General features: G+C 62.6%; 802 protein-coding genes, 9 tRNA genes, 10 pseudogenes, 3 riboswitches and 1 other annotated feature (2 of these 825 only partly in view). Of the genes and pseudogenes, 408 read left to right on the forward strand and 413 right to left on the reverse strand.

The window, feature by feature from the left end:
- From serS to HGK27_RS06780, 5 genes are all read right to left on the reverse strand, one after another.
- A protein-coding gene (gene serS, locus HGK27_RS06760; protein ID WP_206239794.1) for a serine--tRNA ligase crosses the window boundary here: on the reverse strand, window positions 1-1,069 show its 5' portion. The gene continues 203 nt to the left of window position 1, outside the view; 1,069 of the gene's 1,272 nt are visible here — the first part of the coding sequence; it begins with the start codon at window positions 1,067-1,069; the stop codon falls past the left edge of the window.
- A 56-nt stretch (window positions 1,070-1,125) separates the two neighbouring features.
- Window positions 1,126-2,295, reverse strand: coding sequence for an MFS transporter (locus HGK27_RS06765; RefSeq protein WP_206239796.1), 1,170 nt, complete (start codon window positions 2,293-2,295; stop codon window positions 1,126-1,128).
- A gap of 55 nt (window positions 2,296-2,350) precedes the next feature.
- Window positions 2,351-2,905 carry a helix-turn-helix transcriptional regulator gene (locus tag HGK27_RS06770; RefSeq protein ID WP_206239797.1) on the reverse strand — a complete coding sequence of 185 codons (555 nt, stop codon included), beginning with the start codon at window positions 2,903-2,905 and terminating at the stop codon, window positions 2,351-2,353.
- Between the two features lie 23 nt (window positions 2,906-2,928).
- Complete coding sequence (locus HGK27_RS06775; RefSeq protein WP_206239799.1) at window positions 2,929-4,374, reverse strand: FAD/NAD(P)-binding protein; 1,446 nt, start codon at window positions 4,372-4,374, stop codon at window positions 2,929-2,931.
- 178 nt (window positions 4,375-4,552) lie between these two features.
- Window positions 4,553-5,140 (reverse strand): hypothetical protein, encoded by a 588-nt coding sequence (locus tag HGK27_RS06780; protein WP_241126895.1) that lies wholly within the window; start codon window positions 5,138-5,140, stop codon window positions 4,553-4,555.
- Between the two features lie 165 nt (window positions 5,141-5,305).
- Here HGK27_RS06780 and HGK27_RS06785 point away from each other — a divergent pair, with 165 nt between their 5' ends.
- Entirely contained in the window at window positions 5,306-6,403 is a 1,098-nt protein-coding gene (locus tag HGK27_RS06785; RefSeq protein WP_206239801.1) for a L,D-transpeptidase family protein, read from the forward strand.
- A 4-nt stretch (window positions 6,404-6,407) separates the two neighbouring features.
- Here the strand turns inward: HGK27_RS06785 and HGK27_RS06790 are convergent, their stop codons facing one another.
- The 13 genes from HGK27_RS06790 to HGK27_RS06850 form a co-directional block, all read right to left on the reverse strand.
- The gene (locus HGK27_RS06790; RefSeq protein WP_206239803.1) at window positions 6,408-6,596 is read right to left on the reverse strand and encodes a YezD family protein; all 189 of its coding nucleotides are present in this window, start codon (window positions 6,594-6,596) and stop codon (window positions 6,408-6,410) included.
- Window positions 6,597-7,061: 465 nt separating this feature from the next.
- Entirely contained in the window at window positions 7,062-8,852 is a 1,791-nt protein-coding gene (locus HGK27_RS06795; RefSeq protein ID WP_206239805.1) for a sensor domain-containing diguanylate cyclase, read from the reverse strand.
- 59 nt (window positions 8,853-8,911) lie between these two features.
- A complete protein-coding gene (locus HGK27_RS06800; RefSeq protein ID WP_206239807.1) occupies window positions 8,912-9,061 on the reverse strand; it encodes a hypothetical protein in 150 nt (49 codons plus the stop codon).
- A 29-nt stretch (window positions 9,062-9,090) separates the two neighbouring features.
- Window positions 9,091-9,468: a response regulator gene (locus HGK27_RS06805; protein ID WP_206239809.1), complete on the reverse strand. Its 378-nt coding sequence runs from the start codon at window positions 9,466-9,468 to the stop codon at window positions 9,091-9,093.
- A gap of 98 nt (window positions 9,469-9,566) precedes the next feature.
- Window positions 9,567-10,496 carry a YihY/virulence factor BrkB family protein gene (locus tag HGK27_RS06810; RefSeq protein WP_206239811.1) on the reverse strand — a complete coding sequence of 310 codons (930 nt, stop codon included), beginning with the start codon at window positions 10,494-10,496 and terminating at the stop codon, window positions 9,567-9,569.
- A 123-nt stretch (window positions 10,497-10,619) separates the two neighbouring features.
- Entirely contained in the window at window positions 10,620-11,642 is a 1,023-nt protein-coding gene (locus HGK27_RS06815; protein WP_206239812.1) for an SRPBCC family protein, read from the reverse strand.
- Window positions 11,643-11,783: 141 nt separating this feature from the next.
- Window positions 11,784-12,395 (reverse strand): 30S ribosomal protein S4, encoded by a 612-nt coding sequence (gene rpsD / locus HGK27_RS06820; RefSeq protein ID WP_068081069.1) that lies wholly within the window; start codon window positions 12,393-12,395, stop codon window positions 11,784-11,786.
- Between the two features lie 231 nt (window positions 12,396-12,626).
- Window positions 12,627-12,896 (reverse strand): hypothetical protein, encoded by a 270-nt coding sequence (locus HGK27_RS06825; protein WP_241126897.1) that lies wholly within the window; start codon window positions 12,894-12,896, stop codon window positions 12,627-12,629.
- Between the two features lie 81 nt (window positions 12,897-12,977).
- Window positions 12,978-13,712, reverse strand: coding sequence for an RNA methyltransferase (locus HGK27_RS06830; protein WP_206239813.1), 735 nt, complete (start codon window positions 13,710-13,712; stop codon window positions 12,978-12,980).
- The gene (gene nrdR / locus HGK27_RS06835) at window positions 13,705-14,193 is read right to left on the reverse strand and encodes a transcriptional regulator NrdR (RefSeq protein ID WP_206239814.1); all 489 of its coding nucleotides are present in this window, start codon (window positions 14,191-14,193) and stop codon (window positions 13,705-13,707) included. Before nrdR ends, HGK27_RS06830 begins: the two co-directional genes overlap by 8 nt.
- Before the next feature lie 15 nt (window positions 14,194-14,208).
- Entirely contained in the window at window positions 14,209-15,519 is a 1,311-nt protein-coding gene (gene glyA, locus HGK27_RS06840; protein WP_206239815.1) for a serine hydroxymethyltransferase, read from the reverse strand.
- An 11-nt stretch (window positions 15,520-15,530) separates the two neighbouring features.
- Window positions 15,531-15,968: a ribose 5-phosphate isomerase B gene (rpiB, locus tag HGK27_RS06845; RefSeq protein WP_206239816.1), complete on the reverse strand. Its 438-nt coding sequence runs from the start codon at window positions 15,966-15,968 to the stop codon at window positions 15,531-15,533.
- A gap of 106 nt (window positions 15,969-16,074) precedes the next feature.
- Complete coding sequence (locus HGK27_RS06850) at window positions 16,075-16,260, reverse strand: hypothetical protein (RefSeq protein ID WP_206239817.1); 186 nt, start codon at window positions 16,258-16,260, stop codon at window positions 16,075-16,077.
- A 105-nt stretch (window positions 16,261-16,365) separates the two neighbouring features.
- Here HGK27_RS06850 and HGK27_RS06855 point away from each other — a divergent pair, with 105 nt between their 5' ends.
- Window positions 16,366-17,403 carry an IS110 family RNA-guided transposase gene (locus HGK27_RS06855; protein WP_206239818.1) on the forward strand — a complete coding sequence of 346 codons (1,038 nt, stop codon included), beginning with the start codon at window positions 16,366-16,368 and terminating at the stop codon, window positions 17,401-17,403.
- A gap of 305 nt (window positions 17,404-17,708) precedes the next feature.
- Here the strand turns inward: HGK27_RS06855 and HGK27_RS06860 are convergent, their stop codons facing one another.
- The 6 genes from HGK27_RS06860 to HGK27_RS06885 form a co-directional block, all read right to left on the reverse strand.
- Entirely contained in the window at window positions 17,709-17,915 is a 207-nt protein-coding gene (locus tag HGK27_RS06860; RefSeq protein WP_206239820.1) for a hypothetical protein, read from the reverse strand.
- A 107-nt stretch (window positions 17,916-18,022) separates the two neighbouring features.
- Entirely contained in the window at window positions 18,023-18,658 is a 636-nt protein-coding gene (locus HGK27_RS06865; protein ID WP_206239822.1) for a DUF2059 domain-containing protein, read from the reverse strand.
- A gap of 1 nt (window position 18,659) precedes the next feature.
- On the reverse strand, window positions 18,660-20,693 hold the full coding sequence (rpoD, locus tag HGK27_RS06870; RefSeq protein WP_407674634.1) for an RNA polymerase sigma factor RpoD: 2,034 nt from the start codon (window positions 20,691-20,693) through the stop codon (window positions 18,660-18,662).
- A gap of 37 nt (window positions 20,694-20,730) precedes the next feature.
- Window positions 20,731-22,659 carry a DNA primase gene (gene dnaG, locus HGK27_RS06875; protein WP_206239825.1) on the reverse strand — a complete coding sequence of 643 codons (1,929 nt, stop codon included), beginning with the start codon at window positions 22,657-22,659 and terminating at the stop codon, window positions 20,731-20,733.
- Window positions 22,656-23,021 carry a hypothetical protein gene (locus HGK27_RS06880; RefSeq protein WP_206239827.1) on the reverse strand — a complete coding sequence of 122 codons (366 nt, stop codon included), beginning with the start codon at window positions 23,019-23,021 and terminating at the stop codon, window positions 22,656-22,658. Before HGK27_RS06880 ends, dnaG begins: the two co-directional genes overlap by 4 nt.
- A 1-nt stretch (window position 23,022) precedes the next feature.
- Window positions 23,023-23,475, reverse strand: coding sequence for a GatB/YqeY domain-containing protein (locus tag HGK27_RS06885; RefSeq protein ID WP_206239829.1), 453 nt, complete (start codon window positions 23,473-23,475; stop codon window positions 23,023-23,025).
- A 178-nt stretch (window positions 23,476-23,653) separates the two neighbouring features.
- On the opposite strand from HGK27_RS06885, the gene carA reads away from it, so the two are divergent.
- The 3 genes from carA to greA all read left to right on the forward strand — a co-directional run bounded on the left by carA (window position 23,654) and on the right by greA (window position 28,741).
- Window positions 23,654-24,820: a glutamine-hydrolyzing carbamoyl-phosphate synthase small subunit gene (gene carA / locus HGK27_RS06890; protein ID WP_206239831.1), complete on the forward strand. Its 1,167-nt coding sequence runs from the start codon at window positions 23,654-23,656 to the stop codon at window positions 24,818-24,820.
- Window positions 24,820-28,152: a carbamoyl-phosphate synthase large subunit gene (gene carB, locus HGK27_RS06895; protein WP_206239833.1), complete on the forward strand. Its 3,333-nt coding sequence runs from the start codon at window positions 24,820-24,822 to the stop codon at window positions 28,150-28,152. The genes carA and carB overlap by 1 nt, the downstream gene beginning before the upstream one ends.
- A gap of 112 nt (window positions 28,153-28,264) precedes the next feature.
- Entirely contained in the window at window positions 28,265-28,741 is a 477-nt protein-coding gene (gene greA, locus HGK27_RS06900; protein WP_206239835.1) for a transcription elongation factor GreA, read from the forward strand.
- Window positions 28,742-28,845: 104 nt separating this feature from the next.
- On the opposite strand, the gene HGK27_RS06905 is transcribed toward greA, so the two are convergent.
- The 4 genes from HGK27_RS06905 to HGK27_RS06920 form a co-directional block, all read right to left on the reverse strand.
- Complete coding sequence (locus tag HGK27_RS06905) at window positions 28,846-29,064, reverse strand: DUF4170 domain-containing protein (RefSeq protein ID WP_206239837.1); 219 nt, start codon at window positions 29,062-29,064, stop codon at window positions 28,846-28,848.
- Window positions 29,065-29,184: 120 nt separating this feature from the next.
- Complete coding sequence (locus tag HGK27_RS06910) at window positions 29,185-29,598, reverse strand: hypothetical protein (RefSeq protein WP_206239839.1); 414 nt, start codon at window positions 29,596-29,598, stop codon at window positions 29,185-29,187.
- Complete coding sequence (locus HGK27_RS06915; protein ID WP_206239841.1) at window positions 29,595-29,987, reverse strand: hypothetical protein; 393 nt, start codon at window positions 29,985-29,987, stop codon at window positions 29,595-29,597. Before HGK27_RS06915 ends, HGK27_RS06910 begins: the two co-directional genes overlap by 4 nt.
- A gap of 152 nt (window positions 29,988-30,139) precedes the next feature.
- Window positions 30,140-30,739: a hypothetical protein gene (locus HGK27_RS06920; protein WP_206239843.1), complete on the reverse strand. Its 600-nt coding sequence runs from the start codon at window positions 30,737-30,739 to the stop codon at window positions 30,140-30,142.
- Between the two features lie 176 nt (window positions 30,740-30,915).
- Between HGK27_RS06920 and eno the strand changes: the two genes are divergently transcribed.
- Window positions 30,916-32,202: a phosphopyruvate hydratase gene (gene eno, locus HGK27_RS06925; RefSeq protein WP_206239845.1), complete on the forward strand. Its 1,287-nt coding sequence runs from the start codon at window positions 30,916-30,918 to the stop codon at window positions 32,200-32,202.
- A gap of 192 nt (window positions 32,203-32,394) precedes the next feature.
- Here the strand turns inward: eno and HGK27_RS06930 are convergent, their stop codons facing one another.
- Together HGK27_RS06930 and HGK27_RS06935 are read right to left on the reverse strand one after the other, a co-directional pair.
- Window positions 32,395-32,880, reverse strand: a complete 486-nt coding sequence (locus tag HGK27_RS06930) for a MarR family transcriptional regulator (protein ID WP_241126900.1) — start codon at window positions 32,878-32,880, stop codon at window positions 32,395-32,397.
- Window positions 32,881-33,102: 222 nt separating this feature from the next.
- The gene (locus HGK27_RS06935; RefSeq protein WP_206239847.1) at window positions 33,103-33,462 is read right to left on the reverse strand and encodes a hypothetical protein; all 360 of its coding nucleotides are present in this window, start codon (window positions 33,460-33,462) and stop codon (window positions 33,103-33,105) included.
- 109 nt (window positions 33,463-33,571) lie between these two features.
- On the opposite strand from HGK27_RS06935, the gene HGK27_RS06940 reads away from it, so the two are divergent.
- Window positions 33,572-35,665, forward strand: coding sequence for a M13 family metallopeptidase (locus tag HGK27_RS06940; protein ID WP_241126902.1), 2,094 nt, complete (start codon window positions 33,572-33,574; stop codon window positions 35,663-35,665).
- A 227-nt stretch (window positions 35,666-35,892) separates the two neighbouring features.
- Here HGK27_RS06940 and ribH read toward each other — a convergent pair whose 3' ends face one another.
- Entirely contained in the window at window positions 35,893-36,315 is a 423-nt protein-coding gene (gene ribH / locus HGK27_RS06945) for a 6,7-dimethyl-8-ribityllumazine synthase (protein WP_206239849.1), read from the reverse strand.
- 5 nt (window positions 36,316-36,320) lie between these two features.
- Window positions 36,321-37,607: a 3,4-dihydroxy-2-butanone-4-phosphate synthase gene (ribB, locus tag HGK27_RS06950; RefSeq protein ID WP_206239851.1), complete on the reverse strand. Its 1,287-nt coding sequence runs from the start codon at window positions 37,605-37,607 to the stop codon at window positions 36,321-36,323.
- Window positions 37,608-37,781: 174 nt separating this feature from the next.
- Here ribB and HGK27_RS06955 point away from each other — a divergent pair, with 174 nt between their 5' ends.
- A complete protein-coding gene (locus HGK27_RS06955; protein WP_206239853.1) occupies window positions 37,782-39,140 on the forward strand; it encodes an L-serine ammonia-lyase in 1,359 nt (452 codons plus the stop codon).
- A gap of 42 nt (window positions 39,141-39,182) precedes the next feature.
- On the opposite strand, the gene treF is transcribed toward HGK27_RS06955, so the two are convergent.
- From treF to HGK27_RS06980, 5 genes are all read right to left on the reverse strand, one after another.
- On the reverse strand, window positions 39,183-40,793 hold the full coding sequence (gene treF / locus HGK27_RS06960) for an alpha,alpha-trehalase TreF (RefSeq protein ID WP_206239855.1): 1,611 nt from the start codon (window positions 40,791-40,793) through the stop codon (window positions 39,183-39,185).
- Window positions 40,794-40,858: 65 nt separating this feature from the next.
- A complete protein-coding gene (locus HGK27_RS06965) occupies window positions 40,859-43,285 on the reverse strand; it encodes a TonB-dependent receptor (RefSeq protein ID WP_206239858.1) in 2,427 nt (808 codons plus the stop codon).
- Between the two features lie 159 nt (window positions 43,286-43,444).
- The gene (locus HGK27_RS06970; RefSeq protein ID WP_206239860.1) at window positions 43,445-46,111 is read right to left on the reverse strand and encodes a TonB-dependent receptor domain-containing protein; all 2,667 of its coding nucleotides are present in this window, start codon (window positions 46,109-46,111) and stop codon (window positions 43,445-43,447) included.
- Between the two features lie 222 nt (window positions 46,112-46,333).
- A complete protein-coding gene (locus tag HGK27_RS06975; protein WP_206242906.1) occupies window positions 46,334-47,344 on the reverse strand; it encodes a FecR family protein in 1,011 nt (336 codons plus the stop codon).
- Complete coding sequence (locus tag HGK27_RS06980; protein ID WP_206239862.1) at window positions 47,307-47,882, reverse strand: RNA polymerase sigma factor; 576 nt, start codon at window positions 47,880-47,882, stop codon at window positions 47,307-47,309. Before HGK27_RS06980 ends, HGK27_RS06975 begins: the two co-directional genes overlap by 38 nt.
- 86 nt (window positions 47,883-47,968) lie before the next feature.
- Here HGK27_RS06980 and HGK27_RS06985 point away from each other — a divergent pair, with 86 nt between their 5' ends.
- Complete coding sequence (locus HGK27_RS06985; protein ID WP_206239865.1) at window positions 47,969-48,298, forward strand: gamma-glutamylcyclotransferase family protein; 330 nt, start codon at window positions 47,969-47,971, stop codon at window positions 48,296-48,298.
- A gap of 37 nt (window positions 48,299-48,335) precedes the next feature.
- Here the strand turns inward: HGK27_RS06985 and HGK27_RS06990 are convergent, their stop codons facing one another.
- From HGK27_RS06990 to HGK27_RS07010, 5 genes are all read right to left on the reverse strand, one after another.
- Entirely contained in the window at window positions 48,336-49,280 is a 945-nt protein-coding gene (locus HGK27_RS06990) for a hypothetical protein (protein ID WP_206239867.1), read from the reverse strand.
- A gap of 26 nt (window positions 49,281-49,306) precedes the next feature.
- The gene (locus tag HGK27_RS06995; protein ID WP_206239869.1) at window positions 49,307-51,886 is read right to left on the reverse strand and encodes a fimbria/pilus outer membrane usher protein; all 2,580 of its coding nucleotides are present in this window, start codon (window positions 51,884-51,886) and stop codon (window positions 49,307-49,309) included.
- Between the two features lie 11 nt (window positions 51,887-51,897).
- Complete coding sequence (locus HGK27_RS07000; RefSeq protein WP_206239871.1) at window positions 51,898-52,671, reverse strand: fimbria/pilus periplasmic chaperone; 774 nt, start codon at window positions 52,669-52,671, stop codon at window positions 51,898-51,900.
- A 177-nt stretch (window positions 52,672-52,848) separates the two neighbouring features.
- Window positions 52,849-53,457, reverse strand: coding sequence for a hypothetical protein (locus tag HGK27_RS07005; protein WP_206239872.1), 609 nt, complete (start codon window positions 53,455-53,457; stop codon window positions 52,849-52,851).
- A 114-nt stretch (window positions 53,458-53,571) separates the two neighbouring features.
- Window positions 53,572-54,078 carry a hypothetical protein gene (locus HGK27_RS07010; protein ID WP_206239873.1) on the reverse strand — a complete coding sequence of 169 codons (507 nt, stop codon included), beginning with the start codon at window positions 54,076-54,078 and terminating at the stop codon, window positions 53,572-53,574.
- 542 nt (window positions 54,079-54,620) lie between these two features.
- Here HGK27_RS07010 and HGK27_RS07015 point away from each other — a divergent pair.
- Entirely contained in the window at window positions 54,621-55,049 is a 429-nt protein-coding gene (locus HGK27_RS07015) for a hypothetical protein (protein ID WP_206239874.1), read from the forward strand.
- Window positions 55,050-55,058: 9 nt separating this feature from the next.
- On the opposite strand, the gene HGK27_RS07020 is transcribed toward HGK27_RS07015, so the two are convergent.
- Together HGK27_RS07020 and HGK27_RS07025 are read right to left on the reverse strand one after the other, a co-directional pair.
- Window positions 55,059-56,882: an ATP-binding response regulator gene (locus HGK27_RS07020; RefSeq protein ID WP_206239875.1), complete on the reverse strand. Its 1,824-nt coding sequence runs from the start codon at window positions 56,880-56,882 to the stop codon at window positions 55,059-55,061.
- The gene (locus HGK27_RS07025) at window positions 56,879-57,463 is read right to left on the reverse strand and encodes a response regulator (RefSeq protein ID WP_206239876.1); all 585 of its coding nucleotides are present in this window, start codon (window positions 57,461-57,463) and stop codon (window positions 56,879-56,881) included. The genes HGK27_RS07020 and HGK27_RS07025 overlap by 4 nt, the downstream gene beginning before the upstream one ends.
- A gap of 424 nt (window positions 57,464-57,887) precedes the next feature.
- On the opposite strand from HGK27_RS07025, the gene HGK27_RS07030 reads away from it, so the two are divergent.
- From HGK27_RS07030 to HGK27_RS07045, 4 genes are all read left to right on the forward strand, one after another.
- Window positions 57,888-58,034, forward strand: a complete 147-nt coding sequence (locus HGK27_RS07030; RefSeq protein WP_206239877.1) for a hypothetical protein — start codon at window positions 57,888-57,890, stop codon at window positions 58,032-58,034.
- A gap of 72 nt (window positions 58,035-58,106) precedes the next feature.
- On the forward strand, window positions 58,107-58,724 hold the full coding sequence (locus HGK27_RS07035) for a type IV toxin-antitoxin system AbiEi family antitoxin domain-containing protein (protein WP_206239878.1): 618 nt from the start codon (window positions 58,107-58,109) through the stop codon (window positions 58,722-58,724).
- A gap of 136 nt (window positions 58,725-58,860) precedes the next feature.
- Window positions 58,861-59,061, forward strand: coding sequence for a hypothetical protein (locus HGK27_RS07040; protein ID WP_206239879.1), 201 nt, complete (start codon window positions 58,861-58,863; stop codon window positions 59,059-59,061).
- A 168-nt stretch (window positions 59,062-59,229) separates the two neighbouring features.
- Window positions 59,230-61,182 carry a mechanosensitive ion channel family protein gene (locus HGK27_RS07045; RefSeq protein ID WP_206239880.1) on the forward strand — a complete coding sequence of 651 codons (1,953 nt, stop codon included), beginning with the start codon at window positions 59,230-59,232 and terminating at the stop codon, window positions 61,180-61,182.
- A 570-nt stretch (window positions 61,183-61,752) separates the two neighbouring features.
- Here the strand turns inward: HGK27_RS07045 and HGK27_RS07050 are convergent.
- The 10 genes from HGK27_RS07050 to HGK27_RS07095 form a co-directional block, all read right to left on the reverse strand.
- Complete coding sequence (locus HGK27_RS07050; protein WP_206239881.1) at window positions 61,753-62,418, reverse strand: hypothetical protein; 666 nt, start codon at window positions 62,416-62,418, stop codon at window positions 61,753-61,755.
- A 24-nt stretch (window positions 62,419-62,442) separates the two neighbouring features.
- On the reverse strand, window positions 62,443-63,912 hold the full coding sequence (locus HGK27_RS07055; RefSeq protein WP_206239882.1) for an efflux transporter outer membrane subunit: 1,470 nt from the start codon (window positions 63,910-63,912) through the stop codon (window positions 62,443-62,445).
- Window positions 63,909-64,943 carry a biotin/lipoyl-binding protein gene (locus tag HGK27_RS07060; RefSeq protein WP_206239883.1) on the reverse strand — a complete coding sequence of 345 codons (1,035 nt, stop codon included), beginning with the start codon at window positions 64,941-64,943 and terminating at the stop codon, window positions 63,909-63,911. The genes HGK27_RS07055 and HGK27_RS07060 overlap by 4 nt, the downstream gene beginning before the upstream one ends.
- Entirely contained in the window at window positions 64,940-65,194 is a 255-nt protein-coding gene (locus tag HGK27_RS07065) for a DUF1656 domain-containing protein (protein WP_206239884.1), read from the reverse strand. Before HGK27_RS07065 ends, HGK27_RS07060 begins: the two co-directional genes overlap by 4 nt.
- The gene (locus tag HGK27_RS07070) at window positions 65,191-67,290 is read right to left on the reverse strand and encodes an FUSC family protein (RefSeq protein ID WP_206239885.1); all 2,100 of its coding nucleotides are present in this window, start codon (window positions 67,288-67,290) and stop codon (window positions 65,191-65,193) included. The genes HGK27_RS07065 and HGK27_RS07070 overlap by 4 nt, the downstream gene beginning before the upstream one ends.
- Before the next feature lie 327 nt (window positions 67,291-67,617).
- Window positions 67,618-68,394, reverse strand: a complete 777-nt coding sequence (locus HGK27_RS07075) for an L-fucose dehydrogenase (protein ID WP_206239886.1) — start codon at window positions 68,392-68,394, stop codon at window positions 67,618-67,620.
- A complete protein-coding gene (locus HGK27_RS07080) occupies window positions 68,391-69,668 on the reverse strand; it encodes an L-fuconate dehydratase (protein ID WP_206239887.1) in 1,278 nt (425 codons plus the stop codon). The genes HGK27_RS07075 and HGK27_RS07080 overlap by 4 nt, the downstream gene beginning before the upstream one ends.
- Window positions 69,668-70,411 carry an SDR family oxidoreductase gene (locus tag HGK27_RS07085; RefSeq protein WP_322099020.1) on the reverse strand — a complete coding sequence of 248 codons (744 nt, stop codon included), beginning with the start codon at window positions 70,409-70,411 and terminating at the stop codon, window positions 69,668-69,670. Before HGK27_RS07085 ends, HGK27_RS07080 begins: the two co-directional genes overlap by 1 nt.
- A gap of 16 nt (window positions 70,412-70,427) precedes the next feature.
- Complete coding sequence (locus tag HGK27_RS07090) at window positions 70,428-72,794, reverse strand: glycoside hydrolase family 95 protein (protein ID WP_241126904.1); 2,367 nt, start codon at window positions 72,792-72,794, stop codon at window positions 70,428-70,430.
- A gap of 170 nt (window positions 72,795-72,964) precedes the next feature.
- Complete coding sequence (locus HGK27_RS07095; protein ID WP_206239888.1) at window positions 72,965-74,575, reverse strand: family 43 glycosylhydrolase; 1,611 nt, start codon at window positions 74,573-74,575, stop codon at window positions 72,965-72,967.
- Window positions 74,576-74,659: 84 nt separating this feature from the next.
- On the opposite strand from HGK27_RS07095, the gene HGK27_RS07100 reads away from it, so the two are divergent.
- The 3 genes from HGK27_RS07100 to HGK27_RS07110 are packed head-to-tail and all read left to right on the forward strand — an operon-like array spanning window position 74,660 to window position 77,856.
- Window positions 74,660-75,670 (forward strand): zinc-binding alcohol dehydrogenase family protein, encoded by a 1,011-nt coding sequence (locus HGK27_RS07100; RefSeq protein WP_206239889.1) that lies wholly within the window; start codon window positions 74,660-74,662, stop codon window positions 75,668-75,670.
- A 45-nt stretch (window positions 75,671-75,715) separates the two neighbouring features.
- The gene (fucP, locus tag HGK27_RS07105; RefSeq protein ID WP_206239890.1) at window positions 75,716-77,026 is read left to right on the forward strand and encodes an L-fucose:H+ symporter permease; all 1,311 of its coding nucleotides are present in this window, start codon (window positions 75,716-75,718) and stop codon (window positions 77,024-77,026) included.
- Between the two features lie 5 nt (window positions 77,027-77,031).
- On the forward strand, window positions 77,032-77,856 hold the full coding sequence (locus HGK27_RS07110) for an amidohydrolase family protein (protein WP_206239891.1): 825 nt from the start codon (window positions 77,032-77,034) through the stop codon (window positions 77,854-77,856).
- Window positions 77,857-77,859: 3 nt separating this feature from the next.
- Here the strand turns inward: HGK27_RS07110 and HGK27_RS07115 are convergent, their stop codons facing one another.
- The gene (locus HGK27_RS07115; protein ID WP_206239892.1) at window positions 77,860-78,624 is read right to left on the reverse strand and encodes an IclR family transcriptional regulator; all 765 of its coding nucleotides are present in this window, start codon (window positions 78,622-78,624) and stop codon (window positions 77,860-77,862) included.
- A gap of 203 nt (window positions 78,625-78,827) precedes the next feature.
- Between HGK27_RS07115 and HGK27_RS07120 the strand changes: the two genes are divergently transcribed.
- The gene (locus tag HGK27_RS07120; protein ID WP_206239893.1) at window positions 78,828-82,676 is read left to right on the forward strand and encodes a LamG-like jellyroll fold domain-containing protein; all 3,849 of its coding nucleotides are present in this window, start codon (window positions 78,828-78,830) and stop codon (window positions 82,674-82,676) included.
- Between the two features lie 3 nt (window positions 82,677-82,679).
- Here HGK27_RS07120 and HGK27_RS07125 read toward each other — a convergent pair whose 3' ends face one another.
- The 5 genes from HGK27_RS07125 to HGK27_RS07145 all read right to left on the reverse strand — a co-directional run bounded on the left by HGK27_RS07125 (window position 82,680) and on the right by HGK27_RS07145 (window position 92,268).
- Window positions 82,680-83,600 carry a LysR family transcriptional regulator gene (locus tag HGK27_RS07125; protein WP_206239894.1) on the reverse strand — a complete coding sequence of 307 codons (921 nt, stop codon included), beginning with the start codon at window positions 83,598-83,600 and terminating at the stop codon, window positions 82,680-82,682.
- A 6-nt stretch (window positions 83,601-83,606) separates the two neighbouring features.
- Window positions 83,607-85,442 carry a CocE/NonD family hydrolase gene (locus tag HGK27_RS07130; protein WP_206239895.1) on the reverse strand — a complete coding sequence of 612 codons (1,836 nt, stop codon included), beginning with the start codon at window positions 85,440-85,442 and terminating at the stop codon, window positions 83,607-83,609.
- A gap of 10 nt (window positions 85,443-85,452) precedes the next feature.
- Window positions 85,453-86,913, reverse strand: coding sequence for a YfcC family protein (locus HGK27_RS07135; RefSeq protein WP_206239896.1), 1,461 nt, complete (start codon window positions 86,911-86,913; stop codon window positions 85,453-85,455).
- Between the two features lie 5 nt (window positions 86,914-86,918).
- Window positions 86,919-89,813, reverse strand: coding sequence for a TonB-dependent receptor (locus HGK27_RS07140; RefSeq protein WP_206239897.1), 2,895 nt, complete (start codon window positions 89,811-89,813; stop codon window positions 86,919-86,921).
- A 115-nt stretch (window positions 89,814-89,928) separates the two neighbouring features.
- The gene (locus HGK27_RS07145; RefSeq protein WP_206239898.1) at window positions 89,929-92,268 is read right to left on the reverse strand and encodes a putative bifunctional diguanylate cyclase/phosphodiesterase; all 2,340 of its coding nucleotides are present in this window, start codon (window positions 92,266-92,268) and stop codon (window positions 89,929-89,931) included.
- Window positions 92,269-92,704: 436 nt separating this feature from the next.
- Here HGK27_RS07145 and HGK27_RS07150 point away from each other — a divergent pair, with 436 nt between their 5' ends.
- Complete coding sequence (locus tag HGK27_RS07150) at window positions 92,705-93,661, forward strand: Dyp-type peroxidase (protein ID WP_206239899.1); 957 nt, start codon at window positions 92,705-92,707, stop codon at window positions 93,659-93,661.
- A gap of 73 nt (window positions 93,662-93,734) precedes the next feature.
- Here the strand turns inward: HGK27_RS07150 and HGK27_RS07155 are convergent, their stop codons facing one another.
- The 3 genes from HGK27_RS07155 to HGK27_RS07165 all read right to left on the reverse strand — a co-directional run bounded on the left by HGK27_RS07155 (window position 93,735) and on the right by HGK27_RS07165 (window position 99,828).
- Complete coding sequence (locus tag HGK27_RS07155; RefSeq protein WP_206239900.1) at window positions 93,735-95,924, reverse strand: GH92 family glycosyl hydrolase; 2,190 nt, start codon at window positions 95,922-95,924, stop codon at window positions 93,735-93,737.
- Window positions 95,921-97,162, reverse strand: a complete 1,242-nt coding sequence (locus HGK27_RS07160; RefSeq protein WP_206239901.1) for a phosphatidylinositol-specific phospholipase C1-like protein — start codon at window positions 97,160-97,162, stop codon at window positions 95,921-95,923. Before HGK27_RS07160 ends, HGK27_RS07155 begins: the two co-directional genes overlap by 4 nt.
- Window positions 97,163-97,344: 182 nt before the next feature.
- Entirely contained in the window at window positions 97,345-99,828 is a 2,484-nt protein-coding gene (locus HGK27_RS07165) for a TonB-dependent receptor (protein ID WP_206239902.1), read from the reverse strand.
- A 217-nt stretch (window positions 99,829-100,045) separates the two neighbouring features.
- Here HGK27_RS07165 and HGK27_RS07170 point away from each other — a divergent pair, with 217 nt between their 5' ends.
- Window positions 100,046-100,666 carry a TetR/AcrR family transcriptional regulator gene (locus tag HGK27_RS07170; protein ID WP_206239903.1) on the forward strand — a complete coding sequence of 207 codons (621 nt, stop codon included), beginning with the start codon at window positions 100,046-100,048 and terminating at the stop codon, window positions 100,664-100,666.
- Window positions 100,667-100,695: 29 nt separating this feature from the next.
- Here HGK27_RS07170 and HGK27_RS07175 read toward each other — a convergent pair whose 3' ends face one another.
- The 10 genes from HGK27_RS07175 to HGK27_RS07220 form a co-directional block, all read right to left on the reverse strand.
- Window positions 100,696-101,019, reverse strand: coding sequence for a hypothetical protein (locus HGK27_RS07175; protein ID WP_206239904.1), 324 nt, complete (start codon window positions 101,017-101,019; stop codon window positions 100,696-100,698).
- 123 nt (window positions 101,020-101,142) lie between these two features.
- Window positions 101,143-101,580 (reverse strand): EamA family transporter, encoded by a 438-nt coding sequence (locus HGK27_RS07180; protein ID WP_206239905.1) that lies wholly within the window; start codon window positions 101,578-101,580, stop codon window positions 101,143-101,145.
- Window positions 101,581-101,660: 80 nt separating this feature from the next.
- On the reverse strand, window positions 101,661-102,779 hold the full coding sequence (locus HGK27_RS07185) for a threonine aldolase family protein (protein WP_206239906.1): 1,119 nt from the start codon (window positions 102,777-102,779) through the stop codon (window positions 101,661-101,663).
- Window positions 102,780-102,833: 54 nt separating this feature from the next.
- A riboswitch (SAM-I-IV-variant riboswitch) is annotated at window positions 102,834-102,941 on the reverse strand.
- A 55-nt stretch (window positions 102,942-102,996) separates the two neighbouring features.
- Window positions 102,997-104,604 (reverse strand): S10 family peptidase, encoded by a 1,608-nt coding sequence (locus HGK27_RS07190; protein ID WP_206239907.1) that lies wholly within the window; start codon window positions 104,602-104,604, stop codon window positions 102,997-102,999.
- Between the two features lie 55 nt (window positions 104,605-104,659).
- Window positions 104,660-105,364: a helix-turn-helix transcriptional regulator gene (locus tag HGK27_RS07195; RefSeq protein ID WP_206239908.1), complete on the reverse strand. Its 705-nt coding sequence runs from the start codon at window positions 105,362-105,364 to the stop codon at window positions 104,660-104,662.
- Window positions 105,365-105,417: 53 nt separating this feature from the next.
- Window positions 105,418-106,383 carry an ornithine cyclodeaminase family protein gene (locus HGK27_RS07200; protein WP_206239909.1) on the reverse strand — a complete coding sequence of 322 codons (966 nt, stop codon included), beginning with the start codon at window positions 106,381-106,383 and terminating at the stop codon, window positions 105,418-105,420.
- The gene (locus HGK27_RS07205) at window positions 106,383-107,837 is read right to left on the reverse strand and encodes a S10 family peptidase (protein ID WP_206239910.1); all 1,455 of its coding nucleotides are present in this window, start codon (window positions 107,835-107,837) and stop codon (window positions 106,383-106,385) included. The genes HGK27_RS07200 and HGK27_RS07205 overlap by 1 nt, the downstream gene beginning before the upstream one ends.
- A gap of 68 nt (window positions 107,838-107,905) precedes the next feature.
- Window positions 107,906-110,188 carry a TonB-dependent receptor gene (locus HGK27_RS07210; RefSeq protein WP_241126906.1) on the reverse strand — a complete coding sequence of 761 codons (2,283 nt, stop codon included), beginning with the start codon at window positions 110,186-110,188 and terminating at the stop codon, window positions 107,906-107,908.
- A gap of 322 nt (window positions 110,189-110,510) precedes the next feature.
- A complete protein-coding gene (locus tag HGK27_RS07215; protein WP_206239911.1) occupies window positions 110,511-111,884 on the reverse strand; it encodes a CapA family protein in 1,374 nt (457 codons plus the stop codon).
- On the reverse strand, window positions 111,881-114,049 hold the full coding sequence (locus tag HGK27_RS07220; RefSeq protein WP_206239912.1) for an amidohydrolase family protein: 2,169 nt from the start codon (window positions 114,047-114,049) through the stop codon (window positions 111,881-111,883). The genes HGK27_RS07215 and HGK27_RS07220 overlap by 4 nt, the downstream gene beginning before the upstream one ends.
- 240 nt (window positions 114,050-114,289) lie before the next feature.
- On the opposite strand from HGK27_RS07220, the gene HGK27_RS07225 reads away from it, so the two are divergent.
- Window positions 114,290-116,119 carry a M61 family metallopeptidase gene (locus HGK27_RS07225; protein WP_241126909.1) on the forward strand — a complete coding sequence of 610 codons (1,830 nt, stop codon included), beginning with the start codon at window positions 114,290-114,292 and terminating at the stop codon, window positions 116,117-116,119.
- A gap of 120 nt (window positions 116,120-116,239) precedes the next feature.
- Here the strand turns inward: HGK27_RS07225 and HGK27_RS07230 are convergent, their stop codons facing one another.
- From HGK27_RS07230 to HGK27_RS07250, 5 genes are read right to left on the reverse strand one after another with little or no spacing between them, the layout of a single operon-like run.
- On the reverse strand, window positions 116,240-116,596 hold the full coding sequence (locus HGK27_RS07230; RefSeq protein ID WP_206239913.1) for a c-type cytochrome: 357 nt from the start codon (window positions 116,594-116,596) through the stop codon (window positions 116,240-116,242).
- 10 nt (window positions 116,597-116,606) lie between these two features.
- On the reverse strand, window positions 116,607-118,070 hold the full coding sequence (locus HGK27_RS07235; protein WP_206239914.1) for an efflux transporter outer membrane subunit: 1,464 nt from the start codon (window positions 118,068-118,070) through the stop codon (window positions 116,607-116,609).
- A complete protein-coding gene (locus tag HGK27_RS07240; RefSeq protein WP_241126911.1) occupies window positions 118,067-119,224 on the reverse strand; it encodes an efflux RND transporter periplasmic adaptor subunit in 1,158 nt (385 codons plus the stop codon). The genes HGK27_RS07235 and HGK27_RS07240 overlap by 4 nt, the downstream gene beginning before the upstream one ends.
- 9 nt (window positions 119,225-119,233) lie before the next feature.
- Window positions 119,234-122,410, reverse strand: coding sequence for an efflux RND transporter permease subunit (locus tag HGK27_RS07245; RefSeq protein ID WP_206239915.1), 3,177 nt, complete (start codon window positions 122,408-122,410; stop codon window positions 119,234-119,236).
- Window positions 122,407-123,033, reverse strand: coding sequence for a hypothetical protein (locus HGK27_RS07250; RefSeq protein WP_206239916.1), 627 nt, complete (start codon window positions 123,031-123,033; stop codon window positions 122,407-122,409). The genes HGK27_RS07245 and HGK27_RS07250 overlap by 4 nt, the downstream gene beginning before the upstream one ends.
- 87 nt (window positions 123,034-123,120) lie before the next feature.
- Between HGK27_RS07250 and HGK27_RS07255 the strand changes: the two genes are divergently transcribed.
- Window positions 123,121-124,032 carry a LysR family transcriptional regulator gene (locus HGK27_RS07255; protein ID WP_206239917.1) on the forward strand — a complete coding sequence of 304 codons (912 nt, stop codon included), beginning with the start codon at window positions 123,121-123,123 and terminating at the stop codon, window positions 124,030-124,032.
- A 50-nt stretch (window positions 124,033-124,082) separates the two neighbouring features.
- On the opposite strand, the gene HGK27_RS07260 is transcribed toward HGK27_RS07255, so the two are convergent.
- Window positions 124,083-124,685: an SPFH domain-containing protein gene (locus HGK27_RS07260; protein WP_241127354.1), complete on the reverse strand. Its 603-nt coding sequence runs from the start codon at window positions 124,683-124,685 to the stop codon at window positions 124,083-124,085.
- A 28-nt stretch (window positions 124,686-124,713) separates the two neighbouring features.
- Window positions 124,714-125,034, reverse strand: a complete 321-nt coding sequence (locus tag HGK27_RS07265) for an SPFH domain-containing protein (protein ID WP_206239919.1) — start codon at window positions 125,032-125,034, stop codon at window positions 124,714-124,716.
- Window positions 125,035-125,237: 203 nt separating this feature from the next.
- Between HGK27_RS07265 and HGK27_RS07270 the strand changes: the two genes are divergently transcribed.
- Window positions 125,238-126,134 carry a histone deacetylase family protein gene (locus HGK27_RS07270; RefSeq protein ID WP_206239920.1) on the forward strand — a complete coding sequence of 299 codons (897 nt, stop codon included), beginning with the start codon at window positions 125,238-125,240 and terminating at the stop codon, window positions 126,132-126,134.
- Window positions 126,135-126,236: 102 nt separating this feature from the next.
- A complete protein-coding gene (locus HGK27_RS31275; RefSeq protein WP_274617157.1) occupies window positions 126,237-126,368 on the forward strand; it encodes a hypothetical protein in 132 nt (43 codons plus the stop codon).
- Between the two features lie 217 nt (window positions 126,369-126,585).
- On the opposite strand, the gene HGK27_RS07275 is transcribed toward HGK27_RS31275, so the two are convergent.
- Together HGK27_RS07275 and HGK27_RS07280 are read right to left on the reverse strand one after the other, a co-directional pair.
- Window positions 126,586-126,924 carry a hypothetical protein gene (locus tag HGK27_RS07275; RefSeq protein ID WP_206239921.1) on the reverse strand — a complete coding sequence of 113 codons (339 nt, stop codon included), beginning with the start codon at window positions 126,922-126,924 and terminating at the stop codon, window positions 126,586-126,588.
- 515 nt (window positions 126,925-127,439) lie between these two features.
- A complete protein-coding gene (locus tag HGK27_RS07280; protein ID WP_206239922.1) occupies window positions 127,440-130,430 on the reverse strand; it encodes a PAS domain-containing protein in 2,991 nt (996 codons plus the stop codon).
- Window positions 130,431-130,720: 290 nt separating this feature from the next.
- Between HGK27_RS07280 and HGK27_RS07285 the strand changes: the two genes are divergently transcribed.
- The 6 genes from HGK27_RS07285 to HGK27_RS07310 all read left to right on the forward strand — a co-directional run bounded on the left by HGK27_RS07285 (window position 130,721) and on the right by HGK27_RS07310 (window position 139,235).
- A complete protein-coding gene (locus tag HGK27_RS07285; protein ID WP_206239923.1) occupies window positions 130,721-131,851 on the forward strand; it encodes a methyl-accepting chemotaxis protein in 1,131 nt (376 codons plus the stop codon).
- Window positions 131,841-132,878 carry an IS110 family RNA-guided transposase gene (locus HGK27_RS07290; protein ID WP_206239818.1) on the forward strand — a complete coding sequence of 346 codons (1,038 nt, stop codon included), beginning with the start codon at window positions 131,841-131,843 and terminating at the stop codon, window positions 132,876-132,878. The genes HGK27_RS07285 and HGK27_RS07290 overlap by 11 nt, the downstream gene beginning before the upstream one ends.
- Before the next feature lie 836 nt (window positions 132,879-133,714).
- Window positions 133,715-134,335: a methyl-accepting chemotaxis protein gene (locus HGK27_RS07295; protein WP_274617176.1), complete on the forward strand. Its 621-nt coding sequence runs from the start codon at window positions 133,715-133,717 to the stop codon at window positions 134,333-134,335.
- A 133-nt stretch (window positions 134,336-134,468) separates the two neighbouring features.
- The gene (locus HGK27_RS07300; protein ID WP_274617158.1) at window positions 134,469-135,041 is read left to right on the forward strand and encodes an RNA polymerase sigma factor; all 573 of its coding nucleotides are present in this window, start codon (window positions 134,469-134,471) and stop codon (window positions 135,039-135,041) included.
- Window positions 135,038-136,018: a FecR family protein gene (locus HGK27_RS07305; RefSeq protein WP_206239926.1), complete on the forward strand. Its 981-nt coding sequence runs from the start codon at window positions 135,038-135,040 to the stop codon at window positions 136,016-136,018. Before HGK27_RS07300 ends, HGK27_RS07305 begins: the two co-directional genes overlap by 4 nt.
- A gap of 127 nt (window positions 136,019-136,145) precedes the next feature.
- On the forward strand, window positions 136,146-139,235 hold the full coding sequence (locus HGK27_RS07310) for a TonB-dependent receptor (RefSeq protein WP_206239927.1): 3,090 nt from the start codon (window positions 136,146-136,148) through the stop codon (window positions 139,233-139,235).
- A gap of 1 nt (window position 139,236) precedes the next feature.
- On the opposite strand, the gene HGK27_RS07315 is transcribed toward HGK27_RS07310, so the two are convergent.
- Both HGK27_RS07315 and HGK27_RS07320 read right to left on the reverse strand, forming a co-directional pair.
- Window positions 139,237-141,423 carry a TonB-dependent receptor gene (locus tag HGK27_RS07315; protein WP_206239928.1) on the reverse strand — a complete coding sequence of 729 codons (2,187 nt, stop codon included), beginning with the start codon at window positions 141,421-141,423 and terminating at the stop codon, window positions 139,237-139,239.
- 186 nt (window positions 141,424-141,609) lie between these two features.
- Window positions 141,610-141,945, reverse strand: a complete 336-nt coding sequence (locus HGK27_RS07320; RefSeq protein ID WP_206239929.1) for a hypothetical protein — start codon at window positions 141,943-141,945, stop codon at window positions 141,610-141,612.
- Window positions 141,946-142,014: 69 nt separating this feature from the next.
- Here HGK27_RS07320 and HGK27_RS07325 point away from each other — a divergent pair, with 69 nt between their 5' ends.
- From HGK27_RS07325 to HGK27_RS07415, 19 genes are all read left to right on the forward strand, one after another.
- The gene (locus HGK27_RS07325; protein WP_206239930.1) at window positions 142,015-144,786 is read left to right on the forward strand and encodes a TonB-dependent receptor domain-containing protein; all 2,772 of its coding nucleotides are present in this window, start codon (window positions 142,015-142,017) and stop codon (window positions 144,784-144,786) included.
- An 81-nt stretch (window positions 144,787-144,867) separates the two neighbouring features.
- A complete protein-coding gene (locus tag HGK27_RS07330; protein WP_206239931.1) occupies window positions 144,868-146,031 on the forward strand; it encodes an amidohydrolase family protein in 1,164 nt (387 codons plus the stop codon).
- 14 nt (window positions 146,032-146,045) lie between these two features.
- Window positions 146,046-146,615: a hypothetical protein gene (locus HGK27_RS07335; RefSeq protein WP_206239932.1), complete on the forward strand. Its 570-nt coding sequence runs from the start codon at window positions 146,046-146,048 to the stop codon at window positions 146,613-146,615.
- 45 nt (window positions 146,616-146,660) lie between these two features.
- A complete protein-coding gene (locus tag HGK27_RS07340; protein WP_206239933.1) occupies window positions 146,661-148,385 on the forward strand; it encodes a tannase/feruloyl esterase family alpha/beta hydrolase in 1,725 nt (574 codons plus the stop codon).
- Window positions 148,382-149,311 carry a cupin domain-containing protein gene (locus HGK27_RS07345; RefSeq protein WP_206239934.1) on the forward strand — a complete coding sequence of 310 codons (930 nt, stop codon included), beginning with the start codon at window positions 148,382-148,384 and terminating at the stop codon, window positions 149,309-149,311. Before HGK27_RS07340 ends, HGK27_RS07345 begins: the two co-directional genes overlap by 4 nt.
- Before the next feature lie 7 nt (window positions 149,312-149,318).
- Complete coding sequence (locus HGK27_RS07350; RefSeq protein WP_206239935.1) at window positions 149,319-150,620, forward strand: MFS family transporter; 1,302 nt, start codon at window positions 149,319-149,321, stop codon at window positions 150,618-150,620.
- Window positions 150,617-152,062, forward strand: coding sequence for an MmgE/PrpD family protein (locus HGK27_RS07355; RefSeq protein WP_206239936.1), 1,446 nt, complete (start codon window positions 150,617-150,619; stop codon window positions 152,060-152,062). The genes HGK27_RS07350 and HGK27_RS07355 overlap by 4 nt, the downstream gene beginning before the upstream one ends.
- Window positions 152,063-152,133: 71 nt before the next feature.
- Window positions 152,134-153,705, forward strand: coding sequence for a tannase/feruloyl esterase family alpha/beta hydrolase (locus HGK27_RS07360; protein WP_206239937.1), 1,572 nt, complete (start codon window positions 152,134-152,136; stop codon window positions 153,703-153,705).
- A gap of 73 nt (window positions 153,706-153,778) precedes the next feature.
- Window positions 153,779-155,488 carry a tannase/feruloyl esterase family alpha/beta hydrolase gene (locus tag HGK27_RS07365; RefSeq protein WP_206239938.1) on the forward strand — a complete coding sequence of 570 codons (1,710 nt, stop codon included), beginning with the start codon at window positions 153,779-153,781 and terminating at the stop codon, window positions 155,486-155,488.
- A 264-nt stretch (window positions 155,489-155,752) separates the two neighbouring features.
- Complete coding sequence (locus HGK27_RS07370; protein WP_206239939.1) at window positions 155,753-157,102, forward strand: multicopper oxidase family protein; 1,350 nt, start codon at window positions 155,753-155,755, stop codon at window positions 157,100-157,102.
- 33 nt (window positions 157,103-157,135) lie between these two features.
- Window positions 157,136-157,642, forward strand: a complete 507-nt coding sequence (locus HGK27_RS07375; RefSeq protein ID WP_206239940.1) for a c-type cytochrome — start codon at window positions 157,136-157,138, stop codon at window positions 157,640-157,642.
- 148 nt (window positions 157,643-157,790) lie between these two features.
- A complete protein-coding gene (locus HGK27_RS07380) occupies window positions 157,791-157,997 on the forward strand; it encodes a hypothetical protein (protein ID WP_206239941.1) in 207 nt (68 codons plus the stop codon).
- Between the two features lie 13 nt (window positions 157,998-158,010).
- The gene (locus HGK27_RS07385) at window positions 158,011-159,939 is read left to right on the forward strand and encodes a carboxypeptidase regulatory-like domain-containing protein (RefSeq protein WP_206239942.1); all 1,929 of its coding nucleotides are present in this window, start codon (window positions 158,011-158,013) and stop codon (window positions 159,937-159,939) included.
- The gene (locus HGK27_RS07390) at window positions 159,936-161,021 is read left to right on the forward strand and encodes a beta propeller repeat protein (protein ID WP_206239943.1); all 1,086 of its coding nucleotides are present in this window, start codon (window positions 159,936-159,938) and stop codon (window positions 161,019-161,021) included. Before HGK27_RS07385 ends, HGK27_RS07390 begins: the two co-directional genes overlap by 4 nt.
- A 469-nt stretch (window positions 161,022-161,490) precedes the next feature.
- The gene (locus tag HGK27_RS07395) at window positions 161,491-162,669 is read left to right on the forward strand and encodes a glycosyltransferase 87 family protein (protein ID WP_206239944.1); all 1,179 of its coding nucleotides are present in this window, start codon (window positions 161,491-161,493) and stop codon (window positions 162,667-162,669) included.
- Window positions 162,670-163,066: 397 nt separating this feature from the next.
- Window positions 163,067-163,510 carry a hypothetical protein gene (locus tag HGK27_RS07400; RefSeq protein WP_206239945.1) on the forward strand — a complete coding sequence of 148 codons (444 nt, stop codon included), beginning with the start codon at window positions 163,067-163,069 and terminating at the stop codon, window positions 163,508-163,510.
- Window positions 163,511-163,599: 89 nt separating this feature from the next.
- Complete coding sequence (locus HGK27_RS07405; protein ID WP_206239946.1) at window positions 163,600-163,761, forward strand: PepSY domain-containing protein; 162 nt, start codon at window positions 163,600-163,602, stop codon at window positions 163,759-163,761.
- Window positions 163,761-164,426, forward strand: a complete 666-nt coding sequence (locus HGK27_RS07410) for a response regulator transcription factor (protein WP_206239947.1) — start codon at window positions 163,761-163,763, stop codon at window positions 164,424-164,426. The genes HGK27_RS07405 and HGK27_RS07410 overlap by 1 nt, the downstream gene beginning before the upstream one ends.
- The gene (locus HGK27_RS07415; RefSeq protein ID WP_241126915.1) at window positions 164,423-165,793 is read left to right on the forward strand and encodes a sensor histidine kinase; all 1,371 of its coding nucleotides are present in this window, start codon (window positions 164,423-164,425) and stop codon (window positions 165,791-165,793) included. The genes HGK27_RS07410 and HGK27_RS07415 overlap by 4 nt, the downstream gene beginning before the upstream one ends.
- A 13-nt stretch (window positions 165,794-165,806) precedes the next feature.
- On the opposite strand, the gene HGK27_RS07420 is transcribed toward HGK27_RS07415, so the two are convergent.
- From HGK27_RS07420 to HGK27_RS07435, 4 genes are all read right to left on the reverse strand, one after another.
- The gene (locus HGK27_RS07420) at window positions 165,807-166,214 is read right to left on the reverse strand and encodes a VOC family protein (RefSeq protein ID WP_206239948.1); all 408 of its coding nucleotides are present in this window, start codon (window positions 166,212-166,214) and stop codon (window positions 165,807-165,809) included.
- A 15-nt stretch (window positions 166,215-166,229) separates the two neighbouring features.
- Window positions 166,230-166,640, reverse strand: a complete 411-nt coding sequence (locus tag HGK27_RS07425; RefSeq protein ID WP_241126917.1) for a helix-turn-helix transcriptional regulator — start codon at window positions 166,638-166,640, stop codon at window positions 166,230-166,232.
- Window positions 166,641-166,897: 257 nt separating this feature from the next.
- Window positions 166,898-168,307 (reverse strand): ATP-binding protein, encoded by a 1,410-nt coding sequence (locus HGK27_RS07430; protein WP_206239949.1) that lies wholly within the window; start codon window positions 168,305-168,307, stop codon window positions 166,898-166,900.
- Window positions 168,308-169,018, reverse strand: coding sequence for a response regulator (locus HGK27_RS07435; protein WP_206239950.1), 711 nt, complete (start codon window positions 169,016-169,018; stop codon window positions 168,308-168,310). It lies immediately after the preceding gene.
- Between the two features lie 185 nt (window positions 169,019-169,203).
- Here HGK27_RS07435 and HGK27_RS07440 point away from each other — a divergent pair, with 185 nt between their 5' ends.
- Both HGK27_RS07440 and HGK27_RS07445 read left to right on the forward strand, forming a co-directional pair.
- Window positions 169,204-171,555 carry a TonB-dependent receptor gene (locus tag HGK27_RS07440; protein WP_206239951.1) on the forward strand — a complete coding sequence of 784 codons (2,352 nt, stop codon included), beginning with the start codon at window positions 169,204-169,206 and terminating at the stop codon, window positions 171,553-171,555.
- A 15-nt stretch (window positions 171,556-171,570) separates the two neighbouring features.
- A complete protein-coding gene (locus HGK27_RS07445) occupies window positions 171,571-172,251 on the forward strand; it encodes a Fe2+-dependent dioxygenase (RefSeq protein WP_206239952.1) in 681 nt (226 codons plus the stop codon).
- A gap of 173 nt (window positions 172,252-172,424) precedes the next feature.
- Here the strand turns inward: HGK27_RS07445 and HGK27_RS31395 are convergent.
- Window positions 172,425-172,507 (reverse strand): annotated as a pseudogene (locus HGK27_RS31395) (IS5/IS1182 family transposase); the annotation flags it as partial.
- Window positions 172,508-172,766: 259 nt separating this feature from the next.
- On the opposite strand from HGK27_RS31395, the gene HGK27_RS07450 reads away from it, so the two are divergent.
- Complete coding sequence (locus HGK27_RS07450; protein ID WP_206239953.1) at window positions 172,767-173,519, forward strand: hypothetical protein; 753 nt, start codon at window positions 172,767-172,769, stop codon at window positions 173,517-173,519.
- A 124-nt stretch (window positions 173,520-173,643) separates the two neighbouring features.
- Here HGK27_RS07450 and HGK27_RS07455 read toward each other — a convergent pair whose 3' ends face one another.
- On the reverse strand, window positions 173,644-174,147 hold the full coding sequence (locus HGK27_RS07455; RefSeq protein ID WP_206239954.1) for a winged helix-turn-helix transcriptional regulator: 504 nt from the start codon (window positions 174,145-174,147) through the stop codon (window positions 173,644-173,646).
- A 109-nt stretch (window positions 174,148-174,256) separates the two neighbouring features.
- On the opposite strand from HGK27_RS07455, the gene HGK27_RS07460 reads away from it, so the two are divergent.
- On the forward strand, window positions 174,257-175,180 hold the full coding sequence (locus tag HGK27_RS07460) for an alpha/beta fold hydrolase (protein ID WP_206239955.1): 924 nt from the start codon (window positions 174,257-174,259) through the stop codon (window positions 175,178-175,180).
- 264 nt (window positions 175,181-175,444) lie between these two features.
- Here the strand turns inward: HGK27_RS07460 and HGK27_RS07465 are convergent, their stop codons facing one another.
- Window positions 175,445-176,569 carry an FAD-dependent oxidoreductase gene (locus HGK27_RS07465; RefSeq protein WP_206239956.1) on the reverse strand — a complete coding sequence of 375 codons (1,125 nt, stop codon included), beginning with the start codon at window positions 176,567-176,569 and terminating at the stop codon, window positions 175,445-175,447.
- 82 nt (window positions 176,570-176,651) lie between these two features.
- Between HGK27_RS07465 and HGK27_RS07470 the strand changes: the two genes are divergently transcribed.
- Entirely contained in the window at window positions 176,652-177,332 is a 681-nt protein-coding gene (locus tag HGK27_RS07470) for a TetR/AcrR family transcriptional regulator (RefSeq protein WP_206239957.1), read from the forward strand.
- Between the two features lie 204 nt (window positions 177,333-177,536).
- Here HGK27_RS07470 and HGK27_RS07475 read toward each other — a convergent pair whose 3' ends face one another.
- From HGK27_RS07475 to HGK27_RS07490, 4 genes are all read right to left on the reverse strand, one after another.
- A complete protein-coding gene (locus tag HGK27_RS07475; protein WP_206239958.1) occupies window positions 177,537-178,067 on the reverse strand; it encodes a chromate transporter in 531 nt (176 codons plus the stop codon).
- The gene (locus HGK27_RS07480; RefSeq protein ID WP_206239959.1) at window positions 178,064-178,612 is read right to left on the reverse strand and encodes a chromate transporter; all 549 of its coding nucleotides are present in this window, start codon (window positions 178,610-178,612) and stop codon (window positions 178,064-178,066) included. The genes HGK27_RS07475 and HGK27_RS07480 overlap by 4 nt, the downstream gene beginning before the upstream one ends.
- 190 nt (window positions 178,613-178,802) lie before the next feature.
- Window positions 178,803-180,332, reverse strand: a complete 1,530-nt coding sequence (locus HGK27_RS07485) for a cryptochrome/photolyase family protein (protein WP_206239960.1) — start codon at window positions 180,330-180,332, stop codon at window positions 178,803-178,805.
- Window positions 180,333-180,409: 77 nt separating this feature from the next.
- The gene (locus HGK27_RS07490; protein ID WP_206239961.1) at window positions 180,410-180,889 is read right to left on the reverse strand and encodes a pyridoxamine 5'-phosphate oxidase family protein; all 480 of its coding nucleotides are present in this window, start codon (window positions 180,887-180,889) and stop codon (window positions 180,410-180,412) included.
- Between the two features lie 71 nt (window positions 180,890-180,960).
- Between HGK27_RS07490 and HGK27_RS07495 the strand changes: the two genes are divergently transcribed.
- A complete protein-coding gene (locus tag HGK27_RS07495; RefSeq protein WP_241126919.1) occupies window positions 180,961-181,392 on the forward strand; it encodes a hypothetical protein in 432 nt (143 codons plus the stop codon).
- 97 nt (window positions 181,393-181,489) lie between these two features.
- Here HGK27_RS07495 and HGK27_RS07500 read toward each other — a convergent pair whose 3' ends face one another.
- Window positions 181,490-183,997, reverse strand: coding sequence for a PAS domain S-box protein (locus HGK27_RS07500; protein WP_241126920.1), 2,508 nt, complete (start codon window positions 183,995-183,997; stop codon window positions 181,490-181,492).
- Window positions 183,998-184,263: 266 nt separating this feature from the next.
- Between HGK27_RS07500 and HGK27_RS07505 the strand changes: the two genes are divergently transcribed.
- Window positions 184,264-185,187 carry a polyprenyl synthetase family protein gene (locus tag HGK27_RS07505; protein ID WP_206239962.1) on the forward strand — a complete coding sequence of 308 codons (924 nt, stop codon included), beginning with the start codon at window positions 184,264-184,266 and terminating at the stop codon, window positions 185,185-185,187.
- Window positions 185,188-185,647: 460 nt separating this feature from the next.
- On the opposite strand, the gene HGK27_RS07510 is transcribed toward HGK27_RS07505, so the two are convergent.
- Together HGK27_RS07510 and HGK27_RS07515 are read right to left on the reverse strand one after the other, a co-directional pair.
- On the reverse strand, window positions 185,648-186,130 hold the full coding sequence (locus HGK27_RS07510; RefSeq protein WP_206239963.1) for a pyridoxamine 5'-phosphate oxidase family protein: 483 nt from the start codon (window positions 186,128-186,130) through the stop codon (window positions 185,648-185,650).
- 767 nt (window positions 186,131-186,897) lie between these two features.
- Window positions 186,898-187,983, reverse strand: a complete 1,086-nt coding sequence (locus tag HGK27_RS07515) for a catalase family protein (protein ID WP_206239964.1) — start codon at window positions 187,981-187,983, stop codon at window positions 186,898-186,900.
- A gap of 281 nt (window positions 187,984-188,264) precedes the next feature.
- Here HGK27_RS07515 and HGK27_RS07520 point away from each other — a divergent pair, with 281 nt between their 5' ends.
- The 4 genes from HGK27_RS07520 to HGK27_RS07535 all read left to right on the forward strand — a co-directional run bounded on the left by HGK27_RS07520 (window position 188,265) and on the right by HGK27_RS07535 (window position 192,051).
- Complete coding sequence (locus tag HGK27_RS07520; protein ID WP_206239965.1) at window positions 188,265-188,813, forward strand: lipocalin family protein; 549 nt, start codon at window positions 188,265-188,267, stop codon at window positions 188,811-188,813.
- Entirely contained in the window at window positions 188,814-189,182 is a 369-nt protein-coding gene (locus tag HGK27_RS07525) for a hypothetical protein (protein ID WP_206239966.1), read from the forward strand.
- Window positions 189,183-189,507: 325 nt separating this feature from the next.
- Window positions 189,508-190,758: an NRAMP family divalent metal transporter gene (locus HGK27_RS07530; protein ID WP_206239967.1), complete on the forward strand. Its 1,251-nt coding sequence runs from the start codon at window positions 189,508-189,510 to the stop codon at window positions 190,756-190,758.
- 9 nt (window positions 190,759-190,767) lie between these two features.
- Complete coding sequence (locus HGK27_RS07535; protein WP_206239968.1) at window positions 190,768-192,051, forward strand: carbohydrate porin; 1,284 nt, start codon at window positions 190,768-190,770, stop codon at window positions 192,049-192,051.
- Between the two features lie 91 nt (window positions 192,052-192,142).
- Here HGK27_RS07535 and HGK27_RS07540 read toward each other — a convergent pair whose 3' ends face one another.
- From HGK27_RS07540 to HGK27_RS07570, 7 genes are all read right to left on the reverse strand, one after another.
- Window positions 192,143-192,643 (reverse strand): DUF421 domain-containing protein, encoded by a 501-nt coding sequence (locus tag HGK27_RS07540; protein WP_206239969.1) that lies wholly within the window; start codon window positions 192,641-192,643, stop codon window positions 192,143-192,145.
- 8 nt (window positions 192,644-192,651) lie between these two features.
- On the reverse strand, window positions 192,652-195,162 hold the full coding sequence (gene ligD / locus HGK27_RS07545; RefSeq protein WP_206242927.1) for a DNA ligase D: 2,511 nt from the start codon (window positions 195,160-195,162) through the stop codon (window positions 192,652-192,654).
- A gap of 1 nt (window position 195,163) precedes the next feature.
- A complete protein-coding gene (gene ku, locus HGK27_RS07550; RefSeq protein WP_206239970.1) occupies window positions 195,164-196,027 on the reverse strand; it encodes a non-homologous end joining protein Ku in 864 nt (287 codons plus the stop codon).
- Window positions 196,028-196,091: 64 nt separating this feature from the next.
- The gene (locus tag HGK27_RS07555; RefSeq protein WP_206239971.1) at window positions 196,092-196,697 is read right to left on the reverse strand and encodes a flavodoxin family protein; all 606 of its coding nucleotides are present in this window, start codon (window positions 196,695-196,697) and stop codon (window positions 196,092-196,094) included.
- A gap of 167 nt (window positions 196,698-196,864) precedes the next feature.
- A complete protein-coding gene (locus tag HGK27_RS07560; protein WP_206239972.1) occupies window positions 196,865-197,464 on the reverse strand; it encodes a PqiC family protein in 600 nt (199 codons plus the stop codon).
- Entirely contained in the window at window positions 197,461-199,101 is a 1,641-nt protein-coding gene (locus HGK27_RS07565) for a PqiB family protein (protein WP_206239973.1), read from the reverse strand. Before HGK27_RS07565 ends, HGK27_RS07560 begins: the two co-directional genes overlap by 4 nt.
- Window positions 199,098-200,351 carry a paraquat-inducible protein A gene (locus HGK27_RS07570; protein ID WP_206239974.1) on the reverse strand — a complete coding sequence of 418 codons (1,254 nt, stop codon included), beginning with the start codon at window positions 200,349-200,351 and terminating at the stop codon, window positions 199,098-199,100. Before HGK27_RS07570 ends, HGK27_RS07565 begins: the two co-directional genes overlap by 4 nt.
- Window positions 200,352-200,556: 205 nt before the next feature.
- On the opposite strand from HGK27_RS07570, the gene HGK27_RS07575 reads away from it, so the two are divergent.
- From HGK27_RS07575 to HGK27_RS07590, 4 genes are all read left to right on the forward strand, one after another.
- Complete coding sequence (locus HGK27_RS07575; protein WP_206239975.1) at window positions 200,557-201,492, forward strand: YncE family protein; 936 nt, start codon at window positions 200,557-200,559, stop codon at window positions 201,490-201,492.
- A 325-nt stretch (window positions 201,493-201,817) separates the two neighbouring features.
- Window positions 201,818-203,773 (forward strand): hybrid sensor histidine kinase/response regulator, encoded by a 1,956-nt coding sequence (locus HGK27_RS07580; RefSeq protein WP_206239976.1) that lies wholly within the window; start codon window positions 201,818-201,820, stop codon window positions 203,771-203,773.
- 83 nt (window positions 203,774-203,856) lie between these two features.
- The gene (locus HGK27_RS07585; RefSeq protein WP_206239977.1) at window positions 203,857-206,325 is read left to right on the forward strand and encodes a hybrid sensor histidine kinase/response regulator; all 2,469 of its coding nucleotides are present in this window, start codon (window positions 203,857-203,859) and stop codon (window positions 206,323-206,325) included.
- Between the two features lie 112 nt (window positions 206,326-206,437).
- On the forward strand, window positions 206,438-207,562 hold the full coding sequence (locus tag HGK27_RS07590; RefSeq protein WP_206239978.1) for an extracellular catalytic domain type 1 short-chain-length polyhydroxyalkanoate depolymerase: 1,125 nt from the start codon (window positions 206,438-206,440) through the stop codon (window positions 207,560-207,562).
- A gap of 161 nt (window positions 207,563-207,723) precedes the next feature.
- On the opposite strand, the gene HGK27_RS07595 is transcribed toward HGK27_RS07590, so the two are convergent.
- The 13 genes from HGK27_RS07595 to HGK27_RS07655 all read right to left on the reverse strand — a co-directional run bounded on the left by HGK27_RS07595 (window position 207,724) and on the right by HGK27_RS07655 (window position 220,705).
- Window positions 207,724-208,161 (reverse strand): hypothetical protein, encoded by a 438-nt coding sequence (locus HGK27_RS07595; RefSeq protein WP_206239979.1) that lies wholly within the window; start codon window positions 208,159-208,161, stop codon window positions 207,724-207,726.
- Between the two features lie 219 nt (window positions 208,162-208,380).
- Complete coding sequence (locus tag HGK27_RS07600; RefSeq protein ID WP_206239980.1) at window positions 208,381-209,274, reverse strand: SDR family oxidoreductase; 894 nt, start codon at window positions 209,272-209,274, stop codon at window positions 208,381-208,383.
- A gap of 230 nt (window positions 209,275-209,504) precedes the next feature.
- Window positions 209,505-209,675 carry a hypothetical protein gene (locus tag HGK27_RS07605; RefSeq protein WP_206239981.1) on the reverse strand — a complete coding sequence of 57 codons (171 nt, stop codon included), beginning with the start codon at window positions 209,673-209,675 and terminating at the stop codon, window positions 209,505-209,507.
- 98 nt (window positions 209,676-209,773) lie between these two features.
- On the reverse strand, window positions 209,774-210,160 hold the full coding sequence (cyoD, locus tag HGK27_RS07610) for a cytochrome o ubiquinol oxidase subunit IV (protein ID WP_206239982.1): 387 nt from the start codon (window positions 210,158-210,160) through the stop codon (window positions 209,774-209,776).
- Window positions 210,157-210,843, reverse strand: a complete 687-nt coding sequence (locus tag HGK27_RS07615) for a cytochrome c oxidase subunit 3 (protein WP_206239983.1) — start codon at window positions 210,841-210,843, stop codon at window positions 210,157-210,159. Before HGK27_RS07615 ends, cyoD begins: the two co-directional genes overlap by 4 nt.
- A complete protein-coding gene (locus HGK27_RS07620) occupies window positions 210,840-212,843 on the reverse strand; it encodes a cbb3-type cytochrome c oxidase subunit I (RefSeq protein WP_206239984.1) in 2,004 nt (667 codons plus the stop codon). Before HGK27_RS07620 ends, HGK27_RS07615 begins: the two co-directional genes overlap by 4 nt.
- Window positions 212,840-213,775: a ubiquinol oxidase subunit II gene (gene cyoA, locus HGK27_RS07625; RefSeq protein ID WP_206239985.1), complete on the reverse strand. Its 936-nt coding sequence runs from the start codon at window positions 213,773-213,775 to the stop codon at window positions 212,840-212,842. The genes HGK27_RS07620 and cyoA overlap by 4 nt, the downstream gene beginning before the upstream one ends.
- A gap of 464 nt (window positions 213,776-214,239) precedes the next feature.
- Window positions 214,240-215,046: a hypothetical protein gene (locus HGK27_RS07630; protein WP_206239986.1), complete on the reverse strand. Its 807-nt coding sequence runs from the start codon at window positions 215,044-215,046 to the stop codon at window positions 214,240-214,242.
- A 181-nt stretch (window positions 215,047-215,227) separates the two neighbouring features.
- Window positions 215,228-216,523, reverse strand: a complete 1,296-nt coding sequence (locus HGK27_RS07635) for a DUF763 domain-containing protein (RefSeq protein ID WP_206239987.1) — start codon at window positions 216,521-216,523, stop codon at window positions 215,228-215,230.
- Window positions 216,520-217,650, reverse strand: coding sequence for a DNA polymerase IV (dinB, locus tag HGK27_RS07640; RefSeq protein WP_206239988.1), 1,131 nt, complete (start codon window positions 217,648-217,650; stop codon window positions 216,520-216,522). Before dinB ends, HGK27_RS07635 begins: the two co-directional genes overlap by 4 nt.
- Window positions 217,651-217,768: 118 nt before the next feature.
- Window positions 217,769-218,503, reverse strand: coding sequence for a Crp/Fnr family transcriptional regulator (locus HGK27_RS07645; protein ID WP_206239989.1), 735 nt, complete (start codon window positions 218,501-218,503; stop codon window positions 217,769-217,771).
- Between the two features lie 415 nt (window positions 218,504-218,918).
- A complete protein-coding gene (locus HGK27_RS07650; protein WP_206239990.1) occupies window positions 218,919-219,770 on the reverse strand; it encodes an SDR family oxidoreductase in 852 nt (283 codons plus the stop codon).
- A gap of 326 nt (window positions 219,771-220,096) precedes the next feature.
- On the reverse strand, window positions 220,097-220,705 hold the full coding sequence (locus tag HGK27_RS07655; protein ID WP_206242929.1) for a flavodoxin family protein: 609 nt from the start codon (window positions 220,703-220,705) through the stop codon (window positions 220,097-220,099).
- 583 nt (window positions 220,706-221,288) lie between these two features.
- On the opposite strand from HGK27_RS07655, the gene HGK27_RS07660 reads away from it, so the two are divergent.
- Window positions 221,289-223,127: a glycoside hydrolase family 15 protein gene (locus HGK27_RS07660; RefSeq protein WP_206239991.1), complete on the forward strand. Its 1,839-nt coding sequence runs from the start codon at window positions 221,289-221,291 to the stop codon at window positions 223,125-223,127.
- Between the two features lie 18 nt (window positions 223,128-223,145).
- Here HGK27_RS07660 and HGK27_RS07665 read toward each other — a convergent pair whose 3' ends face one another.
- Window positions 223,146-223,523, reverse strand: coding sequence for a winged helix-turn-helix transcriptional regulator (locus tag HGK27_RS07665; RefSeq protein WP_206239992.1), 378 nt, complete (start codon window positions 223,521-223,523; stop codon window positions 223,146-223,148).
- A 114-nt stretch (window positions 223,524-223,637) separates the two neighbouring features.
- Here HGK27_RS07665 and HGK27_RS07670 point away from each other — a divergent pair, with 114 nt between their 5' ends.
- Entirely contained in the window at window positions 223,638-224,699 is a 1,062-nt protein-coding gene (locus tag HGK27_RS07670; RefSeq protein WP_206239993.1) for an SDR family oxidoreductase, read from the forward strand.
- A 190-nt stretch (window positions 224,700-224,889) separates the two neighbouring features.
- Here the strand turns inward: HGK27_RS07670 and HGK27_RS07675 are convergent, their stop codons facing one another.
- Together HGK27_RS07675 and HGK27_RS07680 are read right to left on the reverse strand one after the other, a co-directional pair.
- A complete protein-coding gene (locus tag HGK27_RS07675) occupies window positions 224,890-225,189 on the reverse strand; it encodes a hypothetical protein (protein ID WP_206239994.1) in 300 nt (99 codons plus the stop codon).
- 55 nt (window positions 225,190-225,244) lie between these two features.
- Window positions 225,245-225,781 carry an inorganic diphosphatase gene (locus HGK27_RS07680; protein WP_206239995.1) on the reverse strand — a complete coding sequence of 179 codons (537 nt, stop codon included), beginning with the start codon at window positions 225,779-225,781 and terminating at the stop codon, window positions 225,245-225,247.
- Window positions 225,782-226,120: 339 nt separating this feature from the next.
- Here HGK27_RS07680 and HGK27_RS07685 point away from each other — a divergent pair, with 339 nt between their 5' ends.
- Window positions 226,121-226,459, forward strand: a complete 339-nt coding sequence (locus HGK27_RS07685) for a hypothetical protein (RefSeq protein WP_206239996.1) — start codon at window positions 226,121-226,123, stop codon at window positions 226,457-226,459.
- 291 nt (window positions 226,460-226,750) lie between these two features.
- On the opposite strand, the gene HGK27_RS07690 is transcribed toward HGK27_RS07685, so the two are convergent.
- The 11 genes from HGK27_RS07690 to HGK27_RS07740 all read right to left on the reverse strand — a co-directional run bounded on the left by HGK27_RS07690 (window position 226,751) and on the right by HGK27_RS07740 (window position 239,123).
- Window positions 226,751-228,706 carry a hybrid sensor histidine kinase/response regulator gene (locus HGK27_RS07690; RefSeq protein ID WP_241126923.1) on the reverse strand — a complete coding sequence of 652 codons (1,956 nt, stop codon included), beginning with the start codon at window positions 228,704-228,706 and terminating at the stop codon, window positions 226,751-226,753.
- Between the two features lie 7 nt (window positions 228,707-228,713).
- Window positions 228,714-229,352 carry a chemotaxis protein CheX gene (locus HGK27_RS07695; protein WP_206239997.1) on the reverse strand — a complete coding sequence of 213 codons (639 nt, stop codon included), beginning with the start codon at window positions 229,350-229,352 and terminating at the stop codon, window positions 228,714-228,716.
- Window positions 229,349-229,732: a response regulator gene (locus HGK27_RS07700; RefSeq protein WP_206239998.1), complete on the reverse strand. Its 384-nt coding sequence runs from the start codon at window positions 229,730-229,732 to the stop codon at window positions 229,349-229,351. Before HGK27_RS07700 ends, HGK27_RS07695 begins: the two co-directional genes overlap by 4 nt.
- A gap of 47 nt (window positions 229,733-229,779) precedes the next feature.
- Window positions 229,780-230,043, reverse strand: a complete 264-nt coding sequence (locus HGK27_RS07705; protein ID WP_206239999.1) for a hypothetical protein — start codon at window positions 230,041-230,043, stop codon at window positions 229,780-229,782.
- The gene (locus HGK27_RS07710) at window positions 230,040-231,977 is read right to left on the reverse strand and encodes a chemotaxis protein CheA (protein ID WP_206240000.1); all 1,938 of its coding nucleotides are present in this window, start codon (window positions 231,975-231,977) and stop codon (window positions 230,040-230,042) included. The genes HGK27_RS07705 and HGK27_RS07710 overlap by 4 nt, the downstream gene beginning before the upstream one ends.
- Window positions 231,977-232,825: a CheR family methyltransferase gene (locus tag HGK27_RS07715; protein WP_241126925.1), complete on the reverse strand. Its 849-nt coding sequence runs from the start codon at window positions 232,823-232,825 to the stop codon at window positions 231,977-231,979. Before HGK27_RS07715 ends, HGK27_RS07710 begins: the two co-directional genes overlap by 1 nt.
- On the reverse strand, window positions 232,822-233,910 hold the full coding sequence (cheB, locus tag HGK27_RS07720) for a chemotaxis-specific protein-glutamate methyltransferase CheB (RefSeq protein WP_206240001.1): 1,089 nt from the start codon (window positions 233,908-233,910) through the stop codon (window positions 232,822-232,824). Before cheB ends, HGK27_RS07715 begins: the two co-directional genes overlap by 4 nt.
- Window positions 233,907-235,403, reverse strand: coding sequence for a chemotaxis protein CheW (locus HGK27_RS07725; RefSeq protein ID WP_206240002.1), 1,497 nt, complete (start codon window positions 235,401-235,403; stop codon window positions 233,907-233,909). Before HGK27_RS07725 ends, cheB begins: the two co-directional genes overlap by 4 nt.
- On the reverse strand, window positions 235,324-237,243 hold the full coding sequence (locus HGK27_RS07730; protein WP_206240003.1) for a methyl-accepting chemotaxis protein: 1,920 nt from the start codon (window positions 237,241-237,243) through the stop codon (window positions 235,324-235,326). The genes HGK27_RS07725 and HGK27_RS07730 overlap by 80 nt, the downstream gene beginning before the upstream one ends.
- A 137-nt stretch (window positions 237,244-237,380) precedes the next feature.
- The gene (locus HGK27_RS07735) at window positions 237,381-237,824 is read right to left on the reverse strand and encodes a DMT family transporter (protein WP_206240004.1); all 444 of its coding nucleotides are present in this window, start codon (window positions 237,822-237,824) and stop codon (window positions 237,381-237,383) included.
- Window positions 237,825-237,827: 3 nt separating this feature from the next.
- Complete coding sequence (locus HGK27_RS07740; protein WP_206240005.1) at window positions 237,828-239,123, reverse strand: Gfo/Idh/MocA family protein; 1,296 nt, start codon at window positions 239,121-239,123, stop codon at window positions 237,828-237,830.
- A 211-nt stretch (window positions 239,124-239,334) separates the two neighbouring features.
- On the opposite strand from HGK27_RS07740, the gene HGK27_RS07745 reads away from it, so the two are divergent.
- The 5 genes from HGK27_RS07745 to HGK27_RS07765 all read left to right on the forward strand — a co-directional run bounded on the left by HGK27_RS07745 (window position 239,335) and on the right by HGK27_RS07765 (window position 242,429).
- Window positions 239,335-240,600, forward strand: coding sequence for a cation:proton antiporter (locus HGK27_RS07745; protein WP_206240006.1), 1,266 nt, complete (start codon window positions 239,335-239,337; stop codon window positions 240,598-240,600).
- Entirely contained in the window at window positions 240,597-241,280 is a 684-nt protein-coding gene (locus tag HGK27_RS07750) for an alpha-ketoglutarate-dependent dioxygenase AlkB (protein ID WP_322099021.1), read from the forward strand. The genes HGK27_RS07745 and HGK27_RS07750 overlap by 4 nt, the downstream gene beginning before the upstream one ends.
- A 43-nt stretch (window positions 241,281-241,323) precedes the next feature.
- Window positions 241,324-241,842 carry an inorganic diphosphatase gene (locus tag HGK27_RS07755; RefSeq protein ID WP_206240007.1) on the forward strand — a complete coding sequence of 173 codons (519 nt, stop codon included), beginning with the start codon at window positions 241,324-241,326 and terminating at the stop codon, window positions 241,840-241,842.
- Between the two features lie 133 nt (window positions 241,843-241,975).
- Window positions 241,976-242,152 carry a DUF3606 domain-containing protein gene (locus tag HGK27_RS07760; protein WP_206240008.1) on the forward strand — a complete coding sequence of 59 codons (177 nt, stop codon included), beginning with the start codon at window positions 241,976-241,978 and terminating at the stop codon, window positions 242,150-242,152.
- A gap of 13 nt (window positions 242,153-242,165) precedes the next feature.
- Window positions 242,166-242,429, forward strand: a complete 264-nt coding sequence (locus HGK27_RS07765; protein ID WP_206240009.1) for a DksA/TraR family C4-type zinc finger protein — start codon at window positions 242,166-242,168, stop codon at window positions 242,427-242,429.
- Window positions 242,430-242,631: 202 nt separating this feature from the next.
- Here the strand turns inward: HGK27_RS07765 and HGK27_RS07770 are convergent, their stop codons facing one another.
- A complete protein-coding gene (locus HGK27_RS07770; protein ID WP_206240010.1) occupies window positions 242,632-242,817 on the reverse strand; it encodes a hypothetical protein in 186 nt (61 codons plus the stop codon).
- Between the two features lie 86 nt (window positions 242,818-242,903).
- Window positions 242,904-243,308 (reverse strand): DUF3429 family protein, encoded by a 405-nt coding sequence (locus tag HGK27_RS07775; RefSeq protein WP_241126927.1) that lies wholly within the window; start codon window positions 243,306-243,308, stop codon window positions 242,904-242,906.
- A gap of 29 nt (window positions 243,309-243,337) precedes the next feature.
- Between HGK27_RS07775 and HGK27_RS07780 the strand changes: the two genes are divergently transcribed.
- Window positions 243,338-243,541, forward strand: coding sequence for a hypothetical protein (locus HGK27_RS07780; protein ID WP_206243374.1), 204 nt, complete (start codon window positions 243,338-243,340; stop codon window positions 243,539-243,541).
- A 37-nt stretch (window positions 243,542-243,578) separates the two neighbouring features.
- Here HGK27_RS07780 and HGK27_RS07785 read toward each other — a convergent pair whose 3' ends face one another.
- Window positions 243,579-244,124, reverse strand: coding sequence for a type 1 glutamine amidotransferase domain-containing protein (locus HGK27_RS07785; protein WP_206242937.1), 546 nt, complete (start codon window positions 244,122-244,124; stop codon window positions 243,579-243,581).
- 256 nt (window positions 244,125-244,380) lie between these two features.
- On the opposite strand from HGK27_RS07785, the gene glgX reads away from it, so the two are divergent.
- On the forward strand, window positions 244,381-246,519 hold the full coding sequence (glgX, locus tag HGK27_RS07790; RefSeq protein ID WP_206240012.1) for a glycogen debranching protein GlgX: 2,139 nt from the start codon (window positions 244,381-244,383) through the stop codon (window positions 246,517-246,519).
- A gap of 294 nt (window positions 246,520-246,813) precedes the next feature.
- On the opposite strand, the gene HGK27_RS07795 is transcribed toward glgX, so the two are convergent.
- Entirely contained in the window at window positions 246,814-247,218 is a 405-nt protein-coding gene (locus HGK27_RS07795) for a hemerythrin domain-containing protein (protein WP_206240013.1), read from the reverse strand.
- Between the two features lie 210 nt (window positions 247,219-247,428).
- Between HGK27_RS07795 and HGK27_RS07800 the strand changes: the two genes are divergently transcribed.
- From HGK27_RS07800 to HGK27_RS07815, 4 genes are all read left to right on the forward strand, one after another.
- Window positions 247,429-248,124, forward strand: coding sequence for a lipid-binding SYLF domain-containing protein (locus HGK27_RS07800; RefSeq protein ID WP_206240014.1), 696 nt, complete (start codon window positions 247,429-247,431; stop codon window positions 248,122-248,124).
- 199 nt (window positions 248,125-248,323) lie between these two features.
- A complete protein-coding gene (locus HGK27_RS07805) occupies window positions 248,324-248,788 on the forward strand; it encodes an acetate and sugar kinases/Hsc70/actin family protein (RefSeq protein WP_206240015.1) in 465 nt (154 codons plus the stop codon).
- A gap of 443 nt (window positions 248,789-249,231) precedes the next feature.
- Complete coding sequence (locus tag HGK27_RS07810; RefSeq protein WP_206240016.1) at window positions 249,232-249,426, forward strand: hypothetical protein; 195 nt, start codon at window positions 249,232-249,234, stop codon at window positions 249,424-249,426.
- A 728-nt stretch (window positions 249,427-250,154) separates the two neighbouring features.
- A complete protein-coding gene (locus HGK27_RS07815) occupies window positions 250,155-251,273 on the forward strand; it encodes an alkene reductase (RefSeq protein ID WP_206240017.1) in 1,119 nt (372 codons plus the stop codon).
- A gap of 683 nt (window positions 251,274-251,956) precedes the next feature.
- On the opposite strand, the gene HGK27_RS07820 is transcribed toward HGK27_RS07815, so the two are convergent.
- Complete coding sequence (locus HGK27_RS07820) at window positions 251,957-252,229, reverse strand: DUF3175 domain-containing protein (RefSeq protein ID WP_241127356.1); 273 nt, start codon at window positions 252,227-252,229, stop codon at window positions 251,957-251,959.
- Between the two features lie 101 nt (window positions 252,230-252,330).
- Window positions 252,331-253,182, reverse strand: a complete 852-nt coding sequence (locus HGK27_RS07825; protein ID WP_206240018.1) for an SDR family oxidoreductase — start codon at window positions 253,180-253,182, stop codon at window positions 252,331-252,333.
- Between the two features lie 188 nt (window positions 253,183-253,370).
- On the opposite strand from HGK27_RS07825, the gene HGK27_RS07830 reads away from it, so the two are divergent.
- Together HGK27_RS07830 and HGK27_RS07835 are read left to right on the forward strand one after the other, a co-directional pair.
- Entirely contained in the window at window positions 253,371-253,664 is a 294-nt protein-coding gene (locus tag HGK27_RS07830; RefSeq protein WP_206242939.1) for a plasmid stabilization protein, read from the forward strand.
- 276 nt (window positions 253,665-253,940) lie between these two features.
- A complete protein-coding gene (locus tag HGK27_RS07835) occupies window positions 253,941-254,150 on the forward strand; it encodes an SRPBCC family protein (protein ID WP_206240019.1) in 210 nt (69 codons plus the stop codon).
- A gap of 157 nt (window positions 254,151-254,307) precedes the next feature.
- Here HGK27_RS07835 and HGK27_RS07840 read toward each other — a convergent pair whose 3' ends face one another.
- Window positions 254,308-254,916: a hypothetical protein gene (locus HGK27_RS07840; RefSeq protein ID WP_206240020.1), complete on the reverse strand. Its 609-nt coding sequence runs from the start codon at window positions 254,914-254,916 to the stop codon at window positions 254,308-254,310.
- Here HGK27_RS07840 and HGK27_RS07845 point away from each other — a divergent pair.
- Window positions 254,915-255,307 (forward strand): hypothetical protein, encoded by a 393-nt coding sequence (locus HGK27_RS07845; RefSeq protein ID WP_206240021.1) that lies wholly within the window; start codon window positions 254,915-254,917, stop codon window positions 255,305-255,307. The two genes, HGK27_RS07840 and HGK27_RS07845, sit on opposite strands and share 2 nt — an antisense overlap.
- Here HGK27_RS07845 and HGK27_RS07850 read toward each other — a convergent pair.
- Window positions 255,269-256,183, reverse strand: a complete 915-nt coding sequence (locus tag HGK27_RS07850) for an alpha/beta fold hydrolase (protein ID WP_241126930.1) — start codon at window positions 256,181-256,183, stop codon at window positions 255,269-255,271. The genes HGK27_RS07845 and HGK27_RS07850 overlap by 39 nt on opposite strands.
- A gap of 455 nt (window positions 256,184-256,638) precedes the next feature.
- Between HGK27_RS07850 and HGK27_RS07855 the strand changes: the two genes are divergently transcribed.
- The 3 genes from HGK27_RS07855 (at window position 256,639) to HGK27_RS07865 (ending at window position 259,903) form a co-directional block, all read left to right on the forward strand.
- Complete coding sequence (locus tag HGK27_RS07855; protein ID WP_206240022.1) at window positions 256,639-257,766, forward strand: hypothetical protein; 1,128 nt, start codon at window positions 256,639-256,641, stop codon at window positions 257,764-257,766.
- Between the two features lie 84 nt (window positions 257,767-257,850).
- Window positions 257,851-259,464, forward strand: a complete 1,614-nt coding sequence (locus HGK27_RS07860) for a ShlB/FhaC/HecB family hemolysin secretion/activation protein (protein WP_206240023.1) — start codon at window positions 257,851-257,853, stop codon at window positions 259,462-259,464.
- A gap of 229 nt (window positions 259,465-259,693) precedes the next feature.
- Complete coding sequence (locus tag HGK27_RS07865) at window positions 259,694-259,903, forward strand: hypothetical protein (protein WP_206240024.1); 210 nt, start codon at window positions 259,694-259,696, stop codon at window positions 259,901-259,903.
- Between the two features lie 40 nt (window positions 259,904-259,943).
- Here the strand turns inward: HGK27_RS07865 and HGK27_RS07870 are convergent, their stop codons facing one another.
- From HGK27_RS07870 to HGK27_RS07880, 3 genes are read right to left on the reverse strand one after another with little or no spacing between them, the layout of a single operon-like run.
- Complete coding sequence (locus tag HGK27_RS07870; protein WP_206240025.1) at window positions 259,944-260,489, reverse strand: DUF924 family protein; 546 nt, start codon at window positions 260,487-260,489, stop codon at window positions 259,944-259,946.
- 18 nt (window positions 260,490-260,507) lie between these two features.
- A complete protein-coding gene (locus HGK27_RS07875; protein WP_206240026.1) occupies window positions 260,508-261,245 on the reverse strand; it encodes a hypothetical protein in 738 nt (245 codons plus the stop codon).
- Between the two features lie 30 nt (window positions 261,246-261,275).
- Window positions 261,276-261,884, reverse strand: coding sequence for a DUF4142 domain-containing protein (locus HGK27_RS07880; protein WP_241126932.1), 609 nt, complete (start codon window positions 261,882-261,884; stop codon window positions 261,276-261,278).
- Between the two features lie 169 nt (window positions 261,885-262,053).
- Between HGK27_RS07880 and HGK27_RS07885 the strand changes: the two genes are divergently transcribed.
- Window positions 262,054-262,614: a flavin reductase family protein gene (locus tag HGK27_RS07885; protein ID WP_206240027.1), complete on the forward strand. Its 561-nt coding sequence runs from the start codon at window positions 262,054-262,056 to the stop codon at window positions 262,612-262,614.
- 8 nt (window positions 262,615-262,622) lie between these two features.
- Here the strand turns inward: HGK27_RS07885 and HGK27_RS07890 are convergent, their stop codons facing one another.
- From HGK27_RS07890 to HGK27_RS07900, 3 genes are all read right to left on the reverse strand, one after another.
- Window positions 262,623-263,012 (reverse strand): hypothetical protein, encoded by a 390-nt coding sequence (locus tag HGK27_RS07890; protein WP_206240028.1) that lies wholly within the window; start codon window positions 263,010-263,012, stop codon window positions 262,623-262,625.
- A gap of 38 nt (window positions 263,013-263,050) precedes the next feature.
- The gene (locus tag HGK27_RS07895) at window positions 263,051-264,454 is read right to left on the reverse strand and encodes a dihydrolipoyl dehydrogenase (protein ID WP_206240029.1); all 1,404 of its coding nucleotides are present in this window, start codon (window positions 264,452-264,454) and stop codon (window positions 263,051-263,053) included.
- 329 nt (window positions 264,455-264,783) lie between these two features.
- A complete protein-coding gene (locus HGK27_RS07900) occupies window positions 264,784-265,032 on the reverse strand; it encodes a hypothetical protein (RefSeq protein ID WP_206240030.1) in 249 nt (82 codons plus the stop codon).
- On the opposite strand from HGK27_RS07900, the gene HGK27_RS07905 reads away from it, so the two are divergent.
- Genes HGK27_RS07905 through HGK27_RS07915 form a run of 3 tightly spaced genes read left to right on the forward strand, consistent with a single transcriptional unit; the run spans window position 265,031 to window position 266,090 of the window.
- On the forward strand, window positions 265,031-265,339 hold the full coding sequence (locus HGK27_RS07905) for a hypothetical protein (RefSeq protein ID WP_206240031.1): 309 nt from the start codon (window positions 265,031-265,033) through the stop codon (window positions 265,337-265,339). The genes HGK27_RS07900 and HGK27_RS07905 overlap by 2 nt on opposite strands.
- Before the next feature lie 47 nt (window positions 265,340-265,386).
- Window positions 265,387-265,578, forward strand: a complete 192-nt coding sequence (locus tag HGK27_RS07910; RefSeq protein ID WP_206240032.1) for a hypothetical protein — start codon at window positions 265,387-265,389, stop codon at window positions 265,576-265,578.
- 5 nt (window positions 265,579-265,583) lie between these two features.
- Complete coding sequence (locus HGK27_RS07915) at window positions 265,584-266,090, forward strand: cupin domain-containing protein (RefSeq protein ID WP_206240033.1); 507 nt, start codon at window positions 265,584-265,586, stop codon at window positions 266,088-266,090.
- A gap of 50 nt (window positions 266,091-266,140) precedes the next feature.
- On the opposite strand, the gene HGK27_RS07920 is transcribed toward HGK27_RS07915, so the two are convergent.
- The 3 genes from HGK27_RS07920 to HGK27_RS07930 form a co-directional block, all read right to left on the reverse strand.
- Window positions 266,141-266,590, reverse strand: coding sequence for a YetF domain-containing protein (locus HGK27_RS07920; protein WP_206240034.1), 450 nt, complete (start codon window positions 266,588-266,590; stop codon window positions 266,141-266,143).
- Between the two features lie 92 nt (window positions 266,591-266,682).
- Window positions 266,683-267,312: a glutathione S-transferase family protein gene (locus tag HGK27_RS07925; RefSeq protein WP_241126934.1), complete on the reverse strand. Its 630-nt coding sequence runs from the start codon at window positions 267,310-267,312 to the stop codon at window positions 266,683-266,685.
- Between the two features lie 640 nt (window positions 267,313-267,952).
- Window positions 267,953-268,921 carry a GlxA family transcriptional regulator gene (locus HGK27_RS07930; RefSeq protein WP_206240036.1) on the reverse strand — a complete coding sequence of 323 codons (969 nt, stop codon included), beginning with the start codon at window positions 268,919-268,921 and terminating at the stop codon, window positions 267,953-267,955.
- 237 nt (window positions 268,922-269,158) lie between these two features.
- On the opposite strand from HGK27_RS07930, the gene HGK27_RS07935 reads away from it, so the two are divergent.
- The 6 genes from HGK27_RS07935 (at window position 269,159) to HGK27_RS07960 (ending at window position 273,435) form a co-directional block, all read left to right on the forward strand.
- Window positions 269,159-269,821: an HD domain-containing protein gene (locus HGK27_RS07935; protein ID WP_206240037.1), complete on the forward strand. Its 663-nt coding sequence runs from the start codon at window positions 269,159-269,161 to the stop codon at window positions 269,819-269,821.
- Window positions 269,822-269,873: 52 nt separating this feature from the next.
- Window positions 269,874-270,548: an alpha/beta fold hydrolase gene (locus HGK27_RS07940; RefSeq protein ID WP_206240038.1), complete on the forward strand. Its 675-nt coding sequence runs from the start codon at window positions 269,874-269,876 to the stop codon at window positions 270,546-270,548.
- 29 nt (window positions 270,549-270,577) lie between these two features.
- A complete protein-coding gene (locus HGK27_RS07945; protein WP_206240039.1) occupies window positions 270,578-271,375 on the forward strand; it encodes an alpha/beta fold hydrolase in 798 nt (265 codons plus the stop codon).
- A 24-nt stretch (window positions 271,376-271,399) separates the two neighbouring features.
- A complete protein-coding gene (locus tag HGK27_RS07950) occupies window positions 271,400-272,161 on the forward strand; it encodes an MBL fold metallo-hydrolase (protein WP_206240040.1) in 762 nt (253 codons plus the stop codon).
- A gap of 45 nt (window positions 272,162-272,206) precedes the next feature.
- Entirely contained in the window at window positions 272,207-272,953 is a 747-nt protein-coding gene (locus tag HGK27_RS07955; protein WP_206240041.1) for a DJ-1/PfpI family protein, read from the forward strand.
- A 224-nt stretch (window positions 272,954-273,177) separates the two neighbouring features.
- The gene (locus tag HGK27_RS07960; RefSeq protein WP_206240042.1) at window positions 273,178-273,435 is read left to right on the forward strand and encodes a hypothetical protein; all 258 of its coding nucleotides are present in this window, start codon (window positions 273,178-273,180) and stop codon (window positions 273,433-273,435) included.
- 86 nt (window positions 273,436-273,521) lie between these two features.
- Here HGK27_RS07960 and HGK27_RS07965 read toward each other — a convergent pair whose 3' ends face one another.
- From HGK27_RS07965 to HGK27_RS08020, 12 genes are all read right to left on the reverse strand, one after another.
- Window positions 273,522-274,439, reverse strand: a complete 918-nt coding sequence (locus tag HGK27_RS07965; protein WP_206240043.1) for a LysR family transcriptional regulator — start codon at window positions 274,437-274,439, stop codon at window positions 273,522-273,524.
- Between the two features lie 162 nt (window positions 274,440-274,601).
- Window positions 274,602-275,348, reverse strand: a complete 747-nt coding sequence (locus tag HGK27_RS07970) for an aspartyl/asparaginyl beta-hydroxylase domain-containing protein (protein WP_206240044.1) — start codon at window positions 275,346-275,348, stop codon at window positions 274,602-274,604.
- Window positions 275,349-275,470: 122 nt separating this feature from the next.
- Window positions 275,471-277,222 (reverse strand): ubiquinone-dependent pyruvate dehydrogenase, encoded by a 1,752-nt coding sequence (gene poxB, locus HGK27_RS07975; protein WP_206240045.1) that lies wholly within the window; start codon window positions 277,220-277,222, stop codon window positions 275,471-275,473.
- A 111-nt stretch (window positions 277,223-277,333) separates the two neighbouring features.
- Window positions 277,334-278,707: an efflux transporter outer membrane subunit gene (locus tag HGK27_RS07980; protein WP_206240046.1), complete on the reverse strand. Its 1,374-nt coding sequence runs from the start codon at window positions 278,705-278,707 to the stop codon at window positions 277,334-277,336.
- The gene (locus tag HGK27_RS07985) at window positions 278,704-279,801 is read right to left on the reverse strand and encodes an HlyD family secretion protein (protein ID WP_206240047.1); all 1,098 of its coding nucleotides are present in this window, start codon (window positions 279,799-279,801) and stop codon (window positions 278,704-278,706) included. The genes HGK27_RS07980 and HGK27_RS07985 overlap by 4 nt, the downstream gene beginning before the upstream one ends.
- On the reverse strand, window positions 279,798-281,411 hold the full coding sequence (locus tag HGK27_RS07990; protein ID WP_206240048.1) for an efflux MFS transporter permease: 1,614 nt from the start codon (window positions 281,409-281,411) through the stop codon (window positions 279,798-279,800). The genes HGK27_RS07985 and HGK27_RS07990 overlap by 4 nt, the downstream gene beginning before the upstream one ends.
- Window positions 281,412-281,457: 46 nt before the next feature.
- On the reverse strand, window positions 281,458-283,092 hold the full coding sequence (locus HGK27_RS07995; protein WP_206240049.1) for an NAD-dependent malic enzyme: 1,635 nt from the start codon (window positions 283,090-283,092) through the stop codon (window positions 281,458-281,460).
- Window positions 283,093-283,366: 274 nt separating this feature from the next.
- Complete coding sequence (locus tag HGK27_RS08000) at window positions 283,367-283,846, reverse strand: Dps family protein (RefSeq protein ID WP_206240050.1); 480 nt, start codon at window positions 283,844-283,846, stop codon at window positions 283,367-283,369.
- Window positions 283,847-283,939: 93 nt separating this feature from the next.
- Entirely contained in the window at window positions 283,940-284,836 is an 897-nt protein-coding gene (locus tag HGK27_RS08005; RefSeq protein ID WP_206240051.1) for an alpha/beta hydrolase, read from the reverse strand.
- 16 nt (window positions 284,837-284,852) lie between these two features.
- Complete coding sequence (locus tag HGK27_RS08010; RefSeq protein ID WP_206240052.1) at window positions 284,853-285,707, reverse strand: enoyl-CoA hydratase/isomerase family protein; 855 nt, start codon at window positions 285,705-285,707, stop codon at window positions 284,853-284,855.
- Between the two features lie 152 nt (window positions 285,708-285,859).
- Window positions 285,860-287,002 carry a DUF5700 domain-containing putative Zn-dependent protease gene (locus tag HGK27_RS08015; RefSeq protein ID WP_206240053.1) on the reverse strand — a complete coding sequence of 381 codons (1,143 nt, stop codon included), beginning with the start codon at window positions 287,000-287,002 and terminating at the stop codon, window positions 285,860-285,862.
- Between the two features lie 54 nt (window positions 287,003-287,056).
- On the reverse strand, window positions 287,057-287,713 hold the full coding sequence (locus HGK27_RS08020; protein WP_206240054.1) for an HD domain-containing protein: 657 nt from the start codon (window positions 287,711-287,713) through the stop codon (window positions 287,057-287,059).
- Between the two features lie 445 nt (window positions 287,714-288,158).
- Here HGK27_RS08020 and HGK27_RS08025 point away from each other — a divergent pair, with 445 nt between their 5' ends.
- Both HGK27_RS08025 and HGK27_RS08030 read left to right on the forward strand, forming a co-directional pair.
- Window positions 288,159-288,536 carry a response regulator transcription factor gene (locus tag HGK27_RS08025; RefSeq protein WP_206240055.1) on the forward strand — a complete coding sequence of 126 codons (378 nt, stop codon included), beginning with the start codon at window positions 288,159-288,161 and terminating at the stop codon, window positions 288,534-288,536.
- Complete coding sequence (locus HGK27_RS08030; protein ID WP_206240056.1) at window positions 288,529-290,601, forward strand: PAS domain-containing sensor histidine kinase; 2,073 nt, start codon at window positions 288,529-288,531, stop codon at window positions 290,599-290,601. The genes HGK27_RS08025 and HGK27_RS08030 overlap by 8 nt, the downstream gene beginning before the upstream one ends.
- 10 nt (window positions 290,602-290,611) lie before the next feature.
- Here HGK27_RS08030 and HGK27_RS08035 read toward each other — a convergent pair whose 3' ends face one another.
- Window positions 290,612-291,343 (reverse strand): response regulator transcription factor, encoded by a 732-nt coding sequence (locus tag HGK27_RS08035; protein WP_206240057.1) that lies wholly within the window; start codon window positions 291,341-291,343, stop codon window positions 290,612-290,614.
- Between the two features lie 401 nt (window positions 291,344-291,744).
- On the opposite strand from HGK27_RS08035, the gene HGK27_RS08040 reads away from it, so the two are divergent.
- Window positions 291,745-292,686 (forward strand): helix-turn-helix transcriptional regulator, encoded by a 942-nt coding sequence (locus tag HGK27_RS08040; RefSeq protein ID WP_206240058.1) that lies wholly within the window; start codon window positions 291,745-291,747, stop codon window positions 292,684-292,686.
- Between the two features lie 137 nt (window positions 292,687-292,823).
- The gene (locus HGK27_RS08045) at window positions 292,824-293,582 is read left to right on the forward strand and encodes an alpha/beta fold hydrolase (protein ID WP_206240059.1); all 759 of its coding nucleotides are present in this window, start codon (window positions 292,824-292,826) and stop codon (window positions 293,580-293,582) included.
- A 395-nt stretch (window positions 293,583-293,977) separates the two neighbouring features.
- Here the strand turns inward: HGK27_RS08045 and HGK27_RS08050 are convergent, their stop codons facing one another.
- Window positions 293,978-295,441 carry a catalase gene (locus HGK27_RS08050; RefSeq protein WP_206240060.1) on the reverse strand — a complete coding sequence of 488 codons (1,464 nt, stop codon included), beginning with the start codon at window positions 295,439-295,441 and terminating at the stop codon, window positions 293,978-293,980.
- A 114-nt stretch (window positions 295,442-295,555) separates the two neighbouring features.
- On the reverse strand, window positions 295,556-296,920 hold the full coding sequence (locus HGK27_RS08055) for an MFS transporter (RefSeq protein WP_206240061.1): 1,365 nt from the start codon (window positions 296,918-296,920) through the stop codon (window positions 295,556-295,558).
- Between the two features lie 191 nt (window positions 296,921-297,111).
- On the opposite strand from HGK27_RS08055, the gene HGK27_RS08060 reads away from it, so the two are divergent.
- Complete coding sequence (locus tag HGK27_RS08060; protein ID WP_206240062.1) at window positions 297,112-299,358, forward strand: TonB-dependent receptor; 2,247 nt, start codon at window positions 297,112-297,114, stop codon at window positions 299,356-299,358.
- Here the strand turns inward: HGK27_RS08060 and HGK27_RS08065 are convergent.
- The gene (locus tag HGK27_RS08065) at window positions 299,352-302,159 is read right to left on the reverse strand and encodes an ATP-binding protein (protein ID WP_206240063.1); all 2,808 of its coding nucleotides are present in this window, start codon (window positions 302,157-302,159) and stop codon (window positions 299,352-299,354) included. The genes HGK27_RS08060 and HGK27_RS08065 overlap by 7 nt on opposite strands.
- A 397-nt stretch (window positions 302,160-302,556) precedes the next feature.
- Here HGK27_RS08065 and HGK27_RS08070 point away from each other — a divergent pair, with 397 nt between their 5' ends.
- From HGK27_RS08070 to HGK27_RS08085, 4 genes are all read left to right on the forward strand, one after another.
- Entirely contained in the window at window positions 302,557-303,231 is a 675-nt protein-coding gene (locus HGK27_RS08070) for an alpha/beta fold hydrolase (protein WP_206240064.1), read from the forward strand.
- A 113-nt stretch (window positions 303,232-303,344) separates the two neighbouring features.
- Window positions 303,345-304,346, forward strand: a complete 1,002-nt coding sequence (locus tag HGK27_RS08075; RefSeq protein WP_206240065.1) for a 3-hydroxyacyl-CoA dehydrogenase NAD-binding domain-containing protein — start codon at window positions 303,345-303,347, stop codon at window positions 304,344-304,346.
- A 31-nt stretch (window positions 304,347-304,377) separates the two neighbouring features.
- The gene (locus HGK27_RS08080) at window positions 304,378-305,289 is read left to right on the forward strand and encodes a hypothetical protein (RefSeq protein WP_206240066.1); all 912 of its coding nucleotides are present in this window, start codon (window positions 304,378-304,380) and stop codon (window positions 305,287-305,289) included.
- 25 nt (window positions 305,290-305,314) lie between these two features.
- Window positions 305,315-305,992, forward strand: coding sequence for an OmpW/AlkL family protein (locus HGK27_RS08085; protein ID WP_206240067.1), 678 nt, complete (start codon window positions 305,315-305,317; stop codon window positions 305,990-305,992).
- A 70-nt stretch (window positions 305,993-306,062) separates the two neighbouring features.
- Here the strand turns inward: HGK27_RS08085 and HGK27_RS08090 are convergent, their stop codons facing one another.
- Window positions 306,063-306,926, reverse strand: coding sequence for an alpha/beta hydrolase (locus HGK27_RS08090; protein ID WP_206240068.1), 864 nt, complete (start codon window positions 306,924-306,926; stop codon window positions 306,063-306,065).
- A 360-nt stretch (window positions 306,927-307,286) separates the two neighbouring features.
- The gene (locus HGK27_RS08095; protein ID WP_206240069.1) at window positions 307,287-307,814 is read right to left on the reverse strand and encodes a hypothetical protein; all 528 of its coding nucleotides are present in this window, start codon (window positions 307,812-307,814) and stop codon (window positions 307,287-307,289) included.
- 338 nt (window positions 307,815-308,152) lie between these two features.
- On the opposite strand from HGK27_RS08095, the gene HGK27_RS08100 reads away from it, so the two are divergent.
- From HGK27_RS08100 to HGK27_RS08110, 3 genes are all read left to right on the forward strand, one after another.
- On the forward strand, window positions 308,153-308,821 hold the full coding sequence (locus HGK27_RS08100) for a response regulator transcription factor (RefSeq protein ID WP_241126937.1): 669 nt from the start codon (window positions 308,153-308,155) through the stop codon (window positions 308,819-308,821).
- A gap of 112 nt (window positions 308,822-308,933) precedes the next feature.
- Entirely contained in the window at window positions 308,934-311,948 is a 3,015-nt protein-coding gene (locus HGK27_RS08105; RefSeq protein WP_206240070.1) for a sensor histidine kinase, read from the forward strand.
- An 814-nt stretch (window positions 311,949-312,762) separates the two neighbouring features.
- Window positions 312,763-315,660, forward strand: a complete 2,898-nt coding sequence (locus tag HGK27_RS08110; RefSeq protein WP_206240071.1) for a TonB-dependent receptor domain-containing protein — start codon at window positions 312,763-312,765, stop codon at window positions 315,658-315,660.
- Window positions 315,661-315,866: 206 nt separating this feature from the next.
- Here the strand turns inward: HGK27_RS08110 and HGK27_RS08115 are convergent, their stop codons facing one another.
- On the reverse strand, window positions 315,867-316,316 hold the full coding sequence (locus HGK27_RS08115) for a MarR family winged helix-turn-helix transcriptional regulator (RefSeq protein WP_206240072.1): 450 nt from the start codon (window positions 316,314-316,316) through the stop codon (window positions 315,867-315,869).
- A 145-nt stretch (window positions 316,317-316,461) separates the two neighbouring features.
- Here HGK27_RS08115 and HGK27_RS08120 point away from each other — a divergent pair, with 145 nt between their 5' ends.
- Complete coding sequence (locus tag HGK27_RS08120; RefSeq protein WP_206240073.1) at window positions 316,462-317,232, forward strand: alpha/beta hydrolase; 771 nt, start codon at window positions 316,462-316,464, stop codon at window positions 317,230-317,232.
- A gap of 364 nt (window positions 317,233-317,596) precedes the next feature.
- Window positions 317,597-318,835: a fatty acid desaturase family protein gene (locus HGK27_RS08125; RefSeq protein ID WP_241126940.1), complete on the forward strand. Its 1,239-nt coding sequence runs from the start codon at window positions 317,597-317,599 to the stop codon at window positions 318,833-318,835.
- A 243-nt stretch (window positions 318,836-319,078) separates the two neighbouring features.
- Here the strand turns inward: HGK27_RS08125 and HGK27_RS08130 are convergent, their stop codons facing one another.
- Together HGK27_RS08130 and HGK27_RS08135 are read right to left on the reverse strand one after the other, a co-directional pair.
- Entirely contained in the window at window positions 319,079-319,468 is a 390-nt protein-coding gene (locus tag HGK27_RS08130) for a type II toxin-antitoxin system death-on-curing family toxin (protein ID WP_206240074.1), read from the reverse strand.
- 1 nt (window position 319,469) lies between these two features.
- Window positions 319,470-319,697 (reverse strand): AbrB/MazE/SpoVT family DNA-binding domain-containing protein, encoded by a 228-nt coding sequence (locus HGK27_RS08135; protein WP_206240075.1) that lies wholly within the window; start codon window positions 319,695-319,697, stop codon window positions 319,470-319,472.
- An 81-nt stretch (window positions 319,698-319,778) separates the two neighbouring features.
- On the opposite strand from HGK27_RS08135, the gene HGK27_RS08140 reads away from it, so the two are divergent.
- On the forward strand, window positions 319,779-320,411 hold the full coding sequence (locus tag HGK27_RS08140; RefSeq protein ID WP_206240076.1) for a tyrosine-type recombinase/integrase: 633 nt from the start codon (window positions 319,779-319,781) through the stop codon (window positions 320,409-320,411).
- Between the two features lie 169 nt (window positions 320,412-320,580).
- Here the strand turns inward: HGK27_RS08140 and HGK27_RS08145 are convergent, their stop codons facing one another.
- Both HGK27_RS08145 and HGK27_RS08150 read right to left on the reverse strand, forming a co-directional pair.
- The gene (locus HGK27_RS08145; RefSeq protein WP_206240077.1) at window positions 320,581-320,748 is read right to left on the reverse strand and encodes a hypothetical protein; all 168 of its coding nucleotides are present in this window, start codon (window positions 320,746-320,748) and stop codon (window positions 320,581-320,583) included.
- 77 nt (window positions 320,749-320,825) lie between these two features.
- Window positions 320,826-321,494 carry a Crp/Fnr family transcriptional regulator gene (locus HGK27_RS08150; RefSeq protein ID WP_206240078.1) on the reverse strand — a complete coding sequence of 223 codons (669 nt, stop codon included), beginning with the start codon at window positions 321,492-321,494 and terminating at the stop codon, window positions 320,826-320,828.
- Window positions 321,495-322,009: 515 nt separating this feature from the next.
- On the opposite strand from HGK27_RS08150, the gene HGK27_RS08155 reads away from it, so the two are divergent.
- Window positions 322,010-323,245: an NADH-quinone oxidoreductase subunit D gene (locus HGK27_RS08155; RefSeq protein ID WP_206240079.1), complete on the forward strand. Its 1,236-nt coding sequence runs from the start codon at window positions 322,010-322,012 to the stop codon at window positions 323,243-323,245.
- Window positions 323,246-323,371: 126 nt separating this feature from the next.
- Here HGK27_RS08155 and HGK27_RS08160 read toward each other — a convergent pair whose 3' ends face one another.
- The 6 genes from HGK27_RS08160 to HGK27_RS31350 all read right to left on the reverse strand — a co-directional run bounded on the left by HGK27_RS08160 (window position 323,372) and on the right by HGK27_RS31350 (window position 327,337).
- Window positions 323,372-323,761: a four-helix bundle copper-binding protein gene (locus tag HGK27_RS08160; RefSeq protein ID WP_206240080.1), complete on the reverse strand. Its 390-nt coding sequence runs from the start codon at window positions 323,759-323,761 to the stop codon at window positions 323,372-323,374.
- Window positions 323,762-323,965: 204 nt separating this feature from the next.
- Window positions 323,966-324,334: a PRC-barrel domain-containing protein gene (locus HGK27_RS08165; RefSeq protein ID WP_206240081.1), complete on the reverse strand. Its 369-nt coding sequence runs from the start codon at window positions 324,332-324,334 to the stop codon at window positions 323,966-323,968.
- A gap of 806 nt (window positions 324,335-325,140) precedes the next feature.
- Window positions 325,141-325,353, reverse strand: a complete 213-nt coding sequence (locus tag HGK27_RS08170; protein WP_206240082.1) for a hypothetical protein — start codon at window positions 325,351-325,353, stop codon at window positions 325,141-325,143.
- A gap of 195 nt (window positions 325,354-325,548) precedes the next feature.
- Window positions 325,549-326,400, reverse strand: coding sequence for an SDR family oxidoreductase (locus tag HGK27_RS08175; RefSeq protein ID WP_206240083.1), 852 nt, complete (start codon window positions 326,398-326,400; stop codon window positions 325,549-325,551).
- A 331-nt stretch (window positions 326,401-326,731) separates the two neighbouring features.
- Window positions 326,732-327,139 carry a flavodoxin family protein gene (locus HGK27_RS08180; protein WP_322099049.1) on the reverse strand — a complete coding sequence of 136 codons (408 nt, stop codon included), beginning with the start codon at window positions 327,137-327,139 and terminating at the stop codon, window positions 326,732-326,734.
- A gap of 6 nt (window positions 327,140-327,145) precedes the next feature.
- Window positions 327,146-327,337, reverse strand: coding sequence for a hypothetical protein (locus HGK27_RS31350; protein WP_322099022.1), 192 nt, complete (start codon window positions 327,335-327,337; stop codon window positions 327,146-327,148).
- A gap of 451 nt (window positions 327,338-327,788) precedes the next feature.
- Here HGK27_RS31350 and HGK27_RS08185 point away from each other — a divergent pair, with 451 nt between their 5' ends.
- Complete coding sequence (locus HGK27_RS08185) at window positions 327,789-329,252, forward strand: hemerythrin domain-containing protein (RefSeq protein ID WP_206240084.1); 1,464 nt, start codon at window positions 327,789-327,791, stop codon at window positions 329,250-329,252.
- A 213-nt stretch (window positions 329,253-329,465) separates the two neighbouring features.
- On the opposite strand, the gene HGK27_RS08190 is transcribed toward HGK27_RS08185, so the two are convergent.
- Window positions 329,466-330,191 carry a DUF6894 family protein gene (locus HGK27_RS08190; RefSeq protein WP_206240085.1) on the reverse strand — a complete coding sequence of 242 codons (726 nt, stop codon included), beginning with the start codon at window positions 330,189-330,191 and terminating at the stop codon, window positions 329,466-329,468.
- A 17-nt stretch (window positions 330,192-330,208) separates the two neighbouring features.
- Window positions 330,209-330,928, reverse strand: coding sequence for a Crp/Fnr family transcriptional regulator (locus HGK27_RS08195; RefSeq protein WP_206240086.1), 720 nt, complete (start codon window positions 330,926-330,928; stop codon window positions 330,209-330,211).
- Window positions 330,929-331,150: 222 nt separating this feature from the next.
- Here HGK27_RS08195 and HGK27_RS08200 point away from each other — a divergent pair, with 222 nt between their 5' ends.
- Window positions 331,151-331,516 carry a response regulator gene (locus HGK27_RS08200; protein WP_206240087.1) on the forward strand — a complete coding sequence of 122 codons (366 nt, stop codon included), beginning with the start codon at window positions 331,151-331,153 and terminating at the stop codon, window positions 331,514-331,516.
- A 266-nt stretch (window positions 331,517-331,782) separates the two neighbouring features.
- Here HGK27_RS08200 and HGK27_RS08205 read toward each other — a convergent pair whose 3' ends face one another.
- The gene (locus HGK27_RS08205; protein WP_206240088.1) at window positions 331,783-332,178 is read right to left on the reverse strand and encodes a hypothetical protein; all 396 of its coding nucleotides are present in this window, start codon (window positions 332,176-332,178) and stop codon (window positions 331,783-331,785) included.
- 108 nt (window positions 332,179-332,286) lie between these two features.
- Here HGK27_RS08205 and HGK27_RS08210 point away from each other — a divergent pair, with 108 nt between their 5' ends.
- Window positions 332,287-332,826, forward strand: coding sequence for a hypothetical protein (locus HGK27_RS08210; protein ID WP_206240089.1), 540 nt, complete (start codon window positions 332,287-332,289; stop codon window positions 332,824-332,826).
- 311 nt (window positions 332,827-333,137) lie between these two features.
- A complete protein-coding gene (locus HGK27_RS08215; RefSeq protein ID WP_206240090.1) occupies window positions 333,138-333,407 on the forward strand; it encodes a hypothetical protein in 270 nt (89 codons plus the stop codon).
- Window positions 333,408-333,423: 16 nt separating this feature from the next.
- On the opposite strand, the gene xth is transcribed toward HGK27_RS08215, so the two are convergent.
- From xth to HGK27_RS08240, 5 genes and pseudogenes are all read right to left on the reverse strand, one after another.
- Window positions 333,424-334,239, reverse strand: coding sequence for an exodeoxyribonuclease III (gene xth, locus HGK27_RS08220; RefSeq protein WP_206240091.1), 816 nt, complete (start codon window positions 334,237-334,239; stop codon window positions 333,424-333,426).
- A 10-nt stretch (window positions 334,240-334,249) separates the two neighbouring features.
- Window positions 334,250-335,014 (reverse strand): annotated as a pseudogene (gene ligD / locus HGK27_RS08225) (non-homologous end-joining DNA ligase); the annotation flags it as partial.
- Window positions 335,015-335,046: 32 nt separating this feature from the next.
- Window positions 335,047-336,312 (reverse strand): annotated as a pseudogene (locus tag HGK27_RS08230) (catalase); the annotation flags it as partial.
- Window positions 336,313-336,577: 265 nt separating this feature from the next.
- Window positions 336,578-337,615: an IS110 family RNA-guided transposase gene (locus HGK27_RS08235; protein WP_206239818.1), complete on the reverse strand. Its 1,038-nt coding sequence runs from the start codon at window positions 337,613-337,615 to the stop codon at window positions 336,578-336,580.
- 82 nt (window positions 337,616-337,697) lie between these two features.
- Window positions 337,698-338,657 (reverse strand): annotated as a pseudogene (locus HGK27_RS08240) (catalase); the annotation flags it as partial.
- A gap of 251 nt (window positions 338,658-338,908) precedes the next feature.
- On the opposite strand from HGK27_RS08240, the gene HGK27_RS08245 reads away from it, so the two are divergent.
- The 11 genes and pseudogenes from HGK27_RS08245 to HGK27_RS08300 all read left to right on the forward strand — a co-directional run bounded on the left by HGK27_RS08245 (window position 338,909) and on the right by HGK27_RS08300 (window position 349,295).
- On the forward strand, window positions 338,909-339,367 hold the full coding sequence (locus HGK27_RS08245; RefSeq protein ID WP_206240092.1) for a hypothetical protein: 459 nt from the start codon (window positions 338,909-338,911) through the stop codon (window positions 339,365-339,367).
- A 292-nt stretch (window positions 339,368-339,659) separates the two neighbouring features.
- Window positions 339,660-340,316 (forward strand): PIG-L deacetylase family protein, encoded by a 657-nt coding sequence (locus tag HGK27_RS08250; RefSeq protein WP_206240093.1) that lies wholly within the window; start codon window positions 339,660-339,662, stop codon window positions 340,314-340,316.
- Entirely contained in the window at window positions 340,313-341,989 is a 1,677-nt protein-coding gene (locus HGK27_RS08255) for an SAM-dependent methyltransferase (RefSeq protein ID WP_206240094.1), read from the forward strand. The genes HGK27_RS08250 and HGK27_RS08255 overlap by 4 nt, the downstream gene beginning before the upstream one ends.
- A complete protein-coding gene (locus HGK27_RS08260; RefSeq protein ID WP_206240095.1) occupies window positions 341,990-343,147 on the forward strand; it encodes a glycosyltransferase in 1,158 nt (385 codons plus the stop codon).
- Between the two features lie 123 nt (window positions 343,148-343,270).
- Window positions 343,271-344,521, forward strand: a complete 1,251-nt coding sequence (locus HGK27_RS08265) for an NRAMP family divalent metal transporter (RefSeq protein ID WP_241126942.1) — start codon at window positions 343,271-343,273, stop codon at window positions 344,519-344,521.
- A gap of 139 nt (window positions 344,522-344,660) precedes the next feature.
- Window positions 344,661-345,575: pseudogene (locus HGK27_RS31400) on the forward strand (carbohydrate porin).
- Between the two features lie 284 nt (window positions 345,576-345,859).
- On the forward strand, window positions 345,860-346,438 hold the full coding sequence (locus HGK27_RS08280; RefSeq protein ID WP_206240099.1) for an SRPBCC family protein: 579 nt from the start codon (window positions 345,860-345,862) through the stop codon (window positions 346,436-346,438).
- Window positions 346,438-347,628, forward strand: a complete 1,191-nt coding sequence (locus tag HGK27_RS08285; protein ID WP_206240100.1) for a zinc-dependent alcohol dehydrogenase — start codon at window positions 346,438-346,440, stop codon at window positions 347,626-347,628. Before HGK27_RS08280 ends, HGK27_RS08285 begins: the two co-directional genes overlap by 1 nt.
- Before the next feature lie 11 nt (window positions 347,629-347,639).
- Window positions 347,640-348,428, forward strand: coding sequence for an SDR family NAD(P)-dependent oxidoreductase (locus HGK27_RS08290; protein WP_206240101.1), 789 nt, complete (start codon window positions 347,640-347,642; stop codon window positions 348,426-348,428).
- 36 nt (window positions 348,429-348,464) lie between these two features.
- On the forward strand, window positions 348,465-348,659 hold the full coding sequence (locus HGK27_RS08295) for a hypothetical protein (RefSeq protein WP_206240102.1): 195 nt from the start codon (window positions 348,465-348,467) through the stop codon (window positions 348,657-348,659).
- Between the two features lie 162 nt (window positions 348,660-348,821).
- Window positions 348,822-349,295, forward strand: a complete 474-nt coding sequence (locus tag HGK27_RS08300; RefSeq protein ID WP_206240103.1) for a PRC-barrel domain containing protein — start codon at window positions 348,822-348,824, stop codon at window positions 349,293-349,295.
- Window positions 349,296-349,538: 243 nt separating this feature from the next.
- On the opposite strand, the gene HGK27_RS08305 is transcribed toward HGK27_RS08300, so the two are convergent.
- Window positions 349,539-350,537, reverse strand: a complete 999-nt coding sequence (locus tag HGK27_RS08305) for a sensor histidine kinase (protein WP_241126944.1) — start codon at window positions 350,535-350,537, stop codon at window positions 349,539-349,541.
- A gap of 341 nt (window positions 350,538-350,878) precedes the next feature.
- Here HGK27_RS08305 and HGK27_RS08310 point away from each other — a divergent pair, with 341 nt between their 5' ends.
- From HGK27_RS08310 to HGK27_RS08325, 4 genes are read left to right on the forward strand one after another with little or no spacing between them, the layout of a single operon-like run.
- Entirely contained in the window at window positions 350,879-351,616 is a 738-nt protein-coding gene (locus tag HGK27_RS08310) for a Crp/Fnr family transcriptional regulator (protein WP_206240104.1), read from the forward strand.
- 10 nt (window positions 351,617-351,626) lie between these two features.
- A complete protein-coding gene (locus HGK27_RS08315; RefSeq protein ID WP_206240105.1) occupies window positions 351,627-351,815 on the forward strand; it encodes a hypothetical protein in 189 nt (62 codons plus the stop codon).
- Between the two features lie 46 nt (window positions 351,816-351,861).
- Window positions 351,862-352,395, forward strand: coding sequence for a hemerythrin domain-containing protein (locus HGK27_RS08320; protein ID WP_206240106.1), 534 nt, complete (start codon window positions 351,862-351,864; stop codon window positions 352,393-352,395).
- Between the two features lie 44 nt (window positions 352,396-352,439).
- On the forward strand, window positions 352,440-354,671 hold the full coding sequence (locus HGK27_RS08325) for a hypothetical protein (RefSeq protein WP_206240107.1): 2,232 nt from the start codon (window positions 352,440-352,442) through the stop codon (window positions 354,669-354,671).
- Window positions 354,672-354,779: 108 nt separating this feature from the next.
- On the opposite strand, the gene HGK27_RS08330 is transcribed toward HGK27_RS08325, so the two are convergent.
- The gene (locus HGK27_RS08330) at window positions 354,780-357,341 is read right to left on the reverse strand and encodes a sensor domain-containing phosphodiesterase (RefSeq protein ID WP_206240108.1); all 2,562 of its coding nucleotides are present in this window, start codon (window positions 357,339-357,341) and stop codon (window positions 354,780-354,782) included.
- 640 nt (window positions 357,342-357,981) lie between these two features.
- Here HGK27_RS08330 and HGK27_RS08335 point away from each other — a divergent pair.
- Window positions 357,982-358,140 carry a hypothetical protein gene (locus tag HGK27_RS08335; RefSeq protein ID WP_206240109.1) on the forward strand — a complete coding sequence of 53 codons (159 nt, stop codon included), beginning with the start codon at window positions 357,982-357,984 and terminating at the stop codon, window positions 358,138-358,140.
- 59 nt (window positions 358,141-358,199) lie between these two features.
- On the opposite strand, the gene HGK27_RS08340 is transcribed toward HGK27_RS08335, so the two are convergent.
- The 8 genes from HGK27_RS08340 to HGK27_RS08375 all read right to left on the reverse strand — a co-directional run bounded on the left by HGK27_RS08340 (window position 358,200) and on the right by HGK27_RS08375 (window position 368,759).
- The gene (locus HGK27_RS08340; RefSeq protein WP_206240110.1) at window positions 358,200-358,556 is read right to left on the reverse strand and encodes a response regulator; all 357 of its coding nucleotides are present in this window, start codon (window positions 358,554-358,556) and stop codon (window positions 358,200-358,202) included.
- Window positions 358,557-358,636: 80 nt separating this feature from the next.
- Window positions 358,637-359,002, reverse strand: coding sequence for a response regulator (locus HGK27_RS08345; RefSeq protein WP_206240111.1), 366 nt, complete (start codon window positions 359,000-359,002; stop codon window positions 358,637-358,639).
- On the reverse strand, window positions 358,999-362,409 hold the full coding sequence (locus tag HGK27_RS08350) for a chemotaxis protein CheB (protein ID WP_241126946.1): 3,411 nt from the start codon (window positions 362,407-362,409) through the stop codon (window positions 358,999-359,001). The genes HGK27_RS08345 and HGK27_RS08350 overlap by 4 nt, the downstream gene beginning before the upstream one ends.
- A gap of 23 nt (window positions 362,410-362,432) precedes the next feature.
- A complete protein-coding gene (locus HGK27_RS08355; RefSeq protein ID WP_206240113.1) occupies window positions 362,433-362,993 on the reverse strand; it encodes a PAS domain-containing protein in 561 nt (186 codons plus the stop codon).
- 666 nt (window positions 362,994-363,659) lie between these two features.
- Window positions 363,660-366,128, reverse strand: coding sequence for a PAS domain-containing protein (locus HGK27_RS08360; protein ID WP_241126948.1), 2,469 nt, complete (start codon window positions 366,126-366,128; stop codon window positions 363,660-363,662).
- Window positions 366,129-366,456: 328 nt separating this feature from the next.
- The gene (locus tag HGK27_RS08365) at window positions 366,457-367,017 is read right to left on the reverse strand and encodes a hypothetical protein (protein WP_206240114.1); all 561 of its coding nucleotides are present in this window, start codon (window positions 367,015-367,017) and stop codon (window positions 366,457-366,459) included.
- Between the two features lie 937 nt (window positions 367,018-367,954).
- Window positions 367,955-368,119: a hypothetical protein gene (locus HGK27_RS08370; RefSeq protein WP_206240115.1), complete on the reverse strand. Its 165-nt coding sequence runs from the start codon at window positions 368,117-368,119 to the stop codon at window positions 367,955-367,957.
- Window positions 368,120-368,432: 313 nt separating this feature from the next.
- The gene (locus HGK27_RS08375) at window positions 368,433-368,759 is read right to left on the reverse strand and encodes a hypothetical protein (RefSeq protein WP_206240116.1); all 327 of its coding nucleotides are present in this window, start codon (window positions 368,757-368,759) and stop codon (window positions 368,433-368,435) included.
- A 131-nt stretch (window positions 368,760-368,890) separates the two neighbouring features.
- Between HGK27_RS08375 and HGK27_RS08380 the strand changes: the two genes are divergently transcribed.
- Together HGK27_RS08380 and HGK27_RS08385 are read left to right on the forward strand one after the other, a co-directional pair.
- Complete coding sequence (locus HGK27_RS08380) at window positions 368,891-369,127, forward strand: hypothetical protein (protein WP_206240117.1); 237 nt, start codon at window positions 368,891-368,893, stop codon at window positions 369,125-369,127.
- A gap of 248 nt (window positions 369,128-369,375) precedes the next feature.
- A complete protein-coding gene (locus HGK27_RS08385) occupies window positions 369,376-371,259 on the forward strand; it encodes a methyl-accepting chemotaxis protein (protein WP_206240118.1) in 1,884 nt (627 codons plus the stop codon).
- Between the two features lie 601 nt (window positions 371,260-371,860).
- On the opposite strand, the gene HGK27_RS08390 is transcribed toward HGK27_RS08385, so the two are convergent.
- The 4 genes from HGK27_RS08390 to HGK27_RS08405 form a co-directional block, all read right to left on the reverse strand.
- On the reverse strand, window positions 371,861-372,526 hold the full coding sequence (locus HGK27_RS08390) for a YoaK family protein (RefSeq protein WP_206240119.1): 666 nt from the start codon (window positions 372,524-372,526) through the stop codon (window positions 371,861-371,863).
- A 273-nt stretch (window positions 372,527-372,799) separates the two neighbouring features.
- Entirely contained in the window at window positions 372,800-373,708 is a 909-nt protein-coding gene (locus tag HGK27_RS08395) for a LysR family transcriptional regulator (RefSeq protein ID WP_206240120.1), read from the reverse strand.
- Window positions 373,709-373,711: 3 nt separating this feature from the next.
- Window positions 373,712-374,968, reverse strand: a complete 1,257-nt coding sequence (locus HGK27_RS08400) for an MFS transporter (protein WP_206240121.1) — start codon at window positions 374,966-374,968, stop codon at window positions 373,712-373,714.
- A 126-nt stretch (window positions 374,969-375,094) separates the two neighbouring features.
- A complete protein-coding gene (locus tag HGK27_RS08405; RefSeq protein WP_206240122.1) occupies window positions 375,095-375,982 on the reverse strand; it encodes an aldo/keto reductase in 888 nt (295 codons plus the stop codon).
- Between the two features lie 414 nt (window positions 375,983-376,396).
- Here HGK27_RS08405 and HGK27_RS08410 point away from each other — a divergent pair, with 414 nt between their 5' ends.
- The 3 genes from HGK27_RS08410 to HGK27_RS08420 all read left to right on the forward strand — a co-directional run bounded on the left by HGK27_RS08410 (window position 376,397) and on the right by HGK27_RS08420 (window position 379,047).
- Complete coding sequence (locus tag HGK27_RS08410; protein WP_206240123.1) at window positions 376,397-377,701, forward strand: alginate export family protein; 1,305 nt, start codon at window positions 376,397-376,399, stop codon at window positions 377,699-377,701.
- Window positions 377,702-377,813: 112 nt separating this feature from the next.
- Window positions 377,814-378,824 (forward strand): GTP 3',8-cyclase MoaA, encoded by a 1,011-nt coding sequence (gene moaA, locus HGK27_RS08415; RefSeq protein WP_206240124.1) that lies wholly within the window; start codon window positions 377,814-377,816, stop codon window positions 378,822-378,824.
- A gap of 1 nt (window position 378,825) precedes the next feature.
- Complete coding sequence (locus HGK27_RS08420; RefSeq protein WP_206240125.1) at window positions 378,826-379,047, forward strand: MoaD/ThiS family protein; 222 nt, start codon at window positions 378,826-378,828, stop codon at window positions 379,045-379,047.
- A 48-nt stretch (window positions 379,048-379,095) separates the two neighbouring features.
- On the opposite strand, the gene HGK27_RS08425 is transcribed toward HGK27_RS08420, so the two are convergent.
- The 8 genes from HGK27_RS08425 to HGK27_RS08460 all read right to left on the reverse strand — a co-directional run bounded on the left by HGK27_RS08425 (window position 379,096) and on the right by HGK27_RS08460 (window position 388,524).
- The gene (locus HGK27_RS08425) at window positions 379,096-379,677 is read right to left on the reverse strand and encodes a nucleotidyltransferase family protein (protein ID WP_206240126.1); all 582 of its coding nucleotides are present in this window, start codon (window positions 379,675-379,677) and stop codon (window positions 379,096-379,098) included.
- A 31-nt stretch (window positions 379,678-379,708) separates the two neighbouring features.
- Window positions 379,709-380,749 (reverse strand): XdhC family protein, encoded by a 1,041-nt coding sequence (locus HGK27_RS08430; RefSeq protein ID WP_206240127.1) that lies wholly within the window; start codon window positions 380,747-380,749, stop codon window positions 379,709-379,711.
- Window positions 380,749-382,956 carry an aldehyde oxidoreductase molybdenum-binding subunit PaoC gene (gene paoC / locus HGK27_RS08435; protein ID WP_206240128.1) on the reverse strand — a complete coding sequence of 736 codons (2,208 nt, stop codon included), beginning with the start codon at window positions 382,954-382,956 and terminating at the stop codon, window positions 380,749-380,751. The genes HGK27_RS08430 and paoC overlap by 1 nt, the downstream gene beginning before the upstream one ends.
- Window positions 382,953-383,918 carry an FAD binding domain-containing protein gene (locus tag HGK27_RS08440; RefSeq protein WP_206240129.1) on the reverse strand — a complete coding sequence of 322 codons (966 nt, stop codon included), beginning with the start codon at window positions 383,916-383,918 and terminating at the stop codon, window positions 382,953-382,955. Before HGK27_RS08440 ends, paoC begins: the two co-directional genes overlap by 4 nt.
- Entirely contained in the window at window positions 383,915-384,550 is a 636-nt protein-coding gene (gene paoA / locus HGK27_RS08445) for an aldehyde dehydrogenase iron-sulfur subunit PaoA (protein WP_206240130.1), read from the reverse strand. Before paoA ends, HGK27_RS08440 begins: the two co-directional genes overlap by 4 nt.
- A gap of 151 nt (window positions 384,551-384,701) precedes the next feature.
- On the reverse strand, window positions 384,702-387,035 hold the full coding sequence (locus tag HGK27_RS08450) for a xanthine dehydrogenase family protein molybdopterin-binding subunit (protein WP_206240131.1): 2,334 nt from the start codon (window positions 387,033-387,035) through the stop codon (window positions 384,702-384,704).
- Window positions 387,032-388,018, reverse strand: a complete 987-nt coding sequence (locus HGK27_RS08455) for an FAD binding domain-containing protein (RefSeq protein ID WP_206240132.1) — start codon at window positions 388,016-388,018, stop codon at window positions 387,032-387,034. The genes HGK27_RS08450 and HGK27_RS08455 overlap by 4 nt, the downstream gene beginning before the upstream one ends.
- Window positions 388,015-388,524 carry a 2Fe-2S iron-sulfur cluster-binding protein gene (locus HGK27_RS08460; RefSeq protein WP_206242951.1) on the reverse strand — a complete coding sequence of 170 codons (510 nt, stop codon included), beginning with the start codon at window positions 388,522-388,524 and terminating at the stop codon, window positions 388,015-388,017. Before HGK27_RS08460 ends, HGK27_RS08455 begins: the two co-directional genes overlap by 4 nt.
- A 313-nt stretch (window positions 388,525-388,837) precedes the next feature.
- Here HGK27_RS08460 and HGK27_RS08465 point away from each other — a divergent pair, with 313 nt between their 5' ends.
- Window positions 388,838-389,875, forward strand: coding sequence for an IS110 family RNA-guided transposase (locus HGK27_RS08465; RefSeq protein ID WP_206239818.1), 1,038 nt, complete (start codon window positions 388,838-388,840; stop codon window positions 389,873-389,875).
- A gap of 416 nt (window positions 389,876-390,291) precedes the next feature.
- Here the strand turns inward: HGK27_RS08465 and HGK27_RS08470 are convergent, their stop codons facing one another.
- The 4 genes from HGK27_RS08470 to tnpB (HGK27_RS31405) all read right to left on the reverse strand — a co-directional run bounded on the left by HGK27_RS08470 (window position 390,292) and on the right by tnpB (HGK27_RS31405) (window position 393,147).
- The gene (locus tag HGK27_RS08470; protein WP_206240133.1) at window positions 390,292-390,672 is read right to left on the reverse strand and encodes a hypothetical protein; all 381 of its coding nucleotides are present in this window, start codon (window positions 390,670-390,672) and stop codon (window positions 390,292-390,294) included.
- A gap of 33 nt (window positions 390,673-390,705) precedes the next feature.
- A complete protein-coding gene (locus tag HGK27_RS08475; RefSeq protein ID WP_206240134.1) occupies window positions 390,706-391,197 on the reverse strand; it encodes a hypothetical protein in 492 nt (163 codons plus the stop codon).
- 87 nt (window positions 391,198-391,284) lie between these two features.
- Window positions 391,285-392,922 (reverse strand): IS66 family transposase, encoded by a 1,638-nt coding sequence (gene tnpC / locus HGK27_RS08480; RefSeq protein ID WP_206240135.1) that lies wholly within the window; start codon window positions 392,920-392,922, stop codon window positions 391,285-391,287.
- Window positions 392,923-392,988: 66 nt separating this feature from the next.
- A complete protein-coding gene (gene tnpB, locus HGK27_RS31405; RefSeq protein WP_206242953.1) occupies window positions 392,989-393,147 on the reverse strand; it encodes an IS66 family insertion sequence element accessory protein TnpB in 159 nt (52 codons plus the stop codon).
- Between tnpB (HGK27_RS31405) and HGK27_RS31410 the strand changes: the two genes are divergently transcribed.
- The 3 genes from HGK27_RS31410 to HGK27_RS08500 all read left to right on the forward strand — a co-directional run bounded on the left by HGK27_RS31410 (window position 393,075) and on the right by HGK27_RS08500 (window position 396,529).
- Window positions 393,075-393,521, forward strand: coding sequence for a DUF5372 family protein (locus HGK27_RS31410; RefSeq protein ID WP_407674608.1), 447 nt, complete (start codon window positions 393,075-393,077; stop codon window positions 393,519-393,521). The genes tnpB (HGK27_RS31405) and HGK27_RS31410 overlap by 73 nt on opposite strands.
- A 115-nt stretch (window positions 393,522-393,636) precedes the next feature.
- Window positions 393,637-394,101: a helix-turn-helix domain-containing protein gene (locus HGK27_RS08495; RefSeq protein WP_206240137.1), complete on the forward strand. Its 465-nt coding sequence runs from the start codon at window positions 393,637-393,639 to the stop codon at window positions 394,099-394,101.
- A 301-nt stretch (window positions 394,102-394,402) separates the two neighbouring features.
- Window positions 394,403-396,529, forward strand: a complete 2,127-nt coding sequence (locus HGK27_RS08500; RefSeq protein ID WP_206240138.1) for a recombinase family protein — start codon at window positions 394,403-394,405, stop codon at window positions 396,527-396,529.
- On the opposite strand, the gene tnpB (HGK27_RS08505) is transcribed toward HGK27_RS08500, so the two are convergent.
- Window positions 396,526-396,735, reverse strand: a complete 210-nt coding sequence (gene tnpB / locus HGK27_RS08505; protein ID WP_206240139.1) for an IS66 family insertion sequence element accessory protein TnpB — start codon at window positions 396,733-396,735, stop codon at window positions 396,526-396,528. The genes HGK27_RS08500 and tnpB (HGK27_RS08505) overlap by 4 nt on opposite strands.
- Window positions 396,732-397,175 (reverse strand): IS66-like element accessory protein TnpA, encoded by a 444-nt coding sequence (gene tnpA / locus HGK27_RS08510; protein ID WP_241126950.1) that lies wholly within the window; start codon window positions 397,173-397,175, stop codon window positions 396,732-396,734. Before tnpA ends, tnpB (HGK27_RS08505) begins: the two co-directional genes overlap by 4 nt.
- Window positions 397,176-397,745: 570 nt before the next feature.
- Here tnpA and HGK27_RS08515 point away from each other — a divergent pair.
- The 4 genes from HGK27_RS08515 to HGK27_RS08530 all read left to right on the forward strand — a co-directional run bounded on the left by HGK27_RS08515 (window position 397,746) and on the right by HGK27_RS08530 (window position 404,138).
- Entirely contained in the window at window positions 397,746-398,327 is a 582-nt protein-coding gene (locus tag HGK27_RS08515; protein ID WP_206240140.1) for an RNA polymerase sigma factor, read from the forward strand.
- A complete protein-coding gene (locus HGK27_RS08520) occupies window positions 398,327-399,337 on the forward strand; it encodes a FecR family protein (RefSeq protein WP_206240141.1) in 1,011 nt (336 codons plus the stop codon). Before HGK27_RS08515 ends, HGK27_RS08520 begins: the two co-directional genes overlap by 1 nt.
- A gap of 83 nt (window positions 399,338-399,420) precedes the next feature.
- Complete coding sequence (locus HGK27_RS08525) at window positions 399,421-402,018, forward strand: TonB-dependent receptor plug domain-containing protein (RefSeq protein ID WP_206240142.1); 2,598 nt, start codon at window positions 399,421-399,423, stop codon at window positions 402,016-402,018.
- A complete protein-coding gene (locus tag HGK27_RS08530; RefSeq protein WP_206240143.1) occupies window positions 402,012-404,138 on the forward strand; it encodes an Atxe2 family lasso peptide isopeptidase in 2,127 nt (708 codons plus the stop codon). The genes HGK27_RS08525 and HGK27_RS08530 overlap by 7 nt, the downstream gene beginning before the upstream one ends.
- On the opposite strand, the gene HGK27_RS08535 is transcribed toward HGK27_RS08530, so the two are convergent.
- The 9 genes from HGK27_RS08535 to HGK27_RS08570 form a co-directional block, all read right to left on the reverse strand.
- A complete protein-coding gene (locus HGK27_RS08535; protein WP_206240144.1) occupies window positions 404,135-405,901 on the reverse strand; it encodes an asparagine synthase-related protein in 1,767 nt (588 codons plus the stop codon). The two genes, HGK27_RS08530 and HGK27_RS08535, sit on opposite strands and share 4 nt — an antisense overlap.
- Complete coding sequence (locus tag HGK27_RS08540; protein ID WP_206240145.1) at window positions 405,901-406,578, reverse strand: lasso peptide biosynthesis B2 protein; 678 nt, start codon at window positions 406,576-406,578, stop codon at window positions 405,901-405,903. Before HGK27_RS08540 ends, HGK27_RS08535 begins: the two co-directional genes overlap by 1 nt.
- Before the next feature lie 63 nt (window positions 406,579-406,641).
- Window positions 406,642-406,767: a hypothetical protein gene (locus HGK27_RS31280; RefSeq protein WP_274617159.1), complete on the reverse strand. Its 126-nt coding sequence runs from the start codon at window positions 406,765-406,767 to the stop codon at window positions 406,642-406,644.
- Between the two features lie 94 nt (window positions 406,768-406,861).
- On the reverse strand, window positions 406,862-406,993 hold the full coding sequence (locus HGK27_RS08545; protein ID WP_241126951.1) for a benenodin family lasso peptide: 132 nt from the start codon (window positions 406,991-406,993) through the stop codon (window positions 406,862-406,864).
- 248 nt (window positions 406,994-407,241) lie between these two features.
- Window positions 407,242-407,361, reverse strand: coding sequence for a benenodin family lasso peptide (locus HGK27_RS08550; RefSeq protein ID WP_206240146.1), 120 nt, complete (start codon window positions 407,359-407,361; stop codon window positions 407,242-407,244).
- Between the two features lie 130 nt (window positions 407,362-407,491).
- Window positions 407,492-408,103 carry a GntR family transcriptional regulator gene (locus tag HGK27_RS08555; RefSeq protein ID WP_206240147.1) on the reverse strand — a complete coding sequence of 204 codons (612 nt, stop codon included), beginning with the start codon at window positions 408,101-408,103 and terminating at the stop codon, window positions 407,492-407,494.
- Window positions 408,100-408,996, reverse strand: a complete 897-nt coding sequence (locus HGK27_RS08560; protein WP_206240148.1) for a phytanoyl-CoA dioxygenase family protein — start codon at window positions 408,994-408,996, stop codon at window positions 408,100-408,102. The genes HGK27_RS08555 and HGK27_RS08560 overlap by 4 nt, the downstream gene beginning before the upstream one ends.
- An 11-nt stretch (window positions 408,997-409,007) precedes the next feature.
- Window positions 409,008-409,622 (reverse strand): acyl-homoserine-lactone synthase, encoded by a 615-nt coding sequence (locus HGK27_RS08565; RefSeq protein WP_206240149.1) that lies wholly within the window; start codon window positions 409,620-409,622, stop codon window positions 409,008-409,010.
- Between the two features lie 85 nt (window positions 409,623-409,707).
- A complete protein-coding gene (locus HGK27_RS08570; RefSeq protein WP_206240150.1) occupies window positions 409,708-410,448 on the reverse strand; it encodes a helix-turn-helix transcriptional regulator in 741 nt (246 codons plus the stop codon).
- A 259-nt stretch (window positions 410,449-410,707) separates the two neighbouring features.
- On the opposite strand from HGK27_RS08570, the gene HGK27_RS08575 reads away from it, so the two are divergent.
- The 3 genes from HGK27_RS08575 (at window position 410,708) to HGK27_RS08585 (ending at window position 412,678) form a co-directional block, all read left to right on the forward strand.
- Window positions 410,708-410,956 (forward strand): transcriptional regulator domain-containing protein, encoded by a 249-nt coding sequence (locus HGK27_RS08575; RefSeq protein WP_206240151.1) that lies wholly within the window; start codon window positions 410,708-410,710, stop codon window positions 410,954-410,956.
- Window positions 410,940-411,500, forward strand: a complete 561-nt coding sequence (locus tag HGK27_RS08580) for a DUF2285 domain-containing protein (RefSeq protein WP_206240152.1) — start codon at window positions 410,940-410,942, stop codon at window positions 411,498-411,500. Before HGK27_RS08575 ends, HGK27_RS08580 begins: the two co-directional genes overlap by 17 nt.
- 203 nt (window positions 411,501-411,703) lie before the next feature.
- Window positions 411,704-412,678 carry an HAD family acid phosphatase gene (locus HGK27_RS08585; RefSeq protein WP_206240153.1) on the forward strand — a complete coding sequence of 325 codons (975 nt, stop codon included), beginning with the start codon at window positions 411,704-411,706 and terminating at the stop codon, window positions 412,676-412,678.
- Between the two features lie 404 nt (window positions 412,679-413,082).
- Here HGK27_RS08585 and HGK27_RS08590 read toward each other — a convergent pair whose 3' ends face one another.
- A complete protein-coding gene (locus HGK27_RS08590) occupies window positions 413,083-414,762 on the reverse strand; it encodes an AAA family ATPase (RefSeq protein WP_206240154.1) in 1,680 nt (559 codons plus the stop codon).
- A gap of 987 nt (window positions 414,763-415,749) precedes the next feature.
- Here HGK27_RS08590 and HGK27_RS08595 point away from each other — a divergent pair.
- The 10 genes and pseudogenes from HGK27_RS08595 to HGK27_RS08640 all read left to right on the forward strand — a co-directional run bounded on the left by HGK27_RS08595 (window position 415,750) and on the right by HGK27_RS08640 (window position 425,785).
- Window positions 415,750-416,217, forward strand: a complete 468-nt coding sequence (locus tag HGK27_RS08595) for a DUF736 family protein (RefSeq protein ID WP_206240155.1) — start codon at window positions 415,750-415,752, stop codon at window positions 416,215-416,217.
- Window positions 416,218-416,337: 120 nt separating this feature from the next.
- Window positions 416,338-417,102, forward strand: a pseudogene (locus HGK27_RS31010) (ArdC family protein); the annotation flags it as partial.
- Between the two features lie 641 nt (window positions 417,103-417,743).
- Window positions 417,744-419,600, forward strand: coding sequence for a reverse transcriptase domain-containing protein (locus tag HGK27_RS08605; protein WP_206242959.1), 1,857 nt, complete (start codon window positions 417,744-417,746; stop codon window positions 419,598-419,600).
- Between the two features lie 74 nt (window positions 419,601-419,674).
- Window positions 419,675-419,941, forward strand: a pseudogene (locus HGK27_RS08610) (zincin-like metallopeptidase domain-containing protein); the annotation flags it as partial.
- Window positions 419,938-420,324, forward strand: coding sequence for a DUF2958 domain-containing protein (locus HGK27_RS08615; RefSeq protein WP_206240157.1), 387 nt, complete (start codon window positions 419,938-419,940; stop codon window positions 420,322-420,324). The pseudogene HGK27_RS08610 and the gene HGK27_RS08615, both read left to right, overlap by 4 nt.
- 170 nt (window positions 420,325-420,494) lie before the next feature.
- The gene (locus HGK27_RS08620; protein WP_206240158.1) at window positions 420,495-422,390 is read left to right on the forward strand and encodes a ParB/RepB/Spo0J family partition protein; all 1,896 of its coding nucleotides are present in this window, start codon (window positions 420,495-420,497) and stop codon (window positions 422,388-422,390) included.
- Between the two features lie 120 nt (window positions 422,391-422,510).
- Entirely contained in the window at window positions 422,511-423,278 is a 768-nt protein-coding gene (locus HGK27_RS08625; protein WP_206240159.1) for a hypothetical protein, read from the forward strand.
- Window positions 423,279-423,939: 661 nt separating this feature from the next.
- The gene (locus HGK27_RS08630; RefSeq protein ID WP_206240160.1) at window positions 423,940-424,830 is read left to right on the forward strand and encodes a MucR family transcriptional regulator; all 891 of its coding nucleotides are present in this window, start codon (window positions 423,940-423,942) and stop codon (window positions 424,828-424,830) included.
- Between the two features lie 162 nt (window positions 424,831-424,992).
- The gene (locus HGK27_RS08635) at window positions 424,993-425,130 is read left to right on the forward strand and encodes a hypothetical protein (protein ID WP_206240161.1); all 138 of its coding nucleotides are present in this window, start codon (window positions 424,993-424,995) and stop codon (window positions 425,128-425,130) included.
- Window positions 425,131-425,443: 313 nt separating this feature from the next.
- Complete coding sequence (locus HGK27_RS08640; protein ID WP_206240162.1) at window positions 425,444-425,785, forward strand: hypothetical protein; 342 nt, start codon at window positions 425,444-425,446, stop codon at window positions 425,783-425,785.
- A 138-nt stretch (window positions 425,786-425,923) separates the two neighbouring features.
- Here HGK27_RS08640 and HGK27_RS08645 read toward each other — a convergent pair whose 3' ends face one another.
- Complete coding sequence (locus tag HGK27_RS08645; protein WP_206243376.1) at window positions 425,924-426,289, reverse strand: hypothetical protein; 366 nt, start codon at window positions 426,287-426,289, stop codon at window positions 425,924-425,926.
- 30 nt (window positions 426,290-426,319) lie between these two features.
- Here HGK27_RS08645 and HGK27_RS31015 point away from each other — a divergent pair, with 30 nt between their 5' ends.
- The 4 genes from HGK27_RS31015 (at window position 426,320) to HGK27_RS08665 (ending at window position 430,182) form a co-directional block, all read left to right on the forward strand.
- Complete coding sequence (locus HGK27_RS31015; protein WP_241127358.1) at window positions 426,320-426,436, forward strand: hypothetical protein; 117 nt, start codon at window positions 426,320-426,322, stop codon at window positions 426,434-426,436.
- Window positions 426,429-427,013: a S26 family signal peptidase gene (locus tag HGK27_RS08655; protein WP_206240164.1), complete on the forward strand. Its 585-nt coding sequence runs from the start codon at window positions 426,429-426,431 to the stop codon at window positions 427,011-427,013. Before HGK27_RS31015 ends, HGK27_RS08655 begins: the two co-directional genes overlap by 8 nt.
- A gap of 26 nt (window positions 427,014-427,039) precedes the next feature.
- Window positions 427,040-427,768 carry a lytic transglycosylase domain-containing protein gene (locus HGK27_RS08660; RefSeq protein ID WP_407674609.1) on the forward strand — a complete coding sequence of 243 codons (729 nt, stop codon included), beginning with the start codon at window positions 427,040-427,042 and terminating at the stop codon, window positions 427,766-427,768.
- A gap of 341 nt (window positions 427,769-428,109) precedes the next feature.
- A complete protein-coding gene (locus HGK27_RS08665) occupies window positions 428,110-430,182 on the forward strand; it encodes a DUF3363 domain-containing protein (protein ID WP_206240166.1) in 2,073 nt (690 codons plus the stop codon).
- Between the two features lie 10 nt (window positions 430,183-430,192).
- Here HGK27_RS08665 and HGK27_RS08670 read toward each other — a convergent pair whose 3' ends face one another.
- The 3 genes from HGK27_RS08670 to HGK27_RS08680 all read right to left on the reverse strand — a co-directional run bounded on the left by HGK27_RS08670 (window position 430,193) and on the right by HGK27_RS08680 (window position 431,974).
- Window positions 430,193-431,023: an aldo/keto reductase gene (locus HGK27_RS08670; RefSeq protein ID WP_206240167.1), complete on the reverse strand. Its 831-nt coding sequence runs from the start codon at window positions 431,021-431,023 to the stop codon at window positions 430,193-430,195.
- A gap of 209 nt (window positions 431,024-431,232) precedes the next feature.
- Window positions 431,233-431,454 (reverse strand): hypervirulence associated TUDOR domain-containing protein, encoded by a 222-nt coding sequence (locus HGK27_RS08675; protein ID WP_206240168.1) that lies wholly within the window; start codon window positions 431,452-431,454, stop codon window positions 431,233-431,235.
- 103 nt (window positions 431,455-431,557) lie between these two features.
- Window positions 431,558-431,974 (reverse strand): hypothetical protein, encoded by a 417-nt coding sequence (locus tag HGK27_RS08680; protein ID WP_322099023.1) that lies wholly within the window; start codon window positions 431,972-431,974, stop codon window positions 431,558-431,560.
- Between HGK27_RS08680 and HGK27_RS08685 the strand changes: the two genes are divergently transcribed.
- Together HGK27_RS08685 and HGK27_RS08690 are read left to right on the forward strand one after the other, a co-directional pair.
- The gene (locus HGK27_RS08685) at window positions 431,968-432,171 is read left to right on the forward strand and encodes a hypothetical protein (protein ID WP_206240169.1); all 204 of its coding nucleotides are present in this window, start codon (window positions 431,968-431,970) and stop codon (window positions 432,169-432,171) included. The two genes, HGK27_RS08680 and HGK27_RS08685, sit on opposite strands and share 7 nt — an antisense overlap.
- 116 nt (window positions 432,172-432,287) lie before the next feature.
- The gene (locus HGK27_RS08690; protein WP_241126952.1) at window positions 432,288-433,130 is read left to right on the forward strand and encodes a formate/nitrite transporter family protein; all 843 of its coding nucleotides are present in this window, start codon (window positions 432,288-432,290) and stop codon (window positions 433,128-433,130) included.
- A gap of 72 nt (window positions 433,131-433,202) precedes the next feature.
- On the opposite strand, the gene HGK27_RS08695 is transcribed toward HGK27_RS08690, so the two are convergent.
- Entirely contained in the window at window positions 433,203-433,535 is a 333-nt protein-coding gene (locus HGK27_RS08695; RefSeq protein WP_206240170.1) for a cupin domain-containing protein, read from the reverse strand.
- Between the two features lie 114 nt (window positions 433,536-433,649).
- Between HGK27_RS08695 and HGK27_RS08700 the strand changes: the two genes are divergently transcribed.
- Window positions 433,650-434,204 (forward strand): glutathione peroxidase, encoded by a 555-nt coding sequence (locus HGK27_RS08700; RefSeq protein WP_206240171.1) that lies wholly within the window; start codon window positions 433,650-433,652, stop codon window positions 434,202-434,204.
- Between the two features lie 30 nt (window positions 434,205-434,234).
- On the opposite strand, the gene HGK27_RS08705 is transcribed toward HGK27_RS08700, so the two are convergent.
- The 5 genes from HGK27_RS08705 to HGK27_RS08725 form a co-directional block, all read right to left on the reverse strand.
- Window positions 434,235-435,395, reverse strand: a complete 1,161-nt coding sequence (locus tag HGK27_RS08705) for a winged helix-turn-helix domain-containing protein (protein ID WP_206240172.1) — start codon at window positions 435,393-435,395, stop codon at window positions 434,235-434,237.
- 56 nt (window positions 435,396-435,451) lie between these two features.
- A complete protein-coding gene (locus HGK27_RS08710) occupies window positions 435,452-438,712 on the reverse strand; it encodes an error-prone DNA polymerase (RefSeq protein WP_206240173.1) in 3,261 nt (1,086 codons plus the stop codon).
- Complete coding sequence (locus HGK27_RS08715; RefSeq protein ID WP_206240174.1) at window positions 438,712-440,553, reverse strand: DUF6504 family protein; 1,842 nt, start codon at window positions 440,551-440,553, stop codon at window positions 438,712-438,714. Before HGK27_RS08715 ends, HGK27_RS08710 begins: the two co-directional genes overlap by 1 nt.
- Window positions 440,471-441,244, reverse strand: a complete 774-nt coding sequence (locus tag HGK27_RS08720) for an ImuA family protein (RefSeq protein ID WP_206240175.1) — start codon at window positions 441,242-441,244, stop codon at window positions 440,471-440,473. Before HGK27_RS08720 ends, HGK27_RS08715 begins: the two co-directional genes overlap by 83 nt.
- An 83-nt stretch (window positions 441,245-441,327) precedes the next feature.
- A complete protein-coding gene (locus tag HGK27_RS08725; RefSeq protein WP_322099024.1) occupies window positions 441,328-441,999 on the reverse strand; it encodes an SOS response-associated peptidase in 672 nt (223 codons plus the stop codon).
- 120 nt (window positions 442,000-442,119) lie between these two features.
- Between HGK27_RS08725 and HGK27_RS08730 the strand changes: the two genes are divergently transcribed.
- The 10 genes from HGK27_RS08730 to HGK27_RS08775 all read left to right on the forward strand — a co-directional run bounded on the left by HGK27_RS08730 (window position 442,120) and on the right by HGK27_RS08775 (window position 457,432).
- Window positions 442,120-443,136 carry an IS110 family RNA-guided transposase gene (locus tag HGK27_RS08730; protein ID WP_206240176.1) on the forward strand — a complete coding sequence of 339 codons (1,017 nt, stop codon included), beginning with the start codon at window positions 442,120-442,122 and terminating at the stop codon, window positions 443,134-443,136.
- Between the two features lie 545 nt (window positions 443,137-443,681).
- Window positions 443,682-448,976 (forward strand): hypothetical protein, encoded by a 5,295-nt coding sequence (locus HGK27_RS08735; RefSeq protein WP_206240177.1) that lies wholly within the window; start codon window positions 443,682-443,684, stop codon window positions 448,974-448,976.
- Between the two features lie 298 nt (window positions 448,977-449,274).
- Window positions 449,275-450,702 carry a hypothetical protein gene (locus HGK27_RS08740; protein ID WP_206240178.1) on the forward strand — a complete coding sequence of 476 codons (1,428 nt, stop codon included), beginning with the start codon at window positions 449,275-449,277 and terminating at the stop codon, window positions 450,700-450,702.
- Between the two features lie 111 nt (window positions 450,703-450,813).
- Window positions 450,814-453,477: a hypothetical protein gene (locus HGK27_RS08745; protein WP_206240179.1), complete on the forward strand. Its 2,664-nt coding sequence runs from the start codon at window positions 450,814-450,816 to the stop codon at window positions 453,475-453,477.
- A gap of 60 nt (window positions 453,478-453,537) precedes the next feature.
- On the forward strand, window positions 453,538-454,035 hold the full coding sequence (locus tag HGK27_RS08750; RefSeq protein WP_206240180.1) for a hypothetical protein: 498 nt from the start codon (window positions 453,538-453,540) through the stop codon (window positions 454,033-454,035).
- Between the two features lie 150 nt (window positions 454,036-454,185).
- Window positions 454,186-454,449, forward strand: coding sequence for a hypothetical protein (locus HGK27_RS08755; RefSeq protein WP_206240181.1), 264 nt, complete (start codon window positions 454,186-454,188; stop codon window positions 454,447-454,449).
- Between the two features lie 419 nt (window positions 454,450-454,868).
- Window positions 454,869-455,225 carry a transaldolase family protein gene (locus HGK27_RS31285; RefSeq protein ID WP_206240182.1) on the forward strand — a complete coding sequence of 119 codons (357 nt, stop codon included), beginning with the start codon at window positions 454,869-454,871 and terminating at the stop codon, window positions 455,223-455,225.
- Entirely contained in the window at window positions 455,185-456,105 is a 921-nt protein-coding gene (gene tal, locus HGK27_RS08765) for a transaldolase (protein WP_206240183.1), read from the forward strand. Before HGK27_RS31285 ends, tal begins: the two co-directional genes overlap by 41 nt.
- A gap of 77 nt (window positions 456,106-456,182) precedes the next feature.
- Window positions 456,183-456,848 (forward strand): HAD family hydrolase, encoded by a 666-nt coding sequence (locus HGK27_RS08770; RefSeq protein WP_206240184.1) that lies wholly within the window; start codon window positions 456,183-456,185, stop codon window positions 456,846-456,848.
- Window positions 456,849-457,252: 404 nt separating this feature from the next.
- Window positions 457,253-457,432 (forward strand): hypothetical protein, encoded by a 180-nt coding sequence (locus HGK27_RS08775; RefSeq protein ID WP_206240185.1) that lies wholly within the window; start codon window positions 457,253-457,255, stop codon window positions 457,430-457,432.
- Window positions 457,433-457,485: 53 nt separating this feature from the next.
- On the opposite strand, the gene HGK27_RS08780 is transcribed toward HGK27_RS08775, so the two are convergent.
- From HGK27_RS08780 to HGK27_RS08810, 7 genes are all read right to left on the reverse strand, one after another.
- Complete coding sequence (locus HGK27_RS08780; protein ID WP_206240186.1) at window positions 457,486-457,902, reverse strand: NUDIX hydrolase; 417 nt, start codon at window positions 457,900-457,902, stop codon at window positions 457,486-457,488.
- Window positions 457,903-458,097: 195 nt separating this feature from the next.
- Window positions 458,098-458,472, reverse strand: coding sequence for a response regulator (locus HGK27_RS08785; protein WP_206240187.1), 375 nt, complete (start codon window positions 458,470-458,472; stop codon window positions 458,098-458,100).
- 543 nt (window positions 458,473-459,015) lie between these two features.
- Complete coding sequence (locus tag HGK27_RS08790) at window positions 459,016-460,710, reverse strand: c-type cytochrome (RefSeq protein WP_206240188.1); 1,695 nt, start codon at window positions 460,708-460,710, stop codon at window positions 459,016-459,018.
- Between the two features lie 65 nt (window positions 460,711-460,775).
- On the reverse strand, window positions 460,776-461,609 hold the full coding sequence (locus HGK27_RS08795; RefSeq protein WP_206240189.1) for a chromate resistance protein ChrB domain-containing protein: 834 nt from the start codon (window positions 461,607-461,609) through the stop codon (window positions 460,776-460,778).
- A 14-nt stretch (window positions 461,610-461,623) separates the two neighbouring features.
- Window positions 461,624-462,340 carry a superoxide dismutase gene (locus HGK27_RS08800; protein ID WP_206240190.1) on the reverse strand — a complete coding sequence of 239 codons (717 nt, stop codon included), beginning with the start codon at window positions 462,338-462,340 and terminating at the stop codon, window positions 461,624-461,626.
- Between the two features lie 14 nt (window positions 462,341-462,354).
- On the reverse strand, window positions 462,355-463,683 hold the full coding sequence (gene chrA, locus HGK27_RS08805) for a chromate efflux transporter (protein ID WP_206240191.1): 1,329 nt from the start codon (window positions 463,681-463,683) through the stop codon (window positions 462,355-462,357).
- Between the two features lie 242 nt (window positions 463,684-463,925).
- On the reverse strand, window positions 463,926-464,498 hold the full coding sequence (locus HGK27_RS08810; protein ID WP_241126953.1) for a peroxiredoxin: 573 nt from the start codon (window positions 464,496-464,498) through the stop codon (window positions 463,926-463,928).
- A gap of 239 nt (window positions 464,499-464,737) precedes the next feature.
- Here HGK27_RS08810 and HGK27_RS08815 point away from each other — a divergent pair, with 239 nt between their 5' ends.
- Complete coding sequence (locus tag HGK27_RS08815; RefSeq protein WP_206240192.1) at window positions 464,738-465,139, forward strand: DUF2177 family protein; 402 nt, start codon at window positions 464,738-464,740, stop codon at window positions 465,137-465,139.
- On the opposite strand, the gene HGK27_RS08820 is transcribed toward HGK27_RS08815, so the two are convergent.
- The 3 genes from HGK27_RS08820 to HGK27_RS08830 are packed head-to-tail and all read right to left on the reverse strand — an operon-like array spanning window position 465,114 to window position 467,484.
- Window positions 465,114-465,656: a hypothetical protein gene (locus HGK27_RS08820; protein WP_206240193.1), complete on the reverse strand. Its 543-nt coding sequence runs from the start codon at window positions 465,654-465,656 to the stop codon at window positions 465,114-465,116. The genes HGK27_RS08815 and HGK27_RS08820 overlap by 26 nt on opposite strands.
- Complete coding sequence (locus tag HGK27_RS08825) at window positions 465,653-466,678, reverse strand: SAM-dependent methyltransferase (protein WP_206240194.1); 1,026 nt, start codon at window positions 466,676-466,678, stop codon at window positions 465,653-465,655. The genes HGK27_RS08820 and HGK27_RS08825 overlap by 4 nt, the downstream gene beginning before the upstream one ends.
- Window positions 466,678-467,484, reverse strand: coding sequence for a DUF1295 domain-containing protein (locus HGK27_RS08830; RefSeq protein ID WP_241126954.1), 807 nt, complete (start codon window positions 467,482-467,484; stop codon window positions 466,678-466,680). The genes HGK27_RS08825 and HGK27_RS08830 overlap by 1 nt, the downstream gene beginning before the upstream one ends.
- A gap of 150 nt (window positions 467,485-467,634) precedes the next feature.
- Here HGK27_RS08830 and HGK27_RS08835 point away from each other — a divergent pair, with 150 nt between their 5' ends.
- From HGK27_RS08835 to HGK27_RS08850, 4 genes are read left to right on the forward strand one after another with little or no spacing between them, the layout of a single operon-like run.
- Complete coding sequence (locus HGK27_RS08835) at window positions 467,635-468,942, forward strand: NAD(P)/FAD-dependent oxidoreductase (protein ID WP_206240196.1); 1,308 nt, start codon at window positions 467,635-467,637, stop codon at window positions 468,940-468,942.
- A complete protein-coding gene (locus tag HGK27_RS08840; RefSeq protein WP_206240197.1) occupies window positions 468,939-469,745 on the forward strand; it encodes a DUF1365 domain-containing protein in 807 nt (268 codons plus the stop codon). Before HGK27_RS08835 ends, HGK27_RS08840 begins: the two co-directional genes overlap by 4 nt.
- Window positions 469,736-470,962 (forward strand): SAM-dependent methyltransferase, encoded by a 1,227-nt coding sequence (locus tag HGK27_RS08845; RefSeq protein WP_206240198.1) that lies wholly within the window; start codon window positions 469,736-469,738, stop codon window positions 470,960-470,962. Before HGK27_RS08840 ends, HGK27_RS08845 begins: the two co-directional genes overlap by 10 nt.
- The gene (locus HGK27_RS08850; protein ID WP_206240199.1) at window positions 470,959-471,624 is read left to right on the forward strand and encodes a DUF6134 family protein; all 666 of its coding nucleotides are present in this window, start codon (window positions 470,959-470,961) and stop codon (window positions 471,622-471,624) included. The genes HGK27_RS08845 and HGK27_RS08850 overlap by 4 nt, the downstream gene beginning before the upstream one ends.
- Before the next feature lie 4 nt (window positions 471,625-471,628).
- On the opposite strand, the gene HGK27_RS08855 is transcribed toward HGK27_RS08850, so the two are convergent.
- Both HGK27_RS08855 and HGK27_RS08860 read right to left on the reverse strand, forming a co-directional pair.
- Window positions 471,629-472,342 carry an anti-sigma factor gene (locus tag HGK27_RS08855; RefSeq protein WP_206240200.1) on the reverse strand — a complete coding sequence of 238 codons (714 nt, stop codon included), beginning with the start codon at window positions 472,340-472,342 and terminating at the stop codon, window positions 471,629-471,631.
- Entirely contained in the window at window positions 472,339-472,890 is a 552-nt protein-coding gene (locus tag HGK27_RS08860) for a sigma-70 family RNA polymerase sigma factor (RefSeq protein WP_206240201.1), read from the reverse strand. The genes HGK27_RS08855 and HGK27_RS08860 overlap by 4 nt, the downstream gene beginning before the upstream one ends.
- Before the next feature lie 122 nt (window positions 472,891-473,012).
- Here HGK27_RS08860 and HGK27_RS08865 point away from each other — a divergent pair, with 122 nt between their 5' ends.
- Window positions 473,013-473,882, forward strand: a complete 870-nt coding sequence (locus HGK27_RS08865; protein WP_206240202.1) for an alpha/beta hydrolase — start codon at window positions 473,013-473,015, stop codon at window positions 473,880-473,882.
- 358 nt (window positions 473,883-474,240) lie between these two features.
- Here the strand turns inward: HGK27_RS08865 and HGK27_RS08870 are convergent, their stop codons facing one another.
- The 5 genes from HGK27_RS08870 to HGK27_RS08890 all read right to left on the reverse strand — a co-directional run bounded on the left by HGK27_RS08870 (window position 474,241) and on the right by HGK27_RS08890 (window position 477,051).
- Window positions 474,241-474,504 carry a GlsB/YeaQ/YmgE family stress response membrane protein gene (locus HGK27_RS08870; protein WP_206240203.1) on the reverse strand — a complete coding sequence of 88 codons (264 nt, stop codon included), beginning with the start codon at window positions 474,502-474,504 and terminating at the stop codon, window positions 474,241-474,243.
- A gap of 69 nt (window positions 474,505-474,573) precedes the next feature.
- Window positions 474,574-475,311 carry an aquaporin Z gene (aqpZ, locus tag HGK27_RS08875; RefSeq protein ID WP_206240204.1) on the reverse strand — a complete coding sequence of 246 codons (738 nt, stop codon included), beginning with the start codon at window positions 475,309-475,311 and terminating at the stop codon, window positions 474,574-474,576.
- Window positions 475,312-475,571: 260 nt separating this feature from the next.
- Window positions 475,572-475,946: a hypothetical protein gene (locus HGK27_RS08880; RefSeq protein WP_206240205.1), complete on the reverse strand. Its 375-nt coding sequence runs from the start codon at window positions 475,944-475,946 to the stop codon at window positions 475,572-475,574.
- A gap of 32 nt (window positions 475,947-475,978) precedes the next feature.
- The gene (locus tag HGK27_RS08885) at window positions 475,979-476,398 is read right to left on the reverse strand and encodes a BLUF domain-containing protein (protein WP_206240206.1); all 420 of its coding nucleotides are present in this window, start codon (window positions 476,396-476,398) and stop codon (window positions 475,979-475,981) included.
- 20 nt (window positions 476,399-476,418) lie between these two features.
- Complete coding sequence (locus tag HGK27_RS08890) at window positions 476,419-477,051, reverse strand: response regulator transcription factor (RefSeq protein ID WP_206240207.1); 633 nt, start codon at window positions 477,049-477,051, stop codon at window positions 476,419-476,421.
- 183 nt (window positions 477,052-477,234) lie between these two features.
- Between HGK27_RS08890 and HGK27_RS08895 the strand changes: the two genes are divergently transcribed.
- The 20 genes and pseudogenes from HGK27_RS08895 to HGK27_RS31290 all read left to right on the forward strand — a co-directional run bounded on the left by HGK27_RS08895 (window position 477,235) and on the right by HGK27_RS31290 (window position 498,979).
- A complete protein-coding gene (locus tag HGK27_RS08895) occupies window positions 477,235-478,248 on the forward strand; it encodes an IS110 family RNA-guided transposase (protein WP_206240208.1) in 1,014 nt (337 codons plus the stop codon).
- 1,036 nt (window positions 478,249-479,284) lie between these two features.
- A complete protein-coding gene (locus HGK27_RS08900; protein ID WP_206240209.1) occupies window positions 479,285-480,658 on the forward strand; it encodes a putative bifunctional diguanylate cyclase/phosphodiesterase in 1,374 nt (457 codons plus the stop codon).
- Entirely contained in the window at window positions 480,655-481,380 is a 726-nt protein-coding gene (locus tag HGK27_RS08905) for a LysM peptidoglycan-binding domain-containing protein (RefSeq protein ID WP_206240210.1), read from the forward strand. The genes HGK27_RS08900 and HGK27_RS08905 overlap by 4 nt, the downstream gene beginning before the upstream one ends.
- A 68-nt stretch (window positions 481,381-481,448) precedes the next feature.
- The gene (locus tag HGK27_RS08910) at window positions 481,449-483,122 is read left to right on the forward strand and encodes a serine/threonine-protein kinase (RefSeq protein WP_206240211.1); all 1,674 of its coding nucleotides are present in this window, start codon (window positions 481,449-481,451) and stop codon (window positions 483,120-483,122) included.
- Window positions 483,123-483,134: 12 nt separating this feature from the next.
- Window positions 483,135-484,124, forward strand: coding sequence for a type VI secretion system-associated FHA domain protein (locus HGK27_RS08915; RefSeq protein ID WP_206240212.1), 990 nt, complete (start codon window positions 483,135-483,137; stop codon window positions 484,122-484,124).
- Entirely contained in the window at window positions 484,124-484,864 is a 741-nt protein-coding gene (locus HGK27_RS08920) for a PP2C family protein-serine/threonine phosphatase (RefSeq protein WP_206240213.1), read from the forward strand. The genes HGK27_RS08915 and HGK27_RS08920 overlap by 1 nt, the downstream gene beginning before the upstream one ends.
- Window positions 484,865-485,259: 395 nt before the next feature.
- A complete protein-coding gene (locus HGK27_RS08925; protein WP_241126956.1) occupies window positions 485,260-486,180 on the forward strand; it encodes a HEPN domain-containing protein in 921 nt (306 codons plus the stop codon).
- Window positions 486,181-486,343: 163 nt separating this feature from the next.
- Window positions 486,344-488,362: pseudogene (locus tag HGK27_RS08930) on the forward strand (conjugal transfer protein TraG).
- The gene (locus tag HGK27_RS08935) at window positions 488,340-488,774 is read left to right on the forward strand and encodes a CopG family transcriptional regulator (protein ID WP_241126958.1); all 435 of its coding nucleotides are present in this window, start codon (window positions 488,340-488,342) and stop codon (window positions 488,772-488,774) included. Before HGK27_RS08930 ends, HGK27_RS08935 begins: the two are co-directional and overlap by 23 nt.
- Window positions 488,771-489,802 (forward strand): P-type conjugative transfer ATPase TrbB, encoded by a 1,032-nt coding sequence (gene trbB, locus HGK27_RS08940; protein WP_206240214.1) that lies wholly within the window; start codon window positions 488,771-488,773, stop codon window positions 489,800-489,802. Before HGK27_RS08935 ends, trbB begins: the two co-directional genes overlap by 4 nt.
- Entirely contained in the window at window positions 489,799-490,146 is a 348-nt protein-coding gene (locus HGK27_RS08945; protein ID WP_241126960.1) for a TrbC/VirB2 family protein, read from the forward strand. Before trbB ends, HGK27_RS08945 begins: the two co-directional genes overlap by 4 nt.
- Window positions 490,143-490,415, forward strand: coding sequence for a VirB3 family type IV secretion system protein (locus HGK27_RS08950; RefSeq protein WP_206240215.1), 273 nt, complete (start codon window positions 490,143-490,145; stop codon window positions 490,413-490,415). The genes HGK27_RS08945 and HGK27_RS08950 overlap by 4 nt, the downstream gene beginning before the upstream one ends.
- Window positions 490,409-492,835: a conjugal transfer protein TrbE gene (gene trbE, locus HGK27_RS08955; RefSeq protein WP_206240216.1), complete on the forward strand. Its 2,427-nt coding sequence runs from the start codon at window positions 490,409-490,411 to the stop codon at window positions 492,833-492,835. Before HGK27_RS08950 ends, trbE begins: the two co-directional genes overlap by 7 nt.
- A 33-nt stretch (window positions 492,836-492,868) precedes the next feature.
- A complete protein-coding gene (gene trbJ / locus HGK27_RS08960; protein ID WP_206240217.1) occupies window positions 492,869-493,606 on the forward strand; it encodes a P-type conjugative transfer protein TrbJ in 738 nt (245 codons plus the stop codon).
- Between the two features lie 151 nt (window positions 493,607-493,757).
- Window positions 493,758-495,074 (forward strand): P-type conjugative transfer protein TrbL, encoded by a 1,317-nt coding sequence (gene trbL, locus HGK27_RS08965; protein ID WP_206240218.1) that lies wholly within the window; start codon window positions 493,758-493,760, stop codon window positions 495,072-495,074.
- Between the two features lie 4 nt (window positions 495,075-495,078).
- Window positions 495,079-495,903, forward strand: coding sequence for a conjugal transfer protein TrbF (gene trbF, locus HGK27_RS08970; RefSeq protein ID WP_206240219.1), 825 nt, complete (start codon window positions 495,079-495,081; stop codon window positions 495,901-495,903).
- On the forward strand, window positions 495,900-496,907 hold the full coding sequence (gene trbG, locus HGK27_RS08975) for a P-type conjugative transfer protein TrbG (RefSeq protein ID WP_206240220.1): 1,008 nt from the start codon (window positions 495,900-495,902) through the stop codon (window positions 496,905-496,907). The genes trbF and trbG overlap by 4 nt, the downstream gene beginning before the upstream one ends.
- Before the next feature lie 413 nt (window positions 496,908-497,320).
- A complete protein-coding gene (locus HGK27_RS08980) occupies window positions 497,321-498,502 on the forward strand; it encodes a TrbI/VirB10 family protein (protein ID WP_241126962.1) in 1,182 nt (393 codons plus the stop codon).
- Window positions 498,502-498,747, forward strand: coding sequence for a DUF2274 domain-containing protein (locus tag HGK27_RS08985; RefSeq protein ID WP_206240222.1), 246 nt, complete (start codon window positions 498,502-498,504; stop codon window positions 498,745-498,747). The genes HGK27_RS08980 and HGK27_RS08985 overlap by 1 nt, the downstream gene beginning before the upstream one ends.
- On the forward strand, window positions 498,734-498,979 hold the full coding sequence (locus HGK27_RS31290) for a helix-turn-helix transcriptional regulator (RefSeq protein ID WP_206240223.1): 246 nt from the start codon (window positions 498,734-498,736) through the stop codon (window positions 498,977-498,979). The genes HGK27_RS08985 and HGK27_RS31290 overlap by 14 nt, the downstream gene beginning before the upstream one ends.
- 120 nt (window positions 498,980-499,099) lie before the next feature.
- Here the strand turns inward: HGK27_RS31290 and HGK27_RS08995 are convergent, their stop codons facing one another.
- Window positions 499,100-500,059, reverse strand: a complete 960-nt coding sequence (locus HGK27_RS08995) for a cation diffusion facilitator family transporter (protein ID WP_206240224.1) — start codon at window positions 500,057-500,059, stop codon at window positions 499,100-499,102.
- Window positions 500,060-501,197: 1,138 nt separating this feature from the next.
- Between HGK27_RS08995 and HGK27_RS09000 the strand changes: the two genes are divergently transcribed.
- From HGK27_RS09000 to HGK27_RS09010, 3 genes are all read left to right on the forward strand, one after another.
- Window positions 501,198-501,563, forward strand: coding sequence for a response regulator (locus HGK27_RS09000; RefSeq protein WP_206240225.1), 366 nt, complete (start codon window positions 501,198-501,200; stop codon window positions 501,561-501,563).
- A 70-nt stretch (window positions 501,564-501,633) separates the two neighbouring features.
- Window positions 501,634-501,780: a hypothetical protein gene (locus tag HGK27_RS09005; protein ID WP_206240226.1), complete on the forward strand. Its 147-nt coding sequence runs from the start codon at window positions 501,634-501,636 to the stop codon at window positions 501,778-501,780.
- Window positions 501,781-501,868: 88 nt separating this feature from the next.
- Window positions 501,869-503,875, forward strand: a complete 2,007-nt coding sequence (locus tag HGK27_RS09010; RefSeq protein WP_206240227.1) for an HWE histidine kinase domain-containing protein — start codon at window positions 501,869-501,871, stop codon at window positions 503,873-503,875.
- 325 nt (window positions 503,876-504,200) lie between these two features.
- Here HGK27_RS09010 and HGK27_RS09015 read toward each other — a convergent pair whose 3' ends face one another.
- Both HGK27_RS09015 and HGK27_RS09020 read right to left on the reverse strand, forming a co-directional pair.
- Window positions 504,201-504,362 (reverse strand): hypothetical protein, encoded by a 162-nt coding sequence (locus HGK27_RS09015; protein ID WP_206240228.1) that lies wholly within the window; start codon window positions 504,360-504,362, stop codon window positions 504,201-504,203.
- Between the two features lie 108 nt (window positions 504,363-504,470).
- On the reverse strand, window positions 504,471-504,851 hold the full coding sequence (locus tag HGK27_RS09020; protein ID WP_206240229.1) for a response regulator: 381 nt from the start codon (window positions 504,849-504,851) through the stop codon (window positions 504,471-504,473).
- Between the two features lie 404 nt (window positions 504,852-505,255).
- Between HGK27_RS09020 and HGK27_RS09025 the strand changes: the two genes are divergently transcribed.
- Window positions 505,256-506,293, forward strand: coding sequence for an IS110 family RNA-guided transposase (locus HGK27_RS09025; protein ID WP_206239818.1), 1,038 nt, complete (start codon window positions 505,256-505,258; stop codon window positions 506,291-506,293).
- Window positions 506,294-506,513: 220 nt separating this feature from the next.
- Here HGK27_RS09025 and HGK27_RS09030 read toward each other — a convergent pair whose 3' ends face one another.
- A complete protein-coding gene (locus HGK27_RS09030) occupies window positions 506,514-507,869 on the reverse strand; it encodes a tyrosine-type recombinase/integrase (RefSeq protein ID WP_206240230.1) in 1,356 nt (451 codons plus the stop codon).
- 170 nt (window positions 507,870-508,039) lie between these two features.
- Window positions 508,040-508,129: transfer RNA gene (locus HGK27_RS09035), tRNA-Ser, on the reverse strand.
- A 138-nt stretch (window positions 508,130-508,267) separates the two neighbouring features.
- Between HGK27_RS09035 and HGK27_RS09040 the strand changes: the two genes are divergently transcribed.
- The 11 genes from HGK27_RS09040 (at window position 508,268) to mazG (ending at window position 521,306) form a co-directional block, all read left to right on the forward strand.
- The gene (locus tag HGK27_RS09040) at window positions 508,268-509,347 is read left to right on the forward strand and encodes a lytic murein transglycosylase (protein ID WP_206240231.1); all 1,080 of its coding nucleotides are present in this window, start codon (window positions 508,268-508,270) and stop codon (window positions 509,345-509,347) included.
- Window positions 509,325-510,482, forward strand: coding sequence for a septal ring lytic transglycosylase RlpA family protein (locus tag HGK27_RS09045; RefSeq protein WP_241126964.1), 1,158 nt, complete (start codon window positions 509,325-509,327; stop codon window positions 510,480-510,482). The genes HGK27_RS09040 and HGK27_RS09045 overlap by 23 nt, the downstream gene beginning before the upstream one ends.
- A 70-nt stretch (window positions 510,483-510,552) precedes the next feature.
- Window positions 510,553-511,785: a D-alanyl-D-alanine carboxypeptidase family protein gene (locus tag HGK27_RS09050; RefSeq protein ID WP_206240232.1), complete on the forward strand. Its 1,233-nt coding sequence runs from the start codon at window positions 510,553-510,555 to the stop codon at window positions 511,783-511,785.
- Window positions 511,782-512,411, forward strand: a complete 630-nt coding sequence (gene tmk / locus HGK27_RS09055; protein WP_206240233.1) for a dTMP kinase — start codon at window positions 511,782-511,784, stop codon at window positions 512,409-512,411. The genes HGK27_RS09050 and tmk overlap by 4 nt, the downstream gene beginning before the upstream one ends.
- Before the next feature lie 2 nt (window positions 512,412-512,413).
- Window positions 512,414-513,376, forward strand: a complete 963-nt coding sequence (locus HGK27_RS09060) for an AAA family ATPase (RefSeq protein WP_206242973.1) — start codon at window positions 512,414-512,416, stop codon at window positions 513,374-513,376.
- A 30-nt stretch (window positions 513,377-513,406) separates the two neighbouring features.
- Window positions 513,407-514,969 carry a methionine--tRNA ligase gene (gene metG, locus HGK27_RS09065; RefSeq protein ID WP_206240234.1) on the forward strand — a complete coding sequence of 521 codons (1,563 nt, stop codon included), beginning with the start codon at window positions 513,407-513,409 and terminating at the stop codon, window positions 514,967-514,969.
- On the forward strand, window positions 514,969-515,751 hold the full coding sequence (locus HGK27_RS09070; protein WP_206240235.1) for a TatD family hydrolase: 783 nt from the start codon (window positions 514,969-514,971) through the stop codon (window positions 515,749-515,751). The genes metG and HGK27_RS09070 overlap by 1 nt, the downstream gene beginning before the upstream one ends.
- Window positions 515,748-516,527, forward strand: a complete 780-nt coding sequence (locus HGK27_RS09075; protein WP_206240236.1) for an MBL fold metallo-hydrolase — start codon at window positions 515,748-515,750, stop codon at window positions 516,525-516,527. The genes HGK27_RS09070 and HGK27_RS09075 overlap by 4 nt, the downstream gene beginning before the upstream one ends.
- A 215-nt stretch (window positions 516,528-516,742) precedes the next feature.
- On the forward strand, window positions 516,743-519,232 hold the full coding sequence (locus tag HGK27_RS09080) for a TonB-dependent receptor (protein ID WP_241126967.1): 2,490 nt from the start codon (window positions 516,743-516,745) through the stop codon (window positions 519,230-519,232).
- Window positions 519,233-519,303: 71 nt separating this feature from the next.
- Window positions 519,304-520,437 (forward strand): glycerophosphodiester phosphodiesterase family protein, encoded by a 1,134-nt coding sequence (locus HGK27_RS09085; RefSeq protein WP_322099025.1) that lies wholly within the window; start codon window positions 519,304-519,306, stop codon window positions 520,435-520,437.
- A gap of 74 nt (window positions 520,438-520,511) precedes the next feature.
- On the forward strand, window positions 520,512-521,306 hold the full coding sequence (gene mazG / locus HGK27_RS09090) for a nucleoside triphosphate pyrophosphohydrolase (RefSeq protein ID WP_206240237.1): 795 nt from the start codon (window positions 520,512-520,514) through the stop codon (window positions 521,304-521,306).
- A gap of 96 nt (window positions 521,307-521,402) precedes the next feature.
- Here the strand turns inward: mazG and hflX are convergent, their stop codons facing one another.
- The 7 genes from hflX to dusB form a co-directional block, all read right to left on the reverse strand.
- Complete coding sequence (hflX, locus tag HGK27_RS09095; RefSeq protein ID WP_206242978.1) at window positions 521,403-522,749, reverse strand: GTPase HflX; 1,347 nt, start codon at window positions 522,747-522,749, stop codon at window positions 521,403-521,405.
- Between the two features lie 8 nt (window positions 522,750-522,757).
- Complete coding sequence (gene hfq / locus HGK27_RS09100) at window positions 522,758-523,423, reverse strand: RNA chaperone Hfq (protein ID WP_206240238.1); 666 nt, start codon at window positions 523,421-523,423, stop codon at window positions 522,758-522,760.
- A 146-nt stretch (window positions 523,424-523,569) separates the two neighbouring features.
- Window positions 523,570-524,955, reverse strand: a complete 1,386-nt coding sequence (gene ntrX / locus HGK27_RS09105; protein WP_206240239.1) for a nitrogen assimilation response regulator NtrX — start codon at window positions 524,953-524,955, stop codon at window positions 523,570-523,572.
- A gap of 18 nt (window positions 524,956-524,973) precedes the next feature.
- Window positions 524,974-527,202, reverse strand: coding sequence for a sensor histidine kinase (locus HGK27_RS09110; RefSeq protein WP_241126969.1), 2,229 nt, complete (start codon window positions 527,200-527,202; stop codon window positions 524,974-524,976).
- A gap of 73 nt (window positions 527,203-527,275) precedes the next feature.
- Window positions 527,276-528,706 (reverse strand): sigma 54-interacting transcriptional regulator, encoded by a 1,431-nt coding sequence (locus HGK27_RS09115; RefSeq protein ID WP_206240241.1) that lies wholly within the window; start codon window positions 528,704-528,706, stop codon window positions 527,276-527,278.
- A complete protein-coding gene (locus tag HGK27_RS09120; protein ID WP_322099026.1) occupies window positions 528,706-529,833 on the reverse strand; it encodes a two-component system sensor histidine kinase NtrB in 1,128 nt (375 codons plus the stop codon). Before HGK27_RS09120 ends, HGK27_RS09115 begins: the two co-directional genes overlap by 1 nt.
- A 2-nt stretch (window positions 529,834-529,835) precedes the next feature.
- The gene (dusB, locus tag HGK27_RS09125; RefSeq protein WP_206240242.1) at window positions 529,836-530,867 is read right to left on the reverse strand and encodes a tRNA dihydrouridine synthase DusB; all 1,032 of its coding nucleotides are present in this window, start codon (window positions 530,865-530,867) and stop codon (window positions 529,836-529,838) included.
- A gap of 77 nt (window positions 530,868-530,944) precedes the next feature.
- On the opposite strand from dusB, the gene HGK27_RS09130 reads away from it, so the two are divergent.
- Genes HGK27_RS09130 through HGK27_RS09140 form a run of 3 tightly spaced genes read left to right on the forward strand, consistent with a single transcriptional unit; the run spans window position 530,945 to window position 533,201 of the window.
- Window positions 530,945-532,111, forward strand: a complete 1,167-nt coding sequence (locus tag HGK27_RS09130; protein ID WP_206240243.1) for a bifunctional 2-C-methyl-D-erythritol 4-phosphate cytidylyltransferase/2-C-methyl-D-erythritol 2,4-cyclodiphosphate synthase — start codon at window positions 530,945-530,947, stop codon at window positions 532,109-532,111.
- Entirely contained in the window at window positions 532,108-532,659 is a 552-nt protein-coding gene (locus tag HGK27_RS09135) for a hypothetical protein (protein ID WP_206240244.1), read from the forward strand. The genes HGK27_RS09130 and HGK27_RS09135 overlap by 4 nt, the downstream gene beginning before the upstream one ends.
- Window positions 532,656-533,201, forward strand: coding sequence for a CinA family protein (locus tag HGK27_RS09140; RefSeq protein ID WP_206240245.1), 546 nt, complete (start codon window positions 532,656-532,658; stop codon window positions 533,199-533,201). The genes HGK27_RS09135 and HGK27_RS09140 overlap by 4 nt, the downstream gene beginning before the upstream one ends.
- Window positions 533,202-533,551: 350 nt before the next feature.
- Here HGK27_RS09140 and HGK27_RS09145 read toward each other — a convergent pair whose 3' ends face one another.
- Both HGK27_RS09145 and lipA read right to left on the reverse strand, forming a co-directional pair.
- Entirely contained in the window at window positions 533,552-533,992 is a 441-nt protein-coding gene (locus HGK27_RS09145) for a type II toxin-antitoxin system RatA family toxin (protein ID WP_206240246.1), read from the reverse strand.
- A 1-nt stretch (window position 533,993) separates the two neighbouring features.
- On the reverse strand, window positions 533,994-534,968 hold the full coding sequence (gene lipA, locus HGK27_RS09150) for a lipoyl synthase (RefSeq protein WP_206240247.1): 975 nt from the start codon (window positions 534,966-534,968) through the stop codon (window positions 533,994-533,996).
- 145 nt (window positions 534,969-535,113) lie between these two features.
- On the opposite strand from lipA, the gene HGK27_RS09155 reads away from it, so the two are divergent.
- Window positions 535,114-535,767 carry a carbonic anhydrase gene (locus tag HGK27_RS09155; protein WP_206240248.1) on the forward strand — a complete coding sequence of 218 codons (654 nt, stop codon included), beginning with the start codon at window positions 535,114-535,116 and terminating at the stop codon, window positions 535,765-535,767.
- A 51-nt stretch (window positions 535,768-535,818) separates the two neighbouring features.
- On the opposite strand, the gene HGK27_RS09160 is transcribed toward HGK27_RS09155, so the two are convergent.
- From HGK27_RS09160 to HGK27_RS09170, 3 genes are all read right to left on the reverse strand, one after another.
- Window positions 535,819-536,982, reverse strand: a complete 1,164-nt coding sequence (locus tag HGK27_RS09160) for a GGDEF domain-containing protein (protein ID WP_206240249.1) — start codon at window positions 536,980-536,982, stop codon at window positions 535,819-535,821.
- A 94-nt stretch (window positions 536,983-537,076) separates the two neighbouring features.
- A complete protein-coding gene (locus HGK27_RS09165) occupies window positions 537,077-541,324 on the reverse strand; it encodes a bifunctional nitrate reductase/sulfite reductase flavoprotein subunit alpha (protein ID WP_241126971.1) in 4,248 nt (1,415 codons plus the stop codon).
- Window positions 541,325-541,518: 194 nt separating this feature from the next.
- The gene (locus HGK27_RS09170; protein ID WP_206240251.1) at window positions 541,519-541,863 is read right to left on the reverse strand and encodes a hypothetical protein; all 345 of its coding nucleotides are present in this window, start codon (window positions 541,861-541,863) and stop codon (window positions 541,519-541,521) included.
- Window positions 541,864-542,004: 141 nt separating this feature from the next.
- On the opposite strand from HGK27_RS09170, the gene HGK27_RS09175 reads away from it, so the two are divergent.
- Both HGK27_RS09175 and map read left to right on the forward strand, forming a co-directional pair.
- Window positions 542,005-542,217 carry a ParD-like family protein gene (locus HGK27_RS09175; RefSeq protein WP_206240252.1) on the forward strand — a complete coding sequence of 71 codons (213 nt, stop codon included), beginning with the start codon at window positions 542,005-542,007 and terminating at the stop codon, window positions 542,215-542,217.
- 2 nt (window positions 542,218-542,219) lie between these two features.
- On the forward strand, window positions 542,220-542,978 hold the full coding sequence (gene map, locus HGK27_RS09180; RefSeq protein WP_206240253.1) for a type I methionyl aminopeptidase: 759 nt from the start codon (window positions 542,220-542,222) through the stop codon (window positions 542,976-542,978).
- 4 nt (window positions 542,979-542,982) lie between these two features.
- On the opposite strand, the gene HGK27_RS09185 is transcribed toward map, so the two are convergent.
- The 3 genes from HGK27_RS09185 to cobU are packed head-to-tail and all read right to left on the reverse strand — an operon-like array spanning window position 542,983 to window position 545,227.
- Window positions 542,983-543,732 carry an adenosylcobinamide-GDP ribazoletransferase gene (locus HGK27_RS09185; protein ID WP_206240254.1) on the reverse strand — a complete coding sequence of 250 codons (750 nt, stop codon included), beginning with the start codon at window positions 543,730-543,732 and terminating at the stop codon, window positions 542,983-542,985.
- Complete coding sequence (gene cobT / locus HGK27_RS09190) at window positions 543,729-544,730, reverse strand: nicotinate-nucleotide--dimethylbenzimidazole phosphoribosyltransferase (protein ID WP_206240255.1); 1,002 nt, start codon at window positions 544,728-544,730, stop codon at window positions 543,729-543,731. Before cobT ends, HGK27_RS09185 begins: the two co-directional genes overlap by 4 nt.
- Window positions 544,730-545,227: a bifunctional adenosylcobinamide kinase/adenosylcobinamide-phosphate guanylyltransferase gene (gene cobU, locus HGK27_RS09195; RefSeq protein WP_206240256.1), complete on the reverse strand. Its 498-nt coding sequence runs from the start codon at window positions 545,225-545,227 to the stop codon at window positions 544,730-544,732. The genes cobT and cobU overlap by 1 nt, the downstream gene beginning before the upstream one ends.
- Window positions 545,228-545,310: 83 nt before the next feature.
- On the opposite strand from cobU, the gene HGK27_RS09200 reads away from it, so the two are divergent.
- The 4 genes from HGK27_RS09200 to bluB are packed head-to-tail and all read left to right on the forward strand — an operon-like array spanning window position 545,311 to window position 548,464.
- Window positions 545,311-545,901 (forward strand): histidine phosphatase family protein, encoded by a 591-nt coding sequence (locus HGK27_RS09200; protein WP_206240257.1) that lies wholly within the window; start codon window positions 545,311-545,313, stop codon window positions 545,899-545,901.
- Window positions 545,898-546,875 carry an adenosylcobinamide-phosphate synthase CbiB gene (gene cbiB, locus HGK27_RS09205; RefSeq protein WP_241126973.1) on the forward strand — a complete coding sequence of 326 codons (978 nt, stop codon included), beginning with the start codon at window positions 545,898-545,900 and terminating at the stop codon, window positions 546,873-546,875. Before HGK27_RS09200 ends, cbiB begins: the two co-directional genes overlap by 4 nt.
- Window positions 546,865-547,833 carry a threonine-phosphate decarboxylase CobD gene (gene cobD, locus HGK27_RS09210; RefSeq protein ID WP_206240258.1) on the forward strand — a complete coding sequence of 323 codons (969 nt, stop codon included), beginning with the start codon at window positions 546,865-546,867 and terminating at the stop codon, window positions 547,831-547,833. The genes cbiB and cobD overlap by 11 nt, the downstream gene beginning before the upstream one ends.
- 7 nt (window positions 547,834-547,840) lie before the next feature.
- Window positions 547,841-548,464 carry a 5,6-dimethylbenzimidazole synthase gene (gene bluB, locus HGK27_RS09215; RefSeq protein WP_206240259.1) on the forward strand — a complete coding sequence of 208 codons (624 nt, stop codon included), beginning with the start codon at window positions 547,841-547,843 and terminating at the stop codon, window positions 548,462-548,464.
- A 3-nt stretch (window positions 548,465-548,467) separates the two neighbouring features.
- Here bluB and HGK27_RS09220 read toward each other — a convergent pair whose 3' ends face one another.
- Window positions 548,468-549,913 (reverse strand): cobyric acid synthase, encoded by a 1,446-nt coding sequence (locus HGK27_RS09220; RefSeq protein WP_206240260.1) that lies wholly within the window; start codon window positions 549,911-549,913, stop codon window positions 548,468-548,470.
- A 7-nt stretch (window positions 549,914-549,920) separates the two neighbouring features.
- Window positions 549,921-550,556, reverse strand: coding sequence for a cob(I)yrinic acid a,c-diamide adenosyltransferase (cobO, locus tag HGK27_RS09225; protein ID WP_206240261.1), 636 nt, complete (start codon window positions 550,554-550,556; stop codon window positions 549,921-549,923).
- 46 nt (window positions 550,557-550,602) lie between these two features.
- Window positions 550,603-550,833: riboswitch (cobalamin riboswitch) on the forward strand.
- A 97-nt stretch (window positions 550,834-550,930) separates the two neighbouring features.
- Between cobO and HGK27_RS09230 the strand changes: the two genes are divergently transcribed.
- Genes HGK27_RS09230 through cobJ form a run of 7 tightly spaced genes read left to right on the forward strand, consistent with a single transcriptional unit; the run spans window position 550,931 to window position 558,835 of the window.
- Window positions 550,931-551,293, forward strand: coding sequence for a DUF1636 family protein (locus HGK27_RS09230; RefSeq protein WP_241126976.1), 363 nt, complete (start codon window positions 550,931-550,933; stop codon window positions 551,291-551,293).
- 4 nt (window positions 551,294-551,297) lie between these two features.
- The gene (gene cobW / locus HGK27_RS09235) at window positions 551,298-552,344 is read left to right on the forward strand and encodes a cobalamin biosynthesis protein CobW (RefSeq protein WP_206240263.1); all 1,047 of its coding nucleotides are present in this window, start codon (window positions 551,298-551,300) and stop codon (window positions 552,342-552,344) included.
- Between the two features lie 9 nt (window positions 552,345-552,353).
- Window positions 552,354-555,593 (forward strand): cobaltochelatase subunit CobN, encoded by a 3,240-nt coding sequence (cobN, locus tag HGK27_RS09240; RefSeq protein ID WP_206240264.1) that lies wholly within the window; start codon window positions 552,354-552,356, stop codon window positions 555,591-555,593.
- Window positions 555,590-556,735, forward strand: coding sequence for a precorrin-3B synthase (cobG, locus tag HGK27_RS09245; RefSeq protein ID WP_206240265.1), 1,146 nt, complete (start codon window positions 555,590-555,592; stop codon window positions 556,733-556,735). Before cobN ends, cobG begins: the two co-directional genes overlap by 4 nt.
- On the forward strand, window positions 556,735-557,364 hold the full coding sequence (locus tag HGK27_RS09250) for a precorrin-8X methylmutase (RefSeq protein WP_206240266.1): 630 nt from the start codon (window positions 556,735-556,737) through the stop codon (window positions 557,362-557,364). The genes cobG and HGK27_RS09250 overlap by 1 nt, the downstream gene beginning before the upstream one ends.
- Window positions 557,361-558,095, forward strand: a complete 735-nt coding sequence (locus tag HGK27_RS09255; protein ID WP_206240267.1) for a precorrin-2 C(20)-methyltransferase — start codon at window positions 557,361-557,363, stop codon at window positions 558,093-558,095. The genes HGK27_RS09250 and HGK27_RS09255 overlap by 4 nt, the downstream gene beginning before the upstream one ends.
- Window positions 558,092-558,835 carry a precorrin-3B C(17)-methyltransferase gene (gene cobJ / locus HGK27_RS09260; RefSeq protein WP_206240268.1) on the forward strand — a complete coding sequence of 248 codons (744 nt, stop codon included), beginning with the start codon at window positions 558,092-558,094 and terminating at the stop codon, window positions 558,833-558,835. The genes HGK27_RS09255 and cobJ overlap by 4 nt, the downstream gene beginning before the upstream one ends.
- On the opposite strand, the gene HGK27_RS09265 is transcribed toward cobJ, so the two are convergent.
- Window positions 558,802-559,581, reverse strand: a complete 780-nt coding sequence (locus tag HGK27_RS09265; protein ID WP_206240269.1) for a cobalt-precorrin-6A reductase — start codon at window positions 559,579-559,581, stop codon at window positions 558,802-558,804. The genes cobJ and HGK27_RS09265 overlap by 34 nt on opposite strands.
- Between HGK27_RS09265 and cbiE the strand changes: the two genes are divergently transcribed.
- The 5 genes from cbiE to cobF are packed head-to-tail and all read left to right on the forward strand — an operon-like array spanning window position 559,538 to window position 563,934.
- On the forward strand, window positions 559,538-560,740 hold the full coding sequence (gene cbiE, locus HGK27_RS09270) for a precorrin-6y C5,15-methyltransferase (decarboxylating) subunit CbiE (protein WP_206240270.1): 1,203 nt from the start codon (window positions 559,538-559,540) through the stop codon (window positions 560,738-560,740). The two genes, HGK27_RS09265 and cbiE, sit on opposite strands and share 44 nt — an antisense overlap.
- Window positions 560,737-561,111 (forward strand): cobalamin biosynthesis protein, encoded by a 375-nt coding sequence (locus tag HGK27_RS09275; RefSeq protein ID WP_206240271.1) that lies wholly within the window; start codon window positions 560,737-560,739, stop codon window positions 561,109-561,111. Before cbiE ends, HGK27_RS09275 begins: the two co-directional genes overlap by 4 nt.
- Window positions 561,108-561,890 (forward strand): precorrin-4 C(11)-methyltransferase, encoded by a 783-nt coding sequence (gene cobM / locus HGK27_RS09280; protein WP_206240272.1) that lies wholly within the window; start codon window positions 561,108-561,110, stop codon window positions 561,888-561,890. Before HGK27_RS09275 ends, cobM begins: the two co-directional genes overlap by 4 nt.
- Window positions 561,887-563,197: a cobyrinate a,c-diamide synthase gene (locus tag HGK27_RS09285; protein WP_241126978.1), complete on the forward strand. Its 1,311-nt coding sequence runs from the start codon at window positions 561,887-561,889 to the stop codon at window positions 563,195-563,197. Before cobM ends, HGK27_RS09285 begins: the two co-directional genes overlap by 4 nt.
- Entirely contained in the window at window positions 563,194-563,934 is a 741-nt protein-coding gene (gene cobF / locus HGK27_RS09290; RefSeq protein WP_206240273.1) for a precorrin-6A synthase (deacetylating), read from the forward strand. The genes HGK27_RS09285 and cobF overlap by 4 nt, the downstream gene beginning before the upstream one ends.
- Here the strand turns inward: cobF and HGK27_RS09295 are convergent.
- Window positions 563,931-564,944 (reverse strand): HoxN/HupN/NixA family nickel/cobalt transporter, encoded by a 1,014-nt coding sequence (locus HGK27_RS09295; RefSeq protein WP_241127370.1) that lies wholly within the window; start codon window positions 564,942-564,944, stop codon window positions 563,931-563,933. The two genes, cobF and HGK27_RS09295, sit on opposite strands and share 4 nt — an antisense overlap.
- Window positions 564,945-564,999: 55 nt before the next feature.
- The gene (locus HGK27_RS09300) at window positions 565,000-565,188 is read right to left on the reverse strand and encodes a hypothetical protein (protein WP_206240275.1); all 189 of its coding nucleotides are present in this window, start codon (window positions 565,186-565,188) and stop codon (window positions 565,000-565,002) included.
- A riboswitch (cobalamin riboswitch) is annotated at window positions 565,173-565,434 on the reverse strand. Its footprint overlaps the gene before it by 16 nt.
- A 189-nt stretch (window positions 565,435-565,623) precedes the next feature.
- Here HGK27_RS09300 and HGK27_RS09305 point away from each other — a divergent pair.
- A complete protein-coding gene (locus HGK27_RS09305) occupies window positions 565,624-566,073 on the forward strand; it encodes an NUDIX hydrolase (RefSeq protein WP_241127372.1) in 450 nt (149 codons plus the stop codon).
- An 88-nt stretch (window positions 566,074-566,161) separates the two neighbouring features.
- Window positions 566,162-566,995 (forward strand): RMD1 family protein, encoded by an 834-nt coding sequence (locus tag HGK27_RS09310; protein WP_206240277.1) that lies wholly within the window; start codon window positions 566,162-566,164, stop codon window positions 566,993-566,995.
- On the opposite strand, the gene HGK27_RS09315 is transcribed toward HGK27_RS09310, so the two are convergent.
- Genes HGK27_RS09315 through HGK27_RS09330 form a run of 4 tightly spaced genes read right to left on the reverse strand, consistent with a single transcriptional unit; the run spans window position 566,992 to window position 573,405 of the window.
- Window positions 566,992-568,554, reverse strand: a complete 1,563-nt coding sequence (locus HGK27_RS09315) for a response regulator (RefSeq protein WP_206240278.1) — start codon at window positions 568,552-568,554, stop codon at window positions 566,992-566,994. The two genes, HGK27_RS09310 and HGK27_RS09315, sit on opposite strands and share 4 nt — an antisense overlap.
- On the reverse strand, window positions 568,551-569,165 hold the full coding sequence (locus HGK27_RS09320; RefSeq protein ID WP_206240279.1) for a chemotaxis protein CheB: 615 nt from the start codon (window positions 569,163-569,165) through the stop codon (window positions 568,551-568,553). Before HGK27_RS09320 ends, HGK27_RS09315 begins: the two co-directional genes overlap by 4 nt.
- Window positions 569,162-570,016, reverse strand: a complete 855-nt coding sequence (locus HGK27_RS09325; protein ID WP_206240280.1) for a CheR family methyltransferase — start codon at window positions 570,014-570,016, stop codon at window positions 569,162-569,164. Before HGK27_RS09325 ends, HGK27_RS09320 begins: the two co-directional genes overlap by 4 nt.
- Window positions 570,013-573,405: a response regulator gene (locus tag HGK27_RS09330; protein WP_206242986.1), complete on the reverse strand. Its 3,393-nt coding sequence runs from the start codon at window positions 573,403-573,405 to the stop codon at window positions 570,013-570,015. Before HGK27_RS09330 ends, HGK27_RS09325 begins: the two co-directional genes overlap by 4 nt.
- Before the next feature lie 406 nt (window positions 573,406-573,811).
- Between HGK27_RS09330 and HGK27_RS09335 the strand changes: the two genes are divergently transcribed.
- Window positions 573,812-574,264: an SRPBCC family protein gene (locus HGK27_RS09335; protein WP_241126982.1), complete on the forward strand. Its 453-nt coding sequence runs from the start codon at window positions 573,812-573,814 to the stop codon at window positions 574,262-574,264.
- 2 nt (window positions 574,265-574,266) lie between these two features.
- Here the strand turns inward: HGK27_RS09335 and HGK27_RS09340 are convergent, their stop codons facing one another.
- A complete protein-coding gene (locus HGK27_RS09340) occupies window positions 574,267-574,467 on the reverse strand; it encodes a hypothetical protein (RefSeq protein WP_206240281.1) in 201 nt (66 codons plus the stop codon).
- A 212-nt stretch (window positions 574,468-574,679) separates the two neighbouring features.
- Between HGK27_RS09340 and HGK27_RS09345 the strand changes: the two genes are divergently transcribed.
- From HGK27_RS09345 to HGK27_RS09375, 7 genes are all read left to right on the forward strand, one after another.
- Window positions 574,680-576,377 (forward strand): carboxylesterase/lipase family protein, encoded by a 1,698-nt coding sequence (locus HGK27_RS09345; RefSeq protein WP_206240282.1) that lies wholly within the window; start codon window positions 574,680-574,682, stop codon window positions 576,375-576,377.
- 58 nt (window positions 576,378-576,435) lie between these two features.
- Window positions 576,436-578,106: a carboxylesterase/lipase family protein gene (locus tag HGK27_RS09350; RefSeq protein WP_206240283.1), complete on the forward strand. Its 1,671-nt coding sequence runs from the start codon at window positions 576,436-576,438 to the stop codon at window positions 578,104-578,106.
- Window positions 578,107-578,388: 282 nt separating this feature from the next.
- Window positions 578,389-580,908: a glycyl radical enzyme family protein gene (locus HGK27_RS09355; RefSeq protein WP_206240284.1), complete on the forward strand. Its 2,520-nt coding sequence runs from the start codon at window positions 578,389-578,391 to the stop codon at window positions 580,906-580,908.
- A 275-nt stretch (window positions 580,909-581,183) separates the two neighbouring features.
- Complete coding sequence (locus tag HGK27_RS09360) at window positions 581,184-582,548, forward strand: LysR substrate-binding domain-containing protein (RefSeq protein ID WP_206240285.1); 1,365 nt, start codon at window positions 581,184-581,186, stop codon at window positions 582,546-582,548.
- Between the two features lie 280 nt (window positions 582,549-582,828).
- Window positions 582,829-583,116, forward strand: coding sequence for a hypothetical protein (locus HGK27_RS09365; protein ID WP_206240286.1), 288 nt, complete (start codon window positions 582,829-582,831; stop codon window positions 583,114-583,116).
- A 208-nt stretch (window positions 583,117-583,324) separates the two neighbouring features.
- Window positions 583,325-584,524, forward strand: coding sequence for a GGDEF domain-containing protein (locus tag HGK27_RS09370; protein WP_206240287.1), 1,200 nt, complete (start codon window positions 583,325-583,327; stop codon window positions 584,522-584,524).
- A gap of 59 nt (window positions 584,525-584,583) precedes the next feature.
- Window positions 584,584-585,267 carry a hypothetical protein gene (locus HGK27_RS09375; RefSeq protein WP_241126984.1) on the forward strand — a complete coding sequence of 228 codons (684 nt, stop codon included), beginning with the start codon at window positions 584,584-584,586 and terminating at the stop codon, window positions 585,265-585,267.
- A 39-nt stretch (window positions 585,268-585,306) separates the two neighbouring features.
- Here the strand turns inward: HGK27_RS09375 and HGK27_RS09380 are convergent, their stop codons facing one another.
- Window positions 585,307-587,691 (reverse strand): bifunctional diguanylate cyclase/phosphodiesterase, encoded by a 2,385-nt coding sequence (locus HGK27_RS09380; protein WP_206240288.1) that lies wholly within the window; start codon window positions 587,689-587,691, stop codon window positions 585,307-585,309.
- Window positions 587,692-587,913: 222 nt separating this feature from the next.
- Here HGK27_RS09380 and HGK27_RS09385 point away from each other — a divergent pair, with 222 nt between their 5' ends.
- Window positions 587,914-589,047 (forward strand): mechanosensitive ion channel family protein, encoded by a 1,134-nt coding sequence (locus tag HGK27_RS09385; RefSeq protein WP_206240289.1) that lies wholly within the window; start codon window positions 587,914-587,916, stop codon window positions 589,045-589,047.
- A 78-nt stretch (window positions 589,048-589,125) separates the two neighbouring features.
- Window positions 589,126-590,757 carry a Na+/H+ antiporter gene (locus HGK27_RS09390; RefSeq protein ID WP_206240290.1) on the forward strand — a complete coding sequence of 544 codons (1,632 nt, stop codon included), beginning with the start codon at window positions 589,126-589,128 and terminating at the stop codon, window positions 590,755-590,757.
- Window positions 590,758-590,772: 15 nt separating this feature from the next.
- On the opposite strand, the gene HGK27_RS09395 is transcribed toward HGK27_RS09390, so the two are convergent.
- Window positions 590,773-591,408, reverse strand: a complete 636-nt coding sequence (locus HGK27_RS09395; protein WP_206240291.1) for a trimeric intracellular cation channel family protein — start codon at window positions 591,406-591,408, stop codon at window positions 590,773-590,775.
- Complete coding sequence (locus HGK27_RS09400) at window positions 591,405-591,896, reverse strand: hypothetical protein (protein ID WP_206240292.1); 492 nt, start codon at window positions 591,894-591,896, stop codon at window positions 591,405-591,407. The genes HGK27_RS09395 and HGK27_RS09400 overlap by 4 nt, the downstream gene beginning before the upstream one ends.
- A 118-nt stretch (window positions 591,897-592,014) precedes the next feature.
- On the opposite strand from HGK27_RS09400, the gene HGK27_RS09405 reads away from it, so the two are divergent.
- Window positions 592,015-592,629 (forward strand): FKBP-type peptidyl-prolyl cis-trans isomerase, encoded by a 615-nt coding sequence (locus HGK27_RS09405; protein WP_206240293.1) that lies wholly within the window; start codon window positions 592,015-592,017, stop codon window positions 592,627-592,629.
- Window positions 592,630-592,657: 28 nt separating this feature from the next.
- Here HGK27_RS09405 and HGK27_RS09410 read toward each other — a convergent pair whose 3' ends face one another.
- Window positions 592,658-593,566, reverse strand: coding sequence for a LysR family transcriptional regulator (locus HGK27_RS09410; protein WP_206240294.1), 909 nt, complete (start codon window positions 593,564-593,566; stop codon window positions 592,658-592,660).
- A 95-nt stretch (window positions 593,567-593,661) separates the two neighbouring features.
- Here HGK27_RS09410 and HGK27_RS09415 point away from each other — a divergent pair, with 95 nt between their 5' ends.
- Window positions 593,662-595,077 carry an aldehyde dehydrogenase family protein gene (locus tag HGK27_RS09415; protein ID WP_206240295.1) on the forward strand — a complete coding sequence of 472 codons (1,416 nt, stop codon included), beginning with the start codon at window positions 593,662-593,664 and terminating at the stop codon, window positions 595,075-595,077.
- A gap of 101 nt (window positions 595,078-595,178) precedes the next feature.
- Window positions 595,179-598,073: an ATP-binding protein gene (locus HGK27_RS09420; RefSeq protein WP_206240296.1), complete on the forward strand. Its 2,895-nt coding sequence runs from the start codon at window positions 595,179-595,181 to the stop codon at window positions 598,071-598,073.
- 4 nt (window positions 598,074-598,077) lie between these two features.
- Here the strand turns inward: HGK27_RS09420 and HGK27_RS09425 are convergent, their stop codons facing one another.
- Window positions 598,078-600,516, reverse strand: coding sequence for a membrane-bound PQQ-dependent dehydrogenase, glucose/quinate/shikimate family (locus HGK27_RS09425; protein WP_206240297.1), 2,439 nt, complete (start codon window positions 600,514-600,516; stop codon window positions 598,078-598,080).
- A gap of 361 nt (window positions 600,517-600,877) precedes the next feature.
- The gene (locus HGK27_RS09430) at window positions 600,878-601,252 is read right to left on the reverse strand and encodes a DUF4168 domain-containing protein (RefSeq protein WP_241126987.1); all 375 of its coding nucleotides are present in this window, start codon (window positions 601,250-601,252) and stop codon (window positions 600,878-600,880) included.
- A gap of 305 nt (window positions 601,253-601,557) precedes the next feature.
- Between HGK27_RS09430 and HGK27_RS09435 the strand changes: the two genes are divergently transcribed.
- The 5 genes from HGK27_RS09435 (at window position 601,558) to HGK27_RS09455 (ending at window position 608,218) form a co-directional block, all read left to right on the forward strand.
- Entirely contained in the window at window positions 601,558-602,205 is a 648-nt protein-coding gene (locus HGK27_RS09435) for a TetR/AcrR family transcriptional regulator (RefSeq protein ID WP_241126989.1), read from the forward strand.
- A 56-nt stretch (window positions 602,206-602,261) separates the two neighbouring features.
- A complete protein-coding gene (locus HGK27_RS09440; protein ID WP_206240298.1) occupies window positions 602,262-602,561 on the forward strand; it encodes a hypothetical protein in 300 nt (99 codons plus the stop codon).
- 362 nt (window positions 602,562-602,923) lie between these two features.
- Window positions 602,924-604,186 (forward strand): MFS transporter, encoded by a 1,263-nt coding sequence (locus tag HGK27_RS09445; protein WP_206240299.1) that lies wholly within the window; start codon window positions 602,924-602,926, stop codon window positions 604,184-604,186.
- 198 nt (window positions 604,187-604,384) lie between these two features.
- A complete protein-coding gene (locus tag HGK27_RS09450; protein ID WP_206240300.1) occupies window positions 604,385-607,258 on the forward strand; it encodes a TonB-dependent receptor domain-containing protein in 2,874 nt (957 codons plus the stop codon).
- A gap of 66 nt (window positions 607,259-607,324) precedes the next feature.
- Window positions 607,325-608,218, forward strand: coding sequence for a shikimate dehydrogenase (locus tag HGK27_RS09455; protein ID WP_241126991.1), 894 nt, complete (start codon window positions 607,325-607,327; stop codon window positions 608,216-608,218).
- 70 nt (window positions 608,219-608,288) lie between these two features.
- On the opposite strand, the gene proS is transcribed toward HGK27_RS09455, so the two are convergent.
- The 8 genes from proS to dnaK all read right to left on the reverse strand — a co-directional run bounded on the left by proS (window position 608,289) and on the right by dnaK (window position 617,363).
- Window positions 608,289-609,842 (reverse strand): proline--tRNA ligase, encoded by a 1,554-nt coding sequence (proS, locus tag HGK27_RS09460; protein WP_206240301.1) that lies wholly within the window; start codon window positions 609,840-609,842, stop codon window positions 608,289-608,291.
- A gap of 105 nt (window positions 609,843-609,947) precedes the next feature.
- Entirely contained in the window at window positions 609,948-610,541 is a 594-nt protein-coding gene (phaR, locus tag HGK27_RS09465) for a polyhydroxyalkanoate synthesis repressor PhaR (RefSeq protein WP_206240302.1), read from the reverse strand.
- A 94-nt stretch (window positions 610,542-610,635) separates the two neighbouring features.
- A complete protein-coding gene (locus tag HGK27_RS09470) occupies window positions 610,636-611,682 on the reverse strand; it encodes an alanine racemase (protein WP_206240303.1) in 1,047 nt (348 codons plus the stop codon).
- A 38-nt stretch (window positions 611,683-611,720) separates the two neighbouring features.
- Window positions 611,721-612,140 (reverse strand): iron-sulfur cluster assembly scaffold protein, encoded by a 420-nt coding sequence (locus HGK27_RS09475; protein WP_241126993.1) that lies wholly within the window; start codon window positions 612,138-612,140, stop codon window positions 611,721-611,723.
- 3 nt (window positions 612,141-612,143) lie between these two features.
- Window positions 612,144-612,737: a CvpA family protein gene (locus HGK27_RS09480; RefSeq protein ID WP_206240304.1), complete on the reverse strand. Its 594-nt coding sequence runs from the start codon at window positions 612,735-612,737 to the stop codon at window positions 612,144-612,146.
- Window positions 612,738-612,748: 11 nt separating this feature from the next.
- The gene (gene radA / locus HGK27_RS09485; RefSeq protein ID WP_206240305.1) at window positions 612,749-614,137 is read right to left on the reverse strand and encodes a DNA repair protein RadA; all 1,389 of its coding nucleotides are present in this window, start codon (window positions 614,135-614,137) and stop codon (window positions 612,749-612,751) included.
- 43 nt (window positions 614,138-614,180) lie between these two features.
- Window positions 614,181-615,317, reverse strand: a complete 1,137-nt coding sequence (gene dnaJ / locus HGK27_RS09490; protein ID WP_206240306.1) for a molecular chaperone DnaJ — start codon at window positions 615,315-615,317, stop codon at window positions 614,181-614,183.
- Window positions 615,318-615,449: 132 nt separating this feature from the next.
- A complete protein-coding gene (gene dnaK / locus HGK27_RS09495) occupies window positions 615,450-617,363 on the reverse strand; it encodes a molecular chaperone DnaK (protein WP_206240307.1) in 1,914 nt (637 codons plus the stop codon).
- Between the two features lie 241 nt (window positions 617,364-617,604).
- Here dnaK and HGK27_RS09500 point away from each other — a divergent pair, with 241 nt between their 5' ends.
- On the forward strand, window positions 617,605-618,126 hold the full coding sequence (locus tag HGK27_RS09500; RefSeq protein ID WP_206240308.1) for a copper chaperone PCu(A)C: 522 nt from the start codon (window positions 617,605-617,607) through the stop codon (window positions 618,124-618,126).
- A 274-nt stretch (window positions 618,127-618,400) separates the two neighbouring features.
- Here the strand turns inward: HGK27_RS09500 and HGK27_RS09505 are convergent, their stop codons facing one another.
- The 3 genes from HGK27_RS09505 to hrcA form a co-directional block, all read right to left on the reverse strand.
- Window positions 618,401-618,661, reverse strand: a complete 261-nt coding sequence (locus HGK27_RS09505; RefSeq protein WP_206240309.1) for a hypothetical protein — start codon at window positions 618,659-618,661, stop codon at window positions 618,401-618,403.
- A gap of 78 nt (window positions 618,662-618,739) precedes the next feature.
- Complete coding sequence (gene grpE / locus HGK27_RS09510; protein ID WP_206240310.1) at window positions 618,740-619,297, reverse strand: nucleotide exchange factor GrpE; 558 nt, start codon at window positions 619,295-619,297, stop codon at window positions 618,740-618,742.
- A 14-nt stretch (window positions 619,298-619,311) separates the two neighbouring features.
- Window positions 619,312-620,355 carry a heat-inducible transcriptional repressor HrcA gene (hrcA, locus tag HGK27_RS09515; RefSeq protein WP_206240311.1) on the reverse strand — a complete coding sequence of 348 codons (1,044 nt, stop codon included), beginning with the start codon at window positions 620,353-620,355 and terminating at the stop codon, window positions 619,312-619,314.
- 142 nt (window positions 620,356-620,497) lie between these two features.
- Between hrcA and rph the strand changes: the two genes are divergently transcribed.
- The 4 genes from rph (at window position 620,498) to HGK27_RS09535 (ending at window position 623,981) form a co-directional block, all read left to right on the forward strand.
- Complete coding sequence (rph, locus tag HGK27_RS09520) at window positions 620,498-621,211, forward strand: ribonuclease PH (RefSeq protein ID WP_206240312.1); 714 nt, start codon at window positions 620,498-620,500, stop codon at window positions 621,209-621,211.
- Between the two features lie 67 nt (window positions 621,212-621,278).
- Window positions 621,279-621,899 (forward strand): RdgB/HAM1 family non-canonical purine NTP pyrophosphatase, encoded by a 621-nt coding sequence (gene rdgB, locus HGK27_RS09525; RefSeq protein WP_206240313.1) that lies wholly within the window; start codon window positions 621,279-621,281, stop codon window positions 621,897-621,899.
- 13 nt (window positions 621,900-621,912) lie between these two features.
- Window positions 621,913-623,061 (forward strand): radical SAM family heme chaperone HemW, encoded by a 1,149-nt coding sequence (hemW, locus tag HGK27_RS09530; RefSeq protein WP_206240314.1) that lies wholly within the window; start codon window positions 621,913-621,915, stop codon window positions 623,059-623,061.
- Window positions 623,058-623,981, forward strand: coding sequence for a tyrosine recombinase XerC (locus HGK27_RS09535; protein ID WP_241126995.1), 924 nt, complete (start codon window positions 623,058-623,060; stop codon window positions 623,979-623,981). Before hemW ends, HGK27_RS09535 begins: the two co-directional genes overlap by 4 nt.
- A gap of 199 nt (window positions 623,982-624,180) precedes the next feature.
- On the opposite strand, the gene gshB is transcribed toward HGK27_RS09535, so the two are convergent.
- Genes gshB through rsmI form a run of 3 tightly spaced genes read right to left on the reverse strand, consistent with a single transcriptional unit; the run spans window position 624,181 to window position 626,411 of the window.
- A complete protein-coding gene (gshB, locus tag HGK27_RS09540) occupies window positions 624,181-625,185 on the reverse strand; it encodes a glutathione synthase (protein WP_206240315.1) in 1,005 nt (334 codons plus the stop codon).
- Window positions 625,186-625,215: 30 nt separating this feature from the next.
- On the reverse strand, window positions 625,216-625,587 hold the full coding sequence (locus HGK27_RS09545) for a YraN family protein (protein WP_206240316.1): 372 nt from the start codon (window positions 625,585-625,587) through the stop codon (window positions 625,216-625,218).
- On the reverse strand, window positions 625,584-626,411 hold the full coding sequence (rsmI, locus tag HGK27_RS09550) for a 16S rRNA (cytidine(1402)-2'-O)-methyltransferase (RefSeq protein WP_206240317.1): 828 nt from the start codon (window positions 626,409-626,411) through the stop codon (window positions 625,584-625,586). The genes HGK27_RS09545 and rsmI overlap by 4 nt, the downstream gene beginning before the upstream one ends.
- A gap of 40 nt (window positions 626,412-626,451) precedes the next feature.
- Here rsmI and HGK27_RS09555 point away from each other — a divergent pair, with 40 nt between their 5' ends.
- The 4 genes from HGK27_RS09555 (at window position 626,452) to HGK27_RS09570 (ending at window position 630,769) form a co-directional block, all read left to right on the forward strand.
- The gene (locus HGK27_RS09555) at window positions 626,452-627,672 is read left to right on the forward strand and encodes a penicillin-binding protein activator (RefSeq protein ID WP_241126997.1); all 1,221 of its coding nucleotides are present in this window, start codon (window positions 626,452-626,454) and stop codon (window positions 627,670-627,672) included.
- Window positions 627,673-627,729: 57 nt separating this feature from the next.
- Complete coding sequence (gene parE, locus HGK27_RS09560; RefSeq protein ID WP_206240318.1) at window positions 627,730-629,739, forward strand: DNA topoisomerase IV subunit B; 2,010 nt, start codon at window positions 627,730-627,732, stop codon at window positions 629,737-629,739.
- 270 nt (window positions 629,740-630,009) lie between these two features.
- Window positions 630,010-630,261: a GlsB/YeaQ/YmgE family stress response membrane protein gene (locus HGK27_RS09565; RefSeq protein WP_206240319.1), complete on the forward strand. Its 252-nt coding sequence runs from the start codon at window positions 630,010-630,012 to the stop codon at window positions 630,259-630,261.
- A gap of 82 nt (window positions 630,262-630,343) precedes the next feature.
- Entirely contained in the window at window positions 630,344-630,769 is a 426-nt protein-coding gene (locus HGK27_RS09570) for a GFA family protein (RefSeq protein ID WP_206240320.1), read from the forward strand.
- Between the two features lie 12 nt (window positions 630,770-630,781).
- On the opposite strand, the gene HGK27_RS09575 is transcribed toward HGK27_RS09570, so the two are convergent.
- A complete protein-coding gene (locus HGK27_RS09575) occupies window positions 630,782-631,990 on the reverse strand; it encodes an exo-beta-N-acetylmuramidase NamZ family protein (protein ID WP_206240321.1) in 1,209 nt (402 codons plus the stop codon).
- A complete protein-coding gene (locus HGK27_RS09580) occupies window positions 631,987-632,514 on the reverse strand; it encodes a DOMON-like domain-containing protein (protein ID WP_206240322.1) in 528 nt (175 codons plus the stop codon). The genes HGK27_RS09575 and HGK27_RS09580 overlap by 4 nt, the downstream gene beginning before the upstream one ends.
- A gap of 46 nt (window positions 632,515-632,560) precedes the next feature.
- On the opposite strand from HGK27_RS09580, the gene tyrS reads away from it, so the two are divergent.
- The 4 genes from tyrS (at window position 632,561) to HGK27_RS09600 (ending at window position 636,334) form a co-directional block, all read left to right on the forward strand.
- Window positions 632,561-633,790, forward strand: a complete 1,230-nt coding sequence (tyrS, locus tag HGK27_RS09585; protein ID WP_206240323.1) for a tyrosine--tRNA ligase — start codon at window positions 632,561-632,563, stop codon at window positions 633,788-633,790.
- Between the two features lie 101 nt (window positions 633,791-633,891).
- Window positions 633,892-634,254, forward strand: a complete 363-nt coding sequence (locus HGK27_RS09590) for a PilZ domain-containing protein (RefSeq protein ID WP_206240324.1) — start codon at window positions 633,892-633,894, stop codon at window positions 634,252-634,254.
- Between the two features lie 98 nt (window positions 634,255-634,352).
- Window positions 634,353-635,612, forward strand: coding sequence for an MFS transporter (locus HGK27_RS09595; RefSeq protein ID WP_241127000.1), 1,260 nt, complete (start codon window positions 634,353-634,355; stop codon window positions 635,610-635,612).
- A gap of 5 nt (window positions 635,613-635,617) precedes the next feature.
- On the forward strand, window positions 635,618-636,334 hold the full coding sequence (locus tag HGK27_RS09600; protein ID WP_206240325.1) for a dienelactone hydrolase family protein: 717 nt from the start codon (window positions 635,618-635,620) through the stop codon (window positions 636,332-636,334).
- A gap of 1 nt (window position 636,335) precedes the next feature.
- Here the strand turns inward: HGK27_RS09600 and hisI are convergent, their stop codons facing one another.
- Together hisI and HGK27_RS09610 are read right to left on the reverse strand one after the other, a co-directional pair.
- Complete coding sequence (gene hisI, locus HGK27_RS09605) at window positions 636,336-636,713, reverse strand: phosphoribosyl-AMP cyclohydrolase (RefSeq protein ID WP_206240326.1); 378 nt, start codon at window positions 636,711-636,713, stop codon at window positions 636,336-636,338.
- Between the two features lie 488 nt (window positions 636,714-637,201).
- Window positions 637,202-637,921, reverse strand: coding sequence for a ComF family protein (locus HGK27_RS09610; RefSeq protein WP_322099028.1), 720 nt, complete (start codon window positions 637,919-637,921; stop codon window positions 637,202-637,204).
- 73 nt (window positions 637,922-637,994) lie between these two features.
- Here HGK27_RS09610 and HGK27_RS09615 point away from each other — a divergent pair, with 73 nt between their 5' ends.
- Window positions 637,995-638,783: a methyltransferase domain-containing protein gene (locus HGK27_RS09615; RefSeq protein ID WP_241127002.1), complete on the forward strand. Its 789-nt coding sequence runs from the start codon at window positions 637,995-637,997 to the stop codon at window positions 638,781-638,783.
- 21 nt (window positions 638,784-638,804) lie between these two features.
- Here HGK27_RS09615 and ppdK read toward each other — a convergent pair whose 3' ends face one another.
- From ppdK to HGK27_RS09630, 3 genes are all read right to left on the reverse strand, one after another.
- Entirely contained in the window at window positions 638,805-641,483 is a 2,679-nt protein-coding gene (gene ppdK, locus HGK27_RS09620) for a pyruvate, phosphate dikinase (protein WP_206240327.1), read from the reverse strand.
- Between the two features lie 86 nt (window positions 641,484-641,569).
- Complete coding sequence (gene glyS, locus HGK27_RS09625; protein ID WP_241127004.1) at window positions 641,570-643,756, reverse strand: glycine--tRNA ligase subunit beta; 2,187 nt, start codon at window positions 643,754-643,756, stop codon at window positions 641,570-641,572.
- Window positions 643,753-644,664: a glycine--tRNA ligase subunit alpha gene (locus HGK27_RS09630; RefSeq protein WP_206240329.1), complete on the reverse strand. Its 912-nt coding sequence runs from the start codon at window positions 644,662-644,664 to the stop codon at window positions 643,753-643,755. The genes glyS and HGK27_RS09630 overlap by 4 nt, the downstream gene beginning before the upstream one ends.
- Before the next feature lie 125 nt (window positions 644,665-644,789).
- Between HGK27_RS09630 and HGK27_RS09635 the strand changes: the two genes are divergently transcribed.
- The 7 genes and pseudogenes from HGK27_RS09635 (at window position 644,790) to HGK27_RS09665 (ending at window position 649,672) form a co-directional block, all read left to right on the forward strand.
- The gene (locus HGK27_RS09635) at window positions 644,790-645,722 is read left to right on the forward strand and encodes a TraB/GumN family protein (protein WP_206240330.1); all 933 of its coding nucleotides are present in this window, start codon (window positions 644,790-644,792) and stop codon (window positions 645,720-645,722) included.
- Complete coding sequence (locus tag HGK27_RS09640; protein WP_206240331.1) at window positions 645,712-646,587, forward strand: TraB/GumN family protein; 876 nt, start codon at window positions 645,712-645,714, stop codon at window positions 646,585-646,587. The genes HGK27_RS09635 and HGK27_RS09640 overlap by 11 nt, the downstream gene beginning before the upstream one ends.
- A 120-nt stretch (window positions 646,588-646,707) precedes the next feature.
- Window positions 646,708-646,995, forward strand: a pseudogene (gene rplY, locus HGK27_RS09645) (50S ribosomal protein L25); the annotation flags it as partial.
- 136 nt (window positions 646,996-647,131) lie between these two features.
- A complete protein-coding gene (gene pth, locus HGK27_RS09650; protein WP_206240333.1) occupies window positions 647,132-647,698 on the forward strand; it encodes an aminoacyl-tRNA hydrolase in 567 nt (188 codons plus the stop codon).
- Window positions 647,698-648,114: a GNAT family acetyltransferase gene (locus HGK27_RS09655; protein WP_206240334.1), complete on the forward strand. Its 417-nt coding sequence runs from the start codon at window positions 647,698-647,700 to the stop codon at window positions 648,112-648,114. Before pth ends, HGK27_RS09655 begins: the two co-directional genes overlap by 1 nt.
- Window positions 648,114-649,217 (forward strand): redox-regulated ATPase YchF, encoded by a 1,104-nt coding sequence (gene ychF / locus HGK27_RS09660; RefSeq protein WP_206240335.1) that lies wholly within the window; start codon window positions 648,114-648,116, stop codon window positions 649,215-649,217. The genes HGK27_RS09655 and ychF overlap by 1 nt, the downstream gene beginning before the upstream one ends.
- Complete coding sequence (locus HGK27_RS09665) at window positions 649,217-649,672, forward strand: MaoC family dehydratase (RefSeq protein WP_206240336.1); 456 nt, start codon at window positions 649,217-649,219, stop codon at window positions 649,670-649,672. The genes ychF and HGK27_RS09665 overlap by 1 nt, the downstream gene beginning before the upstream one ends.
- A gap of 111 nt (window positions 649,673-649,783) precedes the next feature.
- On the opposite strand, the gene HGK27_RS09670 is transcribed toward HGK27_RS09665, so the two are convergent.
- Window positions 649,784-650,311 (reverse strand): DUF4269 domain-containing protein, encoded by a 528-nt coding sequence (locus tag HGK27_RS09670; RefSeq protein WP_206240337.1) that lies wholly within the window; start codon window positions 650,309-650,311, stop codon window positions 649,784-649,786.
- Between the two features lie 63 nt (window positions 650,312-650,374).
- Entirely contained in the window at window positions 650,375-652,201 is a 1,827-nt protein-coding gene (gene mutL, locus HGK27_RS09675) for a DNA mismatch repair endonuclease MutL (RefSeq protein ID WP_206243007.1), read from the reverse strand.
- 314 nt (window positions 652,202-652,515) lie between these two features.
- Between mutL and HGK27_RS09680 the strand changes: the two genes are divergently transcribed.
- The 7 genes from HGK27_RS09680 to HGK27_RS09710 all read left to right on the forward strand — a co-directional run bounded on the left by HGK27_RS09680 (window position 652,516) and on the right by HGK27_RS09710 (window position 658,750).
- On the forward strand, window positions 652,516-653,562 hold the full coding sequence (locus HGK27_RS09680; protein WP_068081858.1) for a rod shape-determining protein: 1,047 nt from the start codon (window positions 652,516-652,518) through the stop codon (window positions 653,560-653,562).
- 123 nt (window positions 653,563-653,685) lie between these two features.
- A complete protein-coding gene (gene mreC, locus HGK27_RS09685) occupies window positions 653,686-654,645 on the forward strand; it encodes a rod shape-determining protein MreC (protein ID WP_206240338.1) in 960 nt (319 codons plus the stop codon).
- Window positions 654,642-655,193, forward strand: coding sequence for a rod shape-determining protein MreD (mreD, locus tag HGK27_RS09690; RefSeq protein ID WP_206240339.1), 552 nt, complete (start codon window positions 654,642-654,644; stop codon window positions 655,191-655,193). The genes mreC and mreD overlap by 4 nt, the downstream gene beginning before the upstream one ends.
- A gap of 2 nt (window positions 655,194-655,195) precedes the next feature.
- A complete protein-coding gene (gene mrdA / locus HGK27_RS09695) occupies window positions 655,196-657,277 on the forward strand; it encodes a penicillin-binding protein 2 (protein ID WP_206240340.1) in 2,082 nt (693 codons plus the stop codon).
- Complete coding sequence (gene rodA, locus HGK27_RS09700; RefSeq protein ID WP_206240341.1) at window positions 657,274-658,398, forward strand: rod shape-determining protein RodA; 1,125 nt, start codon at window positions 657,274-657,276, stop codon at window positions 658,396-658,398. The genes mrdA and rodA overlap by 4 nt, the downstream gene beginning before the upstream one ends.
- 123 nt (window positions 658,399-658,521) lie before the next feature.
- A tRNA-Lys gene (locus HGK27_RS09705) sits at window positions 658,522-658,597 on the forward strand.
- A 77-nt stretch (window positions 658,598-658,674) separates the two neighbouring features.
- Window positions 658,675-658,750 (forward strand) — tRNA-Lys (locus HGK27_RS09710).
- Window positions 658,751-659,117: 367 nt separating this feature from the next.
- Here HGK27_RS09710 and HGK27_RS09715 read toward each other — a convergent pair.
- Window positions 659,118-659,261, reverse strand: a complete 144-nt coding sequence (locus HGK27_RS09715) for a hypothetical protein (protein ID WP_206240342.1) — start codon at window positions 659,259-659,261, stop codon at window positions 659,118-659,120.
- A gap of 425 nt (window positions 659,262-659,686) precedes the next feature.
- Complete coding sequence (gene tgt, locus HGK27_RS09720) at window positions 659,687-660,820, reverse strand: tRNA guanosine(34) transglycosylase Tgt (RefSeq protein WP_206240343.1); 1,134 nt, start codon at window positions 660,818-660,820, stop codon at window positions 659,687-659,689.
- A gap of 104 nt (window positions 660,821-660,924) precedes the next feature.
- Between tgt and HGK27_RS09725 the strand changes: the two genes are divergently transcribed.
- The 4 genes and pseudogenes from HGK27_RS09725 (at window position 660,925) to HGK27_RS31030 (ending at window position 665,533) form a co-directional block, all read left to right on the forward strand.
- Window positions 660,925-661,680, forward strand: a complete 756-nt coding sequence (locus tag HGK27_RS09725) for a TSUP family transporter (protein WP_206240344.1) — start codon at window positions 660,925-660,927, stop codon at window positions 661,678-661,680.
- Between the two features lie 208 nt (window positions 661,681-661,888).
- Complete coding sequence (locus tag HGK27_RS09730) at window positions 661,889-663,034, forward strand: acyltransferase family protein (RefSeq protein ID WP_206240345.1); 1,146 nt, start codon at window positions 661,889-661,891, stop codon at window positions 663,032-663,034.
- A gap of 636 nt (window positions 663,035-663,670) precedes the next feature.
- Window positions 663,671-664,636, forward strand: a pseudogene (locus HGK27_RS31025) (acyltransferase family protein); the annotation flags it as partial.
- A gap of 288 nt (window positions 664,637-664,924) precedes the next feature.
- Complete coding sequence (locus HGK27_RS31030; RefSeq protein ID WP_274617178.1) at window positions 664,925-665,533, forward strand: SGNH hydrolase domain-containing protein; 609 nt, start codon at window positions 664,925-664,927, stop codon at window positions 665,531-665,533.
- Between the two features lie 74 nt (window positions 665,534-665,607).
- On the opposite strand, the gene queA is transcribed toward HGK27_RS31030, so the two are convergent.
- From queA to HGK27_RS09765, 5 genes are all read right to left on the reverse strand, one after another.
- Complete coding sequence (gene queA, locus HGK27_RS09745) at window positions 665,608-666,645, reverse strand: tRNA preQ1(34) S-adenosylmethionine ribosyltransferase-isomerase QueA (protein ID WP_206240348.1); 1,038 nt, start codon at window positions 666,643-666,645, stop codon at window positions 665,608-665,610.
- Between the two features lie 35 nt (window positions 666,646-666,680).
- Window positions 666,681-667,409, reverse strand: a complete 729-nt coding sequence (locus HGK27_RS09750; protein ID WP_274617164.1) for a peptidylprolyl isomerase — start codon at window positions 667,407-667,409, stop codon at window positions 666,681-666,683.
- 220 nt (window positions 667,410-667,629) lie between these two features.
- The gene (coaD, locus tag HGK27_RS09755; protein WP_206240349.1) at window positions 667,630-668,133 is read right to left on the reverse strand and encodes a pantetheine-phosphate adenylyltransferase; all 504 of its coding nucleotides are present in this window, start codon (window positions 668,131-668,133) and stop codon (window positions 667,630-667,632) included.
- Entirely contained in the window at window positions 668,133-669,035 is a 903-nt protein-coding gene (locus tag HGK27_RS09760) for a polyprenyl synthetase family protein (RefSeq protein ID WP_206240350.1), read from the reverse strand. Before HGK27_RS09760 ends, coaD begins: the two co-directional genes overlap by 1 nt.
- Window positions 669,036-669,103: 68 nt before the next feature.
- Window positions 669,104-669,358, reverse strand: coding sequence for an exodeoxyribonuclease VII small subunit (locus HGK27_RS09765; RefSeq protein WP_206240351.1), 255 nt, complete (start codon window positions 669,356-669,358; stop codon window positions 669,104-669,106).
- Between the two features lie 140 nt (window positions 669,359-669,498).
- Between HGK27_RS09765 and purL the strand changes: the two genes are divergently transcribed.
- The gene (purL, locus tag HGK27_RS09770; protein ID WP_206240352.1) at window positions 669,499-671,652 is read left to right on the forward strand and encodes a phosphoribosylformylglycinamidine synthase subunit PurL; all 2,154 of its coding nucleotides are present in this window, start codon (window positions 669,499-669,501) and stop codon (window positions 671,650-671,652) included.
- Between the two features lie 262 nt (window positions 671,653-671,914).
- Here the strand turns inward: purL and serB are convergent, their stop codons facing one another.
- Window positions 671,915-672,790: a phosphoserine phosphatase SerB gene (gene serB / locus HGK27_RS09775; RefSeq protein ID WP_241127006.1), complete on the reverse strand. Its 876-nt coding sequence runs from the start codon at window positions 672,788-672,790 to the stop codon at window positions 671,915-671,917.
- Between serB and miaA the strand changes: the two genes are divergently transcribed.
- From miaA to leuA, 6 genes are all read left to right on the forward strand, one after another.
- Window positions 672,783-673,760, forward strand: a complete 978-nt coding sequence (gene miaA / locus HGK27_RS09780) for a tRNA (adenosine(37)-N6)-dimethylallyltransferase MiaA (protein WP_241127007.1) — start codon at window positions 672,783-672,785, stop codon at window positions 673,758-673,760. The genes serB and miaA overlap by 8 nt on opposite strands.
- Window positions 673,761-673,983: 223 nt before the next feature.
- On the forward strand, window positions 673,984-675,726 hold the full coding sequence (gene ilvB / locus HGK27_RS09785; RefSeq protein WP_206240355.1) for a biosynthetic-type acetolactate synthase large subunit: 1,743 nt from the start codon (window positions 673,984-673,986) through the stop codon (window positions 675,724-675,726).
- 28 nt (window positions 675,727-675,754) lie between these two features.
- Entirely contained in the window at window positions 675,755-676,273 is a 519-nt protein-coding gene (ilvN, locus tag HGK27_RS09790) for an acetolactate synthase small subunit (RefSeq protein ID WP_206240356.1), read from the forward strand.
- Between the two features lie 118 nt (window positions 676,274-676,391).
- Window positions 676,392-677,411, forward strand: coding sequence for a ketol-acid reductoisomerase (gene ilvC / locus HGK27_RS09795; protein WP_206240357.1), 1,020 nt, complete (start codon window positions 676,392-676,394; stop codon window positions 677,409-677,411).
- A 3-nt stretch (window positions 677,412-677,414) separates the two neighbouring features.
- Window positions 677,415-678,617 (forward strand): glycosyltransferase, encoded by a 1,203-nt coding sequence (locus HGK27_RS09800; protein WP_206240358.1) that lies wholly within the window; start codon window positions 677,415-677,417, stop codon window positions 678,615-678,617.
- 232 nt (window positions 678,618-678,849) lie between these two features.
- The gene (gene leuA, locus HGK27_RS09805) at window positions 678,850-680,532 is read left to right on the forward strand and encodes a 2-isopropylmalate synthase (RefSeq protein WP_206240359.1); all 1,683 of its coding nucleotides are present in this window, start codon (window positions 678,850-678,852) and stop codon (window positions 680,530-680,532) included.
- Between the two features lie 48 nt (window positions 680,533-680,580).
- Here leuA and HGK27_RS09810 read toward each other — a convergent pair whose 3' ends face one another.
- On the reverse strand, window positions 680,581-681,351 hold the full coding sequence (locus HGK27_RS09810; RefSeq protein WP_206240360.1) for a hypothetical protein: 771 nt from the start codon (window positions 681,349-681,351) through the stop codon (window positions 680,581-680,583).
- Window positions 681,352-681,452: 101 nt separating this feature from the next.
- Between HGK27_RS09810 and recJ the strand changes: the two genes are divergently transcribed.
- From recJ to HGK27_RS09825, 3 genes are all read left to right on the forward strand, one after another.
- Complete coding sequence (gene recJ, locus HGK27_RS09815) at window positions 681,453-683,267, forward strand: single-stranded-DNA-specific exonuclease RecJ (protein ID WP_206240361.1); 1,815 nt, start codon at window positions 681,453-681,455, stop codon at window positions 683,265-683,267.
- Between the two features lie 168 nt (window positions 683,268-683,435).
- A tRNA-Glu gene (locus HGK27_RS09820) sits at window positions 683,436-683,510 on the forward strand.
- Window positions 683,511-683,549: 39 nt separating this feature from the next.
- Window positions 683,550-683,624 (forward strand) — tRNA-Glu (locus HGK27_RS09825).
- 289 nt (window positions 683,625-683,913) lie between these two features.
- Here HGK27_RS09825 and HGK27_RS09830 read toward each other — a convergent pair.
- On the reverse strand, window positions 683,914-684,453 hold the full coding sequence (locus tag HGK27_RS09830) for a hypothetical protein (RefSeq protein WP_206240362.1): 540 nt from the start codon (window positions 684,451-684,453) through the stop codon (window positions 683,914-683,916).
- 118 nt (window positions 684,454-684,571) lie between these two features.
- Between HGK27_RS09830 and HGK27_RS09835 the strand changes: the two genes are divergently transcribed.
- Window positions 684,572-685,213 (forward strand): TetR/AcrR family transcriptional regulator, encoded by a 642-nt coding sequence (locus tag HGK27_RS09835; protein ID WP_206240363.1) that lies wholly within the window; start codon window positions 684,572-684,574, stop codon window positions 685,211-685,213.
- 30 nt (window positions 685,214-685,243) lie between these two features.
- Here HGK27_RS09835 and HGK27_RS09840 read toward each other — a convergent pair whose 3' ends face one another.
- A complete protein-coding gene (locus tag HGK27_RS09840) occupies window positions 685,244-685,699 on the reverse strand; it encodes a globin domain-containing protein (RefSeq protein ID WP_206240364.1) in 456 nt (151 codons plus the stop codon).
- A 94-nt stretch (window positions 685,700-685,793) separates the two neighbouring features.
- Between HGK27_RS09840 and HGK27_RS09845 the strand changes: the two genes are divergently transcribed.
- A complete protein-coding gene (locus tag HGK27_RS09845) occupies window positions 685,794-686,243 on the forward strand; it encodes an RrF2 family transcriptional regulator (RefSeq protein ID WP_206240365.1) in 450 nt (149 codons plus the stop codon).
- On the opposite strand, the gene HGK27_RS09850 is transcribed toward HGK27_RS09845, so the two are convergent.
- Window positions 686,240-686,818: an FMN-dependent NADH-azoreductase gene (locus HGK27_RS09850; protein WP_206240366.1), complete on the reverse strand. Its 579-nt coding sequence runs from the start codon at window positions 686,816-686,818 to the stop codon at window positions 686,240-686,242. The two genes, HGK27_RS09845 and HGK27_RS09850, sit on opposite strands and share 4 nt — an antisense overlap.
- 89 nt (window positions 686,819-686,907) lie before the next feature.
- On the opposite strand from HGK27_RS09850, the gene HGK27_RS09855 reads away from it, so the two are divergent.
- Window positions 686,908-687,342, forward strand: coding sequence for a winged helix-turn-helix transcriptional regulator (locus tag HGK27_RS09855; RefSeq protein ID WP_322099029.1), 435 nt, complete (start codon window positions 686,908-686,910; stop codon window positions 687,340-687,342).
- Here HGK27_RS09855 and purT read toward each other — a convergent pair.
- Both purT and HGK27_RS09865 read right to left on the reverse strand, forming a co-directional pair.
- Window positions 687,330-688,505: a formate-dependent phosphoribosylglycinamide formyltransferase gene (purT, locus tag HGK27_RS09860; RefSeq protein WP_206240367.1), complete on the reverse strand. Its 1,176-nt coding sequence runs from the start codon at window positions 688,503-688,505 to the stop codon at window positions 687,330-687,332. The genes HGK27_RS09855 and purT overlap by 13 nt on opposite strands.
- Before the next feature lie 94 nt (window positions 688,506-688,599).
- On the reverse strand, window positions 688,600-689,571 hold the full coding sequence (locus tag HGK27_RS09865) for an aldo/keto reductase (protein WP_206240368.1): 972 nt from the start codon (window positions 689,569-689,571) through the stop codon (window positions 688,600-688,602).
- A gap of 339 nt (window positions 689,572-689,910) precedes the next feature.
- Between HGK27_RS09865 and pncB the strand changes: the two genes are divergently transcribed.
- Window positions 689,911-691,230, forward strand: a complete 1,320-nt coding sequence (gene pncB, locus HGK27_RS09870; protein ID WP_206240369.1) for a nicotinate phosphoribosyltransferase — start codon at window positions 689,911-689,913, stop codon at window positions 691,228-691,230.
- A 2-nt stretch (window positions 691,231-691,232) separates the two neighbouring features.
- Here pncB and HGK27_RS09875 read toward each other — a convergent pair whose 3' ends face one another.
- Entirely contained in the window at window positions 691,233-691,850 is a 618-nt protein-coding gene (locus tag HGK27_RS09875; protein WP_206240370.1) for a flavin reductase family protein, read from the reverse strand.
- A 150-nt stretch (window positions 691,851-692,000) separates the two neighbouring features.
- On the opposite strand from HGK27_RS09875, the gene HGK27_RS09880 reads away from it, so the two are divergent.
- The 5 genes from HGK27_RS09880 to HGK27_RS09900 all read left to right on the forward strand — a co-directional run bounded on the left by HGK27_RS09880 (window position 692,001) and on the right by HGK27_RS09900 (window position 699,965).
- Window positions 692,001-694,457, forward strand: coding sequence for a PAS domain-containing hybrid sensor histidine kinase/response regulator (locus HGK27_RS09880; protein ID WP_206240371.1), 2,457 nt, complete (start codon window positions 692,001-692,003; stop codon window positions 694,455-694,457).
- A gap of 793 nt (window positions 694,458-695,250) precedes the next feature.
- Window positions 695,251-697,770, forward strand: a complete 2,520-nt coding sequence (locus HGK27_RS09885) for a TonB-dependent receptor (protein ID WP_206240372.1) — start codon at window positions 695,251-695,253, stop codon at window positions 697,768-697,770.
- A 147-nt stretch (window positions 697,771-697,917) separates the two neighbouring features.
- Window positions 697,918-698,214, forward strand: coding sequence for a hypothetical protein (locus HGK27_RS09890; RefSeq protein WP_241127008.1), 297 nt, complete (start codon window positions 697,918-697,920; stop codon window positions 698,212-698,214).
- A 101-nt stretch (window positions 698,215-698,315) separates the two neighbouring features.
- A complete protein-coding gene (locus HGK27_RS09895) occupies window positions 698,316-699,395 on the forward strand; it encodes a hypothetical protein (protein ID WP_206240373.1) in 1,080 nt (359 codons plus the stop codon).
- Window positions 699,396-699,509: 114 nt separating this feature from the next.
- A complete protein-coding gene (locus tag HGK27_RS09900; RefSeq protein WP_206240374.1) occupies window positions 699,510-699,965 on the forward strand; it encodes a host attachment family protein in 456 nt (151 codons plus the stop codon).
- 36 nt (window positions 699,966-700,001) lie between these two features.
- Here HGK27_RS09900 and HGK27_RS09905 read toward each other — a convergent pair whose 3' ends face one another.
- The gene (locus tag HGK27_RS09905; RefSeq protein ID WP_206240375.1) at window positions 700,002-700,523 is read right to left on the reverse strand and encodes an Lrp/AsnC family transcriptional regulator; all 522 of its coding nucleotides are present in this window, start codon (window positions 700,521-700,523) and stop codon (window positions 700,002-700,004) included.
- A 44-nt stretch (window positions 700,524-700,567) separates the two neighbouring features.
- Here HGK27_RS09905 and HGK27_RS09910 point away from each other — a divergent pair, with 44 nt between their 5' ends.
- The 3 genes from HGK27_RS09910 to HGK27_RS09920 are packed head-to-tail and all read left to right on the forward strand — an operon-like array spanning window position 700,568 to window position 703,889.
- Window positions 700,568-701,479, forward strand: a complete 912-nt coding sequence (locus HGK27_RS09910) for an EamA family transporter (RefSeq protein WP_206240376.1) — start codon at window positions 700,568-700,570, stop codon at window positions 701,477-701,479.
- A gap of 44 nt (window positions 701,480-701,523) precedes the next feature.
- On the forward strand, window positions 701,524-703,428 hold the full coding sequence (locus tag HGK27_RS09915; RefSeq protein WP_206240377.1) for an ABC-F family ATP-binding cassette domain-containing protein: 1,905 nt from the start codon (window positions 701,524-701,526) through the stop codon (window positions 703,426-703,428).
- Window positions 703,428-703,889 carry a GreA/GreB family elongation factor gene (locus HGK27_RS09920; protein WP_206240378.1) on the forward strand — a complete coding sequence of 154 codons (462 nt, stop codon included), beginning with the start codon at window positions 703,428-703,430 and terminating at the stop codon, window positions 703,887-703,889. The genes HGK27_RS09915 and HGK27_RS09920 overlap by 1 nt, the downstream gene beginning before the upstream one ends.
- Window positions 703,890-703,895: 6 nt before the next feature.
- Here the strand turns inward: HGK27_RS09920 and HGK27_RS09925 are convergent, their stop codons facing one another.
- On the reverse strand, window positions 703,896-704,174 hold the full coding sequence (locus HGK27_RS09925) for a hypothetical protein (protein ID WP_206240379.1): 279 nt from the start codon (window positions 704,172-704,174) through the stop codon (window positions 703,896-703,898).
- 188 nt (window positions 704,175-704,362) lie between these two features.
- Between HGK27_RS09925 and HGK27_RS09930 the strand changes: the two genes are divergently transcribed.
- The 6 genes from HGK27_RS09930 to phoB all read left to right on the forward strand — a co-directional run bounded on the left by HGK27_RS09930 (window position 704,363) and on the right by phoB (window position 711,678).
- A complete protein-coding gene (locus tag HGK27_RS09930) occupies window positions 704,363-706,801 on the forward strand; it encodes a TonB-dependent receptor (RefSeq protein ID WP_206240380.1) in 2,439 nt (812 codons plus the stop codon).
- A 198-nt stretch (window positions 706,802-706,999) separates the two neighbouring features.
- Window positions 707,000-707,680, forward strand: coding sequence for a Fe2+-dependent dioxygenase (locus HGK27_RS09935; protein ID WP_206240381.1), 681 nt, complete (start codon window positions 707,000-707,002; stop codon window positions 707,678-707,680).
- A complete protein-coding gene (locus HGK27_RS09940; RefSeq protein WP_241127009.1) occupies window positions 707,677-708,771 on the forward strand; it encodes an alpha-hydroxy acid oxidase in 1,095 nt (364 codons plus the stop codon). The genes HGK27_RS09935 and HGK27_RS09940 overlap by 4 nt, the downstream gene beginning before the upstream one ends.
- Before the next feature lie 123 nt (window positions 708,772-708,894).
- Window positions 708,895-710,100 carry a sensor histidine kinase gene (locus HGK27_RS09945; protein ID WP_241127010.1) on the forward strand — a complete coding sequence of 402 codons (1,206 nt, stop codon included), beginning with the start codon at window positions 708,895-708,897 and terminating at the stop codon, window positions 710,098-710,100.
- 183 nt (window positions 710,101-710,283) lie between these two features.
- Entirely contained in the window at window positions 710,284-710,964 is a 681-nt protein-coding gene (gene phoU / locus HGK27_RS09950; protein WP_068081591.1) for a phosphate signaling complex protein PhoU, read from the forward strand.
- A 24-nt stretch (window positions 710,965-710,988) separates the two neighbouring features.
- Window positions 710,989-711,678 (forward strand): phosphate regulon transcriptional regulator PhoB, encoded by a 690-nt coding sequence (gene phoB, locus HGK27_RS09955; RefSeq protein ID WP_068081588.1) that lies wholly within the window; start codon window positions 710,989-710,991, stop codon window positions 711,676-711,678.
- A gap of 86 nt (window positions 711,679-711,764) precedes the next feature.
- Here the strand turns inward: phoB and HGK27_RS09960 are convergent, their stop codons facing one another.
- Window positions 711,765-713,267: an amino acid permease gene (locus tag HGK27_RS09960; protein WP_206240383.1), complete on the reverse strand. Its 1,503-nt coding sequence runs from the start codon at window positions 713,265-713,267 to the stop codon at window positions 711,765-711,767.
- 185 nt (window positions 713,268-713,452) lie between these two features.
- Here HGK27_RS09960 and panB point away from each other — a divergent pair, with 185 nt between their 5' ends.
- Window positions 713,453-714,322 carry a 3-methyl-2-oxobutanoate hydroxymethyltransferase gene (gene panB / locus HGK27_RS09965; protein WP_206240384.1) on the forward strand — a complete coding sequence of 290 codons (870 nt, stop codon included), beginning with the start codon at window positions 713,453-713,455 and terminating at the stop codon, window positions 714,320-714,322.
- Window positions 714,319-715,383 (forward strand): DUF475 domain-containing protein, encoded by a 1,065-nt coding sequence (locus HGK27_RS09970; RefSeq protein WP_241127011.1) that lies wholly within the window; start codon window positions 714,319-714,321, stop codon window positions 715,381-715,383. Before panB ends, HGK27_RS09970 begins: the two co-directional genes overlap by 4 nt.
- 203 nt (window positions 715,384-715,586) lie before the next feature.
- On the opposite strand, the gene prsR is transcribed toward HGK27_RS09970, so the two are convergent.
- From prsR to HGK27_RS09985, 3 genes are read right to left on the reverse strand one after another with little or no spacing between them, the layout of a single operon-like run.
- Window positions 715,587-716,969: a PEP-CTERM-box response regulator transcription factor gene (gene prsR / locus HGK27_RS09975; RefSeq protein ID WP_206240385.1), complete on the reverse strand. Its 1,383-nt coding sequence runs from the start codon at window positions 716,967-716,969 to the stop codon at window positions 715,587-715,589.
- Entirely contained in the window at window positions 716,966-719,074 is a 2,109-nt protein-coding gene (gene prsK / locus HGK27_RS09980) for an XrtA/PEP-CTERM system histidine kinase PrsK (RefSeq protein WP_241127012.1), read from the reverse strand. The genes prsR and prsK overlap by 4 nt, the downstream gene beginning before the upstream one ends.
- Before the next feature lie 8 nt (window positions 719,075-719,082).
- Window positions 719,083-720,468 carry a TIGR03013 family XrtA/PEP-CTERM system glycosyltransferase gene (locus HGK27_RS09985; protein WP_206240386.1) on the reverse strand — a complete coding sequence of 462 codons (1,386 nt, stop codon included), beginning with the start codon at window positions 720,466-720,468 and terminating at the stop codon, window positions 719,083-719,085.
- A 588-nt stretch (window positions 720,469-721,056) separates the two neighbouring features.
- Between HGK27_RS09985 and HGK27_RS09990 the strand changes: the two genes are divergently transcribed.
- The 4 genes from HGK27_RS09990 (at window position 721,057) to HGK27_RS10005 (ending at window position 724,163) form a co-directional block, all read left to right on the forward strand.
- On the forward strand, window positions 721,057-721,785 hold the full coding sequence (locus tag HGK27_RS09990) for a hypothetical protein (protein WP_206240387.1): 729 nt from the start codon (window positions 721,057-721,059) through the stop codon (window positions 721,783-721,785).
- Window positions 721,778-722,374, forward strand: coding sequence for a hypothetical protein (locus HGK27_RS09995; RefSeq protein ID WP_206240388.1), 597 nt, complete (start codon window positions 721,778-721,780; stop codon window positions 722,372-722,374). The genes HGK27_RS09990 and HGK27_RS09995 overlap by 8 nt, the downstream gene beginning before the upstream one ends.
- Window positions 722,375-722,386: 12 nt before the next feature.
- Window positions 722,387-723,073 carry a hypothetical protein gene (locus HGK27_RS10000; RefSeq protein WP_206240389.1) on the forward strand — a complete coding sequence of 229 codons (687 nt, stop codon included), beginning with the start codon at window positions 722,387-722,389 and terminating at the stop codon, window positions 723,071-723,073.
- A 403-nt stretch (window positions 723,074-723,476) separates the two neighbouring features.
- Window positions 723,477-724,163 (forward strand): recombinase family protein, encoded by a 687-nt coding sequence (locus HGK27_RS10005; protein WP_206240390.1) that lies wholly within the window; start codon window positions 723,477-723,479, stop codon window positions 724,161-724,163.
- A gap of 363 nt (window positions 724,164-724,526) precedes the next feature.
- On the opposite strand, the gene HGK27_RS10010 is transcribed toward HGK27_RS10005, so the two are convergent.
- Both HGK27_RS10010 and HGK27_RS10015 read right to left on the reverse strand, forming a co-directional pair.
- Entirely contained in the window at window positions 724,527-725,735 is a 1,209-nt protein-coding gene (locus HGK27_RS10010) for a hypothetical protein (RefSeq protein ID WP_206240391.1), read from the reverse strand.
- Between the two features lie 302 nt (window positions 725,736-726,037).
- Window positions 726,038-727,266 (reverse strand): IS3 family transposase gene (locus HGK27_RS10015; RefSeq protein ID WP_206237953.1). Its coding sequence is split into 2 segments (ribosomal slippage): window positions 726,038-726,978 and window positions 726,978-727,266, totalling 1,230 coding nucleotides; the frame shifts between segments, so codons are not numbered across the junction.
- Window positions 726,869-726,985, reverse strand: a sequence feature (AL1L pseudoknot). It overlaps the preceding gene by 117 nt.
- Between HGK27_RS10015 and HGK27_RS31415 the strand changes: the two genes are divergently transcribed.
- Window positions 727,211-727,579 (forward strand): surface-adhesin E family protein, encoded by a 369-nt coding sequence (locus HGK27_RS31415; protein WP_407674611.1) that lies wholly within the window; start codon window positions 727,211-727,213, stop codon window positions 727,577-727,579. The two genes, HGK27_RS10015 and HGK27_RS31415, sit on opposite strands and share 56 nt — an antisense overlap.
- A 7-nt stretch (window positions 727,580-727,586) precedes the next feature.
- Here the strand turns inward: HGK27_RS31415 and HGK27_RS10020 are convergent, their stop codons facing one another.
- From HGK27_RS10020 to HGK27_RS10030, 3 genes are all read right to left on the reverse strand, one after another.
- Window positions 727,587-729,464, reverse strand: a complete 1,878-nt coding sequence (locus HGK27_RS10020) for a site-specific integrase (RefSeq protein WP_206240392.1) — start codon at window positions 729,462-729,464, stop codon at window positions 727,587-727,589.
- A 585-nt stretch (window positions 729,465-730,049) separates the two neighbouring features.
- Window positions 730,050-730,478: a c-type cytochrome gene (locus tag HGK27_RS10025; protein WP_206240393.1), complete on the reverse strand. Its 429-nt coding sequence runs from the start codon at window positions 730,476-730,478 to the stop codon at window positions 730,050-730,052.
- Window positions 730,479-730,953: 475 nt separating this feature from the next.
- Window positions 730,954-734,106 carry a sensor histidine kinase gene (locus tag HGK27_RS10030; protein ID WP_206240394.1) on the reverse strand — a complete coding sequence of 1,051 codons (3,153 nt, stop codon included), beginning with the start codon at window positions 734,104-734,106 and terminating at the stop codon, window positions 730,954-730,956.
- 319 nt (window positions 734,107-734,425) lie between these two features.
- Here HGK27_RS10030 and HGK27_RS10035 point away from each other — a divergent pair, with 319 nt between their 5' ends.
- The 3 genes from HGK27_RS10035 (at window position 734,426) to HGK27_RS10045 (ending at window position 738,981) form a co-directional block, all read left to right on the forward strand.
- Entirely contained in the window at window positions 734,426-736,828 is a 2,403-nt protein-coding gene (locus HGK27_RS10035; protein WP_206240395.1) for a TonB-dependent receptor, read from the forward strand.
- 61 nt (window positions 736,829-736,889) lie between these two features.
- A complete protein-coding gene (locus HGK27_RS10040; protein ID WP_206240396.1) occupies window positions 736,890-737,531 on the forward strand; it encodes a response regulator in 642 nt (213 codons plus the stop codon).
- A 94-nt stretch (window positions 737,532-737,625) separates the two neighbouring features.
- Window positions 737,626-738,981 (forward strand): RNA-guided endonuclease InsQ/TnpB family protein, encoded by a 1,356-nt coding sequence (locus tag HGK27_RS10045; RefSeq protein WP_206240397.1) that lies wholly within the window; start codon window positions 737,626-737,628, stop codon window positions 738,979-738,981.
- A gap of 299 nt (window positions 738,982-739,280) precedes the next feature.
- Here the strand turns inward: HGK27_RS10045 and katG are convergent, their stop codons facing one another.
- The 3 genes from katG to HGK27_RS10060 form a co-directional block, all read right to left on the reverse strand.
- Window positions 739,281-741,512: a catalase/peroxidase HPI gene (gene katG / locus HGK27_RS10050; RefSeq protein WP_206240398.1), complete on the reverse strand. Its 2,232-nt coding sequence runs from the start codon at window positions 741,510-741,512 to the stop codon at window positions 739,281-739,283.
- Window positions 741,513-741,643: 131 nt separating this feature from the next.
- The gene (locus HGK27_RS10055; protein WP_206240399.1) at window positions 741,644-742,381 is read right to left on the reverse strand and encodes an alpha/beta hydrolase; all 738 of its coding nucleotides are present in this window, start codon (window positions 742,379-742,381) and stop codon (window positions 741,644-741,646) included.
- A gap of 125 nt (window positions 742,382-742,506) precedes the next feature.
- On the reverse strand, window positions 742,507-743,706 hold the full coding sequence (locus HGK27_RS10060) for an MFS transporter (RefSeq protein ID WP_241127013.1): 1,200 nt from the start codon (window positions 743,704-743,706) through the stop codon (window positions 742,507-742,509).
- A 205-nt stretch (window positions 743,707-743,911) separates the two neighbouring features.
- Between HGK27_RS10060 and HGK27_RS10065 the strand changes: the two genes are divergently transcribed.
- On the forward strand, window positions 743,912-745,273 hold the full coding sequence (locus HGK27_RS10065; RefSeq protein WP_206240400.1) for an OprO/OprP family phosphate-selective porin: 1,362 nt from the start codon (window positions 743,912-743,914) through the stop codon (window positions 745,271-745,273).
- A 51-nt stretch (window positions 745,274-745,324) separates the two neighbouring features.
- On the forward strand, window positions 745,325-746,173 hold the full coding sequence (locus HGK27_RS10070) for a fumarylacetoacetate hydrolase family protein (RefSeq protein ID WP_206240401.1): 849 nt from the start codon (window positions 745,325-745,327) through the stop codon (window positions 746,171-746,173).
- 82 nt (window positions 746,174-746,255) lie between these two features.
- Here the strand turns inward: HGK27_RS10070 and HGK27_RS10075 are convergent, their stop codons facing one another.
- The 4 genes from HGK27_RS10075 to HGK27_RS10090 all read right to left on the reverse strand — a co-directional run bounded on the left by HGK27_RS10075 (window position 746,256) and on the right by HGK27_RS10090 (window position 749,219).
- Window positions 746,256-746,816 (reverse strand): helix-turn-helix domain-containing protein, encoded by a 561-nt coding sequence (locus tag HGK27_RS10075; RefSeq protein WP_206240402.1) that lies wholly within the window; start codon window positions 746,814-746,816, stop codon window positions 746,256-746,258.
- Between the two features lie 169 nt (window positions 746,817-746,985).
- Window positions 746,986-747,615 carry a response regulator gene (locus HGK27_RS10080; protein WP_206240403.1) on the reverse strand — a complete coding sequence of 210 codons (630 nt, stop codon included), beginning with the start codon at window positions 747,613-747,615 and terminating at the stop codon, window positions 746,986-746,988.
- Between the two features lie 40 nt (window positions 747,616-747,655).
- Complete coding sequence (locus HGK27_RS10085; protein WP_206240404.1) at window positions 747,656-748,255, reverse strand: M17 family peptidase N-terminal domain-containing protein; 600 nt, start codon at window positions 748,253-748,255, stop codon at window positions 747,656-747,658.
- 130 nt (window positions 748,256-748,385) lie between these two features.
- Window positions 748,386-749,219 carry an alpha/beta fold hydrolase gene (locus HGK27_RS10090; RefSeq protein WP_206240405.1) on the reverse strand — a complete coding sequence of 278 codons (834 nt, stop codon included), beginning with the start codon at window positions 749,217-749,219 and terminating at the stop codon, window positions 748,386-748,388.
- A 79-nt stretch (window positions 749,220-749,298) separates the two neighbouring features.
- Between HGK27_RS10090 and HGK27_RS10095 the strand changes: the two genes are divergently transcribed.
- Window positions 749,299-749,967 (forward strand): response regulator transcription factor, encoded by a 669-nt coding sequence (locus HGK27_RS10095; protein WP_241127014.1) that lies wholly within the window; start codon window positions 749,299-749,301, stop codon window positions 749,965-749,967.
- Between the two features lie 94 nt (window positions 749,968-750,061).
- Window positions 750,062-750,424 (forward strand): response regulator transcription factor, encoded by a 363-nt coding sequence (locus HGK27_RS10100; RefSeq protein WP_206240406.1) that lies wholly within the window; start codon window positions 750,062-750,064, stop codon window positions 750,422-750,424.
- On the opposite strand, the gene HGK27_RS10105 is transcribed toward HGK27_RS10100, so the two are convergent.
- The 9 genes from HGK27_RS10105 to HGK27_RS10145 form a co-directional block, all read right to left on the reverse strand.
- Complete coding sequence (locus tag HGK27_RS10105) at window positions 750,374-752,020, reverse strand: PAS domain-containing sensor histidine kinase (protein WP_206240407.1); 1,647 nt, start codon at window positions 752,018-752,020, stop codon at window positions 750,374-750,376. The two genes, HGK27_RS10100 and HGK27_RS10105, sit on opposite strands and share 51 nt — an antisense overlap.
- A 126-nt stretch (window positions 752,021-752,146) precedes the next feature.
- Entirely contained in the window at window positions 752,147-752,719 is a 573-nt protein-coding gene (locus HGK27_RS10110; RefSeq protein WP_206240408.1) for a carboxymuconolactone decarboxylase family protein, read from the reverse strand.
- A 142-nt stretch (window positions 752,720-752,861) separates the two neighbouring features.
- Complete coding sequence (locus HGK27_RS10115) at window positions 752,862-755,876, reverse strand: sensor histidine kinase (RefSeq protein ID WP_206240409.1); 3,015 nt, start codon at window positions 755,874-755,876, stop codon at window positions 752,862-752,864.
- A 68-nt stretch (window positions 755,877-755,944) separates the two neighbouring features.
- Entirely contained in the window at window positions 755,945-757,603 is a 1,659-nt protein-coding gene (locus HGK27_RS10120) for an FAD-dependent oxidoreductase (RefSeq protein WP_206240410.1), read from the reverse strand.
- A complete protein-coding gene (locus HGK27_RS10125; protein ID WP_206240411.1) occupies window positions 757,603-758,472 on the reverse strand; it encodes an alpha/beta fold hydrolase in 870 nt (289 codons plus the stop codon). Before HGK27_RS10125 ends, HGK27_RS10120 begins: the two co-directional genes overlap by 1 nt.
- Window positions 758,469-759,353, reverse strand: coding sequence for an MBL fold metallo-hydrolase (locus HGK27_RS10130; protein WP_241127016.1), 885 nt, complete (start codon window positions 759,351-759,353; stop codon window positions 758,469-758,471). Before HGK27_RS10130 ends, HGK27_RS10125 begins: the two co-directional genes overlap by 4 nt.
- 101 nt (window positions 759,354-759,454) lie before the next feature.
- The gene (locus tag HGK27_RS10135) at window positions 759,455-760,255 is read right to left on the reverse strand and encodes an alpha/beta hydrolase (protein ID WP_206240413.1); all 801 of its coding nucleotides are present in this window, start codon (window positions 760,253-760,255) and stop codon (window positions 759,455-759,457) included.
- A 117-nt stretch (window positions 760,256-760,372) separates the two neighbouring features.
- Window positions 760,373-761,248: an alpha/beta fold hydrolase gene (locus tag HGK27_RS10140; protein ID WP_206243023.1), complete on the reverse strand. Its 876-nt coding sequence runs from the start codon at window positions 761,246-761,248 to the stop codon at window positions 760,373-760,375.
- A gap of 213 nt (window positions 761,249-761,461) precedes the next feature.
- Complete coding sequence (locus HGK27_RS10145) at window positions 761,462-764,401, reverse strand: sensor histidine kinase (protein WP_206240414.1); 2,940 nt, start codon at window positions 764,399-764,401, stop codon at window positions 761,462-761,464.
- 331 nt (window positions 764,402-764,732) lie between these two features.
- Here HGK27_RS10145 and dld point away from each other — a divergent pair, with 331 nt between their 5' ends.
- From dld to HGK27_RS10170, 5 genes are all read left to right on the forward strand, one after another.
- Complete coding sequence (gene dld / locus HGK27_RS10150; protein ID WP_206240415.1) at window positions 764,733-766,448, forward strand: D-lactate dehydrogenase; 1,716 nt, start codon at window positions 764,733-764,735, stop codon at window positions 766,446-766,448.
- Window positions 766,449-766,662: 214 nt separating this feature from the next.
- A complete protein-coding gene (locus HGK27_RS10155; RefSeq protein ID WP_206240416.1) occupies window positions 766,663-769,170 on the forward strand; it encodes an ATP-binding protein in 2,508 nt (835 codons plus the stop codon).
- A gap of 97 nt (window positions 769,171-769,267) precedes the next feature.
- Window positions 769,268-769,804, forward strand: coding sequence for a helix-turn-helix domain-containing protein (locus HGK27_RS10160; RefSeq protein WP_206240417.1), 537 nt, complete (start codon window positions 769,268-769,270; stop codon window positions 769,802-769,804).
- A 14-nt stretch (window positions 769,805-769,818) separates the two neighbouring features.
- Complete coding sequence (locus tag HGK27_RS10165) at window positions 769,819-770,688, forward strand: alpha/beta hydrolase fold domain-containing protein (RefSeq protein ID WP_206240418.1); 870 nt, start codon at window positions 769,819-769,821, stop codon at window positions 770,686-770,688.
- An 841-nt stretch (window positions 770,689-771,529) separates the two neighbouring features.
- Window positions 771,530-772,051, forward strand: a complete 522-nt coding sequence (locus tag HGK27_RS10170; RefSeq protein WP_241127018.1) for a DUF6438 domain-containing protein — start codon at window positions 771,530-771,532, stop codon at window positions 772,049-772,051.
- Window positions 772,052-772,268: 217 nt separating this feature from the next.
- On the opposite strand, the gene HGK27_RS10175 is transcribed toward HGK27_RS10170, so the two are convergent.
- Entirely contained in the window at window positions 772,269-772,895 is a 627-nt protein-coding gene (locus HGK27_RS10175; RefSeq protein WP_206240419.1) for a hydrolase, read from the reverse strand.
- Between the two features lie 298 nt (window positions 772,896-773,193).
- Here HGK27_RS10175 and poxB (HGK27_RS10180) point away from each other — a divergent pair, with 298 nt between their 5' ends.
- The 11 genes from poxB (HGK27_RS10180) (at window position 773,194) to HGK27_RS10230 (ending at window position 783,455) form a co-directional block, all read left to right on the forward strand.
- Window positions 773,194-774,921, forward strand: coding sequence for a ubiquinone-dependent pyruvate dehydrogenase (gene poxB, locus HGK27_RS10180; RefSeq protein WP_206240420.1), 1,728 nt, complete (start codon window positions 773,194-773,196; stop codon window positions 774,919-774,921).
- A 187-nt stretch (window positions 774,922-775,108) separates the two neighbouring features.
- Window positions 775,109-775,768, forward strand: coding sequence for a hydrolase (locus HGK27_RS10185; RefSeq protein ID WP_206240421.1), 660 nt, complete (start codon window positions 775,109-775,111; stop codon window positions 775,766-775,768).
- Between the two features lie 97 nt (window positions 775,769-775,865).
- Window positions 775,866-776,114: a DUF1427 family protein gene (locus tag HGK27_RS10190; RefSeq protein ID WP_206240422.1), complete on the forward strand. Its 249-nt coding sequence runs from the start codon at window positions 775,866-775,868 to the stop codon at window positions 776,112-776,114.
- A 28-nt stretch (window positions 776,115-776,142) separates the two neighbouring features.
- On the forward strand, window positions 776,143-777,990 hold the full coding sequence (locus HGK27_RS10195) for an amidohydrolase (RefSeq protein WP_206240423.1): 1,848 nt from the start codon (window positions 776,143-776,145) through the stop codon (window positions 777,988-777,990).
- Window positions 777,991-778,005: 15 nt separating this feature from the next.
- Window positions 778,006-778,914, forward strand: coding sequence for a VOC family protein (locus tag HGK27_RS10200; protein ID WP_206240424.1), 909 nt, complete (start codon window positions 778,006-778,008; stop codon window positions 778,912-778,914).
- Window positions 778,911-779,357 carry a DoxX family protein gene (locus HGK27_RS10205; protein WP_206240425.1) on the forward strand — a complete coding sequence of 149 codons (447 nt, stop codon included), beginning with the start codon at window positions 778,911-778,913 and terminating at the stop codon, window positions 779,355-779,357. Before HGK27_RS10200 ends, HGK27_RS10205 begins: the two co-directional genes overlap by 4 nt.
- Complete coding sequence (locus tag HGK27_RS10210) at window positions 779,357-780,787, forward strand: alginate export family protein (RefSeq protein WP_206240426.1); 1,431 nt, start codon at window positions 779,357-779,359, stop codon at window positions 780,785-780,787. The genes HGK27_RS10205 and HGK27_RS10210 overlap by 1 nt, the downstream gene beginning before the upstream one ends.
- Before the next feature lie 90 nt (window positions 780,788-780,877).
- A complete protein-coding gene (locus HGK27_RS10215) occupies window positions 780,878-781,582 on the forward strand; it encodes a YoaK family protein (protein WP_206240427.1) in 705 nt (234 codons plus the stop codon).
- Window positions 781,583-781,795: 213 nt separating this feature from the next.
- A complete protein-coding gene (locus HGK27_RS10220; protein ID WP_206240428.1) occupies window positions 781,796-782,494 on the forward strand; it encodes a pirin family protein in 699 nt (232 codons plus the stop codon).
- A gap of 165 nt (window positions 782,495-782,659) precedes the next feature.
- On the forward strand, window positions 782,660-783,175 hold the full coding sequence (locus HGK27_RS10225) for a Dps family protein (protein ID WP_206240429.1): 516 nt from the start codon (window positions 782,660-782,662) through the stop codon (window positions 783,173-783,175).
- 109 nt (window positions 783,176-783,284) lie between these two features.
- Entirely contained in the window at window positions 783,285-783,455 is a 171-nt protein-coding gene (locus HGK27_RS10230) for a hypothetical protein (protein ID WP_206240430.1), read from the forward strand.
- A gap of 18 nt (window positions 783,456-783,473) precedes the next feature.
- Here HGK27_RS10230 and HGK27_RS10235 read toward each other — a convergent pair whose 3' ends face one another.
- On the reverse strand, window positions 783,474-784,415 hold the full coding sequence (locus HGK27_RS10235) for a LysR family transcriptional regulator (protein ID WP_206240431.1): 942 nt from the start codon (window positions 784,413-784,415) through the stop codon (window positions 783,474-783,476).
- Window positions 784,416-784,597: 182 nt separating this feature from the next.
- Here HGK27_RS10235 and HGK27_RS10240 point away from each other — a divergent pair, with 182 nt between their 5' ends.
- From HGK27_RS10240 to HGK27_RS10265, 6 genes are all read left to right on the forward strand, one after another.
- Window positions 784,598-785,725, forward strand: coding sequence for an alkene reductase (locus HGK27_RS10240; RefSeq protein ID WP_206240432.1), 1,128 nt, complete (start codon window positions 784,598-784,600; stop codon window positions 785,723-785,725).
- 133 nt (window positions 785,726-785,858) lie between these two features.
- A complete protein-coding gene (locus HGK27_RS10245) occupies window positions 785,859-787,073 on the forward strand; it encodes an MFS transporter (RefSeq protein WP_407674613.1) in 1,215 nt (404 codons plus the stop codon).
- Between the two features lie 4 nt (window positions 787,074-787,077).
- On the forward strand, window positions 787,078-788,217 hold the full coding sequence (locus HGK27_RS10250) for an FAD binding domain-containing protein (protein ID WP_206240433.1): 1,140 nt from the start codon (window positions 787,078-787,080) through the stop codon (window positions 788,215-788,217).
- Between the two features lie 242 nt (window positions 788,218-788,459).
- A complete protein-coding gene (locus tag HGK27_RS10255; protein ID WP_206240434.1) occupies window positions 788,460-791,642 on the forward strand; it encodes an efflux RND transporter permease subunit in 3,183 nt (1,060 codons plus the stop codon).
- The gene (locus HGK27_RS10260) at window positions 791,635-792,828 is read left to right on the forward strand and encodes an efflux RND transporter periplasmic adaptor subunit (RefSeq protein ID WP_206240435.1); all 1,194 of its coding nucleotides are present in this window, start codon (window positions 791,635-791,637) and stop codon (window positions 792,826-792,828) included. Before HGK27_RS10255 ends, HGK27_RS10260 begins: the two co-directional genes overlap by 8 nt.
- Window positions 792,815-794,278 carry an efflux transporter outer membrane subunit gene (locus tag HGK27_RS10265; protein WP_206240436.1) on the forward strand — a complete coding sequence of 488 codons (1,464 nt, stop codon included), beginning with the start codon at window positions 792,815-792,817 and terminating at the stop codon, window positions 794,276-794,278. Before HGK27_RS10260 ends, HGK27_RS10265 begins: the two co-directional genes overlap by 14 nt.
- A 193-nt stretch (window positions 794,279-794,471) precedes the next feature.
- Here the strand turns inward: HGK27_RS10265 and HGK27_RS10270 are convergent, their stop codons facing one another.
- The gene (locus tag HGK27_RS10270) at window positions 794,472-794,996 is read right to left on the reverse strand and encodes a c-type cytochrome (RefSeq protein WP_206240437.1); all 525 of its coding nucleotides are present in this window, start codon (window positions 794,994-794,996) and stop codon (window positions 794,472-794,474) included.
- Between the two features lie 273 nt (window positions 794,997-795,269).
- On the opposite strand from HGK27_RS10270, the gene ku (HGK27_RS10275) reads away from it, so the two are divergent.
- From ku (HGK27_RS10275) to HGK27_RS10285, 3 genes are all read left to right on the forward strand, one after another.
- Window positions 795,270-796,133, forward strand: a complete 864-nt coding sequence (gene ku / locus HGK27_RS10275; protein ID WP_206240438.1) for a non-homologous end joining protein Ku — start codon at window positions 795,270-795,272, stop codon at window positions 796,131-796,133.
- Window position 796,134: 1 nt separating this feature from the next.
- Complete coding sequence (gene ligD / locus HGK27_RS10280) at window positions 796,135-798,657, forward strand: DNA ligase D (protein ID WP_206240439.1); 2,523 nt, start codon at window positions 796,135-796,137, stop codon at window positions 798,655-798,657.
- A 341-nt stretch (window positions 798,658-798,998) separates the two neighbouring features.
- Entirely contained in the window at window positions 798,999-800,756 is a 1,758-nt protein-coding gene (locus HGK27_RS10285; RefSeq protein ID WP_206240440.1) for an ATP-dependent nuclease, read from the forward strand.
- Window positions 800,757-800,916: 160 nt separating this feature from the next.
- Here the strand turns inward: HGK27_RS10285 and HGK27_RS10290 are convergent, their stop codons facing one another.
- A complete protein-coding gene (locus HGK27_RS10290) occupies window positions 800,917-802,443 on the reverse strand; it encodes a serine/threonine-protein kinase (RefSeq protein WP_206240441.1) in 1,527 nt (508 codons plus the stop codon).
- Window positions 802,444-802,799: 356 nt separating this feature from the next.
- On the opposite strand from HGK27_RS10290, the gene HGK27_RS10295 reads away from it, so the two are divergent.
- A complete protein-coding gene (locus HGK27_RS10295) occupies window positions 802,800-803,123 on the forward strand; it encodes a hypothetical protein (RefSeq protein WP_206240442.1) in 324 nt (107 codons plus the stop codon).
- Window positions 803,124-803,229: 106 nt separating this feature from the next.
- Here the strand turns inward: HGK27_RS10295 and HGK27_RS10300 are convergent, their stop codons facing one another.
- The 7 genes from HGK27_RS10300 to hxsB all read right to left on the reverse strand — a co-directional run bounded on the left by HGK27_RS10300 (window position 803,230) and on the right by hxsB (window position 812,864).
- Window positions 803,230-804,285 (reverse strand): protein kinase domain-containing protein, encoded by a 1,056-nt coding sequence (locus HGK27_RS10300; protein ID WP_206240443.1) that lies wholly within the window; start codon window positions 804,283-804,285, stop codon window positions 803,230-803,232.
- 261 nt (window positions 804,286-804,546) lie between these two features.
- Window positions 804,547-805,686 (reverse strand): AlbA family DNA-binding domain-containing protein, encoded by a 1,140-nt coding sequence (locus tag HGK27_RS10305; RefSeq protein ID WP_206240444.1) that lies wholly within the window; start codon window positions 805,684-805,686, stop codon window positions 804,547-804,549.
- 87 nt (window positions 805,687-805,773) lie between these two features.
- Window positions 805,774-807,729 carry a DUF4365 domain-containing protein gene (locus tag HGK27_RS10310; RefSeq protein ID WP_206240445.1) on the reverse strand — a complete coding sequence of 652 codons (1,956 nt, stop codon included), beginning with the start codon at window positions 807,727-807,729 and terminating at the stop codon, window positions 805,774-805,776.
- Window positions 807,730-807,814: 85 nt separating this feature from the next.
- Window positions 807,815-808,732 (reverse strand): hypothetical protein, encoded by a 918-nt coding sequence (locus tag HGK27_RS10315; RefSeq protein WP_206240446.1) that lies wholly within the window; start codon window positions 808,730-808,732, stop codon window positions 807,815-807,817.
- A 999-nt stretch (window positions 808,733-809,731) separates the two neighbouring features.
- Complete coding sequence (locus HGK27_RS10320) at window positions 809,732-810,370, reverse strand: peptidoglycan-binding domain-containing protein (protein ID WP_206240447.1); 639 nt, start codon at window positions 810,368-810,370, stop codon at window positions 809,732-809,734.
- On the reverse strand, window positions 810,367-811,452 hold the full coding sequence (gene hxsC / locus HGK27_RS10325) for a His-Xaa-Ser system radical SAM maturase HxsC (protein ID WP_206240448.1): 1,086 nt from the start codon (window positions 811,450-811,452) through the stop codon (window positions 810,367-810,369). The genes HGK27_RS10320 and hxsC overlap by 4 nt, the downstream gene beginning before the upstream one ends.
- On the reverse strand, window positions 811,449-812,864 hold the full coding sequence (hxsB, locus tag HGK27_RS10330; protein WP_241127020.1) for a His-Xaa-Ser system radical SAM maturase HxsB: 1,416 nt from the start codon (window positions 812,862-812,864) through the stop codon (window positions 811,449-811,451). The genes hxsC and hxsB overlap by 4 nt, the downstream gene beginning before the upstream one ends.
- Window positions 812,865-813,130: 266 nt before the next feature.
- Between hxsB and HGK27_RS10335 the strand changes: the two genes are divergently transcribed.
- From HGK27_RS10335 to HGK27_RS10350, 4 genes are all read left to right on the forward strand, one after another.
- Window positions 813,131-813,799 carry a hypothetical protein gene (locus tag HGK27_RS10335; RefSeq protein ID WP_206240449.1) on the forward strand — a complete coding sequence of 223 codons (669 nt, stop codon included), beginning with the start codon at window positions 813,131-813,133 and terminating at the stop codon, window positions 813,797-813,799.
- Entirely contained in the window at window positions 813,796-814,128 is a 333-nt protein-coding gene (locus HGK27_RS31420; protein WP_206240450.1) for a DUF3761 domain-containing protein, read from the forward strand. The genes HGK27_RS10335 and HGK27_RS31420 overlap by 4 nt, the downstream gene beginning before the upstream one ends.
- Before the next feature lie 443 nt (window positions 814,129-814,571).
- Window positions 814,572-815,573 (forward strand): hypothetical protein, encoded by a 1,002-nt coding sequence (locus HGK27_RS10345; RefSeq protein WP_206240451.1) that lies wholly within the window; start codon window positions 814,572-814,574, stop codon window positions 815,571-815,573.
- Between the two features lie 387 nt (window positions 815,574-815,960).
- Window positions 815,961-818,240, forward strand: coding sequence for a hypothetical protein (locus HGK27_RS10350; protein WP_206240452.1), 2,280 nt, complete (start codon window positions 815,961-815,963; stop codon window positions 818,238-818,240).
- 274 nt (window positions 818,241-818,514) lie between these two features.
- Here HGK27_RS10350 and HGK27_RS10355 read toward each other — a convergent pair whose 3' ends face one another.
- The 3 genes from HGK27_RS10355 to HGK27_RS10365 form a co-directional block, all read right to left on the reverse strand.
- Window positions 818,515-821,514: a DEAD/DEAH box helicase gene (locus tag HGK27_RS10355; RefSeq protein WP_206240453.1), complete on the reverse strand. Its 3,000-nt coding sequence runs from the start codon at window positions 821,512-821,514 to the stop codon at window positions 818,515-818,517.
- A gap of 68 nt (window positions 821,515-821,582) precedes the next feature.
- On the reverse strand, window positions 821,583-821,822 hold the full coding sequence (locus tag HGK27_RS10360; protein ID WP_206240454.1) for a hypothetical protein: 240 nt from the start codon (window positions 821,820-821,822) through the stop codon (window positions 821,583-821,585).
- Entirely contained in the window at window positions 821,822-822,175 is a 354-nt protein-coding gene (locus tag HGK27_RS10365) for a hypothetical protein (RefSeq protein WP_206240455.1), read from the reverse strand. Before HGK27_RS10365 ends, HGK27_RS10360 begins: the two co-directional genes overlap by 1 nt.
- Before the next feature lie 281 nt (window positions 822,176-822,456).
- On the opposite strand from HGK27_RS10365, the gene HGK27_RS10370 reads away from it, so the two are divergent.
- Window positions 822,457-823,194, forward strand: a complete 738-nt coding sequence (locus HGK27_RS10370; RefSeq protein ID WP_206240456.1) for a hypothetical protein — start codon at window positions 822,457-822,459, stop codon at window positions 823,192-823,194.
- A gap of 116 nt (window positions 823,195-823,310) precedes the next feature.
- Here the strand turns inward: HGK27_RS10370 and HGK27_RS10375 are convergent, their stop codons facing one another.
- Entirely contained in the window at window positions 823,311-824,000 is a 690-nt protein-coding gene (locus tag HGK27_RS10375) for a hypothetical protein (protein WP_206240457.1), read from the reverse strand.
- Window positions 823,997-824,377, reverse strand: coding sequence for a hypothetical protein (locus HGK27_RS10380; protein WP_206240458.1), 381 nt, complete (start codon window positions 824,375-824,377; stop codon window positions 823,997-823,999). The genes HGK27_RS10375 and HGK27_RS10380 overlap by 4 nt, the downstream gene beginning before the upstream one ends.
- Window positions 824,378-824,824: 447 nt before the next feature.
- Between HGK27_RS10380 and HGK27_RS10385 the strand changes: the two genes are divergently transcribed.
- Window positions 824,825-826,705, forward strand: coding sequence for a hypothetical protein (locus HGK27_RS10385; RefSeq protein WP_206240459.1), 1,881 nt, complete (start codon window positions 824,825-824,827; stop codon window positions 826,703-826,705).
- Window positions 826,706-827,191: 486 nt separating this feature from the next.
- Here HGK27_RS10385 and HGK27_RS10390 read toward each other — a convergent pair whose 3' ends face one another.
- The 3 genes from HGK27_RS10390 to HGK27_RS10400 are packed head-to-tail and all read right to left on the reverse strand — an operon-like array spanning window position 827,192 to window position 830,181.
- Window positions 827,192-828,076 (reverse strand): SMODS domain-containing nucleotidyltransferase, encoded by an 885-nt coding sequence (locus HGK27_RS10390; RefSeq protein ID WP_206240460.1) that lies wholly within the window; start codon window positions 828,074-828,076, stop codon window positions 827,192-827,194.
- A 12-nt stretch (window positions 828,077-828,088) separates the two neighbouring features.
- A complete protein-coding gene (locus HGK27_RS10395) occupies window positions 828,089-829,621 on the reverse strand; it encodes a nucleotidyltransferase (protein ID WP_206240461.1) in 1,533 nt (510 codons plus the stop codon).
- Entirely contained in the window at window positions 829,618-830,181 is a 564-nt protein-coding gene (locus HGK27_RS10400; protein WP_206240462.1) for an SLATT domain-containing protein, read from the reverse strand. The genes HGK27_RS10395 and HGK27_RS10400 overlap by 4 nt, the downstream gene beginning before the upstream one ends.
- A gap of 252 nt (window positions 830,182-830,433) precedes the next feature.
- Here HGK27_RS10400 and HGK27_RS10405 point away from each other — a divergent pair, with 252 nt between their 5' ends.
- Window positions 830,434-831,336 carry a hypothetical protein gene (locus HGK27_RS10405; protein WP_206240463.1) on the forward strand — a complete coding sequence of 301 codons (903 nt, stop codon included), beginning with the start codon at window positions 830,434-830,436 and terminating at the stop codon, window positions 831,334-831,336.
- Here HGK27_RS10405 and HGK27_RS10410 read toward each other — a convergent pair.
- On the reverse strand, window positions 831,329-832,462 hold the full coding sequence (locus tag HGK27_RS10410) for a hypothetical protein (protein ID WP_206240464.1): 1,134 nt from the start codon (window positions 832,460-832,462) through the stop codon (window positions 831,329-831,331). The genes HGK27_RS10405 and HGK27_RS10410 overlap by 8 nt on opposite strands.
- Before the next feature lie 191 nt (window positions 832,463-832,653).
- On the opposite strand from HGK27_RS10410, the gene HGK27_RS10415 reads away from it, so the two are divergent.
- From HGK27_RS10415 to HGK27_RS10445, 7 genes are all read left to right on the forward strand, one after another.
- Complete coding sequence (locus tag HGK27_RS10415) at window positions 832,654-832,794, forward strand: hypothetical protein (protein ID WP_206240465.1); 141 nt, start codon at window positions 832,654-832,656, stop codon at window positions 832,792-832,794.
- Window positions 832,791-833,195: a hypothetical protein gene (locus HGK27_RS10420; RefSeq protein WP_206240466.1), complete on the forward strand. Its 405-nt coding sequence runs from the start codon at window positions 832,791-832,793 to the stop codon at window positions 833,193-833,195. Before HGK27_RS10415 ends, HGK27_RS10420 begins: the two co-directional genes overlap by 4 nt.
- A 155-nt stretch (window positions 833,196-833,350) precedes the next feature.
- The gene (locus tag HGK27_RS10425) at window positions 833,351-833,647 is read left to right on the forward strand and encodes a hypothetical protein (protein ID WP_206240467.1); all 297 of its coding nucleotides are present in this window, start codon (window positions 833,351-833,353) and stop codon (window positions 833,645-833,647) included.
- Window positions 833,648-833,758: 111 nt separating this feature from the next.
- Window positions 833,759-834,628 carry a hypothetical protein gene (locus tag HGK27_RS10430; RefSeq protein ID WP_206240468.1) on the forward strand — a complete coding sequence of 290 codons (870 nt, stop codon included), beginning with the start codon at window positions 833,759-833,761 and terminating at the stop codon, window positions 834,626-834,628.
- Window positions 834,625-837,186 (forward strand): hypothetical protein, encoded by a 2,562-nt coding sequence (locus HGK27_RS10435; protein ID WP_206240469.1) that lies wholly within the window; start codon window positions 834,625-834,627, stop codon window positions 837,184-837,186. The genes HGK27_RS10430 and HGK27_RS10435 overlap by 4 nt, the downstream gene beginning before the upstream one ends.
- Window positions 837,187-837,191: 5 nt before the next feature.
- Window positions 837,192-838,412 carry a TniB family NTP-binding protein gene (locus HGK27_RS10440; protein ID WP_241127376.1) on the forward strand — a complete coding sequence of 407 codons (1,221 nt, stop codon included), beginning with the start codon at window positions 837,192-837,194 and terminating at the stop codon, window positions 838,410-838,412.
- A gap of 2 nt (window positions 838,413-838,414) precedes the next feature.
- Window positions 838,415-840,865 (forward strand): TniQ family protein, encoded by a 2,451-nt coding sequence (locus HGK27_RS10445; protein WP_206240471.1) that lies wholly within the window; start codon window positions 838,415-838,417, stop codon window positions 840,863-840,865.
- A 45-nt stretch (window positions 840,866-840,910) separates the two neighbouring features.
- Here HGK27_RS10445 and HGK27_RS10450 read toward each other — a convergent pair whose 3' ends face one another.
- On the reverse strand, window positions 840,911-841,192 hold the full coding sequence (locus HGK27_RS10450; RefSeq protein WP_206240472.1) for an ArsR/SmtB family transcription factor: 282 nt from the start codon (window positions 841,190-841,192) through the stop codon (window positions 840,911-840,913).
- Between the two features lie 230 nt (window positions 841,193-841,422).
- Here HGK27_RS10450 and HGK27_RS10455 point away from each other — a divergent pair, with 230 nt between their 5' ends.
- From HGK27_RS10455 to HGK27_RS10485, 7 genes are all read left to right on the forward strand, one after another.
- The gene (locus HGK27_RS10455; RefSeq protein WP_206240473.1) at window positions 841,423-841,935 is read left to right on the forward strand and encodes a hypothetical protein; all 513 of its coding nucleotides are present in this window, start codon (window positions 841,423-841,425) and stop codon (window positions 841,933-841,935) included.
- Window positions 841,936-842,087: 152 nt separating this feature from the next.
- Window positions 842,088-842,747: a hypothetical protein gene (locus tag HGK27_RS10460; RefSeq protein ID WP_206240474.1), complete on the forward strand. Its 660-nt coding sequence runs from the start codon at window positions 842,088-842,090 to the stop codon at window positions 842,745-842,747.
- 47 nt (window positions 842,748-842,794) lie between these two features.
- Entirely contained in the window at window positions 842,795-843,460 is a 666-nt protein-coding gene (locus HGK27_RS10465; protein ID WP_206240475.1) for a hypothetical protein, read from the forward strand.
- Window positions 843,457-844,320 (forward strand): hypothetical protein, encoded by an 864-nt coding sequence (locus HGK27_RS10470; protein WP_206240476.1) that lies wholly within the window; start codon window positions 843,457-843,459, stop codon window positions 844,318-844,320. Before HGK27_RS10465 ends, HGK27_RS10470 begins: the two co-directional genes overlap by 4 nt.
- Before the next feature lie 16 nt (window positions 844,321-844,336).
- Window positions 844,337-844,999, forward strand: coding sequence for a multiubiquitin domain-containing protein (locus HGK27_RS10475; RefSeq protein ID WP_206240477.1), 663 nt, complete (start codon window positions 844,337-844,339; stop codon window positions 844,997-844,999).
- Complete coding sequence (locus HGK27_RS10480; protein ID WP_206240478.1) at window positions 844,974-846,164, forward strand: ThiF family adenylyltransferase; 1,191 nt, start codon at window positions 844,974-844,976, stop codon at window positions 846,162-846,164. Before HGK27_RS10475 ends, HGK27_RS10480 begins: the two co-directional genes overlap by 26 nt.
- Window positions 846,161-846,778 (forward strand): hypothetical protein, encoded by a 618-nt coding sequence (locus HGK27_RS10485; protein WP_206240479.1) that lies wholly within the window; start codon window positions 846,161-846,163, stop codon window positions 846,776-846,778. The genes HGK27_RS10480 and HGK27_RS10485 overlap by 4 nt, the downstream gene beginning before the upstream one ends.
- Before the next feature lie 180 nt (window positions 846,779-846,958).
- Here HGK27_RS10485 and HGK27_RS10490 read toward each other — a convergent pair.
- The 3 genes from HGK27_RS10490 to efp all read right to left on the reverse strand — a co-directional run bounded on the left by HGK27_RS10490 (window position 846,959) and on the right by efp (window position 848,613).
- A tRNA-Leu gene (locus HGK27_RS10490) sits at window positions 846,959-847,042 on the reverse strand.
- A gap of 123 nt (window positions 847,043-847,165) precedes the next feature.
- Window positions 847,166-847,987 (reverse strand): inositol monophosphatase family protein, encoded by an 822-nt coding sequence (locus tag HGK27_RS10495; protein ID WP_206240480.1) that lies wholly within the window; start codon window positions 847,985-847,987, stop codon window positions 847,166-847,168.
- A gap of 62 nt (window positions 847,988-848,049) precedes the next feature.
- Complete coding sequence (gene efp, locus HGK27_RS10500) at window positions 848,050-848,613, reverse strand: elongation factor P (RefSeq protein WP_206240481.1); 564 nt, start codon at window positions 848,611-848,613, stop codon at window positions 848,050-848,052.
- A gap of 123 nt (window positions 848,614-848,736) precedes the next feature.
- Between efp and HGK27_RS10505 the strand changes: the two genes are divergently transcribed.
- The gene (locus tag HGK27_RS10505; RefSeq protein WP_206240482.1) at window positions 848,737-849,078 is read left to right on the forward strand and encodes a hypothetical protein; all 342 of its coding nucleotides are present in this window, start codon (window positions 848,737-848,739) and stop codon (window positions 849,076-849,078) included.
- Window positions 849,079-849,177: 99 nt separating this feature from the next.
- Here the strand turns inward: HGK27_RS10505 and HGK27_RS10510 are convergent, their stop codons facing one another.
- From HGK27_RS10510 to tkt (HGK27_RS10540), 7 genes are all read right to left on the reverse strand, one after another.
- Entirely contained in the window at window positions 849,178-851,157 is a 1,980-nt protein-coding gene (locus tag HGK27_RS10510) for an OPT family oligopeptide transporter (protein WP_206240483.1), read from the reverse strand.
- 90 nt (window positions 851,158-851,247) lie between these two features.
- The gene (gene thiE, locus HGK27_RS10515) at window positions 851,248-851,979 is read right to left on the reverse strand and encodes a thiamine phosphate synthase (RefSeq protein WP_206240484.1); all 732 of its coding nucleotides are present in this window, start codon (window positions 851,977-851,979) and stop codon (window positions 851,248-851,250) included.
- 299 nt (window positions 851,980-852,278) lie between these two features.
- Entirely contained in the window at window positions 852,279-853,190 is a 912-nt protein-coding gene (locus tag HGK27_RS10520) for a class I fructose-bisphosphate aldolase (RefSeq protein ID WP_206240485.1), read from the reverse strand.
- A 114-nt stretch (window positions 853,191-853,304) separates the two neighbouring features.
- Window positions 853,305-854,330, reverse strand: coding sequence for an acyltransferase family protein (locus HGK27_RS10525; RefSeq protein ID WP_206240486.1), 1,026 nt, complete (start codon window positions 854,328-854,330; stop codon window positions 853,305-853,307).
- A 116-nt stretch (window positions 854,331-854,446) separates the two neighbouring features.
- Window positions 854,447-855,646 carry a phosphoglycerate kinase gene (locus HGK27_RS10530; protein WP_206240487.1) on the reverse strand — a complete coding sequence of 400 codons (1,200 nt, stop codon included), beginning with the start codon at window positions 855,644-855,646 and terminating at the stop codon, window positions 854,447-854,449.
- A gap of 116 nt (window positions 855,647-855,762) precedes the next feature.
- On the reverse strand, window positions 855,763-856,770 hold the full coding sequence (gene gap, locus HGK27_RS10535) for a type I glyceraldehyde-3-phosphate dehydrogenase (protein ID WP_206240488.1): 1,008 nt from the start codon (window positions 856,768-856,770) through the stop codon (window positions 855,763-855,765).
- A gap of 41 nt (window positions 856,771-856,811) precedes the next feature.
- Window positions 856,812-858,812: a transketolase gene (gene tkt, locus HGK27_RS10540; RefSeq protein WP_206240489.1), complete on the reverse strand. Its 2,001-nt coding sequence runs from the start codon at window positions 858,810-858,812 to the stop codon at window positions 856,812-856,814.
- A gap of 212 nt (window positions 858,813-859,024) precedes the next feature.
- On the opposite strand from tkt (HGK27_RS10540), the gene HGK27_RS10545 reads away from it, so the two are divergent.
- The 4 genes from HGK27_RS10545 (at window position 859,025) to HGK27_RS10560 (ending at window position 860,720) form a co-directional block, all read left to right on the forward strand.
- Window positions 859,025-859,249 (forward strand): hypothetical protein, encoded by a 225-nt coding sequence (locus HGK27_RS10545; protein ID WP_206240490.1) that lies wholly within the window; start codon window positions 859,025-859,027, stop codon window positions 859,247-859,249.
- Window positions 859,246-859,695, forward strand: a complete 450-nt coding sequence (locus HGK27_RS10550) for a cell division protein ZapA (protein WP_206240491.1) — start codon at window positions 859,246-859,248, stop codon at window positions 859,693-859,695. Before HGK27_RS10545 ends, HGK27_RS10550 begins: the two co-directional genes overlap by 4 nt.
- A 222-nt stretch (window positions 859,696-859,917) precedes the next feature.
- The gene (locus HGK27_RS10555) at window positions 859,918-860,490 is read left to right on the forward strand and encodes a 5-formyltetrahydrofolate cyclo-ligase (protein WP_241127022.1); all 573 of its coding nucleotides are present in this window, start codon (window positions 859,918-859,920) and stop codon (window positions 860,488-860,490) included.
- Entirely contained in the window at window positions 860,490-860,720 is a 231-nt protein-coding gene (locus HGK27_RS10560; RefSeq protein ID WP_206240493.1) for a DUF2842 domain-containing protein, read from the forward strand. The genes HGK27_RS10555 and HGK27_RS10560 overlap by 1 nt, the downstream gene beginning before the upstream one ends.
- 105 nt (window positions 860,721-860,825) lie before the next feature.
- On the opposite strand, the gene HGK27_RS10565 is transcribed toward HGK27_RS10560, so the two are convergent.
- Window positions 860,826-860,902, reverse strand: a tRNA-Asp gene (locus HGK27_RS10565).
- Window positions 860,903-860,935: 33 nt separating this feature from the next.
- Window positions 860,936-861,012, reverse strand: a tRNA-Asp gene (locus HGK27_RS10570).
- Between the two features lie 266 nt (window positions 861,013-861,278).
- On the opposite strand from HGK27_RS10570, the gene HGK27_RS10575 reads away from it, so the two are divergent.
- Complete coding sequence (locus tag HGK27_RS10575; RefSeq protein ID WP_206240494.1) at window positions 861,279-861,806, forward strand: hypothetical protein; 528 nt, start codon at window positions 861,279-861,281, stop codon at window positions 861,804-861,806.
- Between the two features lie 9 nt (window positions 861,807-861,815).
- On the opposite strand, the gene HGK27_RS10580 is transcribed toward HGK27_RS10575, so the two are convergent.
- Both HGK27_RS10580 and thyA read right to left on the reverse strand, forming a co-directional pair.
- Complete coding sequence (locus HGK27_RS10580) at window positions 861,816-862,406, reverse strand: YdeI/OmpD-associated family protein (protein ID WP_206240495.1); 591 nt, start codon at window positions 862,404-862,406, stop codon at window positions 861,816-861,818.
- A 13-nt stretch (window positions 862,407-862,419) separates the two neighbouring features.
- The gene (thyA, locus tag HGK27_RS10585) at window positions 862,420-863,382 is read right to left on the reverse strand and encodes a thymidylate synthase (RefSeq protein ID WP_206240496.1); all 963 of its coding nucleotides are present in this window, start codon (window positions 863,380-863,382) and stop codon (window positions 862,420-862,422) included.
- A 180-nt stretch (window positions 863,383-863,562) separates the two neighbouring features.
- On the opposite strand from thyA, the gene HGK27_RS10590 reads away from it, so the two are divergent.
- Window positions 863,563-863,639, forward strand: a tRNA-Pro gene (locus tag HGK27_RS10590).
- 97 nt (window positions 863,640-863,736) lie between these two features.
- Here the strand turns inward: HGK27_RS10590 and HGK27_RS10595 are convergent.
- The 3 genes from HGK27_RS10595 to HGK27_RS10605 all read right to left on the reverse strand — a co-directional run bounded on the left by HGK27_RS10595 (window position 863,737) and on the right by HGK27_RS10605 (window position 867,321).
- Window positions 863,737-864,633 (reverse strand): bestrophin family protein, encoded by an 897-nt coding sequence (locus HGK27_RS10595; RefSeq protein WP_206240497.1) that lies wholly within the window; start codon window positions 864,631-864,633, stop codon window positions 863,737-863,739.
- Between the two features lie 73 nt (window positions 864,634-864,706).
- Window positions 864,707-866,206 carry a UxaA family hydrolase gene (locus tag HGK27_RS10600; protein ID WP_206240498.1) on the reverse strand — a complete coding sequence of 500 codons (1,500 nt, stop codon included), beginning with the start codon at window positions 866,204-866,206 and terminating at the stop codon, window positions 864,707-864,709.
- Window positions 866,203-867,321, reverse strand: a complete 1,119-nt coding sequence (locus HGK27_RS10605; protein ID WP_206240499.1) for a mannitol dehydrogenase family protein — start codon at window positions 867,319-867,321, stop codon at window positions 866,203-866,205. Before HGK27_RS10605 ends, HGK27_RS10600 begins: the two co-directional genes overlap by 4 nt.
- A 162-nt stretch (window positions 867,322-867,483) precedes the next feature.
- Between HGK27_RS10605 and dapF the strand changes: the two genes are divergently transcribed.
- The 4 genes from dapF to HGK27_RS10625 are packed head-to-tail and all read left to right on the forward strand — an operon-like array spanning window position 867,484 to window position 871,020.
- The gene (dapF, locus tag HGK27_RS10610) at window positions 867,484-868,299 is read left to right on the forward strand and encodes a diaminopimelate epimerase (protein ID WP_206240500.1); all 816 of its coding nucleotides are present in this window, start codon (window positions 867,484-867,486) and stop codon (window positions 868,297-868,299) included.
- The gene (locus HGK27_RS10615) at window positions 868,296-869,462 is read left to right on the forward strand and encodes a MiaB/RimO family radical SAM methylthiotransferase (protein ID WP_206240501.1); all 1,167 of its coding nucleotides are present in this window, start codon (window positions 868,296-868,298) and stop codon (window positions 869,460-869,462) included. Before dapF ends, HGK27_RS10615 begins: the two co-directional genes overlap by 4 nt.
- Window positions 869,459-870,385, forward strand: coding sequence for a signal recognition particle-docking protein FtsY (gene ftsY / locus HGK27_RS10620; protein WP_206240502.1), 927 nt, complete (start codon window positions 869,459-869,461; stop codon window positions 870,383-870,385). The genes HGK27_RS10615 and ftsY overlap by 4 nt, the downstream gene beginning before the upstream one ends.
- Window positions 870,382-871,020, forward strand: a complete 639-nt coding sequence (locus HGK27_RS10625) for an inner membrane-spanning protein YciB (RefSeq protein WP_206240503.1) — start codon at window positions 870,382-870,384, stop codon at window positions 871,018-871,020. The genes ftsY and HGK27_RS10625 overlap by 4 nt, the downstream gene beginning before the upstream one ends.
- 112 nt (window positions 871,021-871,132) lie before the next feature.
- Here the strand turns inward: HGK27_RS10625 and HGK27_RS10630 are convergent, their stop codons facing one another.
- The 7 genes from HGK27_RS10630 to tkt (HGK27_RS10660) all read right to left on the reverse strand — a co-directional run bounded on the left by HGK27_RS10630 (window position 871,133) and on the right by tkt (HGK27_RS10660) (window position 880,436).
- Window positions 871,133-871,759: a hypothetical protein gene (locus HGK27_RS10630; protein WP_206240504.1), complete on the reverse strand. Its 627-nt coding sequence runs from the start codon at window positions 871,757-871,759 to the stop codon at window positions 871,133-871,135.
- Between the two features lie 35 nt (window positions 871,760-871,794).
- Window positions 871,795-872,124, reverse strand: coding sequence for a hypothetical protein (locus tag HGK27_RS10635; protein WP_206240505.1), 330 nt, complete (start codon window positions 872,122-872,124; stop codon window positions 871,795-871,797).
- A gap of 102 nt (window positions 872,125-872,226) precedes the next feature.
- Window positions 872,227-873,048, reverse strand: a complete 822-nt coding sequence (locus HGK27_RS10640) for a Cof-type HAD-IIB family hydrolase (RefSeq protein WP_206240506.1) — start codon at window positions 873,046-873,048, stop codon at window positions 872,227-872,229.
- A gap of 8 nt (window positions 873,049-873,056) precedes the next feature.
- Window positions 873,057-874,493 carry a glucose-6-phosphate dehydrogenase gene (zwf, locus tag HGK27_RS10645; RefSeq protein WP_206240507.1) on the reverse strand — a complete coding sequence of 479 codons (1,437 nt, stop codon included), beginning with the start codon at window positions 874,491-874,493 and terminating at the stop codon, window positions 873,057-873,059.
- The gene (gene gnd / locus HGK27_RS10650; RefSeq protein ID WP_206240508.1) at window positions 874,493-875,473 is read right to left on the reverse strand and encodes a phosphogluconate dehydrogenase (NAD(+)-dependent, decarboxylating); all 981 of its coding nucleotides are present in this window, start codon (window positions 875,471-875,473) and stop codon (window positions 874,493-874,495) included. The genes zwf and gnd overlap by 1 nt, the downstream gene beginning before the upstream one ends.
- Before the next feature lie 35 nt (window positions 875,474-875,508).
- On the reverse strand, window positions 875,509-878,337 hold the full coding sequence (locus HGK27_RS10655; protein WP_206240509.1) for a bifunctional transaldolase/phosoglucose isomerase: 2,829 nt from the start codon (window positions 878,335-878,337) through the stop codon (window positions 875,509-875,511).
- Complete coding sequence (tkt, locus tag HGK27_RS10660) at window positions 878,334-880,436, reverse strand: transketolase (protein WP_206240510.1); 2,103 nt, start codon at window positions 880,434-880,436, stop codon at window positions 878,334-878,336. The genes HGK27_RS10655 and tkt (HGK27_RS10660) overlap by 4 nt, the downstream gene beginning before the upstream one ends.
- A 189-nt stretch (window positions 880,437-880,625) precedes the next feature.
- Here tkt (HGK27_RS10660) and HGK27_RS10665 point away from each other — a divergent pair, with 189 nt between their 5' ends.
- Together HGK27_RS10665 and HGK27_RS10670 are read left to right on the forward strand one after the other, a co-directional pair.
- Entirely contained in the window at window positions 880,626-881,240 is a 615-nt protein-coding gene (locus HGK27_RS10665; RefSeq protein ID WP_241127023.1) for a DNA-3-methyladenine glycosylase I, read from the forward strand.
- A 203-nt stretch (window positions 881,241-881,443) separates the two neighbouring features.
- The gene (locus tag HGK27_RS10670) at window positions 881,444-882,592 is read left to right on the forward strand and encodes an acyltransferase family protein (protein WP_206240511.1); all 1,149 of its coding nucleotides are present in this window, start codon (window positions 881,444-881,446) and stop codon (window positions 882,590-882,592) included.
- Here HGK27_RS10670 and HGK27_RS10675 read toward each other — a convergent pair.
- From HGK27_RS10675 to HGK27_RS10685, 3 genes are read right to left on the reverse strand one after another with little or no spacing between them, the layout of a single operon-like run.
- Window positions 882,589-883,716 carry a glycoside hydrolase family 130 protein gene (locus tag HGK27_RS10675; protein ID WP_206240512.1) on the reverse strand — a complete coding sequence of 376 codons (1,128 nt, stop codon included), beginning with the start codon at window positions 883,714-883,716 and terminating at the stop codon, window positions 882,589-882,591. The genes HGK27_RS10670 and HGK27_RS10675 overlap by 4 nt on opposite strands.
- Window positions 883,717-883,721: 5 nt before the next feature.
- Complete coding sequence (locus HGK27_RS10680) at window positions 883,722-884,480, reverse strand: SDR family oxidoreductase (protein WP_206240513.1); 759 nt, start codon at window positions 884,478-884,480, stop codon at window positions 883,722-883,724.
- 60 nt (window positions 884,481-884,540) lie between these two features.
- On the reverse strand, window positions 884,541-885,761 hold the full coding sequence (locus tag HGK27_RS10685) for a DUF2252 family protein (RefSeq protein ID WP_206240514.1): 1,221 nt from the start codon (window positions 885,759-885,761) through the stop codon (window positions 884,541-884,543).
- A 184-nt stretch (window positions 885,762-885,945) separates the two neighbouring features.
- Between HGK27_RS10685 and HGK27_RS10690 the strand changes: the two genes are divergently transcribed.
- Entirely contained in the window at window positions 885,946-887,148 is a 1,203-nt protein-coding gene (locus tag HGK27_RS10690; protein ID WP_206240515.1) for a PepSY-associated TM helix domain-containing protein, read from the forward strand.
- On the opposite strand, the gene amyA is transcribed toward HGK27_RS10690, so the two are convergent.
- Entirely contained in the window at window positions 887,149-888,636 is a 1,488-nt protein-coding gene (amyA, locus tag HGK27_RS10695) for an alpha-amylase (RefSeq protein ID WP_206240516.1), read from the reverse strand.
- A 457-nt stretch (window positions 888,637-889,093) separates the two neighbouring features.
- On the opposite strand from amyA, the gene HGK27_RS10700 reads away from it, so the two are divergent.
- The 11 genes from HGK27_RS10700 to purQ all read left to right on the forward strand — a co-directional run bounded on the left by HGK27_RS10700 (window position 889,094) and on the right by purQ (window position 904,279).
- Complete coding sequence (locus HGK27_RS10700) at window positions 889,094-890,860, forward strand: TadE/TadG family type IV pilus assembly protein (protein ID WP_241127024.1); 1,767 nt, start codon at window positions 889,094-889,096, stop codon at window positions 890,858-890,860.
- On the forward strand, window positions 890,857-891,453 hold the full coding sequence (locus HGK27_RS10705; RefSeq protein WP_206240518.1) for a TadE/TadG family type IV pilus assembly protein: 597 nt from the start codon (window positions 890,857-890,859) through the stop codon (window positions 891,451-891,453). The genes HGK27_RS10700 and HGK27_RS10705 overlap by 4 nt, the downstream gene beginning before the upstream one ends.
- Window positions 891,450-892,154 carry a TadE/TadG family type IV pilus assembly protein gene (locus HGK27_RS10710; protein ID WP_206240519.1) on the forward strand — a complete coding sequence of 235 codons (705 nt, stop codon included), beginning with the start codon at window positions 891,450-891,452 and terminating at the stop codon, window positions 892,152-892,154. Before HGK27_RS10705 ends, HGK27_RS10710 begins: the two co-directional genes overlap by 4 nt.
- Window positions 892,155-892,222: 68 nt before the next feature.
- Window positions 892,223-893,326: a PLP-dependent cysteine synthase family protein gene (locus tag HGK27_RS10715; RefSeq protein ID WP_206240520.1), complete on the forward strand. Its 1,104-nt coding sequence runs from the start codon at window positions 892,223-892,225 to the stop codon at window positions 893,324-893,326.
- A gap of 197 nt (window positions 893,327-893,523) precedes the next feature.
- Window positions 893,524-894,309 (forward strand): phosphoribosylaminoimidazolesuccinocarboxamide synthase, encoded by a 786-nt coding sequence (purC, locus tag HGK27_RS10720; protein ID WP_206240521.1) that lies wholly within the window; start codon window positions 893,524-893,526, stop codon window positions 894,307-894,309.
- A 13-nt stretch (window positions 894,310-894,322) separates the two neighbouring features.
- Window positions 894,323-897,241, forward strand: a complete 2,919-nt coding sequence (locus tag HGK27_RS10725) for a M16 family metallopeptidase (protein WP_241127025.1) — start codon at window positions 894,323-894,325, stop codon at window positions 897,239-897,241.
- 184 nt (window positions 897,242-897,425) lie between these two features.
- Window positions 897,426-898,658: an efflux RND transporter periplasmic adaptor subunit gene (locus tag HGK27_RS10730; RefSeq protein WP_206240522.1), complete on the forward strand. Its 1,233-nt coding sequence runs from the start codon at window positions 897,426-897,428 to the stop codon at window positions 898,656-898,658.
- A gap of 9 nt (window positions 898,659-898,667) precedes the next feature.
- Window positions 898,668-901,829 (forward strand): efflux RND transporter permease subunit, encoded by a 3,162-nt coding sequence (locus HGK27_RS10735; protein WP_206240523.1) that lies wholly within the window; start codon window positions 898,668-898,670, stop codon window positions 901,827-901,829.
- On the forward strand, window positions 901,826-903,262 hold the full coding sequence (locus HGK27_RS10740; protein ID WP_206240524.1) for an efflux transporter outer membrane subunit: 1,437 nt from the start codon (window positions 901,826-901,828) through the stop codon (window positions 903,260-903,262). Before HGK27_RS10735 ends, HGK27_RS10740 begins: the two co-directional genes overlap by 4 nt.
- A gap of 106 nt (window positions 903,263-903,368) precedes the next feature.
- Window positions 903,369-903,605 carry a phosphoribosylformylglycinamidine synthase subunit PurS gene (gene purS, locus HGK27_RS10745; protein ID WP_068081464.1) on the forward strand — a complete coding sequence of 79 codons (237 nt, stop codon included), beginning with the start codon at window positions 903,369-903,371 and terminating at the stop codon, window positions 903,603-903,605.
- A complete protein-coding gene (gene purQ / locus HGK27_RS10750; RefSeq protein WP_206240525.1) occupies window positions 903,602-904,279 on the forward strand; it encodes a phosphoribosylformylglycinamidine synthase subunit PurQ in 678 nt (225 codons plus the stop codon). The genes purS and purQ overlap by 4 nt, the downstream gene beginning before the upstream one ends.
- A 284-nt stretch (window positions 904,280-904,563) precedes the next feature.
- Here the strand turns inward: purQ and HGK27_RS10755 are convergent, their stop codons facing one another.
- Window positions 904,564-906,813 (reverse strand): putative bifunctional diguanylate cyclase/phosphodiesterase, encoded by a 2,250-nt coding sequence (locus tag HGK27_RS10755; protein WP_206240526.1) that lies wholly within the window; start codon window positions 906,811-906,813, stop codon window positions 904,564-904,566.
- Window positions 906,814-907,048: 235 nt separating this feature from the next.
- Here HGK27_RS10755 and HGK27_RS10760 point away from each other — a divergent pair, with 235 nt between their 5' ends.
- The gene (locus tag HGK27_RS10760; protein WP_206240527.1) at window positions 907,049-907,852 is read left to right on the forward strand and encodes a hypothetical protein; all 804 of its coding nucleotides are present in this window, start codon (window positions 907,049-907,051) and stop codon (window positions 907,850-907,852) included.
- A 5-nt stretch (window positions 907,853-907,857) separates the two neighbouring features.
- Here the strand turns inward: HGK27_RS10760 and HGK27_RS10765 are convergent, their stop codons facing one another.
- The 4 genes from HGK27_RS10765 to glmU all read right to left on the reverse strand — a co-directional run bounded on the left by HGK27_RS10765 (window position 907,858) and on the right by glmU (window position 912,590).
- Window positions 907,858-908,196 carry a DUF2322 family protein gene (locus HGK27_RS10765; RefSeq protein WP_206240528.1) on the reverse strand — a complete coding sequence of 113 codons (339 nt, stop codon included), beginning with the start codon at window positions 908,194-908,196 and terminating at the stop codon, window positions 907,858-907,860.
- A gap of 72 nt (window positions 908,197-908,268) precedes the next feature.
- On the reverse strand, window positions 908,269-909,252 hold the full coding sequence (locus tag HGK27_RS10770; protein WP_206240529.1) for a GGDEF domain-containing protein: 984 nt from the start codon (window positions 909,250-909,252) through the stop codon (window positions 908,269-908,271).
- Between the two features lie 59 nt (window positions 909,253-909,311).
- On the reverse strand, window positions 909,312-911,135 hold the full coding sequence (gene glmS, locus HGK27_RS10775; protein WP_206240530.1) for a glutamine--fructose-6-phosphate transaminase (isomerizing): 1,824 nt from the start codon (window positions 911,133-911,135) through the stop codon (window positions 909,312-909,314).
- 81 nt (window positions 911,136-911,216) lie between these two features.
- Window positions 911,217-912,590 (reverse strand): bifunctional UDP-N-acetylglucosamine diphosphorylase/glucosamine-1-phosphate N-acetyltransferase GlmU, encoded by a 1,374-nt coding sequence (gene glmU / locus HGK27_RS10780; protein WP_206240531.1) that lies wholly within the window; start codon window positions 912,588-912,590, stop codon window positions 911,217-911,219.
- A 61-nt stretch (window positions 912,591-912,651) separates the two neighbouring features.
- On the opposite strand from glmU, the gene gph reads away from it, so the two are divergent.
- Window positions 912,652-913,374 (forward strand): phosphoglycolate phosphatase, encoded by a 723-nt coding sequence (gene gph / locus HGK27_RS10785; RefSeq protein ID WP_206240532.1) that lies wholly within the window; start codon window positions 912,652-912,654, stop codon window positions 913,372-913,374.
- Between the two features lie 49 nt (window positions 913,375-913,423).
- On the opposite strand, the gene HGK27_RS10790 is transcribed toward gph, so the two are convergent.
- From HGK27_RS10790 to HGK27_RS10805, 4 genes are read right to left on the reverse strand one after another with little or no spacing between them, the layout of a single operon-like run.
- The gene (locus HGK27_RS10790) at window positions 913,424-913,792 is read right to left on the reverse strand and encodes a DUF2794 domain-containing protein (protein WP_206240533.1); all 369 of its coding nucleotides are present in this window, start codon (window positions 913,790-913,792) and stop codon (window positions 913,424-913,426) included.
- Window positions 913,793-914,494 carry a serine O-acetyltransferase EpsC gene (gene epsC / locus HGK27_RS10795; RefSeq protein ID WP_206240534.1) on the reverse strand — a complete coding sequence of 234 codons (702 nt, stop codon included), beginning with the start codon at window positions 914,492-914,494 and terminating at the stop codon, window positions 913,793-913,795.
- 46 nt (window positions 914,495-914,540) lie between these two features.
- On the reverse strand, window positions 914,541-915,161 hold the full coding sequence (locus HGK27_RS10800) for a P-loop NTPase family protein (protein ID WP_206240535.1): 621 nt from the start codon (window positions 915,159-915,161) through the stop codon (window positions 914,541-914,543).
- 9 nt (window positions 915,162-915,170) lie between these two features.
- A complete protein-coding gene (locus HGK27_RS10805) occupies window positions 915,171-916,496 on the reverse strand; it encodes a heavy-metal-associated domain-containing protein (RefSeq protein WP_241127026.1) in 1,326 nt (441 codons plus the stop codon).
- A gap of 150 nt (window positions 916,497-916,646) precedes the next feature.
- Here HGK27_RS10805 and purM point away from each other — a divergent pair, with 150 nt between their 5' ends.
- From purM to HGK27_RS10820, 3 genes are all read left to right on the forward strand, one after another.
- Entirely contained in the window at window positions 916,647-917,753 is a 1,107-nt protein-coding gene (gene purM, locus HGK27_RS10810; protein ID WP_206240536.1) for a phosphoribosylformylglycinamidine cyclo-ligase, read from the forward strand.
- Window positions 917,746-918,723: a phosphoribosylglycinamide formyltransferase gene (purN, locus tag HGK27_RS10815; RefSeq protein WP_206240537.1), complete on the forward strand. Its 978-nt coding sequence runs from the start codon at window positions 917,746-917,748 to the stop codon at window positions 918,721-918,723. Before purM ends, purN begins: the two co-directional genes overlap by 8 nt.
- 260 nt (window positions 918,724-918,983) lie before the next feature.
- A complete protein-coding gene (locus HGK27_RS10820; RefSeq protein ID WP_241127027.1) occupies window positions 918,984-919,751 on the forward strand; it encodes an EF-hand domain-containing protein in 768 nt (255 codons plus the stop codon).
- A gap of 278 nt (window positions 919,752-920,029) precedes the next feature.
- On the opposite strand, the gene HGK27_RS10825 is transcribed toward HGK27_RS10820, so the two are convergent.
- The 3 genes from HGK27_RS10825 to HGK27_RS10835 form a co-directional block, all read right to left on the reverse strand.
- Window positions 920,030-920,281: an accessory factor UbiK family protein gene (locus tag HGK27_RS10825; RefSeq protein WP_068081407.1), complete on the reverse strand. Its 252-nt coding sequence runs from the start codon at window positions 920,279-920,281 to the stop codon at window positions 920,030-920,032.
- 97 nt (window positions 920,282-920,378) lie between these two features.
- Complete coding sequence (locus HGK27_RS10830) at window positions 920,379-920,936, reverse strand: TspO/MBR family protein (protein ID WP_206240538.1); 558 nt, start codon at window positions 920,934-920,936, stop codon at window positions 920,379-920,381.
- Between the two features lie 367 nt (window positions 920,937-921,303).
- A complete protein-coding gene (locus HGK27_RS10835) occupies window positions 921,304-922,029 on the reverse strand; it encodes a TlyA family RNA methyltransferase (protein ID WP_206243037.1) in 726 nt (241 codons plus the stop codon).
- A 138-nt stretch (window positions 922,030-922,167) separates the two neighbouring features.
- Here HGK27_RS10835 and HGK27_RS10840 point away from each other — a divergent pair, with 138 nt between their 5' ends.
- Window positions 922,168-922,746, forward strand: partial view of a hypothetical protein gene (locus HGK27_RS10840; RefSeq protein ID WP_241127029.1) — the 5' portion only. Its footprint extends 9 nt past the window's final position; 579 of the gene's 588 nt are visible here — the first part of the coding sequence; its start codon is at window positions 922,168-922,170; its stop codon lies off the right edge, out of view.

Here is a 922,746-nt window from a genome sequence, read left to right on the forward strand (position 1 = left end):
AATCGCCGCAGTTCGAGCAGGAGCTGATCTCGCGATACTTGCCCTGACCCGGCAGCCAGACCTCAAGGTCATAGGTGCGGCGCGCCGAAAAGCCCATGTCGCCAGTGCAGAGCAGCATGCGGCGATAGGGCAGGACCAGCGTTTCGAGGATATGCTCGGCAGCTTCGGTCATCCGTTCATGCTCGGCGTCCGATTCCTCGGGCGTGGTGATCGAGACCAGCTCCACCTTGTCGAACTGGTGCTGGCGGATCAACCCGCGCGTGTCCTTGCCCGCTGCCCCTGCCTCGCTGCGGAAGCAGGAGGTCAGCGCGGTAAAGCGCAGGGGCAGGGTGGCGGTCTCGACGATCTGGTCGCGGGCCAGATTGGTCAGGCTGACCTCGGCGGTGGGGATCAGCCAGCGGCCATCGGTGGTCTGGAACAGATCCTCGGCAAACTTGGGCAGCTGGGCAGTGCCGAACAGCGCCTCGTCACGCACCAGCACGGGCGGGGCGACTTCCTCATAGCCGAATTTGGTGGTGTGCGTGTCCAGCATGAACTGGCCCAGCGCGCGGCTCAGGCGGGCCACGCCGCCGCGCAGATAGGCGAAACGCGCGCCCGAAACGCTCTGGGCGCTTTCGAAATCGAGGCCCAAGGGCGCGCCGATGTCGAAATGCTCCTTCGCGCCCTCGGCGGGTTTCGGATCGCCCCAGCGCTTCACCTCGACGTTTTCGTCCTCATCCTTTCCTTCGGGCACGCCCTCGGCGGGCAGGTTGGGCAGACCCGCCAGCAGCGCGCTGACCGCCTCGGCGGCCTCGCGGTGCTGGGCTTCCAGAGCGGGGATCGTCTCCTTCAGCGTGCCCACACGCTCCATCAACTGGGCGGCCAGCGCCTCATCCTTCTTCGCCTTGGCCTGACCGATGGCCTTGGAAGCCTCGTTGCGTTCGGCCAGCAGCTCCTGAAGGCTGTTCTGGATCGAACGCGACTGGGCGTCCGCCGCCAGAATGCTGTCAGCCAGGGGAGCCAGCCCGCGCAGGGCGAGGCCTGCGTCAAAGGCTTGCGGGTTTTCGCGGATGAATCGGATATCGTGCATGTTTGCGGGGTATTGGCCTGCCCGCATCGGGTCAAGCACTGGCTTGCCGCAATGCACTATGATGGGGCACGATAGTGGCGGTTTTCGCTGGTTTCGGCAGCGGCATAAAGCGCGGCCAGCAGCAGGATCAGCGCCGCGATCATCACGCCGAGGCCATGCCAGCCCCAGCGCTCCACCACCCATGCCCCCAGCGGCGGCCCGGCCAGAGCGCCGCTCGCCCCCCATTGCGTCAGCAGCCCCTGCGCCGAGGCGATGCGCGGATCGCCGGGCTTGTCGGCCCCGCTCAGCACCGGCAGGCGGGCGAAGAGGAAGCTGCGCGCCAGCCCGCTCAGCACCACCAGCGCCATGGCCAGCGCGGTGCAGGCGATCAGCCCCGAGGCTTGCGGGATCAGCGGGGCCAGCGCAGCGGCGATGATCAGCGCAACGCAGGGCGCCCGCTCGGGCCTGCCGCCAAGGCGCAGCAGAGGCAGCGCCAGCAGCGAGCCGGGCAAGGCGGCCAGCGACACCAGCCCCGCCGCCAGCCCGGCCTGAGGCAGGGTGGCGCCTTGTCGTGCGATCAGCAGGGTGGGCAGCAGGCCGCCCAGCGCGCAGAGGAAAAGGGTGTAGCAACCAAAGCCTGCCGCCAGCAGCCATGCGCCTGGGACGGGCCATGCTCTGGCGCGGGAGGTGGTGGCCTCGGTGTGGATGCGCCATGCCAGCAGGACAGCCGCGAGGCAGGGCAGGGACCAGAGGGCGATAGCGATGCGCGGGCCCAGCCATCCGGCCAGCAGGCTGGTCAGCATGGTGCCCAGCCCCAGCCCGACAGGCACGAAGCTGCTCCACAGGATCATGGCCCGGCCACGTTGCGGTCCATCGCCCGCAAGTGCGGCGATCAGCGTGGGGGCGCTGACCACCACCAGCATATAGCCCAGCCCCTCGATGGCGCGGGTGATGTAGAGCAGGATCTGGCTCTGCGTGGAGGCCTCGACCGGGCAGGCCGCCGCGAGGACCGCCAGCCCGCCCAGAAGCACCCGACGCGGGCCGATCCGCCCCAGCGCGAGCCCGGCGACAAAGCCAAACAGCGCGCCGCCGACCTCCAGCAGGGAAATCAGCCATCCCACGCTCAGCAGATCGAGCCCGAAGAGCCCGCGCAGCACCGGCGCCAGCGCCGAGAATTTCGCCAATTGCGCGGCGGCGATCACGCCGCTCAGCCACAGGAGGATGATTTGGGGCCAGACCTTGTTCATGGCGCGGCATCTGCGCGGGGAAAGCGCCCATGCCCACGAATGAATTATGCGCGGGTTACCCCAGCGCCGTGGTCAGGCGCCCCACGCGGCCATCGGCAAGCGGCAGGCTCTCCCACAGCATGGTGCCGGAATGGATGGTGATGGCGCGGCTGCCATTGCTGCCGGTTTCGAAGCGCAGGCTGGCGAAGGGGCGCTCGAACCAGCCGCTGTCGGCAAGGCCGTCCTGAGCGGTGATGATCTCCGGCGTGGCATAGGGCCACAGCGATGTGCCCAGATAGGCCTGCGCATCCGCACCCCATGAGGCCGCCCGCCCCGGAGACGCCGCCAGCAGCCGATGCGTCACATCGCAGACCAGATGCACGCGCGCCGTCGAGCTGGCGATCAGCCGCTTGAGCGCCGCATCGCCCGAAGCGTCAGAACGTGTCGCCATCAGATCGAGCAGGCGGCGATGCTGCGCCGGATCGGGCGCATGCGTGCCGCTTTCCCAGCGCGAGACGCTGCCCTGGCTGACCCCCAGCATCTCGGCCAGATGGGTCTGCTTGATGGCGTGCAGGCGCCGGAAACGGCGCAGCGCGCGGCCAAGGGGCAGGGCATGGTCCATGGCTGCCATGCTACGCTGGCCCGGCGAGGGCGTCAAAGCCCGTCGCCCTCCACCCAATGCGAGCCGGTCAGCGTGCGGGCCAGTTGCCAGACCTGACGGCGGATATCGGGCACGGCCACGGTTTCCCAGGCCTCGCCGCGCGTCATCGGGCCGACCGCGAAGAGGCGCGGCTGAGGCTGGCCCGCCGTGTTCAGCACATGGCCCAGCCGGTCGACATCCAGACCCATGCGATGCACATCGGGCCGGGCGCGTTTCTGCCCCAGCAGATTGGCCATCAAATGAGCAGGCTTCACCGCAATATCGCCCTGAGGCCCGGTGCAGGTGATGATCCGCGTGACGTTCAGCTCTTCCAGCCGATCCGTGCCGCGGGGCTGAAGCGTGACCTGCACCCCGTCGCCGGTCTGCTCCGCCGTCTGGATGCGCCCGGCGAGGGCGGTCAGCCGCCCCTCCTGATGCATGGCGGCGAGGCGCTGCGCCACCTGAGGCGCCATGCGATGGCGATGCACATCCCACCATGGGCGCAGATGGCGCAGGAAGCGGGCTTGCTCATCAGCATCATGCAGGCGCCACAGGCTCTGGGCATGGGGGCGGATTTCGTCCACCGCCTGCCGCCAATCGACCTGCCGGGACCTCTCGCGCAGATAGCGCAGCAGCCATGAGCCATGCTTCTGCGGCGGGAAGACCGGCGGCGCATGGGGGCCGGTTTCGGCATGTACGCGCGGCATCAGGCCACGGCGAGAGCATGCGGTGATCTTGCCCCGCCAGCCCGCTTCCTCCAGCGACATGGCGACATCCACCATCGTCAGCCCGGTGCCGACCAGCAGCACATGATCGTCAGGCCTCAGCCCTTCGATGGCGCGGGGCGACCACGGATTGCTCACCGCCAGGTCGGGCGGCAGATGGGCCAGCACGGGCAAGGGCTGCGGCTCGACATGACCCGTCGCCAGCACCAGCGAGGCGGCATGCACCACCTCCCCGCTGTCGAGCTGAAGCACGGCGCGGTCCTGCCGCCATTCCACATCCACAGCATCCTGCTCCTTGAGCGTGAAGCGCGCCGGGGCATTGGCCATGGCCTTCATCAGCTGCTCGCGCAGATAGCGGCCATAGAGCACGCGAGGCACAAAGCGGTTGGCCTGTTCCTCGCTGAGCGTGTGGGGATGCTCCTCGGTGGAGAGCAGATCGGTTTCGCGGCCGTTTTCGGCATGGTCCAGCCAGCGCAGGAAATGGTCCGGATCATCGGCATGGGCGCTCATATTGTTGGCGCGGACATTGAGCAGATGCTCGGGCTGATGGGTCTGATAGGCCAGACCCCGCGCCAGTTTTTCGCGCTGGCGCTCCACCAGCACGACATGCGCACCTTGCGCCAGCAGATTGATCGCCAGCAGCGTGCCGGAAAATCCCGCGCCGACGATGGCGATGGGCAGATTGGCGGAAGAGGGAAACGATACAGGCAGAGGATGGGCAGCGATTTCAACCATGTCTTTCCATCCTGAGGGCCGGAGCCGGGCCGCATGTCGATGTGACGGCCTTTCATGTAAACTCTATCGATTTGGTAGTCTTACAAGAAATTCTTTGCCGCCCTATGCCTCGCGCAACGAGAGCGAGCGGCGCCCACAGGGGCACCGCTCGCCTGGATACCGAAGGTGGGAAGGCAGCTTAAACCTTGCGGTCGGGGGAGACGGGCGCCTCGCGCTGCGTCGCGCCGGAGGGCGCAACCGGCTTGGCCTCGCAGCCATGCGAGGCGGCCTCGGTCACCTTGGGGGCGGCCTGCGAACCGTCCGAAGCATAGGAGACGGTGCGGGTGCAGCCATTGGCATCGGTGGTGGTCGAGACATAGGTCATCTGCACGCCCGCGGGCAGCTTGTCGGCGCCGGTCATGGTCATGCCGGGGGCCGCGCCTTGCTGGGCGGCGGCATGCTGCATGGCCGAGACCTGCTGCATCATGGCATCGGCCTGACGGTCCATCATCGCCGAGACCAGCGCCATCTGCGCAAAGGGATCGGCCATCATCATCGAGGCCTGATCGGGGGCCATGGTGGCATCCTGCCGGGCATCGGTGGGCTGGATCGCGATTCGCGGTGCCACATCGCCCTCATAGCTGACCTGCGCCACCGAACCGTCGGGCAGATTGACCAGCATGGTGTGCAGCTTGGCGGTGGCGGCTTCGGCCGCGCAGGCAACGCCCAGCGACAGGGCAGCGGCGCCGATCAGGACTTTGGGTGACAGTCGGATGAGTTTGCGCATGAAAAGCCTCCTCGTGATGGCGAGAACCTATCTCCTCCGGCTGAACCGTGGATGAAGCATGGTGTAACCCTCCTGCCCTTGCGGACAGGGGAGCCCCGCGTGGAACAAAGCCCCCGGCGGGGTGCTTTTCGAAAGGTAAGATCAACCATAAAGGGTCGTGATATCATGAAGAAAGAGCTTGTCCTGTGGCCGCTGACCCTGCTGGCCTGCGCTTGCGACAATGGCGCCGGGCAGGCGGCGGGACAGGCCCAGCAGAGCGCCGCATCGGCTGTGTCGAGCGCCGCGCCATCTGCCGATCCGCGCGCACGGGATGTTGCCACGATCAATCAGGCGCTGCCCCTGCCGCAGGGCGTGGCGCCTGTGCCCGCCCAGCCCGGGCCTCATGCCGCGCCCGATCCCTTTATCATCCGCGCCGAGGTGCTGCTGGCCCGGGCGCGGTTTTCCCCCGGCGTGATCGACGGCAAGCTGGGCACCAATCTGCGCCACGCCGTCGCCGCTTTTCAGGGCGCGCATGACCTGCCCGACAGTGGCACCATCGATGGCAAGACATGGCAGGCGTTGCTGGCGCAGGCTCAGGGCGGGCGCGGCGTGGCGCAGATGTACACGCTGACGGCTCAGGACGTGCAGGGGCCCTTTGCGCCGAATGTGGGCGAGGATTTCGTCAAGCTGGCGGCGCTGCCCGGTGGGCCGCAATATGGCAGCTCGCTCGAAGCTCTGGCCGAGCGGTTCCATATGAGTCAGGATTTGCTCACTGCGCTGAACCCCGGTGTCGATCTGACCAAAGCGGGGCAGCGCATTCTGGTGGTCGATGCTGCGCCGCCCGCTTTCACCAAGGGTGATGTGGCACGTATCGAGGTCTCCAAATCGGAGGAAGCCGTGCGGGCCTATGGCAAGGACGGCACGCTCATCGCCTTCTACCCCGCCACCGTGGGATCGACCGAGCGCCCGTCGCCCAGCGGCAATCACAAGGTGGTGGGCGTGGCCTGGCATCCCGATTACACCTATGATCCCGCCAAGCTGAAATGGGGGCCGCGCTCGGCGGGGAAACTGGTGATCAAGCCGGGGCCGAACAATCCGGTCGGCGCGGTGTGGATCGATCTCAATGCGCCCAGCTACGGCCTGCACGGCACGCCCGAACCCGACACCATCGGCAAGACAGCCAGCCATGGCTGCGTGCGGATGACCAATTGGGATGCCGAAGCGCTGGCGGGCGGCGTGCTGCCGGGCATTGCGGTGAACTTCGTGGGAAACCGGGAGGCTTGATTCTTCAGGCGAAGCGCTTTTTCTCGGTCACGTCGATCTGCACCACCTTGCCCGCGTGAATGGTGAGGGCGATGTGGCCATAATCCAGCCGCTGGAGCGCGTTGCGCACCTCGGTCAGCGTGGTGTCCAGAGCGTTAGGGATGGCGTCCGGAGCTGCGGGTGGCACATCGAGGCGCTGGATGGGGATGGTCATGATCGTCTCCGTCAGGCGGGATCGCCATGGTCTTTATACCCTATTCGATAAATAGGAATAAATATGGTCCGTCAGGGTTGAAGCTGAAGATTTTCTAGGGCCTCGGCAAAGAAGCGTTGCGGGACAATTGCCTATCTAATGAGTAGGAAATAAGGCGTCGGCGCGGAAGACGGATTTTGCCCATCCCATCCTTCCGCGCCGATCGACCGGCGCTCCACGGTAAGGGCCGTCACGGCCTCGCCATCATGGCTGACATGGATGGCCCGGTTCATATCTGGCAGCATCTCATCCACGGTCCCGAAGGAGAGTTTGCCATGCAGGCCATGCGGTCGGCCTGACGCTGCGTGCAGTGCGCGCAAGCATGGCCGCTCTCCGGCGTTGCGGGCCTTGATGCAGGTCTATGCCGAAACTGCAAAGCGCATGGGGCTGGCCCTTTCCCGAAGCTCTGCCCCGGGCGTTCCGGGATCAGGCGGCGATGGTCAGCCGGTTGCGCCCGCCATCCTTGGCGCGATAGAGCGCGGCATCGGCATCGCGCAGGATCTGTTCCGCAGTTTCGCCCGGAACCAGCGGAGCCAGACCCACGCTGACGGTGACGCTCACCACCTCACCGGTCAGTGAACGGCTTTCGCTGGCGGCCAGCCTCAGCCGCACCCTCTCGCACAGCAGCCGCGCCTGATCGAGGGAGGCCCCGCGGAACAGCACCGCGAATTCCTCGCCGCCCAGCCGCGCCACCACATGGCCCGCGCTTTCGTCATGCGCCGTGGTGCCGTGCAACACCGCCGCGAAAAGGGTCAGCACGCGGTCGCCGGTGGCATGGCCATAGCGATCGTTGATCAGCTTGAAGTGATCGAGGTCGAACAGCGCCAGACAGCCGCCCCGATGGCTGGTGACCGCCGTTTCCAGCGCGCTATCGAAGGCGCGGCGGTTGGCCAGACCCGTCAGCGGGTCGGTCATCGCCTGGCGTTCCAGCTCATCCATGGCCATGCGGCGGCGGGTGGTGTCGCGGATGATCGAGATCGTGCCATTGGGCTGGCCGTCGGCGCCCGGCGCGCCGCACATATGGCTCTCCACCCAGACGGCGGTGCCGTCCTTGCGGATCAGGCGGTATTCGACGCTGATGGTCTGTTCGGAGTTTTCGAGGGTGCGATGGCGCGCCTCGACCACGGCGGGCAGATCGGCGGCGAGCACGATGTCATAGGCACAGCGGCTCACCAGATCCTCCGGGCGGTAGCCCCATTCGCGCAGCGCGGCGGGCGAGACATAGCGGATCGTGCCATCGGCCCCCAGCCGCATCATCACATCGCTGGTGCGCTCGATGATCAGACGGTGCAGGGCATCGGCGGCGCGGACCTGACGCAGCAAATGCTGGCGGGCCTCCAGCTCCCCGGCCAGCGGCAGCAGGATCACCACCACCGAGGCGAAATAGATCTGCAGCACCTCCAGCCTCAGCGTCATGGTGGCATGCAGCAGCATGGTCGGCCCAAGCCCGGCCAGCGAGCAGCCAAGGCCCACCGTCAGCAGGATCACCACCGAGGCCACCGCCCCGAAGCGCCCCAGCCGGAAGGTGGCCGCCACCATCGGCACGATGGGCAGCACCACCAGCGGCACCACATCCTGCCCGAAGGTGATCGCCGCGCAAAGCGTGACCGCGCCCAGCAGCCCGGTGGCCTCCAGCGCCTGTGGGCGGCGCACGCTGCGCAGCCAGCCGCCGATCTGTCCGCGCAGGGCCAGCAGCAGCGGCGGGGAAAAGACCACGAAGCCCAGAGCATGGGCGGTAAACCAGTCGCGCCACGCCGAGCCATAGGGGATGCCCTTGGCCAGATGCGCGCATACCGCCCCGGCCAGCGCGCTGACGGCAGGCACCAGCAGGCCGACCACGACGATAAAGCGCAGCGCTTCGGTCACGGATTCGAAGCGGCCGAAGCGGGGGTGGACGCGCTTCATCAGCCAGGCCGCGCTCCAGGCCTCGGCCACGCCGATCACCGCAAGAGGCAGGGTCAGCCAGCCGCCGAAGCCGAACAGGCCGATCGAGGCGATGCCGGCGGGCAGGCAGGCCAGCAGCAATGGCCACCAGCGGCGGCGCGGGGTGATCGAGAGCAGCGAAAACAGCACCGCGCCCGCCAGCCAGACGATCGCCACCCCGCCGTCAAAGCGCGTCAGCTGCAGCGCGATGGCGGTACACAGAAAATAGGCGCCCGCCGCGAAGAGCGCCTTGAACAGCGGGAATGAAGCAGAAGAACGGGGCGACACCGACATGCCCATCCCTTGCCCGAAAACGGTTAATGAATGCCTTGTTGACGGCGTAAAGAGGTGTTTCAGGCCGGTCCGGGGCCGTCCTGATCGGGCAGGGGATCGTCCTGAGGCGTCTCTCTGGGCGGCATGGGGCTGTAGGGCACGCCCGAGGGATGGGGCACCTGCGGCGCATCGGGCTGGGGGCCGTCGGGCGGTTCGGGGGTGGTGGCCATGGTGGTTCTCCTTGCTGGCTGGTTGGGGTTTAGCGGCTCAGCAGGTCCTTGACCTGATCGATCACATCGCCCTGCGAATAAGGCTTGGCGAGAAAGCGTCCGTCTTCCGGCATATCCTCGCCGCTGACCTGCCGTTGGCCCGAGGTCAGCAGCAGGCGGATGCCCGGCCAGCGACGATGCACCAGCTCGGCCAGTTCGACGCCATTCATGCTGCCGGGCATGTCGATATCGCTGAAGAGCAGCCGCACATCGGGGGCCTGCTCCAGCAGGGTGATGGCCTCATCGGCGCTGGCGGCCTCCAGCACCTGATACCCCTGATCCTCCAGAAGATCGACGCCGTTCATGCGGATCATCGGCTCATCTTCGACCACCAGCACCATCGTGCCTCTGTCGATTCTCGGGCCCATAACCGTTCTCCTGCCTGTGTGGCCAAGCCCCGGTCAGGGCGTGGGTCTGGACTGTTGCGAACGCCTGAGACGGCGTGAGGATGCATCGTGTCTTAACTTTATTCCGCCGGGCCCGAAGCCGCCTGTGCTGTGGCATGGCGCTGCACCTCGCAATTCAGCTCGGCGCCGAAGAGCAGGGCGTAGATCGAGAGATAGAGCCATGTCAGCAGCACCACCGGCGCGCTGAGCGAGCCGTAAGTGGCGCTGTAATTGCCGAAACGCGCGACATAGACCCCGAAGCCCAAAGCCAGCAGCATCCAGCAGGCAGAGGCCAGCAGCGACCCCGGATTGAGCCAGACCCAGCGCGCATTTTTCCGCGAGGGGCCGTAGCGATAGAGGATCGCCGAGGCCGCCGTGCCGCTGAGGCCCAGGATGCCGTAGGTGGTCAGCTTGCCCAGCACCAGCAGCACGATGGGCGCGCCGGGCACGAGCTTTTGCAAATGCCCCAGCGCCGTGATCGCCACCATGGCGAGGATGACGGTCAACACCGCCAGACCGGTCGTGCCGATGGCCAGCAGGGTGACGATGATATAGCTGCGCCGCTCCTTCACCTCATAGGCGATGTTGAGCGCGGTGATGATCGACCCGGCCCCGTTGCGCGCGGCAAACAGCGCCAGCGCCAGCGCAAACAGCGCGCCGAAGCCCTTCTTGCCGCTGGAGGTCTGGACCACCTCCATCAGCTGCTGCCCCACGAAATGGGCGGCATCGGGCGGCATCACCGAGGTCAGGGATCTCATGTCCCGCACCACCGTTTCCGGATCGGCGACCATCCCATAGGTCAGCACCACCGCGCCCAGCAGCGGCACCAGCGCCAGAAAGGCGTAAAAGGCCACACCTGCCGAAATCAGCGCGATGTTGTCATTGCCGGCTTCCTGCCAGCTGTCCCACAGCGCCCTGCGCCAGGCTTTCGGGGAGAGCCGGTGGAAGGCATCGGCCTGCACGGCTTGTGCTTCATGAGCCGGTGGCTGGCCTCCTGCGCCTCTATCCATCGATTGCTGCCCCTGTTGTGTTCGATCCCCGGCATCGCCCCGATGCCGGTCATACTCTCAATGCCGGGGCAAGGCTTTGGGTTCCATTTCATGATATTGCGCGCGGGCCGGGCATGCTCTGCCTTACGCGCTATGCGCCTGCCGTTCCGAGCGCTGGCGGATGACATTGAGCACCGCCCCGTGGAAATCATTGAGGAACAGATGGCCCCACAGATCGCAATAGGCGTTGATCGGGGTGGCGATGCGGTAGCGGGTGGTCAGTGTCAGCCGGGTGCGGCCCTGAGGCAGGGGGGAGAGGCGGTATTCGCCGCCCAACAGCTTGAGATAGGGGCTGTCCACCTTGATATGGCCCTCCACCGCCTTGGGGATCGAGCCCGGGCCGAAGCGGAAGGTCCAGCTGAGCGCGCGATCCTGCTGCCAGCCGGTGACGACCTCCTCGAAGGTGACGCCTTTGGTCCAGCGCAGATGGCGCACGGCGCCCACGCCCTGGCTGTCGATGCGGGCATCGATGGGGCGGGGTACGCCGACGATGTTATGGCTGAAGGTCCAGCGGCGCTCCTCCGGCCTGATTTCGGGGATTTCCACCGTGTTGCGCCAGACGACCTGCGGTGGCGCGTCTATGTCCATCACCGTCTGCACCTGATCCTCCAGCGGCGGCGCGGGAGCTGATGGCGCTCCGGGCAGGCCGAAGAGCGGCAGCGCCATGAAGCAGGAGGCCACCGAGCGCGAACGCAGCTTGCGCAGGCACAGGAAGGTCAGCCACGATCCCAGCGCCGATCCTGCGAAGAAAAAGGGCGCGGCCATGGCGACGCAGATGCCCCCTTCGCGCAGCACCACGAAGGACAGCAGGATAAACAGCGTGATGCAGATCCAGCCGATCTTGATGTTGCGCTTGAGGCGGCCTTCCCCGCGCGGATCGGCGGCGATGGTGGCGACGCTGGCAATCGCCATGGGGAAGAACAGTAGCCCGCCGAAAAACGGCAAGGGGTTATCCGAGGCATCCCCGCTCCAGATCAGCGCGTACATGATCAGGCCATAGACCAGCGCGGCGGGGACCGCGAAAAGCAGCCGCTCGGTGATGGAGGGGCGCGGCATGGCCGGGTCTGGCGGGCGAGCCTCTGGCGGGGGTGTGTCTGGCGAGGTCACGGGGAATTGCTTTCACTGCGTCGGGCCGGTTGGCAGGCAGTGTGAAGCAAACTGCGGAATACAGGCAACAAAAAAGCCCAACAAAAAAGGCGGTGACCGAAGCCACCGCCTTTCCTGTTCGTTCCCGAAAGGGACCAGATCTTAGCGCGAGTAGAACTCGACGACCAGATTGGGTTCCATCTTCACGGGGTAAGGCACCTCGTCCAGCGTGGGGACGCGGACGAAGGTCGCCTTGTCGGCCTCGGCGGCCACATAGTCGGGGATCTCGCGCTCGGGCAGAACCTGAGCTTCGGCGATCAGGGCCATTTCCTTGGCCTTCTTGCCGAGCGAGATCACGTCGCCGGGGCGCACGCGACGCGAAGCGATGTTGCACTTCACGCCGTTCACGAAGATGTGACCGTGCGACACGATCTGACGGGCCGAGAAGATGGTCGGCGCGAACTTGGCGCGGTACACGACCATGTCCAGACGCTGCTCCAGCAGACCGATCAGGTTCTGGCCGGTGTCGCCCTTCAGGCGTGCGGCTTCCTGATAGGTGGCCTTGAACTGCTTCTCGGTCACGTCGCCGTAGTAGCCCTTCAGCTTCTGCTTGGCGCGCAGCTGCAGACCGAAGTCCGAAACCTTGCCCTTGCGGCGCTGACCGTGCTGGCCCGGGCCGTAGCTGCGGCGGTTGACCGAGCTCTTGGGACGGCCCCAGATGTTCTCGCCAAGGCGGCGATCGATTTTGTACTTAGATGCGTGGCGCTTCGACAAAGGCCATTCCTTCCTATTTGCATGCCCGGCCGATGCCGCTTCGCGAGCACCGGGCGCCGGTCTGTTTCATCCGGCGCGCACCCTGCAAGCGACTCCTGCAGGCGGCCACCGCTTCACCGGAGTGCGGGGCCAATGGAAAGGCCCGCCGGTGAGGGCGGGCTCCATGTAGGGACGGGCCGTTAGCGGCTTGAGGCTGCTTCGTCAAGCGCCCATACTGCTGACGGCGTCAGATCAGGTGCCGGGGCCTTTCAGCGAAGGACCGGCGCCGTTGAGCGCGCCGTCCGCCGCTGACTGGTTCGCCTTGTCGATCGAGGCCCATTCCTCCTTGGAATGGCAGACATAGCGCGGCATCACCGAGCCCAAAGATGTGTCAGCACGGCAGATCTTCTTGGGCTTGGCGGCCTTGGCAGAAGACGCCGCCGCTGCTGGCGCATCCTGAGCCAGAGCGGGAACGGCAAGAGCTGCCCCCGCCAGCATGGCGAGAGAAAGAAGAAAACGCATGGAATTTGCCCCTGTTGCAAACTGTTGCTGCAGCTTGCCAGCGTAACGCGCGGACGCAAGGGGCAATATGCCGGAATGCGATCAGTCGCGCCGTTCACGCCCCAGGGCGGAAAGGATGCCGCGCATGGTCCGCACCTCCAGATGGTTCCACTGCGGCTTGGTCAGCATGGAACGCAGCGTGCGGTGCGTGGCGGCGGCGCGGCTTTCGGGGAAGAAATAGCCCTTGGGTTCCAGCAGGGCCTCGAAATGGCCGATCATGCCTTCCAGCTCATCCTGCGGGGCAGGGGGGAGCAGCTCTTCCTGCGTGGGCTGGGCCAGTTCCCCGGCGCGTCCGACACCTTTGGACCATTCATAGGCGCAAAGAATCACCGCCTGCGCCAGATTGAGCGAGGCGAATTCCGGGTTGATCGGCACGGTGATGATGGCGCGGGCCAGCGCCACATCGTCGGTTTCAAGGCCCGAACGCTCGGGGCCGAAGACGATGGCGCTGCGGCTCTGCGCGGCATTGGTGTGGATTTCGCGCGAGGCTTCCTCGGGCGTCAGCACCGGCTTGGTCACGCCGCGCTTGCGCACGGTGGTGGCATAGACATGGGCGCAATCATGCACCGCCTCGGCCAGACTTTCGAAGACCTGTGCCTGTTCCAGCACCACATCGGCCCCCGAAGCGGCGGGCCCGGCGCTGGGATTGGGCCAGCCGTCTCGTGGCGAGACCAGCCGCATTTCGGTGAGGCCGAAGTTGAGCATGGCGCGCGCGGCCTTGCCGATGTTCTCGCCCAGCTGCGGGCGCACCAGCACGATAACGGGTTTGTTAGTCATGGGCCCGGCTCCCGATATCGCGGACATTGCTGGCGAATTCCTCGAAGTCACGCGCTTCGGAGAAATCGCGATAGACCGAGGCGAAACGGATATAAGCCACGCTGTCGAGCTGGCGCAGGCCCTCCATCACCATCTCGCCGATGGCGTGGCTGGCGATTTCGCTTTCACCCATGGTCTCGATCTGGCGCTGGATGCCGCTGACCAGCTGGTCCAGCCGTTCCTGAGCGATGCCACGCTTGCGGCAGGCCAGCGAAACGGATTTGTCGATCTTGGAGCGATCGAAAGGTTCGCGGCGAGTGGGGGCGTCAGAGGCGCCCCCACTCTTGATCACGAAAACCTCACGCAGCTGTACGCGCTCAAAGGTGCTGAACCGTCCGCCGCAGTTTTCACACTGGCGGCGGCGGCGGATCGCGGTGTTGTCCTCGGCGGGACGCGAATCCTTCACCTGGGTGTTGTCATGGGCGCAGAAAGGGCAACGCAAGGTTCAGGCTTCCGCTCAGTAAGCGAGGTTGGGGTAGATCGGGAAGTTGGCGCACAGTTCCTGCACCTTGGCTTCCACGGCGGCCTCGATCTGGGCATCGCCCTCGGCACCGTTCTTGCCCAGCGCGGCGACCACCTCGGCGATCCACTTGCCGATCTGGGTGAACTCGGCCTCGCCGAAGCCACGGGTGGTGCCTGCCGGCGTGCCCAGACGGATGCCGCTGGTCAGCAGGGGCTTCTCGCTGTCGAAGGGGATCGAGTTCTTGTTGCAGGTGATGGCGGCGCGATCGAGCGCATGCTCGGCATGCTTGCCCTTGGCGCCGAAGGGGCGCAGGTCGACCAGCATCAGGTGATTGTCGGTGCCGCCCGAGACGATGCCCAGACCTTCGGCCTGCAGGCTGGTGGCCAGCGCATGGGCGTTGGCCTTGACCTGACGGGCATAGGCCTTGAATTCGGGCGTCAGCGCCTCACCGAAGGCCACAGCCTTGGCGGCGATGATGTGGACCAGCGGGCCACCCTGCAGGCCGGGGAAGATCGCCGAGTTGAACTTCTTGGCCAGCGCCTCGTCATTCGTCAGGATGATGCCCGAGCGGGGGCCGCGCAGCGACTTGTGCGTGGTGGTGGTGGTGACATGGGCGTGAGGCACCGGGCTCTCATGCACGCCGCCGGCGACCAGACCCGAGATATGGCTCATATCTGCCATCAGATAGGCGCCGACCTCGTCAGCGATCTCGCGGAAGCGCTTCCAGTCCCAAGGGCGCGAATAGGCGGTGCCGCCGCAGACGATCAGCTTGGGCTTATGCGTGCGGGCGATGTCGGCCACCTGATCCATATCGATCAGCTGGTTGTCCTCGCGCACGCCATAGGCGACGGGGTTGAACCACTTGCCGCTCATGTTGACCGGCGAACCATGGGTGAGGTGGCCGCCCGAGTTGAGGTCGAGGCCCATGAAGGTGTCGCCCGGCTGCAGCAGCGCCAGGAACACGGCCTGGTTCATCTGGCTGCCCGAGTTGGGCTGCACATTGGCGAATTCGGCGCCGAACAGCTTCTTGGCACGCTCGATGGCGATGCTCTCGATGTGGTCGACATACTCGCAACCGCCATAGTAGCGACGGCCCGGATAGCCCTCGGCGTACTTGTTGGTCAGGATCGAACCGGCAGCTTCCAGCACGGCGGTCGAGCAGATGTTTTCCGAAGCGATCAGCTCGATCTTGTCGCGCTGGCGCTGCAGCTCCTTGTTGATCCAGCCGGTGATCTCGGGATCACGCTCGGCCAGCGTGCCGGTGAAGAAGCCCAGGGGGCGAACATCGGTGATGGTGGCGGTCATATGCGTGTCCTTCAGCAGGAGGGGTTCGAGAGCTTGTCGACGCGGGGCCCATGGCGCCCGCCGGCAAACTGCCCGGCAAGAAAAGCGGAGATGCAGGCCTTGGCCATGTCGATGCCGGTCAGGCGCGCGCCCAGCGCGATGACATTGGCATTGTTGTGCTCACGCGCCAGCGTGGCCGAATAGGGCTCGCTCACCAGAGCGCAGCGGGCCGCCGGGTTGCGGTTGACGGCGATGGAAATGCCGATCCCGCTGCCGCACAGCGCCACGCCGAAATCGGCTTCACCCTTGGCGATGGCATCGCCCAGCTTGTAGCCGTAATCGGGGTAGTCGACGCGGTCGGCGTTTTCTGGCCCCAGATCGCTCACCTCATGGCCTTCCTCGTGCAGGAAGGTGACAAGCTCTGCCTTCAGGTCGAAGGCGGCGTGATCGGAAGCGATGGCGATGCGCATGGGCTGCGAGGTTCCTCTTGGCCGGGATTCGCAGGTGCCCATAGAGCGGAATGCAACAAAGGGCCAGTCTTGGCCGTGCCAATCCGTCTTTTAATGCGTGACTGTTTTAGCGTTTGACGGTGGCGGCAGGCTTGCCGGCGTTGTTTGCACCGCCCTGTGGCGTCCATTCCACACCGTTCTGGCCGGCGGGCAGGGGATGGGCGGAGCAGACAGGGCTGCGTTCGCACAAGGTGACCTGATCGCCGCTGACCCCGCGATCCATACAGGCCGTGAGCAGAGGCAGGGATAGCAAGGCGATCCAGCGCATAAGGGGATGAGGTGGATGGCTCCCGCTCACGACATTTGAATGTCATGATGAGGTTGCCGTCAGGCAAACCCACGCAAGGAGCCATCCGCCATGGAAATTAGCACGATCGGCCTCGATCTGGCCAAAAATGTCTTCCAGGTTCACGGTGTCGACAAAGAGGGCACCGTCATTGTGCGCAAGGCGTTGCGCCGAGCGCAAATGTTGCCCTTCTTTGCAAGGCTATCGCCCTGCCTTGTCGGCATCGAGGCTTGCGGGACATCGCATCATTGGGCGCGGGAACTGCAAAACCTTGGTCACGAGGTGCGACTGATGCCGCCATGCTACGTGAAGCCCTATGTAAAACGCGGCAAGAACGATGCTGCTGATGCCGAGGCCATCTGCGAGGCGGTGACACGTCCGACGATGCGGTTCGTGGCGATCAAGTCTCGTGAGCAGCAGGCGGCCCTGTCACTTCACCGGGTGCGCTCTCTTTTGACTGGTCAACGTACACAGTTGGTCAACATGATGCGCTGCCAGTTAGCAGAGTTTGGTATCGCCATTCCGATCGGACTTGGGCGGGCGCTGCATCTGGCGCAACAGATCGAAGATGGCGAGGCCGCGATTGATCTGCCACCACAAGCGGCGCAGGTGATCGGCATGCTGTGCGAGCTGGTGCTCAAGCTTCATGCCCGGCTTCATGAACTTGATTTGCGCCTGGAAGCTCTCCGGCGAAGCGATGACATGGCGCGTCGGTTGGCGACGATCCCGGGCATTGGTTCGATTGGCGCAACCGCGCTGGCAGCATCGGTTACCGACCCGCACCAGTTCAGGTCTGGCCGCCAGTTTGCCGCATGGCTTGGCCTGACACCGCGTCAGCAGTCGAGTGGCGGCAAGGAGCGCCTTGGCCGGATCACCAAGATGGGCGATAAATATCTACGGCAGCTGTTGGTCATCGGGGCGACCTCCCTGCTACGCCGCGCCAAGGAGGGCCCTGCAACGGTTCACCCGTTTCTCGTTGGGATACTGGCTAGAAAATCTGCCCGCGTGGCCAGCGTCGCCATGGCCAACAAGATAGCGCGGATCGCGTGGGCGGTCATGACACGCGGTCAGGTCTATCAATCACACCATGTGCCCGGATTGGCCGCATGAGTACGCAATCCGGCTGAGGTGATCGGCCGAACGGAGTTGTGAGCGCAAAGAGAAATGATGGCGACACCGGTCAGACCGGGAACAGGGACAACCCGTGGAAAGTCTTAGGCGCAACAGCCTGTGAAGGCGATAGGAACTCTGTTTTTCGGACCCCATCAGGGCCAGCAGTCCGAAACGACTGCATCAACAGGCCGGACAGACGACTGCACCCGACCGATCGTCAGAATTTCAAAAAGTGCTTGCAACGCGGGAGCCATCCACAGACGTCTTTCCGGAGCGGTTGCAAGCGGCTGTTCGTTCATCCCTCAAGGCATGGGGCTGGGGCCGCCGAAGGACCAGGTGCGATTATGGCTCACCGGAGACCATTGCACGCCATTCTGCCCAGTGGGCATCGGTCTGCTGGAGCAGCCCGCATCGCCTGCGCACAGGGCTGCGGTGTCAGTGTAGGCTGTGGCGCATCCGCCCAGCAGCAAAAAGGGGGCAAGAAGGGCGAAAGAAGCGGTCCGGCGCATGGGCTGGTCCTTCATCATGGAGCCAGCCGAGAGAATCATTTTTGACGTGAACGCTGCGTGAATAGTGCCGGAAAAGAGCGGTTTTTCAGAGAGAAGGCTGGCCGGGATCAGGACGGCTTCTTGGTCGCCTGCTCTTTCATCTTGGTGGCCACTTCCGGGTGAGCCTTGAAATAGTCGCTGATCTTGCCCTGCATCTCGCCCAGCGACTGCATTGTCGCCTGTTGCGCCGCGCGCATCATCACGCCATTGGCTGCCGCCACATCCGGGTCCTGAAGCAGGGTGCTGGAGCGCGAGAAGAATTTCCCGCCCGCAGGGGTGTGGGCAAAGGCCAGAATTTGCTCCAGCTCCGGCAGCGAGAAGTTGCGGGCATAGGCATGGGCCATCGCCTCGAACAGCGCAGGCATATGCTGCGCCATCACCGGAGCCATGGTTTCCGGCACATTGTCGATGTAATCCTGCAGGATCTTGTGCAGGCCCGGATCGTTCAGCTCCGGCGGCAGCTGCATATTGGCCTTCATCGGCGCGAGGATCGCATCCTGCATGCGCCGCATCATCACCATGCGCTGGTCTTCCGGCCAGGCCACCGCGATGATCTCACGCGAGAGCTTCAGGCTGGCCTCATTCGGAACCAGGGCCCCGGTAGCCGCAGCTGCCGGAGCCCCATGGTCTTGCGCCGCCGCTGGCATGGCCTGAGAGGCCCATGCCAGCGTGGCAACAGCAGCGATCAGCCGGGCTGAACGCATCTTACTGATCGAGGAAGCTGCGCATCTTGCGCGAGCGGCTGGGGTGCTTGAGCTTGCGCAGCGCCTTGGCCTCGATCTGACGGATACGTTCGCGCGTCACCGAGAACTGCTGGCCGACTTCTTCCAGCGTGTGATCGGTGTTCATGCCGATGCCGAAGCGCATGCGCAGCACGCGCTCCTCACGCGGGGTGAGGCTGGCCAGCACGCGGGTCACGGTTTCCTTCAGGTTGGACTGGATCGCCGCATCGACCGGGATGATCGCGTTCTTGTCCTCGATGAAATCGCCCAGATGGCTGTCTTCCTCGTCGCCGATCGGCGTTTCGAGCGAGATCGGCTCCTTGGCGATCTTCATCACCTTGCGCACTTTCTCCAAAGGCATGGAGAGACGCTCGGCCATTTCCTCGGGCGTGGGCTCGCGGCCCTGCTCGTGCAGGAACTGGCGGCTGGTGCGCACCAGCTTGTTGATCGTCTCGATCATATGCACCGGGATACGGATGGTGCGCGCCTGATCGGCGATCGAGCGGGTGATGGCCTGACGGATCCACCACGTCGCATAGGTGCTGAACTTGTAACCACGGCGGTATTCGAACTTGTCGACCGCCTTCATCAGGCCGATGTTGCCTTCCTGAATGAGGTCGAGGAACTGCAGACCGCGGTTGGTGTACTTCTTGGCGATGGAAATCACGAGACGCAGGTTCGCCTCGACCATTTCCTTCTTGGCGATACGCGCCTCGCGCTCGCCCTTCTGCACCATGTTCACGATGCGGCGGAACTCGGGCAGGGCCATGCCGGTGTTGGCGGCAATGTCCGAAACCTCGGAGCGGATACGCTCGGCGGCATCGCCTTCATTGGCGACGAAAGCGGCCCACTTCTTGTCGCGCGTGGCGACCGAACCCAGCCAGGCATCGTCCAGCTCACGCCCGACATAGGCGTCGAGGAAGTCCTTGCGGCTCACCTTGTGACGCTCGGCCAGACGCAGCATCTGGCCGCCCAGCGCCGTCAGACGGCGGTTGAAGGCATAGAGATTGTCGACCAGATATTCGATCTTGCTGGCGTGGAACTGCACGCTTTCCACCTGCGCGGTCAGGTCTTCGCGCAGCTGCTGGTAGGCGGTTTCACGGTCCAGCGGGAAGTCGTTGCCCACGCTCATGAAATCAAGGCGTTCGGACTGGATCTTCTCGAAGGCCAGGAACAGATCGGTGATCAGCGCGAACTTCTCAAGCGCTTCGGGCTTGAGCTGCGCTTCCATCTGGGCGAGCGAAAGAGTGTTGTCCTCTTCCTCTTCCTCGGCGGGGCGGCGGGCGCGGCGCTCGATGCCGTCCTCATCCTCCTCATCGGCGGACTCTTCCTCCTCGACCTCTTCCTCTTCCTTGTAGGAAGGGCCGGCGGTCGATTCGCTGATTTCGCCGTTGTCGTCGTCCTCGCCGTCCTCATTGAGGTTTTCCGGCTGCGGCTCCTTCGAGAGCATGGCGTCGAGATCGAGGATCTCGCGCAGCTGCATCTCGCCGTTGTTGAGCGCTTCGGACCACTGGATGATGGCGTGGAAGGTGATCGGGCTCTCGCACAGGCCCAGGATCATCGTGTCGCGACCGGCCTCGATCCGCTTGGCGATGGCGATTTCGCCCTCGCGGCTCAGCAGTTCGACGGCGCCCATTTCGCGCAGATACATGCGCACGGGGTCATCGGTCCGCTCGACCGTTTCCTTCTTCTTGACCAGATCGGGGCGATCGTCGACCGCCTCCTCGTCCTCGGCATCCTCGGCCTTGCGGTCTTCCGGATCGGTCGCGTCATCGTCGTTTTCGACGATGTTCACGCCCATCTCGCTGATCGCGGCCATGATGTCCTCGATCTGCTCGGACGACATCTGGTCCTGCGGCAGGGCCTCGTTCAGCTCGTCATAGGTGATGACCCCGCGCCGCTTGGCACGGGCGATCAGCTTTTTGATCGAGGCTTCATTGAGGTCGATCAGGGGCGCATCGCCACCTTCACCCCGATCGTTGCCCGACATTTCGGCGCCAGAAATCTCTTCGTCCATCATTTCGCCATCTTGAAGGGGGCCTTGCGGCTCCCAATTACGAATTCAAGCCGCCTGATACGTCATCGGCTGCGGATTGCGCGAGAGCCATTTGCCCGAGTCGCGCCTTCAAATCCAGTTCCCTTTTTTGCACATCGTTCAGACGCATGCGCAAGCGTTGCTGTTCCGCCCAGGCGGCATCGGTGTCCAATGGCCGGGCCGAAGCCTCTGCCAGCGCACGTTCGACTTGGGGCCTTTCGGTCAACACGGCGATTACGTCAACCAGTTGAGCTATGCCACTGTTGCCTTCATGCACCGCTGCATCGTCTTGCAGGAAGATAAAGCCCATGCCCTTGATCGGTTCCTGACGGGGAAGGGACCAACCCCGCTCAGCGAATATGGTAGCGATTCGTTCCGGTTCAAGGCCCTCACCGCTCATGGCGGCATCGATCAGCGCGTCGATGCGGGCATCCTCGGCGGCAAGGCCGGATAAAGCCTCCACCTGAGTGCCGATCACCGAAGGCAGGCGGATCAGCCCCACCACCACCGCATCCAGAGCCGCCGCGCGCCACGGTGCAACCCGCGCCACCATGGCAGAGGTGCGGGGATGCGGCACATCCGGCACGAAATCGCGCCCGAAGCGGCCACCCTTGCGCGGCGGCTGCCACTCGCGCTGGGCACGCGGAGCAGGGCCACCTCTGGCGCCGCCCTGATCGCGGCGCGGGAAGGCATAGGCGGAGAAGCGCTCCAGCAACTCGCTGCGGTAGAGCGACTTGATATCCTTGTCGGCAATGGTGTCGACATGGGCCATCAGCCGCGCTTTCAGGCCTGCCTTGGCCTCGGGCGTGTCGGTGGGGATGGCGTCGCGCTCATGGACCCACAGCGTGTCGAGCAGGCTTTGTGCCTCGCCCAGAGCGGCTTCCATGGCTTGCGGGCCATAGGCCTTGATCAGCTCGTCAGGGTCTTGCCCCGGAGGCATGCGCACAATGCGCAAGGAATGGGCCGGGCGCAGCAGGGGCAGGGCGCGCGTGACGGCGCGCATGGCGGCGCGCTGCCCCGCCGCATCGCCGTCGAAGCAGAGGATCGGCGTTTCCACCATCCGCCACAGCATCTCGATCTGGGTCTCGGTCAGCGCCGTGCCCAAGGGCGCCACCGCATCGTTGAAGCCCGCATTGGCCAGAGCGATCACGTCCATATAGCCCTCGACCACGATGATCCGCCCGCTCTGGCGCGAGGCGGGCGAGGCGCGATGCTGGTTGTACAGCGTGCGGCCCTTGTCGAAGAGAGGCGTATCGGGCGAATTCAGATATTTGGGCGCATCGGTCTTGGTTTTGTCCAGAATGCGTCCGCCAAAGGCGATCACCCGCCCGCGCGCATCCTGAATGGGCAGCATCAAACGGCCCCGGAAGCGGTCATAGGGTTCCTTGCCATCGACGACGATGCGCAATCCGCCCTCGATCAGCAGGGCATCGGGCAGATCGGTGAGGGCGGCTTTCATCGCCTGACGCCCCTCGGGCGCATAGCCGAAACCGAACTCCCGCACGATATCGGGGCGAAAACCGCGCGTCGCCAGATAGGCCCGCGCCGTGCTGCCTTCGCCGCCCTCCAACTGCCGCATAAAGAAGTTTTGGGCCGCGCCCATCGCATCATGCAATCCGGCCTGCTTCTGCGCCCTTTCCGCCGAGCGCGGATCGGGGGCGGGGACTTCCATCCCCGCTTCCTCGGCCAGATCCTTGATGGCATCCATGAAAGAGAGGCCGCGCTGCTCGGTCATCCAGCGGATCACATCGCCATGCGCGCCGCAACCGAAGCAGTGGTAGAAGCCCTTCTCGTCATTGATGGTGAAGCTGGGGGTCTTTTCCCCGTGGAAGGGGCAGCAGGCCTTGAACTCGCGCCCGGCCTTCAGGATGCGCACCGTCCGCCCGATCACGCTGGAGAGCGTGATGCGGCTGCGCAGCTCGTCGATCCATTGGGGGGAGAGGCTCATGGGGCGGGCTCGGCTAACTCAGGATGGCGGTAGAGGTGGATCGGCGTCGGTTCGAACACCGGGGTCATGATCTGGATATACCATGTCGGCGGGAAGCCGAAATGCTGCTCCATCGCCTCGCGAAAAGCGACGAAGCCCGCCATCTGCTCATTGACCTCCATCACGCCGTCGGGCGTGGCGATCAGCAGGCAGATGCAGTCGAAAGCATAGAGATCGCGCTTGAAGGCGGTGATCTGGCGGACATCGCTCCATGCCAGCACCTGACTGGCCCGCCCATGGGCGAGGCGAAATCCGCCTTCCGTCAACTCCAGCGCGGCAACATGGCGGCGGCGCCAGTCGAGATAGCGCCGCCAGAGGCCCATCTTACGCCAGCGCGGCCTTCACCAGACCCGAAGCCTTGCCCATATCCAGCACGGCGCCATGGCGCGCCTTCAGCTCGGCGATGACCTTGCCCATGTCGCGGATGCCGGTTGCGCCGACCTCGGCCTTGATCGCCTCGATGGCGGCCTTGGTGTCCTCTTCCGACAGCTGCTGGGGCAGGAAGCTTTCGATCACCGCCACTTCCGAAGCCTCGGCAGCGGCCAGCTCGGGGCGGCCACCCTGCTCATACATCGCAATCGATTCGCGGCGCTGCTTGACCATCTTCTGCAGCACATCGACCACCAGCGTATCGTCATCGGGCGCCTGTGTGGCGGTGCGCAGCTCGATATCCTTGTCCTTGATCTTGGCAAGGATCAGACGGACGGCGGCCAGACGCTCCTTGTCGCCGGATTTCATGGCGGTAACCTGAGCGGCCTTGATCGAGTCGCGGATCATTTTCTCGTTCTTTCCTGAATTTCACTGCATTTCCGCTGCATTGCAGCGCAAGCAGGCCAGACTAGCGGGAAAAAACGCAATTTGATAGGTCTGCTGCGGGGTTGACGGATGGGGGGGCGGGGTCTAGCGGGCACCACTTAGCAACCATGCCCAAAACCCCTAGAACGGAGCGCCCTCTATGGCAGACCCCGCCACTACGCTTGCGCCTAAACCTGCCGATGCAACGGCTGTCCTGGTGCTTTCCGATGGTAGCGTGCTGTGGGGCCGAGGCTTCGGCGCCGTGGGCAGCGCGGTTGGCGAAGTGTGCTTCAACACCGCCATGACCGGCTATCAGGAAGTGATGACCGACCCCAGCTATGCCGGGCAGATCGTGACCTTCACCTTCCCCCACATCGGCAATGTCGGCGTGAATGACGAGGATCTGGAATCGCAGGTCGATGGCGCGGTGGGCTGTGTGGTGCGTGAAGACGTCACCGCCTCTTCCAACTTCCGCGCCCAGAGCGAATTTCCCGCCTGGCTGGCAGCCAAGGGCAAGATCGGCATTTCGGGCATCGACACCCGCGCGCTGACCCGCCGCATCCGCCTTGCGGGAGCGCCCAACGCCGTGATCGCTCACAACCCCGAGGGCGAGTTCGACCTGCCCACGCTGATCGCTCAGGCTCAGGCCTGGGGCGGCCTTGAGGGGCTGGATCTGGCCAAGGTGGTCAGCCGCACCGCCAATGAAGAGTGGGAAGGCTCGGTCTGGCATCTGGGGCAGGGCTATGGCCGCCCCTCCAGCGATCCGCGCCCGCATGTGGTGGCGATCGACTATGGCGCGAAGGACAATATCTTCCGCAATCTGGTCGCCGCTGGCGCTTCGGTGACAGTGGTGCCTGCCCAGACCTCGCTTGAGGACATTCTGGCGCTCAAGCCTGCCGGTGTGTTCCTGTCGAACGGCCCCGGCGATCCGGCGGCGACCGGCGAATATGCCGTGCCCGTCATCAAGGGCCTGCTGGAGCGCGATGTGCCGCTCTTCGGCATCTGCCTTGGCCACCAGATGCTGGGCATCGCGGCGGGCGCCAAGACCATCAAGATGCATCAGGGCCACCGCGGCGCCAACCATCCGGTCAAGCGCACTGCCGAGGGCGTGGTCGAGATCACCTCGATGAACCATGGCTTCGCGGTGGACAGCGCAACCCTGCCCGAGGGCGTGGTGGAAACCCATGTCTCGCTGTTCGACGGCAGCAACTGCGGCCTGTCGATCACCGGCAAGAAGGCCTTCTCCGTGCAGTACCATCCCGAGGCCTCGCCCGGTCCGATGGACAGCTTCTATCTCTTCCAGAATTTCATTGAGGGCCTCGCCTGATGCCGAAGCGCACTGACATCAACTCGATCCTCGTCATTGGCGCGGGGCCCATCATCATCGGCCAGGCTTGCGAGTTCGACTATTCGGGCACGCAGGCGATCAAGGCGCTGAAGGAAGAGGGGTACCGGGTGATCCTGGTCAACTCGAACCCGGCCACGATCATGACCGACCACGAGATGGCTGACGCCACCTATATCGAGCCGATCACCCCCGAAATCGTGGCCCGCATCATCGAGCGTGAGCGCGCCGAGCGCCCGCAGGACACGCTGGCCCTGCTGCCCACCATGGGCGGCCAGACAGCGCTGAACACCGCGCTGGCGCTGTTTGGCGACGGCACGCTGGAGAAGTTCGGCGTGCAGATGATCGGCGCCGACGCCGACGCCATCGACAAGGCCGAGGATCGCCAGCGCTTCCGCGAGGCGATGGACAAGATCGGTCTGGAATCCGCCCGCAGCGGCGTGGCCCACACGCTGGACGAGGCTTTCGAGATCCTCAAGCGCACCGGCCTGCCCTCGATCATCCGCCCCAGCTTCACGATGGGCGGCACCGGCGGCGGCGTGGCCTACAACAAGGCCGAGTTCGAGGCCATCGTGCGCAGCGGCCTCGACGCCAGCCCCACCACCGAGGTGCTGATCGAGGAATCGCTGCTCGGCTGGAAGGAGTATGAGATGGAGGTCGTGCGGGATCGCAACGACAACTCCATCATCATCTGCTCCATCGAAAACGTCGATCCGATGGGCGTCCACACGGGCGATTCCATCACTGTTGCGCCGGCCCTGACGCTGACCGACAAGGAATATCAGATCATGCGCAACGCCTCGCTGGCGGTGCTGCGTGAGATCGGCGTGGAAACGGGCGGCTCGAACGTGCAGTTCGCGGTCAATCCCAAGGATGGCCGCCTGATCGTCATCGAGATGAACCCGCGCGTGTCGCGTTCGTCGGCGCTGGCCTCGAAGGCAACCGGCTTCCCCATTGCGCGGGTCGCGGCCAAGCTGGCCGTGGGCTACACGCTGGACGAGCTGACCAACGAGATCACCGGGGCGACCCCGGCGAGCTTTGAGCCTTCGATCGACTATGTCGTGACCAAGATCCCGCGCTTCGCCTTTGAGAAGTTCAAGGGCGCCGAGCCTCTGCTCTCCACCGCGATGAAGTCGGTGGGCGAGGTGATGGCCATCGGGCGCAATATCAAGGAATCGATGCAGAAGGCCCTGCGCGGTCTGGAAACCGGTCTGGACGGTTTCAACCGTGTCGATGCTCTGGTCGGCGCCGCGCGTGACGACATCACGGCGGCCCTCTCGCGCGCCACGCCCGACCGCCTGCTGGTCGCCGCGCAGGCTTTCCGCGAGGGCTTCACGGTCGAGGACATCCACGCGATCACGCATTTCGACAAGTGGTTCCTGCGCCACATCGAAGAGATCATCGCGGAAGAGGCCGACATCGAATGCCACGGCCTGCCCACCGATGCGGCGGGTATGCGTCGCCTCAAGGCCATGGGCTTCTCGGACAAGCGTCTGGCTAAGCTGGCGGTCAAGTCGGTGAACCCGGTGGCGGGGGCCAATGCGGTGCGCAGCGGCCTGCTGCACGATGTGGTTGAGGCCATGGCGGGCGCCACCAGCGAGGTGGAAGTGCGCAAGCTGCGTGAGCGTCTGGGCGTCCACCCGGTGTTCAAGCGCATCGACAGCTGCGCCGCCGAGTTCGAGGCGATCACGCCTTACATGTATTCGACCTATGAGGCCCCGCTGTTCGGCGAGCCCGAGAATGAGGCCATGCCTTCGGATCGCAAGAAGGTCGTGATCCTTGGCGGTGGTCCGAACCGGATCGGCCAGGGCATCGAGTTCGACTATTGCTGTGTCCACGCCTGCTTCTCGTTGGCCGAGGTTGGCTATGAAACCATCATGGTCAACTGCAACCCGGAAACGGTTTCGACCGACTATGACACCTCGGACCGCCTCTATTTCGAGCCGCTGACCGGCGAGGACGTGCTGGAAATCCTGCGCGTCGAGCAGTCGAAGGGCGAGCTTCTGGGCGTGATCGTGCAGTTCGGCGGCCAGACCCCGCTGAAGCTGGCGCAGGCTCTGGAAGATGCGGGCATCCCCATTCTGGGCACCAGCCCGGATGCCATCGATCTGGCCGAGGACCGTGAGCGTTTCGCCGATCTGGTCGAAAAGCTGGGCCTCAAGCAGCCTGCCAACGGCATCGCCCGCAGCCGCGACGAAGCCGTCGCTGTGGCCAGCCGCATCGGTTACCCGGTGCTGATGCGCCCCAGCTATGTGCTGGGTGGCCGCGCAATGGAAATCGTCGACAGCCTGCAGCAGCTCGATGACTACATCACCACCGCCGTGCAGGTCTCGGGCGACAGCCCGGTGCTGATCGACCAGTATCTGCGCGATGCCGTGGAATGCGACGTCGATGCGCTGTGCGATGGCGAGGAAGTCCGCGTGGCGGGCGTGATGCAGCACATCGAGGAAGCCGGCATCCACTCGGGCGACTCGGCCTGCTCGCTGCCGCCTTACTCGCTGCCTGCCGACATCATCGCCGAGATGGAGCGTCAGGCTCATCTGCTGGCGCTGGCGCTGGGCGTGAAGGGGCTGATGAACATCCAGTTCGCGGTCAAGGATGGCGAGGTTTACCTTATCGAGGTCAATCCGCGCGCCAGCCGCACAGTGCCCTTCGTCGCCAAGGCGCTGGGGCAGCCGGTGGCCAAGATCGCCGCGCGCGTGATGGCGGGTGAGAAGCTCTCCACCTTCGAGCCTTTCAAGCGTGATCTGCCCTATGTGGCGGTCAAGGAAGCCGTGTTCCCCTTCGCGCGCTTTGCCGGCGTCGATCCGGTGCTGAGCCCGGAAATGAAGTCCACCGGCGAGGTGATGGGGATCGACAAGGATTTCCCCACCGCTTTCGCCAAGGCCCAGCTGGGCGCGGGCACCCGTCTGCCTCAGGGCGGCACGGTCTTCGTTTCGGTGAAGGACAGCGACAAGCCGGTGATCCTGCCTGCCGCTCACAAGCTGGTGGCGTTGGGCTTCAAGCTGGTCGCCACGGGCGGCACGGCCAATTACCTCGCCCAGCAGGGCGTGGCCGTGGAGCGCGTGAACAAGGTGGCCGAAGGGCGTCCGCATATCGTCGACAAGATCGTCGATGGCGATATCGCGCTGATCTTCAACACCACCGAAGGCTGGCAGAGCCTGAAGGATTCGCAGTCGATCCGCCAGATCGCGCTCAAGACCAGGGTGCCTTCCTTCACCACGGCGGCGGCCAGTGTCGCGGCTGTGGATGCGATTGAGGCTCTTTCGCGCGCGAAACTTGAAGTTTGTCCGCTCCAGTCCTATTATAGTTGATCGATCACGCCCTCCCCACACCAGCGATCGGCCTTAACCCGTTGAGATTATCCAACGGGTTAGGCAAACTGTCGCTGCCACGGGAGGGCCTTGAAAAGGACGATGACGGAAAATGGCGAGTGTCGAAAAGCTGCCGATGCTGGCGGAAGGCTATCAAAAGCTGAACGCCGAGCTGAAGGCGCTGCGTGAGGAGCGCCCGCAGATCGTGGATGCGATCGAGGAAGCGCGCGCTCATGGCGACCTTTCGGAAAACGCCGAATATCACGCGGCGAAAGAACGCCAGGGCCAGGTCGAGGCGACCATCGCCGATCTGGAGGACAAGATCAGCCGCGCCACCATCATCGATCCCACCACGCTTTCGGGCGACAAGGTGGTGTTCGGCGCCACGGTGACGCTGCTTGACGATGACGACAAGCCGGTGCGCTACCAGATCGTCGGCACCTATGAGGCCGACGCCAAGGGCGGCAAGATCAGCTACAACTCGCCGCTGGGCCGTGCGCTGATCGGCAAGCGGATCGAGGACGAGATCGAAGTCAGCGTGCCTGCCGGTGAGCGCTTCTATGTGGTGAACAAGATCGAATTCATCTGATCGCCACGGATTTCAGAGGTGAGGGCAGGGCGTTTCAGTCCTGCCCCTCACCCCAAAAAAGGCGCCCATAAAAAAGGCCCCGGTTTCGGGGCCTTTTTCTTTGCTCAGTCTTCCGTCGCCGGGTCCAGCAGGCGGTGGAGATGGACCACCACATACTTCATCTCGGCATCGTCGACACTGCGCTGAGCTGCACCGCGCCAGGCTTCCTCGGCCGAAGCATAGTCGGGATACACGCCGACATAGTCCAGAGCCTTGAGGTCAACAAAATCGAGGCCCTGCGGATCTTTCACGCGGCCACCGATCACGAGGTGTAGTTTCTGCATTGCATATCCCATGAATGGGGGAAAGGAGCCATTCCCTTAGCATCGTGGCGTAACGAAAGCCAAGCTTTCGCACCCCCGGTAATCACCGGAGTATGCTAAAGTCGGGGTCTGCAGGGTGGCTCAGTGCTTTTTTCGAAAGCGGCCCCACAGGTCTGACGCCTTGTCCACGGCTTTGCCGCCCCATGTTTCGGCCCAGCCCGGCGCTTTGTCGACCAGCGCCTTGCTGGCCTCGATGGCGCTGTCGCCCAGCTTGTGGCCCAGTTGCAGGGCGATCTGCCGTGCCACCTGCTGGCGCATCAGCCACAGCGCCAGCGCCGAGGCTGTGGCGACCACGATGCCGCGATTGTCATTGGCGATGTCCAGCGCCTGAAAGGTGGCGCTGCGCGTGCCATGCTCAAGATCGGCGCGGGCGCGGCTGATCAACGTGGCGGGATTGGCGGCCAGATGGCGCACTTCGCCCACCCGTTCGATCAGATTGGCGCGCGAGATATCACGGCGGGCCTTCAGAACGGCCAGATCATCCTCCTCGATCATGGCTTGGCCTTTCCGGTCAGCACGCCTTTCAGGCGCCGCCATGCGCGCAGCACGGCCCATGCGGCGACCGCCATTCCCAGCAGCAGCGCCAGCACCACGACGCCCAGCGCCTGCCAAGTGCCCAGCAGCGGCGCGAGCGCCAGCAGCAGGCCAACCACCAGCGCGAGCAGCAGAAAGAACACCAGCGCCGCCGCCAAAGCTGCCAGACCGGCGATGCGCCCGGCAATCTTGCTGGCCAGAATGGCGCGGGCGCGCTGATAGGCCACCTCGCTGGAGAACGCCTCGCGCGCGGCGGCGATCAGCCCCTCGATCTCGGAGGTCAGAGCCATGGGGCGCTTGCCCTCACCCTCATGCTGGTTCGTTTCAGGCGCTTCGGTTTCGTCATTCATGCCCCACACTCATGCCTGTGCGCCGTTCTTGCAAGCCCCCCTGTCAACCATAGGGGCTGACCATATGGGCCAGCCGGATGGTCAACACGCAGCGGCGCGGAGAAACGGCCTTGCCGCCGCTCCCCCGCGCGGATTGTGCTGCGGTTTTAAGCTCAGGCTTCGTCCGTGGCGTCCGGCGTGGGCGTCAGGGCGCGGGCAACCAGGAAACCGGCCACGGCCGCAATGCCCAGCGCCACGAAGGGACGGGCGCGCACGAAGCCCTTGGCATCCTCGCCCAGTTCGGCGAAATCCTTGGATTCGAGCTTGGCGGCAGTTTCCTGGATCGAGCGCGCGGCGCCGCGGGCATAATCGCCGTATTTTTCGCCCAGCTTGTCGTTCACCACGCCGGCATTGTCGGCCACGACCTTGCCGAGGCTGGTCAGCAGATCGCTGGCCTTGGACTTGCCGTCAGTGGCGAGGGCAGCGGCGCGCTCGGCGGCGTCAGCAGCGAGTTCCTTGGCCGAATGGGTGAGGTCGGCAGCAGCCAGCTTCTCACGATAGGCATCGGCCTGGTCCTGCGCCATCTTGCCCAGCGCGGAAACGCTGGCCTTGGCTTCGTCCAGCGCCTGCGCGAAGCGGGCCTTGGCGTGATCCTTGGCGTCTGCGGCGGCTTCCCCGGCCACATCCTTGGCGGCGTGGATCGTTTCGACAGCCGAGTTGGCAGTGTCCTTGGCGGACTTTTCAAGGTGTTCGGTAGCTTCGGTCTTGGCCATGGCTTTGTCCTCCTTGCGCGGGGCATAGGTCTGGCGGGAATCGCCTGTTCGTTACAGGAACGCTGCAAAGGCTCCCTGGGTCCATCATGCTGCAATGCAGCTTGCCTGCCAAGGCTTGGCTGCTAAGGAGCAGTCACGAAAGACCTTTGAATTGGTCCAGAGGAGATGAACCCGCCATGACCGCGATTCTCGATATCCATGCCCGCGAAATTCTCGACAGCCGTGGCAACCCCACGATCGAGGTCGATGTTCTGCTGGAAGATGGCAGCTTCGGTCGGGCTGCGGTTCCCTCGGGCGCCAGCACCGGCGCGCATGAGGCCGTGGAACTGCGCGACGGCGACAAGAGCCGTTACATGGGCAAGGGCGTGCTGAAGGCCGTCGATGCCGTGAACGACGAGATCAGCGAGCTGCTCGAAGGCCGCGACGCCGAAGACCAGCGCGACATCGATCTGGCCATGATCGAGCTGGACGGCACCCCCAACAAGGCCCGTCTGGGCGCCAACGCCATCCTCGGCGTGTCGCTGGCCGCCGCCAAGGCTGCTGCTGATGCGCGCGGTCTGCCGCTGTATTCGTATGTGGGCGGCGTGTCGGCTCATGTGCTGCCCGTGCCGATGATGAACATCATCAACGGCGGCGAGCATGCCGACAATCCCATCGATTTCCAGGAATTCATGGTCATGCCGGTGGGCGCTGACTCGCTGGCCGAGGCCGTGCGCTGGGGCAGCGAGATCTTCCACACGCTGAAGAAGGACCTGTCGGCCAAGGGTCTGGCCACCGCCGTGGGTGATGAGGGTGGTTTCGCCCCCAACATCGCCAGCACGCGCGCCGCGCTCGATTTCATCGGCGCCTCGGTCGAGAAGGCCGGTTTCAAGCTGGGCACCGATGTGCATCTGGCGCTGGACTGCGCCGCCACCGAATTCTTCAAGAACGGCAAGTATGAGATCAGCGGCGAAGGCCTCTCGCTCTCGCCGGTCGAATTCGCCGATTACCTCACCAAGCTCTCGCAGGACTATGCGATCATCTCGATCGAGGACGGCATGAGCGAGGACGATTTCGAAGGCTGGAAGGCCCTGACCGACAGCATCGGCAGCAAGGTGCAGCTGGTGGGCGACGATCTCTTCGTCACCAACCCCAAGCGCCTGACCATGGGCATCGAAAAGGGCTTGGCCAACTCGCTGCTGGTGAAGGTCAACCAGATCGGCACGCTGACCGAGACGCTGGAAGCCGTGAGCATCGCCCAGCGCGCCGGTTACACCGCCGTGATGAGCCACCGTTCGGGCGAAACCGAGGACTCGACGATTGCCGATCTGGCCGTCGCCACCAACTGCGGCCAGATCAAGACCGGCTCGCTGGCCCGTTCGGACCGGTTGGCCAAGTACAACCAGCTGATCCGCATCGAGGAAGAGCTGGGTTCGGGCGCGCATTACGCCGGTAAGGGCGCTTTTGGTCGCCTGCTGAAGTAATCGGGTTGGGCTGCGGGGTTTTTTGCTCCGCAGCCACCCGGAATTAAGTCGGGAAAATAAAAGCGAGGGTGAAGTCTTTTTGGGTCGCCTTTCTCAAGAGAAAGGCTCCGGGCCCTCGCGCTCCCGTGACGTCTTCCGGCGATAGGGCAGGGGCACCCGATCGGTGTGCCTCGGCTCTCCAACTGTGTTGGGTTAGCCTGCCAGAAATTCCTGCATCAGTTCGGCGCCCCGGGGCGAAATGCGCACGAAGATGCGCCGCGCATCGATTTCATCGACTTCGCGCTCGATCAGGCCGCGTTCTTCCAGAATCTTGATCCAGCGCAGCGCCGTTGTGGCGGGCACCGCGCTGCCGATGCAGGCGCTGGTCACCGCGATCCGCTTCTCATGGCGCGAGGCCACGAAGAGATCGAGCAGAATGTCCCAGGCCGGTTCGCCAAACAGCGTGGCATCGCCGAAAATCTGCTCCCTGCGGCGGCGGTCGCGATAGATCTGGATCGCGCGGTCCAGAGCATCGTCATCGGATCGGACAGGCGTTGTCGGGTGGCTGTCTGCCACCAATTGCAATTCGCCGACTAAAAGATCCAGCGCCTGCGCGATCCCGCGCAGTCGGGATTCAGTATCTTGCGCAGCTTCGTGTTCCTGACGGTGGACGGGAAGACGTTTGAACGTAGCATTCATAACTCCTCCAACTCCCTTGGCCTTTCACGCCGTAACGAATTGCGTTCGAATCGCGAGGACCCGATGCGGAGTTAATATGGTGTTAAGCGCGCTTCCGTCCAACCGAAAATGGATGGAAAATCCATCCATTTTGACGCGAATGTCCAATGTGAGAGAAGTTTTCCACGAGTTTCCGCATGGCTTTGCGATGCAATCGATCTCGACACATCAAGTAATGACGAATCAATCGAGATGGAAATGCTGATTCAATGCATCGATGGTGGCAGCCAGATGCGCCGCTGCCAGATCGGCCCCCATGCCGTCGAGCTGCTGCAAACCGTCGCGCAGAGTCTCCCGCAGGGCAACGGCGCGCAGCCATTGGCCATGGGGCATACTCTCTGGCAGATCGGTGTTGCGCATGCGGTCGAACATAGATCCAAGGCCTCCACAATTTGGCTGTGGTGCAGCTAAGTGCATCCACATAGCGGAATTCTGCCGTTTTTGCACGCGCATTTTGTGTAACAGGCGCAAGGTTGGCGTTCTGTATTTGCTCTCCATGCCGCCTTCCTCGGGCATGTTCCACACTGTGATTGCATTGTTCATCCACTGGCCTAGGGACAGAGGCATTCAGGATCGGCCATCAGTCGCAAGCCGCCCACTCTTCTGCGCTCAGGCGTGCTTCCATGGCCGCAATGCGAAAGGAAATCTCTGGATGAAACAGCATGATGGCGCAAAGATGAGCCGGATCTCCATCCGCTGCGGAACCATGGCGGCAGGCTGCGCCCTTCTGTTCGCCGCGCTTCCGGCACAGGCTGGCGCTGTTCCGGCCAATCCCGGCGTGCAGGTCAAGGACATGGACACATCGGTCCGTCCGGGAGACGATTTTTACACCTATGCGAATGGCGCCTGGCTCAAAACCAGCGAAATCCCCGCCGATCGCTCCTCCGTCGGCAGCTTTCTGGTGGCCTCCAACGCCACCGAGTCGCAGCTCAAGACGGTAATGGCCGATCTGCTGACCAAGCCCGTCGACCCCGGCAGCGATGCCCAGAAGATCCGCGACTATTATCGCGCCTATCTCGACACCGCCGCCATCGAGGCCAAGGGCATGGCCCCGGTCAAAGCCGACCTCGACCGCTTCGCTGCCATCACTGACAAGGTCAGCCTGAGCCGCGTCCTCGGCCAGCAAATCCGCGCTGATCTCGATCCGCTCAATGCTACCAACTTCCACACCGAGAACCTTTTCGGCCTCTTCGTGACGCAGGCGCTGACGGGTGGCCAGGTGGTGCCCTATCTGATGCAGGGCGGCCTCGGCATGCCCGAGCGCGAGTATTACCTCTCCACCGATCCCAAGATGGTGGCGATCCAGACCCAGTACCGCGCCTATATCGCAAAGCTGCTGACCGACGCCGGGCTGGCTCAGGGCGATGCGCAGGCGCGCGCCGATGCCATCTATGCGCTGGAGATGAAGATCGCGCAGGCCCATGTCGGCCGCGAGGAGAGCGAGGACTTCCAGCACGCCACCACCCTGTGGACCCGCGCCGATCTGCCCGCCAAGGCTCCCGGTCTGGACTGGGATGCCTTCCTTGCCGGCGCCAACATCACATGGACAGGCAATTTCGCGGCCTATCAGGCTAAGGCGATCCCGGCGCTTTCCGCTCTGGTGGCCAGCGAGCCGCTCTCGGTGTGGAAGGACTGGCTGGCCTTCCATCAGGTCAGCCAATATGCCGCCGTGCTGCCTAAAAAGCTCGATGACGATCGCTTCGCCTTCTACGGCACCGTGCTGAGCGGCGTCGCCCAGCAGCGCCCGCGTGACAAGCGTGCCCTTGCCTCGGTCAACAATGCGTTGGGCGATGCTCTGGCCCGCATTTACGTTGGCCGTTATTTCCCTGCCTCGTCCAAGACGCGCATTCAGGGCATGGTGGTCAATATCAAGGCGGCCTTCACCAACCGCATTCAGGCGCTCGACTGGATGGCCCCCTCGACCAAGGCCGAGGCCATCGCCAAGGTGAAGGGCATCATCGTCGGCATCGGCTATCCCGACACATGGGAGGACTATTCGGGCCTCACGGTCAGCCCGAACGAAGCCTATGCCAATGCCGTGGCCGCCAGCAAGTTCGACACGGTCCACCAGTTGGCCAAGCTGGGCAAGCCGCTCGACCGCAACGAATGGTGGCTGACCTCGCAGACAGTGAACGCGCTCAACCTGCCGGTGCAGAACGCGCTGAACTTCCCCGCGGCCATCCTGCAAAAGCCCTTCTTCGACCCCACGGCTGACGCCGCCTACAATTACGGCGCGGTGGGCGCGGTGATCGGCCACGAAATCAGCCACAGCTTCGACAATCAGGGCGCCGCTTTCGACGCCACTGGGGCCCTGCGCAACTGGTGGACCGATCAGGACCTCAAGCGCTTTGACGCCGCAGGCAAGATGCTGGCGGAAGAGTTCAGCGCCTACGAGCCTTATCCCGGCCTGCACATCAAGGGCGATCTGACCCTGAGCGAGAACATCGCCGATGTGGCCGGACTGGCTGCTTCGCTAGACGCCTATCACGCCTCGCTCCATGGCGCGAAGGCCCCGGTGATCGACGGGATGACGGGCGATCAGCGCTTCTTCCTCGCCTTCGCCCAGACATGGGCCACCAAATATCGCGAAGCCGCCCTGCGCAACATCGTGGCGACCAACGGCCATGCTCCGGGCCAGTATCGCGCTCTGACGGTGCGCAATCTGGATGCGTGGTATGACGCCTTCGGTGTGAAGCCGGGCGACAAGCTCTATCTGCCGCCGGAGAAGCGGGCGAAAATCTGGTAAGAAGGGAAGGATGAAAGCAGGGGGTGTTACACCCCCTGCACCCCCGGGAACGTCTTCCGACGCTAGGGCAGGGAAGGCCGCGCGGAAGCGCCAAGGCTCACCGCCGGAGGCAATCATTTTAAAGCCGCTTCGCGGCGGGGCGCAGCCTCTAATCAGGCGCTGCGCCTTCGTCGGGAGACGTTATGGGAGCGCGAGGGGGTAACCCCCTCGCACTTTCCCCTTAAACCTTAAGCCCCGAACTTCTCTTTCAGAGCCAGCAGGGCGATCGCTGCCTTGGCCGCTTCACCGCCCTTGTCCTTCTGCGCCGGATCAGCACGCACCAGAGCCTGTTCCTCGTTCTCGACGGTCAGGATGCCATTGCCGATCGGCAGACCGTCCATCGAGAGCGCCATGATCCCGCGCGCGCTCTCGCCCGCCACGATCTCGAAGTGGTAGGTTTCGCCGCGGATCACCACACCGATGGCCACGTAGCCTTCGTAATCGCCCGTCGAATCCGCCAGAGCGATGGCGGCGGGGATTTCCAGCGCGCCGGGCACGGTGATGACCTCGGACTTATGGCCGGCGGCCTTGATCGCGGCCTTGGCGCCGGCGATCAGCTGGTCGTTGAGGTGGTCGTAGAAGCGGGCTTCGACGATCAGAAACTTGGCCATGAGTCTTATCCTTGAATGCAGCGTTCGCCCGCGATGGAAAGGCCGTAGCCCTCCAGCGCGACAAGCGTGTGATGGGTGTTGGTGAGGAGCGTGATCTCGTGAATCCCCAGTTCCGCAAGGATCTGGGCGCCCACGCCGTAATCGCGCAGTTCCTCCATGGGCTTCATATTGCCCGCTTGGGCCTGTTCGCGCAATTCGAAAGCGCGCGAGACCAGGCTGTGGGGCTGGTTGACGAAGACGATCACGCCGCTGCCTTCCTCGCCGATGATCTCCATCGAGCGGTGCAGCAGGTCGGCGCGGGGGCTGTCTTCACCCAGCAGGTCGGCGAAGACCGAGGTGGCGTGCATGCGCACCAGCGTGGGCAATGCGGGGTCGATACGGCCCTTGATCAGCACCAGATTTTCTTCGCCGGTGGCCTTGTTGGAATAGGCGCGGGCGGTCCAGTCACCGCCGAAGCGGCTGGTGAAGGTGGTTTCGCTCTTCAGCGAGACCATGCGGTCATGCTTGCGGCGATAGGCGATCAGATCGCGGATGGTGGCCATCTTGACGCCGTGCTGGCGGGCGAAGGCGGCGCAATCGTCGAAGCGGGCCATGGTGCCGTCTTCGCGCATGATCTCGCAGATCACGCCCGAAGGGTTGAGGCCGGCAAGACGCGAGATGTCGACGGCCGCTTCGGTGTGCCCGGCACGGACCAGCACGCCGCCCGGGCGGGCGCGCAGCGGGAAGACATGGCCCGGGCTGACGATATCGTCGGAGCCCTTGGAGCCGTCGATGGCCACGGAAACGGTGCGGGCGCGGTCCTGAGCGGAAATGCCGGTGGAGATGCCTTCGCGGGCCTCGATCGAAACGGTGAAGGCGGTGCCCAGCGGGGTGCGGTTGTGGCGGTGCATCGGTTCGAGGCCTAGCTCGTCGATACGCTCGGAGGAGAGGGCCAGGCAGACCAGGCCACGGCAATGGGTGACCATGAAATTGATGGCGGAGGGGGTGCACATTTGCGCAGGAATGATGAGGTCGCCCTCATTCTCGCGGTCTTCATCGTCGACCAGAATGTACATGCGGCCGTTGCGGGCTTCCTCGATGATCTCTTCGATCGAGACGAGGACGGGGGTTTCGTCATTGTCCGACAGGAAGCGCTCAAGCTTGTTGAGCGTTTCGGCGGTGGGGTTCCACTCGGGCTCGCCCACGTCGCGCAAGGTGTTGGCATGGAGCCCCGCCGCGCGGGCAAGGCCGGACTTGGTCATGCCACCATCGGTGATGAGGCGGCGGACGCGTTCGATGAGAGTCTGTGACATGGCGGTATGATTATCACAGCTTGATGTGATGGCAAGGCGATAAATCACATTGGTAATTTCACCTGATCGCGCGCCATGCGCGTTATGCCCCGTATGCATGGGGGCTAGGCAGCCTGTATGGCTTGGCCTATTGAGCAAGATTGTTACGCAAACAAGAAAGATACGTCGTCCGTCATGATTGGGGTTCGGGATCTGTTTCGCATCGGCATCGGGCCGTCATCCTCGCATACGGTCGGGCCGATGAAGGCGGCGGCGGGCTTTGCCAAGGGGCTGGAAGGACTGGATTTCGCGCGGGTGCGCTGCGATCTGCTGGGCTCGCTGGCCTGGACCGGATCGGGCCACGCCACCGACAAGGCTGTGGTGCTGGGGCTGGCCGGTTTTCTGCCCGATGGCATTGCGCCCGAGCAGATCGATACGCTGGTCGAACAGGCTCGCGACACGAAATCCATGCGGATCGGCGGGCGTGATATCGCCTTCGATCCGGACCATGATATCGTCTTTGACCGTGAGAGCCCCACGCCCGTTCACCCCAACACGCTGGCTTTCACTGCCTATGATGCGCAGGGCGAGGTGGTGCTGGCCGAGCGTTGGTGCTCGATCGGCGGCGGCTTTATCGCGCCGGAGGATCTGGTGGGCGATAGCGCGCTGGAGGATGAGGTTGAGCCTCCGTTCCCCTTCCGCACCGCTGCCGAACTGCTGCGCATTTGCGAGAGCAATGGCCTCTCCATTGCCGAGGTGGTGCGCGCCAATGAGACGGCGCTGACCTCCGCCGAAGATCTGTGCGATTACCTCGATCGTATCATCGAGGTGATGATGAGCTGCATCGATCGCGGCATGCAGACCGAGGGCATCCTGCCGGGCCGCCTGAAAGTGCCGCGCCGCGCCAAGGGCATCCGCCAGAAGCTGGACGCCGACCGCTTCCGCAACCGGCAGGCGCCGCATGCGATCATGGATCACGTCAGCCTGTTCGCCATTGCGGTGAATGAGGAAAATGCGGCGGGGGGCCGGGTGGTGACATCGCCCACCAATGGCGCGGCGGGCGTCGTTCCGGCGGTGCTGCGCTATTACCGCGACTTCTGGCCCGAGGCCAACCGCGCCGGCATGTATGATTTCCTGCTGACCGCCAGCGCCATCGGCACGCTGACCAAGCTGAATGCCTCGATCTCGGGGGCGGAAGTGGGCTGTCAGGGGGAAGTCGGCACGGCCAGCGCTATGGCGGCAGCGGGGCTGGCCGCCGCGATGGGCGCCACCAACCTGCAGGCGGAAAACGCCGCGGAGATCGCCATGGAGCACCATCTGGGCATGACCTGCGACCCCATCGCCGGTCTGGTGCAGGTGCCCTGTATCGAGCGCAATGCCTTTGGCGCGATCAAGGCGATCAACGCGGCATCGCTGGCGCTGCGGGGCGACGGGCGGCATATCGTTTCGCTCGATCAGGTGATCGAGACGATGATGCGCACCGGTCGCGATATGAATGCGAAGTACAAGGAAACCTCGCAAGGCGGTCTTGCGGTGAATTTTCCTGAATGCTGAGGGTTAGCGCGGCGATCTGTGAAAGATCGCCGCGCTGCCGGATCAGGGCTTTGGCGTTTCTTGCGGATAGAGCGCGATCAGGGCGCGGGTGACGCCATTGGTCCAGCCGAAGCCGTCCTGCACCGGATATTCGCCGCCGCCACCGGCATCGCCCGTCTCGATGTTGTACTTCTCGACCATGCGCCCGGTCCGGTTGTAGAAGGAGGAGACCGTGCCGATCCAGCGATGCGCCAGATCCCTCGCCAGTTCCTCCTGACCGTTACGATGCAGGCCCGCGATGGCGACCCATGTCAGTGGCGCCCAGCCATTGGGCTGATCCCACTGCTGGCCGTTCTGATTGGTGGTGGTGCGCAGACCGCCGGGGGCGAGCAAGGCGCTTTGCGTCAGCTTGGCGGTGGCCTGCACCTGAGCCGGTGTCGCCAGACCCACGAAGAGCGGATAGAGCATGGCGGCGGACACCACCTTGGTCGGCTGCCCGGTGGTGCGATCCCAATCGACGAAACGCTGTTCGGGCGCGGACCATAGCCATTTGCTGATCGCCGCCTTGCGGGCTTCGGCCTTCCGCGTGAAATCCTGAGCGCAGGCCGTATCGCCCAAAGCGGCGCAGCGCTTGGCGATGGAGGTTTCCAGATTCCACAAGAGGCTGTTGAGATCCACCGGCACGATGTCGGTGGTGTGGATCGTCGAAAGCGTCTTGCCATCGCGCAGCCAGCGCGAGCTGTAGTCCCAGCCGCTTTCGGCCCCGGCGCGCAGATCGCGGTTGGTCAGCTCTGCGGCACGCGGTGCGGCCTCAGCGGAGGTGGCCACATCCTCGGTATAGGATTCATCGCGGGGCGTGTCGCGGGCATCCCAATAGCGGTTCAGCAGGCTGCCATCGGGCATGCGGATCACATGCTGGCAGGTGCCTTCCTTGTCCAGACAGGTGGAGCCGGCCATCCAATAGGCATACTCACCCTTCAGCGCGGCGAGGCGCTGGCGGGCCAGCACGGGGTCCCTGTTGTCCGAAAGGTCCATCATCAGCGCCAGAAACGGCGGCTGCGAGCGCGAGAGGTAATAGCTGCGCGTGCCATTGGGGATATGGCCGTAACGTTCGATCATGCTGGTGAAGTTGGCCAGCATGGAATCGATCAGCGGCTGCTCGCCATCCTCTTTCAGGCCCAGCATGGTGAAGTAGCTGTCCCAATAATACATCTCCTGATAGCGGCCGCCCGCCACCACATAGGCATAGGGCAGCTGCAGCAGGGATGAGCCGGGCGTGGCGGCCATCGGCGGCTTGGCCAGAATGGGCCAGAGCGCGCGAATATGCTCCAGCATGGTCAGCTTGTGCTGATCTTCGCCACCGATCTTGCGGAAATGCTTCGCGACGAAAGCGCTCAGCGCCTCCTTCCCCTGCGGGTTCTCGGCCTTGTAGGCGGCTAGCACCGCCGCCGGGCCATCGAGCGGGACCATATCGGCAAAGGTCTTGCTGTCAGGGAAGACGCGGGCCAGTTCCACCGCGCGATAGAGGTCACCATAGGTGTCCTCGGGCGTTCCGGCCTTTTGTGAGATGGTTTCGACACGCTGGGCAGCGGCGGACAAAGTCTGAGCAGCGGCAGGCACACCGGAGAGCGCCAGCGCCAGAGCGGCGAGGGAGAGCAGGGGGGCTTTGGTCATGTTGGGGACACTCGAAGGAAAGGGCCGGTCAGACAAGGAAAATCCGACCGGCCCGATAGATGGGATCAGAACTTGTAAGCGGCGGTGATCGTTCCGTGGCGGCCGAAGATCGGGCGGCCAAGGAAGTAGCCGTTGGTGTTGGCCGAGCCCACGGTGCGGACGTTGCCCTCGGTCAGCGCCAGCGTGTTGGTAACGTTCTCCACCGTCGCCTGGATCGAGAAGCGGTCGCTCACATCCAGCGAGGCGCCCAGATCCAGCGTGTTGTAGCTGCCCAGCGGCTGCTGGTTCTCCAGATCGGCGAAGCGGTTGCCGATATGGGTGAAGGTGCCGAAGATGCGCGCCTTACCCCAGGCGGTGCGCTGGGTGTAGGAGGGGGTGAAAGCCACCTGGAACTGCGGCTGGCGGTTGACCTGATGCCCCGAATTCGTCCCGAAATCGAGGAACTTGCCGTTCTGCCACACGCCGCGCGCGGCCAGCTGCAGGCCCTCGACCGGACGCAGCGCGCCTTCGAACTCCACGCCGTAAGCGCGCGATCCGCCGAACTGCACCACATTCTGCTCCACGCCGTTGATCACGCGGATGTCCTGGAAGACCAGATTGTGGAAGCGGTTGTAGAAGCCGGTCAGATAGAGGTCATAGAGCTTCTTGGAGGTCTTCAGACCGATCTCATACTGGTCGGCAGTCTGCGGCTTGATGTTCTGCAAGGACGTGGCATTGCCGCGCAGATCGTCGAACTGCGGCAGCAGCGCGCCGTGGTTGGCGCGCAGGAAGCCATTGAGCTGGCGATTGAAGGCGTAATCCGCGCCTGCCGTCCAGCTCACCTGCGTCTTGCCGTAACGCACGTCCGAGTAGGTGCCGTTCAGATAGGTGGCGCCATTGTTGTAGGCCGTCAGCGGATTGTTATCGAGATCGCCCGTCGAGCTGTTCTCATAATGGTCGGTCATCGAGACATGCTCGACACGCACGCCGCCATCCAGACGCAGCTTGCCGATCTGCCATTCGTCGCTCAGATAACCGGCCACATTGTCGCTGACGTAATAGGCGTTCACGTCATAGCTGTTGGCGCTGGTAAAACCGTTGCGCGTCAGGATCGTGCCATTGTTGAGCGTGGCATTGAGCACGCGGGCCTGCGGCTCCAGCGCCAGCAGGATGCTGTTGCCCAGATACCAGACGTCATGATCCGTCACATGCGCGACATAGCCGCCCAAGGTCAGCGTGTTGCCCTCGAAGATCTTGCGTGAGAGCTTCAGCTCGTCGGTCAGGCTCTGGATATGCTTCTGCACCGACCAGATGCCCGCCTGAATGGTCTGCTGATCGCCCGAAAGCGCCACGCCGCTGTCGGCATAGGTAACCGTGCCCGTGCCACCCGCCGAGGCGAGGTACTGAGACACCGTCTGCGGATTGCTGCCGGTGAACAGGGCGAAGGTGTTCGACGTGCCCTTGGTGAAGTTGAAATTGTTCTGCAGCTGGAAGGCGCCGAAATCATAGCTGAAGGTGCTGCCCGCCGTCCATACATTGGCGCCGCGGCCCTTCGACAGATCCACGCCCAGCTTCTGCGTCGGCCCGCCATTGACGCTCGGGCCGGTCTCGATCAGCGTGTTGCGGATTTCGCGGCCTACCAGCGTGTCGGTGCGCGCGTCAAAGCCCGGGAAGGTCGAGAAGGTGCCATTGCCGGTCTGAAGCAGCGGCATGGGCGAATAGAAGGCGTTCTGGTCGCTGAGGTAACGGCCATAGACGTTCAGCTTGCCCGCATCGAAGGTGTGGGTCACGCTGCCGGTGATCTGGCCGCCCTGATCGCCATTGAAACCGGTGTGGCGGAAGCCGTCCGAATAGCGGTAGAAGCCGCCGATCATATAGGTGGTGTTGTCGGTGATCGGGCCCTGCGCCACGGCATCGACGCGATAGGTGCCCTCGGTGCCATAGGTGGCGCGCAGCGAGAGATGGGGCTGGCTGGTGCCTTCCTTCAGGATGAAGTTGGTGGTGGCGCCGGGCTGGCCGTTGCTGAAGATGGGGCTGGGACCGCCGCGCAGCACTTCCATGCGCTCGACCGTGTCGTCGAGGCGGAAGATCGAGCTGTTCTCAAGGAAGGACAGCGAGGAGGGCGCGATGATCGGCGAGCCGTTCATCTGCACGGTGAGGAAAGGCGCGTCGCCGGTCGAGGGGAAGCCGCGAATGAAGACGTTGGCGCCCGCCTGACCACCCGAGGATTCCACCCACACACCCGGCACGATCTTGAGCAGATCGGCGGTGGAGGTGGGCTGCACCTCGCGGATCTGCGCGGCGGATGCCGTGGAGATCGAGTAGGAAGCGTCGATCTTGCGCTGGCCTTCGCGGTTGGCGTTGCCGGTGACGACGATTTCCTGCGGCTCGGGGGTGGCGGCAGCGTCAGCGGCGGGGGCTGCCTGCTGAGCGTAAGCCGGAGCGGCCAGCGCCGTTCCGGCGAGCAGCATCAGCGCAAGCGCCTTGCGATGGTGGGGGATGGTAGTGTGCATGGAGTGTCCTTCCTGCTTCATTATGGTTTTGTGCGTCCATGCCCGGGACGCGCGGGATCTCTCCGTGCGGCAGGCTGGCCGACGGTGGTTTAAAACCGGTCTTTTGGTGGGTCCGGGTCTGAGCCTAGGGGGGAGCGCGTGGGCCCTGGATCGTCATGGTCAGAATCCGTAGCTGGCGGAGAGCGCCACCGAGCGGCCAAGGATCGGCCTTGCCAGAATGGCGCCCACCGGCTGCGCGCCGAGCGTGCGGGGGTTGCCCTCGGTCAGGCCGATGGTGTTGGTGATGTTCTCGGCCCTGACCCGCAGGCGCAGGCGCGCTGTGAGATCGAGGCTGGCCCCGGCGTCGAGCGTGACGAAATGCGGCAGCAATTGCTGGTTCTGCACGTCTGACCAGCGGTCACCCATATAGCTGATCGTGGCAAAGAGGCTGGCCTTGCGCTGGCCCAGCCTGCCGTTCCAGCTTGGCGTGACGCGGCCCTGCCATTGCGGCTGGCGCTGCACGCGGTTGCCGGAGAGATCGGTGAGGCCGTCATTGGTGAAGAAATGGCGGTAATGCGCGTCGAGCCAGCTGCCCGAAAAGGCGATGGAGAGAACGGGCAGGGGGCGCCACTGCCCTTCCAGCTCCACGCCCGTCGCGCTGGCACCGCCCACCGAGGCCATCGGCGCGCCCTCGGTGATGACGGTGGTGACCAGCCCCTGAAAGCGGTTGTGGAACAGCGTGGCGTAAAGGCTGAACGGCGTGGTCGAGAGCTTCACCCCGCCCTCGATCGTATCGACCTGCGGGGTGAGGGTGATGCCGTCGCGCAGATTGTCGAAGAAGGGGAAGCTGTTGCCCCGGCTGAAGCGTGTAAAGGCGCTGAGATGCGCGGTTGGCGCGTAATTGGCGCCCAGCGTCCAACTCCATGCGCTGCCGCGATAGCGCAGGGGCGTGGCGGTGCCGGTGAAGACGACATCATTGTTGTCGTAAAGTGTGCGCGGATCGCCATCGAGGCCGCCTGCTCCGGTTGGGCGCGTGTCCGCCACGGTGCCCTCCACGGCGTGGTTCTGGTGGCGCAAGCCCCCATCGATGCGCAGGCGGTCGGTGACTTTCAGCTCTTCCACGCCGTAAAAGGCCAGATCATTGCCGGAATAGCTGGCGTCTACCAGAAAACTGGCGCCGCTGGTGAAGCCGTCGCGGGTGACCTTGCGCCCATCGGAAAGCACCATGTTCAAACGGCGGGCATGGGGCTCGGCGGTGAGCAACAAATCGTTGCCGATGTTCCAATGGTCGCGCGAACCATATGTGGTGGCATAGATGCCGAAGGTCGCCTTGCTGGCCCCGGTGGTCCATTCCAGCGTGGCATCATTGACCAGAGCATCGATGCGCTTGGTGATGGTCCAGATGCCTGCCTCGACCACGCTCTGATTGGTGGAAACCGGCTGGCCGGAGGCTGTGGCCAGCGATCCGATGCGGCCACCCAGGCTGGCGGCCAGATCGGCGGCGCTCTGGGGCGGGGTGTTGTCGGGCACGAGGCCGGTGGTGTCGGCATGGCCGGAGAGCCAGCTGATCTTGTCGCGCAGGATCAGGCCATGGGCGGGGCGCAGCTCCAGATTGCCGCCCAGTTGGACGATCCTTGCGCCGCGACCATCGGCAAGATTGTAGCGCGAGCCATCATTGAGCGTGCCGCGCTGCGTATCAGGCCCGGCCAGCGTGCCGCTGCCCGCGCTGAAGCCGGGATAGGCGCTGATGCTCTGCCCGTTCTGTTGCAGCGGGATGGGGAGCAGCCACTGGCTGCGGTCATTGAGGTAGCGCCCGAACACCAGCAGCGAGCCCGACCCCAGATCCTGCCGCAGATTGGCCGTGATCTGCCCGCCGCGATCCGCATCGAAGCCGGGCGAGCGAATACCATCGCCGCGCGTGATATAGCCGCCGATCATCGCTTTTGTATGAGCGCCCAGCGGGCCGGAGATGTAGCCATCGGCACGGGTCTCGCCATCGCTGATCAGCGTGGTCTTGATGAGGCCCTCGCGATGGTCTCCCCCCTCGCGCTGCACCAGATTGACCGTCACCCCCGGCTGGCCCGAGGCGAACAGAGCGCCGGTCCCGCCGCGGACGGCTTCCACCCGCTGCACCGTCTCATCCATCTGATAGAGTTGCGAATTTTCGAGGAAAGACAGGGTGGCGGGCGGGAAGAAGGGCACGCCCTCGCTCTGGAGGGTGACATATTCCGCGTCGCCGCCCGAGGGATAGCCGCGCACAAAGATGTTCGCGCCATTCTTGCCGCCCGAGGTCTCCACCGTCAGTCCGGGCACCAGTTTCAGCACCTCGGCGGTGCTGCTGGGCGCAAGCTGATCGATGGCGGGGCGGTCGATGGTGGTGACGGCAAAAGCCGCCTGCTGGCGCCGCTGGCCGCCGCCGGGCGTGCCGACCACCACGATGTCGCTGGTCACAGCGATCTGCGCCGGGGCGATGGTCTCGGCATCGGTGAAGATGGGGCGCGGACGCGGTGCGGGCGTGCGGGGCTCAGCCATGGGCACTGCTTCCAGCAGATAGGCGCCGCCCGGCGCGGCCCGCGCCTGCCAGCCGGAGCCTTTCAGCAGACGCGCCAGCGCCTTGTCCGGATCGAGCCGAGCATGCAGCCGCACGGAGCGCCTGCCCCGCGCATCGGTCGGCGCGAAAAGGATGGGCCGATGGCTTTGTTTGGCGAACAGCACCAGTGCCTCGGACAGGGGTATGGCGGGGATATCGAAGGGCAAGGCCTGTCCAGCCTGAGCGGCATGCGGCATGGCGCAGAGCAGCAGTGCGGCACAAACGCCGATCCGCATCCTCCCGCTGAGCCATGGCATTCCCCTCTTCCCTCGCGGCTCCGTCAAATGCGGGGCCTTCAAGGGACAAGACGCAGGCTTGTCCAAAACCCGAACCCCCTTTTCACATTTTTTCGTCCGAATGTTTCGGATCGGTTTTTCCCTGTTCACACGCAGGAGCAAGCCGGCATGGCCGACAGCTTTCGGGCGCACTGCCAGAATGCCAGTGTCGGGCCCTGTCTGACAATGGTTTAGAGCGGGTGCCTAGCGTGCGGTGATGGTGACACCCTCATGCCCGTCATCCCGCACCCGAACCGGGAAGCCATTGGAGAGGGCATCGAGAAAGCGCGTGCTGTCGGCAGTGCGGAAGGCGCCGGAGATGCGCAGCGAACCGGCACGCGGATCGGTCAGGCGGATCGGCTGGCGGCGATAGCGGTTGAACTCGCTCACCGCCTCGCCCAGCGTCTGGTTCTGGAACTGGAGCATGCCCTCACGCCATGCGGTAAGGCCGGAGGGATCGGGCAGATCGCGGATCACCCGGTTGCTGCCGCGCTGGGTCAGCAGGTGGCCGGGGGCCAGAGCAACCTCCGCGCCGTCATCGCTCATGGTCAGCCTGCCGTTGTCGGCATAGGCGCGTAGCTGGCCGGGATCGCTGCGCAGGTCAAAGCTGCCTTGCGAGGCGGTAAAGCCTTGCCCGCCCGCGTCGATCCGCCACGGCGTGGCCGAGGGCCTGATGCGGAACCAGCCCTGACCTTCCAGCCGCATCGAGCGCTCACCCGAAGCAAAGCGCACCTCAAGCCGGCTGTTGGTGTCGAGCGTGACCAGCGATCCATCGGGCAGGGTGACATCGGCCTGCTGGCCCACATCGGTGTGAAAGCTCTCGATGGTGGGCGCCTCGGCGTGAGAGGCGCGCCACGCATGGATGCTGTAGGCGGCCAGCGGCGTGCCCACCAGCGCCAGCGCGGCTGCGGCGATCATCGCCTGACGGCGCCGGGCAGCCGGAAGAACCGGTGAGGGGCGGGCCAGCATGGTGCGGGCGAGGGTCTGCTGGCGCAGGGCGAGCAGCGGATTTTCCTCGGCCAGCAGAGCGGCCTGATCGTGGGCGGCGCTGATCTGCCCATAGGCCTGCGCATGCAGCGGGCTCGCGTCGCGCCATGCCGCGAAGGCGGCCTGCGTCGCGGGGCTGGGGGCCTGCATCCGCTCATGCCAGAGCGCCGCCTGGGTCAGGAGAGGGGTCTCAGCGATGGCGCCAATCCTCGAAAGCTGCGGCGACATGCGCAAGGGCACGCGCCTGATGTTTTTCAGCGGCGCGCGTGGAAATGCCCAGCGCGCGGGCGACATCGGCCATTTTCAACCCTTCCATCACGCGCAGCACAAAGACATCGCGACTGCGATCGGGAAGCTCCAGCAACACGGCCTGCAGCCGTATTGCCGCCTCCTTGCTTTCCAAGACGCGGTCGGCGGGAATATCCGAACTTGGCAGGACCAGATCGTCACGCAATTCGTCATGAAATTTCGTGTCACGCACCGTTGCCCGCCGTGCGCTGTCCTTCAACACATTGGCGGCGGTGACGAAAAGGAAATGCTCCGGCTTCTCGATGGCGGTCGGATCGTCCATCCGGCTCAGGCGCAGATAGACATCCTGCACCAGATCGGGGACATCGGCCTTGACCGTCACCCGCCGCTCGAAAAAGCGGTGCAGCGCCTGACCATAGCCCTGTGCCAGACGCGCAAGAACCAGCCCGCGCCGGTTCTGCGCGGGAGGCGGGCCATCCTCTGCCTGTTGCGGAATCGGTTCTGCGTCGCGATCCATCGGATTATTCTGGGCGCCTGCTGCGGCGATCTGTCAAGATCAGAGGTGCTGTTGATCCTTTGGCCGTGCCATTTATAGCGTGCCTTATGGAGATCGATCACCGTCTGGCCACCTATGGCACACTCGCGCCCGGGCGCCCGAACCATCATCAGCTTTCCATGATCGAAGGCAGATGGAGCGTCGGTTTCGTGCGGGGGCGACTGGTCGATCAGGGCTGGGGCGCGGCGCTCGGCTATCCCGCGCTGGTGCCGGGGGAGGATGGCGACAGGGTCGAGGTCCATCTCTTCGAAGCTGCCGGTCTTGCGCAGCATTGGCCGCGCCTCGACGCTTTCGAGGGGGCCGAATACCGCCGCGCTCCGATCACGGTCGAAACCGGGGGCGCAACGCTCGACGCCTGGATTTACATCAACGCCTGATGGGTTGCGGCGGGACAGGCGCCCGCCGCATGGCCTGCTAGATCTTGGGCTGGATCTGCAGCGTCATCACATCGCTGTAATCGCCCGCCATCATGCCATTGATCGTACCCACCCGGATGCTGACGGCATGATGCTGGATACCGCCGATCGGCGGCGGGAACTGCGCGCGCATCGTGCCGTGGCCGTCCACGCTGCTCAGCGCGGCATTGGCCAGCACCGGGCTGTAGCGCACGCCGGGCGAATTCGGGCTGTTGCGACGCTTGATCTGGAAGCCGTTCTGCGAGCTGACCACGATGGCGTAATCGTCATTGGCATAGGCGGTGAAGGGGAAGGTGCTGCTCACCTTGTTTTCAGCCAGCTCGCCCAGATCGATCAGCCGCGAGTTGCCGCCGCCCACCAGACGCATCGAGGGAATGACCGAAAGCGAGAGAATGACCGGCACCGTCAGCTCGGACTTATGGTTCGAGCGGTCGGTCAACTGAGCGGCGATCTGCAGCGAGGCGCTGTAGACACCGGGCCGCGCCACCTGACCTTCGGGCACGGACATGGCCATATTGGCATTGCCCAGAAGGCTGCCCGCGCTCCCCAGCGGCAGGCTGACCGGATTGGGCACAAAGGCCTGAGACGGCTGGACCACCGGCGCGGCGTGACCGGCGATGGTCACATTGGCCAGAATGGCATTGCCGCCCAGCACCAGACGCGCGCTGGCGCCGGTTTCAGGGCTGGTCTGGCTGGCCACGAGCGACAGCTGGAGGTGAGCGCCGGTGCAGTCGCCGCTGGTGCGTACGCTGATCGGTGCGGGCGAGATCACCGCGGCGGGATCGAAGGGATCATAGCTGGCGTTGATGCCCGAGAGGTTTAGCGCCGTCAGCCGGCATTGATCGCCTGCCGCCCAGGCCTGGCCCGGGGCGAGCAGGGCCAGCGACGACGCGGTCAGCAACGGCAGGGCCAGAGCGGAGGCCAGGGCGTGTTTCGGCATCATGCATCCTTTTCGTGTCATGCCTTGGCTCATTTCGCCACCTCGGGGTGAAGCGTTCCCAGCGTCACCAGCATATCGGGCGATTTGGTGACCTTCAACGTATAGGTCAGCGTGGGCGTGCCGGCCATATCGAGGCGATAGGTGCCCGGGCCGACGCCCGACAGGGCGAAACGGCCCTCGTCATTGGTGACAACCGAGATCGGCGGTTTGGAGGGATCGTCCAGATTGCGGGCCTGGCCGGTGCGCAGGGCAACCGGCGCATCCTCGGCATCGCGCAGCTTGCCGAAGGCCGAAATGTTGTCAGCCGAACCGACCTTGACCCGGTAGCCGGAATGCAGCCAAGGATAGACCTCGGCGGAACCGGTGCCCAGATCGTAGCCGGTGGGCAGATCGGCCACATCATAGGTGACCACCGCATCGGAATAGGAACCCAGCGGCAGCACCGCAGGCCCCAGCGTGCCCGAGCGCGAGCGGACCTGATGGCCGTAGCGGTCGATGATCGTCAGCTGATGACCGTCCAGCGAGGAATCGCGGGTGAAGACCGCGAAAGCATCGTCGATGCGCGGCCCGATGCCCACGGCACCGCCGGCATAGGCGATGCTGCCCAGCACATAGCCGCCCACCTGCTGGCTCTGCAGCTTGCCCGAGGCGGTCATGTTGCTGCCGGCCGTCAGTTCGATGTCGCCGCGGTTGGTTTCATAACCGGCGGTGATGCTGCCGGTGGCATTGCCCAGCGTGGTCGAATTGTCGCGCGTGGCATTGGCGCTCAGATACCAGTCGTCGATGCCGCGCGCGGGGGTGCGGTTGAAGTTGGCCTGCTGGGTGAAGCGGTCGCCGCTGGCGCTCAGCACGGCGCCGGCACCGAAGCGCTTGGTCAGGCTGAGCTGCAAGCTGAAGCCGCGCGCGATCCTGATGCCCGTGTCGACGGTGGTTTTCGGAGCGAAGCTGTAATCCGCGCCCAGACCCAGCGTGGAGCGGAAGGGCCCGGGGAAGATCAACTGCGCCGAGATCAGCGCCGTATCACCCTGACCGCCGCGCAGCATGGAATAATTGCCCGAGAGCCTCAGGGTGAGGACGCGCCCCATCGGCACGGAGGCATTGGCCGAGAGCGTGATGGCACGCGTGTTATAGGTGCTCAGATCGAAATTCGGAGCACTGTCCAGCGTGAAGGTCTGGGGCGGCGTGATCGTGCCCGCCGCGCTGGGGATCAGGAAATGCGGCGTGTCATACTCGATATAGATGTCGAGATTGGTCGACTGCCCGCCCGGATGAGGGGTGCGATTGTAGGAATATTGCAGACGCGCCGCGCCGCCGCTGACATCGCCGTAATCATGGCTGCCCGACAGATCGAGCGAGAACAGACCGATCGGCGAGCCCCAGATCGCGGAGACACCGGCAAGCTGCATGCGCGAGGTCGCCTCGACATTGGCGCCCATCGTCAGACTGTCGGTCAGGCCGCGGTTGTAGAAGCCCTGAAAGGCAGGCTCTGAGGTGTAATGCGGGCCGCTGTTGCCCAGAGGCGCCAGCACACCCGTCGAGATGCTGTATTCGCTCTGCCCGGCAGGCAGCAGCTGCGCGGAATTGACCAGCGAGAAATTGAACTCGCGGCGCTGCCCGGTGATATCGGTGATCACCACGGTGAAATTGTTGGCGCCCTGCGTGATGGGCAGATTGCGCAGATCGTAATTGCCCGGCGCCAGATGCATCGAGCCGATGATCAGCCCGTTCACCATCACCTGAATATCGGACTCGCGCTCGATCACCAGGCTGCGGCCATGCAGGCCCGGTGGCGTGGTCAGATTCGAGAGCTGGCTGCGCAAATGGCTGGCGCTGATACCGGAAATCTGCGGGTCGGACTGGAAAGCGGTGGTCTGGCCGACCAGATCGCCTGCCGTCAGACGGACGCCCTGATAGGGCAGATCATAGATCACCCGGCTGGAGTTGCGCAGGAAGGGCGTGTCGGACAGGCTGTTGAACGAGAAGTAATTCTCGAAGCCCAGGCGACGGGAAATGCGCCCCGCCACCTCGACATCGCCCAGCAGGCCGGGATTGTGCGAACCGCTGCCGTAAACCTGCGAGATCACGCCCAGGCGATAGTTGATGAAGGCGCTGAGCGGCTGGGACTTGTCCGGCTGGATCGTGCGAAAGCTTTCGCGGCCGAAATTGAGATCGCGGCTGTTCATGCTGGCAGGATCGATCGACACCACCAGCTCGGAATTGCCCGGATCGTAATGGACCAGATAGCCCAGCTTGAGCAGGGCGAAGGGCGTGATCTGCCCCTGTGCGTCACCGGCGGCCCGCAGCTCGGCCAGCTTGTCGGCCTTGAGCATCCGGCTCAGCGCCGCCGCGAAATCTTCCGTCTTGATCGACAGCGTGTCGTCAGGGGCGATGGTGATGTCCACATCGCCCAGCGGCCCGGTCGAGCGCAGCGGCACGTTCAGCACGATGGTGCGACCGGTCGGATTGAGGCGCGGGGCAGGCTTGGCGGATGCGGTGCCCGCCGCGCTGCTGGCGACGCCATTGCCAGCTGCCGCGGCGATCGAGGTTGGAAGGGCAACGCCCCCCGCCTGGCTGTCCAGCAAGCCGGTGAGAAGAAGAAATTGCAGCACGTCGGGCCCTATCAGCCTTTACCGTCTTTGCGGAAGGTTACGGTGATCTGGCCGGTCTTGGGCAGATCCTTGACGGGAATGAACATATGCCTGCGGGCATTGGCCGGGATCAGGCCGAGGCCGACGGCATGCTCCACATCCACGGTCGAGAGATCCTGCTTGAAGCCATTGTCGCCCTGAAGGCGCAGACCGTAATCGACCAGGAACAGGGCATTGTTGCCGGTGTTCTGGATCAGCAGATCGAGACCCGCTTCATGATGGGCGGGGCCTTGCGGGCTCTCCGGCACATCGCGTTCGGTGGCGGTCTGGGAGACCAGCTCGGGCGCGGAGGTCATGCCGGGCGTGCTGACCGCGACCAGGGTCTGGATGGCATAGACCACCTGAACGCCGGTGCCTTGCTGATCGACGGGCACTTCCTGCGAGGTGACCATGTAGAGGCCGGCCTTGTCGAGCTTGGGCTCACCCACCCAGCGGAGGCGGAAAACCTGGGTCTTCCCGGCCTCGATCGTGGCGATTGGCGGGAAGATGAGAAAATCGTCGCTTTTGACCGGTTCGGTCTGTGGGCTGCCGGTTTCGCCGATGATCAGCCTGGAAACCTTGACCTGGATCGTGTCGGGCTTGTTCTTGTCGTTGACCACCGTGATCGCGGCATTGGCGCCTTGCCCCGCCGTGTACATGCGGATGACCATGGGCTGCACCAGCACCGCCTGCGCCGGGCTGGCCGCCAAGGCGAGGGCCATGACTGCGGCAACAAGGCCGCCCTGACGGTAAAACTTGGAAGTCATCGATTGCCCTTCAATGATGCCTTTTGGGCGGCGTCGCGCAGATAGGGGCCGCGCCGATGGGGTGACGACAGGCGAGATCCCGATGGTGGCCCAGATGTTGGCAAGGGGTGGCGCGATGCCACCCCTTGCACTGCGCCGGAGCGATCGTTCCGGCGCATTCCTTCACGCTGTCAAGCGTTAGGCAACCGGGGTGATCGTGACGTTGGCAACGTCCGAATAGGCACCCGACAGCAGGTAGCTGCTGCTGGCCAGACCGGTCAGCTGGATAACGGCGCTGCCGTAAACGGGGCTGGCCGAGGACGAGGTGAAGGTCTGGTTGGGAGCGATCGCCTTGTCGGTGACCGCCAGGGTAGCACCGCCCAGCGAGACCGACACGCCGTAGGGAACCAGCTTGGTGAAGCCGGCCGAAGCCTGCTGCGTGCCGGTGTAGGACAGACCGCCCTTGGTCGAGGTGAACGAGATGGCGAAGTTGTGGTTGCAGACCGAGTAGGGCAGGTTGATGGTGGCACCCCAGGCCTGAACGGCGTCGGTGTTCTGGTCCTGCAGGTTCACGTTCAGTGCGACGTCCGAGTTGGCGCCCGACTGGCCGCCCGACAGGGTGCTGGAGGTGGCGTTGGTCAGACCCGAAATGCTGCTGACCTGACCCAGGCGGCAGTAGTCCTGAGCGCTGGCGGCCAGGTTCAGGATGCTTTCACCGTCGTTGCCGATCGGCGTGGTCGAGGTGGCGGCGAAGGCGGGAGTCGAGAGGAGAGCCAGAACGGCCATCGAAGAAGCGATCAGACGCATGATATTCCCTTTCATTGCATTGGGGCATTGTTGAAAAATCGGTCGTCGTGAGCGGGGTCCGACGGATGTCCGTGCGGCGATACCGGCCCGACGATGGCCGGTATATTTCTGAAATCAGCTGGAAAGCCTGGGGGCCAGGCGGATGGCGATGATGTCCGAATAGGTGCCTTGCAGCAGCGGCTGGGTGGTGGACGCGGTGTTGATCACCAGCGTCGTCCGTCCGCCGCCAAGACCTGTGCCGGGTGCCGATGCGGCGTGGCAGGCACTGTCATTGTGCTGCCTGTCGCCCTTCATCTGCGCCGAGGTACAGTTGAGCGTCACCGCCCCTGCATTCTGAAGATCCAGAGCCAGCGAATAGCCCACAAGATCGGAGAAATTCGCGACGCCGGCGCCCTGGAACCTCAAGCCGCCATTGAGCGAGGTGACCGTGGCATCGAAAGGCGCGTTGCACTGGTAATCGATGGGCACCGAAGCGCTGCGCTTGGCGGCGGCGCCATTGGCCGGATCAAGGATATCGCCCAGATTGACGTTGGCCGAACTGGTCTGCAGCGAGCACCGGGCGGTGATGTGACCGGTGATGCCATACTGCATCGTGTTGGTGGCGCCTTCAGGCACATCCACCGTTGGAACCGCTATGGAGGCAGATGCCCCCTGAACCGAACAGAGCATCAGAAATGCTGCTGCGCAGGGGCTCTTCAAACGCCGGATGTGATTGAAATTGCGCAAGGAACCCTCTTTCGCTAAATTCGTCGTTGAGGTGAAGTTCAAGAATGGACTTGGCTACTTGTGCATGCTTTGCGCGGTCTTCTTGACAGATTTATCAAGTTGACTTGGCTTGTTTAGAATTTTTGAAAAAAGTCAGAATATTTCTAAAGAAAAATTCTGTCCCTCCCCCTTCGTTGAGCGAGTTTCTAATGGTTTATTCCTTGTTAATCCATAATACAGAATGACTGGATTCGGAGAGTCGAAACGGTCAAAAAGTACTGTTTTGTCCATTTTCGAGACGTCCCTCATCCGGCACGTTTTATCGAATCCCGGGCGGGTCGATGTGAACAAGATCAGCTTTCGAAACTTGCGCAGGGGAGTCGTCGCGGTTTCACCGAAAATTTACGGGCGCGCGGCTAGAGAGTGATCTGCTTTCATCAGTCCGGGTGCGCCTTGCCATGAACACCAAGATGTATGTCCTTCGGTCCGTCGCTGTTGCCGCTGCGCTGGCGATCCTGCCTCAGGCAGCGCCTGCTCTGGCCGGTGAGTCCACTGTCCATCTGCAGTTGAGCGCCTTTGTGCCCACCTTCTGCAGGATCAGTTCGCCCGCGCCTGACGGCATCTTCCTGCATGACGGGCAGGCAACGCTGGGCACGGTGCAGGAAATCTGTAACGATCCGAGCGGCTATCGCGTCAGCTCGAATTTCACCAATCTGGATTCCGGGGCCTTGCTGGTGGGCAGCCGCCGCCTCGACATCGTCAACGGTCTGGCCGAGCGCACCGAAAACAATGCCGCGGTCAGCCGCAACTCATGGTCGCTGGTTCAGGCCAAGGCGGTCAATGCGGAGCTGCCGATCCTGCTGACGGTGACGATCAGCCCGGCGTGAGCGGGCCTTTCACCTCAACGCCTGTATAAGAGTAGCGTGCAAGTCCTCGCGATGGCCAAGGAGCTGTTCGAGGCTTGCGCGCAGTTGAGCCTCAGAAACGGGCTTGCCTAAAACCTCTATACCTTGCGCGATCAGTCTTCCGGCTTCTTCAAGATGAATTTCGCCGGTCAGGATGATCGTGGGGATCGGCCCATAAGCTTGATGCATGCGGGTGAGGATATCGCTCGCGGTTTCGCCATCGGCCAGTTGCAGATCGCAGAGCAGGAGGTCGGGCCGCATCCGGGCGATCATGCTCATCGCCTCGTCCCCGCTCGCCGCTGAGCGGCATTCATGCCCCCACAATTGCAGCAGCGTGGTCATGGCTTCGCGGATGGCGGGATCATCGTCCACCATCAGAATGTGGGCGCCACCGTGATGATGATCGCGCGCCGATGGCACCGGAACCTCCGGGAGGCGGGGCAGGGCGACGGTGTCATCCTGCGGCATGGCCAGGCGAAAGACGCTGCCCCTGCCGATCCGGGACTCCAGCGACACCTGCGCGCCGATCACCGAGGCCAGCCGCCGCACGATGGCCAGCCCCAGGCCCAGCCCCTGCCTTTGCATATGGCTGGTATCATCGAGTTGCCGGAATTCCTCGAAAATTGCCTCATGCTGATCGTCGGCAATGCCTTGCCCCGTGTCCCACACCTCGATGACCAGCTCGCCCGCGCGGCGGCGGGCGCCGATCAGCACGCCGCCCTCATGCGTGTAACGCACGGCGTTGGAGAGCAGGTTGCGCAGAATCGAATGAAGCAGAACCGGGTCGCTGTTGATCAGCGCCGTGGTGTCTCGGGTGCGATAGACAAGGTTCTTGGTTTCGGCGCTGCCAGCGATCTCGATTTCGAGATGGTTGAACAGATCCTGCAGCGGGAAGATCCGTTTCTGGGCCGAAATGCCGGTTTCGAAGCGGGAGAAGTCCAGCAGCATATCCAGCATCTCGGACGCGCCCTTGAGCGCCTCCTGCGCCTGACCGATCATCCGCAGGCGCAGGCGGCGTTCCGCGATGCTGTCGAGCGTGGCCAGAAACAGCGCGATGGCCTGCATGGGCTGGCGCAGATCATGGCCGACCGCCGTGAGAAAGCGCGAGCGTGCCTCATTGGCCTCCGCCGCGATGGCATGGGCGGCCCGCGCGCTGGCGGCTTCCTGCTCCAGCTTGCGGGCGAGGCTGGCATTGGCAAGGCCCAGCAGAATGGAACTGCGGCAGGCCGCCGCATTCTTGTAACCATTGTAGCCCATGCCGGTGATATAAAGCACGATCACCGTCGCGGTTTCGGCCAGATAGTCGGGCATCTGCCCGCCGGCCATGGCCACGGCCAGACCGACCGCAGCGTAATAGACCGCCAGATAGCTGGCCAGCACGCCGAAATGCGGGCCATAGGTTGTCGAGGCTGCCGCCACGACGCCTGCCAGTGAAATCAGGACGATAAAGCATTCGGCGGGATGAGATGTGGCCGGAATGATGAAATAGAGGCTGCACCAGCCGATCGCCTGGGGCATTTCCCAGAGGATCAGGCGATAGGTATAATATTTGGGGGCCTGTTCGATAAGCTCATCTGACACACGATCTTTGAGATCGATGACCTGCGCCACTTTGGAGAAAATCTGCCAGCCCAGCCACCACAGGACAGGCGCGCCCTCACTGTGCAGAAAGCCGGCGATCAGCAGCGAAAGCAGCAACGTCGAGGCATTGGCATTGCGCAGCATGCCATGGATCAGCTTGAGCCGCCCGACGAGGATGTTGTGTTCAAGCTCTGTATCCGCCCGATGGGCGGTGGCGCTGGCGCCCAAACTCATAGCAATCCGCGTTTTTGGACTTCGAAGGCGACTTCCGTGCGGTTGCGGGCGCCAAAGGCCTTCATCACCGTCTGCACATGGCCGCGCACCGTGAATTCGGAGATGCCCAGCACATGGGCGATGGCCTTGTTCGAATAGCCCTTGTGCAGATAGGTCACGATTTCCGTCTGGCGGCGGGTCAGCACATCATTGGCCGGCCTTTCGCTATGCCCCTTGCTCAGGGTCAGCGCGCGGACGATCTCCACCACCCGCTCGGGAGGCTCGGCCTTGGAAATGAAGGCGTCGACGCCGTGATCATTGGCCGCCAGCATCAGCGAGATGTCGATCTTCGCGCTGACGATCACGATCCGGCATTGCGGCCAGCGCAGGCGCAGCAGCGGCACGCCGTCGATCCCGGACATGCCGGAGAGGTCGAGATCCAGCAGGATGAGGTCCGGATGGAGTTCAGTGGCCTGAAGCGCATCCTCGATGCAGGAGGCCGCGCGAAACGCCATGGACGGGAAGTTCTTGGCGATGAGCAGTTCGAGCCCGGCCTGAAACAGGCGGTGATCATCGATCCCCAGAACGGTATATTGCGTCATTCCAGGAATCCCCCACCTGTCCCGCTGCTATCCCGACCGTCGAATATCGAATCTGGTAACCGCTATGCGACAGGTTTCCTGATCTCCTTAGCTTGAGTGTATGATCTGTCAAAGTAAATGAATGAAGCGGTTTTCATATGACGTCTATGACGGGGAGGGATTTGTTCGATGTTGTTTTTATGTTGAGGTTATAATTTCAAATTTATGACCCTATGCTTTTGTGCTGAAATGATGGATTTGACGTTTCAAAAAGATCTGAAAATGTTAATTTTTCGTTAATAATGTTTCAACAGCCAACTGGGCTGTAAAACGACATTATTCCGCAGCTGCGAAATTATGGCCGGTTGATTCCTGACCTTGTGCGCTGCGATGCCTTGCGTTGATCAATTTTATTGCATTCTCAATCCCATCTCCGGCTCTGCCCGTGGCGTCGTTTTGCGGCGAGCGCTTTGCGGCAGCGTCCATCCGCCCCAATCCGGGACTCTTCGGGGTGATTGTGGCTTTCATGCCTCACGCTCCGGCTCAGACCGGGCTGGATCAGGCTTTCCGCATCGAACCGGCCAAGCCGTAAAGCTGCTTAGGGGCAGGGCAGGGGGGAGCCAAGACAAGCTCTGATAGAGCTGTCTGGCAGGAGGTTTGCCTGATGAGCGAAGGATCTCAACGCGAAAAGCTGCTGGCGCTGTTTCGCACGCGCGCCGTCATGCGGGCGAGTGAGTTGAAGCAGGCCGGCATCACCGCCGCAGCTCTGCTGCGCGCGGTCGAGGATGGCGAGTTGGAGCGCCTCTCGCGCGGGCTCTATCAGCGCTGCCTGGTGGACCTCCACCAGCATCATGAGCTGGCCGTGGCGGCCATGCGCGTCCCCAAGGGCGTGATCGCGATGATCTCTGCGCTGATGTTTCACGGCCTGATGGATGAGGAGCATCCGCGCGTCTGGATGGCCATCGGCCCGCATGACTGGGCCCCGGCGCCCTCCTGCCCGCCGCTGCGGATCGTTCGTTTCGCGCCGGCCTATCTGCGACAGGGCGTGGAAACCCATGTGATCGGCGGCGTCCATGTGCCCGTCTACGGGCTGGTCAAGACGCTGGCTGATGTGTTCCGCCACCCGCGCCTTGTGGACCGCGAGATCGCGGTGACCGCCCTGCGCCGCGCCGTGCGCGAAGGCAAGGCGAGCCCCGCTGCCATTGAGGAAGGCGCCAGGACCGCCGGGGTCTGGCCGATCATGCGCCCTTATCTGGCGCATCTCGGGGTGGCGGCCGGCTGAAGAGAAACATCGCGGCACTTGGATGCTTGCCTCTCTGAGGGGATGGCGAGGTGAGAGGATGCCTTATGCGTGTGTTTCAAGCCCGCGATGGGATGACCCTGATGGTCCTGCCTGCTGCAAACCGATGGGAGGCCCTATGGCCAACCTTCTGAACTGGCACCGCCTTGCGGCCAAGGCCCAGGCGCTCAGCCGATCCGCTTATGAGGCCCTGCGGCGCCCGACCTCGATGGGGCGGGCGAAACAGGATGCCCAGTCCATATTCGACCATCTGACCGATATGGGTTTCCACAAATCCGGCCGGGATCGTCACGAAAAGCAGGGGGATGGTAAGGCATAGGCGCAGCCCTTGCCGAGGCCTTAAGCAACAGCCTTAGACAACAAAGGCAAGAACTTAACGGCATCTCGGGCGTTTCTGCGAAGAGCACGGCGGCTCCTGCCATCAGCGGAGCGCCATACCGCCAGACCCGGTCCGGCGCGGGATCGCAGAGAGAATGAAGGTTGACGCATGCCCAAATCCAGCTCCTCCAAGGCGCCGCGCCGGACGCGGGCAATGACCGGCTTCTCCGCCCTGATGCCTGGAATTTTGATGGCCGCAGGCACGGCGCAGGCGCAGGTGGCCACCGATGCAAGGCTCTCGATCCCCGAGGCCTTGTCGCGCGATGCGGGCACGGCGCTGTCGCTGGTGACGCGACAGCTGGCCATGCCCTTTACCGACGCTTTTGGCTTTCCATTGCTGGTGGCGCTGTTGGGTGTGGCTCTGGTTCTGGCATGGCCGTTCCGGCTCTGGGTGCTGCGGCGACTTGGCAGGATGCTGGAGGCCGCCTCGCTTGAGGAAAGGCTGGCGATCACCCTGAGGGCGGTGGGCACGGTGGTGATCTCCACGCTGCTGTGGGTGCTGGCCGGGCAGATTGCTCTGGCCGCTCTGGAGCTGACGCTGACGCTGCTGCCTGAAACGCAAGTGCTGGCCCATGCGCTGGCGGTGGCGATCGGCATGGCGGGGCTGGGCTTGGGCGTGGGACGGGCTCTGCGCTCGCCCGAGAACAAGGCGCTGAGGCCGCTGCCGCTGCCGCCGGGGCTGGGCCATGCGATCGGCTTCTATCCTTTTGCCGCCGCGCTCATGCTGGGCCTGACGCATGTGACCGACCAGCTGGCGCAACTGCTGCATGCCGCACAGACGAGCTGGATCATGGCTCAGGGCGTGATCCTGCTGATCGAGACCATCGTCATCGCCCGTTTCCTGATCCAGGCGGGCCATGCGCGGGAAAGGCAGGCGGAGGCCACGCCCGACGGCGCAGCCGCACCCGCCGTTCCCGCCATCTTCGGCATGACGGCGCTGGTCTGGGTGGCGCTGGCGGTGGGCTTCGGCGCCTTTGTGCTGGGCCACACCCGCTTTGCCATGCTGGTGCTTCAGGAGCTGCTATGGGCCGGGCTGGTGCTGACCATCGCCTGGTTGCTGACGCGCTTTTTCGACGCCTTGCTCTCCCAACTGTTCGACACCAATCGCATGGTCGGGCGCTTTGCCACCGGTGTGGTCGGGGTGAAGCGCGCCCGCATCAAGCAACTGGCCCTGCTGGGCAGCGCCTTGCTGACCGTGATCGTCTGGCTCTTTGCGATCGGTCTGGTCACTGCGCCGCTGCATGGCGATCAGGCGGTGGTGGTGGACCAGCTGCGGCCCGCGCCCTTGCTGAGTTCCGTGCATTCGCTCCATTTGTCGCCCGGCACGGTGGGCATGGCGGTGCTGGTGCTGATCGTCGGCGTGGCGCTGACGCGGATCATGCGCGGCTGGCTGGAAAACCGCTTCCTGCCCTCCACCTCGCTGGACATCGGCGTGCGCACCTCGCTGGTGACGGGGCTGAGCTATGTGGGCATCATCATCGCCTTGCTGAGCGCCACCAGCACGCTGGGCCTGCAGCTGGAAAAGATCACGCTGATTGCCAGCGCCCTGTCGGTGGGGATCGGTTTTGGTCTGCAGTCGATCATCCAGAATTTCGTATCAGGCGTGATCCTGCTGATCGAGCGCCCGGTGAAGCAGGGTGACTGGGTCGCGGTTTCCGGCGCCGAGGGCACCATTCGCCGCATCCGCGTGCGCGCCACCGAACTGGCGACGGCGGATGGCGGTACGGCCATTGTGCCGAACTCGTCGTTTATTTCCTCTCAGGTGAGCAACAAGCCGGATACGCTGATGTCCTCCCGCCTTGATCTGCCGCTGACCGTCGCTGGCTGCCCGTCAGCGACGGAGGCTCGCGACGCGGTGCTGGATCTGTGCAAGGACGCCAAAGGTCTGCGTGAGGAGCCCGCGCCGCATTTGTACCTGACCACGCTGGGTGATGGGGAGTGGACCTTCAACCTGAGGGTCTATGCCAAGCCGGGGACTTCGGTCACGCAGGCCAAGAGCGACTTGCTCTTTACGTTGAGCGCTCATGCAGAAGGCCGGGGCATCAAGATCAAATCGAGTTAGGAAGTTTGGGAAAAGATGCCTCCGGCGGGCAAAGGACCTTAAGTGTGCGCTTGTCGCGCGCGACAAGCGATGGCGCCCTTGGCAATCCCTTTATTTTCGATCTTGGCGCTGGATATGCGGGATCGGTTCGGGTTGGTTTGGAAGCTTTTGAAGGTTGCTTCGCTGCGCGGGAAGGGCGGGTAAGTTAGGATTAGCTGCCGCCCTTCTTTCGATTTACGACCCAGTTTACTGCCAAACGCATACCGAGGCCTGCTAGGGCAGCTATCAGAATGGCTGGTATGAAGAGTTGCCAAATTAAGCCATGATTACAGGGCTCTTCTGGCACACAGTCGCCTAATGCACTCACAAGCAACGAAAAAGCCAAAAGCGGGGCGCCGATCAGCGCGGAGGTCAAGCAGCCCCAAAAGCTACCGGGCGTCCTGCTCCCTTTGTATTCATAACCGCTCATTCAATCTGTTTAGCGCTGATTGGCAACGTCCGCTACGTTTGTCGTGTCCGGAACGGCAGATGTCGAAAGCTGGCACCGAAAAAGCTGCCTTCGCATGCCGTGCCCGAATGAGGCCATCCGACCTAGCGCAGCCCGGCCAGCTCCGCACGGTAATGCTGGACCAGATCCTGATCTGCCTCGCTGCCATAGCGGGCAAGGAACGCCTGCAAAGCCTCACGATATTCGGCCTTGAAGGCGGCATTGTGCGGGCTGGCCGCCAGTTGATTTGCAGCGCGATCGACAGGGATGCGCGCATCAGCCACCAGCAGCCGTTTCCCGAAAGGGGATTCATCGCGCATCACCGCGACATTCCGCTCGAAACCCGGCACATATTTGACCACGAAGCGCTCGCCCGTTGGCGGCACGTCGATTTCATTGCGCGGCGGGTAGAGGCTGATCGACATGGTGTCGAAGCCAGTTTTCACATCGCGGCCATCGGCAGTGGTGATCACGGCATCATAAGCCCAGACCGGCTGGTCGTTGAGCTGCGAACTGGTTTCCCGGGCGCTGGTCACCACGCCGGAGCCGCGCACTCCGAAGGCATTCACAAAAACCGCATTGACCGAAGATCCCAGAAAGACATTCAGCATCGCGGCAACAAAACCGAAGATGCCCAGAGACAGCCACCCGGGCCGCTTGGTCAGCCTTGCCAGCAGCGCCCCGACCCCCAGCCAGAACAGCACGATCAGCGGCAAGGCCAGAACCGAATGCTGGCTGAGAAAGTAGAAGATCGCAGAGAGTGCGGCCATCTCAATCACCCTTTCCGGCTCAGATTATTGACCCTTGGCGGGTGCCGTCACCCTTTCCAGCGATGTATCCGTCACGGCAGGCGCTTCCTGCCAGCCCCCGCCCAGCGCCATGAACAGCGCGACCTGATCCTGCGAGACCTGCGCCGTGGCGCTGGCCAGCGAGTTCTCCGCCCCGATCAGCGTGCGCTCGGCATCCAGCGTATCGAGAAACTGCCCGATCCCTCCGGCATAGAGCTTTGCGGTGTTGGCATTGGCGGTGGCGGCATCATCGCGAGCATCCGTCAATTGCCGCTCTGTATCGAGTTGGCGGGCCAGCGTGGTCAGCGCCGTTTCGGTTTCGCGCAAGGCGGTCAGCACGGTGCCGTCGAACTGGGCCAGAGCCCCGCGCGCCGCCGCGTTGGATTGCCGCACCTGAGCGCGCGCGCGGCTGAGGTTGGGGATGTTCCACGAGAGCAGCGGCCCGACGTTCCACTGAAAGCCGCGGTCCTTCACGATATCGGGCAGGCTGGTCGCCGTGGTGCCAAGCGACCCGCCAATGCTGACCGAAGGATAAAGCGCGGCTGTACTCACCCCGATCCCGGCCACCGCCGCAGCCAATTTGCGCTCGGCCTGACGGACATCAGGGCGGCGGGCCAGCAGACCGGCGCCATCGCCGATGGGGATCGGGCTGCGGATCAGCGGCGGCGCGGCGCAGGATGCGACGGCCTCTGGCAGGGTCTCGGGCGCGTCACCGGTCAGCGTGGCCAGCGTGAATAGGCCGCTGCGTTGCTGAGCGACAAGCGCGGGCAGGGCGGCGGCGGTCTGGCGCAGTAGGGTGCGGGCGCGGATCACATCGTTGATCCCGGCGATCCCGGCGTCATAGCGGCGCTGCGTCACCGCCAGCGAATGGCGCGTCACCTCAATGGAGCGGTTGGTCACCGCGATTTGCAGCCCCGCCGAGCAAACCGTGACATAGGCCTTCGCGGTTGCTCCCGCCACATTGACCCGCGCCAGATCGAGCGCCGCCCGCGCCGCGCCCAGATCGGCGCTGCTGACCTCAATCGAGCGCTTCAGCCCGCCGAACAGGTCGAGATTGTAGGAGACGCTCTCCAGCCCCGCATAAGCCGCGCCGGGCGACAGCGCGACCGGCGAACCCTTGGCGTCCCCCGAAGCCTGCCCATACCCGGGATCAAGCGTCAGGTTGGTCTGAGGCGTGCGCGCCGCTTGTGTGCCGCGCAGGGCCGCTTCAGCCTGTTGCAGGCTGGCCAGCGCCACGCGCAGATCGGTGTTATGGGCGAGCGCTTTTTCCTCAAGCCCGTCCAGCAGCGGATCGTCATAGAGCCGCCACCAGCGCGGGGGCAGGGCGGTCTGCCGGTCGTAAGCGGCTTCCTCCCCGGCGGTGAAAGTGCCGGGCGGCGTGCCATGATCCAGCGGCGCCGGGGCGCGATAATTCGGGCCGACGGTGCAGCCGGCCAGCGCCACACTCAGGCCGAGCAGGGGGAGCAGCGCCCTCATGGGTGGCCAGATGCGCGGCTGAGGGGCGCGGTGTTGGGCACCAGCGTCGAATTGGGCGCGGCGCCCGGGGCCACGCGGTCTCGGGTGGGCAGGATGGTGACGGTGGCGGTGCGTCCGGCAACCAGGCGGATATCGGTCGGCACCTGATCGATCACCACACGCACCGGCACGCGCTGCGCCAGCCTGATCCAGCTGAAGGTCGGCGTGATGTTGGGCAGGCGTACATCCGAGGCGTTCTGCTGCCGATCCGTGATGCCCGCCGCAAGGCTGTCGACATGGCCCCAGAGCGGGCGCGCGTCGCCCAGCAGCTCGATCCGCACCTTGTCGCCCAGCGCGAAGCGGTGCAGCTTGGTTTCCTCGAAATAGCCCAGCACATAGAAGCTGTCGGTATCGAGGAGGGCAAATTGCGGGCTGCCCGCGGCGACATAATCGCCCGGCCGCATCGAGAAACCGGTGATATAGCCGTTCACCTTGGCCCGCACTGCCGAGTGATCCATATTGACCTGCGCCAGCCGCAGATTGGCCTGGGCCTGCTTCAGCCCCGCCTGCGCCTGATCGAGCCCGGCCTGCGCCTGTTGCAGCGCGGCCTGATCCTTCTCGACCGTGGTGACGCGGGTGTCGCGTTCTTCCTGACTGACCAGATTGCCGAGGCTGACATAGCGCGCCCTTTCGCGCTGCGCATTGGCCAGCGTGGCCTTGGCGTTGGTGATCGTGGCCCGCGCATTGCCGATGGTGGCCTGAGCGCTGACCACCGCCGCCTCGGCCTGCGCCAGCTGCGCGGCATAGCGCTCCTGATCGACGGTGAAGAGCAGGTCTCCGGCGCGGACGGGCTGGTTGTCATGCACATGGATCTGCGTGACCAGCCCGGCGACATCCGCGCTGACCTGAACCACATCCGCTTGCAGGCTGCCGTCGCGGGTCCATGGATCGTCCTCGTAATGGCGCCAGACAATCACCAGCGCCAGCACCGCTCCGGCAAGCAGCAGGAGGGTGAGCAGCACGCGGCCGAAGGTGGGCAGCAGCCGGGTCATTGGGCCGCTCCCACTGGAACGTCGCGCCCGGTTTGGTTCACGGATCGGCCATCAGGTGTCAGAGCCACGATTGTCCCCAGAAGGATGCAGAAAATGCAGAGTTCAACCAAAGGGCGATGCCAGACAAGCCGGTAAAAGCCCAGCCGCATCAGCAGGATCGAGAGCAGGCCCGTCAGCAGCAGCGCGATCAGCAACTGCGCCACAATGGGCGAGAGAATGACGCCGCCGATCAGAACGTCATGGGCCGTCATGGGATGATTTCTCCGGGTGGCGGGGCTTGTTCGTCATGAAGGGCCAGATGCATGCCGGTGAGCGCCTCGATCAGGCGGCCTCGTGTGGTTTCGGTGAGAAGCGCCGGATTGTCGAGCGCCGCATCCACCAGCTCGCGCAATGCCCCGCCGTCAGACCTGCCTTTCAGCTTGGCGCGATAGGTTTGCTCGGCCTGAACGCGCAGGTCTTGCAGCACCGCACGCATGGCGGGGGAAACGTCTGGTTCGCTGTGGCGCAGGGTGAGCAGATTGATGCCGATGCCGAAATCGTCGATCATCCGCACGCGTGGCAATTGCCCTGCGCCGAAAAGCTGTTCCGCCGCCGGGAAGTAAAGCGCCAGCCGGTCAATGGCGAGAAAGAGGAAACGCTCACGATCCGGAATGCGGCGGCTGCGCGCGATGTCCAGAATGTCGCGCCGCACCGCCAGCAGCAGGCGGCGCGCGGCGAAGCGGGCATGGTCATAGCTGCACAGATAGAGGCAGGCAAAAGCGATCAGCAGCCCCGCCAGCGAGGCGTTGAGCGTCTGTAAACTCTGGTTGAAATCGGCGGCATAGGCGCTCTGCAGCCCAAGGAAGGCGAAGATATAGACGCAGATCAGCATGCCCGCCGTGCTCATTGCCATCATCAGGCCGAAGGGCAGCAGAGCGCAGCCCAGCACTGCGATCAGCACCGGAAAATCGGTGACGCGCGGCAGGATGGCATATTGGTACAGGAAAACGAGGCCGAAGGCGGTGAGTATCCACGTCAGCAGGCCGGTGCTGGATTGCAGGATACGGTCCTGCCCGATCAGAAAAACGCAGCCGATCATGGAAAAGAGCAGCGCGCCGCCGCCCGAACTCCATGCGGTCCAGTACCAGATCGTCGCGGTGAGCCCCATGGAGAGGAGCATCGGGGCGACATCGAAAAACGCGCCGAGATAATCCACGCTGCGCACCGGCTTGGCCTGACGGGCCATCTGATCGAGGCGCGGGGATAGCTTACCCCCCGTTTCGACCGCGCGCAGCGCGAGCGACAAATCCGCCCAGTCCCCCACAAAGGCGGCAAGGCGGGAGAGCAGCCCGCGCTCCGTTGCAAGGGTAAGGCCCCCGGCGGGATCGAGCGCATCATGCCGGGCATTCAGGGCGGCAATCAGCGCTTCGCCTTCCGCCGCATGGGCCTCGGTCCGGTCATCGGGTTGATCGGGCGAGGCCTCAACCCAGCGGCTGACCTGTTCCAGCGCCTCGCCCAGATCGGTGTGCAGGGTCTGATCGTGGCGCAGGGCGCGGGCCCAGATCTCCACGCCCGCCAGATCGGCGATCAGCTCCACCACTTGCCGCCGCACCAGATTGAGCTGCCGCCCGCGCGGCGCCATGGCGATCACGTCGAAGGGTAGTTGCACCGCCTTGGCATCGATCACGCCAACGGCCTTGGTCATATCGCGCAGGCCCTGCCGCAGCACCTGGCGGCGATCCTCATCGCTGGACTGGGCGGCGGTCAGGCTCAGCGCATCGACCAGCCAGCTCCGTGCCTGCCCGCGCCAGTCGGCCATGGTCTTGAGGAAATCGGGCGTCATCGGGCGGGGCCAGAACACGCTGTCGACCGCCGCAATGGCCAGAATTCCCAGCGAAATCTCGCCCATGCGCGCCGTGGCATAATCGAAGACATTGGTGGGCTGCATCAGATTGGTGAGGCCCACCACACCCGCCGTGATGCCGCCCGAAAACCATAGATAATTGGCGGGCGTCCGGTCCGTCTGGCGCAGAAAGGTGGCGCCGGTGATGATCAGGATGGTGACCGACACCAGCACGCCCAGCTGGTCGCCCAGCAGAGCGGTCACCCCCATCATCACCATGCCGCCGCCGATGGTGCCCAGAAAACGGAACAGCGCTTTGGAGCGGATCGCGCCGCTCTCTGGCGGGGTCAGCACGATGTAGACCGTCAGCACGGCCCAATAGGGATTTTCGAGGTTCTGGCTGAAACCCACGATCAGCGCCAGAGCCGTGGCGAGATAGGCTTTGGCGGAAAAGACCAGATCCCGCAGCGTCGGCACGCGCAGGGAATCATACACGCCGCGCAGGCTGAGAGGGGGAGCCGCCATGTGCTTTGGGGTAAGGAGATTGGATGTTCAGAGCAAGGGTTTAGGTGCGGGTTTGAAGGAAGGACAAGGCGAGGGTGGAGTCTATTGTTGGTCGCATGTCTCAGGAGACATGCTTCGGACCCTCGCGCTCCCGGAACGTCTTGCGACGATAAGGCCGTGATGACCGATCCTTAAGCCCGCTCTCTCCACCTGCGCGACCTGTGGCGCCGCAGGCTTTGAGATAGGCGGTGCTATGAAAACGTGCCTGACCAACAGGTTGTTCGCAACGAAAACAGTCAAGGGAGCGCGAGGGTCATGACCCTCGCATTGTCTTTTCCATCTTGTGCTTCAGGTCAAAGCGCGATCCAGATGGGTGTAACCGCCATCAGGCACGATCCACTGACCGGTCGTATGCGAGGATCGCGCCGAGAGCAGAAAGACCACCATATCGGCGATTTCCCGCGCATCGGTCATGCGATGGCCCAGAGGGATTTTCGCCGTGATGGTTTCAAGCCTGGCTTCTGGATCATCGAAAGTATCGAGCCATGTCTGGTAAAGCGGCGTCATCACCTCGGCGGGCAGCACGGCATTGACCCTGATCCCGTCGGCCAGCAGCGCGGCGGCCCATTCGCGGGTCAGCCCGAGTTGCGCCGCCTTGGCCGCGACATAGCCGCTGGTGCCGCCTTGCCCCGTCAGCGCCGTTTTGGAGGAGATGTTGACGATGGCCCCCCGGCTCTCGCGCAGATGGGGCAGGCAGTGGTGAACCATGCCATAGTAATGCGCCAGATTGGCCTGCACCGAGGCTGCGAAGGCCTGCGTGCCCTTGTCCAGACCCACGCCGTCATTGGTTCCCGCATTGTTAACCAGACCATGGACACCCCGGCCCTGCGCGGCGATCTGCGCGATGGCCGCTTCGCAGGCGGCATCATCTGTCACATCGGCCTGGATAAAGATCAGATCGGGTTGCAGGGCGCGCAAGCTTGCCTCGAACGCCGGCTGCAAAGGGCTGCGCCCGATGATGGCGGGGATGGCGCCCTCTTCGGCCAGCACGGTGGAGATCGCTCCGCCGATCCCCGCCCCGCCGCCGGTGACGATCACAACCTTGCCCTCAAGCCCCAGATTCATGCTTTCATCCTGTAATCGCGCAAAGTTTCCGGTCGCATCTCGATCGAAAAGCCCGGCGCTTCGGGTGCCACATAAGCGGCATCGCGGATCACGCAAGGATCGAGGAAATGCTCATGCAGATGATCGACATATTCGGCCACACGCCCCTCCTGCGTTCCAGAAAAACACAGGTAATCGATCATCGAGAGATGTTGCACATATTCGCACAGTCCCACACCGCCCGCATGGGGGCAAACCGGCAAATCAAACTTCGCCGCCAGCAGCAGCACGGCCAGAATTTCATTCACCCCGCCGATGCGGCAGGCGTCGATCTGCACCACATCGATGCCGCCCGCCATCATGAATTGTTTGAAGAGAATGCGGTTCTGGCACATTTCGCCGGTCGCCACCTTCACCTCGCCAATGTTCTGGCGGATGCGGGCATGGCCCAGCACATCGTCAGGGCTGGTGGGTTCCTCGATAAACCACGGCTTGGCGAAGGCGAGGGCGTTGACCCATTCAATGGCCTGATCGACCTCCCACACCTGATTGGCATCGATCATCAGCTTGCGGTCCGGGCCGATCACCTCACGGGCAATGCGCAGGCGGCGGATATCGTCCTCCAGATCGCGGCCGACCTTCAGCTTCACATGGGTAAAGCCTTCATCGACGGCCTCCTGAGCCAGACGGCGCAGCTTGTCGTCGGAATAGCCCAGCCAGCCCGCGCTGGTGGTGTAGCAGGGGTAGCCGGTGCGGCGCAGTTGCGCGATGCGCTCGGTCTTGCCTTCAGCCCACCGTGTCAGAAGCTCCAGCGCTTCCTCGGGCGTGATGGCATCGGTGAGGTAACGGAAGTCGATGGCGCGCACCAGCTCCTCGGGGCTCATCTCGGCGACCAGTTGCCACACCGGCTTGCCTGCCGACTTGGCCCACAGGTCCCACACCGCATTGACCACCGCGCCGGTCGCCAGATGGATGGCGCCCTTGTCCGGGCCGATCCAGCGCAATTGGCTGTCGCCGGTGATATGGCGCCAGAAACGGCCCGGGTCCTGCGCGATCCACGCCAGATCGAGGCCCACCACCAGGGGGCGAAGCGCCTCGATGGCGGCGACGCAGATCTCATTGCCGCGCCCGATGGTGAAGGTCAGGCCATGCCCCTCCAGCCCCGGCTGATCGGTGGCGAGAATGACATAGGCTGCCGAATAATCGGGATCGGGGTTCATCGCATCCGATCCGTCGAGGCTTTCGCTGGTGGGGAAACGGATATCCAGTGTCGTCAGGCCAGTGATCGTCACCATCACATCACCGTCCATCCGCCGTCGATGACGGCTGTGGTGCCCGTGGTGAAGCGGCTTTCGTCCGAGGCGAGATGGACAGCCAGCGCGGCGATTTCGGAGGTCTGCCCCAGACGCCCCACCGGCTGGCGGGCGCTGAACTGGGCGTGGCTTTCCTCAAAGCTGATGCCCGTCGCTTCGGCATGGGCGCGCACGCGGGCCAGCAGCGACGGGCTCTCCACCGTGCCGGGACAGATCGCATTGCAGCGAATGCCCTGAGCCACGAAATCGGCGGCGACCGATTTGGTCAGCCCGATGATCGCGGCCTTGCTGGCGCCATAGGCAAAGCGGCCCGGCACGCCGATCAGCGAAGAGGCCACCGAGGCGACATTGACGATCGACCCGCCGCCGCTCGCGATCATGCCGGGCAGATAGAGCTTGATCAGCCGGAACATGGCCGTGGCATTGAGCGCGAAGGAGCGATCCCAATCCTCCTCGCTGCAGTCCAGCACCGAGCCGACCGCGACCATTCCCGCCCCGTTGAACAGGACATCGACAGGACCGGTGGCCTCGACAAGCTGGCCCAGTGCGGCGGCATCCAGCAGATTGGTGGTATGAGTGGTGACGCCGCTCAGCGTGGCCAGCCCGGCTGCGTCGAGATCGACGGCGTGAACCGTTGCGCCCTCGGCATGGAACGCTTCGGCCACGGCGCGACCGATCCCGGCGGCGGCAGCCGTCACAACGGCGGTTTTTCCTTTCAGTCTCACAATGCTAATCCTGTTCTTAGGCCTGATGGAGTGCCGGGCCGACAAGGCGGGCAGGGTGCCCGGGGGCGATATCGATCTCGATGCTGGCGGTGCCCGCCATGATGCGGCGGCGACCGGGCAGGGTGGTGCGGATGGTGGCGCTGTCGAGCTGGCCGTCGCGCCATGTCACATCGACAAGGCAGCAGCCGCGTGCGCGCAGGCCCCGGATCGAGCCTGACGGCCAGGCCTTGGGCAAAGCGGGCAGCAGGCGGATCTCATCGCCGTTGCTCTGCATCAGCATCTCGGTCATGCCTGAGGCGCCACCGAAATTGCCGTCGATCTGGAAGGGGGGATGGGCGTCGAACATGTTGGGATAGGTGCGTTCCGGCCCCAGCAGAAAGCGCAGGATGCTGTGGGCATGATCGCCCTGACCCAGCCGCGCCCAGAGGTTGATGCGCCATGCCGTGGCCCAGCCGGTGGCGCGGTCGCCCCGGATATCCAGCGATCTTGCGGCGGCAGCGGCCAGATCGGGCGTCTTGTGGACATCGATCTGATGGCTGGGGAACAGCGCATAGAGATGGCTGACATGGCGATGGTGGATTTCCGGGGCGTCCATGTCCCAATCCTCCTGCCATTCCTGCAACTGGCCGGCCTTGCCGATCTTGCTGGGGGCCAGTCTGGCGCGGGTTGCTTGCAGCTGTGCGGAAAATTCGCTGTCCAGCCCAAGGATCGCAGCGGCCTGTGCGGTCTGGTCGAAAAGATCGCGAAGGATTTCCATATCCATCGACGGCCCCGCACACAGCGAAGACCCATGCCCATGGTTGTTTTCCGGCGACATCGACGGGTTGGTGACCAGAAAGCCCGAACGCGGGTCCTTCACCAGAACATCCAGAAAGAACGCGCAAGCGCCTTTCAGCAGCGGATAGACCGAGGCGAGATAGGCCTTGTCGCGCCCATAGTCGTAATGGTCCCACAGATGGGTGCAGAGCCAGGCTCCGCCCATCGGCCACATGCCGTAACGGGCGCCATCGATGGGCGCCGTCGCACGCCACAGATCGGTGTTGTGATGGGTGACCCAGCCGCGCGCGCCATACATCTCGCGCGCGGTCACCGCGCCGGTGATGGCGATCTCGCGCACCAGCGCCACCAGCGGCTGCACGCATTCGGCCAGATTGGTCGGTTCGGCGGGCCAGTAGTTCATCTGCGTGTTGATGTTGATGGTGTATTTCGATCCCCATGGCGGGTCGAGGCTGTCGTTCCACAGGCCTTGCAAGGTGGCGGCCTGCCCTCCGGCGCGTGAGGAGGAGATCAGCAGATAGCGCCCATATTGGAAATAGAGCGCCGCCAGTGCCGGATCATCGGAGCTTTCCGAAAGGCGGATACGCGCATCGGTGGGCTGCGCGGCAGCAGGGCTGGTGCCGAAATCCACCGCCACCCGGCGAAACAGCGTCTGGTGATCCGCCGAGGCATCCCGGGCAATGCGCTCGAAACCGCGCGCGGTGGCCGCAGAGATCTGCTGGCTGGTGATGGCGGAGGGATCGCCGTCGACCTTGTCGAAGCGCTGATAGCTGGTGGCCATGGCGACCAGCAACACGACTTCGTTCGCCCCGCGCATGGTCAGTCTGCCATCGGCTGTGGCGATATGGCCGCCTTGGGTGATGGCCTTCAGGCGAGCCTCGAAACGCAGCACGCCGGGGATGCCGTTGCTCTGGGCGTTGCGGCCTGACAGGACAATGCTGTCATGACCCTCTGCATGGCAGGTGGCATCTGTTTGCGGCGAGCCCAGCCCGCAATCGAGATCGATGCGGCCCGGTCCCTGCGCGGTCAGGCGGATGGCAATCACCTGATCGGGGAAGGAGGCCAGCACCTCGCGCCTGTACTGCGTGCCCTTATGGGTGAAGCGCGTGGTGGCGACGGCTGTATCCAGATCGAGGTCGCGCCGATAGTCGCTGGCCTGCGCATCTTCCAGACCGGGCATGTCCAGCAGCAGATTGCCAAGCGCCTGATAGGCGCATTGCCGCTTGGGCGTGCCCAGCAGATCGCTTTCGGCCAGCCTTTCGGCTTCCTCGTAACGGCCTTCGAAGATCAGCTGGCGGACATGGGGCAGGGCGGCTTTTGCAGCCGGATTGACCGGATTGTAGGGTCCGCCAGCCCAGAGCGTGCTTTCATTGAGCTGGATACGCTCCTTGCCCAGTCCACCAAAGACCATGGCTCCCAGACGGCCATTGCCGACCGGCAGCGCCTCGGTCCAGACCTTGGCGGGGGCCTGATACCACAGCAGGTTCGGGCCATGGACAGGCGTTGCCGACCAGCCCGGATCAGGCGCGAAATGCAAGGCCGTCAGCGCCGCAGAGGCCCCGCCGATGGCCTGACGGCGGGTGAGGGAGAGGGTCTTGTCTCTCACGCCCGGGGCTTTGCAGGATGGAGGGCGCCGAGGGAGATCGCATGCCGTGTTACGGGCCTTTGCTTGTCAGCTGACATGGCTCTCCATCCTGTTGCGCCAGCGCCTCTCGCGCTGATTCCTATGGGTTCAAGAGATCATGTTTCCATCATATGTGAAAGCAATTTTTATATCTAAATTGCCTGAAACTGGAAATTGCGGAAGCGCGCCTCGCCCTTGCCCGATGCGTAAAGCCCGGGGCGCAGCATCAGAAAGCCGCCGCGCACATTGTGATGATAGCCCGAAACCTCCATGCCGCGATCAAAGCGGGTCCAGCTTTTGCCGCCATCGCCGCTCAGGTCATAGGTGACGATATGGCGGTCGTTGGTGAGGCGCATCCGCAAGGCCCTGCCGAAGGGATTGCGGGGATGCCCGCGTTCGGCGCCATATTGATGGGTCATGAAATTGCTCTGGGTAAAGCCGAGGCCCGCATAGAGCATTTCGTCGTAGAACAGCAGCAGGCCGGCCATGGTGCCCTCATCGATCTCGATATCGCATTCGAAGCGATAGGCCTGATCACCCGCCACCAGCAGCAAAGGTGAGGAATCATGGGGCGCATGGCCCGATGCCGTCAGATGCAGCGTGCCCGCTTGTACCTGCGCTCGCTGCGCCTCCTGAGGCGAGGGTTTGAAGAAATTCCATTTCGAACCCAGCTTCAATGTCGCGAAATCATCGGACATCTTCTGCCCATGCAGCACGGCATTGCCGCCACGCGGCTTGGCGATGGGTCTGGACAGATCGCCTCCGGTCATGCGGAACCAGCCGTCCGCAGTCCATGCCACCGGATCGAGCAGGGCCTGCCGCCCCAGCGTATAGTAACCGTTCTCGTAACCATGATAGACCGACCACCACGCCCCATCCGGCGCCTCGATCAGCGAGGCATGGCCGCGTGACCACCATCGCTCGTTCACGCTGGTGGTGCGCACGATGGGGTTATGCGGGCAATTCTCCCATGGCCCGTTGATCGAGCGCGACCTTGCCGCGATCACCATATGGCCGGTGGGCGGCCCGGCGGTGCCGCCCACGGCGGTGACCAGATAGAAATAGGGCCCGCGCTTGAAGACCTTGGGGCCTTCGGGCGAAAAGCCCTCCACCACCCAGTCCTGCGGATAATGCCATGGATCATAGACATGTTCGACCGGTCCGGCCTTGGACAGGCCATCGGCGCTGAGGCGGATGCGGTCACCGCCTGAGAGGAACAGCCAGCGCGATCCATCCTCACCCACCACATGGCAGGGGTCGATATGGTCGGGCATGTGGAGGTCGACGGGATCGCTCCACGGGCCCTCGATATGGTCGGCCCAGATGACGAAGATCGAGTTGGGGCTGCTCTTGACCGGGATGTAGAGGAAATAGCGGCCATCATGCCTGGCCAGCGACACCGCCCAGACCGAGCCGATGTTCTTGTTCAAAGCTGCCGTCAGCGGGCGCCAGTTCACCAGATCGCGCGAATGCCAGATGGTGAGGCCGGGATAGGAATCGAAGCTGGAGAAGGTCATGTAATAATCTTGGCCATCCTTCAGAATGGCCGGATCGGGATGATCGCCCGACAGGATCGGGTTCAGAAAGCTGCCATTGCCCAGATCGGCGATCCGCTGCTCATCAAGGCCGCGCCGCCATGGGAAGGTTTCGGGCGCGACGCCGGGCGCGCCAGCCGAGACGGCTTTGGCCTGCGTGGAAAGGCTGGCGATCATGGTGGCGCTGGCACCGGCTTCGAGCAGCGTGCGTCGTGTCAGATCGGGCATGGTCAGGCGTCTCTCCACTTTTGATTTGCGATAGTTGCTTTCATCTGTAAAATCTATCGTCAAGGTAACCGGTGGACAATTGGCATGAAAGCGATCATCTGCGAAGAGCCTTTCAAGCTGGCCATCGAGGAACGCCCTGTGCCCCATGCCGGGCCCGGTGAGGCGCTGGTGCGGATCTGCCGGGTCGGGCTCTGCGGCACCGATTATCATATCTTCAAGGGCAACCAGCCTTTCCTCGCCTACCCCCGGGTGATGGGGCATGAATTGGCCGGTGAGATCGTGGAGGCGCCGAAGGAAAGCGGGCTGACGCCGGGCGATCGCGTCACCATCAACCCCTATCTGCCCTGCGGTGACTGCAAGGCTTGCCGTTTGGGCAAGCCCAATTGCTGCTGCGCGATCCGGGTGCTGGGCGTCCATATGGATGGCGGGATGAGCGAGATCATCGCCGTGCCGCTCTCCGCCGTGATCGCTGTGCCGGGGCTGGCGCTCGATCAGGCCGCGATGGTGGAGTTTCTGGCCGTGGGCGCTCACGCGGTCCGCCGTGGCATGGTGCGCGCCGGGGAGACGGTGCTGGTGGTTGGCGCGGGCCCGATCGGCGTGGGGGTGGCTTTGTTTGCGCGGATTGCCGGGGCACGGGTGCTGCTGGCTGACACCAGCGCGCAGCGCCTGGCTCATGCGCGTGATCGCATCGGTGCGGCGCCCACCTGTCTGGTTGGCGAGCATCTCGCCGCAGATCTGGCGGAGTGGACGGGCGGGGATTTCTTCGATTGCGTTTTCGATGCCACCGGCAACAGCTCCGCCATCGAGCAGGGCTTCAACTGGGTTGCCCATGGCGGGCGTTATGTGCTGGTCAGCGTGGTCAAGGACCGGATCCGTTTCAGCGACCCCGAATTCCATAAACGCGAGATGATGCTGATCGGCAGCCGCAATGCCCTGCGTGAGGATTTTGAGCAGGTGATCGCCTGCATGATGGACGGATCGCTGCCCTCCGCTGACCTGCATACGCATAGTTTTGAACTGAAAAATCTGGAAAATGACATGCCGAACTTGCTGGCAATGCAGGGCTCGGTGATGAAGGCTATCGGACGTTTCTGATCTCGGGCGATCCGCAAAAGCGGGCGCCGCCTAAAAGGAGAGGATATGGACAGCGCTTTGAGTTCGCCCGGTCCCCAAAGGGGCCCGCAAGGTGGCATACCCGTCAGCGGGCGGTTCATCACCCGGGGCTATGCGCTGGGCTTCGCTGTGGTGACCAGCCTCTTTCTGATTTGGGCCATTGCCAACAATTTCAACGATATTCTGATCCGGCAATTGCAAAAGGCTCTGGCGCTGAACCGGGCTCAGGCCGGATTTATCCAGTTCGCCTTCTATCTGGGCTATTTCTTTATGGCACTGCCCGCCGGGCTGGTGGCGCGGCGCTTTGGCTATCGCATGGGCATTCTGGTCGGGCTGCTGCTCTATGCCTGCGGGGCGCTGCTGTTCTATCCGGCCTCCTATACGGGGCTCTATGCGCCCTTCCTGATCGCGCTGTTTGTGCTGGCATCGGGCGCGGCCTTTCTGGAGACCAGCGCCAACCCCTGCATCGCCGGTTTCGGCGACCCCAGCCGGGCCTCGCAGCGCTTGAATTTCGCACAGGCTTTCAATGGTCTGGGCGCGGTGATCGCGCCAATTCTGGGCGGCACTTTCATCTTTTCCGGTGTCGAGCGCAGCGCCGCTGACCTTGCGGCCATGAGTGCCGCCAAGCTTTCCGCCTATCGCGCCTTCGAAGCCGCCATGGTGCGCATGCCCTATCTGGTGCTGGCGGGCGTTGTGCTGTTGGTCGCTCTGGCCGTGGCGCTGGTGCGTTTGCCGCGCCTGTCTGCGGCGGAGGATCAACAAGGTGAGGCGCCAGGCCTGCGCTGGGTGTTGCGGCAGCCCGGCCTGCGGCCTGCGGTGGTCGCGCAGTTCTTCTATGTCGGCGCGCAGGTCTGCGTCTGGAGCTTTTTCGTCGATTACGTGAAGGAGATGCAGCCCGAGGTCTCCGAGCGCCATGCCGCCTATCTGCTGTCCTTCAGCCTGTTTCTGTTTATGGTCGGGCGCTTTTCCGGGGCTGCGCTGATGCAGAAGATCGATGCCACCCGCCTGTTGCTGATCTATGCGGTGGCTGGCGCCTTGCTGTGCCTGGCCGCGATGATGGCCTCGGGCGTGCTGGCGGTGGGCGCGCTGGCGCTGACCAGCTTCTTCATGTCGATCATGTTCCCCACGATCTTTGCGCTGGGCATTGCGCGGCTGGGCAGCTTCGCCTCGCTGGGCGCGCCGCTGATCGTGATGGCCATTGTGGGTGGCGCGGTGTTCCCGCCCGCCATGGGGTGGCTGGCGCAGCTTTCCGGATCTTTGCGCTGGGCGATGCTGGTGCCGACGGGCTGCTTTGCGGTGGTGCTGATCTTTGCCCTTGGACAGCGGCGGATGGATTAGCCGGCATGTTGATCGACGCGCATCATCACCTCTGGACCCTTCAGGCGCCGGGCCATATCTGGCCGACGCCCGCCCAGCCAGCCATCCATCGCGATTATGCGATGGAGGATTTCGCGACAGAAACAGCGGGCGCGGTGACCGGCTCGATCCTGGTGCAAGCGCAGCCCTGTGACAGCCATACCGACTGGCTGCTGGAACAGGCCGCGCGCCATGACAGCATTCTGGGCGTGGTCGGCTGGGCGCAGCTTGATGCCGTGGATGCGCCGATGCGGATTGCCCGGCTGGCATTGCATCCCAAGCTGGTCGGTCTGCGCCCGATGTTGCAGGATCTGCCCGAGGACGACTGGATTTTACGCCCCGAGGTCGAGCCCGGGCTTGCCGCAATGGTTGAACACGGGCTGCGTTTCGATGCTTTGATCACGCCGCGCCATCTGCCCGTGTTGGCCGAACTGGCTCTGCGCTGGCCCATGCTGCCCATGGTGATCGATCATGGCGGCAAGCCCGATCTGATCCGGGGCACGCTGGAGGAATGGCGTGCCGGGATGGCACGATTGGCTGCATCTCCTCAGCTCTTCTGCAAGCTTTCCGGCCTGCGCACAGAGCAGGCGCCGGAAAGTCCGCCCGAACAGCTTGAACCCGTTGTCGAGACGTTGCTCGACCTGTTCCCCAACCGCTTGATGTGGGGCAGCGACTGGCCTGTCCTGCATATGAGCGGCGACCGTTATGCGGATTGGCTCAACCTTTCGCGCCGCCTCACACAGGGATTGGATGACACGCAAAGCTCCGCTCTTTTCGGTGCCACAGCCCTGCGTTTTTATGGTCTGGGCTGAGCCTTACCCGGCCCAGCCCATCGTTCTTGAGATCTTCGTGGCCGCCTGAGCCAGAGCCGCCCCTGTTTCTTCGAAATCAAACTGTTGCGATCCGTCGATCAGTCGCAGATAGGGCATGGTCAGCACGGCGGCGAGGGTGCCGTCGAAGCCGAAGACGGGATAGCTGATATCATGCACGCCTTCGGTGCGCAGGCTGGGGCGGCTGGCGCAACCATCCTCGCGGATCTTGGCCAACTGGCTCTGCAGGGCCTTGAGTGTCAGTGATTTTGGGCGCGGCAGATCTTTCAGCAAAGACGCCACAATCTCGGGCGCGCTAAAGGCCAGCAGCACATTGCCCGAGCAACTGGTGATCAGATCGATCGGCGCGCCAAGCCGCATGCCAAAGCCGACCGGGCCGACATTCTCCTGCCGATGCAGCACAAATCCCTGCTGCTGCGACAGCACCACCAGATGCGACGACTGGTAGGTCGCCCGCGCCAGATCATGCATGACCGGCGCGGCGGCATCGATCAGCCCCTGGGCAGGCGTGGCGCGCAGGGCGAATTTCACCACCTCATAGGTGACGCGATAGCGGCTGTCGGCGGTCTGGCTGAGCCAGCGGCGCTGCTCCATCACCATGATCATCCGAAACACTTCGTTGATCGACCGCTTGAGCCGCCGCGCGATCTCATTGGCGGTGAGGCCGTCAGGCTCGGTGGACAGCAGCTCGATGATATCGAGCCCCTTTTCCAGCGCCGGAGCGGAATAAACCATATTGCTGGCTGTCAAAAACGCCTCCCTTGGCTCAAAACGCTAATCTCGTGCGGCGGGTTTTGCAATGCGTTCCGGCCGCTGCGGGAAGGGCGGCCTGGCCTTTGCGACCGCCTGCGACATTATTTCCTGAACGAGGGGCTTGTCGTTATGATACCGGTGTCATACGGTGCACGCAAAGAGACAAGAATCCGGGCATCCGGAAAGAGAGAGGAATTCCCATGGCGCATCCCCGATGGCACGTCGCGACCAAGCTTGCCTGCTCGCGGATCGCGCTGGCCAGTGCTTGTGTGATGGCGGCTGTTGGCGCGCCCGCGCAGGCTCAGGCCCCGGATGGGCTGCTGTTTCGCGCGCCGCTCGACACCGGCTTTGATGCGACCGTTTCGGGCGGTGCTGCCGCGCCCAATTTCCGCAGCGATGTGTCCATCGTCAGCGACGGGGCCATTGGCGGGGCCGGGCGTTGGTCTGATGGCGGCTATGTCGCCTGGAGCGCGCCCGGCAACATCTATGCCGAGCGCGGCACGCTCTCCTTCTTCTGGCGCAGCCATACGCCGGTGGGTGAGGCGCCATTTGTGATCTTCCGCGCCGGTGCGGGCGACCATTCCAGCTGGGACATGGCCTTTCTGCGCCTCGACTGGAACGGCCATGGCTTTGATGCCTTCGTTACGGATGCCAATCTGTCCCGCGTGCGCGTCAGTTGGACCATGCCGACGCCGCCCGCGCCCGATGCGTGGCACCATATCGCCTTCGCCTGGGATGAAACGCAAGGCGTGCGCCTGTTCTGGGACGGCAGGGAGGTGGCCGCGAAGAAACAGGCCGCCGATCTCGATATGGCGCTCGATCAGTTTGGCCTCGCCGGGCGTGTGATCGCACCGCATCAGGTGCAGAGCCGCTACAATTTCATGCGCGGCTCCGATCTCGACGATATTCAGGTCTATGACCATATGCTGGATGGCGATCAGATCGCCCAACTGGCCGCCAAACAGCAACCCGCCCATGGCCCCAGACCTGTCGAGGCGGATATCCGCAAGGCATGGCTCCACCGCTTCGGCTGGGACACGCAGAGCCCGGCTCCGCTGGAGAGCAGGGTCACCACCATCCGCAAGGTCGAATTTGCGGACGCCAAGGATCTGAAGGAGTGGATGTGGAAGGGCGTGGACGGCATTGCCGAAACCACATGGCCCGGCGTCTACAACCGCTCACGCCTGCCGGGGCGTGACGATTATTTCGAGCTGCCCGACTGGAACGTCTATGTCGAGGGCGGCAAGACCTATCAGCTGACGGTGCCCAAGGATGCCGCCTTCAACCGCGTGGAAATTCGCGGGGCCGCCTATGGCGCGCTGGAATGGTCGAGCGATGGCCAGTCCTCATGGAAGAAACTGGCGACGCGCCCTCAAGGCGTGGTCCATTCGCTGACCGATGCGCCGATCACCACGGGCGGCACGCTGCGCTTCACCAATGTGATGCAGGAACAGCCCATTCAGGAGATCTGGGCCTACAACATCCATCCCGGTGAGGTGCCCAAGGGGACGTTCCAGCTTAGTTACACCGTGCGCGCCGATGCCGCATCGGATCTGGGCGCGCTGACGGCCCTGAACGCCCATATCGCGGGCCGCTACCCCGCCAATGAGCGCGCCACGGTGGTCGCTTTGCCGACCAGCGGTGTGAAGGCGGCGGTCGGTGCGGGTGCCGCTGGGGCTTCGGGTAAGGCGCGGCGCAATGCCGATGATCTGCCGCTGGTTCATGTGCTGATCCCTTCCAATTTCGGCGATGCTCCGGCGGATCGCCCGCTGGCCCGCGCCTGGAACTATGGCTGGGAGAATGTGCATGATGGGCTGGATGGCATCGCCCTCGATCTGCCTGCCATGGACGCCAAACCCAATGCGCAAGGGCTGATCCCGCTCGACATTCGCGTGAAGGACCCGATCTGGCCGGACCGCGATATGATCGATGTGCAGGTCTCGGTGCGCCCGGGTGAGGCGCGCACACTCTGGCTCGATCTGCGCGATCGAATCCTGACTGCCGACAGCCTTTATCTCACCATTGCCTCGGCAGCGCCCGATTTTGGGCCGAAGTCGATTGATGGCATGAACGTCCGCATGGTCTTCAAGGATCGCGCGGAAGCGAAAATCGAACATATCGCCGACCGCTTCAATCAGGTGAAGGACAATTGGGCCTTTCTGGTTGAGGAACACACCGCCTCCAAGCGCGCCCGGCTGTACGAACGGCTCTATGGCGACATCACCGATCTGCTGCGCGTCGATCCTGACAATCTGGAAGCCCGCCGCTATTGGGCCGATATCAGCTATTCCGAGGATCAGCTGCCGCCCTTCGTCCAGCCTCAGGCGCCTGCGGGCATGCCGCTCTGGGCCTTCCGCCAGTTGGAGGATCTGAAGCTCACCCGCCAGTTCGTGAACTGGTGGATCGACAACCGTCAGGTGCCCTTCGGCGATTTCGGCGGCGGCATTTCCGACGACACCGATCTGGTCGAGCAATGGCCGGGTCTGGCGCTGATGGGCGTCGATCCCGACAAGATCAATGCTTCGCTGCGGGCGCTGTCCGATGCGGTCTACAAGAATGGCATGATCGTCAACGGCTTGAGCTACATCACCAGCGATGAACTTCACGTCTATGAGGAGGGCATCAATTCCGATGCCGAGCGGCTTTACCTCAACTGGGGCGAGCCCAAGGCGGTCGAGCGCATCATGGCCACGGTCAAGGCGCTGGGCGGGCTGATCCGGGTCAATCCGGCTGGCCATATGCATATTTCGTCGAGCTGGTATGGCGGGCGCAAGATCTATCATGATGAGCCATGGGCATGGCAAAAGCCCTATGGTTTCGTGATCATGCACAGCCCGATCCTGTTGGGCACCTTCAATGCCGATCCCACCGCGCGCGGTCTGGTGACGGGCGTGATCGACGGGTTGCTGGCCCATGGCAAGCAGGGCACCAATGGTCTCTGGACCTTCCCCAACGACATCAGTTTCGACCATGATACGGAGCGGGCAGGCGATGGCGGCGGTGCCTCTGTGCCGATGCAGTCGGCATGGGCAGCGTGGCGCTTTACTGGCGATGACAAATATCTGCGCCCCGTGCTGGCGCGCGTCGGCACCGGCAATTTCGGCGCTCTGGCCGAGCTTAACGAGAATGCCATCACGGCGCTGGGCAAGCGCGCCGACTGGAAGGATGCCGTGCTGAAAAAGGCGAAGGGTGGCGATGATTTCTCCCGCTTCGAGGCATGGAACAGCACCGGCGACCGCGCATGGCTGGAGGCACTCAACGCCCATGGCATCGCCGACAAGAGCCAGCACATGTATATGTACACGCAGGGCCATTGGTGGACCGACCGCGTGGAGGCGCCCAACGAGTTGCTCCAGCGCGAAAGGCTTGGCGGCATCGGTTTGAAGCGTGGCCAGTCCTATCCGGGCAATGCCGTCAGCTGGCGTTTCGCCGATCCCGAGGCGGCGGTGAAGGTTGCCATTCTGGTGCGCGATGCCACGCCCGAGCAGTTCACCGTGGTGGCCTACAACACCACCGCCAGCGAGCAGCGCGCCGATATGGGCACATGGAACGTCACGGCGGGCGCATGGGAGATGACGCAGGGCACCGCTCCCTCGGGCGGGGATGTGGCGCAGGGCGATGTTACCACAAGGCAGGTGGAACTGGAGCGCAGCGGTTCGCTGCCCGTCAGTTTCGCGCCCGGCACCACCACGGTGATGACCTTCCGCCTCAAGCAGAAGGCGGCCACGCAGCCGGAGCATCGTGCGGACCTTGGCATCGGGGTGGATGATGTGGCGCGCAAGGGCAACAGGCTTTCGGTTACCGTGCATAGCCTTGGCTCGGTTGCCGCGCCTGCGGGCAAGGTCACGCTGGAGACGCCCGACGGCAAGGTGTTGGCCACTGCCGCCGTGCCCGCGCTGGACGCGCCGCATGATCTGAAGGCCAAAACGGCAACAGTGACGTTGACCATCCCCGGCGGCGGGCCGACACCATTGCGCGTTCGGGTCTCGACCGGCGCGCCGGAGGTGACCCAGCTCAACAATGTCGTCACGCTTGGGGAGAACCGCTGACCGTCAGCGGGGGCCAGGATCAGGGCTGGTCTGGAAATAGTCGATCACGGTCTCCTCGAAGATGTCCATTAGCGAGGAGGGCCGGGTTCGCGCCGAGGTGACCAGCGCGTAATCATGCGTCAGCGCCGGGGCAAAGGGGCGAGCGATCAGGCGCGGACCCAGATAGGCCTTGGCCAGCAACTCGTTGACGATGGCGATCCCCATGCCCTGTGCGGCCAGCGCGCAGGCGGCGCTGGTGGTATGGCATTCCACCACCACATGCTGCTGCACGCCATGATCGCGGAAGATATCGTCGATCTGGCGGCCATAGGCATTGCCGGCCCCCAGCGCGATCATCGGCATATGCTTGAGCAGCAGGGGTGTGATCACCTCATGCTGGGCCAGCGGGTGATCGACGGGCAGGGCGCAGATGCTCTGGCTGGTGACGACGACGCGGGCGCGCAGATCCTCATGCCCCGCGGGCATGCGCATAAAGGCACAATCGGCCACACGGGTGGCGATCATGGTGCGGGTGGTGGCGATGCTGCGCGAATCCACCGCGATGCGCACCCCCGGCACCCGCGCCGCAAAGGCCGAGATGATCCCCGGCATCACCCCTTCGGCAAAGCTGGGCGGGGCGATGATGCGCAATTCGCCGGTGGCATGGTTGGCGATATCATCGATCAGCGCATGGACGCGCGCCACGCTGGCCAGTGCCAGCTCCACCTCATCGGCCAGCAGCAGGCCCTCCTTGGTGGGGACCAGCCGACCCTTGTCGCGGTAGAACAGCTCGAAACCGATGTCCTGCTCCAGCTGGCCGACGATGCGGCTGATCGCGGGTTGGGAGAGGCCCAGCGCCCGCCCCGCCGCCGTGCCCGATCCGCTGCGCATGATCTCGGCAAAGCCCTGCATCGCGCGAAGGCTGATCTGGCGCGGGCGGTTCAAAAGGGTTCACCCTCGGCGCGGCACCACCGGAAGGATGACGCTGGAAGGATGGCTGGCGCAGAGATGCAGGCGGTTGTGCGCCACCTGAGGCGGGGCATTGGACACGCGCCAGTCGCGGTTCTGGTTGATGTCGAAATGCGGGAAGTTGCTGCCCGCGATATCGATACGGATGCGGTGGCCGCGCAGGAAAAGATTGCTGGTGGGGAAGGCCGTGATCTCGATCTCATGAATATGGCCTGCCTCCAGCGGTTCCGGATTCGCGAAGGAGTTGCGATACCGGGCGCGCAGAATGCCATGGGCAAGGTTCATCGCAAAGCCCTGCGGATGCTCGTCGTTTGACGGATAGAGGTCGATCAGCTTGATTGTCACATCCATATCGGGCGCGTCGGAGCTGATAAACAGCCGAGCGGTAATCTGTCCGGTCAACTCCATATCCTCCTCCAGCGGCGCGGAGACGAAGCTGAGCACATCGGGGCGCTCGCCCAGATCACGACCCGGCTGGGTGGCGCCGAACAGCACTTCCGTTTCGCGCTGGTCATAGGCGCCCGCTGCCATCACCGGCGCGCCGGAGGTGACCGCGCCGCCGATGGTGGGGACCGGGTTGGCGGGATCGGCATCATAGGGCAGGCTGGCGTCTGGTACTTGCGAAGCCTGCGGGGTCAGCGCGCCATCGGCATGGAAGTGCCATGTTTGCGGCACCATGGCGGCAGGTGGCCATTGGCTTTCGTGGCGCCATTGGCCGCCATGGTCCAGCCTGCCATCGGCGTTGCGCTGCCCGCTGCCGCCGCCCATCACGAAGATCGAGACGGGATAGGGCAGGGCGTCAGCGCCTTCGCCTTTCAGATGATGATCGAACCAGTTGCGGCGCAGGGCGACGAAATCCTCCGCCAGATTGGCGTCGAGCGGCGCGGCGGGGCCGAAATCGACATCGCCCGCAAAGCTGACCGAGCGCTGGCCATGCGTCCATGGGCCAAGGATCAGGCGGCAGGGCGCGCGGTCCGGGGTGGAAAGCGCCGTCCAGTTCTCGATCGCGGTGATCGAATAGGGGTCGTACCAGCCCGAGAGATGGACCATCGGCACATTGGCGGTCTGCGGGTAGTAGCCACGCCAATAGATGCCGCGCTGCTGCCAGAAGGGGGAGAAGTCCTCATGCTCCCACTGTTCGACGACGTAATCCTCGTATTCGGGCGCGGCGGTGAGGGGGGAATGCCCCCGGCGCCATGGCATTACCTTGATCCATTCGCGGATGTCCTGCGCGCGCACGGCCTGCGCGACAGCAGGGTCTTGGGCGTCGCCTGCCTCGGTGCCTTGGTTGTAGGCCCATGTCAGCTGCTTCAATTCAAAGGCACCGCCCTGCCTCACGCCATTGTGATAGGCGCTGGAAAAGCCCCCGCAATCGAGGAACATCGCCGCCAGCCCCGGCGGATCGAGCGTGGCCAAAGCCGCCTGCACATGCGCGCAGTAGGACAGGCCCAGCGTGCCGATCTTGCCGTTGCACCATGGCTGCGCCATCAGCCATGCGATGGTGTCGAAGCCATCCTCGGCCTCATTGAGATATTTGGTGAAGCTGCCCTGCGATCCGAAGCGGCCCCGGCAGTCCTGAAGCACATAGGCATAGCCTGCGCTGACAAATTGCGCGGCGATCTCCGGCTTGGCGCGCGGCACGGGATCGAGCAGCGTGCGGTCGCCATGGTTGGTGCCGCGCTTGTCATAGGGGGTGCGCTCCAGCAGCACGGGCACGGGGTTCCCGGCCAGCGCCTCTGGGGGCAGATAGATGTCGGTCGACAGGCAGACGCCGTCGCGCATCGCGACCATCATGGTGCGAAGGGTCGGTTCGGTCATGGACTTGATCCTAATATCCGGTGGCGACAGCCAGCAGCAGCGCGCTCACCGACAGCGCCGTGAACAGCGCGAAAAGCGGAAGCAGATAGCGAAACCAGCCCGAATAGCTGATCTGCGCCGTGGCGAGATAGGCCAGCAGCATCCCCGATGTGGGCGCGAACATATTGACCAGCCCATTGCCCAAAAGGAACGCCAGCACGGTGGTCTGGGCCGAAACGCCGCAGGTGGCCGCGATGGGCACAAGGATGGGAATGCTCAGCGCCGCCTTGGCCGAGGTGGAGGGGATCAGCAGCGTCAGCAGCATTTCCACCCCCATCAGGATCGGGGCGACGGCAAAGGGGCTCATGCCCTGAATATGCAGGGTGACGGCCTCGATGATGGTGTCGAGGATCTGCCCCTCGCGCAGGATCAGGTCGACGCTGCGGCCAAGGCCGACCAGCACGGCGGCCAGCACCATGCGGTGCATGCCCTCGACAAAGACCTCGACCGCGCGGGCGGGCCCCATGCGCGCGATGGCGGCCATCACGGCGCCAGCGGCGATCAGCACCGAGGCCAGCTCCATCTCCTTCCAGCCAAGGCTGACCGAGCCGTAGATCATCGTGCCCAAGGTGATGCCCGCCACCAGCAGAATGCCCAAATGGCGCGGGGAGAGCTTTGCGGCATCCAGAGGCGCGGGCGTGGCGGCCCCCCGCCCGGTACGTAGAACGACCAGCATGGCGATGCCCAGAAACAGCACCCAGATTAAGAGCCGCAGCCACAGTCCGCTGAACACCGGCACACCGGCAATCGGCTGGGCGATTAGCAGCGCAAAGGGATTGGTGACCGAGGCGAGATAGCCCACCTTGGCCGCCAGCGTCACCAGCGCGAAGCCGAACATGGTCGAGCGGCCCATATCGCGGCCCAGCGTCACGATCACCGGGATAAGCAGCAGATATTCGGTGACCATGCCAAGAAAGGTGCTGCCCGCCGATAGCGCCAGCATCAGCAGCGGCACCAGCACCACCGGCCTGCCGCCGCTGATCGCCAGCAGGCGGCGGATACCGGCATCCAGCGCGCCGCTGGTGCGCAGCATGGCGAACATGCCGCCCAGCATCAGCACCATGATCATGATCGGCGCGGTTTTCAGCAGGCCCTGCGGGATCGAGGTGACCAGCGCCACCGGGCTGACGGGATGAGCCACGCCCTTGGGCGTCTCATGCGGCAGCAGCGCAGCGGCGGTGATCGGCTTGGGCAGGGGGCGATAGCTGCCCGCCACCACCGGGGCGTTCTCCTTGTCGGAGGCGCGCTGGTAGAGGCCCGAGGGGATCGCCCAGGTCATGGCGATCGCCACCGCCATCGCCGCCAGCATCATCAGCAGCGGGTCGAGCGACCAGCGGCGCCGGGCCGCGTGAGAGGGGGCGCCGGTGGTGGGCTCCACCGGCGCCCCAGAAACCGGGGGGTGACCTGGTTGGGAAAGGGCAGCCTGTTCCATCACGCTCACATCTTCACCGCAACGCGCAGGTACATATAGCGCCCGCGCGCATCATAGGTGTAGATATCGTAGTTGATCGGCGCATTGGCGTAAGACAGTGGCGGCTGCACATCGAACAAATTGCTGACCCCGAAGCCGATGCGATAGGCGCCGTCACCAATGCTCACGCCGCCCTCCAGATCGGTGTAGATGATCGACTTGGTATGGGCATCCTTCACCGGGTTCACCACATCGGTGGTGGGGCCGATGTAGCGGGCGCGGGCTGTCAGATCGAAGCGGTCCTTCGACCAGCCCAGCGAGGCCTGACCCTTCCAGTGCGGATAGGTGGAACGCGGCTGATCGCCCTTGCCCGCGCGCTCGTCCACGATGGGCGCGCCGCCTGCGGGGTTGGGCGAAACCGTCTGGAAGCTGTGCAGATAAGAGGCATCGACCGTGCCGGTGATCCGCCCGATGCGCGTCGAGCGTTCATAACGCAGTGTGGCGTCCACACCATCGGTGCTGATCGAGTTGAGGTTCTGCGATGTCTGCTGGATGGCGATGATCGCGCCCGAGGTGGGATCGCGCGTCACCAGATTGCAGAACACCCCGCCCTGTGTGGCGCACAGCCCCAGGATCTGCGTCGCCGATTGCGAGGCGATCGCATTGTTCACCACGATCTTGTAGTAATCGACCGTCAGGCTCAGCCCCCGGATCTGATGCGGGGTGAGCGAAATGCCCGCGCTGTAGGTGTTGGCGGTTTCCGGCTTCAGCTGCGTGTTGCCGCTGATGATGCCGGGCAGCAGCGCGCCATTGTAGCCCGACTGGTTGTAGGTGGTGGGCACGCCCGCGCAGCCCGGCAGACCGCTATGCGCCGCCGCGCCGCCGTTGCAGGGATCGATGCCCTGAAAATTGGTGGCCCGCGCGCCCTGATAGAGTTCCAGCAGCGATGGTGCCCGGAAGCCCTGCGAATAGGTGCCGCGCAGCAGAATGTCCTGAATGGGGCGATAGCCAAAGCCCGCCTTCATCGTCACCTTGCTGCCCACCGTTGAATAATCCGAAAAGCGTGAGGCCAGATCCACGTCGAGGCTCTTGCCCAGCGCCCAGTCCTTGAAGACGGGCACGGAAAGCTCGCCATAGACCTCATGCAGATCGTAGCTGCCCATGGTGGGCGTGCGCTGCTGCTGGCTGGTGCGGGTGTAGGCGCTGCTCAGATAGAGCGAGGGGCTGTTGACGTAGGGATCGGGGTGATCCTCGCCACCGTTCTTGCGGAACTCATAGCCCACGGCCAGCTGCAGCGGGCCTGCGGGCAGGTCCAGCAGCGTACCGGTCAGATCGGCGGTGGCGTTGTAGAGGCTGGTGCTGTTGCCCTCATAGCTGTTGTTGCGGATGTAATCGGCCTGAGCGCTGCTCATCGGCCCGAACAGATTGACCGGCGTGCAGCCTGCCGTGTTGGCGCAGGTGGTGGGCGAGCCCAGCGCCAGATAAAGGTGATCGTAATCGAGGAAGTTGAGCGAGGCCGACTTCATCATATCCTTGGAATAGGCGCCGTAGACGCTCCAGTTCCAGCTATGGCCCAGCATATCGAAGCTGCCGGAGAGCCCGGCATCGATGCGCCAGGTGGTCACATCCTGCAGGCTGGTGCGGTTGCCCACCTCGGTCAGCACCTTACGGATGCGCCACGGGCTGTTGGCGGCGAAAGCTAGAGCATTGGCCGCTGGAACCCCATTGGCAGTGCCGAAGGGATTGAAGGCCTGATTGTTGGCAATGGCGAAGCCTTGCACGCTGCCCGATGTGCCGCCGATATCCAGCAGATTGGGCGAGAACAGCTGTTCGGAGGTGCGCTTGTTGTACAGCCCCTCGATTTTCAGCGTGATCCCGTCCGTGATCTCCTGATCGAGGCGGGCATAGAAGCCGTAACGCTTGGAGGGGCCGGTGGAATAGACGCCCTGCGCATCGGTGTTGTAATAGTCGCCGGGCAGGCTGGCGGTGTGGTAGCTGTTGTCGGCCAGCGAACCGGCGCCATAGGTCGATCCGCCGTTGAAGGCGATGGGCGCGGCGCTGCTGGCAAAACCTGCTCCCGTGCCGAAATAGCCATTGTTAGCCAGACCCGGCAGCACATAGAGCCCGTTGGGGCTGGTCCCCGGCGTGGTGACGGGCACCAGCGTGTTGGCGGTGAGCGTCCGCGCCGAGGTCAGGATCGGATAGGACTGGTAATAGCTGCCCGACAGGATGATCGAGCCGCCCTGCCATTTATGCCCCACATTCAGCGTGGTGGAATATTCCGCGCCATCGCCCTTGTCGGTCACGCCCGCCTTGGCGGTGGCCTTCAGCCCGTTGAAGGGCTGGATCGTCTTGATGTTGACCACGCCCGCGATGGCATCCGCGCCATACAGCGCCGATGCGCCGTCCTTCAGCACCTCGATCCCGTCGATCATGCCCGCCGGAATGGTGTTCAAATCGACGAAATCGCGAAAGCCGCGCTGCCCCACGCCATCGACCCAGCGATGCCCGTCGACCAGCACCAGCACGCGGTTGCCGCTGCCTTCCGCTCCGCCCAGATAGCGCAGATTGATCGAGCTGGCCCCGTATGAGGTGCCCTGCGTGCCGTTGGAATTGAGGCTCACCCCCGCCGAGGGCAGCTTCTGCAGCAGGTCGCCCACCGAGGAGGTGCCCGATTTGGCGATCTCATCCGAGGTGATGGTCAGCAGCGGCCCCAGCGAATCCGCATCCTTGCGCCGGATGCGCGATCCGGTGACGACGATGTCTCCGGCCTCGGCAGGCTTGGCGGCTGTGTCTGCGGGCGGCGTGTCCTGCGCCGTTACCCCCTGCGCTGACGCGGTGCCGGATGCCAGCGCCAACATGCTGCCCCCCAGAGCCAGCAGATGCGACAAAGCAATGCGTTTACGCGTGGCGAATGCCATATAAAACCCCCTCAAAACCCGTTGCCAGAGACTTACGGGGGCTGTCACAGCTATGAAACAGGATTAGGTTTTTTCATCTGTCCATGCGCTTTTGATATGGTCGCGCGCGTTTTCCCTAAAGCATGAGGGCCTGTCTTGTCGGCCTGTCCCACTCCGCATTCTGGCGCGAGGGTAACTCCAGCTCTGCTGCCGGAACGGCCTTGCTGAACAGATAGCCCTGAGCCTGATCGCAGCCACCGGCGCGCAGGGCTTCCAATTGCTCCAGAGCTTCCACCCCCTCGGCGGTGGTGACCATATTGAGGTCGCTGGCCATGGACAGCACCGAGCGCACGATCGCCTGGCAATCCTCTCGCGCGGTGAGTTCGGCGATAAAACAGCGGTCGATCTTGATCTTGTCGAAGGGGAAGGAACGCAGATAGTTCAACGAGGAATAGCCGGTGCCGAAATCGTCCAGCGCGATCCGCACCCCCAGCTCGCGCAGCTTGTGAAGCAGGGCCAGCACATCCTGCGTATCCTGCAGCAGCATGGTTTCGGTGATTTCCAGCTCCAGCCGGCCGGGCGCCACGCCGCTGCCCGCCAGCGCCTGCACGATGGTGGGCAGCAGGGCCCGGTCCCTCAGCTGCGCCGGGGAGAGGTTGACCGCCACCGTCATCTGCTCGGGCCAGCCCGAGGCTTCGCTCAGGGCCTCGCGGATCACCCATTGGCCGATTTCGACGATCAGCCCGGTTTCCTCGGCGATGGGAATGAAGTCGTCGGGCGAAATCAGCCCGCGTGTGGGGTGCTGCCAGCGCAGCAGGGCCTCATGGCCCACTGTGCGCCCATCCGTCAGATCGAGCAAAGGCTGATAATGCAGCTGCAATTGCCCGAGGCGGATCGCGGCGCGCAGATCCAGCTCCAGCTCGCGGCGCTCACGCACGCGGGTCTGCATGTCGGGATCGAAGACGGCAAAACCGCGCCGACCCGCCGCCTTGGCGTGATACATGGCGACATCGGCGGCACGCAGCAGATCGCCTGCGTTCAGGGCATCGGTGGGCGCCGTGGCGATGCCGATGCTGGCGCCGACATGGGCGATCTGACCGTCGAGATCGATCGGCTGGGCGACAGCGGCCAGAATGCTCTCGGCGATGATCCGGGCGGATTGGGCATCGGCGCCATCGGCCAGCACGACAAATTCGTCACCGCCAAGGCGCGCCACCAGATCGCGCGGGCGCACGGCATGTTCCAGACGGCGGGCGGTTTCGATCAGCACGGCATCGCCCGCGCCATGGCCCAGACCGTCATTGACCTCCTTGAAGAGATCGAGATCGATGTAGAGCAGGGATACGCGTTCCCTGTCACGGCGCCCCGCCAGCACACGCTCCAGATTGGCCTGAAGCAGCGCGCGATTGGCAAGGCCAGTCAGCGCGTCATAATGCGCCAACCAGGTGACGCGCGCCTCGGCCCGGCGCGCCTCGGTGATGTCGGCCACGAAGCCGCGCCAGCCCTGGCAGGCTCCGGCGGCATCGGTGATGGGGCGGCCGCTGATCGACCACCAGCGCTCCTCGTCGCCGATCACCAGCGAGAGGACCTGCGCGCGGAAGGGTTGCCCCGCCTGAAGGTGCCTTGCCAGCGCCTGAGCGGCCTCGCCGGTGAACAGCGCTTCCAGTTCGAGACCGTCCAGCACGCCCGGCTCCAGCCCCAGCGCCGCGCAGAAGCGCGCCGAAGGATGGCGGATCGCGCCGCTGGCATCGAGTTCGTAGAGCCAGTCTGAGCCCTCATCGTCATACTGGTTGAGCAGCAGGCGCACGGTCTCATGCGATTGCGACAGGCGCCTTGTGCGCAGGCGGCGCGTGGCGAACATGTAATAGAGGTTGAACAGCGTCCAGTGCAGGAAGGTGCCGACCACCAGCACGATCACGCCCACCCAAGCCGCCGCAAAACCCTCGGCCAGCACGCAGCCAAGCGTCAGGGCGATGCCTTGCAGCATGGCGAGGCCCAGCGCCAGCCTTGGCAGGGTGGTGGCCGTGATCCCGTCGATCATCATCATGGCGATGGTCAGGGCAATCAGCGCCTCACGCGCGGGCAGGGGGGCGAGCAGGCTCCCCCAGCACACCGCCACGCTCCACCAGAGCGTGCGCAGGGCCATGAGCCAACCGCGACGGGTCAGATTGCGCTGTTCGTCGCTGTTGTGACGGTTCTCGGCCCGCTGGGCGATGATCTGGGCTGCGCTGGCCGCAAGGCAGCCAAGGATGATGCAGGAGGCATAGGCATGGCCCGCCGATGCTCCCAGCAAGCTGAGCAGGATCAGCAGTCGCGTCCATTCCAGCAGCAGGGTGGGAAAGGAGCGCAGGAAATCCGCACGGCAACGGGCGAACCAGGCTTCCTCGCCAGCGGCGATCTCATGCCGGATCAAGGCGTGAAGCGTGATGGGCGCCTCCGCGATCAGCCGATGTTCCTGGCGCCTTTGCCCAAGCATGCCGTCCCCCTGTTCCGTTCGACGTGCTGGATGCCGCCTGATTGCCGGATCTTCCGGCATCGGGAAACAAGCCCCGTTCCGAGAAAGTCCGGAGCCTCTAGCCGGAGATATTTAAGCATGCGTAAATTGCTTGTTTTATGCGGGGATAATTCACTTCACTTTGAGAATATTTATAAGATGAACTATTCAGTTCAGCAGATATGACTTGCAATCATTTCTGATTTTTCGTTGATTTTTAAGATCAATATCGATTGCATGCTGTGAGCACTTCACAAGTTTGCGAAGCCCGCGCTTTGCCTTCGCTCGCTGCTCGATCCGGCCTTTGCCGAACCGTCAAAACCGGCAGGCGTTCGCCTATGGTTTCGGGCCGGGGGCTGTGACAGGATCGCAGCATCAGGCCAACCGTCGAATCGACTGCAGGTGAAGAGGAGAGCCAATGCCCAACAGTTGGGAGCGTGTGCCCATTGACGCGCAGAGCATCGAGGCTCCCCTGTCGCAGGCGGCGATCTTTCTGGTGCTCTGTGTGAGCGATGAGGACAAGGCGATCGGCACGGTGCGGGAGGTGCTGGGCAGCCTTGACGATCTGGTCAAGACCGTTGGTTTCCGTGATCTTTCTGCCAAGCTGTCCTGCATTGCCGGGCTGGGCAGCGATTTGTGGGACCGCCTTGGCGTTTCGGCCAGACCGCATGAACTCAAGCCCTTTGCGGCGATCGAGGGCAAGCCCCACACGGCGCCCGCCACGCCCGGCGATCTGCTCTTTCACATCCGTGCCGAGCGGGTCGACATCTGTTTCGAGTTCGAGCGTATCCTGCTTCAGACTTTGGGCTCGGCGGTGCGCATGGTCGATGAGGTGTCCGGCTTCCGCTATTTCGATGCCAGAGACCTGCTTGGCTTTGTCGATGGCACAGCCAATCCGGCGGGGCAGGACATTGGCGAGGCGGCGCTTGTCGGCGATGAGGACCCGGATTTTGCCGGGGGCAGCTATGTCGTGGTTCAGAAATATCTGCACGATCTTGCCGCATGGAACCGCACCTCCACCGCGCTGCAGGAGGAGATCGTCGGTCGCACGAAAATCGACAACATCGAACTGGATGACGATGCCGCGCCCCGCAAATCGCACAAGACACTGGCAACGATCACCGATGAGCATGGCAATGAGCATGACATCCTGCGTGACAACATGCCTTTCGGGCGCGCCGGTCACGGAGAATTCGGCACCTATTTCATCGGTTACACCCGCCATCTCTGGGTGATCGAGACGATGCTCAAGCGTATGTATATCGGTGATCCGCCCGGGTCTTATGATCGCCTGCTCGATTTTTCGGTGGCGCACACCGGCACCACCTTTTTTGCGCCGTCCCGCTCAACTCTGGCCGCGATCGCTGAGGGGTAGCACGCATGCCTCTCGGTTGGCCGGGCCATGCCTCCCGCCTCTGACGGAGCGGGAAGGCGCGGCTCACTTTGGCTCAGGGGCAAACATCCCCGGAAACACTTGGTGGCGGGGTGCGGCCCCATGTCGTTGGTTCCGGGCCCATTTTGAGGCGCAAGGTTCCGCCCCTGGCGATCTCGCCGTGGCGGAACCAGGCGCGGTCAAGAGGCTGGCCATTGAGCCAGGCCGCCTGCACATAGCGATTGGTGCCCTGCGTTCCGGCGCCCTCGGCGAGAATGCGCAGGGTGTGGCCTCCGCCCAGATCGAGCCTGCTCTCCCCGAAGACCGGTGAGCCGATCAGATAGAGGTCCTGCCCGGCCACCGGGAAGATCCCCAGCATCTGGAAGATCAGCCAGCTGGACATGGCCCCGGAATCGTCATTGGCGGGCAGGCCGCCGTGTCCGTCGAAGAAACCTTTCTCCCGGTAATCGACGATGCGATCCACCGACAGATCCGGGCGGCCGGCCCAGTGATAGAGCATGGGGATGAGAAAGCCCGGCTCATTGGTCATGTCGAAATGCAGATGATCAAAGAGCGTATCGAGGCGATGGATAAAGGCCTCGCGCCCGCCCGACAGCGCGATCAGGCGCGGCACATCCTGCGGAGCATAGAGCGAATAGGTCCAGATATCGCCTTCGTAGAGAAAATCGGGCCACGTACCGCGCTTCACCAGATAGGGCGCGGCCCATGATCCGTCGGGCTGGCGCGGGCGAAGGAAGCCCTTGATGCCCTCCTGCTCCAGATCGGCGTTCCACAGATTGGTCCAATTGCCGGAGCGGGCGAAGGCGGCTTTGGCTGTGACCTTATGGCCCAGACCGCATGCCAGCTCACCGATGGCAAAATCGTCATAGGCATATTCGACGGTGCGTGATCCGGCGCGGGGATAGGTGGTGCTGATATAGCCCTTGGAAAGGTAATCGGGCAGGCCACCGCGCCCTTCCTTCTCGGCATCCTTGGGTTCGACCGAGGCGTTTTTCTCCATGCCTTCCAGCGCAGTGGCATAGTCGATGCCCTTCAGCCCTTTGACGTAAGCATCGGCGAATAGCACATCGGCATTGCTGCCGCCTTGCGTACGGCCATTGCTGTTGCCGCTTCGCCCGTCGGGCAGCCAGCCGTCATGGCGGTAGATGTCGATCAGAGAGCGCAGCAGGTCCCGCTGGCGGTCGGGTGCTATCAGCGTCAGCAGCGGGCCGGAGGTGCGGAACGTGTCCCAGATGGTGTAGTAATCGTCGTAATAGGGCTCTTTGGACTGCCAGAGCGGGTTCTCGCCGCTGTGGTCGCTGGGCATCATCATCACGTGGTAGAGCGCGGTGTAGAACTGGCGCTGTTCTGAGGTCGTGCCGCCGGAGATGGCGATGGGGGAAAGCGCCTTGCGCCACCCCGCCTGCGCGGCCTGCCGCGCGGCATCGAAGGCCGGGGCACCCATGGCATTGGCCCGCGCCTGATCGACGCTGACGAAGGAAATGCCGACGCGGGTATTCACCACCTGTCCCATCTTACGCCCGAAATCGAGCTGCGCGCCGATGGGTTTGTCGCCATCGACCTGCGTATCGGGGCCCGGTTGTAGCGCGCCATTCCAGCCGGAGGCATTCACGGCATCGCGGTCAGTGATCAGCGCGAAATAGACGCGATATTCCGCGCCCATGTTCCAGCCGCCGATGTAGCGGCCCATGCCGGTGATTTCATGGCGGGAGGCGATATGGACCGAACCGCCCAGAAAGCGCTGATCCTCCTTGCCGCCGCGCTTGTTGAGCATCTGGTCAAGGCGCAGGGTGAGAAAGGCGGGCCTGTCGGCGCGGAAGGTGTAGCGGTGCAGGCCCGCGCGCGGCGTGGCGGTCAGTTCGGCGCGCACGTCCGGGCCAGTCAGGGTGGCGGCGTAATAGCCCGGCTGCGCCACCTCATCGCGGCGGGCGCTGGCGATGTCTTCCAGCCCGGCGTGATCGCTGGGCATCAGGCGGATGTTGCCATATTTGCCCGCCGCGCCGCTCAGATGCAGGTGGCTGAAGCCCAGAATGCGCCCCGCGCTGCGATAGCCGAATTTGGAGGGCACGCCATCGAAGCTCTCCATATCCGGCCCGGCCTTGACCATGCCGAAGGGCGTCGTCGCCCCGACAAAGACATTGCCGTACCAGTCCGCACCGATCAGTGGATCGACCTGCGCAACCGGATCGGGCGCAGAGGCCGCAACGGTGGACAGCGCCAGCAGGGCGGGGATCAGGCGCTTCATCGCGCGGCTGGCCACACGATGGGGGCGGCTTGGGCGCTGGCCCAATCGGCATCGCTCGCCTTTTCGACCGGCATGCCAGCACAGCGATCGCCCATACGCATGGGGTTGCACAGGCTGGCGGCATGGTCGGGCAGGGTCACGGTGAAGCCTCCGGCAAAGCGCGGATCGGCCCAGAGGTAGTCGGTGGACACCGCCTGAGCCCCCGAATGCAGCGCCAGATCGCGATGGGCGGTGTCATTGTTGCGGGCCTGCCAGGTGCTGTCATCGGCGCGGGTGCGCACAAGGAAACCGGCCTTCACATCATCGGCGATGCGCTGAGCCTGCTCGACGGGATGGTTGAGCGTGAGATAGGCGGCGGCGGGCGATTGCTCATCGGTGTTGATGAACATCACGCGGCCTTCCAGCGAATGGCGCTTGCCGCGATAGACCGCGACCTTCTCGGGGCTTTCGTCCAGTGCGAACATGATCCGCCCGCGCGCCTTGGCCAAAGTCGGCCAGTTGTCGGCCAGCACGGCCTCGCGCAGGGTGGGGTAATGGCCCTGCACATCGTCCGGCGTCAGCAGTTGCGAAGGGGGCAGCACGGCGCGCGCCTCGGCATCCAGCGCATCGTAAGCGGCTTCGTCATAGTCCAGCAGCGGGGTGCCGCCGGGCACGGTCTTGCCGTCCTTGGCGTTGATCAGGATCATGATCGGCGCATGGCGCGGATGGGCCTTCGACCAGTCCCGCACGATGCCCAGACACGCCTTGAAGGTCAGGCAGCTGGAGCGGAAATCCACATCGGGCACATGCATCACCTTGAAGCCGGGCTGCTGCATCGTGGCGATCCATGCCGGATCGAGCTGGGTCTGGGTCTGCATGGCGATCAGCGGGCGGGCATAGCGGCCGCCCTTGGGATCATAGACCACATCGATCTCGATCTCGCGCGCGCCGGAGTCCAGCTGGGCGGTCAGGCTTTTGTGGGCATAGTCCAGCTCCTGAGCGCCCTTGGGGTTGACGGCGGCGATCAGGCGATAGTCGGCGGGCGGGATGGCGCGCTTGTAGCTGTTATGCGTGCCCACCGTCAGCAGATCGTTGACCTTGAGATGCGCATCCATCCAGCGCTCGGCACAGCCCGGCCCGGCATGGGCAACATCCGCCACATCGAGGTGGCAGGCGGATTGCGCAGGCGCGGCAGAGGCGCTGCCCGCCATCAGAACCATGGCGCCGGACACGAGGAGGGCAGAAGCAGTCAGGCGCATGGCATATCCTTGGAAATTGAGTGTTTCCGGCCCCATAGGACGCGGTTTTGACCGTTTTACGTCACATGAATGGAGCCGACGGGGGGCGACCATCCCCCATCGGCTCCTGCCGCTCTGGAGCATCGTGCAAAAAAGTGGGCACCGGTTTTTTGCAAAAACGATGCGACACCATGCTCCGGCGATCAGAACTTGTAGCTGATCGCTCCGCGGAAGCTGCGCCCGAAGATCGAGCGGGCCAGATAGGTGGCGGCGCCCACTTCGGTGTTGTCGATGGTGCCGGCACGCGGATTGCCCTCGGTCAGGCCCACCGTGTTGGTGAGGTTATCGACATAGAAGTTGAGCATCAGGCGCTTGTTGACGCTGTACTGCGCTTCCAGATCCAGCGTGGTGTAGCTGGGCAGCTTGACCTGATTGGCCACATCCGACCAGCGCTTGCCATAGAAGGACACATCGGTCTGGATGCGCAGTTTCTGGTTCAGCAGATTGACGGCGGGCGAGATGCGCCAGCTGTTCTTTGGCACGCGGATCAGCTGGTGGCCTGAATAGTCGGTCAGCACGCCGCTGCTGTTGGTGTAGATGAAGCGCGAGAATTTCGGGTCCTGCCAGGTATACTGGCCGTGGATGTCGAACCATGTGCGTGGATGCCAGGTGGCCTCGGCCTCCACGCCCCAGGTGTTGGTGTCGCCATAGACGGTCTGGGCGACGAAAGCGGTGCCCACCGTCTTGTAATCGGTGATGGCATAGCTCTTGTAGACCGAGCGGAAGCCGGTGAGATAGGCATTGAAGGTGGGGCGCTGGAACTTCAGGCCCACTTCGGTGAAGTTCATCGTCTGGACGATGGGGTTGTTGTTGGCATTGCTGATGAAGTCACCCACGCTGGGCAGGCGGAAGGTGGAGGTGTAGCGGGCAAAGGCGCCGAAGCTGGGCATGAACTGGTAATTGGCGCCCAGCGTCCAACCCGCATGGTTGAAGGTACGGTTGAAGGGCGTGTAGACCCCGGTGCCCACCAGCACGCTGTTGTCGGCAATGGTGGCCGACTGGTTGAGGTTGGTGGTCTTCGATCCCTCGACCTGACCCTGCACCCAGACCTGCTCCCAGCGGATGCCGCCATCGAGGCGCAGCTTGGGCGTGATCTGCCATTCATCGCTGCCGTACAGCGCCACCGTGTCCGAATGGCCGCGGCCATTGGCATATTCCGCGCCATAGCTGAGGATGCCGTTCTCGGTCAGCGACTGGATCGGCTTGCCATTGGCATCCAGCACATAGACATCGAGCAGGCGGGCCTGGTTCTGCACATCGGTGATCGCCGTGGCCGAGGTAGCCTGATAGGCCTCTGACACATGGGCGTAATAGCCGCCGAAGGCGAAATCATGCTTCTGGCCGAAGAGATACGCGGTCTTCTGGAAGCGCGCATCGTCGACGAACTCCTTCTCGGGCACGGTGAAGGAGCGGATCAGGTCGACCAGCGCCAGACCATTGCCATTGGCGTTGTTCATGTTGACCACGGTGCCCGGCGTGTCGGTGTAGACATAGCCCACGCTCTTCCCGCCCGAGACCGTGGCAGCATAGGGCGAGAGCGCCGAAAGCAGCGAGGAGGCGGTGTAGACAGAATAGGGCGTCACCGCATTGCGGCGCGTCCAGCTGTCGCGATAGCGGGCGTTGTTCTTGAAGGTGAAATCCTTGGCCAGATTGAGCTTCAGCTCGGCGGTAAGCTGGGTCAGCTTGACGGTGGTGCCCACACCATCGTCAAAGCGATAGGTGCTGCCATCGGCTTGGCGGAAGTTGAAATAGCGCGTTTCAGGCCCCGCGATGTTGTCATAGAGCGCGTTGAAGCCGGGCACGCCCTCGGGGTTGCCGTTGCCGTCATTGACGAAGGGGCTGACCATCGAATTGCCGATGCGATCGTCGATCCGCTTGACGCCCAGCATCAGCGAGCCCCAGTTGAAATCGCCCGACAGCGTGCCGCGGATCTGCCCGCCCTTGTCCTGACCGTAGCCGCTGGTGCGGCGGCCATCGGAGATGCGGTAAAAGCCGCCGACGAAATAGCGCCACGGCGTCGCGCCGATCGGGCCGCCCAGCCAGCCGTCGAAACGGTGCGAATTGTAGCTGGAGACCTCATATTTGGCGAAGGCCTCGAAATGGTCGCCGCCCTTGCGGGTGATGAAGTTCACCGTGGCGCCCGGCGCGTTCGACGCGAAGATCGAGGAGGGGCCGCCGCGCACCACTTCGATGCGCTCCACGGTGGAATCCACGCGGAAGGCCTGATCGGCGTTGAGCCAGCCAAGGCCCGCGTCATGCTGGATGGTCAGACCGTCTTCCTGAAGCGCCAGCTGCGAATAGCCGTCGTTCGGGATGCCGCGCACGCGCACATTGCCGCTCGCCTCGCCCGAGGAGCTTTCGATCCAGAAACCGGGGACGTTTTTCAGCGCCTCGCCTACGCCGATGGGGGCCTTGAACTGGATGTCGGCGGCGCTCAGCGTGGAGATGGCATAGCTGGCCTCCACCTTGCGGCGGGCGGTGTTGCCCGCGCGGCCCGTCACGATGATGTCGCTGCTGGCGCCGGGCGTTTCGGCATGGTCTGCCCTGGCCTCTTCCGCCAGCGCCGGTTGCGACAGGGCGAGCATCAGGGCACCGGCGGAAAGCCCGGTCAGGAAATGGCAACGCATGAAACAACCCTCTGTTTTCGAATCTATGCGCCGCCATATGGTAGTCATAAATATCATTTTTGTGACAGTGACGGCGCGATTGGCCGTTTCGGCCACTGGCAAGCGCCGTGGATTCTGGCTAAACGCCGCCGCTGACGGGGAAATCTGGCATTGCAAAAAAAGATAGCGATCGATATCATTAAGCATGATCGCAACACATCGGGGGATGGGACGGAGCGTGACTGAATTTCGCAAACCCAAGCAGGAACGCTCGCGCCGGACTTTTGACGCCTTGCTCGATGCGGCCGGCGCGCTGCTGGGCGAGGTGGGGATCGAGCGGATCTCCAGCAATCTGATCTGCGAGCGGGCAGGGCTGACCCCGCCCGCCTTCTATCGCTATTTCGACGATAAATATGGCGTGCTGGCCGCCTTGGCCGAGCGCTTGATGGACCGCCAGAATGTGGTGCTGGAAGCCTGGGTGGAGCGCTGGCAGACGGCTTCGGCTGAAGAGATCGCCGCCCAGACCATCGATCTGCTGCGCGACACGGCTCTGGTCGGCGATGCCGAACCAGGCACGCTGTGGGTGCTGCGCGCTTTGCGGGCCGTGCCGCGCCTTGCCTCGATCCGTCTGGAATCGCATCGCGTGGTGACCGAGCGGCTGACCGCGCTGCATGCTCCGCTGCAGCCCCATGTGCCGCGCGAGGTTATCGAGCGGCGTGTGCGTATGTCCGTGGAATTCGGCTACAGCATCGATGAGATGATCCGCGAGACGACCTATGATCGCGAGCAGATCTTTCAGGACGCCCAGCCCGTGTTCGAGGCGATGGCGCGCTATCCCGAATATTCTCTTTCCAAATAGGGCGGCCGCAACGCCGGGTGGTCAGCCTTCTATGACAGAGACGTTGTCAGGCGAAGATCGGTGTAGGTGTAGGAGAGGCCCGCTGCCACGGCCTCTTGTGTGGTGTGGATCAGATCGTCGGGAGCATAGTTTCCCCGGAATGACATCGTGGCTTCCGCCTCGCCGTTGGGGCGGATTGTGATGTTGCTCACCAGGACAGCGCCGTTGAAGAAACGTTGATGCCGGGCAAAATGCTCCACCTTTTGCGGTGAGCCAGACACGGTGATACGCTTTACAAAGCCGGACACATCCGCCTTGTTGGTCGTGCAACTGCACAGCGCCAAAGAAAAGGCCAGCACGACAAACGGCTTCATTTTCAGCTTATCCCGTAACTTTGCATGGATATATTATTTCCATAAAAGTCGCATCGTATCAATGTCGCATTCGCCTCGGGAAGAAGGCGGTTTTATCTGCGGGCACAAGGCCTTCCCGGCGCGTCAGGCCAGTGCCACGCAGATGGCGCCCATGGTGATCAGACCGATGCCCAGCCAGCCTCGCAGGCTCAGATGCTCACCCAGAAGGAAGACGCCGGCCAGCGCGACGATGACCACGCTCAGCTTGTCAATCGGCGCAACCCGCGCGGCGTCCCCCATTTTCAGAGCCCGGAAATAGCAGAGCCATGAGGCCCCGGTCGCCAGACCCGAAAGGATCAGAAAGGCCCAGCTGCGCGGCGTGATCTGATCCAGCGCATGGAACTTGCCCCCGAAGACCAGCATCGCCCCCAGGATCAGCACGATCACGATGGTGCGCAGAAATGTCGCGAGATCCGAGTTGATGCCCTCAATGCCGATCTTGGCGAAGATCGCCGTCAATGCGGCAAAAATCGCCGAAAGAAGGCTCCAGAAAAGCCATGAGGTTGAGGCGAGGTTGAGCATGGTTCTGGTATCCCGGTCTGTTCTGCCTTGCGGGGGCAACGTTATCGCAATTCAGGGGCGGCGTCTCGGGATGGCTCCCTTCAACATTCGGCATCGCAAAGAGGTTCGGGCGCAACATGCCGTGCCCCATCGATCGCCTTGTCCTCCTCCGCCAGAGATTGCTCGGCCAGAGCGATCGCGCGAATGTCGGCGGCAAGCTGGTCCACGCGCGAGACCTGAGCGTCCCATGCGAACATGAAACGCGCGCCGCCGCCAATGAAGGTGTAGAAGCGCCAGCCCAGCGCCGCCAGCGCCTCCAGCACTGTGGCCGGTGCCTCAAGGAACACCGCATTGGCCTCGACCGGGAAGATGGCGCGGACCTCGGGCAGGTCGTCGATCTGCCTCACGAGGCGCTGCGCGCAAAGGTTGCCGTGCCGGGCGTTGCGCAGCCAGGCGCCGCTTTCCAGCAGCCCGACCCATGGCGCGGAAAGGAAGCGCATCTTGGAGGCCAGCTGCCCGGCCTGCTTGCAGCGATAGCCGAAATCCTCCGCCAGATTGCGGTCGAAATAGATGATCGCCTCGCCCACGGCCATGCCGTTCTTCGTGCCACCAAAGCACAGCACGTCGACATCGGCCTTCCAGGTGATGTCGGCGGGATCGCAATCGAGCGCGGCGCAGGCATGGGCAAAGCGGGCGCCATCCATATGCAGCTTGAGGCCCAGTTCGCGGCAGGTGGCGGCAATCGCCTCGACCTCGGCGATGGTGTAGACCTGCCCGGTCTCGGTGGGCTGGGTGATCGTCACCGCGCGGGGCTTGGGGTAATGGATGTCTGAGCGGCTGGTCAGGGCGCGGATGGCATCCGGCGTCAGCTTGCCGCTGTCGGACTGTGCCACCAGCAGCTTGGAGCCGTTGGAGAAGAACTCCGGCGCGCCGCATTCATCGGTCTCCACATGGGCCGAAGAGGAGCAGATCACGCTGTGATAGGACTGGCACAGCGAGGCCAGCGCCAGCGAATTGGCGGCCGTGCCGTTGAAGACGAAGAACACTTCGCAATCGCTCTGGAACAGGGTGCGGAAGGCATCGGCGGCGCGGTCCGTCCACGGGTCGTCGCCATAGGCGACGGCGGAGCCGTCATTGGCCGCCGTCATCGCCGCAAGCGCTTCGGGGCAGATGCCCGCATAGTTGTCGCTGGCGAATTGCTGGGGGGATGCGCTGGTCACTCGATGCTCCAATCCTGAACGGGCAAGGACCGGAAACGATGTGAAATATGGCGCTGAGATCCCGTTTGTTGCCGGACCGGCCACATCCCTCTTCTCAGAGGCACCACCTTGCTCGGGAGCAGGTTGGTGTCGGACGCTCGCTTCCGACTCTTGATGTTGGGCGGGCAACTAGCCCGCCCGCCGTCACGGATCAAGCCTTTTCAGCGAGCGCCCGGCATCACTTTTGCGCGGTGTTCTGGATCAGGCGCCGGATATCGCTGGCAAAGGAGGCCGCCGTATCCCCCAGATAGAGCATATGGCCGGAGGCATAGCGCTTGATGGTCACGCGGTCGGCGGGGAGATCGGCCCTTTGCACCGTATATTGGGCGGCTGCCGCGCTGGTCACCAGATCGTAATAGCCCGAGGCGACCAGCACCTGCAGCCGCGCATTGCGCCGCATCGCCACCGCCAGATCGGTGGCGAAGCTCTGGTCCTGCGGCAAGGGTGTGCGCTTCCAGTTCCATTTGGGCAGCAGGTCGCGCCAGACGATGGCGCCATAGGGCCGGTCCATCTTCACCCCCAGATCGCTGGAGAGCATCTGGTGGAAAGCGGCCACAAAGCCCGGCACATATTGCCCCATCGCCGGATCGTCGGACACCGGATCATTGCCGGAATTCTTGACCGGCAGGGTGTAGCGGCTGTCGTAGAGCCCCACATCCTCGCCCTTGTCGCTCAGCAGGCCCGCAGCATAATGCGTGGCGGACAGGGTCAGCGACTTTTCAAAACTGCTGGCCGGAAGACCCGTCCATGCCGTCAGCCGGGCGATGATGGCCTGCCGCTGCTGCGGGGGCAGGGTTCCGGCCTTCTCCTGCGCCAGAGCCCTGGCATAATCGCCCAGCGCGAAATCATAGGCGGCGGCGTGAAAAGCCTCCAGATCAAGCCCCTTGCGGTCCACCTTGCGATAGTACCAGGCCGTATCGGCGATGGCTGGCAGCTCCAGCGCGTCCTTCATCTCCAGATGCGGCGCGCCGCTGGCCTCGCGCGCCTCCAAAGTGGTGCCGAGCAGGATGACGCCGTTGAGCGTGATCCCCCGCATCACCCCCACATAGGTCGGCCCGCCCATCAGCGCGCGGGGCAGGAGTGCCGCGCGGGTCGAGCCATAGCTTTCGCCCATCACATATTTCGGCGAATTCCAGCGGTTGTGGTCGCTCAGCCATTGCTCGATGAATTGCGAGACTGCATCGGCATCCTCATTCACGCCCCAGAAGTCGGCAGCATGGCCCACGCCGATGGCGCGTGACCAGCCTGTTCCCACCGGATCGATGAACACCAGATCGGCCACATCGAGCAGCGTATCGGGATTGTCCGCCAGACCGAAGGGCGGCACGTTGGAGGGGTTCACATCGCGGTCCAGCACCACCCGCCGGGGCCCGACGATGCCCATATGCAGCCAGATCGAGGACGACCCCGGCCCGCCGTTGAACACGAACATCACGGGGCGCCGGGTCTGCAACGGGCCGTCCTTGATGTAGCTGAAGGAAAAGATCGATCCGGTGGCCTCGCCCGCATCATTGTGGAGGTAGGTCTCCCCGGCGATGGCGGTGTAGGCCAGCGGCTTGCCGCCCACCCGGATGCTGTGATGGGAGACAAAGCGCCGGGGCGCAGGCAGGGCGGCAGGATCGGCAGGGCGCGTGGCGGTGGCAGGGCTTGAGGCAATCGGCAGATCTGCCGCATTGGGGTCATGGCTGGCCTGAGCCCGGACCTGCGGCGCGGCGCCCAGTCCCAGCGCGGCTCCCAGCGCGGCAAGGGCGGTCAACAGCAAGGGGCCCGGACGGAAACGGTTCATGCAATGCCTCGAAATTGGCCGTCAGGGGCCGGGTTGATGCTTTTGCGGCTTTGGCTCAGCCTTGCCCGCGCCGGGCGCCGAGTTCGTCGAGATAGTTGTAGATCGTGAATTTGGTGGCGTTGAGGCGGCTGGCGACATGCTCGACCGCGCCGCGGATCAGGAACAGCCCGCGCGCATTCATCGCCGCCACCGCCGCCACCTTCTCGGCCTTGGTCATGCGGCGGGCGTCGCCGCCATTATGGGCGATGGCATCGGCAACGATCTCGTCGATCAGCTGGTCGATCGTGCCTTCACCACCTTCATCGGGCGAGGGTTGCGGGGCGGGCAGCAGATAGTCGCTGATGCGGCGGTTGAGATCCTGCACGCTGGCGACATCCATATTGACGCAAAGCGCGCTCACCGGCTCGCCCGCATCGTCGAAGACCACCACCGTGGAGGATTGCAGATCACGCCCGTCGCGCGTGCGAGAGACATAATCCTTGACCACCCGCGTGGTGGAGCGGTCCTGCGGGTCGCGCGGCATCAGTGCCTCGAAGCCCTTGTCCTCGCTGGGGCCGGCAAGGATGGAGTTGCTGGCGCCCCGCCCGCTGACATGCCCGTTGACGATGCCCACGACCGAACTGTCCGGGCGGGTCAGATCATGGACCACCACCTCAAGCGAGGGCGGCATATAGTTGCGCAGCACCTCGATCACCCCCTGAAGGATCTCGATGGTCTTGTCTGCCGGGCGGTCGGGGCCGGAAGGAGGGGAGATGGGCAAGCGGGAAACTCCAGCGATGGGGCGCAGCGTCGCTCTAGGCGTATCAGGCCGGTTCAGGCCACTGTCATGCCTGTGGAACGGGCATGAAGATAGGCCAGCGCCGATAAATCCTGAACAATATGCCCCAGCGATTTGTAGATGGTAACCTCCTCGGCGCTCTGCCGCCCCTTGGCGTCCCCGGCGATCACCGCGCCGATTTCGCCCTGTATATGCGTGTCATCGACCAGACCTGCGGTTCGCGCGGCCAGAAACTCCGCCGCTGCCGCCAGCGCCGAGGCCCGGCTGTCGACGAAATAGCGGCCCGCCAGCACGGCGGCGTGATCGACCTCCACGGGCCCGGCAAAGCTGGAGCCCACCAGATTGAGATGCGTGCCGGGTTGCAGCCATGCCCCTTGCAGGATCGGCGTTGCCGCGCTGGAGACGGTGCAGATGATATCGGCCTGACGGGCGGCGGCCTCGCCATCGCTCTCGAAGCGCACGGGCAGGGCGAGTTCCTCGCTCATGCGCGCGGCAAAGGCCTGCCCTGCCTCTGGCGAGCGGCCCCAGACCGTGATCGCCTCGATGGGCCGCACATGGACCATGGCGCGGGCATGGGTGCGGGCCTGGGCGCCGCAGCCGAAGAGGGTGAGGTGGCGGGCATCGGGCCGGGCCAGCGCCCGCGTTGCCACGGCGCTGGCGGCGGCGGTGCGGATATGGGTGATCTCCCCGGCATCGCCGGTGCAGAGCACCTCGCCGGTGCCGGGCGCGAACAGCACGACAAGGCCGCGATGGGCCGAGCGGCTGGGATTGTCCTGATCGGCAAAGACGCTGATGACCTTGGCGCCAAAGCCGGTGCCGTCTGACAATTGCCCGGGCATCAGCGCGAAAAGCTGCCCTTCCTCCAGCGGCAGGATGCTGCGCAGCGGCTGGGGCTTGTCATGGGTGCTGAGCGCGCGCATCGCCATGGCGATCTGTTCGATGCAGCCGGGATAGTCCAGATTGGTCCGCACAGCATCGGCATCGTAATGGGTCAGGGGCATCAGGGCAGGTCCTTGGTGATAAAATCATGCACATCGGCCATAAAGGCCTTCTCGCTGGCGGGCACGGTATAGAACATATGGCCGCCGGGCAGGGCGACCTGCTTCACGCGCGCCGCAGGCCAGCCCGCCTGATTGACCATCAGCCGCGAGGCGCCCGGCGTGGTGAGCGTATCGTAAGTGCCGGTCACCACCATCACCTTGAGCGCAGGATCGCGGCTGAAGGCATGGGTGATCGCGGCGGAAAAGGGCCAGTCGCCGAAGGGCGAACGCCCGCCCCAGTCCCAGTCGTCCAGCCCCTTGACCGGGGAGCCGGTGACATAGTCCGCACCCTCCGCGATCCCCAGTTCCTGTGTCCTGTAGCGGCGGAAGCCCTCATCGAACTGGACCTGCACCCGCTGCGAGGCATCGGCGGTGTCCTTGCCCTTGTCGGGCGTGACATAGCGCGCATCATCGGCGCCCAGCACCAGATGCCTGTCTGCCAATGCGGTGCGGCGATAGTCTTCCTTGGTGATACGCAGGCGGTGATCGAGGTAATAGCGCGCGGAGATGCCGGTCAGCTCGGCCAGATGGCGGGCGATGGAGGCGGCCTGCGCGGGCGGCAGGGTGTCTCCCTGCATCAGTGCGGTCAGATAGGGGCCGGAGGCAAAGGCCCAGCTTTCGGCCATCAGCGTGTCGAGGCTCTTGCCATGCAGGTCGATCAGATGGTGATAGGCCGCGATGGCGGTGAGCGTAGGCATGGCGACGGCATAGCCGATCAGATTGTTGGGGCGCTGCGCAGTCTCGACAATGTTGAGGGCCTGTCCCAGCAGCATCACGCCCGCAGGATGGATCGGGCGCGGCAGATCGACCAGTTGCCCGGCCACCGCCGCCGCGCGCAGCGTGCCATAGCTTTCCCCAACGATATAGACCGGGCTTTCCCGCCGCCCATAGGCATCGAGCCAGTGCTCGATAAAAGCGGTGACCTGACGGCCATCGGCCTCCACCGAGAAATAGCGGCGCGGATCGCCGCCCGGCGCCATGGTGCTGAAGCCGGTCTGCGCCGGATCGATGAACACCAGATCGGCGACATCGAGCGGACTGTCAGGATTGTCGACCAGACTTGCCGTTCCCGCTGTGTCGGACGGATCGGGCAGCGCCAGCCTGCGTGGTCCGAAAGCCCCCATATGGATGTAATGCGAGGGGACGATCGGCCCGCCGTTGAACAGGAACATCACCGGCCGGCCCGGCGCGGCATGGGGCAGCGTGTAGGTGAAGCTTTTCAGCCGCGCGCCCGGCTGGCCGTCGGTGCCGGGAATGTCGATCGTGTCCAGCGCCGCATCATAGGTCAGGGGCTTGCCGTGGAATGTCCCCTGATGATGCGTGGGGGCGGCCTCCTGCGCCGCGACGGGCTGCGCGCCCGCCATACCCAGCGAAAGGGCGAGGATCACACCGCGAGAGAGGGACGAAGGGAGCATGGCCAGCCTCTGACAAAGGGGAGAAAAGACGGGGCGGCGGCCCGCAGCAGGCCGCCACCCCCGGCGGATCAGAACTTGCGCGAGATGCTCACGCCATAGTTGGTGGGCAGGATGTAGGTGGCATAGGTCGTCGTCGCGCCATTGCGGTTCGACGCGCTGACCAGCCCGTGCGAGTTGAAGATGTTGCGGGCATAGGCATTGATCTTCCACACCTTGTCCCAGGTGAAACCGGCGCGCAGATCGACCGTGGCATAGGCCGGGATGGTGAAGCGCGGGCGCGTGTTGCCCTGCGTGATGAAGGCGCTCATCCGGTCACCCACATAGCTGTAGGTGATCCCGGCAAAGGCCCCCAGCCGCTCGGACAGGTCAAAGTCCTGCTGGGCCGACAGGGTGGTGGAGAATTTGGCCGAATTGGGCAGCCGGTCGCCCGCCGAACCCAGCAGCACGGCGGCTGTCGAGATGGTGGGCAGGTTCTGGGTCAGCACGGCATCGGTGTAGGTGCCCGAACCATCCAGCGCCATGCCGCGCCACGGGGTGGCATGGGCGCTCAGTTCCACGCCCCGGCTGCGCGCCTTGCCGCCATTGGTGATGAAGGTCAGGTTGGAGACATCGGTGTCCTGCAACTGGATGTTGCGCCAGTCGACCTGGAACAGCGCGGCCTCCACCGTCAGCAGATGAGGCACGACATTGCCCTTGAAGCCGATCTCGTAATCGGTGTCGCGGTCGGCGCCATAGGTGGCGGGCATGGTGCTGAGCGCGCCGACATTGGCGCCGCCGGGGCGATAGCCGGTGGCGATGCGACCATAGACCATCATGTCATGCGTGATGTGATAGGTGGGCGACACCACCCAAGTGAAGGGCGTGCCCTTGGAGGTTGCCGTCTGCACCGAGGAATCCCCGAAAACGGCGGTGGCCGCGCCGGTGACCACCACGGCGGTCTGGGCGGTTTCCTCATCATGAGCGAGGCGGCCGCCAAGGGTCAGGTCCAGCTTGTCGGTGGCGTGGAAGGTCACATCGGCGAAACCGGCCACCTCACGGAAGGCATCGGGGCCGGAGCCGACATAGGGCGTGCCCTGCTTCGCGTTGGAACCATCGTAAAGAAACAGGCTCTGCGCCAGCTTGGCATGTTCGCGCAGATAGAAGCCGCCCACGGTCCAGTCGAGCAGGCGGCTGTGCCCGGCCAGACGCAGTTCCTGCGTGAAGCGGTCATTCATGCCCGCATTGCTGATCTGCACCGAGGAGCCCGACCCCAGCCCATAGATGCGCGGCAGGAAGGAGAAGGAGGCGGTGACGTCATTTTCCTGATCGTCGTAAAAGTGGCTCCAGCCGGTGACGGAAGTCAGCGTGGCCCAGCCCAGCTTCCAGTCGGCATGCACCGAATAGAGCCGATAGATCGAATCCAGCGTGGCAGGCGCGACGCTGAGCGTGCGGTTGTTGACGTAATAGGGCGTGAAATTGGTGGGCGCGGTGCCGGTGTCCACCAGGCGGATGCCGCCCGAGGTGGAGGACAGATCCGCGAAATTGCCGGTGACCTTCTGCACCAGCGCCGAGGCGGTGATGCTCAGCGTGTCGGTGGGCGTGATCAGCAGCGCGGCGCGCCCGCCATAGGTCTTCTTGTTGTTGACGTTATAGGCGATGCCTGCCGTCGATTTGGGATCGGTGGCGGTGGAGGCGGTGGGCACATTGTTCAGCCAGCCCGCGTCATAGCGGTAGAAGCCGCTGACATCGAGCGCCACCTTGTCCTTGATGATCGGCGCATTGATCGAGCCGCGAAAGCTGTCGCCCAGCGCGCCGCCGGTCACCACCTTGGTGCCTGCCTCGACATAGCCGGACCATGTGTGCGTGTCCGGGGTCTTGGTGACATATTTGATCAGCCCGCCCAGGCTGGAGGCGCCGTAAAGCGTGCCCTGCGGGCCTTTGAGCACCTCGACCGATTCAAGGCTGCCGGGGTCGAAATCGGGGATCGGCGGCTGGCTGGAGTTGTTCATGGCGCCGAAGGGCACATCGTCGATCATGATCGCCACGGTCGCGCCGGTCGCGCCGCCGGTGGTGATGCCGCGGATCGAGATATCGGCCATATATTGGCCGCCCAGTTGCAGGCCGGGCACGCGCTGGGCCAGATCGCTCAGGCGGTTGAGCCCCTGATCCTTGAGCATATCCGCGCCCACCGCCGTGACCGAGACGGGAACGTCGATCAGCCGCTCGCTTTTCTTCTGCGCGGTGACGACGATCTCGCTGCCAGCACCGGTGCTGTCCTGCGCCATGGCCATGCCGGGCAAGGCGGCGCTGGCCAGCAGCGAGAGGGCCAGACGGCGTGCAAGGTTTTTCGGTTCAACCCCAGTCTTGATCATGATCGTTCCCTCACTGTTATCCCTGCTGCCTTCGCACAGGAGGTCACGCCCGATCCCGCAGGCGTGACCTCTCCCCCGCGTCCACGACGCAGGACGAATGACAGTTCCTTGAAATTCCCCCGCCCTCTCAGTGCGAGAGGCCGATCCCTGGCAGACCCGCATGATGCGGGATGGTTGTGAACTGGATGGCTTGCGGCCATCGAGTCAGTGCATTTTGGTTTCTATTTAATTTTGATGACATCAACAAAAATTTGAACTTCTGTCAATGCGCGATTGTCCACTGGCGGTTTGAGGTCGTGCCTGCCACGCGCGGGGCAGACCTCTAATCAGGAAGTGTGATCTCCGCCGTGGCGGCATTGACCATCAGTTTCGTGCCCCAGACCGCCGATTGGCGCTGAAACTCGGCCAGAATGGCCTGGCTTTCGGTGGCGCTCGGGCGTTCGGGCAGGCCGTCCGCGGCATCATGGCTGGAGCGTATCGCTGCCGGGTGGATCTGGATCGACCGGCGACCCTTGGCATCGAAGCGCAGCACGGGGACGATGGTGCGAAACCACCCGTCAGGGAAGGATTTGATCTGGCCGCCCGGCGCCTTGTAGCTGCGCTGCCCGCCGAAGCCGAAGAACAGGCTGCCCAGCCCATAGAAGATCGGGCGCCCGCGATAGAGTTCCATCCCGCCGATCACATGCGGCCCGCTGCGCAGCACGACATCGGCCCCGGCTTCCACGGCCTGATGGAACAGCGGCTGGAGGAACGCGGCGGGTTGCGGCTCATCGGGGCTTGGGGCTTCGTTGGCGCGGTGCAGCACCAGCGGTTCGAAGGGGGCAGGGGGCATATCGTCCACGTCCCCGGCGGTTTCATGGGCGTGGATCGCCAGCACGACCACACGCGCCTTGCTGCGTGCTTCGCGAATGGCGCCCATCAGCCTTGCGACATCGGCGGGATCGGCCTCCCAGATCGTCCCGGCCTGTGGCGCGGCGCGGAAAAGCTGGTCGCCCAACCGCAGTTCATCGCTGTGCTCCGGCGTGGCAATGGCGACCGGTCCCGCTGCAACCCGCATGGCGGAGAGTTGCGCCGGCGTGACCAGACGCACCTGATGCACATGCAGTGCATTGATCCCGGGGCGGTCGAAGCTGCGGCCGCCGCGCTCCACCGGTTTGCCTGCCACCGCCATCGGCGTGAAGGTGGAGGCCACACTGATCAGCGCCACCGTGCCATGCGGTGTGGCAACATAGGCAGGCGCGGCGGCCTCTTCGATGGTGCGCCCTGCTCCGGCGAAGGTGATCCTGCGCTCGCGCAGGGTGGTGAAGGTGGCAGTCAGGCCCTCATAGCCCCAGTCGGTGGCGTGATTGTTGGCCTTGCTCACCAGATGCAGGCCCATGCCTGCCAGCAGCGCCGCATTCTCGGGCGGGATCACCGGATAGCCGCCACCTGTCTCCGCCGAGGCCGATCCGTTGAAGGAGGCCAGCGCAAAGCTCGATCCCTCGAAATTGGCGATGGCAAGATCGGATTGCGACAACAGCGCGGCAATCGGCGCGAAGCCCTGCTTGTCGGCCTGAGCCAGCGGCTGATAGGGGCCGATCATATCGCCCCCCAGCGCGAGCGTCAGCGCGCCGCTCGCCGGGGGCGCATCGGCAGCAAGGGAAGGGGCCGCCATCATGGCTACGGTGGCGGTCAGGAGCAGCTTCAGGCGTGTCATGGCTGAAAGTCTCCATCATCATCGGCGGCGAAACCTGACCCGGCGGAGGCTCCGGCAACCGGCGGCGCCATGGTCGGCATATGCAAGGCGGGCGCTGCCGCAAAGGGCGCGATGCCCAGCGCGCGATAGATTTCGGCGGGGTAATAGACCGCCCCGGCATGCATCACCATGGCGGGCTGCTTTATGGCGGCGATGTCTTTGGTGGGATCACCGGCCACCAGCACGATATCGGCCTGCTTGCCCACCTCCAGACTGCCGGTCTGATGATCGGTGCCCAGATAGGTCGCGCAATCCAGCGTGCCCATGCGCAGCACCTGCGCGGGCGAGATCCCGGCCTTCACATAGAGTTCCAGTTCGCGTTGCAGGCTGAAGCCGGTGGTGTCGTCGGTGCCGGGCAGCATGCGGATGCCTGCCTTGTGCAGCATGGTCATCACCGCCAGCGCCTTGTCGAAAGCCTTGAAATAGGCATCATCCTCGGCCTTGTCCTTCAGCGGCACATAGGTGCGCTTGCGATAGCGTTCATAGCCGATCGGCATATGGTCGAGCCAGACATCATCGCCCGGACCGCCGACACCCGCGCGGCTCAGCATCAACCGCTCGATGATTGAGGTGGTGGTGTCGAGGCTGGTGTGATGCGCCTTCATCAGCGCGACGCTGGCCTGCACCTGCGGTGCGTTGAGATCGAGATCGGCGAGCCGGACCATGGCGGTCAGCCGCAAGGGCGTGCGTGTGTCTTCCCTGGGGGAGAGCACCCAGCCTAGCGTCAGCTGATTGAGATGGGCGATGGTGTCGTAACCATCCGCGATCACCCGGTCCGGCGAGCTGAAGGCAGGCACATGGCCGGTGACGCCAAGGCCCAGACGATGGGCTTCGCTGGCCAGCGGCTTGACCCAGTCGGGATTGAGCGAATTGTAGATCTTGATCTCGCGATAGCCCCGGTCGGCATACCAGCGCACCGCGTCGAGGCCCTTGTCCACCGTATCGACCACAAAGCCCATGCGCGCCGAATAGGGGCTGCGGCCCTCGATAAAGCCGTCGGGCGTGATGGCGGGTCCGGCCATCTCGCGGGCCTGAAGGCGTTTGAGAACCTGCTGGAGGAAGGCATTGTCATTGCCCATATCACGCGTGGAGGTGACGCCCGCCGCCAGATAGAACAGCCCGCTGTCGAGCGAGGTGTGCGAATGCATATCGAACAGGCCGGGATAGACGGTGCCGCCCTGGCCATCGATCACTGCCTCGTCTGCCGGAACCGGGCCGCCGTCGCCGGGCAGGATCTGGGTGATGCGGTCGTCCATGACGATCAGGGTGGAGAGGTCCCCGCGTGTCATGCTGCGCGGATTGTAGATATGGACATTGCGCAAGCGGATCGGCGCCTCGACGCGGTGAGCCAGCTCCTTCTGCAGCGTGGCCACGCGCTCCTCGGCCAGTTGGCGGGCCAGCACCAGCAGCTGCGGCACATCGCCTTCGTGCCCCTTGGCCACCGTCACCGCCAGATCGCCGATGGAGGCAAGCAACCGCTTCTGCTGATCGAGCAGGATATATTGCGGCGCCAGTTGCAGCCCCGACAGACGATAGACGCTGGCCGCAACCCTTCTGGCCCCGCTGCCGAGCGTAACCGTGCGCAGCCGGTCCACGGTCAGCGTGCCGCCGGGCAGCACCGGCAGACTGCCGTGATCGGGATTGCGGCTCTGGGCCAGCGCGGCATGGGCATAGAGCAGCAAGTCATAGGGTGTGGCATCATTGGCGATGTATAGCGGCGCGTTGACGGCGGGCTTGTCTCCGGCGTCGGCCTGGCTGTGCCAATGGGCGGCGCCCTTATCCCACGCAAAGCTCTCGCTGACCGGGCCGCCCATCAGCGAGGTGCCCGTGATCGTCCAGCTGACCGGGACAGCGGCGGGCGACAGGCGGATATCCTCTTCCAGTTTCGGACCGCGGCCATTGTCATCCACCCGGTAGGAGACGTGCAGGCCTGCCGCCGCATGGCGTGCCGTAAGGCTACCCACCGTCTCGCCATTCTGGATGATGGTGAAGCTTTCCTCGGCCATCGGCGCGGATGTTGCCAGAGCAGGAGCCCCGGTCGCGCAGGCCAGCATGGCGGCGCCCAGCAGGATTGCGCGACGATAACGGCCAACCCGCTGCCGGAGAGACGAAGAGCGATAAGGCATGGCGGAATTCTCCGGATCAGAGGTTGCGGAAGGCTGCCGGTTCAGGCGGCGCGGAGCGGAATGATCAGCATTTCAAATTAATGTTGCTCACTTCAAAAATAAGTTGATATTCTTTCCGGAGACGGATGCCAAGGTGTATGTTTACCCCTTGGGCAAGGCCCGATGATGGGCTGACATTCGCGGGGAGTTTTCGGGATCGGCAGGGGCTGGTTCCGTGGTGACAGCAGCCGGGGAACGATCATGAGGCAAAGGGCAAAGGCAGGCACAGGCAGGGATCGCAGAAGGCTGGCGCTCTGGTCATCGGCCATGGTGGCCGCGCTTGCCGCGATGCTGCCTGTTGCGACACCAGCATCGGCGCAGGGCAAGGGTGGCGCCGTCTCCGCGCCCACGCTGGGCATCGAACTGACTCCCAGCCCGGCGGCGGCAGGTCATGGCCAGATCGGCGCCATCGCGGTGGAACTGCGGCTGGGTGGGCTGGCAATTCCGGCGGGGCAACCCGTGCTGCGCCTGCCGCTGGTGGCCAGCAATGTGGACAGCATTGCCATGGTTCTCGGCAGGCTGGATGTCCGCGATGCGCAGGGGCCGCTTCACCTTGTTGCGCGGACGGTCGATCTGCCGCTGGAGGCGGCCCGCGATGAGGAATCGGGCGGTCCCTCGCGCGAATGGGTGGCCGACCGGGCCACCAGCGGCGCCCTGACCGTGCGCTACAACGTTCCTGCCGAGGCCACGCTGCCGCCGCGGGGACCCGCGCCGCCCTTCGCCTTCAGCAATGATGGGCAGGGCGCTTCCGGCGCGGGCCATATGTTCCTGCTGCTGCCGCCGGGGCAGGCGGCCTATCGCACAAAGGTCAGCTGGAATCTAGCGGCGCTGCCCAAGGGCGCGCAGGGCATCAGCTCCTATGGCGAGGGCACCGTCAATGTGTCCGAAGCGCTGACGGCCGGGCAGCTGCGCATGGCCTATTACATGGTGGGGCGGATCGGCATCTGGCCTCATCCCGTGCCCGCACGCGGTTTCTTCGCGGCCTGGCAGGGGCAGGCGCCTTTCGATGCCGAGGCCTTGATGCGCTGGACGGGCGCGCTCTATGGCCATTATGCCAGCTTGTTCGGGCAGGCCTCGCCGCCGCCCTATGGCGTGTTTCTGCGCTACAATCCGATCAATGCCGGGGGCGGAGTGGGGCTCTATCACTCCTTCGTCACCACCTTCGGGCGCGCGGGCGGGCAGGGCAGCGATCCGGAAGAGGTGCGCATCACGCTGGCGCATGAGATGTTCCACACCTTCCAGCCCTATATCACCCAGCCTGCGGGCCTTGAATCCTCATGGTTCGGCGAGGGGCTGGCCACCTTCTACCAGCGCCGCCTGCCGCTACGTTACGGGCTGATCACGCCCGAGGCTTTCCTGCGCGATCTCAACAAGCATGCCGGGCGCTATTACACCAGCGCCATGGCCGAGGCGCCCAACAGCGAAGTTCCCAAGCGTTTCTGGGCCGATACGCGCATCCGCACCCTGCCCTATGACCGCGGGATGCTCTATTTCGCCACCATCGACGATGCGGTGCGCAAGCGATCGCAGGGCAAGCGCTCGCTCGATGATCTGATGCTGGCTTTGCTGGCCAAAGAGAAGGCGGGTGCCGCTCTGGGCAATGCCGATTGGGAGGCTCTGCTGCAAAGCGAGCTGGGCAACGGGGCTGTCGATGATTTCCGGGCCTTTCTGGGCGGTCGGGAGCCTGTGCCCGCCTCCGATGCCTTCGGCCCCTGTTTCGAGCGCACCACCCGGCCGATGCGCCGCTATGAGCTGGGCTTCGATTCCGCCGTTCTGGCCCAGACGCAGCGCATCGTGCGTGGCTTGATCCCGGGATCGGCGGCGGACCGGGCGGGTTTGCGCAACGGCGATGAGATCGTGCTGCCGGTTCCGCAGGACGGCATTCAGGGGAATCAGGAGGAGTGGCTCAAGCTGTCGATCCGGCGCGAGGGGCGGGTTTTTCCGCTCACCTATCTGCCTCGGGGCGAAACGGTGCAGGCCTATCAATGGCAGCGGGTGGCGGGCGTTTCGGATGATCGCTGCGCGCTTTAGGCTTGGGGGCGGGGTCAGGCGCCGTCAAAGCAGCGGCAATGTCCTAACCTTGATCTCCGCTGTCGTTTGGCCCGTGATGCCCCTGATCCCAAGCGGAGATGAGTGTCTTACGACAGGCGATCATGGCTTGAGGCTGGAGAGATAGATGGCCACCGCCTGCCGCTCCGGCATGGTCAGGCCCGTTGAGACCAGCTTCATTTGAGCATTGTGGCCCTGTGGTCCGGCATAATGCTCAAGCCGGGTCAGAATGAAGGCGGAAGACAGGCCCGCGATGGCAGGGCTCTTGAGCGCGGCGATCCCGTGCAATTGCGCACCGTGGCAGGACATGCAGCCCGGCACGCCCGAGGACGACCCTTGGGTCACAAGACGCTCGCCAAGCCCGGCTGGGATATCACCGGCGATGGCGATACTTGGGGCGAGGCCGGTGGGCAGGATCAGCCATGCCGAAATGAGGATGCGAAATCGAAGCAGCGTCATGACAGTCCTTTCATGGATGCAGGGCAGCTTTGGAGGCGGGGGCAGGAGTGGGATCGATGAAGGGAGTGTGCCAACCGCCGCCCAGAGCGCGCACAAGGCCCACCGAGGCCACAAGACGGCGTGTCCTGATGTCGAGCGCCGCCTGCTGGGCTTGAAGCAGTGCGGTCTGGGCGGTCACGACATCCAGAAAACTGGTGGCGCCATTGCTATAAAGGCTCAGGGCGGCATCGGCGGTCTGATGCGCGGCGGTAACGGCCTCTTGCGAGGACCCGGCCTCCTGAGCCAGTCGGGCCAGTTGGGCGCGATTGTCTTCCACCTGCTGGAACGCGGTGAGGACAGTGGCGCGATAATGGGCGGAGGCTTCCCGGACCTTCGCCTGAGCCTGTGCCAACTGTGCTTTCAGCTTGCCGCCCTCGAAAATGGGCAAGGTCACTGCGGGCCCCAGCCCCCAGAACAGGTCGCCGACCTTGAAGGGGTTTTCGCCCTGACTCTGCACGCCGCCCAGCGCGCCAAGGGTCAGGCTGGGATAGAAGGCGGCGCGGGCGATGCCGATGCCCAGATTGGCCGAGGCGACGGCGCGTTCCGCCGAGGCGACATCGGGACGGCGCTCCAGCAAGGTTGCGGGCAGGCCGACGGGCACATCGGGCAGCGGCGGCGCAGCGGCGGGTGGCAGCTGGAAGGTGGAGGGCGCTTCGCCCACCAGCACGGCCACGGCATCCTCCATCACCGCCCGGTCGGCACGGGCCTGAGCGGCGGCGATGCGCGCATTGTCGAGCTGCACTTGCGCGCGCGAGACGTCCATTTGCGCGGCGATCTTGCCGTTGAACAGCGTCTGGGTCAGCGCATGGCTGCGATCGTAGGAGGCCACGGTCAGGTCCAGCAGGTGGATCCGGTCGTCAAGGCCCCGCAGGGTCATGTAATCGGTGGCGAGTTGCGCCTCCAGACTGAGCTGGATCGCGGCGCGGTCGGCATCGCTGGCCTGAGCCATGGCCTGACGGCTGCGCAGCTGGTTGTGCAACCGGCCCCAGAGGTCGATCTCATAGCCGATCACGCCGTTGATCTGGTCGGCACCGTAATTATCGGGCTGGTCCGTCCCGCGCAGCGGTCGCTGCTGCGATTGCCGGTTCTGCGTTGCCGAGCCCTGAAGCTCCGCCGAAGGCAGCAGCGCCGCGCGCGCCTGCCCGGCATAGGCCAGCGCGGCGTCATGGCGGGCCACGGCGGCGGCCAGATCGGGATTGGCGCCATCCAGCCTTTGTTCCAGCCCGGCCAGAACGGGATCGTTGAACAGGCTCCACCATGAGCCCCGCGCGGTCATGTCGGCAGGCGATGCCGCCTGCCAGCCGGGGATCGGCTTGTAGCCGGCGGGAACCGGCGCGACCGGCGGGTGATAGGCGGGCGCAAGGTTGCATCCGGCCAGCATCAGGGAGGCGCCCATGGTCATCATAACGCTGCGGGCAAGGCGCAGGCGTTTCATGCGCTCGCTCCCGTGCCCAACCGCACATGGTCGCCATCGCGCAGCGTTTCGGGCGGGCTGTCGATCACGCGGTCGCCCGGAGCGAGACCGGCCACCACATCCACCGCATTGCCGTGGTCGCGGCCCAGCGTGACGGTTTTCAGCCGCGCGATGTTGCCGGGCGCCAGCACCGCCACCTGCTGCGATCCGCTGTCATGGGCGATCAGCGCCGTGGCGGGAATGCGCAGCGCATTGGCGGCGCCTGCCTCCTTGAAGATCAGCGTGCAATAGGCTCCGGCGTCGATGGCTCCTGCGGGGTTGGGCGCCTGCAACTGTACCAGCATGGTGCGCGTGGAGGGATCGAGCGCATGGGATATGGCCGCGATGGTGGCGTGGCCGGTCTGGCCCGGGCTTTCGGGCAGGGTGAAATCGACCTGCTGCCCCACCTTCAGCTTCGAGGCGAGGGTCTGTGGCACCTGCACATAGATGCGCAAGCGGCTGAGGTCCGCCACCTCGAACAGCTCCTGCCCATTGGCGCCCGCGTTGATCAGCGCGCCGATGTCGGTTTTGCGCGCGGTGACGATCCCGGTGAAGGGGCTGGCGATGCGCTTGTAGGCGGCCAGCGCCTCGATGCTGCGCAAGCGGCCCAGCGCGGCATCGACGGCGGCGCTTTTGGCATCGCTGTCTCCGGCCTTTTCGTCGATCACCTGCTGCGAGACGGCGCCGCTGGTCTGCAATGCCTTCCAGCGCTGGGCGGTCAGCGTGGCCAGTTTCGCATTGGCGCGCGCGACATTCAGATCGCCGCGCGCCTGCGCCAGCTGCTGGTCGAGATCGGGCGTGTCGACCATGGCCAGCGTCTGCCCGGCGCGCACCGGCGTGCCGATATCGGCTTGCCATGAACGCAGATAGCCGCTGACCCGGGCATAAATCTGCGCTTTCTGGAAGGGCTGCACCGTGCCGGGCAGTTCGATCCGGTCGGTCTGCCCGTTCTCCACTTTGGCCAGCGAGACCGAAGGGACCGACTGGACCTGCGACCATTGCGCATTGGCATGGGCGGTATGCGCGCGGCTGGCCAGCCCGCCGGTGGCCACGGCGATGGCCAGCACGGCGGCGCCGACTCCGGTGACAAGAAGGACGCGATGGCTGGGCATTCTGGCTTGAAGGGTGATGGTCATGACAGCGCCTCAGTGTTGCGCGGGCTGGGGGGAGCCGGCGTCTGTTGCTTGTGTTGGGGTGGTTTCGGGGGCAGGCTTGCGGTGGACCATGCTGAACAGCGTGGGCACCAGGATCAGCGTGGCGCAGGTGGCAAGCAGCAGCCCACCGATCACCGCGCGGCCCAGCGGCATGTTCTGGCCCGGCTCGATGGCCATGGGGATCATGCCCAGGATCATGGCGGTGGCGGTCATCAGCACCGGGCGGAAGCGGGCGAGTCCGGCCTCCCGCGCGGAGGCGAGGGCGTCCTCTCCGGTGGCCATGTGTTCGCGGGCGAAGGCGATCACCAGAATGGAGTTTGCGGTGGCCACGCCCATGCACATGATGGCGCCCGTGAGTGCCGGTACGGAAAGCGGCGTGCCAGTGGCAAACAGCATCCACACCATGCCCGCGAGCGCGGTGGGCAGGCCCAGCACGATCACCAGCGGATCGAGCCAGCTCTGGAAGTTCACCACGATCAGCAGAAAGATCAACACGATGGCGGCAGCCAGACCGAGATAGAGCTGGCTATAGGCGCTCTGCATGGTGGCGACCTGACCGCGCAGGGCAACGGTAGCGCCCTTGGGTAGCTGAGCGGCGGTGTCCTTGACGATCTTCTGCACATCGGCGGCCACAGCGCCCAGATCGCGTCCCTGCGGCGAGGCATAGATGTCGATTACCGGGCGCACATTGTAATGCGAGCTGACAGCATTGCTGCGGCTGCGATGGATCTGCGCCATATTGCGCAGCAATTGCGGGCTGCGCCCATAGGCACCCGCCGGCGAGATGGCGGTGTTGCGCAGCGCATCAAGCGAGGAAACCGCGCGCTGCGGCGTCTGGATCGAGACCGGATAGGACACGCCGGTCTTGGGGTTGAGCCAGAAGGTGGGGGCGACCTGCGTGCTGCCCGCATAATTGGTCAGCAGCGCATCGGCGGTATCCTTTTCGTTCAGCCCCACCATGCCCGCAAAGGAGCGATCGACATCGATGTTGAGCTGCGGCTGCTGGAAGGCCTGCTGGATATGCGCGTCGGCAATGCCGGGGATCTGACGGATGCGGGCCAGAACCTTGTCGGCATAGGCGCGGTTGGCGGCGGTGTCGCTGCCCACGATCTGCAGGTCGATGGGGGCGGGGGTGCCGAAGTTCAGGATTTGGCTGACCATGTCGGCGGGCAGGAAATCGAACGCCACACCGGGGAAGCGGCGGGGCAGTTCCTCGCGCAGCAGCTTCACATCCTCGGCGGTGGGAGCGTGATCGGCCGCAAGGGTGATCTGCAGCGTGGCATCCTCATTGCCGATGGTGCCGGCATTGTCATAGGCCATGTTGATGCCGCTGATGCTCAGCCCCATGTTGCTGACGACCCCGGCAACCTGCCCCGGCAGCAGCTGGTGGATGGCGGCGCTGACCTGATCGGCGGTGCGGGTGGTGCCCTCGATCCGCGTGCCGGTCTGGGCGCGCATATGCAGGCGGATCTGCCCGCCATCGAGCGGCGGGAAGAAGTCCTGCCCCAGTTGCGTCACCAGCAGCAGCGAGAGCAGCGAGAAGCCCAGAAAGCCGCCCACCACCTTGCGTCGATTGACCAGCGCCAGATCGAGCAGGCCCAGATAATAGGCATGGATGGTCTGGAAACGGGCCTCGAAACCGCGCTGGAAGCGGGTGAAGAGGTTGCCGGGGGCGGCATCATGGCTGGGTTCATGGATCAGCCAGTCGGCCATAGCGGGCACCAGCGTGCGCGACAGGATGAAGGAGGCGATCAGCGAGAAGACCACCGCCTCGGCCAGCGGCAGGAACAGATTGCCCGGCACGCCCTTCAGCAGCAGCATGGGCGCAAAGGCGATGCAGATGCACAGCAGCGAGACGAAGGCGGGCTGGGTCACCTCCTCGGTGCCGCGGATCACCGCATCGCGCACCTTTTCGCCGCGTTCGAGATAGGCGTTGATGTTCTCGATGGTGACGGTGGCATCGTCAACAAGAATGCCGACCGCCAGCGCCAGACCGCCCAACGTCATCACATTGATCGTCTGGCCAAAGGCGGCAAGGCAGCCCAGCGCCGCCAGAATGGACAGCGGGATCGAGACGGTGATGATCAGCGTCGAGCGCCAGCTGCCCAGAAACAGCAGGATCATCACCCCGGTCAGCCCCGCCGCGATCACGCCTTCGCGCACCACGCTGGAGACCGCATCGGTGACGAAGACGGACTGGTCGCCGGTGGCCAGAAGCTTGATGCCATCGGGCAAGGTGCTGCGGATTTGGGGCAGCAGGTTTTTCACGCCCGAAATCACCGCCAGCGTGGAATTGGCGCCTGATTTCACCACGCTGAGCAGCACCGCATTGCCGCCATCGACATGGACGACATTGGTCTGGGGCGGGTTGCCGTCATGCACGAAGGCCACGTCGCGCATATAGATCGTCGCGCCCTTCACCGTGCGGATCGGCAGAGCGTTGAAGGCGGCGATCGCATCGGGGGAATCGTTGAGTTTCAGCGTATATTCCAGCTTGCCGATCTTCTGCGTGCCCACCGGGGTGATCAGATTTTGCGCGGCCAGCGCGGCGGAGACATCATTGGCCGACAGGCCATATTGCTGGAGCGCCTGCGGATTGAGATCGGCTTGGATCTGGCGCACCTTGCCGCCATAGGGCAGTGGGATCGACGCGCCCGCCACCGAGGCCAGCTGCGGGCGGATAAAGCTGGAGGCCTGATCGTTGAGCGCCGTATCGGGCAGCGTCTTGCTGGAAAGCGCGAGTTGCAGCACCGGCACGCTGGAGGCATCGAAGCTGAGGATGGTGGGCGGGGTGATGCCGGGGGGCATCTGTTTCAAAACCGTCTGCGATGTGCTGGCCACCTCGGCAAGGGCGGCGTTGATGTCCACCGAGGGCTGGAAATAGATCTTCACCACGCCGTAGCCGGGGATCGACTGGGACTCGATGTGTTCCACATTGCTGACGCTGGTGGTCAGGGCGCGCTCGTAATAGGTGACGATGCGGCCCGACATCTCATCGGGCGACAGGCCGTTGTAGCTGAAAACGGCGCTGACCACCGGCACCTTGACCGGCGGAAAGATGTCGACCGGCGATGTCAGGATCGCCATGACACCGGCGATCAGGATAAGGATCGACATCACGATCACCGTATAGGGGCGATCGAGCGCGATGCGGACGATGCGGTTCATGCGCTCTGCTCCGGATCGGGGGTGGCGGGCGAGCGGCAGGCAATGGCGACCAGCTCGACCAGAAAGGCGGCGATGGCGCGGGCATGCGGCCCGGCGCCATCGGGCAGAAGGATGGTGCGGATGTCGAACCCCACGCGGCGCAGGGCGTTGACGGTGTGATGGAAGCGACGGTTTTCCGGGTCTTCGGGCAGGCGGTGTTGCACGAAGCGCAGCGAGCAGGTCGCGTTCTGCCTGCCGCCGGGGGGCTGAGGCATGTCCACACAAGGCAGATCCGCCAGCACGGCATGAGGGTTCAGGGCTGACGGGCGGGCCACCAGACCCAGCGCCCACAGGGCAGCACGGCCTTCAGCTATCACCACGAGCTGGCCCTCATGCAGGCCCAGATGCACCGTGTGCCGCCGGATGAGCGTATGAAGCTTGGAATGGGGCGCCGGGGTTGCGCCACCTGTCATATTCAACGCGGCAAAGGCGCAGCGCGGCACGATGGCTTGCCATGCCTGCGCCCGGCGTCGCGCCATGGGCAGTTCTCCCGGCATGCAGAGATGCAGCACAAGCGCCTCGGGCTGGGGAGGCGGCTTGCCAAGCTCATGCCAGGTGAAGGAGGGAAGGGGGCCTTGTGTCATGCATCGGCATTGCCCTTGCGCCATCTATTTCTCCAACGCATAGTATGAATTCGTACATGCATAGGATGAATGACAAAGGGCGCGGCCATGGATCGCATGGATCTCAATCTGCTGGTGGTTTTCGAGGCGATCCTGCGAGAACGCAGCATCACCCGCGCCGGGCAGCGGCTGGGCCTGAGCCAACCCGCGATGAGCCACGCGCTGAACCGGCTGAGGCATCGCATGAAGGACCAGCTCTTTGTCCGCTCGCCTCAGGGCATGGTGCCCACGCCACTGGGCGAGCGACTGGCCGATCCGGTGCGCCATGCGCTGACCGAACTGCGCAGCGTGCTGCATGGCGAGGAGTTCCTGCCCGAAACGGCGCGGCAGCGCTTTGTGATCGCGGTCAGCAATTATGCGGCCATCGCCTTTGTGGGACCGATCCTGCAGCGTGCGCGGGCGCTGGCACCGCAGGTGCGCTTCAGCTTCCGCCCCAGCGGCACGCTCGACGTGCCCGATCTGCTGGACCGGGGCGAGCTTGATCTGGCGCTGGTGGCCCATGCGCCACCGCTCCAGCGCTTCCAGTCGCGACAGTTGATCGAGGAGGATTTCGTGGGCGTGGCCCGCCGGGGCCATCCCGTGCTGGAAGGTCCGCCTGATGCGGCCTCTTTCGCCGCCATGGCCCATCTGGCCATTTCATCGAGCGGCGATGATCTGACCCGGCTTGATGCCTTGCTGGCCGAAAGGGGCCTGTCGCGGCACATCGCGGCGGAGGCGCCCTATCTTTCGGCGGGCGCGGTGCTGACCCAGTCGGACATGGTCGCGGTGGTGGCGCGCCACATTGGCGAGGAGTTCCAGCGCGCTTATCCGGTGCAATTGTTCGAACTGCCGCTCCAGCCCGAGCCGCTGGTGACGACGATGGTCTGGCAGAGCCGTTTTCAGGATCAGCCCGCGCATCGCTGGCTGCGTGACCTGATCGGCGCGATGACTACGGAGCTTTCATCAGCCCGGATGGCGTAATGCCTGAGCCTTCGAGAGCTTTGTTTTTTGGTTCAGCCTGAGCAGCAATCTCAGCGGTTAGATCCGGCTTTGCCTGTTGCCTGATCGACCTTGTTCGATGGTGCGGCACCATGCGTCGAGCTGGAAGGCTGGCCATGGGCAAGATCGGCAGCCATCGTGGTCATTCCCATCAACCCGCCAAGTTGCATGGAATCGACCGCCGTGCTGGGTACAAGGACGATGGTGGAGTTCTGCTTCAGCCCCTCATAGAGCATGTTCATCGCTCTCAGGTGAAGGGCTGTGGGATTGTTGGCATATCTTGCCGCGGCTTCCTCGAACTTCTCCGCGATCTGCCGCTCTGAGTCGCCAAGGATGACCCTTGCCTGTCTTTCCCGCTCAGCTTGCGCCTGCATCGACATGGCATCTTCAAGGCCGGCGGGAATGAGGACATCTTTCAACTCGACCGAAATCAGCTTGATGCCCCAGGGCTCCGTGCGTTCGTCGATGATCCGCCCGAGTTCGGAGCTGATCCGATCCCGGCCTTCGAGCATGTCGGCCAGCATGGTCTTGCCGATGATGTCGCGCAATGCGGTCTGCGCCGCCCAAACGATGGCGGTATGGTAATCGGCGACATCCAGAGCGGCCTTGGCCGGTTCGGTGACTTTCCAGAACATCACCGCATCGACATCGACCGGAACCGTATCACGCGTGAGGGTTTTTTCCCGCCGCAAAGGATGTGGTGATGACGCGCGTGTCGATCCAGTAGGGGACTGTGTCGAAGATCGGGATGATGAAGCAGATGCCGGGCCCCTTCATGGCCAGAAACTTGCCAAGCCGAAGGATGATCAGCCGTTCCCATTGATTGGCGACCTTGATCGATGAGCTGGAGAGAGCAGCCAGCAGCAGTGATGGCAACATCACCCAGCCCATGGCGGCTGGATCAGGCCGGGTGTAGGCAAGGGCCAGTCCGGCGCCGAACACGAGGACGAAGATCAGGGCGGGAATTGCGCTGCGGTGGTTCATGGCAGAGCCCTCCGACTGGATCATACATAGCAGAGATCCGCAAGAAAGTCACGCAGATCACAGGGCGGGGGGCAGTCAGCATGAAGGTGTCATGCGCCCCGCTCTGATGCCGGGCTTGGTGTTGTTCCGCCATGCGTTGCTCTGCCGATGAGGGGTTTGAAAGAGGCTCGACGGGCATGCTCAGGCCCGTTAACGCCCCGAGGATGCTGCATGTCGTTCACCATCCGGGCTATGTTGTTGCCACCCAGAGCGCCGGCACCTTTCCGCACGACAAATATGCTCTGGTGATGCGCGCTCTTGGCGAGAGCGGTGTCCCCATGACCGTGCATGAGCCGGAGATCATGCCGCGAGCGTGGCTCGAAGCGGTGCATGATCCGGCCTATGTCGAAGAGGTGATCAGTTGCACGGTTCCAGCGGCAAAACAACGCAGGATCGGTTTTGCAATCGATGAGCGGATATCGCGCAGATCACAGCTGTCCCCTGGCGGAACATGGCTGGCGGCAAAGCTGGCATTGGATCACGGCTATGCCGCCAACAGCGCGGGCGGAAGCCACCACGCTCTGGCGGATACCGGGGCGGGATATTGCGTGTTCAACGATCTGGCGGTCGCTGCCAACAGGTTGATCGAGGAAGGGGATGTTTCGCGCATCCTGATCCTGGACCTTGATGTGCATCAGGGCGATGGGACTGCGTCGCTGACGGCAGGGCGTGGAGATATCTTCACGCTGTCCTTGCACGCCGAGAACAACTTTCCTGCGCGCAAGGCGCGCTCATCGCTGGATGTTCCATTGCCAGACCTGACTGGTGATGCCGCTTATCTCGAAGCCTTGAGCGGTTCCCTGCCTGCGGTTCTCGATCAATTTTCGCCAGAACTCATCCTTCTGCAGGGCGGCGTTGATGCTCACGTGGACGACCGATTGGGGCGGTTGGCGCTCACCGATGATGGGCTGGCGGCCCGCGATCGCATGGTGTCGTGGGAGGCGCGGCGGCGAGGGATACCCTTGGCGAGCACTCTGGGCGGAGGGTACGGCGCTGACAGAGAGGCCGTGGCATTGCGGCACGCCCGCACGATCCTAACCTTGGCTGCCGTTATCGGCTAGCTGCTCCAAAACCATTATGGAGTTCCGGCTTCGTCTAGCTCTGAACGGGAAGATGAGGCGAACTGCACCCGTATCGTTCGTTTGACCGAGCGTAAGTGACAGGTGTTTCACAGGTTGACCTGCGTCGAGACGGTCGCAGTCTGTTGCGCCTATCTGATGGACAAGATGCAACTGGCAAATTTCGCCGATACGCTGCGTATCGCTTTCGCGGCGGAGCTGGGCTCGGTGTCGTGATGGCGGAACCTCTATGCCTTCATGCAAAAGGTCGGACGATGTTCCGCGAGCCGATAGCAGGATGATGAAGTGAGGGCGGAGCCATCGGGTACGAGGTTGGTGCGCTAACATCGACCAAGCATAGCGGATTTTGCCGGTGATGTGGTGCAAGCATAGCATGGTTGCAGGAAAAATGAGCCATCACTAATTCTCAGGGTAGCGCAATAAGCTATGTCAATTACGGGAATTTTGAAGAAAAGGATACTGAAAGAGCCATATTTGTCATGTAAAATAGCATTGCCAGGGGTGTCTGATTTGTTTTCGCAGAACTGCCTGATGCTGATGTCCAACGGCTGATCGAAATCACATCGGGTTGGTTTGTGATGGAAATACCCGATCCGGAAATCAAGGCCGTTATTTGTGGTGCAGAGCCAGTGGCTGTGACAGCGATGAGCTGCCCATCTGTAAGGGGATTGATATTCCCGAAACCGCCGACGCCGTTGCTTTGAATACTGTTGGCAAAGCCCGATGATGCTTGCGTATCCGCGCAAGAAGCGATCGTATTGATGTTGGCCATGACCTGAGGCGCATGGGCGATTTGGCCGTCGGATATATGGCTGGAGGTTGCGCATGCCGCAAAAGCATCCGAGGCACAGCTTGACGCTAAAACCAGAAATCCGGCGAAAAACAATCTTCTTTGCACAAGATTCCCCATTGGATGCAGCAATCCAAATTTACCTTTCCCTTATCGCATGGTGCTGGTTGCATAAGGATTAAAAGGATTTCCCATATTTTGAAAAGGCGGGAGATCGCGCGTCTTTGTAATTGAAATTGCTAGATTGATTGGGAGCATGTTTCGATTTGAAGGATGCAAATACGCCTTGCGACATGACTGCGATTGCTTAGAGTCATACAGCTGTGGTCATCTGGCGAGTTCTTCGTCTTTTCAGCCCGATTGATGCTACGGTGTCGGGCCTGAATGACGCCATCGTTCAGTTTCCTCCCGCGCCAAAGGCGGCCATTCAGGCACGGGAAAATGAATGCTTCCAGTCGACCGGCGGGGAGCATGCAGGGCATCCCAGTCAGCGAAATCTAGGTCGGTGCTAGCAGCGATGCCAAAGATGCCCCCAATTCCGCTTGCCGGAAAGGCTTGACCAATCTCGGCAGGGTTGCAGGCAGGCCTTCCTCCTCCGCATATCCCGAGACAATCAACACGGGCAGCGAAGGAAGGATGGCGCGTATCCGTTCAGCCAGATCCGTGCCGCTCATGCCCGGCATCAGATGATCGGTCAGCAACATGGCAGGCCTCAGACCTTCGGTGACCAGCGCCAGCGCTTCTTCCGCGCAATCGGCTTCGATCACAGCATAGCCAAGGTCTTCAAGCATATCGGCTGTGCTGGCTCGAACGATGAATTCATCATCCACCAGCAGGATGGTGCCGCTCGATGTTTCGTTCGTCGGGTGATCAGCCTGAGACGGCGCGGCGGGAAGCGCAGTCGCGACAGGCAGCCACAAATCGATCCGCGTGCCAAGACCGGGGCGGCTTTTGATGGTGAGCGCGCCGCCCAGTTGCGATGCCAGGCCGTGAACCATGGAGAGGCCCAGCCCTGTTCCCTTGCCGATCCCCTTGGTGCTGAAGAACGGATCGACAGCGCGCAGCCGTGTTGCCTCATCCATGCCTGTGCCGGTGTCCGACACGCCCAGTTGAATGTAGCGCCCCGCTGCCAGACGGGTGGCGTGATCGGGTTCGATCTCGGCATATTTCGCTGTGATGCCCAGGCGTCCGCCATCGGGCATGGCATCGCGCGAATTCACCGCCAGATTGAGGATGGCCATTTCGATCTGGTTGGCATCGGCCAGTGCAGGCGGCAGGCCCGCATCAACGTCGACCTCGATCCGGATGCGTGGCCCCGATGTGCTTGCGATCAACTCGGCCATACCCTCGACAATGGCTGCAATATCGACCGGTGCGGGCTGCAGAGGCTGGCGCCGGGCGAAGGCGAGCAGGCGCTGGACCAGCACCTTGGCCCTTTCGGCGGATTGCAAGGCAGCGGAGATCTGACGCTGAGCCTTGTCATCGCCGACGCGACGCCGTTGCAGCAGGTCGAGACTGCCGATGATCGGCGTGAGCAGATTGTTGAAATCATGGGCGACACCACCGGTCAGCTGCCCCATCGCCTCCAGCTTCTGGCTTTGCCGGAGGGCCTCTTCGGCATCGGCCAGCCTTGCGGCATCGCGCAGCCGCTGGGTGACGTCGATCGCATATTGGAAAGCGCCCACCACTTGGCCATCCTTGTCGCGCAGCGGGTTGAGGCGCAGTTCATAATGGCGGGAGCCGGGGTCTGTTGGTGCCAGCGGCTCCACGATCGCGACATCCTCGCCGGACAGCGCGCGGCTCCATCGGGCCAGCGCGCTGCGCTGCGTCGCATCTTCCGGCAGATAATCGAGCAGGCTGGCGCCAACCACAGGACGCTGTCCGGTGTGCCGCTCAAAGGCTTCGACATAGGCGCGGTTGAAGGCCAGAAACCGGTAATCGTGATCAAGCGCATTGATCAGCGCATCGGATGTTTCAAAAATGGTGACCCACAGGCGCCGCTCGGCCAGCGCCTCGTCCACCCGGGCTTCGAGCGTTTCGTTCAGGAGCCGCAGATTGGCTTCCGCGCGGCGGCGTTCCGTCACATCGGTGTTGACCGCAACCGCCGCGATCACCTGCCCGTCGATTTTGACCGGCGCGGCGGCGGAGCGGACAATGCGTTCCTCTCCGCTGATGCGATGCCGCACAATCACATCCCGGACCACCCGCTCGCCGCCCAGAGCGCGGGTAAATGCCTGATCGGCCACAGCGATCAGCTCGCCGGTTGTCGCATCTCGGGTGTCGATTTCATCGGCCAGCGTGCCGACATCGCGGTTCAGCTCCTCACGCGTGGCAAAGCCCAGCTGGTCGAGCGCGGGTTGGTTGGCAATGGTGATGCCCTGGGCGCCGCCGATGTAGACGCCATCCGGCATGCTCTCAAGCACAGCCTGCAACTCGGCCGTCTGACGCTGGGAGGCATCGAGCAGAAGGCGGTATCGCTCCTCGCTCTCACGCAACATGGCATGGCCCCGGTTGCGTTCGACCGCCTCCCAGATCCGTGCTGCGACTTCCTGCGTGAACGTGACCTCATGATCCGCCCATGCGCGGATCTCCTTGGCATGGACAAAGAGAATGGCTGTCAGCCGGCCATGACGGATGAGCGGCACATCGATCGTGGCGCGCACGCCCACGGCGGCGAAGGCCTGCTCCGTGCCGTCGCCGCGTGTCAGCGGGTCATCGAGAGCATCATCGATCCGGATCGTTTCCCCGGACCGGAGTGCCCGGGCCAGATCAGCACCAAAGCTGTCAAGGCGCAGCGCGCCGCTCAGGCTGGGGACTGTGCCGTCGGTCCAGTCGCGGTGGATCACAGCGAATGTGTCGGTTTCATCCATTTCGGCATAACCGACCCGCTCGACCGCCAGATGGTGGCCCAGCAAGGCCGAGGCCTCGGAGATAAACTCGGTTGGATCAGGTCTGGTGTGACGGACCTCGTCAAGGGCCAGCCTTAACTGCTGGCGCTTTTCCTCAAGGACGCGGTTGGTGATTTCATGGCCCTGGTTGAAAATGCCCGCGACGCTGCCGTCTTCGGCAAGGATCGGCGTGAAGCTGTAGTTCCACCAGGTTTCTTCACGGCGCCCATGGCGCATCATCGGCAGCATCTGGTCGAACACCGAAAAGGGTTTGCCCGTCTCGACCACTTGCAGCATTTGCGGACCGACGATTGGCCAAATGTCAGCCCAAACCTCCCGGGCGGGATGACCCAGCGCCCAAGGATGCCTGTCGGCAAGAATGGGTGACCAGGCATCGTTATAGAGAAGCCGCAGATCGGCGCCCCAGTAGATCGCGGTGGGAAAGCTGGACGACAGGCACAGCGACAAGGCGGGGCGCAGCAGGTTGAGCGCGTGAGTTGCCTCTTTCGACCAGTCGAGATGGAGGATGGCATCTGCCATGCCGGCGCTCGCGGGCAGAAAGCCGAGATCCAGAAGCCCGGTCGGGTCGGCATGTCTCATGGTCGCGTTATTCTCGTCTTGGCACCGGAAGGTTCAGCTTAGACCGCGATAACCATGGACGCCACCCTCTATACCGCTTTTCACCATGTGAACGGCTGGCAGGTGAGCCATGCTGATCAATGAGGATCCTCGCGGGAGATTGACCCGTGGTGCAGCGGTTGCCCTGCCGGGCACCGAACGGGGCAAAGAAAAGGTAAAGACGGCCTTTCGCAGCTATCCCGGGGAGGTGGGCAGGCTGGGTTGAAGCTTATGGTTTAAGGCTGAGGTCGGGTCCAGTCCCGGAGTTGGCCATGTTGGAAGGTTTCAGGATCAAAACAATCGTGACGGTCGGCACATTGCTGCTGTCTGCGAGCCTTGTCCTTACCACGGCAAGCCACATCATGGGGGCAAGGCTCGGTATCCGGGACATGGTTTACACCAGCGACAACATGCTTCCCAGCGTGGCTGTCCTTGGCAAAACGACTGTTCATTTCGAACTGGTTCGGCTTCGGCTCGCCCGGACCATCATGGCGGAGAATCCCCGGCAGCAGGCGATCGCCGTCAACGCGTTCAAAGCGGCGATTGTGCAGGTCGACCGGGATCTGGCGGACTTTGCCCCGCTGATATCCGATAAGCGTGATGCCGATCTCTATCAGCTTGCCCTTCATCAGTGGCGTAATTTCAAGCCTGCCGTTGAACAGGTCTCGCAACTATCTTTGCAGGGACATCGGATCGAAGCGAACGACCTGTTCCAGACCAGGATCGTCCACGATGCCGAAACGATGCAGCGCACCCTCGATGCCGCGACCGATTATAATGTGGAAGAGGCTCAACGATATACCGCCAACACCGTGATTGAGGCCAGAGGCGCGATCTATCAAAGTGCGATCCTTGGCGTTGCCGGATTGTTGATCGGTCTTTTCATCCTCTCGCTTTTCCGCCGCCGCGTCACGCGACCATTGATAAGCCTTGAAAAGGCAATGGGGGCCATGGCCGAGGGGCAGCTTGATATCACGATACCCGGGGCTGAAAAGCGTGACGAATTGGGGAAGATTGCCCGCGCGCTGGATGGCATCAAGCACAGCATCACCCATCGTGCCGTTGCCGAAGCGGATGGTCAGATTGCCGTTCAGCGCCGCGTGACAGGATCGCTCGAAATTGCGCTCACGGCGCTCAAGGAGGGAAAGCTGGATCATCGCATCCGTGAGGCGTTTCCGAGCGAATATGAACAGCTGCGTGGCGATTTCAATGCCATGACGGAGGCGTTGGAAGGGCAATTGGAAGAGGTTGCATTGTCTTCTGATGCCGTAAGAGGCGGAGCTGGTGAGATATCGGCGGCAGCAGGGGATGAGGTGGATGGCTCCCGCTCACGACATTTGAATGTCATGATGAGGTTGCCGTCAGGCAAACCCACGCAAGGAGCCATCCGCCATGGAAATTAGCACGATCGGCCTCGATCTGGCCAAAAATGTCTTCCAGGTTCACGGTGTCGACAAAGAGGGCACCGTCATTGTGCGCAAGGCGTTGCGCCGAGCGCAAATGTTGCCCTTCTTTGCAAGGCTATCGCCCTGCCTTGTCGGCATCGAGGCTTGCGGGACATCGCATCATTGGGCGCGGGAACTGCAAAACCTTGGTCACGAGGTGCGACTGATGCCGCCATGCTACGTGAAGCCCTATGTAAAACGCGGCAAGAACGATGCTGCTGATGCCGAGGCCATCTGCGAGGCGGTGACACGTCCGACGATGCGGTTCGTGGCGATCAAGTCTCGTGAGCAGCAGGCGGCCCTGTCACTTCACCGGGTGCGCTCTCTTTTGACTGGTCAACGTACACAGTTGGTCAACATGATGCGCTGCCAGTTAGCAGAGTTTGGTATCGCCATTCCGATCGGACTTGGGCGGGCGCTGCATCTGGCGCAACAGATCGAAGATGGCGAGGCCGCGATTGATCTGCCACCACAAGCGGCGCAGGTGATCGGCATGCTGTGCGAGCTGGTGCTCAAGCTTCATGCCCGGCTTCATGAACTTGATTTGCGCCTGGAAGCTCTCCGGCGAAGCGATGACATGGCGCGTCGGTTGGCGACGATCCCGGGCATTGGTTCGATTGGCGCAACCGCGCTGGCAGCATCGGTTACCGACCCGCACCAGTTCAGGTCTGGCCGCCAGTTTGCCGCATGGCTTGGCCTGACACCGCGTCAGCAGTCGAGTGGCGGCAAGGAGCGCCTTGGCCGGATCACCAAGATGGGCGATAAATATCTACGGCAGCTGTTGGTCATCGGGGCGACCTCCCTGCTACGCCGCGCCAAGGAGGGCCCTGCAACGGTTCACCCGTTTCTCGTTGGGATACTGGCTAGAAAATCTGCCCGCGTGGCCAGCGTCGCCATGGCCAACAAGATAGCGCGGATCGCGTGGGCGGTCATGACACGCGGTCAGGTCTATCAATCACACCATGTGCCCGGATTGGCCGCATGAGTACGCAATCCGGCTGAGGTGATCGGCCGAACGGAGTTGTGAGCGCAAAGAGAAATGATGGCGACACCGGTCAGACCGGGAACAGGGACAACCCGTGGAAAGTCTTAGGCGCAACAGCCTGTGAAGGCGATAGGAACTCTGTTTTTCGGACCCCATCAGGGCCAGCAGTCCGAAACGACTGCATCAACAGGCCGGACAGACGACTGCACCCGACCGATCGTCAGAATTTCAAAAAGTGCTTGCAACGCGGGAGCCATCCACAGACGTGGGCGGTCATGACACGCGGTCAGGTCTATCAATCACACCATGTGCCCGGATTGGCCGCATGAGTACGCAATCCGGCTGAGGTGATCGGCCGAACGGAGTTGTGAGCGCAAAGAGAAATGATGGCGACACCGGTCAGACCGGGAACAGGGACAACCCGTGGAAAGTCTTAGGCGCAACAGCCTGTGAAGGCGATAGGAACTCTGTTTTTCGGACCCCATCAGGGCCAGCAGTCCGAAACGACTGCATCAACAGGCCGGACAGACGACTGCACCCGACCGATCGTCAGAATTTCAAAAAGTGCTTGCAACGCGGGAGCCATCCACAGACGATCTTTCCGCTCGCACGGCAAGGCAGGCGACACGTCTGGGAGAGACAGCTCTGACGGTCAAAGCGCTGACAACCTCGGTCATCCAGGCTCGCTCCGCCGCTGCGGCGGCTGCCGATGCCGCGCGCGAAGCGGAAAGAGAGGCGACAGCCAGCGGCGCGCAGATGGGTGAAGCCGTGACGGCTATGACCTCGATTGCCGCGACATCGGAAAAGATGCGCAGCATCGTTGCGATCATCGACGTATTTCTCTCCAGACAAACCTGTTGGCGCTCAATGCTGGTGTGGAGGCGGCACGCGCAGGCGAGGCAGGGCGCGGATTTGGTGTCGTCGCCAGCGAAGTGCGTGGTCTTGCCGAGCGTAGTGCACAGGCCGCGCGCGAGATTGGCGAACTCATCGTCACGTCGGTCCTTGAGGTGGAGCAGGGGGTGACGATGGTCAGCCAGACGCAGGCTTCATTGCTGCGCATCGTCAAACAAGCCAGTGGCCTTTCGGGCATGATCGCCGGGCTGGCCGAGGGTTCAAGGCAGCAGGCCGATGCCATTGCGCAGGTCAATGGTGTGATTGCCGATCTGGACGTGGCCACGCAGCAGAATGCGGCTCTGGTGGAGCAGGCCGAGGCGGCAGCGATCAGCCTTGCCAATGAATCCGAGCGATTGGCTCAGGTGGTTGGGCGTTTCACCTTCGGGGATGGGTTTGGATCGCTTGCTGTTGCTGGCAGGATGCAGCCGTTTGCAGAAGCGAGAAGGGGGGAGGTTCCCTACTCAACACTATCGTATCCCAGGCCTTCCATCGGAATTCATGCGCAATCCTTGCGGGCGAGCCTTTACGAGATCCAGAAAGAGAAATCGATCAGGGAAATCTAAAAACGATTATATCGCCATGATTTTCATTGATAAATTATCGGGAAGGATTTTTCGGCGCCAAGTCTCATAAAGTCAGACAGGTCGAAAATCATAAAGTAGGGAGGCAGCCACGCAAGGCAAGGTTGAAACCGGATTGGAGCGTCATCGGCGTATGTCCCTGTGGGTTGCGCGAGAGATTCTGCCTCATGAAAACCGCATCCGCGGTTGGTTTCTGCGCAACCGCGTTTCGCCTGAGGATGCGGATGAGCTGCTGCAGGAGGCATATTGCCGTATTGCTCGTATCGACAGTTTCGAAGATATTGCTTCTCCGCCGGCCTATTTCTTTTCGATTGCCCGTAATTTACTGATTAGAAAATTGAAAAGATCGAAAATAGTCTCCTTCGAAGAAATTGCCGATTTGGAGAACTATGACGATGATCCGGCCTCGTCGCTGGAGGATGTCGCGCATTATCGCATGGCCTATGAGAAGGTCATGAGTCTGATCGCCAGCCTCCCCGAGCGATGCCGAAAGATCGTGGAGTTGCGTAAAATTGAGGGCTGGTCGCAAAAGGAGATTGCCGACCATCTCAATATCACTGAAAAAGCCGTCGAAAAACAGATCTGGGTGGGTGTGCGGGCCGTGCGTCAGGCATGGCAGGACACCTATCATCAGGCGGATGGGGAAGGAGGATTGCTTAAGGGCCATCTTGGAAAGGTTTTGCAATGAATAGCCCGGCACAAACCCGCCAGGAAGTCGCTGACTTCTGGGTGGCGCGTATGGATTCCGGCTCGATGTCGGCGGACGATGAGGCGCAGCTTCAGGCATGGATGGAGGCTGATTCCCGTAACGAGGGACTGCTTCTGCGGACCCGTGCGACCTGGTTCTCCGTCAATGTCGGGTTGGACGAGAAAGATGTGGCGCCAGCCGCGTTGCCCGAGGCAGCCCCGATAAGGCAGCCGTTATGGCAGCGTCGTTCGGTGCTGGCCGGCGCCATGGCGGCCAGCGTGGCCGGACTGATTGCACGCTTTACTCTTTTCGACCCTGGGCAGTCCTATTCCACGCGGTTGGGCGAAATTCGGCGCGTTCCGCTCGCCGATGGGTCCGTGATGACCATGAACTCCAACACAGATCTGGCCGTGCGGCTGGAGGAGCATGCTCGCAGCGTCAATCTGCATCAGGGTGAGGCCTGGTTTGAGGTGGCCAAGGATGCGCAGCGCCCCTTTGTGGTGACCTCCGGTCAGGTGAAGGCGCGCGCGGTGGGCACAGCCTTTTCCGTAAGGCGGCGCGATGCCGGGGTCGAAGTTCTGGTGACCGAAGGCGTGGTGGAAGCCTGGTCAGGCAGCGAGCAGCAGCGCATCCGTCTGGCTGCTGGCGAGCGCCTGCTGATGACCGACAATGCGAGGATCCATTATGGCTCCGACCAGAAGGGCGATGTCGAGCGGGCTCTGGCCTGGCGCTCGGGCATGATCCGCCTGTCGGGCACAACGCTGGCCGATGCTGCCGATGAATTCAACCGCTACAACAAGCGGCAACTGCTGGTGACTGACCCCGAAGTGGCGGGCGAGCAGATGGCCGGGCAATTCCGTTTCAACGACCCGGAAGGTTTTGCGATCGCGGTGCGCAATAGTTTCAACCTGCGCGTTGACATGAGCAATCCGGCCTTTATCAAAATAGAACGCGCCGAAAAAACGGCGGAAATCTGACAAAAAAACATATCATGGGAGAACCGCGCCATCCGAAACCGGGGGTGTGGGCAGTGGGGATGAAGGGGCGATGGCCATCGGGCTGGCTCATCGGGTTGTTTGCGCATTGCTGTGTTGTGCCGCCGGGGTGACAGCCGTTCGCGCTGAGGCTCAGACGCGCCCGTCGCAGATGCATCATTTCTCGATCCCTGCGCAGCCTGCCGATACCGCAATCGATGCCATCGGACGGCAGGGCGGTCTGCAGATTGTGGCCTCCCGCCGCCTGCTGGCCGACAAGCGGACCAATCCGGTCGAGGGCAATCTGACGCCGCGCGAAGCCCTCGACCGTCTGCTCGACAACACGGGCTTGCAGGCACGCCAGACCGGTCCGCAGATTTTTGTGATTGTGGCCGCCGAGATCCATCCGCGCCGGGCGCCACACGCGCCTGGCCACCCGCATGGGCCCGATCATGCCTATCGACAGGCGGTTCGCGCGGAACTGCCGATCAAGAAGCTCGATATTCAGCCGATCATCGTCACCGGATCGCTGGTGATTGCGCATGACAACCGCTCGCCCACGCCGATCACCATGATGTCTGTGGAGGACCGGCTGGCGATCCGTCCCGGCGGGGTGATCGAGGGGCTGGATGGCTTGCCGAGCCTGCAGGGGTCGATCGGCCTGACCAGCAATGTCAACAGCGGAGGTTACAACATGCTGAACCTGCGCGGGCTGGGCAGCACGCGCGGTCTGATCCTGATCGACGGGCGGCGCGTGGGATCAACCCAGACCACGGGGCAGGTGGACGTGGATGTGCTGCCGCAGATCCTGCTGAAGCGGGTCGATGTGGTGACGGGTGGCGCCTCGGCGGCCTATGGGTCGGATGCGGTGTCGGGCGTGGTCAATTTTATCACCGATACCGATTTCAACGGGCTGAAAGTGGATCTGCGCAGCGGCATCTCGCGCTATGGCGACGATGCCAAGCGCGGGGTCGGAGCCGCTTGGGGCGGGCGCTTTGCGCAGCAGCACGGCCATGTGGAACTGGGCTATGAATACAGCGATGATGCAGGGTTCGAGCGTTCCAGCCGCCCCTTCTTCTCGCCCTGGGCCAGTCTGGTGGGATCGGGGACTGCAGCCAGCCCCTACACGCTGGCGCGCGGCGCCACGCTCAATGCGGTCAGCTTTGGCGGGCTGATCAATTCCGGGCCGCTGGCCGGGCTGCAATTTGCGAGGAATGGCACGCTGACAGCCTTCAATCCGGGCATGCCCACGGCGACCTCAGGGGTCAGCATTGGCGGCGATGGCGCCTATTTCACGGGATCGACCGCCGGGGCCTCACAGGTGGCCAACCGCGCCATGGCCCGGCTCGACTATCGTTTCAACGACAGGCTGGGGGGGCATGTCTCTGGCATCTTCAGCAAGTTCAAGCAAAGCTATACGCTGCAGAACCCTTTGTTCAGCACGATGTCGATCGCCTATGATAACCCTTATCTCGCCAGCCTTCAGCCTGCCTATCAGGCCATTGTCGCGGGACAGCCAGCGGGCAGCAGCTTTCAGTTCAGCAAGCTGGATTTGGGCTTGCCCAATTTCCAGATCACGGCGCGGGAAACCTATACCAACCTCGATGCGGGACTGAACGGCAAGCTGGGCGCGCTCGACTGGGTGGCGGATGCCTATCGCACCGAGTCTACCCAGACCCAGCGCAACAACAATGGCATCAATCTGGCCCATTTCTACGCCGCCCTCAATGCGGTAAGCGATGGCAACGGCCATACCGTCTGCCAGGCCGCGCTTATCAATCCGGCCTATGCCAATTGCGCGCCGCTCAACCTTTTCGGTGCCGGTTCCGAGCAGAGCGCGGCCACCGCCTATATCGAGCAGCCGCTGATCAGCACGCAGCATTTCGTGACGCAGGATGCCAATGTCAGCCTGCGCGGGCCGATCTTCGCCTTGCCGGCCGGCACGGTGAAAATGGCGGTGGTGGGAGAATTTCGGCGTTCCTCCTATGATGTCACCAGCAATGCCTCGCCCGCCGATCCGATGGATTGCAACGGCATCGCCTTCAACTGTACCAGCCCGCTGGCCAGCTTGCGCTATCTGGGCGGTGCGGTGGCATCGCTGGCCCCGGTGTTCCAGACGGTGACCGAGCAGGCGCTGGAGGTGGAGGTGCCCGTGCTGGCCTACCGCCGCTTCGCCCGTGTGCTGACGCTCAATGGCGCGGTGCGCCACACCCATTACGACACCAGCGGCGCGGCCTGGACCTGGAAGGGCGGCGTGCTGTGGGAGAGCGGCCATGGGTTGACCCTGCGCATGACCCGATCCCGCGACATTCGCGCGCCCAATCTCTATGATCTCTACAGCCCGCAAGCGGTGGCCGTGAACAATTACACCGATCTGCATACCAACACTTCGGCGCTGGTGGCGCAGGTGCAGCAGGGCAATCCCGCACTCAAGCCCGAAAAAGCCGATACGCTGACGATCGGCGCGGTGCTGGCGCCGCACTTTCTGCCCGGTTTCAGCCTGACCCTTGATTACTACAACATCCGTATCCATCAGGCGCTGGTCAACATCGCCGGGTTCCAGCCATCGACGCAGGTGGCATGCGAGACATCGGGGGGTACATCGCCTTTTTGTGCCTATTACATCCGGCCCTATGGTTTTGCGAACAACAGTGCCGCCAATTATCCCAGCCTGTTGATCAGCAAGACGCTGAACGTCGCCTCGCTCTCGACGGAAGGCATGGATTTCGAGGCACATTATGCCACTCGACTGGCCGGGCGTGCCCTAGCAATGCGGGCTCTGGTGACCTGGCAGCCAACGCTGCGTTATGACAATGGCGCGGGCAGCATCGTCGATGTCGGCGGGGCGGCCGATGGCGTGGGCGGATTGCCGCCGCTGCCTGCGGTCAGGATTACAGCCAGCATGAATCTCGCCCTGAGTTCTGCGCTGGGGCTGACTGTGCAGGAACGCTGGCGCAGCCCGCTGCGCCAGCATGGCAATGCCGATCTGGTCTTTGCCGATGGCGATGTGCCCGCCATCGGCTACACCGACCTGTCACTGCGTTACAGCATCGACCGCCATCTGGAGGCCAGCTTCAGCGCCCAGAACCTCTTCAACGCCTGGCCGCCCACCTATGCCAGCGCGGGCGGCTCCACCCAGATGAACTATCTGGGCGGTTATGCCCAGGGTGACGATATCGAGGGTCGCTATATGACGCTCAATCTGCGTTTGCATTTCTAGCCTATTGCTTCCAGCTCACCGTGAAGAGCGCGCTGCGACCGGCGCCGGGGATCACATGGAAGGGGTGCAGCTGGTCATAATAGAGCTTGTTGGTGGCATTGTAGAGATTGGCCTGAAGTGACAGGTTCTTCGTCACATCATAATGGGCACGCGCCTCGAAGGTGACATAGCCCGGCGCCACCAGAAAGGAGGCATTGGTGTTCTGGCCGAGGCGGCTCGATTGATACATGGCACCGCCGCCCACGATGAAGCGCGGGGTGAGCGCGTAGTCGGTTTCCAGACTGCCGCTGCTGCGCGGTGAGAGCGGCAACGGGGCACCGATGCGCGGCGATCCGGCGGCGGTGGGATTATCGGTCCACAGTGTTTCGGTGTAGAGGTAGCTGTAGCCCGCACGCAGCGTCCAGGCCCGGGTGATGTTGCCGACCAGTTCGGTGTCGAAACCGCGTGCGCGCTGGCGCCCGCCATTGGTGTTGAAGGCCGAATTGGTGGGATCGGGCACGCGGACATTGTTTTTCAGAATGTCGAAAAGCGCGGTGGTCCACAGCAGACGCCCGCCCGCCAGAGACCATTTGCTGCCAACTTCGATGATCCGCCCGGTTTCCGGCGCCACATTCAGATTGGCCTGAGCCACCGTGCGGCCCGAGGAAATCTGCGAGGTGATCCCTTCTGCGGAAGGGTCGAAACTGTCGGCATAGCTGACATAGAAACTGCCATTTGTCACGGGCTTGTAGGTCAGCGCCGCGCGCTTCGACAGCTTGTGGTTGACCGGATCGATATCGGTATGGGCCACGGTGGTGCCGGTCGCGTCATAGCCGGTGCTCTGATAATGCGCTTCATAGCGGTCCCAGCGCAGGCCCGCGATGGCAATCCAGTGGCTGCCAAGTTCCATCGTGTCGATGGCATAGAGACCGGTGGTGGCTGCCCGCGTGCGCGCGTTGAGCCGCACATAGGACGAGGCTTCTGTGAAAACCTGCGGCTGCGGGTTGGCAAGATTGGTGGTGATCACACCATTGTGGAAGATATAGACGGGGCGCGGCATCTCCAGCCCCAGTTCCACACCGGTGGTCAGCGTGTGCCTGATCCGACCGGTGGCGAAGTGGTTGGTGAGATCGACGACGCCCTGCGCGAACTGATCGACGCTGGTGCCGGAAAATTCATTCCGGGTGACGGTGATCGCGCTGAGCGGCGTGGTGGGCGCATAGGTGGTGGGCACCACTGCCTCGCTGGTGCGGAATTCGCGCGTGTCATGCGAATAGCGGATCTGGCTGTGAAGCGTGGTACTGGCACTGAAATCATGGTCCAGCCTTGCGGTCACCACATTGACGGTGGTGTCGAGATAATCGTCCGCAAAACCGTAATAATTGCGGCGATCGACCTTGGCAGGCGCGCCGTTGAACCATGGAATACCGTAATCGGGCCGGTTGTGCTCCTCCTGATGCAAATAGGAGAGCGTGAAGCGTGTATCGGTGCCCAGACCCAGCGAGATCGTCGGTGCCATGCCCCAGCGGCGATTGAGCGCTTCATTGCGGTCGGCGACATTGCCGGTCTGGCCCATGGCGTTGATACGGATGGCTGCGGTCTCACTGAGAGGGCGGTTGATGTCTATCGTTCCGCGCACTGTGTTGTCGGTGCCGCCCGCGATGTTGGCATCATAGATCGGGGTCAGGCCTGGCTGCTTGCTGACCTGATGGATCACCCCGCCGGTCGAGCCGCGCCCGAAGAGGATGCCCGCCGGGCCTTTGAGCACCTCGATGCTTTCGTCATTGAAGGTGTCGCGGTCGTAATAGCCGAAGTCGCGCATGCCATCGAGGAAGGTATCGTCACGCGTGGTGAAGCCGCGCAAGGAGGCATTATTGCCCTGCCAGCTGGTTTCGCCCGCGCCCAGGCTGAGGCCGGGCACCAGGCGCAGGGCATCGGCCAGACTGTTGACTGCACGCTTGTCCAGTTCGTCATGGCTGATGACTGTGACCGCTTGGGGCGTGTCGAGCAGCGACGTGGCGATCTTGTTGAAAGCCAAATGGGTGTCGGCGCTCTGGCCGGTAACGATGATCTCGGGGTGAGGGGCATTGTCGGTTGCATCCGCAGCCACGGCAGGCGAGGTCACGACCGGGGCAAGGGAGAGGCCCAATGTCATCGCGAGCGTGCGAGTTACATTCGCGGGTGGCGCGAGCGAAAAATCCTTACTCATCAAGGCAGCCTCTTCATCCAGTCTGTTATCGGCCGCCATTGTCCGGCTTGTCCGCAAAAGGGATGCGAACCTGCCTTTTTTACGACGGCTATCGATCTGGAGTCTCGGCAGCCTGCAAATCCTTCGCCGATCTCAATGCTTTTTGCGAATTAATTGCAAAAATTTTGAACGAGAAGGTCCGTTTGCTCATGGCGTCCCGGCGACCGCATCGGCAAATTTCCTCTGCGCGGCATTTTTGCACCAGTGCCTTTCATCCGTATAGATGCCTTTGAAATCGAGAATATTTTTATCGCCATAGACAATGATGCCCTTTCGGCAGAGACCGCTTCGCAAGCGAGAAATGAGGAAAATAGAAAAGAAGAAGGTTTGGAGGGGAGGGATTTTCTCCGCCCAAGATTCAAACCCAGCACAAGTCAAGTTATGGAGGGGAAATCCATGAATACTGTGCTGATCCGGCGGGCGCTGAGGGCGTCCACCGGGATGATTGCTCTTGCCTGCCTGGCGCCCACCGTTCATGCGCAAGATAGTGCTCCTGCTGCAACCGCCGGCAAGGCAGCCGATGTTCCCGCTGTGCCTGACCATGATATCATCGTGACGGGCTCCCGCCTTGTCACCAACGGCAACAGCGCCCCCACGCCGGTCACGGTGGCGAGTGTCGATACGCTGCTGAAGGCCCAGCCTGCCGGTGTGATCGAGGGGCTCAACGCCCTGCCTGGCCTGCTGGGTTCGATCAACACCACCAGCAATGTCAACACTGGCGGTTTCAACACACTGAACCTGCGTGGCATCGGCTCGACGCGCGGACTGATTCTGGTTGATGGGCGCCGGGTCGGCCCAACGCAGACCACCGGCTCGGTCGATGTTGATGTCATCCCGCAGGCGCTGCTCAAGCATGTCGATGTGGTGACGGGCGGCGCTTCGGCGGCTTATGGTTCGGAAGCCGTGTCGGGCGTGGTCAACTTCGTCACCGACACCAAATTCGTGGGGCTGAAGACCGACCTGCACTCGGGCATCTCGCAATATGGCGACGATCGCAAGCTCGGCGCCAGCATCGCCTGGGGCACCAATTTCAACGATGGCAGGGGCCATTTCGAGGCCAGCTATGAATATGCCGACAATGGCGGCTTTCTGCGCTCCAGCCGCCCCTTCCTGAACAATTGGGCGAGCATGACCGGATCGGGGACGGCGGCTTCGCCTTACACGCTGGTCTATGGCGCGCGGCTCAACAACTATGCCTTTGGCGGCTATGCCAGCACAGGCATTTTCAAGGGCATGCAGTTTGGTGCCAATGGCGTTGTCGGCCCCTTCAATCCGGGGACGCCCACCTTGTCCTCCTCGGTCAACACCGGGGGCGACGGCGCCTATTTCAACGGTTCCACGGCGGGCGCGGCGGCCGTCAATCATCGCGCCATGGCGCGGTTCGATTATGACATCACCGATGCCGTCCATGGCCATGTCACCGGGATCTTCAGCAAGTTCAAGCAGAGCTATACCCAGCAAAATCCGCAATATTCACTGAACATTGGTTATAACAACCCTTATCTTGCCACCGCAGGCGCCCAGTATCAGGCCGCAATCGCAGCGGGAGCGGCCATTCCGGCCGGAACAGCAGGTTCGAGCTTCGTGCTCAACAAGATGGACATGCAATTGCCGGCCTATCAGTACAATGTGCTGAACAGCTATTACCAGGTCGATGCCGGGCTGGACGGCAAGATCTTCGGCAAGTTCGACTGGGATGTCGATCTGTACCGCACTGAAAACCTGCAGCTGACGCGCAACAACAATGGCATCAATTACAACCGGCTATATGCCGCCGTCAATGCCGTCAGGAACCCGGCCAATGGGCAGATCGTCTGCAACGCGGCGCTGACCAATCCCAATTTCGCCAATTGCGTTCCGCTCGATGTGCTGGGCACCGGGACCGAAAGCGCGGCAGGCATGGCTTATGTCAGGCAAGCCATCATGAGCGATGTGGATTATGCCACCACCGATCTGAACGGCAGCATCAAGGGCAGCCTGTTCCATCTGCCTGCCGGTGATGTGAAGGCGGTGGTCATGGGCGAATGGCGCCGCAACACCTATGCGGTGGCCAGCAACGCCACGCCCAGCGACCAGATCGACTGCAATGGCATTCAGTTCCCCGGCAGCCTGAGTTCGGCGGCAGGGTGCTACAACTCCACCAGCGCCCTGCGCTATCTGGGTGGCCAGACGGCGGTGCGCACGCCGGTCAGCCAGATCGTCAAGGAAGTGGCTGCCGAGGCCGAAGTGCCGCTGCTGGCCGACAAGCCCTTCTTCAAGTCGCTGACGCTGAACGGGGCGGTGCGTTACACCAACTACAACACCAGCGGCGATGCCTGGACCTGGAAGGGTGGCGCGGTGTGGAATGTCAGCGACGAACTGACCTTCCGCGGCACGCGTTCGCGCGATATCCGCGCGCCCAACCTCTATGATCTGTTCCAGCCTGCCACGATCAGCACCACCAACTATGTGGACATTCATACTGGTAACACATCGGGCGTGCTGGGCCAGCAGCAGCAGGGCAACCCCAATCTGACGCCTGAAAAGGCCGATACGCTGACGCTGGGCGTGGTGCTCAAGCCCCACTTCATTCCCGGCTTCAGCCTGGCGGTCGACTATTACAAGATCAAGATCAACAATGCGCTGGTCAACATCTCGGGCATGCAGCCGGCCACGCAGACGGCCTGCGAACAGTCGGGCGGTACGGCGGTGGTTTGCTCGCTCTATGTCCGTCCCAACGCGTTCAGCGATCATTCGGCGGCAAATTTCCCCACGCTGCTCTATTCACAGACGCTCAACGTCGCTTCGCTCAACACGCATGGTGTCGATTTCGAGATGAACTATGCGCATCCGATCGCGAACCATGCCTTCAGCCTGCGCGCGCTGGTCACTTATCAGCCCACGCTGCTGTACAACAACGGTCCTGCCGGGCAGGTCGATGTGGGCGGCGCGGCTGATGGCGTGGGCGGGCTGCCGCCGATCGCCAAGTGGAAGGTGGTGGGCAACATCAACTTCGATCCGGTCGAGAAGCTGCATGTCATGGTGCAGGAGCGCTGGCGCTCTTCGCTTCAGCAGAACGGTACGCTCAACAACAATGGCGTGGGCTATGCCTATGTTTTCGCCAATCCGCCGGTGCCTTCGATCGGTTACACTGATCTGAACTTCAGTGTGGATGTGGCAAAGAACTTCAACGCCTATTTCAACATCCAGAACCTCTTCAACAGTTACCCGCCGGTCTATGCCAGCGCGGGCGGCACCACCCAGATGAACTATTTGGGCGGCTTTGCTCAGGGCGACGACATCGAAGGCCGCTACTTCACCGTCGGCGTGAAGTGGAAAATGTAACAACAAAGAAAAGTTGGAGCGCCGGAGAGGGAATTTCCCGCTCCGGCGCTCAAAGTTTGTGAGGATCGAGGGAGCATAATGATGCCGAGCAGAAGAGATATCCTGAAAACGGGGGCCGTCGCCTCGGCCGCCGGCCTGATGGTCGGCGAAGCGGGACTGGCGCAGGCACAAAGCTTGCCCGTGCCTGCCGGTGTCGGCCATAGCCTGGTCGAGACGATGCAGCCCAAGGCCTGGACCAGGGCGCAGCGTCCTTCTCCGGCGATCTCGATCGATGTGCATACCCATTGGGCGCCGCTGCCCTATCTCAAGGCCAAGGCCGATCTGGGGCAGCCTGATTTTCTCGATCCGGTCAATGCCGATCTGGGGCGCCGCATCGCCTGGATGGATGGCCATGGCATGCAGACCCAATTGCTGACCCTCGGCGGTTTCCGCCCTTGGGTCTGGGTCACGCCCGAGCAGGGTGCGCTGATCTCTCGCGTCAGCAATGATGCCGCCATCGAGGCGCATCAGGCCCATCCCACCCGCTTTATCGCCGGGATCGAGCTGAACGCGAGCGATCCTGTCGGCGCGCTGGCCGAGCTGAACCGTGTGGCGGGCAAGCCGGGTCTGGTCTGTGTGCATCTGCCCACGGCGCTGGCGGGCAAGGATTTCCTTTATGACGATGCTTTCCAGCCGGTGCTGGCGCGCATCAACGATCTGGGCCTGCCGATCATTCTTCACCCGCTTGATGGCGAGGCGAACTGGTTTCTGGGCAAGCGTCTGGCCGATGCCGCTTCCGGCGCGACGGCCAGCGCGAACCCCATGGCCAACCGTTTCCCGGGCCTGACAAATTCGGTCGGCAATTCGATGGAGATCGCGGTGTGCATTGCCAAGCTGATCTCTTCGGGCACGCTCGATCGCTACCCCAACATTATGTATATCGCCACCTGTGGCGGCGGTGCCATTCCGCTGATCGGCGGGCGCATGGAAAACCGCAGCGGCGGCAATGGCAAGCTGACCCAGCCGGTCTACAAATATTTCCGCCGCTTCTATTTTGACTCGCTGGTCTATTGGCCGGAAAATCTGCGCTATCTGGCCGATGTGGTCGGCGTGGACCGTATCGTTCTGGGCACGGACAATATGTACGGCCCCGGCGAGCGCCAGATGACCGATGAACCCAATTCGGTGATCGATCAGGTCAACTTCTCGGCAGGTGACCGCGACCTGATCCTGCGCGGCAATGCCAAGCGGCTGTTCAAGCTGTGAGAGGGGGAAAGATCATGATCCGTACCGCAATCACCGCCGGGGCCCTGCTGGCCATGGCTCCAGCCGCCATGGCTCAGCAGGCGCCTTCGGGCGAGCCCCGTGACCGCTCGGTCTATTTCAGCGCCGAACAGATGCAGGCCATCGAGGATGGCGCGAAAGACAAGACCAGCGGCGCGCCCGCTGCCTTCTCCAAGCGCCTGATCACAGCCAGCACGCATTCGACGTCGCTGATCCGGCTGCTCAAGCCCGATACGCCTCATGCCCATGCGGTGTGGAGCGAGATCTTCGTGGTACGCGCCGGCAGCGGCATTCTGGAGACCGGGGGCACCATCACCGGCGTGACCGGGCATGATTCCGCCACGCACAAAGATATGTTCCTCGATCCGCAGGCACCTCCCCCCGCCGGGGCGAAACGACCTGCGGGCAATGCCAATGATCTGGCGGGCACCGGCATCGATGGCGGTGTGCAGCAGCATGTGAAGGCGGGCGATATCGTGCTGGTCCCGGCGGGCGTGGCGCATCGCTGGCTCAAGGTGGAAGAGCCGGTGATCTATCTGGATATCAAATTCCCGAAGGCTGACTGAAGGCACGCCAAAGGGTCGGGAGAGAAAAGCATGACGGGGTTGCGGATGATATCGAAACGCTGGCGCCGCGCGCTGGCTGCGGGTGTCGCGCTGGCGGGAGGGATGGTGGCATCTCCCGCGCTGGCGGGCACGTGTGGCGACCTCGCGGCGTTGAAACTGGCTGACGTTACGGTGACCAAAGCCGAGACGGTGACATCGCTCGATGCCGTCTCGCCCGCACTGGCCAAGGAAAAGGCTCCCGCGCCCTTCTGCCGTGTCACCGGTTTTATCACTCCGACCCGCGATTCCCATATCCAGTTCGAACTGTGGATGCCTGAGGGCGATGGCTGGAATGGCAAGTTCCAGGCTTTGGGCAATGGCGGCTTTCTGGGCACGCTGAATTTGCGCGGCGTGCTGGGCGGGGTGCGTCGGCGCTATGCCACGATGGTTACCGATCTGGGCCATATCAATAAGGCGGGCGCGCCCGAGGATGCCGCATGGGCATTGGGCCATCCTGACAAGGTGGTCGATTACGCTTACCGGGGTGAGCATCTTTCGGTGCAGGCTTCCAAGGCGCTTCTTGCGGCATTCTACGGGAAGAAGGCCGATCATGCCTATTATGTCGGCTGTTCGGCGGGCGGCATTCAGGGGCTGACCGAACTGCTGCGCTACAGCGATGATTTCGACGGCTATGTGATCGGCGATGCCACGCCGGACCATGTCGGGCAGGAGCTGGGCGCGCTGTGGAACACCCTTCAGGCCTCGTTGAAATATCCTGCCGATGCCTTGCGTGCCGATCAGGTGGCCGCGATCCATGGTGCGGTGCTGAAGCAATGTGCGGGCAAAGATGGCGGTCTGGCCTCCGATCCTTTCCTCACCGATCCGCGCCTGTGCCGCTTCAAGGTGGAGGTGCTGGCCTGCAAGCCGGGTGAGGCGGGCGGCACCTGCCTGACGCCACGTCAACTGGCCATCGTGCGGGCCATCTATGCCGGACCGAAGAACCCGCACAATGGCGAGGCGTATCTGGCCGGGATCATGCCGGGCAGCGAAGGCAGTTGGGACAAGTATTTCACCGGCAAGACCAATCCCGCCAAGGCTGATCGGCCCTGGGGCGGCTTCCTGATGGATATGGCCTATGGCGATCCGGACTATCTGCCGGGCCAGAAATACCTGACCTTCGATTTCGACAAGGATGTCACCGCCCTGCGCGCCCGTGAGGTCGGCGGAGAGACACTGGACAGCAGTTGGAACACGCGTAACCGCGATCTCGATGCCTTTGCCAAGGCTGGCGGCAAGGTGATCCAGTATCACGGTTGGGACGATCCCAACATTCCGCCGCTCGAAGCGATCAAGTTCCGTCAGAGCCTGATCGACAATCTGGTGAAACGCCGCAAGCTGACCCCGGCCAAGGCCACAGCGCTGATCGACAGCTATTATCACCTCTTCATGGTGCCGGGTTTAGGCCATTGTGGCGGCGGCGAGGGCCCGTGGAACATCGGTCAGACCGGTCCCGTGCCCGGCGCCCCGATGGATGGTGAGCATGATACACTCACCGCTCTGGAACAATGGGTTGAACAGGGCGTCGAGCCCAAGCGCCTGATCGGCGGGCATATGGAAGGCGGCGCGCCGGGGCAGGGTAACCCCAATGGCAGCGGCACCAGGGCCAGCCCGCCTGACGTCACGCGCCCGGTCTGCGCCTATCCGGGCATCGCCCATTACAACGGCAGCGGCGACAAGGCCGATGCCGCCAGCTTTACCTGCGGCGCTGCCGGGCAAGGACACCGTTCATGAAAACCAGCATTGCGATTGTTTCCCTTGCCGCGCTGAGTGCCTGCATGGCCGGTGTGGCAGAGGCCCGGCCGGGTTCTTCCCTCGCCCCGGTCGGGCCTTACCACCTATCGCCTGCGCGCGGGCCTTTACGCCCCGTGGATCTTGCGCCGTTCAAGGGGCGGGCCTCCAGCGAAATCCTCGCCGGGCCATCTTCCGGGCTGGACAGTTCATGGGTGATCTACACGCGGCTTGCCGCTCATACCCTGCCTCAGGGGGCGATCAGCCTGCCGGTGGACCATACTTTTCTGGTTCTCAAGGGCTCGCTGGATATCGAGATTGGTGATGAGCGTTTCACGCTCAAGCCCGAGACGCTGGCGCTGATCCCGGCGGGTGTGCCGCATCGCGTGTGGAACGCGGGCGGCGAGGAGGATGCCGCACTGGAGGTCGTCACCCCCGCGCCGACCCGGGATCTGGCCAGCCTGTTCAGGCCTGCCACCCCCCGCAAGATTGAGCATGCTGCGCAATATGTGCGCGTCGCTCCGCCTTTGGGGCAACTGGTGAGCGGTACCGGCCATGCCTCGCTCAATGAGCGGGTGCTGGCCTCGCGCGCCACGGGCTCGGCCCATGTGCTGGAGCGGCTCAATGATATGCTGCCCGGCGGCGGGCGCAGCGAAACCCATCTGCATCCCTTCGATCAGGTCTATTTCGTGCGCAGGGGCGAGATGACAGTGCAATATGGGATGGCCAGCTATCAGGCTCCCGCCAACACGCTGGTGGTGCTGCCCATCGGCGTGGCGCACAACAATCTCAACAACAGCAACCAGGTGCAGAGCATCGTGACCCTGCTGTTGCCGGAGCCGGAAAAAGGCAAACCGTTGGGGGCGGGCGTCACCATGACCATGACGGGAGGCGGTACGCCGCCATCAAGTCCCAAGCATGAGGACTGAAACCAGGATGCTTGCCAAAACCCGTACCTCAGCCGCGCAGGCTCAAAACACGCGCGGCAAGATCGGCGCGATCATTGCTGCGTCCAGCGGCAATCTGGTCGAATGGTTCGATTTCTATGTCTATTCTTTCTGCTCGATCTATTTTGCCGGAGCTTTTTTCCCTTCGGCGGACCGCACCACGCAGTTGCTGAACACGGCCGGGCTGTTTGCCGCCGGCTTCCTGATGCGGCCGATTGGGGGCTGGTTCTTTGGACGTATGGCCGATCGGCATGGGCGGCGTGGTGCGCTGATCGCCTCGGTGCTGACGATGTGTGCCGGTTCGCTGGGCATTGCGGCTTTGCCGACCTATGGCGCGATCGGTGTCTGGGCGCCCGCGCTGCTGATGGTGGCGCGGCTGGTGCAGGGTTTTGCCCTCGGCGGCGAGTATGGCACCGCGGCCACCTATATGAGCGAGGTTTCGATGGCGGGGCGTCGCGGTTTTCTCTCATCCTTCCAATATGTCACCTTGATCGGGGGGCAGTTGCTGGCTTCGCTGGTGGTGGTCGTGCTTGAGCAGATCTTCTCTGAGGCGGAGATGAAGGGGGGCGCCTGGCGCATTCCCTTCATGATTGGGGCCTTGGCAGCGCTTTGCGCGCTGGTCGCGCGGCTTCGCTTGCAGGAAACCGCCGGGCATGAGGCGCGGGAAAGTAAGGATGCCGGGAAACTCTCGGCGCTGCTGGCACAATATCCGCGCGCCTTCATCTCGGTGCTGGGCTTTACGGCGGGTGGCTCGCTGCTGTTCTACACCTTCACCACCTATATGCAGAAGTTTCTGGTGAACTCCTCGGGGCTCAGCATCGCGACTGCCAGCAGCATCATGACGGGCTGCCTTTTCGTCTTCATGTGCCTGCAACCGGTGATGGGTGCATTGTCTGACCGGATTGGGCGGCGGGCCAACATGCTGATCTTCAGCGTGGGCGGCGTGGTGCTGACGGTGCCGATCATCACCCTGCTGCATGGCGCGACAAGCCCGCTGGAGGCTGGCATGCTGATCACGGCGGCTCTCGCGCTGATCAGCTTCTACACCTCGATTTCCGGCATCATCAAGGCCGAGCTGTTCCCCACGCAGGTGCGCGCTTTGGGGGTGGGCTTTGCCTATGCGCTGGCCAATGCGGTCTTTGGGGGGACGGCGGAGTATGTCGCGCTATGGACCAAGTCTATCGGCCATGAAGGCGCGTTCTACTGGTATGTGACGGCCGTGATGGTGCTGGTGACTGTGGTCAGTTGGGGCCTGCCCAAACGCGCGCCCTATCTCGGAGACGGACAATGAGCTTCACGATCAACCGCCGCCACGCCATGGCAGGTGGGGCTGCCGCTCTGGGGCTGGCGGGGATGGCGCCGATGGCACTGCGAGCGGCCACGGGCGAGGATATTACCGGCCAAGTGGCGCGCCATATGGTCGCCATGCGCGACATGAAGCTGCCGCCCGAAGTGCTGGAGGCGGCCAAGCACCGTATTCTCGATACGTTCGCCGCGATGATCTCTGGCGCGCGGATGAAGCCGGGGATCGCGGCAGTGGGCTATGTGCGCGGGCTGGGCGGCACGCCTCAGGCTTCCGTGGTGGCCAGCAATCTGCGTACCAGCACGGTCAATGCGGCGCTGGCCAACGCCATGTGTGCCCATGCCGATGAGACCGACGATTTCGAGCCCGTGACCAAAGCTCACCCTGGCAGTTCAACCGTGCCTGCCGCTCTGGCTGTGGGCGAGAAGAACGGGGCAAACGGCATGGCACTGATCCGCGCCGTGGTGCTGGGCTATGATCTGGGTTGCCGCTTGCTGATGGCGCTGGGGCCCGATCTGGTGCGCGGCACGCACCGCAGCGCGGAGGGCACGGCGGCGACCTATTGCGCTCTGGGCTCGGCAGCGTTGACGGCCATGGATGAAACGGGAATGCGTTATGCGCTCTCCTATGGCGCTCAGCAGGTTTCGGGTCTGTGGAGCTGGGTGGATGATGAGGACCATATCGAAAAGGGCTTCGATTTCGCCGGCATGGGTGCGCGCAACGGCGTAATGGCCGTCACCATGGCCGAGGCCGGATTCACCGGCGTGCATAATGTGCTCGATGATACGCATAATCTGATCAGGGCGCTGTCGACCAGGCCCGATCCGCAGCAATTTGTCACGGGGCTGGGGCAGAGCTTCTTCATCACCAGATCGGCGATCAAAACCTATACGGTGGGCTATCCCAACCAGTCAGCACTCGATGCGGTGCTGACCCTGCGCAGGGAAAACCACCTCACCGCCGATCAGGTCGCTTCGGTTCTGGTGCGCCTGCCCACCGACGCCATCGGCATCGTGGGCGAAAGCGCCATGCCTGATGTGAACTGTCCGCATCTGGTTTCGGTGGCGCTGCTCAAGGGCGCGGTGTCCTTCGTGGATGCCCATGATGTGTCGTTGATGAAGGCCCCTGCCGTGCTGGCGATCCGCGCGCGCACCAAGGTGGTGGGCGACCAGAGCCTGATGGACCCTGCCGCCCCGCGCGGTGCCATCGTGGAACTGACGCTGAAGGACGGACGTGTGCTCAGCCATCACACGCGCTTTCCTTCGGGCACGCCGGAAAATCCGCTGAGTACGCAGGATGTGGCGGCCAAGGCGATGGATCTTATCGCCCCGGTGCTGACGCGGGCGCGCAGCCAGGCGCTGATCGATACGATCTGGGCGCTGGAGAAGATGGAGAATGTGCGGGCGCTGGGGGCGCTGATCAAGGCTTGAAACCTGTTTTCCGGGAGGTTCCCTCAGCGTGATGCCTCCCGCACGCCGATATCCTTGGGGAGGGATTTGCCATGAGATCGAAGCTGAGCCGCTCCGCAACGCAGCTTGCTATCCTGCCGCTTGCCTTCACTTTGGGGGGCGGGGTTGGCCATGCCTCGCCAGCCTCCTCTACCTCATGTGACGCGGCAGCCCGTGCGACGCTTTCCGATGGGCAAATCACCGGGGCGACGCTGGTGGCTCAGGGCGCCATGCCCGCGCCGCCCGGTTTCAACGGTGCGGCGCCCAACCAGGCGAGCCTCGATCTCTATGCCTCCCTGCCAGCCTTCTGTCGCATTCAGGCCGATCTGCATCCTGCCCCGGATTCTGACATCAAGATCGAGGTCTGGGCACCTGTCCAGGGCTGGAACGGGCGGCTGCAACTGCTGGGCAATGGCGGCTATCAAGGGGCGATCCAATATGGTGATATGGCGCTTGGCCTGAGCAAATCCTATGCGGTGGCCTCAAGCGACACCGGGCATAGGCCAGAACACAATCAGGATTTCTACGTCGGCCATCCCGAAAAGGTTGTCGATTGGGAAGTCCGCGCCGTGCATGAAACAGCTGTGGCGGCTAAGGCGGTGGTCGCCAGCCTGTTTGGCACAGGACCCAAATATTCCTACTGGAACTCCTGCAGCACCGGGGGGCGACAAGGCTGGATTGCAGCGGAATATTATCCGCAGGATTTTGATGGATTGGCCATTGGCGACCCCGCCAATCCGATGACGCGGCTACAGGGCAGTTCGCTCTGGCTCAATCTGATGCTCAACCGTTCGGCCACCAGCTTTATCTCACAGGAAAAATGGGCGCTGATCCATCAGAGCTTCACTCGCGCCTGCGATGCGCAGGATGGGCTGAAGGACGGTCTGGTGGAAAACCCGCTGGCCTGCCGTTTCGACCCCCAACAGTTGCTGTGCAAGGGAGAGGATCAAACCTCCTGCCTCACTGCCCCTCAGCTGGACTCGCTCAGAGCGGTGACGCGCGGCATGCGGAGCAAGAGCGGGCAGCAGCTCTATCCCGGCTATCCGATGGGTTCGGCCTTGTTGCCGGGGCCGGTCGGGGGCAAGAACCCGGACCCTTCCGCGCCGCAGACTTATCGTATCCTCTACAAGGACCCGAGTTGGGACTTCCATCGCTTCGATGTCGAGACCGATATTCCGCGAGCCGACAGGCTGGGCTATCAGACGATGAATGCGGTCAATCCGGAAAAGCTCAAAGCGCTCTTCGCGCGCGGCGGCAAGGTGCTGATGTATCACGGTTGGGATGATCCGGCGATTACGCCGATGATCGGGCTCAAGCTCTACAGCGATGCGGTGCAGGCCAACGGCGGGCCGAAGAAGACGAAGGATCTGATCCGCCTGTTCATGATCCCCGGCAAGGCCCATTGCGGCAATCCCTTCGACCAGATGGAAGTGATCACCCGCTGGGTCGAGCAGGGCGTGGCGCCGGATACGATCACGGTGTCCTATGCCGCGGTGACCGCAGGCGACGCTCCGCATGGTCCCCGCATCCGCAAGGTCTGCGCATGGCCTCAGACGTCCCGCTACAAGGGGCAGGGCAGCGTGGATGATGCCGCCAGCTTTGCCTGCGTCAAATCCGGCACGTGATCATCGGGCGCCGGGCACAAGCGCGGCGCGACAGGGGAGGTTTTTCGAGATGCGCTCATGGTTTTCTGATCGGATGATGCGTGGCGCCGGCGTTGCCGGTGTCGCGATGGCGGTGGGGCTGGCAGGTCTGCCCGGGCAGGCGCAGGCCGCAACGGCGGATCGGCTCGATCTGGCGCCGGTCAAACCCGTGGTATCCTGCGAAAGTCTGTCTGCGCTCCGCTTCGATGGTGTGACCGATGCGCCGACCACGGTCACCGCGTCCAGGGTCGAGCAGACAGAAAAGGGTGCCTATTGCAAGGTGGAAGGCACGGTGGCGCCCACCATCGCCTTCACCGTCGAGCTGCCGATGGAGCGCTGGACCCAGCGTTTCCTCGAAAACGCCATGGGCCGCCAGACACCCGCCTGGTCGAGCGGCTGCGCACCGGCCACAGATGGTGAATTTGTCGTGGCTTCCGATCACTCCACCGGGGCGGGCGGGGGCCAGACGGATGTTGCCTGGACGTCGCAAATGCAGAAACGCATCGATTATGCCTATCGCGGCAATCATCAGACGGCGCTGGTGGCCAAGGCGCTGATCCGCGCCTTCTATGGGCAGGCACCCAAATTCTCCTATTTCATGGGCTGTTCGGAAGGGGGCCGTCAGGCGCTGATGGAGGCTCAGCGCTTTCCCGATGATTTCGACGGGGTGACGGCGGGCGCTCCGGTGGCCATCGACAGCGTCCACAATGTGTTTTTCCACCCCTGGGAGGATCATGTGAACCACCGCGCCGATGGTTCGCGCATTCTGGTGAAAGACCGGCTGGCGCTGCTGCATGCGGCGGTGGTGCGGCATTGCGGCACGGCGGCGGGGCTGATCGATGGCATGTTGCAGCAACCCACCGCCTGCCGCTTCGATGCGTCATGGGTGCAATGCGCGCCGGGTAAGGAGAGTTCGACGTGTTTGACGCCTGAAGAGGTCGCTGTGGTGGAGCGTCTCTATCGAGGACCTTCAGGCGATACCGGGCGCAAGCTGGAGATCGGCGGTTGGCCGCTGGGCTCGGAGGGCTTCTGGAAGCTGTCCACTGCCACCGAATATGGTGATCGCGAAACCAAAGAGGGCTTCGCCATGCGCCGCCTGTTCTTGCCCCCGGATGGTGAGAAAAGCGCCGGGCAGCTTGAAGCGGAATTCCGCTATGACCAGAGTTTCTATGACAAGACCATGGCTCTGGCCTCGCTCTACAACGCGGCCAACACCGATCTGGCGCCTTTCGAAAAGCGTGGCGGCAGGCTGATCCTGTGGCATGGTGCGGAAGATCTGATCGTGCAGCCCGAGATCTCGCTGGCCTATTATCAGGGCGTGCAGAAGCTGCTGGGCGCGGCGCGCACAGACACCTTCCTGCGCTATTTCCTGTTGCCGGGCGTGGGGCATTGCACCGGGGGCGAGGGGCCGAACCAGATCGACCTGCTTACCCCGCTGATGGCCTGGACGGAGCTGCATCGTGCGCCCACCAGCCTGACAGCAGGCAAGGTGCAGGATGAGCCGGGCGGTATGGGCCGAGGGCCTACGCCGCCTTATGCCGCTCCGGCAAAGCCGACCAGCTACACGCGCCCGATTTATCCCTTCCCCCAGGTGGCCCGCTACAGCGGTCAGGGGGATGCGAAGGATGCGGCCAGCTATGTGTCGGTACGCGGGCCGATCAAACTGCCCCAGACCTATGACACACAGGCTGAAAGGCTGATCGGGCCGGACAATCAGCGGGATTGGAACGTGGTCGACGGCAAGCTGGTGGATTCAGCGCGATAAAGCCGTGCTTGAGGGAGTGATGAGCGCCCATTGCGCTCTCGCTTCCATCAAGCGGTCCCAAAAAAATGCAGATGGGCTGGAAGGATTTGTCAGCCGCGAAGGCTCATTGAGTTGAGAGCAGAAAAAGCATCGACATGTGTTGGGGAGGTCAGTTGGGCGATGGAGCGCCGTAAATTTCTCGCTGGAATGTCAGCTCTTGCCACGGCGTCGGCCCTGAAACCTTCCTTTGCTTCAGCCATGCAGGGCGGGATGGATATGGGGCCTATGGACATGAAAGGCCATGCGATGGGGCATGAGCCCGTCGCGCCCCCGCCCGTCGGCAAGGCTGATCACACCTTGCGCATCGAGCCTTGCAAGCTGGAGATCGCGCCGGGCGTGACGGTCGAGACCACCGCCTTCAACGGCCAGGTGCCCGGGCCGATGCTGCAGCTCAAAAAAGGCGTGCCCACAACCATCGATGTGATCAACGCCACCGATGTCGAGGATCTGACCCATTGGCACGGGCTGCACACCGATGTGCGCAACGATGGCGCCATGGAGCAGGGCGCGTCCATGATCAAGCCGGGCGAAACCTTCCGCTATCACCTGACGCCCGAGCCTTCAGGCACGCGCTGGTATCACACCCATGCCATGGCCGGGGACAATCTCAATCTGGGTGGCTATTCCGGCCAGTTCGGCTTTCTCACGGTCGATGGCGGGCCCTCGCCGGGGGATTACGATCAGGAGCACTATCTCGCCATCCATCACTGGGTGCCGCATTTCGTGCCGATGGTGATGCAGATGCAGGCCATTTCGGCCAATCGTCCCGTCTCGGTGGGATCGGACGTCGCCTATAAATATGCCACGGTCAATTCGCACTGTCTGGGCGCAGGTGAGCCGTTGCGCGTCAAGAAGGGGCAGCGCGTTCTGCTCCACCTGCTCAATGCCAGCGCGACGGAGAATGTCGTCATGGCGTTGCCGGGGCACACATTCAAGGTCATCGCGCTCGACGGCAATCCGGTGCCCAATCCGCGCAAGGTCGAGACTCTGTCCATCGCGGTGGCCGAGCGGATCGATTGCATCGTCGAGATGGACAATCCGGGGGTGTGGATATTGGGTTCGACCCTGCCCGAAGTGCGCGACATGGGGCTGGGCATCGTTGTGGAATATGCCGGAGAAAAGGGGCGGCCCGTGTGGCACGATGTGCCGCAGGCCCCATGGGATTATCGGCAGTTTGCCTCGGAAACGCAGGCGCCCACGCCTGACAAGGTCTTCAACCTGCAATTTATCGACGTTGGCACCCGTGACGGTTCGATGTTCGACACCTGGACCATCAACGGCAAGGCGTGGCCGGAGGTTGACCCGCTGCTGGTGGAAAAGGGCAAGCGCTACCGCATGCTGTTCCACAATCTGAGCGGGGACCAGCATCCTATGCATCTGCATCGCCATTCCTTCGAAGTGGTGGCGATCGACGGCAAGCCGATGAGCGGGCTGATCAAGGATACGGTCAATGTGCTGCCATATCAGCGTGTTGCTGTTGATTTCATTGCCGATAATCCGGGCGACACCATCTATCACTGCCATATGCAGCTGCATATGGATCACGGTTTCCTCGGGATGATCAAATATGTCTGAGGCTGTCGCATCAGGATTTGGGGAGCAGGGAATGTGACAAAACAGGCGTTAATCGCGGGGCGTGTCGCTGTCGGCCTGCTGGCGGTCTCTGTGACCATCGCGGCCTTTGGCCAAGGCGGGCAGCATGGCATACCTCAACCGGAAAAGGTCTATGGTGATGGCGTTACATGGCCGCTCAAGGTCAAGGTGTGGCAATATGACGTCCCGAAGATGATCGAACAGGCCAAGGTGCCCGAAGATGTGAAGGCCGGACGCATTCTCTGGGTTCAGAAATGCGCTTACTGCCATGATGGCGTCGGCTCACCGACTTACCGCACGATGGGGCCATGGCTGGGCGAAGAGATGATCGCCAACATTGGCGAAGCCAATGCGAAGAATTTCATCAAGAACGGTGATGTTCGCATGCCCGCCTTCAAATACAATCTGGAGGATGAGCAGATCGACCATCTGATCGCCTTCCTCAAAACGGTGAAATCCGACCAGAAGCCCACGGCAACTCAGCTTTCCGGGCGGGGCGAGGGGCAGGCGGCCAGCGACTGAAGGGCTTTGTGGGATGCTCACGCGTATCAACCCAGCGATGAACCACTCGCGCCGAGGGCTTTGCCTCGCGGCTATCGCTACCGTGGCTCTGCTCACAGGTTTGTATGGTCAGGAGGCCGCGGGCGCAGCGTGGCGAGAGGCGCCCGGCATGACCCGGACCATCAAGGATGCGCGCGGCAGGCCGATCGCGGATGTGGCCATCTGTGGTGACGGTGCTGGCTCACTGACTGGTCGTGATTCAGAATCGCGGTTTGGTGAGGGGGTTCTGGCCTTCCTGCAGAATATGAAACCCGAACAAAAGCCCGTGGCAACCCAGCTTGCCGGGCGGGACGAAGCTGGCGCTTCCAGGCACTGAAGGGCATTTCGAGATGCGCAAGACAATCAAGGCAGCGATGAAGAACCCGAGCCGTGTGATTTCTCTGGCAGCCATGGCCGCCGTCACATTGCTGGCGGGGGCGCGCGGTTGGGAAGCGATTGGCGCGACCCCGGCCGAACCACCCAGCCTGATCGGCACGATCAAGGACAGTGCGGGCAAGCCGATGGCCGGAGTGGCGATCACCGCTCAGGCTGACGACAAGCTGTTCAAGACCACTGTCTTCACCGATGAGCGCGGCGACTATGTCTTCCCGACCTTGCTGGCCGGGCAGTACCGGATCTGGGCGCAGGCGGTGGGTTTCACCACGGCGCGCGCGCAGAGCCCCCTCGATCCTGCCAGGACGGTGCGTGAGGATTTCACCCTTCCGGTGCTGGCCAAATATGATGCCATGATGACCGGTGCGGACTGGATGAATTCGCTTCCTGAGGACACGCTTCAGCACAGGAAGATGAAGCAGGTGCTCTTCGTTACCTGCTCGGGTTGCCATGGTTTCGACGTCATCCTCAACAACCGCTTCAACGAGGCGGGCTGGCTGCGGCTGGTCAAAGCCATGGAATCGGCCGATTACACCGGCTATCGCGGTGGCGATGATATTCCCCCCAACCAGCTCAACTGGGAGGGCTTCGTCATGCGGCGGTTCGAAAAGGATCTTGCCGCCTATCTGGCCGAGATGCGCGGACCCAATCCCTCGCCCTTCCAGTTGAAACCCCTGCCGCGTCCGACGGGTGAGGCGGCGCGTGCCGTGATCACCCAATATGACCTGCCCATCCAGGATCGCCCCAATGAAGACGCCTGGCATCACGGTGACGATTGGATGAGGGGGGAGGCCACCGGCATGCATGGCACGGTGGGGCTGCATGATGTGGTTGCGGCGCCTGATGGCATGGCCTGGATCACCCAGTCACGCACCACGGTGGAAACCAACCGCAGCCTGATCAAGCTGGACCCGCGTACCGGCGAGATGACGGTCTTTACGCTTCACAATCCGCGCGGTCAGCCGATGTATTTCGAGCAGATCAGCGACAAGGCGCTCGGCCCCAAGGGCACGATCTGGATGCATGGCGCAGGCGCGCTGGTGCGGCTCGACACGCTCAGCCCCAACCCTTTCACCGGCTATCCGATTCCCACGGCCTATGGCGGCACGCAGAATTCGATCGATGGCGACAACATCGGCCGCGCCTGGATCAATGGCAAGTTCGGCATCGTGGAATTCGATCCGGCCAAGCTTGGCGAAAAGGATGTGATGTTCCCGGGCTGGGCGCATTATTTGCAGGATGTGGTTGGCAATGGCACGACCTATGGGCAGGCGGCGGATTCTAGGAACAATCCATGGTGGTCGGCCAGCTATTCCGATGTGGTGGCCACCAAGGATATGAAGACCGGCAAGGTCACGCAATTTGCCATGCATGACAGCAAATATGACGCCCGCAAGGCGCTGATGTCGGCGGCGGATCTCAAGTTCTTTGATTCCGTGGGCAGCCTCACCTGGGGCAGCACGGCGGGCGATCCTACACCCTGGTCGGAAATGCCGCGCCGTCTGGCCGCCGACAAGAACGGCACAAAGGTCTGGGTGCCGAACTGGGCCGCCTCCAGTGTGGCCGAAATCGACATCAACACGCACAAGGTGATCTATCACGAGATGCCCTTCTGGGCGCATCCCTACAAGACAGCGGTGGATCAGAACCACAATGCCTATTGGAGCGTGCAGGCGGGCGAGGGCATGTTCAAGTTCGACGCCAGGACGCGGCAAATGACCTATTTCCCACTGCCGACCCATGGTTGCAGCCCCCGCCACATGAGCTTTGACGATTATCACAACGAAGCCTGGGTGCCTTGCGATCAGGCCGATACGGTGGACCGTATCCAGTTCCGCTCGCCGGCTCAACTGGCGGCGCAAAAAGCGGCAGCGAGGGTCAAATGATGCGGTTTCTTTCTCCCATGGCGGTGGTGCTTGGCTTGTTGGCAGCAGCCCCCGTGCAGGCGCAATGGCACGGGCTGCTCTCCGGCACGCATGAGGATCTGAGTGCTGTCTCTGCCATCGATGGTCAGATCGCCTGGGTCTCGGGCGCGCATGGCACCGTGCTGCGCACACAGGATGGCGGCACCAGCTGGCAGGCCTGCGCGGTGCCGCCCGGCGCCGCAGGTCTTGATCTGCGCGGCGTGCAGGGCTTCGACAAGGATACCGCAGTGGCGATGGCCGGAGGGCAGGGGCAAGCTTCCCGCCTGTTCAAGACCGCCGATGGCTGTCGCACATGGAAGGTGGTCCTGGCCAACCCGGATGCTGCCGGGTCTTTCGAGGCGCTGCGCCGGGCTACGGCCTATGACATCTATCTGCTCGGCCTGCCGGTGGACGGCAAATTCGTGGTCTATCTCTCACGCAATGCCGGGGATAGCTGGACGCGACAGGTTGATGACGGGCTGGCCGTGCCCTCAGGCGCGCATCCGGGAGTGGGCGGCAGTTCGGCGATGACCAATGTGCTTTCCTTCATGGCCTTCGGCGGGGCGGGCGAGGGCGCGCCGGTCTACAGCTATGGTCCGCTTTGCAAGGGCAAGGCCTGCGAAGTCGGCTGGAGCGGTAAGCCCACGCCTCTGGCACAGGGCGGGGTGACGGCTTCTGTGGCCGGGCGCAATGTTATGGTTCCCGCGACAGGCACCGTCACGGGAATCGGCACGATGCCAGCAACGACGCTGGTGGCGGTGGGGGGCAATCCGCAGCAAGGGGCGGGCGCGGCTGCCTTCAGCACGGATGGGGGCGCCAGTTGGAAGCCTGCCAGCGTGGCGCCGGGCGGTTATCGGTCAGCGGTCGATTTTGATGGCGATCACAACCGCTTTATCGCTGTGGGGCCGGAAGGAACGGATGTGACGGTCGATGACGGGCTGATCTGGGCGCCGCTGCGTCCTGCGCCGGGCGGAAGCACCGAGGAGGGCAAGGGCTGGACGGCCCTCTCGGTTCCCTTCGTGGTCGGGCCGCATGGCCGTATCGGCAGGCTACCCAGCGAATAGAGCCGTAACGATGGCGGGAGCTGCAACCGATTTTGACGGAAAAGCGATCGGTGTCTTTCGCCCCGCCTAGGCCGAGGCGGTGATCAACGCGCTCGCGCGACAGGGCAGAAATGCCCGGGCGGCGCGTATCTTTGCTCGTACCCACGCTCTGCCGTTTTGAGCCGCATTCTGAAACCACGAGAGCATTGCACTTCGGCGGGTCAGATCTCGTGAATATCTTCACCAGTTTGGCACCACGAGCTTGAGAGGTGGTGCAACTTTCTCACGACATCGCCAAGGCCACATTATTGGAGATTGTCTCGCTGAGGCTGAAATTCCTGGTGCACCAGGGCGATTTTTTCGGCGTCAAGAGCAAGGCTTGTCCCTCAAAGAGAAAGTTTCTTGAATTTCCGCATCTTGCCTCATTTTTCTTTTGTTCCCATACCCAAAATCGATCGAATATGACGCGCGATGATTCAAGGATGCGAGGATGGATAACAAGATGACCACACAGCGCGGTGATAGTCTTCCTTTTCTCGTCTATCTCAACTTCGCCATTCTCTTGCCGATCAGCTTTTTTCAGAACGGATTGCCGCGCTTCGCCTTGCTGACGGTTTTCGGGCTCGGTTTCTTGTTCCTGATCACGAACAGGAGAGCACGGCCGGTCCTTGACGACATGCTGAAACAAATCGGCGTGGCTGGCCGCTGGGTGCTCTTTGAGGTCATGCCGGCCATGGTGTTGTTGATCTCGCTGAGATCCCCCAATAAGGTACGGATCTGGGAAGCCCTTGTCGTTCTGGTGCTGATCGGCGCCCTGTTGTGGCGCGATGATCGTATCGCGCGAAACCCCAAGCGGGCGTTGGACGGGATGCCATGGTTCGGCTGGATCTTGCTCCTGTTTGCGCTTTCCGTTCCCTTGCTCAATCTGGCCAGCGGTTTGCTCGTGCCCAAGCTGTCTGACGTCGCCACGACAACCGTCGATGCGGCACGGTTGCTCCTTGAAGGTCAGAATCCTTACGCGGCCGCTCTCGACCCCTATGGCGCTGCCAATGCCCATGACCCGGCCTTTGGCGGTTACAAGTACCTGCCACTCATGATCCTGACCCATATGCCTTTTGTGGTGCCGATGGGCCCTTTGGCTGTGCTCGGGATCAATCTGCTGCTGGTTACGCTCCTTTGCGGCGTAATCTGGAAGCTGTTGGAGAGGAAGGCGCAGGATGCAGTCACGAGCGACGAGCGGTTGGTGGTCCTTGCCGTGCTGCTTGCAACACCAGAGCTTGCGGAAAGCGCTCTGGCCATGGGCTTCAATGATTTGGCCGGTACAGTTCTGGTGCTTGGCGCCTTTCTGCTGCGGGAGCGTTCGGCAATGCTGGCAGGGCTGTTCGTCGGATGCAGCCTGTCTTGCAAACTGATGCCCGGACTGGCCGCCGCGACCATTGTTTTTCCTCCCGAGCGCTGGAAGCACTATCTGCTGGGTATGGCTCTGGGGCTGCTGCCGACACTGGTGTTCCTGGTGTGGGAGCCGCAAGCGTTCATTCGCAATGTGCTGCTGTTCAATCTCGTTCGTTCGCCAGATCCGACCTCATGGCGTATGTTGCGCCGTCCTGGCTCGGTCGTGCCGCCGGTCTTGGCGCGCTGGCCGCGTGGCTGGCCAGTTCGGTCTGGCTGATGCTGCGGGGGGCGGGAGGACGCGCAGGATCGGCCCGTGATCGGGAGCAGCCGGATACGCGATTTGTCCTCTATGTGTTCATTACGCTCTTGTTGATTATGACGGGATCGACGGCGCATGACGACTACATGATCTGGTGGATGCCGGCTGCTCTCGCAATTCTGGCGCGCGAGAATGATGGGTCGCGAATGTCGGCACCAAGAAGCGTGCAAGCTCAGAGTGATATTCGCACGGCCTCCGCGTAAGGCTCTCTCTCGAAGGAGCGGGAGGCGTGTCACCGCGCTTCGCCTGATCGACATCCATCACCATGTCGTCAGCCTGGCGTCAGCGCTCCTTTGTTAAGCCTGCATCACCGGCAGCCTTCTAACGGCGCCGTTCCTTAGATGCAGGAGGTCCTATGACGTTTCGTGCGTATCAAGCCTCGATCCTTGCGCTGATCGCCTCGTGCTGTCCGTTGACGGCTGTCGCCGGCACGGGCGGTGGCCCAAGCCCCTTGCCAAGCTTTTCGACCATGGAGTTCGAGATGCCGGCGGATTCCCTGAAGGCTTCGTCCGATCCCTTGTGGAAGTCCTATGCCACGCGGCAGACGCGCATGGCGCCCATGCGCGATGAAATCCTTGCGGCCATTCCTGCAGGAACGTCGGCCCAAACCGCGCAGGCCCTTCTTCAGCAGGCCGGGGCACGTTGCCGTTCAGCAGCGCCGGACCGCATGGCTTGCGACTATCACACAGTCGAAACCCGTGATGAATTCCTCGACGATGTGCATTGGAACGTCGATGTCGGGGTGCGTGACGGGGCGGTTGACCAGCTTTCGGTCCAAAGAAACTGGGTCCGCCACTGAAGGCCTGGCGACTTGCGCGTTTCGGGGCACCGGGCAGCATGATGCCCCCGGCGCCCCTTCGCATGTCAGCCGGATGCCGGACAAGAGCGATGACCCGGCGCCAGATCGCCAGCGATATCCTCAAGGTCGAATTGGAGGACAGGGCGGACAAGCTCGCCTATGATCTCACAATCTTGGCTCCCGATGGCCGGCTGCGCGGCATCAGGCTGAACGCGCGCAGCGGTGCCATCATCCGGATTGAGAAGAACTGATGCGCATTCTGGTGGTTGAGGACGATCCCGACGTTGGTGACGATCTGGCCGCGGCCCTGACCCGGGCAGGGTTCGTCGTCGATCTCGTGCGCGATGGCGAGGAGGCCTGGTTCCGGGGCGATACCGAGGATTATGCCGCCGCCATTCTCGACCTTGGTCTCCCGCGCCTCGATGGGTTGAGTGTGTTGCGTCGCTGGCGGGCAGGGGGGCAGGCTTTTCCGGTGCTCATCCTTTCGGCGCGCGGCGACTGGACCGAAAAGGTCGAGGGTATTCAGGCGGGCGGCGACGATTATATGGCCAAGCCCTTCATGATCGAGGAATTGATCGCCCGTCTGCGCGGCCTGTTACGGCGCGTGGCCGGGCACCTGTCCTCCACCATCGCGGTCGGGCGGTTGACGCTGGATACATCGCGGATGGCGGCGTCGATCGATGGGCGGGCGGTGTTGCTCTCTCCGCTCGAATTCCGTTTCCTTGACCTGCTCAGCCATCAGCCGGGGCGGGTTGCCGCCACACATGCCATCGCCGAACATCTTTATGGCACGAGCGAGAGCAGCGACACCAATGCCATCGAGGCGCTGGTTACCCGCCTGAGACGCAAGATCGGCGCCGATATCGTGGTGACCCGCCGCGGGTTGGGCTATGGTCTGGCCGAAGAGGCGCCATGAACACCCGCTCCATCCATGGGCGGCTGATTTTTGGCGCGGCGCTGACGATCCTGCTGGCGCTGGGCATCGCCGGCAATGGGCTGGTCTGGCTGTTTCAGCGCCATATCGAGCAGCGCGAAGGTCTCTCTCTGGAGGTCAAGGCCAGAGAGTTGCTGCCCGGGCTGCATGTCGATGCCCAGGCGCGCCCCTCTGCCCAAACGCTCCCTTCGGACAGCCGTTTCCTGCATCCGGGGAGCGGCCTCTATTGGCAGGCCAATGCTCCGGGCGGTGTGATCCGTTCGCGCTCCTTGTCGGATCAGTCCCTGAGCATGCCGAACCCGCTGACCGGCGATCCATCCGGCGAGACGTGGAGTCTGCGCCATACCGACGGCCCCTTCGGCCATCGCCTGATCGTCATTGCCCGCACCATCCGGCCTGATGCCGGGCGCCCGCCCGTTCTGGTGCAATTCGCCACGGATGGTGATGCGCTGTCGCTTTTTCAGAACGAGTTCCGGATGGAAACCGCGCTGGCGCTGTGCCTGCTCTGGGTGGTGCTGGTGCTGGCGGCGGTGGTTCAGGTGCGTTTGGGGCTGGGGCCTTTCCGCCGTGTGGGGGCCGAACTGGATCTGCTGCGGCGCAACCCCGCCGAGCGCCTCTCCACGGATCACCCGCGCGAGATCGCTCCGCTTGTCGAGGCCATCAATGCCCTGGCCGACGCGCGCGCCGCCGATCTCGACCGGGCGCGGCATCGTGCCGCCGATCTCGCGCATAGTCTCAAGACGCCTTTGGCCGCGCTGGCAGCGCAATCGCGCCGCGCCCGTGCGGAGGGTGCCTCCAGTGCAGCCGATGCGATCGACCGCACCATCGCCGTGGCACAGGCCGCGCTGGAAGCTGAACTGGCCCGCGCGCGTTCGGCCATCGCCCGTGAGCGGGAGGCGCCCGCCCGCGCCGATGTTCTGGCCACCATCGAAGGGGTTGTGGCCGTGGTGGAACGCACCGATGCCGGCAGCCTGCTGGTGTTCGACATCGATGTACCCGCAGGGATCGAGGCGCCTCTCAGCTCCGCCGATCTGGCCGAGATTATCGGCGCCTTGACCGAGAATGCAGCCCGTTTCGCGCGCCGGCGCATCGCCATCTCCGCCTGGGCCGAGCGAGGCTGCATCCGCATTGCCATTGCGGATGATGGCCCGGGCATGGAATCGGACTGGATGTCTCGGGCCATGCTGCGGGGGCAAAGGCTGGATGAGGCCGGTCCTGGCCATGGTCTGGGCCTGCCGATTGCCGCTGATCTGGTCGCGGCAACCGGAGGCACCTTGTCACTGACCTCCGGCGGGGCGTCAGGTGGTCTGACGATCGATCTGAGCTGGCCGGATAACACACACCCATGACGCGATGGGGCAATCAGCGGCCCGTTTGGAGGATTTTCCAGCCATTTCCGGAAGGGTCACGGAAATTGGCGTCGACATTGCCATAGCGCTCGACCGGTTCTTGCGTAAATTCGACGCCCCGGTCGCGCAGCTTGTCATAGGTGGCGCGGCAATCGCTCACGGCCATGACGAGAGGCGGCATCGCGCCCTTGGCGACCAGTTCGTTGAGGGCCTGAGCAGTTGCCTCATCATGCATCGGCGCCTGAGGGCGAAACAGTCCGAGTTGGAAGGAGGGCTGGTCCGGGTGCTGCACCGTCAGCCAGCGAAAATCACCATTGCGCTGATCGGTGTGGACATGAAAGCCCAGCTTTCCGACGTAGAAGTCATGGGCCTCGTCCTGATCGCGCACGTAAAGGCCGACCATCTGGATTGAATCGCTCATTGTGCTGTTCCTTGCTTAAGACGGGACCTCAATATCCTCGTGGCGATGTCGACGCTTCTCCGAAACTGCTGTTGTGAGGTGAGGGCGCGATGCCGCGCTCAGATAGCAGCCGGGGACCTGGGCTGTGGGCTGCGCCAGCCTTTGCTCGCGCTGACGCAGTGTGGTGGGACTTTCGCCTGTGATCTCTCGAAAGATCCGGCCAAATGTCCCCAGACTGTTCCAGCCGGTGTCAAAGGCGATGGAGGTGACGGGCAGGTCGGTGTCCCGCAGCAGAGCCTTGGCCCGTTCGATGCGCCGTGTCAGCAGATAGCGATGTGGAGGTATGCCATAAGCCTGCCGGAATGCGCGGGCAAAATGCGCTTTGGACACGCCGCTGACCCGCGCCAGCCGTTCGATCGGCCAATCCTCATGAGACGCCGCATCCATGCGATCCCTGGCCCGCAGCAGCCGGCGCAACAGCAACGGGCATTGGCGATGGCCGGAGAATCGACTGGTGGGTGGATCTGACATCATGCGGGGAGCTTAACGTCTGGCCTTATCTACGGACAAGGCCGCCGATGAGGCCGGTAGGCGATGCATAAGGTTGGTTCCCTATGGTCAAGCCCAACGCCTCATCCGCAAGTGTCGCCCCCCGATGGGCCTCCTGAAACGTCCTTCTTGCGCTGGATACTCTCACCCTGAGGTCAGGAGGTTGCGCCCGACAATCTGGGGAAGACTACATCGACAATCAGACCACCCGAATGGCGATTGCGCAGTTCAATCGTGCCCGAATGGAATTTCACGATGTTGGCCGCAATGCTCAAGCCCAGCCCGAACCCGCCGGTTTCCGCTGCGCGCGATGTCTCAACCCGGTAAAAAGGCTCAAGCACCTGTGTGAGAAGCGCCGGCGGAATGCCCGGACCATCATCGCGGACTGAAATTCGCAAGCGCGTGTCTTCGATAGCTACCTCAATCTGCGCACTTCCCGCATAGCGCAGCGCGTTTTCGATGAGGTTCTGGAAGCATCGCTTCAGGCTTTGGGGATAGCCCAGCATCGTTGCTCCTGGCGATCCGATCAGCTCGATCCTGGCGCCCTGTTCGCCCAGAACATGCACAAGCGCATCAAGGATCTGGAACAGATCGAGGGGCATGGCGCCTTCATCGCTGGTCCCGTCCTGCATGAAGGACAAGGTCGCGTTGACCAGCGTTTCCATGTCGAGCAGGTCGCGCCGGAACGGTTCCCGCATCTCGGCGGGCAGCTGCGTTTCGGTACGCAGGCGCAGGCGCGTGATGGGCGATCGCAGATCGTGCGAGACAGACGTCAGGAAGTGCGAGCGCTCCTGCATGGCCTTCAGCAGCTTGGCCTGCATGAGGTTGAAGGCCTCGGCGGCTTGTCTGACCTCCTCCGGCCCATCGGTCGGCAGAGGCGGCTGGCGAATGTTGCGCCCCAGCGCTTCGGCGGCACTGATCATCCGTTTGAGCGGCTGCATCGCAATCCGGACCGCCAGCAGCGCGATCAGTGCGATGATGATCATGCGCACCAGATAGATCCGCAGAATGTAATCCGTGATGGTCGCGAGGCAATGTGTGCCCGCGCCATGCTGGCCCTCTGAGGCCTCCACCTTCAGCCAGCCGGAGCGATGCGGAACCGCGACGAACATCGTGTAACGGCCCCGTGGTTCGCGTGCACAGAGCAGGGCCGACATGCCCGCGACCTGCCCGTCATCACCCAGAATGTCCGCACGGGTGACGCGCAGCTCGGCGATGGGCCCGGCTTCCTCCTCGATAATCCTGCGCATGATCCGCAGGGCATTGGCATCGATGCCGATCTTGCCAGACGCCTTGTCCGGGGTGTTGACCGCAGCCGCATGGAAGAAGTCCGTCTGCAACGGGGCCAGTGCGCGTTCGGGCGCATCCGTTGCCGTGGACAGAAGCTTCAGCGCATCCCCAACCCTGACCGCCACGATGCGGTTGGGGGCATCCATCAAAGCCCTTTGCCGGCGGTCAAACCAGACCGTGCTGGTGAAGAGCTGGGCGCCGAACAGACCCGCGATCAGGATCAGCGCGATCCGGCTGCCGAGGGAGCGCGGGACAAGGCGGTGAAGCAAGCGCATTCAGGCGTCGATCGAGACATCGACAGGCAGGGCATAGCCGCTGTTCCTGACGGTGCGGATGATCGTTGGCCCCAGCATCTGGCGCAGGCGGCTGATGCAGACATCGACCGCACGGTCGAGCGGGCCCCGTTCGCGGCCATAGATCTGGCGGTGCAGAAAATCGCGGTTGAGCGTGCGGTGCGGATGGCGCAGCAGCAGACGCAGCATCTGATAGTCCGCGCCGCCCAGCACGGTCACGGTGCCATCCTTCGCGATCAGGCTGCGCTGACGCATGTCGAGCCGCCACCCCTCAAAGTGCAGCGTGCCGATTTCCTCGATCTGCGCTTCAGGCGGGAACTGGCGGATGCGGCGCAGCACGACCTTGATCCGCGCCAGCAGCTCGCGCGGGTCGAAGGGTTTGACGATGTAATCATCCGCGCCCATTTCCAGCCCGATGATGCGGTCGACCGGGGCGCCCCGGGCGGTCAGCATGATGACCGGGATCTGCGTGCGTTCGCGCAAGGTTCGGCACAGTTCAAGGCCATCGACGCCGGGTAACATCAGGTCCAGCACGATCAGGTCGGGCAGAAAACGCTCCAGCACACGCCACATCGCCTCACCACTGTCAGCCGACCTTGCGGTCAGCCCGGCATCACCCAGATATTCGCAGAGCAGATCGCATATTTCCCGGTCATCATCGACGACAAGGATTTTGATAACCTCCGTTTGCAAGCATTCCTCCAGAAAAAGCGTTCCATTCGCAGCCAAAAGTTATCGCAATGGCCGCCTATTACATTCCATTACAAAACGGCTTACCCGGTTACATCATAGGGGCCGCCATTCGGTTCTCATCTTGTGTCCACCTGCTATTGGCGCCGCATCATATGCGAATGCGTCGCAGTAGAGAAGGGGCATCTATGGAAACATATCAATCCGGCCAACCGTCAGGCATCGTGCGCAAGGTCAGCACCACGCGCATCCTGCCGGTGGGGTTGTTGTTGGCACTGGGCACGCAAGCCCACGCGCAGCAGGCGGAGCATCCCGTTTCCCTGGGCGGCATCACTGTCGAGGGCGAGGCCATGTCCCCCTATAAGGCCGATACGGTCCAATCGCCCAAAATGAGCCAGCCCCTGCTCGACACCCCGCAGAGCATCAGTGTGGTGACCGCCGAGGCGCTGCATGAGCAGAATGCACTCAACCTGCAGGATGTGCTGAAGAATGTGGCCGGCATCACCTTCACCTCGGGCGAGGGCAATCTGGGCTGGGGTGATTTCTTCACCATCCGGGGCTTCTCTTCGGAAACCAGCATCACCGTGGATGGCGTGCGCGATGGCGGCATGTCCAGCCGCACGGATATCTTCAATCTGGGGCAGGCAGAGGTCTATAAGGGCACCGGTTCGGTGGAATCGGGCGTGGCGGCCACGGGCGGCAGCGTCAATCTGGTCAGCAAGGAAGCGGGACTTGAGAATTTCGCCCGCGCCTCGCTGGGGCTGGGTAGCCAGAATTACAAGCGCGCCACCATGGATGTGAACCACAAGCTGGGCGAGACCACCGCCCTGCGCATCAATCTGATGGCGCATCACAATGATGTCGCCCGCCGCGATCAGGTCAATTACGAGCGTTATGGCATCGGCGCCTCGCTGGCCACCGGCCTTGGCACAAGCGACCGCTTCATCCTCGACCTGTTCCACCAGCGCGACCACAATGTGCCCGACACCGGCCTGCCGATCCAGCGCGGCACTGGCGGCCAGCGCATGCCCAATGTGCCGGAAAACGCCTGGTACGGTGCGACGGGCATCTATGCGCAGAACACGCAGATCGATACCGTCACCGCGCGCTACGAGCATGATTTTTCCGCGACCTCGCGGTTGCGCAGCCAGTTCCGCTATGAGCGTTCGGACAATTGGGGCACCTATGCCCCCGCGCGTTTCAACGCCGCCAGCGCGAATGGCACACAGACCTGCACGGGTACGCGCTGCGCCACGCTGGGCTATACCGCCTCGGGCGGGCTGACCAGCATCGCGGGCATCAACAGCTACACTGCTTACGCCAACACCGCGAACCAGCAATATGCCACGCTGCGCGGCGCCGATTACGGCACCTCCAAGCGTTATGAGATCCTCGACAATCAGACCGATCTGAAGACCAGCTTCCGCACCGGCCCCTTCAAGCACGATCTGACGGCGGGTTTTGAACTCTATCGCGAATTCTACGGCGATCACGAGCGCACCACGCTGACCCCCGCCACAGCCATGACCTTCTATCTGGCTGCCCCGTCCACCAGCTTTGCCGCCACCACCACAGTCAAGGGTGCGGGCAGCGTGCGTGCCCATGTCGACAGCGTGGGCGCCTATATGAACGACACCATCTCGCTGGGCGAGAAATGGCAGCTGCAGACCGCGCTGCGCTTCGACCGCTGGAGCGCCGTCTCCTCGGGCGCCAGCCGCACCGATGTGGCGCTGAGCGGCCGCGCCGGGCTGGTCTACAAGCCGGTGAAGACGGGGGCGATCTATGTCTCCTTCAGTCAGGCCTCCGAGCCCTCGGCTGTGGGGCTCACCACCAACAACACCATCTACGGCGCCGCCGCCACCGCCGCGCTCAAGCCCGCCACCGCGCGCACCTATGAGGCGGGCACCAAGTGGGATCTGATGGGCGGCGCGCTGAATCTGACGGGCGCCATCTTCCGCACCGAACTCTCCGACAGCTGGGAGTATGGCGATAGCGATACGTCGCCGGTGCGCGCCCTGCCTGCCAAGCGCGTCGATGGCTTCGAGCTGGAAGCCCACGGCGAGATCACCAAGCGCTGGTCGGTGATCGCCAGCCTCTCGCGCCTGAAAAGCCGCATCACCAAGGGCGTGAACAAGGGCGTGGAGGCCGCCAATGTGCCCGACTGGAGCGGCAGTCTGTGGACCTCCTACAAGATCACGCCCAAGTTCGAGGTCAGCTATGGCGCGCAATATGTCGGCAAGCGGCGCTTCACCAACTTCCGCTATGTCGGCGGGCAGAACAACAATGCCAGCTATGCCTCGGGCCCCTCGGGCGTCTATGCGGTCTATACGCTGGATAATGAGAAGGCCCCGGCCTATTTTGTGCAGAACATCGCGGCACGCTGGAAGCTGCGTGACTATGCGTCGCTCAACCTCAATGTCGCTAATCTGACCAACCGCTTCTACTGGTCGCGCATCGGCTCTTCGCTCGATGGGTTCCAGATCTATGGCATCCCCGGCGCGGGCCGCACCGTGACGGGCAGCCTCGACCTTTCCTTCTAACCTGCAGGAACCCTCATGCTTCTCGAAATCCCCGATGTGTTCACGCGCGAAGAGGCCGCCGCGATGCATGAGGCCCTGTGTCAAGCCGACTGGCTGGACGGCAAGGTGACGGCGGGCGCGCAATCCGCCAAGGCCAAGCGCAACCGCCAGCTGGCCGAGAGCCATCCGCTGGCCCATGATCTGGGGCAGCGGATTCTCGAAAGGCTGGCGACCAATGCCGTGTTCATGGCCGCCGCTTTGCCCGAAAAGATCTACCCGCCACTGTTTAACAGCTACGAGCCCGGCCATGATTTCGGCGACCATATCGACAACGCCATCCGCCCCATCAACGGCACGCGGGAACGGGTACGCACCGACCTTTCCGCCACGCTGTTTCTGGCCGAGCCCGACAGCTATGACGGCGGCGAACTGGTGATGCGCACCGGCTTCGGCACGCAGGCGGTGAAGCTGGCGGCGGGATCGCTGCTGCTCTACCCCGGCACCAGCATTCATCGCGTCGAGCCTGTCACGCGGGGGCGACGCATCGCCTCCTTCTTCTGGGTGCAGAGCTTGATCCGCGACGATGGCCAGCGCGAGATGCTGCTGGATCTCGATATGGCGATCCAGCGCCTCACCCAGACCGGGGCAGAGCAGAATGCGCTGATCCAAATAACTGGTGTGTACCACAATCTGCTGCGGCGCTGGGCCGATCTTTGAGTGGTCGAGCTGATCTTCATCATCCTGGAATAGGCAGGATAGAAGTCCGCTTTGTTGCCGGCAGCGACTTGTATGGAGAAGATAGTTCGAAGGTGGATCTATCACACCCCATGTTTTCATGGCGGTGGATTGAAGGAATAATCGGACGCAAGAGCAGACTGTTGCAGTTGACGAAAAATGATCCCGCTCAGCGCCCCCGATCGTCCGCCCGAGGTTTGCAATGGCTCTTGGGAAAATACGGTGACAGACGTGCCATCTGCTCGTTCGTCAGCCAATAACGCTCATGCCAGATAGATTTTCCGGAGCGGCTGACCGAGGAGGATTGGGATTTCTGTTGTAGGTTGGCGATCTTGTGAAACTTCTATGGATATCATGAAGAATTTAAAAAACACCGCGGGATATTATGGAATTTATATGTTGCTTCTTCTGAAAGCAGGATGAAATCACCTAAAGAAGATTTCGGTAGTTTTTCATTATAGATGTTAGAAATCCGGAAAATTCCGAGGAGTTTTGCGATGGTTTCCTCTGTTTCGGGCGTCACGAATTCAGCATATCTGACGTTAACGCAAGCCGGTGTCAGCAAGGCTCTTGCCGCGTCCTCGGCAGCTTCTTTCTCCCATACATTGACAGCGTCAGCCGTCCGCAGCCAATCCGTGTCTGCTCAAGCAAATGCCAAAGGAGCTTACCCCTCCACGACACCCATGGCGACCATCACCGTCCAAATGGGGCTGGGGGGACAATTGCAGCAAATGCAGATTGACGACAGCTTCTTCGATCCGGGGCATTACAAGCAAGGCGATCCCATAGCATGGATGAACACCGGCACCGTTTCAGCACTTCAGGCTTATGTTGGCGATCGCATGAACCGATTTCTTGCCGCAAATGGTATTCCCGAAGCGCCAGCGAAAATCACGTTTGCACAATATGATAACTCAATTCAAATTCCCAGCGACTATAAATACGCGGATCAGTTGCGAGAGGCTTTGGCCAACGATCCGGGGATGAGCAAAGCCTTGACGGAAACACATGCCCTGTCGAGCCAGCTTGCCTATTATGCGCAGTTTGATCCGCTCACCAAAGCCTGGTCTCATGCCACCAGCAATGCGGACATGGACGCCATCACCAAGCTGTTCAGCTATCTTTACACAAACCCTGCGCCGGCTCCGGAACTTGAATTCCTGTTCGGTCCGAACGGATCTTTTTCCGTCAGTGCAAGCGGTCAGCCTTTCGATCAATATGTGCTGGAAGCGCAAAAGCCAAAGGTTTGAAGGTACGCGCCAAGAGCATGGCGCCGGCGTTTGCAGTTCACAGTGAGCAAATGCCTGCAGGTGCAATGCAAGCGTCCGTGGCCGCATATATCCAATTCTTCGGTGTTTGATGAATGCAGGGCAGCTAAGAAGGCGATGTTTGGACTGCCTGTATGTCGGTTCTGTCAGCGCCAACGGCGGGCTGTCCCGGCAAGCGTAGGACGGTGTTCTCGGCCAGCACGGGGCAACCATCCTGCGTTTGTGGTGTCAAGCGCTGGATCGGCAGCCCGTTGGCCTTGTCGACCAGCACGGCATGCTGTTCGCCCGGCGCGAAGAAGAAGTCGTCGCCCCATTGGCGCAGCGCAACCAGCAATGGAAACAGGCCACGTCCCTTTGGCGTCAAAACATAGTCCTGATGCGCGCCGCCGTCGGTCGGTAGCGCCATCTCCATAATCCCGTGATCGACCAGATGGCGCAGGCGGGCGGCCAGAATATTGCGTGCCATGCCCAGACTCTTCTGAAACTCGCCGAAGCGGCGCGCTCCGTTGAAGGCATCGCGCACGATCAGCAATGACCAGCCATCGCCGATCACGTCCATCGGACGCGCGACACCGCACAGGGATTCCTTGTGGCTGGTGCGTTTGACCATGGTGTTCTCCTTGAGTGGGCCAGAGCGTGATTATGTCAGTTGCAAATTGAAACTTCAAATGGAAGATATGGTTTCAAGATGAAACTGATTCGTTCTCAAGGAGCCTCCCGTGATCCCTTTGAATGTTGCTTTTGACGGCACATTTCCGTTTGCGCCCCATGTGTCCAAGGCTGCCGGCTTTGCCATGCATTATGTCGACGAGGGGCCGCAGGACGCATCAGGCGTGATCCTGTGTCTGCATGGCGAGCCCAGCTGGGCCTATCTCTTTCGCCACCTGATCCATCGCCTGCGTGACCGCCATCGGGTGGTGGTGCCCGACCATATGGGTTTTGGCAAAAGCGAGACGCCGCAGGATCGGCGCTATCTGCTGCAAGATCATATCGACAATCTGGAACGCTTCGTGCTGGATCTCGATCTGCGGGACATCACGCTGGTGATGCATGATTTTGGCGGGCCGATGGGTATGGGACTGGCGGCGCGCCATCCTGAGCGCATCGCGCGGATCGTCGCGGCCAATGGGCCGACGCCTTTCGGGCAACCGGATGTGATGGAGCGACTGGTCGCCAATGGTACGAGCGCGCCATGGTTTCAGTGGATTGCCAAGGCTCATGCTGATGGCTCGCTGGAGCATGTGCTGGGCCAGTTGCATGTTACCATGCTCAGTGTGCTCAAACTCAATGGCTTTGAGCATAATGCCCTGATCACGCCGACATGGCTGGAAGCCTATCGCGCGCCCTTCGGTACCCCCGAGGCATGTCTGGGGGCGATCTCCTGGGCCGGCGGTTTTGCCGAGGGGGCGCATGCGTTCGAAACTCCCGATGCCGCGGCTCTGCAAGCGATCCGGCGCCTGCCTGCGATGGCAATCTGGGGTGAGGCCGATCAGACGTTGCAGGCGCAATTTTTCCTGCCCCTGTTTACCGCGCTGTTCCCCGATGCGCCGGTGCATCGCCTGCCCGGTGTCGGTCACTATTGCTTCGAGGATGCGCCCGAAGCCATCAACGCCCTGATCGCGGATTTTCTTGAGCAAAAATAAGGTTGGTGCTTTCTGGGCTTTCCCGGGTGTTATGCGCAGGGCCCATTGCTTCCGGTGCGGAGAGTTGCATAGTGTTCATGCTTATGAGGCTGCGCGTCATGGGCCACCGTGAGTTGCGCCACGATGTGAAGAAGAAGTTTCTCGCAACAAGCACTCCTAAATTTTCTGGCTATGTCGGCTCCGTCAGCGGGGGAGGGTGGTGACAAGCCACTGTCGGTCACGAAACTTCATGAGGTCTCAAACGGAGTCTTTGATCACAGGGCGTCACCCCTCTTGATGGAACATGTCGATCATGCGCTGAGCAGGGTCGCTGCTGGCGAGCATCTCATAGAAGCCTGCGCCCTGGCTGGCCGATGCCGCGCTGCGCGCGAACATGGCCTGTTCGTAGAGGGCAAGAGCGATCTCCGGGTCCCCGGGGTGTGCTGCAAGGGCCAGCCCCAACTGGGCTCCGTCATACATGGCCAGATTGGCGCCCTCGCCATTGGGCGCGGCAACATGCGCCGCGTCGCCGATCAGCGTGGCGCCCGGCACACGCTCCCATGTCTGGCCGATCGGCAGGGCATGGAACGGGCGCAGCACCGGGGGCAGATCGCTGTCGGTGATCAGCGCCAGAAGCTCCGGGGCCCAGCCGGCGAATTCCTGCGCGATCTGCCGGGTGGCGAGGGCGGCATTGGTGAAATCCACGGCGGCAAACCAGCTTTGAGGCCTGTCGAGCATCACATAGGTGTGAAGCGTATCGCCGCGCTCGCGATGCGCCATGATTGCCTTGCCCGGCGCCATGACGCTCATCGCTCCGCCGCCCACCGCCTTGGCGCTGTCTTTGTGTCTGATTTCGGTGTCGAACAGATAGGTCTCGATGCAACTGGTGCCGGTGTATGCGGGCACCGCATCGCACAGCAGCGGGCGGATTTTGGACCATGCGCCATCGGCACCGACCAGCAGGTCCGTTTCGACAGATGACCCGTCCGTGAAGACCACCTCGTGATGGCCCTCGCTCAGGCGGCGGACATGGCTGAGCTTACGCCCCCACTGCACCGTCCCTGCAGCCAGCGAGTCGAGCAGCATTTGGCGCAACTCACCGCGCTGCACCTCGGGGCGTCCACCGGTGCCGTCATCCGGCTTGTCGAACAGGACAGCACCGTTGGTGTCCAGAATCCGGAATGCTTGGCGGCCCTCCAGAATGAGTGCCTCAAAAGCCTCGAACAGCCCCGCAGTCCGCAGGGCCGACTGGCCGTCCTCGACATGGATATCGAGCATGCCGCCCTGACCGCGTGCCGATGGTGAGCTTTCCGCCTCGTAAATGACAGCGGGCAGACCGTGAAGTTGCAGCACGCGGGCCAGAACAAGGCCGCCAAGGCCGGCACCGATGATCGTGATCGGTCGGGTCATGTCATGATCTCCATCGACTCGTTGGAACACTGTTCCATGAAGATATTCTTGGAACGGCATTCCAAACATGTCAAGAAGGGGCATGACCGATAAGCCCACCCGCACCGAACGCCGCTCCGAAGCACTGACGAAAGAGCAGATCGTCGAGGCAGTGGTCGAGATTCTGGACACGCAGGGCGAAGCGGCCCTCACGTTTCGCACTCTGGCCGCCCGGCTGGCGACCGGAAGCGGGGCGATCTACTGGCATGTGGCCAACAAAGACCATCTGCTGGCCACCGCGGCGGATCATGTCATTGCGCAAGCTCTTGCTGGTGTGAGCGGACATGACGATGGGCCGCAGAGCGCGATCCGGGCCATTGCTCTTGCGGTGTTCGATGCTTTCGATGCGCATTCATGGGTTGGGGCCCGCCTGTCGCTGGCACCCGATCAATCGGCGATGTTGGGGTTTTTCGAGGCGATAGGCTCTCAGCTTCAGCGCCTCGGCGTTCCCGCGGCAGCGCGCTTCGATGCCTGGTCGGCGCTGGTGAATTATATTCTGGGCGTTGCGGCGCAGAACGCCGATAATGCTCGGCGCAGGCATGTAGAGGCGGATCGCGAAACGCTTTTGGCGGCCATGGCGGCGCGATGGCAGCAACTCGATCCTGACGATTATCCTTTCCTGCGGGAGGTTGCAGCGCATCTTCCCGGGCATGACGATCGCGAGCAGTTTCTGGCAGGGATCGATCTTATTCTGACTGGAATTATGGCAGAGGCATGCCCCTAGGTTATCAAATTTCAATGCGCGGCCACGGGCAGGAGCTTTTGTCGGTATTGTAGGGGCAAACTCGGCAAGATGCTGCACAGAGAAGATTTGCATCCTTGTGCATCCAGCCCCCTTGCCAGTGTCAGGGTGCCTTAACAAAGGGCTGCTCTCGATGGGCACGTAGAATGATGGGAACGTTAGCTCTGTCAGCGCTTCCGGAGCATGCTAGACGGAATGGAGGGCAATAAAAGCGGCCGTTCCTATCGTCATCAACAGCAAAGGATTGCGGCTGGTGAAATACATTGCGAGAGCGACGCCAGCCGTGATCGCATAGCCGGCCAGCCCGGCGTTGGCCGTGCGAGAAGCGACCACCCCGCTAGCCAGCATCAACCCCAGTGCCACCGGAACCAGCCCGAGGGTAAGCAACCGAATGGCGCGATGCTCGCTCCAGCGTCGGATACCGCGCCCGGCGAACAGTGCGATGATTGCCGGCGGCGTGAGAATGGCGATAGAGGCGGTCAGCAGGCCGGAAAGGCCAGCGATATGCCAGCCGATGATGCTGGCGAGCATGATGTTGGGCCCGGGGGCCGCTTGCGAAATGGCGAAGAGTCGGGCGAACGTCGCATCGTCGAGCCAGCGATGAACCTCGACCGCCTGATTGTGGATTTCGGGGATCAGCACATTGGCGCCGCCGATGGAGATCAGCGAGAGCCCGGCAAAGATCGTGCCCAACTGGATTAAAATGCGCCCGCTCATGACGATGCTCGCCGGGTGGACCATGCCGCACTGGCCAGGCTGAGCGGCGCGAGGCAAGCGAGGGTCGGCAGCAGCCCCTTGTGGAAGCCTGCCACAGCCACAAGAGCCGCGATGGCACAGGCCCATGCCATGGGCGAAGGGCGCGCCCGCACCAGAAGCTTGGCTGACGTTCCTAAAATGAGCCCCGCTGCGCTGACCGCCGCCCCGGTGAGCGCGAGTTGTGCGAGCGGATGGTTGGCAACGCGATCGTAGGCCGTGGCGGCAGCGACAAGGATGGTCAAAGGCGCAGCCATGATGCCGATGACACAGATCAGCGCGCCCAGCGGACCACGATAGCGATCGCCAAGCATGACGGCCGCATTGACGGTGTTGGCACCCGGCAGCGCCTGACAAAGACCGAGCAGGCGCCCATACTCTTCATCGTTCACCCACCGCCGTTCGACAACGAGAACATGTCTGGCGATCGCGGCGACGCCGCCGAAACCCATCAGGCCGATTTTCAGAAAGCTGAAAAATAAGGTCTGAAGGGAAGGGCGGGTGTCCATGATGCCCCTATGATCCCCTTGATGTGAGAAGGGAAGCCAGCGTGCCATGGAAAATCAATCTGCGCAGAGATCATGGTTCTGGAAGGATGGCCGGAGCGGGCTGGTCTGTCCCCGTCTGGGTATGCTTCACCCAGGAGCATCATGAAGCTGGCTGCCAAAGCCGACCTTGGCCGGGACGGGGACGCCTTGCTCAACGTCGAGCGAGGCCATCGAGGAATGTTTTCGCCTGCCTGCGCGTTGCCTTCTGGTCCTCCGCTGTTTGGCGGTCCCAGGTGCGGTAGGGCATTGCCAGCCGATGATTGTCGCCAAGCTTGTCGCGATGCCGGGCCAGGAAGTCCCAGTAAAGCGCGTTGAACGGGCAGGCATCTTCGCCGATGCGCTCAGTGACGGTATAGCGGCAACCACGGCAATAGTCGGACATGCGGTTGATATAGGCGCCCGACGAGATGTAGGGTTTCGAACCCAGCAGTCCGCCGTCGCCGAATTGGCTCATGCCAAGCGTGTTGGGCAATTCCACCCATTCATAGGCATCGAGATAGATTTCGAGATACCATTGGTGGACTTGCTTTGGATCGGCGCCGATCAGCAGGGCGAAATTGCCGATCACCATCAACCGCTGGATATGATGGGCATGCGCCGTGACGAGGGTCTGGCCGATCGCCTGATGGAGGCAGTTCATTTGCGTGTCGCCGGTCCAGAACCAGTCGGGCAGCGAGCGCTGGTGGTTGAAGAAGTTCCGGTCGACATAATCGGGCCCCTCCCGCCAATAGATGCCGCGCATATATTCGCGCCATCCCAGAATCTGGCGGATATAACCCTCCACGGAATTCAAAGGCGCGCGCCCCGCCTCAAATTCCGCCTCGGCCCGCTGGCACAGATCGAGCGGATCGAGCAGGCCAGCGTTGATGTAGGGTGACAGGATAGAGTGCCACAGGAAGCGCTCCCCGGTGAGCATGGCATCCTCATAATCGCCGAACTGCGGCAGGGCGTGAGCGAAGAAATTGGCCGCCTGACGCTCGGCATCGGCTGCTGTGACCGCATAATCGAACCCTTCAAGCGCGCCGGGGTGGTCTGCGAACCGCGTCTCGACATGGGCGATGATTTCTTGCGTGATGGCGTCGGGCGGAAAGCTCAAGGGGCGGGGCATCCACAGATCCGGCTTGGCGGGTTTGCGATTGTCCTTGTCAAAGTTCCAGCGCCCGCCCGCCGGCTTGCCATCCTGCATCAGCAGGCCGGTTTTCTTGCGCATCTCGCGATAGAAAAACTCCATCGTCAGTTCGCGCCGATCACTCGCCCAGGTGTCGAACTCACGGTGCGAACAGATGAAGCGGCTGTCGGCACAGATGGTCACTGGCAAGCCGAAGAGGGTTTCCCAACTTTCCAGCATGGCGGCAACCCGCCATTCCCCGGCTTCCGTCACCACGATCCGCTCGGGATTGTGGTGTTCGATTGCGCGGGCGATTTCGCCGGTGAAGCTGCCGCCATTGTCTGGCGCGTCCAGCCGCACATAATCGACCTGCCAGCCCGCCTCGATCAGCGCGCGGGCATGATGCCGCATCGCCGAGAGGATGTAGACAAGCTTCTGCTTGTGGTGGCGGACATAGGTGGTTTCCTCGGAAACCTCCATCATCAGCACCACGGCCTCCCGCTGCGAAACGGCGGCGAGGGAGGACAGATCAAGCGACAGCTGATCGCCGAGAACAGGAACGAGAACCGTCATGGAACACCGATTGCGGCGACAAGGATCGCGATGGCAGCGGGCGCGGATGGTACCGTGCCCGCTGCCCGGTTCAAGGGTCAGATGGTCGTATCGGAGACGACCGCGTGGCTGCCCGCCTCATCCGGCCCGATCGTGCCGCCGAACAGCATTTTGAGCTGACCGATCAGCGAGACATCGGCCTCCCACAGTTCGGCCTCGGCAATATCGAAGCGCAGAAGCGCAAGATTGGGATCGGCCTTGCCACCGGGGAACCAGGCCTCGACCTGATTGGACCATAGTTTGTCGATCATGGCCGGGTTGTTATCGACCGTGGCATGGCCGGAGAGGCTGGCGAAGAAATCCTGCCCTTTGGAGACGAAATTCACCGCTGCAGGCCCGCCCTTGGCCAGACGGTTGTTCTTGCCGATGAAGAACCAGATCGTATCGACCTGATCCTTGTCGAGTTGTGCGGTCAATGGCTCGAAATGACTGTTGCCATCGCTCAGGCCCACCATGGTGAAAGGGCCGTTCTCAAGCTTTTTCCACAAATGCTCCTTGAGTGTGTAGGTATCCGCCATCGGTTCTCTCCTCGGGTTGCCAATCCAGTAACGCCACAGGTCGCGCCATGTTTCGCGGGAGGCCGCTGGCGTTGCGCCTGTCTTGCGTGGTGGGCCGCCCGAAGGTTGTGCGATTGGGTGCCGGTTATCTGCGCGCAAGCATATGCGATGATGTTGGCACCCGAACCCTTCATACCTACATTGCGGTCATGCTTCGATCTGTTCCCGCCAAAACCCGTTCTGTCGTCCTTGTGTGCAGCAAATGCTCGAAAAAGCTGGGCGGCGGCTTCGGGAAGAAGGGCAGCAAACCGCTGGTGAAGGAACTGCGCAAGCTGACAGGGGCCGGGAAGGGGCGAAAGGCCGACCTGCTTGTCCTTGAGAGCCCATGCCTCAAGCTTTGCCCGAAGGGTGCGGTGGCTGTGATGGATGCCACCACCCCAGAAACATGGCTCATCGTGCCCGCGCAGAGCGATGTGAAAGAGGTCGCTGAAAAGCTGGGCATGCCGGTGATGGTTCAGGGTTAGCAGTTTCACCCCTGAAGGTTTTCGAGATCCTGCGCTTTGCGGGCGGTTGCAGAGAACCGCGCCACATTTGCCAGCGGTAAGGGCCGCCCCTCCACGATCAGAAAGCGGCAGCCCCCAGACGCAGGGCTGCCAGACTGGCTTCCAGTTCGGCATTGCGGAAAGGCTTGGTCAGCCGGGGAATATCGGAGTCGATCCCTTCCTCCTCGGCAAAACCCGAGACGATCAGCACGGGCAGGGACGGGCGCAACACCCTGATTTCGCGCGCCAGCTCCGTGCCGCTCATGCCCGGCATCAGATGGTCTGTGAGCAGGACCACGGGCGAGACGCCACCCTTCACCAGACGCAGGGCCTCTTCAGCTGTGTCGGCCTCCATGACCTCATAGCCCAGATCGTCCAGCATATCGGCGGTGCTCATCCGCACGAAGGGATCATCATCGACCAGCAGCGCGATGCCCAGCCCTTGCGAGCCACAAGCTGCCCGGGCCGCCTCAATCGCCCCGCGTTCGCTGTCCGGTGCGCTCTCGCTGACCGGCAGCCACAGTTCGATGGTGGTGCCATGGCCGGGCTCGCTCTCGATGGTCAGCCGCCCGCCCAATTGCGCCGCCAGACCATGCGCCATGGAAAGGCCAAGCCCGGTTCCCTTGCCCACGCCCTTGGTGGAGAAGAAGGGCTCCGCCGCGCGCCGGGCGGTTTCGGCATCCATGCCCGTGCCGGTATCGCTGACGCCCAACCGGATATAGGACCCCGGCAGCAAAAGCCCCGCCTCCGGCTGGCTGAGGGTGCCGCGCCGCGCCGACAGGATCAGGGTTCCGCCTTCGGGCATGGCATCGCGCGCATTGACCGCCAGATTGAGCAGCGCCATTTCCATCTGATTGGGATCGGCCTTGGCGGGCGGCATGCTCTTGTCGAGATCGACCTGCACGGTGATCGTCGGCCCCAAAGTCGAGCGCAACAGGTCCACCATGCCTTCGACCAGCCGGGGAATGTCCACCGCCGTGGGTTGCAGCGGCTGGCGCCGGGCGAAGGCGAGCAGGCGCTGCACCAGCGTCTTGGCGCGTTCCGCCGATTGCAGTGCGGCCCCGATCAGACGCTGTTCGCGTTCCCCGCCGGTGCCTTTGCGCACCAGCAGATCGAGCGAGCCGAGAATTGGGGTCAGCAAATTGTTGAAATCATGCGCCACGCCGCCGGTCAGGCTGCCCATGGCTTCCATTTTCTGGCTCTGGCGCAGTGCTTCGCGGGCATTGTCCAGCTCTGCTTCACGCGCCTTGGCATCGCTGAGGTCACGGCCCACGGCGACGAAATTGATGCCGTCCGGCTCGGGCGCGACGGTCCATTCGATCGGCTTCCATGCGCCATCGCTGGTGGCGATGCGGTTCTCGAAACGGATCGGCTGGCGGGTGAGGGCCATGCCCGCAACGGCGTCCAGCGTGGGCTGGCGGTCTTCGGGATGCATGAAGCTGGCATAGCCGCGCGTCAGCAGCTCATGCTCGCTCCAGCCCAGAACCTTGGTCCAGGCGGGGCTAACCGCTGACATCATGCCGTCGTAACCGGCACGGGCCAGCATATCCTGCGAAAGATCCCAGAGGCGGTCCCGTTCGGCCCTTGCGCGCTCGATGGCGATCTTGACGCGCTCGCCCGCCTCCTGGACCAGCGTTTCCTCGGCGGGGGTCCAGATGCGGGGCGTGGCGCTTTGCACCGCCAGCAGGCCGACCCATTGCGTTTCCTCGAACAGCACGACATCGATGAAGGCGCCCACCTGCCGCGAGCCCAGCCCTTCGCGCGCCGGGCGACTGAGGCGCGGGTCCGCGGGAATGTCGCGCACCACCACCGGCGTGCCAACCTTGTAGGCCGCCAGCAGATCGGGCCCGAAAGCCTCCAGCGAATGGACGCCCACGATCGAGTCCACACCGTGATGATGGTCGCGTTCGACGGTCATGATGCCGCCAGCGATCTCGGCATAAAAGACGCGGCTGGCGCCCAGATGCTCGCCCAGCCGCGATGCCGTCAGGTTCATGATGTCGGACGGTGTCGTCAGCCCGCGCAGATCGTCGGACAGGGCGAGCATGAAAGCCGTCTTGCGCTCCGCCGCGACACGCTCGGTGGTTTCGGCCAGAAAGCAGATGACGCCCGCCGGCTGCCCACTCTCGTCGGGCACGGGCGAATAGTCGAGATCCATCCACACCTGCTCGGGCTGGCCGTGGCGATGCAGCGTCAGTTCCTGATCGCGATAATGCAGCGTGCCGCCGCCGGACAGCACCACCTTCATCACATGATCGTTGAAATCGGCGACCTCCTGCCATCCCTCCCGCACGTTGGAACCGAACAGCGCGGGGTGACGGCCACCGGCAAAGCCCGAATAGGCGTCGTTGTAGAGCATCACGCCATGCTCGCCCCACAGCATCACGATGGGCACACGGGCACGCAAGAGGATCGACAGCGCCCCCTTCAGGCATGGTGGCCAATCGGCCATCGGCCCCAGCGGGGTTGCCGCCCAGTCCTTCGTGGCGATGATGCGGGCGCAGAGGCCTCCACCCGCCAGAAAAGGCTCTGTGGCGATGGGCTCGGGCGGGGCAAGCCGATGGTCCTGCAGTTGCGCGTGTGACATGATGTGCGGGACCCCGAAAATGCTTGGCGCCAGCTGAATGTTACATCGCCCGCGCCCTTTATGAAAAGGCACCCTAGCCCAAGCCGGGGGTTTGCGAAACGACTCTTCGCGCAGGCGTTCGTCTGATCCAGCTGCTGGACCTGTACCGGAAGACAGATGGGAGAGGTTTGAGGTCCGTGCGATGGTGAGGCGGATGATACCGGGCAACAGGTTTCGGCGCGGGCCATTCTTCGATGTTCACCCAGCAACGCGATGGGGAGAGGGTTATGTCAGGTCAGCATTCCGGCGAGGCCAAGCCAGGCGAGGAAGAAAATGCGGCATCTCGTCCCACCGAGCTGCGCCGGGACATCGATGCGGTGATCGACCAGGCCATCGGTACGAGCCCATCACGTCACCAGCGACTGGCAGATGCCATGCGCTATGCCGCGCTGGGTGCCGGCAAGCGTTTCCGTGCCATGCTTGTCATTGCGGTCAGTGATCTGCTGGGGGCGAGGCGCGGTGGTGCGCTTCGCGTCGCGGCGGCCATCGAATGCGTGCATGCCCAGTCGCTTGTCCATGATGACCTGCCCTGCATGGACGATGACGACCTGCGGCGCGGCAAGCCGACGCTGCACCGCGCTTTCGATGAAGCGACTGCCGTGCTTGCGGGGGACGCCTTGCTGGCCCTTGCTTTCGAAATTCTGAGCGATCCCCGGACACATCCCGAAGCAGCGGTGCGTGGCGATCTTGTGTTGAAACTCGCCCGGACCATGGGTCAGGATGGACTTGCGGGCGGCCAGATGCTGGATCTTTTCCCCGGTGACCAGATCAGCAGCGAGGCCATGATCCTGTGTGAAATGCGCAAAACGGGCGCGCTCATTCGCTACTGCGTCGAAGCGGCGGCTATCTTGGCCGGCTGCGATGATGGCCAGCGCAGAAAGCTTATGTCCTTTGCAGAAAAGCTTGGGCTGATGTTCCAGATCCGGGATGACATTCTGGATATGTCGGGCGATGAAAAGCTGGTCGGTAAAGGGCTGAGAAAAGACACTGCGCAAGGTAAAAATACCGCCACAGCCTGTTTGGGGCTGGAAGACGCGAATCTGAGTGCGGCCCATCTCGAGCGTGATTGCCATGAGGCCCTCATTGGGTTTGGGAGCCAGGCCTCCGCACTTCATGATCTGGCCGCCTTTGCGTTTCAGCGGATGCATTAGGTACCACTACGCCAGCCATCGCGATGTTTGGTATTGTGCGTCCTGTCGCGTGGAGCCCGTCCGACGGATCCCAACTGGGAAGTTGAGCACGGCTTATGATCTATCCGCGTTCCGTTGTTGCAAGCCAGCGTTGGATCGCTGGCTGTAAACTTGCTTGATTTTCTTTACTTTTTTAGCTCTTGGCGGACAGGGTGGGATTCGAAATAAAAACAAAAATCTCTGATTTCAAAAGAGAAAACTTGTTAATAAAACCGATTTCCACGCGTTTCGCCGAATGAAAAACATGACGCTTTTTCCCGAAAATCTTGCCCCGAACAGAGCGTTTTCGGCAGTGACAATTTATAGGATTTAGTCGCCGCGTCAACCGACACGATCGTGGGCGTAACGAACTGGAAATGTGCCTCGGTTCATGCAGGTGAACGGGCGCCGCAAGCGCGGCGCCCGCTTCCCAAAAGACCGGTCAGATCTTCGTGTCCGTAACGACTGCGTGGCTGCCCTGCTCGCCGGCCTCGATGCTGCTGCCGAGCAGCATTTTCAATTGGCCCACGAGCGACACGTCTGCCTCCCAAAGTTCGGCACCAGAAATGTCGATGCGCAAAAGCGCGAGTTTGGGATCGGATTTCCCGCCGGTAAACCAGGCTTCGACTTGGCCAGACCACAGCTTGTCAATCATCGCCGGATTGTTGTCGATTGTAGCGTGGCCGGAAAGGCTGGCGAAGAAATCCTGGCCCTTGGACACAAAGTTCACCAAGGCAGCGCCGCCCTTGGCCAGACGATTGTCCTTGCTGATGAAGAACCAGAGCGTGTCGGCCTGATCCTTGTCGAGCTGGACCGTCAGTGGCTCGCAATGGCTGGTGTTGTCACGGAGGCCAACCATTGCGAAAGGCCCGTTTTCGAGCTTCTCCCACAAATGCTCTTTCAGCTTGTGCGTATCGATGGGCATCGCTCTCTCCTCGCTTCCTCTATTTGAGAACGCCAGAAGCCCCCTCATGTTTCGTCGCGAACTCTCGCTTGGTCGGGAAGCAGAAGGCATTTGTGCAGACTACCTGACGGCCCGATCCCAAGAGGCTTGCAGTGCTGGTGGAGAAATGTTCGGGTTTGCCCCGACGTACTGAAAAGCGCATCAAAAGGCCTTGAGAAATGACGAGAGCGACGTGCGTTTGAGCCCCTGATCTGGACTGTTTGGTGTTGCCGGCGTCTTCATTATTCCCGTGACCTTGGAACAGGTTGCCCCGACACCTATACTATAAAGATGCTTCGTCCCATTTCCGCCAAAACCCGGTCCGTCCTGCTCGTGTGCAGCAAGTGTACGAAGAAAGTCGGGGGCGGCTTTGGCAAGAAGGGCAACCAACCACTCTCCAAACAACTGCGGAAGCTTGCCGGGGCAGGCAAAGGTCGAAAGGTGGAGCTGCTGGTCCTTGAGACTGGCTGCTTGAAGCTTTGCCCGAAAGGTTCAGTGGTTGTTGTGAACGGAGCCGAGCCGCAAAAGTGGATGATCGTGCCAGCAGGGACCGAGGTCAGCGTTATCGCCGATCAGATGGGCTTGAGCAACTTATAGGGCGCTGAGGGGGGGAGCCTAGTCTGGTTGTTTGGGGTGGGCACAAGCACAAGCACAAGCACAAGCTCTTGGCTTTCGGTGAAGGCCGGTCGTCATGCCGAGATCCCTGCAGAGAGATCTCGGCATCGTACATGAAGAGCACGTCAAACCTTTTACCCGGGGAGATTAACCCTGAGAGGTTCATGCATTGGACAACCATTGAATTGCCCACGCATTTGGGCAGAGGCTTCGTACGCGGGTTTGCGCATGCGCATTATCCCGCCGAGAGGCCGATGGTCGGTGATCCCGTGCCATGGGCTGAAGGAGGTTTCGTCATCGAGCACCGCTGCTCGGGCCAGTGTCCATGCGGGTTGGGGCCCCACCGAGATCACAGCGACCGGGACGTATGGATTGTCATCCTCGGGCCAGGGCACCGAAGCATCCTCGATCGGATTGGCGGTGAGGTCCCGGCAAAGCTGGACGCATAATTCCCATTGGCCGCCTTGGCTTACGAGAACATTGCCAATTTCCTCCCGGAGAGCATTCTCCCGTCCTGCAATGTCGAGATCCTTGCCTTCGAGGGCCTTGAAGTTCTCGGATCGCGGACGAAGAGCAATCTTGGCCATATAGGCGCCATAGCGAATCGGTGCCTGACTGAAAAATCGCTCACCCAGCGGATTGGTGTTGGCTTTACCGCCCAACGCCAACAAAAGCGCGCTTTCGCCTCCCAGCGCCTCTATGCCCTTCTCAATTGTGCGAAAAGCAGCCGAGATCACCTCCTTCATCGTCACAAGCTTGTCTGTCGTAGCAGCCAGCAGCTTGAGACTTTGGAGAAAGGGCTTTGGCCCGGCTGATGGGAAGGCAGCACCATTGGCCATCAGGAAGTCCTGAGTCCTGGCGTCCTGACTGCCCGGCAGTCGCTCGCCATCGACATCCAGCACTTTGATAGCAAACCCGCGTTGCAGCGAAATAGTGTCAGGCAGTACATCGCCTGCATTCGTCGAAATACGCAACAGGACGTCATAGTCGCGTTCGGTTGCAAAAATACCTTGGGCAAATTCGGGGGGGAGGGCGGCGAGGACGCGCAACTGGCCAGAGAGGAGGGCATGGCTCTTGGCATGGACGGCGCGGAAACCGTGTCCGGTGTCCTGGTGGGTTGTCTCGCTTATCTTCCGAAATGCTTCGATCAACTCGGCCTGGGTCTGGGGCTCGTCAAGCTCGACCACCTCGACGTCGGGGCTGAAAGGCAGTGGCTGCATACTGCGTTATCCTTTGAGGGAGGGGGAAGAGGGCCAGGCATTTTTCTTGCTGCCCTTATGGTCGGCAATTCGCCGAAGCAGGCCAAGTTCCAATGGGCATCTCTAATGCGAGATATTCATGGGATACCACCAACATCGGCTGGACAGTTCCAGATGAGAGTGGCCATGATTGTCTGGAAATGACCGTGCTGGACACCGCGCGAATGGCATGTCCATCAGGACTTTGCGAAACTTTGGTGTCAGCGAGCCGTATCCCCAAAAGTCAAAACCCAGGAGGTGTCATGCGCAAACTCACGATTGCAGCCGGGCTGGTGGGAGTATCGGTGGTGGTTGGAACGCTTGCTGCCAAGGCCTTGCGCGGACCGGTCGGGAACAAGGCCGTTCCTGCGCCGGCAAAGGATGTCGAACTCTATCGTTACATGGGCAGGTGGTACGAACAATTTCGCTACGAGGCGTCATTCGAGCGTGGGATGGACGAGGTGACCGCCCATTATTCGCTCCGTGAGGATGGTTCGGTCGAGGTCACAAACCGAGGCCGCACAGCGGGGGAGAGCGGGCGTTGGAAGGAGAGTGTCGGTACTGGAAAGGTCGTGGACCCGGACACCGGCGCCAAATTGAAGGTCTCCTTCTTTGGTCCCTTTTTCGGGGATTATTGGGTTCTCGATCATGGGGACGATTATGACTGGTCCATCGTAGGAGAGCCAACCGGTCGTTATCTTTGGGTGCTGACCAGGGTCGTTCGTCCGTCCAACGAGGTTCTTGGTTTTCTCGAAGAGAGGGTTAGAGAGCTCGGCTACGATTGGTCTCTCATACGCAGAACGCACCAATGATTGGCGCCTGTTTCTGGAAGGCACGATGGCGCGGCGCTGTCTATTCGTCGCTGGGAAAAAACATGTCATCAGGATCGGCTTGCCTGGGCGGTGGATGACAGCAACAGTCTACCAACCGTCCTTCCATTGCCGAGCCTCGCTATGCATGACGACTTCGAGTCTGAGATGGAGGGCACTCCCTTTCCTCCCATGCAGATCATTGGTGATGACGAGGTAGGGCGTTCCGTCGCCCAGAAGGCCTATCTCCGAGCCCTGCGAGAAGGTGTGGAAGAAGTGCGGCAACAGGGCGAGGAGCCCGACTTCAGACTGCTGGCTCAGGTCGCCTCGGACATAGCGCAGGAAGCCTATGATGCGTTTTGTGGTCGTTGAACCGCTCCTACGAGCAGCTCCCTCGATCATCCGCTAATAGATTTTTTAGGGGAGCCGCTGCCCGGCTTGCTCTGCCTTTGGTGCCGCTGGTTTCTAATGCACGCTGAAGCGTGCCCTTGATGAAGGCTTGCGGTGTGTGCTCCATTATTAATCTGGATTAGTGGCGCACTGCTATTTCCGGAATAAAAATTCTGTGGGTCTCATTTGGAGAACCCAAAGGGAGGCACGACGCTTTCTCACCTGACTGGCACATTCAGGAGGGTGGGATGAGGCGGGGAAGCCACGATTTCGCCGACAAGCGGAAGGTATCGAAGGAGGCTGCACGATGAGCCTTCTTGATCAGATCAAGCGAATGGGGCCAGGGCTTGTAACCGGAGCGGCGGATGATGATCCCAGCGGAATAGCAACCTATTCCCAGGCTGGGGCGCAGTTCGGGACGAGCCTGCTCTGGACAATGCTGTTTGCCTACCCGTTGATGGTCGCCACCCAACTCGCAAGCGCACGCGTCGGACGCGTAACAGGGAAAGGGTTGGGCCATAGCCTGAAGGCCATCATGCCTCACTGGCTGATGGCTATCCTGGTGGCATTGCTCTTCGTCGCCAATACAATCAATATCGGCGCCGATCTGGCGGCGATGGGAGAAGCGGCCGGTATGACGGTCCGGCGCGGGCAGCATGTCTTCACCATCATTTTTGCCCTGGCTTCGCTCCTGCTACAGATGTTTGTGCCCTATGACCGTTATGCTGCACTCCTGAAATGGATGACGCTCGTCCTGTTGGCCTATGTGGCTCTCGTCCTGATGGTGAAGGTCGACTGGTCGCAAGCTTTGCATGATCTTGTCCTGCCGCACCTCGATGGACGTCAGGAGGTAACCACTGTGGTTGCGATCCTGGGAACGACGATCAGCCCCTTCCTCTTTTTCTGGCAAGCGGCTCAAGAGGTCGAGGAGATCGATCAGGTCGAAGAGCGCAAACCCCTCCAGCGCGCCGAGCATCAGGCCGAGGACGCTTTCAACCGCATTCGGATCGATACGTTCACCGGTATGGCGGTTTCGAACATTGTTGCTCTGGCTATCATTCTGGGGACGGCTGCAACTTTGCATGCTGCAGGGAAGACCGATATTCAAAGTGCGGCCGATGCAGCCAAAGCGTTGCAGCCGGTGGCCGGTCCCCTTGCCTTTGCGATCTTCACACTCGGGATCATCGGCACGGGCTTTCTGGCTGTGCCGGTGCTGGCGGGTTCGTCCGGATATGCTGTTTGCGAGGTGGGCGGGTGGGCAGCCAGTCTGCAAGATAAACCACAGCGGGCTCGCGTATTTTACGCTGTCATCGCGCTGGGGATGATCCTGGGCGTTGCCATTGACTGGTCTCCGATCAGCCCGATGAAAGCGCTTTTCTGGTCTGCGGTGATCAACGGAATTGTTGCAGTTCCTGTGCTTGTGGCTCTTATGCTTGTGGTGAGCAGCCGAGAGGTAATGGGAAAATACACCGCCTCCATATCACTCTGGATTTTCGGGTGGATCACGACAGTTGCCATGGGGGTGGCGGCCATCTCGATGCTCGTCCTTCCGAGCTGAGTGGGAACGTTGCTGACCGCGGTTTTTCCTTCGAAAGCCCTGCGAGGGTTCAAGGTGCATCTGGCCGTGCTGCATGCTTTGGCGGTTGGTGCCGTGAGCCTCCTTCCGGATAGGTGCCTTGCCGAAGATACGCCCCCCATCCTCACGATGAGCTTCCGAGACACTTTGGATGGGTGGCTCGTAGCCAAGAGTAGCCGCAGGGATGCAGGAGAGGTGGTCCTCAACCGGGCTCAACTCGCGGCAACTCTTGCTCTGGACCGTGCGGGGCTTCCGGGCCTTGCAGTTCATGCCCAGATCTTCAACCTTTCCGGGAGCAGCCTGAGCGAGCGGACCCAGGACATTCAGACTGCGGACGCAATCGATGCTCAGCCGATGACCAGATTGTTTGAATTCTGGATCGAGCAAAGGTTTGGCTCGGAAGAGCGCAATGTGGCCCTGAGAGCCGGTCTGCTCGACGTTAATGCTGATTTCGACTCGATCGTATCGGCCAACTGGCTGGTTAATTCTTCACAGGGTATAGGGGCAGATCTGGCCCGAAGCGGGTTGAATGGCCCTTCGATCTATCCGGTGTCTTCGCTTGGCATCAGAGCCAGCTGGACCCCCAGCAAGCAGTGGACCGCGCGCATCGCGGTACTCGATGGGGTGCCGGGTAATCCGTCGCGACCCGATGAATTTGTTGTTGCACGGCTGGCGCCCCGGGACGGAATTCTGGTCATCGGTCAGGTTGATTATCGATGGTCCGAAAAGGGCAGGGTGGCGGCAGGTGCCTGGGGCTACAGTCATCTGAGGCCGACACTTGACGGCAATGACCAGCGGCATGACCGCGGGTGGTATGTAGAGGCAGAAACCGCCTTTCCCGGCTCGACCAAATGGGGCGGCTGGTTGCGTTATGGCCAGGCTGCGGGCTCGGTGCAGCAGGTCGATGGCTATTGGGGCGCCGGCATCACGGGGAAAGGGGTGTTTCCCGGACGGAAGGACGATCGACTGGGACTGGCCGTAGCATGTGCCTCCATCGCCCCTGTGGCGGTACGTTTGTCAGGGCTCCCCCGGCATGAAACGTCGTTCGAAACGACATACCAGTTCAAGTTGGGTGAATTGCTGGCCCTGCAGCCGGACCTGCAATATCTGCGGCATCCCGCTGCGGCGGCTCATGCGCCCGATGCGGTGGTGGTTGGGCTGAGGCTGATCTTGTCGCTGGGCGGTCCCAAACCGGCGCCGGCGACCGACGCGTCAGATACGACAGTGCCTTCCGATGCTCCGGAACCCAAAGCACCCGACGGTACATCCTCATAGAGGATTTGCAGTGATCAAAATGTGAATGCGCGAGGCCGCTTCCTGATGGCAATTGCTAGGGCGGATCTTGCGAGAGCAAACCTGTTGACGTTTAGGAGGCTGGGCTCCTGGGAATCGCGGTTATCTTGCCACCACGTTCGAAGGTCACCAGCCTCGCCTTTTTGACATCATCTATCCCTTGCATGCGCAGGGCTTCAGCGAGGTCCTCCGGGCTGACGTCATGTCGCCGCATCATCGCCTGATCGACATGCCCATCGCGTGCCAGCACATCGGCTCGGCCCTTGACGAACAGGGCCAGCCAGTTGGAACGCATCGTGGCCATGGCCATCAGACGGTGCATCACCACCACCACCATCGTGGCCGCCAGACAAGGGATGAAAGGCACGCCGCCAGTCATCACCCGGCTGATGTTCGAACCCACGATGATGGCGATGAAGATGTCGAAAGGGCTGAGGCTGGAAAAGCTGCGCCGCCCGGCAATCCGCATACAGAGCAGCCCATAAAGGAACAGCACGACAGCCCGGGCGCACAGGTGAGCGGTGGAGGCCGGGGCCTGATCGGGGCCGAGGATCGTGTGGAGCCAGTCCTCCATCGCCAGTTCTACACCTCTGGCAGGGGCTGGTCGGCAAAGCCCCAGCCTTTGAGCGCCTTGCCTTGCGCGCGCTCGATCAGCGCTGCGGCATCGGCGATGGAGAAGGGATGGGCATGGTCCATGCCGTCCAGCTCGTCCCAATCGATGGGCACGGCTACAGGGGCACCTTCTCTGGCGCGGGCGGAATATGGCATGACCGCGGTGCTGCCGCGCTGGTTGCGCAGCCAGTCGATAAAGATTCGGCCCTTGCGCTTGGCCTTGCTCATGGTGGCGGTAAAGCGGGCGGGTTCGCTGAGCGCCATGGCTTCGGCGAAGCGTTTGGCGAAGTCCTTGTGAGCGTCCCAGTCATGGACGGGACGCAGGGGGACGGTGACATGCACCCCCTTGCCGCCCGAGAGCAGCGGAAAGCTGACCAGCCCCAGATCCGCCAGCTGGCGGCGAATGTCATTTGCGGCCTTCTTGACTTGCGCGAAATCCAGCCCCTCATCCGGGTCGAGGTCGAAGATCATGCGGTCGGGCTGTTCGACATCCTGCGCGGTGGAGGCCCAGCCGTGGAATTCGATGGTGCCCATCTGCACGCAAGCCAGCAGGCCCTGTGCCTCGGTGAGGTAGAGATAGTCCTCGGCACCGCCGTCCTTTTCGGTGATCGGCACATGGAAGACATGCTCTCCAAAGGAGCCGCTGTCGTGCTTCTGGAAGAAGCATTGCTTGGCCCGGCCCTGCGGGCAACGCACCAGGCTCAAGGGACGATTAGCGGCAAAAGGCAGCATCAGCGGAGCGATGGCCTGATAATAGGATGCCAGATCGCCCTTGGTCTGCCCGCTTTCGGGGAACAGCACGCGGTCCGGGTGAGTGATGGCGATGATAGGGGGTTCGGGTGCGGGCTGGCTGGTTTCGGGTTTGACATCGCTGGCCTTCTTGTCCTGACGCAGCCCCACGAAGCTGGCATGGCGCACACGCCCCTCGGCGGTGAACTGGGCAAAACTGACTTCGGCCACCAGTGCGGGGCGGAGCCAATGGGCGCCGCGCGTCTCGGCACGGGGGACCTCTGCTGCCGCTGTCTTGCGGGCGAGGGGCTTCATGGTGCGTGCCAGATCGGCCAGCAGGCTGGTGTCGAAGCCGGTGCCGACCTTACCCTTGTAGGTCAGCGTCTCGCCTTCCCACTGGCCCAGCAGGAGGGCGCCGAAGGGCCGGCCCTTGGCGGGGCTCTCCGTCCAGCCGAGGATGACGAACTCCTGCCGCAGCGTGCATTTGATCTTCAGCCAGTCACGGCCGCGTGTCCCGCGATAGGGGGCGTCTATGCGCTTGGCGATGATGCCTTCCTGTCCCGCCCGGCACATGGCGGTCAGCAGCGCCTCGCCTGAGCCGATCACATGGTCGGCGACATGGAGGGGCGGCTGGGCGTCGGCGAGCAAGGCCTCCAGCCGTTCCTTGCGCTCGATGTTGGGCAGGGGTTTGAGATCTTGCCCCGCAAGGCGCAGCAGGTCGAAGGTGAAGAAGGCCATGGGGGCCTGCCCATCGCCTTTCAACGATGCCTGCAGGGCGGAGAAGTTGGGGTTCCCGTTGCCGTCCAGCGCGACGATCTCGCCATCGATCAGCGCATCGGGCAGGTCGAGCCCCGTCAACGCTTGAGCGATGGCCGGAAACTTCTCCGTCCAGTCGAGGCCCGAGCGGGTGAACAGCCGCACCGTCTGCCCGGCAACGGCGGCAAGAATGCGATAGCCGTCGAATTTGATCTCATGCATCCAGGCGTTGGAGGTCGGCACGCTATCGACCAGCGTGGCCAGTTGTACCGGCTCGAAAACGGGCGGGCCTAACACCTTGTGCAATGTAGGCGCTTTGGCCTTCTTGCGGTTATGGGTTTCGGCCTGCTGCATCACCTGCGCGAAAGCCTTGCCCTTCTTGCCCGCCAGCGATTGCGTGCCCCCCGTATCCGCTGCGATCTGGGCCATACTGCGCGCGGTTAGCACGCTGATGAGGTTGCGCTCGACCAGCATGTCGCCTTGCCCGGCATGGGCATCCTGCACCTTGCGCAGCAGCCAGTTCTCGCGCTTCTCTTTCCCGCGCGGCTTCATGCGGACCAGCAGCCATTCGCCGTTCATCCGCTCGCCGAAGAGGTGGAAATGGAGGTGGCCCGCTTCGATATCCTTGGCGCTCTTGCCCTCCACCGGCGCCCAGTGTCCCTGATCCCACAGCATCACCGTGCCGCCGCCATATTCGCCTTTGGGGATGTTACCCTCGAAATGGGCATAGGACATCGGGTGATCTTCCGTCCGCACGGCAAGGCGCTTGTCGGCGGGATCGACGCTGGGGCCGCGCGTGACAGCCCAGCTTTTGAGCACACCATCGACCTCCAGCCGGAAATCCCAATGCAGGCGCGTGGCATCATGCTTCTGCACCACGAAAATTGGGCCCTTGCCATCCGCGGCCCGCGCCAAGGCCTCATCGCCGGCAGGCTCGCTGGTGCGGGAGAAATCGCGCTTGGCACGATAGGGTTTGAGCGGATCGGCGCCCGCCATGTCAGGCACGCTTGCGCTTTAGCGCTGCCTTGCGCGGCTTGCTCGCAGTCGGCTTTTTCGGGGGTGCCTTCTCCCCGCCACCTACCGACTTCTTCAACGCCGCCATCAGATCGATGACATTGCCGCCCTTGGCGCCGCCCGGTTCCTCCACATCCTCCAGAATGCGTTTGCCGCCCTTGGCCTTGCGCTTCTTCTCGATCAGGCGGTGAAGCGCATCGATGTAATGGTCTCGGAAGGCCTCGGGCTTGAAGGGATGGGTCTTCTTCTCGATCAGCGTGGTGGCCAGTTCTATCAGATCCTCGCTGGGATCGCCGGTAGGCAGGTCTTTGAACTGGCTGGCCACCTTGGCCACCTCATCGGCATAGCGCAGCACCTCCATGATGAGGCCCTTGCCGCAGGGCCGTACCGAGACAAGCTGCTCGCGCCCGCGCACCGAAAGCTGGCCCAATCCGGCCTTGCCGGTTTGCCGCAGCGCCTCGCGCAGCACGACATAGGCCTCCTGCGCCAGATCGTCGGCGGGCAGGATGAAATAGGGCTTCTCGTAATAGAGCACATCGACCGCGCCGTTCTCGACAAACTGCACCAGTTCCAGCGTCTTGCGGCTCTCGATTTTGACCGCCTCGATCTCTTCCTCGTCGAGCAGCACGTACTCGCCCTTTTCGACCTCATAGCCTTTGAGGATCTCGTCGCGGTCCACCGGGCCCAGACCGGGCACGACCTTCTCGTAGCGCACTCTTTTGCCGCTGGGCTCATGGATCTGGTGGAAGCTGATGGCCGCGCCCGAGCGCGTGGCAGGATACACCTCCACCGGGATCGACACCAGCGCCAGCCGGATCTGTCCTTGCCAATATGCGCGTGCGGCCATGATACACCTCCGCAGAGGAAAGTGTGGTGGAGCGGGCCTGTTCCGCGCCGCGAAAGTGCAAGCGCTAACCGGGGTAGGGGTTCGCCTTCAGAAGTCCCGCCAGATGTGCCGCATTTCCGGCGAGCATCCTGGCGGTTTTGGTGATGACCTCAGGCGTGTGAGGAAGGTCCTTGAAATCCTGCGATCCCATAGCCTCTCCGACCCAATAGCAGACAGCGACAGCCGGGATCGTCCAGCCCACATCATTAAGAGCCTGAAAGAATTGAGCGGAGCTGAAATGAGCGCCGTCTTCGTTCCCGACGATAGCAGCGACGGCCACCTTGCCATAGCTTGGCATACGGCCCTTTTCATCGGTTTCGCCCAGGAACGCATCCATGCGTTCGAGGACCCGTTTGGCAACGCTACTGATCTGGCCCAGCCAGATGGGACTTCCGAAAATGACGATGTCATGAGCCAGGATTTTGTCGCGCAGGGCAGGCCAGTCGTCGCCGTCACCCTCATCCGAACTGACCCCCGGACGAATTTCCAGCGCGGCGACCCTCACGGTTTCTGTCAGCACGACGTCTTTCTCTGCGAACGCAAGGCTGAGAACCCCTATCATCGCGTGCGTGGACGAAGCCTGCTGAGGATCGGGCTTGAGAGTGCAATTGAGAGCGAGTGCCTTGAGCATGGGCCTTCTCCAGTCGATCAAGCGGGTTCGCGCCCTGACGAATGTCATCAGCGGTGGGAAACCCTTGAGGTGTGGGGTAACTGGAGGACGACACGTCGACCGGATTTCTTTGTTCCGCCCCGCGCCACGCTGTTGCGATGAGGCGAAACCTAGTTACTCCAGAGCGCCTATTCGCTTGATCGCACCGGTGGTGCCCCCATCGATACGATCGTATCCGCGACCTCGCCGAGCATCGAAGAATAGTCTGCTGCCGATTGCGACGGGCTCTGGTTCTCAGCATGGCGGCGGGTGAAGTGTGCCTGACGGCGGATGACACCTGCTTCCCCGTCCGTGCCCATGGTGATGAGTACTTCCATCGTGGTGTCGGCTGAAGCGGTGGTCAAGTCCAGCAGCGTCACATCGACGCGTCTTACGCCCTTGGTGGCAGGACTATCGGGTGGCAGCACCATCGCGGAGGGAAGGCGTGCGATCAGGTCGCGAAGCAGGGCATCCCGGGCCAGTGAACCGAGAGAGGCCGACCAATGATATTGATCCTGAAGCTGGAGTTCGGTCGGTGAGGTCGCCAGGGCAAATTCCAGGCGGTCAATCGAAGCGGGAATGTGGACCGCCGTTACCCTGAGCGGCGGCCCGGCATAGGCAGGGTCTGGTCTCATGGCAGGCGGGGCCAGATCCAGCGCGAGAAGGTGGGTTTGTGGGCTATGGCCGCAACCGCCCAACATGAACAGGCCGGCCATGGTGATGACCAGTGTGATAGCATGCCTATTCATTTCGCGGTCTCCCTGTTTCTGTGGCCGTCCTTGCTCTTGCCGCGGATAAGGGCCTCGGGATGCCGGCCCAGATAGTCCGTGAGAGACCGGATGGACCGCGACATTTCGTTGAGCTGACGGATGGTTTCGGGCAAACCTTCGCCCTGGTTCGCGCCTTCGCCGGTGAAGGTCGTGCGCGCTGCAGCGGCTGCAGCATCCAGCCCGGACGCCGTGGCGTTCAGCTTATCCATCAGCGGTCCCACCTTTGGTTTCACCTGCGTGGTGATGTCACGGACATTGGCGGTGAGCGCCTGCACATTGTGTCCGATCTGGTCGAGCGGCATGCGATTGATCTTGGTGACGATCTGGTCGACCTTCGTCATGATGTCATCTGTGGTGCTGCCGTTCTGGTCGCTGACGGGCACGGCGGGATATGGCCAATGCCCGAAATCAAGTGTGCCGGCGCCCGAGCGGGGATCGCGGACGATGGCGATGCCATGCGCGCCCACCAACGGCGGGGTCTGCGTCAGTTTCGCGCGATAACCCAAGTGTAGCAGACGCGAAACAGCGGCGTCCATGGCGCTTCGCCAATCCTGGGGATGGGCGTTCGCAGGCGGCGTAATGCCGAACTTATGGGCGTAAAGCTGAATGGTCGCCAGGGTGAAGGGACCGCCTTGCGGATCGAAGAGGAGGCGTGAGGATCCGACCTCACCCACCTGATACCCCATCAAGGTGACCGGAGTTCCCTTGGCCATATCACCCGCGTCGCCATGAAGAATGAGGGCATAGGGCATTTCGGGCCCCGGATCGCCTTGCTGGGCCGTGCCCTGATCGTCGAACAGCGTGAGCATGGTTCCCGCGGCAAGCGGCGGATTGTCACGGTCTTCGTCGGGCAGGTCAAACTGGATCGCGCCCTGAAGCAGGCTGGCTGGGGCCAGCTCCGTCGACAGGCCGCCACCGCCCAGCTTCACTTTTAACGGGCTGGCTGTCCAGAACTCGGAGCCCTCGCGGATCAGGCGGTCGAACGGCGCGTGGATCCAGATGGCGATGCGGAACCGGTCCGTGCCGTCCATCGTTGTGTCGGTGACTTTGCCGATCTCCAGCCCGCGATACCGGATCGAGGCGCCGCGCACGAGTGTGCCCAGCATGCGTGACATCAGCACAAAATTCTTTCCCCTCGCACCAAAGGGAATAACGGGCGCCTGATCGAGACCGGTGAAGTGGCGCGCCGGTCTGCCCGCGCTGCCCGGTTCCATCCCGATGGCAACGCCGGCTATGGCGGCCTTGACCGATTGCAGATCGGCGATATTCGGGTTCGCGCCGATCATCCAGAAACGAGCCTGATCGGTCAGGGCGGGTTTGACACGGTGATCGAGATGAAGCGTCAGTTCGACATGGCGATTGTCAGGCGCGATGCGGACCGCTGATACCCTCCCAACCTCGACACCATTGTCCAGCACCTTGGTGTCCCCGGGGCTAACCCCGTTGGCGCTTGCAAAGATAACCGTAACGTCGGTGCCCCGATTGGCCAAAGCGCTCAACCCAAGATAGGCAACCACCAGAAGCGCGGCGACAGGCACCGCCCAGACCAGGCCCGGCCAGCGCCTTCTGATGACACGGGCAGTCGGTATGGCGGGGGTGTCCTGGTCGTCGCTCAAGTCTTGGTCTCCGGGGTGTGGCGGGCGGCATCCCACATCAGGCGTGGGTCGAAACATTTGGCTCCGATGATCGTGAGGACAACCACCAGCGTGAAGGGCAAGGCAGCAGGCCCCGCACGCCCGTAGATCAACGCGTTATAGCCCATGACCGGAGCGAAGCAGCCGATCACGAAAGGATCGACCATCGACCAACGGCCGATTTCGTCCACGATGCGATAGACCCGGGTCTTGGCGACCAGTCGCTTGTTCGAGCGGCGCAGGACCGAGGCGACGCACCAGCTCAATCCTGCCAGCTTCAGCGCGGGGATCAGGAAACTGGCAATGAAGACGATGGCGGCGAGTGCCCACAGTTTGGCGTCAACCAGATCGATCACGCCCTGAAACACCGTATATTGCATGGGTTTGCCACCAATTGGCAGCGTGGCGAGAGGGTAGAGGTTGGCCGGAATGTAGAGCAGGAGACCGGCCAGGGTCAGAGCAACCGTGCGGCTGATGCTTTCCGCGAGGCGGCGCGTGACCCATGATCCGCAACGCGGGCAATGTTGCCGTTCGCAGTCTCGTGGCAGCACCAGTTCGCAGGTGTAGCAGGTGATGTCATCGGGCGATGGCGGAACCAGCGGGTCGGGGTAGATGCGTTGCCATATGCCCTGCTCATCAAGAACGGCGCGCAGGAAAAGCGACAGGATGCCCGCAGCGATGAAGCAAAGCGCTCCGATCCCGATATGCGTGGTGATGGATGAATTGAGCCGCGCATAGGCGATAGCAAGGCCCAGAAGGAACACGTCGGGCATCGCCCAGGTCTGAAGCTCGGTCGCAACCCGAAAGAGTTGCCCAAGCCAGCGAACCTGTCGTCCCAGCTCGAGCATCGTCAAGACTGCCGCAAGCGCTGCAAAGCGCACGAACGGGAAAAGTACGGCGAAGAGAAAGATGAAGCCTGCCAACAGAGGCCAACTGTCTTGCGCCATCACCCGCGCTGCGGAGGCCAGATGGCTGTGCCGGGAAATCCCGAGGATCGAGGTCGAGAGAAAGGTTTGAAAGTTCCCGGGGATCAGGAGAAGCAACACTGCAAGCGACAGGGCAAGTGCCGCACGCTGGCTGCGTCCCCGCCCTTCTTTGAGCGTCCCTCCGCACTGCGTGCAAGCCACTTCATCGCCATGAGGGATGCGTTGTTGCAAACCGCAATCGAGACAGGACGTCAGGCGATCTCCGCCCTGATCACCCCTCTCGTGCCCAGCGATCGCCTCTTCCAAATGTTTCCCCCTCAGCTGAACGAGCTTTCGTTCAATCAGGCTGTTAGACGCCGGAAATGGGCCAATGTTCCACGGTCTTGCTTAGGCGCAGTCCAGCGCCATCTTTTTGTTCCCTCGCGGATCGCGAAACCCAGCTTGCTTCAAATGCATGGATCGCACTCGGCGCAGGAGAATTTCATTCTGAGCAGCAGCATCGGAGGCTTGGATGAGTTTCGTTCCACGCGGCATCGTGGCCGTTGATAAACAGGGCGACCGCCTTCTCTTTCTCGACCCGGGAACGCTCGAAACGGTTGCGGAAATCACGGCGATGCCGCCGTTGCCGCATGAGCTGGTACTGTCCCCTGATCGGGAAAGGGCTTACGTTCCGGCCTATGGAGACGGGGTGCACGGTGACAACGCCCATCCCAATCACTTCATTTCGGTGATTGATCTTCAACGCCGCTGCCTTGAGCGAAATATCGACCTCGCCCCGCTGGAGGCGCCCCATACCTTGCGGTTCGGGCCGGAAGGGCTGCTCTATGTCGCGTGTGAGAACAGTGGTGCTGTCGCGGTTTTCGATGTGAGAGAGGGCAGACTTCTCGGGAAGATACCCACCGGTTCACGCAACAGTCACCGTTTGGTCATTCTCCCCCGGAGCGGCCTTATCTGCACCGATAATGAGGAGGATGGCAGCATGTCGGTGCTTGGTCTTGGCGATCACAGCTTTCGAGGGAAAGTAGCACTACCTGCGGCACTGGCGGGGATCGCGGCTCTGCCTGATGAGAGCATGATCTTCTGTACTGTTGCCACAAGTCCCCAACTGTGGTCGGTGGCTATGAACGGAATGCGTGTGGGGCGGCCAATATGGCTGAGCGGTCATACCAGAGGCGCTCAGGTCGTACGTGTCAGCCCGGACGGTAGCTTGCTGCTGGTGATCGGGGACCATGAACCCGTTATCACGCTGCTCGAGACCGGATCAGGGCGGCAGCGCAGCGTTAAGGTTGGCACCAAGCCGATGGACGGAGCCTTCCATCCCGATGGCCGAACTTTTCTGATCTGCAATGAGGGCGAAGGCACCCTTGCGGAAATCGACCTCTTGTCAGCACGCGTTATCCGGACTGTCCCGGCGGGCAAAGGATGTGAGACGTTGGCCTATTTCTGATTGAGTGGGATTTCGACAAAGTTGATCTTCTTCTCCAAGCTAACCGCTGGTGCGCTGCCGCGGTTTGTTCCTGTCGGAGACTAACCGAAAAAGGGGATTGGAACAGGTTGGTGGCCCCGTCGTATCGTCACCTGTGAAGGGTTGACTGGATGCCGCGCAGGCGCACGAGCATCACATGGCCCGACCATGGCTTGAATGACGGGGGATGCACGGACCGATGGGCACCGGCTTGAACATGAAAGAGTTGACGGCTGCTTTTGCATGGGAGGACACGCCTCTGGGATCCATGGAGAGCTGGTCGGGTTGCCAGAGGTCGATGATCGACATGATGCTCGCGTCCGGGCACGCCATGTGCCTTGCCTGGGGGCTGGAGAAGATCTTTTTCTACAACGATGCTTACGCGCCGATGCTTGGCGAGCGCCATCCCGCCGCGCTGGGAATTCCGTTTCGCGAAGCCTGGCCGGATGTGTGGGATGAGATCGGGCCGCTTGTCGACCGCGTCTATGCCGGGGAGACTTTGACCTTCGAGAACCTGCCTCTGGTCATGACCCGCAAAGGCTATGCGGAGGATACATGGTGGAGCTTTTCCTACTCGCCCCTGCGTGACGAGAGCGGATTGGTCTGCGGTCTTCTGAATGTGACCACGGATGTATCGAGCAATTTTCGCGTCGAGCAGGCTGAGCGTGAAAGAGACGAGGCCAATGCCCAGCTCAGCACCAATGAAGACCGCCTGCGCGCGCTGGTCGATGCCAGCTCTGATGTGCTGTACACGATGAGCCCGGACTGGAGCGAGATGCGTGCTCTCGACGGTCGCGGATTTATCGCAAACACGGACATGCCGACCATCCGCTGGATCGAGGACTATCTCTATCCGGACGACCGGGGCGAGGTGCTGGAAGCGATCAGCCGGGCTGTCGCGGAGAAGAGGCCTTTCGAGCTGGAACACCGCCTCTGGCGCGCAGATGGCAGTGTCGGCTGGACGTTCTCGCGCGCGGTGCCGGTTCTCGACAGTGCGGGCGAGATTGCCGAGTGGTTCGGCATGGCCGCCGATGTGACGGCCCGACGTGAAGCCGAAATCATGCTCAAGCAGCTTAACGAGACGCTTGAACTCAGGGTGCATGAGCGGTCTCGCGAGCTGATGGAGGCCGAGGACCGCGTGCGCCAGATGCAGAAGATGGAAGCGATCGGTCAATTGACCGGCGGCGTGGCTCACGATTTCAACAATCTGCTGACGGTCATTCGCGCTTCAGCCGACCTTTTGCGGCGGGGCGAGTTGGCCCCCGAGAAACGCAAGCGCTACATCGACGCGATTTCCGACACCGCTGATCGAGCCGCCAAGTTGACCGGGCAGCTCCTGGCCTTTGCCCGACGTCAGGCACTTCGGCCCGAGGTGTTTGACGCAGCGGAGCGTGTGGGGGCCATCGCGGACATGCTGCGCACAGTTGTGGGATCGCGCGTGGATCTGAAAGTGGTGCCTCGATGCGGCGCGTGCTTCATCGAAGCGGATTCCAGCCAGTTCGAGACAGCCCTGGTCAATATGGCGGTCAACGCCCGCGATGCCATGGATGGTGAGGGGCAGCTGACGATTGTTGTCGAGGCGGTCGATGCCGTTCCGGCGCTGCGCGGACATGCCGGGGTCGATGGCGGTTTCGTGGTTGTCTCCGTCACCGATTCCGGAACCGGCATTCCCGAGGAAAAGCTGGGCAGGATTTTCGAGCCCTTCTTCACCACGAAGGAGGTCGGCAAGGGGACGGGGCTTGGGCTTAGCCAGGTCTATGGCTTCGCCAAGCAATCGGGCGGAGAGGTCGACGTGCTCAGCAAGACGGGGGAAGGCGCGACCTTCAAACTCTATCTTCCGCAGGTCGAGGCGTCAGCTGCCGAGGGTCAGTCTCGTGCGGAAGAACCGACGGATTTCTCGCAGGGGACAATCCTGATCGTCGAAGACAATGAGCAGGTCGGGGAATTCGCTTCGCAGCTCTTGCATGATCTGGGTTACGTCACGCGCTTTGCGGGCAATGCCCGTGAGGCTCTGGCGATCCTTGCCGAAGAAAGCGATACGATCGACATCGTCTTTTCCGATGTGGTGATGCCTGGCCAAAGCGGGGTCGATCTGGCTCGCGTGATCCATGAGCGTTGGCCGGCGATGACCATCGTTCTCACCAGCGGTTACAGCCACGTCCTGGCCCAGGATGCACGCCACGGCTTCACTCTCCTGCATAAACCCTATTCGGTCGAGGAATTGTCTCGAGTTTTGCGTCAGGCACGAAAGCCGAAGGTGTGAAGCGTCATTGGCGCGAGGTTTATGGACCGATCAAGGCTGCGGGTTGTTAGACTCTCAACGCTTTGTCTTTTCGTTGGACCAGTATGATCTCCGAAGTGTTCCGTGACCCTTCCACCTTGCCCTCCGATCTGCGCTTTCTCGCAGGCGGAGGCGAGGCTACGCGTCTCATCCTGGCGCGTGATTGGGCCACCCACCCGCTGGGCCCACCTCAGCACTGGCCCGAAGGACTGAAGGCAACCCTAAGCACAGTTCTCAATTCACCTGAATCTATGATCCTGTGCTGGGGGCAGGAGCAACTCACATTCTTTTTCAATGAAACATATTTCCCTCTGCTGGGGCCGCGTCTGTCGTGGGCGATGGGGGCGCCTTTCGGACAGGTCTGGGCGGATGGCTGGGAACAGGCGAAACCCATCATTGCAGATGCCTTCGCTGGCAGGAGCCGTCGCTTCAACGATCTTCCCTGGAAGCTCGATACCGATCGCGGCGCGGCAGAGACCTGGTTCACCTTTTCCTACTCGCGGGTGCTCGGACCAGACGGCGAGGTAGCGGGGCTTTTCATTTTCACGAATGAAACCACAGAGCGTGTTCTGAGCGATGCCGCGTTACGACGCAGCGAGGAGCGTTTGCGGCTGGTGATCGAAGGAGCGAAGGACCACGTGATCTTCACCACCGATCTTTCCGGGACGATCGAGACTTGGTCGGCCGGGGCGGAAAGCGTTTTGGGCTGGAAATCAGTGGAGGCCATCGGGAGGCCAATGGGGCTGATTTTTACGCCGGAGGACCGCGTGCTTGGCATCGATCGTCAGGAGATCGAGATCGCTGCAGCCAAAGGATCTGCCCGTGACGAGCGCTGGCACCTGCGAAAGGACGGCACGCGTGTATTTCTCAATGGTTCTGTTCATCCGCTCGTCGCCGATGAGCATGCCGAGCATCGCGGTTTCATCAAGGTCGCTCGCGATGACACCGAACGCTGGCATGCGCGTCAGAAGCTTGAGCAGGACAAGGCCTCGTTGGAAATCGAGGTCGCCCAGCGTGTCGCAGACCGCAATCTCCTTTGGCAGATGTCGACAGATCTCATGCTGGTTGCCGAATTTGATGGAACGATTGAGGCCGTCAACCCGGCATGGACGACACTGCTGGGCTGGCGGGAGAGCGAATTGATAGGGCGCCCCCTGTTTTCTCTGATTCATCCCGATGATCTGGAACATACCATCGAGGGCGCAGCCGGGATCGCCACAGGGCAGTCTTTCGCCAGTTTCGAAAACCGGTACAGACGGCGGGATGGCAGCCATCGCGACATCAGCTGGGCCGCGGGACCTGGCCAGGGCAAAATTGTTGCCGTAGGCCGCGATGTCACCGAAGAGAGAGTGAGCACCCGTGCGCTGGCCGCCGCAGAGAGCCAGCTTCGCCAAGCGCAGAAAATGGAGGCGGTAGGCCAACTCACCGGTGGTCTCGCTCATGACTTTAACAATCTGCTCATGGGCCTGATGGGCAATCTTGAGCTCCTGCAATCACGTCTGGCTCGGGGCCGCCTTGAGGAAACCGAAAGGTTCATCGTCGCTGCTCAGACAGCGGGCAAACGTGCTGCATCGCTCACCCAGCGCCTTCTGGCTTTTTCACGGCGCCAGACGCTCGATCCACGTCCGACAGACGTGAACCGGTTGATTGCTGGCATGGAGGACATGCTTCGCCGCATGGTTGGCCCTTCCGTTGCTATTGAGGTGGTTGGAGCCGCAGGTCTGTGGCCGGCTATGATCGATGCTGCCCAACTCGAGAGCGCGATTCTTAATCTGTGCATCAACGCGCGTGATGCCATGCCTGACGGTGGGCGGCTGACAATCGAGACCGCCAACAAATGGCTCGACGATCGCGCGGCGCGCGATCGTGACCTACCTGCCGGGCAATATCTTTCGGTCTGTGTAACCGACACCGGCACGGGGATGACGCCGGAAACGATCGAAAGGGCATTTGAGCCGTTTTACACGACCAAACCGATCGGCAAGGGTACTGGACTGGGTCTATCGATGATTTATGGCTTTGCACGTCAGTCGCATGGCCAGGTACGGATCTATTCCGAGATCGGTGAGGGCACGACGATCTGCATTTACCTTCCCAGACATCTGGGTGAGGCTGATCAACCCGAGGAAGAAGAAGTGGTCGCGATTGCAGCGGCTGACGCGGTCGCCACTGTGCTGGTGGTCGACGATGAGCCGATGATCCGGCTGTTGATTGAAGAAGTTCTGGATGAGCTTGGCTACACCGTCATCGAGGCGCCCGACGGCGCAACAGCAATCAAGGTCCTGCAGTCCGGGGCGCGCGTCGAGTTGCTGATCACGGATGTCGGCCTCCCCGGGGGAATGAATGGTCGGCAGGTCGCTGACGCGGCGCGTGAGATCGTCCCCGGCCTCGATGTGCTTTTCATCACCGGCTACGCGGAGAACGCTGCTGTCGGCAACGGGCACCTTGAGCCCGGCATGGAGCTTCTCACCAAACCATTCACGATCCAGTCGCTCACCACGAAGGTGAATGACATGCTGAAGGCAAGAGCCTGAAATCTTTGGCTGCCGCAAATTATTGTGCGCTGCAGCAACCGGGGCCGATGTGAAGCGTTCAATCAGCACAGGGCCTGCCGCACTGTCGGTCGGATCCATTCGGAGCGACCCAATGCCTTCATCCGGTTCTGCCTTTTTCCTTCGCACCCCCGGAAGCAGCGATCCGTTCAAGAATGCGCTGGTAGCGCATGAACGCAGGCTTGAGGCGCTGGAGGGCTTCGGATCGAACCCCGGGAACCTGCTTGGCTGGACATTTATGCCTGAAGATTTGGAGCATGGCGCTCCGCTGGTGGTCGTCCTGCATGGATGCACACAAACTGCTTTTGCATATGATCAGGGGTCGGGTTGGAGCAGGCTCGCGCATGAAAAGGGCTTCGCGCTTTTGTTTCCGGAGCAAAAAAGAGCGAACAATCCAAACCTGTGCTTCAACTGGTTTTCGCCCGTCGATTCCCGACGAGGGTCGGGTGAGCCAGCCTCGATCCATAAGATGATCACCACGTTCATTGAGCGTCACGATCTCGATCCAGAGCGGGTCTATATCACCGGCTTGTCAGCGGGAGGCGCGATGACATCGACCATGTTGGCCACCTATCCCGAGATGTTTGCGGCCGGCGGAATTATAGCAGGTTTGCCGTATGGGGCTGCCCGATCGGTTCAACAAGCTTTGGCCTTAATGCGGGGCGAGATGATCGTGCCGGATGCCGAACTGGCGGATGCGGTTCGCAACGCATCCGGACACGTCGGCCGATGGCCGCGGATCTCGGTCTGGCAGGGAGAGAATGACAGGACCGTTGTCCGAGGCAATGCCGAGCGTATCCTGAAGCAATGGCTTTCTGTCCTGGGGATCGAGGCCAATGCGGCTCACGAAGATGTGGTCGACGGAGCCAATCACCGGCTCTGGAGCAACGTTGATGGAGAGCCGCTCGTTGAAGCCTTTCTCATCCCCGGTATGGATCATGGAACACCTCTTGCGGTAGCAGGTGATCACCCCAGGGGCGTTGAAGGACCATTCATGCTGGATGCGGGCATATCGTCCACCAGACATCTTGCCCGGCAGTGGAGCCTTGGTGAGAGGTCCTCGGCACCCTTGATCGTGTCAAGCAAGCCCTCGCGTCGCCATCAGCGGTCAGCGGTTTCTCCATCTGTCCCGAGGATTTCCCGCAGCGATTCGCTCTCGATTGTCCGTGAACTGAACTCGGCTGTCGGAAAGCTGTTACGGAAAGCAGGTTTAAAATAAGCCTGAAAGCTGTCTGCTGACTGATCGTCAAAGCTTTCGAGAGAAATCGGTTGGAGGTCAAAAAACTCTAGGACCGCCGCAGCGCAGCTCGCCGAAAAGATCAATAGAAAATGGAAATTCTTTTGCCGGTAGCCACAGGAAACTTGGCGGGTTCAAAAAATTCAATCATGTTGGATGAAGGCATGGCCTGATCCCACCTTTTCGTGGGCTGCAGGTCGTTCAGTCCTCTCCGCACTGGAAGGTATGGCCGGACCGGTGAAGAAAATGGGCGGGGCTGATTGCTCTCGTGTGGGCTGATGTCCAGGACCCTCCGCGCGAGGCTCATCAATGCTCGACGGATTTTCGAGTAGCATTGCGATCTCATTGCATAACGTATCGAGCCGGTGTTTGAGATCATTGTTGGACATGTCGCCGATCATCACCATGCCGCCCCGTGACCATTGCCCCATGCCCCCGAGAGCGGGGTGATTGAAATGGGCCTGCTTCCCGCCACCTTTCGAGACCGCATCGATGAGGATCAAGGCAGCATCGCGATCGATGCCTTGTCGCGCAGCAGCGCCCTCAAGAGTCGCGCGTCCTCTGTCGCTGAGTTCTTTCATCGTCATGATCCTTTCCCAAGCCCGGTTTTGTTGCCGTTTTATGGGAAAGCGCTACGCCATAGTCTTGGTTCCCCGCATACCGTCACCTGACTTTCGGATGTATCCGGAGATCGGAAGTTCGAACCGATCTTGGCAATGAAAGAAGGATACGGCGGGACCAGGCGGTCTGGCGGCGCCTCGTGATGAAGCCTCCGCCAGATGGGTCAGGAGAAAGCTCGCCTAGGCAATGCCCGCTCCTCCGGTGACACCATAGACCTCACCGTTGATGAAGCTTCCCTCTTGCGAGGCGAGAAGGACATAAACCGGGGCAATCTCCACAGGCTGGCCAGGGCGCCCAAAAGCGCTCTGCTCGCCAAAGTTCATCACCTTCTCAGGCGGCTGGCCACCGCTCGACTGGAGGGCAGTCCAGAAGGGTCCGGGAGCTACCACATTGGCGCGGATGCCCTTGATGATCATCGTTTTGGCCAAGGCTTTCGTATAGGCAACGATCCCCGCCTTGGTCGTGGCGTAATCGAGCAGAGTGGCGGAAGGATCATAGGCTTGAACCGAAGCGGTCGTGATGATTGCGGCACCCGGCGGCAGGTGGGGGACAGCGGCCTGAGCGATCCAGTGCAAGGCATAGAGGTTGGTCTTGAGCGTCCGGTCGAAATCCTGCGAAGTGACCTGAGAGATATCATCACGGCTTTGCTGGTGGCCCGCGTTGATCACGAGGATGTCCAGACCGCCCAAGCCCTCGACTGCTTTACTCACAAGGCTGGAGCAGAACTCTTCCTGCGTGACATCGCCGGGCAGGGCGATAGCGCGCCGACCCTCCGCTTCGATCAGCGCAATGACCTCACGCGCGTCGGCTTCCTCTGCGTCCAGGAAGGAGATGGCGACGTCAGCACCTTCGCGGGCGTAGGCGATTGCCGCAGCGCGGCCAATTCCGGAATCTCCACCGGTTACCAGCGCTTTTCGCCCCAGAAGCTTGCCTGAGCCTTTATAGCTCTCCTCACCGTGATCCGGTTTTGGTTCCATTTCCCGTGCAAGCCCCGGAACAGGCTGCGGCTGCCGAGGGAAAGGGGGCTTGGGATATTGTCCCCGTGGGTCCTGCATGGTCAGTCGATCGCTCATTGAAATCTCCTGCTATTCGATGCGCAATATGGGCGCCCCAAGGGCTCAACCATCGTCTGGTGCGCAACCTGGTCCCCCGTCGTGTTTTGCGGCGACGAGGTCGTCGCGAAAAAGGCGGGATGCAACGTGGCTCCGGTAAACCTTTGACCTTTTAACCACAGGTTCGCCGGGGACTTGGGCCCTCAGGGCAGCGCTGGGGCGTTGTTAGGTCAAGCGGAATTGATCAGGCACTACTGGCCTTCATGCGTCGCCACATTGGCAGTTTCGCTGTACTGGCTTTGCTCAATATGGCCCAGGTTGCGGCCGATGAAGCCGAACACGAGAATGCAAAGAACGATAATCGCCACCACAATACCTCCGCGCACGCGTCGCTTGGGGGCTGGCTTCAAAGGGTCTTCCATGTCCATGCTCCTGTTGCATTCGGGGGGTGTGTTTTAAGGAAGTTTCTTGGTGTGCGATTGATCCGATCCGGATTGCTTCGCGGTAGCCGTCCCCAAAGTCAGGGTTGCATCTGAGCCTGCATGACAGCGCCCTGAGGCATCATGGTTGAGCTGAGATGGCTCATGATCCAGATCGACCCCAGGACAAGCAGGAACACCACCATCACGCCGAAGGCGAGGGCTAGGACATTGTTGGTGTTGTCCGGTCCAGTCGTGATGTGAAGGAAGAAGGCCAGATGGACTCCCATCTGAGCGATGGCCAGCGCGATCAAGGCCACCGGCACGGCCGGGGCATAAAGGAGATGAGATCGGGCCAGTCCGAACGACGCGGCAGTGAGGATGATGGACAGTCCAAGGCCAATGTTGGCGCTGCGCAGCCAATGCCCCTTTTCTTCTTCCAGCTGGTCGCCGGGGGCGTGGTCGTCGGGTTTGTCGGCGTTGTTCACGAGGCGCCTCCCATCAGATAAACGATCGTGAAAATACCGATCCAGACGATGTCCAGCGTGTGCCAGAACAGGTTGAAGCAGGTCAGGCGGTGAACGATCTGCGTGGTGAAACCCTTTACCTGAACTTGCGCCATCATGGTTCCCAGCCACAACCCGCCCAGACTGACGTGGAGACCGTGAAGACCGACAAGTCCAAAGAAGGCGGTCAGCATACCGCTGCGTTGCGGGGTGATTCCTCGCGCCGCAAGATCGAAAAATTCCTGCGCCTCAAGCAGGACGAAAGCCAAACCAAGCAGGCCGGTGACCGCCAGGAAGATTTGGGTCCACAGGAGGTTCTTGCGGTGGGTTGCGGCAAAGGAAAGCATGCACGTGTAACTGGAGGCGAGGAGCAGCCCGGTTTCCAGTGCTGCCCTGCCAACATCGACGATCTGCGGCATCCTCGGGCCACCAGCCGACGCGCCATGCTGCACGGCAAATGCTGCAAAAAAAGCGGAGAATAGGACAATGTCGCTCAGGAGATAGATCCAGAAGCCATAGCTTACCAGGATGCGCTTGTCGGCGGGGCCTGTCTCGCCCTGACCGGTGCCGGGCAGGGCAGGCACCGGGTCCTTGGCCCGCAGGTCGGGTCTGTTGCGCAGACGATCTGCTGCTTCGTGGCTTGCAGGGAATTGGACGCCGCTCATGCTTTCGGCTCCATCAGCGCCCGGCGCGCCAATTGCCGTTGGTGTTCCGCGGACGCGATCGTCTCCGCAGATACTTCGAATTCACCGGTGTCGCGCCAGGCAAAGATCACGAAACCGGCGAAGGCCGCAATCAGAGCGGCAATGGCCAGCCACCAGATATGCCAGATCATGGCGAAACCGAAGGTGAAGGCGAAAAAGGCCGTGAAGAAGCCGACAGCGCTGTTGCGGGGCATCTCGAACGGCTCGAGTTCCGGAGCATCCCCAGCTTGAGAGGCGGCAAGAGCCTCCTGCTTGCTGCGCCAGTATGCCTCCTGGCTCTCCACACGAGGCAGAACAGCAAAGTTGAAGGAAGGCGGGGGCGATGTGGTGGACCATTCCAGCGAGCGCCCATCCCAGGGATCCCCGGTCGTGTCGCGCAATGCCTCGCGCTGGTGGTAGCTGACGACCAGTTGGGTGATCTGGCAGATCACGCCCGCCAGCAGGATCGCGACTCCCGCCATCGAGATCAGCAGCCATGGCTGCCATTCCGGAAAATCGACATGCTGCAGCCTCCGCGTCATGCCCATCAACCCCAACACATAGAGCGGGGTGAAGGTGACCCAGAAGCCGATGAAGGCCAGCCAGAAGGCAGCTTTGCCCCAGCCCGCATGAAGGCGGTACCCAAAGACTTTGGGGAACCAGAATTCCAGTCCCGCAAAGATCGCGAAGACCACCCCGCCTACGATCACATTGTGGAAATGGGCCACCAGAAACATCGAATTATGGGTGATGAAATCAGCCGGGGGAATAGCCAGCAGCACGCCCGTCAGCCCGCCAAGGATGAAGGTGACGATAAAGCCCATCGACCACAGCATCGGCACCTCGAAGCGCACCCGGCCGCCATACATGGTGAAAATCCAGTTGTAGATCTTCACCCCGGTGCCCACGGCGATGATGCTGGAGGAGATGCCGAAAAAGGCATTCACCGCGCCGCCCGCCCCCATGGTGAAGAAGTGGTGCAGCCAGACCATCATCGAGACCACGCAGATGAACAAGGTTGCCGCCACCATCGAGCGGTAGCCGAACAGCGGCTTGCCCGAAAAGGTCGGGAAAATTTCGGAAAAGATGCCAAAGCAGGGCAGCACAAGGATGTAGACCTCCGGGTGCCCCCAGGCCCAGACAAGGTTGACGAACATCATGGGATTGCCGCCCGCCTCGGCGGTGAAATAGTGCCAGCCCACATAGCGGTCGAGCGTCAGCATCGCCAGCGTGGCCGAGAGGATCGGAAAGGCCGCGACGATCAGGAGGGAGGACGCCATGGCGGTCCAGCAGAACATCGGCATGCGCAGATAGCTCATGCCGGGGCAGCGCATCTTCAACACCGTGGTCAGGATGTTGATCCCGCCGATCAGCGTGCCGATGCCGGAAATCTGCACCGCCCAGAGATAGTAGTCGACGCCGACGCCGGGCGAATAGCCCGTTTCGCTCAGGGGCGGATAGGGCAGCCAGCCGGTGCGCGCGAACTCGCCGACAAACAGCGAGACATTGACCAGCAATGCGCCCGAGGCCGTCAGCCAGAAACCAACCGCATTGAAGGTGGGAAAGGCCACATCTCTCACGCCAAGCTGCAACGGCACCAGAAAATTCATGAATGCCAGCACCAGCGGCATGGCGCCGAACAGGATCATGATCGTGCCATGGGCGGAGAAAATCTGGTTGTAATGCTCTGGTGGAAGATAACCTGTGCCGCCGCCGACAGAAGCCGCCTGCTGCGTGCGCATCATAATGGCATCGGCAAAGCCGCGGAGCAGCATCAGGGCGCCCAGCAGGCCATAGAGAATGCCGATCCGCTTGTGATCCACGGTCGTCATCCACTCGCGCCACAGATAGGGCCACCAGCCCTTGATCGTGGCCAGGGCCAGCGTGCCGAACATGACAAGCAGCAGGACCATGGAGGTTATGATCGGGATCGGCTGATCCAGAGGAATGGCCGAAAGGCTCAGCTTGCCAAGGACGGTCATGGTTTCGAGCCGCCACAGATAGGGCCGCTTGCCGCTTGATGCTGAGATGCAGGGATAGGCAATGTTTGCTTAGCCACCATTTGGAACAGTCCCGGATCCACCTGACGATAGCTGAAGGGAGCGACCTTGCTGCTCGGCCGCAGCAGGCTGGCATAGGCCGCGCGATCAAGGCTGGGACCAAGGCGCGTTGCGCCTCTCGCCCAGGCGTCGAAGTCGTTGCCAGCCAGGCTGCGCACAGTGAAATGCATGTCGGAAAAGCCTTCGCCGGAAAACTGGGTGGAGGCGCCCCACAGCATCGCGGGGTGGTCAGCCTGAAGGTGAAGCTGTGAAACCATGCCGGGCATGGCATAAATCATCGAGCCCAAACGCGGGACAAAGAAGCTGTTGAACACGCTGGCCGATGTGATCGAGAAATGCACGGGCTGCCCGACGGGGATGACCAGTTCGTTGACGACAGCTATGTGTTGCTGGGGGTAAATGAACAGCCATTTCCAGTCGAGGGAGATCACCTCGATCTCAAGCGGAGGCTTCCGGGCCGGGAGGGGGCGAAAGGGATCCAGCCGAATTGAGCCGATCCAGATCAAACCGCCCAACACCATGATAGTCAGAATAGGTATGGACCAGACGACAGCCTCGATCCGTCCGGAAAAAGCCCATTCCGGCCGATAGTCAGCTTTGCTGTTCGAGGACCGGTAACGCCATGCTATCCAGAAAGCCATTGCGATCGTGGGCAGAACGATCGCCAGCATGATCACCAGCGCGTCGATGAAGATCGTGGCATCCCCCTCTCCTACGGGGCCCAGCGGCGCCAATACGCCCTGAGAGCAGGCCGAGAGCGAGAAAACTGCCATGCCTGCCATGGCAAGGCGAATGCCAGCCAGAGTTCCGTAATGGCTGGGATCCGCCGATGACGTCAAAGCGCTGATCCACATGCCATGATCATTGGGTGTTACCGGCGGCGATGCGAGGATGCTGGTTCGGTCTGGAGACACGCTTCGGAGCAAAGCGACCGCTTGCAGCGCAGCGATGGGCCGAGCAGCAATGCGCACGATAAGAAGGGCCGATGACACAGAGAATGATCTGCACCATCATCACTGTCCAAAACATGCCGGCTTCCCGAATTGCGTTCTCTTACAGAAGCTTTCCGGGAGAATGAGGTTCCACCGCCGAGATTTTCTGATGAGAGGTTGCCTGCTGGGTCTGCCCCATCGATTGACCCGCTCGGTCAGCGACGCCCGACAGATACGGTCGCTACCAGGACAATGGTGGTGCTGTGGCGTCTGCAGGCCGCGTCATGACAAAGTTCTGGAACGAAAATATCCATGCCGCCCGTGAATTTGCCGACGCAATCCCTTTGTGGTGATCGCGTCGGCTCTTACCGTTTTGAGGACGGTGATCAGCGCAAGTGGACCCGGTCTTCGTGATCGTCACGCTGCCGACCACCATAGGCGGCTGCCACGCTGGCGATGAAAGCGCCAATTACCATCGACAGGGCGGTGAAGAAGCTGATCGCTGCAGAAACCTTGCGCGCCTTGTCAGCCGCCTCGCGGAGCGACTGCATTGCGGTGTCGAGACGCTTCTGAGCTTCCTGCGGTTCCAGCCCGGTCTGTGCTGCAACCTGGTTGGCGACGTAGTTCTTGTCGTCCACACTCAAATCGTCCCCACGAGCCAGAAGGCGAGCAATTTCAGCGCGCACCGTTCCGTCCGATGCGCTGGCCCCAGGATGTGCGGAACGCAGCAGCGTATCCGTCGCATAACTTGCTGAAGTCGCCGTAGCGCTTGAAGCTGTGCCGGAAGCTGAGCTGGCGGCATTGAGGGCAACAGCGGAAATCACCGCTGCCGACACCGCCCAGGCAAGAAGGCCGTGGGCTGTATCGCGGAAGAAGACCTCATCAGTGTGAACGTTGGTCCAGCGGGTGCGCAACCGGCCCGTGATGTATCCGCCGAGGAACGAGGACAACCATTGGGTCACGATCAACCAGATCCCGGCACCGATGGCAAAGGTTGAAGCTGCCACACCGGCGCCCGGCCATGGTGAAGCGATCGCAAAGCCAAGTCCGGAGCCGAGCGCAAGCAGGATCAATGTGGTCGCGAGGGCCACGACTGCGCCGGCAAAGACCGGCCCCCAGTTAACCGCTGAGCGGTTGGATTCGATAAGGCCACGCGACGCGTGGACAGGATCGAGGTCAGAAATTGTTGCCATTCTCGCCTCCCTTAATGCCAGAGCAGCAGCAAGATGATGATGACGGGAATTGGAACGCCTAACAGCCAGAGCAAAATGGGCATGCTGTGCCTCCTCTTATCGCGCGCATGGAGCGCCACGTCTGTGAGGCAGAAACCTGCGGCAGCGGCTTTGGGTCCATTCAGTTCGCAGCGGTTCACATTCAGCTTTTGGAGTTTTTGCATGTTTCCAGCGATCGACCCTGATCTTTCCACTCTGGACCAATTGGCGGTTCCCAGCCAAAGACACTGCGCCCCCCGTATTCGTGGGATCGGTTCCGCTCTTCGTTGATCAGCGCTTCAAACGAAGGCCCCGTGGCCGTCCGCTCGAGCCGCCGCGCCTGCTCATCCAGGCGGCGGATCGCAGCCAGTTTTTCATCATGTCCGAGCCTGGCGGTGCTGACAGCGGATTTCATCACGGCGATCGTCTTGTCATAAACTTTCGTCGGAACCGGGAAGGGGTGTCTATCCTTGCCGCCGTGGGCCAAGGAAAAACGAGCTGGATCGCTAAAACGACAGGGGGCTCCGTGGACAATTTCGGCCACCATCGCGAGCGAGCGCACCGTCCGCGCCCCGATGCCGGGCACCAAAAGCAATTCGGCGAAATCTTCAGGACCACGGTCAGCGGCAGCGGCAAGGGCGCCATACAAGCGCCGTGTCACGATATCGTCAGGACGAACGTCGTGATGATCGGGCATCACCAGATGCGGCAGGAGAGGTTGTGCGATCGGCAGAGGCGCCGCGGTATCACGCGGAGCTACTCGGCTCAGCTCACGCAGAATTCCGTCAGGGCCCATACGATGCAGCAGATCAAGCTGTCCTTGCCGTGACGACAAAGCTCTTCTGTCCGTGAGATTGACGATCTTGCCCTGGTCGCGCCCCTCGATAGCAGCATGAGGCGCCTCGACGAAACTCTCCAGCCCCTCAGAGAGCCAGTGGTAACGGCGAGCCTGCTTTCGGCTGCCGTTCATGCCCTGCTGGACCACCACCCAACGGCCGTCATTAGCGACGATAAAGCTGTGAAGGTAGAGTTCGAAACCATCCTGCACTGCCGCGCTGTCGACCTTTGCGACCAAGCGGCTTGATCGAGCAAGGCTGCTGCCATCGAGGCCCGTACGCTCTCCGATCGCAGTCAATTCCGAGGGTGTTGCCCGGCTGTGCTTACCGCGCCCGCCACAGACATGGATGCCAAGCTCTCCAGAGAGAGGGGCAAGGCCACGCTTCAAGGCGCCGAGCACACTGGTGGTAATCCCGGAGGAATGCCAGTCCATGCCCATCACGGCGCCAAAGGACTGAAACCAAAACGGATGGGCGAGGCGGCGCAGAAACTCATCGCGTCCGTACTCCAGGATGATCGCCTCGACAATAACGGCACCAAGACGGGTCATCCTTTGCCCGAGCCAGGCTGGAACACGCCCGCCATGCAGGGGCATGTCGGCGCTACCGGCCCGCTTGCTCATGCGAGCACCTGTCCGGGCATACCGGTTGGGGCAGTCCTATCCATTTCCATTGGGAAAAGGGGGAGCGCAGGCTCCTGGTCAAGGGCGGAGGTTTCGAAATTCGAGACGGTGACGCCGACCAGCCTGATCCCCTTTTCCGGCGGATAAATTGAGCGGACGAGATCGAGACTCGCCCGCCGCAACATGGCCTTGCTCGTGATGGCAACGGTGTGGCTGCGGCTGCGTGTGATGGTCCGAAAGTCCTTGAATTTGATCTTGACGGTAGCTGTACGGCCGTAGGCTCCGGCGCGCTCGCACCATTCCCACACATCATCAGCCATCTGCAACACGCCCGCTTCGATTTCCGCAGGCTGGGTCAGATCACGATCGAAGGTTGTTTCCGAGCCGGAGGACTTGCGCACACGATTTGGATTGACCGGACGATGATCCTCTCCCCGAGCGATAGCATAGTACCAATCGGCCGTGCTGCCGAAGTGCTGCTCGAGAAACATGAGCGATTTCGCGCGTAGATCGGCGCCGGTCTCGATGCCAAGCCGCTGCATCTTGGCTGCTGTCTTCGGGCCGACGCCATGGAACCGCGAAACGGGCAGAGTCTCGACCCACGTCTGTCCCATCTCCGGTGTCACCGCAAACTGCCCATTAGGCTTGCGGTGATCCGAGGCAAGCTTGGCCAGAAACTTGTTGTAGGAGATGCCCGCCGACGCCGTCAGGCCCGTTTCCTCCAGGATACGTGCGCGGATGGCCTTGGCCGTGAGCCATGCCGTTGGAAGCCCCGCCCGGTTGTCGGTGACATCGAGATAAGCTTCATCAAGGGAGAGCGGCTGGATGAGGTCTGTAAACTGCTCGAAGATGGCATGGATTTGCCGCGAGACCGATTTGTAGACGTCGAAGCGCGGCGGCACGAAAATCAGCTCCGGACAGCGACGTAGCGCGGTGACGGAAGGGAGTGCTGATTTCACACCAAACTTTCGAGCCTCATAGCTGGCGGCGGCCACAACGCCGCGCGTGGCGCCATGGCCGACCGCGACCGGCCGTCCACGCAGAGACGGATCATCGCGCTGTTCAACGGAGGCGAAGAACGCGTCCATGTCGACGTGAATGATCTTGCGAGTCGGCTGCTGGCTCATACAGCGCGGTCTAGCACAATAAGAACGTACGGGGAACGATAAGCGCGCTCGGCTGATCGGCGGCAATGCTGGAGAGGTTAATTCGAGGGTAGCCTCCGTGCTCCACCGGGGATCGACATCAGGATGGCTGTCCCAGCCGATCCCATGCCGCATGCCCGGCTTTGTCGGGCACAAACCCGGCGGTCAGCCTACGCAAGCTGGCTGCATCTTTGATAATCATGTGCCCGCGTTCACGCTCGATATAGCCGGTTTCATCCAAACGCCGAAAAGTACGGTTCACATGGACCGGGGTCAGCCCCAGCAACTCGCCCACCTGTACCTGCGTGAGTGGAAAATCAAATCCAGCATCTTTTACTAAATGGGCTGCCTGTAATCGATCATGAAGATCGAGCAGGAAGGTGGTAACTCTTTCCATGGCAGAAGCTGCTCCTACCCAAGAAAGATTTTGCATCAGTGCAACCCGCTCGAGTTGGGAACTCAGAAACATCGCGACGGAGAGTCGCGGTGCATTTTCGAACATGCGTCCGATCATCAGATTGGGAATAGTGCAGAAGGTGATGTCGGTGACCGCTTCCAACGTCTCCACAGCTTTGGAAAGAGAAAGGCTGGGGAAGCCAAGCATGTCACCGGGCAGATGGATTTTTGCGATCTGCCGTTTACCCCCGCGAAGGATCAGGGAAGAACCGACCCACCCTTCCAGGAGGAAAAAGACGCCATGGACGGGATCTCCTTCCCTGCGAATACAATGCCCTCGTGCAAGCTGGCGCCGATCGCTCAGCCATCCACGGGCGATGGTTAGTTCATGCTGGGTGAGAGGTACAAATTCTTCAAGTCGATGGTAGGGTGGCTGCATGCATCTCTCCCGAGGTGCGCTGCCCTTCCTTCAACATCCAGTTTCTTGCATTAACCTAAGTTACTTACGACAAAATATGAGGATGGCAAATTAACATAGGTTATTAATCCATTGTCAGGTCGGCTGCGGATGACCGGTTCGAGCTTTGAATGGGCTCTAGAAACATTTCTCAACTCCGAATAACGCAGGAGATCTAGAAAAAATTTTCTGGTGAGTACCGTAGCTCTGCGGGATCGGTAACGGGGCATCGGATGGCTATATCCTGGCAGGTACCCACTGACAGGGGGCGTTTTGATATTAGGCGGTTAGCAATGGGAGCCGTTCGTCAGATGGCACCCGGAAGCGCAGACATTTTTCGTAGGAGCCTTCGTTCAGATGCCCTGCCAAAGCGAGACTGAAGAGATTTGCTCACGGCTCAACCATTGACCACGCTGCCACCATTCGGGTGTAGCACTTGTCCAGACATATAGCTGGCATCTTCACAGGCTAGGAACAGGAACGCCGGGGCAACTTCATTGGGTTCACCATGTCGCTTCATGGGGGTCTTCTCGCCAAAATGCTTAATCTTCTCAGGATCGGCCCCCCCACAGGGATTGAGAGGCGTCCAGATCGGACCTGGAGCGACGGCATTGACCCTGATGCCTTCGCCGATAAGGTTCTCCGAGAGTGAACGGGTGAAGGCGGTGATTGCACCCTTGGTAGCGCTGTAATCGAGCAGATTGCTTGCCCCCTGATACATTGTTACCGAGGTACAATTGACGATTGCAGCACCGCTCTGGAGGTAAGGGCGCACCGCTTGCACCATATGGAACGTCCCGAAAATATTGGTCTGAAACGTCCGTAGAAGCTGTTCCTCGGCGATGTCGGTGATATCCTCATCGGGGTGCTGCTCACCCGCGTTGTTGACCAGAATGTCGATCTGGCCAAACACCTCCAACACGCGTTGGGCCACATGTTCGCACATCTTGCGCGATCCGACATCGGCCTTGATGGTGACGGCACGGCCGCCTTCCATCTCGACGATACGCTGTGTTTCTGCTGCATCATCGTCTTCCAGCAGATAAACTATGGCTACATGCGCGCCTTCGCGCGCGAATAAAGCCGCAACTGCCCGTCCGATGCCGCTGTCGGCCCCAGTGATGATCGCCACTTTGCCCTTCAATCGGTCCGACCCGCGATAGCGTGGTTGCCATTCCGGCTTGGGGCTCAGCTTGCTCTCGTGGCCCGGCAACGGATCCTCATGGATCATTTCCTGAATTTTGGTCATGACGCTGTTCCTGATTACGGGCCTGTGATCCCGGGTCTATGGCACAGCATGTTGAAGGTTCTGGCCCCTGCACAGTTCCATCGGAACCAACCTAGGTTATGCAAGTTCTCGAAAATTGCGTGCCCGGCCCTGGGAGTCGGCTGCCGGGCACGCAAGGTTCGGCCGGGAAGGGGATTACTTCCTGGACAGGCTTGGCCGAATACGGCTGGATTGCCCCGGCAGGGGGCGACCAGATCGGGACAATCCTGCGTTGTGAACAGGCGGTTGGGTGGATCGTTCCGCGAAATCGTCTGCATCCCAACCCATGATAGGAAGGCTAAAAGCTTCTAGCCCGGATAGGGCGTCTGTTTGAGTAAATCGGCCAGATGGGAGGCATTGGCAGCCAGCATGCCGGCGGTTTTGCTCACCATGTCGGGCGTGCTGGCCAGATCCTTGAAATCCGTTGAGCCCATGGCCTCGCCTACCCAATAGCACACCGCGATCGGCGGGATGGTCCACCCGACATCGTTGAGCGCCTGGAACAGCTGCGATGAGGCGTAATGCGCGCCGTCCTCATTGCCCACGATGGCGGCAACAGCCAGCTTGCCGTAACTGGGCATGCGGCCTTTCTCATCTGTCTCCTCCAGGAAAGCGTCCATGCGTTCCAGGACACGCTTGGCCACGCTTCCGAGCTGACCAAGCCAGATGGGACTGCCGAAGATCACGATATCGTGCGCCAAGATCTTGGTCCGTAGTGCTGGCCAATCGTCGCCATCCCCCTCATCAGAGCTGACGCCAGGCTTAATGTTCAGCGCGGCGACGCGCACGGTTTCAGTCAGCTCAACGCCTTTGACGGAAAATGCCTGCTCCAGGACCGTGATCAACGCGTCGGTGGAAGAAGCTTGCGCCGGATCGGACTTGAGGGTGCAGTTGAGGGCCAAGGCTTTGAGCATGATCTTCGCTTTCTGCTGGGACTGCGCATCGCATCTCCGGGATAAGGAGGTGATCAGCACGCCATCCATATGGCTTGCCATCCACGATGTTAGGAGGCAGGAATCTTTTTTGTTCCTCAGCGATGGAATGGCATCTGTCGGAACGAGAGACTTCTGCGATCGTAAAATCTCCCTATAGCGCCTGAAACATTACCAGGCCCCTCTAGCGCAGTGAGCAGTTTGGTTGCGTGCGGGAAACTCTGCGACCTTTCAACCGGAGTTTCAAAACGGCGAGCAACCGTTTTAGGCTGGCCAACAATCCACAAAGTGAACGGCTGGTGCCGCCAGAATCGACGGATCAAAGAGCGGGTGGGAATTCTAAGTCGGGACTGGACGGCATGGCCGGGGTGACAGACCGCCCTGATTTCCAGAGCGGCATTGCTGGTTTTGTTCCGTTCATCGAATTGCCTCAAAGGGAAGGGTTTTGCCTTTGGAACTTGGGAAGCAGCCAGCCATATCCGTTGCATGAAAAATTGTGCCGATCAGCAGTTCACGCAGTACATGGGCCGGTCCAAATGACGGGCGCGAGATATGGAATGATAGCGCTTTGACCGCCTCGGCAGGCCGACCTCGCAGGATCGAGGATTATGCACTGCTCAGTTCCACCGAGAGTGCGGCGCTGGTGCATCGCAACGGCACCATCGAATGGCTGTGCCTACCCTCCTTCGATTCCGAAGCGATCTTTGCCGCATTGCTCGGCACCCCGGAACATGGCGCGTGGGATCTGGGGCCGCGCGATCCGCGGGCGCGCCTGTCGCGCCGCTATTTGCCCGATACGATGATCCTTGAAACCACCATCGAAACCAACAGCGGCAAGGCGGTGGTCTGTGATTTCATGCCGGTACCTGTGCGTGATGGGACGCATGAACTGATCCGCATCGTGCGTGGGGTCGAGGGCCGGGTGGAGATGTCCACGCAACTGCGCCTGCGCTTCAACTATGGTGCATGGAAGCCTTGGGTCGAGCGCAAGGAGGGGGCGATCTATGCCGTCGCCGGGCCCGATGCAGTGCGGCTGAGCAGCACCATTGATTTGACGAACGCGGATTTTTCTACCCAAGCCCAATTTACGGTGACCGAGGGCCAGACCGTAACAGCGACGCTGGAATATTACCCCTCGCATATCAAGCCGCCGATCCCTCGCGATCCGGTTTCGCTGCTGCGCCATACCCAAGCGGTTTGGCAGACTTGGGCGAAGCAGGGCAGCTATCGGGGCCCCTATGGCGATATGGTGAGCCGCTCGCTGTTGACGCTCAAGGCGCTGACCTATGCGCCGACGGGGGGCATCGTCGCTGCGCCCACCACCTCGTTGCCTGAGAAGCCGGGCGGGGTGCGCAACTGGGATTACCGCTTTTGCTGGCTGCGCGATGCGGTTCTCACCATCTATGCGTTGACGGCCTCGGGCTATCACGAAGAAGCCGGCGCCTGGCGTTGGTGGCTGATGCGCGCCACAGCAGGCGCTCCCGAGGAACTGCAGATCATGTATGGCCTGCGCGGCGAGCGGCGCCTGACCGAGATCACCCTCGACCATCTTCCCGGCTTTGCCGACAGCCGCCCGGTGCGCATCGGAAATGCCGCGCATGACCAGTTGCAGCTCGATGTCTATGGCGCTGTGCTGGGGGCCTTCGATGCGGCTCGGCGCGGTGGGCTGGCGGATATGGATGTGGTCTGGCCGGTGCAGCGCGCCATCGCCAAGAACCTGCTGGAGCTATGGAGGCAGCCTGATTCCGGCATCTGGGAGGTGCGCGGCCCGGTGCGTCACTTCGTCTATTCCAAGGTGATGTGCTGGTTCGCCTTCGACCGCATGGTGGCCAGCGCCGAGGATTTCGCTCTGGATGGCCCGGTCGAGGACTGGCGCGCCGCGCGCGATGCGATCCATGCCGAAATCTGCGAGAAGGGCTTCGATACCGCCAGCAACAGCTTCGTGCAATATTATGGCGCCGACCGTGTCGATGCCGCGCTGCTGCAGCTGCCGACGCTGGGCTTTCTGCCGCCCGACGATCCGCGCATGCTGGGCACTATCGAGCGTGTCGAGCGCGAGTTGCTCAAGGATGGCGTGGTCTATCGCTATCGCACCGATGAGGGCGATGTCGATGGCTTGCCGGGCGATGAGGGCGCCTTCCTGGCCTGCAGCTTCTGGCTCTGTGATGCCTATGCTTTGTCCGGGCGGGTGCAGGATGCGCGAGATTTGTTCGAGCGGCTGCTCACCTATGGCAATGATCTGGGCCTCTTTGCCGAGGAATATGATCCCAAGGCGGGTTGCCTGCTTGGGAATTTTCCGCAGGCGTTCAGCCATTTCGCGTTGATCAACTCGGCCCATACGCTGGCTGGCCTGGAGAGTGGGGTAGCTGGACATCTGGCCGATGATGGGCCTGATCGGAGCGAATAAGGCGGCTGGAAAGCCTGACTACCAGCGTGACCGGGCCCCGCGCGGCAGGGCATCAAGCGCATCGGCGTTGCGGCGAGCCCAGTCATACAGCAGCTCGATGGGCTCGATAAAGCGCAGGCCAAGTGGGGTCAGCTCATATTCCACGGCGGGCGGGATGGTGCCGTGCACATGGCGGGTCACCAACTGGCGCTCCTCCATGTCGCGCAGGGTCTGGGTCAGCATCTTCTTGGAAATGTCGGGCAGGGATCGCAGCAGCACGCCGGTCCGCGCTTTCCCACCATGGCGCACATGCAGCGTGTGCAGGATCATGCTTAGCCATTTGGTGCTGAACAGGTCGAGCGTGCGGCGCGGGGCGCAATCCTCGCGCCATGCCTCTTCGGGGGAGCCTGCCTTCATGGGGTGTTGATCGTCATGGTGGGAACCTTTCGGTGCCTATGTCCCTAAAAGGTGCCTTCTAGCGCGCGCCTCCGCGCATGCCTAGGTGCTGCCTTGCAAGCTAAGGAGACGGTGATGAGCAAGACAGCGCTGGTGGTGGGATCAAGCGGCATCGTGGGCAGCGCGACAGCCGATCTGCTGGTGCGCGAGGGCTGGGCCGTGCTCGGTCTGGCGCGCCATCCGGTCGCGCAGCAGGGCGTGATCCCCCTTGCCGCCGATCTGCAGGATGACGCGTCCCTCGGCGCGGCTCTGGCTGGCCACCGGCCCGATGCGGTGTTCATCGCCACCTGGTCGCGGCAGGCCAGCGAGGCGCAGAACATCCGCGTCAATGCCGCGATGATCCGCAACCTGCTCGATGCGCTGCGCCCGGCGGGCAGCGTGGCGCATGTCGCGCTGGTGACGGGGCTCAAGCATTATCTCGGGCCGTTCGAGGCCTATGGGCAGGGCGCGCTGCCCGCCACTCCGTTCCGCGAGGAGCAAGGCCGTCTCGATGTCGAGAATTTCTATTACGCGCAGGAGGACGAGCTCTTCGCCGCCGCCGCGCGAGACGGTTTCGGCTGGAGCGTCCATCGCCCGCACACGGTCATCGGCAAGGCGGTGGGCAATGCGATGAACATGGGGACCACGCTGGCGGCCTATGCTGCGCTGTGCCGAGAGACTGGTCGTCCCTTCCGCTTCCCCGGATCATCGGCGCAGTGGAGCGGCTTGACCGATATGACCGATGCCCGCCTGCTGGCCCGCCATCTGTTGTGGGCGGCCTCAACACCGCAGGCGTGCGATCAGGCCTTCAACGTGGTCAATGGTGATGTCTTCCGTTGGAGTTGGATGTGGGGGCGCATCGCCGACTGGTTCGGGCTGACACCGGCTCCTTTCGATGGCGAGATCCTCCCGCTGGAGGTGCAGATGGCCCAGGATGCCTCGATCTGGCGCAGTCTTGCCCAGCGCGAGCAGTTGGCCGAGGCGGATTTGTCTCGTCTGGCGAGCCCATGGCACACCGATGCCGATCTTGGGCGCCCGATCGAGGTTGTCACCGATATGAGCAAAAGCCGCAAGCTGGGCTTCTCGGCCTACCAAGCGACCGATGAAGCCTTCATCGAGCTGTTCAGCCGCTTGCGGACCGATCACTTGATTCCATGATCGAGGCGCGAAAGGTCAAAAAACAGAAGGATGAGTAATCCCGGGCGAGAGCTAGTCCCGCACTCGCCACAAATCCTGCCCGACTAGACATCGTGCTATCTGTGGTGGTAGCTGCTCTGATTGAGGTGTTGATTTTGCGCGCAGGGGAATTCCTGGTTCGACTGAGCGTTACTCCGCTCGGCCATCCGCCTCACCTTGATTGGTTCGATCGGTTGCCACCGTGTAGAAGGCGCTTCCGTGCCTGATCTGTTTCATCCTGATCGCTTGCGATGGTCTTCTCGACCTTTTCACGAACACTCTCAAAACCCCCTGCTGCGGGATTTTCGCCAGAGTTCTCGGCATTCTTCCTGTTTTTGGTCATAGCTTCCTCACCGGGCGGTTCAATAAAGCAAGCGGCGAAGATGCCGAACGTTCCTTGATCAAACCACATGGGGCCGGAATTCAAATCAGCAAAGCGGGGTATTCTTTTGCGACTGAGGTGGATGAGCATTCGCAACCGAAGGTGCTTTTGGAGGTCGGTTGGCAAGAGCAGGGTGGACGTCAGTCTAGAGGGGGGAGTGACTGGAAGCCGATCTGATAAGTGCCGCAGCACGCTCGGGCCCCGCCGTGGTTATGACCTTGAAACCTTTGCCTTTGAGGGCATTGTAGTTGGTAAAAAACCTTCCGAGATGATCGATAAAGAGGGTCCCCAGATCGTCGAGTTGCGCGGCACCTTCATACGAGATTGATTGATCGACCCGCGCCAACAAGCGATCATTCCTTATAACTCTACCATCTCTTTCTGTTTGCTCTGCCTCGATCACACCGAGAAGCCGGACATTGGCGAGACAGCCAACCACAGATGGTTCATCTCCCAGCACCAGAACGTCAAGCGGGTCACCGTCTTGCCCGAGTGTAGAAGGAATGAAGCCAAAATCGAGGGGAAAGCTCATACCGACCGGCAAAAGGCCAGTCAGTTCGAATGCTTCGACCTCCTGCTCATAGGTATACTTTGACCGGCTGCCTTTCGGGGTCTCGATGATGGCTCTGCAGGTCAAGGCTGAAACGTCAAGCCGGTGATCAAGCCGTGCGAAATTGGTCAACTCTACTCTCCCTTTTTTAATAGTTTACTGACGAACCCGTCGACTCATTCATCGATAGGGGGCTCGACCTTTGCTTGCCAAACTGCCGGGTGTCCGGCTGCGAGCCACCACCATGTCGGGCTTACTGAAAGTGGATGGCTCGCAGCCGATGCCCTCGACGCTTAGGCGTTCGGAGGTGGGATCGCGCGCAATCCGCTCAACAAGACTCAACCCAGAAGTTGGCAATGCCTGTCCTTCGCGAACAGACATTTTTGAGCTCACTGATTAGGAGAAGCACAACCCCTTCAAGGAGTTCCCCTGAATTCTTCGGTGCTTCCGATACGGCGGTGAAGAGCGGTCATGTCCATCGGATGGCATTTAACCGCACCTAAAAAAATCTTACACCTCTACTATAGCATGTTTAGTGGATGTATGTTTTATTTTAAATTTAGGAATATAAGAAAATTTTGCGTAGATTTTTGTGCGATCGGCCATGATCGTTTTGGATCTATGGCGAGATGTTGGAAAAGGGGTATATATCTGATCAAAGATAATTTTGCGACGAGAGGGAGTAATTTTCACGAAGGCCGTATGAACCGGGCCAGCGACTACAAAGACGCAGAAGATCCGGAACACCGCTTCTTCCAGACCATTGCATCGCAAGTAGCAGTTGAGAGGATGGAATATGGCTGTCGGTGAGCTAACGAGAATGCAGTGGCACGACCTGAGTGCGAAATGCCAGCTGGCATCGACATCTGCGAAATCACTGATGAACAGCCCCGGCTTTCAGGATCTGGCGATCCGACATGCCCAGGCGGTACTCAATTACCTTTGGAAACTCGGGTTCCGTCCATCAGATGGAGCGGCTTCTTACGAACGCTTTTCCGGAGTTAAGGAGCTGTAGGCAACCACTAACCGGGTCACTCACCTGCCTTGCCGGGCGGGTGGCTGATGCCGCCATGCCCACGAAAATGGCCTGGAGGGGCTGCTTCAATCTTCACGGAGCACGGCGCGCGGGATCATGTCGATTGCATCACGTAATGCCTGCGCCAGCATGTCCTGTGTGAAGGGCTTACCGAGCTTGATCAGGTGCCGATTTCCAACTCCGGCAAGATCCCCATACCCGCTTGCTAGAATGATCGGCAGATCGCTGCGCTCCAGATTTACCAATTCCGCCAGCTGCGAGCCGGTCATACCTGGCATTGCGTGGTCTGTGATCAACACGTCGATGCCAGGGTCCTGGCGAAGCATTTCAAGCGCCTCCTCACCCGAACCGGCTTCGAGTACCTGATGACCGAGATCCTCGAGGAGATCTGCGGTGTTCATCAGAATGAGCCCATCGTCGTCGACCGCAAGAACCTTGAGCGACGGGGCGTGATCGCCGATTGCCTCCTTGACCGGTGCAGGATTGGTGAGACCATGCTCAAGAGGAGCCAAAGGCAGCCAGAGAGTCGCTCGTGTCCCTACGCCGAGGGTGCTCTCCAGCGTGAAGCCACCGCCGAGTTGCTCGGCAAGGCCATGGATCATTGAAAGGCCAAGGCCGGTGCCCTTGCCGACCCCCTTCGTCGTGAAAAATGGCTCGGTTGCGCGCTCAAGCGTCGCCTTGTCCATACCGGTGCCCCTGTCGATCACCGAGATGGCAATGTAAGCACCGGGCGTGAGCTGACTGTTTTCGAGATGAGCGTGCTCCTTGAGACGTGCCTCAATCGTGATTGGGCCGCCCGTGGGCATCGCATCGCGTGCATTTACCGTGAGGTTGAGGATCGCCATCTCAATCTGATTGACGTCCGCCATGACTGAGGGGAGCTGGGGTGAGACGTCGAGCTCGAGTGACCAGGCCGGCCCCAACGTGCGGGTCACCAGCTCCTTCATACCTTCGACGACGACGGCCATATCGAGGGGGCGCGTGGTGAGATCCTGTCGACGTGCAAATGCAAGCATGCGCTGCGTGAGGGACGCCCCGCGTTCAGCGCCCTGCATTGCGCCATCGATCAGGCGATCGGTTGCGGGATCGGAGGGAATTCGCTTGCGCAGCAAAATCAGGCTGCTGGTGATCGCCATCAGGAGATTGTTGAAGTCATGGGCAATTCCGCCCGTCAGTTGCCCGACAGCTTCCATCTTCTGAGCCTGACGCAAAGCATCTTCGGCCTTATGTCTGACTGCGACCTCTTCCTCGACCCGGGCTTCCAGCTTTTCGCTCCAGGAGCGCAATTCAGCTTCCTGCTCCTTGGCGACGGTGATATCGTAAATCACGCCAACCAGTCGATATCCGGCTCCCTCGCGCATAATTTCGCCACGCCGGGCGATCCAGCGCAAAGCGCCGTCGCTGGATCGGCGAATACAAAATTCGCGATCAACTGTGTCGGGAACGGTGCCGTCGCCAGGGCCAGGGATCAAGGGGACTGATGCGTCCTCAAGCAGCCCGTTGATGGTCTGAACAGGCAGCACGGAGGTCGGATGCAACCCCAGCACGCGGCAGAATTCATCGGAAACGGACGCCGTGGCGAAACCATCGATATATTCAAAACTTCCGATACCGCCGGCGCTCTGAGCGATCCGCAGTTTTTCTTCAGCTCGCTTGCGTTCGGTGATGTCGACCAGCAGCCCGGTAAAGCGCACCGGCTGGTCATTGTCGTCGAGGTGGCATTGTCCACGACCGTGCATCCAGAGCGTGTTACCGCCCGGCGTAATTACACGAAAATCCTTGGTGAAAAGTTCCGCGCCGGCCAGCATGCCCGCAACGGCAATGCGGATGCGCGAGCGGTCATCCGGATGGATCGCCTGAAAGAAGACCGATGTCGGGAAGTCGCTCTCGAGTTCGACTGCCGGCAGGCCGTAAAGCTCGGCGAAATGCTCGTCCACATGCAGCCGGTCACCGGGAATATCCCAAGCCCATGTCCCGCTCGCACCGGACAGGATCGAGCCAAAGGGGAGAGTTGCTCGCATGGTGGCCTCAGCCATCATCGCCGACGACGCGCGCGATAAATTCTCCCAGCAATTCCTTCAGGATTTCGAGAGAGGGTATATCCATGATCATCGCAATATAGCCGCGGATGTCCCGGCTGCGCACGGCAAAATCGATATAGAGGAAAAGAACCAGCCCCCGGCCACCATTCTCCTCATTAACCTCGAACAGGTTCGCGCTCGTTCCGCGCAGAACCTCCGGAAGCGTCATCGACAAGGAGCGCTTGAGCATGTTGGCCATGGTTGCCAAACAGGCGTTGAGGATGATGTTACCCGTCTCACAGAGCGCCTCACCCTCCATCTCAACGATCTCATCGGCGGACAGTTCACCGCCGGTCACCGCCCGGACGAGTTCGAGACTGTTGATTTCCGGAAAAATGAGCAAGGCACGACCGGAAAAAGGCCCTGAAAAATCCTGGCGCACCGCGACGAGATCGCTGACTTCCCGTTCGCTGATCAGGCGGGCCGCCCGACTTTGGCTGACGACCTCGATCGATGGGACAGAGAGCTGGACCTGATCGCCGATCATCTTGCGCAGGCTCGAGGCAGCCCGGCTGACGCCGATGTTGACGATCTCAGTGAGCGCATCGCGTTCGAGACCGACAAGGGTGATGCTCTCTGATGTCACAGGCGGCTTGCTTTCAGGCGCAGAGCCGCACCGGATAGGAACGGTTCGAGCGCTTCGGGCGTCACAGGCTTGGGAACGAAAGCAGCGCCGACCTCTCGCGCACGCGCGATAACCTCGTCCTGAATGTTGGCGGTAATGATGGCGATGGGCATGTCGGGGAACAGAACGCGCAACTCGCCCGCAAGTTCAAGTCCGTCCTTCTCGCTCATGTTAAAATCGACCAGAGCGAGGTCAGGGGTGGCATTTTCAATGATCTCGAGCGCTTGCGCAGCGCTGCCCGCCTCGAGTTTCTCCCAATCTGGCTGCAGGCTGGCCAGCGCCTTTCCAGCGACGATCCTGGCAAGCTTGCTATCATCAACGATCAGAACTTTGACTGGCATTGCTTCCTCCGGGTCGCCCTTGATCGCGCCCCTCAATCAAGATGCTGTTAGAAATTTTTTTGCGCCCTGTCGCGCTTTGAAATCAGGCCCCACATGAGCTCATGGCTGAGCGAACCATCAGAAGGTCGACCTTGAACGGCGGGGCTCAAGGCGAGAAGAATCTGCATGACAGCGGTATGAAGCTTCTTCGCCTCCGAAATGTCGACAGCAAAATCCGGATTTTCCTGGATCTGGCGAAGCAGATCCTCCGCGTCATCGGCAGGGCAACGGCCCATAAGATGGATGACACCTCCCTCAACCCTGACGCTCATGCCATCAACTCCGGAAGGTCGAGAACCAGAAGAACGCTGCCGTCCCCCATCAAAGCCGAGCCCATGATGCCCCGCGACAGAGCGAGAATGCCACGGGGGGCACGCAGCACCGTGTCGAGTCGCTCAGCGAAATTCCCGATGCGCAAAGCGACCATATCACCCTGAAGCTGGGTGATCACGAACCTGGCCGGGTGACCTTTGTGTGGTGGCAGGTTCAGGAGTTCTGCCAGATCAAGGACCGGGATCGCCTTGTTACGCAGGAGAAGGACCTGGCCGCTGCCCGCAGGCCTGATGGCGGTTTCATCGATGCGCACAGTTTCCCTGACCTGGTCGAGCGCAAGTCCGAAACGGTCTAGGCCGACGGTGACAACCAGGAGCCGGGTGGTCAGCGCGTGGGCGGGAAGTCGCAATTGGAAACATGTGCCCAGGCCCGAACTGCTTTGAATATCAATCGAGCCCCGTAACCTGGCAATCGCCATGTCGACCGCATCCATGCCTACGCCGCGCCCAGACAGGTCGGTGACCTCAGCGGCGGTGGAAAAGCCCGGGCGGAGAATGATCCTTAGCGCCGACTGATCGTCGAGACTTTGGGATTCGGCATGTGTCAGTAGCCCGCGCTCCACCGCGATCTTGCGAATCCGGGCTGGATCGATGCCCGCGCCATCGTCGCTTATGGCAAGAATGATGGCATCGCTCTCCCGGCGCACTGCGAGAGAAACCTTACCCTCTGCATCCTTTCCGCAGGCAAGCCTGACATCCGGGCGCTCTATGCCGTGGTCAATTGCATTGCGCAGCAAATGAAGGAGCGGTTCAAAAAGAGCATCGACGATCTGCTTGTCAGCCTCAATCCCATCGCCGGTGATCGTGAAATCGATCTCTTTGCCCAACGTATGGGCCATATCGCGGGCAGCGCGGGGCAGGCGGCGTAAGGCCGGCGCAAGGGGAACCTGTTGTATCCGCGTGAGATGGCTGCCAAGCCCGGCGGTGATCCTTTTGATGTCGGTGTCGAGCGCCCGCAATCGAGCCGCCAGATCGCGATGTGCAACCTCGATTTCGGCTGCGAGCGGGGCAATGCGGTTGGTCGCAACGACAAGATCGCGCAGGCCATCGACCAGGGCATCAACGCGAGCTTGCTCTACCCGCAGCAGTTGGGTTTCACGCATCGCCTCGATCGAGGCGAGCGGGCTGTCATGTCCGGCAACGGAGGCTGTCTCCACCTGGTCGGGCTGAAGACGAAAGGCGGCTTTGATTTCGCTTTCGGACGCCGCGCTCAGGCCTTCGATCACGATAAAGCAGGAGAATGGCTCAAGGTCGTCCGATGCGGGCCAGCTATCATCTCGGGGCAACATGGCCAGCGCCAGCAATTGCGGCACGGTTTCCACGACCGAAAGGGGGTCTTCACCCCGAAAGAAGCAATCTGGATCCGGGCAATAGCGAAAGGCCACGAGGCTGCCTTGCTGAGCCGCGATCACAGATTTCTCACGTTCAAGAAGGGTGGAAACCCAGCTCGCGGGTTCAGGCCTGGAGGGTAATTCAGAGTGAGCGAAAGAGGGCGTGTGTTCCTGGTCGAAAAGTGCAAGGAGTCGGGCGCCCTTCTGCTGAGCGTCTCCTGACAAAGACTGGTTGCTCTCCATTTCGTCGATCCAGCGATCAGTCTGATCGAGGCAGGCCAACAAATTTTTCACGGTCGACGCGTTCAGTCCGGCCGTACCCTTTCTCGCTTGGTCGAGCCGGTCTTCTGCACCGTGAAGCAGCCCTTCGGCAGCAGCCAGACCAAAGATGGCAAAGGAACCCTTGAGGGTATGGATGGCACGGAAAACGCTGTCGATGGCCATGCGGTCATCCGGGATACTCGCCAGGAGCGCCAGATCCTTGCCCGCTTGGGTGACGAGATCACGCGTCTCGATCAGGAATTGTTCGAGCAATTCGTCCATCAGGGCCGACGATAGACAATTGCGTCGTCAAGGCGAGTCGCCTCGAAGCGATCAGAGATGTTTTTCATAGATTCGCTGTGCCCAAGGCAAAGATAGCCGCCCAGCTTTAGCCTGTCGTAGAGGAGATCGGCCGCACGCTTCCGCGCGTCGTCGTCAAAATAAATCAGCAGGTTGCGGCAAAGAATGACATCGAAGCTGCCAAGTCCTTCCACGCTGGAGGGATCGATAAGGTTGGCCGGGGTAAAGCGTACCGATTCGCGAAGGTCCTGAATGATCTGGCGCTGGTGCCCCTTTTCAATTTCAAAGTAGCTTTCGCGGATCTGCTCGGGCAGCCTCGCGAGCGAACGCTGCGAGAAATGGCCGTCACGCGCTTTGGCGAGCGCAGCGGTGTCAATGTCAGATCCGACAATCTCGATGTTGAACGCATCGACCAGGGCCCAGTTCTCAAGAAGCCAGATCGCGATGGAATACGCCTCTTCGCCTGTGGCACATGGCATGGACCAGATCCTGATCAGGTCTCCAGGCACCCGATGCCGCACGATAGAGGGCAGCATGTGCCCGGAAAGGGCAGAAAGGTGATGGATTTCGCGGTAGAAATAGGTTTCATTGACGGTGAACGCGTTGATCAGCTCCTGGCGTTCGCCGGGCATATATGTCGCGAAGTCGAGATAGGCAGCGGGCGCGGCAATACCGGTCTTGGCCATACGCTCGACCAGCCGGCGTTCAATGTAATAGCGCTTGTTCTCACCAAAGGTCATTCCGGTCCAGTGCCGGATCAACACCGCCGCACGCGCGATGACCTGGTCGTCCGGAGCCACGGGAGCCGGCTGGTCGCTTCTGCCGCTCACGGGGCGACCGCCTGACAAATGGCGCTGGCAACCTCGCTGAGATCAAGGATCTGGCTGGCGCCGGAACGTTGCACCAAGGCGCCGGGCATTCCCCACACAACGGCACTCGACTCGGCTTCGGCGATCGTATGACCGCCAGCCTCTTTCAATCGTGCCATTGCTGCAGCGCCATCGGTCCCCATGCCTGTCAACAACACACCAAGCAGGCACTCGGGTGCAACCAGCTTCATGGCGCTTTCGACCATACGATCGACGCTGGGATGCCAGAGATGATCAGAGCTTGCCGGGGCAGGGAGGGCAACGAGATGGCCCTGCCTGCGAGACAGAATAAGATCAGTATCGCCGCGCCCGACATAGGCGTAACCGGGACGCAGCGGCATAGCGCGATCGACCTCCACCACTTTGAGCGACGTCAGCCGATCGAGGCGTCGAGCGAGCGGGCCGGTGAATGCCGATGGCATGTGCTGCGAAATAAGGACCGGCCAAGGGCATTCGGCCGGAAGCCCGCTCAGCACGACATCGAGGGCTGGAGGCCCCCCGGTTGAACATCCCAGCAGTACGAGGCCCGCCGGCGGGTCATGCCCTTCAGCGACCAGATTCATACGGCGCGTGGGCCGTATGACAGATGCGGACTGCGCAAGCGCGGACTTCTTCGCCCGCAACCTGTCCTGCAGCCGATGGCTGCGTGCAACATGCGCGCCGGCGGCGGCACGGACGCGTGTCACCAGTTCCGGGGCAATGCGGTCAATCTCCAGGGACAGGGCGCCACGCGGTTTGGGCAAGAAATCGACAGCGCCGAGCGCCAATGCTTCAAGCGTCTCTTCGGCTCCCTCTTGCGTCAGCGACGAGACCATCACCACCGGGCAGGGGTGAAGCACCATGATCTTGTCAAGGCATACCAATCCGTCCATGTCGGGCATCTGGACATCGAGCGTAATGACCTGCGGGGAAAAGTCGCCAAGCCGAGCAAGCGCCTCCGCTCCATTGCGCGCCACGGCCACTTCAAAGTCGCCGGCCTGGGTGAAGATTTCGGTCATGAGGCGCCGCATCAGCGCGGAATCGTCGATAACGAGCAGTCTGATCACGGTGCTGACTTCAGTGCCTCTCTGCTCAGTTCAAGGAGCAGATCGCGTTCGGCGGCCTCAAAAAGTTGCTGGGGACTGACGATGAGGATCAGGCTCTCGTCACCGTCGGCTTGGGCGACGCGTTCAAAGACACGAAGACCCTCCACCCCGAGATCAGGCGCCTCTCTCAATGCAGCGATCGGAAGCCGTCTTATTCCCTCGACGGTATCGACAATGAAACCCGCCGTTAGAGCGCCGATGGTCAGCACGACAACTCTGGGCTTCTGGCTGGCAGCGCTACGCCCATGGAACCGTTGAGGCTGATCGATCACCGGCACGATGTCGCCATCGATCTGCATGAGGCCCTTCACGAATTCAGGCGCGCGAGGCATGGATGTCAGGTTTGGTGGAAGAAGGCTTACACGCAGCACAGCCTCAATCGGCACGGCATAGCGGGCGCCCTCGATGCCAAAGAACAGAAAGGTCTCGAAAAGTTCTTCCTCGGCAGATGCGGTCATCACGTCAGGTCCCCGGCTTCTGCTGTGCGGCATGGCCGCCTTCAGGTCGTCCTTGACCAACTGGTCTGGCGAAAGAATGGAGACAAGCCTCTCGCCGCCCTCAAGCCGACAAATCGCCTGGACGCGCGCTTCGCTGCCGCGATTGAGCAAGGGTGAGACAGGATCGATGGACTCTTCCGTCGCCCGCTCCACATTTCGCAAGGCATCGACGACAAGGCCGATCGTGTGTCCGGCGATCCTGGTGACCACGATCCGTGCCTGATGCGTTGCGACGCCTTTGGGAAGGCCCAGCAAAACGCCCAGCGAAAGGAGAGGCAGTGTTGACCCGCGCCAGGCGATATTTCCGATAATCGCGGCTTCGCCATTTGGAACTGGGGCGGCCCGGGTGGGGAGGCGCAGCACATCCTCGACAGCGGCGATCGGCAGGGCAAATTCCTGCCCGGCCACAAGAAAGGTGACCAGAGGCAGCGTTTCAGCCTGCCTTGTGCCAACCTCGATTGCCTCAGCGGAGGCTCGGTGGGTACGAGGATGCAGACCGCGAGGGGATCGGCGCTGAGGCATTGCGGCTGCGATAAGGCCAGCCATATCGAGCGTTGGGATCGTCGATGTTTCAGCTGTCTGGTTGATGCGCGTCACACCGGTCACGGCCAGGCCAACGGGACCGTCAACATCAATCAGGATGATTTTTCCGATCGGCCCTTCCGGTCGCCCAAGAAGGGACGCAAGGGAGAGTACGGGCACCGGTTCGCCGCGAAACGCTGCCAGGCCAAGGAGCGCCGGTGGCGCGTGAGGAACGCGGGCCAGCACAGGGACGGGCATAATTTCCCTGACAGTGGCCGCGGCGATGTTCATCTCTTCATCGTCGAGCCTGAAACCGAGAACCCGGCCAGTCGAGGCAGATGCGGCGGACAAGGCGTCAGGACTGCGCGGCGGCGAAAACGGTGGCGAGCGATGCAATATCCTCAATCGAGGCTGCGAGACCGTCAGCCGCTTCATTCTGTTGGCGAGCCGTTGCACTTGCCTCTCTTGCCGCTCCGGAAGCGAGATCGGCAGCCTGAGCGATTTGTTCGGTACCGCTGCGCACTTCGCGTACCGAACGCAAAATGTCCTGCGTCCCGGTGAGAATGACCTCGTTCTGGTCCCGCGCAACCCGCAATCCGTCCATCACTATGGAAAAACGCTCGACCATGGCGCGGTTGCGGGCAACCTCCGCCTCCGCAGCGCCCGCGATTTGTTCAAGATCACGGCTGATGGCAATGATCTGTTCCTGGATTGAACGGGCGCCGTCCTTCCCGTCTTCGCTGCTTTTCGCCGCTTCGCCCGAAAGCTTGCGAATGTCGGCTGAAACCAGGGCGAAACCGCGTCCTGCCTCGCCCGCCCGAGTGGATTCGACCGTACCACTCACGGCGAGCATGCTGGTCTGAACGGCCGCCAGTGCCAGACGATCGGATGTCTTCTCGATGTCGCGACTGGTGGCATAAAGGGCGTTGAGAAGGCCGAGAACGGCCCTGACTTCCGAAACAGCCGAGCCAACGCCTTCGGCGAGCCCATCAATCCGCCGGGCACTTTCCTCCGCTGCAAGCACGATTGCGCCTATGCGCTCGCTCGCAGACTCAGAGCGGGAGCGGGCGAATTCGGCAGATGCCTCGATCTGGCCCATGGCAACGTTGGCTTGTGCCGTGGCGGCAGCCTGAAGCTGTGTACCGCGTCCGATCTGCTCAAGCGCGATCAGGATCTGCCCGGCGGTCCCTGACAATTCCTGCACTGTCGCGGACAGTTCTTCGGCAGCGGCTGCCAGTTGTTCCGCGCCTGATGAGCGCCCTGCGGACTGATCGAGGTTTTCGCTCAGCGTCCTGAGTGCTTCTGCTGTCTTCTGGCTTTCGGACAGAGAATGCCCCTGCTCGTCGATCGCCTGCCTGGCTTCATTCGCCGCAGCGGCTTGCTGCTCGGCTGCTGCGGCGACTTGCTGCGCCCCCTTTTCGGCCTCCTGCGCCGCCCGGTCGGCCTCGGTCGCCGACTGAAGAACCTCCTGGGCACCGAGGCCAAGTTCGATCAGGTTTTCACGCGCTTCGGCTAGGCGTGTCACCACATCACGCCCAGCCTTGGCCTCGTCGGCCGCTTGTGTGGATGCTGCACGGACACGCTCTGCAATGCTGCCAACCTCCCGGGCAATACCAGCGGCCAGTCTGGTGATCGCCATGGCTCCGCTCTCCGAGGTTTCGGCGAGCAAGCGGACTTCGTCCGCAACAACCGAAAATCCGGCTCCTTCGTTGCCTGCGCGCGCTGCCTCGATCGCGGCATTGAGGGCCAGAAGACTTGTCTGGTCCGACACATCGACGATGGTGCTGCCAACATGCCCGATCTCTGCCGATGCCGCTTCGAGGCCGGTGATGAGGTCGACCGTAGCTAATTGGCGTTGCGCGCTTAACTCGATGGCTGCGACTGAAGCCTCGATAAGACGTGCGATCTCGTCAAAGGCGAGCGCCGCCTGGTCTGCCTGCTGGCTCGACGTTTGCGCTCGACTGCGGGCTTCAGCGAAATTGGTTCCGAGTGCGGCAATCAGCCCCAATGATTCCTGGGCGGCGCCGGCAGCCTCCTCCGCGCCGCTGGCGATATGATCCATCGTGCGGGCGAGTTCGCGGGAGGCTGCATTGGCTTGTCCCAACCCGCTTGCCAGATCCTGCGTTGCCTGCACGATACGATCCTGAGCCGTCAAAGACCCTGCCGCAGGAGATTTGCGAGGGCGCCGGGCCGGGCTTGGTTTTGCTGTAGGCCCGGCTTTTTCGGCACTCCCTTTGGCGCGCGTTCCCAAAGTCGATTTTTTGACGAGCGCCATTTTTATGTCCCGGTTTGTGTGTTGAAACTCGTGTACGTCAGGCCGAAGGGCGGCGCCAGAGCGTTTTCGCCAAGCGGGCTTTGGCTTTCCAGCCACCAAGGCCTGGCCGGAGTACGTTGAGGCAAAGGCGTACGAGGTTAAAATGCCGCTATCAGTGCGACGCCAACGATCATCAGAACCCCGCCGGCAATGCGGCCTAAACCCGCCGGGTGAACAGAAAAGCCCATCCAGCCGAAATTATCGAGGAGAAGCGAGGCTACTGTTGAAGCGGTGACAATGAGCCCGACAAAGAGCCCGGCTCCAAGCCTGGGCGTAGCATAGACTGTTGCCATAACGAAACCGAGTCCGAAGACCCCACCTGCCCAGGCCCACCAGGGTGCCTGGGCAATTGCTTGTCCCTGAGGCAACTTTTCACCCGCGACCAAAGGCAGAATGAGCGCGGCGATGAGCGTGACTGCCGAGATGATGGCAACCGTCCACAGCGGTGCGGTCAAGCTCCTTTGCAGCATCTGGTTGCTGCCCGACTGGAGCGCGCTGGTGACGCCACCAGCGATGGCGAGCAGAATGAAGAGCGCAATCATCGCTCAGCTATCCGCCTTGGGGGGAGGGCCGCGAAAGTGATCGAGCCCGGCAAGGGCGGGGAGGTGAACCGGTTTTCCGCTGCGCGCGCTTTCATAGATTGCTTCCATGAGGCGGTGGTCCTGCACGCCTTCTTCTCCCGGCGTGTAGGGATCCCGCCCGGTCAAGACACATTCCGCCATATGATCGATCTCGGTGGCAAACTGGTTCTTCGCCTCGATGACGATCTCGTCGTGGCTGGTGGCATCGCTCTCTCGCTTCGTCACAGTCATGCGCTGGCCGAGATACTGGTAGCAATTGGGCATGTCGACGGCAGCGGCGGCCAGGTTCAGGCGCGCATGCTTGTCGTCGCGACCACCATAGCTGGTGAAACAATTGGCGATGGTGCTGGAGGGAAAACGCAGCATGAAGGAGACGGTCTCTTCCACCTCGGAAAAACGCGGGTCGCCGGGCGGGGCATAGGTGGTGGCAAAGATCTCCACCGGCTCCTCACCGGTCATGAAACGTGCGGTGTTGAGGCAATAGAGGCCAATGTCGAACAGCGAGCCGCCGCCCGCCATTGCCTTCTTGTGACGCCATTGGAGATGGCCGTCGGCCGCAACGGTCTGGGTGTTGATGCCATGATAGGCGAGCAAACGGCCATGTGCACCCTCGCGCACAGCCTTCATCGCGCGCCGATTGAAGGGCTCATACTGGATGCGATAGGCGACCATCAGTTTGACAGCCTCGGCTTTGCAGGCATCCACCATCGCCTGGGCATCCTTCGCGGTGACTGACATCGGCTTTTCGGTCAGCACATGCTTGCCTGCCTTGGCTGCCCGCTCGGTATAGAGCCGGTGCATGGCATTGGGCAGCACAATGTAGACCACCTTGACTTCGGAATTGTCGCGGATGCGGTCGAAGTCCTCGTAGCTGTAGCAGGCTTCGGGCTTGATACCGTATTGTGCGGCCACGGCATGCAGCTTTTCGGGGGAGCCCGAGACCAGTGCCACCGGCTTGGCCATCAATGATTTTGCGAAAGCTGGAAGGATTTCGCCCAGTGCAAGCCTGCCCAGGCCGACGATAGCGAAACCGACACGTTGTTCGGGTGGCAACGGGGCAGGCGGGGGCGAGGAGGGGGTGTCAGCCGGATCACGCCAGTTCGGGAAGCTGACGCGGGGACGACCGTCCGGGCCAGGTTCGACGTGACCTCTATCGACGGAGCTGGGGGGTGTGAAGGTGGCGCCCATCGCGCTCGAACCGAGAAGCAGCCCGGTTCCACCCACCCCTGCGGCTTTGATCAGGCGGCGGCGGTCAATCATGTCCCGGTGATCTGACAAGGCTGAATCTCCACTTCGCCTGAAAAGGCCGTGCTGTCAGTCCAATGCCTCAGACGGCGGATGGGTCGGCTTGCCCTGGCTGCCAGAGGAATTTTTTGTGTCAGCTATACCGATTGCCATAACCCGGAGAGGTGCACGGGCGCTTCAGTCAGGCTCCTGAGGAGCCTGTTCAAATGTCGGGTGTTCCATATCCATGCTCGCAATCTCTTATCCCCTCACGCTTCTGGTTGTCGGCGCACTTTTGCTGTTCGGAAGCTGGCTGCCGATGCTGCTGAGCCGATTTCCCTTGTCGTTGCCCATGTTGTGTCTGGCCGGCGGGTTCGGCCTTTCCTTCACCCATCTGGTGCAATTGCCACCCATGCCGTGGGGGAACAGTGATCTTGGCGAGAAGATCAACGAGATCATCGTGGTACTCGCCCTGATGGAGGCCGGGCTGCGCATTGATCGCCGTTTCAGCATTCGGAGTTGGGCGTCGGTATGGCGGCTCCTTCTCGTTTCCATGCCGCTCACCATCCTCGCCCTGATGCTGCTGGGGCATTATTTTCTTGGCTTTGGATGGGCTGCGTCGCTTCTTCTGGCAACTGCTCTGGCGCCAACGGATCCGGTTCTGGCTGCCGACGTACAAACCGGGCCGCCCGGATCGGGAGACGATGGCGAGACACGCTTTGCGCTGACTGCCGAAGCGGGCCTCAACGACGGACTGGCGTTTCCGTTCATCCTGCTGGCGCTGATGATGCAAAGCGGAGCCAATGCATTCGGGCATTGGCTGGCCGTCGATACCGTGGGGGAACTTGCGATCGGTACAGTGGTCGGACTGGTCGTTGGCCGGTCGGTGGGTTTGCTTCTCTTCAGGCTGCCGTCGATCAAGCTGTCAAACACCGGCGAAGGTCTGGCCGCCGTGGGTGCGACCCTGCTTTGCTATGCTGCCACGACGATGTTGCACGGCAACGGGTTTGTCGCTGTTTTCATTGCGGCGATTATGATCAGGGTCGTATGCCCTCAGGACGCTTTCCATGTGACCATGGCCGAATTTGCCGCACAGGTCGAACGGGTGCTGGTGATGCTGATCCTTCTCATCCTCGGTTGGGGTCTCGGTTCCGGCTTGCTTGCTGCTCTCACTCCCGTTGGTGCAGCCGTTGCCTTGGGGCTGATCCTTATCATCCGGCCGGTCAGTGCCCTGATAGCATTCCGGGGATCAAGGGAGAGTGGACTGTCGCGCAGGCTGATCGGCTTTTTCGGGGTCAGGGGCATCGGAACGCTTTACTATCTGCAATATGCGTTCAACCGCTCGGTCTTCGCTGAGCGCGCTCAGATATGGGCCGTTTGCTCATTGGCCATTGCAGCATCGATCTTCCTGCATGGCTTGCTTACCAAGCCAGCGATGGCTCGCGCCGATGCGCGTCGCGCACGGCGTTCGAGCGGAACACGGGAAGACCTGTTGCTAACTGAGCCCCGATGAGCCTCTTCCACCTCCGGGATCCTGGCGAACCTTGCCCCGCAAAATTGCCTGTTTTGCTTGCCAATCGTGGGGTGTTTGGGCTGGAGAAGACCGTGATGTTTGATCTATTTGATACACAGCTTATCCCCGGACTTTCTGCACAGGATGGCTTTTGCACGCCTGACAATGAGGCGTTTCTCGTCGAGCAAATCGAAGCGCAGGCTCTCGCGCCCTTTCGGTTTCAGGGATGGTTCGGCAAGCGCCTCACAGCCTCATTCGGATTCAATTATGATTTCGAGACCGCTGCGTTTGCGCCTGCAGAACCCATTCCCGCCTGGCTTGAGCCGATCCGGGCGCAAGCTGCAGCCTTTGCCGGGTTGAAGGCTGGAGATTTGGTGCAAGCCCTGCTCCTTTGTTACGATCCTGGAGCCGGTATCGGCTGGCATCGCGATCGTCCGCTTTTCGAGCATGTCATCGGGATCTCACTCGGTGCAGATACGTCCATGCGCTTCCGGCGTCGAACAGAGAAGGGCTTTCAGCGTCTGTCCCTGCCGATCCTCTCTCGTTCGATCTATCACCTGTCCGGAGAGGCGCGGTATCAGTGGGAGCATAGTATCGCGGACATGAGTGAGAAACGCTGGTCCATCACATTCCGTAGCCTGTCTGCCAGGGGGCGTGACTTCCTTTCGCGCGGTAACTGACCCTTCGTCGAGTTCAGGCGTTTGCACCCTGCAGGAGGCGCCCGTGAACGCATTGCTCATTCCAAATTGTCTCGATGGGCCTCAAGGTGTCTGTCGTGCGGTGGTTGAAACACCCGCCGGGCATCGATCGAGGTTCGACTATGACCCGACAACCGGATTGTTCGAACTCGCGGGAGTCCTGCCGGCAGGAATGTCGTTTCCAGTCGCCTTCGGCTTTATTCCGTCGACGCGCGCCCAGGATGGTGATCCCGTTGATGTGTTGATCCTTGCCGATGATGAGTTACCAGTGGGTTGCCTCGTCACAGTTCGGTTGTTGGGCGTGATCGAAGCATGGCAGACCGAGGGCGGCGATATCTTTCGCAATGACAGGCTGATCGCGCGTGTGGCCCAGTCACGAGCCTTCGCCGATGTCGAAGACCTCTCCAATCTGGGAGAGGCCTTTATCGCAGAATTAAGCCACTTTTTCGTGACGATGAACGACCTCAAAGGCCGATACTTCGACGTGAAAGCGGTAGGAGACGCGCAGACAGCTTCAGACTTTGTCCAGAGAGCCCAGATTTGAAGGTGGTGTGGGACTGTGCACAGGGCGTTGCCTATGGCGACGGAACCGGCCGCTGCGTTCGGGTATGCTCCTGGAGCGCTATGCAACCGCAAGATGCGTTGGGCATTTCACTCTGCAGATGATGGAGATCGAGATGAACGAGAAGGACGGAAGGCACCGGGAAAGCCACAGTGCAGACATATCGATGATCCGGGAAGGGGAGGTCAAGTACTGGGCGGCTCATTTTGGAGTGCCAGAGGAAGAGCTGCAGGAGGCCGTCGATACAGTTGGCGAAAACGCTGCTGCTGTGAGGGAATATCTCCGGCGATAGAATGGAGGCAGGCATGGCAGGCGGATGGACCCGGGACGGAGCGGTACAGGATCAGATTGACGACACCGTGAAGGATGCGGTCGAACTTGCCCGATCGCGGATGCAGAGCGGCGATGGCGAGAGCCACTGCGTGATATGTGGTGAGCAAATTCCGGAAGCTCGACGCAGGGCGCTCCCCAGTGCAAAAACTTGTGTTCCCTGTCAATCACGGCGCGACACAAGCGCCGCCGTTTCAGCCTTCAATCGCCGCGCAAGCAAAGATAGCCAGCTAAAATAGACGCTGTCGCTGTAGATTGAAAAGGATGTGTGTGCCTCTTTTATCGGTGGCCAGCTCGCTGTCATTCATGGCAGCTAGAGTGCCGTAAGGAGTCTTCTGTCGGAATCGGGGACACTGTCTCATCAGAGATATGAGGTGATTTGTTTCCGTATTTTTTTAGCAATAATGCAAATGTCCCCGCCGAAGCGGGGACAGTCGATCCTTACTTTTCCGGCTGGCCCGTGCCAGGTGTTGTGGTCTTTGGGGCCTTCCCGTCCTCGACACGACCCTCATTGCGAAGTTCGCGGCCTTCCTGAGCCTTTTCCTGCGCTTCGGGCGATTTGCCATGCTCGTAGGCTTCTTCTTTCACAAAGCCGGCGGCTTCCTTGATCTTCCCAGTGATCGTCATGGGGTGCTCCTAACATTATGCCATGATTATTCATGCGCATCTTTGAAGCGCCTTGCAGAGCGTATGGGTCCATTGAAGATTTAACTTTAAAGTGTCGCGAGGCGCAGGAACAGGGCGACTAGCGATATAACTGCGATCGCCATCTGCGGAGGCCGCAACTGCCCGAAATGCGCAGGCGCATGACCTTGAAGAGCAGCGTTAGCATCGAGCTTCGCGACAAAGGCGAATCCTGCAGCGAGGAGGGCAGCTGCCCATCCGTTCAATCCCGCCCAGGCGCAGATCAGAGCCAGGCCCGCAATCGATACGTACAGTATCATGGTGAGGATTTCGATGCGTGTCGAAGCTTTGGGCTGTCCGAAGCCAAACCCTCGTCTGACCCCGCCGACAAAGGAGAGGATAAGCGCTGCCCAGATGATGGTGAGGCTTGCGGCATCGTCGCGCAGTGGTGGGAATAGCCAGGCGCCGATTGCGCCCAAAGCCATCGGGATCATCGGACCATATCCGAAGACAAGACTGTCAAGTGGTATCGCTGATGCGGGCGAAGCTGGGCGAGTCATGCCACTTTGCCCCGGTCGCGCTCGCCCCCTTCAACCCAAGTGTTTCGGCTTTGGATCAGGAAGTGGCCATCTTTCGGGGCGCTCATTTTGATCTTTTCCGGGAAGGGTTGCAGGTGCAGGATGCGGCATCCATTGGCATGCCACGACGCATCACGAGACAGCATTGAGCATCTCTCGTGATGCGTTCGTCGGCGCTTTTTGGGATCAAATTTCTGCGCTGACAGCCATGCCTTCCTGAAGCGCGGCGATGATTGCCTTTGCAAATGCCGGGATATCGGCGGGCTTGCGGCTGGTGATGAGGTTGCCATCAACGACCACCTCTTCATCCACGACCTCGGCCCCTGCATTGCGCAAGTCGGTACGGATCGATGGCCAGCTGGTAACCTTGCGACCGTCGAGGACATCGGCTTCGGCCAGTAACCAGGGGCCATGGCAGATTGCGGCAACCGGTTTGCGGGCCATCACGAAGCCCTTGATCAGTTCGATCGCTCGGGGCTCGAGCCTGAGATTGTCGGGGTTCATCTGCCCGCCAGGCAGCACGAGAGCATCGTAGCTCCCGACTTCGACCTCATCGAGCGTCTTATCCACGCCGACGCTGTCTCCCCAGTCTGTATGCTGCCAGCCCTTGATTTCACCCGCCTTGGGGCTGGCGATCACGGTTTCAAAGCCAGCCTGTTGAAGGGCATCCCGAGGGCCGGTCAGCTCTGATTGCTCGAAACCATCGGTTGCGATGATGAGAACTCGGCTCATGCAAAAATCTCCTGAAATTTTGGGTTTCTGGCGGAATGGACGGTCAGAGCCATTGATCCGGGGCCATTCCTCGGGTTGGCGCGGCGCAGGGCCGGTCTGACGATGCAGTGGGAAAGCCAGCACCTGTCTGATCGCTTCACTGTTGTGTTCGGTCAGGCGGGAACCGCGTTCGGCGCCAGCGCTTATTTTGTTATGCCTTTGCAGGTGCCCATACGGGTCATTGGTGGTGGCAAGATTCTTGTCAGGAGTTTCCCGAATGACGCCTTTGGCGCCCGCAGAAGCAATCTTCGACTTTGCCAGGCCAGAGCGCATTTATCCGGATATGGGCGCAGTGTTCGACGGGCAGGGGACACATTTTGCCGTCTTCTCCGAAAACGGCGAGGCCGTGGAATTATGCCTGTTCGGCCGGGACGGAATGGATGAAATCCGACTGGAATTGCCGCATCGCGAGGGGCATGTATTTTCCGGCTATCTCCCTGGCGTCGGGCCGGGGCAGCTCTACGGCTACCGCACGCACGGCGCCTACGATCCGGGGCAAGGCCACCGGTTCAATCCCAACAAGCTGTTGCTCGATCCTTACGCCCGCTCGGTGAGCGGCAGCATAAGCTGGGACGACGCGCTTTGGGGTTATGATCTGGCTTCGGGTGATGACACTTCCTTCGACGCACGCGATTCTGCCCCCTTCATGGTCAAGGGCGTGGTGGAAGACCCCCGCTTCGACTGGGAAGGGGACAAGGCAATCCGCCGGCCCTGGAACGAAACCATCATCTATGAGGCACATGTACGCGGCTTGACGATGCGCCATCCAGGTGTACCCGAGGCATTGCGCGGCACCTACGCGGGGATGGCCTGCGATGCTATTCTCGATCATCTGACGAAGCTCGGCGTCACGGCGATCGAACTGCTTCCCTGCCAGTTTTTCCTTGATGACCGTATGCTGGTGGAAAAGGGACTGTCAAATTACTGGGGGTATCAGACCCTCGGCTTTTTCTCACCCGAACCGCGCTATTTGGGGGCAGGGGAGCTTGCGCCCTCGCCGATCCGCCAGTTCAAGGACATGGTGCGGCGCTTCCACCGCGCCGGCATCGAAGTGATCATGGATGTGGTCTACAATCACACGGCCGAGGGATCGGAAAAAGGTCCTACACTCAGCTTCCGCGGTCTGGACAATGCCAGCTACTATGTTCTTTCCGATGATGACCGGCGCTATTGTTACGATGTCACCGGCACCGGCAATTCGCTGTCCGTTGCCCACCCCATGGTGATGCGCATGGTCATGGACTCTCTGCGCTATTGGGTCGAGGTGATGCACGTTGACGGATTTCGCTTCGATCTGGCTTCGACCCTGGGACGGCAGGGGCTCGGCTTTGACCGTGGCGGGACGTTTTTCGCTGCCATGGGACAGGATCCGGTGCTCTCGGGTGCCAAGCTGATCGCCGAGCCGTGGGATGTTGGCGAGGGCGGTTACCAGGTCGGCGGCTTTCCTCCGCCATTCAGAGAATGGAATGACAAGTTCCGTGACTGCATGCGCGGCTTCTGGCGCGGCGACAGCGCCCTTGTCGGCGATCTGGCCAACCATATGCTCGGCTCGCCTGAACAGTTCAATCATACAGGGCGGCTCGGCACGACTTCGGTGAATTTCCTCTGTGCCCATGATGGCTTCACGCTGATGGACACGGTCAGCTATGCTCGGCGCCATAATGAAGCGAATGGCGAGGGCGGTGCTGACGGTCACGACAACAACCTGTCGGACAATATGGGCGCGGAAGGCGACAGCCAGGACGATGCCATCGTCGAGGCCAGGGCGCAGCGCCGCCGGGCCATGCTGGCAAGCTTGTTGCTGGCGCAGGGTGTCCCGATGCTGCTTGCGGGAGACGAGCTGGGCAACAGCCAGAAGGGCAACAACAACGTTTATTGCCAGGATAATGAGACGAGCTGGGTCGATTGGGCTCACGCCGATTGTTCTCTTGCCGACTTTGTCGGGCAACTCTGCGCTTTCCGAGCCGCTCATCCGGTTGTGGCACAAACCGTTTTCCTGCGAGGTGATGCCGAACGACCCGAAGTTGTTTGGTTTCAGCCAGACGGTCGAGAAATGAACGATGACCTATGGGGGCAGGACGAGTTGAAGGTGCTCGGCCTTTACCTCGATCGCTCCTTGCGCGAGGCTGGTGAAGAGCGGGACGGAGAGCGCCCCTTGTTCTTGATTTTCAACGCTGGCGAGGCAGTGGACTTTACCCTGCCTGATCAGGGAGATTCTCAGGGCTGGCATCTCGTTCTGGACACCACCCGCAGCGCGCCTTTCACCTTCTTCGAGCCCGGGCACAGTGGCTCGCTCGTTGCCGGACAACCTGTCGTTGTGCCGGCAGGCAGTCTGAGCGTGTACGCGGTGGGATAACTCAGGAGGGAGGCGGTGCCGTCTTCAGTTGGGTTGTGTCCCAATCGGGACATCGCTGGTTTCGGTTCCTGGCGGAAGTCGCAGGTTTGAAACCGGTGTATGATGCTGGATGTGGCCTGGCGAAACCGCCAGGCAATCCCTTCGCATGCGCCTGGCGGTAAGCTTGTTTGTGGTCAGGCGGCTCGCGGAGCCTCTGCCATCAACTCGGCCTTGCGAGTTGCCATTTGCTCGCCCAAAGCCTTGAGATCCATTTTGCTGTCGCGGCATTCAGAGAAGAGTTCGGTTTCCTCTTCCTCAACATGGTGGTTGATCTATTCGCCCAGCACGGACTTTGGCATCAAAAAGCGGATCACCAACCTTGCCTGCCTGGATCTGGGCGATCAGCTTCTTGGCGCTGGCATGTTCGACTTCGGCTTCATCGAGCAGATCGTCGTCCTCGATCGCGTCATATGCCGCCGGATAGAAGAATTCCTCCTCAGTTTGCGTATGGACAGTGAGGGCAAGGCGGATTTTGTCGGCACTCTTCTGCTTGGCTTTGTCATCCTCGGTCTTGTCATAGTCCGTGAACCAGGGGTAGGCCCCTGAGTGCCGACGGAAAGGCAGTAAGGCAGCAATCAACCTTGAACTGTCCGTGGCAATTTTTCTCAAGTGAGGCGCATTCCGTGCAATTGTCGGACGTTGCCATGTGATGCCCCACATGAAAATTCTCGAGCGGCCGGTTCGATCGCTCGGTCTGCTCGCTTAGGCTGGCGACAACCTGATGCGCTACCTGCACCACATCTTCGTCGCGCCGGTTACATCGTTCGCACTGGAAGAGTGGCGGAACAACGGTTTGGTCATGATGTTAAAGCTTAGGCTCGGGCAACATAGAGTGCCCGGTTCTTCCAGCTGCCCAAGGACTGTTCTCTCATGACCAAGCGCTTGATCGTATCTTCCATCCTCGCCATCATGACCGCAACCACGATGATGGTCGCTGGCCCGGTGGCAACGGCTGCACGCGCTCCGAGCGCGAACAGCGATCAGGCTCACGGGCCGCAGAGGCTGGTCGACAAGGCCGCGTCGGTGGCAGTCGAGTTTCAGCGCGACAAGGGCGAGGCCGGCATCATGAGTCACGCGCGCGGCATGTATATCGTTCCCGAATACGGCAAGGCCGGTTTCATCATTGGCGGCAAAGGCGGAGCGGGCGTCGTCACGGTTCGCAACGGCGCAGGCTGGACCCCGCCAGCATTCTATAATTTCGGTGGATTGAGCGTGGGCCTGCAGGCCGGCGGCACCGGCGGATCGCTGATCTTTCTGCTGATGAACCGTAAGGCTATCGACGCTTTCCGCAGCGGCAACAAATTCGCGTTGACCGCCAATGCCGGCCTTTCGGTCGTGACATATTCGACCGGTACGCAAGCCAATCTGGGCCGGGCAGACGTTATCGTGCTCAGCAACACGAAGGGTGCCTATGCTGGAGCAACGATTGAGGCGAGCAACATCGGCACTGATGATGGTCGCACCAAGGAGTTCTATGGTCGCAACGTCAACCAGAACGCCCTTCTTGACGGGCGAGTGGCTTCTACGCCGGGCTCGCGCATCCTGCAGCGCGTTTTGCCGCGGTAGGGCCAATTTACAAACGTCAATTCCAGGGATGGCGGCGGAGCGGATGCTTCGCCGCCAGATCCATATGTGAAGCGATGAATCCTAAGGCAGCTCAACTTCGAATTTCTCCCGAGGGAATGGGTTTTCTCTCTTGCTGTCGAGAACTTGCCCAGCCTTTCACACCTTTCAGTCCTGTAGCTATTCATCGAAAGGTCGCGATATGCTTCGCTCATTCCTTATGGGTCTGGTCGCCGGGCAGCGGGGCATCACGCCACTGGCGGCGATTGCTGCCGCCACGCGCAGCGGGGATATCTCGCCGGAACTTCCGCTTCAGGCCTTGCTGCTCAACCCTGTTATCGCGGCAGGGCATGCGACCTTGGCAGCGGCCGAAATGGCGGGGGACAAGATGAAGACGGCACCGGACCGGATTGAGCCTTCCGGCCTTGTGGTACGCAGTATTACGGCGGCGTATGCAGGAGCTGCAGTTGCACCTCGGGGGCGGCGTTTCGCGGGAGCTGCTATCGCCGATGGTACGGCACTGGCAGCCTCGTATATCGGCTGGCGGCTCCGCTGTACGGTCATGGAGCGCTACGGTCAAACTGTGACGGGCTTTATCGTGGATGCTATTGTCTTTGGCAGCAGGCTAGCCGTTGTGAAGCTGGCGGTTGCTGGATCACAAAGTTAAATCCTGGCCGCAGGACCCGCAGTGCCTCAAATCGTCATCGGGTCCTGCAGACCGCTGCCATTCCCCTGGATCCTACATAGATCATTGCGTTTCTTGAGCATTTTGGCACGGGTTGACCTTATCTCACATGCTACCGATTGGCACCCGGTTCTATTCTATCTTTTCTTCTCGCGCCTGAACTCTTCCGGTTCCTTCCTGCAGGGGCGGAGCTAACAGGAATGGTTCCTCAACCCCTTTGATCCGGCAGCCGCCTTCAATAGCGGAAGCGTTTCTGGCGGTGGCTGCTCGTGAGCCTCTGGGAATTCGTAAAGGCTAGTATATGGGGGCGGCGAACGCAGGGCAAACAAGCTGCACGGCGGGATGCCGCGTACGAGCGCCAGCCTCGTGATTACGGAGAAACAAGGACTGATCTTGATCATTGACCTTTAAAGAGGAGATCAATCATGACCAATCTTTCGAACAACGACACTTCGAAGCCCAACACTGACGTCGACATGGTTGCGAAAAAGCAGAACGCCCCGAACGCGAACATCACCGAACAGGACGACGCAAAGCGCGAGGATGACACTGAAGCCGAGGCGATGGAGGAAGCGCAAAAAGAAGGGGCCGAACAACGTAAGGAAGGTGGCTATCAGTAAATTCTCATCGCAGCGAATTCTAATCTGATAGTTTTCATTTCGCGTTTTGATCATCGCTGTATTCGCTTAAGCAATTGAATGATACGGAAATTTGACAACTCACTCGTCCGTTTTTTTCTTTCGCAGAACGGTGCCGGCAAGAATCTCGGGTACGATCCTGCGCTCGTATTGTGTACATCATTTAGTGCATTGTCCTTGCGGGGAGGTTGCATTGGTGAGAGGAGGAATCTGCCTTTCAGGCATCCTCTCCCAAGCTTTCATGGGCCGGCTTTCGAGCCGGCTTTTTTGCATTGGACGGTTGAATGCCGCTTCCAGCTTTCCGCGCAGTCGCGGCTGTGGAGTTCGGCGGAAATCTTGCACGGGGATAAGGGGTTTTGGTATCAGGATATTCTCGGGATCCTTTGACCAAGCTGTGCCGCCGATGACCTCAACAGGAATTGCTCCGGAACTCGATCTGCTTGCCCGTAAAGTTGAAACGGAGAGCAGTGTTGCGGATTGATTGCCGACTATAATAGAAATCTTGCGCAGCGGCTCAAACCTATAAGGTTCTATCTATGACCCACTCGCCTTTCACGGGTCAAGGCCAGCAGCGATGACGTAAAAGTCATAATTTTGCAAATACTTGGCAACATTTTGCTGACCGAGCAGTAATCCGGGGCTGGTGGACCATTGGCGAAGTTCATCCATTCCGAGTCCTACGTGTCACCTCGAATTCTGGAAAGCATGACATGACGGACCGCTCATCCTCCCCCGTTCTCCAGCCTGTCACGATTGGCAAGCTCGCACTCAAAAATCGCATTGTCATGGCACCCCTAACCCGGAGTCGCTCCAACGATGAAGGTGTGCCACCTGCTTTCGCGGCGGACTATTACGCTCAGCGGGCTAGTGCTGGGCTCATTATCTCCGAAGCGACCAATATTTCGCCCCAGGCAATCGGTTATGCTCTGACGCCCGGTATCTGGACAGACGAGCAGGTCGAGGCGTGGCGTGTGATCGTGCAGGCCGTCCATCAGCGCGGAGGCAAAATGTTTCTCCAGCTCTGGCACACTGGCCGCATCTCTCACCCGGACCTGCAGGGGGGCGCGCTGCCTGTTGCGCCCTCGGCGATCAAGCCTACCGGGCAGGCCTTCACAAAGGAAGGCATGAAGGACCACGTCACCCCGCGCGCACTCGAAACCGATGAAATTCCACGCATCGTTGACGATTATCGTCATGCCGCCGTTAATGCCAAGGCTGCCGGTTTCGACGGTGTTGAGGTGCATTCTGCGAACAATTACCTTCTCGAGCAGTTCGTGCGAGACAGTACTAACAAGCGGACCGATCGTTACGGTGGTTCGATCGAGAACCGCCTTCGCTTCCCTCTCGAGGCAATCGACGCAGTGACCGGTGTCTGGGGGCCTGGTCAGGTCGGGGTACGTCTTTCGCCAGCCACGACCATGCCAAGCGAAACGCCCCTCGATAGCAATGTCATGGACACCTATAGCGCATATGTCGACGCGCTGTCGGAGCGCGGACTTCTCTACATCCACGATATCGAGGGTGTGACGCAGCAGACACGGGACGTCCCGGACGACGTGGATTTTTCCGCACTTCGTCGACGGTTTGCAGGTACCTACCTTGCCAACAACCAATATACGCTGGATCTCGCGGAAGAGGTGCTCGCAAAGGGCGATGCTGACCTGTTCAGCATGGGGCGGCCCTTCATTGCCAACCCGGACCTGGTCGATCGGCTGCGCCTTGGCGCTCCGTTGGCCGAGGCCCCGAAGCAATACTGGTATGGGGGCGGCTCGGTCGGCTATTCGGATTGGCCATCGATGGCTACAATAGCAAAGACGGACAATGATTGATGTCCAACCGGCAGACAGCCTTTTCCCGTAATGCTCGAAAGTTGGAGCTTCGCTGCCCGCAAAGCGTTACGCTGCCGCGCCCTACCGACGCCGAGAATAATTGTGATGATTCGGTAACATCGCTCTAGGGTGTTCCGACATGACGGGAGGATGAAATAGAATTGTGCGAAACCAAGCACGATGGGAGACTGATGTAGCTTCAGACGGAAGCTGGCGCGCCGGAACGGGATCAGGTGCAAACATTCAGTCTGTGTGACGCTATAGCACCTTCAGGCACCGGAATAGCGATCTGGCCAGGCATGTAATCCTGGCCTCGAGGTCGGGCAGTTCCGGCCTTGCCACACAGGACGAGAGGCCAGCGCCCCCCGGCACTGGCCCCTCTTTTGACAGCGGGAAGTCTCAACCGCCATCAAATTTGAATGTGGATGGGATCAGCAGCATCGATCCCTACGGCATCGGACATCATGGCGCCTGCGCCGAGACCGATGCTCGTCATAGTGGTGGCGATTCAGGTCCCGGCTGCGCCATTCTTGATTACCTCTATACTTCTAATAATCGTCATCACGCTGGTTGTTCCAATGGTGCTCGTAATCATCCCTCTCACTTCATCGCCAAGGGCTTGCGTCAGAATTCAGACCAATCGTCCCTACAAGGGCAGCAGCAAAGAGCGCGCCGGAGATGACTTACGCATGTCTTATCTCCATCATTTGTAATCTGGTGGTGATCATAGCCTTCCTGACTTGAACATCGCGTGGCTTTGGCGTTTTCCCGCGTTCATCTTTCCTTCTCTTCCATGGCGACGAACATGAATATCGCCAACCGAATGGGCAAATGGCGATTACTAACGCTATCAAGAGGTTTTCGATGTAGCAGGTCAGCATGCTCATTTCTGATTGCAATGGTGTGCCCTTGCGTTGATGGCTGCCTTCAGCCGAGCGCTTGAGCGAGGCGGCGATCTTTTTGCGGCGTCAGACTTGAAGAAGCCTTCCTCCAGATCGAGCGCATCGGAATGTTCGGTTAACCGACGGACAAGCAGTGAATTGTCATGATGTGTCGCTTAACCGTTGATCACAGTGCCGCCGTTGGGATGGAGCACCTGGCCTGACATGTAGCTGGCATCCTGACAGGCCAGAAAGAGAAAGGCGGGCGCCACCTCATTGGGCTGGCCGGGGCGCTTCATTGGGGTCTTTTCGCCGAAATGGGCGATCTTTTCCTTGTCCGCCCCGCCACAGGGGTTGAGCGGAGTCCAGATCGGCCCTGGCGCCACGGCGTTAACGCGGATACCCTCGCCGATCAGGTTTTCGGAGAGCGAGCGGGTGAAGGCGGTGATTGCTCCCTTGGTCGAGCTGTAATCGAGGAGGTTTTTGGAGCCCTGATACATCGTCACAGAGGTGCAGTTGATGATCGCCGCGCCTTCGGTGAGGTAGGGCCGCACCGCCTGCACCATATGGAACATACCGAAGATGTTGGTCTGGAAGGTGCGGTGAAGCTGCTCCTCGGTAATGTCGGTGATCTCCTCATCGGGATGCTGCTCACCAGCGTTGTTAACCAGAATGTCAATCTGACCGAAGACCTCCAGCACGCGCTTGGCCACGTGTTCACACATCTTGCGTGAGCCCACGTCGGCCTTGATGGTGATCGCTCGCTGCCCTTCGGCCTCGACAATGTGCTGGGTTTCCTTCGCATCGTCATCCTCCAACAGATAGACGATGGCCACGTCCGCGCCTTCACGCGCATAGAGCGCCGCTACCGCGCGGCCGATGCCGCTATCCGCGCCGGTGATGATGGCCACTTTGCCCTTCAGCCGCTCCGATCCGGCATAACGTGGTTGCCACTCGGGCTTGGGCTCCAGTCGGCTTTCATGGCCAGGCAGGGAATCCTCATGGATCATCTCTTGCGTGTCGGGCATCTGCGTTCTCCTGTGTCAGTTCGAAAGACCCGAGAGGTGGCGAGGTTCATCCGACCGACCTCGATTGGGGAACATTCCATCGAACGGCGCCGGGTTAGGGGAACTCTGCGAGGGCATGGCGGCTTTCCGTGCTCATCGCTGGCGCATCGGTGATGAAGTGCCTGGACGCCGAGAATGAGGAGGCTGATATGCCCAAAGGCGGCAAGTCTAGCTACACGGACAAGCAAAAGCGCAAGGCTGAGCATATCGAGGAAGGCTATGAACATCGTGGTGTGAGCCATAGTGAGGCAGAGAGGCGAGCTTGGGCCACGGTCAACAAGGAAAGCGGTGGCGGGAAGAAGTCGGGATCGGGTCGGAGTAAAGCTGAGAACCATGCCTCTTCTCGCAAAGGCGGTCACATCGGTGGCTCCAGTCAAAGCTCGGAGAAGCGTTCGGCCGCTGCCAAAAAGGGATGGGAAACGCGCCGGAGGAATGCCGGTTAACGCGAGTTTGCGCTTTGCCGGTCGACCTCAGAAGGCTTTCGTGGCGTGATAAGCCCCCCCTTTTAGCAATCATGCTCAGCATGGCGGACCATCTTATCGAAGGATGATGACGCGCCCCGGCCGAAAGCGGAAAAGGGCCAACTGGGCAATCATCGCGAGGCGACTAACATGGATCATCATTACCAGCGCAAAAACACCGCGCTTGAACGGAGGCGCGGAACGTGAGCTCTGGCGACTGCGTGCGTCGAGACACGTCCTCTAGCGCCGCTCCTCCCCATGACCGCCAAGATGACGGATAACGCCCCGCCCGCTACCACAAAAGCGCAAGACGGCGCTCAAGGTGGGCTCGACGATATGCTTGGCGCCAAGGGCGAGATGTTGATAGCCCATTCGGCCAACATCAACCGGCCGCGCGACAAACTTTATGCCTTCTGGCATGATTTTGCGCGTTTGCCAGAGCTCATGGACAATCTCGAACCGGGCTAGGTCATTGATGCCTACGCTGACATTGGGGGGGGGAAGGCGTCGACGGGACGCTGCTTGGAATCGGATGCAATCACTACCGAGGAAAACGAAGGCAAACACATCGCCATGACCTCGACCGATTGCGCCCTGCGCTGTGACCAGGAGCCTCCCGGCTCCGTCATGACGCGCTGTGGTGGGTTGATGAGGTCTCATCATCCGGCTGATGCGGGCTGGCGCCATCTCCGGCGCCGCCACTGCCGCCTATTCCCATGCCAGCGCCCGCACTGCCGATTTGCCTGCTGTCACCGCCGCTGTTCTTTTCCTTCTCCTTGCCGGCGGGGCGAGCAGGGCCCTGCATGGGTATCGAAATATCCTTTGGGATCGGGTCGAGATCGAGAGCTTTACGAATGAAGGCGCGCAAAGCGATCACCAGATCCTGCGTATGCACCGGGTGGCCGGCCACCAATTCGCAGGCGGCCTTCGTGGCCAGCCGGACATGTTCATCCGTTCCCAGCAGAATGATATCGGACAGAGCGCCTTCGACCGCATCTCTTATACGCCGCGTCCGATCCGAACTCTCTGCCTTTTCCGGCGACAGGTCGAGCGCTGCCATCGGCTCGGTGGGCGGAGTCTCGCTTTTGCGGTGCAGATCGCGCAGATGGCTCGGGTCCACCGCAAGATCGCCGGTAAAGGACCCACCCAGCACTTTGTAAGCAGCGATCAGCGTGCGCAGGCGCTCATTGATCTGCCGGTTGGAACGCTCTCGCCGCTGTTGGATGGCCAACATGGTCACAAGCCTCAGCCCGACGCCAATCGCCGTGAACATGGTCAAGCCGAGCATGGTGCTGATCAGCGTATGCCACGAAGTAAAATCAAGCCCGCGCAAGCTGAGGCCTTATGATCTGGGCAAGGCGAAGGCCGCCACGCTGTCGCCATTGCGTCTGCCCAGACCACCATGGCTGCCTGCCGCGATCACGGCATATTCGCGCCGAGAGGATCATCAGGAAACCCGTGATACCCGTTATCGGGAAAAGCCGTTGCCACATTGCATTTTACTCCGAGATCCGGAGATGCAACGCGGGGCGGGGGGCAAGGGTCCGTTCTGCAAAGGCGGGAATGGTGGGCGGTGGTGGAAGGCCTCAGGACAAAAAGCGCAGCAGCAATTCCGTGATTTTTGAAGGCGCCTCCCGGGTTGGGAAATGACCTACGCCTGGCAGGCCAACCAGTTCGAACGGGCCGCTGAACTTAGACGGAATCGCCTCGAAGCTTTGCTGGCAGGTGACGCCGTCCTCGTCTCCCTTGATGAAGAGGGTGGGTTGATGGATCGTGCTCGCAACCCTCACCCTGTCTTCAAGCCAAACGCTACGCGGATCGGGCTCGGCGTTGCCCCAACGCGAGCGGTAGCTGTGGAGGGTGACATCGACCCAATCAGGATTGTTGAAGGATTTTGCCACGTGGACAAAAGTGTCCTCTTCGAACCAGCCAGCCGGTGCCCAGTTGACCCAATGGATGTGAGCAAAGCCTTTGCGGTCCGCGCGGACCGCCTGCTCTCCGCGCGACGTGGCCATAAACCAGTGATACCAGTAGCGTTGTGCCTGTTCGAAGGAGGGCGTTGGTATCCCCCCGAGACGGGGCGGGGTCGAGAGCATAACGACGCGCTCGATGCGGTTTGGCCAGCCCACAGCCAATGCTTCTGCCACATTCGATCCCCAGTCGTGGCCCGCCACGGCGCAACGCTCGATCTCGAGTGCATCCAGCAGGGCGATCATATCCATTGCGAGGAGTGCGCTGTTGCCATGGCGCGGAATTGCGTCATGCAGGAAGTAACTTGCACCAAAACCACGCCAGGTCGGCGTGATAACGCGAAACCCCGCCTGCGCCAGAGCGTCGGCAATAGGATCCCAAGTCGAGGCATCGTCGGGCCAGCCGTGAAGCAGAACAATAACCTCGCCATCGATCGGTCCCCGTTCCTCATAATGCTGATCGAGATCGGGCGTTGTGACTGTGGGCATCATCATGTCCTTCGCGGGATTGAGCAAGAAGGGTGGAGCCATCGTTTCCCATTCGTTCGATCCTTCCGATCGGACACCCCGTTTCATAATGCGGAAAGCACCCTCTTGTTGCGACTGTCCAAGATCAATCGATCAGGCCTTGAGATGCCTCCGCCGACGATTTGTCTCGCATCGGGGTGGAATGAGCGTGACCGGTATCCAGCTCTCGGGCTTCTGCATAGTCGGATCGAAATAAATTCTTAAAAGGGCAAGTCGAAGAGGTTAATATTTGCCGGATCAATGTTAAGTTAATCTGGATCAGCTTGATAATTGTAAATATAATCAATTTGATAATTTCTGAATAAATAAAGGTGAAATTTATTCGGAACTGGAAATGCGGTATTATCTTCCATTACCTGGATGGACTATGCGGCGCCTGGTAGCGTTGCTCCGCCATCCAGAGCGCGAGCCCAGCATCGGAATACCGAGCGGCTTTTTCGTAAGCGAAGGAGGATGACATGATCGCACATCACAGCCGGTGGATGGCCTCAACCATGGCCGCAGCGGCCGGCATGTTGCTGAGCCTGAGCGCCTGTGCCGGTGATTCCCATCTGGCCTATGGCTCGGTCGGCACGCCGGGCGGCACCGGGTCGAGCGGCTCGGATGGATCGGGCGGCGGCACGGGTGGCAGTGGCAACACCGGCGGCAGCGGCAGCACAGGCGGCAGCGGAGGAACGGGCGGAACCGGCGGCACGCAGACCGCCGCCTCCAGCGATGTGCAGACCGTGCTGGCTCAGGCCGGGCCGGCTCTGGTGACGGCGGGCAATGCCTCGCTGGGTCTGGCCAGCGGCGTCGATGGCGCCACCACCACGCTGGCCAGCGCCGTGCCGATCACCGCCCCCATCACCGGCACGGTTACGCGGGTGCTGGGCGATACGGGTCAGGTGCTGGTCGATACCGGCAATGGCAAGACGCTGCTGCTTGATGGCGTGCAGAAGGTCGTGGGCGATGCGGTGACGATCAACCTCGGCAATCAGGCGGTGACCACCTCGGCGGATGGCACGCCGGGCGCCGTGGGTCTCAGCGTGCTGTCGCCCACGCAGGCACAGGGCACGCTGGCCAGCGCGGGCGTGCTGACCTCGGGCCAGGTGGCGACGGCCAATGTCAATGGCGTGGCCAATGTGGCGGTGGCCAATGTCACGGCGCCGGGCGGGGGCCTGTCGAACCAGCTGCTCAATGTCGCGGTGGCCGATCACCAGATTCTGGGCAGCGGCGATCCTGCCCTTATCAACGCCAATTTGCTCTCGGGCGCGGCGGGGAGCGGGCTGACGAGCGGAGGCGCGGTGCTGACGCCCGTAACCAGCCTGCTCACCAATGTAACCAATGGCGGCCTCACCAACGGCGGTACAGCGACCGGAGGTCTGCTCAAGCCGGTGACCGGTCTGGTCGGTACAGTGGCGGGCACGACCACTGCCGCGACGACGCCCGCAACGGTGAATGCCGGCGCCACGGCCACGGCAGGCAACACCACGGCGACGGGCACGCTGACAGGCACCACCACTGGCCTGCTCAAGCCCGTGACCACAGCGGTGGGCAACACGGTAAGTACGCTTACCGGCGGTACACTGCTCTCGGGCAAGCACTGATGCCGCTGGCGGAAGGGGGCCAAATGTGGCCCCCTTCCTTCGTTCCCCCCGCGTTACGCTCCACCCTCGGGGAGACTGACCTCAATGTTCGAGCTGCTATTGACCGGCACATTGCTGGCCGGGGCAGTGGCCAGCACGCCGCCGCTGATCATCGATTCCGGCCGGGCCGACCGCGTGCAAACGCCCAATCTGCCCCCGCGCATGCCTGAAAAGCCTGTCGAACAGCGCGCCAAGGTGCTGTCGCGGGTGGACGCCACCGGATCGGACCAGCCGATCAAAGGCATCCGCTTCCTTGGCGATCTGGTGCCCGCCCCCGTCGCCCATGCCGCCGAGCGTTTCGTGGGCCAGCCCGCCAGGCGCGACACGCTGGAGAGACTGGCGGCGGCCATGTCGGATGCCTATGCCACCAGCGATGTGGCGCTCTACACCGTGGCGATTCCGGATCAGAATCTCTCGGGCGGGCGGGTGATCGTGCGGGTGGCGCAGGGCTTTATCGAGGGGATCACCTATCCCGATGGCTCGACCCCGCTGATCCGCGCCTATGCGCAGCATCTGCTGGGAATGAAGCCGCTGCGCCGCTCCGCGCTGGAGCGGGAGCTGTCCCTGATGCGCGACATCGCCGGGGCCACCGTCAGCGCCGATCTGCTGCGCGGGCGGCAGCCGGGCGGGGTGATCCTGTCGCTGAAGGTGAAGCGCAAGCATCTCGACGGCTCGCTGGCCTATGACAACAGCCGCTCGCAACTGCTGGGTCAGGGGCAGTTCAACGCCACGCTTGCGGGCAACAGCCTGCTGCGTGACGGCGATGAGACCAAGCTCAACGTGATGGTGGCCCGCAACTTCCGCAGCTTTATCTACACCGCCCTCACCCACGCCACCCCGCTGGGCCACGATGGCCTCAAGCTGACGCTTTCCGGCGCATGGCTGCAGACCAACGTGCCCGAGTACAATCTGCGCGGCCATGCCGTGGTGGGCGGCGCCTCGCTCAGCTACCCTGTGATCCGGGGTTATCGCAAGAACCTGACCGTCAGTGCCGGGCTGGATGTGCTCAACAGCGATTCCGCTTTGTTCGGCACCGTGGCTTCCAGCGACCATATCCGCACCCTGCGTGTGGCGGCGGGCTACTCATGGGCGGGCAAGAAGACGGTCTGGTCGCTGGGCAGCACGGTGAGTCAGGGCCTTGCAATCCTCAATGACCGCGGGCTGGTGGGGCAGAGCGATCCGCGCTTCACCAAGGTGAATGCCTCGGCCAGCTATGACCGCGCCTTCGGCAAGCATGTGGTGCTGCGCCTGAAAGCCCAAGGCCAGTACAGCCACAACCAGCTCCCCGCCACCGAGCGCATCGCCTTTGGCGGCAGCGACTATGGCCGCGCCTTCGACACCGCCGCCATCACCGCCGACAGTGGCGGCACCGGGTCTCTGGAACTGGCGCTGCGGCCCAAGCTGGGCAAAAGGCTGAACGGCACCGAGATCTACGGCTTTGTCGATCACGCCAGATTGCGGATCAATGATAGGGTCGGGGTTCCGGCATCGAGCTGGGATCTGGGCTCGGCAGGGGGCGGGATCAGGCTGGCGTGGAACGATTGGGCAGTCATCGGGGTGGAAGGCGCCAAGGCCGTGACCGATCCGTTCCATGGCGCTCTGGGCGATTGGCGGGTGAATGTGAGCTGGAAGATCAGCAGGCCTCAGGTGAGAAAATGACCTTAGACGTATCATCATCGCATCCCAAACTCTGAGGCGAACTCTGTAAAACGCTGAATGAAGCGCTGCTTGCAACAGGATCCAATCGATCCATGGATGTCTGCTTTGTCAGCAACAGTTCTCTTGGCAGCTCATGGAAGGTGAGTTTGAAGATCCTTTGGTAATGCGTCGATGAAGGGGACGACCAACAAGACTGGACGGCCAATGCGCCAGCAAGCCAGCCGCCACCTTGCACAAGCAGGTTGAGGCCAAGGGCAGCGGCAGCGTTGATGACGGGTCTGATCAGGCTCCGCCCAGGCTGGAGGGCGCCAAGGCCAATGAGGCACAAACCAATTCCGCAGCGGCCAAATCGGGCCAGATCAATGGTCGCAATGCGCTGACGCCTGCCGGTGAGCCGGAAGGGCCGTTCGGAGCGCCGCAGGTGGGCAGCGGGAAGTGAAACGTTGAAGTCAGTGTCAAGGCGGGTTTTCCCCCGCCTATCAGCCGGGGGATAGGCGCATATGCTCATCCTCTTCGGGCGTGGAGAGGCGGCCCAGCGCTTCATTGCGGTAAGGGAAGCGCCCGAAGCGCCGGATGTCCTCGCCATGCTGGCGCGCGAAAGAGAGGGTGGTTTCGGCAACATCGCGCAGGGCGGTGAAACGCTCGATGCTGGTTGCCTGCAACGCGGGATCCTCGGCATGCATCAGCGGCATGTAGTAGAACTGCCGCTGATCGAGCGACAGCGCCTCATCCTCACCCGCGGCAATCCCCTCCAGCACCAGTTGCTGGGCCTTGGGGTCGGCGGCAAAGGCCTGCGCGCTCCCGCGATGGATATGGCGCGGGAACTGATCGAGCAGCAGGATCAGCGCGAGCCGCCCCAGCGGCGTGACGGCCCAGTCATCAAGGTCGCCCCTTGCCGCCTGGGCGTGCAGCGTGCCAAAATTTTCGCGCACCACGGGATCGAGATGGGCGCCATCGCCGAACCAGTCGCTGGGCGGCACCTCACGGAACCAGAAATCGAGAATGGCGGCTTGGCGGCTGTCCATGGAAGCATCCCTGATTGATCAAAGGCGGGCAAGAAGCTCCGCCTTCTTGGCATCGAATTCCGCGCTGGAAATGATCTTTTTTTCATGCAGGCCGGCCAGCCGCTCGATCCGCGAAAAGATCTCTTCATCGGACAAGGCAGCGGCGGGGGAGGGTTGAGGCGCGCCCTTGGCAGGCTCGGCACGATCCGGCGAAATCTGGCGCAGACTGGCCAGATCGATCAACCCATGCTGGCTGGTGAAGCTGATGGACTGGCCGCCGCCCTGAGCCTGCGCGAAGCCGGTGATGCGATGGTCGCCGGTGTCATAGATGGTGATGCGCCCATCATGGTCCAGCGCCAAACGCCGGGTCTGCGGGAAGAAGGCGTAATGCAGATTGTTCTGCGATCCCGATGAGGCGGGCGTGCCCAGATCCTCGGGCCAGCGCGATGATGCCGCAGGGACGAACAAGCTGGCCGACGAGCCGGAGGGCGGCTGGCGCATCGCCAGTGACAGGCCCTGCCGCAAGGCCGCCGCCAGATCGGCGCAAAGGGCATCGACGCGCGCTTTCAACCCATGGTTGAACATATCGCCGATCATCAGCATGCCGCCCTGCGACCATTGCCCAATGCCGCCCAGATCGGGATGGTTGAACTGGGCCTGCGTGCCGCCGCCTGCCACCAGCGCGAAAAGCACGGCCCGCGCCGCTTCGAAGCTGACATTGTGGCGGCTGGCGAGCGTCTCGACGATGCCGCGTCCTTCATCCGTCAGGGTCTGCATGGGGATGGTCCTTGCTGGGGAGCGGGCCGGTTACTTGCCCATCTTGTCGAGCATATCGATATGATGCTGCACCACCGGCACGATCTGGGCAGCGGCGGCCTTCAGCCCCTCATTGTTGCCATTGGCGGCATAGGCCTTGTGAAGCATCAGTGCGGAGGCATGGCCCTCACGCTGGGCATCGAGATAGATCTTGTCGGCATCCTTGCCCTTGGCTGCGCGGATCGCATCGAGGCTCTGCTGCTGGGCGGGCTGCAGTGTGGGCGCGCTGACGGCGATATCGGCGGCCTTGGCGGTCTTCTTGAGCAGGGTGGTCGAGGCTTCGTGATCCTTGATCATCATTTCGGCGAAGGCCTTGACCTGCGGATCCTGCGTGGTCTTCAGCACCGCGCGCGAGCTTTCGATCTCGAACAGGTCACCGGCGCCCGCCTTGGCCAGATAGGTGGCCGGATCATTGCCCGGCGTGGCATCGGTGCTGTCGCTGGCGGCGGAGGAGGCGCTCATGGTCGGCATGCCATCCTGAGGGGTGACCGAGGAGGCATCGCTCGCCGCGTTGGTGCTGGCGGATGATGCCTCATCTCCCGCCTTCTGGCAGGCAGACAGGGCAAGGGCGGGCAGGACAAGCCAGATGAGCTTTTTCATGACGCATCTCTCCGTTGAGCACAATGCTCATGAAGGGCGGAATGATCGGCATGGTGCTTGGGTTCGTGGACGGAGCAAAGAAGCGGAGGGGCCTGTCCCGGAGCACGCTGGAACCCAGCCCCTGCCTCACGCGATCCATTAGCAACCCAATTTGTGAAAGGGGCGGACGATGCAGCATCCTGCCAAAGAGGATTTTCCGGTCAGCCAGGTGCGGCGTTATCTGGAACCGGGCCCCATCGTGCTGGTGTCCTCCGCCTATGGCGGGCAGCGCAATGTGATGACGCTGGGCTGGCATACGGTGCTGGAGTTCACCCCCTCGCTGGTCGGGCTGATGATCTCTGCGGGCAATCACAGCTTCGCGATGATCCGGGACAGCGGCGAATGTGTCATCAACCTGCCGACCACCGCGCTGACCGACACTGTGGTGGGGATCGGCAACACAAGCGGCGCACAGATCGACAAATTCGTCCATTTCGGCCTTACGGCGATCAAGGCCGACAAGGTGGCAGCGCCCCTGATCTCCGAATGCCACGCTTGTTTCGAATGCCGCCTGCATGAGGCCGCACTGACCGACAGCTTCAACTTCTTCATCTTCGAGGTGGTCAAGGCCCATGTCGCCCCAAGGCCCAAGCACCCCGAAACCCTGCATTACCGGGGCGATGGCCGTTTTATGGTCTCGGGCAAGGAGATCAGCCGACGCAGGCTCTTCCGCCCGGAGATGCTGGATTAGCGCCGCTCTTATCGCGCACGGTCATGGGTAATGTCCTGCTCGCTGGGTGGCGTGGCGCCATCGACGGCGTGGCTTTCGCCGCTGACCTGATAGGAGACGCGCCTCGGTTGCAGGTTGATGAAGGGCACGCTGTCAAGCGCGGCACAGGCCGCCGCCATCCGGTCTTTCTCGACGCTGACGCTGACCACGCTGCCGCCTGAACCGACAGCCTCGGCAAAGGATCGGGCTTCATCCTGCGCAACCCCCGCCCGCGTCAGCGCGTCGAGAATCACATCGCGTTCCTGTCCCGGCGAAAGGATGCTGATTGCCGCATGGGGCACCGCCGCGCGCTCCAGCTCTTCGGCGGCCTGACGGGCCAGATCTGGCGTATCGAACAGTCGGGTGATCGTCTCGGTCATGGCATAATCCTTTCCGCGAAGATGAGTTTCTGCATGGGTCAGCCGCCCGAGGGATGGCCTTCGTCACTGCTGCCGGGGGCATCGCTGCCCACGGTCTTGCAGATCATGCGCAGCGCCGGTTTCAGTCCTTCCTCCAGCGTGGGGTGATAGAAGGGGCGTTCCAGCAGGGCGCTGGCCGTCATGCCGCTCTCGATCGACCAGGCGAGGAGATGCGCCAGATGCTCCGCCCCCGGGCACAGCAGAATGGCCCCCAGCAGGCGGCCATCGGCGGGATCAGCGTGGAGATGGGCCAGCCCCACCGCTTTCGCCTCGATCCGCGCCCGGCCCTGATCGCTGTAATCGGCGGTGCCGACGACCAGATCCTCGCCCTGCACCTGCCCGACAGTGGCCAGAGCCGGATCGGTGAACATGATCGAAAAGGGCACATTGCGCTTGCCCGGCGTCACATCAGGGCAGCGCGCCGCATTGTAACCTGCCAGCGCGCCCTGCGCCGAGGCCTCATGCAGCACCGGACGGTCGGCATCGGCGTCACCGGCGATAAAGATCGGGCTCTCGCCACAGCGTAACGTATCGCGGTCGAAGCGGGGGACGCCAAGCTTGTCGAGCGCCAGCCCGCTCTTCTCCAGATCGAGCCCTTTCAGAGCAGGCGGCCTGCCGGTCGCGACAAGAACCCTGTCGAACAGACCTTCGCCCGAGGAACGGCCCGTCCAGCGCAAGCGTACCTTGCCATCGCGGGTCTCGGCGGCGATCTTCACGCCGGTCACCACCGCCATGTCGCGCCGCAGCACCTCGTCCAGACGGCTGGCGATCGCCTTGTCCTCAAGTCCCGCCAGCTTGCTTGCTTCATCCAGCAGGGTCACCTTGACGCCCAGCCGGGCCATCGCCTGCGCCAGCTCCAGCCCCAACGGCCCCGCGCCGATCACTGCCAGCGTTTCAGGCAATGTGTCGAGTTCGAAGAGGGTCTCATTGGTCAGCGCCAGATCGCCCAGCGCCGCGAAATTGTCGGGCATGGCCGGGCGGGAGCCGGTGGCGATGACGATGGCCCTCGCCGTCACCCGCGTGCCATCGTCGATCAACAGGGTGTCGGCATTCACGAACCGCGCTTTGCCGCGCAGCATGCTGCTGGCCGGGATCTTGGCGATGTCCTCGCGCGTGGCGGCGGAAAAATGGTCGCGCTCGCGGCGCAGGCGCTGCATGACGCCATGGCCGCTGACCTGCGAGTTGGCCGCGATGCCGAACAGTGGCGCCTGCCGCACCGCATAGGCCGCATCCGCCGCAGCGATCAGCAGCTTGGAAGGCATGCAGCCCACATTGGCGCAGGTGGTGCCGGAAAATTCCGGGTCGATGATCAGCGTGCGCGCCCCGGCGCGCCGGGCGCTGCGTTCGGCGGACAGGCCCGCGGTGCCGGCGCCGATGATGGCGACGTCACAAGATAGATCCATGGAAGGCAACTTTCATCAACAGGCCGGGCGCGGCAATCTGTGTTGCGCGGTGACCGGGCGGGGGGAACGTCTCCCTGTTGCGAAGAGATAGGCAGGCGCGAGGTTCCCTGAAGCGTCGCAGCCGCGGCGGAACGCAACGCTTGGGCGCGCGCTAATACTTCACCTCGCTGAGGCCGTGGGGCTTCCATGGCCGATCCTGCAACTACGGGAGGTATGTCGATCGGCGTGTGAGAAGCCCGCAAGGCTCGATCTGGTCGGAAACGCGCTGGTGCCCGATTATGTCTTTATGGCAGGAAGAGGTGCGATCCGTTCAGCGGCTGAAGGGGGGCTTAATCTCTTCTGCCATTGGGCGGCCATTCGCCAAACCAGTCGATGTCCTGGCAGGTTCTCTGGTCTCCAACAATACCAAGCGTGGCCGCCCGGTGGGCGTAGGAATGGGCACGCATGCTGCGCTGCCGGTGGCTGACGATGTCGACAATACCGTCTGGCGGGCAGGCATGAAATGGCCTTGAGTTCCGATGAACCGTGCGGAACATCGTGCTTCGCTCAGCCATTGCTTTCCAGAGGAGAAAGATCATGAGCAACATCTCGGTCGGCCCTGCCGAACATCAGGTGAAGCCCGCTGAGCAGCAGGAAGGCTGTGAAACGATCCGCATCGATGCGCAGAAGGCCAATGACATCGATACGCGTGAGGGCCGGGCAGGGGAGGAGGCGAAACCCTTCTCCAGGGCCGAAGCGGAGGGGCATCACCTTCCCCCACATCGCCCCGGTGACAGCGACATGGCGCCTGACGAGCCCAATGACATGATATCGGAACGCCGCAACGCCAGCCGGGACGACACCGGGCGGGAAACGCCTGTTGAAAGCGAAAAGCCGGCAAGGTGATCGGCCAGGATGAGGGCGTGACGCCCTGAGATCGAATGGATCAGAGGATGGAACAGGACAAGATCATCAAGCGCTCCGGCGGGTCTCAGGATCCACTGGACAAGGTCGAAGAGGTGATGCGCGTGACCGGCGAGGCCGATGAGCGCGACAATCCCGGCCACGAGCGTGAGGCAGGGGACGATGGTGTTGGCTATTCGCCAATGGGCAATCCGCCGCATAGCGGGCGCCAGGACAAATAAGGGTAATGGAGGACCGGGCTTTTCTGCTTGCTTCACATGGTTGGGTGCCGAACAATCCACGATTGCCGGTAATCGTCTATCGGCAAGCGATTAGCCCTGATGATGGTGAAAAGACCGCGCAGGCCTTTGAGCAGGCATTCAAAGACCATAGCTGGCCGCCGCGCTGGCGCGACGGTATTTATGATTTCCATCATTACCATTCGACCGCGCATGAGGTGCTCGGGGTGGCCTCCGGATCGGCGACGCTCATCATCGGCGGTCCGGGTGGTGAGGAGATCGAAGTCGGTGCGGGGGATGCCATCCTGCTGCCGGTGGGGACGGGCCATTGCGCGATCTGGTCGAGCGAGGATTTTCTGGTGGTGGGCGCTTACCCCACCAGTCAGGATTGGGACATCTGCCGTGAGGCGCCAAGCCAATCGGCATGGCAGAGGATCGTGCAACTGCCGTTCCCTGATCTGGACCCGGTTGCCGGGGCAGATGGCCCTTTGGCAAAAAACTGGCATGCGACGTGACTGCCCGGAACAAGTCTGAACCGTGAGGTGAATGGCGAGGAATTTGCCCTTCAGCGCGAAGCTTTCGGAATTGCGGTGATCTTGCCGCCGCGCTCGAAGGTCACCAGCTTGGCCATTCTGACATCATCTATTCCTTGCATGCGCAAGGCTTCAGCGAGGTCCTCCGGCCTGACGTAATGGCGTCGCATCATCGCCTGATTGACATGCCCATCCCGCTCCAGCACATTGGTTTGGCCTTTGACGAACAGGGCCAGCCAGTTGAAACGCATCTTCGCCACGGGCATCAGGCGGTAAATGACCGACACCACCATCGTTGCGAACTCGACAGGGTGGATGCCGATCTTTTTCCAAAGCCAAAGCCGCGCCGCACCCCGGGGGACAAAGGCTGGGATCAACGATCCCCAAATGATCGTCCGGCCGACTGCGGCGTCTCGAAGGGCAGGGCTGGCCCAACTGCCGATGGCATCCGCCGCAAAGTGCAACATCGGGCCGGGACCCAAGATCAGGCTCTCGAGCGGAATGGCAGTCCGCGTGGCAGTTCGGACCCTATGGATCGAACAACTTAATGAGCCGTATGTCACAAGGTCGATGATCAAGCGTATTTATAGGGTCCACCTCTCCCCAGTGCCGCCTGATACGCCGGCCGAGCATGGATTGCATCGAGCCATGCACAGGTTGCGGGCCTGCCAGCATCGAGCCCTCCGCGATCCCGTGCTGCTTCGAGCGGGAAGCTCATCATCACATCGGCAGCGGTGAAGGTCTCGCCGGTGAACCAGGGGCGGGATGAAAGTTCCGCCTCGACAAAATCCAGATGGACATCGATCATCGGCTGCATCCGCTGTTGAGCGATCCCGCCCACCAGCGGGATTTTACCGAGCACCAGCTTGAGTAGCAGCGGGGGCATCAGCGACCCCTCCGCATAATGCTGATAGAAGCGATAGTGCAGCATGCCATCCTCATCACCGGAAGGTCCAAGACGGCCTCCGGCCTTGTCGACAAGGTAGGCGATGATGGCCCCGGTCTCGGCAATGGTGCGCCGGTTGTCGCTGTCCACGATGACAGGCGATTTGCCCAGTGGATGCACGGCGCCCAGTTCAGGGGGCGCAAACATCGTTTCAGGATTTCGAGCGTAATGCTTGACTTCGTAAGGCAGGCACAGCTCCTCCAGCAGCCATAGGATTCGCTGCGAACGGGAGTTGTCGAGGTGGTGGACAGTGATCACGGGCAAGCTCCTTTGATCCATGAACGATCCTGTCAAAGCATTGTTCGTCCGCCTGCGTTGCAAACAAGCTGCGTTTGCCTTGAGATGGTTCGCATGATCCGCACCGGTTTCGCCGGTGTTGTCAGACCTTGAGCCTTGGGAGAACAGAGGATGGCTTATGACGTGTCGGTCGAAAACCTCACATGTCAGCTGAGTCGAGCAGGGTGATAACGGTTCCGCAATAGATTGCTCATTGGCTGGTGCGTCGTGGGAACCGGAACGGCAGGTTTTAGGTCGTGAAGTGGCTATAGCTGCCATTGGACACTGCGACGGTCGGATGTGGCGTTGCGGCCGAAATACATCGCTCTCAGAATTCGATTCAAAAGGCGCCGTTCAACGTCGTGCAGGATTGAGGTGCCAGTCAGCCGCACAAAGCCATGTAGGACACTTGTTTGGCAAAGCGGTTATATCTGAGCCGAGAGGAGCAAACTCGGCCTGTCTTGCAAGATCCTGACATTGGTTCTGCCCGAGTGGCCAAATAAGTATTGCAATAAACATTGATTGTCCGGTCAATTTCGTAGGGTATGGATGAGGGTAATTTGCGCCATGGTTATACCTATCTCAACTCTATGCAATCGGAAGGGGAATTCGAGATGGAATTTCAATGACTCGCCCTGAAGTTTGCCCGGTACTGCAGCGGCGTCACTTCAAGGCGTCGCTGAAAAGCGCTTCGCATTTGATCGGGATTGGCGAAGCCGCAGTCGAAAGCAATGGCCTTGAGCGCTACGTCGCTCGATTCCAGAAGGTTGCGGGCCTGGTCGAGGCGAACGCCCTCGACATACTCATGCGGTGTCACACCAAGCTCTTTCACGAAAAGCCGCGCGATGCTGCGTGCGCTTACACCGGCAATTTCGGCTAGGCGTTCGACGGGAAACCCTTCTCGGATATGCTCCATGACATAGGCCTGTACCTTGCCAAGTGGTGTTTCCGAATCACCCACCGGCAGCAGCAGCGGGCTGAACTGCGATTGCCCTCCCTGCCGCTGCGCCACAACCACCAGCGCCTTTGCACAGGCCAGCGAGATCGCGGCTCCATGATCTTCGCTGACCAATGCAAGGCTGAGATCGATCCCGGCGGTGACCCCGGCCGAGGTAACTAGCCGGTCGTCACGCGCATGGATGCGGTTGTGCTCGACGCGTGCTTTGGGGAATTCACGCGCCAGTTGGTCGGAACACAGCCAATGGGTGGTGACAGTCCGCCCATCGAGCAGTCCGGCGCGTCCCAAGGCGAAGGCGCCGTTGCAGATCGAGCCATAGCGCTGGGCCCGCACGCCCCAGTCTTGCAACCATGTCGACATTTCATCATCGGCGGGACTGGAAGGCAGGTCGGGGCCACCGGCCACCATAACCGTGTCGAAGGTGCGCTCGGCCTCAGCGAAGCTTAGATCGGGGCTCAGGCGCATACCGTTTGAGCCGCGCACCGGCTGCGTCGTCCCGGCGACCAGCAGGCACTCATAACGATCCTCGGGCGGTAGAAAGCCGTTCGCCGCCGCGAAGACGTCAAGCGGTCCAGCCACATCGAGGGCCTGAACACCCTGGAAGACGACGATCGCCATTTGTCTTGCCGTCATGCGATCACGTTCCTTTGGTGCTGGTGCCCACGGTGGGCAGCTAATCCAGTATGGTTGGCAGTTTATTCCGGTTGGCCGTGATTGCAGCCACGAGCCCTTGCTGCGATGAAAGAGGGGCAGGACGCAAGGCCCTTTTCGGTCCGAGGTCCCCACCATCAACACCCACACGGCGCCAGAAGCCGGCGACCCCGTTCCCCGGGGGCGCTGGAGTGTGCCCCCACGACCCGGAGATTTGTCATGACCAACCAGATCACTCTGGCCAGCAAAACCATTGGCGGCGTCACCATCCCCGATAGCGCGTTGTGCCGCGCAATCACCGAATTCGTCCGCGATACCGAAACCGACCTGCTGTTCAACCATTCGAGCCGGGTTTTCTTCTTCGGCGCCATCGCCGGGCATGAGCGCGGACTGACCTTCAATCCCGAGCTGCTGTATGCGGCTGCGATGTTCCACGATGTGGGGCTGATGCCCGCGCACAGCAGCAAGGATCTGCGCTTCGAGGTCGATGGAGCGAACGCCGCCCGGGACTTCCTGGCCAGCCACAAGGTCGACCCCTCCGACATCGAAAAGGTCTGGACCGGCATCGCCCTGCACACGACGCCGGGCATCCCTGAATTCATGCATCCGGTGATCGCCCTGACCACCGCGGGCGTCGAAATGGATGTGCTGGGCCTCACCTATGACGAGTACCCCGATGACATCCGCGAAGCTGTGGTCGCCGCCTATCCGCGCACGCCGGCCTTCAAGGAAGACATCATTCAGGCCTTTTACGACGGCATCAAGCACAAGCCCGACACCACCTTCGGCAACGTCAAGGCGGACGTCATCGCGGACAAGGAACAGCACTTCCATCGCGGCAACTTCTGCTCGGTCATCCGTTGCTCGCACTGGCACGGCTGACGGCTTTCCGCCCCCCACAGACACCCAAACACAACGCTTCAGGAGAACAACGATGAGCAAGATTTCCAACATCATCCTGGTCCACGGCGCATGGGCCGACGGCTCAAGCTGGGCCAAGGTCATTCCGTTGCTCAAGGGCATGGCGGTCACCGCGGTTCAGCTGCCGCTGACCAGCTTTTCGGCCGATGTGGCGGCGGTCAGCCGAGCGATCGCACGCGCCGATGGCGACGTGGTGCTGGTCGGGCACAGCTATGCCGGGGCGGTGATCGGTCAGGCGGGCAATGACCCCAAGGTGGCCCGCCTCGTCTACATCGACGCTTTCGCTCCCGATGCCGGGGAATCCGCCGGTTCATTGTTCGCCCAGTTCGAAGCTGCCCCTCTGGGCGCTGAAATTCGGCCCGATGCCCAGGGATTCCTCACGCTGACTGAGGATGGCATTGCCAATCTCTTCGCGCAGGACGTGACCAGCGATGAGCAGGCTGCGCTTTATGCCACGCAGGGCCCGATCAACGGCGAGGCTCTGGGCGGTACGCTGAGCGAGGCGGCATGGCGCACGCGCCCCACCTTCTATCTCGTCGGCGAGGAGGATCAGGCGATCCTGCGCGTCGATCAGGAGCGGATGGCCACGCGTATGAACGCAACCGTCGCCCATGTCGGCGCCAGTCACGTGCCGATGCTGTCGCATCCCGATGTGGTGGCCGATTTCATCCTTCAAGCCTCGGCATGATGGGCCGCTGCAACGCAAAGGACAGGATCATGGACAAATTCATCACCGTGAACGACGTGCGGCTGCGCGTCGTGGATCAGGGAGAAGGCGCGCCGGCGCTGGTCTTCCTCCATTACTGGGGCGGATCAGCAAGCACATGGGCGCCGCTGATCGCCGCGCTAGGCTCCGGTCGGCGCAGCATCGCGCTGGACCAGCGTGGTTGGGGGCAGTCCGATGCTCCCGCAAGTTACGCGCTGGCCGATATGGCCGAGGATGCGCAAGGTGTGATCGCGGCGCTGGGCCTGGAGCGCTACGTGCTCATAGGCCACTCCATGGGCGGCAAGGTGGCGCAACTGCTCGCCTCACGCTGCCCGACCGGTCTTGCCGGCCTGGTTCTGGTGGCTCCCTCTCCTCCCACGCCTCTCGGGCTGCCGCTCGAGGTAAGGCAGGGAATGGTCCATGCCTACGACAGTCGAGAGAGCGTCATCGCCACCGTTCAGCATGCGCTGACAGGCACACCGCTCAATCCCGAACAACTTGAGCAGGTGATCGCTGACAGCCTTGCGGGCTCTGCACCGGCCCGGAAGGCTTGGCCCATGGCCACCAGCCAAGAGAATATCGCCGAGCAGGTAGCCCATATTGCCGTGCCGGTTCTGGTGATTGCAGGCGAGCAAGATCGTGTCGATCCGCCTGCAGTCCTCGAACAGGAGCTGTTGCCGCATATCAAGCAGGCGCGGATGCATGTGCTCCCTGGCGTCGGGCATCTCTCGCCGGTGGAGGCACCCGAAGCGCTGGCCAGTCTGATCCGGGATTTCGTCGAGACCCTTGCGGTCACCTCCGCCGCCTGACGCCCAAATCAATGGGAGTTGTCCATGTTCGATACGCAGATCATCCCCATTCCGATCCTGCCTTTCGGTATGGTCAACGCCCATCTCATTCGCAGCGAGGCAGTTTGCATCCTTGTCGATGCGGGCATTCCAGGTTCGGAACGTCGTATCGGCAAGGTGCTGGCCAACCATGGTCTGACCTTCCGTGACATCAAGCTGATCGTCGTGACTCACGCCCATACCGATCATGCAGGCAGCGCCGCGCGGTTGCGCGCGCTGTCGGGTGCCCCCATCCTGGCGCATGAGGCTGACGCTGATTATTACAGCCGCAAGGTGCCGATGTCCTATTGTACCACCGGCTGGGTTGGCAGGCTGTTCCTCAGAACGCCAGCGCCCCATGAGCCCTATGAGGGCTTCGTGCCCGACATCATGATGCGCAACGGAGAGACCATGAATCTGCTGAATTTCGGCGTCGATGGTCTGGTGCGCCATACCGGAGGTCACACGCCAGGTTCTATCGCTGTCGAGCTGGCATCACGGGATGCGCTCGTGGGTGACCTGATCGCCTCGGGTATCCTGATTGGCGGGCTGCTCTTCAAAGGGAGGGCGATCCGGCCTCCCTTCGAGGACGATCCGCAGACCGTTGCGCGTGAACTCGAACGGCTAGTGCAGGATGGAGCACAACGCTTCCACATGGGTCATGGCGGGCCCTTGGAGGTTCCTGAAGTTCTGCGTCACGCCTGGGTGCTGGCCAGCCTGAGCGGTGATGCGTGTGCCTCGGGTCAATGCCAGCACGATCATCATTGAGAAAAAATCTGCCGGGAGACTCCGGCCTCTTCAAGGAGACCACGCATGCAACCGACCGATCTTCCATCGCTCAATCATCTTCGCGCGGTGGCAGCCGGCAGCGCGCCTTTCCATGTGGGCATTCTCATCGGCCCCGGTTTCGTGCCGATGGATATGGTTGGCATTCAGACCGTGCTGGGCTTGATGCCCGGTGTCGAAATCCACCTCTTGTGGAAGAGCCATGAACTGGTCGAAGGGTTTCCCAACTGGTGGACCCGGCCGACCACGACCTTCGCCGAATGTCCGGCACGGCTCGATGTGCTGGCGATTCCGATGCTGGCCCCTGAGGTCCAGAACGATCCCGAAGTGATCGCCTTCGCGGCGGACAAGGCTGCAACAGCAGGCCATGTGATCGGCATCTGCAATGGCGTGCTGGTGCTCGGCGCGGCGGGCGTGCTGAAGGATCGGCGTGTGACGGCGAGCCACAATGCTTTGCCGATCCTCCATCAACTCGGGGTCAAGGAGGTTATTCCGGCCGGTCATGGGGTCGCTGTCGACGGCAACCTCTACACGGCGGGTCCGGGTGTAGGCAGCTTCGAAGCCGCGTTCATGGTGGTCGAAGCTGTCTTCGGGCGCCAGGCCGCCCAGCTCGCCGAGGTCATCATCGAATATGATCCTCACCCTCTTTATGGCATGGGCGTTCCAGCGAAGGCCGATCCCGAGCTCGTTGCCCAGTTCGAGGCCATCATGGAGCCCCTGGTCGTTGATTATCGCAAAGGTTCGGTCACAAGCTTCGAGACCATCGAGCCCTGAGCGTCAGGAATGCGAGCGGGGCTTTCCGCCCCATTCCCATCATAGCCGATAGGGTCTGCGACTCCCGTCCAATCTATCGGTTGCACGGTTCGCATTATTGTGCCGCCGGTAGAGAGAATATCGAACAATAGAGAGATTATCTCATGGGAGATTTTGTTCGATGCTCGGCTGCCGAAACGCATTTGCGTCAGAAGCTTGAAGGCCCCCGTTAGGAGTAGTTTTGAATGAAATTCCGACTGATCGCCATCATGTGTCCGCTTGCATTCATGGCAGGCACTGCGGCGTATGCACAAAGTAGTGCTCCGGATGCAGCTCCTGCAAAGCCTGCGGTGAAGGAAAAGAAGATCTGCCGGCAGGATGATGACACGGGTTCGATCGTGCCCAAGCGGACTTGCCACACCAAGGCTGAATGGGCGGCTATCGAAGCCGCAGCGGCAAACTCGACCAATGTCGAAGCGCTTCGCCGGAACCGCCTGCAATAAGGTCATCTGGGAGATCGCCTCGGGCGGTCTCCCATCGTTCGGTTGCCAATCGAGGTTGACCGTTGCGGGAAAACTTGACGCGGCGCCTACTCATCCATGGTGAATGCCGGGACCAAGAGGCGAGGTATCAGTTCCTCGGCCAATGCGTCGAGAGCTGTCCGGGTCTTGAGCGGTAGATCCCGCCCAGAGGGATAGAGTGCTATGACGGGCCGTATTGGCCCACTCCATTCGGGCAGCAGCCGCACAAGCGTGCCTGTCGCGAGCGCATCGGCGAGATCGCAATCCGATCTGTATGCAATACCCAGGCCGGCAATCGCCCAGTCGGCGAGCGCTTCACCGCTGTTGGCGATAAGCCGCGATTTCGCGTTGATGACTTCCTTCCTCCCATGCCGGTCAGTCAGGAGCCAGGGTTCCGCGTCCCCATATTTGCGCAAAAGCCTGTGCTTGAGGAGGGCTGCAGGATCACGAGGATGGCCGTTTGCCGCCAGATAGGCAGGAGAGGCGACAAGGATGCGGCGGCTGTCGCCCAGCTTTCGCATGACCGCTGAACTCTCCGTCAGGCCGCCGACGCGGATTGCGAGATCCAGGCCTTCGCCGACGAGGTCTGCAACCCGATCTTCAAGTGTCAGCGACACCGAGAGGGCTGGATAGCGTTCCGTCAATGCCCCTAGAATGGGGGCGATGTGACGCCGACCAAGCGAAACCGGTGCGCTGACACGCAACAGTCCGGCAGGTTCACTCCGGCCCTTCGAAAGATAATCCTGTGCGGATGCCAGGGCATCGAGAGCCTGAACGACGTCTTGGAACAGTCGGGCGCCGGCCTCGGTCGGCGACAGCGAACGTGTCGTCCGATTGATCAGCCTGACCGCAGTGCGTCGTTCAAGGCTTTGCAGCCGCTTGCTGACGACCCCGAGGCCGACCCCGAGGTCGCGTGCCGCTGCGGTGAGGCTGCCCGTCTCAAGAATGGCGCGGAAGGTCTTCAGCTCGTTGAGATCACCTAACATGGTCCCTCCTTCATGAAATGGTGGCCAGACCATTCCTTCGACTTGCCACTCTGATGATGGGAGGCACCTCGAATTCACGCGGGGCCGACGCTCAATCCTGTGTTGGCGAGCCGAAGGGGAGGATCCTTCCATCTCCCCATCATCGATGCGATGGAGGGCGCTTCATCCTGGATTTTGCCAGCGATCGATGTTCGCGACGGCGTCCTGCACGAAGGCTGATCGCTTGATACCGTCAAGGAATGCCCTTGCGATGGCTCGCCCCGGTTGGCGCAAGGGGCGCTCGAACTGTATCAAAAGGACGATTCGAGTGCCGCCCGTCTCGTTCCACACCTCATGAGGATAGGTGTCGTCGAAGAACAGTGTCTCGCCCTCACGCCAGTGCTGATCCTCGCCGTTGAGGTTCATGCGCAACGGGCCTTCGGGAACCACGAGAGCAAGGTGACAGGTGATCAGCCCCTTGGTCACACCCGTGTGGCGCGGGATGTGCGTTCCAGGTCGCAGGATCGAAAAGAACCCGGAATTAAGGCCAGGGACGTGCTTGAGCAGTGAGGTCGTCACCGGGCAACGCTCGATGTTCTGCTCGATGCGTGCGCCGTAGCCGACTAGAAAAAAGCTGCGCCAACCCTGGTCAGCGCCGATCCTTTGATGATCGGGAGAAATCTTGCTGAGAGGAGGCACCGCATTGGGTTCTCGCGTGACCGCGAGCGCTTCTTCACGAATGGCTCGCCAGTTTGACCGCAGGGCATCGACCCATGGGAAATTCGCGCTGTCGAGCACAGCGTCATTTCCAACCAGCGAGAAGGGAGCCATCATCTGATCGATATGAGGGCGCAGTTTGCTGCCGACGCGGATGGCAAGCGGTCGCCTCGGACTGATCGGATCAGAAGGCGCTGTCACTTGAGAGTACATAAACTATTCTCCTGCCTGATGCTGCGCCGATGCTGCGAGGAGGCAGGCTTTCCTTCTTGAAGAAAACGATGAAAATTGTAGCTCTTGGCTGGAGATAGGCCCTGTAGAGCAACTCCCCCAATTCAGACGATCGGGGTCGAGAAATTCCCACGGCGCAGGTTCGTCTTAGCCAGTTCGATCACCTCATCCCCGCGCCCACTCATGACCGCCTTGAGCATGTAGAGGCTGAAGCCTTTTGCCTGTTCCCACTTGAGGGAGGGGGGAATGGCGAGCTCTTGCGTAGCGGTGATGACTTCGACCAGTGCAGGCCCATCATGCTCGAACGCCTCGATCAGGGCCTGTCCAAGATCTTCCGAGGCTTCCACTCGTAGACCCTTCACGCCGGACGCGCGGGCAATCGCGGCAAAATCGGGGTTCTTGAGTTGCACATTGACGTCGAGATAGCCGCCCGCCTTCTGTTCGAGAGCGACAAAGCCAAGCAAGCTGTTGTTGAAGATGACAATCTTGACCGGCAGTTCGTTCTGGTTCGCCGTGAGCAGGTCACCCATCGACATGGCAAAGCCGCCATCGCCGGACATAGAGATCACCTGCCGTTGACGATCCGCAGCCTGCGCCCCCAATGCCTGGGGAAGCGCATTTGCCATCGAGCCGTGGTTCGCCGAAAAAAGCAGACGCCTCTTGCCGTTCATCTCAAGATAGCGGGCAGCCCAGATGGTCGCCGTGCCGACATCTGCGGAGATGATGACGTCGTCCTTGGCAAGCTCGCTGATCAGGCGGGCGACATACTGGGGATGGATTGGCCTGGTGGCAGGTGCCGGGACGGCGAGCTCGTCGAGCTTGGCCCGTGTCCTGCCATAGTGAGCCAGGGCTGCTTCAAGGAATGTCCGGTCGTCCTTCCTGTCGAGGCGGGGCAGGAGCGCGTTGATGACCTCCGCAACATCGCCGACGATGCCAAGGTCCAATGGTGCTCTTTTGCCGAGTTGAGAAGGGTCGTGATCGATCTGGATAATACGGGCATCTGCCGGATAGAAATTACGGTACGGGAAATCAGACCCCAGAACGAGTAGTGTGTCGCAATTATCCATCGCGTGGTAGCCGGAGGAAAATCCAATCAGGCCGGTCATCCCGACATCGAAAGGGTTGCTCCATTCGATATGTTCTTTGCCGCGCAGGGCATGAACGATGGGCGCGCCCAGTTGGTCGGCGAGCGATATGACCTCATGATGGGCGCCGGCGCAGCCGCTTCCGCACAGCAACGTCACGGCTTCCGCTTCGCGCAGCAAGCGGGCCAACCGGTCCAGATCCCCTTCATCCGGCAGGGTTCTCGGAGCGTTGAGCTGCGGGAATGGCGGGATCCCGGAGCACGGCGCTTGAGCCAGCGCGATATCACCCGGCAGGACGATGACTGCCACGCCCTTCTGGCCGATAGCCGCGCGCATGGCGCGATGGAGGATTTCGGGCATTTGCTTCGGATTGGTCACCAGTTCAGCAAAGTGGCTGCATTCACGGAACAGCTCCTGCGGATGCGTTTCCTGAAAATAGCCCAGCCCGACCTCAGAGGAGGGGATATGCGCCGCGATGGCGAGCACGGGAACATGGTTGCGGTGGCAATCGAACAGCCCGTTGATGAGATGGAGGTTGCCGGGGCCGCAGGATCCTGCGCAGACGGCAAGCCTTCCGCTGACCGCTGCCTCGGCTCCGGCTGCAAACGCGGCAACCTCCTCATGCCGGGTCATCATCCATTCGATGGAGCCGAGTTTGCGAAGGCTCTCGTTCAGACCGTTGAGGCTATCTCCGGTCACGCCCCAGATGCGTTCGACACCTGCCTGCGCCAGGGTTCCAGCGATAAGATCGGCAATCGTCAGATGGGCCATCTTCGTTTCTCCTTGAGCAGAGCCGGACTCACAGTCGAGCTTTCACAACCCTTGGGGGGTAGGCTTGATGAAACCGGGGAGGGAGACATGGGGGGCTCCGTCATGTCCATCTCAGTCCATCAGGGCCGGATCACCGCCGCCAAGGGCCTGATAGAGGGATATGACCGCCACGAGACGATCGCCCCGCGTCTGGGCGAGTGCGAGCTCCGATGCGAGCAGGCTGCGTTGTGCATCCAGCTGATCGAGAAAAGGCGAATAGCCCTCGCGATAGCGGTGGGTAGCGGTGGTCTGGGCTCTGAAAAGGGCCTGATTTTCTTGGTGAAGTGCCTGCTCCTGCTGGCTTAGGCGATCTGTCGCTGCCATGCTGTCTTCGACCTCCCGAAAGGCTGAAAGAGCTGCCTTGCGATAGGCGAAAGCAGCCTGATCCCGCCTAGCGGTTGCTGCCAGCGCCTGCGCCTGAAGCCGGCCGCCGTTGAAGATCGGCGCCAGGATGCTTCCGCCCAGCGCGAAGACTGACAATGGGTCCTGGGGGATGAGAGAGGACGAGACGAACCCTCCCGATGCAGAGAGGCTGATGTCGGGCATGAAGGCGGCGCGTGCCGCATCCAGCGTTCGGTCCGCGGCGACGATCTGCTGCTCTGCAGCGGCAAGGTCAGGGCGGTTCCTGAGTACCGACGCCGGGAGCTTGGTGGGAACCTCGGGCACAATCAGCCCGGTCAGTTCCTTACCTCTCGTGATTGGACCTGGGGAGCGGCCCAGAAGGAGGGCGAGCCCATTTTCCAGTTTCGTAATGGCCAATTCTACCGGCGGTATGGCCTGGGCGGTTGCTGCATATTCGGCTTGGGCCTGCGCGAGATCGAGTTGCGAGCCATAGCCCGCCTCTGCGCGACGCCGAATCAGCACGAGTGAGTCCTGCCGTGCTTCGAGGGTCCGCTTCAGGACATCCAGAGCGTCATCCTGCGTGCGCAAGTGGACATAGGCCGAAGCAAGGGTCGATATGATGGCCAGCCGCACCGTTTGCTGATTGTAGCGCGAGGCCAACATCGCTGCTCGCGCCGCGGCCGTGGTGTTTTTAAGCCTGCCGAACAGGTCAAGGTCGAAGGAAGCCTGCACCTCGCCTTGTCCTGCCCATTGATCGAGATCGAGCCCCAGATCATTCACGCTGCGTGTCCGACCTCCTGCCGCCACGGCGTCGATCGTTGGGCGCTGTGCGCTCCGGGCGACCTTGAACTGCGCGCGGGCCTCTTCCAGGCGGGCAGCAGCAATTTCAATATCATCGTTGTCCGCCAGCGCTTCGCTCACCATGGCGTCAAGCGCAGGATCGCCAAAGGCCTTCCACCAGGTGGCGCCAATCGGGCCTTCCGAGACCATCGAGCCGCTGCGCCAAGTAGCGGGCGGGGCGATGCGAGCTGCCACCGGGATGTCCTTGCGCGGACCCGCACAGGCCGCAAGGGCCAGGATTCCCAAGATGATCCATCGCTTCACGATACGCCTCTGGTGTCTATCGCTACCTCCACCGACATGCCGGGGCGCAGGCGGTCGGCGCCAGGCTGGTGGGGATCGACACCAATGCGCACGCCAATGCGTTGCGGGATCTTCACGAAATTTCCGGTGGCGTTGTCTTGCTTCAAGACAGCGAATTCCGATCCGGCGGCGGGGGCCAGCCGCTCGACCAGCCCCTTCAGAACCAGCCCTTCAACCGCGTCAACCGTGATGTGGACGGGCTGGCCTGGCCGTATCCGACCAGTTTGGGCCTCCTTCATATTGGCGATGATCCATCGATCGGGAGGCACGATGGTCAGCAGTTGCGTCCCGTTGGTCACATACGCCCCGACCCGAATGCCAACCTCACCGAGTGTTCCGCCTTCCGGTGCCCGAATGACGGTATGTTCCAGATCGATTTCGGCGGCGTGCAACTGCGCCTCGGCAGCTTGCACCTGCGCCTCCAATCCGCCCCTGCCGACATCGACGGTGCGCAAATCCTGCCTCCCGATCTCGGTGGCAGACTGCGCTTGATGTAGCTGGGCCTGCGCCAGGGCAAGGGCCGCGAGGGTCTGGTCGCGCTCGCGCAGCGAAATCGAACCGTCACGCGATAGGTCGTCGGCCCTGGCCATGTCGGCCCGCGCGCGGACAAGCTGGGCCTGCGCTCCAGCAACACCGGCTGCTTGTCCAACCAGACCGGCGGCGCGGGATGCTCGCGCCTGCGTGGAATTCGAAAGGGCTGCATGCGCCGCAGCAAGATTAGCGCGAGCCTGTTCGACGCGGGCTCGGTAGACGCGATCGTCGATCCGAACCAGGATTTGCCCCGCCTGGACCGTCTCATAGTCATGGACCAGCACCTGCAGGACATAACCGCTGACTTGCGGCGCAATCGCTGTCGTGCGTCCCCGCACGTAGGCATTGTCGGTTTCCTGCCTGTCGAGGGCGAAGGGGGGAAGGGCCCATGCTTTGAGAACCAGAAGGACGGCGGCCAACGCCAACAAGGCGCTGATGGCGATCACCACCTTGCGCCTATGCGCCGGATGCCAGCTTGCGGTGGGTTCATGCTGTCCCGCAGCGGGAGAGGGCGAGGTGGTCATGTCAGCCCCCTGCTGAAGCGGCGCGACACGAGGACGTTCACGAGAACGAACAATGCGGTGCCCAGCGCGAGGATCGCAACGAACCTGAACGTGTCGGTGAAGGCGATGACCGCTGCTTCACGGGCCAGGGCTTGCCCCAGCAATGCCGCTCCCTGTCCGCCCCGCTGGGCCGGATCGACAAGGGCGCCCGCAAGACTTGCGCCGCCACCGGCAAGTCTCGCGGCAGTCTGGGGATCGCTGGCCATCGTACCGGCAGCCAGAACGTTGGCGGCGTTGCGAGACCAGCCCATCTGAAGCGTCGAGAGCAGCGCGGACCCGGTGAGGGCGCCGATGTTCTGTGTGATGCTGAAGGTGACAACGAAACTGACCATATGGTCCACGCCGCGCTTGAGCACCTGCAGGAAGCCGTAGAGCAGGACAGGCCCGACAAACAGGGTTGTGCCGAAACCGATCATTGCCTGCCCGAATATCATTTGCGTCGGGCGAGTGAGGGCACTGGCATGGCTGTCGCTCCATGCCCCGACCGAGATAACGAGCGCCGCCACCAGCACCTGCCAGGGCAGGTGACGCTCCGAGAGCGTGAGGGCGGCCACGGCTATCCCCAACAACATGGCCAGCGAGACCATCAGAAAGAGCCCCCTCAACTGGTCGTTGTCGAGGCCGGCAAGTGTCTGCAAGCCAACTGCTCCATAGGTCTGGTCGGCGAGCGCGAGGCGCATGAACAGGGCCACGGCGGAAAAGCGAAGTATGCCCCAGCTGCCGATCCATTCGAAATGAACGAGCGGATCGCTTCGGCCGCTCTCGACGACATAGGCGCCGACCAGCAGCGGTATCGACAAGGCGAGGGCCAGGCCGAGCCAGGGCGTATCGGTCCACCAAAGCGTGCGGCCCAGACCGATGACCTGGCATAGAAGCACGAGCCCGGTGGTTGCGAGCAGGATCGTGAGGAAGTCGCGAGGACAGAACGCCCGGCTTTTTTCGCTGGGCGGAAGCGGAAGGAGCAGAATCACGGCCAGCGTGAAGAGGGCATGCGCGACCTCGATTGCGTGCAGGCCCCAAAGGTGGTTCTGTGTCAGCACATCGACCGGAACCAGCCGGGCCAGCGGCGTTCCGATCTGGGGCAGACCTATCCCGATGACACCGCCAATCGGCTTCGTCTTGGGCGGGAATGCCTGCATCATGTAGTAGATCGCGAGGGTGATCAGCGCGGCGGCAGACATGCCGCTGACCGCCCTCAATATGATTGTCGAGGTGAAGCCATCATTGAGGAACTGGAACGATCCCACAAGGGCGTTCAGGATGAGCAGCGCACCGGTTACCTCAGGGATGCCGAATTGTGCGCGGGCCTTGACGAGGGTCAGGTTCGCGCTGGCATTCATCGCGACGTAGATTGCGGGCAGGGCAGCGGTCTGGGCGGCATAGAGTCCCAATGGGCCAGCAATAGCCGCCGTATTTACCGTCGTCAGTGCGTTGCAGAATGTCGAGGTCGTGCCCAGGAACAGGCCGAAGGCGACATAGGCGACCCTGCGTGGCGCGCTATGCTGCGGCGAATAGGGAGAACCGGCGAAGAGCGGTCGCTCCTCGGGGCGAAAGCCGGGGGGCGTGGTCATGCGGCTGAGCTCTGGTCGCTGCAGCCATCAAGGGCGATGATCCGCTTCATGGAGCATTCCCATAAACCGGCTTGAAGGCCATGGATGAGATCGAGGCAGCGATGTCGGCGGGGCGGTCGTTTCCAGCCAACCCCAGATCGTAGATATGCTCGGCTATGCGAAAAGCGGCATGCAGGGAGGCCTCGAGTATCGAGGACTGCGGCGGGTAGATGAGCCCCATCGCGAGATGCTCGTCGCGAACCTGCTCGGCAATTGCCTTGGCCGCCACAATGAACATCGAGTCGGTGACCCGTGACGCCTGCGTGGCAAGAATGGCCATGCCCATCGCCGGGAAAATATAGACGTTGTTGCCTTGCCCCGGGACGAAATGCCTGCCTTCAACATCGAGTGGCGGAAAAGGGCTGCCGCTCGCAAACACCGCGCGACCATCGGACCAGAGATATGCCTCCTGCGCGGTGCATTCGGACCGTGAGGTTGGGTTGGAATAGGGAAAGATGATCGGTCGCTCATTGATCGCGGCCATCGCCTCTATGACTTCCTGATCGAACAGATGGGGCACGGTGCTCACCCCGATGATGCCGGTCGGGCGAAACTGCCGCACGGCCCGGGCAAAGCTGGCAACGGGTGGATGGTCGATGGCGAAGGGCTTTTGGAAATCGGTGAGGTCTTGCCGCGCATTGGTGACAAGACCGCCGACGTCGTAGAGGATCGTGCGTCTGCGTGCTTCCTTGATGTCGAGCCCTTCGGGCACCATCGCCTGGGCAATGAGCTCGGCAATCCCTGTTGCGGCAGAACCAGCCCCCAGGAACAGGAACGTCTGCTGCGTTAATTTGCCTTTTGTGATGCGCAGGGCGGCATAAAGTCCGGCGAGAGCGACTGCGGCTGTGCCCTGAATGTCGTCATTGTAGGTACAGATCCGGTCCCGGTAGGTTGCCAGGATCGGCACGGCGTTGAAGTTGGCGAAATCTTCCCACTGGATGCAGGCACCAGGCCACCGCTTCTGAACCGCAAGAACGAACTCATCGATGAAGGCCATGTAGTCCTGGCCGCGCGTTCGCCGCTGGCGAAGGCCTAGATAGAGAGGATCCTCAAGCAACTCACCGTTTTCCGTCCCGACATCCAGGGTGATGGGGAGGCAAAGCTCGGGCGGGACGCCGGCGCAGCAGGTGTAGAGCGCAAGCTTGCCGATCGGGATGCCCATGCCGCCGACCCCAAGGTCGCCCAGACCGAGGATACGTTCGCCATCGGTCACCACGATGAAGCGGACATTATCGACAGGCCAGTGCGACAACCATTGTTCTATGTTGCCGCTGGCGGTGATCGGGAGATAGAGCCCCCGCGCCGACCTGAAGATATGGTCAAACTTCTGGCACGCCTCGCCGACGGTCGGCGTATAGACGATCGGCATGAATCGGGCCGGGTCCGACATCAGCACGGCGTAGAACAGGGTCTCGTTTCGCGATTGCAGGTCGGAGAGCAGCAGATAGCGGCCAAGGTCGCTCTCAACGTTGTCGAGCTCATTGTAGATCCGCGCGACCTGGTGTTCGAGCGTGCTGGGGACGGGCGGAAGGAGACCCTCAAGGCCAAGGCTGGCCCTTTCGTGCGAGGAAAATGCTGTGCCCTTGTTCGTGCGTGGATCGCGCAGAACTTCGTGCCCGGTGGCGGGTAGGGAAACGGCCATCGCTTTCTTCCTCACTGGCGCCTCGCGCGGCGCAGCGGCTCGGCCCGGCTGATGGCCAGGCGTCAAGCCATGTTCACTTGAAGGACATCGACGAAAGCGGGTCACTCGCCGGAAAGCTCTCAACAAGAGCCTCATCAAGAGCGTCAGCCTCGTCCTTGCCACGTCGCGCTGCAGGCGATGGGTCCTGGACGGATCCGGGTTCCCCAAGCGTTTTATCGTCGGTCGGGTGCGCAGGGCCCACGAGCTGTCTCCTTCTGTTCCAGGCTTTGGGTAACTAGATCACGCCCAGAGATGCGCGCAGCATCCAGGCGTGCTTTTCGTGAGCCGCTGTGCGGCTGTTGATGAGGTCGATGGTCGCTTCGTCGCCTGCACCATCCGCCGCGTTGAAGGCGTCGCGCAGCTTGACCAGCACGATTGTGTTGTCCCGTATCAGGTCCTCGACCATGGCCGAGGCATCAAGCGCAGGATTGCCGTCGCCAACGGTCGTCAGCTCTCGAAAGGCGACACCGCCTTGCGGTGCCAGGGCCCCGAGCGCACGAATCCGCTCCGCAATCTCGTCCATCGCGGCCCAGTGCGAGCGATATTGCCCTTCGAACAGGGTATGAAGAGAGTGGAAATTCTCCCCTCTCACATTCCAATGATACCCGTGCGTCTTGAGATAGACGGCGTGGGTGTTCGCAAGCAGGATCGCCAGGCGATTGACGACGCCGGTGCTGTTGCTGCGTGAGGCCGGCAATTGGAGGTCGGTGCTCATCGATTGCTCCGGAGAATGCCCTCCCGTGAGTCTGGTTGCAGACGCAGGGGAGGGCGTTGTGGTGAGGCTGTGGATTTCCGGCAGGCCTATCTCTTAGAGATGGGCCTTGAACCAGTCGGCTGCCGCCTTCGATGCGACCGGGAACTCGTCGAGATAGGGATCGAAGTGTCCGCCATCGATCAGCGCGAGCTTCTTGGGCTCAAGGGCGCGCTCGTAAGCCCGGAGCGCCAGATCGGTCACCGCGATATGGTCATGCTTGGCCACCACCATCAGCAGCGGCGTGGGCGACACACGGTCCACGAAATCGCCGGGGGAATACATGCGGGCCCAGCGATTGGAGCGCAGGGTGATCGAGTTTTCCCAGATGCCTTCGGGCACCGGCTGCAGATAGAAGCTCACGGCGTCGGCCTGCTTGTAGGACGAGGCCCTCGTCGCGTCATCGCTGACGATCACCTGCTTTGCCGGGGCTTCGCCGCGCAACTGGGCGCGATCATCCTGCGCAAAGCGCTCCTCGAGATCGGCGATCGATTCCGCCGGAACCCGGCGCAGACCCGCTTCATAACCGTTGATGGTGGGAACCTGGGACACCACGGCCTTGAGGCGACGGTCGGTGGCACCCAGCACGATGGCGTGCCCGCCAGCGAAGCTGGTTCCCCACAGGCCGATGCGGGTTTCATCGACTTCGGGACGATCCTGGAGATAGGAAATGGCCCGGCGCCAGTCGGCGATCTGCTGCCAAGGGTTGATGTCCTGGCGAGGCTCGCCGCCGCTGTCGCCGAAGCCGCGGTGGTCATGGAGCAGAACTGCGAAACCAGCTGCGACAAAGGCTTCAGCAATGTGTTCCAGGCCGTGGTATTTCGTGCCGCCGAAACCGTGAGCCATGGTGATGCCGGGATGCGGGCCGGCGCCCTCGGGAAGATAGAACCATGCTGACAGCTCGATGCCGCCTTCCGCGGGAAAGCTGACCGTCTCTTTGGAAATGCTTGTCATGGGTAACTCCGGTTCGTTACGCGGGGGGAGTGTTGAAAAGGCTGGCGATATCGATCTCGGCTTCGCGGGTCTGGAAGCCGTTCTTCATCGCGGTCTGGATGCGCTGTGATGCCTCCGGGAGCTTGACGCCCTCGCCGAAGAGGTCGGAATCGATGCGGTAGTCGTCGATGGGAGGGAGCGAGATCGCATTGACTCTCTCCTTGACGTCCATCAGGCCGGGGGCGGGGTATTCGGCGATCTTGAGTGCCAGATCGGTGACGAACGGATCGAGAGCTTCCGGCTCGAAGCTACGGTTGACCCAGCCATACCGTTCGGCAAGATCGGCGTCGTAATCGCCGGCGCCAAGCAGGACCTCAAGCGCCCGGCCACGCCCAAGCATCGGCACGAGGTGCTGGGCGCCACCGCCACCCGGGACGACACCAAAGGCAGCTTCCCACTGCGAAAAAATCGCACGTCCACGAGCAGCGAAGCGCATGTCGCAGTTCAGAACAAATTCGCTACCGGCGCCGCGCGTCCTGCCTTCGATCTGAGCGATGGTCACCGCTTTGGTTTCAGCGAGCCTCCGGAACATCAGCCCGATCGAAGCCTCGCCGGTCAGCGCAGCGGCCTCCTTGCGATAGGCGACGATCTTCGTGACATCGACATGCGAAATGAAGAAATCGGGGTCGGCGCTCTTGAAGACCACGACCTTGAAGAGCTCGCCCTTGTCCAGGACCTGGATCAGCTTGACCAGATCCCTGACCATTTCGGGGCCCAGCATGTTCATCGGGGGCGCACCGATCGTCACGAACAACGCCGCGCCCTTCTCCTCCAGAGCCAGGGTTTCAAAGGTTACGTCTGCGAAAGGCGATTGGGCAGCGATTTCGGACATGGGGGCTTTCCGTTCGTAATGGGTTGAGAGCACTTACCTTTTGCGGCAGCGGCCAGCCTTGTTCAGGCCAGCCAAAATTGTGAAATCTTGGCATGATTTCGTCATTGGGTGCTGGTCACCGAAAGCGCCTGCCGGCTCCAATAGGGTGCCTTTCAGCAGCCTGCGCGATTGGCCCAGCGAACAGTATTGGGCCCCAGCTTGGGCAGGGTCGACCCGGGTTCCAGCGTGATAGCCACATATCGTCGGACAAAGGCATCGCCCGGCTGGACCACAAGCCGTCCAAGTGCGGCGTCGCCGTCATGGTTCGCGATCGCCTTGGCCATCACATATCCAATGTCGTAATAGAGCTGACCTGCCTGCTGAAAGCCGATGCGATACACTTGCTTCTCGGGCACCGGATCACCGGACGTCAGCGCCGCAACGCCGATTTCAAGAAGGGTTATGGGTGTGGTCACGCGCCCGGTCACCGAATAATCCCGTTGCTTTCGCTCCGACAAAGCCTCGGCCCCAGAGGTCGGCAGCAGATTGACGTCTCCTACGTAGCTGGCGGTGGCTTCCTTCATGAGGGAGCCGAAGAGGCGGCGCGTGGCATAGCAGCTGCGCGAAAGGGCACTGGGGAGCGCCGCGTAGGCTTGGGGATCGTAATCAAACTCTGCCTGAGTTCCTGCGGCAACCTCGGCGGCGTGTTGAATGCCATGGTAGATCTCATGTGCGAGCGTCACGCGCACGACCCCCATTTCTCCGTTCGAACGCGCAAGATTCACATACACCCGGCCCTCGTTGGAGAAACCGCCCCCGGGCCCTCCGGCCTGAAGGTAGCCGACGCCTGCGATTGGTACGCCCTCAGGTGCGAAAGGAGCGATTCTCTCGGCGATCCAGTCTGTGAGGGCGGCTGGATTGGCCTGGACCGTTCTCACGGCGATGCGTACCGCGCCCACCTGCCTTCGGACCTCGTCGAAATTGAAGACCGTCTCCTGACCTTGCCCCCTTGCCTCCGCGAGCAGCTTGTCGGCAAAGGTCTCGCGCGTATCGCCGGTTCCGAACTCGCGAGCCTGCTCAATCAAACCCTGATTGGCGGGAAGATCGGCAATCTCCAGCGCTTCCTCCCGCGTGAGCGTCGGATTAAGCACTGCATCTGCGGTGCGCAGGGCATCCCCGCTGTCGATCCGAATGCCTTCGGATGGAACTGGCTGGCCGCCCCGCGCTGGTGTGAAAGTCAGAACGCCTGCTGAAAGCAGGAGCGCCTGGATACAAACTCTGATGGGAGCGGTCGTATCCGTCGAGCATGGCTTCATCGGCGTCCTTTGACGATGGCATGTGAAGAAAAGAGGGCGTGCGCCCCGTGCTGGTCAGCCGTGCCAGTGAGAGTTGCGGATCACCGAGCAGAAGTTGCCGCGATGGAAATGCGGTTCCTTGTCCGCGATGACGTCCGCCTTGACGTTGCCGAAGGTGGTGTCGGGCTTGTGCTTGATGCCGTCGTAAAAGGCCTGAATGATGTCTTCCTTGAAGGCCGGCGTGCGCGGATAGGCGGCGACCACAGCTTCGCGGATGTCATCGGGGTACTCGTCATAGGTGAGGCCCAGCACATCCATTTCGACGCCCGCGGTGGTCAGGGCGATCACCGGATGCATGAATTCAGGGATGCCCGGCGTCGTGTGCAGGGCGATGCCGGTCCAGACCTTTTCGATGTCGGAGGGGTCGACCTTGCGGCTAGCCAGGAAGTCCCGCGCGGCGTTCGCCCCATCGACCTCGAAGCGCAGATCCTTGCTGCTGTGCGCGGGCGTCAGGCCCACATCATGGAACATTGCGGCCGCATACAACAGCTCGTGATCGAAGGTGAGACCGCGCTGCTGCCCGGCGATGGCGCCGAAAAAATAGACCCGGCTCGAATGGTTGAAGAGCAGGTCGCCTTCGGTGGATCTGACGAAGTCAGTGATTTCGCGGGCGAGCTTGCTGTCGGGGATCACGATACCGTCGATTTTGAGAGATGTCTGAATGCTCGTCATGGGCAGCCTCCTGGGCAAGTTGCCATCGCGTTTCCGTTTCCTGACGGTGGTTCGCGATGGGTTGGCCTGCCGAAACTGCGGAATTCGTCGCCAAGAAGATTGAACAATCTTCCTTAAATCGTCGATGGGTCGATTCCCCGGAGGGCGGCTTCAGGCCCCATTTTCCCGGGGGAGAGCGTGTGCCTCAGCCGTCCCTGGGCTCGGTCGCAATTGTCACTATCTTCGACAATTTAAGCAGGATTTCCCAAGGCTTTCCGAGACGTTGGCCCTATCCAGGAATTGCTGCGAGAGGGATGATATGCTTTAAAACCGCATAACGGCTTCGAGCAAAGGACCTGCAATTCTGCTTCATTCCTCTGGCAACGGCAGATGCCCAGGCGCACCTGTCTCCAATGCGTGCTCCTCGCATGCTGTCATGCGTGGGCCCTTTAAATCGAGGTTCGTTGTGGACGCAGCTTTGTTCGTTGCTATCGTGGATGATGATGCATCCGTCAGGACCGCATTGGGTGCGCTCGTCCAGTCCCTTGGTTATCGCCAGCGAAGCTTCGCTTCTGCCGCAGCCTTTCTGCAGGTCCAGAGCGAGGAGCCTTTCTCGTGCCTCATCACTGATCTGCAAATGCCGGACATTGACGGAATGGCGCTCAAGGGTATGCTCGAAGCTCGGGGCAACCATGTGCCGGTCATCATGATCACCGCGCGTGACGATGAAGATCTGCATGCGAAGGCAAGGGCGTCCGGTGTGATAGCTTTGCTGCACAAGCCATTTCGCAGTCGTGATCTCGAACATGCGCTCGATGAAGCCTTACGGGGCCGCAATGGTTGAGCCCACTCCGCCAGCCGGGAAGTTAGATCCGGATCCTCTCGATCTCATCGATACTGCGGTGATCGAGCGGTCTCCCGAAGGCGTCATCCTGACATGGAACCGTGCGGCTGAGCGCCTGTACGGTTGGTCGCGGGGCGAGGCGGTCGGCCTTGTTCAGCCTCTGTTGCTGAATTGCCGGCCTCAGGGATCTAAAGATGTCATCGAGCGCATGCTTGCCGAGCACGGTCACTGGAAGGGGCTGATTTCCCGTATTGCAAAAGGGGGTAAGGCTCTCGAATGCGCTGTTGACTGGCACGTGAGCCGTTGCCCTGCGGGCTCAATCATCCGCGTCGTGGAGATCGGGCGTCTAGCAGAAACGCGCTCGGGAGAGAGGGCGCCGTCCGGGATCGAAACGGCCTCTGAAGGGGCTTATCGCCGACTGTTCCAATATGTCCCGATCTCGCTCTGGAAGATCAACTCTCACCACCTGCGCGGTGAGTTTGTGCTGTTGCGTGAGCGCGGGGTTACCGATCTCGAAGCCTATCTAGCCGAACATCCGGCAGAAATCAGGAGACTGATGGATCTGGTCACGGTCGAGGACGTCAACGACAAGACCATAGAGATGTTCGGCGGGACTTGCCTCTCGGACTTCGAGGGGCCTGTGACATACTTCTGGCAGCCGAGTCCCGGCACATTTTGCCGGTCGATCAGCGCCCAGTTCGGAGGCGCGACAAGCTACTCCGAGGAGTCTGTCGTTCTCACGCTGGACGGTCGTGAGATCAACATCATCTACAAGATCGCCGCACCTCCACTCCATGACGGACAGGCGATGAGCATCGTCAGCGTGGTCGATATCAGTGATCGGGTGCGCGCGCTCAACAAGCTGCAGGAAAGCGAAGCAAGATACCGGAATCTCTTCCAGAACTTTGATGTCGCGCTCCTGCAGTTGGATATGCGGGCCATGTTTGCCTGGCAGGGCGAGTTGCAGAACCAAGGCGTTTCAGATCTTGCTGCCTATGCGGCCGATCATCCCGACTTTTTTGATCGGGCCATGGACCTGATCACGATCACCGAGGGCAATGCTCGCGCGGTCAAGTTGTTTGGCGCCAGCGATGCGCGGGACCTACAGGGTCCGGTGACGGCTTTCTGGAAGACCAGTCCCGGAACATTCGCAAGATCCGTGCTCACCCGTCTGAGCGGTGGCACCCGCTTTTCCGAGGAAACGCGCATCGATACGCTGGACGGGCGAGTCGTCGATGTACTGTTCACCTTGGGCTTTCCCCGACCGCTCACTGACGCTGGGATCAATGTGGTGGGCTTTATCGACATCAGCGAGAGGGTGGCGGCGCAGGCCACGGTCGAGCGCATACAGGCTCAGTTCGAGCAGGCCTCCAGGGTTTCTGTTCTGGGAGAATTGGCAGCATCTATCGCCCATGAGGTCAACCAGCCGCTGGCAGGCATCATGTCCTGTGCGGAGGCCAGTCTGAACTGGCTGGAGAAGGACAAACCCGACAGGGAAAAACTGACGGAACTGGTGGGCTACATCATCGACGACGCCCAGCGGGCAGCTGATATAGTCAGCGGCATCAGGGATATGGCGGCAAACCGGCAGCGCGAATTTGATACAGTGCCACTCGATGAAGTGGTCGAGGGCGCCCTGCAGATTCTACGCCACGAGCTGGTGGCCAATCGAGTCGAGCTTCACGTCGAGACTCCTAAAGCGGTCCCGCTTGTCAGTGTGGATCAGGTTCAAATCCAGCAAGTGATCGTCAATCTGGCCATGAACGCCATGCAGGCAATGAGCCACACGCCTGCTCCCCGGCTGACATTGAAGGTCAGCGATGCCTTTTTGGATCAGCCGCTCGCCTATGTGACGGTGACTGACAATGGCCCGGGTATCGCGCCGGACGCCTTGCCGCGGATTTTCGAGAGCCTCTACACCACCAAGCCGGTCGGCCTGGGCATGGGCCTGTCTATCTGCCAGCGGATCGTGGACAGTCATCGCGGGACCTTGGCGGCGACAAACCTTCCGAGCGGCGGAGCCTCATTCACATTTGGCATCCCGACCGCTTACGGGAACGGCTAGCGCAAAAGCGTCAGTTTCCCGTCTCAAGAGCGTTCATCATCTGAACCAGTTCGACGATATTGGTGGTACCCATCTTGCGCATCATAGCGGCCCGATAGAGTTTAACCGTCACCAGGCTGAGTGACAGCTGCTCTGCGATCTCCTTGTTGCGCAGGCCTGCCATCACGAAGTGGATCATTTGCCTTTCGCGATCGGACAGGGCTTCAAATTTCAGGCGCAACTCGGCGGTTCTGGCATCGGCTGCCCGCCGCTCCTTGTCGACGGCAACAGCCGAGAGAACAGCATGCATGACATCCTTCTGCCGGAAGGGCTTCGTCAGGAAATCCACAACGCCCGCTTTCATGGCCTGGACGGTCATCGCGACGTCGGCTTTACCGGTTATGATGACGACCGGGAGGTTGATACCCAACTGCGAGAACTGCGCCTGGAATTCCAAACCACTGATGTCGGGTAAGCCCAGATCGAGCAGGAGACAACCTGGCCTTGCTGCATCGTCCTGTGCCAGAAAATCTGCCACGGAGCTGAATGCCTGCGCGTCGATTTCGTTGGCTTCCATCAAACTGCTCAGAGCAATTCGGACCGACTTATCGTCATCGAGAATTCGCACGAGCGGACCTGCCGTCGACCTGTCAACGTCATGGGGAGCCGCCGGACGAACAGATGGGTCCATCGGACGGCGGCCGCGAGCAACAGCCATGTTGGTATGCGTATCTGCGATGGAATAGGAAATTGCGTGAATCATCGAAATCGCGCCCGCTCTGCCGTCATATATAATGGCTGAAGATATCGCAGCCCCCGGGCCCTTTGCTTGCCTGCAAAAGTTGCCCCGCTGCAGGCATCTCCTTAGCTTGCATCGTTAATAAATCCAAGCAGTTCAGTGTGAGTAGCGCCCAGTTTGGGCGGCGTGACACGAAAGATATTTTCCGCCAGCCCGTTTTCAATCTTGACACGCGGTGATCGAATTTTTCTGGAGCTCTCAAGTCTTGTAGAATTCACCGACAAAATAGTTGGCCTGATCACGGACGGGTTAAAGTGGTTGCAAATAGTGTGAATCGAATTGCGGCGGTAAATTCACGTTAATTAATTGGTACGGAGCGCGAATGTGGCGGAGTTTCCGGCATCCGAAATGCCGGGAGAAGGTCTATGTTTCCTGCGACGGCACTCAGCCATCAGCCCCCCATACGATACACACCTCTACAGCGTTCGGCACCCGCGGCGCAGCCGCAGCGCTCACGCAGATGGTCGACGCCCCCAGGCACGCAGCTGGTCTCGATCGAGCGCCGGCAATGGACGCGGGTCGAAGCCGTGGTGCGCTCACTGCGCTGTGATCAGCCGCTGACGATGGACCTGCGAGCAGACCGCCCGCAGCTTGTTTTCGTGCTTGAGCAGGTCGGCGGGCACCTTGATATCCGTTCTGCGCCGCACGAGGCGAGCCCTTCAGGCGTCCGCGGACCACATTTCAGTATTCTGCCGGCGGGTGCTGATGCCTGGGCATGCTCCGAAAAGCTCAGCTTCGTTCGTGGGATGACCCTCCAGTTCGACGCAGACATTGCCGAAGAGGGTTTGGACATTGAGCGGGCGTTCGCCCTGCGGATTATGAACCGGGACGAACGGCTTCTGCGACTGGCAAACTTGCTTGCCGAAGAATGCACTGTCACCGGCTCGCGTGATCGAGTCTTCGAGGACAGCCTCACGCTCGCGCTGCTCTCAAGCCTCGCGCACCTTCCTGGGCCGAGGAAGAAAGTCAGCCGCGGAGGCCTTGCGCCATGGCAGCTCAAGAGGGTCAGCGAATTCCTGTTCGAAAATATGGGCGAGAGCTTGCGCCTGGAACAGTTGGCAAGCCTCACCCAGCTTTCGCTCTCTCATTTCTGTCGCTCGTTCAAGGCGACGACGGGCCTCGCTCCGCACCAGTGGATATTGGAGGCCCGGATCAACAAGGCGCGCGAACTCCTTCTCAAACCCCAGGCGCGCCTGGCTGACGTCGCACTTGAAACCGGCTTCTCGGACCAGGCCCATTTCACGCGGGCATTTGGTCGAGCCGTGGGCCAGAGTCCAGGTGCATGGCAGCGGTCACGCAACGCCTGAACGGTCAGACGGTTCGGGGGAGCGGCCTTGTCTCTCCCGGGCTCTCCTGCCGGCGGCGCCTCCCCCACTTCTTCCAGTTTTACCGCAGCGCGCCGAGAGGCGCGTTCATCTTAGCCGACCCCCCAAGGAGACATGATATGACCATTATCCGTAAACTGTTGACTGCTGCATCTTTGGCCGCATTGTCCGGAACCGCTGCCGTGGCGGCCCCGGCGAGTGGCCCTGTGCGCAATGTCGTTCTGGTGCATGGTGCTTTCGCGGACGGTTCGGGCTGGCTGCCCGTGGCCGAGATTCTGCGCAAGGACGGATACACCGTGAGTATCGTTCAGGAGCCCGAGACCTCGCTGGCCGATGATGTGGCTGCGGCCAACCGGGTTCTTGATCGGCAGTCCGGACCTGCCGTGCTGGTCGGACACAGCTATGGCGGTGCCATCATCACGGAAGCCGGCAACAATGCGCATGTGGCCAGCCTGGTCTATGTTGCGGCTTTCGCCCCCGACGAAGGTGAGCAACTGGGCCCGCTGACCGGCAGCAAGCCGCCGGCAGGCAAGAGCGTGGGGCCTGTGGGCGGCGGTTACCTTGCCGTCGATCCGGCACAGTTTCATGCCGACTTCGCCGCCGATGTGCCGGCTGCGCAAGCTCAGTTCATGGCCATCTCCCAGGTGCCCATCAATGGCGTGATTTTCGGCACGCCGGTCACCGCGCCCGCGTGGAAGTCCAAGCCCACCTTCGGGATCGTGTCGACCGAGGACCGAATGATCAACCCGGATCTTGAGCGTTCGATGTATGCCCGCGCCAAGGCCAAGGTGACCGAACTGAAGGGAAGCCACGCCATCTTCCTTTCGCAGCCGCAACGCGTCGCCGAAGTGATCGAGCAGGCGGCACGCGCGGGTTAAGCGCTGTCTGTCCTCCCCTCTTCCAGCGGGAATGACCCGCGGAAGAGGGGAGAGGCAAAGGCCCGTTGGATTGGGCCAAATTTGACAAAAGAGACAGATTTTCAAAAGAATACGAAACTGATCTCTGGCAATGATAGCTCATCGTTGAGTTGGATAGCTTCGCAGGAAGCTCGAACCGCCCGCAGGAATAACAGGCGCCAAGCGCCGAGCCTGACCGAGCATGATCTGACGATGTAGACCATTGACGATATTTCTTTCGTCTTCACCCCGTCGACGAAAGAATGGGCGCCGACCATTCCCTCCCCCCGGGTCGGCGCCCTCTTTTCCCTCAACCAAAACAAGAAGGCCGGAAGGGGGTGTCCCTTCCGGCCCTTTTTCGACCAGGATACGGCGCTTTAGTCGACCGTGGCGGGAGCCATGGCTTCCAGCGCCCGTGCTACACCCTCGCCGTAGGCTGGGTCGGCGCGCGTGCAATTGTCGATGTGGCGCTGCATCACATGGTGGGAAGCACCGGTCATCGCCCGTGCGGTGTTCTCGAACAACCTCTGCTTTGCCTCTGCATCGAGCATGCGGAACAGATTGCCGGGTTGTTCCCAGTGATCGTCGTCGACGCGATGATCCCAGTGATCGGCATCACCTTCCAGCGCCAGGGGCGGCTCGGCATAGTGGGGCTGGTTGCTCCACAGGCCCTGGCTGTTGGGATGGTAGCTGGTGGTTGCCCCCAGGTTGCCGTCGGTGCGCATCGCGCCATCGCGGTGGTAGCTGTGGAACGGGCATTTGGGAGCATTGACCGGAATGTGGTTGAAATTGACGCCCAGGCGGTAACGCTGCGCATCGCCGTAGGAAAAGAGGCGCGCCTGCAGCATCTTGTCCGGCGAGAAGCCGATGCCCGGAACGATGTTCGCCGGAGAGAAGGCAGCCTGCTCAACCTCCGCGAAATAATTGTCCTGATTCCGGTTGAGCTCCATCTCACCGACCTCGATCAGCGGATAGTCTGCCTTGGGCCAGACCTTGGTCAGATCGAAGGGGTTGTGGCGGTGCTGACGCGCCTGCCCTTCGGTCATGACCTGGATGAACAGCGTCCATTTCGGGCAGTCTCCCCGTTCGATGGCGTCGAACAGGTCGCGGCCATGGCTCTCCCGATCGTCTGCCACGATCGCGGCTGCATCGGCATCGGAGAGATTTTCGATCCCCTGCTGGCTGCGGAAATGGAACTTGACCCAGACCCGCTCGCCGGCAGCATTGAGCATGGAAAAGGTATGGCTGCCGAAACCGTGCATGTGACGGAAGGTTCGCGGCAGGCCGCGGTCGGACATGACGATGGTGACCTGATGCAGCGCTTCGGGCAGCATCGACCAGAAATCCCAGTTGCTGTCGGCCGAGCGAAAGCCGGAACGAGGATCGCGCTTGATTGCGTGATTGAGATCGGAAAAGCGCAGGGGATCGCGGAAGAAGAACACCGGCGTGTTGTTGCCGACGATGTCCCAGTTGCCCTCATCGGTGTAGAACTTGACGGCGAAGCCCCGGATGTCGCGCTCGGCATCGGCAGCCCCGCGTTCGCCAGCGACGGTCGAAAAGCGCATGAAAAGGTCGGTTTTCTTGCCGATCTCGGCGAAAATCGAAGCCTTGGTATAGGCGGTGATGTCATGCGTCACGGTGAATGTGCCGTGCGCGCCCCAACCCTTGGCGTGCATGCGCCGCTCGGGAATGACCTCCCGGTCAAAATGAGCGAGCTTTTCGATCAGCCAGATGTCCTGCAGGAGGGCGGGGCCCCGGGGACCCGCACTCAAAATGTTGGTGTTGTCGGCCACCGGGGCGCCGGTGGCATTGGTGAACGGTGGTGTTTCGCGATCGCTCATGGTCTTCCCTTTGTGAAAGAGGTTCGCGATCGTGGCGTTTTTACAGGCTGCGCGTTTGCAGCCTCTCGGCAATTTTGTAGAATTCCGCCCAATTTTTGAGGTTCGAGCGCAAATCTATCGGCCCGCAGCCTCGTTCGCGACGACACGGGGAGAAACGAAAACCAGGACAAACAAGAGCCCCAGTCCAATGACGCAAAACAGGCCCAGGGCAGCGCCAAAGAGGTGGCGTTCCACCAGCGGCAGAAATGCAAGCGGGGACAAGATTGCTCCCATGCGGTTGGCAACCCACAAGGATGTCGTGGCTTTGCCGCGGAGTTGGGCCGCAAAGAGATCGGATCCAAAGGTCGTCATGGACGGGAGGAATGCAGCGCTTCCCAGTGCCATCAAAATCATGGCGCCGGCGGACAGATTGAGATTGTGGCTTGCAAAGAAAACGAGAATTGCGCCGGTCATCAGGGCCGCGCAGGCGATCATGATGGTCCTGAAGGTGAGGCGATCGGCCAGCAGAGCCGAAGCACAGGTTCCAAGCACAGGTCCAAAGGTTGCTGCCGCCACATAGTAAAGCGTGTCGGACAAGCTGACATGGCGGGCCAGCAGGATCGGTCCGGCGACGAGTGGGAAAGCCACGGTGAGCCACGGCGTGAGAAAGTAAATGGTCGCGGCGAGCCCCCAGCGCGAACGCGGAATATCACGCCAGCGGCCGCTGTCCGCCGCCGGGGTGGGATCTGGGATCGTCTGCTCAAACTTCGATCGCTCGTTTGGGATTTGACCATCGGCAAAGCGAAGAAAGCGGTTGGTCACCGCTGACGCGGATCTCCCGGTTGATGTCAGCCAGTGGGGTGCTTCGGGCAGCATGATAAAGCCGGCCCAGCCTGCAAGGCAGCAAAACCCTCCGACATAATATGGCCAGCGCCATCCCTCGATGCCCCAGGGTCCCACTGGGCCAAGCCACCGGACTGCCATGAGAGCAGCCGGGGGCGCCAGATATCCGATGGCGCAGACCATGAAAATCAACCTGCCGCGGCGACGGATGGGTGCAATATCGGTCAGATAGGCAATCATCAGAGGCGGATAGGCCCCAAGCGCCAGACCCGAACAAAGGCGCGACACCGTGAGGAGGGAAGGGGTGGGACTGATCCCTGCCGCACTCGATGTAACGGCGAGCCATAGAAGCGTGAGCCCGAGAGAGCGTTTCGGTCCGATCCGGTCAGCAACCCATCCCACAGTTGGAGCGCCGAGAATCGCCCCGATGTAGACCGAGGACAAAAGCCAGGAAAGTGCCGCTCCATGCAACCTGTAGGGAGCGGCGCTGAAGATCACCGAAAGAGCATTGCCCAGGGTGATCTCCATGAGATCGATCGCAAAGCCAAAGGCGCATAGCACGGCTATGAGTGCGTGCAGCCTGGTGAGCGGTCCATGCTCGATGGCATGCAGATCCGAACTTTCGGAAAAGTGTCTGGCGGGACTTAAAGCGTTCATGATGGTCTCTTCGGCCGACCGCCGGCCTGACACGGCGGTAGCGTAAATAGGCATGAGGCGTGAGCCAACCGCGTTGAAATTAACAAGATTCACAAGAATTATCTGTCGCGTCGAAGGTCGCTCCTGCATCGTTTTCGGGAGGGAGACGCAGCATTTTCAATTCTGGCCGATCAGGCAATTCGCAGCGGTTCGTGACCGGACGAGCCCATGTCCTTCCAGCCGCTCTGGCTCTTCTCCCTTGGCCACAAGCCGCCGGTGCCCAGGACGCCAAGGACAGCGCTTCGATCGTCGTTACCGCCAGTCGCCGCGCCACAGCGTTGATCGACACGCCGATGAGCTTGAGCGTCATCGACAATTCCACGCTGCGCGCCACAGCGGCCGACGATTTTTCCGACTTCGCCCATCTGATCCCGGGACTGAGCTATACTGACTCCGGGCCGGGCAACAAGCGGTACGCCATCAGAGGCCTCCAGTCGGCGGGCGAACCTGAAGTCGCGCTTTATTACGATGAAATTCCGGTCGCAGGCCTACCCGGAGGCGCATTGGACACAGGAGACAGCCAGCCTGATATCAGGCTCTGGGACGTCGATCGTGTCGAAGTCCTGCGCGGGCCGCAGGGAACACTTTATGGCAATGGCTCGATGGGCGGAGCGATCAGGATCCTGTCGAAGCGTCCCGTTCTGAACAAGGTCGAAGCCGGGGCAGAAGCTTCGGGTGCCGTGACCGACGGTGGCGCTCCATCGGGACGCCTTTCGGGTATGATCAACCTGCCGATCCTGCGCGATGTCCTTGGAATCCGGCTGACAGGCTATTTCCGGCACGAGGGCGGCTGGATCGATACGACCCCGAACCCGGCAATCAAATTGCCTCAGCTTTCAGGGCAGAACGTGAACCCGGAGAAGACCTATGGCGGTCGCCTCTCGATTGGCTTCCAGCCCACGGCGGCATGGAACATCACGGCGATCGGCTATGCCCAGGACACCGATACCACCGCGTTTGATCTCTACCCGGCCTATGCTCAGGCAGGCGATCCCTATATCGCGAAGACCTATGTTCATACGCCCTGGCGCGACCGTATCCGTATGGCCAATGTCATCTCGACCTATCAGCTGGGTTTCGCCACGCTGACCGGAAGTGGCGCCTGGCAGCGGCGCACGCTCGATCGCACCACAGACACGACGCGATATCTGCTCAGCGTCTACGGTTGCAACGAGGCGACATGGAACAACGGTTGCACCACCCCGGCGACCTTCCCGGCAGGTTCGGACTCGCGTGAGACCGTCGAGGCCTGGTCGGGAGAGGTGAGGCTGGCTTCAAGTTCGAAGGGCAGGCTGCAATGGACTGTCGGCGGGTTCTATCAAAGTTCACGGACATCGCGCCGGGTGCAGGTCGCTCCCACGGACAGCGCGGGCAATCTGCAGTACGATTCTGCGAGCGGCGATGCACTGGGCAGACTGTTCGAGCGCGACAATCGCGATGGCTTCAAGCAGGATGCTGTGTTTGGTGAGGGGAGTTACGAGTTTCTCCCGCGCGTGACCGCTGACGTCGGGCTGCGATGGTTCCATTCGGACCGTTCGGACCAGCAGATCATCGTGCAGCAGTTCTTCGCGGGGCAGCCTACAGGACCTCAGCTTCCGCAACATTTCAGCCAGAGCCGGTTGTTCCAGAAGTACGAGCTCTCCTACAAGGTGCCCCGCCTGGGTCTGCTCTATGTGCAGGCGGCACAGGGCTTTCGCGCAGGCGGCCCTAACTACCCGGGCGGCTTTGCGGTGCAAGCGCCACCCTACCGGGCAGATTCCGTCTGGGATTACGAGCTTGGCTGGAAGCTGAAGCTGGATGACGCGCGCCTGTACTGGACGGCCGCTGTATTCCGGATTGATTGGAGCAACATGCAGCAGCTGGTGCCGACCGCGCTGTTCAACTACATCCAGAATGCGGGAGCGGCGCGCTCGGAAGGTTTTGAAAGCGAGCTGACCTACACCCCTGTGCGTGACTTAACCCTGACATCGGGCCTCACCTACAACAATGCGCGCCTTGTGGGTCCGCAACCTCTTCAGTCCACGCCTGCCCTGCAGCTCAAGGCCGGTGAGAAACTGGCGAATGTGCCTGATTGGACAGCCAACGCGTCCGTCGCCTATCGCTTTTCGCTCAAGCGAGGAAATGCGCTGACGGCGCGGCTGGACGGATCCTACCAATCTTCCCGAGGAAATCTGGTAGGGCTCGATAATCCGGCCTATTTTCGGATCGGCTCATCGGCGCTGGCCGACTTGCATCTTGGGTGGGAGAGCTCGCATCCATGGCGGTTCGGGCTCGATATCTCGAACCTGTTCAACACCTATGCTCCGATGTCGGCCAAGGCACTCGATTCAAATCTCGTCAGCACGGTGACGGCAGCCAGGCCCCGGACGATCAGCCTGCGCGCGGATATATCCTATTGAGGCGTGGAGAGTGCCATCAGAAGGGAGCGCGCGGTTGAGACGTCGCCGCCCTCATGCTTGCCCTCAAGGCGAAGCAGAATGTCGGCCAGCCTTTCGGAGGCAACAGATCTGTCCGCCTCTGCAGTGTCCAACCGGCCGATGCTCGATGTGGCCCGCAACTCCCAGGCCAAGGCACCCTGTTGGGCAGACGCGGCAATCGCGGCATCAAAAAGCTCTCGTGCCTGCGCGTGCCGACCGGTGGCCCGAGACTGGAGAAGCTGCTCTCCGCCGAGGCGCAGCACTTCGGGGCCGCACCAGCCGCACAGACCTTCCTTGGCGCGCGCTAGCAGGCTCGGAGAAACATAGTGCGGATCGACCGTGGCAAGCAGTTCTTCCTGCATCTGGCTCACGGGTCGTGCGTCGCGCGGCACCTGAAAGAGAACCCGTGGGCGGTACTGCCGGTTGAAAGCATTGCCGTAGCATTCCGCCAGCCGCGACCAGCGCTCGAATATATAGCGGTGGGCAACATCCAGAAGCTCTTCGATATGATTGTAGATGCTGATCTCGTCGCCAGACCAGAACGCCAACGGGCATGAGCCCATGGCCAGCACGAACGTTGTTGCCAGTGGCCCTTCCTTTCGGGCCAGCGCTAGGGCGTCATCGATGACGGAAAGAGCCTCTTCGCCGCGGCCTTCAATCCAGAGGCACCGGGCCTGAACGATCCGCATCGAAACCCGGCGGTCGATCGAGGTGGTGCTGTAGACCAGGGGGATCGCGCGGGCAGGGTGGTTGATCACGGCCTGGGCAAGGCTGCGCGCCCGTTCATACTCCCCGGCGAGTTGATAGGCTTGCGCTCCGACCCTGTCGCCAAGCAGCATCGCAAGCGGATCCCGCGCTTCCTTTGCGAGGGTGGCGAGACGGCGGACGCTTTCCAGCGCCTTTGCGATATCGCCGGTTTCGAGACTGTAGATGGCGCGCGCGACAAGGGGCTCGATCTGATAGCGCGTGTCATCGATCCGCGAGCTGAGGCGTTCGACCCGCTCGAAGATGGGGACAGTGATGTCCGGATCGGCCAGAGAGTTCAAGGCGTTGAGAGCCAGGGCGGATGCCAGGCGCAACTCGTGCAGGGGTGGGTCGCTCCCTGACTTGGACAGCAGCGAGAGGGCCCGTTCTCCGCGTTGCCTGAATTCGTCGAGCAATGACATCTGGAACCCGAAGGGCAGGGAGGCGATGATCAGGCTGGCAGCGATCGCCAGATCGCCTTCTCCCGAGAAGCTCCAGTCGAGCGCTGCCCGAACGTCGTCGGTGGTATGACCGTAGGCCTCCAGCCACTGATCGCGCGTCATGGTCTCCCACTGGAGTTGCGCCTTCGAGAGCAGGTTTTGGAAATGCATGGCATGGTGACGTTTGGCATCGTTACGCCCCTGCTGGACCTCCAGCTTTTCAGCGGCGTAGGTCCGGGTCACGAACAGCAATCTGTACAACGGAAACGGCCGGCCGACCTCAGTCAGGATCAGGGACTTGGAGGTGAGCGAGGCGATTGCATCAAGAACCTCTTCCTCGCTGATCGCGCCATAGGCGGCCAGATTGACCGCAGATTGCAGCGAAAAAGCGCCACGAAAGATTGAGAAGCGAGCGAGGACGATCTGTTCGACCGGGGAAAGGAGCTCATAGCTCCAGTCCAGCGCAGCCCGGATCGATTGCTGGCGGCTTTCTCCTCTTGCCTGGCGCACGGAAAGGATCAGCCGCTCCTCCAGGCCCCCGGCCATCTGGCCGTTGCCGAAAAGGTCCACCCGTGATGCCACCAGTTCGATCGCGAGAGGCAGGCCATCAAGATGGGCACAGATCGCGGAAACAGGGCCGGCCTGTGCGTCTGTGAACTCGAAATCGCTCGACGTGCTTCGGGCGCGGGCGACGAAAAGCTCAACCGCAGGATAGGCAATCGCTTGAGCGGCGGTCATCGTCGGTTGCATGATCGGGACGGCAAGCGGCAGCAGTCGGAAAACCCATTCCTCCTGCTGCGCGAGAGGTTCCCGGCTGGTGGCCAGGATGCGCAGACCAGGTGCGGCCTGAAGCAGTTGGTCGACCAGCCTGACCACGTGGTCGAGAACATGCTCGCAATTGTCCAGAACCAGCAGCAATCTCTTGTTGGTCAGAAAGGCCGTGAGATTGGCGACGGGGTCGTCAGCGAGAACCGCCACATCGAGGGCCGAGGCGATGACGTTGGGCAAGAGTGCCCCGTCTTCCAGGGGGGAAAGGCTGACAATCACCACTCGGAGAGAGCCCTCCGATTGCATCGCGTCACCCACGCATCGCGCGACGGAGGTCTTTCCCACTCCGGCTGGTCCGGTGATGGTGATCAATCGTCGACGTGAGACTTCGCTGGTGATGGTGGCAATGGCCTGACTGCGCCCGATGACCGTGGGGGCGGTAGGCGTCTCGCTGGATGCCGGTTTGGGAACCGTAGGTACGATGGTCTGGGTGCGGGTCACCGGCGCGCTGAACAGGTAACCCAGACCCGCGATGTTGATGATAAATCTGTCGCCGCCTTCCTGCTGGGAAAAGACCTTGCGAAGTGCTGCTATGTGGACGCGCAGATTGCTCTCTTCCACATAGGTGTGCGGCCAGGCGATGGCTACGAGCTGCTCCTTTGTGACAGGTTGCTCGGCACGCTCCACGAGTGCGATGAGAATGTCGAACGCTCTTGCTCCCAGGCGCACGGGCCTGTCCGCATGGGTCAAAAGACGCTTGGCCCGAAAGAGCTTGAAGGGCCCGAACAGGAAGATCTCGTCTGGACTATGGGAGCGTTCCGTTTCCTCCATCTTTCCCCCCGACGCCATCGGGCCATCTTTGTGCAATGCGGCATGTAAAATCAATTATGCCGAGGTATGTTGACCGAAGGATCAATGGCTTAGCTGGTCCAACACGGTGATGCGGATTGAAGGGTGCCGGTACAGCGTCCGCTCAATGATGCTGGATTCGTTCAAAAATCACATGTCTGTCACAGACCGCTTTCCCGTCACTGGCTAATCGTCACACCGGATGGCGGCGCTGAGGACTGCCCTCAGGGCATTTGGCGGCGGTGCGATGGCTTTGCCACGCCACCGCGGCACGAACCCAGCACCCCATGAGCCTATCAGAAGGCCGACCGTCCGATTGGTCGACATGTCTGAGCGCTGATCGCCTTGGCCCACAGCGGGCAAAAGAGAAGGAAAGACGATGATCTCCAATATTATCCTGGTGCATGGCGCCTGGGCTGACGGCACGAGCTGGCCCAAAGTCATTCCGCTGCTGGCGGAAAAAGGTGCGACCGTTGCTGCGGTTCAGTTGCCGCTCACCAGCTTCGCCGATGATGTCGCGGCGGTCCGCCGTGCGATCGCGCTGGCCGATGGCGATGTGGTGCTGGTCGGGCACAGCTATGCCGGCGCCGTGATCGGTGAAGCGGGCAACGACCCCAAGGTCGCGCGCCTGGTCTATATCGATGCTTTCGCACCCGACGCCGGCGAGTCGGCCGCTTCCCTGTTCTCCGAATTTCAATCGGCTCCGCTCGGCGCCGAAATCAGGCCGGACGCCGAGGGCTTTCTCAAGCTTACGGCGGAAGGGGTCACCAATCTGTTCGCGCAGGATCTCGAGGCTCCTGAGCAGGAGGTGCTCTACGCCACCCAGGGGCCGATCAACGGCGCTGCCATGGGCGGCACGCTCACCGAGGCGGCCTGGAAGACCCGGCCTACCTTCTACCTGGTCGGAACGCTCGATCAGGCAATTCTGCAGGTCGACCAGGAACGCATGGCCAAGCGGATGAACGCGACCATTGCTCATGTGGAAGCGAGCCATGTGCCCATGCTTTCCCACCCCGACGTGGTCGTGAACTTCATCCTGCAGGCGGCGGCCTGACCGTGAGCCATTGGGCGCCGACGCGATCGACGACGTCGGCGCCCCCGAGCACGGCCTGGAGCACTTCTCATGAAATCCATGGGTGGGGCCGGAGGCTTTTACTCGCTCTGGGCGTGCTCGAAGGCGCCCGTCCAGGCCTCAACCCTTGGAGAAAGCCATTGCCTGCTGCATCGCAACAATCATTTCCAATCAAGAAGGCCGTCGTGATCGGCGGTGGCGTGATTGGAGCATCATGGGCCGCACTGTTCCTGGCCAATGGGCTTAATGTGGTTATCAGCGATCCTGATCCCGAGATCGAAGCAAAGGCGACAAGCATCATCATGGATGCCGCGCCGGCTTTGAAGGCTCTGGGTTACGGTGTCGATGACATTACCGCCAATCTGGAATTCGAGAGCGATAATGCCCGAGCCGTGATCGGCGCCGACATCGTGCAGGAATGCGGTCCGGAAAACCTCGCCATAAAAAAGGCGATGTGGAACGTCATCGAAGCGATGGCCCCAGCTCATGCCCTGCTTTGCTCTTCCAGTTCGACGATCCCAGCATCTGTGCAGTCCGCGCATATGACGATGCCCTCGCGGCTGATTGTGGGCCACCCCTTCAACCCACCGCATCTGATGCCTCTGGTCGAGGTTGTGCCCGCTCCGGGAACGGACCCTGAAATCGTCGGCCGGGCTCTGGCGTTCTATCAGGGCATCGGGAAGGTCGCGCTCGAAATTTCGAAGGAAGTGCCGGGCTTTGTGGCAAACCGCCTGCAGGCTGCTTTTCTTCAGGAGGCTTTCTCCCTCGTCGAGCAGGGGGTCGTGCGTATCGATCAGCTCGATGACATCGTCACCAACTCGCTGGGCATTCGCTGGGCGACATCGGGTCCTTTCCTGTCAGCCCACCTTGGCGGCGGCGCGGGTGGGCTGGACCATTTCCTCAAGCATTTCGGTCCCACGATGGAGGCTGCCTGGCAGCATCTGGGCAAGCCTGAACTGAATGAGGGGACGCTTGATCTCTTCAGCTCTCAGCTGGCGAGGTCCTATGGGCTTACCTCCATCAGCGCCTTGGCCGAACGACGCGATGCCAAAGAAATCGCGGTCATGAACGGACTGAAGGGCTTCGATCACGCCTGATCCGTCCTTGTCTACAATCAGGAGATTGATCATGTCTCTTCCTTCCGACCGCGTCCTGCTGCTGAATATCGCAAAGCCCTCCCACCTGTTGTCCATCGCGCCGGATGGCAGCGATATCAAGGTGTTGGTGGAGGATCTCGGTGTTGCTCCTGACGGGATTGCCATTGATCCTGTCCGCAAGCACATTTTCTGGACCTACATGGGCGATACCCACGACGGGGGAGACTTCGGAGCCAATGACGGCTCGATCGAACGCGTCGATTTCGATGGTGGCAATCGGACTGTTATCATCCCCAAAGGCAAGACGTTCACCCCCAAGCAGATGAAATGCGATGCCGGCAACGGTCATATCTATTGGTGTGATCGAGAGGGCATGCGGGTCTGGCGTGCAAATCTGGACGGCTCGGAGCAGAAGATCCTGGTCGAGACAGGTTCATCCGAAGAGGATCGCCTGGATCGCAGTCGGCACTGCGTCGGCGTCGCCCTCGATCTGGTCAACGGCTATCTCTACTGGACCCAGAAGGGCAAGCCGAACGGCAATGAAGGTCGCATTTTTCGGGCATCTCTCGATCTGCCCGAGGGCATGGACCCCGCGGCTCGTTCCGACGTCGAGCTGCTTTTCTCGGCGTTGCCCGAACCGATCGATCTGGAATGGTCCGGGAAGACCGGATTTCTGTACTGGACGGACCGGGGAGACCCGCCGGAAGGCAACACACTCAACCGCGCTGACCTGCGAGGCACCGGGCCCTACGTGCATGAATGTCTTATCGGCGGTCTCCAGGAAGGCATTGGCCTTGCGCTGGACGAGGCAGGCCAGCGCGCCTTTGTGGGGGACCTTGGAGGTTTCGTCCGGGTCGTCGCGCTCGATGGTGACGATAGCGGCCAGGTGATCTTTTCCGGCCATGGGCCGCTCACCGGCCTTACCTATCTGGCCCATGCCTAGGTCGAGGCATCGCGGGCCGATTGCCATGATGCGCACGGTGTTTGCAGGCGCCGCGCGCCTTGGTGGCATTTTGATGCTTGGTGCCGCCGGCCCGGCGGCTGCTCAAGGAGTCACCGGCGATCAGACCCCGAACCCGGATGGTCTCCGGATACACGCAGGGCCAGGCGTTCTGTTTTTCGACACAAAGGCCGCAATCAGGATCGAGGGGGTGCTGGCCAGCGCCGCCTCGATCTCAATCGACCCTGATCCAACGCTCATCATCGAAATCGGATATCGGCGGCGACATCTCGGCGTCTCGATAACGGGTGGCGTTCCTCCGCAGGCGACCGTCGCCGGAGCAGGAATCCTCAATCCCCTGGGCGCGCTCGGGGGCATCCGATATGGTCCTGCCGTGCTGACCGCTCAGTTCTATCCCAAACTCTCTGGCCGCTTACAGCCATATGCCGGTGTTGGGCCGGTCTTTCTCTTTATTTTCAAGAACCATGATGCCGCGCTCGATGGGCTCAATGTCCGAAACACGATCGGGGCAGCCTTGCAGTTGGGTGCGGATTACCGGCTGACACTGCGGTGGAGCCTTTTTGTCGATGCGAAGCGAGCCCTGCTTCGAACCGATGCCACGGCTTCGCTCGCAGGCGCGCCGATCCAGGCGCATATCCGCCTGGATCCGACTGTCCTGACGACAGGGCTTTCGTACCGCTTTTGATGACTCGTCTCGTCTACGAGCCTGCGCTCTGCCTAAGGTTTGCGGAGCGGCGAGCTGTGACTGTCCGATCTCATGGGCCAGGGTCGTGGCCGTCAATCGGCAGCGCGAAGTCGAGGAACGGATTGATCGCGCTCCACGGGACGCTGTTATGGGTCTGGCCTTCGAAGATCTGAAAGCCCATCGGCCAATGGCGGGCTGCGAAATATGGGCGCAGGGTTGCTGCCATGTCCTGTGCATTGCCGACCATGCGGACATAGCGCAGTTCCTCCGCCAGTTCCGTGCCACTCATCTGGCCGATTCTCATTCCTTTGGGCGCCTGCTCTTCCAGACCGCCCACGCCGATAATCAGCCGGATCGTGTCACTGCGCTGCGCGGTCAACCGCTGGAATTGCGGGACCTCGCTGAAAACTGCACGACCGCTCCGCCACAGCGACGGACTGAGCGCAAGCCAGCTCTTGAAGGTGTCAGGGTGAGTGAGCATCGAATGCATCACGAACTGCCCGCCCAGTGACCAGCCGAAGAGGATGTCGCGCTTCGGGTCGAGCGGCGCCTGCGCTGCGGCCCAGGGTTTGACCTCCTGCTGGATGACCTGGAGAAATGCATCGGCTCCGCCATAGGGTGGGTTAGGGCCGTAATCCTTGATGATCGCCTTTTCCTGAGCCGTGAGGTCTTTGGGTGTGAAATCGAGGGTGCGGTCTGCGGGGCGCGTGCCATCGCCGCTTGCGATCCCCACCACGACCGCGGGTTCGATTTCGCCGGCCTGCGACCGGTTTCGCACGGCTTCGGCAAAGGTGCCGAAGAGTGCATTGCCATCAAGGACATAGATCGTGGGATAGCCGCCAGGGGGAGGCGCGTGATGTGGAATGAAGACCTGGATGCGATAGGCCTCGCCATTGATAGTCGATTGGAAATCCCGCTGCCGCGTGGATGCCATGCTGGCAGCTATGGGAGCTTCGGCCGCCGTAACCATGCCGGGACATGCCAGGCAAGAGGTGAGTGCGAGCAGGGCTGCGAACGAATAGGACCTGAATGGGCGAGGTACGCGCTGGCATGACATGTGGCCGGCTTTCCTTCTCTTGGCATTCGATGCCATCATGACCCGGAATGAGCTATGGATGGCACAATCGCGATATTGCCGCCGTCCGGAGGCGTCCTGTTGAATCTTGCTCAAATGATATGACGATCCGGTAGACTTGGAGAGACACTTCCGAGCGCACTACAGAAAGGTGGACCGCTGGCGCAGGCCGAGGGAAGCAACGGTCAGCTGCTTCAAGCCTGCTGCCTCAATGCTCGATCATTCAAGAGAGCTTCCCGGATAGGGCGCTTCCCTGGACATACGCTGCTCTTGAGGATGCCTGCTCCGCACTGATGGCCGTGGCCCGGGATGATTGAAGGGCGCCGAAGATATCTCGCCCCCGGATGCGATGATGTCATCTGGCGCAACCGCCGCAAATTGCGCGAAGAGCGAGGCTGCTGCTTCCCGCGTTCCCGGCGTCAGAGTGTCGATATAGATGAGCTGCGCAACCTCAAGGTCGATGACGGCCTCTCCGATGATCGCCTCTGTCTGCGTATCGGCAAAGATGGCTACTGACCCGTCAGCTCTTTCGACCGCCCGCCGCACCGCTGCGACGTCGGCTGCGAAGCTGGAAAACGAGAGTTGGACCGAGGCGACATTCATGCCTTTGAGCATGGGGGCAACCGTAGCCCAGCTCGTGGCATCGCTTGATGCGGCATGGACGAGGAGCACGTTCGATACCCCGTTGATTGCAGTCTGGGCAGTGTCGGTCGGGTATGATGAAGTTCGGGGGGCGCTCACGATCATCACACTCCTCCGGCGCTGGGCGGCCTATGCTCGCCCGGCAAAGGCGGCAGGTGCGCGCAATCATCGGCGTACCTGGCGGATACCATCCTCGAATGCCTCATTGCTGATTGACGATCATCGGACACTTGGAACCCTGTCTGAACCCGCGCGAGCGGCGCGCTTGGCAAATCAGGAGCATGGTGAAGGTTGTGAAGGCAGGAGGCGATATCGAATGGGGGAGGGAAAAATTATCTTTTGGTTATCCGGCTCGATCGAGCTTGGTGGCACATGGATATTGACCATAGCATGGGTTATCGAGCGTCTCTGAGACCTATAGGATCTCGAAAGGAGAGCCGGATTTGACCACTAATGCGAATCGGGCAAAGGGTGTGTTCGCTTCCGGGTCGGGTGAGAAAATCCGCATTCTTGTCGTGGATGATCATGAATTGCTGCGCGACGGTGTCGTCGCCTTCGTCAACCGGCAGCCCGATATGGTTGCCGTCGGGCAAGCCACCACCGGAACAGAGGCCATTGAGGCCTATCGCCAGCTCAGGCCCGATGTCACGCTGATGGACCTCCAGATGCCGGGCATGAGCGGATTGGATGCGCTGGAGGCGATCCGCGCCTTTGATCCCAAGGCGTGCGTTCTTGTGCTGACGACCTTCACCGGCGATGTTCAGGCCACGCGCGCCTTGCGGGCGGGCGCCGCTGGCTACGTGCTCAAGAACACCCTGCGGCGGGAGCTTGGCCATGCGATCCGGGGCGCGTTCCAGGGACACCGAATCCTGCATCCCGAAGTTGCTCAGGCACTTGCTCTGTCGAGTGATCAGGAAGAACTCCTACCGCGCGAGATTGAGGTTCTGGCACTGGCGGCCAGAGGGAAGTCCAACAAGCTTATCGCCCATACCTTGGGACTGTCCGAGGACACCGTGAAGGCTCGGTTTCGCAGCATCTTCAACAAACTCGACGTCACTGATCGGACCCATGCCGTGACGGTGGGCTTCCGGCGGGGCATCATCGACCTGTGAAGTTGGAACCGGTGAACCGCCCCACCGGCATATTGTCATATTTTTCTACGGTTGCGCTGATAGTTGGCCAACGGCATCATCGCGGCGGGGTTAGGCGTTTTTTGGGATCGACATGAAGCTGATGCGGCGACACCGCTCTAAATATGCCCTTTTGGCCATCACGCTGTCTGTCCTTTCGACCGGGCCCGGTCGTGTGGCAGGCGCATCGCAACCGCCCGGCAGATACAGTTTCGAGCATTTCGCCTATTCATCGAACAATGGGTCTCCGCCCGATGTCGGCGCGATCGCACAGGACAAGAACGGCGACCTCTGGCTGGCCAGCCAGACTGGTCTGTTTATCTTCGATGGCCTGCATTTCCAGCGCTTCCACCCGACCGGTTCGCAGGATCTGCGCAGCGATCTGACCTATTCCATGTTCCTCGACAGCAAGCAGAGACTGTGGTTCGGCTACTACAGCGGCGGGGCTTCGGTCATCATCAACGGGCGTGTCGCCAACTTTGACGCTGGATTGCCCAAGGGGCCGCTCAAGACCTTCGCTGAGGATCGGGACGGGCGGATCTGGGCCATGTCGGTCAAGGGACTGTCCTATTTTCAGGATAATCACTGGCAACTCTTCAGCGGCGGATTGAAGCCTGAATTCGGCATTCCCTATGTGATGCTGGCCGCCAGAGACGGTACCCTGTGGTTGGCGACGAATTCGACGCTGCTTTTCTTGCGTCCCGGCGCGCATGCTTTCGAGCGTAGCAACGTCGCTGTGAAGGAGCCCTGGGCAATGGAGCAGGGGCCTGACGGGCGCCTGTGGCTCTCGGATGAGGGGCATGGAACCCGGCCGATCCTGCCGGCGGGCGCCGGTTCTGTCTCGACCGGGTCGGACACCTTCCCCGATCTGGTGGCCCGACGGCTGCTTTTCGATCGCTGGGGCAATTTGTGGCTGGTGTTGCAACGACAGCCCGGCATTGCGCGCATCGCCAATCCTGAGAGAGTTGCCACAGGCAGGGCCGTGGCGAAGGAAGATATCTCCGCTAGCTACGATGCCTCGAACGGGCTCAGCGCCGACCGTGCCGACACGGTGATTGAGGACCGACAAGGCGTGATCTGGGCTGGCACGCGCTTCGGGGTCGACAGATTCCTGCCTGTGAATTTCTCGATGCGGCCGGACATCGTGACCACGCCTCGCACGGGCTACCGTTTTGTCCAGTCGCCCGACGGACGGATCGCCATAGCCAATGACGACACGATTTCTCTCTATCCAGACGAGAAGGCGCCTGCGCATATCATCAAGGCCTCCGGCGCAGTCCGAAGTCTGCGCGCGGATCGGAACGGAAGTCTGCTTGCAGCGGGTGATTTCGGGCTGGCGCGGATCGTCGGCGAAAGCCTCCAAAACATCGCATTGCCGCCGCATCTCAAGAGCTCCATGCTCTTCGACTGCCAGGTCGCTCGGGATGGTTCCATATGGGTGTTGACCCGGCAGGATGGCGTGTTCGTTCTGCGGGCGGGCCGATGGAGCCAGGTCCTTCCGCAGGCCATGGTCGGCGCGGCCTCGCCGCGCGTGATGCTGCTCGACGGTCGGGATCGATTGTGGGTCGGTTTGGATAACAACGCGGTCGGGTTGTATTCCGATGGAACGTTCAGGCGCTTTGGTGCCGAGGCGGGATTTAAGACAGGCTTTCCCCAATCCGCGTTGGCGGTGGGCGACAAAATTCTGGTGGGTGGTGAACTTGGGCTAGCAGGCTTCGACGGAGAGCACTTTCACACCATTCTGAGCCAAGACCACCCGCATATGAGCCTGATTTCCGGTTTGGCGCAGGATCGAAGCGGCAATTTATGGGTCAGCGGCAGCCGTGGCATCTCCGAACTAAAACCGGAGCAATGGGAAACCCTGATCAAGGCCGGCAGACCTGACCTTCATGTCGATCTCATGGCGCCTGTGGGTGAGACGCTTTTCTTTTCGCAGTTGAACTGCTGTGAGAACACGATCCTGCGTACCGCTCAGGGCAATCTGTGGTTTCTGACGATGCGAGGAATCGCCTTGATCGATCAGACACGGCGGCCGGCCCTGTTCGCGCAGCCCCGACCCATCTTTCGCTCGGTCGCCTCCAATGGGGAGGAGAGGGCGATCTCGGATCCTCTGACGCTCTCGGCGGGCTCACCCGACATCAACATCGAATATACCTCCGACAGCATCGCCAACGCCCAGCAGATCCAGTTCCGCTATCGGCTCGTGGGTGGCAGTGATCACCGTTGGATCGATGCAGGGTCGCGCCGCCAGGCATCCTACACGTCGCTCGCCAAAGGTGATTATCGCTTTGAACTTGAAGTGAAGCAGGGGAATGGAGAATGGAGCGGGCAGATCGCGACGCTGCATTTCATTGTTCCGCCGACCTTCGCTCAAACCCTTTTGGCCAAGGTCTTGGCCGCTCTGGTGGCGGGCGGCGCGATTGTGCTGATCTATCGCATCCGCCTGCGATATGCGATGGATGCCCTTCGCAAAAGGCTCGATGACCGGACAAGGGAGCGTGAGCGGATTGCGCGCGATCTTCATGACACCTTGCTGCAGTCGGTGCAGGCCCTGATTTTGCGCATCGACAATGCGCGGCAGGACATTCCCGTCGAATCTCCGGCCTATGGAGAGTTGGACACCTCGCTGGAGCAGGCTGAAAACGTGGTCGAGCAGACACGTCGTACCCTGCAGGGGCTCAGACTATCGGACAATGGCATTGGTCTGGACCAATTGCTCGGCAGGCTGATCCAGACCGTGAGGTTCCCGTCCGAGGTCGCACTCTCTTTCGACGCGGTCGGTGATTTCAGCCGCTTGAACCGGGATGTGCAGCAGGAAGTGGCCTTCATTGCGCACGAGGCTCTCTCCAATGTCGCCCGGCACGCGGAGGCCAAAGCTGTCAGCATCCAGGTTCAACTGGACCGCAAGGGACTACAACTCCTCGTAACGGACAACGGGCGCGGGATTCCGGGAGACGTCCTGGTTCATGGCGGTCGCGAGCGACATTTCGGCCTGGTCGGCATGCGTGAGCGCGCCGAGCGCTTGAAAGCCAGTCTTGAGATATCGAGCGAAGACGGGGTGGGAACCCGCGTCCTGCTAAAGGTGCCGGCTAAATTCTGCGTGAATTGAATATAGTGTGAGTTCCAGGCGCTTTTTTGGTTCGATTTCCGAGATGATGATCCGAGCGATGTTAGGACACGCATCGCAGAATGTGACCAAGGACTGCATCCACATCGATGAGGCCTTGAAGCTTGCAGTCGAGCGGGCGTCAGCCGAAATTGCTATACTGCCAGGGTTCACGCATCCGGCTCAGGATTGATCCCTCCGACCTCGCAGCACTTCGTAGATCGTTGTCTCAGTTCGTCAACGCGCGCAATGATTCGAGCCTATTGATCCAGCCTTGATTATGTAATTCTGACCCAAGGAAGAGGTTGAATAATCTACCGATTGAAGCAGAGTGGGAAGTTTAAGTATCCAATAGGGCGAATGACGTAACTGCGTACAGTTGGTCAAATGCAGCTCGGCAATGTTCGTGTAGCGATATGATACAAAATATCTTTGGATATACCCTGAATTTCGTCAACCCATTCTAGCGAGAAGCAAAAGTTCGCCGCGACGCAACATGCCATCGCAAAAATATCAAATCCACAAACCAAACGCCCACTTGCCCCGCCGATGAGTCCCTCGACGGTTTGTAGCATAATTGCAACAGTATGGCGGTTTTATACTGACAACGATGTCAGCTAGTTTGCCAGATGCTGGGCTATCATCAATACATCAAATGTAGTTCTCAAGCCTGATGGTATCATAACCCCAATAACAGGCTCACTCTCGGAATCTTGGGGGCTACATTACCATAATCATTATCGTGGCAAAAATTCTCTTCGTAGAAGGGAGCGGAGCGGCGTGCGTGAAATAGGAATGATTTCGAATGGCAGCGACAATGAATATCGTACTAAAGCTTAGCGCGGCACCGATTGCACTGAGCATTGCTCTGATTTCCAGTTCTGCTTCGGCGCAAGGCGTACCAGCGAATGCATCTGACGCGAAGGATGCCGAGAACGCGATCGTCGTCGTCGGCTCTTCTATCAAGCAGGCGATCGACAAGTCGCCCTTGCCCGTGACTGTTCTCTCCTCCGCAGATATTGCCAAGACGGGCCAGATGTCTGCTACCGATGTCATTCAGAACCTGCCCGCGATGCAGGGCTTCGTGCCTGCGTCCAGCTCGGTCAATGGCGGTGGTGGGGGCGTGTCGACCGCTGCCATCCATGCCCTGCCTTCCAAGTATACGCTGACCTTGCTTGACGGTCAGCGGGTCGCTCCGCAGGCGCTTGGCTCCGTGCAGGGCGGCGGCTACGGCGTCAACATCGAGTCCATCCCGCTCGAGGCGGTGGAGAGCATCGAAGTGCTGCGCGACGGCGCGGGCGCGCTCTATGGCGCCGATGCCGTGGCCGGTGTGGTCAACTTCCGCCTGAAGAAGGACTACAACAAGTTCGACGCCTACATCACCGGCTCGGCGCCGCAGCGCAAGGGCGGCAGCAGCTGGAGCGCGGGCTTCAGCAAGGGCTTCGGCAAGCTCTCGGAAGACGGCTACAACGTCTTCGTGAGCTACAGCCATGACGTGCAGGGCAGCCTGGGCGCCTCGCAGCGCAGCTTCTCGCGCAATGGCGCCGTGTTCCCCTTCACCGCCAATGGCAAAAGCTATTTCATGAACAATGCCACGGGCAACACCGAGCCGGCGAACATCTCGTTCTCCAGCAACGGCAAGTCCTACGCGTACAGCCCCTATCTGATGGCCAACGGCAATTGCGGCAACGCACTGGCCGCCCCGCAGACGACGGACGGTAGCACGACCTGTCGCTTCAACTATGCCGGCACCGTGCAGGACATCCCCTATTCCAAGCGCGACAGCGGCATGTTCAAGGCCACGGTCAAGGCCGGCGAGAGCGGTGAGGTCTGGGTCTCGGGGATCTTCTCGCAGTATGACATGACGGCGCAATATGCCGCCTCGGCCCAGCCGATGGGCATCAACGCGACCACGCGCTTCCCCTCGCTGTGGAACAAGTATGTCGTGCCCTATATGGCCGCCAACGGCATCGACCCCTCGACGGTCACCTCCGCAACGCTGGGCTATCGCTCGATCTCGGCCGGTGGCCGTGCCGACGATTACGGCTCGATGATGTCGCATATCTCGGCGGGCTATGACGGCTCGTTCAAGGGCTTCGACATCCATCTGGCGCTGACCGAATCGCATGTCCACGCCACCGACTCGGCAGCCGGCGGCTACACCGACTACAACCAGCTGGCCGCAGCCGTGGCCTCGGGTGCCTATGACCCCGTGACCGGCCAGGGTGCCAGCGCGCTTCAGTCGTCGCTGCTCAACGGCTATCGCTTCAGCACCACCGATTCCGACGTGAAGAGCGCCAAGCTGAACATTCAGCACAAGCTGTTCGCGCTGCCGGGCGGCGATGCGATCATGTCGCTGGGCGGCGAATATGATCACACCAGCTACAAGGTCAGCTATGGCGATCTGATCCTCTCGCAGAGCGGCTTTGCCACGCAGCCCGCCAGCAGTGACTATCCGGTCGGCGGAAGCTACGGCCAGGTGCCGTTCAGCGCCAAGCGCGGTAACTGGGGCATCTTCACCGAAATGAAGTTCCCCGTCACCAGCAAGCTGGAGATCAACGCACAGGGGCGCTACGACAGCTACTCGCGCGTTCACAGCGACAATGTCTACTCCTCGACGCAGACCGACAGCAACGGGCTGTTCGTGCAGCTGCCCTCGGCCAATCTGGGCAATACCTTCAACTCGGCGACCGGCAAGCTGGCGCTGCGCTACACGCCCAACCGCTACATCGCCTTCCGTAGCTCGATCGGCACGGGCTTCCGCGCCCCTGCTCTGTCGGACATCGCTGGCGCGGTGGTCTTCAACGGCACCACCTCGGGCACCTATGGCTGCCCGTTCCCGGGTTCCGCGGGCTGCCAGCCAGGCAGTGCGCAGTATGACCTGCTGCTGGGGCCCAACGGCCAGAGCGGCGCCAATGGCCTGAAGCCGGAGAAATCAGTCAACTGGGGTCTTGGTGTGGCCATCACCCCCAGGTCGGGCCTGTATTTCAATCTGGACTACTGGAACGTGAAGATCACGCACCAGATCCAGTCGCAAGGCATTGCGGAACAGGACGGCTTCACCAATCCGGGCAAGTACGGCAGCCTCTTCGTCAACCCCTACCAGGATCCGGCCGGTTACCAGACGATCGCCTTCCAGCAGCTGCCCTTCAACGGCGGCGAGGCGAAGTATTCGGGCATCGACTGGGATGTTGGCTATTCGACCCGCACCCCCATCGGTAAGCTGAGCGCCAACTGGAGCGGCACCTGGATGCTGACCCAGAAGTACAGCTACAGCGATGGCGGCACCTACAACACAGATCTGGGCACCTATGGCCCCGATCAGCAGGTGGTGTTCCGCGTGGTGTCCCAGGCGAGCATCGGGCTGGAAACGGGCAAGTTCTCGAACAGCTTCACCGGTCATTTCAAGTCGGGCTATCACGATCAGGCCTACACCGCAGCGCAGGGCGTGATCTTCACCAATGTCAACGGTCAGCCCGGCACGGCGGTCGACTTTGGTGGCCTGAGCATCCCGGCCTATGTGACGGTGGACTGGCAGGGCTCCTATCAGGTCAATGCGATGTTGAAGGTGACCGTGGGGATCAAGAATCTCACCGACAAGGATCCGCCGCTCTCGCTGCAGACCGGCGGTGGTGGCAACCAGGTCGGCTATGACGGTCGTTATTACGATCCGATCGGCCGCAGCTTCTACGGACGCGTGAACGTCAAGTTCTGATCAAACGATGGGCGTCTCCCCTGGAGGCGCCCATTTTTCAGACCGAATCGATGCTCAATCGCTCTGCCTATCGGGTTGAGGCTGATCGGCCATCGGATGCCTGATCTTTTCGAAAAGATCATAGGGCGGGTCGCCCGTGGTCACCGGACGATGTCGAGACTTCGGGGCGGTAAACGCGAAAGGCAACAGTCCCCTCGGACAGATTTTCAAGGTAGATCGTTTTTGGTGAGAGTGTCCCTGAGAGCTGTGACCTCTGCGTTAAGACGGATGATCTCATCGACGGGCATGCCTGACTGTTCTAGAAGGGTTGCGGTGAGGCAGCTGGCATCCTTGCGCATTGCCGTGCCCTTGGCCGTCAGGCTCACTATCACCTGGCGCTCGTCAGCAGGATTGCGCTGACGCTGCAGCAGCCCAGCGGTCTCCAGCCGCTTCACCAGTGGCGTAATTGTGCTCGACTCGAGCGACAGTCGCTCTGCAATAGCGCTCACAGACTGGCTACCCTTCTCCGCCAGCACGCTCAGCACCAGATATTGGGGGTAGGTTATGCCCAGCCCGTCGAGCAGCGGCTTATAGAGCCGGTTGATCGCTATGTTCGTGGAATACATGGCGAAACACAGGTGGAGATCGAGCGGAAGATTATCAGGGGCGGCGGTCATGGGTCGTGTCCTGTCTGGATGTTGAGAGGTGGTTATCACGAAAAATGATATCGTGATAATAAAATCGCTTTACAAGGGGTGAGGGCGAGCATACCTAATGCTTATCGCGATAACAGTTAGCGCAGAAACATCACAGGAGCTTGCCATGACCACCTTCCACAAACTGTTCGCCGCCGCCTCCTTCTTCGCCCTGACCGGCTCGATCGCGGGTACCGCCAACGCCGCTCCCGCCGCCGGAACAGTGCGCAACGTCGTCCTCGTCCACGGTGCCTTCGCCGATGGTTCGGGCTGGAAGCCGGTTGCCGATATCCTGCGCCAGGACGGCTACACAGTCAGCATCGTCCAGGAGCCCGAAACCTCGCTGGCTGACGATGTCACCGCCACCACCCGCATCCTCGATCGCCAATCGGGTCCCGCAGTGCTGGTCGGCCACAGCTATGGCGGCGCCGTCATCACCGAAGCAGGCAACCATGCCAATGTCGCCAGCCTGGTCTATGTCGCCGCCTTCGCGCCAGCCGAAGGTGAAAAGCTGTTGCCCCTGCTCACCAGCATCCCGCCTGCCGCCAACAGCATCGCCCCCACCAAGGACGGCTATCTGCTGATCGATCAGGCCAAGTTCCCCGCAGACTTCGCCGCGGACGTCAAGTTGGCCGATGCCCAGTTCATGGCCGCCTCGCAGGTCCCAGTCGCTGGCGCTTCCTTCGGCACCCCCGTCACCGCCCCCGCATGGAAGGCCAAGCCGAGCTTCGGCATCGTCGCCACCCAGGACCGCATGATCAATCCTGACCTGGAGCGCATGATGTACAAGCGTGCCGGGGCCAAGGTCACCGAAATCAAGGGCAGCCACTCCGTCTTCATCTCCCAGCCCCGCGCCGTCGCCAATGTCATCGAACAGGCTGCTCAAAGCGCTAAATAAATCCCACGTCACCCGAGATGGGGCCACGTGAGGCAAACCACGCGGCCCCATCCGCGCATCAACTCTCAAACACAGCCTGCCGATCATTCGACGTGATACTGAGTCCCAAAGCTTGCCCTGAGAGAAGCTTCGTAGCGCTCTGCCTCCCATCGGAAATATAGCAATTATTTGCAAAAATGATCGGCGTATCCGTTTACAGAATGCGACTAAGTTCGCTATCGCATTGGACTTATTTGAGACACATGACCCGCATCCGAAAAATGCTGGAAAGACAGATCCCATGTAGCCCGCCGCCCGCAACCACCGCGGCAAAACCGAGCAGTTGATGGCGACTAGGTCCAATCGCACGGCTCGGAAGTCATGATTGAGGTTGCTGACGCGACGGCTGATGTCGCCGATTGCCACGCTCGCACCGAATAGCGGCTATTTTGCTGCGGCGGCGCGTGCAGCGAACAAGATCCTAAGGAATCAAACCATGTTGCAACATACCCGGAATGAGGGAGAAAATTGGAGAGACCTCGCCACCGATCTGGCATTCTCTTCCAATCAGACCGGTGTTAGCGCCCCTGCGCGCGCGCGTTTGAGCGAGATCGCCGACGACCGTGCGATGTTGCGCAAGGCGGCTGAACTGACGCGCGATCTGCATCGGCCCAATCCGCTGATCTATTGGAGCGACTTTCTGGGCTCAACCGCGCTCGCCTATGCTGCCATGGGCGGATCGATCCTTTTACCGCTTGGACCAGCGCTGGTCTGCGCCGTATTTGCGGTACTTGCGCTCTACCGTGCCACGCTCTTCATCCACGAGATCACCCACCTCAACCACGCTCATCTGCCTGGCTTTCGCACTGGATGGAATCTTTTGCTCGGTGTGCCGACCATGCTTCCTTCGTTCATGTATGAGGGCATCCACATCATTCATCACACGCGCACGCGCTATGGAACGGTTGAGGATCCAGAATACCTTCCGCTCGCGCTGATGAAGCCATGGTCGTTGCCGGTGTTTCTGCTCGTCTCGGCTCTGCTGCCGGTGGGGCTACTGCTGCGCTTTGCCATCCTTGGGCCGCTCTCCACGCTTTCGCCCGTATTGCGACGGTTAGTGGTCGGGCGCTTCTCGGGTTTGCAGACCAATCCAAAGTTCGAGCGCGAGTCCCCGGAAGGCGAGTTTGCCCGCCGGTGGTTCTGGCAGGAGTTGGGCGCCAGCACCGTGGCTATCACACTGCTGGCAGCGGTCGCCACGCAAGTCTTGCCGCTTCGGGCATTCCTGATCCTTCTGGCCATCGTCTCCGGAGCGGCTGTTCTCAACCAGCTTCGGACGCTGGTAGCCCATCTGTGGGAAAATGACGGCGAGCAGATGACGTTGACCGCCCAGTATCTCGATAGCACCAATGTGCCTGAGGGGTGGCTGCCGGCGTTGTGGGCCCCGGTGGGGCTGCGCTATCACGCGCTGCATCACCTGCTGCCCAGCCTACCCTACCACGCGCTGGCCGAAGCACATCGCCGGATCAGCTCCGCCCTGCCTGCCAACGGCACCTATCAGGCCGGCAACCACGCCACGCTAAGCGACCTGCTTCGTCGCCTGGTTGCCAGCACGATGCGTCACTGACGGTGAAAAAGCTTAACCGGCGAGGCCGACCGCACGGCCAATCGCCGGATCACTTGAGGCTCGCGAGGGTTCAGCCGTACTGCAAATGTCGGCGAATATGCCGCACACAAGCGCCGCCAACAGAAACCGGCTTAGCGTATGTGGAACTCGGATCGGACCTATCATCGCCTTTCCGGCATGTGAACGAACAGCCGCTATCGGGGATGTACTTCCAGCAGCGGGAAGGCAGCTTTGTTAGCGGCGTTAGGCTTGCCGGGGCTTGAACCATTCCGCGACATCCGCCTCGGCCAATGTCCCAGCGGCCAAAGCGAGAACGATCTGGATAGCCTCTTCTGGTGCGAAGGTGATGCGGATATCGTTTAGTGCCAAAAACAGGCGCGCCAAGACCCATGCCGTTCGCTTATTTCCATCGGTGAAAGGATGGTTTCGCGCCACGCCATAGGCATAGGCCGCTGCCAAGCAGCAGAGATCGATTTCGCCATACACCCATTGGTTGCGCGGCCGCGCCAAAGCGGATTCCAGCCCCGATGCATCCCTCACGCCGATGGGGCCACCGTGTTCGGCTAATTGCCGATCATGGATCGCCAGGGCCAGCTCGGTCTCAATCCAGACCGGCTCGATGGATTGCGCCATGTTACTTGGCCAAGACTCGCAGGATATCGCGATCCTCGCGCATGATCTGCTCGGCCAAGGCCATCTTGGCCTCGAACGAAGGGTCGGCAGCGGTGATCCGGATGCCGTCGGGCGTTTCCGAAATGTACAAGGTATCGCCCACGCCAGCACGCAGCTTGGCGAGCAGTTCCTTAGGCAGCACGACACCGGCGGAGTTGCCGATCCTGGTGATCTTGAGACTGGCGTTCATACGCTCGTTATAACATGATGTGGTCCGATCTCAAGAGGCGTATTTTGGCTCTGGCCATCCTTGGCCAGCAGGAGAAGCACAATGGGACATTCAGATCTGGACCCTGCCGTGCATGAACGGCGCCCCTGGAACGCAGGGCAAAATGTCGGCGCCAAGCGGCCGTTGAAACTTCGAGATATCTGGGCCATCCGCTTCTATCTCGACGAGCACAAACGGCTGCGTGATCGCGCGCTGTTCGATCTTGCCATCGACAGCAAGCTGCGCGGCTGCGACCTCGTCAAGATCAGGATCGGGGACATTGTAAGCGGCGGTCAGATCCGCAACCGCTCTACTGTCATCCAGCAAAAAACAGGCAGGCCGGTGCAGTTTGAAATCATGACCGAGGCCCGCAAGAGTCTCGAGGCATGGCTCAGCCGGCGCGGAGGCACGATCCTCTACTTCGCTTTCCCAAGTCGTATCGATTATCTCGGGCACCTGAGCACACGGCAATATGCCAGACTGCTCGACGAGTGGGTGGAAACCGTGGGTCTCGACAAACGGGAGTATGGCACGCATTCGATGCGGCGGACGAAGGTGTCACTGATCTATAAGGCCACGGGCAATCTGCGGGTCGTGCAGATTTTGCTCGGTCATACCAATATCGAGAACACGGTCAGATATCTGGGCGTGGATATCGATGATGCCCTGACCTTGTCTGAAAGGACGGAGATTTGAGCGGACGCCGGCCTTGGGCCTAATGCCCAAGGCCGGATCTGTCTCGACGGAATGAAGGGCAAGCCGTTCCAGGCGGCAAGGTCGTGGCATCCGGAAAGTCCGCTGACGTTAAGCAAATGCGTTTAGCAGCCATTCATTCATCACGATGGGAGCCGACGATTGCTGAAGCTCAAATTTGGCAAGAAGCCGCCGATCCGATCAATGTGTCGGCTTTTTTCTGGAAGAGCTCAGCTCGCGCCCGGTGCCTGTCAGCTTCATGAGCATCAAGGCCATTGGCTTTCTCTCGTTCTTCGCTGGGCCGCATGCAATAGTAAGCTGCGTCAATCTGGTCGAACATTGGTTTTCCTCTCGTGGCGGTAGCCTTTTGGAGCTGGCAGACCCTCGTCAGTGCAGGGATTTGTTTTTTTGAGATAGTTATGGCTCTGCGATGGCCGCACTGCTTCCAACTGTTGCCGGTGGCCCACTCATATGACGAAGTGCCGCCGGATCGCAGAGCACGAGCCGGCGGTTGCGCAGCTCGATTATCCCCGTTCCGCGCAGTCCCTGCAGAACTCTGTTCACATGGACCGGTGAGATTCCCACGATATCTGCGATTTCATATTGGGTCAGGGGCATCGCGCATCGATTTTTGATTGTTTGGCCCGTGCCTTCGAGACGATCATACACCTCGCAAATCAGATCGCAGATGCGTTCAGTGGCAGTAAGGCAACCTAGATTTACGATCCAGCGTTCTCTGCCGCGCATCGCTTTGAGCATTCCAGAAAAGACCCTGGCAGCGCTATCACCCAAATGATCGGGACGTCGGCTTATTTGATCGAGCGGGATAGCATAAGCCCTAAGCGGTGTCAGTGCTACTACCGGGAGCGTGGCGCTGGCTCCCAGGAGCCATTGTGGTTCACAGTACTCACCCGGTAGGAACAGTGCGGTGATTTGGCGCCGCCCGTCCTTGAGTAAGCGATACTGGCCAGCCCATCCTTCTTGGATCCGATAGAGATTATCGCTGTGCTCCGTCGGCCTCGCAAGAAATTCGGAGCGCCGGAAATGCCTTAGCGCGAAAGAGGTCTGTGTAGCGTGATTGGCCATAGAGACTCGCCCCCTCCAAGGTTACGCTGCGTCCTCCCACCTTCAGGATATTAAAAAAATTACATAGGTGAACGGGAGCGGCGGCTTGCGACCATGCGTGTTATAAGAGGGGTATGCTGCCTACGCAGCACCTTCCCACATTACTTACGGTGTCAAAGCTTGCCACGCCGTACCAGCTAACCTGAGTTAGCACGGGGGAACATGCCTTCAGGCATTCAATATGCTTTGACGGAGCCGATTTTTCCAATCCGCCCCTTCCTCATTATCGCCGCATATCCGGCTGTGGGAGAGATCATCATGCTACGAGCCCTGTTCGCACCTTTGCTCGCTTTCGCCGCCTCTCTGGGCAGCGTGAACTCCATTCCGCCAACGTCGCCGGATCCATCGATGCCGCCGCCGGATCCCGCCCCAGCACCGCAACCTTCGCCATCGCCATCGCCCTATCCGTCGCCTTCGCCAATGCCTCCATCGCCAACCCCGCCTCCCATGCCCGATCCCAATGGACCAGTTCGCTGATGGCCTGGCTACTTGCTCAGGAAGGGAAGGTGCCAGGTCAGGACGCCGCCGATCGCGACAGTGCTCTGGAAGGCGAGGCCTACACCATCAACTTCGGCCCGCAGCATCCTGCCGCGCATGGTGTGCTGCGGCTGGTGCTGGAACTCGACGGGGAGATCGTCGAGCGGGCCGACCCCCATGTCGGCTTCCTTCATCGCGGCACCGAAAAGCTGATCGAGCACAAGACCTATCTGCAAGCGCTGCCCTATTTCGACCGGATGGATTACGTCTCGCCGCTGTGTCAGGAGCACAGCTTCGTGCTGGCAATCGAGAAGCTGCTCGACCTTCCCGTGCCGCCGCGCGGGCAATATCTGCGCGTGCTGTTTGCCGAGATGACGCGAATATCCAACCATCTTCTGGCGGTGGGCAGCCATATCATGGATGTCGGCGCGATGACGCCCAATCTATGGCTCTTTGAACTACGCGAGCAATTGCTGGGCTTTCACGAAAGAGCCACAGGCGCGCGGATGCATGGCAACTGGTTCCGCCCTGGCGGGGTGCATCAAGATGTGCCGCAAGCGCTGCTCGACGATATGGATCGCTGGCTGAAGAGCTATGGCCCGATGTTCGAGGATTCCATTGCTCTGGCCGCAGACAATCCGATTTTCAAGCAGCGCAACGTCGATATCGGCACTGTGGGGCGCGAAGATGCCATAGCCTGGGGCTTTTCCGGGCCGATGCTGCGCGCCTCGGGCGTGCCATGGGATCTGCGCCGGAGCCAGCCTTACGAGATCTATGACCGGCTCGATTTCGAGGTGCCCATCGGCACCAATGGCGACTGCTATGACCGTATGCTGGTCCGTGCCGAAGAGGTGCGGCAATCGGCGCACATCATGCGACAATGTCTGGATGCCATGCCCGATGGCCCGGCTGCGCTGCGCAACGGCAAAGTCACCCCGCCGGACCGCGCGACGATGAAAAGCTCGATGGAAGCGCTGATCAACCAGTTCAAGCTCTACACCGAGGGCTTTCATGTCCCAGCTGGCGAGGTTTATGTCGCCACCGAGAGCCCCAAGGGCGAGTTTGGCGTCTATCTGGTCTCCGACGGCAGCAACAAGCCCTGGCGCTGCAAGGTACGGCCCACGGGCTTCAGTCATCTACAGGCGCTGGAGTTTATGGCGAAAGGCCATATGCTGGCGGATGTCACGGCTATTCTGGGTTCGCTCGACATCGTCTTCGGTGAGATCGACCGTTAGAAACGGGAAGGTCGCACGGTCATCCGGTCTTTGATGATTCTGTTAATTGCCGAGACGCGCTTGATCCTGCCAGGTCGAGGTGACCAGGGATCATGGGCGGGCGGATTCCTAAGGCCGCGCCCTATTTCATGCCAGTTCCGATATGGCGGACCGGCAATCCCGAGCACATTCAAAGCACATTTGAGCGCAAAGCTGGCAGTGGGCATGCATATGATGCCGGCACTCTTCGCCGCAGCGATCACAGATCGTCACGCATGTTTGCAGCATCAGCTCGAGCGAGGAAACATTGCTCCCGGTGCGGCGCACAGCGAGGCGCGCCGTCGCGGCGCAAACATCGGCACAATCGAGACAGGACCTGATGCACTGGCGCATATCCATCTCTTCGGCCAGGCAGGCATCCGCACAGGACGTGCACATCAAGTTACAAAGCATGGCATGACGTGCTGAGGTGGCCAAAGACTCGTTGCCCGCGCCCTGTACATCCGGATGCAGGTTGATCATTTTTTCAATGGACATGATCTGGCTTTCATTTTGAGAGAGCTGAACTGGATCCGCGCTTGAAAGTTGGGGCGCGTTTTCCATTCGCGATCGAGCGACATGTGAACGCTGCTGCTTCTTCGCTCATCAACTGGGCTGGTAAAGAGCGAGGACCGCCACGCAACACCCTCGTGTCCGGGGCGGTCTACGCGTTACCTGGCCCGCTTAGCAGGAGGATGGTTCTCACGGATAGGCCAAGCCATAGTAGCTAAAGACCTTGGATCCATAGTCCCGATCGAAGACGGGGTCTTCACTGATCGAATAGTGCGGCGCACCTTCCAACGTTTCGCGATCGATATCGACGATGTAGCCGCCTTTTTCGCTATCGTAGGTCAACTTCTCCCATGGAATGGGATAATAGTCGCTGCCCAAACCGAACAACCCTCCGAATTGCAGTACCGCGTAACGTACCTGCCCAGAGCGCTTTTCGACCATGAAATTGTAGATAGATCCCAGGCTATCGCCGACCACATTGTAGACGGAACTGCCTTCCACCTTGTTGGATGCGATAAGGGTGGAGGTTTCTTCGATGGCAAGATCTGGATCGTTCATGACTGTTCTCCAAAAGAAGGGGGGCGGGTGTGCTTTCGGTTGATATCAAGCGATGCGGTTAGACATGCGAGGACGAAGCAACAGGACCATTTCGGTCAATTGGTGAAGGGGACCCAGTGCCTCAATCTATCCAGGTGGAGTGGTTCTACTTGCGCGGCGAAAACCCCAGGCCGTCATGACGTTGGTCAAGATTATCATTGACAGGCCAACGCAAAAGATAAATGCGAGCATCACTTGTCTCCATGAGTTGGGATCAGTCCATTACGAGACGTTGTTGCACGAACCTCCGAGCGTGTAATTTCGTCGCGAATGCGCACGCCGCCTCAAAATTTGCCTGGCGAGCCTATGCGGAAGGTCAGCGTGCCCGAACCGGCTTAGGTGTCCGGGCACGCCTCGGACAGCGCATTCGGCAAGAGGAGCGCTGGCCTGTCCAACGGTGCCGTGTTCCCCCAGGCTCCGCCAGATTGAATGTCGGGCTGGCGTGCTCCGACCTCAGGGGGAGCATCAGAACACGCCAGGGCCGCCTTCGTCCGTGGGTCAACGCAGCCTTAGTTTCGAACGAGTCTGCAACGAGATGGTTGCTACAAACAAATCCATGTTAGAACTTTTGCCATCTCGCATTACGCGCAGTTCGGAAAAAAATTGGAACTTGCCCTCTGCCTGGCGGGCAGAGAAGCGATATCCGACCATCATCCGATGCTGAAGCACGCTCAAAACGGCACGAACAAGCATGCTGAGATCAGATGCTAGCCAGATATCTAACCTAAGAGCGATGTGAGCACCCGTCGTCTCGGGCCAAGTTATCGTTACGGATTGCCGTCAGGCTTGATGCGGGCCCGCTCATCGAGTGGATAGTCCTCCGGCTTCACCTGGCTGAAATTGGGACGATCATCGACCTGCTCTGCCGGTTGAGCGCCGCCGGTTCTCGTATCCCGATCCTCGGTGGTGGGCGGAATGACATCGCCCAGTGGGCCTTCGCGCTTTTGGCTGGCGGCATGATCCTTGTCTCGCTCTTCCATGGGCATCTCCTGCTTGATGGGAGGATTATCGACCGTGACGAAACAGGGGCCTATGCAATGGAAACGCCAGGCGGAGCCTGGGCTTTCTGTTGAAGCCCGATCCCATGATCACACCAACGGTGCTAGCCGTGTACCAGCAATAACCGCGCCGAGCCTCTTCCGAAGGGCCGCAGCGACCACTATGCGCTTCCCCCCTCAACCATTCACCACGCTGCCGCCATTTGGATGCAGCACCTGCCCGGACATATAGCTGGCATCTTCGCAGGCCAGGAACAGGAAGGCTGGCGCCACCTCATTGGGCTGGCCGGGCCGCTTCATCGGCGTCTTTTCGCCGAAATGCGCGATCTTTTCCGGATCAGCCCCACCGCAAGGATTGAGCGGCGTCCAGATCGGGCCGGGAGCCACGGCGTTTACCCTGATGCCCTCGCCGATCAGATTTTCCGAGAGCGACCGGGTGAAGGCCGTAATTGCGCCCTTGGTGGAGCTATAATCGAGCAGGTTGCTCGCTCCCTGATACATGGTGACCGACGTGCAATTGACGATGGAGGCACCGCTTTGCAGGTATGGACGCACCGCCTGCACCATATGGAACATCCCGAAGATGTTGGTTTGAAAGGTGCGCTGAAGTTGCTCTTCGGTGATGTCGGTGATGTCGTCGTCCGGGTGCTGCTCGCCGGCATTGTTCACCAGAATGTCGATTTGCCCGAACACCTCCAGCACGCGCTGGGCGACATGCTCACACATCTTGCGCGAGCCCACGTCGGCCTTGATGGTGATGGCGCGGCGGCCCTCAGCCTCGACGATACGCTGCGTTTCCGCCGCGTCGTCATCCTCCAGCAGATAAACGATGGCGATGTCAGCGCCCTCACGGGCATAGAGTGCAGCCACCGCCCGCCCGATTCCGCTATCGGCCCCGGTGATGATCGCCACCTTGCCCTTAAGCCGGTCCGCGCCGCGATAGCGTGGTTGCCATTCGGGTTTTGGGGTCAGCTTGCTCTCATGGCCGGGCAAGGGATCTTCGTGGATCATTTCCTGAATGTCGGTCACGATGTTGCTCCTGATGTTTGCCTTAGCCTCGGTGAGGGCGCAAAAGCTTAGCATGTCCAAGACGCGGTGCCTGGCAGGGTTCCGCGTGCAACCAACACAGGTTAGGTAACTTGGTGGAAATAGCGTGCCCGGCCTCGGGAGTGGCCGACCGGGCACGCAAGGTTGGATCGGGAAGGGGAACACTTCCTGAACGGGCTTGGCCGAACACGGCTGGATTGTCTCAACAGGGGGCGACCGGTTTGGGACAATCCTGGGTTGTGAACAGCCTGCTGTGAGGATCGTTCCGACCAATCGGATGCGTCCTAACGTATGATAGGAAAGTCGAAATCCCCTAGCCCGGATAGGGTGTGTGCTTGAGCAAACCGGCAAGATGGGCAGCATTGCCGGCCAGCATTCCGGCGGTCTTGCTCACCATATCAGGCGTGCTAGGCAGATCCGTGAAATCGCTGGAGCCCATGGCCTCGCCCCCCCAATAGCACACTGCGATCGGGGGGATGGTCCACCCAACATCGTTGAGCGCCTGAAAGAGTTGCGACGAGACATAATGTGCACCGTCCTCATTGCCCACGATAGCGGCAACAGCCAACTTGCCGTAGATGGGGATGCGGCCTTCTTCGTCCGTCTCTTCCAGAAAAGCGTCCATGCGTTCCAACACCCGCTTGGCCACGCTTCCAAGCTGACCAAGCCAGAGCGGGCTACCAAAGATCACAATATCATGCGCCAGGATCTTGGTCCGCAGCGCAGGTCAGTCGTCGCCAACGCCCTCATCGGAGGTGACGCCCGGCTTAATGTTCAGTGCGGCGACGCGCACCGTTTCAGTCAGCTCGACGCCCTTGTCGACAAATGCCTGCTCCAGCGCCGCGATCATCGCGTCGGTGGAAGAGGCTTGCGCCGGATCGGGCTTGAGGGTGCAGTTGAGGGCCAGGGCTTTGAGCATGATCGTCGCTTTCTGCTGGGGCTGCGCATCGCTTCGCCGGGAGAAAAGGTGATCGGCACGCCATCCAGATCGCGTGCCATCGCCGAGGTTAGGAGGCTGGCGCCTCATTTGTTCCCTTCGTGCCGCCGATGCATCGGTCGGGACGAAGGGCTTATGCGATCATGGCGTTCGCCGAAGACGAAAGTCGTTACGATCCGCGTCTCTTTAGAAGATTCGCTTTTCGGATAGCCTGAGAGGAAAGCGGTGATCGTTATCTCCCCTACCGCTTTGGGTCCTCGTCTGGTCCCTCGGCTCAGCGATTCTCAAACTGCTCGTCCCGTTCCCGTTCGTCAGCATCGGCGAATTTTCAATCTCCCTAACCTGGGCAAGTTTGCCGGAGCCCATACCGCTTCGCCGGCTTCCCTCCACGGCAGCTCATTACCCGGACGGCTGCCATGCGAGGAGGGCTGATATGGCCGAAGCTAACGAGCAACCAGCACAGAACGAGAGCGCACCCCAGAACGAGAAGCCCGCTGAAGGAGAGCGTCCCGCAGCGACCACCAACGGAGCGCGGAAAACCAATGCCCACACAGGCGCCGACAAGAAAAGCGGTGCGCCGTCCAAGGCCCGGGCAAAGTCGGACCTGCAGACGGCGATCGCTTCCCTCAAAGAGGATCACCGCAAGGTGGAAAATCTTTTCGCACGATATGAGAAAGCGGACGAGGACTCGCGGAACGAGCTGATCGAGCAGGTTTGCCGATCGCTTATCATTCATACCTTGCTGGAAGAGGAAATCTTCTATCCGGCATGCCGCGAGGCTTTCCCGCAGGATGCTCCTCTCGATGAGGCGCAGGTCGAGCATGACAGCGCGAAAATCCTGATCGTCGACCTCCTGAACTGCCCGGAGCAGGACCGCTTCCGTGATGCCAAGTTCAAGGTCCTGCGCGAGCAGATTCTCCACCATGTCAAAGAGGAAGAGGGCCCAAAAGGCATCTTTGCGCAAGCGGAGGCTTGCTCATCCGACATTCCCGATCTGGCCTTGCGGTTGAACGACCGAAAGACCGAACTGGAAGCCGCGAACAGGCTTCCCGATCCCTCGCCGGTGGCGATCGCCGGCATCACGCGGGAACGTTCCCGCAAATTGCAGGAGAGTGAAATGGCAAGTTATCAGCAAAGCCGCGAGCGTGACGATCGCGGCCGCTTTACCGACCATGACGACGATCGACGGCAGTCGCATGGTGCAACCGGACGTGGGCGCGATGAAGAAGGGCGCTTCGCGAGCGGGGGAGGCGGAAGCGAGGGGGGCCATGATCGTGACTATAGCCGCGATGATGGAAGGTCACGTTCGGCCCAGCAGCGCCCTCGGGACGATGACGGGCGATTCAGATCGGGTCGAGGCGATTACGACGATCGGCGCTATGACTCGCGTTTTCAGGGCCGCGACGATGATCGCGGCCACGGCGGCTGGTTCGGAGACAGCCAGGGCCATTCGGAGGCATCGCGGCGCGGCTGGGACAATCCCGATCATGGGCCGAGCGGCTGGCGCGGCGACAGTCGTGGTCATTCGGAGGCCTCGCGCCGTGGTTGGGATAATCCGGACCATGGGCCCAGTGGATGGTATGGTGACAGTCGAGGTCATTCCGATGCTTCACGTCGTGGCTGGGACAATTCCGACCACGGTCCCAGCGGCTGGTATGGCGATAGCCAGGGCCACTCGGAGGCCTCGCGTCGAGGGTGGGATGAGCGCGGGGGTGGTCGCGATTATGATCGCCATGGTTCTCGCTCTCAATCCTACGATGACCGTGACGACCGAGGGCACTACCAGCAACGCGCACGCGACGATGATGACGACCGTGGTCGCGGACATGGCGGCTGGCGTGGTGACCCTCAGGGCCACGCCGAGGCTTCGAGGCGTGGCTGGGAAAACAGGCGCTGAAGTCCTCTCCCCTTTCCAGTGATCGGTGCTTCAGGAGGCTGGGTCGCGCTTTGCTGTTGATCCTGCAAGAAGATCGAGGGTGAAGACAGTCTCTTGGTGGATGGGTCGGGGCCGGCAGCCTCGGCCCGTCTTCCATTTAGATCGCTTGCTTCGGATCGCTGCCTGATGACGCGAAGTCGCTTATGCACAAGCGACGCCCCTTGGCCGGTGATTTCAGCCCGCCGACCCGGGCGAGATGCGAACCAACGTGTTCCCTTTGGCGCTGGGCCTGGTGAATGGTTCCGCCCATTCGACCAACCCGAGCAAGCGCTCGTCATCATCGAAGATCGGCCAGACACGCGCATTCCACCAGCCGTTGACCGTCTGGCCTGCCTCATCGAGGACGAGATAGGGCATGTCGATGAGTTCCGCAGTGGCGCCGCGCTGGGATAATGCCCAGAATTTCGCGAAATTTTCCTTCGGTTTGCCGTGCAGATCAAAAACATCCAGAATCGATGTGTCCCTGATCGCTTCGGCGTCAACGTGACTGTGTCTCGCGCCAAAATCATTGATTTCTTTAACCTGCAGCTCCGGAGTCAGGAGCACGCAGCCGACATTCACCGCCGAAAACATACGACGGAAGCTGCCGGCCGCCAGATCGTCGCGCACTTGCGCGCTGCGAACTCCGCTGTGCGGCTTGCGTGTCGCCCGGCGCAGGCGCCATTCTGACGGCGAGAGGATATCGACGAAGGGCACATCCATCAAATGGCGTCCCTTGCTGTCATAGATGACATAGGTGCAGACCATTGGATCGTCACCAGCGGCGAGAAGATCGCACGCCATGCCCGGAATGGCCTTGCAGACCTCGATGTAGGCGTGGTGCAGGTCGTGAAAGTCCATGTCGGGATCGTTGCGCTGCGTGGCTCCCGGACGGTTGAGGCGGAGTTTGAAGACAGGCATGGCGTGTTTCCTCCGGTTCAGTTTACCCGTGGTTGGAGATGTAGATAGTTGGGCTCGAAGGCGCTGACCCTCATCAGCTTTTCAATGTTCGGAATGCGCAGCGTGCCGCTTGCAAGTTCGATGACGCCATCTTGTCGCAACTGCTGAAGAACCCTATTCACATGGACGGCAGTCAGCCCCATGGTGTCCGCTAGATCGACCTGGGTGAGCGGTAGCTGCATCGAATTTCCGTCCACCCGGCCCACCACCGACAGCCGAAGCCACATTTCCGCGAGCAGATGAGCGATCCGGTCGTAAGCATTGCGTTGGCCCATATTGACCAGCCATTCGCGAAGCACGCTGTCATCGACCAACGAAGACCACCATAATGCGCGCGCCAGGCGGGGTCGCTCATCAAGCACTGACAGCATTTTCTCCTTGGGGATGACAGCGATCCGAGCCTCACTCAGCAGGCCGATACAGTGGTCCATCTCCTTGAGAATAAAGACATGGATATCGCACAGATCGCCGGGAATGAGATAGGCCATGATTTGTCGTCGACCATTCGGGAGGACTTTGTAGCGCATGGCCCAGCCGTCGACGAGTAGGAAGACGTTCTCCGGACGATCGCCCTCTTTGATCACATCGCATTTTGGCTGAAAGACACGGACATCATCGCAAAGCCAGTTGAGCGCGGCTTTGTCGTCCAGGCTGATGTCGGCAAACATCGACAGCTTGGCAGCGAGCGGGTTTTCCATTCTTTCTCCCCCTTAACCCTAAATAGAGAAGCGGATTATTTATGTCTCCTAACATAGGTTAAAACATGGAGCCTGATCGGCGAGATGAGCGTTAAGTGCGGCCAAAAACCAAGATTACTGATATCGCTCAGCGTCCTCACATATGTTTGTGATCTAGTTGATGGCCTCTATTCCAGGATCGCATCTCCTTCCGAAGATCGAATCAGCAAGGGACATACGGACATGGAGGCGCCGCTCGAAAACCGCCGTATCCTCGTGATTGAGGATGCTGCTCTTATTGCAGCTGAACTGGCCGAGGATCTGGAATTGGCTGGTGCAATGGTGATTGGTCCGGCTGGCTGCCCGGCCAGGGCGCTGGATCTGGCGGCGGGGGAAAACATCGACGCGGCGGTTCTGGACGTCAATTTGGGGGGCGTCATGTCATATTCCATCGCCGACCGGCTCATGGAGCGTCACATCCCTTTCCTGTTCACCACCGGCTATGACGATGGCAGCCTTCCGGCTCGCTATAAAGAGGCGCCGCGATTGACCAAGCCCACGCCTACCCAGCAGGTTGTCAGAACCTTGGAGAAATTGTTGGCCAACTAGTTTCTGGTGCCCCAATCCCCCATCGTTGAGCAGCAGTAACTCGCCGGTTGGCTGCCGACAGCGGAGATGCAGCACAGTGCTACGGACGTCATTGGTTGCCTCCGTCATCAAGATGAACAAACGGAAGCTTTTGATTAGGACAATCCGGCCCGGGAACCTGGTTTGTCAGCGGGCGCGATCGGTTCCATCGCACGTAGAGAAACTTCCGATCCCAGGCGTTATGTTCGACGCATCTGTGCAGCATGCCCCGCACGAGGGCGTGAGTGTTATTGACCTTCCTTCCAGGAAGCGGCGCCTACGAATTGAAGGACATCATCCTCGACGCGCAATTCGCGTAGCGCCATCTCTCTCTGTGCTTCGGCTTCGAATTCGGGATGCTCGGCATAGGTCTCGACGACCGGTGCCATGCGCACCAGGATCGCCTCCGCCGCAACATCGGCAGGCAGGATGCTATTTTGTTCACACCAGGTGCGCAGAAGGACGATATCGGGGAAGCCCTGATTGTTGCTCATACTCTCCGCGTAGCCCGCAATAATCTGGGGCCATGTCAGCGCGACGGAGCGCAACGCGCTGAATGCTTCTTCCCATGCCTCGCGCGGAGCATTGAAGGCCGGCAGCTGGAAGCCGTCGAGATCGGGGGTGGGGGCGCGAAGTGAGTCCATACGGATCTAAATGCGGGAAAGCCGGTCAGGTTCATTCCGACCGCCGACCGCCGGGCTCCAACGTTTGCATCACTGGCACCTCAGGCGCGTATGGGGCGTTATGCCCCTATGGTAAGCAAGCGCCCCCTCAAGGTTTTCCGCACCTCTGCTGGCTTTGAGGACGCCTATATCGCGGCGCCCAGTCAAAAAGCCGCGTTGGAGGCATGGGGGGCGAAGCGAAACCTCTTCGCTCAGGGCGCCGCCGAGGTGGTCAGGGATCCAGAGATGATCAAAGCGGCGCTTGCGCGTCCCGGCCAAGTGCTGCGCGTTCCTCGGGGTACAACTGCGGAGCACCTCGCTGCCGCAGCAGCGGGCGCACCACCAAAAGGGAAGAGCGCACCATCAGATGGAGCCAACGCGCCAAAGCGCCACGCGAAACCCAAGCCAAGACCGAGCCGGGAAAAGCTGGACGCTGCGCATGAGAAATTGGAGGCGAAACGTCAGGAACAGGCTTCAGCAGAGGCTGAAGTGTCCGAGCAGATTGAGGTGCTAAAGGCGGAATTGGGCGAGCGCAAACGACAGCACGCGCGGGAGCTCGCCGATTTCGAGCAGGAGGTTGACCGGCAGGAACGTCTCTATCGCAACGCCCTATCCAAATGGCGAGGCTGACGCATGTCGTCTTCTACGCCGCGATGAGAGCAAACTTTCGACCTCTTGATGCTGCGTTGGGACACTTATATTCATGCGGCAGCTATCGCGGTGAAGAAATAATTGAATGTCCTTGGAACTGAAATGTTTCTGAGGTTATGAGCATTTGACGCGTGGACTATCCATTCCGCCGATTTGCGTCACAAGCGTTCCCGGTCAGTTTCGGCCCCCGTAGACCGGGAACGCTTGTTCGGCTTGTTTAACGGAATTTCTGCCAACCTCATGAGCATCGCGGTGCAATCAGACCTGCTGTCCTTGTTGGCGGGGGTCTGATGCTCAGGACGATCATTCGATTGCAAGAGCCTGCGCTTTTGATGAAGCTTGGTGGCGATCCGGATCTTCGTGACGATCCATGCTTGGGCGAGGCTATTTCTCACGTCATGGCTCAGCCCGCCGAAGAGCGATGGCTCTTCGACATCGTGACCGATGATGGCTTTATGACCTACACGCTTATTCAGGACATTGCCCGGACCGAGGAGTTTGCGGTTTGGCAACGTGGCGAGACCACGCCAAACCGGCAAACTGAACTCGTTGACGCCTGACCCGGCTTGAACCGGTTCACCTGCTGTTCGAAGCTGCGCCCGACTTCTTCCTTTTGGTCGCTTTTCCAAGCTCGACCCACACCGGCGCGTGGTCGCTGGTTTTCTCCCAGCCCCGGACCCTCATATCGACCTGGGCATCGCGCAGCATGGCGGCCGCAACCGGGTTGAGCAGCAGATGGTCGATGCGCAGGCCCGCATTGCGCTCATAGGCATGGCGCAGGTATTTCCAGAAGGTGTAGACCACCTTTCCGGGATGCCGTTCGCGCAGGGCGTCGCACCAGCCCTGACCCAGCAGCCTTGAATAGGCTTTACGCACGTCAGGGGCAAAGAGGGCGTCATCCCGCCAGCGATCGGGCGCATAGACGTCGAGATCGGTGGGCATGACGTTAAAATCGCCCATGCAGATGACCGGCGCATCCAGGGTGATCAGCGTCGAGAGGTGCTGTTCGAGCCGCTTGAACCATTGCAGCTTGTAATCGAATTTGGGCCCCGGGCGCGGATTGCCGTTGGGCAGATAAAGTCCGGCAATCAGCACACCATTGACCGCAGCCTCGATATAGCGGCTTTGCGCGTCATCCGGATCGCCCGGCAGCCCGCGCCGCGTTTCGTGGATCTCGCCGACACGGCTGAGGATAGCGACGCCGTTCCAACTTTTCTGTCCATGCCAGATCGCCTGATAACCTGCGTTGAGCAAAGCGGCCTGCGGAAATCTGTCCTGCGGCGCCTTGAGCTCCTGCAGGCAGACGATGTCCGGTTCGGCAAGGTCCAGCCAACGCAGCAGTACGGGCAAGCGGCCATTGACCCCGTTCACGTTGTAGGTGGCGATCTTCACAGTGGGCGCCTTACAGATCCGGCAGCGTCTGGGAGGCCCGACTCCAATCCGTCAGGGCCTTCGAACTGACGCGCTTCAACAATTCTGCCGCATCGCAGATATGGAAATGCGCGGGTGTGTCGATCGTCTCCATCTCCTTCCAGGTGATGGGCGCGGCAACGGGCGCGCCGGCACGGGCTCGCACGACGTAGGGCATCACCGCTGTCGCACCGCGCTGGTTGCGCAGGTAATCGACAAAAATACGGCCCTTGCGCTGCGCTTTGGGCAAGGCGGCCGTGAAATGCTCGGGGTCCATATGCGAAACTGCCCGAGCCAGACGATGCGCGAAGTCCTTGACCTCATCCCATTCGGCCTGCGGCACGAGCGGTGCGACAATATGGACGCCCTTGCCGCCTGTCACCATCGGGAAGGTCTCCAACCCCATCGACGCGAGAATGTCCCGAAACTTGAAGGCAGCGGCCCGCACCGCCTCGAAATCCAGGCCCTCATCGGGATCGAGATCGAAGACCAGCCTGTCGGCTTTCTCGACATCCTCGATCCTGGCACCCCACCCATGAAACTCAATGGTGCCCATCTGCACACAGGTGAGGAGGCCTTCTGGCGTATCGAGAAAGAGGTAGGGCTCCTCGCGCCCGTCCTTCTCCATGATGCCGACATGCCTGACCTTGTCGCCAAAGGTCCCCGCGTCATGCTTCTGGAAGATACATTTCTTCGCTCGTCCCTGTGGGCAGCGCACCAGGCTGATCGGGCGGCTGCCGAAGCGAGGCAATGACACCAGGTCGAAAGCTGGTGTCATTGTCAGCATAGTCAGCCAATAGCGTCGAGATCGACCTTCAACTCCCTTGGCCAATGACGCAGCGCGCCGGCAGCCTCCATGAATGTCTTGGCATCCGCAGCCTTGGCCAGCGGCAGACAGGCATCGTCGAGGTCTTCGGCGATGCCGGCTTTCACAAACAGAGCCTGTGCCTCCGCTCCAAACCCGATATATTTGCAGTGAGCAAATGCATCGTTGATGAAATCCTTGGCCGCTGCATCCATGGCCAGCAATGCTGCCCCCTCGGCCGAGAGAACCACGGCAACCGCGTCAAACAGCACCGACGGCCCGCCATCCACCTTGTGCTTGGCGGCAATCGTCGTGCCATCAGACAGAGTTACCCCTGCGATCTTCGGAGCGACCACCTCATAAACAGCCCCTCCGGCGGTAACTGCCTTTATGAGCGCCTTGACGATCGCGGCATCGGCGCCATCGCTGAGCAAGATGCCCAGCTTGCGACCCTTGAAGGTCGCGGGTCCATTCTTCACGATGCTAAGCTTGTCCGATACGGGCAAATCGAAGATCGGCTCACGCGCAGCGATTGCAGCAGCAGGAAGAGGCAAGCCGAGACCGTCGGCCACGGTTCCAGCCAGCCCAGCATCGACATTCAGTAAGTGCGAGACCACACGCGAACGGATGTCAGGCCGTTCGACTTTCGAGAGTTCGAAGACCAAGGCATCCCCTATATGCTTCTGCTCGATCGGCGTCTGGCTCATATAGAACTGCCGTGCCTGGCTGTAGTGATCCGCAAAGCTTTCAGAGCGTACGCGCTGCTTGGCACCGTCAGCCTGGTCGGCAAAGCTGGTGAAGCCGCGCATCGGATCTTCGCGCGGGCCCCCTTGGGATGGGCCCCAGCTGTTTGGTTCATAGTTGGCCCGCCCCTTGGGGTTGCGCATCGCCATGTGACCGTCTTGCTGAAAATGGGCCATCGGGCACCTGGGAGCGTTGATCGGGATATGGGTGAAATTGGGGCCGCCCAGTCGTTTAATCTGGGTGTCAAGGTAAGAGAAATTGCGGCCCTGCAGCAGCGGATCGTTGGAGAAGTCGATGCCGGGCGGCACGTTCTGCGTGCAGAAAGCCACCTGCTCGGTCTCCGCGAAGAAATTATCGACGACCCGATCGAGAACCAGACGGCCGACAATGCGCACCGGGACGAGTTCCTCCGGAATGAGCTTGGTCGCGTCGAGCACATCGAAATCGAAGCTGTCGGCGAAGGCGTCGTCAAACAGCTGGACGCCTAGCTCCCATTCGGGAAAGTCGTCTGTGGATGGCTCCCGCGTTGCAAGCACTTTTTGAAATTCTGACGATCGGTCGGGTGCAGTCGTCTGTCCGGCCTGTTGATGCAGTCGTTTCGGACTGCTGGCCCTGATGGGGTCCGAAAAACAGAGTTCCTATCGCCTTCACAGGCTGTTGCGCCTAAGACTTTCCACGGGTTGTCCCTGTTCCCGGTCTGACCGGTGTCGCCATCATTTCTCTTTGCGCTCACAACTCCGTTCGGCCGATCACCTCAGCCGGATTGCGTACTCATGCGGCCAATCCGGGCACATGGTGTGATTGATAGACCTGACCGCGTGTCATGACCGCCCACGCGATCCGCGCTATCTTGTTGGCCATGGCGACGCTGGCCACGCGGGCAGATTTTCTAGCCAGTATCCCAACGAGAAACGGGTGAACCGTTGCAGGGCCCTCCTTGGCGCGGCGTAGCAGGGAGGTCGCCCCGATGACCAACAGCTGCCGTAGATATTTATCGCCCATCTTGGTGATCCGGCCAAGGCGCTCCTTGCCGCCACTCGACTGCTGACGCGGTGTCAGGCCAAGCCATGCGGCAAACTGGCGGCCAGACCTGAACTGGTGCGGGTCGGTAACCGATGCTGCCAGCGCGGTTGCGCCAATCGAACCAATGCCCGGGATCGTCGCCAACCGACGCGCCATGTCATCGCTTCGCCGGAGAGCTTCCAGGCGCAAATCAAGTTCATGAAGCCGGGCATGAAGCTTGAGCACCAGCTCGCACAGCATGCCGATCACCTGCGCCGCTTGTGGTGGCAGATCAATCGCGGCCTCGCCATCTTCGATCTGTTGCGCCAGATGCAGCGCCCGCCCAAGTCCGATCGGAATGGCGATACCAAACTCTGCTAACTGGCAGCGCATCATGTTGACCAACTGTGTACGTTGACCAGTCAAAAGAGAGCGCACCCGGTGAAGTGACAGGGCCGCCTGCTGCTCACGAGACTTGATCGCCACGAACCGCATCGTCGGACGTGTCACCGCCTCGCAGATGGCCTCGGCATCAGCAGCATCGTTCTTGCCGCGTTTTACATAGGGCTTCACGTAGCATGGCGGCATCAGTCGCACCTCGTGACCAAGGTTTTGCAGTTCCCGCGCCCAATGATGCGATGTCCCGCAAGCCTCGATGCCGACAAGGCAGGGCGATAGCCTTGCAAAGAAGGGCAACATTTGCGCTCGGCGCAACGCCTTGCGCACAATGACGGTGCCCTCTTTGTCGACACCGTGAACCTGGAAGACATTTTTGGCCAGATCGAGGCCGATCGTGCTAATTTCCATGGCGGATGGCTCCTTGCGTGGGTTTGCCTGACGGCAACCTCATCATGACATTCAAATGTCGTGAGCGGGAGCCATCCACCTCATCCCCTGCGTTGATCGCGTCCCAGAGGTCGCGGCGATGGAAATCGGGATCGGCACCATTGATCTTGACCGCCTCATTCCAGGCAACCGATTGCAAACCCTGCTTGGGCTTCCAGTGAAATTTGACGAAAGTGGACTTGCCTGCGGCATCGAGCAGGCGGAAGGTATGGACGCCGAAGCCTTCCATCGTCCTGAATGAGCGCGGGATTGCCCGATCCGACATCGTCCACATGATCATATGAATGCTTTCCGGGCTCAGGCTCACGAAATCCCAGAAATTGTCATGAGCTGTCTGAGCCTGGGGAAAGGCGCGATCAGGCTCGGGTTTGGCGGCATGAACGAGATCGGGGAACTTCATCGCGTCCTGGATGAAGAAAACCGGGATGTTATTGCCAACCAGGTCCCAGTTGCCCTCCTGCGTATAGAGTTTGACGGCGAAGCCGCGCACGTCGCGTGCCAGATCGAATGAGCCTTTGGAGCCAGCAACCGTCGAGAAGCGCACGAAGGCAGGGGTGCGTTCGCCGACACGCTGGAAGATGTCGGCCCGCGACACGTCAGCGAGGCTGTCAGTGAGCTCGAAGAAGCCATGAGCACCATAGCCGCGGGCATGCACCACGCGTTCAGGGATACGCTCATGGTCGAAATGAAAGATCTTTTCCCGAAAATGGGCATCTTCGAGGAGCGTGGGGCCGCGGGTGCCCTGCTTCAGGCTGTTCTGATCGTCGGCAACGGGGACACCTTGTGCGCTGGTGAGCGTGGCAACGCCGTCGCCGGCGATCTGACGCGTTTCACCGCCAAGCCCCTGTGGCTCGCCATAGCTCAAAGTGGTGTTGGCATCGGAGGGAACGGGGGAAGCCTTCTGCGGCGACTCTCCGGGGATGTCGGCACCTGCCAGATCAGAAGGAATGAAGTTGGCGTCAGGCTTTACGGCAGCTTTGGGCGATACTGGCTTTTTGACCATGGTGCGCTTTCCTCGTTGTAGAGCTGTTGCAGCTTTTCCACTCGCCGGTGAGCACGTGGCGCGGGCCGCAAAAAGACTACGCGGCAGAGGACCCCGGGTTGCGTGAAATACGGGCGACTTAACCTGCATTAGGACGATTGATGTGCCGAAGGGCGCAACAGCTCGTTCGCACAGGCGTTCATCATCTCGAGAGCATTGATGATAGAAATGCTTTTTCTCCAATGTCCGATGGCCAGCAAAGGAGCGGAGCCATGTTCGACGTCTTAGGGAACTGGAGCCGGGTGACGGCCTCGGGCGCTGCCATGGGCCGGACCAGCCTTGATGCAATTGAGACCCTGGAGGTCGCCCATGAGGTGATCGCCGCGCGCATAGCGATCATTGGACTGGCGACGGCATCTCCGATGAGTGAAGCGCACGGCGAGCTTGAACGTATAATCCCTGAGAAGGTCACGGCCTTTTCCGAGGCAGGATCAGCGGTCATGTCGACCTGCTGGGCGGCGCAAACGGCATGGATGGGGCATCTCGAACATCTGGGTATCATGACGATGCGTCCGCAAATCCCCACAGCTCTGGCGCTAAAGGAGCTGGGCGATACGCTGCTGATCATGGCGGTGGAGACTGTTGAGGCAACGGCGCGCCTGGGAGCCGGCGCGCTGGAGCCGGTTCACCGACAAGTTGTTGCCAACGCACGGCGCCTTTGCAAGCGGTGAGGTCATCGGCCATGACAAATCTGGCAAAGGTCGCAAGACGTCTTGGGCCTAAAAATCTGACAACCGATGGTGGACCCGGTTTCCATGAACCTCCTCCACGTCTGGTCGCATTTGGGGCCTTCGTTTCTTCCCCCTTCAGCACGGCGCCTGCGATTGGCGTTAAGTCAGATGCATGCGGTATCGCCAAGGTCTGGACGCTTTGCCTTGCCCGCATCGCGTCGACCCTTTTAACATTCAGACTAACGGCTCGCCTGACCGCGTGCTGTGATCCGGCGCGAGCGCTATGAGGGGCTTGCAGGAGCTGCTCCTGCCTTCTGCCCCGTTGCTCGTGCTGGCTCCTCATCCCGATGATGAGATCCTCGGCTGCGCTCGCCTCATGCAGCACGCGGCGGCCAAAGGCTGTCCCGTCGTGATTATCTGGCTCACCAATGGCGGCGCATCTCATGGCTTGTTGGAAGCCGACGAGCACATAGCGCTGATATCGCGTCGACGCGCTGAAGCGGCCCAAGGCGTTCGGGCGCTTGGTATTGCTCCGATTGCCACCTATCACCTCGACTACCCCGACGGCAGCCTGAACGACCATCTTGCCATGGCCAAAGAGGATGTTGAGCGCATATGCCTGCTCCATGCTGTCGCTACGGTCGCGGTCACGGATGATGGCGACAGCCACCCCGATCACAGGGCGGCTCACGCGCTCGCGATGGGGCTGAAGCGCCCCAAGCGGCTACTGGGTTATCCGGTCAGTGCGCGCTTCGAAGGGGCGGCCTATTCCCCGCCTGTCGATGCGGTGCGGCTCGATGGCTCAACGAATGACGCCAAGCGCTCCGCGCTCCTTGAGCATCGCTCGCAGATGGAGGCGACCGCCATTTGCCCGATGACGCTGGCGACCATCGAGCGATTTTGCGCCGATCCGGAATATTTCATCCTGCTGGAAAGGAAAGCGCCTTGAGAAGCGATGTCGCGTCAGAGCGCGGATCTTATTTTGACGCCCTTTATGCCGGAAGCATGGATCCCTGGCGCTTCGAGGACAGCGAATACGAAAGCGCCAAGCGCGCCGATACACTGGGTTTCCTCCGCGCCCACTACAGCCGCGCGTGCGAGGTCGGTTGCTCCATCGGGGTGCTCTCGGAGCAGATCGCACCACGATGCGATACCTTTCTGGGGGTCGACATTGCGGAGGCCGCCGCATCGCGGGCCCGAGGTCGGCTCGTGCGGCTCCCTAATGCCGACGTGCGCGTCATGCATGTGCCTTACGATGACCTGGATGCTGACGTTGACCTCCTGGTCCTGTCAGAAGTGCTTTACTTCCTTTCGCGCGACGAAATCAGCGCCATGGCCGATTTGGCCAGGCGGCGCGTTGTGCCGGGCGGCGACGTGCTCATCGTCAGCTACGATGGCGAAACGCAGACCGGGCTGAGTGGGCGCGAGGCAACTGACATGCTGCTTGCTGCATGCGCGCCGGACTTTGACCTCCTGCGCGGCGAACAGCGCGAGGGCTACCACGTCCGGCTCCTTCGACGTCGAAGAAATTACCCTCCTTCATTCGATACCGCTCTTGAGCGCATTCGCGTCGCCGCCGGGCAAAAGGATCAGTCGGGCGCAGGATTGGATGAGGAAATCCGATGGCTGGGCGATGCGGGCCTGCTCCGCGAGGCATTGCCGCAGCGCCTGTCGGGTATGGCAAGCTGGAGCGACGATCCTTTGTCCTGCTTTGCGGTCCTGCGGCGTATAGGTGCAGCCAGCCTGCCGGTCGGGCGCTTGTTTGAAGGGCACGTCAACGCCGCTCAACTGATTGGTCTATACGGCGAGCCATCTCTGCAAAAGCGCTGCGCTGAGGCCGTGAGGGATGGGGCTCTGCTCGGTGTTTGGGGCGCAGATGGTACGGCTCCGCTCACTGCAAGCATGTCACCTGAAGGTTATGCGTTGAGCGGCACAAAAGCCTTCTGTTCGGGCCTGGGCCTGGTGAAGGCCGCGCTCGTCAGCGCGCTGATGGGAGACAACACGCATCTGTTTTATGTTGTGGTTGACGATCGAGCACGGATGGACGGCGGCCAATGGGAGGTTTCGGGGATGCGTGCCACCCGGTCTGGTGGCTATGATTTCAATGGCGTCATCTTGCCTCATGATGCCGCAGTTGGCGGACCGGATGCCTATTATATCGAGCCTCATTTCCTGGGCGGGATGATGCGCATGGGGGCGGTGCAGTTGGGCGGGCTGGACGCATTGCTTGAGGAAACTGTTGCAGCTCTGCGCCTGCGAGGAAAGGGAGAGGATGCTCTGGCCTCTTTGCGCATCGGCCAGATTGCGAGCCTTCGGGGTTTGGCTCTGGCCTCGGTTGAGCGATTGGCCCGGCGCCTTGTAGATCAAGCGCCAGCTCAGGAAATCGCTCATGAGGCTGTGCTGATGCGTGAGGGCTTGGAGCATTGCATCATCCAGGCGTTGGAAATTGCAGAGCGTGGCCTCGGCACACTGGCGCACCGCGAAACCACGTCGGTCTCGCGGCTGCGGCGCGATCTGTCATTCTACATCCGTCAGGCGGCTGTTGACGAGCGCTTGATGGCCATCGGGCGCCAACACCTCGCTGTCGAACAAGCGCATAGCCTCCCGCAGGGCGGCCGATAGATGGCCTATCTGGCGCTCAGCGACGACGCGCTGCTGCTGCAGACACCGGCGGCACCAGGCCAGGATGCTGGGCGGCTTCGGAGCATCGCTGTTGCCCTGCCCGCAATGGATGAGGAGGCGGATCTTCCGGCTTGTCTTGCGGCGCTTGATGCAGCGGCGGCGCGATATGACGGAACTGTCACGGTGATGGTTCTTGCTAACAACTGCCGGGACGGAACAGTCGATGTCCTCGAGCGAGCGAGACTGAACCATGCTCGGCTTGAATGGACCGCCTTGTCGCTGCTTCCCGCTTACCGTCACGCCGGTTGGGCCCGGCGCCTTGCTTTTGACCAGGCAGCAACCTTCTTGTTGTCCTCCGATGATGTGCTGGCTTGCACCGATGCCGACACACTGGTTGCGCCCGACTGGTTCGTGCGGACCATCCGGCACATTGATGGGGGCGCGGATGCGGTGGCGGGGCGGGCTTTGACGCGACGTAGCGACCGGGCAACCCTTGGACGCGAGGCGGCCCTTCGTCTCAACATGCTGGGACGCTACTACACGGCCCTCGACTGGCTGCGCGCCCAAGCGGCACCTCCCGACGATCCCTGGCCTCGCCATTTTTTCGAGGGCGGCGCGAGCATCGCTCTTACGCTGGATGTTTACCGTCGGATCGGCGGGGCTCCGACGCCGAGTGTGGCGGAAGACCGAGCACTGTTTTCTGCGGTTCGAGAGGCAGGCGGACGGGTACGGCACCCGCTCGATGTGCGCGTGTTTACGTCAAGCCGAACGGAGGGCCGGGCGGCTGGGGGCATGGCCGATACTCTCGCGAAATGGATTTCTCAGAGGCCGGACGAACTGCTTCACGAAACCTACTTTCTGCCTGCGGCGCTCGATCCCGAGCGCGCGCAAGCCGAGGATCAACTCTCCTTTTCGACCTTGCCGAGGGCAATCAGCATGGCACAAGAGATGATCCGTCAAAGCCGGCTTCAAGCGGCGGCCTCAACGCAGGACGCCTCGCGTCAGGATGTTCCTCTCCGTAGGGCGACAACCCGGGGGGCCTTCATGCTGTGTAACGGCTCGCCTGGCGAGGCTGAGCGGCATTCAAGCCACGATATGATCGCATCCCTTCACGGGAAGGACGTCGCTATGGAAAATTTATATTCAGACCTTCGCTGAACTCGCCGACCCACGGGGTGTTTCACGAAGCCAAAACAAAAAATCAAAAGGTGGGATGATTGGGATGGGACAGTCCACAAACCCGAGACCTTCGACGCAATGCTCTGTCTACGGGCTCCTGCCATGAGCATGCTGGATCAGATCAAGCGCCTCGGACCAGGGCTGGTCACCGGTGCGGCGGACGACGACCCCAGCGGCATCGCGACCTATTCCCAAGCGGGAGCACAATTCGGCACTGGCCTGCTCTGGAGCATGCTCTTTGCCTATCCGCTGATGGTGGCGACCCAACTGGCCAGTGCGCGCGTCGGACGTGTGACCGGCAAGGGGCTGGGCCACAGCCTCAAGGCGGTGATGCCGCGCTGGTTGATCATCATGCTGGTTGCGGCACTTTTTGTTGCCAACACAATCAACATCGGCGCTGATCTGGCCGCCATGGGCGAAGCTGCAGGCATGACGCTGGGTTTCGGACAGCACGGCTTCACCATCCTCTTCGCACTGGCCTCACTGCTGCTGCAAATGTTCATCCCTTATGACCGCTATGCCGCGATCCTCAAATGGTTGACCCTGGTGCTGCTGGCCTATGTAGCGCTGGTCTTCATGGTGAAGGTCGATTGGGGGCAGGCGCTGCACGATCTGATCGTGCCGCATCTCGACACCCGTCAGGCTGTGACGACGATGGTCGCGATTCTTGGCACGACGATCAGCCCTTTCCTCTTCTTCTGGCAGGCCGCGCAAGAGGTAGAAGAGCTTGATCAGGTAGAGGAGCGCCAGCCTCTGGAGGAAGCGGAACATCAAGCCCAGGATGCCTTCACTCGCATCCGGCTGGACACGTTCACCGGCATGGCAGTGTCGAACATCGTGGCGCTGGCGATCATGCTGGGCACGGCGGCCACACTCCACGCCCATGGCAAGACCGATATCCAGAGCGCCGCTGATGCTGCCAAGGCGCTGCAGCCGGTGGCGGGCAAGCTGGCCTTTGCAATCTTCAGCCTCGGCATCATCGGCACCGGCTTTCTGGCGGTGCCTGTGCTGGCAGGCGCTTCGGGTTATGCTGTGTGCGAAGTGGGCGGGTGGTCCGCCAGCTTGCAGGACAAGCCTTGGCGTGCGCGGGTGTTCTACACCGTCATTGCGCTGGGCATGATGCCGGGCATCGGCCTCGACTGGTCGCCCATTTCGCCAATGAAGGCGCTTTTCTGGTGCTCCGTGATCAATGGCGTGGTGGCGGTGCCGGTGCTGGTGGCGCTGATGCTGGTGGTGTCGAAACCGTCAGTGATGGGTGAATTCACCGCCCCGCTCTCCCTGAAGATTTTCGGCTGGATCACGACCGTCGCCATGGCGGACGCAGCGATTGCCATGATCGCGGTCCCGGGATGAGGCGGGTCTCGCTCCTGCTGCCTCTGGCTATGCTTCCCGGCACGGCAGAGGCTGATGATGCGGCGCCACCTGTGTTCACCGCCACGTTGCGTGACATTCTGGATGGCTGGGCGATTGCCAGCGCCGGTTCGCCTGCGCCATGGCACTCAACAGGGCGCAATTGGCCGCCACTTTGGCAGGAGACCGGATTGGCCTGCCGGGCCTTGCCGTCCACGCCCAGATCTTCAACCTTGCGGGCAGCAGTCTGAGTGAGCGTACCAAGGACATCCAGACTGCCGACGCCATCGACGCTGTGCCCATGACCCGCCTGTTCGAATTCTGGATCGAGAAGCGCTTCGGTTCTGAGGAACGTAATGTCGCATTACGCGCCGGACTGGTGGACGTGAACGCCGATTTTGATTCAATCGTCACCGCTAACTGGTTGGTCAACTCCTCGCACGGCATCGGAGCGGATATCGCGCGCAGCGGCCTGAACGGGCCATCGATCTATCCGGTATCCTCACTGGGTATCCGGGCCAGCTGGACGCCCAACAAGCACTGGACGGCACGCGTGGCAGTTCTCGATGGCGTGCCCGGCGATCCTGATCGACTCCGTGCCTTTGTGGTGGACCGTCTTGCGCCGCGCGATGGGGCTCTGACGATCGGGCAGATCGATTATCGCTAGTCGGAGAAGGGGCGCGTGGCTTTAGGCCTATGGGGTTATAGTCTGGCCCGTCCGACGCTCGACGGGGCCCGCTTCCGCCATGACCAAGGCTTCTATGTGGAGGCCGAAAGCGCCGTGCCCGGATCAGCCCATTGGAGCGGATGGCTGCGCTATGGCGAGGCTGCAGGCACGGTGCAGCAGGTCGATCGCTATTGGGGCGCGGGAATTGTCGGCAAGGGGCTGCTTCCAGCGCGCAAGGATGACCGCCTTGGGCTGGCCATCGCTTGTGCAAGGATCAGCACGCTGGCCATGCAAGGCAATGGCCTGCCGCGCCGCGAAACCTCATTCGAGACCAGCTACCAGTTCAAGTTAAGCGAGAAATGGGCGATCCAGCCCGATCTCCAGTATTAGCGCCACCCTGCCGCTGCGGCCCATACACCCGATGCTCTGGTGACGGGCTTACGGCTGATCCTGTCGCTGGGGGGCCCAAAACCGGCGCCCGCAACCGATGCATCAGACACCACCGTTCCTTCCGATGCGTCCGAACCCAAGGCGCCCGATGGGCAATCATCGTGAATGGACTAACATGGATCATCGTCGTCAGCGCGGATACAGCCCACTTCAGCGCAAGCGCGGAACATGAGCACTGGCGGCTGCTTGCCTCGAGACACGCCCTCTAGAGCGAGCTCTCCCCCATGACCGACAAGATGACGGACAACGCTCCGCCCGCTACCGCTAAAACGCAAGCCGGCGTTCAAGCCGGCCTCGACGCTATGCTGGGCGCCGAGGGCGACACTCTGATCGCTCATTCGGTCACCATCAACCGGCCACGCGATGAACTCTATGCCTTCTGGCATGATTTTGCGCGCTTGCCCGAATTCATGGACAATCTCGAACGGGTCGAGGTCATCGATGCGCTCCGCTCCCATTGGGTGGTGAAGGCGCCCGCTGGACGGACTGTTGAATGGGATGCGATCATTACCGAGGAGAAGGAAGGCGAACTCATCGCCTGGACCTCGACCGACAGCGCCGAGATCGCCAACAGCGGGCGCATTTCCTTCCGCGACGCCGGGGAGCGGGGCACGGTGGTCACCGCCACCATCGCCTACGATCCGCCTGGCGGTGTCGTTGGGCAAGTGCTTGCCAAGCTTTTCCAGCGCGAACCCGGTCTGCAGGCCCGGCGCGACTTGCGCCGTTTCAAGCAGCTCATGGAAACCGGCGAGATCGCCACCAATGCCCGCACCATCCACCAACGCGACGAGGAGAAGGCCTGATGCGCGCGCTCACCTGGCACGGCAAGCATGACGTCCGCGTCGACACGGTTGACGATCCCGAGATCGTCAACCCGCGCGATGCGATCATCAAGGTGACCTCCACCGCGATCTGCGGCTCGGACCTGCATCTCTATGACGGCTATATCCCGACGATGAAGGCGGGTGATATTCTGGGCCATGAATTCATGGGCGAGGTGGTGGAGGTCGGACCTGCTTCGACGCTGAAAAAGGGCCAGCGCGTTGTCGTGCCTTTCACCATAGCCTGCGGTTCGTGCTTCCATTGCGGCAAGCACCAATATTCCGCTTGCGACAACGGCAATCCGGCCGACAATCAGGATATCGCCATGGAGCTGTACGGCCAGCCCATGTCGGGCCTGTTCGGCTACAGCCACATGACCGGAGGCTATTCGGGCGGACAGGCCGAATATGTTCGTGTCCCCTTCAGCGATGTCGGCCCCATCGTCATTCCCGATGGGGTGGACGACGACAAGGTCCTGTTCCTCTCTGACATCCTGCCCACGGGCTGGCAGGCGGCGGAAAACGCGGGGATTGAACCTGGCGACACAGTCGCGGTGTGGGGCTGCGGCCCGGTTGGCCTCTTTGCCGTGCAGTCAGCCTTTATCATGGGGGCGGAGCGGGTGATCGCCATCGATCATTTCCCTCATCGGCTTGAGCTTGCTCGTAAGTTCGGCGCTGAGACGATCAACTTCGAGCAAAGCAAAACCTATGAAGCGCTGATGGAAATGACCGGGGGCATCGGCCCCGACGCGGTGATCGACGCGGTGGGCCTTGAGGCGCATGGCTTCTTCGTCGACAATGTCATTGACCAGATCAAAGCCTCCACCTTTCTGGGTACGGACCGCACCCATGCCATACGCCAGGCGATCCATGCCTGCCGCAAGGGCGGGCGCGTGTCGATGCCGGCTGTCTATGGCGGGCTGGTCGACAAGTTCCCGCTGGGGGCCTTCATGGAAAAGGGGCTGACGCTGAAAACCGGCCAGACCCATGTGCAGCATTATCTTCCCGGCCTGCTCAATGCGGTACTGGAGGACAAGATCGACACCACCTTCCTCATCAGCCATCGCCTGCCGCTCAATCAGGCGGCCGAGGGCTATCGCCTGTTCCACGATCATCAGGACGAAGTGACCAAGGTGGTGTTGAAGCCCGGTATGATGCCGGCCAGCGCGTGAGGAGAATGGGCATGACAAAGAAATTCGCAATCATCACTGGCGCCTCGACCGGCATTGGGCTGGAACTGGCGAAATTGGCGGCTCAGGACGGCTATGACCTGCTGATCGCGGCGGATGAGCCTGGCATCGAACCAGCCGCAGAAACTTTGCGAGACTATGGCGTGCTGGTCAAAGCGGTGGAGGCCGACCTTTCTACGCTTGAAGGCGTCGATACGCTTCTCGATGCTGTTGGAGAAGGAAGGGTTGATCTGCTCTGTGCAAACGCGGGGCGAGGGCTGGGCCATGGTTTCCTCGACCAGAGCGTTGCTGACTGGCGCCGCGTCGTGGACACCAACATCACCGGCACGCTCTATCTGCTGCAGCAGGTGCTGCGCGATATGGTGGGGCGCGATGACGGAAAGGTCCTCATCACGGGCTCGATTGCGGGCTTCATCCCCGGCAGTTTCCAGGCTGTCTACAACGGGACCAAGGCTTTTGTGGACAGCTTTGCTGACGCCATTCGCAACGAATTGAAAGACAGCAAGGGTTTGACCATCACCACACTGATGCCTGGCCCAGTGGAGACGGAATTCTTCGCCCGCGCCGATATGCTGGATACCGATGTCGGCGCTTCCGACAGCAAGAGCGATCCGGCCGATGTGGCGCATGATGGCTGGAAAGCGCTGATGGCGGGGGAAGCGAATATTGTCTCGGGGTGGAAGAACAAGGTGCAGGCCACGCTGGCCCATGTCACCCCCGCTGCCATCCTGGCCGAGCAGCACCGCCAGATGGCCGAGCCGGGCAGCGCTGATCCCGAATGAGCCATCCGGGAATTTTGTGGAAAAGAGGAGCGAGTTATGAACGACAATCACAAAGACCCCCGTGCCGAGGAAAAGGAAGGGCCGCTCGGTGACGTCATTCCCGACGCGGATGATCGGGACACCCGTACGGGAGGTGCCCAACCCGCGGAACCGGTCGAGGATCGTCCCAATGTTGGCCAGGTGAAGCCGGAGGATTACCCGCTGGAGGATCGGGCGCGCATCAAACCCTGATCGCTTTCGCCCGCCACATTACGTAAGGAGCCGGCCGCTGGACCAGATCGCCGGATGGATTGCGCCCTGCGCTGCGATAATCGCGGCCATGATGACCGCAGCCAACATCAATGCTCGCGTGACCGGATGGGGGTTTGTCGTCTTTCTTCTAGGCTCCCTCGCGTGGTCGACAGTGGGCGTCATCAGCGGCCAGACAAATCTCCTCGTTTCAAACGGTTTTTGACGTTCATCAACGTGATTGGCATATGGCGTTGGCTGGGGTGCCAGCGGGCCAATGAAGACGGCGGCCAGTCGGCAAAACGCGCGAGTTACCGCTCCACCGCACCCGAACTTTTCACAGCCGCCGGATTGGCGAGAATGGAAGTACGCGACAGCGCGGGTGACAAGGTCGGTAGCTGCGTCGAGGGGCTGCTGTGCTGTCATACAGGGCAAATCAGCTACGTGGTCGTGCGATGCGGCGGGGTTGGCGGGGTACAGGAAGAGCTGCGCGCCATAGCGCGCAATGACCTGAGTTTCAGCGGGGCATGTCTTGAGCTGCACCTCACCGCCGATCACTTCTCGCAGATTACGCCGCCGGCTGACGGAGCCTGGCCCGGCTCCGTTGCTCCTTTGCATGACGCTAACGGCGAAGGATGACCGCTCAGTTGCAGCCGCAAGCACCGCTGATGCAGACGGGTCAAGATCGAGATATCCCGCCGGCCTTGAACCGATCGACGGGCAGAGGCACTTAGCAACGCATTGCCGCCTGACGGTCTGGCCTGCGGCATTTGCTCCAACCAGAGTATCATTGGCAGTGAATGCGCGCTTATTTTTCGGATATCTTCACCGATCTACAATGACTGACCCACTCTCGACACCGTTTTTTCGCGCGACCCTGTCTCACTTTCCAAGACACATCTGGTCAAACCTTAACTCAATCAGGAGCCGCCCGGATCCCCATTCGCGCGAGATACGGCCGCCAAGGTCCTTGATCGCCATCGCTTCCAGCCGGCTTCCAAACCCGGTCGTCGAAGGAGGGGAAAGACCATCGTCGAGTCCTGTCTCCTCCCAGCTCAGGCAAACCTCGCCATCCTGCTCACGCACCTCGACGTACAGGCGGCCGAGAGTTGTGTGCAATGCGCCATATTTGGCTGAGTTGGTCGCCAGTTCGTGCAGCAGCAGCGCAAGGGAGGTGAGGCTGTGGGGGCCGACGAGCGTAGCAGCATCAGCCACCTGAATTATCGGTCCCATTTTGCCGTCATAGGGCTTCAGGATCGTCTCCAGAAGATTGCCAAGCGACACACTCGCCGGAGCGAAATTCTCGCTCAAACCTGTCAGCGTGGTTTCATGTGCGCGGGCGAGGGCGACCAATCGACCTTGAAGATCCTGCATGAGCGTCTCGACACTGTCCGCCCCGCGCCCGCAAAGCGAGACCAATCCGCTGGCCAGCGCGAACAGGTTTTTGATGCGATGGTTCATCTCGCGAAGCAGCAGGTGTTGTTTTTCTGCCATCTGCCGCGATTGGCTGATGTCCCTCGCAACCTTCGACGCGCCCAGCAGCTCGCCTTGTGCATCTCTGACCGGTGACACGGTCAGCGACACATCGACGAGGCTACCATCCTTGCGCCGCCGGACAGTTTCAAAGTGCTCAGTCCGTTCCCCCGCTTTGATCCGGGTGATAATCGCCTCTTCCTCGTGCAATCGATCGGCAGGTATGATCACGGTGATCGATGCACCGATCATCTCTTCGGGTGTATAGCCGAAAAGCTTTTGGGCCCCGGCATTCCAGCTCAGGACCGTGCCGTCGAGCGCCTTACTCACAATGGCGTCTTCCGACCCTTCTACGATCGCGGCCAGCCAGGCTGCTGGATCGAGCCCGCGCTTGAGTGTTGTGTTCATCTCTATCCGACCCATCGACTGGAAGGCGCTTGGTGCGCCCTTATCCTTGCTCTCTGGCTTGGCAATCAAGCATCGCCAGCTTTAAGAAAGATAATGCAATTTACACATGTGGCTGGCAACGCCCTTGCGTCATAGCGGTGCGCGCTGACCCACCGAAATCCCAAGGACATGTCGCGCTATGGCGCGGCTTTTGGCGGCTGCCAGCGACTTCCGCTCCGTCGCTTCGGAACAAAAACTAACCTAGATCAGGACGATTTTCCTGCCCGCTTCCGCAACAGGGGGGGGCTTCACCCATTAAGAGTATCACGACTTCGCACACCCACGTCGAGATACAGTCAGCCATGTTCACCCAGCGCTTTCTCAGAAATCGAAAGGGCGTTCGCCTTGAGGCTGAAGAGCGCGCGCGCCTGGACAGCGCCATCAGCGAAGTAAGGTCCCTGCCTGCCAGAACCACGATCGTGCGCGCTGGCCAGGAGGTGGTTGAAAGCACGCTCTTACTCGAAGGCATCATGTCTCGCTACATCGACGACAATCAGGGGCTTCGTCAGCTGGTCGGCGTGCAGGTGCCAGGCGATTTCGTCGATCTGCATGGTTATCCGCTCAAGGTTCTGGATCATGATGTCGCGACGATGACGGCGGTGACCGTCGCGATCGTTCCCCATCAGCAGCTCGACGCAATCACTGCGGAAATGCCCGAGCTCGCCCGGAAACTCTGGTTTTCCACTCTGCTCGATGCGTCCATCCACCGGGCATGGCTGTTTCGACTGGGCCGCCTCGATGCCTTGGGCCGCGTGGCCCATTTCCTTTGTGAGACCAACGCCCGGCTCATGTATGCCGGGCTTAGCGATGGGCAGCGTTTTGTTCTGGGCATCACCCAGGCCGATATCGCCGAGATCTGCGGACTGACCAGCATCCATGTCAATCGCGTGATGCGACAGCTGCGCGAGGAAAACCTCTGCGTAGTGCGCTCCTCTCTGGTCGATATCCTCGACCCCGAGAGGCTGATTGCGCGCGCGCAGTTCGACCCGGCCTATCTCTATCTCGATAAGCCCCCCGCTCTCGGCCAGCCACCAGCATAAGGTTCGATCCATGACGAATGCGTTCACACCGCAACCCGAGACCCAACCCGGCGTGGCTAGTGCCGAGAACGGTCTTGTTGTCCTCGATGGTCCCGATGGCGTGGCCGTGACGATGACCGCCCACGCGGCCAGGCTGACCGGTGAGAGCCTTATCGCCGCAGCGCAAGAGGCCGCTGGCCAGATACACGACCCAACCTGAACCGTCTTCCCTACCGTCTTCCCTGAACCCACCCAAGGAGGCTACCATGACCACCCGCAAGGCCACTTCGCGCGCCAAGCCCAAAACCGGCTCGCGCTCGACCCGCAAAGCAACCACTGCTGCCAAGCGTCCACCCGATGCCATCAAGCTCCTCAAGGACGATCACAAGGAGGTGAAGGCCTGGTTCACGCAATACGACAAGGCCGACGACGATGCGCAAAAGCAGGAGCTGGCTGACAAAATTTGCCTGGCGCTGACCGTCCACACACAGATCGAGGAAGAGATTTTCTATCCGGCCGCTTACGATGCGATCGAGGATGACGATCTGCTCGATGAGGCCGAGGTCGAGCATGCCAGCGCCAAGGAGCTGATCGCACAGATCCAGGCGGGGAAAGTCGGCGATCCTCTCTTCGATGCCAAAGTCACCGTGTTGGGCGAATACATCAACCATCACGTCGAGGAGGAGGAAAAGGAGCTCTTCCCCGAATGCCGCGACAGCAAGATGGATCTCAAGGCCTTGGGCGAACAGCTTGCCGCGCGCAAGGCTGAGCTGATGGCTGAGGCGCCCGCTTCATCCTGACGGACACTGCTGGATGACGCGGTCGTGCCGCCTGGAGGATCAGCATGAGCCAAGCCAGTCATGATCTGACCTGCGGCACGACCGCCGTCAGCCCGTACGTGATGGGCTTTCGAGATGCTCTGTTTTCCGGACGGCTGAAACCGCATGGAAGTCTGACGTTAAGCGATCTGGAGATCGAGGTGGCGGCGGGTGGCGATGCCGCCTGGGCCATCGTCCGGCGCCACGGCAAGGGCGGTCTGGCAATTCGGCTAGCGTATGCGCCCGGATCGCATGTGACCTGTAGCCGTCTCAAAAAGGTTCGGGGCGGTCGCTATAATCTGGAGATAAGCAGCGCTCTCGGCCGCCATCACGTGGAGCTGAGAGCCGACGGGCACGACCTGCACCGGCTGCGGATCACGGTGCAGCTAACAAGCGCGGTGCCGTTGCTGATCCCGTTCCTGCCGCGCGATCTGTTGCCTCTTGGAATCAATGATGATCCGCTCTGCGCCAACGGACAGGTGGAGGCAGCCCAGCGAGGGCTCAACAGCGGGTTGCTCTATTTCCATCTGGATGAGCCAGGCTTTGGCAGCGTGCTTTATTTTCAGAATCTGACCGCACTCAATCCCTATTTCGTCGCCACCCACACAAAACCCGACGGGGCGGTCGGCGGCGTCTGGCCGGAATTGGGTTATCTGCCGCCCAGCCCACCGCAAAGTGGTACTCCGCCCACCCACGCTCTCCCTGAGGGGCAGCCGATCACGATCAGTGATGCAATCCTGATTTTTCGTGACGAAGGCGCAGCGGATGAACAACAGTCCGCACGGCATTTTATCCAGATGCTGGGGAGTGCCTACACCGCTCTCGAACTGCCGCAGCATCACTATCACGACTGGATCTGGCGGGCCGAGAGGACCCTGAGCGATCTGGAAAAATCACCCAAGGCCACAGTCACCTATCGTGGCCACACCTATGCGCACCCTTATACGGGCAGTGAATATCCCGACAGCATGGTGCAGCTCTCCCTCTTGGCGTGCCTTCGCGATTACACCGATTGGCGCGGCAAAGGCACAAGGCTGGAGGATGATTTCGCGAAAGGCCTGGAGCGATTTTTCGACAAGAAATTGGGTACGCTGCGCCGCTATCTCCCCAATGTGAGGGACGATAAGGATCCAGACGCGGTCGACAGCTGGTATCTCTATCACCCCCAGATGAATTTGGCCCGGCTCGCTCTCAAGGGCAATGAGCATGGCCGTGACTTATTTTTGCGCTGCGTCGATTTCGGCATCAAAGCGGCTCGGAAATTCAAATATAAGTGGCCGATCCAGTACCGGATCACAGACCTGTCGGTTATCACACCGACCGCGCCGGCTGACGGGCGCGGCCAGACCGATGTGGGCGGCCTCTACGCCTGGGTTATGTTGCAGGCTTATGAGCTGACGCGTGCGGAGCGTTTCCTGCATGAGGCTCAGGCGGCCATCGAGGCGGCGATGGGTATGCGGTTCAATCTCAACTATCAGGCCAATATCACAGCCTGGGGCGCGGCGGCTTGCCTGCGTTTGTGGCGTATCACCAACGATCACCGGTATCTCGACCAGAGTTATGTCTATCTCGCAAGCTTCTTTCATAACAGCGTGATATGGGAATCGGAGATCGGCGGCGCTGCGGCCTATCGCAATTTCCTGGGCGTGACCTGCTTGCAGGACGCGCCGTATATGGCGATCTACGAATGCTTCGACAGCTTTATCGCCTTCGAATGCTATTTGCGCGATAGCGGACCTGAACTTGAACCGGCTGCCCGGATGTTGCTGAGCGAGTACTGCAAATATGCGCTCGATCGGGCCTGGTTCTTCTATCCCGACGCGTTGCCCGAAGGTGGGCTGGCCACCGACATCCGCAATGGTCACATCGACCGCAAATTATCCTTTCCTCTGGAAGACCTCTATGTAGATGGCCAACCTGCCGGGCAGGTCGGGCAGGAAATCTACGGTGCCGGCGCCGCCTTTGCTTTTGCGGCGCGCATGTTCCATACCGTCGAGGGCGCTCCGTTCCAGTTGTTCTGTGACCATTTCATTATGGCCAGCGAGCGAACTGGCGAAACTTCAATCAGCATCAGCCTGAGTGGTGGTGAAAACTGCCTTGCTCACTTCAGTGTGATCCGCAAGGGCAAAGCCCAATTGCCCGCGATACGTCTTGTTACTGCAGGAGGGGATGTCGTGCGACCCTATAAATTTGAGGGCGGCCGGAAGGACTATCGAGTGCTGGCCAACACGCGGGTGATCCTCAGTTGGGACAGGTAGACTGACTGATCAACCTCGGCAAAATGATGGCCGTTGCGACCGGTTGCCCTTTGGTGCTGGTCGGCCCCCAGATCGGTATCCGATTGCCGGCGCCGCGACTGCAATGTTTCAGGCTGCAGTAGACTTTTTTATACCGGCATCGCCAGCGCCCAACATTTCGGCGAGAGCTTGCGCCGACAGTGGCTTGCTGAACAGATATCCCTGAAGATGCGTACACCCCAGAGCTACAAGCATGTTCATTTGCTCTTCGGTCTCGACGCCCTCAGCTACGATGGCCATGTCGAGTTGCTCACCCAGTCCGACGACTGCCTGGATGATCGCCTTGGCAGCCTTTGACGTTGCGATTTCATCCACAAACGACTTATCAATCTTGACCTTATCAAAGGGGAAACGCTGAAAGTAGCTCAGTGATGAATATCCCACGCCAAAATCATCGATGAGTATCTGAATGCCAAGCGAGCGCAGCTCTTCGAGTTGCTTGAAAGTACCTTCGACATCGCGGATCACCAGCCCCTCAGTCACTTCGAGTTGAAGGCGATTGGCGGCCAAACCCGAGGCAGTCAGGGCCTCGCAAACCGTTGGCAGAAGCTTGTTCGACATGAACTGGATAGGCGACAGGTTGACGGCGACACGCATGTGCTTAGGCCAGCTTAGGGCGTCTGTGCAGGCACGCCGCAAGAGATTTTCGCCCAATCGATCAATCAAACCGCACTCTTCAGCAAGCGGAATGAAAATGTCCGGACGGATTGGGCCACGCGTGGGATGAGTCCAGCGCGCCAAGGCCTCCGCGCTCGTGATCTGCAAGCTTTTTGTGGAAAGCAAGGGCTGGTAGGCAAGTGCGATTTCGTCCCCGGTCACCGCCCGTCGCAAGTCGCGCTCTATGGCGCGTCGATCCTGCGCGGAAGCATCCATGTCGGCGTTGAAGAAGCAGGCATTAGGCTTGCCCATTCGCTTGGCACGGTAAAGAGCCAGATCGACATTTTCACGCAGTTGCTCCGTGCTTGAGCCGTCCTGCGGACCCATCACGATCCCCACCGACGCGCCCGCATGAACGACACCGAGTTCAGTGACAAACGGCTCCGAAAGTTTGGCAATGACGGCGTCGGCGATCATCCGTGCTCGGTGCCGTAACCGACCCCCGACCAGGACAATGACGAATTCGTCGCCGCCGGCACGGGCCGCCCACCCGGCATGGTCGATGGCCGACTGCAGGCGTTGGCCAACCTGAGCGAGTACGAGATCTCCAGCGGGATGCCCGAACTGATCGTTGACGTCCTTGAACCGGTCAAGATCGAGGCTCAGCAGGGCAAAGGGCTCGCCATCCTGTACCAAGCGGTGAAGGCGATCGATATAGCTTGCCCGATTAAGAAGCCCTGTCATCGAGTCGTAGTGCTCGAGACGCAAGACCTTGGCTTCAGCCATGCGCGTGTCGGTCACATCTTCCGACATTCCCAGAAGATATTGGTTAGGCCGGTCGGGACCGTCGATGACGACCCGAACTGTGCGCAAGTGCCTGACCCCACCATCGTCGCGTGTAAAGGCGCTTTCAAAGACATGGGGATCTGGGGAGGCTATGGCCTCGCTGTCTCGTTGTTCGTAGTCAGCTCCTTGTTCCGGAAACAGCGCTTTATCCGTAGAGCCGACCATCTCTGATGCACGACGGCCAATAACCTGTTCTCCGGCGCGGTTGACCATTAGATATTCTCGGCTGCTCACATCCTTGACGAACAGCATGGCGGGAAGATTGGTGATCACGCCATCAAGGAAAGCCTTGGCGTGCTGCCGCTCACGCTCGAGAGCCTTGCGTCGACTGACGTCTCTCACGATCGCGGCAAATCCCTGTTCGGCACCGGAGTCGCCCCACCGCGCCAATGACAGTTCGACCGGAAACTCGCTTCCGTCAGCCCTGATCGCGATCAGTTCGATGAAGGATCCAACCAGGCGCGTTGTACCGCCCCGTGCCGCCCGCGTGAAAAATTCGCGATGTCCTTCCGCAAGACGGTGGGGAATGATCAGGTCGAAATTTTGTCCCATAGCTTCGGCAGCCGAGCGTCCGAACATGCGCTCTGCCCCCGGATTCCAATAGACGATGATGCCTTCTAGGTTGGCGGCGAGAACAGCATCAGACGTCGCATCGACCACCCTGGCCGCGATCTCGCCCATTCTACGATGCCGCCGTGCCTCGATCCTCTCCGATGCAAGCCGGGCCATATCGCTTAGAATTCTGGCCTGTTGGCTGGACAGTCCGACCCGGGGAGCGGGATCAAAGACGCATAAGGTACCAAGACAATGGCCGGAGCCTACGAACAGTGGTGCACCGGCATAAAAGCGTATGCCGCCGTCTTGGGCGACTAGCGGATTGGCTTTGAATCTGGGGTCAACACTGGCATCGGGCACCACCAGCAGTTCGCGCGAGGCTACGGTGTGCGTGCAAAACGCAACCTCACGCGATGTCTCAACAAAAGGGATGCCATGGCGGGACTTGAACCACTGCCTGTCGCGGTCGATCAGGCTGACCGCAGAGCTAGCTACGCCGAGAACCTCGGCCGCGAGGCGGGTCAGATCATCGAACTCCTGCTCGGCTGGCGAATCCAGAATGTCCAAAGCCATAAGCGCGGCAAGGCGCTCGTCTTCGGGCCAAGTATGAAAAGACGCAGATGAGAGATCCATTCTGCAGCCCTATCCTCTGGACTGTGACATGAGGAGAAACGATTGTTTACGTCGTTTTCCGTGGAAAGAGGCAATATTCTGGAAAGCATATGCCGAGCTCTCGCCTATAATGCGGTTTTTTTCGGCTAGATGAAGTATTCTCATTGTCATTACCGCAGTAAAACTAACATGGATTAGGACGATTTCCCTGGCAGCTTGCGCAAACAGGGCGCGGCTTCGGCGATATCGCTTGCTTGTGAGGCAGAGTGATCCGCACCTTACCAAGGTGGCACGTTACGATCTTTCAGACCTGCCCTGGTCGGCAGGGACAGTCGGCAATCAGATGCAAATCTTTTCCATGGAGATAGTCAGGGTTGCCCCTATTTGGACGGAGAGGTTGCAACGCTGACGGCGATGGGCAAGCCTTCGGTATGCCATGAACACGGTCAAGGGAGCACATTTCCGTGAGGCGCTCCGGAAGTTTGCGCCTGTCGTTTTATCGGTAGAAGGTAGGTCCTCCATGACCACCGCCCGATCGGGGTGACCGAAATCGGGACGGCCCGGCCATCGTATGCTGTAACAACTGTCCCCAATGAGAAACAAGGAGATGATATCTGACCCATGCAAGTCGCCAAAGGTGACCGTCCGGAGAGGAAAGCCAATGTTCGATCAGATCGACGCCGCCTACTATCGTATGCGCGCAGATGAGGAGCGCGAAAAAGCCACCGACACCGATGCCCGCGAGGCAATCAGGCATCGGACCAGGGCGGCTCTTTTCGAAAAGAGAGCAAAGGTGCTTTTGAGTTCCACGGCACCCTGAGCGCGAGGGAATAGGGCGCCCGCTGAAAGGTGAGCGCCCGCTATCCAGCAATGGAGGGATCAACTTCGCCGGGTTTTGAACGCCCTGAACGCCTCGACGAGAGATTTCGGGTCAACGGGCTTGTGGAGAATGACACAAGGCTCGTATTCGCTAAGCGCGACATCAGGCGTTCCGGTCACAAAAATCGTAGGGACCGGTCCCACGGCCTCATGGATCGCTTTTATGGCACGCGGCCCGAAACCTTGAGCAAGCGTGACGTCGCAGGTGATGATATCCGGGCGCCTCTCCGTCGCGGCGGCAATCGCGCGCTCCTCTGAACTTGCAAAGGCAAAGGAGTACGCACCGTGCTCCTCAAGCTGTTCGGCCAGATCCAGGGCGATCAGGATCTCATCCTCAATGATCAGGACGTGGGTCATCTAGAATATCCGCCAGTTTGCCATTGGCTGCACGTTGGTTGTCGAGAGTCTTCAGGGCGAGACCGGACTTTTTTCTCGGGTCATTCAGCCCCGCATTCGCTGAGGGCCTTTTTCAACGCCGTCCTCAGCGCCGAGGGAGAGCAGGGCTTCGAGCAAATTTGCGCGGCGGGATAGCGTGTTTTGAGCTGCGCCTCATCGGCATGCGCAGAATGAAAAATCAGCGGGACGCCAGCATCACGCAATCGGTCGGCCACCGGAAAGACCTCGGCATCCAGCAACCGCACGTCGAGAATTGCACAGTTGGGCATGCCGCTTTCCAGTGCGTCCAGAGAGCTGCTGACCGTTTCATAGGGGCCCTCGGCCTGGAGTCCGGCCTCTTCGACCATATCCTGAACATCGAGCGCCACGAGCATCTCATCCTCTACGATCATCACGCTGCGGCTCATGGATGCAGCACCCTGGAAGGCAGACGCATCGTCAGGATGAAGCGCGTGTCGTCGACCTTTTGCGCCAATTCGGCCTTGATCTGGCGTGCCGAAGCCGTGACTAGAACCGTGCCGAAGCCTTCACTTTCGTTGATATCGATCGGACGATCTCCCTCTTCGCGCCACTCCAGCGCGATATTGTCTCCATCATGGCGCCACGCGATAGCCAGCAAGCCATCGCGCCCGTCCAGCACACCATATTTGGCTGAGTTGGTCGTCCACTCATGGAAAATCAGAGCCAGCGATGACAGGCTGGCACGGTCGATAAGCAGGTCCGGCCCTTCCAGCTTGATGCGAGCATGCTCGTGGTAGGGGGCCAGCGTGGTTTTCAACAGATCCCTGAGCGGGATGGACTGCTGATCTCCCGAAGGCGCTGCCAGTGAATGGGCCCTGCCCAGAGCGGCAATGCGTTCCCTCAGATCCTCGCTGTAACTGCGCACATCGTTGTGCGAACGCCCCACCGCAGAAATCATCGCGCTGACGATGGCGAAGAGGTTCTTCACCCGGTGGTTCATTTCCCGCAGCATCAGCGCGCGGGTTTCGGCCACCGTATATTCGGCGGTCATGTCGATGGCGGTGCCGATCAGCCGCCCGGGCCCAGCGCCAATCATCGGCCGGCCGAAGGCCTTGATGTGCCGGATTCCATCGGGCTGGGTCATCACCCGCACGGCCGCCTCGAAATCCAGCCCCTTGGCAGCCGCATCCCGCAAACTTTCACCGATCAGCGCCCGATCTTCCGGCAAGACATTTTGGAGGACATGGTCCAACTCGACCTCACCCTCATGAGGAAGGCCAAGCATACTACGACTGGCGGCATCAAGACGCAGATCCGGGCCCCGGATGCCATATTCCCAGATGCCGATGCCACCGGCCCGCATCGCCAATTGCAACCTCTCGCGCTCACCGGCGAGATCGCTCTCCATCGAAAGCGCCTCGGTAATATCGGTGAGGACCAGTGTGGCACCATCGACTGTGCCATGCTGCGTGCGATAGGGCAGCACGCGCAGCGCCAGCGTTCGCGTGCCATCGCGGGTCAGCACACGCCGCTGGACAGGTTCGCCTGTCCCCGCAACCTTGCGGGCATCATCGAGGTAAGCGCTGTCGTCTAACTTGCTGGCGACGTCGGCGAGCAGCCGCCCGCGATCGGCCGGCTGCAGCGGGAAGATGCGCGTCGATGCCTCGGTGAAGCTGCGGATGCGCAGCGCGCCGTCCAGCACGATGACTGCGAGTTCGGTCGATTCAAAGAAATTGCGCAAATCCGCATTGGCGACGGTGAGTTGGTCCACCTTGCTTTTCAGCTCGTCATTGACGGTGGAGAGCTCCTCATTGGTCGATTGCAGCTCCTCATTCATCGACATCATTTCTTCGTTGGAGCTCTTCAGCTCCTCATTGGCAGTTTCCAGCTCCTCCACCACTGTGCGCAGCTTGTGCCTCGTGAGCCGCAGTTCCTCCTCCAGCGCCTCCATGTGATCGTTGCCGCTTTCGATCTCGGTCAGATCAGGATCGTCGAAGGGTTGAAAGCCGCCCCGATCATGGAAAACCACCAGCAGCGTGTCATCCGGCAAGGGCTCACAGACGGTTTCGATGGGTTGTATACCGTAATCTGTGCGCACTTCGACGGCGCGTGCGACCACCCGCTTGCGGCTGTCGCGAGCCTGACGAAGCAGGGGCCCCAGCACATCGCGAAGCCCCGGCTTGGCCAGGGAAATGGCATTGGAACCACCTGCGCGAGTGACCGGAAAATCGAAATAGCGGCTGAGCTTGCCATAGGCTCCCAGCACCGCACCATCCTGATTGACCACCATCGAGGGCGGCGCATAGCGCTCGGTCAGACGCTGGATCGCCACTGAGGCGTCCGCTGGCTTGCGCTCGCCAGTGCGTCGTCCGCTTTCTTCCCGGCGCCGCGTGATGCCACGCTCGGCTGCAGGCAGATCGATGGGGTAGCTGGGGTTGCCCGCGCCGCGTTCGAAGATGCGGGCGTGATGGTCGATGGCCGGGAAAAGATGGTCGAAGCGGCCGATGCTCTCGGACGGGCCGAGGAAGAGATAGCCGCCCGGTTTCAGGGCGTAATGCAGCAGTGGCATCACGGATTGCTGCAACCGGTCGTCAAAATAGATTAGCAGATTGCGACAGGAGATGAGGTCGATCCGCGAAAAAGGCGGATCTTTCACCAGGCTGTGGTTTGAGAAACGGATGAGATCGCGCACCGGGCCGATGATCGAGAACCGCTCGCCATGCGGCATGGTCCAGCATTCGCGTAGCGCGGCCGGGATGTCGGCCAGAGCGGCGGCGGGATAGCTTCCCTCGCGCGCGATGCCCAGCATCTGCTCGTCGATGTCCGAGGCGAAGATCTGGACCGGATTGTCCAAGCCCAGCTCGCGCGAAACCTCAGCGAAAAGCATCGCGATGGTGTAGGCTTCCTCGCCGCTGGAGCAGCCGGGCACCCAGACGCGGATGTCCTCGCCATCGCTCTCGCGCAGAAGCGGCTCGATCACCTTGGCGCGCAGGGCGGCGAACATCTCGGGATCGCGGAAGAAGCGGGTGACGTTGATAAGCAGGTCGCGGAACAGTGCCTCGCATTCGGCGCTGTCTGAACGGATACGCTGAAGATAGGCCCGCCCAGACGCGATAGAGAGCACATGCATGCGCCGCTCAACCCGGCGGATCAGCGTGGAACGCTTATAGCCAGAAAAATCGTGCCCGATGGCATTGCGCAGCGTGTGGCAGAGGTCATCGACATGGTCAGCGACGAGTTCGGCCTCCTCCTCGCTCGCATCGCCGGCGCTGCGCCCGAAAAAGGCGCCGAGGCAGTCAAGGATCTCGCTGGGCTGCTTGACGTAATCGACCAGTCCGGTCCCGACGGCGGCCAAGGGCATGCCGTCATATTTGGCGGTCTCGGGCTGTTGCACGACGCAGACACCGCCATGCTCCTTGATGGCGCGCAGACCTGTCGATCCGTCCGCCCCGGTCCCGGAGAGGATGACGCAGGCCGCATTGGCTTGCTGGTCAACCGCAAGGGAGACGAAGAAGTCGTCGATCGGGCGGCGCAGCCCGCGTGGCTGTGCAAAATCGGTGAGTTGCAGATGCCCATTCTGCAGCGCCAGACCGCGCCCCGGCGGGATGATGTAGACGTGATCGGATTGGAGGGCCTCGCCGCCCTCGCATTGCAGCACACGCAGTGGCCCGGCCCGATCGAGCAGTTGGGCCAGCATGCTTTCGTAATTCGGATCCAGATGCTGGACGATCACGAAAGCCATGTTTGTCGGTGGCTGGGCTGCCGCAAGCATGTCACGCAGGGCCTCAAGCCCACCCGCCGAGGCGCCAATGCCGATGATTGGCACCTTGGTTTCGGTCGCTTCCGACTGCATGCCATCCTTCATCTTGTTTTCGTTCACAGCAGCGAACTATCATCGAGATTGGCGAGGATGAGCTTGGCCTGAGCTATCGCATGGGCTGAGTTGGCCACGGTCGTGAGCGTGCCTTCCACAATGATGCCACTCTCTGCGGCCAGAGGGCTCAGGCGCGTGAGCGTCTTGCCCAACTCCTGATCATAGGCCTGCAGGCGCTCGGGGTGGGCGCCGCTCACATCGAACTGCGACGCGAAGATAAAGCGTGTCTCTCCCGACAGCGCCCGCAGCCGCGACATATAGAGCAGGTTGACGAAGGCCGTACCGTCCTTCTTGAAATTGAGGATCGGGGTGCGGACATTCGCAGCGGCGTCATTCGCTAGAAACGCTCGCAGTTTGGCCCGGGCCTCTCGGTCATCCGCGTTGCCTTGCAGCACCCGGCAATTGCGTCCGATCAGATCTTGTCCGCCATAGCCCGTTAGCTCCTGAAACCGACGGTTGATCAGGCGCAGCGGCGTGTCGCCATCGGGCGAGGCCAAGGCGAGTGCGATGGGAGAGTTCTCGAAAAAGGTGCCCAGTTCCGCAGGGATCGTCACGTCATGCACGTCATCAGTCTCCGGCCTGCATGGTGAACTTTATCCTTCTGAACCACTGTGTCTTTTGGGCGAGCCTTGGCGATCTGCTCGAAACGCTTGAAACGGCAACACGTTTCCCTGTGACGGATTCCTTTTGCCGAGTCATGGGGGAAGTGGAGGTCTCTTCACCAATTTTCGTGCCCCCGAGGGACACATTCGCCGACCTACTATCTGATCGGCTAAAGGCATCCTCGATGATGACGGGCTGTTTATGCTGACGGATTTCGTGGCAGATCGTGGTTTCAAGGGGCAGTTCATCCCCGGCACGAGGCCGAAGCCGATCTCATCGCGTGTTGCGCAGGCGATTCAGCGTGATTCGGTTACGCGGGCCACGGCGGCAAAGCCTGTCGCGGTTAGGCGGCCAATCGCCCCGAGGATCGCAGGTACGGCCTCAATTCCTTCGACGAGGTCAAGGTCATCCTGGTGATCGGTGGAAGCGACTTTTTCTGCCATGGGCCGTGGGCCTAATCGGAGAAGCCGCGTCTGTCGCGCTTCAACTTCATTTTACCCCTTGGATAAGAGCAGCCGATCGGCCCGAACCAGCTCGCACTGGATCGTGGTGTGGCGACGTTCGCGCAATGAGGTGCAGCGCTGGCAGGCTGAAAGCGTAGGAGACTGTTGGGACATGCCTTTAATCTAAATATCGAGCATGGTTCTGACCTGGGTCGCGAGGTGATCGATGGTGAAGGGCTTGGTGATCAGCTCCATGCCAGGCTCCAGCAGGCCATTGCCCACGGCCGCCTGATGCGCATAACCGGTCATGAAGAGGATTTTCAGATCCGGGCGCTTGATGCGACCGGCGTCAGCCAGTTGCCGACCGTTGAGCCCAGGCAGGCCGACGTCGGTGACAAGCAGATCAATTTTTGTTTCAGATTTCAAGACATCGAGCCCGGAGGGACCGTCAACAGCCTCGATGGCCCGAAAGCCGAGATCTGCAAGCATTTCGACCACCAACCCGCGCACGGCTGGCTCATCCTCAACCACGAGAACATTGCCCCCGGCTCCAAACGCAGAGTCGACACCAGCCTCGCCGGACAGCGGAGCCTCGTCTTCGATTTGCGTGTCCCGAGGAAAGAACATGACCACCTTGGTGCCATGACCCACAGCGCTTTCCAGAGCAACGTGACCGCCTGATTGACGCACGAAGCCATAGATCATCGACAGACCCAGTCCGGTCCCCTGGCCGATCGGTTTAGTGGTGAAGAAAGGCTCGAAGACCTTGGCCAGCGTCTCGGCGGTCATGCCTGTTCCCGTGTCCGTGACACTCAGGCGGACGTAATCGCCCGCCGCAATGCCGCTGGGCCGGTTCTCCTCTGTCAAAACGACATTGGTTGCCTCAATGGTCAGCTTGCCGCCATCAGGCATGGCGTCCCGAGCGTTGATCGCGAGATTGAGAAGCGCGCTCTCGAGCTGATTAGCGTCGCAACGGATCGGCCAAAGCTCCGGCGCCGAGATGCTGGCCAGCGCGATAGTCTCGCCGATCGAGCGGCGAAGCAGGTCATGCATGCCCTCGACAAGTTCGGTGACATCAACGCGCCTTGTATCAAGCGACTGGCGCCGCGAGAAAGCAAGGAGGCGCTGGGTCAGACCGGCAGCCCGCAGGGCGCAGCTTTTGGCCACATCGACATAGCGGGGAATGTCCACGTCGCGCCCTTGCGCCGCCCGGCGCTCCATCACCTCCAGAGAGCCAATGATGCCGGTGAGCAGATTGTTGAAATCGTGGGCAATGCCGCCGGTCAGTTGCCCCACGGCCTCCATTTTCTGGGCTTGCCGCAGGGCCTGTTCGGCCTCGGCCAAGGCCTGGGTGGAGAGCTTCTGCTCGGTGATGTCGCGGCCATAGGCATAGACCAGCCCATCCTCCTGCGCAGTATGCCAGGAAATCCAGCGCGGCGTGCCATCCACCGCGATGAAGCGGTTTTCAAAGCCGGTCAGATCGCTGTCGCCGACTGCCTGGTCCAGCGCTCTACGGCTGCCAGCCACGTCCTCTGCCAGCATGAAGTGTTCGAAGTGGCGCCCCACAATGGCTTCGACCGGGTGCCCAAGGATGCTGGTCCAAGACGGGCTCACCGACCGGAACACGCCATCGGCCCCGACCACCACCATGAGATCGCGCGAGTGCGTCCAGATACGATCAGCGCGGCGACGCTCGGTTTGCAGGGCTGCGACGCCGGCCAGCGCGCCGCCAATCTGGCTGGCAATCAGAGTGGCGACTTCTTTGAGATCGCCGTCCCCACGAAGCGACCGCCCGCGATAGGGATTGAGCGCCAGGATGACTGATCCAGTGAGGCTTTCGCCTGCGTTCCCCCGGATCGGGACAACCATCGCTTCCAGAGGAGGTTTCTCCCATGGCCCGGTTGGATAGGCACGACCGGCGGGAAGCGCGAAAGTGTCGATGGTGTCGTCGGCGGCCGGCCAGGCAATGGATTCCAGTTCGACGGCATCCGGGCTACAGGCGGCGAAGCTGCGACTGTCGGTTCCGCCAAGCTGCAACAAGGCGAAGGGAAAATCCTTGCGATAGGCGCCCAGAACATTTTGAACGGCCTGATGTATCGCCTCGAGATCCAAGGCGCCGGCAACCTCTGAGCCCAGCGAACGCAGCATCGCGAGGTGTCGCTCGCTGATGATCCGTTCGGTCTCTTCGCTGACGATGCACAGAAGACCATCAACCTTGCCCTGATCATCATAAAGCGGGCTGTAGGAGAAGCTATGATAGGTTTCCTCGGGAAAGCCGCTGCGCTCCAGCAAAAGCAGCAGGGCCTCGTTCCAGGTCGAGTGGCCCTGAGCGACGGATGCCACCTGATCCTCGACATCAGCATAGACCTCGGCCCAAACCTCGCGAAAGGGTTTTCCGAGCATGGTCGGGTGCTTGATGCCCAGCGTTGGGATGTAGGCATCGTTGCAGAAAAACAGAAGGTCAGGTCCCCAGCCAAGCCACATCTCGAAGCGTGAGGTCAGCATCATGCGCAGCGCGGTCTTCAGACCTTCCGGCCAAGTTGCTGGGGCGCCAAGGGGCGTGGCAGACCAATCTGTCTCACGCATCAGCCGGCTCATATCGCCATCGCCGGGGAAAATTGATTTTAGAAGTGTTGCCCCTGCGTCCTCCATGACCCTCTCGTTTTTGCCTCGCGCGCGTCCTAAAACGCTCGAGCGACGAGATGGCTCCCGCGCGCGTGGGCAAAAATCTCATAAGCCGATGTTTTCTAGCTGGATTCCCAGCATGATCGGCCGGTCACCTTCAACCTGCGCAGATTCGAGCGGGGATGTCAGCCTGGTCAGCGTGAAGCACAAGCGATGACGCCGTGCGCGATGGTATTTGGAAGCTGCTCAACGCGAGGCCGTTTTAGCACGGGGTGGTCACACCGGCCACGGCCATGTCCTCGGCCCCGAGGCCGCAAACCCTCCCGCCTGTATCATGACGGGAGGGAACATGGCATTAGAAGCCGTCGCCACGCATCCAGTGAATTTGCCGGCTGATGCCGTCCAGCCGAGCCTGAACCTGTGCGCGCTGGTCCGGCGTCAGGCGGCCAGCGTCTTCCCAGTGCATTTGGTGGATCCAATGATCGACACCGTCGAGTTCATGATCGACACGATCAGCTTCGTGGCGATCGAGGCTGCCATCGGCCATCCCGCGCCCGACCCGGTCCCGCAGGAACTGAATGCGTTGATTGGGATTGTCAGGCGCGCCGCGCCAGAATGTTTCCGAATTCCAGGAGCCTGGCTGCGCTACTGCGACGTTGGCCGACATGATGCTGGCTGCGATGGCGAGTGCGGCGATACTGAGCTTCATAAAACCTCCTGCATGCAAAGGCACCAGAGTGTTCATCAGAACAGATCTTGTCATCCAAACCAAAGGCACGGCGAGCATGTTTGTTGCAGCCTTCGGAGCGCTTTTTTTGATCGAAGCCTTGAGCGCTTTCGGTGCTGTCGCAGCTACCACACGGGTATCGCTGCTATCTGGGTTACTTAACGGAAGGCTGATCCCGCCGAAAAGCATAGCTCTTTATAAAGAAAAGCTCACGCACCACATTTATCGAAAAAAGGCGAGATTTTTCTGAACAAGTTTCGACTTTTTGCGATGCTCTTTCTGAAATTCAATCCATCCTCATTGGTTATTCTCTCGTAATATCCAGAGGGTAGGAACCACCCTGTCGCTGCGTAGTTATCCTAATAGAAACAGGCTATGCCGCTAAGGGGCGAATTTATCGTGGGAACTCTTTGTTTTTCGAGCCCTACGCTCCTTATGCGGCTCGGTCGGGACGCGGATGCGCTTGAGAATCCGACGTTGGGTCAGGCTGTAGCCCACGTCGTTGGACAGCCTACCGATGACCATTGTCTTTTCGATATCATCACGGACGCCGGGATGATGACCTATACGGTTATCAGAGAGCTGGCCGAGACCTCCGCTTTCAGCCATTGGGTCAAGAGCCACCAAGCCATCGTGCCAGGTTGACACCTGCTGAAGGAAAAATCGCTCGGGCATTATTTGTCGAATGAAATTCGCCGATATAGGTTCAGGCATATCGAGCCGGGATACTCAGGATATCCGCACGGACAAAGTCCACTTTTGGACCATATTGGTTCCAATGGGAAGCGGGAATTGCCATTTCATCCCCCTTCATCCCAGTGTGACTCGCCGTAGGTTGGAAAATAGAAGCGCTCGCCCAAACCCCCGGAACGTAATGCACTTTCGATCTTTTATAAGCCGACGCCCAAACCGCCTGCAGCAGTCGGTTGTGTCGCGAGCGTTCCTGGCCGCTTATTGACCCCCTGTGCACCAGGAGCGCGCGCCTTTTCTCAGAATTTACATCTCGCAGCGGTCTATCTAGGACTGACCTCCTGCGGGTGCAGAATGAATATAGGACGGCTTCCGATGATCAGGTCCGAGGACCCGTATAGCGCCTTAGTCAGGGGGAGCCCGCAGTTCAGTTACTTCAATAGTCAGCGTTAGCGACAGTGGCGTTGGCGCGCTTAAGCAATGCAAGCACCATCAGCCCTTGCACGAAGATCGAGAACGCCACCACAGCGAAGGTCACATCGATCAGCGCGTCCCGGTCTGGTAATGCCTTGGGCGCGGCCAGCGCCAGTGCCAAAGCCAAGCCGGACGCTAGACGGTTTGCACCCGAGGGTATGAAGCCTCAACTTTCACTCGTGATAGCGCGGGAAGGGCACGTTTTGACGCGTCTCCTGCCGATTTTTAACCGCAGCGAAGGGGTGAAAGTCTTTCTTATAGGGGAGCTTGTTCGCGATTTGGAGCAGCCATATGAAAAATGTGGTGTTCGGGATGCCCGCGCAGCTCTGCTGGCAGGGCGAGGATGTTTCTGCCGTTTGGCCTGGACGGTCCAATAGAACGGACTGGAATCTGGGTGTTGCGATACTATACGTGATAAACCAAGGTGCCGAGCTGCAGCATCAGTTCGAAATCGAGACTGAGTACAGCCGATTGGACCATCTCGCCATCCAACGGCTTGCCGAGAGCAGCCTTTTCCAGCGATGGCGCCAGGAACAGAGCTGAAAGGCGCGCGCCGTAAGGCGAGCGCCCGCTTGTTGCTCGAAGGCCCAGCGGAACTCGTTGCCCTTCCAGCCATAGCTCTTGCCGACATCCTGTGCCGCCGTCCTGAGCGACGCCCGAGCAAAGATCATGAAGTCCCGGCCCAGCAACACGTTGGCGCCCGCACCGGGCCCACCCCATAAGTGATAGTTCTCGCAGCCGATCGCTGCGCCAGAAACATCGGTCACCGTACCGTTCAGTCATTTATAGCTGAGGAGGGCCACGGCGCATATCGCCGGTCTAGGGAAACACTCAAGGTATACGAATTTTACACCCACTTGCTCCGATGACGTAAGCGCAAGCCAATGCGAGTGAAGCCATGACGCTGGATACCTTACCTGACGCAAAAGACGCAGCCACGCTTTTTGTTCGGAATGGCAGAACCTCAGGCCTGCCTGTGGTTCATAACACCTTTGACGGCTGTGCGCGCCTCCTCAAGGGCATGTGGCCGCCCGAAGAGGGCAGCACACTATGGATCGAGTGCATGGGGCAGAAGTTTGACGGCGCATGGATCAACGCGCATTTCGGACTGGTGCAACCAGACGCGGACGAGTGAGCGATCGAGCCGGTTCGGATCGGGCAGCACTGCTGCCATGATGATCAACATGGTCTCGGATATGGCCCACCGGACTATCGATGTAAGGACGCTGCCCGCGGCGCGGCTTTGCTGGATGGTTTAAATCTTGAGATCGGTGATGAAAGAAAAGGTTAACGCAGGCTTTCGCAGCTGCCACGGGTGGAATGGCAGGGCTGGTTGAACCTTATCGTCTAATGCTCGTGGCACGCGATGCACCGGAGCTGGCAATGTTGGAACGTTTCAGGATCAGAACCATCGTGACTGTCGGCACTCTGCTGCTGTCGGCGGGAATGGTGTTGACCTCGCTCAGTCATATTGTCGGCGCAAATTTTGCCATCAGGGACATGATCCTTAGCACCAGTAGCATGCTTCCCAGCGTGGCCGTTCTTGGCAAGTCGACCGTGAACTTTGAACTTGTCAGACTTCGGCTGGCCCGGGCCATGCTGGCCGAAACGCCCGAGCAAAAGACCAATGCCATCAGTGCCTACAAAGCTGCGGTCGTTCAGGTCGACCAAAATCTGAAAGCCTATGCCCCACTGGTGGGTGACGAGCGGGATGCAGCCCTCTATCAAACCATTATTCAGCGCTGGAGCGCTTTTAAGCCACAGCTGGAAGAGGTCGCGCAGCTATCCCTGGGCGGGAAGCAGAGCGAAGCCAACCAGCTCTTTCAGAATAAGATCGTTGGCGATGCGGAAGCTATTCAGCGGTCGCTGGACGCCACAACCGACTATAATATGTCCGAAGCGAAGCGACACACTGCGAACTCGGTGCGCGAGGCGAGGGCCGCTATCCAGCGCAGTGCGCTTGCGGGATTTGCGGGTCTCATGTTGGGCCTTTTCATTCTTTTGTTGTTTGGCCGGCGGGTGACCGGCCCCCTGAGCAAACTCGAAAAGGCAATGGAGGCCATGGCCGAAGGGCAGCTCGAAATTGAAATACCGGGATCGGAGAATCGTGATGAATTGGGTAGGATTGCTCGGGCGCTAGATGGAATCAAACTGAGCATTGCCCGGCGGGCGGTTATCGATGGAAATCTCCAGCTCGCTGTTCAGCGACAGGTAACGGGCGCGCTGGAGAAAGCGCTCATGGCGTTGAAATCCGGGCAACTGGCTTATCGGATCGGCGATGATTTTCCGGAGAAGTACGAGCAGTTACGGCATGATTTCAATGCCATGATTGAGGCTCTTGAAGATCAGCTGCAGGAAGTTGCTCTGGCCTCGATCACTGTGCGCGCGGGGGCGAGCGAAATCTCAGCGGCCGCACTGGATTTGGCCACGCGAACCGAACGGCAAGCGGCGAGCCTGGGCGAAACAGCCGTGACAGTTAACGCCCTGACGGAATCTGTCACTCAGGTTCGGGCCGCTGCCGCAACTGCCGCTGGTGCTGCGCGAGAGGCGGAAAAGGAGGCGACAAACAGTGGCAGGCAAATGGGCGATGCGGTCACCGCCATGACCTCGATTGCCGCGACATCCGAGAAGATGAGAAGCATTGTCGCGATCATCGACGGTATTTCCTTCCAGACGAATCTTCTCGCCTTGAACGCAGGCGTAGAGGCGGCCCGGGCGGGTGACGCTGGTCGTGGTTTTGCCGTTGTCGCAACTGAAGTCCGTGGGCTCGCCGAGCGCAGCTCCAAGGCAGCAAGTGAAATCGGTGAGTTGATCGTCAACTCAGGCCGGGAAGTGCAGCAAGGGGTCGAAATGGTTAGCCAAACCCAGGCTTCATTGTTGCGGATCGTCAAGCAGGCCGTCGATGTTTCCAACATGATTGTAGGATTGACCCAGAAATGTGGGCAACAAGCGGATGCCATTGCGATGGTCAACGGCGTGATCGGCAATTTGGACAACGCGACGCAGCAAAATGCCGCCCTTGTCGAAGAAGCGGCCGCTTCGGCTGTCAGCCTTGCCAATGAATCCGAGCGCCTGGCGCAGGTGGTGGGACGGTTCAACTTGGAAGGCCTAGACCGTGCTATCGATCCTACGGCTAGGTTGACGGCGGCTGATGAGCACAGACATTCCTCAACAGCACCGTCGCGTTCGAATGGGAGGGTTCAGCGTCTCGATGTTACACCTGAAGACCAAGCTGCCGTCAGGGGCAGGGGCTGGTCGCCACTCTAAATGCTATAAAATCTCGCTGTAAGGCGGGCATGAGAACCGTTCGGTGCGGTTCGGGGCAACAGCTAGAATTGTAGCATGAAGCCAACGGGAGTCATTGGATGTATCGGCGACGGGCAATTCGCGTCCACGTCATGCCTCGGGCCAAATTGGGTTTTATGTCCCAGTTCTATCCGTAAGGATCTCACGTACCCACGTGAACAACTTTCCGCTTACGAGGTTGCTGATCCGTCTGCCCAGGGAAAACTTTGTCGAATGATTTCGGTCGTTTGCGTACGAAAGACTCCAGTGCAGGAACCCGCGGGCCCCACGCGCTGGTCTATGGGTAAATGGGCTTTGGGCTGGTTCTGGCGGGTGAGCGCTGCCGATCCGGAAGTGCTGCTACCGGCCGGATCAACGTGATTTTATGAGGTTTCAGGCGGCGGCCGGCGTTGGTTCTGCTGGCCAGTGAGCCCAGCACCCGGCGCAATTCCGGGATTGGGATGCGCCGGACCACCGGCCAGGGCGCCATGGGCTTGACCTTTATGCAGGATGAGCCATGCCCGATCTTGGCGCGTTTCTCCGGGCGGGCGGTCGATGACAGAGCCTGGGGGCGACGATCATGTCAGCTTCGCGAGAGGGCAGGATGGCGGGACATTGGCCCCAGGCACAGCGCCCTGCCAAGAAGGAGAAGGCTGAAGCCAGCAGCAATCCAGAGTGCATTAAGGCCGAGAAGTTCGAACTCATGTGCCCCGGTCGCCGCGCCAATCATAAAGCCGAGCCACAAAAGACCGTAGGGCACCCAACTCCATCGGGGGCCGCCAGTCACTGCGGTGGCCAGATGCTGGCCCAGCTTGACGAGCGTGCCGGTCATATAGGTCACACCGACACTCACCTCGCCGTTGCGCTGAAACATGGCGTTTGCCGTGCCCATGGCGCCGGCCATCAAAAGAGGCGATGTCATGAACGGTGCTGCCATGTCGTAAGCCAGAGCGGCAAAAGCGAGGATGGTGCTGGTCAGGGAAAGAACTGCCTGCTTCCGCCAGCGCCCCGTTCCGGCTCCTAAGAGAGAGCCGGCGATCACGCCACCCACAAACGCTGCAAGCAGGGTCAGGGTCGTCATGGCCGCTCGGTTCGGCTGAACCAGCGACACAGCGATCCGCGTGGAGTTACCGCTCATAAAGGAAACGAACATTCCGCCCAGATAGCAGAAGCCGAGAGCATCGACGAAACCGGCAAGCGCGGCCAGGCCGATCGCCAGGCCTTGATAGCGGAGTTCGTAAGTTCGCATTCTACGACCATAGCGTCTCGCAAGCGCAAGCCAAGAGAGACCACATGCAGGGGAGATAGCGTATCCCTTCCTCAGTCGCGACATCGCGACCCCAGCGACTACGAGCACATGCGGGTCCACTCCGCCCGATCAGGCGGTTCACGCATCTAGGTTATGCCGCCAACGGTCCTCATTTACATAAGTCGCTGACAAACCCGCCATTCCCAGCCCAGCGGCAACTCCCTGATAGCTGCCCTAGGTTCAGAGCCTCAGGCCGAAATAGCGCGAACCCAATTACAGCCCCAGCGGTCGGATCTTCCGTATGTGTTCGATCAGCACCTTCAGGGCAGTCGGCACTTGCCGCCTGCTGGAATAGTAGATCTGATAACCCGCCCCGGTGGTGCTCCAATCCGTCAAGACCTGCCGCAGCTCACCACGCGCGATGTAGGGTGCCAGAACCGGTTCGGCGGCATATATCAGCCCTGATCCGCTGAGCGCGAAGGCCAGGTTGGCGCGAGCCCCGTTGACGATCAGGCCCTCTCGCATCGGCACCGCAAACTCACCGTCGGGGCCCATGAATTCCCAATTGTAGATGCGGTCATTGCCGAGGCGATAGCCGATGCAGCGATGGTGGCTGAGATCGTCTGGCGTTTGCGGCGTGCCATGGCGTTCAAGATATGCTGGCGACCCCACAACGATCCAGCCAAGGTCTTTCGACAGGCGCTGGGCGATCATGTCTTCGGGCACGGTGCCGCCATGACGGATGCCGGCATCGAAGCCCTCACCAATGACATCGACCAGACGATCGTTTGACTCGATGTCGAGATGGATATCCGGATAGAGCTCCGCAAAACCAGGCATGATAGGGGCCAACAGCAAGACGGCAGCGTCGTCGAGCACGTTGAGCCTGATCCGCCCGGCAGGAACGTCTCGGAACCGGTTGAGAGCATCCCGTGCCTGCTCGATGGCATCGAACGGGCCCGAGATGGAGGCCAGCAGTTCCTCGCCCGCCGCCGTCAGGGTCACGCTGCGACTGGTGCGGTTGAGCAACCGCACGCCCAGCCTATCCTCCAGCCCCTTGAGCGCATGGCTCAAGGCCGAAGCGCTGATACCCAGCTCTGTCCCGGCAGCGCGAAAGTTTCGATGCTTCGCGAGCGCCAGGAAATAGGTGAAGACAGCAATGTCAGCGCGATTGATGGCCATGCCCTATGGTGCGACCGCGCGGGCGCTTGTGCAAACATCATTTCGCGCGCCGCCGCAGACCTTTGCGCGGCCGCCGATCGTCAATGCTACGAGAGCCGCGACCACCAAAAGGACCGCACTGCCGATGAATGTCGCCACGGGGCCATATCCGTCGAAGAGAACCCCGCCGCCGCCTGCTCCGACGCAGATCCCGATCTGAGCGACTGCCACCATCAGCCCACCACCAGCTTCGGCGTTGTTCGGCGCGGCGCGGGTGACCCATGTCCACCAGACAACCGGCGCTGCGGTGCTGACCAGCCCCCAGATGGCAAGGAGGGCGCCAGTTGCCAGCAGGGAATGGCCATAGGTCGCCAGACCGATTGCTACCACGGCCAATATGCCCGGCAGCGCGGCGAGCGTGAGATGAAGGCGTTCGCCGATCGCTCGGCCGATCAAGGACGTGCCGACAAAGCCGGCGATGCCCACGATCAGGAGGACGCCCGACAGTTGGGCGCCCCTGACATGCGTCACCTGCTCCAGGAAGGGGCGGAGGTATGTGAACAGCCAGAATGTGCCTGCAAAGAAGAGGAGGCCGCCCAGGTAGCCGTGGGCCACGCCGGGCTTGCGCAGCAGGTCGATCATGCTGCCCGCATCCTTGTGTCGCCGGGCTGGAAGCGAGGGAAGCGAAATCGCCATCCATGCCAGTGCGGCAACGGCCAGCGGGATGAACGAGAAAAAGGCCCCGCGCCAGCCCAGAAGGCCGCCGATAAAGCTGCCAAGAGGGGCTGCAATCGTTGAGGCCAGCGCAGGACCGGCGTTGACCACTGCCAGCGCCTTCGGCACGGATCGGGCAGGAACAAGCCGCATCGCCGTGGCGGCGGACAGGGACCAGAAGCCGCCCAGGGCGACCCCGACCAGCACACGGCCCACCAGCATGACAGGAAAATTGGGAGCAAATGCGACGATGGCGCCGGACAGGATCATCAGCGTGGTTTGGAAGAGCAGCACGCGCCGTCGGTCGATCCCGCCGATAACCTTCGAGACGGCCAGGCTGGTGACAAGCGCAGCCAGCGCGCAAGCGGAGATGGCCTGCCCGGCTTGCCCCTCGGTCAATCGCAGGTCCTTGGCGATCGGGCTCAACAAGCTGACCGGCATGAACTCGAAGGACACCAGGCCGAACGAGCACAGCGCCATCGCATAGACCGCACCCCAGGCCGGTTTTCCCTCGCTTGCCTCAGTGATGCCGATTGAGGCGGTGGAAACTTCAGGTGATCCAGACATGCGCAGGCTCCTGCGGAATAGAGAACATCAAACGCCACGCAGGCGGCGGCATCCTGCGATGCCTGCCGCCTGGCTGCGACCCGTCAGGCTTGACCCGAGGGCTTTATCTGCTGAGTGAGAGCTGGTTCAGTCCCGGGCCACCAGAGTACCGTCGGCCTGGAGCTTACCCCCGTAGACCGGGAAGAGGCTGGCATCGCCGTAGTTCTTGATGCGATCGACGGCCTTCAGGGCTGCGATATCTGCATCGGAAATCTCGAAGTCCACGGCAGCATTGACCCGCATATGCTCGGCGTTGGCCGACTTGGGGAGAGGCAGCATGCCGAGCTGGAGGCAATAACGGATGCAGAGCTGAGCAATGCTGACCCCATAGCTCTCGGCCATGGCGGCGAGCTGCGGATTGTCGAGGATCTTGCCATGGGCGACCGGGGAATAGGCTTTGACCAGAATACCCTTCTTCTGCGTGTAGTCGATCACGTCGAAGGGCGTGTTGCTGACATGGGCCAGGATCTGGTTCACCATCGGCTTGACCGAGCCGTTCTCAAGCAGATTGTCGAGATCGACCGCCTCGAAGTTGGAGACGCCGATCGAGCGGAGCTTGCCGGCGGCATAGGCCTCCTCAAGCGCGCGCCAGGCCGCCAGATTGCCTTCGAAGAAGTGCTCGCCCTCGCGGAAGTCCATCCAGGGCTGCGGACTGTGGATGATCATCAGATCGATGTGATCGAGGCCGAGCGTCTTGAGCGACCCGTCGATGGCCTCCTTGGCGCCTTCAAAGGTCTTGATTGCAGCATCGAGCTTGGTGGTGACAAACACGTTATCACGGGACAGCCCGCAGGTCCGGATGCCTTCGCCCACACCGCGCTCGTTCTGGTAGCCCTGCGCGGTGTCGAAATGGCGATAGCCGATCTGGGCTGCGTCCCGCACCACCTGCGCGACCTTGTTATCGTCAATGCGCCAGGTGCCGAGACCAAGCTTTGGGACGCTGACACCGTTCGGAAGCAGATAGGTGTCGTTCAAGATCATCGGGTCATCCTTTACAGCCTGGCTCCAGGCTGGCCCGCAATCGCCGGGGCGATCAGAGCCAGCTTTGTAAGCCGCATCGATCTGGTCTCCTTCTACCCGATGCAGGATGACCCGATTAGACGCCTTGCCTCTCACGGGTCATTGAACCAAATTCATCGATCAGGCATATCTGGGCTTCCTACCGATGGTCTATGCAATGATCATGTCGATCACGAAACGGTAGCGGACATCCTTGCTCGTGGCGGCGCTGATGCCGCTACGCTGGATCACAAATTCGGCGGAGGCTGATCTCGGCAAGTAGCCTGCATAGACCGATCCCAAGTTCTTCTTCGACGACAGCGAGCCTACGACCCCCTAAGCCCCATTGGATTGACGGGGGTGAACATGGGAACGTTCTGGACATGGACGATGGCGATTTTCCTCGCCACGGCATCGCCTGCGCTTGCGCAGGATGACGATGGGTTCGATCTCTCTGGCACCATGCGGCTGCGCTATGAGGCGATCGCCAATCAACCGCGCGTCGGCTACAATCGCAATGATGCGCTCGTCAATCTGCGCACGACGGTGATGGCACGCTATCAATCCGGCCCCTTCACCGTGGCGGCCGAGATCTGGGACAGCCGCGTCTACGGTGAAAACCCCGGAAGCCCGGTTACGACCGGAGAGGTCAACACACTTGAGCCCGTGCAGGCCTTCGTCACGTGGAAAGGCACCATCCGGAAAGCAAAAGTCTCAGCGCAGGCTGGTCGGTTCACGCTCAACATCGGCTCGCGCCGCCTGGTGGGGGCCGACGAATACCGCAACACCACCAATGGCTACACCGGATTACGGGGCGACCTTCTGACCGGCGGCCTGACAGCGGCCGCCATCTACGTCCTGCCCCAGCAACGGCGACCTGACGACGCGGCTTCACTGCAAGGTAATGCGGTGGCCCTCGATCGCGAAGGCTTCGACCTGGTGCTGTGGGGCACGACAATCGCAAGAGCAAAAATCCGGGGCTCGCTGATGGTCGAGGCCAGCTTCTATCATCTGGGCGAGCGCGACATGCCCGGTCGCCCCACGCGTGACCGCTCGCTTGACACGTGGGGTGGGCGGTTGATCCGTGATCCTGCGAAGGGTGAACTGGACGGCGAAGTCGAGGCATTTTACCAGTCCGGAACGATCAGCGCCTCCACCGCGCCCAGCGCGGCCAGACTGCCGGTATCGGCCTGGTTCGTCCATGCGGCGGCCGGCTACTCCTTCCCAGGACGGCTCAAGGCGCGCCTCGCGCTGCAGTACGACCGCGCCAGCGGCGATCACGGCGGCAAGACCTACGGCCGCTTTGATACGCTATACGGGATGCGCCGGGCCGACCTCGCGCCGGCGGGCCTCTACAATGCCGTGGGACGGGCGAACATCTCGACACCCGGCCTGCGCTTCGAGGTTGCACCTTCCCGGCGCTGGGATGCCTTTGCCACCTATCATGCCCTGTGGCTCGCCTCACGTACAGACAGTTTCTCGACCACCGGTGTTCGTGACGCCAGCGGCAAAGCGGGAGCATTCGCCGGGCATCAGTTCGATGCGCGCTTTCGCTGGTGGGTCAAGCCAGCCAAGCTGAGGCTGGAACTCGATGGGGTGCTGCTGTCCGAGGGACGTTTCCTCGAAACGGCTCCCAACGCCACCGCCGGAACCACAACAGCCTATGGCTCGGCAAACCTCACAGCATCGTTCTAGGATGGGAGCGGTCATAGTCCTTCACGCGTTCATCTGGTTTTCTTTGCTTGCCGGAGGCTGAAGCGGGATGGCGATCCAGGATCCGCAATGCTAGCCTGTTGCCATGGAAGCTATGGCCCAATCCCCGGCAGCCTTGCTGACCGATCGCTTCGCGCGGACGATCAGCTACCTGCGGTTGAGCGTGATTGATCGCTGCGACTTGCGCTGCACCTATTGCATGCCCGAGCGCCAATCATTTCTGCCCAAGGCCGAGGTTCTAACCCTGGAGGAACTCTACAGCCTGTCACGCGGCTTCATGGCGCGTGGGGTCCGGAAAATCCGATTGACCGGGGGCGAGCCTTTGGTTCGGCGCGACATGGTCGATCTGGTGCGGGCCTTGGGCAGGCATATCGGCACGGATCTCGATGAGCTGACGCTGACTACCAATGGCACCCATCTGGCCGCTCATGCCGAAGCGCTCGCAGCGGCGGGAGTGCGACGGATCAACGTCTCCCTCGACACGCTCGATCCCGCGCGTTTCGCTCGCATCACGAGACGGGACGCGCTGGGCTCCGTGCTGGAGGGCATTGCGGCAGCGCAGGCGGTAGGCATCGCTGTGAAGATCAACACGGTAGCCCTGAAGGACGAAAACGGGGATGAGCTGCCCGACATCATCTCTTGGGCCCACGCACAGGGTCACGAAATCACGCTCATCGAGGTCATGCCCCTGGGCTCTGTTGACGGCGATCGCTATGATCAATTCCTGCCGCTGTTCGCCGTTGGGACCCAACTCGAGCAGCGCTGGACATTGACCCCCGAGACCCATCGCAGTGGGGGCCCTGCGCATTATGTGCGAGTAGCCCAGACCGGAGGCAGGCTTGGCTTCATCACCCCTCTCACCAACAATTTCTGCGCGGGGTGCAATCGGGTGCGAGTGACGGCAACCGGCCAACTCTTTGCGTGCCTTGGCGGGCGCGAGCAGGTCGATCTGCGTGCAGCACTCAGGGGAGCCAACCCCGAGGCAGCTCTCAACGCGGCGCTGAACGAAGCCATGCGGATCAAGCCCGAAAAGCATCATTTTGCGATTTCTTCACCCGGCGCTGAGCCAGCGTTGGCACGGCATATGTCGATGACGGGGGGCTGACATGAGCAAGGAGACGGTGCGTCTGGTTTACCTTGGGCGCCTCGCCGATCTCAACGGTCCCATCGTTGTAAGTCCCGGGCCACTGGCTAATCTGACTTTGCCCGACGGCGTGGTGGGACCACGCGTGCGTCTTGCCCTCAATGGGGTGCTGGTAGCTGCACAGGGCCTCGTGCTTGCCGATGGTGACGAGCTGGCCTTTCTGCCACCCGTTAGCGGCGGCTGACGAAGGCGAGCAGAGCCCCTTGTTTTCTCGGTTTTCTGGCGGCTTGGCTTATCGCGTCATGGAGCCACGTGCTCGCTCAAGATCCTCCGGCGTATCGATGTCCACCAACTCGCGCTCGGGAACAGCGATACCCTTAGCAAAACCCGGCTGATTGAGCAGATGCCGCGCCCCGGTGTCGCCCTTCAGCTCCGTTAAGGCCCCCAACCGCTGCCCTCCAAAGCAGGCCGGTGGCCCTAGTCGGCCATCGGGATACCGGCAGGCGCTTATCTCGCCAGGGTCAGTCTGCGCGACAAGCGCCCGTAAGGTTTCGAGGCTGACAAAGGGCATGTCGGCCAAGGTCACCAGCAATGAGGATACCGCAATTTCCGCTGCGATATGAGCGGCCAAAGCGAGCGAGGAGGCCATGCCGCTCGCAGCATCCGGATTGTGAACGACCTCAGCCTGCGGCAAGGGCGCTTCCAACCAGACAGGAACGCCCGCCGACGCAATGAAAACAACGGAAGGGCTCAGTTCCCGAGCGACGGAAACCGCCCACATTCCCACTGGTCGGCCACCCAGATCAAGGTGCAGCTTGCCACCGCCCATGCGCGAACCGGCGCCAGCCCCCAGCACCGCCACAAGTGCCGTCATACCGGTAGTGCCATCCGGCGGCTCATAGCCCTCAAACCTTCCGTCCGGCGTAGGCCGGCATACGGAGGGGCTGGCCAAGTATTGCATCCGGCCAAGATGAGTGAACTTCCGAGCCGATCGGCATCGCCCGCCAATGTGCGATCACTTCGGCTAGAATGGATGTGGCGATCTCAGGAGGGGTCATGGCGCCGATGGATAGACCCACGGGGCCATTGATCCGGGCGATGGCTTCCTCTTCCCCGCCCATATGGCGCAACAGATCGCAACGCCGCGCATGCGTGCGTCGAGACCCCAGCGCTCCGACGTAAAAGGCCGGGGTGCCCAGAATGGTCGCGAGGATATCAGCCTCATCGTCGTGATCATGCGAGAGCAAGACGGCGCCTGACCAGCGATCCAATTGCTGCCAGTCATAGTATGCCCATGCGTTGACCTGCATAGGTCTGAAACCGTGATGTTCGAGCAATTGGCAGGTCAGCCTGTCAGTGCTGACCAGATCCACCGCGATCTCAGACAAGCGGCAAAGCTGAGCCAGAGCGACCATGACATGGCCTGCTCCGGCGATGGTGATCTTGCAAGGCGGTGAATAGGCTCGCAGGAAAACACCCTCAGCGCCTACCCCAGCAGGGCAGTCTCCCTCAATCAGCCGACGATGCCCCGTCGCCGTGTCGATCGCGAGAACCACCGGTTTGCGCGAAGCTCTGGCCGTGATCAGATCCTGCACGATCTCGGACGTCAAGCCCGTGTCGAACCAGACATCAATGCCCGATCCACAGGGGAGGCGAACATCGATGAAGCGCGAGCCCTGTCCGTAGCGCTCCAGATAGCAGTGCTGCTCCCGGATCGCCCGGACAGCGTCCATAACCAGACTGGGCTCAACACATCCCCCGCTGATGAGGCCAACAGACGCCCCATCCTCGCGCACCGCCAATTGACTGCCGAGCGGGCGCGGCGACGAGCCGGTGACGCCGACCAACGTCACCAACGCGACACGCTGCCCCGCCGCCATGGCGTCAGCCAGGAAGGGGATAACCCAATCGCTGTAGACTGCGCCAGGCGAGGCGGTGAGATCCATCAAGCCATCACCGGCAGATGTTCAAGATGCTTGTCAAGCGTGATGGGGTAGTCGCGGACCCTTACCCCGGTCGCATTGTAGATGGCGTTGGCAATTGCAGCGCCCACACCGCACAGGCCCAACTCGCCCACACCTTTGGCTTTCATGGGTGAGGATTTGTCGTCAGGGTAATCGAGGAAGATCACCTCCTGATGCGGAATGTCGGCATGAACCGCCACCTCATATCCGGCCAGATCATGGTTGACGAAGTAGCCAAAGCGCTTGTCAACCGCCAGCTCCTCGCTCAGCGCCGCCCCGACGCCCATGGTCATCGCGCCGATCACCTGGCTACGCGCCGCCTTGGGGTTGAGAATGCGCCCGGCGTCGCAGACCGCCAGCATGCGCCGAATGCGTGTTTCGCCTGTGTAGGCGTCGACCGCCACCTCGACGAAATGGCTGGCAAAGGTCGATTGCTGATACTGCTTGTCCAGCGTGCCGTATTCGATGAGATCCTCGGCGGTAAGCGGCCCATCTGCGGCGGCACGGGCCAGTGGCAATGCCTTTCCTCCGTCAGTGACCTTGCCATCCGCAAAGTGTGCATCCTCACCCAGACCCAGCTTTTGGGCCACCATGCCACGCAGCTTCACACAGGCGGCATAGAGACCAGCCGTCGAGTTGTTGCCGCCCCACTGCCCGCCCGAACCGGCCGAAGCGGGAAAATCGCTATCGCCCAGCTTGACCGTTACTGCGGCGAGCGGCACGCCCATCATCTCCGCTGCCGTTTGGGCCAGGATGGTGTAGGACCCGGTGCCGATGTCGGTCATGTCGGTTTCGACCGTCAGCTTGCCGTCCCGCTCCAGCCTGATGCGCGCCGCCGATTTCATCAGCAGATTGTTGCGGAAACCTGCGGCCATGCCCATGCCGATCAGCCAGCGCCCCTCGCGCTGCTGGCCTGGCCTGGGGTTGCGTTTCGACCAGCCAAACTTTTCCGCCCCGGTCCGCAGGCATTCGACAAGATGCCGCTCCGAGAACCTGCGCTCAGGTTTGGCCGGATCGACCTGTGTGTCATTGAGGATGCGGAATTCGACCGGGTCCATGCCCAGCTTCTCGGCCATCTCGTCCATGGCCATTTCCAGCACCATCAGGCCGGGGGCCTCGCCCGGCGCGCGCATCGCATTCCCTTCGGGCAGGTCGAGCACCGCCAGCTTCATGAAGGTCTCGCGATGGGGCGCGGCATAAAGCAACTGTGTCTGCGACACTGCGGTTTCGGGATCGCCACCTGGCAGGTCACCGCTGGTCGAATTATGCGCGACTGCCGTCAGCTTGCCATCGCGCGTGGCGCCGAGCCGCACGCGCTGGATCGTGGCCGGACGATGCGTGGTGTTGTTCATCATCATCGGGCGGGTCAGCGCGAGCTTGACCGGGCGCCCGGCTGCCTTGGCGCCGAGCGCCGCGAGCACGACATCGGCGCGGATGAACAGCTTGCCCCCAAAGCCACCGCCGACAAAGGGCGAGTCCAGACGGACCTTCTCGGCCGGGATACCCAGCGTGGTGGCCAGGCTTGCCTTACCCCAGGCGATCATCTGGTTCGAGGTCCAGACCGTCAGCTTGTCGCCATCCCAGGCGGCGATGGTGGCATGCGGCTCCATCATCGCATGGCTTTCATCGGGCGTGGTGTAGCTGGCGTCGAGTTGCACGGGCGCCTGCGCAAAGGCTGTGTCGAAATCGCCCACGCGGGCAATGTCGGGCTTGCCTTTCCCACCGGGCACCAGCGGCGCGTTGGGGGCTGCCTTCGCGAGATCGAACTGCCCCGGCTCGCGGGCATAATCGGTGCGAATAAGCGCGGCGGCGGCGCGCGCCTGCTCGAATGTGTCAGCCACCACCAGCGCGATCGCCTGATGGTAATGCTCCACCTGCGCCCCGCCGAAGAGGTGAGCGGTGTTGAAACGGCTTTTGGGCAAAGGCTGGGCATGGTCGAGCGTGCTGATCACCGCCAGCACACCCGGCGCGGCCTTGGCCAGCGTGGTGTCCATGGCGGTGATACGCCCCTTTGCAATACCGGCGCCCACCACGAAGCCATAGGCCTGATTGGGGACAACATCGTGCCGCTCATAGGCGTAAGCTGCTTTCCCGGTGGTCTTGAGAGCGCCATCGATGCGGGATGTAGCGCGGCCCAGGACCTTCAGCTGGTCGGTGGGGTTGGCGCCTGCCGGAGTTTCGAACTTCATGCGCCTGCTCCCGCCGTTTTGGCGTCTGCGATCACCCCGGCAAGGGTGCGGGTGGCGAGAGCCAGCTTGAATCGGTTGTCAGCGGTGGGCCGGGCATCGGCGAACACCTGCGCAGTGACGGCAGCCGCGCCATGAGGCATGGCTGTCTCCGCCGCCTCCACACGCCATGGTTTGGGGGCTACACCGCCAAAGGCGACGCGCCCAGTGCCGTCGGGCTGGATCACGGCGGCGACCGACACCAGCGCGAACGCATAAGAGGCGCGGTCGCGCACCTTGTGGTAGAGATGGCGACCGCCGATGGGCGCCGGCAGGGTCACGGCAGTGATCAGTTCGCCGCGTTTCAGGCTGTTTTCGATATGCGGCGTGTTGCCCCACAGGCGGTGGAACTCGGCAATAGGAATGCTTCGCTTGGCGCCTTGCGGATCGACGGTTTCGACTTGAGCATCAAGAAGGCGCAAAGCGACCGCCATATCGCCCGGATAAGTTGCAATGCAGGCGTCGCTCGTGCCGATGACGCCCAATTGCCGGGAAACGCCGCCAATTGCCCCGCAGCCGGAACCGGGCTGGCGCTTGTTGCAGGGCTGGTTGGTGTCGTAGAAGTAAGGGCACCGCGTGCGCTGGAGCAGATTGCCCGCCGTGGTTGCCTTGTTACGCAGCTGGCCAGAGGCCCCCGCCACGATAGCGCGGGTGAGGACGCCATAATCACGGCGCACCCGCAGATCGGAAGCGAGCGCCGTATTGCGCACGAATGCGCCGATGCGCAGGCCGCTCTCAGGCGTCGGCTCGATGCGGTCAAGCTTCAAATCCTGCACATCGACCAGGTGGGTCGGTGTTTCGATCTGCAGTTTCATCAGATCGAGCAGATTGGTGCCGCCGGCAAGGAAGCGCGCGCCGGGCGTGTGAGCCACAGCTTGAGCGGCCTGCGCCGGCGAGGTCGCGCGCTCGTAGGTGAAGGCCTTCATGCGCGTTCTCCGGCAACTTCCGCCATAGCTTCGAGGATATTCGAATAGGCGCCGCAGCGGCATATGTTGCCGCTCATGCGCTCGCGCATCTCGGTGTTGGTGGCTTGCGGCGTGGTCAGCAGATCCTCCTGCGCATGGCTGGGCACCCCACGTCGGATTTCTTCCAGCACCGAAACCGCCGAGCAGATCTGCCCAGGCGTGCAATAGCCGCACTGGAAGCCGTCGTGCTCGATGAAGGCTGCCTGCATCGGATGAAGCTTATCGGCTGTACCGAGCCCCTCGATGGTCGTGATCTTGTCGCCCTGATGTTGCAAGGCAAGCGTCAGGCAGGAGTTGATCCGCTCGCCGTTGACGATCACCGTGCAGGCGCCGCACTGGCCGTGGTCGCACCCCTTCTTTGTGCCCGTCAAATGCAGATGATCGCGCAGCGTGTCGAGCAGGGTGGTCCGGGTGTCGAGCCGCAGATCATGCGACGTGCCGTTGACCTCGAGAGAAAGCGGAACGAACACCGTCTTCTCAGCGGCCGGCACAGGCGCGGCATGGCCGAGGCCCGATTGCACGACAACTGCGCCTGCGGCGCCTGCCGCCAACACGCCTCGGCGTGACATCTCCAAGCGGTCGTCGATCCCCATGTGCGGCATTCTCCGGAAAAGCGCTGCCTGCCCGCGCAGACTCGTCGCCATGATCAATGGTGCGGCTGCACATTAACGCACCAAGGGCTCGTCGGTATCCCGAAATCGATGATGAGCGGAATAGCACGTGGCTATGACCCCGGCTCAACAATCAAAGGAGCTTGTCCAGGGTAATAGGCAAATCGCGCACGCGCTTTCCCGTGGCATTGAAGACGGCGTTGGCAATCGCCGCTCCGGTCCCGGTGATGCCGATCTCGCCAATGCCACGCGCGCCCATCGGCGTGTGCGGGTCGGGAATGTCCGTCCACATCACATCGATCTCGGGCACATCCATATGCACCGGGACATGATAATCCGAGAGGGATGGGTTCATGATGCGCCCGTTGCGCGGATCGAACTGCGTCTCTTCCAGCAGCGCCAGACCGATCCCCATGATGATGCCGCCGCGAAACTGGCTGGTGGCGGTCTTGGGGTTGAGGATGCGACCACAATCGAACGAGCCCAGAAAACGGCTCACGCGAGGCTCGCCTGTGATGGCATTGACGCGGACCTCGCAGAACATTGCACCGTGGCTATGCATCGACCAGTGCATGGTTTCGAGCGGGGCAGCAGCCTCGCCCTGGACCTCAAGTGCCTCTTGGCCGGCCCACCCCAGGATCGAGGCGTAGGTCTCATGGATATCCAGCGCATCGATTTTGGCCAGCCCGCCCTCATGGCCGACAACCTCCTCCGCTCCCAGCCCGGCCAGGGGAGAGTCATTGCCGGCCATCTTGAGCAACTGAGTGACCAGTTCATGCTGCGCAGCCTGCACCGAAGCGCCGATCGAGGCTGTCTGCTGCGATCCTCCTGCAAGCACCACGCCCGGCAAGGTGGAGTCGCCGTAGTTGAAGGTGATGCTTTCGATCGGCAAGCCGAGCCTCTGGGCCGCCACCTGGGTCTGGGCGGTCGCCGTGCCCATGCCCATTTCATGAGCGGCAATGTCGATCACCGCCGAGCCGTCGCGCCGCAGAGTGATGCGCGCCGCTCCGCCAGGCATCCGATAATAGGGGTAGGTCGATGTCGCGCAGCCTATGCCTACCAGCCATTCCCCATCGCGGACTGCTCCAGGTCGGGGATTGCGCCGGCCCCACCCGAAGCGCTTTGCCCCGTCGCGCCAGGCCTGCTCGATGTTGCGCGAGGAGAAGGGCAAACCTGAAGTCGGGTCCTTGTCGGGCTCGTTGCGCAGGCGCAGGTCGATTGGATCGATGCCCAGTTCATGCGCCAGCTCATCCATCGCGCTTTCCAGAGCGAAGGTGCCCACCGATTCTCCCGGCGCCCGCATGAAGGTGTTGGCAAGCATCGCAAGCTCGACGGTCTGCACATCGAGCAGGACCGTTTCAGATGCATAGGCGCTGCGCGTGGGCATGATGAAGGGTTCAGGCATGGCATTGGTTGCGGTCTTGGCAGTGGTACCGCAATGGATCAGCGCTTTGAGCTTACCCGCATGGTCAGCCCCCAACGCCACGCGCTGCTCGGTCTGGGCCCGGCCTCCAACCACGCGATAGACGCCTTCGCGCGACAGCACGAGGCGAACCGGGCGCCCGGCCAGCTTCGCCGCCGCTGCGGCCAGCACCTGATGCTGCCACAGACACTTGCCTCCGAAGCCACCCCCGACAAAGGGAGAGGTCACGATGACTTTCTTCTCATCCATGCCGAACATCTGGGCCACGGACCAGGCGGTGTGGGCCACCAGCTGTGAGGCATCGTGGATCCGCAACGTGTCTCCCTGCCAGGCGACCGTCACGCCATGCAGTTCGATGGCATTGTGATTGTGCCGGGGTGTGCGGTAGACCGCATCGACATTAACCGCCGCCTCGGCCAAAGCATTCTCCGCCTCGCCGGCCTCATTATGCAGAGGCTGGCCCATGAACATGGCCTGTTGTGTGCCCTGCTTTTTCGCACGGTCGAAATCTGTCAGGGCTTCCTCGGCATCATAACTCGCCGAGATCAACGACCTGGCGTGATCTGCCTGGTCCTGCGTTTCGGCAAGCACCACGGCGACAGGCTGTCCATTCCAATGGATACGATCGTCCTGCATGACCGGCAGCGTGTCGCCGCCCGCAGCTTTGGGCTGCGACATAAAGGCAGGTGGCGGATTGAGCCGGGGTGCATTCTCATGGGTCATGATGGCCACCACGCCGGGAGCGCGGCGGGCGGCAGCGCTATCGATTCCGGTGATCCTTCCCTTGGGTATGGGCGAGAACAGCACGGCGGCGTAGACCATCCTTTCCATCGGAAACTCGGCGGCAAAGGTTGCTCGTCCCGAAACCTTGAGTGGACCGTCCAGACGGGAGAGCGGTTGCCCGATGGCACCATGGGTCTGGCGAATAAGCGGGTCCGGGCGGCCACCGGGCATCCAGCTGTCGGGCGCCAGAGCAATGCCCTTGGCCATCACACCCTGGATTGCGCCCTGCACGGCCTGTTTGGCGTCGTTGCCAATGCTCATGCAGCTTCTCCTGCCAATTGGCTCAGGACAGCTTCGATCGTGCGACGGGCAAGTTCGGCCTTGAAGCCATTGTCTCGCAGCGGCACCGCGTCAGCCAACTCTTCGCGGGCAGCAGCGGCGAAGGACGCTTCATTCCCGGGTGCCCCGCGCAACGCAGCTTCTGCCTTCGCGGCGCGCCATGGCTTGGGTGCCACGCCGCCCAGTGCAATACGGACGTCCTGAACCCGCCCGTCCTCGACATTGAGCACAGCAGCGACCGACACAAGCGCGAAGGCATAGCTGGAACGATCACGGACCTTTCGGTACGCGCTACGCGCGCCCAAAGGTACTGCTGGGAGCGTGAGCCCTGTAATCAGCTCGCCCGGCTCAAGCATGGTCTCAATGTCGGGGCGGTCACCAGGGAGACGGTGCAACTCGGCGAAGGGTATTTCGCGTTCGCCCTGGCTGCTCAAGGTGTGGACAGTAGGGTCGAGCGCCATCAAGGCCACGCAAAGATCGGAGGGATGCACCGCCACGCAGGATGAAGATCCCCCAAAAATCGCATGCATACGGTTGAACCCATCGCGAGCGTCGCATCCTTGCTCCGGCTGCCGCTTGTTGCATCGGGCACCATCGGTGTCATAAAAATAGGCACATCGCGTTCGCTGCAGCAGGTTGCCCCCGACCGTCGCCATGTTGCGGATCTGGGGGCTGGCGCCGGCAACGATCGCCCTGGTGAGAATAGGGTATCGCGAGCGCACCAGAGGATGCTCGGCCATGGCCGTGTTGCGGACAGCCGCACCAATCCGAAGGCCCCCATCGGGGCGTTCTTCGATCCTGTCTGACAGGCCGGTGACATCGACGAGCGCGCTGGGTCGCTCGATCGTCTCGCGCATAAGATCGACCAGGTTGGTTCCGCCCCCAAGATATTGGCTGCCTTGAGCTGCACCGCGAAGAACCGCATCGCCAGGGTCACTGGCCCGGGCATAGGAGAAAGGGTTCATTGCGCCGCCTCCGCATGGCTTTCTGCTTCCAGCTCATCGGCGATGGCGTCAATGATGCCGTTGTACGCACCACAGCGACACAGGTTACCGCTCATGCGCTCACGCATCTCCTCGCGCGTCAGCATCACCGTTTCCAGAACACCCGTGACATGGCTGGGAACACCGCGCTCCACCTCGGCCAGCATCCCGACCGCCGAGCAGATCTGACCTGGCGTGCAATAGCCACACTGGAAGCCGTCATGCTGTACGAAGGCTTTTTGGATCGGATGAAGCTGGCCGGGTTGACCCAGACCCTCAATGGTCGTGATCGATCGGCCCTCATATTGCACGGCCAGAGCCAGGCAGGACAGGATCCGTTCGCCATCGACCAACACGGTGCAGGCGCCACAGGCTCCCTGATTGCAACCCTTTTTGGTGCCGGGGAGCGACAGATGGTCGCGCAGCATGTCCAGCAGGGAGACACGCGGGTCGTCTGGCAGAGAAGCCTCTGCGCCGTTCACGTTCATCGTCGCCATCAAACGCCAGCCCTATGAGCTCATTGGTCATGGCAGGAACGTCATGACCATCATGACGATAACTGCTTTCGGCAACCTTTGTGCCTGGTTGCAGCTTGGTCGGCGCACATCTCGTCCTAGCACTCGGCCTGTTAGGCATAGATGGAGGCTGCCCTGTCGGGTTAGGCCCCGTCACCTACTGAACGAAGGGCGGCTTCAACCAATTTCAGCCAAAAAGGGGATGAGGTGGATGGCTCCCGCTCACGACATTTGAATGTCATGATGAGGTTGCCGTCAGGCAAACCCACGCAAGGAGCCATCCGCCATGGAAATTAGCACGATCGGCCTCGATCTGGCCAAAAATGTCTTCCAGGTTCACGGTGTCGACAAAGAGGGCACCGTCATTGTGCGCAAGGCGTTGCGCCGAGCGCAAATGTTGCCCTTCTTTGCAAGGCTATCGCCCTGCCTTGTCGGCATCGAGGCTTGCGGGACATCGCATCATTGGGCGCGGGAACTGCAAAACCTTGGTCACGAGGTGCGACTGATGCCGCCATGCTACGTGAAGCCCTATGTAAAACGCGGCAAGAACGATGCTGCTGATGCCGAGGCCATCTGCGAGGCGGTGACACGTCCGACGATGCGGTTCGTGGCGATCAAGTCTCGTGAGCAGCAGGCGGCCCTGTCACTTCACCGGGTGCGCTCTCTTTTGACTGGTCAACGTACACAGTTGGTCAACATGATGCGCTGCCAGTTAGCAGAGTTTGGTATCGCCATTCCGATCGGACTTGGGCGGGCGCTGCATCTGGCGCAACAGATCGAAGATGGCGAGGCCGCGATTGATCTGCCACCACAAGCGGCGCAGGTGATCGGCATGCTGTGCGAGCTGGTGCTCAAGCTTCATGCCCGGCTTCATGAACTTGATTTGCGCCTGGAAGCTCTCCGGCGAAGCGATGACATGGCGCGTCGGTTGGCGACGATCCCGGGCATTGGTTCGATTGGCGCAACCGCGCTGGCAGCATCGGTTACCGACCCGCACCAGTTCAGGTCTGGCCGCCAGTTTGCCGCATGGCTTGGCCTGACACCGCGTCAGCAGTCGAGTGGCGGCAAGGAGCGCCTTGGCCGGATCACCAAGATGGGCGATAAATATCTACGGCAGCTGTTGGTCATCGGGGCGACCTCCCTGCTACGCCGCGCCAAGGAGGGCCCTGCAACGGTTCACCCGTTTCTCGTTGGGATACTGGCTAGAAAATCTGCCCGCGTGGCCAGCGTCGCCATGGCCAACAAGATAGCGCGGATCGCGTGGGCGGTCATGACACGCGGTCAGGTCTATCAATCACACCATGTGCCCGGATTGGCCGCATGAGTACGCAATCCGGCTGAGGTGATCGGCCGAACGGAGTTGTGAGCGCAAAGAGAAATGATGGCGACACCGGTCAGACCGGGAACAGGGACAACCCGTGGAAAGTCTTAGGCGCAACAGCCTGTGAAGGCGATAGGAACTCTGTTTTTCGGACCCCATCAGGGCCAGCAGTCCGAAACGACTGCATCAACAGGCCGGACAGACGACTGCACCCGACCGATCGTCAGAATTTCAAAAAGTGCTTGCAACGCGGGAGCCATCCACAGAAGACTTACCGGTCTCCACAACCTTCAGGCCGGTTGACACTTGGAAACCGGCCTCGAAATTGGCGCGAATTTTCATGATTTGTTCGTACCGCTTGCGGCGCGCCACTAGACGGTGGTTGTAAGCGTCCGCCCAAGGCCGTCGCCAGAAACCCGTTATGGAATATGTCCGCCGTTGGAGCAGGCATAACCTACAAAACGTGGAAGCAAACCAGCTTTTTCAATGGCAATCATATCCCATGCTGTGGGACAGGAAATTCCATTTCGGTTGGCGCATACTCTTGGTCCACCATTTACACGTGGAATGGCTTTCTCGAAAGCTCTTTGTTGTCTTGCGTTGAGGGTAGATTGGAAGCCTTCCTCCAAGTAATTCACATCCCCGGCAGGCTTTTCTGCAATTTTGAGTGCGGGGCATTGGAGCGTTGTCTGCTTGTTGAAAATATCCCACCCATGAAGGGCGTGCTCGTGCGCAGTCGCGGCCAAAGCCGCAGCGCTGGAGACGATCAGGGCCGTCGTTATCACCACTCGATGCCACATATTGCCACCATGTCCTTGCAGAAGCAGACGTTGCTAACCCTTGGCCCTGAGGCGTTTGAGACAAATCTGCTTTGCAGCCTGAAGGCTGGGAACGGTGACGGCCTTGACGGATCGAACTGCGGCAGCGCGATATGCTGGAATGTTTGTGGGGGCGCCCTCAAAGAAGGACGCGCTACAGACCTCACCTGGTGACCTTGGGTAAGATGATCCGCTAAGGTCGATGACCGAGAGCACGGCCTGTGGAGATTTTGGCAACGCATAGATAAGCGCCTGCGTGAGCCCTTCCGAAGTCGCGGCGTCGGTGCCGGCGGAAAGCGGCCTCGCCAGGAGTATCCACTGAACGTTGCCGCTTCTGATCTTACTCATGACAACTTTGTCATATGCGCCGGAATTATAGAGGCGGTTTACGACCGCCTTTGCGCCCTCGCTTCTTATTTCACTTTGGATTGCAGTAGGCGTGAGTAGCGTGGCTGGCGATGCTGCCGTGAGCATCAGTCCAACGATTCCCAGAAGTGACTTGCGCATCCTCGCTACTCCCGATGACCATGCCGCATTTAATCTTTATAGTGTATTATATGGGCATGCCAACTTCGCATTCCATCGCACCCTGAGTTACTTTGTCGATGCACTCCAGTGCCAAGGCAGCAGTTCCTCTATCCGGTTGATCGGATGCTCCTTGCCGATGCGATCGAGCACATCGGTCAGCCACTCCTGCGGGTTCACGCCGTTCAACTTGGCTGTTTCGAGCAGCGAACACATGGCAGCGGCGCGCTCGCCTCCGCAATCAGCCCCGGCAAAAAGCCAATTCTTCCTGCCGAGGCATATGCCCCTGAGCGCATTTTCCGCCGGGTTGTTGTCAATCTCCAGTCTGCCGTCATCGGTGTAGGCCAGCAGCTGGGGTTTGAGCTTTACGGCATAGCGCAAAGCCTCGGCCAAGGGTGATCGCGCAGAAGCCCGCGACAGCACATCCTCGGCCCAGGCAAAGAAATCCAACACCTTGGCTTTCGACGCGATACGGGCATGCTGCCGCTGATCCGCTGGCACATCATCAATCTGGCGCTCGATGGCGTAAAGATCGCGGATCATGTCCAGCCCTTGGGCGGCGGCCGAGTGTTGGTCGGCCTTGTAGACGTCATGCAGCTTGCGTCGGGCATGCGCCCAGCAGGCCACCGGCATGATCCGCTCCGGCTGACGGTCAGGGGCATAGAGCTTCTCGAAGCCGGGATAGGCATCGGCTTGCAGAAAACCTGCAAAGGTTTTGAGATGCTCACGCGGTCGCTCACCCTTGCGATCTGGGCTGTAGCGAAACAGTGCTGCTGGCCTGTCATCGGCGCTCCATCGCCGATTGTCACGCAGGTAGACCCACAATCGCCCCGTCGCCGTCTTGCCGGTTCCCGGTGCCAGAACCGGCACAGGCGTATCGTCGGCGTGGATCTTGGCGCTAGCCATTACATGATCGGCGATCCGCTCGACCAGCGGTTGCAACAACCAACTGACTTGCCCCAGCCAATCCGCCATGGTCGAGCGGCTGATCTCCACGCCCTCGCGGGCATAGATCCCGGACTGGCGGTAAAGCGGCAGATGGTCCGCGAATTTGGACACGACGACATGGGCCAGCAGGCCCGGCCCTGCACGGCCACGCGGCACGGGCAACGCAGGAGCCGGGGCCTGGCTGATCGTGTCGCAGCGGTTGCAGGATAGCTTAGGGCGCACATGCCGGGTGACGCGAAAGCGGCCTGGCACGTATTCCAAGACCTCAGTCACATCCTCGCCCAGCTTGCCCATCGCCCCGCCACAGGCCGAGCAACCATCCGCATCGGGCGCTGTGTGCAGCACCTCATCGCGGGGCAAGTGGTCGGGAAGTGGTGCGCGCCGAGGTTTGCGGGGCGCATCCTTGGCCAGAGCATCCTCAGGCACACGGCCTTCGATCACGCATTCGGTATGGGCGTGCTCAACCTCCAGATCCTCCAGCGTAAATTCGAGCTGGTCGGCCTCAAGGGTCATGCGTTCGGAGGACTGACCGAACTTCATGCGGCGCAGGCGGGCAAGCTGGACCTTGAACTTCTCGATCTGAAGTGCGGTCAGCTTAATCGAATTGTGGGCGGTCTCAAGCTGCTGGCGGGTCTCGCCATGGGCGCTGCGCTCGACCTCCAATGCCTGCTCCGAGGCGGCCAGACGCGCCTGCGTGGTCGCGAGCAACGCACGCAGTTCAGCCAGATCGGCAGGGAGTTCGAGATCGCCGGAGGACACGTTTCTTTCTACCAGAAATGCCTTCCTGCCCAAAGCCAAAAGCCCGGAATTGCGGCGATTGTCGGGTCAAATCTGCTCTGGCAGGCGCGGCGGTTCGGGCGCTACGGTCCGCCGCCAATCCATCGCCTCGATCAGCAACGCGAACTGCGCCGATGTCAGCACCACGCCGCCTTCGATCAGCGGCGGCCAGACGAAACGGCTGCGCTCCAGGCGCTTGTACCTCAGTCAGAAATGCAGGGATATCCCCGGCCCCGCCGCATCTTGTGACGGTGACCCATCCCTTTCACCCATATTCCGGAAGGTGCGGCGTCTGCGTCGCGAAGCGTGGCAACCGATCGGGCAGGCGGTGGCTACTGCGTTTTGATGACGGGCAGATTTGCTCTGTTCCGCCGCAATGGACCGATGCGACAGCTCCTGATCTGGAGGTTGTCGTCGGAGGCGGGCCGGCCGTTTGCGGAGTTGCCGATCTGTTGGCGCTCGGTGATTTAGTCGCCCATCTCATGTCGCAAAAACGGGAGACAGGAGCGAAGAAGCGTAAGGGAAATTATGCCGCCGCTGTAAAGGAAACGACGCCGCAAAGCCCCTGGGATCTACGCTGAATGGCGGTTTTTGTGGCTATAGATGAACGAATCGTACGCTCTCTGTCCCTTGACGCCCTATCCTTATGCGGCGTATTGTATATTACAACGATTAAGCGAAGGTCGGAGACTGCAGGTGCCAAACAGGATCGAGCACAAGCGATCAAAGGCAAAGATCCTGGCGGAGGAAGGCACTCTCAACCCGGCGCCGGAAAAGGTGGGCGATCCGAAATTCCAGGAGGACGGCTTCTTCGATCCGCGCGACATCGTGCAAGTAAAATACGAGATGCTGCGACGCGTGTTCGTCGACAAGATGTCAGTGACAGAGGCATCCGACGAATATGGTGTCTCCCGGCCGACCTTCTATCAGGCCCGTGCGGACTTCGACGATGCGGGCTTGGGCGGCCTCGTGCCGAGGAAACGCGGGCCTCGCGGACCGCACAAGCTCCAAGGGGAAGTGCTGGCGTTCCTCAAGGAACAGGTCGCCCCAGGCGAACCGCTTCGGGCGCGCGAATTAACGGACCGTATCCGGACAAAGTTCGGCTTGGATGTCCACCCCAGAACAATCGAGCGCGCGCTCGGTGTAAAAAAAACTGCGTGATCGGCACCGGTCCTGCACCGCATTCCGCGCTGCAGGACCGGGCCACAGAGCGATACGAAATCTTGCGCGCTGCGGCGCTTGGGACCTCTATGCCCGTAGAGGCCCGCAGCGGCCTGACTATCCTTTTGCATCGCGGGACCTGGGCTTGGATCCGCGCGATCTTGCGCGCACCCTGCCAAGCCCCATGCGCTGCCATGCCGGTTGTTGGCCTGTCGATCGCCGATGAGCCTTCCGAGAAGCGCACAGTCATCCACCTGCTTGCCGCCATGGTGATGGCGGCCCCGGAACGGAGGAGAATGGCATGAACGAAATGCTCAAGGTCCAGTCGCATCACCTCGAACGGGGTGCTTACCTCTACATCCGCCAGTCATCGATGCGGCAGGTCATGGAGAACGTCGAAAGCACCAAGCGCCAATACGACCTTCGCGGGCGGGCAATCGGGCTGGGATGGCGTGATGACCAGATCATGGTCATCGACAGCGACCAGGGCGAATCCGGCGCTTCAGCGTCGTGGCGCGAGGGCTTTCAACACCTTGTATCCGATGTTGGCATGGGACGCGCGGGGATTGTCATGGGCCTGGAGGTATCTCGACTCGCGAGAAACAACGCGGACTGGCACCGATTGCTGGAAATCTGCGCCTTGGCCGACACGCTGATCCTCGACGAGGATGGCGTTTACGATCCGGCGAACTTCAATGATCGCCTGCTGCTCGGCCTCAAGGGCACGATGAGCGAAGCCGAATTGCACGTCATCAAAGCCCGGTTACGCGGTGGTATCCTCAACAAGGTGCGCCGCGGTGAATATCGCAGCCCCCTGCCAACCGGCTTCATCTATGATGAGGTTGGCAATGTTGTCCTCGATCCTGACGCCCAGATCCGGGAGATGATCACCCACTTCTTCGAAACGTTCTCGCGAGTCGGATCGGCCTCCCAGACAGTCAAGGTGTTCGCCAGGGAAGGCCTGCTCTTCCCGTCTCGGGTACGCAATAGCAAGGAGGTGATCTTCCAACCGCTGACCGCATCGACCGCTATGCGAACGCTTCACAATCCTCGCTATGCCGGTGTTTATGCTTACGGGCAGCGTCTTTACCGCCGGACCGTCGATGGGAAGAAACAGCTCCGCAAACGTGATCCCAAGGATTGGCTTGCCTGCATCCCGGATGCCCACCCCGGCTACATCAGTTGGGATCAGTTCCAGCATAACCTCAGGGTCCTCGAATCTAATGGCCGAGGCTATCAGGCCGTACGCGCCTCACCGCCCCGCGAAGGCGCAGCCTTGCTGCAAGGGCGCGTTGTATGTGGACGTTGCGGAAGCCATATGCGAGCCCGCTACGCCGACCGGCGCGGCCAGGTGGATACCTGGTATCTGTGCAGTCGCGCTTCCGCTTCTCGCGGCGAACCGCACTGTCAGTCGATCGCAGGGTGGCCCGTTGATGCAGCAATCGGTGAATTGATCGCAGCGGAAATGACGCCGGCCGCCGTGGAGTTGGCGTTGGAAATCAGGAAAGAGATCGAGCGTCGCCATGGCGAAGCGGATGACCTCCGGGTCCGCGCTGTCGAGCGCGCCCGGATCGATGCCGATCTGGCGCAGCGCCGCTTCATGCTGGTCGATCCGAACAACCGTCTGGTTGCCGATACATTGGAACGAGAATGGAACGACAAGCTGCGCTCGCTGACTGAACTACAAGAAGACAGAGCGCGCGCTCTGCGCGAAGGCCAACTGAAGCTGGACGACGCAATCCACGATCGGTTGATCGCCATGACGACCGATTTTAAAACGGTCTGGCATGATCCCACCCTGCCGAACCGTGAACGCAAGCGGCTCTTGGCCTACCTTGTCGAGGACGTCACGCTGCTCAAGGTCCCCGCCGAAGGGGAGACCCGGGTCCACATCCGCTTCAGAGGCGGGAGGACCGAAACACTGACCACTCAGAACCCCAAATCTTCCGCCCAGCAGGTAAAGACCCGACCGGAGGTGGTCGGGCTGGTCGACAAGCTTCTAGACGACCACATCTGCGCCGAAATCAGGGATATCCTGAATGCAAAAGGTATCCGTCCCGGTGGCTCTGCGCGGCGTGACCAGGCCAATGCGCAGTTCACCGACCTGCGTGTCATCTACCTCGTCAAACAATATGGTCTGCGCACTCGCTACGACCGGCTGCGCGACCGTGGAATGCTGACAAAGGTGGAAGCCTGCGCGAAACTCGGAATCTCGGAAAGTACCTTGGTCAGGTGGGCGAAGTACGGCATCATCAAACGTCACGCCTACAACGGTCACATGGGCCTCTATGAACCGCCAGGGCCGCATGTCCCGGCCAAGCAGTGTAGCCGATGGAACCAGCTGACACATCGCGCTGCCAGCGTCCGCCGGCTCAGCGAGCAAAATGCAACGACCTCGATGGAAGGGCTGCAGTATGAAGCCAGTTAGTTGGCGAACAGGCATAACCCGCTGCCATCCCAAAATAGGGCCTTCAAATAGTTGCCGCTTTTGCTGCGAAACAGGAAGACATGCCCGCCGTAAGGTTCGACGGCAAACAGAGGGCGCACCAGCGCGGCCAGACCGTCGAAACCGAGCCGCATACTGACGGGCTTGCTGGCGAGATAAACCTTCGTGCCCGGCGGCAGCGAGATCATGACGCATCCCGCAAGGCTCGAAGCACCCGCGCCAGCGCTTTCTCGTTGACGTAGCTGTCCACAGAAAGGCGGATGCCGCCAGGCAGATCGACATCGATCGCGCCGGGGCGGGGGCCGGGATAAGGGCGCATCAGATCTTCGGCGGGGGCCTGCGTCGCGGCCTGCGGCACAGGAGGTGTAGGCACAGCCATCCTCGCACCGCCAGCAGGCTCGGGGACAGAACCATATGCGATGAATTGCAACGGTTCGCTCGCCAGCTTCTCCGCTTCCTTACGCATCCGACGCCAGCCATGGATCAGGCCCGGCGACATGCCCAACCGCTTGGCGATACCCACGATCGTCGCCTTGGGCTCATCGCACATCGCTAGGATCGCCGCGCGCTCTTCATCCGAATACCGCCGACGACGCTCAACACCGGCGATGATCTCGATCCTGTCCAACGCACTCTCCTTACGCAGTGCGAATGGACACTGCATAAGAAACCTCATCGCGACAGCTCATCACCCGTGCAACACGCGGGAGGCCGTACGCTTACCGGTGGTTTAGTTTACACGGGGAGGAAAGAGGTCAGTCACGCTAGCCACCGGCAGATCAGGCATTCAGCTCCTACGGTGGCTAGCGTGACAGCAGTCCGAAATTCTTCCCTCATGAGAAGCTCTCCAGCAAATCAGGAACGGTTCAGCACCTGCTAATATCAGACTTCAGGGCTTGCGATTTCATAAATCTGTAGTAATCTTGAGAGGCGCTGTAACGAAAGCGGCGTCGAGGCGTGAGAACCTCGCTTGAAATCGATTAAATTCCAGTCCGCTCCAAGATACAGAGTCCGGGTGGCCGAAGCGTATGTACAAGCTGCTTGCAGCTAAAGGCGTCGGCGCGTGTTCAAGCATGTTCTCAACACCCGGCTTCTGGCCGGATTGCCTCGCTATGTGAGGCAATTCGAGCATGGCATATGAATTAATTGGTGACGAGACAGGATCGATCAAATTGGCAGAGGGGGCGCAATAGGCCCCATGTCTGTTCGATCCTTCCTTTTCGGGCTTTCACCACGGCTTGCAGATGGCGATCCCTTACCACCTGAAAGCGGGGGTAGGGTTTCTCCAACACGGGCACTGGACGATATCTATCGGCGGGAGACGCCCAGGCTGTTGCGGTTTTTCCATCGCCGTGTTCCGAGGGAGGATGTCCATGATCTTGTGCAGGAGAGCTTCTTGAAGCTGGCGCATGCCGAGGCGGTACGGGACGAACCGATCGAGGAGCCCGAAGCCTATCTCAATCGCATCGCGACAAATTTGCTGCGCAATCGCGCGAAATCTGCTGCACAAAAAGCGATGGCCAGAAGTGTTCCGGTTGAGGACGTCAATTTGACGGCGCCGGATCTGGTCGCAACACTTGAAGCCCGTGATCTGATCAATCGCACAGAAGCCGCCCTGAAGCGGCTCAGCCCGAAAACGAAGGATATCTTTCTGGCTCACCGCATCGATGGTCTGACCTACAAGGAAATCGCAGCTCGGCTCGGTATGACCGAGAAGGGGGTGGAGTCATGTATCAGCAAGGCCATCGCCCATCTTGATCGCAGCCTGAGGTCGCGTTGATGAGCGCCTCGGGGCAGGGGGAACCTGCGGACGAAGCCTTGCGGACGCAAGCCGGCGATTGGTACGCCAAATTGGGAGGATCGCCCGACGAGGCGGATCTTCTGGCGTTCGAGGAATGGTATTCCAGTGACCCTCGGCATGCCAGGGCTTATGACAATATTGTGGAGACCGACGCTGGTCTGGAGAGACTTCGGCCGACCGCAACCGGTCGGGAACCTGATCGCCTTGCCAAACATGTGGTGGGTCGTATCACCCGCACTGTCCTTCTGATCGCAGCCGGTCTTGTCCTGGCGCTGGTGGTCTATGCCGGCGTCGCCCGGGCATGGCTCAGCAGCTCTTCGTCGATCTCCGCGCAGCAGCAGAAGTTCGCAAGCGCGCCAGGGCAGATCCGGACTGTGACCCTTCTGGACGGCTCGCGCGTGACCCTCGATAGCGACAGCGCGCTTGCGGTGAATTTCACGCCATCCGAACGACGATTGACGCTGATGAAGGGCAGGGCGCGTTTCGACGTCGCCCATGACCCGAACCATCCCTTCATCGTCACAGCCGATGGCTCAGAGGTTGTTGCGCACGGTACGATCTTCGACGTCGATCTGGATGGCAAGCAGCCGTTGGTGTCGCTGCTGCGCGGGTTGATCGAAGTGCGCAAGCCGGCTGTCGCTGCTGCCGTAAAGTCAGGCAAGGGGAAGTTCTTGCAGCCAGGGCAGGCGCTGTTCGTCGGTGCGGACCCATTGACCTCGCAGGCCGGACCGAGTCCTGAGAAGCAGGGAGACTGGACCAGCGGCATGCTGTCGTTCGACGATCGGCCTCTCAGCGAAATCGTCGCGGGGACCAACCGCTATGCACCTGCCAAGATTCTGCTCACGGACCCTGATCTGGGCGGGATGCACTATTCGATAAGCTTCCCCGCCAAGGATAGCGGCGGCCTGGCGCAGGCGCTGTCGGCAGCCTTCAATCTGGCCCAGTCGCGCGACAGCCGGGGGAACATTCTCCTGTCCCACCGAAAGTAGGAAAAAACTTACCGGGGATCGTGGACCCCGGTTGTTGAAGGCCCTCAGCGATACCGCACAGGCGGATCGCTCGGGGAGTTTTCATGGGACTGTTTCATAAAGCGGCACTGGCCGCCTCGATTTCCACCAGCCTGTTTGCTTATGTCGCCCTTACGCCTACCGCATGTGCTCAAGGCGAACCGGTCCATGCGTACCATCTGCCGGTACAGTCTCTTGCAACCTCACTTCGAGCTGTTTCAGCGGCCTCCGGGCGGACCATCGGCATGCTGCCTCAGCTCGTGGCCAATCGACAGGCTCCCGCTCTGGAGGGCTCTTATACGGCTGAAGCTGCCGTTGCCGCATTGCTCGCTGGATCCGGCTTGCATCTGCATGTTGCAGGCAATGCCCTCATCATCAATGCGAAGGGCTCAGGCGACCAGGGGCTGGACGAGCAGGCCAATGCCCCCTCAACGGCTGACGGTCCGGAAATTCTGGTGACGGGGAGCCTCATTCGCGGCGCGCCGATCGCCTCGCCAACCATTGTGATCGACCGTCAGGCCATGCTCGACACCGGGGCCACCAGCCTTGGTGATGTGATGCGCAACCTGCCGCAGAGTTTCGGGGGCGGACAGAACCCCGGCGTTGGCAGCAATGTGCCGACAGCAGGCGGCATCAATGTCGGCAGCGCTTCGACGATCAACCTGCGCGGGCTAGGGAGCGATGCCACGCTCACCCTGCTTGACGGGCATCGCCTTGCCTACAACGGATCGCGCCAGGGCATCGACCTGTCGTCCATTCCCTTCGGCATGGTGGAGAAGGTCGACGTGGTCGCTGATGGCGCCTCGGCGCTTTACGGCTCGGATGCGGTCGCGGGTGTGGCGAACATCATGTTGCGCCATGATCTTCAAGGGCTGGAGACATCGGCCAACATCGGTGGGGCTACCGACGGTGGGGATTTCCAGCAGCAATATGGAGTGGTTGCCGGACATCGCTGGAACGGAGGCGGCCTGGTGGCAGGCTATGAATATTCCAGCAACACCAACATCATGTCGAATGACCGCAGCTTTGCGGCGGTTCGACCGGGTGTGGCGCTTTATCCTGCCTTGCATCATCATGCGGTTGCGCTCACGGGACATCAGTCGCTGACCGACAGACTGACGTTCGACGTCGACGCCACCTTCAACAAGCGATGGAGTCTGGGCGGCTGGGCGTCGAACAATGCCGGCGACGCGAGTCTCAGCCACACCGATCAGGCTTCGACCAGCCGCTCGGTCTCGGTTGCGCCGTCGCTCAAGCTTGATCTGCCCGCAGGCTGGCGGGTACAACTTTCCGGTGTCTACGGGACCGAAACTGTCCATCTGGATAACCGTTATTACACCGGTTCCGCGCTCACCACCGCCTTGCGGGCATGCTATTGCAACAGCGGTGCTTCGGGCGAACTGGCCGCAGACGGGCGGCTGCTGACCCTCCCGGCCGGACCCGTGAAGCTCGCGCTGGGCCTTGGCTATCGCTACAACAAGTTCCAGCAGCTTGTTGAAGGCAGCACCAGCAACATCATCGCCTCGCAGGATAGCCGCTACGCCTATGGCGAAGTGAGCATCCCGGTGATCGCTCCCGAGATGGGCGTTACCGCCATCAGCCGGCTCAATTTCAGCGGAGCGCTGCGTTATGAACGATATCCCGGCGTCGCCTCCGTCGCGACCCCGAAACTTGGCCTGATCTATGCCCCGTTTCCAGACCTTGTCGTAAAGGGAAGTTGGGGGCGCTCCTTCCGGGCGCCTACACTCTATCAGCAATATCAACTCAGGAGCGCTTACGTCTATCTCGCATCGACCGAAGGCGGATCCGGCTATCCATCGACCGCAACAGGATTGCTGCTGTCAGGCGGCAATCCGGCGCTCAAGCCCGAGCGTGCCGAGACCTGGACGGCAATGCTTGACTACAGTCCGCATCAGATTCCCGGACTGAACCTTCAGGCGAGTTATTTCTCGACCATCTACCGCGATCGTATCGTGGTGCCCATCACCTACACGAGCCAGTCACTGAGCAATCCGATCTACGCTCGTTATGTCACGCTTTCGCCAAGCGCCGCAGCGGTCGCAAATATTGTCAATATGCCCGGCTTCACCCCTTTGACTGGCACCAGTACGTATGACCCTTCGACCGCCGTTGCCATTATCGACAACAGCAGCGTGAACGCCGGGCGGCAGGTGATCCATGGTGTCGACCTGCTGTTCAATTACAAGAAGAGGTTGCACGGTCAGAGCGGTGAGATCGGCCTCAACGGTGACATCGCCTATCTGACCAGCAGCCAGGTGCTTGTGCCGGGAGCGGCGGCCACCCAGCTTGCGGGAACACTGTTCAATCCGCCCCACTGGCGAGGGCGTGGCAGCGTCAGCTGGAAGCGGGGCGGCTTCATGTTCAATGCAACGACCAGCTATATCGGCGGTGTTAGCGATATTCGTACGACCACCCCGATTGCCGTGGGCGGCATGCTCACCCAGGATTTTACCGCGCGCTACGATGTTGGTGACCGCAATGGCGCGCTCCATGGCGTGGCGTTCAGCCTGACTGCCCAAAATATCTTCAACGACAAGCCGACGACCATTGCGACGACGAGTTATGCTTCGGCGGCCTATGACAGCACGAATTACTCGCCCGTCGGGCGCTACATCGGCGTGGGAGTGACCAAGTCATGGTAAGCTTCATCAATCGACGCACCCGACTGGCCGCCCTTCGTACCACCTTGCCCCTCATGTGCCTGATGGCCGGTGCGCACACCGCGCATGCCGCTTGTGCTGACCTGCTCCCGGTGGAGAGCCACCAGGAGCAACCGTCCCGGTTTGTAACCAGTGACGATTTGCTACGGCTGCGCGAGATCGGTTCATCGGAATACAGTTATAAAAATCCGGGGCCACTGGCTGTGTCACCGGACGGCAAGCACATCGCGTTCCCGCTGGTTCGCCTTGACCCGGCGACCAACACGGCCTGCAGGGCGATGGTGGTGATCAATCGTGAGGGTGCTCCCGATCCCCGCATTCTCGACCAGGGGGGCGAACAGATCCTGATCGAGGTTGGCCTTCGCGGTGCGACATTGACCCTCGGGCAGGCAGCGTCAGTTTCGCCGGTCTGGTCACCTGATGGTCGGTGGGTTGCCTATCGCCGCCGGGACCACGGTATCACTCAGGTCTGGCGCGCGCGCAGCGATGGCGGGGGCGCCATGGTGGTCACCAGGTCACCAGTCGATGTTGATGCGTTCACCTGGAGCGAAGATGGTCATGATATCGTCTACACGTCACGACCGTCAAAGCTCGAGGCGGTCAAAGCCATTGATAAGGAGGGAGAGAGCGGCTGGCACTTTGATGCCCGCATTGCGCCGAACTTCGGGGCAAGGCCGCTTACTCCTTCGCCCTTGCCCGATGAGGCCTACCGCATCGATCCAGTCACCGGGACGATCGTGGCTGCCAGCGCTCCGGAAAAAGCCAAAGTAACGCGCCTGCTTGGGGGGCTGCCGGCCATCCCTCTGGCCGCCGGCCTCAAGGTGTGGACCGAGCACACCACTGACAATCCGGATAGCCCGCTCAGGTTGTTGGTCAGCGTCGGTGGGAAGACAGTGACCTGCGGATCGGCGGACTGTAACGGCGCGCTGGCAGATCTATGGTGGGATCGAGACGGAAAATCGCTGCTTATTCTCAAACGCGAAGGGTGGCAAACCGGTGAGACGGGACTGTTTCGCTGGCGTGTCGGTGCCAGGGCGCCGCAGCGTATCCTGCATTCGGCGGACCAGTTCCATGCGTGCGTTCCTGCGGAGGAAAGTCTCGTTTGCGCGGTCGAAAATGCGACGATGCCCAAGAGGATCATCTCAATCGATCTTCACAGCGGGGCGCAACGGCTGATTTTCGATCCCAATCCCGAGTTCCAGACGATCCGGTTGGGCCATGTCGAACGGCTGAAATGGGTGAACGATGTCGGCTTGTCGGCCTATGGCGATCTGGTCCTGCCACCTGATTACAAGCCCGGAACCCGATTGCCCATGGTGATCACCCAATATCGCAGTCGTGGCTTTTTGCGCGGCGGCACGGGCGATGAATATCCCATCCATGCCTTCGCGGCGCGGGGCTTTGCGGTCCTCAGCCTCGAAGCCCCTGATGATTTCGCCGCGCATTCAGCTGGTATCCACGATTGGCACGAGCTCTACGCAGCCGGCATCAAGAACTGGTCCGAACGCAAGTCCCAGCTTTCCTCCATCATAACCGGAGTCAAGATGGTGATCGATCGTGGTATTGCCGATCCCGAGAGGATCGGCATCACAGGGCTGAGCGATGGGGCAACCGAAACGCGCTTTGCGCTGGTTAATTCGCGCCTGTTTGCAGCTGCTGCGATCAGCAGCTGCTGCACGGATACGCGCGCGATGATGAATGCTGGAGGCATTGGCTTTGCCGATGAAATGCATCGATTGGGCTACCCTCGATCGATAGAACCCATCGATTTCTGGGCGCCAATCTCGATGACGCTCGCCGCGCGCAGGATGGATCGTCCCTTGCTGATGCAACTGGCTGACTCTGAATTCAATATCAGCCTTGAGACGTTCACCGCGCTTCACGAGGCCGGGCAACCGGTGGACATGTATGTCTACCCGGGCGAATCTCACATCAAATGGCAACCCCTCCACAAGCAGGCCGTCTACAATCGAAATCTCGACTGGTTCAGCTTCTGGCTGCAGGGCAAGACCGATCCCGACCCGGCCAAGGCGGAGCAGTACAAGCGTTGGCAGGACATGCGCCGCAAGCTGGAGGAGAAGGCCGCCGCTTCGAAGCCCTAACCTGCCTGGGGTTCGGCCCAACTCCGGGCCCAGACCTCGACGTCGATAATCTCCAGAATCCGCTCAAAGGCCGGTCCTTTGAGCGGGTTTTGCTGATCGATCAGAGCAAGCGTGGAGGGCACATCAATGAGTCCACGGCGGCCCAATTCGCCTTCTTCGATCAGAGCCCGAATGGCTTGGCGGTGATGATCGATGATTTCCGCGAGAAAGCTGTTGGGAGCAGCCTTCGATCGACGGAGCAGGACAGCCTCGGGCAGCCTCCCGGCAAAGGCGCGCCTGGCTATCATGCGATTGTGCCCGCGCTCCAGCCAATACCAGCTGGGGACGCGCAGGCAGGCTTCAACCAGCGGCTGGCTGAGCAGCGGGACGATGACGGGCAGAGTGCTGCGCGGATCCAGGCCTTCGACATAGCTCTGGGCGAAGGTTGTCATCCTGACATGCATGGCTTTTCCCGGAAGCATGCCTGGCGGTATATCCATCCATGGATGGCCGGGCAGTTGCGCCGCTTGTTCCCGGATATGCGAGGACAGCAGGTCGAGTTCGGGTGTCTGGCGATAGGCAGGTTTGCCGAGCCAGGCGCGGCGGATGCCGTCGACCAGCACGGACCAGATACTGGCCTGTGCAAGCTCGCTCATGTCGAATGCGGTCTTGAAAATGCCGCGCCCGATGCCGGTCGCCAGCAGCCGGTCTGCAACCGGGGCGCCTGATTGCAGCGAACAGAAGATGCCGTCGCCCCCGCCGCCGTTGAAGATCGCCGTGGCGCCATGAGCCGCTGCTGCTTCAGCGACCAGCCTGTTGGACTCCTGCAGAAATCCGCGAACGCTGGGACGCGGCAGTCCAGCCGCACCGCTGCGATGGATGTCGATACGAGCAACTTCCCGAAGGCCAAGCGTGAGGGGAATGCCAAGCGATTCACAAACCTGCGCCGCATACCGCACCTCGTCTCCCCCCGGATCCTGAGTGACGAGATTGAGCGCTGTCGGGCGGATGGGGGCGGCTTTCAGACCCATTGCCACCAGAGAGGAATCGAGACCGCCAGAGAGCATCACCACGCCGGCCTCGAAAGGCGCTGCGCGCGAAGCGATGCAATCGAGAACGGCCTGGCGCAGCTGTGCTTCGGCGTCTCCTGGTGAGAAGAACTGCTGCGCGGCGCTGGCAAAGCGCCACGGCGACCACAGCTCTTCCATATGCCGGCTGGTTCCATCGACCGCCAGCCGGTTGCCGCCTTGCAATTCCCTCAGGTCGATGAGGCAGGTGCGCGGACCCGAGACATAGCGCCAGGCGAGGTGGCTTATGACCTGATCCCAATCCACCTCCGGCCGATAGCCTCCGGGATTGCGGAGCAGGTCGACATCCGAGGCGAGGATCGTCGCGTTCCCGACGATGGTGTGCAGACAGGGCAGCTCACCCAGGGGCGCGCGAATGACATCGAGCGCGGTTCCATCCCGGTTTGCCAGCAGCGCGACATAAGGGCCCCAGAACAGATCGGTCAGAGCCGCCCCTCGGCTGGCGACGATGCGTTGCTGCTCGCCATCGGTAAGGTTTGCAACCGCCGGCCCGCCATCTCGCCTGTAGAGCGATCCTATGATCACACCATGGGGACCGCAGCGGAGGGGAGGAGGGCCGAGCGTTGCGATGGTGAGGGGACCAAGCCGGATGACAGCGGCATTCGATGCCGCACCGAGCTGCTGGGCGAAGCGCTCGGTCGCATCATCATGGCCTTGAGCGGCACCGGCGAGCCGGGCGATATAGCGGGCGCGCATCAGACGACCAAAATCGGCGTATAGTCCCGGACCATATCGATCCGGTCGTTGACCAGCCACCGTCCGGACTGGACCCAGGCATGGGCGGCAAAGGGGCGGAGCTTGACCCCGATCATCAGATCGGCAGGCAGCTCGCGGGCAGCAAGATAGCGGGCCAGCGCGATCGAGCGCGACAGGCATTTGTCATGGGAGCGCACAAAGCGCGATGTGGCTTCAAAGGCCGTCGCGGCCGCCTGAACAGCTTCAAGATCGACTTGCCCGCTGCGAGGCCAGGGAATCTTTCGCAGATCGATGGCGCGCAGGGTGGCGTGCAAGCGCCGGTGCTGCAGGCTGAAGCGAGCGATGAAGATGGCTATGAGCGCGCCGCAGATGGCTCCGCTCGATACGCTCAGTTCCTGGCCCTCCACGCTATCGAGCATGCTGAGCGAAGCGTGGCGGGTTCCGCGAAGTGGAGTAGGTGTACGATGGTCCCGCGTCTGCAGAAGAGTACCGGCGCGGATCATACCATCCAGCTCACGGGCATCGGAATCATCGAGATCGGCGCCCGACACCATGTTGCGGAAGGCATGTTCGGCGCCTGGTTGCAGGCAGAAATAGCGGTCGGCGACAACATCGAGGAACAGAAGCCTGTCGCTGACCTCGCAAAAGCTGATCCCGGAACGCAGCTGAAACCCCATGGTCTATCTCCTGGTGGTTGCCTTGAAGGAATGGCGTGCCGGGGGAAGCGGCACGCCATTGGATCAGTCGTCTGACAGTCCATCGGGATCCCGGCCCAGGATCTCTTCGCCCGCCGGCGGAAGTGCGCCGAAAGTGTCGGTGCTGGCACAGCCGATCTCGATCAACCCGGTGTTGGTGTCGTTGTCCATGATGTATTCCTAGTGCTCGTGCGTGATGCACCTGGATGGGCATTGGTGGCGTGCCACCAGAAAGTCGCACGCCACCGTTCGGTTCGCGACGCAATCAGTCGTCGGAAAGGCCGGTCGCCATTCTGCCGAAGTTCTCGTCGGTGCCGACAAGATCACCGCCCAGGGTTTCGGAAGAGGCACGGCCGAGATCGACCAGCTGGTCCTGAGTGATCGTCTTTTCCATCATTCACTCCTCAACAAATGCCGCAGGAATTTGCGGCTTGAGAAGAATAGTTGAGGGTAGCATGATTGAGAAATTTATACGTAATATATATTGATTTTATAATTTCAGATCTTTGCTTGATTGATATAATTCGATTATTTATGGTATCTCTAATTCTGGCCCGAGGGCTTGGTGCCAGGATGGTCGTGGTCCAATCAAAAGAAATGGCGCGCAGTCTGAGACTGCGCGCCACTTTCGGGGGACTGGCTTGGTCAGTCGTCGGACAGGCCAGGCTCGTCGCGGCCGAGCAGTTCGTCACCAACGGGAATGGCGCCGCCCTGGGTTTCCGAGCTGGCGGTGCCGAGGTCGATCAGTTCGTCATGATGAGTCATGATACACTCCTCTTCAAATGGTCGCAGGGATTTGCGACCGGACGGAGTGTAAGGCGATGGTATAGCAATAGAAAATTTATACGGATTCTATATCGATTTTATAATTTTTGGCAGCCACCTTCTTGAAAAGTCACGGTACTTGATAGAGCGCGACAAGGATGTTTGCCACGGCGTGACGCCGGCGGCGGTGATACTGTGCGATGTTGCGTTGAATGGCGCCGTGGTCGAGATCTGCGATCCGGGCGAGGAGATCGACCAGCTCCTTATCGCCATCTTCAATGACATGACTCTCGGCCAGACGAACCCTGTGCAGCTTGGCGTTGAGCTGCACGATAGCCCTTCCATGCTCCGGATTGGTGGAGCGGCGTCCGATCCGTGCGAAGAGGTCACCGGTGCGGGTCGCAATGTCCACGCCATGATAGGCGAGCTGGATACCATCGATCTCCCGAGGGTGGCGCGGCCAGTACCTCACGGCGAGGGTAAGAAGCTGGGCTGACCAGTCATAGCGATGCTGGAGGCTCCGTTCTTCAAGGAAGGGCAGGTTGAACCCGCCGCTGGAACGTGCCTCCACCATCCCTTCGCCGGTCAGCAGGTGCAGCGCTTCGCGCACCGGTGTGGCACTGGCCGAGAGCCTTTCGGCAAGGAGTGCTGGATCGAGGCGATCCCCCGGACGCATGTCTTCGCCGCGCAGCAATTGGCGCAAGGCGGCAAGGACGCGATCTGTTGTGGTTCCGGCGCTCATAGCTCCTCCGCCGCGGCATCCGGGCCGCGCTCCCTGTTATAGGCCTCGATCAGCCGCTCCTGATCGGGCCGCAGGGCGTCGATGGCCCCCAGTCGTTTCCGGACATGGGAACCCAGCAGCACGGAGGGGCACTGCCCTTCGAAGTTGCCGAGGTTCGGGCGGTGCTGGCGATAGCCGACAAGCGCGGCCAGCTCCGGCGAGAAGGTTTTGGCGACCTCTGGCGGGTAAGCGAGCCATTGGTTTTCATAGGGTTTGAGCCAGCCGAGGCTGTAGCCGATGACGATGCCGCGTCGGACTTCGTCGGTGAGGTTCGGGCCGGCCCCGTGGAGCGCCGAGCCCAGGAAGAGCAGTGCCGAACCCGGTTTCATCTCCACGGCCACGGGTTTGCTCGCCGGATCCTGATCGAGCGCCCTGGCGCCGTGAGAACTGGGCCAGACCCGCGTGGCGCCGTTTTCCTTGGTGAAGGTTGTGATCGGCCACATCACATTGACCAGATATTCGACCTCGCCAACGGGACCGCGCCACATATCCTGGTCGCGATGCGGCATCTGGGCCGGCGCGCCGGGATGGATTTCGATGGCCTGTGTGGTGTTGAGCTGGATGCGGTCGCACCAGGGCAGCAGCAGCTTTTCGACCACGCCCAGCACCGTCAGATGCTGGACCAGACTTTTGGCAAGACTGGAGCGGATCAGCAGGCGGCCGAAGCGTTTGGTCGTCGAACCATAGAAGCCCCCCTGGCTGAAGGGCGTTTCCCGGAAATCCTCTTCAAGATCGCGTTCGAGCTGGTGAATGAGCCCGGCGGCGACGGCATTCTTGATGACGCAATAGCCCTGGCTTTGTAGAGCGGCGGCATATTGGGCGATAGCCTGTTCGAGGGCGACGGTTTTGATCATGTTGCTCTCCTTCAGGCGGCAAGAAAGTTCTCGCCCGGCAGGGCGGAGGAGACGATGCCGTTTGCCGCCAGCAGGCCGGGCGTGCGCGCGGTGATCTCGATGCGCAACGCCATCAGGCCGGCCGTGTCGGCAAGGCTGGGCGGTCCGAGCGGTTTGCAATCCCACCCGAAGTTCAGGATCTTGTGCCCCCAGGCCCGCTCGGCGATCGCGACATAGGATCGGATCCCGTGTTCCAGCGCATAATTTGCGAGCCCGCACACCAGATTGTCCCGGACCTGCCTGCGCTCGGTGGCATTGAGCCGCCGATCGAGACAGAAGCGGGTGATCTCCAGGATATCGGGCCCACATGGCGGCGCCTCTTCGCAAAGCTGCGGGTAGAGGTCGCCGAGGATATGCGGGCCCGTGGTCTTGAGCAGGCGAGCTGAACCAAGATGGTTTCCATCGGCCTCACTCATGATGATGTAGTCGGCATCCGGATTGTCGAACTGGTCGATCTCATAGCGCTCGGCCAGCACCGGCACGTCCCATTTGAGCAGATCGACAAAGACGGCTTTGCGCGCGGCGAACATCGAGCGCAACACCTCTTCCCGGATGCCTTCGAGCTTCGATTGATGGCGTTGAAACATGGACTTGGCTCCTCATGCTGAGGGGCGCAAGTGTCGGTGAGATGGTTCCGCTAGGGTATCCCGGAAAAGGGTGATGGCTTATGGTTTACAATTTGGACACCATGATAGCGCCGTCCAACAGCGCGAAGGCCACAAGAGATGTGCGCTTCTTCACCCCGTAACGCTCGCAGGCATTTTTGATATGGCTTGCCACGGTTTCTTCGGCGAGACCGAGAATCTCACCGATCTGGCGATCATTCAGCCCGCGTGCGACCAGTTGCACACAGGCCAGCTGTTGCGGGGTCAATTTGGGGCGCAGTTCAGCGGGCATCGCGTTTCTCCCTGGCCACAGCCGGTGCGCAGCGGCAAAGATCATAAGTCCGGCAAGCTGCGCCAGACCCTGTTTGACAGAATCGATCATGAAGCCGCTCTCTGCCGAAAAGGTGCAGGAGCAGTGCAGTCCGCCCGCGAGGTTGGTCGGGATCGTGAAGCCCTCGCCGATGCCCTGGATGCGTCCCAATCGCATGATGGTGTCATCACGGTCATTGAGGCGGATCAGCTCCGCCATATTGGACCACCAGAAGCCGGCGGGCGTCATATGGCTTGCCCGATGAACCGGGTCGACGAGCCCATAGGCGTTACGTTGGTAATAATTGACCCAGGGGGACGGATAGTTGGTGAGGCAGATCGGGTTCGGCGACGCTGCAAGATCGACGTGGTGGGTAATCGCGAAAAAGCGAAAGCCCAGCCACTGGGTCACATCTGCTGTCGCATTGATGAGATCTGCTGCTGTTCGACTGGTTTCAACGACGCGCTTGAATTGCGTTACGATCCTTTCGATGCCCATAAGGCACGTCTTCAACCCCGGGCGGTGTTTCAAGCCGCCGGACTCCCGAGGTTGCCCTTTCCTCGTATGAAGATCCAGGATCGGGTTCTCAAGCCAATCCAGAATAGTGAGTGTCGCAAAAGTGTCATATCACTTTTCCCGGCGTTGGCTTGTAATAATTTACATACATTGCTGCTTTGTGTGAATGAGGAGTTCTTGTCGGTTTGGGGCGATCTGTCCGCTCCGGTACCAAATTAGGTATGTCCCGCAGGATTTCCGCATGAAGGAAATCGCGGGCCGCTCGCCTCGGGAAAGCTGGCGCGACGACAGCTTCTATCGCGGCCTGCGCGGCCTCGATCGGGCCGGGCTGATGTGGGAGTGGCTGCGGCGCGACCGCGACTATATTGCCTGGTATGCCGGCGCCAGCGCCGCGACCCGGGCCAGCGGCACGCCGGCGTGCTGGGGGCTGCACTTTCGCCGAAGATCCCGATCACCCGGCCCCTCTGGCCAGGGTGATTTGGAGTGCTGACCTCGATCCGGCCATCCTGCCTGTTGCGGTGGGCGTGCAGGACAGTGGTGTTCCCGACGCGGACACGATCGCGCTGCGTGATCTGGCGCCCTGGTTGACGATTGCGACCGATATCGGGGGAACAGAGCATGTCCTCCTCTCCGACGGCTGGCATCATATCAGGCTGGATGTCGTTGAAGGGAGCCTTTTGGGGCGTGATCTGGTGCGCTTTCACTATCGGCTGGACGGAATAGCGACCGCTGAAGGGTTGGTCCCTACGCTTCGGCGATTTCTTGCCCTGTGCCGAATGCGGCGGTTTCCGACCACGATGTTTCCGATTGATCCTCGCATGGATCGCGGGCTGGATATGCTGCGGGTCCATGACGCCCTCGAAGACGGGGCTAGCCAGCGCGAGATCGCGGGCGTTCTATTCGGAGAGGAGCGGATCACAGCCGAATGGACGGGGGCCTCTGATTCGCTTCGCTCGCGGGTTCGTCGGCTGGTCACGGATGCCCGAACCATGGCCTGCGGTGGTTATCGGCGGTTGCTGCGCGGCATGAAGTAGATGAGGCAAGATCATGACTATCGATTTCATAACAACTGTGAGTGCGCGATGAGCGCTCAAGTGGATGTATGTTGGTAACAGGGAGTGCGGAAAAGGGCGAAGTTGGCAGGCGGCCGCATCCCTATCGCCTCATCGACTTGCATTCGGATCCTGATGATGATCCTCTCTTGCCGCCCGCTCCAGGGCATTGGGGATATCCATCCATGCGAAACCTGCTGACGACGGCACTTGCCTGCGCCATTGGTCTTGTCGTTTCCTCGCCGGCCTCAGCCGATCCCGAGCTATTGCCCTATACTCAGCTCGATCAGGCGCGAACCGCCTGGCAAGGGGCGCAATATCTCTATGGGTCGGGAGAATCTGCGGCGATCAGCCGGGCGTCCTATGCCAGCCTGACCACCTATGTTCTCTCGGAACTCAAGGGAGCCCGGTTGCACAAGCCGTTGCATTCGGTGGTGCTTGCAAAAGAGGCCGACAAACCAGGCGCTCCGTGCAGCGGCGATGTTGTATGTACGGTTGAGCACCGGTCGTTTACACCGTGTCGGCCGGGCATGAAGGCGGCGGTGGTTTTCGATGCCGATGAGACGCTTCTGCTCAACATCGGCGCGGAGTATGCCGCCACAGTCAACGATCAGGGCTACACCACTGCCCGCTGGGAGCGCTGGGAAAGCGAAGGCACGCAAGCTGTCGCGGCTGTGCCCGGGGCAGTTGAGGCCCTTGCCACGCTGCGCGCCAAGGGGGTGAAGATCATCGTGATCTCCAACCGGGATGCGACATCGCCGACCGATCCGACGTCCCATAAGGATCTGAGCCAGTTTACGGTCGAGGCCCTGGCCAACGCCAAGCTTGGATCTTTCGTGCACGAGGGGAAGGATCAGAACCTTTTCCTGGGGAAGGAACATGGTGACACCGGCACCCTCAAGGACGGGCGGCGCGCCCATGTCGCAGAACGCTACTGTGTGATCGCCATGGTTGGCGATCAGCTCGGCGATTTCAGCGATCGCTTTTCCGGGCCGAAGATGCAGCCGAAGCGTGCGATGGTGGACAAGATTGCTCTGTGGGGCAGGGGCTGGTTCCTGCTCCCCAATCCTGTCTATGGCTCGGCCACGCCCTATCCCGGCGACGTCACGGATGTTTTTCCCGACCCGCAGACGCACTGGGTCGATAAGCCCGCACAATAGGGGCGATCGCCTTCACCGCCCGGTTTTGCAGCGGGAGACCTGACGGCCGCTTCACGTTCGAACGCCTGATGTTGCTCGCCGCAATGTCGGGCGTTCTATCGATGATGGCTGGTGCGTTGTGATGCCCAGGATGTGCTGCCTATCGCTAAGGCCTGTGCGGGGCTCACGGCCTGGCGCCACGATGGGGCCCGAAAAAAAGGCCAGTCGCGAGACTGGCCCATTCAGAAGTTTGGGAGAGGATGCCTGAAAGGCGAGGCTCCTTTCGCACCATGGTATGCCTGTCTCAAGTGCAATGACTGCAACGGTTCGTGCGTTTGCGATGATGATGGGCGAGGCATAGCGGCGTCTTATTATCCTGCGCAGCGGGGCAGTCAGGCGTCCTGCCTTCTGGTTCGCTGACCGGATCAGGCAGGCAACTCCACGCCATTGAGGCCGTTGGCTTGTTTGATGAAGGTGGCCAGCTGCGTGATCCTTTGCCGCAGATCCAGCATCGTCAGGTCTGCCGGCTCCTTGCACACAAGCCGGGCAACCTTGACCTTGTCAATCCGGGTCTCTGCTTCCTGGGTCGTACCGGCATGGGCGCGCTTGCTGTAGTAGTGGAGTGCATGGTCGTACATGCCGCCGTCTGCCGGGCGGTCATATTTGCTCACCGACTGGCGCACGGCATCCTGCAGCAGGTCATGCGGGATGTAGTTCTCGATCTCGCGTCCCTTCGTGAGCCAGGCTACACCGGTTTCGCCGATTTCTTCGATCAGGCGCTGCTTCGTCTCGTTGATCGGAGCCCGAGCGCTCTTCCTGTCGCTGTCGATGAGGATCGCCAGATTGCGGTTAAGGTCGCGCAGCTTGATGAAATCGGCGATCTCCTCGCCTGCGGACAGGTGGCTGAGCAGGCGCCCGCCATAGAACATGATCGAGTAGTGCAATGCCTCCTCCAGCTCGGGCGCCACCTGCGCCAGCCAGTGCTTGAGATAGATCCGGTCCGAAGGTCCCTCGACCCAGATCACCGCATTGGCCTGCAGAATATCGGCGGCGCGATATCCCAGATCGGCGCAGATCTCGAAGCGCTGCTGGCGCGAGACCGCACGGCGGATGCGCGTGGCATCATCCTCCTGCCAGACCCTGAAGATTGCCGCATCCTTATGGTCGAGAAATGCGGCGGAATGGGTGGCGATGAGATACTGGTTGTTGGTGTTGTCCGCGAGATACTCGATCAGCCTGCGCTGGAGCAGCGGGTGGAGGTGCAGCTCGGGCTCCTCAAGGCAGATGATGCATTCATCATGGACGGTGCAATAGGCCGCCAGCATGATCACCTGCTGGATGCCCGTGCCCAGGCTTTCGAGCGGGAGGATGCGTCCGTCCATATGAACCAGAATATGGTCGCGGGCGTAGGGGATCTCGATGCGTGCGTCGGGCCGGTGGGTCACCTGGCGCACAAAGGCATTGATCTTGTCGAAGATCACGGTGCCCTGGCGTTCGTCCACCGATGGGTTCTGCAGCTTGGCCAGGTCGTCAATCAGCCCGGTGCCCGAGACATCGCCGCTATCCTGGCCCGGCATTTTCCGCCGGAATGCTGGGATCAGTCGGATTTTTGGGAGATCCGTGTCGATCGTGTTGACGATCGCCTCATATATTTCGCGAGCCCAGGTAACCGATCCTGCGCCGCCCCCGTAGTTGCCGGTCAGGGTCATCCATGTCTGAAGCAGATCTTGATAGGGTATAACAGCTGACACATCACTAGCGGTGAACGAGCCAATCAGTTTGAGTTCGTCGCGAAAGGGAGCAACACTCTCTTGCAGGAGATGGCCGTCGATCGCCATGCGGTCAATAACGGCATCGATCTGAGGGGTGATATCCTCGCTATAGAGGTGCCGCAATTTTATGTCTCGTTTGACGATGGCTGTCGGCGTGGCGATACGGATTGCGAAATCACCCGATCTGGGGCCGCGGTGGCGATCGAAGATCGTGTTCAGGTTCCTCCCGCCAGTGCCATGGGGAACAGGAAAATAGCGGTGGACCAGATCTAGGAAGGTCGATTTCCCGGCATTGTTGGGCCCGATGAAGAAATTGAACTGCGCGAGGCCCATCACCTCCTGCCACTCATTGTCGATGCCGCGGAAGTTCTTCACTGCGAGGCCATGCAAATAGATCGACACGTCGTTCCTCTTTCATCTCGGGCAGCTCGACATTGGTTTAAGGGAAGCCAGCTTTGCCTGTCATCACGGGGCTGTGTTTTTTCCCCGATCATTGGGGCGGTTCGTTGCGCTGAAGTGCCTGGCGATGCGCACGCCGATAGCGATTGGGTTTCACGGGTTCGGAGGCTGGCTGGTCGCCAGGGATCGGGCCCTCGCGCCCGGCAGGGCGCGACCGCGCTCTATGCCTTCGCCACCGCTTGCGGTGTCGGAGGCACCGGGCCGCCAGGGCGTCCCGGCCCTCCCGGGTCACGATCGCTGGTCCGAGGCGGGGAGGTGTCGGCGTGGGGTGTTGAGGGCAGGGGGCGTGGCGAGGCCTGCCGCTTCGCTGATGGAATCGCGCGGGTAAGCCGCGCGATGGGGGATCGTTCGCCAGCCGACCCATGCGTCCCCTGCGCCGTCTCCCAGTGTCCCTGGCGTGCCATACGGATGTTCGGTGGCAACGAGTTGCGTCGGGGGGAAGCTCCGCTAGGCGAAAGGGGGCCGGCGGCGTTTGTCTGCTCTGAAGAGCAGCGCCGGCCCCCTTTCGCCAAGCTGCGCTAAATCCCCCCTCCCGTGCCTGTTGCCACCAAGACAGTCCGCACGGCCCTGGGGACCCTGCGAGGACGGCTCCGGGAACGATGGATCGGAAGGCTCGGTCTGCGACCGATCCCTGGCAGAAAAGGAATGGGCCGCGACTGGGCGCGGCCCATGCGTTTTGTGTCTGCTAGGCCGCTGGTCGCGGCCCCGTAAAGATGCTCGGACTCACCAGGTCCGATGGGTTTTCTGTCAAGAAAACAATGAGATATTCTGAAATAGCGAAGTCCTGTATAAGTGTAACTGTCAGAGGGGAAATAAAAAACCTCTGGCAGCAAGGATGAACAACAGGATGGAGTAAGGTTCATGAATATCGGTGAAATGATCCGTAGCGAAAATGGCGGCGTCAGTGGCTATATTGCCGAAGCCGGTTTCGATTTCGATGGTGTTTTTCTTCAAAAGGTCGTGTCGGACAATCCGCGTGCGCCTCTCTTCAACCTCATGACCAAGAGTCCGCGCGGGCGTGATGTCCGCCTGGGATCGATCTGGGAGCGGGCGGCGCAGGAAACGGGTGAGGTCTATTTCGGGGGGTACATCGATACCGCGCAATCCGGCTTCGTTCCCATCCGCATGTTCCGTTCGCGGCAGCGCGATAACGTCTGGAACATCGTGCGGCGCACGGCGCAGCGTCGGCGCGATGGTGAGGTGGTCGACCTGCCCGCCGAGGAACTGTCGCCCGAGGCCCTTGAAGCCTGCCAGGACCGCGAAGGGTTCGGCCCGCGCAGGCCCGCCCGGTCTGCAAAGGCGAAGTCGGAAGGCACCGAGCTGAACTGATCGCCCTGCCTGATCTTTGGGCCTGACCTTTCAGGCTGATACCTAGGGGGCGCCTTGGGGCTCCCCCACCATTTTCCCGAAGTAACCCTTTCCCTTCACAACCGAAAAGGAGCCTTCGCCATGGTGAAGCAAGCTGCACGCCGTGGGCGTGGGGACGCATCGTCGCGTCCGCAGGAATCGCGCACCGCCCTCTATGATGAGGTGACCGCCAAGATCATTGCCCAGCTTGAGGCAGGGCGCTTTCCATGGGTTCAGCCATGGGCGGCACCCGATACATCGACGGGCGGGCTGGCACCGGGTATGCCCCGCAATGCCCTGACCTCCCGCGCCTATTCCGGGGTCAATGTGCTGCTGCTGTGGGGCGCGGTCATCGAGCATCGCTATCCCTCGCAATGCTGGCTCACCTTCAAGCAGGCGCTTGAGGCGGGCGGCAATGTCCGCAAGGGCGAGGCGGGCGTGCCAGTGGTCTATGCCGACCGCTTCACCCCCGAGGCCGAGAAGCAACGGGCCGAGCAGAGCGGCGGTGAGGCGCGCAGCATTCCTTTCCTGAAACGCTTCACCGTCTTCAATGTTGCGCAATGCGAAGGGCTGCGCGCCGGTCTTGCTGCCGATCCCGAACCCTTGCCGATGGGGCGGACCGCGCCGGTTGGCGATGAGGTGATCGCTGCCTCTGGCGTGGAATTCCACATCGGCGGGAATAAGGCCTTCTATGTGCCCTCTGCCGATTATGTGCAGGTGCCCCCGCCGCTGGCCTTTTTCGACAGCATCAACTGGTATCGCACCGCGCTGCATGAACTCACCCACGCCACGGGCCACCCCAGCCGCTTGGGGCGGCAGATCACGAACGCCTTTGGCAGCAAGGATTATGCCCGCGAGGAACTGGTCGTGCGCCGTGTCGGCGCGAATAAAGGAGTGAAGACATGTCTTCTGGATAGCTGGGAAAATCCATGCGTCCCCGACTTACCGGTGCCGGTGATGAGCCGGCTGAAATCCCGAAAGGGAAACGGGACCATAGCATGTCGGGAAAAGGCCCAAACTGCCGAAACCATCGTAGGTCGGGCGGGTCATCGCAAGGTGCGTACGGCGAAAGCTACACTGCCTGAACTCCAGTCCTCAGGGTTTTATCCTCGACGGCGGCGTAGCGATGGTTGCAACGCCGCACCGTGCAGAAACCGGTTTGCGCATGAGAACCGGTCAATGAAGGGAGTGTGGCAACCAAGCGCTCCCGGCCCAGTCGGCACGGCCTGCCCGCCATCGGTGGGATCAAAGGGACGAACGGAGCGCCTAACCGCATCGCATCTCCTTGTTCGCGTAAACACGGGATCGCCTAAATGGGAGCGTCAGCGACCCACATGGCGACAGAGCCGCCATAGTAGCCAAATGCCGGGGGTAATGCCCCGGACAGCCATCCTCGGATGGACGACAACGGATGAAAGTTGCCGGGCAACCGGTGCGGGACTCCTCACTGGTCGGGTGAAGGGCGGCAGTGCTTGCGAGACTGGTCAGCCAACAGGGTGGGCGTGCTGATGCTACCCGATACCTTGCAACGGCGACTGGAATCGATCCCAACCCTGTCGAGACAGGGCAAGCGGATCAATGGCTTGTCGCGTATGATGGCAGACCCGCTCCTGTGGGAGCAGGCCTATGCCGAGATCGCCTCCAACCGAGGCGCGCTCACGCCCGGCGTCACCGGCGAAACGCTCGACGGGTTCTCCCTAGAGCGGGTCGAACGGATCATCGGGCAAATCACAAACGGCAGCTACCGCTTCGCCCCCGTGCGTAGGGTCTTAATCCCCAAGGCCAATGGGAAAACACGCCCACTGGGCATCCCAACGGCTAGCGACAAGCTGGTTCAGGCGGCGGTGAAGCTGCTGCTGGAACGCATATACGAGCCGGTGTTCTCACCGCACTCGCATGGCTTCCGGCGAGGCCGATCCTGCCACACCGCCCTTGAGCATATCAAGGACACCTGGACTGGCGTGAAATGGCTGGTGGACGTCGATGTCGTCGGTTTCTTCGACAATATCGACCACAGCATCCTGATCGACCTGCTTAACAGGAAGATCGACGACAAGCGGTTCATCAGCCTGATCGAAGGGATGCTCAAGGCCGGTTACATGGAGGACTGGTCCTTCAACGCCACTTACAGCGGCACGCCGCAAGGTGGCGTCGTCTCTCCGATCCTCGCCAACATCTATCTGCACGAACTGGATCAGTTCCTGGCAGGGATGAAAGCGCGGTTCGACCGGGGCAAACGAAGGGCCGATAATCCGCGATACCGTAACCTTACCATCGGCATGTACAAACGTCGCCTCCGGGTCGAGAAGCTGCTGAGCGAAGGCCGTGAGGCCGAGGCGCAGGCGGTCCTTGCCAAGATCCGGGAGATGGAGACGGAACGCTCCACCATGCCGTCGAAGAACGGGCTCGACCCGAACTTCAAACGGCTGTTGTTCTGCCGTTATGCCGATGACTTCATCATTGGTGTGATCGGCTCGAAGGCGGATGCCCGAGATGTGATGGCGCAGGTGACGGATTATCTCCGTCATTGCCTTCACCTCGAAGCGTCGCCGGAAAAGAGCAGGTTGAGCAAAGCGTCGAAGGGGACCACGTTCCTCGGCTACACGGTTATCACCGTGACCGGGAGCAGGGTTCGGCGGACGAAGCTAGGAAGGCGGGTCGTGCGTTCGCGCGATCCGGCTGATCGCATTCACCTCCGCGTTCCGCACGACCGGCTCGTGCGGTTCAATCAACGCAAGGGCTATGGTGACCTCGGGCGTCTGAAAGCGATGCACCGCCGGTATCTGGTCGACAGCTCGATGCTGGAGATCGTGCTGGCATACAACGCCGAGATGCGCGGGCTCGCCAACTATTACCGGTTGGCCTACGTTGCGAAGTTCAGCCTTCGCAAGCTGTGGTTCCTCTGGGAAACCAGCCTGCTGAAAACGCTGGCGTTCAAGCTGCGGCTATCGGTCAATCAGGTCGCCCACCGTCTCAAGACACGGGATGGACTCGCCGTCCGCTTCAAAGTGGACGGGAAGGAACGGTCGGTTGCTGTCTTCAATCTAAAGCATATCGACCGGCTGCCGAACCTCGGGCCGAAAGTTGATCGCTGGGCAACCCCTCACTTCACGAAGGGGCGCTCGGACGTGATGGATCGGCTTCGGGCAAAGCAGTGTGAATATTGTGGCTCGACCGAACATCCGTGTGAGGTTCACCATGCCCACCGCTTGGCGGACATGAAGAATACCCCGCTTTGGAAACAGGTCGCGGCGGCACGGCGGCGCAAACGCATCGTCCTCTGCCTGCCTTGCCACAAGGCGCTCCACGCCGGGCAACTCAAGCCGCTCGACAGCGGCGACATGCAAGCACGGAGAGCCGGATGATGGGAAACTATCACGTCCGGTTCGGTGGGCGGGAGAGGCGTGTCCTCATCGAGGCACGACCCTCCCGACCCAATGCTGAGATGGGCTCTGCCTTCCTGTGTGCTGCGTTGGGCATCGTACCGAGCGTGCGCCATGCCGATTACCTCGGCTCATGGCTGGAGGTGTTGCGCGAGGACAATCGCGCGATCTTCCGCGCCGCCAGTCAGGCCAGCAAGGCCGCCGACTGGCTGCTGACACGGCATGAGGAAGCCAAGGCGGGCAGGCTGGCCGGTGCAGATGCGGGCGCAGGCAAGGGGGCAGGCACGCATCTGGCCCGCGAGGAATGGAGGGCCGCAGCATGATCCTCCTGCCCGACAAAATCCGCGTGGCGCTGGCGGTCAATGCCGCCCGCCACATGGCGGCCCAGCGCGATGATCGGCCCGAACCCGATCCGGTTCCCGTCCTCAAACTCTTCAACCCCTGTGGCAGCGCGACATGGCTGGCCAGCGAAATCGACGAGGATGGCGACACCCTCTTTGGCCTTGCCGATCTGGGCTTTGGCTGTCCTGAAACCGGCTATTTCAGCCTCACCGAAATCGCATCGGTTCGCTTGCCCTTCGGCCTGCGCATCGAGCGCGATCTCGATTTCACCAGCAGCCACCCGATGTCGCTTTGGGCACAGACCGCCCGCAATCTCGGTTCGATCTCGCAGGCGGAAATCGCCCTGCGTCTGATCGGCCTCTGATCCGCCTTTGCCGTCCGGCCCATCGCCACCCGGACGGACACACCCTTGCCGCAGACCTGATTGGAAGCAGGCCAGCGGCCTGACGCGGGCGGGCGTTTTCCCGCTCAATCTAAACCGGTCCGCCATTCCTGGAGGGTCTGGGCGGACCGGTACTCGCTTGGAGTAATCCCATGAGACTCGACTTTATCGATCTTGGCAAGCTCTCTGTCAGCAAAGCCAATATGCGCTATTCGAAAAAGGCGCCCGATGTTTCCGATATTCTGCCGACCGTGCGCCAGCGCGGGGTGATCGTGCCCATTCTGGTACGCCCGATCAGCGCGGCGAATGATGAAACGAGCGACGCTTTCGAAATCATCGCCGGGGCACGGCGCTTTCATGCCGCCGGTCTGGTGGCCGAGGAACGGCGCGAAGCCGGTCAGGACATCGAGGCGATGCCCTGCGCCATCCTTGAGGCGGGAGACGATGCGGACGCCATCGAGGCCTCGCTGATCGAGAACAGCGCGCGCCTCGATCCCGATGAGGTGACCCGCTGGGAATGCTTCACCCGGCTGGTCAAGGAAGGGCGCAGCGTCGAACAGATCGCGCTGACCTTCGGCCTGCCCGATCTGGGCGTGAAGCGCATTCTTGCGCTGGGCAATCTCATGCCGCGCATCCGCGACCTCTATCGCAAGGGCGAGGTTGATGCCTCCACGGTGCGGCATCTTACCATGGCCAGCAAGAGCCAGCAGCGCGCATGGCTGGCGCTGATCGACGACGATGACGCTTATGTGCCCACGGGCCATCAGTTGAAGGGATGGCTCTTTGGCGGCGCGTCGATTGCCGTCAAACATGCCATTTTCGACACCGAGGGCATGACCGGCATCATTGCCGACCTCTTCGGGGAGGATCGCTATTTTGCCGACAGCGATGCATTCTGGACGGCGCAGGGCAAGGCCATCGAGCAGCGCCGCGCCGCCTATCTCGACGAGGGCTGGAGCGATGTGGTGAGCCTCCAGCGGGGCGAACAATTCTGTAGCTGGGAGTTTGTGCGCGCGCCCAAGCGCAAGGGCGGGCGCGTCTATATTGAAGCGCGCCACAGCGGCGAGGTGGCCTTCCATGCAGGCTATGTCACCGCCAAGGAAGCGCGCCGTCTGGCCAAGAGCGAAGCGGCCCAGCACGCTCAAAAGCCGGTTCGCTCCGAGGTGAGCGGCACGATGCAGACCTATATCGATCTGCATCGCCATGCTGCCCTGCGCGCCGCGCTGCTCGGCCATCCCGGTCTTACCCTGCGGTTGATGGTCGCCCATGCCATTGCCGGTTCCTCGCTCTGGATCGTCAGGCTGGAACCTCAGACGGCGCGCAACCATGACACCCGCGAGAGCGTCAAGAACAGCCGGGGACAGGCCAAATTCGACGAGGCGCGGCGCGCGGCGCTGGCTCTGATGGGTTTCGGTCCCAAGGATACAACCGTCGCGGTGGGCGGCTATGGTTTGGACAGCCGCCTTGCCGTCGCCTTCGCCCGGCTCATCGAGCTGGACGACACGCAGGTGCTGTCCGTGCTGGCCGTGGTGATGGGCGAAACGCTGGTGTCGGGCCGCTCCATCATCGAGATGCTTGGTCAGCAGATCGACATGGATATGGCCCCCTACTGGCAGGCCGATGAGGCCTTTTTTGAGGCGCTGCGCGATCGCGAGGTGCTGCTCGCTATGGTGGAAGAGGTGGCCGGGGCGACCATCGCCAAGGCCAATGCTGGCGAAAAGACTAAGGTCTTGAAGGCCATCATCCGCAACCATCTGGACGGGGCCGATGGCCGCGAAAAGCGCGTGGGTTGGGTGCCGCGCTGGATGAGTTTCCCGCCCGCCGCCTACACCGGGCGGGGCGGGGTGGGCACCGTCGAGTGTGCCGAGCAGGTCGCGCGAGCGCTCGCCGGGGATGATGGGGCCGGGGATGATGAGACTGATCCCGATGAAAGCGAGGCTGATGACGACCTCGAATCCGGTCCCGAAAGTGATCCCGAAACCGACCTCGAACCGGGCGCGCCGCACCAGACGGGCGACGACGCGGACGACATTCCGCTGGCCGCCTGACCCGCCGGGATGGTGCCCGGTGCGGCGCCATCCCTTCGCCTTTCCTTCTTCAATGTCGTCGCGCCGGGCGTGCCCTTTGGCCCCGCCCGGCGCGGTATCCAGTTAAACAGGAGAATTTCAATGGTTGATCGTGTTTCCGCTTCCATCGCGATTGGCGGCATTCTGCCCGCCATCCATGTGCCAACCTTCATCGGCCTCATCATCGATGAGGGGCTCTCCCTCGATTGGGAAGGCGAACCCTTCCTTGCCGAGCAACTTTCCAGCGGATCGCCGCTGCCCCTTATGGCGCATGAGGTGGCGCTGGGACGGTTCGAGCCTCTGGAAGACTTCTGCGTTGCGCACAGTCTGTCCTATGTTCGCTGGTGCGCCGGATGCTCCTCATGGGGAGCGCAGCGCGCTGTCTTTACCGGGGTTGGGGAGATCCGGCTGTTCCCCGTGGATGCCGATGATGGTGTGCTGATCGACCGTGCCACTGTCATGAAATTCGGCAATATTGAGGCGATCATTGCCTATCTGGACTCCGCCGATTATGGTGTACCGCCGCTGATGATCGTCGGAACGCCGAGTGAGGCGGACGGCAATGCAGCCAAGCCATCCGCCATCTGTTGTCTGGTGAGTGTGGGCGCAACTGTCGCACCTGCGGAGCTGGAGGATGAGGACCGGAGCGTACCAGGCCTCTATGCTATCGTGGTGGATCAAGCCGATGTTGACCGGCACCAAGGCGAAGACAATGCGGTGATCGAAGCGGCGAAAGACATCTTTCACGCCTCGATCCCTATTGGCAATCTCGATCACTTTTCGATCGATGTCGCAATCGTGAGCGGCGCCACTCCGATGGCCGGGGGCGCCAAGTGGCTTACGTCTGCCAGTTCCCCCTTGCCGCGTTAAAGACGACTTTCGCCTCAGGCCATTTGAGAGAAAATTGAGGGGACGGCGTGATGCGCCGTCCCCGCTTCTTTGCTGCGAAGAGAGTAAATCCAAGGGCTTCGTCGTCGCGCGGCGCAAGGGGAATTGCGTCAACCGGCACGGTTTCCCCAAAATTTCCGTCATGGCATTCAATGCAGATCCCCAAAGGGGGCGGCAGTCTCCCTTGGGATGCGATTTGAAGCTGGGCCACGAATATTGACTGCGACAGCTATCCCCGAAGGTTCGTGTAATGAAGCATCCATGTCGATTGGCTCACGGCCATCGACATGGATGCATGGTGCGAAGCCCCCCGCGCACCAATCTTGAAATCTCTCTGACCGGCATAAATGCCGCGAACCACACGATGCTGCGTGGCGCTGCTTATCGTCCCGGCGTCTTTGCTCTTTGGCATCCGATACTCCCTTTATGTCAATCGAATGATCTTTGTCATTCTGGTCTGCGTGTTTTTGCATCCTCTTGTGAGGACAGCAATAGAGGGAATTTTTACAATTTATTGCCGATAGTGAGAACGCGGCGCTTCCCGTTCCTGCGCGGAGCTGGCAGCGCCTCTTCTTGGTCAATATTTGACTGAACGCTGCAACGGGCGTAGGCCTTGCTGCCGTCGCAAGATGAGGAAAATATCATGTCCGATAACAATGGCGAGATCGACGCAAGCCTGATCGAACTGGCCGGTGACATCACCATCGCTTGGCTCAACAATCCCAATGTGAAGCCCGACGCGCAAGATGTTCCGGCCTTCCTCAAGGACATGCACGCCGCTGTTACGGCGCTCAGCGCGGGCCCCGCTCCCGAGGCTGAAGCCCCCACCTATGAACCGGCTGTGTCCGTGCGCTCTTCGGTGAAATCCGATCACATTGTCAGCCTGATCGACGGCAAGAAGTACAAGACGCTCAAGCGCCATCTTGCCCAGAACGGTCTGACTCCGGATGAATATCGCGCGCGTTATGGCCTCAAGCATGATTACCCCATGGTATCGGCTGACTATGCCGCGCAGCGCCGAGAGATCGCCCAGAAGCTTGGTCTTGGCCGCAAGCGCACGGATGCCGCTGATGTTGCTGTCGCGCCCGCCAAAGCGACGGCAACCAGCGCGAAGGGTGCCTCGCCCAAAGCGAAATCGGTTGCTGCCAAGCCTGTTGCAAAGTCCGGCGCGAAGGTCACAAAAGCCGTGACTACGCCAGCCGCACCCGCTGCGCCGGTTGCAGAAACCAAGGCCTCCGAGACTGCGGTGAAGGCCAAGGCTGCGGCAAAACCCAAGGCAACGTCCGCGCCCAAGGCGAGCGCGAAGACGGCTCCCAAGGTAACGGCAAAGGCCGAGGCGGAGACCACATCTTCGGTTGAAAGCAAGACCCCCGCCAAGGCGAAAGCTGATCCCAAGCCCAAGGCAGCGCCAGCATCAAAGGCAAAAGCCGCGCCCAAGGCAAAGGCAGCACCAAAGGTGAAGGCTGCGCCCAAGGCGCCCCCGGCGAAACAGGATGCCGCTGAAGCCGTAGCCTCGGCTCCCGTCACGGTCTGATCGCCGCGCATCCTTGCTGGCGTACATGGACGCCGCCCGATCCTGAAAGGACCGGGCGGCGTCTCTAGTCGGGCACAGGATGCGGCTGGCGTGCGTCCCTGAGCCCGGAACGATACGGGCTTATGCGGCGTGCTGGCGCCGTTGCTTGAGGATCACAGGGCCATGCTCGCCGCACAGGCTGCAATGGGCCCGCTGACTGGCAAAATCGCGCTCAACCGCCAGCTCGCCGAGGTTGGCGTGCAGGTCATCATCGACGTTCAGATTGAGGTGTCGCCCTACACAGGATGCGCAGACTGGTGAGGGAGACAATCGCTCCACCAGCCGCCGGATGGTCTCTAACATCGCCATCATCTACTATCCCTTATCTCGTTTGAAAACCGGGCAGTGCATGAGCCCTCAGGATCACCTGAAATTGGCGATTCGGCCAAGGGGGCATCCGGATGATGTCCACGTTTTTTGAGCAGTCATGTTGGCGTCCCATACGTCGGAAATGTCGGGAGACCCCTTTATATTGTTCGCGGTGGGCCACGAATTGCAGCTGGCCTGTGGGTTTCTGCCAGAGGCGGGCTTGATCCCCGCGCGCGGCATTCGTTAGTCAGATGCCATGCAGGGGATGGCCCACGAGATCTGGTTGAATCGATGGGGTGTGGCCATCGACCAGCGTGAGCAGAGGGTCGGCACGGCGGGGCTCTCGGCGTCCGAGCGTCTGATCCATATCTTCTGGCTGCTCTCCCAGAGCATGCGCGCGCACGGTGATCTGTTCGCTGCCCGGCAGCGCGATCCCTCCCTTTTCAGGGATGGGCTGGCGGCGGCGCGGGAACTCGATTTGCCCGGCCTCATTGTGATTTTCTCATCGAGCGTGGGCTGGATTGAAGCCCATTTCTTTGAGCAATTCGATGCCATGTGCCGCGAATTGCAACCGTTGCGGCCGGTAACGGGCAGCGATATCCACTGATTATCCACGGATGGGCCACAAGCCATCCACCGGTTCCCCACCATCTTGTCCGGTCCGGGCTCTCTGGCCCCCTGATGCGAGAGGTCGGGATAAGCATGTCTGCCAGCGATGGGCCTATGATCCGGCGCCCTGCGCTCATCAGGAGCGAAGGTCATGTCGATTGAACAGCACATCGAGGAACTGCGCGTGGAACTCTTTGCCTGCATGGCGCGCGGTGAACGCCGACAGATCGAGCAGGAATTGCGAGATGCCAAGGCGGCCATCCATCTGCATGAAGGGGGGAGGGTCGAAAACGCTACCCCCCGTTTTCGACCCTGCCGGAGAGGCATTCCCTGTTTCAATTGAGCCCTTGCCACCGCGAGCATGTCGCCCGGTTGCAAGGGACAACAGGCCATGACAACACCCGGAAAACATGCGGCTGTGAACAGCCGGAATGCCGAAGAGCGCGCGCAGTTTGCCCGCGAAACCCGGCCCTATCTTACCAACAAACAGGTCGCCTACCATCTCGGCGTCAGTCTTACGACGCTGCGTCGCATGCGACGCGATGAGACCGGGCCTCGCTGCCGGAAGCATGGCGCCACTTGGGTCTATCATATCGATGATCTGGAGGCATGGTCGCTGTCGCGCGCGCGGGGAGGCGACCATGACTGAACCTCACGACATGAGCCGCCCCGAGCCGCTGGTCGTGTGGCTGGAGGGCAGCCGCCAGCGCGCCCTGCGCCGCCGCATTCTGCAACGCCGCGCCGCCGCTGGTGCCAGCCTGCTGATGGCGCTTGGAACCACGATCCTTGCTCCGCCAGCCCCGCGTTTGCTCTGGAATGCCAGTGCCAGCGCGCCCATCGGCCTCTATCTTGTCGATCCCGGCAGGGTGCCGGATCGCGGTGATTGGGCCATCGCATGGCCGCCAAGCCATGTCCGGTCACTGGCGGCCAGCCGTCATTATTTGCCCACGGGTGTGCCGCTGGTGAAACGGGTGGTGGCGAGTTGGCTCGATACTGTCTGTGCCATCGGCCCGGCGATCAAGGTGAACGGCGTCAAAGTGGCGTTGCGTCGCGAAGTCGATGGTCGCGGACGTCAGTTGCCCCTCTGGCAGGGCTGTATTCAGCTTGATGAAGGGGAGTCCTTCCTGCTGATGAGCGAGCGGCCAGACTCGTTCGATGGTCGCTATTTTGGGGTTACGCAGCGGTCTGACATCATCGGCAAGGCGACGTTGCTATGGGCGCGGTGAGGCGGTGGCGTCACGCGGCAAGTGCGTTGATCCTTGCCCTTGGCGTGCCTTCGCTGATCCCATCCGCCCATGGCCAGCCATCGCTACCGGCCACTTCGGTGGTGGCTGGCGGGTCCGTGGCGCGGGGCGTGGCAGGGGGCGTCGCAGGGGGCCGGGCGGGTGAAGTCGCGGGCGGCGATGCCGTCTGGCAATGGCGCGATATCATCGCCGATGCCTCCGCCCGTTTCGGCGTTCCGGTGGCATGGATCGAGCAGGTGATCCGGGCTGAAAGTCGCGGTTTGACCGAGTGGCAAGGGAGACCCATCACCAGCCGGGCAGGCGCCATGGGGCTCATGCAACTCATGCCCGCAACATGGCGCTCGATGCGTTCGGCGCTTGGGTTGGGCGGTGATCCCTATCAGCCGCGCGACAACATTCTGGCAGGCACCGCCTATCTGCGAGCGATGTATGACCGCTTTGGCTACCCGGGTCTTTTCGGGGCCTATAACGCGGGGCCGGGGCGTTATGGCGCCAGCGTGAATGCTGGCCGTCCCCTGCCAGCCGAGACCCGCAATTATCTCGACACGATCACGCAGGCGAAGGCAGCGACCGCGCGAAATGCCATAAATTCTCCCGAAATTCCGCGCGAATTGCCGCGCGAAAGCGGCATGTTCGTGGTGCTGGCCGGTCACGCGAAACAGGCAGAATTGGCGGGCGACTCAGCACCGGAAGTGCCCACGAAAGACCCCATGTTTGTGTTGAGGAAAGCGCCATGATCGCGGGAAATCAGCCGTTTTTCGTCGGTGGCGGGAGACTGCGTGGGCTGGCTCGGCCTGGTGCTGATCCACTTGGCGGGCAGCAGGGTCGGGGAGGGAGGATCGGTGCTGGAGGGGCCGGGACAAAGGGAGGGCGCGTAAGGCAAGATAAAGCTATGGCACTGCGTCGTCATAACCCATTGTCTGCACATCTTTTTTGGGTGTTCTTATGGCACCATGCCTGCAGCGATGGTGCCATGGTGTGCTGAAATGGCGGATTTCTGCGGGTTTCGATGGCACCATGGGGCGCTGGGTGCCGGATGGGGCCGGTTTCGGCCACTCGAGTGACAGGGCGGTCGACCATGGCGCAGGATGACGATTTCCATCCGCGCCTCGGGCGCATCGGCAACAAAGGCAGGGGTTCGGGGAAGCGCTTCCTCGGGCGCGTGCTGGCGGCGGCCAATCTCGCCCGTGGTGGTGCTGGACGAGCCGGCAAAAGTGGCTTCTCGGGGAGCCGGATCGGTCGGGGCAGCGGCGTCGGTCGGGTGCTGGGGAGCCGGGGCAAATATGGCGGTGCTCACAGCCGCCGCGTCATCGTCAAGGCCAGCATCGTGCGGCTGGCCGGTAAGGGCGCCGCGGCCGCCGCTGCGCATCTACGTTATCTGCAGCGGGACGGCACCACCAGAGAGGGTGAGCGTGGGACGCTTTACAGTCGTTTTGACAATGAGGCGGATGGCAAGGCTTTTCAGGAGCGCGGCGCCGGTGATGGCCATCAGTTTCGCTTTATCGTCTCGCCGGAAGATGGCGATCAGTATGACGACCTCAAACCGCTGACCCGGCGGCTGATGGATCGCATGGAACAGGATCTGGGAACCAAGCTCGATTGGGTGGCGGTCGATCACTACAACACCGGCCATCCCCACACCCATATCGTGGTGCGCGGCAAGGATGATCGCGGTGCGGATCTGGTCATCGCCAAAGACTATATGACGAAGGGGCTCCGTGAGCGGGCTATCGAACTGGTCGATCTCGATCTGGGGCCACGCAGCGAGCGCGAAGTCGAGACCACCTTGCGGGCGGAAGTGGAGGCGGAAAGGCTAACCTCGATCGACCGTTCCCTGCTCAAGACGGCGGACGCTCAGCGGGAGGTCGATGCATCGGGTCGTGATGCCTTCGATCAGACGCTGCGCGCGGGACGCCTGGTCAAGCTTGCCCGGTTGGGGATGGCCGAACCGGTGGAGGGCACGCGCTACCGACTGGCCGAGGGGCTGGAAGAGACGCTGCGGCGGATGGGCGAGCGCGGCGATATCATCCGCACCATGCAGCGCGAGATTACCAGCGCGGGTGTCGAGCGGGCCGTGAGCGATCAGGTGATCCACGAGCCGGGCGCCACAGTGGCTCGACCGATGGTCGGACGCGTGTTGGCCCACGGCCTGTCGGACGAGCATGCGGACCGGCATTATCTGATCGTCGATGCGGCCGATGGGCGGAGCCATTATCTTGATGTCGGAAGCGCGCGCGGCCTGCCGCTCGACAACTATCAGCTCTCGCCTGGATCGGTGGTCCATATCGAGCCTTTGAAGGCTACGGTCCGGCCCTCGGACCGGGTGATTGCCGAAGTCGCGGCGGAGAATGGCGGGCGGTATGATGTCGATCTGCATTTGCGGCATGATCCCGGCGCCAGCGAGGCCTTTGCTCAGACCCATGTGCGGCGGCTTGAAGCCATGCGGCGCGGCGGTGGCGCGGTGACGCGTGAACGGTCCGGGCAATGGGTGATCGCGCCCGATCACCTCGACCGGGTTATGGCTTGGGAGGAGAAGCAGCTGCGCGATCGCCCGGTGGCGATCACCGGCCTTTCGACCCTCCCGCTGGAAAAGCTGGTCGATGTCGAGGCGGCAAGCTGGATTGATCGCAGACTGGCAGGACAGGGGCAGCGCGGGGCTGGTGGGAAAGGACTGGACCAAGGCGGACGGGAATCTTTGGAGCCGGTTGCTGGTGCTGATCCTGAGATCGGAGCAGGTTCCTTGCGTGATGCCGGCTTCGGGCGCGATCTGCGTGAGGTCATGGCGCGCAGGCGCCAGTGGCTCATGGCTCAGGGTTTTGCTCAGGACGAGGAAACCGGCCTCTTCCCCAAGGGCATGATTCAGGCGCTGGAGCGGCGGGATTTGTTGCGCGCGGCAAGGCAGCTGGCGACTGAGCTGGACCTGCCTTTTGAGGAGGCGAAGCAGGGTGGACGGATCGAAGGGATCTATCGCCGCCCGGTCGATCTGGTGAGCGGGCGTTTCGCGCTGATCGAACGTGCGCATGATTTCACGCTGGTGCCGTGGAAGCCGATGCTGGAGCGCAAGGCAGGGCAGGCCGTGTCCGGCCTGATGCGCGGCGACGAGGTCAACTGGTCGGTCGGGCGCGGGCGTGGCGGCCCAAGCATCTCCTGATCGTTCGCGTTTACAGCATCTCCAGAGGGTGATGCCTGGTTGGTTTGAGAAAGCGACGGTCCAGTTCGGCCAGATCCTGGGGGGTAAGGACGAGGTCGGCGGCAGCGCGATTGTCCCGCACATGCTCCACACTTCCCGCCTTGGGGATCGGCAGCACACCGTCCCGTTGCAGCAGCCAGGCCAGTGCGACCTGTGCCGGGCTGGCATTGTGAAGCTCTGCGATGTCGACAATCGCGCGGCGCCCGAGGAGGCGCCCCTGCTCGATCGGGCTATAGGCCATCACCGGAATGGAGCACCGCTTCAGCCAGGGCAGGAGGTCGAACTCCGGGCCGCGGCGGGTCAGATTGTAGAGGATCTGGTTGGTGGCGCAGGCCTCGCCGCCTGCGTCAAACAGTTCCCCCATATCATCCGTATCGAGATTGCTGACGCCCCAGCGAGCGATCAGGCCCGCCTCGACCAACTGCTCCATGGCTTCGACCGTTTCCGCGAGAGGCACATTGCCGCGCCAGTGCAGCAGATAGAGATCGAGATGATCGGTGCCGAGGCGGCGAAGGCTGGCTTCACAGGAACGCCGAAGGCGATGCGCCGAGGCATTGTGGGGATAGGCCTTGCTCACCAGAAAGACCTTGTGGCGTCGGCCGGCGATTGCTTCGCCGACGAGGCTCTCGGCTTCGCCTTCGCCGTACATTTCGGCGGTGTCGATGAGCGTCATGCCAAGGTCTATGCCTTCGCGCAGCGCGGCGATTTCCTGGGCGCGCAGATGCGGCTTCTCGGCCATCATCCAGGTGCCCAGACCAAGAGCCGGGACACTGGTGCCATCGGGGAAGGAGACGGTCTTCATACTTTCTCCATAGGCGCTATTGGCTGGGCCGAGATGAGTTTAGAGCAGACGATAGCAGAGATGAAGAGGGCAGCTCTTCATGCCGGGGAAACAAGCCCGGTCTGGTCCTGCATCCTGCCGACAGGTAACGAACCGACTTTGGGCAGCTTTGCCCCAACAGGATGACCAATGGCCAGAGCGCAAAAGCGTCATACGTTGCGGTGAAGGCGTTATTGCTTCGACCGATTGTCGGATGTCAGCGCGGCGGGCTTGTGCGCAGCGCGCTTTCCCTCTTCGGTCTCGACAATCACTTCGGGGTTGTCGGGCGAGGCTGCGACCTTGTGGCTCTTGATGCGCGTTGGGCTCGTGATCGTTTTGACAACCTTGCCATGGGCCCTGCCGGCATGGCTGTTCCAGCTGACCTTCTGCCCCTTTTTTAATGTCTGGCTCATGATCTGCTCCCTTCTCGAACAAAGGCGGAAGCGAAAGGTGATCCGGGCGTTCCCGTGTCGAGAGCAAGGCGCGGCGGGCCGTGACCCTTGCGGGATGGCCGGGTCATGGCTGGAGTGCGGAGAACCACGTGGCGTAAGGTGTGTTTTTCGCCATGTGCCGGTTGTAATCGGGCGCGCCGCCCTCCCACCAGACGGCGCCGCGCTCGCCCAGAGCAAGCTTGGCAGCATGCACTCGCTGGCGAGCTTGCTCTTTGAGCAGCTCGTCTTTGGCGCGCCCGGCATCACGCACGGCGCGGCGGGCATCCATCAACTCATGGACAAGACGCTTTCGCTGATCTTCCGGCAAGGATGGATCGCTGCAGCGCCACAGCCTGCCGCGCACAACGAAATAACGCCCGTCGGGTGTCACAGGATGCTGTGCGTCACGTTCGTATTCCTGCGCCTTCAGATACGCCTCCTCGATCGGAACTTGAGGTGGAGGGGGAACTTCCCTTCCTGACAGAGGAGAAAGCCGTGGCAAGTCGACCTGATCCCGATCGCATCGAACCGCAGTCGCCCCCTGAATTTCCGGTTCTGCCTGAGCCCATCGAAGCGCCCGATGTCGATGTGCCGGGCGTGGCACCTGTATTGCCCGACATCGACATTCCCGATCCCGGTCGTCCCGAGATCGCGCCGGATCAGTTTGGCGGGCGTTCCGGGAGCCAGACTGGGGTCTAGACCGCAAGGCGGGTGGAAGAGACAAACGCCACAGCCTTGCCAACGCGGTGCAGCAAAACAGCGTCTCGCGCATTGGATGGTTCGGCGCTTCATGGTGAGTGCGCAGGGAGCACCGCATGACGAGCCCGCCATCAGGCAAAAAGACCACAAACAATCCGGCTGCTCCCGAGCTGGTCGCCGATGCAGCCGGTCAGGACATCGAAGCGCGCGAGCGTGATATCGCGCTCACCGAAGAAGAGCGGGCTGTCGTCGTTGAGAAGCAGGCCGCCAACACAAGGATCATTCACGAGGTGGTGCGCCGCCACGGCGACGAGGAAATGGAGCGTCCGGCTCTGTCGCTGCTGTTCTCTGGACTGGCTGGGGGCATCGGCATCTGCGCCTCGATCCTTGCGCAGGCGCAGCTCGAGATGCTGCTCCCCGATGAAGCCTGGCGTCCGCTGGTGGCCAGCTTTGGCTATACGGTTGGTTTCCTCATCGTCATCCTGGGCCATTTGCAGCTTTTCACCGAGAGCACGCTCTCAGCGGTGATCCCGGTGGCCACCCATCCCACAAGGGCCAATGTGATCCGCCTTCTGCGCTTCTGGTTTCTGGTGCTGGGCGCCAATCTGGCGGGAACACTGATGATTGCGATCACCTTCGATCAGGAATGGATCATCACCGGCCATCAGCATCAGGCGATGCTGGATCTATCCGGGCACCTGCTGGATCGGTCGTTTCTGCAGACGCTGCGCATGGGCATTCCCGCCGGCTTTCTGATCGCGGCGGTGCCCTGGATGTTGCCGTCCTCAAAGGGGCAGGAGTTCTGGGTGATCGTGACGCTCACCTATCTCATCTCGCTGGGCGGCTTTGCCCATGTGGTCGCAGGCTCGGGCGAGGCCTGGCTGCTGGCGTTGGCGGTAAGACCACGCTTCTCCACGCACTGCTGGGCGTCATGCTACCGACCTTTATCGGCAATGTGATTGGCGGCACGGGGCTCTTCGCGGTGCTTGCTCATGCGCAGGTGCGCCATGAGTTATAAGCTCGGAAGGTGCTCAGGTCTCGCCGATATGGATCGCGAGCCAGATTGTCGGATCTTCGGTATAGGTCACCCAATGGGGCGTTCCGGCAGGGATCAGCAGGTGCTCGCCGGCCGCGAGCAGCGTCTCATCGCGACCTGTCATCTGCAGGCGCGCCTTGCCCTGCAGCACCAGCACCCATTCGTCCCAGCTCTGGACATAGGGCTGTTCGGATGGGGTGGTGTGACCGCGCGAGACGATGCGTTCGATCCGCAATCCGGGGCGGGCAAGCAGATCCTCGAAGAGTTCCTCAGCGCTACCGGCACTGCTGTTCGCCGCGCCGAGGTCGAGGAGATTGGACGGTCCCATGGCTGGCCTCACGATGCTTTGACTTCGTTCTCGAATGCAATCGACAGGACTACCCTTTAACACGGGATAAATCGAGGCTATCAGCCTCATATCCCTCCACGAAAGGCGTGCTCCATGGCAGATGATCTGGCTTCTCTTGCACTGACCCGGCTGGACGGTTCCAGGGACAGTCTTGCCGATCGTGCCGGCAAGGTGCTGCTGATCGTCAACGTAGCCTCGCAATGCGGGCTCACGCCGCAGTACGAGGGGCTCGAGGCACTCTACGCGAGCTATCGCGACCAGGGCTTCGAGGTGCTGGGCTTTCCCGCCAATGATTTCGGCAATCAGGAGCCCGGATCGGCTGAAGAGATCAGCGCGTTCTGCAAGGTGAACTACGGCGTGAGCTTCCCGCTTTTTGCCAAGGCTCCGGTGTCGGGGGAAGGCAAGCAGCCGCTCTATGCCGCCCTGACAGCGGCCGCGCCCGCCAAGCAGGGCCCCGTGGACGAGTTTCGCACCAGTCTGAAGGGCTATGGCATTACGCCCAACGAGGACCCCGAGGTGCTCTGGAATTTCGAGAAATTCCTCGTCGGTCGGGATGGAAAAGTGGCGGCCCGTTTTGCTCCGGTCGTCGGCCCCGATGACCCGCTGCTTGTCGATGCCATTAAGTGCGAGCTTGCTAAATCGAGCTGAACGCATGGATAGGCAGAGCAAATGCGCTGCCTATCCGCTGGCGAATTCAACGCCATCCAGCCCGAGAAATCCGGCGAGACTATCGAGTTCGATGCCAAGCTGCTCCCGGCTTTCCGCCGGGGCGTCAGGCTCGAAATGCGCGGATTTCACCAGCAGACGGCTGTTTGCGCGATCGGCCTTGAGGTCCACTCTGGCAACCAGCCTGTCGCCCAGCAGGAAGGGCAGGACATAATAGCCATATTCGCGCTTCTCGGCCGGCACGTAAATCTCGATGCGGTAGCGAAAGCCGAACAGGCGCTCGACCCGATCGCGTTCCCAAATCAGCGGATCGAAGGGAACCAGCAGCGCCTGGACCTCGATCCGGCGTGGCCGCCGCGCATCGCGATGGAGCCAGGCGTGGCGCCATCCCGGCACCGAAACCGGCAGGAGGACGCCCTCTTCGGCAAGTGACAGGATGGCAGCTCTTGCCTCGGCCGGTGGCTGGCGGAAATAATCCCTGAGTTCCTTGTCGGTGGCGATGCCATGCGCCCGCGCGGCTCGCTCGATCAGGGCCCGGTGAGCATCCTCTTCGCTCGGCGTCGACAGATCGAGAATGCGGGCCGGGATCACACGCTCGGGAAGGTCATAGACCCGCTCGAAGTTTCCTCGCCGCGTTGCGGTCGTGATATGCCCCGCCCAGAACAGCCATTCCAGCGCGCGTTTGGTATCGCTCCACTCCCACCATCCGGACTGCCCCTTGTGGGTTTCGAAGTCGGAGACCGAAAGGGGGCCCTCTTGCCGGATTTTCTCCAGCAGAGCCATGGGCTCCGCTCGCCGGCTTGTCGCGAAATCCCGCATCCCGTTCCAGCCCGCATCGCCGCGATCCGCCTGCTCCATGCGCCATCGCAACAGAGGCTGAAGATCGAAGGGTAGCAGCGAGGCCTCATGCGCCCAATATTCAAAAAGCTTCCTTTTGGGGCGAGGCCCCCAGGCGAGCCTGTCGAGGTCTTGCCGATCATAAGGTCCGAGCCGCGAGAAAGCGGGCAGGTAATGGGCGCGGGACACGACATTGACACTGTCGATCTGGTGAAGCTGGATGCGATCGAGCAGTTTGGTCATCTGGTTGGGGCCGACGGCCTCCGGGCGACGTGCTCCAAATCCTTGCGCAGCAAGAGCGATACGACGCGCCTGTGCAATGCTGATCGTGTCCATGTAAGCCATTCACCTCTGTGCTGCGCCAATTGGCATGCTGGCGGCCTGAGGCCGCTTCAATGGAAATCGTGACTGCGGATGGGCAGGATCTCGTCCTGCTTGCCGTCAGTTCGAAAGGTCGGTGCGGCCAGAACCCGCCCCTTGGGAAAGCCTGGATCGCGTGGATCGGGTCCACCGCCATGAGCAGCGCCGTCGCCGCGTCCCGGCGCGAGCTTCAAATCCGCGCGCCCGATCGAGCGCAGCATATCATCAAGGCTGGTGATCCGGTCGGTGATGACATGGATGATCTCGCCTTCCTTCTGCAGGCGACCGCGTACCGCGATCATCGATGAGGACATAATCTGGCGGCGGTAGATCTCGAAGCGGTCGGGCCAGAGGATGGCGTTGGCCACCCCGGTCTCGTCCTCGATGGTGACGAAGAGCACGCCCTTTGCCGACCCTGGGCGCTGGCGCACCAGCACGATGCCTGCGACCTCGATGTTGCGCCCGTCGCGGATGGTCTGGAGATCCGCGCAGGTCACGACCTTCATGGCGGCCAGTTCCTCGCGCAGGAAGCTGACCGGGTGGGCGCGCAGGGAGAGCTGGATCGAGCGATAGTCCTCGACCACCTCGCGGCCTTCGGTCAGCGCCTTCAGGCTGACGGTCGGCTCGATGCCCTCCGGTGAGAACTGGTCTTCGCGGGCATCGGCGGCAGCGAACAGGGGAAGGGGCGCTTCCCCCAAGCCCTTGACCTTCCACAGGCCCTGACGCCGATCCTGGGCGACGGCGGCGAAGGCATCGGCCTCCGCCAGACGCTCGATGGCGGCGCGGGGCACGCCCGCCCGGCGCCAGACCTCCTCGACGCTGCCATAGGGAGCGTTGCCCCGCGCCGCGACGATGCGGGCGCCGTGAAGATTGGCGAGGCCGCGCACCTGCCGGAAGCCGAGCCGGACGGCGAGATGTCGGCGGTTGGTGTACTCGAGCGTGCAGTCCCAGTGGCTTTCGTTGATGGAAACTGGTCGCACCTCGACCCCATGCTTGCGTGCATCGGCCACGATCTGGGCCGGGGCGTAGAAGCCCATGGGCTGGGCGTTCAGCAAGGAAGCGCAGAAGACATCGGGATGATGGTGCTTCATCCAGCAAGAGGCATAGGCGATCTTGGCGAAGCTGGCGGCATGGCTCTCCGGGAAGCCATAGGAGCCGAAACCCTCGATCTGCTTGAAGGTGCGCTCGGCGAAATCGCGGGGATAGCCCCGGGCGACCATGCCATTGACCAGCTTGTCGTAGAAATGGGAGACACCGCCGGTCATCTTGAAGGTGGCCATGGCGCGGCGCAACTGGTCGGCCTCGGCGGGTGTGAAACCGGCGCCGACGATGGCCACCTTCATGGCCTGCTCCTGAAAGAGCGGCACACCGAGCGTCTTTTCTAGCACCGCCTGCAACTCGGGCTTGGGATACTCCGGCTTTTCCTTGCCTTCACGGCGCCGCAGATAGGGATGGACCATATCGCCCTGGATCGGCCCGGGGCGCACGATGGCGACCTCGATCACGAGGTCATAGAACTTGGCGGGCTTGATCCGGGGCAGCATCGACATCTGCGCGCGGCTCTCGATCTGGAAGACGCCCAGCGTGTCGGCCTTCTGGATCATGGCATAGACTGCGGGATCGTCCTTCTGCAGATCAGCCATCCCTATGGCGATGCCCTTCATATCGGCCAGCATGTTGAAGGCCCTGTTCATGCAGCCGAGCATGCCCAGCCCGAGCACGTCCACCTTCATGAATTTGAGGGCGTCGATGTCATCCTTACCCCATTCAATGATCTGCCGATCTTCCATGCGGGCAGGCTCGATTGGCACCAGATCATCGAGCCGGTCCTGCGTCAGCACGAAGCCCCCGGGGTGCTGGGAGAGATGGCGGGGGGTGCCGATGAGCTGCCGCGACAGGTCGAGGCAGAGGCGCAGGCGGTGATCGTTCGCATTGAGGTTGAGGCTCTCGATCTGCTCATCGGAGATGCCGTCGACCGACCAGCCCCAGACCAGACCGGTGAGCATCTTGGTCAGATCGCGTGGCAGGCCCAGCGCTTTACCAACCTCAGCCACGGCGCCGCGCGTGCGGTAGCGGGTGACGACGGCGGTGAGCGCCGAGCGGTGGCGACCATAGGTCTCATAGATCCACTGGATGATTTCTTCCCGGCGCTCATGCTCGAAATCAACGTCGATGTCGGGCGGCTCCTTGCGCTCGCCCGAGACGAAGCGCTCGAAGAGCAGTTCATGCTGGATGGGATCGATGGAAGTGATGCCCAGGAGATAGCAGACACAGCTGTTGGCCGCACTCCCGCGCCCCTGGCAAAGGATCCCCCGCCGCCGGCTCTCGGCCACGATCGAGTTGACCGTCAGGAAATAGGGCGCGTAGCCGAGCTGGCCGATCAGCTTCAGCTCATGATCGATCTGGGCGCGATAGGCAGGAGGCAGGCCCCCCGGGAACATCCGGAGCCCTGCCGCCTCGGTGAGGTCGGCCAGCGCCTCCTGCGCACTGCGTCCTTCCATCACCTGCTCATAGGGATACTGGTACTGGATCTCGCCCAGATCGAAGCGGCATTGCGCGGCGATATCGGCGCTGGCCTGGATGGCATCGGGGAAGGCGGCAAAGCGTCGCTCCATCTCCTCGGGGGATTTGAGGTTGCGATCCATAAAGCGCTCGCGGCGGTAGCCCAGCGCGTCGATGGTGGTGTGCTCGCGGATGGCGGTCAGCACATCCTGTAGTGGGCGCAGTTCCGGGGTGTGATAGAGGACATCGCCCGTCGCTACGCTGCGCAACCCCGCCTTGCGGGCGAGGGCGTTGAGCTGGTGAAGCCGCGCGAGATCGCCCGGGCGGCGGCGGAAGGAGAGGGCGCAATAGCCGCGCTGCCCGAACAGTGCCTCCAGGGCGGTGAGGTCTGCGGTGGTCCGATCGTCCGGCGCATCGGGAACGAGGATCGCGATCATGCCCTCGGCGTGGCTTTTCACATCGCCCCAGTCGAGCAGGCAGCGGCCCTTGCCACCGCGTGCCTTGCCGACCGAGAGCAGGCGGGTAAGGCGGGACCAGGCCTCGCGGTCCATGGGATAGAGCAGGAGAGCACGGCCATCGGTGAGATCGACCCTTGCGCCCGGGATCATCCGCACGCCGGTGTCCTTTTGCCCGGCCCAGCCACGCACCACGCCGGCGACACTGCTGCGGTCGGCCAGACCCAGCGCCGTATGGCCCTGTGCCATGGCCATGGAAAACAGCTCCTCGGGTGCCGACGCGCCGCGCAGGAAGGAGAAGTGGCTGGTCACCTGAAGTTCGACATAGGTCGCCATCAGCCGAACAATCCGTGGAGATACCAGCTGAGATCGCCGGTATCGGCCTGCACCCCGTCGCCCCGACGGAACAGCCAGAAACGCTCCCCGGTATGGGCCTCGACCATGAAATAGTCGCGCACCGCCCACATTTCGCGGGCGCTCCTCCACCACTCGCCATGGATGCGTTCGGGGCCTTCGCCCGAAGTCACCTGATAGGTGCTCCCGCGCCAGACGAAGCGGCGTGGCGGGTGGTCCGGCAGCAGGGCCACCACGCGGTCGAGCGGTTCGGGCCGGGCGAGCAGCCGAGCGGGGCGCTTCCAGCCAGGCCAGCCGCTCGGGGTCGCCAGAGGTTCGAGACGCCGCGTGGCGCGCTCGGGCACATCGCTCTCCTTGAGTCCCATGCGGAACAGGCCCTGACTGTCGATCCGGCCGGTGAGCTGATCCACCAGCGGCGCCAGATCGGGGGTGCTGTCCCCGGTGCCGAGATCGGCGCGCATGGCCTCGGGCTGCAGGTCTTCCACCCGCTGGGCCGACAGCGTCATCGCCTCGATGCCGAGGCCCGGATCGATGCGGTCGACCCGCATGGCCAGCATGCGCTTGAGGTGCCTGGCATCCCGGCTGGCCCGCGCCGTGCCGATGCCGATCCGCTGCTCGCCGCCATCGACGACGAGACAGGTGAGCACGGCGGCGCGCAGGCCCAGCCTGCGCTCCTGGAGCTGGGCGACCAGATCATTGACCAGATCGCCGATCACCTGATTGATCGTCTCGGCGGTGCCGATGGGTTCGAGCAGGCGGAGTTCGGCTTGCGGCTGCTCGAAGGGCACCACCGGAATGATGGGTTCGGCCACGACGCCCCGCGCCTGATCGAGGCGCTGGACAGTGGCGAGGCCCAGACGGCGGGCGAGGGGGCCGCGCGCTATACCATAGAGGTCGCGCACCCGCTCCAACCCGAAGCGGGCGGCTGCCTCCAGTGCCGAGGGCGCCAGCCTGAGCGCCGCGACCGGCAGGCCGGCGATGGCCTGGGCCTCCCGGCCCTGTTCGACCAGTGTGATGGCCTCGCCGCCGTAACGCGCCAGCGCATGGGCCGCGCCCGGCGTGCCAGCGATGGCGATGCGCGCCGAGAAGCCGAGGCGTGCGAGGAAACGCAGGAGGCGGCGACAGAAGCGTTCCTCCCCGCCGAAGAGATGGCTGCTGCCGGTCAGGTCAAGCCAGAGCCCGTCCTGCCCCGAGGTTGCAGCGGTGGGCGTCCAGTGCCCAACGGCATGGAGCGCCAGACGGTCGAGCCAGGCCTGATCGGCCTCGGGCTGGGCGTCGCGCACATCGAGATCCGCCACCAGCGCGCGGGCATGGGCGGCGGCCATGCCGGGATGCAGGCCCAGGCTGATGGCGACGGGACAGGCAGCGGCGATCACCTCCTTCTGGCCGGTGCGGGCGATCAGCACCATGGGACTGCCCCACAGGTTGGCCCAGGTCAGGCGCTGGTCCTGCATTGGAGAGCTGGAGGTGGCCCTGGCAGGCGGCGCGCGCCCGCCGTCGTCGCCCGGCAGCGTCCTGAAGGGATGGTCGGCATGCTCGCTACGTCGGCCCATCTCGCGCATGGTCGGCCGCTGATGGGCGGGCAGGGCGTCAAGCTCGGCCTGCGAGGGTGCCCGCCCTCCAAGCGCGCCGTCGCGGGCCCAGCGCGCACCGGGGCGCCAGCCACCGCCGCGTGGAACCGAGCAGGCGCCGGGATCATCGTCGATAGGTTCGATGGCGGTCGAGGGGGCCAGCAGCGGCTCAAGCCGCCCGGCTGGCTGCTCCAGTCGGCGCAGCCGTTCGATCGACAGAAAGGGAAGGGTTAGACAGGCTACCCTTGTCATCGCAGGCGTCCAGATCGAGGGAAAAGGGATTGCCGCCGCGCTGGCGGACGAGCTCGACCGACCAGCGCGGGCGGCCGACGCCGGGATGCAGCGGCGGCAGGGATGGCACGCAGCCGATGCGCCAGCGCGTCATGGCCGAGGAATTGGTGGTGAGCGGGCACTGATCGCGCGAACGGTGCCGGCGGTAGAGCAGCATGGGTGTCTTGCCATCGCTGGCCGCCAGCTGGAGCCGGCGCGTGGCGGTCGTGTCGGCCGCCTTGACCTCGGCGATCACGCAGGCGAGCGAGCCGTCGCGCAAAGCGTCCTCGGTGACCGCCAGCACCTCCTGGTCGTTCTTGCCCTGGGCATAAAGGAGCTGGCTCGGTCCGAGGCCGACCTGTTCCAGGCCAGGGGCGTAGAGATCGAAGCGGGACAGGGCCCAGAGCACAGTAAAGCCGGGCTTGCTGGCGAAGCGTGCGGCGATCCCTGCGGCGAACAGCGATGCAGCGGCGTCGTCGCCAAGGCGGGACGAGGCGGCAACGATCTCGTGAAGGCCTGCGCCGTCAACGCCGCCCGCCGCCATCCGGTCGTCGAGCATGGGCACGTCGAAGGGCAGCACCGGTCCGCGCAGGCTGCGCACGCCCGCCAGCTCGGCACGCAGGGTGGCGAGCTTCTTACGCGAGACGGCAGGGAGGGCGGCAGGCTGGGGCATAGGAAAACGACTCTTTAGTTCCCTTTATGTTCCGTCTGTGGCCGAGATTCGTCAAGCGCGATGAAATGGCTCGATTGAGGGAGTTAGGATTTTTGTCCCCCGAAAAGGGGAAGCTCCGCGATCTCTTCCGCATAGGTCGGTCTGGGCGTGCCATCGACCCAGCGGTCGTTGGTCTGTTCGATCACCAGCTTGCCGAGCCAGGTCTTGCACAGGGCAAAGGCATCGGCAGGCGGTGCATGCAGCCAAGTTTCCCATTGCTCGCGGTGCAGGATCACCGGCATTCGGTCATGCACTTCAGCCATCTGGGGAGAGCCCTCCACCATGACCATCGAGTAGCAGTTCCCCCAGAGATCGGTGTTTCGCCAGATCCCGCCAACGGCGAAGGGCTCGCCGCCCGGCAGGCTATGCCATGTGCGGGTCATGCGCTTGTTCCGTCCTTGAGGCTCAGCCCACTGGGTGAGCGGGATCAGGCAGCGACGCTGCTCGAAGCTCTCGCGCCAAAAATCGGTGTGCAGCTTGTCGTCACGAGCGTTGTTGGTTGGTGTGGGCGCCAGCTTTTGGTCCTGCGCTCCCCGTCCAACCCTGGGGAAACCCCAGTTCATCACCCTAAAGTCTGTGCCATTGGTCACCAGGCCGGGGTAGTTCGGCAAGACTTCTTCAGCGGGGATATTCGTTCCCACAGGCACCTCGGCCCCGAAAATATGGGCGATCTCGGCCTTGCCGGTGCGGAGGCGATAGAGGTTGCACATCGGCATAGTTTCGCTGCTGATTAGGTCATGTCAATGTCCGCTGCGTTGGACCCCGCGTAATTGATGTAGCCACCCTGCCTGGATGTTACGAAGTCGCATGAACGCTTCAATGCAGGAGGGTGACCGATGTCGATCTATGCCGGATTGGATGTGAGTGACAAGACCACGCACGTTTGTATCGTCGACACCGATGGTGCGGTGTTGAAACGCGATGTCGTGGCCAGCGATCCCGATGCGTTGGCCAAATGGCTCAATAAGCATTGTCCTGATCTAGCGCGGGTGGTCCTGGAAACGGGTCCCTTATCGACCTTTCTGTACCACGGTCTGGCCGAACGCGAAGTGCCCGTCGCGTGTATTTGTGCCCGCCATGCCAAGGGCGTGCTGTCCGCGCGGGTCAACAAAAGCGATGTGCATGATGCAGAGGGATTGGCGCAGCTCGCCCGCACTGGCTGGTTTAAGCGCGTTCATATGAAAGCATCCGCAACGCATATCGACCGGGCTGCGCTGCGGATCCGTGCGCAGCTGGTCACCACGCGCGTGGCGATGGCTAACCAATTACGCGGGTTACTGAAGTTGTTCGGCTTGCGGATGGGCAAGGTCACCACCTCCGGAAAACGCACCGAACGTCTGGCGGCTCTTTTCCGGCAGCGCCCCGATCTCGCAGACCTTTTTGCGCCGCTTATCGCCAGCATCGAGGTCATGGAGGAGCAGCTGCGCGCTTCTAATCGCCTGCTGGAGGGGCGAGCGGCGGCGGATCCGGTGTGCGTGCGGCTGATGAGCGTCCCTGGCGTTGGCCCAATCACGGCCCTGACATACACAGCCAGCGTGGAAGATCCGCATCGCTTTGCCCGAAGCGAAGATGTCGGCGCTTATGCAGGCCTGGCGCCGCGCCGAAGCCAATCGGGTGACCGTGATGTGCTGGGGCATATTTCCAAAGCCGGCGATCCGATGCTGAGGCGATCTCTCTATGAGGCGGCAAATATAATGCTGTCCAGGGTGAAAAGGCCTTTTGCGCTCCAGCAATGGGGGCAAAATCTTGCGGAAATCAAAGGCAATAAGCGCGCCAAGATTGCGGTTGCCCGCAAGCTGGCTGTACTGCTTCATTCGCTTTGGCTGAACGAGACGGAGTTTCGCTGGGCATGAAACCAGCGTCCTTCTTCCCGGTCAGCCATGCCTGGACGATCTCGCCCGGACCGTAGAGGTGCAACCTCGAGTTGGACCCAGAGACGTCCCCCCTTTCGCCTGGCCGCGACCATGAAGGCTTGGACACATTGCTATCAAACGCTGTTCGATGACCTCGAAGACAACCGTTGGCACCGGGAAAAGGAATGCCCATGAGAATATCAATTAGACAACGATCCGGAAGTACGGCTTTCAGGGGCGAAGAGCGCTCAAGCTGCCGTTGGTTCAGTTCGCTACACGGCAGCTTCGTTGCACACTCCGGAAAGACAGCTTCCGATCGTTCACTTGGCTTCGCCTAGATCATGCGAATCGAGGGATCATCCGAGTCACCATGGGTCGTGACAGGTCCTTGATGGGAGATGCAGTGCATAGTCCACCGAACATCGCCCAACTTCTACCTGTCGTAGAGCGATATGAAGGGCGGTTCCCGGACCACGCTTACGAGAGTGCAAGCAATTGAAGCCGGGCAATTGGCATAGTGAGCGGGCTCGTGTACGAAGATGGAGATGGCAAAGAAAACGACCGGCGCAGGCTCGAAGCAGAAATTGTTGAAGCGTGACACCGCTGGCTCCGTGCGCAAGCGAGTTGCCACCACCCGCTCAACTGCTGGCCCGGGGTTTGATTTCGAAGATCAGGTGGCAGCCTGGGCCTTGCTTTGGATGCTCTCCGGGGAAACCCTGCCGGCTCTTGAAGGCAAAGGACTCCAAATTCAGTCGCAAGTCGGGGCGTTGGGCTGGGCGATCGATGATCTTCTTGTGACCACCACTTGCGCAGGAAAAGAGCGCAGTCTCGCAATCTCCTGCAAGAGCAATATGCAGGTGTCGCGCAACGGCTTTCCGCCTGACTTCGCCGGCCTCATTTTAAAGCAATGGCGTGAGCAAACCGGGCCGTTCGATCGCGAGACCGATCAGCTCGCATTGGCGACACGAGGCTCGAATGCCCAGTTCGAAACGGCTTGGGCCGACATTAAGCTATGGTGTGAAGGTCGCGACCTAGCCCTTGTTCTCAGGCGGATCAATGCCTCTGGCAAGCACCAGAGAGTGTTTGACAGCCTGCGTAACGCGCCGGATCATGCTACTGCTTCTGAGGAAGAAGCTGTCGAAATCATCCGGCATCTTCACATTTTGCCTTTCGATTTCCAGCTGGCGCAATCGAAGGATGCATCCCACGCGATCAATCAGTGCCGGCATTTGTTGGCCAATCGTGATCGGGCCGAGGCACTCACGCTTTGGCGGGCGATCATCGGTGCAGCCCGAGATACACGGCTGGGTTCGGGCACTTTGTTGCTTTCGGATCTCTGGCACCAGCTCAGGAGCAGCTATGCCCTCCAGGCGCATCCTGATTATGCGGCGTCCTGGACCACCCTGGAAAACCTCACGTGTGATTATCGGGCTGACATCCAGACAACTCTTCCAACCGGGTATAGGGTCGATCGATCTGAACGCTATGCAGAGTTGGAAAGGGTTTTAAAGCAGGCGCACGTTGCAGTCGTCCTGGCAGATTCAGGTGTCGGCAAATCTGCTCTTGTCAAGCAGGCCCTCGACGACCGCTTCCCGGACTGGCACCAGGTCTGGCTTGGCCCGGAAGAACTCAACACGGCACTGAGTGCCGCAAAGCGATCGTTGCTGCCGCTTTCCCATCCACTACCCGAAATTCTGAACGCCACCGGCCATCCGCGCAATGTGCTGGTGCTGGACTCTGCTGAACGCTTCACTGCGGCCGACCTGCCTGCGGCGAAGCAGTTGATCGATCTTCTCGTTCCTCGGGATGCCGGCACTGCATCAAGCTGGAGCATTGTCCTGACCAGTCAGCCGCAAAGCTGGTCGGCAACATGCCGGCAGCTGTTTGGGCAAACTCCGCCAGAAGCGCTTCCTCTCGATCCGCTCGATAACCAGCAGGTGAGGGAGGCAATCTGCTCTAACCCATCTTTGCGCTGGCTTGTCGCCTATGATCAGACGGTTGCGGCCCTCAGTAACCTTCGAACCCTGTTCTGGTTCATGAGCGCAGCCGATACATTGGGCAGCAACACAGACGCCCCGGCTTCCCATGCTGCGGTTGCCGATCATCTCTGGCACTTCTGGACGGCCGGCCGGATCGATCTGCAAGGGGTGATGATGCGGCTGGCCAAACGAGAAGCCTCGTTCGAACGCAGTTTCGCGATATCACAGCTTGAGGGGGCTGACGCGACCATCCTGCAAAGCAGGCCCTCACAATTGCCGTTGACCGTGAGGCACAATCGGATCGCATTCGAGCACGATCTGGCCGCCGATTGGGCAAGGTTTCAATATCTCAAGGAAATTTCCGAGGATGTCCCGGCATGGGCTGCATATGCGTCCAATCCTCTTTGGGCAGGCGCCCTACGCATGCTTGGGCAACATCTCTTGCGGGAACCACGGGGCGAGGAAACAGCATGGGACCAAGCCTTTCGTTTGGTGTGGGAGGGAAAACCCCCTCTCGCACTGGATGTCCTGCTCGATGCGCTGTGCCTGGACCCGGAGGCAGAGCACTTACTGGAGGAGCGTGCCGAGTTCCTCCTGGCCAACCGGGGGCAATGGCTCAACAAATTCCTTCGCCGGTTCCAGCATGTTGCCACGGTGCCGAGCCAAGCGCCCGCGTTTTTTGGCGCCACGGTTCCTGGAGGCCTCTTTTTCGATGCCAACTACCGGACGGTGGTAGCCGGCTTATGGCCTGGAGTGGCAATGTTTTTAGCGCGGCATGAAGATCGTGTCGCTGATCTCATGCTTCCGTCCGTTTCCGATGTCTGCGCCACATGGCTGAATGGTGTACCAACTCACATCGGCAGCATCGCCACCCCCTTTCGTCGGGATTTTGCACAGCTTGCGCTCAGGACAGCACGGGTGGTCCAGGCAGACCGGGCAAGCGGGACGATCCATATCGGTGAAGATCCGCCATTCTTTTCGGCGGCTCTGGCAGGAGCGCCTGACCTTCCCGATGAGGTGGCGCAATGGGCTCTCGAAATGGCAGGGCGCCGGGACATCTCCGATTTCGTGAGCGATCGCGTCATCGAGGTGCGGCGCCGGAAGGCGGAGGAGCGAGAGGAACGCATGCGTACTGACCCTGTCTATAGGGCGGGGCAGGAGAGAAGACATGCTGCCAGGGCCCCGATGTCGATCTCGATGCGCCGATCCCGCCCCGCATGGCCACTTGGCCCGCAGCGCAGGGTTGATCACGACTTTGAAGCGCTGAACTTCAAGAGCGAGGCCCTCTGGCCGCTGATGCGGGTCAATCCAGCTGCGGCCGCTGAGGTGATCACAGCCCTTCACCTGGATGATAATCCACACGAGGATCGTAACTCCGCGCTCCAGCTTGAGCCTGAATTGGGCTTTTCCTATCAGAGGGATGCCTATCCTACTGCATTCTGGAAAAGCCCATTCTTCTCTTTCCTTGAGATATCGCCGGACGGGGCGCTTGGCGCGCTCATCGATCTGGTCAATTTCGCGGTCGAGCGCTGGGTGGCCGGCCCGCGCCATGATCCTGATTTTCCAAGAGCTGGCATCGAGCTATCTGCCGGTAACACGACGATCACCTATCGCGGCGACGGCGGGATGTTCAGGTGGGGCCAGACAAATTCCATGCATAACGGCACGCTGTTTTCAGCGCTGGATGCACTAGAACGCTGGCTGACGGTAAGATTGACGAATGGGCGTGATTGCACCGCCTATATCGAGCGTTTGTTGAGAGAGGGGCGGTCGACCGCCGTTCTCGGTGTCCTCGTCAATGTTGCAAAATTCGAGCCGAAGCTGCTGTCCGGAGCGCTCGCGCCTGTGCTCTCAAATCCCACGATCTATATGTGGGATGACTACCGGGTGAGGGTGATTGATGAAAATTTCATCGGGTGGAACTGGGCGAAGTTTGGTGACGCTGTTTTCGAACTTGCCAAGGGATGGGCGTTTGCTGCGCATCGCAAGCTTACGTTGAACGATGTCGCGGTCGCACGCCTGAAAGCGGATCCCGCCTTCGCATCCGATCTCAAAGGTTCGACATCCGCATGGGAAATCCCTGATGTTCCGGCACGCGCGCTGGACCTCAGCATCTTGCAGGCATCGCTCGACCGGGACAACTATCGTTTATCGGAGCCCACCACGGACGGCGAGGCCGAGTTGGTGTTCGAATGCCCCGAAATCCTGCTCCAGGAATATGAACGTCAAAGCACGGACGACGACACCGATAGGGGCGCGGCTATACTGCCCTATAAGTGTCGCTCTTCGATCGAGAATGGGGTCAAGTTTGATGATCAGAGCGCTACGACTCTAGCAAACCATCTGGCAAATGTTCAGGCCGGGACAGGGCTCGATGAGAGCATCAAGGCTCGCAATGTGATTGCCCTGTCCTCGGTCCTTATCTGCTGCTGCTATCAGTGGATATCGAGGCAAGCCGAGGCTTTCAGGCAAGTTTGCGATGTGGTGAAGGAGGCGGCCCTTTCACTGCCTGATGATGCGAATGGCGTACGTCGCTATCGAATAGGCACATTTGACGAGGACATGGTTCTGTGGGGCTCGGCGATTATGCAGCTATGGCTGCACGACGAGGAGAATCTCGATATCTGGGAGCCTCTGGTCGTCAGGTTTCTGTCGAGCGGCGAGGATCGGGCAATACGCATTGTCCGTGACGCGGCCTTTCAGCATCGCTCCTCGCTGGGCGATGCCTGGTGGCGCTTGATGCAAGTTGGACTGTTCTGGTCTGCACTCATAATGCTTGCTCCCCGCGAAGCCGACGATGGCATTGGCGCTGCTGTCTGGAACCAATGGCTCGCTCGGTTCCGTCGGATGAAAATCCGCGGCGTCCCAGCTTCTGCGCATGCGATTAAAGTGTCCCGGGTCATCGAAGGCTATGAACGTCTCGAGGCAGACGGGTGGCGAAAGGCGGTCGCATCGAAAGAGACCAGCCGGCGTTACCGCGCGCCTGAAGACCGGGTGTCGGCAGGGGTCGAAAGACATTTCCTCAACACCCTTTTCCAATGGCTCCTGGACCGCGAGCACCCACTTGGGCCCAATGAGGTGGCGACGGAATTTCGTCTTTGCTTGGACCTTTGGGGTGCTGAGGTCAGGGAGATGAAGTCGCGTCGGAACGAGAAGGGAGAATATCCGCTCCCGAGCGACCTAGGCTACAGTCTCCTTTCCAAATTTGCATCGTTGCTTCTGGTCGGCCCGGTCGAGAAAGCCCCGGACCTGTGGGAAGCGGTCTTCGCGCTGGGCAATGACGCTCATGTGGCAGTTGAGCAGTTCATCAACGCCTTCATGCGTTTGGCGGGCACCTGTGATGACCAGAGATTTCGAAGCGTGTGGCGAGACATGATCGTGTTCGCCCTTGCCCAGGGTTGGCACGAGCGCGACCGCTGGTTTTATGGAGAGGGCTATTTGCGGTTGCTGCTTGGGTTCGGCAACGGCTCTCTGGCGAAGCTCCAGGAGCGATTGCAGACGCTGGAGGGGCTGAAGGATGTCTACAAGCTATGGGCTGAGATCCATTTAAGTCTGGAAGAGGACAATCTTGCCGGCTTCGCAGATTTCCTTCGCGGGGAGTTCGCAGCATCGCTCCGGTTGGAGGGCATCGTGTGGATCGCGGCTGCCGTGGCGAAGGCGCCCCTCTTGAGCCGCTTTTATCGCGAGCGGGCCGGCCCAGCTCTGATTGATTTGCTTGACACTACAATTAACGAAAACGGCGCCGAGTTGCAGCAAAACCAGACTGTTCGCGATGCGGTGATCTCGATTGCAGCAGAATTGGCTGGCAAAAGCTTCCGAAATGCCCTCGCGCTGCAGGATCGGATCAAGCTTATCCGCTAGACGAGTCATCCTCCTTCGCTAAACGTGCCGTTGGGTGCGATCTCGGGCTGCTTGAAAACCGGCAGGAGCCCGCTTGGGGAGATCCCGAGCGTGGTGGTTTCCTATGTGCATCGGGTCGAGTGCAATCGACATCCGTCCCCATTCCGGAACTCCGCTTTTCAAAGAATGAGGCATGGCGATGATGTGGTTAATCTCTCCGCCAAGTCTCTGATTTTCGCGCCTTGCAATAGGAGGCGCTGAGCGATTAGATGGGCTCGCGGAGCACACTATGTGATTTTGCCAAGGGGGGAGGTACGCATTGAAAAGCGGGGATGAAAGGTCGGACACGCCCGAGGCGCCTACGCCTCCTTTCGATGCGAGTGAGGCCCAGTTAGATGCCGATAATGGCCTCGATGCTGACGCAGCATCTGTGAGCCATGGTCTGCCGGTCTCGGCAACTCCCGCCGAGACGGTTGAGCCCGTTGAGCGGGAGGCGCTCGGCCGAAAACTTGGCGCAATGCTCCCAGGCACTACGCTCGGCTCCTTGCTGTATGACCAGAACGCTCTTGCCCGATCCCCTGCGCTTCAGTCTATGATGCGCAGCTGGCAGACCGATCCAGAGGCGCTGGGCGCGGTTGGCAAGATGCTCCGCAACCAGCACCTCCTCCCCCGTGGCCTCCTCACCGACAGCGCTTCTTCTGCTTTGCGCATGTTCGGCCACAAGCCGGCTTTCGACTTGGGGCTTGTGAGCCAACTGTCCCGCAGCAGCCGATGGACATACCAGCTCAGCGAGCGTTCCCGCCTGGACCTGATCTTCGGCTCCGATGCCCTGCGTCGTTCGCTCGGCAGTGAACTTTCCAGCCTGACCAACAGCCTTTCTGCCTTTTCCAAGCTCGGGCTCACCAATGCGGCGATCTCACCCCGCCTGGCCCTGCTTATGCAGCGCAAGCCGGCGCTTGAACTGACCTTGTCGAAAATGTCGGTGCTGGCCGGATCGCTCGACGTCATCGGACCGCACAGTGCCGCTGGCTTTGCGGCTGCAGGTACCTTGCTCGGTGAATGGACGACGCGTGCTGATCTGCCTGAACGCTTTTGGCGTCGGCAGTCCGTCCGCAGCGACTATTACCGGGACGCACAGGTCGATCCCGGCCTGATCGAGGCGCGTCATACTGATGTCGTCGAAGTGATGGTCGAAAGCGGCCTCGCCGAGGCCGCTATCGGTGCATCCGCACCAGCAGCCATCATCGAGGTCGGTAATCTCAATATTCGCCTCTCGGCCTCTTACCCCAATGTCGGCGCTTATCGCGTTCTCTCGGTGTTCGAAAACGCCATGCGCGAACTTGTCGCGAGCGTGTTGCAGGCTGCCCATGTCAATGACGGGCTCGATCCAGCCCATTGGTTCAAGCAACGCGTCAATGGTGACGTTCTTAGGCGTGCCCGCAAGCGACGATCGGAAGCCATCGCTGGTGGTGAGGCCTCCAGCGATCTCATTACTTTTATCGACCTGGGCGATCTGATTACGATTGTGACCAGCAACAACAACTGGCGGCTGTTCGAGCCCATTTTTGTGAGCAAGGAAGGTTTCAAGGTCGATCTGGAGCGCCTCAATGTCTGGCGCCGGCCGGTAATGCATGCTCGCAAAATCGATCCCGTTCAATTTCTCGAACTGATGCTGATCGTCAACCGCTTGATGCAGGCTATAAGGCTCTCACCCTATTGGGAGGCACACTGGAGCGAAGAGGCCTGATTAGCTGCCGTGCCAGCTGCATGCCGCAAGAGCCTGCCTCAATGAATTGGGCGCCGCGGAAGCGCCTCCTTTCGCGGCCGTCTGCCGTACAAGAGCCGATGGGGATGTGGTGTGGCTAAACAATTTGATCTGACGGCATTTCATGACTGGCTCTCCGACAAGCATCCCTGGCTTGCAGCCGCGATTGTCTCGCGAATGTCGCTGCGTCTCGTCCCCTATAGTCTTTTAGGGTTTCCCAATGATTCTGACGACGAGCGCACGCAGCAGATGCTGTTTGCCCGCCTGCGTCACCAGGCGATCGTCCGTGCGGCCCTGAGATCGCCCGATCCCAAAGCAGCTCGTGACGCTGTCCAACGAGCGCTGAATGATCAGCACGATTTCCATCCCAATCGCAAAGTCTTTCAGGCCAGTCGCTTTGCCTTGCAGGCTGCCGACGCGGCCATCGAAGGCCGCACCAACGCTAGCCTGATCGCTCTGAGTGCGGCCCGATCCGTACTCGACCTCGAGGGCATGTTTGAAGCTGTCACTGATGACTGTCGCTGGTGCGACGCGCACGGCGATGATGCTCTGGGACTACTCAATCGACCATTGTGGGCGACGCCGCGCCCGGGCTGGTTTGAAGCCTCGCTTGGAGGCCTATATGGCTTTTGGCTTGCCGGACCCGACAGTTGGTCGTGCTGGAACCATTGGTATGACTGGCGGCTCGACGGCCAACCGAACGAATGGGGACTGCCACCTGGCCTTGACCGACAAATGATTGCGCGGCTTATCGCAGCTGATGACGACTTCTGGCAGGTTGAGCGCGGTGGCCTCAAGCGCGTGAACGATGCTATCATGGAATGGGGCGTGGACCTCCAGGCAGAGGCAGCCGAAGATATCTATGCCAGGGACACTGAAAGCCTCAGCCTCAGCCTCGATGAGGTCGAGGGAGGCGTTCAGTCAGCGCAGGCACCACCAGTTACCAGCGAAAAGGAGGAGAGAGACAAAGCTCCGTCGGCAAGGTTGATTGAACGGGTCGCCGGAAAGCCGCGTGCCTGGCGTGATGCCATAGCTTTGCGCATGGTGCTTCGCAGCCTGCCTCTGGGTCTTATTTCGATCCCATTGCGGGAGAATAGGCCGCTGACGTTTGGGATCGCATGGCCAATCTTCCCTGCCGGCCTGCTGATGAGCGCGCTGATCCGTTACGACATAGATGGCGTTTCGCTTGGAGGGCTCAAGGCCGCGATTCTGCATAAGGACCAGATGACCTGGCAGGGTAATGGGGTGTTTGAGGCCTTTGAGCATGTTGCCGATGCGATGCGTGCTTCGTATGAGGCAGATGCCTTGCGCGACGCAGCAAAGGCCTGCGAAGCAGCCGTCGCAGTCTTCACTTCAGCGATCGATGAATTTAAGCTCATTGCTGCTGGAGAGCTTGCTCACAATCCCGGCTTTTCCGCTGTCGTGTACCGGTTTTCGGAAGCGCTGAAAGATATCCGGGCTGAGATGGTCAGGGTTCAACTGTGGGGCCAGGTCGATGCAGATCTGAAAGCCCTCTCCGACGGCATGGCCGTTGATGCCCTGATTGACAGTCCATTGTGGTGGAGCACTCAACCTGAGTGGTCTCTCAAGCTTTGGAGGGGTGTGCGGGCTCCGCTTGAGGAGGGCGAGTATGGGCATGGTCTCTGGACAGCCTGGTATGACAGGCGCCTCGCTGGAAAACCAACCAGTTTCGATTTCCCTTCGCAAGAAGCCGATTTGGAATTTCATCGCCGGTTTTTCGCGCAGCCACCCGCATGGTGGCGCGCTCCTGTTGAACAGATCAACGCCGAGATCGGTGGGTGGATAGAAGAATTGCGGCGCGTTCCCCCCGAGGCGGGCGAACTGGCCGACGACAGGCCGGGCAGTGGTATGCCTGTGTCATCTTCGTTGGAAGTCATTCCTCAGAGCGAGGTGGGGCTCACCTTTAAGCAGGGCGCCGATGGTGCTTTCGAGATTGATGAACTGGCCGGCGCCAGCTCACTGAGCACTACCCGCGAGGCACGGGATAGCCATGACGAGCTCAAGGACACCCTCGATGACGCAATCAGGCTGTGTGTGGGACATAATCAGGCAACCTCACTGATCCCTATCCTTTCTCAAATCAAGGAGTTGATGGGGGCAGCCCCGGTTGATCTTCGGATCGGACGCTTTATGCAGCGCGCTGAACGCGGCATCAAACTGGCCGAAGCCATGGCGATTGAACTTCGCAGTGCCGAGGATCTGTCGCGTCTCCCAAACGTGACACGGGAAATCGTGGTTGTTCTCGAAGCCATCCCGACGGCCTACTGGGCGATGGTTCACGCCGATCCCAGGCTTGAGCAGCGGTTGCGAGACCTCAGCGAAAAGTCATTTCAACCTGATCCTTCGCCCACCATTGGCGAGCTGGGCAGCGTGATCCGAGACTCAGTTGAGGACGGGGTGCTTTCCTCCAAGGCGGCTGGGATTGTAGAGGAGATGGCCGAAGGGCTTGATGATACCGCGGCGCTCGACACTCGCCGTGCGCAACGCTATTTCGAGACCGTCAAGAACCTTCCGCTGGCTGTCTTCTCCTCCATTTTGCGAAACAGGGGTAAAATTGCCTCAGGCATCGTGGCTGGGGCAGGGGCTCTGGCAACTGCGGTTAAAAGCATCGAAATCTTGGGCCGTTGGGTCGCGAGCCATAGCGATTTGCTTCATAAATTATTCGCGAATTATCCTGGCATTAATCATCTGATCGACGAGCTGGTCGCGGCTGCGAAGTTTTTACCACCGGGCTGAACTACAACAACGGTCGCACGGCATTCTGCTGCGCTTGTCATTCGCAAGGAGGAGAAGAACATGACAGGCGATCTCGCCGGAACGCTCTATCGAACAGGCCGTGCCCACGCCGCCGCGGCATGCCTGCTTTACGCGGCGGCCGTTCAGCATGCATCGGTCGAGGACCTCGCGGACCCCGTCGATCATGTCTTTAACGGCCAGAATTCGCTTTCGATCATGCACCTGCTCGGGCTCGGAATGGAGCTCATGCTGAAAGCGGCTGTGGTCATGAACGATGCCGGCGCTGATGAGACATTTCTGCGTGACAAGATCGGCCATGATCTGCTCAAGGCGATCAGTGAGGCGGAAAAGCGCGGTTTCACTTCAACGGCGCCATATCTCGCGGATATCGCGAAACTCCTCCACGACCCGTATCGGAAGCACTGGTTGCGCTACGGGCGACCTGATCAATTCGCCTTGCCGGGGGACTTCGACCAGGTGGTGGCGATGCTAGAGGGGATGGAAACCGAGTTGGGCCCCAATTTGGGTTCGCCAGCGCCCCCGCCGAATGCTGCGTAGGCCCTACGATCGCCTCGAACGCCCAGGAGACTTCTGCGTCGAGTAATGACCGCCAGGTCCTCGGCGTGGCACGCCAGCCCATCGCACTAGATCACCGGATAAAAGATGAGTTCAATAGCGCAAAAGCTCTAACAATGTCAGTGTCCAACATTGTCTGCAGTCGTAAGCACCGGCCGCCGCGACGAGACGCTGGCGCTCGAACGCTTTCTTGTCACCGAGGCCGGTCAACTGATGAGCCAGAGCTTTGAGCAAGGAAGGCTTCAGCTCCTACGCATGATCCTACCGGCGTCAACCGGTCAGTCGTCCAGCGCCATCGCTGCTGAAAGTCTCTCGTCTGCAACCCGCTCACGCCCAGTCACGCTCTTATTGCCGGTCGGAAAAGGACTGGACATCTACCTGCCGCTCGACGCGTGACCTGATAAGGGCAGGAGAGTCCCAAGGCCGGTCGATCAGAACCCTTCATGGCGGGGTGAACGACCGGCAGCTTTCGGCGAGGTCAATCCGGGCCGCGAACGGCGGGTTTGTCAGCGAGGGTGGCCGGGGCGTTGCCTCGTGCCGAACTATGCCTTTGACGACCGGGCGGTCGTGGAGACCGGAAGGTCCGGTTTTGATCTCCAGAATTGCGATAGCTGCCATTGGTGAGGACCTGACGAAACGAGGCAGCCAGGCGGCATCAGGATAAAAGATTTGAGCAGTCCGGCGCCATTCTGCCTTTTGGGACGTTAGACACTATGCCTGACGGTGGTTGAAAGTCGTTTGCCGCCCGGGAAATCATAGAGTGTTTGGCTGGAAGTGGTCGAAGCTCAAGCGGCATATGCCGGATCGGACGATCCATGACTTCACCCTATCCAAGCCTGGCTCAGGCGGGCGTTGCCCTCTGGCTCGACGATCTCAGCCGCTCCAGAATCCTGTCCGGTGACCTTGCTCGCCGTGTCAGCGCCGGTGATATCGTCGGTGTCACCACCAACCCTACAATCTTTGCGAAATCGATCAGCGCCGGATCCGGTTACGAAGAGCAGGTCAAGGAGCTTGCGCTGCGCGGGACGGCCATTGGCGAGACGTTGCGCTTGCTGACGGGATGGGACGTGCGCGCAGAATGCGATATTCTGAGGCCAACTTTCGATGCGACCCCAGGGCCGCGACGGACGTGTGTCGATCGAGGTCGATCCGCGCATTTCCGCCGACGCTGAGCGAACGAAAGCCGAAGCAAGGGGGTTGTGGTGGCTGATCGATCGGCCAAACCTCTTCATCAAAATCCCCGCCACGCAGGCGGCCCTGCCGGCGATTACCGCCGCCATCGCGGAAGGCATCCGCGTCAACGTCACCTTGATCTTCTCCCTTAGCCGGTACGAGGCAGTCCTCGACGCCTTCATGAAGGGACTTGAGCAGCGTGCCGGTCGCGGCGAGACTCTGGACGGGATCGAGAGCGTCGCATCGTTCTTCATCAGCCGGGTCGACACCGAAGTGGACAAACGGCTGGACGCTGTCGCCCAGGCTGGCAATGCGGAAGCGAAGGCGAGAGCCGAAAAACTGCACGGCCAGGCTGCCATTGCCAACGCAAGGCTGGCCTATGAGATGTATGAGGAGGCCAAGGTTTCCGAGCGCTGGCAAGCGTTGGCGGCCAAGGGCGGGTCGTTGCAGCGCTTGTTGTGGGCCTCGACCGGGGTGAAGGACAAGGCATTTCCGGCAACCCGCTATGTTACCGAGCTCGTCGCGCCCGATACGGTCAACACAATGCCGGAAGCAACGCTGGGTGCAGTCGGCACATTCGACCAACCGATTGTCGACCGGGTGTCGGGCAGCTTCGAGGCAGCCCGGATCATCGCCAAGAATCTCGCAGCGACCGGTATCGATCTGGAGGATGTGGCGCAGACGCTCGAGCGTGACGGTGTTGCTGCGTTCGTCCAGAGCTGGAACGAATTGGTCGCTTCGGTGGAAAAGCAGATCGAAAACGCCGGGGGGGACGTCATGCCGGCTGGAGATGTCACACCGGCGACCGGCGCCGATGCGGCGTCACCAACGCCGGCTGCTGCTGCGCCCGTGCAGTCTGCGGCTGGATCGCAGGCATGACCGCTCCGATACAGGCCATATCATCGCTACCCGAGTTAGGCGGGATTGACCGCGCCACACATCTTTGGAGCAAAGCCATGCGGATCAAGGCGGTTTTGTTCGACATCGACGGGACGCTGGTCGACAGCAATGACTTCCACGTCATCGCCTGGGAAGCAGCATTCGCCAGCGTCGGCGAAACGTTTGATCGCCAGATGATCCACGATCAGATCGGCAAGGGGACGGACATGCTCGTGCCGACCCTGTTGCCTGACCTCGATGAAGCTGCGCAAAAGAGGCTCGGTGAGGTTCACGGAGCAGTCTTCAAAACGCATTTCCTTGAGGCCGTGAAACCGTTCGCCCAGGCCCGCGCCTTGCTCGCGCATGCCCATGGATCGGGCCAGCAGATCGTGCTGGCTTCGTCTGCCTCGGAGGCCGAACTCGATCACTATCTCGACTTGCTGGATGTTCGCGACCTCGTGGATGCCACGACAACCAGCGATGATGTGAAACACACCAAGCCTGCTCCCGACATCTTCGCCGAGGCACTCGCCAAGCTGTCAAATGTCAGCGCCGAGGAGGCGATGGTAGTGGGCGATACGCCTTATGACATGCAGGCGGCCAACAAGGCGGGGATCGCAGCCGTTGGGCTCAGATCGGGCAAGTTCTCTGACGACGCGTTGTGGAATGCCGGTGCCATCGGGATTTACGATGATGCCGCAGCCCTGCTTGAGGGTTACGCTGACTCGCCGCTTGGGCGCTGATGCAGGTGGACGGCCCATACTTAATCGACGACGGTTAGTGCAGGGCGATTTTGCAGCATCATCTCGTTCATTTCGGATACCGATCAGTTTTCTAACACAGTTGATGGAATTCACGCTCCGCTGTTGCCGCGACGGCGATACGTCTTTGACGAAAAAACCTTTTTGTTTCCTATTGCAGCGAGGCGCGGGTTGTTTCCATTTTTATTTTTGCAAAATCTAGCGAAACAAAGAGGTCATCACGAAGCTGCTCAATTGTCATTGGGATCAATTTATTCTCAGGTCAGTTACTATTTCGAAGGGCGCCATCCCTGTCCTCCGTCTGCTGCGATCTTGTGAATGGTTGGTTCGCCTTCACGGGGTCGAAGAAGCTGGCGCTTGCAATCTCATATCTTGAGGAATTCGATATGGTTGAGACTAGTGGCCGACCGGATAGCGGCGACAATGTGCGCGGCAAAAAGAAACCGGAACTTGCGGGCGGAGGTGAGGACGAAAGCAGCACCTCACACGAAGGCAACGATGATCACCTGCACGAGGATCAAAAACCGCTCAACAACGCGCCAAAATCGTCCAAAGCCGCCGGATAAGCCAGATCGCCAGGAAAAGTCGCGAGCGTCTTACCCGCCATGGACGCCTTGGCTCAAGTGATTGGCGCCACAATGGTAGCAAAGGTCTTCAAGGCAGCGCGGAAATGTGGCGGCTTAACCATCCTGATCGCCTCTTCAAGGTGAACCCAGCGGCGTTGGCGCTGGAACATCTCTGGCCAGATCATCACGAGGTCAACGACCTCCATGGCAAAAATTTGCATGTGATCGCTCGGGCCGGCGAGGTTTTTCTCCGGCGCCGGCAGATCCACCCGAGCTACGAGCGCCTGATCGATCGTGCCTCGAGCGCCGGCCTCTTCATAGACCTCCTCCTGAGCAGAGACTGCCGGCGTCTTTCCCAGCTTGACCTTGCCCTTGGGCAGGATCCAGTTCCCCTTACCGCGCGAGGTCACCAGCAGAATGTCAAATCCGCCATGATTCGCTTTGCGGTAGGGAATTGCAGCACATTGCATTGCCAAACTTCGATTTCCCCCTTTCAGTGAACACCCTTTATTGCCATTGCCCCGTGAACCGCAAGGCACTGCTGACGTGTCTGACCTATTGGCGGCAAATTTGGCATGAGACGATTGGCTCGATGCCTCTTTTAGCGCTCTGTCCCAATCGAGGGACTTGAATGCAGTCTCATCCCATTGAGAAATCTGCCGACCTCAGGAAGCGCCCTCGATTAGAAGGCGTTCCATTTCTGCAAAAACACGCTCGGTCGAGATTGGCTTACTCAGCACCGGAGCGCCCCCATGGTCTGACCCGGCATCGCGACGGTTATGAGCGGTGAGGATCACATATGGAATGCCTCGCTCATTCAGGCAGTCGGCAACGGGCTGAGATGATTGGTCTTTGAGCGTCAGGCTGATGACGGCCGCATCAAGCTGTTCATGCTCTACAAGCAAAAGGGCTGCGGCCAGATCGGCCACTGGGCCGATGGGCACCCCGCCGCGTGCAATCAGGTCTTCGGCCAGCTCAGCACCGATGAAGCAGGCACTTTCCGCCAGCAGGATGGCTTTACCTTGGAGAGAGTCCGACATGGTCTTTCCTTGTCGTTGGGCGTCGGGATCGACGCCAGACCGGCTCTTCTGAGCTGGCAGGTCGAGCGCGACAAAGCATCCAACCCAGCAAGGCTCGGACTGGTCGGAAAGCCGGTCGCGGAAAGGCTGCGATTTTGATTATTGAGATCCGAACATAATGTGCTCCTCCGGTTGCAAGCGGGAGCACATAGAATCTCTCGGTCACCGAAGCCTGCAGGCGTTCATACGGCGATAGCGTAACCTACCATGATGGCGTGCCGCAGCCCAACGGAATCTGAAAGAGCCAGTGCTTTCATCGGGTGCCTGGCACAAGCTAGCTGATCAACCGGGGTAACTATGTAGCCCGGCTTGCTGCCAAGTGTAAACCGGGCTGGCTTTGCCTGAGGCTGCAGCTGTCTCGGTTTCTGGATGAACGGAAGGCGCTTCTAACGGGCGCACCTCGGCCATCGAACGGCGGTTTCCGGACCAAAACCCTAGAAAGCCGCCATTTGCTTATCATGCGTGGCCGACCCGCCCATCGGCCAGTGTCTGACCCTAAGGCGGCTACTGATCAACTCTCCACGGCGAGCTATCCGCCCATCCCTTGATCGCAGCGGTGGCCCATGCCGGTGTCTTGTCCTTGTGACAGGCGTTGCAAGCATTGGGGATACCGAGCTTTTCAGTCTGCGATGGCATGACGAAGCGGAATGTATGGCTGGCCACGTTCACCTTGCCCACAGTCTGCGCGATCTTGGGCATATGGCAGGCCACGCACTGACTGCCTGGACTGCCCGGCAGGTGATGCGTATGGGCCTCGATGGTGTCAGCATGTGGCCCGTTCTGGGTGTTGGGGCCGTGGCAGGACAGGCAAACTTCGGTCACCGGCTTGCGCAGCATCGCCTCATTTTTGCTACCATGCGGATCATGGCAGCTGAAGCAGGTGACACCCCGGGCATACATCAGGCTCTGCACAAAATCATTGCCCTGCATGCGATTCTTGTGGGCCGTGCCGTCGGGGAAGTGGGTGAAGCTCATCTCGCCCAGCTTGTGATCCTCCAGCTTCCAGAAATCCGATAGCTTCAGTCCGGCATGGTAGCCCACTGGCCAGTCGTAATATCTTCCGCCAATCGGGTTCTTGAGCGGTTGCCCCTGCGAATGGCACTGAATGCAGGTGTCGTTCGCCTTCACATAGCCTTGCCGGGCCGGGTTGAGGATGTTGACCATCACGGGATTGCCCACATGGGCGCTGCCCGCGCCATGGCACATCTCGCAGCCGACATTCCATTCGGCCACCGCCTTGGTGGCGATGTTGTAATTCACCGAATGGCAGCCATCGCAGAGCGGACCGGTGGGGCGATTGCTGTTATCGCCCTTGTCGGGATAGTGCGAAGCCCACCAGTCGCCCCCCTTGTCGGGCACGTGATAGGGGAGCCATTTCTTGTTGATGATGTCCCACTGCACCGGGAAGGGCGTGTAGGTGTCTCCGGATTTCTTGAAATAGCGCTGCTTCCAGTGGCTACCGTAGACCAGCGCAACATCGCTGACCTTGAACTTCACCAGCGCATCGGGCTTCGAAAAATCGGGGATGATGGCATCGGGGTGCTGTTTGGGATCGCGCACCACGTTGGCCATGCGGGTCTTGGCCCATCGCGCATAGATCTCCTGATGGCAGGTCTGGCAGGTCGCGGACCCTACATAATGGGCGTCGCGCACCGCCGCTTCCTGCTGCGGCGCGATGGCGCCCGAGACTGGTGGCCCGCCGAGCATGGCAACGGGAGGAAGGCTGCGCAGATAGGCCACCAGACGCCAGATCTGGTCATCGGGCATGTTCCAGGCAGGCATGGCGGTGTTACGGATGCCGTTACGGATGTGGTAGAACACCTCTCCATCACTCAGCGAGGGAAGCAGCGCGTGGAGCGCTGGCGGGCGGGGATATTCTCCGGCCCCCATCTCCGTCTTTCCGCCTCCATCATAGGCATGGCAGGACGCGCATTTCGCCGCGAAAAGATCATGTCCGGCAGCGACCGCCGCTGGATCGGGATGCTCGCTCAGCGGGTTCTTCGCTGCCTTGGCCGAAGCTGGGACGCTGTGATGCAGAAGCCAGGTGGCGGTCACGGTTTCAAGGCTGGGTGGCTCCTGCCGCGCCACCGACAAGCCCGGCAGAACCCATTGAAAGCCCGCGAGCGCAAGGGTGAACAGAACAGCGGCGCTGAGGATCAGCCAGTGCTTGCGGGCAGCAGCCAAGGGATTCCATGACATCACACTATGCTCCATCGCCTGCAGCAGCAGGTGGTCTGTTCAAGCCTTGCGCGAAGGGGCGGCCCTCACGCGGTCTCCCGCTTCTTTGATCTGTGCGACGCCCAGCCATGCGTTTCGTCGGTTGCGTCCCGGCTCCAGCGATAGAGTGCGTCATAGATCAGCATGCCAGCCTCAAGCTGCTGGTGGTCATCATCGAACATGCGCGACAGGCCAAGCGACAAGGCCAGCAATCCAGGTGCCTCGGGAGCCAGACTCAGTCGGTCCGTATCGGCGCCGCGCACGATGGTTGACAGGCGGTCCAGCGCGGGCAGATCCGCAAGGCCGAAGTCCCGCATCATGGCGTCGAAGGTGCAAAGCTCGCCACGATGTTTCCAACGCAGCCCGTCGCTGTCGACATCGAAGGGCGTGGCGCCGAAGGCCAATGCCACGGATTCGATCTCGGCGGGAGCCGCGAAGAGGAAGATCGCATGGGGATCGACAAAGCGACGGATCAGCCATGGGCAGGCGATGCGATCGACCTTGGGGCGGGCCCGGGTCACCCAGAGTGTGCGCCCCTGAGTGTCCCGTTCGGGCAATGCCTCTGCGTTGATCACCGCCATCCGCTCGGCCTGCCAGTCCACCATGCCGCCCTCCAGGATCTGGGCATCGGCGCCGTGGTGTCGGAGCCAGGCCGCAACGCCGGGGCTAATCGCCCTGCCGTTATGGCAGAGCACGACAACCTCGCGACGGGCGTAGGCGGCGCCCCAATCGGCCACCTCCGCCCCATTGCGAAAGATCGCGGCGGGGAAGAGGCGTCCACCGGTATCCTCCGGCATGCGCAGGTCGATGAGGACCGGGCACCTTGGCGTACCGATCAGGCGCATGAGCTTGGCAGGGCTGATGGCATTGAGTGCGGCCATGGCAGGTCTCTCGCTTAACTGTGGGTTGCGCTCTTGTAGCGCGCATCGACGACGGCCCAATCCACGTTGTGCATGAAAGCATCGACATATTTGGCGGCAGCTGCGCCGTAATCGAGTGCGAAAGCATGCTCATACATATCGAGCACCAGCAGGGGCGCGCTGGTCACAGGGCCATTGGTGTGGTCCCAGGCCCAGTAGTTGTGGAGCGACTTCGTGTAGTGATTCCAGGCCAGGATGCACCAGCCCGAGCCGCCCGCCAGCGCCATGGCGGTGCGGCGGAACTCGGCCTCCCAGGCTTCGAAGCTGCCATGGCTACGGGCCAGAGCCTCGCGTATGGTGCCGCTGGCCATTCCGTTGCCGCCCAATTGCTCGAAATAGAGTTCATGCAGGATGACCGAACCGGTGCGATGCAACTCCTCGCGTTTGAGGTCGCCATAGATCATGGGGGGCAGGTCCTTGTCGGCCATGGCGTTGGCAAGGCGCCCTTCCACCATGTTGAGCGCTTTGACCGAGCCCTGATAATTGTTCTCCCAATGCGAGCGGATCAGCTTTTCCGACAGGCGGGGCAGTTTGGTCGGGTCGAAGGGGAGCGGCTTGGGCTGGTGGGCACCGGCGAAGGCTGGACTGGGAGCGGGTGCAGCGCTCTGGGCAGCAGCCTCAATGGGCGCCGCAGCAGCGGCCATGCCGAGGGCGATGGTGCCAAGGGCGTTGCGGCGAGAAAACTCGTTCATGGCAAGAGTTCCAATCACGGGATCAGGGACAGGAGACTGCCGCTGGCGGCGGCGAGGATGAGCACGGGAATGACGGGTTTGCGGGCGCTGATGATCGCCCAGACACAGGCCGCAGCGATGAGGCCCGCCCGCCAGTCGAAGCTGCTCGGGATCGGCAGGCTAAGCGCCATTGGTCCCATGGTGATCGGCTGGAAGTTATGGAACAGCACCTGCAGAGCAAACCAGACGCTCAGGTTGGCGATCACCCCGACGATGGCCGAGGTTACCAGTGCCAGGGCGCCCTTGAGCAGCCGCGCATGCTCAAGCCGCTCAATCCATGGGGCCAGTGCGAAGACCCAGAGGAAGCAGGGGGCAAAGGTCACCCATGTCGTGAGCAGCGCAGCCAGAATGCCTGAGGCGATCGGGGTAAAAGGGGCGGGAGCCCTGAATGCGGCCAGATAGCCGACGAATTGCGTGACCATGATCAGCGGGCCGGGAGTGGTCTCGGCAAGGCCGAGGCCATCGGCCATCTCGGTGGCGCTCAACCAGTGCTGGGTGGAAACGGCCTGCTGCGCCATATAGGCCAGCACAGCATAGGCGCCACCAAAGGTGACCACGGCGAGCTTCGAGAAGAACAGGCCGATTCGCCAGAGCACATGATCCCGACCCAGCAGCGCAAGAACGGCGAGCATGGGCGCGGCCCAGGCAGCCAAGCCGATGATGATCGACCATAAGCTGTGCCGCCATGGGCGAGGCATTCCTGTTGTCGGTCCGGTACCATCCTTGAGTCCCAGCAGTGCGGGGCGCATACGGGCTACAAGAATGCCGATCGCGCCCGCCGCCAGCACCACCACCGGGAATGGAGCATTGAAGAGGAATAGCGCAATAAACGCGACCACCGCCGCGCCCTTGCGAAACGGCGTAGTCAGTGCTTTCCCCGCAATGCGCAGCACGGCCTGCACGACGATGGCCAGCACGGCCGCCTTGATGCCCAGGAACAGCGCGGCAAACCATGCCAGATGGGCTGCCAGCCCATAGAGAACCGATAGTGCAAGAATGACAATCGCGCCTGGGATGACGAACAGCAGCCCAGCGACCAGACCGCCGCGTATCCCGTGCAGCTTCCAACCGATCCATATCGCGAGTTGTTGGGCTTCCGGGCCGGGCAGAAGATGGCAGAAATTGAGCGCGTGGAGGAACTGTTCCTCGCTAATCCAGCGACGTTCCTCGACCAGTTCGCGATGCATCAGCGCGATCTGGCCGGCAGGACCGCCAAAGCTCAGGCAGCCGACGCGAGCGGAAACACGCAACAGCTCGGCAAAATCAGGAGGGCGACCAACTTCACTGTCTTGGGAAAACGTCATGGACCCATATGCCTTTCGCTCCGCAAAAGTGCGGAAGCGTGAAAGGCAACACTTGGGCTGACGCCTGATCGGGAGGTTGCTTGATCCCGATGCCAAGAGACATAATCCATCAGTCGGTTACGGGCAAGCCCGCGCTCGTCCGATCTCGGTTTTCAGGAAATGAATGAGTGACCGCTAAAGAGGGCGAGCTGGATGTTGGAGGGCAGTTTTGTCAGCGACCCCATATGGGTTTGGCGATAAGCTCAAGAAGCAGGATGGGTGCGATGCCATGCCTGAACGGCAGCAAGTGCTTTGGCAACATGATCTTGCGGACTGAAAGCGGAATACATCATCAGGATTTTTCCGTCTGGAGCGATAACGTAGCTGGTCCGATTGGACATTGAAAGCAGCGGCAGTTTGACCTTGTAGGCGGAAATCACTTTACTGCTGGCGACCCCGACGGCGAATTTGTTGCGGCATTCGGTCACAGAAAAGCGGCTGAGCTTGTCGAGCGGATCATGCGACAGGCCGATCACCGTTGCCCCTGAAGCACGGAAGGCCTCTGTGGCGTCGGAAAAATCATGGGCTTCGATGGTACAGCCGCTGGTGAAAGCGGCAGGGAAAAAATAGAGAACCACCGGGCCCTTTTTGAGCGCATCGGCCAGATGAAAGCCAAAAGGTTTGCCCGCCAGAACCGCCTGTGTCTGAAAATCGGGAGCTGCAGCGCCTTGCGGCAAAGCAGCCCTTGCGGGGGTTCCGGGCAGGGCGGCCACAATCCCCGCACCCAGCATCGTGAACAGGGCGACAGGGATCAGGCGTTTGAAGGGAAGGGACATGATTGATCTCCTCTACCCCTCTTACGTCGAGGTGGGCGTTTTGGATGCATCTCTGATGCCCGGCAGCACTTGGAAAAGATCGGAGCCCGCATCCATGAAGGCGCAGTCTCCAATCGAATAGGGCCTGCTCAACCAACGCCAATCCATGGCCGTACCGCTCTTGAAATAAAGGGCAGGGCGGATCGTAAGGGGCTGGGATGTGTTACACCATGGCCTGTTCCCTACACACAAGGCTCCCGATGCGCAGCTTGATCATCACCTATGTCGCCACCGCTCTGGCCTTTCTGGGTTGTGACGCCGTTTGGCTGAGCGTGATGGCCAGCAGGCTCTATCGCCCGCATCTGGGTGATCTGCTCCAGGCCGATTTTGCGCCGGCACCGGCCCTGGCCTTTTACGCCATCTACATCGCGGGCATCATGGTGTTCGCGATTGATCCAGCCCGCGCAGCGGGATCATGGGGCACAGCAGCCTGGCGCGGCGCTTTCCTCGGCCTTGTGGCCTATGCCACCTATGACCTCACCAATCAGGCGACGCTACGCAACTGGCCGCTGACGATCACCCTGGCGGATCTGTGCTGGGGCACCGTGCTGACGGCTCTGGCAGCCACAGTCGGGTTTATCGTCGCGCGCTGGATGGCGTAATAAGCGTCGAGGCAATGATGAGAGACAGGATGGCGGCGCTTGATGCATTCAGGTGCAAGAGCGGCCCGCGCCCGGGTTTGGGGATGGCGGCCCATGCTAAGCCATAGTGCCCGTGCATCAGACCAACTACCGCGTGCAGGGCAATCAGCGCAATCATCACACGCGGCGCTTTGCGAAAAGCGAGCAGCGTGATCAGAAGGGTCGGGATCAGGAACAGTTCCACGCCTGATCCGACCCCCAGCGCCATGCTGGCCAGCATGGCATTGCCCACCCCGGTCACAACCAGCAGCGCTCGCCCGGCTGTGGCGTGCCGTCGCGCCAGTGCAGGCACGGCGATAAAGCAAGGAGTGGAAAGAAAGGTGACGCAAGCCACCCACCAGCTGCCGCCCGCCAGCCATGCGACATACAGCGGATAGGTCGGCTGGCTGGAGGCGACGAGCAGGGCAATACGGTTGCAGCCAGCCGTCAGGGCATCGGGATGGGCGGCATAGGCGCGCAGACGTGCTGGCAGGCTCACGGGGCAGGGCGCAGGAGATAATGGCTGACGCCCCACTCCTCACCCCCATTGTGACCGAACAGCCCGGCGGTGGCCAGATAGAACAGCCGCCAGCGCCGCGCCCACAAAGCGGCCTTCTCACCATAGACCGAGGCGAGCACGAGATCGATGGCAGGCCGGTTGGCATCGAAATTTTCCAGCCAGAGATCGGCGGTGCGCTGGTAATGCCGTCCGCTCCAGCGCCAGGACTGTTCCAAGGTGAAACTCTCCGGAAAATGCTCGATCAGGCCATGGCTGGGCATGATGCCGCCGGTGAAGAAGTGCTGGGCGATCCAGTCCGTCTTGTCAGCGGTATCGAAGCGATAGGGCTGGCTGCGATGACTGAAGACATGGAGGAACAGGCGGCCCTCAGGCATCAGCCAGCTGCGTGCACGGGCCAGAAGTTTCTGCCAGTTGGCCATATGCTCGAACATTTCGATCGAGACGACGCGGTCGAACCGGCCTTCAGGGGCAAAGTGGTTCATGTCGCAGGTGATGACGGTGAGGTTGGTCAGGCCGAGGGCCGTCGCCTGCTGCTCGATAAAATGGCGCTGCGGGGCGGAGTTCGACACTGCCACGATCCGCGCCATCGGCAGGCGCTGCGCCATGAAAAGCGAGAGCGAGCCCCAGCCGCAGCCCAGTTCCAGAATGCTTTGGCCATCGACCAGCCCGGCATGCGCCAGCGTGGCTTCCAGTGCAGCGACCTCTGCCTCAACCAGCGTCTCTTTGCCGGTGGGGAACAGGCAACAGGAATATTTCCGGCGCGGTCCCAGCGTCAGCTCGAAAAAGCGCGGGGGCAGTTCATAATGTTGCTCGTTGGCGGTGTCGGTATGTTCGGCGATGGGATGCTGCGCCATAGTGCGGGCAAAGTCGGCATCGTGCTCGTCTGGGTCCGTCAGGCTGCGACGCCGCATGCGGACCAGCAGTTCGATCCCGGCGCGGGTCAGGCGATCAGGCAACGGAGCGGTCTCGGCGGCGCGGATAAGTGTGGCGACAGCGTTCATCAGGATTCTCCTGTGGGATGAGATCGGGGGATCGGCCAGAAAGGGCGCACGTGCCTTTGGTGCGCGCGAAAAGCATCCCCGCGTGAGCGCAGCATATGCGCCTCCAGCGGCGGAATGCCCGAGACATGGACGAGCAGCCAGTACATGAACACAGGCCCGATCAGCGCCAGCCAGCCTTCTGCCCAATGGCCGTCCGGCCCTATGGCGATCAGCGCATAGGCGATCCACCCCAGCCATTCGAAGAAGTAATTGGGGTGGCGCGACAGGCCCCATAAGCCGCTTTCGCAAATCCGCCTCCGATTGTCGGGGGCCTTGCGGAAGGCGCGCAATTGGGCATCGGCCACGCCTTCGCCGATCACCGCCAGCAACAGCAAGATTGCACCCACGCCGTCGCTCCACACCGGGACAATGCCGGGGCGATGGGCCGCCAGCATGACGCAGACCACCAGCAACCAGCCTGCGACGGCCTGAATTTGCAGAAACAGGAACAGGCGAAGCGCAAACCGTTCCCCCCATTCCCGCCGCAGTTCGGCATAACGCGGATCGTCGCCGTGCCCCGCCGTGCGCAAGGCGATATGGCCGCCCAGCCGCAGTGCCCATAGTGCCACCATGCCCGCCACCAGACCTTGCCGCAGCGGTATCGTATCCGGCGAAGGGAGCAGCGCCGCGACGGCTCCCACCAGGCCGACCGCCAGCGACCAGATCACATCGATCCAGCCCGAGCGCCCCGGATGGCGTGCGATGCACCAGGCTCCGGCCATGATGATCGATAAGGCGCCGCCGCAAAGGGCGGAAAGAAGGGTCATCGTCATGCCCCCAGCTACGGCGCTCAACGCTGCCTGGATGCGTCGATGCAAATATTTTCTCATCCCCCAGGCATCCGCAGCCCACTCGCCCCCGTAGCTGCACAGCGACAGGCAAGAGGGCTTGCCCGGGAAGAAGGCACGCAAGCGCCCATGAAACAGGATGCGACCCTTGATATCGCGGTGGTGGGCAGCGGCATTTCCGGCCTGTCGGCAGCGTGGTTGCTGGCCCGCCGCCACCGCGTCACCCTGTTCGAGGCCAATGGGCGCATAGGCGGCCACAGCCATACGGTGATGTTGGGGGATACGCCGGTCGACACCGGCTTCATCGTCTACAATGAGGCGACCTATCCCAATCTCACCGCGATGTTCGCTCATCTCAAGGTACCGACCCAGCCTGCGGAGATGAGCTTTGCCGTCTCGCTCGACCATGGTAGGCTGGAGTATGCGGGCACCGATCTGGGCGGGCTCTTTGCCCAGAAGCGTAATCTGGTGTCTCCCCGCTTCTGGTCAATGCTGCGCGATCTGGAGCGCTTCTATCGCCGCGCCCCGCGCGATCTCCGCGCGCTGGGTGATACACCCTTGGGCGCCTATCTCGATCTGCTGGGCTGCGGCGAGGCTTTCCGTCAGGACCATCTCTATCCCATGGCCGCCGCGATCTGGTCGACTCCGGTCTGGGACATTCCCTATTATCCCGCCGCCGCCTTCATCCGTTTTTGCGAAAACCATGGGTTGCTCAAGCTGGGGCGCCGTCCCCAATGGCGCACGGTGACCGGAGGCAGCCGCGCCTATGTCGAACGGCTGACTGCACCCTTTACCGACAGGATCATCACGAACCGCCCGGTCCGAAAAATCCGCCGCGATGACCGGGGCGTGATGATCCATGCAGGGGATAGCATGCAGCGCTTCGACCATGTGGTGATCGCCACCCATGCCGATCAGGCGCTGAAGCTGCTAGAGGATGCCGATGGGGCCGAGCGGCGCATGCTGGGTGCCTTTGCTTATCGCCGCAATGAAGCGGTGCTGCATTCCGATCCGCGCGTGATGCCCCGTCGCCGCCGCGTCTGGTCGAGCTGGAACTATGCCTCGCAAGTGGGGGAGGGCGATCCCGGCCTGTCCGTTACCTATTGGATGAATCGCCTGCAGGGGCTGCCCGACAGTCTGCCGCTGTTTGTAACGCTCAACCCGCTGGTCGAGCCCGAGCCCGCGCTGGTGCATCGGCGCGAGATCTATCACCACCCCATCTTCGACAGCAAAGCCGGGCGAGCACAAGGCGATCTGTGGTCACTGCAGGGCGAGCGCAACAGCTGGTTCGCCGGTGCCTATTTCGGAGCAGGCTTCCACGAGGATGGCTTGCAGGCCGGGTTGGCGGTCGCCGAGCAGTTGGGCGGCCTGCGCCGGCCATGGGCCGTGAAAAATGAATCCGGCCGCATCACCCTCTCGCAGGGGCAGCCGGCATGAGCGGAAACAGCGGCCTCTATGTCGGTCACGTTATGCATCGTCGGCTGCGGCCGCGTCGTCATGCCCTGCGCTATGGCGTGTTTTCGCTGCTGCTGGATCTCGATGAGATCGATGCGTTGGGCCAAAGGCTGAGGGTCTTCTCGCGGGGGCGCTTCAACCTTTTTTCCTTCCATGACCGCGATTATGGCGATGGCAGCGATCAGCCCCTGCGCACGCAGGTCGAGCGCCATATGTGGGCCGCGCGCATCGTGCCCGATGGCGGAGCGATCCGCCTGCTGACCATGCCGCGCATTCTCGGATTTGCATTCAACCCGTTGAGCGTCTTCTTCTGCCATGGTCGCGATGGCGCGTTGCGGGCCATCCTTTATGAGGTGAACAACACCTTCGGCCAACGCCACAGCTATCTGCTGCCAGTCGACTGCGAACAGGCAGCGCCCCAAGCCGGACAGATCCGGCAGAGCTGCGCCAAGGCCTTCCATGTCTCGCCCTTCATGGGGATGGACATGCGCTACGATTTTCTGGTGAAGCCGCCTGTCGACCAGTTGTCGATCGGCATTGCGGTGTGCGACTCGCTTGGACCCGTGCTGCTCGCCTCGCAGGAGGCAAAGCGTAGACCGCTGAACGATGCGGCCCTGTTGCGGGTGTTCGTCACCCATCCGCTGCTGACGCTGAAAGTCGTGGGCGGCATTCTCTCGGAGGCCGCTCGCCTGTGGGTCAAACGCGTGCCGGTGCACGATTGCCCCGCGCCGCCCGATCATTCCGTTACCATCCCCAGCCAGCCACGCGAGGGCGCATGTATCTGAACCATGAGGCACAGGCCGACATCACCCTGCCCAGAGCGGAGCCGCAACAGGAGGCGCCCTGGCTGATCCGCCGCGCGCTTCGCCATCTGCATTGCGGGCGATTGACGATCATCCTGCCTTCAGGCGCGCGGATCGACCATGCCGGGGCGATGGCGGGCCCGCATGGCGTGATGGAACTACACAGCAACCGGGCTTTCCGGCGGCTGTTGACGCGCGGCGATGTCGGTTTTGCCGAGGGCTATATCGCGGGCGACTGGAGCAGCCCGGACCTGCCGCAACTGATTGCGCTGGCCGCGCATAATGTGGCTCGGCTCGACAGCACGCTGGAGGGCTTCTGGCCGGTACGAATGTGGCGGAAACTGGGACATCTGCTGCATCGCAATTCGACGCGGGGCAGCCGGCGCAACATCGCCTTCCATTACGATCTGGGCAATGATTTCTACCGGCTGTGGCTCGATGAGAGCATGACCTATTCCTCGGCCATTGCCATCCCGCGCGGGACCACGCTGGAGGCGGCACAGCGCGAAAAGCTGGACCGTATCGCGATGCTGCTGGATCTTTCGGGCGGCGAGGAGGTACTGGAAGTGGGCTGCGGCTGGGGCGCGCTGGCCCGGCATCTGGCACCGGCCTGCCGCCGGGTCATCGGCCTCACCCTCTCGCGCGAGCAGTTGGACCATGCGTGCGTGCAGGTGGAGGCCGGTGACCTGTCGCACAAGATCGATCTGAGATTGCAGGACTATCGCGCCGTCGATGAGCGTTTCGACCGCATCGTCTCGATCGAGATGCTCGAAGCCGTGGGCGAGGCCTATTGGCCCGTCTATTTCGAGAAACTGCGCGCCTGCCTGCGCCCCGGCGGACGGATCGTGCTTCAGGCGATCACCATCCGCGAGGATCGCTTCCCGGCTTACAAGCGCAATCCCGATTTCATCCAGCGCTACGTTTTCCCGGGCGGCATGCTGCCCACGCCGAATCTTCTGGCGCTGCAGGCCGAGCGGGCGGGGTTGACGATCACGGCGCGCGAGATGTTTGGCGCGGGCTATGCCGAGACACTGGCTCAATGGCGGTTGCGTTTCAATGCCGCGTGGCCGCGCATTCAGGCGCTGGGCTTCGAACCTGCCTTCCAGCGGCTGTGGGAATACTACCTTGCCTATTGCGAGGCGGGCTTTCGCACCGGCACCATCGACGTCGGCCTTTATGCACTGGAGGCCCAACCATGACCGGCGCCGTGATCGATCGCCGCGGCATGCTGGCTGGGGCTGCCGCCTTGACTATCGTGCCACAGACGCTGCGTGCCGCCTTGCAAGTGCCACTGGCCAACCGGCTGGGTTTCGACATTTTACGCTCGGGCAAGAAGCTGGGCACGCATATTCTCACCTTCGAGCCCGGCAACGGAACGTTGACGGTCCGGGTGATGGTCGAACTGGCCTTCAAAATAGCCGGGATCACGCTCTATCACTATCGCCACGAAGCAATCGAACGCTGGGAGGGCGAGCGCGTCGTGGCGCTCGACACGCAGACCGACGATAATGGCACCGCCCATCGCGTCACCGCGCGGCGCGAGGGCAATGTGCTGATGGTGGAGGCCGACAAGCTGGCCCGCTATGCTGCGCCCGCCGATGCCCTGCCTGCCACGCACTGGAACCGGCGCGAACTGGACGGCCCCTGGATCAATACCCAGGATGGCAAGATCCTGCGCCCGCATGTCGCCGCGCAGGGGATCGAGAGTATTCCCGCCGCTGGGGGCGCCACATTGCATGCGCGCCGCTATGCGCTGACGGGCGATGTGAAGCTCGATATGTTCTACGATGACCGACAGGGCTGGGCGGGCTTGTCCTTCGTGAAGGGGGGCGCTCCGGTTCGTTACGAGCGGCAGGGCTAAGCGTTTAGCTGGTTGTCGCCATCTTGCCGCTCAGGATCACCGGGCCGGTGGGCAGGCCGGTCGGCGACCCGCCGATGGGTTCGACCGAGACCGCCAGCGTCACCCCTGCCGAGAGCGCAGAAATTGCCGGTTGGGGCACTCTGGCCCATCCCGGCGCCGAGGCGTTCATCACGCCCATTGAACGCGGCTTGCCATCGGCCGGAATGACCCACAATTCAGCCGCATGATCGCCCAGATCGAGCCCATTGGCGGCCGAGGTCATCCGTCCGCTGGCCGAATCGAAGCTGACCGTGACCAAGCCCTGTTTGCCGGTCAACACCGCGACCATCGGCGCGGTGGGGGCCTCACCGACGGGCACACGCACGATGACCTGCGCCGGTTTCTGCATCACCAGCACACCAAGCACCAGCGCCGCCGCACTAGCCGCCATGGTACCGGCCTGCCACCAGCGCAGCGTGGCGCGGGACACAGCGGGACGAACGTCATCATTAACGGGCAGGCGAGCCTCGATTGCGGTCCAGACCGAGGGGCGGGGGGCCTCGCCCGCATCATGGAACATCGCCGCCGCATAATCCTGCCACCGAGCATGGGCCGCAGCGAAAGCATCGTCCCGGATCAAACGCGCCTGCGCCGCGTCACGCTCGGCGCCGTCGATCAGGCCGAAGGCGAGTTCGGCGGCGAGCAGTTCGTCGTCCTCTGGCAGCATGTGGGCGCTCATGACAGGCACGCCCGCAGCTTGAGCAGCGCGCGGCGGATGCGGCTCTTGATCGTGCCGAGCGGCAGGCTGGCCCGTTCGGCCAGATCGGCATAGGTCGAGCCGCTGAAGAAGGCTGTGCGGATCAGGACCGCATCGCCGCCCTCCAGCGTGCCGAGGCAGTGGGCCAGACGGCGCTCATCCTGGCTAGCCTCGATCAGGCTCGGCGCATCGGGCTGCGGGTCGGCGACATCAACGGCCAGTTCGACCGGAGCGGTGGTAATCCTCCCCTTGGCGCGCAGGCGGTCGATCGCGCGGTTGCGCGTCAGCGTGATGAGCCAGGTCATCGCGCTTCCCCGCTCGGCGTCGAACGAGCCGGCTTTTTGCCATACCGAGAGATAGGCCTCCTGCAACACGTCCTCCGCTTCCTGCCTGACAGGCAAGATACGCAGACACACGCCAAAAAGCTTCACGCTGGTGCGGCGATAGATTTCCTCGAAGGCAGCGCGGTCGCCGGTGGACACACGTTTGAGCATCAGAACCAGAGTGGCGTGATCATTTTCCGAAAACATCGGCGCTGTGCATCCATTCTGACCTGCGGGACGTATCGCTCTTGCAAGGCACAGTAGAGGAGCCTTCGCGCTTGGCAAGGTGGAGCGACGGGCAAGATGAAGGTAAGCGAGAGGCGCATGATATGAAAGCGCGACGGGCCGTTTTGGCCGTTCTTCTCGCAACGATGGCCTCGGCCTGCTCCCCTCTGCGGATCTTCAACACGGTGATGCCCAAGGATGCGGGCGCGACGCGCGTTGCGCATGGCATGCCCTTCGGCCCGGACAAAAGGCAGACGCTGGATGTCTATGCGCCGCGCGTGCATGGGGCGGGGCAATTGGCGGTCATCGTGTTTTTCTACGGCGGATCATGGAATTCGGGGACGAAGGAGGGCTACAGCTTCCTTGGCCGGGCTCTGGCGGCGCGCGGGTTTCTGGTGGTGATCCCTGATTACAGGCTGGTGCCGCAGGTGCGCTATCCGGCTTTCCTTCAGGACAATGCCGAGGCTGTGCGCTGGATACGCAGCCATGTGAGCGAATGGGGCGGTGATCCGGACCGCCTCATTCTCGCGGGTCATTCGGCTGGAGCTTATAATGCGGCCATGCTGGCGCTCGATCCGCACTGGCTGGGGCAGGATCGCCGGGCTGTGAAGGGGCTGATCGGTTTGGCCGGGCCCTATGATTTTCTTCCCTTCAAGGGCCCGGTCGTAGAGAAGGCATTTGCCGGTGTGGCAGATCCGGTCGCAACGCAGCCGGTGCATTACGCGCATCGGGGCGATCCCCCAGCGTTTCTCGCCACCGGGGACAAGGACACGCTGGTGCTGCCGCGCAACAGCGATGCACTGGCGGAGGGACTGAGATCACACGACGTCTTAGTCGAGCGACGGCGCTATCCGGGGGTTGGTCATGTCGGGCTTATCACAGCTGTAGCAAAGCCTCTGCGCGGCCATGCCAATGTGCTGGAAGACATGACCGCCTTCGCGCGCAAGGTTACCGACGGCCCGGAAAGGATGTGAGGATGTTCCCGGTCATTGGCTGCCGTGGCTTTTATCAGAAGGTGGTCAGGGCCTTTCTACCTTACAGGGCCTCGTCATACCCATTTGGTATCAAGCTATGTGAAGCATGAGCTGTACCAGCGTGTGCCCCGGGCTCGGACAAAGCCGAACGCTGGAAGACTCATGAACTTAAGGCAGCTTTCCACAAGCCCTACTTGAGGCGCCAACGACCGGTCTGTCAGCGATAGCCGGCCTAGGCTCAGGACTAAACACCTAGGGACTGAAGCGCCTTTGATCGTTGTTGCACAGGCGAACGGGACGAGGGGCGCATCAGGCCAAGTCCTTAGACGCGCAGGAAGCGATGGGCAGGGTTGATCTGTTATCGCGTCGTACCGCGCTTGGCCAGATTATAGATTGCAAGCAGGATGATAGCACCGGCCAATGCTACGAGCAGGGTTCTTGGATCGAAGGGATTTTCGGTCAAGTGGCCTTGACCCGAAAAGGTACCGAGCAGGAAGCGGCCGACTACTGATCCAACACAGCCGACAAGTACATTCCAGAGGATGCCGCCGGCTTCGCGCATGATCATGCCGGCAAGCCAGCCGATGATCCCGCCCATGATGAGTGCAATGATGAAATGCATACCTCGACCTTTCGCTAAAGACTAAATAGGAAGCTAACGGGCGCCGCTTGGTGCAGCGCCCTAGGTTTGTCAGCGTGTCAGATCTTCGCCGACCACGGGTGGTGCGGGAGGATCGCCGGCAACGAGACGATAGACGATGCCTCCAACCGAGCCGCCCAATAGGGGGGCGGCCCAGAACAGCCAGACTTGCTGTAAGGCCAGCCCGCCAACCAGCAAGGCAGGGCCAGTCGATCGTGCAGGATTGACCGAGGTATTGGTCACCGGAATGCTGATGAGGTGGATCAGTGTCAACGCAAGGCCGATGGCGATCGGAGCAAAGCCAGAAGGAGAACGGTCGTCGGTTGAGCCCAGAATTACGATCAGGAAGCCTGCTGTCAGTACAATCTCAATCAGAAAACCGGCGTAGAGGCTATACCCGCCAGGTGAAAGCGGGCCATAACCATTCACGGCCAGTCCGCTGGGCGAGAGTTCGAAACCAGGTTTACCGTTGGCGATGCTGAGGAGAAAGGCTGCCGCGACAGTTGCTCCAATGACCTGAGCGACCCAATAGGGTAAGATGTCGCGTGCTGGAAAGCGTTTACCCGCCCACAGGCCGAGTGTGACCGCAGGGTTTAGATGGCAGCCTGATACATGGCCGATTGAATAGGCCATGGTCAAGACGGTGAGGCCGAAGGCCAATGCGACCCCTGTGAAACCGATGCCGAGCGCGGGAAATGCGGCTGCGAGCACGGCGCTACCGCATCCCCCGAAAACGAGCCAGAATGTGCCGAATGCCTCGGCAAACAGTCGCTTGCTTAACGGTACCATTGTCCCCTCCTCGCTTATAGATTCATTATGAAGGCACCATATCATAAGCTCCATGGCAGGAGCGAGAGAGCCTATTTATTCCTGCAATGCCTCCGCAACAAAAGTAAAGAATTGAAAACTTCGCCTTCTCACGAGATGTCAGGACACGCGCTCAGCCGCGCGTCGGTTTGGCCCATATTGGGCTCGTGAGGCAATGCTGCAGAATAATTAGAATATGTATCTAGTCATCTTCGTGCGTTTTATCTCGCACCCCTTGACCGTTAGTCATTTTCAGACCCGCCTAATCGAAAACTCAGCATATGCACTGCTCGATCGCTGGCAGGAACGAACCCCATGCCGGTGTTGCGGCTTTCCTCATTCTCCGAAAAGCGATTGGAAAGGCCAACTGCGCAAAGAATCATCCCCTTTTCGCTCAAGATTTCAGCGGCCTGAAACAGAGCTTTTCTCAGGCTGCGGCGATCTTCGCCACGCACGATATCACCGTTAGGCAAGGTTAGCGCGATAAAGAAACCCTGCAGAACCTTTTGCTTTCCGGAGGTAATGCGGCCCAATCTGAACTTGCAGCTGTGCATTTCTGTTCGAACGGATATGCTGGCCGTTCCGATTTCCCAAGCATCATAGGCAATTTCTGTCATAAGCAACTCTTCAGCTGCCAAAGATCGAATTTCTAAATTACAAAAGATCGTAACATGGAAACAACTTCAGAGGGTGCGGAAGGAATATTACGGACCATGCTCTCGATCTTGTCCGATATGAAAACGGAAGGGCCTACGTAAGCCAGAGACCAATTGCTGAAAATGCGGCAGCTTTGCTGTTCCGTCATAAAGGTCGTGACATTGCGATGCCGCGAATCTGCAAGGATGCTCTGGCGTATTGCGGCAACCCCGTCTGCAGGCCCTTCGAGGAATTGAACAAAGCGGGTGCCGTTAAACAGCAGCGCGCCCGTCACCTGGAGTGATGCATTGCGTTGAATGGATTTCGCAACGATGTCCTCCACCGCTTTTAGGGCCCATGCTGAAGGAAGTGCGCAATGACTGGCGTAAAGCCAGTAATCGAGATTGGGGTGGTGTGGGAGCGGGTTTTGCATGAGAGAGTGCCGTTCGCCTTTCAGGCGGCGTCTTCGCCAGAGATCATAATTCCGGCCAGTGCCGCAAATCGTAACAATGAAGCGAGATTATCCACGCGCAATTTCTGCATCATATTTGCACGATGCATTTCGACTGTCCTTACGCCGATGCTCAGATGCTGAGCGATCGCCCGATTGGTCATGCCAGCGACAATCCCTCTCAGGACGTCTTCTTCCCTACGGGTCAAATGGGCGCGCAAGCCGATAGCCTCGGCGACGGACTCGCGATCAGCAATCTTTGTGGGCAAAAGTTGGAAGGCGTAATCCAGCGCCGCGCGCATTTTGGGCATGGAGCAGGGAATGGCGAGACAATCCACTGCTCCGATTCTTAGTGCTTGCACAGCCTCCTGAATGCTTGGCTCAACGCGCATGACGATGATCGGCATGTCGGACCGCCGCGCCAAAAGCGTGCGTATGACGTCCTGATCGCCTGGTTCTTGCGTACGAATGGCCAAGAGGATGCAACCGGCAGGAAGGCCCTCCACCGCTTGGATCAACTCCCTCTCCGACACAAACGTCCGGATCTCCATCCCTTGATTGCGCAGGTCCAGAGCAAGCCTTCGTCGATAGGCTGCGTCGCTATCCACGAGATAGATTGCATGGTTATCGAACACGCTACAGCATGACCCATTCCCGGTGTGATCGGGCTCATGATTAAAACCTATGGCGCAGTCTAGCTGTCTGCGCTCTGAATAATACCGTATCTATACGGTATTGAACTGATGCGGTGGATGCCCCCTTCACCCGGCATTGTATGATGCTGGTCGGCGCCATGGTGGCGCACGAAGGAGGAAGAGATGGCGGACGCATATATGCTGGCAATCGACCTCGCAAAGCGAAGCTTTCAGGTTTGCGCAACGGATCGCACAGGGTCGGTTCTATACAATCGAGCGATGTCTCGCGCAAAGCTGGAGGCGCTACTAACCGAGCATAGCCATTGTATCGTGGCGATGGAGGCTTGCGCCACGGGCCATTTCTGGGGGCGTACAGCACAAGCGGCAGGTCACGAAGTTCGATTGATCCCGCCAATTTACGTCAAGCCGTTCGTGAAGCGGCAGAAAAATGACGCATCTGACGCAGCTGCGATTGCGGAAGCGGCCCGGCGGCCTGACCTGCACTGTGTGGCCGTGAAGAGTGCAGAACATCAGGCGCGCGCTGTGGCATACCGCACCCATCAATGTTTCGTGAGCCAGCGGACGCAGACGATCAATGCCTTGCGTGGGCATCTTGCCGAGTTTGGGCTGATCTTCGCCCAAGGGACGCCGCACCTTAAAGACATCCAGACTGCTATTCAGGATGAAGCGACCAACCTGCCTGACAGCGTTCGAGACGTGGCTCGCTTGTACCTGGATCACATCGATGTGCTGACAGCGCATATAGACCAGCTCCTGCTCAAGCTGCGCGAAGCTATGCAGGTCAACGCCGAGATGCGGCGTCTATGCACTGTGCCCGGCGTCGGTCTTGTGACAGCCGGAGCTATTATGGCCTTTGCGCCAGACCTGCGCACCTTTGCCAACGGCAGAAACTTTGCAGCATGGCTCGGCCTGGTTCCCCGGCAAAGATCAACAGGCGGCAAAGCCAAGCTGGGATCCATGAGCAAGATGGGGCAAAGCGATATCCGCAAACTTCTCGTCGTCGGTGCTATGAGCAGGATACGATGGATCGTGCGCAAAGGTGTGTTGCCAGACAACTGGCTGGGCCGGTTGATGGGGCGCAAGCCGCGCATGGTGGCCGCCGTCGCTCTGGCCAACAAAATGGCCCGCATCGTCTGGGCGATCATGACGCGAGAGGAGAATTATAAGTTGGCGTGATCGGCTTGTCCGTCAATTAGACGGGGATGTCGTGAGCGCTTGGGGCCTCGGCCCCGGCAAAGAGATCGACTGACAATTATGCGGCAAGAACTTCAAGTTCACGATGTGGTCAACCAGTCCCGGCGCGAGAGCGTCAAAGCTCGCTGAACCGATGTGGCCCACTTCGTTCGAACAGCGTAGCGACCCGTGGCGTCAAGCCACACCAAGAGGCCTGACACACGACCGATTGAAGTGCCATGCCGAAGAAAGTCAGAAAATCCCCTTGCAAAACTGGGGGCATCCACACACGACCCTGTGCGATCCGTTGCGCAAACCTGAAAGCTTCGCTTTGCGAGGTCGATTGCCAGCATATATGCGTCCGCCATCTCTTCCTCCTTCGTGCGCCACCATGGCGCCGACCAGCATCATACAATGCCGGCTGAAGGGGGCATCCACCGCATCAGTCCAATCAACAACCTCTGGTTCGAGCGAAGCCGAAGCAAATTTTAAAGGATCGGTTCAGGCCAATGATAGGTGGGAGCGGTCCTGAAAGCGCCCAAGCCTAGGGTACCTCTGATCCAGCAATTTCTTTTCAATCCCATGCCCTGTGAACTGTTATTGTCTTGCAGTGTCGTTGGATATGAGAGCGGTATCAGCCAGACCAAATGGTGCCCGTTCCTCGATGACATCTTTTTAGTAGGGATCGCCAGGGTAGGTGAGGTGTGGGCGGCCTTTTTGTGCCCTGTCACGGAAATGCATGACCACATCAAAATCAAAAGCGGCATTTACCTATTTGTATCGTTTTGACCGCTAACTCCCAAGAATGCCCGGGCGACAGATAGGAAATTTGCAGAAATGTGCGCGTTTCGCGCCTTGCGTGGCATTCCTCGCCGCTGCTTTCCTGACCGTGACGAAGCATCCATCCGTTCAGGCAATCGCAGGCATCTGTCTTGCCACCCTTGCTGGCATAATGGCTTGGCAGGTGCGGGAACACCGTCTGCTTGCTGCTCTTGCCGACCACCTGGGTTGCGAGCCGGGGCGAGGGTGGGGCAGCGTCTTGGCCCGCGCCACCCATATCGAGAATGAGTTGCGGGCGCTGGGCCGGCGTTCGCCGCAGCGTCATCCGGTATCAGATTTGCCGACGCGCGAGCCGCTTCTTTTGCTGATGGCGGAGGATGGCAGTGGCACGCTGGGCATTATAGCCCTCGAAGATTTCGATCGGCTCTGCGCGCTCGACCCCGAAAAGGCCGATGACATGCTCAAAACACTCGCTTTGCGTTTGTTGCGCATGACAGGGGGGCGGCGCATGGTGGCGCAGGTCGACCGGGCGCGGCTTGCGATCTGGTTGGGGCCGGATGTTGCCGTCTGCGATGCCCATGGACAGTTGGAGGCGATCAGCTACGCACTTCATGCACCGCTGGACGAGGAAATGTCCTTCGCCGGGCAACTGACTGTCCATCATGCCACCTTCGACCATGCGGTGGAAACGCCGCAAAATGCTTTGGCCCGCCTGCTGGCGGTGGTCAATTCGCGGCCGGGGCGTGGCGGCATGGTTCACCGTGTGAATGATGCCGCTGTTTCAAACGATCGCGAGCAATTCGCGCTGGAACAGGATCTGCGCCATGCCCTGACGCGCGGCGAGTTGGAGCTGTGCTATCAGCCCCAGATCGACGCCAGAAAGGGCCGGGTCGCGGGCGCGGAAGCGCTGCTGCGCTGGCGCAGCCCGGTGCATGGCATGGTCTCGCCGATGCGCTTTATCCCCTTGCTGGAGCAGCTTGGGTTGATCGAGGAGGTCGGCCTCTGGGTGCTCAACGCCGCCTGCCGCATGGCCCGGCAATGGCAGGCGCTGGAGCTGGGTAGCCTGTCGGTCGCGGTCAATGTCGCACCGCAACAGCTGGAGGATGCCACCTTTCATGCGCGTGTGCGCCGCACGCTCGAAGCGCAGGGGCTGGCGCCTCAGGCGCTGGAGATTGAGCTGACCGAATCGCAGGCCGTCGCTGACCCCAATCGTGCCGAGCGGCAGTTCACGCCGCTGCGCGCGCTGGGCGTGAAGATCGCCATCGATGATTTCGGCACGGGATTTTCCAGCTTTTCGGCGCTGCGCAAGCTTGATTTTGACAAGATCAAGATCGACCGCGAATTCGTGACAGACGTAGAGCAGCGGCGTGACAGTCAGGCCATTTGCCAGAGCATGATCGCCTTGGCGCGCGGCCTTGGCATCCGCGTGATTGCCGAAGGTGTCGAGCGCGCCGAGGAATATCGCTGGCTGCTGCATCACGGCTGCCACGAATTTCAGGGCTTCTATTTTTCCCGGCCGCTGGCTGGGCCCGATTTCGCCGATTTCCTGCGCAATAGCGCCGGGCTTACTGCGAAGCTGGCTGTCGATCCCCGGCAGTCTCAACAGAAGATTTTACAAAGGTTTGGTTCATGATCCGGCGATTGGCTGGCCAAGGCGCAGCGGCATTTCTTCTGGCCCTTTCGGTGGCGGGCTGTTCGCATGACACAAGGCCCAAGCCTGTGGCCGTCCCTGCGCTGACCGTCACGCCCGAGCGGATCGATGCCATCCAGACAAGCCTGCTGGCGGGGGACCGGAAAGGGGCCGAAAAGCTGCTCAAGGCGCTTCTGAAGCTCGAGCCGATGAACCCCAAGCTGCAGCTGTTGGCTGATTCGCTCGACAAGGATCCGCAGGAGTTGCTGGGCCCCAAAAGCTATCCTTACACGGTCCAGCCGGATGAAACGATCACCGATATTGCTGAGCGTCTACTCGGCAACCGCCTGAAGGCCTATCAGCTGGCGCGCTACAACCAGTTGGCAACACCCGTGGCACTGACGCCGGGGCAGGTGCTGCGCATTCCCGGCGAACTGCCAGTGGCCAAGCCTCAGCCCGCGCCACCCGCGCCCGAAAGGCCCCGCCGCCCGGCTCCTATGGCGAAACCGGCGGCGCCCGCGCCTGTTAAGCCCGTCGTCAATCCCGGTGCCGCGCAGCATCTGCGCGCGCAGGGGCTTGCCGCGCTCAACCGTGGTGCGGTGGGCGAGGCGGTGGGCCTGTTGCGCAAGGCTAGGGCGCTCGATCCCGGCAATGCGCTGATCGCGCGCGATCTGGGCCGGGCCGAGCGGATTGCCGCCACCGTGCGCGCCAGCGCCAAAAAATAGACACATGCTAAATTTTGTTAAGTCCTTTCCCTTAGGACGCTGACGGTCGACGGGGGGCCGGAGGGCATATGCAGCAACTTGGCCGTTATCAGATTGCAGGGCGCCTGGGCGAAGGCGCGATGGCGGACGTCTTCCGGGCGTTCGATCCCGACATCGGGCGCATGGTTGCGATCAAGGCGCTGAAGTCCGACTACCGGCGCGATCCGGAACTGAGCGCACGCTTCCTGCGCGAAGCCCGCGCCGCCGGGGCGCTGACCCATCCCCATATCGCCACGATCTTCGATGTCGGCGAGATCGACGGCATTCCCTACATCGCCATGGAGCTGGTGGAAGGCAAACCGCTCGACGCTGTGCTGCAGGCGCAGGGCCGCATGCCCTTCGAGCGTGTGCTGACGTTGGGGCTGCAACTGGCCGAGGCACTGGCTTTTGCCCATGCGCGCGGCATCGTCCACCGCGATGTGAAGCCTTCGAACATTTTGATTTCCAGCGATGGGCTGACCGCCAAGCTGCTCGACTTCGGCGTGGCCCGAATGGATGAGGGCGATGGCACCGGTCAGGATCGCCTGCTGGCCCGCACCATGGCCGGGCAGATCATCGGCACCCCGCGCTACATGAGCCCCGAGCAGTGTCTGGGCCTGCCGGTGGACCAGCGCGCTGATCTCTTCTCGCTGGGCGCGGTGCTTTACGAGATGGTGGCGGGCACGGTGGCCTTCGATGCCACGGGGTTGGCCACGCTGGCGATTCAGATCTCGCAGGACAAGATCGCGCCGATCGAGCGCAGCGCTGCCGATTGCCCGCTTGGCCTGCGCCAGATCGTCGACAAGCTGCTGGCGAAAAAGCCCGAGCAGCGCTTTGCCGATGGCGCCCAGCTGGCTCAGGCCCTGCGCCGCGAGATCGCAGCGCTTCAGGCCGACGAGGGCACTGTGCGGAAGGGCCTGTCGATCCGCATCAAGCTGCCGCTAGCGCTTGTGGGCATTACGCTGGCCGCGCTGCTGTTGTGCATTTCGGCGATGCTCAGTCGGCAGCAGCATGCTCTTGAGCATATGGCGGTGACTTCGGGTGAGACGATCGCCACCTTCGTCAGCAAGAATGCCGCCGTGCTGCTGGCAGACAATGCCGGATTGCCCGCCGATCAGCAGGATTGGGCGCCGCTTCAGGCTTTCGTTGCCGCAGCCGGTCAGGAAGGTGGCGTGAAGGACATTGTGGTGGTCGATGCGCAAGGCATGGTGCGTGCGGCCAGTCAGGCCGGGCTGGTGGGCCAGCACTATCGCCCGGTGACGGGCGAGATGGCGCTGGAGTCATCGGGCCATGCGGCGGTCACCGATGTACCCGGGCGCGGATCGCTGCGCTTTATTCGCTCGATCCATTATGCGGGGGCCGATTTCGGCAAGATCGACATGCTGGTGCCGCGCACCGCGCTGGATGAGGCGGTGGCCAATGCGCGCATGCTGCTGATCGCTCTGGCCGGTGTCGTGCTGGCGGTGGTGCTGGCGGTCGGCTATCTGAGCGGCGCTCTGGTGGCGCGGCCCCTACGACGCCTGCAGCAGGCGCTGCAGGAGGCGGGCGAAACAGGCTTTGCCCTGCGCATTTCGCACAATCGCCGTGATGAGTTCGGCGCGGCCTTCACCGCGTTCAACCACTTGGCCGAGACCATCGAGCCACAATTGGGCGGTCTGCCCGATGTTGCGGCGCCCGCGCTCGATGCGACCTGCATCCAGCTTCCCCCCCGTCAGGCGGCGTAAGGAACGCGGGCGATGTATATGTTGCAGCTCTTCACCGAGGACAGCGCCATTGAGCCGGTCGATGCGCGGCTGCTGCGTGATGGCACCATCACCATCGGCCGCGGCGCGACCTGCGATTGGCCGATCAACGATCCGGAACGCGCCCTCTCGCGTGAGCATTGCGAGCTTTCCGCGCTGCCCCATGGGTTGATGCTGCGCACCACCGGCGCCAATGGCGTCTTCGACGATGCCACCGGCGAGCGGCTTCCCGATCTGGTCGATGTGCCGGTGGCCGTGCCCGCCACCTTGCGGATCGGCGGCTTTCGTCTGGCAGCCACCCACGCGCTATTGACTGACCAGGATCAGGTGGAGGACCGCACCATGGTGCTGACCCCGCCCATCGGCATGTCCGCCGCCGTGCCGACCGATTGGGAGGACGCCTCTTTCTCGCTGGCCAGCCAGAGCGAATCGCTGATGGAGGCCTTTTGCCGGGGCGCGGGGCTCGATGCCTCGATGCTGTCCGGCGACGATCCGGCGCTGGTGATGGAGCGCGCCGGGGCGATCTATCGCCAGATGGTGCTGAGCATCGCCGATCTGATGCGTGAGCGCGAGCAGGCGCGGCGGCGCTACAATCTGGCGCGCACCACCATCAGCGGTTCGGGCAACAATCCCTTCAAATGGGCGCCGACGCAGCGGCTGGCGGTCGATCTGCTGCTCTCGGAGATCGGCAGCTTCCTCTCCGGGCCCGAGGCGATTGCCAATTCGTTGCAGGATGTGAAGCGGCATCTGATCGCCACCTTCGCGGGGTTGCAGGCCTCGCTACATGAGGCGGTCGATACCTTCGATCCCCACGCCGTGGCGGCGGCGACCGAAGGCAAGGGCGGCCTGCTCAAGAGCCAGCAGGTGCTGCAGATGCGCGAGGTGCAGGAGCGCCACGCCGATCTGCGCCGCCAGCTCGATGGCGCCGAAGGCTCGCTCGAACGCGCTTTCGTCAACGCCTATGCGGCGGCGGAGCAGAGTTGATGAGCGAAACGTTCGCCCGGCCCGAGGCGCAGGCTAGACCCGCCTGCGCCTCCGCGGCGCGCAGTCATGTGGGGCATGTCCGCAAGATCAACGAGGATCGGCTGCTTGATTGCCCGGAGCGCGGCTTGTGGGCCGTGGCCGACGGGATGGGCGGCCTTCATGGCGGCGATGTCGCCGCCGAATTGGTGATCGGTGCCTTGCGCCAGCTGGTCCGTCAGCCTGACACCATTACGGAGCCGATGATCCTGGAGGCCCTGCACAAGGCCAATGCCGCGATCCTGGCGCGCGGGCATGACGTGGGCTGCACCATCGGTTCCACCGTGGTTGTGCTGCATCTCGCGGGCGATCAGGGCACCTTGTTTTGGGCGGGCGACAGCCGCGCCTATCACCGCACTCAAGGCGCATGGGTGCAGGTGACGCGCGACCATAGCGTGGTGCAAGAGCTGGTGGATGCCGGGCTGATCGATGGCGATCAGGCGCGCCGGCATCCCAAGGCGCATATCATCACCCGGGCATTGGGGATCACGCAGGAGATCGATATTGCGCAGGAGACGCGCATTGTAAGCTTGGGTGATTGTATCCTTCTATGCTCCGATGGCTTGACGCGCATGCTTAATGCGCAAGGTTTCACGCTGGACACTGACATTCGGGCAGCTGCGGATGCCTTGCTGAGCGAAGCGCTGCACCTTGACGGTTCGGACAACATCAGTCTCATCCTGACCGAGCGGACTTCGGGCTGAAATGCCCCAGGCCTATCTGCCTTTTTTTTCGGGTGAACATCGTGATAGCCGCCATGCGGGTCGAGAGCTTTATCACCTCTGCTCATGATCGCTAATGGCGGTTTGCTGGTGGGACTTGCGCTTTACGCGCCGGTAAGGTCGTAATTTTAAGGTCAGTAGCCTTGGTGCGGGCTGCCTGCGTGATCGTCTTCCAATAACTTCGTGACGATCACCATACGGATCAAGGATTCGTAAGTGAACCTTCGATGTAGCCTTTGAATTTTGCCTCAGGGAGGGGGCCGCTCTTAGCGGGCGGACATAAGTCCTCGTATGGTGGCAACGTCAAAGGTGTGTGACACCCACCACTCAACTTGATCGTGCTTGCCAACGGCGCGATTTCGAGCAAGAATCCCAGAATGCGTAACGATATCGGCCACCTGCCCACAGTTCAGCAAGACGAACTGGACCGGACAAAGCAAATTCTGATGTCCGAGTTTGCCAAATCTATCGACGGCGGAAGTCAGCCGTGGCGGAAGAGCGGGCGCGTCCTCAAAATAATTTTATTCGGCAGCTATGCGCGCACCGATTGGGTCGACGAGCCAGAAAACGGCTATCAGTCAGATTTCGACCTGCTGATCATCGTCAGCCACCCCAAGCTCACCGATATCGCGGACTACTGGTACATCGCGGAGGACAAGATCCTTCGGGATGAGGCGATCGGTCGCCCGGTGAATATCATCGTGCATACCCTGGAGGAGGTGAATCAAGGCTTGGTGCGTGGCGAGTATTTCTGGGTGGACATCGCTCGCGACGGCGTCGTGCTGTATGACTTACCTGGAAATGCTTTGTTGCCTCCGAAGCCAGCAACCGCCGCAGATGCATATGAAATGGCGGGAAAATATTTCCGCAAGAAGTTGGCCGCCACCAACCGGCTTCTAAAGTTGGCCAGCGTTGCGATGGCCGAACAAGATGATGATCCTGATTGGCTCTTAAATGCTGCCTTCAATCTGCATCAGGCTGCTGAGACTGCCTATGCGTGCTTTCTGCTGGTCCGGACGCTCTATTTCCCTCGCTCCCACAACATCAAGTTTCTGCGCTCTATCGCGGAAGATAACGATCCTCGCCTGATCGAGGTATGGCCACGGACTGAGCGGATCGACCGCCGTCGCTTCGAGTTGCTGAAGCGCGCCTATGTCGAAGCTCGTTACGTGGACAGCTATGAGATCTGTTTAGATGATGTCGAGGCCCTTGCGAAAACCGTGCATGACCTCCGCGATATCGTAGAGCTAGTCTCCAAAGAACGACTCGAAATCCTGCGAAAGGATGCCGGGCTCTGAGCTCTTGTTTCTAGCTCGCTAACCTTCCCGAAAAAGCGGTGCGTCCGGTTATACGTTCCGATTTGTCCGCATTTGACCACATCTGGCACGTTCATTCCTAGGAGCGTTTCGCAGAGTCTGAGCCCGTCCTCGCCGATCCCGTTCGGCGGGAGGGAGGCTCACCATGACCCCGACCAAGCTGCTGCTCGGCCAGATCCTTGTTGTGTTCGCGATCGTGATCGCGGGCGTCTGGTGCGCAACCCAATGGGCCGCGCGGATGCTGGCCTATCAGCCCGAACTGGGGCCGCCGTGGTTCTTCCTTCACCATCTGCCCGTCTATCATCCGTGGTCGCTCTTCCCGTGGTGGTATCATTTCGATGCCTATGCACCACATGTCTTCTCGAAGGCTGGCATGCTGGCCGGCGCCACTGGCATCTTCGGGTTTCTGGCTGCGGTCTTCGGTTCGCTCTGGCGGGCCCGGCAAGCCAAACGGGTCACGACCTTTGGCTCCGCGCGCTGGGCGACCAACCGCGATATCCAGAAGGCAGGCCTCTTTGGCGACCATGGCCTTATGCTGGGGCAGCGAGCCGACAACTATCTGCGCCATGACGGGCCAGAGCATGTCATGGCATTTGCCCCGACCCGCTCGGGCAAGGGCGTGGGCCTGGTCATCCCGACACTGCTCACCTGGACTGGCTCCACAGTCGTTCATGACATCAAGGGTGAGAACTGGACGCTAACTGCCGGATGGCGCGCCCAATTCTCCCACTGCCTGCTGTTCAACCCCACGGATCCGGCCTCTGCCCATTACAATCCGCTGCTGGAGGTCCGCCGCGGCATCAATGAGGTACGCGACGTCCAGAACATCGCGGACATCCTCGTCGACCCCGAGGGAGCGCTGGAACGCCGGAACCATTGGGAGAAGACCAGCCATTCGCTGCTGGTGGGCACCATCCTCCATGTCCTTTACGCGGAGGAGGAGAAGACGCTCGCCCGCGTCGCCACCTTCCTGTCTGACCCCCAGCGGAATTTCGTCTCAACGCTGCAGCGGATGATGACCACCAATCATCTGGGCGACGCAGAGCGCCCGATGGTTCACCCGGTTGTCGCCTCGGCGGCCCGCGAGACCCTGAACAAAAGCCCGAATGAACGATCCGGCGTGCTGTCGACGGCCATGTCCTTCCTCGGGCTGTACCGTGATCCCACTGTCGCCGCCGTCACCTCCCGGTGCGACTGGCGCATTGCCGATCTGATGGAAGGGGAGCGCCCTGTCTCGCTCTACCTTGTCATTCCTCCCTCGGACATCAGCCGCACCAAGCCGCTGATCCGCCTGATCCTCAACCAGATCGGTCGCCGCCTGACCGAAAAGCTCGAACAGTAGGGGGTCGCGATGCGTCACAAGCTCCTGATGATGCTCGACGAGTTTCCGGCGCTGGGCCGCCTGGATTTCTTCGAGACCAGCCTCGCCTTTATGGCCGGCTACGGCATCCGCGCCTTCCTGATCGCCCAGAGCCTCAACCAGATCGAGAAGGCTTATGGCGATCACAATTCCATTCTCGACAATTGCCATGTCCGTATTGCCTTTGCGACCAATGACGACCGGACGGCCAAACGCCTGTCCGACACGCTGGGCACGACGACCGAGCAGCGCGCCATGCGCAACTATGCCGGGCACCGCCTCGCGCCCTGGCTGGCCCACGTCATGGTCAGTCGGCAGGAAACCGCCCGCCAGCTACTGACCCCCGGTGAGGTTATGCAGCTGCCGGCCGACGAAGAGCTGGTGTTGGTCTCCGGCCTGCCACCGGTCCGCGCGGAAAAGCTGCGCTATTTCCTCGATCCCAATTTCATCGAGCGCGTCCTGCCTGCGCCGCGCCCGCAGCCCGGGCCATATGCCGATCGTTCCGCTGCGCGCCCTGACGACTGGGCCGGTCTGGTGCGGGGAGCGGACGCCCGACTGTATTCCGAGACAGGCGAAGAGGACGACGAGGATGGCGGCATGCAGCAGCAGCCCCAGGCCGATCTTCCCGAACAGGCGGTGCCCGAGCAGCCCGATGTCGAACCTGTCGAGGTTGTCAGCCAGGCCGAAGATGACAACGTCCCCGCAGACAAGCGTGCCATGGAGCAGGCTCAACAGTTGAACCCCGTATCGCGCGGATATGCCCTCGATGAGAGCAGCCCGGATGCCCAAGTCCTTGGGCTTTGAAGCGGCCATGATCCAGCGCCACAACCTCTATCTCGACCAGCAGGTCAGTGATGCGCTCAACGCCCTGGCCAAGGGTGAGGGCGGCAACAAGAGCAAGATCGTCAATGACGCGCTGCGGGACTGGCTCGGGCGCCGGGCAACGAAGGAGATCGACGATCTTCTCAAACCCCGGCTCGACCGCATGTCCCGTGAGATCGCGGGTGCCCGCCGTGACATCGATGTGGTGCTGGAGAGCCTGGCTTTGTTCATCCGCTACCAGTTGACCGTGACTTCGCCTTTGCCCGAGGCGGATGCTGCCGGGCGCGCCATTGGCCGCGATCGCTTCGAGGCCTTTGTGGCTCAGGTCGGCCGCCAGATGGCCGGCAATGCCCGCACCCTGGCGCCTAAATCTCCGGATGGAGAGCGGTCATGAGGGAAGGGCAACCCGACACCTCGGCAGAACGCCGCCGGGCCATGCTGCGCAGCGCCATGGGCTCTGACATCGCCGACGCGCTGGCCGATCCGCTGGTGGTGGAGATTATGGTCAACCCCGATGGGCGGCTCTGGCTCGACCGCTTGGGGCAGGGGCGTGTCGATACCGGCATGCTCTGCGAGGCGGCGCAGACCGAGCGGATCATTCGCCTGGTCGCCAGCCATGCACGCGGGGAGGCCCATGCCGATGCACCGATCATCTCGGCAGAGCTGCCGCCGCATGGGGAAGGGGCGGGGGAACGGTTCGAAGGACTGCTGCCCCCCGTCACCCGCGCGCCCTGCTTTGCCATCCGCAAACCTGCGTCGCGCATCCATCGCCTCGCCGATTATGTCCGTGACGGGATCATGGATGAGGCTATGGCGCAGACGCTGGCCGAGGCGGTCGGCGCGCGCAGCAACATCCTGGTGGTAGGCGGAACCAGCTCGGGCAAGACCACGCTGGCCAATGCGCTCCTGGCAGAGATGGCCCACCTCGAAGAGCGGGTCATCCTGATTGAGGACACGCGCGAGCTGCAATGCGCCGCGCCCGACACCGTAGCCCTGCGGACGCGTCCTGGCGGCAGGGATGGAGCCGGTGTCACCATGGCCGATCTGGTGCGCTCGACCTTGCGCCTGCGGCCAGACCGCATCGTAGTGGGCGAGATCCGGGGCGCCGAGGCTCTCGATATGCTCAAGGCCTGGAACACAGGCCATCCCGGTGGCATCGCCACGGTGCATGCCAACAGCGCTGCCTCTGCACTCCATCGCATCGAACAGCTGGTGCAGGAGAGCGTCGCCACCGTGCCGCGCGCCCTCATCGCCGAGGCGATCGACCTCATCGTCTTCATCGCCGGTCGCGGCCATGCCCGCCGTGTCGAAACCGTCCTGCGCGTCAACGGCCTTCGGGCTGACGGCGCCTACGACCTCGTCGCTCGCGCGCGAGACACCCCGCCTGAACCGTCAGCTCACAACCAAGGACATCAGTCATGACCAAACTGAAGACCACCTTTGCTCTGCGCCGCCGTGATCCCGTCACGCTTACGGGCGTCGCCATCGCGCTGTCGCTGGCATTGTCCGGCGCGGCATCCGCCTCGGGCACCGGCATGCCGTGGGAGACGCCGCTCAATAATATTCTGGAATCCGTGCAGGGGCCTGTGGCCAAGATCATCGCGGTGATCATCATCATCACCACAGGGTTGACCCTGGCCTTCGGCGAGACGGCGGGCGGGTTCCGCCGCCTGATCCAGATTGTCTTCGGCCTCTCGATCGCCTTTGCCGCGTCGAGCTTCTTCCTCTCCTTCTTCAGCTTCGGCGGTGGAGCCCTCGTCGCGTGAACGACAATGGCTCCTCTCTCGAAGGCTTCGAGGCGCCGATCCATCGGTCGCTTACCGAAGCCATTCTGCTGGGAGGAGCCCCTCGCGGTCTGGCCATCGTCAACGGGACGTTGGCCGCCGCGTTGGGGCTCGGGCTCCAGCAATGGATCGCAGGGCTCGCGGCCTGGGCGATCGGGCACACGTTGGCGGTCTTTGCCGCCCGCCGTGATCCCGATTTCGCGCCGGTGCTGATGCGCCACCTGCGCCAACGAGGATATTTCACATGCTGAATTTGCGTGAATATCGCAGCCGTGCTGACCGGCTGGCCGATCATCTACCCTGGGCCGCGCTGGTGGCGCCGGGGGTCGTGCTCAACAAGGATGGCAGTTTTCAGAAGACCCTGCGGTTCCGGGGCCCCGACCTGGAGTCCGCGACGCAGGCCGAACTGGTGTCGATCAGCGCCCGCGCCAACAATGTGCTGCGTCGCTTCGGTTCCGGCTGGGCGCTCCATATTGAGGCCCAGCGCCGTGACGCGCTGTCCTATCCCGCGAGCAGCTTTCCCGATCCCGCTTCCTGGCTGGTCGATGAGGAGCGACGAGGGGAGTTCGAGGCCGAGGGCAATCATTTCGAGAGCCAGACCTATCTGACGCTGACGTTCCTGCCGGCACCGGATCAGACCGAGCGGGCAGGGCAGGCGCTGCTTGAGCGCCCCGATGAGGTCGTGGGGCGCGACTGGCGCCAAGCTCTCGCGCTGTTCGAAGTCGAGTGCAGCCGCGTGCTGGATCTGCTGGGCGGCTTTATGCCCGAGATTGCCCCGCTCGATGATGAGCAGACGCTGACCTATCTGCACTCCACCATCTCGACCCGGCCGCATCGCATCGCTGTGCCCGAGATGCCGATGTATCTCGACGGGCTGCTGGTCGATACGCCGCTGATCGGCGGGCTCGAACCCATGCTGGGCGCGCAGCATCTGCGCAGCATCACCATTCTTGGATTTCCTGGCAGCAGCCAGCCCGGCATGCTGGACGCGCTCAACCATCAGGATTTCACCTATCGCTGGGTCACGCGCTTTATCGCGCTCGACAAGACCGAAGCGACCAGGGCGCTGACCAAACTGCGGCGGCAATGGTTCAACAAGCGCAAGTCGGTCACCGCCATGCTGCGCGAGGTGATGTACAACCAGCCGGTCCAGCTGATGGACAGTGATGCCGACAACAAGACGGTCGATGCCGATCTGGCGCTTCAAGCGCTGGGCGGGGATCATGTCGCTTTCGGCTATCTCACCACCACCATCACCGTGATGGATGCCGACCGTAAGCGGGTCGAGGACAAGGTCCGCGCCGTGGAGCGCGTCGTCAACGGCCTGGGCTTCACCTGCATCCGCGAGACGCTCAACGCTGTGGAGGCCTGGCTCTCGAGCCTGCCGGGTCAGGTCTATGCCAATGTCCGCCAGCCGCTGGTCCATACGCTCAACCTCGCCCATCTCATGCCGCTCTCCTCGGTCTGGGCCGGACCTGCCCGCAACGATCACCTCGACGGGCCGGCGCTGCTGCAGGCCCGCACCAGCGGATCGACGCCCTTCCGCCTCTCCACCCATGTCGGTGATGTCGGCCATATGATGATCGCCGGCCCGACCGGCGCAGGCAAATCGGTGCTGCTCGGCCTGATCGCCCTGCAGTTTCGACGCTATCCCGACAGTCAGATCTATATCTTCGACAAGGGCCTGTCCGCGCGCGCCGCTGTGCTGGCCTGCGGCGGGTCGCATCACGCCCTCGGGCTGGGCGGGGGAGAGGAGGGCACCATCGCCTTTCAGCCCCTGCGCCATATCACCCGGCCCGATGAGCGGGCGTGGGCGGCCGAATGGATCGGCGCGCTGCTGGCCCATGAGAAGGTGCTGGTCACCCCCGAGATCAAGGAGATGGTCTGGTCGGCGCTGACGAGCCTTGCCACGGCGCCCGCTCCCGAGCGGACGATGACCGGGCTCACCATGCTGCTTCAGTCCACCGTGCTACGCTCCGCCCTGGCGCCCTATACGCTGGACGGGCCATTCGGGGCCTTGCTCGACGCTGCACGCGATGACCTCGCCCTATCGGATATCCAGTGCTTCGAGACCGAAGCCCTGATGGGGCAGGCGGGCGTGATTGCGCCTGTGCTGACTTACTTGTTCCACAGGCTGGAGGCCCGCTTCACCGGACGGCCCACCTTGCTCATTCTCGATGAGGCATGGGTCTTTCTCGACCATCCGCTCTTTGCTGCCCGCATCCGCGAATGGCTGAAGGTGCTGCGCAAGAAGAATGTCTCGGTCGTCTTCGCGACCCAGAGCCTGGCCGATATCGCGCAGAGCACCATCGCCCCTGCGATCATCGAGAGCTGCCCGCAGCGCATCCTGCTCCCCAACGACCGTGCGATCGAGCCCCAGAGCCGGGCAAGCTATGAGCGCTTCGGCCTCAACAGCCGCCAGATCGAGCTGATCAGCCGGGCCAGCCCCAAGCGGCATTATTATCTCCAGTCCTCACGCGGCAATCGTCTGTTCGAGCTGGGCCTCGGCCCAGTCACCCTGGCGCTGGTCGGATCTGCCGATCCCGAGATCCAGCGCATGATCGACCGCCTGCAGGCCGGTCCGCCCTCCAGCAGCTTTGCCGCCGACTTCCTTGCCGAACGCGGCCTGCCCTGGGCGGCTGCCCTGCTGGAGAAGCACTCCGGCGCCTGATCCCACAACCACTCACGCTGAAGGAGAAGTTTCATGTTTTCTGCTTCGTCTCGCCGGCATCATCGCCTTGGCGCCGCACTGGCCCTCGCTGCCACCTCCATGCTGATCGCCAGCCCCGCTCACGCCCAGTTCGTGAGCACGGTCTTCGATCCCTCCAATTACAGCCAGAACATCCTGACCGCAGCCCGCACCCTGCAGCAGATCAACAACCAGATCACCATGCTGCAAAACCAGGCCCAAAGCCTGATCAATCAGGCCAAGAACCTCACCACCGTCGCGTTTCCCGAACTGTCCGCGATCAGCCAGACCATCAATCAGGTGAACCAGCTGATGGGGCAGGCGCAGAGCATCGAGTTCAAGGTCGCCAATCTCGACAGCCAGTTCAAGACGCTCTTCCCGACCAGCTTCAACCAGGCGCTGACCGGGAGCCAGCAGGTGGCAGCGGCACGCACGCGGCTCAGCAGCCAGATGTCGGCGTTCCAGCAGACCATGACGGTGCAGGCGCAGATCACCGAAAACATCACCGCCGACACCAACAATCTGGCCTCTCTCTCCAACCGCAGCCAGAGCGCCCAGGGTTCGCTTCAGGCGCAGCAGGCCACCAACCAGCTTCTGGCCCTCATCGCCAAGCAGCAGCTCCAGCTCCAGACCATGATGGCCGCCCAGTATCGCGCCGAGGCGCTTTATCAGGCCGGACAAACCCAGTCCGTGACCGATGGGCAGGACGCCACCATCAAATTCCTCGGTTCCGGCAAGGCCTATAACCCCTGAGGCCCTGCCGATGAGCGGCGGCGTTCATGGTGTCGCCGCCGTCAACCTGCCGCGGGGTCTGGATCCGCGCCTCCCCGGACCTCGCGGCCTTTTTTCGCAGCGGATTGTCGAGCGCGCCAGCGCCGCCGCCCCCTCGCGCAGGACAAGGCCCATGGAAAACCTCAACATCATCGATGATTTTCTGAGCACCTTCTCGACCTATCTCGACAGCGGGCTCGGCCTGCTGGGCGGTGACGTCCATGCGCTGGGCAGCATCCTGATCGGCATCGATGTGACGCTGGCCGGCCTGTTCTGGACGCTCGGCGGTGAGGACGATGTGCTCGCCAAATTCATCCGCAAGATCCTCTATGTGGGCGCCTTCGCCTATATTATCGGCAATTACGCCGCGCTCTCGACGATCATTTTCAAGAGCTTCTCGCAGGCAGGACTGACTGCCGGCGGCGGGACCATCACCGCCGACCAGCTCCTCAAACCCGGGCGCCTCGCTGGAACGGGGTTCACGGCCGCGTGGCCCCTGCTGGTGCAGGCGAGCAAGTCGCTGGGCTTCAGCAACTTCTTCCAGAATTTCCTGACGATATCGGTGCTGCTGACCGCCTGGATCATCGTCATCATCTCCTTCTTTATCCTCGCGGTTCAGCTCTTCATCACCATCCTGGAGTTCAAGCTCACCGGGCTGGCCGGTTTTATCCTGGTCCCCTTTGCGCTGTGGAACCGCACCAACTTCCTGGCCGAACGCGTGCTGGGCAATGTGGTGACCTCAGGGATAAAGGTCATGGTGCTGGCCGTCATCGTCGGCATCGGATCGACCTATTTCGGTCAGTTCACTGCTGCCCTTCAGGGCCAGGAGCCCGACATCGGGCAGGCCATGAGCCTGGTGCTGGCGAGCCTCGCACTGCTGGGGCTTGGGATTTTCGGCCCGACGATCGCCAGCGGCCTCGTCGCGGGCGCCCCCCAGCTTGGCGCGGGCTCCGTCGCAGCGACCGGTGCGCTGGTGGCTGGCGGTGCTGCCGCTGTCGCCGGTGGCGGCATGGCTGTGGCAAGTTCTGTCGGCGGTGCAGGCCTCGGTGCCATTCGTGCTGGCACCTCAATGGGGCCAGCAGCCTTCAAGGCCTATCGCGCCGGTCAGGCCGATGCGGGAGCCAGCACCGTCAGCGCCGGCATGGCCGGCATCTACAATGCTGCGCGCAGCAAAATGGCCGAAAGCGCCGCCAAGGGCAGGGAGGCTGCTTCAGGCACCGGCCCAGAGAAGGCGAGCGGGCCAACGACCGCCGCGCCGAGCGGCGAGGGCGGAAGGTCCGCACCCCCGGATGCTGGGGAGGGCACTGCCGATGCCGCACCACCCTGGGCCCGCAAACTCCAATCCGAACAGAACGCCCGTCATCGCCAGCAGATGATCACGCACACCGTGCAGTCGGGAGATCAGGGCGGTGCTGGCGCCAATCCCGACATCGATGAAAAGGAGGATTGATCCCATGCATTTCAAACGCGCGGTCCAGCGTTACGGACAGACACCGCCGCCCGAGACGCCCTATCAGCGGGCGGGCCAGCTCTGGGATGAGCGCATTGGCACGGCCCGGGTGCAGGCGACCAATTGGCGCCTGATGGCCTTTGGCACGCTGGCGCTGGCCACCGGCCTGGCTGCCGCGCTGGTCTGGCAATCGCTGCAGAGCCGGGTCACGCCCTATGTGGTCGAAGTCGATCATCTCGGCGAGGCACGCGCCGTCACACCCGCCGAGGCTGCCTACCAGCCGACCGATCCGCAAATCGCCTGGTTCCTGTCCCGCTTTATCAAGGATGTCCGGTCGCGCTCGCTCGATCCGGTGCTGATGCGGGGCGACTGGCTTCAGGCCTATGACTTCGTGTCGCCGCGCGGCGCACTGTTTCTGGGCGAATATGCGCGCGGCAATGATCCCTTTGCCCAGGCGGGGGAGAAGACCGTCTCGGTCGAGGTGACCAGCGTGGTGCGGGCCTCGGATCGCTCCTTCCAGCTCAAATGGACCGAGACGGTTTACGACCGGGGGAGCCTTGTCGGCACCACGCGCTGGACCGCCATGGTCTCGGTCTCCCTCAAACCGCCGAAGAGCGCTGATGTCCTGCGTAAGAATCCGCTGGGTCTCTACGTCGATGGCATCGACTGGGCCCGCGAGCTGGAAAGCGCGGCTGATCGGCCCGCCACCGCCCTAGCCACTCCCAACGTCAGCCCGGCCGCGCCTTTGGCGCCGCCGATCTCCGCGGCCGCCAATGCGGCGCCCGATCAGGGGCAACCCATGTCCATCCAACCGGAGAATCGCCCATGAGTGCTCTGTTCTATCTGACCGGCCTGATTGTCGCAGCTGCCGCTGCAGCCGCCACGCCGGCTCCTGTTACGGCTACCCCGCAGCAGAACGCACCCGCTCCCACCCATGTAGCAGCGCCGACTGCGCCGGCCTCGGCAAAGCCCGGATCGGGGCCGACCATCACGCCCCTGCCTGTGGTGCCGGTGAAAGCCTGGCATCGCCATCACCGGGTCAGGCCGCATCTTACCTCGGCGGAAATCAGCGTGCGGGCCGCCAATCAGGGCGCGACGCAAGATCCGCAGGTTCAGGGCTTTATGAACGCCTTGCAGGTCTACAACTGGGGCGAGGGAGTGATCTACCATCTGCTGGCCGCGCCGGGCCGGGTCAGCGATCTGATCCTGCAACCGGGCGAGGCGATCACCTCGATCGCCGCCGGCGACACCGCCCGCTGGACAATTGGCGATACCAGCAGCGGCAGCGGCGAGGCCAAGCGGGTCCATGTCCTGGTCAAGCCTTTCTCCGCCGGGCTCTCGACGAACCTTGTCATCGCGACGGATCGCCGGACCTATCATCTTCAACTCACCAGCACGGTCGGCACTGCCATGGCGGGCATTTCCTGGAGCTACCCCGCCGACGAACTGCTGGCGGTGAAGCACAAGGAGGCCGAGGCTCAAGCCATCAGGCCGGTTGCGGCGGGGCTGGATGTCCAAAGCCTGACCTTTGCCTACGCCATCAGCGGTGACACGCCCGCGTGGCGACCGCTGCGCGCCTTCGATGATGGCCGCCAGACCTTCATCGAGTTTCCGCCCAGCATCGCCGTTGGCGAGGCGCCTCCGCTTTTCGTGCTCGGTGCCAAGGGAGCCACCGAGCTGGTGAACTACCGGATGTCGGGTCGGTATTACGTGGTCGACAGGCTCTTTGCAGCGGCGGAGTTGCGGCTCGGCGGTAAGCAGCAGGCCGTGGTGCGGATCACCCGTGGCGCCACTGCCGACAAGGATCGGCATAGCGATCGGAGGGCATCATGACCGATAGCCCCAACGCAACCCCGGAGCAGGAACCTTCGGAGCAAGGCGCTCTGCCGCTCCCGGAACAAAAGGCTGAACCGGCCCCGGCTCCTGCGCCGACCGTGCAAACGGCTCCGTCTCCAGAACCGAGCCCGAAGGAAGCTCCGGTACAGGCTCCGCAGGTAGCCCCAACTCCAACGCCAAGCCCGAGTTCAGCTTCGGGCCGATCCCCAAAAGCAGCTCCGTCCCCAGAATCCAACTCGAAGGCTGCTCCAGCGGCGAACCCACCAGCGACTCAGTCGCCAGAAGCCCACCCGAAGGCAACTCCGGCATCGACCCCAAAGGAAGCGCCTTCTCCATCACCCACCCCGGAGGAGGCTGAGGCGCCGTCCCCGCAAGCAGCTCCGTCTCCCCGTGTCGATCCTGAAACGCTGGTGCTGCGCGGGAAACCGCGCAGGGCGGTGCGCTTCCGGCGTGAGGTGATCATCGGCATGGTCGCGGCCGCCACGATGATCGTTGGTGGCGTGACCTGGTTCGCGCTGAGCCCCAGCATGCCGCACATCAATGTCGCGGCCAGCGACGATACGGCCAATGGAGCAAAGCCCAATAGCGAGGTCCTGGCCAACGCCCCTAAAAACTACGGCGATGCCAAGCTGGGTCCGCCACTGCCAGGCGATCTTGGGCCAGCAATCCTGGCGCATCAGCAAGGCACCACCACGGTCGCAATGTCGTCTCCTCCACCGCAAGCTGATCAGACGCTGGCGGCGGAGCACCAGCGGCGGAGCGAGGAGGCGAGGGCCGCACGCGAGTCGGGGGTGATGGTCCAGATCGTTGGCGGCGATAAGACAGGGCAGGGCGTTGCAACGGTCACGCCAGCCTCGGCATCTGGAGCAGGAGCCGATCCTGCACAGGCGCAGCCCACGGCTCGCATGGCCCTCGATCCCGATCACGATCCGGGGCAACAACAGCGCAAGGCCGATTTCGTGTCGAACCTCGATACGAAGGGGGACATCAATCCTCATGCGCTGACCGAGCCGACCTCGCCCTACACCTTGAGTGCCGGCACAGTGATCTCCGCCAGTCTCATCACGGGCATCAACTCGGATCTTCCGGGGCTCGTGAGTGCTCAGGTGACGCAGAATGCCTATGACAGCGCGACGGGGCGCTATCTCCTTCTGCCGCAAGGCTCACGCCTGATCGGCAGTTACGACAGCGTTGTGGCCTATGGGCAGAAGCGGGCTTTGCTGGTCTGGCAGCGGATTATCCTGCCCGACGGTTCATCGGTGCGGATCGACAATGTCCCGGCCTCGGATGCCTCTGGCTTCGCCGGACTTGCCGATAAGGTCGACTTCCACAGCTGGCAGCTGATCAAGGGCGTGGTGCTCTCCAGCCTGCTGGGCGTCAGCACGCAGCTCAGCTTTGGTAGCAATGAGAGCGACCTGCTGCGAGCCATCCGCGAATCGACGCAGCAAAGCGCCGGGCGCGCGGGCGATCAGATCGTCACCCGCGCCCTCAACGTACAGCCGACCATCACCGTCCGGCCAGGCTGGCCGCTGCGGGTGGTGGTTCACAAGGACATCGTGATGCGGCCCTGGGGCCAACAAGGGAGACCGTGATGGTGGAGCTGAAGCTGGGCAAGCTGCCCGAACGTGTGCCGGTCAAGCTGACCATCAGCGTGCTTCCGGACCTTAACCGAAGGCTGCTCGATTACGCAGCTGCCTATGCCGATGCTTATGGGCAGGAAGAGCCATTGGCAGACTTGATACCGGCAATGTTGTCGGCGTTCCTCGAGACCGACCGCGCCTTTGCCAAAGCTCAGGCCACCAAAGCCAGGAACGGGGCAAGCAATGGCAGAGTGTGAAGCACAGGAGGCTCCTTTCGAGGAGCCTCCTGACAGGCTCTTGCGGATAGCCGAAGTGTCCAGGCGCGTGGGTCTGTGCAAGGCAATGATTTACCGGCTGATCTCCAGAGAAAAATTTCCGAGGCCCTTCAAAGTCTCGCCGGGGGCGTCTCGATGGAGCGAGAGAGCCGTCGTCGCGTGGATTGCGGATGTAAGAGATGGCTTCGAAGGCAAGCGCCGAAAATTCTGGTGAGCAATCGAAGGTCTCCGCTTTTCCCGCACGTGAAGCGCTACGGAGGGTCAGAGTTGAACTGGCCGGTCACCTGGCGCTTCCCGCTTCCGCTGATCGGTGTCTACGTCGCCGTAAGGAGTGTTAGCCCGGATGCGGCTCGCCCCTGGCCAGCGCGTCAGCGTCTTCCCCGATTTCGTCGAGTGCCTCCAGGTGCCTGTCGATCGATTGGGCCTCGATATAGACGCGGCGCACATCTGAAAATTCGTCGCGAAGCCGATCTTCGACATCGGAAACGATACGTTTCACGGAACTGGCCCGGGTGTTGTCGTGAAAATCCGCAGACACGATCAACAGCACCTCTTCAGGTCCAAAATGCATCGTGCGGACCTCATTTACGCGATCAATCACGTCGAATTCGCCAAGGATTTCCCGCAAACGGCCTTCGATGGCAGGATCCGCTGCCTGGCCGGTGAGAAGCGTATAGCATCGTTTGGCCAGACTGATCGCGGCAAGAGCCAGAATGATGCCGATGGCGATCGAGGTCCAACCATCGATTGCCGGCTGATCAAGCCAGACGGTTAGAATTGTGCCGACCAACGCCACCAGAAGACCTGCAATCGCTGCGGTATCTTCATAAACAACGGCAAAAACCGTTGGATCGCGGTGGCTGCGTAGGGCTTGAAGGATATCCCATCCGTGCTCGCGTGCCTCCTGCCTCACCTCCTTCAACGCGACCGAGAGTGAGTAGCCCTCCAGTGCGATGCTGACGCACAGGATTATCAGGTTGACCCAAGCGTGCTCAATTGGGGTCGGTCGCTGGACTTTGCCGATCCCCTCATGGATCGTGATACCGGAGCCCAACGCAAAAATCGCAAGCGCGACCACAAAACCCCAAAAATAGAGCCGCAAGCCATAGCCGAACGGATGGGGTGCATCTGCGGGGCGGCTCGCTTCCTTCATGCCGTAAAGCAGGAGGAACTGATTTCCGGTGTCGACAAGGCTATGGATGCCTTCAGACGCCATGGCGGAGGAGCCGGTAAAGGCTGCCCCACAGAACTTCGCGATGGCAATACCGGCATTTGCGCCGAGCGCCGCGAACAACGTCGACCGTGATCCTTTCGACGTATCTTGTCGTTCTACTTGGCCCACATCACCTCCGATCTGCGGGCTGTGTCTCTGAGAACCCGCTAGAGCCTCGGCAGGATCGCATACTCTGCCTGGGCGGCGGCGAACGCCCCTTTCTGTCATAGAAGGCAGTCGCACCGCGTATTGTCCGAATGTCTCGTTGGAGGGATGGGTCCGCTCGGCCTGATGGCGAACGCTATCCACTGGCACTAGTCCGAAAAGCGAGATGGCCTCGAACGGCGCTCCGTTAGGCCATTCAAAACTCCGGCCTCCTCTATAAATTCGGAAAAAACGTCCGACTTTCAGAGCCCAGCCGAATTGCTTCGCCCGCGTCAGGTTCCTGATTTGATGATTTAAAAACTGTCCGACCTGGTTAGCGCGGGTTGCGGAACCATTCTGAGCCGTCCGAATTTACCATCACAAGGCGCTGGATTGCGGGTCGCAATCAAAAAAAGCGCCGCGGGCGCGCCCTTGCTTTCACCACCCCCCGTCTGCAAGGGGGCGCCCGCCTTTCAGCCACACTCCAAATTTCCCTATTTGAACGTTCACCAAATTCGCGTCAGGCGGGAACCGCCATCCATCCATCGATGTTACTTCGTGTGGGAATAGAAAAAAATGTGATCGTCAGAAAATCTGGCATGGAGAGGAGCTTTCAAGACAGCTTCTGCCCCGTGACCTGATGGCGATCTTCCAGGGGATGGACCATGGACGAGCGGGTTATTGACGAGTGCATTGGGCGCCTAGTCACTTTAAGAATGCATTTGTTGAACTCCGGCATGAAGCAGGCTGTTCATCATGTTTCTGCCGCGATAGACGATCTCTCTAGCCAGTCAGGGCAGCTCAAAGGATTGTCTGACCCGTCCAGTCTTGCCTGAAAAGCTGGCTGTACGCTTAAGGCAAACCGCGGTCACCCTAAGTTAACCAGGCTGGATACCGTGAGTGCTGACCCAGCGCCCCCAGCCGGCGATCCCATGCTATGGTTTATCAGATACTTATGTATCTATGCGGAACACTCGGCCTGCGTGGTCGCTTCTATAAGATCCCGATCCATAGCTCTCCTGGCTGCATTGGCGTGTGGGGGAGGGTGCCGGATTGATCGCCATGGAGCGAAAAAATGGCATCAGCCTCACCCGTGATCCTTGTTGTCGAGGATGAACCGAACCTGCGCCTGGCCGCAGTCGATATGGTCGAGGACAGCGGCCTCACGGCCCTTGAAGCGCCCGATGCCGAGGAAGCCCTGGCCATGCTGAGAGAACGTGATGACATCAGGCTGGTGTTCACGGATGTCCAGATGCCGGGGAACGTCGATGGCATGCGGTTGGCTAATCTGGTTCACGACCGATGCCCCCTGATCGACGTTATCGTCACCTCCGGGGAGGTTGCACCTGGAGAACTCCCGGTGCCTGCGGGCGGGGTCTTCATCCCGAAGCCCTACGACCATGACAAACTGGCGCAACTCATGCACCGGCTGGTCGACTGACTTGCCTGAGAGATTTCTCGACCGGACAGCCGTCCCTCCGGCTCTGCCCTCGCTTGCAGAGGAAATTCGCATGGTCAGCTTTCTGGCGACGCAAACCGATGAACCAGAGCTTGCAAGATATATCTTCATTTTTGCGCAACGTTTGCGCGACCTGATGGACGAGGTGACCATTCTGCCAAGCGGTCTTGGCCTCGACGACACATCAAACCTGGGGTGAGTGACGACCAGCCTCAGCATCTCCTCGGTGAAAAACGGGTAATTTGCCGGAAGACATGCCCCATGCCGGTCGGTATGAGCGACGCCGTATGAGGGAAACGCAACCACAGCACGATCACCAGGGTGATCTTGAGACAATCGATGGCATCGAACTTTTGCCCTCGATCCTCGAGGCCGTCTGCCGGGTTACCTCCTCAGGTTTTGCCGCTGTTGCTCGCGTCACTGAAACTCGCTGGATCGCTTGCGCTACGCGAGACGAGATCGGCTTCGGTCTTGCCGCAGGCGGCGAGCTGCCGCTTGAAACAACGATCTGTCACGAGATCCGCCAGCACCGTCAGGCAGTCATCATCGATGATGTGGCGGCCGACCCAACCTACCGCGAGCATCATACACCTCGCATTTACGGCCTTGGCAGTTACATCTCGGTCCCGATCACCCTGCCGGATGGTACATTTTTCGGCACCTTGTGCGCAATTGATCCTCAACCGCGTTCGCTTGCCAATAAGGAAGTGACCTCCGCTTTCGCGATCTTTGCAGATCTGATTGCTCAGCATCTGATGGCATCGCGGCAGGTCGCCACCATCCGCGCGATGGCACATGAGCGGGAGCGGCTGATCGCTGAGTTGCAGACGGCACGCGACAATGCCGTCGGTGAGTTGGAGCGGGTTAGCGTCCTCTTCGATCATGCGCCAAGTTTCATGGCTGTTCTCGACGGCCCTGAGCATCGCTTTGTGTCGGCCAATCCGGCTTATCGAGACCTCATCGGTGGGCGCGAGGTCATCGGACGAACCGTTGCCGAAGCACTGCCTGAAGCCGCCGAGCAGGGCTTTGTCGATATTCTGGACAAGGTCTATGCCACCGGCGAGCCCTTCTCGATGCGGGGCGCTCGCTTTACGTCGCGCGATGAGAATGGCGAGGCGGCCCCGGAACGTTTTCTCGATTTCCTCTATCAACCTGTCGCCGGCAATGACGGCACGAATGGCATCGTGGTCATTGGTTACGATGTCACCGATCATGTTCTGCAAACCCGGCGCCAGGCCGCGCTGACAGACCTGGGCGAACAATTGCGGGTCATCGACGATCGCGGAGACATCACTCATGCTGCGGCCCGCATTATGGCCGAAGCGCTCGGCGCTACCCGCGCAGGCTTTGGGACCGTCGATGCCGAGCATGAAACGGTCATCATGCACTCGAACTGGTGTGCGGCCGGGGCGACCCCGGTCGAAGGCACTTACCGTTTTCGGGAATATGGCAGTTTCATCGACGATCTGAAGCGCGGTGAAACCGTGATCGTCGCCGATGTCCGCGAAGATCCAAGGACCAGACCAAACGCTGCGGCGATGGAAGCGCTGGGCATCCGTGTCCTCCTCAATTTCCCGGTCATCGAGCATGACCAGTTCGTCCTGGTCGCCTTCGTTCATATGGACACCCTGCGCGAGCTGTCGGAAGCCGATATTCAATTTGTGAAGCAGGTGGCCGACAGGACGCAACTTGCCTTGGCTCAATTGCAAGCGAAGGAGCAGCAGGAAACCCTCAACCGCGAGCTTGGCCATCGCATGAAGAACGCCCTGAGCGTGGTGCAGGCCATTGTCAGCCAGACCTTGCGCCGGGCAGGTGATCTGAAAGCTGGCCGCTCAGCGATCGACGCACGGCTGGCGGCGCTCGGACGGGCCCATGACATGCTTACCGAGGCCTCCTGGAAAGAGGCCGACATCCGGCAGGTCGTCGAGGCGGCTTTGGCGGCCCACAGGCGTGATGGTCAGCGAATTTCTATCCAGGGCCCCGCTGTTCCTCTCAACGCGGATCAGGTCCAGGGGATCTCGATGGCCCTCTACGAGCTTGCCACGAACGCCACCAAATATGGTGCCCTTTCAAACGAAGAAGGGCGCGTCGCACTCGACTGGAGCTGGATTGATGGTGCATTCAATCTGACCTGGATCGAGAGTGGCGGACCGGCTGTAAAAGAGCCTTCCGATCGCGGCCTCGGCTCGCGGCTGATCGAGCAAGCCATCGCACCCTATTTCCGGGGCAAAGGGAATATGGAATTTGCTCCGGAGGGTTTGCGTTTCCGATTGAGCGGGTATGTGATCGCTTAGAGCTGCATGATCTTCCGCTTTGAAATGGATGCCGATATCGTTTCAGCAGAAACGGCCTTTCACGGGAGGCCAATACAGGCGCCTGCGTGAAGCGAGTGTGCACTGAAAGTGTCCCATTTCAGGACATGAAAAGCCATCGAGACGACGAAATCGGCAATTTTGGATTGATATGGCCTTTAGATTTCTTGAATTTCATTGAGATTTTGCGTTGATTCATCTCAAGAATTTCTAAAGCATCTAGACCCCTCCATGAAATTCCGCCAAGGCGGGAACCGAATAGCCATACAGTAATTATGCCTAGTAACGAAGCGATCGGCTCGGGGGATCAATTTTGTTTACGGGCGCGCATTGCTTCACCAGACCGGCGCTTCTTATGCGCCTTGGCGGCGATGCGGCTGTCCCAAATCCGACGCTTGGTGAAGCAGTGGCTCATGTGGTTGCCCAGCCAAGGGAAGATCACTGGCTCTTCGACATTATCACCGACCATGGAATGATGAATTACACCCTCATCAGGCAACTGGCCGAAACCCCGGCATTCACATCCTGGGCCGAGGACCAGACAGCCTGAGGCCTGTCCGCTGACGCCTGCACTCACCTAGGCTGCAGATCTGTCCGCTACCAGAAGGTCGGTCAGAACCGCGATCACGTCGCGGGCAGGCGCCGGTTTGATGAGCGTCAGAGCATCGCCATAGGTTTCTGGCACCGCGCCATCGTCAAACCCGGTCGTAAAGACGATGGGCACGTTGCGCTCGAAAAGCAGGTCCGCGACGGGAAACGACATCGCATCGCCCAGATCGACATCGAGGACTGCCGCATCGATCCTGTGTCGAGCCGCCAGATCCAGAGCTCGTTCAAGATGCGCAGCAGGCCCGACCACCGAAACGCCGGCCGCCTCCAGTTCTTCCCATAATTCTGCCGCGATAAGGGGCGAGTCTTCGACGATGAGCACGCGGCGGCCCGCAAGCTGATGAGACATCTGCTACCTTCTTCAATGTCGAGAAGCGATCTATAATCTGGAGCGGCCAACCCCACCAATATCGCAGGTTATATTTTAGCGCCTTTTTATCTCGAATGGTCGCTCATACCGGGCATATTGCCGTAGGACAAGCAACGGGGCCGTAGCCGCTCGATCCTGCCAAGCAACTGCCTCAAATAGATTTTAGGGCGGCGTCGTAGGTCGGCGCCGCCCTGTCTACGCGATCACTTTGTCAGGCGACGGCTGATACCCTGCGTATGCGCCTTGTGCCGCTTTTGCGGCGGGGCTCCTCCCGGATTTTCTTTGTCTCCGGGAAAGGGATGAGGTGGATGGCTCCCGCTCACGACATTTGAATGTCATGATGAGGTTGCCGTCAGGCAAACCCACGCAAGGAGCCATCCGCCATGGAAATTAGCACGATCGGCCTCGATCTGGCCAAAAATGTCTTCCAGGTTCACGGTGTCGACAAAGAGGGCACCGTCATTGTGCGCAAGGCGTTGCGCCGAGCGCAAATGTTGCCCTTCTTTGCAAGGCTATCGCCCTGCCTTGTCGGCATCGAGGCTTGCGGGACATCGCATCATTGGGCGCGGGAACTGCAAAACCTTGGTCACGAGGTGCGACTGATGCCGCCATGCTACGTGAAGCCCTATGTAAAACGCGGCAAGAACGATGCTGCTGATGCCGAGGCCATCTGCGAGGCGGTGACACGTCCGACGATGCGGTTCGTGGCGATCAAGTCTCGTGAGCAGCAGGCGGCCCTGTCACTTCACCGGGTGCGCTCTCTTTTGACTGGTCAACGTACACAGTTGGTCAACATGATGCGCTGCCAGTTAGCAGAGTTTGGTATCGCCATTCCGATCGGACTTGGGCGGGCGCTGCATCTGGCGCAACAGATCGAAGATGGCGAGGCCGCGATTGATCTGCCACCACAAGCGGCGCAGGTGATCGGCATGCTGTGCGAGCTGGTGCTCAAGCTTCATGCCCGGCTTCATGAACTTGATTTGCGCCTGGAAGCTCTCCGGCGAAGCGATGACATGGCGCGTCGGTTGGCGACGATCCCGGGCATTGGTTCGATTGGCGCAACCGCGCTGGCAGCATCGGTTACCGACCCGCACCAGTTCAGGTCTGGCCGCCAGTTTGCCGCATGGCTTGGCCTGACACCGCGTCAGCAGTCGAGTGGCGGCAAGGAGCGCCTTGGCCGGATCACCAAGATGGGCGATAAATATCTACGGCAGCTGTTGGTCATCGGGGCGACCTCCCTGCTACGCCGCGCCAAGGAGGGCCCTGCAACGGTTCACCCGTTTCTCGTTGGGATACTGGCTAGAAAATCTGCCCGCGTGGCCAGCGTCGCCATGGCCAACAAGATAGCGCGGATCGCGTGGGCGGTCATGACACGCGGTCAGGTCTATCAATCACACCATGTGCCCGGATTGGCCGCATGAGTACGCAATCCGGCTGAGGTGATCGGCCGAACGGAGTTGTGAGCGCAAAGAGAAATGATGGCGACACCGGTCAGACCGGGAACAGGGACAACCCGTGGAAAGTCTTAGGCGCAACAGCCTGTGAAGGCGATAGGAACTCTGTTTTTCGGACCCCATCAGGGCCAGCAGTCCGAAACGACTGCATCAACAGGCCGGACAGACGACTGCACCCGACCGATCGTCAGAATTTCAAAAAGTGCTTGCAACGCGGGAGCCATCCACAGAGGACTTTCCTTGGAAGCGGCGTTGCAATCTTGCGCCACGATCCTGAGCCTTCTTCCCTGGCGGGACCAGCGAGCAAGGTTCCAGGCGAAGGAAGAGTGCTTGTCAGCATGTCTGCCCAGACAGTCGCGATCTCACGCCTCCGCTTCATGTACCGGGCCCGATTGTACGCGCCCTCGACCTTGTTGGCGGGAACATGGGCAAGCATGAGATCGATGATCGCGCGATCGCCCTTTTCACCATGATCCTGCGCCCACTCATTCATAATGGTTGAGAATGCCGCGCGGAAACCGTGGGGAACATGGTGGCCATGATAGCCGGCGCGGTGGAGAAGGTAGCCGATCGTGTTCTCGCTCATCGGCTTCCGCCCGTTTCTGATGCTGGGAAAAACGAGTTCACCCTCACCGGTAAGCGGCCAAAGCGCCCGAAGGACCAACACGCACTGCGGGACGAGAGGCACCAGATGATCGCCGCCGATCTCCTCCTTGCGATCGAAGGACCCTTTCATTCGCGCTGCCGGAATGCGCCAGAGCGGTTCCGCGCCGTTCAGGTTCTCGAATTCATCCCACCTTGCCCCTCGCAACTCATTGGGTCGAACAGCCGTCAAGGCAAGCAGGCGCAAGGCCAACCGGGTCACAGGCCTGGCAAAATCGGATTCCGCGTCGTTGATCATCGTGCGAAGCCGGTCGATATCGATGATGGCCGGTTGACGCCCCTTACGCAAAGGCTTGAGGATCGGGCCGAGCTTCTCTGCCGGATCTCTGTCAGCCCGGCCGTTTGCCATGGCATAAATGAAAACCATCGAGATTCGCTGGCGAACGCGTTTGGCGGTTTCAATGGCACCGCGCGCTTCGATTGCCCTGAGCACTTCGAGAATGGCTGGCGAGGTAAGCTTGGAAATCGGCAGATTGCCGATCATCGGGAAGACATCGCGCTCGAGGCTCCTTAGAACGTCCTGGCCGTGCCGCTTCGCCCACTGGCTGCGAAGCGCCTCATGATATTCGCGTGCGGCTCGCTCGAAGGTATACCGGCCGTCGTTGAGGTTAACCTCGACCTTGATCTTCCTCTCGACGATCGGGTCTTTTCCCTCCCTGAGGATAAGGTTGGCCTGGTCCCGCTCGGCCCGGGCGGCCAGAAGGGAAACCATCGGGTAACGACCCAGATGCATGGTCCTCTGGATGTCGTTGTACCTGTAGCTCCATTGCCATACTTTTGATCCGGCGGGCGATACCAGCAGGTAAAGGCGATGGCCGTCGGTCAGTTTGTATGATTTTTCCCGGGGCTTTGCCGCGCGGATTTTTGCATCGTTCAACATTGGGGGCGTCTCCGCTTCCACGTTTTTCCAACGCCGACTCCACGTATGCCACCACGCGCGCTTGTAGACGCGTGTAGACTGCTGTGGACGCTCTGGCCCTCTAAGGCTCGGATTTAAGGGGAAAAACGTCAATCAGGGTAGACCGCTGTGGACCCCTGTAGACTTCAATGTGGCGGACAGGGTGGGATTCGAACCCACGGTGAGCTTCCACCCACGGCGGTTTTCAAGACCGCTGCCTTAAACCACTCGGCCACCTGTCCTTATGCTCCCGCCCCATAGACGATGCGGCGAAAGGTGCAAGAGGGCGCGCACGCAAGCGGCGATTGCCGCTCTGCGCGCGCTCACCTGTGGCCGCCCCACCATTCCCTTGAGCTCCGCGATGTGCGAAAGCTGCTGACATGAAACGATCCTTCTTGATGGCCGTCCTCGGCACGCTGGTGATGACAGGCGCTGATGCCGCGCAATCTGCTTCGATGATGCAGGATGGCGACGCGTCCTCCCTGGCTGCGCCCGATCCTCAGGACGCCGCCTTTCAGGCCTATCTCCAGACCGTGGCCGCTAAAGCGCGCGCGCAGGGCATTCGCGAAGCCGCCATCCGCTCCGTGCTGACCGGGCTCACCTACAATCCGCGCGTGGTGGCGCTGGACCGCGCACAGCCCGGCGGCTCGCCGACCAGCAATGCCACGCCGCCTGATTTCACGCCCTATCGCCTCTCGCATATCAATGCCGCGCTGATCGCGAAGGGCAGGGCCATATACGGTTCCGTCGCCAGCGATGCTTCGCGGATCGAGGCGCGTTACGGCGTGCCCGCGCCCATTCTGCTGGCGATCTGGGGCAATGAGACCAATTTCGGCAGCTATATGGGCAATTTCGATCTGCCCCGCTCGCTGGCGACGTTGGCCTATGATGGCCGCCGCCGCGCGCTCTTCGAGGGCGAGTTGATCGCGCTGATCAAAATGGTCGATCAGGGCGTGCCGCGCTCACGCCTGACGGGCAGTTGGGCCGGGGCCTTCGGCAATCCACAATTCCTGCCCAGCGTCTATCTGCGTGTGGCTCAGGATGGCGACGGCGATGGCTCCCGCGATATCTGGAGCAGCAAGGCGGACACGCTCGCCTCCATCGCCAGCTACTTCCGCGATGCCGGATGGCGGCCCGGCCAGCCCTGGGGCGTGCGCGCCACCGTGCCGGCCGACTTCAACCGCGCAGCCAATCAGAGCCTGCTGACCGCTCCCAGTTGCTCGCGCGTCCATGCCCGGCAGGCGCGTTGGCGCACGGTGGGCGAATGGCGCCAGATGGGGGTGATCGCTCAGGGCCGCATCGGCGACAATGTGATGGCCAGCCTGATCGAACCGGACGGGCCGGGAAAAACCGCTTTCCTTTTAACCGGTAATTATCGGGTTATCCTCGATTACAATTGCTCGAACTATTATGCCCTGAGCGTAGGATGGCTTGCCGATGAAATTGCCGGGAACCCGTAAGACCCTGTTGAGCGGGATCGCAATCACCGCCGTAATGGCCGCCAGCGCTGCCATGGCCGGGGCGCCATCCGCCCCCGCCGCCAATGGCCCGCAAGCCGATTTTCCCGTGGTGGTGGGCGCGCCTTACCAGATCGACGGCGTGACCTTTGTCCCCAGCGATTCGATGAATTTCGATTCGGTGGGCTATGCTGCGGTGGGGCAGGAGGGGGGCTCGACCATTTCGGCGGCCCATCACACGCTGCCTTTGCCCTCCTATGCCGAAGTGACCGATCTCAAGACCGGACGCACCATTCTGGTCCGTGTTGAGCGGCGCGGCCCCGGCGACAGCAATCATGCCATCGAACTTTCTCCGGGCGCAGCCGCGCAACTGGGCATCACAGCAGGCAGCAATGCGGGCGTGCGCGTGCGCCGCGTCAACCCGCCAGAGCAAGAGCGCGCCCTGCTGCGCTCCGGCAATCCCGCGCCTGAACGGATGGCGACGCCCAAGCCGCTGCTCGATGTGCTTCAGCGCAAGCTCGATCCGGCTCTGGCCCAGCGCACGCTGGATGCCGAGGATCGCGATCCGGTTCCCGCCAAGCCCGCGACCCAGCTTTCGGCAAAACCCACACCGGCGCCAACATTGGTCTCCAAGCCGGTTGTGCAGACCGCCAAACCGGAAAAGCCCGCCAAATCACCCAAGCTCAAGCCGGAAGCCATCGCCAAGGCTGACGCCCCGGCAGCGCCGCCGATGGGCTATGTGCCCTCGGTGCCCGCGCCTGCGGCTCAACCCGCCGAGAAGCCCCAACGCTCGCGGCATCAGAGCCTGCCCAAAGCCAGCGTGGCCGCTCCCGATCCTGCCAAAGCGCCTTCAGGGGACGCTGCCAAACCGGCACTCGCCACCAAGCCCGCCGAAGCGCCGAAACCTGCCGAGGACAAGCCTGCCCACGCCGGATCTTTCGTGATCCAGGCAGGCGCCTATTCCGACCAGAAGCGCGCTCAGGCCGTGGCTGACAAGATCGGCGGCACGGTCAGCGCGGCGGGCAAGCTGTGGCGGGTGCGCGTCGGGCCGTTTTCCGCGCACGCCTCGGCAGAGGCGGCCTTGGCGAAGGTCAAATCCGCGGGCTATAGCGACGCCCGAATCCAGCGCGGCGAGTGACTCAACAGGGCTCTTGCCGCCTGACAGGCATAATGGAGTCGCGTTGATCCCCTCGTTCAAGAGCTTGTTGGTGCCCGGCGCACTGGTTCTGGCCGCTCTGGCCGCCACCGGTTTGCGCTCGGCGCCCTCTTCCCCGACAGAACATGGGGATAACTCTCAAACCCTGTCACGGGTCGAGCCTTTGGTGCTGGGCCCGGTGCCGCCCGTGCCACTGGGCCATCCGCAGCCGCCTGCCGAGGTGGATGTGGCTCCGGTGGCGATGCTGGTCGATATGGGCTCGGGCCGGGTGCTCTATGCCAAGGAAGTGGCGCATCCCTTCCTGCCCGCCTCGGTCACCAAGACGATGACCACCTTTCTGGCCTTCGAGCTGATCTCTCAGGGCAAGATGAAGCTTTCGGATGTCTATGCCGAAAGCCATGAGGCCTATCGCAACTGGCATATGACCGGATCGCGCATGTTCCTCAACGAAGGCCAGCCCGTCACCGTGGACCAGTTGCTGACCGGCATCATGACCGTTTCGGCCAATGATGGCGCCGTGGTGCTGGGCGAGGGCTATGCGGGCAGCGTGCCCAACTGGACCGCGCTGATGAACGCCAAGGCGCATGAAATCGGCATGACCGACAGCCATTTCAACACGCCCAACGGCTATATGGATGGCGGCCAGACCTATGTCAGCGCGCGCGATCTGATCAAGCTGGCCACAGCGATGATCCAGCGCCACCCGGACCTTTATCACCGCTATGTCGGCAGGCCGGGGCTGGTGTTCAACAATGTGGCACAGAACAACCACGATCCGCTGCTGGGCAAGTTCCCCGGCGCCGATGGCATCAAGACCGGTTTCACCGGCGAGGCGCATTACAATTACCTCGGTTCCGCCGAGCGCAATGGCCGCCGCCTGCTGATGGTGCTGGCCGGGGTGGAGCGCCCCAATGAGCGCGTGAAAGCCGCCCGCGCCCTGATGGAATGGGGTTTCGACCAATGGGATGCCAGCGCCCTGTTCCAGCAGGGCCAGAAGCTGGCGACGGCCAAGGTGCAGGGCGGCTCGGCGGAAAGCGTCGATCTGCTGACGCCGCGCAAGCTGTTCGCCACTGTACCACGCGGGCAGCGGGAGACTGTGTCCATGCGGGTCACCTATGATGGCCCGCTGAAAGCACCGATCGCCAAGGGACAGGAAGTGGCGAAGCTGGAAGTGACGATCGGGCATGATGCGCCCACGGTGATGCCGCTGGTGGCGGCCTCTGATGTGGCCAAGGGCGGTTTCGCCGATCGGCTGCGCGTCGGTTTCCGGAGGATGGTGTCTTGAGTTCGGGCCGTTTCATTGCGCTTGAAGGCGGGGAGGGCACCGGCAAGTCCACCCAGTCCCGCCTGCTGGCCGAAGCCTTGCGCGCATCGGGCCATGAGGTGGTGCAGACCCGCGAGCCGGGCGGCACCGCTGGCGCCGAAGCGATCCGCGCCCTGTTGCTGGGCGTAGAGGGCGAAGGTTGGGGCGCCCGCGCTGAGGCTCTGCTGTTCGCCGCCGCTCGCGCCGACCATGTCGAGCGCCTGATCCGCCCGGCGCTGGCACGCGGCGCATGGGTCGTCTGTGATCGCTTTATCGATTCCACCCGCGCTTATCAGGGCGGCGGCGGCGGCCTTTCCGAAGAGGATCTGCTGACGCTGCACCGGATCGGCAGTGAGGGTCTGCTCCCCGATCTCACCCTGCTGATCGAGGTGCCGCCTCAGGAAACCGCGCGTCGTCTGGCTGCGCGCGATCTGGACGGGCCGGACCGCATCGGTGGGCGCGGGGAAGCCTATCATGCCCGCGTCAGCGCCGCTTTCGCCGGTTATGCGGAGGCAGAGCCGGAACGCTTCGCGCGCATCGATGGGCTGGGCGAGCCTGAAGTCATCCATCGCCGGATCATGGATGCCGTCGCGGGGATGGTGCCTTGACCATTCTTGAGGGCCACAGCGCCCCGTGGCGGGAGTGGCGCGCGGCGCAGGCCTCGCCCCGCATGCATCATGCGTGGATTCTGACCGGCCCCAAGGGCGTTGGGAAGGCAAGCTTTGCCTATGCCGCCGCCGCGCAGCTGGTGGCCGAGCCGGGCGTGCCTCAGCCCGAGATCGAAGTGCATCCCGATATTCTGATCCCGCGCCATCCCCCCGCCACCAAGGAGGATGAGAAAAAGCGCGACGAAGGCCTGCCGCATAACGTCAAACGCTCGATCCCGGTGGATGAGATCCGCGCTCTGCAGCGCCGCCTGACGACGCGGCCCACTTTGGGCAGCCGCCGCGCGATCATCCTCGATCCGGCGGACGATCTGGAGACCAGCGCCGTCAATGCGCTGCTCAAAAGTCTGGAGGAGCCCCCGGCGGGCACATACTTCCTGCTGGTGACGCATCGCCTTGGGCGCTTGCTGCCCACAATTCGCTCGCGCTGCCGCATCCTGCGTTTCGCGCCTTTGTCCGATGGGGCGGTGGATGGCATTCTGAAGGCTCAGGCCCCGCAGGCCGATGGGCCAACGCGCGCCGCCGCCGTGACTGCCGCGCAGGGCTCGCCCGGCGTGGCGCTGGATTTCGTGCATGAGGAGCTGGCCGCCGCTCACCAACTGATGGGCCGCATTCTGGCCGAGGGCGACGCAGGCATGATGCTGCGTGGCCTGCTGGCCGAAGAACTGGGCGCCCGTCCCAAGCGTGAACGCCTGAGCGCTGTGCTCGATCTGGCCCGCGCCGTACTGGCCGCCGATCTGCGTTCTGCCACGCCCCGGCGTCAGGCCCGGCTGATCGAGGCGCATGGCGCCATGGTCAAGCTGGCGCGCGAGGCGCCGATCTACAATTACGACCCCGGTCTGCTGGCAATGGAAATCGGGGCCTTGCTGGCATCGTCCGCCGTGCCTACAGAGGCTGGCAACCGATAACCCTCTCGCAAGTCAGGTAAGCACGGGCCCATGGCCGATCCTTTCTACATCACCACCGCCATCGCCTATCCCAACGGCAAGCCCCACATCGGCCATGCCTATGAGGCGATCGCCGCCGACGTCATCGCCCGCCACCAGCGCGCCGAGGGCCGCGACGTGCGCTTCCAGACCGGCACCGATGAGCATGGGCTGAAGATGGCGCAGAAGGCGCGCGATCTGGGCATCACCCCGCGCGCGCTGTGCGATGAAATGTCCGGACATTTCCGTGCGATGTGCGACGCTTTGAACATTTCCTATGATGTGTTCCAGCGCACCACGGATGAGGCGCATTACAAGGCCAGCCAGGCGATCTGGCAGGCGATGGAAGCCAATGGCGATCTCTATCTGGATCGCTATGAGGGCTGGTATTCGGTGCGCGACGAGGCTTTCTACGATGAAAGCGAGCTGGTCGCGGGCGAGGGTGGCGAGAAGCTGTCGCCGCAGGGCACGCCGGTGGAATGGACCGTCGAGGAAAGCTGGTTCTTCCGCCTTTCCGCCTATCAGGAACCGCTGCTGGCGCTTTACAACAGCCAGCCTGACTTCATCAGCCCCGACAGCCGCCGCAATGAGGTGGTGAAATTCGTCGAGGGCGGGCTGCGTGATCTCTCGGTCTCGCGCACCAGCTTCGATTGGGGCGTGCCGGTGCCCGGTTCGCCGGGGCATGTGATGTATGTCTGGGTCGATGCGCTGACCAACTATCTGACGGGTCTGGGCTATCCCGAGAAGACCCCGGAGATGGAGCGCTGGTGGCCTGCCGACATCCATCTGATCGGCAAGGACATCGTCCGCTTCCACACCGTCTATTGGCCCGCCTTCCTGATGAGCGCCAAGCTGCCTCTGCCCAGGCAGGTTTTCGGCCATGGCTTTCTGCTGCATCGCGGGGAGAAGATGTCGAAGTCGCTGGGCAATGTGGTCGATCCGCTGGAACTGGCCGAGCGTTTCGGCGTGGACAGCCTGCGCTATTTCCTGATGCGCGAAGTCAGCTTCGGCAATGACGGCAGCTATTCGGCGGAAGCCATCGTCACGCGCTGCAATGCCGAGCTGGCCAACAGCTTCGGCAATCTGGCCCAGCGCAGTCTTTCCATGATTTTCAAAAACATGGATGGTGTTCTTAAAGCTGATCTTCCGCTTTCGGATGCCGACGATGCGCTGCTGGCTACTGTGGCCGAAAGCATCGCCGCCATGCGCGAAGCCTTTGGCAAGCTGGACTTCTCCGACGGGCTCGATGCCTGGATGCGCGGTGTCTTTGCCTGCAACGCTTATGTTGATGCTCAGGAGCCATGGAAGCTCCGTAAGAGCGACCCGGAGCGGATGGAAGCCGTGCTGATGGTGCTGCTGCGCGTGGTGCGTGATCTGGCCATCGCCCTGCGCCCCGTCGTGCCGACCGCCATCGACAGACTGTTCGATCAGATGGGCATTGCCGAAGATGCTCGCAACTTCGCGGCTCTGGAAAACAAGGGCTGGCTGGCCGCTCTCGCCACTGCCGGCTTCACCCTGCAGCAGCCCAGCGGCGTTTTCCCGCGTCTCGAACTGCCTGCGGACGAGGACGCCTGATGCTCATCGATTCCCACTGCCACCTCAATTACAAAGGCCTGATCGAGCAACAGGGCGAGGTGCTGGCGCGCGCGCGGGCAGCGGGGATCGGCGCTTTTCTCAACATCTCGACAAGGCAGAGCGAATGGGCCGATGTGGTCGCCACGGCAGAGCGCGAAAGCGATGTCTGGGCAACCGTCGGCATCCATCCGCATGAGGCCGATCAGCATGCCGATCTGGGCGAGGGGGCCCTGCTTGAGGCCACCAAGCACCCGCGTGTGATCGGCATCGGCGAAACGGGGCTGGATTACTATTACGACCATTCGGACCGCGCGGTGCAGCAGGATCTGTTCCGCACCCATATCCGCGTGGCGCGTGAAACCGGTCTGCCGCTGATCATTCACACCCGCGAGGCGGAAGAGGATACGGCGCGCATCCTGACCGAGGAGATGGAGCAGGGGGCTTTCCCCGCGCTGATCCATTGCTTCACCGCTTCGGCCGATTTTGGCGAAAAGGTGCTCAATCTGGGATTAACCATATCGATCTCGGGCATTGTGACCTTCAAAAACGCCAAGGATCTTCAGGCCTTTGTCGCCACCATTCCGCAGGATCGCTTGCTGGTGGAGACGGATTCGCCTTTCCTCGCGCCGATCCCCCATCGCGGCAAGGTCTGCGAACCGGCCTATACCGCCGATACGGCGCGTTTCGTGGCCAATCTGCGTGATGTCAGCCTTGAGGATCTGGCTGCCACCACCAGTGCCAATTTCCGCAAGCTGTTCGCCAAGGCGGGGCTTGCCGCATGAAGCTGGTGATGCTCGGTTCGGGCACCTCCACGGGCGTGCCGCGTGTGGCAGGCGAACTGGGCGAGGACTGGGGCCAGTGCGATCCCGCTGACCCCAAGAACCGCCGCACCCGCGCCTCGATCATGGTTGAAAGCGCCGAGGGTTCGCGCCTTCTGGTCGATACCTCAACCGATCTGCGTCAGCAGTTGCTGGCCAACAGCATCCATCGCCTCGACGCCGTGTTCTGGACGCATGACCATGCCGACCATTGCCACGGCATTGATGATCTGCGTCCGTTCCGTTATGGTCGTGCCGGGCCTCTGGCGGGCTTTGCCAATGACGAGACGGTGCGGCGGCTGCGCAATCGCTTCGGCTATGTCTTCGCCGGACAGCATGGCTATCACACGCTGGTCGAACTGGAATCGCTCGATCGTTTGCGGATGTTCGCGGGCTTTGGTGTGGGCTGGTGCCAGATGCCGCATGGTCCGGCACAGAGCACGGCATTCCGTTTTGATTGCGACGGCAAGTCCATCGGCTACGCCACCGATTTCAGCGCGATCACCGGAGAGATGGTCAATCTGTTCCATGGCGTCGATCTGCTGGTCACCGACTGCCTGAGGCGTGAGCCGCATCCGACCCATGCGCATCTGGGCATGGCGCTGGAACTGGTGGAAGCCACGCGCGCCGACCGTGCCGTGCTGACCCATCTGGACAAGAGCATGGACTACCGCGAGGTTTCGGAGGAAATCCCGAGCCATGTGCAGGTTGGTTATGATGGTTTGACCATCGAACTCTGATCGCGAATGCCGCACTGCATCACGCATCTCTTAACATAATATCGATTATCGCAATCATGGCGTAATCTAAAAAAGACGGCTCGTGAGCGGTATCATGGCACTCCGGCCATAGTCCTGACATCGATGTCTTTATTCTGACGCGAAACAGTCAACATCCCGTCATCTCCACCCTCTAGCGGCTTCGCAATCGCAGCGCGATGTTAGAGGGGCACGCCATGAGCTTTAGAAAAATCGTCAACCCGTTAATGCTGCCGGGCGTTGCCGCCCTCGCATTGGCGCCTGCACTGGCCCATGCCGATGATACGGCCGCCACGCCGGCCGCGGCCCAGGCGCCGGACAATGAAGAAACCGCCGAAACCATCACGGTCACCGCCAAGGCCACGCGTTCCAGCACCTCGGTGGCTGGCGCCGAGATTCAGAAGATCCTGCCCGGCGCTTCGCCCTTCAAGGCGATGCAGACCCTGCCCGGCGTGCTCTACATCACCTCGGACCCCTGGGGTAACAATGAGCAGAACGCTCAGCTCTTCATCCACGGCTTCTCGATCAGCCAGCTCGGCTATGTGATGGACGGCGTGCCGCTGGGCGACCAGAATTACGGCAATTTCAACGGCCTGTCGCCCCAGCGCGCGCTGATCAGCGAGAACGTCGGTCGCACCGTCGTCGCCACCGGCGCTGGCGAGCTGGGCATTGCCTCGACCAGCAATCTGGGCGGCGCGGTTCAGGTCTACAGCAGCGATCCCGAAAGCCGCATGGGCGTTCAGGCCAACCAGACGGCGGGCATGTACGGCACCTCGCGCACCTATGCCCGCATCGACAGCGGCGAGTTTGCCGGTGGCAACAAGTTCTATCTCTCGGCCACGCGTCAGCGCGCGCGCTCGTGGGATTTCGCCGGTATTCAGGGCGGCTGGCAGGCCAATGCCAAATTCGTCCATGAGGATCACATCGGCAAGCTGACCGCCTATTTCGACTGGTCGGACAAGACCGAGCCCAACGAAGACGCCTCGGTCATCTACACCAACCCCACCACGGCGGTGCAGGCCAATGTGCCTTACACCCGCCCCTATACCTATCCCAATTTTGCCGCCGCACGCAGCTATGTCGATGCTTATGGCAACACGCCTGCCTCGGACGGTTCAAATTATCACAACTACTATTCTGACGCTCACCGTGCGGATTATCTTGGCTACCTCAAGTATGATCTGAACCTGGGCGAGCATCTGAAGTGGTCGAACCAGGTCTATTATCACCACAACAATGGTGAAGGCGTGGTGGCCGGTCCTCTGGGCCAGTCGATCACCGTGGTCGATGCCTATCTGACCCCGGGCTACACCACCGCCACCGCGCAGAAGAGCAACGCCAACACCTCTTCCTATCTGGTCGCGGCGACGGGCGGTTCGGGCTATGTGACCCGTACCACCGAATATCGCATCATGCGCAAGGGCATCATCTCGACGCTGAACGCCGATCTGGGCAATCACTCGATCGAGGCTGGCGTCTGGTATCAGTACAACAGCTCGCATGCCTGGCGCCGCTGGTATGCTCTGGATGCCAGCAATCCGGACAGCTCGACGCCCTACACCACGCCGACCAACCCGCTGTTCACACAATATGCCGCCGAAATGCGCGTGAACACGCTCCAGCTGCATCTGCAGGACACGTGGAAGGCCACCAACCGCCTGACCGTCGAGGCGGGCATCAAGACCAGCGCGCAATATGCCAACGGCTTCTTCATCGCCCAGCCCAAGGTCGGTTCCTATGCCGGTCTGGTCGCCGGTGACAGCCTGCCCTCGGGCCGCATCAACACCGAAAACTGGTTCCTGCCGACCGTGGGCGCCAAGTGGGATGTGAACGGCCACGAGGAATTCTACGCCAACATCCAGAAGAACATGCGCCAATATCAGGCATACGGCGGCGGCGGCAGCGCCGATCCGTGGTCGGTGGGCAACCAGCAGGCCTTCAACTACATCAAGGCCAATGGTCACCCCGAAAGCAGCTGGACCTATGAAGTGGGTCTGCGCTCGAAGCACAGCTTCACCAACAGCGCGGTCACCAGCATCGAGGGCCAGATCAACTATTACCACGTCGATTTCAGCAACCGCCTGCTTTCGGTCAGCGCGGCGCCGGGCGGCATCGCGGGTGGCTCGATCACCGGCGGCACCACCTCGCTGTTCAACGTGGGCAATGTGAAGACCGATGGTGTGGACGCGGGCGCCACGCTGCGCTTTGGCTCGATCGCCTCGATCTACAACGCCATCAGCTACAACAACTCGGTCTATCAGAGCGACTACTCCACCGCGACGGGCGCCGCCACCGGCAGCAGCATCGGCGGCTTTGCCACCGTCAACAATGTTGTGCCCACCGGCGGCAAGCAGGTGCCCGGCAGCCCCAAGTGGATGAACAAGACCGTCATCACGCTGGACAATGGGCCGTTCCAGGTTCAGCTCTTCGGTGACTATGTGGGCAAGCGCTACGCCACCTATGTCAATGATGGCGCGGTGGGCAGCTACTTCCTGGTTTCGGCCCGGATCGCCGCCAAGATCCCCGAGCGCTGGATCCACGCCCGCAAGGCGGAGATCAGCATGAATGTGACCAATCTGTTCAACACGACCGGCTGGTCCACGGTGTCTGTCAATACGTCGAGCAGCTTCTCGGCCTATCCGATCGCGCCGCGCATGGTGTTCGGCACGCTTTCGCTGGGGTTCTAGTTTTTGTTATCGCATCGTTTTTGCGAAAAACCGGTACCCACTTTTTCGCACGATGCTTTTGGAGAATGATGATGGGGCCGATTTCCCGCCGACGCCTGATGGGCTATACTGCTGCAACAGGCATGGCCATGGGGGTCGGCCCCCTTTCCTCTTTGGTTAACGGAGCCGTTCCCATGCGCCAGCGTCCTGCCAAGCCGGTTGTGATGGGGCATCGTGGCTGCTCCGCCTTGCGTCCCGAGCATACGCTGGGTTCCTATGCCAAGGCGATCCAGGATGGGGCCGATTTTGTCGAGCCCGATCTGGTGAGCACCAGGGATGGCGTTCTGGTGATACGCCATGAGAACAACATCGCTGAAACCACAGATGTTGCAGCACATCCTGAATTCGCATCCCGCAAGACCACCAAGACCGTCGATGGCGAAAAGCTGACGGGCTGGTTCACCGAGGACTTTACCCTTGCCGAGCTGAAAACGCTGCGCGCCAAGGAGCGCCTTGAAGGGATGCGCAGCGAAAGCCATTCCTATGATGGCGAATTCCAGATCGTGACGCTGGAAGAGATGATCGACTTCGTGGCGGCGGAAAGCGCGGCGCGAGGCCGGATCATCGGCATCATTCCAGAGATCAAGCATTCCACCTATTTCGCCGGGATCGGCCTGCCTCAGGAAGGGCGGTTTCTGGAGCGGCTGAACGCCAGTCGCTATCTCAAGACCGCGCCGGTGATCGTGCAGAGTTTCGAGACCGCCAATCTGCGTGCCTTGCGCCCTGTGTTGGCTGACAAGCCCAATGTGCAGCTGATGCAGCTGATCGGCGCGCCCGATGAGAGCCCCGCCGATTTCGTGGCCAAGGGTGACAAAAGGGTCTGGAAGGACCTGTTCACCCCGGCCGCCATGGCAGATATGGCCAGCTACGCCGACTGGTTCGCGCCGCCCACGCGCATGTACATCCCGCTGGGCAAGGACGGCAAGATGGCCGCGCCCACCGGGCTGCATATCGCCGCGCGCAAGGCCGGCATGCTGGTTGGGACATGGACCTTCCGTCCCGAGAACCACTTCCTCGCCGGTGATTTCCAGAATGGTGCGGGCGATGGCGCTCGCAATGTCGAGGGCAGTCTGGCCGAAATCAGCCATTACCTGAAGACCCTGCAACTCGACGGTTTCTTCACCGACGATCCGGCGCTTGGCCGCAAGGTTGTCGATCAGGCGTAAAGGCCTGTTGGCAAAGCCGGATGCTCCGTGGCAGAGGACAAGGCACCCTTCCCTCTGCCATGCGAGGTTTTTCGATGACCGCCAGCCCCTCCCCCTCCAGTCCATCATTGGCCCGACTGCTCGCCATCATGGCCCGGTTGCGCGATCCGAAGACGGGCTGCGAATGGGATGTGGCGCAGACCTTCACCACCATCGCGCCCTACACCATCGAAGAGGCCTATGAGGTCGCCGACGCCATCGAGCGTGATGATATGGCCGATCTGCGCGAGGAACTGGGCGATCTGCTGCTTCAGGTGGTGTTCCACGCCCGTATGGCCGAGGAAGCCGGGCATTTCAGCTTCGATGATGTCGCCGCCGGGATCGCGGCCAAGATGGAAAAGCGCCACCCGCATATCTTCGGCGATGAGGCCGGGCAGGACTGGTCGCGTGAGACCCGCTGGGAAGCTCAGAAGGCCAGCGAGCGCGAGGCCAAGGGCGCGACCAGCGCGATGGATGGCGTGGCTCAGGCGCTGCCCGCGCTGATGCGGGCGGAAAAGCTGCAGAAGCGGGCGGTCCGGCAGGGCTTTGATTGGCCCGATACCGAAGGCCCCGTCGCCAAGCTGGCCGAGGAAGTGCAGGAACTGGCCGAAGCCACCAGTGAGGCCGAGCGTATCGAAGAAGCAGGCGATCTGCTGTTCGCTGCCGTCAATGTGACGCGGGCCTATGGTGTGGCGCCGGAAGAGGCCCTGCGCGCCGCCAATGCCAAATTCGAGCGTCGTTATCGCGGCATGGAAGCAATCGCTGATCGGCAGGGGCAGGATTTTGCGGCGCTGTCGCTCGATGAGCAGGAAGCCCTGTGGCAGGAGGTCAAGCGGGGCGAGAAAGTCTGAACCCGTTCCGGGCCGAAAGCCAAAACCCGCTGGCCCGCAAAGCGTGGTGGATGGACTTCAGATGTTGGCGACCCAAGCAGCCTGGATCGCCAACGATCAGCCTTCCAGATCTTCGCTCAAGCGGCAATAACGGCCCCATTCGCGCGGCGTGAGGCGCACCCGCAAGCGGCGGCGATGATCTTCGCCCTCACCCGCATCGACATCCTCCAACACATCGCCATGCGCGTGCAGCCACGCCAGACGCTGGCCATCGCCCGCTTCCAGCGTCAGCAGATGCTCGCGCGCATCACCCGTCAGCAGGCGGCCTGCTGCTTCGAGCAGCTCCTCACAGCCCTCACCCGTCAGCGCCGAAAGCGGCACGATCAGCTGGTCTTCATCCTCGCTCTGCTGGCGCGCGGCGCGCAGCAGCTCAGCCACCTGTTCGGCGGGCAGCAAGTCCCACTTGTTCCAGACCTCGATGATGGGAACCTTGGGAGCGAAACCGCCCTCCTCCATCAGTCCCAGATCGGCCAGCACATCCAGCACATGCGCCTTTTGCGAGGCCGTTTCCGGATTGGCGATGTCGCGCACATGGATCACCACATCGGCGGCGGTAACCTCTTCCAGCGTGGCGCGGAAAGCGGCGACCAACTGCGTCGGCAGGTCCGAAATGAAGCCCACCGTGTCCGAGAGGATCGCCTTGTCGACGCCCGCCAGACGGATCGCACGCATCGTCGGGTCCAGCGTGGCGAAGAGCAGATCCTGCGCCATCACGCCTGCCCCGGTCAGCTGGTTGAACAAAGTCGATTTGCCCGCATTGGTGTAGCCCACCAGCGCCAGCACCGGCCAGGGCGCCTTACCGCGCCTTTCGCGATGCAGGCCGCGCGTGCGGCGCACCTGCTCCAGCTCGCGGCGGATGCGCGCCATGCGGTCGCGGATCATGCGGCGGTCAGCCTCGATCTGGGTCTCGCCGGGGCCGCCAAGGAAGCCGAAGCCGCCGCGCTGACGCTCAAGGTGAGTCCAGGACCGGACCAGACGGCCCGCCTGATAGTCCAGATGCGCCAGTTCGACCTGCAAACGCCCTTCGGCCGTCGCCGCGCGCTCACCGAAGATTTCGAGGATCAGACCGGTGCGGTCGATCACCTTGCGCTTGAGTTTTTCCTCAAGATTGCGCTGCTGCACCGCCGAAAGCGAGCCATCGACGATCACCAGTTCGGCCTCATGCAGGTTGCACTGCACAAGGATGTTGTCGATCTGGCCTTCGCCGAACAGCGTACCGGGGCGTGCCTCGCGGATGGGCACGGCGAAGGCCTCGGCGATCTCCAGCCCGATGGCCAGCGCCAGGCCCTTGGCCTCCTCGATCCGCGCGGCGGGGTCGCTTGTGGTGGCGGCCCGCCCACGGATATCCGGGCATACGACGAGGGCACGCGCGCCGCGCGTTACCTCGCCCTTCGAGTCATCGATATGGAAAGTCAGGCGTCAGCATCCTCTTCGCCGTCCCACTCACCCGTCAGATCGACCGGGGTTACCGGCTGGATGGTGGAAACGGCATGTTTATAGGCCAGCTGGACGTAACCTTCACGCTCCAGCAGCATGCAGAACAGATCATAAGCGGCCACGCGGCCCTGAAGCATCACGCCGTTCACCAGGAACATCGTGACCTGCACAGCAGCGGCACGGATGCTGGAGAGGAACACGTCCTGCAGCAGGCGGGCCTTCTTGTTGCCCTCGGCGGTGCCGAAAAGACGGGTGTCGATCGGGGTGGAGGGCATGATCGTGGAAACGGCATGCTTGTAGACCAGCTGCGACTGGCCATCGCGGCGCAGCAGGATCGAGAAATTGTCGAACCAGGTGACAATACCCTGCAATTTCACACCCTTGACGAGGAACATCGTCACCGGGGTCTTGTTCTTGCGCAGGTGGTTGAGGAACTGGTCCTGAAGGTTCTGGCCGCCTTTTCCAGCAGAAACGCCGGACGGGGCTGCCGTGGCAGTCGCAGGGGCGGCGGCGGGCGCCGGTGCTGCCTCAACCTCGGGGGCGGGAGGCGGCGTGGGAGCCTTGAGCTTGGGGCGCGCCGTCAGCTTGCGCGCGGGCTTGACGACCTCTGGGGTTTCCGAGGTTTCGGTAGCTTCTGTCATGTTTTTGCTCCTGTTTTTGGCGGGCGGTGGGGCCACCCGCGATCTGGCACCCGATTCTCGGGTTACCGACGTCTGTCTTGAGTGAATAATGTTTCGCGCTTGCAGCGTAAATGGTCAAATTTGTCCTGGCGATGAAAAAGAGGCGCTTACTCCTCTTCTTCATCCTCGCGGCGCTCGCCCATGCCCAGCAGCTTGAGCTTGCGGTGCAGCGCCGAGCGCTCCATGCCGATAAAGCTGGCCGTCTTGGAGATGTTGCCCGAAAAACGGCGGATCTGGACGCGCAGATATTCCCGCTCGAAGTTCTCGCGCGCCTCGCGCAGCGGCACGCCCATCAGCGCCGACATGCCGCCATCGCCCGCCAGACGCCCGCTGACGATCTCGCCGGGCAGCATATCCGGCTCGATTGTGCCGAGACGCTCGCGCGGGGCGAGGATCACGGTACGCTCCACCACATTGCGCAGCTGGCGCACATTGCCCGGCCATTCATAGGCCTGCAGCGCGGCCATCGCCTCAAGGCTGATGTCTGGCGGCGGCAGGCCCTGATCGTTGGCGTAACGAGCGAAGAAATGGCTGACCAGCGCGGGTACGTCATCACGGCGCTCGGAAAGCGGCGGCACATGCACCGGCACCACGTTCAGGCGGTAGAACAGATCCTCGCGGAAGCGCTTCTCCGCGATTTCCTTCTCCAGATTGCGGCTGGTGGAGGAAACCACGCGCACATCCACCCGCAGCTGCCGCGCCCCGCCGACACGGGCAAAGGCCTGATCGGTCAGCACCCGCAAAATACGCGCCTGCGTGGACAAAGGCATATCGCCCACCTCATCGAGGTAAAGCGTGCCGCCATCGGCCATCTCCAGCAAGCCAGCGCGGATCAGCTTGCCGTTTTGCTCCTCGCCGAACAGCTCTTCCTCGAAGCGCTCAGGTGTGATGCGGGCCGAATTGACGCTGACGAAGGGGTTCGTCGCACGCGGGCTCCAGCTGTGGAGCAGGCGCGCCGCCACCTCCTTGCCCGCACCCGAAGGGCCCGAGATCAGCAGGCGGCTGCCGGTATTGGCCACGCGCTTCAAGGTCGCGCGCACATGGTTGATGGCGCTGGAGTTGCCGGTGAACTCCTCGCCTTGTGTCATATCCAGCTTCAGCCGGGCGTTCTCGCGGCGCAGGCGCTCGGTCTCGGTGGCGCGCTCGACCAGATGCAAAAGGCGCTCGGTCTCGAAGGGCTTTTCGATGAAATCCATCGCGCCGCGGCCGATCGCGGCCACGGCCGTATCGATGTTGCCATGGCCCGAAAAGATGATCACCGGCAGATCGGGCTCACGCGCCTTGATGGCGTCCAGCACCTCAAGCCCGTCCATCGGGCTGCCGTGCAACCACACGTCGAGCAGCACCAGCGAGGGGCGCCGTTTGTCCACCGCCTCCAGAGCGGCGCGGCTGTCGCCTGCCGTCCTGCAGTCATAGCCCTCGTCGGAGAGCACACCCGCGACGAGATCGCGAATGTCCTTCTCATCGTCGACGACCAGGATATCGAGTGCCATGGAGATGTCCGTTCCTTACTACTCTGCCGCCTCGCCGACGCGCCTGTCAGCGGCAGGCTTGTCGTCCAGCGGATCGCGCGCAAAGCGCATGGTGACTTGGGTGCCCCCCGTTTCCACCGAGGCGAAGGCCATTTCGCCCCCATGTTCCTCGATGATCTTCTTCACAATGGCCAACCCCAGGCCCGTGCCCTTTTCACGCGTGGTGACATAGGGTTCGACAATGCGCTCCCGGTCCTGAGGCAGGCCGATGCCATTGTCGGTGATGGTGACGGTCACGCTGTCCTCGGCGCCGGTCAGCCCCAGGGTGATGCGTCCGCGATAGTCTTCGCCAGCGTTCTTCGCCTGAGCCTCGACGGCTTCGGTGGCGTTTTTCAGCACATTGGTCATGGCCTGACCGAACTGATGCCGATCGCAGGCGATGCGATCGACATCCTCGCCCGCCGTAAAGGCAAAGCTGATATCGGGCCGCGCGACCTCCTGAAGGAACATGGCCTGACGCGCCAGATCGGCGGGGTCCTCCGTGCGGAACACCGGCTTGGGCAGACGCGCGAAGGAGGAGAATTCATCCACCATCTTGCGCAGATCGCCCACCTGCCGGATGATCGTCTGGGTCAGTTCCTCGAACAATTCGCCATCGTCCACGATCTGGCGGCGATAGCGGCGCTTCAGGCGTTCCGTGGCCAGCTGGATCGGGGTGAGCGGGTTCTTGATCTCATGCGCGATGCGCCGCGCCACGTCGGACCACGCCGCCTGGCGCTGATCGAGCAGTTGGCGCGTGATATCTTCGAAGGTCAGCACCGCGCCCGAAAGATTGCCGGTGACCTTCACCGCCAAAGTCAGCAATTCGCTGCCCTTGGCATATTGCACGATGCCTTCATTGGCGGCAGGCCCCACCAGCCCGGCCAGCTGAGGCGCGATCTCGGCGAGAGGGCGACCCTCGGGCGGGCCGGCGTCGGCAGGGCGCAGCAGTTTCTGCGCCGAAGGGTTCATCAGCAGCACCCGCCCTTCGCCATCCAGCGAGATCACACCTGCCGTCACCGATTCCAGCACAGCTTCGATAAAGGCGCGGCGCTCGCCAATCTGCTGGTTGGCGCCGACAAGGGCCAGCGTCTGCCGCTCGATCTGGCCGGTCATGCGGTTGAAGGCGCGGTTGAGCAGGCCGATTTCATCAGACCCTGCCCGCCCCTGCACACGCTGGGCGAAATCGCCCGCGCCGACGCGCCGCGCGGCAGCCACCAGCTCGGCCAGCGGCTGCACCTGCTGATCGGCAAAACGCAGCGCAAACCAGACGGACAGGCCCACCAGCGCCAGCGAGGCGATGAACAGCGCCACGTTGAAGCGCAATTGCAGCAGGCGCGCTTTCTGCGTGAGCACCTGATAGGCACGCACGATGTTTTCGGCGCGGCGGCCCTGGCTGATCGCCAACAAGTCCGAACGGCGCGCGGTGAAGAGATAGATGCCGGAGCGACGGTCAATGGGCGTCACGGCCTCGATCCGGTCAGCATTGGACTTGACGACGATGTTCTCGCCGGCATCGATGCGCCGCACCACCTCGGGGTTGACCCAATCATGCGGCTTGTTGCTGGGATCGATAAAAGCGGCGGTGTTCAGCGCGCCATTGGCGCCCTTCTGCAGGATCGCCACCTCATCCAGCTTGCGCTGCACGACCTGATAAGCAAAGCCTTCCTTGAACTCGCGGCTGACGATCGGCGTGTGGGTGAGCGCATCGCGCACGTCATAGGCCATGGCTACGGTGTTGTCGGAAACGTCGCGCTGGCTCTGCTCATAATAGCCTTGCGCCAGCTTGTTGGCGTTTTCCAGCATGCCGCGCGAATTGTCGGAGAACCAGAACTCGCCGGTCGACTGGAACAGCCACGAAGCGCAGACCACCACCAGCAGCGTGGGCACTGCCGCAATCATCGAGAAGAGGAACACCAGCTGCACATGCAGCCGCCCCTTGGAACCGATGCTTTCCGCCGCGCGGCGCAGCGCCATGCGCCGCCCGATCAGCATCAGGATCGCCATGGCGGGCACCAGCATGCCGACCAGCAGCGTGGCCGTCAGCGCGGAGTTCAGCAGCTGGCCCTTGTCCGCCTGATCGGAAAGAACCAGATAGGCGGAAAGCGTCGCGGCCAGGAACGAGGCCAGCGCGATGCCTTCCAGCCATGGGAAGATGTTCACGCGCCGCAGATAGACCTGCGCCCTGCGCCACCAGCGGGGCGGCCATCGGCGCGTGGAAAGGGTCATATTCTGTGACATCGTTGCGCGCTTACAACACTGCTGTAGCGCGCTTGCAAGAAGATTTCGTCACAAACACGGCTTAACCACGGCGCCCGACCGCCTCGGCATCGATGGCCAGCTCGCCCAGACGCTTGCGCAGGGTGTTCCGGTTGATGCCCAGCAATTGCGCCGCGCGCAGCTGGTTGCCACCGGTGGCGCGCAGGATTTCGATGAAGAGCGGGCGCTCGAAAGCGGCCAGAGCCGTATCGTAAATCGTGCCGGGTTCGGGATTTTCCCGGGCCAGCCATTGCGGCACACAGGTTTCCAGATCCAGAGCGCGACTGGGCGAAGGCGCCGTGGCAACGTCCTCTTCCGTGCGCGCAGGTGCTGTCAGCAAAGGCGCCAGAGCGGCGGCATCGATCACATCCTCGCGAGCCAGCAGCGCCAGACGATAGATGAAATTGCGCAGCTCGCGGACATTGCCGCGCCAGGGCTGGCGGGCCAGCAGATCGACAGCGTCAGGCGCCAACTGGCGGCGCGGCAACCCTTCCGTGGCCGCCAAAGTCAGGAAATGGCGGGCGAGAGCCTCCACATCGTCAGCGCGTTCGCGCAGCGGCGGCAGGTTGATGGGCACCACGTTCAGGCGATAAAACAGATCCTCGCGGAACTGCCCCGCCGTGATCATTGGCATCAGGTCGCGGTTGGTGGCGGCGATGATGCGCGTGTCGATCCGCACCTCGTCGCGCCCGCCCACGCGGCGGATCATGCCCGATTGCAGCGCGCGCAGCAGGCGGGTCTGGGCCTGCATCGGCATATCGCCGATCTCGTCGAGGAACAGCGTTCCGCCCTCGGCCTGCTCGAACTTGCCGATGTTGCGGGCGACGGCGCCGGTGAAGGCCCCCTTCTCATGACCGAACAGCTCGCTTTCGATCAGCTCGGCAGGGATGGCGGCGGTGTTCACCGCCACGAAAGGCCCGGCGCGGCGGTGACCCAGCTGATGGATCGCCTCGGCCACCAGCTCCTTGCCGGTGCCCGACTCGCCAAGGATCAGCACGGTCAGATCATTGCGCAGCACACGCGTAATCATGCGGTAGACCGCCTGCATCGAGGCGCTGCGCCCCACCAGAGGCAGGCCCTGCCCGGCGTTCTCTTCCTCCAGCAGCCCTTGCGAGGAACCCGCTGCCGCTGCCTGACGCACCGTGCGCACCAGCTCGTCGATATCGAAAGGCTTGGGGAAATATTCGAAGGCGTCGGTGTCGCTGGCGCGCACCGCCGTATCCAGCGTGTTCTGTGCAGAGAGGATGATGATCGGCATATCGGGGCGCAAGGCGCGCACCCGGTCCAGCGACTCGATGCCATCGCCATCTGTCAGCATCACATCGGTGACCAGCGCGGCAAAGCGGCGCTCGGCCAGCAGGCGGTCGCGCCCGGCGATGCTGTCGCTGCGCGATACGGCAAAGCCGTCCGCCTCCAGCGCGGCGGTGATCACGATGGCGATGGATTCATCGTCCTCGACCAGCAGAACGTTCATCAACCTATGCCCTGCCTTTTGAAAAAGCGCCATTTTCCGGGGTTTGGCGTGTCATCGATGGCGACGGGCAGATGCAGGCGGAAATGAGTCCAGCCTCCCGCCTCGTCGCGGTCATGGGTGATGCGGCCGTTCATATCGCGCACCAGCTTGCGCACCAGCGCCAGCCCCAGCCCCTGCCCGCTTTTCTTGCTGCTGACGAAGGGCTCGAAAATATGGTCACGCATGGTCGGATCGATGCCCGGGCCATTGTCGGAGACGCGCACCTCGATGGGCAGGCGCACCGGAGAACCCTGCCCCGCCGAATGCAGCTGCAAGCCGCTGGCAAAACGTGTGCGCACGATGATCCGCGCACCTTCGGTCTTGCGGCAGGCATCGCGCGCATTGGAAAGCAGGTTGATCAGCACCTGCACCAGCCCATGCGCGCTGCCCAGCACCGATGGCAGCGAGGGATCGAACTCCTCCTCGATGCGCGGCGGAGCCTCGGTGGCGGCGGAGAGAATGGCGGCGGCGCGGCGGATCGCCTCATGCAGATTGCAGGGCGCCACAGGCTCGGTGGTGCGGCGGCTGAGCGTCTGCATCTGGTCGATCAGCTTGGCGATGCGGTCGACTTCGTCGGCGATCAGCAAGGTCATGGCGCGATCGGCGCCTTCCACCTTGCGGCCCAGCAATTGCGCGGCACCCTTGATGCCGGCCAGCGGGTTTTTGATTTCGTGCGCAAGAATTTCGGGCGCGCGAAGCACGCCTTCCTCATTGCCCGAGCCATTTTCACGCATGGCATCGGCAGCAAAGGAATCATGCAGCGTCATCACCAGCCAACCGGGGAAATCCGCCACCGGAGCCGCCGTGATATCCAGCCGCCGCACGCCATGGCCGACAAGCTGCACATCGATCTGTCGCGCGGAAACCGGGGCATCGCCCTCGGCCAGACGGCGCGCCAGGCGCGGCTCGCCCACATCGATCAGCGCCCCCAGAGCCTTGCCGACCAGACGACGGCTCGATTGGCCGAAAAACTGCTCTGCAGCGGGATTGACCTGAGCGATCATTTGCTCGGGCGCCAACACCACCACCGCCATGGGCAGGCTGAGCATCAGCTTGCGGTGATCGGGCCCCTCCCCGGCTGCGACCACGTTTATGCGGCCTGCGCCGGCTGATGGCCCTGCTCGATGAGCGGCATGTAGAATTCTTCCAGCGCCGCTTTCACCATATCCGGATCGTCGAAGAAGTTGACCCGGTTGCGGAACTCCGCCGAGCCATGCAGGCCCTTGGTGTACCAGCCCAGATGCTTGCGGGCCAGATTGACGCCGGTGACGGTGCCGTAATGCTCCAACATCAGTTCGTAATGCTCGCAAAGCACGGCGTATTGCTCGGCGAGATCCGGGGCATCCTTGCGCTCGCCGGTGGAGAGCCAGTGCATCACCTGCCCCAGCAGCCACGGGCGGCCATAGGCCCCGCGCCCGATCATCACGCCATCCGCGCCCGACTGCTCGACAGCCTTGGCCACATCGTCAATGGTGCAGATATCGCCATTGACGATGACGGGGATGTCCACCGCTTCCACCACATTGCGCACGAAGGCCCAGTCAGCCTCACCGCGATACATCTGGTTGCGGGTGCGGCCATGCACCGTGATCATCTTGGCGCCCAGATCCTGAGCGATACGCGCCAGTTCGGGCGCATTCAGGCTATCATGGCACCAACCCATGCGCATCTTGACCGTGACCGGCACGTCGACGGCCTTCACCGTCGCCTCGATCAGGCGGGTGGCCAGCGGCAGGTCGCGCATCAGCGCGGAACCAGCGTCACCGTTCACCACCTTTTTCACAGGGCAGCCCATGTTGATGTCGATGATCGCCGCGCCCTTGTCCGCCGACAGTTTCGCCGCCTCGCCCATCTGCTCGGGCTCGCAGCCGACGAGCTGCATCGAGACCGGCTCCTCCGCCGGGTCCCATGCCGCCTTCTGGATCGACTGGCGCGTTTCGCGGATGGCAGCCGGGCTGGCGATCATCTCGGTCACGTTCAGCCCGCTGCCATAGCGGCGCACCAGACGGCGCATCGGCAGATCGGTCACCGCCGTCATCGGTGCCAGAACGACCGGGCAGTCGATCTGAACGGGGCCGATATGGATCGGCTTGAGGACGGGCGGAATGGGTGTGCTGCTCATAAACCGGGCTTTGCCTAAAAAACAGGCAGCGCATAGTGGATTGCGCGGCAAGCAGCAAGCGTTTACCGGCCCGCCCGATGACGAGCGAAGCGAATCTCTCAGGAGTAGCGGCTCTGGTGGTTGCAGCCGGACAAGGGTTGCGCGCCGGGCAGCCTGTGCCCAAACAATTCGCGCCATGGCGCGGCAAACCGGTTCTGCGGCATTCGGTGGAAGCCCTGGCGGCTGCGGGTATCACCCCGATCATCGTGGCCATCCCCGAAGGCGCCGAAGAGATCGCCCGCGCCTGCGTGGCCGGGATCGATGGCGTGCGCTTTATCACCGGGGGCGAGACCCGCCAGCAATCGGTGCGTTTGGGGCTGGAAGCGATGCAGGGCGACGGCCCGCGACTGGTGCTGATCCATGATGCCGCCCGCCCGATCCTGCCCCGTGCGGTGATTGATCGCTTGGTGGCGGCGCTGGAAAGCTTCCCCGGCGCGATCCCGGTTCTGCCTGTGGTGGACAGCCTGTGCCATGCCGAAAGTGATCCGCGCGGCGTGAAAATGGGCGCTCCCGCCCGGCGCGAAGCCTTGCGCCGGGTGCAGACTCCACAGGCCTTTAACTATAATGACATTCTTGCGGCGCATCAGGCTTGGGCGGAGACGCCCATCGCCGGCGACGATGCTCAGGTGGCGCAGGCCCATGGGCTCGACGTGGCGCTGGTCGATGGAGATGAAGTCTTGCACAAACTGACCTATGCCAGCGATTTCGGAGGCGGCGAGACTCGTCCGCCCGTCCGCATGGGCACCGGCTATGACGTCCACCGTCTGGAAGATGGCGAGGAGCTGTGGCTCTGCGGCGTGAAGATCGAGCATCATCAGGGCCTCTCGGGCCATAGCGATGCCGATGTGGCGATCCATGCGCTGGTTGATGCTTTGTTGGGCGCGGTGGCGCTGGGCGATATCGGCAAGCATTTCCCGCCCAGCGACATGCAGTGGAAGGGGGCCTCGTCGGACCAGTTCCTTGCCCATGCGATGAAGCTGGTGCGCGAAGCTGGTTACCAGCTCGGCAATGTCGATGTGACGATCATCTGCGAAGCCCCCAAGATCGGCCCGTACCGCGATGCCATGCAGGTGCGTCTGGCGCAGATCATGGAAGTGCCCGAGGCACTGGTGAGCGTGAAGGCCACCACCACCGAAAAGCTGGGCTTTACCGGGCGCGGCGAAGGCATCGCCTGTCAGGCCGCTGCCGTGGTGGTGCGGGCGTGACGGTTCGGCGGGTCAGCAGGCGCCCCTTCTGCGCCCTCTCCGCCGCGCTGCTGGTGCTGGTGCCGGGTCTGGCCCGCGCTGCCGAGCCGCCTTGCCTCACTCCGCATGAGTTCAACTCGCTGGCCACCTATGCCCTGCCCAATGCGCTGAGCGCCACGGCGCAGCGCTGCTCGGCCAGCCTGCCGCCCGATGCGTTCCTGCGCACCGGCGGCCCGGGGATGATTGCCCGCTATGCCGCCGCCAAGCCCGGCGCATGGCCGGATGCGCGCAATGTGTTCCTGAAGCTGTCCTCGGGCCAGCAGGGCCCGGTCGGCGACATGCTTCGCAACATGCCCGATCCCCAGCTTCAGCAGATGGCCGATGCCTTTATTCAGGGCCTCGTCGTCGAGAAAATTCCCGCCGAGCGGTGCAGCAGCCTCGATAACATGCTGCGCCTGCTCTCCCCCCTGCCCGCCCAGAGCGCGGCAGACATCATCGGCCTCGCCATCGGTCTCGGTTCTGAGGCCGGGGCGGCGCGGGTCGGCAAGATCCAGATCTGCAAACCATGACCGACACCTCTCTCCTTCCGCCCGAGATCGTCGCGCTGGCTCAGCGTGTGATCGATGAAAATATCGCCGCGGGCCGTAAGGTGGCGCTGGCCGAAAGCTGCACCGGGGGCCTCGTTTGCGGAGCCCTGACGGAAATCGCGGGCTCCTCGGCGGTGGTCGAGGGTGGCTTCGTCACCTATTCCAACGCGGCCAAGCATCGTCAGCTGGGCGTGCCGCATGATATCATCGACACCTTCGGCGCGGTCTCTGTGGCCTGTGCTTGGGCGATGGCTCAGGGCGCGCTCAAGCATTCGGACGCCGATGTGGCGGTGGCGATCAGCGGCATCGCGGGGCCCGATGGCGGCACGCCGCAAAAGCCGGTGGGTCTGGTGGTCTTCGCCAAGGCCGAGCGCGGGGCGACCGATGTTGTCGCCGAAGAGCGTCATTTCGCGCCGACAAGCCGCGCCAGTGTGCGCGCCGATGCGGTGAAGGTGGCGCTTGAGCTGCTGCTGCCCAACGGCGCTGAAGCTACCGTGGAAACGGGTGGCGACTATAATATCTGAAGCTCGATCCGGAATGGCTGGCTTGCGGCCATTCTGGATGGATGAACATCGTCAGACGATCTATGATCAGCCGAAATGGCCGGTCTTAAGTTTATAGGCGTTATAGATCAGAAACACGGCCAGCACGGTCCCGAAGATCGCGATCTGGCGGATGATGCGTAACTTCTTTTCTTGCGGCGTCATAAGGCTCTCCGTCTGTGACAATGATCGTCTGCCGCAGGACCTAACAGCAGGGCAAGCCGACCGGAAGCCCATCAGGACCTCCGCTTTCACAGTTCAACGCTGAAAAAGCCCGACTCGCGTGGCCGGTTGGGGATGGGGCGCCGCAAGTTCAGCGCCCCGCACATCCCTCAGACTGCTGGAGCGCCGTAAAGATCGGCGGCGCGCGCCTCGAAAGCCTCGACCATCTTGCGGAAAGCGCGGTCGAAATACTGGCCCGCAATGCTTTCGAACAGAGCGTTGCGAAAGCTGAAGGTCACGTTGAAATCCAGCTCGCAGCCGCCGTCCACGTCACGGAACTCCCAGCGGTTGTCCAGATCGCGCATCGGCCCGTCAACATAATGCACGGTGATGGTGTTGGGGCGTTCCTTCAGCACCTTGCTGGTGAACTTCTCGCGCAGCATCTTGAAGCCGACCAGCATGTCGGCGATCATCTCATGGCCATCGTCGCTGCGCACGCGGGTGGCGACCACCCAGGGCAGAAACTCCCCATAACGCGCGACATCGGCAACCAGATCGAACATCTGCTGGGCGCTGTAAGGCATGCGCCGCACTTCATGAATGCCCGGCATGTTACTTGCTGCCCGCCAGCGCGGCCTGAGCCGCCTTCTTGGCCAGTTGCGCCTCACGCGCAGCGCGCATTTCGGCGAAGTCCTCACCGGCATGGTAGGACGAACGGGTCAGCGGGCTGGCCGCCACCTGCAGGAAGCCCTTGGCCCGGGCAATCGCGCCATAGGCGGCGAAAGCCTTGGGAGTGACGAACTCCTTCACCTCGGCATGCTTGGGCGTGGGGCGCAGATACTGGCCCATGGTCAGGAAATCGATGCCCGCGCTGCGCATGTCATCCATCACCTGATGGACCTCCAGACGCTCCTCACCCAGACCCAGCATGATGCCGCTCTTGGTGAAGATCATCGGATTGTGGCGCTTCACCTCCTCCAGCAGACGCAGCGAGGCATAGTAACGCGCGCCGGGGCGGATGGTGGGATAGAGGCGGGGCACCGTCTCAAGGTTGTGGTTGTACACGTCCGGCCCTGCCGCCACGATGGCCTCGATCGCGGGCAGCATCTTGTTGCGGAAGTCCGGCGTCAGGATCTCGATGGTGGTGCCCGGCGTATTCTTGCGCAGCTCGTTGATCACCTTCACGAACTGGCCCGCGCCGCCGTCCGGCAGATCGTCACGGTCGACCGAGGTGATGACGATATGCTCCAGCCCCAGCTTGGCGGCAGCCTCGGCCACATGGGCGGGCTCCAGCGGATCGACCTTGCGCGGCATGCCGGTCTTCACATTGCAGAAGGCACAGGCGCGGGTGCAGACATCGCCCAGGATCATCACCGTGGCGTGCTTCTTGGTCCAGCATTCGCCGATGTTGGGGCAAGCGGCCTCTTCGCAGACCGTGTTCAGGCTCAGCTCGCGCATCAGGTCGCGGGTCTTGCCATATTCCTTGCTGACCGGCGCCTTCACGCGAATCCAGTCAGGCTTGCGCTGGATGGCGGGGCGTTCAGGGTTCTGTTCGGCGGGCTGAGGCGCGGTCGAGAGGTCGTTCATGTGTGCCAGATAGGCGCATGGCGGCCAGCTTGCCAGAGGAAAAGCGTCTTAAGACTTGCACGCAACGCAAGCCTGCTTGCACCAAAGGGCACTGATCCCAAGCCACCTCTTGCATGGGGGCCGTTCTGATGGATAAAAAGCGCCCATGAGCACGGACGCTACCCCCCCACTCGACCGCCTTCTGGCCGGATACCGCCGTTTTCGCGAATCGGGCTGGAACCCGCATCGCGATCGCTGGCAGCAGCTTGGCGAAGGCCAGCAGCCCGAGGTGATGGTGATCGCCTGTTCGGACAGCCGGGTCGATCCCTCGCAGATTTTCGATGTCGATCCGGGCGAGATCTTCGTGGTGCGCAATGTGGCCGCCATGGTGCCGCCTTTCGAGACGACGCCGGGCCTGCATGGCGTTTCCGCCGCGCTGGAATTCGCGGTGCAGGTGCTGAAGGTGAAAGAGGTTTTGGTGCTGGGCCACGGCCTGTGCGGCGGCTGCAAGGCGGCGCTGTCTCAGGATCTGCACGGCACCGAACCGGGCGAAGGCGGCTTTATCGCCAACTGGATTTCGCTGCTGGATGAGGCCCGCGGGCCTGTCGTGGAAAAGTACGGCACCAAGGGTCGCGAGGCCGAGCGCGCGATGGAACTGGCCGGGGTGAAGGTCAGCCTTGAGAATTTGCGCAGCTTCCCCTGCGTGCGGAACAAGGAAAAGAGCGGCGAACTGAAGCTGCGCGGCGCCTTCTTCGCCATTTCCGATGGTGTGCTGCATGTGCTGGACGAAGAGAGCGGCGAGTTCGCTCCGGCAAGCTGAAGGCGTCACGCTGGACAGGAAAAAGGGCGTCGGGCAACCGGCGCCCTTTTGCTATGCGGGCACAGCCTGTTCCAGATCAACCCGAACGCAATCGCGCCCATCGCGCTTGGCGCGGTAGAGCGCCAGATCGGCCCGCTCGATACAGGTGGCGAGCAGATCGCGCGGGCCGATTTCCACCGCGCCGAAGCTGGCAGTCGGCATGGGGAAGCCAAGCGCTTCATCCTCCTGATCGGCAGAGAGGGTGACACGCAGGCGGTTCAGCAGATCGCTGACCTCCCTTACATTCACGCCCGGCAGCAGCAGCACGAATTCCTCGCCCCCCGCGCGGGAGACCAGATCGCCCTGACGCAGCCCGGATTGCAGGCGGCGGGCAAATTCGCTGAGCGCCAGATCGCCCGCAGCATGGCCAAACCGATCGTTGATCGACTTGAAGTGGTCGAGGTCCACCACCGCCACACAGACCGGCGTGCCACTGCGGCGGCATTGCGCTTTAACCCGCCTTGCCGCTTCCTCGAACCCGCGGCGGTTGAGCAGGCCTGTCAGCGGGTCGACAATCGCCAGATGGCGCATGCCATGGGCAAGGTCCTCGGCCAGCAGGAACAGGGCGAACAGGCCGATCCCGGTTAGACTGGCGGGGACGCCCAGCACATAGACAGCGTGGTAAAGATCGGTGCTGAGCGTCCCCCACGGGTCGGTCATCAGGCCCAGAATGGTGAGCGCGCCGAAGAAGGCCATGAACAGGCTCATCATCGCCAATGTGGTGCGGCCTTGCGCCAGTTCCCGCTCCGGCCCCCGGCGCAGGGCGCGGATGGAAAAGAACAGCATCGCCACCGCATAGGTCGTAACCACGGGATGATGCACAGGCTTGGCCGGATACAGCACCACCAGCACGCCGCAGCCAACCACCATGATTGCCAGAGTGCCCAGCAGCCAGCGCTTGTCCCGCAACCCGCTGCGTTCGCGAAAGCCCAGCGCGACCAGCGTCGCCCCCGTCAGCGAGGCGGTGCAGGAGACCAGATTGGCCACGGTATGGCTGCCGGAGGTCAGCAGCCGCATCGCCATCAGCGTGTGGTCCAGCGCGATCAGGGCGAAGGCACAGGCCCAGTAGGTGGCATGACGCACACGTCCAAAGCGCTGAAAAGCGGCAATAAGCGCGATGGCGAGAAGCAGGCTGGTGCTGGCGACGCCGAAAAATGCAAGCGCAAGAACGGTCATGACGAGCATCTAGCAGGATCGCGGCGCGATCCAAAGGCCTCTGACCGGCTTTACGCAAGTTTACATTTGAAGGCTCGCGTTTTTCAGAAACAAATCAATAGACATCGCGCAGATAGCGTTTCGACTTCTGCATGGCGGCAAGGTAATCGCGGGCACTGGTGTCGCTCATGCCGCCATGCTGGGCGATGATCTGGCGCAGCGCCTTGTCGACATCCTTGGCCATGCGCGAGGCGTCACCGCAAACATAGACATGGCCGCCCTCATCCAGCCAGCGCCACAGTTGCGCGCCCTCCTCGATCATGCGGGTCTGAACATAGATCTTTTCCGCCTGATCGCGCGAGAAGGCCAGGCTCAGGCGCGAGAGATGGCCGCTGCGGATCCAGCTTTCGATCTCCTCGCGGTAGTAATAGTCGCTGGCTTCATGCTGCTCGCCAAAGAACAGCCAGTTCCTGCCGCGCGCACCGCTGGCCTGACGGTCATGCAGAAAGCCGCGGAACGGCGCGATGCCCGTGCCCGGCCCGATCATGATAGCAGGCGCCTCGGGATCGACAGGCGGGCGGAAATGCGCCGAGGGCTGCAGGAAGATCCGGCATTCCTCGCCTTCCGCGCGGTCGGCCAGAAAGCTGGAGCAGACCCCCATCCGCGTGCGCAGATCCTGCATCCAGCGCACCACAGAGACGGTCAGCTGCACCTCGTCGGGCTGAACGCGCGGGCTGGAGGAAATCGAATAGAGCCGGGGTTGCAGCGGCTTCAGGGCATCGACCAGTTCCTGCGCCGAGAGCTTTATCGCCGCGCCATGCAGCACATCGGCCCATTGACGGCCCCACAGCCAGTTGTCGAGCTGGGCCTTGTCCCCCGCCAGCAGAGGCACGACATCGGCCTGCGGATCGCTCTGCGCCACCAGCTCCAGCAGGGGCCGCGTGACCTTGGTGATGTCCAGATGATAGGCCAGCGCCCAGCCGAGCGGCATCTCGCCCTTGCCCGGCAGGATCACGGAGGCCATGGCATCCAGTTCCAGCCGCAGCAGCACCTCCGCGATCAGATCCGAGCAATTCACCGGCCAAACCCCCAGCGCATCGCCGGCCTCATAGGTCAGCCCGCTGCCCACCAGATCGAAGCCGAACTGCCGTACATCCTTCTGTGAGGACGATCCGCTCAGGCGCCGGTTGGTAATCAGCCGTGTGGAAAGCGGTGCCTTGCGATCATAGATTGCCTGATCGGATTTGGGCGCGGCGACGGCAGCGGCAGGTCGTTCCATCACGGTCAGCATGCCGCCCAGATCTTCCGGTTCAGGGGCGACAGGCTGTGGAGGGGCGACCTCAGGCCCTTTGTCCGGCTCGCCGCCGCCGGTCAGGCGGGCCGCTACCTTTTCCAACCAGCCTTGGGCTGCATCCTCGCCATCGGGTTCGCAATCGACGCGCTCAACCAGACGACGCGCGCCCAGCGCTTCCAGCCGCGCATCCAGCTTGCGACCGAAGCCGCAGAACTGATCATAGCTGGAATCGCCAAAGGCCAGCACTGCGAAGGACAGGGCCTCCAAGCGGGGGGCAGCATCCTCGCTCAAGGCGTCCCAGAAGGCGCTGCCATTGTCGGGCGCATCGCCGTCGCCGAAGGTGCTGGCCAGCAGCAGAGCATGGCTTGTTTCCGCCAGATCGCCGGGCTTAACCTCATCCATGGCTACCAGCTTGGGAGCCAGCCCCTGATTGCCCAGAAACGCCGCTGCCTTTTCCGCGAAAGCCTCGGCATTCCCGGTTTGAGAGGCCCAAAGCACCAGCACCTCCTTCAAGGGAGTGCCAAGCGGAGCCTCCACCACCGCCCCGCCAGCCTCACCTGCCATCGACTGGGGCATCGTCCCCGCCCGAGACACCATCCCCGCCAGCAGCCCATTGACGAAATTCAACTTCGCTCCGGCAATCGGCGCCGTGGCCGGCACCACCGGCATGCTGCCCGGCGCGGCGGCGCCCGGCATCCTCAATCCCGCCGTAAAGCCGGAGAGATAATGCTGCTCCTCCACCGAAAAATCGGGGATCGACCGGGGCAGCCCCAGAACATCGACAAGCGCATCGGCAAGGGCATGAGGCATAAGGGTAAAGTCCCGTGAGGTGGCTTCAGGGATGGCTGTCTTGGCGGGCGCTGTGTCTGGCTCGGCCTCGGCAGGGCCGGAAAGCCGGGTCAGCGCCACGGCGGAGAATTTGAACTCCGGCTGCATCGAGATCGGATCGATGGCATCGCTGGTGACCGCATTGATCGCCAGATCCTCACCAAACACATCGTTCCAGTGGAAGGGCGCAAACGCATTGCCCGGCCTCACCCGATCCGTCACCACGGCGGGCAGCACCGCCCGGCCCCGGCGTGAGCGGATTTCCACACGGTCCTTTTCGGCGATGCCCAGCGCATTGGCGTCCTCGGGGTGGAGTTCGATAAAGGGGCCGGGGTTCAGCTTGTTGAGCGTGGGCACCTTGCCGGTCTTGGTCAGCGTATGCCACTGGTGCTGCAGGCGCCCGGTGTTGAGGATCAGCGGGAAGGTGGCATCGGGCATCTCCGCCGCGTCCATATGCGGGCGCGGCAGGAAGAAGGCCTTGCCCCGCTCGGTGGGGAAGGCGATGGCAGGGGCCACGCCATCCTCGCCCTTGCGCAGCTTCTGGCTGATCCCGTCATTGAGGTAGCGGACCGGGTTGCGGTCTTGCTCCGCTTCGGGGGCGCAGGGCCATTGCAGCGGCGTTTCGCGCAGGCGATCATAGCTGGCGCCGCGAATGTCATAGCCGGTCTTAGGGTTCCAGAACTGGCGGATTTCCTCGAAAACCTGCGAGGCATCGGCATAGGTGAAGCCCTGCTCATACCCCATCGCGCAGGCAACCCGCGCGATGATCTGCCAATCGGCCATAGCCTCTCCGGGAGGGGCCACCGCCTGCTGCATCAGCGTCATATTACGTTCGGAGTTGATCATCACCCCTTCCGCCTCAGCCCATAGAGCGCCGGGCAGAATGATATCGGCATAGCGGTTGGTCTCGGTGTCGACGAAAGCGTCCTGAGCGATCACCAGTTCGGCCTTCTCCAGCCCGGCGATCACGGTCTTGCGGTTGGAGACACTGGCCACCGGATTGGTGCAGATGATCCAGCAGGCCTTGACCTTGCCCGCCGCCATATCCTCGAACAGGGCGATGGTGCCCTTGCCCGCTTCCTGCTTCAGCGTGCCCGGAGCGATCCCCCATGCCTGTTCTACAAAGGCGCGATCATCGGCGCTGAGCGTGGCCCGCTGTCCCGGCAGGCCCGGCCCCATATAGCCCATCTCCCGCCCGCCCATCGCATTGGGCTGGCCCGTCAGCGAGAAAGGCCCGGCGCCGGGGCGGCAGATCGCGCCCGTCGCCAGATGGAGGTTGCAGATGGCATTGGTGTTCCAGGTGCCATGGGTGCTCTGGTTGAGGCCCATGGTCCAGCAGCTCATCCAGTTGGGCGCGGCGCCGATCATGGCGGCGGCTTGACGCAGGTCTTCCTCGGCAATGCCGGTGATCTGCGCGACCTTGGCGGGCGGGTAATCGGCCAGAAACTCCGGCATCGCCTCCCAGCCTTCGGTGTAGCTGGCGATGAAATCCGGGTCGGTATGGCCTGCCTCATGCAGCAGGTGCAGCAGTCCGTTCATCAGCGCCAGATCGCTGCCGGGCTTTACCTGAAGGAACAGATCGGCCTTCTCCGCCGTGGTGTTGCGCCGCGGGTCGACAACGATCAGTTTCGCCCCCGCCTTCACCCGGTCCATCATCCGCAGGAACAGGATCGGGTGGCAATCGGCCATATTGGCGCCGATCACGAAGAACAGATCGGCCTTGTCGAAATCCTGATACGATCCCGGAGGGCCATCTGCCCCAATGGAAAGCTTGTAACCGCTGGCCGCGCTGGCCATACAGAGGCGCGAATTGCTCTCAATGTTGTTGGTGCCGATAAAGCCCTTGCACAGCTTGTTGGCGAGGTACTGCGCCTCCAGCGACATCTGGCCCGAGACATAGAAGGACACTGCATCAGGCCCGTCGCGGTCGATGATGGTGCGCAGGCCCTGGGCGGTGCGGGCGATGGCCTCGTCCATCGGGATCGCGCCCTGATCGCTGCCAGCGGCGAGACGGGCATAGGCCTTGTCGGCCCGGCCCGGCGCGGTGACGGGCACATTGCAGGAGCTGCCCTTGGTGCAGAGCCGCCCGAAATTGGCGGGGTGACTCTTGTCGCCCGAGATCTTGGTGATCCGCCCCTGCTCGACCTGCATGACGATGCCGCAACCCACGCCGCAATAGGGGCAGACGCTCTTCACCTGCCTTGCGGTGTCTGCCTTGATCGTCGCGGTTTCGACAGTCACGGTGGGCCCCAAACACAAAAAACGCCACCGAACGCAGCCCTTGGGCTGGATCGATGGCGTCGTTGCCATATCGTCAATCAGGCCCTTTGCAGGGCGGAAACTCCGTCAGGCGTCATCGCACTAACGAACCCGATAATCCTTTCACAGATGAGCCTGGGCCGCAAGCCCCTTTGTGCGGCGCAGCATCCCGCGTTTCACGCCGCTTTTTCAGGCGTTTTCTGTCTCAATACGACATTTGGCCCAGCTCCGAAGCCGCGCATCACAGAAAAGCCCAGCGCGCCCAGCACCACGACGACGTCATTGGCGATCGAACAGCCAATCCCTTGCAGAAAACCGCTGGCAAAGCCAATCAGCCCCGATTGATTGGCCCCTGCTCCAAGATCGGGCAGCACCCCGCTTGCCACAGCCAGCCCCATCAGCACCGAGGCCGGAAGCCAGAAACAACTGCTCAGCGTGATCCCGATCCGGCAGACCGAGCCCAGGGTCAGGTCGGAGAGTCTCAGGTCAGACAGGCGCGGCGTATGGGCATTGTCGATCATGGCATCCCCTTTGAAAGCAAGGCTCATGGCGGGCGTGAGGCCTGTCAATCTGCCCGCGATCAGCCGATGCGCTGGCCCGCCAGATTGACGCGAATATACGAAACGTATATGTTCCACATATTATAGCAACCGGAGGCCCCCATGGGCATAGTCAAGATCGACGACCAGCTTCACGAGGACATCCGCCGCGCCAGCGCGGTGATGTGCCGCTCGATCAATGCGCAGGCGGAATTCTGGATGAAGATGGGGATGCTGGCGGAGGCCCACCCTACCCTCACGTTTCAGGACATCGTCAAGATCCAGTTGGAACAGGCAAACATCACTCTGCCCTCCCCGGATGCAGTGGCGGCCTGACCATGGTCAAGACTGCGGAAGAATTGGCGCTGATGCGGATCTCTGGCCGCCTGCTGGCCCGCGTTTTCGAGATGCTCGATACGCTGGATCTGGCGGGTCGCTCCACCATGGAGGTCAACGATCTGGTCGAACACTTTATCACCGTCGATCTGGAGTCGCGCCCGGCCAGCAAGGGGCAATATGGCTTCAAATATGTGCTGAACTGCTCGATCAACCATGTGGTCTGCCATGGCGTGCCCGACGAAGAGGCGATCATCCGCGACGGTGACATCATAAACCTCGACATCACGCTGGAAAAGAACGGCTTTATCGCCGATTCCAGCAAGACCTATATGGTGGGCGAGGTCAACCCGGCCGCGCGCCGTCTGGTGCGTGTGGCGCAGGAGGCGATGTGGCAAGGCATCCGTCAGGTTCGCCCCGGCGCCACGCTGGGCGATATCGGCCATGCTATCGAGCGACATGCCAAAAAGCACGGCTATACGGTGGTGCGCGAATATTGCGGCCACGGCATCGGGCGCGAGATGCATGAGGAGCCCAATATCCTTAACTACGGCCGCCCGGGCACGGGTCAGAAGCTGAAGGAAGGCATGGTCTTCACCATCGAGCCCATGGTTAATCAGGGCAGCCGCATGGTCGAAACCGAGGACGACGGCTGGACGGTGGTGACCAGAGACAACAAGCTCTCGGCCCAGTTCGAGCACACCGTGGCGGTGACGAGTTCAGGCGTCGAGGTGCTGACCCTGCGCGCTGACGGTCAATGAGGGTTCAGGCGGGTATCGACAGCAGGGCCAGCCAGCCCGCAATTTCGCCCACCACCTGCATGGTGCCCAGCACATCGCCGGTCTGCCCGCCGATCTGGCGCCATGCGATCAGGCCGGTCGCAGTCACTGCGCCGGTCATCACCAGCCCGACGATCAGACCGGGCATAAACTCCAGCCCGGCAACCAGAGCCAGCCCTCCCAACACCAGCCCAACCACAAGCCGTACCGCACCGACACCAGAGGCCGAACGCCCCAGCCCATCGGCCCGCGCCACCGGCATCACCGCCAAAGCGCCCACCAGCAAAGAGCGGCTGGCCACGGCAATAGCCACGATCCGCCAGACATCGCCCAATTGCGCCAACAGCAGCCACCGCAGCCCCAGCGCCATCACCAGAGCAATCGCGCCATAGCTGCCGAGGCGGCTGTCCTTCATGATTTCTAGCTTGCGCTCACGGGTCTGGCCGCCGCCGAAGCCATCGGCAACATCGCCCAGCCCGTCCTCATGCAGCCCACCCGTGACCAGCAGTCCAGCCACCAGAGCCACGCCCGCCGCCACTGAAGCAGGCCAGCCCAACGCTTGCCCCAAGGCGAAGATGCCGCCGACAATTGCCCCCCCCCCCAGCCCGGCCAGCGGAAAGGCCCATGCCGCCTGAGCCAGCGTGGGCACATCTCCGCGCAGCCGACCGGCTGGCAGGCGCGTCAGCAGCATCAGCGCCACCTGCGCTTCGGACCAGCGGCGGCGCAAAAGGCTCACGCCTCGCTCACCCCGGCCTCGCCGAAGGTGGCCATGCCATTGTGGCATTCCAGCGCCGCGCGCACGATGCCCAGCGCCAGCGCGGCGCCAGAGCCCTCACCCAGACGCATATCGAACTCCAGCACCGCGCGCTTGTTCAGCGCCGAGAGCAGGCGCCGATGGCCTGGCTCAGCACTGGCATGGCCGATCAGGCAATGGTCGAGCAGGTCAGGCGACACGCCATGCAGCACCGCCGCCGCCGCCGTGCAGATAAAGCCGTCGAGGATCACCGGGATACGCTTGGCGCGCGCTGCCAGCACCGCGCCACAGATTGCCGCCTGCTCGCGCCCGCCTAGCGCCGCCAGACGCTGCATGCCCCGCGCATCGCCATGGCGTGCCAACCCTTGCGCGATCACCTGAGCTTTGCGTTGCATGCCTGCGCTGTCAGCGCCGGTGCCGGGGCCAACCCAATCCGCCGGTTCGCCGCCGAACAGAGAGCAGGCCAGTGCAGCAGCAATGGTCGAGTTGCCGATGCCCATCTCGCCCAGCACCAGAACATCCGCCGCTGGGTTCACCGCCTCCGCACCCCGCGCCATGGCGGACAGCGTATCAGCCTCGCTCATGGCGGGACCTTGGGTGAAGTCCGCGGTCGGGCGGTCCAGATCGAGGGCGATCACCGAAAGATCGGCGCCCGAAGCCCGGCACAATTGGTTAATCGCCGCCCCGCCATGCTCGAAATTGGCGACCATCTGCACGGTCACCTCGCTGGGATAGGGGCTGACGCCATGGACGCAGACCCCATGATTGCCCGCAAACACCAGCGCCTGAGCATGGTTAATCACCGGACGCGCCGTGCCGCGCCAACCGGCCATAAATTCCGCGATCTCTTCCAGACGCCCCAGCGAGCCGGGAGGCTTGGTCAGGCTGTTCTGCCGCACGCGGGCGGCCTGAGCGGCAGCCTCGTCGAAACGGGGGGCATTACGGGCGAAATCGGCAACTTCGGCAAGATGGGAAAACATCACTTCACCTTCATGGGCAGTCCGCAGACCGCCAGAACGACCTCATCGGCCATGGCCGCGACGCGCTGGTTGAGCAAGCCCGCCTCATCACGAAAGGCGCGGGCCAGAGCATTATCGGGCACGATGCCGCCGCCCACCTCATTGGTGACCAGCACCACCGGAGACGTGCGGGCGCCCAAAGCCTCCAGCAAGCCTTGCTCTCGCCAATCACGTTCGGCCAGCATCATGTTGGTTAACCACAGCGTAAGGCAATCGACCAGACAAGGCGCATGATCGCTGTTTCGCAAGGCTTCGGCCAGATCGAAAGGGGCGTGCAGATTGCTCCATTCGGCCCCGCGCCGCGCCTGATGGGCGGCGATACGCTGCTCCATTTCCGCGTCGAAAGCCTGAGCCGTGGCGATATAGGTGGCATGGCCGGTAAAGCCCAGGGCATGGCCTTCCGCGATGGCGCTTTTACCGGAGCGGGCGCCACCGGTCACCAGAATTATCCGCGCCATAAGGCCCAGCCTTTCATCAATCGCTTGCCGAATCGCCTGCACAGAAACCAGAAGCACCGCCAACTCAAGAGGAGATATGCCTTTTGGCATCCGCGCCCGCTCACGAATTGCTGTTGATCCGCCATGCCCCCGCCCTGAACGGGGGCCGACTGGCAGGGCGGCGCGACGTGCCCGCCGATCTGGGCGATGGGCAGGCGGTGGCGGCGTTGCGCGCGCATCTGGGGCCGGTGGATCAGGTCATAACCAGCCCCGCTCTGCGTTGCCGCCAGACGGCGCAGGCCATGTGGGCAGACACCGTGATGCCCGAAGATACCCGCCTGTGGGAACAGGATTTCGGGGCATGGGAGGGCCTGCCCTTCGCGGAGATTCCCGACCAAGGCGCTCTGTCTCCTGCAGAGCTGGCCTTGCTTGCCCCACCCGGTGGCGAGAGCTTTGCCGATCTGTGCCTGCGTCTCGCCCCGGCGCTGACAGAAATTGCCACCCTGCCGGGCCGCACCGCCATCATCGCCCATGCCGGCACGATCCGCGCCGCTCTGGCCATGGCATTGGGAACCATGGGGGGAACCATGGGGCCTGCTCTGGCGTTCAGCATCGATCCTTTGTCGATCACGCGGCTGATCCCTTGCGGCCAGCAATGGGCCATCGGTGGCGTCAATCAGAAAGCCTGCCCATGATGGCCCTGCATGCCGCGCAGATGCTGATCGGACTGGCGCTGGAGGCCATGCTGGGCTGGCCGATGGTCCTCTATCGCCTGATCGGCCATCCGGTCAGCTGGCTGGGCCACCTGATCGCTCTGGGCGACCGGCACTGGAACGATGAAAGCGAGGATGACGACACGCGCCAGTCCAGAGGCACCATGCTGGCGCTGGGCATCATCCTGCTGGCCGGAGGCGTGGCCATGGCGCTCTCCCTGCTGCTGGTGCGTGACTGGACGGGCGCGGTGGTGGGCGGCATTCTGGCCTGGCCGCTGCTGGCGGCGCGCTCGCTGCATGACCATGTCGCCGCCGTGGCCGAGCCTCTGGCCGCAGGAGATGTGCTGCGTGCGCGCAAAGCGGTCTCGATGATCGTCGGACGCTCTCCTGAAAAGCTCGACAAGGCCGCCATCACGCGGGCTGCCGCCGAAAGTCTGGCGGAAAACACCTCTGATGGCGTGATTGCCCCGCTGTTCTGGGGCGTGCTGCTGGGGCTGCCCGGGATCGCGGCCTATAAGGCGATCAACACGCTGGATTCGATGATCGCCTATCGCACCGCGCGCCACCTGTTCTTTGGCCGCACCGCCGCAAAGATCGACGATATCGCCAACTGGGTCCCCGCACGGCTGACGGGACTGCTCTATGTGCTGGCCAGCAATCGGCCCGCCACCGCCCTGCGGGTGATGCTCTCCGATGCGCGCAACCATCGCTCGCCCAATGCCGGCTGGCCCGAGGCCGCCTTTGCCGGAGCCCTGGGCATTCGCCTCTCGGGCCCTCGCCTCTATGCCGAGGGGCCGAGCGAGGATGCCTGGCTCAATGGCAAAGCCCCCGATCCCCAGCCTGCCAATCTGCTTTCGGGGCTGAAACTCTATCGCCGTGTTGTGGTGCTGGCAGCACTCTGCGCGGCCACGCCCTGCGTGATCGCCTTGTGGAAGTTCCAAGCCTATGCAGCGTGACCATGGCGGCGATCTGGACAGAGCCCGCGCCAAACGCGGCGGCGATGACTGGATCGACCTCTCGACCGGCATCAACCGCGTGCCATACCCCGTGCCTGCTCTTGCGCCCGAAGCATGGACCGCTCTGCCCACCGCCAATGCGCGCGATCGCCTTTTGCAGGCCGCCGCGCGGGCCTATCGCACACAGGCGCCCATGGTGGCGCTGGCAGGCGCGCAGGCCGCGATCCAGATGCTGCCTCTGGTGCTGGGTGAGGCTGGCAGAACGGTGCGTATCCTTTCGCCGACGTACAATGAACATGCCGCCTGTTTCAGCACCGCCGGTTTCACCGTGGAGCCGGTCGATGATCCGGCGGCGCTGGTGGGGGCGTCGATTGCCATCGTGGTCAACCCCAACAACCCCGATGGCCGCCTGATCCCTCCCGCCGACCTTCTGGCCTTGCGCAAACAGGTCGGCCTGCTGGTGGTGGATGAGAGCTTTGCCGATCCCCTGCCCGATCTCTCGCTGGCACCCCATGCCGGGGAGCCCGGGCTGGTGGTGCTGCGCTCCTTCGGCAAGTTCTTCGGGCTGGCGGGCGTGCGGCTGGGTTTTGCGCTTGGCGATGCGGCCATCATCGCGCGTTTGACGGCCATGGCCGGTCCCTGGCCGGTGGCGGGGCCCGCGCTGGAGATCGGTGCCGCCGCGCTGGGCGATGCTGCATGGGCTCAGGCCACCACCGAGCGGCTGTCGCAAGAGGTGCCCCGCATCGATGCCATGGCGCAGGCTTATGGCTGGGCGCTGGCGGGCGGCACGCATCTGTTCCGCCTGTATGAAACGCCCGATGCCGCCGCTGCTCAGGAGCATCTGGCTGATCATCGCATCTGGAGTCGTATCTTTCCCTGGTCTCCCCGCTTGATCCGTCTGGGTCTGCCGGGCATGGAGTGTGAGTGGCTGCGTCTTGCCGCCGCACTCGAACGATAGAAAACGCATGGATTTCACCAAGGAGGATGCCGTCACGCTGGAGCGCATCATGCGCTGGCGTCGCGACGTGCGCCATTTCCGCGAGGATGCGCTGGATGAGGCTCAGATCGAGCGCTTGCAGCAGGCGATGGATCTGGCGCCATCTGTGGGCAATGCGCGCCCCTGGCGGGTGATCCGGGTGGAGGATGCCGGGCTGCGCCACGCCGTCCATGACAATTTTCTGGAGAGTAATGCTCTGGCCGCGCAAGGCTATGAGGGTGAGCGCCTGTCCGAGTACAATCGCCTCAAGCTGGCGGGGCTGGACAAGGCGCCGCTGCAACTGGCCGTGTTCACGGTGAACGATCCGGCAGAGGGCCATGGGTTGGGCCGCAGCAGCATGCCCGCCACCTTGCAGGCCTCGACAGCGATGGCGATCCATACGCTGTGGCTGGCGGCACGGGCGGACAATCTGGGGCTGGGGATGGTTTCCATCCTCGACCCTCTGGCGATCGAGCGCTTGCTGGAGGTTCCCGAGGACTGGGCCTTTTCGGCTTATCTCTGCGTCGGCCATCCGGAATTTACCGACGACACGCCGCTGCTGCACCGTGCGGGCTGGCAGGAAAACCACAGCCATGAATGGCTGCGGCGTTAAACTCTATTCCGCCAGTGCCAGCAGCCCGGTCACATCGGCATGGGCTTCGAGATGATCGGCAAGGGCATCCAGAGTGGCTTCCACCCCCGCGCCATAGGCAAGGTTGGACGGTTTCGCGCCCAGACCCGCGATAAAACGCGCACGAAAGGCATCCTGAGCGAAAAGCCCGTGGAGATAGCTGCCCATGATCCGCCCGTCGGCAGAGACGGCACCCTCCGGGCGGCCCGCGATTCTGGCGAAGGGATTGGCCCGGTCAGGGCCTTGGGTGACGCCGATATGGATTTCATAGCCTTCCACGCCCAGCCCGGAGGCGTGATGGATGGCCTGAACCTGCGTCAGATGCTTGTCGCCCTGCATGGTGGTCTCCACATCCAGCAGGCCCAGCCCGGGCATGTCTCCGGCCGGGCCTTCCAGCCCTTGCGGATCGCTGATCGAGCGCCCAAGCATCTGATAGCCACCGCAAATGCCCAGCACATGCCCGCCGCGCCGCACATGCGCCGCCAGATCCACATCCCAGCCCTGAGCGCGCAGAAACGCCAGATCGCCGCGTGTGCTTTTGCTGCCGGGCAAGATCACCAGCTTCGTATCGCCGGGGATCGCCTCGCCGGGGCGGATCATCACGAGATCGATGTCCGGCTCCTGAGCCAGCGGGTCCAGATCATCGAAATTGGCGATGCGGGAAAGCGCCAGCGCCGCCACCTTCACCCGTCCACCCGAAGGGACATGCCCCAGATCGAGCGCGTCCTCGGCAGGCAGCAGATGGGCCTGAGTGAACCACGGCAGCACGCCAAAACCACGCCAGCCGGTGCGTTGCTCGATCAGCCGATAGCCATCGTCGAACAGCGAGGGATCGCCACGAAACTTGTTGATGAGGAAGCCGCGGACCATCGCCGCATCCCCTGGCGACAACACGGCCTGCGTGCCAATAAGCTGGGCAATCACCCCGCCCCGGTCGATATCGCCTGCCAGCACCACCGGTACCTGTGCCGCGCAGGCAAAGCCCATATTGGCGATGTCTCCGCCGCGCAGATTGACCTCCGCCGGGCTGCCCGCGCCCTCCACGATGACCAGATCATGCGCGGCCTTCAGGCGCTGAAAGCTTTCCAGCACCGGAGCCATCAGTTGCGGCTTCAGAGCGGCATACTCCCGCGCTTTCACCGTGGCGATGCGCTTGCCCTGCACCACCACCTGACTGCCGACATCCGTCTCAGGCTTGAGCAACACCGGGTTCATATCGGTATGTGCCGCCAGCCCGCAGGCCAATGCCTGTAACGCCTGAGCCCGCCCGATCTCGCCACCATCGGCGGTCACGGCAGCATTGTTAGACATGTTCTGCGGCTTGAAAGGCGCAACACTTAGCCCTCGCCGACGCGCCGCCCGGCACAGCCCCGCCACCAGCAGGGACTTGCCGACATTGGACCCCGTCCCCTGGATCATCAGCGCGGGCATAAAGGGCTTAGAATTCCACCCCGGCCTGGGCCTTGATGCCGCCGCGGAAGGGGTGCTTCACCAGCGTCATCTCGGTGACCAGATCGGCCTGCTCGATCAGCTCGGGCGCGGCATTGCGGCCCGTCAGCACCACATGGGTCATCTCGGGCTTTTCCTCGCGCAGGAAGGTCAGCACTTCCTCCAGCGGCAGATACTCATAGCGCAGGGCGATGTTGATTTCGTCGAGCAGCACCATGCGGATTTCGGGATTGCGGATCAGCTCCTTGGCCTTCTCCCAGCCCTTGCGCGCGGCGGCGATATCGCGAGCCTTGTCCTGCGTTTCCCAGGTAAAGCCCTCGCCCATGGCGTGGAATTGGCACAGATCGGGGAAATTTTGCTCGATCAGACGACGCTCACCGGTGTCCCACGCGCCTTTGATGAACTGCACCACCGCGCTGGGCATGCCATGCGCGATACAGCGCAGGATCATGCCGAAACCGGAAGAAGACTTGCCCTTCCCTGTCCCCGTATGAACGATCACCAGCCCTTTTTCGCCCTGCTTGCTGGCCATGATCTTGTCGCGAGAAGCCTTTTTCTTGGCCATCTTGGCGTTGTGGCGGTCAAAGTCGGCGTCGGGCGTCTGGGTGGTGGCGTCGGCGGTCATGGCACTCTCCTGATCGCGGCATTCCTTGACAGCCCCGCCGCAATCCCGCAATCCCCGCCGCGTTGGTTCCTTGCGGCGGAGCATCTCCACCACAAGGCGAAGAGGGAATGTGACAGGGCGTTTCGAATGCCTCAAGCACAGCCGCCCCCGCGACCGTCAACGGATGAGTCCGCTTCGATGCCACTGGCCGCAAGGCTCGGGAAGGCGAAGCAGGCGCAGGGCTGGAAGCAGCCCCCGATCCGCCAGCCGGGAGACCTGCCAGCAAGAGAATACGGACAGCCGGGGTGCGCTGTGGCCGGTCGATCTGGTGTCGGGCATAAGGTTCGATGCCCGATGGTCTGTGCAGGCGCCCCGCATTCGGGAATGGAAGCGTCGTGGGCCAGAATACCGTCCTTTTTGTCTGCACCACCTGCCGCGCGGGCCAGACGCTTGGCGAGGGCGAAACCGTGCCCGGCGCTCTGCTGGCGCAGGCGCTGACTGCCGCCAATGCGGATGGCGATGTTGAAGTGCGCCCCACCGAATGCCTTTCGGCCTGCACCAATGGCTGCTCCATCGCGCTGACCCGGCCCGGCAGCTGGACCTATGTCTATGGCCGCCTGTCGGACGCCGATGTGCCCGAAATCCTCGCCGGTGCCAGCGCCTATGCGCAGAGCCCCGACGGCATCGTGCCATGGCGCGAACGCCCGATCATCTTCCGCAAGCAATCCATCGCCCGCATTCCCCCGCTGGAGGTCTGACCCCATGTCGCTCGAAAAAATCCCCGTCACCATCGTCACCGGCTTTCTGGGCTCGGGCAAGACCACGCTGATCCGTCACCTGCTTCAGAACCCGGGCGGACGCCGCCTAGCGGTGCTGGTCAATGAGTTTGGCACGGTGGGCGTCGATGGTGAAATCCTGAAGGCCTGCGCCGACGAGAACTGCCCCGAAAGCGCGATCCTCGAACTGGCCAATGGCTGCATCTGCTGCACCGTGGCCGATGATTTCATCCCGACGGTCGAAAAGCTGCTGGCCCTGCCCCAGAAGCCCGACCATATCCTGATCGAGACCTCCGGCCTCGCGCTGCCCAAGCCGCTGCTAAAAGCCTTCGACTGGCCCGCGATCCGCAGCCGCATCACGGTGGATGGCGTGATCGCGCTGGCCGATGCCGAGGCTGTGGCCGCTGGCCGCTTCGCCCCCGATGTGGCGGCGGTAGACGCGCAGCGTGCAGCTGACGACAGTCTTGACCATGAAACCCCGCTCTCGGAAGTGTTCGAGGATCAGCTGGCCTGCGCCGACATCGTGCTGCTGACCAAGGCCGATCTGGTCGACGCCGCCACGCTGGACGCCGCCCGCGCCGTCATCGCCGCCGAGGCCCCGCGCCCGCTGCCCATGCTGCCCGTCACCGATGGCGTGATCGATCCTGCCGTGATCCTCGGCCTCAACGCCGCTGCCGAGGACGATCTGGCCGCCCGCCCCAGCCACCACGATGGCGAGGACGACCACGAACACGAGGATTTCGACAGCACCATCATCACCCTGCCCGAAGTCAGCGACCCCGAAGCCCTGACGCAGGCCATCCAGCGCCTCGCCCGCGAGCAGGCGATCCTGCGCGTGAAGGGCTTCGTGGCGGTGCAGGGCAAGCCGATGCGCCTGCTGGTGCAGGCCGTGGGCGAGCGTGTGCGCCACCAGTACGACCAGCCCTGGGGCCAGCGCCCGCGCGTCACCCAGCTGGTGGTGATCGCCGAGCATGACCACCTCGATCCTGCCGCCGTCCGTGCCGTGCTGGACACGGTGCTGGCCCCCGCCTAACGCCAGCCGATGCATGTTATCTTCCGCGAAAGCCGTGGGCTGGATGAGGTCGAGGTCGCTACCGATCTTGGCCAATCGCCCGCGCCCCTGATCGTCCTGTCCTTTTCGGACAGCGATCTGGGGGCTTTCGCGGCGGGATGGCATGCCGCGCGGGCGGGACTGCCCGAACTGCGCCTCGCCAATCTGGCGGCGCTGAAGCATCCGCTCTCGGTCGACACCTATATCGAACGCACACTGTCCGGCGCGAAAGCCGTGCTGGTGCGGTTGATCGGCGGCACGGGCTACTGGTCCTATGGGCTGGCGCAACTCACCGATCTGGCCCGGCGCGAGCAGATCGCGCTGGCGGTCCTGCCCGGCGACGGGCGCCCAGACCCCACGCTGGACGCCGCCTCCACGCTGCCGATCCCTGTGCTGCGTCACCTCTCCGACCTGTGCGAGGCGGGCGGAGCCATCGCCGCTCAGGAAGCTCTGGCCGAACTGGCCCGCGCCGCCGGATTGCCCGCGCCCGAAGCACAGGGCGCCACTGCTGTTCCCTCCTGCGGCTGGTATTCCCCCGGCGTCGGCGTGGTTAACGCCCCGTCGCCCGGTAATGCGCCTTTGGTGGTCGTCAGCTTCTACCGTTCTTACCTGACCAGCGGCGACACCGGCCCCGTCGATGCGCTGATCGAAGCGCTGTCCCGCCGAGGTTTTCGCGCCATCGGGCTCTTCGCGCCTTCACTGAAAGCTCCCGGAGCGGCAGCATGGATCGGCGCGGCGCTGGAACGCCACACACCTGCCGCCATCGTTAACGCCACCGCCTTTTCCGGGCGCGATGACAGCGGCCAATCCCCGCTCGACGGTCCCGGTTGCCCGGTGTTCCAGATCGCGCTCTCCACTGCCGATGAAACGGCATGGGCTCAGGCCGAACGGGGCCTCTCGCCTGCCGATCTGGCCATGCATGTCGTGCTGCCCGAGGTCGATGGGCGGCTACTGGCCGGTGTCGCCAGCTTCAAGACCGCCGGGGTAATGGATCCTGATCTGCAATGCGCCCGCACCCTGCACCGCCCCGCCCCCGAGCGGATCGAGGCCATCGCGGACAAGGTGGCGGCATGGCACACTCTGGCCCTCACCCCTACGGCGGATCGCCAACTGGCGCTGATCCTCTCGACCTACCCGGGGCGGTCTGACCAGATGGCCCATGCCGTCGGGCTCGATGCGCTGGCCAGCGCCGAGGCCATGCTAGAGACCTTCGTTGAGGCCGGATATGACATCGAGGCCGACAAGGTGCTGGCTGAGGATTTGCAGACTGAAACCCTCACATGGCCGCTCACCGATTATCTTGCAGCCCTGCAGGCCCTGCCCGCCGCTCTGCGCGATGATCTGATGCAGGCATGGGGCCCGCCCGAAAGCGATCCCGCGCTGATCGATGGCGCCTTCCATTTCACCGCCGTCCGGCGCGGCAACGCCCTGATCGCTCTCCAGCCCGAGCGCGGCGAGCCCGCCCGGCGCGACGACGATTATCACGATGTCTCGCGCATCCCCCGCCACGCCTATGTCGCTTTTTATCTGTGGCTGCGGGCGCAAAGCATCCATGCTCTGATCCATATCGGCGCGCATGGCACGCTGGAATGGCTCCCCGGCAAGGCAGTCGCCCTTTCGCAAAGCTGCTGGCCCGAGGCACTGATCGGCCCCCTGCCGGTGATCTATCCCTTCATCGTCAACGATCCCGGCGAAGCCGCCCAAGCCAAGCGCCGCATCGGAGCGCTGACACTGGGCCATATCCCGCCCCCCATGGCCGCCAGCGCCGTGCCTGAAGGCCTGCTGCGCCTCGAACGGCTGCTGGATGAATATTCCACCGCCGAAGGCCTCGATCCCTCGCGCCGGGACCGGCTGATCACCCAGATCCGCGATGAGGCCGAAGCCACCGGCGTCACCCGAGATCTTGGCCTTACCCCCGGTGCCAGCGCCGCCGAGGCCATGGTCCGCATTGACCGTTTCGTCTGCGATATCAAGGAAAGCCAGTTCGGCGACGGGCTGCATATCTACGGTAAGGCCCCCGGCGAAACCGAAGGATTGCTAACAGCCCTGTCCGGGCGCCGTGTGGCCTCTGGCCCCTCGGGCTCCCCTTCACGCGGGCGCGCCGACGTGCTGCCCACCGGGCGCAATCTTTATAGTGTCGATCCGCGCGCCGTCCCAAGCCGCATCGCCCATGCGCAGGGCGTGAAGCTGGCCGAGGAGCTGCTGCGCCGCCACCTTCAGGACCATGGCGATTGGCCCAAAGGCCTCGTCATCGACCTGTGGGGATCGGCCACCATGCGCACGGCGGGCGAGGAATTCGCCATGGCGCTGCATCTGGCAGGCCTCGCCCCGCGCTGGGATCAGGACAGCGAAAGGGTCAGCGGTTTCGAAATCCTGCCGCCCGTTATGCTGGGCCGCCCGCGCATCGATGTCACTCTGCGCGTCTCGGGCCTGTTCCGCGACGTGTTCCCGGGGCTTGCACAACTCTTCGAGGCTGCTGCCTCTGCCTTGGCCGAGCGCGATCACGAAGGGCTTGAGGAAAACCCGTACCTCACCGCCACGCCGCGGGTCTTTGGCCCCAAGCCCGGCCTTTACGGCCTCTCCATGGAAGACCCCGCCCAGCATCTGGGCGATGAGGCCCGCCATGCCGCTGGAGAGGCATGGCTCGCAGCCTCGGCATGGGCGCTGGATGCACAAGGCGGCATCACCCATGACCGCGACGCTCTGGAAGCGCGACTGGCCGGGGCCGATGCCTTCGCCCATCTGCAGGACCTGCCCGAAACCGACCTACTGCTGGCCCGCGACTATGCCGCCCATGAGGGAGGCTTCGCCGCCGCCATGGAAGCTTTGGGCCGCCCCGCCCCCGCACTCTACCATCTGGACGCGACAAGGCCCGAAACCCCTCACGCCCGCACGCTGGCCGAGGAAGTGGCTCGCGTGGTACGCGCCCGCGCCGCCAATCCGCGCTGGGCGCAGGGCATGATGCGCCACGGCTTTCGCGGCGCCGCCGAAATCACCGCCACGGTGGACAATCTGGCCGCCTTTGCTCAGCTGACGCGGCAGGTCCCAGCCCATCTCTTCGACCTGTGCTTCGAAGCCACGCTGGGCCGCGACGATGTCACCGATTTTATGGCACAGGCCAACCCGCAAGCGCTGGAACAGCTCAAGGCCCGTTTCGCCGCTCTGGCCGAGGCCGGGCTGTGGTCCACGCTCAGCAACTCCATCGCGGCTCGCATGGCGGATCAGTCGTGAGCGCACCGCTGATCAAGGGCTGGTGCCCCGGAGCGCTGCGCCCCATGGAATCCGGCGATGGTCTGGTGGTACGGGTGCGCGCGCATGGCGGGCGACTGTCTCGGGAGCAGGCACGCGGGCTGGCCGATCTGGCGATCCGCCATGGCAATGGGCTGATCGACCTTTCAGCCCGCGCCAATCTGCAATTGCGCGGGATTTGTGACCATGCGGCGGTGGTCGCGGAATTGACCATGCTGGGCTTGATCGATGCGGATCAGGCAAGCGAGGCCCGGCGCAACATTCTGGTCACACCTTTCTGGCAAGCGGGTGACGGCACGCAGACGCTGGCGCAGGAACTGGCGGAAACGCTGGCGCACGGTGATCTGCCTTTGCCCGGCAAATTCGGCTTCGCGCTGGATACCGGCAAAAGCCCCGTTCTGCGCGAAGCTTCCGCCGATATCCGGATCGAGCGGGCCGGTGATGCTTACCATGTGCTTGCCGACGGCGCTTCGCAGGTCGCCTCGGCCACGCAAAGCAACGTCATCGCAACAGCCCTCGATCTGGCCCGCTGGTTCATCGAGACGGGCGGCGCTGCAAATGGACGCGGGCGTATGCGCGCTCATCTCGCGGAAGCTGTGCCATTGCCTGCCGGTTTCGCGCAACCGGCAGCACGGGTTCCTGCCTTTGCCCCCGCCCCCGGCATCACCCCTGCAGGTCACATGGTGGCGCTGGAATTCGGGCAGATCCATGCCGAAGCCCTTGCTGCTCTGGCCGATCTCGCACCGCTGCGCCTCACGCCATGGCGGATGCTGCTGCTGGAAGGATGCGATCACGCCCCTGTCCTGCCGGGCCTGATCACCGCTCCCAACGATCCGCTGCTGCGCGTGGTTGCCTGCACGGGCGCGCCCGGTTGCTCTCAGGCGCTGGGGCCGGTGCGCGATCTGGCTCGCCAACTGGCGCCGTCTGTGCCATCGGGCGGGATGCTTCATGTGTCGGGCTGTTCCAAGGGCTGTGCCCATCCCGGAACCGCCAAGATCACAATGGTGGCGCGGGGGGAGGATTTCGTTCTTGGATACAATTGCCAGGCTCGGGACGCCAACCACTCGATCCACACCCCGGCGCAACTGCTCGCCGACCCAACCTTGCTGACGATCCGGACCTGATGCCCTACACCTATGAAATGGATGGCGCCGCCATCTACCGCCAGTCCTTCGCCACGATCCGCGCCGAGGCCGATCTGGCCCGTTTCACCCCGGCTCAGGAACCCGTGGTGGTGCGGATGATCCATGCCGCCGGGCTTGTCGGCCTGGAGGCGCATGTCGCTTTCTCCGAGGGCATGGCCGAGGCGGCGCGCGCTGCTCTGGAGGCAGGCGCCCCGATCCTGTGCGATGCCCGCATGGTCTCCGAAGGGATCACCCGCGCGCGCCTTCCTGCCGGGAATGCGGTGATCTGCACGCTGCATGATCCGCAAGTGCCGGACCTCGCCCGCACCATGGGCAACACCCGCTCCGCCGCCGCGCTGGAGCTGTGGCGCCCGCATCTGGAGGGCGCCGTGGTGGCCATCGGCAATGCGCCGACGGCGCTGTTCCATCTGCTCAACATGCTGGAGGACCCGGCCTGTCCTCGCCCCGCCGCGATCATCGGCTGCCCGGTGGGCTTTGTCGGCGCGATGGAATCCAAGGAAGCGCTGATGGAGGCGCTGCCCTGCCCCGCCATGGTGGTGCGCGGGCGGCTCGGCGGCTCGGCGATCACCGTGGCGGCGGTCAATGCTCTGGCCAGCAGGGCGGAATGATGGGCAAGATCATCTGCGTGGGCCTCGGCCCCGGCGATCCCGATCTGATGAGTGTCAAGGCCGACAGGCTGGTGCGCGGCGCGGCGCATGTCGCCTATTTCCGCAAGGCCGGGCGCCCCGGGCAGGCAAGGCGCATCGTGGCCGGCATGCTGCGTGAGGATGCCATCGAGCATGCGATGGAATATCCCGTCACCACCGAAATCGCCTTCGACAGCGCCGATTACAACACGCTATTGTCAGCCTTCTACGATGACTGGACACAGCGTCTGGCGGATCTGGCGGCCAGCCATGAGGTGATCGTTCTGTGTGAAGGGGATCCATTTTTCTACGGCTCTTTCATGCATTTGCACACAAGACTTCAGGGGCTGTGCGAAGTCGAGGTCGTCCCCGGCATCACCGGCATGACCGGCTGCTGGCATGCCACAGGCGTGCCCATCACCTGGGGCGACGATGTGCTCAGCGTGCTGATGGGCACGCTGCCCGAGGAGGATCTGGTCGGCCATATGCGGCAAGCCCATGCGCTGGCGATCATGAAGACCGGGCGCAATCTGCCCAAGGTGCGCCGCGCTCTGGCCACGGCAGGCCGGCTGGATGAGGCTTGGCTGGTCGAACGCGGCACCATGCCGGGCCAGCGCGTGATCCGTCTGGCCGAGACCGAACTCGATGACTGCCCTTACTTCGCCATCGTGCTGGTGCATGGCCAAGGCCGCCGTCCGGAGGCGGCAGAGTGAAGGGCTCGGTCACCGTGGTTGGCCTCGGTCCCGGCGATGAGGCCATGGTTACCCCTGAGGTAACCCAAGCTCTCGCCCGCGCCACCGATATTCTGGGCTACACGCCTTACGTGGCACGGATCGCCCCGCGCGATGGGCTCACCCTGCATCCCAGCGACAATCGCGAGGAACTGGCCCGCGCCGCCCATGCTCTGGATCTGGCCGCGCAGGGGCGGCAGGCCGTGATCGTCTCCTCGGGCGATCCGGGGGTCTTTGCCATGGCTTCTGCCCTGTTCGAGGCCTTGGAAGCTGCGCCGCATCATCTGGGCGTGCAGATCGCCATCCTGCCCGGCATCACCGCCATGCTGGCCGCCGCCGCCGCCGCCGGAGCGCCGCTGGGCCATGATTTCTGCGCCATCAACCTGTCGGACAATCTGAAACCCTTCGCTCTGGTGGAGCATCGCCTGCGCATGGCGGCGCGCGGCGATTTCGCCATGGGCTTCTACAATCCGCGCAGCGCCAGCCGCCCGCATCAATTCGCCCGCGTGCTGGAGATCCTGCGCGAGGAGTGCGAGCCGCAGCGCCTGATCCTCTTCGCCCGCGCGGTCTCCACGCCGCAGCAGACCATCCGCACCGTCACTCTGGCCGAAGCAACGCCGGAGATGGCCGATATGCGCACCGTGGTAATCCTTGGCAACAGCGCCACCCGCCGCGTGGGTGAGTGGGTCTATACGCCCCGTTCTTCAGGCACGCTGCCATGAAGCCAGTCCATCACCTCTCCCACCCCACCATAGACCAGACGGGGGGGCACAAAGGGCCGGTCGATCAGGATCACCGGCAGGCCAAGCTGTCGCGCCGCGTCCAGCTTGGCGCTGGCCCCGCTGCCACCCGCGTTCTTGGCGACGATATGGGTGATGGCATGCTCGCGCAGCAGAGCCAGATCCCCCTCGACGCCAAAGGGCCCGCGATCCACCACCACCGTGGCATTGGCCAGAGGCTGAGGCGCGGGATCGACAAGGCGCAGCAGGTAATGATGCGGCTGCCCGGCAAACAGCGCCAGATTTTGGCGACCAATGGCCAGAAAGACCCGCGCGGGATCGTCAGGCAAGGCCTTTACGGCGGTATCCAGATCGGGGACGATACGCCAGTCATCGCCCTGTTGAGGCGCCCATGGCTGACGTTCCAGCGCGGCCAGCGCGGCACCGGTCTGTGCGCAGGCCACCACCGCATGGGTGCTCATCCGGGCGGCAAAGGGATGGGTCGCATCCACGACATGCGTGATGCCCTGCTCCTGGATGTAGCGCGACAAACCTTCCACCCCGCCGAAACCACCGACGCGCATCGGCAAAGGCTGAGCAATCGGGCTCGCCGTGCGCCCGGCATAGGAGAACACCGCCTCTGCCCCCGCTTCGGCCAGAGCCCGCGCCATCGCGCTGGCCTCGCTGGTGCCGCCCAGCAGCAGGATGCGTCTTGTGGCTGAGGGGGAAAAGGCATGGTTGTCGATCATCGGCATCGGCGAGGATAGGGCAGAGGCCCTTCCTCCTGCAAGCCGCAAGGCGCTGGCGCAGGCCGATCATGTGCTGGGCGCGCCGCGCCATCTGGCGCTGGCCGGGCTGGAGGGTGATCCCCGTGCGCAGGCATGGCCGGTGCCCTTCTCCATCGAACCCGTGCTGGGTTTGCGGGGGCGGAACGTGGCGATGCTGGTGTCCGGCGATCCCTTCTGGTTCGGCGGCGGCACCAGCGTGACGCGCCATCTGGAGCCGCATGAATGGCAGGCCTATCCTGCGCCCTCCGCCTTCAGTTGGGCGACGGCAAGGCTGGGCTGGCCCATCGAGGATACCGCATGTCTTGGCCTGCATGCCGCGCCCTTCGAGCGACTGGTGCCGGTGATGGGCCATGGGCAGCGCGCGATCTGCCTGCTGCGTGACGGTGCGGCGGCGGCTTCCCTCGCGACATGGTTAACCGGGCGGGGCTTCGGCGCCAGCTTGTGTCATGTGCTGGAGGCGCTTGGCGGACCCGATGAACGGCTACGCACCACCATAGCGAGCGATTTCACCCTCGGCGATGTCTGCGCGCCCGTGGCGATGGGGATCGCTTTCGATGGGCCGCCTGCCCTGTCGCGCGCCAGCGGTCTGGTTGACGATCTGTTCCTCCATGACGGCCAGATCACCAAACGCCCGGTGCGGGCGCTTGCCTTGTCAGCCTTGGCCCCCCGGGCTGGCGAACTGCTGTGGGATCTGGGCGCGGGCTCCGGCTCGATCAGCGTCGAATGGTGTCTGGCCGGTGGGCGCGCTCTGGCCATCGAGCGCAAACCCGAACGCGCCGCCAACATCCGCGCCAATGCCGAGGCTTTCGGGCTTACGCACCGCCTCACCGTAGCAGAAACCAGCCATGCCGACCTGCCGGACGGCCTTCTGCCGGACGCGGTCTTTATCGGCGGCGGCATGGATCAGGGGCTGATCGAGCGCCTTTGGGCAAGGTTAACGCCGGGCACCCGTCTGGTGGCCCATAGCGTCACGCTGGAGAGCGAGGCACTGCTGCTGGGCATTCAGGCGAGGCTTGGCGGCGATCTGCTGCGGATCGAACTGGCACAGGTGGCGCCGCTGGGTTCGATGCGTGGCTGGCAGCCTGCCCGGCCGGTGGTGCAGTGGAGCGTGGTGCGATGATCTCCTGCGTGGCCGCAATGGGCTGTCGCGCTGATGTGACGCTCAGCGCCTTGCGTGAAGCTCTGGCGCAGGTTTCATCCGGCCATAGCATCGATGCACTGGCCACTTTGAGCGGTCGGGCCGATCTTCCCGCCCTGCGCGATCTGGCGCAGGAAACCGGCTTGCCCCTGATCGCCATCGAACGTGAGGCCATCGCAGGCACCGTAACCCCCACGCAATCGGCGCGCATCCTCGCCAGCTTTGGGACCGGTTCGGTGGCAGAGGCGGTCGCTCTGGCCGCCATCGCTGCGCCCGCCCATATCGCGGTGACGCGCCAGATTTCCACCGATGGATCGGTCAGCGCCGCCATCGCCATTCGGGACCTTTCATGACCGTCCATTTCATCGGCGCCGGCCCCGGCGCGCCCGACCTGTTGACCCTGCGCGCGGCAAGGCTGATCAGCGAATGCCCGGTCTGCCTCTATGCCGGATCGCTGGTGCCCGAAGGCGTGCTGGCGCATTGCCCGCCCGATGCCCGGATCGTGAACACGGCGCCGCTCTCGCTGGACCAGATCATGGAAGAGATCGCGGCGGCCCATGCCGAGGGCCATGATGTGGCGCGGCTGCATTCGGGCGATCTTTCGGTCTGGTCGGCGATGGGCGAGCAGATGCGGCGGCTGCGCGCTCTGGGCATTCCCTATGATGTGACGCCCGGCGTGCCCGCTTTCGCCGCCGCTGCCGCCGCGCTTGAGGCGGAACTTACCCTGCCCGGCGTGGCGCAATCCGTGGTGCTGACCCGCACGCAGGGCCGAGCGACCCAGATGCCCGAGGGCGAGACTTTGGCCGCTTTCGGCGCCACGGGGGCGACTTTGGCGCTGCATCTTTCGATCCATCTGCTTGACAAGGTGGTGGCCGAATTGACCCCGCATTACGGCGCTGACTGCCCTGTCGCCGTGGTCTGGCGCGCCAGTTGGCCCGATCAGCGGATCGTGCGCGCCACGCTCGCCACGCTGGAAAGCGCGGTTGACGGCAGCATGGAGCGCACCGCGTTGATTCTTGTCGGCCATGCCATCGGCAGCGAGGATTTCGCCGAAAGCCAGCTTTACGCCAAGGAATACGACCGGCGCTATCGCCCCACCGGCACCAACCCCCGCTTCCCAGAGAGCGCATGATGGCGCCCGGCCTGATCATTTCCGCTCCAGCCTCGGGCGCGGGCAAGACGATGGTGACGCTGGGGCTTTTGGCCGCGTTTCGCGCCGCCGGGCTTGCGGTGCAGCCTTTCAAGAACGGGCCCGATTATATCGACCCGGCCTTTCATGCCGCTGCCGCCGGGAGGCCGTCCTACAACCTCGACAGCTGGGCGATGGGGGAGGCGCGACTGGCAGGCCTTGCTTCCTTCGCGCAGGGGGCTGATCTGGTGCTGGCCGAAGGCTCGATGGGACTGTTCGATGGCGTCGCCAGCGCCGGGGAGCTGGGCAATGGCGCCAGCGCCGAACTGGCGGCGCGAGCCGGATGGCCGGTGGTGCTGGTGCTCGATGTTTCCGGGCAGGCGCAGTCGGCGGCGGCGGTGGCTTTGGGCTTTGCACGGATGGCGCAGGATGTGCGTCTGGCAGGCGTGATCCTGAACAAGGTGGCCAGCCCTCGGCATGAGGCGTTGATCCGCGACGGCATGGCCCGCGTGGGAATCGAGGTGCTGGGCGCCCTGCCCCGTCGCAGCGATCTCACCCTGCCCGAACGCCATCTGGGGCTGGTGCAGGCTGGCGAACATGAAGGCTTGGCGGAAACGCTGGCGTCTCTTGGCAGCTTTGTGGCGAGCCATGTCGATCTGGAGCGCCTGCGGGCCATGGCGTCGGGCGGTTTTGCTTCGGGGCAGCCCGTGGCCGTGCCGCCGCCGGGGCAGCGGGTGGCGCTGGCTTGGGACGGGGCCTTTTCCTTCGTTTATCCGCATTTGCTGGCAGGTTGGCGCGCGGCGGGGGCGGAAATCCTGCCCTTCTCGCCTCTGGCCAATCAGGCCCCGGATGACAGCGCGGACGTCTGCTGGCTACCCGGCGGCTATCCTGAACTCCATGCCGGGCCTCTGGCCGCAGCGGAGAGTTTTCGCGCCGGTCTGAACCATTTCGCCCAGACCCGCCCGGTGCATGGCGAGTGCGGCGGCTATATGGCGATGGGGCAGGTGCTGGTGGATGCCAAAGGGACGCCGCATCGCATGGCCGGGCTGTTGGGGCTGGAGACCTCCTTTGCCAAGCGCAAGATGCATCTGGGCTATCGTCTGGCCCGCCTTGAGGCGCCGATCCCCGGCTATGGCGCAGACACGCGCCTGCGCGGGCATGAGTTCCATTATGCCACCATCCTTGCTCAACCCGATCAGCCGCTGGCTCATGTGGAGGATGCCAATGGCGCGGCGGTGCCGGAAACCGGGTCCCGGCGCGGGCTGGCGACGGGCAGCTTCTTCCATATGATCGCGCAGGCATCGGCATGATCGAGCTGGTTCTGATCGGCATCGGCACCGGCGGGCTCGACCAGCTGACGCTGGCAGCGGTGAAGGCCATCAACAGCGCCGATCTGATCCTGATCCCCCGCAAGGGTGTAGACAAGGCCGATCTTGCCGATCTGCGCCGCGCCATCTGCGAGGAGGTGCTGACCAATACGGCCACGCGCATTGCCGAATTCGATCTGCCGGTGCGCGATCCCGCCACGCCCGATTATCTGCGCCGGGTGGATGACTGGCACGATGCCATCGCCGATGTCTGGCAGCGGACCATTGCCGATCATATCACGGATGGCCGGGTGGCCTTGCTCGTCTGGGGCGATCCGGCGCTTTACGACAGTTCCTTGCGCATTGCCCGGCGGCTGCCCGATGTGACGGTACAGGTCGTGCCGGGGCTGATGTCGATCAATGTGTTGACCGCCGCGCATGGCATTACGCTCAATGAGGTGGGCGCGCCCTTTGTCGTCACCACCGGGCGCAGGCTGCGTGAGGAAGGCTGGCCCGCTGGCGTCGATACGGCGGTGGTGATGCTGGATGGGGAATGTTCGTTCCAGCATCTGGCACCGGAAGGTATTACGATCTGGTGGGGTGCTTATGTTGGCATGAGCAGCCAGATCCTGCTCTCCGGCCCTCTGGCGGATGTGGGCGAGAAGATCGTGGCGGCGCGGGCGCAGGCACGCGCACGCCACGGCTGGATTATGGATATCTATCTGCTGCGGCGGGATTAACCCTCCCGCACCACCTCGACCTCATCGAGCCGCTTGTAGCGATAGATTGCCCAGCTGAGCGCCCAGCTCAGCGCAAACAGGCCGACGATGGCAAAGCCCAGCAGGTTGAAACTCCCCGCCAGATCGCCGAACACATCCCACAAGCCACCCTTCAAATGCAGATGGTCGGCGATCAGCGCCATGGTCTCGATCCCGCCGATCAGGATCGCCACCAGAGCCGCCACCAGCGTGATCGTCATATTGTAGTAGAGTTTGCGGATCGGCTTGACGAATGCCCATTCATAGGCGCCCAGCATCATGATGCCATCGGTGGTGTCAATCAGCGCCATCCCTGCGGCAAACAGCGCGGGAAACAGCAGCACCACGCCAAAGGACATGCCCTGCGCCGCCTGTGAGGCCGAAAGCCCCAGCAGGCCAACTTCGGTGGCGGTATCGAACCCCAGCCCGAACAGGAAGCCCAGCGGCGCCATATGCCAGCTCTGCGTCACCAGTCGGAACAGCGGGCGCAGCAGGCGGGCGATCAGCCCGCGCCCTGCCAGCAGCATATCGAGATCCTCCTCGACATAGACCCCGCCCGCCAGCACATGGCGATAGCTGCGATACACCGAGCGCAGGATCATCAAATTCATGCCCGCAATGGTGAAGAGGAAAAAGGCCGAGACACAGGTGGAGATCAGCCCCCCGGTGGCCTTGAAACCCTCGATCCCGCTGGCCGCGCCTGCCATCAGGGCGATCAGCAAGGTGGCCACCAGCACCACGGCAGAATGGCCGATGGCAAAGAAAAAGCCGGTGCCGACCGGGCGCTGCCCATCCTGCATCAGCTTGCGGGTCACATTGTCGATGGCGGCGATATGGTCGGCGTCGACCGCATGGCGCAGGCCCAGCGTATAGGCCAGCAGCGCGGTGCCCAGCATGCCGGGCGCCTGATGCAGCACCAGCCAGCCCCAGACCCATACGCCCAGATTGGCCACCAGCAAAAAGGCATAAACCGCCCCGATCCGCCGACGCAGCGGGGTTTGCGCGGGGCGTGTGGCGGAGGCCTGCGGCCTGCCTTCAAGAACGACGTCAGTCACGATCAATATCCGTCGGCGCGGGCGAAACCTTGATCCGTGCCACCGCCTTCAGACGGTCGGCACGCCACCGGGCGCGCGCCTGCAACGCCCCGTGCATGCCCTTGCGGCCCGGCCATGTGTCGCCCAGACGGTAACCCGTGCCATGGCCATTCCCTGGGCCGCGGCAAGAGCGACCCCGCATCGGCAGGTCTCCTGGCTTGCGGGTCGTCGCGCGTTTCCACAGCCTTCCCGGGCCCCGCATGATTTTGCGTCTGACCCAGTGGCCGTGCTCTGCCCGATCGACATCTGTCTGACCGGCAGGGCACAGGTGCAAAGCGCTCGCCGCTCACAGTTGCAGGGACAGCCCGGTTTTGAGGGTCACCTCTCGGTGATCCTGACCGCGTTCCCATTTTAAGCCCTTGCGGGCACCGTTGCGGGATGGCGGAACCGGCAGGGCCGATCCCGTCATGCCCGCGATAGTTCGGTTTGGCGGATTGGCCAAGGGGCTTTCGGCGCCCGCCGAACATGATCTGGCGCAAGGACATCGACGGAGCAGAGGTTTCATGAAACTGTTATGGTCCGGGTCCAGACAGACTCCCGCAACGCCCCGGCATGGAAGGGAAACCTTGTGGAAACCATGAACCCCATCGCCTCTGAGCCGGAAGTCGCCCAAGCCGCCGCGATCTGCCTGCGGCACAGCGCCGACCATGGCGGCCCGGAGGTTCTGCTGATCGCCAGCCGGGGCACGGGCGAATGGTGGTTGCCCAAGGGCCATATCGAAAGCGGCGAGGCATCGCATGATACCGCCCAGCGCGAGGCGCGGGAGGAAGCGGGCGTGCTGGGCGAGGTGGATCGGCGGTCCATCGGCTCCTTCTGCTATCGCAAGCCGCTGATCGATGCGCTTTATTGCGTGGAGGTCCATCTCCTGCGGGTTCTGGGGCAGACCGGGGGCGTCGCGGCGGGCGAGGCGCGCCGGATGCGCTGGGTTCCACTGGCTCTGGCCGCGCGTGAAGTGGGCAACCCGCAACTGGCAAGCCTGCTGGATGGAGTTTGCGCCGAGCTGTCGCGGAGCTTGCAGACGGCCTGAACACGGGTAAGTTCAGACGTGTCAGTGTCGCGCAAGCGCAACCTGCCGGTGGCAGGGCGGGGCCACGATCACTCGGAGCACTCTGTTCATGGCCCCCGTCAAAACCGCCAGCCTTCCCGATTTCGTTTTGCTGGGGACGGTTCCCGAGGCTTCGCGCTTTCTGCTCAGCGCCCGGTTGCTTGGCGAGCGGATCGATACGCGCCATGTCTCCGAAGAGGCCCTTTCCGAGCCCTGGCTGACACGCGAGGGGCTGACCATCGTGTTTCGCGATGGCGTGGTGGTGTCGATCACCGATGAGGACAGCGCTCAGGGCCATCCCGACAGCCTGCTGCTGCCCCATACGACGGATTTGGAGCAGACCCCGGAAACCGAAATCACCACGCTGGTCGTCAAACCCGGCGCCAATGACAAGATCGCCGCCGATGGGCAAATCCAGCTGCTGGACGCCAGCACGGAGCGTTTTTTGCTGGTGGCGATCGTGCTGGCCCGCAGCGTGATGCTCTCCCGAGACGAAATTCTGGTGGCCGAGGCGTTCGACCGGATCAGTCCGCTGGTCGGCGATCTGCGTGAGAACGGGCAGGCCCGCCTGCCGATCAAGCAGGCGATGCAGCTGGTGGGCAATGCTCTGGCGGCGCGGCATCGCATCATGGGCAGCGCTCAAGCCAATGACCGGCCCGATCTGCTCTGGGATCATCCCGAGCTGGACCGCCTCTATGCCCGCCTTGAGGACGAGTATGAGCTGGATGAGCGCCACGAGGTGCTGGAGCGCAAATTCGTGGCGCTGGGCGATGTGGCTGAGGTGTTGCTCGATATCGTGCGCGACAAGCGCGCCTATCGGCTGGAGCTGGCCATCATCGCCCTGATCGCCTTCGAGATCGTGATCTCGCTGGTGGATATGGCGCTGCGTTCAGGCGGGCATTAAGAAGGAAGCGTTTGACGCGGGACAGCATGCTGGATCAGCAGCTGTTCCAGCGCATCATAGGCCACCGGCTTGACCAGATGATGGTCGAACCCGGCCTGAGCCGCCAGTTCCTTATCGCGGTCCTGCCCCCAGCCCGTCTGCGCCACGATCAGCGTCTCGCGGAACTGCTGGTCCTGACGGAAGGCGCGGCAGACCTCATAGCCATCCATCACCGGCAGGCCGATATCGAGCAGGATGGCATCGGGCTCGTAATCGCGCGCGGCTTCCAGCGCATCGCGGCCATCGTTGACCACCTGAAAATCGTGGCCCATTTCCTCAAGCATCCAGCCCATGCTCATGGCGATCATGGCATTGTCATCGACCACCAGCACCTTGAGCGGACGCTCGGCAACGCTCTGTTCGGCCTGATCGGGTAGCACCGCGCCTGGCAAAGCCGCCGCCAGCGGGGTGCGGATGGTGAAGGTGCTGCCCTGCCCGGCCCCGTCGCTGCGGGCCTCGATCGAGCCGCCATGCATTTCCACCAACTGCCGCGCCAGCGCCAGACCGATGCCCAGCCCGCCCTTGGCATGGACCGAGTGATCCTCGATCTGGGTGAAAAGCTGGAAAATCTGCGACTGCATGGCTTCGGGGATGCCAAGACCATTGTCGCTGACGGCGATCACCGCCTCGCCGCCCTGCGCCGTGAGGGAAACGGCGATCTTGCCGCCTTCCGGCGTGTATTTGGCGGCATTGTTGAGCAGATTGCCCAGAACCTGCGCCATGCGCGTCAGATCGGCATCAAGCCAGAGATCCTGCGGCGGCAGATCCACCGTCAGGCTATGGCCATGGCTTTCGATCAGCGGGCGGCTGGCCTCCAGCGCGAGGCGGACGATCTCGGCGGCCTGAATGCGTTCGCGGCGCAGCTCGATCTTGCCCTGGCTGATGCGTGAGACATCGAGCAGATCGTCGATCAACCGCACCATCTGCGTGAGCTGCCGGTCCATCATGGCGCGAATATCCGTGGCGCTCTGGTTGTCAGGATTGCGGCGCAGCACGTCCAGCCCGTGCCGCAGCGGGGCCAGCGGGTTGCGCAATTCATGCGCCAGCGTGGCGAGGAACTCATCCTTGCGGCGGTCCGCCTCTTCCAGAGCGGCACTGCGGGCTTTCAATTCATCGCGCTGAGCGGCAATCTGCTGGCGCTGGCGGTAAAGTTCGAAGAAGACCTCCGCCTTGCTGCGCAAAATGTCCGGCTCGATGGGCTTGTGAATGAAATCGACCGCGCCCGCCTCATAGCCGCGAAAACGGCGCTGGCTGTCGGCATTGCCTGCGGTGACGAAGATGATCGGCACGTTGCGCGTGCGCTCATTGCCACGCATCAGTTCGGCCAGATCGAAGCCCGAAAGCCCCGGCATCTGCACATCGACCAGCGCCAGCGCGACATCATGCTTCAGAAGCAGTTCCAGCGCCTCATCACCCGAGCGGGCTTTCAGCAGCACCAGACCATCGCGCCGCAACAGGGCTTCGAGCGAGAGGAGGTTTTCCTCCAGATCGTCCACCAGAAGAAAGCTGACGGGGGTCATGCGCGACTGTTCCTTCCCGGATGATTGCGGCCCAGATCCAGAAGATAGGCCGAAATATCCTCGATTGTCATTATCTTGGCCTGCGGGCACTGCGCGATGGCAGCCTCAGGCATGGCGGTGGCATAGGCACCTTGGGGATTTTGCACAATGGCCGTTCCACCCGCATCGACGATGGTCTTGAGGCCCAAAGCGCCATCCTGATTGGCGCCGGTCAGCACGAGGCCGGTCAGCCCCTCGCCATAGGCATCGGCGGCGCTCTCGAACAGCACATCGATGGAGGGGCGCGAAAAGAACACCGGCTCCTCGCTGGAGAGCGACAATGTGTGATCCTGCTCGACCAGCAGATGGTAATCGGGAGGCGCGAAATAGGCGGTGCCGGGCTGGATAGGCTCCTTGTCCTCGGCCTCGCGCACGGAGATGGCGCATTTGGACTGGAACAGGTGAGCCAGCACGCTGTCACGGTCGGGGCGGATATGCACCACGATCAGGATCGGCAGCGGATAATCGGCGGGCAGCAGGGGCAACAGCTCGGACAGTGCCTGAAGCGCACCTGCCGAAGCGCCGATGACGATGGCTTCAGGGGGGAGGGCCTGATGGGAACGGTCGCTCACCGATCCAGCCTTTGGTAAATCTTGTCACCCGGCGCCAATTCGCTGAAACTGGCGGTATGCTGCGAAAAGCGCAGGCTCTCCTTCGAACCCAGCCCGAGGAAGCCCTTGCGTGCCAGCGAATCCTTGAACAGCCCCACCGCGCGATCCTGCAGGGGCCGGTCGAAATAGATCAGCACATTGCGGCAGGAGATCAGATGCATCTCCGCAAAGACGGCATCGGTGACCAGGCTGTGATCGGAAAAGACCACGCGGTTGCGCAAGCTCTTGTCGAAGGCGCCCTTGCCATAGGCGGCAGTGTAATAGTCCGAGAGCGAGGATTTGCCGCCCGATTTGCGGTGGTTCTCGGTGAAGAGCTGGAAGCGATCGAGGTCGTAGATCCCCGCCTCCGCCTTGGCCAGCGCGTCCTGATTGATGTCGGTGGCGTAGAACAGGGTGCGCTGCTCCAGTCCTTCCTCACGAAAGAGGATGACGAAGGAATAAAGCTCCTCGCCCGTGCTGCAACCCGCGATCCAGATGCGCAGACTGGGATAGGTGCGCAGATGCGGGATCACCTTCTCGCGGATCGCCTTGAAATAGGAGGGATCGCGAAAGACCTCGCTGACCTGCACCGTCAGATAGGAGAGCAGGCGCGGCAGCATATCGGGATCATGCAGCACATCATGCTGAAGCGCCGAAATGCTGCGATAGCCTAACTGCTCGCGCGCCTGCCTCAGCCGCCGCTTGATCGAGGCCTGAGCGTAATTGCGGAAATCATAGTGATAGCGCCGGTACAGCCCTTCGAGCAGAAGGTGGATTTCAATATCCTCCACCCGCTCGCTGAGGAGACCGGTGCTCACAGGCTCCTCGCTCATCGCGGCATCCAGACGCGCACCAGCGACAGCAGCTTGTCCACATCCAGCGGCTTGGCCATATAGTCATTGGCCCCCGCCTCGATGCAGCGCTCCTGATCGTCGGGCATGGCCTTGGCGGTGAGCGTGATCACCGGCAACGCCTTCCACGCCGGATTGCTGCGGATGGCGCGGGTGGCGGCAAGTCCGTCCATCACCGGCATCATCACATCCATCAGCACCAGATCGACCGCCAGCTCATTCTGAACCGAGGCCTTGTCCAGCATCTCCAGCGCCTCGCGCCCGTTGCGCGCGATCTCCACGATGGCACCGCGCGGCTCAAGGATGTTGGTCAGCGCATAGACGTTGCGGATATCATCCTCGACCACCAGAATGCGGCGGCCCTCAAGGATGGCATCGCGATGCGCCGCCTTGCGGATCATCTTCTGCTGCTCGTCCGACAGGTCCGAAACGACCTGATGCAGGAACAGGCTCACCTCATCGAGCAGACGCTCGGGCGATTTGGCACCCTTGATGATGATCGATTTGGAATAACGCCGCAGCTTTTGTTCATCGTCAGCCGACAGGTCGCGCCCGGTGTAGACGATCACCGGCGGGAAGGAATAGGCCTCCTCGCGGCTGAGCGTTTCGAGCAGCGAATAGCCCGAGGCATCGGGCAAAGACAGATCCAGCACCATGCAGTCAAAGGTCTGCACCTTCAGCAGATCCAGACACTCCGCCGCCGTACCCGCCGCCACCGTCTCGACATCCTGAGAGGCCAGCAGGCGTTCGACAGCATCGCGCTGCACGGCATCGTCTTCCACCACCAGCACGCGATGCATGCGCTGGGAGAGCTTGGCCTCCAGCCGGCGCAGCACCTCGGCCAGATCCTCGCGCTTCACGGGCTTGAGCATATAGCCCACCGCGCCCAGCGAGAGCGCCGTCTGCGCATGATCGCTGCCGGAGACGACATGGATCGGAATATGGCGCGTTTCCACATCGCGCTTCAGCCGGTCCAGCACGGAAAGGCCGGACTGATCGGGCAAGCCCACATCCAGCACCACGGCGCTGGGCATATGCTGCCGCGCCAGCGCCAGAGCCTCTTCCGCCGTGCTGGCCACCAGCGCCTGGAAACCCATTTCGCGCGAGAGATCGCGCAGAATGCCGGCGAAGGTATCGTCATCCTCGATCACCAGCAGGATGCGGCGGGTGGCATCGGGTGTGCTGTCATCGAGATGATCGCGGTCGTCCTCCACCTTGCGCGGCAGGGGTATGGGCGCCAGCGGCTGCGCGCCGGGTTCTTCGGCCACCGGCAATGCGGCGGGCGCGGCAGGGCGATCCTGCCGGGCCACAACCGCTGCCGGATCATAGGTCACGGGGATCTCCACCGTGAAGGTGCTGCCCTGCCCCAGCGCGCTGCGCAGGCTGATCGTGCCGCCCAGCAGCCGCGCCAGCTCGCGCGAGATCGAGAGCCCCAGCCCGGTGCCGCCATATTTGCGGCTGATCGTGCCATCGGCCTGACGGAAAGCGTCGAAAACGCTGTGCTGCTGCTCGGGCGTCATGCCGATGCCGGTATCGCGCACCGCCAGCGCCACGCGCCCCTCGGCAGCTCGGCGGATGGTCAGATCGACCTTGCCCTGCTCGGTGAACTTGAACGCGTTCGACAGCAGGTTCTTGAGCACCTGCTGCAGGCGATGGGCATCGGTCTCGATCAGCGGCGGGCATTCGGGCGCGATCTCCACCGCGAACTCCAGCTTGCGCTCGCGCGCGACGGGATCGAAGGTCTGCTGCACCTCCTTGACCAGCCGTTCCACCGCCACGCTTTCGGGGCGGATTTCGACATGCCCGGCCTCGATCTTGGAGAGGTCGAGAATATCGTTGATCAGATTGAGCAGATCGCTGCCCGAGGACTGGATGGTGCGGGCAAACTTCACCTGCTCGGCGGTGAGGTTCTCCAGCGGATTGTCCGAGAGCAGCTTGGCCAGAATCAGCAACGAATTGAGCGGCGTGCGCAGCTCATGGCTCATATTGGCGAGGAAATCGGACTTGTACTGGCTGGCCTGCTCCAGCTCGCGGGCCTTCAGCTGCACGGAAGCGGCGGTGCGTGACAGCTCGTCGCGCTGCACCTCCAGCTGCTGGGTCTGCTCTTCCAGCTGGGCGTTGGTGGTTTCCAGCTCCGCCTGCTGCTGCTCCAGCCGCACTTGCGACTCTTTCAGCGCCCGGCTCTGCTCTTCCAGTTCCTCGTTGGAGACGCGCAGCTCCTCGGCCTGAACCTGCAGCTCTTCCGACTGACGCTGGGTTTCCTCGACCAGATCCTGCAATTCGCTGCGATAATCGGCGGAGCGGATCGCCACACCAATCGCCTCACCGGCATGATCCAGCAGCGCCAGCGCCAGATCGTCCATCTTATGGATAAAGCCCAGCTCGATCACGGCATTGACGCCGCCCTCAAAGCCCGCCGTGGAAACGATCAGATCGCGCGGACGGTCACGCCCCAGCGCCGAACCGATGGTGAGATAGCCTTCAGGCACATCGCGGATAACGATGGACCGCCCCTCGGCAGCGGCCTGCCCCAGCAGCCCCTCGCGCGGGCCGAAGCGTTCAGGCAACGGCGCGTCGGCAGGCACGCCATAGCTGGCCACCCGGCGATACTCCCCGCCCGAGCGCACGAACAGCGCCCCGGCATGAGCATCGAGATAACGCGCCAGAAACTGCAGGATGTTCTCGCCCAGTTCATCGGTCCGCTGGTCACCCTGCATGGCGGCGGACAGGCCGACCTGACCGGACTGCAACCAGTCCTGCCGCTGCCGCGCTGCCGTGGAGCGTATCATCAGAATGCCGACCACACCCGTCAGCACCATCCCCAGCAGGCCGGAAAGAATGCCGCTGGCCAGCGCTGTCTCATAGGCGCCATCCATTTCAGTGAGGCGCTGCTGGCGCAGGCTGGCTTCTTCCTGGTTCATCACCGCAAGCTGGGTGCGGATCGTGTCCATCTCCGCCTTGCCCCGGTCTGACAGCACCACGGCCAAAGCGGCCTCACTGCCCCTTGTACGGCGCAATTCGATGGTCTCGCGCAATTCGGCCAGCTTGGCATCGATATGCACGCGCAGCGCGGCAATGCGCCCCTGCTGGCGGGGATTGTCGCTCGTCAGGGCCTGGAGATCGCCCAGCTGCGTTTTCAGCGAAAGCACTGCCGCATTATAGGGCTCCAGATAGCGCTCGCTGTCGGTCAGCAGATAGCCGCGCTGGCCCGTCTCGGCATCCTTCACGCTGGAGAGCAGCTCATCCAGCGTGGTGATCACCTCATGCGAATGGATGATCCTCTCATTGTCATCTTTCAGCGTGCGGATGTTGTACCAGGACACACCGCCCACGATCAGGAAGAACAGCAGAACGGCGGCAAGGCCGGTCATCACGACAGGGTCCGCCAGAGATTTGCGCTTGAGGCTGGCGGGCGCAGGCTTGTTTGTCATGGAGGCTTTCAGAAAGGGGCGTGGCAGGCGGGGGATATGTGGAGGAGATCTGTCTGCCGTCAACAGATCATGGGGTTGTTGCGGGGCACAATTATGCGGTTTTCCGCTTTCTGGCCTATGCGCATCATCTCCCCGGTCTCCCCTGAACCACCGGCATAGAACAGCGCGGTTACCCAAAGGTTCCATGGTTACCGGAAGATAAGCAAATTTTTCCGAGAGCTATGCGCCACGGCTGATCTGGGGAGCATTCCACATCCCTGAACGCCAAGGCATGGGAACAGCCTTTCCTCCCAACCTTTTACGTAGCAAACTGCAAGCCCGCCACCAGACCTGTGATGGAGCAACCATGAACCGCCACGCCCCCATCGATCATGATCCGACGCTGTTTGATCCGCTTCCCGCGCGGTCGATCTCGGTGATCATCGCTTGCGGGTTTGACGAGGCTTATGGCTTCACCCGCCAGCCGGAGAATTTCCCGCGCTGGGCTTCGGGTTTTGCCTCATCGCTGCGACAGGAGGGGCCGGCGTGGGCGGCCAAAACCCCTCAGGGTGAGGCGCGGGTATTGTTCAGCCCGCCCAACCCCTATGGTATCCTCGACCACTGGGTCGCCCTGCCCCGCCAGGCAGAAATTTATATTCCGCTGCGGATGATCGCCAATGGCAGCGGCACGCTGGTGGTGTTCACCCTGTTCCGCCAGCCGGGCATGGATGATGCCGCTTTCGAGCGTGATGCGGCTATGGTCGAAAAGGATCTTCGCGCCCTCAAGACCCTGCTGGAGGGGCTAAAGGGCGCGACATAGCTTCAGCCCTTCGGCGTCACCCAGACCTCGACCGGCGCCACGAATTTGCCCGGCGCGGGCTTGCCGACATGCACCCGGTCGGCGGTGACCAGCTCTCCGCTGGTGAGGTTGAAGCTTACCCAGGGCTTGGGCATGCGCCCGAAGGTCATTTTCTGGATCGGTTGGCCCGTGGCCGAATTCATGATGGTGGCGATGATGCTCATCGGCGCGCCGCTAGACCTATCGGGCTTGCCGCGTCCACCATGCCCATCGGGTTATCCACCAGCCGATGGCAGGCCCGCAAAGCCGCAATCGATATGTGCGTTGACAAGAAAAATTATGTACGAAATAGTCCCCTCAAGATTTGATCCGCGCAAAAATCGGATAAATCATCGCTGAGAGTGCAGAAAAAAGCGCTCCGGCGACAGGAGAGAGGATGAACCGGATGGTGACTGGATCAAGGCATCGCACATACCTTGCGACGTCGGCAAGCGTGCTGCTGTGTATCGCTTCCACCGCGCTTCAGGCGCAGGTTCTCGAAAGCGTTCCTCCCATCGACACCACATCGGGCGCGGTGACAGGCACTGTGCTGGAGGGCGGTGTGAAGGCCTGGTTGGGCGTGCCCTTTGCCAAGCCGCCGCTCTATGATCTGCGCTGGCAACCGCCTCAAGCGATCCACTGGAACGGCGTCTACAACGCCGACCGCAAGATGCCCGAATGCATGCAGGTTCTGCGCCCGCATGACATCAACAATTACTTCGGCGAGGAAGCATCGTCCGAAAACTGCCTCTACCTCAACATCTGGGCGCCTCCGGGCAGCAAGCCCGCCGACAAGCGTCCGGTGGTGGTCTTTATCTATGGCGGCGGCTCGACCATCGGCTCGGCGGGCAGCCCGATGTATGATGGTGCCGATCTGGCGAAAAAGGGCGTGGTCTATGTGACGATCGCCTATCGTCTGGGCATTCTGGGCTGGATGGCCCATCCCGAGCTGACGAAGGAACAGGGCGGCCATTCGGGCAATTACGGCTATCTCGACCAGAGCTTTGCCCTGCGCTGGGTGCATGACAACATCGCCCGTTTCGGCGGGGATGCGGATCGGGTCACCATCGCGGGCCAGTCGGCGGGGGCGGGATCGGTCAGTGCGCAGATGCATAGTCCGCTGTCGAAGGGGCTGTTCTCGGGGGCCTTCATGTCATCCACCTGCAGCATCGGCACCGGCACCCTGCCAAGCCTAGCCGATGGCGAGAAAGTGGGGCTGGAAATCCAGAAGCGGCTGGGCGCCAACTCGCTTGAGGATCTGCGCTATATCGCTGCCGACCAGCTGATCCGCCTGCAGGCCGAAACGCAGGTGGGCTACAGCAACACCGGCGGCGTCAAGGCGACACCAGTCCTCGACGGCTATTTCTTCACCCGGCAGAAACCGGAAGCCGCCAGCACTCATGCCATGAGCGACGTGCCGGTTCTGGCCAATTTCAACAGCGGGGAATCCGCAGGCCTGTTCTATGCCGCCCATACGGTGGAGCAGTACCGCAACCTCGCCCGGACATATTACGGCGACAAGGCCGATGCTTTCCTCAAACTCTATCCGGTAAGGAGCGATGCCGAGGTTGCGCCCACCGCCGCCAGAATCGCGCGGGAAGCCGCCATTGCCTACAACTCGCGCCAGTGCGGGGTAATTCAGGCGAAATACAACAGATCGCCGGTCTATATCTCGATGTATGACCGCAAGCATCCCTATGCGCCGGGCGCGCACGTGGGCGATCAGGACCCGGCCACCATCGGCGCCTATCACAATGCCGACATCATCTACTGGTTCGACAATCTGGATGTCTTCAACGCCATCCGCCACACCCGCGACTGGACCGCAACCGACCGCGCTCTGGCCGGCACCATGTCCGATGCGCTGGTCGCCTTCGCCGCCAACCGCGATCCCTCGACACCGGCACTGGGCTGGCCCGCATGGTCGGCGAAGAGCGATGGTTTCATGCGCTTTTCCAGCAAGGGGCAGTTCGAACCCTTCAACACCAAAGCCATGGAATGGCTGGCAGCGAACAAGCCTGAAGCCGCGGCTTTGCCCAGCGGTGGCGGCATGGGCGCGCCGGGCATGATCAGCGGCAAGGGGCCGCGAGACTGACATTCCTCTATGGGGGCAAGACACAGAACGCCCCGATCACCCTTTCAAGGACCAGCGCATGAGATGTTCCGCAAAACGCCGTTTCGCCGCTGCCATGCTGGCCTGTGCTTCCGTGGCTCCGGCCTTTCAGGCTCATGCCGGGGTGGCGGTACCGGTTGGGGGCGATCCCGTCAGCATCGACAGTGGGGCCGTGGCCGGCACGATGATCGATGGCGCGGTGAAGGCCTATCTCGGCGTGCCTTTCGCCGCGCCTCCGGTGCGAGAGAACCGCTGGCGCGCGCCTCAGCCTGTTGCGGCATGGCAGGGTGTTTACCATGCTGACGCCTTCAAACCGCAGTGCCCGCAAGGGATGCGCTCGGCCAGCATCAACCATTATTTCGGCGAGGAAAGCGTTTCGGAGGATTGCCTCTACCTCAACCTCTGGGCGCCCGCTCAAGCCAGGCCGGGCGCCAGAATGCCGGTGGTGGTGTGGATCTATGGCGGGGCCTTTACCGTGGGGTCGGCCTCCAGCCCGATCTATTCCGGAGCGCCTTTGGCGCATAAGGGGGTGATCTATGTCGCGCCCAACTATCGCCTTGGCGTGCTTGGCTTTATGGCCCATCCCGCACTGACGGCGGAAAGCGGACATCATGCCAGCGGCAATTGGGGCTTCCTCGATCAGGTCGCCGCGCTGCAATGGGTGAAGCGCAACATCGCCTCCTTCGGCGGCGATCCGGACAATGTGACGCTGGTGGGGCAATCGGCAGGTTCGATCTCGATCAACAATCTGCAGGCCAGTCCGCTGGCCAAGGGGCTGTTCACCCGCGTGCTGGGGCTGAGCGGCTCAGCCACGCGCGGCGGCCCTGTCGATGCCATGGGCGCGACTTTGGCTCAGGCCGAAAGCACCGGGCAGAAGTTCCAGCAGGCGCTCAAGGCCGCCGATATCGCGGCCATGCGCCAGATCTCCTTCGACAAGATCATGGCAGCGGCCCAGCAGAGCGGCATTCGCATCGGCCCCAACATCGACGGCTGGTATCTGCCCGATACGGTGCAGCATATCTTTGAGGCCGGGCAGCAGAGCGACGTACCCGTGGTGACTGGATCGATGGCGAATGACCTTGGCACCAATGTGCCGATCCGCGCCGCCCGCAGCCTGAGCGCCTATCGGCAGTCCGCGCAAACCACCTATGGCGAGAAAGCCGCGCAGTTCCTGAAGCTCTGGCCTGCACGCGATGATGCATCGGCGGCGGCTCAGACCGAACAGCTCGGGCGAGACAGCGGCTTCGGGCTTGGCGCCTACAGTTGGGCCAGGCTGCAGGCCACGCATGGCAGGCAGCCTGCTTACCTTTATCTTTTTACCAAGGTTCAGCCGTTTACGCCGGGGGTAACCTTCTCCGATTTCGATCCCGCCACGGCGGGCGCCTATCATATGGGCGATGTACCCTATGTGCTGGGCACTTATGATGCGTTCAACGCCTTCCGCAAAACCCGCGATTGGGGTCAGGCTGACCGGACGCTCTCGGAGGATCTGCAAAAACTGGTGGTCAGCTATGCAAGCACGGGCGTTCCCGAAGGTGGAGCCATCCGGCTGGTGAAATTCGATCCCAAGGATGAATGTCGCACCGTGATCGACGATCACACCAGCGTCGAGAAGCTGAACACACCGGGCCTGTCCTTCCTGCTCGATACCCAAGCCGCGCCTCAGCCACCGGTGACGCCTGCGGCCAATGGTGCAAAACCAACCTATTGAACGATAACAGCAGGCAAGGAGCCCCCTGCCCTCGCCTGCTGATTGCCAGCCTTCCGGGTTTGGCCCGGATGGGCTGGTCGCTCTGTTGGAGCACCTTGTCCCGCATGTCCTGCATATCAGCCGGATCAATCCCTATCGGGTGATCTGCGGGCGCAGCTTTGATTCTGGTCGCGATGTGGAATATATCAATATCTTGTGTTGATATGCAGGCCTCCAATCCACATATTGATCAGGATATCACATTTACCCTTCAAGCTGCCGCCCCATCAACGGAGATCATCCATGCGTCCAACCCCGGCTCCCAGCTTTCGTGCGCTCGATCCGGGCATGGGCGTCGCGGTGGCCGAGCGGACCTATCTGCGCCGCATCCTGACGGATGAGGCGGCCAGCCTGCTCGACCCCGAGATCGCGCTGAACCCCAGGGACCCGGATCTGAAGCCCTGGCTGGTGGCGCTGGGCAACAGCGGCTTTACCGCCAGCCTGAGCCCCGATGCCGCGCATCGCGGCATGGTGCCGCCCACCCGCTGGGAAAGCTGGGGCGAGCTGGCCGGTCGCGTGGCTTATGGCAATGCCTCACTGCTGGCGCTGGTGCAGGGTGATCCCGCCACGCGAGACGCCCAGTCGGCGGAATTGCGCGATCTGATCGCCAAGGGCGCCGTGCTGATGTCGGGCCGCCACCTCCAGCAGGGCGACGAAAAGCAGATCGACCGCCCGCAGGAGGTCTTCACCAATTGCAGCACCGCAGCGACCTCCTTCGCGCTGTTCTATCTGCTGCTCAACGGATCGGGCGTGGGGCGCTGCTATGACGACGATCTGATGCTCACCAATTGGGATAATATGCCCACCATCCGCGTGGTGCTGGATGATGCCCATCCCGATTTCGATCCCTCCCAGCATACATCGGTGCGCGATGCCCGGCATCTCTATGGCAAGGGCGCCAATGTGGTGTGGTTCAACGTGCCCGACACGCGCGAAGGCTGGGCTCAGGCCGTCGAGCAGCTGGAAATCATGACCTATCAAAAGGTCTTCCGTGACAGCCTGCTGGTGCTGGACTTTTCAGCCGTGCGCGGTCGCGGCGAGCCGATCATGGGCATGCAGGGCCGCCCCTCCTCCGGCCCGGTGCCGCTGATGAATGCGTTCGAGAAGATCGCCAAGATCAAGGGCGCTGGCCTCTCGCCCTGGCGCCAGACGCTCTACATCGACCATTATCTGGCCGAACCGGTGCTGGTGGGCGGCGCCCGCCGCGCGGCGCGCATGTCCACCAAGCACTGGTCCGATCTGGAGGCGGTGGACTTTATCGAGGTGAAGCGGCCCATCGAATATGATGGCCTCTCGATGGAAGAGGTTCTGGCTGTGCGCGAAAGCAGCGCCTTCCCGCCCATGGCCTTCCTGTGGTCCAGCAACAACAGCATCACCGTGGACGCCGATTTCTGGCGTCGGTTGGAAATGCCCGAGGATGACCCGGACTACAACAGCCAGCGCAGCCGCCATGCCCGCCATGTCTTCAGCCGCGCCGCGCAATGTGCCTATGGCGACGGCACCGGAGAGCCCGGCTTCATCAACGAGGACCAGTTGGTGAAGAACGATGCCGGTCTGGATGCCGCCGTGTTTCGTAGCGGCGATTTCGTGGGGTCTGACCGCTACAGCGTGCAGGATGAGACGCGGCTCTACCTCGCCCGTCTGGCCCGCATCACCGCCAGCAAAAGCAACGGCTATATCGTCAACCCCTGCGGCGAGATCGTGCTGAGCGTGTTGGGGGCCTTCTGCGTCATCGCCGATGTCGCCCCCTTCCATTGCGACACGCTGGAGGAAGCCCATCAGGCCGTGCGCGCCGCCACCCGCGCCCTGATGCGCGTCAATCTGATGGACAGCCTCTATGCCGCCGAGGTGCGCCGCACCAACCGCATCGGCGTGGGGCTGACGGGTGTGCATGAATTCGCGTGGAAGTTCTTTCAGGTGGGTTTCCGCGATCTGATCGCCCCGGATTTCGACGGCTATCGGCAGACGGCGCAGGCTGATCTGACAGAAGCCTCACCCGCCATCCGCGCGGCAGCCTTCTGGGAAACCCTTGGCTCGCTTTCTCGCGCAGTGCATACCGAAGCCGTGGACTATGCCGATGTGCTGGGCGTTTCCGTGCCCCACACCATGACCACCATCAAGCCCTCCGGCTCGGTCTCGAAACTGTTCGGCCTGACCGAAGGATGGCACCTGCCCTCGATGCTGCGCTACCTGCGCTGGGTGCAATATCGCGATGACGATCCGCTGGTCGAAGATTACGCCAAGGCCGGTTACCCGGTGCGCAAGCTGGAGGTCTACAAGGGCCACACCATCGTCGGCTTCCCCACCGCCCCGCTGATCACCACGCTGGAGGGGATCGAACCCCATCTGGTCACCGCCAGCGAGGCCAGCATGGAGGAGCAATTCGCCTGGCTGCAACTGGGCGAGAAATTCTGGCTGGAGGGCTTCACCGGCCACGATTGGCAGAACGGCAGCAAAGCCACCCCCGCCTATGGCAACCAGATCAGCTACACGCTGAAATATAGCCCTAGCCAGACCAGCTTCGCGCTGTTCGAGGCGATGCTGCGCCAGCATCAGCCCCATGTCCGCGCCTGCTCGGTGATGCCGCAGTCCGACGATCTGACGGCCTATGAATATCTGCCCGAGGAGCCCGTCGCCAAGGCCGAGTTCGAGCGTATCGCCCGCGCCATCCAGCGCACCACCCTGTCCGAGGACGTGGCGCGCGAGCATCTCGATTGCGCGACGGGTGCCTGCCCCATCGAATTCCGCGACGAAGCGGCGTGACCGCTGCCGCAGGGCCGCCCTCCCCGGGGCGCCCTGCGCAGGCCTTCCTATAGTGCTGGCCAAAATTCAATTTGCCGGTGGAGCCATCCATCTCCATCCTGCCCCGCAACAAGAACGGGCGCGAAGACACGCGCTCAGGGGGAGACCGGGAGCGCCTATGCTGACCACAGGGGCAAGATGCGTCGATTGTGAGGGCAACACCAGGGGCCCGGGCTGACGCGCCGCCCCCCCTATTCTCCCTTCGAAAGGCACGGTTCGACAAGGAGCCTCGGCATATGGGCCAGTCCACGTCTCTTTTCACCTTCTACGGCGATCCGCAGCGCGAAACCTCCGCGCCATCGCGCAAGACGAGCGCCACGCCACACCCCGCCACCTCCGGCATGCCCGAGGTGCCCTACGCCAATATTCCCAGCTTTCCGCAATTGCGCGCCTTTGCCTCGGTGGCGGAAACCCGCAGCGTCTCGCGCGGGGCGAGCGATCTGGCGCGCTCGCAACCGGCGGTTACGCAGGCCATCGCCAATCTGGAAAGCTGGTTCGGTGTGCCGCTGTTCCTGCGCCAGCGCAGCGGCCTGTTCCTGACCGAGGCGGGCATGATAGTGCATCACCGCGTGCAGCGCTATGTCTGCGACATGCGCGGCGCCCTGCTGGAATTCGGCGGCGAGCGCGGCTGGACCAGCGCCCATGCCGATGCCCTTGCCGGGCGGCTGACGCGCCCGCTGATCGTCACCCTGCTGCTGATCGATGAATTCGGCTCGCTGGTCCATGCCGCCAAGATGCTGCAACAGCGCGAGGCGACGCTGCGCAAGGCCGTCGGCAGCCTCGAATCCGAACTCGACGCGCCGATCTTCGATCGCGAGCCCCATGGCATCAGCACCAACCAGCAAGGCAAGCAGCTGGCCTCCCGCATGCGTCTGGCCATGCGCGAGCTGGAAGCCGCGCGCGAGGAGGTCAACGCCGGTTTCGGCGTGGAGAATGGCCGCATTCTGGTGGGCGCGATGATGCTGGCGGGCAATCACCTGCTGACCTCGGTGCTGCAAAGCTTCACCCGCGCCTATCCGCAGGCGCAGGTTTCAGTCACCAATGCCACCTATGACATGCTGCTCGATCGCCTGAAGCGCGGCTCGATCGATTTCGTGGTGGGGCTGCAAAACCGCCCTCCGGCCACAGACAATGTGCTGGAGCAGGTGATCGCCGCCGATCCCTTCGTGCTGGCCGTGCGCCGCGGCCACCCGCTGCTGGCGCAGGAAAAGGTCACCCGCAACGATCTGGCCCAATATGACTGGGTGCTTTCCGCCCCCGGCGCGATCCGGCGGCAGGCCTTCGAGGACCTCTTCGCGGGCATGGCCCGCCCCTTTGGCCGGGTCGAGACCCATTCGCTGGTGACGATCATGGCGCTGCTGGCTGACAGCAATGCGATCGCCGTTCTCACCCGCTCCGAACTACTGCTGGCCGAGGAGTTGGGGGACCGTCTGGCAGCGCTCGATTTCGGGCCTCTGGAGACGGAAAGCTGCGTGGCGATGATCACCCGCCGCGGCTGGCTGCCCACGCGCTTGCAGACCGCCTTCGCCCATGCCTTGCGCGGGCTGGATCGGGAGCCGGGCAGTCTTTCGCCTTTCGAAAGCGCTTTGTTGAGGGGGTAAAAGGGGCTGGAAGAAGGGAGAATGCAAGGGGGCTTTGTTGGTTGCATGTCTCAAGAGGAATGCCCGGCCCCCTCGCATATCCTCTTGAAACCGTCATCCCGCGACCAAGACGAAAACGCCCAATTTCAGCCACGCTGACAACGATCTTCTGCATAAAACCCTCATGCCTCGGCATCGGCTTCCCCCGCACGGAAGGATCAATTGCCCCATTCGGTTCTTTCACAAGCACGCCTCGAATGTCTCGGGGATATTCCTGCCTCTCCAGCCGAAAGGACTTTCCATGAGGATTGATCGCAAGCTTACCGCCACCGCCCTGACCGGTCTGGCTCTGGCCGCCACCATCGGCATGGCCGCACCTGCCTCGGCTCAGGTCACGCATGAAACGCAGGAGCAGCACAGCACCCGCACCAGCACCACCGTTCCGGGCAATGTCTCGACCAACAAGGTGAAGGTGGTTCATGTGAAGAAGCATGTGGCCGCGCCCGCCAAGCCCGCCCCGGGTTCCACCGTGCACACCACCGTGACCAAGACGGAGCATCGCGCCGCGTCGAGCCAGTCCGGCCAATAAAAATTTCATGTAAAATCGATCGTCACGGGGCATGATGCCTCGTGGCGATTGCGCGAAACAGGCCGCCCGGGCCTGACTTGTCCGTAAGGCAAACCGCCTTGAACGGTCCGTTTTCGCGCGGACGGCAAAAGCTGTCAGAATTTAACGCTTAATTTCATTCTCTGCGCCAAGGTATGGCTCAACCGCCATCCCCCCAACGGCTCAGGCAATGCACGTCGATCTCACCACGCTCTATCTTCTCGTCATCGGCACGCTGCTGGTCAGCGCGGCCATGACGCTGTGGGAGCGTAAAATTCGCCCTGAACACCGCGATGCCATGGGCTTTTGGGCGGCGGGTTACACGGCTCTGGCAGCGGGCTGCCTGGCCGCGACGGATCGCCATATGCTGCCCGGTGTTTGCGGTGCGGCCACCAGCAATCTCATCATCATGACCGGCTATTTGCTGATTCTCGAAGGCGTGGCTGCATTGAACGGCCGTCGACATCGGATCGCTTCCGCCGGCTTGCTGGCCGGCATTGCGGTGGCCTGGTGCGTGGCCGGAACGCGCTGGCAGGGGCTGGTGTGGGACTATGTCTCGGCCCTGCCCATCGCGCTGGTCAGCGCCGCGACCATGCGCGAGGTCCTGCTCTGCCATCCTCTCAAACATTTGCGGGCACGGCGGGTTATCGTCGTCACCACGGCCAGCTATGCCTTGCTCTATGCAGGCCGAGCCTTGCTGCTGCCTTTCCTGACCCAGGCCTTTGGCCCGGGTTTTATGGCCATGGCCAGCGCGGTGACGATGTATGGCGGCGTGCTCTATTCCGTGGTGCTGCCCATGGCGCTGCTGACGCTGATCCGCGAGGAAGCCCATGACCGCCTGCTCCGCGCCTCGCTGACCGATTATCTGACCGGCCTCGGCAACCGCCAGTGGTTCTTCGAGCAAGGCGCGCGTCTGCTGGGCGAGCCGCATCGCTCGCTCTCGCTGCTGGCCTTCGATATGGACCATTTCAAGGCGATCAATGACCGCCATGGCCATGCCACGGGCGATGAGGTGCTGCGCAGCTTCGCCCGCATTGCCCGCAAGCTTCTGGGCCCTGACGCCGTTCTCGCCCGCATCGGCGGCGAGGAATTTGCCGCCCTTCTGCCCGATTGCGACGGCATGCAGGCCCGCCGCATCGGTCAGGCCGTGGTGCAGCATTTCGCCGACCATGCCTCGATCACCGCCCACGGCCTTGCGGTGCATGCCACGGTCAGCATCGGTCTGGCCGATATGGCGATCGGCCTGCGCACCAGCGAAAGCCGCGCCGAGGACGATCTGGCGGCGCTGCTCTCGGCGGCGGATCGCGCGCTTTATGCGGCCAAGGCTCGCGGACGCAACCGGGTGGAAAGCGCCGTGCTGGCCCCTCTGCCCCGCGTCTCTTTCGGCTGAGCGTCAGGCCTTGCAGACAGGCGCTTGACGCGGCAGGCGTCGCGTGATTTCACGGCGCCGTGACTGACCAACCCCGCTCCGACTCGTCGTCTGAAAACCGTCCCCACGCCAAGGCCGAGGCCAAAGCGGAAGTGCGCGCTGCCGAAGCCGCTGCCATCAGGCGGCGCTGGATCACGCTGGGCGAGGTGCTGGCGGTGGTGGCCGTGATCATCTCCGCCCTGACTTTGTGGAACAATTGGAGCGAGCGGCATGACAGCGATGCTGTCAAACATGCCGATGCCGCCAAGGCCTCGGCGCGGGCGGGCACGCTGCTGCTGGTCGCGATCAATTCGGGCAAGAGCGAGCTGGTGCTGAAACCCGGCTCGCCGGATCAGTCGGTGCAAAGCCAGGAGATCGCTTTCCCCACCGCGCTGAGCGTCGCCCAGGCCCAGACCACCGGCGAGCCGCGCATCGAGGCGACATGGTTCGAAAGCGCGCTCAAGACGGCGCGTGGGCAAGCGAATATGCCCGATGACAGCCGGGGCGACGAACGCCTGCCCGTGGTCATCACCACCCATTTTCTGGTCGATGGCGATCCGCATGAGGATGTTGCCATTTACGACATCGGCTACAGCATCGCCGGTCGCTGGCTGGGCGGACACAGCGTGACCTTGCGCGGTGTTTCGCTGGTGTCGCGGGTCAAGGCCGATCATGCGCAGGCCGCGCTGGATGCGCGCTGGAACCGCCTGTTCCCGCAAAAATAACGCGGGCGTCGCCGAGCGACCACCCGCGCTGTTATACGTTCAAGCGGTGTGGGGCTGTGGCGCCTGCTCAGCCAGATCGGCTTGACCGATCCATGCCAGCCGGTTGCTGTCCTCAGTCGTGTTTTCGGTGAGACGCCTGGGGCGCCCCAGCAGATAGCCCTGCGCTTCCTGACAGCCCTGCTCGCGCAGGAAGGCCAGTTGCTCCACGGTTTCCACGCCCTCGGCCAGCACAGGGATGCTCAGGCTCTCGCCCAGCGCCAGCACGGCGCGCACGATGGCCGCCGATTGCGGCGCCTGATCCAGCTCGGTCATGAAGGAACGGTCGAGCTTGATCTTGTCGAAGGGGAAAGCCCGCAGCGTCGAGAGCGATGAATAGCCCGTGCCGAAATCATCCATCGCCACGCCGATCCCCATCCCCTTGAGCTGACGCAGGATGTGGGTGGTGCGCTCCAGATCGGTGATCATCGCGGTTTCGGTGATCTCCAGCTCCAGCCGTGAGGGCGACAGGCCGCTTTCCAGCAGCACCTGAAGCACAAAGCCCGGCAGATCGACATGCGCCAGCTGCACCGGCGAGAGGTTCACCGCGATCTTGTGCGGCTCGCTCCATGCCGCAGCCTCACGGCAGGCGGTGCGCAGCACCCATTCGCCCAGCGGCAGGATCAGCCCGCATTGCTCGGCCAGCGGAATGAACTGGTCGGGCGAGACCGAAGTGCCATCAGGCCGGTTCCAGCGCAGCAGCGCCTCATAGCCGGTGATCTCGCCCGTGCGGACCGAGGCCTGAACCTGCCAATGCAGGCTGAACTCTTCGTTATCCAGCGCCTCGCGCAGCTCCTTGACCATGCGGCGGCGGTCGCGCACGGCCTTGTCCATCTCCTCCTCATAGAAGCAGACATCGGTGGAGATCGAGGATTTGGCGCGATACATCGCCAGATCGGCATTGTTGATCAGCGTCGAGGTTTCCTCGGCATCCTGAGGCCAGATCGCCACGCCGACGCTGAGCCCGCAGGAGATCTTGCCGTCATCCATATCCATCGGCGTGGTAACAGCCTCACGCAGGCGGTCGATCAGATCGAGCGCCGCGTCGCGTTCCGGCAGAGGCATCAGGGCAATAAATTCGTCGCCACCAAGACGCGCCACGAATTCGCCGGGGCGCAGCGTGGCCTTCATCCGCTCGGCGATATGGATCAGCAGGCGGTCGCCCACGGCATGGCCATGCGTATCGTTCACCTCCTTGAACCGGTCGAGATCGATCGAGAGCAGCGCCAGATCGCCCTGAGCAATGCCCGGTGCCGTCTGCCGCTCAAGCCAGTCGAGGAAGGAGGCGCGGTTGGGCAGACCGGTCAGGCTGTCATTGCGGGCCAGATGGGCGATCCGCTTCTCCTGCGCCAGACGCGCGCGCAGATCGCGCACGGCATAGATCAGATGAGCGGGCTTGCGCCTTTCATCCCGGCGCAGCGCCACCTCGACAGGGATCTCGGCCTGATGCGCGTTGAGCATGCTCAGCTGGGTCAGGCTGCTGGCAGAGACCGTATCGATGGCTGGCAGCCAGTTTTCCAGCGGATTGCCAAACATCACCTCCTGAGGCACGCCCGCCAGAGCCGCGAAACCGGCATTGGCGGCCAGGATCACGCCCTCACGCACCACGACCATGCCATCGACACTGCCCTCAAGCAGCTCATCGAGGCTGCGCCGGGATTCCGCGCGCGATTGCAGGTCCAATGCATGGCTGGAAACACCCGTGCCCAGGATCAGCAGACCGATCCCGGCCACGGCAAAGGCCATCACCACCGTCGCGTCGCCGCCATTGAGTTGGCCGCCCATCGGCGCAAAAGGCACGATGGTCATGGCCGCCATGCCGGTGAAATGCAGCACGACAATGCTGGCCACCATCAGCGCGACGGCGCCGTAAAGCGTGCCCTCACGCCCGGCGGCGCGCGCCTGCCGGAACGCCAGAGCGCCCAGCACCACCGCGCCCAGCACCGATCCGGCAAGGACAGCGGTATCCCACAGCACGGCACCGCGCACCGCAAAGGCCGCCATGCCGGTGTAATGCATCACCGTCACCGCCAGACCGAAAATCACCCCGCCGATCTCTCCCGACCAGCGCCCCTCACGCGCGCCGACCGACAGCGCCAGCCCGCTGCCCAGAATGGCCAGCACCAGCGAAAGCCCCGTCAGCAGCGGTTCGTAAGTCACTGCGGCACCGGGGCGATAGGCCATCATCGCCACGAAATGGGTGCACCAGATGGTGGCGCCCGTCGCCACGCCACCCATGAAGATCCAGGCCGGAGCGGCGCTGCGCTCGGCATAGCGCAGGCGGCGGAACAGGCCGAAGGTGATGGTCGAGCCGACGAGGCAGAGGAAGGCAGCCAGGGCCACCAGCCACAGATTATGCTCCTGCGTCAGGCACATAAGGAAGCGCATGAAAGGGGGATCTCACGGATGATAGATATGTCCGCATCCCTATCGGACGGCCGTGGTAAAGATTTTTTAAATAACACAACATTTTACATCGCTACGGATTTTCCCTTGGGGTCAAAACGTAATGTTCGGCGGCAAGGGCTTGATCCCCTTGCATTTCGCCAGCTTTCTGCCTCATCCGGTCGCGCGGCGGAAACTGCTGCGCCGCAGCAACGTTTGTCCGGCATGATCGATCATCTCGCCACCATGTTGAACGGCCTTCCTGATTGGATGCGGCAGGGTTTTGTCGCTCTGGTGGCAGGGGCTGCCGGGGCGCTGGTCGCTCTGGCGATCCACCGGGTGATGTTCCGTGTGCTGCAGCGGATCACCGCGCGCACCGCCAGCCAGTCGGATGACATCATCGTCAGGCATATCCGCCGCCCCACGCGCTGGGCCTTTGTGGCGCTGGGGATCGTGCTGGCCGCCCGGCAGGCCCCGGCGCTCAAGGACTTTTGGGACAGCATTTCCGGCTTTGTGATGCCGCTGCTGACCGGCTGGATCGCCATCGCCATCCTCAACGCGCTGGTCGAGGCGATGACCCTTCACGCGGACATCACCGTGGAGGACAACCGACAGGCCCGGCGGCGGCGGACACGTTTGGGCATTTTCGGGCGGATCATCACCTTCGTCATCGTCTTTCTGGTGGTGGCGCTGATGCTGTTCTCGGTGCCCGGCGTGGCCAAGGTGGGCGCCACGCTGATGGCTTCGGCGGGTCTGGCCGCTCTGGCGGTGGGTGCTGCCGCGCAGCCTGCGTTGAAAGCGCTGATTGCCGGCTTCCAGATGGCACTGACCGAGCCGATCTCGATCGACGATGTGGTGATCCTCGATGGTGAATGGGGCCGGATCGAGGAAATCCGCACGACCTATGTCGTGGTGGTGCTGTGGGATCAGCGGCGGCTGGTGGTGCCCACCAACCGCTTTCTGGAAGAAACCTTCCAGAACTGGACCAAGACCACCTCGCAATTGCTGGGCACGGTGATGCTCTATGTCGATCACACGATCGACGTGCCCAGGCTGCGCGCCGAATACACCCGCCAGATTGAGGCGCATCGCTTGTGGGATCGCCGCGCCCAGGTGCTTCAGGTGACCGATTGCAAGGAAATGACCCTCGAAATCCGCCTGCTGATGAGCGCCAAGGATGGTCCGACCCTGTTCGATCTGCGCTGCGCCCTGCGCGAAGGCATGATGGATTACATCCGCCGCGAGATGCCCGAGGCGCTCTCCCGCCGCCGCACCCAGCAGATTGCGCCGGTCGATATCACCCCCAGCCCCGCTCTGGCCGAACTGTTCTCGGCCAGACGGTCTGTGGACCAGAGCTGAGGCCGCCAATCCTTGCCACCAGCCTGCGCCTGCCCTTAAAGATACCCCGTCACGCAGCACGGCGAACGGAGACAAGTGTTGGAAATCGTATCGATCGTGTTGTTTTTCCTGCTCGCCGTGGTGGTGAGCGGCGCGATCTCGCGCATGTTGCCGGTTTCGGTGCCTACGCCTCTGGTGCAGATCGTGCTGGGGGCCGTGATCGGGCTTTCCGCCGCGCATCGCGTCGAGCTTGATCCCGATCTCTTCCTGCTGCTGTTCCTGCCGCCGCTGCTGTTTCTCGATGGCTGGCGCATTCCCAAGGACGCGCTGTTCAAGGACGTGGCGACCGTCACCGAACTGGCCTTCGGGCTGGTGCTGATGACGGTGGTGGGCGTGGGCTTTCTGGCCCATTGGCTGATCCCCGCCATGCCTCTGGCGGTGGGGCTGGCGCTGGCTTCGGTGATCTCGCCCACGGACCCCATTGCGGTTTCGGCCATAGCCGCGCGCGTGCCTTTTCCCCGGCGGCTGATGCATATTCTGGAGGGGGAATCGCTGCTGAACGATGCTTCCGGGCTGGTGTGCCTGCGCTTTGCCGTGGCCGCCGCGCTGACAGGCAGCTTTTCGGCCAGCAGCGCGATCCTCAGCTTTCTGTGGACGGCGGGCATCGGGCTGGCGGCGGGCGCGGCGGTCACGCTGGGCGTCTCCTTCGCGATGAGCCGCTTCACCCGCCGCTGGGGTGAGGACATTGGCGCGCAGATCCTTGTCAGCCTGCTGATCCCCTTCGGTGCCTATCAGCTGGCCGAACACCTCCATGCCTCGGGCATTCTCGCGGCGGTCAGCGCCGGGGTGACGATGACCTTTGCCGAAATCTCGCGGCAGGCTATGGCCGCCACCCGCATGCGGCGCAATTCGGTGTGGGACATGATCCAGTTCACGCTGAACGGCGTGATCTTCGTGCTGCTGGGTGAGCAATTGCCCGCCATTCTGGGCGATGCGCGCCATACGGTGGCGATCACCGGGCACGACAATCCGTGGTGGCTGGGGCTTTACACCATCATCATCGTGGCTGCGCTCGCCGGGCTGCGGCTGTTGTGGGTGGTGGTGTCGCTCAAGCTGACGCTGCTCAAGCGGCGGCGGCAGGGCGTGACGGGTCCCAAGCCGCAGGCCCGGCTGATCCTGGCGATGTCCTTCGCGGGAGTGCGCGGTGCGATCACGCTGGCCGGTGTGATGACCTTGCCGCTGACCCTGCATGATGGCACGCCCTTCCCCGCGCGCGATCTGGCGATCTTCCTCTCTGCCGGGGTGATCCTGCTGTCCATGCTGGTGGCCAGCGTGGCGCTGCCGGTGCCGCTCAAGGGACTGGACCTGCCGCCCGAACCCTCCGAGCAGGCCGAGGAAGACAGCGCCCGCATTGCTCTGGCCGAAGCCGCCATCCGTGCCGTCGAGCGCCAGCAGAAGGACTGGAGCGACACCGGCACACAGGTCGATCTCTATGCCGAGGTCGGCGGGCAAGTGGTGGATGCCTATCGCGAGCGGATCGAGGGCCTGCGCGATGAAAATCCCCAAACCCTGCGCAACCGGGCCCGGCTGGTCAGCACGCTGCATCTGGTGGCGGTGAAGGCGCAGCGTCAGTTGATGCATGATCTGCTGCGCGAACGCCGCATCGGCAGCGAGATCGCCCGCAAGCTGACGCGCGAACTCGATCTGGTGGAAACCCGGCACCGAGGATGAACCGGCGAGGATGACTTAACGGTTCAAAGCCGTCGGCAGATTCCAGCCATAATGCACGGCGGCCATGCGCAGCGCGAAACAGGCACAGCCGCCCGCCACGGCCACGATGCGCGGATCGAGTTTGGTTAAACGCCCACACACCACGATCAGCGCGCCGACCATCGCCGCCACGGCATAGATATCGGCGCGCAGCACGCGCGGCACCTCATTGAGCACCAGATCGCGCATGGCACCACCGCCCACGCCGCTCAGCGTGCCCAGAAAGATCGCCGGGATGGGGTGGACCTGATGCTCCAGCGCCTTTTGCGTGCCCGCAACAGCTGCCAGCGATAGTCCCGCCGCATCGAGCGCCACCACCAGCGGCAAAGCCCCCTTGCCCAGCGAGGCATGGAACAGCCAGGCCACCATGGCCGCCGCGATCACCACAAGGCTGTAATGCCAGTCTGCCACGGCAGCAGGGCGCCCTTGAGCGATCAGCACATCGCGCAAAACGCCACCGCCCAGCCCGGTCAGAAAGGCGACAACCAGCAACCCCACCGGATCGAGCCCCGCTGCCACACCCGCCAAAGCGCCCTCGGCGGCAAAGACGAAGGTGGCGCCGATATCCGCCGTGCGGACGATGCCGCGCACCATGGCCGCTTTCGTGCTCATGGACCGAAGTCCGGCGGCGTGCCCAGCAAGCCAGCGGCATAGGCATCGGGGCTGGTGTCGCCAGGATCGGTCAGGCTGGAATAATCATGCGCGCAGATGGCGGCCATCAAGGCTTTGTCATCGGGGTTTTGGGGGTCACGCCAATCATCGTCGGGGCCTGACAAGACCCGGGCACGCGCACCATGCTCACGCCATATCGTGAGGCTGGGGAGGCGAAAACGAAGCGCGGGGCACTCCACCTCGACATGGCCAAGAACCTTGCGGGCGCCCGGGTGCATGCGCTCGATCGAGACCATGCTGACCTGAATGACGCCCTTAACCGCCGGTTTCACGGAATCCCGATCGATCCCGGCCACACGCGCCTGATCGCCCTGCCCCAGCCTGCCGGTCATCAGCCAATGGCCAGCATAAGCGCTTTGCGCCCAGAACAGGCAGAGTGTCGCCAACACCGCCGCGCCGCATCGGCCATGGAAGAACCTTCCCCTCATGCAGCAAGACTATCGGTGGCGACGCTCTCCGGCAAGGTGGGGACAAAGGCCTGAATGGAGCCAAAGTACACTGCGGGCCCGCTTGCCTCACCGCCGCGATCCTGCCTATAGCTTGGCCATGAGCTTGTCTTTCCGCGCCTTGTCGCCCTTTGTCGCCACGCTGGCCCTGCCTCTGCTGATGGCCCAGCTTCCCGCCAGCGCTGCCGCTCCGGTGCGCAAAGCCGCCGCGGCCAAGCCTGCCGCTGCCGCTGCGCCGGTGAAGGCCAGCTCCGCCATCATCGCGCTGCCGCTCAACCCGGTGCTGCCCGAAGCCCAGCGCCTGTGCGAGGCCAGAACACCCGAGGGTCTGGGCTATTCCGTGCTGCGCCCGACAACCGGCAACAAGCCTGCCGAAGCTGATTATGTGCTGGTGAACTACATCGGCTATCTGGCCGCGACCGGCGCCGTCTTCGACCAGAACATGCACACCCCTTTCCCTGTCAATGGCGTGGTCCCCGGCTTTTCCAAGGGCCTGCAGATGATGACCAAGGGCAGCATCGCCCGCTTCTGCATCCCCGCCGCCATGGGCTATGGCGCCGAGGCTTCTGGCCCGATCCCGGCCAATTCGGACCTCGTTTTCCAGGTCGAGCTGGTCGATTACAAGACCGCCGCAGAGGTCGATGCCATGCGCAAGGCTCAAGAAGCTCCGGCCCCGGCTCAGGAGCCGGCCCAGCCTGCCGCTCCTCAGAAGTAAGCGCTTCTTGCCCCGGGGGTGATGCAGATCACCCCCGTTGGGTATGGTTCCAGCCCCGGATCAGATCGATCAGCGCCCGCAGCCCTGCGGGCACATGCCGACGCCCGGGATAATAGAGGCACAGGCCGGGATAGGGCGGGCACCAGTCCTCCAGCACCGGCACCAGTTGGCCAGCGGCGATATGCTCGCGCACCGACCATTCGCTGAGATAGGCGAGGCCCACGCCCGCCAGCACCGCCTCCAGCATCAGCGTCATCTCATCGAGCGTCAGCGCACCGCCGACATCGACCTCCACCTTTTCGCCGCGCTTTTCGAACTCCCAGCGCCAGATGCCGCCGCTGGCCATGCGGGCGCGGATGCATTGATGCTGCAGCAGATCTTCGGGCACCTGAGGCGTGCCTCTGCCCGCCAGATAGTCGGGCGTGGCCACCACCAGCATGCGGATGTCGCCGCCGATGGGCACGGCGATCATATCCTGAGGCACGGCCTCGGCGATGCGGATGCCTGCGTCGAAACCCTGCCCGACGATATCGACCAGCCGCCCTTCGGTTACCAGCGTGACCTGCATATCGGGATAGCGCTTGAGGTAATCCAGAATGATCGGCGTCAGGATCATCCGCGCCGCGCCTGCCGAGGTGTTGATCTTCAGCGTTCCCGCTGGCGTGTCGCGATGGCTGTTGATGCCCTCGATCGCGCCGCCGATGGCCGCCAGAGCAGGCGCGATGCGGGCAATAAACTGCTCTCCCGCATCGGTGGGCGAAACGCTGCGCGTGGTGCGGTTGAACAGCCGCACGCCGAGGCGGGCCTCCAGCGCCGCCACCGCATGGCTGAGCGCCGAGGTGGACATGCCCAGTTCCGTCGCCGCCGCGCGAAAGCTGCCCAGCCGGGCGACGGCGCTGACGGCCTCATATTCGGTCAAACCGGTCCTAGCGGCCATTATCCCAAATCCTGCATCACTTCATGCCATTCTATCCGGCTTATCCACACAATGCCAGAGATCTAAATCAGGGTCACCGCAACAGGAGACCTATCATGACCCTGATCGACCAAATCTATATCGATGGCGCCTTCGTTACCCCGCATGGCGAGGAACTGTTCGACCTCTACAACCCCGCCACCGCTCAGGTGATCGGGCAGGTGCGCCTTGCCGATGAGGTGGACGCCCGCAGCGCCATCGCGGCGGCCAGGCGCGCTTTCGCCAGCTTCTCGCGCAGCACCAAGGCAGAGCGCATCACCCTGCTCCACCGTCTGGCCGAGGCGCTGGAAGTCCGCCGCACCGATCTGATCGAGGCGGTGATCAAGGAATATGGCGCCCCCATGTCCCGCTCGGCCTGGATGGCGGATTATGCCGTGAGCGCCTTCCGGATGGCGGCCCAAATGTTGGAAAGCTACGACTTCACCCGCCAGATCGGCACGGCCCGCGTCACCATGGAGCCGCTGGGTGTCGTCGGCATCATCACGCCATGGAACGCCAATGCCGGATTTATCGCGGGCAAGTTGGCGATGGTGATCGCCTCGGGCTCAACCTGCGTGATCAAGCCCAGCGAGATGAGCGCAATCCAGACGCAGATCGTCACCGAGGCGCTGCATGAGGCTGGCGTTCCCGCTGGTGTGTTCAACATCGTGACCGGGCGCGGCGATGTGGTCGGCGCAGAGATCGCGGCGCATCGCGATGTGGCCAAGCTCTCCTTCACAGGCTCGACCGCCACGGGCCGCGCGATCCTGCGCGCCGGGGCCGAGAGCTTCAAGCGCGTGACGCTGGAACTGGGCGGCAAATCGCCGATGGTGGTGCTTGAGGATGCCGATTTCGCTCAGGCCATCCCCTTCGCGCTGAATTCCGGGTTCCTGAACAGCGGTCAGGCCTGCATTGCAGGATCGCGCATTCTGGTCCCCGCCAGCCGTCTGGCCGAGTTCGAGGCGGGCATGCGCGAAGCCGTCGCCAGCTTCCCCTCGGGCGATCCGCGCGATCCGGCCACGGTGATCGGCCCGATGGTCAGCGCGCGGCAGTGGGAGCGTGTGCAGTCCTATATCACCAAAGGCCTGGAGGAAGGCGCCCGCCTGCTCTCCGGCGGCGAGGGGCGGCCCGAAGGCACGCGGGATGGCTGGTTCGTCAAACCCACGATCTTCACCGATGTGCGCAACGATATGACCATCGCGCGTGAGGAAATCTTCGGCCCCGTCCTCTCGATCATCCCCTATGAGGGTGAGGAACAGGCCATCGTCCTCGCCAATGACACCGACTATGGCCTGCACGCCTATGTCGCCGGGCGGGATGAAAACCGCGCTCGCGCCGTGGCGGACCAGCTTGTGGCGGGCCGCGTGATCATCAATGCCGCGCCCATGGAGATGAGCGCGCCCTTCGGCGGCTTCAAGCAATCGGGCATCGGGCGCGAGGGCGGCACCTTCGGGCTGGAAGCCTTCCTTGAACCCAAGGCCGTGATGGGCTGAACAACGGGCGCCGCGCGGGTGATCGTGCGGCGCCTTCCCTTCCGTTTGATATCGAAACGCTTTACACGCTTCGCCGCAACACGAGGGAAGCAAGCGCGATCATGGCCGACATCGACACTCCACCTATCCGGGAAGGGATCACATTCGGCCCGTTCTCGCTGTTCCCGGGCGAGCGGCTGCTGACCCTGGACGATGCCCCGGTGGAGATCGGCGGGCGCTCGCTGGACCTGCTGATCGTGCTGACCGAGCAGCCCGGGCGGGTGCTGTCCAAGCGCGATCTGCTCAAGCGCGTGTGGAGCGATGTGGTGGTCGAGGATGGCAGCCTGCGTTTCCATATGGCGGGCCTGCGCAAGCTGCTGGGCGATGGCAAGGATGGCGCGCGCTATATCGCGACGCAGGTGGGCGTGGGTTACGCTTTCGTCGCCAAGGTGGAGCGGCATGGGCCTGCGGTGTCGCCTGTTGCTGCCCCTGCCGCGCCGCTTGAACCGGTCACCGCGCCGTTGAACCTGCCCCAGCGCCTGCCCCTGCTGATCGGGCGTGAGCGCGATATCGATCTGTTGCAGCAGCGGGTCGCCCGGACGCCGCTCTTCACCATCGTCGGGCCGGGTGGCGTGGGCAAAACCTCGCTGGCGGTCGAGATGGGGCATCTGCTGGCCGATAGCTTCCAGCAACAGGTCGCCTTTATCGATTTCAGCATGCTGGAGAACCCCGAACTGGTGCCCGGCATGCTGGCTGGCGGCATGGGGCTGGCCGTGCAGGGCGCCGACCCGCTGGCCGCCATTCTGGGCCATTTGCGCGACCGCCCCTTCCTGCTGCTGCTCGACAATTGCGAGCATCTGATCGAGCAGGTCGCCCTGCTGGTCGAACGTTTGATCGAGGCCGCGCCGCAGCTGCGCATCCTTGCCACCTCGCGCGAGCCCTTGCGTGTGCGCGGCGAGCATATCCACCGCCTCGATGCGCTCACCTGCCCCGAGGATGAACCCACCCTCACCACCGAAGCCATTCTGGCCTCCCCGGCGGTGCAATTGCTGCGCGACCGTGCTTGCGCTGCCGACAGCTCACTGCGGATCGACGATGAGGCCGCCCGCCTGATGGCGATGATCTGCCACCGTCTGGACGGCATGGCACTGGCGCTCGAACTGGCCGCCGGGCGCATTGCCACCCACGGGCTGCACGCCGCCGCGCGCCAGTTGGAGGAGCGCTTCAGCCTTGGCTGGGCCGGGCGACGCACCGCCCTGCCACGCCAGCAGACACTTCAGGCCATGCTCGACTGGAGCTATGACCTTCTCACCGAGGCCGAGCGGATCGTGCTGGAGCGGCTCTGCGTCTTTGTCGGTCCCTTTTCGGTTGATGCCGCGCTGGAGGTGGTGGCCGACGCTGCTTTGGGCAGCGACAGCGTGGTGGCTGCGCTGGATGAACTGGTCGCCAAATCACTGATCGCGCCGGATCGCGCACGGGGAGCAAGTAACCGGGGCGCAGGCAGCTATCGCCTGCTGGAAATGACCCGCGCCTATGCCCGCCAGAAGCTGCAGGCCCGGGGCGATGAGGCCTTCAACGCCACCGCCCGCCGCCACGCTGCCTATTTCCTCGCCGAACTGGAGGCCATCGCGGCTCAGGATGAGGATGTGTTGCAGGACCCGCGCCCGCTGCGCCAGCAATTGGGCAACATCCGCAGCGCTCTGGACTGGAGCTTCGGCCCCGAAGGCAATCGCCGCATCGGCGTGCGCCTGGCCGCCGCCAGCACGGTGATCTTCCTCAATCTGTCGCATTATGCCGAATGTCAGGGCTGGTGCGCCCGCGCTCTGGACGAGATCGAGGAGACCCAGCGCGGCACCGCGCTCGAAATGGAGCTGCAAGGCGCTTTGGGTCTGGCTCTGATGTTCAGCCGGGGCAGCACGCGCGCCGCAGGGCAAGCCCTGTCGCGCGCGCTTGAGGTGGCCACCGCGCTGGATGATCCATGGGGCCAACTGCGCATGCTGGGCCGCCTGCATATCTACCACGAGCGGATCGGCGATTGCGCCATCACCATGGAGCATGCCCGCCGCGCCGTCGCCATCGCCGACACCATGGAGGAGGCCGAGGCGATCGGCGTGGCCCGTTCGCTTTCGGGCATCTCGCATTATCTGGCGGGCGATCAGCGGCAGGCGCGCAAGGATTTGCAGCTTTCGCTGGCGGTCTGCCCGGTGCTGAGCCGCAACCGCATGCTCTACTATGGCTTCGATCACCGCAACCGCTCGACCATCGGTCTGGCGCGCAGCCTGTGGCTGTCTGGCCATGCGGAACGCGCCATCGCCATGAGCCAGCAGGCCGTCGATCTGGCGATAAGGCTCGATCAGCCGGTGACCTTGTGCATTGCGCTGATCTGGCAATTCGCGCTGCATCTCTGGCGGGATGATCTGGATGCGGCGGAAGAGGCTTTGGCCAGTTTTGCCGAATGCGCTCAAACCAATGCGCTGGGGCCTTATATCATCGCTGCCGAAGGATTCCACGCCGATCTGGCCATTCGCCATGGCAAGGGGGGCCCCGCCATCGAGGCGGTGGAGCAAAGCCTCGCCCAGCTTCGCGCGACGCGCTATGAATTGCTGACCACCAATTTCTCGATGGTTCAGGCTCGCGGCCTGTTGCTGGACAAGCGCTGGCGGGAAGCCGCAACGCTGATCGATGACACCATGGCCCGCTGCACCAGCATCGGCGAGGGTTTCGCCATGCCCGAATTGCTCGGCCTGAAAGCCCGGATTGCCGAGGCATCAGGCCAGGAGCCGATCCCCATTCTGGAACAGGCTCTGGCCCTCAGTCAGGAACAGGGCGCCGAGGCCTGGGTGCTGCGAACAGGTATCGCGCTGGCCTCGCGACACGCCAGCCAAGGCCGTCCCAAAGAAGCAGCCCGCCAGTTGGAAGCCGTGTTGGCCTCTCTCACTGGCGAGCCGGATAAGGTGGAACTCGGCCGGGCGCATGATCTGGTGGCGTCCTTCAACGCCACCAACACGCCCGGCTAAACGTTCAGCTCTTGGTCGGCAGGGCGTAGGCGATCACCGTGTCGCCGCGATCCTTGGAGTCACGCGCGCCGCCAGCTGAGATCACCACATATTGCTTGCCGTTCTGCGGCGCGATGTAGCTGATCGGGGTGCCCTGACTGCCCACCGGCAGGCGGGCCTTCCACACCACCTTACCGCTGCGCTGATCAAAGGCGCGCAGATAATAGTCCTGCGTGGCGGCGAAGAACACCAGACCGCCCTGCGTCGCCAGCGAGCCGCCGATGGTCGGCATGCCCACAGGCATCGGCGCGCTCATGCGGATACCGAAGAGGCGCGTGTCCTCCACCGTGCCCAGCGGCACCTGCCAGACGATCTTCTGCGTCTTCATGTCGACCGCCGTCAGCGAGCCATAGGGCGGCTCCTGACAGGGAATGCCCAGCGGCGAGAAGAAGCGGTTCTTCAGCACCGAATAGGGCGTGCCCATCAGCGGCACGGCGCCCATACCGGCATTGACGCTTTCATTGCCGTTGGATTCCTTGGCCTTCTTGGCCTGAGGCATCATATGCACCCAAAGCCCCAGACGCATATCGTTGACGAACAGCAGCGAGCGCGTGGGATCATAGGACAGACCGCCCCAGTTCATGCCACCCAGCGAACCGGGGAAGCTGAGCGAGTAATCCGTGCCCGGCGAGGTGAACAGCCCATCGTAACGCATGCCCTTGAAGGTGATGCGGCAGGCGAGCTGGTCGAAGGGAGTCATGCCCCACATATTGCTCTCACGCAGCACAGGCGCGCCGATCTGCGGCATGCCGGTGGAGAGCGGCTGGGTGGTGGGATAATGCTCGCCGGGGATCGGGCCGGGCTTGACCGGAATGTTGGTCACCTGCGTCAGCGGCTTGCCGGTCAGGCGGTCCAGCACGAAAAGCTGGCCCATCTTGGTGCCGATCACCAGAGCAGGCACCTTGCTGCCATCCGGCTTGGTGAAATCGAACAGCGTGGGCTGCATCGGCACGTCATAATCCCACAGATCGTGGTGGACGGTCTGATAATGCCAGCGCTCGCGGCCCGTGGTGGCATCGACGGCAAGGATCGAGGCGCCATAGGTCTCGTCTTCCTTCGTGCGCGGCACACCCCACAGGTCGATGGCGGCGCTGCCCACCGGCATGATCACGCTGTTGGTGAGCGCGTCATAGGTCATCGGCGCCCAGACATTGGGGGTCGAGCGGACATAGGTCTTGCCCTTGGCAGGCGCGGCATGATCCATGGGATTGCCCGGATCGAAGGCCCATTTCATCTTGCCGGTGATGACGTCAAAACCGCGCATCACGCCGCCGGGCATATCGAGCGCAACGTTATCCGCCACACGGCCACCGACCACAACGGTGGTGCCAGCCAGTGTGGGCGGCGAGGTCAGCTGATAAAGTGGGCTTTTGGCATCACCCAAGCCCTCTTTCAGGTCGATCTTGCCGTGATCACCGAAATCGGCGCAGAGCTGGCCGGTGTCGGCATCCAGCGCCACCAGCACCGCATCGATGGTGTTCATAAAGATGCGGCGGCGGCAGGGCGCATTGGCAGGCAGCGCCACAGGCGTCACCGGCGTGCTGAGGGGCGCGGAAGGCTGGACCAGCGGCTTGGCGCTGTCGAAATAGGCAAGGCCACGGCAGCGGACCCACGTCTTGGTGTCCGTGGGAAAAGCATGGCGCCAGTTTTCCTTGCCCGTCGCCGCGTCCACCGAGATCACCGTGTTATGCGGCGTGCAGAGATAGAGCGCATTGCCGATCTGGAGCGGGGTCTGCTGATCCTCGGCACCGCCGCCGCCGGGGCTGATGGGGGTGTCGCCGGTGTGGAAGGTCCAGGCGACGGTCAGGTTCTTCACATTGCCCGCGTCGATCTGGGTCTGGGCGCCGAAGCGCTGAGCCTGCGCATTGCCGCCGTAATTGGTCCAGTCCTTATCGCCTGCGGGGGCAGTCTGCCCATCGCCCAGCGCGGCCTGACCGTCGATGCCATGGGGCACGAACATGCCATAGGCGATCCCGCCATTCACCAACAGCAACAGCCCGGCCATGCCGAAGGCCACGCGGCTGCAAGGCAGCTTGCCCCGCGCCCGGCGCAGGGCCGGCACGAACAGCGCCAGCACCATGCCCGCCATGGTGAAGGTGAAAAGGCGCACTTCCAGCGCCCAGAAATCCAGGCCCGATTCCCACAAGGCCCAAAGGATGGTTGCGAAGGTGGTGACGGCAAAGATCACCACGCCGGCAAAGCGGATACGCGCGATCTGGATGCCCGAGGCGATCATGGCGAGGCCCGCCAGCAGATAATACCAGCTGCCGCCCCTTGCGATCAGCATGGCCCCTCCCCCTGCCAGATAAAGCCCGGCCAGAGCGAACAAGCTGCCCAGCAGGATCAGGGCTATGCGTAAAAGGGGATGGATTGTGGCACTGAGGCTCGGGGGGCGCTCGGTCATGATGGTGCTGTCCTCATTAGAGTAACAACGCAAGCGACGGGCCCAAGCATGCCATGTCTTTGGGGGCAGGAAAAGGCCCATGCGCGACCGCAGGCCTGTGAAAGCCCGGGCGTTGTATCATGCGCGCCCGATAGCGCCTCATCAATGAACTATCTAGTGCGTGAATTAAATTTAAGCTGATTTGGGCTTTGCACCTTCGTCCAACCCGCAAGCAAAAACGCGCCCGAAGGGCCCATCGGCTCCTCGGGCGCGCTCAAGGCATCATTCCGGCGCATGAAGCGCGATTTCGGCGGATTTCCCGCCAAAATCTCCTCCAGAATATTCTGGCGCCGCTCCGGGGGCTGAAGCGGCGCGGATCGCCTTACTTGGGGACGTTGGCCGCAGCGACCTGGATGCGCTGCTGCAGTGCCTTGTCCGTCTGCATCGACTGCGTGATGGCGTTGAACTTCTGAATGTCGACACCCGACGACTGAACGGCAGCGGCCATCTTGGCCTGCTTGTCGGCATCGGGCACGGTGGTGTCGGTCTGCACCTTGTTCACCGCAACCAGCGCGGTGGCATACTTCTGGACATCATCGTCGCTGAATGCAGCGCCTGCGGCCGGTGCAGCGGCAGCGGGCGGCGTCGTGGCCGAGGGGGCCGTGGCGGGGTCTGTCGCGGAGGCGCTCTGCGCGAGGGCGGCAGGCACAAAGGCCATGACCGCGACGGGGCTCAGGATTGCCTTGAACAGTTTCACAATAATCTCCTCTCTTGGGGGGAATGAGCAACGTGGAGTTGCAAATGAGGAGGGGGAACCCATGTTCCGACGAGTTGTGACGTTTATGAGGCCAGATCGATTGCATATGCGGTGAACTGCATCCGTTTGCATCCCGATCGCGGACTCCCCGCCGCAGAGAATCACCATAGCGCTGTTTTTGCGTGGTCTTTGCTCATGGTGGCAAAAGGTGCCGAAACTTGCTGACAAGACCCATGGCGGACGATAGGCAGACATCAAGCCCTCACGCCATGGTGGCGCCATAAAGGGCAGGAGTAAGGCGAGCGGTGACCGAGAACACGCAAAATCTTTCCAAGCGACAGCTCAACGCCCTGGAAACGCGTGAGAACATCCTTGAAGTCGCCTATGCCGAATTTGCCGAAAAGGGATTGGCCGGCGCGCGCATCGATGAGATCGCGGAGAAGACCGCCACCTCAAAGCGGATGATCTATTACCATTTCGGCGGCAAGGAAGGGCTCTATGAAGCCGTTCTGGAGCGCGCCTATGATCGCATCCGCACGCAGGAGCAGGCCGCCCACTTCGAGCAACTGCCGCCCGATCAGGCTCTGCGCGCCATCATCGGTCACAATTTCGACTATCACTTCGAGCACCCGGAATTTGTCCGACTGGTGATGAACGAAAATGTCCATAAGGGTGAGCATATCGCCAATATGGTCTCAATCAAGGCGCGCAATCGCACGGTGATCGAATCGCTGTCGGCCATTCTGGACAAGGGTGAAAAGGAAGGCCTGTTCCGTTCGGGGCTCGATCCTGTCGATCTGCATATGACTATCAGCGCGCTGAGCTTTTACAACGTTTCGAACCGCTTCACCTTCAAGCACAATTTCGACATCGATCTGACCCTGCCCGCCGTCCGCGCCAAACGCCGCGAGCAGATCATCGAATGCGTGCTGGCCTGGGTGGCCAAGCGGTAAGGCTGAAGCCCGCACGGCCAAGTAGAATGAGACCCGGTCTGCGGTATAAGGGCCCTATGTCCAGAAGGCCGCCCATCCTGATCGCCATCGGCCTGTTCTGCGCCAGCGCGATCCATGCCCAGAATGCGGCGCCCACCCCCGCCCCGGCGACTTTAACGCCGGGCGCCGGGATGGAGGCTGTGCAGACCACATGCACCGTCTGCCACCCTGCCGCCATGATCACCGGCAAGCATCTTACCCGTCAACAATGGAGCGATCTGGTCGACCAGATGATCAACAAGGGCGCTCAGGTCAGTGACGAGAATTACGATGTGATCCTGAGCTATCTCTCCCGCAACTATGGCGCGGGCAAATAGCAGGGCAGCTTTGCTGCGGGCTTTTTCCGGGGGTGTCTTCACGCCCCTCCTTCAAGCGCGTCATGCTGGGATCGAGGCCTGAAAGCTGGTAGATTCACCGCCTTAAGCATATCAGATTATCGTTTATTTTCATATCAATATAAAACGAATCGCGGCCGCATATCACATTTGCCATTGTTTTATGCACCAGTTCGTTCATAACGCCTTCCACGATGAAGGCCGCCGGTTATGGCGGCCTCAGAGAATATGGAGAGAGGCCGCATGATCGGCGCAAGCGTGATCCACTCAGGATCGAACCGAGTTTTGTCCGGCGCATCGGAGCATTCTGACCGCTCCCTCCTCCCCTGCGGAGGACACGCAGCATGAAGCCCAGCCGCAAGCGCCTGATCATCCTGACCCTGATTTCTCTGGCCACGCTGATCAACTATCTCGACCGCTCGGTGATGGGCGTTGCCAAGCCCGCGCTGGTGGCCGAACTGCATATTTCACCCGAGGTGATGGGGCTGATCTTCTCCGCCTTCTCGTGGACCTATGCCATCGCCCAGATCCCCGGCGGCTATGTGATCGACAAGCTCGGCACGCGCCTGACCTACACGCTCTCGCTGGGCCTGTGGTCGGCGATGACCGCGCTGCATGGATTCATGACCGGCGTGGCCGGGCTAGTTTCGGCCCGCCTCGCGCTGGGTCTGGCCGAAGCGCCCTGTTTCCCTGCCAACAGCCGCGTGCTCTCCACCTGGTTCCCCCAGCAGGAGCGCGCCAAGGCCACGGGCGTCTACACCGTGGGCGAATATGTCGGGCTGGGCCTGCTGATCCCGGTGCTGGGCTGGATGCTGGCCCATTACGGCTGGCGGTCGCTGTTCTTTGCGGTGGGCACGCTGGGTATCGTCTTCTCGGTGATCTTCTACCGCCTCTATCGCGAGCCTGCCGAAAGCGGCGCCAATCAGGCCGAGCTGGCACTGATCGAGGCTGGCGGCGGCTTTTCCGGCAAGACGCAGAACCTCGATTTCAGCTGGGCCCGCGTGGGGCAGCTGATCTCCAAGCGGCAGATCGCGGGCGCCTCGATCGGGCAATTCTGCTCCAATTCGACCTTGGTATTCTTCCTCACCTGGTTCCCCTCCTATCTGGCGGACGAGCGGGGGATGACCTTCATCAAGTCCGGCTGGCTGGTGTCCCTGCCCTATATCGGCGCCTCGCTGGGCGTGCTGCTGGGCGGCTGGTGGTCGGACTGGCTGATCCGCTTTACCGGATCGCCCACCATCGGGCGCAAGCTGCCGATCATCACCGGCCTGCTGCTCTGCTCCAGCATGGTTGCGGCCAATTTCCTGCACAGCAACAATGCGGTGATCGCGGTGATGTCTGTGGCCTTCTTCGGTCAGGGGCTGGCCGGGCTGGGCTGGACGCTGCTCTCTGACGTCGCACCGCGCCAGATGATGGGGCTGACCGGCGGTCTGTTCAACTTCTTCACCAATCTGGCGGGCATCGTCACCCCGCTGGTGGTGGGCTTCGTGGTGGGCGCAACGGGCAGCTTTTACTTTGCTCTGGCCTATATTGGCGCCTTGGGCGTGATCGGCACGCTGGCCTATCTCTTCATTCTGGGCCCGGTGGAACGCGTCACCATCGACTGATCCTCTCGCAGGTCGCGAAGCTTCTCCGCCATGGGCGGGCAGAGAAGCTTGCGCCACATAACGAACCATCCCGTCAAATCTGCATCGATTAATATCATAAAGCAGATTGACGCGCATTACGATGTATGTAACTGGTTAGTTCATAAATGGCAGCAAGCCATGATGATAAGAATCTTGGGATTCAAAACGGGGGAAACCATGAAAGGTAAGACGAGATTCGTCGTCCAGATGTCGATTCTGGCGGCAGGGGTTGCCTTGGCAGGCACGGCGCAGGGGCAAAGCGCCGAACCAGTCGCAAAAGCACCCGAAACCACCGGCGCAGCAGACATCATCGTCACCGGTTCCAGCCTGAAGGGCGTGGCCCCGGTGGGCTCCAACCTCACCACCGTGGGCCGGGCCGAGCTGGAAAGCTCGGGTGCGCAGACGGTGCAGCAGGTGCTGAAATCGGTGCCCGCCGTGGTCGGCCTGCAGGCTCCGGGGCAAGGCGCTTTCGGTTCGGCGGACGGTTCGGGCACCAATGCGCCGACCATCCACGGGTTGGGCGCCTCGGCTTCCAACTCCACGCTGATCCTGATGAACGGCCACCGCATTCCCACCAGCGGCATCAACCATGTGCTGGCCGACCCCAACATCATCGCCCCCATCGCGCTGGAACGCGTCGAGGTTTTGGCTGACGGCGCCTCCTCGGTCTATGGTTCGGACGCAGTTGCGGGCGTGATCAACTTCATCACCCGCAAGAAGTTCAACGGGTTGGAAGTCAACGTCCAGAAGGGCTTCGCCAGCAATTACAAGACCTTCAACGCGGGCGTGCTGGGCGGCAAGACCTGGGACACGGGCTCTTTCCTGCTGGCTTACAACTATTCCAACCGCTCCAATCTGGCGGCATCCTCGCGCAGCTTCTCGCGCAGCGGCAACCTCACGGGTCTGGGCGGCAGCAATTTCGTCACCAGCCGCTGCGCCCCGCCCAGCCTGACCAGCGGTGGCAGCACCTATTACAGCTACGGCAGCTACACGGCAAGCAACTGCGACCCGACCAGCACCTGGGACATTCTGCCGTCTGAAAAGCGCCATAACGTCTATGCGCAGGTGATGCAGGACGTGGGCGACAAGCTGCACCTCTCGGCGGATTTCATCTACGCCAACCGCAAGAATGTGCAGAATGTCACGCGCGGCAGCGCCTCGGCCACCATCTATGGCAATGGCGCGACGTTGCCTGCGGGCCGCTCGATCAATCCCTATTTTCAGGCCTTCAATCTGGGCGGCACCACGCCGACCTCCTACACGGCCAACTGGGATGCCGATCAGATGTTCGGCCCCGGCGCGACCATCACCGGCAGCGCCGAAGACATCTACATGCATCTGGACGCCACCTATGATCTGACCTCCGCGTGGTCGGTGAATGTCGGCGGCATCTATGGGCGTGACAATTCGCAGCAGGTCAATCAGGGCCAGCTCAACACCTCCGCCTTCAATCTGGCGGCCAATGGCTACACCTCGGCCTCGATCAACGGCGTGACGCAGTCGGTCAGCCAGACCCTGACCACCGCCAATGCCATCGACTTCTGGGGCAATGGCACGTCAACGGCCACCCGCGCCGCGCTGATCGACAACAACCAGCTGCAATCCGCCCGCCAGACCATGCGCAACGCCTATCTGAAGGTCAGCGGCGAGTTGTTTGACATTCCCCATGCCGGGGCGGTCAAGCTGGCGGTTGGCGGCGAGCTGACCGGCTATGGCCTGCATCAGGACATTGTGCGCCCCAACAATCTGGGCGTCGCCAGCCAGAACTCGCAATATCTGTCGATCGACTACAAGCGCAATGTCGCCTCGGCCTATGCCGAGCTTTATGTGCCGATCATCAAGGATGGCTTCGTCAAATCGCTCGACCTCAACATCTCGGGCCGCTTCGACCATTACAATGACTTCGGCAACACCACGAACCCCAAGATCGCCGCCAATTTCGAGCCGGTGCGCGGCATCAAGTTCCGCGCCAACTGGGCACGCAGCTTCGTGGCCCCTGCCCTCACCTCGATCGGTTCGAACGCCAATGGCCTGACGGGTGAATCCGGCTTTGCCGGTGTACTGGGCTCGGCGCTGCCGGGCGGCGCTCCGGTGGTCAGCCTCGCCAGCTTCCCCACGGCGGCCAATCTGCCGGGCGCGGTCTGCTCGGCCACGGCCTGCAATCTGGGCGGGGTCTATGGCGTGCAGGTCAGCGGCGGCAACGGCAAGCTGAAGGCCCAGAAGGGCGAGGCATGGAGCATTGGCGTCGATCTGACCCCGGTGCAGGTGCCCGGCCTGCGCCTCTCGGTCACCTATTGGAGCAACAAGCTGAAGGGCGGCATCACCGCGCCTCAGCCTGCCCTCGCGCTGGGTTCGGCGGATCTGGCCTATCTGATGCAGATCTACCCCTCGGGCGCCACGGCAGCGCAGGTCGCCACGGCGGGCGCGGGCCTGCCCCAGACCGGTGCGATCAGCCAGACGGCCTATTACATCTACAACTATCAGCAGGCCAATGTTCTGAACCTTGACGTTGCCGGTCTGGATGTGGCGGGCAGCTACCGCTTCGATACCTCCTTCGGCAAGTTCAACCTGGGCGCATCCTTCACCCGCAAGGTGAAGTTCGACCAGTATTTCGGCGACAATGGCACCAAGTTCAGCGTGCTGGGCACATCGGGCTTCAACACCACCTTCCCGTCCGTCAAGTTCGAGGGTCGCTTCAATCTCGGCTACGACAAGGGTCCGTTCAGCGCCGATGTGTTCTACAACTATCTGGGCGGCTACACCTATTGGGGCAGTTCGGCGGTGAACCCCGTCACCCGCACCAATGGCGTGCCGACCGGCGGCGGCGACAAGATCGGCAGCTTCGGTACGGTGGACCTGCATGTCAGCTACAAGCTCGACAAGCTGCCCGCCCTGCATGATGCGACCTTCTATGTCGATGTCACCAATCTGGCGGACAAGATGCCGCCCTTCGTCAACACCTACACCACCAATGGCGCGGTGGGTTACGATGCTCTGAACGGCAACCCCATCGGGCGCGTCGTCAATCTGGGCATTCGCGCCAAGTTTTAAGTCCACCCTCGGCCGCTCCGGGGCTTGTTGTTTCCGGAGCGGTTTTTTCGAAAGTGTGCCTCCGATATGGTTCTGTCTTCCCCTGCTCCGCAACGCGATCCCCATGAGACGAAACGCATCATGGTCGGTCTGGTCGGGCGCGGTATTCTGGAAAGCCGCACCCCCTGGATGCATGAGCAGGAGGGCGATGCGCAGGGGCTGCGCCTGCTCTACACTCTGTTCGATTTCACCCATAACGGTTGGGATGACAAGGATCTGCCCCAGCTTCTCGATGCCGTGCAGACATCGGGCTTTGCCGGGCTCAACATCACCTTCCCCTTCAAACAGGCGGTGATGCCGCTGCTCGATGAGCTGTCGGAAGGTGCGCGCGCGATTGGCGCCGTCAACACGGTCGTGTTCCGCGATGGCAAGCGCATCGGTCACAATACCGATGTTTCAGGCTTTGCTCAGGGCTTTCTCGATGGCCTGCCCGGCGTGGCTCTGGGTCATGTGCTGCAGCTGGGCTGCGGCGGCGCCGGATCGGCCACCGCCCATGCCCTGCTCTCCACCATCGGCGTCCAGCATCTGAGCCTGTTCGACACCGATGCCGTGCGCGTCGAGGCCCTGCGCTATCAATTGGCCGCCACCTATGGAGCGGAGCGCGTCTCCATCGTGAAGGATGCCGTGCAGACGGCGGGCAAGGTTGATGGCATTCTCAACGCCACACCCATCGGCATGGCCAAGTTCCCGGGCACGCCCATCGATGTGGCTGCCTTGCAGCCGCACCATTGGGTGGCCGAGATCATCTATTTCCCGCTGGAAACGCCGCTGCTGGCGGCTGCCCGCGCTCTGGGCTGCCGCACATTGACGGGCCAGGGCATGGCCGTGGGTCAGGCAGCGGATGCCTTTGGCCTGTTCACCGGTCAGGCGCCGGATCGTGCGGGTATGGCTGAAAGCTTCGCCGCCTTTACGGCTGGCTGAACCGCCGGATGATCCGGTGGCCTGAAAAGCCCGACATGGTGATCTTCCCCACCATGTCGGGCTTTTTGTCTTAGTAGGCGCGCGCCACGTAAATGCGCTCGACCGCCGCTTCGCCGGTGAAAGGGCACTGCCCTTCGGCGGGCGCGGCATTCAGCGCCGTGTTGCGGATCGTCAGCTTGAGCGCCTTCAATTGCTCAACCACCTTCTCCAGTGCGGCGCCGGTCGGGCGCGACCAGTTCAGCTCGACCCAACCCGGATAGCGCTGATCATCGGCAAAGAAGGTCGCCAGCGCATCGAGCGAGGTAATCCCGGTCGTGATGTTGGCATCGCGGCGCTCGGTCGCCTCGGCGTGCAGGCTGGACTGGATGCTTTCCAGCTCGGCGACAGCTGCGGCGATGAAGTCATCGCGCGTCTGGCCGACGAAATTGACCTTGCCATCGTCCTTCCACAGCCGGTCGCGACGCACCGCCGAAACCATGCCGCCAGCAGCATCGCGCCCGCCGATTTCCAGAATGATCGGCGCGCCCTTCTTGACCCAGGCCCAGCGCTTCTGCGTGGCCTTGCCCGCGCGCTTGTCGAGCAGCACGCGGATCGGCTCGCCCAGAGCGGAAAGCTTGGCCAGCTCGCGGCGGATCTCTTCGCAATAGGCCAGCAGGGCCTCATCGCCATCATCCTCGCGCAGCATCGGCAGGATGATGATCTGATGCGGCGCGATGGCGGGCGGTACGCGCAGGCCGTCATCGTCACCATGGGTCATGATGACGCCGCCGATCATGCGGGTCGAAACGCCCCAGCTGGTGGTATGCGCCAGCTCCTGAGCGCCTTCCTTCGACTGATAGCGAATGCCCGCAGCCTCGGCGAAACCGGTGCCAAGGTAATGGCTGGTGCCCGCCTGCAGCGCCTTGCCATCCTGCATCATCGCCTCGATGGAATAGGTGGCGACAGCGCCGGGGAAGCGCTCATTCTCGGGCTTCTCGCCAGCCACGACCGGCATGGCCAGCACGTTTTCGGCAAACTCGCGGTACATTTCCAGAGCGCGCAGCGTTTCGCTCATCGCATCATCGCGATCGGCATGGGCGGTATGGCCCTCCTGCCAGAGGAACTCGCTGGTGCGCAGGAACATGCGCGTGCGCATTTCCCAACGCACCACATTGGCCCACTGGTTGACCATCAGCGGCAGGTCGCGCCAGCTCTGCACCCAGCGGCTCATCGCGGCGCCGATCACGGTTTCGCTGGTGGGGCGCACGATCAGCGGCTCTTCCAGCTTGGCCTCGGGGTCGGGGATCAGCCCGCCCTTGCCGTCACCGATCAGGCGGTGATGGGTGACGACCGCCATCTCCTTGGCGAAGCCCTCCACATGGTCGGCCTCCTTGGAGAAGTAGCTGAGCGGGATGAACAGCGGAAAATAGCAATTGTCGACGCCCGCTTCCTTGATGCGCGCGTCCATCAGCTTCTGGATGCGTTCCCAGATGCCGTAGCCCCATGGCTTGATGACCATGCAGCCGCGCACGCCCGATTCCTCGGCCATTTCGCCTTCGGAGACGACCTGCTGATACCATTGCGCGAAATCATCGGCGCGCTTGACGGTCAGCGCGTGGCGGATCTTGGAAGCGTTTTGTGTCATGCGCGCGGCCTTAGCCGGGCGCCGCGCCAAGTTCAAACCCTGTGTGTGGGAAAAATGTGCTGGAAAGAGGGAGGGAAAAGCCGGTTTCCTCCCTCTTTGGCCGGCTTACTTGCCCAGCTGATCCAGCTTCTTCTGCATGGCCAGCATCTGCTCACGCAGGGCATCGAGTTCGCTGCGGGTGCCTTCGGTCTTCTCCGGCTCTGCCGCAGCAGCGGGTGCCTCATCCTTGGGCGAAACAGCGCCGCCTTCCGCGCCGGGCATAAAGGCGGCGGCGGCGGCCTGGAACATGGCGATGTTCTGCTGGGTCAGCCGGGCGAGCGGATTGGTCTCGATGCTGTCCTCAAACGCCTTGCGCAGCTTGAGCTGGTTGGCGCGGAACTGGTCCATGCTGGCTTCAAGGTAATGCGGGATCAGCGCCTGCATCGAATTGCCATACATGCCGATCAGCTGGCGCAGGAAATTGACCGGCAGCATCTGCTCGCCGCTGGCCTCTTCCTCCATGATGATCTGGGTGAGGATCTGATGGGTGATGTCCGAGCCCGACTTGGCGTCCAGCACGCGGAACTCGATTCCCTCACGCGTCATCTTGGCCAGATGATCGAGCGTGATGTAGCTCGACGACTGGGTGTTATACAGCCTGCGGTTGGCGTATTTCTTGATGATGACGGTGTTGTCCTTGGGGCCCGCATTGTCAGCCATCAGTCTGTCCTACTCCCGTTTCTGAACGGCAGTTTGCACTCAAAAGACCATGGACGCAACAGATTGCTGCGCAGCAGCACGGCAAAACGCAAGTTTAGCCCGCACGTGCGAAACGGTTCCCCAATCCGGTTAACAGCTCATATTGAGACAAACCTGTCTGAGCCGCCGCACGCGGCAGATCATAGTCGACATTCAGCCAGTCGCCCTCGGTCAGATGGGGCACATGGGTGAGGTCCACGATGGTCAGATCCATCGAAACGCGCCCCAGCACCGGCAGCTCCCCGCCATCGCCCGTGCGCAGCATTCCCTGCCCCGACCAGCAGCGCAGATAGCCATCGGCATAGCCCAGCGCCACCGTGCCAAGGCGCATTGGCCCGGGAGCGGTGAATGTGGCATTGTAGCCAATGGTGTCGCCCGCCGCGACCTGCCTCACCTGCAGCAACGCCACCTGAGGCTGCACCACGGGGCGGATCACATCGGCCAACTCCGCGCGCGCAATGCCGCCATAAAGCGCCAGACCGGGGCGCGTCAGATCGCCATGATAGGCCGCGCCCAGCGCAATGCCCGCGCTGTTGGCCAGCGCCGCGCGCCGATGCGGCAAGGTGCCGCGCGAGGCTTGCCAACGCTGAAGCTGCAGCGCGTTGAGGGCGCTGTCTTCATCGCCACTGGCCAGATGGGAATGCAGCACATCCACCTCCAGCCCGGCCAACTGCCCCAGATCGCCCGCCGCCAGCCCGAGCCGGTTCATGCCCGTATCGACCATCACATCGCACAGACCGCCGCCTGCCTCACGCCAGCGCCGCGCCTGATCGAGCGAATTGAGCACCGGCCTCACGCCTGTCGCCTTGGCAAAAGCCACATCAGCATCGGTCAGCGGGCCGTGCAGCACGGCAATGCGGCGCGGATCGATCAGATCGACCAGATCCGCCGCCTCAGCCCAATGGGCAACGAAGAAATCCGCGCAACCGGCCCGTGCCAACAGCGGCGCCACGCGACGCGCGCCCAGCCCATAGGCATCGGCCTTCACCGCCGCCCCCGCCTTCGCAGCACCGGAAAGAGCATCCAGCGTCTGCCAGTTATGAGCCAGCGCCTCGCCATCGATTGTCAGGCGCAGGGGGGTGGCGGGGGGAGCAACTGTCATGTCAAACCTCAGAAATCGTCACGGAGCGCGGGCTCGTCCTAGGCAGCCATGGCTTGCAGCACGGCGCGCCAGCCCAGCAGGAAAGCGCCATGCCGACCGGGGTAATCCCGCACCGCCGCCAGCGCTTCGAGCCCGGGCCAGTCAGGCAAATCGCCCTTTGCCCCCAGCCATGCCGCGATCTCCGCTTCGGCTTTGGCGAAATCAGCTTGCGCGCGCCCTGTTGCAGCGCGCGCCATCAGGCTGGCGGCGGCCTGGCCGATGGCGCAGGCCTGCGCCGCAATGCCGATGCGCCGGATGGCCCCGTTTTCGTCCAGTTCGATCCCCACCCTCATCCGGCTGCCGCAAGAGGCCGAGCGGGCCTCCCCGATCAGCGGCAGGTCGCTTGCCATGGGCCAGCGCGCCAGATCCAGCGCCATCGCCAGCACATCGGGCGAATAGAGAACCGAGCCTGAAGCCAAGGCTCAACCGGCCTTGTGATGGGGGCGATGATGCGGCGCGACGCGGGGCTTGGGCGCGTCATCATCATTGCTGGCCGAACTGTCGGCATCCGCAGCATCGGCGGCAGCCTTGCGGCGCTCCGAGACGATCTTGAGCAGTGCGCTGCTGCTGGCGTTGACGAAGGGATAGGTGCGGCTCTTGGTGATCCATTCGGGCCTGCCGCCCACGCCCCAGACCGTGTCATAGAACAGCACGATAAGCGAGAAACCCGCTACCACGATCAGCGTGCCTTTCACCGCGCCAAAGCCGAAGCCCAGCACGCGGTCAACAGGGCCAAGGATCGAGTTACGCGCGGCGCCGCCCAGATAGCGGGCCAGAAAGCGCACAAGGAAATAGGGCACCAGCAGCAGGAACAGGAAAGCGGCGACATCGGCGCCGGATTCCGATCCGATATGCGACACCAGCGCTGCGGCCAGCGGGGCTTGCAGCAGATGCACTGCGGCCATCGCCACGATAAAGGCGGACAGCGAAATAGCCTCCTGCACGAAACCGCGCAGAAAGCCGAGCGAGGCAGCGGCGCCCACCACCACGAAAACAGTTACATCAAAACCGGTCATAGAGGACCGGACTATTCGCCCCCAAGGATACGGTCAACGAGATTTGGCAGCAGTTGCACGCTTGTATGACGCCCCCCTGCTTCCTTGACCGCGCCGTTCTTGCCGGAGAGCGCTTTATCCTCCGGCCCGAAGGCATGGGCAAAGCCCAGTTTGGCCGATTCGCGCAGCCGCAAACCCGCATGGGCGACAGGCCGGATTTCGCCCGCCAGCGAGACTTCGCCGAACCACACCGCCTCACGCGGCAAAGGCTTTTCCGCCAGCGCCGAAACCAGCGCGGCGGCCACCGCCAGATCGGCGGCGGGGTCCGCCAGCCTGTAGCCGCCCGCCACATTGAGATAGACTTCCGCGCTGGAGAAATTCAGCCCGCAGCGTGCCTCCAGCACCGCCAGCAGCATGGCGAGGCGCCCATTATCCCAACCCACCACCGCGCGGCGGGGCGTGGCGCCCGATTGCAGCCTCACGATCAGCGCCTGAATTTCCACCAGCACCGGGCGCGTGCCCTCCATCGCCGGGAAGACCGCGCTGCCCGCAATGGTGTTTTCCCGGCCCGACAGGAACAGCAGCGAAGGATTGCCGACTTCGGCCAGACCATGGCCTTCCATGGCGAACACACCGATTTCATCGACGGGGCCGAAGCGGTTCTTCAGATTGCGCAGGATGCGGTATTGGTGGCTGCGCTCACCCTCGAAGGCCATGACCACATCGACCATATGCTCAAGCACGCGCGGCCCCGCGATGCTGCCATCCTTGGTGACATGGCCCACCAGCACCAGCGCCGTGCCATTCTCCTTGGCATAGCGGATCAGTTCGAAGGCACAGCCGCGCACTTGGGAAACCGTGCCCGGAGCGCCCTCGATCTGGTCGGAATGCATGCACTGGATCGAATCGATCACCAGCAGCGCCGGCGCATCCATATCGCCCAGCGTGGTGAGAATATCGCGTACCGATGTGCTGGCGGCCAGCTTGATCGGCGCGGCGGCCACGCCCAGCCTTTCGGCGCGCAGGCGGATCTGGCCGGTGGCCTCCTCGCCGCTGATGTAGACGGCAAGGCCGCCCGCTTGCGCCACCTTGGCGCTGGCCTGAAGCAGCAGGGTCGATTTGCCGATGCCCGGATCGCCGCCCATCAGGATCGCGCTGCCCGGCACAAGACCGCCGCCCAGCGCGCGGTCGAATTCATCGATGCCCGTCGAGCGCCGGACCAGCGCCTTGCCCGGCATATCCAGCGGCTCGAAGCTGATCGCCCTGCCGCCGCTGGAGAGGTCATGCTTGGCCGAGAAGACCGTTGCCGGGGCCTCCTCGGTCAGCGTGTTCCACTCGCCGCAATCGACGCATTGCCCCTGCCAGCGGTTGGTGACACTGCCACAGGAAGAACAGACGAAGCGACGTTTGGGTTTGGCCATAAGGCCTGCGTAATGAGAACGAATTGAGAACGCAAGCGCGGATTTATTCGCGCATATCGTTCCAGGCGTCCTTGATGCGGTTGAAGAAGCCCTTCACCTCGGGGCATTCATCGCCGGTCTCAGTGCCCTGAAATTCGCGCAGCAATTCCTTCTGGCGAGCCGAAAGGCGTGTCGGCGTTTCCACCGCCACTTCCACCACCAGATCGCCGATCCCGCGACCGTTGAGCACCGGCATGCCCGCCCCGCGCTTGCGCAGTTGCTTGCCAGACTGGATGCCCGCCGGGATCTCGATCTCATGCACCTTGCCGTCGAGGCCAGGAATCTCGATCGAGCCGCCCAGCGCGGCGGTGGTGAAGCTGATCGGCGCGCGCGTCAGCAGCGTGGTGCCATCGCGCTCGAACACCTTGTGGCGCTTCACATGGAGGAAGATGTAGAGATCGCCCGGAGGCGAACCGAAAGGCCCGGCCTCACCCTTGCCGGTCAGGCGGATGCGCGTGCCGGTGTCGACGCCCGCCGGGATTGAGACCTCCAGCTTCTGCTTCTGATCGACGCGACCTTCGCCACCGCAGGCACGGCAGGGCTTCTCGATCACTTCACCGCGACCGTGACAGGTGGGGCAGGTGCGCTCCACCATGAAGAAGCCCTGATTGGCGCGGACCTTGCCGTGGCCGCCGCACAGGTTGCAGCGGCGCGCGCCGGTGCCGGGCTCGGCGCCCTTGCCGTGGCAAGGCTCGCAGGTGGTGGAAACTTCGATCTCGATCTCGACGTCCTTGCCATGGAAGGCTTCGTCGAGGCCGATTTCCAGATCATAGCGCAGATCGGCACCGCGACGCGCCTGCTGGCGTCCGCCGCCGCCGCCGAAGGCGCTGCCGAAGATCGTCTCGAAAATATCGCCAATGTCGCCAAATTCGGCGCCCTGACCGCCAAAGCCACCACCACCGGGGCCGCCATTCTGGAAAGCGGCATGGCCGAAGCGGTCATAGGCGGCGCGCTTCTGGGGGTCTTTCAGGCAGTCGTAAGCCTCGCTGATCTCCTTGAACTTCGCCTCGGAGTCCTTGCAGCCCGGGTTGCGGTCCGGGTGGAACTTCATCGCCAGCTTGCGATATGACGTCTTGAGCGTCGCATCATCGGCTTCGCGGGTGACTTCCAGCAATTCGTAATAATCGACCTGCGTCGACATGGGCTTTCCTTCGGGATCAGTTCAGCGCGGATGTCGGCAACTTCAGTTGCCTCACCGGAAATGCATACAAACAGGCCCGCCACGCCACTTGACCGGCGTGGCGGGCCCACTTTTCACGTTAAGGCCTGCGGATCAGCCCTTGTTCTCGTCAACTTCCGAGAACTCGGCGTCAACCACGCCATCGTCATGAGCCTGACCACCAGCGCCGCCCGGGGCAGCAGCCGAAGCCTGCTCCTTCTCATAGATCGCCTGCCCCAGCTTCATGGCCTTTTCGGTCAGGGCCTGGGTCTTGGCGGTCATCTCGGCGGGCTCACCACCTTCGATGGCCGTCTTGGCCTCGGCGATGGCAGCCTCGATCTCGGCCTTCAGCGCGGGATCGACCTTGTCACCATTTTCAGCGATCTGCTGCTCGGTGGCATGGACGAGGCTTTCGGCGTTGTTCTTGGCCTCGGCGGCCTCACGACGCTTCTTGTCCTCTTCGGCGAACTTCTCGGCATCCTTGACCATCTGGTCGATGTCGGAATCCGACAGACCGCCCGAAGCCTGGATGCGGATCTGCTGCTCCTTGCCGGTGCCCTTGTCCTTGGCCGACACGTTCACCAGACCGTTGGCGTCGATGTCGAAGGTCACCTCGATCTGCGGCACACCGCGGCGAGCCGGGGGAATGCCGACCAGATCGAACTGGCCCAGGATCTTGTTGTCCGCCGCCATTTCACGCTCGCCCTGGAAGACGCGGATGGTCACGGCCTGCTGATTGTCGTCAGCGGTCGAATAGACCTGGCTCTTCTTGGTGGGGATCGTGGTGTTGCGGTCGATCATGCGGGTGAACACGCCGCCCAGCGTCTCGATGCCCAGCGACAGCGGGGTCACGTCGAGCAGCAGAACGTCCTTCACGTCGCCCTGAAGCACACCGGCCTGAATGGCGGCGCCCATGGCCACGACTTCGTCAGGGTTGACGCCCGTGTGGGGTTCCTTGCCGAAGAAGTCCTTCACGGCGTCGCGCACCTTGGGCATGCGGGTCATACCGCCCACCAGCACGACATCGTCGATCTGGCTGGCCGAGATGCCGGCATCCGCCATGGCCTTGCGGCAGGGCTCCAGCGTGCGCTGGATCAGGTCACCGACCAGACGCTCCAGGTCCGAACGCGTGATCGTCTCCACCAGATGGAGCGGGGTGGTGGCGCCACCTTCCATACGGGCGGTGATGAAGGGCAGGTTGATCTCGGTGGTCTGCGCGGACGACAGCTCGATCTTGGCCTTTTCAGCGGCTTCCTTCAGGCGCTGCAGGGCCAGACGGTCGGTCTTGAGGTCCAGGCCTTCCTTGGCCTTGAACTTGTCGGCCAGATATTCGACCAGCTTGCTGTCGAAATCTTCACCGCCCAGGAAGGTGTCGCCGTTGGTCGACTTCACCTCGAACACGCCATCGCCGATTTCCAGAATGGAAACGTCGAAGGTGCCGCCGCCAAGGTCATAGACAGCGATGGTCTTGCCATCGTTCTTGTCCAGACCATAGGCCAGAGCAGCCGCCGTCGGCTCGTTGATGATGCGCAGCACCTCAAGACCGGCGATCTGGCCGGCGTCCTTGGTGGCCTGACGCTGAGCGTCGTTGAAGTAGGCCGGCACGGTGATGACGGCCTGCGTCACGGTCTCGCCCAGATAGCTCTCGGCGGTTTCCTTCATCTTCTGCAAGGTGAAGGCGCTGACCTGCGAGGGCGAATAGTCGGTGCCGCCGGCTTCGACCCACGCATCGCCATTCTTCCCCTTGGCGATCTTGTAGGGAACCAGCGCCATGTCCTTCTGCGTCATCGGATCGTCGTAACGACGGCCGATCAGACGCTTCACAGCGAAGATGGTGTTGTCGGGGTTGGTCACCGCCTGACGCTTGGCAGGCTGGCCGATCAGGCGCTCACCATCCTTGGTGAAGGCGACGATCGAAGGCGTGGTGCGCGCCCCTTCCGAATTTTCGATGACCTTGGGCTTGCCGCCATCCATCACAGCAACGCAGCTGTTGGTGGTGCCAAGGTCGATACCGATCACTTTACCCATAGTTCTTCCGTCCTCATGTCGCTGTGTGACACCGCCTGTCCAAAGGCCCCCGCATGCGCGGCAGACCGGTTTGGCGGCTCTTTGACGAAGGGGCATATAGGAGTGGTTTGCCACCCGACAAGGGCTTTTGGGCAGCTAATCGGTGATGACTGCCAGCTATTTGGTCCATGATTTGGTTACCAGCGCTTGGCGCGGGGCCTGTCACAGTCTAGCAGAGGGCCCGTCAGGAGATTTGCAGAAGATGTTTATCGCGCGCTTTACCCTCCCCCTGCTCGCGCTGGCGAGCCTTGCCGCCTGCCACAAGGGCGAAGAGGCCCCCACCTCCGCCGCAGTCAGCGAAAGCGCGGCCGCCCCCACGCCGACAGCGGAAAATACCGCGCCATCGGGCCGCCTTGTGCTGCCCGTGATCCCGGGCCGCCCTGCCGCCGCCTATGTGACTTGGTGCAACACCGGCCCGGCGCCTGTGACCATCACCGGCGTGGTGATCTCCTCCGCCAAGACCGCCGAGATGCACGAGACCAAGGGCACCGAAATGGCGCCCCTGCCCCGCCTGAAGCTTGATCCCGGTGACAGCACGAATTTCGCGCCCGGCGGGCGGCATGTGATGGTCTTCGGCCTGCGCAAGACAGTGAAGGCGGGCGATTCCATCGGTTTCAAGCTGGTGCTGGAAGATGGCCGCAGGCTGGTCGGCTCGCTCAAGGTCGAGGCTGCCGGGGCGACGCCTGAAGCCGCGCATGACGATATGGCCGGGATGAAGATGTAAGGTTTGAAGAAAAGGGAAAGTGCGAGGGTGTTACACCCTCGCGCTCCCATTATTGTCTGCGTGGCGTGCAGGGTTCGGACATAGAGCAACATCGCTGCGCCGCAGGCAGAAATTGCCAGCACAGATCAATCATTGATGATTGAAGGCCTGCGGCGCTTTCCGCTGCGCAGGTGGAGAGGCGGGGCGCTCCGCTTCGGCGCAACTGCCCTTTCGTCGGGAGACGTAACGGGGGTGCAGGGGGCGTAACGCCCCCTGCTTCTACCCCTTCAAACCTTTAGCAATCCACGCGATGCTCATTGCCGTCGCGATCATGACGATAGCAATAGCCATCGTTCTTATGCACGGTCGAGCCGATCAGAGCGCCCGCAGCCGCGCCGATCGCCGCGCCGGTAACGACATTGCCGCCCGCCACGCCCGAGATCACCGCGCCCGCGCCCGCGCCGCCCAGAGCGCCTTCGCCGCCATAGTTATGGGCACAACCGCCAAGGGCAAGCGCCCCGCCAGCGATCATCGATAAAATCAACGTTCTGGTCATGATATCCTCCATCCTATGATGGAGATATGACCTACGGCGCGGGATGTTCCACCCGCGCCGGGGCTCGCTATGGGCCTTTTAGTCGGGCTTCTTGGCCACGGCGACCATGGCCGGGCGCAGCAGTCGGTCCTTGATGGTGTAGCCGTGCTGCAGCACCTGAATGATCGTGCCGGGCTCGGCCTCGGCATGGGGGATTTCGATCATCGCCTGATGCTGATTGGGGTCGAGGGGCAGGCCCTGAGCCGCAACCTTCTGGATGGCGTTCTGGTTGAACACCTTGTCCAGCTCGCGCGTGGTGGCCTCGATGCCCGCCACCAGCGGCTTGAGCTTCTCGTCGTCGCGTAGCTCCTGCGAGATCGAATCGAGGGCGCGCGACAGATTGTCGGCCACGCTCAGAATGTCGCGGGCGAAGCTGGTGCTGGCATAGGCGCGGGCGTCGGCGATGTCCTTTTCCAGACGGCGGCGCACGTTCTGCGTCTCGGCGCGGGCGTAGAGCACCTCCTGCTTGGCCGCTTCCAGATCGTTTTCCAGCGTCGCGATTCGGCTGTCCTGCTCGGCATTCACGCCGGGGGCAGCGCCCTCCACGCCTGCGTCCTTCGAGGATTCGCTGGCGGCCTGGAAGATGTCCTCATTCATATCATTGCCTTCATTTATCGGATCAGTCGGCCCAGACTCTGGGCGGTGAAATCCACCATGGGGACGACTCGCGCATAATTCAACCGTGTCGGCCCGATCACACCGACCACGCCGACCACCCGGCCTTCGCGATCACGGTAGGGAGAAGCGATCACGGATGAGCCGGAAAGGGCGAAAAGCCGGTTCTCGGCGCCGATGAAAATGCGGGTCGATTCGGCTTCACGGGCAAGGTCCAGCATCTGGGCGACGGACTGCTTGCTTTCCAGATCATCGATCAGGGATCGCACGCGCTCCAGATCACCCAGCGCATTGTCGTCCAGCAGATTGGCCTGCCCCCGCACGATCAGCACCGGGCGGCGCTGGGCGTCCTGACTCCAGACGGCAAGGCCTCGGTTGACCAGATCGGCGCTGGCGGCATCCAGAGCGCTCTGGCCCGAGGCGATCTGCGTCTGCATCAGCCGCGCCGCCTCCCCAAGCGTGCGTCCCGCCAGATGGGCGGTGATATAGTTGGAAGCCTCTTCCAGAGCGCCGGGCGGCAGGCCTGCGGGCAGTTCAACGATGCGGTTCTCGATCCCGCCATCCTGCCCGACCAGCACCGCCAGAGCACGCCCCGGCGAAAGCGGCACCAGCGTCACCTGCGCCAGCAAAGGCTCATGCGCAGGCACCATCACCACGCCTGCGCAGGCCGAAAGATCGGAGAGCGCGGCGCTAGTAGCCGCCAAAGCAGCTTCAATCGGGCCGGGCTCGGTCAGGCTGCGTTCGATGGCCTCGCGCTCTTCCCGCGTGGGCTGGGACATCTGCATCATGCCATCGACGAACAGGCGCAGGCCCACTTCTGTCGGCATGCGGCCCGCGCTGGTATGCGGTTGGCTCAGCAGCCCCTGCCCTTCAAGATCGGCCAGCACGCTGCGGATCGAGGCGGGCGAGAGGTTCAGCTCTCCCCCACCCGCCAGCGTGCGAGAACCCACGGGCTGGCCGGTCGTCAGATAGCCTTCGACCACCCGGCGAAAGATCTCGCGGGCGCGGGTGGTCAGTTCGGTGACGGGCAGGCTGTGCATAGTGCATCTTTCATGGGGCAGAGGGGCCCCATTTGCAACGCCGGGCATCCGTGATGCACGGTCATTTAATAACACCGGGGCTGGCCATTTCCGGGCGCGAGTATTAGAGCCGCGCCAAACCGCTTCATAAGGACCAAACCCTATGCGCCCATCCGGCCGCGCCGCAGACGAAATGCGCAGCATCGAGATCGTCACCAACTTCACCAAGCATGCCGAAGGCAGCGTGCTGGTCAGCTTTGGCGACACCAAGGTGCTGGTCACCGCCAGCGTGGAAGAGCGCGTGCCGCCGTTCCTGCGCGGCAAGGGCGAAGGCTGGGTGACGGCGGAATATTCGATGCTGCCCCGCGCCACCCACACGCGCGGCCAGCGTGAAGCCGCCAAGGGCAAGCAGAGCGGCCGCACGCAGGAAATCCAGCGCCTGATCGGCCGCTCGCTGCGCGCTGTCACGGATCTGAAGAAGCTGGGCGAGCGCCAGATCACCCTCGACTGCGACGTGATCCAGGCCGATGGCGGCACCCGCACCGCCGCCATCAGCGGCGCATGGGTCGCGCTGCGTCTGGCCGTCAACGGGTTGATCGCCAAGGGCCTGATCACCGAAGACCCGCTGACCCGCAAGGTCGCCGCTGTCTCCTGCGGCATCACCAAGGGCACGCCGGTGCTGGATCTCGACTACATCGAGGACAGCAGCGCCGACGCTGACGCCAATTTCGTGCTGATCGAGGGCGGCCATATCGCCGAGGTGCAGGCCACCGCCGAGGGCGCGACCTATGATGAGGAAGGCCTGCTGCGCCTGCTGCGTCTGGCCCGCATCGGCTGCGACCGCATTTTCGCCGCTCAGGCCGAAGCGGTCGCCTGACAAATTGGCTCTGAACGGCGGGTGTGATCCCGCCGTTCTTACAGAATAAGACTTCCGGGAGAGATGCATGTCGAGATTGCACGGTCAGCTGGTGATCGCCACGCATAATCCGGGCAAGCTGCGCGAGATTTCCGCGCTGCTGGCCCCTTACGGCGTGGAATGCGTCTCTGCCGGAGACCTCGGGCTGGATGAGCCCGAGGAAATCCACGACAATTTTATCGAAAACGCGCTGCTCAAGGCCCGCTACGCCACCGAGAAATCGGGCCTGCCCGCGCTGGCCGATGATTCGGGCCTCTGCGTGGAAGCTCTGGGCGGTCGCCCCGGCGTCTACACCGCCGACTGGGCCGAGCGTCACTGGTACGAGGGCCCCGAAGGCCGCGACTGGTTTATGGCCATGGGCAAGGTCGAAGGCCTGCTGTGCGAGCAAGGCCCCGATGTGGGCCGCGCCGCCCATTTCGCCTGCGTGCTGGCGATCACCTGGCCCGATGGCGTCCATGCCGTCTATGAGGGCCGCGCCGATGGCAAGCTGACATGGCCGCCGCGCGGCAAGCTGGGCTTCGGCTTCGACCCCGTCTTCGTGCCGCTGGGCCATGAGCAGACCTTCGCGGAACTCGATCCCACCGAGAAGAACCGCATCAGCCACCGCTCCGACGCTTTCGCCAAGCTGGTGGCCGACCAGTTCGGGTGATATTTAGAGGTCTATGGCGCGCGCACTCTACATCCACTGGCCCTTCTGCCTGAAGAAATGCCCCTATTGTGACTTCAACAGCCACGTCCGCGATGGGGTGGATCATGAACTATGGCAGCGCTCCCTGCTGGCCGATATGGAGCGCGAGGCCGGGATCGCTGGCGGGGAAACGCTGACCAGCATTTTCTTCGGCGGCGGCACGCCTTCCTTGATGCCGCCTGCCTTGGTGGCCGCCCTGCTGGAACGTGCAGAACAGCTTTGGGGCTTCGACTCCGGCATCGAGATCACGCTGGAAGCCAATCCCTCCAGCGTCGAGGCGGCGAAGTTTGCAGCTCTCGCCAGTGCAGGCGTCAACCGCGTGTCGCTGGGCGTGCAGGCGCTGGATGACAAGGCACTAAAATTCCTCGGCCGCCTGCATGGTGTGGATGAGGCCTTGGCCGCGCTGGATGTGGCGCAGCGCCATTTCGCACGCACCAGCTTCGATCTGATCTATGCCCGCCCCAACCAGAGCATGGTCGACTGGGAAGCCGAACTGACCCGCGCCCTGTCCTTCGGCACCGATCACCTCTCGCTCTACCAACTGACCATCGAGCCCGGCACGCGCTTCGAGCGCCTCGTGCGCGATGGCGCTTTCGCCCCGCTGGAGGACGATCCGGCAGCGGACCTCTTCACCCTCACCCGCCAGATCACGGCGGCCCACGGCCTGCCCGCCTATGAGGTGAGCAACCACGCCCGCCCCGGCCAGCAAAGCCGCCACAACCTCGCCTATTGGCGCTATCAGGATTACGCCGGGATCGGCCCCGGAGCGCATGGCCGCCGCCACGCCACCGCCACCACGCGCCACAAGAAGCCGGAAAACTGGCTCTCCGCCATCGAGGCCCAAGGCGACGGCATTCAGGAAGCCCGCCAGCTCTCCATCCGCGAACAGGCCGCCGAGGCCATGCTGATGGGCCTGCGTCTGGCCGAGGGTGTCGATCTGGCGGCGCTCTCCACGCGCTTTGGCCTCACATCCGACGAACTGGCCGCCCCCGCCCGCCTTGCCTTGTACGAACGGCAAGGGCTGGTGTGGAGCGACGGCCCACGCATCGGCGTCACCGAGCCCGGCATGCTGGTGCTGAACGCGCTGATCGGCGAACTCGTCCCCACGGAACTGGTGGTGTGAGCGACGAGCCAGCGCCGTCCCTCGCCCGCCGCGCCGACCTGCTGGCGGCATGGACCGCTCACCTCGCCCAGAACCGCCGCCGCAGCCCGCACACCGTGCGCGCCTACACCGCCACCGCCGCCCGACTGGTCCACGCCACCGGCGCGGAGGATTGGGCCACTCTGGCCGAGATTGAAGCCTCCAACCTGCGCGCCCATCTGGCCGGCCGCCGCGCCGACGGGCTGGGCAATGCCTCAGCGGCGCGCGAACTCTCTGCCTTGCGTGCCTTCATCACCTTCGCGCGCCAGCAGGCCGGAGACCCGACCCCCGCCCCGCCCCGCCTGCGCGGCCCCCGGATCAAAAAAGGCCTCCCTCGCCCCGTTACCCCTGACGAAGCCATCAACCTCGCCGATCTCGTCGAAGAAGACGCCACCGCCCCATGGATCGGCGCTCGCGACCGCGCGGTGCTGATGCTGCTCTACGGCGCCGGGCTGCGTATCGCCGAAGCACTCTCACTGACGGGCGGTGTTCTCCCCATCGGCGAGGCGCTGCTGGTCACGGGCAAAGGCAGCAAGCAACGCCTTGTGCCGATCCTGCCCATCGTGGCGCAAGCGGTCGCCGATTACGCCAAGGCCTGCCCTTGGCCGATCACGCGCGACGGTGCACTGTTCTTCGGGGCTCGTGGCGGCGCGCTGCAGCAAGCTCTGGTGCAAAAAGCTGTCCGCCGGGCGCGGGGGGCGTTGGGTTTGCCAGATACGGCCACGCCTCACGCGTTGCGCCATTCCTTTGCGACGCATCTGTTGGGCGCAGGAGCCGATCTGCGGTCTCTTCAAGAGTTGCTGGGGCATGCCAGCCTGTCCTCCACCCAGATTTACACCAAAGTGGATGCGGCTGTGCTGTTGGATGCCTATCGGGCGGCACACCCAAGGGAACAAGGGTAAGAAGAAAAGGAAAATGCGAGGGTCATAACCCTCGCGCTCCCTTTAATGTCTGCGTTGCGCGCCAGTTCGGCCATGGAGCAACGTCGCAGCGCCGCAGGCATAAATATTGCGGCTTCGCCGCTTTGGCGCAACGCGGAGATGGTGCTCAGGTCAAGACAGTAACGGGGGTGCAGGGGGCGATGGCCCCCTGCTTTCATCCTTAACCCTTCTTCATCTCCGCAACGCGAACCTCGATCGCATCCCAGATCAGCCCGGCCACATCCACGCCATCGAAACGCTCGATCGCCACGATGCCCGTGGGCGAGGTCACGTTGATCTCCGTCAGCCATTCGCCGCCGATCACATCGATGCCCACGAAGGTGAGGCCGCGCTTTTTCAACTCCGGTCCAAGGACGCGGCAAATTTCCTGCTCACGCTCGGTCAGCTGCGTCGCTTCCGCGCTTCCGCCCACGGCCAGATTGCTGCGGAACTCGCCGGCGCCCGGGCGGCGGTTGATGGCACCGGCCACCACACCGTCCACCAGCACGATACGCTTGTCGCCCTTGGCCACGTCGGGGAGGAAGGGCTGGACCATATAGGGCTCGGGCCACATCTGGCTGAACACCTCGACCAGCGCGCCGAGGTTGTCGCCGGTGGCAGGCACGCGGAACACCGCTTTGCCGCCGTTGCCGTGGAGAGGCTTGATGACCAGATCGCCCGAATAGCCCTTGGCGACGAGGCGTTGCTGGAAACTGCGCACATCCTCGATGCGGCGGGCGACCAGCGTGGGCGGCATAAACTGCGCAAAATCGAGAACGAAGACCTTTTCGGGCGCGTTGCGCACCTGCTCGGGATCGTTGACGACCAGCGTGCGGCCCTTGAGCTTTTCAAGGATATGCGCACCGGTGATATAGCCCAGATCGAAGGGCGGGTCCTGACGCATCAGCACCACATCGACATCTTCGGCCAGATCCAGCGTCTGGAACTCGCCCAGCGTGTAGTGGCGTTCTCCCTTGTCGGCGGGGCGCTGCACGGTCACGGGGGCGGCCCATGCCGTCACCTTGGCCGGGCCATCGCCCAGCGAGTCCCACGCCAGCGAGCCGACATCATAGTACCACATGCTGATCCCGCGCGCCTGCGCCGAGAGCATCAGGGCAAAGGTGGAATCGCCCGCGATGTTGATGCCGGAGAGCGGGTCCATCTGGACAGCGACGCGCAAACTCATGAGGTACTCCTGAAAATCAGACAGATGCGCTTACGGCATCCACGCATTGGGGATGTGGTATGGATCATGCCCCGGCGCAAGGAGGATGACGTCGATCCGCATATCCTGCCCTTCCGGCACGAAGCGCGAGGCCAGCACTTCGGCGGCCATGGCGACGCGGGTAAGGCGCTTCTGGTCGATGGCATCGACATGCGTTTCGGCCTTGGCGCGCCATTTCACTTCGGCAAAAACAGTCAGCCCTTCGCGCCGGGCGATCAGATCAACTTCCCCGCGCGGGGTTTTCACGCGGCGGGCGACGATCTCGAAACCTTGGCCTTCCAGAAACAGCGCGGCCTCATCCTCGCCCTTGCGACCGCGTGCCTCGGCGGCGATGCGGTTGGCCTGGCCGCACCAGTCGGTCATTTCAGGCGCATCGCCAGCGCATAGAGTTCCTTGCGATCCAGCCCGGTCGCCTTGGCAACGGCGGCGGCGGCCTGACTGGCCTTGGCATGCTGCAATTCGGCGCGCAGCATGGCTTCGGCATCCTCCATGGTAGCCTGCTTGGCCACGGGAGGGCCGATCAGCAGCACGATCTCGCCCTTGGGAGGATGGGCGGTGTAATGGGCGATCAAGTCTTCGGGCTGGCCACTGCGGCATTCCTCGAACATCTTGGTCAGTTCGCGGGCCACCGCCACCTCTCGGCCCGGCAGCACCTGCGCGATGGCCGTCAGCGAATCGATCAGGCGTGGCGACGTTTCGTAGAAGATCAGCGTGGCAGGCACGGCCGCCAGTTCGGCCAGAGCATCACCCCGCGCCTTGTCCTTGGATGGCAAAAATCCGGCAAACAGGAACCGGTCCGAAGGCAGTCCCGACAGCGTGATCCCCATCACCGCCGCGCAAGGACCCGGCAGGCTGGTGACGGCAATCCCCCGCTCCCGCGCCTCGCGGACCAGACGATAGCCCGGGTCCGACACCAGCGGCGTTCCCGCGTCAGAGACCAGCGCCACCGGCTCGGCGCTCATCAGCGCCAGCAGCTTTTCGCGAGCGTTTTCATCGGCATGGTCATCGTAACGGATCAACCGCTGTTTCAAACCAAGATGTTGCATCAGCCGCCCGGTTATCCGAGTATCCTCACAGGCCACCGCTGACACGCCACGCAATATCTCCACGCCGCGCATGGTGATATCGCCAAGATTGCCAATGGGCGTGGCCACAATATAGAGGCCGGGGGTAAGGCGCTGATCCATGGCGCCCCCCATGGACCAAGGGCATGGGGAAGGACAAGCGATGTTCAACATTGGGGCGCAGATGACGCAGAATTCCAATCGTACCACCCCCGCAAGCTGGACCCGCCGCGCGATGGCCCTCGGCCTTTCCGCCACGCTGGCTGCCTGTACCGTCATTCCCAAGGGCCCCAAGGCTCCGCCGCCCCCGCCTGCTCAGACGCAGGCCCCGCCGCCCGCCTATCTGCCGACCGACACCGATCGTCATCGCGTCGCCCTGCTGGTGCCGCAGAGCGGGCCCAATGCCGCGGCAGGTCAGGCGCTGGCCAATGCCTCGACCATGGCGCTGCTGGATATGAATGCCAGCAACCTTCGCATCACCACCTATGACACCTCGACGGGCGCTGCTGCTGCGGCGTCGAAAGCGCTGGCCGATGGCAACCGCCTGATCCTCGGGCCACTGCTGGGCGAGGATGCGGCTGCGGTGGCTCAGGTCACGCGCGCCTCGCATGTGCCGGTGGTGTCTTTCTCCAACGACTACACCGTGGCAGGCGGCGACACCTTCATCATGGGCACCATCCCCGCCCAGTCGATCACCCGCGTGGTGCGCCATGCCAAGGGGCTAGGGGTGACGCGTTTTGCCGCTCTGGTGCCGCTGGGCCTTTATGGCGAGCGCGCCTCTACCGCCATGGTGAACGCCGTGCGCAACAGCGGCGGCCAGTTGGTGGGGATCGAGACCTATGGCCGCGATCCAGCCTCCATCACGGCAGCGGTGCGCAAGCTGAAGGCCCATGGCGCTTTCGATGCCGTGCTGGTCGGCGATACGGCCCGCGCGGCGGCTCAGGCCGCGCCTTTGCTGAAGGCGGGCAAGCCGACGATGCGCATCCTCGGCACCGAATTGTGGAGCGGCGAGGCCCTGCTGGCCCGCACCCCCGCGCTGCGCGGTTCGCTCTATGCCGCCCTGTCGGACACGCATTTCCGCCAGTTCTCGGACCGCTACCGCACCCGCTATGGCGAGGCACCCTATCGCATCGCCACCATGGGTTATGACAGCGTGCTGCTGACCCTGCGCATCGCCCGCGAGTGGCAGCCGGGTCGCCCCTTCCCCACCCAGCGCCTCTATGACAAGGGCGGTTTTGCGGGGACCGATGGCATTTTCCGTTTCAACGCGAACAATGTCATCGAACGCTCGCTGGAAGTGCGGGAGATCAAGGCGGTTCCCGGCAGCACCACCAGCAACACCGTGCCGGTTGTCAGCCCGGCCCCGGCCCGTTTCGACGACTGAGGAAAAAGGCATTTCGCGACTTGCGCGCGCGGCTTCGTGCGCGTTATGTTCGCATCCATGTCTGACAGCACGCCCGACGATCTCTTCGAAGCTCCCATCGGCCCCAGCGGCGAGACCTATGACGGCAGCGCCATCGAGGTGCTGGAGGGGCTTGAGCCCGTCCGCCGCCGCCCCGGCATGTACATCGGCGGCACGGACGAACGCGCCCTGCATCACCTCGCCGCCGAGGTGCTGGACAACGCCATGGACGAGGCGGTGGCAGGCTATGCCAACCGCATCGAATTCGTGCTGGAGGAAGCGCCGGGCACGCCGGGCCGCCTGACCATCGTGGACAATGGACGCGGCATCCCGGTGGATGATCATCCCAAATTTCCGGGCAAATCGGCGCTGGAGGTGATCCTTTCCACGCTGCACTCGGGCGGCAAATTCTCGGGCAAGGCCTATGCCACCAGCGGCGGCCTGCATGGCGTGGGTATCAGCGTGGTGAACGCTTTGTCGACGCTCACCCGCGTGGAGGTGGCGCGCAACAAGGAGCTGTTCGCTCAGGAATTTTCGCGGGGCATCACGCAAGGGCCTTTGCAGAAGATCGGCGCGGCGCCCAACCGGCGCGGCACCAGCGTGTCCTTCACGCCCGACCCGGAAATTTTCGGGGCCGATGCGCGGTTCAAGCCCGCGCGGCTGTTCAAGCTGGTGCGGTCGAAGGCCTATCTGTTTGCCGGTGTGGAAATTCGCTGGAAATGCGCGCCGTCGCTCGCCAGCGAGGATGTGCCTGCCGAGGCCACCTTCCAGTTCCCCGGCGGTCTGGCCGACCATCTGGCCGAGCAGACGGCGGGGCGCGAATGCGTCACCACCCAGCCCTTTGCCGGATCGCAAGATTTCCCGGGTGAGATGAACGGGCGCGTGGAATGGGCGATCGCCTGGCCGGTGTGGTCGGAAGGCGCCTATTCCTATTACTGCAACACCATTCCCACGCCGGATGGCGGTACGCATGAGCAGGGCCTGCGCGCCGCGCTGACCAAGGGCATCCGCGCCTTTGGCGAGCTGACGGGCGTGAAGAAGGCCAAAGACATCGCGCCCGAGGACATCGTCACGGGCTGCGAGGCCATGCTCTCGGTCTTTATCCGCGACCCGCAGTTCCAGAGCCAGACCAAGGACCGCCTCACCAGCCCAGAGGCCGCGCGCATGGTGGAAAACGCCATCCGCGACCACTTCGACCATTACCTCACTGACAATATGGAGCGCGGCAAGGCGCTGCTCGGTTACGTGATGGAGAAGATGGATGAGCGCCTGCGCCGCAAGGCCGAGCGCGAGGTCAAGCGCAAGACCGCCACCAACGCCCGCAAGCTGCGCCTGCCCGGCAAGCTGACAGATTGCAGCGGCGAAGGCAGCGGCGAAACCGAACTCTTCATCGTGGAGGGCGATTCGGCAGGCGGCAGCGCCAAGCAGGCACGCGATCGCAAGACACAGGCCATCCTGCCGATCCGTGGTAAAATCCTGAACGTCGCCAGCGCCACGCTGGACAAGATCCGCGCCAATCAGGAAATCGCCGACCTCTCGTTGGCGCTCGGCTGCGGCCTGCGCAAGGACTGCAACCCCGATAATCTGCGCTATGACCGCATCGTCATCATGACCGACGCCGATGTCGACGGCGCGCATATCGCCACGCTGCTGATGACCTTCTTCTTCCAGGAAATGCCCGAAGTGGTGAAGCAGGGGCATCTCTATCTGGCTCAGCCTCCGCTCTACCGCCTGACCGCGGGCAAGGAGAGCGCCTATGCTCGCGATGATGCTCATCGCGCCGAACTGGAAAAGACCAAGTTCAAGGGCAAGAAGGTCGAGGTCGGGCGCTTCAAAGGTCTGGGCGAGATGAATCCCCAGCAGCTGCGCGAAACCACGATGGACCCGGCCAAGCGTAGTCTGGTGCGCATCACCCTGCCGCCCGAGTATGAGGCGCGCGCTCAGGTCAAGGATCTGGTGGACCGGCTGATGGGCCGTAACCCGGAGCATCGCTTCATGTTTATCCAGAACCGGGCGGGTGAGCTTGATCCGGATCTGATCGACGCCTGATCGGGATTTTCGTTTAGAAGAAAAGGCAAATGCGAGGGTGTTACACCCTCGCGCTCCCATGAATGTCTAAGTTGTGAACCAATTCGGCCTCAGAGCAATATCGCAGCGCCGCAGGCATAAATAACGACGAGATCACGAGCAGGTCAAGACAAACCCGGGGGTGCAGGGGGTGTAACACCCCCTGCTTTCATCCTTTCAAACCTTCCATGGAACAAGCCCCTTACCCAAGCATTCACCATCAGGTGCAACGCAAGACGGAGGGCGCGTTCCATGAGCATTCTGATGTGGATTTTCATCGGCATTGTGGTCGGCTGGCTGGCCGGTTTGATCATGGGCGATGATGGCGGGCTGCTGGTCAATTTCGTGGTCGGCATCGCGGGCGCCTTTATCGGCGGCCTGATCTTCTCGCGCGGGAACATCAACAATTCCGGGCTGACGGTCTCCAGCTTCAGCGTTTCGTTGATTGGCGCGGTAATCCTGCTGGGCGGCGTCAATCTGCTGAGGCGCGGCAGGGTAAGATAAACCAGCCTGCGATGAAGCGTTGACCTGAGGGTTCAAGACCATCAGACTGCCTGCCGGATCATTCGAGACGGCAGGTTTTACCATGGCATATCAAGGGCAATGCGCATGCGGCGCGGTAACGGCGACCATCTCGGCGGAGCCTGTCACCGTGCGCCAGTGCTGGTGCCGCGATTGCCAGCGGATTTCCGGTGGCGGCCCAACCCATAACGCCATCTTCCCGGTCGAGGCGGTGGTGCTGAAGGGGGAATTGGGCAATCATGGCCATCCTGCCGCCAGCGGCAACACGCTGACCAAGCACTTTTGCGTCCACTGCGGCACGCCGGTCTACGCCACCAGCTCGGCACGGATGCATTTGCAGACCTTCCGCCTTGGATTTCTGGCGGATGGCCATGGGTTGAAGCCCTCGGCAGCGATCTGGACTGACAGCGCGCCAGCGTGGGCCCATATCGATCCCGCTCTAGAGCAATGGGCCGCTCAGCCCCCGGCACCTTCCATGCCGCAGGACTGAGCGCTCAACAGGTCAATAAAGCAGCAGATCGGCGATCTCCTCGCGCCATGCCGTTTCGTCACGGCCTGCCACCTCTTCCAGATCGGCGGGCGTGCTGGCCGGGTTGTCCACCCATTCGCGCAGAGCCGGGCCGCCATTGATCACATCGATGGCGAGGCGGGTGAACTCATACTCATAGGGGAAGTCGCGCCAGATCGGGTAATCCGGGTAAAGTCGGCGGATCGCCTTGAAGGCCAGTGCCTGCAAGCGCCACGGGTGGAAAGCATGGTGATCGTAGAAGCTGCCCTCGGCATGGATCATCAGTGCGCTGCACAGCTCGCCCGCATGCTTGTGGAAGGTGGGCGTGAACCAGCATTCGCGGATCGCGCAGCCCGCCAGCCATTGCGGCGCGAAGGCCTGCATTTCGGCCAGCACGGCTTTCGCATCGATATCAGGCGCCCCGAACAGCACCTCCAGCGGGCGCGTGGTGCCGCGCCCTTCGGAAAGCGTTGCGCCCTCGATCATCACCGTTCCCGCATAGGCGCGGCCCATATTGACGCTGGCGGCATTCGGGCTGGGGTTGATCCAGATGCGGCTTTCCGGCCAGCCAAAGCCGGGGCCTTCAGGCTGCCAGCCCTGCATCTCGATCACGCGATAATCCACCTTCAGCCCATAGTGGCGGATAAACCAGTGGCCCATCTCGCCCAAGGTAAGCCCATGGCGCATCGGCATCGGCCCGGCGCCGACAAAGCTTTCCTGCCCCGGGATCAGCGTGGTGCCCTCCACCGGGCGACCGGCGGGGTTGGGGCGGTCCAGCACCCACACGCTCTTGCCGCTTTCCGATGCGGCCTCCAGCAGATAGAGCAAGGTGGTCACAAAGGTGTAGATGCGGCAGCCCAGATCCTGAAGATCGAAGAGGAACACATCGGCCGTGTCCATCATCGCGGGCGTCGGGCGGCGCACCTCGCCATAAAGGCTGAACACCGGGATGCCGAGCGCCGGATCGATCTCATCCAGCGTCTCGACCATATTGTCCTGCTTGTCGCCCTTCAGCCCGTGCTGCGGGCCGAAGGCGGAGGTCAGGGTGATATCCGCGCAAGCCGCCAGCGCGTCCAGTGAATGGCGCAAATCCGCCGTCACCGAGGCGGGATGCGCCACCAGAGACACACGCTTGCCCTGCAAGGGCGCGCGCAGGGCAGGGTCGGCCAGCAGCCGGTCGATACCGAAGAGAACATCCGTCATGGCTGCTGCGCTGCCCCAAGCGGCAGGATGAAGCAAGAGGGCGCATGGAAATCGGGCTGGCCCGAGGCATGGGCCAGCGCCCAATAGCTTTTATGGCCGCCTTCTTCCTCGATCACGGCGGTCAGGCTGGCGTGGGAAGCGCCCTGCAAAAGATTGCCGGGCAAAGTGACCGTCAAAGCGAAATCCTCGGCCACCGCAACATCCATCTGCGGCGCCTCCAGAGGCAAAGCCTTCATCCCGCTGCGGTAACCATCAAAACCGTAGGACGCCCAATGGCCCGAGGGCGAGAAATTGAACTCGCGATAACCATGGGTGTCATCCAGAAACAGCTCGAAACAGCTGGTCTTCCACAGGCCGTCGGTATGGGCGGGCTGATCCACCAGCGCCGGGATCACCAAACGCCCAGCCCCCTCCACATGCCAGCTCAGGATCAGGGCGCCCTCGCCCTCCGCCCATGTCACATGCACCGCCCTCACCCCCAGCGCGGGCGTATCGGGATGACAGATCAGGCTATACGTTCCCAAGCGCGTTTCTCCATGCTAGGCGCAGCCCCTTACTCAAGAGGGTATCATGACCGAATACAAGTCCGACCTGCTGCGCCTGCTCTCCGAGCGAGGCTATGTCCACCAGATGACCGACGCGCACGCGCTCGACGCGCTGGCGCAAAAGCAGATCGTGACGGGCTATATCGGCTTCGATCCCACGGCGGCATCGCTGCATGTGGGGTCGCTGGTGCAGATCATGCTGCTGCGCCGCATGCAGCAGGCCGGTCACAAGCCCATCGTGCTGATGGGCGGCGGCACCGGCAAGATCGGCGACCCCAGCTTCAAGGATGAAGCGCGCAAGCTGATGACCGACGAGATCATCGCGAACAATGTCGCCTCGATCCGCCGCATCTTCGAGAAATTCCTGACCTTCGGCGATGGCCCGACCGACGCCATCATGGTCGACAATGCCGAATGGCTGGATCAGCTTGGCTATATCTCCTTCCTTCGCGAGGTGGGCCAGCATTTCAGCGTCAACCGCATGCTCAGCTTCGATTCGGTGAAGCTGCGCCTGGACCGTGAACAGTCGCTCAGCTTCCTCGAATTCAACTATATGATCCTGCAGGGCTACGATTTCCGCGAGCTGGCCAAGCGTTTCGATTGCCGCCTGCAGATGGGCGGCTCGGACCAGTGGGGCAACATCGTCAACGGCATCGAGCTGGCCCGCCGCATGGACGGCAAGGAAGTCTTCGGCGTCACCACCCCGCTGCTGACCACCGCCGATGGCCAGAAGATGGGCAAGAGCCTGAACGGCGCGGTGTGGCTGAACGAAGACGCCCTGCCCGCTTATGATTTCTGGCAATACTGGCGCAATGTCGATGACCGTGACGTGGGCCGTTTCCTGCGCCTCTTCACCGATCTGCCGCTGGACGAGATCGCCCGTCTGGAAGCCCTGCCCGGCAACCAGATCAACGATGCCAAGGTGATCCTCGCCAATGAGGTCACGGCGCTGGCACGCGGCCCCGAAGCCGCTGCCGCTGCTCAGGCGACCGCTGCAGCCACCTTCGCCGGTGGCGGCCTTGGCGCCGACCTGCCGACCTTCACTGTGCCCGCCGAGGGCATCACCATCACCGACGCGCTGGTCGGCATCGGTTTCGCCGCAAGCCGTGGCGAAGCCAAGCGACTCATCGCCGGTGGCGGCGCGCGACTCGACGGCGAATCGGTTTCAGACGAGACACAGCTTGTTAACCTGTCTTCTGGGGAAGTGCGGATTTCCGCGGGCAAGAAGAAGCACGGGATTCTGAAACCGGCGTAAACGTGCCGCCTATGCGGCAAACCGGTGCCGGTTTTACCAAATCTTGGGGCTTGTGGGGGATAATGCCCCCACATCATCTCCAGGATAAGGAAAAACGGAAAATGGTTGGCGGAGCGCAGCTATCGGTCACAGAATTGCGGCGTTCGGCGCGCCACCCGGTCAGCCATCGGGTGATGGGCGAACATCGCAGCCTTGGCGATCTTTCGCTGCATATCGCGAACATCTCGGCCCATGGCTTCATGGCGACGGGGGAAGTTCCCCTAACGCGCGGCGAGCGCGTGGTGATCCGTCTGCCCAAGGTGGGCCGCATCGAGGCCCATCTGATCTGGGCCACCGAGGACCGCGCCGGCTTCCAGTTCGAGCGCATCATCCGCCTCGACGATTTCACGGCGCTGATCGATGCGATCTCGCCCAGCCCGCGCGGCCGTCGCGGCACGCCTTTGCCGCCGCCGCCTCTGCGTTAACCATCCGAGGATCAAGGCAGGACCAAAGCAAGACCAAAGCCTTGGGCGCTTTAGCAAGCCCTTGGCAAAGCGGCTTTGGCCTGCCATGCGGTTGGCTTGTGACTGATCAGCCCCGCTCGCCCGCCCATATTCCTGATTATCGCCGCTTCTGGCTGACGCGCTTCTGCAGTTGGCTGGCCGGTGGCGGTATGGCGGTGATCATCGGCTATCAGCTGTATGATGTGGCCCGGCAGGACTATCATATGTCCATCGCCAAGGCCTCGTTCCAGCTGGGCATCATGGGCTTTTGCCAGTTCGTGCCGATGTTTCTGCTCTCGCCCGTGGCGGGAGTGATCGCCGACCGATTCGACAAGCGCAATGTCGGGCTGATGTCGATCGCGGTGGATCTGGTGGTGGCCGCATCGCTCTGGGCCGCAACGGGCCTTCATGCGCTGAGCCTGCCCCTGCTGTTCGGGCTGGGCGCATTGCATGGACTGGCCCGCGTGTTCATCGGGCCGTCGATCGGCTCGATGGCGCCTTTGCTGGTGCCACCCGCCCTGCTGCCGCGCGCGGTGGCCATGAACTCCATGGCGATGCAACTGGCGACGATCATTGGCCCGGCAGGCGCAGGCCTGCTTTTCGCCGTGCATCCCACGGCTCCTTACATGGGCGCCGTGATCCTGCTGGCCATCGGCTTTCTGAGCATGGCCGGTCTGCGCCGCCTGCCGCCGCATGCAGGCAGCCGCGACCAGCATCCCATCCGCCAGATCGCCGAGGGCTTCACCTTCGTCTGGAACAACCGCTTTCTGCTCGGCTGCATCACGCTGGACCTGTTCGCTGTGCTGTTCGGCGGCGCCACCGCCCTGCTGCCGGTCTTTGCCCGCGATATCCTCCACGCCGGGCCCGAGGGACTGGGCCAGATGCGCGCGGCGACCGCCGTGGGCGCCTCGCTGATGGGCATCGTGCTGACGGCGCGCCCGATCTCGCAGAATGTCGGGGTGAAGATGCTGGTGGCCGTCGGCGTGTTCGGCGCCATCACCGTGGCCTTCGGGCTTTCCACCAATTACTTTCTGTCGCTTGGGCTTCTGGCAGTGCTGGGCGCGGCGGATATGATCTCGGTCTTTGTGCGCAGCACGCTGGTGCAGCTGCATACGCCCGATGAAATGCGCGGACGGCTGAGCGCCATTTCAGGCCTCGCCATTTCCGCATCGAATGAACTTGGCGAGATGGAGTCGGGGCTCGCCGCCGCGCTGTTGGGGGCAACAGGCGCGGTGGTGATGGGGGGCATCGGCGCCATGGCGATCACCGTGCTCTGGGCGGTGTTCTTCCCGCAAATCCGCCGCGCGCGGACCTTTTCCCCCCACCTTGAACAAGGTTGACCCGTATGAGCATCCCCCTGATCCCTCACACCTATCACGATGGCGACAAGGAACTGACCGGCCACCTCGGCAAGCCCGAGGGCACGCCGCGCGGGCTCATCATCGTCTATCCCAACATCGCCAATATGAATGCCGCTGTCGCCGCGCGCGCCAGCCAGCTGGCAGCTGACGGCTATCTGGTACTGGTTGCCGATTTCTATGGCGAGCCGGTGAAGGATTTCGCCTCATCCCATCCGATGGGCAATGCGCTGCGCGCCGATGTCGATGTCTATCGCGCCCGCGTGCGCGCTGCTCTGGCTGCCGGGCGCGCGCTGGATGGTGCCGAAGGCCTGACCGCCGCCGTGATCGGCTATTGCATGGGGGGCCAGGCCGTTCTGGAACTGGCGCGCGAGGGCGGTGAGATCGCCGCTGCCGTCAGCTATCACGGCCTGCTCACCACCGACCGCCCGGCCGAGGCTGGCGCCATCAAGGCCAAGATCCTGGTCTGCCACGGCGATGCCGACCCGCTGGCCACCCGCGAGCAGGTCTCTGCTTTCTGGGAGGAAATGGACCAGGCCGGAGCCGATTGGCACTTCCACGCTTACGGCAAGGTCAAGCACGGCTTCACCGACCCGGACAGCGACAATCGCGGCAATCCGGCCGTGCTGGGTTACGATGCGGCGGCGGACCGCGCCAGCTGGGCGGCCACCACCGATCTGTTCGACTCGATCTTCAAGAAGTGAGTTATTCGGCGACGGGCACCAGCCCGTCGCCATCCAGCTTGCGATAGAAGCAGCTGACAGCGCCGGTATGGCAGGCCGGCCCGGCAGGCGTCACGATCATCACCAAAGCGTCCTGATCGCAATCGACGCGGATTTCCTGCACCCGCAACACATGGCCCGATGTCTCGCCCTTCATCCACTGACGTCCGCGTGAGCGGGAGTAGAAATGGGCCAGACCGGTCTCACGCGTCTGATCGATCGCTTCCTGGTTCATGAAGGCGACCATCAGGATCTCACGGCTGAGCGAATCAACCGCAATGGCGGTGATCAGACCCTTGTCATCAAACCGTGGTAAAAACGTGCTACCCTTTTCGCGTTGCTCGGCATCGGCGCCTGTCATCTTTGTATCTTCCTTGTTCTGCGGCAGCGCATGCCAGTCCTTTGTTGCAGGATAACCACATATGGGGGCCAAAATCCACACGAAGCGGACGCGCCTCTTTATCTTTGTCCGATTTGGGCCGATCACACTCTCACGGCCTTGAGGGAGGCCGAACACCGACAGGTGCCATCATCCGCTGAGGAATTTGAGGGAATTCCACGCAGATGACGTCAAGCGCCACGGTTCAGGGAAAATGATCGCATAGCGGTCGCATGAGTGTCGCTTTGCGGCGGATGATCGAGACTGCCAGGCAGCCGATCATCTCCGTCGCCGGGAGACAGAAGACAGATCAGGCGTAACGACGTGGAACAGGGGCCATTGTCGTTATCAGCGCAAGGATTGTGTTGAACCGGTGGCAAGGGGCCGGTTTGCTGATCCGCCAGTCGCCGCCTCATGTTTCGTCACGTGAGCGCCCGAGGATCAACCTCGGGCGCTTTCGTGTTTTCAGGCTAAATGACGCGGGCAAAACAGGCGATTCGCACCGCGCGCGCGCCAGCGGCCAGCAGCGCGTCGACACAGGCATCGCTGGTGGCGCCGCTGGTCAGCACATCATCCACCAGCAACACGGAGCGATCCTGCAGCAAGCGGCGGGGATGCGCTGTGATCGCCCCCTGCAGCGCCTGAGCCCGCTCGGCCCGGTCCAGCCCGCCCAGCGAGGGGGTGCGGCGGCGGCGGATCAGCGCATCGACCATCAGCCTTCCCCCCGTCAGCCGCGCCAATTCGCGCGCCAGCAAGGCAGACTGATTGTAGCCGCGCCGCCAGAGCCGCCAGCGATGCAGCGGCACCGGCACCAGCGCCCAATGCGCGAGATTGCGTTCCGGCAGGCGGGTGGCGATCATGCGCGCCATCATCGCGGCGAGCGCGATCTGGCGGCCATGCTTCAGCCGCAGCACCAGTTGCCGCGAGACCGCATCGTAACAGGTGGCGGCCACGATCCCGCCATGGCGTGGCGGCGCGGTGACGCAGCTTTCGCAGCGTGGCGGCCCTTCCGGCGAGATCGGCGTAGAACACAGATCGCAAGAAGGATCGCCCGGAAAGCTGAGTTGCCCCCAGCAAGCGCCGCACAAGCCATCATGCCCCGCCAGCATCCCCCCGCAGAGCGGACAGCGCGGCGGGAAGACCGCATCGATCAGCGGCGCCAGCGCCTGTCTCGGTGCCAAGGAAGCCATGGCGTGATGCTAACGCGCCGCTCCGCATGCGCAAGCCTTGCGCTGACGCGCTGCGCGCGGCAGGGAGGCGAGCATGAGTTCCGCCAGCCAGCCCCCCGCCCCGCCCAAGATCTTTTCCGCGCGCCGTCGCGCCGCCGTGCGCCAGCGCATGCAGGCTTTGCAAAGCCGCGCTGATGCCGCCCGCTGGCTGGCCGACGATCGGGTGGAGGATGTGCTGGATCGCCTCGCTTTCCTGCGCCACCAGCCCGGGCGGGCTCTGGTGATGGGGGATGATGGCGGCGCGCTGGCCCCGGCTCTTATCGCACAGGGTGTGGATGTCACACAGGCCGATGTGTCGGCACGCGAGGGTGTGCTGGGGCTTGACGAGGAAGCCCCCTGGCCGGTGAACGGTTTCGATCTGGTCGTGAGCCTTGGCACGCTCGATACGGTGAACGATTTGCCGGGGGCCCTGATCCATATGCGCCATGCGCTGGCCCCGGGCGGGCTGGCGCTGATCAGCATGATGGCGGCGGGTAGCCTGCCGGTGCTGCGGTCGATCATGCTGGCTGCCGATGGGGATCGGCCTGCCGCGCGGATGCATCCCGCTGTCGATGTGCGCAGCGGCGCGCAATTGCTGCAAAGGGTGGGGCTGGCCAATCCCGTCGCCGATGCGCGCGGGCTGGATGTGCGGTTCGGCTCGCTGGGCGCTTTGGTTGGCGATCTGCGGGCTCAGGGGCTGGGCGCGGTGCTCAACGACACGGCGCCAGTTCTGGGCAAGCAGGCCTATGCCCGCGCTCAGGCAGCCTTTGCCGAGGCTGCCGATGAGGCAGGCCGCGTCACCGAGCATTTCGAGATTTTGACGCTTTCGGGCTGGCGCGCCTAGCGCGTGGGCGGGCTGGCGGCCCTAAGCCTTTAGCGCGGCCTGAGCCGCCGCCAGCCTCGCCACCGGCACGCGGTAGGGCGAGGCCGAAACGTAATCGAGCCTCTGCGCCAGGCAGAAAGCGATGGAGGCCGGATCGGCGCCATGTTCGCCGCACAGCCCCAAGTCCAGCGAAGGGTTGGCCTGGCGTCCCCTGTCCCGCGCCAGAGTGATCAGCGCGCCGACGCCCGCTTCATCCAGCGTGATAAAGGGGTCTGCCCCATAGATGCCGCGATCCACATAGCGGCCCATATAGCGCGCGGCATCATCACGCCCCATGCCCAGCGTGGTCTGGGTGAGGTCATTGCTGCCGAAGGAGAAAAACTCAGCCTCGCCCGCCAGCTCGCCTGCCATCAACGCAGCGCGGGGGACCTCGATCATGGCGCCCATCCGCCATGACAGCGTGATGCCCTTTTCAGCGAAAACCGCCTGTGCCGTTTCTTGCAATTGGCTCCGCACTTGCTCCAGCTCCGCCGCTGTCGTCACCAGCGGCACCATCACTTCGAGCTGCACCGGATCATCGGCGCCTGTGGTTTCGCAAGCCGCCTCGAACAGGGCGCGGGCCTGCATGGCGTAGAGTTCGGGATAGGCCAGCCCCAGACGGCATCCACGCAGCCCGAGCAGCGGATTGAACTCAAGCATCCCGCCCACCACGCGGCGCAATTTGTCGAGACTGAGCCCGATGCTTTCGGCCAGAGACGCCATATCCGCATCGCTTTCGGGCAAAAACCCGTGCAGCGGCAGATCCAGCAGGCGGATCGCAATGGGCAATCCGGCCATACCCTCGAAGATCGCGCGGAAATCCTCACGCTGCCAGTCAAGCAGCCGATCCAGAGCCTCCTGCCGGGCGGCTTCCTCCGGCGAGAGGATGAAGCGGCGCATCGCCTCGATGCGTTCGGCCTGAAAGAACATCGGTTCGGTGCGGCACAGGCCGATGCCTTGCGCGCCGAACTGAAGGGCGACGCGGCATTCGGCAGGCGTATCGGCATTGGCGCGCACGCCCAGATGCCGCCCGGTTTGCGCCATGACCTGATCGGCCCAACCCATCAGTATGGCGAAATCGCCGACCAGTTCGGAGCGGGTGAGCGGCACGCTGCCAGCCATCACCTCGCCGGTGGTGCCGTCGATGGTGATGGTGTCGCCTTCGCGCATCTGCCGTCCGCCGATGGAGAGGCTACGCTTGGCGGTATCAATCGAGATCGCCGCCGTGCCTGTGACGCAGGGGCGGCCCATGCTGCGGGCCACCACAGCGGCGTGGCTGGTCATGCCGCCGCGCGCCGTCAGGATGCCGACGGCGGCATGCATGCCGTGGATGTCCTCGGGGCTGGTTTCGACGCGGACCAGAATGACGGCCTCGCCGCGTTCGGCGCGTCTTTCGGCGGTTTCCGCGTCCAGCACGATGGCGCCCGAGGCCGCGCCCGGTGAGGCGGGCAGGCCCTTGGCCAGCAGATCGCGCGGCGCATCGGGGTCGAGCGTGGGGTGAAGCAGTTGTGCCAGCGCCATGGGTTCGATGCGCAGCAGGGCTTCTTCCTGCGTGATCAGGCCCTCGCTGACCATATCGCTGGCCATGCGCAGGGCGGCGGCGGCTGTGCGTTTGCCGCTGCGCGCCTGAAGCACCCAGAGGCGGCCTTGTTCGACGGTGAATTCGATGTCGAGCATATCGCGGAAATGCTTTTCCAGCGTGGTAAACAGGCCAGTAAGCTGGGTGAAAGCCTCGGGCATGGCCTCTTCCATGCTGAGCGGCTTGGCGCCTGCGGCTTCCCGCGCGGCGCGGGTGAGGTATTGCGGGGTGCGCAGGCCCGCGACCACATCCTCACCCTGAGCGTTGATCAGCCATTCGCCGAAGCATTGGCGCTCGCCGGTGGTCGGGTCGCGGGTGAAGGCGACGCCGGTGGCGCTCTGCTCGTCGCGGTTGCCGAAGACCATGGCCTGCACCGTCACCGCCGTGCCGAGGCTGGCGGAGATGCCGTTCAGACGGCGGTAGGTGCGGGCGCGCTCGCTTTCCCAACTGTCGAAAACGGCGGCGATGGCGCCCCAGAGTTGCGCGTCGACATCCTGCGGGAACGGTGCGCCGGTTTCGCTTTCGACAATGCTTTTGTATTCGGAGACCAGCGCCTTCCAGTGTTGAGCTTCCATCTCAACATCGGTGAAGAAGCCATTGTCTTCCTTGGCGATCTCTAGCGCGTCCTCGAAGAGGTAATGATCGACGCCCAGCGCTACATCGCCATAAATCTGGATAAAGCGGCGGTAGGAATCCCAGGCGAAACGGGCGTCTCCAGAAGCCTTGGCCAGCGCCTCCACCGTCACATCGTTGAGGCCCAGATCGAGCACCGTGTCCATCATGCCGGGCATGGAGACCGAGGCGCCGGAACGCACCGAGACCAGCAGCGGATGCTCGGCATCGCCAAAGCGGCGCCCAGTGGCGCTTTCCAGATGGGCGATGCCCTGCGCGACCTGTGCGCGCAAATCATCATCGATCACGCGGTCGCCACCGGCATAATGGGCGCAGATTTCGGTGGAGATGGTGAAGCCCGGCGGCACCGGCAAGCCGATGGCGGCCATCTGCGCCAGATTGGCGCCCTTGCCGCCGACCACAGCCTTGTCCTGCGCGCGCACATCCGTCGACTGCGCGCCGCCGCCGAAATGGAAGACGAACTCACCCACTCAGGCCATACCTCCCTGCCCGGCCATCCCCTGCCCCATGCCGTCCCCGTTGAGGGTTGGCATGGGAAAGAGGCTCGCGCCGAGGGTCAGCCTTCGATCCGCGAGAAATCGGCAACCTTGTGGACCGCGCCCCGGAAGGCGTCAAGCAAGGCAAGCCGCGCCGACCGTTTGGCCGGGTCGGCATCGTTGACCGTCACCGTATCGAAGAAAGCGTCGATCGGCGCGCGCAGCGTGGCCAGAGCGGCCATGGCGCCGGTGAAGTCCTCGGCCTCGACGGCGGCTTGCGCCTTGGGTCCGGCGGCGGCGAGGGCCTCGATCAGGGCCTTTTCATCGGCGTCGGGGGCGGGGTTGGTGGCGTCCTTGTCCCAGCCCTTCTTCTCCTCGGCCTTGAGGATGTTGGCCGCGCGCTTGTAACCGGCGAGCAAGTTGATGCCATCCTCGCTGGCGACAAAGGCCTGCAGCGCATGCACGCGAGCGAGCAGGCGGACCAGATCGTCCTCTCCGCCAAGGGCGAAGACGGCATCGATCAGATCGTGGCGGACGCCTGCTTCCTTCTGCTGGACCTTGAGGCGGTCGGCGAAGAAATCGACGACATCCCAGCCATCAGCAGGACGAAACTGCTCGATAATCAACGGATGTCCGGCAGCTTCGCGCTCACGCAGATAGGCTTCCTGATCAGGCGCTTCATCATAGGCCTGATAATACTTCAAATAGGACTGCCCATCCGCGAAATCTTGAATGGCAGAAAGCTGCCCCATCCTCTCCGCCGCAGCACGGCGAATGGCTTGGCTCATGCTCAACCGCGTGCCTTGTTCAATGAGACGCAGCACGCCCAAGGCAGCACGGCGCAAAGCAAACGGATCTTTCGATCCTGTCGGCTTCTCGCCAATGGCAAAGAACATCGCAATGCTGTCCAGCTTATCCGCCAGCGCCACACACACCGTCACCGGCGCGGTGGGCACATCATCGCCCTGCCCGACCGGCTTGTAGTGATCGCGGATGGCATCGGCGACCACATCGCCCAGACCTTCGGCGCGGGCGTAATAGCCGCCCATCAGGCCCTGCAGCTCGGGGAACTCGCCCACCATTTCGGTGACCAGATCGGCCTTGCACAGCTCCGCTGCCTGACGCGCCAGCACCGGATCGGCGCCCGGCACAATGCCTTCGCTCGCCAGCCATTCGGCCAGCTTGGCGACGCGAGCGACCTTGTCAGCCACGGTCCCCAGCTTTTCGTGGAAGGTGATGCGTTCCAGCTTTTTGGCCTGATCCGCCAAGGCAACCTTGCGGTCCTGCTGCCAGAAGAAGCGCGCGTCCGACAGGCGCGCGGCCAGCACCTTGCGGTTGCCCGCGACGATGCCCACGCCGCCATCGCTCGCCGCGATGTTGGCGGTGCAGACGAAGGCGTCGGCCAGCTTGCCGTCAGCGTCACGGCAGATGAAATACTTCTGGTTCACGCGCGCGGTGAGCTGGATCGTCTCGGGCGGCACTTCAAGGAACGCCTCGTCGAAGCGGCCCAGCAGCGGCACCGGCCATTCGGTCAGCCCTGCGTTCTCCACGACCAGACCTTCGTCCTCGACCAGCGTCAGGCCAGCGTCGGCAGCGACCTTGGTGGCGCCGGAGCGCACGATGCCCTGGCGCTCATCATGGTCCACCAGCACATGGGCGGCGCGCAGTTGGTCGGCATAGGTGTCGGCATTCTCGATGGCGATAGCGCCATGCGAGTGGAAGCGATGGCCGACAGTCTCGCGGCCAGCCGTGATGCCGCCGACTTCGCAGTCCACCACAGCGCCATCCAGCAGCGCGATGATGCCCTGCAAGGGGCGCACCCAGCGCAGGCTCTCCGGCGACAGCGAGGCGGCACCCCAGCGCTGCGACTTGGGCCAGCTGAAGCCGCGCACGATGGCGGGGATCGCCTCGGCCAGCACATCGGCGGTGGCGCGGCCCGGCTTTTCGGTGATGGCGAAGAACACGCCGTCACGTTCAGTAAGCTGTTCCTTGGTCAGGCCGGTCTTGCGCAGGAAGCCTGCCAGAGCCTGCTCGGGCGCAGAGGTTTTCGGTCCCTTCACTTCCTCGCTGACGGCTTCGGTGGCCACGGGCAGATCGCGCGCGATCAGCGCCAGACGGCGCGGCGTGGACCATACGGTCAGCGAACCCACCGAAACGCCGGCAGCGTTCAGGGCACCGCGAAACAGCTTTTCCAGTTCGGCGCGGGCGCCGGCTTGCATGCGCGCCGGGATTTCCTCGCTGCGCAGTTCGAGAAGAAACGTGCTCACTTGCTCCACCCCGGAAATTTCTCGGCCCATGCGGCCTCATTCTTCTCGATCCACGCCTGACAGGCGCCCTTGGCCAGATCGCGCACGCGGCCCATATAGCTGGCGCGCTCCTGCACGGAGATCACGCCGCGCGCCTGCAACAGGTTGAAGAGATGCGAGGCCTCGATGGCCTGATCGTAGGCAGCCAGCGGAATGTCAGCCTCGATGCAGCGCTTCGCCTCGGCCTCGGCGGCGGCAAAGCCCTTGAAGAGCGAGTCTGTGTCGGCGATCTCGAAATTGTACTTCGACATCTCCTGCTCATTCTTCAGGAAGACGTCGCCATAGCTGACGCCATCATTGTTGAAGCGCAGGTCATACACGCGGTCCACGCCCTGAATGTACATGGCGAGGCGCTCCAGACCATAGGTCAGCTCGCCCGCGACGGGCTTGCAGTCAAAGCCGCCCATCTGCTGGAAATAGGTGAACTGCGTCACCTCCATGCCGTCGCACCACACTTCCCAGCCCAGACCCCAGGCGCCCAGCGTGGGGCTTTCCCAGTCGTCCTCGACAAAGCGGATGTCATGCGCCAGCGGATCGACGCCGATGGCGGCCAGCGACTGCAGATACAGCTCCTGCAGGTTCTCCGGCGAGGGCTTGAGGATCACCTGATACTGGTAATAGTGCTGCAACCGGTTGGGGTTCTCGCCATAGCGGCCATCGGTCGGGCGACGGCTGGGCTGCACATAGGCGGCCTTCCACGGCTCCGGCCCCAGCGCGCGCAGGGTGGTGGCGGGGTGGAATGTGCCCGCGCCCACGCGCATGTCATAGGGCTGCAGGATCAGGCAGCCCTGTGCGCTCCAGAAATTGTGGAGGGTCAGGATCATGTCCTGAAAACTGAGTGGTTGTGTGCCGGAATGTTGCGCGCTCATGGGGCTAGGCCTTTGACGCAAGCGCATGCGCCGGTCAAGACGCGCGCAAGCTTGCGCATATTATCCAAAGATCAACCATGCCGGGCAATCGACAGGAGTGAAATCGCCATTATAGGCTGTAGGCCATGTTGACCTTGCTCCTGCGCCCGATCATCGCCCTTTTCGCCCTGCTGACCGCTCTGGTGGCGCCTGTGACACAGGCCGCGACCCAGCGCCTGCCCACGCCTCAGCCCAAGCGGCAGGTGGCGGCGCCCGCGCTGGTGCGCCCGGCCTTGTGGCGCGTGCAGCGCGGCAAGAGCGTGATCTATCTCTTCGGCACGGTGCATGCCCTGCCAAAGGATGTGCCATGGATGGACGGCAAGGTGGCCGATGTGACCGAGCAGGCCGATACGCTGGTCACCGAAATCCTCGACAAGGACCCTTCGGCGATGCGCAGCGTGGTGATGCAGACGGCAATGCTGCCTCAGGGCCAGACCTTGCGCGCCAGGCTTTCGCCCAAGAGCAAGGACGCGCTGGAAAAGCTGCTCGCCGCCGATGGGCTGCCCGCTTCCGCCTTCGATGCGTTTCGGCCCTGGTATGCGGCAGTGGCGCTCTCCACCATGCCGCTGTTGAAATCGGGCTATGATCCCACCCATGGCGTGGATGTGGTGCTTTCGGGCCGCTTCAAGGATGCCAAGAAAGCGCATGAGGCGCTGGAAACGCCGGAATATCAGCTCGGCCTGTTCAACCAGCTGCCCGAGGACGCCCAGATCCGCTATCTGGATGAAGTCCTGAAGGACGCCGACAAGATCCCCGACGATCTGGCCAAGATGATCAGGGAATGGAAAGCCGGTCACGCCGACGAACTGGCGCGACTGATGAATGAGGATGAGAGCGACCCCGTGCTGCTCAAGCTGCTGCTGATCGACCGCAACAAGGCGTGGGCGCGCTGGATCAGAGCGCGGCTGAACAAGCCGGGTACGGTGCTGCTGGCAGTGGGCGCAGGCCATCTGGCCGGCAAGGGCAGTGTGCAGGACCAGCTCGCCGGAATGGGCATCAAGGTGACCCGTGTTCAGTAAACCGCTTTGGCGGAATGCTGTTGCTTTAACGCTGGCGCTGCTGGCGGGGGCCTGTTCGCGCACCGATCCGGCCAATCCGGCGCTATGGCATGTGGAGGGACCCAACGGGCAGCAGGCATGGCTGTTCGGCACGATCCATGCCCTGCCCCGCCCCGTCGCATGGCGCACGGCGCGTGTGGATGCGGCTCTGGGGCAGGCCAATGTGCTGATGGTGGAGATCGCCGATCTCAACAATGATGGCGCCACACGGGCCATCTACAACCGCCTTGCTCATTCGCCGGATCAGCCGCCCATCGACACGCGGGTGCCGGAAAAACTGCGCCCTGCCCTTGGCCAGCTGCTCAGCAAGGCCGGACTGAAGCCCGACAGCCTTGGCGATACCGAGACATGGGCTGCTGCTCTGGCGCTGGGCCATGCCGCTCAGGGCGATGCGGAAGACGCCGCCAATGGCGTGGACCGCGCCCTGCTCTCGGCCAACCACCTGCCGGTCAGCGAATTGGAAGGCGCTCAAAAGCAGCTCGGCCTGTTCGACAGTCTGCCCGAAAGCGCCCAGCGCAGCATGCTGGCCAGCGTGATCGTCGATGCCCCCAAAGCCCCCGAGGAAACCAAGGCGCTGGAAGCGGCATGGCGCCGCGGCGATATGGGCTGGATCGGGGCGCAGACTTCCTCAGGCATGCTGGCCGATCCGGTGCTGCGCAATCAGCTTTACCTCAACCGCAACCGAGCTTGGGAAACGTCGATCACCGCCGCCATGGCCCATGGACAAAAGCCCTTCGTGGCGGTCGGCGCGGCCCATATGGCCGGGCCCGATGGCCTGCCCGCCCTGCTGGCCGCCCATGGCTACCGCGTCACCCGCGTGGAATAACCCCTCCCACGCTTGCCTTTTCCCGCCTTTACCGCTAAGGGCGCCCGCTTCCCGTCATGGTCATCCCTGGAGGCGTGGCGGGAACGTTAAAGTCTAACTGTATTTCGAAAGGCAAGTGTTATGAGCGATACGCTGACCCTGCCGGCCGAGACGCGTGCGAAGACTGGCAAGGGAGCCAGCCGCAGCCTGCGTCGTGAAGGCCGTGTGCCCGTGGTTGTTTATGGTGGCGGGGCCGAGCCCCTGGCCGTCCACGTCGAAGCCAAGGAACTGGTGCGCCAGCTGAACACTGGCAAGTTCTTTGATTCGGCGATCGAGATCGTTGTCGATGGCCAGACCATCAAGACGACCCCGAAGGACGTCGCCTTCCACCCGGTGACCGACCGCCCGCTGCACGCGGACTTCCTGCGCGCGTAAGCTGCGTGGGCATCCCTGAAAAGGGATGCATGACAAAGGCGGGAAAGATGGCCATAGCGGCGCATCTTTCCCGCCTTTCGTTTGTCCGGGGCGCTTTGTCTCCCGGCGTTTGATCTAATGGATTTTCGCCATGCAACTCTGGGTTGGGCTGGGTAACCCTGGCGACCAATACAAGATGAACCGGCACAATGTCGGCTTCATGGCCTGCGACGTGATCGCCGATATCCATCGTTTCGGCCCGGTGCAGAAGAAGTTTCAGGGCTGGGTGCAGGATGGCCGCATCGGCAGCGAGCGCGTGATCCTGCTCAAACCCGCCACCTACATGAACGAGAGCGGCCGCGCCGTGGCCGAGGCGATGCGCTTCTTCAAGCTGGACGTCTCCGCCCTCACCGTCTTCCATGACGAGCTGGACCTGCCGCCCATGAAGGTGAAGGTGAAGCGCGGCGGCGGCCATGCCGGGCACAATGGCCTGCGCTCGATCGACCAGCATATGGGGCCGGAGTTCCGCCGGATCCGGCTGGGCATCGGCCATCCGGGCCACAAGGACCGCGTCCACGGCCATGTGCTGGGCAATTACGCCAAGGCGGAAATCGACGATCTGGCCGATATGCTGGGCGCTGTCGCCTCGGAGGCCGAATGGCTGGCCAAGGGCGATGACGTTCGTTTTATGAACGATGTCTCGCTGCGGCTGGCCTGATGGAGCTGCGCGAAGCCCTTTTGCAGGACAGCCCGGCGATTGCCGCCCTGTGGCAGGCATGCGGGCTGACGCGGCCATGGAACGATCCGCTGGCCGATATCGCGCTGGCTCTGGGCAATGCCACCAGCACGATTCTGCTGGCCCATGATGGCGAAACGCTGATCGGCACGGTGATGGCAGGGTTTGAAGGGCATCGCGGCTGGATTTATTATCTTGCCACCTTGCCTGATCGGCGCGGGGAAGGCATCGCGGCGCAATTGCTGGAAACAGCGCAGGATTGGCTCGCGCAACTCGGCTGCCCCAAGGTGGAGCTGATGGTGCGCGAAGGAAATGAAGCCGCCGGGCTGTATGAACATCTCGGCTGGGACAAGCAGCCCGTGGCGGTCTACGCCCGGTGGCTCAGGAAGGACGTATAATGGGTTTCAAATGCGGTATCGTGGGCCTGCCCAATGTCGGCAAATCCACCCTGTTCAACGCGCTGACCGAAACGCAGGCGGCGCAGGCGGCGAACTATCCCTTCTGCACCATCGAGCCGAATGTGGGCCAGGTCGGCGTGCCCGACCCGCGTCTGGACAAGCTGGCCGAGATCGCCAGCAGCCAGAAGATCATCCCCACGCAGCTGTCCTTCGTGGATATCGCCGGTCTGGTGCGTGGTGCGTCGAAGGGCGAAGGTCTGGGCAACCAGTTCCTTGGCAACATCCGCGAGGTGGACGCCATCGTCCACGTCCTGCGCTGCTTCGAGAATGACGACATCCAGCATGTCGACAACCGCGTCGATCCGATTTCGGACGCCGAAACCGTCGAGATCGAGCTGATGCTCTCCGATCTGGAATCGCTGGAAAAGCGCGTTCCCGCAGCACAAAAGCGCGCCACCACCGGCGGCGACAAGGAGGCCAAGATCGTCGCTTCCGTGCTGGGTCAGGCGCTGGAACTGCTGCGCGAAGGCAAGCCCGCCCGCCTCACCGAGCCCAAGGATGAGGATGAGGCCCGCGTCTTCGCTCAGGCCCAGCTGCTGACCGCCAAGCCGGTGCTCTATGTCTGCAACGTCGAGGAAGAAAGCGCAGCCACCGGCAACGCCTTCTCCGAGAAGGTCTTCGCCAAGGCCAAGGCCGAAGGCGCCACCGCCGTCATCGTCTCGGCCGCCATCGAGGCCGATCTGGTCGGCATGGACGCAGAAGAGCGCACCGAATTCCTCGGCGAACTGGGCCTGAAGGAAACCGGTCTGGCCCGCATCATCCGCGCCGGTTACGACCTGCTCGGCCTGCTGACCTTCTTCACCGTCGGACCCAAGGAAGCCCGCGCCTGGACCGTCCACAAGGGCGCCAAGGGCCCGCAGGCCGCCGGCGCCATCCATACCGATTTCGAGCGCGGCTACATCCGCGCTGAAACCATTGCCTATGACGATTACGTCACGCTGGGCGGCGAAAGCGCCGCGCGCGAGGCGGGCAAGCTGCGCCAGGAAGGCAAGGACTATGTGGTGAAGGACGGCGACGTCCTGCATTTCAAGTTCAACGTCTGATGGCACAGGGGGTCTTTTTCGAGGACATCGAGGTCGGCCGGATCGACCGCTTCGGCCATTATGAGGTGCGCCGCGAGGAGGTCATCGACTTCGCCTCGAAATACGACCCCCAACCCTTCCATCTGGATGACGAGGCGGCGGCCAAGAGCCATTTCGGCCGCCTCGCCGCCAGTGGCTGGCATACGGGCGCCATGTCGATGGCGATGATGGCGAAGTTTTTCGCCGATGTCGGCTATGCCAGCATGGGCGGCGCGGGGCTGGACCAGCTGCGCTGGGTCAAACCCGTCTACCCCGGCGACACGCTGACCATGGAGATCGAGGTCAAGGCCAAGCGTCGCAGCAAGTCGCGCCCCGAGATGGGCCTGCTCGACCAGCATTTCACCGTGCGCAACCAGCATGATGAGGTGGTGATGACCTATGTTGCCACGGGGCTGGTGAAGGTGCGGGAGCCTTAAGCTCCCGGGAAATGAGAGCGCCTTTCCGCGAAGGCTGCCGCTTCATCGCCATGGGGCAACTTCACCGTGCAGGCCAGCAGCGGAAAGCGCCCGGCGCAACGTGGCCAGCAGTTACATGTCAGCCTTCAACCGCTCATCCGAAACATTCCCGGTAGCGATCAGCGCGGCATAGGGATCGCCGTCTCGCCCCAGGACCCGCATCATCGCAGGTATGGTCTTCATGCCGCTTGACCTGAGGCGCATCACTTCGGATTTGAAGTGCTGCCCACCCAAAGCCAGCAGGCGAATTTCGGCTTGATACAGCTTCCAGCCTATCTGCTCACGCACTGGCACGTTTGAGCCATAAATCTGGAACGTCCAGCCATGGGCCGTGAAGGTTGCGATGATCGCTTTTTCACCAGCGGCCCATCGCCTCAGAGAAAAGTTTTTCTCTTGTCCAAACTCATGCCAGATCGCTCGTTCCAGCGGCTCCGGGGAGGATGAGAAACACAGGACGTCAATATCGCTATGGGCGACTGACAGCCCCAAGGGAGCCGCCCCGGCAATCTCGACTTGAAATTCACCGAGTTTTGCAAGCAGGCCGATCTTCTCAACCGCCTTGCGATAAGAGATCGCCTGCTCTGTCATATGATAAGGCATGGTTGCCCAGCGCCTATCGGCAAATATGCGACAGCAAGGGCAAAGGGCGGGTCACCTTCAGCCTCACTTCCGCCCGAACAGCTTCTCGATATCGCCATGGGCCAGCTTCACCCAAGTCGGCCTGCCGTGGTTGCACTGACCCGACCGTGGCGTCACCTCCATTTCGCGCAGCAGGGCGTTCATCTCTGCCACATTGAGCACGCGGCCCGCGCGCACGCTGCCGTGGCAGGCCATCGTCGCCAGCACCAGATCGAGGCGCTCTTCCAGCAGCAGTGCCGCGCCATTGGCAGCCAGATCGTCGGCCACATCGCGCACCAGTGCCTGCACATTGCCTTTGCCCAAAGCGGCAGGCACGCTACGCACCAGCATGGCTGTCGGGCCAAAGCGTTCCAGCGCCAGACCGAAACCGGCCATCACCTCGGCGGCTTCCTCCAAGCGGTCGCAATCGACCTCTTCCAACTCGACAACCTCGGGGATCAGCAAAGCCTGGGCCGCCGACACCTTGTCACCCGCCCCGCCCGCGCGCAGGCGCTCCAGCACGATACGTTCATGCGCGGCATGCTGGTCGACGATCACCAGACCGTCACTCGCCTCGGCGATGATATAGGTTTCGGCCACCTGACCGCGCGCCACGCCCAAGGGATGCTCCACCGCTTGCGGCACCGGCGCTTCGGCCACCTCCGCGCGGCCCATCACGGAAGGCTGAGCGGGCGCCATCACCTGCGCCTCATAGCCGCGCCATGCCGCGCCCGCTTCGCTTACCCGGTTGGCGGGCGGGGTGAAGCTGGGCGCGGGCGCATATTGCCGGGCAAAGAGGCTTTCCAGACGCGGTTGCACCGGGGCAATCGGCTCCACCTGCCAACTGGCCATGGCGGGCGCGGCGGGCGTCTGGGCCGATTTCTGCCCCGCGCCTTCCAGCGCATGGCGCAGGCCCGAGACGATAAAGCCGCGCACAAAGGCCGGATCGCGAAAACGCACCTCGGTCTTGGCGGGGTGAACGTTCACATCGACATCGGGCGGCGGAATATCGAGAAACAGCGCCAGCACCGCATGGCGATCGCGCGCCAGCATATCAGCATAAGCCCCGCGCACCGCGCCGACCAGCAGCTTGTCACGCACCGGGCGGCCATTGACGAAGAGATATTGATGATCCGCCACGCCCCGATTAAAGGTGGGCAGGCCGGCGACGCCCGTTAACCGAACCTCGCCGCGTTCCAGATCGATCACCACGCCGTCATCGGCCAATTCACGCGCCACAATGCGCGCCACACGCTGGGGCGCGGTTTCTCCGGGCTGCACCGCCAGCACGCGGCGTCCGTCATGCTCCAGCACGAAGCCGACATCGGGCCGAGCCATGGCCAGACGCTTCACCACATCGAGGCAAGCGGCATATTCGCTGCGCGGGCTGCGCAGAAACTTGCGACGCGCCGGAATCTTGCCAAACAGATCCTCAACGCGAATACGCGTGCCCGGCGGCAAAGCGGCAGGCCCCTCATCCGTCACCGCGCCATGATCGACCACACGGCGCCAGCCCTCACTGCTGCCCCGCACCCGGCTTTCCACCGTCAGGCGCGCCACCGAGGCGATGGAGGGCAGGGCCTCGCCACGGAAGCCCAGCGTGGCCACCAGCTCAATCGCTTCATCGGGCAGCTTGGAAGTGGCATGGCGTTCCAAAGCCAGCGCCATATCGTCGCTGGTCATGCCGCAGCCGTCGTCGGTGACCTGAATGCCATCCAGACCGCCCTGCGTCAGCGCGATGGTGATCTGGCGCGATCCGGCGTCGATGGCGTTCTCGACCAGCTCCTTTAGCGCCGAGGCGGGGCGTTCCACCACCTCACCGGCGGCAATGCGGTTAACCAGAGTATCGGGCAGGCGGCGGATGACGGGCATGACAGACATGCAAGCCTCTATAGTCGATTGCGGCGCGAAGGGCACGGGTCCAGCATCAGCTTTCCACCATCGCCCGGGCGGCACACCTAAAACCGCTTATGTCGCAGTGCGATAACGCCTCAACGCAGCCAGCGCCCCGGCGGCGATGAAGCGGTTTTCGAATGCGCCAGAGTGGTGCATCATTTCGCACAACGATGAACAAATTTTTTCCCCTTTTGCGCGGCTTGCGCTAAGGAGCCGCCATCACCCGCAACGCCCTGCCGGTTCAGCCCCGTGTCTCACGGGAAAGTGCCGACAATTTCACGGATTTTTCAATGCCGTCCATCCTTCAGCGATTCTTCAAGTTCGGTTCGCAAAACATGGCCATCGACCTCGGCACAGCGAATACGCTGGTCTATGTCCAGGATCGGGGCATCGTTCTGAACGAACCCAGCGTGGTCGCCATCGAAACGATCAACGGCGTCAAATCGGTGAAAGCCGTGGGTGACGACGCCAAGATGATGATGGGCAAGACCCCCGACAACATCGAGGCCATCCGCCCGATGCGGGACGGCGTGATCGCCGACATCGAAATCGCCGAAGAAATGATCAAGCATTTCATTCGCAAGGTGCATGGCAAGCGCAGCCTGCTCAACTATCCTGAGATCGTGATCTGCGTTCCCTCGGGCAGCACCAGCGTGGAGCGTCGCGCCATCCGTGACGCCGCCAGCAATGCGGGCGCCAGCGCGGTTTACCTCATCCTTGAGCCGATGGCCGCCGCAATCGGCGCCGACATGCCCGTCACCGAGCCGGTCGGCTCGATGGTGGTCGACATCGGCGGCGGCACCACCGAGGTGGCCGTGCTCTCGCTGCGCGGTCTGGCCTACACCACCAGCGTGCGCGTGGGTGGCGACAAGATGGACGAAGCCATCGTCTCCTACGTGCGCCGCCATCACAATCTGCTGATCGGGGAAGCCACGGCAGAGCGCATCAAGAAGGATTACGGCATCGCCCGTATCCCGGCTGACGGCATTGGCGAGACGATCAACCTCAAGGGTCGCGATCTGGTCAATGGCGTGCCCAAGGAAATCACCATCAGCCAGGCCAACATCGCCGAAGCGCTGGCCGAACCCATCGGCCAAATCGTGGAAGGCGTGCGCATCGCTCTGGAAAACACCCAGCCCGAACTGGCTGCCGATATCGTCGATCAGGGCATCATGCTGACCGGCGGCGGCGCGCTGATCAAGGGTCTGGACGAATATCTGCGTGAAGAGACCGGCCTGCCCGTCTCCATCGCCGAAGATCCGCTGTCCTGCGTCGCACTGGGCACCGGCCGCGCGATGGAAGATCCGATCTATCGCGGCGTGCTGATGAACGCCTGATCGGCACAGACTGCCGTGTTGATGGCCCGCCGCTCTTGCGGCGGCGGGCGAGACAGGTTTTGAAAGACCGGCCCCGGCACAGTTGTTCTGCGCCGGGCCGATGAGCAAGGAATGGGATCAGCCATGGCGCCGCCAGTCAACCGGCGCACCAGCTATTCGCGCAAGGCGCAATACAGCACATTCGCCGCCTATGTCGCCGGAGTGTTGGGTGTGCTGGGTGGCGGGGCGGTGCTGGCCAGTTCGGTGTTCGGACATTCGGCTTTCGGCTGGATGCATATGGTGGCCGCCGATGTGCAGGCCCCTGCGGCCCGTATCGGCGCCCAGACCCGCGCGGGCGCGGGCGATGCCTTGAGTGTAGCGGGTGGTTTCCTGACGTCTGGCGCGGAAAATTCCCGTCTTCGGCGCGAAGTGGCGCTGGCCCGTACTCGTGCCATCGAAACGCAGGCTGTGCTGGATGAAAACCGCCGCCTGAAAGACCAGCTTCACCTCCTGAGCGATACGCCTCAGACGCTGGCCAATGCGTGGCTGATCGCCTCGACAGCGTCCTCCACGCGGCGTTACGCCACGATTTCGGCGGGCAGCGCTCAGGGTGTGCAGTCGGGCATGCCGGTGCGTACCGCTCAGGGGCTGGTCGGGCGCGTGCTGGAAGTGGGCCATATGGCCGCGCGCATCCTGCTGATCACCGACACCGAAAGCACCGTGCCCGTGCGCCGCGCCAGCGATGGTACGCCCGCTTTCGTCAACGGCAAGGGCGATGGCACCTTGCAGGTGCGCCTGCTGTCGCTGGGCCTGAACCCGCTGAAAAAGGGCGATGTCTTCGTAACCTCCGGCGCGGGCGGCCTTTATTGGCCGGGCACGCCGATGGCGCAGGTCGTCAGCCTGACGCATGACGGCGCCATCGCGCGTCCTCTCAGCGACCCCGCCGCCAGCGAGATGGTGACCGTGCAGCCCTCATGGGAGCCGACAACCGATCCCACGCTGCCGCCGCCCGCACCCGATGTGCCCCCGCCTCCGCCCAAGAAGCCCAAGGCGCCGAAGGGCAGCAAGCCCGGCGCGGCGGATGCCAAAAAGCATCATCCATGATCGCTCCAAGCGCGAAACGGCGCCGGTTGCTCAACGGATATTCGCCCATTCTGGCCTATATCACGCCATGGGTGGCCATCGTGTTGGCCTCTTGCCTGCCGCTATGGCCGGTGATCGCCTCGGCACCGATCATGCCGCCCTTCGGCTTTCTGATGCTGCTGGCCTGGCGACAGCTGCGCCCCGGCCTTTTGCCGGTGTGGTCCGGCGCGATCCTCGGCCTGTTCGACGATCTGGTCAGCGGGCAGCCGATGGGCAGCGCGATCACGCTCTGGTCGGCCACCATGCTGGCGCTCGATGTGATCGAGGCGCGCTTTCCCTGGCGTAACTTTATCACCGAGTGGCTGGTGGCAGCGCTGATGATCGCCGCCTATGTCTTGCTGGGCCTCGGCATCGCCAATGCAGCCATGGTTAATCCTGCCGGAGGTATGCTCCTGCCGCTGCTGGTCGCGCCGCAGATCGGGCTTTCGGTGCTGGTCTATCCGCTGGTCGGCCGCGCGGTGGCGGCGATGGATCGCTGGCGGCTGCGGCGTTATCGCGTGGTTTCTTAAGAATGCCCAAGCATATTACTCCTGCCATCCTTCGCAATTCCTTCGACCGGCGCAGCATCATTCTGGGCACACTTCAGGGCGGCATCGGCGTCGCTCTGGCGACGCGCCTTGGCTATCTGGCGCTGTTCGAGAACGCCCGCTATCAGATGATGAGCGAGAGCAACCGCGTCAATCTCTCGCTGATCCCGCCACGCCGGGGCTGGATTCTCGATCGCAACAACCAGCCCATCGCCAGCAACCGCGCCGATTTCCGCGTCGATATCATCCCCGACCGGTTGATCGACAAGGACAAGACGCTCGACGAGCTGGCGCATATCCTGCAGCTCACCCCCATCGACCTGCAGGATATCAAGGACAAGCTGGAGAAAGCGCGCGGCTTCCAGCCCGTGGCGGCGGGCGAGCATCTCTCCGCCGATCTCTATGCCGCTGTCTCGGTGCGTCAGCCCGATCTTCCCGGGATCATTCCGCAGCGCAGCTTTTCGCGCTTTTACCCCGCCGGGCCCTGCGTGGGCCATCTGGTGGGCTATGTCGGCGCGGCCAATGCCGAGGATTACGCCAAGGAGCATAATCCGCTGCTGATCACCCCCGGCTTCAAGATCGGCAAGGATGGTCTGGAAAAGCGTTACGATGCCGAATTGCGCGGCACGCCGGGTGCGCGTCGCTCGGAAGTGACCGCAGGCGGCAAGATCGTGCGCGATCTAGACACGCGCGAGGACGTGCCCGGCAAGCCGATCCATCTCACCATCGATGCGGGTCTTCAGGAATATGCTGCACGCCGCATCGGCACCGACAGCGGCGCCGTGGTGGTGATGGACGTCCATACCGGCGACATTCTGGCCTTCGTCTCGATGCCCAGTTTCGATCCCAACAGCTTCACCGATGGTGTGGGCCGTCTGGAATGGAAGATGCTGGCCGATGACGATCATGTGCCGCTGCGCAACAAGATCCTGCATGGCCTGTTCCCGCCCGGATCGACGGTGAAGCCCACCGTGGCTCTCTCCTTCCTTGAGGCGGGGCTGGACCCCCATGAGTCCGTCAACTGCAGCGGCGGGCTTCAGGTGGGCAACCGCGTGTTCCACTGCTGGCAGCACCATGGCCATGGTGCCACCAATATGTGGAAGGGCATCAACCAGTCCTGCGACGTCTATTTCTATCATTTCGCGCAGAAGATCGGCATGGATAACATCGCCCGGATGATGCACCGCATGGGCTATGGCGGGAAATTCGATCTGCCCTTTCCCAACCAGTCCTTCGGCACCGTGCCCGACCCGGCCTGGAAGGAAAAGAAGTACAAGAAGCCCTGGGCCATTTACGATACGGTGAACGCCACCATTGGCCAGGGCTATATGCTGGTGAACCCCTTGCAGCAGGCCGTGGCGGCGAGCCGCATCGCCAGCGGCAAAATCGTGATGCCCCGCCTGATGGCCAATGACCCGATCCGCGCCAGCGACCCCTTCGGCGTGCCTCAGGATCATCTCGATGTCATCCGCGCCGGGATGTTTCAGGCGGTCAACACCACCGGTTCGGCGACCGGCGCGCGCCTGCCCTTCCCCAACATCCAGATGGCGGGCAAGACCGGTACGGCGCAGGTCGTTGGCCTCAACATGAACGGCGGCAACGGCAAGATCGGCGCGTGGAAGCACCGCGACCACGGCCATTTCATCTGCTTCGCGCCTTTCGACAATCCGAAATATGCCTGCGCGGTGCTGATGGAGCATGGCGGCAGCTCGCATGCCGCCTTCCCGGTGGCGCGCGACATCATGACCTATCTCTTCGACAAGCAGAAGGGCATGGACCTGCTGGCGCCGCTGGAAAAGGAATGGGGCGGCACGCCTCAGGAGCGTATGGCTGCCAAATATCGTAGCTATGCCGCACAATATGGTGTCACGGCCCCGCAGGTGGACAACAGCGAGGAAGCCGTGGAAAGCGCCGTGGAAGGCCCGGCCGACAATGCCCAGCCCCCACAGCCGATCCAGTCCGAAGCGGCCAGCCCGGCGCCTGAACCGGGTGGGGAGGCACCTGCTGCACCTGCTCCGGCCGCCAGCCCGGCCCCTGTCGCCCCCAAGCCCGCAGGCCAGCCATGAGCAGCAGCAGCCGTTCCATCATCCCCGAACCGCTGCGCCGCCTGCCATGGGCCGTGCTGAGCGCCCTTGGCGCGCTGACGATCTTCGGCTCGGCGGTGCTCTATTCGGCAGCCGGGGGCAAATTGATGCCCTGGGCGCTGATCCATTTCGTCCATTTCGTGGTGTTTACCGGGCTGGCCATCGTGGTCTCGCGCCTGTCACGCGATCGGATGCGGCAGGCGGCCTATCCCATCTATGTGGTGCTGGTGGTGCTGCTGGTGCTGGTGGAAGCGGTCGGCAAGATCGGCGGCGGATCGCAGCGCTGGCTCAACATCGGCTTTATGAACCTTCAGCCTTCCGAGCTGATGAAACCGGCCATCGTGCTGGTGATGGCGCATTTCTACGCCAATCTGCCGCCCTCGATGATCCGCACCTGGCGCGCCCTGTTGCCGCCCGGCATGCTGCTGGCGGTCCCGGCGGCACTGGTGATCCTGCAGCCCGATCTGGGCACCGCTCTGGCCATCTGCTTTGGCGCGGTGGTGGTGATCTTCATGTCCGGCGTGCCGGTGTGGTGGTTTGTGGGCGGCGGCCTTGCCGGAGCCATCATCGCCCCGCTGGCCTTCTTCTTCGCGCTGCATGACTATCAGCGCAAGCGCGTGATGGTCTTTATGGACCCGGAGAGCGACATGCTCGGCTCGGGCTATCACATCACCCAGTCGAAGATCGCCATCGGCTCGGGCGGCTTTTTCGGCAAGGGCTTCGGCAATGGCACGCAGAGCCATCTGGAATATCTGCCTGAAAAGCACACCGACTTCATCTTCGCCACCATGAGCGAGGAATGGGGCATGATGGGCGGCCTCTTCGTGCTGTTCATCTTCTTCGTGGTGCTGTTCCGCTGGGGCATGGGCGTGGCGCGCCGCGCGCCGGACCGCTTCTCGCAGCTGCTGGCGGCAGGCATGACGACCACCATGTTCTTCTATGTGGCGATCAACACGATGATGGTGATGGGCCTGGCGCCCGTGGTGGGCATCCCCCTGCCCTTTATGAGCCATGGCGGCTCCTCGATGATGACCAACATGATCTGCGTGGGCGTGCTGATGGCCATCGAGAAGTGGAGCCGCGTGGGCGGTTCGTTGAACTGAAAGCTTTTTTCGCCTTTTTGTCATTTTTTCGCACGAATCACTTGCGGGGAAAATTTCAGCCGTTAAAGGGGCGTCTCCCAGCCGGGGAGACGGACTGAAACGCCCTCTCCCAAGCGACGGAACGGACGCATAGCTCAGTTGGTAGAGCAGCTGACTCTTAATCAGCGGGTCCTAGGTTCGAGCCCTAGTGCGTCCACCATCGCTTCTCTCTTTGCCTTCGGGCCAAGGGAATACCATCCGGCTCAGAGGCATACCTTAAGGGTATACCAAAGGTGTGGACGCATAGCTCAGTTGGTAGAGCAGCTGACTCTTAATCAGCGGGTCCTAGGTTCGAGCCCTAGTGCGTCCACCATCCTTTCCATCCTGTGATGAAGGCCTCACCTCAAGAGGCAAGGCGCCGGTTTCGGCATCCCCTGACATCGTTGAAATGCATGGCCTGATCGTGTTTGATCCATGCGCCCCGCGGGCAGCTTTTCTCAATGACGCAAGGGATTTGGGGCTGAGCCGATGCCATGGCATCGCCATGACCGCAGACGTTTTTGGCAAGCCGGCAAACAGCCGCCCGGAGGCCTGTGCGAGAGATAAGATACGCCCTTGACCCCTTGGCCCTCCGAACGCCTCTCCAGCGCCCTGACAGGGCAAATGGTGGCGGTTGCCGCCTCGCTCGCCACAGGCCATCCTGAACACGGCGCTGCAGCGAGCGATGCGGCGGCCCTTTATCAGGCCATCTGGCGGACGTTCCTTGCGGCATCCTCATGGTCGCCGGGCGCCGAGCCCGAGCTGGCGACAACCACGCCGCCCCGGCCCATGCACCGGACCAATGTGCCCCTCTCGTGGAGCGCCTTGGGATTTTCCTTCGTCATGTCATTCTCCAATGGTCCTCCGCCATGAGGGCAGCGCGTGTGATCGCGCCGACCATCGTTCACCGCTTTGACAAGGGCACACCTCATCAACGCCAGAGAACACCCATGGCGGGTTTCGTTCAGATGACTCCCTTGGGGTGGTGATCTCTCTATTCGGCGGGGCACCCTCGCCCCGTCAGCCGATGAGATTGAGACAACTCAAAAAATTGCATCACCTTATAGCAATAACAGATGGCATCATTCCCGGCAGATGCAAATTTATTGCGGTGAACGCCCTCTTAAGCACGTTGACGGGAGCGATTGTTCCACAACGGTTCAGGTAAAATGGCATGCGCAACCAGAGCCGAATGATCCCCCCCAGCACATAACAAAACGGCCTGCGGAGAACGCTCCGCAGGCCGCCTGTATGTTGAGATATCAGACCGTCAGGCTGATTTGCCCGCGAAATAATCCCGGCGAAAATCACTGGCGAAGGCGGCAAAGCGCCCCTCGGCAATGGCGCTGCGCATCCCGGCCATCAGCTGCTGATAGAAGGAGATGTTATGCTCCGTCATCAGCATGGCGCCCAGAATTTCGCCCGACTTCTGCAGGTGATGCAGATAGGCCCGCGAATAGGTGCTGCACACCGGACAGGTGCAGCGGTCGTCCAGCGGCGCCGTATCCTCTGCATGCTTGGCGTTGCGGATGTTGAGCGGGCCGTTCCACGTAAAGGCCTGCCCGTTGCGCCCGCTGCGCGAGGGCAGCACGCAGTCGAACATATCGACCCCGCGCTCCACCGCGCCGACCAGATCGTCGGGCTTGCCCACGCCCATCAGATAGCGCGGCTTGTCGTCAGGCAGCATGCCGGGCGCGAAATCCAGCGTGGCGAACATCGCCTCCTGCCCCTCGCCCACGGCCAGACCGCCGATGGCATAGCCGTCAAAGCCGATATCGCGCAGCGCATCCGCCGAAGCCTGACGCAGATCCTGATGCAAGGCGCCCTGCTGGATGCCGAACAGGGCTGAACGCGCGGCATGCTCCTCACCGCTGTCGAAACCGTTGCGGCTGCGCTTGGCCCAGCGCATCGACATCTCCATCGACTTGGCGATCACATCCTTGCCCTGATCGGCGCGCGGGCATTCGTCAAAACACATCACGATGTCGCTGCCCAGCAGGCGCTGGATTTCCATCGAGCGCTCCGGCGTCAGCATATGGCGCGAACCGTCGATATGGCTGGCGAAGGCCACACCTTCCTCGGTGATCTTGCGCAGTTCGGACAGGCTCATCACCTGATAGCCGCCGCTGTCGGTCAGGATCGGGCGGTTCCAGTTCATGAACTTGTGCAGACCGCCCAGACGCGCCACCCGCTCCGCGCCGGGGCGCAGCATCAGGTGATAGGTGTTGCCAAGGATGATGTCCGCGCCGGTCGAGCGCACCGTCTCCGGCTTCATCGCCTTGACCGTGGCGGCGGTGCCCACGGGCATGAAGGCGGGCGTACGGATCTCGCCGCGCTGCATCTGGATGGTGCCGGTGCGCGCCTTGCCGTCGCGCGCGTGGATGTTGAAAGCAAAACGGGTCATGCCCGCCCGATAGAAGGAAAAGCGGTCCGGGGCAATCTGGTGCCCGCTCCGCCTCAGGCATAGGGCCAATTGTCGCGCTGGCCGTGCCTCGCTATGGCGCCCCCATGAGCATCGACTGGATCTACCCCGCCCTGACCGCCACCAGCGTCTTTGCCGGTTTCGTCGATGCCGTGGCGGGTGGCGGCGGGCTGATCACCGTGCCCGCGCTGATCTATGCGGGGCTGCCTCCAGCCATGGTGCTGGGCACCAACAAGGCGCAATCGGCCTGTGGGACGGCGATGGCGACATGGCGCTATCACCGCGCCGGATTGTTCGAGCTGCGGCCCTCCCTGCCCGGTGCAGCGGCGGTGTTTCTGGGCGCGATGATCGGCACGCTGGTGGTCAGCCACCTGAAAGCCGAGTGGCTGCGGCTGATCGTGCCGGCGCTGCTGATGGCGATCTCGCTCTACACGCTGCTGAGCCCGCGCATGAGCGATGCCGATGCCCATGCGCGCGTCTCGCCCAGGGGTTATCTGCCGGCGGGCACAGCGGTCGGCTTCTACGACGGCTTCTTCGGCCCCGGCGCCGGGCAGTTCTACACAATGAGCCTCGTTACCCTGCGCGGCATGGGCCTGACCCGCGCGACGGCTCTCACCAAGCTCTTCAACATGACCAGCAACATCGCCAGCATCATTGTGTTCGCAGCGGGCGGCAAGATCATGTGGCTGCTGGGCGGCTGCATGGCGGCAGGCGCGATGAGCGGGGCATGGATCGGCAGCCATATGGCGTCTCGCCTGGGGGCGAAGGTGATCCGGCCCTTGCTGGTGGTGGTCAGCCTCTCGATGACGGGCAAGCTGGTCTGGGGCTGGTTTGCAGGCTAGAGTTCGACGCGTGCTTTCAGGGTGACGCGCCCTGAAGCAATTTTCGGCCTGTACCTCGCCGCAACGCCGCATGACACCATCTCATCGTGCGCGCCAGAACGCCCCACAATTACGACCAGCATACTGCAACGCAATGATTTGCCTTTCGCATTTGCACAAGCTCGGGTTATGAATTTAGGCAATTACTCTTAAGACCGGAGTGATCGCCGTGACATTGGATGAAAAGTTACAGATCGCCAAAGGGCGCCCTTCCGGCTTTGACTATATGCGCCTGATCCTTTCGGTGCTGGTCGTGATGTGGCATACGATCGTGACCAGCTATGGTCCCGAGGCGCAATCCTCAGCCTTGAGCCATTGGCGACCGCTGATCGCCGCCCTGCTGCCGATGTTCTTCGCGCTGAGCGGATTTCTGGTGGCCGGATCGCTGGAGCGCTGCCGGTCGCTTGTCAGCTTTCTGGGGCTGCGCTTGATTCGCATCTATCCCGCACTGGCGGTTGAGGTGCTGCTTTCGGCCTTTATTCTCGGCCCGCTGCTGACCACCGTGCCGCTGGACAGCTATTTCACAGATCCCAAGTTCCACCGCTATCTGCTCAACATTTTCGGCGACATTCACTTCCAGCTGCCGGGGCTGTTTCTGGGCAACCCCAATCCCGATCGCGTCAACGGCCAGCTCTGGACCGTGCCGTATGAATTGCTGTGCTACATCACGCTGGCGGCCCTGGCGGCCCTGTCGCTGACGAAGTATCGCACGCTGTTCACCGGCGCCGTGGCGCTGCTGTGGCTAAGCGCCAATGCGGTCTTCATGTACAAGCATGGCCTGAGCACAGCCGAGCCGATGATCGTGCCCGGCTATATTCTGATCTTCACCTTCCTGTGCGGGATCGGCATCTATCTGTGGCGTGACAAGCTGCCCTTCAACCTGCCGCTGGCCGCCGTCTGCGCGGTGGTGAGCGCGGTGTTGATGTTCTTCCCCATTGCGGGCGACGCTCTGGTGCCCCTGCCGCTGAGCTATCTGACCGTCTATCTGGGCATTGCCAATCCCCGGAAATTCGGCTTCCTGCGCGGGGCGGACTATTCCTACGGCATCTTCCTTTATGGCTATGCCATTCAGCAGGCATGGATGAGCCTGTCGCCCGGCCTGCATCACTGGTATCTCAACGCCTTGCTGACCTTGCCTGTGGCCACGGCCTTTGCGGCGGGCTCCTGGCATTTTGTTGAAAAGCCTGCACTGAAGCTGCGCAATCAGGTCTATGCGCTGGAAAACCATTGGGTGCGGCACCGCGAGCGCTTCATCCAACCCCTGCTCAGCCGCCTGCTGCCGCCGACACGGATTTCGGAAAGCGAAACGCTTTAGGAAACAGGCCTGCGTTTTAAACAGGATGCCCTCGCCAACCGGAAAGGCTGGCGAGGGCATTGTTGTTTATGGATAGATGCGGCGCGGGTTGTCATACAATCACAGCCGCATATAGCGCATGTCTGCGACCACGCTGCTGCTCCAAACCGACCAGCAACATAGCCGACATCCTTGCCGCCTTGGGCAAGGTCACGCCAAAGATGGCCAACAAGTCCTTACTGATCTGCCCCGCCCGCAGATCACGGAGAACCTTGTCCGAGGCTCGCCACCGCTGATCAGAAGCCTTTGGTCGCCCGAATAACAGCAGGCTCGCACTGGTTTTATCACCAGAAAATCCACCGCCGTGCAGATAAGATCGCGACCCAAACTCCTCACGAAATTATGTTCAAATAAATTTATAACCAGATTGGAAAATAATAGTAAAAATTGATCGAGAACTTCACAGAACAGGTCAACCAAACTTCAGAATTAAATCGGAAATTTAAGAGAATTTATATGCATTTTATACTTATGCTTAACCATGAAATGCACATATAAATCCATCAGGTGACGCGCAAATATACCCTGATGCAATGAAGGCCTGCCGGTCTGATTGCCGAGGAGTCTGCCACTCACCTTGCACTGATGGGGGCATCTGTGACATTACGCCATAGAAATGACATCGACGGCATGCGCGCAATTGCGGTTGTTCCAATTGTGCTCTTTCATGCCGGTTTGACGCTCTTATCTGGTGGCTTCATTGGCGTTGATGTCTTTTTCGTCATTTCAGGTTTTCTGATCACAAAGATTATTTCCTCAGAAATAGACGAAAACACATTTTCGATTGCAAAATTCTACCACCGCCGCATCGTCAGGATTGTCCCGGCTCTGTTGGTACTATCGCTAGCGGTCATTTTCATCGGCGCCTTCACCTTGCTGCCGGATGAAATGATCAATTTAAGCAGGAGCATAGTCGCCACAGCAGCATTCGCTTCCAATTTATATTTCTGGAAAGAGGCTGACTATTTCGCGCCATCTTCCGAAACGGCCCCGATGCTCCACACCTGGTCGCTTGGCGTTGAAGAGTAATTTTACATATTTTACCCAATCCTATTGATTTTAATACACAAATACTCCCATCAGAGATTGAAGCATTTCCTGATGGGATTGGCATTTTTTTCATTTTTCATAAGTCTGATATTGAATCACGTCTCGGAACAGGCCGGATTTTATCTTATTCCATCTCGGGTCTGGGAACTGGCGATTGGCGGGTTGGCCGCCTCCAATGCATTTCCCGAATTTCAAAGCAAAAAAGTCCTGCAATCACTATCGACCTTCGGCATCAGTCTGATTTTATGTGGCTATCTGATCATAAGATCAAACATGAGCTTCCCCGCACCCTGGGCATTGTTACCTTGCCTCGGAACAGCATTGCTGATCGTTTACTGCGAGCAAAGCTGGGCTGGAAAGTTTCTTTCACTTCCCATTTTACGCTATATTGGGAAAATTTCTTACTCTCTCTATCTTTGGCATTGGCCACTGATAGCATATTATAAAATCTTCACCGGAAACGCCTTGTCGCTTCCAGAAACGGCATCCCTGACTGCCATCTCATTTATATTGGCCATTATATCTTACAATTTCATAGAAAAGCCTGCGATCACGAGATTTCGCACAGTCGATCGCCAAAAAATCTTGCTGTCCGGCACATTCACCTTGGCATCTTTAGCAGCGATTTCCATTTTCTTCTGGGCCAAGCCGGCAATTGTATCGACAGCTCCGGCCGATGTTAAAGCAATTGCTGAATATGAAAATTATCGCGCGACAGCTGAGCAGAAATATCAATTCCGCTCTGGGCCGTGTTTCAGAGGCCAAGCCGAAGCCCATTTACCGATGCGCCCCGACGAATGCATGAAACTTTCCGATAAGAAAATAAACATGCTGATACTCGGCGACAGCCATGCCGCACAATATTGGCGCGCCTTTGCGTTGCGATATGCAAATCGAAATGTCATGCAGGCCAATGCTTCAGGCTGCCGCCCAGTCATTTGTGGTGCGGGGGCGGAACGGTGCCGCGAGATTGTCGACTATGCGCTCGGAAAGTTACTGGACACCGGAAAGGTCAACCTTGTCATATTGGCAGCGCGTTGGCAGGCGGAAGATGCTGCCATGCTGGGCGCGACAATAGCGCGCATCCGCCAGACTCATGCTTCGGTCGTGGTGATCGGGCCAACCATCGAATATGACAGCAGCTTCCCGGGCCTTCTTGCAAGAGCTGTATGGAGCGGAGATTTGGACGCGGTGACCCAACGGCGTATCGACGAGCGCGTCCAGATGAACAATCTTATGGCGAAAGCCGCCTCTGAAAATTCAACACCGTATATCGATGTGCAAGGCATCATTTGCCCGAACGGGAAATGCATCTTGTTTGCAAACCCGCACACTCCGATGCAATTTGACTATGGCCATCTGACCTTTCCCGCCTCCCAACTTGTGGTGGCGAAAATGCCCGAGATGTGAGGCAGCCTGAGCATCGCCATGAAGGACTTGAACAAAGCCGGACCAGCCACAATCAGTCCCTAAAGCCTGGCGCCTTAACCCTCGGGCAATAACAGGCTGGAATCGCCGTAACTGTAGAAGCGATAGCCTTCCTTGATGGCGTGCTGGTACACCGCCTGCATCCGCTCCAGCCCCATCAGCGCCGAGACCAGCATAAACAGTGTCGAGCGCGGCAGATGGAAATTGGTCATCAGCCCATCGATGGCGCGGAAACGATAGCCCGGCGTGATAAAGATCGAGGTATCGCCGCTGAAGGGCTGGATCACACCATCCTCACCCGTCGCGCTTTCCAGCAAACGCAGCGAGGTGGTGCCCACCGCAATCACCCGGCCACCGGCAGCACGCGCCGCATTCAGGCGATCCGCAACATCGGCCGGAATGGTGCCCCATTCAGCATGCATCGCATGGTCGGCGGTGTCGTCCACCTTCACCGGCAGGAAGGTGCCCGCGCCGACATGCAACGTCAGAAAGGCGTGCCCGATCCCCGCTTCATCCAGTGCCGCCATCAACTCCGGGGTAAAGTGCAAAGCCGCCGTCGGCGCCGCCACCGCACCCTCGGCCTGAGCGAACATCGTTTGATAATCGCTGCGGTCGGCTTCATCGGTGCCACGCTTGGCCGCAATATAGGGCGGCAGCGGCATGGTGCCCGCACGCTCCAGCAGCACCTCGACAGGCTCATCGCCGGGGAAGAACAGCGTCCAGCTGCCGTCCTCATGGCGCGACTCGGCCACGGCCTGAACGCCCGCGCCAAAGGCGATCACATCGTCCACCCGCAGCCGCTTGCCGTTTTTCACAAAGGCCTGCCAACGGCGCAGATCGATGCGCTTGTGAAGCGTTGCCCCGATCTTCGCCTCGCCGCGCATACCCTCAAGCTGAGCCGGGATCACGCGCGTGTCGTTGAACACCAGCAGATCGCCCTTGCGCAGCAGCGAAGGCAGATCGCTGACCTTCAGGTCGCCAAAAGGCCCTTCCCGGCCCGGCACATGCAGCAGCTTCGCGCTATCACGCGGGCGGGCGGGGCGCAGGGCAATACGCTCCTGCGGCAGATCGAAATCGAAATCGTCAACGCGCATGGGTTGTCAAAAGGCGCCCACATGGGGCGCCCTCCTCACTTCTTCTTGGCCGGGGCGGGCGCCTTGGCCGGCGCAGCAGGTGCCACCGGAGCCGCAGGCACGATCGGCGGCGGCGGCGGAGCAATCGCCGGACGCGGCTTGTGATCGCTCTCGATCGAGGCCTGCACGATCTTGGTCGGGTTGCTGGGCGGCTCGCCACGCACGATGCGGTCGACGATATCCATGCCCTCGATCACACGACCGAAGTTGGTGTAGCGGCGATCCAGCGAGAAATGCGGATAGAACACGATGAAGAACTGGCTGTTGGCCGAATCCGGATCATCGGTACGCGCCATCGAGACCGTGCCGCGCACGTGAGGCAGCGAGTTGAACTCCGCCTTCAGGTCAGGCAGCTTCGAGCCGCCGCCGCCGGTGCCCGTCGGATCGCCCGTCTGGGCCATGAAGCCGTCGATCACGCGGTGGAAGATGATGTTGTCGTAGAAGCCCTGCCGCGTCAGCAGCTTGATGCGCTCGACATGGTTGGGCGCCCACTTGGGCTCCAGACGGATCAGCACGCGCCCGCCGTTCGACAGGTCCAGCACCAGCACATTGTCCGGATCGACCGCCGGATCGGGATCGACCTTGGAGCTGAGGTTCGTCTTGTTGACGTTCTGCGACATCGCCTTGCTCAGCGCGTCCTGCTTGCGAGCGCAGGCGCTGGTTCCCAGCACGGCGACGCCCAGCACGAGCGACATGGCAATCTTGGTAAAGGAATGACGGTTCATGCAGCTCTCTTGGGCGTTACGTCGCGAATGCGCATCAGGGCGATAGCCGCGCCTGTCTGTCGTGTCCATGAACGTTATACAACGAGGGAGTCATCAGGGGGACAAAAAGGCAAGAAAGAAGGAAATACGAGGGTGTTACACCCTCGTGCTCCCATTTTGTCTCCCGACGCGGGGGTTGGGCATGATCCAGGATCGGTGCCAACATCCCGAACGCCGGAGGTCAGTCGCCCATGCGGCCGATCTGTTCGACACGTTCCACCACATCGGCGCGAACCGCGGGGCTGACGAAGCGGGTGATATCGCCGCCAAACAGCGCGATTTCCTTCACCAGCTTCGAGGCGATGGGCTGCAGGCCCACATCCGCCATCAGGAACACCGTCTCGATGCGCGGGTTGAGCTGCTGGTTCATGCCCGCCATCTGATATTCATACTCGAAATCAGCGACAGCGCGCAGCCCGCGCAGGATCACGCTGGCCCCCTGCCTTTCGGCGAAGGTCATCAGCAGCGCGTTGAACCCCACCACCTCGACATTGTCGAGCGCCAGATTGGCCACCTCCCGGTTCACCATATCCATGCGCTCATCGGGCGTGAACATGGGGTTCTTGGAAGGGTTGGTCGTCACGCCGATAATCAGCCGGTCGACCAGCTTGGCGCCGCGACGGATGATATCGGCATGACCCAGCGTGACGGGGTCGAACGTGCCCGGATAGACCCCGATGCGCATCAGTGCGAGCGCTCCACGATAAAGCGGGCCAGTTCGCGCAGCAGATCGGCTTCCTTGCCGTGCTGGGCCAGATGGCCGATGGCCTGATCCACCAACATCCGCGCCTGCTCACGCGCGCGATCAGCGCCCAGCAGAGAAACGAAGGTTTCCTTGCCCTTGTCGGCATCCTTGCGCAGCGCCTTGCCCGCAGCGGCTTCATCGCCCTCGTGATCCAGAAGATCATCGGCGATCTGGAAGGCCAGACCAATGTCACGGGCATAGGCGCGCAGATGCTTGCGGCCCTCATGGGGCACCTTGCCCAACACCGCGCCCATCTCGACCGAAGCGGCAAGCAACGCGCCGGTCTTGAGCTGCTGCAAACGCGTCACGGTCTGCAGATCGAAGCTGGAGGTCTCGGCCACGATGTCCATCATCTGCCCGCCCGCCATGCCGTGTGAACCAGCGGCAGCAGCCAGAACCTGGATCAACTCGGCGCGCACGAAGGGATCGCCGCTGGTCACAGGGTCAGACAGCACCTCGAAAGCGAAGCAATGCAGCGAATCGCCGGCCAGAACGGCGGTCGCCTCATCCCACTGCTTGTGGACGGTGGGCTTGCCGTGGCGCATGTCATCATTGTCCATGCAGGGCAGATCGTCGTGGATCAGTGAATAGACATGCACCGATTCGATGGCCACGCCAGCGCGCACTGCGGCATCGCGGTCCACACCATACATTTCGGCGACAGCGGCCAGCAGCAGCGGGCGCACGCGCTTGCCGCCGCCCATCGCCGCATAGCGCATCGCCTCGAACAGCTGTGCACGCGGATCGGCCGGGATCGGCAGCAATTCGTCGAATGCCGCCAGAATATCGGCCTGAATGCGCTTGAGGCCATCGGCCAGCACGGTTTCGGTTACCTCAGCCACTGGGCTCCCCTTAGGAATATCGTCAATCTATCCCGCGCAGAGTGCAGCCCCGCGCGGGCGTCATAAAATCAGGCTTCGTCCAGAGGACGGGTGGCGACAGAACCATCGTCCTTGGCCACGATTCGCTCGATCCGCGCGGTGGCGGCATCCAGTCGGGCCTGACAGGCGCCGCGCAGCTTCTCACCCTTTTCATAGAGCGAAATGGACTCGTCGAGCGGCACTTCTCCGCTTTCCAGCTGGCGCACCACGCCTTCCAGAGCGCGCAGCGCCTCCTCGAAGCTGAGCTGCGCGATGTCCGCGATGTCTGCTTTGTTGTCACTCATGCCTTTGCAATGGCCGTGTGCCTGCGCGCGGTCAAGAGGTACAGGAGGGGCGCTCCCCCACTTATGGGCCCGCTTTACAATCACCCATCTTTGGCAATCCGGTCTGGCCTTCGCACGCGCATGGCGCTAGAGGGCGCGGCATGACCCAGACAGCCTCCACCATCACCCCAGATGTCGTCGCCGCCCACGGGCTTTCCCCTGAGGAATACGACAAGGTTCTCCACGCGCTGGGCCGCGAGCCCAACCTTGTCGAACTCGGCATCTTTTCGGTGATGTGGTCAGAGCATTGCAGCTACAAGTCGAGCCGCCTGCATCTGAAAAAGCTGCCCACCGAAGCCCCCTGGGTGATCTGCGGCCCCGGCGAAAACGCCGGCGTGATCGACATCGGTGACGGCCAGGCCGCCATCTTCAAGATGGAGTCGCACAACCACCCCTCCTACATCGAGCCCTATCAGGGCGCGGCGACGGGCGTTGGCGGCATTCTGCGCGATGTGTTCACCATGGGCGCGCGCCCGGTGGCCAACATGAACGCCCTGCGCTTCGGTCGCCCCGATCACCCCAAGATGAAGCATCTGGTGCAGGGCGTGGTCGCGGGCATCGGCGGCTATGGCAATTGCGTGGGCGTGCCCACCGTTGGCGGCGAGACCAACTTCCACAAGGCCTATGACGGCAACATTCTGGTCAACGCCATGACCGTGGGGGTGGCCGACACCGACAAGATCTTCTATTCCGCCGCCACCGGCCTTGGTAACCCCATCGTTTATGTAGGTTCGAAGACCGGTCGCGACGGCATCCACGGCGCCACCATGGCCTCGGCCGATTTCGACGAGAAGTCGGAGGAAAAGCGCCCCACCGTGCAGGTCGGCGACCCCTTCACCGAAAAGCTGCTGATCGAGGCCTGCCTCGAACTGATGGCCACCGACGCCATCGTCGCCATTCAGGACATGGGCGCCGCCGGTCTGACCTCCTCCTCGGTCGAAATGGCCAGCAAGGGCGGCGCGGGCATTCGCCTGAACATGAACAACGTGCCCTGCCGCGAAACCGGCATGACGCCCTATGAGATGATGCTCTCGGAAAGCCAGGAGCGCATGCTCATGGTCCTCCAGCCCGGCAAGGAGCCGATGGCCGAGGCGATCTTCAAGAAATGGGAACTGGACTTTGCCGTGATCGGCGAAGTGACCGACACCGGCCATATGGTGCTGGAATTCGACGGCGAGGTGGTCTGCGACATTCCGCTCGCCCCGCTGGCCGATGAAGCGCCGCTCTATGACCGCCCCCATGTCCCCACCCCCAAGCCCGCCCCGCTGGGCGCCATTGAGGAAAGCAAGGACATCGCGGCAGACCTGCTGACGCTGATCGGCGGCGCGGATCTCGCCTCGCGCAAGTGGATCTTCGAGCAATACGACTCGCAGGTCGGCGGCGACACGCTTCAGAAGTCGGGCGGCGACGCTGCCGTGGTCCGCATCCACGGCACCGAAAAGGCGCTGGCCATCAGCACCGACTGCACCCCGCGCTATGTCTTTGCCGATCCCTATGAGGGCGGCAAGCAGGCCGTGGCCGAAACCTGGCGCAACATCTGCGCTGTGGGCGGCACGCCGCTGGCCATCACCAACTGCCTCAACTTCGCCAACCCGCAGCGCCCCGAGATCATGGGCCAGATCGTGGGCGCGCTGGAAGGCATGGGCGATGCCTGCCGCGCGCTGGATTATCCCATCGTGTCGGGCAACGTCTCGCTCTACAACGAATCGAAGGCCACCGGCGGCGGCAGCGCCATTCTGCCCACCCCCGCCATCGGCGGCGTGGGCCTGATGCTGGACCACACCAAGATGGCCACCATCAAGTTCAAGGCCCCCGGCGACGTGGTGTGGCTGATCGGCGGCGAAGGTACGCACCTCGGCCAGTCGCTCTGGCTGCGCGAGATCGCGGGCCGCGAGGAAGGCCCCGCCCCCGCCGTGGATCTGGCTGTCGAGCTGCGCAACGGCGAAACCGTGCGCCAGCTGATCGGCGACGGTCAGGCCACCGCCGTGCATGACGTGTCGGACGGCGGCCTGCTGGTTGCTCTGGCCGAGATGGCGATGGCCTCGGGCCTCGGCGTGAAGCTGGATGTGACGTTCAACACCGCTCAGGCCTTCGGTGAGGACCAGAGCCGTTACGTCGTGACCACCAAGCCCGACATTGCGCTTGAGGGCGCGGTGAAGCTGGGTGTTGTCGGCGGGTTCGACGTGGCCGGTGTCGCCGTCTCCAAGCTGAAGGCCGCCAATGAGGCGTTCTTCAAGGATTGGATGGAAGCTTAAGAGGTAAAGGGAAGATGCGAGGGGGTTACCCCCTCGCGCTCCCAGAACGTCTTCCGACATGAAGGTTGGTGGCATCCTGATCGGTGCGCAAACTTTCCACGGGCACGAAAAAGGCGCCGCAGGCAAGAATGCCTCGGCGCCTTTTCTCGTTTATAGAGCCTGCGGCGCAGCGACGTTAGCTCTATGGCCGAACCCGATGCGCACCGTAGACATTATCGGGAGCGCGAGGGTGTAACACCCTCGCACTTTCCCCTTTCCGTTCTTAATCGAGAACCCAATCCTTCTCCGGCACGCCCAAAAGGCGCAGCACAGCGGTCAGATCCCCACGATCCACCCAGCCATTGGCAGCTGCACGCGCCTTGGGCTTGGCTTCGAAGGCGATGCCATAGCTGGCTTCCTCGATCATCGGGATATCGTTGGCGCCGTCTCCGGTGGCCAGCGTGGGCACCTTGCCGCCCAGCTTTTCCTGCTCTTCCAGCAGCGTGGCGCGCTTGGTGGCGCTGTCGCTGATCGGGCCGTCAAGGCCGCCCGTCAGCTTGCCACCCGCCACGGCGAGGCGGTTACCGACAACGCGCTCGAAACCAAGCTGCTCGGCCACGGGATCGGCGAACTGATGGAAGCCGCCGGTCACCAACACGGTGCGGCAGCCCTTGGCCTTCAGGGTCTGGACCAGCACGCGGGCGCCCTTCATCGGCTTGATGCGCTCGGCGAGACACTGGGCGATGGCGTCTTCCGACAGGTCCTTCAGCAGCGCGACGCGCTCGGTCAGGGCCTCGCGGAAGTCGAGTTCGCCCTGCATGGCGCGCTCGGTGATGGCAGCGATCTGGGGCTTCAGCCCTGCGAAATCGGCCAGCTCGTCGATGCATTCCGCCGAGATCATCGTCGAATCCATGTCCGAGATGAAGAGACGCGGCAAAACCGGGCGCTGATCGGTGATCAGGGCATCACTGGTGCCGAGGTGCTTGTCGATAGCGGCCCGCAGCACGTCCACGCTCGCGCCTTCGGCAGCGATTTCCACCACGCCGCCGGGGATTTCGCGGGCGTCGGCGGAGAAGCCGTCATCGCCCAGCGCCTCCAGCAGGTCATCGACTTGGGGCGACAGCCCGGCGGGTTCTGCTATGACGCGCGCGATGAGCACCGTTGATCCTTTCGAAATCGTCCCGGGCGAAGAAGCCCGCCCGCCGCTGGCGCTCATTGCAGGGCCGACCGCCAGCGGCAAGAGCGATTATGCCATAAAGCTGGCTGAGGCTCTGGCCGCGCAGGGCCGGAGCGCGGTGATCGTCAATGCTGACAGTGCACAGCTTTATGCCGATCTGCCGATTCTGTCCGCCGCGCCCTCGCCTGAGGATACGGCGCGTGTGCGGCATCGGCTCTATGGGGCGTGGGACGGGGCGCAGGGCTGCTCCGCCGCCGATTGGGCCGAACGGGCGCGGGAAGAGATCGCCAAAGCCCATCAGGCGGGGCACGTGCCCATTCTGGTGGGCGGCACGGGGCTCTATATGCGCACGCTGCTGGATGGCATTGCCCCTGTGCCCGCCATCGATCCGGCCATACGCGAGGCCGTGCGCGCTCTACCCGTAGCCGAAGCCCATGTGGCCCTGTCGGCCGAAGACCCCGAACGCGCCGCCCTGCTCAACCCTGCCGACACCACGCGCGTCGCCCGCGCGCTGGAGGTGGTGCGCTCCACCGGCCATTCGCTGACCTATTGGCAGGCCCATAAGGAGGGCGGGATAGGGCATGCGGTCACGCTCCATCCGATGATCCTGCTGCCTGATCGCGACTGGCTTTATGAACGTTGCGACCGCCGCTTCTCCCTGATGATCGAGGGCGGCGCGGTTGCCGAAGTGGAAGCCCTGCTGGCCCGCCGCCTGCCCCCGGACCTACCCGTGATGCGCGCCATCGGAGTCGCGGAGATCGCTGACTATCTTTCAGGCGACCTTGGCCTTGACGAAGCAATCATGCGCGGCGCGCAAGCCACGCGCAATTATGCCAAGCGGCAATACACCTGGTTCCGCCATCAGCCGCCCGGCGATTGGCCCCGCCATGCGCCCGAAAGCCATGAAAATTCCGACATCGCCAGACATTTTGATCGATTATTACAACAATAGCTGTTGACATGACATTTTTTGTCGCCTACCTGCCCTCCAGCATGTTGAAAGACATGCTTAGGGTGCTTGCGCGCCCCTTGCTTCAAGAGCCCCACCCCCCGGGAAAATCGCGACTATCGGCGCTTTGGGGGGTTGCATCTTGTGCAGCACGGGCCCAACGCAAGCGCCTTTGCGTGAACCGCGCCCTCGTGGCGCAAGATGATTGCTACAGAAGGAAGTCACCGTGACCGAAGAGCGCAGCGGCGCCCAGATCCTCGTTGAAAGCCTGGTTCGTCAGGACGTGGAATTTGTATTCGGCTATCCGGGCGGTGCGGTCCTTCCCATCTATGACGCGCTATTCGGCGAAGAGCGCCTACGCCACATCCTCGTCCGCCACGAAGCGGGCGCGGCGCATGCCGCCGAAGGCTACGCGCGCTCCACCGGCAAGCCGGGCGTGGTGCTGGTCACCAGCGGCCCGGGCGCGACCAATGCCGTCACCGGCATTGCCGACGCTTTCCTCGATTCGATTCCGCTGGTGGTGATCACCGGTCAGGTCGGCACGCCGCTGATCGGCTCGGACGCGTTTCAGGAAGCCGATACCGTCGGCATCACGCGCCACTGCTGCAAGCACAATTATCTGGTGAAGGACCCGGCGAATCTCGCCGCCGTCATCGATGAGGCTTTCCAGATCGCCACCACCGGCCGCCCCGGCCCGGTGGTGATCGACATCCCCAAGGATGTGCAGATCGCCACCGCCGCCTTCCCCGAAGGCCCGGTGCAGCGCCGCAACCGCTATTCGCCCCAGCTGGCGGGTGGCGAGGCCGAGATCGCTCAGGCCATCGATCTGATCGCCAGGGCCAAGGCCCCGGTGTTCTACACCGGCGGCGGCGTGATCAACTCCGGCCCGCGCGCCAGCGAATTGCTGCGCGAGCTTCAGGCGATCACCAAGGCGCCGGTCACCTCCACGCTGATGGGTCTGGGCGCTTTCCCGGCGGATCATGAGGACTGGCTGGGCATGCTGGGCATGCATGGCACTTATGAAGCCAATTGGGCGATGAATCAGGCCGACCTGATCATCTGCGTCGGCGCACGATTCGATGACCGCGTGACGGGCCGTCTGGATGCTTTCGCGCCCAATTCGACCAAGATCCACATCGACATCGACCGCGCCAGCATCAACAAGACCGTCCGCGTCGATCTGCCGATCATCGGCGATTGCGCCACGGTGCTTCAGCAGCTTCTCGACGGGTGGCAGGGCCGTAAGGCTCAGGACCTGACGGCATGGAAGGCGCGCGTGACAGAATGGCGCGCGAAGAAGTCGCTCTCCTATGCCGAGAACCCCGCCGCCATCCCGCCGCAGCGCGCCATTGAACGTCTGTTCGAGCTGACCAAGGCGCATGATCCGATCATCAGCACCGAGGTTGGCCAGCACCAGATGTGGGCGGCCCAGCATTTCCACTTCTTCGGCCCCAACAAGTGGCTGACGAGCGGCGGTCTGGGCACGATGGGTTACGGCCTGCCCGCCATTATCGGCGCGCAGCTCGGCAACCCCGGCAAGCTGTGCATCGACATTGCCGGCGAGGCCAGCATCCAGATGAACATTCAGGAGCTGGGCACCGCCACTCAGTATCGCCTGCCGGTCAAGATCTTCATCCTGAACAATGAATGGATGGGCATGGTCCGCCAGTGGCAGGAGCTGACCTATGAGAGCCGCTATTCGAACTCCTATTCGGACAGCCTGCCCGATTTCGTGAAGCTGGCTCAAGCCTATGGCTGGAAGGGCATCTCGATCGAGAACGAAGGCCAGCTGGATGCAGGCATTCAGGAAATGATCGCCTATGACGGCCCGGTGATCGTCGATTGCCGCGTCGCCAAGGATGCCAATTGCTTCCCGATGATCCCGAGCGGCGCGGCCCATACCGACATGCTGCTGCCCGGCGATGTGGTCACCGGCACCATGGACGACAGCGCCAAGGCGCTGGTTTGATCCGGGACGGGTAAGAGAGATGAACCAGATGACGAAAATCGAGCAGGAAGCCACCGAGCGCCACGTCCTGATGCTGACGGTGGACAATGAGGCGGGCATTCTGGCCAAGATCGCCGGCCTCTTCACCGCGCGCGGCTACAACATCGACAGCCTGACGGTGTCGGAAATCACCGGCGACCATCAGATCAGCCGCATTACCATCGTGACGCATGGCCCGCCCGCCGTGATCGACCAGATCCGCGCCCAGCTTGAGCGCCTGATCCCGGTCCACAAGGTGGTCGACCTCACCGAGCAGGGCCCTTACGTCGAGCGCGAACTGGCCCTCATCAAGGTGGTCGGCAAGGGTGAGGCGCGCGTGGAAGCGCTGCGTCTGGCCGAGGTGTTCCGCGCCCGTCCGGTGGACACCACCACAGAAAGCTTCGTGTTCGAACTGACCGGCACGCCGGAAAAGATCGACAGCTTTGTGGCCCTGATGGGCGACCTTGGCCTTGTCGAAACCGCGCGCACCGGCGTGGTTGGCATGATCCGGGGCAAGTCCAGCACTTAACAGTTGATCGCCGCTCCGGCCTTGGCCGGGGCAGCGCCAAACGTGCCGGGCGAAAGCTCAGGCACATTCAATCCTGGCCCGCGCGTCGTATGCGCAGGGCAACCGAAAGGGAAGACCAGTGAAAGTCTATTACGACGCCGATGCCGACCTGAACCTGATCACCGGCAAGAAGATCGCGATCCTCGGCTATGGCTCGCAGGGCCACGCCCATGCCCAGAATCTGCGCGACAGCGGCGTCAAGGACGTTGCCATCGCCCTGCGCCCCGGCAGCGCCAGCGCCGCCAAGGCCGAAGCTGCCGGCTTCAAGGTTCTGCCCAACGCCGAAGCCGCTGCCTGGGCCGACATCCTCATGATCCTGGCGCCCGACGAGCATCAGGCCGCCATCTATGCTGAAGACCTGCACGCCAATCTGAAGCCCGGCGCCGCTCTGGCCTTCGCCCATGGCCTGAACGTCCACTTTGGCCTGATCGAGCCCCGCAAGGACATCGACGTGATCATGGTCGCCCCCAAGGGCCCCGGTCACACCGTGCGCGGCGAATATGTGAAGGGCGGCGGCGTGCCCTGCCTGATCGCCATCCACCAGAACGTGACCGGCAACGCCCATGACATCGGTCTGGCCTATGCTTCGGGCGTTGGCGGTGGCCGTTCGGGCATCATCGAGACCAACTTCCGCGAGGAATGCGAAACCGACCTGTTCGGCGAGCAGGCCGTGCTGTGCGGCGGCGCCACCGCGCTGGTGCAGGCTGGCTTCGAGACGCTGGTGGAAGCCGGCTACGCCCCCGAAATGGCCTATTTCGAGTGCCTGCACGAGCTCAAGCTGATCGTCGACCTGATGTATGAAGGCGGCATCGCCAACATGCGCTACTCGATCTCGAACACCGCCGAATATGGCGACATCAAGACCGGTCCGCGCATCATCACCGATGAGACGAAGAAGGAAATGAAGCGCGTTCTGGCCGACATCCAGTCGGGCCGCTTCGTGAAGGACTTCGTGCTCGACAACCGCGCCGGTCAGCCCGAGCTGAAGGCCTCGCGCATCGCCGCCAAGCGTCACCCGATCGAAGAGACCGGTTCGAAGCTGCGCGCCATGATGCCCTGGATCGGCGCGAACAAGCTGGTCGACCAGACCAAGAACTAAGCCTTGGAGCCCGGAACCAAACTGGGCCCGAGTGGACGTGGTCGGCGCGTTGCCCTGAAAGGGCAGCGTGCCGACGCTTCGTTTGCGCGTGATGCGCGCAGCCCCTCGCGCCATATCCTGATCTGCTTCCACGATTTTTCGCGTGGCGGCACGGAACGCATCGCCATCGGCATGGCCCGCTTCTGGGTCGAGGCCGGGCACCGCGTGACGATCCTTTGCGGCACGACCGAGGGCGGCGTGCGCGCCACCGTCGATCCGCGGGTGCAGGTGGTGGAGCTTGATCCGCCCGTGCGCCGCAGCCCGATCTCGCGCTTGAAGTTGGGTAAGGCGATGGCGCCCATGCTCGGCAAGATCGATCCCGACATCATCTTCCTGCCGGGCAATTTCCATTTTCCGCTGGTTCTGCCTTTTGCGAAAGCCAAGGGCCGCGCCAAGATCGTGGCCAAGGTTTCCAACCCGGCTGTGCCCAGCGGGCTGCTTGGCAAGCCGATCCGCGCCTTGCTCCGCCGCTTTGCGCCCGCCGTCGATGGCATTGCCGCGATGAACAGCGGTCTGGCGCGTGAACTGGCCGAACTAGCGCCCACCGTCTCCACCGCGACGCTCTACGACCCGATCTATCTGCATCACGATATGACCGCCGATGGCCCGCATGCCGATGACGGCCGCATTCATCTGCTCTGGGCCGGGCGGTTCGAGAAGCAGAAGGATGCCGCGCTGGCGCTGCGCACCATTGCCGCGCTCAACGCCATCACCCCTGCCCGCCTCACCATGCTGGGCGATGGCAGCCTGCACGGCCAGATGCTGGAGAAGATCCGCAAGATGGGGCTGTCCGATGTGGTCGCGGCGCCGGGTTATGTGCCGGTGATCGACCCATGGCTGCGCAAGGCTGACGCTTTCCTCTGCACCTCGCACTTCGAAGGCGGTCCGGCGGTGGCTGTGGAAGCGCTGGCCCATGGCGTGCCGGTGATCTCTACCGATTGCTCGCATTTCCTGCATGATATCATGACCATCCCTGAGGCAGGCACGCTGGTCCCCACCCGCAACCCTCAGGATCTGGCGCAAGCGGTGATCGAGGTCACGCGGCGTGGCCCGCCTCCCCTCGCCGATCTGCAGGCGCTGATCGCCCATCTGGAGCCGGAAGTCTGCGCCCAGGCTTATCTCGACTGGTTCGAAACCGTGCTGGAGCGCGATAAGGCCCCGGCCTGACACGGCGCGGGCGGTTTTTGCTTTACAGGCCGCCCCGCCTTCATCATAGGCTGAGTGCATGATCTTCAAGCTGACCCTCGCGCTACGACTTATCCGCCCTTGGGCGTGAGCGAGCGCGTGCCCTCTGGCCGCGCGCAAGGAGCGCCCAAGGGATTATACGATCAGCCTATCCGATAGCCGCACCTGATCCTGACATTCGGGCGGCCCCAGTGAAGAGCATCAGAGACTTATCATGCCCATGCTGAAAGACCCTTCGGTCAAGTATCGCCCCTTTCCGCAGATCAACATCCCCGACCGCACCTGGCCGTCGAAGGTGATCGACAAGGCCCCGCGCTGGCTCTCCACCGACCTGCGCGACGGCAATCAGAGCCTGATCGACCCGATGGGCGCGGAGAAGAAGAACCGCTTCTTCGACCTACTGGTGAAGGTTGGCCTGAAGGAAATCGAGGTCGGTTTCCCCAGCGCTGGCGCCACCGAATATGACTTCATCCGCTCGCTGGTGACCGAGAACCGCGTCCCCGAGGACGTGCTGATCCAGGTGCTGACGCAGAGCCGCGAAGACCTGATCAAGACCAGCTTTGAGTCGCTGGAAGGCATGCCCGCCGCCATCGTCCACCTCTACAACGCCGTGTCGCCGCTGTGGCGTCAGGTGGTGTTCGGCATGGAGCGCCCGCAGATCCGCGAGATCGCCGAGAACGGCGCCAAGCTGCTGCGCGACAATGCCGCGCGCTTCCCGAACACCAAGTGGCATTTCGAATATTCGCCCGAGACCTTTTCGACGGCGGAACTCGATTTCAGCCTGGAGTGCTGCGAGGCGGTGATGCAGATCCTGCAGCCCACCCCTGAGCATCCCATCATCCTCAACCTGCCCGCCACGGTCGAATGCGCGACGCCCAATGTCTATGCCGACCAGATCGAGTATTTCTGCCGCAACCTGCCCAACCGCGATGCGGCGGTGATCTCGCTGCACACGCATAACGATCGCGGCACCGGCGTTGCTGCGGCGGAACTGGGCATCATGGCGGGCGCTGATCGCGTCGAGGGCTGCCTCTTCGGCAATGGCGAGCGCACTGGCAACTGCTGCCTCGTCACCGTGGGCATGAACCTCTATACGCAGGGCGTGGACCCGGAGCTGGACTTCTCGGACATCGATGAAGTCATCCAGACGGTCGAGTACTGCAACCAGCTGCCCGTCCATCCGCGCCATCCCTATGGCGGCGATCTGGTGTTCACCGCCTTCTCGGGCAGCCATCAGGATGCCATCAAGAAGGGCTTCGCCGCGCAGGAAAAGCGCAATGACGAACTCTGGGCCGTGCCTTATCTGCCCATCGATCCCGCCGATCTGGGCCGCAGCTATGAGGCGGTGATCCGCGTCAATTCGCAGAGCGGCAAGGGCGGTTTCGCCTGGGTGATCGAGCAGGATCAGGGCCTCAAGCTGCCCAAACGCATGCAGGCCCATTTCAGCCGCCATGTGCAGGATCTGGCCGACGAGCTGGGCCGCGAACTGGTCGCCGCCGACATCTGGAACGTGTTCGAGGCAACCTATCGCGTCAACGACCCGCAGCATTTCCAGCTGCTGGATTGGGATGAGACCAAAGGCCCCGATGGCGCGCGCATTTTCGCGGGCAAGATCGGCGTGAATGGTCAGGAACAGTCGGTGTCGGGCCGTGGCAATGGCCTGATCTCCTCGGTGGTGGCGACGCTGGCGGACAGCTTCGGCGTCAACCTCTCGGTGAAGGACTATTCCGAGCATGCGCTCTCCGCCGGTTCGGATGCGCGCGCTGCCGCCTATGTCGAATGCACCGGGCCGGAAGGCCAGACCATCTGGGGCGTGGGCGTCGACACCGACGTTGCCACCGCCAGCGTGCGCGCCGTGCTGAGCGCCGCAAACACGCTGGTCCTCTCGGGCAAGTGACCGATTAGGGCCGGGGCCTTGCGCTCCGGCCCCTTCAAGCCCGGATTTTCAGGCGCTGCGCCGGGCTGTCACCAGCCTTTGCCCCGCTGACCATGATACATTCCAGACGCGGCCATCCCTGCCTGTCATCCACGCTGGCACATGGCCATCGCCATCCGCCAGCCTGCGAACCAGCGCTGAGGCAATCTCCTCCTGCGCCTCCCGACATTCATCGGCGGCCTCAACCCGCAGTTGATAAGGCGCGAAGAAGGACAGGCCGTGGCTGAGCAGCGTGCCGTCCTCTTCCCGCAGCAAGGCCACCAGACCCGGCGCAGGAAAAGGCCCTCCATCCAGCCAAGCCCTTATGGTCTGAACACAATGTGCCGGGCTCATCATCACGCCTGACGGTGCCCACATCATCGCCTGCAGGCCCGGTAGTGCCGCCAGCGCCAAAGCGACCTCCAGATGCGTGCGCAGCACCGGCGGCAGATGCGCACCGTCCTCCAGATGCCGCCCGGCCATAAGCGTTACAGCTTCCACCTGAGGCAAGTCATCGCCCAGCCCGATGTTTTGGGTCACTGTCGGCAGAGGTGCAGCGGACGCCGGCGCCAGCCCGCCAAGATCGAAGGTCAGCCCCCGGCACACCAGTTCGAGGCGCCCGGGTATCGCCTCGTCGCGATACCCGGCCGACAGCATTTGCCCTGCTGAAAGCTCCGTGATCAGCCGGTCGACGTCCTCAATCGTCGGGCGCTGCCCTTCAGCAAACAGCAGCGCCACCCCACTTGGCACAGGTTCAAGCGCGGCCAGAGCGATACTGTCTTCTGCCTGATCGTCCATCATGCGGCGCCTCCTGCTGCTTTCTTGGCATATTCCCCCGCCTTTGCCAAAGCTCTCCCATCCCACCCCTTCCGCGACGCCCCGCGATGGTTTAACCGCCCGGCATGACTGATCAGCACATCTCCAACGCCTCTTCCGCCCTTATCTCCGGCCGCATGTCGCTTGGCGGCAAGGCCTGGCACTGGCGCGGCGGCAATATGGACATGATGGAGCATGACCACGGCTGGGATGGCCCGCTGGCCGACGATCTGGTCACCCAGCTGCTGCTGGCACGCGGCGTGGCGCGCGAGGATCTGAACCGCCAGCGCAACCCCACCTTGCGCGAATTCCTGCCCGATCCTTCCGCGCTTCAGGATATGGATGTGGCGGCGCGCCGCATCGCTCAGGCCATCGTCAAGCGCGAGCCCGTGGCGGTCTATGGCGATTATGACGTCGATGGCGCCACCAGCGCCGCTTTGCTGATCCGCCTGATCCGCCTGTGCGGCCATGATGCCCGCCACTATATCCCGGACCGCCTGCTGGAAGGCTATGGCCCCACCGGAGAGGCTCTGGTGCGGCTGGGACAGGAAGGCGCCAAGCTGGTCGTCACCGTCGATTGCGGGGCCATGGCACATGATGCTTTGGCCATGGCGGCGGATGCGGGGGTGGAGGTGATCGTGGTCGATCACCACAAATGCTCGCATGAGCTGCCGCGCACCGTGGCGATGGTGAACCCCAACCGCCTCGATGAAAGCGAGATCGGCGCGGCGCATGGCCATCTGGCGGCTGTCGGCGTGGCCTTCCTGCTGGCCATCGCGGTGCGGCGCGAGCTGGAGAAGGCGAAATATCCCGGCACGCCGGGCAATGCCGCGCTGCTCTCGCTGCTCGATCTGGTGGCATTGGGGACGGTGGCGGATGTCGCCGCATTGCATGGGCTGAACCGCGCCTTTGTGGCGCAGGGCTTGAAGGTGATGGCGCGGCGCGAGAACATCGGCATGGCCGCGCTGATCGACGCCAGCAAGCTGGGCCGCGCGCCCACGGCCTCGGATCTGGGCTTTGCGCTGGGGCCGCGCGTGAACGCCGGCGGGCGCGTGGGAGAGGCGACGCTGGGCGTGCGCCTGCTCACCACACATAACCCCGAGGAAGCGCGTGAGATCGCCGGGCAGCTCTCCCTGCTCAACGAGGAGCGACGCGGCATCGAAATGGCCGTGCAGGAGGCCGCCGAAGCTCAGGTCGACAAGCAGCACAACCGCAGCGTGCTGGTGCTGGCGGGCGCAGGCTGGCATCCGGGCGTGATCGGCATCGTGGCCGGGCGCATCAAGGAGAAGAGCGGCAAGCCCACGCTGGTGATCGCTCTGGAGGCCGATGAGGCCGGTTTCGGCAAGGGCTCAGGCCGATCGGTGCATGGCGTCGATCTTGGCGCGGCGATCATTGCGGCGCGTGCTCAGGGCCTGCTGGTGGCGGGTGGTGGCCATGCCATGGCAGCAGGCCTGACCATTGCGCCCGATAAGCTGGATGCTCTGGGCGAATGGCTCGATGAAAGACTGGCGAGCGATGTGGCGCGAGCGCGCCTGCACCAGTCCCTGCTGGTCGATCTGGCGGTGGCGCCGCGCGGGCTGAACCCGGCGCTGGTGGAAACGCTGGAAAGCGCAGGCCCCTATGGCATGGGCTGGCCCGGGCCGCGCGTGGCCGTGGGGCCGGTGAAGGTGGTGAAGGCCGATGTGGTGGGCGCCGACCATGTGCGGATGATCGTGCGCGGCAATGACGGCGCCAGCTTCAAGGCGATGGCCTTTCGCGCCGCCGATGGTGAGCTGGGACAGACCCTGCTCCACGGCACGCAAGGGCGCAGCCTGTGGCTGGTGGGCCGCGCCAAGATCGATGACTGGGGCAGCCGCCCCGCCGCCGAACTGCATATCGAGGATGCCGCCCTGATCGATTGATCGGGCACAGCCTGACGCTGGCGGCGGGCGTACCGCCGCTAACCTTCTGATTTGCCCTGTGGAAAACTATCTCACAAAAACATGCAAAAAAGGGATTGACCGAATCCCGCCTCACCCCTAGATGCGCGGCTCCCGACGACGCAACGCTTCACCGCCGAGCTTCAGAGTGGCCCCTTCGTCTAGCGGTTAGGACGCGGCCCTTTCACGGCTGAAACACGAGTTCGATTCTCGTAGGGGTCACCATTTCTTCCTCACGGAAGATGGGACTGACATAATGGCTTCGGCCCCTTCGTCTAGCGGTCAGGACGCGGCCCTCTCACGGCTGAAACACGAGTTCGATTCTCGTAGGGGTCACCATTCTTTTCAATGACCTGATGGTCATTGTGTGATCTGCATTGGATCACTTTACCGGAGAAATGCTCCGGTTTATCCACAGCTATATAGCGGCATGCAGGTATGGTGCGAAGGGCGCTTTCCCCTGCCATTGCTCTTCAGCCTTGTGGTATCTGCGAAAGCCTCCGAGCCATTCGCATGCCAACGGCTCGAATCGCGCTCACAAGACCTGCCCCCTCCGCGATCTAGCCGGCGATGCATGATCCAGCTTGGCACCGGGCAGGCAAAAACCCGGCGCAGTCCAGACCACCTCCTACGATACCACGCGGATTTTCGTCGCCTTGGCCTCCACCAGAGCTTCCAGCAGCTCCCAGAAGGCCTCCGCCGCCGCCGTGCCCAGATCGACATGCAACCTTTGCGGCGCAACATAGACCGAGTGAATGCAGCCGGTCAGCTCCGCCTCCGGATCGTAATCGACTTCTTCGGGATCGAACCATTTCTCGAACCACTCAGCGATCGCCTCATCTATGGTGGGCACATCATGCTCGATGGTGACGGCATCCCAGCGCAGCCCCTGGATAACAAGGTCCGCCTCGCCCATCTGGCCCTCAATGGGATCGAAGACCAGCATACCGTCGGGCTCGAAGAAGATGCTTTCAGGCCCATCGTCATTGCGCAGGAAATCCACGACCGCCCATTTGCGATAGGCTGCGGTGCCTTCCGGCAGTTCGAATTTCACCTCGGGACTGCCTGCGTGGCTCACCGCCCGCTGATGGAGGAGGAAGGCGCGGAACTGGGCCACGTAATGATCCCGGATTTCGATCACCAGATTTTCAACGGCTGCATCACTCATGGGGCTGACTATGGGAATGGATGCCGGCTTGTCGAGAGGCGATAGGACCTTTGGCGGGTGGCGATGCCGCCCAAGGTCCTCTTGTCGCCAAGCTATAGTCGTACTAAGAAGTACGACTATGAAGACGGATAGCGAAGGCACGCCACTCGGCAAACGGGCGCTGGACAAGGCCAAGCGCCGCGAGACGATCCTTGAGATCGCCCAGCGCAGCTTTCTGGAACAGGGCTATGACCGGACCACCATGTCCGGCATCGCAGAGGCCATGGGCGGTTCCAAAGGCACGCTATGGAGCTATTTCGAGACCAAGGAGATCCTGTTCGAAGCGATGATCGAACGGGCGGCAGCGCATTTTCGCGCCGATCTGCTGGCCACGCTCGATCCCGGAGGCCAGCCGGAAGTGGGCCTGCGCGATTTCGCCGAAACCTTTATCCGCAAGATCACCAGCCCGGACAGCATCGCGCTGCAAAGGGTGGTGATCGGCGAATCCGCCCGTTTTCCGGAATTGGGGCCCATCTTCTACACAAGGGCGGCAGGGGTAACGCGCTCCTTGCTGGCCCGCTACATCGGCGCGCATATGGCCGCTGACGCCCTGCGCAAGGACGATCCCCTGAAGGCCGCGAACATGCTGGTCAGCCTGTGCAGCGGCGGCCAGTTCCAGCGCGTGCTATGGGGGACCGAGACCTGCAGCGAGGCGATGATTGCCGAGGAAGCAGCCACTGCCGTCGATTATTTCTTGCGCGTTTTCGGACGGGAAGACTGAAACGAAAGCTCCCCGCCATGAGTGGTGTGATCAGTCCACGGCTTCGGCCTGTTGGGTATAAATGTCACGCTCTTTGCCGATGAGGATGTCGGCGAGGAACCAATAGGCCTCGCCCCATGCGGCCAGCACCTCATCGGTGGCCGCATCGCCCAACACATCGCGGATGGCGGGCAGCAGGGCATCGGCCACCAGCGGGTAGTGCTCGGCCTTTACGCCGGTTTCGACATGACGCTGGACCATGCGCGCCACCACGGGCATCAAATTCTGAAGCTTGTCGACATTCTGCGCATAGCCAAGGATCGCGGCGGCCAGGCGGCGCGGTTGTTCGCCGGAGTCCTGAGCGGCCTGATCGAAGAGCGCACGCACCTCATCATTCACGAAAAGCCGCTCATACATGCGGGTGGTGATCGCCACGCCATGCTGCTGCAACACCGGCGCGGTGGCCTTCACGATGGCACTGGTTTGCGGGGAAAGCGGCGCGGCCATATCGATCACTCCTTAAAACATGCGAGTCGAATGCATGTATACTCCGCGAGGAGAAACATGCAATATGGATGCATGATTAAAGGTCACTGCTGAGATGCGCCTTACCGCCCATACCGATTATGCCCTGCGCATCCTGCTGCATGCGGCGCTGGTCGCGCGTGAGGGCGATGGGCTGCTGGGGATCGGCAAGGTCGCGCAGGAGCATGATATTTCGCGCAACAATGCGATGAAGGTGGTGAATGAGCTGGCCAGCGCCGGTCTGCTGGAAACGGTGCGCGGGCGCAGCGGCGGCTTTCGTCTGGCCCGGCCCGCCGAGGAGATCACGCTGGGCGCGGTGGTGCGGCTGACCGAACCCTGCCTCAACCTGGCCGATTGCGAGCATTGCATTCTGCGCGGCAATTGCAGGCTGACCGGCATGCTCAACCGGGCGATGCTGGCCTTTCTGGCGGAGCTGGATGGCCAGACGCTTGCCATGGCCGCCGAGGGATCGCGCCTGCCGTCGCGGGCACGCTCTCCAGAGCCTGCCCGCGCGGATTTGATTTAAGCGCTGGCGTCAGCGGCTTCGAGGCGGCTGACCTTTTCAAGCGCGCCCTCGATGGAAGCCTTGCGGGCCTCCTCGCCGCGCCCCAGCCCTTCGGCGATGATGACCTCAAGGTCCGTCACGCCGATAAAGCCGAAGATCGAGCGCAGCAGCGTCTCGGCATGCTCATAGGCCTTGTAGGGCGAATCCTCGCCATAAACATTGCCGCGCGCCAGAGCGATGATCACCCGCTTGCCACCGGCCAACCCCTTGGGGCCGTTCTCGCCATAGGAGAAAGTCTTGCCACGCACGGCGATGCGGTCGATCCAGGCCTTGAGCTGGCTGGGGATGGTGAAATTGTAGAAGCCCGCGCCGATCACCACGATATCGGCATCGAGGAACTGTTGAACATCCTCGCCGTTTTCCAGCGCGAGGAAGGTCTCCATGGTGAGGTGAGACAGCGGCTCGGCGGCCAGATCGCGATGGGTGATCTCAAGGCCCGGGTGCGTATCGCTCAGGCGCTCGACAATGGCGGCGGTGATGGTGCGGCTGGCCGAGTTGTCGCCGGTGATGCTGGAATCGAGATGCAGAAGCTTCATGGGGGGTCTCCGGTCTGGATTTGTGACCAGGACCAGCTATGTGACCGGAAGCGCTCTGCCAAGAACGCATATTTTTAGGACCAGGTCATATGGATATGCCTACCCCCCTACCCGCAACCCTGCCCGATCATCCGGGCATCAGCGCCGAGTGCCGCAAAATGAACGGCGTGCTGACCATCGTGGGCGACAAATGGACGGTGATGATCGTGATGGTGCTGATCGAGCGCCCGCGCCGCTTCAACGAGATGAAGCGCACGATCGGCGGCATCTCGCAACAGATGCTGACGCGCACCCTGAAAGCGCTGGAACGCGACGGCATGGTCAGCCGCACGGTCTATCCCACCGTGCCGCCTCAGGTGGAATATGCGCTGACGGAGCTGGGCCAATCACTTTCCGTACCGCTGCGCCAGCTGGGCGGCTGGGCACGCGAGCATCTGGAGCAAATCGAGGGCAACCGCATCCGCTATGATATCGCCAAAGGCGCCGAGGGGCCCGGCGCCTTCACGAACCCTCAGTCCGCGTAGACGATCTTCAGCTTGGCAGCAGCCTCGGCAGCGATGCGGCGGGCGGTATCGGTATCCTTTGCGCGCGCCAGCGTGACGCCCATGCGGCGATAGGGCCGCGCGCTGGGCTTGGCGAAGATGCGCAGATCGAGGCCGACATCGGGCTCGCTCGTGGTCAGCGCCTCGGCCTGACCTTCGAAGTGGAAGCTGGTGGAGTCCCGATCCGCCAGCAACACCGCCGAGGCCGAAGCCCCGCGCAGCGCGATCTCCGGGATCGGCAGGCCCATGATGGCGCGAGCATGCAGGTCGAACTCGGTCAGATCCTGAGAGATCAGCGTGACCATCCCCGTATCATGCGGGCGCGGCGAGAGTTCGGAGAAGATCACCTCATCGCCCTTCACGAAGAACTCCACGCCGAACAGGCCATAACCGCCCAGATCGTCCACCACCTTGCGCGACATATCTTGCGCATCGGCAATGGCCTGAGCGCTCATCGCGGCGGGCTGCCAGCTTTCCTGATAGTCGCCGCGCTCCTGCCGGTGGCCGATGGGCGGGCAGAAATGCACGCCATCCTTCGCGCGGATGGTCAGCAGGGTGATTTCATAATCGAAGGCAACGAATTCCTCGACGATCACGCGCTGGCGGTCACCGCGCATATTGGCCACGGCATAGGTCCATGCGGCCTCAAGGCTTTCGGCATCGCGCACGGTGCTTTGCCCCTTGCCCGAGGAGGACATGACCGGCTTGATCACGCAGGGCAGGCCGGTGAAAGCCGCGCCCTCCAGCACCTCCTCAAGGCTCTCGGCATAGCGATAGCGCGAGGTGCGCAGGCCCAGTTCCTGCGCCGCCACATCGCGGATACGGTCGCGGTTCATGGTCAGAATCGTGGCGCGGGCCGAGGGCACGACATTGACACCCTGAGCCTCGACTTCGGCCAGCACTTCGGTGCGGATCGCCTCGATCTCGGGGACGACGAAATCGGGCTTGTGCTTGGCGATGGCGGCGCGCAGCTTCTCGCCATCGAGCATCGAGAAGACCTCGAACCCGTCGGCCAGTTGCATGGCCGGTGCGCCCTCATAGGCGTCGCAGGCGATGACCTGAGCGCCCAGCCGCTTGGCGGCGATCACGAATTCACGCCCCAGTTCGCCCGAACCGAGCAGCAAGATTTTCGCCGTGAACGCCATGATCCTTGTCCTTTTCGCCTGCGCTGAACGCCGCCTATAGGCAAGGCTGAAGGCGAGCGCATCCCCTTTGCGAGGAGGCGCCCGCGCTTTATCCTCAGGCCGTCACGCCCGCCTTGCTGGCCTTGTCCAGCCGCGAAAGGTCTTCGGGCGTAAGGTGCAGGTGAATGGCGCCCAGCAGATCCTCCACCTGTGTCACGCTGGTCGCGCTGGCGATGGGGGCCGCAATGCCGGGCTGAGCCGCGATCCATGCCAGCGCCACCTGCGCCAGACTGGCCTCATGCGCCGCCGCCACGGCATCGAGCGCCTCAAGCACGCGCGGCCCGTTGCCCTCCAGATATTTGCCGACCGCCCCGGCGCGGGCGCCCTTGGCATCCTCGGGCTTGCGGTATTTGCCCGTGAGATAACCGCTGGCGAGGCCATAGTAAGGCGTCATGCCGATATCATGGGCGACGCAATAATCCTGCACCGCGCCTTCATACTCATCGCGCTCCAGCAGATTGTACTGGTTCTGCAAGGCCTGATAGCGCGCCTGCCCTTTGCCCTCCTGCCCCTCGACCGCCGAGGCCAGCCGATCAGCGGTGAAGTTGGAGGCGCCGATGGTGCGGACCTTGCCCTCTTTCACCAGCCGGTCGAAGGTTTCGGCCACATCGGCCTGCTCGGTGTCGGGATCGTCGCGATGGGCGAGATAGAGGTCGATGTAATCGGTGCCGAGGCGCTTGAGCGATCCTTCCACGGCCTTGACGATATGGGCAGGCTTAAGCCCCTGCACGCCATCGATGGGCAACATGGCAACCTTGGTGGTGATGATCACATCGTCACGCTTGCCGCGCTGGCGCAGCCATTCGCCAATGACGGTTTCAGACTCGCCGCCCTTATGGCCCTCGGCCCAGGCGGAATAGACGTCGGCGGTGTCGATCACCTTGCCGCCACCGGCAACAAACGCATCGAGAACGGCGAAGCTGGCGGCGCGATCAGCGGTCCAGCCGAAGACATTCCCGCCCAGGATCAGCGGCGGGGTCACCAGTTCGGATCGGCCAATGCGGCGCAGGTTGATGGTGGCAGTCATGAGGGGCTCCTTTTCCCGAGGCAGAAAGGCTCTCCGGGCACCATAGAGGAACGCTGGGCCATGACGATCGAGACTCTGTCATAGCTCGGCACATCGTCCTTGAACCACGGATCGGCGCGGAGCCAAAAGTCCTTGCGACCATCCGGGACGGAGCGTCGATCAACGGAGCTTTGCTTTACGTTCCATACGTTTATTGCACGAGGGCGAGGTTAGGAAGATCGCTGGCCTGTTGTTGCCCTCGCGCCGGGAAACCTTATGGGGACACGAGTGGGATAAGCCCCTCGCCTTAGACCTTTTCTTGACTGGACTTTGCCCCCGACCATCACGCAAGATCGCCGCATGACGGTTACCGATATTGCCAAGCGCACCTACGATCACAATTTCCGGCTCGATCCGATTGTGCGCAGCCTGCTGGACACGGATTTCTACAAGCTGCTGATGCTACAGATGATCCGGCATATTCATGGCGATGTGCGGGCGACCTTCTCGCTGATCAACCGCACCAGATCCGTGCGCCTTGGCGAGATCATCGATGAGGCGGAACTGCGCGCTCAACTGGATCATGCGCGAAGCCTGCGCTTTTCCAAGAAGGAGCTGATCTGGCTGGCGGGCAATGCCTTTTACGGCAAGCAGCAGATGTTCGCGCCGGATTTCATCGCCTGGCTCGCCGATTTCCGCCTGCCCGAGTATGAGCTGCGCAAGGCCGATGGCCAGTATGAACTGCATTTCGACGGGCCCTGGACGCATACCACGATGTGGGAGATCCCGGCGCTGGCCATCGTGAACGAGCTGCGCTCACGCGCGGCAATGCGCGACCGGGGGCGGTTTGCGCTCGATGTGGTCTATGCCCGCGCCAAGGCGAAGCTGTGGGACAAGGTGGAACGGCTGCGCAGCCTGCCCGATCTGCGCATTTCCGATTTCGGCACGCGCCGCCGCCATGGCTTCCTTTGGCAGCGCTGGTGCGTCGAGGCGCTGAAGGAAGGCCTTGGCGAGCGCTTTATCGGCACCTCCAATGTGCTGCTGGCGATGGATGCCGATCTGGAGGCCATCGGCACCAATGCCCATGAACTGCCGATGGTGGCGGGAGCCTTGGCACGCGACGATGCCGAACTCGCCCATGCGCCCTATCAGGTGCTGGAAGAGTGGCGCGCCCATTACAACGGCAATCTGCTGATCGCCCTGCCCGATGCTTTCGGCAGCGCGGCGTTCCTGCGCAACGCCCCCGCATGGCTGGCCAGCTGGACCGGCTTCCGCCCCGACAGCCTGCCGCCCATCGAGGCGGGTGAGCAGATCATCCGCTGGTGGCAGCAGCATGGCGTCGATCCGCGGCAAAAGCTGCTGATCCTCTCGGACGGGATGGACATCGACAGCATCGAGGAAGCCTATCGCCATTTCCACGGGCGGGTGAGGCTCAGCTTTGGCTGGGGCACCAATCTCACCAATGATTTCCGGGGCTGCGATCCCGATGGCGCCGAGGGGCTGGAGCCGATCTCGCTGGTCTGCAAAGTCACGCATGCCAATGTGGCCGGCGCCAATGGCCGCCCTGCCGTCAAGCTCTCCGACAATCCGGCCAAGTCCACCGGCGCGCCCGAAGAGATCGAGCGCTATCTGCGCGTCTTCGGGCAGGAGGGGCAGGTTACCCTGCCCGTCCATGTTTAAGCTTACCGGGGGCGGTACATCTTGAACATCTGCTCCGGCGCGATCTCGAAATAATCGGCCGGGCCGCCACCGCGCAGGATCGTGCGCGACCTGGCGGTCTGGTACACCCCCTCCTCGATCAGGGCATGGTCGATATGGATGCCGACCGCCTCGCCGATCACCAGCCACTGGTCCAGTTCCTTGCCCTCCTTGGTGGTCAGGCGGATGATCTGGGTCACCTTGCATTCGAAATGCACCGGGCTGCCCGCCACGCGCGAGGGTTTGACCAGCCGCGAGGGCAGCTTCTCCAACCCGGCCAGAGCGAACTCATCCACCTCCGGGCCGACTGCCGCGCAGGACGCATTCATTTCCTCGGCTTGAGGGCGGGTGGCGAGGTTCCACACGAATTCGCCCGTTGCCTCGGCATTGGCGACGCTGTCCTTCCAGCCCATCGAGGAAAAACCGATCAGCGGAGGCGTGTAATTCAGCACATTGAAAAAGCTGTAGGGCGCCAGATTGGGAATGCCATCGGCGCTCAGCGTGCTGATCCAGCCGATGGGGCGCGGCGCGACAATGGCGTTGAGCGGATCATGCGCCAGCCCATGGCCAAGGCGCGGCTCGTAAAAATGCTGGTCACTCATGGGTTTCTTTCGAGGGGGTGAAACGGAAACGCGTTTCGAAGCTTATACAGGCACGCCCCTGCCCGCCAGCCCGTTCGGGCACCGCTCCGGTGGACAGCACAGGCGGGATGGTTCAGGATCGGCAAAAGAGCGCGGGGATGATGAGGCAGCATGACCGGACCTGACGTAACATCGCTCTCCCGCGCCAGTCTCGAAGCCGAAGTGATCCGCCTGCGTCAGGCGCAGGAGGCAGGCGGGATCGGCCTGTTCACCATCGACCTGCGCGAGGATCTGCTGATCCCCACCCCCGAATTCTGCCGCCTCTATGGCCTGCCGGTGGTGCCGCAATGCCCCGCCGCGCTGATCGAGGAACGCGTGCTGGAGGAGGATCGCAACCGCATCTCCAACACCCAATCGCGCCGCAGCGGCACCATCAAGGGCGAAACCGAATATCGCGTGATCCGCGCCGACACCGGCGCCCTGCGCTGGATCGCGCGCAAGGGCGAGACCGAATTCGGCCCCGATGGCGCCCCCCTGCGCTTTATCGGCATCGCCCGCGACGTCACCGCCGAGCGTGAGGCCCGCGATGCCCTGACCTTGAGCGAGGAACGCTACCGCGCCCTGTTCGATGCCATCGACGATGGCTTCTGCATCATCGAATTCTTCGATGGCCCTCACGGGCCGCTCAGCGACTATATGCATATCGTCGCCAATACAGGCTACGAACGCCACACCGGCATCGCGGGCATTGTGGGCAAGACCTTGCGGGATATCGCGCCCAACGATGCCGATGGCTGGCTTGACCTCTATGGCGGCGTGTTGCGCACCGGCGAGGGCGTCCGCTTCGAGCGCTATTTCGCCGAGGCCGGGCGCCATATCGAGGTCTCCGCCGCGCGGGTTGAACCTGCCGAGCGCCGACAGGTCTCGGTGCTGTTCCGCGATATCGAGGCACGCAAGCAGGCCGAAAACGCCCTGCGCGCCAGCGAGGCTGTCGCCCGCGAGAACATCGAGCGGGTGCAACTGGCGCTCTCCGCCGGGGCGATCATCGGAACATGGTTCTGGGATCTGCCCAAAGACCGCTTCACCGTGGACGAAGCCTTTGCCCGCGCCTTCGGGCTGGACCCGGCGCTGGGGCGTGACGGGCTCAGTCTGGAGCAGGTGAGCGCCAGCGTTCACCCCGACGACCAGGCCGGGCTGACCCGGGCCATCAACAAGGCGGTGAAGCGCGGCGGCGCCTATGCCCATCAATATCGCGTGCGCCGCAGCGACGGGCATTACTACTGGATCGAGGCCAATGGCCGCGTCGATCTGGCCCCTGACGGCACGCCGCTCAGCTTTCCCGGCGTGCTGCTGGATATCGAGCAGCGCCGCGCGGTGGAGCAGGAGCGCGACCGCGCCTCGGCAGCCCTGCGCACGCTGAACGAAACGCTGGAACAGCGCGTCGCCGACCGCACCGCCGAACTGATGCGGACCGAGGAGCGCCTGCGCCAGTCGCAGAAAATGGAGGCAGTCGGCCAGCTGACCGGCGGGCTGGCACATGATTTCAACAATTTGCTGGCGGGCGTTTCCGGCGCGCTGGAGATGATGAACCGGCGCCTGAGCCAGGGTCGCGCTCAGGATATGAGCAAATATGCCGAGATCGCTCAGGATGCGGTGCGGCGCGCGGCGGCGCTCACCCATCGCCTGCTGGCCTTCTCGCGCCGTCAGACGCTCGATCCCAAGCCCACCGATTCCCATGCGCTGGTGCTGGGCATGGCCGAGCTGATCCAGCGCACCGTCGGCCCGGCGATCACGCTGGAAACGCTGAGCGAGCCGGGCCTGTGGGCGGTTTTGGCGGACCAGAGCCAGCTTGAGAATGCGCTGCTCAACCTCTGCCTCAATGCGCGCGATGCGCTGCCCCATGGCGGGCGGATCACCATCGAAACCCGCAATGAGCTGCTGGATGATGCGGCGGCCCGCGCGCTGGGCCTGCCGCCGGGTGGCTATGTGGCGCTGCGCGTGACCGACAATGGCTCCGGGATGACGCCTGACACGGTGGCCAAGGCCTTCGATCCCTTCTTCACCACCAAGCCGCTGGGCCAGGGCACCGGGCTGGGCCTCTCGATGATCTATGGTTTCGCCACACAGTCCGGCGGGCAGGTGCGGATCAGCTCGCAGGTCGATCAGGGTACCAGCGTGACGCTGCATCTGCCGCGCCATGCCGGGGATGCGGAAGGCGATGCGCTGCTTGGCCATCAGGCTGCTCTTCACGCCTCGCAATATGGCGAAACCGTGTTGGTGGTGGATGATGAGGTCAGCGTGCGCCTGCTGGTCGTCGATATGCTGGAGGAGCTGGGCTACCGCGTGATCGATGCCGAGGACGGCGCCAGCGGCCTTGCCATCCTGCAATCGCCGGAGCGGGTCGATCTGCTGGTCAGCGATGTCGGCCTGCCCGGAGGCATGAACGGGCGCCAGATGGCCGAGGCCGGGCGGCTGGCGCGGCCCGGGCTGAAGGTGCTGTTCATCACCGGCTATGCCGAAAGCTCGGTGATCGGTGAGGATCGGCTGGAACCGGGCATGCAGCTGCTGACCAAGCCCTTCACCGTGGAAGCACTGGGATCGCGCGTGCGCGGCATGATCGAGGGCTAGGCAAGGATCGGCGCGGCAGGCGGTTGGCGTCTGCCGCAGCGAATCCTGCCTGCAACATCGGTCACGACCACCGGAGAAACGACCTCTGATCATGTCCCGCCAAGGTCACGGGCCCCACATCATGGCGACCACAATTTTCCGTGTGATCTCAAGGCCGGGTCCATCTTTCGCAAGACGTGCCCTGCAAGGTTCTGCGCAAGATCGGTGAACAACTGCCCATCTTGTCAGCGCGCAGGGACGCTTGCCTCATCCAGCCCAAGCATGACCGCATGAGATCCATACTAGGCAGTCTGTTGGTGAAGCCGCCATTAATCCTGCTGTCTGCCCACTCAAGAAGTACGTATTTAGCCCAGTATGGAAAAACTATGACAATGGGCGCTTGCAACCACCCCTGATCTTGCGCCATCCATGCATGATGATGTGCCGTTCTTGGGCCACATCTCTGTGGCAGAAATGCCGCAACGCAGCAGGATTCGACGCTGCAACGCAGCTCTGAGCGCGCCCGGCAATCTGCTGTTCAGCAACGGAATTTATAACTTCCCCATAGATCGGATGCTGCAACGCACCCCAAAATTGCGCACAAAGCAATTTCTATAAAATATTTATATAATCTGCCCCAAATGCGCACAGACGCCACTGTCAAATATCTGTCACATATCGACGTTTAGAAGCCCAGCAGCCAGCGGTAAGGCGGTCTCCGGCAGGGGCGGGGGCAGATTCGCCTGATCCTCATTGGCCAATCCATCGTGCCCGCAGGGGCACTCAGTTTTTCGTCATGCAAGGGCAAACAAGCATGCCTCATGTTTCTCGGATGGCTTTCGCGGCCAGCACCATCGCCGTGGCCGTTTCGGCCATCGCCACCCCCGTTTTCGCGCAGTCGAGCGGCACGCTCGATTTCGACAAGGACATCGTCGTCACCGGCAAGGCGGCTGACAAGGCCATCGGCGGCGTCGCCGTGCCTGACACGTCCAAGGCCAAGGCCGAGCTGAACCAGGACTGGATCAAGCACCAGATGCCGGGCCAGTCGGTCAATGAAATGATCAACTACCTGCCGGGCGTCAGCTTCCAGAACGCTGACCCCTATGGCTCGACCACCGGCACGCTCTCGATCCGCGGCTTCGACAGCACGCGCATTTCCGAGACCTTCGACGGCGTCTCGCTGAACGATGACGGCGGCTACGCGCTCTATTCGGGCGAAATGCTCGACAGCGAAGTGATCGACAAGGTCACCGTGAACCTGGGCACCACCGACGTCGACAGCCCCACCTCCTCGGCCTCGGGCTCGACCATCAACTTCATCTCGCACATGCCGAGCGACGACTTCCATGTCCGCGCTTCGGGCGCCGGCGGCACCGACGCCTACATGCGCATGTTCGGCATGATCGAGACCGGCAAGTTCGGCCCCTGGGGCACCAAGGCCTGGCTCTCGGCCAGCACCACCAGCAACAACTCGCCCTACAACAACTACTCGAAGATCCGTAAGGACGAGTACAACGGCAAGATCTACCAGCCGCTGGGCAGCAATGGCGACTTCCTGTCGCTGGCCGGCTTCTATGTGAAGATCCGCAACAACTTCTCCGGCTCGGTGCCGCTCTCCAACGTGCCGCTGGCCGCTGACAGTGGTGCGGGCCTGACCTATTTCCCCGGCAGCTACAAGTCGGCCTATTACCGCTATGCGCCCTGCACCGTGGCGGCTGCCACGCCCGGCGTGAAGGACACCGCCAACAGCTGCGGTTCGGCCTATGACTATCGTAACAACCCCACCAACATGGCCAACATCCGCGGTTCGGCCCGTGTGACGCTGACCGACAAGCTGGTGCTGAACGTTGACCCCAGCTATCAGTTCACCAAGGCCAATGGCGGCGGCACCGTCACCGCCAGCGAAGGCACGCTGAACGGCCAGACCGGCTACATCAACGGCTCCTACTATCTGGGCAAGGATCTGAACGGCGACGGCGACACGCTCGACACCGTGCGCCTGACCGCCCCCAGCGAGACCAAGACCCATCGCGTGGCCCTGACCTCGTCGCTGCGCTATGACATCAGCACCGCCCAGACCGTCCGTCTGGCCTATGCCTTCTCGCGCTCGGACATCACCCAGACCGGCGAGCTGGGCTATCTCAACGCCAATGGCTCGGCTGCCTCGGTGTTCAACGACGGCATCACCGACTCCTCGGGCAATGTCGTGCAGAAGCGCGACACTGAATCCATCGCCATGCTCAACCAGGTGTCGGGCGAATATCGCGGCAAGTTCCTGGGCGATCGCCTGATGGTCAATGTCGGCGTGCGCGCTCCCTTCCTGCATCGCGAGCTGAACAACTACTGCTTCACCCGCAGCGCCGGCGCCGCCGTGAGCTGCGCCTTCGGGGCCTCGGGCACGGCCTATGCCGCCGCCAACCCCACCTATGGCACGCCGCAGATCAAGACCTTCAACTACAGCGCGGTGCTGCCCAATGCCGGCCTGACCTACAAGATGGACAGCATTGGCGAGGTTTTCGCCAACTACTCGAAGGGCATGTCGGCGCCGGCCACCACCTCGCTGTACCAGACCTTCTGGCCCGCGATCAGCTCGGCCTCGATCGTGAAGCCTGAGAAGACCGACAACTTCGATCTGGGCTATCGCTACAACCAGCACCGCATCTCGGCGCAGCTGGACCTGTGGTACACCCATTTCACCAACCGTCTGGGCAGCGCCTACAACTCGAACGACAACACCTCGGTCTACACCAATCTGGGCAGCGTGAACCGCTACGGCTTTGACGGCAACGTGGCCTATGAGATCGTGCCGCAGCACCTGAACGCCTATGTCTTCGGTTCTTGGCTGCACTCGAAGATCCAGAACAACGTGACCGGCGTGCTGGCCAACGGCACCGAAGGCCTGCTGCAGACCGCCGGCAAGTTCGAATCCGCCGTGCCCGTCTACACCGTGGGCGGCCGCCTGCAGGGCCAGGAAGGTCCCTTCACGCTGGGCGTCCAGGTCAAGCGCACCGGTCCGCGTTACGTCAACGACCAGAACACGCCCTACTATGCCGCCAGCACCGTGGCCGGTGTGGTGACGGCTGGCCAGGTCGTCTATGGCGCCCAGACCCCGTCCTACACCGTTGTCGATCTGGATGCCCGCGTGGCGCTCACGGCCATTGGCCTGAACGACCGCTCGTTCTTCCAGCTCAATGTCACCAACCTGTTCAACAAGTACTATGTGGGCGGCTTCAGCGGCACCTACAACAACCAGGTCAGCTTCTCGGGCACCTACACCAATGCCCAGATCAGCCCGCCGCGCGCCATCGTCGGCAGCCTGACCTTTGCCTACTGAGGCAGGGGACCAGGACCCAACAGGTTGAAAGAAGGGGGCGCTCCGCAAGGGGCGCCCTTTTTCGTGAAATGCGACGAAATACCTATCGGACTCTGGATCAAATCCTGCGCCAAAGCGTTTCACATGAGAGACGGGAGGAGTTGAACCATGGCCAACCTAGCCAATGTATCGCCGATTGCCCGGGGTCCCAAACGCACGCCGGTGAGTGATGAGTTGCAAGCCCTGATCCATATGGTCGAGGACGCCTGCCCTTGCCCGATGCAGGTCAGCTTTGCCTTCACCCATGAGTTGCGGATCGCCATCGATGTGCGCACGCTGGAGGAGGTCCATATGGTGGAAACCGCCCTGCCGGGTCTGGGTGGCGGCATCTTCGACCATATCACCCGTGCGGCCATCCCGCATCACGCCTTCCTCAAGCGGGTGAGCGCGACCGTCAACCGGTAAGCCATCGACCGGCAAACCATTGACCGGAAAGCAGGTGGTGACAAGATCGGCAGCCGCACGCTATCGCCGGGCCATCTGCCTGCTTTTCGAAAGACTGCCTGATGCGCGCCCTGCCCTGTGCCCGACTGCTGACCCTTTCGGCATGCCTTCTTGCGGCGAGCCCGGCGCTGGCCGAGCAGATTTATGAAGGCACCGCAGGCAATGCCCGCATCGTGATGGCGCTGGATGACGACAAGGGTGAGGTCAGTGGCCACTACTTCTATCGCGCCACAAGGCTGGACATCGACCTTGCCGGAGAACGCCACGGCAATGCGGTCACGCTGGCCTCGCAGATCACCGGCGACCATCTGACGCTGACGCAATCTGCCGCTACCCTCTCCGGCACGCTGACCACCGCCAAGGACCAGAGCCTGCCGGTCAGCCTGCATCCCGCCGCCCCGCCACGCGATCTGCCCCAAGATCTGCCGCCCAAGCTGGAGCCCTATGAAAAGCTTCAGCTTGCGGGCCTGTCGCTTGCGCCTCAAGAGCAGGCCAAGCTGGGCGGCAAAACCATCCGCTGGTATCGCGAGGGTGTTACGGGCCTGCGCCTGTTCCGGCTGGAGAGTGGCTACCCCGCGCCCGCCATGGCGGCGATCAACCATGCGCTGGCCCGGCAGCACTGGGAGAATGTCTCGGCCTCTCTGGGCTGCACCGGATCGGATGGCCACTCCGGCCTCGATATGTCGCAGGCCTCTACGCCATGGCTGGGCACCCATGTGGTGAGCTACACATGGAGTTCGAGCTGGGACTGTGCCCATGCGGCTCACCCCGATTTCGGCACCGAGGGCCATAGCTTCGATGCCATCACCGGGCGCGAGCTGACGCTGGATGCGGTGCTGCCCTTCGACAAGGGCGCCATTCCCGCGCAGGACAGCGATGCATGGTATGCCTATCGTGACAAGGTCTTCGCCCCGCGCCTGATCGCCCTGCTGCGCCGCTATCACCCGCAGGAGATGAAGGTGCCCGCCAAGGGCGCCGATGACGATTGTGACTACACCCAAGCCGATGTCTGGAATTTCCCCTCATGGTCGCTGGGCCCCAAGGGGCTGTGGGTCGGCGCGATCTTTCCGCGCGTGATGCGCCCTTGCGACAGCCCGGATTGGGCGATCATTCCGTGGTCGGCGCTGGCCGTCAAACCCTGACGCCTGCGAGGGAATGTGGCCGATGCGCGCCGGGCGGAATGGCTGAGAGGGACCCGGCGCAGCCCCTGAAACGTACCGTTTTCACCCGCTACGAAAACACAAAGGAGCCCGCGCATGATCATTTCCCACGATGCCCTGGTGCTGGTCGCCGATGGCCGCAAGCGGCTGCTGCTGCGCAATGGCGGCAGCGCCGAGGAAATCGCCCTCCGCGTCGAGGAGCATGAAACGCACGACAGCCCCGCTGACCGCGACCAGAAGAGCGATGCGGCAGGTGCTGCCTCCTCCACGCAGGGCGGCGGCACCTTCGCCCCTTCACGCGGGACGATAGGCGAGACCGACTTCCATCAGCAGGAAGAAGACCGTTTCGCGATCCAGACCGCCGATCTGGTCAACCGCATGGCGCTGGAATCCGCCTTCGAGACGCTGGTGGTGGTCGCCCCGCCGCAAGTGCTGGGCACCTTGCGCAAGCATTACCATGGCGAGGTCAAGGCGCGTCTGGTCGGAGAGCTGAACAAGGACCTCACCTCCATGCCAGTGCCCGATATCGAACAGGCGCTGCTGGCGGCGTGATGGACCATGCAGGGCGCCCCCACAGGCGCCCTGCCCTTACAGAGGATGCCCGCTGCGCAGATAATCGGGCCGCACGATCTCGCGCAGCGTGACCAGCGTTTCGAAATCGCGCACATTGTCGTCAGCAGCGAGTACCTCGTCGGAAAAGCGCTGATAGGCCTCGATCGAGGGCACGGTGACGGTCAGCAGGAAATCGGTGCGGCCTGTCACATTCCACGCGCCGATCACCTCCTCCCGATCCGCCAGACGCGCGGCAAAGTCCTGCTCCATGCGCAAGCCGCTCTGGTTCAGCTCAACCAGCACATGGATGGTGATGGAGGGCGCCAGACGCGCCGGATCGATCACCGCCACATCGGCCATGATCACCCCCGTCGCGCGCAACCGCCGCAACCGCCGCAGCACCGCGCTTTCCGACAGGCCGACCTGCGCGGCGATGGTCCGCGCCGGTTCCAGATTGTTGCGACGAATGATGGCGATGATTCGCCGGTCAAAGTGATCGAGATCGACCTGTTCCGCCACAATGCCTCCCATAATGGTGAAATCCGTCACCTGATGCATGATTTCGCCGCCCTTCGCCAGCGCAGCATCGCTATAGTTGGCCCATGACCTCGGTTTCCGCCTCGCCCGCCGCATCCACGTCGTTCTCGCGCGCGCTGCCCTATCTGGCGCTGTGCGGCTCGATCACCTCATTCTGCGTGGGAACATCCTTTGGTAAAAGCCTGTTTCCATTGGTTGGAGCGCAAGGTACGGTCAGCTATCGCGTGGGCTTTGCCGCGCTGATCCTGCTGGCGATCTGGCGGCCTTGGCGCCAGCCGATCAGCCGCGCCGATCTGTTGGCCACCATGCGTTATGGCGCGGTGCTGGGGCTGATGAATTTCTGCTTCTATATGGCGTTGCGCAGCATTCCGCTGGGTCTGGCCATCGCCATCGAATTCCTCGGCCCGCTGACGGTCTCGCTGCTGCATGCAAGGCGGCTGACGCATATCGCCATGGTGGCGCTGGCAGCGGCGGGACTGGCGCTGCTGCTGCCCCTGCGCCAGATGAACCATGCGCTGGACTGGACAGGCGTTGGTTTTGCTCTGTGTGCGGGCGTGTTCTGGGGCCTTTACATCGTCTTCGGCAAGAAAACGAGCCATCTGCCCGGCGGCCAGACCGTGGCGCTGGGCATGGCCACAGCGGCGCTGGTGGTGGTGCCCATCGGCGTCTATGATGTCGGCACGACCCTGCTCACCCCCGCCCTGATGGCCAGCGGCCTGGTGGTGGCGATGCTGTCGAGCGCCCTGCCCTATTCCCTGGAAATGATCGCGCTCAAGAGCATTCCCGAAAACCGCTTTGGCATTCTGCTGAGCGTCGAACCCGCAGCGGGCGCTCTGGCCGGCGCGCTGATCCTTGGCGAGACACTGACCCCGTTGCAGCTGCTGGCCATTGCTCTGGTGGTGGCCGCCTCGGTGGGCAGCGTGCTGATGGGCGACAAGGTCCCCGAACATGCCAAATGCGTGGGTGACCCACTTTAAAGCGGGGGCTTTTGCTTTGGGCATGCTGCTGCTAGGCGCGGCGCATGCTTAATCTGACGGGAATCACGGTCCGCCTGGGCGGACGCACCATCATCGACGACGCCGGGGCCAAGCTGCCCCCGCGCGGGCGCATCGGCCTGATCGGCCGCAATGGCGCGGGGAAATCGACGCTGGTGCGCGTGATCGCCGGCATGCTGGAGCCGGATTCCGGTTCCGTCAGCATGCCGCGCGGCGCCCGTCTGGGCTATATCGCTCAGGAAGCGCCGGGCGGGGATGCCACGCCCTTCGAAACGGTTTTGGCCGCCGACACCGAGCGCGCCGAGCTGATGGAACTGGCCGAGAATGCAGGTGAGGAAGATCTCCACCGCCTCGGCGAAATCCATGAGCGACTGATCGCCATCGATGCGCATACCGCCCCCTCGCGCGCCTCGCGCATTCTGGCGGGTCTGGGCTTCGATGAAGAGGCGCAGAACCGCCCGCTGGAAAGCTTCTCCGGTGGCTGGCGGATGCGCGTGGCGCTGGCCGCGCTGCTCTTCTCGCAGCCCGATCTGCTGCTGCTTGACGAACCCTCGAACCACCTCGATCTGGAAGCGGTGCTGTGGCTGGAGGATTTCCTCAAATCCTATCCCGCCACCATTCTGCTGGTCAGCCATGAGCGTGATTTCCTCAACAATGTGGTCGATCACATCCTGCATCTTTCGGGCGGCAAGCTGACGCTCTATCCCGGCGGCTATGACGCTTTCGAGCGCCAGCGTGCCGAACGGCAGGCCCAGATCGCCTCGGCCCGCGTCAAGCAGCAGGCCGAGCGTGAGCGTCTGCAGGATTACATCGCCCGCAATTCGGCGCGTGCTTCCACCGCCAAGCAGGCGCAGTCGCGCCAGAAGGCGCTCTCCAAGCTGCAGCCCATCGCCGAGATGATCGACGATCCCTCGCTCAGCTTCGATTTCCCCAATCCGGATGAATTGCGCCCGCCGCTCATCACGCTCGATCTCGCCTCGGTGGGCTATGGCGACAAGACGATCCTGAGCCGCCTCAACCTGCGCATCGATCCCGATGAGCGCATGGCGCTGCTGGGCCGCAACGGCAACGGCAAGACCACGCTGGCACGCCTGCTGGCCGCGCAGCTGACGCCGATGGATGGCGCGATGAACGCCAGCGGCAAGATGCGCGTGGGCTATTTCACGCAGTATCAGGTGGAAGAGCTGGACCGCGACGAGACCCCGCTCCAGCACATGACCGCGCTGATGAAGGGCGCGACGCCGGGCGCCGTGCGCGGCCAGCTGGGCCGTTTCGGCTTCTCGGGCGACAAGGCGACCACGCAGGTCGGCCGCCTGTCGGGCGGTGAGCGCGCGCGTCTGGCACTCGCGCTGATCACCCGCGATGCGCCGCATATGCTGATCCTCGACGAACCGACCAACCACCTCGATGTGGATGCGCGCGAGGCGCTCATTCAGGCGCTCAACGCCTACACCGGCGCGGTGGTGATCGTCAGCCATGACCGCCACATGCTGGAAATGACCGCCGATCGTCTGGTGCTGGTGGACAAGGGCACCGGCAAGGATTTCGACGGCTCGATCGAGGATTACATCGCCTTCGTGCTGGCCAAGGAGCCTTCGAAGGAGGGCAGTTCCGCCTCCAAGGGGATGAACAAGAAGGACCAGCGCCGCGCCGCCGCCGAGGCCCGCGAAAAGAGCCAGGAGCTGCGCAAGCACGCCAAGAAGCTGGAGGGCGAGGTCGAGAAGCTGACCAACACCCGCAACGCCATCGACAAGGCGATGTTCGATCCTTCGACCGCGGAAAAACACCTCACCAAGCTGACCATGACCGAGCTGATGAAGCGCCGCGCCGAAACGGACAGCGCCATCGAGGCGGCCGAAGCGGCATGGATGGAGGCCAGCGAGGCGGTGGACACCTTTATGGCTCTGGCCCTGTCGGCGTCTCAGGCCTGATGAGCGTCGCCTTCCGCCGCGATGGCGATGACGAGCATCTGGAGCCCAAGTTCGAGATCCCCATCCCGCCCGGCCCCAATCTGGTGACCGAGCGCGGGCTGGCGTTGATCGGCGAAAAGCTGGCGGCCCTGGAGGTAGAATTGGCCAAGGGAGGCGAGGAAGCGCAGATCAACGCGCTGAAACGCGAACTGCGTTACTGGACCACCCGGCAGATCACGGCCGAACTGGTGCCCGCGCCCGATGGCTCCACTGTGGCCATCGGCACGCGGGTTGCCTTCACGCTAAACGGAAAGCGCCGCGATCTCTCCATCGTCGGTGATGACGAGGCCGATCCGGCGCAGGGCAGCATCGCCTTTTCGGCGCCTTTGGCTCGCTCGCTGATCGGCGGCGAAGAGGGGGAACTCCTGCCCTTCAACGGCAAGGAAGACGCGATTGAAGTGCTTGAGATCGCGGTGATCTAAGGCACTTCAGCCTTCACCCTGCGCCTGTGCTTCCTGGGCGCGCTCCATCATCTCCATAAAATCGCGGGCCGTGTCGCGGTCCGCCGGGTCCTTGAAGGCCACGTCCAGATCGGGCGCGGCCCCCAGCATGGTGAGCAGCGCCCAGAGCGCGAAGCGGCGCCCGCGATCCTCTTCCATCCCCAGATCGACCTGCATCTTCTCGATCCCCGATTCGAGCGCGCTTTGCGGCACTTCGGAAAGATCGGTGGTGGCGAAATAGCGGCGGAGTTGATCGTCAAAATCCATGCGGCCCGCCCTAGCACATCATGCGAAGCCCCGCATCGGCCAATTTCCGGCATTTGCGAATGCGTTGCAAAAGCCAATCATCGCAGATACAGTTGGGCAAATTCCGATACACAACAGCTATTGAGAATCATTATTGACTGAATGAAGGAATACCCTTAGGTCGCCCCCAACCACAACAGGGGGAAATCATGAGCAAACTCTCCAGCCCGGCACGCGCCCGGGCTTCGCTGGCCTTGTCCTGCGTCAGCACCGCGATCCTGCCCTTCACCGCCGCCGCGCTTCACGCGCAAGAGACCAAGGGCGAGGAACGCTCGCTGGGCGGCGTCACCGTGTCCGATACGGCGATCGATGATGTGGAACTGGGCCGCCGTCAGGCCTCGCCCAAGGCCGTGCGCCCCCTGCGCGACACACCCCAGACCGTCACCGTGCTCTCGCATGAGGTGCTGCAGCAGCAGAACATCATCTCGCTTCAGGAAGCGCTCTCCACCGTGCCGGGTATCACCTTTGGCGCAGGCGAAGGCGGCAGCGGCTATGGCGACAGCATCACCCTGCGCGGCTACACCGCCAGCAACGACATTCAGGTCGATAATGTGCGCAGCAGCGCGCAATACACCCGCTCGGACAATTTCAATGTCCAGCAGATCGAGGTGACCAATGGCGCCAGCTCGGTCACCAATGGCTCGGGCTCGGTGGGCGGCACCATCAATCTGGTGAGCAAGCGCCCGCTGGACCGCGACCAGATGCTGGTCACCGGCGGCGTGGGCACCGCCAACTATTATCGCGGCACGGTGGACATCAACCGCCACCTGTCAGACAGCGTGGCCTTCCGCCTCAACGGCATGGTCCATCACAATGACATTCCGGGCCGCCAGGTCGAAAAGAACGACCGTTGGGGCATCGCACCCGCGATCACCGTGGGTCTGGGCACGCCCACGCGCCTGACGCTGATGTATTACCATCAGGAAGACCGCAACATTCCGCAATACGGCCTGCCCTATTTCGCCAACAATGCGGCGGGCACCAATGGCTACACCGGCGTGCTGCCGGGCGTGGACCGCAGCGCCTATTACGGCTTTGCCAATTACGACACGCAGCGCATCAACTCGAACCAGATCACCAGCATCGTCGAGCATGATTTCAGCAGCAAGGTTAAGCTGCGCAATCTGATGCGCTATGATCAGGTCTCGCAGTTCTCCCGCTCGGACGGGCCCGAGGGCAGCTTCTGCATGCCCAATGGGCTGACGCCGGTGGGTCTCGCCTGCGCCACGGGTCAGGCTGCGGGCACCTTCGTGCCGAGCGGCGGCTCGCGTGGCAACACCCGCGATACGCAGAACCAGATGTTCTATGAGCAGGCCGATCTTTCGGCCACGGTCAACACCGGCGGCATCGAGCATACGCTGGATGCTGGCCTGCAGGTCTCCAAGGAGTATTACAACCTCTCCTCGGGCAATTCGCAGCGCACGGCGGCGGGCGCCACGGTGGCGGTGCCGGCCTATAATCTCTACAATCCGGGGCTGAACAACACCTACACCGGGCCGGTCAATTTCATCGTCGGAGCCAAGAGCCGCAACGATATCGAGGACTATGCCCTCTATCTGTTCGACGCCGCCAAATTCGGTAGCCATTTCGAGCTGAACGGCGGCGTGCGTATCGACCGCAACATCGGCCATTCCACCGCCTACACGCTGGCCACCGCCACCGGCACGGCCCCCACCACCGCCAATCTGGTGACGCCGGGCTCGGCTGTCACGCTGGGTCAGGCCACCACGCGCACCGATCTGCGCAATGCAGCCACCATGTTCTCATGGCGCATCGGCGCGGTCTACAAGCCGGTGGAGGCTGTCAGCGCCTATATCGCCTATGGCAATTCCAAGACGCCTTCGCAGAACACCGTCAACGGCGCCTGCACCAACACGGCGGCCACCGCCACGGCAGCTGCCAGCGCCACCTGCAACACCGCTCCGGAAACCGCCAAGAACTACGAGGTCGGGCTGAAGGCAGAGGTCGCCAAGGGCCTGCTGCTGACCGCCGCCGTCTTCCGCAACGAGCGCAACGCCTATAAGGTCGTCTCGGGCGATCCGACGGTGCCCGATCAGACCAACCAGGGCCAGTCGCGCGTCAATGGCGTGGCGCTGGGCGCCAGCGGCAACATCACGGATCGCTGGCAGGTGACCGCCAACTACACCTATCTGGACAGCAAGCTGATCCGTTCGGTGTCCAAGCTGTGTCTCGCCAATCCCGGCACCGGCTCCTGCACCAACACGGCGGCCTATCCCAACCCGGGCGGCGGTTCGGAACTGGTGCAGACGCCCAAGCATTCGGGCAGCATCTTCACCACCTACCGCCTGCCCTTCGGCCTGACGGTCGGTTACGGCGCGACCTATCAGGGCAGCTTTGCGCTGAACACGCCTTCGACCACGCCGGCTTCGCAAGTGGTCTATCGCTCGAAGTCCTATGTCGTGCACAATGCCACGATCTCCTATGACGTGACCAAGCGCCTCAACGCCCAGATCAACGTCAAGAACATCGGCGACAGGCTCTATTACACCCGCATCCGCGCCAACAATGGCTGGGCCACGCCGGGTGACGCGCGCTCGGCCACGCTGACCGTGTCCTACAAGATGTAAGGCCCCGGCCTTCACATGATTGGACGGTTGGCCTTGACGGGCCAACCGAACCGGGCGCGGAGAAAGTCCCTTTCCGCGCCCGGTCTTGCGTTATGAGGCCGTAAAACGCACAAGACCCGTTCCTGATTTGCGTTAGCGCATATCGCTGGCATCAACATGGGCTTAAAAACCCGCCGTCACCCCTTCGAAAGAACACCCATGCTGCTGCACATCCCTTCCTTGCTGAGCGCCGAAGACCTGCAACAGGCCCGCGCCCTGCTGGAGGAGGCTGAATGGCAGGATGGACGCACCACCGCCGGGCATCGCGCTCAGGGGGTGAAGCGCAACCAGCAATTGTCCTTGGAGAGCCCTCAAGCCCAGCACCTGGGCGCGCTGATCGGCAACCGCCTGATGCGCAATCCGGCCTTCCTGTCCGCCGCCCTGCCGCTGCGCATGGTGCCCCCGCGCTTCAACCGCTATGAGGGCGAAGGCGAATATGGCAACCATGTCGACAATGCGATCTTCCCGATCCCCGGTACATCGCAAAGCGTGCGCACCGATTGCTCGATGACCGTCTTCCTGAGCGAACCCGACGAGTATGACGGCGGCGAACTCATCATTCAGGACACTTTCGGCCAGCAGGAGGTGAAACTGCCCGCAGGCGATGCCGTGCTCTACCCCGGCACCAGCCTGCATCGCGTCACGCCGGTAACGCGCGGCGCCCGCCTTGCCTCTTTCCTCTGGGTGCAGAGCCTTGTGCCGCAGGACCATCGCCGCCGTCTGCTCTATGATCTGGACCAGTCGATCCAGGCCTTGTCCGCCGATCATCCCGAGCATGAGAGCGTCGACAGCCTGACCAACGTCTATCACAATCTGCTGCGCGAATGGTCGCTCACATGAGCGCCCTGCCTGAAGACCTCCACACGCTGGGTGATTACGAAAGACATGCCGCCACCCGCCTGCCCTCCGCCATCTGGGGCCATATTCAGGAGGGCAGCGGTTTTCACGGCGCCCCCGACAATGACCGCCTGGCGCTCGATCGCATCAAGCTGCTGCCCCGCCGCCTGACCGACTTACGCGGCGGCTCGACCGCCATCGAGCTGTTCGGCCAGCACCACGCCACGCCGATCCTGCTCGCCCCCGTGGCCTATCAGCGCCTTGCCCATCCCGAGGGCGAGTTGGCCAGCGTGCGCGCCGCCACCGCCATGGGCCTGTCGATGGTCCTCAGCACCCTGTCGAGCGTCACGCTGGAAGAGGTGGCGCAGGCCGCGCAGGATGCCGCGCGCCAACTGGCCCAGCCCGAGGTGCCACACTGGTTCCAGCTCTACGCCCAGCCTGACAGGGATCACACGCTGGCACTGATCCGCCGCGCGGAAGAAGCGGGCTATCGAGCCATCGCCTTCACCGTCGATGCGGCGGTCAAGCGCGCGGGCTTTCCGCTGCCCCCGGGTGTCGAAGCGGCCAATCTGCGCGGCTTTCCCACGCAGCAGCAGGTCACCAACCATGGCGCAATCCTCTTCGGCACCCCGCTGACCGAGAACGCGCCTCGCTGGGAGGATGTCGCGTGGTTGCGCAAGCAAACCAGCCTGCCGCTGCTGATCAAAGGCCTCGCCGCTCCCGAGGACGCGCGCATGGCCGCCCAAATGGGCGCCGATGCCGTTGTCATCTCGCACCATGGCGGGCGGGTGCTGCCCGGCATGCCCTCCGCGCTGGAACTGATCGCGCCGATCCGTAAAGCTGTCGGCCCCGACCTTCCCTTGCTGGTCGATGGCGGCCTGCGCTCCGGCACGGATATCGCCAAAGCGCTGGCTCTGGGTGCTCAGGCTGTGCTGATCGGGCGGCCGCAAATGCATGCGCTGGCGGTCGGCGGCTTTACCGGCGTTGCCCATATGCTGCACATTCTGCGCGCCGAACTGGAGCTGGCCATGGCGCAACTGGGCTGCGCCAGCGTCTCGCAGCTTGGCCCGCAGCATCTGTTTCGCGCGCCCTGATTCCTCCCCATCCATCGACAGGGCGAAGATTGACATGGCCCTGTCACACACAGAATACATGACGCGCTTTCGCGATCATGGCCATCGGGGCCGACCACGCAGAACTGGAAGGCGGCCCGGCGGATGAGCGGCAACCGGCAGATCCCCTGGGCAGGCATGTTGCTGGCCCTGCTGACAAACATATGCCTGGTCTGGGCCAGCGTCTCGCTGCTGATCGTGGCGGTGGTGGCCGGGGTGTGGTTCTTCTCGCTCTGGGCCGACCGGTTGCGCAGCGAGGAGGAGGAGCCTGCCCGCCAGCCCATCTCCGAAAGGCCGGATCTGGATGCCATCGCCCGCAACGCCATGGAAGCCACCGTCGAATCGGTGAGCGTGCCCATGATCCTGACGGACGAGACACGGATCCGCGCCGCCAATGCCGCCGCACGCGCCGTGCTGGGCAAGCATCTGGTGGGGCAGGACACGCGCATCGCCCTGCGCCACCCCGACGCGATCCGCCTGCTCGACCAGCCCGACGGCTCGACGGTGACCGTGCCCGCCCTGACCGTGACCGACAGCGTATGGCACCTCACCCGCCACGGCATCGATGCGCGCTACCGCGTGATCGAAATGCGCGACCGCACCGCCGAGGCCGACATCAGCCGCGCCCATACCGATTTCGTGGCCAATGCCAGCCATGAGCTGCGCACGCCGCTGTCCTCGATCATCGGCTATGTCGAAACGCTGAGCGATGCGGGCGACAAGGTCGATGGCGCCCTAACCCAGCGCTTCCTCGGCACCGTGCTGCGCGAGGCGCGGCGTATGCAGACCCTGCTGGCCGATCTGATGTCGCTTTCGCAGCTGGAAGCCGAAAAGCACGATCTGCCCGAAACGCGGATCGAACTGCCGCAACTGGCCCAGCGCGTGGTGCGCGAATTCGCTCCAGCGCCGGGCGGCGCAATCCGCGTGGAATTCGACAAGGGCGAGGATGCCCCCGTCGTGCGCGGCGACGCCAAGCAGCTGGAACAATTGCTGCGCAACTTCATCGATAACGCGCTGAAATATGGCGATGGCGAAACCCCGGTCCGCGTGGTGCTGAAAGCCGCGCCGCGCAACATGACCGAGCTGAGCGTCACCGACACCGGGGCCGGCATCGCCCCCGAACACCTCCCTCACCTCACCCGCCGCTTCTACCGCACCGATCCGGGCCGCAGCCGCGCAGCGGGGGGGACGGGCCTTGGGCTGGCCATCTGCAAACACATCGTCGAGCGCCATCGCGGGCGGCTCGATATCGCCAGCAAGCTGGGTGTGGGCACCACCGTCAGCGTGAGGTTGCCGCTGGCCGCTGATTGACGCTTTTCAACGTGAAAAGTTACAGATCGTCACATTACTGTCACCATATTTCGGCAGGGATGCAGCCGTAAACAAGGGCTCGCGCGCCCTTTATTGCTTTTTTATGACAGAGATTCGGCGGGTGATTATCTCGGGAATTGATGACAGATAGGGCCGGGATTCCGGTCGGTGTGAGGTTGCACGGTGGTTGAGCATACGGTCAAGGCGTTCGATGAAGACATTACCCGCCTGCGCGGTCTGATCGCGGAAATGGGCGGTCTGGCCGAAGTGGCCATCAGCGAGGCCATGGCCTCTTTGGTCAAGGGCTCCACCACCCTGGCCGACGCCGTGATCGCGCGTGACAAGAAGATCGATGCGCTCGAAGCCCAGGTCGACAAGCTGGCCGTGCGGGTCATCGCCCTGCGCGCGCCCATGGCCGACGATCTGCGCGAGGTAATCGCGGCGCTCAAGATCGCGGGCATTCTGGAACGCATCGGCGACTATGCCAAGAACATCGCCCGTCGCACCGGGCGCATCACCGATCGCGACCGTTTCGGCCCCTTCCCGCTGATCCCCGCCATGGCCGAGATCGCCGCCGAAATGGTCCATGATGTGCTCAGCGCCTATGCCGCGCGCGACCCCAATCTGGCCATGGAGATCGTCGAGCGCGATGCCAAGGTCGACGCTTTTTACGACAGCATTTTCCGCAATCTGGTCAGCCATATGGTTGAAAAGCCCGAAAGCGTGGGCACGGCGGCGCATCTGCTGTTCGTGGCCCGCAATCTGGAACGCATCGGCGACCACGCCACCAATCTTGCCGAACAGGTCTATTTTGCCGCCACCGCCGACTATCTGGGCGAGCGTGGCGACCGGCCTGAAAACTGATTTTTACAGGGAGGACACCACCTAATGAATCCGCCCCGTCTGCTGCTGGTCGAGGATGATCCAGCCCTTGCCGAACTGCTCGAATTCCGCTTCCGCGCGGAAGGCTATGGCGTCTCGGTCACCCCCGATGGCGACGAAGCGCTGCTGCTGGCCGCCGAGGAAATTCCCGACCTCGTCATCCTCGACTGGATGATCGAGGGCACCAGCGGGATCGAGGTCTGCCGCCGCCTGCGCCGCGACAAGGCCACCGCCCATGTGCCGATCATCATGCTGACCGCGCGCGGCGCGGAAGACGACATGATCCGCGGGTTGGAAACCGGTGCCGATGATTACCTCACCAAGCCCTTCTCGCCGCGCGAGCTGATCGCCCGCGTCGCCGCGATCATGCGCCGCATCCGCCCTGCTTTGGCGGGCGAGCTGGTTACGGTGGGCGATCTGACGCTGGACGCCACGGCCCACAGGGTCACGCGTCGCAGCCAGATCATCTCGCTGGGGCCGACGGAGTTCCGCCTGCTCAAGTTCTTCATGGAGCATCCGGGCCGCGTCTTCTCGCGCGGGCAGCTGCTCGATGCGGTCTGGGGCACGGACAGCGACATCGAACTGCGCACGGTGGACGTCCATATCCGCCGTTTGCGCAAGGGCATCGAGCAGGAAGGCGCGCCCGATCCGGTGCGCACGGTCCGCTCGGCGGGTTACGCGCTGGAAGCGGTGTGATCCGACACACAGCGTAAAAACGAAAAGGCCGGGGCGAACACCCCGGCCTTTCTTTTGGCTCAAATTCCGGAAATCCGATCCGAAGATCAGGCTTCCTCACCCGGCTCCGTGCCGAGGCCGACATGGCTGTGCTTGCGGCTGTAGGCGAAATAGATCAGCAGACCGAAAGCGGCCCAGCTGAAGAACAGCAGCAGCGTGTAGAACGACAGGCTGAAGAACAGATAGACGCAGCCGATCAGCGAGATGGCCGAGACCACATTCACCGCAGGCGTGCGGAACGGACGCGGACGGTCAGGATCGGTACGACGCAGCACCGGCACGGCGATCGTCACCATGGCGAAGGCGAACAGCGTGCCGGAGTTCGACACGTCGGCCAGCAGGCCCACCGGGAAGAAGGCCGCGAACACCGTCACGAAGATGCCGGTGGCGATGGTCACCACATGCGGCGTCTTGAACTTGGGGTGGACGTTGCTCAGCTTGGCGGGCAGCAGGCCGTCGCGGCTCATCACGAAGGCGATGCGCGTCTGGCCGTAGATCATCATCAGAATCACCGAGGGCAGCGCCATGATGGCGGCCAGGCCCACGAAGTTGCCGATCTTGGCATAGCCGATCTGGCGCAGGGTCCAGGCCAGCGCCTCCTTCGAGCAGACCACGGCCTGGCCGTTGATCTTGCCGCAGGCGTCGGTCAGCTGGGTCGAGCCGGTCGGCAGGGCATGGCCCAGCGCGTCGAGCATGGGCTGGGCGCCCACGCTACCGATCACACCGGCAGCCACCAGAATGTAGAACAGGGTGCAGATGGCAAGGCTGCCGATCAGGCCGATCGGCATGTTGCGCTGCGGGTTCACCGTCTCTTCAGCAGCCGTCGAAACAGCATCGAAACCGACATAGGCGAAGAAGATCGAGGCCGCCGCCGCCGACACGCCACCAAAACCGGTGGGCATGAAGGGAACGAAATGCTTGGCGTTCAGCACGGGCAGAGCCAGCAGGCAGAAGACCGTCAGCGCGGTGATCTTGATCACCACCAGAACGGCGTTGACCGTGGCGCTTTCCGTGGTGCCCAGCACCAGCAGGGCGGTGGTCGCCGTGGCGATCAGCATGGCGGGCAGATTGACAATGCCGCCAGCGGTTGGCCCGTTGGCCAGCGCATGCGGGATCACGACGTTGGGCAGAAAATCCGCATAATCATGCAGATGGCCCAACATGCCGGTAAAATAGCCCGACCAGCCGACCGAGACCGCACCTGCGGCAATGGCATATTCCAGCACCAGCGCCCAGCCGACCATCCAAGCCACCAGTTCGCCCATCACGGCATAGGAATAGGTGTAGGCCGAGCCCGACACCGGCACCATGCTCGCCATTTCGGCATAGCACAGGGCAGCCACCGCGCAGACGAAGCCTGCAATGATAAAGCTGATCATCATGCCGGGGCCGGCCTTTTGCGCCGCCTCCGCCGTCAGGACGAAAATACCTGTACCGATGACCGCACCAACACCCAGCATCGTCAACTGGAACGCTCCCAACGATCGGTGGAGCGATTTTTTCTCAGCCGTTGCCAGAATGGCATCCAACGGCTTGACGCGACCAAACATGCAATTCCCCTCGGGCGTAGCCTATTGGGCAAGAAAATTAACGCACCACGCAACATTCGCAAGGGGCATCTGTCCACTGCCCAGACAGAAAGCTGTGAATCCCGGGCTTTTGTGCCATTTTGGGTGCCGGGCCTTTGATGCTCCTTGGACTTTCCCCGGGTCTTCGGCTGGTCTATCAGGCTGATATGTCCACGACCTTTCAGCTCGATACCGCCACCAGCCGGGCCAATCCCACGCCTGCGCCGGTCAAGCGCCTGACCATTCCGGCGATCCGTCGCCGTAAGAAAAATGGGGAAACGCAGGAGCCTGTCGTCATGCTGACCGCCTATACGGCGCGGCAGGCCCAGCTTCTGGACGAACATTGCGACCTGCTGCTGGTGGGTGATTCGCTGGGTCAGGTGATCTATGGCCTGCCCTCCTCGGTGCCGGTCACGCTCGATATGATGATCGCCCATGGCGCCGCCGTGGTGCGCGGCAGCTGGCATGCCGCTGTGCTGGTCGATCTGCCCTTCGGCACCTATGAGGGTAGCCCGCAGCAGGCTTTCGAGACCTCGGCGCGCATTCTGAAGGAAACCGGCGCAGCGGGCGTGAAGCTGGAAGGCGGCGAAGCCATGGCCGAAACCGTGCGCTTCCTGACGCAGCGTGGCATTCCGGTGATGGGTCATGTCGGCCTGACGCCTCAGGCGGTAAACCAGCTGGGCGGCTATGGCGCGCGTGGCCGCGACGCCGCCGAGGCCGAGAAAATCATCAACGATGCCAAGGCCCTGGATGAAGCCGGGGCTTTCTCCATCGTGGTGGAAGGCGTGGTGGAACCCATCGCCATCGCCATGACCGAGGCTGTCAGCTGCCCGGTGATCGGCATCGGCGGTTCAGCGCGCTGTGACGGGCAGGTGCTGGTGGTTGACGATATGGTCGGCATGTTCGAGCGCGTGCCGCGTTTCGTGAAGCGCTATGCCGATGTCGCCAGCGTGATCTCGCAGGCCGCTGCCGATTATGCCGCCGAAGTGCGCAACCGCAGCTTCCCCGGGATCGAACAGACCTATCAACCCAAGTGACGCGTGCCGTGCTGACCGTGCTGCGCCGCCATTTCAGCGGCGCCATCCTGTTCACCCTGCTCTGCCTGATCGGTGCGGCGGCCTATGGCTGGCACGAAAGCGGCAGCGTGGAAGGTACGCTGGCGGTGCTGTGGATCGTCGGCGTGCTGGCGGTGCTGGAGGTGTCGCTCTCTTTCGACAATGCCGTGGTCAATGCCTCGGTGCTGGGCGACATGGAGCCGGTGTGGCGCAAGCGCTTCCTTACCTGGGGCATGGTGATCGCGGTGTTCGGGGCGCGGGTCGCCTTTCCGCTGGCCATTGTCGGCATCGGCGCGGGGCTGGGTCCGGTGGAGGCGGTGCGCCTCTCGCTGGGCAATCCGGGCGAATATGAGCGCATCGTCAGCGCCGCGCATATCGGCATTGCGGGCTTTGGCGGGGCCTTTCTGGCGCTGGTCGGGCTGAATTTCTTTCTGGATGCCGAGAAAGAGGTGCACTGGCTCGGCTGGATCGAGCGGCGGCTGAGCAACCTTGGCGGCGTGCATGCCGTGGGCGTTGCGCTGGTGCTTGGCGTACTGTTGCTGGTGGCACGACAGCTGCCCGAACATGACGGCTTCGTGCTGCTGAGCGCGGGCATTCTGGGCATCATCACCTTCGTGATGGTGGAGGCGTTGGGCCATTGGCTGGAGAGCCGGGCTGCGGCACGGGCTGTGGCGGGCGCGGCGGTGCGCGCAGGGCTGGGCAGCTTTCTCTACCTCAATGTGCTGGATACGTCGTTCAGCCTCGATGGCGTGATCGGGGCCTTTGCGCTGTCGAACAACATGGTGGTGATCGCGCTGGGCCTGTCGATCGGGGCGATCTTCGTGCGTTCGCTGACGGTGCTGTTGATCGAACGCGGTGCGCTCTCGGACTATCGCTATCTGGAGCATGGCGCTTTCTGGGCCATTGTCGCGCTGGGCGGGATCATGCTCACCGGCACGCTGGTTGAGGTGCCCGATGTCTTGACCGGTCTTGTCGGCGCGGTGTTGATCGCGGCTTCTCTGGCGTGGTCCTTGCGCTATCGCCGGAAGTTCGGCGGCGAATAAATCAGATCAATCATCTGAAAACAAACCACTGTGGTTATACGGCAACGCTTCATGTCAATTTTTTGACGATTGCAGAAAGCTTGTTGCGAAGCGGCCCGCAGTTTGGCAATCCGTCTCTCGGAAGATAATGGGAGGGGAAAGGGCGGCTCCCAGAGCCGCCCTTTTTCACGCCATATCGGTGAATTTTCAGGCCTATCAACGCTTTACCGCGCCGCGCCGCCCTCACCCTGCAAATCATACTGCTTGAGCAGATCGTAAAGCGTCGGGCGGCTGATCCCCAAGAGCCGTGCCGTGCTGGAAATATTGCCCTCGCTGCGCGCCAGAGCATGGCGGATCACATGACGGTCCGCATTCTCGCGCGCGGCCTTGAGATTAAGCGGCAACTCCGCCTCATCGCTGTGTGACGTTAGATCGAGGTCTTCCGCCGTCACCAGCTTGCCATCGGCCATGATCGCGGCGCGCTTCACGCGGTTTTCCAGCTCGCGCACATTGCCGGGCCAGGCCCAGCGGTCGATGGCGGTCAGGGCGTCGCCAGCAAAGCCCTTGGCGGGCAGGTTCAGCTCTGCAGCGAAGCGCTGCAGAAAGGCGCGGGCCAGCAGCACCGGATCGCCGGGCCGCTCCGCCAGCGAGGGGATCTTCACCACGATCTCGGCGAGGCGATACCACAGATCCTCGCGGAAGCGGCCATCGACGATCATCGCCTCAAGGTTCTGATGGGTGGCGCAGACGATGCGCGTATCGACTGCAATGGGCTTGCGCCCGCCGATGCGCTCGATCACGCGCTCCTGCAGGAAGCGCAGCAATTTGACCTGCAGCGGCAGCGGAATATCGCCCACCTCGTCCAGAAACAGCGTGCCGCCATGGGCCTGCTCGATCTTGCCCTCAGTGGTCTTGACCGCACCGGTGAAGGCGCCTTTTTCGTGGCCGAAGAGTTCGGATTCCAGCAGATTTTCCGGGATCGCCGCGCAGTTGATGGCAACAAAGCCCCCTGCCCGCCGGTCGCTGGCCTCATGCAATCCACGCGCCAGCAGTTCCTTGCCGGTGCCACTGGCGCCCAGCAGCATCACCGAGACATTGGTGCCCGCCACCCGCTCGATGGTGCGGGCCACGCGCAGCATTTCGGGCGCGGCGGTGATCATGCCGCCCAGCACGCGATGATCCGAGCCGACACGCGCGGCCAGAGCGCGGTTCTCCGCCTCGATCCGCGCCAGCTTGAAGGCCCGGCGCACAATCAGGCCCAGCTCCTCGATGTCGACGGGCTTCTGGTAGAAATCATAGGCCCCGCGCGCGATGGCGGTCAGCGCGCTTTCCCGCGCGCCATGGCCGCTCGCCACGATCACCTTGGTCTGCGGGCGCATCGTCATGATGGCATCCAGCACCGCGAAACCCTCGCTGGTACCGTCCGGATCGGGCGGCAGGCCAAGGTCCAGCGTCACCACCTCGGGCTCGATGGCGCGCATTGCGGCAAGAGCCGAGGCCTTGTCACCCACCACGGTGACGTCAAAATCATCGTAAGCCCATTTGAGCTGGGCCTGAAGGCCGGCATCGTCCTCCACGATCAGCAGGCTGGGGCGCTCGCTCATCATGCCACCTTACTCTTGATGTTGGGCCGCTTATGCACCGCAGCCAACGGCAGACGCACCACAAAGCGCGTGCCCACGCCCTCGCGGCTTTCGACCAGAATGTTGCCCTTCATCGCCTTCACCAGTTCACGAGCCTCATAAACGCCGATGCCAAAGCCCCCCGGCTTGGTGGAGACAAAGGGGCGGAACAGGCGGGTACGCACGAAATCCTCGCTCATGCCGCTTCCCGAATCGACCACCTCGATCCGCGCCGCCGCGCCATCCTCGGCGATGGCGATGAACACCGGGCTGCCGTCGGGGCTGGCCTCGACGGCGTTTTGCAGCAGATGGGTGAGAACCTGTTCGATCGAATGGCTGTTGCCGGAAACCACGCAAGGATCGCGCTCGATCACGCTGACAGCATGGCGGCCCTCGAAAGGCTTGGCCACCTCGCGGGCGATCACGCCCAGCGCCACCGGCTCGACCTTCTCCACCTGCCCGCCATAGCGCGAGAGGCGCACCACCAGCGTGTTCAGCTTTTCCGCGGAATTGCGCAGGGTGACCAGCATATCGGCGCGGAAGGCCGGATTGTCGGCATGACGCTCCGCATTGCGCGTGAGCAGGGTGAGCTGGCTCGACAGATTCTTGATGTCATGCATCACAAAGGCGATGCGGCGGTGGAAATCATCGAAGCGGCTGGCCTCGGCCAGAGCCTCCTGCCCGCGATGTTCGGCCAGATAGGTGGCAAGCTGCTGGCCAACGAGGCGCAGCAGGTCAAAATCCTCCCAATCCAGCTTGCGGGCCTGCGGCGGCCGAGCCAGCACCACCGCGCCCACCATGCGGTCATAATGGACCAGCGGCACCAAAGCCCATGCGAGGGGATCGTCGCTGAGCCATGAAGGGATCAGCGCGGCTTCATCATGCTCCGCCTTACCCTCGCGCAGATCGTCGAGGTCGATGATGAAATCATGCGCCTCGAAAAAACGCACCGCATCGGGGGAAAGCGCCGGGCCGGGCACATCGGCGGTGGGCCAGTGCCAGCGGGCGGCCAGCACCATCTCGCCCAGATCGTCGGGCACCAGCAGCAGGCCTGCCGGGCTGTCGGTGATGTCGGCCACGGCCTGCACGGCGCGCTGGTGGAGCGGCGGAGCCTCCTCCGCCTGACTGCCGATGGTGCGGGTAAAGCGCATCCATTCAGCACGGTAATCATAGCGATGCTGGAACAGATGCTTGACCAGCGTGACCCGCAGCCACCCCCGCAGCCGCCGCGAGGGCAGCATCAGCAGCGCCGCCGCCGTCGCCAGAATGACAAAGCCATATTGCAGCCAGCGCGCGTAATTGCCCCCGGCATAGGCCAGCCATTGCGCCACGCCGATCATCGCCACGAAATAGGCGCCGATCACCAGCAGCGAGACCGAATGGAATGTCACCGCGCGCGAGGGGCGAAGGCGCAGCATGGCCTGCCCGCGCAGCGCCCCGCCCGACATCACCACGGCAAAAGCGATATCCACCACCCCATGCAGCGCGGAAAGCTGCACCGGCCAAGCCGAATCGAGATAGGCCACGGTGTAGAGGTTCAGATCGAACACCCAGACCACCGCGAAAGCCAGAGCGGGCCAGCGCAGCATCGCACGCGCCTGCGGCTCGGCACCAACATAGAGGTTGTGGACCAGCACCAGCGATCCCACCACCGCCAGCATCAGCAGCAGAATGTTGAACCGTGTGAGTGCAGGGTCGCTGAGCAGCGTGGGGTCGACGCGATATTCCGCTGTCAGCACGGCGGGCACCAGCAGGTCCACCAGCGTCAGCGCCACGATCACCGGGCGCACGGGGCGCACGCTGGTCAGGCGCCCATCGCTGGCGAAAAGACGATAGAGCGCGGCCAGCCATGACAGATTGCGCAGCGCCAGCAGGCTGGTGGTCACCAGGCTGGCATGCCCTTCCACCGCCATGGAAAGGCACCACAGCGCATGGCAGGCCAAGGCCGCCACAATCGCCTTGCCCGCCTGACCGAAACGGTCGCGATGGCTCCACAGCACGGCGGCCACCGTTACGGCGGCGCAAGCCCCCGCGCCATGCGTCGCATCGGCGATGACCGGCCATGGGCCCTGGGAGGCAAGAGCGCTCACGGCACGCGTCAGCGGGCACCCTCGTGCCAGATCACCACGCGCAAGGTCTGCAGGATGATCAGGACATCGAGGAAGGGTGTGTAATTCTTCACGTAATAAAGGTCATATTCCAGCTTGTTGCGGGAATCCTCGATCGAGGCGCCATAGGGATAGTTGACCTGCGCCCAGCCCGTGATGCCCGGCTTCACCATGTGGCGCTCGGCGTAATAGCGCAGCTTTTCTTCCAGATCGGCGACGAATTCCGGGCGCTCCGGTCGGGGGCCGACGAAGCTCATCTCGCCCTTCAGCACCGTCCAGGCCTGAGGCAGTTCATCCACGCGGATCTTGCGGATAAAATTGCCGACGCGCGTCACGCGCGGATCGTTCTTGGTGGCCCATTGCGCGCCATTGGCCTCGGCATCGACGCGCATCGAGCGCAGCTTGATGACATCGAAGGTCTGGCCATAAAGCCCGACGCGCTTCTGGCGGAAGAAGGCGGGGCCCTTGCTGTCCAGCTTCACCACCAGCGCAAAGAACAGGATGATCGGCGCCGTCAGGCTGAGCAGCAGCAGGCTGAGCACGATATCGAACAGGCGTTTGGCCGCGCTGGAGAAAGACCGGCCCGAGGAAAAGCCATCCGAAAAGATCAGCCAGCTGGGGTTGACCGTATCGAGATCGACGCGCCCCGTTTCGCGCTCCACAAAGGAGGAGAAATCGTTGACGTGGACGCCTGCCGTCTTGATGCGCAGCAGGTCCTTGAGGGGAAGCGCATTGCGCCGTTCCTCCAGCGCCAGCACCACTTCCGAGACGCCCAGATTTTCCACATGGCGCTTCAGATTGTGGATCGCGCTGCGGGGAATCGCCTCTTCGACGATATGGCTGCCCTCGCTCATGCCGACATAGCCGACGATGGCAAAGCCTGCCGATCCGCTCTCGGCCAGATGGCGCAGGCGTTCGGCGCGGGCTCCGGCCCCCAGCACCAGCACGCGGCGGCGAAAGGCCGAAGCGCCCAGAATGCCGCCTACCAGCAGGCGGTTGGCCACCAGCAGCACGATGGCCCCCACCATCCCGTAGAACAGGGTGGAGCGCCAGAACTCATGCCCGCCGGTCAGCGAATTGAGCAGCGCCAGCGTGATGATCCCCAGCGACACCGCCACCAGCAGCCGCGCTGAGGCAAAGCGCACCGAGCGCAGCGCATCCGCGCCATAGACGCCCACGGAGATCATCGCGGTAAGGATAATGCCGGTGAAGACCGCCAGCGGATGCAACCGGTCACCCACCGGGCCCGAGGCCATGCCGAGCTGCTCGGCACGCAGACGCCAGGCAAAATCGCCCGCCATCATCAGCAGACCCAGATCGATCAGGCCCAGCAGGAGCACGGCATGGGGGATATAATGCTTGAACAGGCGGATCATGGCTTGGCCGTCTTTACCTCCGACCCCGATACGGGTCTTGCCGAGGGGCTTAGGCGCCAAGCCGTAAAATGTCGGTAAACCTGACAAGAGCGCCAGACCGCCTCAAGGGCAAGAATGCGCCATAGATATCGGAAAGTACAGGCTTTGTGCCTGCTGCCTGTCGCCAGATTTTACAGGTCTCGTCTGATCGGGCGGCATTCAAGGCCTGCAAGCGATCAGAAAATGGTGCCCCCGGCCCGACTAGGCGAGAGTCACCCCTAAGTGACGGTTTTCCGGGCTCTTTGAAGCTGCCGATAGGCTGATTTGTACCTCACCTCTGTACCAGTTTCAATGAGTTTGGAAGGAGCGGAATGCACAAGCCGCAGAGCCTCCCTCCGGAGGGATAGCGGTAACAAACGGAGACATGACAAATGGAGTCGAGAATCAGGCCATATATGATTCTGGAGTTGCGAAGCGCGTCTCCCTCGGCTTGGGCTGTCGCCCGTTGCAAATATTTCAGCAACTCGCTCCGGTCGGCCAACGGCAAAAGGCTGGCGTTCCGCGATGGCTCCGTCTATCAGGTTATTATTTTTATGTTTGGAGGATCTGATGCTCGAAGGTGCAGATGGCATCATTGCCGTCTTTTTTGGGCAACCCACTCTGAAGGAACAGCCCGATGCGCCAGATATCTGGGCAACGCTGTTCGATGGTGCAAAACCAGATGCCTATAATCGGAATACCTCAGGTCCCTTTCCGATTAGCACCGCCAACGGGCAATGGAACAGCGCTAAGGTCCAAGTGACCGCCCAGATAGGACGGATCGACCTTCAATGGAACGCTCTGCCCGGAGACGAGATGGGCCGACCTCAGCAGTTCCCAGACATTGAGGCTTGGGTTGAGAAAGCCTGTACAGCACTAAAATGCCTTGCCGGGTCCATGAGAGCCGTTCGTTTAGCGCTTGTAGTGAACACAAGTTCTAAAATACCGGAAGGCGATCCAGCCGTTGCTTTGTCAAAACTGTTGGGAAAGGTTTCTTTTCCACCTCATGGTTCCGATCTCCTTTACAGAGTCAATGTTCAAAGGAGTCTTTTAGCCGCCCCCAGTATTAAGCTAAACAGGCTTTCCACGTGGCAATCCGGCGCCCATCAGCTCTTCGCGTTCAACCCGACTGCAAGCGCTCCCGCAGTTCTTGAAGCCATTAACTACATATCCCACAATGTGGACATTAACACTCTCGGCGTACTTGACCCCGCTCACGCGAACGCAGAAGAAATAATTAACGAAATGTATAATGAAGCTATTTCTATATTGAAATTAGGCCGCTCATTCTATGACTGAAATAATCATTCCCAACAATGCCAACCTCATAAAGCCAACCGTCTACTCGACGGTCATTGACAGCGCCAAGTCAGACCGACTTTTTCGAACAAGTTGGAATAGTGCGCTTTCGAACCGCTTTATGAACGATATTACCGTTCACGGAGATATGCTGGACCAAGTTACCCCGTCGAACCGACCCACGTTTCCGATTTATTATGTACGCACTTCTACAGATGCACCTCCGGCAGCTTCAAGCAGTTTAGATACGCCAATAAACCTCCTAGCCGAACAATATTACCAGAAGGTCCAAAGCCAACTTTTCGAACTTCGTGAATTGAGCGACACCGACAATGAAGTTGTAGAGCGTGGCGCTGTTGATACAGCGCTCAATGTGTTGGAACAGCTTCACGAACATCACCTTGCCCCACCAGAAATATCGCATCATGGTGGCGACGCGGTAGTGATGCTTTGGGCTCTCGGTAGCTCGACCTATGCAATCACGATTACTGAAGGTGAAGTCGGATGGGTTGTACGACGCGACCGCCGAGAAATTAGCTCAAAAGACTCGATAAAGGTCGAAAATTTTCAACTGCTGGATTCCCGCTAAATGCCACAGCCAATGACGCAGGATGATGAACTGGCCCGCAGCCTCATTTTCAAGCGCTTCTTCCCCGGCAATATTCACACTGATGCAAGCCTATGGGCCTTTGGCGCCACGGAAGCAGACGGCAAGGCCCATGAGTCTGGGTTAGCCCTTTCGCTGGCCCCCACCAGTGATGCTCTGCATCGAGCAGGCTGCGCCATCGCCGCAGCGCAAAACAAGACCAAAGGAGAGCCAGAGCCAGGCCCTTTGCGCAGGTATTACTGTGGCTATAGACAGGCGCGGGTAAGCGACTTACCGCTTGAGGGCGAGACCTATGCAGTAACCCTTAACATCGACGGAGCAACAGACATCTCTGCGCACGTAGATGTAGCCCTGTCGTATAAAGTTGAAGGCAAAAATCCTCGAGCGAATGCCCGCACAAAGGCAGGAATGGCGTTGGCAGAAGCTTTCGGACCTGCGGTTCCATATATATGCACATGCGATAGTACTGACAAAGAGCATCCACTTGTGAAAAATGGCCTGGACTGCTTAACCTCAGCTTTCGTGGACCGCTGGCCTAACCTCTACCTCGGCGAAATCAAACAGACCGATCAAGGATGGACGTTGGACCAGACACCTCCTGCAGCAACGGACTGCGATGCCATTCCCGAAAAAGCCTCTGCGGATGATAGCCCTGCCCTTCAGACTGAAGATGGCGATTAATCCGTGACGTTCTGAATGCTTTGTATCTTCACCAGATCGACTAGGTGACCCATCAGGAATTTCTGGAGATCGGCGGTGTGACGCAGGGTCTGACTAGCGCTAGAGAGCGTTGAGCGAAGCCCCGATTTTGGATTGGGTTTTCACTTTGGGGCACCGGGGGAGCCCGAAAACCCGATAGGGGACCCAGAAAATCGAAGCGCCGCATAGATGCCGCATGCCGAAGGGTGGACCCGCCACCTCTCCGGTCCTCGCCTCTGGTAGCCCATGGTGGACGGCAGTGGCCAGCGGTGAACCATAGCCATTCGGGGGACATTCGCGGCGACATTCAGCCCCATTCAGACGGCTTGACTTCGCCATACAAATCCGCCTAACGCTCGTCAGGTCGTTTTGTAAGGCCCTAGCAATGACCAACCGAGCAGTTGCATACTACCGCGTTTCCACAGCACGTCAGGGCGCATCGGGGTTAGGCCTAGAGGCACAGCGGGCCGCCGTGGAGGCGCTGTGCGTTGCCCGAGGGTGGGACCTGATTGCCCCGCCGTATCAAGAGGTAGAAAGCGGTAAGCGAGCGGATCGCCCCGAGTTGTCAAAGGCGCTGGAGCGTGCCCGCCTGACCGGTGCCCGCCTTGTGATCGCCAAGCTGGATCGGCTTTCGCGTGATGCCGCCTTCCTTCTCACCCTCCAGAATAGCGGTGTCCGGTTTGTCGCTGCCGATATGCCAGACGCTAATGACCTCACGGTGGGCATCATGGCCCTTGTGGCACAGCAGGAGCGCCAGTTCATCTCTGATCGGACCAAAGCCGCCTTGGCCGCTGCGAAGGCCCGAGGTGTCCGCCTTGGCAACCCAAATGGAGCCGCGCCAATCCGAAGGGCCGGAAAGGGGACCACGGCAGCGCTGGAGGCGGTAGCGTCTAACGCGGATGACCGAGCGGAGAGCTTGCGGTCCACCGTTGAGCGCCTGAAGGCCGAAGGTGTCGCGTCCCTCGCTGGCATTGCCGAAGCCCTTAACGCTCAGGGCATTGTAACGGCCCGTGGAGGCCGCTGGCATGCTTCCTCGGTCCGCAACCTCATGGCCCGTCTAGCTGCGCTTTAGCAGCGCTTGGAGCGCCCCACGGTGCCCGAGAGGGAGAAATAATCGGGCATCGTGTCCGCCTTGAATCACCGTGGGGGAGCCCTACCATCCCACCACCTTTTTAACCAATGTAACCAAGATAATGAACCAAAATGGACCATGGGGGATTTCGGTATAATCGGGCAAGCACCGCGCCTGATTTCATTGGCTATTTTCGCATCGCCTTTAACAGACGCCCACCACTTTCCGAACGCATACCGTCACGGTCGCAGAGGGACTAAAGCGCCGCTAGTCGGAGCGAAACATGCCCACATTCCAGCGCTGCTAAGCGCAGCCAGCGACGCTCCAGCACCATCCGGGCCGTTAGTCGCGCCTCAAAGGCGATTATGCCGCCTGCCGTAACGCAAAGGCCCGCGTGGTAACCTCCAGCCCATTCCGGTCAATCCATTCGACAAACTCCGGTGCCTTGATGGTTTTCCGAAGCGCCTCCCCGGTTATACCCAGCCGGGCGCAAATGGCCGCCTTGGACACCTTGCCTCCGGTCGCCTGCAATTCCGCCTCAATGGCCATGGTCGCCCCGCTAACGCCCCTTGGAAGCGGCTCGCCCTCGGGTAGCCATGGGGTAACACTGGCGCCCGGAAACGTCTCCTGAAGCAACGCAGGGGCATCCCGCAGACCATCAATCACGTAGGCCTCACATTCCCCGCATTGCCCGCCATCGGTGCCATTTCGGACTGATGCGCGGCAGATGGCTTGCAAGAGGTGGTGGCGATGCTCTCCCGCCTTCATGGCCTTCATCACCTCCCCGTCTGTGGCAAGGTCAAGCGGTCCCCCAGAGGCGATATGGAGGGCCGAATATGCCGTATCCGGCTGACGCCAGAGCCCCAAGACAATGACGCGGCGAATGTGTCGGTATTGGTTCGTCCCGTGATGGTTACCCCAGTGGAGAAACGAAAGGCGCTCGTGGTTAGACACAAGGCCCCGCAGTTCTTCAGTTACGCTGTGGCTCTCCCCGGCCCGCTCCTTCGGGTGGACAATCAGCCATTCCTCATCGTCACCTTGAGAGGCGATCAGGGTCGCAGCGGCGTGGAGGACAGAATGGCGGGCATCGTCATCCTTCATCGCCTCACGGCTCGCCGGTCGGCTCCAGAGGTGGACGCGGAGGCGGCTGTAATCGGCTGTGAAGCCCGGCAGGCGCTTGAGCGTGCCAGCGGCTTCCATGGCGCTGTAGGTTTCCCTGACACGGCCCGAGGCGTCCAAGATCAGGCAGGGGGCGAAGTCATCCGGCAGAGGCATGACACCACCGGCAAGCTGAAGCTCAAGGCCTTTCGGCTTGACGATCACACCCTCCCGTCCAGCGAAGTCATTCAAGACAGACAGGCGGTTAGCTGCATCGTCTCCCAGATTGGATTTCAGGGCCTTGAGAGCGACCTTGATGGAATGCGGTACTAGCACAGCCTCTCCCACCTTATCGTCGCTCAGGGAATCCCCCAGCGCCGTTAGAGCAGCAGCAGCGACCTTGTTGAGGGGGCGGAGGTCTTCCAGCGGGTGGACGATACGGTCTTTGCTCAGGAGTTGCGCCTTGGCGGGCATGAATGCCTCATCCCAGACCCTCAATGCCCGAGGACTCCCAAGGAAATGGAAGCAGGACGCACTAATAAAGGGGCGACCATTACAGCGAAGGCGAAACATCTCTTGGGTTGTGAATAGGACAGGAGCCCCATTAGCGTCGCTCAGGCCATGATCCGAAAGGTCCGCATCTTTCTGGACCAACACTGCATAGTCGGACTCACCCAATCCTGATCGCTCAATGCAACTCTCAATTTCCTTGTGAGTAGCAAGGACAACCAAAGCTGTGAACCGCGCCGGGTTTGCCGGAGGCTGTTTGGTTTAAGTTAGGCAGCCATGGAGACGTCGTCCAGCATGGCGTAATAGAGTTCTTCGGCCTCGGCAGGTGGTATGTTGCCGATCGGTTCAAGCAGTCTTCGGTGGTTGAACCAGTCCACCCATTCGAGCGTGGCATATTCGACGGCTTCGAAGGACCGCCATGGCCCGCGCCGGTGGATTACCTCAGCCTTGTAGAGGCCGTTGATGGTCTCGGCCAAAGCATTGTCATAGCTATCCCCCACGCTGCCGACAGAGGGCTCGATGCCCGCCTCCGCCAAGCGCTCGGAATAGCGAATAGACACATATTGCGATCCGCGGTCGCTGTGGTGAATGAGGCCGCCACGATGCACCGGGCGGCGCTCATGGATGGCCTGTTCCAGCGCATCCAGCACGAAGCCGGCATGAGCGGTGCGACTGACCCGCCATCCCACAATATAACGAGCATAGACGTCGATCACGAAGGCCACGTAGACAAACCCCGCCCATGTCGCGACATATGTGAAGTCAGACACCCAGAGCATGTTGGGCGCCGGGGCATGGAACTGTCGGTTGACGTGATCGAGCGGGCATGGCGCGGCCTTGTTGCTGACCGTCGTGCGCACGGGCTTGCCCCGGATGACCCCTTGCAGGCCCAGGTCTCGCATCAGACGCGCGATGGTACAGCGGGCGACAGCAAAACCCTCGCGGTTCATCTGCCGCCAGACCTTTCGCACGCCATAAACCCCAAAGTTCTCAGCGAAGACGCGCATCACCTCAGGCTTCAGGCGCTGATCCTCCCGAGCGCGGTCCGACAGCAACTCTGGATTGCTTCGCTGTGCCACGCGGGCCCGATAGGAGGATGGGGCAATCGGCAGAACCCTGCAGATCGGCTCGACCCCATACTCATCTCGATGCGCATCGATAAAAGCGGTCATCGTTTGAACGGGCGGTCGAGCTCCGCCTGGGCAAAATACGCCGACGCCTTGCGCAGGATCTCGTTGGCCTGGCGCAATTCACGGTTCTCGCGCTCCAGCGCCTTCAGGCGATCTGCCATCTCGGTTGGCACACCGGCCCGCTTGCCGCTGTCGATCTCGGCCTTCTTGACCCATTCGAACAGGGTCTGGGGAACGCAGCCTATCTTCTCCGCGATCGACACGATGGCTGCCCAGCGAGAAGGATGGTCACTTTCGTGATCCAGCACCATGCGCACCGCACGGGCGCGGACCTCAGGCGCAAACTTGTTCGTCGTTTTGCTCATATCGGCTCCACTTTCTCAGAAGTTGGAGCCTCCGGCAAACCCGGCGCGGTTCATAGCTTGGGTCAAGACTGAATTTAAAACTCCACTAGATGATGGGGGACCCAAGGTTAAGTTCGACATCAAGCTCTATGAAGTCCGATGCGCGACAAAACAAAGCAGAGAGTTATCTTCTACAGCTTATTACACTGATGGCGGCAATAAGAGCGATAGGCTCGTTGCAGACTATGAATATGCCGTTCCTGATACCGTGGGAGAAATGATAATTGATGCAGCCTGCCACTATGCCCCCCAGTCAGTCAGAAGGCGCCGGTGACGGGCAATCACTGCCCCTCCCTAGCGTCCACCGAAGCGCTAGGCGCCTTCCACGGCTTTACGAGCGCCGCAACGTCCACCTTGAACTCCAGACTCTCAATCCAATCGCCTAGCACATCGCGCTCCCCGTAAACCTCATGGGAGCTACCGCCCTCGGGTGGACGGTGACCTTGAATGTATTCCATGGCCTCACGGGGGATTTTAGAGGCACGGGCGGCGCTGGTCCAAGTGTGCCGGAACTCACGGACCGGCTGGCGGCCACCGCCCCGCTCAAGGACCCCACGCTCATAGATGTAATCGCACATCCATTCCCCGAAGCTCGCATAGATGCCGCTCCGCTTGCCCTTCTGGCGCAACAAGGGGAACATGGCACGCTCGCCGCGCTCCTGAAGGTACTGGCGGTAATCTAGGAGCCCGAGGTCCAACAGCGCCTTGGGGACCGGGAGGGTACGATGCCCGCTCTCCTGCCCTTCGGTCTTGAGGCTTTGCTTGCCCTTGATCGGGTGGACACCTTGGTCAGTGAAGCGGATGACCCACTGCCCGCCGTCCCCAAGCTGGAATATGTCATCGGTCAGAAGCTGGGCCACCTCTTCCGGTCGCGCCCCGGTGTAGAGCATCAGCAGCGGTATCCAGTAGATAGCCTCTCCCTTCCCCCGCTTGGGTCGCTCATGGGTGCTGAAGGGCGGCATGGAGAAGTAGGCGGTCAGTTCCTCGGGGGAGAAGCCCTTGGCCAGCTTCGGACCCGTGGCCTTCCGGCTGAACTTGCGGTTGGTGAATGGGCTAGCCAGCGTCTCGGGTATCATGCCGTCCCTCTGAGCCTCACCCCAGCGTGCATTGAGCGCCAGATTGTACGCCTCAATCGTCTTGTCAGCTAGGCGGCGAACCTCGGGGCGGTCCTTATATTCCACCGCCAAGGCCTTGAGGGACCAATCTTTTTGCCCCTTCGCCATCTTTGCAGGGCGTTCCGCCAAGAGGTCCAAGAAGGTTGTTACCTTGGCCCGTGTAAGCTCTGAAGGACGCAGCTTACCCACCGCCTCCTCTAGGAAACGCAAGCCACCCCGGACCTTCTCTTTGGTCGGTTCGGAGAAGGAGGCCCGCCGCTTCTCGATCAGGGCAAGGGCAATGTCCGCAAAGAACGGCTCATCGCTCGCGGACGGCGCAGCCTTTGGACGCTCAACGCTGTTAGGCGCACCGGGGACCACAGGTGCCATGGGGGGCGCTTGAGTGGACGGAAGGACATCAAGAGCGCTTGGCAGGAGCATTTCGGGGGCTGGAGGTGTAGGAACAAGGTCGCCCCGTCCTCGTGCCAACAGGCCCTCCCAAACTTCTATCTGGGCATCATTGACCGCGACACACAGCCGCGCAAAGCCATCGGACTGCCAATCGAGCTTGAGCCCCGCCCACTCGGCCAGCCTATCGGCCTCAAGGCGCCAGATTTGAATGATGCCTTCCACGTCCCCTACCGCTCGGAGGCTTCGGGCTTCCTCTAGGTCTTCCGTGGAGGCTTGAGTGGTTGCCTTGTGCCGCGAGAGTTTGCGCTCCCTCGGCTCGCGCAGGAACCGGATTTCCTCGTCTAGGGCAAAGCCTTCGTTACGGACCCAGCCAGCCAAGGCGGCAATCTGGCCATCACTGATCTTGTCATAGGTGCCCGTGGATGCCCTCAAGGCGAAGCCAGCAAGCCGGTCATAAAGGTCGATCAGTTCACGGTACTTCGGACCGTCGCGGCCAGCGTCAAACTCGCGCACCCCGAGGGATCGCTTGACCTCTGTGATTCGCTTTCCGTTCTCGTCGGTCGCGAATGGCTTCAGTTTGGGCGGGAAGGTCCGCCTGAACTCCAAGATACCCGTCTTCGGGTTAGGTCGAAGGTACTTCACACTCACGTCCACGGGAGGGCCTCTTTGTACTACCGGCTGTACTACCGGAGGCCTCAGAAACCCTAGAAATCCGCCATTCTTCGGAAAATCAAACCTTTTGGCTTGACTGTCGGAATGCCGTTTAAGATGATCCAAGCATAGCATTCAAATTCATCGATTTTCTCATTTGAGCCAAATCCGTTGTTTCCGTTAGAATCGATCCAAGAGGCAAATTTCGGAACAAATGAAGTCCATCCAATACCCTGCAAAACCGCGATTTAGGCGCACTTCCCCGGCTTTTAGGTGGCCCTCTTTCCCAGTGGATCAAGGCCCCCGACGGCAATGCGGCCACATTCCTATAGTCACACACGCCGGACACATCACGCCACTTCACGAAGGCGTCAGGCGGCGATCACGCAAGTGATGCCAGCCAGGAATGGGTTCAAAAATGGTCGCCCCCCGATGACGCTTGCGATCTCGCGGGTGAGGAGCTCCTCACTCGGGAATTTCGCCGACAAACCGAATCCTTTCCTTGCTTTTCGATCGCTTGGTCTTCCTGGCTAACTTACCCGGGCACCCTTGTCATGCGAACGAGGGCGCCATGGCCAGTGACCGCGATCACCGGTTAGGCGCTTCGCCCTGACGCCGCAGGTAGGCTACGATGTCAGGCCGATCGAGCTTGTCCTCGACACCCGGAAACTGCATCGAGGTGCCCGGTATCATCTTCTTGGGATTGCTGATCCAGCGGTCGAGGGTGGGAGCGTCCCACCTGCCGCCCGTGTCCCGCATGGCGGCGGTATAGCCGAAGCTGGCGCTGTTCGTGCCCAGCGGCTTTCTATAGACCCCGAAGAGATTCGGGCCGCCATGGTCGGTAGCTCCATCGGTGTCGGAATGGCATGCTGTGCACTGGCCGAATTTGGATGCGCCCGCGTCAGTGTCAGCAACGCGCATCAGGTCGTCGACCTTGGGATTCGCGCCTGCTGCGGTCAGGCGCTCCTGATGGCGATCGTCATGGCATCCACCAATCAGCACCAGAGCAGCCAGCATCAATCCAGAGACCAGTCTCGCAGGACCTCGCCCGAAATTTTCACGCCGGACTGCTTGCTTCCGCCAGGTAGGTTCACGTCCAGTAGGAGCGTCCACGTCTCAAGGTCCCCCTTTCGGAATCTCGATGCGGCCGGCATGCAGAAATCGCTCCAGCCTGAAGCGCATGGACTTCAGCCGGTGCGCGCTGCTCTTGGCTGCATGTAATGTCCAGCGTCAGCGAAATTCCAGAGGTCGGCAGGAATCCAAGTTCCGGTATGGCTGGCTGAGCCAGGGTTTCCGCGGAGACGGTATTGGTAGGCCGTGAGCTTTGCTAACAAAGCCGCCACGCGATGGACCGGATGACCACACCCAAAGCAGCCATTCATTCATGCAGAAATAGAGTGATGAAATTCCGACAATCGCATCACGCTTTATTTCATGATGCACCTCGGATGAAACGCAGAATACGTTGCATGCCAATTCAATAGAATTGATGCTATTTGAAAATTTTTCTGAAAAATGACCGGATCTCCCATCTCCCTTCAGAGATGTCAGCATAGGCATCGATAGAAGGGACGGCGAGTTCGACTGAAGTTCCATTCGGAACACGACTCCCGAAGGTAATCGCCGCGTTGATCTTGGAAGCTCGCTCACGCATGCCGATCAGTCCGAAATGGCCCTCGCGGCGTCCTGCTGCCAATATCTCCGGGGCGATGCCCTTCCCGTCGTCATCGATCAGAATGCGAAGCGCATCCCTTTCATAGTGGATCGAGACCTGGATGTTGTCTGCGCCGGAATGCCGAAACGCATTGTGGATGGCTTCGGCGCATATCTTGACGACCTCGTCCATCGTGATCGGATTGAGGGTGCGCGTAGGCCTATCCTCCAGCACGCTGAAGTTCACTTCCTCGCCGACGGGAGAAGCGGCGCCAAGCGTCCGCAGCGTCTTGGCAAGGTCCTTCATATCCTCGAACGAGCGCAGATCCCGGACCCTGTTTCGCCCTTCGGCTAGAGCTGCGTCTCCGCGCTTCATCGCCTTTTCGAGCAGCAGGTGCGCTGGATGATCCGAAGGGATGGAGAAGGCAACTGCCTGGAAGCGAAGCATTACACCCTGGAAGCCTTGAAGCAGGGTATCATGCAGTTCCCGCGCGATGCGCTCGCGTTCGAATATGCGTCCCTCGAGCTGCGATCGCATTCTGGCGGAAAGGTGAGCCAGTCGCATCGAGTAGGCCAGCTGCACCAGCAGGCCGAAGAGCAGGATGCACAGCACAATGAAGAAACGCGACTGGAAGAAGGTCGGGGCGATCACGAATGCCATTCCGGCGCCTTGCCGGTTCCAGACGCCATCGCTGTTGGCCGCCATGACCTGGAATCTGTATTCGCCCGGTCCAAGTCTGGTGTAGAATGCCTGGCGCCGATTGCCGGCATCGACCCAGTCGGCATCGACGCCGTCCAGCTTATAGCGAAAGCGGACCCGATCGGGGATCGACAGGCTCAGCGCGGTGTAGTCGAGCTGCACGTTCGACGTGCCAGCGCGAAGCTGCAGATCCTGCCTAAATGGATAGTGCTGCCCATCCGCCAGGACGGAGGTAACCAGCACGTTGGGCGCAAGCGGGTTGTGGTGCAGGTTGCCGGGATCGATCCACGCCAGGCCATTGCCGGTCGTGAACCAGACGCGGCCCGTAGCGTCAGTGGCCACGCTGCTTCCGCCCACGGCGCCGTAGGGCGCCCCTGGCAGACCATCTCTCGTGTCGAGAACCTCATACTTCAGAGCCTGCGGGTCGGACCTGGTGAAGGCCTCGTCGAGAGACCGCGTGTTCACTCTGACGATCCCCGCCTGGGCAAAGATCCAGCTGCTGCCGTCGGCGGTGTCAGCAATACCGGTGACGCCGGACAACGCCGCTATCTGGGAGGCATGCAGCGCCTGGAACCCGCCATCCTTCAATCGGCCGATGCCATTTTCGCCTCCGACGATGACGCCATTCGCCTGGGGCTGGATGAATGTGACATCTCCTATTCCCAGCCTGTTGTGGGAAAGGTCCTGCAAGTGTCCGTCCTTGAAGCGGAACAGCCCACCCCCGGAATACCGTATCCACATGCTGCCGTCGGGGTCTGCAATGAGCACGCCAGTCGCGCCGGCGGAAGAACGAAGCGGAAACTGGCTCCAGCCGCCTGCTGTGCGACGGTATACTCCGTGGACAAATGACGAAATCCAGAGCGTTCCAGCCGTATCGTAAGCTGCCGAATAGATGGAATTTCCCTCCACGCCAGCCGGCAGAGCAAGGGGCGGGGCCAACCTCCGTCCCTGCAGCTGCTGAAGGCCCTCCTGAGTGATGAGCCATATGGACTGGTCGCGAAGGCTGGTGAAGAGCGCTCGCAAGCGCCCCACGTTGGCAAGATAGAGTTCGGGCGCGCGGTGCGGCGCCACGCGATAGAGCGCCTGCGTTCCATCGTTGGCGCGGCTGTCCGTGCCCGACCAGCCGGTGTAGGCGAAGAGTCCTTGCGTCGTCTCACTCACGAAACGGGCGCGGAAGCCAGCCGGGACACGGGGCTCGGTCACGATATTTGCCGGCCGGAAGCGGTCGAGCCCGAGGCTGGTGCCAACCCAGATGTTGCCTTCGCGATCCTCGAAAAGCGTATGCACCAGGTTCGAGCTCAGACCGGTCCCGGCAACGAGGGGCCCGCGACTATCGGTGCTCTTGTCCAGGATCATAGCGCCGGCAACGGTGCGAACGCGCATCAGCCCGCCGTCCCGCAGGCTGGTGCACCAAAGCGTGCCGTCACGGTCGAGAAGGATGTTCCCTTCGATGTTGCGCGGGACACCGCGGCCTATGCTGCCTCCTGCACGGTCAGGTAGCCCGGCATGCGCCAAGTCCGGCATCGGGTAGAGATGGCCGCTCTTGGGGTCCGTCGTCCAAAGCCTGCCATCCGGCGTCTTCGTGAACCCTTCAGGACCTCCTGGATAGGCCGTCGCACGTTCGAACTGTTCCTGCCCCGGCTTCAGGAAATAGAGCCCGCCACGGCTCTTCATCCAAACGCTCCCGTCGCGAGCGACGCCGAACGACCGCACGCCCCCTTTTCCTTCGTTGAAGAAATTGCCGAAATCGCCCTTGATCGGCACCCAGCGCCTTCCATCGAAACGCAGGATCGCATCGGGGGTGGAGGCCCAGACCGTCCCATCGGGACCTATGGCGAAGGCATGCACGCTCGTAGAATTTTTCAATTTTATGGGGTAGTTCGTCACCACCCCATTGCGCATGTAGGATATTGCGCCAACCGGCCTCTCGTAGCCTATCCAGAGCCCGCCCGACTTGTCGGCGGCGAGAGCATGGATGCTCGGGCTTGGCAGCTTGTCGGTTGCAACCCGCTCGACCCGCACGCCGTCGAACCGGTAGAGGCCGTCAACCGACCCTAGCCACAGATACCCATCGGGGGTCTGATCAATGGCCCAGATATTGGCGGGAATGCCATCCGCGATCGTCCAGGACGTGTGATGGATCTGGGCGATGCTGCGCGTCGGATCAAGCGCAAGGAGGCGCACCGGGACGGTCAGCCCCAGGAGGCAAAGGACGATCAGACGCCAACGCCGAGATGTGGAATTGGGATGTAGCGTCTGTTCGGATACTCGTCTGCCGACAGACAATTTCATCGCTCCCCCGAATACCCGCCGCATCAAGTAGGATATCTAGACAGATGAGCCCGGGATGTGAAGGCTGTCCCGCACCCTGATGGCGCCTTTTCCATTGCTAGCTGCGGCGACACCATACGATGAACGAAGGGCGGGCCTATACCTTAGGTTAGGGTTGCTGGGAACCGAACTGTTTTTCGGCTATCGTTACTCGGGGCTAGGTAATTGAGGCGGGGGACAAGTGCGGGACGGTAGAGCAGCCGGGGCAGGCGCGCATCGATGCGGCCGGCCAGCCTGGTTGAACCAATTGAGCACTATACGCGTTCAGACCGCATTTTCCTTGGCGTTTCTGGCTCAGGGGGTTTTCTGTCTCGAAGCCACCGCCGCTGTGCCTTCGGAGCTGGCGGCTGGCGACGGTAAGCCCGCTGGCATCGAGGATATCGTCGTGACGGCGAACAAGCGCCCCGAACGTGCGCAGGACGTGCCTGCCTCCATATGGACTGCCTCGGCGCAGCAGCTGTCGCGCGAACAGGTTCGCGATTTCGACGATCTGGCGAGGGTCGAACCTGCGCTCACGATCACGAAGACGACCCAGCCCGGGAACAACAGCATCAACATCCGCGGGGTGGGGACCTACGCCTTCTCGATCGCAACCAAACCGAGCGTTTCGGTCGTCATCGATGATGTCCCGCAGGCCTTCCAGGCGCAGGCGTTCCGGGAACTTGCCGACATCGGCTCCATCGAAATTCTTCGCGGGCCCCAGAGCACGCTCTTCGGGACCGCCGCCACGGCTGGCGTGGTGAACATCAAGACAGCGGATCCAACCGCCAGATGGTCAGGTGGAATGAGATCCAGCCTGACCACCGACAAGGAGCGGCGCATCAGCGGCTTCATCTCGGGCCCGCTGGCGCATGATCTGCTGTTTCGCCTGGCGGTCAGCGCCAACGACTATCGGGGCAATCTGTTCAACGTCTACAATTCGTCATGGGTGGGCGGTCAGTCCGGAGTGGATGTAAGGGGCAAGCTGGTCTGGCAGGCCTCGAACTCGCTGACCATCACCGCCGCGCCGTATCTCGATCGGTCAGCGACCACCTGCTGCACGGCAGCGTCCTTGGCCGTCAGTCCCGGCGTGACATTCGGCACCTTCGGGGGGAAAGGTGCGCCTCAGAGCGCCATCCTGAACGGCATCACTCCCGGACCGAACAATCGCCTGATCTCCGCCGACGTCAATCCCAGGGGCCGTGCCAACGAAGCGGGAGCCAGTCTCAAGGCCGAATGGGTCCGAGGCCATTACACCCTCACCTCGATCACCGGATATGGAGACTATTCCCTTCGCGACCTTCAGGATACGGATGGGACCTCTTTCGACTGGGGGCCCAATGGGGCCGCCGTCCCCGGCGCCGTGACGGGCGGCTCAGCCAACGGAGGATGGTTCAAGATCCGGTCGGTGACCCAGGAGCTGAAGATAGCATCTCCGGTCGCGGGCCGGTTCCGCTTCCTAGCCGGCTTCTTCTTCAGCGACACCCGTTCGCAACGATCCTTCGTGCGAGGCAGCAACACCTTGGGGCAGGATGGCAGCCTTTCCGTCGTTCCCCCCACGACATCGTCCTACTCCGACTATGCGGCTACGGCCTTCGACACCAACTATGCGCTCTATGGCCAGTCCACCTTCAACCTGACCCCGCGCCTAGGCATCGTCACGGGCATCAGGCTCAATCGCGACGTGATAAGCTATCAGCTGACCGATCGCTTCAATCACGTCAGCTTCGGCATTCCCGCGTGCTCGTCCGCAAGCCCCAGCGGTCTTCCGATATCCACCTGTAACACCCTGGATGCTCTATCAGGCCGCGCTGCGTTGGAATATCGCCCGTCATCGGGAATCATGGCATTTGCCAGCTATGACCGTGGTTACAAGGGGGCGGCCTACGACCTGACCAGCACCTACACGATGCGCGGGCCTATTTCCCAGGCTGGCCCGTTCAAGGGCTATCCGATCGCCGACGCGTTGGCCGCCAAGCAGCCGATCAGCGCCGAGACAGTCGATGCGTTCCAGCTTGGCGTCAAGGCGACGGTGACGCCATGGCTTATCTGGAACCTCAGCCTCTACCAGGAGACATTCCACGACTTCCAGGCGCAGAGCCGGGATGAAACGACCCGGCAGAACGTGCTCAACAGCATTCCGCGCGTCATATCGCGCGGGGCCGAGATGGAACTGCGAGCAAATCTGCCCGGCCTCATGCTGACCGGATTCGGAGCCTATAACGATGCTCGGATGAGCGTGTTTCCCAACGCGAGCTGCTTTGCCAACCAGCCAGCTTCTCTGGGCTGCATCGGGGGGCAGCAGGATCTCTCGGGAAAGGTTCTTCCCAACGCTCCGGCGTGGAAGTTCTCCGTCAATGCCGTCCATGAGGAGCGCCTAGGCCATGACCTGACCCTAGCCCTTACCGGCAACTGGATGTGGCAGTCCAGCATCGTGGAAAGCCTGCTGCAGGACCCCGACTCGGTCCAAAAAGCCTACGGTCTGCTCGGGTTGGGAATTGAAATCCGCGACCCCAGCAAGAGCTTCGGGATATACTGCTCGAACGTGCTGAATACCAGCTACGCGTTGAACAGGCAGCGGGACGGGAACTGGAACATCAATCCCTACGGAGCCTTGCCCGGCCCGACTTCGGATGCCATCAAGTGGACGCCGGGCCGCGACAGCAGGCGGTATGTCAGGGTCGAGTTTGCAGCGCATTTCTGAAATAGGCGAGCCACTGCCTATTCGATGACGCACCTGCTCGCCAGGATCAAAGGAAAGACCGATGTCCGCACCCTCCCCTGCCCGCCCCATCAGCGTCCTGTGCGTCGACGATCACCCGCTCCTGCGTGACGGTATCGCGGCCATCATCGAATCCCAGTCCGATATCGTTCTCGTGGGCGAAGCCTCCAACGGCCACGAGGCGATCGCTCTGCATCGCAGCCTCAAGCCCGACATCACCCTTATGGACTTGCAGATGCCGGAACTCGACGGCATTTCCGCCATCGAGCAGATCTGCGGCGAAAACCCCAAGGCCCTGATCGTGGTGCTAACGACCTACGAGGGGGATGTTCAGGCCGTGCGGGCGCTGAAGGCAGGCGCCTCGTCCTATTTGCTAAAGGCCTCTCTGCGCCACGAGCTGCTCGGAACAATCCACTCGGTTTATGAGGGGAAGCGCTTCATTTCGCCTGAAGTTGCGCAGCAGATCGCGCTCCACTCGATGCGGGAGCAGTTGTCCTCGCGCGAGGTCTCCGTCCTCGAACTCGTGGCCAACGGCAAGGCCAACAAGGATATCGCGGGGCGGCTTTCGGTGTCGGAAGAGACCGTGAAGGCTCACCTGCGAAGCATATTCCTGAAACTCGATGTCGTCGATCGCACCCAGGCGGCAGCCGTCGCCATCAGACGTGGGATCATCCCGCTTCACTAAGGCTCTCCGGATTATTGGGTTGCTGCTCATCAACTCATGAGATAGCCGCTGAACCATGGAGGTTAGGACCGCACGCTACAAGCTGAAGCCAAGCGTGCAGCAATATGCGCGGCTGCGCGAATGGCGCCTCCATCTTCGCAATCTCAGGAATGCCTGCCTTCAGGAACTGATCGATTCCTACCGGGCAGCCAGAGCTTCGGCCCTGCGCCGAGGGCGGGATCGGCCGATTGCCGAGGACTGGATCAGAGTGCGCGCGGAGGAGATCCGCGACTTCATGGTCTGGCAGGAGCGGGCCGAACCCGATCTTCGGCGTCGCCATGCCCAGGCTGAGCAGCGCCGCATCGAAAGACTGCGGGACCTGATGACAGCAGGCAGGAACGTCGATCCTCTGGACCGCAATGTCAGGCCCTGGCAGCTCAGGACCGAGAAGGATTTCGGGCGTCCAATCTCGAAGCTGGATCAGAAGCGGCGTCTGGCCGACATCCGCGCTGCTGACCCCGAGGGCATTGGGCATATTCCGCTCGAGATACTACGCGACCAGGTGGATATCGTCCATCGGGCGATGGACGGCTTCTTCCGCCGCCTCAAGGCCGGCGAGAAGCCGGGCTTTCCCCGATACAAGTCCTATGAGCGCGTGCGCTCGCTTGGCTGCACTTTGGGCGAGGGTATCCAGCTGAAGAAGGGGCGCCTCTTCGCACCGATGCTCTGGCACGGCGGCCTGGAGATCACGATGCACCGCGATCTTCCGGGCAAGCCCCGAACGGTTCGGCTGACCTATGACGGGCGCTTCTGGCATGTCACGATCGCATGCGAGGTCGACGTGGCGCAGGTAGCTCATGCGAAGCCGGGCTCGGCCTGCGGTGTGGATGCCGGTGTGAACCGGCTGCTGACCTACGACGATGGCAGCTTCGCCGAGAACCCCCGCTTCGGCGATGCTGCCGCTCCCGAGATCCGGCGCCTGGCACGGCGGCTCGCCCGTGCGAAATGGGCCAGTCTTTCCAGGCACAAGGCCAGGCGCGCGCTGGCGGCGGCCAACCGGCGCCTCAGGAACCGGCGCAGCACGCACCGCCACAAGGTCGCTCTCGATCTCGCCCGGCGGGCAGAGACGGTCTACATCGAAGACCTCAAGCTCAGGAACATGACGGCATCCGCCTCGGGCACCGTCGAGGAGCCGGGAACCCAGGTCGCGCAGAAGCGCGGCCTCAACCGCGGCATCCTGGATGCCGCGATCGCCACCATCTACACGATGGCCCGCTACAAGGCTGCAAGCGCCGGTGGCAGGATCATCGCCGTGGATCCCCGACATACGTCCCAGGACTGTTCCGAATGCGGCGGGCGCGAGCCTGGTGCGAGGCGGCAGGAGCGCTACCGCTGCTCCTGCGGTGCGGCGCTCCATGCGGACCACAACGCCGCGCGCAACATCCTTGCGCGTGGGCTGCTCGCGGCCTGACGGTCGCATCTCGGGGTTCGACCCGAGAGAAGCGTGGCGGGGCGACCCGTTCCCAGGAAAGCCAGGCATTGGCCAGGCTCGCTTCGGAAACGCCGGCAAGTCTCGAAGGAGACGACCCGGAGAACGGAATTGGTTCGCTGGCTCCGGCCTTCAACCCGATATTCCGGAGAACCTTCACTAGCAGTGCAGCACCGGCCCGCCGGCTCGGCTCACGGGACATCGAGGGTGTTGCCGCCCTTGGCCCGACAGTCCAACTGACGAGTCAGGCGCGGCAACACCTTTCATTCATCGAAACGCAGTCATCCCGCCAGATCGAACCTGTCGGCGTTCATCACCTTGACCCAGGCCGCAACGAAGTCCTCCACGAACATCGCAGCTGCATCGGCGCTGGCGTAGACCTCGCAGATCGCACGCAACTGGGAGTTCGACCCGAAGACCAGATCGGCTCTCGACGCGGTCCAGACCTGATCCTTCGTCTTTCGATCGGTTCCGACGAACGTCTCATTGTCGTCGGGATTGGCCGGTTTCCACGCAGCCCCCATGTCGAGAAGGTTGACGAAGAAGTCCGGGGTCAGCTGCCCGGGACGGGCGGTGAGGACGCCGTTGGGGGAGCCATCATGGTTCACCTCCAGCACTCTGAGCCCCGCCACGAGCACCGCCATGTCCGGTGCACTGAGGCCGAGCAGTTGCGCCCGGTCGATCAGCAGTTCCTCGGCCGCCACGCTGAACCGCGACGGCAGGTAGTTGCGAAAGCCGTCCGCCCGCGGTTCGAGGACCGCGAAGCTCTCGATGTCCGTCTGCGCTTGGGTGGCGTCGGTCCGGCCCGGCGTGAAGGGGACGTCGATATAGTGCCCGGCCGCCCCTGCGGCGGCCTCGACGCCGACGCAGCCGCCCAGCACGATGAGATCGGCAAGCGACACCGTCCTGCCATCGACGGCAGCGCCGTCAAACCCGGCCTTGATCTCCTCGTAGACCGATAGAACACGGGCCAGCTGGTCGGGCCGATTGACGGCCCAGTCCTTCTGCGGTGCCAGGCGGATGCGCGCGCCATTGGCGCCGCCGCGTTTATCCGACCCGCGGAAGGTCGAGGCCGACGCCCAGGCCGTTCCGACGAGCTCGGCCGTCGACAGGCCCGATGTCGCGATGGCCGCCTTGAGGACCTGGATGTCGTCCTCGCCGATGGCGGCATGGTCCGCGATGGGCAGCGGATCCTGCCAGATCAGATCTTCCGCCGGAACCTCGGGACCGAGATAGCGGCTCTTCGGCCCCATGTCGCGATGCGTCAGCTTGAACCAGGCACGCGCGAAGGCATCTGCGAAATGGGCCGGATCGGCGCGGAACCGCTCCATGATCTCGCGATAGGCAGGATCGACCTTCATGGCCATATCCGCCGTGGTCATCATGGTCGGCACCATGACTGTCGGCGCATGGGCCTTGGGCGCCTGTGTGTCGGACGGGTTGCCGACTGGCTGCCACTGCTTGGCGCCTGCCGGGCTCCTGACCAGCTCGTATTCATGGTCGAGGAGCATGTCGAAATAGCTCATGTCCCAGATCGTGGGCGTCGGGGTCCACGATCCTTCGATGCCGCTGGTGATGGTGTGGTCCCCCATTCCGCTTTCATGGCTCGACTGCCAGCCCAGGCCCATTTGCGCGATGTCGGCTCCCTCCGGCGCAGCGCCGACCTTGCCTGCATCGCCTGCGCCATGCGCCTTGCCGAAGGTATGGCCGCCGGCCGTCAGCGCGGCGGTCTCCTCGTCGTTCATGCCCATGCGGGCGAAGGTCTGGCGGATGTCACGGGCCGACAGCATCGCGTCGGGCACGCCGCCAGGGCCTTCAGGATTGACGTAGATAAGTCCCATCTGGATTGCAGCCAGCGGGTCCTCGAGAGTGCGGCCAGCCTCCACGTCGATGCGTGTCTTGCTCTCGGGATCGCCCACCCATTCGAGCTCTGTGCCCCAGTAGATGTCGCGCTCCGGCTCGAAGATGTCTTCCCGGCCGCCGCCGAAGCCGAAGACCGGCCCTCCCATCGATTCGATGGCGACATTGCCGGCCATGATGAAGAGGTCCGCCCAGCTCAGGCTGGCGCCATACTTGGACTTGATCGGCCAGAGGAGACGGCGCGCCTTGTCCAGATTGCCGTTGTCAGGCCAGGAATTGAGGGGAGCGAAGCGCTGCGAACCCGAGGATGAGCCGCCACGCCCGTCTCCGGTCCGATAGGTGCCTGCCGAATGCCAGGCCATGCGGATGAAGAACGGACCGTAATGCCCATAGTCTGCCGGCCACCAGCTCTGGCTGTCGGTCATCAGCGCTGCGAGGTCATCCTTGACGGCCTGATAGTCCAGCGCCTGAAAGGCTTCGCGATAGCTGAAGTCCCGCTTGTAGGGGCTCGGCGAGATGCCGCCCTGCGTCAGGATGTCGAGGGAAAGGGCGTTGGGCCACCAGTCCTTGTTGGTCCGCCCGAGGAGGGTTCGGGGCTGTTGCGGCTTCATCGCCGCATGATTGACCGGACAGCCCTTCGTGACTGCTTCCATTTTACTTAACTCCTTGGATGATCGCACGGATTGCACCGCAATCCGTCGAAGGCATGCGTAGGCCGGATCCCGAAACCTTCCGGAAGAAGGGGGACCGCGGCCCCAGCGCCTGGTTTGCAGCTGATATTGGATCAGGGTTGAGCAGCAGCCTGCGGAGCCGACGCGTCGTCGACGACTGTCTTCACCGCATCGATGATCACTTCGGCGACCGCCTGCGGCATGGAGAGCAGCGAGAGATGGCCCGCATCGAGTTCGGTGGTCTTGGCCTTCATGCTCGCCGCCAGTTGGCGCTCGAGTTCGACATTGACGATCCTGTCCTGCGTGGAGACGATATACCAGTTGGGTCGCGTCTCCCAGGCGGCCTGCGACACCGCCTCGGAAAACGTGCTGGCTGGCAGGGGCGGCTGGATCGCAGCCAGAACGCGAGCCTCTTCAGCTGGGAGATCCTGCGCGACATCCTTCAGCCAGCCCTCTTCGCTGAGCGTGAGGTTACCACGGCCATCGTCGATGACGGCGGCGAGTCCGGGAGGAGCCGGGTAGCGCCCGACCTGCTGGCCTACCGTTTCCTGCCTGCCCGGTGCGAAGGCCGCGACATAGACCAGCGCTTCGACCTTGGGGTCGTTGCCGGCCTCGGTGATGACTGCCCCGCCCCAGCTATGGCCGACCAGCACCACATGCCCCGGGATGGTGTCGAGGATGCGCTTCGTGGCGGCGACGTCGTCTGCAAGCGACGAGGTGGGATTCTGCACGCCCACGACCGGGATACCCTCTGCCTGCAGCAAGGGAATGACCCGGCGCCAGCTCGATCCATCGGCCCATGCCCCATGAACCAGAACGACAGTGACAGAGGTGGAAGTTTGAGTGTTCATATGCTTTTCCCCGTTACGATGATGGGCCATTCTCCGGCCCGAGCGCCAGTCGGTCTTGTCGCGGATCGATGAATTTAGGATCGTCACGTGATGTTCGGTGCTGGGCGACGTGGCGGCGGTCCGAGCTAGACCGCCAGCCGGTATCTCGCGGCCAGACTGCGAGCCTGGAGGATGACGGCGAAGCCGGCCAGGGCGCCGCCAAGCCCGGCTACGGCAGCCCAGCCGCCGCGCGACCAGGCGGCAGTCGCCGCAGCCGAACCGGCGGCACCTCCCAGGAACATCGCCCCCATGAAAATGGTGTTGAGGCGGGCTCGCGCCTCCGGACGGAGCGCGTAGACGACGTGCTGGTTCGACACCAAGGCGCTCTGCACGGCGAAATCGAGTAGGATGACTCCTGCGATCAGGCCGGAAAGCGACTGCCAAAGCCCGAAGATAGCCCATGACACGAGGGTGAGGACCGCTCCCAGGGCGATGACATGATGCGGCCCCCTCCGATCGGCCACCCGCCCCGCGATGGGAGCGGCCAGGATGCCTACGGCACCCACGATACCGAACAGGCCGGCGACATCCGCGCCCAGAGCGAATTTCGGCGTCTGGAGCTGAAGCGCCAGGATCGTCCAGAAAGCCGTGAACGCGCCGAAAAGAAGGGCCTGGGTCAGAGCTGCGACCCGCAGTTCGGAAAATTCGTTCCAGAGATGGCGGAGCGAGATCAGCAGGGCGTGATACCGGAGCTCTGAGTCCGGATGGCTGCGCGGCAAGGTGGCCAGCATCATCCCCCCTGCCCCCAGCGCCATGGGAACCCCCAGCCAATACATCGCCCGCCAACCTGCATGCGTCGCGACGAAGCCGGCAAGCGTCCGGCTCAAGAGAATGCCGCAAAGAACGCCCGACATGACGGTGCCAACCGTCGCGCCGCGCTTCTCGGGTGAGGAAAGATGGGCGGCGAAGGGCACGATCTGCTGAGCGACCGTAGCCGAGGCACCCAGAACGAGGCATGCCAGAAGAACCAGCCAGATGCCTGTCGCCAGGGCGGAGCCGACAAGGGCCAGCGTGAGAACGAGAAACTGCGCCACGATCAGGCGCTTTCGTTCGACCAGATCGCCGAGCGGCACGAGCAGGAAGAGGCCCGCCGCATATCCGAACTGGGTCGCGGTCGGGATCAAACCGGTCAGGTCGCCGGGTAGATCGCGCTCCATCACGCCGAGCATCGGCTGGTTATAGTAGATGTTGGCGACCGCCACGCCTGCCGACACGGCCATCGAAAACTTGAGGCATGCCCCGATCGACTGCGGAGGCTGCTCCGTTCCGCTTTGCTGCTGGTCCATCGGGCAAGGTCCTTCGAGGAGTGGCGATAGGGTTCCTTTCGCATGAGGGCTTGCTCCCACGCTTGTATGGACGTCACATATTCGCGCTCCTCCGAGCACCGCCCAATCCGTTCAGATCCTACAAGATCGAAGACCGTCGGTCGGTGAAAGTGGGAGCATGAAGCTATGCACCAGGCCCAGATCCCGAATTCTCGAACGCTGCGTCGTGACAGCGGCCCTCTTCGTGGCCGCGCCGATACAGCCGGCCTGCGCCCAGACGGAAGAGATGAAGGCGCTGGAGGACCTGGTTCGACAGCAGTCGCAGGAGATCCAGGATCTCAAGAAGCGCCTCGCTGCCGTAGAGGCGACCCAGGCAACCAACAAGCCTTCGGCCCCCGCGTCCGATCCGCCAGCGGCAGCGCCCACGATCGTCGCGATGACATCGCCGGCTGAGACCGTCCCCGGGATGGGCGCAGCTCCGGTGCTCAAGGCTGCAGGAGGCCTGGTCACCTTTCATCCCCGCGGCAGGGTCCTGATCGACTTTTCGGCTACTGGCGGTTCGAACGTCCCATCGCGCAATTACGATGCGACCGGAGCGCGGGCTATCCGCATCGGTGCCGACGGCACGATAGGCGATCATTTCGCCTATCTGATGGAAGCGGACCTTTCCCAGGCCACGGCCACGGTCCTCAACGCCTATGTCGCCTGGCGGCTGGACAACAAGGCTGCCGTGCGCACCGAGGTTCGCGTCGGCAATCTCTTCGCCGACCGCGGCGTCGAGGGCGCCACCGCCGTCGATGCCGTTCCTTTCATGCAGCGCAATCTAGTCGCCGACGCCATTCTCCCCAAGGCCGGGTTCTACGGCGTGGGGGTCCAGGCTCGCATTTCCGGGCCCGACTGGCATGCGACTCTCGCGGTGACTGGCGACCCGCTGGACGGCAACAGCTCGGGCAGCGACAGCTGGACCCTTTCAGGCCGCGCACACTGGGACGGTCTCGGCGACAGCACGCGCTTTATCCATCTTGGCGCCTCGGCGTTCGCGGAGCGGCTGGACCCGGGCACCGACAGCCTGTCGCGCAACCTCGACATCGGCGGGAGGCTCAACACGGCTCTCCGCATCCCCTCAGGCGCCCTACTGGGTGGAACCTCTTCGGTCGGCGTCGCCGGCGAGCTGGGCGGCGTCGCGGGACCGCTCTGGATCATGGGGGAGGTTGGACACCGAGCGATCCAGACGATGTCGCGAAGCGATCCGGGCATCTTCGCGTGGAGCGTCGGTGGCGGCTACACCATCTTTGGGGGCAATGCTCCCTACGACCGTCGATCCGGCAGCTTCCTGCGCCCGGTTCTCGCTCGGTCCGTTCTGAACGGCGGCGCCGGGGCACTGGAGCTCACGAGCCGCTACGAGCAGATCACCTACAGCAACATGCCGGTGGCAGGCAGCGGCCACGAGATCACGCTCGGCGCCAACTGGTATCTGGCTCAGTATCTCAGGCTCATGGGCAATTTCATCTTCTGGCGCCTCGATCAGCCAGGAAAGCCTCAGGACGGCGGCCACACCGGGACGGTCCGCATGGAGCTCGTTTTCTAGGCTGCACCGCACATCGTGCCGTGGCCCCTATTCACCAAGACGGAGACTATCATGAAAATTGCTCGCATAGGTCCTGCGGGACAGGAGATTCCGGTCCTGGTCGGTAACGATGGCCGGATCCGCGATCTGCGCGCCGTTGTTGGCGACATCTCGTCGCAAGCCCTGGGAGATGGTGTCCTCGCCCTCGTCCGTGAGCTCGACGTGAACTCCCTCCCGGTCATTGCCGCCCAGGATGTTCGCTTCGGACCTCCTGTGGCCGATGTCGGCAAGATCATCTGCGTGGGCCTCAACTATACCGACCATGCGGCGGAGGTGGGGCTCGATCTGCCCACCGAACCCACCATCTTCATGAAAGGGTGCCGACCGACCGGGGCAAACGATCCGGTCCGCCTGCCGCGAGGAGCGGAAAAAGGCGATTGGGAGGTCGAACTCGGCATCGTGATCGGAAAGTCGGGCATGTATGTCGAGGAAGCCCAGGCCATCGAGCATGTCGCCGGCTACTGCCTCTTCAACGATCTGACCGAGAGGTCCTATCAGATGGAACGCGGCGGCCAGTGGACGAAGGGAAAGAGCTTTCCCGGCTTCGCTCCGATGGGACCCTGGCTCGTCACGACCGATGAGATCGAAGACCCCGAGAACCTCTCGATCTGGCTTGAGGTCAACGGTCACCGCCATCAGGACGGCACCACCGCCAATCTCGTGTTCGGGGTGGCGAAGATCGTGAGCTACCTCTCGCAGTTCTATGCCCTCGAGCCGGGCGACCTGATCGTGACCGGAACGCCCGCCGGCGTTGGGCTGGGCCACAAGCCACCGGTTTTCCTGAAGGCCGGGGACGTCGTCCACCTCGGCATCGATGGCCTGGGAGAGCAGCGCCAGAACATACTGGCCTGGGAGGGATGAACGTTCGGCCTTGATCCGCTACCGGATCAAGGCCTCTTCGCTTCGAGGGCAAGGCGGCTGATCAAGCCCGCGCTCCGCAGTTTCATGCGGAGCGCCAGTTGCGGCGCCACACCAGTGGGGTCTCGTCGAGCATGCGACGGAAGAGCCGGGTGAGATGGGCCTGATCGGTGAGGCCGCACGCGCATGCGATCTGGCTCAGCGTGTCGTCCGTGTTGAGCATCAGGCTCTGCGCCCTGCGGATGCGCTGGCGCACGATGTAGCCATGGGGCGTCTCGCCGGTGCTCACCTTGAAGGCACGGCAGAAATGACCCGGGCTCAGTTTGGCGATGGTGGAGAGATCCTCGATGAGGATGGTTGTGTCGAGCTTCTCGTCGATATGGCTGCGAATGCGAGCCAGTTGCCAGGAGGCCAAGCCACCCTTGGCCAACTTACCTCCGGGCTCCCGCGCGGACACCGAAACTAGAGCGCTGTCGTTGCTCGGGGCAGCCTCGCCGGTCAGCATCGCAGTCATCTTTTCGAGGCACTGCTTGGCAAGGCCCGGATCCACCTCCACGGCGCGCCGCGCCTGTCCCAGCAGGTCAAGAAGATAGGATGGCAAGGTAACCGCTTCAGAGTGCGGTTTTTCCATGACGTTCAAAAGCATGTCGCGTTCCCCTGGCGTTTTACCCCGCCGGCGGTGATGCCGTCAGCAAGGGAACTATCGGGCGATTTCGCGCATTTCTGAATCGAACGTGGGTTTTCTGACGCTATCGATTTGGATCAGCGAATCCTAACCCAAGGTAGGGGGTGCATTTCCTGCCGCGTTCGCTCAACTAAAGATCGATGATCCCTCTGCGTGCAGCGATCGTGACCGCATGGGTCCTGTCCGCCGCCCCCAGCTTGGAGTAGATCACCTTCATATAGCCTTTGATGGTGTCCTCGGAGAGACCGAGACGTGCGGCAATCTGCTTGTTGGAATTGCCCGCCGCCGCAAGCGTGAGAACTTCCGACTCCCGGGTGGAAAGCACGTCCTCGGCAAGATGCAGGGCGATATCCGTCGCTATGCCGGCGGAGAGGAATTTCCCCCCGGCATGCACCGAGCGGATCGTGTGCAGCAATTCGGTGCGCATGCTGCTCTTGAGGAGATATCCGGCGGCGCCTGCACGCAGCGCGCTCATGGCCTGAGCGTCGCCGGAATAGGTCGTGAGGACAATGACCCGCGCTGACGGATGGCTCTTTCGCAAGGTCTCTATCGCCGCGACCCCGCCCATGCCCGGCATCTGCAGATCCATCAGCACGATATCGGGATGATGGCGTTCATAGAGGATCACCGCCTCTTCGCCTGAAGCCGCTTCACCGACGATCGACAGATCGTCCTGGGTGTTGATGACCGCGCAGACCCCTTCCCTGAGCAAAGGGTGATCGTCAACGACCAGAACGCGGATCAGATGGGAATTGGACATAAGGCGCGGCGTATCGATCCTGGATGCACTGATAGGCTACTTAATGTTCCACAACGCGTCGAAACGCCAACGCAAACTTCTCGGCTACCGCCTCAAGCTCCTGCTCCGGCGCGACGAATGAGCATCGCCGTAGACCGCCTCGCATCCGTCCCACAGCATCCGAGATGCCCTGCAGCACGGCATAGGCGCTGGCTTCGGCGTTGTAGCGCGGCAGTCCGGTATTGAGCTGAGCAGGCGCGAATGCCGCATGGTCCGCTCCCAGCCGGATGGCCTGGCTGGCCGCGATCATGAAGGCCCGTCGGACCTTGACCCTCGAATTACGCCCGGTTGGACCGAGGCCAAGCAAAATCACGCCTTTGACCTTGATCGTCGATGGCAGAGAGGAGAGATATAGAATCTCGCTCCATGAGCCGGTGAAGATCCCCTCGGCCCTGAGCCTTGCGATCGCACCACGCAGAGCGCGATCCAATGCGTCGATCCCCGGTGCAAGATGCCTGAGATGGGGCTGCGCGCAGAGAGCGGCGACCGCCACATCGGCTTCGATGGTCGTGAGATCGCCGGCGACGAGGTCAAAATGGCAGTCCCGGTGGGTTCCTAGCTCGATGACTTGTCTACCTTTATCAGGGCTCTCAAATGTCACTCTAGTGCCCTTCGATGTCGTCTGCGGTCGTCATAAAGCCAGCGCTGCGCTCTCGGGACGGAGCGCAGCGCTGGGTCTCAAGGGGGCCGGACCTGGGAGAGGAAGGCCGGCCCCATGAGAATAGGCCGGATCAGCTCTGCAGAAATTCCAGAAGGTCTGCGTTATAGCGATCCTTGTGGGTCGTCGTGAGCGCGTGAGGCGCCCCTTCATAGACCTTGAACACCGAATGCGGGATGAGCTTGTGAGCCGCAGCACCGGTCGGCGCGATGGGGACGACGGAATCCGCATCTCCGTGAATGACGAGCGTGGGCATCGTGAACGCCGCCATGTCGGGGCGGAAGTCGGACTCGGAGAAGGCGCCCACGCAGTCATAGGTCCCCTTGATGCCGCTGGTCAGCGCGATCTGCAGGGTCTGCGCCAGAACGCCATCCGACACGACGCCGGGATTCAGATTGGTGCCGTAGAAAAGCGCATTGAAGTCGGACAGGAACTGCGGACGATCCGCCAGCAGACCGGCACGGATACCGTCGAAGATCTCGGGCGGCGCTCCTTCCGGATTGTCGTCGGTCTTGATGAAGAAGGGCGTGACCGCGGAGGTCAGACAGGCCTTGGTGACGCGAGCGCCCTTGCCCTGGGCCGCATAGCGAGAAATGTAGCGCGCGACATCGCCGCCACCCATCGAGAAGCCGACCAGCGCGACCTCCTCGACACCGGCGTCCTCCAGGACAAGCGCGATATCGTCGGCGAAAGTGTCGTAGTCGTAGCCGCTCCAGGGCTGGCTCGAACGACCGAAGCCCCGGCGATCATGAGCGATCACCCGAAAGCCTTTCAGCCCAAGGAAAATCATCTGCTGTTCCCACATGTCGGCGCTAAGAGGCCAGCCATGGCTGAAGAAGACTGCAGGACCATTTCCCCAATCTTTGTAGTAGATTTGCGTTCCATCCTTGGCAGTGACCGTAGCCATTGGTAAGACTCCTTGACGGGACACGGGGCCCGTGACCTTCGAACAGCTTCATAGAGAAAGGGCAGCCTTGGAGGCTTGTATGGACAGCACCGAATTTGCCCGATCCGAACCTGATAGATCGATCGCCGAAGATCCGGCCGACGCCTGCGGGATGATCATCGTCGTTGATGACGATCCACTGGTCCGGGCTTCGCTCGACAGCCTTTTCCGGTCTGTGGGCTATGCGACGCGCCTGTATCCCAGTGCGAGGGAAGCGCTAGGCGAGCCATGGCCGGACAGGCTCATGTGCGTCGTCACCGACGTGCGCATGCCCGATATTGGCGGATTTGAGCTGCAGGCCTCGCTTGCTTCCCGCAATGCCGAGATACCGATCGTCTTCATGACCGGCCATGGCGACATTCCCATGACGGTGCGCGCCATGAAGGCCGGTGCGGTGGACTTTCTCAGCAAGCCTTTCCGCGACCAGGACATGCTGGATGCGGTCAGCGCCGCGATGGACCGGGGTCGCGTGGACCGGGAGGTCGAGCGGGGCAACGCGCACGCCCAAAGTCTTTACGACGGACTGACTCCGCGGGAGCGGGAGGTGATGCGAGGCGTGGTGCGCGGCCAGCTAAACAAGCAGATCGCGGGCGATCTGGGCATCGCGGAGATTACGGTCAAGCTGCACCGTTCCAACGTCATGCGAAAGATGGGGGTGCGCAGAGTGCCCGACCTGGTTCGCCTCGCCGGGTCAATCAGCGATAGGTAAAATAGGCATCCTAATCCAAGGTATAGGGTCGCCAAGCGCTCGATAGCCGCATACCTATGATGCCTGATAGCTATCGCACACGAGGATCGACCGCATGAGCAGAAGCCTTATCGCCGTCGTTGATGACGACGAACTTGTCCGCTCGGCAACGGTCAGCCTGTTGAGGTCCATGGACTACGATTGTTGCGCTTTTGCTTCAGCCGAAGAGTTCCTGCTTGACCAGGAATGCGACTATAAATGCGTAGTCAGCGACCTCCAGATGCCTGGAATCTCGGGTGTCGAGCTGGCACATAGGCTGGCCTCGCGCGAGCCTCGACCACCTGTCATTCTCATTACCGCCTACCCTGATACTCTTGCGTTTGGCGCCAGAGACTCGGGTCTCGTTGCTGCAATGATCGAAAAGCCGCTAGACAGCGACGCTTTGCTCGCCGCCATCGAAAAGGCCATCGACAGCTAGTTCGGATTCGGCCGAATCGGATGCGAGCGGCAATGTGACTTCGATGACAGCGCCGCCTTGAGTGCCGTTTCGAAGCGACATGCTTCCGCCGTGCCGTTCGACCACGGTGCGGCTGATGGCGAGGCCAAGCCCCATTCCATTCTTCTTCGTGGTGAAGAAGGTGTCGAAGGCCCGGCCTGCCCCGATATCCGCCCAGCCCGGTCCGCGATCCGAGACAATGACTACCGCGCAGTCACCGCGGCGGCTCAGGTCGAGCGATACCACCCGTTCGGCCGGTGGCGCATTGAGCATTGCGTGGATCGCGTTGGTGATCAGGTTGACGAAGACCTGCTTAAGCAGGATCCGGTCACCAAGCACGGTAAGACTGTCTTCGGATGGAAAAACGCAGAGGCGTGCGCCTGCTTCTGCGGCCTCCCGCCTCATCAGGGCTATTGTCGTTGCCAGCAGCCCCTCCAGTTCGACCTCGTTTCGATCGACCCTCGCGTCGCCGATCAAGGCGCGGACGCGCTGCATGACCTGCCGAGCGTGTTCGATGCCTGCGGTCAGTCCTTCCATGGCTCGGGACGTTTCCTCCAGATTCGGAGGAACACGGGCCAGCCACCGTCTGGCAGCGTCAGCGAAGCTATGGATCGCCGACATCGGCTGGTTCAGTTCGTGAGCGATCGTCGCCGACATGGCGGCAAGCGCACCGGTCCGCTGCACTTCGGCAAGTTCCTCGCGCGTCCTCAGGATCTGGACCTCCAGAGCCCTTCGCTGCGAAACGTCCAGGATACTGCCGGGCACGCAATCGAGGGAGGCCTCCGGCCCCAGGCTGAAGGCGACGATCACCTGCTTGGGAACACCGTTCTTCGGGACGACGATAGCTTCCGACTGGAAAAGCGGTCTCCGCTCCCACATCGCGATGATGCATTCGGCGAAGCTGTCGTCGCTCTCCGGCAGGAAGTCGCTCAGATACTTGAAAAAATCACTCTTGCTCTTGACGCCCATCATGGTGAGCGCCGTCGCATTGACGTCAGTGATCCGAACCCGCTGCCGCATCGCGAGAACAAATTCCGGATTCTCGCCGACATAGCGACGGATATCACATATCCCGCTTGCACGCAGATTCTGCAGCGACGCCTCGACCTCGGAAAAATCATGCTCCCAGATTGCGATTGCCAGCGAGTCGAAGATAAGACGATAGCGTCTCTCCGCGCATTGGACCGTCGCGTTCATGACCTGGGTGCGAAGCAGAACCAGGGTCGTCACCGACAGCACGACAAGGCTGAAGGCGAGATGCACCAGCGCAAGCGGCGGGGCGCCTCTTGCACGGAATACCGCATAACCGACCAGAGATAGCAGAGCGCATGCTGTGGCCCAGCCAATGATGGCGCGTCGGCGCGAAGTGACCTCTACGCTCGCGCCGATCAGCAGCACAAGGACGTAGAGACTCGCCACGGCGAGGTCGGCACTGGTGAATGCGTCGAGCAGGAAAATTATAGCTGCGAGGATGGCAGCGAAGGCGTGGACGGTTCCTGGACCGCTGAGTTGCAGGGGCGACGACTCGCCTTCGCCTTCGGCGCTCAAATTCCATTTATTTGCAGCAGGATAGAGCATGGAGGGGATTTTATATGAATTAACAGCTAGGGCAGCCCCCTTATGCGTAGCCCTATTATCCCCCGATAGGGTGGAAGGCGGCCTCTGCAATCGATAGCCGCCTTGCCGGGCCAAGGAACCTTGAAGCTACGCCGGACTGCCCGGCACGGTGATGGCGAAGCCGTTCAACGTCATCGAGACGAAGCAGTAATGCCCGACGAGATAGATCAGCTCGTTGGCTCCCGGCTGCCCAAAGCGCTCGACGGCAAGACCGTAGAGCGGGTCTGGCAGCGGCCCACCGCGCAGCAACGCCCGCGTCACGTCGAAGGCGGCGGCCTCGTCGGCATCCAGATCGACTGGCCGCTCCCCGGCTGCAAGGGTAGCGATTCGCGCCTCGCTCATGCCATGCTTGCCGATAGCCACTGCGCCATGGGCATAGATCTCGTAGGCCGCTCCGAAATGGGCGCCGACTGCCAGGATTGCGATCTGCCGAGCTGGATCGGGAATTCGACGTTCCTTGGTCATCGCCTGCGTCGCGCCCCAGAACGCCTGGCCCAGGACCGGATCATGAAGCCAGGCATTCCAGGGGCCGAGCAAGGCGCCATCTTCGCGGGTGGTGATGAATGAGGAATACTTTGCGGCGACGCCCGCTGTCATGGCCTCGAACAAGCCTCGCTGCTCAGCGGTGATGTCGGATGGTGCGATCGGTGGCAGGCGCATGTCGTTCTCCTCACGCCTCTTGCTCTGGCTCGGCAGGGCGCGCCGCCGCAGCATGCCGAGAACATGCACCTGGTCATTGTCGGGGAAGAATGTGTTTAGGAAGAATGCGACGAAACATTGAACCGGAGGAACCCATCGCCGATCACTCCTTCTCCGATCGTCTCCATCTGCTGAGGTAGGCGACACGACCCGGCACTCGCAGCGAAACTCTGGTGCCCTGTCCGACCCCGCTCTTGATTTCGAGGTTGGAGCGAAGGCGGCCCGCACGCTCGCGCATTCCGATAAAACCGAAATGGCCGTCACGGCTTCCTTGCTTCAAGATCAAGGGATCTACCCCGGTGCCATCATCGGCGATCTCGACCGTCAGCGACCAGAATCGATAGTCGACGAGGACCGTAACCTGCCGTGCATTTGCGTGACGGCTGGCATTTGAAAGCGCTTCCGCCACGATGGCTACAAGCTCGTCGGCCACCACGGTGCGGACATCCCGCGGGTTGCCAGAGATGAGCATAGAAGCCGAACCTTCGGCAATTATCGATCTCAGGCGCACCACGAGGTCGCTGGCCGGGACCTGCCCGCGCAGGTTTCGAACCCGCTCACGGCTTTCCACCATGATGTCGTCGCTGCGTTCCAGCGCCCCAACGATCATAGTCTTCGCCTTCGACTCCGGGGGCAGGATTTCAGACACGGCCTGGAACCGCATCACCAGGCCCTGAACGCCCTGTAGCAAAGTATCGTGCAGTTCCCTCGCGATCCGCTCTCGTTCCTCCAGCTGTGCTTCGACGCGATTGCGCGCCTTCTCGGCAAGGCTGTTCACCCGCCATCTCACAATGCCGGCGAGCAGGATGAGAACCAGCAAAACCAGTCCCGCCTTGAACCACCAGGTCTGGTAGTAAAATGGCTCGATCACGATGTTGAGCACCGCACCGTTATAGTTCCAGACGCCGTCGCCATTCGCAGCGATGACCTGAAAGCGATAGGTTCCGGGACGCAGGCTGTTGTAGTCCGCCTGTCGGCGGTCGCCTGCCGTGATCCAATCGCCATCGATGCCGGTCAACCGATATCGGAACTGGTTGGCAACGGCATCTTTCAGGCTCAGGGCGGTGTATTCGATCGAAATGTGCTGCGTGCCGGCTGGGAGAACCAGCTCTGCCTTTTCGAGAGGCACGGATTGCCCGTTCGCGGTGAGTGTTCGAATGGTGACAGGTGGAGCTAGTTCGTTGCGCTGGAGATATCGTGGATCGAGCCAAGCAAGGCCGCGGTTTGTCGCGAACCAGAGCAGGCCCTGCCTATCCTGGGCGATGTCGCCCATATCGTAACCGTTCGACCTGGCGCGAATTCCCTGGTCATGGCCAACCGAGAAAGCCAGAATTGGCGAGGCTGGGCTCTTGAAGGCAGCGTCAAGGTCCTTGGACAGGATGCGCACGATGCCCTGCGAACTGATGATCCAGGTGCTACCTTCCGCGGTTGTCAAAATGCCTGAAACATTGGCGAAGAAGGGATGGCTGCGATCATCCAGCACCTCGAACTTCTTACCATCGAAACGCGCAAGGCCATGCTCCCCGCCTATCAGCATCCCCCGAGCGTCAGGAGTAATAGTCTTGATGAACCCCACGGGGATGTCACGCCCCTGCCACAGGTTCTTGATCACGCCTCCATGTAACAGCTTCAGTCCCTGCAGCGCTCTGTAAGACAGGAGGTCCCCGGGCATGGGTGATCGCATCAGGGTCGCGTGGCTCAGCCCGGTGATTGCTCCGTGGAGCAACGAAATGCGTCCTTCGTGCCATTCATAAAGATCATCGACGACGGAAAACCACCATCCCCCTCGCCCATCTGGTGCGCAGGCCGTGGGAGCGACATGGTCAGGTCTTTCGATCATCGCATTTACCGTCCTGCCGGACGACCATTGAGCCATCGTCCTGGTGGTGATGACCAGGACCCTGCCATCTCGGTCAATGCAGCCGTTACCTATGATTCCGGGCAACTTCTCGGCAATCTCAACGTTGCGCCGGGCTTCCCCCAGCTTATAGAGCGCGGCCCCGCCGCCGAAATAAACGGTCGCCCCAGGCTCTTTCTGGAAGAAACGGGTAACTGGAGCGGGCACGTCGGACACGATGTTGACGTCTGCAGAGACGAAGCGATCCAGTCCGCCTTCGCTGCCGACCCACACATTGCCTTCACGATCTTCGTAGACCGATTCCGAGACTCCGCCGCTGATGCCTTCAAATCCTGGCACGATCTGTCTGGAAGAGTTCCCCTGCTTGATCTTGGCGAGCGCTTCAGCCGTAATTCTGACAAGCCCCTTTTCCTGTCCTGTGATCCACAGGTTACCTCCGTGATCGACGAGCAATCTCCTCTTCTGGTAGAAGAGCTTGACTGGCGAGAGCGGAAGCCTTCCGCCAGTCCCGTCGAGGAGCCGCAGGGAGCGATTGTCGGCAACCCAGATTCTTCCGTCCTTGCCTTGGGCAAAAGCCGGAAAAATCGCCATATCGGTCGCGATTTCGACGGGCTTGTCGGTATTAGGCGCAATCCGCAGAGCCGAGTCGCCCGAGACCACGAGCAGACTTCCATCTCGTTCCGGCATTGCATTCATGAGCATCTGCAATGGAATATCGGCTCCCGGCTCATACCAGTGCCACTTACCCCGGAGGTTATAGCGCAAGAGGGGGCCAAGGGCACTGCGCGACACGAACCAGATTCTACCATCTCTGGTCTCTTCGATCGCTATGACCGAACCTTTCGGAACGCGATCATTGGCACTGAGCAGGCGGCCATGACGATAGCGTCCGATGCCACCATAGTCATAGCCTACCCAGAGATCGCCATTGCTGGCCGCTAGCAGCGCCGTCACCTGCAGCGAGCGGGCAGGATCTCGATCGGAAGGTTCGACATGCTCGAAGCGGATGCCATCAAACCTGTAGAGGCCTGTCGCCGTCCCCAGCCAGAGAAAGCCATCGGGCGTTTGCGCGATCGCCATGATGTTCGCTGGTGCGCCATCGCCGACCGTCCAGCGCGTATGGCGCAACTCCTCGAGCGACTGTCCAGCCTGCGCCGTGCCGGCACCCGTGCAAATAAGCGTGAGCGTCAAGACCAGCAGAGAGCAATATGCTCGGCAGAGGAGCCGCCGACTTAGCAGGAAACGGAGAAATTCAGCCACCTGCATCCTACCACCTTGCCTCAGATAACGCGATGATACTGTTTTCCTTGCAAGGCTATCTTCACGCGTCAATTCGAATCCAACCCTTCCAGATAGGCATGGATCGCCTGAACGACGACGGAGCCCTCGCCGACACCGGACGCGACCCGCTTGACCGAACCCGCCCTGACGTCGCCGACGGCCCAGATGCCGGGTTTTTCCGTCGCGTAAGGGGAGGCCACCGGCCGCCCCTCATGGTCGCGACCGGTCAGCACGAAGCCCTTCTCGTCGAGCGTCAGGCAGTCCTTCAGCCACTGTGTGTTGGGTTCGGCGCCGATCATCACGAACAGAGCCCCGCAGGCAATCGTCGTGATCTGCCCGCTGCGCACATCCCGCCACGACACATGCTCCAGCGCCACCTCTCCCTCGACCCCGGTGATTTCGGTTAAGGGGTGGAGGGTGATCTTAGGAGAAAGGGCGATCCTCTGCACCAGATAGTCCGACATCGTGGAGGCCAGTCCATCCTTGCGGACGAGAATGTGGACATGCCCGACATGCCTGGAGAGAAAGACCGCTGCCTGTCCTGCCGAATTGCCCCCGCCGACCACGATCACCTCCCGATCGCGGCATAGCTTGGCCTCCATGGCGGTCGCCGCATACTGGATGCCCGCGCCCTCGTAGGCGTCATAGCCAGGCACCGTCAGCCTGCGATAGCGCGCGCCCGTCGCAATCACCACGGAAAGGGCGCTCACAACCTGTCCGTCCTCCAGCTCCAGCCGATACGGATGGCTGGAGCAGTCCAGCGCCGTCACCGTGCGGGATACGGCGATACGCGCGCCGAACTTCTGCGCCTGCACCTGCGCGCGACCGGCCAATGCCTGTCCGGAGATGCCGGTCGGAAAGCCGAGATAATTCTCGATACGGCTGCTCGTTCCCGCCTGCCCGCCGGGCGCCAGTCCCTCGATCACGACCGTCCGAAGGCCTTCGGATGCCGCATAGGTCGCCGCGGCCAGACCGGCTGGGCCGGCCCCGACAACGGCGAGATCCCAGACGTCGGCTTCGTCGAAGCGGTCTGTCAGGCCAAGGCTGTCGGCAAATTCCGCCGTCGTCGGATTCCGCAGGACCTTGTGATCCGGTGTGACGACGGCAGGAAGATCCCTCAGCTCCAGTCCGAATTCCTGCAGATTGTCGACCGCCAGAGGATCCGCGCTGGTGTCGAGCAGCTTGAGAGGATAGCCGTTTCTGATCGCGAACCGCTCGAGCCGCAACGTATCCGCCGAGGCTGCCGGCCCGATCAGCGTGATCCCGGCCTCGCCGTGATGGAGGAACCCCATGCGCCTCAGGATGAAGGCACGCATGATGATCTCGGCAAGGTCGGGTTCGCCCGCCAGCATGCGACGGAAGGCATGGGCCGGCACACGTATGACCCGCGATGCGGTGAGTGCCCGCGCCGAGACCAGGAGCGCCCGCGAACTGACATGATCAAGCTCGCCGCTGAACTGACCATTGCGATGGACTGTCAGCAGCCTCTCGTCGCCCTGCCCCTCGCCTGCATGGAAGATGCCCACCTCGCCCGAGAGGATCAGGAAGAAGTCGGCCTGGCGCTCGCCGCGGGAAAAGAGCACGGCTCCGGCATTGAGCCGCTCCTCCGCCCCGTAGTTCCGGGCCCGGGCGATCATCTCGCCTGATAGGACCGGGAATATCTGCGCAGTCCGCGTGTAGGGATCGACCTCTTCCTGCACGATCATCACCCCTGACCGGCCCAGCCCTCGAGGAACTCGAGCAGCAGGGCATTGACGGCTTCTGGACGTTCCTCATGCGGAAGGTGCCCGCAGCGCTCGATCGGCACAGCGCGCAGATTGCTCGCCATCTCGCCCCAGACCTTGGGCATGTCGAACATCTCCCCCACCGCTCCAAAATTCGCACCCCACAGGGCGAGGGTCGGGCAGGCGATCTTGACGTCGGCGTCCTCGAGGTCCTGAGCGACATCCTCGGCGTTGGCGCGATAGTCGGCCATGGCGCCACGGACAGCCCCCGGCGCGCGATAGGCGCGGACATAGGTGTCGAAGGCCTCGCCGCTGATGGCCGCCGGATCATAGGCCCAGTCCGAGAAGAACCAGCGGAGCCATTGTTCCTCCTTGCCCGCGATCAGCGTCTCGGGAAGGTCTGGAATGAGGTGGAACAGGAAGAACCAGTAGGCCTTGGCGATGCGCGCATCGATCTCACGGGCCACGATGCGGGTGGGAACGTTATCCATCACCACCAGCCGGTCGACCCGTTCGGGATAGTCCTTGGCGAAGCGGGTCGCGACACGTGCGCCCCGGTCGTGTCCGACCAGCGCGATCTTCTCGATGCCGAGCTTGTCGAGCAGGGCGGCAAGGTCACGCGCCATGTTGCGCTTGTCATATCCGGACGCGGGCTTCTCGGTCTCGCCATAGCCGCGCAGGTCCGGCACGATGAGACGATAGAGTTCCCCCAGGACCGGGATCTGGAAGCGCCAGGCGAAATTGGTCTCGGGAAAGCCGTGCAGCAGCACGACGGGCGCTCCCTCGCCCGCGTCGATATAGTTCTGGCGGATGCCGTTGGCACGGACGGTATGGTTTTCCAGACGGATCATGGCTGCATCCTGTTGAGGGTGTAGTTGACGGGAACCCATTCGAAGCTGTCCGCGCCGTTCCGGCGGATGTGCCCGATGCCGGGAAACGAGATATGTGCCCCGGCAACCAGCCAGCCCTCGGCTGCGGCGCGCGCCATCAGCTTCTCGCGGGCGGCGATCGCCATCGGCACGTTCCAGTCATAGCGGATCGCCACCTTCGGCTTGGGAAACTGGACCGGCGCCATGTGGACGGTATCTCCCCAGAACAGCATCGACTGGCCGCCGTCCTGCAGAAGATAGACGGTATGTCCCGGAGTATGGCCTGGCGCCGCGATCGGCGTCAGACCCGGAAGCAGCGCGGCGCCGTCGTCGAAGAGCTTGACCCTTCCGCTCTGCTGGTATGGAAGCACGACCTTTTGCACTGCCGGGAAGAACGGCTTGAGCAGATCGTTGACGCTCGCCTGGTTGCGATTGTCCAGCCAGAATTCCCCATCCTTGCGGGAAATGTGGATGATGGCTTTGGAGAAGACCGGCTGGCCGTCGAGGACCAGCCCGCCGACATGATCCTCATGGAGATGGGTGATGAAGACGTCGTCGATCTGTTCCGGCGTGTAGCCAGCCGCCAGGATCGCCCTCTTGAGGCCTCCGCCGTCCTTTCCATAGAGGTTGCCCGCGCCTGAATCGATCAGCACCAGACGCCCGTCCATGTTGACGAGGAAGGCGTTGATCATGCCTTCATAGCGAAGGGGAAGGAATGCGTCCTTCAGCGTCCCTGTCACCTCGTCGATCGTCGCACCCACGGCCACCTTGTCGGATGGGAAGGGGTGCGTGCCGTCGAGCAAGGCCGTCACTTCGAAGCGACCCACGAAAAGCCGGAAATAGCCGGGGGCCTGACCGCCCACCTGCGGGGTCGCAGGCGCAGCCGCAGGAGAGGCCTGCTGCGCCGTGGCGGGGGACGTCAGCGCAAGCGCGAGAGGCGCTGCGGCAAGCAGGATAGAGGCCCTCACTTGCGGGCAGCGACCGCTGCGACCGCCTCCTCGATCACCGCCGCGACTTCGCGCGGATGAGACAGCAGCGAGACGTGGCCCGACTGCAGGACCGTGGTCTTGGCCTTCATCTGCGCCGCCAGATCACGTTCCATCTGCGGATTGATGACCCGATCGTTCGCGGAGACGACATACCAGGACGGAACCGTCCGCCATGCAGGCACGGTGACCTTGTCGCCGAAGGTGCTGGCGGCCAGCGGCCCCTGGGTGACGAACAGGGTGCGCGCTTCCTCACGCGTCAGATCGGGCGCGAAGTTGTCGATCATCCCCTGCTCGGTCTGGCGAAGGAAGCCGTGCCCGTCGTCCCAGATCGTGCCGAGCGCCGGTGTCTTGGCATAGGCGCCGACCAGATCCCCGCCGGTCTGGCCTTCCTTGTTCGCGAAGGCGGCGACATAGACCAGCGCCTTCACCTTGGGGTCGGTGCCCGCTTCCGTGATGACCGTGCCCGCCCAGCTGTGACCGACCAGAACGACCGGTCCCGTCGCGTCTGCCAGAACGCGCTTCGTCGCCTCGACGTCGTCATGCAGAGAGGTCAGCGGGTTCTGCACGCCCAGGACGCGGATGCCCTTGGCCTGCAGCAGGGGAATGACCTTGGACCAGCTCGAACCGTCGGCCCAGGCGCCGTGCACCAGGACGACGGTGGGTGTGGACGCAGCGGCCTCGGCAGTCGCAGTCTGCGCGATCGCCGAGCTGGGCACTGCGGCTGCCAAGGGGAGAGCTGCCAACGCGAGGGCAAGGGGAAGGCGGGTGGAGGTCATGGTCTGTGATCTTTCTGAATTGCGGAAGAGGGGCGGCCGCCACGCCGGACGGAACCGGGGGGAGCGACCGGAATCGAAGGAATGCAGCCCTGCGGCCATCGCGCCGCAGGCCGAGGATCAGCCCTTGATGAAGGAGAGAATATCCGGATTGAGGACATCGCCGTTGATCGTGAGCATGCCATGCGAGAGGCCGGGGTAGATCTTGAGGCGGTTGTTCGGCACGAGCTTGGCCTGCAGCAGCGAGGCGTCCTTGAAGGGCACGATCTGGTCGTCGTCGCCCTGCAGGATGAGCGTGGGAACCTTCATCGCCTTGAGATCGGCGGTCTGTTCGGTCTCCGAGAAGGCCTTGATGCAGTCGTAATGCGCCTTCGCGCCGCCCATCATGCCCTGCCGCCACCAGTTCTGGCGCACGCCCTCGATGACCGGCTTGCCCGGACGGTTGAAGCCGTAGAACGGGATCGGCACCTGCCAGTAGAAGTCGGCGCGGTTCGCCGCCAGCTGGGCCCGGAAGCCGTCGAACACCGAAAGCGGCAGGCCGCCGGGATTGGCAGGGGTCTGCACCATGATCGGCGGCACGGACGCGACCAGCACGGCCTTCGCGACGCGGCCCTCACCGTAGCGGGCGACATAGCGCGCGACTTCGCCCCCGCCCGTCGAGTGACCGATGTGGATCGCATCGCGCAGGTCCAGCTTCTTGACCACCGCATCGACGTCGGCCGCGTAGGTGTCCATGTCGTTTCCGGTCGCGGTCTGCGAGGAACGCCCGTGACCGCGACGGTCCATGGCGATCACGCGGTATCCCTTGGCCAGGAAATAGAGCATCTGCCCGTCCCAGTCATCCGCGCTCAGAGGCCAGCCATGGTGGAAGAAGATCGGCTGACCGTGCCCCCAGTCCTTGTAGTAGAGCCTCGCCCCGTCGGCGACGGTCACATAGCCTTCGCCACCGGGACCCGAGGACGATTCGACCGGTGCGGCGGATGCGACCTGCGGCATGGCACCGACCATGCTGGCGGCACCCACCGCCATGCCGGCTCCGGCCAGAAGGCTCCGCCGGGAGAAATCGGCGAACTGGTCGCCGTTGTCATCAGAATTGAGCATGATCGCCTCCTTGTTCCTACAGGAGGCGATGTGGACCTTCGGGCGTCTCCGCGATTGTCGAAGCCGATGATGATTGGCACGAAACGCACGTGTTGTCGCATCGCGGCTTTAAGAGCCGAAGCGGAAGGGCCACATCCATCTTTTCCCAGCTCTGGCGAGAACCGGGACGGTGAGCGCGACCCTAGTTCCATGCGGTGCGATCCGCTCGACCGACAGCGTCCCGCGCAGCTTCGCGGCCCTCTCCTGCATCCCGACCAGCCCGTAATGGCCCTCGCGGCGCAGCGCCCTTATCGTTTCTTCAGCCATGCCGATACCATCGTCCGTGACGGTGATGGACATCCGTCGACGGTTGAATGTCGTCTCCACGGCGATGGTCCGAGCGCTGGCGTGCCTCTCGACGTTGGCCAGGGCCTCTTCCACGATGGCGATTGCTTCCTCGATGCACTCCATCTCGAGATCCGGCGGAGACCCCAAGCTCGTGACCTTCACGACAAAGCCCTGATCGCGATAGCTCGATGCGAGAGTCTCGAGCCGACTGCTCAAATCGGCAGCCCCCGCCGACGATCGCAGGTCGCGCACGCGATCGCGGGCCTTCACGAGCACGTCGTCGCCGCGCACGAGGGCTGACTCGATCATCGTATGGGCTTCCGATCCCGCCTGGACCTTCAGGGCCACGGCCTGAAAGCGCATCATCAGGCCATGGAAGCCCTGCAGGAGCGTGTCGTGCAACTCGCGGGCGATCCGCTCGCGCTCGACTGTTCGGGCTTCGAAACCGAGACGGGCCCGCCGCACCTCACCCCTCGAATGCCAGAGCACGGCGTAGAAAAGCAGTCCGCACAGCCCCAGCCCCAGCAGCACGCGGAACCACCACGTCTGCCAGAAGAACGGAGGGACCGTGAAATCCAGGCCTGCCCCGGTCGTGTTCCAGACGCCGTCGACACCCGCCGCCGCGACCTGGAAGTGGTAGCTCCCCGGCGCCAGATTGACATAGGCCGCCGTTCTCCCGTGCCCGGCCTCGACCCATCCTTCGTCCGCCCCGTCGAGGTGATAGCGGTAGCGGTTGTTGCGCGGATCGATGAGACTCAGGGCGGCGTAACGGATCTCGACACGGCTGACGCCCTTGGGAACCTGCAGATCGCCCGGAGGCTGGATACGTCCATCCACGCTCACCTGCGTGATGCTGACCGGAGGCGGAAGGCCGGGCTTCATTCGCCTAGAGGGATCGATCCGCACCAGCCCCTGGTTTGTGTTGAACCAGAGCTGGCCGGAGCCGTCCGTCACGGCGTCCGAGGCGATATAGGCAAGCAGCCGCGAGACGACCCCTTCCCCCGCGCCGACCGCCTGCGGCTCGACCGTGTCTCCCGGACGGTCGAATGCCCGCTCAAGCTCGGCCGTGGGCAGGCGCATGATGCCCTGGTCGCCGATCAGCCAGCTGTCGGCCCCTTGCCGCACCAGGCCCGTGACGTTCTGCAGCCAGGGATAATCTCCTGACGAAAGAACCACGATGCGCTTGCCGTCATATCGGGCGAACCCGCCATCGCCGCCGAAATAGATGAAAGGGCCGTCCTGCTTCACCAGCTTGATGAAGCCAATCGAGATGTCGCTGGCTTTCCAGATCACTTTCGCCGCGCCGCCGGAAACCAGCAGGACGTCACCGAGAGGACGCAGCGAGATCATGCCATCCGGCTTGAGTGGAACGAGCTGCTGCCCGCCTGCAAGACCGGGCTGCATGTCGAGACGGCTTCCGTCCCACCGGAAGACGCCCAGAGGGGGTGTCGTTTCCCAGTAAGCCCCCTGGCCGTCGATCCCGCAGCCCTGCACCGGATACTGACTGGAGGCGAAAGGAAGAGTGCGCAGCTTTCCATTCTCGATCAGGACTTTCGTCTTTCCACCGACGAATGCGACCTTGCCGGTGCCGGCACATGCCATTTCAAGATCGCGAGCAGGGTGCAGAAGCCGCAGACGTCCCTGCGAAACCTCATACCCGCCCTGATCCGTGACGAAGTTGAAAGCACCGCCGCCCGGCGCCGCCCGGACAAGCCCGCTGCGGATGGTCCCCGGCACCGGAAAGGGCGTAATGGCCGACACATCATAGCGATCGAGCCCCTCGCTCGAGCCGCCCCAGATCGTTCCCTCGCGGTCCCGGAACAGGGTTTCGATCGATGATGCGCGCGTGTCCGGATGCATGCGGCCCGGATCGGCGGCACCGGCGATCCGCAGGCCGCCGTCTCCCCCGGCGATCCACAGCGACCCCTGATGGTCGAAGAGCAGCCCCGTCTGTCCGAAGGTGCGTCCGCCGAAGGTTCCTGAAAACGCGGCCGGGCCATTCTGTTTGCCCGCGACCTGGCGCAGGCCTGCCTGGCTGTGAACCCAGAGCCGCCCCGCCTCGTCTTCGGCGAAGGAAGGCACCATGCCGATATCGAAACCTTGCCTCTCAAGTCTTCGAGAGCCAGGCGCCATACGGTAGAGATGCGGATAGGTCGCGAGCCACAATGCACCGCCGTGATCGAGATAGAGCGTCTGCAGCATCTCATCGGGTAGACCGTCCTTGACGCCGGTAACGTGCCAACGACTGCCGTCGAAATGGAGCAGGGCAGATCCGAAGGCGCTCTGTGCCAGCGCCCAGACATCGCCGCGAGGCGAAGTGACGATGCTCACGATCCGACCGTGCGCTGTCAGGCGGTCGGCGGGATGCAACGCACCGTCTCGATAGAGGGCGATCCCTCCGTAATCGAAGCCGACCCATAGTTCCCCGCGCGGGCCCGCAGCCAGAGCCGTGATCAGATTGGAATGAGGGCGTCCGGACTTCAGGGAGGCTACGCGCTCGAAGCTGATGCCATCGAACCGGTAGAGACCGCTGCTGGCCCCAAGCCACAGGAAACCGTCGGCGGTCTGCGCGATAGCTCGGATGCTGATCGGCGCGCCGTCGCGTGGGGACCAGTGCGTGTGGCGGAAGCCGCTGACGTCCTGCGCATTCAATGGACTCGCCTGAGCGCAGAACATGCCGCATGCGGCCGCGAAGACGGCTATCCGATGGAAGCCACGCATGAATGGCTTATCATGTATCAAGAGCAGGCCCCCCGGCGCGAACGGCGACAACGTTCGGGAAGCGTCTATGGCATAGGGAAGACCGCCGACAAAATGCTTCCTTGGTAGCACGCGTCTCCCAGGCAGACTTGTGGAAGTCCGACTGGCTGGGGAAAATAAGGGGGCCGACACGGTCAGCGCGAAAAAGGCCAAATCTCTCAGCCACCTTGCTTCCCGTTCGCTTTGAGCATGAATGACCAAAAGAAGGCACGGGCTGCCAATCGCCTGAAGCGCAGGTCCAACATGGTTGGCCGCGTAACGCCCCTGCCCCCCTCCTGCGATGGAATTACGCATGCACGCCCCTGCCTCCACCACATCGGACCCGGCGCCCTTGCTGCGCGACCTTCAAGGAATTGTCGGCAGTCGGTATCTGCTGACCGGGGACCGCAAGACGGAGCGCTATCGCACCGGCTTTCGTTTCGGTTCCGGCAAGGCCCTGGCGGTGGTCGTGCCAGGAAGCCTGGTGGAACTCTGGAAGCTGGTGAACGCCTGCGCCAAGGCAGGCGTCATCATCATCATGCAGGCGGCGAACACGGGCCTCACGGGCGGCTCGACCCCGGACGGCGACACCTATGACCGCGATATCGTGATCATCAGCACCACGCGGCTGCAAGGCATCCAGCTGATCCGAAGGGGAACCCAGGCGATCTGTCTCCCCGGCTCGCGCCTGTTCGAACTCGAGGAGCTGACCGCCAAGATCGGCCGGGAGCCCCATTCGCGTATTGGATCCTCGTGCATCGGCGCATCGATCCTGGGCGGCATCTGCAACAATTCGGGCGGAGCCCTGATCCATCGCGGGCCTGCCTACACCGAAATGGCTCTCTATGCCCGCATCACGCCGGAGGGCGGGGTGGAACTGGTCAATCATCTGGGCGTCGCGCTCGGCAACGAACCTGAGGCCATGCTCGCACGCCTGGACGCGGGCGATCTCGACGAGGGTGCCATCAAAGACGACGCCACGAGGGCATGTTCCGATCATGGCTATCAGCAGCATGTCCGTCAGGTGGATGCAGATACGCCGGCGCGCTTCAACAACGATCCGCGACATCTCCACGAGGCTGCTGGAAGCGGTGGCCATGTGGTGGTGTTCGCCGTGCGGCTCGACACCTTCCCGCGCGAGGACGACATCGTGGACTTCTACGTCGGGACCAACGATCCCGCCGAATTGACCGCGCTGCGACGGACGATCCTCACCACCTTCGCCGAACTGCCCATCCAGGGAGAATACATCCATCGGTCGGCGTTTCGGCTGACCGAACGCTATGGCAAGGACACCTTCCTGGCCATCCGTTACCTGGGCGCCAAGCATCTGCCGCGTCTCTTCGCCCTCAAGGGGCGCTTCGATGCCTTTTTCGGCCGGCTGTCATGGGGCCCCCACGATCTCTCCGACCGCATCATGCAGGCGGCCGTAGCGCTCCTGCCACGCCATCTTCCGGAGCGGATGCGGGATTTCGACCGGCGCTTCGAACACCATCTCATGCTGCGCATGGGTGGGAAAGGCATCGTCGAGGCCCGCACGCTGCTGTCGCAGGTTTTTCCGACCCGGACCGGGGAATGGTTCGAATGCACCAAGGACGAGGGCGAGAAGGCATTCCTTCATCGCTTTGCCGTCGCAGGAGCCTCGATCCGGTATCGGGCCCTTCATCGCGATCTGGTCGCCGACATCGTCGCGCTCGATGTCGCCCTGCGGCGCGACGATCAGGACTGGAACGAGCACCTGCCCGAGGACATAGCGCGCAGGATCGTAGGCATCAGCACCTGCGGGCACTTCTTCTGTCACGTCTTCCACCGTGACTATTTCCTTAAGAAGGGCGAGGACCCAGTCGCCTTCGAGCATGCGATGCTTCGCCTGCTCGACACCCGTGGTGCCGAATACCCGGCCGAGCATAATGTCGGCCACCTCTATCCGGCCAAGGAAGCACTGAAAGAGCACTACCGCGCGCTCGATCCGACAAACAGCCTCAACCCGGGTATCGGGCTGACGTCGAAATTGGCCAACTGGGCCTGAACGCTGTCCATAAGCTCCCGACGGCCATCGCAAAGTCGATCTGCACGCTCTACAGGCAGACCGGATTAGACGATGGCGCCGTGCCACCATCGGCTCGCTACCGATGTGCCACGATCCTCGAAGATCGTATTAAGACGAGATCACAAGTGCTTGAAACGTCCAGCGCATCTCCTGCTCATCGCAACTGCCAGTCTTCCCAGATGGCGACGTTCGCATGAACCAGCCAGTAGCCCGCTATCGCTTTGGAAGTTTTTCCCTGCTTCTTCCCCACTTGACGCTCAGCCGTGATGGCGAACCGGTCAAGCTGGGCGGACGGGCGCTCAATCTCCTGGCTGCCCTTGCCGAAGCGGGTGGCGGCCTGGTCCCGCGGGACGATCTGCTGGCCAGGGTCTGGCCCGGGCAGACGATCGATGAGAGCGCGATCCGCGTGCATCTGTCGGCTCTGCGCAAGGCTCTCGCGCAGGACGGAGATGGTGGCAGCGTCATCGTCAACGAGGCGGGTCGGGGATACCGCCTAGCCTTGCCGGTCACGCGCGAACTGGAGCAGCCGAAGGATGCTCTTCCCGATCAGCCTGTGGCCAGACGCTCCGCCGCTCCCCAGCTTCCCATTCGGGTTGGCGCCATCTGGGGCCGCGACAGCACCATCGAAAGCCTCGTCGAGGAACTCGATCGCCAGCGGTTCATCACGATCGCCGGGCCGGGAGGCATCGGCAAGACCACCGTGGCGCTGGCCGTCGCGGCCCATCTGGCGCAATCCGGCCGATCCGCCACCTGGTTTGTCGATTTCGCTCCGATCAACGATCCTGCCTCAGTGGCCAGCACCCTTGCCACCACCCTTGGCCTTCCTGCGGTAGGGCATGATCCGATCGATGCGATCTCGCTGGCGCTGGAAGGCGAACCGACCCTGCTTCTGTTCGACAACTGCGAGCATGTCGTCGATGCCGCCGCGATCATGGCGGAGGAACTTCTCCGCCGGCTGCCGTCGCTTTCGCTGCTGACGACAAGCCGCGAACCGCTTCGGGCCGAGGGCGAGTGGGTGCATCGGCTGGCGGCTCTCGATGTGCCGCGCGAGCAGTTCGCCGACGACGTGGCACACGCCATGGCCTTTCCCGCGATTGCGCTCTTTGTGGAGCGAGCGAGAGCGGCCAACGCGTCCTACGACCTCACCACACGGAACCTGACCTCGGTCATCGAGATCTGCCGGAGCCTGGACGGCATTCCCCTGGCGATAGAGCTGGCCGCCGCCCGCAGCGACCTGATGGATCCGGCGATGATCGCCGAGGGGCTCGACGACCGCTTCGGTCTTCTTACGCGTGGTCGCCGCACGGCCCTTCCCCGTCACCAGACCTTGCGGGCGGCACTCGACTGGAGCTACGCCCTGCTCGCCCCTTCAGCGCAGCGCCTGCTGGACAGGCTCGCACTGTTCCGGTCCGGCTTCGATTCCGAGGCAGCCTTGACGATGGCGTCAGGTGCCGGACTGAAGCTCGCCGCAGCCCGCGATGCCCTGTCAGACCTCGTCGCGAAATCCCTGGTCAGCACCGCGACGAACGCTCGGGGAATGCATTTTCGCCTTCTCGATACCACCCGCCATTACGGCCTCGATCGGCTCGAAGAGAGCGGGGAGGATCATGCGGCGAGAGGTGATCACGCGCGCTATCTCCTCTCGCATTTCGCGAACAGTGCTACCGCGTGGGAAGGAAAAGCCCCCCGCGACTGGCTGGCGGCCTACAGCGGCTCTATCGACGATGCCCGCAGCGCATTGGCGTGGGCGAGCCAGCGCGACGGTGACCCTTCCCTGGCGGTCGAGCTGGTCATCGCCAGTGCCCCGCTCTGGTTCCACCTGTCTCTCCCGAGAGAGTTCCTGGACAAGGCGGAGGCCGCGATCCAGGCGATGGAGCAATCGGGCAGTTCCGGAAATCATGTCGATGACGCTCGCCGCATCGAACTGCTCGCGAGCTATGGCCATGCCCTGTGGCATACACGCGGCCCCGTTCCCGCAATGGAGGCGGCGTTTGCCCGCGCTCTGAGCCTGGCCGAGGCGATGGGCGATGACGCTCTGGTCATGCGCACGCTCTGGGGCGTGTGGGCCCACCGGATTCTGGCGGGCGACTATGTCGAAAGCATCGCACTGGCCGAGCGCTTCGTGGCTCTGACAGGCATCGACGGCGCTCTGGCCAACCGCCAGACCGGAGCCCACATGTGCGCCCTCTCCCGGCATTTCTCCGGGGATCATGCGACCGCTCTGAAATTGCTGCATGAAGTCCTTGCGGGTGACGCGGCGCCGGAGCGAGCCAATCACGCCAACCACGCCCAGGTCGACGGCAAGATCGCCGCCATGAGCCTGCTGATGCGGCTGGAATGGCTCCGAGAGGGTGGCGACCTGCAAGCGGCCATGGCGATGGCGCGCGAATGCGCCCAGGACGCGATGGAAATCGATCATGCACTTTCGGCCTGCTACGGTCTGGCGGTGGGCTGCATTCCGGTTGCGATCGCGGCGGGAGAACTTGACCTGGCACGCGCATGGATTGCAGCGATGGCCGTCCATACCCTCCGCCATGGTCTGGATCACTGGCACACCTTCGTCATCGGCTACGGCAAGGCATTGGAAAATGGCCATGCGTATCAAGACAATACGAGCGGAATGCAGTCCGACATGTTCGCGGTCGCGACCGGTGATACCGGTCAGGTGATGTGGGCGCGAAATCTGGCGCCCTTGCCTTAACATCTCTTCGCGACACTTCACTCACGCCCTTCGGCGGGCGGCGCCATCATGGCTCCATCGAACCGGTCATCGGGACCGGCTCTGCAGGAGCAAACCAATGAACGCCCCCGCCAGCCATGCCATGCCCCAAGGCGCTGCCCCCTTCGCTGCCCTCGCCGCCATGCTCGAGGACGCCGCCGGGGCGATCGACCGTGACATCGCCTTCGCCCGTGACCGCATCGCCGCCGTGCGCGACCTCCTGCTGGGCCGGCCCGCCAAGCCGGTCGAGATGCCGACCACCGGCGGCCTTGCCCCCTGGCAGGCGCGAAAGGTCATCGCGCATATCGATGCCCACATGGAGGATACCATCACCAACGACGAGCTGGCCTCCCTCGTCCGCCTGAGCTGCGGCCACTTCTGCCGCGCCTTTCGCAACACCTTCGGCGTCACGCCGCATGCGTTCGTGATGCAGCGTCGCGTCGACAATGCCTCGATGATGATGATCCGCAGCGCGGAGCCGCTGGCAGCGATCGCCGCGGCCTGCGGCTTCACCGATCAGGCGCATCTGAGCCGTCTGTTCCGCCGCGTCAAAGGGTTCTCGCCCGCGATCTGGCGCCGCCAGCACATGTCCGCATCCGTCATGCTGGCCGCCTGAGGAGCATGGACCCCATGTCCGAAACACGTCGTCCGCTCGAGCCGCTTGGCGACAGGCTCCTCACTCCAGGCGTCTGCCATCCCACCCTTGACCCGATGGTCCAGACGTTTCTCGACCGCTATGCGGAAGGAGCGTTGGAGGCCTTGCCGTATTGCAGTCCGGACAGGCAGCCTCATCTGCTGCTCCCGGCCCGAGAGAAGAGCCGGCCTCTTCCGTTTCTCGTCTATCTCCAGGACATCGCTTCGCCGTCCCGCGAGCAATTCCTACAGCTGCTTGCCGATCAGGCCGGCCTCGCCGTTCTGCTTCACACCTTTTCTCCCGAGGCTGGCTGGCAGGCGATCGACAGCAGCCTTCAGGAGGAATTGAATCTGCTTGCGGAACAGGGCCCGCGACAGGGCATCGATCCCAGCCGGCTGATCCTGGCGGGTGACGGTCTGGGGGCGCTGGTCGCGGCGGGATTTGCCAGCCGCAGGGGCAATGGACATCGACGTCCCATTCTCATCGTGCTGGCGACGCCTCTGCTCGATCCCCCAGCGGCCGGATATTGCACGGAATGGCTTCCGACGACTGAGGCCATCGCTCAGGCGGAGATCGCCGCACCGCTTCTCGATCCCGATGGGTGGCCTGCACGTTTTGCGCGGCCGAGGCTGCAGCGGATGCCACCGACTGTGCTGATCACGGCGGAAATGGATCCGTTTCGAGATGGCGCCGAAGCCTTCGCTCGCCGGTTGATGGCAGCTGAAATGGAGGTTTCGGCGAGCCGATTGCTGGGAACGATCCATGATTTCACCTGGCTGCCCGGCCTTGTCGATGCCTGCGCCACGCTGAACGCACGGCAGATCATCGTCGGCGCTCTTGGAGCCGAACTGCCGACCGAGAGCTGAAAGGAGGTCTGCCATGCCGCTTCCCCTCACTTTTCTCCCTCGCCGGCGACCTGATGCACGCGAGCGGGCGGATCGCAAGCGCCCGCCGCTGCATCACATCGCTACGACAGTCTTCGAACTGGTGGTCGGGGCTGTCGTCGGAAGCGACATGGCACCGTTCGTTCGCCCCTGGCTGGCTTGCTCCGCCAGCTTCCTGAGGAACCGCACGATTACACCGTGGCGAAGCGTCGCCTGATCGGCCCGGACGATTGCCCCCGCTTATCCGACCGATGGAAAAGCTGAGAAAACGGGCCGAAGCGTCATGATGATCCGGTCGGCCCATCGTCTCCGCATAGGAGCATCGAGTTTCTGTCGTCCTTCGTTCAGACTCCCTTCGTTAACCTAGGCCGCAAGCTGAGAGGGAGATCGATATGAAATCTGCTAGGCATGGCGTGCTGGCTCTAGCCTTCCTGGCCGCCGCAGGCACCGCGGCGTGGGCCAGTGTCGACCGATCGCCTCCGCCCGGCGGAGTATACCGCCTGAAGCCGGGACTATACGTTGCGACGTCATCGAGCTGCGAAGCGCCTGCCAATGCCGCGATCCGGCGATATGACGGCAAGGGCATCAGCAGTGCTCACAGCCATTCCTGCAGCGCAAAGATCGTGTCCCGGAAGGAAAGCACATATGTCGTCCGCCAATCCTGCATCTCGGCAGGCACAGGTCCCGCTCCCCGTTTCGAGGAACGGCAGGTGGTGACTGTGCGCGATGCCCTCAACTTCTCCGTGAAGACGCAGGGGCCAACGACCTCCTACCGATACTGCGCGGCATATCAGCTTCCTGCCGAACTCAGGGAATATGCAAAGTGAGACAGAAGACTTTCTGGTTTCTGGCACCTGCAGCAGTGCTGAGCCTTGCCGGCTGCACCTCGGCGACAGCGCCCCGCACGGCGCCGCCTCCGCCCGCCGAGGCTGCGATCACGATCTCGGTCGGTCCCTGCTTCGGCTTCTGCCCGGTCTATTCGGTGATGGTGAGCTCCAGCGGCACCATCTCCTTCGAAGGCGAGCGACATACCGCTGCCCTTGGCAAGCATCAGCGGGAGGGCGGCGCCGCGTCATATAGCGCGCTTGCGGCGGCGCTGGCCCCTTTCCGCCCCTCGCAGGGGACCGTGGCCCGAACGACATGCGAGCAGCAGATCACCGATCAACCCCATTACGACATCAGCTGGACCGCGAACGATGGAACGGTGACGAAGCTGCAGCACGATAGGGGCTGTCGTTCTCCGAAAAACGATACATTGAATGCGGTCCTGCAAGATCTGCCCGACCAGCTTGGGATCGAGCCGTGGGCACGGCAGCTCACGCGCCCCGGGGTGTCGCGCGGCTGAAAAAGGTCATGACAATCTGGAGTGTGTCCTTGCCGCTGACACGCCGGGCGATTGAGGCCCGAAAGGCGCAGATATTCATAAGCAGGCCGGCTCTCGGCCTGCGACAGCCCGACGCAATCCATGCCACGCCGGGACCATCGCTTCCCATTCGGAGGCCAGCCGGGACGATCGCCTTCCGATTGCTACGGCGATCGTCCCGACCGACAAACTTCGTCGTTCAGGCCGGGTGGATCATGTCCCGCGCATAGTCGAGGCCGATGCCATATCCGCCACCGTGATCGACCACGATCGAGCGGGCCGCCTCATAGGTGTCGTGCCGAGTCCAGTCGCGCTGAAGTTCGAGGAGCAGCTGGAGCCAGGACGTCATGACGGCGCCCGCCTGCTCGAGGCGGCGGAGTGCCGCCGCATGGCTCTCGGGCGTGAGGCCGCCACATGCATCGGCGACGACGCGAACCTCGTAGCCTTCGACCAGGGCAGACAGCGCCGGGAAGCTGACGCAGGCCTCCGTCAGCAGCCCGGCGATCACGAGCGTCCTGCGCCCGGTCGCCAGGACGGCTGCACGTGCGGCTTCGTCTTCCCAGAGGTTCATGTTCCGACGCTCGATCGGAACCACGTCCGGAAGGACCTGGCGCAGCGGTGGCATGAGCGGGCCGCTGTAGACTTTCGAGGCCGAAGTGCTGACGATCACCGGAATGTCGAAGGCCTGAGCGATCCGGGCGAGAGCCACGGCATTGCTGCGAAGTCCCTGCCGGTCCGCGGAGCCTGCGGCGAACGCGAGGCCCGCCTGCTCGTCGACCAGGATCAGGGCGCAGTCTTGGGGGGTGAGCAAGGTATGGGGCGTCATGATGTGAACCTCGGTTGTTTGCCTGCCGCCCGGCTAGCCCACCACGCCCTCGTCGTTCTTGTCGATTGGCACGGTTTCTTGGACAGGCCGGTGGCGCCGAACGATGCCGGGGAAATATGGCCCGGCCGCCGGTTTTCATGTTCGTCCCGTCCAAGAACGGGAGCTGCCTGCCCGTTACGGTCCCGTTGCGGCGAAGCCGGGGTTCAGCCGAACCGCTCCCCCTTGTGCCGACAGGCTCGGAGGCAGACCATCCGTGCTCTGGCCATACCCCCCATATTGCCCCCCAGGAGTTATCAGCATGTCGAAACAGACGATCGCAGACGTAATCGCCTCCACTCTGGCCGATGCCGGAGTCGAACGGATCTGGGGCGTCACCGGCGACAGCCTCAACGGCCTCAACGAGAGCCTTCGCCGCATGGGGACCATCGACTGGATGATGACTCGGCACGAGGAAGTGGCCGCCTTCGCCGCCGGTGCGGAAGCCGGACTGACCGGCAAGCTGGCGGTCTGTGCCGGATCGTGCGGCCCGGGCAATCTGCATCTCATCAACGGCCTGTTCGACTGTCACCGCAATCACGTGCCGGTGCTGGCGATCGCGGCGCACATCCCGTCATCCGAGATCGGGCTCGGCTACTTCCAGGAGACCCATCCACAGGAGCTCTTCCGAGAATGTAGCCATTTCGTGGAACTGGTCACCAATCCAAAGCAGATGCCGGAGGTCCTGCACCGCGCCATGCGTGCCGCCATCGGCAAGAAGGGCGTCGCGGTGATCGTGATCCCCGGCGACATCGCGCTTGCTCCAGCGCCCGATGGTGGGCCGGCTACCTTTCCAGCTCTGGTTGCGCCACGCATCGTTCCCCGCACCGAGGAGATCGATCGGCTGGCGACCCTGCTCGATGAATGCTCGACCGTGGCGCTTCTGTGCGGCGCTGGATGCGAGGGCGCCCATGATCAGGTCGTCGCACTGGCGGATCGCCTCGGAGCCCCGATCGTTCATGCCTTGCGGGGCAAGGAGCACGTCGAATGGGACAATCCCTTCGATGTCGGCATGACGGGACTGATCGGCTTCTCGTCCGGCTATCACGTCATGGAGAACTGCGACGTGCTGCTGATGCTGGGGACGGACTTCCCCTATCGAAACTTCTATCCGGCGCGGGCCAAGATCATCCAGGTCGACCATGATCCCGCGCAGTTGGGCAAGCGCGCCTCACTTGCCCTCGGCGTGGTGGGTGACGTGCGCGAGACGATCGAGGCTCTGTTGCCTCGCCTTGCGCACAATAAGGATCGGAGCTTCCTGGAAGCATCGCTCGACCACTACGTCGAGGCCCGCCGGGGCCTCGACGCGCTGGCCACGCCGGACAAGCCTGGAAGGCCGGTCCATCCGCAGTATATCGCCCGCCTGCTGAGCGACATGGCCGACGATGATGCCATCTTCACCGCCGACGTCGGGACGCCCACGGTCTGGGCGGCTCGCTATCTCCAGATGAACGGCAAGCGGCGGTTGCTGTTCTCGGCCAATCACGGTTCCATGGCCAATGCCCTGCCGCAGGCACTGGGCGCGCAGGCCGCGTTCCCGGACCGCCAGGTGATCTCCCTTTCCGGGGACGGCGGTTTTGCCATGTCGATGGGTGACTTCCTCAGCCTCGCTCAGCTCAATCTGCCGGTCAAGGTGGTGATCTTCGACAACAGCCTGCTCGGCTTCGTCGCCATGGAGCAGAAGGCAGGCGGCTACCTTGACGTCAACGTGCAGCTCAAGAACCCCGACTTCGCGGCCATCGCCCAGGCCTGCGGCGTGCTGGGCATTCGCGTCGACGACTCGGATGGCTTGGAAGACGCGCTGCGCCGCATGCTCGACCATGACGGCCCCGCACTCGTGGACGTCAGGACCGCCTCGCAGGAGCTGGTCATGCCGCCTGCGATCAAGCTCGAACAGGCCAAGGGCTTCAGCCTCTACATGCTCAAGGCGATCATGAACGGCCGCGGCGATGAGATCATCGAACTGGCCCGCACGAACCTGAGGCGCTGAACCGCGCCGACGCACGCCTCGTTCAGACCGTGCAAATTTGCCCTGCTTCGGGTCACGTTCATCCAAGACCCGAAGCCGGGTTCGGCGTCAGAAGAGGCCTCGAACGAAGCTGCATGACAGCATGTTCCCCCGCCTCTCTCCCTCCCCCTTTCGGGGGAACGGACGCCACCCCGGAAGGACGATCCCCATGCCTATCACCGCGACCCCCACCCCCGGCAAATCGCTGATCTCGCCCACCGATCACATCCTGCTGCTGATCGACTTCCAGTCGCAGATGTCGTTCGCCACCAAGTCGATCGCGCCCGAATTGCTGCGCAACAACGCTGCCCTCATCAGCCGCGCCGCCAAGTCCTTCGACGTCTCGACGATCCTCACCACGGTGGCGGAAAAGAGCTTCTCGGGTCCGATGTTCGACGAGATCAAGGAAGCCTTCCCCGGCCAGGCCATGCTCGACCGCACCTCGATGAACACCTGGGAAGACGCCGGCGTGATCGAGGAAGTGAACCGCATCGGCAAGGAACGCCTGGTGTTCGCCGGCCTCTGGACCAGCGTCTGCATCGTGGGACCGATCGCTTCGGCCATCGACCAGGGCTTCGACTGCTACTTCATCGCCGATGCCTGCGGCGACATCTCGGCGGAAGCCCACGAGCGCGCCTGCCAGCGCATGATCCAGCTGGGCGCCAAGCCGATGACCTCGCTCCAGTATATGCTGGAACTGCAGCGCGACTGGGCTCGCACCGAGACCTACGATTCCACCACCGGAATCGCGAAGAAGTGGGGCGGTGGTTATGGCCTCGGCATCACCTACGCCAAGACCATGTTTGGTGCCTCGGAAGGCGGGCATTGACCTTCCAGGCCGTCCCATGAGCCTCCGGCGCCGGAACGCACGCCACCCCGATCCCCCCGCACCCGTTCCGGCGCCCCCTTTCAAAAGGTCTAATCCGATGAAGCCTTACATTCTCTCCCTGGCCGCAGGGCTCCTGGTCGGCGCCATCTACGCCCTGATCGGCGTGCGCTCGCCTGCACCGCCGACCATCGCCTTGATCGGACTGCTGGGCATCCTGCTCGGTGAGCAGGCCGTGCCGGTGGTGACCAAGCTCATCCGCCGCGAACCCGTTCTGGCCTACCTCTCCACCGACTGTGCCCGCCGGGTGCTGCACTGGCACAGCGACACGCCCCGTCGCGACGCCTGATCCCCCTCTGTCCTGAAAGCCCTCCCAGATGACCGATCTCCTCATCGTCAACGCGAAGGTGACGACGCTCGACCGAGAAAACCCGCAAGCCGATGCCGTGGCCATCCGGGACGGACTCATTCTGGCGGTCGGCGCCGAAGCGGAGGTGCGGACAGTGATCGCACCCGGCGCGACCGTCATCGACGCTGGCTCGCGCCGCCTGATCCCAGGCCTCATCGACAGCCACATGCACATCATCCGTGGCGGCCTCAACTACAACATGGAGCTTCGCTGGGACGGCGTGCCGAGCCTCTCGCAGGCCATGGAGATGCTCAAGGCCCAGGTCGACCGCACGCCGGCGCCGCAATGGGTGCGCGTGGTGGGTGGCTTTACCGAACATCAGTTCGCCGAGAAGCGCCTGCCCACCATCGCCGAGATCAACGCCGTCGCGCCCGACACGCCGGTGTTCATCCTGCATCTCTACGATCGCGCCCTGCTCAACGCGGCAGCGTTGCGGGTCGTGGGCTACACGAAGGACACGCCCAATCCGCCCGGCGGCGAGATCATGCGGGACAGCGCGGGCAACCCCACGGGCCTGCTGCTGGCTCAGCCCAATGCGACGATCCTCTATTCGACGCTGGCCAAGGGCCCCAAGCTGCCGCCCGACTACCAGGTCAATTCGACCCGCCATTTCATGCGCGAGATGAACAGCCTTGGCGTCACCGGCGTGATCGATGCTGGCGGCGGCTTCCAGAACTATCCCGACGACTACGAGATCATCGAAAAGCTCCACAAGGACGACCAGCTGACCCTGCGCATCAGCTACAACCTCTTCACGCAGAAGCCGAAGGAGGAGCTGGCCGACTTCTCCGGCTGGGTGAAGCAGGTTTCGCCCGGTCAGGGCGACGACACCTATCGCCACAATGGCGCGGGCGAGATGCTGGTCTACTCCGCCGCCGACTTCGAGGACTTCCGGGTCGAACGTCCCGACATGCCCCCCAGCATGGAGGGTGATCTGGAACCCGTGATCCGCCTGCTGGCCGAACATCGCTGGCCCTGGCGTCTGCATGCCACCTATGACGAGACCATCGGCCGTGCGCTCGATGTCTACGAGAAGGTCAACCGCGATATCCCGCTGCAGGGCATCAACTGGTTCTTCGACCATGCCGAGACGATCAGCGACCGCAACATCGATCGCATCGCGGCGCTGGGCGGCGGCATCGCCGTGCAGCACCGCATGGCCTATCAGGGCGAATATTTCGTCGAGCGCTACGGCGCCAAGGCCGCCGAGCGCACCCCGCCCATCGCCAGGATGCTGGCAGCGGGCATTCCGGTGGGTGCCGGCACCGACGCCACCCGCGTGGCGAGCTACAACCCCTGGGTCTCGCTCAACTGGCTGGTGACCGGCAAGACGGTGGGTGGCCTCTCGCTCTATCCCGGCGCCAACCGGGTCAGCCGGGAGAAGGCCCTGAGCATGTGGACCCACGAGAACACCTGGTTCTCGAACGAAGTGGGCAAGAAGGGCAAGATCAAGGCCGGGCAGCTGGCCGATCTGGCGCTGCTCTCGGGCGACTACTTCAGCGTCCCCGAATATGAGATCCCCCATCTGCGCTCGGTCCTCACGCTGCTGGGCGGCAAGGTGGTGCACGGCGAGGGAGACTTCGCATCGCTGGCCCCTGCCCTGCCGCGCCCCATGCCCGACTGGTCGCCGGTGGCCACCTTCGGCGGATATTACCGGTCCCCCGAAGCCGACGCGAAGATGGCCAGCGCCTGCGGCTGCGCGAGCAGCTGCCAGGTCCATGGCCACAACCACGCCGCGGCCCTTGGCGCCAATGCTCCCGCCGCCGATGTCCAGACGTTCTGGGGTGCGCTGGGCTGTGGCTGCTGGGCCGTCTGACAAGGAACATCGACCATGACACGTCCCAAGAAGAACATCGCCCTCCTTATCGCGACAGCTTGCCTGGCGATGACGCCTGCAGCCATCGCCCGCACGGCGGCTCCCGCCGCGCCGGATTATGCCGTGGGCCCGCAGTATGACACGACGCACGTCTATGTGCCGGCGGACCAGTTCGACGCCTTCGTGACGAGCTTCTCTGCCACTTTCGGCGGCACAACGAGCAAGCAGGGCGAGTTTCAGGTGACACCCACCCCCAGCCTGACCAAGTCGCAGCTGGTCCTCACGCCTGCTGGCACCGTTTCGGTCTTCGGTTTCAAGACGCCCATCCCCGCCCCCTTCGGGGATGAACGGAACGGCTATCTGGTCACCGACATGGATGCCGCAGTCTCAGCTGCGGTGAAGCATGGCGCCACCCGTCTGATCACGACCTTCCCCGATCCGATCGGCCGGGACGCCGTCGTGCAGTGGCCGGGCGGCGTGAACATGCAGATCTACTGGCACACCGCCAAGCCCAGCTACGCTCCGCTGGTGACCGTGCCCGAGAACCGCGTCTATCTCACATCCGATGCCGCCGATGCCTTCGTGAAAAGCTGGGTCGGCTACGCTCATGCCAGGATCACGGCGGACGATCGCAACGTGCCGGGTGACGAGATCGGCCAGCCCGGCAAGACCGTTCGCCGCATCGCGATCCAGAGCGGCTACGGCAAGATGCTGGTTCTGGTCTCCGATGGGCAGCTGCCCTGGCCCTACGGCCGCGACATGACAGGCTATCAGGTCGACGATCTCGGCGCCACGCTGACCAAGGCCACCGCTGCTGGCGCACAGGTGCTGGTCACGCCACATGCTGCGGGCGGACGCCAGAGCGCCATGGTCAGCTTCCCCGGCGGCTACATCGCCGAAGTCCATCAGAACGCAGCGCGATGAGCCGCTCGCCCGCCTCGTCCCGCGTAGACGCGACGCCCGCTTTCGCCTCGGCCATTCTCGGCTGGGGCGGAACGGCCTTCCTCGCCCGGCTGGCCCTCTGCGGCGCCTATCTGCTGGGCGGCGTGGTCAAGCTGACGGACTTTCACGGCGCCGTGGCCGAGCAGGCCCATTTCGGCATGCCTCATCCCGCGCTGTTCGCGATGCTGACGATCGCCGTGGAACTGATCGGCCCGGCGCTGGTCCTCTCCGGGCGGCTGGTCTGGCTGGGAGCCGGCATGCTGGGTGTCTTCACCGGCCTTGCCGCGATCACGGCCAACGCCTTCTGGACGATGCACGGTCCTGAGCGCTTCGGCGCGACGAACGCCTTCTTCGAACACCTCGGCCTGATCGGCGGCTTCGTTCTCACCGCCATCATGGCCGAGCGTCGACCGAGCGGCAGTTGATGAGCATGCTCGTTCTGCTCGCCGCCGCGGCCACGACCATCGCGGACGGCGATGCGCTCGGCACAGATGCTTCCGACACGCCCTCCTCGATTGCAGCCCCGGCATCGAAGCCCCGTCCTGCGATCATGTTCAACCGCTGGCAGGAGGACTGGTCGGTTCTCGAAAACGCCGACGCCGTGCATGAGCCGCTGGACGAGCTGAAATATATTCCTCTCGCGGATGACCCGAAGACCTATCTGTCGCTGGGCGCCAATCTGCGGGAGAGATTCGAGACCAACAACGCCCCCTCCTTCGGCACCAACCCCGCCAACCCGCGCGATTCCTATGTGATCAGCCGCACGGAGATCCACGCCGATCTGCATGCAGGACCGGTGCAGGCCTTCGTCCAGCTACAGAGCGATTTCGCGCCGGGCAAGCAGGTCCGTTCCCCCGTCGACAGCAACAGGCTTGACCTGGAGCAGGCGTTTGTCGCTTTCGCTCAGAAGGTCGGGCCGGGCACGCTGAAGCTGCGCGCGGGACGCCAGCAGTTCGCCTTCGACCTTCAGCGCTTCGTGGCCGCACGCGATGGTCCCAACGTGCGCCAGTCCTTCGACGCTCTGTGGGGCGACTACGAGATCGGGAAATGGCGCCTGATCGGCTACTACAGCCGTCCGGTCACCAACCGCGATGGACACCCGTTCGATGACGCGAGCAGCAGCCGCAATCTCTTCTACGGTGCGCGTGTCGAACGCCTCGTGCTCGGTGGCAAGGAGCTGTCGGCCTACTGGTCGCGCTTCACAAACGACAATGCCAACTGGCTGACCGCCAAGGGCGCAGAGCAGCGCGATGTCTGGGACATCCGCTTCGCCGGCAAGCAGGGGCGCTGGGACTGGGATCTGGAAGGCATGGGCCAGACCGGGCATGTGACCACGTCCACCGGCTCAAGAAAGATCCGGGCATGGGCCTTCGGCAGCCGTTCCGGCTACACCTTTGCCGCCACGCCCCTCACCCCGCGCGTCGGCCTGCAGGTCGACGGCGCGTCGGGCAACCGCGCGAACAGCACCGTCCTGGGCACCTTCAACCCGCTCTTTCCCAACGGCTATTACGTCAGCCTCTCCGGATACACGGGTTACGTCAACTTCCTGCACGTGAAGCCATCGCTGACGCTTCAGCCGACCAAGACCGTCACTGTGATGGGTGCGATCGGCTTGCAATGGCGCATGACCACAGCCGATGCGATCTACACGCAGCCGACCGTCGCCGTCGCCAGAACCGCCGGGACCGGCGGACGGTGGACTGGCGCCTATGGCCAATTCCGCACGGACTGGAAGATGAGCGGGCATTGGTCGAGCGCGGTGGAAGCCGTGCATTTCGATGCCGGCAGCACCATCCGCAATGCGGGCGGACACGACGGAAACTATCTGGGCGTCGAGATCAAGTTTGGCTGGTGACCATCTCGCAGGTCGTCACTCGTCGATCCTGCAGGACGACCCAGTTCGACACGCCTGCCCCACGACTTCAAAAATTGCAAAGGACGATCCATGAGCCCCACTGACCGCTCCCCGTCCCCGCTGCCGATGCTGCTGCTGCTGCTGCTCACGGTAACCACGGGCCTTGTCGATGCGATTAGCGTGTTGGGACTGGGCAAGGTCTTCACCGCCAACATGACCGGCAACATCGTCTTTCTGGGCTTTGCCGCCGCCGGAACACCGGGCTTTCATCCCTTATCCTATGTGCTCGCGATAGGAGGGTTCCTGATCGGCGCCTTTCTGGCCGGTCGGACCGGGAAACGCCATGAAGGTCGTCCGTTGCACAGATGGCTGATGACCGCCGCTGTCGTCGAAGCCGCTCTTCTCTGGGCCGCAGCTCTGGTGTCATGCACCTTCGACGTGGCCAGCCAATCCCCCGACACCGCCTTGTTCGGCATCGTCGTGCTGACGGCGCTGGCGATGGGTTTCCGCAATGCCACGGTGCGCCAGCTGAAGGTGCCGGATCTGACCACCACGGTGCTGACCCTGACCCTGACCGGTCTTGCCGCCGATTCCAGTGCTGCGGGAGGCGCCAATACGAATTGGGCCCGCAGATGCGCCAGCGTGGTCGCGATCTTCCTGGGCGCCGCGCTCGGTGCGCTTCTTCTCGCCCATGCGGGAATGGCTGTGCCGCTTGCCCTCGCCGGTCTGCTGATCCTCGGCGGGACGATGGCCTGCGCGCTTCATCCCGCCTACCGCCAGAGCATCCCCGTCTAGAACTGTTCGATATTGCAAAAAACGGCCGGGCCCGGTCGCGCGCAAGCGCGGCGCGGGCCCGAACTACGTCCTAGCCAGCCCCATTCATTCAACTCCATCGAACATTTTGACTTCATTTATCCAGCTAAGTCGATGCTGCGATCAGGCCTATAACGCTTCCACCAGGACAGCAGACCACCATTCCCAAGGTCCTTGTCCCAAAGGAGAAGCCTTATGATCGAACTGCGCCCTTTCGCCAGCCTCGGCGGTGCCGACCACGGCTGGCTTAACGCCAAGCATCATTTTTCCTTCGCAGACTACTACGATCCGGCCCGCACCAGCTGGGGCAATCTGCGCGTGTGGAACGATGACGTCATTGCCCCGAAGAGCGGTTTCCCGCCTCACCCGCACCGCGACATGGAGATCATCACCTATGTCCGCGAGGGCGCCATCACCCATCAGGACAATCTGGGCAACAAGGGCCGCACCGAGGCCGGCGACGTCCAGGTGATGAGCGCAGGGACGGGCATCACGCACGGCGAATACAATCTGGAGGACGTGGCCACCAAGATCTTCCAGATCTGGATCGTCCCCACCAAGCGCGGCGAGCAGCCGAGCTGGGGCGCACGCCCTTTCCCGAAAGGCGAGCGCGCCGGACAGTTCGTGGTGCTGGCCAGCGGCTACGACAACGACGACGACGCCCTGCCGATCCGCACCGATGCCCGCATCGTGGCTGCCACGCTGAAGGCGGGCGAAACGGCGGAATATCCTCTGGGCAAGGACCGTCGCGGCTATCTGGTGCCCGCCATCGGAGCGGTGCAGATCGATGACGTGCAGATCAACACCCGCGACGGTGCCGCGATCAAGGACGTCGACGTGCTGAAGGTCACGGCTCTGGAGGACACCGAGATCGTGCTGGTCGACGCCGCCTGACCCCTGCCCCGACCTGTGGCCGGTCTTCCCCCGCCGGCCACAGTTCCCCCGAGAGGTGCATCAGTCCCGTGCCGACCGCCGCCTCGCTTTCCATCAGACCGGTCCAAGATTTGAGCGCCTTCGATCGGTAATATCCCGACACCACGCAACGAAGGAACATCAATCATGTCGATCACGGCCGAAGCCAAGCGCATTGCTCCCCTCGCCACGCCCTCGGGTCTGGGTGAAGAGGCCACCCACGATCTCTCCGCCGCACTGACCGTGCTGCTGGCCGATGTGTTCGCGCTCTACCTCAAGACCAAGAACTTCCACTGGCATGTCTCGGGCCCGCATTTCACCGAGTATCACCTGCTGCTGGACCGTCAGGCCGATCAGATCTTCGCCATGACCGATCCCATCGCCGAACGCGCCCGCAAGCTGGGCGGCACCACGCTGCGCTCGATCGGCCAGATCGCCCGCCAGAGCCGCGTGCTGGACAACGACGCCGACTATGTCGAACCGCAGGACATGCTTGCCGAGCTGTGCGACGACAATGGCGACCTGGCCACTCGACTGCGCGCTCTGCATGACCTGTGCGAGGAACATCGCGATGTGGTCACCGCCAGCCTGATCGAGAACTGGCTGGACGAGGCCGAGGGCCGCCGCTGGTTCCTTTTCGAAACCAGCCGCCACGGTCGTTGACCGGTCAGCCGTCTGACTTGCTCTCGTCCGGGTTGCCTCGTCGATAGAGGCCGGCTGGGCGAGAGCAGGCTCCAACCATCATTTTTCGAAATCACCAGGAGAAATCGCCATGCGCTTCAATTACCCTCGCAATCAGGGGCGCCCCTGGATCGTAGACATTGGCTTGTTGGTCGATGGCAAGAGGGACGCTTTCGTCCACACCGATCGGGCGGTCACGAACGTGTCAGCCCGCGAGATGGAGATCGGCACCGGTCAGGGAACACGGCTTTCCGAGCTGTAGCGCCATCCATCTGGCGAACTAGCCAGCCGTCTTTCCCATCACCACCGGCGGTTCCCAGTAAGGTGGCGAGCCGAAATGATCGCTCAGATAATCGAGAAAGCTGGCTACCTTTGCCGAGCCACGTCGGTTGGGAAGAAAAACTCCAGAGATCGTGCCCTCTGCGCTTCCGACCATCGCCGTCCAGTTGTCGAGCAGGATTACCAGGCGTCCTGCAGCGATATCCCCACCGACCAGCCAGGTCGGCATGAGCACGAGACCGACACCTTCGAGAGCTGCGCTGAGCAGGACCTCAGAGCCGGTCGATCGCAGATTGCCTTGGACATGGACCCGCATGACCTCGCCTTCACGCGCAAATGTCCATTGGTCCTCCCCGCCACCGTAATCAAACAGGAGACAGTTGTGGGTCTTGAGCGACGCCGGATCGGTCGGAACTCCCCTTTCCTCCAGATATCGCGGACTGGCGCACACAACGCGACGATGATGGGCCAGTTTGCGCGTAATGAGCGAGGAATCCGGTAAAGTCGCCAGACGTATGGCCACATCGACCCGCTCATCGACCAGATTGACCAGGCTATCGTTCAACTGAAGATCCAGTTTCACACCGGGGAAGCGGCGGAGGTAATCCGGTAGCGCCGGAGCCAGATGGAGACGGGCAAAGGCGATCGAAGCGGTTACGCGCAAGGTCCCGGAAGGCGACTTCCCGATTTCGCTTACAGCACGCTCAGCCTCATCGAGCTGTTCGAGGATACGCCGGGCATCCTGATAATAGGTTCGCCCTGCAGTCGTGAGGCTGACGCTGCGGGTCGACCGGTTGAGAAGAAGCGTTCCCAACTCCGCCTCCAGCGCGTTGAGCTGACGGGTGAGAGACGAAGGAGCCACGCCCAGCCGGCGAGCCGCCGATGTGAAGCCGCCTTGGTCGACAACCGCGACGAAGGCGGTGAGCGCAGAGAACCTATCCATACATCCACCTTTGCATAATTTGTCGGCAATGCTCCGAAATCTTCAGATAATCAAGGTTGCGGACCGCGCTACGGATGCCAGTTTATTGCACCCAGCGCAAAACTGATCGCCATTCTCTCCGGATTATCAAATCACGCTGCGGATCGCATTTTCGCATCAACGCCTTCGACAGGAGATCCTTCATGTCCATGCTGTTCACTCCCTTCAGACTCGGTCGCCTCGACCTTCCTAACCGCGTGCTGATGGCGCCGCTTACCCGGTCGCGAGCCGGAGCGGGCAACGTGCCGACCGACATGATGGTCGAATACTATCGGCAGCGCGCGACCGCCGGGCTCATCATCAGTGAGGCCACCCAGATTTCGCAGCAGGGCCAAGGCTATGCCTGGACGCCCGGCATTCATAGCGAGGAGCAGATCGCCGGTTGGCGCAAGGTTGCCGATGCCGTGCACGCGCAAGGCGGGCGGATGGTTCTTCAGCTCTGGCATGTGGGCCGTGTATCCCACCCGGTCTTTCAGCCCGGCGGCGCGCAACCTGTCGCCCCCACCGCCATGTCGGTGCCCGGCCAGACCTTTATCATCGATGAGAACGGTGAAGGCGCCTGGGCCGACGTGCCGGTGCCTCAGGAACTGACGGTTGCCGGGATACAGGCCATTGTCGCGGACTATGCGCAAGCCGCAAGAAATGCCATCGAAGCTGGCATGGACGGTGTCGAAATCCACGCCGCCAACGGCTATCTTATCGACCAGTTCATCAACACGAACTCCAATCATCGCACCGACGCCTACGGCGGTTCCATCGAGAACCGCACCCGCTTTCTCGTGGAAGTCGTCGACGCGGTGTCCGAGGCGATCGGCAGTGACCGCGTCGGCGTGCGACTGACGCCGATGGGCCGTTTCATGGGCATGGGCGACGAAACGCCCCTGGAGACCTTCGGGCAAATCGCCCGCGTCCTCAGCGGAAAGAACCTCGCTTACCTGCATGCTGTCGAGCCCGCAATTCTCGGTGTCGACAAGGATGCCGGCTATGATCCGCGATGGGACCAGATGATGGCCCTCATCCGCGATCTCTATACCGGTGTCCTCATTCTCGCCGGCGGCTATGAGCGCGATACGGCAGAACGAGCCCTTGCGTCCGGTCGCGGAAATCTCGTCGCGTTCGGCAAGAACTTCATCGCAAATCCCGACCTCCCTCGACGCCTTCTGCTCAATGCCCGACTGAACGAGCCCGACCGCTCGAGCTTCTTCGGGGGCACCGACAAGGGATACATCGATTACCCCAGCCTTGAGGAAGCACCGGCCGGGGCTGCGTAAGAGGCCGCATATTTCGGGGCATCCTCGCGCAAAACTCCTTCCGATCGTCCAAACCAATCGGCGGGCGATGACATAGGCTGGCGCCATAGGCCTGACCGTCGGCTTTTTGCGCCTTTCAACCAAGGAGCTTTTCATGACCAGCAAGATTATGGCTGGAAAGGCCGGCCTGCACAGCGTCAGGACGTCAGCGAGACGTTACAAGCTGACGACCGCCGTCACGCTTTCGATGGCGGTCGCTTCGGGCGTCGCGGTCGCCAACATATACTATAGCCAGCCGATGATTGGCGTCATGGAACGCGCCCTTCCCGGCGCAGCGTCGGGATTCATTCCGACCGCCACCCAACTGGGCTACGCCATCGGCCTGTTCCTTCTTGTCCCGCTTGGCGATCTTGTTGAGCGCAAGCGCCTCATCGTCACCCAGTTCTTCGTGCTGGCATTGGCTCTTGCCGCGGCCGCCTCTGCACCCGGGACCTTCACCATGCTGGCGGCATCGCTGCTGCTGGGTGCGGCGGCTACGGTTGCACAGCAGATCGTGCCTTTCGCCGCCCATCTGGCCGTGCCGGCACGTCGTGGGCACACGGTGGGCATGGTGATGGCCGGCGTGCTGTGCGGCATCCTGCTCAGCCGAACGCTTGCTGGCATCGTTGCGATCCATGCCGGCTGGCGTGCGATGTTCTGGCTCGCGGTTCCGATGGCGCTGGGCGCAGGTGCTCTGATGGCCTGGTGCCTTCCATCCCACCGCCCTGAAGCGCGCCTGTCCTATGGCGCACTCATTCGATCGCTTCTGCATCTGTGGAGGGAATTCGGCGCGTTACGCCTGGCGGCACTGACACAGGCGCTGCTCTTTGCCGCCTTCACGGCGTTCTGGACCATTCTCGCCCTGCACCTGCAGGAGCCCCATTACCGGCTTGGCGCCGACGCGGCAGGTCTCTTCGGAATCGTGGGAGCCGTCGGCATTCTCGCTGCTCCCGCGGCCGGCCGGTTTGCCGACCGCCATGGGCCCCACAGGGTGATCGCGCTCGGCGCGGTGCTCACCGTCGTATCCTTTGCCCTGTTCGCTCTGTGGGACAGTCTGGCCGGCTTGATCGTTGGGGTCATCATGCTCGATTTTGCGGTGCAAAGCGCGCTCGTGTCGAACCAGCATCTTGTCTACGCCTTGCGCCCGGAAGCGCGAGCCCGCCTCAACACGCTTTTCATGGGCTCGATGTTCCTCGGAGGCGCCGCAGGATCGGCAACCGCGACTGCTGCCTGGAACCAGGGGGGCTGGCATGCTGTCATGGTCCTTGGAGCGGGTTTTGCAGTGGTCGCCAGCGCCCTCCAATTCCGTGACATGCTCAGGAAGGACTGAGACGATGCGTATCATCATCTCGGGCGGCTCGGTCGGCGGCCTCTTCGCCGGCGCCCTGCTCTCCCTTCAAGGACATGATGTCCAGATCTTCGAGCGATCGCAACGAGGGCTCGCCGGCCGCGGCGCTGGCCTCGTCGCTCAAGAGGATGTGTTTGCCCTGCTGCGCCGGTTCGGGAGAGAGGACGTCACGCGAACCGGCGTGGTCGCCCAGGCGCGCATCTTTCTGGATCGCATGGGCGCCATCCTGTCATCGCACGCCCATCCGCAGATGCAGTTGTCCTGGGATCGCCTCTATCTTGCCATGCTCGATCTGATCGAGCCGGCTGCCTACCATCTGGGCAGTTCCGTCGTCATGGCGGGAAGCGACGAGCAGCGAGCTTGGGTCGAACTATCGGATGGCAGTCGGCAATCGGCCGATCTGGTCATCGGCGCCGACGGCATCGGCTCCTCGGTGCGGACAGCTATCGTAGCAAATCAGGCTGACACCCCCCGTTATGCTGGCTACGTCGCGTGGCGATTTCTCATCCCCGAGCAGGATCTGACATCCCTTTCGGCGAACGCTCTGGCTGGCCGCTTCGCCTTCTATCACGGCGATAGCACGCAGGTGCTTGGCTACCTCGTCGCCGGGCCGGCCGGTGAAACGGACCCGGGCACGCGCCGCTACAATTGCGTCTGGTATCGACAAGTCCACGACCTGCCTGGCTTGCTTATCGATAGCAAAGGCAGCGCTCATCCCTATTCGCTTGCTCCCGGTTCCGTTCCGGACGAGGTCCGGACCGCCTTGCTCAAGGACGCCCACGAGACGCTTCCACCCGCTTTCGCCCAGGTGATGACTAGGGAACCGAAGCCTTTCGTGCAGGCCATTTTCGATATGACCTGCACCACGATGACCGCAGACCGACTTGTGCTGCTCGGCGATGCGGCCTTCGTCGCGAGGCCCCATACCGCGATGGGCGTGGCCAAAGCCGCCGGTGACGCCATGGCCTTGGCGGATTTGCTGCAGGGACACGATCTTCCCCAGGCACTCCAGGCCTACAATGCGGCCAGAACACGTGCTGGCCGCAGCATCGTGGCCTACGGGCAGCGCCTGGGCGCCGATATGACACCACACGCAACGCATCCCGATTTCGGCAGATCTCTTTGAACCTCAGCCATGTGGCTGCCGGCCTGTCCGAAAGCCAGTCGAAGTCGATCGCAGGACAGTTCAAGTCTTAGAACCCCATTTAATCATGATCGTCCAAAACCTGTCAGCGCCAGACAGGACTATGTAGGCGGGTTTTGGCACTGGAAGATCAAGATCTCTTTCCAGGATCGATCCGATCACATTCGAAATAGGGGCCCAGCTTCGCTGGCCTCTGCCGCTCCATTTCCAATCGAGAGGACGCCATGAACGGCATCGTTCGCGTTGCGCTATCACGGCCGCTGACCTTTATCGTGATGGCGATACTTATCGCCATCTTCGGCGTTCTTCAGGCGCTCAGGACTCCGGTCGACATCTTTCCCAACATCGGGATCCCGGTGGTTGCGACCGCCTGGCAATACGCCGGCCTTTCGCCCGACGATATGTCGGGCCGCATCATCACGCCCTTCGAGCGGGTGCTGACCACCACCGTCAACGATATCGACCATATCGAGAGCAACTCGATGCAGGGCATCGGCGTGGTGAAGATCTACTTCCAGCCCGGCGCCAACATCGAGCGCGCCACCGCGCAGGTGACGGCGATTTCGCAAACGGTGCTCAAGCAGCTGCCGCCCGGTTCGACCCCGCCGTTGATCCTGAACTACAACGCCTCGACCGTTCCGATCCTGCAGCTTGCCGCGTCGGGGCGCGGGCTCTCCGAACAGCGACTGTTCGACCTTGGCCAGAACCAGATCCGTCCGGGCCTGATCTCCGTTCCCGGCGTGGCGCTGCCCTACCCCAGCGGTGGCAAGCAGCGGCAGGTGCAGGTTGATCTCGATCCGCAAGCTCTTCAGTCCAAGGGCCTTTCGGCACAGGATATCGGCAATGCGATCGCCGCCCAGAACCAGATCAATCCGGTCGGCTTCGCGAAGATCGGCCGCTATCAATACAATGTCGCGCTGAACAACTCGCCCGAATCCGTCGAGGCCTACAACGACCTGCCGGTCAAGACCGTGAACGGCGCGACCATCTATCTGCGCGATGTCGCCCACGTGCGCGATGGCTATGCACCTCAGCAGAACGTCGTCCATGTCGACGGCAAGCGCTCGGTGCTGATGACCGTCCTGAAGAACGGCAAGAACTCCACTCTGGCCATCGTGCAGGGCGTCAAGGACAAGCTCCCGCACCTGCTTGAGACATTGCCTCCTCAGCTCAAGGTCAACCCGATCGGCGATCAGTCGCTTTTCGTCAAAGCCGCGGTTCAGGGCGTGATCAAGGAAGGAGCCATCGCGGCAGCCCTCACCAGCCTGATGATCCTGCTTTTTCTGGGCTCCTGGCGCTCTACGGTGATCATCGCGATCTCGATCCCGCTTGCAGTGCTCTTCGCCATCGTCTGTCTGGGCGTAAGCGGAAACACGCTCAACATCATGACCCTGGGCGGCCTGAGCCTTGCCGTGGGCATCCTGGTCGACGATGCCACGGTGACGATCGAGAACATCAACTGGCACCTCGAGCAGGGCAAAAGCGTCATGCAGGCCATCCTCGATGGCGCGGCTCAGATCGTGACCCCTGCCTTCGTGTCCTTGCTGTGCATCTGCATCGTTTTCGTGCCGATGTTCTTCCTACCCGGCGTTGCGGGCTTTCTGTTCGTCCCCCTCGCGCTGGCCGTGATGTTCGCGATGATCGGATCCTTCGTCCTGTCGCGGACCCTGGTTCCCACGCTCGCGATGTATCTGCTCCGGCCGCATGCTCAGGAGCACGGCGAGCACGCACATGCGCCCTCCCGCAATCCGCTGGTCCGGCTGCAAAAGGGCTTCGAGACAAGGTTCGAGCGCATTCGCATCGGCTACGGCGACCTGCTCGGCAAGGCTCTGGAAGCCCGGGCGATCTTCTCGATCGGCTTCCTGGCCGTGGTCATCCTGTCACTGTTCCTGGTCCCGCTGCTGGGCCGCAACTTCTTCCCCAGCGTCGATGCAGGACAGATCACCCTGCACGTCCGCGCTCCCGTGGGCTCGCGCATCGAGGACACATCGGCTCAATTCGATCTCATCGAGCGCAAGATCCGCGCGATCATCCCGCCGGCTGAACTGGCGACCGTCGTCGACAACATCGGCCTGCCGGTGTCCGCCATCAACGCCACCTATAACAACTCGGGGACAGTCGGGCCTCAGGACGGCGATATCCTGATCACCCTGAACAAGGAACATCGCCCGAGCGCCGACTACATCCGCAAGATGCGGGAGCAGCTGCCCCGGTCGTTCCCCGGCACGGATTTCGCCTTCCTCCCCGCCGACATCACCAGCCAGATTCTGAATTTCGGCGCACCCGCGCCGATCGACATCCAGATCGTCGGCAAGAACGCCTCGGCGAACCTGACCTATGCTCAGGACATCCTGCGCGAACTCAAGGCTGTTCCCGGTGTGGCCGATGCCCGCATCCAGCAGTCTTCGAGCTATCCGGAACTGAAGGTCGCGGCCGACCGTAGCCGGATCAGCCAATATGGCCTGACCGAGCGCGACGTCACCACGTCAGCGGCCAATGCCCTGGCAGGAACCTCGCAAACGGCACCTGTCTATTTCGTCAACCCGGAGAACGGGGTGTCCTACAGCGTGGTTGCCCAGGCACCCGAATACCGGATCAGTTCACTCAACGAACTGAGCAATGTGCCGGTGACCGGGGCCGCAGGCACCCAGCCCCAGATCCTGGGCGGTGTGGCGCATTTCCAGCGCACCGGTTCGAACGCCGTGATCAGCCACTACAACATCGAGCCCATCATCGACATCTACGCCACGCCTTCGGGACGCGATCTGGGCGCGGTGGCACATGACATCGACACGGTGATCGCCCGGATGAAGGCGAAGGCGCCCAAGGGCACGATCGTCGCCCTGCGCGGCCAGAATGTGACGATGGGCGTGGCCTTTAACGGCCTCTTCTTCGGCCTGCTGGCAGCCATCGTTCTGATCTACCTGCTGATCGTCGTGAACTTCCAGAGCTGGCTCGACCCGTTCGTGATCATCACCGCCCTGCCAGGCGCCATCGCCGGCATCGTCTGGATGCTGTTCATCACGGAAACGCAGCTTTCCGTGCCGGCCCTGATCGGCGCGATCATGTGCATGGGTGTAGCCACGGCCAACTCGATCCTGGTGGTCAGCTTCGCCCGGGCGAAACTGGAAGAGCTCGGCGACGCCACCAAGGCTGCGCTGGAAGCTGGCATGACCCGCTTCCGTCCCGTCCTGATGACGGCGCTGGCGATGGTGATCGGCATGATGCCGATGGCCATCGGCTTCGGCGAGGGCGGCGAGCAGAACGCCCCACTCGGCCGCGCCGTGATCGGCGGGCTCCTGGTCGCCACTTTTGCCACCCTCATGTTCGTCCCTGTCGTTTTCTCGATCGCCCATCGCAAGAGGCAGGCGGCCCCCGCCGCCCGTCTGGAGGAATCTCATGTCTGACACCACCATCCACCCTGACGAACCGGCGCGGGGAATCGAAAGCGGGACGTTGAAGAAGATCGGGATCATCGCGCTCATCGTCGCGATGCTGGTCGTCGCCTGGGGCGTGTTCAGCCGTCAGCGTTCGGACACGCGCCTGGCGGAATGGACCCAGGACCAGACCATCCCCACCGTCGACGTGATCAAGCCCATGGGCATGGTCACTGACAACGCGCTGGTGCTGCCCGGCACCGTGCAGGCCTTCAATTCGGCGCCCCTCTACGCCCGCACGAACGGCTATGTTCGCAAGTGGTTCGTGGACATCGGATCGAAGGTTAAGGCGGGCCAGACGCTGGCGATCATCGACACCCCCGAGGTCGACCAGCAACTGGTCGCCGCGCGCGCCGAACTCCAGACCGCCAAGGCCAATGAGGCCCTTGCCTCGACGACATCGGTCCGCTGGGCGACCCTTCTGCGCAAGGATGCCGTTTCCAAGCAGGAGACTGACGAAAAGTCCGGCGATCTTGCCGCAAAGAAAGCCGTGACCAACGCTGCGGCTGCCAACGTCAGCAGGCTGCTTGCCCTGCAGGGCTTCTCGCGCATCGTCGCTCCTTTCGACGGCGTTGTGACCAGCCGCTCCACCCAGATCGGCCAGCTGGTGACCGCTGGCGCCGGAACGGCAGTGCCTCTCTTCACGGTATCGGACGTCAGGACCGTGAGAATCTATGTCCGGGTGCCGCAGGCCTACCGCGCAGGTCTGCGGGCCGGTCTGAAGGCAACGATGACCTTGCCCGAATACCCCGGCCGCAGCTTCGACATCGTAATGGCGAGAACTGCGGATGCGGTGGACCAGCAATCCGGGTCCGAGCTCATCGAACTCCAGGCGCAGAACGCGGATGCTGCGCTTTCCCCTGGTGCCTACGCCCAGATCAAATTGCCCGTTTCCGGGACGAACGGCTCGGTTGTCGTGCCCGCCAGCGCGATCCTCTATCGCAGCGACGGCACGCTGGTCGCGACGGTGGGCGCTGACAACAAGGCCACCCTGCACAAGATCCAGATCGGCCGGGACATGGGCGACACGCTCGAGGTGACCGCCGGCGTCAAGGCCGATGACAAGGTCATCGACAGTCCCCCGGATTCGATCCGCACAGGCGACACGGTGCGCATTTCGGGTCAGGAAAGAGGTGCTTCCCATGCGAAATCCTGAGCGCCTCCTTCGCGCGGTCTGCCTCGCGCCTCTGGCGCTCATGGCCGGCTGCTCGCTGGCTCCCGCCTATAATAAGCCCACCCTGGCTACGCCGGCGTCCTACAAGGAAATGCCAGGCGGATGGACAAGTGCGTCTCCGTCTGCCGATGCGCCCGTTGCAGCCTGGTGGACCAGCTTCGGTGACAGCACCCTCAACCAGCTCGAAGAGCGCGTTGAAAAGGGCAACCCTTCGTTGGCCATCGCGCTGGCACGCTATGACGAAGCGAAGGGGGCTTTGCGCCAGACACAAGCGGACCTCCTGCCGCAAATCGCGGCTGGAGGGAGCGCGCAACGTGATCGCGTATCACGAAACCGGCCTCTGACCACGGGCCAGGCGGCGACCTACAACGAATATCAGGCTGGCGCTTCGCTGGCCTGGGAAATCGATTTGTTCGGGCGTATCCGCAATGGTGTGAAGGCGGGTCGCGCGGAAGCCCAGGCGAGTGCCGCAGACGTCGCCGGGGTGAGGCTCGCGCTACAGACGCAGCTCGCCGCCGCCTACTTCCAGATGCGCGGCCTCGATGCCCGGGAGGGCCTGCTTCGCCAGACGGTCGAAGCCTATCAGCGTGCTTTCGACCTGACCGGAACGCGACATGAGGGCGGCATCGCTTCGGGACTCGACACCAGCCGGGCCCGGGCGCAGTTGACGATCGCGCAGGCGGAACTGGCTGGCATCAGTGCCCAGCGAGCGGCATTCGAACATGCCATTGCGGTGCTGATCGGCGAACCTGCATCGTCCTTCAGCCTGCCTGCCGATGCCAGGCTGCCTGGACCACCTTCATTTCCGACAGCGACGCCCTCTATTCTGCTGCAGCGCAGACCGGACATCGATGCCGCCGAACGTCGGGTCTACGCGGCCAATGCCAGGATCGGTGTCGCTCGCGCGGCATTCTTCCCTGCCATCTCGCTTGGGGGCGCTGGCGGCTATCAGACGACGGGCCCCAATCTGCTGAGCGCTGCCAGCAGCTTTTGGGCTCTGGGACCGGCAAGCCTGTCGCAGACGGTGTTCGACGGTGGCAAGCGGGCGGCGGGCGTCCGCATTGCACGAGCCAGCTTCGAGGAAGCTGCGGCCAGCTACAGGCAGACAGTGCTCACGGCCTTCAAGGAGGTCGAGGATGATCTTGCCAATGGCCGCGACCTCGTGAAGCAGGAGGATGCGATGCGTAATGCGGTTGATGCCGCCGATACGACCCGTGAACTCGCCCTCACCCGCTACCGCGATGGGGCAGCCGACTACCTTGATGTGGTGACAGCCCAGACTGCGGCACTCGACGCTGAGCGGAGCCTCCTGGATTTGCACACCAGGCAATTGACGACAGCGGTCGATACAGCTCGTGCCTTGGGTGGGTTCGTCCAGCTCCCGCGGGAGGCGTATGATGATCGAGACGCGCACCCGAACATGAGGAGATAGCTGCGATGCCTTCCATCCGAACCGAAATCGTCCAAGCCAGAAAATTCGGCCATTTCCCGCGAGATTTTGGCGCGTGAAAAACGGCGACCGAAGATCTTTTGAGCCTGCGGCCAAGGTCCACGGGGAGTTCGAATGCTCAACGAGCTGAGGACCTTTCAAGCGATCCCCGATACCGGCAGCCCTACCGCCGAGGCTATCGGTTAGGCGCTTCGCCCTGACGCCGCAGGTAGGCTATTATGTCAGCTCGATCGAGCTTGTCCTCGACGCCCGGAAACTGCATCGAGGTGCCGGGAATCATCTTCTTGGGATTGCCGATCCAGCGGTCGAGAGTGGGAATGTCCCACCTGCCGCCCTTGTCCCGCATGGCGGCGGTATAGCCGAAGCTGGCGCTGTTCGTTCCCAGGGGCTTTCCATAGACCCCGAAGAGATTTGGGCCGCCACGGTCGGTAGCTCCGTCGGTGTCGGAATGGCAAGCTGTGCACTGGCCAAATTTGGATGCGCCGGAGTCAGCGTCAGCAACGCGCATCAGATCGTCGAGGGTGGGATTCGCACCTGCTGCGGTCAGGCGCTCCTGGTGGCGATCCTCATGGCAGCCGCCGGTCAGAACCAGAGCGGCCAGCAGGAACCCACACGCCAGCTTCGCAGGACCTCGCCCGGGATTTTCATGCTGGACAGTTTGCTTCCGCCAGGCAGCTTCACGTCCGGCAGGAACGTTCATGTCTCTTGGTCCCTCTTCGGAATTTCGATGCCGCCGGCATGCAGCCACTGCTGTAGCCTGAAGCTCATGGAGTTGAGACGATGCGCGTTGCTCCCAGCGGCATGAATTGTCCAGCCTAATCGATATGAAGGAGGGCGGCAGCCAACAGGACTTGCACGGGTGCGGCTTCGAGCGCTGCGGCGAGCACCGCTATGCACCCCGTGCTTCAGATAATTGACCAAGTCCTAGGAACCTGATCCGTGCCCTGCACTTCCATTTCGCTGGAGGTGCATCATGCCCGCACGCGCTTATTGGCAAGGACAGATCCGGCTGGCGCTGGTGTCGATCCCGGTAGAGGTCTACCCGGCCACGCGCTCGGGCGCGGCCATCAGCTTCCATCAGATCCATGAGCCCAGCGGCAAGAGGGTACGCTACGAGAAGGTGGTGCCCGGTCTGGGCCCGGTGGACCGCGACGAGATCCTCAAAGGCTATGAGGTCGAAAAGGGCGAGTACGTCCTGCTGGACGAGGAAGAGATCGAGGCGGTCAAGATCGAGAGCCGCAAGACGCTGGAACTGGTGCAGTTTGTCGAGAACGGCGCGGTCGATGTGCTCTATTATGAAAAGCCCTATTTCATCCTGCCCGCCGACGATCTGGCGCAAGAGGCCTATGTCGTGCTGCGCGAGGCCCTGAGGCAGACCGGCAAGGCCGGATTAGGCCAGCTTTCGGTGCGCGGGCGCGAGCAGCTTGTTTCGGTGCGCCCCTGCGGCAAGGGCCTGATCATGGAGGTGCTGCGCTATGCCGATGAGGTGGCCAAGGTGGCCAGTCAGTTCAAGGATCTGCCCACCGGCGACCCCAGCGAGGATCTGATCGAACTGGCCACCACGCTGATCGAGAAGAAGACCCACCCCTTCAAGCCCGAGGCCTTCCGCGACCATTACATCGACGCGCTCCACCGCCTGATCGAGAAGAAGCGCAAGGCCAAGGGCGGCAAGCGCATTCTGGAGGATGTGGAGGAACCCGACGGCGCCAAGGGCGGCAATGTCATCGATCTGATGGCGGCTTTGAAGAAGTCGGTGGGTGGCGGGGAAAAGGCTACCCCGAAGAAACCAGCCGCGAGCAAGCCGCGCAAGGCAGCGCCAAAACGCAAGCGCGCCTGACATGGCGCGCGCCGATCCGCTCAAACCCTATCGTGCCAAGCGCGATTTCACCCGCACCAGCGAGCCTGCCGGTGATGAAGCCATTGCGCGGGCTGCGGATGGCAAAGGCCCGATCTTCGTCGTGCAAAAGCATGATGCCACCCGCCTGCACTGGGATTTCCGGCTGGAGGTCGATGGCGTCCTCAAAAGCTGGGCCGTCACGCGCGGCCCCAGCGTCGATCCCGCTGACAAGCGCCTCGCCGTGCGCACCGAGGATCACCCGATGTCCTATGCCCATTTCGAGGGCAACATCCCCAAGGGCGAATATGGCGGCGGCACGGTGATGCTGTGGGATCAGGGACATTGGGCGCCGGTGGAGGGCAAGAGCGCCAAGGATATCGAAGCGGGCCACCTCCACTTTTGCCTCTTCGGCGAGCGGATGAACGGCGAATGGCTGCTGGTCCGCATGAAGCCGCGCGGGAAAGAGAAGCGCGAGAACTGGCTGCTGCGCAAGGTGCAGGATGCCCATGCCGGGCAGGGCGACATGCTGGTGGAACGCAACCTCACCAGCGTGCTGACCGGGCGCAGCATGGCGCAGATCGCGGCAGATACGGGCGGCACGCAATCGCTGGCGGGGAAGAAAGGCAAGGCCTTTGCAGAGGTGATGCAGCAGGCCGAAACCCATAACCGGAAGAAAGCCAAGGCCGCCCGTCCACGCGCTAAAACCCGGAGGGTTTCAGGCCCGCCCACGTTCGAACCGGTCCAACTGGCCACGCTGGTCGATAGCGTTCCGACCTCCAACGCCTGGATGCATGAGATCAAGTTCGACGGCTATCGCATTCTTGCTGCCGTTGCCGGGCAAACGGTGCGGCTGTTCACCCGCTCGGGCCTCGACTGGACGGAGAAGTTTCCGGCCATCGCTCAAGCGCTGACGCGGCTCGACCTGCCCGATGCTCTGATCGATGGCGAGATCGTCGCACTGGACTCCAAGGGGAACCCCAGCTTCTCCGCGCTGCAGGCCGCGTTGAAAGGCGATGGGCAGGCCCCCATGGCCTTCTTTACCTTCGACCTGCTGCGCCTTGCCGGGCAAGATCTCAAACCGCTGCCCAACATCGAGCGCAAGGAGCGACTGGAGGCCTTGCTCGCCGACGCCCAGCCGCCGCTCCATGTCGCCGACCATGTTATCGGCTCGGGCGAGGCGTTGCTCACCGCCATGTGCCGGGCGGGACAGGAAGGCATCATCGCCAAGCGCATCGATGCCCCCTATCGCGGGAAACGCAGCCGTGACTGGCTGAAGATCAAATGCACGCTGCGGCAGGAGTTCGTCATCCTCGGCTGGACAGAGAGCCCCGCCAAGGGCCGGCCCTTCGGCGCCCTGCTGCTGAGCCAATGGGAAGGCGGGACGCTGACCTACAAGGGCAAGGTCGGCACCGGCTTCGACACCGGCCTGCTGGCCGATCTGGCACGCACCATGAAGCCCCTCGCCCGCAAGACAGCGGCAGCAGAGGTCCCCCGAGCCGAGACGCGCGGCGCCCATTGGCTCCGCCCCGCGCTGGTAGCCGAAATTACGTTCGCCCAGTTCACCGCCGAGGGGCGTGTGCGCCATGCCAGCTTCGTCGGGCTGCGTCAGGACAAGAAGGCCAGCGATGTGACGCCGGAAACCAGCCAGCCCGCACCCGAAGCTCCCATCATCGCCATCACTCACCCGGACCGCGTCCTGTTCCCCGAAAGCGGGCAGACCAAGGGCGATCTGGCATCCTATTATCAGGCCATCGCCCCGCTGATGCTGCCCTTTGCCGCTAATCGTCCCTTGAGCCTCGTGCGCTGCCCGCAGGGCCGGGCCAAGCAATGCTTCTTCCAGAAGCACGACAGCGGCTCCTTCGGCGAGCATGTCTTTCATGTGCCGATCACCGAAAAGGACGGCGGTGCCGAGGACTATCTCTACCTCACCGAGGCGCAGGGCCTGCTGGCCTGCGTGCAGATGGGCACCATCGAATTCCACGGCTGGGCCTCCACCGCACAGCATGTCGAACAGCCCGATCGCATGATCTTCGACCTCGACCCGGATGAGGGGCTGGATTTCGCGCAGGTCAAGAAGGCCGCCAATGACATTCGCCGCCAGTTGGCCGATCTCGGGCTGGTCAGCTTTCCGCTGCTCTCGGGCGGCAAGGGGGTGCATGTCATCGTCCCCCTGCGCCCCGGCCATGACTGGGAGGCGCATAAGGATTTCGCCAAACGCTTCGCCGAAGCCATGGCGCTCAGCGAACCCGACCGCTTCACCGCCACCATGAGCAAGGCCAAACGCAAGGGCCGCATTTTTATCGATTGGCTGCGCAACCAGCGCGGCAGCACGGCGGTGCTGCCCTACTCCACCCGCGCCAGAGAAGGTGCCCCTGTGGCCGTGCCCGTCGATTGGGACGAGCTGGATGGCATGGACCATGCCCATCCCTTCTCCATCGCCAATGCCACAACGCTGATCGAGCGCGCGCAAAGCAAGGCGCTCAAAGGCTGGAGCTTTGCAGATCAAACGCTGCCCGATCTTTGAGCAGAGTATTTTTTGGCTTCCCGACATCAGTCCTAGGACCGTTCCGAATGTAGTAGGCGCGACACCTGAGCGGCCGCAGCAGCGCCACTGTAGCCCCGACTGCGCGACGCTTGCGATCACGGCTGGGGCAATCGATCGGTCTGCCAAGCAGGCTCGCATCGGTGATCACATGGGCATCTGTATGGTAGAGCGCATCGGCACCGCCATTGGTGCGCGCTGTTTGGAATTTCGCAGCTTTCTTCTCCGACCATGCCTGGGCGCCTCAATCGGGCAAAACTGCCCGCGCCATCTTGGCCTCATAAAAGAAGATGCCATAAGGATATCTCTCTCAATCATGCGTGATGACAGGGGATCTGGACTTGTCCGTTTATCTACACGGCCTTGCCGTGAAAAACTTTCGCGGCATCGACAATGAATGGCAAGAGGTCATGGGCATGGCCCGGTTCAATTTCTTCATTGGCCCGAACAATGCCGGAAAGTCGACTGTCCTCGATCTGGTTCATCGCTACTTCCCACTCAACCGGATCCAAGAACGGACGCCGCTCCCTCTCGATCTTCACCGCAGCGAGGCTTACGGACGCTTTGCCATTCGGGTCGCTTCACCGATCGCCCCTCTAAGGAAGCAGTTCGAGGAAGAGTTCAGAGGCGAGCGACGCGTCATCAGTTGCCTCAACACAGCACTGGATTGGCTTGCCAATGGCGGTGATCAGATCATCCTGGAAACCAAAAATCCGTCGCGTGATAAGGCTAGCTGGGTAGGCCGCAGCGATCAGGTAACGCTCACCAACCTCATCACCGATAGTGACTTGTCGTGGGCTTGGAACAAAGTGACCCGACGGACTATGGGCAGCCGGGATCTATGGGCTCAGGAGATCGCAACCTATCTGCTCAAACCGCTCGATCTCATCCTGCCGCAGATCCTCCTCATTCCCGCCTTCCGCCGAATAGGCCCTGGTGAACATTCCGGCGATGTCTCCGGGGTGGGCCTGATCGACCAGCTTGCCCGGTTGCAAAGCCCCCCGCATGACAGGCAAGAAGACAAGGACGTCTTCGAGAAGATCAATTGCTTCGTGCAGGACGTCACCCACCGCCCAGACGCAAGAATCGAGATCCCCTACGACAGGGATCACATCCTCGTTCACATGGACGGGCGTATCCTGCCGCTTGAAAATCTTGGAACGGGGGTGCAGCAGGTCATCATGCTGGCCGCCTTCTGCACCGTCTACGACGATCGCATCATCTGCCTGGAAGAGCCTGAACTTCACCTCCATCCCCTGCTCCAGCGCCGCCTCATCGATTATCTCGACACCAACACCAATAATCAGTATCTTATCGCCACTCATTCAGCGGCCTTTCTCGATCAACAGAATGCCGCCATCTACAGAGTCTGGCAGGAACAGGGCGCGACACGCATACGCCGCGCCGTATCCAAACAGCAGCGCTTCGAGATCTGCGAAGATCTGGGTCATCGGGCCTCGGACCTGCTGCAATCCAACGCCATCATCTGGGTCGAAGGCCCATCCGATCGGATTTACCTCAAACACTGGTTGAAGCATGTCGCTCCCGAACTCGAGGAGGCCTTGCATTTTTCGATCATGTTCTACGGCGGCCGCCTGCTCAGTCATTTGAGCGCCGACGACGAGGTCGATGACTTCATCAGATTGCGAGATCTGAACAGGAATGTCGCAATTGTCATCGACAGTGACAGGACGCATGCCAGGGACAGCATCAATCGGACGAAGCAACGTCTGCTGAAGGAACTTGCGGTGACTGGCTTTGCCTGGTTGACCAAGGGCCGCGAGATCGAGAATTACGTTCCGCATGACCTGCTGCAGGACGCTGTCAGACGGTCCGTGACAAACTACCTCCGCCCAGCCGAGGGCGGAATTTATGACCATGCGCTCCACTATGTCCGCAAGGGAAAGCGGCCTCGCGACCCCGAGGAGCGAGTGAAAGATGTCGACAAGGTGCGGATCGCCCGTGCCGTTTGTGAACAAGAGGCTGACCTCTGCCCCCTCGACCTCGAGCAACAGGTGAGGAAACTTGCCAAATTCATCAGGGCAGCGAACAGTCTGCAAGGACCGGAACATCCTGCGTAACCCAGGCTCCGCCTGACGGCGACCATGGAAGCAGGCCGTCGGCACGCCTGCTTCCGAAACCGGCCGTATGCTTGGCCGATCAACCTACATCTGCTGCCGTGCTCACCTGGACCAAAATCGACATCGTTATATTTGAAAAAATGACAGCAGGCATTTCACGCTATTTGAGATAGTGATCCGGAATTGGCATTTGATCAGGCCTGTTTAGCTCGCCAGTCACAGCCTTGGTAAAAAGCGTGAGCCATCGGTGCTGAAACTGATCTTCATCCTCGCCGTCCACAGCGAAAGGTCCATAAGCTGCGCTCGTAGAGCCCATCGTGTTTGAGAACGCGATCTGAAATTCCCGATCCTCTGGCTCCAGAGAGAATGGCTCATCCGCGCCATTTCTCCTTACACTGAAACTCCAAAAAGCAGTTTCTCGCCAACGATAGTTTGGATCGTCCTTCGATCGTCCAAAAAATAATGTTGAACTCCATTTATAATCACGATCTTCCGGCATCGCACGGCCTACATACATGATTGGAATGTCTTCAATGCTTTTCGCCGGGCGGGCCATCTTGGCCCGTTTTACGGAGAGTGTGGCGCTAGCCACGACTTCCCACGCTGAGTTAAAGCCATTTGATCCAATTTCTGGCCGCACCGCTCTCACGCCTGAAAATGAGAGCGTGCCACGACCAAGTGAAATTTCATTTTTTGATTTGCGGACATTATCCGATGCGGAAACAATTGCTGCCCACAAGCGGCTAATAATTGCTTCAAAATCATTACTAGCTTCATTTATCAGGTCTTTACGCTGACGCTCTACTGCAGCTTTCGCTTCAGCGGCAGCTTCGGCGGCAGCCGCTTCGCGAGAAACCTGCCCCGCTGCGGCAAGGAGGCCTGCATGTGCAGGCCGCTTGTTCGCGGACTCGACCGACCCGATAACTTCGATACAACGCGCTACAGTTGGCCTTGACGCCGGCGATTTCCGCAACATCTGCCCGACGAATGCAGCCAGACGAGGATCTCCGCCAAGTGCGGGCGCGACCGTGTGAAGGTGAGCCTCCCTGATTTCATCCTGAGATCCCGAAAATGGTGGGGCACCATTCAAAATTGTATGCACCATGCAGCCTAAGGCATAGACATCCGTCGCATGAGAAGGGGCCTCCCCTCGCCATTGTTCTGGCGCGCCATAGGCAGGTGTCAAACTACCACGAAGAGTGTGTAGGGATGTGCTATCCTCGACGAACTTCGCAATGCCGAAATCAGCTAGGCGCCAGCGACCCTCGAAATAAAGAACATTCCCAGGTTTGAGGTCCCGATGAACAATGTCGCCCACTTCACTCAGACCGTCCAAAACATCGAGGATGATCGCTTTAGCTTCAGTCAGAGTTAAGACGCTCTTGTCGTTAACTTCGTCTTGGAGGCTCCGATCACAGATTGGCATAATCAGAAAATAACTATCAGAATCAGAATCTTGACCATAGTCAATTACCGGAACCACATGATCAAGTTTCCGCCCGGCAAGGGATTGACCGATATTCATTTCCCGATGAGCGGCCTCGCTTGCAGTCAGCTTGAGGCGCTTGACCGCGACGGGTCCGATTGCGCCGGAACCACGAAACACCTCGCCAAATCCGCCGGGGGGCCCCAGTCGCTTTGCCTCGTCGAACGTCCACTCAGCGTTGTTCAATCGAATCGTTGGCATGCCGCCCTCCTTCCGAGGACGCTAGATGAGTGCGCCCGATTCGCGCAATATCGTTAATTTTCAGACTTCGAGCCGCGCATAAATGCTGCTCCTGCGGCGGCGCGCTTCATGCGGATCACAGCGCCGCTCGCAACATGCTTGCGCGCGGGCAACTCGGGGCCTGATGGTCTCATCTTCGGATTCGACCCGAGCGAAGCGTGGCGGGGCGCCCCGATCTCAGGAAAGCCAAGCATTGGCCAGGCGTCTCCACATTGAATGCGATCGTCTGCTGTCTCGTCTTTCGGGCGGAAGGGACGCCCACTTTTCGTAGGGAGAGACATGCGATCGCTGTCAGTGACTTGAGCGGCTCCAATCGCATGTGTATCGTGCTCAACGGATCAAAAATTGGGGGCGAATTACCATGCCGGACAGCTACTGGCGGCATCTACTTCATCGACCTCGGCGATCTCATCGCAATCGTGACTGGCGGAAGGAACTGGCCTCTGTTCCAAGGCATCTTTGCCGACAAGCAAGGCTTCACCGTCGACATCCAGCGGCTCAATGCATGGCGCCGACCGGTGATGCATGGACGCAGGATCGATCCCGTTCAGTTTGTCGAGCTTCTGTTCGTCGTGAACCGCCTGATGGCGTCGATCAGAGATTCGACCCATTGGCAAAACCACTGGAACGACGAGGAATGACCTGTTCCTCCGTCCTGCACGCAGGCGCTGTGCCGCTCATGCAGGACGGAAGGCAGGGGGCAAGCTCGGCGCCAGGTGCAGGCGACGCAGTCATCCCCCACTATCTCTAGAGGTTGTAGAACGCCTCGATATCGCGCTTCAGCGTGGCAACGCGCTGTTTCAGATGTTGCCATTCGCCTTCCTCACTCTGGGTTGCCGCCATATGGAGGAAGACACTGACCTGGTCAGATGCCGCTTGCGACCGCTGGCTTAGCAGTCGATGCAGTTCCGTCTGCACATAGAGCAGAGAGGGACGGTCATTGGGCGATACTGCCAAACAGGCCTGCACGAGCCCCGCCAATTCATGATCGTCCAACGGCTGGGCGATAGGACAGCCGGCGGCGACCCAGTTCCGCCAGAAGTCGTTCTGCTGCCACCGATTGAAGCCCGGATTGATGTGGCGATGCCAGTCGTGGCTGGATTCCCCGATCGGATGTATGCCGCAGGACATGAGTTCGTGAAGTATGATCCCCAACACGAAGACGCTGGTCTTTTCGCTAAGACCGGCCTTTGCCCATTGCTCGGGGGCCATATAGGGTCGAGATCCGGAATGCTCGCCGATTTCGGCTGCAAGATTGACGCTGCCGAAGTCGGCGACCAGCGGGCGCAGCCAGAAGCCGGCCTTCGGGAGCGCGATCGTGGCCGCAAGATCGCGAACGAAGATGTTTTCCGGCTTCAGGTCCTGATGGACGAGACCGCGGGCATGACAGTGGGCAAGGCCTGCCGCCAACTGAACCAACAAGGCCAACCGGCCATCGTCTTTCCAATTTTCGTCCTCGATGAAATCGGAGAGATCGCCTTCCCAGCGCCGGAAAAAGGCGACCGGCGTGCCCATGGTGAAGATCACGTCGAAGGGCCAATGCACGTTGGGATGATAATGTGCCGAAGCCTGGAGATTGATCTCTCGCAGGAAGCGCTTTGCCCGCTCTTCCGGCGGAAGATTTTGGGTCCACTTGGGAAACTTGGCGCAGGTCAGACGAGGCTTGACGTTCCTACCGTTGTCAAGAAAGACGATCTCTCCCGAAAAGCCGGCGCTCCTGTCCATCGCACTCTCGGCCTTTGCGAGAAAGGCAAGATGTTGCCCCCGCTGTTCGGGGGACAGGTCGTAGAATGGCTCGGACATAATCATGGCTTCCCTGTAAATGAGGCAAGGCCCCCGCGTGCATCAGTTGCAAGGCGGCCTCGGATGGGCATTGAAATTTCAAAAAATCCAAACTCTTCCGATGCGCTCCTTTCGTGATGGCTTCGCTGCAGGCGACTCAACCCCTAAGCGCCGACGGAGCAACCAACCCTGGCAGGGATGGTCAAGCTGAACACCAACGAAATACCTATGGGGCCATCGCCGACCGCGCTGGCAGTGCTGAAGTCTTCCGTTACTGCGCTGCTAGCGCTCAGCCCCGAGCGCCCTGCCGTTCGGACGGTGACTTCCGAAAAGCAGCCAGAAGGCTTCGGCGATTGGCATCAGCGTGGGCGCATCGAGGCGTTCGACGACATGCTGGCCGAGCAGGACGTCGTTTCTGAAGGCCAGAGGTGTCGGATAGCCGTCACCGACGATCATGCCGGAACCCTTGGCTCCGCAGACGCTGACCAGGATCACCCAGGGCCCGTCGATGCCATGGGGCCGCAGCTGCATCTGCGTGGCGCTAGCCATCGCCAGGAGCCCCTGTTCGAAATGGCCCGGCCAGACCAGGCGGCGCTCCACCCCGTAGACGTCGCGAACGCCGCCGATCACGAAGGCAGCATCGACCCGCCCGGTGCGAAAGGTCATGGCATAGGCCTCGACCCTGCCGTCCTTGTCGACGGGCCCGTGCTGCAGGACACCCTCGATCGTATCGAGCGCATATCCTCCCCCACGGACGGGCACGACGGCGTTGTCGCGCGTCACGGCGATCTGGCGCTCTTCCCGAAAGAGCCCGAGTGGCGCGATCGAGACCACCGTTGTCGGGAATGCATCCAGCGCGAAAGGCATGTCCACGCCCTGCGAGGCGGCGATCGCCTCGGCGTGAAGCTGGCGGAACTGCTGCGGCAGCTGCGCCGCGCCGGTGAACGCATGACGCAGATCGTGGACGTCCAGCTCGTATTTCCCACGGCTGTTGCGCCCGTAGAAGCGCGCGCCGTTCCTGAACGTCACGCGATGAGGCGCGCTCAGGCTGCCGGGAATGCGCAGGACCAGGGCGCTACGCCCGTTGGCAAGCGGCACCCGGCTCGTCCTGACGCCGATCAGGCGCGGATCGACACCGGTCTGCAGCTTGCCTTCGAGCCTGAGGATCGCGGCATCCGGGTCGTCAGCCTCCACTCCGGTAACAGCCGCCGCCACCCCGTTGGCCTCGTCGATGCCGTAGACGATGTCGCCGCCCTGGGCGTTGGCAAAGGAGGTCACGTCGGCGAGGAACTCGCGGGACGCCTCGTCACCGCCGCCAGGCAGATCACGCTTGAACTCGAGGGAGCGGCCTTCCGATATCTGATCGTCAACCAGGCGCTGAAGTGCCGCCTCGTCGATGGCGTCGATGGGCATTTCGATCATGAGGCCGTAACGTCCCTTGTCTGAAAGGCATTGTCTCGAAATATGGTGGCAAGGCCCGCCAAGCAGGCAAATTTCGATGCCGTATGGCTACTCGGCTTCCATCAGCATGGCCTGAACGCGGAGGTTGACCTGCTCGACCCTGGAATCCTCGGGAAATCTCGCCACGGCGACCTTCCAGACTTCGAGCGCCACCTCGGGCAGGCCCGTGTTCCAGAGCAGGCCGCCCAGATTGAAGACCGCCGCAGCGTGGGCAGGGTCGAGCTCCATGGCGCGGAAATAGGCTGCCATGGCCTCCAGGGGCTCGTCGAGATGCTCATAGGCGATTGCCAGCTCGCACCAGCTCTGGGCGTCAGGCTGAATGTCGTGGGCCTGCTGCTGCAGCAGCGGAAGGCTTTCCTCGAAGCGGCCAAGGGCGTTGAGCACGACGGCCAGGCAGTAGCCATATTCGCCGTCGGCCAGGTCATAGGCTCTCCGGTAGCAGCGCTCGGCCTCGTCCAAGTCATCCTCGCGCTCCGCCCAATGGCCTAGACGATCCCAGAGATAGGCCGCCCCGTCGTCACCGCAATGTTCCGCGACGGCTTCAAGCTCGGTCCTGCAGTCCTCGTAGGTGCTTTCAAGGTCATGGTGGGTCATGCTGAGGTAGAGCGTGGCCGACAGAAGCTCCACCCGGGCCCCGACGTCATCCGGATGCGTGAGCAGGTAGAAACGCCAGAACGTCAGGGACAGGCGCGCGTTGGACTGCGAGGCCCTGCCGAAGCTGCCAACCTGTCGGCGACACCATGGCCAGATCCACGGATGGGCGGCAGCTTCGGTCAGCAGCGTGCCGATCTCACGAAAGGCGCTGCGCCCCTCGCCCAGGTTGAACAGCGTGTTGATCCGCCAGCCAGCGACCTGCAGCAGCTTGCCCCGGCTGCCGTCTCCGGTCATGACCTTGTCGAAATGCTCGAGAGCGGTATCGAATTCGCCCAGGCGCATATGGTGATGCCCCATCGCGACATGGGCTTCGGGAAGCGAGGAGTTCCTCCTTAGGGCCTCGCGATAGCAGGCGACACCCGCCTCGCTCTCTCCCAGCCGGGACAGGCAGGTCCCCAGGTTCTTGTATAGCCAGGATGAAAGGTCCGGCATCGCCATCAGTTTCGGGTCCGCCATCGCGGCCTCGTATTCGATCCTTGCGTTCGCGTCCTCGCCGAGCGCCACGAAGGCATTGCCGATGTTATATCGCACTGCGCTCGACATGAGCCGTCCGTCGTCGAGCCTGCGCCTGAAGTATGAGATCGCCTCGCGGATGCGGGGGGAGGACGAGCCGTTGCCGTCAAGCCCGAGATTGATCTCAGCCATGTAGCAGTGCCCCATGCGGTCGTGGTCCGGTCCGAAAAGGGCGGAGAACTTTTCGAATGCGGCGGCGATCACGTCGTCGGCACCGTCGCTGAAGAGCTGCCCCAAGAGCCGAAAGGCGGCATCTCCATCGTCAGGAATATATAGATCAGGGACGGAACGCCGCAGCCGCGCGCTCAGTTCGGCGGGATCCGCAGCGGCTTGGGATTCGCGTCGGGTGCGCTCGGCGCTCGCGTTCGACCGGGCCAGCGCCGCAACGCTCTTCAGGCGATCCACCGTCAGGATCTCGGTAAACACGACGGACACCGTCTTCTGCTTGGTCCAGTCGACCTTCCCATGTTCATAGCGTCGGATGACGGCTTCGGCGGAGCAGATGAACAAGGATCGGCTAGGAAGGTGGAAGCAGACGTAGAAGCTGTAGGGGTTCATCGCGAGATAGTTGAGGTTGGCCTTGGTCACGTCGATGCTGACCGACCCGTCCGCACGCAGGGGCTTTTCGGTCCCCTTCACCTGCACATGCACCCTGATGTTGGTCATGCCGCCGTCGATCGCAACCTCAAGCTGGCAGTCGGAGCCATAGTCCTTGCGGTCCGGGCCCTGGACCGTGAATGCCCCGCTGGCCAGCACCTGCCTCTCGAAGGCCGCGAGAGCCTCATCCTCGACGACGTGATTTCGGTCTTGCCGCGGCAGGTTATCGAAATGGTTCATAAGGAACTTTTCTTCGAGCGTCGGCCAACCCTTGAGGACGGTCGTTCATGCAGGCCAAGTGATCGGTCTCCTGCGCCAATAGCGATCAGCGCCGACGCGCCTTGGTCTGGTCCCGCCCACCGGAGCGGACCTGCCTGCACTCACGACGGAAGGTTTCGTAGCTGAAGCGCGGAACGGCCTGGCCAGCATAGAGGTGATGTTCACCCTGACGCACGCGATGGATGTCCTGAAGCACCTCAGCATAGCCGTCGCGCATCGTGATGCCGGATGCTTTGACGCGAATGGCATGGTGCCTGCGCAAAGCCCGCGCGATCCGCCTCGCTTCAGCAGGCGCCTGGCGACGAGGGCGCAGCGAGGGTAGGCCGGCCTTCTGGCGACGGTGCTCGGCGAGCCAGCGCCTCACTGTGCCGGGATTGGCGTATTCGCCGAACCGTGTGCGGAGTTCGTCCGTCCAGTGTTGATGGAGGGCGATGGCGATCGCCTTTTCGCCGTTAGGCACGTCCAGTCCGTCGAGGAGTTCGCAATGTGCGCGGATCACGGGATCCCAGTCGGATAGCACCTGCTGCTGCACCTTCTCGGCAGGCTGCGCGGACTCGAGCCGATAGTGGACGACGGTCGGCGTGTTCCGATCCAGCCTGCTTCCGGCACGCGCCCTAGTCGACACCGACTGCACGACGAAATCTTCCGCGATCGCTTGGCCGAAGCGTTCTAGGACGGTGGTCTGGATCGACGGGTCGTGGATAACGACCGTGATGCTCGGCTTTTTCTCGTCGAAATCGTCCATGCCGTCATCCGCCCCGATGCTGAAAGTGTTCGTGCCGTCCTGCAGATCGGAAGCCTCCCGACCGGCGTCAAGCGCACCGAACGAAATTTTCTCTTCGGTCGACGTCGCCGCGTCGCTGCGCGGGCCGAGCCCGCAGCGCTCGGTCAACTCGGGAAGGCGTATGAAAGCCTTGGGCAAATTTACCGCAGGAGGCGGGCATCGGGTCATCGGGTCGTCCATCGCAACGCGCCCGTCCTTGGCCCAGGCGGATCGCAATCAGGGTTGGACGCCCGCCGTTCACGTCCTCGAAGATGAGGGCGGCATCGACGGTCGCCTGGCCTTCCCCCGTTTTAGGATCGTCTCAAAGATCGCGGAAGGGCTCGCAGCCATTTTCTCGCAGGGCGCCTCTTCGCTTTAGCGCAGATCCTGCGGATGGCCTCGACCCCTTGGAAGCATTAAGATCCACCGACTTCCAGGATCTGAAAAGCGGTTGTCGCAACCGGCTGCCTGGGGGAAGCAGTTTGCTGCCAGATCATGAAACGACCGTGATCTCGAACGGTTGGAAACCGGCTCGCCTCGCGTGCACGGAGAGTTTCAGATCTCTTATCTCTTATCCAGTAAGATAGATAAGTAAGAGATCTGAGCGCGAGCGCGAGCGTGACCGCGCGCATGCGGCAGCTCCTTTCGAATATCAACAATTTCATACTGTTGATTTTCAAGATATTTTTAATTTCTTTCGAAAATCACTCAGAAAAGCTCGTGGTTAATAAAGGTAAAAATTTCTGCAGTTATGCAGATGTGTGCATGTGAACACCGGATATCGCCCGGAAATTATGAACATGTGTGCTCCGCTATCCCCGAGTCGTGGCTCATCACGCGCGCACATGTGTGCATAACCCCGGCAGCTTCGAACCAGTTCTAACCACTTTTGCGGCTACACCTGTGCATAATGGCATCCGCCTTCGTCATTGCTATCCGGTCGCAGGTTACACATGTGCATAATTTGTCGAGGTCCACGCCCAATTCGGGTCACACATGTGCATAATGGTTCCGGCAGCTGATTTTTCGCCCACGCGGCGGGCTACACATGTGCAAAACGTCTCGGCCCTTTTGCGAAATTCGCGGCACACATGTGCATAATGGTTCCTCCCATCGCTTCGGCAAGGAAGTGATCCAGAGATCTCTGCATTCGATCCGCACGACGGCGCAAGCTGCGGCAGCCCGGTAGGCGGCCCGCGCCTACTGGCTCGATACCATCAGCGCATCCAGGGTCGGGGGCGTGATGGTGCCGGTGGCCTCCAGCCCCCTCTTGGTCTGGAAGCCCCGAAGGGCGGTCCGCAGCGCAGGCCCGACCAGGCCGTTGATAGGACCGTGGTAGTAGTCCTGCGCCAGCAGGGCGATCTGCACCCTGCGCACGATCGCGGCGAAGCGCTTGGTGCGCCCCGACAGCACGGGCAGCCCGTCCGGCGCCGGTGCGCTCGCCCGATCCGTGTTGGAGAACAGCGGCTGGACGGACGGCATGCTGACCGGAGGCGGGGGCGGAGGAGGTGGAGGCGCGGGCACCGCCGGAGCGGCCGGCACCGGCGAATAGTAGCCGCCCCCGTCATATCCGCCGGTGCTGGAGCGGTGGCTGGTATGGCTGTAGTGCCCTCCCCCGCCACCGCCCGAGCTGTGGCTGGCATGGCTGCTGTGACTGCTATGGCTGCTGTGGCTGGCCAAGGTCACCAGATGATCCTGCGAGAAGTTGCGCAGGACGCTGCCGTTGTTCGGGTCGTCGCCGCCGGTCGTGGTGATCTGGGGCTGCGCGGCCAGGGCGGGATCGTGCGAACCTAAGCCGGCGGCGAGCAGACTGGGAATGAGGAAGACGCGGCGCTTCATAGGGGCTCCACCATCGCACCGGCCTCTTCGTCCGGGTGCCATTCGAAAAATCCGCTGCAGTTGGCCTGCTCGGCGCATCCTGTGCAGGCGGTCGGATACTTGCGCTTCCAGTCGGAGATGGAGGCGATTGCGACACCCCGGTAGGCGGGAGGGACGGTGCAGCGCGGGAAATTGAAGAGCTGCGCCCTCACCCCGTGCATCGTGGCCCAGTCGATGGCTCCGGCCACCATCTGGAACTGATCACGGTGGTCTACGAAAAGCGTGCGCCAGCGCCCCTTGGCGAAGCCGATATGCTCGAGCTGCATGATCGACCAGACCTCGACGAAGCGCAGCCGGGAAGCCACGAACCTGGACAGTTCAGGCAGAGCCGCCAGATTGGACGACACCAGCACGGTGCGCAGCTCGACGCGGGCCCCGGCCATCAGCAGAGTGGCAAGACCGTCCTGCAGCGCGTCGAAGGCACCTTCCTTGCCCACGATCTCGTCGTGTAGCGGCGCGGAGGCCGCATAGAGCGGCACGCCCCAGCTCACCTTGCGGTAGAGCGGATCGCGCAGACGGGGCACGTCATCCTCGGTGAAGTGCTGCCCATTGGAGAGGATATGGAAGCTCAGATCCGGCCGCTGGCGCAGGACGCGCTCCACCATGGAGAGGAGCTGATCCTTGTAGAGGGTCGGCTCGCCGCCCGAGATCCCGATGTGGAGGCCTGGTTCGGCGAGCAGGCAGGCATCTTCCAGATAGGCGAAGCGATCGACGTGGGTCTTCTTGGGCGGCTGGGAGCACATCACGCAGAGCTGGTCGCACCGCTCGGTCACCAGCAGGGTGTTGTGGGGCGAGCCGGCCCGCAGGATGCGCTCGACGCGCCCAGTGCGGGGCTGGACGAGGACGACGTCACCGTCGAGCGCTTCCGCAGTCGCGCCATCAATCGCGAGAATGCCGCCGGCGCCGGCATAGGTCACGCCGCCATCGTCCTCGTCGACCATCAGCGAATCCCACACGCCGTCTACCGGCCCCTCGCCCGAGCGCAGGCGGGTGACGAACGGGGCTTCGGCGTCGCTCATCGCGGGAAGAACGAGAGGGATCATGCCAGCACGTCCCCGAAGGCCTCGGGCGTGCCGGGCAGCCGCAGCCAGCGGCCGAGCGAATAGCGCACCGCAGGATCCTCGTCGTAGATCAGCGTGAACACGAAGTCGAAGAGGTGGAGATGCCGGCGGCAGAACTCGGTTTCCTCGCGCGGCATGTCGATCCGCCCGTAGCGGGCGATGTCGTCGATCAGATCGCGGCCGCAGTAGGGCTGATAGGCGCAGCGTCGGCAGGCCGGATCGTCGTCGTTGCTGGCATGGCGGTTGAGCGTATCACGCGCCTGCGTGTTCCAGCCTTCCGCGATCGTGCCGATGGACAGATCGATGACGCCGGAGCGCGAGAGCATGCGCGCCTCGTCGGTCGGAAAGACGGTGCCGTCGTGATCGACCACGATGTAGTCGACGCCCATGGGATTGGGGCTGCGCAGATCGACGTGGCGTTCGCGGCCTGGATAGAAGATGCGCCGCAGGGCGATGCTGAAGTATGTCTCCTCCAGAACCCTGCTGCGATCCTCCCAGTTGCGCCGGATGATGCGGCGCACGAAGGCCTCGTAGTAGCGGCGCCATTCGTCGCCCTGCTCGCGCGACGCCTTGTGGCGCTTGCGGGCGAAGCCCTGGAAGTTGATCGGCCGTAGGAAGATGCTCTCGAAGCCGTGGTCGACATAGCTCTGGATCAGGCCGTCGATGTCGGGCGGCGAGACGGGATCGATGGTTGGTAGGGCCGAGATCTTGGTCGGTCCGTAGCGCTCGGTCAGCATCCTGAGGTTGGCAAGGAACTGCTCCGTCATCGCGGGCGCCCCGGTCCGATTGTGGCCGTGGGTCATGGCGTCGCCGTCGAGCGAGGTGCTGATGAAGACGTCGGGGCGATCGAAGATGGCCAGCACCTCCTCGGTCACGTTCTGAAGGTTGGTGCAAATGACGAACTCGGCGCGCTCGAAGCGGGCGCACCGCTCCATGACCGCGCGGATGAGGTCGGGACGCAGGGTGGGCTCGCCGCCCTGGAACTCGATTTTCACCCGCCGGGCTTCCAGCGAATCCACGCATGCGAGCACGGCAGCCAGCGTCTCCTCGCTCCAGTCGAACCCCTTGCGCCCCTCGGCGACGCGGGAGACCTGACAGTAGGAGCAGGACAGGTTGCAACGCAGGGTCGGCACCAGGATCAGATAGTCGAGCTGGCTGACCGGGGATGACCGCCGGAAGAGATCGAGCGTGCGGGCCGCCGAGGCGAGCCTGTCGCCGGGGGAGACGACGTGGCCGTTCAGGCCCAGGAACGCCCGGTCGGAATCGTCGAGCCAGCCATGCTCCAACCTGTCCAGCGCCGGTCCCGACGCCAGGAAGAAGCTGCCGGTCTCGGCGACGCAGAGGTTGCGCCCGTCATCGAGCGGCCGTGCCTTCAGGGAGGTGTGCACCATCATCCGGAAGGCTCAGCGCATTCCTGGAGGCGATATCCGGCCGCCCGATGACGCGGCCACTCTGTCCCTTGTCAGCACCGCGCCGGCACCGGATCCGCGCCGACCGGACGCGACCTTAGAAGAAATGAAATTCATCTTTGCCCCCGCATGTCGGCGCAAGCATTATCGGCATGGCATCCAATAGGCAAATGAAAGAGAACAGCTGCGAAGCGGTTGCCCTGATGGACATCTTCGCTAAAGAAAGGCGCTGACGATTTAGGGGGAGCGGTGTGATCGATCCGAGGAAGCAACGTCAGACGCCTTCTTTTCCGCCTCCGGTTCCGACACCGGGAGCGCCCAAGAAGGCAGGCGGCTGGGGCCCGCTCGCATTTTTCGGCGCCATCGTCGTCGGCGCCCTGGCGCTAGGCCAGTGCTCTACCAGTAGCAGGAACGCTGGATCCGCCGCAACCGACGTGGCGCAGAACGCCATCGGCAGCGCCATCGATGCCCAGACCGCACAGGGCGTGCCCATAGTAACGCCTCTGAGCAAGAGCGATGTCCAGATCGGCATGAGCCACCTCAGGCAGGTCGCGAAGGCGGAGGGGCTCGCCGGCGAGATGATCTACAGCCAGAACTGCTACGATGCACTGAGCCGACACTTCACCTGGCCCAAGCTAGACCAGTGCGGCGCGTTCGATCTGGGTGCGGCCCAGTCCCTGGGCGACGGCACCGCCACCGGCTTCGACAAGGAAATCGCCTGGTTCCAGAGCGAGGCTGCGGCAGGACGCTACATCAAGGGGGCCACGGCGGCGGGCGAGGAGGCCGAGAAGGCCGACGTGCGCCTGAACGACCTGCAGACCCGGGTGACAGCCGGCCATCCGGTCGGGTTCAAGGGTGAACAGCCGGCCGGCGGCATTCCGGCAAGTGCCGACGCAGTAGCGCCGGAGGCGGCACAATGAGAAAGCCCCTGCCCCACTCCGCTCGCTCTGGCCGCGCCCTCGCGGCTACGCGCCTACTCGCCGCGATCGTTCTGGGTGTCGCCACGCTCATCGCGTCAACCGGCGAAGCCCGGATCTCTCACCGCCATGCCAATTATGCGACCTACCACGGCTTCGGCCCTTCAACCGGTCGCCACTATCGAAACGTCGATGGCAATTCAGTGCACGCTCCCATGCAGGCGGCCAGCCGCCCGGCGGGTGCATCGGCTCATTGTCGCGATGGATCCTGGAGCTTCAGCCAGCACCATCGCGGCACCTGCTCGCATCATGGCGGGGTGGCAAGCTGGTGAGCCGCAGGGACCATCGTGACCGTTCCAATCGGTGGCCCCTGCTGGAGGCGGCTGTTCTGGGCGGACTCATGCTACTCGGCCTGGCCACCACCGCAATCGACTGGATGAAGGGATTGCTGTTGCCCTGAGGTAAGGGTTCTCCGGCCCGCCAGGGCAAAACGCCCGCGTTACCTCGGCCACGCGGACTTAGGAGAACAGCTATGATCGAGGCGCTGTCCTATGAGCGCCACTTGTCAACTTGAGCTGACGGATGCCATTTCACGATATTCGCCACATTAATCGCGACCTATAATTAAAAATGGATTTCACTTTATTTATATTTTGCAAATATGCAATATAGTGTTAAATTTTTAGCACTTTCTTATTAGCTTAATACTGAATATTATCATTGATACATCAAATGTGATTCTACACCTTATAAACTTCTAGATAGGGGGCGAATCATGTTCATGGGATTTTCTGCAAAACGCTGGAATGCGTCGTTTTATCTGGCGTCCTGCGCCGCGTTGGTCGCCACTCCGGCGCAAGCCGATACCGCTACCGGCATTCTCGCCGGATTGGGACTCACCGCGGCGAGCGGCGACACCAAGGTGAATACGGACGGGACGATGAGCGAGGCATCAATCCGCAATGCAATGCTCTTGCGACAGGCCGCGACGAAAATCGACGTCAGTAAGGTTCCCACTGATGGGAAGATATTGATTCTTGACGGAACAAGCACCGCAGACTTCTCGCAATACGATATGGTACTTGCGCAGCTTGATCAGGCCGTATCGGTCGTGGATTCTGCCAGTTCGTGCGTAAGACCTTTGGACATGCAAATCGATGAAGAGAGTGTAGCTAAGGCCGCCGTGGGAGCGATCGCTACGGATACATCCGTCTCAACCATCAAGACCAGTCTCACGTCGAACATGCTTTTCTCGGAAATCGCCGCAAACCATCCAGGACAATTTCTCTTTTCCGGTGACGTCGTCAAGATCAATCCCCAGAATTCGAAGGTCATGACGGCCTATGAAAGCCTCATGAGCAAGACGAACGCTCTTGCCGCCAAGGGCTGCACCGGCGATGATGTCAAGAAGGCTGTAAGCAGTGCCCAAGCGTTGATTACCAATCTTAACACCGCGCCAGACAAGACAGGCCTCACGCCACTCATTGCGGCAATGCGGTCTGAGGCGCTGAGCAGAACGGTGACGCATGTTCTGCGAGTCAATATTGAATATCAGGGCGGAACGAGCGTGGTTCGATCAGGTATCCAGTTCAAACTCGGCATTCCCGGAGCCGTCTTGGTGGCGAACGGCGTTGTGGTGTCTTGGCATCTATCTGACGCGACCAGCGGCGTCATCACCGGAAGCGGAGTCGTGATCTGCAAGACATCGCCAGTCAATTACAAGGATGTCTACAAGAACAATAAGACAATCGATCAATCCGCTTGCAACCCCATCTGACTATTCGCCACTGCTGGTGCTGAACGAGAGGCCTCGTGCCACTGCGGCGGCGGCGCCCCCCAACCGCTGCGCCATGGCCAGGCGATTGCAACAAAAGATGATCTGACGGGATTCTACATTGGCATAATCTGCATGATCTGCATGTTAGTCTGGGTGCCTCGCCCCAGATTTCCGCCTATGAGCAATGGGCTATCGATGTCGGCTTCTTCGATTGCATTCCGAGAACGAGAGCGGAGCTCGTGGGGTCGGAGGTCCTCTCACTGAAAAAAGAGGCCAGCCCTAGTGCCGGCCTTCTGGAAGTTGGGAGTTGCTGAAATGGCCAATCGGCTTACGTTCATGCCAGGCGCTCGGCCGACTTGAATGGACACCCAGGCGATGGAGTGAATTTTGAACACGCTGGCGATTAAAGTGCGGCATAGGCCAATCAGGATAGGATGGTGCGTCGCTAGCGGAGACTTCGAAGCATTCCGTCAAGCGGCGAGGCGCTCGTTCTCACTGTGGGGCGGGCGCTTCAACCCTATCATCCCAGTCGACGATGCTGAACAAGGTCGACGCTTGATCGATCAATTCGGGGTAGATTGCCTCTATCCCGCTTCCCGCACCGAAGCGGTTCAAGCCTTCATCGAAAGCCAGCAACATCTGCCTTGGCCTGGAATTAATGGTGGTTTCGTGCAGGAGCGCGGTAATGGCCGAAAGGTATCGACGTTTGCGGACCTGCTCGCTCCAACCCGGCAATTGTTTGAAAGCCACTTCAAAAACAACCCGCATGCCGACCCGCTTCTGGTCCTGCATGAATGGTCTGACGGGGATCCGCTGAGGGACATTCTTCTCGCAACTTTCGGTGAACTGCCGCCGATCGAGGATGCAGCTGAAGACTATCGCGGCTTGCTGCAGGCAAACCTTCGGGCCCAACCGCAAAAGATCGCGAGCGACCAGCCGGTTACACTACCCGATTTCGGTAAGATGTCGCTATCCATGTTCAACGCGGAGGGGTTGAGACGACATTACTCAGTTAGACCCAAATGGCGCCAGCCCGGCTTCTATTTGGGCGACGCCAACGATTTTGACGACCTTGTAACATTCTGGAACTTGCGAGCTGCCGACACTGCCTTGCAATTCTACGACCCTTCCCATGCAGAAAGGCTCGATCACCTCAAGGACCAGTGGCTGGGACGCATCCCTCCGCTTCTTAAGCTGAACAGGCCCCAACGAACTGCAGTCTGGTCACGCCGTCGCCCCGCGCCGGAAGAACTCCTAACGTTCGGAGAGAACCTATCCGTTTGCCAAGTAGGCCCGGAATATTGGAACGCCAGGGATGCGAAGGTCCCGATCATGGTCTTCGGGGACGGTGACGCCCTGGCCTCGATTGACAACAGCGCCGAGCGGCCGTCCATATCCTTTACGATCCCGAACTCTCCGGTGAAGGAAGTGGGTCAATTTTCCGCGCAACACTATGTGGCCGTGATCGAACCCGGAGCGGGGCTTTTCAGGAACGAGCGCTTCACTCTCAACTTTCCGTTCATTCCCGAGCTAAACGAGTTCTACGCGCGAAACTCGATCTTCCATTGGAACAACGCAAGAGTTGAACCCGGAGGGCTTGGTGTCATCGTCGATGGATCGGCCAACCATCTATCGATGCGCGCCATTGATACCGGCAAGCTTCTGGAAGCTATCTTCTCGGCGTTCGGGATCGTCGCGATGCCAAGTGCGGCAGGCCTCGTCTGCAATAGGCTGATCCGGCAAATGGGCGGCATCGACGACTGCCGGGTCTTCCGAATCGGAGGAGTACGGGACCTAATTGCGAAATATTCTCCGGATCAAAGTTTCACCACCAGCGCCGCAAAGCAGATCATCAGAGCCCAGAACACGGGGTATCCGCTGAGCGCCTATCAGGATTTGCACATCGAGCTCCGCAAACCGGGCGAACACCTCACGAACGACGCTGTTCTGGCCCATCTCCTGCGCAAGGAGATCTTTCGGCCGGGCCTCAAGCTCGACTGTCCGAACTGCCAGCTCGACTTCTGGAGATCGCTCGACGATGTCAGGACGAGGGTGGACTGCGAATATTGCGGCCATCAGTTCCACATCGGGCCCCAGCTGCGCGACAGGGATTGGGCCTATCGACGCTCGGGCCTCTTTGGCCGCAATGACAATCAGGAGGGAGCGATCTCTGTCGTGCTCACGCTTCAGCAGCTAGCGCATATGCATGACATATCGCCCAGTCTGTTCGGGACGGCAATGTCGCTGGTCTCCAAAGGCGCCGCGATAGAACCTTGCGAAACCGACTTTGTCTTCGTGACCTCTAGGGGACGCGACCATCGCCTTCAGGTCGCCATCGGCGAGTGCAAGACCCGCCATCCGATTACCGAGGATGACGTGCAAAATCTCCTGCGCGTTGCCAGGGCGTTCCCGGAAGATCGGTTCGATGTCTTTCTGATCTTTGCTAAGCTGGCCGCGTTCACTGAAGCTGAGCTTGAGATGATAGGCGCCGCCAACGAGGAGCATGTGCAAAGGGTGATCCTGTTGACGGACCGTGAGCTTGAGCCCTGGTCTCCTTACGAGCGAACCGCCAAGGAGTTCGATATCAATCCAATCGTTGTCGATCTTGAGGGTATGGCCAACACGACCCACTCCGTTTTCTTCGAGAAGAGGCTGCGTAACCCCTGAAGAGCTCGCAGCCCTCTCCTTCATCTGAGAAAAGGGGCGGTCCGGCGAACGCGTCGCCCTGACGGAAACGTGTCGTCAGGGCGAAAGGGTGATATATGAAGGCGCTGTGCAAGCGGGAACAACGCCGACTTCGCGGGGGAAGCCGCCACCCCGCGTCAGAGGGCAGCCGAGCCCAAGGCCCCCCAAGGGTCGAGACGCCGCTCTGTGGCGAAGCCCACTGGGACCTGTTCTCGTCATCGCCGACAGGACCTTGAGGGCTAGATGGTCAAAGGCACTATGCCGACGAGGGCTGCATTGCAGCATGCAGTTCCCGTCCGCGCCTCCCGATGATAGCAATGACCGCCTCCGGCGCGAGCGCTGCGATGGCATCGCGGTCCATTATCCCGGCGCGCAGCAGAGCGAGGATCTCACCGCGGATCAGCGCAAAGCCGAGCCTGCTTAGCGGCACGGCCTCGACGGGAAGCCCTAGGTCGAGTCTGTCAAGGAGCAGCGCTGCCGCCTCCTCATCCTCGGCCCGCCCGAGCACGATGGCCGAGATGCGAAGCGCGGATTCTAGAAGGAACCGGGAGCCGGTCGCGTAGCCGTTGATGTCCCCATGTCCGACAGGGGCGAAGGGGCCGGAGGAGTAGCGTGCCTCGATCTCGCCGACCGGCTCGCCCGCGAGCCAGTCACTGACGACGAGCGCCCTCTTGCATCGCGCATAGAACTCTACGTCGCTCTGGGCGCGGTGCCTCATCGCTCCGGCGATTCCGTGGCCAAATCGGTCCTGCACTTCGCGCGGCCAGCGCGGTTCGCCGCCGCGCTTCTGCGGCGTATAGTCGTCGTCTCGTTCCGGCAGGCATTCCACCAGGACGAGCAAGCCTTCCAGCGTAGTCTGCGCCGGATCGACGCGGTGGAGCAGTTCGACCAGCCGCATCGCGGACTCGAAGGTCAGCGGAGACTCGCCACAGGCCCTTCCGAGCATCGTCAGGCGCATGATCTCGCCCTCCACCTCGATCAGACCGTCGCTGAGCATACGGTCGAGCAGCCGCTCCAGCGCGGGCACCATCCGCTCGCTCCAGGCGGGATTCCGCAGGGCTGCCAGATAGCCGCCGTAGGTGTTGGCAATGAGGTCGATCACGGCGGCACGAGGCACGTCCCTGACCTGGGCCAGCAGCCGGATGACCCAGGTGCCGGGATCATTGGGATCGAACGAGGAGGCAATCGCCTCGGGCCGTCCCTCGACATAGCGCCTGAACAGCTGGCTGCGCTCGATCGAAGTCTCGGCGATCAATATCGCCTTGCCTTCCGCCTCGTAGCCCAGCCGCCCGGCCCGGCCCGCCATGTTCTTGTATTGGGCGACCGTATAGGGCTGCCGTTCCCGGCCGGGGAAGTCGCTCTCCACGATGACGACCGTCGAGGCGGGTGTATTGACCCCAGCGGCGACGGTGCTGGTGGCGACGAGCACCTTGACTGTGCCCTCGGCGTGCCGGAAGCCGCGCTCGACAGCCATGCGCTCCTCGCGCGTGAGGTCGCCGCTGTGGAAGGCGACGCCTCCGCTCAGGGAGTTGCGTAGGCTGAGCGACGTGCCCGACGGATCGCCTTCTGGCAGCGCGTCGATCACGTCCTGCGCTGCGGGCAGCCCAAGCTCGTCGGCCAGGTAGTTGGCGCAGCCGCTTGTCCGCCCCCGCGAATTTCGGAACACGATCACCTTCTCGCCCGCTTCGACCAGCTGGCGCACGAGGGGGACCACCAGATCCTGCGACGACGGCTTCTGCCTGCGCTGCCGGATCGAGGAACGGTCGAGAAATTGGACGGTCTCTGCGCCCTTCGGGCTGAGCCGGGACAGCGCGCCGGAACGGTCGAGGACGCCTTCCACCAGCGCCACCGGTCGCCGGTCGGTCTGCAGAAGAGCCAGACCGAGCCAGCGGTCGAAGTGGTTGGCGTGGCCGATGACCGCGCTCAGGGTGATCAGCTGCGGGGTCACCCCTCGCTTGCGGGCACTGACCAGGCTGGTAAGCAGAAGCTCGACGACCATTCCGCGTCCCGGCTCGGTAACGAACTGGGCCTCGTCGAGCACCACCAGCCCGATCTGGTTGAGCATGTGGGCCGCAGTCACCGACATGCTCAGAAATTTCTCGTAGGTGAAGAATGCGATATCATACTTGCCGCGCAGCACGGTCGCGACCTGATCCTGCCAGTCGCCGCTGCAGCGCGCGATCCTGAGCCCAAGACGCTCGCCGTAGAGCGCGGAGAAGTCCTCGAACTTCTCATTCACCAGCGCCTTGTAGGGGAGCAGGAAGACAGCCTTGCGCCCGTCTGCGATGGCCCTGAGCGCGGCTATCTCGCCGATGAAGGTCTTTCCCGCGCTCGTCGGTGCGACGACCATGAGCGAATTGCCGTCCAGAACGCCGTGCTCGTTGACCGCGGCGATCTGGAGCTCGTTGAGGCCGGCTGGAAACTGCTCGCTCCATGCATCGACGGCCTCCTGCGGAACACCCGCCGCCGTCAGCCCGCGAATGTCGCCGTCGGTCTGGAAGTTGGCATATTCAGGGAAGGCAGCTCGGTAGCGCACGCCTTTCTGACCCGGCGGCAGCACGAGATCTCCCTCCGCCTGCCCGAACATCGTGGGCGACTGGACGTAGCCGAAGCGGCCTGCGTCGGCACCGACCATACGGGTCACGCGGTCGACCAGTTCGAACATCCCGATCGGCGCCCGTGCCTCGAGCAGGACATCGATCAGGGCCTTGGTGAAGAGTCCGTGGCGGGTCTGCGGGTCTTCCAGCGCCTCCTCATCAGGCGAGCTGGCGGCGAAGAGCACCCTGCCCTTGCCCGCGACGCCGGCGAGCGGAAATGCGATGGCGTCACGCGGCACCAACCCAGCCTCGATCACCCGCGCTGGCGCTCCGCCGCTGAAGCAACAGTCGAGCAGCAGGATCACAGCCCGTGCCCGCGTATCGCGGAAGCGCCGGGCCAGCTCGTCCATTCCAAGGGTGGTGCCGGGAATGTCTTCAACCGAGGTATCATGCAGCACCAGGCGATGATCCTGGGTGCCGTGCCCGGCGAAGCTGACAACGACCAGGTCGTCCGGCCCGGCCGCGCCGAGCGTGGCGTCGAGCGCGCCGCGCAGCCCGTCGAGGGTTGCCACTCCATCAATGATAAGGGGCGCCTCCAATCCCTCGATCGAATCGGAGAGGACCGCCCACAGTGCAGTGGCATCGCGCACCGCCCCCGCGAGATCGGCTATCCGGGCATCGGCATGCCTGTCGACGCCGATGAATGCGGCTCTGATCATTTCGCGGCTCCTTGCATGACGTGATTCGCTGCTGACCTCTCCGAGTTCTAAGGCTGATCTATCAGGCCTCAGAACTTGTCGAGCAGGCTCTGGGCGCCGCTGCGCCTCTCGCGCCGCTCCTTGACCAGCGGCAGAAGGCGATGTGGCAGCATCGCGTTAAACGGATCGAGCTGCTCTTTTTGCCGAGCGAGATATTCCTTGATCTGCCCAACCGTCGAAATGATGTGGCTGATGGCGGCATCGCCTTCGCTTTTCCGCACCTCCATTCCGACGGTCAACAGCCGACCGCTGATCTCGCCGCGCGGCATCACGCTGCCCACTGCCCTGTGCCGAACCGCCACAGGTCGCGCCTTCCGGTATACGGAAAGGCCTTCGTGACACGCAGGCCCGGCACTTTGACAGTCCCCTCGCCAAAGAGATCGCGGACTGCGACCTCCGTCTCGTCCACCTTCTTCTGGGCATTGGCTTCATCGATGGCGATCGGCTCGATGACGAGATCGCGAACGAGGGCATGCACCACCTCCTCGTCGGTCTGACCGTCGAACTTTCGGTCGTCGTAGTCACTAACGTGCTTGGGTAGCGCGCTTTCGATGGTTCGAATGATGTCCCCCACGTCACCGCCGCCCTGGCGCGAGAACAGAACCTCACCAATCACTACCATTTTCGTTCCCCTATAGAGTCGCCAGAGCAGATGTCCGCTGCGCAACATAGGCGGGGAACGAGCGATCTCAATAGCTGAAAGTGACTTATTACCAGAGACTTAGTGTGAAAGCCACGCTTACGGGCGGATGAGCCGTTCCGCAAAGTCACACGATCGCTAAGGAAGATTGATCAGCGCGATGTTCCTATCGATCCACGCCAGGTTCTTGGGTCACTCCGGGATTACATTTCCTTTAAATTTATTCGGCAGGAAGAGCGCCTTATTTCGGAGGCTAATTTCAGATGTTTGAACGTCCGACCAGAATAGAGGAGCGTCCGCTTCTCATAGGCCTCAACCCATCGCCGGTCGCAGAGACGGTATCCTGGAGCACCGAGGCGAACTCGACCGGGGCGCTGGCCTATCTGGCGTTCGACCGGTCGCGGGATCCGGGCGAATCCCGCCGATGGTTCGACATGAGGAACCTGAACGAGCGGATCATCGATAAGAAGGCGCTCTCGAAAATAGATCCGGTCATTGCCATGGAGCGGCTGCGGGAATGGGATCTGGAAGGACGCCTCGCAGGCCCGATCGTGGCATGCGGGCAGACCGTCGGCCTGATGGTCAGAGCCTATCGATCCGCGACACAAGCCGAGATGGGCTGGATCACGGTCATTCCCCACCCCTCGCTTCTGTGGCGCGCTGAGGTCGATATGCCGGTAAGGGCATGGCAAAGGGCGAGGAATGAACTGCGCCGCGTTCTCGGGCTCGACGCTCTGCCGGATTCGATCGATGAAGAAGGTATCGACAATGCATTTGAGGCCTTCGGCGACCATCTGGAATTCGTCGAGAGGAAGCGCATCCGTGCTCAGGACGAGGCGCTGGACGCGCAGTTGGATGAGCCCACCGACGCCGAAAAGGAAGAATGGGCCGAAGAGGTCACGTATTGGCGTCGCGTCGCCGCACTGGACGAGGCTGACGATCGCGCCGAGGGTCTGGACGCAGCCGCCGGCCTGATCGAGGACGGAAGCTGGCACTCGTGAACCCAAGCTGCTCTTCGGATCTGCCGACCATTCGCCACGGCGGCTTGCCCGGGAGATACCATATCTAAAGCCGATAGGGGCGGCACGGCAGGAACTGCCGACCGCCCCTCGACGTCTCAGGACGCGGGCGGAATGGCCTTGGTGACGGTGCCACCCTCCGTAGCCACACCAGCGGTCGACACGACGGCCGCCGGCTGGACCGGCGCTGAAGCGACCGGCAAGGCAGCGGGCGCCGCGGACGGCGGACTGACAACGGCTGCCGCCGCCGGCGCGGCGGCGATCTTGGCTCCTGCGAATTCGACGGGAACCTCCTCGGCTATGAAGCCCAGGACGCGGGTGCCGGGGGCGATCTTGGCGCTGGTGCCGGTGACGAAGAAGCCGGCGACCGGCACGAGAGCGACGGAGGCGATCACGCCGGCCGTCCCGGTCTCGCCGCGATCGTTGAAGGTCCCGTTGATGCGGATCTGGCGCCCGTTGGCCTCCACGTAGAGGACGCGCGCGGTCACGCCGCCCGACTTGCCCCACATGCCCTTGTTACGGACGGTCACCACCTCGCCGACGGCGTGGCTGCCGGCGGGAATGACGACCTGGCCATTGAGCAGGACAGGCTGAAGCACGTCCATCTCGAAGCGCTTCCCGACCTTGAGGTGCTTGCCTTCGGTCGACAGCTCCTCACGGGTTTCCAGTTCAATGGACGTGCCCGCATGTATGACGTTGGTCGTCACGCTGCCCACCACCATCGCACTCTGTCCGAAGGCGAGCGACGGGGCCAGAAACGCGGCGGCGGCGATTCCGGCGCGGATCACTGCTTACCCGCCGCGGGGCCGGTGAACTTAATGGCCACGCCCGTAGCGTTGGTCTGGCCCCAGCTCATGGCGCTGATGTGCGAAGCGCCATAGGACGCGTGAATGACGGCATCGGCGCCGAGCTTCTGCCCGCGCTCCCAGAGTTCGCGGTAGATCTTTTCAGGCGACGCTGCCTTGCTGAACGCCGTCGCCTTGCGGACGCCGGCCGTGATCTGGCCGAGAACCGTGTAGGGACGGTCCTTGATGTCGCCCGCGATAACGGGAGGATTGGGCAGTTCGGCGGCATTCACAGCCTGAGCCTCGGCGACCGTCTGAGCATGGCAAGGCGCCGACACCGCGAGCACCGTCGCGGCGAGCAACGGACATAAAATTTTCATATAGACCCCTGTATAGTGTCGACCCCCTAGCCGACGATTTCAGATTGGTCGCCGGGATATATTGGGTCAATCTTTTCGTGACGTTAAATCCACAAAATCAATAAAGAGAACTGTCGATAAATTTCTTCGGACGCGCGTTGAAAGCGTGAAGGCCGGTGTAGCAGCGCTTCCCTGTCCTACATGGAACAAATATGGAACCTTGTGTAACTCAACCACAGGAGTCGGACGATGCCCATGTTGACCGCCACCTATCTGGCCGCCCTCGCCGCACTGATCGCAAGCCTCGCTAAGCTCGTGTGGGCCTTTCGGCGGAGGCCCTGATCCTTCCTGCGCCCACGCTACCCGCAGTCGGGTCGACAGTGGTGCAAATCACAACCGAAGCAAGACGAACATCTGCGTCGCCTCAGGCACGGTGACATTTCCGGGGTGGCGACTATTAAGAGGATTATGGAAATCGATTCGGAAGAAGGCTACGTTCGAAGGGTCGACGTAATCCTGAGGAGCCACTACCCCAACCTAACCACCCGCATCTTCGAACTGGAACGGTCGCGGTTTGTGATCCAGTTCCCTGCAAGTCAGCAGGACGCGCGGGCGATTAGCGACTATTTCGACCACAGCATTAGATATATCACGCTTCAGGTGACGGTAACCAACGAGGTTCCAACCGCCTACTCGCGCGAGATCGAGATCATACGCGATGGCGACGTCGCGCGTGACCTTGCCGGCTTCGCCTTCACCAAGTTCGATCTGATCAACCTACTTGCAGGGCGCTTTCCGAACATCTCCGTCGTTGACCTCTTGACGACGCGGCCCGTGAACTTCGAACTCACGGTCGAGGGCACACCTGCAGCTCGGGAAGTAAAGCAGCTCGAAGAGTATCTGGCCCGGCTGAAGCTGCCCGCCAGATGGACCATATCCACCGGTGCAGCCCCGGCAGCTACCCCAGCAGCCACGAGCAATGACGCCCTGACGATTCTTGCTACGAGAACCACGAGCCAAGGCGGCTTCGCTGCGGCAGACGAAAGACGCTTCTTCGAGACCTTCGACGAGGCTCCTACAGGAAACCTGAGCCGCGCCGAGATCCTTGGCTCTGACGAACCCGCTACCCGCTGCCTGATCGACTGCACCGGAGGTCGGCAGGTCAACTTGCGGCAGCTCCTCATGCTCTATGACGAGGTCTGGTGCGTGCCTCCCAGGCAGCAAACGCTGCCGCAGTTTCTCACCGACCAAGCGCTCACGACAGCCGATCTGCTCGGCGCGGTGGAAGCAGGGCGCCTGCGGTTCGTGCTCAACTACGACCAGCGGATCAGTCCGGGCCGCCTTTTGGAGGAAGCGTCCGAAAGGCGACCGGAGGCCGTGCTCGGCCGCAGGATGGCCGGAACTCTACTGCTGGCGGACGTGGGCCGGATGGCTGCGGACTACCGTATCGACGACGAGAGCCTCTTCCCGGCGCTGCGCAATTTGGCGAACGCCCTTGCCCCGGAACTCTTGATCGACCAGCACGAACTGCTCCGCAGCTTCCTCTGGCCACAGGCGGCGCTCCGCAGCTCCGTTCAGAGCGTCCTGGACCGCGGCACCAAGGGCGGTCCTGCCCTGGGTCTTGCCGAGCGTCTCGCCAAGCGCGTCCTCGCCAGCAATGGTAGCGACCTGATGCTCGAAGCCATCGTCATGGCCGAGCGCACACACCTCGCCCACGCACTGGGCGCGACGCTGATCCCCGGCATGGAAGAGCCCCCCGTCTTCACAATCCTCTGTCGCGCCATAGGCGAAGACCTCAACTTCTATGCAGGCTTCAACACGCGCATAGCCCCAGCGTGGATCGGCAATCGCGATCGGCGCGCAAGAGGCCAGTTGCTTTCCGAGCCTCTTCCGATCTTCACTTTCGAGACGGACGTGCCCCTGCTCGAGATCCTTCAGGATGCCGGTCTCGCTTCCACCAGGCGGAAGGGGCGAGCCCTGGTCGATCGGCTCGCCGAGCTTCCTGAAGCACTGCGTGCCGAGGAGATCCGGCGCCTGAAGAGTGATCTCCGCCAAAGGGGACGACGCGCCACGAGCAGTGTCCTGTCGATTGAGAGCGGCGACACGTTGATTGCGCTTGCCAGCACGATCTTCGGCTTCCTCTACCCGCCGACCGTCGGCATGGTCGGGATTGGCAGAAACCTGAGTGAAAAGGCGCGCAGGATTCCTGCAGTGGATGCCATGCTGGACACCTTGGCAATGGACACCCTCGCGATTCGCGGCGGAAACCATGATCTCGATTTCCTGTCCCGGATCGACCGGGTCGCGACGCTCTCCAGCGTGTCAGCAGACGAGTCTCAGGTTCGCTAGGTCAGCAACGGAGTGGTTCCCAATCACCTCGCAACCTATAGTCCTGGGACGTCAGTGCAGGGAAACCTCGATGAACACCGATGAGGCCGAACCGCACAAGCCCGTTCCCACTGCGATCTGCTTGCTCTTGGTGATAACTGCCTTTTGCTTCCTCTCCATGTGGTTCTCAATCAGCTTGAACCGCGCTGTCTGGTGGCTGGGCCTTCTGGCCGGTTCGGTCCTGACTTCCGTTGTCAGCCTTTGGATACCCCCCTGCCCTGGCCTCTCATTCGAGTGCGAATGCTGCCTTCGATGCCGATTAGATCAACGATGACCAAATCGTCACCACCCTGCCTGCACTACACCACTTGATGACAGCGATGGGACAAACTCTGATGAAGAGGAACTGGCGCCAGTTCCGAAAGACGGCCAGTCATACTCACAGGCTATTCGACTGTTCGGGTCATGATCCGGAACAGGTCGCTCCAGATGCTCCAATCCTCCATGTCAGCTAGGAAACAAAGGCCCGAAGATTTCGCGCCATTTTTGGTTTCGGGCCCATGTCTGACCGTTCGTGTCGTAGCTGATGGCTTCCTTGGCGAGATCGTGCGCCCGTCTGGCTTTTGCTTCGAATGGTCCCTTCCGCGACACGGCAGACCCGCTACCCGGCGCCCGCCAGGTTTGCTGTGTCGTGTTCTGACCCGCCATGTGGGCAAAAAAGTCCCTCGCCATGAAGTCGTGATAGAGGAAGGACTTCTCCCTGTGCTCCCAGTTCGCAATGAACTGATAGGCGAGCGTGTCGATGAGCATACCGCTGATCATCACGTCGTGACGATCCCGCCAGACGCGCATCATGCGGCAGAGATACTTCAGATTCCTGTTCGTCAGATTGCTGCGGGAGTCGATGGCCTCCATCTCAGCCCTGGGATTGCAGGTCCGCCAGCTTCCCCCTCCGTTCGCGTTGGGATAGGTCCAGCTCTGGTTGTCCGAATTCGTGAATGCAGGAAGAATCTCGAATGTCACCCCGTCATCGAAACGGATCACCACCACTTGGCCGTCCCCGAAACTTTCGGAGGTGGTGTAGGTCTTCTGGATCGACTTCTTCACCGCCTGCAGCAGGGCCGACTGGCCATTGCCAAGATAGGCATGATACTGGTGATAGAGGGTATTCGGAAGAACGAACCCGATATCCAGATCGCTGAGACCGCGTGCCGCCGTGTCACGACCATAGGACCCCACATAGAGGCTGTGGGCTGATTCCGAGGTGGTGTTCCAGAAGTCGGTGTTAAGCTGGCGGGTGATCCGCCTGTAGCGATAGGAGATGTTTGACATCTTCTCAGCGCCGATGTTGTAACCGTCCTTGAATGCGGCGAAGGCCTCACCAATCCCCATAGGAAACTCCGATCAGGCGACGTTGACGACGAAGGGGCCGCTGCGCGCGACGCAGTAGCCTTCCTTTACGATGAAGCATTCGATGCTGTGCGAGCCGGGATAGAGAGTGTTCTCGCGGCGCACGAGACGCCCTTGGGCGGACGATGCCTCCTCGAACCTACCCCTAAGGGCTCCTGCCTTGGCGGCCGAGCCGCCGGTGTTCACCACCTGCCAGAATACCTGATAGGGTTCGGGCACATCGGTGGTCGCCTCGAAGCGAAGCGAACCGCCAGCGGCAACGTTCCGGCCGTCGGAGAGGAGCGGCGTCTTTCTGAACTTGGGGTGCGTGAAAAGTGCGGACCGGATCTCGACCTTTCCGCTCTTGACCACCGGCCAGCGAGCGGGACGCCGATGAGGAGCATCCAGCACCTGACGCAACGCACCGCTGATACGTGAAAGCACTCCGGCGCTCTCCTCGACCTTCTTCGCAGACAGGCTCGCGGCCTCCTCTACAAGAACCCGGCCCAGGCGTGGGGAGAGCAGATCTACGATTGCCTGGGGATCATCCGCCTCGGCCGCCAGCTGGAAGTCGGTGCGCGCGGTTTCCAGCCAGTCGTCGAAGGCGTCCTTGAGCTTCGGTTCCGTGTTCCAGTAGTCGGCGAAGTTCTCCCTGGGGTCGGAAGGATTCGAGATCCACCACTCGCCGGACCGATCCTCAATGAAGCCATCCATTCGCTTCAATATGCTCAGGAGCGCGCCCAGGATGTCGGCCTCCTGCCCATAGGCGTGCGCGGCCAGCGTCGTGATGATGATCGATGACGGGCGCCCGCTCCCCTCGTCCGAAAAGCGCACGTCACGATGGCGCTTGAGAATCTGGATGGCGCTCTGCAATGGCGTCTTCACCCGGAAGGTGGGAATGTCGTTGACGTTGGCACTCTCAACAAGCGCGATCGCCTGTCGCCGTCGCTCAAAGGCCACGCGCATCCTGCCTTTGAACCATGCCGCATAGCCGTTCGGATTGCTGGCCGGCCAGTCGTTGGAGATGCGGCTGAAGTTCACGTGATTGGAATCCGTGATCGCCACCGCTTCGTTCACATAGGTCGTGGAAAGCAGCCTCGCCTCCAGAATCTGACGCTGGGCCTTGCCATCAGGCACACAGGGCAGCACGTCCATGTGAAAGCGCGCCTCGTCTGCATAGTTGAGCGTCCAGCACCTGTCCCACGACGACGGATCATCCATCCCCTTGGCCTCAGCATAGGCGGCCAGTTCACGACCCAGATCAGCATGGAGTTGGCTCTGGGTCTTGTGAGCTTTCGAGATGGAGAACTCGCAGACGACATCCAGGTCGTAGTGTTCGGCTCCCCCGACCGGCCGGATAGCCGTGCCCAGGCGGAACGAGCCCTGCACGTAGACGTCAGTTTCCACATGGTGGAACAAGGAACCCTCCCGTTCCAGCCAACGCGCCAGAGACCTGTAGCTGCGGTCGGTGGACTCGTAGCGACTGTCAGGAACCTCGAGGCTCTTGGCGAGGTCCTTGATAAGCCTGTCAGCGGTTGAAGTCGTCACGGGTTCTTCTGGCCCTTCTTCAGCTGAGCCGGCAGGAATGCGTCGATCTCGGCGTCCGAAAAGGTATAGTCTTCATAGACCTTGAGCGCCTTCTGCGCCTCGGCATAGGCCTTTCCGTCCGTCTGAGGGGCGCCCTTGTAGATAGCCGCTAGCTTGGCCTGCAGCTCGTCGCGGCGCTTGACCGCGGCATCGCTGTCTATCCGCTGCATGCGCAGGTCCGTCAGCAGCGACAGGTAGGATTCGCGGATTGGCCAGATGCTTGCCGCAGCATCCCTGTGCTTCTGCGCGGTGGCGCCGGGATCGAAGCTCTTCATGTAGATCGAGATCCCCGAACTCCCGATCGCGGCCACGGCAGTGAGGACCTTAATCGCATCGGCGTCGAGCATCACGGCAAGCGAGGCGCTCCCCGCGCTCACCACCGAGGTGACGATCTGGGCCATCTTGTAGAAGCGCAGCGTCGCGGCACAGCGGTCGGCCATCTTCTCATGCGTCTTATGCGTATAAACCACGCGACCGAAGCATTCCCGAAGCTGCCCTTCAAGTTCGGTGAAATCAGCCATTGAAGCTCCCTTCCTTCTTTCTCGTCGTAGCGGCGAGCGGGCCGCCCGTCTTGTAAATTCAGGATTATCTGAGGTCTGAATTCTTCGAGACCATCTCGCGGGAACATGGCTTGTCGAACCTTGCTGCCCCCTTGGTCGGGGGGATGGGGCGGAGGGCAACGGGAGGAAAAAGAAAGCGGCCTGCGCGTCAGGCCCATCGCCCCGGAACGACCACCGCCTGCATCCCAACATCTTCACAAACGGAGAATGAATATGAAAGAGATCGATCTGAGCGGCGTCGACGCCATGCGTAGACCCGAGGCGCGACGCCGCGTCGGCGTCGTCGTGGATTTCCTCCGCATCGCCAGCCCCACCGATGCCGACAGGGCAGACCACGCTGCGAAGCTAGGTCTGAGCGTGAACCAGTTCTCGGCACTCGTGCGAGCCTGGCGAATGCACGGATCAGCCGCCAAGCTTGCGGGATCGGGAGCCCACCGCGGCAGTTCCCGACGACCCAGCAGGCTGTCGGTCCCGGCGAAGGCCAAGGACGAGGCCAAGAGGATCATTGCCGCGATGGGAGTGGACGCCCCATTCGTCCGCATTCACGAGGCCGTCTTAGCCCGGTGCGTCGAACTCAAGGTCTCTCCACCCTCGCGGAGCACGTTATGGAACATGGTCATGGCCAGCCGCAGCCAGCCCCACGACGGCGGCGAAGGGATAGTGGTGGGGACATGCGCAATCCGTCTCCCCATGCTTCGGGAGGGAGACATCGTCATGCCCATGATCAGTCTGGCGGTGCGTACTGCCGACGGCGCAGTTGTCGCGGCCGCACTGGGAAATGGGCAGTGGTCGGAATTCCTTGCGTGTAAGGCAACCGAGGCAATGCCGGTCCGGGCCGACATGGCACTCTTGCATGCTGGACAGGTCGACGGCGTCACCGCCGTCCTGCCGTCCGCCGCCCGAACAGAACTTTCTCGTGTCGTCGGCCGCGGCATCGCCGGCATCAAGCTGCTCTATCAGCCGAGCAAGGCCATCAAGCCGGCACGTCTCCTGAAGACGAAGGATGACCAACCGCTCACGGAGGCCGACATGCACGATGTCGTCTTCGCGGCATTGAGCCGTCACAACGAAAGCCGCCGTGCGACGGCCCCGATCGAGATCGAGAGCGCTAGCTAGGCGTCAGATAGTTCAGCACGTCCAGGAGAGCCGCAGGAGCGCCCCAATTCTCGCCCTCGGTTCCGGCTTCGATCAGTCCCGCGTTGTAGGCATCGACCTCGGCAAGAAAGCGGATCATCTCATCCACGCCTTCTTCAGCGAAATTATCGACGTTCTTGCTCTGCCCTGGCAGAAACTTCACCCGCCCCATGCGATCGCCAATCAATTGCCGGATGAAGATTCCAAACCGCCTGCTCGATGTCACCGGCCGCAGCTGCCCGTCCAGCTTCAACGAGCGCATACTCTCCTCATGCTTCGCGCCCCAGAAATCCGCGTCGAGCCCGACGACCACCTCGCTCGCCTCCATTTCTTCCGCCCAGGGCAGACCGTTGAGGGGAGGAGAGGAGATACGCTCGATCGCATTTGCGGCGGCGAACGAATATCCGAGCTGGCTATCCCCGATATCATACAGCCAGGCTCCAAGGACGAGACGGCTTCCCTTGTCGATTATGAGGAAAGCGAAGAAAATCTCGTCCGAATGAGGCAGCTGGCAAGCACAGCAGTCAAACATCACCGCGTTGCCGGGCTGCATCGCGACGGCGCGGCGCCTGCGCTCGTTCTCGACGAACTTGCGCAATGTATTGTAGCTGGGGGTGTCCTTGTCCTTCGGCTTCCTCTTCCGCGCATAGGCCTCGCCCAGCGACAGCGCCTGCTTCCGGACGCTTTCCGAAGGCGCTGCGTCCACGACGTCGACAGCCAGCTTCGCTAGATCAGCGTGATAGGACAGCGTGCGGTTACGCGGCGACTTCGCGAAGGTCCCGAGCGAGACCAACGACCGGGAGGCCCTCCAGGCAGCGTGGACCTCATAGTAGCGGTTGAGACTCAATCCGGCATCTTCGGCTGCCCGGTCGACCGTCGGAGGAATTGCATTGGGATCCTCGAACTTCAGCAGCACACGAAGCCGCCTCAGCGTCTCGTTTCGCTGATCCGCAGACATCGCTGCCCACATGGCCGATTCGCTATCAGGCACATCCGAGTCGAACGCAGTCCTGATTTCGATGGGTAAAGGGCGTTGAAGCTGCTCGATTTTCCTTTTCACGCCCATCGGTCGCACGGAGGCCGATTTTTTTTCTTCGCTGTCTTCCATCGGGTCAGGCTAGCCAAAAACTCCATGGAAGTCGAGACTTAGATGCATATTTCCATCTGACCAACCGGCGTTCGGTCTAAACGGCAAATCGCGGTTAACCATCAAAATCACAATGTCCAAATAAGGTTCGATTGACTTTGAGCCATGTCCAATTAAATATCGAGTCACTGGCCCGAACAAGGAGTTAGCCGATGCCGACCGACACGCCGCCCGAAGCCGATCTCAATCCTCATTTCGAACCCGTCCGGTTCCCCAAGCTGCGCCGGCGCCCCGCACGCCGCACATCCACCTTCCGTATGGCCTACCTTCCTGATCAGGAGCAGGCTTCGTGATCGCGGGAGCAAAGGCGGACCGACATCGCCACTACGATCCCAAGGCGCAGCGGATCCGGCGGACGAGGCGTCCGTATCGCGAATCCCTGCTGGCACCCGACATGTATCCGGCGCAGGATTTGCAGAACTCTATGGCACCGACGTTCATCGACGGCATGCAGATCATGATCGACGGCATCAGGATGCGGATCAAGCGACGCTATTTCGCAGAAACCCGTGATCGGGGCCGCGACGTCCTGCTCCTCGCCTGCGAGGCCCCCGATCACCACCCGGGCTACATCCGAGCAGTTCAGGTGCGGCAACTCGAGAATCTGATCGAAGAAGGCCGCGCCTGGCGCCTGAAGCACTACGCTGGGCCCCGGCCGCGCGGTGTCACCTATCGGATCTTCCGCTCCATCTAGGACCTGAAGTCCAGGCCGTCCAGGAAATGGACGACCAAAACCACGAAAGCCACGCGCCGCAGGGCGCACCGTCTCCGGGGCACCAGCCCGGAAAAACCGAGACCATCGCGGCCGGCGGAACGCCCCCGTGTGCTCTCGCCACAGGGACAATACCGATGATCGACCAGAAAGAACCGATGACGGCATTCTTGCCGAAATGGCTGGAGCAGAACCGCATCCACAAATGGCCCCACGCCGTGAAAAGCGCTCTCATCTACACTGCCCTCGAATACATCCATCAGGATGGGGCGATGACTGTCAGCAATGCCTACGATCTCTTCTGCGCCACGATCGCCAGGAGCCAGGAGCTCGACCCCACCCCGCTCCCTGTGCCGTCCTACTCGACATTCCTGCGCTACGTGCGCCTGAAGCAGAGGGCAAACGCCTGGGCCAGGTGCAACTACGGCACCTGACGTAGCGCTCGATCAGCGGTCGCACCCCCGCCGCAGGCTTGGCCGAGCCAACAAGATCTCCCGTGATCGGCGGATGCCGACGCAAATCCTCAAGACATGTGAAGGCATCCCATGACCCTGCCCCCCGCCAAGAGGTTCAACCGCAGCGTTTCACCGTGGACCCGGTGTTCGGTGCTTCCGGCAGTCAACCTCCTGCCGGTGCGGACGGACCCGTCGATACGACCCAGCCGACGCCGCCTCAAGCGCGCCACCGAGCGGTGGCTCCCCCTCGGCGAAAACGACATGGTCGCCAGGATCACCGTGCTTAGGCACGGCGGCCACGAGCGGCCTGTCATCGGTCGCGGCGCCAAGCACCGCCGGTTCCGCTTCTCCTCCATCAAGACGAGGACCACTCAGCTCGGCGAAGGGAAAGGCGAGGAGTTCCTCGCATTCTACAACGAGGTCGCGACAGATGTCGTCGACTACGAATGCCACCCCTACCAGTTCGAATACATGCAGCATGGAAAACTCCGGAGATATCGCCCGGATTCCGTCCGCATGCTCCGCAACGGCTCCGTCCAGCTGATCGAGTGCAAGCGCACCCCCCGGGACATCGCCGATGAGGAATACCGCGAGAGCCTCGCTTGCGTCGCGGAGATCGCCCGCATGGTGGGCATGCAATTCAGCGTCCTCTACCTCGACGACATCTTCGGCACCGAGGAGCGCTACCGCAACGTCTGGGGCCTGTTCGCCCGTCGGTCGATGGACCTGTCGGCGAAGGAAGAACGAGCAGGTCGAGCCCTGGCCGCTCGTGGCGAGGCCATCGAATGGGGCGCGCTTCGCGAACGTCTGACGCCCAGAGACCTGCTTCGCGGCGACGCGGTGATCGAGGCGATGCTCGCGCGCGGCATGCTTGCGGCCGATCTCGACGCGAAGTTCACGCCGCGCACGATCCTCCATCCGACCAGGCCCTTCACGGGCGCATCGGAGATCCGCATATGAGCGCTGCCAGCAACGCACCTCTCCCCGCCTCCGGGCATGGATTCGAGGCGGAACCCGGCGAGGAGATCGAGATCCTCGGCCTGTCGTATCACTATGACAGGACAGACTCCGACCGGTCGGTGACGCTGCGGGCTCCGTCAGGCAGCGCATACGGAGAATTCATGGTCGTCGGCCATGACGGTCACCCCCGCAAGCCGACTGTCGACGAACTCGGGCTCTTCTGGGCGATGGGCCAGCTCATCTTCCGCGAACCGCCGCTGGCCAGCGAGGTCCGCAACCGCGCCCGCGCCCAGAAGAAGGATCTCGATCAGGCCAGGCGCCAGGACCCCAGCTCCCCGTTCAAGACGAAGCTGCTCACCCTCTTCGACGCCAGCGAGTTCAGCAGGTCCGACAATGCGATCGCAGCCTTCATGAAGGTAGCCCTCGCCGATCCCGACATCGCGGCCATGACCGGCGCGCGTGTCATACCTGGCCCTACCTTCCGCCGCTGGCTTCGTCTGAACGGAACCAAGGGGTCCCGCAAGACATGGGACAGCGTGTCGATGACCGGCCGCACGCCGCGCACCTGGACCATCCGGCATCCCCTGGAAATCGTGATGTATTGGGCGATCCGTGCCACCCACATTCGCGGGGACATCACCAAGAACCACAACCGCTACGTAGCCGACATCTACAAGATCAACCGAGGCAAGGCCCTCGACCGCAACTTCTGCATCGATCCTGACGGCGTGGCTGGCCCCTGCGAGCGACCGGCGGAATATGCCGTCCCGCAGAAGCCCTACAAGGCCATCAGCTACAAGCGCTTCTGGCGCATGTGCCGCAGCCTGAAGTCCGCCGGATACAAGTCGAAGACCACCCCGCAGGCGGAGTATCAGCTCTATGGCGGCGGCGGCCTCAGCGACGTTCCGACGCATCCCGGTGCCCGGGCGTGGCTGGACGACACCCCCATTCCCCGCCTGTACTTCTTCGACGACGAGACGGGCATACCGGTCGGCCAGTGCACGATGACGCTGCTGTCCGAAGACGACACCGGCCTCCTGGGCGGCTGGAACTTCAACATAGGCCCGGCGTCCTCGTCCTCGGTTCTCCGAACCGTCCTCCACGCGAACAGCCCCAAGCATGGCGCCGTGACGCAGGAGCTGCTCGAGATCGATGCGGACCTGCCCTGGCTCCGCTTCAAGCCCGCGATCATCAGCTTCGACAACAGCACCGTGAACCACGGCCGCAGCGTGGAGGACGTGCTGCTGGACGCTCACATCGGCTGCGACTTCACCGGGAGCGGGAAGGCTCGCGACAAGTCCCACATGGAGCGGCTGATCGGCACGATGCTGGATCTGGCGACGAAGCAGGATTTCGACGCCAACTACGACATCGCCCGCATGCGCAAATATGGCTTCAACGCCAAGGAAGCCTTCGACGAGAACGAGCACATCCTCGTCCCCGTATCCTTCGGTCCTCGAATGCTCGACCTGGCCGCGATGACCCATAACGTCACCGGCACCAAGAGCAAGGACGGGCGCCAGCCCGCCCTCCTCTGGAAACAGCGTCGCGGCAAGCGAAAGACCGACAAGATCGCGAACGTCGACGAATTCGCGGCTTCGATCGGCAATGTCGAATTCGACATCGCCATGACGAGTTCGGGGATCGACAAGTTCAGCCGTCACTACACGCCCGGCGCTGTCGACATGACCCGCATCATCAAGCAGTTCGACGACGGCTGGAAGCGCGAGAAGAACGATATCGGCTTCGACCGCAATCCGAACACGGACGACAGACGCAAGCAGGGCCACAAGGTCAAATGCAAGTATGATCCGGACGATATCGGCCTCATCAAGGTCTGGAACCCCTACAGCTCGCCCCCGCAGTGGGAGCATTTTCACTGCACCGACAGGCTGGCGAAGGGCACGCCGCTGTGGCTGCACGGGCGGCACCTCGAACTGGCGAAGGCCGAAGCGCTGGAATATGCCACGCCCGAGCAGCAGGCCTATGTCCGGGCCAGACTCTTCGAGGAGTTCGCCAAGGTCAATGCCGGCGCCGCGGAACGCGAACGCCGGGCGATCGCCAAGGCGGCGGAAAATCCTGCCGTCAAGCAGGTCTTCGGCCGCTATGTCCAAGTGCGCGACGAGGACGTGTCGGCGGAGGCCGCCGTCCGTGACGCCGGCGACGACCCGCATGCGCCCGTCGAGCACGGGTCGGCGGTCGGGCTGCGCAAGGACGCGCACATCCCGACACCACGCCAGAAGCCCAAGGAGCCGAAGGTCCCGGCGACGCTGCGACCGGCCGCGGGCGTCCCGGCTCCAGCCGTCAAGCCGATCAAAACACGCAAGAGGCGCGCCGCCGAAAATCAGGAAGCGGCTGCCGAGACGACGCTGGATTCCCAGGCCTCAGCGGCATCGGAACCCGAACAGCCCGCCCCTTATGTCAGCCGGCGCGACAGGCGCCTGGGACGAACGAATGACGACCGGCGCAATGCCGGGACGCAACAGCAGTCCGCCGATCGGCGCGACCAGCGGGCGGCCCCTGCCCCCCGCTCCAACAAGACCGGAGAAGAATCGTGAAGCATATGCACCACATCGCACATGTGCCCCAGCGTCCGGACGAACCCGAGGATGCCGCCCCCTCCTTGCGCCTCCCGCGCCGCCAGCGCACGCAGAACAATGCCCACGACGACGACAAGTCTCGGCCGCAGGCTGCGGAACCGTCGCCGCCGGCGGCCCCGACGATGCCATCTGACCTGCCCATGGCGCCATCCGACATCGACGTGACCGAAGACCGTCCCCTCCCCGACCCCGACGCGATCATCCATGCTCACGCCAATGACGTTCAGCTCGAAAAGCCGCGGCTGTCGACGGAAATGAAGAACGCCTTCCTTTCCTTCAGGCAGAGCCCGGCCGGCCAACGCGCGCCGGCGGTCGCCTTGGCGATGACGAAGCTCATGCGGATCCGCCTCGCCTATCCCAGACAGATCGCGGGGATGGCAGAACTCGAAGAGATGCGTCTGTTCGGGCTGGGACAGCGCGGCGGACCGCAGCTCGGGCTGAGCCTGTTCGAACGCACCGGCTGCGGAAAATCGACGCTTGCGGAACAATACAAGCTCATGATCAACTCCGAGGCACCGGAAAAGACGAAGCCGGTCATCCATGCCCGCATGAGCGCCAGCGGAAGCGCGAGGGAGATGTGGGTCAACGTCATGGCCGAACTGGACGACGGCTTCGCGTCTGCGGGCAACGAGACCACGCTCCGCAGTCGTGCGATGCGCGCCATGCAGGAGGCAGACGTCCAGATGCTGATCATCGACGAGACCCAGCACACGGGCAACAAGACCGGCTTCAGCCGCGAGGTGACGGCCGAGCTGAAGCTCCTTCTCGACACCGGGCGCGTTCCTATCGTCCTGCTCGGCACCGAGACCGCCGTCCCCATGATCAAGGCGGACGACGAGTTCGCGGGTCGGCTGTTCTCCCCCTGCCACCTCGCGCCTCTCGTGATGGACAACGACGACGACTTCGAACTGTGGACCAACCTTCTGGCGGAGCTGGACCAGCGTCTCGTCAGCGACGGCATCCTCGACGAGCCCGTCGGTCTCTCAAATCCGGACCTCGCCGACACCCTGGGCGAGGCGACGGACGGCATCATCGGCCAGCTCATGCGCGTGATGCTGATGGCGGTCAGGAACGTGGCGCGGGACCAGCGCAAGGTCATGACCATGCAGGACCTCAGCGATGCGGTCGATTCATGGTCCATCGCGCTGAACTTCGCCAAGTCCAACCCGTTGCGGGAGCTGTGATCTTGGGGTCGGACGATGACTTCGGAGCCGAGCGCACCCCGTTCGGCCAGTATGTCCGCCAGGTGGGCGCCGGTCTTTCCTCCCAGCGCCCACCTGCGCCAGCGCCGTCGCGCGAAGGCTGGAGCCGCCTCCGGAAGGAGGTGGCTCCGAGGCCCGGAGAGTCGCTACGCGGTCTGGTATACCGCTGCTGCGCGATCAACGACCTCCACAACAGCTGGAGCATCCTGAAATCGCTTGGGCTGCGCTACCGAAACCAGGTCATGATCTCGGAGGATCCGAACATCGAGCTGGAGCAGCTCGCGCACGCCATAGGCGTCGAAGACGGAGAGGTGATCGGCAGGTGCTACCCGGGGCTGGGCAACTCCCACCGTTCCTTCTACGGCCTTCGGCTCGGCAGAGGAGCGGTCGAATGGAGCTTGCGCAGGTTCTCGCCGCTGGCCTTCAGGGCCGACAGGGAGGCAGCGGTGCGTGCAGCCGAAAGCAGCGGTAGACAGTCCATCGACCGGGACCATGGCTACCACCGCGCCACATGGGAGCTCGCCGACATCCCGTTCTGCGTCGATCACTGGGACATGCTGCATGACGCATGCCCCTGCGAGACCGGCGACGTCCCGCAGCGCTGGACCAGGACGGTCACGCAGCTTCACGATTGCGACAGATGCGGCAATTCGCTGGCGGACCTGCGTTCCTATCCGGTGCCCGAGGACATGCGGAAGGCGCTGACCCTGATCAAGGCGCTGGTGCATCCGATCGAGGCCGAACGCGAGTCCGCCCTGGATGCGCTGCCGCCGGCACTCCGCCAGGTCGACAGGAACCAGATCTACTCGGTCTTCATGCAGCTGGTCGAGGTGTTCGATCCCGACGCCGTCAACTATCCGATCGAGCGCGCACGGGATCGTCTCAACGGCCTCTGGAAGGCGGCTGACTACCTGCAGCGCTGGCCGAACAGCCATGACGAGCTGGCCTTTCGCCCTGGAACCAGCGCCAACTCCATCCTGTCGACGTCCCGCGCCCTGAAGAGGCTCGCCCAGGCCGCGAACCTGAAGCTCGGCGATCCCCGCCGCCTCCTTCCGTCAACGAGGACGGCTGCCAAGGATGCCCCGAAGAGCTCCTCGAACCTCGGCTGGGGGATCGACGGTGCCGTGGACGGTCTGGAGGCCTCCATCGTCCCCGATCACATGTGGCCTGCGCTGTCCATAATCTCGGCTCTGGCTCACCCGGCCGATGAAATCCGGATATCCGCTATCGGCGCTCTGCCTCCCGCATTACGCCATGTCGACCGCGACCTTACATTCGACATCCTGAAGCAGCTCGCGGGCGTCTTCTCTCCTCCCACGCCCTCAGACCAGATCGCCGCCCCACAGGATCGTCTACAGGGTCTCTGGAAAGCCGCCGATATCCTGCATCGCTGGCCCGCCAGCCTAGAAGACATGGTCTTCGACGCGAGCGTCAGGCCCAGCACGATGATCAAGATAAACCGGGCTCTAAACGATTTCGGCTGGGCGGTCGCGCGAAGCAAGCCGTCGGACAGCCCCCACCGCGGGCTCCCGGTCATCCACATGCCACCTGCCGGCCAAGGCAACCCGATATCCAAGGTCGAAGCGCTCGGCGTGTCGAAACTCGCTTCCGAAACCCTAGAACTCGCCTGGGACGAGGGGCTCGTCACCCGTCTGCTGCGCCTCCATGGCCGCCGTCTGGTGCGCGCATACGCCGCCGCAGAGGTCCAGTCCCTGGGAGAGGAGTGGAACAGCCGGATCACCCCGGACTCGCTCGCCTACGATCTTGGCATCTCCTACCATGGGGTGGAGCAGCTGACGGCGCTGGGGATACTCGAGGCCGACGGCCCCGCGTTCGCAGGGACCGGGCCTCATTTCATGCCGGGAACCGTCGACGACTTCTTCTCCCGTCTCGAAGAGCAGGCGTCGCGGAACCGTCTAATGGTCCCGCATCCGATGGAGGATCCCGTCAGGCTCGTCGATGCGATGCGCCATGTGTGGGGCAGGCCGAAGCCCTGGGGACCCGTATTCAGACAGCTGCTCGATGGAGATCTGCACTTCGAGATTTCCCCAGGAACCCAGGTGGCGGACAGCGTTCTGATCGCCTCGTCCAGCATTCCCGCAGTGCAGGCGGCACGCTTCGAACGTAGCCGCTTCCCGGCCACCTTCTCCCCCTACCTCATTCGACGCGACGCGCTCGTCCTGCTCAACATAAACCCGAAAAGATATTCGGTTGCGCTCCAGAAGCTGCCGGTATGCGGCCAGTTCTCCAATCTCTACCTCGTCGATGACGTCGAGGACCTGGCACGCCGATGGATTTCCCTTCGAGAGATCGCCACCCGGCTGAACATGCCCGCCACCACCGCAGCCAAGGCTCTGCGAGCCGCCGACCTTCAGGAGATTCGACGCAAGATCTGGGATCGCATCGATGTCGAAGAGCATTTCGGCTGGGCATGATGCATGCATCCGGCCTTCCCGGCAGCGGAAATGCGCTGCCCGCCCCTAGTTCTGGCGACCGCTTTCGAGAAGAAACACCGCCAGGGCCTTCGCCGCATCCGGGTCGACCGCATAGGTCACCACGCGCCCGGCCCTGGTCGCGGTGACGATGCCCGCGCGCGACAGAACGGACAGATGCGTCGACATCGAGTTGGGCAGGGTCTCCATGTGGTTAGCCAACTCGCCCACGGACATGCCGTCGCCGCGCCGGGACAGCGTCAGGAAGACGTCCATCCTCGTGGGCTGCGCCAACGCGCTCAACATGCCGATCGCCTTGATCTTGTCCATATGTCAAAGATAGTCGATGTGACATCCTCTTCAAGCGCCAAATTTGACAGTTCGGTAACCACGAAAATCCCGCTTAGACACAGGCGCAGAGGGATCGAAAATAATTTTCATATCATCATATCATGATGTATTGACATATTGACGAGCAATGCCATCTAGGGGTTGTCGGACGGGACCCATCGCCATCCCGCGCCGAAGTTGGAGCCTTACTCGGCGACCCGGAGATGGCCATGACTGCCACCTATCCCGACCTGCCGGCGCGCGACGCTGCCCGGACCTACGATCACCATTCTGACGATCCCCTCGGTGACGACCAGCCGACCGACCCCTTCTACCTGACCACCCGCCGCGGCCTCTATCGCGTCGTGACCGTGGCGGCCGAGGCCGGCGCGCGTTTCCAGCGTGAGGGCTGCGCGATCGATCCGATGAGCTGGATGCTCACGCCGCGCGTCATGTTCGACGGCGCAAATGCGATCGACGCCTGCGTGTCAATGCCGCACTTCATCAATGCGCTGATGCTGCACGGGCTGGGATTGGGCACAGACGCCGATCCCGAGCTCTTCGTCCATCTCGTGCACGACGATCCCGTCGCCAAGCCTCCGGCCCCGCGTCATGTCAGAGCCTCGGCCCGATACGCAGCGCGTCGTATGCGCGGAGGCACCGGGGACCGGCTACGCCGGCCCGCCGCCCGCCCCCGACAGTCGCCACATGCGAAGTCCGACACCACCTTCGGAGCCTTCTGATCCTAGGCCACATCCACTTCCCGCGCGCCTAACGTAAGCGCCCCGCTTCCCACCCCAGGCCGCCGCCTCCCTATAGCACGACTGAGACGTAGCGGGCTCCGGCCCCTTCTAACCTGCCGGCGCCGAAAACGGGCCGGACTGGAGCAAGAAACATGGACAAGCGACATACGCGCGGCCTCCTGGCCGCCGCGAAGGACGAATTCTGGCCGAAGGTCCGGCCTCTGGACCTCGATGAAGGATGGACAGACGACGGCGATGGCCCCGCAGCTGGATCCATCGCGGTAGTCGACATCTCCACCGTCGGCAGCCACCCGGCAGAGGGAAGGATCATCCGCCTCACCCTCCGCTCGTTCGAATACGACAGCAGCGGCGCCATCACGTGGATCGGCGATCTCCTCGATACGGTCGAGGACCCGGGCACCCCCACGCCTACCGGCATGCACGCAGCTGCGGAAAACTCGGTGTCCGAGCCCCGTCGGGGCATCGTCGAGGACTGGACCGCCACCGAGGTGCTTCGGGCCGTGTCGATCGTCGTCGCCCACGGCGTCGACGCCGTGCGCCCCTGGGTCGAGAGCCGGTTCGAGCACGCACGCGGGCTGCGATGGGCCTGTTCCATGAGCGACGTGGACTGGCCGGCCCGCGGTTTCCACGGCTTCGCGCTGAACTCCCTGCTCTGGCAGTCCGGATACAGCCATGGCCGGAACGTCCCAGGCGCCGGCACCGACGCGGTCGTCCAGCTCCTGCGCCATCGCTCGAAGGACAACAGGACAGCTCTGGCCGAACTGCTCGATCGCCAGCGCCGCCCGTCGTGACCCGTGCCCCTTCCCGCTCCAACCTCACTCCCACGAAGGAGACGCCCATGCCCGCCATCCCGCGTGACGACACCTATGCTGCAGACGCCATGTATGCTCCGATTCTGCTGGCCGAACCCGACGGCCCCGGCCGCAACGCTGTCGCGCTCTTCCGAAATCGCGACGACGGCAGCCAGGCAATCGTGTGGCAACAGTCCTGCGAAAGCCAGGAAGGCGCCAGCGCTCTCCACGAATGGATGCTCTTGCGGTCGGACCTCTGGAATTTCTGGGGCCGCCTTGCCGCCCGCCTCGGCGCCGACCCAGCAGGCATGCTGATACTGAAGGCAGCGCGGGCCGACGAGGAGGAACGGCAAAACCAGGTCAGGGAGGCTGAGAAGCACCGTCTGGAGGAAGAGCGGCTTTCGCGCGTGATCACGCTCTACTGCTACACCCCGAAAGGGAAGCGCCCCTACCTTGGGCTGGAGCGTGGCAACGCCGACGAGCCCTTCTTCAAGATGTCCTTCGCCGCGGAGTGGGAATGCGACAGGGTCGTCGACTGGCTTCAATATCAGCGGAAGCGGTTCGAGGAGATGGCGCAGTTGCTCGCCGACTCTGGGCAGCTTGCTCTGGAGCGACACATCCTGGAGGGGATGCGCGCGGCGGAAAGGGACGCGAAGGCCCGCGGGATCAGCGTGGGTGGCCGGCGCCCCCTTCGCTTCTGGAGGGGTCAATGACCGCGGGTCCGCTCGTGCCGGTCGGCGCTTCGGCCGATCAGTCCCGCGACCTGCCCGTCATGCTCTTCGCGCGCACCTTCTCCGGCCGGCCGCTTGTCGTCGGATCCGAAGCCAGCCTGGAACTGCGTGGCGGCGACCGGCTGGGGGCCGACCGCATCCTGGCGGAGCTGGATCTGGACTGGGAGCCGGAGTTCATGCTGTCCGTCCAGCGCGCCTGCGCGCTGCAGCGGGTGAGAGGGCGTCGGTGGTTCACCATGCCGGCGATCCTTCTGGGCGGTGAGGTCGGAGCGGGGCGCACCCATGTCGCCAGGAGCCTGGCCAGGGCCGCCGGGGTGCCGCACATCAGCTTCGACGCGGGCGTCGACATGTTCGTCCAGCCCCGATACGGTCCTGATCTGCAGCTGCCGCTGCCGCTCTGCGCGGCCATGGTCGCCAGCGGCTGCGCGAACCCGGTAATCAGCATCCTCGGGATCGAGTGCGCGAGCAGGGAGATGGTCGACCTTGTCGCACGGCTGGTGGACGGCGCGTCCAACGCCGGTTTTCCCGACCCGACTCTCGCTGCGGTTCTCGACTACAGCGCCGTGACCTGGATCGTGCAGGCGCATGACGTCGATGCCGTTCCTCCCGTTCTGGCCGACCGGCTGAACCGCGTCGATCTCCAGGGCTGGCAGGCCACCCAGTTCGAGCTTCGGTCCATCGACATCCTTGCCGAGGTGCTGGCCGATCGTGCCATCCCCGTTCCGACCGGACTCGATCTCGACGACCTCTTCAAGTCGGTGCGCAGCTGGCGATACCTGCCCACCGCCGAGCTCTACCGCCGCATCGACGTTCTCGTCGATGCGCATGCCTCCCCCTTCTGAACCGAGGAAAATCCAGATGAACGATGAAGAGGAAATCCAGCGCGTCGTCGTCGACGGGCGCGCACTCCAACTGCCGGCGGAAGGGCTGACCGGCCGGGTCGTGCTGGCTGCGGTTGATGCCAATCCGGAAGACCGCGACGTGCTGATCCGCGTCGATGGAGGCTGGGCGCGGATGATCGCGCCCGACGCCCAGGTCGTGGGTGCCGAGGGCGAGGCCCGCTTCCGTCTCCATCGGAAGGGTGTCCTCCGCTATCTCCGGGTCGACGACCGGCTCTGGGAATGGGGCTCCGCTGCGATCTACGAGCATGACATCCGTGAGATCGGCGGCATCGGTGACGATCTCACGCTCCATCTTGTCGGCGGCGACAGGCTCCGCCCCGGCGCGCTGGTGGACCTCTCGGTCAACTGGGTGCCCGGTGTCGTCACGCGGTCGGACCGTGGCGGCACCGTGCCCGTGGTCATCAACGGGAGGCAGCAGAACCTTCCTGCGACAGATATCGACTTCGAGGATCTGGTCAGGCTGGCCTATCCGGACCTCACCCCGGACACCGGCAGGATGTTCACCGTCAGCTACCGCCACGGCCCGATGGACCGGCCGGTAGGTCTGCTTGCCCCCCGCCAGCGCATGCGTCTGACCAACGGAGCGACCTACAATGTCACACGCACTGATAAGGGCTAATCCCGATCTGAGCCGCCTGGTAGAAGACGGTTACGACGTCGAGATCGTGGGGGGCTATCTCGTTCTGCGCGATATCCCCTTCGTGACCGCCGACAGGCGGCTGCGCCGCGGCTCGCTCGTCTGCCTGCTGCAACTGGCCGGCGACCGCACCGTTCAGCCCAGGGACCATAACGGCTGGTTCGCGGGCGGCACTCCTCACACCGCCGACGGCTGTCAGCTGGACGGGATGCTCCACGATTTCAGGCGGCAGGATCTCGGAGGCGGGCTCCTCGTGGATCATTTCATCTGCTGCTTCCCACCCGGTGGCTACTTCGACGACCATCATCACAAGATGACGACCCTGGCCGAGCATGTGTCGGTCCATGCTGCCGTGATCGAGCCCACCGCCACTGCCCGCACCGGACATGTAATGACCGGAGAGGGCAGATCCTGCTTCGAATATCTCGACACAGCCAGTTCACGAAACGGCATCGGCAGGTTTTCCGACCGGCTCGCCGGCCTCAGCATCGGCATCGTCGGACTGGGCGGCACCGGCTCATACATCCTTGACCAGATCGCCAAGACCCCGGTCGGCCGGATCCACCTCTTCGACGATGACCGCTTCGACCAGCACTGCGCCTTCCGCGCGCCCGGGGCGCCGTCGATCGAGGAGCTTCGGGCACTGCCCAGCAAGGTAGCGCATTTCGCGCGCCTCTACTCGCGCATGCATCGAGGCATCGTCGGGCACGAGGTCAGGCTCGGGAAGGCGAATGCCGGCTACCTCGACCATGTCGACTTCGTCTTCCTCGCCGTCGATGACGGGGCGGCTCGGCATATGCTGGTGAAGGAGCTGGAGAAGAGGGCGCTGCCGTTCATCGACACAGGCATCGGGCTGGAGTCGGCGGATGGCGGCCTGACCGGAATGGTGAGGGTCACGACCAGCACGCCAGAGATGCGCGACCATGTGCGGCAGTTCCATCGGGCGCCCTTGGCCTCGGGCGGCGCCGGTATCTACGAATCGCGTGCTCAGGTCAGCGACATGAACGCCCTGACGGCGGTCCTCGCGGTCATCCGGTTCAAGAAGCATTTCGGCTTCTATCTCGACCTCGAGGGCGAGCACCACACCGTCTTCCAGATGGATGGCGCCACGATAATCAACGAAGACTTCAAGGAGCGCGAGACATGACCCCAGAGCGCAGGCCCAGCAACAAGCCGAGATCGGAACGCCGCGCCGCCGCGAAGCGGCTACTCGACGTCGAGCACACGGAGCACCGCCTTCAACTATTCAGGGAGTGGCTCGCCCGCAACGTCTGTCTGGCCTCCCCCCTTCTTCTCGATGCCTGCGCGGCCAGGCGACTCGACATCGCCATGTGGCGCCTCACCCCATCCGACGAGTGGCCGGCAAAAGTAGGCGTCTCTACCCTACTGAACGGGCTCGAGAACAAGGGACACCCCGGCGTTTCGGCATGGGGCCGCACGCCCCTCGCCCAAGATGCATACGGGGCACGCCATATCATCCTCCATATCGACGGCCGCTCTGCCCACATGGAGATGCGAGTCGGTCCCACACTCATTCGCACCTCGGACCGGGGCGGAAGCGTCATCCTGCCCATATCCTCGGCAGTCGAGCGCTATGATCTTATTGGCTCGCCGCTCTCATCGGCGGTGAAGCATCCGATCACGCAGGACCGGCGCTACCTCATTACCGGGATCGGCCACCATCCTGCCACCGGACGGCAGATGATCGATTTCATGGCCAATCCGGAACAATGGCGCGTGCCGTGGGCCCGGCCTCGCTGAATTTGTTGGGTGATTTGCGCATATGAGCCGTCGGGGAACCGGCGGCTTTTCATTTTTCAGAAGCGCGAGGCCTTTCGCGAAATCTCGCAGAAATCAGCCATATTTTGGAAGGAAAAGCCGGAATGTGTAGTGATCCAAACGGAAACTTGGATCATCTTAAACGACATTCCGACATTGACATGGTGCCCCCGGCCCGACTCGAACGGGCACATCTCTCGACAACCGATTTTGAGTCGGTCGCGTCTACCATTCCGCCACGGGGGCACTGCAGCAAGAGCAGACTGTCTTGCGCGTCAGCCCGCTTGGCAGGCTCGATGCAGCCCCGCCTAGCGGACCTTTGGCCGGGGATCAATGCCCGAAAGCATCAATCCCCAACCAATCAACACATCAATCCTTCAGCGCGGTCGCCACGATCTTGTGCAGACGCGAGTGCAGCGCATCATTGCCTGCCAGCAGCTGAGCGTCGCAGATCGGCTGCGACACGCCGCGCCAGTCGGACACGAAACCACCGGCTTCGCGCACCAGCAGGCAGCCTGCCGCCGTGTCCCAGGGCTTCAGATTGCTTTCCCAGAAGCCCTCGTAACGGCCCGAAGCCACCCAGGCCAAATCCAGCGCCGCCGCACCGAAGCGACGGATGCCCGCCACCTGAGGCGCCAGGGCGGCATAGATCTTCTGCCATTCCAGCGTGTCGCCATGGCCCGCGAAGGGAATGCCGGTGGCGATCAGGCTCTCGTCGAGGTGACGGCGGCCCGAGACGCGCAGGCGGCGGTCATGCAGCCATGCGCCGCGGGCCTTTTCGGCCCAGAAGCTCTCGTCGGTGATCGGCTGATAGATCAGGCCGGCGATCACGTCGCCCCAACCGCTGCCGTCCAGCTTGGGCTCCTGCGCCGCGATCGAGATCGCGAAATGCGGGATGCCATGCAGGAAGTTGCTGGTGCCGTCGAGCGGATCGATGATCCAGCGCGGCTTGGTGGGATCGCCCTCGATCACGCCGCCCTCTTCCAGCACGAAACCCCAATCGGGGCGTGCGGCGCGCAGCTCGTCATAGATGGTGCGCTCGCTCGCCTGATCGGCGCGGCTGACGAAATCGGCAGGGCCCTTGCGGCTGACCTGAAGGTGCTCCACCTCGCCGAAATCGCGACGCAGGCGCTGGCCTGCCTTGCGCGCGGCGCGCTCCATCACGCGGATAAGACCTGAAACGACACTCACTGGGCAAATTCCCGAATTAGAAAGAAGGGGGCGGCGCGCGAAACGCCGCCCTGATCAACAGATCAGTCGGCCTTGCCGACGTAGCTGCGCTCATACACGTTCACGACGATGCGCGTGCCCGAGCTGATGTGGGGCGGCACCATCACGCGCACGCCATTGTCCAGCAGCGCGGGCTTGTAGGACGACGAGGCGGTCTGCCCCTTCACCACGGCATCGGCTTCCACGATGGTGGCTTCCACCTGATCGGGCAGCTGAACGCTGATCGGGCGCTCGTCATACATTTCAAGCACGGCGGTCATGCCGTCCTGCAGGAAGGCGGCGGCATCGCCCAGCAGGTCGCTCGGCAGGGTGATCTGGTCGTAGGTTTCCACGTCCATGAACACCAGATCGTCGCCCTCGGCATACAGGAACTGGAAGTCCTTGGTGTCGAGGCGGACGCGTTCCACCGTATCGGCACTGCGGAAACGCACATTGGTCTTGCGTCCGTCGATCAGGTTCTTCATCTCGACCTGCATGAAGGCGCCGCCCTTGCCGGGCTGGGTATGCTGGGTCTTGGCGACTTTCCAGATGCCCTTTTCGTATTCCAGAATGTTGCCGGGGCGGATATCGACGCCGCTGATCTTCATGGGGATGAACCTTTGATGCGAAAGAACGAATTACAGGCCCCGAAAGGCCCGCGCCTGAAAAGCGCAAGCCGCGCCCTTAGCGCGAGTGGGCGCCCGTTGCAATCCGGGCTGTTCATGTGCCTGATGGCCATCTTCGGGACGAGCCTGCCCGCACAGGCCAGCGAGATCGGCCAGGCTCAGGTCATGAAGCAGGGCGTCTATCAATGCGAAACGCCCGGCAATGCGCTGGGCAAGACCGGCATTCGCCACGAGGATGAGGATTTCACCATCCTCCACGCCTCGGTCTACAGCGTGAAGGGCGGGCGCGGGATTTACCTGCTAACCGGCGATGTGATCCGCTTCACCAGCGGCCCGCGCAAAGGGCAGAAATTCCGCCGCGTGAGCGAGAATTTCCTGCGCAAGACCGATGCGAACGGCAAGGACACCGATATGAGGTGCGTGCGGGCGGTGATGAACAATCAATAAGGGATGAAGGGAAGATGCGAGGGTGTTACACCCTCGCGCTCCCGGAACGTCTCCCGACGATACCGCAGTGGCACCCGATCCGAGTGCCCTGCCTCTCTGTTACTGCGAGGCCTGCTTTTTCACGCGCAGGTAGATCCATGCGATCCCTGCGGCGAACACCACGATGCCCGCGCCCTCCGCGAAGGGGTTCTCGGCGATCACCTGCAGCGGCGTGGCCTTTTGCGTCACACCCGCCAGCAATGCGAAGATCACGCCAAACAGGCTTTCACCCACGATCAGGCCCGTCGCAGCCAGCATGCCGAGGCGCTCGGCCAGTTCGGGGTTGGCGGTGCGCTTGGCCCAGCGGTCATAGGCATGGCCGATCAGCGCGCCGATCGGGATCAGCAACGTCAGCGCCATCGGCAGATAGATGCCCATGCCCAGCGCCAGCGGCGGCAGCATGCCCTTGCCGCTCTTGCGCAGTGCCTCGTCGATCACGATCACCACCGCGCCGATGGCGGCACCAATGCCGATCAGGCTCCAGTCAAGCTGACCGCCCAGCACACCCTGCGCCAGCGTCGAGATCAGCGCCGCCTGAGGCGCGGCCAGAGCATTCGGCCCCGCCCCCGGCACGCCGACAAAGCCGAAGCGCTGGTTCAGCAGGCTCAGCACCGGCGGGATCACCAAAGCGCCAAAGATCACGCCCAGCACCAGCGCAACCTGCTGACGCCAAGGAGTGGCTCCAACCAGTTCGCCGGTCTTCAGATCCTGAAGATTGTCGTTGGAGATGGTCGCCACACCGAAGATAATCGCGGTCACAAACAGCGAGAAGGCCACCAGAGCCTTGGTCGCCGCCGGATCGATATCCCGCCCGAAGAAGGCCGCCAGCAGCAGCGCAATGCCCAGCGCCGAGATGATCCCCGTGCCCGACACCGGCGAGTTCGACGCGCCGATCAGCCCCGCCATATAGCCGCAGACCGAGGCGATCACGATGCCGATCACCAGCACATAGGCAATGGTGGCCAGCAGCACCGGCCAGAAATGCGCCTCAATGGGCCCACCGCGCGCAAAATCCGCCAGCAGCAGGCCGATGGGCAGCATCGCTGCCAGAATCACCGCGCCGACAATGCCGATGGGCAGATCACGCTCGGTCAGCGGCAAGGAAGCCCCCTGCCCGGCCTGACGCGCGCGCTGGGCAGCAATGGCGCCCGAAATGCCCTTCACGATGGGGCCGATCACGCGCAGCAACGTGTAGACCGCTGCGATGCCGATGGTGCCCGCGCCGATGATCCGCACCTTCATCTTGAAGGTGGTACCGATCACCGCGCCCATATCATCGCCGATAAAACCATGGGTGTAGAGCGGCACCAGCACGCCCCAACTCAGCAGCATGCCCACCAGCATGGCGATGCCGACGCCAAGTCCCACCAGATGGCCCACGCCGATCAGCGCCATGGAAAAGCTGGTCGAAACCTGGCTGAGGCTGGAGCCGACGCGGAAGGATTTGGCGGCTTCCTCGGCCACCAGCCCCATCTTGGCCAGCAGCGTGTAGAGCGCGGAAAGTGCCGTACCACTCACGATGGCGGAGAGGCCCTTGCGGTTTTCCTCATCGCCCTCGCCCGTGGCCGAGCTGCCAGCGCCGACTTTCAGCACTTCGGCAGCGGCAACGCCCTCGGGATAAGGCAGGTCCGTGCCGGTCACCAGCGCGCGGCGCAGCGGGACGGAGTACATCACGCCCAGAATGCCGCCGACGCCGATCACCGCCACCGATTGCCAGTAGGGAAAGTCCACCCACCAGCCGATCATCAGCAGGCCGGGCAGCACGAAGATGATCGCGCTGAGCGTGCCCGCCGCGCTGGCGATGGTCTGGACGATGTTGTTTTCCTGAATGGTCGAGCCGCGCATGGTGCGCAGCACGGCCATGGAAATCACCGCTGCGGGGATCGATGTGGCGAAGGTCAGGCCGATTTTCAGGCCGAGATAGACATTGGCCGCGGTAAAGATCACCGTCAGCAGCGCGCCGAGGATGACGCCGCGCAAGGTCAGTTCGCGCGCCGGGGCCGCGCCAACATTTTCTATGGTGTTGGTCTGTGTGGTCATGGCGCCTGATGCCACGGCGCAACTGGGCTGAAAAGCCCCATACGTGCGCTTGTTGACATGAGTGTCAGCAAGCGCACGCGGGATTGGTGCTCAGGCGGCGTGGATCGCCGCGATCAGGGCCTGCACATTGGCCACCTCATCCCCGTCCCAGATGGCGCTGGAGACGGCGAGGAAATCGGCGCCGGCACGCACCAGCGGGCCGCAATTCTCGGGCGTGATGCCGCCGATGGCGACGCAGGGGATTTCGAACACCGTCTGCCAGCAGGCCAGCGTGGAGAGCTGGGCGACATGTTCGGTGACCTTGGTCTTGGTCGGGAAGAAGGCACCGAAAGCGACGTAATCGGCACCGGCCTCGCCCGCATTCATCGCCAGATGGCGGCTGTTGTTGCAGGAAACGCCGATCTGGGCATCGGGGCCGAGGCGGTCGCGGGCTTCGCGCGGATCGCCATCGTCCTGGCCGAGATGGACGCCGTCGGCACCCAGACGCTTGGCGAGGCTGATCGAATCGTTGACGATGAAGGCCACTTCACGCTCGGCGCAGATCGCCTGCAGGGGCGCGGCCAGAGCGGCGGCGGCATGCTCGTCCAGTCCCTTGACGCGGAACTGGAAGGCGGCGACGCCATGCTTGTTCTTCACGCCCGCCTCGATCACGCGGCGCAGGCGTTCGGGGAAATCACCCGTCACATCAAGGGGCGAGATCAGATAGATCTTGGTGCGCGGGCGCAGCTCCGGATCGATCTCGTCGCCGAAGGAGGTTTCGTCGGGCAGGATGCCCGAGTCGAAAGGGTTCTCGAAGTCGTCTTCAAAGGTTTCGTCAGCCATGGGCGCGCTCTAAACCCGCCAGCCTTCGCGCGCAACGTGCATTGCACAGGTGGAGCGTTTGCGCGCCACGATAGGGTGCCGCTGCCCTATCGCCGGAAGACATCATGGGAGCGCGAGGGTGTAACACCCTCGCATTTCTTACTTTAATCCCTTGCCCCAAAACGCGAACGGCGTCGGCCCTCTCTCCCATCCCTTCCCCCGCACGCAGGGAAAAGGATGGGAAAACGGGCCGACGCCGCTGCTCGCCGAAATGCTGCTGGTGGGGCTCGAAAGCCGAGTCCCACCGGCGCCCTGGGCGATTATTCCTTGCCCTTATAGATTTTCACGATCTTGTCGAGCATGGCAAGCGCCTCGGCACGCGGGCGCTGGAAGGTGTTGCGGCCGATGATCGAGCCATTGCCGCCACCGGCCAGAATGTCGCGCGCGTCCTGATAGACGGCATCCTCGCCCTTGGTGGCGCCGCCCGAGAAGACCACGAGGCGACGACCGGCAAAGCAGGACTGCACGACATGCTTGACGCGATCGGCCTGGTTCGACCAGTCCTGACCGGCGTAAGCAGCCTTGGCCTCTTCCTGCTCGATGTGAGCGCTGGGCAGCTTCACCTTGATGATGTGCGCGCCGATCAGCGTGGCGATGTGGGCGGCATAGGCACCGACATCGAGGGCCAGCTCGCCGCTCTTGGGCAGCTTGCCGCCACGCGGGTAGGACCAGATCACGGTGGCGATGCCGACGCTGGCGGCTTCTTCGCGCAGCTCGCGGATTTCCTCGATCATCTCGAAGACATCGTCCGAACCGGGATAGATGGTGAAGCCGATGGCCGAGCAGCCAAGGCGCAGGGCATCGGCCACGCTGCCGGTGACGGCCTGATTGGCGCTGGTGCCCCAGCTGTTGGAGGAGTTGACCTTCAGGATGGTCGGGATCTGGCCGGCGAACTTGTCGGCACCGGCTTCCAGCATGCCGAGGGGAGCGGCATAGGCCGAGAGGCCCGCGTCGATCGCCAGCTGATAGTGATAGTGGGGATCATAGGCATCGGGGTTCACCGCGAAGGAGCGGGCCGGGCCATGTTCGAAGCCCTGATCGACCGGCAGGATGACCAGCTTGCCGGTGCCGCCAAGGCGACCCTGCGACAGGATGCGATAGAGATTGGCCTTCACGCCGGGATTGTCGGACTCATAATTGGCGAGGATCTTTGCCACGGCCTTCGTCGTCATACAGGCTCCTATCGGGGTAAAATTCGGTCAATTTATGCATCGCATAGGTATGCAGTTCCCGTTCGGTAGCCACAAACCTGTTTTTTCGCAACTGCGAGAGCGCAGCATGCCAAACTATTTTTGCGCCAAAAAGACACCAAGATGGCGTCCCAGCCAGCGCCGCAAGGGTGCATCGACAAAGCGGGCCAGAAAGGCGGCGCTGCCGATCGCTGTGAGCAGGAAGACCGACAGGGTGAGGCCCAGCGGCCAGTCATGATCATAGCCGTAATTGCCCACCACATAGGTCCAGAAGAAATGCACGGCGTAGAGCGGATAGGAAATGTCCCCCAGCCTTTCGCCCCAGCGCAGGAAGGTGCGGGGCATCTCCAGCCGGGCCCCGGCCAGCACCAGCGCGGGCGAGAGCAGCAGGATAAAGCCCAGATCGAGCATAAACCGGCTCCAGCCCGAGAAAGGCAGCAGCAAGGGCACAAGCCCGAGCACCAGCACCGCCAGCGACCAGCGGCTGACATTGGGCACGCGCCCTTCCAGCAGCCGCGAGAGAACCATGCCTGCAAGGAAGGAAAAGATGGTACGCACCACGCCCAGATGCACATCGTGCCAGCGATAGCCCTGCTTCACGATTGAAGCGTTCTCCGCAAAAGGCGTGAGAGCCTGCGTGACCGTCAGATCGACCACCAGCACCGCAGCAAACACACATAGCATAGCCATCAGCGCGCGGGTCGGGCGACGGATCGCAAAAAGCGCCATCAGGGCGTTGGCGCCAAACTCCATCAGCAGCGACCAGGCCGGAGGGTTGATCGGCGAAATGTCGCGTCCGATCACGCTGGGCAGGAAGAGCAGATTGGCGGCCAGCCCGCTCAGAAGCGTGCCCCAACCAATGTCGGTGGCATCGCGCGCCACCAGCATCGCCAGCCAGCCAAAGCACAGCAACAACCCGCACAGATGCAGCGGCCAGAGGCGCACAAAGCGCCACGCCAGGAACTCGCCGGTGCCCAGCCCCACGGCGAAACGCGGGCGATAGGTGCGATCCAGCACAAAGCCGGACAGGGCGAAGAAGAAATCCACCGCCAGATAACCGCCGGGCACCAGCGGATTGCTCAGATGGAAGATCGCCACCGCCAGAGCGGCAAGCCCGCGCATCGCATCGAGCGTGACGAAGCGGTGGCGGGCAGCACGTGAAGGCTCGGCACGCTGGGGCCCGCCGCCATCCGGCGACGGGCCCTGTGTTTCAGTGGTTAAGGAAGGTGGTGAAATGTTCAGATTTCCAGCGCCTTCACGCCGGGCAGCTCGCGCCCTTCCATCCATTCGAGGAAGGCGCCGCCTGCCGTCGAAATGTAGCTGAAGTCATTGGCCACGCCCGCGTGATGCAGCGCCGCCACAGTGTCGCCACCACCGGCAACCGAAACCAGCGAACCTTCCTTGGTCAGCGCGGCGGCAATCTTGGCCAGCGCCACGGTCGCGGCATCGAAAGGCACGGTTTCAAACGCGCCCATCGGCCCATTCCACACCAGCGTCTTGCAGGTCTTGAGCGCATCGCCCACCGCTTCCACCGCCGTCGGGCCAACGTCGAGGATCATCTCGTCGGCAGCGACCTCATGCACATTGGTGGTGCGCAGCGATGGCGGATTGGCGGCGAATTCCTTCGACACCACCACCTCGTAAGGCAGATGGATGGTGCAGCCCGAGGCGTCGGCGGCGTCCATGATCTCTTCGGCGGTGCCGGTCAGGTCATGTTCGCACAGGCTCTTGCCCACATCCACGCCGCGCGCGGCCAGGAAGGTGTTGGCCATGCCGCCGCCGATCACCAGATGATCGACCTGCGTCACCAGATGCTTCAACACGTCCAGCTTGGACGACACCTTGGCACCACCAACCACAGCGGCAACCGGCTTCACCGGATTGCCCAGCGCCTTTTCCAGCGCCTCCAGTTCGGCTTGCATGCTGCGACCGGCATAGGCGGGCAGCACATGAGCCAGACCCTCGGTGGAGGCATGAGCGCGGTGCGCGGCGGAGAAGGCATCGTTGACATAGATGTCGCCATTGGCGGCGATGGCCTTCACCAGCTCGGGATCGTTCTTTTCCTCGCCGGGCCAGAAGCGGGTGTTCTCCAGCAGGGCCACATCGCCCTCGCCCAGAATGCCGATGGCCTGCTTGACGATATCCCCGGCGATCTCGGGCACGAACATCACTTCGCGCTCCAGCACCTTCTCCACCGCGCCCAGCACGAGGCTCAGCGACTGGTCCGAGGTGCGCTGCCCCTTGGGACGGCCGAAATGCGCCAGCAGCAGCACCTTGGCGCCCTTGAGCGAGAGTTCCTTGATCGTCGGCGCGGCGGCGCGCACGCGGGTGTCGTCGGTGACGGCGCCATCCTGCATCGGCAGGTTGAGGTCGACGCGCAGCAGCACGACCTTGCCCTTCACATCACCCAGATCGTCAAGCTTGCGGAAATTGGCCATGGTTTCCCCCAGCCCCTCGGCGCGGCAGCGCGGAAGGCATCAGAACATCACCCGCAGCCTAGAAGCGCGGGCCATAAAGAGAAAGGGCGGGACTTTCGCCCCGCCCCGCTTTTGGATCAGAGCAGCTTGCCCATCGCGCCGGCCGTATCGACCATGCGGTTGGAGAAGCCCCACTCATTGTCGTACCAGCTCAGCACGCGCACCATCTTGCCTTCCAGCACAGCCGTTTCCAGGCTGTCGATGGTGGACGAGTGCGAGTCATGGTTGAAGTCGCCCGAGACCAGCGGCTCCTCGGTGTAGCCCAGCACGCCCTTGAGCGGACCCTCGGCAGCAGCCTTGAGCAGGCCGTTCACTTCCTCAAGCGTGGTATCGCGCTTGGGGGTGAAGACCAGATCGACGACCGAGACGTTGGGGGTCGGCACGCGGATCGACGAACCGTCCAGCTTGCCCTTCAGCTCGGGCAGAACCTCGCCCACGGCCACGGCGGCGCCGGTGCTGGTGGGGATCATGTTCAGGGCAGCGGCGCGGGCGCGGCGCGGGTCCTTGTGGATCTGGTCGAGGATCTTCTGATCGTTGGTGTAGCTGTGGATCGTGGTCATCAGGCCACGCTCGATGCCGATGGCTTCGTGCAGCACCTTGGCGAAGGGGGCCAGGCAGTTGGTGGTGCAGCTGGCGTTCGAAACGATCAGATGCTCCGAGGTCAGCTTGTCATCATTCACGCCGAACACGACGGTGAGGTCAACGTTCTTGCCGGGGGCCGAGATCAGCACGCGCTTGGCACCCGCATCCAGATGCTTGCCGGCGCTGGCGCGGTCCACGAAGAAGCCGGTGCATTCCAGAGCGATGTCGATGCCCTGAGCGGCATGCGGCAGGTTGGCGGGGTCCTTCTCGGCCGTCACATGGATGCGCTTGCCGTTGATGACCAGATCGGTGCCGTCCACCTCGACGGTGCCGGGGAAGGTGCCATGCACGCTGTCGCGCTTGAAGAGCAGGGCGTTGGCCTTGGCATCGGCCAGATCGTTGATCGAGACCAGTTCCAGACCGCAGTCCGGGCGCTCCAGAATGGCGCGCGCGACGTTACGGCCAATGCGACCGAAACCATTGATCGCTACCTTCACAGCCATGTCTTGCTCCTCAATTGGGTGAATTTAGGTGTTCTAAGTGCTTAGGCGCCAAGCGCCGCGACGATCTGCGGCGCGATCTTGGGCGCCGTCAGACCGAAGTAATCGTAAAGCGCAGCCGCCGGAGCGCTGGCGCCGAAGGTGTCGATGCCGAAGCGCAGGCCGTCAGCGCCGGTGATGCTTTCCCAACCGAAGGTGGTGCCAGCCTCGATCGAGACCTTGAGCACACCGGCGGGCAGCAGATCCGCCTGATAGGCAGCATCCTGATCGCGGAAGCGGCTCATCGAAGGCATGGAGACAACATCGGCACCGATGCCCTGCTCTTCAAGAGCGGCACGCACGGCGACGGCGATTTCCACTTCCGAACCGGTGGCGATCAGCACAACCTTGCGGTCAGCAGTCGCCTCGGCAAGGCGATAGGCGCCCAGTGCCGAGAGGTTCTCACCCGACTTGCGGACCTGGCTCACGTTCTGACGCGTCAGCGCCAGCACGGTCGGGCCGTCATCGTTTTCCAGCGCCAGCTGCCAGCACTCAGCCGTCTCGATGACGTCTGCGGGGCGAAACAGCTCAAGGTTCGGGATCATGCGCATGCTCATCACATGCTCGATAGGCTGGTGCGTGGGACCATCCTCGCCCTGACCAATCGAGTCATGCGTCAGCACGTACACCACTCGGGCGCGCTGCAAAGCAGACATACGAATGGCATTGCGCATATAATCGGAGAACACCAGGAACGTGCCGCCGTAAGGGATGATGCCGCCATGCAGCGCCATGCCGTTCATGGCCGCCGCCATGCCGAATTCGCGAATGCCGTAATAGACATAACGGCCGCTGTAATCATCGGCGGTCAGCGGCGTGGTGGCCTTCACCTTGGTGAGGTTCGAGCCGGTGAGGTCAGCCGAGCCACCCACCAGTTCGGGCACCAGCGGGGCCAGCACTTCAAGCGCCAGCTCGCTGGCCTTGCGGGTGGCGACCTTCTGGTTGCCTTCCAGCCAGCCTGCGAAGGTGGCCTCGGCCTCTGCCAGATCGGGCAGTTCGCCAGCCATGCGGCGGCTGAATTCCTGACCCTGGGCATCGGCGGCCAGACGGGCGCTCCATGCGGCATGGGCAGCAGCGCCCTTGCCAGCGAGCGAGCGCCAGTCGGCGAGGATTTCGGCAGGCAGCTGGAAGGGCGGCAGGGTCCAGCCCAGCACCTCGCGGGCGGCGGCGATTTCGGCGTCACCCAGCGGCGAACCATGGACGTTATGGCCACCCTGCTTGTTGGGGGCGCCCTTGCCGATGATGGTGCGGCAGGCGATCAGCGAGGGACGCGGATCGGCGATGGCTTCGCTGATGGCGCGGGCGATATCGTCGAAATCATGGCCGTCGCACTCGACAACGTGCCAGCCGGTGGCGCGATAGCGGGCCGGAATGTCTTCGCTGGTGGAAACGCTCGTGTCGCCATCGATGGTGATGCGGTTGTCGTCCCACAGCACGTTGAGGCGGCCCAGCTTGAGGTGACCGGCCAGTCCGATCGCCTCATGGTTGATGCCTTCCATCAGGCAGCCGTCGCCCGCGATCACGAAGGTGTTGTGATCGACCAGATCGTCGCCGAAGGTGGCGTTGAGGTGGCGTTCAGCCGTGGCGAAACCGACCGCCATGGCCAGCCCCTGACCCAGCGGGCCGGTGGTGCATTCCACGCCGGGCAGCTCGAAGTTTTCGGGGTGGCCGGCGCAGACGCTGTGCAGCTGGCGGAACTTGCTGATGTCATCCATCGTCGGCTGTTCGTAGCCGGTGAGATGCAGCAGCGAGTAGATCAGCATCGAGCCATGGCCCGCCGACAGGATGAAGCGGTCACGGTCGGCCCAGCGCGGGGCAGCCGGATCGAACTTCAGAAAGCGCGAGAACAGCACCGTCGCCACATCGGCCATGCCCATCGGCATGCCGGGGTGGCCGCTGTTGGCGGCCTGAACGGCATCCATGGAGAGAACGCGGATGGCATTGGCCATCGCCTGCAACCTTGCGTTGTCGAGCTGAGGGGCGTCGAACGGGGCGGCGATGGTCATGCTTTGCTGGCTCCAGATGATACGCGAATCGCGCGGACCTCTTTGCGGATGCACCCTGCCCCGTCAACCGTCCGGCACGCACAAGGGGAATAATAAGTATGCAGCCATGAATACGAATGTGAGGCGATGCACTGCTCACCGCCGCATCAGACCTCTTTTCCATCGCAGAGCCGCTTTGCAGTCGCCCGCCGCTGGGCTAGGCTCCCCTGCATATGAATGAGTCCCCCCGCGAAGCAGCCTGGCAAAGAATCGAAGCAGCCCTCACACGGCTGGACGCGGCGGCGCGCACCCGCAGCGATGCCGCCACGCTGGAGCTGCAATTGCATGAAGAGCAGGAGCGCCATCAGGCCCTGCGCGGCGCACTTCGCGAGACGCTGGGGCGACTCGATGCACTGATCGCCTCGCATGCACCCGGCAGCGGAGTCGGCCCGGCGTGAGCAATGTTACCCTGACCATTGCCGGTCGCGATTATGTGGTGGGCTGCGCCGCGGGCGAGGAAGAGCATATCGCCGATCTGGGGCGGATGATCGATGCGCGGCTGGCCAGCCTGCCACCTGCCGCCGTGCAGGGCGAAAGCCGGGCGCTGCTGTTTGCCGCCCTGCTGCTGGCCGATGAGGTCTATGAGGCAAAAAAGGGCGATCTTGGCCTGCCACCGCCTGCCGAAAGCTTCGAGGCCGAAGAATTTCTTCCCGAGCAGGAGGATGCCTCTCCCGCCATCCCGCTGGCGCTTGAAGAGGCGCCTGAAGAAGCTTCGACGCCCGCCCCCGAACCCGTGCCGGCATGGCCTGACGACACCGACCGCCTTACCGATCTGGCCTTGCGATTGGAAAATCTGGCCTCTTTGCTGGAAGACCCCCTTGAGGATCGGCTCTTTCGCGCCTAAATTGCATGGCGACGGGTACTGCCGCGCACGAGCCTTTCGAACATCCCTGAGGCTATAAGCAAATCCTTGGGGGCTGTCTCTGCCCAGGCCCTGGCCTGTGGTACATGGTCCCCACCTGACGTGTAGGCGTCGGTGGATTTCTAGGCAAACGACCCATGGTGGTCCCGTCACCCCCTTTCTCGCGCGCGCTGATCCGGCCCGCGCCATCCCATGAGGCATCGCTTGGACGAGAAGAAGGCGCTGCGGGCCCGTTTGCGCAAGGCCCGGCGCGCGCATGTCGCTGCTCTGGACCCGCGCGTGCGGGCGCTGATCTTTATGCGGCCGCCTGCCGCCGTGGCCGCTCTGGCGCCCGAGGGCGCGGCGGTCGGCCTCTATCACGCCTTGCCCGATGAGGCGCCGACGCGCGGCTATGCGAAGTTCTTTGCCGAGCAGGGGCGCCCCATCGCCCTGCCCTGGTTCGCGCATAAGGATGCGCCAATGCAGTTCCGCCTCTGGCTCGATCCCTATGAGGATGAAGGGCTGGAAGTTGGCCCGCATGGCGCCTTGCAGCCCTCTGCCGATTCGCCTCTGGCCGAGCCGCAGCTGGTTTTCGTGCCGCTGGTGGGCTTTTCCTCGGATGGCGCACGCTTGGGTCAAGGCGGCGGCCATTATGACCGCTGGCTGGCCGCCCATCAGGGCGTGACCGCGCTTGGCTTGGGCTGGGACTGCCAGTTGGAGGAAAACCTGCCTCTGGAAGCCCATGACCACCCGCTGAAAGCCGTCATCACCCCCACCCGCCTTTACGAGGCCCCCTGATGGCCAAGCCCCCGCCGCGTAACGCCCCGACCTGGCGCATCCCCATCGGCATTCTGGCGCTGGTGGGGGCGCTGCTGGTCTATGGCGGGCTGGTGGCGCGCTTCGTGGCGCCATGGATCGCGCCATGGCCTGTGCTGGCTCAGCTGCCCGTCTATGTGCTGCTGGGGGTGATCTGGCTGCTGCCTTTGAGGCGCTATCTGATCTGGATGGAAACCGGACGCTGGGGCTAAAAACCCCGGCGTTTTTTTTCAAAGCCGCGTGCCGCGCGCACAAACAGAAACGGCGACCCGAAGGCCGCCGTTCTCATTTCCCGCTAGGAGAAAACATTCCCAAGGTGGCGCGAGTGACGGGACTTGAACCCGCGACCCTCGGCGTGACAGGCCGATACTCTAACCAACTGAGCTACACCCGCGCAATGCCCGGAACACTCTTACTGAAACACAAGTGGCGCGAGTGACGGGACTTGAACCCGCGACCCTCGGCGTGACAGGCCGATACTCTAACCAACTGAGCTACACCCGCTCACCTGTGTTTCCGAAGAGGCAGCGCCCCTTGGGAGACGCGCCTCTAGGCGGGACCGCCGACCCTGTCAACAACGATCCGCCAGCTTTCTCAATTTTGCCGTTAAGCTGTGGAAAACTATGCCTTAAGCCGCCAAAAATGCAGTTTCGGCCCGGTTGAGGCCGTTTCCGCGCCGTTTCGGACTTATGCCAAACGCGGCGTTAACCGTAATTTTTATCGATCGGGCGCAGAATCATCGCATGATCCCGCGAGTGAAAGTTCTGCCCATGCGCAAAACATCTGCCTCACCCTTCCGTTTCCTGCTGCGGGGCGCCGCCTGCCTGACGCCCCTTGCCCTCAGCATGGCCTTGCTGGCCGGTCCCGGTCGCGCGCGTGACAATGCCCACCTCCAAGAGGCCGCTTTGGGCACGCAGAGCGATGTGATGCTCGAATCAAGTCTTTTCGTGGAACACATCCGCCAGAACGCCCGTGGCCCGGTGCATATGCTGGAACCGGCCCGGCAGGTGAATTCAGGTGATAAGGTGGTGACACTGCTCAGCTGGTATCGCCTGGGCGGCACGGGCGGCTTTACGGTCACCGATGCCGTTCCAGGCGGCATGAGCTATCAGCCGGGCGAGAAGGATGAAGCCGAGGTTTCCGCCGACGGGGGAAAGACATGGGGACGTCTGGGCGCTCTGCGTGTCGGCCACAGGCTGGCGACGGCTCAGGATGTGACGCATATGCGTTGGCATATTACGCCGGCGCAGGCTTTGGCCGGGTCGGGGCGTATCGCCTATGCCGGGATGGTCAGGTAAGCGCGCCTTTCAGCACTTCTCATACTTCCAGTTGCGCTTCTTGCCCTCGGCCAGCCATTCCACGGCCTGAGCGATGCGCTTGGCGCGCGTGGCGGCCTGCTTGGCCTCCACAATCCATTCCAGATAGTCACGGCGGTGGGAGGGGGCGAAACCCTCGAACACCGCCTGAGCCGCCGGATGGGCTTCCAGAGCCTGCGTGAAATCCTCAGGCACGGGAATCGCTTCTTTCGGCGCCTTTTTGGGGCGGGCCATGCCGCCGCCCTGCCGGATCTTCTCGGCAGCAGCGAGCAGCTTGGCTTTCAGCTCTTCGGCGGGAGGCAGATCATCGAGGCTGGTGATCTTGCCATAATCACCCATGCCGGGATCGCGCTCCATGCCCTGACGGCCCGTGCCATGGATCACGAAAGCGCAATGCGCCTTGAAGGCCGCGATCCCCGCCAGATTTTTGCCCGCGACCGTAAAATGCGGCATACCCCATTTGATGGTCTCGCCAAGATCCGGCAGCGCTTCATGCACCAGAGCGCGCAGATGGGTCAGGATCGGGCGAGCGAAGGGCGCCGCCTTCTCGATATAGGCATCGATTCGCGGGTCTGTCTCCATCGCCCCCTCCCCTTCAGACCGCGACCGGCGCGGCCAGCTTCCCCTGAGGCGCGTAGTCGGGGACGACAAAGTCCTCGATGGCGTAATCGAAGATGCTCTCCGGGCGGCGGGCAATGGTCATACGCGGATCGCCCGAGGGCTTGCGCTGCAACTGCGCCTCCACCAGCTCCTCATGGTTGAGGTAGAGATGGGTGTCGCCGCCCATCCAGACCAGCTCGCCCGGCTCCAGATCGCATTGCTGGGCCAGCATGCGGATAAACAGCGCAGCGCTCCACAGGTTGAAGGGCAGGCCAAGGGCGACATCGGCGCTGCGCTGATACAGCACGCCGGAGAGACGCCCATCGGCAACATGGAACTGATAGGTCTTGTGACAGGGCGGCAGCGCCATCGAATCGAGTTCGGCCACATTCCAGCCCTCGACGATATGGCGGCGGCTGCCCGGATTGTGGCGCAGGCTGTGGACCAGATCGGCGATCTGGTTGATGCCCTCCATCTTGCGATAGAGGCCATCCCCGGCAGGCTGATAATTGGGCCAATCGACCCACTGCTTGCCATAGACCGGGCCAAGATCGCCCCATTGCACAGCAAAAGCCTCATCCGCCACGATGCGCGCGGAAAAATCCTCGCGGCTGATCGGGTCGCCGGTTTCCTTGCGATAGCGGTCGAGCGGCCAGTCGGTCCAGATTTCCACCCCCTGCGCGCAAAGCGAGCGGATGTTGGTGTCGCCGGTGAGGAACCACAGGAATTCGCGCGTCGCGGTCTTCCAATAGACGCGCTTGGTGGTCAGCAGCGGCATGCGGTTGTCGGAGAGATCGCAGCGGATCTGCGCGCCGAAGACGGAGCGCGTGCCCACGCCTGTGCGGTCGCGGCGTTCATCGCCATGGCGCCAGATATGGTCCATCAAGGCCAGATATTGCTCTTCCCAGTGAGCGACTTGGGGGGCGGACTCGGTTCGGATCGTGTTAGGCAAGGTCATCCACACAGTTTGGCCCAAGGCGCAGGCGCCGTCATCCGATTTTCAGCAAGCGGCTCAAATCGGGGAAAATTCACGCACAGGCAAAAAAATGCGAAACGCCGCTTGCGTGGTTCGAAATCGCTGTCTATAGGCCCGCTCCTGCCTCGCAGAGACGCTTCAAACCGCCTCTGCAGCACCGGTCGGGGAATAGCTCAGCCTGGTAGAGCACTGTCTTCGGGAGGCAGGGGCCGGAGGTTCGAATCCTCTTTCCCCGACCATTTACTTCTTGAAAATCAAGAAGTTGAGAAAGCCGGCCTTCGGGTCGGCTTTTTTCTTTCCCGGCCTTATCGACGCGTTGTCGACACACCCTCCACCTCACATCAACACGTTATCCACAGGGATAAGCACAGGCGGCGGCTCCTCGCGCCCCAGCGCCGAGAGCATATCACGCTCGATCACGCGCACCATGGCGTCCAGCGGCAGATCGTTGACATCATGGCCAAAGGGGTCCTCCAACTGGTCGCCCAGCGCATCCAGCCCGAAGAAGGTATAAGCCACCAGCGCCGAGGGCAGCACCGCCCACCACCCCAGCGTGCCCGCCAGAGCAAAAGGCAGGCTGAGGCAAAAGATATAGGCCGTGCGATGCAGCAGCAGCGAATAGGCGAAAGGCACGGGAGTCGCGGCAATGCGCTCGCAGCCGGTCTGCACGCTGGTCAGCGCCGCCAGATGCTGCTCCAGCGCCGACCAGCGCATCGGATCAATCGCACCCTCAGCGAGCAGGCGCTGGCTGGTCACCCCCATGGCATGAACGACACCATTGGTGGGATTGGCCATGGCCATCCACGCGCCCTCACCCCACCATTGGCGGATGGCAGCGAACTCATCATCGCCGCGCAGCCTGGCGCGCAAACCAAAGGCGAAAGCACAGACACCCATCACAAAGCCGTCACGCTCAACCACAGGCAGGCTGGCCACCTGACGGGCAATGGTGCGCGCCTCGATCACCAGAGCGCCCCACAGCTGACGCCCTTCCCACCAGCGGCCATAGCAAGCGTTGTTGCGGAAGCTCATAAAGATCGAGAGCGCCAGACCGATCAGCGTAAAAGGGAAAGCGCTGATCTGGCCGAAGATGCCGGGATGGTCGCGTGCGGCCACCACCGCCACCACGCTGGCCAGCACAATCAGCGCCATCCGCCCGCCAATGCGCGGCAGGATCGTGCCTTTCCACGCAAAGAGAATGTCGAAAAGGCTCGGTTTCGAGCGCTGGATCATAGGGCTGGGTCCTGAACTATGGCCAGCCCCGGATACACCCAAAGCCCGGCCAATCCAGCCCCTTGCCTGTTGCCTAGACCCAGGCGCCCAATTGCCATGGCACGAATTCATAATCGCCCACGCCCTGCGCCTCGCTCTTGGTCGGTCGGCCCGAGGCGACCTCCAGCAACTGCCGGAAGATGCGTTGGCCCAGTTCCTCGACGCTCATGCCCTCCAGAATGGGCGAGCAATCGACATCGATATCCTCCGCCATCCGCCCGGCGAGCGCCGCGTTGGAGGCCAACTTAAGACAAGGCACGCATTGCGCCCCGAACACCGATCCGCGCCCGGTGGTAAAGGCCAGCAGATTGGCGCCAGAGGCAATCTGCCCCGTCGCCGAACAGGGATCATAGCCCGGCGAATCCATAAAGATCAGCCCGTTACGACTCCGCGGCTGGCCATAGAGCAAAACCTCGCTCAAAGGCGCAGAACCAGCCTTGGCTACAGCGCCCAAAGATTTCTCGAAGATGGTGGTCAGCCCGCCCGCCTTGTTGCCGGGCGAGGGATTGTTATCCAGACTGATGCCATGGCGACTGGCATGCGCCTCCCACCAACCGATGCGCTCTTCCAGCGCCGCCGCCACCGCAGGATCGGCGGCACGCGCCAGCAGCAGATGCTCGGCCCCGTAGATTTCCGGCGTTTCGGAGAGGAAGGCCGTGCCGCCCGCTGCCACCAGCAGATCGCTCGCCGCGCCCAGCGCCGGATTGGCGGTGATGCCCGACCAGCCATCAGACCCGCCGCATTGCAGCCCCAGCACCAGATCGCTGGCGGGCCGCGTGCTGCGCCGCGCGGTGGAGATCTCCTCGATCAGCTCCTGCACCAGAGCGATGCCATGCTCGATCGCCGGTGCCGTGCCGCCCGCATCCTGAATGGTGTAGGTTTTCAGCATGGGCCCCGGCGCCAGACCGTGGCGTTCCAGCATTTCACCGATCTGCGCCACCTCGCAGCCAAGGCCGATGATCACCGCGCCCGCGAAATTGGGGTTGCGGGCATAGCCGGTCAGCGTGCGCTCCAGCGTGTCGATGCCCTCCCCGCTTTTGGCCATGCCGCAGCCGCTGGCATGGGTGAGCGGCACCACCGCGTCGATGCCGGGGATCGCGGCATCCTCGAAACGCCGGGCGATGCGGCGCACCACCGTGGCGGCGCAATTGACGCTGCCCATCACCGCGATGCAGTTGCGCGTGCCAACCTGCCCGTTGGCGCGCAGATAGCCTTCGAAATGCGCATCCTCGGGCGCCGCCACCAGACGCCCTGCCATGCCTGCCGTCACCGCTGCTCCGGCATGGCGGCCCTCACCGACAGCCAGATTGTGACTGTGGACATGCTCGCCCGCGCGGATGGGCTGCGTGGCGATGCCAATGGGCTGACCATATTTGCGCACCACCTGCCCCACCGCCACGTCATGCAGCGCCAGCTTGTGGCCGAAGGGCACGGCATCACGCGCGGTCACCCCCAACACATCCTCTCCCGGAGAGGCCGGATCGATCAGCACCGCCACATCGTCGAGCGGGGAAAGGCGAAGGGCCCGGGTCATGCGGCAGTCTCCGAAACAGAATGGGCCAGCGCCTCCAGACGCGGCAAAACGAGATCGGGCACCTGAGCCCTCACCCAGTCGATAAAGCCTGTCACGCGCCGTTCGATCTTGGCGTGGTGATGGCTGTAGATATCCGCAAGCCGGTGATCGAGATAGGGGTTGGCAAAGCGATCCAGCGTCGTTTCGACATAGGCTTCTGCGTCGGCACCCAATCCGCGCATCGCGAACCCCGGCACAACCTCCTGCACATAGAGCGAGCGCAACGCTGGCAGCGTCACACCATCCTCCATCATCGCACGCACGGTTTGTGCCGGGGCAGCCCCAGCTTCATGCCATCGCTGCGCCAGCCACGTATGGCCCAGATTGAGGATATGCAGCTTGAGCCGTTCGAAAGGCTCCAGATCATCGGTCAACACCACCTGCGGATGGGTAAAAGGCATCGCGAGTCCCGGCTGGCGCTCCACCGCCCACAGCGCATAAGGCTCGGCCACCGCTCCCGCCGGTTCCAGCGGCGTGCTGACAATGCGATCGACCAGCGTGCTGATCCAGAGGCATGTTTCCAGCCAAGCGGCAAAACCCTGCCCCAGCCCCCAATCGCGGGCCAGATCCAGCACCACGCCGCGCAGCACATCGCCATTACGCGGCACCAGTTCGCAGGGCAGCAGCGTCAGAGGCGCGCCGCCTCGCTGCCAGCGGGCATGCAGCAAAGAGGTCAGCTTGGGTACAAATCCGCCCGGCACCTGTCCCGCTGCCGGACGGGCGCGATCCTCTGGCAAAAAATGGTAACCGGTGTCACCCGTATTGCTGACAAGAACCTTCGCCTGCCCCGCAACCAGCTCCACAAGCACAGCCCAGTCCGCCACGGCGCTGATCCCGCCGATCACGCTGCGCACATGCACCGTCTGATCAACGCGCTTGCCCGCCTCGATCCCGCGAAGGATCACCGGGAAGCCCTCGGGATCGGCAAAAGCGCGCAGACGCTTGGCCCTTTCGGCATCACCCGTGGTCTGAACGATGGTGATGGGCGGCACATCCTGCCCCGCATCCCGCGCCTGACTGGCAAAGAGATCGACATGGGCCTGAAGGAACCGGCTGGTTCCGAATTGAACGATCACGCAAGACTCTCCCCGGCATCACGCCATGGTTTTGCAACCAGCCCTATGTGACACCGCTTGACCGTCTTGACCAGAGGCCGGGCGCACAACCCCGCCACCACCGCGAATTTACCGCCCACCAACACTGGACGCAGCCCCCCCATGCGCCTAGAGCGCCCCCTTATGCGTGTTCCTTTCGTCAAGATGCATGGGCTGGGCAATGATTTCGTCGTGCTGGACGCGCGCGAAGGCAATGTGCCGCCCATGACCGCCACTCTGGCCGCCGCTCTGGGTGACCGGCATCGCGGCATCGGCTGCGACCAGCTGGTGCTGCTCGAAGCGTCCGAGATCGCCGATCTCAAGATGCGGATCTTCAACCAGGACGGCAGCGAGGTCGAGGCTTGCGGGAACGCCACCCGCGCCGTGGGCCTGCTTCACGGCAGCGCGGCAGCCATCGAGACGCTGGCGGGCGTGATCTATGCCGCGCCCACGCCCGATGGCATTTCGGTCGATATGGGCCGCCCCCGCTTCGAGTGGGACGCGATTCCCTTGGCCTATGCCATGGACACGCTGACCATGCCGGTGGGCTGGGAAGAGCTGAACGCCCCCACCGCCGTCAATGTCGGCAATCCGCATGTGATCTTCTTCACGCCCGATACGCATGAGGTGGAGTTGGATCGCCTCGGCCCGCTGATCGAGCATGATCCGCTCTTCCCCGAGCGCATCAACGTCAATGTCGCCACCGTCACGGCGCGCGATGCGATCACCCTGCGCGTGTGGGAACGCGGCGCGGGCCTCACGCTGGCCTGCGGCACGGGCGCCTGCGCCACCGCCATCGGCGCCATGCGTCGCGGTCTGGTCGACCGCCGCGTGACGGTCACATTGCCGGGCGGCCCGCTGGTGATCGAATGGCGTGGCGATGATGGCATCACCATGACCGGTCCTGCCACCGAAGCCTTCCGCGGCGCGTTCGAGCTGTCCGCGTTTTATCAGGGATGAGCGTCGAGGTCGTCTCGCTGGGCTGCCGGATGAATCTGGCCGAGAGCGAGCATATGCGCGCGCTTCTCGCCGGCGAGCGCGACATGGTCGTCATCAACTCCTGCGCCGTCACCGCCGAGGCCTTGCGCCAGACACGCCAAGCCATCCGCAAAGCCCGCCGCGCCCGCCCCGATGCGCGGCTGATGGTGACCGGCTGCGCGGTGGAGGTGGAGCGCGATGCCATCGCTGCGTTGGATGTGGACGGCCTGATCGCCAATGCCGACAAGCTGGATGCGCGGGCATGGAACGTGCCGCCCGCGCCTGTTGTGCCAATGCCTTCAGGCCAGCATACCCGCGCCTTTGTGGCCGTGCAGAACGGCTGCGACCATGCCTGCACCTTCTGCATCATCCCCGCCGGTCGCGGCCCGAGCCGTTCGCGCTCCATCGCCGATGTGGTGAATGAGGTGCGCGCCCATGCCGATGTAGGCGTGGGCGAGGTGGTGCTGACCGCCGTGGACCTTACCGGCTGGAACCGTGACGAGCAGCGCCTCGGCGATCTGGTCGCCGCGATCCTGCGCGATGTGCCTGCCCTGCCCCGCCTGCGCCTCTCCTCAATGGATGGCGTGGAGATCGATCCCCTGCTGCGCGAGATCATCGCCAGCGAACAGCGGGTGATGCCGCATCTGCATCTCTCCTTGCAGCATGGCGCCGATCTGATCCTCAAGCGCATGAAGCGCCGCCACCTGCGCGCCGATGCCGTCAACCTTGTGGCCGATTTGAAAGCCCGCCGCCCCGATATCGCCGTGGGCGCGGACCTGATCGCCGGCTTCCCCACCGAAGATGACGCCGCCCACGCCGACAATCTCTCGATCATCGATGAGCTTCAAATCGTCCACGGCCATATCTTCCCTTACAGCGCCCGCCACGGCACCCCTGCCGCGCGCATGCCGCAACTGCCGCGCCCGCTGATAAGCGCACGGGCCGCGCAACTGCGCGAAGCCGTCGCCACAAGCCGCGCCCGCTGGCTCGAAGGCCTGATCGGCCACCCCCAGACCGTGCTGGCCGAGCGCGACGGCACCGGCCACGCCGAAAATTTCGCAAGGATCGCCCTGCCCGCCGGCTCCACGCCCGGGCAGATGCTGACCATCACCCCCACACGCATCACCGAAGGATTGCTCTCATGAGCGCCGAGAACTGGACCTCCCGCCTGATGGGCGGCCTCGCCAAGACTTCCGAACGTCTGGCGGGCAATCTCTCCGGCATCACCGGTGCCGCGCGCCTGACCGAAGACCAGCTCGATGAGCTGGAGGATGCGCTGATCCTCTCGGATCTTGGCCCGCGCGCCGCCGCCCGCATCCGTGGCGCCATGGCGCAGCGCCGTTTCGAGGGCTCGGCGGGCGAAAACGCCATCCGCGAGGCCGTCGCCGAGGAAATCGCCGCGATCCTGCGCCCCGTGGCCAAGCCGCTGGAGGTCACCGCCTTCCCGCGCCCGCATGTGGTGCTGGTGATCGGCGTCAACGGCAGCGGCAAGACCACCACCATCGCCAAGCTGGCTCACCTGTTTCAGGAAGAGGACTATGCGGTGATGCTGGCGGCGGGCGACACCTTCCGCGCCGCCGCCATCGGCCAACTGGGCGTCTGGGCGGACCGCCTTGGTGTGCCCATCGTGAAGGGCCCCGAGGGCGGTGACCCTGCAGCCATCGTCTTCGATGCGGTGAAATCCGCCAGCGAGCGCGGCACCGATGCGCTGATCGTCGACACCGCAGGCCGCCTGCAGAACAAGCGCGAGCTGATGGACGAGCTGGCCAAGATCCACCGCGTGCTGGGCCGCCTCAACCCCGCCGCGCCGCATGATGTGGTGCTGGTGCTGGACGCCACCAATGGCCAGAATGCCCTCGCCCAGATCGAGACCTTCAAGGAGGTGGCGGGCGTCACCGGGCTGGTCATGACCAAGCTGGACGGCACTGCGCGCGGCGGCGTGCTGGTCGCGGCGGCCGAGCAATATGGCCTGCCCATCCATGCCATCGGCGTGGGCGAGCGGATCGACGATCTGCGCCCCTTCGATCCCGATCTGGTGGCCCGCGTGATCGCCGGGGTGCAGGCATGACCGCGCCGGAACGCAAGAACCACTCGCCGCTGGTCAATCTGGCGATCGATTACGGCCCGGTCGCGGCGTTCTTTATCGCCTATCGCCTGTTCAAGCCTTCGGGCGCGGCGAGCCTGAGCGATGTGGCCGCCGTCACCAAAAGCACCGGTGTGTTTATGGCGGCCACGGTGCTGGCGCTGATCGCGTCGAAGTGGATTCGCGGCAAGGTGTCGCCCATGCTGTGGCTCTCCACCGTGCTGGTCTGCGGCTTTGGCGCGCTGACGATGATCAGTCAGGATGAGGGCTGGATCAGGCACAAGCCGACCGCCGTCTATACGCTGTTCTCGGTAATGCTGCTGATCGGCTGGATCAAGGGCAAGCCGACGATGAAATATCTGCTGGAAAGCGCCTTTGACGGCCTTTCGGACGAGGGCTGGATGAAACTGTCGCGCAATTGGGGCTGGTTTTTCCTGTTCCTCGCCGCACTGAACGAGGTGTTTGCCTACAAAGGCTGGTTCACCTTCGACCAGTGGCTGCGTGCCAAGCTGATCGTCTTTATGCCGCTCTCATTCCTGTTCACCTTTGCGCATATGCCAATGCTGCTGCGCCACGGTCTGGGGCAGGAAAAACAGCCCGACAGCGAGAACGCTGAATAAGAAAAAGCCCGGCTCCCTTCTGGAAGCCGGGCTTTTCTTTGAGGTCAGTTTTTATTGTCGCATCGCTATTGCGAAAAACCGGTTCCCACTTTTTCGCGCGATGCTCCGCACCTTAGCGCCAGCGGGCGCGTTCGGCCTCGATCTCGGCATCGGTGTAGGGATCGAGCCTGTCATCGAAGGTCGTCCAGCCCTGCCCCTGATAGAGGGCGCGGCGTTCGGCGATATCGACATAGGGCGTGTTGTCCAGCGCGGCCTGCGCCGTCAGAACCAGCTCATCCTCGACCTTGGCGCTGACCAGCGTGCCGCCGCGCCGCACGCCCTCGGCATAGACATCGGCCTCTGCGCGGCTCACGCCGGCATGGGTCAGCGCGCCGACAATGCCGCCTGCACCAGCCACCACCGCGCCACCGACCACCGCGCCGACCGCCGCCGAAGCAAGCCAGCCCGCCGCGATCACGGGGCCGAGGCCCGGAATGGCCAACAGGCCAAGGCCCGCCAGCACGCCGCCACCGGCACCGATCACACCGCCCAGCGCGGCGCCCACACCGGCATCGCGCGCGGCTGCGTCGCCAGCGGTGCTGTCACGCGGTTCGCGCACATCGGCAGCGGCATGCGAGGTGCCCCGGCGGTTCGACACTAGGCTGATGTCGCCGTGGAGAACGCCAACGCGCTCCAGTTCGATAACGGCATGTTCGGCATCGGAGAAATTGTCGAACAGGCGAGTGACGATCTGACTCATGGGTCTATCCTTTCCCGTTGAGATGAGGCGGACGCTTAGCGCGTGGCCACATTGCCCTTGTAATCCAGCGCCACCTTCACCGGCGTGCCGTGACGGGTCGCGCTGGCCTGCCACAGGCCGTCAGCATCCTTGTTGAGGTCGCTGACATTGGCATAGCCCGCCTTTTCCAGACGCGACTTGGCCTCGCTCTGGGTGAAGGAGTTCTTGCCCTTGGCGAGCGGCGCCTTGGTCATATGATCAGGCGATTTCATGGCGGGGTTGGGCGCGGCATTGTCATGCGCGACAGGCTGGGCGTGAGCGGCAGCAATACCGCAGACAGCAAGGCTCGCGGCGCAAACCGCGCCGATGGTCGATTTCAATGTCATGAGTTCCACCTCCTTGATGGCAAGGTTTGGAACGCGGGCGGCCTGCGAATGTTCCGGACGATATTTTACACCGCCCGGAAACAATCATTCCCTATTTATCAGTTATTTGCCGCGCAATGCCGCGATGGGCAGCAAGATAGAATCGATGGCCTGAGCCACCCCATCCTCATCATTCGATGCGGTGACATGGTCCGCCGCCTCACGCACCTCCACCGGCCCCTGCCCCATGGCGATGGAGAGGCCCGCCTTGCGGAACATCGGCATGTCGTTGCGCTGGTCGCCGATCACCGCCACCTGCCCCGGATCGACCCCGAAAGCATGGGCCAGAGCCAGCACGCCATCGCCCTTATTGGCCCGCGTGGCGGTGATATCGAGGTAGTAAAGCTGCGAGCGGCCCACTGTGGCGCGGGTCCCCACCGCGCGATCCACGATGGCTTCCAGATCGGCCAGCATGTCGTGATCGTCGGAGACGGCGACGATCTTGTCCACGCTGTCGGCATAGGAGTCCAGATTGGCGTCATAGATCGGCTCCTGATTGGCCGATTTACGCTCGCGGTCGTCGTAATGGGCGTCGGGGCGCTGGGCAATCCAGCGGCCCTGACTGAACAGCCATATGGTGACATTGGGCCGGTCGATCAGCGCCAGCACCTGACGCGCCACATCCCCCGGCACCAATTCCGAAGACAACACCGTGCCATCGGGCTGAACGATGGTGCCGCCATTGAAGGCGCCGATGGGGCGCGTCAGGCCGAGCGTTTCGGCGATCCACAGAATGCCGCTGGGCGGGCGGGCGCTGATCAGCGTGAAAGGCACGCCTGCCGCATCGAGCCGATGCACGGCCTCGATCACGGCGGGGCTGATGGTCTTGTCACTGCGGGTCAGAGTGCCGTCGATGTCCGAGATGAACAGGCGCAGGTCTTTCATGGGGTGGCCTATCCAATCTCATGCCAGGCGCGGCCATCGCGCGCGATCAGTTCGTCCGCGCCTGCGGGACCGGCGCTGCCCGGTTCATAGGCTTCCGGCTCGCCGCTCTGCCAAGCATCGAGCAAGGGCTGCACCACGCGCCAGCCCGCCTCGATCTGGTCGGCGCGCTGGAACAGCGAGGCATCGCCGATCAGCACATCATAGATCAGCGTCTCATAGCCGGTGCGATGGCCCATATCGAAGATATCGGCATAGGCGAAAGACATGCTGGCAGGCACGGCCTCGATCAAGGGACCGGGGCGTTTCACCGCCATATCCATCTTGATCCCCTCATTGGGCTGGATCTGCAGCACCAGCTGGTTCGGCGGCAGGCTGTCAGTCGGCGTGTCGCGGAACAGGGCAATGGGGGCGTCGCGGAAGCGGATGACGATCTCCGTGTCGCGCGCAGTCAGGCCTTTGCCGGTGCGAAGATAGAAGGGCACGCCGTGCCAGCGCCATGTCTCCACCGCCAGCTTCAGGGCAACATAGGTTTCGGTGCTGCTGTCGGGCGCAACATCCTCGGTCTCGCGGAAGGCGGGCACCTTTTCCTTGCCGATCTTGCCTGCGGTGTAGGCGCCGCGCACCGCGTCTTCCGGCGCGATGGGCTGGATGGCGTCGATCACCTTCACCTTTTCATTGCGCAGGCTTTCGGCTTCCAGATTGATCGGCGGCTCCATCGCCACCAGCGCCAGCAGCTGGAACAAATGGTTGGGCACCATATCGCGCAGCGCGCCGGTGGCATCGTAGAAGGCCCCGCGCGATCCCACCGTCACCGTTTCGGCCGCCGTGATCTGCACATGATCGATGTAGCGACTGTTCCACACCGCCTCATTGCGGGCATTGGCAAAGCGGCTGACAATGATGTTCTGCACCGTTTCCTTGCCCAGGAAATGGTCGATGCGGTAAAGCTGCTCCTCATTGGCCTGAGCCAGCAGGCGCGCGTTCAGCGCCTTGGCCGAGGCCAGATCGGTGCCGAAGGGCTTTTCCACCACCACGCGGCGGAAGCCCTTGCTCTCATCGAGCAGTCCGGCCTTGCCCAATTGCTCCACGATCGGCCCGAAAAAGCTGGGGGCCACCGCCAGATAGAACATGGCACTGGCGTCCAGTTGCTCACCCAGTGCCTGATAGAGCGCCTCATCGCCGAAATCGCCGCGCTGATAGGCGATGCGCGGTTTCAGAGCCTTCCACGCGGCGCCATCCTCCTCGAAGAAGCCGGGCAGGCGTTCCTTGCAAAGGATATCGGCGTCGATGTCATCACGGCCCACACCGATGATCTTCGTCGCCGGATCGAGCAGCTCTGATTGCTGGAGATTGACGATGGCCGGCAGCAACAGGCGACGGGTAAGGTCGCCTGTCACACCGAAGATCACGATCGTCGCGGGGGGAGCAACGGGCGCTTTCTTCATTACTGGGGCATCTCCACATGGCCGCCAAAGCCGAAGCGCATGGCCGAGAGCAGCTTGTCGCCAAAGGTGTTCTCCACCCGGCTGCGATAGCGGGCGAACAGCGCCGCCGAGAGGACATAGGCGGGCACGGCCTCTTCCATGGCGGCGTCGATGGTCCACTGGCCTTCGCCGGAATCCGCGACATTGCCGCTGAAAGCGTCCAGCGCCTGATCCTTGGCCAGAGCCGAGGCGGAGAGGTCCAGCAGCCACGAGGACACCACGCTGCCCCGGCGCCACACTTCGGCGATGTCGGTGAGGTTGAGGTCGAAACGCTCATCCTCGGGCAGCCTTTCGGACATCTTGCCCTTCAGTACATCGAAGCCCTCGGCATAGGCGGCCATCAGGCCATATTCGATGCCATTGTGGACCATCTTGACGAAATGCCCGGCGCCGGCGGGACCGGCATGGATATAGCCCTTTTCCGCGCGGGGGTCGCTGGCTTCGGGGCGTTCCTTGGTCTTGGGGATGGTGCCGAGGCCGGGGGCCAGCGCCTCGAAGATCGGGTCGAGCAGGTCGACCGCTTCCTTCTCGCCGCCGATCATCATGCAATAGCCGCGCTCCAGCCCCCAGACGCCGCCCGAGGTGCCGACATCGACATAGGTGACCTGCTTTTCGGCGCAGGCCTTGGCGCGGCGGATATCGTCCTTGTAGAAGGTGTTGCCGCCATCGATGATGATGTCGCCGGGGCGCGAAAGGCCGAGCAGCTTCTGGATCATGCTTTCGGTCGGTTCACCGGCGGGCAGCATCACCCAGAAGATACGGCGCTCATCAAGCTTGTCCGCCAGATCCTCGATCGAGGTGGAGCCGGTGGCGCCATCCTGAACCAGCGTATCGATGGCTTTTTCGCTCAGATCGAAGGCCACGATCTCATGGCCGTTACGCATCAGCCGACGCGCGATGTTGGCGCCCATCCGGCCGAGGCCGATCATTGCAAGACGCATGCAGAAGTCCTTTTCTTGGGGGGTATCAAAAGACGTTACAGGGCCGCGAGGATCGCCGTCTTGAGCGCAGCGAGTCCGCCACCGCCCTGCTTGAGATGCACGCGTAGCACGCGCCGCCCACGCTGCGCCAGCACCTGCGCATCGCCCTTGGCCTGAGCGATCTGCACCCAGCCGAAGCTGGCGCGATGATCGGGAATGGCCAGATCGGGATCGGGATCGCGGGTGATGACAAGGAAGGCGCCGCTGTTGGGGCCGCCCTTGTAAGCCTGCCCGGTGGAATGCAGGAAGCGGGGGCCGAAACCGGCGACCGTCGCCACCTTTTTGGCATCACGCAGACTGGTGCGGATGGATTCAATCAGCAGGCTGTCGGTTTCATTGCGCTCGATATAGGCGAGGAAACCGGCATAGTCGCCCGGCTTCAGGCTGGCGAGATGAGCCTTGAGCAAGGCGGCAGCATCGTCCTTGGCGCCTTCGCCAAAGCCGTAGACGGCGAAATCATCGGTCTCCGCTACGGGCGCATCTTCATTCTCAGCGCCGTCCTTTTCATAGGCATCGACCAGCTTGCGGGTGGCCACCTTGGCATCTTCCACATCGGGCTGGTCGAAGGGATCGATGCCGATCACCGCGCCGGCAATGGCGGTGGCCACCTCCCAGCGGACAAACTCCTGACCGATGTTCTCGGCCTCGGCCAAAGTGATCCGCAGCACCGGATGGCCCGAGGCGGCCAGCGCTTCAAGGCGGGCTTCCTGCTCGGCATCGCGCTCACCCGCCAGAGCGAAATAGGCGAAGAGGCGATCCGCACCATAGGCTTGCGGCGCGCCCAGTGGCTCCAGATCGACAGGCACGATGCCCTTGCCCTGCTTGCCGGTGGATTCGGCCAGCAATTGCTCCAGCCATGACCCGAAAGGCAGCAGTTTGGGGGAGGCAAGGATCGTCAACTTGTCGCGCCCGCGCACCGCCGCCTCGCCGATGATCGCGCCCAGCTTCACGCCGGGATTGGCGGCAGGCGGCACATCCGGCCCGCAGGAGAGCACCATCGGCGCCGTGGCATGATAGAGCGCCGGAGCCACCAGCCCGCTGGCCGCAGCAGGCACCATACCAAAGACCGAGAGCACCGAATAACGCCCGCCAATCGCCGGATCGCCAAGGAAGATATGGGCGAAACCGTCCTGCTTGGCCTTGGCTTCCAGCTTCGATCCCGGATCGGTGACGGCGACGAAATGGTCGCTCTTTCCGCCGCTCAGCGCATGAAAATAGGTGCGCAGCAGTTCCGGCTCCATCGTCGAGCCCGATTTGCTGGAGACGATAAACAGCGTCCGCGCCGGATCGATCACCCTGGCCACGCCCGCGATCTGCCCCGGATCGGTGGTGTCGAGCACATGCAGGCGCGGGCTGCCCTCGCCATGGCCGAGGATCAGCGAGAGCACCTCGGGCCCAAGGCTCGATCCGCCCATGCCCAGCAGCACGGCATCACTGTATTGATGGGCATCCTGACGCAGGGCTTCCAGCGCGGCATCGTCAACCTGCTTGCCCTCGGCCGCCGCCAGCCAGCCGAGCCATTTGCCCTCATCCTTGCCGGTCCACAGCGAGGCATCGCCCTGCCACAGGCGGCGGGACCAGCCTTCGCTGGCGGCTACCTTCAGGCGCGCTTCGACGGCCTCTTGCAGATCATGCGGCAGGGTGGCTTCGAAACTGTTGATCGCATCGCCTGCGAATTGCGCGCGCTTGGCGGCCACCGCGCCCAACAGGGCATCGGCGGCATCGGCAAACTGCTTCACGCCATCCTCAACCAGAGCAGCTGTTACGCCGGGCAGATCCAAACCCAAGCGATCAGCCTCGGCCAACACATGGCGGGCGGCCTCCACATCCTGCGTCAGGGTTTGCGCCACGGTGCCGTGGTCGCGGAAGGCGTCCATCGTCTTGGGGGGCATGGTGTTGACCGTGTCCGGCCCGATCAGCGTGTCAACATAGAGCGTGTCGGGATAGGCCGGGTCTTTCACGCCCGTCGAGGCCCAGAGCAGGCGCTGGGGACGCGCGCCCTTGGCGGCCAGCTTTTGCCACCGGTCGCTGGCGATCAGCTCCTGATACCAGGCATAGGCCAGCTTGGCATTGGCGATGGCCACCTTGCCGCGCACCGCTTTCAGCGCCTCGGCATCCTTGTCGCCCTCCTTCACACGGGCATCGATCTTCTTGTCGATCTGCGTGTCGATGCGGCTGACGAAGAAGCTGGCCACGCTGGCGATATGATCGATGGGCTCGCCCTTGGCGACGCGCGCCTCCAGCCCGTCGAGATAGGCATGAGCCACGGCTTTATAGGCCTCGATGGAGAACAGCAGCGTGACGTTGATGTTCAGCCCATCCGCGATCAGCTGGCGGATCGCGGGCACACCCGCTTCAGTTCCCGGCACCTTGACCATCAGATTGGGCGCATCGACCTGACGCCACAGTTCGCGCGCCTCGGTGATGGTGGCGGCGGTATCATTGGCGAGATAGGGGGAGACCTCAAGGCTGACGTAACCGTCCTGCCCGTGCAGGTGATCATAGACCGGGCGCAGATCTTCCGCAGCAGCCTTGATATCGGCGATGGCCTGCTTTTCATACAGCTTCTGAACGGCAACATCGCCCTGCGTCAGGGCCTGCTTGAAGCCCTCATCATAGGCATCGCCATGCCCCATCGCCTTCTCGAAAATCGAGGGGTTGGAGGTGACGCCCGTGGCATCGTCTTCCTCGATCAGCTTTTTGAGGCCGCCCTGCGCCAGAAAACCGCGATCCACGAAATCCAGCCACACGGCCTGCCCGGCCTCATGCAAGTGCTTCAACAGGCTGGTCTTGGTGCGCACCACCACGCCGCTCTGGCTGTTCATCGGGCATTCTCCATCACGTCGCGGGCGACTTTGCAGATGTTGTCGAGGGTGAAGCCGAACTTCTCCTGAAGCTTGGCCAAGGGGGCCGAGGCGCCGAAAGTCGACATGGTGATGGTGGCGCCATCATGGCCGACATAACGGTCCCAGCCGAGCGCGCCGCCCTGCTCGACAGCGAGCCGGGCGCGGATATGGGGTGGGAACACGCTGTCGCGATAGGCACGGTCCTGCTTTTCGAAGAGATACCAGCTGGGCAGCGAGACGACGCGGGATTTCACGCCCTCGCCCGTCAGCTTTTCATGCGCAGCCACCACCAGAGGCAGTTCAGAACCCGTGCCGATCAGGATGATCTCCGGCTCGCCATCGCTGTCGGCCAGAATGTAGCCGCCCTTTTCGAGGCCATCCGCCGAAGCGTATTTGCCACGATCCAGCGTGGAGATCGCCTGACGCGAGAAGATCAGCGCTGTCGGCTCATGCGTATGGGTCAGCGCCACCTTCCAGGCCACCGCCGCCTCATTGGCATCGCCGGGGCGGATCGTGTCGAGCCCCGGAATGGCGCGCAGGGCGGCCAGATGCTCGATGGGCTGGTGAGTTGGGCCATCCTCACCCACGCCGATGGAGTCATGGGTGAAGACGAAGATCACCGGCAGCTCCATAATCGCCGCCAGACGGATCGGCGGGCGCATATAGTCGGAAAAGACCATGAAGGTGCCGGTGTAGGGCCGCAGATAGCTCAGCGCCATGCCATTGGCGATCGAGCCCATCGCATGCTCGCGGATGCCGAAATGCATGTTGCGGCCGCCGGGGGTCTGCGCCTCCAGCGAGGGCGCGCCCTTCACATCGGTCTTGGTCGAGGGCGAGAGGTCCGCTGCGCCGCCCACCAGCCATGGCGCCTTGGTGGCGATAGCGTTGATGACCTTGCCGCTGGCCTCGCGGCTGGCGATGCCCTTGGCGTCAGTCTCGAAGCTGGGCAGGTCGTCCTGCCAGCCATCGGGCAGTTGGCCATTGCGCAGCGCATCGATCGCTTCGGCCTGTTCGGGATAGGCCTCTCGGTATTTGGCGAAACTGTTTTCCCATGCCGCCCGCAACGGCTCGCCGCGTGACGAAACCGCCCGCGAGAATTCCGCCTTGGCCTCATCGGGCACAAGGAATTGCGCATCCTCGGGCCAGCCGTAGCTTTTCTTGGCGCCGCGGATTTCTTCCTCGCCGGGGGCATCGCTATGGGCCTTGTGGGTGCCGGCGCGAGTGGGAAAGCCAATGCCGATCACCGATTTCACCACGATCAGCGTGGGTTTGTCCTGCGTGGCCTTGAACACCTCCAGCGCCTTGGCGAAGGCCACCACATCCTCGGCATCCTCGACCGTCACGGTCTGCCAGCCATAGGCCTCGAAACGTTTGGCTACGTCTTCATCGAAGGCCAGATCGGTCTCGCCCTCGATGGTGATATGGTTGCTGTCATAGATCCAGCAGAGGTTGGGCAGCTTGAGATGCCCGGCGATGGAAGCCGCCTCGCTCGCCACGCCTTCCATCAGATCGCCATCCGAACACAGCACATAGACGTCGTGATCGAACAGATCGAAACCATCGCGGTTGAAGGTTGCTCCCAGCCAGCGCGCGGCAATCGCCATACCCACCGAATTGCCGCAGCCTTGCCCCAGAGGCCCGGTGGTGGTCTCAACGCCGGTGGTCATGCGGTATTCGGGATGACCCGGGGTCTTGGAATCCAGCTGGCGGAACTGCTTGATGTCGTCGAGGCTGACGGCAGGCGCGCCGGTCTTCTTCCCATCGGCATCGATCTCCTCCACGCCCGCCAGATGCAGCAGCGCATAGAGCAGCATCGAGGCATGACCGCAGGAGAGCACGAAGCGGTCCCGGTTCGGCCAGTCCGGCGTGGCGGGGTCATAGCGCAGATAGCGGCTCCACAGCGTATGGGCCACAGGCGCCAGCGCCATGGGTGTTCCGGGATGGCCAGAATTGGCCTTTTGCACCGCATCCATCGCCAAAGTCCGGATCGTGTCGATGGCAAGGCGCTGAACCGAACCGTCTTCCCGCACATGCGGGGCGGCAGGGGTCAGCGTGGCGGAGGCGAGCGTATCGGTCATGCGAAGTGCATCCTTCCTAAGCTTGCTCTCGAAACGAAGGGATCGCCACTTGGGTCCGGGTCTTAAGGCTAAAGTCCTGTGCCATCGGCTCTTCCTTGCGGATTTTGCGGCAAGATGAGGGGTTTGGCGCGGTGCCTGTCATTTTACCTCTTCCCCTGCGGCAAGACGATGCTAGATTGAGTACATATCATGAACAATGAGGATGATGCTCCGATGGCAGAGGCCCTTCAACGCGGCGACTGGGCGCGCTGTAAATGGGCACAGGGCGATCCGCTGATGGAAGCCTATCACGACGCAGAATGGGGCGTGCCCATGCACGACCCGCGTGACCTGTGGGAAATGCTGTTGCTGGAGGGGTTTCAGGCAGGCCTGTCATGGCGCACCATCCTGCACCGGCGTGAAGGGTTTCGTCGCGCATTCCAGGGCTTCGATCCGGCTGTCATCGCCCTGTATGGCCCCGAGGATGTCGAGCGCCTGATGCAGGACGAAGGCATCATCCGCGCCCGCGCCAAGATCGAGGCCACCATCAGCAATGCCCGCGCCTTTCTGACCATGCAGGAGGCGGGCGAGGATTTCACAAGCTGGATCTGGAGCTTCGTGGATGGCGCCCCGCAGCTGGGCGACGGGCAGACGGTGCTGGCCAGTACGCCTGCCTCGCTGGCCTTGTCCAAAGCGTTGAAAGCCAAAGGGTTCAAATTCGTCGGCGCGGTGACGGTCCATGCCTTTATGCAGGCGGCGGGATTGGTGAACGACCATGCGCTGACCTGCCCATGCCGTGCCAAACCGGGCCAGGGCATGGAATAAAACGCCGCCTGCCCCGCCGCTGGCCCGACTGGTCGCGGATGGGGCGGCGCGCAACCTTTCCACGCTTGGCAGCTTTGCAATTCTGCCTATCAAAGCGGCAGGATGACTGAATGCGCATGGACCTGTCCGGAAAAGAACTGGCCGGAAAAGACACGGCATGGCCGAAGCGCGGCAACAGGCGGGGCAGAGTGAAGCCAGCAACGATGACCCTTGCCCGCACGGCTGACCAGACCAGGCCCACCCCTCCCGACAGACAGGCCCCGCTCGACGAAAAGACCCACCTGTCCCGCGCGATCGCCATCGCGCGGGTGATCTGCATCATGGGCATCGTCTATGTCCATGCCTGGACGGGGCGGAACGGGCAGGACCTGCAGCTGTTCAACGATACTTCGCAAGGCCTGATGCGCTGGGCGCTGATCGATCTGATGGCGCGCAGTTCGGTGCCGCTGCTCTCGATGATCTCGGGCTGGCTGGTGGGGCCGTCCTTCGCCAAGCGGGGGTGGAAGACCTTTCTGAAAGGCAAGCTGCGCACCGTGGCGCTGCCCATGGTGCTGTGGAATGCGCTGGCCATCTTCTTCGTGTCCGGCGCGGCCTATCTCGGGCTGATCTATGCCCCCCGCCCCGACACAGTGTGGTGGACCATCGACGAGCTGTTCTGCCTGATCACGCCCAATGATATCAATGTGCAGATCCCCTTCCTGCGTGACCTTTTCATCTGCATGCTGGCCGTGCCCTTGCTGGTGCGCCTACCCAGCAAAGTGCTGATCGGCGTGGCGCTGGCCGCCATGGCATGGTCTCTGATGCCGGTGAACCCGGCTCCGGTGGTGCTGCAGCGTCCCTCGATCCTGCTGTTCTTTATCGCCGGACTGCTGGCGCGCAGGCATCATCTGGCGGCCTGGATGGCCTCACGCCCGCTGGTGCTGATGGGGGCGCCCTATATCGCCATCGGCACGGTCAAAGTGTGGCTGGAGGTGGTCGGCGTCGATCGTGGTTATAATGATCCGCTGATGCTGGCTGGCATCGATCTGGCGATGCGCTGCGCCACGGCGATCTTCTTCTGGGCCCTCGCCTGGAGGCTGGCGGCCAGCCGGATTGCCGGGCCTCTGCTCAAGGTCGAGCCCTATATGTTCCTGATGTTCTGCGCGCATTTGATCATGATCTGGCTGCTGGGCCCGCTGATCGGCGACCATATCTTCGGCCCCATCGGATCGCCTGCCTATCCGCTGTTTCTGCTGAGCCAGCCCTTTATGGTGCTGGGCGCAACAGTGGCGCTGGGCAATCTGATGATGCGCGTGACCCCGAAAGCCGCAAAATTGCTCAGCGGCGGGCGCCTCCACGCGGCACGGCTTTAGGGCTTCAGACCGAAGGCGTCAGAAGGGATATGGGTGATCCGACAAGCCAGATCGCCCTCGCCCGAAGCCACGATAAAGCCATCCTCGCCCGCAACGATGCCGGTGGTGAAAACCACATCGCGCAGATAGATCTGATGCTCGATGGGGCGGAGCAGTTCGGGATCGGCCTCCAGCACAGGCCCCTCGCCGCTGCGCAGGACGATGGTCGGATCATCCCTGTCCAGCAGTGACCAATAGGTGCGGTAGATGCCCACGATCTCCTTGGGCTCCACGCCGTGCCACAAGGTCAGCCAGCCCTCATCGGTGAGGATCGGCTGCGCCCCGCCGCCCATGCGCGCGGTGGCCACAGTGCCTGCATGCGAACGAATGCCGGGCTTCAGATGCGGCTTCCAATGCAGCGCATCGGGCGATGTGGCCAGATTGATCGAGGGGCCCGCCCGCCATGCGCTGCCCGGCGGATAGGCGAAATAGAGGTCACCCAAGGGCCGCGTCTGGGCCCAATACTGCCCATCGATCAGCCCTTCGAAGATCAGCATATCCTTGTTCTGGTGATCCAGCACGATATCGGCAAAGGTCCAGTCCAACCCATTGCCGGAGGTGTAGAGCGTGGTCGAATGCCGCTCAGGGCTGACCGAACATGTGGTCATCAGCCAGCGCTCACCCACCTTGCTGATCCGCGCATCCTCCAAGCCGTAACATTGCAGGCTGTTTTGCGGGGCGATGGCCTTGTCGTAATGGATCGCCAGCCGCCGCGTGCCATCCGGGCTCAGCTCCACGGGCAAAAGCCATGACAGCGAGGTCAGCGCCATGATCTTCCAGCCGCCGCCCAGCAGCATGAATTTGCGCGGATCGGCGGTGTCGGCATGCTCCAGAGGCCAGGCATCCAGCACATAGCGCCCATCCTCCCAGCGGATGGCATGGACATGGCCGTCATGGATCGGCTCGCGCAGTGCCTCGGCCACGCGCACCATCATCAGCAGATTGCCGCCCGGCAGCCGCGTCAGCCCCGGATTGAAGGCGCCCAGCACATAGGTCTCGGCCCCCAGATGCCCGGCCAGCGGTGAGCGTGACAGGTCGATATCGTCAGGCACCAGCAGCAGTTGATCGAAGGGATGCTCGGTCATAACGCCTACTCCTGTTCCTGCCCGCGCGGGGTGATGGTCAGTTGCTGCACGACAGCGCGGCGCGGCTGGGTCAGCAGATAATGCACGGCAACGGCGATATCCTCGGCGCGCAGCATGGTTTCGTCATGGATCATGGCGCGCTGCCTGTCTGAGGGGATGTCCGGGTACTGGAAATCGGCGCCGGTTTTGCCGGGCTCCACCAGCGAGACCTTGATGCCCTTGGGCCCCAGTTCGCGGCGCAGCGCCTCGGCAAAGCCCGCTATGCCCGCCTTCATCCCGGCATAGACCGTGGAACCCCCACCCAGCACATGGGCAGACATCGAGCCGATCAGCACGATATCGCCATGATCGCCCAGCATATCGACAGCGGCATGGGTACTCAGCAGATAGGCGGTGAAATCCGTGGCAACGGCATAGCGCACCTCCTGCGCCGACATGGTCGACAGCCCCTCGGCAGGAACCGCCGCATTAACGATCACACTATCGGCTGCTCCCAGAGTGCGAGCGGCAGCGGCAAAAAAGCGCTCCACCCCATCCTCATCGGCCAGATCGAGGGCGATGCCATCGCCCCGCCCCACCTCGCGGATACGGGCCAGAGCATCGCCGAGATGGTCAGCATCGCGGCCGCACACAAAGACCTCCACGCCTTCGCTGGCCAGCAGCACGGCGATAGCCCTGCCGATCCCCGTCGTGCCACCGGTGATGATGGCCTTGCGCCCTTTCAGGCCCGGCTGGTTGGTATGGGCATCGCGGCGGTCGGTCATACGGGCCTCCTTCAGCTCTCCGCGTGAGGGAACAGGCCGTCTCTGCCAGAGTTCCGCAGCCTATCCCGTCTGCGCCTCCGATGCCGAGAGCGCATAGGCGCGGCAATGCTCCAGATAGGCGGCCTCATGAATGCCGGTGAGGTCGACCACGCTTTCCCACAGCCAGCCGGGCGCATCCAGCGTGGCGCTCTGCCGCCGCCTGACGGCATCCTGCCACCAGCGGCGTGCCTCGCGGTCCATCTGCCGCGCATGGGCCAGGCCCACCACATAGGCCAGATAGCGCGCCGCCTTGGTTGCCTGCCCCTGCGAGAACTGCGCCACCTCCAGCTTCAGATCCTGAGGCAGCAATTCACGCATCATCACAGAGCGGCCCAGCACATGGGTGGCCAGCATCCGCTCGCCCAGATTGGGCGCCAGAGCCATGGCGCCCGCCACCACCCTTTGCGCATGGTCCTGCGGCATGGCGGCAGGATCGCTGGAGGGGGCCACCGCCGTCACCGCCTCCTTGAGGTCGATCAGCGCATAATCGGCGGGCTGCTTGCGCGAGCCGCCAATGCCCAGCAGCGCGGCATAGCGCAGATTGCCCAGAGAACTGCAGCCCTTCTTCCAGAAGGCCGCATCCAGCAGCCGCACCCGGTCCCCCTCATCGCGCCGGTTGAGCGCCAGCACCATGGCGATCACGGCAGGGTCCTTGAACAGGGTCTTGAGCGCCTTGTCTTCCGCCGGTTCGAGCGGCCAGAACTTCTTGCCGCGCGGCAGCCCCGCATTGCTGTCATCCATCCGGCTGAGCAGGTGGCGCCAGCGCCGCCCCAGCGCCTGCCGCTTGACGGCCTTCACCACATTGGGCTCGGGGGTTTCGCCGTCTTCGCCCTGGGCCATGGCGCGGGCATAGCCATCGACCATCTCCTCGATCATCCGGGCGGTGGTCACCCCCGGCAGATCCGACCCCCGCGCTGCCGAGGCCAGCGACAGCCCCAGCCGAATGAGATCATGCGCCGGATTGCCGATCACGCTCTGATCGAGATCGCGGATCTGGATATCGATCTGGCCATCGGCGGCGGCGATCGGGCCCAGATTGCCCAGATGCGCGTCACCGCAGATCCAGCAGGAGGGGCCCTGGGGCAGATGCTCCGCGGAGCGCGATTTCGCCAGCCATTCATAGAATTTCGCGGTGTTGCCCCGCACATAGGCATGGGTGGATCGCGCCATTTTCAGCGCCCGGCTGCGCGTCAGCCGCAAGGTCCTGTCGCCCCGATCGATCTCACCGCTGATGCGTTCCATGGCTGCTCCATTGCCAGATTGTGACAGAGAAATGCTTGCGCGCGGAAAAAGCCGCAGGCCCGACTAAAAAACGCATAATTTCGATGCAGAGCGGCATCATATTGAATGGCACGCAGGCTGAAGCCTTCAGGCATGATCACGCCGATGCCGCTTCACCACGAAAGCGGGTTGGGGAGGGACTGCCATGCTGCGCTGGCACCGGATATGCGCCGTTTTTGCGGCGGTGCTGCTGATCTATGTGGCCGCGACGGGCACCGGCATCGAGCTGGCCGATATGCGCGCGCTGCTCACCCATGCGCCCGAGAGCGATCCCGATATGCAGATGATGCGCCAGCATATCTATGGGCCGCCCAATTATGCGGTGGTCTCGGCGCCCGATTACAGCGCGCCTGCCCTGCCCGAAGGTACCGATTACGCGGCCGGGATCGCGCGGGCCACGGCTTTGGGCCGCGCCGCTGCGCCCGGTGAACCGCTTCGACTGGTGGAGCTGCGCGGCGGCCAGGATGGCAGGCTGGCGGGCCATGTGCAGATGGGGGCGCGGCAGATGATCTTCGATCTCATCAGCGGCACACGCCTGCCTGACAGCTTTCTGCCGCCGCCTCAGCCGGGCCGGGGTTTCGCCTCGACGCGTTCAAATTTCAAGATGCTTCACCGTTTCCTGTTTCTGCCCTGGGGCACGGCGATCAACGGCATCGCCGCCATCGGCCTTGCGATCATGATCTTCACCGGGCTGGCGCATTATCTGAAGCTCTACCGCGCGCGGGCCAGGATGGGGCGCCGCGCCCCGTGGTGGAAAGGCGGCGATCTGTGGCGCCAGTTGCATCGCTGGATCGCGGTGACGGCCAGCCTCTTCGTGATCTGGCTGACGGTGAGCGGCTTGCTGCTCTCGCTCGACAATGTGGGGGCCAATATCCATACCGCGCTCAATGGTGCGCGGGCTTCAAGCGCCTTCGATGGCGATCAGTCCTCGCCTCTGAACGATGCGCAGCTGGCGCCGATGCTGGCGACCACCCTCTCCGCCTTTCACCGGCAGCAGCCCGGCACGGGGATCAAGGTGCTGCGTCTGCGCAGTTTCGTGGGCTATCCGCAGGGCGTGGTGATCGCCGCCGATGCCGAGACCACCCAGCATGTCTACAACGCCAACACCGGCGCCGCGATGAAGATGTGGGAACCGGGCTATCCCGATCTCAGCTTCCCCAGCGGCTGGGAGCTGCATCAGGCGCTCAAGCGCTTCCATCGCGGCGATATGTTCGGCCTGACCGGGCGCTGGCTGGTGCTGCTGAGCGGCCTGTCGCTGCTTTACCTCAGCGTGTCGGGGGTGGTGATGTATCTCCAGCTGTGGCAGCGGCGACGCAAGAACGGGCGCAGCGAGTTGTTCTGGAAGTGATCACAGCGCATCGCTGCGCACCCAGACGCTGACGCTGCCACCATTCACCCGCAGGGTGACGCGGCCTTCCTCATCGGCGTGGATTTCTTCCTCGCAATGGCCGAGGAAGTCGCGGAAAGCGGCGCCGGCATGGTCGGGGCCGAGTTCCACCACCTTGCCCGCCTCATCGCCGTTGGAGAGCAGCACCACGCAGCCGGGATGCTCGGCCGTGCCATGGCGGATAAAGGCGATGCTGCAGGCTTCGTCGAAGATGTCGGTCTGCTCGCCATGGGCGAAGCGCTGGCGCGCCTCGATCAGCTTGGGCAGGCAGGGCACGGGTTCGATGGTGATCTGATATTCGCCGCCATCGCCGCCCGCGTCGCTGTATTGCGCGCCATAGAGGTCGGGATAGAAGACGCAGGGCACGCCGCCCGTGCGCAGCAGCACCAGCGCATAGGCCAGCGGCTGGAACCAGCTTTCCACCGGGGCTTCCAGCGCCTGCAGCGGCTGCGTATCGTGATTGCCCACAACCGTGACGGCGTGATCGGGCTCTTCAGCGACCAGCGTGCCGTCGAAAATGGTGCGCAGATCGTAATCGGCCCCGGCGCGCGAGGCTTCGTGGAAATGGTGAAGCAGCGCCACATCGAACAGCATCAGCTGCTTGTCGACCAGATCGAGATACTGGCGCAGCGCCTCCATATCGGGCTTCCAGTACTCGGCCACGACAAACAGTTCGCTGTCAACGGTTTCGCGCATATGGCCCACCCAGTCGCGGAAGAACCATGCGGGGATATGCTTGGCGGCATCGAGACGGAAACCCTGCACCGGCAGCTGCTCGGCCAGCCAGCGGCCCCAGTACTTCAATTCCTCATAGACGGCCTTGTTGCGGAACTCGACATCGGCGCCCATCAGATAGTCGAAATTGCCGAGTTCGTCATCGACCTCCTCGTTCCATTCGCCATCGCCATATTCGTTGACCAGGCGGAAGACGCCCTGCTCATCGGGGTTCTCGATGCAGTCCACCCCGGCAAAGCATTTCACATCCCAGATGAATTGCGAATGCTGCCCCGCCCGGCCCGGGAAGGTGAATTTGGTGTAGGCATCGGCCTCGAAGGCGTCTTCCTCGATCTGGGTGCGGTCCTCGGGGTTGACGCGGTGGACAGCCACGCGCTCCTTCTCATCGGCGCCCATCTTGTGGTTGAAGACCACATCATGGATCACCCGCAGCCCGGCGCCGCTCAGCGCTTTGGTGGCCGCCTCCAGCCCGGCGCGATCGCCATATTTGGTGGCGACGGCGCCCTTCTGGTCGAACTCGCCCAGATCGAACAGGTCATAGGTGTCATAGCCAACCGACGAGCCGCCCGAAGCGCCCTTATAGGCCGGGGGCAGCCAGACATCGGTCACGCCCATCTGCGCCAGACCCTGCGCCTTTTGCGCCACCTCGGCCCAGAGCTTTCCGCCCTCGGGATAGTACCAGTGGAAGAACTGAAGCAGAGTGCGTGCCGCCATGATCGATCCCGCCTGAAAGCATCGTGCGAAAAACGGGAACCGGTTTTTCGCGAAAAACGATGCGACAACAAAAACCTGGAGCATGCCGGATGGTTCATCAAACACCCGGCATGCTCCAGGAGCCAACGCACGATAAAAGGGCGGAAATCCGGAATGTTCCCTAGCGGATTCCTCCAGAGCCGAGACAAGCGGGAAAAGCGCCCCGGCAAGCCTTCGTTCACCATGATACCTTACCCTGCTCACCTCGCCTGAGGCTCCGGTCCCCGGCAAAACGGTGCCATGCTACCGCTTAACTCCGTCAACACCCGGATGTGGCCGCTCATCAAGGTTAGCGGCGCCCTGCAAACGTTAAGCACATATGCGGAACGCTGCGCTGGGACGCTATCAACGCGCCCCATGCCAAGGCAAACTCGCGTCATCCATGGAGGATGGCAGACAAAGCGAGGCGACCAGCACCGTGGCGGCAACCCCCTCCCGCCATGCCCTTCCCCTGCTGACACGGCTGCGGAAGGACAGGGCAGGCAATGTGATGCTGATGATGGCCGGCATGATGTTCGTGCTGGCAGCGTTTGTTGGCTGCGCCATCGATGCGGCGCGCTTCTATGTCGTCAACTCCCGCCTGCAGCAGGCCTGTGACGCGGGCGCACTGGCCGGGCGGCGTTCGATGACCGATACCGCGCTCGACGGCATTCTGGATGCGACAGCCATCGCCCAGTCGCAAAGCTTCTTCAACAACAATTTCCGCAACGGCTGGTTCGGCACCACCGGCGTCACCTTCACCCCCGCCAAGACGTCTGACGGGCAGCTGACGGGAACCGCGCAGGTCACGGTGCCCACGGTCATCATGAAGATCCTGGGCGTCAGCAATGTCACGCTGACCGCCACCTGCACCGCCCGGCTCGATGTGCCCGACACCGATGTGATCTTCGTGCTGGACACCACCGGATCGATGTCCTGCCTGCCCAGCGACGATGACAACACCTGCAACAATTACGTCAATTCCGCGGGCACCACCACTTACAGCCGCCCGCTCGATGGCGCCACCAGCGGCAACACCAGCGTGGCGGGCTATCCGCTTTCCACCGCCTATTACGTGCCGGAAAAGAGCGGATCGCGCATATCCGCGTTGCGCACGGCAGTGCTCAATTTCTATGACACGCTGGCCGCCTCCTCCAGCGCCCAGACCCATATCCGCTATGGCTTCGTCACCTACAGTTCCACCGTGAATGCGGGGCGCGCGGTGATGGATATGTCGCCCAAATATCTCGTGGGCGGGGCTGGCAACAGCAACACCAGCTGGACCTACAATGCCCGCAGCATCACGCTCCAGCTGCTGGTGCCCATTCTCTACACCTATCAGCCCGTGTCGGAAAATCTGAGCATCTACAGCACCGGCCTGCCCACGCCGGACCCGACCAAGATCGGCGTCACCGATGCCTGGGCCGGCTGCCTGGAGGAGCGTTACACCACCCCCGGCGTTTCCAGCTTCAACATCAACAGCCTGCCCTATGATCTGGACCCCGATCTGGTGCCCACCAGCGACATCAGAACGCAGTGGAAGCCGATGTGGCCCGAGGTCTTCTACGCCCGCAACAATTACACCAGCACCGCCACCTCCACCTCCCTGCTGGATTTGCTGGGCAGCGGCCCCAACCCCAACATCGGCACACCCAGCTACATGCAGATGGGCTATATCACCTGCGGCAAGCCGGTGGCGCGGCTCTCCACCATGACGCGGGCGCAGGTCTCGGCCTATGTCAATGCCAGCGATTTCCGGCCCATTGGCGGCACCTATCACGATACGGGGATGATCTGGGGCACGCGGCTGCTCTCGCCCACCGGCATCTTCGCCAATGACACCGCCGCCTGGCCCGGGCGCCTGCCACCCAACCGGGTGATCGTCTTCCTGACGGACGGCGTGATGTCGCCCAGCACCTATGTCTATGGCATGTACGGCAATGAATATTACGACAGGCGCGTCTCGGGCGGCGATTTCAACAATCTGACCAACTATCATATCCAGCGCTTCCTGGCCGAATGTTCGGCGGCCAAGGCGCGCAACATCAACATCTGGACGATCTCGATCGCCACCACGGCGCCTGCCCCGCTGGTCTCCTGCGCCAGTTCGACAGGACAGGCGCTGGCCACCACCAGCGGCTCGGGGCTGACGACCGCCTTTTCCACCATCGCCAAGCAGGTGGCCAGCCTGCGGATCTCGCAATGAGGGCGCGCGCCTTCCTGCGCCGCCTGTGGCGCGCCAGCGGCGGCGCGGCGGCGGTGGAGTTCGCGATGACGGCGCCCATCGCCCTGCTGCTGATCATGGGGCTCTGCGATTTTGCCTATCAGCTCTATATGCAGGCTTTGCTCAGCGGCGCGGTGCAAAAGGCCGCGCGTGACGCCACGATCCAGAACTCCACCCCGGCCACGCTGGATGCTCAGGTGCTCTCCATCGTGCAGGGCGGCAACCGCAATGCCGCCTGGGCCACCGGCTCTCCCTCGCGGCTGAGCTATGCGCAATATGGCTATATCTCGCCCGAGCCTTTCACCGACAGCAATGGCAACGGCATCCGCGATCCCGGCGAATGCTTCACCGATGTCAACGGCAACGGCCAGTGGGACGCCAATCCCGGCATCAGCGGCAATGGCGGCGCGGGCGACACGGTGGTCTACACCGCCACCATGACCTATCCGCGCCTGTTTCCCACCGCGGCCTGGATGAAATGGTCCAATGTGGTGACCATCTCCTCGACCACCATTCTGAAAAACCAGCCCTACGCCGCCCAGACCGTGCCCACGCCAACCACGATCTGCACATGAGGGGGGCGCTGTTCAAAAGGCTGCTGCGTGAGAGCAAGGCCGCGGCACTGCTCGAATTCGCGCTGATGCTGCCGGTGGTAATGTATCTGGGCGGGGCGGGCATCGAATATGCCAATTACGGGCTGGCTCAGATGCGGATCAGCCAGATCGCCATGACGCTGGCCGACAATGCCGGTCGCGTCGGCCTCTCCAGCACGCTGGCCACCACCCAGCTGCGCGAGACGGACGTCAACGATATCTTCTCGGGCGTGCGCCTGCAGAGCGCGGGGATCAATCTGACCACCTATGGGCGCATCACCCTCTCCAGCCTGGAATACACGCCCCAGACCTATGATGTGGTGCCGGTGCAGCGCATCCACTGGCAGCGCTGCCTGGGCAAGCGCAGCGGCACCAATTACGACAGCTCCTATGGCACCACCACCACCACGGCGGGCAGCACGGCCACGCTGGCCAATGCGGGCACGGCCATGCCGCTGGGCATGGGCGACACCGGCGCGCTGGTGAATGCGCCGCTGGGCTTCGGGGTGATGTTCGTGGAGATCAATTACGATTACCAGCCGCTGTTCGGCACGCTCTATGCCCCGGCGATGCGCATCCATTACGTCGCCTCCTACATCGTGCGCGACACGCGCGATTATTCGATGATCTACAACCCCGCCCCCACCGTCACCCCATCGACCTGTAACCTTTACACCACGTGACCCATGGCGGGGCGTGCAATCGGTGATCTGCTCCTTGACAAGCGCCCCGCCAGAGAGAAGTGAGCGGCATGACGCAAGCAGCCCTGAGCGAGAGGCGCGCCTGGAACGCCCAGGCCATCCGCCGCATCGAAGCCGACATCACCCGCACCAGCGACACGCATCTCATCAACCATGCGATCGAGGGCACGCCGGGGATCACGCTCTATTTCAAGGATGAGAGCAGCCACCCGACGGGCAGCCTGAAGCATCGCCTCGCCCGCTCGCTGTTCCTCTATGCTTTGTGCAATGACTGGATCGGGCCGGATACGACCGTGATCGAGGCCTCTTCCGGCTCCACCGCCGTGTCGGAGGCCTATTTCGCCCGGCTGCTGGGGCTGCGCTTCATCGCCGTGGTGCCGCGCACCGTGGCGGCGGCCAAGATCGCGCTGATCCGCTTCCATGGCGGCGAGATCCATTATGTCGACAGCCCCGGCGAAGTGTACGAAGCCAGCGCAAGGCTCGCCGAGGAAACCGGCGGCCATTACATGGACCAGTTCACCTATGCCGAACGGGCGACCGACTGGCGCGGCAACAACAACATCGCCGAATCGATCTTCCAGCAGATGGCCCGCGAAGAGCATCCCATCCCCGCATGGGTGGTCTGCGGCGCGGGCACAGGCGGCACATCGGCCACCATCGGGCGCTATCTGCGCTATCGCCGGGTCGATACGCAGCTGTGCGTCGCCGATCCGGAGACCTCGATCTTCCACCGCCATTTTGCCGACCGTTCGATCACCTCGCTGGGCGCCTGCAAATCCAGCATCATCGAGGGCATCGGGCGCCCCCGCCACGAACCCTCCTTCATCCCCGATGTGATCGATCGGATGGACGCCATTTCCGATGCGCGCTCCATCGCGGCGATGCGGGTGATCTCGGCGCGGCTGGGGCGGCCGGTCGGCGGCTCGACGGGCACCAACATCTGGGCCTGCGCGCGGCTGATCTCCGATATGGCGGCGCGGGGGGAAAGCGGCTCGGTCGTCACCATCCTGTGCGATGGCGGCGAGCGCTACACCGACACCTGCTTCTGCGACGACTGGCTGGCCGAGCGCAACATCGACTGGCAACCCCATGCCAAAGCGTTGGAAAGCTTCTTTGCCACCGGCGCATTGCACGAGGTTTGCCCCGAAGCTTGACCGCCATTCGCCCCCTTGACACAGGAACCTCTGTGTGTGGTTGAACAGACACATACCTTGGCCTATATGGCCCCTATGCCCCGGCTGCGCGGTGCTGTCGCAACTGCGCAGCAGCCTCGCGCGCCGGGGCTCGCCTTTTGGGGCCGGATGCTCCGTCCGACCCGTTCGCTGCCGTTGAATTGATAAAGGATTTGCCCATGTCCCGTCGCCGCCAAATCTACGAAGGCAAGGCCAAGATCCTTTACGAGGGCCCCGAGCCGGGCACGATCATCCAGTATTTCAAGGATGATGCCACCGCCTTCAACGCGCAGAAGAAGGGCACCATCAACGGCAAGGGCGTGATCAACAACCGCATCAGCGAGTATGTGTTCACCCGCCTGAACCACATCGGCATCCCCACGCACTTCATCAAGCGCCTCAACATGCGCGAGCAGCTGGTGCGCCAGGTCGAGATCATCCCCATCGAGGTGGTGGTCCGCAATGTTGCCGCCGGCTCGATCAGCAAGCGTCTGGGCATCCCCGAGGGGGAGCCCCTGCCCCACACGCTGATCGAATATTACTACAAGGACGATGCTCTGGGCGATCCGCTGATCTCCGAAGAGCATATCGCCGCCTTCGGCTGGGCCAGCAATGAGGAGATGCATGACATCTCCAGCATGGCCATCCGCGTGAACGACTTCATGTCGGGCATGTTCGCCGCGATCAACATCCGCCTGATCGACTTCAAGCTTGAGTTCGGCCGCATCTGGGATGGCGACTACAGCCGCGTGATCCTGGCCGACGAAATCAGCCCCGACGGCTGCCGCCTGTGGGACATGACCACCGGCGAAAAGCTGGACAAGGACCGTTTCCGCCGCGATCTGGGCGGCGAGGAAGAGGCCTATCAGGAAGTGGCTCGCCGCCTCGGCCTGCTGGAGAATGAGAACAACGGCCCGTCCGAAGTGTTCGACCTCTCGGTGCATCGCAAGCTGCGGGGCAAATAAGCTGATCCAGCCTTTGACGCTTTCGCGCCGTTCGATGAAGTGCATGCTGCTGGCCGCCTGTGCCGGCAGCATGGTGCTTGTTCAGCCCGGCTTGGCCAAGTCTGCCGGCGCCAAGCCCATTGCGGCAAAGGCGAGCGCGAAAGCGAAAGAGGCCCCCAAGCCCAGCCAGACATCTGGAAAATGGGCCTTTGAAAAAAGCGACGTGCCGCTCGACCCGGCATGGCGCTTCGGGCGCCTGCCCAGCGGCATGCGCTACATCATCCGCCCCAACACCACCCCCAAGGGCGAGGTGGCGGTGCGGATGGAGGTCGGCGCCGGATCGCTCGACGAAAGCGATGCCGAGCGCGGCTATGCCCATTATGTCGAGCATATGGCCTTTCAGGGCTCGACCCATGTGCCCTCGGGCGAGATGGTCCGCCTGCTGGAGCGGCTGGGTCTGGCCTTCGGCGCCGACACCAACGCCCAGACGACCTTCGATCACACCACCTATCAGCTCGATCTGCCGCGCAACGATCCTTCGCTGATCGACACCGCGCTGATGCTGATGCGCGAAACCGCCAGCGAGCTCAAATTCCCCGCCGCCGAAACCACCCGTGAGCGCGGCGTGGTGCTGGCCGAAAAGCGTGACCGCAACAGCTGGTCCTACCGCGCGCTGGAAAACCGGCTGAACTTTATCGCGCCGGGCGCACGCTATGTGGCGCGCATGCCCATCGGCGTCACCCAGACGCTGGACGCCGCCACGCCCGACACGCTGCGCGCCTTCTGGGCCCGCAATTACGTGCCCGCCAAAACCACCATCATCGTGGTCGGCGACATCGATCCCGTTGCGGTGGAAGCGGCCATCAAGGCGCATTTCGGCACATGGAAAGCCGCGCCCTCGCCAGCGCCCGCCAAGGCCGGGCCGATCGATCTGGCCAACAAGGGCCATGCCTCGATCTATCTCGACCCCGCCAGCCCGGAGCGGATCGACATCACCGCCGAAGGGCCCTGGCTCATCGAGCCCGATACGCAGGCCCAGCGCGATCTCGATACGCTGCGCTCCATCGGCTACGGCATCATCCAGCGGCGCCTGCAGCGGCAGGCCACGCAAGCCCATCCGCCCTTCCGTGGGGCCAGCTTCGGCACCTCCGATATGTTGAAGGCCGGGCGCAACTCCTATCTCTCGATCGAGACCGACGTCGGCAAATGGCATGAGGGGCTGATCGCCGCCGCCACCACATTGCGCCGCGCGCTCGACAGGGGCTTCACTCAGGCCGAGGTGAACGAGCATATCGCCAACCTCAGGACCAATGCCGAACATGCCGCCGCCGCTCAGGATACCCGCAGCAGCGGCGCGCTGCTGGGCGATGCCTTCGGCCTGCTGCGCGAGGATTCGGTGCCTTCCACGCCTGCGGCCACGCTGGCGCGCATCGAAAAGCTGATCCCGCGCATCACACCCGCCAGCATATTGGCCGCGCTGAAGACCGAGACCGTGCCCCTCACCGATCCGCTGATCCGCTTCGAAGGCCCCAAGGCCCCCGAAGGCGGCGAGGCGGCGCTACGCGCGGCGTGGGATGAAGGCGTCAAGGCCGCCCTGCCCGAAGAGGCCCAGCAGGCCGAAGTCCCCTTTGCCTACAGAGATTTCGGCCCTGCCGGCAAAGTGGTGGAAGACCATCGCGAACCCGACCGCGGCATCCGCGAAGTGCGCTTTGCCAATGGCGTGCGCTTGAACCTGAAACACACCGATCTGGCCAAGGATCAGGTGATGGTGGCGCTTTCGCTCGATGGCGGCACGATGCTCAACAGCAAGGCTGATCCGCTCGCCGTGATCATGACCCAGGTGCTGGGCAATGGCGGACTTGGCAAGCACAGCCGCGAGGATCTGCGCACCATGCTGGCCGGGCACAGCTATGGCCTTGGGCTCACCAATGGCGGTGACACATTCATCAGCTCCTCAGGCGTGTTGCCTGCTGATCTCGACCTGCAGATGGAGCTGTTGGCCGCCCTGCTCACCGATCCGGGCTATCGGCCCGAGGGCGAGGTGCCCTTCCGCCAGTCGATCGACACGCTGTTTGCGCAGAGCCGCTCGACACCGGCCGCCGCGCTGGTCTCGCAGTTGGGCGGCATTCTCTCCGATGGCGATCCGCGCTTCACCCGCCAGCCGATCGAGGCCTATCGCGCCCAGAATTTTGCCCGGCTGAAGGCCACCATCTCGGATCGCCTTGCCCATGGCGCCATCGAAATCGGCATCGTCGGCGATGTGAATGAAGACAAGGCCATCGCCTCGGTCGCGCGCACGCTGGGCGCTTTGCCCATGCGTGAGGCCAATTTCCAGCCCTATGCCGGCCGCCGCACCCGGCCTTTCACCGCCAATCACACCTTGCGCATCGTGCGCCATGCCGGGGCCAAGGATCAGTCACTGGTCTATCTCGTCTGGCTGACCCGTGATGACAGCGATCCTCAGGAAAAGCAGGTGCTGAACATGCTGGAGCGCGTGGTGCGCATCCAGCTGACGGAGACCTTGCGCCAGAAGCTGGGCAAGGCCTATTCGCCCGGCTCCAGCAGCGAAACATCGCGCACTTACAAGGGCTTCGGCCTGTTCACCATCAATGCCTCGGTGGATGTGAAGGATCTGGGCGCCACCCGCGCCGCCATCCGCGAGACGCTGGAAGCGCTGCGCGACCATGGCGTCAGTCAGGATGTGTTCCAGCGCGCCCGCGCGCCGCTGGTCGAAGGGTTCGACAATGCGCTCAAGAACAATGGCGGCTGGATGGCGCTGACCATGCGCGCCCAGAGCGAGCCCGACCATATCGAGCGCAATCTGCACGCCAAGGAAAGGCTGATGGCCGTCACGCCCGAGCAAGTACAAGCGGCGGCGCAGCGCTATCTGACAGACGCGGGCGCGGTAGAATCGGTGGTGCTGCCCGATGGGGTAGACCTGCCCAAGCCGTAAGCTATAAAAGCCGGTTCAAATCGCCTTTTAAATCATACAAACAACCCGGACATCGGGCATTTTATATGGCTTTTTTAAGAACGTGGGCGGCGGGCTGGGTCGCCGGGTAACAAATTGTCACGATCTCGCCAAGTGCGTTGCTCACCACCTTGACTGGCCCCCGGCTTCGCCCGAAGAGCCGTTCATGACCCGTACAGATTCCGCCCCCGCGCTGGCCAAGCGCCAGCCCCTTCTGCCTGCCCGCCTCCCCACAGCCCGTGTGCGTGTCGCCGTCACGCTGCTGCTGGCGGGCAGCCTTGGCCTTGCCGCCTGTTCGGGCAAGGACAAGGGTAAGACAAAAGGCCCGACGGAAGTCGGCTATTGGGTGGCCAGTGAAAGCACCGTGCCGCTGGAGGTGGAGCTGCCGGGCCGCACCGCGCCCTATCGCGTCTCTCAGGTGCGCCCGCAGGTCTCCGGCATCATCGAGAAGCGCCTGTTCGAGGAAGGCGCGATGGTGAAGGCGGGTCAGCCGCTCTATCGCATCGATCCCAGCCTGTACCGCGCGGCGGCCAATCAGGCCGAGGCCAATCTCACCAGCGCTCAGGCCAGTGCCGAGGCGGCAAAGATCAAGGCCGACCGCTACAAGCCGCTGGCGGCCAGTCAGGCCGTCTCGCAGCAGGATTACACCGATGCCGCCGCCACGGCGCGCACGGCAGCGGCCAGCGTGATGCAAAACCGCGCCGCGCTGGAAACGGCACGCATCAACCTGCGCTACACCACCGTGCCCGCGCCCTTGTCGGGCCGCATCAGCCGCTCGGCCTTCACCGATGGCGCGCTGGTCACGGCGAACCAGACCGATGCGCTGGCCACCATCGCGGTGCTCGATCCGATCTATGTCGATATCCAGCAGAATGCGGCGGATATGATGAAGCTGCGTCAGGCGCTGGCCGATGGCGGCGCGCAAGCGCGCGAGCCCGACGTCAAGCTGCGGCTGGATGACGGCAAGGATTACGCCCTGCCCGGCAAGCTGGAATTCTCCGAAGTCACCGTGGATTCCGCCACCGGCACGGTGACGCTGCGCGCGCGCTTCCCCAATTCCAAGGGGCTGCTGCTGCCGGGCCTCTTCGTGCGGGCTCGCCTCAGCCAGGCGGTGCAGACCAAGGTGATCCTCGTGCCTCAGGGCGCGGTCAGCCGCGATGCCAAGGGCACGGCGACGGTCTATGTCGTGGGTCAGGGCAACAAGGCCGAGATGCGTCAGGTCACCGCTTTGCGCACCGTGGGTGACAGCTGGGTGGTGACCCAGGGCATCAAGCCGGGCGACAAGGTCATCACGCAAGGCCTGGGCCTGCTGCGCCCCAATGGCGAGGTGAAGCCCGTGCCGGAAAAGACCGGTCAGGGCTACAAGCTGGACAAAAACGGCGCCCAGAGCGCGAAATAAGGCTGATCCATGTCGCGCATTTTCATCGATCGGCCGATTTTCGCATGGGTGATCGCCATCATCACCATGATGATCGGCGTGGGCGCCTTGCTATCGCTGCCCGTCCAGCAGTTCCCTGACATCGCCCCGCCTCAGGTCAACGTCAACGCCACCTATCCGGGCGCCTCGGCCGCCACGCTGGAAAGCAGCGTGACGCAGGTGATCGAGCAGCAGCTGACCGGCATCGACGGCCTGCTCTATTTCAGCTCGACCTCCAGCTCGGCCGGCACGGTCAGCATCAATGCCACCTTCGTGAAGGGCACCAACCCTGACATCGCGCAGGTGCAGGTGCAGAACAAGGTGCAGCAGGCGCTCACCCGCCTGCCGGCTCAGGTGCAGGCGCAGGGCGTGCGCGTCACGAAGTCCAACCCCGACTTCCTGATGATCGCCGCCTTCTACGACACCTTCGACAAATCAACCAACATCGACGTCTCCGACTTTATGGTCAGCCATATGCAGGAGACGATCGGGCGCATTCAGGGCGTGGGCCAGACGCAGGTCTATGGCTCGCAATATGCCATGCGCATCTGGCTCGATCCCAACAAGCTGGCCAGCTATTCCCTGATGCCCAGCGACATCACCACGGCCATCACCGCGCAGAACGCCGAAGTGGCGGCGGGCGAGGTCGGCGCCGTGCCCAGCCCGGCAGGCCAGATGCTGGACGCCACGGTGACGGCGCAGTCACGCCTGCAGACGCCGGATCAATTCGCCCAGATCGTGGTGAAGACGCAGGCCAATGGCGCCAATGTGCTGCTCAAGGACGTGGCCCGCATCGAGCTGGGCGCGGAGAGCTATGGCGTGATCAGCCGCGTCAACGGCCATCCGGGCGCGGCGCTGGCAGTTTCGCTCTCGCCGGGCGCGGACGCGCTGGCCACCGCCGAACTGGTCAAGGCCGAGTTCGAAAAGCAGAAGCTGCCCCCCGGCTACCAATATGCCTTTGCCAATGACTCCACACGCTTCATCACCAAATCGGTGCATGACGTGGTGGAAACGCTGGTGGAAGCCATCGTGCTGGTCGTCATCGTGATGTTCGTCTTCCTGCAGAGCTGGCGCGCCACGCTGATCCCGGCCATCGCCGTGCCGGTGGTGCTGCTCGGCACCTTCGGGGTGTTTGCCGCCTTCGGCTATTCGATCAACACGCTAACGCTCTTCGGCATGGTGCTGGCCATCGGCCTGCTGGTGGACGATGCCATCGTGGTGGTCGAGAATGTCGAACGCCTGATGCATGAAAACCCCGGCATGAGCCCGCGCGATGCCACCATCGAATCAATGAAGGAAATCTCGGTCGCGCTGGTGGCCATCGCGCAGGTGCTCTCTGCCGTGTTCCTGCCGATGGCCTTCTTCGGCGGCTCGACCGGCGTGATCTATCGCCAGTTCTCGCTGACCATCGTGGCGGCCATGGCGCTGTCGGTGATGGTGGCGCTGATCCTGTCGCCCGCGCTGACGGCCACGCTGCTCAAGCGGCCCGAGGATGAGGATGAAACCAGCCTGATCGGCCGCGCCAGCCACTGGATGCGCGAGAAGTTCGAGAAGTACTTCGGCAAGCTGGTCGGCTGGTACTATCCCCGCGCTGAAAAGGTGGCCCACAAGAAGCGCATCCCGCTGATCAGCTATGTGGCGATGCTGGTGCTGCTGGCCTTCCTGTTCATGCGCCTGCCCACCGGCTTCCTGCCCAATGAGGATCAAGGCTTTGGCCAGCTCAGCCTCCAGCTGCCCTCGGGCGCGACCATCGAGCGCACCCAGCAGGCACAGCTCGCGGTCGAGAAATATTTCCTCGATCACGAAAGCAAGAATGTCGATACGGTGCTGACCGTGGCGGGCGGCGGCGGTGGCGGCAACGGCCAGAATGCGGGCCGCGGCTTTATCTCGCTCACCGATTGGGACGATCGCCCCGGCGACCAGAACACCGCCGAGGCCATCACCAACCGCGCCACCAAGGCGATGAGCGGCTTCCGCGATCTGGAGTTTTATGCGCTTCAGCCACCGATCGTGCGCGGCCTCGGGCAGGCCACCGGCTTTCAGGCCGAGTTGCAAAACACCGGCGGCCTCTCGCGCGAGGAGTTCGCCAAGGTGCGCGATTCGGTGCTGGCCGATTGCCGTGCGGACAAGCGCCTCGCCAACGTCCGCCTGACCAACCTGCCCGATCAGCCGACGCTGAAAATCAGCACCGATACGCAGAAGCTGCAGGCGCTGGGCATCACGGCGGCCAATGTGAACAACACCTTGTCCACCGCCTGGGGCGGCACCTATGTCAATGACTTCGTGGACCGCGACCGTGTGAAACGCGTCTATGTGATGGGCGACGGACCGTTCCGCTCGCGCCCGGAAGACCTCAACAACTGGCATGTGCGCGGCGCAGACGGGCAGATGGTGCCCTTCTCCACCTTCGCCACGGCCAGCTGGGGCAAGGCGCCGACATCGCTGCTGCGCTTCAACGCCATCTCCAACTATGAGTTCTCGGGCCAGCCTGCCTCGGGCTATTCCTCGGGCGATGCGATGAACACCTTCCAGGAGATCGTCGAGAAATATCCGGGTGTCGGCGTGGCCTGGTCGGGCACCTCCTATCAGGAGCGGCTGGCGGGCGGTCAGGCGCCGATCCTCTATGGCGTTTCGCTGATCGTGGTCTTCCTGTGCCTTGCCGCGCTTTATGAAAGCTGGAGTGTGCCGGTGGCCGTGCTGCTGGTGATCCCGCTGGGTCTGGTGGGCGCTGTCGCCATGGTGACGCTGCGGGGCCTCGAAAATGACGTCTATCTGCAGATCGGCCTTACCACCACCATGGGTCTGGCGGCGAAAAACGCGATCCTGATGATCGAATTCGCCGAGGCCGAGGTCCATAAGGGCAAGGGCATTCTGGAGGCGGCGCTCAATTCGGCGCGCATCCGCCTGCGCCCGATCCTGATGACCAGCTGCGCCTTTATCTTCGGCGTGCTGCCGCTGGCGCTGGCCCATGGCGCAGGCGCCAATGCGCGCATCGCCATCGGCACCGCGGTGATCGGCGGCATGCTGACGGCCACGGTGCTGGCGGTGTTCTTCATCCCGCTGTTCTTCGTGCTGATCCGCCTGACGCTGAAGGAGCAGTGGGAGAAGTGGACCCGCAAGAAGGGCGGTAACGTGCAGGAGGCACAGGCATGAACCGCCTGCACGCCCTTGCAGCTTTGGTGAGCCTGCTGGCCGCCAGCGGCGCACAGGCCGCGCCCAAATCCGATGGCCCGCTGCCAATCCCCGCGCAGTTCCCCTCCGGCCCGGCCTATGCCGCGCCCGGCGTGGACCAGACGCCCACCTATGCCTATCGCGACGTGCTGGCCGATCCGCGTCTGGTCATCCTGATCGAGCAGGGGCTGGTGCATAATCAGGATATCGCTCAGGCCGTGGCCAATGTGCAGGCGGCGCAGGCGCAGTTCCGCATCGCCCGCTCCGCGCTGTTTCCGGAGCTGGATGCCAGCGCAGGCTGGACCCATTCGGGCGGCGACCGCGCTCTGGGCATTTCCAGCAGCAGCAAGGGCGATGCCTTCAACGCGCAGGGCGTGGTTTCGTCCTATGAACTCGATCTGTTCGGGCGGCTGCGCGATCTGACGGCGGCAGCTCGTGCCTCCTATCTTGGCACGCAGGCGGCGGCGCGCAGCGCGCGGCTCTCGGTGGTCTCCAGCATCGCCACGGGCTGGCTGGCCTATGCCGCCGACACCAGCCTGCTCAAGCTTGCACGGGACACCGAAACGGCGGCCCGGAACAGCGTGCAACTGACGAAAAAGCGCGTCGATGGCGGCGTGGCGCCTTTGGGCGACCTGCGCAAGGCCGAGATCACCCTGCGCCAGGCCGAGGCCGATATCGCCAGCCAGACCAATGCTCAGGCCGCCGACCTCAATGCCCTGCGCCTGCTGGTGGGCGATAACATCGATCCCGCCAACCTGCCGCTCAGCCTCACCGACGCCAACCTGCATCTGGCGACGATCCCCACGGGCCTCTCCTCCGACATTCTCCTGCGCCGCCCCGATGTGATGCAGGCCGAAGATGCGCTGGAAGCCGCCAAGGGCAATGCCGAAGCCGCCCGCGCCGCGCTCTTCCCGAAAATCACCCTGACCGGCCTGCTGGGCACGGCCAGTTCTGCGCTGGCCAGCATGTTCACCGGCGGCACCTTCGCATGGGCCGGCGGCGCGACGCTCAGCTACCCTATCTTCAAGGCCGGCGCCGCCAAGGCCACCGCCCGTCAGGCCGAGGCCCAGCAGCAAGCCTCGCTCGCCGCCTATCGCAAGGCGGTGCAATCGGCCTTCTCCGACGTCGCCAATGTGCTGGCCCGGCGCGGCACCATCGCCGACCAGCTTGAGGCCAGCACGGCAGCACGCGATGCGGCGGCGGACAATTTCCGACTCTCCACCCAGCGCTATCAGGGCGGGATCGACACCTACCTCGATGTGCTGACCGCCCAGCAGACGCTCTACACCTCGGAAAAGACGCTGATCGCCACGGTTCTGGCCGATGGATCGAACCGCGTTTCGCTCTACCGCGCCCTTGGCGGGGACCGTCTGGACGGCGCAGGCAACCCCGCCCAGCCCCGCAACGGCGGCTGATCGACCGAAAAGCGGGCAGGCGGATCAGCCTGCCCCTTGGCTTTTGCGCTTTTCGGGGCCATAGGGGCCGCGATTCCTCTTCGCCGAACAGAAAGGCCCAGCCCCCATGAAAGTGCGCGTTTTCGTCAGCCTCAAGAACGGCGTGCTCGATCCGCAGGGCCGCGCCATCCATCACGCCATCGAAGGCCTTGGCTTTTCGGGCGTTTCGGACGTGCGCGCCGGTCGCCTGATCGAGCTGGAAGTCGATGACAGCGTCACCGACGCCGCTCTGGACGAGATGGCCCAGAAGCTGCTCGCCAATCAGGTCATCGAGAACTACCGCGTCGAAAGGGTCGCCGCATGAGTTTCCGCGCTGCCGTCATCACCTTCCCCGGCTCGAACTGCGACCGCGACATGGCGGTGGCGATCGAGAACGTCTGCGGCGGCGAGGTCCATCGCGTCTGGCACGGCGACGCCGCCCTGCCCGAAGGCCTTGATTTCATCGCCCTGCCCGGCGGCTTCTCCTATGGCGACTATCTGCGCAGCGGCGCCATGGCCGCCCGTAGCCCCGTGATGCAGGCCGTTGTCGCCGCCGCCAACAAGGGCGTTGCCGTCCTTGGCGTGTGCAACGGCTTCCAGGTGCTGACCGAAGCCGGCCTGCTGCCCGGCGCGCTGATGCGCAACGCCGGCATCCGCTTCGTCTGCCGCGAGGTGGCACTGAACGTCGAGAACAACACGTCGCTCTTCACCAGCCGCTACTTCAAGGACCAGCGCATCACCGTCCCCGTGGCCCATCACGACGGCAACTTCTTCGCCGACGACGCCACGCTGGACCGCATCGAGGGCGAGGGCCGCGTGGCCTTCCGCTATGCCGAAGAGGTCAACGGCTCGGCGCGCAACATCGCGGGCGTGCTGAACGAAAAGGGCAATGTGCTGGGCATGATGCCCCACCCCGAGCGCCATATCGAAAAGGCCCAGGGCGGCATCGATGGCCGCGCGCTGTTCGAAAGCGTGGTGCGGACGCTGGTTTCGGCCTGATCGCTTTCGGGTTTACCGGATTGAAGGGCGGCGGGGCTTCGGCTTTGCCGCCTTTTTCTTTTCGTTAAAGGGAAAAGGGAAAATGCGAGGGGGTTACCCCCTCGCGCTCCCATGAATGTCTTCGTTGCGCCAAGGGTTCAGCCATAGAGCAAGGCCGCAGCGCCGCAGGCATGAAAGCCTCCGGCGGTGGGACGTTTGCGCTGCACTCTGCCTTGGCACTTCATCCGTGTCGGAAGACGTCTCGGGGGTGCAGGGGGCGTAACGCCCCCTGCTTCAAACCTTCTTCAAGCCTGCTTCTGCCTTGCAAAAAGCCGATCGATCGCGCTGCTGTCCATCGGGCGCCCGAAATAGTATCCCTGCACCCGCGTACAGCCCAGATCGCGCATCAGCGCCAGTTCCTCGGCGGTTTCCACGCCCTCGGCGATGCTGGCCATCTCCAGCCCCTGGGTCATCGCCACGATGGCCCGCACAGTGGCAAGGCTCTCCTGATGCCCGGCCAGCGCGGCTTTCACGAAGCTCCGGTCGATCTTGATCGCCGAGAAATGCAGCTTGCGCAGATAGTCCAGCGAGGCATGGCCCGAGCCGAAATCGTCGAGGCACACGCAGCAGCCCAGCGCCAGCACCCGCTCCAGCACGGCGCGGGCCCTTTCGGCATCGCCCTCGAAGATGCTCTCGGTGACCTCGATCTCCAGCCGCTGCGGCGGCAGGCCGGAGGTGGCCAGCACCTGCACCAGCCCCTCGACAAAATCCTGCGCCATCAGCTGCAACGGCGAGACATTCACCGCCACGCGCAATGGCCCTTTCCAGCGCGCCGCCTCCCGCGCGGCGGCTTTCAGCACCCATTGGCCGATGGGCACGATCAGCCCGCAGGCCTCGGCCAGCGGCACGAAGGTGTCGGGGCCGACAAGGCCGCGCTCGGGGTGCTGCCAGCGCAGCAGCGCCTCGAAGCCCACCACCCGCTCGCTCAGCAGATCGACGACAGGCTGATATTGCAGCACGAAATGCTCGTTCTGGATGGCGCAGCGCAGCGCGTTCTCCTGCACGAGGCGCTCCTGCGCATCGGCGCGCAGGTCCGCGCCATAGGCCACATGCCGCCCGCGCCCGGTCTCCTTGGAGCGGTAGAGCGCCATATCGGCATGGCGCATCAGATCCTCGACACAAGCCCCGTCGCGCGGCCCCATCGCTGAGCCCACGCTCACGCCAATCGACAGCGGATGCCCGCTCACCAGAAACGGACGCGCAAGATCGCGCAAAATCCCGCGTGCGATGTCGTCCAGCCGCGCCTCACTGGCGACGGCAGGCAGGACGACAGCAAATTCATCGCCGCCCAGACGGCCCACCATCTCCCCCGGGGCCATCAGCGCGGCGAGCCGCTGGCCCACCTGCGCCAGCAGCGCATCGCCGACAGGATGGCCCAGCGTATCGTTCACCGCCTTGAACCGGTCGAGATCGAGCATCATCAGCGCGCCCCCACCTTCGGCCAGAGCAGCAGCCAGCGTTTCCGTCAGCATCAGGCGGTTGGGCAGGCCGGTCAGCGTGTCATAGCGTGCCAGACGGGCGATACGCTCGGCGCTTTCGCGCCTTTCGGTCACGTCCGAGATCACGCCGTGAAAGCCTTCAAACGCCCCGACGCCATCGAAACGCGGCGCGCCGGACATCTCCCACCAGCGGCGGCGCTCCATCACCAGCACGCGCAGCGCCAGCCCCGCAAAACCCTCGCGATTGCCCAGCTTGCCCGCCAGTTCGATCAGCCCCGGATCGGAACCGTCCAGATCGCCCGAGCCGCTGATCAGGTGAAGCAGGCCCTGCCCCTCGATCTCGCCCGCCGAGAGGCCCAGCGCATCGGCAAAGCGCCGTCCGGCATCGCGCACCCGGTGGCGGGCATCGGTCTGCCACAGCCAGTCGGCCTCTTCCTCGGTTTCGCGCAGCAGCAGGCTGACCATCTCATCCCGCTCGGCAATATTGGCCGCCGTGATGCGCGAGGCGAGAAAGCGCTTGGCCGACTCAACCGTGCCCAGCGCGATGCAGCCCACGAACAGCGCCGCCACGCCCGCCATCGCCCCATAGCCGCCCTGCACGAAGGAGCCGATCGCCGCCCCGCCCACAATGGCCGAAAACATCAGCGTGGCCAGAGGCGTGGTCGGCAGGATCAGCGCCGAGACGGTCATCAGCGTGGCCAGCACCGTCCAGATCTCGAAATGGCTGCCCTGCGATCCCAGCGGCACGAAGAACCACAGCACGGCGGTCCAGACCAGCGCATTGGCGATGGTGGCGGCGATCTGCGTGGCAAAGGCGCCGCGCTTGTCGGCATAGCTTATAAAACCCAGCGAGGCGGCAAGACCGGCCAGCCAGCCCAGCATCGGCGCCCAGCCCAACAGCTGGAGATAAAGCGCCAGCACCACAAAAGCGCCGGGGGCCTGGGTCAGCAGCCGAATGCGCGCCACCTTGGCCTGTTGAGCCTGCTGGCTTCCGAGCAGATGGGTCGAAACGTCTCGGCCGCGCTCGGCAAGGCCCAGCACCGTTAACAGTCCCAACTCGCCGCTGCTGGCGATTGCCGCTTTGCCATTCATAGGCGGGGTATAGGCGGGCAATCCTTGGCACACCGTAAATGCCGAAGGGTTTTCGGTAAGATTCTTGAGTTAACACCAAGTAACCAAGTTACGAAAATTCAAAGGAAATGACGCGTTTTCCGCATAAGGCCGCCCATTCAGAAAAGTTAACCAAGGTGAGCGATTGACAGGCGCCCCAACCTGCCGCCTCATAAGCGCCATGCCCCATCCCGCCCCCACGCTGGTGCCTTTCGCCGAAGCGCCGCCCAGGACTTTCAACACGCTGCTCTGTGATGGCGTGACAGCACGAGGCATCGCCTCTTTCGAGGCTTTGCTCGATCTGCATGCGGCGCTTCAGGCAGAGCGGCCCGATCTTTGTGTGATCGCCACGCTCGATGATCTGGGGCAGGCCTGTTACACATCGGGCCATGGTGCCGATTATCACGGGCTGGACGATACCGCTGGCCATGATCTGACCGGGCTGGACCCGCAGGCCTATGAAAATGGCGAACACCGGGGCTATCTCAGCACGCCATCGGAATTTCCTATCCGCCTCGCCAATCTTCAGCACCTGTCAGCGGAGGTGTCCGGCGAATCCCTGAAAGGGCAACTGCCTTGCGGAGACAGCGCTGAAGGCAATGATCTGCTCAGCATCAACCGCGATCCCGACGCGGCGCTGGGCCTTGACGCGGATGATGCAGTTCTTTTCCTTTACGCCCCGGTCACATCTGCGGCGGATGCCATCGCCGCCTTTCCCAACGGCTATTTTTCATGCGATTTCAGCCCGATGCAGAACCATGCCCTCGCCCGCCATCTGGGCGAGAGCCATGGGCTGATGCTCTTCGGCATAGGCGCGCGCTTGCTGGGCTTCCGCCGCGCCGAGCCCTTGGCTGGCCCCACCGCGCGGAAACTGGCCGAGGATCTGGCCAGTCTCTACGCCGGAGCCGAAGCAGCCATGGTTGATGAACTGGCAACCATGCTGGCAGGCCGGACAAGCCTGCTGGTCCGCTACACCGAAGAGTAGGCCGGTCAGGCCGCGATCACCTCGATCGTCAGCGGCGCACCGCCTTCGGCAATGGCCAGCAGGCGGTCGATGTTGGGATGGGCGCCCGGACGGTTGCGCGCATCCTGCGTATGCTCGGCAAAGACCAGCAGGCCATGCTCGGCCGCCTGAGCATCCAAAGCGCCAAAGGCCTGTTTCAGATAGTGATACACCGCCAGCGAGCCCTGTTTGCCCGGCTGATTGGGAATGCTGTCGACAAGAGTGCCATCGTCGCTCACCAGATCGATGCGCTCCAGCCCGGTGATGGGCGGCAGGGCCTGCAGATTGTCCTTGAAACTCGCAGCGGGTTGGATCGTCACCGACATCTTTGGCATTCCTGAGTTGGTAGGGTCTGCGCCCCTAGCACCATCCCCGGCCATTCGCCATCGGTCGGGTCGTCAACAGCAGGAAGCCTGTCGAAACACCGGGCGCGATGCGGTGCCGATGACCATCATGCCGCGCCCCGCCGCCTTGGCGGCATAAAGCGCTTCATCGGCGATGGCGAAAAGCGCTCCGGCATCATAGCGATGCGGGTCCTCCACCAGCGCCATGCCCGCCGAGGCACCGAAGGCCAGACGATGGCCGCGCCAGAGGATCGGCCTCGCCAGATCGGTCAGCACCCGCGTCACGCGGCGCTCCAGCGCGAAAGGGGCCACGCTGGCATCGGTCAGCACGGCGAATTCGTCGCCGCCGATCCGCGCGACCAGCGGCGCATCGGGAAAAGCTGCGGCCAGACGGCGCGCGGCGGCTTTCAGGCAGGCATCGCCCGCCGCATGGCCGAAGTGATCGTTGACCTGCTTGAAACGGTCCAGATCGAAGAGAATCAGCGCACCGAGCGGAGCGATCGCAGGCTGGACCATCGGCGCATTCAGAAACCGCGTTTCATACACCGCGCGATTCGCCAGACCGGTGATCGGATCGTTTTCAGCCAGGCGACGCAGAGCCTCCCAGCGCTTCTTTTCCTCGGTGATGTCCTGCTTCAGGCCATAGAGATGGGTGATGCGCCCGTTCTCACGCATCACATCGGCGGTGAGGCGCATCCAGCGCTGCGTGCCATCGGCCCGCATGATCTGCGCTTCCATGGTGAAGGGGCGCGCATGGGTCAGGGCCTCGGCACGCAGCCGCTCCATCATCGCGCGTGATTCTTCGGCATAGAACTCAACGGCTTCGCGCCGGTCGAGCCGATGCTCCGGCGAAAAACCGAAAAGCTCGAAGACCGCCGGAGTCCAGCTGAGCGCGGTATCCGCCAGCTCGCAGCTCCAAGCCCCGATCCCGGCCATCGCTGTCGCCCGGGCGAGCAGCGTGTCGGCGTCGAAAGCGCCATGGGCGGTGGTGGAACCGCCCGTGGCTCTTTCCTGCGCGACATCGATAGGCCTTATCATCACCGAAATCCTAGGGATCAATCCCTAAGAATCCGTAAGGCCTGCAAGTGACCGGTGCGTTACTCCACCGTCACCGATTTGGCGAGATTGCGGGGCTGATCGACATCGGTGCCCTTCACGCAAGCCACATGATAGGCCAGCAGCTGCACCGGCACGGCATAGACCAGCGGCGCGATCAGCGGGTGGATCTTGGGCATCTCGATGGTGGCGATGCAGCCCTCACCCGCTTCGGCCAGACCCTCGGCATCGGAGATCAGCACGATCTTGCCGCCGCGCGCCCGCACCTCCTGCATGTTGCTGACGGTCTTTTCGAACAGCGGGCCGGACGGGGCCAGCACGATGACCGGCACGTTCTCGTCGATCAGCGCGATGGGGCCATGCTTCATCTCACCGGCCGCATAACCTTCGGCGTGGATATAGCTGATTTCCTTGAGCTTCAGCGCGCCTTCCAGCGCCAGCGGGAAGTCCTGACCGCGCCCCAGATAGAGCACATCGCGCGCCGGAGCGATCAGATGCGCCATAGCGGCAATCGCGTCGTCATAGGCCAGAGCCGCGTTCAGGGCGGCAGGCGTCTCGATCAGCTGATGGACGACATGGCGCTCTTCCTCGCGGCTCATACGCCCGCGCTTCACTGCCAGATGCGCGGCCAGAGCGGCCAGCACGGCCAGCTGGCAGGTAAAGGCCTTGGTGGAGGCCACGCCGATTTCCGGCCCGGCATGGGTGGGCAGCAGCAGATCGGCCTCACGCGCCATGGAGCTGGTGGGCACATTCACCACCACAGCGATGGTCTGGCCGTTTTCCTTGCAGTGGCGCAGGGCGGCCAGCGTGTCGGCGGTCTCGCCCGACTGGCTGATGAAGATGGCGAGGCCACCGGGCTCCAGCACGGGATCGCGGTAACGGAACTCGCTGGCCACATCGATGTCGACCGGCAGGCGGGCGAATTGCTCGAACCAGTATTTGGCGACCAGACCAGCGTAGAAGGAGGTGCCGCAAGCCACGATGGTCACGCGGCGGATGGCGGACAGGTCGAAATCGATCTGCGGCAGGGCCACGCTCTCGTCCACATGACGCACGTAGGAACGCAGCGTCTGGGCGACCACGGTGGGCTGCTCGTAGATTTCCTTCTGCATGAAGTGGCGGTAATTGCCCTTCTCCACAGCCGCCGCACTGGCGCCGCTGGCCACGATGGGGCGCTCGACAGGGTTGTTGTCCTTGTCGTGGATGCGGGCGCCCTCGCGGGTGATGACCACCCAGTCGCCCTCTTCCAGATAGCAGATGCGCTGCGTCAGCGGGGCCAGCGCCAGAGCGTCGGAGCCCAGATAGGTCTCACCCTCGCCATAGCCCACCACCAGCGGCGAACCGAGACGCGCGCCGATCAGCATATCGGGATATTCGCGGAAGGCGATCGCCAGAGCGAAAGCACCTCGCAGCTGGGGCAGAGCCGCAGCCACGGCTTCCTCGGGCGACAGGCCGGATTCGACCAGATCCGAAACGAGATGGGCCACCACCTCCGTATCGGTGTCGGATTCGAACGTCCGGCCCTTGGCCGTCAGCGCGTCACGCAGGGTCTTGAAGTTCTCGATGATGCCATTGTGGACCAGCCCCAGCACGCTGGTGGCATGCGGGTGAGCATTGGCCGCCGTGGGCGCGCCATGGGTGGCCCAGCGGGTATGCGCGATGCCGACATGGCCCGGCGCCGGATTGACCGCCAGCTCCTTCACCAGATTGAGCAGCTTGCCCGGCGCGCGGCGGCGCACCAGCTCGCCGTCATGCACGGTGCAGACGCCCGCCGAGTCGTAGCCGCGATATTCCATGCGGCGCAGGCCGTCGACCAGACGGTCCGCCACTTCATCCTTGCCGACGATGCCGATGATGCCACACATGCGCGCTCAATTCCCTGTTTGGTGTGCCCTGATTTATGGGCCGCGATTATAGAGGTCAGGCTTTCCGGGAGCTTAAGGGCGTTACCCCTTGTTCCCGTCCTTTTCGGCCTTTTTCTTGCGCATGATGTCGTGGAACTGGTCGGCCCAGCCCGGCTTCACCATTTGCTCGGCGCGCACCATGCGCAGCTCGCCGGGCGCCACATCGCGGCTGACGGCGCTGCCGGCTGCCACGATGGCATCGGCCCCGATCGTCACCGGAGCGATCAGCGCCGAATTCGAGCCGATGAAGGCCCGCTCACCGATGACCGTCTTGTGCTTGAAATAGCCGTTGTAGTTGCAGGTGATGGTGCCCGCGCCCAGATTGGCGCCCGCGCCCACATCGGCATCGCCCACGTAGGAGAGGTGATTGGCCTTGGCCCCCACGCCCATCACCGCATTCTTGATCTCGACGAAATTGCCGACCTTGGCCTTTTCGCGGATGTCCGCGCCGGGGCGCAGACGGGCATAGGGCCCGATATCGGCCTTGCTGGCAACCTTCGCGCCTTCCAGATGCGAGAAAGCATGGATGGTGACATGATCGGCCACGGAAACACCGGGGCCGAACACCACATTCGGCTCCACCACCACATCGCGGCCCAGCTGCGTGTCCCAGCTGAACCACACGGTTTCGGGCGCGATCAGCGTGGCACCATCGACCATCGCCTGCTTGCGGCGCCTGTCCTGCCAGAGACGCTCGGCCTGAGCCAGCTCGCCACGGCTGTTGATGCCCATCACCTCATCGGCATCATCGGTGACGGTGACGGCGCAGATCCGCCCGTCCTGATTGGCGATGTTGACGATATCGATCAGATAATATTCGCCCTGGGCATTGTCATTGCCAACGCGCGCCAGCAGGCCGAACAGATCGCGCGCCTTCACCGCCATCAGGCCGGAATTGCAGAGGCGGCAGGCGCGCTCCTCAGCCGTGGCATCCTTATGCTCGACCATTTTGAGGATGCGGCCATCCTGCGCGATCACGCGGCCATATTGCAGCGTGTCCTCGGGCTCGAAGCCCAGCACCACCACGGCGGGGGCATCGTGGGCGTTCAAACGCTCGATCATCGCCCGCATGGTTTCGCTGCGCACGAAGGGCACATCGCCATAGAGAATCAGCACATCGCCATCGAAATCCGCCAGAGCCTGCTCGGCCATCTGCACAGCATGGCCGGTGCCCAGCTGCGGCTCCTGAAGCGCAATATCCGCCCGGCCCTTCAGCGCCTTTTCCAGCTGATCGCGCCCATGGCCCGCCACCACCACGCGGCGCTGCGGATCGAGCGCCTCGGCACTGGCCAGCAGGTGATCCAGCATGGGCCTGCCCGCAATCGCGTGCAGCACCTTGTGCGTGTCACTTTTCATGCGGGTGCCCTTGCCGGCGGCAAGAACGACGATCGCCAGAGCGGATGTCACATCAGTCATAAGGGGCTCTTTGCCAGCAAAAGCTTGCGGTTTCCATACGGAGAGGGCACCCTTTGGGGCAATGACCGAAAATTCTCCCAACGCCTTGCAGCGCCCCGACTTTCCCTTCGATCTGGTGGGCTTCGACCTCGACGGCACCCTGCTCGACACCGCCCCCGATCTGGCCGAGGCGCTCAACCATGCGCTCACGCAAGCCGGGCGCCCGGCAGCCACGCGTGAGGAAACGCTGACCTTTGTCGGCGGCGGCACGCGCATGATGCTGCAGCGCGCGCTGGCGGCCACCGGCGGCCCGGTGCCGGAAGAACAGTTCGAAGCCCTGCTGCCGCAACTGGTCGATTATTACGAAGAGCATATCTCCCGCCACACAAAGCCCTATCCCGGCATGGAACCCATGCTGGAGACGCTGGCGGCGCGCGGGGTGAAGCTGGCGCTGGTCACCAACAAGCTGGAGCATCTGGCGCGCAAGCTGCTGGGCGAACTGGGGCTGACCCATCATTTCTACACCATCATCGGCGGCGACACGCTGGGCCCGGGCCGATCCAAGCCCGCGCCGGATCTGCTGCAACTGATGATCGAGCGCTCCGGTCTGACCGCCCCGCGCACGGTCTACATCGGCGACACCCATTTCGACACCAATGCCGCAAGAGCCGCAGGCCTGCCGGTGGTGGCGGTCAGCTTCGGCTTTTCGAATCTGCCGGTCGATACGCTGGGTGCCGATGCGGTGATCGACCATTTCGACGAGCTGATCCCCACGCTGGAAAGCCTGAACGCGCTGCAGGCCTAGAGCATTTTTTTGCGAAAAACCGTTCCCACTTTTTCGCACAATGCTCTGATCAGCTCTCCACCGCTTTCACCAGCCGCCGCTCGATGGGGCTGAGCACGCCGGCCAGTTCATGGCCGCGTTTCAGCACCTGTCCGCTTTCGCCGAACAGGGTCCACATGCCCTGTCGGTTGCGCAGAGCGGGGCATTTTTCGATGCGGGCCTGCGGCCGCTCGGCGGCGCGCTGAAAGGCGCTGAAGCTGGCGGCATCCTTGTCGAAATTCATCGCATAGTCGCGCCACAAACCCGCAGCGACCATCCGCCCGTAAAGATCGAGAATCTTCGTCAGCTCCAGCCGGTCAAAGCCGACCTGCTGCGCCGGGCGCGGAAAGGGAACAACTGTCGGCCCGGAAGGACCGGGCGCGCTGCCGGGCTCAGCCACTTACCCCTGCGTCCCGTCGCGCGGAGCATCGGGTGAACGCTCGACCGCCAGCGCGGCAATCTGCGCGCGCAGAGAGGCCAGTTCATCCTCCAGCGCCTCGATGCGGCTGACCGCAGGCTCCGCATCCGAGCAAGGCTCGCGGCAGGGCGTGCCATAGGGGATGAAATCGCGCGACCATGTTTCCGCCGCCACCAGCGTGGAACGGGCCTTCACGCCGACCATCGTCGCGCCCTCGGGCACATCCTCGGTCACCACGGCATTGGCGCCCACGCGAGCGCGGTTGCCCACGGTGATCGGGCCCAGAATTTGCGCGCCGGAACCGATGATGCAATTGTCTTCCAGCGTCGGGTGACGCTTGCCGCCCACCCCATTGGCCGGATTGGTGCCGCCCAGCGTAACACATTGATAGATCGTCACATTGTCGCCGATCAGGCTGGTCTCGCCGATCACGGTAAAGCCGTGATCGATGAACAGATGCCGCCCGATGGTGGCGCCGGGATGGATATCGATGGCGGTCAGAAAGCGGGCGAAATGGTTCACCGCGCGGGCCAGAAAATAGAACTGGCGGCGGAACAGCCCATGCGCCACGCGATGCAGCGCCAGCGCCCAGAAGCCGGGATAGAGCAGCACCTCCCAGCGCGAGCGCGGTGCCGGATCGCGCGCCACCACGGAATCGATATAGGCCAACAGACGCCGGATCATGCGTAGCTTATCCCATGTCGCCGCGCCCGGCACAAGCATCCCGCCTTTAAGCGGCGCCCGCCGAACCCGACACCTCCTCCAGAGCCTCGCGCCAGATCGACATGCCCGGCGCAGCTTTGCGCTCCAGACTGAGCCTGTCGATGATGGCCACCAGCGTTTCGGCGTTGAGATGGGAACGCTCGGCGCGGCTTGCAAGGTAATGGCAGCCCTCGGGCGAGAGCGGCAGGGCGCGCGCCTCGGCATGAAGGGCGATCAGCTCTTCCAGCATGATGTCATCGGGCTCGCCGATGTCGAGACGCAGCGCGGCGCGCAGACGCGTCCCCAGATCGGGCAGACTCACCTCCCAGGCGCGGCCATCGGGCGGCGTCGTGGCGGTGAGCAGCAGCGGCGTGCCCGCCTCCTGAGCGCGATTCCAGCGGTGGAACAGCGCGGTTTCGTCCATGCGATCGGCATCGTCCACCGCCTCGCCCACGCCGCTTTCGGCGAACCAGCGGGCCAGCAGGCTCTTGCCGCTGCGCGCCGGGCCGAAGAGGATGGCGGTGCGGAAAGGCCAGTTGTCGGCCTGCTGACACGCCTCGATCACGGTCAGATTGGCGGGGCCCACCACGATACGCGACGGCGTATCACGGCCCGGCATATCGAGCGGGAGAGCAATTTGTGCAGTCATAAGAGTTCCTTAGCGGTGGATGCGCAGGGTGTTACCCGCCACGCTCACCTGCCAGCCGCGCGAACGCAGCGCAGCGGCGAGTTCCGCCGCCGTTCCATTGAATGTAACCCGCATCACGGATGTGCCGCCGATGGCGATGCTGGTGGTGGCCGCGCCCTCGACACCCTTGGTGCCGCGCACCCCGCCCAGCGCCGCATCAACCGCCCCGGCGTCGGGGGAGGCAAACTGCACCGACAAAGCGGCTGCAGCAGCGGTAGGCTTGGGCTCGGGCGTGGGTGACGGGCTCGGCTGAGGCTGCGCTGCCAGCGCATCGGCCTCGGCACGGGCGCGGGCGGCGGCCTGCTCGGCCTCGGCAGCTTCGCCAGTGCGAATCAGCTGGGCCAGACCCGGATCGATCACCGGATGATCGACATTGAGCGTAGGATCGGAGCGCAGCTGCCCGCTGGTCATCGCCTGCGTGTAGATCTGATCGAAGCGCAGCACAGCCTGATTGAGCATGCCCGGCACCTGCCCCTCGTCCTGAACGGAGAGGGTGAAACTGTCGACCAGCGTGTTGTCCGGGCCGATGCGCGCGGTAAAGGTGCCCTTCACCGGGCCGCCGGGCCATTGCCGCTCCAGCCGCGCCTCGGCGATCAGCACATTGCTGGCGCCGAACCGGTCGAGCAGGGCGCGCCACCAGATGCGGCTGCGGCGACCGGGCTGGCCAGCCGTCAGCAGCAGCGAATCGCTGCCGGAACCTTGCGGGCGGATATAGTCGATGGCGCTGGCGCCGGTGTGATACTCGGCCCAGGCCTTTTGCCAGATGCCGCGCACCTCATAGACCTGCCCCACGCCACCGGAATACAGCACCGGCACCACCAGCATCGGCGCCGAGCGCATGCCACCCGAAGGCCCATGCCCGGCGAGGAAACCGCTGGCCTTGCCGCGATCGAAGACGATGCCCAGCGTGGCGCGATAGCGATGCGGGCCGATCTGCTCGCTCTCCACCACCACGGCGGAAACCAGATTGCCGATGGCATCGGCGCCCATCTCGGGGCCGCCCGCCTTGGCCCAGGCCTGCTTATAGGCCTCATGCCAACCGGCCTGACGCGCCTCCTGAGCGGTCTTGCCCGGCACATCGACCTGAACGCCGTTGATCTCGATATCGCCGGTGGTGACGACCGGGGCGATGCCGCGATCCCCCTCGATCTGGGCGATCAGCCGCGAGGGACCGAAAGCCGCGATTCCCCCGGCCAGCGCCAGAACGCCTGCCCCGGCCAGCACCATGCGCGGACGCGCGCGCACTATACGGCGCAGCGGTTCGAGCAAGGCTTCTCGGGGTAAAAGGGTCTGCATCGGGCCTTCAATCGTCAAAAAGCTGTGAGCCTATTGGCGTAACCCCCATGGAAATCCAAGCCGGAAAGCGCTAGGCGGCGCGCGAAAGCTGTTCACTACTCAATTTTCGGCGCATCTTTAGCGTCGTTTCTGGAAAGCCGAGAAGCCGCCATGACCGACGACAACAAGACGCCCACCAGCTACACCTATGAACATTCCGGCGTGTCGATCGCCGCTGGCAATGCGCTGGTGAAGGCCATTGGCCCGCTGGCCAAATCGACGGCCCGCCCCGGTGCCGACGCCGATCTGGGCGGCTTCGGCGGCTTCTTCGATCTCAAGGCCGCTGGCTACAAGGACCCGTTGCTGGTGGCGGGCAACGACGGCGTGGGCACCAAGGTGAAGCTGGCCATCGATCATGACCGCCATGACCGCATCGGCGAGGATCTGGTCGCCATGTGCGTCAACGATCTGATCGTGCAGGGCGCCGAGCCGCTGTTCTTCCTCGACTATTTCGCCACCGGCAAGCTGGAGAATGGCGTGGCCGAGCGTGTCGTCGCGGGCATTGCCGAGGGCTGCAAGCTGGCAGGCTGCGCGCTGATCGGCGGCGAAACGGCGGAAATGCCCGGCATGTATGCCGCTGGCGATTACGATCTGGCGGGCTTCTGCGTCGGCGCCGTCGAGCGCGGCGAGCAACTCACCGGTGACCGCGTGGCCGAGGGCGATGTGCTGCTGGGTCTGGCCTCGTCGGGCGTGCATTCCAACGGTTACTCGCTGGTGCGCCGCCTCGCCGCCGACAAGGGCTGGAAGCTGGACCGCCCCGCCCTCTTCGATGCCGACCGCCTGCTGATCGACTATCTGATCGAGCCGACTCGCATCTATGTGAAGACGCTGCTGCCCTTCATCCGTGCGGGCCGCATCCATGCCCTCGCCCACATCACCGGCGGCGGCCTGCTTGAGAACGTGCCCCGCGTGTTGCCCGCTCACCTCCATGCCCGGATCGATGCCGGTGCCTGGGAGCAGAGCCGCCTGATGGCCTTCCTGCAGGCCCAAGGCAACATCGAGCCCGAGGAAATGGCCCGCACCTTCAACTGCGGCGTGGGCATGGTGCTGGCTGTGGCCGCCGATGAGGCCGAGCAGCTGGCCAAGGATCTGACCGAGGCTGGCGAGACCGTCTACACCATCGGCGCCATCGAGGCCGGTCAGCGCGGCTGCACCGTTTTCGGCGCTGACGAAGTGTGGTCCGCGCGCGAGGCATGGACCGCCACGCACAATGCCTGATCCGATCCGCCAGCCTGCCGCCCCCAAGGCCAGGGTGGCGGTGCTGATCTCGGGCTCGGGCACCAATATGGCCGCGCTGCTCTATGCCAGCCGCGCGGAGGATTGCCCCTATGAGATCGTGCTGGTGGCCAGCAACAAGCCCGAGGCGGGCGGCCTTGCGCTGGCCGCCGCCGAGGGCGTGCCGACCTTCGCCCTGCCTCACAAGGGCATGAGCCGCGCCGAGCATGACGCCGCCATGGATACCGCCCTGCGCGAAGCGGGCGCGGCCTATGTGGCGCTGGCCGGTTACATGCGCATCCTCACGGATGATTTCGTGCGCAGCTGGGAGGGGCGGATGCTCAACATCCATCCCTCGCTGCTGCCCGCCTACAAGGGCCTGCACACCCACCAGCGCGCCATCGATGCGGGCGACAGCCATGGCGGCGTCAGCGTCCATCTTGTGACGCCGGAACTGGATGACGGCCCCGTGCTGGGCCAGACCCGCGTGGCGATCCTGCCCGGCGATACGGCGGAAACACTGGCCGGGCGCGTGCTGTTCGCCGAGCATCAGCTTTATGCCCGCTGCCTTGCCGCATGGGTCACGCGCGAAAAATCGCCCGAATGGCTGACCGAGCAGGTGCGCGAAAAGGCCCTCGCCCTGCCCGAGGCCGATGAGACCAACAGCCATGGCATGGCCTGTTTCGGCATCGTGAAGGGCAAGAAGTTCGCCTATGTCGCCAACAATCATCACGCCGGGGGCCATGTCGCCCTGCTGGTGAAGATCAGCGGCGCCGACGAGCAGGCCTCCCTGATCGAGCAGGACGATGAGCGCTACTTCCGTCCTGCCTATTTCGGCGACAACTGGATCGGCATCCGCCTCGATCTGGGCGACACCGATTGGGACAGCATTGCCGACTGGCTGGCGCGCAGCTGGCGTTCGGTGGCGCCGCGTAAGCTGGTCCATCTGATGGATGTGGCTGATCAGTTTTAAGGGAAGAAGGGAAGATGCGAGGGTGGAGTCTTCGCTGGTCGCATTTCTCAAGTGAAATGCTCCGGGCCCTCGCGCTCCCATTCCGTCTCCCGACGCAACCGCAGTAGCAACCGACCCGAGCGCCACACCTCTCTACCTGCTCCATTAAATCATCCGCCAAGCCGGGCTTTATGCGCGACGAAAGCACCCTGTTCATCTGGCAGCAATCTTGGCAAAGGCACCAGTCAGGCCATAACCGGTCGGAACCATAAGGATTATCGATGCGCCTTTCCTCGCGCAGGCTCGCCCTGCCGCTCGCCACCATCGTTGCAACCCTGATCGCCGCCAGCCCGGCCATGGCGCAGATGGGAGGCATGGGTGGCATGGGAGGAATGGGCGGCGGCATGGGCGGCGCCGGTATGGGTGGCGGCCCCGGCGGCGGCGTTGACCACGGCCCCGACATGCCCGTCGGCCCGCGCGGCCCCCGCGACATGAAGCCCATCTCGCTCAAGAAGTTCGACGAAGCCGTCGAAAGCATGTTCCGTGCCGCCGACGCTGATCACAACGGCATCGTCACCCTCGCCGAGTTCAACCAGGTCGTCACCGCCCGCCGCGACGCCATCATCCGCGCCCGCTTCAAGGTCATCGACACCAACCACAACGGCCAGATCGACGAGAACGAATTCATCGCCTGGCAGGGCAAGCTGGGCTCAACGGCGCTGTCGGACAACGGCAATGGCGAATTCGCCGAGATCATCCCCAACAGCATCGGCCCGGTGCTGGGCGACGGCGAGCGCGACACCGCCCTCTCCATCGCCGTCGAACCGCTCAACGCCGTGGTGATCGCCAAGGCCAACACCGACTACGACGCCGGTATGAGCCTGCCCGAACTGCTGGCCTATGAACACATTCGCTTCGACAAGGCCGACACTGACAAGGATGGCACCCTGTCCAGCGACGAGATCGACAAGCTGGCACCCGGTCGCGGTGGTCGTCCGGGCGGGTTTGGTGGAGCGGGTGGTCCCGGTGGTCCGCCGCCGCGTCGATAAGGGGGTTAAGGAAGAAGAGTAGAAGCGAGGGGGTTACCCCCTCGCGCTCCCATGACGTCTTCCGACGCTAGGGCAGCGGCTTCCTATCGCAGCGCCCCAACTCTCCACCTGTGCAAGATAAAGGCGCCGCAGGCAGAAAGCCCCGGCGCCCTTACAACAGCTTCGGAATTTTAAAGCCTGCGGCGCAGCATCCTTAGCTCTATGGCCGAACCCGAAGCGCTACGCAGACATTAAAGGGAGCGCGAGGGTTATGACCCTCGCATCTTCCCTTAAACTTCTTACTTCGCAGCCAGAGCCGCCTCCAAAGCCGCAACCCGCTCCTTCAGAGCCTCAGCCTCTTCACGGGCACGGGCAGCCATCGTCTTGACGGCATCGAACTCTTCACGGCTCACGAAATCCAGACCGCCGAAGGTCTCGCGCAGCTTTTCGCGCGCGCCGTCGCGGGCTTCGCGGGTGGCACCGGCCAGCGTGCCCGCCGCGCTGTTCATCAGCTTGACGACATCGGCCAGAAGGGGGTTTTCGCTCTGCATGGGTCAGGTCCGTTCGGATAGGTGTTGTCTTGGGGCCCGTGATACCACGAGTCCGCTTGGGCACGCCTTAACGCCACGATGCATAGCGCGCCAGCCTTCAGAACGTTACATGCACAGAACCGGCAGCAGCCTGACCGGCTTCATGAGCATCGGGGTTAAGGCTCAGCACCTGCCAGTTGAGCAACGTGGCGAACAGCACCCAGGCCATCACCGGCGCCAGCAGCCATGCCGCCACAGGGCGCAGGCGTGCAAAGAGAAAGATCGATGCGGCCAGCGTGATATCCATCACCACCACATCGCCCATCGCCAGCGCAATGTTATGCTGGCCGAAGAAGATCACCGACCAGGCGAAATTGGCCAGCAGATGCAGCGCGAAGATGCCGATGGCGAGCCCTCGCCCATGGGAACCGCGCGCGCTGGCGATCATCGAAAGTGCCACCCCCATCAGCACATAGGCCACGCTCCACACGACCGGAAAGGTGGCGGGAGAGGGGTAGAGCGAGGGCTTGACCAAGGCCGCAAACCACGGATTGTCCGGCCCGCTGCCCGAAGCGGAGGCCGAGACAAAGCCCAGCAGCAGCATGGCGGGCACGAACACGATAACCCAGCGCAGCAGGCCGGCCATCAATTGGCGCGAAGAGGCAATCTCGGTCATGCGGTAGGAGACCCTGCTCGAACGATGAAAGGCATCCTGCCTGTCGCGGCTGACATTACGGAAAGATCCCGGTGTGGAAAAGGATTCTTGTGCGGTGAACCGAGTGCCTTCACGTTGCGCAGGTCGATCGGCGGGGCGCGCGGCAGACTGGTGCATCGTGGAGGTCATAAGGCGGGAGAACCTTTGCATGAGATCCTTAACAAGGCGTTCATCATGCCACGATAAAGCCCCCGCGCAAGCCATCGCCTACGGGTTATTCCGTTTCGGAGGCGATTGCCCGCAGGCACTTGCCTCCGTCTATTCCGCTATGTAGAAATTCAGCCCCTTGGCGGTTTGGATTGCGCCCTCAGGCCGGAATGCGCGCCCTTTAGCTGCGTTGGGCGCAGATCAGGAATTCCACATTGCCTTCAGGCCCGGTGATCGGGCTTTCGACAATGCCGTCAACCACGAATCCCAAACCTTCCACCCATGTCCGCACCTCGGCGCAGACGCGCTCATGCAGCACGGGATCGCGCACCACGCCGCCCTTGCCCACTTCGGTGCGTCCCACCTCGAACTGCGGCTTGATCAGCGCCACAAGGCGGCAGGCAGGCGCGGCCAGCTTCAGCGGCACATCCAGCACCTTGGCCAGACTGATAAAGCTGGCATCGCAGACCACCCAATCGCAGGGGCGATCGATCTGGGCGGGGGTCAGCACGCGGGCGCTGGTCTGTTCCAGCACGGTGACGCGCGGGTCCTGACGCAGCTTCCACGCCAGCTGATTGGTGCCCGAATCGACCGCAAAGACATGATCGGCGCCTTTGGTCAACAGCACATCGGTAAAACCGCCCGTCGAACTGCCGATGTCCATCGCCGTAACGCCCGTGGGGTCGAGTTGGAAATGATCGATGGCATGGGCCAGCTTGATGCCACCCCGGCTCACCCATGGATGATCGCGCCCGCGCGTTTCCAGCGGCGCATCCTCAGGGATGGTCTGACCCGGCTTGGCGATCTTTGTCTCGCCGGAAAACACCAGCCCGGCCAGCACCAGCGCCTGAGCGCGCGACCGGCTCTCGACCAGCCCGCGATCGACCAGCGCCTGATCCACGCGGATCTTGGCCTTCTTGGCGGGGCGGCCGGAAACGGGATGGGGCGGTTTGGAATCAGAAGACTGGCTCAAGCGGAAACCTGTTGGCGGTGAATGGATGGTTCGACTCTTGCCGAGCCGGGCCCCTCATTCCATAGGGAGGCCATGAAGGCAAATCGCGCTCTTTCGCCCCATCTGTCGCCCCGGCCCTCGCGCCCTGCCCTGCGGCTGCGCGGCGCTCTGGCCTGCGGGTTGATCGCCCTGCTGGCGGCCTGCGCCAGCACGCCCCCGCCTGCCCCGGCACCGCGCCCTCAGCCGGTGCGCCCGGCGCCGACACCACCGCCTCCGCCGCCGCCAGCCCCCGTCGCTGACTGGCGCGATGCCCCCATCACCCCGGGCGACTGGCATTGGGCACGCGAAGGCGCCGAATCGGTTGCCCGCTTCGGCGCGCCCGGCAGCAGCCGTTTCGTGATCCGCTGCGCCGCCGCCAACCGCACCATTTCGCTCGACCTGCCCAATCCGGGCGCGAGCCAGAATGTCAGCATGACGCTGATCACCGCCAGCCAGACCCGCGCCCTGTGGCTGCAGCCGCGCGGCGCCTGGCTGGAAACCGTGCTGAATGCCCGCGATCCGCTGCTGGATGCCATGGCCTTTTCGCGCGGCCGTTTCGCGGTGAAGGCCGATGGCGTGACCGCGCTCTATGTGCCGAGTTGGCCCGAGGTTTCGCGCGTGATCGAGGATTGC

Source organism: Novosphingobium terrae (assembly GCF_017163935.1).
In the GTDB taxonomy this organism is placed as follows: Bacteria; Pseudomonadota; Alphaproteobacteria; order Sphingomonadales; family Sphingomonadaceae; genus Novosphingobium; species Novosphingobium terrae.

What these genes read in the sequence shown, in the direction of transcription:
- HGK27_RS06765 (WP_206239796.1), bottom strand. Translation starts at nt 2,295, where the DNA reads ATGAACAAGGTCTGGCCCCAAATCATCCTCCTGTGGCTGAGCGGCGTG.
- HGK27_RS06770 (WP_206239797.1), bottom strand. Translation starts at nt 2,905, where the DNA reads ATGGCAGCCATGGACCATGCCCTGCCCCTTGGCCGCGCGCTGCGCCGT.
- HGK27_RS06775 (WP_206239799.1), bottom strand. Translation starts at nt 4,374, where the DNA reads ATGGTTGAAATCGCTGCCCATCCTCTGCCTGTATCGTTTCCCTCTTCC.
- HGK27_RS06780 (WP_241126895.1), bottom strand. Translation starts at nt 5,140, where the DNA reads ATGCGCAAACTCATCCGACTGTCACCCAAAGTCCTGATCGGCGCCGCT.
- HGK27_RS06785 (WP_206239801.1), top strand. Translation starts at nt 5,306, where the DNA reads ATGAAGAAAGAGCTTGTCCTGTGGCCGCTGACCCTGCTGGCCTGCGCT.
- HGK27_RS06790 (WP_206239803.1), bottom strand. Translation starts at nt 6,596, where the DNA reads ATGACCATCCCCATCCAGCGCCTCGATGTGCCACCCGCAGCTCCGGAC.
- HGK27_RS06795 (WP_206239805.1), bottom strand. Translation starts at nt 8,852, where the DNA reads ATGTCGGTGTCGCCCCGTTCTTCTGCTTCATTCCCGCTGTTCAAGGCG.
- HGK27_RS06800 (WP_206239807.1), bottom strand. Translation starts at nt 9,061, where the DNA reads ATGGCCACCACCCCCGAACCGCCCGACGGCCCCCAGCCCGATGCGCCG.
- HGK27_RS06805 (WP_206239809.1), bottom strand. Translation starts at nt 9,468, where the DNA reads ATGGGCCCGAGAATCGACAGAGGCACGATGGTGCTGGTGGTCGAAGAT.
- HGK27_RS06810 (WP_206239811.1), bottom strand. Translation starts at nt 10,496, where the DNA reads ATGGATAGAGGCGCAGGAGGCCAGCCACCGGCTCATGAAGCACAAGCC.
- HGK27_RS06825 (WP_241126897.1), bottom strand. Translation starts at nt 12,896, where the DNA reads ATGCGTTTTCTTCTTTCTCTCGCCATGCTGGCGGGGGCAGCTCTTGCC.
- HGK27_RS06830 (WP_206239813.1), bottom strand. Translation starts at nt 13,712, where the DNA reads ATGACTAACAAACCCGTTATCGTGCTGGTGCGCCCGCAGCTGGGCGAG.
- glyA (WP_206239815.1), bottom strand. Translation starts at nt 15,519, where the DNA reads ATGACCGCCACCATCACCGATGTTCGCCCCCTGGGCTTCTTCACCGGC.
- rpiB (WP_206239816.1), bottom strand. Translation starts at nt 15,968, where the DNA reads ATGCGCATCGCCATCGCTTCCGATCACGCCGCCTTCGACCTGAAGGCA.
- HGK27_RS06855 (WP_206239818.1), top strand. Translation starts at nt 16,366, where the DNA reads ATGGAAATTAGCACGATCGGCCTCGATCTGGCCAAAAATGTCTTCCAG.
- HGK27_RS06860 (WP_206239820.1), bottom strand. Translation starts at nt 17,915, where the DNA reads ATGCGCCGGACCGCTTCTTTCGCCCTTCTTGCCCCCTTTTTGCTGCTG.
- HGK27_RS06865 (WP_206239822.1), bottom strand. Translation starts at nt 18,658, where the DNA reads ATGCGTTCAGCCCGGCTGATCGCTGCTGTTGCCACGCTGGCATGGGCC.
- rpoD (WP_407674634.1), bottom strand. Translation starts at nt 20,693, where the DNA reads ATGGACGAAGAGATTTCTGGCGCCGAAATGTCGGGCAACGATCGGGGT.
- dnaG (WP_206239825.1), bottom strand. Translation starts at nt 22,659, where the DNA reads ATGAGCCTCTCCCCCCAATGGATCGACGAGCTGCGCAGCCGCATCACG.
- HGK27_RS06880 (WP_206239827.1), bottom strand. Translation starts at nt 23,021, where the DNA reads ATGGGCCTCTGGCGGCGCTATCTCGACTGGCGCCGCCGCCATGTTGCC.
- HGK27_RS06885 (WP_206239829.1), bottom strand. Translation starts at nt 23,475, where the DNA reads ATGATCCGCGACTCGATCAAGGCCGCTCAGGTTACCGCCATGAAATCC.
- carA (WP_206239831.1), top strand. Translation starts at nt 23,654, where the DNA reads ATGGCAGACCCCGCCACTACGCTTGCGCCTAAACCTGCCGATGCAACG.
- carB (WP_206239833.1), top strand. Translation starts at nt 24,820, where the DNA reads ATGCCGAAGCGCACTGACATCAACTCGATCCTCGTCATTGGCGCGGGG.
- greA (WP_206239835.1), top strand. Translation starts at nt 28,265, where the DNA reads ATGGCGAGTGTCGAAAAGCTGCCGATGCTGGCGGAAGGCTATCAAAAG.
- HGK27_RS06905 (WP_206239837.1), bottom strand. Translation starts at nt 29,064, where the DNA reads ATGCAGAAACTACACCTCGTGATCGGTGGCCGCGTGAAAGATCCGCAG.
- HGK27_RS06910 (WP_206239839.1), bottom strand. Translation starts at nt 29,598, where the DNA reads ATGATCGAGGAGGATGATCTGGCCGTTCTGAAGGCCCGCCGTGATATC.
- HGK27_RS06915 (WP_206239841.1), bottom strand. Translation starts at nt 29,987, where the DNA reads ATGAATGACGAAACCGAAGCGCCTGAAACGAACCAGCATGAGGGTGAG.
- HGK27_RS06920 (WP_206239843.1), bottom strand. Translation starts at nt 30,739, where the DNA reads ATGGCCAAGACCGAAGCTACCGAACACCTTGAAAAGTCCGCCAAGGAC.
- eno (WP_206239845.1), top strand. Translation starts at nt 30,916, where the DNA reads ATGACCGCGATTCTCGATATCCATGCCCGCGAAATTCTCGACAGCCGT.
- HGK27_RS06930 (WP_241126900.1), bottom strand. Translation starts at nt 32,880, where the DNA reads ATGAATGCTACGTTCAAACGTCTTCCCGTCCACCGTCAGGAACACGAA.
- HGK27_RS06935 (WP_206239847.1), bottom strand. Translation starts at nt 33,462, where the DNA reads ATGAACAATGCAATCACAGTGTGGAACATGCCCGAGGAAGGCGGCATG.
- HGK27_RS06940 (WP_241126902.1), top strand. Translation starts at nt 33,572, where the DNA reads ATGAAACAGCATGATGGCGCAAAGATGAGCCGGATCTCCATCCGCTGC.
- ribH (WP_206239849.1), bottom strand. Translation starts at nt 36,315, where the DNA reads ATGGCCAAGTTTCTGATCGTCGAAGCCCGCTTCTACGACCACCTCAAC.
- ribB (WP_206239851.1), bottom strand. Translation starts at nt 37,607, where the DNA reads ATGTCACAGACTCTCATCGAACGCGTCCGCCGCCTCATCACCGATGGT.
- HGK27_RS06955 (WP_206239853.1), top strand. Translation starts at nt 37,782, where the DNA reads ATGATTGGGGTTCGGGATCTGTTTCGCATCGGCATCGGGCCGTCATCC.
- treF (WP_206239855.1), bottom strand. Translation starts at nt 40,793, where the DNA reads ATGACCAAAGCCCCCCTGCTCTCCCTCGCCGCTCTGGCGCTGGCGCTC.
- HGK27_RS06965 (WP_206239858.1), bottom strand. Translation starts at nt 43,285, where the DNA reads ATGCACACTACCATCCCCCACCATCGCAAGGCGCTTGCGCTGATGCTG.
- HGK27_RS06970 (WP_206239860.1), bottom strand. Translation starts at nt 46,111, where the DNA reads ATGCCATGGCTCAGCGGGAGGATGCGGATCGGCGTTTGTGCCGCACTG.
- HGK27_RS06975 (WP_206242906.1), bottom strand. Translation starts at nt 47,344, where the DNA reads ATGTCGCCGCAGCTTTCGAGGATTGGCGCCATCGCTGAGACCCCTCTC.
- HGK27_RS06980 (WP_206239862.1), bottom strand. Translation starts at nt 47,882, where the DNA reads ATGGATCGCGACGCAGAACCGATTCCGCAACAGGCAGAGGATGGCCCG.
- HGK27_RS06985 (WP_206239865.1), top strand. Translation starts at nt 47,969, where the DNA reads ATGGAGATCGATCACCGTCTGGCCACCTATGGCACACTCGCGCCCGGG.
- HGK27_RS06990 (WP_206239867.1), bottom strand. Translation starts at nt 49,280, where the DNA reads ATGATGCCGAAACACGCCCTGGCCTCCGCTCTGGCCCTGCCGTTGCTG.
- HGK27_RS07000 (WP_206239871.1), bottom strand. Translation starts at nt 52,671, where the DNA reads ATGACTTCCAAGTTTTACCGTCAGGGCGGCCTTGTTGCCGCAGTCATG.
- HGK27_RS07005 (WP_206239872.1), bottom strand. Translation starts at nt 53,457, where the DNA reads ATGCGTCTGATCGCTTCTTCGATGGCCGTTCTGGCTCTCCTCTCGACT.
- HGK27_RS07015 (WP_206239874.1), top strand. Translation starts at nt 54,621, where the DNA reads ATGAACACCAAGATGTATGTCCTTCGGTCCGTCGCTGTTGCCGCTGCG.
- HGK27_RS07020 (WP_206239875.1), bottom strand. Translation starts at nt 56,882, where the DNA reads ATGAGTTTGGGCGCCAGCGCCACCGCCCATCGGGCGGATACAGAGCTT.
- HGK27_RS07025 (WP_206239876.1), bottom strand. Translation starts at nt 57,463, where the DNA reads ATGACGCAATATACCGTTCTGGGGATCGATGATCACCGCCTGTTTCAG.
- HGK27_RS07035 (WP_206239878.1), top strand. Translation starts at nt 58,107, where the DNA reads ATGAGCGAAGGATCTCAACGCGAAAAGCTGCTGGCGCTGTTTCGCACG.
- HGK27_RS07040 (WP_206239879.1), top strand. Translation starts at nt 58,861, where the DNA reads ATGGCCAACCTTCTGAACTGGCACCGCCTTGCGGCCAAGGCCCAGGCG.
- HGK27_RS07045 (WP_206239880.1), top strand. Translation starts at nt 59,230, where the DNA reads ATGCCCAAATCCAGCTCCTCCAAGGCGCCGCGCCGGACGCGGGCAATG.
- HGK27_RS07050 (WP_206239881.1), bottom strand. Translation starts at nt 62,418, where the DNA reads ATGGCCGCACTCTCTGCGATCTTCTACTTTCTCAGCCAGCATTCGGTT.
- HGK27_RS07055 (WP_206239882.1), bottom strand. Translation starts at nt 63,912, where the DNA reads ATGAGGGCGCTGCTCCCCCTGCTCGGCCTGAGTGTGGCGCTGGCCGGC.
- HGK27_RS07060 (WP_206239883.1), bottom strand. Translation starts at nt 64,943, where the DNA reads ATGACCCGGCTGCTGCCCACCTTCGGCCGCGTGCTGCTCACCCTCCTG.
- HGK27_RS07065 (WP_206239884.1), bottom strand. Translation starts at nt 65,194, where the DNA reads ATGACGGCCCATGACGTTCTGATCGGCGGCGTCATTCTCTCGCCCATT.
- HGK27_RS07070 (WP_206239885.1), bottom strand. Translation starts at nt 67,290, where the DNA reads ATGGCGGCTCCCCCTCTCAGCCTGCGCGGCGTGTATGATTCCCTGCGC.
- HGK27_RS07075 (WP_206239886.1), bottom strand. Translation starts at nt 68,394, where the DNA reads ATGAATCTGGGGCTTGAGGGCAAGGTTGTGATCGTCACCGGCGGCGGG.
- HGK27_RS07080 (WP_206239887.1), bottom strand. Translation starts at nt 69,668, where the DNA reads ATGGTGACGATCACTGGCCTGACGACACTGGATATCCGTTTCCCCACC.
- HGK27_RS07095 (WP_206239888.1), bottom strand. Translation starts at nt 74,575, where the DNA reads ATGCCCGATCTGACACGACGCACGCTGCTCGAAGCCGGTGCCAGCGCC.
- HGK27_RS07100 (WP_206239889.1), top strand. Translation starts at nt 74,660, where the DNA reads ATGAAAGCGATCATCTGCGAAGAGCCTTTCAAGCTGGCCATCGAGGAA.
- fucP (WP_206239890.1), top strand. Translation starts at nt 75,716, where the DNA reads ATGGACAGCGCTTTGAGTTCGCCCGGTCCCCAAAGGGGCCCGCAAGGT.
- HGK27_RS07110 (WP_206239891.1), top strand. Translation starts at nt 77,032, where the DNA reads ATGTTGATCGACGCGCATCATCACCTCTGGACCCTTCAGGCGCCGGGC.
- HGK27_RS07120 (WP_206239893.1), top strand. Translation starts at nt 78,828, where the DNA reads ATGGCGCATCCCCGATGGCACGTCGCGACCAAGCTTGCCTGCTCGCGG.
- HGK27_RS07130 (WP_206239895.1), bottom strand. Translation starts at nt 85,442, where the DNA reads ATGACCGAACCGACCCTTCGCACCATGATGGTCGCGATGCGCGACGGC.
- HGK27_RS07135 (WP_206239896.1), bottom strand. Translation starts at nt 86,913, where the DNA reads ATGGAACAGGCTGCCCTTTCCCAACCAGGTCACCCCCCGGTTTCTGGG.
- HGK27_RS07140 (WP_206239897.1), bottom strand. Translation starts at nt 89,813, where the DNA reads ATGGCATTCGCCACGCGTAAACGCATTGCTTTGTCGCATCTGCTGGCT.
- HGK27_RS07145 (WP_206239898.1), bottom strand. Translation starts at nt 92,268, where the DNA reads ATGCTTGGGCAAAGGCGCCAGGAACATCGGCTGATCGCGGAGGCGCCC.
- HGK27_RS07150 (WP_206239899.1), top strand. Translation starts at nt 92,705, where the DNA reads ATGCCCAACAGTTGGGAGCGTGTGCCCATTGACGCGCAGAGCATCGAG.
- HGK27_RS07155 (WP_206239900.1), bottom strand. Translation starts at nt 95,924, where the DNA reads ATGAAGCGCCTGATCCCCGCCCTGCTGGCGCTGTCCACCGTTGCGGCC.
- HGK27_RS07160 (WP_206239901.1), bottom strand. Translation starts at nt 97,162, where the DNA reads ATGCGCCTGACTGCTTCTGCCCTCCTCGTGTCCGGCGCCATGGTTCTG.
- HGK27_RS07165 (WP_206239902.1), bottom strand. Translation starts at nt 99,828, where the DNA reads ATGCGTTGCCATTTCCTGACCGGGCTTTCCGCCGGTGCCCTGATGCTC.
- HGK27_RS07175 (WP_206239904.1), bottom strand. Translation starts at nt 101,019, where the DNA reads ATGAAGCCGTTTGTCGTGCTGGCCTTTTCTTTGGCGCTGTGCAGTTGC.
- HGK27_RS07180 (WP_206239905.1), bottom strand. Translation starts at nt 101,580, where the DNA reads ATGCTCAACCTCGCCTCAACCTCATGGCTTTTCTGGAGCCTTCTTTCG.
- HGK27_RS07190 (WP_206239907.1), bottom strand. Translation starts at nt 104,604, where the DNA reads ATGAACCGTTTCCGTCCGGGCCCCTTGCTGTTGACCGCCCTTGCCGCG.
- HGK27_RS07200 (WP_206239909.1), bottom strand. Translation starts at nt 106,383, where the DNA reads ATGCCCCTGACCCATTACGATGCCGATGCTGTGCGGACCAATCTGGAC.
- HGK27_RS07205 (WP_206239910.1), bottom strand. Translation starts at nt 107,837, where the DNA reads ATGCTCCCTTCGTCCCTCTCTCGCGGTGTGATCCTCGCCCTTTCGCTG.
- HGK27_RS07210 (WP_241126906.1), bottom strand. Translation starts at nt 110,188, where the DNA reads ATGATCAAGACTGGGGTTGAACCGAAAAACCTTGCACGCCGTCTGGCC.
- HGK27_RS07215 (WP_206239911.1), bottom strand. Translation starts at nt 111,884, where the DNA reads ATGACACGCCTGAAGCTGCTCCTGACCGCCACCGTAGCCATGATGGCG.
- HGK27_RS07220 (WP_206239912.1), bottom strand. Translation starts at nt 114,049, where the DNA reads ATGCCTTATCGCTCTTCGTCTCTCCGGCAGCGGGTTGGCCGTTATCGT.
- HGK27_RS07225 (WP_241126909.1), top strand. Translation starts at nt 114,290, where the DNA reads ATGAGGCAAAGGGCAAAGGCAGGCACAGGCAGGGATCGCAGAAGGCTG.
- HGK27_RS07230 (WP_206239913.1), bottom strand. Translation starts at nt 116,596, where the DNA reads ATGACGCTGCTTCGATTTCGCATCCTCATTTCGGCATGGCTGATCCTG.
- HGK27_RS07235 (WP_206239914.1), bottom strand. Translation starts at nt 118,070, where the DNA reads ATGAAACGCCTGCGCCTTGCCCGCAGCGTTATGATGACCATGGGCGCC.
- HGK27_RS07240 (WP_241126911.1), bottom strand. Translation starts at nt 119,224, where the DNA reads ATGACCATCACCCTTCAAGCCAGAATGCCCAGCCATCGCGTCCTTCTT.
- HGK27_RS07245 (WP_206239915.1), bottom strand. Translation starts at nt 122,410, where the DNA reads ATGAACCGCATCGTCCGCATCGCGCTCGATCGCCCCTATACGGTGATC.
- HGK27_RS07250 (WP_206239916.1), bottom strand. Translation starts at nt 123,033, where the DNA reads ATGACACAAGGCCCCCTTCCCTCCTTCACCTGGCATGAGCTTGGCAAG.
- HGK27_RS07255 (WP_206239917.1), top strand. Translation starts at nt 123,121, where the DNA reads ATGGATCGCATGGATCTCAATCTGCTGGTGGTTTTCGAGGCGATCCTG.
- HGK27_RS07260 (WP_241127354.1), bottom strand. Translation starts at nt 124,685, where the DNA reads ATGTTCTGGAAAGTCACCGAACCGGCCAAGGCCGCTCTGGATGTCGCC.
- HGK27_RS07265 (WP_206239919.1), bottom strand. Translation starts at nt 125,034, where the DNA reads ATGAACCACCGCAGCGCAATTCCCGCCCTGATCTTCGTCCTCGTGTTC.
- HGK27_RS07270 (WP_206239920.1), top strand. Translation starts at nt 125,238, where the DNA reads ATGCTGCATGTCGTTCACCATCCGGGCTATGTTGTTGCCACCCAGAGC.
- HGK27_RS07275 (WP_206239921.1), bottom strand. Translation starts at nt 126,924, where the DNA reads ATGGCCAACATCAATACGATCGCTTCTTGCGCGGATACGCAAGCATCA.
- HGK27_RS07280 (WP_206239922.1), bottom strand. Translation starts at nt 130,430, where the DNA reads ATGAGACATGCCGACCCGACCGGGCTTCTGGATCTCGGCTTTCTGCCC.
- HGK27_RS07285 (WP_206239923.1), top strand. Translation starts at nt 130,721, where the DNA reads ATGTTGGAAGGTTTCAGGATCAAAACAATCGTGACGGTCGGCACATTG.
- HGK27_RS07290 (WP_206239818.1), top strand. Translation starts at nt 131,841, where the DNA reads ATGGAAATTAGCACGATCGGCCTCGATCTGGCCAAAAATGTCTTCCAG.
- HGK27_RS07305 (WP_206239926.1), top strand. Translation starts at nt 135,038, where the DNA reads ATGAATAGCCCGGCACAAACCCGCCAGGAAGTCGCTGACTTCTGGGTG.
- HGK27_RS07315 (WP_206239928.1), bottom strand. Translation starts at nt 141,423, where the DNA reads ATGAGTAAGGATTTTTCGCTCGCGCCACCCGCGAATGTAACTCGCACG.
- HGK27_RS07330 (WP_206239931.1), top strand. Translation starts at nt 144,868, where the DNA reads ATGCCGAGCAGAAGAGATATCCTGAAAACGGGGGCCGTCGCCTCGGCC.
- HGK27_RS07335 (WP_206239932.1), top strand. Translation starts at nt 146,046, where the DNA reads ATGATCCGTACCGCAATCACCGCCGGGGCCCTGCTGGCCATGGCTCCA.
- HGK27_RS07340 (WP_206239933.1), top strand. Translation starts at nt 146,661, where the DNA reads ATGATATCGAAACGCTGGCGCCGCGCGCTGGCTGCGGGTGTCGCGCTG.
- HGK27_RS07345 (WP_206239934.1), top strand. Translation starts at nt 148,382, where the DNA reads ATGAAAACCAGCATTGCGATTGTTTCCCTTGCCGCGCTGAGTGCCTGC.
- HGK27_RS07350 (WP_206239935.1), top strand. Translation starts at nt 149,319, where the DNA reads ATGCTTGCCAAAACCCGTACCTCAGCCGCGCAGGCTCAAAACACGCGC.
- HGK27_RS07355 (WP_206239936.1), top strand. Translation starts at nt 150,617, where the DNA reads ATGAGCTTCACGATCAACCGCCGCCACGCCATGGCAGGTGGGGCTGCC.
- HGK27_RS07360 (WP_206239937.1), top strand. Translation starts at nt 152,134, where the DNA reads ATGAGATCGAAGCTGAGCCGCTCCGCAACGCAGCTTGCTATCCTGCCG.
- HGK27_RS07365 (WP_206239938.1), top strand. Translation starts at nt 153,779, where the DNA reads ATGATGCGTGGCGCCGGCGTTGCCGGTGTCGCGATGGCGGTGGGGCTG.
- HGK27_RS07370 (WP_206239939.1), top strand. Translation starts at nt 155,753, where the DNA reads ATGGACATGAAAGGCCATGCGATGGGGCATGAGCCCGTCGCGCCCCCG.
- HGK27_RS07380 (WP_206239941.1), top strand. Translation starts at nt 157,791, where the DNA reads ATGACCCGGACCATCAAGGATGCGCGCGGCAGGCCGATCGCGGATGTG.
- HGK27_RS07385 (WP_206239942.1), top strand. Translation starts at nt 158,011, where the DNA reads ATGCGCAAGACAATCAAGGCAGCGATGAAGAACCCGAGCCGTGTGATT.
- HGK27_RS07390 (WP_206239943.1), top strand. Translation starts at nt 159,936, where the DNA reads ATGATGCGGTTTCTTTCTCCCATGGCGGTGGTGCTTGGCTTGTTGGCA.
- HGK27_RS07395 (WP_206239944.1), top strand. Translation starts at nt 161,491, where the DNA reads ATGGATAACAAGATGACCACACAGCGCGGTGATAGTCTTCCTTTTCTC.
- HGK27_RS07400 (WP_206239945.1), top strand. Translation starts at nt 163,067, where the DNA reads ATGACGTTTCGTGCGTATCAAGCCTCGATCCTTGCGCTGATCGCCTCG.
- HGK27_RS07405 (WP_206239946.1), top strand. Translation starts at nt 163,600, where the DNA reads ATGACCCGGCGCCAGATCGCCAGCGATATCCTCAAGGTCGAATTGGAG.
- HGK27_RS07410 (WP_206239947.1), top strand. Translation starts at nt 163,761, where the DNA reads ATGCGCATTCTGGTGGTTGAGGACGATCCCGACGTTGGTGACGATCTG.
- HGK27_RS07415 (WP_241126915.1), top strand. Translation starts at nt 164,423, where the DNA reads ATGAACACCCGCTCCATCCATGGGCGGCTGATTTTTGGCGCGGCGCTG.
- HGK27_RS07420 (WP_206239948.1), bottom strand. Translation starts at nt 166,214, where the DNA reads ATGAGCGATTCAATCCAGATGGTCGGCCTTTACGTGCGCGATCAGGAC.
- HGK27_RS07425 (WP_241126917.1), bottom strand. Translation starts at nt 166,640, where the DNA reads ATGGATGCGGCGTCTCATGAGGATTGGCCGATCGAACGGCTGGCGCGG.
- HGK27_RS07430 (WP_206239949.1), bottom strand. Translation starts at nt 168,307, where the DNA reads ATGCGCTTGCTTCACCGCCTTGTCCCGCGCTCCCTCGGCAGCCGGATC.
- HGK27_RS07440 (WP_206239951.1), top strand. Translation starts at nt 169,204, where the DNA reads ATGGAAACATATCAATCCGGCCAACCGTCAGGCATCGTGCGCAAGGTC.
- HGK27_RS07445 (WP_206239952.1), top strand. Translation starts at nt 171,571, where the DNA reads ATGCTTCTCGAAATCCCCGATGTGTTCACGCGCGAAGAGGCCGCCGCG.
- HGK27_RS07450 (WP_206239953.1), top strand. Translation starts at nt 172,767, where the DNA reads ATGGTTTCCTCTGTTTCGGGCGTCACGAATTCAGCATATCTGACGTTA.
- HGK27_RS07455 (WP_206239954.1), bottom strand. Translation starts at nt 174,147, where the DNA reads ATGGTCAAACGCACCAGCCACAAGGAATCCCTGTGCGGTGTCGCGCGT.
- HGK27_RS07465 (WP_206239956.1), bottom strand. Translation starts at nt 176,569, where the DNA reads ATGACCCGACCGATCACGATCATCGGTGCCGGCCTTGGCGGCCTTGTT.
- HGK27_RS07470 (WP_206239957.1), top strand. Translation starts at nt 176,652, where the DNA reads ATGACCGATAAGCCCACCCGCACCGAACGCCGCTCCGAAGCACTGACG.
- HGK27_RS07475 (WP_206239958.1), bottom strand. Translation starts at nt 178,067, where the DNA reads ATGAGCGGGCGCATTTTAATCCAGTTGGGCACGATCTTTGCCGGGCTC.
- HGK27_RS07480 (WP_206239959.1), bottom strand. Translation starts at nt 178,612, where the DNA reads ATGGACACCCGCCCTTCCCTTCAGACCTTATTTTTCAGCTTTCTGAAA.
- HGK27_RS07485 (WP_206239960.1), bottom strand. Translation starts at nt 180,332, where the DNA reads ATGACGGTTCTCGTTCCTGTTCTCGGCGATCAGCTGTCGCTTGATCTG.
- HGK27_RS07490 (WP_206239961.1), bottom strand. Translation starts at nt 180,889, where the DNA reads ATGGCGGATACCTACACACTCAAGGAGCATTTGTGGAAAAAGCTTGAG.
- HGK27_RS07500 (WP_241126920.1), bottom strand. Translation starts at nt 183,997, where the DNA reads ATGTCACACGCGCAACTGCAGGACCATCGGCTTGCCCCGCCCGAGCCC.
- HGK27_RS07505 (WP_206239962.1), top strand. Translation starts at nt 184,264, where the DNA reads ATGTCAGGTCAGCATTCCGGCGAGGCCAAGCCAGGCGAGGAAGAAAAT.
- HGK27_RS07510 (WP_206239963.1), bottom strand. Translation starts at nt 186,130, where the DNA reads ATGCCCATCGATACGCACAAGCTGAAAGAGCATTTGTGGGAGAAGCTC.
- HGK27_RS07515 (WP_206239964.1), bottom strand. Translation starts at nt 187,983, where the DNA reads ATGCAGCCACTGCCTTTCAGCCCCGACGTCGAGGTGGTCGAGCTTGAC.
- HGK27_RS07520 (WP_206239965.1), top strand. Translation starts at nt 188,265, where the DNA reads ATGCGCAAACTCACGATTGCAGCCGGGCTGGTGGGAGTATCGGTGGTG.
- HGK27_RS07530 (WP_206239967.1), top strand. Translation starts at nt 189,508, where the DNA reads ATGAGCCTTCTTGATCAGATCAAGCGAATGGGGCCAGGGCTTGTAACC.
- HGK27_RS07540 (WP_206239969.1), bottom strand. Translation starts at nt 192,643, where the DNA reads ATGGAGGACTGGCTCCACACGATCCTCGGCCCCGATCAGGCCCCGGCC.
- ligD (WP_206242927.1), bottom strand. Translation starts at nt 195,162, where the DNA reads ATGGCGGGCGCCGATCCGCTCAAACCCTATCGTGCCAAGCGCGATTTC.
- ku (WP_206239970.1), bottom strand. Translation starts at nt 196,027, where the DNA reads ATGGCCGCACGCGCATATTGGCAAGGACAGATCCGGCTGGCGCTGGTG.
- HGK27_RS07555 (WP_206239971.1), bottom strand. Translation starts at nt 196,697, where the DNA reads ATGCTCAAGGCACTCGCTCTCAATTGCACTCTCAAGCCCGATCCTCAG.
- HGK27_RS07560 (WP_206239972.1), bottom strand. Translation starts at nt 197,464, where the DNA reads ATGAATAGGCATGCTATCACACTGGTCATCACCATGGCCGGCCTGTTC.
- HGK27_RS07575 (WP_206239975.1), top strand. Translation starts at nt 200,557, where the DNA reads ATGAGTTTCGTTCCACGCGGCATCGTGGCCGTTGATAAACAGGGCGAC.
- HGK27_RS07580 (WP_206239976.1), top strand. Translation starts at nt 201,818, where the DNA reads ATGATGCTCGCGTCCGGGCACGCCATGTGCCTTGCCTGGGGGCTGGAG.
- HGK27_RS07585 (WP_206239977.1), top strand. Translation starts at nt 203,857, where the DNA reads ATGATCTCCGAAGTGTTCCGTGACCCTTCCACCTTGCCCTCCGATCTG.
- HGK27_RS07590 (WP_206239978.1), top strand. Translation starts at nt 206,438, where the DNA reads ATGCCTTCATCCGGTTCTGCCTTTTTCCTTCGCACCCCCGGAAGCAGC.
- HGK27_RS07595 (WP_206239979.1), bottom strand. Translation starts at nt 208,161, where the DNA reads ATGAAAGAACTCAGCGACAGAGGACGCGCGACTCTTGAGGGCGCTGCT.
- HGK27_RS07600 (WP_206239980.1), bottom strand. Translation starts at nt 209,274, where the DNA reads ATGAGCGATCGACTGACCATGCAGGACCCACGGGGACAATATCCCAAG.
- HGK27_RS07605 (WP_206239981.1), bottom strand. Translation starts at nt 209,675, where the DNA reads ATGGAAGACCCTTTGAAGCCAGCCCCCAAGCGACGCGTGCGCGGAGGT.
- HGK27_RS07615 (WP_206239983.1), bottom strand. Translation starts at nt 210,843, where the DNA reads ATGAGCGGCGTCCAATTCCCTGCAAGCCACGAAGCAGCAGATCGTCTG.
- HGK27_RS07620 (WP_206239984.1), bottom strand. Translation starts at nt 212,843, where the DNA reads ATGACCGTCCTTGGCAAGCTGAGCCTTTCGGCCATTCCTCTGGATCAG.
- cyoA (WP_206239985.1), bottom strand. Translation starts at nt 213,775, where the DNA reads ATGTGGATCAGCGCTTTGACGTCATCGGCGGATCCCAGCCATTACGGA.
- HGK27_RS07630 (WP_206239986.1), bottom strand. Translation starts at nt 215,046, where the DNA reads ATGGCAACAATTTCTGACCTCGATCCTGTCCACGCGTCGCGTGGCCTT.
- HGK27_RS07635 (WP_206239987.1), bottom strand. Translation starts at nt 216,523, where the DNA reads ATGAGCAAGCGGGCCGGTAGCGCCGACATGCCCCTGCATGGCGGGCGT.
- dinB (WP_206239988.1), bottom strand. Translation starts at nt 217,650, where the DNA reads ATGAGCCAGCAGCCGACTCGCAAGATCATTCACGTCGACATGGACGCG.
- HGK27_RS07645 (WP_206239989.1), bottom strand. Translation starts at nt 218,503, where the DNA reads ATGCAGCCACCCTACCATCGACTTGAAGAATTTGTACCTCTCACCCAG.
- HGK27_RS07650 (WP_206239990.1), bottom strand. Translation starts at nt 219,770, where the DNA reads ATGACCAAAATTCAGGAAATGATCCATGAGGATCCGTTGCCGGGCCAC.
- HGK27_RS07665 (WP_206239992.1), bottom strand. Translation starts at nt 223,523, where the DNA reads ATGAAGGCAGGCTCCCCCGAAGAGGCATGGCGCGAGGATTGCGCCCCG.
- HGK27_RS07670 (WP_206239993.1), top strand. Translation starts at nt 223,638, where the DNA reads ATGAGCAAGACAGCGCTGGTGGTGGGATCAAGCGGCATCGTGGGCAGC.
- HGK27_RS07675 (WP_206239994.1), bottom strand. Translation starts at nt 225,189, where the DNA reads ATGCTCATCCACCTCAGTCGCAAAAGAATACCCCGCTTTGCTGATTTG.
- HGK27_RS07685 (WP_206239996.1), top strand. Translation starts at nt 226,121, where the DNA reads ATGTCCATCGGATGGCATTTAACCGCACCTAAAAAAATCTTACACCTC.
- HGK27_RS07690 (WP_241126923.1), bottom strand. Translation starts at nt 228,706, where the DNA reads ATGCGAGCAACTCTCCCCTTTGGCTCGATCCTGTCCGGTGCGAGCGGG.
- HGK27_RS07700 (WP_206239998.1), bottom strand. Translation starts at nt 229,732, where the DNA reads ATGCCAGTCAAAGTTCTGATCGTTGATGATAGCAAGCTTGCCAGGATC.
- HGK27_RS07705 (WP_206239999.1), bottom strand. Translation starts at nt 230,043, where the DNA reads ATGAGCGTCAGGGTTGAGGGAGGTGTCATCCATCTTATGGGCCGTTGC.
- HGK27_RS07710 (WP_206240000.1), bottom strand. Translation starts at nt 231,977, where the DNA reads ATGGACGAATTGCTCGAACAATTCCTGATCGAGACGCGTGATCTCGTC.
- HGK27_RS07725 (WP_206240002.1), bottom strand. Translation starts at nt 235,403, where the DNA reads ATGAAGCGGCTGACGGTCTCGCAGCCTCGATTGAGGATATTGCATCGC.
- HGK27_RS07730 (WP_206240003.1), bottom strand. Translation starts at nt 237,243, where the DNA reads ATGGCGCTCGTCAAAAAATCGACTTTGGGAACGCGCGCCAAAGGGAGT.
- HGK27_RS07735 (WP_206240004.1), bottom strand. Translation starts at nt 237,824, where the DNA reads ATGATTGCGCTCTTCATTCTGCTCGCCATCGCTGGTGGCGTCACCAGC.
- HGK27_RS07740 (WP_206240005.1), bottom strand. Translation starts at nt 239,123, where the DNA reads ATGATTGACCGCCGCCGCCTGATCAAAGCCGCAGGGGTGGGTGGAACC.
- HGK27_RS07745 (WP_206240006.1), top strand. Translation starts at nt 239,335, where the DNA reads ATGCTCGCAATCTCTTATCCCCTCACGCTTCTGGTTGTCGGCGCACTT.
- HGK27_RS07750 (WP_322099021.1), top strand. Translation starts at nt 240,597, where the DNA reads ATGAGCCTCTTCCACCTCCGGGATCCTGGCGAACCTTGCCCCGCAAAA.
- HGK27_RS07760 (WP_206240008.1), top strand. Translation starts at nt 241,976, where the DNA reads ATGAACGAGAAGGACGGAAGGCACCGGGAAAGCCACAGTGCAGACATA.
- HGK27_RS07765 (WP_206240009.1), top strand. Translation starts at nt 242,166, where the DNA reads ATGGCAGGCGGATGGACCCGGGACGGAGCGGTACAGGATCAGATTGAC.
- HGK27_RS07770 (WP_206240010.1), bottom strand. Translation starts at nt 242,817, where the DNA reads ATGACGATCACTGGGAAGATCAAGGAAGCCGCCGGCTTTGTGAAAGAA.
- HGK27_RS07775 (WP_241126927.1), bottom strand. Translation starts at nt 243,308, where the DNA reads ATGATCCCGATGGCTTTGGGCGCAATCGGCGCCTGGCTATTCCCACCA.
- HGK27_RS07785 (WP_206242937.1), bottom strand. Translation starts at nt 244,124, where the DNA reads ATGAGCCGAGTTCTCATCATCGCAACCGATGGTTTCGAGCAATCAGAG.
- glgX (WP_206240012.1), top strand. Translation starts at nt 244,381, where the DNA reads ATGACGCCTTTGGCGCCCGCAGAAGCAATCTTCGACTTTGCCAGGCCA.
- HGK27_RS07795 (WP_206240013.1), bottom strand. Translation starts at nt 247,218, where the DNA reads ATGTGGGGCATCACATGGCAACGTCCGACAATTGCACGGAATGCGCCT.
- HGK27_RS07800 (WP_206240014.1), top strand. Translation starts at nt 247,429, where the DNA reads ATGACCAAGCGCTTGATCGTATCTTCCATCCTCGCCATCATGACCGCA.
- HGK27_RS07805 (WP_206240015.1), top strand. Translation starts at nt 248,324, where the DNA reads ATGCTTCGCTCATTCCTTATGGGTCTGGTCGCCGGGCAGCGGGGCATC.
- HGK27_RS07810 (WP_206240016.1), top strand. Translation starts at nt 249,232, where the DNA reads ATGACCAATCTTTCGAACAACGACACTTCGAAGCCCAACACTGACGTC.
- HGK27_RS07815 (WP_206240017.1), top strand. Translation starts at nt 250,155, where the DNA reads ATGACGGACCGCTCATCCTCCCCCGTTCTCCAGCCTGTCACGATTGGC.
- HGK27_RS07825 (WP_206240018.1), bottom strand. Translation starts at nt 253,182, where the DNA reads ATGCCCGACACGCAAGAGATGATCCATGAGGATTCCCTGCCTGGCCAT.
- HGK27_RS07830 (WP_206242939.1), top strand. Translation starts at nt 253,371, where the DNA reads ATGCCCAAAGGCGGCAAGTCTAGCTACACGGACAAGCAAAAGCGCAAG.
- HGK27_RS07835 (WP_206240019.1), top strand. Translation starts at nt 253,941, where the DNA reads ATGACCGCCAAGATGACGGATAACGCCCCGCCCGCTACCACAAAAGCG.
- HGK27_RS07845 (WP_206240021.1), top strand. Translation starts at nt 254,915, where the DNA reads ATGGTCACAAGCCTCAGCCCGACGCCAATCGCCGTGAACATGGTCAAG.
- HGK27_RS07840 (WP_206240020.1), bottom strand. Translation starts at nt 254,916, where the DNA reads ATGTTGGCCATCCAACAGCGGCGAGAGCGTTCCAACCGGCAGATCAAT.
- HGK27_RS07850 (WP_241126930.1), bottom strand. Translation starts at nt 256,183, where the DNA reads ATGGCTCCACCCTTCTTGCTCAATCCCGCGAAGGACATGATGATGCCC.
- HGK27_RS07855 (WP_206240022.1), top strand. Translation starts at nt 256,639, where the DNA reads ATGATCGCACATCACAGCCGGTGGATGGCCTCAACCATGGCCGCAGCG.
- HGK27_RS07860 (WP_206240023.1), top strand. Translation starts at nt 257,851, where the DNA reads ATGTTCGAGCTGCTATTGACCGGCACATTGCTGGCCGGGGCAGTGGCC.
- HGK27_RS07870 (WP_206240025.1), bottom strand. Translation starts at nt 260,489, where the DNA reads ATGGACAGCCGCCAAGCCGCCATTCTCGATTTCTGGTTCCGTGAGGTG.
- HGK27_RS07875 (WP_206240026.1), bottom strand. Translation starts at nt 261,245, where the DNA reads ATGCAGACCCTGACGGATGAAGGACGCGGCATCGTCGAGACGCTCGCC.
- HGK27_RS07880 (WP_241126932.1), bottom strand. Translation starts at nt 261,884, where the DNA reads ATGAAAAAGCTCATCTGGCTTGTCCTGCCCGCCCTTGCCCTGTCTGCC.
- HGK27_RS07885 (WP_206240027.1), top strand. Translation starts at nt 262,054, where the DNA reads ATGCAGCATCCTGCCAAAGAGGATTTTCCGGTCAGCCAGGTGCGGCGT.
- HGK27_RS07890 (WP_206240028.1), bottom strand. Translation starts at nt 263,012, where the DNA reads ATGACCGAGACGATCACCCGACTGTTCGATACGCCAGATCTGGCCCGT.
- HGK27_RS07895 (WP_206240029.1), bottom strand. Translation starts at nt 264,454, where the DNA reads ATGGATCTATCTTGTGACGTCGCCATCATCGGCGCCGGCACCGCGGGC.
- HGK27_RS07905 (WP_206240031.1), top strand. Translation starts at nt 265,031, where the DNA reads ATGAGCAACATCTCGGTCGGCCCTGCCGAACATCAGGTGAAGCCCGCT.
- HGK27_RS07900 (WP_206240030.1), bottom strand. Translation starts at nt 265,032, where the DNA reads ATGATCTTTCTCCTCTGGAAAGCAATGGCTGAGCGAAGCACGATGTTC.
- HGK27_RS07910 (WP_206240032.1), top strand. Translation starts at nt 265,387, where the DNA reads ATGGAACAGGACAAGATCATCAAGCGCTCCGGCGGGTCTCAGGATCCA.
- HGK27_RS07915 (WP_206240033.1), top strand. Translation starts at nt 265,584, where the DNA reads ATGGAGGACCGGGCTTTTCTGCTTGCTTCACATGGTTGGGTGCCGAAC.
- HGK27_RS07930 (WP_206240036.1), bottom strand. Translation starts at nt 268,921, where the DNA reads ATGACGGCAAGACAAATGGCGATCGTCGTCTTCCAGGGTGTTCAGGCC.
- HGK27_RS07935 (WP_206240037.1), top strand. Translation starts at nt 269,159, where the DNA reads ATGACCAACCAGATCACTCTGGCCAGCAAAACCATTGGCGGCGTCACC.
- HGK27_RS07940 (WP_206240038.1), top strand. Translation starts at nt 269,874, where the DNA reads ATGAGCAAGATTTCCAACATCATCCTGGTCCACGGCGCATGGGCCGAC.
- HGK27_RS07945 (WP_206240039.1), top strand. Translation starts at nt 270,578, where the DNA reads ATGGACAAATTCATCACCGTGAACGACGTGCGGCTGCGCGTCGTGGAT.
- HGK27_RS07950 (WP_206240040.1), top strand. Translation starts at nt 271,400, where the DNA reads ATGTTCGATACGCAGATCATCCCCATTCCGATCCTGCCTTTCGGTATG.
- HGK27_RS07955 (WP_206240041.1), top strand. Translation starts at nt 272,207, where the DNA reads ATGCAACCGACCGATCTTCCATCGCTCAATCATCTTCGCGCGGTGGCA.
- HGK27_RS07960 (WP_206240042.1), top strand. Translation starts at nt 273,178, where the DNA reads ATGAAATTCCGACTGATCGCCATCATGTGTCCGCTTGCATTCATGGCA.
- HGK27_RS07965 (WP_206240043.1), bottom strand. Translation starts at nt 274,439, where the DNA reads ATGTTAGGTGATCTCAACGAGCTGAAGACCTTCCGCGCCATTCTTGAG.
- HGK27_RS07970 (WP_206240044.1), bottom strand. Translation starts at nt 275,348, where the DNA reads ATGTACTCTCAAGTGACAGCGCCTTCTGATCCGATCAGTCCGAGGCGA.
- poxB (WP_206240045.1), bottom strand. Translation starts at nt 277,222, where the DNA reads ATGGCCCATCTGACGATTGCCGATCTTATCGCTGGAACCCTGGCGCAG.
- HGK27_RS07985 (WP_206240047.1), bottom strand. Translation starts at nt 279,801, where the DNA reads ATGACCACCTCGCCCTCTCCCGCTGCGGGACAGCATGAACCCACCGCA.
- HGK27_RS07990 (WP_206240048.1), bottom strand. Translation starts at nt 281,411, where the DNA reads ATGACCACGCCCCCCGGCTTTCGCCCCGAGGAGCGACCGCTCTTCGCC.
- HGK27_RS07995 (WP_206240049.1), bottom strand. Translation starts at nt 283,092, where the DNA reads ATGGCCGTTTCCCTACCCGCCACCGGGCACGAAGTTCTGCGCGATCCA.
- HGK27_RS08000 (WP_206240050.1), bottom strand. Translation starts at nt 283,846, where the DNA reads ATGAGCACCGACCTCCAATTGCCGGCCTCACGCAGCAACAGCACCGGC.
- HGK27_RS08005 (WP_206240051.1), bottom strand. Translation starts at nt 284,836, where the DNA reads ATGACAAGCATTTCCAAAGAGACGGTCAGCTTTCCCGCGGAAGGCGGC.
- HGK27_RS08010 (WP_206240052.1), bottom strand. Translation starts at nt 285,707, where the DNA reads ATGTCCGAAATCGCTGCCCAATCGCCTTTCGCAGACGTAACCTTTGAA.
- HGK27_RS08015 (WP_206240053.1), bottom strand. Translation starts at nt 287,002, where the DNA reads ATGAAGCCATGCTCGACGGATACGACCGCTCCCATCAGAGTTTGTATC.
- HGK27_RS08020 (WP_206240054.1), bottom strand. Translation starts at nt 287,713, where the DNA reads ATGACGAGCATTCAGACATCTCTCAAAATCGACGGTATCGTGATCCCC.
- HGK27_RS08030 (WP_206240056.1), top strand. Translation starts at nt 288,529, where the DNA reads ATGGTTGAGCCCACTCCGCCAGCCGGGAAGTTAGATCCGGATCCTCTC.
- HGK27_RS08035 (WP_206240057.1), bottom strand. Translation starts at nt 291,343, where the DNA reads ATGATTCACGCAATTTCCTATTCCATCGCAGATACGCATACCAACATG.
- HGK27_RS08040 (WP_206240058.1), top strand. Translation starts at nt 291,745, where the DNA reads ATGTTTCCTGCGACGGCACTCAGCCATCAGCCCCCCATACGATACACA.
- HGK27_RS08045 (WP_206240059.1), top strand. Translation starts at nt 292,824, where the DNA reads ATGACCATTATCCGTAAACTGTTGACTGCTGCATCTTTGGCCGCATTG.
- HGK27_RS08050 (WP_206240060.1), bottom strand. Translation starts at nt 295,441, where the DNA reads ATGAGCGATCGCGAAACACCACCGTTCACCAATGCCACCGGCGCCCCG.
- HGK27_RS08055 (WP_206240061.1), bottom strand. Translation starts at nt 296,920, where the DNA reads ATGAACGCTTTAAGTCCCGCCAGACACTTTTCCGAAAGTTCGGATCTG.
- HGK27_RS08065 (WP_206240063.1), bottom strand. Translation starts at nt 302,159, where the DNA reads ATGGAGGAAACGGAACGCTCCCATAGTCCAGACGAGATCTTCCTGTTC.
- HGK27_RS08070 (WP_206240064.1), top strand. Translation starts at nt 302,557, where the DNA reads ATGATCTCCAATATTATCCTGGTGCATGGCGCCTGGGCTGACGGCACG.
- HGK27_RS08080 (WP_206240066.1), top strand. Translation starts at nt 304,378, where the DNA reads ATGTCTCTTCCTTCCGACCGCGTCCTGCTGCTGAATATCGCAAAGCCC.
- HGK27_RS08085 (WP_206240067.1), top strand. Translation starts at nt 305,315, where the DNA reads ATGATGCGCACGGTGTTTGCAGGCGCCGCGCGCCTTGGTGGCATTTTG.
- HGK27_RS08090 (WP_206240068.1), bottom strand. Translation starts at nt 306,926, where the DNA reads ATGGCATCCACGCGGCAGCGGGATTTCCAATCGACTATCAATGGCGAG.
- HGK27_RS08095 (WP_206240069.1), bottom strand. Translation starts at nt 307,814, where the DNA reads ATGATCGTGAGCGCCCCCCGAACTTCATCATACCCGACCGACACTGCC.
- HGK27_RS08105 (WP_206240070.1), top strand. Translation starts at nt 308,934, where the DNA reads ATGAAGCTGATGCGGCGACACCGCTCTAAATATGCCCTTTTGGCCATC.
- HGK27_RS08110 (WP_206240071.1), top strand. Translation starts at nt 312,763, where the DNA reads ATGAATATCGTACTAAAGCTTAGCGCGGCACCGATTGCACTGAGCATT.
- HGK27_RS08115 (WP_206240072.1), bottom strand. Translation starts at nt 316,316, where the DNA reads ATGACCGCCGCCCCTGATAATCTTCCGCTCGATCTCCACCTGTGTTTC.
- HGK27_RS08120 (WP_206240073.1), top strand. Translation starts at nt 316,462, where the DNA reads ATGACCACCTTCCACAAACTGTTCGCCGCCGCCTCCTTCTTCGCCCTG.
- HGK27_RS08130 (WP_206240074.1), bottom strand. Translation starts at nt 319,468, where the DNA reads ATGGCGCAATCCATCGAGCCGGTCTGGATTGAGACCGAGCTGGCCCTG.
- HGK27_RS08135 (WP_206240075.1), bottom strand. Translation starts at nt 319,697, where the DNA reads ATGAACGCCAGTCTCAAGATCACCAGGATCGGCAACTCCGCCGGTGTC.
- HGK27_RS08140 (WP_206240076.1), top strand. Translation starts at nt 319,779, where the DNA reads ATGGGACATTCAGATCTGGACCCTGCCGTGCATGAACGGCGCCCCTGG.
- HGK27_RS08145 (WP_206240077.1), bottom strand. Translation starts at nt 320,748, where the DNA reads ATGTTCGACCAGATTGACGCAGCTTACTATTGCATGCGGCCCAGCGAA.
- HGK27_RS08150 (WP_206240078.1), bottom strand. Translation starts at nt 321,494, where the DNA reads ATGGCCAATCACGCTACACAGACCTCTTTCGCGCTAAGGCATTTCCGG.
- HGK27_RS08155 (WP_206240079.1), top strand. Translation starts at nt 322,010, where the DNA reads ATGGCCTGGCTACTTGCTCAGGAAGGGAAGGTGCCAGGTCAGGACGCC.
- HGK27_RS08160 (WP_206240080.1), bottom strand. Translation starts at nt 323,761, where the DNA reads ATGTCCATTGAAAAAATGATCAACCTGCATCCGGATGTACAGGGCGCG.
- HGK27_RS08165 (WP_206240081.1), bottom strand. Translation starts at nt 324,334, where the DNA reads ATGAACGATCCAGATCTTGCCATCGAAGAAACCTCCACCCTTATCGCA.
- HGK27_RS08170 (WP_206240082.1), bottom strand. Translation starts at nt 325,353, where the DNA reads ATGGAAGAGCGAGACAAGGATCATGCCGCCAGCCAAAAGCGCGAAGGC.
- HGK27_RS31350 (WP_322099022.1), bottom strand. Translation starts at nt 327,337, where the DNA reads ATGCTCAAAGCCCTGGCCCTCAACTGCACCCTCAAGCCCGATCCGGCG.
- HGK27_RS08185 (WP_206240084.1), top strand. Translation starts at nt 327,789, where the DNA reads ATGGCCGAAGCTAACGAGCAACCAGCACAGAACGAGAGCGCACCCCAG.
- HGK27_RS08190 (WP_206240085.1), bottom strand. Translation starts at nt 330,191, where the DNA reads ATGCCTGTCTTCAAACTCCGCCTCAACCGTCCGGGAGCCACGCAGCGC.
- HGK27_RS08195 (WP_206240086.1), bottom strand. Translation starts at nt 330,928, where the DNA reads ATGGAAAACCCGCTCGCTGCCAAGCTGTCGATGTTTGCCGACATCAGC.
- HGK27_RS08200 (WP_206240087.1), top strand. Translation starts at nt 331,151, where the DNA reads ATGGAGGCGCCGCTCGAAAACCGCCGTATCCTCGTGATTGAGGATGCT.
- HGK27_RS08205 (WP_206240088.1), bottom strand. Translation starts at nt 332,178, where the DNA reads ATGGACTCACTTCGCGCCCCCACCCCCGATCTCGACGGCTTCCAGCTG.
- HGK27_RS08210 (WP_206240089.1), top strand. Translation starts at nt 332,287, where the DNA reads ATGGTAAGCAAGCGCCCCCTCAAGGTTTTCCGCACCTCTGCTGGCTTT.
- HGK27_RS08215 (WP_206240090.1), top strand. Translation starts at nt 333,138, where the DNA reads ATGCTCAGGACGATCATTCGATTGCAAGAGCCTGCGCTTTTGATGAAG.
- HGK27_RS08235 (WP_206239818.1), bottom strand. Translation starts at nt 337,615, where the DNA reads ATGGAAATTAGCACGATCGGCCTCGATCTGGCCAAAAATGTCTTCCAG.
- HGK27_RS08245 (WP_206240092.1), top strand. Translation starts at nt 338,909, where the DNA reads ATGTTCGACGTCTTAGGGAACTGGAGCCGGGTGACGGCCTCGGGCGCT.
- HGK27_RS08260 (WP_206240095.1), top strand. Translation starts at nt 341,990, where the DNA reads ATGGCCTATCTGGCGCTCAGCGACGACGCGCTGCTGCTGCAGACACCG.
- HGK27_RS08265 (WP_241126942.1), top strand. Translation starts at nt 343,271, where the DNA reads ATGAGCATGCTGGATCAGATCAAGCGCCTCGGACCAGGGCTGGTCACC.
- HGK27_RS08280 (WP_206240099.1), top strand. Translation starts at nt 345,860, where the DNA reads ATGACCGACAAGATGACGGACAACGCTCCGCCCGCTACCGCTAAAACG.
- HGK27_RS08285 (WP_206240100.1), top strand. Translation starts at nt 346,438, where the DNA reads ATGCGCGCGCTCACCTGGCACGGCAAGCATGACGTCCGCGTCGACACG.
- HGK27_RS08290 (WP_206240101.1), top strand. Translation starts at nt 347,640, where the DNA reads ATGACAAAGAAATTCGCAATCATCACTGGCGCCTCGACCGGCATTGGG.
- HGK27_RS08295 (WP_206240102.1), top strand. Translation starts at nt 348,465, where the DNA reads ATGAACGACAATCACAAAGACCCCCGTGCCGAGGAAAAGGAAGGGCCG.
- HGK27_RS08305 (WP_241126944.1), bottom strand. Translation starts at nt 350,537, where the DNA reads ATGAACACAACACTCAAGCGCGGGCTCGATCCAGCAGCCTGGCTGGCC.
- HGK27_RS08310 (WP_206240104.1), top strand. Translation starts at nt 350,879, where the DNA reads ATGTTCACCCAGCGCTTTCTCAGAAATCGAAAGGGCGTTCGCCTTGAG.
- HGK27_RS08315 (WP_206240105.1), top strand. Translation starts at nt 351,627, where the DNA reads ATGACGAATGCGTTCACACCGCAACCCGAGACCCAACCCGGCGTGGCT.
- HGK27_RS08320 (WP_206240106.1), top strand. Translation starts at nt 351,862, where the DNA reads ATGACCACCCGCAAGGCCACTTCGCGCGCCAAGCCCAAAACCGGCTCG.
- HGK27_RS08325 (WP_206240107.1), top strand. Translation starts at nt 352,440, where the DNA reads ATGAGCCAAGCCAGTCATGATCTGACCTGCGGCACGACCGCCGTCAGC.
- HGK27_RS08330 (WP_206240108.1), bottom strand. Translation starts at nt 357,341, where the DNA reads ATGGATCTCTCATCTGCGTCTTTTCATACTTGGCCCGAAGACGAGCGC.
- HGK27_RS08335 (WP_206240109.1), top strand. Translation starts at nt 357,982, where the DNA reads ATGTTCGATCAGATCGACGCCGCCTACTATCGTATGCGCGCAGATGAG.
- HGK27_RS08340 (WP_206240110.1), bottom strand. Translation starts at nt 358,556, where the DNA reads ATGACCCACGTCCTGATCATTGAGGATGAGATCCTGATCGCCCTGGAT.
- HGK27_RS08345 (WP_206240111.1), bottom strand. Translation starts at nt 359,002, where the DNA reads ATGAGCCGCAGCGTGATGATCGTAGAGGATGAGATGCTCGTGGCGCTC.
- HGK27_RS08350 (WP_241126946.1), bottom strand. Translation starts at nt 362,409, where the DNA reads ATGCAGTCGGAAGCGACCGAAACCAAGGTGCCAATCATCGGCATTGGC.
- HGK27_RS08360 (WP_241126948.1), bottom strand. Translation starts at nt 366,128, where the DNA reads ATGGAGGACGCAGGGGCAACACTTCTAAAATCAATTTTCCCCGGCGAT.
- HGK27_RS08365 (WP_206240114.1), bottom strand. Translation starts at nt 367,017, where the DNA reads ATGCTTTTCGGCGGGATCAGCCTTCCGTTAAGTAACCCAGATAGCAGC.
- HGK27_RS08380 (WP_206240117.1), top strand. Translation starts at nt 368,891, where the DNA reads ATGACGCTGGATACCTTACCTGACGCAAAAGACGCAGCCACGCTTTTT.
- HGK27_RS08385 (WP_206240118.1), top strand. Translation starts at nt 369,376, where the DNA reads ATGTTGGAACGTTTCAGGATCAGAACCATCGTGACTGTCGGCACTCTG.
- HGK27_RS08390 (WP_206240119.1), bottom strand. Translation starts at nt 372,526, where the DNA reads ATGCGAACTTACGAACTCCGCTATCAAGGCCTGGCGATCGGCCTGGCC.
- HGK27_RS08395 (WP_206240120.1), bottom strand. Translation starts at nt 373,708, where the DNA reads ATGGCCATCAATCGCGCTGACATTGCTGTCTTCACCTATTTCCTGGCG.
- HGK27_RS08400 (WP_206240121.1), bottom strand. Translation starts at nt 374,968, where the DNA reads ATGTCTGGATCACCTGAAGTTTCCACCGCCTCAATCGGCATCACTGAG.
- HGK27_RS08410 (WP_206240123.1), top strand. Translation starts at nt 376,397, where the DNA reads ATGGCGATTTTCCTCGCCACGGCATCGCCTGCGCTTGCGCAGGATGAC.
- moaA (WP_206240124.1), top strand. Translation starts at nt 377,814, where the DNA reads ATGGCCCAATCCCCGGCAGCCTTGCTGACCGATCGCTTCGCGCGGACG.
- HGK27_RS08420 (WP_206240125.1), top strand. Translation starts at nt 378,826, where the DNA reads ATGAGCAAGGAGACGGTGCGTCTGGTTTACCTTGGGCGCCTCGCCGAT.
- HGK27_RS08425 (WP_206240126.1), bottom strand. Translation starts at nt 379,677, where the DNA reads ATGACGGCACTTGTGGCGGTGCTGGGGGCTGGCGCCGGTTCGCGCATG.
- HGK27_RS08430 (WP_206240127.1), bottom strand. Translation starts at nt 380,749, where the DNA reads ATGGATCTCACCGCCTCGCCTGGCGCAGTCTACAGCGATTGGGTTATC.
- paoC (WP_206240128.1), bottom strand. Translation starts at nt 382,956, where the DNA reads ATGAAGTTCGAAACTCCGGCAGGCGCCAACCCCACCGACCAGCTGAAG.
- HGK27_RS08440 (WP_206240129.1), bottom strand. Translation starts at nt 383,918, where the DNA reads ATGAAGGCCTTCACCTACGAGCGCGCGACCTCGCCGGCGCAGGCCGCT.
- paoA (WP_206240130.1), bottom strand. Translation starts at nt 384,550, where the DNA reads ATGGGGATCGACGACCGCTTGGAGATGTCACGCCGAGGCGTGTTGGCG.
- HGK27_RS08450 (WP_206240131.1), bottom strand. Translation starts at nt 387,035, where the DNA reads ATGAGCATTGGCAACGACGCCAAACAGGCCGTGCAGGGCGCAATCCAG.
- HGK27_RS08455 (WP_206240132.1), bottom strand. Translation starts at nt 388,018, where the DNA reads ATGAACCCTTTCTCCTATGCCCGGGCCAGTGACCCTGGCGATGCGGTT.
- HGK27_RS08460 (WP_206242951.1), bottom strand. Translation starts at nt 388,524, where the DNA reads ATGAACGTGAACGGCGCAGAGGCTTCTCTGCCAGACGACCCGCGTGTC.
- HGK27_RS08465 (WP_206239818.1), top strand. Translation starts at nt 388,838, where the DNA reads ATGGAAATTAGCACGATCGGCCTCGATCTGGCCAAAAATGTCTTCCAG.
- HGK27_RS08470 (WP_206240133.1), bottom strand. Translation starts at nt 390,672, where the DNA reads ATGTGGCATCGAGTGGTGATAACGACGGCCCTGATCGTCTCCAGCGCT.
- HGK27_RS08475 (WP_206240134.1), bottom strand. Translation starts at nt 391,197, where the DNA reads ATGCGCAAGTCACTTCTGGGAATCGTTGGACTGATGCTCACGGCAGCA.
- HGK27_RS31410 (WP_407674608.1), top strand. Translation starts at nt 393,075, where the DNA reads ATGTCAGCACCACGCCGCCTTCGATCAGCGGCGGCCAGACGAAACGGC.
- HGK27_RS08500 (WP_206240138.1), top strand. Translation starts at nt 394,403, where the DNA reads ATGAACGAAATGCTCAAGGTCCAGTCGCATCACCTCGAACGGGGTGCT.
- tnpB (WP_206240139.1), bottom strand. Translation starts at nt 396,735, where the DNA reads ATGATCTCGCTGCCGCCGGGCACGAAGGTTTATCTCGCCAGCAAGCCC.
- HGK27_RS08515 (WP_206240140.1), top strand. Translation starts at nt 397,746, where the DNA reads ATGTCTGTTCGATCCTTCCTTTTCGGGCTTTCACCACGGCTTGCAGAT.
- HGK27_RS08520 (WP_206240141.1), top strand. Translation starts at nt 398,327, where the DNA reads ATGAGCGCCTCGGGGCAGGGGGAACCTGCGGACGAAGCCTTGCGGACG.
- HGK27_RS08525 (WP_206240142.1), top strand. Translation starts at nt 399,421, where the DNA reads ATGGGACTGTTTCATAAAGCGGCACTGGCCGCCTCGATTTCCACCAGC.
- HGK27_RS08530 (WP_206240143.1), top strand. Translation starts at nt 402,012, where the DNA reads ATGGTAAGCTTCATCAATCGACGCACCCGACTGGCCGCCCTTCGTACC.
- HGK27_RS08535 (WP_206240144.1), bottom strand. Translation starts at nt 405,901, where the DNA reads ATGCGCGCCCGCTATATCGCCCGGCTCGCCGGTGCCGCTCAAGGCCAT.
- HGK27_RS08540 (WP_206240145.1), bottom strand. Translation starts at nt 406,578, where the DNA reads ATGGGGTTTCAGCTGCGTTCCGGGATCAGCTTTTGCGAGGTCAGCGAC.
- HGK27_RS31280 (WP_274617159.1), bottom strand. Translation starts at nt 406,767, where the DNA reads ATGGACAACGACACCAACACCGGGTTGATCGAGATCGGCTGTGCCAGC.
- HGK27_RS08545 (WP_241126951.1), bottom strand. Translation starts at nt 406,993, where the DNA reads ATGATGGAAAAGACGATCACTCAGGACCAGCTGGTCGATCTCGGCCGT.
- HGK27_RS08550 (WP_206240146.1), bottom strand. Translation starts at nt 407,361, where the DNA reads ATGACTCATCATGACGAACTGATCGACCTCGGCACCGCCAGCTCGGAA.
- HGK27_RS08555 (WP_206240147.1), bottom strand. Translation starts at nt 408,103, where the DNA reads ATGAGCGCCGGAACCACAACAGATCGCGTCCTTGCCGCCTTGCGCCAA.
- HGK27_RS08560 (WP_206240148.1), bottom strand. Translation starts at nt 408,996, where the DNA reads ATGATCAAAACCGTCGCCCTCGAACAGGCTATCGCCCAATATGCCGCC.
- HGK27_RS08565 (WP_206240149.1), bottom strand. Translation starts at nt 409,622, where the DNA reads ATGTTTCAACGCCATCAATCGAAGCTCGAAGGCATCCGGGAAGAGGTG.
- HGK27_RS08570 (WP_206240150.1), bottom strand. Translation starts at nt 410,448, where the DNA reads ATGGGCATCGAAAGGATCGTAACGCAATTCAAGCGCGTCGTTGAAACC.
- HGK27_RS08575 (WP_206240151.1), top strand. Translation starts at nt 410,708, where the DNA reads ATGAAGGAAATCGCGGGCCGCTCGCCTCGGGAAAGCTGGCGCGACGAC.
- HGK27_RS08585 (WP_206240153.1), top strand. Translation starts at nt 411,704, where the DNA reads ATGCGAAACCTGCTGACGACGGCACTTGCCTGCGCCATTGGTCTTGTC.
- HGK27_RS08590 (WP_206240154.1), bottom strand. Translation starts at nt 414,762, where the DNA reads ATGGGCCTCGCGCAGTTCAATTTCTTCATCGGGCCCAACAATGCCGGG.
- HGK27_RS08595 (WP_206240155.1), top strand. Translation starts at nt 415,750, where the DNA reads ATGAATATCGGTGAAATGATCCGTAGCGAAAATGGCGGCGTCAGTGGC.
- HGK27_RS08605 (WP_206242959.1), top strand. Translation starts at nt 417,744, where the DNA reads ATGCTACCCGATACCTTGCAACGGCGACTGGAATCGATCCCAACCCTG.
- HGK27_RS08615 (WP_206240157.1), top strand. Translation starts at nt 419,938, where the DNA reads ATGATCCTCCTGCCCGACAAAATCCGCGTGGCGCTGGCGGTCAATGCC.
- HGK27_RS08620 (WP_206240158.1), top strand. Translation starts at nt 420,495, where the DNA reads ATGAGACTCGACTTTATCGATCTTGGCAAGCTCTCTGTCAGCAAAGCC.
- HGK27_RS08625 (WP_206240159.1), top strand. Translation starts at nt 422,511, where the DNA reads ATGGTTGATCGTGTTTCCGCTTCCATCGCGATTGGCGGCATTCTGCCC.
- HGK27_RS08630 (WP_206240160.1), top strand. Translation starts at nt 423,940, where the DNA reads ATGTCCGATAACAATGGCGAGATCGACGCAAGCCTGATCGAACTGGCC.
- HGK27_RS08635 (WP_206240161.1), top strand. Translation starts at nt 424,993, where the DNA reads ATGCTCGCCGCACAGGCTGCAATGGGCCCGCTGACTGGCAAAATCGCG.
- HGK27_RS08640 (WP_206240162.1), top strand. Translation starts at nt 425,444, where the DNA reads ATGGCCCACGAGATCTGGTTGAATCGATGGGGTGTGGCCATCGACCAG.
- HGK27_RS08645 (WP_206243376.1), bottom strand. Translation starts at nt 426,289, where the DNA reads ATGGTAGGCGACCTGTTTGTTGGTAAGATAGGGCCGGGTTTCGCGGGC.
- HGK27_RS31015 (WP_241127358.1), top strand. Translation starts at nt 426,320, where the DNA reads ATGCGACGCGATGAGACCGGGCCTCGCTGCCGGAAGCATGGCGCCACT.
- HGK27_RS08655 (WP_206240164.1), top strand. Translation starts at nt 426,429, where the DNA reads ATGACTGAACCTCACGACATGAGCCGCCCCGAGCCGCTGGTCGTGTGG.
- HGK27_RS08665 (WP_206240166.1), top strand. Translation starts at nt 428,110, where the DNA reads ATGGCGCAGGATGACGATTTCCATCCGCGCCTCGGGCGCATCGGCAAC.
- HGK27_RS08670 (WP_206240167.1), bottom strand. Translation starts at nt 431,023, where the DNA reads ATGAAGACCGTCTCCTTCCCCGATGGCACCAGTGTCCCGGCTCTTGGT.
- HGK27_RS08675 (WP_206240168.1), bottom strand. Translation starts at nt 431,454, where the DNA reads ATGAGCCAGACATTAAAAAAGGGGCAGAAGGTCAGCTGGAACAGCCAT.
- HGK27_RS08690 (WP_241126952.1), top strand. Translation starts at nt 432,288, where the DNA reads ATGACGAGCCCGCCATCAGGCAAAAAGACCACAAACAATCCGGCTGCT.
- HGK27_RS08695 (WP_206240170.1), bottom strand. Translation starts at nt 433,535, where the DNA reads ATGGGACCGTCCAATCTCCTCGACCTCGGCGCGGCGAACAGCAGTGCC.
- HGK27_RS08700 (WP_206240171.1), top strand. Translation starts at nt 433,650, where the DNA reads ATGGCAGATGATCTGGCTTCTCTTGCACTGACCCGGCTGGACGGTTCC.
- HGK27_RS08705 (WP_206240172.1), bottom strand. Translation starts at nt 435,395, where the DNA reads ATGGACACGATCAGCATTGCACAGGCGCGTCGTATCGCTCTTGCTGCG.
- HGK27_RS08710 (WP_206240173.1), bottom strand. Translation starts at nt 438,712, where the DNA reads ATGGCGACCTATGTCGAACTTCAGGTGACCAGCCACTTCTCCTTCCTG.
- HGK27_RS08715 (WP_206240174.1), bottom strand. Translation starts at nt 440,553, where the DNA reads ATGACAAGGGTAGCCTGTCTAACCCTTCCCTTTCTGTCGATCGAACGG.
- HGK27_RS08720 (WP_206240175.1), bottom strand. Translation starts at nt 441,244, where the DNA reads ATGCCCCAGCCTGCCGCCCTCCCTGCCGTCTCGCGTAAGAAGCTCGCC.
- HGK27_RS08725 (WP_322099024.1), bottom strand. Translation starts at nt 441,999, where the DNA reads ATGCCGATGTGCAACCTCTATCGCCTCCGCACCGGCAAGGCCGAGATC.
- HGK27_RS08730 (WP_206240176.1), top strand. Translation starts at nt 442,120, where the DNA reads ATGTCGATCTATGCCGGATTGGATGTGAGTGACAAGACCACGCACGTT.
- HGK27_RS08735 (WP_206240177.1), top strand. Translation starts at nt 443,682, where the DNA reads ATGGCAAAGAAAACGACCGGCGCAGGCTCGAAGCAGAAATTGTTGAAG.
- HGK27_RS08750 (WP_206240180.1), top strand. Translation starts at nt 453,538, where the DNA reads ATGACAGGCGATCTCGCCGGAACGCTCTATCGAACAGGCCGTGCCCAC.
- HGK27_RS31285 (WP_206240182.1), top strand. Translation starts at nt 454,869, where the DNA reads ATGACTTCACCCTATCCAAGCCTGGCTCAGGCGGGCGTTGCCCTCTGG.
- HGK27_RS08770 (WP_206240184.1), top strand. Translation starts at nt 456,183, where the DNA reads ATGCGGATCAAGGCGGTTTTGTTCGACATCGACGGGACGCTGGTCGAC.
- HGK27_RS08775 (WP_206240185.1), top strand. Translation starts at nt 457,253, where the DNA reads ATGGTTGAGACTAGTGGCCGACCGGATAGCGGCGACAATGTGCGCGGC.
- HGK27_RS08780 (WP_206240186.1), bottom strand. Translation starts at nt 457,902, where the DNA reads ATGCAATGTGCTGCAATTCCCTACCGCAAAGCGAATCATGGCGGATTT.
- HGK27_RS08785 (WP_206240187.1), bottom strand. Translation starts at nt 458,472, where the DNA reads ATGTCGGACTCTCTCCAAGGTAAAGCCATCCTGCTGGCGGAAAGTGCC.
- HGK27_RS08790 (WP_206240188.1), bottom strand. Translation starts at nt 460,710, where the DNA reads ATGTCATGGAATCCCTTGGCTGCTGCCCGCAAGCACTGGCTGATCCTC.
- HGK27_RS08795 (WP_206240189.1), bottom strand. Translation starts at nt 461,609, where the DNA reads ATGGCCGCACTCAATGCCATCAGCCCTGCCAAGCTCATGCGCCTGATC.
- HGK27_RS08800 (WP_206240190.1), bottom strand. Translation starts at nt 462,340, where the DNA reads ATGAACGAGTTTTCTCGCCGCAACGCCCTTGGCACCATCGCCCTCGGC.
- chrA (WP_206240191.1), bottom strand. Translation starts at nt 463,683, where the DNA reads ATGACGTTTTCCCAAGACAGTGAAGTTGGTCGCCCTCCTGATTTTGCC.
- HGK27_RS08810 (WP_241126953.1), bottom strand. Translation starts at nt 464,498, where the DNA reads ATGTCCCTTCCCTTCAAACGCCTGATCCCTGTCGCCCTGTTCACGATG.
- HGK27_RS08815 (WP_206240192.1), top strand. Translation starts at nt 464,738, where the DNA reads ATGCGCAGCTTGATCATCACCTATGTCGCCACCGCTCTGGCCTTTCTG.
- HGK27_RS08825 (WP_206240194.1), bottom strand. Translation starts at nt 466,678, where the DNA reads ATGAACGCTGTCGCCACACTTATCCGCGCCGCCGAGACCGCTCCGTTG.
- HGK27_RS08830 (WP_241126954.1), bottom strand. Translation starts at nt 467,484, where the DNA reads ATGACCCTTCTTTCCGCCCTTTGCGGCGGCGCCTTATCGATCATCATG.
- HGK27_RS08835 (WP_206240196.1), top strand. Translation starts at nt 467,635, where the DNA reads ATGAAACAGGATGCGACCCTTGATATCGCGGTGGTGGGCAGCGGCATT.
- HGK27_RS08840 (WP_206240197.1), top strand. Translation starts at nt 468,939, where the DNA reads ATGAGCGGAAACAGCGGCCTCTATGTCGGTCACGTTATGCATCGTCGG.
- HGK27_RS08845 (WP_206240198.1), top strand. Translation starts at nt 469,736, where the DNA reads ATGTATCTGAACCATGAGGCACAGGCCGACATCACCCTGCCCAGAGCG.
- HGK27_RS08850 (WP_206240199.1), top strand. Translation starts at nt 470,959, where the DNA reads ATGACCGGCGCCGTGATCGATCGCCGCGGCATGCTGGCTGGGGCTGCC.
- HGK27_RS08855 (WP_206240200.1), bottom strand. Translation starts at nt 472,342, where the DNA reads ATGAGCGCCCACATGCTGCCAGAGGACGACGAACTGCTCGCCGCCGAA.
- HGK27_RS08860 (WP_206240201.1), bottom strand. Translation starts at nt 472,890, where the DNA reads ATGTTTTCGGAAAATGATCACGCCACTCTGGTTCTGATGCTCAAACGT.
- HGK27_RS08865 (WP_206240202.1), top strand. Translation starts at nt 473,013, where the DNA reads ATGAAAGCGCGACGGGCCGTTTTGGCCGTTCTTCTCGCAACGATGGCC.
- HGK27_RS08870 (WP_206240203.1), bottom strand. Translation starts at nt 474,504, where the DNA reads ATGCATTTCATCATTGCACTCATCATGGGCGGGATCATCGGCTGGCTT.
- aqpZ (WP_206240204.1), bottom strand. Translation starts at nt 475,311, where the DNA reads ATGGTACCGTTAAGCAAGCGACTGTTTGCCGAGGCATTCGGCACATTC.
- HGK27_RS08880 (WP_206240205.1), bottom strand. Translation starts at nt 475,946, where the DNA reads ATGACAGAAATTGCCTATGATGCTTGGGAAATCGGAACGGCCAGCATA.
- HGK27_RS08885 (WP_206240206.1), bottom strand. Translation starts at nt 476,398, where the DNA reads ATGCAAAACCCGCTCCCACACCACCCCAATCTCGATTACTGGCTTTAC.
- HGK27_RS08895 (WP_206240208.1), top strand. Translation starts at nt 477,235, where the DNA reads ATGGCGGACGCATATATGCTGGCAATCGACCTCGCAAAGCGAAGCTTT.
- HGK27_RS08905 (WP_206240210.1), top strand. Translation starts at nt 480,655, where the DNA reads ATGATCCGGCGATTGGCTGGCCAAGGCGCAGCGGCATTTCTTCTGGCC.
- HGK27_RS08910 (WP_206240211.1), top strand. Translation starts at nt 481,449, where the DNA reads ATGCAGCAACTTGGCCGTTATCAGATTGCAGGGCGCCTGGGCGAAGGC.
- HGK27_RS08915 (WP_206240212.1), top strand. Translation starts at nt 483,135, where the DNA reads ATGTATATGTTGCAGCTCTTCACCGAGGACAGCGCCATTGAGCCGGTC.
- HGK27_RS08920 (WP_206240213.1), top strand. Translation starts at nt 484,124, where the DNA reads ATGAGCGAAACGTTCGCCCGGCCCGAGGCGCAGGCTAGACCCGCCTGC.
- HGK27_RS08925 (WP_241126956.1), top strand. Translation starts at nt 485,260, where the DNA reads ATGCGTAACGATATCGGCCACCTGCCCACAGTTCAGCAAGACGAACTG.
- HGK27_RS08935 (WP_241126958.1), top strand. Translation starts at nt 488,340, where the DNA reads ATGCCCAAGTCCTTGGGCTTTGAAGCGGCCATGATCCAGCGCCACAAC.
- trbB (WP_206240214.1), top strand. Translation starts at nt 488,771, where the DNA reads ATGAGGGAAGGGCAACCCGACACCTCGGCAGAACGCCGCCGGGCCATG.
- HGK27_RS08945 (WP_241126960.1), top strand. Translation starts at nt 489,799, where the DNA reads ATGACCAAACTGAAGACCACCTTTGCTCTGCGCCGCCGTGATCCCGTC.
- trbE (WP_206240216.1), top strand. Translation starts at nt 490,409, where the DNA reads ATGCTGAATTTGCGTGAATATCGCAGCCGTGCTGACCGGCTGGCCGAT.
- trbJ (WP_206240217.1), top strand. Translation starts at nt 492,869, where the DNA reads ATGTTTTCTGCTTCGTCTCGCCGGCATCATCGCCTTGGCGCCGCACTG.
- trbL (WP_206240218.1), top strand. Translation starts at nt 493,758, where the DNA reads ATGGAAAACCTCAACATCATCGATGATTTTCTGAGCACCTTCTCGACC.
- trbF (WP_206240219.1), top strand. Translation starts at nt 495,079, where the DNA reads ATGCATTTCAAACGCGCGGTCCAGCGTTACGGACAGACACCGCCGCCC.
- trbG (WP_206240220.1), top strand. Translation starts at nt 495,900, where the DNA reads ATGAGTGCTCTGTTCTATCTGACCGGCCTGATTGTCGCAGCTGCCGCT.
- HGK27_RS08985 (WP_206240222.1), top strand. Translation starts at nt 498,502, where the DNA reads ATGGTGGAGCTGAAGCTGGGCAAGCTGCCCGAACGTGTGCCGGTCAAG.
- HGK27_RS31290 (WP_206240223.1), top strand. Translation starts at nt 498,734, where the DNA reads ATGGCAGAGTGTGAAGCACAGGAGGCTCCTTTCGAGGAGCCTCCTGAC.
- HGK27_RS09000 (WP_206240225.1), top strand. Translation starts at nt 501,198, where the DNA reads ATGGCATCAGCCTCACCCGTGATCCTTGTTGTCGAGGATGAACCGAAC.
- HGK27_RS09005 (WP_206240226.1), top strand. Translation starts at nt 501,634, where the DNA reads ATGGTCAGCTTTCTGGCGACGCAAACCGATGAACCAGAGCTTGCAAGA.
- HGK27_RS09010 (WP_206240227.1), top strand. Translation starts at nt 501,869, where the DNA reads ATGAGGGAAACGCAACCACAGCACGATCACCAGGGTGATCTTGAGACA.
- HGK27_RS09015 (WP_206240228.1), bottom strand. Translation starts at nt 504,362, where the DNA reads ATGGTCGGTGATAATGTCGAAGAGCCAGTGATCTTCCCTTGGCTGGGC.
- HGK27_RS09020 (WP_206240229.1), bottom strand. Translation starts at nt 504,851, where the DNA reads ATGTCTCATCAGCTTGCGGGCCGCCGCGTGCTCATCGTCGAAGACTCG.
- HGK27_RS09025 (WP_206239818.1), top strand. Translation starts at nt 505,256, where the DNA reads ATGGAAATTAGCACGATCGGCCTCGATCTGGCCAAAAATGTCTTCCAG.
- HGK27_RS09030 (WP_206240230.1), bottom strand. Translation starts at nt 507,869, where the DNA reads ATGTTGAACGATGCAAAAATCCGCGCGGCAAAGCCCCGGGAAAAATCA.
- HGK27_RS09040 (WP_206240231.1), top strand. Translation starts at nt 508,268, where the DNA reads ATGAAACGATCCTTCTTGATGGCCGTCCTCGGCACGCTGGTGATGACA.
- HGK27_RS09045 (WP_241126964.1), top strand. Translation starts at nt 509,325, where the DNA reads ATGAAATTGCCGGGAACCCGTAAGACCCTGTTGAGCGGGATCGCAATC.
- metG (WP_206240234.1), top strand. Translation starts at nt 513,407, where the DNA reads ATGGCCGATCCTTTCTACATCACCACCGCCATCGCCTATCCCAACGGC.
- HGK27_RS09070 (WP_206240235.1), top strand. Translation starts at nt 514,969, where the DNA reads ATGCTCATCGATTCCCACTGCCACCTCAATTACAAAGGCCTGATCGAG.
- HGK27_RS09075 (WP_206240236.1), top strand. Translation starts at nt 515,748, where the DNA reads ATGAAGCTGGTGATGCTCGGTTCGGGCACCTCCACGGGCGTGCCGCGT.
- HGK27_RS09080 (WP_241126967.1), top strand. Translation starts at nt 516,743, where the DNA reads ATGAGCTTTAGAAAAATCGTCAACCCGTTAATGCTGCCGGGCGTTGCC.
- HGK27_RS09085 (WP_322099025.1), top strand. Translation starts at nt 519,304, where the DNA reads ATGGGGCCGATTTCCCGCCGACGCCTGATGGGCTATACTGCTGCAACA.
- mazG (WP_206240237.1), top strand. Translation starts at nt 520,512, where the DNA reads ATGACCGCCAGCCCCTCCCCCTCCAGTCCATCATTGGCCCGACTGCTC.
- hfq (WP_206240238.1), bottom strand. Translation starts at nt 523,423, where the DNA reads ATGACAGAAGCTACCGAAACCTCGGAAACCCCAGAGGTCGTCAAGCCC.
- ntrX (WP_206240239.1), bottom strand. Translation starts at nt 524,955, where the DNA reads ATGGCACTCGATATCCTGGTCGTCGACGATGAGAAGGACATTCGCGAT.
- HGK27_RS09110 (WP_241126969.1), bottom strand. Translation starts at nt 527,202, where the DNA reads ATGACCCTTTCCACGCGCCGATGGCCGCCCCGCTGGTGGCGCAGGGCG.
- HGK27_RS09115 (WP_206240241.1), bottom strand. Translation starts at nt 528,706, where the DNA reads ATGAACGTTCTGCTGGTCGAGGACGATGAATCCATCGCCATCGTGATC.
- dusB (WP_206240242.1), bottom strand. Translation starts at nt 530,867, where the DNA reads ATGAGCAGCACACCCATTCCGCCCGTCCTCAAGCCGATCCATATCGGC.
- HGK27_RS09130 (WP_206240243.1), top strand. Translation starts at nt 530,945, where the DNA reads ATGACGAGCGAAGCGAATCTCTCAGGAGTAGCGGCTCTGGTGGTTGCA.
- HGK27_RS09140 (WP_206240245.1), top strand. Translation starts at nt 532,656, where the DNA reads ATGACCGACACCTCTCTCCTTCCGCCCGAGATCGTCGCGCTGGCTCAG.
- HGK27_RS09145 (WP_206240246.1), bottom strand. Translation starts at nt 533,992, where the DNA reads ATGCCGGGCATTCATGAAGTGCGGCGCATGCCTTACAGCGCCCAGCAG.
- lipA (WP_206240247.1), bottom strand. Translation starts at nt 534,968, where the DNA reads ATGAACGACCTCTCGACCGCGCCTCAGCCCGCCGAACAGAACCCTGAA.
- HGK27_RS09155 (WP_206240248.1), top strand. Translation starts at nt 535,114, where the DNA reads ATGAGCACGGACGCTACCCCCCCACTCGACCGCCTTCTGGCCGGATAC.
- HGK27_RS09160 (WP_206240249.1), bottom strand. Translation starts at nt 536,982, where the DNA reads ATGACCGTTCTTGCGCTTGCATTTTTCGGCGTCGCCAGCACCAGCCTG.
- HGK27_RS09170 (WP_206240251.1), bottom strand. Translation starts at nt 541,863, where the DNA reads ATGATCGACAATGCCCATACGCCGCGCCTGTCTGACCTGAGACTCTCC.
- HGK27_RS09175 (WP_206240252.1), top strand. Translation starts at nt 542,005, where the DNA reads ATGGGCATAGTCAAGATCGACGACCAGCTTCACGAGGACATCCGCCGC.
- map (WP_206240253.1), top strand. Translation starts at nt 542,220, where the DNA reads ATGGTCAAGACTGCGGAAGAATTGGCGCTGATGCGGATCTCTGGCCGC.
- cobT (WP_206240255.1), bottom strand. Translation starts at nt 544,730, where the DNA reads ATGTTTTCCCATCTTGCCGAAGTTGCCGATTTCGCCCGTAATGCCCCC.
- cobU (WP_206240256.1), bottom strand. Translation starts at nt 545,227, where the DNA reads ATGGCGCGGATAATTCTGGTGACCGGTGGCGCCCGCTCCGGTAAAAGC.
- cbiB (WP_241126973.1), top strand. Translation starts at nt 545,898, where the DNA reads ATGATGGCCCTGCATGCCGCGCAGATGCTGATCGGACTGGCGCTGGAG.
- cobD (WP_206240258.1), top strand. Translation starts at nt 546,865, where the DNA reads ATGCAGCGTGACCATGGCGGCGATCTGGACAGAGCCCGCGCCAAACGC.
- bluB (WP_206240259.1), top strand. Translation starts at nt 547,841, where the DNA reads ATGGATTTCACCAAGGAGGATGCCGTCACGCTGGAGCGCATCATGCGC.
- HGK27_RS09220 (WP_206240260.1), bottom strand. Translation starts at nt 549,913, where the DNA reads ATGCCCGCGCTGATGATCCAGGGGACGGGGTCCAATGTCGGCAAGTCC.
- cobO (WP_206240261.1), bottom strand. Translation starts at nt 550,556, where the DNA reads ATGACCGCCGACGCCACCACCCAGACGCCCGACGCCGACTTTGACCGC.
- cobW (WP_206240263.1), top strand. Translation starts at nt 551,298, where the DNA reads ATGTCGCTCGAAAAAATCCCCGTCACCATCGTCACCGGCTTTCTGGGC.
- cobN (WP_206240264.1), top strand. Translation starts at nt 552,354, where the DNA reads ATGCATGTTATCTTCCGCGAAAGCCGTGGGCTGGATGAGGTCGAGGTC.
- HGK27_RS09250 (WP_206240266.1), top strand. Translation starts at nt 556,735, where the DNA reads ATGCCCTACACCTATGAAATGGATGGCGCCGCCATCTACCGCCAGTCC.
- HGK27_RS09255 (WP_206240267.1), top strand. Translation starts at nt 557,361, where the DNA reads ATGATGGGCAAGATCATCTGCGTGGGCCTCGGCCCCGGCGATCCCGAT.
- cbiE (WP_206240270.1), top strand. Translation starts at nt 559,538, where the DNA reads ATGCGTCTTGTGGCTGAGGGGGAAAAGGCATGGTTGTCGATCATCGGC.
- HGK27_RS09265 (WP_206240269.1), bottom strand. Translation starts at nt 559,581, where the DNA reads ATGATCGACAACCATGCCTTTTCCCCCTCAGCCACAAGACGCATCCTG.
- HGK27_RS09275 (WP_206240271.1), top strand. Translation starts at nt 560,737, where the DNA reads ATGATCTCCTGCGTGGCCGCAATGGGCTGTCGCGCTGATGTGACGCTC.
- cobM (WP_206240272.1), top strand. Translation starts at nt 561,108, where the DNA reads ATGACCGTCCATTTCATCGGCGCCGGCCCCGGCGCGCCCGACCTGTTG.
- HGK27_RS09285 (WP_241126978.1), top strand. Translation starts at nt 561,887, where the DNA reads ATGATGGCGCCCGGCCTGATCATTTCCGCTCCAGCCTCGGGCGCGGGC.
- cobF (WP_206240273.1), top strand. Translation starts at nt 563,194, where the DNA reads ATGATCGAGCTGGTTCTGATCGGCATCGGCACCGGCGGGCTCGACCAG.
- HGK27_RS09300 (WP_206240275.1), bottom strand. Translation starts at nt 565,188, where the DNA reads ATGCGGGGTCGCTCTTGCCGCGGCCCAGGGAATGGCCATGGCACGGGT.
- HGK27_RS09305 (WP_241127372.1), top strand. Translation starts at nt 565,624, where the DNA reads ATGAACCCCATCGCCTCTGAGCCGGAAGTCGCCCAAGCCGCCGCGATC.
- HGK27_RS09310 (WP_206240277.1), top strand. Translation starts at nt 566,162, where the DNA reads ATGGCCCCCGTCAAAACCGCCAGCCTTCCCGATTTCGTTTTGCTGGGG.
- HGK27_RS09315 (WP_206240278.1), bottom strand. Translation starts at nt 568,554, where the DNA reads ATGACCCCCGTCAGCTTTCTTCTGGTGGACGATCTGGAGGAAAACCTC.
- HGK27_RS09325 (WP_206240280.1), bottom strand. Translation starts at nt 570,016, where the DNA reads ATGAGCGAGGAGCCTGTGAGCACCGGTCTCCTCAGCGAGCGGGTGGAG.
- HGK27_RS09330 (WP_206242986.1), bottom strand. Translation starts at nt 573,405, where the DNA reads ATGACCGGCCTTGCCGCCGTTCTGCTGTTCTTCCTGATCGTGGGCGGT.
- HGK27_RS09335 (WP_241126982.1), top strand. Translation starts at nt 573,812, where the DNA reads ATGAACCGCCACGCCCCCATCGATCATGATCCGACGCTGTTTGATCCG.
- HGK27_RS09340 (WP_206240281.1), bottom strand. Translation starts at nt 574,467, where the DNA reads ATGAGCATCATCGCCACCATCATGAATTCGGCCACGGGCCAACCGATC.
- HGK27_RS09345 (WP_206240282.1), top strand. Translation starts at nt 574,680, where the DNA reads ATGAACCGGATGGTGACTGGATCAAGGCATCGCACATACCTTGCGACG.
- HGK27_RS09350 (WP_206240283.1), top strand. Translation starts at nt 576,436, where the DNA reads ATGAGATGTTCCGCAAAACGCCGTTTCGCCGCTGCCATGCTGGCCTGT.
- HGK27_RS09355 (WP_206240284.1), top strand. Translation starts at nt 578,389, where the DNA reads ATGCGTCCAACCCCGGCTCCCAGCTTTCGTGCGCTCGATCCGGGCATG.
- HGK27_RS09360 (WP_206240285.1), top strand. Translation starts at nt 581,184, where the DNA reads ATGGGCCAGTCCACGTCTCTTTTCACCTTCTACGGCGATCCGCAGCGC.
- HGK27_RS09365 (WP_206240286.1), top strand. Translation starts at nt 582,829, where the DNA reads ATGAGGATTGATCGCAAGCTTACCGCCACCGCCCTGACCGGTCTGGCT.
- HGK27_RS09370 (WP_206240287.1), top strand. Translation starts at nt 583,325, where the DNA reads ATGCACGTCGATCTCACCACGCTCTATCTTCTCGTCATCGGCACGCTG.
- HGK27_RS09380 (WP_206240288.1), bottom strand. Translation starts at nt 587,691, where the DNA reads ATGCGCTTCCTTATGTGCCTGACGCAGGAGCATAATCTGTGGCTGGTG.
- HGK27_RS09385 (WP_206240289.1), top strand. Translation starts at nt 587,914, where the DNA reads ATGATCGATCATCTCGCCACCATGTTGAACGGCCTTCCTGATTGGATG.
- HGK27_RS09395 (WP_206240291.1), bottom strand. Translation starts at nt 591,408, where the DNA reads ATGAGCACGAAAGCGGCCATGGTGCGCGGCATCGTCCGCACGGCGGAT.
- HGK27_RS09400 (WP_206240292.1), bottom strand. Translation starts at nt 591,896, where the DNA reads ATGAGGGGAAGGTTCTTCCATGGCCGATGCGGCGCGGCGGTGTTGGCG.
- HGK27_RS09405 (WP_206240293.1), top strand. Translation starts at nt 592,015, where the DNA reads ATGAGCTTGTCTTTCCGCGCCTTGTCGCCCTTTGTCGCCACGCTGGCC.
- HGK27_RS09410 (WP_206240294.1), bottom strand. Translation starts at nt 593,566, where the DNA reads ATGGCCGCTAGGACCGGTTTGACCGAATATGAGGCCGTCAGCGCCGTC.
- HGK27_RS09415 (WP_206240295.1), top strand. Translation starts at nt 593,662, where the DNA reads ATGACCCTGATCGACCAAATCTATATCGATGGCGCCTTCGTTACCCCG.
- HGK27_RS09420 (WP_206240296.1), top strand. Translation starts at nt 595,179, where the DNA reads ATGGCCGACATCGACACTCCACCTATCCGGGAAGGGATCACATTCGGC.
- HGK27_RS09425 (WP_206240297.1), bottom strand. Translation starts at nt 600,516, where the DNA reads ATGACCGAGCGCCCCCCGAGCCTCAGTGCCACAATCCATCCCCTTTTA.
- HGK27_RS09440 (WP_206240298.1), top strand. Translation starts at nt 602,262, where the DNA reads ATGTCCAGAAGGCCGCCCATCCTGATCGCCATCGGCCTGTTCTGCGCC.
- HGK27_RS09445 (WP_206240299.1), top strand. Translation starts at nt 602,924, where the DNA reads ATGAAGCCCAGCCGCAAGCGCCTGATCATCCTGACCCTGATTTCTCTG.
- HGK27_RS09450 (WP_206240300.1), top strand. Translation starts at nt 604,385, where the DNA reads ATGAAAGGTAAGACGAGATTCGTCGTCCAGATGTCGATTCTGGCGGCA.
- HGK27_RS09455 (WP_241126991.1), top strand. Translation starts at nt 607,325, where the DNA reads ATGGTTCTGTCTTCCCCTGCTCCGCAACGCGATCCCCATGAGACGAAA.
- proS (WP_206240301.1), bottom strand. Translation starts at nt 609,842, where the DNA reads ATGACACAAAACGCTTCCAAGATCCGCCACGCGCTGACCGTCAAGCGC.
- phaR (WP_206240302.1), bottom strand. Translation starts at nt 610,541, where the DNA reads ATGGCTGACAATGCGGGCCCCAAGGACAACACCGTCATCATCAAGAAA.
- HGK27_RS09470 (WP_206240303.1), bottom strand. Translation starts at nt 611,682, where the DNA reads ATGACAGTTGCTCCCCCCGCCACCCCCCTGCGCCTGACAATCGATGGC.
- HGK27_RS09480 (WP_206240304.1), bottom strand. Translation starts at nt 612,737, where the DNA reads ATGACCGGTTTTGATGTAACTGTTTTCGTGGTGGTGGGCGCCGCTGCC.
- radA (WP_206240305.1), bottom strand. Translation starts at nt 614,137, where the DNA reads ATGGCCAAACCCAAACGTCGCTTCGTCTGTTCTTCCTGTGGCAGTGTC.
- dnaJ (WP_206240306.1), bottom strand. Translation starts at nt 615,317, where the DNA reads ATGTCGACGCAGGTCGATTATTACGAATTGCTGGAAGTCACCCGCGAA.
- dnaK (WP_206240307.1), bottom strand. Translation starts at nt 617,363, where the DNA reads ATGGGTAAAGTGATCGGTATCGACCTTGGCACCACCAACAGCTGCGTT.
- HGK27_RS09500 (WP_206240308.1), top strand. Translation starts at nt 617,605, where the DNA reads ATGTTTATCGCGCGCTTTACCCTCCCCCTGCTCGCGCTGGCGAGCCTT.
- HGK27_RS09505 (WP_206240309.1), bottom strand. Translation starts at nt 618,661, where the DNA reads ATGACCAGAACGTTGATTTTATCGATGATCGCTGGCGGGGCGCTTGCC.
- grpE (WP_206240310.1), bottom strand. Translation starts at nt 619,297, where the DNA reads ATGAATGAGGACATCTTCCAGGCCGCCAGCGAATCCTCGAAGGACGCA.
- hrcA (WP_206240311.1), bottom strand. Translation starts at nt 620,355, where the DNA reads ATGCACAGCCTGCCCGTCACCGAACTGACCACCCGCGCCCGCGAGATC.
- rph (WP_206240312.1), top strand. Translation starts at nt 620,498, where the DNA reads ATGCGCCCATCCGGCCGCGCCGCAGACGAAATGCGCAGCATCGAGATC.
- rdgB (WP_206240313.1), top strand. Translation starts at nt 621,279, where the DNA reads ATGTCGAGATTGCACGGTCAGCTGGTGATCGCCACGCATAATCCGGGC.
- hemW (WP_206240314.1), top strand. Translation starts at nt 621,913, where the DNA reads ATGGCGCGCGCACTCTACATCCACTGGCCCTTCTGCCTGAAGAAATGC.
- gshB (WP_206240315.1), bottom strand. Translation starts at nt 625,185, where the DNA reads ATGAGTTTGCGCGTCGCTGTCCAGATGGACCCGCTCTCCGGCATCAAC.
- HGK27_RS09545 (WP_206240316.1), bottom strand. Translation starts at nt 625,587, where the DNA reads ATGACCGACTGGTGCGGCCAGGCCAACCGCATCGCCGCCGAGGCACGC.
- rsmI (WP_206240317.1), bottom strand. Translation starts at nt 626,411, where the DNA reads ATGGATCAGCGCCTTACCCCCGGCCTCTATATTGTGGCCACGCCCATT.
- HGK27_RS09555 (WP_241126997.1), top strand. Translation starts at nt 626,452, where the DNA reads ATGTTCAACATTGGGGCGCAGATGACGCAGAATTCCAATCGTACCACC.
- parE (WP_206240318.1), top strand. Translation starts at nt 627,730, where the DNA reads ATGTCTGACAGCACGCCCGACGATCTCTTCGAAGCTCCCATCGGCCCC.
- HGK27_RS09565 (WP_206240319.1), top strand. Translation starts at nt 630,010, where the DNA reads ATGAGCATTCTGATGTGGATTTTCATCGGCATTGTGGTCGGCTGGCTG.
- HGK27_RS09570 (WP_206240320.1), top strand. Translation starts at nt 630,344, where the DNA reads ATGGCATATCAAGGGCAATGCGCATGCGGCGCGGTAACGGCGACCATC.
- HGK27_RS09575 (WP_206240321.1), bottom strand. Translation starts at nt 631,990, where the DNA reads ATGACGGATGTTCTCTTCGGTATCGACCGGCTGCTGGCCGACCCTGCC.
- tyrS (WP_206240323.1), top strand. Translation starts at nt 632,561, where the DNA reads ATGACCGAATACAAGTCCGACCTGCTGCGCCTGCTCTCCGAGCGAGGC.
- HGK27_RS09590 (WP_206240324.1), top strand. Translation starts at nt 633,892, where the DNA reads ATGGTTGGCGGAGCGCAGCTATCGGTCACAGAATTGCGGCGTTCGGCG.
- HGK27_RS09600 (WP_206240325.1), top strand. Translation starts at nt 635,618, where the DNA reads ATGAGCATCCCCCTGATCCCTCACACCTATCACGATGGCGACAAGGAA.
- hisI (WP_206240326.1), bottom strand. Translation starts at nt 636,713, where the DNA reads ATGACAGGCGCCGATGCCGAGCAACGCGAAAAGGGTAGCACGTTTTTA.
- HGK27_RS09610 (WP_322099028.1), bottom strand. Translation starts at nt 637,921, where the DNA reads ATGGCTTCCTTGGCACCGAGACAGGCGCTGGCGCCGCTGATCGATGCG.
- HGK27_RS09615 (WP_241127002.1), top strand. Translation starts at nt 637,995, where the DNA reads ATGAGTTCCGCCAGCCAGCCCCCCGCCCCGCCCAAGATCTTTTCCGCG.
- HGK27_RS09630 (WP_206240329.1), bottom strand. Translation starts at nt 644,664, where the DNA reads ATGAGCGCGCAACATTCCGGCACACAACCACTCAGTTTTCAGGACATG.
- HGK27_RS09635 (WP_206240330.1), top strand. Translation starts at nt 644,790, where the DNA reads ATGTTGACCTTGCTCCTGCGCCCGATCATCGCCCTTTTCGCCCTGCTG.
- pth (WP_206240333.1), top strand. Translation starts at nt 647,132, where the DNA reads ATGCAACTCTGGGTTGGGCTGGGTAACCCTGGCGACCAATACAAGATG.
- HGK27_RS09655 (WP_206240334.1), top strand. Translation starts at nt 647,698, where the DNA reads ATGGAGCTGCGCGAAGCCCTTTTGCAGGACAGCCCGGCGATTGCCGCC.
- ychF (WP_206240335.1), top strand. Translation starts at nt 648,114, where the DNA reads ATGGGTTTCAAATGCGGTATCGTGGGCCTGCCCAATGTCGGCAAATCC.
- HGK27_RS09665 (WP_206240336.1), top strand. Translation starts at nt 649,217, where the DNA reads ATGGCACAGGGGGTCTTTTTCGAGGACATCGAGGTCGGCCGGATCGAC.
- HGK27_RS09670 (WP_206240337.1), bottom strand. Translation starts at nt 650,311, where the DNA reads ATGCCTTATCATATGACAGAGCAGGCGATCTCTTATCGCAAGGCGGTT.
- mutL (WP_206243007.1), bottom strand. Translation starts at nt 652,201, where the DNA reads ATGCCCGTCATCCGCCGCCTGCCCGATACTCTGGTTAACCGCATTGCC.
- HGK27_RS09680 (WP_068081858.1), top strand. Translation starts at nt 652,516, where the DNA reads ATGCCGTCCATCCTTCAGCGATTCTTCAAGTTCGGTTCGCAAAACATG.
- mreC (WP_206240338.1), top strand. Translation starts at nt 653,686, where the DNA reads ATGGCGCCGCCAGTCAACCGGCGCACCAGCTATTCGCGCAAGGCGCAA.
- mreD (WP_206240339.1), top strand. Translation starts at nt 654,642, where the DNA reads ATGATCGCTCCAAGCGCGAAACGGCGCCGGTTGCTCAACGGATATTCG.
- mrdA (WP_206240340.1), top strand. Translation starts at nt 655,196, where the DNA reads ATGCCCAAGCATATTACTCCTGCCATCCTTCGCAATTCCTTCGACCGG.
- rodA (WP_206240341.1), top strand. Translation starts at nt 657,274, where the DNA reads ATGAGCAGCAGCAGCCGTTCCATCATCCCCGAACCGCTGCGCCGCCTG.
- HGK27_RS09715 (WP_206240342.1), bottom strand. Translation starts at nt 659,261, where the DNA reads ATGACGAAGGAAAATCCCAAGGCGCTCCACGAGAGGGGCACATTGGTC.
- tgt (WP_206240343.1), bottom strand. Translation starts at nt 660,820, where the DNA reads ATGACCCGTTTTGCTTTCAACATCCACGCGCGCGACGGCAAGGCGCGC.
- HGK27_RS09725 (WP_206240344.1), top strand. Translation starts at nt 660,925, where the DNA reads ATGAGCATCGACTGGATCTACCCCGCCCTGACCGCCACCAGCGTCTTT.
- HGK27_RS31030 (WP_274617178.1), top strand. Translation starts at nt 664,925, where the DNA reads ATGAAACTTTCCGATAAGAAAATAAACATGCTGATACTCGGCGACAGC.
- queA (WP_206240348.1), bottom strand. Translation starts at nt 666,645, where the DNA reads ATGCGCGTTGACGATTTCGATTTCGATCTGCCGCAGGAGCGTATTGCC.
- HGK27_RS09750 (WP_274617164.1), bottom strand. Translation starts at nt 667,409, where the DNA reads ATGAACCGTCATTCCTTTACCAAGATTGCCATGTCGCTCGTGCTGGGC.
- coaD (WP_206240349.1), bottom strand. Translation starts at nt 668,133, where the DNA reads ATGCGCATCGGGGTCTATCCGGGCACGTTCGACCCCGTCACGCTGGGT.
- HGK27_RS09765 (WP_206240351.1), bottom strand. Translation starts at nt 669,358, where the DNA reads ATGAGTGACAACAAAGCAGACATCGCGGACATCGCGCAGCTCAGCTTC.
- purL (WP_206240352.1), top strand. Translation starts at nt 669,499, where the DNA reads ATGACCCAGACAGCCTCCACCATCACCCCAGATGTCGTCGCCGCCCAC.
- miaA (WP_241127007.1), top strand. Translation starts at nt 672,783, where the DNA reads ATGAGCACCGTTGATCCTTTCGAAATCGTCCCGGGCGAAGAAGCCCGC.
- ilvN (WP_206240356.1), top strand. Translation starts at nt 675,755, where the DNA reads ATGACGAAAATCGAGCAGGAAGCCACCGAGCGCCACGTCCTGATGCTG.
- leuA (WP_206240359.1), top strand. Translation starts at nt 678,850, where the DNA reads ATGCCCATGCTGAAAGACCCTTCGGTCAAGTATCGCCCCTTTCCGCAG.
- HGK27_RS09810 (WP_206240360.1), bottom strand. Translation starts at nt 681,351, where the DNA reads ATGATGGACGATCAGGCAGAAGACAGTATCGCTCTGGCCGCGCTTGAA.
- recJ (WP_206240361.1), top strand. Translation starts at nt 681,453, where the DNA reads ATGACTGATCAGCACATCTCCAACGCCTCTTCCGCCCTTATCTCCGGC.
- HGK27_RS09830 (WP_206240362.1), bottom strand. Translation starts at nt 684,453, where the DNA reads ATGAGTGATGCAGCCGTTGAAAATCTGGTGATCGAAATCCGGGATCAT.
- HGK27_RS09835 (WP_206240363.1), top strand. Translation starts at nt 684,572, where the DNA reads ATGAAGACGGATAGCGAAGGCACGCCACTCGGCAAACGGGCGCTGGAC.
- HGK27_RS09840 (WP_206240364.1), bottom strand. Translation starts at nt 685,699, where the DNA reads ATGGCCGCGCCGCTTTCCCCGCAAACCAGTGCCATCGTGAAGGCCACC.
- HGK27_RS09845 (WP_206240365.1), top strand. Translation starts at nt 685,794, where the DNA reads ATGCGCCTTACCGCCCATACCGATTATGCCCTGCGCATCCTGCTGCAT.
- HGK27_RS09850 (WP_206240366.1), bottom strand. Translation starts at nt 686,818, where the DNA reads ATGAAGCTTCTGCATCTCGATTCCAGCATCACCGGCGACAACTCGGCC.
- HGK27_RS09855 (WP_322099029.1), top strand. Translation starts at nt 686,908, where the DNA reads ATGGATATGCCTACCCCCCTACCCGCAACCCTGCCCGATCATCCGGGC.
- purT (WP_206240367.1), bottom strand. Translation starts at nt 688,505, where the DNA reads ATGGCGTTCACGGCGAAAATCTTGCTGCTCGGTTCGGGCGAACTGGGG.
- HGK27_RS09865 (WP_206240368.1), bottom strand. Translation starts at nt 689,571, where the DNA reads ATGACTGCCACCATCAACCTGCGCCGCATTGGCCGATCCGAACTGGTG.
- pncB (WP_206240369.1), top strand. Translation starts at nt 689,911, where the DNA reads ATGACGGTTACCGATATTGCCAAGCGCACCTACGATCACAATTTCCGG.
- HGK27_RS09875 (WP_206240370.1), bottom strand. Translation starts at nt 691,850, where the DNA reads ATGAGTGACCAGCATTTTTACGAGCCGCGCCTTGGCCATGGGCTGGCG.
- HGK27_RS09880 (WP_206240371.1), top strand. Translation starts at nt 692,001, where the DNA reads ATGACCGGACCTGACGTAACATCGCTCTCCCGCGCCAGTCTCGAAGCC.
- HGK27_RS09885 (WP_206240372.1), top strand. Translation starts at nt 695,251, where the DNA reads ATGCCTCATGTTTCTCGGATGGCTTTCGCGGCCAGCACCATCGCCGTG.
- HGK27_RS09890 (WP_241127008.1), top strand. Translation starts at nt 697,918, where the DNA reads ATGGCCAACCTAGCCAATGTATCGCCGATTGCCCGGGGTCCCAAACGC.
- HGK27_RS09895 (WP_206240373.1), top strand. Translation starts at nt 698,316, where the DNA reads ATGCGCGCCCTGCCCTGTGCCCGACTGCTGACCCTTTCGGCATGCCTT.
- HGK27_RS09900 (WP_206240374.1), top strand. Translation starts at nt 699,510, where the DNA reads ATGATCATTTCCCACGATGCCCTGGTGCTGGTCGCCGATGGCCGCAAG.
- HGK27_RS09905 (WP_206240375.1), bottom strand. Translation starts at nt 700,523, where the DNA reads ATGCATCAGGTGACGGATTTCACCATTATGGGAGGCATTGTGGCGGAA.
- HGK27_RS09910 (WP_206240376.1), top strand. Translation starts at nt 700,568, where the DNA reads ATGACCTCGGTTTCCGCCTCGCCCGCCGCATCCACGTCGTTCTCGCGC.
- HGK27_RS09915 (WP_206240377.1), top strand. Translation starts at nt 701,524, where the DNA reads ATGCTTAATCTGACGGGAATCACGGTCCGCCTGGGCGGACGCACCATC.
- HGK27_RS09920 (WP_206240378.1), top strand. Translation starts at nt 703,428, where the DNA reads ATGAGCGTCGCCTTCCGCCGCGATGGCGATGACGAGCATCTGGAGCCC.
- HGK27_RS09925 (WP_206240379.1), bottom strand. Translation starts at nt 704,174, where the DNA reads ATGGATTTTGACGATCAACTCCGCCGCTATTTCGCCACCACCGATCTT.
- HGK27_RS09930 (WP_206240380.1), top strand. Translation starts at nt 704,363, where the DNA reads ATGAGCAAACTCTCCAGCCCGGCACGCGCCCGGGCTTCGCTGGCCTTG.
- HGK27_RS09935 (WP_206240381.1), top strand. Translation starts at nt 707,000, where the DNA reads ATGCTGCTGCACATCCCTTCCTTGCTGAGCGCCGAAGACCTGCAACAG.
- HGK27_RS09940 (WP_241127009.1), top strand. Translation starts at nt 707,677, where the DNA reads ATGAGCGCCCTGCCTGAAGACCTCCACACGCTGGGTGATTACGAAAGA.
- HGK27_RS09945 (WP_241127010.1), top strand. Translation starts at nt 708,895, where the DNA reads ATGAGCGGCAACCGGCAGATCCCCTGGGCAGGCATGTTGCTGGCCCTG.
- phoB (WP_068081588.1), top strand. Translation starts at nt 710,989, where the DNA reads ATGAATCCGCCCCGTCTGCTGCTGGTCGAGGATGATCCAGCCCTTGCC.
- HGK27_RS09960 (WP_206240383.1), bottom strand. Translation starts at nt 713,267, where the DNA reads ATGTTTGGTCGCGTCAAGCCGTTGGATGCCATTCTGGCAACGGCTGAG.
- panB (WP_206240384.1), top strand. Translation starts at nt 713,453, where the DNA reads ATGTCCACGACCTTTCAGCTCGATACCGCCACCAGCCGGGCCAATCCC.
- prsR (WP_206240385.1), bottom strand. Translation starts at nt 716,969, where the DNA reads ATGATGAGCGAGCGCCCCAGCCTGCTGATCGTGGAGGACGATGCCGGC.
- HGK27_RS09985 (WP_206240386.1), bottom strand. Translation starts at nt 720,468, where the DNA reads ATGATCCGCCTGTTCAAGCATTATATCCCCCATGCCGTGCTCCTGCTG.
- HGK27_RS09990 (WP_206240387.1), top strand. Translation starts at nt 721,057, where the DNA reads ATGCTCGAAGGTGCAGATGGCATCATTGCCGTCTTTTTTGGGCAACCC.
- HGK27_RS09995 (WP_206240388.1), top strand. Translation starts at nt 721,778, where the DNA reads ATGACTGAAATAATCATTCCCAACAATGCCAACCTCATAAAGCCAACC.
- HGK27_RS10000 (WP_206240389.1), top strand. Translation starts at nt 722,387, where the DNA reads ATGACGCAGGATGATGAACTGGCCCGCAGCCTCATTTTCAAGCGCTTC.
- HGK27_RS10005 (WP_206240390.1), top strand. Translation starts at nt 723,477, where the DNA reads ATGACCAACCGAGCAGTTGCATACTACCGCGTTTCCACAGCACGTCAG.
- HGK27_RS10010 (WP_206240391.1), bottom strand. Translation starts at nt 725,735, where the DNA reads ATGCCCGCCAAGGCGCAACTCCTGAGCAAAGACCGTATCGTCCACCCG.
- HGK27_RS31415 (WP_407674611.1), top strand. Translation starts at nt 727,211, where the DNA reads ATGCGCACCGCACGGGCGCGGACCTCAGGCGCAAACTTGTTCGTCGTT.
- HGK27_RS10025 (WP_206240393.1), bottom strand. Translation starts at nt 730,478, where the DNA reads ATGCTGGCTGCTCTGGTGCTGATTGGTGGATGCCATGACGATCGCCAT.
- HGK27_RS10030 (WP_206240394.1), bottom strand. Translation starts at nt 734,106, where the DNA reads ATGAAATTGTCTGTCGGCAGACGAGTATCCGAACAGACGCTACATCCC.
- HGK27_RS10040 (WP_206240396.1), top strand. Translation starts at nt 736,890, where the DNA reads ATGTCCGCACCCTCCCCTGCCCGCCCCATCAGCGTCCTGTGCGTCGAC.
- katG (WP_206240398.1), bottom strand. Translation starts at nt 741,512, where the DNA reads ATGGAAGCAGTCACGAAGGGCTGTCCGGTCAATCATGCGGCGATGAAG.
- HGK27_RS10055 (WP_206240399.1), bottom strand. Translation starts at nt 742,381, where the DNA reads ATGAACACTCAAACTTCCACCTCTGTCACTGTCGTTCTGGTTCATGGG.
- HGK27_RS10060 (WP_241127013.1), bottom strand. Translation starts at nt 743,706, where the DNA reads ATGGACCAGCAGCAAAGCGGAACGGAGCAGCCTCCGCAGTCGATCGGG.
- HGK27_RS10070 (WP_206240401.1), top strand. Translation starts at nt 745,325, where the DNA reads ATGAAAATTGCTCGCATAGGTCCTGCGGGACAGGAGATTCCGGTCCTG.
- HGK27_RS10075 (WP_206240402.1), bottom strand. Translation starts at nt 746,816, where the DNA reads ATGCTTTTGAACGTCATGGAAAAACCGCACTCTGAAGCGGTTACCTTG.
- HGK27_RS10080 (WP_206240403.1), bottom strand. Translation starts at nt 747,615, where the DNA reads ATGTCCAATTCCCATCTGATCCGCGTTCTGGTCGTTGACGATCACCCT.
- HGK27_RS10090 (WP_206240405.1), bottom strand. Translation starts at nt 749,219, where the DNA reads ATGGCTACGGTCACTGCCAAGGATGGAACGCAAATCTACTACAAAGAT.
- HGK27_RS10095 (WP_241127014.1), top strand. Translation starts at nt 749,299, where the DNA reads ATGGACAGCACCGAATTTGCCCGATCCGAACCTGATAGATCGATCGCC.
- HGK27_RS10100 (WP_206240406.1), top strand. Translation starts at nt 750,062, where the DNA reads ATGAGCAGAAGCCTTATCGCCGTCGTTGATGACGACGAACTTGTCCGC.
- HGK27_RS10105 (WP_206240407.1), bottom strand. Translation starts at nt 752,020, where the DNA reads ATGCTCTATCCTGCTGCAAATAAATGGAATTTGAGCGCCGAAGGCGAA.
- HGK27_RS10110 (WP_206240408.1), bottom strand. Translation starts at nt 752,719, where the DNA reads ATGCGCCTGCCACCGATCGCACCATCCGACATCACCGCTGAGCAGCGA.
- HGK27_RS10120 (WP_206240410.1), bottom strand. Translation starts at nt 757,603, where the DNA reads ATGATCGTGCAGGAAGAGGTCGATCCCTACACGCGGACTGCGCAGATA.
- HGK27_RS10125 (WP_206240411.1), bottom strand. Translation starts at nt 758,472, where the DNA reads ATGATCCGTCTGGAAAACCATACCGTCCGTGCCAACGGCATCCGCCAG.
- HGK27_RS10135 (WP_206240413.1), bottom strand. Translation starts at nt 760,255, where the DNA reads ATGACCTCCACCCGCCTTCCCCTTGCCCTCGCGTTGGCAGCTCTCCCC.
- HGK27_RS10140 (WP_206243023.1), bottom strand. Translation starts at nt 761,248, where the DNA reads ATGCCGCAGGTCGCATCCGCCGCACCGGTCGAATCGTCCTCGGGTCCC.
- HGK27_RS10145 (WP_206240414.1), bottom strand. Translation starts at nt 764,401, where the DNA reads ATGCGTGGCTTCCATCGGATAGCCGTCTTCGCGGCCGCATGCGGCATG.
- dld (WP_206240415.1), top strand. Translation starts at nt 764,733, where the DNA reads ATGCACGCCCCTGCCTCCACCACATCGGACCCGGCGCCCTTGCTGCGC.
- HGK27_RS10155 (WP_206240416.1), top strand. Translation starts at nt 766,663, where the DNA reads ATGAACCAGCCAGTAGCCCGCTATCGCTTTGGAAGTTTTTCCCTGCTT.
- HGK27_RS10160 (WP_206240417.1), top strand. Translation starts at nt 769,268, where the DNA reads ATGAACGCCCCCGCCAGCCATGCCATGCCCCAAGGCGCTGCCCCCTTC.
- HGK27_RS10165 (WP_206240418.1), top strand. Translation starts at nt 769,819, where the DNA reads ATGTCCGAAACACGTCGTCCGCTCGAGCCGCTTGGCGACAGGCTCCTC.
- HGK27_RS10175 (WP_206240419.1), bottom strand. Translation starts at nt 772,895, where the DNA reads ATGACGCCCCATACCTTGCTCACCCCCCAAGACTGCGCCCTGATCCTG.
- poxB (WP_206240420.1), top strand. Translation starts at nt 773,194, where the DNA reads ATGTCGAAACAGACGATCGCAGACGTAATCGCCTCCACTCTGGCCGAT.
- HGK27_RS10185 (WP_206240421.1), top strand. Translation starts at nt 775,109, where the DNA reads ATGCCTATCACCGCGACCCCCACCCCCGGCAAATCGCTGATCTCGCCC.
- HGK27_RS10190 (WP_206240422.1), top strand. Translation starts at nt 775,866, where the DNA reads ATGAAGCCTTACATTCTCTCCCTGGCCGCAGGGCTCCTGGTCGGCGCC.
- HGK27_RS10195 (WP_206240423.1), top strand. Translation starts at nt 776,143, where the DNA reads ATGACCGATCTCCTCATCGTCAACGCGAAGGTGACGACGCTCGACCGA.
- HGK27_RS10200 (WP_206240424.1), top strand. Translation starts at nt 778,006, where the DNA reads ATGACACGTCCCAAGAAGAACATCGCCCTCCTTATCGCGACAGCTTGC.
- HGK27_RS10205 (WP_206240425.1), top strand. Translation starts at nt 778,911, where the DNA reads ATGAGCCGCTCGCCCGCCTCGTCCCGCGTAGACGCGACGCCCGCTTTC.
- HGK27_RS10210 (WP_206240426.1), top strand. Translation starts at nt 779,357, where the DNA reads ATGAGCATGCTCGTTCTGCTCGCCGCCGCGGCCACGACCATCGCGGAC.
- HGK27_RS10215 (WP_206240427.1), top strand. Translation starts at nt 780,878, where the DNA reads ATGAGCCCCACTGACCGCTCCCCGTCCCCGCTGCCGATGCTGCTGCTG.
- HGK27_RS10220 (WP_206240428.1), top strand. Translation starts at nt 781,796, where the DNA reads ATGATCGAACTGCGCCCTTTCGCCAGCCTCGGCGGTGCCGACCACGGC.
- HGK27_RS10225 (WP_206240429.1), top strand. Translation starts at nt 782,660, where the DNA reads ATGTCGATCACGGCCGAAGCCAAGCGCATTGCTCCCCTCGCCACGCCC.
- HGK27_RS10230 (WP_206240430.1), top strand. Translation starts at nt 783,285, where the DNA reads ATGCGCTTCAATTACCCTCGCAATCAGGGGCGCCCCTGGATCGTAGAC.
- HGK27_RS10235 (WP_206240431.1), bottom strand. Translation starts at nt 784,415, where the DNA reads ATGGATAGGTTCTCTGCGCTCACCGCCTTCGTCGCGGTTGTCGACCAA.
- HGK27_RS10240 (WP_206240432.1), top strand. Translation starts at nt 784,598, where the DNA reads ATGTCCATGCTGTTCACTCCCTTCAGACTCGGTCGCCTCGACCTTCCT.
- HGK27_RS10245 (WP_407674613.1), top strand. Translation starts at nt 785,859, where the DNA reads ATGACCAGCAAGATTATGGCTGGAAAGGCCGGCCTGCACAGCGTCAGG.
- HGK27_RS10250 (WP_206240433.1), top strand. Translation starts at nt 787,078, where the DNA reads ATGCGTATCATCATCTCGGGCGGCTCGGTCGGCGGCCTCTTCGCCGGC.
- HGK27_RS10255 (WP_206240434.1), top strand. Translation starts at nt 788,460, where the DNA reads ATGAACGGCATCGTTCGCGTTGCGCTATCACGGCCGCTGACCTTTATC.
- HGK27_RS10260 (WP_206240435.1), top strand. Translation starts at nt 791,635, where the DNA reads ATGTCTGACACCACCATCCACCCTGACGAACCGGCGCGGGGAATCGAA.
- HGK27_RS10265 (WP_206240436.1), top strand. Translation starts at nt 792,815, where the DNA reads ATGCGAAATCCTGAGCGCCTCCTTCGCGCGGTCTGCCTCGCGCCTCTG.
- HGK27_RS10270 (WP_206240437.1), bottom strand. Translation starts at nt 794,996, where the DNA reads ATGAACGTTCCTGCCGGACGTGAAGCTGCCTGGCGGAAGCAAACTGTC.
- ku (WP_206240438.1), top strand. Translation starts at nt 795,270, where the DNA reads ATGCCCGCACGCGCTTATTGGCAAGGACAGATCCGGCTGGCGCTGGTG.
- ligD (WP_206240439.1), top strand. Translation starts at nt 796,135, where the DNA reads ATGGCGCGCGCCGATCCGCTCAAACCCTATCGTGCCAAGCGCGATTTC.
- HGK27_RS10285 (WP_206240440.1), top strand. Translation starts at nt 798,999, where the DNA reads ATGACAGGGGATCTGGACTTGTCCGTTTATCTACACGGCCTTGCCGTG.
- HGK27_RS10290 (WP_206240441.1), bottom strand. Translation starts at nt 802,443, where the DNA reads ATGCCAACGATTCGATTGAACAACGCTGAGTGGACGTTCGACGAGGCA.
- HGK27_RS10295 (WP_206240442.1), top strand. Translation starts at nt 802,800, where the DNA reads ATGTGTATCGTGCTCAACGGATCAAAAATTGGGGGCGAATTACCATGC.
- HGK27_RS10300 (WP_206240443.1), bottom strand. Translation starts at nt 804,285, where the DNA reads ATGTCCGAGCCATTCTACGACCTGTCCCCCGAACAGCGGGGGCAACAT.
- HGK27_RS10305 (WP_206240444.1), bottom strand. Translation starts at nt 805,686, where the DNA reads ATGATCGAAATGCCCATCGACGCCATCGACGAGGCGGCACTTCAGCGC.
- HGK27_RS10310 (WP_206240445.1), bottom strand. Translation starts at nt 807,729, where the DNA reads ATGAACCATTTCGATAACCTGCCGCGGCAAGACCGAAATCACGTCGTC.
- HGK27_RS10315 (WP_206240446.1), bottom strand. Translation starts at nt 808,732, where the DNA reads ATGGACGACCCGATGACCCGATGCCCGCCTCCTGCGGTAAATTTGCCC.
- HGK27_RS10320 (WP_206240447.1), bottom strand. Translation starts at nt 810,370, where the DNA reads ATGAAGCGCCGCGTCTTCCTCATTCCCAGTCTGCTCGCCGCCGGCTTA.
- hxsC (WP_206240448.1), bottom strand. Translation starts at nt 811,452, where the DNA reads ATGATCCCTCTCGTTCTTCCCGCGATGAGCGACGCCGAAGCCCCGTTC.
- hxsB (WP_241127020.1), bottom strand. Translation starts at nt 812,864, where the DNA reads ATGATGGTGCACACCTCCCTGAAGGCACGGCCGCTCGATGACGGGCGC.
- HGK27_RS31420 (WP_206240450.1), top strand. Translation starts at nt 813,796, where the DNA reads ATGAGAAAGCCCCTGCCCCACTCCGCTCGCTCTGGCCGCGCCCTCGCG.
- HGK27_RS10345 (WP_206240451.1), top strand. Translation starts at nt 814,572, where the DNA reads ATGTTCATGGGATTTTCTGCAAAACGCTGGAATGCGTCGTTTTATCTG.
- HGK27_RS10355 (WP_206240453.1), bottom strand. Translation starts at nt 821,514, where the DNA reads ATGATCAGAGCCGCATTCATCGGCGTCGACAGGCATGCCGATGCCCGG.
- HGK27_RS10360 (WP_206240454.1), bottom strand. Translation starts at nt 821,822, where the DNA reads ATGCCGCGCGGCGAGATCAGCGGTCGGCTGTTGACCGTCGGAATGGAG.
- HGK27_RS10365 (WP_206240455.1), bottom strand. Translation starts at nt 822,175, where the DNA reads ATGGTAGTGATTGGTGAGGTTCTGTTCTCGCGCCAGGGCGGCGGTGAC.
- HGK27_RS10370 (WP_206240456.1), top strand. Translation starts at nt 822,457, where the DNA reads ATGTTTGAACGTCCGACCAGAATAGAGGAGCGTCCGCTTCTCATAGGC.
- HGK27_RS10380 (WP_206240458.1), bottom strand. Translation starts at nt 824,377, where the DNA reads ATGAAAATTTTATGTCCGTTGCTCGCCGCGACGGTGCTCGCGGTGTCG.
- HGK27_RS10385 (WP_206240459.1), top strand. Translation starts at nt 824,825, where the DNA reads ATGGAAATCGATTCGGAAGAAGGCTACGTTCGAAGGGTCGACGTAATC.
- HGK27_RS10390 (WP_206240460.1), bottom strand. Translation starts at nt 828,076, where the DNA reads ATGGGGATTGGTGAGGCCTTCGCCGCATTCAAGGACGGTTACAACATC.
- HGK27_RS10400 (WP_206240462.1), bottom strand. Translation starts at nt 830,181, where the DNA reads ATGGCTGATTTCACCGAACTTGAAGGGCAGCTTCGGGAATGCTTCGGT.
- HGK27_RS10405 (WP_206240463.1), top strand. Translation starts at nt 830,434, where the DNA reads ATGAAAGAGATCGATCTGAGCGGCGTCGACGCCATGCGTAGACCCGAG.
- HGK27_RS10410 (WP_206240464.1), bottom strand. Translation starts at nt 832,462, where the DNA reads ATGGAAGACAGCGAAGAAAAAAAATCGGCCTCCGTGCGACCGATGGGC.
- HGK27_RS10415 (WP_206240465.1), top strand. Translation starts at nt 832,654, where the DNA reads ATGCCGACCGACACGCCGCCCGAAGCCGATCTCAATCCTCATTTCGAA.
- HGK27_RS10425 (WP_206240467.1), top strand. Translation starts at nt 833,351, where the DNA reads ATGATCGACCAGAAAGAACCGATGACGGCATTCTTGCCGAAATGGCTG.
- HGK27_RS10430 (WP_206240468.1), top strand. Translation starts at nt 833,759, where the DNA reads ATGACCCTGCCCCCCGCCAAGAGGTTCAACCGCAGCGTTTCACCGTGG.
- HGK27_RS10435 (WP_206240469.1), top strand. Translation starts at nt 834,625, where the DNA reads ATGAGCGCTGCCAGCAACGCACCTCTCCCCGCCTCCGGGCATGGATTC.
- HGK27_RS10440 (WP_241127376.1), top strand. Translation starts at nt 837,192, where the DNA reads ATGCACCACATCGCACATGTGCCCCAGCGTCCGGACGAACCCGAGGAT.
- HGK27_RS10450 (WP_206240472.1), bottom strand. Translation starts at nt 841,192, where the DNA reads ATGGACAAGATCAAGGCGATCGGCATGTTGAGCGCGTTGGCGCAGCCC.
- HGK27_RS10455 (WP_206240473.1), top strand. Translation starts at nt 841,423, where the DNA reads ATGACTGCCACCTATCCCGACCTGCCGGCGCGCGACGCTGCCCGGACC.
- HGK27_RS10460 (WP_206240474.1), top strand. Translation starts at nt 842,088, where the DNA reads ATGGACAAGCGACATACGCGCGGCCTCCTGGCCGCCGCGAAGGACGAA.
- HGK27_RS10465 (WP_206240475.1), top strand. Translation starts at nt 842,795, where the DNA reads ATGCCCGCCATCCCGCGTGACGACACCTATGCTGCAGACGCCATGTAT.
- HGK27_RS10470 (WP_206240476.1), top strand. Translation starts at nt 843,457, where the DNA reads ATGACCGCGGGTCCGCTCGTGCCGGTCGGCGCTTCGGCCGATCAGTCC.
- HGK27_RS10475 (WP_206240477.1), top strand. Translation starts at nt 844,337, where the DNA reads ATGAACGATGAAGAGGAAATCCAGCGCGTCGTCGTCGACGGGCGCGCA.
- HGK27_RS10480 (WP_206240478.1), top strand. Translation starts at nt 844,974, where the DNA reads ATGTCACACGCACTGATAAGGGCTAATCCCGATCTGAGCCGCCTGGTA.
- HGK27_RS10485 (WP_206240479.1), top strand. Translation starts at nt 846,161, where the DNA reads ATGACCCCAGAGCGCAGGCCCAGCAACAAGCCGAGATCGGAACGCCGC.
- efp (WP_206240481.1), bottom strand. Translation starts at nt 848,613, where the DNA reads ATGAAGATCAGCGGCGTCGATATCCGCCCCGGCAACATTCTGGAATAC.
- HGK27_RS10505 (WP_206240482.1), top strand. Translation starts at nt 848,737, where the DNA reads ATGGCCATCTTCGGGACGAGCCTGCCCGCACAGGCCAGCGAGATCGGC.
- HGK27_RS10510 (WP_206240483.1), bottom strand. Translation starts at nt 851,157, where the DNA reads ATGACCACACAGACCAACACCATAGAAAATGTTGGCGCGGCCCCGGCG.
- thiE (WP_206240484.1), bottom strand. Translation starts at nt 851,979, where the DNA reads ATGGCTGACGAAACCTTTGAAGACGACTTCGAGAACCCTTTCGACTCG.
- HGK27_RS10520 (WP_206240485.1), bottom strand. Translation starts at nt 853,190, where the DNA reads ATGACGACGAAGGCCGTGGCAAAGATCCTCGCCAATTATGAGTCCGAC.
- HGK27_RS10525 (WP_206240486.1), bottom strand. Translation starts at nt 854,330, where the DNA reads ATGCGCGGGCTTGCCGCTCTGGCGGTGGCGATCTTCCATCTGAGCAAT.
- HGK27_RS10530 (WP_206240487.1), bottom strand. Translation starts at nt 855,646, where the DNA reads ATGGCCAATTTCCGCAAGCTTGACGATCTGGGTGATGTGAAGGGCAAG.
- gap (WP_206240488.1), bottom strand. Translation starts at nt 856,770, where the DNA reads ATGGCTGTGAAGGTAGCGATCAATGGTTTCGGTCGCATTGGCCGTAAC.
- tkt (WP_206240489.1), bottom strand. Translation starts at nt 858,812, where the DNA reads ATGACCATCGCCGCCCCGTTCGACGCCCCTCAGCTCGACAACGCAAGG.
- HGK27_RS10545 (WP_206240490.1), top strand. Translation starts at nt 859,025, where the DNA reads ATGAATGAGTCCCCCCGCGAAGCAGCCTGGCAAAGAATCGAAGCAGCC.
- HGK27_RS10560 (WP_206240493.1), top strand. Translation starts at nt 860,490, where the DNA reads ATGGCCAAGCCCCCGCCGCGTAACGCCCCGACCTGGCGCATCCCCATC.
- HGK27_RS10575 (WP_206240494.1), top strand. Translation starts at nt 861,279, where the DNA reads ATGCGCAAAACATCTGCCTCACCCTTCCGTTTCCTGCTGCGGGGCGCC.
- HGK27_RS10580 (WP_206240495.1), bottom strand. Translation starts at nt 862,406, where the DNA reads ATGGAGACAGACCCGCGAATCGATGCCTATATCGAGAAGGCGGCGCCC.
- thyA (WP_206240496.1), bottom strand. Translation starts at nt 863,382, where the DNA reads ATGACCTTGCCTAACACGATCCGAACCGAGTCCGCCCCCCAAGTCGCT.
- HGK27_RS10595 (WP_206240497.1), bottom strand. Translation starts at nt 864,633, where the DNA reads ATGATCCAGCGCTCGAAACCGAGCCTTTTCGACATTCTCTTTGCGTGG.
- HGK27_RS10600 (WP_206240498.1), bottom strand. Translation starts at nt 866,206, where the DNA reads ATGACCCGGGCCCTTCGCCTTTCCCCGCTCGACGATGTGGCGGTGCTG.
- dapF (WP_206240500.1), top strand. Translation starts at nt 867,484, where the DNA reads ATGCGTGTTCCTTTCGTCAAGATGCATGGGCTGGGCAATGATTTCGTC.
- HGK27_RS10615 (WP_206240501.1), top strand. Translation starts at nt 868,296, where the DNA reads ATGAGCGTCGAGGTCGTCTCGCTGGGCTGCCGGATGAATCTGGCCGAG.
- ftsY (WP_206240502.1), top strand. Translation starts at nt 869,459, where the DNA reads ATGAGCGCCGAGAACTGGACCTCCCGCCTGATGGGCGGCCTCGCCAAG.
- HGK27_RS10625 (WP_206240503.1), top strand. Translation starts at nt 870,382, where the DNA reads ATGACCGCGCCGGAACGCAAGAACCACTCGCCGCTGGTCAATCTGGCG.
- HGK27_RS10630 (WP_206240504.1), bottom strand. Translation starts at nt 871,759, where the DNA reads ATGAGTCAGATCGTCACTCGCCTGTTCGACAATTTCTCCGATGCCGAA.
- HGK27_RS10635 (WP_206240505.1), bottom strand. Translation starts at nt 872,124, where the DNA reads ATGACATTGAAATCGACCATCGGCGCGGTTTGCGCCGCGAGCCTTGCT.
- HGK27_RS10640 (WP_206240506.1), bottom strand. Translation starts at nt 873,048, where the DNA reads ATGAAAGACCTGCGCCTGTTCATCTCGGACATCGACGGCACTCTGACC.
- zwf (WP_206240507.1), bottom strand. Translation starts at nt 874,493, where the DNA reads ATGAAGAAAGCGCCCGTTGCTCCCCCCGCGACGATCGTGATCTTCGGT.
- gnd (WP_206240508.1), bottom strand. Translation starts at nt 875,473, where the DNA reads ATGCGTCTTGCAATGATCGGCCTCGGCCGGATGGGCGCCAACATCGCG.
- HGK27_RS10655 (WP_206240509.1), bottom strand. Translation starts at nt 878,337, where the DNA reads ATGAACAGCCAGAGCGGCGTGGTGGTGCGCACCAAGACCAGCCTGTTG.
- tkt (WP_206240510.1), bottom strand. Translation starts at nt 880,436, where the DNA reads ATGACCGATACGCTCGCCTCCGCCACGCTGACCCCTGCCGCCCCGCAT.
- HGK27_RS10665 (WP_241127023.1), top strand. Translation starts at nt 880,626, where the DNA reads ATGAACAATGAGGATGATGCTCCGATGGCAGAGGCCCTTCAACGCGGC.
- HGK27_RS10670 (WP_206240511.1), top strand. Translation starts at nt 881,444, where the DNA reads ATGACCCTTGCCCGCACGGCTGACCAGACCAGGCCCACCCCTCCCGAC.
- HGK27_RS10675 (WP_206240512.1), bottom strand. Translation starts at nt 883,716, where the DNA reads ATGACCGAGCATCCCTTCGATCAACTGCTGCTGGTGCCTGACGATATC.
- HGK27_RS10680 (WP_206240513.1), bottom strand. Translation starts at nt 884,480, where the DNA reads ATGACCGACCGCCGCGATGCCCATACCAACCAGCCGGGCCTGAAAGGG.
- HGK27_RS10685 (WP_206240514.1), bottom strand. Translation starts at nt 885,761, where the DNA reads ATGGAACGCATCAGCGGTGAGATCGATCGGGGCGACAGGACCTTGCGG.
- HGK27_RS10690 (WP_206240515.1), top strand. Translation starts at nt 885,946, where the DNA reads ATGCTGCGCTGGCACCGGATATGCGCCGTTTTTGCGGCGGTGCTGCTG.
- amyA (WP_206240516.1), bottom strand. Translation starts at nt 888,636, where the DNA reads ATGGCGGCACGCACTCTGCTTCAGTTCTTCCACTGGTACTATCCCGAG.
- HGK27_RS10705 (WP_206240518.1), top strand. Translation starts at nt 890,857, where the DNA reads ATGAGGGCGCGCGCCTTCCTGCGCCGCCTGTGGCGCGCCAGCGGCGGC.
- HGK27_RS10710 (WP_206240519.1), top strand. Translation starts at nt 891,450, where the DNA reads ATGAGGGGGGCGCTGTTCAAAAGGCTGCTGCGTGAGAGCAAGGCCGCG.
- HGK27_RS10715 (WP_206240520.1), top strand. Translation starts at nt 892,223, where the DNA reads ATGACGCAAGCAGCCCTGAGCGAGAGGCGCGCCTGGAACGCCCAGGCC.
- purC (WP_206240521.1), top strand. Translation starts at nt 893,524, where the DNA reads ATGTCCCGTCGCCGCCAAATCTACGAAGGCAAGGCCAAGATCCTTTAC.
- HGK27_RS10730 (WP_206240522.1), top strand. Translation starts at nt 897,426, where the DNA reads ATGACCCGTACAGATTCCGCCCCCGCGCTGGCCAAGCGCCAGCCCCTT.
- HGK27_RS10735 (WP_206240523.1), top strand. Translation starts at nt 898,668, where the DNA reads ATGTCGCGCATTTTCATCGATCGGCCGATTTTCGCATGGGTGATCGCC.
- HGK27_RS10740 (WP_206240524.1), top strand. Translation starts at nt 901,826, where the DNA reads ATGAACCGCCTGCACGCCCTTGCAGCTTTGGTGAGCCTGCTGGCCGCC.
- purS (WP_068081464.1), top strand. Translation starts at nt 903,369, where the DNA reads ATGAAAGTGCGCGTTTTCGTCAGCCTCAAGAACGGCGTGCTCGATCCG.
- purQ (WP_206240525.1), top strand. Translation starts at nt 903,602, where the DNA reads ATGAGTTTCCGCGCTGCCGTCATCACCTTCCCCGGCTCGAACTGCGAC.
- HGK27_RS10760 (WP_206240527.1), top strand. Translation starts at nt 907,049, where the DNA reads ATGCCCCATCCCGCCCCCACGCTGGTGCCTTTCGCCGAAGCGCCGCCC.
- HGK27_RS10765 (WP_206240528.1), bottom strand. Translation starts at nt 908,196, where the DNA reads ATGTCGGTGACGATCCAACCCGCTGCGAGTTTCAAGGACAATCTGCAG.
- HGK27_RS10770 (WP_206240529.1), bottom strand. Translation starts at nt 909,252, where the DNA reads ATGATAAGGCCTATCGATGTCGCGCAGGAAAGAGCCACGGGCGGTTCC.
- glmS (WP_206240530.1), bottom strand. Translation starts at nt 911,135, where the DNA reads ATGTGTGGCATCATCGGCATCGTCGGCAAGGATGAAGTGGCGGACCGT.
- glmU (WP_206240531.1), bottom strand. Translation starts at nt 912,590, where the DNA reads ATGACTGATGTGACATCCGCTCTGGCGATCGTCGTTCTTGCCGCCGGC.
- gph (WP_206240532.1), top strand. Translation starts at nt 912,652, where the DNA reads ATGACCGAAAATTCTCCCAACGCCTTGCAGCGCCCCGACTTTCCCTTC.
- epsC (WP_206240534.1), bottom strand. Translation starts at nt 914,494, where the DNA reads ATGATCCGGCGTCTGTTGGCCTATATCGATTCCGTGGTGGCGCGCGAT.
- HGK27_RS10800 (WP_206240535.1), bottom strand. Translation starts at nt 915,161, where the DNA reads ATGACTGCACAAATTGCTCTCCCGCTCGATATGCCGGGCCGTGATACG.
- HGK27_RS10805 (WP_241127026.1), bottom strand. Translation starts at nt 916,496, where the DNA reads ATGCAGACCCTTTTACCCCGAGAAGCCTTGCTCGAACCGCTGCGCCGT.
- purM (WP_206240536.1), top strand. Translation starts at nt 916,647, where the DNA reads ATGACCGACGACAACAAGACGCCCACCAGCTACACCTATGAACATTCC.
- purN (WP_206240537.1), top strand. Translation starts at nt 917,746, where the DNA reads ATGCCTGATCCGATCCGCCAGCCTGCCGCCCCCAAGGCCAGGGTGGCG.
- HGK27_RS10820 (WP_241127027.1), top strand. Translation starts at nt 918,984, where the DNA reads ATGCGCCTTTCCTCGCGCAGGCTCGCCCTGCCGCTCGCCACCATCGTT.
- HGK27_RS10825 (WP_068081407.1), bottom strand. Translation starts at nt 920,281, where the DNA reads ATGCAGAGCGAAAACCCCCTTCTGGCCGATGTCGTCAAGCTGATGAAC.
- HGK27_RS10830 (WP_206240538.1), bottom strand. Translation starts at nt 920,936, where the DNA reads ATGACCGAGATTGCCTCTTCGCGCCAATTGATGGCCGGCCTGCTGCGC.